At 71.0% G+C, this 922,746-nt stretch carries 794 protein-coding genes, 6 pseudogenes and 2 riboswitches (2 of these 802 running past the window's edge); of the genes and pseudogenes, 409 read left to right on the top strand and 391 right to left on the bottom strand.

Annotation, left to right across the window (positions count from 1 at the left end):
- Positions 1–611 carry the final stretch of an SMC family ATPase gene (locus tag OHS57_RS05765; RefSeq protein WP_328581237.1) on the top strand. It extends 2,416 nt beyond the left edge of the window, so 611 of the gene's 3,027 nt are visible here — the last part of the coding sequence; its start codon lies beyond the left edge, outside the window; its stop codon occupies positions 609–611.
- Positions 612–653: 42 nt separating this feature from the next.
- On the opposite strand, the gene OHS57_RS05760 is transcribed toward OHS57_RS05765, so the two are convergent.
- The 5 genes from OHS57_RS05760 to OHS57_RS05740 form a co-directional block, all read right to left on the bottom strand.
- Positions 654–1,511: an ATP-grasp domain-containing protein gene (locus OHS57_RS05760; protein ID WP_328581236.1), complete on the bottom strand. Its 858-nt coding sequence runs from the start codon at positions 1,509–1,511 to the stop codon at positions 654–656.
- A 90-nt stretch (positions 1,512–1,601) separates the two neighbouring features.
- Positions 1,602–3,284 carry a DUF885 domain-containing protein gene (locus OHS57_RS05755; RefSeq protein ID WP_328581235.1) on the bottom strand — a complete coding sequence of 561 codons (1,683 nt, stop codon included), beginning with the start codon at positions 3,282–3,284 and terminating at the stop codon, positions 1,602–1,604.
- 125 nt (positions 3,285–3,409) lie between these two features.
- Positions 3,410–4,774 carry a GNAT family N-acetyltransferase gene (locus tag OHS57_RS05750; RefSeq protein WP_328581234.1) on the bottom strand — a complete coding sequence of 455 codons (1,365 nt, stop codon included), beginning with the start codon at positions 4,772–4,774 and terminating at the stop codon, positions 3,410–3,412.
- Between the two features lie 73 nt (positions 4,775–4,847).
- Positions 4,848–7,547, bottom strand: a complete 2,700-nt coding sequence (locus OHS57_RS05745; RefSeq protein WP_328581233.1) for a DUF7824 domain-containing protein — start codon at positions 7,545–7,547, stop codon at positions 4,848–4,850.
- A complete protein-coding gene (locus OHS57_RS05740; RefSeq protein ID WP_328581232.1) occupies positions 7,544–8,929 on the bottom strand; it encodes an SWIM zinc finger family protein in 1,386 nt (461 codons plus the stop codon). The genes OHS57_RS05745 and OHS57_RS05740 overlap by 4 nt, the downstream gene beginning before the upstream one ends.
- 162 nt (positions 8,930–9,091) lie before the next feature.
- On the opposite strand from OHS57_RS05740, the gene OHS57_RS05735 reads away from it, so the two are divergent.
- Positions 9,092–9,502, top strand: coding sequence for a VOC family protein (locus OHS57_RS05735; protein ID WP_041997893.1), 411 nt, complete (start codon positions 9,092–9,094; stop codon positions 9,500–9,502).
- 2 nt (positions 9,503–9,504) lie between these two features.
- On the opposite strand, the gene pdxR is transcribed toward OHS57_RS05735, so the two are convergent.
- Positions 9,505–10,959, bottom strand: a complete 1,455-nt coding sequence (pdxR, locus tag OHS57_RS05730; protein ID WP_328581231.1) for a MocR-like pyridoxine biosynthesis transcription factor PdxR — start codon at positions 10,957–10,959, stop codon at positions 9,505–9,507.
- A 47-nt stretch (positions 10,960–11,006) separates the two neighbouring features.
- Here pdxR and OHS57_RS05725 point away from each other — a divergent pair, with 47 nt between their 5' ends.
- Both OHS57_RS05725 and OHS57_RS05720 read left to right on the top strand, forming a co-directional pair.
- Positions 11,007–11,963, top strand: coding sequence for a DMT family transporter (locus tag OHS57_RS05725; protein ID WP_328581230.1), 957 nt, complete (start codon positions 11,007–11,009; stop codon positions 11,961–11,963).
- A 72-nt stretch (positions 11,964–12,035) separates the two neighbouring features.
- Entirely contained in the window at positions 12,036–12,800 is a 765-nt protein-coding gene (locus OHS57_RS05720; RefSeq protein ID WP_041997899.1) for a GntR family transcriptional regulator, read from the top strand.
- A 92-nt stretch (positions 12,801–12,892) separates the two neighbouring features.
- Here OHS57_RS05720 and OHS57_RS05715 read toward each other — a convergent pair whose 3' ends face one another.
- A complete protein-coding gene (locus OHS57_RS05715; protein WP_041997902.1) occupies positions 12,893–14,050 on the bottom strand; it encodes an ROK family transcriptional regulator in 1,158 nt (385 codons plus the stop codon).
- Positions 14,051–14,167: 117 nt separating this feature from the next.
- Here OHS57_RS05715 and OHS57_RS05710 point away from each other — a divergent pair, with 117 nt between their 5' ends.
- On the top strand, positions 14,168–14,608 hold the full coding sequence (locus OHS57_RS05710; protein ID WP_041997904.1) for a nitroreductase family deazaflavin-dependent oxidoreductase: 441 nt from the start codon (positions 14,168–14,170) through the stop codon (positions 14,606–14,608).
- Positions 14,609–14,654: 46 nt separating this feature from the next.
- Here OHS57_RS05710 and OHS57_RS05705 read toward each other — a convergent pair whose 3' ends face one another.
- Both OHS57_RS05705 and OHS57_RS05700 read right to left on the bottom strand, forming a co-directional pair.
- Positions 14,655–15,305, bottom strand: a complete 651-nt coding sequence (locus tag OHS57_RS05705; RefSeq protein ID WP_328581229.1) for a response regulator transcription factor — start codon at positions 15,303–15,305, stop codon at positions 14,655–14,657.
- Positions 15,302–16,531 carry a sensor histidine kinase gene (locus OHS57_RS05700; protein WP_328581228.1) on the bottom strand — a complete coding sequence of 410 codons (1,230 nt, stop codon included), beginning with the start codon at positions 16,529–16,531 and terminating at the stop codon, positions 15,302–15,304. The genes OHS57_RS05705 and OHS57_RS05700 overlap by 4 nt, the downstream gene beginning before the upstream one ends.
- A gap of 108 nt (positions 16,532–16,639) precedes the next feature.
- Here OHS57_RS05700 and OHS57_RS05695 point away from each other — a divergent pair, with 108 nt between their 5' ends.
- The 4 genes from OHS57_RS05695 (at position 16,640) to OHS57_RS05680 (ending at position 19,563) form a co-directional block, all read left to right on the top strand.
- Positions 16,640–17,569: an ATP-binding cassette domain-containing protein gene (locus OHS57_RS05695; protein WP_328581227.1), complete on the top strand. Its 930-nt coding sequence runs from the start codon at positions 16,640–16,642 to the stop codon at positions 17,567–17,569.
- A gap of 3 nt (positions 17,570–17,572) precedes the next feature.
- Complete coding sequence (locus OHS57_RS05690; protein WP_328581226.1) at positions 17,573–18,319, top strand: ABC transporter permease; 747 nt, start codon at positions 17,573–17,575, stop codon at positions 18,317–18,319.
- A gap of 40 nt (positions 18,320–18,359) precedes the next feature.
- On the top strand, positions 18,360–18,797 hold the full coding sequence (locus OHS57_RS05685; RefSeq protein ID WP_328581225.1) for a hypothetical protein: 438 nt from the start codon (positions 18,360–18,362) through the stop codon (positions 18,795–18,797).
- Between the two features lie 220 nt (positions 18,798–19,017).
- Positions 19,018–19,563, top strand: a complete 546-nt coding sequence (locus tag OHS57_RS05680) for a hypothetical protein (protein ID WP_041997914.1) — start codon at positions 19,018–19,020, stop codon at positions 19,561–19,563.
- Positions 19,564–19,625: 62 nt separating this feature from the next.
- Here the strand turns inward: OHS57_RS05680 and mug are convergent, their stop codons facing one another.
- The 10 genes from mug to bioB all read right to left on the bottom strand — a co-directional run bounded on the left by mug (position 19,626) and on the right by bioB (position 29,000).
- Positions 19,626–20,183 carry a G/U mismatch-specific DNA glycosylase gene (gene mug, locus OHS57_RS05675; protein ID WP_041997916.1) on the bottom strand — a complete coding sequence of 186 codons (558 nt, stop codon included), beginning with the start codon at positions 20,181–20,183 and terminating at the stop codon, positions 19,626–19,628.
- Position 20,184: 1 nt separating this feature from the next.
- Positions 20,185–21,624 (bottom strand): adenylosuccinate lyase, encoded by a 1,440-nt coding sequence (gene purB, locus OHS57_RS05670; RefSeq protein ID WP_041997918.1) that lies wholly within the window; start codon positions 21,622–21,624, stop codon positions 20,185–20,187.
- Positions 21,625–21,669: 45 nt separating this feature from the next.
- Positions 21,670–22,470, bottom strand: coding sequence for an SGNH/GDSL hydrolase family protein (locus tag OHS57_RS05665; RefSeq protein ID WP_041997920.1), 801 nt, complete (start codon positions 22,468–22,470; stop codon positions 21,670–21,672).
- Positions 22,471–22,505: 35 nt separating this feature from the next.
- Positions 22,506–23,519 carry a hemolysin family protein gene (locus OHS57_RS05660; RefSeq protein ID WP_328581224.1) on the bottom strand — a complete coding sequence of 338 codons (1,014 nt, stop codon included), beginning with the start codon at positions 23,517–23,519 and terminating at the stop codon, positions 22,506–22,508.
- Complete coding sequence (locus tag OHS57_RS05655; RefSeq protein ID WP_328581223.1) at positions 23,516–24,874, bottom strand: hemolysin family protein; 1,359 nt, start codon at positions 24,872–24,874, stop codon at positions 23,516–23,518. Before OHS57_RS05655 ends, OHS57_RS05660 begins: the two co-directional genes overlap by 4 nt.
- Before the next feature lie 146 nt (positions 24,875–25,020).
- Positions 25,021–25,443, bottom strand: coding sequence for a GNAT family N-acetyltransferase (locus tag OHS57_RS05650; RefSeq protein WP_041997925.1), 423 nt, complete (start codon positions 25,441–25,443; stop codon positions 25,021–25,023).
- Positions 25,444–25,502: 59 nt separating this feature from the next.
- Complete coding sequence (locus OHS57_RS05645; RefSeq protein ID WP_328581222.1) at positions 25,503–25,850, bottom strand: VOC family protein; 348 nt, start codon at positions 25,848–25,850, stop codon at positions 25,503–25,505.
- Positions 25,851–25,860: 10 nt separating this feature from the next.
- Complete coding sequence (bioD, locus tag OHS57_RS05640) at positions 25,861–26,580, bottom strand: dethiobiotin synthase (RefSeq protein WP_328581221.1); 720 nt, start codon at positions 26,578–26,580, stop codon at positions 25,861–25,863.
- A gap of 1 nt (position 26,581) precedes the next feature.
- A complete protein-coding gene (locus tag OHS57_RS05635; RefSeq protein WP_328581220.1) occupies positions 26,582–27,871 on the bottom strand; it encodes an adenosylmethionine--8-amino-7-oxononanoate transaminase in 1,290 nt (429 codons plus the stop codon).
- On the bottom strand, positions 27,864–29,000 hold the full coding sequence (bioB, locus tag OHS57_RS05630; RefSeq protein WP_041997933.1) for a biotin synthase BioB: 1,137 nt from the start codon (positions 28,998–29,000) through the stop codon (positions 27,864–27,866). Before bioB ends, OHS57_RS05635 begins: the two co-directional genes overlap by 8 nt.
- Before the next feature lie 156 nt (positions 29,001–29,156).
- Here bioB and OHS57_RS05625 point away from each other — a divergent pair, with 156 nt between their 5' ends.
- Positions 29,157–30,299 (top strand): 8-amino-7-oxononanoate synthase, encoded by a 1,143-nt coding sequence (locus tag OHS57_RS05625; RefSeq protein ID WP_328581219.1) that lies wholly within the window; start codon positions 29,157–29,159, stop codon positions 30,297–30,299.
- Here the strand turns inward: OHS57_RS05625 and OHS57_RS05620 are convergent.
- Together OHS57_RS05620 and OHS57_RS05615 are read right to left on the bottom strand one after the other, a co-directional pair.
- Positions 30,293–30,499, bottom strand: a complete 207-nt coding sequence (locus OHS57_RS05620; RefSeq protein ID WP_041997937.1) for a DUF397 domain-containing protein — start codon at positions 30,497–30,499, stop codon at positions 30,293–30,295. The two genes, OHS57_RS05625 and OHS57_RS05620, sit on opposite strands and share 7 nt — an antisense overlap.
- Before the next feature lie 8 nt (positions 30,500–30,507).
- Complete coding sequence (locus OHS57_RS05615; RefSeq protein WP_328581218.1) at positions 30,508–31,362, bottom strand: helix-turn-helix domain-containing protein; 855 nt, start codon at positions 31,360–31,362, stop codon at positions 30,508–30,510.
- 248 nt (positions 31,363–31,610) lie between these two features.
- On the opposite strand from OHS57_RS05615, the gene OHS57_RS05610 reads away from it, so the two are divergent.
- The gene (locus tag OHS57_RS05610) at positions 31,611–32,042 is read left to right on the top strand and encodes an ATP-binding protein (protein ID WP_041997941.1); all 432 of its coding nucleotides are present in this window, start codon (positions 31,611–31,613) and stop codon (positions 32,040–32,042) included.
- A 15-nt stretch (positions 32,043–32,057) separates the two neighbouring features.
- Here the strand turns inward: OHS57_RS05610 and OHS57_RS05605 are convergent, their stop codons facing one another.
- A complete protein-coding gene (locus tag OHS57_RS05605; protein ID WP_041997943.1) occupies positions 32,058–32,531 on the bottom strand; it encodes a C40 family peptidase in 474 nt (157 codons plus the stop codon).
- Positions 32,532–32,534: 3 nt separating this feature from the next.
- Positions 32,535–32,705: riboswitch (cyclic di-AMP (ydaO/yuaA leader) on the bottom strand.
- A 329-nt stretch (positions 32,706–33,034) separates the two neighbouring features.
- Positions 33,035–33,679 (bottom strand): ATP-dependent Clp protease proteolytic subunit, encoded by a 645-nt coding sequence (locus OHS57_RS05600; protein WP_328581217.1) that lies wholly within the window; start codon positions 33,677–33,679, stop codon positions 33,035–33,037.
- 69 nt (positions 33,680–33,748) lie between these two features.
- Here OHS57_RS05600 and OHS57_RS05595 point away from each other — a divergent pair, with 69 nt between their 5' ends.
- The 8 genes from OHS57_RS05595 to OHS57_RS05560 all read left to right on the top strand — a co-directional run bounded on the left by OHS57_RS05595 (position 33,749) and on the right by OHS57_RS05560 (position 40,340).
- The gene (locus OHS57_RS05595; RefSeq protein WP_328581216.1) at positions 33,749–34,066 is read left to right on the top strand and encodes a type II toxin-antitoxin system Phd/YefM family antitoxin; all 318 of its coding nucleotides are present in this window, start codon (positions 33,749–33,751) and stop codon (positions 34,064–34,066) included.
- Positions 34,067–34,153: 87 nt separating this feature from the next.
- Positions 34,154–34,456: an urease subunit gamma gene (locus tag OHS57_RS05590; protein ID WP_041997949.1), complete on the top strand. Its 303-nt coding sequence runs from the start codon at positions 34,154–34,156 to the stop codon at positions 34,454–34,456.
- A gap of 16 nt (positions 34,457–34,472) precedes the next feature.
- Entirely contained in the window at positions 34,473–34,784 is a 312-nt protein-coding gene (locus OHS57_RS05585) for an urease subunit beta (RefSeq protein ID WP_328581215.1), read from the top strand.
- Positions 34,777–36,498, top strand: a complete 1,722-nt coding sequence (locus OHS57_RS05580) for an urease subunit alpha (protein WP_041997953.1) — start codon at positions 34,777–34,779, stop codon at positions 36,496–36,498. The genes OHS57_RS05585 and OHS57_RS05580 overlap by 8 nt, the downstream gene beginning before the upstream one ends.
- Positions 36,498–37,160 (top strand): urease accessory protein UreF, encoded by a 663-nt coding sequence (locus tag OHS57_RS05575; protein ID WP_328581214.1) that lies wholly within the window; start codon positions 36,498–36,500, stop codon positions 37,158–37,160. The genes OHS57_RS05580 and OHS57_RS05575 overlap by 1 nt, the downstream gene beginning before the upstream one ends.
- 45 nt (positions 37,161–37,205) lie before the next feature.
- On the top strand, positions 37,206–37,907 hold the full coding sequence (gene ureG, locus OHS57_RS05570; RefSeq protein WP_328581213.1) for an urease accessory protein UreG: 702 nt from the start codon (positions 37,206–37,208) through the stop codon (positions 37,905–37,907).
- On the top strand, positions 37,904–38,635 hold the full coding sequence (locus OHS57_RS05565) for an urease accessory protein UreD (RefSeq protein ID WP_328581212.1): 732 nt from the start codon (positions 37,904–37,906) through the stop codon (positions 38,633–38,635). Before ureG ends, OHS57_RS05565 begins: the two co-directional genes overlap by 4 nt.
- A gap of 127 nt (positions 38,636–38,762) precedes the next feature.
- The gene (locus OHS57_RS05560; RefSeq protein WP_328581211.1) at positions 38,763–40,340 is read left to right on the top strand and encodes an alpha/beta hydrolase; all 1,578 of its coding nucleotides are present in this window, start codon (positions 38,763–38,765) and stop codon (positions 40,338–40,340) included.
- Positions 40,341–40,358: 18 nt separating this feature from the next.
- Here OHS57_RS05560 and OHS57_RS05555 read toward each other — a convergent pair whose 3' ends face one another.
- Positions 40,359–41,087 (bottom strand): lysophospholipid acyltransferase family protein, encoded by a 729-nt coding sequence (locus OHS57_RS05555; RefSeq protein ID WP_042000251.1) that lies wholly within the window; start codon positions 41,085–41,087, stop codon positions 40,359–40,361.
- 74 nt (positions 41,088–41,161) lie between these two features.
- On the opposite strand from OHS57_RS05555, the gene OHS57_RS05550 reads away from it, so the two are divergent.
- The 8 genes from OHS57_RS05550 to OHS57_RS05515 all read left to right on the top strand — a co-directional run bounded on the left by OHS57_RS05550 (position 41,162) and on the right by OHS57_RS05515 (position 47,768).
- Entirely contained in the window at positions 41,162–41,695 is a 534-nt protein-coding gene (locus tag OHS57_RS05550; RefSeq protein ID WP_241778811.1) for a hypothetical protein, read from the top strand.
- 148 nt (positions 41,696–41,843) lie between these two features.
- Positions 41,844–42,422, top strand: coding sequence for a COG4315 family predicted lipoprotein (locus OHS57_RS05545; protein ID WP_041997965.1), 579 nt, complete (start codon positions 41,844–41,846; stop codon positions 42,420–42,422).
- Between the two features lie 48 nt (positions 42,423–42,470).
- On the top strand, positions 42,471–42,914 hold the full coding sequence (locus OHS57_RS05540) for a cupredoxin domain-containing protein (RefSeq protein ID WP_328581210.1): 444 nt from the start codon (positions 42,471–42,473) through the stop codon (positions 42,912–42,914).
- Positions 42,915–42,955: 41 nt separating this feature from the next.
- Positions 42,956–43,429 (top strand): hypothetical protein, encoded by a 474-nt coding sequence (locus tag OHS57_RS05535; RefSeq protein WP_328581209.1) that lies wholly within the window; start codon positions 42,956–42,958, stop codon positions 43,427–43,429.
- Positions 43,430–43,504: 75 nt separating this feature from the next.
- A complete protein-coding gene (locus OHS57_RS05530) occupies positions 43,505–44,392 on the top strand; it encodes an ABC transporter substrate-binding protein (protein ID WP_328581208.1) in 888 nt (295 codons plus the stop codon).
- Complete coding sequence (locus OHS57_RS05525) at positions 44,389–45,261, top strand: amino acid ABC transporter permease (RefSeq protein ID WP_328581207.1); 873 nt, start codon at positions 44,389–44,391, stop codon at positions 45,259–45,261. The genes OHS57_RS05530 and OHS57_RS05525 overlap by 4 nt, the downstream gene beginning before the upstream one ends.
- Positions 45,258–46,019 carry an amino acid ABC transporter ATP-binding protein gene (locus OHS57_RS05520; RefSeq protein ID WP_041997973.1) on the top strand — a complete coding sequence of 254 codons (762 nt, stop codon included), beginning with the start codon at positions 45,258–45,260 and terminating at the stop codon, positions 46,017–46,019. Before OHS57_RS05525 ends, OHS57_RS05520 begins: the two co-directional genes overlap by 4 nt.
- Before the next feature lie 525 nt (positions 46,020–46,544).
- A complete protein-coding gene (locus OHS57_RS05515) occupies positions 46,545–47,768 on the top strand; it encodes an SPFH domain-containing protein (RefSeq protein ID WP_041997978.1) in 1,224 nt (407 codons plus the stop codon).
- 40 nt (positions 47,769–47,808) lie between these two features.
- On the opposite strand, the gene OHS57_RS05510 is transcribed toward OHS57_RS05515, so the two are convergent.
- The 7 genes from OHS57_RS05510 to OHS57_RS05480 form a co-directional block, all read right to left on the bottom strand.
- Positions 47,809–48,198 (bottom strand): ArsR/SmtB family transcription factor, encoded by a 390-nt coding sequence (locus OHS57_RS05510; RefSeq protein ID WP_052457327.1) that lies wholly within the window; start codon positions 48,196–48,198, stop codon positions 47,809–47,811.
- Positions 48,199–48,205: 7 nt separating this feature from the next.
- Positions 48,206–48,661, bottom strand: coding sequence for an SRPBCC family protein (locus tag OHS57_RS05505; protein ID WP_328581206.1), 456 nt, complete (start codon positions 48,659–48,661; stop codon positions 48,206–48,208).
- A 101-nt stretch (positions 48,662–48,762) separates the two neighbouring features.
- The gene (locus OHS57_RS05500) at positions 48,763–48,921 is read right to left on the bottom strand and encodes a hypothetical protein (RefSeq protein ID WP_041997981.1); all 159 of its coding nucleotides are present in this window, start codon (positions 48,919–48,921) and stop codon (positions 48,763–48,765) included.
- Positions 48,922–49,022: 101 nt separating this feature from the next.
- Entirely contained in the window at positions 49,023–49,973 is a 951-nt protein-coding gene (locus OHS57_RS05495; protein WP_041997983.1) for a cytochrome c oxidase assembly protein, read from the bottom strand.
- Positions 49,974–50,072: 99 nt separating this feature from the next.
- Positions 50,073–51,098: a 6-phosphofructokinase gene (locus tag OHS57_RS05490; RefSeq protein ID WP_328581205.1), complete on the bottom strand. Its 1,026-nt coding sequence runs from the start codon at positions 51,096–51,098 to the stop codon at positions 50,073–50,075.
- A 185-nt stretch (positions 51,099–51,283) separates the two neighbouring features.
- Positions 51,284–52,012 carry a type 1 glutamine amidotransferase gene (locus OHS57_RS05485; protein WP_041997986.1) on the bottom strand — a complete coding sequence of 243 codons (729 nt, stop codon included), beginning with the start codon at positions 52,010–52,012 and terminating at the stop codon, positions 51,284–51,286.
- An 18-nt stretch (positions 52,013–52,030) separates the two neighbouring features.
- Positions 52,031–53,269: a MurT ligase domain-containing protein gene (locus OHS57_RS05480; protein WP_041997988.1), complete on the bottom strand. Its 1,239-nt coding sequence runs from the start codon at positions 53,267–53,269 to the stop codon at positions 52,031–52,033.
- Positions 53,270–53,384: 115 nt separating this feature from the next.
- Here OHS57_RS05480 and def point away from each other — a divergent pair, with 115 nt between their 5' ends.
- A complete protein-coding gene (def, locus tag OHS57_RS05475) occupies positions 53,385–53,924 on the top strand; it encodes a peptide deformylase (protein WP_328581204.1) in 540 nt (179 codons plus the stop codon).
- Between the two features lie 20 nt (positions 53,925–53,944).
- Here the strand turns inward: def and OHS57_RS05470 are convergent, their stop codons facing one another.
- Positions 53,945–54,589: a TetR family transcriptional regulator gene (locus tag OHS57_RS05470; RefSeq protein WP_041997992.1), complete on the bottom strand. Its 645-nt coding sequence runs from the start codon at positions 54,587–54,589 to the stop codon at positions 53,945–53,947.
- A gap of 189 nt (positions 54,590–54,778) precedes the next feature.
- Between OHS57_RS05470 and OHS57_RS05465 the strand changes: the two genes are divergently transcribed.
- Positions 54,779–56,005: an acyl-CoA dehydrogenase family protein gene (locus OHS57_RS05465; RefSeq protein WP_042000260.1), complete on the top strand. Its 1,227-nt coding sequence runs from the start codon at positions 54,779–54,781 to the stop codon at positions 56,003–56,005.
- Between the two features lie 21 nt (positions 56,006–56,026).
- Here the strand turns inward: OHS57_RS05465 and OHS57_RS05460 are convergent, their stop codons facing one another.
- Positions 56,027–56,515 (bottom strand): glutathione peroxidase, encoded by a 489-nt coding sequence (locus tag OHS57_RS05460; RefSeq protein WP_328581203.1) that lies wholly within the window; start codon positions 56,513–56,515, stop codon positions 56,027–56,029.
- 79 nt (positions 56,516–56,594) lie between these two features.
- Positions 56,595–59,168, bottom strand: a complete 2,574-nt coding sequence (locus tag OHS57_RS05455; protein ID WP_328581202.1) for a DEAD/DEAH box helicase — start codon at positions 59,166–59,168, stop codon at positions 56,595–56,597.
- A 61-nt stretch (positions 59,169–59,229) separates the two neighbouring features.
- On the opposite strand from OHS57_RS05455, the gene OHS57_RS05450 reads away from it, so the two are divergent.
- Entirely contained in the window at positions 59,230–60,021 is a 792-nt protein-coding gene (locus tag OHS57_RS05450; RefSeq protein WP_041997996.1) for a metal-dependent hydrolase, read from the top strand.
- An 18-nt stretch (positions 60,022–60,039) separates the two neighbouring features.
- On the opposite strand, the gene OHS57_RS05445 is transcribed toward OHS57_RS05450, so the two are convergent.
- Positions 60,040–61,089, bottom strand: a complete 1,050-nt coding sequence (locus OHS57_RS05445) for an NAD(P)-dependent alcohol dehydrogenase (protein WP_328581201.1) — start codon at positions 61,087–61,089, stop codon at positions 60,040–60,042.
- Between the two features lie 94 nt (positions 61,090–61,183).
- On the opposite strand from OHS57_RS05445, the gene OHS57_RS05440 reads away from it, so the two are divergent.
- The gene (locus OHS57_RS05440) at positions 61,184–61,801 is read left to right on the top strand and encodes a TetR family transcriptional regulator (protein WP_328581200.1); all 618 of its coding nucleotides are present in this window, start codon (positions 61,184–61,186) and stop codon (positions 61,799–61,801) included.
- Positions 61,802–61,880: 79 nt separating this feature from the next.
- Here OHS57_RS05440 and OHS57_RS05435 read toward each other — a convergent pair whose 3' ends face one another.
- The 4 genes from OHS57_RS05435 to OHS57_RS05420 form a co-directional block, all read right to left on the bottom strand.
- A complete protein-coding gene (locus OHS57_RS05435; RefSeq protein ID WP_328581199.1) occupies positions 61,881–63,662 on the bottom strand; it encodes an ABC transporter ATP-binding protein in 1,782 nt (593 codons plus the stop codon).
- On the bottom strand, positions 63,659–65,431 hold the full coding sequence (locus OHS57_RS05430) for an ABC transporter ATP-binding protein (protein WP_328581198.1): 1,773 nt from the start codon (positions 65,429–65,431) through the stop codon (positions 63,659–63,661). The genes OHS57_RS05435 and OHS57_RS05430 overlap by 4 nt, the downstream gene beginning before the upstream one ends.
- A gap of 127 nt (positions 65,432–65,558) precedes the next feature.
- The gene (locus OHS57_RS05425) at positions 65,559–68,495 is read right to left on the bottom strand and encodes an FAD-binding and (Fe-S)-binding domain-containing protein (RefSeq protein ID WP_328581197.1); all 2,937 of its coding nucleotides are present in this window, start codon (positions 68,493–68,495) and stop codon (positions 65,559–65,561) included.
- Between the two features lie 83 nt (positions 68,496–68,578).
- A complete protein-coding gene (locus tag OHS57_RS05420; RefSeq protein WP_041998008.1) occupies positions 68,579–69,022 on the bottom strand; it encodes a MarR family winged helix-turn-helix transcriptional regulator in 444 nt (147 codons plus the stop codon).
- Positions 69,023–69,118: 96 nt separating this feature from the next.
- Between OHS57_RS05420 and OHS57_RS05415 the strand changes: the two genes are divergently transcribed.
- Together OHS57_RS05415 and mltG are read left to right on the top strand one after the other, a co-directional pair.
- Positions 69,119–70,957 carry an ABC transporter ATP-binding protein gene (locus tag OHS57_RS05415; protein ID WP_328581196.1) on the top strand — a complete coding sequence of 613 codons (1,839 nt, stop codon included), beginning with the start codon at positions 69,119–69,121 and terminating at the stop codon, positions 70,955–70,957.
- A 393-nt stretch (positions 70,958–71,350) separates the two neighbouring features.
- Positions 71,351–72,211 (top strand): endolytic transglycosylase MltG, encoded by an 861-nt coding sequence (gene mltG / locus OHS57_RS05410; RefSeq protein ID WP_328581195.1) that lies wholly within the window; start codon positions 71,351–71,353, stop codon positions 72,209–72,211.
- A 45-nt stretch (positions 72,212–72,256) separates the two neighbouring features.
- On the opposite strand, the gene OHS57_RS05405 is transcribed toward mltG, so the two are convergent.
- The gene (locus OHS57_RS05405) at positions 72,257–73,336 is read right to left on the bottom strand and encodes an NAD(P)-binding domain-containing protein (protein ID WP_443043056.1); all 1,080 of its coding nucleotides are present in this window, start codon (positions 73,334–73,336) and stop codon (positions 72,257–72,259) included.
- A gap of 89 nt (positions 73,337–73,425) precedes the next feature.
- Between OHS57_RS05405 and OHS57_RS05400 the strand changes: the two genes are divergently transcribed.
- On the top strand, positions 73,426–73,848 hold the full coding sequence (locus OHS57_RS05400; protein ID WP_041998016.1) for a YjbQ family protein: 423 nt from the start codon (positions 73,426–73,428) through the stop codon (positions 73,846–73,848).
- A gap of 92 nt (positions 73,849–73,940) precedes the next feature.
- Complete coding sequence (locus OHS57_RS05395) at positions 73,941–74,135, top strand: hypothetical protein (RefSeq protein ID WP_041998018.1); 195 nt, start codon at positions 73,941–73,943, stop codon at positions 74,133–74,135.
- Positions 74,136–74,213: 78 nt separating this feature from the next.
- Here the strand turns inward: OHS57_RS05395 and OHS57_RS05390 are convergent, their stop codons facing one another.
- Positions 74,214–74,603 carry a DUF5997 family protein gene (locus OHS57_RS05390; protein ID WP_041998020.1) on the bottom strand — a complete coding sequence of 130 codons (390 nt, stop codon included), beginning with the start codon at positions 74,601–74,603 and terminating at the stop codon, positions 74,214–74,216.
- A 58-nt stretch (positions 74,604–74,661) separates the two neighbouring features.
- Between OHS57_RS05390 and OHS57_RS05385 the strand changes: the two genes are divergently transcribed.
- Positions 74,662–75,438 (top strand): LysR substrate-binding domain-containing protein, encoded by a 777-nt coding sequence (locus tag OHS57_RS05385; RefSeq protein WP_328581193.1) that lies wholly within the window; start codon positions 74,662–74,664, stop codon positions 75,436–75,438.
- Positions 75,439–75,644: 206 nt separating this feature from the next.
- Positions 75,645–77,030 (top strand): M1 family metallopeptidase, encoded by a 1,386-nt coding sequence (locus OHS57_RS05380; protein WP_443043055.1) that lies wholly within the window; start codon positions 75,645–75,647, stop codon positions 77,028–77,030.
- Between the two features lie 33 nt (positions 77,031–77,063).
- On the opposite strand, the gene OHS57_RS05375 is transcribed toward OHS57_RS05380, so the two are convergent.
- The 4 genes from OHS57_RS05375 to OHS57_RS05360 form a co-directional block, all read right to left on the bottom strand.
- On the bottom strand, positions 77,064–78,551 hold the full coding sequence (locus tag OHS57_RS05375; protein ID WP_328581192.1) for an MFS transporter: 1,488 nt from the start codon (positions 78,549–78,551) through the stop codon (positions 77,064–77,066).
- Between the two features lie 132 nt (positions 78,552–78,683).
- Positions 78,684–83,558 carry a DNA repair ATPase gene (locus OHS57_RS05370; RefSeq protein ID WP_328581191.1) on the bottom strand — a complete coding sequence of 1,625 codons (4,875 nt, stop codon included), beginning with the start codon at positions 83,556–83,558 and terminating at the stop codon, positions 78,684–78,686.
- Positions 83,558–85,576 (bottom strand): hypothetical protein, encoded by a 2,019-nt coding sequence (locus tag OHS57_RS05365; RefSeq protein ID WP_041998032.1) that lies wholly within the window; start codon positions 85,574–85,576, stop codon positions 83,558–83,560. The genes OHS57_RS05370 and OHS57_RS05365 overlap by 1 nt, the downstream gene beginning before the upstream one ends.
- Before the next feature lie 82 nt (positions 85,577–85,658).
- The gene (locus tag OHS57_RS05360; RefSeq protein WP_041998034.1) at positions 85,659–86,306 is read right to left on the bottom strand and encodes a hypothetical protein; all 648 of its coding nucleotides are present in this window, start codon (positions 86,304–86,306) and stop codon (positions 85,659–85,661) included.
- Positions 86,307–86,631: 325 nt separating this feature from the next.
- Between OHS57_RS05360 and OHS57_RS05355 the strand changes: the two genes are divergently transcribed.
- A complete protein-coding gene (locus tag OHS57_RS05355) occupies positions 86,632–87,705 on the top strand; it encodes a PucR family transcriptional regulator (RefSeq protein WP_328581190.1) in 1,074 nt (357 codons plus the stop codon).
- A gap of 30 nt (positions 87,706–87,735) precedes the next feature.
- Here the strand turns inward: OHS57_RS05355 and OHS57_RS05350 are convergent, their stop codons facing one another.
- Positions 87,736–89,061, bottom strand: coding sequence for a cation:proton antiporter (locus OHS57_RS05350; RefSeq protein WP_328581189.1), 1,326 nt, complete (start codon positions 89,059–89,061; stop codon positions 87,736–87,738).
- Between the two features lie 2 nt (positions 89,062–89,063).
- Positions 89,064–89,534, bottom strand: coding sequence for a cation:proton antiporter regulatory subunit (locus OHS57_RS05345; protein WP_041998041.1), 471 nt, complete (start codon positions 89,532–89,534; stop codon positions 89,064–89,066).
- 204 nt (positions 89,535–89,738) lie between these two features.
- Here OHS57_RS05345 and OHS57_RS05340 point away from each other — a divergent pair, with 204 nt between their 5' ends.
- Positions 89,739–90,335, top strand: a complete 597-nt coding sequence (locus tag OHS57_RS05340) for a GNAT family N-acetyltransferase (protein WP_041998042.1) — start codon at positions 89,739–89,741, stop codon at positions 90,333–90,335.
- Between the two features lie 49 nt (positions 90,336–90,384).
- Here OHS57_RS05340 and OHS57_RS05335 read toward each other — a convergent pair whose 3' ends face one another.
- Positions 90,385–92,148, bottom strand: coding sequence for an MOSC and FAD-binding oxidoreductase domain-containing protein (locus OHS57_RS05335; RefSeq protein ID WP_328581188.1), 1,764 nt, complete (start codon positions 92,146–92,148; stop codon positions 90,385–90,387).
- Between the two features lie 103 nt (positions 92,149–92,251).
- Here OHS57_RS05335 and OHS57_RS05330 point away from each other — a divergent pair, with 103 nt between their 5' ends.
- Positions 92,252–93,178, top strand: a complete 927-nt coding sequence (locus OHS57_RS05330) for an oxygenase MpaB family protein (protein ID WP_328581187.1) — start codon at positions 92,252–92,254, stop codon at positions 93,176–93,178.
- 8 nt (positions 93,179–93,186) lie between these two features.
- On the opposite strand, the gene OHS57_RS05325 is transcribed toward OHS57_RS05330, so the two are convergent.
- The gene (locus OHS57_RS05325) at positions 93,187–94,473 is read right to left on the bottom strand and encodes a geranylgeranyl reductase family protein (RefSeq protein ID WP_041998044.1); all 1,287 of its coding nucleotides are present in this window, start codon (positions 94,471–94,473) and stop codon (positions 93,187–93,189) included.
- A 220-nt stretch (positions 94,474–94,693) separates the two neighbouring features.
- On the opposite strand from OHS57_RS05325, the gene OHS57_RS05320 reads away from it, so the two are divergent.
- Both OHS57_RS05320 and OHS57_RS05315 read left to right on the top strand, forming a co-directional pair.
- Positions 94,694–97,822: a GH92 family glycosyl hydrolase gene (locus tag OHS57_RS05320; RefSeq protein WP_328581186.1), complete on the top strand. Its 3,129-nt coding sequence runs from the start codon at positions 94,694–94,696 to the stop codon at positions 97,820–97,822.
- Positions 97,823–97,988: 166 nt separating this feature from the next.
- Positions 97,989–100,208, top strand: a complete 2,220-nt coding sequence (locus tag OHS57_RS05315) for an NADP-dependent isocitrate dehydrogenase (protein WP_042000277.1) — start codon at positions 97,989–97,991, stop codon at positions 100,206–100,208.
- Positions 100,209–100,263: 55 nt separating this feature from the next.
- On the opposite strand, the gene OHS57_RS05310 is transcribed toward OHS57_RS05315, so the two are convergent.
- Entirely contained in the window at positions 100,264–100,965 is a 702-nt protein-coding gene (locus tag OHS57_RS05310; RefSeq protein WP_328581185.1) for an HAD family hydrolase, read from the bottom strand.
- Between the two features lie 98 nt (positions 100,966–101,063).
- Between OHS57_RS05310 and OHS57_RS05305 the strand changes: the two genes are divergently transcribed.
- Complete coding sequence (locus tag OHS57_RS05305; RefSeq protein WP_328581184.1) at positions 101,064–102,113, top strand: lactonase family protein; 1,050 nt, start codon at positions 101,064–101,066, stop codon at positions 102,111–102,113.
- 44 nt (positions 102,114–102,157) lie between these two features.
- Here the strand turns inward: OHS57_RS05305 and OHS57_RS05300 are convergent, their stop codons facing one another.
- Both OHS57_RS05300 and OHS57_RS05295 read right to left on the bottom strand, forming a co-directional pair.
- Positions 102,158–103,087, bottom strand: coding sequence for a sirohydrochlorin chelatase (locus OHS57_RS05300; RefSeq protein ID WP_328581183.1), 930 nt, complete (start codon positions 103,085–103,087; stop codon positions 102,158–102,160).
- A 112-nt stretch (positions 103,088–103,199) separates the two neighbouring features.
- Positions 103,200–104,201: an N-acetylglucosamine kinase gene (locus OHS57_RS05295; protein ID WP_328581182.1), complete on the bottom strand. Its 1,002-nt coding sequence runs from the start codon at positions 104,199–104,201 to the stop codon at positions 103,200–103,202.
- A gap of 135 nt (positions 104,202–104,336) precedes the next feature.
- Here OHS57_RS05295 and OHS57_RS05290 point away from each other — a divergent pair, with 135 nt between their 5' ends.
- The 3 genes from OHS57_RS05290 (at position 104,337) to OHS57_RS05280 (ending at position 106,397) form a co-directional block, all read left to right on the top strand.
- Positions 104,337–105,014, top strand: a complete 678-nt coding sequence (locus OHS57_RS05290; RefSeq protein ID WP_041998053.1) for a uracil-DNA glycosylase — start codon at positions 104,337–104,339, stop codon at positions 105,012–105,014.
- Between the two features lie 79 nt (positions 105,015–105,093).
- Positions 105,094–105,633, top strand: coding sequence for a SigE family RNA polymerase sigma factor (locus tag OHS57_RS05285; protein WP_328581181.1), 540 nt, complete (start codon positions 105,094–105,096; stop codon positions 105,631–105,633).
- The gene (locus OHS57_RS05280; protein WP_328581180.1) at positions 105,630–106,397 is read left to right on the top strand and encodes a hypothetical protein; all 768 of its coding nucleotides are present in this window, start codon (positions 105,630–105,632) and stop codon (positions 106,395–106,397) included. The genes OHS57_RS05285 and OHS57_RS05280 overlap by 4 nt, the downstream gene beginning before the upstream one ends.
- 40 nt (positions 106,398–106,437) lie before the next feature.
- Here the strand turns inward: OHS57_RS05280 and OHS57_RS05275 are convergent, their stop codons facing one another.
- Positions 106,438–107,517, bottom strand: a complete 1,080-nt coding sequence (locus tag OHS57_RS05275) for an NADH:flavin oxidoreductase/NADH oxidase (protein WP_328581179.1) — start codon at positions 107,515–107,517, stop codon at positions 106,438–106,440.
- A gap of 160 nt (positions 107,518–107,677) precedes the next feature.
- Here OHS57_RS05275 and OHS57_RS05270 point away from each other — a divergent pair, with 160 nt between their 5' ends.
- Positions 107,678–108,448: a DUF6214 family protein gene (locus tag OHS57_RS05270; RefSeq protein WP_328581178.1), complete on the top strand. Its 771-nt coding sequence runs from the start codon at positions 107,678–107,680 to the stop codon at positions 108,446–108,448.
- A 10-nt stretch (positions 108,449–108,458) separates the two neighbouring features.
- On the opposite strand, the gene OHS57_RS05265 is transcribed toward OHS57_RS05270, so the two are convergent.
- Complete coding sequence (locus OHS57_RS05265; RefSeq protein ID WP_328585005.1) at positions 108,459–109,127, bottom strand: DUF305 domain-containing protein; 669 nt, start codon at positions 109,125–109,127, stop codon at positions 108,459–108,461.
- Positions 109,128–109,323: 196 nt separating this feature from the next.
- Here OHS57_RS05265 and OHS57_RS05260 point away from each other — a divergent pair, with 196 nt between their 5' ends.
- Complete coding sequence (locus tag OHS57_RS05260; protein ID WP_328581177.1) at positions 109,324–110,808, top strand: LVIVD repeat-containing protein; 1,485 nt, start codon at positions 109,324–109,326, stop codon at positions 110,806–110,808.
- On the opposite strand, the gene OHS57_RS05255 is transcribed toward OHS57_RS05260, so the two are convergent.
- The 5 genes from OHS57_RS05255 to OHS57_RS05235 all read right to left on the bottom strand — a co-directional run bounded on the left by OHS57_RS05255 (position 110,793) and on the right by OHS57_RS05235 (position 114,802).
- Positions 110,793–111,437 carry a TetR/AcrR family transcriptional regulator gene (locus tag OHS57_RS05255; RefSeq protein WP_041998063.1) on the bottom strand — a complete coding sequence of 215 codons (645 nt, stop codon included), beginning with the start codon at positions 111,435–111,437 and terminating at the stop codon, positions 110,793–110,795. The two genes, OHS57_RS05260 and OHS57_RS05255, sit on opposite strands and share 16 nt — an antisense overlap.
- Before the next feature lie 169 nt (positions 111,438–111,606).
- Positions 111,607–112,317 (bottom strand): HAD family hydrolase, encoded by a 711-nt coding sequence (locus OHS57_RS05250; protein ID WP_328581176.1) that lies wholly within the window; start codon positions 112,315–112,317, stop codon positions 111,607–111,609.
- Complete coding sequence (locus OHS57_RS05245; protein ID WP_328581175.1) at positions 112,314–112,997, bottom strand: phosphatase PAP2 family protein; 684 nt, start codon at positions 112,995–112,997, stop codon at positions 112,314–112,316. Before OHS57_RS05245 ends, OHS57_RS05250 begins: the two co-directional genes overlap by 4 nt.
- A gap of 79 nt (positions 112,998–113,076) precedes the next feature.
- Entirely contained in the window at positions 113,077–114,012 is a 936-nt protein-coding gene (locus tag OHS57_RS05240) for a M56 family metallopeptidase (RefSeq protein ID WP_042000286.1), read from the bottom strand.
- Positions 114,013–114,151: 139 nt separating this feature from the next.
- Positions 114,152–114,802 carry a DUF5134 domain-containing protein gene (locus OHS57_RS05235; protein WP_328581174.1) on the bottom strand — a complete coding sequence of 217 codons (651 nt, stop codon included), beginning with the start codon at positions 114,800–114,802 and terminating at the stop codon, positions 114,152–114,154.
- A gap of 331 nt (positions 114,803–115,133) precedes the next feature.
- Between OHS57_RS05235 and OHS57_RS05230 the strand changes: the two genes are divergently transcribed.
- Positions 115,134–116,408 (top strand): glycoside hydrolase family 71/99-like protein, encoded by a 1,275-nt coding sequence (locus OHS57_RS05230; protein ID WP_328581173.1) that lies wholly within the window; start codon positions 115,134–115,136, stop codon positions 116,406–116,408.
- A gap of 37 nt (positions 116,409–116,445) precedes the next feature.
- On the opposite strand, the gene OHS57_RS05225 is transcribed toward OHS57_RS05230, so the two are convergent.
- The 6 genes from OHS57_RS05225 to OHS57_RS05200 all read right to left on the bottom strand — a co-directional run bounded on the left by OHS57_RS05225 (position 116,446) and on the right by OHS57_RS05200 (position 125,941).
- Entirely contained in the window at positions 116,446–118,710 is a 2,265-nt protein-coding gene (locus OHS57_RS05225; RefSeq protein WP_328581172.1) for an ROK family protein, read from the bottom strand.
- The gene (locus tag OHS57_RS05220) at positions 118,703–121,813 is read right to left on the bottom strand and encodes an alpha-mannosidase (protein WP_328581171.1); all 3,111 of its coding nucleotides are present in this window, start codon (positions 121,811–121,813) and stop codon (positions 118,703–118,705) included. Before OHS57_RS05220 ends, OHS57_RS05225 begins: the two co-directional genes overlap by 8 nt.
- A gap of 231 nt (positions 121,814–122,044) precedes the next feature.
- Complete coding sequence (locus OHS57_RS05215) at positions 122,045–123,124, bottom strand: Gfo/Idh/MocA family protein (RefSeq protein ID WP_328581170.1); 1,080 nt, start codon at positions 123,122–123,124, stop codon at positions 122,045–122,047.
- The gene (locus tag OHS57_RS05210; protein ID WP_328581169.1) at positions 123,109–123,768 is read right to left on the bottom strand and encodes a ThuA domain-containing protein; all 660 of its coding nucleotides are present in this window, start codon (positions 123,766–123,768) and stop codon (positions 123,109–123,111) included. Before OHS57_RS05210 ends, OHS57_RS05215 begins: the two co-directional genes overlap by 16 nt.
- The gene (locus tag OHS57_RS05205) at positions 123,765–125,051 is read right to left on the bottom strand and encodes an enolase C-terminal domain-like protein (RefSeq protein WP_328581168.1); all 1,287 of its coding nucleotides are present in this window, start codon (positions 125,049–125,051) and stop codon (positions 123,765–123,767) included. Before OHS57_RS05205 ends, OHS57_RS05210 begins: the two co-directional genes overlap by 4 nt.
- A 104-nt stretch (positions 125,052–125,155) precedes the next feature.
- The gene (locus OHS57_RS05200; RefSeq protein WP_042000292.1) at positions 125,156–125,941 is read right to left on the bottom strand and encodes an IclR family transcriptional regulator; all 786 of its coding nucleotides are present in this window, start codon (positions 125,939–125,941) and stop codon (positions 125,156–125,158) included.
- A gap of 157 nt (positions 125,942–126,098) precedes the next feature.
- On the opposite strand from OHS57_RS05200, the gene OHS57_RS05195 reads away from it, so the two are divergent.
- The 5 genes from OHS57_RS05195 to OHS57_RS05175 all read left to right on the top strand — a co-directional run bounded on the left by OHS57_RS05195 (position 126,099) and on the right by OHS57_RS05175 (position 130,904).
- On the top strand, positions 126,099–127,487 hold the full coding sequence (locus tag OHS57_RS05195; protein WP_328581167.1) for an ABC transporter substrate-binding protein: 1,389 nt from the start codon (positions 126,099–126,101) through the stop codon (positions 127,485–127,487).
- On the top strand, positions 127,484–128,455 hold the full coding sequence (locus tag OHS57_RS05190) for a carbohydrate ABC transporter permease (RefSeq protein ID WP_241778815.1): 972 nt from the start codon (positions 127,484–127,486) through the stop codon (positions 128,453–128,455). Before OHS57_RS05195 ends, OHS57_RS05190 begins: the two co-directional genes overlap by 4 nt.
- Complete coding sequence (locus OHS57_RS05185) at positions 128,452–129,330, top strand: carbohydrate ABC transporter permease (protein ID WP_328581166.1); 879 nt, start codon at positions 128,452–128,454, stop codon at positions 129,328–129,330. Before OHS57_RS05190 ends, OHS57_RS05185 begins: the two co-directional genes overlap by 4 nt.
- Positions 129,330–130,247 (top strand): NAD-dependent epimerase/dehydratase family protein, encoded by a 918-nt coding sequence (locus tag OHS57_RS05180; RefSeq protein WP_328581165.1) that lies wholly within the window; start codon positions 129,330–129,332, stop codon positions 130,245–130,247. The genes OHS57_RS05185 and OHS57_RS05180 overlap by 1 nt, the downstream gene beginning before the upstream one ends.
- A 108-nt stretch (positions 130,248–130,355) precedes the next feature.
- Positions 130,356–130,904 (top strand): GNAT family N-acetyltransferase, encoded by a 549-nt coding sequence (locus OHS57_RS05175; RefSeq protein ID WP_041998089.1) that lies wholly within the window; start codon positions 130,356–130,358, stop codon positions 130,902–130,904.
- 18 nt (positions 130,905–130,922) lie between these two features.
- On the opposite strand, the gene OHS57_RS05170 is transcribed toward OHS57_RS05175, so the two are convergent.
- The gene (locus OHS57_RS05170; RefSeq protein ID WP_328581164.1) at positions 130,923–131,606 is read right to left on the bottom strand and encodes a glycerophosphodiester phosphodiesterase; all 684 of its coding nucleotides are present in this window, start codon (positions 131,604–131,606) and stop codon (positions 130,923–130,925) included.
- Between the two features lie 237 nt (positions 131,607–131,843).
- On the opposite strand from OHS57_RS05170, the gene OHS57_RS05165 reads away from it, so the two are divergent.
- The 5 genes from OHS57_RS05165 (at position 131,844) to OHS57_RS05145 (ending at position 136,553) form a co-directional block, all read left to right on the top strand.
- On the top strand, positions 131,844–133,265 hold the full coding sequence (locus OHS57_RS05165; RefSeq protein WP_328581163.1) for a DUF6421 family protein: 1,422 nt from the start codon (positions 131,844–131,846) through the stop codon (positions 133,263–133,265).
- Positions 133,266–133,297: 32 nt separating this feature from the next.
- Complete coding sequence (locus OHS57_RS05160; protein WP_328581162.1) at positions 133,298–134,086, top strand: SDR family NAD(P)-dependent oxidoreductase; 789 nt, start codon at positions 133,298–133,300, stop codon at positions 134,084–134,086.
- On the top strand, positions 134,065–135,153 hold the full coding sequence (locus OHS57_RS05155) for a threonine aldolase family protein (protein ID WP_041998097.1): 1,089 nt from the start codon (positions 134,065–134,067) through the stop codon (positions 135,151–135,153). The genes OHS57_RS05160 and OHS57_RS05155 overlap by 22 nt, the downstream gene beginning before the upstream one ends.
- Before the next feature lie 81 nt (positions 135,154–135,234).
- Positions 135,235–135,840 (top strand): transglutaminase-like domain-containing protein, encoded by a 606-nt coding sequence (locus OHS57_RS05150; RefSeq protein WP_328581161.1) that lies wholly within the window; start codon positions 135,235–135,237, stop codon positions 135,838–135,840.
- A 20-nt stretch (positions 135,841–135,860) separates the two neighbouring features.
- Entirely contained in the window at positions 135,861–136,553 is a 693-nt protein-coding gene (locus tag OHS57_RS05145; protein WP_328581160.1) for a B3/B4 domain-containing protein, read from the top strand.
- Between the two features lie 59 nt (positions 136,554–136,612).
- Here the strand turns inward: OHS57_RS05145 and OHS57_RS05140 are convergent, their stop codons facing one another.
- On the bottom strand, positions 136,613–137,341 hold the full coding sequence (locus OHS57_RS05140) for a lysophospholipid acyltransferase family protein (RefSeq protein WP_041998100.1): 729 nt from the start codon (positions 137,339–137,341) through the stop codon (positions 136,613–136,615).
- 141 nt (positions 137,342–137,482) lie between these two features.
- Positions 137,483–137,899: a DUF4395 domain-containing protein gene (locus OHS57_RS05135; RefSeq protein WP_041998101.1), complete on the bottom strand. Its 417-nt coding sequence runs from the start codon at positions 137,897–137,899 to the stop codon at positions 137,483–137,485.
- A 75-nt stretch (positions 137,900–137,974) separates the two neighbouring features.
- Here OHS57_RS05135 and OHS57_RS05130 point away from each other — a divergent pair, with 75 nt between their 5' ends.
- The 5 genes from OHS57_RS05130 to OHS57_RS05110 all read left to right on the top strand — a co-directional run bounded on the left by OHS57_RS05130 (position 137,975) and on the right by OHS57_RS05110 (position 142,568).
- On the top strand, positions 137,975–138,394 hold the full coding sequence (locus tag OHS57_RS05130; protein WP_328581159.1) for a TlpA family protein disulfide reductase: 420 nt from the start codon (positions 137,975–137,977) through the stop codon (positions 138,392–138,394).
- An 88-nt stretch (positions 138,395–138,482) separates the two neighbouring features.
- On the top strand, positions 138,483–138,989 hold the full coding sequence (locus OHS57_RS05125) for a flavin reductase family protein (protein ID WP_041998103.1): 507 nt from the start codon (positions 138,483–138,485) through the stop codon (positions 138,987–138,989).
- A 226-nt stretch (positions 138,990–139,215) separates the two neighbouring features.
- The gene (locus OHS57_RS05120) at positions 139,216–140,001 is read left to right on the top strand and encodes an electron transfer flavoprotein subunit beta/FixA family protein (protein ID WP_328581158.1); all 786 of its coding nucleotides are present in this window, start codon (positions 139,216–139,218) and stop codon (positions 139,999–140,001) included.
- A gap of 156 nt (positions 140,002–140,157) precedes the next feature.
- Positions 140,158–141,120 carry an electron transfer flavoprotein subunit alpha/FixB family protein gene (locus tag OHS57_RS05115; RefSeq protein ID WP_041998105.1) on the top strand — a complete coding sequence of 321 codons (963 nt, stop codon included), beginning with the start codon at positions 140,158–140,160 and terminating at the stop codon, positions 141,118–141,120.
- Between the two features lie 149 nt (positions 141,121–141,269).
- On the top strand, positions 141,270–142,568 hold the full coding sequence (locus tag OHS57_RS05110; RefSeq protein WP_328581157.1) for a DUF6986 family protein: 1,299 nt from the start codon (positions 141,270–141,272) through the stop codon (positions 142,566–142,568).
- A 24-nt stretch (positions 142,569–142,592) separates the two neighbouring features.
- On the opposite strand, the gene OHS57_RS05105 is transcribed toward OHS57_RS05110, so the two are convergent.
- The 4 genes from OHS57_RS05105 to OHS57_RS05090 form a co-directional block, all read right to left on the bottom strand.
- Positions 142,593–143,513 carry a carbohydrate ABC transporter permease gene (locus tag OHS57_RS05105; protein WP_078864035.1) on the bottom strand — a complete coding sequence of 307 codons (921 nt, stop codon included), beginning with the start codon at positions 143,511–143,513 and terminating at the stop codon, positions 142,593–142,595.
- On the bottom strand, positions 143,510–144,454 hold the full coding sequence (locus OHS57_RS05100) for a carbohydrate ABC transporter permease (RefSeq protein WP_241778816.1): 945 nt from the start codon (positions 144,452–144,454) through the stop codon (positions 143,510–143,512). Before OHS57_RS05100 ends, OHS57_RS05105 begins: the two co-directional genes overlap by 4 nt.
- Before the next feature lie 135 nt (positions 144,455–144,589).
- Positions 144,590–145,948 carry an ABC transporter substrate-binding protein gene (locus OHS57_RS05095; protein ID WP_078864036.1) on the bottom strand — a complete coding sequence of 453 codons (1,359 nt, stop codon included), beginning with the start codon at positions 145,946–145,948 and terminating at the stop codon, positions 144,590–144,592.
- A gap of 355 nt (positions 145,949–146,303) precedes the next feature.
- The gene (locus OHS57_RS05090; RefSeq protein WP_041998110.1) at positions 146,304–147,347 is read right to left on the bottom strand and encodes a LacI family DNA-binding transcriptional regulator; all 1,044 of its coding nucleotides are present in this window, start codon (positions 147,345–147,347) and stop codon (positions 146,304–146,306) included.
- 163 nt (positions 147,348–147,510) lie between these two features.
- On the opposite strand from OHS57_RS05090, the gene OHS57_RS05085 reads away from it, so the two are divergent.
- Entirely contained in the window at positions 147,511–148,470 is a 960-nt protein-coding gene (locus OHS57_RS05085) for an ROK family protein (protein ID WP_328581156.1), read from the top strand.
- A gap of 99 nt (positions 148,471–148,569) precedes the next feature.
- On the opposite strand, the gene OHS57_RS05080 is transcribed toward OHS57_RS05085, so the two are convergent.
- Together OHS57_RS05080 and OHS57_RS05075 are read right to left on the bottom strand one after the other, a co-directional pair.
- Positions 148,570–149,007, bottom strand: coding sequence for a hypothetical protein (locus tag OHS57_RS05080; RefSeq protein WP_041998113.1), 438 nt, complete (start codon positions 149,005–149,007; stop codon positions 148,570–148,572).
- A 35-nt stretch (positions 149,008–149,042) separates the two neighbouring features.
- A complete protein-coding gene (locus tag OHS57_RS05075) occupies positions 149,043–149,219 on the bottom strand; it encodes a hypothetical protein (RefSeq protein WP_198533456.1) in 177 nt (58 codons plus the stop codon).
- A gap of 144 nt (positions 149,220–149,363) precedes the next feature.
- On the opposite strand from OHS57_RS05075, the gene OHS57_RS05070 reads away from it, so the two are divergent.
- A complete protein-coding gene (locus OHS57_RS05070) occupies positions 149,364–150,404 on the top strand; it encodes an NUDIX hydrolase (RefSeq protein ID WP_328585004.1) in 1,041 nt (346 codons plus the stop codon).
- Between the two features lie 58 nt (positions 150,405–150,462).
- Here the strand turns inward: OHS57_RS05070 and OHS57_RS05065 are convergent, their stop codons facing one another.
- The gene (locus OHS57_RS05065) at positions 150,463–151,827 is read right to left on the bottom strand and encodes a dipeptidase (protein WP_328581155.1); all 1,365 of its coding nucleotides are present in this window, start codon (positions 151,825–151,827) and stop codon (positions 150,463–150,465) included.
- Positions 151,828–152,001: 174 nt separating this feature from the next.
- Between OHS57_RS05065 and OHS57_RS05060 the strand changes: the two genes are divergently transcribed.
- The 3 genes from OHS57_RS05060 to OHS57_RS05050 all read left to right on the top strand — a co-directional run bounded on the left by OHS57_RS05060 (position 152,002) and on the right by OHS57_RS05050 (position 155,827).
- Positions 152,002–153,282: a geranylgeranyl reductase family protein gene (locus tag OHS57_RS05060; protein ID WP_328581154.1), complete on the top strand. Its 1,281-nt coding sequence runs from the start codon at positions 152,002–152,004 to the stop codon at positions 153,280–153,282.
- Between the two features lie 650 nt (positions 153,283–153,932).
- Positions 153,933–155,165 (top strand): sensor histidine kinase, encoded by a 1,233-nt coding sequence (locus OHS57_RS05055; RefSeq protein ID WP_063779728.1) that lies wholly within the window; start codon positions 153,933–153,935, stop codon positions 155,163–155,165.
- On the top strand, positions 155,162–155,827 hold the full coding sequence (locus tag OHS57_RS05050) for a response regulator transcription factor (RefSeq protein WP_328581153.1): 666 nt from the start codon (positions 155,162–155,164) through the stop codon (positions 155,825–155,827). The genes OHS57_RS05055 and OHS57_RS05050 overlap by 4 nt, the downstream gene beginning before the upstream one ends.
- A 54-nt stretch (positions 155,828–155,881) precedes the next feature.
- Here OHS57_RS05050 and OHS57_RS05045 read toward each other — a convergent pair whose 3' ends face one another.
- Positions 155,882–157,165, bottom strand: coding sequence for an MFS transporter (locus tag OHS57_RS05045; RefSeq protein ID WP_328581152.1), 1,284 nt, complete (start codon positions 157,163–157,165; stop codon positions 155,882–155,884).
- A 75-nt stretch (positions 157,166–157,240) separates the two neighbouring features.
- On the opposite strand from OHS57_RS05045, the gene OHS57_RS05040 reads away from it, so the two are divergent.
- Positions 157,241–158,461, top strand: coding sequence for an ROK family protein (locus OHS57_RS05040; RefSeq protein WP_041998126.1), 1,221 nt, complete (start codon positions 157,241–157,243; stop codon positions 158,459–158,461).
- 7 nt (positions 158,462–158,468) lie between these two features.
- Here the strand turns inward: OHS57_RS05040 and OHS57_RS05035 are convergent, their stop codons facing one another.
- Entirely contained in the window at positions 158,469–159,053 is a 585-nt protein-coding gene (locus OHS57_RS05035) for a DUF4865 family protein (RefSeq protein WP_328581151.1), read from the bottom strand.
- Positions 159,054–159,261: 208 nt separating this feature from the next.
- On the opposite strand from OHS57_RS05035, the gene OHS57_RS05030 reads away from it, so the two are divergent.
- Positions 159,262–159,576 (top strand): SHOCT domain-containing protein, encoded by a 315-nt coding sequence (locus tag OHS57_RS05030; RefSeq protein WP_041998131.1) that lies wholly within the window; start codon positions 159,262–159,264, stop codon positions 159,574–159,576.
- Between the two features lie 122 nt (positions 159,577–159,698).
- Here OHS57_RS05030 and OHS57_RS05025 read toward each other — a convergent pair whose 3' ends face one another.
- On the bottom strand, positions 159,699–160,223 hold the full coding sequence (locus OHS57_RS05025) for an ATP-binding protein (RefSeq protein WP_078864037.1): 525 nt from the start codon (positions 160,221–160,223) through the stop codon (positions 159,699–159,701).
- A 210-nt stretch (positions 160,224–160,433) separates the two neighbouring features.
- Positions 160,434–160,745, bottom strand: coding sequence for a hypothetical protein (locus OHS57_RS05020; protein ID WP_041998135.1), 312 nt, complete (start codon positions 160,743–160,745; stop codon positions 160,434–160,436).
- A gap of 230 nt (positions 160,746–160,975) precedes the next feature.
- On the opposite strand from OHS57_RS05020, the gene OHS57_RS05015 reads away from it, so the two are divergent.
- Positions 160,976–162,103 carry a PLP-dependent cysteine synthase family protein gene (locus OHS57_RS05015; RefSeq protein ID WP_041998137.1) on the top strand — a complete coding sequence of 376 codons (1,128 nt, stop codon included), beginning with the start codon at positions 160,976–160,978 and terminating at the stop codon, positions 162,101–162,103.
- A 32-nt stretch (positions 162,104–162,135) separates the two neighbouring features.
- Here OHS57_RS05015 and OHS57_RS05010 read toward each other — a convergent pair whose 3' ends face one another.
- The 3 genes from OHS57_RS05010 to OHS57_RS05000 form a co-directional block, all read right to left on the bottom strand.
- Positions 162,136–164,097 carry a hypothetical protein gene (locus OHS57_RS05010; protein WP_041998139.1) on the bottom strand — a complete coding sequence of 654 codons (1,962 nt, stop codon included), beginning with the start codon at positions 164,095–164,097 and terminating at the stop codon, positions 162,136–162,138.
- 187 nt (positions 164,098–164,284) lie between these two features.
- Entirely contained in the window at positions 164,285–164,728 is a 444-nt protein-coding gene (locus OHS57_RS05005) for an SRPBCC family protein (RefSeq protein WP_328581150.1), read from the bottom strand.
- Between the two features lie 58 nt (positions 164,729–164,786).
- Complete coding sequence (locus OHS57_RS05000; RefSeq protein WP_042000307.1) at positions 164,787–165,635, bottom strand: DeoR/GlpR family DNA-binding transcription regulator; 849 nt, start codon at positions 165,633–165,635, stop codon at positions 164,787–164,789.
- Positions 165,636–165,954: 319 nt separating this feature from the next.
- Here OHS57_RS05000 and OHS57_RS04995 point away from each other — a divergent pair, with 319 nt between their 5' ends.
- Positions 165,955–168,333: a hypothetical protein gene (locus OHS57_RS04995; protein WP_328585003.1), complete on the top strand. Its 2,379-nt coding sequence runs from the start codon at positions 165,955–165,957 to the stop codon at positions 168,331–168,333.
- Here the strand turns inward: OHS57_RS04995 and OHS57_RS04990 are convergent.
- From OHS57_RS04990 to OHS57_RS04980, 3 genes are all read right to left on the bottom strand, one after another.
- Positions 168,294–170,708 carry a right-handed parallel beta-helix repeat-containing protein gene (locus OHS57_RS04990; RefSeq protein ID WP_328581149.1) on the bottom strand — a complete coding sequence of 805 codons (2,415 nt, stop codon included), beginning with the start codon at positions 170,706–170,708 and terminating at the stop codon, positions 168,294–168,296. The two genes, OHS57_RS04995 and OHS57_RS04990, sit on opposite strands and share 40 nt — an antisense overlap.
- 193 nt (positions 170,709–170,901) lie before the next feature.
- Entirely contained in the window at positions 170,902–171,510 is a 609-nt protein-coding gene (locus OHS57_RS04985) for an Rv1733c family protein (protein ID WP_328581148.1), read from the bottom strand.
- A 292-nt stretch (positions 171,511–171,802) separates the two neighbouring features.
- Complete coding sequence (locus tag OHS57_RS04980; RefSeq protein WP_328581147.1) at positions 171,803–172,309, bottom strand: DUF6643 family protein; 507 nt, start codon at positions 172,307–172,309, stop codon at positions 171,803–171,805.
- A 250-nt stretch (positions 172,310–172,559) separates the two neighbouring features.
- Between OHS57_RS04980 and OHS57_RS04975 the strand changes: the two genes are divergently transcribed.
- The gene (locus tag OHS57_RS04975; protein ID WP_328581146.1) at positions 172,560–173,861 is read left to right on the top strand and encodes a TerD family protein; all 1,302 of its coding nucleotides are present in this window, start codon (positions 172,560–172,562) and stop codon (positions 173,859–173,861) included.
- A gap of 18 nt (positions 173,862–173,879) precedes the next feature.
- On the opposite strand, the gene OHS57_RS04970 is transcribed toward OHS57_RS04975, so the two are convergent.
- A complete protein-coding gene (locus OHS57_RS04970) occupies positions 173,880–175,103 on the bottom strand; it encodes a glycosyltransferase (RefSeq protein ID WP_328581145.1) in 1,224 nt (407 codons plus the stop codon).
- A 58-nt stretch (positions 175,104–175,161) separates the two neighbouring features.
- Between OHS57_RS04970 and OHS57_RS04965 the strand changes: the two genes are divergently transcribed.
- Together OHS57_RS04965 and OHS57_RS04960 are read left to right on the top strand one after the other, a co-directional pair.
- Complete coding sequence (locus OHS57_RS04965) at positions 175,162–175,962, top strand: glutamate racemase (protein WP_041998153.1); 801 nt, start codon at positions 175,162–175,164, stop codon at positions 175,960–175,962.
- Positions 175,963–176,016: 54 nt separating this feature from the next.
- Complete coding sequence (locus OHS57_RS04960; protein ID WP_041998155.1) at positions 176,017–176,571, top strand: hypothetical protein; 555 nt, start codon at positions 176,017–176,019, stop codon at positions 176,569–176,571.
- Positions 176,572–176,625: 54 nt separating this feature from the next.
- On the opposite strand, the gene OHS57_RS04955 is transcribed toward OHS57_RS04960, so the two are convergent.
- Positions 176,626–177,708, bottom strand: coding sequence for an O-antigen ligase family protein (locus tag OHS57_RS04955; protein WP_328581144.1), 1,083 nt, complete (start codon positions 177,706–177,708; stop codon positions 176,626–176,628).
- 182 nt (positions 177,709–177,890) lie between these two features.
- On the opposite strand from OHS57_RS04955, the gene lnt reads away from it, so the two are divergent.
- The 4 genes from lnt to pabB are packed head-to-tail and all read left to right on the top strand — an operon-like array spanning position 177,891 to position 182,941.
- Positions 177,891–179,480: an apolipoprotein N-acyltransferase gene (gene lnt / locus OHS57_RS04950; RefSeq protein WP_328581143.1), complete on the top strand. Its 1,590-nt coding sequence runs from the start codon at positions 177,891–177,893 to the stop codon at positions 179,478–179,480.
- Between the two features lie 10 nt (positions 179,481–179,490).
- On the top strand, positions 179,491–179,967 hold the full coding sequence (locus OHS57_RS04945; RefSeq protein WP_328581142.1) for an NUDIX hydrolase: 477 nt from the start codon (positions 179,491–179,493) through the stop codon (positions 179,965–179,967).
- Between the two features lie 17 nt (positions 179,968–179,984).
- Complete coding sequence (locus OHS57_RS04940) at positions 179,985–180,770, top strand: 3-hydroxybutyrate dehydrogenase (protein ID WP_328581141.1); 786 nt, start codon at positions 179,985–179,987, stop codon at positions 180,768–180,770.
- Between the two features lie 44 nt (positions 180,771–180,814).
- Positions 180,815–182,941, top strand: coding sequence for an aminodeoxychorismate synthase component I (gene pabB / locus OHS57_RS04935; RefSeq protein WP_328581140.1), 2,127 nt, complete (start codon positions 180,815–180,817; stop codon positions 182,939–182,941).
- On the opposite strand, the gene OHS57_RS04930 is transcribed toward pabB, so the two are convergent.
- Positions 182,938–183,648, bottom strand: a complete 711-nt coding sequence (locus OHS57_RS04930; RefSeq protein WP_041998164.1) for a DedA family protein — start codon at positions 183,646–183,648, stop codon at positions 182,938–182,940. The genes pabB and OHS57_RS04930 overlap by 4 nt on opposite strands.
- Before the next feature lie 252 nt (positions 183,649–183,900).
- On the opposite strand from OHS57_RS04930, the gene OHS57_RS04925 reads away from it, so the two are divergent.
- The 3 genes from OHS57_RS04925 (at position 183,901) to OHS57_RS04915 (ending at position 187,106) form a co-directional block, all read left to right on the top strand.
- Positions 183,901–184,848 carry an FkbM family methyltransferase gene (locus OHS57_RS04925; RefSeq protein ID WP_328581139.1) on the top strand — a complete coding sequence of 316 codons (948 nt, stop codon included), beginning with the start codon at positions 183,901–183,903 and terminating at the stop codon, positions 184,846–184,848.
- A 62-nt stretch (positions 184,849–184,910) separates the two neighbouring features.
- Positions 184,911–185,552, top strand: coding sequence for a TOPRIM nucleotidyl transferase/hydrolase domain-containing protein (locus OHS57_RS04920; protein WP_042000313.1), 642 nt, complete (start codon positions 184,911–184,913; stop codon positions 185,550–185,552).
- A gap of 81 nt (positions 185,553–185,633) precedes the next feature.
- A complete protein-coding gene (locus tag OHS57_RS04915) occupies positions 185,634–187,106 on the top strand; it encodes an NCS2 family permease (protein WP_078864040.1) in 1,473 nt (490 codons plus the stop codon).
- Positions 187,107–187,119: 13 nt separating this feature from the next.
- On the opposite strand, the gene OHS57_RS04910 is transcribed toward OHS57_RS04915, so the two are convergent.
- Positions 187,120–187,497 (bottom strand): winged helix-turn-helix transcriptional regulator, encoded by a 378-nt coding sequence (locus OHS57_RS04910; protein ID WP_041998167.1) that lies wholly within the window; start codon positions 187,495–187,497, stop codon positions 187,120–187,122.
- A gap of 144 nt (positions 187,498–187,641) precedes the next feature.
- Here OHS57_RS04910 and OHS57_RS04905 point away from each other — a divergent pair, with 144 nt between their 5' ends.
- Entirely contained in the window at positions 187,642–188,214 is a 573-nt protein-coding gene (locus OHS57_RS04905; RefSeq protein WP_041998168.1) for a YceI family protein, read from the top strand.
- A gap of 76 nt (positions 188,215–188,290) precedes the next feature.
- On the opposite strand, the gene OHS57_RS04900 is transcribed toward OHS57_RS04905, so the two are convergent.
- Positions 188,291–188,926: a TetR/AcrR family transcriptional regulator gene (locus OHS57_RS04900; protein WP_328581138.1), complete on the bottom strand. Its 636-nt coding sequence runs from the start codon at positions 188,924–188,926 to the stop codon at positions 188,291–188,293.
- Positions 188,927–189,006: 80 nt separating this feature from the next.
- Between OHS57_RS04900 and OHS57_RS04895 the strand changes: the two genes are divergently transcribed.
- Positions 189,007–189,783 (top strand): MBL fold metallo-hydrolase, encoded by a 777-nt coding sequence (locus tag OHS57_RS04895; protein ID WP_328581137.1) that lies wholly within the window; start codon positions 189,007–189,009, stop codon positions 189,781–189,783.
- A 48-nt stretch (positions 189,784–189,831) separates the two neighbouring features.
- Here OHS57_RS04895 and OHS57_RS04890 read toward each other — a convergent pair whose 3' ends face one another.
- Genes OHS57_RS04890 through OHS57_RS04880 form a run of 3 tightly spaced genes read right to left on the bottom strand, consistent with a single transcriptional unit; the run spans position 189,832 to position 192,145 of the window.
- On the bottom strand, positions 189,832–190,032 hold the full coding sequence (locus OHS57_RS04890) for an acyl-CoA carboxylase subunit epsilon (RefSeq protein ID WP_328581136.1): 201 nt from the start codon (positions 190,030–190,032) through the stop codon (positions 189,832–189,834).
- A gap of 32 nt (positions 190,033–190,064) precedes the next feature.
- Positions 190,065–191,552, bottom strand: coding sequence for a DHA2 family efflux MFS transporter permease subunit (locus tag OHS57_RS04885; RefSeq protein WP_328581135.1), 1,488 nt, complete (start codon positions 191,550–191,552; stop codon positions 190,065–190,067).
- 11 nt (positions 191,553–191,563) lie between these two features.
- Positions 191,564–192,145: an RNA polymerase sigma factor gene (locus OHS57_RS04880; protein ID WP_052457330.1), complete on the bottom strand. Its 582-nt coding sequence runs from the start codon at positions 192,143–192,145 to the stop codon at positions 191,564–191,566.
- A 248-nt stretch (positions 192,146–192,393) separates the two neighbouring features.
- On the opposite strand from OHS57_RS04880, the gene OHS57_RS04875 reads away from it, so the two are divergent.
- The 7 genes from OHS57_RS04875 (at position 192,394) to OHS57_RS04845 (ending at position 204,597) form a co-directional block, all read left to right on the top strand.
- Positions 192,394–193,584: an aminotransferase class I/II-fold pyridoxal phosphate-dependent enzyme gene (locus OHS57_RS04875; RefSeq protein WP_041998177.1), complete on the top strand. Its 1,191-nt coding sequence runs from the start codon at positions 192,394–192,396 to the stop codon at positions 193,582–193,584.
- 20 nt (positions 193,585–193,604) lie between these two features.
- Positions 193,605–198,527, top strand: coding sequence for an SDR family NAD(P)-dependent oxidoreductase (locus OHS57_RS04870; protein ID WP_328581134.1), 4,923 nt, complete (start codon positions 193,605–193,607; stop codon positions 198,525–198,527).
- Complete coding sequence (locus OHS57_RS04865; RefSeq protein ID WP_328581133.1) at positions 198,499–199,344, top strand: 4'-phosphopantetheinyl transferase family protein; 846 nt, start codon at positions 198,499–198,501, stop codon at positions 199,342–199,344. The genes OHS57_RS04870 and OHS57_RS04865 overlap by 29 nt, the downstream gene beginning before the upstream one ends.
- Positions 199,331–202,189 carry a beta-ketoacyl synthase N-terminal-like domain-containing protein gene (locus tag OHS57_RS04860; protein ID WP_328581132.1) on the top strand — a complete coding sequence of 953 codons (2,859 nt, stop codon included), beginning with the start codon at positions 199,331–199,333 and terminating at the stop codon, positions 202,187–202,189. Before OHS57_RS04865 ends, OHS57_RS04860 begins: the two co-directional genes overlap by 14 nt.
- A 5-nt stretch (positions 202,190–202,194) precedes the next feature.
- Complete coding sequence (locus OHS57_RS04855; RefSeq protein WP_328581131.1) at positions 202,195–203,103, top strand: hypothetical protein; 909 nt, start codon at positions 202,195–202,197, stop codon at positions 203,101–203,103.
- Positions 203,104–203,201: 98 nt separating this feature from the next.
- The gene (locus OHS57_RS04850) at positions 203,202–204,008 is read left to right on the top strand and encodes a lysophospholipid acyltransferase family protein (RefSeq protein ID WP_328581130.1); all 807 of its coding nucleotides are present in this window, start codon (positions 203,202–203,204) and stop codon (positions 204,006–204,008) included.
- Positions 204,009–204,018: 10 nt separating this feature from the next.
- On the top strand, positions 204,019–204,597 hold the full coding sequence (locus OHS57_RS04845) for a hypothetical protein (RefSeq protein WP_328581129.1): 579 nt from the start codon (positions 204,019–204,021) through the stop codon (positions 204,595–204,597).
- A 100-nt stretch (positions 204,598–204,697) separates the two neighbouring features.
- Here the strand turns inward: OHS57_RS04845 and OHS57_RS04840 are convergent, their stop codons facing one another.
- The 3 genes from OHS57_RS04840 to OHS57_RS04830 all read right to left on the bottom strand — a co-directional run bounded on the left by OHS57_RS04840 (position 204,698) and on the right by OHS57_RS04830 (position 207,227).
- Positions 204,698–205,123 carry a DUF3291 domain-containing protein gene (locus OHS57_RS04840; RefSeq protein ID WP_041998190.1) on the bottom strand — a complete coding sequence of 142 codons (426 nt, stop codon included), beginning with the start codon at positions 205,121–205,123 and terminating at the stop codon, positions 204,698–204,700.
- Between the two features lie 131 nt (positions 205,124–205,254).
- Entirely contained in the window at positions 205,255–206,757 is a 1,503-nt protein-coding gene (locus tag OHS57_RS04835) for an acyl-CoA carboxylase subunit beta (RefSeq protein WP_078864129.1), read from the bottom strand.
- A 110-nt stretch (positions 206,758–206,867) separates the two neighbouring features.
- Positions 206,868–207,227: an SCP2 sterol-binding domain-containing protein gene (locus tag OHS57_RS04830; protein ID WP_328581128.1), complete on the bottom strand. Its 360-nt coding sequence runs from the start codon at positions 207,225–207,227 to the stop codon at positions 206,868–206,870.
- A 237-nt stretch (positions 207,228–207,464) separates the two neighbouring features.
- Here OHS57_RS04830 and OHS57_RS04825 point away from each other — a divergent pair, with 237 nt between their 5' ends.
- The 4 genes from OHS57_RS04825 (at position 207,465) to OHS57_RS04810 (ending at position 212,814) form a co-directional block, all read left to right on the top strand.
- Entirely contained in the window at positions 207,465–207,647 is a 183-nt protein-coding gene (locus OHS57_RS04825; protein ID WP_041998192.1) for a hypothetical protein, read from the top strand.
- The gene (locus tag OHS57_RS04820) at positions 207,644–209,971 is read left to right on the top strand and encodes a TOMM precursor leader peptide-binding protein (RefSeq protein WP_328581127.1); all 2,328 of its coding nucleotides are present in this window, start codon (positions 207,644–207,646) and stop codon (positions 209,969–209,971) included. Before OHS57_RS04825 ends, OHS57_RS04820 begins: the two co-directional genes overlap by 4 nt.
- A gap of 30 nt (positions 209,972–210,001) precedes the next feature.
- A complete protein-coding gene (locus tag OHS57_RS04815) occupies positions 210,002–211,549 on the top strand; it encodes a SagB family peptide dehydrogenase (protein ID WP_157874468.1) in 1,548 nt (515 codons plus the stop codon).
- 83 nt (positions 211,550–211,632) lie between these two features.
- Positions 211,633–212,814 carry a histidine kinase gene (locus OHS57_RS04810; RefSeq protein WP_328581126.1) on the top strand — a complete coding sequence of 394 codons (1,182 nt, stop codon included), beginning with the start codon at positions 211,633–211,635 and terminating at the stop codon, positions 212,812–212,814.
- Here the strand turns inward: OHS57_RS04810 and OHS57_RS04805 are convergent.
- A complete protein-coding gene (locus tag OHS57_RS04805; RefSeq protein WP_041998196.1) occupies positions 212,790–213,398 on the bottom strand; it encodes a response regulator transcription factor in 609 nt (202 codons plus the stop codon). The genes OHS57_RS04810 and OHS57_RS04805 overlap by 25 nt on opposite strands.
- A gap of 265 nt (positions 213,399–213,663) precedes the next feature.
- Between OHS57_RS04805 and OHS57_RS04800 the strand changes: the two genes are divergently transcribed.
- Positions 213,664–214,479, top strand: coding sequence for an AfsR/SARP family transcriptional regulator (locus tag OHS57_RS04800; protein ID WP_041998197.1), 816 nt, complete (start codon positions 213,664–213,666; stop codon positions 214,477–214,479).
- An 82-nt stretch (positions 214,480–214,561) separates the two neighbouring features.
- Here the strand turns inward: OHS57_RS04800 and OHS57_RS04795 are convergent, their stop codons facing one another.
- Positions 214,562–216,169, bottom strand: coding sequence for a multicopper oxidase family protein (locus tag OHS57_RS04795; protein ID WP_328581125.1), 1,608 nt, complete (start codon positions 216,167–216,169; stop codon positions 214,562–214,564).
- Positions 216,169–216,648 (bottom strand): hypothetical protein, encoded by a 480-nt coding sequence (locus OHS57_RS04790; RefSeq protein ID WP_328581124.1) that lies wholly within the window; start codon positions 216,646–216,648, stop codon positions 216,169–216,171. Before OHS57_RS04790 ends, OHS57_RS04795 begins: the two co-directional genes overlap by 1 nt.
- 138 nt (positions 216,649–216,786) lie before the next feature.
- Between OHS57_RS04790 and OHS57_RS04785 the strand changes: the two genes are divergently transcribed.
- Positions 216,787–217,794, top strand: coding sequence for a phosphotriesterase family protein (locus OHS57_RS04785; RefSeq protein WP_041998202.1), 1,008 nt, complete (start codon positions 216,787–216,789; stop codon positions 217,792–217,794).
- Positions 217,795–217,989: 195 nt separating this feature from the next.
- Positions 217,990–219,705, top strand: a complete 1,716-nt coding sequence (locus tag OHS57_RS04780; RefSeq protein ID WP_328581123.1) for an MFS transporter — start codon at positions 217,990–217,992, stop codon at positions 219,703–219,705.
- A 31-nt stretch (positions 219,706–219,736) separates the two neighbouring features.
- On the opposite strand, the gene OHS57_RS04775 is transcribed toward OHS57_RS04780, so the two are convergent.
- The 7 genes from OHS57_RS04775 to OHS57_RS04745 all read right to left on the bottom strand — a co-directional run bounded on the left by OHS57_RS04775 (position 219,737) and on the right by OHS57_RS04745 (position 226,526).
- Positions 219,737–221,347, bottom strand: a complete 1,611-nt coding sequence (locus OHS57_RS04775; protein WP_041998204.1) for a SpoIIE family protein phosphatase — start codon at positions 221,345–221,347, stop codon at positions 219,737–219,739.
- Entirely contained in the window at positions 221,344–222,726 is a 1,383-nt protein-coding gene (locus OHS57_RS04770) for a sensor histidine kinase (protein WP_328585002.1), read from the bottom strand. The genes OHS57_RS04775 and OHS57_RS04770 overlap by 4 nt, the downstream gene beginning before the upstream one ends.
- 2 nt (positions 222,727–222,728) lie before the next feature.
- Positions 222,729–223,796, bottom strand: a complete 1,068-nt coding sequence (locus tag OHS57_RS04765) for an ATP-binding SpoIIE family protein phosphatase (protein ID WP_443043054.1) — start codon at positions 223,794–223,796, stop codon at positions 222,729–222,731.
- Positions 223,793–224,215: an anti-sigma regulatory factor gene (locus OHS57_RS04760; RefSeq protein ID WP_041998206.1), complete on the bottom strand. Its 423-nt coding sequence runs from the start codon at positions 224,213–224,215 to the stop codon at positions 223,793–223,795. Before OHS57_RS04760 ends, OHS57_RS04765 begins: the two co-directional genes overlap by 4 nt.
- A complete protein-coding gene (locus OHS57_RS04755) occupies positions 224,212–224,586 on the bottom strand; it encodes an STAS domain-containing protein (protein ID WP_041998208.1) in 375 nt (124 codons plus the stop codon). The genes OHS57_RS04760 and OHS57_RS04755 overlap by 4 nt, the downstream gene beginning before the upstream one ends.
- Complete coding sequence (locus OHS57_RS04750; protein ID WP_041998210.1) at positions 224,583–225,434, bottom strand: STAS domain-containing protein; 852 nt, start codon at positions 225,432–225,434, stop codon at positions 224,583–224,585. Before OHS57_RS04750 ends, OHS57_RS04755 begins: the two co-directional genes overlap by 4 nt.
- Before the next feature lie 78 nt (positions 225,435–225,512).
- Positions 225,513–226,526 carry a zinc-dependent alcohol dehydrogenase gene (locus tag OHS57_RS04745; RefSeq protein ID WP_041998211.1) on the bottom strand — a complete coding sequence of 338 codons (1,014 nt, stop codon included), beginning with the start codon at positions 226,524–226,526 and terminating at the stop codon, positions 225,513–225,515.
- A 107-nt stretch (positions 226,527–226,633) separates the two neighbouring features.
- Between OHS57_RS04745 and OHS57_RS04740 the strand changes: the two genes are divergently transcribed.
- Positions 226,634–228,349: an IlvD/Edd family dehydratase gene (locus tag OHS57_RS04740; protein WP_041998213.1), complete on the top strand. Its 1,716-nt coding sequence runs from the start codon at positions 226,634–226,636 to the stop codon at positions 228,347–228,349.
- Here the strand turns inward: OHS57_RS04740 and OHS57_RS04735 are convergent.
- The 3 genes from OHS57_RS04735 to OHS57_RS04725 form a co-directional block, all read right to left on the bottom strand.
- Positions 228,346–230,199 carry a phospholipase C gene (locus tag OHS57_RS04735; RefSeq protein ID WP_328581121.1) on the bottom strand — a complete coding sequence of 618 codons (1,854 nt, stop codon included), beginning with the start codon at positions 230,197–230,199 and terminating at the stop codon, positions 228,346–228,348. The genes OHS57_RS04740 and OHS57_RS04735 overlap by 4 nt on opposite strands.
- A 236-nt stretch (positions 230,200–230,435) precedes the next feature.
- On the bottom strand, positions 230,436–230,891 hold the full coding sequence (locus tag OHS57_RS04730; RefSeq protein WP_328581120.1) for a hypothetical protein: 456 nt from the start codon (positions 230,889–230,891) through the stop codon (positions 230,436–230,438).
- A gap of 127 nt (positions 230,892–231,018) precedes the next feature.
- Positions 231,019–232,716 (bottom strand): discoidin domain-containing protein, encoded by a 1,698-nt coding sequence (locus OHS57_RS04725; protein WP_328581119.1) that lies wholly within the window; start codon positions 232,714–232,716, stop codon positions 231,019–231,021.
- 302 nt (positions 232,717–233,018) lie between these two features.
- On the opposite strand from OHS57_RS04725, the gene OHS57_RS04720 reads away from it, so the two are divergent.
- The gene (locus OHS57_RS04720) at positions 233,019–233,882 is read left to right on the top strand and encodes an MHYT domain-containing protein (RefSeq protein ID WP_328581118.1); all 864 of its coding nucleotides are present in this window, start codon (positions 233,019–233,021) and stop codon (positions 233,880–233,882) included.
- Here OHS57_RS04720 and OHS57_RS04715 read toward each other — a convergent pair.
- Genes OHS57_RS04715 through OHS57_RS04700 form a run of 4 tightly spaced genes read right to left on the bottom strand, consistent with a single transcriptional unit; the run spans position 233,848 to position 238,152 of the window.
- A complete protein-coding gene (locus OHS57_RS04715; RefSeq protein ID WP_041998223.1) occupies positions 233,848–234,726 on the bottom strand; it encodes a carbohydrate ABC transporter permease in 879 nt (292 codons plus the stop codon). The two genes, OHS57_RS04720 and OHS57_RS04715, sit on opposite strands and share 35 nt — an antisense overlap.
- Positions 234,723–235,793 carry a carbohydrate ABC transporter permease gene (locus tag OHS57_RS04710; RefSeq protein WP_241778820.1) on the bottom strand — a complete coding sequence of 357 codons (1,071 nt, stop codon included), beginning with the start codon at positions 235,791–235,793 and terminating at the stop codon, positions 234,723–234,725. The genes OHS57_RS04715 and OHS57_RS04710 overlap by 4 nt, the downstream gene beginning before the upstream one ends.
- A gap of 6 nt (positions 235,794–235,799) precedes the next feature.
- Positions 235,800–237,044 carry a sugar ABC transporter substrate-binding protein gene (locus tag OHS57_RS04705; RefSeq protein ID WP_041998225.1) on the bottom strand — a complete coding sequence of 415 codons (1,245 nt, stop codon included), beginning with the start codon at positions 237,042–237,044 and terminating at the stop codon, positions 235,800–235,802.
- Positions 237,045–237,090: 46 nt separating this feature from the next.
- Entirely contained in the window at positions 237,091–238,152 is a 1,062-nt protein-coding gene (locus OHS57_RS04700; protein ID WP_041998227.1) for a LacI family DNA-binding transcriptional regulator, read from the bottom strand.
- A gap of 145 nt (positions 238,153–238,297) precedes the next feature.
- Between OHS57_RS04700 and OHS57_RS04695 the strand changes: the two genes are divergently transcribed.
- The 3 genes from OHS57_RS04695 (at position 238,298) to OHS57_RS04685 (ending at position 243,046) form a co-directional block, all read left to right on the top strand.
- On the top strand, positions 238,298–240,406 hold the full coding sequence (locus OHS57_RS04695; RefSeq protein ID WP_328581117.1) for an amylo-alpha-1,6-glucosidase: 2,109 nt from the start codon (positions 238,298–238,300) through the stop codon (positions 240,404–240,406).
- 112 nt (positions 240,407–240,518) lie between these two features.
- Positions 240,519–241,985: an MFS transporter gene (locus tag OHS57_RS04690; protein WP_328581116.1), complete on the top strand. Its 1,467-nt coding sequence runs from the start codon at positions 240,519–240,521 to the stop codon at positions 241,983–241,985.
- A gap of 11 nt (positions 241,986–241,996) precedes the next feature.
- Entirely contained in the window at positions 241,997–243,046 is a 1,050-nt protein-coding gene (locus OHS57_RS04685) for a glutathione S-transferase C-terminal domain-containing protein (protein WP_041998231.1), read from the top strand.
- A 6-nt stretch (positions 243,047–243,052) separates the two neighbouring features.
- On the opposite strand, the gene OHS57_RS04680 is transcribed toward OHS57_RS04685, so the two are convergent.
- A complete protein-coding gene (locus tag OHS57_RS04680) occupies positions 243,053–244,246 on the bottom strand; it encodes an MFS transporter (protein ID WP_328581115.1) in 1,194 nt (397 codons plus the stop codon).
- Positions 244,247–244,552: 306 nt separating this feature from the next.
- Between OHS57_RS04680 and OHS57_RS04675 the strand changes: the two genes are divergently transcribed.
- Both OHS57_RS04675 and OHS57_RS04670 read left to right on the top strand, forming a co-directional pair.
- Positions 244,553–245,071, top strand: a complete 519-nt coding sequence (locus OHS57_RS04675) for a lytic polysaccharide monooxygenase auxiliary activity family 9 protein (RefSeq protein WP_328581114.1) — start codon at positions 244,553–244,555, stop codon at positions 245,069–245,071.
- Between the two features lie 17 nt (positions 245,072–245,088).
- On the top strand, positions 245,089–245,811 hold the full coding sequence (locus OHS57_RS04670; RefSeq protein ID WP_328581113.1) for a chitinase: 723 nt from the start codon (positions 245,089–245,091) through the stop codon (positions 245,809–245,811).
- Between the two features lie 73 nt (positions 245,812–245,884).
- On the opposite strand, the gene OHS57_RS04665 is transcribed toward OHS57_RS04670, so the two are convergent.
- A complete protein-coding gene (locus tag OHS57_RS04665) occupies positions 245,885–246,769 on the bottom strand; it encodes a YhjD/YihY/BrkB family envelope integrity protein (protein WP_328581112.1) in 885 nt (294 codons plus the stop codon).
- Positions 246,770–246,913: 144 nt separating this feature from the next.
- Between OHS57_RS04665 and OHS57_RS04660 the strand changes: the two genes are divergently transcribed.
- On the top strand, positions 246,914–247,996 hold the full coding sequence (locus OHS57_RS04660; RefSeq protein WP_042000349.1) for a magnesium and cobalt transport protein CorA: 1,083 nt from the start codon (positions 246,914–246,916) through the stop codon (positions 247,994–247,996).
- Between the two features lie 15 nt (positions 247,997–248,011).
- Here OHS57_RS04660 and OHS57_RS04655 read toward each other — a convergent pair whose 3' ends face one another.
- From OHS57_RS04655 to OHS57_RS04640, 4 genes are all read right to left on the bottom strand, one after another.
- Positions 248,012–248,761 (bottom strand): ANTAR domain-containing protein, encoded by a 750-nt coding sequence (locus OHS57_RS04655; RefSeq protein ID WP_041998240.1) that lies wholly within the window; start codon positions 248,759–248,761, stop codon positions 248,012–248,014.
- Positions 248,758–249,465, bottom strand: a complete 708-nt coding sequence (locus tag OHS57_RS04650) for an ANTAR domain-containing protein (RefSeq protein ID WP_328581111.1) — start codon at positions 249,463–249,465, stop codon at positions 248,758–248,760. The genes OHS57_RS04655 and OHS57_RS04650 overlap by 4 nt, the downstream gene beginning before the upstream one ends.
- A 91-nt stretch (positions 249,466–249,556) precedes the next feature.
- A complete protein-coding gene (locus tag OHS57_RS04645; protein WP_198533462.1) occupies positions 249,557–249,727 on the bottom strand; it encodes a hypothetical protein in 171 nt (56 codons plus the stop codon).
- 9 nt (positions 249,728–249,736) lie between these two features.
- A complete protein-coding gene (locus tag OHS57_RS04640) occupies positions 249,737–250,093 on the bottom strand; it encodes a PRC-barrel domain-containing protein (RefSeq protein WP_042000354.1) in 357 nt (118 codons plus the stop codon).
- Positions 250,094–250,452: 359 nt separating this feature from the next.
- Here OHS57_RS04640 and OHS57_RS04635 point away from each other — a divergent pair, with 359 nt between their 5' ends.
- Positions 250,453–251,523, top strand: a complete 1,071-nt coding sequence (locus OHS57_RS04635; protein ID WP_041998242.1) for a fatty acid desaturase family protein — start codon at positions 250,453–250,455, stop codon at positions 251,521–251,523.
- Positions 251,524–251,700: 177 nt separating this feature from the next.
- Here OHS57_RS04635 and OHS57_RS04630 read toward each other — a convergent pair.
- Positions 251,701–252,108, bottom strand: a pseudogene (locus OHS57_RS04630) (hypothetical protein); the annotation flags it as partial.
- A gap of 246 nt (positions 252,109–252,354) precedes the next feature.
- Between OHS57_RS04630 and OHS57_RS04625 the strand changes: the two are divergent.
- Complete coding sequence (locus OHS57_RS04625) at positions 252,355–252,678, top strand: ArsR/SmtB family transcription factor (protein WP_041998244.1); 324 nt, start codon at positions 252,355–252,357, stop codon at positions 252,676–252,678.
- Positions 252,668–253,534: an SRPBCC family protein gene (locus tag OHS57_RS04620; protein ID WP_328581110.1), complete on the top strand. Its 867-nt coding sequence runs from the start codon at positions 252,668–252,670 to the stop codon at positions 253,532–253,534. The genes OHS57_RS04625 and OHS57_RS04620 overlap by 11 nt, the downstream gene beginning before the upstream one ends.
- Here the strand turns inward: OHS57_RS04620 and OHS57_RS04615 are convergent.
- The 6 genes from OHS57_RS04615 to OHS57_RS04590 all read right to left on the bottom strand — a co-directional run bounded on the left by OHS57_RS04615 (position 253,512) and on the right by OHS57_RS04590 (position 259,234).
- A complete protein-coding gene (locus OHS57_RS04615) occupies positions 253,512–254,279 on the bottom strand; it encodes an MgtC/SapB family protein (protein WP_042000359.1) in 768 nt (255 codons plus the stop codon). The genes OHS57_RS04620 and OHS57_RS04615 overlap by 23 nt on opposite strands.
- A 64-nt stretch (positions 254,280–254,343) precedes the next feature.
- Entirely contained in the window at positions 254,344–255,414 is a 1,071-nt protein-coding gene (locus OHS57_RS04610) for a LacI family DNA-binding transcriptional regulator (protein WP_041998248.1), read from the bottom strand.
- 67 nt (positions 255,415–255,481) lie between these two features.
- The gene (locus OHS57_RS04605; RefSeq protein ID WP_041998250.1) at positions 255,482–255,937 is read right to left on the bottom strand and encodes a tellurite resistance TerB family protein; all 456 of its coding nucleotides are present in this window, start codon (positions 255,935–255,937) and stop codon (positions 255,482–255,484) included.
- 111 nt (positions 255,938–256,048) lie between these two features.
- Positions 256,049–257,965, bottom strand: coding sequence for a sigma-70 family RNA polymerase sigma factor (locus OHS57_RS04600; protein ID WP_328581109.1), 1,917 nt, complete (start codon positions 257,963–257,965; stop codon positions 256,049–256,051).
- 130 nt (positions 257,966–258,095) lie between these two features.
- A complete protein-coding gene (locus OHS57_RS04595; protein WP_041998254.1) occupies positions 258,096–258,278 on the bottom strand; it encodes a hypothetical protein in 183 nt (60 codons plus the stop codon).
- A gap of 134 nt (positions 258,279–258,412) precedes the next feature.
- On the bottom strand, positions 258,413–259,234 hold the full coding sequence (locus OHS57_RS04590) for a UbiA family prenyltransferase (RefSeq protein WP_328581108.1): 822 nt from the start codon (positions 259,232–259,234) through the stop codon (positions 258,413–258,415).
- Between the two features lie 154 nt (positions 259,235–259,388).
- Here OHS57_RS04590 and OHS57_RS04585 point away from each other — a divergent pair, with 154 nt between their 5' ends.
- From OHS57_RS04585 to OHS57_RS04575, 3 genes and pseudogenes are all read left to right on the top strand, one after another.
- A complete protein-coding gene (locus OHS57_RS04585; protein ID WP_042000367.1) occupies positions 259,389–260,441 on the top strand; it encodes a type III polyketide synthase in 1,053 nt (350 codons plus the stop codon).
- A gap of 44 nt (positions 260,442–260,485) precedes the next feature.
- Positions 260,486–260,983: pseudogene (locus OHS57_RS04580) on the top strand (isoprenylcysteine carboxyl methyltransferase family protein); the annotation flags it as partial.
- A gap of 113 nt (positions 260,984–261,096) precedes the next feature.
- Positions 261,097–262,116, top strand: coding sequence for an NAD(P)/FAD-dependent oxidoreductase (locus OHS57_RS04575; protein ID WP_328581107.1), 1,020 nt, complete (start codon positions 261,097–261,099; stop codon positions 262,114–262,116).
- Between the two features lie 34 nt (positions 262,117–262,150).
- Here the strand turns inward: OHS57_RS04575 and OHS57_RS04570 are convergent, their stop codons facing one another.
- On the bottom strand, positions 262,151–263,407 hold the full coding sequence (locus OHS57_RS04570; protein WP_042000373.1) for a DUF4032 domain-containing protein: 1,257 nt from the start codon (positions 263,405–263,407) through the stop codon (positions 262,151–262,153).
- Positions 263,408–263,590: 183 nt separating this feature from the next.
- Between OHS57_RS04570 and OHS57_RS04565 the strand changes: the two genes are divergently transcribed.
- Positions 263,591–265,063, top strand: coding sequence for an MFS transporter (locus OHS57_RS04565; protein WP_041998262.1), 1,473 nt, complete (start codon positions 263,591–263,593; stop codon positions 265,061–265,063).
- Positions 265,060–265,626: a TetR/AcrR family transcriptional regulator gene (locus OHS57_RS04560; protein WP_041998264.1), complete on the top strand. Its 567-nt coding sequence runs from the start codon at positions 265,060–265,062 to the stop codon at positions 265,624–265,626. Before OHS57_RS04565 ends, OHS57_RS04560 begins: the two co-directional genes overlap by 4 nt.
- Here the strand turns inward: OHS57_RS04560 and OHS57_RS04555 are convergent.
- Complete coding sequence (locus OHS57_RS04555; protein ID WP_328581106.1) at positions 265,616–267,355, bottom strand: TIGR03767 family metallophosphoesterase; 1,740 nt, start codon at positions 267,353–267,355, stop codon at positions 265,616–265,618. The two genes, OHS57_RS04560 and OHS57_RS04555, sit on opposite strands and share 11 nt — an antisense overlap.
- A 347-nt stretch (positions 267,356–267,702) precedes the next feature.
- Between OHS57_RS04555 and OHS57_RS04550 the strand changes: the two genes are divergently transcribed.
- Genes OHS57_RS04550 through OHS57_RS04530 form a run of 5 tightly spaced genes read left to right on the top strand, consistent with a single transcriptional unit; the run spans position 267,703 to position 274,097 of the window.
- On the top strand, positions 267,703–269,106 hold the full coding sequence (locus OHS57_RS04550; RefSeq protein ID WP_328581105.1) for an aldehyde dehydrogenase family protein: 1,404 nt from the start codon (positions 267,703–267,705) through the stop codon (positions 269,104–269,106).
- Positions 269,103–270,623 carry a sugar ABC transporter ATP-binding protein gene (locus OHS57_RS04545; protein WP_328581104.1) on the top strand — a complete coding sequence of 507 codons (1,521 nt, stop codon included), beginning with the start codon at positions 269,103–269,105 and terminating at the stop codon, positions 270,621–270,623. The genes OHS57_RS04550 and OHS57_RS04545 overlap by 4 nt, the downstream gene beginning before the upstream one ends.
- A complete protein-coding gene (locus OHS57_RS04540) occupies positions 270,620–271,669 on the top strand; it encodes an ABC transporter permease (RefSeq protein WP_078864046.1) in 1,050 nt (349 codons plus the stop codon). The genes OHS57_RS04545 and OHS57_RS04540 overlap by 4 nt, the downstream gene beginning before the upstream one ends.
- 2 nt (positions 271,670–271,671) lie before the next feature.
- Positions 271,672–272,637 carry a substrate-binding domain-containing protein gene (locus tag OHS57_RS04535; RefSeq protein ID WP_328581103.1) on the top strand — a complete coding sequence of 322 codons (966 nt, stop codon included), beginning with the start codon at positions 271,672–271,674 and terminating at the stop codon, positions 272,635–272,637.
- Between the two features lie 14 nt (positions 272,638–272,651).
- Positions 272,652–274,097 carry a mucin-5B gene (locus tag OHS57_RS04530; protein ID WP_328581102.1) on the top strand — a complete coding sequence of 482 codons (1,446 nt, stop codon included), beginning with the start codon at positions 272,652–272,654 and terminating at the stop codon, positions 274,095–274,097.
- Between the two features lie 52 nt (positions 274,098–274,149).
- Here the strand turns inward: OHS57_RS04530 and OHS57_RS04525 are convergent, their stop codons facing one another.
- From OHS57_RS04525 to OHS57_RS04505, 5 genes are all read right to left on the bottom strand, one after another.
- Positions 274,150–275,421, bottom strand: a complete 1,272-nt coding sequence (locus OHS57_RS04525) for an RNA polymerase sigma factor (protein ID WP_443043053.1) — start codon at positions 275,419–275,421, stop codon at positions 274,150–274,152.
- Positions 275,409–275,735: a YciI family protein gene (locus tag OHS57_RS04520; RefSeq protein WP_041998277.1), complete on the bottom strand. Its 327-nt coding sequence runs from the start codon at positions 275,733–275,735 to the stop codon at positions 275,409–275,411. The genes OHS57_RS04525 and OHS57_RS04520 overlap by 13 nt, the downstream gene beginning before the upstream one ends.
- Positions 275,736–276,034: 299 nt before the next feature.
- The gene (locus tag OHS57_RS04515) at positions 276,035–276,793 is read right to left on the bottom strand and encodes a glycoside hydrolase family 75 protein (RefSeq protein ID WP_328581100.1); all 759 of its coding nucleotides are present in this window, start codon (positions 276,791–276,793) and stop codon (positions 276,035–276,037) included.
- Positions 276,794–276,834: 41 nt separating this feature from the next.
- Entirely contained in the window at positions 276,835–277,320 is a 486-nt protein-coding gene (locus OHS57_RS04510; protein ID WP_328581099.1) for an NUDIX domain-containing protein, read from the bottom strand.
- 128 nt (positions 277,321–277,448) lie between these two features.
- Positions 277,449–279,557, bottom strand: a complete 2,109-nt coding sequence (locus tag OHS57_RS04505; protein WP_241778894.1) for a discoidin domain-containing protein — start codon at positions 279,555–279,557, stop codon at positions 277,449–277,451.
- A 433-nt stretch (positions 279,558–279,990) separates the two neighbouring features.
- Here OHS57_RS04505 and OHS57_RS04500 point away from each other — a divergent pair, with 433 nt between their 5' ends.
- Positions 279,991–280,737 (top strand): SDR family oxidoreductase, encoded by a 747-nt coding sequence (locus tag OHS57_RS04500; protein ID WP_041998286.1) that lies wholly within the window; start codon positions 279,991–279,993, stop codon positions 280,735–280,737.
- On the opposite strand, the gene OHS57_RS04495 is transcribed toward OHS57_RS04500, so the two are convergent.
- From OHS57_RS04495 to OHS57_RS04485, 3 genes are all read right to left on the bottom strand, one after another.
- Entirely contained in the window at positions 280,730–281,467 is a 738-nt protein-coding gene (locus OHS57_RS04495) for a TetR/AcrR family transcriptional regulator (protein WP_328581098.1), read from the bottom strand. The genes OHS57_RS04500 and OHS57_RS04495 overlap by 8 nt on opposite strands.
- A gap of 79 nt (positions 281,468–281,546) precedes the next feature.
- Positions 281,547–283,994 (bottom strand): beta-L-arabinofuranosidase domain-containing protein, encoded by a 2,448-nt coding sequence (locus OHS57_RS04490; protein ID WP_328581097.1) that lies wholly within the window; start codon positions 283,992–283,994, stop codon positions 281,547–281,549.
- A gap of 137 nt (positions 283,995–284,131) precedes the next feature.
- Positions 284,132–285,190, bottom strand: coding sequence for an aldo/keto reductase (locus tag OHS57_RS04485; RefSeq protein ID WP_328581096.1), 1,059 nt, complete (start codon positions 285,188–285,190; stop codon positions 284,132–284,134).
- A 111-nt stretch (positions 285,191–285,301) separates the two neighbouring features.
- Here OHS57_RS04485 and OHS57_RS04480 point away from each other — a divergent pair, with 111 nt between their 5' ends.
- Entirely contained in the window at positions 285,302–285,973 is a 672-nt protein-coding gene (locus tag OHS57_RS04480; RefSeq protein ID WP_328581095.1) for a TetR/AcrR family transcriptional regulator, read from the top strand.
- A 71-nt stretch (positions 285,974–286,044) separates the two neighbouring features.
- The gene (locus OHS57_RS04475; protein WP_042000384.1) at positions 286,045–286,488 is read left to right on the top strand and encodes an ATP-binding protein; all 444 of its coding nucleotides are present in this window, start codon (positions 286,045–286,047) and stop codon (positions 286,486–286,488) included.
- A gap of 28 nt (positions 286,489–286,516) precedes the next feature.
- Here the strand turns inward: OHS57_RS04475 and pcp are convergent, their stop codons facing one another.
- The 3 genes from pcp to OHS57_RS04460 all read right to left on the bottom strand — a co-directional run bounded on the left by pcp (position 286,517) and on the right by OHS57_RS04460 (position 288,892).
- A complete protein-coding gene (gene pcp / locus OHS57_RS04470) occupies positions 286,517–287,158 on the bottom strand; it encodes a pyroglutamyl-peptidase I (protein ID WP_328581094.1) in 642 nt (213 codons plus the stop codon).
- A 72-nt stretch (positions 287,159–287,230) separates the two neighbouring features.
- The gene (locus OHS57_RS04465; protein ID WP_328581093.1) at positions 287,231–288,100 is read right to left on the bottom strand and encodes an ABC transporter substrate-binding protein; all 870 of its coding nucleotides are present in this window, start codon (positions 288,098–288,100) and stop codon (positions 287,231–287,233) included.
- A gap of 216 nt (positions 288,101–288,316) precedes the next feature.
- Positions 288,317–288,892, bottom strand: a complete 576-nt coding sequence (locus tag OHS57_RS04460) for a TerD family protein (RefSeq protein ID WP_041998302.1) — start codon at positions 288,890–288,892, stop codon at positions 288,317–288,319.
- Positions 288,893–288,995: 103 nt separating this feature from the next.
- Here OHS57_RS04460 and OHS57_RS04455 point away from each other — a divergent pair, with 103 nt between their 5' ends.
- Positions 288,996–289,400, top strand: a complete 405-nt coding sequence (locus OHS57_RS04455; protein ID WP_041998304.1) for a BlaI/MecI/CopY family transcriptional regulator — start codon at positions 288,996–288,998, stop codon at positions 289,398–289,400.
- 36 nt (positions 289,401–289,436) lie between these two features.
- Here the strand turns inward: OHS57_RS04455 and OHS57_RS04450 are convergent, their stop codons facing one another.
- From OHS57_RS04450 to OHS57_RS04425, 6 genes are all read right to left on the bottom strand, one after another.
- Positions 289,437–290,999, bottom strand: a complete 1,563-nt coding sequence (locus tag OHS57_RS04450; protein ID WP_041998306.1) for an SDR family oxidoreductase — start codon at positions 290,997–290,999, stop codon at positions 289,437–289,439.
- Positions 291,000–291,324: 325 nt separating this feature from the next.
- Positions 291,325–291,735 (bottom strand): PTS-dependent dihydroxyacetone kinase phosphotransferase subunit DhaM, encoded by a 411-nt coding sequence (locus OHS57_RS04445; protein WP_328581092.1) that lies wholly within the window; start codon positions 291,733–291,735, stop codon positions 291,325–291,327.
- Positions 291,732–292,361: a dihydroxyacetone kinase subunit DhaL gene (gene dhaL / locus OHS57_RS04440; RefSeq protein WP_041998313.1), complete on the bottom strand. Its 630-nt coding sequence runs from the start codon at positions 292,359–292,361 to the stop codon at positions 291,732–291,734. Before dhaL ends, OHS57_RS04445 begins: the two co-directional genes overlap by 4 nt.
- Before the next feature lie 92 nt (positions 292,362–292,453).
- Positions 292,454–293,446, bottom strand: coding sequence for a dihydroxyacetone kinase subunit DhaK (dhaK, locus tag OHS57_RS04435; protein ID WP_041998315.1), 993 nt, complete (start codon positions 293,444–293,446; stop codon positions 292,454–292,456).
- 218 nt (positions 293,447–293,664) lie between these two features.
- On the bottom strand, positions 293,665–294,852 hold the full coding sequence (locus tag OHS57_RS04430) for a GDSL-type esterase/lipase family protein (protein WP_328581091.1): 1,188 nt from the start codon (positions 294,850–294,852) through the stop codon (positions 293,665–293,667).
- 93 nt (positions 294,853–294,945) lie between these two features.
- Positions 294,946–295,515, bottom strand: a complete 570-nt coding sequence (locus tag OHS57_RS04425) for a TetR/AcrR family transcriptional regulator (RefSeq protein ID WP_041998319.1) — start codon at positions 295,513–295,515, stop codon at positions 294,946–294,948.
- Between the two features lie 71 nt (positions 295,516–295,586).
- On the opposite strand from OHS57_RS04425, the gene OHS57_RS04420 reads away from it, so the two are divergent.
- Positions 295,587–296,078 carry an FBP domain-containing protein gene (locus OHS57_RS04420; protein ID WP_041998330.1) on the top strand — a complete coding sequence of 164 codons (492 nt, stop codon included), beginning with the start codon at positions 295,587–295,589 and terminating at the stop codon, positions 296,076–296,078.
- 43 nt (positions 296,079–296,121) lie between these two features.
- Here the strand turns inward: OHS57_RS04420 and OHS57_RS04415 are convergent, their stop codons facing one another.
- Together OHS57_RS04415 and OHS57_RS04410 are read right to left on the bottom strand one after the other, a co-directional pair.
- Positions 296,122–296,787 (bottom strand): TetR/AcrR family transcriptional regulator, encoded by a 666-nt coding sequence (locus OHS57_RS04415; protein ID WP_328581090.1) that lies wholly within the window; start codon positions 296,785–296,787, stop codon positions 296,122–296,124.
- 54 nt (positions 296,788–296,841) lie between these two features.
- Positions 296,842–297,744 (bottom strand): LysR family transcriptional regulator, encoded by a 903-nt coding sequence (locus tag OHS57_RS04410; protein WP_328581089.1) that lies wholly within the window; start codon positions 297,742–297,744, stop codon positions 296,842–296,844.
- A 90-nt stretch (positions 297,745–297,834) separates the two neighbouring features.
- On the opposite strand from OHS57_RS04410, the gene OHS57_RS04405 reads away from it, so the two are divergent.
- Positions 297,835–299,169 carry an aspartate aminotransferase family protein gene (locus OHS57_RS04405; protein WP_041998336.1) on the top strand — a complete coding sequence of 445 codons (1,335 nt, stop codon included), beginning with the start codon at positions 297,835–297,837 and terminating at the stop codon, positions 299,167–299,169.
- Positions 299,170–299,235: 66 nt separating this feature from the next.
- On the opposite strand, the gene OHS57_RS04400 is transcribed toward OHS57_RS04405, so the two are convergent.
- Both OHS57_RS04400 and OHS57_RS04395 read right to left on the bottom strand, forming a co-directional pair.
- The gene (locus OHS57_RS04400) at positions 299,236–301,173 is read right to left on the bottom strand and encodes an RICIN domain-containing protein (RefSeq protein WP_328581088.1); all 1,938 of its coding nucleotides are present in this window, start codon (positions 301,171–301,173) and stop codon (positions 299,236–299,238) included.
- A gap of 328 nt (positions 301,174–301,501) precedes the next feature.
- The gene (locus tag OHS57_RS04395) at positions 301,502–302,518 is read right to left on the bottom strand and encodes a LacI family DNA-binding transcriptional regulator (RefSeq protein WP_328581087.1); all 1,017 of its coding nucleotides are present in this window, start codon (positions 302,516–302,518) and stop codon (positions 301,502–301,504) included.
- Positions 302,519–302,789: 271 nt separating this feature from the next.
- Between OHS57_RS04395 and OHS57_RS04390 the strand changes: the two genes are divergently transcribed.
- From OHS57_RS04390 to OHS57_RS04325, 14 genes are all read left to right on the top strand, one after another.
- Positions 302,790–304,757 (top strand): discoidin domain-containing protein, encoded by a 1,968-nt coding sequence (locus OHS57_RS04390; RefSeq protein WP_328581086.1) that lies wholly within the window; start codon positions 302,790–302,792, stop codon positions 304,755–304,757.
- Between the two features lie 361 nt (positions 304,758–305,118).
- Positions 305,119–305,781: a hypothetical protein gene (locus OHS57_RS04385; protein ID WP_328581085.1), complete on the top strand. Its 663-nt coding sequence runs from the start codon at positions 305,119–305,121 to the stop codon at positions 305,779–305,781.
- A gap of 222 nt (positions 305,782–306,003) precedes the next feature.
- Positions 306,004–306,468, top strand: a complete 465-nt coding sequence (locus OHS57_RS04380; protein ID WP_041998340.1) for a nitroreductase family deazaflavin-dependent oxidoreductase — start codon at positions 306,004–306,006, stop codon at positions 306,466–306,468.
- Positions 306,465–306,932, top strand: coding sequence for a cupin domain-containing protein (locus tag OHS57_RS04375; protein ID WP_328581084.1), 468 nt, complete (start codon positions 306,465–306,467; stop codon positions 306,930–306,932). Before OHS57_RS04380 ends, OHS57_RS04375 begins: the two co-directional genes overlap by 4 nt.
- 84 nt (positions 306,933–307,016) lie before the next feature.
- A complete protein-coding gene (locus tag OHS57_RS04370) occupies positions 307,017–307,922 on the top strand; it encodes an alpha/beta hydrolase (protein WP_041998343.1) in 906 nt (301 codons plus the stop codon).
- Positions 307,923–307,985: 63 nt separating this feature from the next.
- Complete coding sequence (locus OHS57_RS04365) at positions 307,986–308,870, top strand: helix-turn-helix domain-containing protein (RefSeq protein WP_328581083.1); 885 nt, start codon at positions 307,986–307,988, stop codon at positions 308,868–308,870.
- A gap of 109 nt (positions 308,871–308,979) precedes the next feature.
- Positions 308,980–310,203 carry a sialidase family protein gene (locus OHS57_RS04360; protein ID WP_328581082.1) on the top strand — a complete coding sequence of 408 codons (1,224 nt, stop codon included), beginning with the start codon at positions 308,980–308,982 and terminating at the stop codon, positions 310,201–310,203.
- A gap of 67 nt (positions 310,204–310,270) precedes the next feature.
- Positions 310,271–310,630 (top strand): hypothetical protein, encoded by a 360-nt coding sequence (locus OHS57_RS04355; RefSeq protein WP_241778827.1) that lies wholly within the window; start codon positions 310,271–310,273, stop codon positions 310,628–310,630.
- Between the two features lie 142 nt (positions 310,631–310,772).
- Positions 310,773–311,621 (top strand): SMP-30/gluconolactonase/LRE family protein, encoded by an 849-nt coding sequence (locus tag OHS57_RS04350; RefSeq protein ID WP_328581081.1) that lies wholly within the window; start codon positions 310,773–310,775, stop codon positions 311,619–311,621.
- A gap of 149 nt (positions 311,622–311,770) precedes the next feature.
- On the top strand, positions 311,771–313,024 hold the full coding sequence (locus OHS57_RS04345) for an MFS transporter (protein WP_328581080.1): 1,254 nt from the start codon (positions 311,771–311,773) through the stop codon (positions 313,022–313,024).
- A gap of 134 nt (positions 313,025–313,158) precedes the next feature.
- Positions 313,159–315,504 (top strand): AbfB domain-containing protein, encoded by a 2,346-nt coding sequence (locus OHS57_RS04340; protein WP_328581079.1) that lies wholly within the window; start codon positions 313,159–313,161, stop codon positions 315,502–315,504.
- Positions 315,505–315,611: 107 nt separating this feature from the next.
- Complete coding sequence (locus tag OHS57_RS04335) at positions 315,612–316,352, top strand: SDR family NAD(P)-dependent oxidoreductase (RefSeq protein ID WP_328581078.1); 741 nt, start codon at positions 315,612–315,614, stop codon at positions 316,350–316,352.
- A gap of 30 nt (positions 316,353–316,382) precedes the next feature.
- Complete coding sequence (locus OHS57_RS04330) at positions 316,383–316,769, top strand: serine hydrolase (protein WP_328585001.1); 387 nt, start codon at positions 316,383–316,385, stop codon at positions 316,767–316,769.
- A gap of 145 nt (positions 316,770–316,914) precedes the next feature.
- On the top strand, positions 316,915–317,748 hold the full coding sequence (locus OHS57_RS04325) for an undecaprenyl-diphosphate phosphatase (protein ID WP_041998355.1): 834 nt from the start codon (positions 316,915–316,917) through the stop codon (positions 317,746–317,748).
- A gap of 39 nt (positions 317,749–317,787) precedes the next feature.
- Here the strand turns inward: OHS57_RS04325 and OHS57_RS04320 are convergent, their stop codons facing one another.
- From OHS57_RS04320 to OHS57_RS04310, 3 genes are all read right to left on the bottom strand, one after another.
- The gene (locus tag OHS57_RS04320) at positions 317,788–318,159 is read right to left on the bottom strand and encodes an STAS domain-containing protein (protein ID WP_042000395.1); all 372 of its coding nucleotides are present in this window, start codon (positions 318,157–318,159) and stop codon (positions 317,788–317,790) included.
- A gap of 90 nt (positions 318,160–318,249) precedes the next feature.
- Positions 318,250–319,038, bottom strand: a complete 789-nt coding sequence (locus OHS57_RS04315; protein ID WP_328581077.1) for an SDR family NAD(P)-dependent oxidoreductase — start codon at positions 319,036–319,038, stop codon at positions 318,250–318,252.
- 121 nt (positions 319,039–319,159) lie between these two features.
- Positions 319,160–320,131, bottom strand: a complete 972-nt coding sequence (locus OHS57_RS04310) for a helix-turn-helix domain-containing protein (RefSeq protein WP_328585000.1) — start codon at positions 320,129–320,131, stop codon at positions 319,160–319,162.
- A gap of 315 nt (positions 320,132–320,446) precedes the next feature.
- On the opposite strand from OHS57_RS04310, the gene OHS57_RS04305 reads away from it, so the two are divergent.
- The 4 genes from OHS57_RS04305 (at position 320,447) to OHS57_RS04290 (ending at position 324,254) form a co-directional block, all read left to right on the top strand.
- Positions 320,447–321,754 carry an alpha/beta fold hydrolase gene (locus OHS57_RS04305; protein WP_328581076.1) on the top strand — a complete coding sequence of 436 codons (1,308 nt, stop codon included), beginning with the start codon at positions 320,447–320,449 and terminating at the stop codon, positions 321,752–321,754.
- 209 nt (positions 321,755–321,963) lie between these two features.
- On the top strand, positions 321,964–322,446 hold the full coding sequence (locus OHS57_RS04300) for a helix-turn-helix domain-containing protein (RefSeq protein ID WP_107070245.1): 483 nt from the start codon (positions 321,964–321,966) through the stop codon (positions 322,444–322,446).
- Between the two features lie 58 nt (positions 322,447–322,504).
- Positions 322,505–323,056 carry a ParH-like protein gene (locus OHS57_RS04295; protein WP_328581075.1) on the top strand — a complete coding sequence of 184 codons (552 nt, stop codon included), beginning with the start codon at positions 322,505–322,507 and terminating at the stop codon, positions 323,054–323,056.
- Complete coding sequence (locus tag OHS57_RS04290; protein ID WP_328581074.1) at positions 323,049–324,254, top strand: MAB_1171c family putative transporter; 1,206 nt, start codon at positions 323,049–323,051, stop codon at positions 324,252–324,254. Before OHS57_RS04295 ends, OHS57_RS04290 begins: the two co-directional genes overlap by 8 nt.
- Positions 324,255–324,264: 10 nt before the next feature.
- Here the strand turns inward: OHS57_RS04290 and OHS57_RS04285 are convergent, their stop codons facing one another.
- The 7 genes from OHS57_RS04285 to OHS57_RS04255 form a co-directional block, all read right to left on the bottom strand.
- Entirely contained in the window at positions 324,265–325,857 is a 1,593-nt protein-coding gene (locus OHS57_RS04285; RefSeq protein ID WP_328581073.1) for a purple acid phosphatase family protein, read from the bottom strand.
- Positions 325,858–325,994: 137 nt separating this feature from the next.
- Positions 325,995–326,996, bottom strand: coding sequence for a proline racemase family protein (locus OHS57_RS04280; protein ID WP_041998362.1), 1,002 nt, complete (start codon positions 326,994–326,996; stop codon positions 325,995–325,997).
- Positions 326,996–327,952, bottom strand: coding sequence for a dihydrodipicolinate synthase family protein (locus OHS57_RS04275; RefSeq protein WP_041998364.1), 957 nt, complete (start codon positions 327,950–327,952; stop codon positions 326,996–326,998). The genes OHS57_RS04280 and OHS57_RS04275 overlap by 1 nt, the downstream gene beginning before the upstream one ends.
- Positions 327,949–329,478, bottom strand: a complete 1,530-nt coding sequence (locus tag OHS57_RS04270; protein ID WP_328581072.1) for an FAD/NAD(P)-dependent oxidoreductase — start codon at positions 329,476–329,478, stop codon at positions 327,949–327,951. The genes OHS57_RS04275 and OHS57_RS04270 overlap by 4 nt, the downstream gene beginning before the upstream one ends.
- Positions 329,475–329,849: a (2Fe-2S)-binding protein gene (locus tag OHS57_RS04265; protein ID WP_328581071.1), complete on the bottom strand. Its 375-nt coding sequence runs from the start codon at positions 329,847–329,849 to the stop codon at positions 329,475–329,477. The genes OHS57_RS04270 and OHS57_RS04265 overlap by 4 nt, the downstream gene beginning before the upstream one ends.
- The gene (locus tag OHS57_RS04260; protein ID WP_328581070.1) at positions 329,846–331,111 is read right to left on the bottom strand and encodes an NAD(P)/FAD-dependent oxidoreductase; all 1,266 of its coding nucleotides are present in this window, start codon (positions 331,109–331,111) and stop codon (positions 329,846–329,848) included. Before OHS57_RS04260 ends, OHS57_RS04265 begins: the two co-directional genes overlap by 4 nt.
- 74 nt (positions 331,112–331,185) lie before the next feature.
- A complete protein-coding gene (locus OHS57_RS04255; protein ID WP_041998372.1) occupies positions 331,186–331,779 on the bottom strand; it encodes a helix-turn-helix domain-containing protein in 594 nt (197 codons plus the stop codon).
- A 232-nt stretch (positions 331,780–332,011) separates the two neighbouring features.
- Here OHS57_RS04255 and OHS57_RS04250 point away from each other — a divergent pair, with 232 nt between their 5' ends.
- Positions 332,012–333,013 carry an aldo/keto reductase gene (locus OHS57_RS04250; RefSeq protein ID WP_328581069.1) on the top strand — a complete coding sequence of 334 codons (1,002 nt, stop codon included), beginning with the start codon at positions 332,012–332,014 and terminating at the stop codon, positions 333,011–333,013.
- Between the two features lie 4 nt (positions 333,014–333,017).
- Here the strand turns inward: OHS57_RS04250 and OHS57_RS04245 are convergent, their stop codons facing one another.
- Together OHS57_RS04245 and OHS57_RS04240 are read right to left on the bottom strand one after the other, a co-directional pair.
- A complete protein-coding gene (locus OHS57_RS04245; protein WP_328581068.1) occupies positions 333,018–334,679 on the bottom strand; it encodes a serine/threonine-protein kinase in 1,662 nt (553 codons plus the stop codon).
- A 198-nt stretch (positions 334,680–334,877) separates the two neighbouring features.
- Positions 334,878–335,849: a PRC and DUF2382 domain-containing protein gene (locus OHS57_RS04240; protein WP_041998377.1), complete on the bottom strand. Its 972-nt coding sequence runs from the start codon at positions 335,847–335,849 to the stop codon at positions 334,878–334,880.
- 300 nt (positions 335,850–336,149) lie between these two features.
- On the opposite strand from OHS57_RS04240, the gene OHS57_RS04235 reads away from it, so the two are divergent.
- Positions 336,150–337,211, top strand: a complete 1,062-nt coding sequence (locus tag OHS57_RS04235) for an NAD(+)/NADH kinase (RefSeq protein WP_041998380.1) — start codon at positions 336,150–336,152, stop codon at positions 337,209–337,211.
- An 85-nt stretch (positions 337,212–337,296) separates the two neighbouring features.
- On the opposite strand, the gene OHS57_RS04230 is transcribed toward OHS57_RS04235, so the two are convergent.
- A complete protein-coding gene (locus tag OHS57_RS04230) occupies positions 337,297–337,656 on the bottom strand; it encodes a DUF4190 domain-containing protein (protein ID WP_107070247.1) in 360 nt (119 codons plus the stop codon).
- Between the two features lie 146 nt (positions 337,657–337,802).
- Between OHS57_RS04230 and OHS57_RS04225 the strand changes: the two genes are divergently transcribed.
- The gene (locus OHS57_RS04225; RefSeq protein WP_241778829.1) at positions 337,803–338,525 is read left to right on the top strand and encodes a helix-turn-helix domain-containing protein; all 723 of its coding nucleotides are present in this window, start codon (positions 337,803–337,805) and stop codon (positions 338,523–338,525) included.
- Positions 338,509–339,237, top strand: a complete 729-nt coding sequence (locus OHS57_RS04220) for an SRPBCC family protein (RefSeq protein ID WP_328581067.1) — start codon at positions 338,509–338,511, stop codon at positions 339,235–339,237. Before OHS57_RS04225 ends, OHS57_RS04220 begins: the two co-directional genes overlap by 17 nt.
- A gap of 54 nt (positions 339,238–339,291) precedes the next feature.
- Here OHS57_RS04220 and OHS57_RS04215 read toward each other — a convergent pair whose 3' ends face one another.
- Complete coding sequence (locus OHS57_RS04215; protein ID WP_328581066.1) at positions 339,292–340,320, bottom strand: PHP domain-containing protein; 1,029 nt, start codon at positions 340,318–340,320, stop codon at positions 339,292–339,294.
- A gap of 202 nt (positions 340,321–340,522) precedes the next feature.
- Here OHS57_RS04215 and OHS57_RS04210 point away from each other — a divergent pair, with 202 nt between their 5' ends.
- Positions 340,523–341,038, top strand: coding sequence for a DUF6328 family protein (locus OHS57_RS04210; protein WP_328581065.1), 516 nt, complete (start codon positions 340,523–340,525; stop codon positions 341,036–341,038).
- Between the two features lie 347 nt (positions 341,039–341,385).
- Here OHS57_RS04210 and OHS57_RS04205 read toward each other — a convergent pair whose 3' ends face one another.
- Positions 341,386–342,015, bottom strand: coding sequence for an LAETG motif-containing sortase-dependent surface protein (locus tag OHS57_RS04205; protein ID WP_328581064.1), 630 nt, complete (start codon positions 342,013–342,015; stop codon positions 341,386–341,388).
- A gap of 268 nt (positions 342,016–342,283) precedes the next feature.
- Positions 342,284–343,528 (bottom strand): FUSC family protein, encoded by a 1,245-nt coding sequence (locus OHS57_RS04200; protein WP_443042840.1) that lies wholly within the window; start codon positions 343,526–343,528, stop codon positions 342,284–342,286.
- A 144-nt stretch (positions 343,529–343,672) separates the two neighbouring features.
- Here OHS57_RS04200 and OHS57_RS04195 point away from each other — a divergent pair, with 144 nt between their 5' ends.
- Positions 343,673–344,461: a uracil-DNA glycosylase gene (locus tag OHS57_RS04195; RefSeq protein WP_328581063.1), complete on the top strand. Its 789-nt coding sequence runs from the start codon at positions 343,673–343,675 to the stop codon at positions 344,459–344,461.
- Here the strand turns inward: OHS57_RS04195 and OHS57_RS04190 are convergent.
- Positions 344,424–345,266: an SDR family NAD(P)-dependent oxidoreductase gene (locus OHS57_RS04190; protein ID WP_328581062.1), complete on the bottom strand. Its 843-nt coding sequence runs from the start codon at positions 345,264–345,266 to the stop codon at positions 344,424–344,426. The genes OHS57_RS04195 and OHS57_RS04190 overlap by 38 nt on opposite strands.
- Positions 345,267–345,463: 197 nt before the next feature.
- Here OHS57_RS04190 and OHS57_RS04185 point away from each other — a divergent pair, with 197 nt between their 5' ends.
- The 9 genes from OHS57_RS04185 to OHS57_RS04145 all read left to right on the top strand — a co-directional run bounded on the left by OHS57_RS04185 (position 345,464) and on the right by OHS57_RS04145 (position 351,565).
- Positions 345,464–346,015: a ferritin-like domain-containing protein gene (locus OHS57_RS04185; RefSeq protein ID WP_041998396.1), complete on the top strand. Its 552-nt coding sequence runs from the start codon at positions 345,464–345,466 to the stop codon at positions 346,013–346,015.
- Between the two features lie 322 nt (positions 346,016–346,337).
- Positions 346,338–347,213, top strand: coding sequence for a cation diffusion facilitator family transporter (locus OHS57_RS04180; RefSeq protein ID WP_241778895.1), 876 nt, complete (start codon positions 346,338–346,340; stop codon positions 347,211–347,213).
- A gap of 100 nt (positions 347,214–347,313) precedes the next feature.
- Positions 347,314–347,493: a hypothetical protein gene (locus tag OHS57_RS04175; protein WP_041998401.1), complete on the top strand. Its 180-nt coding sequence runs from the start codon at positions 347,314–347,316 to the stop codon at positions 347,491–347,493.
- The gene (locus tag OHS57_RS04170; protein ID WP_328581061.1) at positions 347,490–347,990 is read left to right on the top strand and encodes a monovalent cation/H+ antiporter complex subunit F; all 501 of its coding nucleotides are present in this window, start codon (positions 347,490–347,492) and stop codon (positions 347,988–347,990) included. Before OHS57_RS04175 ends, OHS57_RS04170 begins: the two co-directional genes overlap by 4 nt.
- Entirely contained in the window at positions 347,987–348,259 is a 273-nt protein-coding gene (locus OHS57_RS04165) for a DUF4040 domain-containing protein (protein WP_041998404.1), read from the top strand. The genes OHS57_RS04170 and OHS57_RS04165 overlap by 4 nt, the downstream gene beginning before the upstream one ends.
- Positions 348,256–348,993 carry an MnhB domain-containing protein gene (locus tag OHS57_RS04160; protein ID WP_328581060.1) on the top strand — a complete coding sequence of 246 codons (738 nt, stop codon included), beginning with the start codon at positions 348,256–348,258 and terminating at the stop codon, positions 348,991–348,993. The genes OHS57_RS04165 and OHS57_RS04160 overlap by 4 nt, the downstream gene beginning before the upstream one ends.
- Positions 348,994–349,015: 22 nt before the next feature.
- Positions 349,016–349,366: a sodium:proton antiporter gene (locus OHS57_RS04155; RefSeq protein WP_041998410.1), complete on the top strand. Its 351-nt coding sequence runs from the start codon at positions 349,016–349,018 to the stop codon at positions 349,364–349,366.
- A complete protein-coding gene (locus OHS57_RS04150; protein WP_041998413.1) occupies positions 349,363–351,126 on the top strand; it encodes a complex I subunit 5 family protein in 1,764 nt (587 codons plus the stop codon). The genes OHS57_RS04155 and OHS57_RS04150 overlap by 4 nt, the downstream gene beginning before the upstream one ends.
- A 178-nt stretch (positions 351,127–351,304) precedes the next feature.
- Positions 351,305–351,565 (top strand): hypothetical protein, encoded by a 261-nt coding sequence (locus OHS57_RS04145; protein WP_157874473.1) that lies wholly within the window; start codon positions 351,305–351,307, stop codon positions 351,563–351,565.
- 28 nt (positions 351,566–351,593) lie between these two features.
- Here the strand turns inward: OHS57_RS04145 and OHS57_RS04140 are convergent, their stop codons facing one another.
- Positions 351,594–352,112: a GNAT family N-acetyltransferase gene (locus OHS57_RS04140; RefSeq protein ID WP_328581059.1), complete on the bottom strand. Its 519-nt coding sequence runs from the start codon at positions 352,110–352,112 to the stop codon at positions 351,594–351,596.
- Between the two features lie 61 nt (positions 352,113–352,173).
- Positions 352,174–353,043 (bottom strand): aldo/keto reductase, encoded by an 870-nt coding sequence (locus OHS57_RS04135; protein ID WP_041998422.1) that lies wholly within the window; start codon positions 353,041–353,043, stop codon positions 352,174–352,176.
- 194 nt (positions 353,044–353,237) lie between these two features.
- Here OHS57_RS04135 and manD point away from each other — a divergent pair, with 194 nt between their 5' ends.
- Positions 353,238–354,476: a D-mannonate dehydratase ManD gene (gene manD, locus OHS57_RS04130; protein ID WP_328581058.1), complete on the top strand. Its 1,239-nt coding sequence runs from the start codon at positions 353,238–353,240 to the stop codon at positions 354,474–354,476.
- Positions 354,477–354,579: 103 nt separating this feature from the next.
- On the opposite strand, the gene OHS57_RS04125 is transcribed toward manD, so the two are convergent.
- Positions 354,580–355,440: an SDR family NAD(P)-dependent oxidoreductase gene (locus OHS57_RS04125; RefSeq protein WP_328581057.1), complete on the bottom strand. Its 861-nt coding sequence runs from the start codon at positions 355,438–355,440 to the stop codon at positions 354,580–354,582.
- Between the two features lie 93 nt (positions 355,441–355,533).
- Between OHS57_RS04125 and OHS57_RS04120 the strand changes: the two genes are divergently transcribed.
- From OHS57_RS04120 to OHS57_RS04070, 11 genes are all read left to right on the top strand, one after another.
- Positions 355,534–356,232, top strand: a complete 699-nt coding sequence (locus OHS57_RS04120; protein ID WP_063779731.1) for a TetR family transcriptional regulator — start codon at positions 355,534–355,536, stop codon at positions 356,230–356,232.
- Positions 356,233–356,350: 118 nt separating this feature from the next.
- The gene (locus tag OHS57_RS04115) at positions 356,351–356,989 is read left to right on the top strand and encodes a TetR/AcrR family transcriptional regulator (protein WP_328581056.1); all 639 of its coding nucleotides are present in this window, start codon (positions 356,351–356,353) and stop codon (positions 356,987–356,989) included.
- Between the two features lie 3 nt (positions 356,990–356,992).
- Positions 356,993–357,244, top strand: a complete 252-nt coding sequence (locus OHS57_RS04110; RefSeq protein WP_041998433.1) for a hypothetical protein — start codon at positions 356,993–356,995, stop codon at positions 357,242–357,244.
- Positions 357,245–357,291: 47 nt separating this feature from the next.
- Positions 357,292–358,497 (top strand): methyltransferase, encoded by a 1,206-nt coding sequence (locus OHS57_RS04105; protein ID WP_328581055.1) that lies wholly within the window; start codon positions 357,292–357,294, stop codon positions 358,495–358,497.
- A 112-nt stretch (positions 358,498–358,609) separates the two neighbouring features.
- On the top strand, positions 358,610–359,005 hold the full coding sequence (locus OHS57_RS04100) for a TOBE domain-containing protein (protein ID WP_041998437.1): 396 nt from the start codon (positions 358,610–358,612) through the stop codon (positions 359,003–359,005).
- Between the two features lie 125 nt (positions 359,006–359,130).
- Positions 359,131–359,955 (top strand): molybdate ABC transporter substrate-binding protein, encoded by an 825-nt coding sequence (gene modA / locus OHS57_RS04095; RefSeq protein ID WP_328581054.1) that lies wholly within the window; start codon positions 359,131–359,133, stop codon positions 359,953–359,955.
- 122 nt (positions 359,956–360,077) lie between these two features.
- Positions 360,078–362,012, top strand: coding sequence for an ABC transporter permease (locus tag OHS57_RS04090; protein ID WP_328581053.1), 1,935 nt, complete (start codon positions 360,078–360,080; stop codon positions 362,010–362,012).
- A 69-nt stretch (positions 362,013–362,081) separates the two neighbouring features.
- Positions 362,082–363,023, top strand: a complete 942-nt coding sequence (locus tag OHS57_RS04085) for a LysR family transcriptional regulator (RefSeq protein ID WP_041998447.1) — start codon at positions 362,082–362,084, stop codon at positions 363,021–363,023.
- Positions 363,024–363,124: 101 nt separating this feature from the next.
- Positions 363,125–364,288, top strand: a complete 1,164-nt coding sequence (locus OHS57_RS04080) for an NAD-dependent formate dehydrogenase (RefSeq protein WP_041998450.1) — start codon at positions 363,125–363,127, stop codon at positions 364,286–364,288.
- Positions 364,289–364,444: 156 nt separating this feature from the next.
- Positions 364,445–366,403 carry a potassium channel family protein gene (locus OHS57_RS04075; RefSeq protein WP_328584998.1) on the top strand — a complete coding sequence of 653 codons (1,959 nt, stop codon included), beginning with the start codon at positions 364,445–364,447 and terminating at the stop codon, positions 366,401–366,403.
- Between the two features lie 102 nt (positions 366,404–366,505).
- Positions 366,506–367,546, top strand: a complete 1,041-nt coding sequence (locus tag OHS57_RS04070; protein WP_328581052.1) for a phosphatidylinositol-specific phospholipase C domain-containing protein — start codon at positions 366,506–366,508, stop codon at positions 367,544–367,546.
- 67 nt (positions 367,547–367,613) lie between these two features.
- Here the strand turns inward: OHS57_RS04070 and OHS57_RS04065 are convergent, their stop codons facing one another.
- Complete coding sequence (locus tag OHS57_RS04065; RefSeq protein ID WP_328581051.1) at positions 367,614–369,149, bottom strand: ATP-dependent DNA ligase; 1,536 nt, start codon at positions 369,147–369,149, stop codon at positions 367,614–367,616.
- Between the two features lie 130 nt (positions 369,150–369,279).
- Between OHS57_RS04065 and OHS57_RS04060 the strand changes: the two genes are divergently transcribed.
- The 3 genes from OHS57_RS04060 to OHS57_RS04050 all read left to right on the top strand — a co-directional run bounded on the left by OHS57_RS04060 (position 369,280) and on the right by OHS57_RS04050 (position 374,121).
- On the top strand, positions 369,280–370,218 hold the full coding sequence (locus tag OHS57_RS04060) for an oxygenase MpaB family protein (protein ID WP_041998461.1): 939 nt from the start codon (positions 369,280–369,282) through the stop codon (positions 370,216–370,218).
- Positions 370,197–372,476, top strand: a complete 2,280-nt coding sequence (locus tag OHS57_RS04055) for a serine/threonine-protein kinase (protein WP_328581050.1) — start codon at positions 370,197–370,199, stop codon at positions 372,474–372,476. Before OHS57_RS04060 ends, OHS57_RS04055 begins: the two co-directional genes overlap by 22 nt.
- 79 nt (positions 372,477–372,555) lie before the next feature.
- A complete protein-coding gene (locus OHS57_RS04050; RefSeq protein WP_041998467.1) occupies positions 372,556–374,121 on the top strand; it encodes a phytoene desaturase family protein in 1,566 nt (521 codons plus the stop codon).
- 33 nt (positions 374,122–374,154) lie between these two features.
- Here the strand turns inward: OHS57_RS04050 and OHS57_RS04045 are convergent, their stop codons facing one another.
- Positions 374,155–375,978: a serine hydrolase gene (locus OHS57_RS04045; protein ID WP_328581049.1), complete on the bottom strand. Its 1,824-nt coding sequence runs from the start codon at positions 375,976–375,978 to the stop codon at positions 374,155–374,157.
- Between the two features lie 132 nt (positions 375,979–376,110).
- On the opposite strand from OHS57_RS04045, the gene OHS57_RS04040 reads away from it, so the two are divergent.
- Entirely contained in the window at positions 376,111–377,430 is a 1,320-nt protein-coding gene (locus OHS57_RS04040; protein ID WP_328581048.1) for an MFS transporter, read from the top strand.
- On the opposite strand, the gene OHS57_RS04035 is transcribed toward OHS57_RS04040, so the two are convergent.
- The gene (locus OHS57_RS04035) at positions 377,427–378,533 is read right to left on the bottom strand and encodes a calcium:proton antiporter (protein ID WP_328581047.1); all 1,107 of its coding nucleotides are present in this window, start codon (positions 378,531–378,533) and stop codon (positions 377,427–377,429) included. The genes OHS57_RS04040 and OHS57_RS04035 overlap by 4 nt on opposite strands.
- 235 nt (positions 378,534–378,768) lie before the next feature.
- On the opposite strand from OHS57_RS04035, the pseudogene OHS57_RS04030 reads away from it, so the two are divergent.
- Positions 378,769–379,005 (top strand): annotated as a pseudogene (locus tag OHS57_RS04030) (AMP-binding enzyme); the annotation flags it as partial.
- On the opposite strand, the gene paaK reads toward OHS57_RS04030, so the two are convergent.
- Complete coding sequence (gene paaK, locus OHS57_RS04025) at positions 378,974–380,260, bottom strand: phenylacetate--CoA ligase PaaK (RefSeq protein ID WP_041998478.1); 1,287 nt, start codon at positions 380,258–380,260, stop codon at positions 378,974–378,976. The pseudogene OHS57_RS04030 and the gene paaK overlap by 32 nt on opposite strands.
- A gap of 166 nt (positions 380,261–380,426) precedes the next feature.
- Here paaK and OHS57_RS04020 point away from each other — a divergent pair, with 166 nt between their 5' ends.
- On the top strand, positions 380,427–380,672 hold the full coding sequence (locus tag OHS57_RS04020; protein WP_041998481.1) for a DUF397 domain-containing protein: 246 nt from the start codon (positions 380,427–380,429) through the stop codon (positions 380,670–380,672).
- A gap of 27 nt (positions 380,673–380,699) precedes the next feature.
- Here the strand turns inward: OHS57_RS04020 and OHS57_RS04015 are convergent, their stop codons facing one another.
- Genes OHS57_RS04015 through OHS57_RS04005 form a run of 3 tightly spaced genes read right to left on the bottom strand, consistent with a single transcriptional unit; the run spans position 380,700 to position 381,237 of the window.
- Positions 380,700–380,810 carry a pyridoxine 5'-phosphate oxidase C-terminal domain-containing protein gene (locus OHS57_RS04015; RefSeq protein ID WP_328581046.1) on the bottom strand — a complete coding sequence of 37 codons (111 nt, stop codon included), beginning with the start codon at positions 380,808–380,810 and terminating at the stop codon, positions 380,700–380,702.
- Positions 380,811–380,822: 12 nt separating this feature from the next.
- Positions 380,823–381,065, bottom strand: a complete 243-nt coding sequence (locus OHS57_RS04010; RefSeq protein ID WP_328581045.1) for a hypothetical protein — start codon at positions 381,063–381,065, stop codon at positions 380,823–380,825.
- 46 nt (positions 381,066–381,111) lie between these two features.
- On the bottom strand, positions 381,112–381,237 hold the full coding sequence (locus OHS57_RS04005; RefSeq protein WP_328581044.1) for a hypothetical protein: 126 nt from the start codon (positions 381,235–381,237) through the stop codon (positions 381,112–381,114).
- 69 nt (positions 381,238–381,306) lie between these two features.
- On the opposite strand from OHS57_RS04005, the gene OHS57_RS04000 reads away from it, so the two are divergent.
- The 3 genes from OHS57_RS04000 (at position 381,307) to OHS57_RS03990 (ending at position 383,668) form a co-directional block, all read left to right on the top strand.
- On the top strand, positions 381,307–381,915 hold the full coding sequence (locus OHS57_RS04000) for a CGNR zinc finger domain-containing protein (protein ID WP_328581043.1): 609 nt from the start codon (positions 381,307–381,309) through the stop codon (positions 381,913–381,915).
- Positions 381,916–381,965: 50 nt separating this feature from the next.
- A complete protein-coding gene (locus OHS57_RS03995) occupies positions 381,966–382,466 on the top strand; it encodes a hypothetical protein (protein ID WP_041998487.1) in 501 nt (166 codons plus the stop codon).
- Between the two features lie 89 nt (positions 382,467–382,555).
- A complete protein-coding gene (locus tag OHS57_RS03990; RefSeq protein WP_041998490.1) occupies positions 382,556–383,668 on the top strand; it encodes a baeRF3 domain-containing protein in 1,113 nt (370 codons plus the stop codon).
- A gap of 68 nt (positions 383,669–383,736) precedes the next feature.
- Here the strand turns inward: OHS57_RS03990 and OHS57_RS03985 are convergent, their stop codons facing one another.
- On the bottom strand, positions 383,737–385,659 hold the full coding sequence (locus tag OHS57_RS03985) for an N-acetylmuramoyl-L-alanine amidase (protein ID WP_443042839.1): 1,923 nt from the start codon (positions 385,657–385,659) through the stop codon (positions 383,737–383,739).
- Between the two features lie 317 nt (positions 385,660–385,976).
- Positions 385,977–387,086 carry an aminoglycoside phosphotransferase family protein gene (locus OHS57_RS03980; RefSeq protein ID WP_328581041.1) on the bottom strand — a complete coding sequence of 370 codons (1,110 nt, stop codon included), beginning with the start codon at positions 387,084–387,086 and terminating at the stop codon, positions 385,977–385,979.
- Between the two features lie 233 nt (positions 387,087–387,319).
- On the opposite strand from OHS57_RS03980, the gene OHS57_RS03975 reads away from it, so the two are divergent.
- Positions 387,320–388,813, top strand: coding sequence for a DNA-binding protein NsdB (locus tag OHS57_RS03975; protein ID WP_041998493.1), 1,494 nt, complete (start codon positions 387,320–387,322; stop codon positions 388,811–388,813).
- A gap of 23 nt (positions 388,814–388,836) precedes the next feature.
- Here OHS57_RS03975 and OHS57_RS03970 read toward each other — a convergent pair whose 3' ends face one another.
- Together OHS57_RS03970 and OHS57_RS03965 are read right to left on the bottom strand one after the other, a co-directional pair.
- Positions 388,837–390,246, bottom strand: a complete 1,410-nt coding sequence (locus OHS57_RS03970) for a PP2C family protein-serine/threonine phosphatase (RefSeq protein ID WP_328581040.1) — start codon at positions 390,244–390,246, stop codon at positions 388,837–388,839.
- Between the two features lie 164 nt (positions 390,247–390,410).
- Complete coding sequence (locus tag OHS57_RS03965) at positions 390,411–390,923, bottom strand: SRPBCC family protein (RefSeq protein WP_041998498.1); 513 nt, start codon at positions 390,921–390,923, stop codon at positions 390,411–390,413.
- 233 nt (positions 390,924–391,156) lie between these two features.
- Here OHS57_RS03965 and OHS57_RS03960 point away from each other — a divergent pair, with 233 nt between their 5' ends.
- Both OHS57_RS03960 and OHS57_RS03955 read left to right on the top strand, forming a co-directional pair.
- Entirely contained in the window at positions 391,157–392,359 is a 1,203-nt protein-coding gene (locus tag OHS57_RS03960; protein WP_443043052.1) for a ricin-type beta-trefoil lectin domain protein, read from the top strand.
- Complete coding sequence (locus tag OHS57_RS03955) at positions 392,356–394,599, top strand: RICIN domain-containing protein (RefSeq protein ID WP_328581038.1); 2,244 nt, start codon at positions 392,356–392,358, stop codon at positions 394,597–394,599. Before OHS57_RS03960 ends, OHS57_RS03955 begins: the two co-directional genes overlap by 4 nt.
- Before the next feature lie 93 nt (positions 394,600–394,692).
- Here OHS57_RS03955 and OHS57_RS03950 read toward each other — a convergent pair whose 3' ends face one another.
- The gene (locus tag OHS57_RS03950; RefSeq protein WP_328581037.1) at positions 394,693–395,112 is read right to left on the bottom strand and encodes a hypothetical protein; all 420 of its coding nucleotides are present in this window, start codon (positions 395,110–395,112) and stop codon (positions 394,693–394,695) included.
- 111 nt (positions 395,113–395,223) lie between these two features.
- Here OHS57_RS03950 and OHS57_RS03945 point away from each other — a divergent pair, with 111 nt between their 5' ends.
- The 7 genes from OHS57_RS03945 (at position 395,224) to OHS57_RS03915 (ending at position 404,843) form a co-directional block, all read left to right on the top strand.
- A complete protein-coding gene (locus tag OHS57_RS03945) occupies positions 395,224–396,243 on the top strand; it encodes a LacI family DNA-binding transcriptional regulator (RefSeq protein WP_328581036.1) in 1,020 nt (339 codons plus the stop codon).
- A 246-nt stretch (positions 396,244–396,489) separates the two neighbouring features.
- A complete protein-coding gene (locus OHS57_RS03940; protein ID WP_041998509.1) occupies positions 396,490–397,851 on the top strand; it encodes an extracellular solute-binding protein in 1,362 nt (453 codons plus the stop codon).
- A gap of 12 nt (positions 397,852–397,863) precedes the next feature.
- Positions 397,864–398,838, top strand: coding sequence for a carbohydrate ABC transporter permease (locus OHS57_RS03935; protein WP_328581035.1), 975 nt, complete (start codon positions 397,864–397,866; stop codon positions 398,836–398,838).
- An 8-nt stretch (positions 398,839–398,846) separates the two neighbouring features.
- Positions 398,847–399,734: a carbohydrate ABC transporter permease gene (locus tag OHS57_RS03930; RefSeq protein WP_041998514.1), complete on the top strand. Its 888-nt coding sequence runs from the start codon at positions 398,847–398,849 to the stop codon at positions 399,732–399,734.
- Positions 399,735–399,824: 90 nt separating this feature from the next.
- Positions 399,825–402,326: a carbohydrate-binding protein gene (locus OHS57_RS03925; RefSeq protein WP_328581034.1), complete on the top strand. Its 2,502-nt coding sequence runs from the start codon at positions 399,825–399,827 to the stop codon at positions 402,324–402,326.
- 68 nt (positions 402,327–402,394) lie between these two features.
- Positions 402,395–404,026: a glycoside hydrolase family 13 protein gene (locus OHS57_RS03920; RefSeq protein ID WP_328581033.1), complete on the top strand. Its 1,632-nt coding sequence runs from the start codon at positions 402,395–402,397 to the stop codon at positions 404,024–404,026.
- A gap of 10 nt (positions 404,027–404,036) precedes the next feature.
- Positions 404,037–404,843 (top strand): class I SAM-dependent methyltransferase, encoded by an 807-nt coding sequence (locus OHS57_RS03915; RefSeq protein WP_328581032.1) that lies wholly within the window; start codon positions 404,037–404,039, stop codon positions 404,841–404,843.
- 9 nt (positions 404,844–404,852) lie between these two features.
- On the opposite strand, the gene OHS57_RS03910 is transcribed toward OHS57_RS03915, so the two are convergent.
- Positions 404,853–405,530, bottom strand: coding sequence for a hypothetical protein (locus OHS57_RS03910; protein WP_328581031.1), 678 nt, complete (start codon positions 405,528–405,530; stop codon positions 404,853–404,855).
- A 120-nt stretch (positions 405,531–405,650) separates the two neighbouring features.
- Here OHS57_RS03910 and OHS57_RS03905 point away from each other — a divergent pair, with 120 nt between their 5' ends.
- The gene (locus OHS57_RS03905) at positions 405,651–405,938 is read left to right on the top strand and encodes a hypothetical protein (RefSeq protein WP_041998525.1); all 288 of its coding nucleotides are present in this window, start codon (positions 405,651–405,653) and stop codon (positions 405,936–405,938) included.
- The gene (locus OHS57_RS03900; protein ID WP_328581030.1) at positions 405,935–406,558 is read left to right on the top strand and encodes a hypothetical protein; all 624 of its coding nucleotides are present in this window, start codon (positions 405,935–405,937) and stop codon (positions 406,556–406,558) included. The genes OHS57_RS03905 and OHS57_RS03900 overlap by 4 nt, the downstream gene beginning before the upstream one ends.
- 28 nt (positions 406,559–406,586) lie before the next feature.
- Here OHS57_RS03900 and OHS57_RS03895 read toward each other — a convergent pair whose 3' ends face one another.
- Positions 406,587–407,456 carry a helix-turn-helix transcriptional regulator gene (locus tag OHS57_RS03895; RefSeq protein WP_328581029.1) on the bottom strand — a complete coding sequence of 290 codons (870 nt, stop codon included), beginning with the start codon at positions 407,454–407,456 and terminating at the stop codon, positions 406,587–406,589.
- Positions 407,457–407,569: 113 nt separating this feature from the next.
- On the opposite strand from OHS57_RS03895, the gene OHS57_RS03890 reads away from it, so the two are divergent.
- A complete protein-coding gene (locus OHS57_RS03890; RefSeq protein ID WP_328581028.1) occupies positions 407,570–408,265 on the top strand; it encodes an SDR family NAD(P)-dependent oxidoreductase in 696 nt (231 codons plus the stop codon).
- Positions 408,266–408,343: 78 nt separating this feature from the next.
- Here OHS57_RS03890 and OHS57_RS03885 read toward each other — a convergent pair whose 3' ends face one another.
- From OHS57_RS03885 to OHS57_RS03875, 3 genes are all read right to left on the bottom strand, one after another.
- Positions 408,344–412,741: an FtsK/SpoIIIE domain-containing protein gene (locus OHS57_RS03885; RefSeq protein WP_443043051.1), complete on the bottom strand. Its 4,398-nt coding sequence runs from the start codon at positions 412,739–412,741 to the stop codon at positions 408,344–408,346.
- Between the two features lie 54 nt (positions 412,742–412,795).
- Positions 412,796–413,089: a WXG100 family type VII secretion target gene (locus OHS57_RS03880; protein ID WP_328581026.1), complete on the bottom strand. Its 294-nt coding sequence runs from the start codon at positions 413,087–413,089 to the stop codon at positions 412,796–412,798.
- 90 nt (positions 413,090–413,179) lie between these two features.
- Complete coding sequence (locus OHS57_RS03875; protein ID WP_328581025.1) at positions 413,180–414,937, bottom strand: hypothetical protein; 1,758 nt, start codon at positions 414,935–414,937, stop codon at positions 413,180–413,182.
- Between the two features lie 178 nt (positions 414,938–415,115).
- Here OHS57_RS03875 and OHS57_RS03870 point away from each other — a divergent pair, with 178 nt between their 5' ends.
- Positions 415,116–416,534 (top strand): hypothetical protein, encoded by a 1,419-nt coding sequence (locus OHS57_RS03870; protein ID WP_328581024.1) that lies wholly within the window; start codon positions 415,116–415,118, stop codon positions 416,532–416,534.
- A 7-nt stretch (positions 416,535–416,541) separates the two neighbouring features.
- Here the strand turns inward: OHS57_RS03870 and OHS57_RS03865 are convergent, their stop codons facing one another.
- The 3 genes from OHS57_RS03865 to OHS57_RS03855 all read right to left on the bottom strand — a co-directional run bounded on the left by OHS57_RS03865 (position 416,542) and on the right by OHS57_RS03855 (position 421,347).
- Positions 416,542–417,093, bottom strand: a complete 552-nt coding sequence (locus OHS57_RS03865; RefSeq protein ID WP_198533467.1) for a sigma-70 family RNA polymerase sigma factor — start codon at positions 417,091–417,093, stop codon at positions 416,542–416,544.
- Positions 417,094–417,205: 112 nt separating this feature from the next.
- Positions 417,206–420,151 carry an AfsR/SARP family transcriptional regulator gene (locus OHS57_RS03860; protein WP_328581023.1) on the bottom strand — a complete coding sequence of 982 codons (2,946 nt, stop codon included), beginning with the start codon at positions 420,149–420,151 and terminating at the stop codon, positions 417,206–417,208.
- A gap of 269 nt (positions 420,152–420,420) precedes the next feature.
- On the bottom strand, positions 420,421–421,347 hold the full coding sequence (locus OHS57_RS03855; protein WP_328581022.1) for a hypothetical protein: 927 nt from the start codon (positions 421,345–421,347) through the stop codon (positions 420,421–420,423).
- Positions 421,348–421,576: 229 nt separating this feature from the next.
- On the opposite strand from OHS57_RS03855, the gene OHS57_RS03850 reads away from it, so the two are divergent.
- Positions 421,577–421,894 (top strand): UBP-type zinc finger domain-containing protein, encoded by a 318-nt coding sequence (locus OHS57_RS03850; RefSeq protein ID WP_443042837.1) that lies wholly within the window; start codon positions 421,577–421,579, stop codon positions 421,892–421,894.
- A gap of 67 nt (positions 421,895–421,961) precedes the next feature.
- On the opposite strand, the gene OHS57_RS03845 is transcribed toward OHS57_RS03850, so the two are convergent.
- Complete coding sequence (locus OHS57_RS03845) at positions 421,962–422,831, bottom strand: NAD-dependent epimerase/dehydratase family protein (protein WP_328581021.1); 870 nt, start codon at positions 422,829–422,831, stop codon at positions 421,962–421,964.
- Between the two features lie 158 nt (positions 422,832–422,989).
- Between OHS57_RS03845 and OHS57_RS03840 the strand changes: the two genes are divergently transcribed.
- Positions 422,990–423,436 (top strand): hypothetical protein, encoded by a 447-nt coding sequence (locus OHS57_RS03840; protein ID WP_328581020.1) that lies wholly within the window; start codon positions 422,990–422,992, stop codon positions 423,434–423,436.
- Between the two features lie 141 nt (positions 423,437–423,577).
- Here OHS57_RS03840 and OHS57_RS03835 read toward each other — a convergent pair whose 3' ends face one another.
- Both OHS57_RS03835 and OHS57_RS03830 read right to left on the bottom strand, forming a co-directional pair.
- Positions 423,578–424,300: a VOC family protein gene (locus OHS57_RS03835; protein WP_328584997.1), complete on the bottom strand. Its 723-nt coding sequence runs from the start codon at positions 424,298–424,300 to the stop codon at positions 423,578–423,580.
- 191 nt (positions 424,301–424,491) lie between these two features.
- On the bottom strand, positions 424,492–425,286 hold the full coding sequence (locus OHS57_RS03830; protein WP_328581019.1) for a sulfite exporter TauE/SafE family protein: 795 nt from the start codon (positions 425,284–425,286) through the stop codon (positions 424,492–424,494).
- A gap of 90 nt (positions 425,287–425,376) precedes the next feature.
- On the opposite strand from OHS57_RS03830, the gene OHS57_RS03825 reads away from it, so the two are divergent.
- Entirely contained in the window at positions 425,377–426,177 is an 801-nt protein-coding gene (locus OHS57_RS03825) for an SAM-dependent methyltransferase (protein ID WP_328581018.1), read from the top strand.
- 46 nt (positions 426,178–426,223) lie between these two features.
- On the opposite strand, the gene OHS57_RS03820 is transcribed toward OHS57_RS03825, so the two are convergent.
- The gene (locus OHS57_RS03820) at positions 426,224–428,053 is read right to left on the bottom strand and encodes a coagulation factor 5/8 type domain-containing protein (protein ID WP_328581017.1); all 1,830 of its coding nucleotides are present in this window, start codon (positions 428,051–428,053) and stop codon (positions 426,224–426,226) included.
- A 28-nt stretch (positions 428,054–428,081) separates the two neighbouring features.
- Positions 428,082–429,101 carry a chitinase gene (locus OHS57_RS03815; protein WP_328581016.1) on the bottom strand — a complete coding sequence of 340 codons (1,020 nt, stop codon included), beginning with the start codon at positions 429,099–429,101 and terminating at the stop codon, positions 428,082–428,084.
- 233 nt (positions 429,102–429,334) lie between these two features.
- Between OHS57_RS03815 and OHS57_RS03810 the strand changes: the two genes are divergently transcribed.
- From OHS57_RS03810 to OHS57_RS03800, 3 genes are all read left to right on the top strand, one after another.
- Positions 429,335–429,943, top strand: a complete 609-nt coding sequence (locus OHS57_RS03810; RefSeq protein ID WP_328581015.1) for an NUDIX hydrolase — start codon at positions 429,335–429,337, stop codon at positions 429,941–429,943.
- 60 nt (positions 429,944–430,003) lie between these two features.
- The gene (locus tag OHS57_RS03805; protein ID WP_328581014.1) at positions 430,004–431,305 is read left to right on the top strand and encodes an FAD-binding protein; all 1,302 of its coding nucleotides are present in this window, start codon (positions 430,004–430,006) and stop codon (positions 431,303–431,305) included.
- Positions 431,306–431,374: 69 nt separating this feature from the next.
- Entirely contained in the window at positions 431,375–432,376 is a 1,002-nt protein-coding gene (locus OHS57_RS03800; protein WP_328581013.1) for a serine hydrolase, read from the top strand.
- Between the two features lie 39 nt (positions 432,377–432,415).
- Here OHS57_RS03800 and sthA read toward each other — a convergent pair whose 3' ends face one another.
- The gene (gene sthA, locus OHS57_RS03795; protein WP_041998573.1) at positions 432,416–433,819 is read right to left on the bottom strand and encodes a Si-specific NAD(P)(+) transhydrogenase; all 1,404 of its coding nucleotides are present in this window, start codon (positions 433,817–433,819) and stop codon (positions 432,416–432,418) included.
- A gap of 63 nt (positions 433,820–433,882) precedes the next feature.
- On the bottom strand, positions 433,883–434,158 hold the full coding sequence (locus tag OHS57_RS03790) for a hypothetical protein (protein ID WP_052457377.1): 276 nt from the start codon (positions 434,156–434,158) through the stop codon (positions 433,883–433,885).
- A gap of 156 nt (positions 434,159–434,314) precedes the next feature.
- Between OHS57_RS03790 and OHS57_RS03785 the strand changes: the two genes are divergently transcribed.
- The 3 genes from OHS57_RS03785 (at position 434,315) to OHS57_RS03775 (ending at position 439,299) form a co-directional block, all read left to right on the top strand.
- Positions 434,315–435,148: an aldo/keto reductase gene (locus tag OHS57_RS03785; RefSeq protein WP_041998576.1), complete on the top strand. Its 834-nt coding sequence runs from the start codon at positions 434,315–434,317 to the stop codon at positions 435,146–435,148.
- A 51-nt stretch (positions 435,149–435,199) separates the two neighbouring features.
- Positions 435,200–436,300 (top strand): DUF475 domain-containing protein, encoded by a 1,101-nt coding sequence (locus OHS57_RS03780; protein WP_041998578.1) that lies wholly within the window; start codon positions 435,200–435,202, stop codon positions 436,298–436,300.
- A gap of 275 nt (positions 436,301–436,575) precedes the next feature.
- Positions 436,576–439,299, top strand: a complete 2,724-nt coding sequence (locus OHS57_RS03775; protein WP_328581012.1) for a glycosyl hydrolase family 95 catalytic domain-containing protein — start codon at positions 436,576–436,578, stop codon at positions 439,297–439,299.
- Positions 439,300–439,327: 28 nt separating this feature from the next.
- Here the strand turns inward: OHS57_RS03775 and OHS57_RS03770 are convergent, their stop codons facing one another.
- From OHS57_RS03770 to ykgO, 3 genes are all read right to left on the bottom strand, one after another.
- Positions 439,328–440,614 (bottom strand): MFS transporter, encoded by a 1,287-nt coding sequence (locus tag OHS57_RS03770; RefSeq protein WP_443042836.1) that lies wholly within the window; start codon positions 440,612–440,614, stop codon positions 439,328–439,330.
- A gap of 45 nt (positions 440,615–440,659) precedes the next feature.
- Positions 440,660–442,495, bottom strand: coding sequence for a glycoside hydrolase family 15 protein (locus OHS57_RS03765; RefSeq protein WP_328581011.1), 1,836 nt, complete (start codon positions 442,493–442,495; stop codon positions 440,660–440,662).
- 66 nt (positions 442,496–442,561) lie between these two features.
- Positions 442,562–442,684: a type B 50S ribosomal protein L36 gene (ykgO, locus tag OHS57_RS03760; protein ID WP_042000492.1), complete on the bottom strand. Its 123-nt coding sequence runs from the start codon at positions 442,682–442,684 to the stop codon at positions 442,562–442,564.
- 163 nt (positions 442,685–442,847) lie between these two features.
- Between ykgO and OHS57_RS03755 the strand changes: the two genes are divergently transcribed.
- Entirely contained in the window at positions 442,848–444,506 is a 1,659-nt protein-coding gene (locus OHS57_RS03755) for an FAD-dependent oxidoreductase (RefSeq protein ID WP_041998584.1), read from the top strand.
- Positions 444,503–445,966 carry an ATP-binding protein gene (locus OHS57_RS03750; RefSeq protein WP_328581010.1) on the top strand — a complete coding sequence of 488 codons (1,464 nt, stop codon included), beginning with the start codon at positions 444,503–444,505 and terminating at the stop codon, positions 445,964–445,966. The genes OHS57_RS03755 and OHS57_RS03750 overlap by 4 nt, the downstream gene beginning before the upstream one ends.
- A 31-nt stretch (positions 445,967–445,997) precedes the next feature.
- On the opposite strand, the gene OHS57_RS03745 is transcribed toward OHS57_RS03750, so the two are convergent.
- Positions 445,998–447,212 (bottom strand): cysteine desulfurase-like protein, encoded by a 1,215-nt coding sequence (locus OHS57_RS03745; protein WP_328581009.1) that lies wholly within the window; start codon positions 447,210–447,212, stop codon positions 445,998–446,000.
- Between the two features lie 97 nt (positions 447,213–447,309).
- Between OHS57_RS03745 and OHS57_RS03740 the strand changes: the two genes are divergently transcribed.
- The 4 genes from OHS57_RS03740 (at position 447,310) to OHS57_RS03725 (ending at position 451,206) form a co-directional block, all read left to right on the top strand.
- The gene (locus OHS57_RS03740; protein WP_328581008.1) at positions 447,310–448,113 is read left to right on the top strand and encodes an SAM-dependent methyltransferase; all 804 of its coding nucleotides are present in this window, start codon (positions 447,310–447,312) and stop codon (positions 448,111–448,113) included.
- A gap of 53 nt (positions 448,114–448,166) precedes the next feature.
- The gene (locus OHS57_RS03735) at positions 448,167–448,406 is read left to right on the top strand and encodes a hypothetical protein (protein WP_157874476.1); all 240 of its coding nucleotides are present in this window, start codon (positions 448,167–448,169) and stop codon (positions 448,404–448,406) included.
- Between the two features lie 194 nt (positions 448,407–448,600).
- On the top strand, positions 448,601–450,019 hold the full coding sequence (locus OHS57_RS03730; protein ID WP_328581007.1) for a DUF2252 domain-containing protein: 1,419 nt from the start codon (positions 448,601–448,603) through the stop codon (positions 450,017–450,019).
- Between the two features lie 110 nt (positions 450,020–450,129).
- Entirely contained in the window at positions 450,130–451,206 is a 1,077-nt protein-coding gene (locus OHS57_RS03725; RefSeq protein ID WP_328581006.1) for a L,D-transpeptidase, read from the top strand.
- A gap of 82 nt (positions 451,207–451,288) precedes the next feature.
- On the opposite strand, the gene OHS57_RS03720 is transcribed toward OHS57_RS03725, so the two are convergent.
- The 8 genes from OHS57_RS03720 to OHS57_RS03685 form a co-directional block, all read right to left on the bottom strand.
- Positions 451,289–451,768 carry a VOC family protein gene (locus OHS57_RS03720; RefSeq protein WP_328581005.1) on the bottom strand — a complete coding sequence of 160 codons (480 nt, stop codon included), beginning with the start codon at positions 451,766–451,768 and terminating at the stop codon, positions 451,289–451,291.
- A 58-nt stretch (positions 451,769–451,826) separates the two neighbouring features.
- The gene (locus OHS57_RS03715; protein WP_443042835.1) at positions 451,827–452,579 is read right to left on the bottom strand and encodes a beta-glucanase; all 753 of its coding nucleotides are present in this window, start codon (positions 452,577–452,579) and stop codon (positions 451,827–451,829) included.
- A 129-nt stretch (positions 452,580–452,708) separates the two neighbouring features.
- On the bottom strand, positions 452,709–453,731 hold the full coding sequence (locus OHS57_RS03710; protein WP_328584995.1) for a TolB family protein: 1,023 nt from the start codon (positions 453,729–453,731) through the stop codon (positions 452,709–452,711).
- Positions 453,732–453,754: 23 nt separating this feature from the next.
- A complete protein-coding gene (locus tag OHS57_RS03705; protein WP_328581004.1) occupies positions 453,755–455,050 on the bottom strand; it encodes an MFS transporter in 1,296 nt (431 codons plus the stop codon).
- Position 455,051: 1 nt separating this feature from the next.
- Positions 455,052–455,951, bottom strand: a complete 900-nt coding sequence (locus OHS57_RS03700) for an alkaline phosphatase family protein (RefSeq protein ID WP_041998605.1) — start codon at positions 455,949–455,951, stop codon at positions 455,052–455,054.
- A 157-nt stretch (positions 455,952–456,108) separates the two neighbouring features.
- On the bottom strand, positions 456,109–457,602 hold the full coding sequence (locus OHS57_RS03695; RefSeq protein WP_328581003.1) for a metallophosphoesterase family protein: 1,494 nt from the start codon (positions 457,600–457,602) through the stop codon (positions 456,109–456,111).
- 81 nt (positions 457,603–457,683) lie between these two features.
- Positions 457,684–458,313, bottom strand: a complete 630-nt coding sequence (locus OHS57_RS03690) for an alpha-ketoglutarate-dependent dioxygenase AlkB (protein ID WP_041998611.1) — start codon at positions 458,311–458,313, stop codon at positions 457,684–457,686.
- A 119-nt stretch (positions 458,314–458,432) separates the two neighbouring features.
- Positions 458,433–458,849: a cold-shock protein gene (locus tag OHS57_RS03685; RefSeq protein WP_041998614.1), complete on the bottom strand. Its 417-nt coding sequence runs from the start codon at positions 458,847–458,849 to the stop codon at positions 458,433–458,435.
- A gap of 123 nt (positions 458,850–458,972) precedes the next feature.
- Here OHS57_RS03685 and OHS57_RS03680 point away from each other — a divergent pair, with 123 nt between their 5' ends.
- Both OHS57_RS03680 and OHS57_RS03675 read left to right on the top strand, forming a co-directional pair.
- On the top strand, positions 458,973–459,404 hold the full coding sequence (locus OHS57_RS03680; protein WP_328581002.1) for an SRPBCC family protein: 432 nt from the start codon (positions 458,973–458,975) through the stop codon (positions 459,402–459,404).
- A gap of 215 nt (positions 459,405–459,619) precedes the next feature.
- Positions 459,620–460,240: an N-acetylmuramoyl-L-alanine amidase gene (locus OHS57_RS03675; protein ID WP_328581001.1), complete on the top strand. Its 621-nt coding sequence runs from the start codon at positions 459,620–459,622 to the stop codon at positions 460,238–460,240.
- A gap of 60 nt (positions 460,241–460,300) precedes the next feature.
- Here OHS57_RS03675 and OHS57_RS03670 read toward each other — a convergent pair whose 3' ends face one another.
- From OHS57_RS03670 to OHS57_RS03660, 3 genes are all read right to left on the bottom strand, one after another.
- Entirely contained in the window at positions 460,301–461,029 is a 729-nt protein-coding gene (locus OHS57_RS03670; RefSeq protein WP_328581000.1) for a peptidase E, read from the bottom strand.
- On the bottom strand, positions 461,026–461,547 hold the full coding sequence (locus OHS57_RS03665; RefSeq protein WP_041998625.1) for a GNAT family N-acetyltransferase: 522 nt from the start codon (positions 461,545–461,547) through the stop codon (positions 461,026–461,028). The genes OHS57_RS03670 and OHS57_RS03665 overlap by 4 nt, the downstream gene beginning before the upstream one ends.
- Before the next feature lie 102 nt (positions 461,548–461,649).
- On the bottom strand, positions 461,650–462,330 hold the full coding sequence (locus OHS57_RS03660) for a GntR family transcriptional regulator (protein ID WP_328580999.1): 681 nt from the start codon (positions 462,328–462,330) through the stop codon (positions 461,650–461,652).
- Between the two features lie 142 nt (positions 462,331–462,472).
- Here OHS57_RS03660 and OHS57_RS03655 point away from each other — a divergent pair, with 142 nt between their 5' ends.
- The 3 genes from OHS57_RS03655 (at position 462,473) to OHS57_RS03645 (ending at position 466,190) form a co-directional block, all read left to right on the top strand.
- On the top strand, positions 462,473–463,942 hold the full coding sequence (locus OHS57_RS03655; RefSeq protein ID WP_328580998.1) for an NCS1 family nucleobase:cation symporter-1: 1,470 nt from the start codon (positions 462,473–462,475) through the stop codon (positions 463,940–463,942).
- A gap of 5 nt (positions 463,943–463,947) precedes the next feature.
- Complete coding sequence (locus OHS57_RS03650; protein WP_328580997.1) at positions 463,948–464,670, top strand: aspartate/glutamate racemase family protein; 723 nt, start codon at positions 463,948–463,950, stop codon at positions 464,668–464,670.
- A gap of 77 nt (positions 464,671–464,747) precedes the next feature.
- Positions 464,748–466,190, top strand: coding sequence for a serine/threonine-protein kinase (locus OHS57_RS03645; protein ID WP_328580996.1), 1,443 nt, complete (start codon positions 464,748–464,750; stop codon positions 466,188–466,190).
- A gap of 8 nt (positions 466,191–466,198) precedes the next feature.
- On the opposite strand, the gene OHS57_RS03640 is transcribed toward OHS57_RS03645, so the two are convergent.
- Both OHS57_RS03640 and OHS57_RS03635 read right to left on the bottom strand, forming a co-directional pair.
- A complete protein-coding gene (locus OHS57_RS03640; RefSeq protein WP_041998638.1) occupies positions 466,199–467,200 on the bottom strand; it encodes a helix-turn-helix transcriptional regulator in 1,002 nt (333 codons plus the stop codon).
- Between the two features lie 251 nt (positions 467,201–467,451).
- Entirely contained in the window at positions 467,452–471,285 is a 3,834-nt protein-coding gene (locus OHS57_RS03635) for a S8 family serine peptidase (protein WP_328580995.1), read from the bottom strand.
- A gap of 99 nt (positions 471,286–471,384) precedes the next feature.
- Between OHS57_RS03635 and lepB the strand changes: the two genes are divergently transcribed.
- Positions 471,385–472,188: a signal peptidase I gene (gene lepB, locus OHS57_RS03630; protein ID WP_328580994.1), complete on the top strand. Its 804-nt coding sequence runs from the start codon at positions 471,385–471,387 to the stop codon at positions 472,186–472,188.
- A gap of 19 nt (positions 472,189–472,207) precedes the next feature.
- Here the strand turns inward: lepB and OHS57_RS03625 are convergent, their stop codons facing one another.
- The 3 genes from OHS57_RS03625 to ctaD form a co-directional block, all read right to left on the bottom strand.
- Entirely contained in the window at positions 472,208–472,918 is a 711-nt protein-coding gene (locus OHS57_RS03625) for a type 1 glutamine amidotransferase (protein ID WP_328580993.1), read from the bottom strand.
- 100 nt (positions 472,919–473,018) lie between these two features.
- Positions 473,019–473,363, bottom strand: a complete 345-nt coding sequence (locus OHS57_RS03620) for a hypothetical protein (protein ID WP_041998647.1) — start codon at positions 473,361–473,363, stop codon at positions 473,019–473,021.
- A 13-nt stretch (positions 473,364–473,376) separates the two neighbouring features.
- Positions 473,377–475,029, bottom strand: a complete 1,653-nt coding sequence (ctaD, locus tag OHS57_RS03615) for an aa3-type cytochrome oxidase subunit I (protein ID WP_443043050.1) — start codon at positions 475,027–475,029, stop codon at positions 473,377–473,379.
- A gap of 349 nt (positions 475,030–475,378) precedes the next feature.
- Between ctaD and OHS57_RS03610 the strand changes: the two genes are divergently transcribed.
- Positions 475,379–476,680 carry a glycoside hydrolase family 71/99-like protein gene (locus tag OHS57_RS03610; protein WP_328580991.1) on the top strand — a complete coding sequence of 434 codons (1,302 nt, stop codon included), beginning with the start codon at positions 475,379–475,381 and terminating at the stop codon, positions 476,678–476,680.
- Between the two features lie 100 nt (positions 476,681–476,780).
- Here the strand turns inward: OHS57_RS03610 and OHS57_RS03605 are convergent, their stop codons facing one another.
- From OHS57_RS03605 to OHS57_RS03595, 3 genes are all read right to left on the bottom strand, one after another.
- Positions 476,781–477,854, bottom strand: a complete 1,074-nt coding sequence (locus tag OHS57_RS03605) for an HTTM domain-containing protein (RefSeq protein ID WP_328580990.1) — start codon at positions 477,852–477,854, stop codon at positions 476,781–476,783.
- A complete protein-coding gene (locus tag OHS57_RS03600) occupies positions 477,841–478,383 on the bottom strand; it encodes a DUF5819 family protein (protein ID WP_328580989.1) in 543 nt (180 codons plus the stop codon). The genes OHS57_RS03605 and OHS57_RS03600 overlap by 14 nt, the downstream gene beginning before the upstream one ends.
- Before the next feature lie 233 nt (positions 478,384–478,616).
- Positions 478,617–479,744, bottom strand: coding sequence for an ice-binding family protein (locus OHS57_RS03595; protein ID WP_241778836.1), 1,128 nt, complete (start codon positions 479,742–479,744; stop codon positions 478,617–478,619).
- Positions 479,745–480,068: 324 nt separating this feature from the next.
- Between OHS57_RS03595 and OHS57_RS03590 the strand changes: the two genes are divergently transcribed.
- On the top strand, positions 480,069–480,542 hold the full coding sequence (locus tag OHS57_RS03590; RefSeq protein WP_328580988.1) for a hypothetical protein: 474 nt from the start codon (positions 480,069–480,071) through the stop codon (positions 480,540–480,542).
- Positions 480,543–480,567: 25 nt separating this feature from the next.
- Here the strand turns inward: OHS57_RS03590 and OHS57_RS03585 are convergent, their stop codons facing one another.
- Positions 480,568–481,854 (bottom strand): S1 family peptidase, encoded by a 1,287-nt coding sequence (locus OHS57_RS03585; RefSeq protein ID WP_328580987.1) that lies wholly within the window; start codon positions 481,852–481,854, stop codon positions 480,568–480,570.
- Positions 481,855–482,039: 185 nt separating this feature from the next.
- Between OHS57_RS03585 and OHS57_RS03580 the strand changes: the two genes are divergently transcribed.
- Both OHS57_RS03580 and glgX read left to right on the top strand, forming a co-directional pair.
- Complete coding sequence (locus tag OHS57_RS03580; protein WP_041998659.1) at positions 482,040–482,393, top strand: PRC-barrel domain-containing protein; 354 nt, start codon at positions 482,040–482,042, stop codon at positions 482,391–482,393.
- Positions 482,394–482,450: 57 nt separating this feature from the next.
- A complete protein-coding gene (gene glgX, locus OHS57_RS03575; RefSeq protein WP_328580986.1) occupies positions 482,451–484,559 on the top strand; it encodes a glycogen debranching protein GlgX in 2,109 nt (702 codons plus the stop codon).
- Positions 484,560–484,677: 118 nt separating this feature from the next.
- Here glgX and OHS57_RS03570 read toward each other — a convergent pair whose 3' ends face one another.
- Complete coding sequence (locus OHS57_RS03570) at positions 484,678–486,105, bottom strand: MFS transporter (protein ID WP_328580985.1); 1,428 nt, start codon at positions 486,103–486,105, stop codon at positions 484,678–484,680.
- Positions 486,106–486,222: 117 nt separating this feature from the next.
- On the opposite strand from OHS57_RS03570, the gene OHS57_RS03565 reads away from it, so the two are divergent.
- Positions 486,223–486,879, top strand: coding sequence for a TetR/AcrR family transcriptional regulator (locus OHS57_RS03565; protein WP_328580984.1), 657 nt, complete (start codon positions 486,223–486,225; stop codon positions 486,877–486,879).
- A 13-nt stretch (positions 486,880–486,892) separates the two neighbouring features.
- Here the strand turns inward: OHS57_RS03565 and OHS57_RS03560 are convergent, their stop codons facing one another.
- Positions 486,893–487,480: a TetR/AcrR family transcriptional regulator gene (locus OHS57_RS03560; protein ID WP_328580983.1), complete on the bottom strand. Its 588-nt coding sequence runs from the start codon at positions 487,478–487,480 to the stop codon at positions 486,893–486,895.
- 201 nt (positions 487,481–487,681) lie between these two features.
- Here OHS57_RS03560 and OHS57_RS03555 point away from each other — a divergent pair, with 201 nt between their 5' ends.
- Complete coding sequence (locus tag OHS57_RS03555; RefSeq protein WP_328580982.1) at positions 487,682–488,923, top strand: NAD(P)/FAD-dependent oxidoreductase; 1,242 nt, start codon at positions 487,682–487,684, stop codon at positions 488,921–488,923.
- Positions 488,924–488,930: 7 nt separating this feature from the next.
- On the opposite strand, the gene OHS57_RS03550 is transcribed toward OHS57_RS03555, so the two are convergent.
- The 3 genes from OHS57_RS03550 to OHS57_RS03540 all read right to left on the bottom strand — a co-directional run bounded on the left by OHS57_RS03550 (position 488,931) and on the right by OHS57_RS03540 (position 492,755).
- Positions 488,931–490,730, bottom strand: a complete 1,800-nt coding sequence (locus OHS57_RS03550) for a sulfatase (RefSeq protein WP_328580981.1) — start codon at positions 490,728–490,730, stop codon at positions 488,931–488,933.
- A 123-nt stretch (positions 490,731–490,853) separates the two neighbouring features.
- The gene (locus tag OHS57_RS03545; RefSeq protein WP_328580980.1) at positions 490,854–492,140 is read right to left on the bottom strand and encodes an MFS transporter; all 1,287 of its coding nucleotides are present in this window, start codon (positions 492,138–492,140) and stop codon (positions 490,854–490,856) included.
- Positions 492,141–492,356: 216 nt separating this feature from the next.
- Positions 492,357–492,755 (bottom strand): DUF6221 family protein, encoded by a 399-nt coding sequence (locus OHS57_RS03540; protein WP_041998674.1) that lies wholly within the window; start codon positions 492,753–492,755, stop codon positions 492,357–492,359.
- Positions 492,756–493,205: 450 nt separating this feature from the next.
- A riboswitch (cyclic di-AMP (ydaO/yuaA leader) is annotated at positions 493,206–493,370 on the top strand.
- 2 nt (positions 493,371–493,372) lie between these two features.
- Here OHS57_RS03540 and OHS57_RS03535 point away from each other — a divergent pair.
- On the top strand, positions 493,373–494,224 hold the full coding sequence (locus OHS57_RS03535) for a LysM peptidoglycan-binding domain-containing protein (protein WP_328580979.1): 852 nt from the start codon (positions 493,373–493,375) through the stop codon (positions 494,222–494,224).
- An 8-nt stretch (positions 494,225–494,232) separates the two neighbouring features.
- Here OHS57_RS03535 and OHS57_RS03530 read toward each other — a convergent pair whose 3' ends face one another.
- Positions 494,233–494,442 carry a hypothetical protein gene (locus OHS57_RS03530; protein ID WP_328580978.1) on the bottom strand — a complete coding sequence of 70 codons (210 nt, stop codon included), beginning with the start codon at positions 494,440–494,442 and terminating at the stop codon, positions 494,233–494,235.
- A gap of 283 nt (positions 494,443–494,725) precedes the next feature.
- Here OHS57_RS03530 and OHS57_RS03525 point away from each other — a divergent pair, with 283 nt between their 5' ends.
- From OHS57_RS03525 to OHS57_RS03510, 4 genes are all read left to right on the top strand, one after another.
- Complete coding sequence (locus tag OHS57_RS03525) at positions 494,726–496,396, top strand: glycosyltransferase family 2 protein (RefSeq protein WP_328580977.1); 1,671 nt, start codon at positions 494,726–494,728, stop codon at positions 496,394–496,396.
- A gap of 41 nt (positions 496,397–496,437) precedes the next feature.
- A complete protein-coding gene (locus OHS57_RS03520; protein WP_328580976.1) occupies positions 496,438–497,025 on the top strand; it encodes a TetR/AcrR family transcriptional regulator in 588 nt (195 codons plus the stop codon).
- Positions 497,026–497,069: 44 nt separating this feature from the next.
- Positions 497,070–498,026 carry an SDR family NAD(P)-dependent oxidoreductase gene (locus OHS57_RS03515; protein WP_328580975.1) on the top strand — a complete coding sequence of 319 codons (957 nt, stop codon included), beginning with the start codon at positions 497,070–497,072 and terminating at the stop codon, positions 498,024–498,026.
- Between the two features lie 85 nt (positions 498,027–498,111).
- A complete protein-coding gene (locus OHS57_RS03510; RefSeq protein WP_328580974.1) occupies positions 498,112–498,480 on the top strand; it encodes a nuclear transport factor 2 family protein in 369 nt (122 codons plus the stop codon).
- Here the strand turns inward: OHS57_RS03510 and OHS57_RS03505 are convergent.
- Together OHS57_RS03505 and OHS57_RS03500 are read right to left on the bottom strand one after the other, a co-directional pair.
- Positions 498,477–499,352 (bottom strand): LLM class flavin-dependent oxidoreductase, encoded by an 876-nt coding sequence (locus tag OHS57_RS03505; protein ID WP_328580973.1) that lies wholly within the window; start codon positions 499,350–499,352, stop codon positions 498,477–498,479. The two genes, OHS57_RS03510 and OHS57_RS03505, sit on opposite strands and share 4 nt — an antisense overlap.
- A 249-nt stretch (positions 499,353–499,601) precedes the next feature.
- The gene (locus OHS57_RS03500) at positions 499,602–500,573 is read right to left on the bottom strand and encodes an NADPH:quinone reductase (protein ID WP_328580972.1); all 972 of its coding nucleotides are present in this window, start codon (positions 500,571–500,573) and stop codon (positions 499,602–499,604) included.
- Positions 500,574–500,766: 193 nt separating this feature from the next.
- On the opposite strand from OHS57_RS03500, the gene OHS57_RS03495 reads away from it, so the two are divergent.
- Together OHS57_RS03495 and OHS57_RS03490 are read left to right on the top strand one after the other, a co-directional pair.
- Positions 500,767–501,741 (top strand): TIGR03557 family F420-dependent LLM class oxidoreductase, encoded by a 975-nt coding sequence (locus OHS57_RS03495; RefSeq protein WP_328580971.1) that lies wholly within the window; start codon positions 500,767–500,769, stop codon positions 501,739–501,741.
- 70 nt (positions 501,742–501,811) lie between these two features.
- A complete protein-coding gene (locus tag OHS57_RS03490; RefSeq protein ID WP_328580970.1) occupies positions 501,812–502,264 on the top strand; it encodes a TIGR03618 family F420-dependent PPOX class oxidoreductase in 453 nt (150 codons plus the stop codon).
- Between the two features lie 44 nt (positions 502,265–502,308).
- On the opposite strand, the gene OHS57_RS03485 is transcribed toward OHS57_RS03490, so the two are convergent.
- Positions 502,309–503,187 (bottom strand): alpha/beta fold hydrolase, encoded by an 879-nt coding sequence (locus tag OHS57_RS03485; RefSeq protein WP_328580969.1) that lies wholly within the window; start codon positions 503,185–503,187, stop codon positions 502,309–502,311.
- Between the two features lie 190 nt (positions 503,188–503,377).
- On the opposite strand from OHS57_RS03485, the gene OHS57_RS03480 reads away from it, so the two are divergent.
- The 3 genes from OHS57_RS03480 (at position 503,378) to OHS57_RS03470 (ending at position 512,375) form a co-directional block, all read left to right on the top strand.
- On the top strand, positions 503,378–506,722 hold the full coding sequence (locus OHS57_RS03480) for a BTAD domain-containing putative transcriptional regulator (protein ID WP_328580968.1): 3,345 nt from the start codon (positions 503,378–503,380) through the stop codon (positions 506,720–506,722).
- A gap of 39 nt (positions 506,723–506,761) precedes the next feature.
- Positions 506,762–508,687, top strand: a complete 1,926-nt coding sequence (gene htpG, locus OHS57_RS03475) for a molecular chaperone HtpG (RefSeq protein ID WP_328580967.1) — start codon at positions 506,762–506,764, stop codon at positions 508,685–508,687.
- A 253-nt stretch (positions 508,688–508,940) separates the two neighbouring features.
- Positions 508,941–512,375, top strand: a complete 3,435-nt coding sequence (locus tag OHS57_RS03470) for a CARDB domain-containing protein (protein ID WP_328580966.1) — start codon at positions 508,941–508,943, stop codon at positions 512,373–512,375.
- A 119-nt stretch (positions 512,376–512,494) separates the two neighbouring features.
- Here OHS57_RS03470 and sigJ read toward each other — a convergent pair whose 3' ends face one another.
- Entirely contained in the window at positions 512,495–513,418 is a 924-nt protein-coding gene (gene sigJ / locus OHS57_RS03465) for an RNA polymerase sigma factor SigJ (protein WP_328580965.1), read from the bottom strand.
- A gap of 129 nt (positions 513,419–513,547) precedes the next feature.
- Between sigJ and OHS57_RS03460 the strand changes: the two genes are divergently transcribed.
- Complete coding sequence (locus OHS57_RS03460) at positions 513,548–514,666, top strand: NAD(P)/FAD-dependent oxidoreductase (RefSeq protein ID WP_041998707.1); 1,119 nt, start codon at positions 513,548–513,550, stop codon at positions 514,664–514,666.
- Positions 514,667–514,705: 39 nt separating this feature from the next.
- On the opposite strand, the gene OHS57_RS03455 is transcribed toward OHS57_RS03460, so the two are convergent.
- The 3 genes from OHS57_RS03455 to OHS57_RS03445 all read right to left on the bottom strand — a co-directional run bounded on the left by OHS57_RS03455 (position 514,706) and on the right by OHS57_RS03445 (position 518,447).
- The gene (locus OHS57_RS03455) at positions 514,706–515,722 is read right to left on the bottom strand and encodes a LacI family DNA-binding transcriptional regulator (RefSeq protein WP_328580964.1); all 1,017 of its coding nucleotides are present in this window, start codon (positions 515,720–515,722) and stop codon (positions 514,706–514,708) included.
- Positions 515,723–515,811: 89 nt separating this feature from the next.
- Entirely contained in the window at positions 515,812–516,732 is a 921-nt protein-coding gene (locus OHS57_RS03450) for an ROK family protein (protein ID WP_328580963.1), read from the bottom strand.
- Entirely contained in the window at positions 516,729–518,447 is a 1,719-nt protein-coding gene (locus OHS57_RS03445) for a class I mannose-6-phosphate isomerase (RefSeq protein ID WP_328580962.1), read from the bottom strand. Before OHS57_RS03445 ends, OHS57_RS03450 begins: the two co-directional genes overlap by 4 nt.
- 213 nt (positions 518,448–518,660) lie before the next feature.
- Between OHS57_RS03445 and OHS57_RS03440 the strand changes: the two genes are divergently transcribed.
- The 11 genes from OHS57_RS03440 (at position 518,661) to OHS57_RS03390 (ending at position 534,998) form a co-directional block, all read left to right on the top strand.
- The gene (locus tag OHS57_RS03440; RefSeq protein WP_328580961.1) at positions 518,661–519,977 is read left to right on the top strand and encodes an ABC transporter substrate-binding protein; all 1,317 of its coding nucleotides are present in this window, start codon (positions 518,661–518,663) and stop codon (positions 519,975–519,977) included.
- Positions 519,974–520,930 (top strand): carbohydrate ABC transporter permease, encoded by a 957-nt coding sequence (locus OHS57_RS03435; RefSeq protein ID WP_328580960.1) that lies wholly within the window; start codon positions 519,974–519,976, stop codon positions 520,928–520,930. Before OHS57_RS03440 ends, OHS57_RS03435 begins: the two co-directional genes overlap by 4 nt.
- Before the next feature lie 2 nt (positions 520,931–520,932).
- Positions 520,933–521,778, top strand: coding sequence for a carbohydrate ABC transporter permease (locus OHS57_RS03430; protein WP_041998720.1), 846 nt, complete (start codon positions 520,933–520,935; stop codon positions 521,776–521,778).
- Positions 521,779–521,807: 29 nt separating this feature from the next.
- Positions 521,808–522,992, top strand: coding sequence for a glycoside hydrolase family 76 protein (locus OHS57_RS03425; RefSeq protein WP_328580959.1), 1,185 nt, complete (start codon positions 521,808–521,810; stop codon positions 522,990–522,992).
- Positions 522,993–523,079: 87 nt separating this feature from the next.
- Positions 523,080–526,202 (top strand): alpha-mannosidase, encoded by a 3,123-nt coding sequence (locus OHS57_RS03420; protein ID WP_328580958.1) that lies wholly within the window; start codon positions 523,080–523,082, stop codon positions 526,200–526,202.
- Between the two features lie 204 nt (positions 526,203–526,406).
- A complete protein-coding gene (locus tag OHS57_RS03415; protein WP_328580957.1) occupies positions 526,407–528,560 on the top strand; it encodes a carbohydrate-binding module family 20 domain-containing protein in 2,154 nt (717 codons plus the stop codon).
- Between the two features lie 171 nt (positions 528,561–528,731).
- Positions 528,732–530,030: an extracellular solute-binding protein gene (locus OHS57_RS03410; RefSeq protein ID WP_041998729.1), complete on the top strand. Its 1,299-nt coding sequence runs from the start codon at positions 528,732–528,734 to the stop codon at positions 530,028–530,030.
- Positions 530,031–530,175: 145 nt separating this feature from the next.
- The gene (locus OHS57_RS03405) at positions 530,176–531,168 is read left to right on the top strand and encodes a carbohydrate ABC transporter permease (protein WP_041998732.1); all 993 of its coding nucleotides are present in this window, start codon (positions 530,176–530,178) and stop codon (positions 531,166–531,168) included.
- A 13-nt stretch (positions 531,169–531,181) separates the two neighbouring features.
- A complete protein-coding gene (locus OHS57_RS03400; RefSeq protein WP_041998735.1) occupies positions 531,182–532,105 on the top strand; it encodes a sugar ABC transporter permease in 924 nt (307 codons plus the stop codon).
- Between the two features lie 63 nt (positions 532,106–532,168).
- On the top strand, positions 532,169–533,944 hold the full coding sequence (locus OHS57_RS03395) for a glycoside hydrolase family 13 protein (RefSeq protein WP_328580956.1): 1,776 nt from the start codon (positions 532,169–532,171) through the stop codon (positions 533,942–533,944).
- 4 nt (positions 533,945–533,948) lie between these two features.
- A complete protein-coding gene (locus OHS57_RS03390; RefSeq protein ID WP_328580955.1) occupies positions 533,949–534,998 on the top strand; it encodes a LacI family DNA-binding transcriptional regulator in 1,050 nt (349 codons plus the stop codon).
- An 89-nt stretch (positions 534,999–535,087) separates the two neighbouring features.
- Here the strand turns inward: OHS57_RS03390 and OHS57_RS03385 are convergent, their stop codons facing one another.
- Positions 535,088–535,801, bottom strand: a complete 714-nt coding sequence (locus OHS57_RS03385; RefSeq protein ID WP_041998744.1) for a spermidine synthase — start codon at positions 535,799–535,801, stop codon at positions 535,088–535,090.
- A gap of 66 nt (positions 535,802–535,867) precedes the next feature.
- Here OHS57_RS03385 and OHS57_RS03380 point away from each other — a divergent pair, with 66 nt between their 5' ends.
- On the top strand, positions 535,868–536,227 hold the full coding sequence (locus tag OHS57_RS03380) for a cupin domain-containing protein (protein WP_328580954.1): 360 nt from the start codon (positions 535,868–535,870) through the stop codon (positions 536,225–536,227).
- On the opposite strand, the gene OHS57_RS03375 is transcribed toward OHS57_RS03380, so the two are convergent.
- Both OHS57_RS03375 and OHS57_RS03370 read right to left on the bottom strand, forming a co-directional pair.
- Entirely contained in the window at positions 536,194–538,752 is a 2,559-nt protein-coding gene (locus tag OHS57_RS03375; RefSeq protein WP_328580953.1) for a polysaccharide lyase family 8 super-sandwich domain-containing protein, read from the bottom strand. The two genes, OHS57_RS03380 and OHS57_RS03375, sit on opposite strands and share 34 nt — an antisense overlap.
- A 67-nt stretch (positions 538,753–538,819) precedes the next feature.
- Positions 538,820–540,292 (bottom strand): MFS transporter, encoded by a 1,473-nt coding sequence (locus tag OHS57_RS03370; RefSeq protein WP_328580952.1) that lies wholly within the window; start codon positions 540,290–540,292, stop codon positions 538,820–538,822.
- 94 nt (positions 540,293–540,386) lie between these two features.
- Between OHS57_RS03370 and OHS57_RS03365 the strand changes: the two genes are divergently transcribed.
- Positions 540,387–540,722 carry an ArsR/SmtB family transcription factor gene (locus OHS57_RS03365; protein WP_328580951.1) on the top strand — a complete coding sequence of 112 codons (336 nt, stop codon included), beginning with the start codon at positions 540,387–540,389 and terminating at the stop codon, positions 540,720–540,722.
- Between the two features lie 21 nt (positions 540,723–540,743).
- Here the strand turns inward: OHS57_RS03365 and OHS57_RS03360 are convergent, their stop codons facing one another.
- Both OHS57_RS03360 and OHS57_RS03355 read right to left on the bottom strand, forming a co-directional pair.
- Complete coding sequence (locus tag OHS57_RS03360) at positions 540,744–541,811, bottom strand: SDR family oxidoreductase (protein WP_328580950.1); 1,068 nt, start codon at positions 541,809–541,811, stop codon at positions 540,744–540,746.
- A 131-nt stretch (positions 541,812–541,942) separates the two neighbouring features.
- Positions 541,943–542,494 carry an RNA polymerase sigma factor gene (locus OHS57_RS03355; protein ID WP_041998760.1) on the bottom strand — a complete coding sequence of 184 codons (552 nt, stop codon included), beginning with the start codon at positions 542,492–542,494 and terminating at the stop codon, positions 541,943–541,945.
- 43 nt (positions 542,495–542,537) lie between these two features.
- Between OHS57_RS03355 and OHS57_RS03350 the strand changes: the two genes are divergently transcribed.
- The 3 genes from OHS57_RS03350 (at position 542,538) to OHS57_RS03340 (ending at position 545,458) form a co-directional block, all read left to right on the top strand.
- Positions 542,538–543,935, top strand: a complete 1,398-nt coding sequence (locus OHS57_RS03350; protein WP_328580949.1) for a serine/threonine-protein kinase — start codon at positions 542,538–542,540, stop codon at positions 543,933–543,935.
- Between the two features lie 93 nt (positions 543,936–544,028).
- Positions 544,029–544,775 (top strand): DUF4232 domain-containing protein, encoded by a 747-nt coding sequence (locus tag OHS57_RS03345; protein WP_328580948.1) that lies wholly within the window; start codon positions 544,029–544,031, stop codon positions 544,773–544,775.
- A 107-nt stretch (positions 544,776–544,882) separates the two neighbouring features.
- Positions 544,883–545,458, top strand: a complete 576-nt coding sequence (locus OHS57_RS03340) for a DUF4232 domain-containing protein (RefSeq protein WP_328580947.1) — start codon at positions 544,883–544,885, stop codon at positions 545,456–545,458.
- Here OHS57_RS03340 and OHS57_RS03335 read toward each other — a convergent pair.
- Positions 545,448–546,095: a TetR/AcrR family transcriptional regulator gene (locus tag OHS57_RS03335; RefSeq protein WP_041998766.1), complete on the bottom strand. Its 648-nt coding sequence runs from the start codon at positions 546,093–546,095 to the stop codon at positions 545,448–545,450. The genes OHS57_RS03340 and OHS57_RS03335 overlap by 11 nt on opposite strands.
- A gap of 134 nt (positions 546,096–546,229) precedes the next feature.
- Between OHS57_RS03335 and OHS57_RS03330 the strand changes: the two genes are divergently transcribed.
- Positions 546,230–547,189, top strand: a complete 960-nt coding sequence (locus tag OHS57_RS03330) for an NAD(P)-dependent alcohol dehydrogenase (RefSeq protein WP_328580946.1) — start codon at positions 546,230–546,232, stop codon at positions 547,187–547,189.
- A gap of 78 nt (positions 547,190–547,267) precedes the next feature.
- Here OHS57_RS03330 and OHS57_RS03325 read toward each other — a convergent pair whose 3' ends face one another.
- From OHS57_RS03325 to OHS57_RS03315, 3 genes are all read right to left on the bottom strand, one after another.
- The gene (locus OHS57_RS03325; RefSeq protein ID WP_443043049.1) at positions 547,268–548,626 is read right to left on the bottom strand and encodes a M1 family metallopeptidase; all 1,359 of its coding nucleotides are present in this window, start codon (positions 548,624–548,626) and stop codon (positions 547,268–547,270) included.
- Between the two features lie 210 nt (positions 548,627–548,836).
- Positions 548,837–549,736: a hypothetical protein gene (locus tag OHS57_RS03320; protein WP_328580944.1), complete on the bottom strand. Its 900-nt coding sequence runs from the start codon at positions 549,734–549,736 to the stop codon at positions 548,837–548,839.
- Entirely contained in the window at positions 549,733–550,743 is a 1,011-nt protein-coding gene (locus OHS57_RS03315) for an SPFH domain-containing protein (RefSeq protein WP_328580943.1), read from the bottom strand. Before OHS57_RS03315 ends, OHS57_RS03320 begins: the two co-directional genes overlap by 4 nt.
- A 179-nt stretch (positions 550,744–550,922) precedes the next feature.
- On the opposite strand from OHS57_RS03315, the gene OHS57_RS03310 reads away from it, so the two are divergent.
- Positions 550,923–551,342, top strand: coding sequence for a CBS domain-containing protein (locus OHS57_RS03310; RefSeq protein WP_041998775.1), 420 nt, complete (start codon positions 550,923–550,925; stop codon positions 551,340–551,342).
- A 36-nt stretch (positions 551,343–551,378) separates the two neighbouring features.
- Here the strand turns inward: OHS57_RS03310 and OHS57_RS03305 are convergent, their stop codons facing one another.
- On the bottom strand, positions 551,379–552,287 hold the full coding sequence (locus tag OHS57_RS03305) for an aminoglycoside phosphotransferase family protein (RefSeq protein ID WP_328580942.1): 909 nt from the start codon (positions 552,285–552,287) through the stop codon (positions 551,379–551,381).
- A gap of 126 nt (positions 552,288–552,413) precedes the next feature.
- Here OHS57_RS03305 and OHS57_RS03300 point away from each other — a divergent pair, with 126 nt between their 5' ends.
- Complete coding sequence (locus OHS57_RS03300; protein ID WP_328580941.1) at positions 552,414–553,178, top strand: DUF427 domain-containing protein; 765 nt, start codon at positions 552,414–552,416, stop codon at positions 553,176–553,178.
- Positions 553,179–553,182: 4 nt separating this feature from the next.
- On the opposite strand, the gene OHS57_RS03295 is transcribed toward OHS57_RS03300, so the two are convergent.
- The 4 genes from OHS57_RS03295 to OHS57_RS03280 all read right to left on the bottom strand — a co-directional run bounded on the left by OHS57_RS03295 (position 553,183) and on the right by OHS57_RS03280 (position 556,107).
- Positions 553,183–553,857, bottom strand: coding sequence for a TetR/AcrR family transcriptional regulator (locus tag OHS57_RS03295; RefSeq protein ID WP_052457395.1), 675 nt, complete (start codon positions 553,855–553,857; stop codon positions 553,183–553,185).
- 73 nt (positions 553,858–553,930) lie between these two features.
- Positions 553,931–554,716, bottom strand: coding sequence for a polysaccharide lyase family 7 protein (locus OHS57_RS03290; protein WP_443043048.1), 786 nt, complete (start codon positions 554,714–554,716; stop codon positions 553,931–553,933).
- Between the two features lie 140 nt (positions 554,717–554,856).
- Positions 554,857–555,768 carry a DUF5753 domain-containing protein gene (locus tag OHS57_RS03285; protein WP_041998783.1) on the bottom strand — a complete coding sequence of 304 codons (912 nt, stop codon included), beginning with the start codon at positions 555,766–555,768 and terminating at the stop codon, positions 554,857–554,859.
- 102 nt (positions 555,769–555,870) lie between these two features.
- Entirely contained in the window at positions 555,871–556,107 is a 237-nt protein-coding gene (locus tag OHS57_RS03280; protein ID WP_041998786.1) for a DUF397 domain-containing protein, read from the bottom strand.
- A 255-nt stretch (positions 556,108–556,362) separates the two neighbouring features.
- Between OHS57_RS03280 and OHS57_RS03275 the strand changes: the two genes are divergently transcribed.
- A complete protein-coding gene (locus tag OHS57_RS03275) occupies positions 556,363–556,884 on the top strand; it encodes an ATP-binding protein (RefSeq protein WP_328580939.1) in 522 nt (173 codons plus the stop codon).
- A 45-nt stretch (positions 556,885–556,929) separates the two neighbouring features.
- Here the strand turns inward: OHS57_RS03275 and OHS57_RS03270 are convergent, their stop codons facing one another.
- A complete protein-coding gene (locus OHS57_RS03270) occupies positions 556,930–560,061 on the bottom strand; it encodes a glycoside hydrolase family 2 TIM barrel-domain containing protein (RefSeq protein WP_328580938.1) in 3,132 nt (1,043 codons plus the stop codon).
- Between the two features lie 276 nt (positions 560,062–560,337).
- Here OHS57_RS03270 and OHS57_RS03265 point away from each other — a divergent pair, with 276 nt between their 5' ends.
- Positions 560,338–562,014: a glycoside hydrolase family 27 protein gene (locus OHS57_RS03265; RefSeq protein ID WP_328580937.1), complete on the top strand. Its 1,677-nt coding sequence runs from the start codon at positions 560,338–560,340 to the stop codon at positions 562,012–562,014.
- Between the two features lie 7 nt (positions 562,015–562,021).
- On the opposite strand, the gene OHS57_RS03260 is transcribed toward OHS57_RS03265, so the two are convergent.
- Entirely contained in the window at positions 562,022–562,291 is a 270-nt protein-coding gene (locus OHS57_RS03260) for a hypothetical protein (protein WP_328580936.1), read from the bottom strand.
- Between the two features lie 73 nt (positions 562,292–562,364).
- Between OHS57_RS03260 and OHS57_RS03255 the strand changes: the two genes are divergently transcribed.
- On the top strand, positions 562,365–563,132 hold the full coding sequence (locus OHS57_RS03255; protein ID WP_328580935.1) for a DUF1932 domain-containing protein: 768 nt from the start codon (positions 562,365–562,367) through the stop codon (positions 563,130–563,132).
- A 5-nt stretch (positions 563,133–563,137) separates the two neighbouring features.
- On the opposite strand, the gene OHS57_RS03250 is transcribed toward OHS57_RS03255, so the two are convergent.
- Positions 563,138–564,004, bottom strand: coding sequence for an oxidoreductase (locus tag OHS57_RS03250; RefSeq protein ID WP_041998794.1), 867 nt, complete (start codon positions 564,002–564,004; stop codon positions 563,138–563,140).
- Positions 564,005–564,109: 105 nt separating this feature from the next.
- Positions 564,110–564,991, bottom strand: coding sequence for an NAD(P)H-binding protein (locus tag OHS57_RS03245; protein ID WP_328580934.1), 882 nt, complete (start codon positions 564,989–564,991; stop codon positions 564,110–564,112).
- A 119-nt stretch (positions 564,992–565,110) separates the two neighbouring features.
- On the opposite strand from OHS57_RS03245, the gene OHS57_RS03240 reads away from it, so the two are divergent.
- The gene (locus OHS57_RS03240; protein WP_041998799.1) at positions 565,111–565,815 is read left to right on the top strand and encodes a TetR/AcrR family transcriptional regulator; all 705 of its coding nucleotides are present in this window, start codon (positions 565,111–565,113) and stop codon (positions 565,813–565,815) included.
- 35 nt (positions 565,816–565,850) lie between these two features.
- Here the strand turns inward: OHS57_RS03240 and OHS57_RS03235 are convergent, their stop codons facing one another.
- Positions 565,851–566,306: a MarR family winged helix-turn-helix transcriptional regulator gene (locus OHS57_RS03235; RefSeq protein ID WP_328580933.1), complete on the bottom strand. Its 456-nt coding sequence runs from the start codon at positions 566,304–566,306 to the stop codon at positions 565,851–565,853.
- 85 nt (positions 566,307–566,391) lie between these two features.
- Between OHS57_RS03235 and OHS57_RS03230 the strand changes: the two genes are divergently transcribed.
- Positions 566,392–567,351 (top strand): quinone oxidoreductase family protein, encoded by a 960-nt coding sequence (locus OHS57_RS03230; RefSeq protein WP_328580932.1) that lies wholly within the window; start codon positions 566,392–566,394, stop codon positions 567,349–567,351.
- Between the two features lie 35 nt (positions 567,352–567,386).
- Here OHS57_RS03230 and OHS57_RS03225 read toward each other — a convergent pair whose 3' ends face one another.
- Complete coding sequence (locus tag OHS57_RS03225) at positions 567,387–567,689, bottom strand: multicopper oxidase domain-containing protein (RefSeq protein ID WP_328580931.1); 303 nt, start codon at positions 567,687–567,689, stop codon at positions 567,387–567,389.
- A gap of 47 nt (positions 567,690–567,736) precedes the next feature.
- Between OHS57_RS03225 and OHS57_RS03220 the strand changes: the two genes are divergently transcribed.
- Positions 567,737–568,075 carry a hypothetical protein gene (locus tag OHS57_RS03220; RefSeq protein ID WP_328580930.1) on the top strand — a complete coding sequence of 113 codons (339 nt, stop codon included), beginning with the start codon at positions 567,737–567,739 and terminating at the stop codon, positions 568,073–568,075.
- Positions 568,076–568,389: 314 nt separating this feature from the next.
- On the opposite strand, the pseudogene OHS57_RS03215 reads toward OHS57_RS03220, so the two are convergent.
- Positions 568,390–568,680, bottom strand: a pseudogene (locus tag OHS57_RS03215) (multicopper oxidase domain-containing protein); the annotation flags it as partial.
- 105 nt (positions 568,681–568,785) lie between these two features.
- Here OHS57_RS03215 and OHS57_RS03210 point away from each other — a divergent pair.
- Positions 568,786–569,016, top strand: a pseudogene (locus tag OHS57_RS03210) (helix-turn-helix domain-containing protein); the annotation flags it as partial.
- Here OHS57_RS03210 and OHS57_RS03205 read toward each other — a convergent pair.
- Positions 568,988–569,566 carry a TetR/AcrR family transcriptional regulator gene (locus OHS57_RS03205; RefSeq protein ID WP_328580929.1) on the bottom strand — a complete coding sequence of 193 codons (579 nt, stop codon included), beginning with the start codon at positions 569,564–569,566 and terminating at the stop codon, positions 568,988–568,990. The pseudogene OHS57_RS03210 and the gene OHS57_RS03205 sit on opposite strands and share 29 nt — an antisense overlap.
- Positions 569,567–569,700: 134 nt before the next feature.
- Here OHS57_RS03205 and OHS57_RS03200 point away from each other — a divergent pair, with 134 nt between their 5' ends.
- Positions 569,701–570,645: an aldo/keto reductase gene (locus OHS57_RS03200; protein ID WP_328580928.1), complete on the top strand. Its 945-nt coding sequence runs from the start codon at positions 569,701–569,703 to the stop codon at positions 570,643–570,645.
- A gap of 73 nt (positions 570,646–570,718) precedes the next feature.
- Here the strand turns inward: OHS57_RS03200 and OHS57_RS03195 are convergent, their stop codons facing one another.
- Positions 570,719–571,606 (bottom strand): SAM-dependent methyltransferase, encoded by an 888-nt coding sequence (locus OHS57_RS03195; protein WP_241778837.1) that lies wholly within the window; start codon positions 571,604–571,606, stop codon positions 570,719–570,721.
- Positions 571,607–571,804: 198 nt separating this feature from the next.
- On the opposite strand from OHS57_RS03195, the gene OHS57_RS03190 reads away from it, so the two are divergent.
- The 3 genes from OHS57_RS03190 to OHS57_RS03180 all read left to right on the top strand — a co-directional run bounded on the left by OHS57_RS03190 (position 571,805) and on the right by OHS57_RS03180 (position 573,312).
- Positions 571,805–572,146 (top strand): SCO4225 family membrane protein, encoded by a 342-nt coding sequence (locus OHS57_RS03190; RefSeq protein ID WP_041998818.1) that lies wholly within the window; start codon positions 571,805–571,807, stop codon positions 572,144–572,146.
- Between the two features lie 141 nt (positions 572,147–572,287).
- Positions 572,288–572,830, top strand: a complete 543-nt coding sequence (locus OHS57_RS03185) for an EF-hand domain-containing protein (RefSeq protein WP_041998821.1) — start codon at positions 572,288–572,290, stop codon at positions 572,828–572,830.
- Between the two features lie 89 nt (positions 572,831–572,919).
- The gene (locus tag OHS57_RS03180; protein WP_328580927.1) at positions 572,920–573,312 is read left to right on the top strand and encodes a PPOX class F420-dependent oxidoreductase; all 393 of its coding nucleotides are present in this window, start codon (positions 572,920–572,922) and stop codon (positions 573,310–573,312) included.
- Between the two features lie 90 nt (positions 573,313–573,402).
- Here OHS57_RS03180 and OHS57_RS03175 read toward each other — a convergent pair whose 3' ends face one another.
- From OHS57_RS03175 to OHS57_RS03165, 3 genes are all read right to left on the bottom strand, one after another.
- Positions 573,403–573,912, bottom strand: a complete 510-nt coding sequence (locus OHS57_RS03175; protein WP_443043047.1) for a DUF4232 domain-containing protein — start codon at positions 573,910–573,912, stop codon at positions 573,403–573,405.
- Between the two features lie 139 nt (positions 573,913–574,051).
- Positions 574,052–575,227, bottom strand: a complete 1,176-nt coding sequence (locus OHS57_RS03170) for an outer membrane protein assembly factor BamB family protein (RefSeq protein WP_328580925.1) — start codon at positions 575,225–575,227, stop codon at positions 574,052–574,054.
- Positions 575,224–575,541, bottom strand: coding sequence for a nuclear transport factor 2 family protein (locus tag OHS57_RS03165; protein WP_328580924.1), 318 nt, complete (start codon positions 575,539–575,541; stop codon positions 575,224–575,226). Before OHS57_RS03165 ends, OHS57_RS03170 begins: the two co-directional genes overlap by 4 nt.
- Positions 575,542–575,643: 102 nt before the next feature.
- On the opposite strand from OHS57_RS03165, the gene OHS57_RS03160 reads away from it, so the two are divergent.
- Positions 575,644–575,823, top strand: coding sequence for a hypothetical protein (locus OHS57_RS03160; RefSeq protein ID WP_157874477.1), 180 nt, complete (start codon positions 575,644–575,646; stop codon positions 575,821–575,823).
- Positions 575,824–575,836: 13 nt separating this feature from the next.
- Here OHS57_RS03160 and OHS57_RS03155 read toward each other — a convergent pair whose 3' ends face one another.
- The gene (locus tag OHS57_RS03155) at positions 575,837–576,634 is read right to left on the bottom strand and encodes a DUF899 domain-containing protein (protein WP_328580923.1); all 798 of its coding nucleotides are present in this window, start codon (positions 576,632–576,634) and stop codon (positions 575,837–575,839) included.
- A 78-nt stretch (positions 576,635–576,712) separates the two neighbouring features.
- Between OHS57_RS03155 and OHS57_RS03150 the strand changes: the two genes are divergently transcribed.
- From OHS57_RS03150 to OHS57_RS03140, 3 genes are all read left to right on the top strand, one after another.
- Entirely contained in the window at positions 576,713–577,498 is a 786-nt protein-coding gene (locus OHS57_RS03150) for an isocitrate lyase/PEP mutase family protein (protein ID WP_328580922.1), read from the top strand.
- 88 nt (positions 577,499–577,586) lie between these two features.
- A complete protein-coding gene (locus OHS57_RS03145; RefSeq protein WP_328580921.1) occupies positions 577,587–578,756 on the top strand; it encodes a PP2C family protein-serine/threonine phosphatase in 1,170 nt (389 codons plus the stop codon).
- A 28-nt stretch (positions 578,757–578,784) separates the two neighbouring features.
- Positions 578,785–579,642, top strand: coding sequence for a class I SAM-dependent methyltransferase (locus OHS57_RS03140; RefSeq protein WP_328580920.1), 858 nt, complete (start codon positions 578,785–578,787; stop codon positions 579,640–579,642).
- Between the two features lie 33 nt (positions 579,643–579,675).
- Here the strand turns inward: OHS57_RS03140 and OHS57_RS03135 are convergent, their stop codons facing one another.
- From OHS57_RS03135 to OHS57_RS37755, 4 genes are all read right to left on the bottom strand, one after another.
- Positions 579,676–580,836 (bottom strand): LLM class flavin-dependent oxidoreductase, encoded by a 1,161-nt coding sequence (locus OHS57_RS03135; RefSeq protein ID WP_328580919.1) that lies wholly within the window; start codon positions 580,834–580,836, stop codon positions 579,676–579,678.
- 71 nt (positions 580,837–580,907) lie between these two features.
- Positions 580,908–582,128, bottom strand: coding sequence for an SfnB family sulfur acquisition oxidoreductase (locus OHS57_RS03130; protein WP_041998849.1), 1,221 nt, complete (start codon positions 582,126–582,128; stop codon positions 580,908–580,910).
- 68 nt (positions 582,129–582,196) lie between these two features.
- Positions 582,197–582,757, bottom strand: a complete 561-nt coding sequence (ssuE, locus tag OHS57_RS03125; RefSeq protein WP_328580918.1) for an NADPH-dependent FMN reductase — start codon at positions 582,755–582,757, stop codon at positions 582,197–582,199.
- A gap of 201 nt (positions 582,758–582,958) precedes the next feature.
- A complete protein-coding gene (locus tag OHS57_RS37755) occupies positions 582,959–583,042 on the bottom strand; it encodes a putative leader peptide (RefSeq protein ID WP_443043046.1) in 84 nt (27 codons plus the stop codon).
- A 138-nt stretch (positions 583,043–583,180) separates the two neighbouring features.
- Between OHS57_RS37755 and OHS57_RS03120 the strand changes: the two genes are divergently transcribed.
- Both OHS57_RS03120 and OHS57_RS03115 read left to right on the top strand, forming a co-directional pair.
- On the top strand, positions 583,181–584,119 hold the full coding sequence (locus tag OHS57_RS03120) for a LysR family transcriptional regulator (RefSeq protein WP_328580917.1): 939 nt from the start codon (positions 583,181–583,183) through the stop codon (positions 584,117–584,119).
- Between the two features lie 20 nt (positions 584,120–584,139).
- Positions 584,140–584,313: a hypothetical protein gene (locus OHS57_RS03115; RefSeq protein WP_328580916.1), complete on the top strand. Its 174-nt coding sequence runs from the start codon at positions 584,140–584,142 to the stop codon at positions 584,311–584,313.
- Here the strand turns inward: OHS57_RS03115 and OHS57_RS03110 are convergent.
- Positions 584,293–585,282 (bottom strand): annotated as a pseudogene (locus OHS57_RS03110) (PLP-dependent cysteine synthase family protein); the annotation flags it as partial. The gene OHS57_RS03115 and the pseudogene OHS57_RS03110 overlap by 21 nt on opposite strands.
- A gap of 244 nt (positions 585,283–585,526) precedes the next feature.
- Between OHS57_RS03110 and OHS57_RS37750 the strand changes: the two are divergent.
- The 3 genes from OHS57_RS37750 to OHS57_RS03100 all read left to right on the top strand — a co-directional run bounded on the left by OHS57_RS37750 (position 585,527) and on the right by OHS57_RS03100 (position 588,239).
- Positions 585,527–585,634, top strand: coding sequence for a putative leader peptide (locus OHS57_RS37750; protein WP_443042833.1), 108 nt, complete (start codon positions 585,527–585,529; stop codon positions 585,632–585,634).
- Positions 585,635–585,769: 135 nt separating this feature from the next.
- Positions 585,770–586,882 carry an LLM class flavin-dependent oxidoreductase gene (locus tag OHS57_RS03105; RefSeq protein WP_328580915.1) on the top strand — a complete coding sequence of 371 codons (1,113 nt, stop codon included), beginning with the start codon at positions 585,770–585,772 and terminating at the stop codon, positions 586,880–586,882.
- Between the two features lie 10 nt (positions 586,883–586,892).
- Positions 586,893–588,239: an NtaA/DmoA family FMN-dependent monooxygenase gene (locus OHS57_RS03100; RefSeq protein ID WP_328580914.1), complete on the top strand. Its 1,347-nt coding sequence runs from the start codon at positions 586,893–586,895 to the stop codon at positions 588,237–588,239.
- Positions 588,240–588,275: 36 nt separating this feature from the next.
- Here OHS57_RS03100 and OHS57_RS03095 read toward each other — a convergent pair whose 3' ends face one another.
- From OHS57_RS03095 to OHS57_RS03065, 7 genes are all read right to left on the bottom strand, one after another.
- Positions 588,276–588,833 carry a hypothetical protein gene (locus OHS57_RS03095; RefSeq protein WP_041998869.1) on the bottom strand — a complete coding sequence of 186 codons (558 nt, stop codon included), beginning with the start codon at positions 588,831–588,833 and terminating at the stop codon, positions 588,276–588,278.
- A gap of 63 nt (positions 588,834–588,896) precedes the next feature.
- Positions 588,897–590,156, bottom strand: coding sequence for a cytochrome P450 family protein (locus OHS57_RS03090; protein ID WP_328580913.1), 1,260 nt, complete (start codon positions 590,154–590,156; stop codon positions 588,897–588,899).
- Positions 590,153–591,457, bottom strand: coding sequence for a cytochrome P450 (locus OHS57_RS03085; RefSeq protein WP_443042832.1), 1,305 nt, complete (start codon positions 591,455–591,457; stop codon positions 590,153–590,155). Before OHS57_RS03085 ends, OHS57_RS03090 begins: the two co-directional genes overlap by 4 nt.
- Positions 591,454–592,164 carry a GTP-binding protein gene (locus tag OHS57_RS03080; protein ID WP_241778838.1) on the bottom strand — a complete coding sequence of 237 codons (711 nt, stop codon included), beginning with the start codon at positions 592,162–592,164 and terminating at the stop codon, positions 591,454–591,456. The genes OHS57_RS03085 and OHS57_RS03080 overlap by 4 nt, the downstream gene beginning before the upstream one ends.
- Positions 592,142–592,507, bottom strand: a complete 366-nt coding sequence (locus OHS57_RS03075) for a DUF742 domain-containing protein (RefSeq protein ID WP_041998874.1) — start codon at positions 592,505–592,507, stop codon at positions 592,142–592,144. Before OHS57_RS03075 ends, OHS57_RS03080 begins: the two co-directional genes overlap by 23 nt.
- Positions 592,504–592,935 carry a roadblock/LC7 domain-containing protein gene (locus OHS57_RS03070; RefSeq protein WP_041998877.1) on the bottom strand — a complete coding sequence of 144 codons (432 nt, stop codon included), beginning with the start codon at positions 592,933–592,935 and terminating at the stop codon, positions 592,504–592,506. The genes OHS57_RS03075 and OHS57_RS03070 overlap by 4 nt, the downstream gene beginning before the upstream one ends.
- Positions 592,932–594,431 carry an ATP-binding protein gene (locus OHS57_RS03065; protein WP_328580912.1) on the bottom strand — a complete coding sequence of 500 codons (1,500 nt, stop codon included), beginning with the start codon at positions 594,429–594,431 and terminating at the stop codon, positions 592,932–592,934. Before OHS57_RS03065 ends, OHS57_RS03070 begins: the two co-directional genes overlap by 4 nt.
- Positions 594,432–594,811: 380 nt before the next feature.
- Here OHS57_RS03065 and OHS57_RS03060 point away from each other — a divergent pair, with 380 nt between their 5' ends.
- A complete protein-coding gene (locus tag OHS57_RS03060; protein WP_328580911.1) occupies positions 594,812–595,189 on the top strand; it encodes an SsgA family sporulation/cell division regulator in 378 nt (125 codons plus the stop codon).
- A gap of 59 nt (positions 595,190–595,248) precedes the next feature.
- Here OHS57_RS03060 and OHS57_RS03055 read toward each other — a convergent pair whose 3' ends face one another.
- Entirely contained in the window at positions 595,249–596,025 is a 777-nt protein-coding gene (locus OHS57_RS03055; protein ID WP_328580910.1) for a GAF domain-containing protein, read from the bottom strand.
- Positions 596,026–596,067: 42 nt separating this feature from the next.
- On the bottom strand, positions 596,068–596,919 hold the full coding sequence (locus OHS57_RS03050) for a GAF and ANTAR domain-containing protein (protein ID WP_328580909.1): 852 nt from the start codon (positions 596,917–596,919) through the stop codon (positions 596,068–596,070).
- Positions 596,920–597,067: 148 nt separating this feature from the next.
- On the opposite strand from OHS57_RS03050, the gene OHS57_RS03045 reads away from it, so the two are divergent.
- A complete protein-coding gene (locus OHS57_RS03045; RefSeq protein WP_443043045.1) occupies positions 597,068–598,885 on the top strand; it encodes a thiamine pyrophosphate-requiring protein in 1,818 nt (605 codons plus the stop codon).
- Entirely contained in the window at positions 598,882–599,862 is a 981-nt protein-coding gene (locus tag OHS57_RS03040) for a YihY/virulence factor BrkB family protein (protein WP_328580907.1), read from the top strand. The genes OHS57_RS03045 and OHS57_RS03040 overlap by 4 nt, the downstream gene beginning before the upstream one ends.
- Positions 599,863–599,887: 25 nt before the next feature.
- Here the strand turns inward: OHS57_RS03040 and OHS57_RS03035 are convergent, their stop codons facing one another.
- The 5 genes from OHS57_RS03035 to OHS57_RS03015 form a co-directional block, all read right to left on the bottom strand.
- A complete protein-coding gene (locus OHS57_RS03035) occupies positions 599,888–600,421 on the bottom strand; it encodes a hypothetical protein (RefSeq protein WP_328580906.1) in 534 nt (177 codons plus the stop codon).
- On the bottom strand, positions 600,405–600,896 hold the full coding sequence (locus OHS57_RS03030) for an RNA polymerase sigma factor (protein WP_328580905.1): 492 nt from the start codon (positions 600,894–600,896) through the stop codon (positions 600,405–600,407). Before OHS57_RS03030 ends, OHS57_RS03035 begins: the two co-directional genes overlap by 17 nt.
- A 157-nt stretch (positions 600,897–601,053) precedes the next feature.
- Complete coding sequence (locus tag OHS57_RS03025; RefSeq protein WP_328580904.1) at positions 601,054–601,665, bottom strand: class F sortase; 612 nt, start codon at positions 601,663–601,665, stop codon at positions 601,054–601,056.
- Positions 601,662–602,024, bottom strand: a complete 363-nt coding sequence (locus tag OHS57_RS03020) for a sortase-dependent protein (RefSeq protein ID WP_328580903.1) — start codon at positions 602,022–602,024, stop codon at positions 601,662–601,664. Before OHS57_RS03020 ends, OHS57_RS03025 begins: the two co-directional genes overlap by 4 nt.
- 231 nt (positions 602,025–602,255) lie before the next feature.
- A complete protein-coding gene (locus OHS57_RS03015) occupies positions 602,256–605,423 on the bottom strand; it encodes a discoidin domain-containing protein (protein ID WP_328580902.1) in 3,168 nt (1,055 codons plus the stop codon).
- Between the two features lie 199 nt (positions 605,424–605,622).
- Between OHS57_RS03015 and OHS57_RS03010 the strand changes: the two genes are divergently transcribed.
- From OHS57_RS03010 to OHS57_RS02995, 4 genes are all read left to right on the top strand, one after another.
- Positions 605,623–605,961, top strand: a complete 339-nt coding sequence (locus OHS57_RS03010; protein ID WP_041998902.1) for a YciI family protein — start codon at positions 605,623–605,625, stop codon at positions 605,959–605,961.
- Positions 605,962–605,999: 38 nt separating this feature from the next.
- Positions 606,000–607,139 carry an RNA polymerase sigma factor gene (locus OHS57_RS03005; protein WP_328580901.1) on the top strand — a complete coding sequence of 380 codons (1,140 nt, stop codon included), beginning with the start codon at positions 606,000–606,002 and terminating at the stop codon, positions 607,137–607,139.
- A gap of 127 nt (positions 607,140–607,266) precedes the next feature.
- The gene (locus OHS57_RS03000) at positions 607,267–607,830 is read left to right on the top strand and encodes a YceI family protein (protein WP_328580900.1); all 564 of its coding nucleotides are present in this window, start codon (positions 607,267–607,269) and stop codon (positions 607,828–607,830) included.
- A gap of 8 nt (positions 607,831–607,838) precedes the next feature.
- The gene (locus OHS57_RS02995) at positions 607,839–608,294 is read left to right on the top strand and encodes an ester cyclase (RefSeq protein WP_328580899.1); all 456 of its coding nucleotides are present in this window, start codon (positions 607,839–607,841) and stop codon (positions 608,292–608,294) included.
- Between the two features lies 1 nt (position 608,295).
- On the opposite strand, the gene OHS57_RS02990 is transcribed toward OHS57_RS02995, so the two are convergent.
- Entirely contained in the window at positions 608,296–608,934 is a 639-nt protein-coding gene (locus tag OHS57_RS02990; protein ID WP_041998912.1) for a LysE family translocator, read from the bottom strand.
- Between the two features lie 153 nt (positions 608,935–609,087).
- Here OHS57_RS02990 and OHS57_RS02985 point away from each other — a divergent pair, with 153 nt between their 5' ends.
- The gene (locus tag OHS57_RS02985; RefSeq protein ID WP_328580898.1) at positions 609,088–610,170 is read left to right on the top strand and encodes an aldo/keto reductase; all 1,083 of its coding nucleotides are present in this window, start codon (positions 609,088–609,090) and stop codon (positions 610,168–610,170) included.
- Positions 610,171–610,186: 16 nt separating this feature from the next.
- Here OHS57_RS02985 and OHS57_RS02980 read toward each other — a convergent pair whose 3' ends face one another.
- Positions 610,187–610,969: an SAM-dependent methyltransferase gene (locus tag OHS57_RS02980; RefSeq protein WP_328580897.1), complete on the bottom strand. Its 783-nt coding sequence runs from the start codon at positions 610,967–610,969 to the stop codon at positions 610,187–610,189.
- A gap of 247 nt (positions 610,970–611,216) precedes the next feature.
- Between OHS57_RS02980 and OHS57_RS02975 the strand changes: the two genes are divergently transcribed.
- The 8 genes from OHS57_RS02975 (at position 611,217) to OHS57_RS02940 (ending at position 620,562) form a co-directional block, all read left to right on the top strand.
- Entirely contained in the window at positions 611,217–611,462 is a 246-nt protein-coding gene (locus tag OHS57_RS02975) for an acyl carrier protein (protein ID WP_107070251.1), read from the top strand.
- Complete coding sequence (locus OHS57_RS02970) at positions 611,459–612,676, top strand: beta-ketoacyl-[acyl-carrier-protein] synthase family protein (RefSeq protein ID WP_328580896.1); 1,218 nt, start codon at positions 611,459–611,461, stop codon at positions 612,674–612,676. The genes OHS57_RS02975 and OHS57_RS02970 overlap by 4 nt, the downstream gene beginning before the upstream one ends.
- Before the next feature lie 42 nt (positions 612,677–612,718).
- Entirely contained in the window at positions 612,719–614,455 is a 1,737-nt protein-coding gene (locus OHS57_RS02965; RefSeq protein WP_328580895.1) for an acyl-CoA dehydrogenase family protein, read from the top strand.
- On the top strand, positions 614,452–615,453 hold the full coding sequence (locus tag OHS57_RS02960) for a beta-ketoacyl-ACP synthase III (protein WP_328580894.1): 1,002 nt from the start codon (positions 614,452–614,454) through the stop codon (positions 615,451–615,453). Before OHS57_RS02965 ends, OHS57_RS02960 begins: the two co-directional genes overlap by 4 nt.
- A gap of 54 nt (positions 615,454–615,507) precedes the next feature.
- Positions 615,508–616,725 carry an FAD-dependent monooxygenase gene (locus OHS57_RS02955; RefSeq protein WP_328580893.1) on the top strand — a complete coding sequence of 406 codons (1,218 nt, stop codon included), beginning with the start codon at positions 615,508–615,510 and terminating at the stop codon, positions 616,723–616,725.
- A 76-nt stretch (positions 616,726–616,801) separates the two neighbouring features.
- A complete protein-coding gene (locus OHS57_RS02950; RefSeq protein WP_041998934.1) occupies positions 616,802–617,590 on the top strand; it encodes a hypothetical protein in 789 nt (262 codons plus the stop codon).
- Between the two features lie 43 nt (positions 617,591–617,633).
- A complete protein-coding gene (locus OHS57_RS02945) occupies positions 617,634–618,626 on the top strand; it encodes a clavaminate synthase family protein (protein ID WP_041998936.1) in 993 nt (330 codons plus the stop codon).
- A 76-nt stretch (positions 618,627–618,702) separates the two neighbouring features.
- Positions 618,703–620,562 (top strand): ABC transporter ATP-binding protein, encoded by a 1,860-nt coding sequence (locus OHS57_RS02940; RefSeq protein WP_328580892.1) that lies wholly within the window; start codon positions 618,703–618,705, stop codon positions 620,560–620,562.
- 68 nt (positions 620,563–620,630) lie between these two features.
- On the opposite strand, the gene OHS57_RS02935 is transcribed toward OHS57_RS02940, so the two are convergent.
- The 5 genes from OHS57_RS02935 to OHS57_RS02915 form a co-directional block, all read right to left on the bottom strand.
- Positions 620,631–621,419: a phosphotransferase gene (locus tag OHS57_RS02935; RefSeq protein WP_328580891.1), complete on the bottom strand. Its 789-nt coding sequence runs from the start codon at positions 621,417–621,419 to the stop codon at positions 620,631–620,633.
- Between the two features lie 107 nt (positions 621,420–621,526).
- A complete protein-coding gene (locus OHS57_RS02930; RefSeq protein ID WP_328580890.1) occupies positions 621,527–622,345 on the bottom strand; it encodes an alpha/beta fold hydrolase in 819 nt (272 codons plus the stop codon).
- Between the two features lie 118 nt (positions 622,346–622,463).
- A complete protein-coding gene (locus tag OHS57_RS02925; RefSeq protein WP_328580889.1) occupies positions 622,464–629,600 on the bottom strand; it encodes a non-ribosomal peptide synthetase in 7,137 nt (2,378 codons plus the stop codon).
- Positions 629,600–640,561: a non-ribosomal peptide synthetase gene (locus OHS57_RS02920; protein WP_328580888.1), complete on the bottom strand. Its 10,962-nt coding sequence runs from the start codon at positions 640,559–640,561 to the stop codon at positions 629,600–629,602. The genes OHS57_RS02925 and OHS57_RS02920 overlap by 1 nt, the downstream gene beginning before the upstream one ends.
- Complete coding sequence (locus OHS57_RS02915; RefSeq protein WP_328580887.1) at positions 640,558–662,514, bottom strand: non-ribosomal peptide synthase/polyketide synthase; 21,957 nt, start codon at positions 662,512–662,514, stop codon at positions 640,558–640,560. The genes OHS57_RS02920 and OHS57_RS02915 overlap by 4 nt, the downstream gene beginning before the upstream one ends.
- Before the next feature lie 315 nt (positions 662,515–662,829).
- Between OHS57_RS02915 and hppD the strand changes: the two genes are divergently transcribed.
- The 3 genes from hppD to OHS57_RS02900 are packed head-to-tail and all read left to right on the top strand — an operon-like array spanning position 662,830 to position 666,361.
- Positions 662,830–663,897 carry a 4-hydroxyphenylpyruvate dioxygenase gene (gene hppD, locus OHS57_RS02910; protein ID WP_041998960.1) on the top strand — a complete coding sequence of 356 codons (1,068 nt, stop codon included), beginning with the start codon at positions 662,830–662,832 and terminating at the stop codon, positions 663,895–663,897.
- A complete protein-coding gene (locus OHS57_RS02905) occupies positions 663,894–665,039 on the top strand; it encodes an alpha-hydroxy acid oxidase (RefSeq protein ID WP_328580886.1) in 1,146 nt (381 codons plus the stop codon). Before hppD ends, OHS57_RS02905 begins: the two co-directional genes overlap by 4 nt.
- The gene (locus OHS57_RS02900; protein WP_328580885.1) at positions 665,036–666,361 is read left to right on the top strand and encodes an aminotransferase-like domain-containing protein; all 1,326 of its coding nucleotides are present in this window, start codon (positions 665,036–665,038) and stop codon (positions 666,359–666,361) included. Before OHS57_RS02905 ends, OHS57_RS02900 begins: the two co-directional genes overlap by 4 nt.
- A gap of 80 nt (positions 666,362–666,441) precedes the next feature.
- On the opposite strand, the gene OHS57_RS02895 is transcribed toward OHS57_RS02900, so the two are convergent.
- Together OHS57_RS02895 and OHS57_RS02890 are read right to left on the bottom strand one after the other, a co-directional pair.
- Complete coding sequence (locus OHS57_RS02895) at positions 666,442–667,095, bottom strand: response regulator transcription factor (RefSeq protein ID WP_041998965.1); 654 nt, start codon at positions 667,093–667,095, stop codon at positions 666,442–666,444.
- 67 nt (positions 667,096–667,162) lie between these two features.
- The gene (locus tag OHS57_RS02890) at positions 667,163–668,866 is read right to left on the bottom strand and encodes a sensor histidine kinase (RefSeq protein WP_328580884.1); all 1,704 of its coding nucleotides are present in this window, start codon (positions 668,864–668,866) and stop codon (positions 667,163–667,165) included.
- Positions 668,867–669,000: 134 nt separating this feature from the next.
- Between OHS57_RS02890 and OHS57_RS02885 the strand changes: the two genes are divergently transcribed.
- The 6 genes from OHS57_RS02885 to OHS57_RS02860 all read left to right on the top strand — a co-directional run bounded on the left by OHS57_RS02885 (position 669,001) and on the right by OHS57_RS02860 (position 674,059).
- Complete coding sequence (locus tag OHS57_RS02885) at positions 669,001–669,954, top strand: ABC transporter ATP-binding protein (RefSeq protein WP_041998970.1); 954 nt, start codon at positions 669,001–669,003, stop codon at positions 669,952–669,954.
- Between the two features lie 6 nt (positions 669,955–669,960).
- The gene (locus OHS57_RS02880; protein ID WP_328580883.1) at positions 669,961–670,755 is read left to right on the top strand and encodes an ABC transporter permease subunit; all 795 of its coding nucleotides are present in this window, start codon (positions 669,961–669,963) and stop codon (positions 670,753–670,755) included.
- 196 nt (positions 670,756–670,951) lie between these two features.
- Positions 670,952–671,401 carry a phospholipase gene (locus OHS57_RS02875; RefSeq protein WP_041998977.1) on the top strand — a complete coding sequence of 150 codons (450 nt, stop codon included), beginning with the start codon at positions 670,952–670,954 and terminating at the stop codon, positions 671,399–671,401.
- Between the two features lie 74 nt (positions 671,402–671,475).
- Positions 671,476–672,330 (top strand): prephenate dehydrogenase, encoded by an 855-nt coding sequence (locus tag OHS57_RS02870; protein WP_328580882.1) that lies wholly within the window; start codon positions 671,476–671,478, stop codon positions 672,328–672,330.
- Between the two features lie 165 nt (positions 672,331–672,495).
- Positions 672,496–673,677 (top strand): alpha/beta hydrolase family protein, encoded by a 1,182-nt coding sequence (locus OHS57_RS02865; protein WP_328580881.1) that lies wholly within the window; start codon positions 672,496–672,498, stop codon positions 673,675–673,677.
- 166 nt (positions 673,678–673,843) lie between these two features.
- Positions 673,844–674,059: an MbtH family protein gene (locus OHS57_RS02860; RefSeq protein WP_328580880.1), complete on the top strand. Its 216-nt coding sequence runs from the start codon at positions 673,844–673,846 to the stop codon at positions 674,057–674,059.
- Positions 674,060–674,284: 225 nt separating this feature from the next.
- On the opposite strand, the gene OHS57_RS02855 is transcribed toward OHS57_RS02860, so the two are convergent.
- A complete protein-coding gene (locus OHS57_RS02855) occupies positions 674,285–676,123 on the bottom strand; it encodes a BTAD domain-containing putative transcriptional regulator (RefSeq protein ID WP_443043044.1) in 1,839 nt (612 codons plus the stop codon).
- 775 nt (positions 676,124–676,898) lie between these two features.
- Complete coding sequence (locus tag OHS57_RS02850; RefSeq protein ID WP_328580878.1) at positions 676,899–679,334, bottom strand: HAD-IC family P-type ATPase; 2,436 nt, start codon at positions 679,332–679,334, stop codon at positions 676,899–676,901.
- Between the two features lie 333 nt (positions 679,335–679,667).
- Here OHS57_RS02850 and OHS57_RS02845 point away from each other — a divergent pair, with 333 nt between their 5' ends.
- From OHS57_RS02845 to OHS57_RS02825, 5 genes are read left to right on the top strand one after another with little or no spacing between them, the layout of a single operon-like run.
- Positions 679,668–681,164, top strand: coding sequence for an anthranilate synthase component I family protein (locus OHS57_RS02845; protein ID WP_328580877.1), 1,497 nt, complete (start codon positions 679,668–679,670; stop codon positions 681,162–681,164).
- A complete protein-coding gene (locus tag OHS57_RS02840; RefSeq protein ID WP_328580876.1) occupies positions 681,161–681,760 on the top strand; it encodes an anthranilate synthase component II in 600 nt (199 codons plus the stop codon). Before OHS57_RS02845 ends, OHS57_RS02840 begins: the two co-directional genes overlap by 4 nt.
- Positions 681,753–682,778, top strand: a complete 1,026-nt coding sequence (gene trpD, locus OHS57_RS02835; RefSeq protein ID WP_328580875.1) for an anthranilate phosphoribosyltransferase — start codon at positions 681,753–681,755, stop codon at positions 682,776–682,778. The genes OHS57_RS02840 and trpD overlap by 8 nt, the downstream gene beginning before the upstream one ends.
- Entirely contained in the window at positions 682,775–683,551 is a 777-nt protein-coding gene (trpC, locus tag OHS57_RS02830) for an indole-3-glycerol phosphate synthase TrpC (RefSeq protein ID WP_328580874.1), read from the top strand. Before trpD ends, trpC begins: the two co-directional genes overlap by 4 nt.
- Positions 683,548–684,978 (top strand): class II 3-deoxy-7-phosphoheptulonate synthase, encoded by a 1,431-nt coding sequence (locus OHS57_RS02825; RefSeq protein ID WP_328580873.1) that lies wholly within the window; start codon positions 683,548–683,550, stop codon positions 684,976–684,978. Before trpC ends, OHS57_RS02825 begins: the two co-directional genes overlap by 4 nt.
- A gap of 11 nt (positions 684,979–684,989) precedes the next feature.
- On the opposite strand, the gene OHS57_RS02820 is transcribed toward OHS57_RS02825, so the two are convergent.
- Positions 684,990–688,976 (bottom strand): family 78 glycoside hydrolase catalytic domain, encoded by a 3,987-nt coding sequence (locus OHS57_RS02820; protein WP_328580872.1) that lies wholly within the window; start codon positions 688,974–688,976, stop codon positions 684,990–684,992.
- Positions 688,977–689,228: 252 nt separating this feature from the next.
- On the opposite strand from OHS57_RS02820, the gene OHS57_RS02815 reads away from it, so the two are divergent.
- Positions 689,229–691,388, top strand: a complete 2,160-nt coding sequence (locus OHS57_RS02815) for an alpha-L-rhamnosidase-related protein (protein ID WP_328580871.1) — start codon at positions 689,229–689,231, stop codon at positions 691,386–691,388.
- Positions 691,389–691,427: 39 nt separating this feature from the next.
- On the opposite strand, the gene OHS57_RS02810 is transcribed toward OHS57_RS02815, so the two are convergent.
- From OHS57_RS02810 to OHS57_RS02800, 3 genes are all read right to left on the bottom strand, one after another.
- Positions 691,428–692,210, bottom strand: a complete 783-nt coding sequence (locus OHS57_RS02810) for an SAM-dependent methyltransferase (RefSeq protein ID WP_041999002.1) — start codon at positions 692,208–692,210, stop codon at positions 691,428–691,430.
- A 101-nt stretch (positions 692,211–692,311) separates the two neighbouring features.
- On the bottom strand, positions 692,312–693,859 hold the full coding sequence (locus OHS57_RS02805) for a M81 family metallopeptidase (RefSeq protein WP_041999005.1): 1,548 nt from the start codon (positions 693,857–693,859) through the stop codon (positions 692,312–692,314).
- A complete protein-coding gene (locus tag OHS57_RS02800; protein WP_041999008.1) occupies positions 693,856–695,100 on the bottom strand; it encodes an ROK family transcriptional regulator in 1,245 nt (414 codons plus the stop codon). The genes OHS57_RS02805 and OHS57_RS02800 overlap by 4 nt, the downstream gene beginning before the upstream one ends.
- A gap of 303 nt (positions 695,101–695,403) precedes the next feature.
- Here OHS57_RS02800 and OHS57_RS02795 point away from each other — a divergent pair, with 303 nt between their 5' ends.
- The 6 genes from OHS57_RS02795 to OHS57_RS02770 all read left to right on the top strand — a co-directional run bounded on the left by OHS57_RS02795 (position 695,404) and on the right by OHS57_RS02770 (position 702,370).
- Positions 695,404–697,215, top strand: coding sequence for a peptide ABC transporter substrate-binding protein (locus tag OHS57_RS02795; protein ID WP_328580870.1), 1,812 nt, complete (start codon positions 695,404–695,406; stop codon positions 697,213–697,215).
- Between the two features lie 107 nt (positions 697,216–697,322).
- Complete coding sequence (locus tag OHS57_RS02790; RefSeq protein ID WP_041999014.1) at positions 697,323–698,282, top strand: ABC transporter permease; 960 nt, start codon at positions 697,323–697,325, stop codon at positions 698,280–698,282.
- Positions 698,279–699,193, top strand: a complete 915-nt coding sequence (locus OHS57_RS02785) for an ABC transporter permease (protein ID WP_041999016.1) — start codon at positions 698,279–698,281, stop codon at positions 699,191–699,193. The genes OHS57_RS02790 and OHS57_RS02785 overlap by 4 nt, the downstream gene beginning before the upstream one ends.
- Positions 699,190–700,932 (top strand): ABC transporter ATP-binding protein, encoded by a 1,743-nt coding sequence (locus OHS57_RS02780; protein ID WP_328580869.1) that lies wholly within the window; start codon positions 699,190–699,192, stop codon positions 700,930–700,932. The genes OHS57_RS02785 and OHS57_RS02780 overlap by 4 nt, the downstream gene beginning before the upstream one ends.
- 23 nt (positions 700,933–700,955) lie before the next feature.
- Positions 700,956–701,927, top strand: a complete 972-nt coding sequence (locus OHS57_RS02775) for an ROK family protein (RefSeq protein WP_328580868.1) — start codon at positions 700,956–700,958, stop codon at positions 701,925–701,927.
- 11 nt (positions 701,928–701,938) lie between these two features.
- Positions 701,939–702,370, top strand: coding sequence for a glutaredoxin domain-containing protein (locus tag OHS57_RS02770; RefSeq protein ID WP_328580867.1), 432 nt, complete (start codon positions 701,939–701,941; stop codon positions 702,368–702,370).
- 30 nt (positions 702,371–702,400) lie between these two features.
- On the opposite strand, the gene OHS57_RS02765 is transcribed toward OHS57_RS02770, so the two are convergent.
- Positions 702,401–703,303 (bottom strand): aldo/keto reductase, encoded by a 903-nt coding sequence (locus tag OHS57_RS02765; RefSeq protein ID WP_328580866.1) that lies wholly within the window; start codon positions 703,301–703,303, stop codon positions 702,401–702,403.
- Between the two features lie 88 nt (positions 703,304–703,391).
- On the opposite strand from OHS57_RS02765, the gene OHS57_RS02760 reads away from it, so the two are divergent.
- Entirely contained in the window at positions 703,392–704,093 is a 702-nt protein-coding gene (locus tag OHS57_RS02760) for a TetR/AcrR family transcriptional regulator (RefSeq protein ID WP_328580865.1), read from the top strand.
- 26 nt (positions 704,094–704,119) lie between these two features.
- Here OHS57_RS02760 and OHS57_RS02755 read toward each other — a convergent pair whose 3' ends face one another.
- A complete protein-coding gene (locus OHS57_RS02755; protein ID WP_328580864.1) occupies positions 704,120–705,205 on the bottom strand; it encodes a hypothetical protein in 1,086 nt (361 codons plus the stop codon).
- A gap of 105 nt (positions 705,206–705,310) precedes the next feature.
- Here OHS57_RS02755 and OHS57_RS02750 point away from each other — a divergent pair, with 105 nt between their 5' ends.
- The gene (locus tag OHS57_RS02750) at positions 705,311–705,877 is read left to right on the top strand and encodes a TetR/AcrR family transcriptional regulator (protein ID WP_328580863.1); all 567 of its coding nucleotides are present in this window, start codon (positions 705,311–705,313) and stop codon (positions 705,875–705,877) included.
- Between the two features lie 228 nt (positions 705,878–706,105).
- Positions 706,106–707,569 (top strand): polysaccharide pyruvyl transferase family protein, encoded by a 1,464-nt coding sequence (locus OHS57_RS02745; protein ID WP_328580862.1) that lies wholly within the window; start codon positions 706,106–706,108, stop codon positions 707,567–707,569.
- 62 nt (positions 707,570–707,631) lie between these two features.
- Here the strand turns inward: OHS57_RS02745 and OHS57_RS02740 are convergent, their stop codons facing one another.
- Both OHS57_RS02740 and OHS57_RS02735 read right to left on the bottom strand, forming a co-directional pair.
- Positions 707,632–707,991: a DoxX family protein gene (locus OHS57_RS02740; protein WP_328580861.1), complete on the bottom strand. Its 360-nt coding sequence runs from the start codon at positions 707,989–707,991 to the stop codon at positions 707,632–707,634.
- Between the two features lie 105 nt (positions 707,992–708,096).
- A complete protein-coding gene (locus tag OHS57_RS02735) occupies positions 708,097–708,483 on the bottom strand; it encodes a VOC family protein (protein WP_328580860.1) in 387 nt (128 codons plus the stop codon).
- A 109-nt stretch (positions 708,484–708,592) separates the two neighbouring features.
- Between OHS57_RS02735 and OHS57_RS02730 the strand changes: the two genes are divergently transcribed.
- Positions 708,593–709,408, top strand: a complete 816-nt coding sequence (locus tag OHS57_RS02730) for a class I SAM-dependent methyltransferase (RefSeq protein ID WP_328580859.1) — start codon at positions 708,593–708,595, stop codon at positions 709,406–709,408.
- 98 nt (positions 709,409–709,506) lie between these two features.
- Entirely contained in the window at positions 709,507–711,330 is a 1,824-nt protein-coding gene (locus OHS57_RS02725) for an alkyl/aryl-sulfatase (RefSeq protein ID WP_328580858.1), read from the top strand.
- A gap of 25 nt (positions 711,331–711,355) precedes the next feature.
- Here the strand turns inward: OHS57_RS02725 and OHS57_RS02720 are convergent, their stop codons facing one another.
- From OHS57_RS02720 to OHS57_RS02705, 4 genes are all read right to left on the bottom strand, one after another.
- On the bottom strand, positions 711,356–711,970 hold the full coding sequence (locus OHS57_RS02720; protein WP_328580857.1) for a dihydrofolate reductase family protein: 615 nt from the start codon (positions 711,968–711,970) through the stop codon (positions 711,356–711,358).
- A gap of 66 nt (positions 711,971–712,036) precedes the next feature.
- Complete coding sequence (locus OHS57_RS02715) at positions 712,037–712,933, bottom strand: RNA polymerase sigma-70 factor (protein WP_328580856.1); 897 nt, start codon at positions 712,931–712,933, stop codon at positions 712,037–712,039.
- A gap of 269 nt (positions 712,934–713,202) precedes the next feature.
- Positions 713,203–713,676 carry a carboxymuconolactone decarboxylase family protein gene (locus tag OHS57_RS02710; RefSeq protein ID WP_041999137.1) on the bottom strand — a complete coding sequence of 158 codons (474 nt, stop codon included), beginning with the start codon at positions 713,674–713,676 and terminating at the stop codon, positions 713,203–713,205.
- 75 nt (positions 713,677–713,751) lie between these two features.
- Positions 713,752–714,351 carry a TetR/AcrR family transcriptional regulator gene (locus OHS57_RS02705; protein WP_328580855.1) on the bottom strand — a complete coding sequence of 200 codons (600 nt, stop codon included), beginning with the start codon at positions 714,349–714,351 and terminating at the stop codon, positions 713,752–713,754.
- Positions 714,352–714,453: 102 nt separating this feature from the next.
- Between OHS57_RS02705 and OHS57_RS02700 the strand changes: the two genes are divergently transcribed.
- Both OHS57_RS02700 and OHS57_RS02695 read left to right on the top strand, forming a co-directional pair.
- Positions 714,454–714,912: a cupin domain-containing protein gene (locus OHS57_RS02700; RefSeq protein WP_328580854.1), complete on the top strand. Its 459-nt coding sequence runs from the start codon at positions 714,454–714,456 to the stop codon at positions 714,910–714,912.
- A gap of 124 nt (positions 714,913–715,036) precedes the next feature.
- Positions 715,037–715,864, top strand: coding sequence for an alpha/beta fold hydrolase (locus OHS57_RS02695; RefSeq protein ID WP_052457440.1), 828 nt, complete (start codon positions 715,037–715,039; stop codon positions 715,862–715,864).
- 48 nt (positions 715,865–715,912) lie between these two features.
- Here OHS57_RS02695 and yicI read toward each other — a convergent pair whose 3' ends face one another.
- From yicI to OHS57_RS02665, 6 genes are all read right to left on the bottom strand, one after another.
- Positions 715,913–718,222 (bottom strand): alpha-xylosidase, encoded by a 2,310-nt coding sequence (gene yicI, locus OHS57_RS02690; RefSeq protein WP_328580853.1) that lies wholly within the window; start codon positions 718,220–718,222, stop codon positions 715,913–715,915.
- On the bottom strand, positions 718,219–719,634 hold the full coding sequence (locus OHS57_RS02685) for a GH1 family beta-glucosidase (protein WP_328580852.1): 1,416 nt from the start codon (positions 719,632–719,634) through the stop codon (positions 718,219–718,221). The genes yicI and OHS57_RS02685 overlap by 4 nt, the downstream gene beginning before the upstream one ends.
- A 69-nt stretch (positions 719,635–719,703) precedes the next feature.
- On the bottom strand, positions 719,704–720,519 hold the full coding sequence (locus tag OHS57_RS02680; protein WP_328580851.1) for a carbohydrate ABC transporter permease: 816 nt from the start codon (positions 720,517–720,519) through the stop codon (positions 719,704–719,706).
- Between the two features lie 5 nt (positions 720,520–720,524).
- On the bottom strand, positions 720,525–721,484 hold the full coding sequence (locus OHS57_RS02675; protein ID WP_328580850.1) for a carbohydrate ABC transporter permease: 960 nt from the start codon (positions 721,482–721,484) through the stop codon (positions 720,525–720,527).
- A 13-nt stretch (positions 721,485–721,497) separates the two neighbouring features.
- Entirely contained in the window at positions 721,498–722,733 is a 1,236-nt protein-coding gene (locus OHS57_RS02670) for an extracellular solute-binding protein (RefSeq protein WP_328580849.1), read from the bottom strand.
- A gap of 233 nt (positions 722,734–722,966) precedes the next feature.
- Complete coding sequence (locus OHS57_RS02665; RefSeq protein WP_328580848.1) at positions 722,967–723,431, bottom strand: Fur family transcriptional regulator; 465 nt, start codon at positions 723,429–723,431, stop codon at positions 722,967–722,969.
- Positions 723,432–723,640: 209 nt separating this feature from the next.
- Here OHS57_RS02665 and katG point away from each other — a divergent pair, with 209 nt between their 5' ends.
- The 6 genes from katG (at position 723,641) to OHS57_RS02635 (ending at position 732,003) form a co-directional block, all read left to right on the top strand.
- Positions 723,641–725,875 (top strand): catalase/peroxidase HPI, encoded by a 2,235-nt coding sequence (gene katG / locus OHS57_RS02660; RefSeq protein ID WP_041999159.1) that lies wholly within the window; start codon positions 723,641–723,643, stop codon positions 725,873–725,875.
- Positions 725,876–726,032: 157 nt separating this feature from the next.
- Entirely contained in the window at positions 726,033–727,751 is a 1,719-nt protein-coding gene (locus tag OHS57_RS02655; protein WP_328580847.1) for a glycoside hydrolase family 13 protein, read from the top strand.
- Positions 727,752–727,793: 42 nt separating this feature from the next.
- Positions 727,794–728,792, top strand: coding sequence for a TIGR03885 family FMN-dependent LLM class oxidoreductase (locus OHS57_RS02650; protein WP_328580846.1), 999 nt, complete (start codon positions 727,794–727,796; stop codon positions 728,790–728,792).
- The gene (locus OHS57_RS02645; protein WP_328580845.1) at positions 728,789–730,483 is read left to right on the top strand and encodes an alpha-amylase family protein; all 1,695 of its coding nucleotides are present in this window, start codon (positions 728,789–728,791) and stop codon (positions 730,481–730,483) included. The genes OHS57_RS02650 and OHS57_RS02645 overlap by 4 nt, the downstream gene beginning before the upstream one ends.
- Positions 730,484–730,588: 105 nt before the next feature.
- Complete coding sequence (locus OHS57_RS02640; RefSeq protein ID WP_328580844.1) at positions 730,589–731,308, top strand: DinB family protein; 720 nt, start codon at positions 730,589–730,591, stop codon at positions 731,306–731,308.
- A 32-nt stretch (positions 731,309–731,340) separates the two neighbouring features.
- A complete protein-coding gene (locus OHS57_RS02635; RefSeq protein ID WP_328580843.1) occupies positions 731,341–732,003 on the top strand; it encodes an O-methyltransferase in 663 nt (220 codons plus the stop codon).
- Here the strand turns inward: OHS57_RS02635 and OHS57_RS02630 are convergent.
- The 11 genes from OHS57_RS02630 to OHS57_RS02580 form a co-directional block, all read right to left on the bottom strand.
- Positions 731,981–733,081, bottom strand: a complete 1,101-nt coding sequence (locus tag OHS57_RS02630; RefSeq protein WP_328580842.1) for an HAD-IIIC family phosphatase — start codon at positions 733,079–733,081, stop codon at positions 731,981–731,983. The genes OHS57_RS02635 and OHS57_RS02630 overlap by 23 nt on opposite strands.
- A gap of 30 nt (positions 733,082–733,111) precedes the next feature.
- Positions 733,112–734,218, bottom strand: coding sequence for an acyl-CoA dehydrogenase family protein (locus OHS57_RS02625; protein WP_328580841.1), 1,107 nt, complete (start codon positions 734,216–734,218; stop codon positions 733,112–733,114).
- The gene (locus OHS57_RS02620; RefSeq protein ID WP_041999183.1) at positions 734,211–734,513 is read right to left on the bottom strand and encodes an acyl carrier protein; all 303 of its coding nucleotides are present in this window, start codon (positions 734,511–734,513) and stop codon (positions 734,211–734,213) included. The genes OHS57_RS02625 and OHS57_RS02620 overlap by 8 nt, the downstream gene beginning before the upstream one ends.
- A complete protein-coding gene (locus OHS57_RS02615; protein ID WP_041999186.1) occupies positions 734,510–735,409 on the bottom strand; it encodes a 3-hydroxyacyl-CoA dehydrogenase family protein in 900 nt (299 codons plus the stop codon). Before OHS57_RS02615 ends, OHS57_RS02620 begins: the two co-directional genes overlap by 4 nt.
- A gap of 59 nt (positions 735,410–735,468) precedes the next feature.
- Positions 735,469–736,524, bottom strand: coding sequence for a Rieske 2Fe-2S domain-containing protein (locus tag OHS57_RS02610; protein ID WP_328580840.1), 1,056 nt, complete (start codon positions 736,522–736,524; stop codon positions 735,469–735,471).
- Positions 736,525–736,585: 61 nt separating this feature from the next.
- Entirely contained in the window at positions 736,586–738,040 is a 1,455-nt protein-coding gene (locus OHS57_RS02605; protein WP_328580839.1) for a cytochrome P450, read from the bottom strand.
- Positions 738,037–739,095, bottom strand: a complete 1,059-nt coding sequence (locus tag OHS57_RS02600) for a 3-oxoacyl-[acyl-carrier-protein] synthase III C-terminal domain-containing protein (protein ID WP_328580838.1) — start codon at positions 739,093–739,095, stop codon at positions 738,037–738,039. The genes OHS57_RS02605 and OHS57_RS02600 overlap by 4 nt, the downstream gene beginning before the upstream one ends.
- A 25-nt stretch (positions 739,096–739,120) precedes the next feature.
- Positions 739,121–745,183, bottom strand: a complete 6,063-nt coding sequence (locus OHS57_RS02595) for an SDR family oxidoreductase (protein ID WP_328580837.1) — start codon at positions 745,181–745,183, stop codon at positions 739,121–739,123.
- Positions 745,180–746,685: an acyltransferase domain-containing protein gene (locus OHS57_RS02590; RefSeq protein ID WP_328580836.1), complete on the bottom strand. Its 1,506-nt coding sequence runs from the start codon at positions 746,683–746,685 to the stop codon at positions 745,180–745,182. Before OHS57_RS02590 ends, OHS57_RS02595 begins: the two co-directional genes overlap by 4 nt.
- 545 nt (positions 746,686–747,230) lie before the next feature.
- Positions 747,231–747,932, bottom strand: coding sequence for a 2-phosphosulfolactate phosphatase (locus OHS57_RS02585; RefSeq protein ID WP_328580835.1), 702 nt, complete (start codon positions 747,930–747,932; stop codon positions 747,231–747,233).
- Positions 747,933–747,963: 31 nt separating this feature from the next.
- Positions 747,964–749,178: an MFS transporter gene (locus OHS57_RS02580; protein ID WP_328580834.1), complete on the bottom strand. Its 1,215-nt coding sequence runs from the start codon at positions 749,176–749,178 to the stop codon at positions 747,964–747,966.
- A gap of 99 nt (positions 749,179–749,277) precedes the next feature.
- On the opposite strand from OHS57_RS02580, the gene OHS57_RS02575 reads away from it, so the two are divergent.
- The gene (locus OHS57_RS02575; RefSeq protein ID WP_328580833.1) at positions 749,278–750,363 is read left to right on the top strand and encodes a DUF5937 family protein; all 1,086 of its coding nucleotides are present in this window, start codon (positions 749,278–749,280) and stop codon (positions 750,361–750,363) included.
- 76 nt (positions 750,364–750,439) lie between these two features.
- Here OHS57_RS02575 and OHS57_RS02570 read toward each other — a convergent pair whose 3' ends face one another.
- Positions 750,440–753,673: a penicillin acylase family protein gene (locus OHS57_RS02570; RefSeq protein ID WP_443042830.1), complete on the bottom strand. Its 3,234-nt coding sequence runs from the start codon at positions 753,671–753,673 to the stop codon at positions 750,440–750,442.
- Positions 753,674–753,918: 245 nt separating this feature from the next.
- Between OHS57_RS02570 and OHS57_RS02565 the strand changes: the two genes are divergently transcribed.
- Together OHS57_RS02565 and OHS57_RS02560 are read left to right on the top strand one after the other, a co-directional pair.
- The gene (locus OHS57_RS02565; protein ID WP_328580831.1) at positions 753,919–755,490 is read left to right on the top strand and encodes a diacylglycerol/lipid kinase family protein; all 1,572 of its coding nucleotides are present in this window, start codon (positions 753,919–753,921) and stop codon (positions 755,488–755,490) included.
- Between the two features lie 128 nt (positions 755,491–755,618).
- On the top strand, positions 755,619–755,774 hold the full coding sequence (locus OHS57_RS02560) for a hypothetical protein (RefSeq protein ID WP_107070279.1): 156 nt from the start codon (positions 755,619–755,621) through the stop codon (positions 755,772–755,774).
- A gap of 7 nt (positions 755,775–755,781) precedes the next feature.
- Here OHS57_RS02560 and OHS57_RS02555 read toward each other — a convergent pair whose 3' ends face one another.
- The 3 genes from OHS57_RS02555 to OHS57_RS02545 all read right to left on the bottom strand — a co-directional run bounded on the left by OHS57_RS02555 (position 755,782) and on the right by OHS57_RS02545 (position 759,355).
- Complete coding sequence (locus tag OHS57_RS02555; protein WP_328580830.1) at positions 755,782–757,266, bottom strand: pyridoxal phosphate-dependent decarboxylase family protein; 1,485 nt, start codon at positions 757,264–757,266, stop codon at positions 755,782–755,784.
- Entirely contained in the window at positions 757,256–758,692 is a 1,437-nt protein-coding gene (locus OHS57_RS02550) for an MFS transporter (RefSeq protein WP_328580829.1), read from the bottom strand. Before OHS57_RS02550 ends, OHS57_RS02555 begins: the two co-directional genes overlap by 11 nt.
- Before the next feature lie 162 nt (positions 758,693–758,854).
- Positions 758,855–759,355, bottom strand: a complete 501-nt coding sequence (locus OHS57_RS02545) for a GNAT family N-acetyltransferase (RefSeq protein ID WP_328580828.1) — start codon at positions 759,353–759,355, stop codon at positions 758,855–758,857.
- A gap of 175 nt (positions 759,356–759,530) precedes the next feature.
- Between OHS57_RS02545 and OHS57_RS02540 the strand changes: the two genes are divergently transcribed.
- Complete coding sequence (locus OHS57_RS02540; protein WP_328580827.1) at positions 759,531–760,193, top strand: lysophospholipid acyltransferase family protein; 663 nt, start codon at positions 759,531–759,533, stop codon at positions 760,191–760,193.
- Positions 760,194–760,214: 21 nt separating this feature from the next.
- Here the strand turns inward: OHS57_RS02540 and OHS57_RS02535 are convergent, their stop codons facing one another.
- Positions 760,215–761,339, bottom strand: coding sequence for an LLM class flavin-dependent oxidoreductase (locus tag OHS57_RS02535; RefSeq protein ID WP_328580826.1), 1,125 nt, complete (start codon positions 761,337–761,339; stop codon positions 760,215–760,217).
- 149 nt (positions 761,340–761,488) lie between these two features.
- Here OHS57_RS02535 and OHS57_RS02530 point away from each other — a divergent pair, with 149 nt between their 5' ends.
- The 4 genes from OHS57_RS02530 (at position 761,489) to OHS57_RS02515 (ending at position 766,049) form a co-directional block, all read left to right on the top strand.
- Positions 761,489–762,352, top strand: coding sequence for an ABC transporter ATP-binding protein (locus OHS57_RS02530; protein ID WP_443043043.1), 864 nt, complete (start codon positions 761,489–761,491; stop codon positions 762,350–762,352).
- A gap of 7 nt (positions 762,353–762,359) precedes the next feature.
- Positions 762,360–763,343 carry an iron-siderophore ABC transporter substrate-binding protein gene (locus OHS57_RS02525; protein WP_328580825.1) on the top strand — a complete coding sequence of 328 codons (984 nt, stop codon included), beginning with the start codon at positions 762,360–762,362 and terminating at the stop codon, positions 763,341–763,343.
- A gap of 74 nt (positions 763,344–763,417) precedes the next feature.
- Positions 763,418–765,505: an iron ABC transporter permease gene (locus tag OHS57_RS02520; protein WP_328580824.1), complete on the top strand. Its 2,088-nt coding sequence runs from the start codon at positions 763,418–763,420 to the stop codon at positions 765,503–765,505.
- 223 nt (positions 765,506–765,728) lie between these two features.
- Positions 765,729–766,049, top strand: coding sequence for a hypothetical protein (locus tag OHS57_RS02515; protein WP_328584992.1), 321 nt, complete (start codon positions 765,729–765,731; stop codon positions 766,047–766,049).
- Between the two features lie 34 nt (positions 766,050–766,083).
- Here the strand turns inward: OHS57_RS02515 and OHS57_RS02510 are convergent, their stop codons facing one another.
- Genes OHS57_RS02510 through OHS57_RS02500 form a run of 3 tightly spaced genes read right to left on the bottom strand, consistent with a single transcriptional unit; the run spans position 766,084 to position 767,907 of the window.
- The gene (locus OHS57_RS02510; protein ID WP_328580823.1) at positions 766,084–766,518 is read right to left on the bottom strand and encodes an SRPBCC family protein; all 435 of its coding nucleotides are present in this window, start codon (positions 766,516–766,518) and stop codon (positions 766,084–766,086) included.
- 37 nt (positions 766,519–766,555) lie between these two features.
- A complete protein-coding gene (locus tag OHS57_RS02505; RefSeq protein ID WP_041999229.1) occupies positions 766,556–767,029 on the bottom strand; it encodes a MarR family winged helix-turn-helix transcriptional regulator in 474 nt (157 codons plus the stop codon).
- Complete coding sequence (locus OHS57_RS02500) at positions 767,026–767,907, bottom strand: N-acyl homoserine lactonase family protein (RefSeq protein ID WP_328580822.1); 882 nt, start codon at positions 767,905–767,907, stop codon at positions 767,026–767,028. Before OHS57_RS02500 ends, OHS57_RS02505 begins: the two co-directional genes overlap by 4 nt.
- Positions 767,908–768,091: 184 nt before the next feature.
- Between OHS57_RS02500 and OHS57_RS02495 the strand changes: the two genes are divergently transcribed.
- On the top strand, positions 768,092–769,186 hold the full coding sequence (locus tag OHS57_RS02495; RefSeq protein WP_328580821.1) for a hypothetical protein: 1,095 nt from the start codon (positions 768,092–768,094) through the stop codon (positions 769,184–769,186).
- An 85-nt stretch (positions 769,187–769,271) separates the two neighbouring features.
- The gene (locus tag OHS57_RS02490) at positions 769,272–770,141 is read left to right on the top strand and encodes a DUF3592 domain-containing protein (RefSeq protein WP_328580820.1); all 870 of its coding nucleotides are present in this window, start codon (positions 769,272–769,274) and stop codon (positions 770,139–770,141) included.
- Positions 770,142–770,173: 32 nt separating this feature from the next.
- On the opposite strand, the gene OHS57_RS02485 is transcribed toward OHS57_RS02490, so the two are convergent.
- Entirely contained in the window at positions 770,174–771,676 is a 1,503-nt protein-coding gene (locus OHS57_RS02485) for a glycoside hydrolase family 3 protein (protein WP_328580819.1), read from the bottom strand.
- A 448-nt stretch (positions 771,677–772,124) separates the two neighbouring features.
- Here OHS57_RS02485 and OHS57_RS02480 point away from each other — a divergent pair, with 448 nt between their 5' ends.
- Genes OHS57_RS02480 through OHS57_RS02455 form a run of 6 tightly spaced genes read left to right on the top strand, consistent with a single transcriptional unit; the run spans position 772,125 to position 778,552 of the window.
- Positions 772,125–773,240, top strand: a complete 1,116-nt coding sequence (locus OHS57_RS02480; protein WP_328580818.1) for a phytanoyl-CoA dioxygenase family protein — start codon at positions 772,125–772,127, stop codon at positions 773,238–773,240.
- Entirely contained in the window at positions 773,222–774,553 is a 1,332-nt protein-coding gene (locus tag OHS57_RS02475; RefSeq protein ID WP_328580817.1) for a DUF6271 family protein, read from the top strand. The genes OHS57_RS02480 and OHS57_RS02475 overlap by 19 nt, the downstream gene beginning before the upstream one ends.
- Positions 774,550–775,743 carry a type III PLP-dependent enzyme gene (locus OHS57_RS02470; protein WP_328580816.1) on the top strand — a complete coding sequence of 398 codons (1,194 nt, stop codon included), beginning with the start codon at positions 774,550–774,552 and terminating at the stop codon, positions 775,741–775,743. The genes OHS57_RS02475 and OHS57_RS02470 overlap by 4 nt, the downstream gene beginning before the upstream one ends.
- Entirely contained in the window at positions 775,740–776,285 is a 546-nt protein-coding gene (locus OHS57_RS02465) for a GNAT family N-acetyltransferase (protein ID WP_328580815.1), read from the top strand. Before OHS57_RS02470 ends, OHS57_RS02465 begins: the two co-directional genes overlap by 4 nt.
- Positions 776,286–776,289: 4 nt before the next feature.
- Positions 776,290–777,516 carry an MFS transporter gene (locus OHS57_RS02460; RefSeq protein ID WP_328580814.1) on the top strand — a complete coding sequence of 409 codons (1,227 nt, stop codon included), beginning with the start codon at positions 776,290–776,292 and terminating at the stop codon, positions 777,514–777,516.
- A gap of 13 nt (positions 777,517–777,529) precedes the next feature.
- Positions 777,530–778,552, top strand: coding sequence for an LLM class flavin-dependent oxidoreductase (locus tag OHS57_RS02455; RefSeq protein WP_041999249.1), 1,023 nt, complete (start codon positions 777,530–777,532; stop codon positions 778,550–778,552).
- Between the two features lie 57 nt (positions 778,553–778,609).
- Here the strand turns inward: OHS57_RS02455 and OHS57_RS02450 are convergent, their stop codons facing one another.
- The 3 genes from OHS57_RS02450 to OHS57_RS02440 all read right to left on the bottom strand — a co-directional run bounded on the left by OHS57_RS02450 (position 778,610) and on the right by OHS57_RS02440 (position 780,562).
- Positions 778,610–779,023, bottom strand: a complete 414-nt coding sequence (locus OHS57_RS02450; RefSeq protein ID WP_328580813.1) for a nuclear transport factor 2 family protein — start codon at positions 779,021–779,023, stop codon at positions 778,610–778,612.
- A gap of 5 nt (positions 779,024–779,028) precedes the next feature.
- The gene (locus OHS57_RS02445) at positions 779,029–779,475 is read right to left on the bottom strand and encodes a nitroreductase family deazaflavin-dependent oxidoreductase (RefSeq protein WP_328580812.1); all 447 of its coding nucleotides are present in this window, start codon (positions 779,473–779,475) and stop codon (positions 779,029–779,031) included.
- A 91-nt stretch (positions 779,476–779,566) separates the two neighbouring features.
- Positions 779,567–780,562 carry a TDT family transporter gene (locus tag OHS57_RS02440; RefSeq protein ID WP_328580811.1) on the bottom strand — a complete coding sequence of 332 codons (996 nt, stop codon included), beginning with the start codon at positions 780,560–780,562 and terminating at the stop codon, positions 779,567–779,569.
- A gap of 192 nt (positions 780,563–780,754) precedes the next feature.
- On the opposite strand from OHS57_RS02440, the gene OHS57_RS02435 reads away from it, so the two are divergent.
- On the top strand, positions 780,755–782,260 hold the full coding sequence (locus OHS57_RS02435) for a dihydrolipoyl dehydrogenase family protein (protein WP_328580810.1): 1,506 nt from the start codon (positions 780,755–780,757) through the stop codon (positions 782,258–782,260).
- A 55-nt stretch (positions 782,261–782,315) separates the two neighbouring features.
- Here the strand turns inward: OHS57_RS02435 and OHS57_RS02430 are convergent, their stop codons facing one another.
- Positions 782,316–782,921 (bottom strand): muconolactone Delta-isomerase family protein, encoded by a 606-nt coding sequence (locus OHS57_RS02430; RefSeq protein ID WP_041999257.1) that lies wholly within the window; start codon positions 782,919–782,921, stop codon positions 782,316–782,318.
- 125 nt (positions 782,922–783,046) lie between these two features.
- On the opposite strand from OHS57_RS02430, the gene OHS57_RS02425 reads away from it, so the two are divergent.
- Positions 783,047–783,658, top strand: coding sequence for a GOLPH3/VPS74 family protein (locus tag OHS57_RS02425; protein ID WP_328580809.1), 612 nt, complete (start codon positions 783,047–783,049; stop codon positions 783,656–783,658).
- 78 nt (positions 783,659–783,736) lie between these two features.
- Positions 783,737–784,363, top strand: coding sequence for a dihydrofolate reductase family protein (locus OHS57_RS02420; RefSeq protein WP_328580808.1), 627 nt, complete (start codon positions 783,737–783,739; stop codon positions 784,361–784,363).
- A 1-nt stretch (position 784,364) separates the two neighbouring features.
- On the opposite strand, the gene OHS57_RS02415 is transcribed toward OHS57_RS02420, so the two are convergent.
- The gene (locus tag OHS57_RS02415) at positions 784,365–785,126 is read right to left on the bottom strand and encodes an SDR family oxidoreductase (RefSeq protein ID WP_328580807.1); all 762 of its coding nucleotides are present in this window, start codon (positions 785,124–785,126) and stop codon (positions 784,365–784,367) included.
- Positions 785,127–785,464: 338 nt separating this feature from the next.
- Between OHS57_RS02415 and OHS57_RS02410 the strand changes: the two genes are divergently transcribed.
- The 3 genes from OHS57_RS02410 to OHS57_RS02400 are packed head-to-tail and all read left to right on the top strand — an operon-like array spanning position 785,465 to position 788,425.
- Positions 785,465–786,586 carry an FAD-dependent oxidoreductase gene (locus OHS57_RS02410; RefSeq protein ID WP_443043042.1) on the top strand — a complete coding sequence of 374 codons (1,122 nt, stop codon included), beginning with the start codon at positions 785,465–785,467 and terminating at the stop codon, positions 786,584–786,586.
- A complete protein-coding gene (locus OHS57_RS02405; RefSeq protein ID WP_328580805.1) occupies positions 786,583–787,722 on the top strand; it encodes a hypothetical protein in 1,140 nt (379 codons plus the stop codon). The genes OHS57_RS02410 and OHS57_RS02405 overlap by 4 nt, the downstream gene beginning before the upstream one ends.
- A gap of 28 nt (positions 787,723–787,750) precedes the next feature.
- Complete coding sequence (locus tag OHS57_RS02400; RefSeq protein ID WP_328580804.1) at positions 787,751–788,425, top strand: hypothetical protein; 675 nt, start codon at positions 787,751–787,753, stop codon at positions 788,423–788,425.
- A gap of 2 nt (positions 788,426–788,427) precedes the next feature.
- Here OHS57_RS02400 and OHS57_RS02395 read toward each other — a convergent pair whose 3' ends face one another.
- The 5 genes from OHS57_RS02395 to thpR are packed head-to-tail and all read right to left on the bottom strand — an operon-like array spanning position 788,428 to position 792,449.
- A complete protein-coding gene (locus OHS57_RS02395; protein WP_041999275.1) occupies positions 788,428–789,000 on the bottom strand; it encodes a YbhB/YbcL family Raf kinase inhibitor-like protein in 573 nt (190 codons plus the stop codon).
- The gene (locus tag OHS57_RS02390; protein ID WP_328580803.1) at positions 788,997–789,563 is read right to left on the bottom strand and encodes an isochorismatase family protein; all 567 of its coding nucleotides are present in this window, start codon (positions 789,561–789,563) and stop codon (positions 788,997–788,999) included. The genes OHS57_RS02395 and OHS57_RS02390 overlap by 4 nt, the downstream gene beginning before the upstream one ends.
- On the bottom strand, positions 789,560–791,323 hold the full coding sequence (locus OHS57_RS02385; protein WP_328580802.1) for an MFS transporter: 1,764 nt from the start codon (positions 791,321–791,323) through the stop codon (positions 789,560–789,562). The genes OHS57_RS02390 and OHS57_RS02385 overlap by 4 nt, the downstream gene beginning before the upstream one ends.
- Before the next feature lie 29 nt (positions 791,324–791,352).
- Positions 791,353–791,793 (bottom strand): MarR family winged helix-turn-helix transcriptional regulator, encoded by a 441-nt coding sequence (locus OHS57_RS02380; RefSeq protein WP_328580801.1) that lies wholly within the window; start codon positions 791,791–791,793, stop codon positions 791,353–791,355.
- A 59-nt stretch (positions 791,794–791,852) separates the two neighbouring features.
- Complete coding sequence (gene thpR, locus OHS57_RS02375) at positions 791,853–792,449, bottom strand: RNA 2',3'-cyclic phosphodiesterase (protein ID WP_328580800.1); 597 nt, start codon at positions 792,447–792,449, stop codon at positions 791,853–791,855.
- A gap of 152 nt (positions 792,450–792,601) precedes the next feature.
- On the opposite strand from thpR, the gene OHS57_RS02370 reads away from it, so the two are divergent.
- On the top strand, positions 792,602–793,297 hold the full coding sequence (locus OHS57_RS02370) for a type 1 glutamine amidotransferase domain-containing protein (protein WP_328580799.1): 696 nt from the start codon (positions 792,602–792,604) through the stop codon (positions 793,295–793,297).
- 60 nt (positions 793,298–793,357) lie between these two features.
- On the opposite strand, the gene OHS57_RS02365 is transcribed toward OHS57_RS02370, so the two are convergent.
- Positions 793,358–794,071 (bottom strand): SDR family NAD(P)-dependent oxidoreductase, encoded by a 714-nt coding sequence (locus OHS57_RS02365; RefSeq protein WP_328580798.1) that lies wholly within the window; start codon positions 794,069–794,071, stop codon positions 793,358–793,360.
- A 172-nt stretch (positions 794,072–794,243) separates the two neighbouring features.
- Here OHS57_RS02365 and OHS57_RS02360 point away from each other — a divergent pair, with 172 nt between their 5' ends.
- The gene (locus OHS57_RS02360; protein ID WP_328580797.1) at positions 794,244–794,669 is read left to right on the top strand and encodes a DUF1622 domain-containing protein; all 426 of its coding nucleotides are present in this window, start codon (positions 794,244–794,246) and stop codon (positions 794,667–794,669) included.
- A gap of 23 nt (positions 794,670–794,692) precedes the next feature.
- Here OHS57_RS02360 and OHS57_RS02355 read toward each other — a convergent pair whose 3' ends face one another.
- A complete protein-coding gene (locus OHS57_RS02355) occupies positions 794,693–795,634 on the bottom strand; it encodes a tellurite resistance/C4-dicarboxylate transporter family protein (RefSeq protein ID WP_328580796.1) in 942 nt (313 codons plus the stop codon).
- A gap of 185 nt (positions 795,635–795,819) precedes the next feature.
- Between OHS57_RS02355 and OHS57_RS02350 the strand changes: the two genes are divergently transcribed.
- The 6 genes from OHS57_RS02350 (at position 795,820) to OHS57_RS02325 (ending at position 802,894) form a co-directional block, all read left to right on the top strand.
- Positions 795,820–796,851 carry a DUF4331 family protein gene (locus tag OHS57_RS02350; protein WP_041999296.1) on the top strand — a complete coding sequence of 344 codons (1,032 nt, stop codon included), beginning with the start codon at positions 795,820–795,822 and terminating at the stop codon, positions 796,849–796,851.
- A 214-nt stretch (positions 796,852–797,065) separates the two neighbouring features.
- A complete protein-coding gene (locus tag OHS57_RS02345) occupies positions 797,066–797,821 on the top strand; it encodes a (5-formylfuran-3-yl)methyl phosphate synthase (RefSeq protein ID WP_041999297.1) in 756 nt (251 codons plus the stop codon).
- 7 nt (positions 797,822–797,828) lie between these two features.
- Positions 797,829–799,232 carry an aldehyde dehydrogenase family protein gene (locus OHS57_RS02340; protein ID WP_328580795.1) on the top strand — a complete coding sequence of 468 codons (1,404 nt, stop codon included), beginning with the start codon at positions 797,829–797,831 and terminating at the stop codon, positions 799,230–799,232.
- Positions 799,229–800,323: an NAD(P)-dependent alcohol dehydrogenase gene (locus tag OHS57_RS02335; RefSeq protein WP_328580794.1), complete on the top strand. Its 1,095-nt coding sequence runs from the start codon at positions 799,229–799,231 to the stop codon at positions 800,321–800,323. The genes OHS57_RS02340 and OHS57_RS02335 overlap by 4 nt, the downstream gene beginning before the upstream one ends.
- A gap of 50 nt (positions 800,324–800,373) precedes the next feature.
- Positions 800,374–801,279, top strand: a complete 906-nt coding sequence (locus OHS57_RS02330; protein ID WP_328580793.1) for a class I SAM-dependent methyltransferase — start codon at positions 800,374–800,376, stop codon at positions 801,277–801,279.
- 217 nt (positions 801,280–801,496) lie between these two features.
- Positions 801,497–802,894, top strand: a complete 1,398-nt coding sequence (locus OHS57_RS02325) for a discoidin domain-containing protein (RefSeq protein ID WP_328580792.1) — start codon at positions 801,497–801,499, stop codon at positions 802,892–802,894.
- A 108-nt stretch (positions 802,895–803,002) separates the two neighbouring features.
- Here the strand turns inward: OHS57_RS02325 and OHS57_RS02320 are convergent, their stop codons facing one another.
- Positions 803,003–803,740, bottom strand: coding sequence for an SDR family NAD(P)-dependent oxidoreductase (locus OHS57_RS02320; protein ID WP_328580791.1), 738 nt, complete (start codon positions 803,738–803,740; stop codon positions 803,003–803,005).
- A 94-nt stretch (positions 803,741–803,834) separates the two neighbouring features.
- Here OHS57_RS02320 and OHS57_RS02315 point away from each other — a divergent pair, with 94 nt between their 5' ends.
- The 7 genes from OHS57_RS02315 to OHS57_RS02285 all read left to right on the top strand — a co-directional run bounded on the left by OHS57_RS02315 (position 803,835) and on the right by OHS57_RS02285 (position 812,512).
- Positions 803,835–804,698, top strand: a complete 864-nt coding sequence (locus OHS57_RS02315; protein WP_328580790.1) for a LysR family transcriptional regulator — start codon at positions 803,835–803,837, stop codon at positions 804,696–804,698.
- A 208-nt stretch (positions 804,699–804,906) separates the two neighbouring features.
- The gene (locus OHS57_RS02310) at positions 804,907–806,565 is read left to right on the top strand and encodes a phosphodiester glycosidase family protein (protein WP_328580789.1); all 1,659 of its coding nucleotides are present in this window, start codon (positions 804,907–804,909) and stop codon (positions 806,563–806,565) included.
- A 302-nt stretch (positions 806,566–806,867) separates the two neighbouring features.
- Positions 806,868–808,481 (top strand): ABC transporter substrate-binding protein, encoded by a 1,614-nt coding sequence (locus OHS57_RS02305; protein ID WP_328580788.1) that lies wholly within the window; start codon positions 806,868–806,870, stop codon positions 808,479–808,481.
- A complete protein-coding gene (locus tag OHS57_RS02300) occupies positions 808,478–809,449 on the top strand; it encodes an ABC transporter permease (RefSeq protein ID WP_041999311.1) in 972 nt (323 codons plus the stop codon). The genes OHS57_RS02305 and OHS57_RS02300 overlap by 4 nt, the downstream gene beginning before the upstream one ends.
- Positions 809,449–810,396, top strand: a complete 948-nt coding sequence (locus OHS57_RS02295) for an ABC transporter permease (protein WP_328580787.1) — start codon at positions 809,449–809,451, stop codon at positions 810,394–810,396. Before OHS57_RS02300 ends, OHS57_RS02295 begins: the two co-directional genes overlap by 1 nt.
- Positions 810,393–811,478 carry an ABC transporter ATP-binding protein gene (locus OHS57_RS02290; protein ID WP_328580786.1) on the top strand — a complete coding sequence of 362 codons (1,086 nt, stop codon included), beginning with the start codon at positions 810,393–810,395 and terminating at the stop codon, positions 811,476–811,478. The genes OHS57_RS02295 and OHS57_RS02290 overlap by 4 nt, the downstream gene beginning before the upstream one ends.
- Complete coding sequence (locus OHS57_RS02285; protein ID WP_328580785.1) at positions 811,475–812,512, top strand: ABC transporter ATP-binding protein; 1,038 nt, start codon at positions 811,475–811,477, stop codon at positions 812,510–812,512. The genes OHS57_RS02290 and OHS57_RS02285 overlap by 4 nt, the downstream gene beginning before the upstream one ends.
- Positions 812,513–812,650: 138 nt before the next feature.
- Here the strand turns inward: OHS57_RS02285 and OHS57_RS02280 are convergent, their stop codons facing one another.
- Both OHS57_RS02280 and OHS57_RS02275 read right to left on the bottom strand, forming a co-directional pair.
- Positions 812,651–813,859, bottom strand: coding sequence for an amidohydrolase family protein (locus tag OHS57_RS02280; protein ID WP_328580784.1), 1,209 nt, complete (start codon positions 813,857–813,859; stop codon positions 812,651–812,653).
- Between the two features lie 44 nt (positions 813,860–813,903).
- Positions 813,904–814,575 (bottom strand): GntR family transcriptional regulator, encoded by a 672-nt coding sequence (locus OHS57_RS02275; RefSeq protein WP_328580783.1) that lies wholly within the window; start codon positions 814,573–814,575, stop codon positions 813,904–813,906.
- A 189-nt stretch (positions 814,576–814,764) separates the two neighbouring features.
- On the opposite strand from OHS57_RS02275, the gene OHS57_RS02270 reads away from it, so the two are divergent.
- Together OHS57_RS02270 and OHS57_RS02265 are read left to right on the top strand one after the other, a co-directional pair.
- On the top strand, positions 814,765–815,304 hold the full coding sequence (locus tag OHS57_RS02270; protein ID WP_328580782.1) for an FABP family protein: 540 nt from the start codon (positions 814,765–814,767) through the stop codon (positions 815,302–815,304).
- A gap of 57 nt (positions 815,305–815,361) precedes the next feature.
- A complete protein-coding gene (locus tag OHS57_RS02265; RefSeq protein ID WP_328580781.1) occupies positions 815,362–815,850 on the top strand; it encodes a GNAT family N-acetyltransferase in 489 nt (162 codons plus the stop codon).
- A gap of 4 nt (positions 815,851–815,854) precedes the next feature.
- Here the strand turns inward: OHS57_RS02265 and OHS57_RS02260 are convergent, their stop codons facing one another.
- Positions 815,855–817,117 (bottom strand): FAD-dependent monooxygenase, encoded by a 1,263-nt coding sequence (locus OHS57_RS02260; protein ID WP_328580780.1) that lies wholly within the window; start codon positions 817,115–817,117, stop codon positions 815,855–815,857.
- Between the two features lie 80 nt (positions 817,118–817,197).
- Here OHS57_RS02260 and OHS57_RS02255 point away from each other — a divergent pair, with 80 nt between their 5' ends.
- The gene (locus tag OHS57_RS02255) at positions 817,198–817,770 is read left to right on the top strand and encodes a TetR/AcrR family transcriptional regulator C-terminal domain-containing protein (RefSeq protein WP_328584991.1); all 573 of its coding nucleotides are present in this window, start codon (positions 817,198–817,200) and stop codon (positions 817,768–817,770) included.
- Between the two features lie 93 nt (positions 817,771–817,863).
- On the opposite strand, the gene OHS57_RS02250 is transcribed toward OHS57_RS02255, so the two are convergent.
- Positions 817,864–818,217 (bottom strand): VOC family protein, encoded by a 354-nt coding sequence (locus OHS57_RS02250; RefSeq protein ID WP_328580779.1) that lies wholly within the window; start codon positions 818,215–818,217, stop codon positions 817,864–817,866.
- 225 nt (positions 818,218–818,442) lie between these two features.
- On the opposite strand from OHS57_RS02250, the gene OHS57_RS02245 reads away from it, so the two are divergent.
- On the top strand, positions 818,443–819,567 hold the full coding sequence (locus tag OHS57_RS02245) for an FAD-dependent oxidoreductase (RefSeq protein ID WP_328584990.1): 1,125 nt from the start codon (positions 818,443–818,445) through the stop codon (positions 819,565–819,567).
- A gap of 43 nt (positions 819,568–819,610) precedes the next feature.
- Here OHS57_RS02245 and OHS57_RS02240 read toward each other — a convergent pair whose 3' ends face one another.
- The gene (locus tag OHS57_RS02240; RefSeq protein WP_041999335.1) at positions 819,611–820,063 is read right to left on the bottom strand and encodes a MarR family winged helix-turn-helix transcriptional regulator; all 453 of its coding nucleotides are present in this window, start codon (positions 820,061–820,063) and stop codon (positions 819,611–819,613) included.
- A gap of 128 nt (positions 820,064–820,191) precedes the next feature.
- On the opposite strand from OHS57_RS02240, the gene OHS57_RS02235 reads away from it, so the two are divergent.
- Entirely contained in the window at positions 820,192–821,055 is an 864-nt protein-coding gene (locus OHS57_RS02235) for an SDR family oxidoreductase (RefSeq protein WP_328580778.1), read from the top strand.
- 48 nt (positions 821,056–821,103) lie between these two features.
- Here the strand turns inward: OHS57_RS02235 and OHS57_RS02230 are convergent, their stop codons facing one another.
- Complete coding sequence (locus OHS57_RS02230; protein WP_328580777.1) at positions 821,104–821,781, bottom strand: NUDIX domain-containing protein; 678 nt, start codon at positions 821,779–821,781, stop codon at positions 821,104–821,106.
- A gap of 143 nt (positions 821,782–821,924) precedes the next feature.
- Between OHS57_RS02230 and OHS57_RS02225 the strand changes: the two genes are divergently transcribed.
- Positions 821,925–822,683, top strand: a complete 759-nt coding sequence (locus OHS57_RS02225) for a DeoR/GlpR family DNA-binding transcription regulator (protein ID WP_328580776.1) — start codon at positions 821,925–821,927, stop codon at positions 822,681–822,683.
- 81 nt (positions 822,684–822,764) lie between these two features.
- Here the strand turns inward: OHS57_RS02225 and rph are convergent, their stop codons facing one another.
- The 6 genes from rph to OHS57_RS02195 form a co-directional block, all read right to left on the bottom strand.
- Positions 822,765–825,380 carry a rifamycin-inactivating phosphotransferase gene (gene rph, locus OHS57_RS02220; protein WP_328580775.1) on the bottom strand — a complete coding sequence of 872 codons (2,616 nt, stop codon included), beginning with the start codon at positions 825,378–825,380 and terminating at the stop codon, positions 822,765–822,767.
- Positions 825,381–825,776: 396 nt separating this feature from the next.
- Positions 825,777–826,670 carry an NAD-dependent protein deacetylase gene (locus tag OHS57_RS02215; RefSeq protein WP_328580774.1) on the bottom strand — a complete coding sequence of 298 codons (894 nt, stop codon included), beginning with the start codon at positions 826,668–826,670 and terminating at the stop codon, positions 825,777–825,779.
- Positions 826,671–826,767: 97 nt separating this feature from the next.
- A complete protein-coding gene (locus OHS57_RS02210) occupies positions 826,768–827,385 on the bottom strand; it encodes a TetR/AcrR family transcriptional regulator (RefSeq protein ID WP_328580773.1) in 618 nt (205 codons plus the stop codon).
- Positions 827,386–827,462: 77 nt separating this feature from the next.
- Positions 827,463–827,912 carry a nuclear transport factor 2 family protein gene (locus OHS57_RS02205; RefSeq protein WP_328580772.1) on the bottom strand — a complete coding sequence of 150 codons (450 nt, stop codon included), beginning with the start codon at positions 827,910–827,912 and terminating at the stop codon, positions 827,463–827,465.
- Positions 827,913–828,083: 171 nt separating this feature from the next.
- Positions 828,084–829,340 carry a hypothetical protein gene (locus OHS57_RS02200; RefSeq protein ID WP_328580771.1) on the bottom strand — a complete coding sequence of 419 codons (1,257 nt, stop codon included), beginning with the start codon at positions 829,338–829,340 and terminating at the stop codon, positions 828,084–828,086.
- A gap of 113 nt (positions 829,341–829,453) precedes the next feature.
- The gene (locus OHS57_RS02195) at positions 829,454–830,137 is read right to left on the bottom strand and encodes a CGNR zinc finger domain-containing protein (RefSeq protein ID WP_328580770.1); all 684 of its coding nucleotides are present in this window, start codon (positions 830,135–830,137) and stop codon (positions 829,454–829,456) included.
- Positions 830,138–830,275: 138 nt separating this feature from the next.
- On the opposite strand from OHS57_RS02195, the gene OHS57_RS02190 reads away from it, so the two are divergent.
- From OHS57_RS02190 to OHS57_RS02175, 4 genes are all read left to right on the top strand, one after another.
- On the top strand, positions 830,276–831,238 hold the full coding sequence (locus OHS57_RS02190) for a pyridoxamine 5'-phosphate oxidase family protein (RefSeq protein ID WP_328580769.1): 963 nt from the start codon (positions 830,276–830,278) through the stop codon (positions 831,236–831,238).
- 14 nt (positions 831,239–831,252) lie between these two features.
- A complete protein-coding gene (locus OHS57_RS02185; RefSeq protein ID WP_328580768.1) occupies positions 831,253–831,720 on the top strand; it encodes a nuclear transport factor 2 family protein in 468 nt (155 codons plus the stop codon).
- A 188-nt stretch (positions 831,721–831,908) separates the two neighbouring features.
- Positions 831,909–832,523, top strand: coding sequence for a hypothetical protein (locus OHS57_RS02180; protein WP_328580767.1), 615 nt, complete (start codon positions 831,909–831,911; stop codon positions 832,521–832,523).
- A gap of 32 nt (positions 832,524–832,555) precedes the next feature.
- Positions 832,556–833,287, top strand: a complete 732-nt coding sequence (locus OHS57_RS02175; protein ID WP_328580766.1) for a 2OG-Fe(II) oxygenase — start codon at positions 832,556–832,558, stop codon at positions 833,285–833,287.
- A gap of 14 nt (positions 833,288–833,301) precedes the next feature.
- Here the strand turns inward: OHS57_RS02175 and OHS57_RS02170 are convergent, their stop codons facing one another.
- The gene (locus OHS57_RS02170; RefSeq protein WP_328580765.1) at positions 833,302–833,976 is read right to left on the bottom strand and encodes a GNAT family N-acetyltransferase; all 675 of its coding nucleotides are present in this window, start codon (positions 833,974–833,976) and stop codon (positions 833,302–833,304) included.
- Between the two features lie 353 nt (positions 833,977–834,329).
- On the opposite strand from OHS57_RS02170, the gene OHS57_RS02165 reads away from it, so the two are divergent.
- Positions 834,330–837,260 (top strand): AAA family ATPase, encoded by a 2,931-nt coding sequence (locus tag OHS57_RS02165; protein WP_328580764.1) that lies wholly within the window; start codon positions 834,330–834,332, stop codon positions 837,258–837,260.
- On the opposite strand, the gene OHS57_RS02160 is transcribed toward OHS57_RS02165, so the two are convergent.
- Together OHS57_RS02160 and OHS57_RS02155 are read right to left on the bottom strand one after the other, a co-directional pair.
- Positions 837,237–838,103 carry a serine hydrolase gene (locus OHS57_RS02160; protein WP_328580763.1) on the bottom strand — a complete coding sequence of 289 codons (867 nt, stop codon included), beginning with the start codon at positions 838,101–838,103 and terminating at the stop codon, positions 837,237–837,239. The two genes, OHS57_RS02165 and OHS57_RS02160, sit on opposite strands and share 24 nt — an antisense overlap.
- Before the next feature lie 44 nt (positions 838,104–838,147).
- Positions 838,148–839,089, bottom strand: a complete 942-nt coding sequence (locus tag OHS57_RS02155) for a LysR family transcriptional regulator (RefSeq protein ID WP_328580762.1) — start codon at positions 839,087–839,089, stop codon at positions 838,148–838,150.
- Between the two features lie 112 nt (positions 839,090–839,201).
- On the opposite strand from OHS57_RS02155, the gene bla reads away from it, so the two are divergent.
- Positions 839,202–840,131: a class A beta-lactamase gene (gene bla / locus OHS57_RS02150; RefSeq protein WP_328580761.1), complete on the top strand. Its 930-nt coding sequence runs from the start codon at positions 839,202–839,204 to the stop codon at positions 840,129–840,131.
- 95 nt (positions 840,132–840,226) lie between these two features.
- On the opposite strand, the gene OHS57_RS02145 is transcribed toward bla, so the two are convergent.
- The gene (locus OHS57_RS02145) at positions 840,227–840,853 is read right to left on the bottom strand and encodes a TetR/AcrR family transcriptional regulator (RefSeq protein WP_328580760.1); all 627 of its coding nucleotides are present in this window, start codon (positions 840,851–840,853) and stop codon (positions 840,227–840,229) included.
- 130 nt (positions 840,854–840,983) lie between these two features.
- Between OHS57_RS02145 and OHS57_RS02140 the strand changes: the two genes are divergently transcribed.
- From OHS57_RS02140 to OHS57_RS02130, 3 genes are all read left to right on the top strand, one after another.
- Positions 840,984–842,486 carry a carboxylesterase/lipase family protein gene (locus OHS57_RS02140; RefSeq protein ID WP_328580759.1) on the top strand — a complete coding sequence of 501 codons (1,503 nt, stop codon included), beginning with the start codon at positions 840,984–840,986 and terminating at the stop codon, positions 842,484–842,486.
- 63 nt (positions 842,487–842,549) lie between these two features.
- Positions 842,550–843,614: a lipoate--protein ligase family protein gene (locus OHS57_RS02135; RefSeq protein WP_328580758.1), complete on the top strand. Its 1,065-nt coding sequence runs from the start codon at positions 842,550–842,552 to the stop codon at positions 843,612–843,614.
- 88 nt (positions 843,615–843,702) lie between these two features.
- The gene (locus tag OHS57_RS02130) at positions 843,703–844,146 is read left to right on the top strand and encodes an SRPBCC family protein (RefSeq protein ID WP_328580757.1); all 444 of its coding nucleotides are present in this window, start codon (positions 843,703–843,705) and stop codon (positions 844,144–844,146) included.
- A gap of 84 nt (positions 844,147–844,230) precedes the next feature.
- Here the strand turns inward: OHS57_RS02130 and OHS57_RS02125 are convergent, their stop codons facing one another.
- Both OHS57_RS02125 and OHS57_RS02120 read right to left on the bottom strand, forming a co-directional pair.
- Positions 844,231–844,686 (bottom strand): spore-associated protein A, encoded by a 456-nt coding sequence (locus OHS57_RS02125; protein ID WP_328580756.1) that lies wholly within the window; start codon positions 844,684–844,686, stop codon positions 844,231–844,233.
- 122 nt (positions 844,687–844,808) lie between these two features.
- Positions 844,809–845,495: a TetR/AcrR family transcriptional regulator gene (locus OHS57_RS02120; RefSeq protein ID WP_041999391.1), complete on the bottom strand. Its 687-nt coding sequence runs from the start codon at positions 845,493–845,495 to the stop codon at positions 844,809–844,811.
- An 89-nt stretch (positions 845,496–845,584) separates the two neighbouring features.
- Between OHS57_RS02120 and OHS57_RS02115 the strand changes: the two genes are divergently transcribed.
- Positions 845,585–847,075 carry an MDR family MFS transporter gene (locus OHS57_RS02115; RefSeq protein ID WP_328580755.1) on the top strand — a complete coding sequence of 497 codons (1,491 nt, stop codon included), beginning with the start codon at positions 845,585–845,587 and terminating at the stop codon, positions 847,073–847,075.
- Between the two features lie 7 nt (positions 847,076–847,082).
- Here the strand turns inward: OHS57_RS02115 and OHS57_RS02110 are convergent, their stop codons facing one another.
- Genes OHS57_RS02110 through OHS57_RS02100 form a run of 3 tightly spaced genes read right to left on the bottom strand, consistent with a single transcriptional unit; the run spans position 847,083 to position 849,458 of the window.
- Positions 847,083–847,874 (bottom strand): MerR family transcriptional regulator, encoded by a 792-nt coding sequence (locus tag OHS57_RS02110; RefSeq protein ID WP_328580754.1) that lies wholly within the window; start codon positions 847,872–847,874, stop codon positions 847,083–847,085.
- Positions 847,875–847,889: 15 nt separating this feature from the next.
- On the bottom strand, positions 847,890–848,651 hold the full coding sequence (locus OHS57_RS02105; protein WP_328580753.1) for an ABC transporter permease: 762 nt from the start codon (positions 848,649–848,651) through the stop codon (positions 847,890–847,892).
- 9 nt (positions 848,652–848,660) lie between these two features.
- Positions 848,661–849,458: an ABC transporter ATP-binding protein gene (locus tag OHS57_RS02100; RefSeq protein ID WP_328580752.1), complete on the bottom strand. Its 798-nt coding sequence runs from the start codon at positions 849,456–849,458 to the stop codon at positions 848,661–848,663.
- Between the two features lie 69 nt (positions 849,459–849,527).
- On the opposite strand from OHS57_RS02100, the gene lspA reads away from it, so the two are divergent.
- A complete protein-coding gene (gene lspA / locus OHS57_RS02095) occupies positions 849,528–850,196 on the top strand; it encodes a signal peptidase II (protein WP_328580751.1) in 669 nt (222 codons plus the stop codon).
- Between the two features lie 22 nt (positions 850,197–850,218).
- Here lspA and OHS57_RS02090 read toward each other — a convergent pair whose 3' ends face one another.
- Positions 850,219–852,015 (bottom strand): TerD family protein, encoded by a 1,797-nt coding sequence (locus OHS57_RS02090; protein WP_328580750.1) that lies wholly within the window; start codon positions 852,013–852,015, stop codon positions 850,219–850,221.
- 130 nt (positions 852,016–852,145) lie between these two features.
- On the bottom strand, positions 852,146–853,693 hold the full coding sequence (locus tag OHS57_RS02085) for a glycoside hydrolase family 88 protein (protein WP_328580749.1): 1,548 nt from the start codon (positions 853,691–853,693) through the stop codon (positions 852,146–852,148).
- 284 nt (positions 853,694–853,977) lie between these two features.
- Between OHS57_RS02085 and OHS57_RS02080 the strand changes: the two genes are divergently transcribed.
- On the top strand, positions 853,978–855,222 hold the full coding sequence (locus OHS57_RS02080) for a phosphodiester glycosidase family protein (RefSeq protein WP_328580748.1): 1,245 nt from the start codon (positions 853,978–853,980) through the stop codon (positions 855,220–855,222).
- A 297-nt stretch (positions 855,223–855,519) separates the two neighbouring features.
- The gene (locus OHS57_RS02075; RefSeq protein WP_328580747.1) at positions 855,520–856,116 is read left to right on the top strand and encodes a hypothetical protein; all 597 of its coding nucleotides are present in this window, start codon (positions 855,520–855,522) and stop codon (positions 856,114–856,116) included.
- 271 nt (positions 856,117–856,387) lie between these two features.
- Here the strand turns inward: OHS57_RS02075 and OHS57_RS02070 are convergent, their stop codons facing one another.
- The gene (locus OHS57_RS02070) at positions 856,388–856,834 is read right to left on the bottom strand and encodes a cupin domain-containing protein (RefSeq protein ID WP_328580746.1); all 447 of its coding nucleotides are present in this window, start codon (positions 856,832–856,834) and stop codon (positions 856,388–856,390) included.
- A gap of 259 nt (positions 856,835–857,093) precedes the next feature.
- Here OHS57_RS02070 and OHS57_RS02065 point away from each other — a divergent pair, with 259 nt between their 5' ends.
- Both OHS57_RS02065 and OHS57_RS02060 read left to right on the top strand, forming a co-directional pair.
- On the top strand, positions 857,094–857,441 hold the full coding sequence (locus OHS57_RS02065) for a hypothetical protein (RefSeq protein WP_328580745.1): 348 nt from the start codon (positions 857,094–857,096) through the stop codon (positions 857,439–857,441).
- Positions 857,442–857,610: 169 nt separating this feature from the next.
- A complete protein-coding gene (locus OHS57_RS02060; protein WP_328584989.1) occupies positions 857,611–859,311 on the top strand; it encodes an FAD-binding protein in 1,701 nt (566 codons plus the stop codon).
- Positions 859,312–859,378: 67 nt separating this feature from the next.
- Here the strand turns inward: OHS57_RS02060 and qcrB are convergent, their stop codons facing one another.
- Together qcrB and OHS57_RS02050 are read right to left on the bottom strand one after the other, a co-directional pair.
- Positions 859,379–861,004: a cytochrome bc1 complex cytochrome b subunit gene (gene qcrB, locus OHS57_RS02055; RefSeq protein WP_328580744.1), complete on the bottom strand. Its 1,626-nt coding sequence runs from the start codon at positions 861,002–861,004 to the stop codon at positions 859,379–859,381.
- A gap of 172 nt (positions 861,005–861,176) precedes the next feature.
- Positions 861,177–861,524 carry a hypothetical protein gene (locus tag OHS57_RS02050; RefSeq protein WP_041999418.1) on the bottom strand — a complete coding sequence of 116 codons (348 nt, stop codon included), beginning with the start codon at positions 861,522–861,524 and terminating at the stop codon, positions 861,177–861,179.
- A 274-nt stretch (positions 861,525–861,798) separates the two neighbouring features.
- Here OHS57_RS02050 and OHS57_RS02045 point away from each other — a divergent pair, with 274 nt between their 5' ends.
- Complete coding sequence (locus OHS57_RS02045; protein ID WP_443043041.1) at positions 861,799–862,188, top strand: DUF3099 domain-containing protein; 390 nt, start codon at positions 861,799–861,801, stop codon at positions 862,186–862,188.
- Here the strand turns inward: OHS57_RS02045 and OHS57_RS02040 are convergent.
- The 6 genes from OHS57_RS02040 to OHS57_RS02015 form a co-directional block, all read right to left on the bottom strand.
- Positions 862,166–863,485, bottom strand: coding sequence for an NAD(P)/FAD-dependent oxidoreductase (locus OHS57_RS02040; RefSeq protein ID WP_328580742.1), 1,320 nt, complete (start codon positions 863,483–863,485; stop codon positions 862,166–862,168). The two genes, OHS57_RS02045 and OHS57_RS02040, sit on opposite strands and share 23 nt — an antisense overlap.
- A gap of 55 nt (positions 863,486–863,540) precedes the next feature.
- Positions 863,541–864,317: a DUF427 domain-containing protein gene (locus OHS57_RS02035; protein ID WP_328580741.1), complete on the bottom strand. Its 777-nt coding sequence runs from the start codon at positions 864,315–864,317 to the stop codon at positions 863,541–863,543.
- A 46-nt stretch (positions 864,318–864,363) separates the two neighbouring features.
- Entirely contained in the window at positions 864,364–864,846 is a 483-nt protein-coding gene (locus OHS57_RS02030) for a cupin domain-containing protein (RefSeq protein WP_042000742.1), read from the bottom strand.
- A gap of 141 nt (positions 864,847–864,987) precedes the next feature.
- Complete coding sequence (locus tag OHS57_RS02025; protein ID WP_041999425.1) at positions 864,988–865,440, bottom strand: VOC family protein; 453 nt, start codon at positions 865,438–865,440, stop codon at positions 864,988–864,990.
- Positions 865,441–865,578: 138 nt separating this feature from the next.
- On the bottom strand, positions 865,579–865,803 hold the full coding sequence (locus OHS57_RS02020; protein ID WP_041999428.1) for a hypothetical protein: 225 nt from the start codon (positions 865,801–865,803) through the stop codon (positions 865,579–865,581).
- A gap of 349 nt (positions 865,804–866,152) precedes the next feature.
- Positions 866,153–870,091, bottom strand: coding sequence for a glycoside hydrolase family 2 TIM barrel-domain containing protein (locus OHS57_RS02015; RefSeq protein ID WP_328580740.1), 3,939 nt, complete (start codon positions 870,089–870,091; stop codon positions 866,153–866,155).
- Positions 870,092–870,330: 239 nt separating this feature from the next.
- On the opposite strand from OHS57_RS02015, the gene OHS57_RS02010 reads away from it, so the two are divergent.
- Together OHS57_RS02010 and OHS57_RS02005 are read left to right on the top strand one after the other, a co-directional pair.
- Positions 870,331–873,042, top strand: a complete 2,712-nt coding sequence (locus OHS57_RS02010; RefSeq protein WP_328580739.1) for a family 78 glycoside hydrolase catalytic domain — start codon at positions 870,331–870,333, stop codon at positions 873,040–873,042.
- Between the two features lie 149 nt (positions 873,043–873,191).
- Positions 873,192–874,190, top strand: a complete 999-nt coding sequence (locus tag OHS57_RS02005; RefSeq protein WP_328580738.1) for a hypothetical protein — start codon at positions 873,192–873,194, stop codon at positions 874,188–874,190.
- A gap of 270 nt (positions 874,191–874,460) precedes the next feature.
- Here the strand turns inward: OHS57_RS02005 and OHS57_RS02000 are convergent, their stop codons facing one another.
- Both OHS57_RS02000 and OHS57_RS01995 read right to left on the bottom strand, forming a co-directional pair.
- On the bottom strand, positions 874,461–874,733 hold the full coding sequence (locus tag OHS57_RS02000) for a hypothetical protein (RefSeq protein ID WP_328580737.1): 273 nt from the start codon (positions 874,731–874,733) through the stop codon (positions 874,461–874,463).
- Positions 874,734–874,763: 30 nt separating this feature from the next.
- Positions 874,764–876,344 (bottom strand): glycosyltransferase family 39 protein, encoded by a 1,581-nt coding sequence (locus OHS57_RS01995; RefSeq protein WP_443042828.1) that lies wholly within the window; start codon positions 876,342–876,344, stop codon positions 874,764–874,766.
- A gap of 127 nt (positions 876,345–876,471) precedes the next feature.
- On the opposite strand from OHS57_RS01995, the gene OHS57_RS01990 reads away from it, so the two are divergent.
- The 3 genes from OHS57_RS01990 (at position 876,472) to OHS57_RS01980 (ending at position 880,828) form a co-directional block, all read left to right on the top strand.
- Positions 876,472–877,152 (top strand): response regulator transcription factor, encoded by a 681-nt coding sequence (locus OHS57_RS01990; RefSeq protein WP_041999438.1) that lies wholly within the window; start codon positions 876,472–876,474, stop codon positions 877,150–877,152.
- On the top strand, positions 877,139–878,611 hold the full coding sequence (locus OHS57_RS01985; RefSeq protein WP_328580735.1) for a sensor histidine kinase: 1,473 nt from the start codon (positions 877,139–877,141) through the stop codon (positions 878,609–878,611). The genes OHS57_RS01990 and OHS57_RS01985 overlap by 14 nt, the downstream gene beginning before the upstream one ends.
- Positions 878,612–878,929: 318 nt before the next feature.
- Positions 878,930–880,828, top strand: coding sequence for an acetolactate synthase large subunit (locus tag OHS57_RS01980; RefSeq protein WP_443042827.1), 1,899 nt, complete (start codon positions 878,930–878,932; stop codon positions 880,826–880,828).
- 95 nt (positions 880,829–880,923) lie between these two features.
- Here OHS57_RS01980 and OHS57_RS01975 read toward each other — a convergent pair whose 3' ends face one another.
- Complete coding sequence (locus OHS57_RS01975; protein WP_328580733.1) at positions 880,924–881,688, bottom strand: MBL fold metallo-hydrolase; 765 nt, start codon at positions 881,686–881,688, stop codon at positions 880,924–880,926.
- Positions 881,689–882,018: 330 nt separating this feature from the next.
- Between OHS57_RS01975 and OHS57_RS01970 the strand changes: the two genes are divergently transcribed.
- The 5 genes from OHS57_RS01970 to OHS57_RS01950 all read left to right on the top strand — a co-directional run bounded on the left by OHS57_RS01970 (position 882,019) and on the right by OHS57_RS01950 (position 888,607).
- Positions 882,019–882,942 (top strand): carbohydrate ABC transporter permease, encoded by a 924-nt coding sequence (locus tag OHS57_RS01970; protein WP_041999448.1) that lies wholly within the window; start codon positions 882,019–882,021, stop codon positions 882,940–882,942.
- A gap of 4 nt (positions 882,943–882,946) precedes the next feature.
- Positions 882,947–883,900 (top strand): carbohydrate ABC transporter permease, encoded by a 954-nt coding sequence (locus OHS57_RS01965; protein WP_041999450.1) that lies wholly within the window; start codon positions 882,947–882,949, stop codon positions 883,898–883,900.
- 111 nt (positions 883,901–884,011) lie between these two features.
- A complete protein-coding gene (locus OHS57_RS01960; RefSeq protein WP_328580732.1) occupies positions 884,012–885,361 on the top strand; it encodes an ABC transporter substrate-binding protein in 1,350 nt (449 codons plus the stop codon).
- A gap of 310 nt (positions 885,362–885,671) precedes the next feature.
- On the top strand, positions 885,672–886,664 hold the full coding sequence (locus OHS57_RS01955) for a LacI family DNA-binding transcriptional regulator (protein ID WP_041999454.1): 993 nt from the start codon (positions 885,672–885,674) through the stop codon (positions 886,662–886,664).
- 170 nt (positions 886,665–886,834) lie between these two features.
- Complete coding sequence (locus tag OHS57_RS01950) at positions 886,835–888,607, top strand: glycoside hydrolase family 35 protein (protein ID WP_328580731.1); 1,773 nt, start codon at positions 886,835–886,837, stop codon at positions 888,605–888,607.
- Between the two features lie 14 nt (positions 888,608–888,621).
- Here OHS57_RS01950 and OHS57_RS01945 read toward each other — a convergent pair whose 3' ends face one another.
- On the bottom strand, positions 888,622–889,560 hold the full coding sequence (locus OHS57_RS01945; protein ID WP_328580730.1) for a LysR family transcriptional regulator: 939 nt from the start codon (positions 889,558–889,560) through the stop codon (positions 888,622–888,624).
- A 148-nt stretch (positions 889,561–889,708) separates the two neighbouring features.
- Between OHS57_RS01945 and OHS57_RS01940 the strand changes: the two genes are divergently transcribed.
- Entirely contained in the window at positions 889,709–890,776 is a 1,068-nt protein-coding gene (locus tag OHS57_RS01940; protein ID WP_328580729.1) for a YeiH family protein, read from the top strand.
- Positions 890,777–890,813: 37 nt separating this feature from the next.
- Here OHS57_RS01940 and OHS57_RS01935 read toward each other — a convergent pair whose 3' ends face one another.
- Entirely contained in the window at positions 890,814–891,617 is an 804-nt protein-coding gene (locus OHS57_RS01935) for a maleylpyruvate isomerase family mycothiol-dependent enzyme (protein WP_328580728.1), read from the bottom strand.
- Positions 891,618–891,859: 242 nt separating this feature from the next.
- Between OHS57_RS01935 and OHS57_RS01930 the strand changes: the two genes are divergently transcribed.
- A complete protein-coding gene (locus OHS57_RS01930; RefSeq protein ID WP_041999467.1) occupies positions 891,860–892,312 on the top strand; it encodes a MerR family transcriptional regulator in 453 nt (150 codons plus the stop codon).
- Positions 892,313–892,325: 13 nt separating this feature from the next.
- Complete coding sequence (locus OHS57_RS01925) at positions 892,326–893,405, top strand: SDR family oxidoreductase (protein ID WP_328580727.1); 1,080 nt, start codon at positions 892,326–892,328, stop codon at positions 893,403–893,405.
- A gap of 93 nt (positions 893,406–893,498) precedes the next feature.
- On the opposite strand, the gene OHS57_RS01920 is transcribed toward OHS57_RS01925, so the two are convergent.
- Both OHS57_RS01920 and OHS57_RS01915 read right to left on the bottom strand, forming a co-directional pair.
- Positions 893,499–894,242 carry a phosphotransferase family protein gene (locus OHS57_RS01920; RefSeq protein ID WP_328580726.1) on the bottom strand — a complete coding sequence of 248 codons (744 nt, stop codon included), beginning with the start codon at positions 894,240–894,242 and terminating at the stop codon, positions 893,499–893,501.
- Positions 894,243–894,342: 100 nt separating this feature from the next.
- Positions 894,343–894,711 (bottom strand): VOC family protein, encoded by a 369-nt coding sequence (locus tag OHS57_RS01915; protein ID WP_328580725.1) that lies wholly within the window; start codon positions 894,709–894,711, stop codon positions 894,343–894,345.
- A 63-nt stretch (positions 894,712–894,774) separates the two neighbouring features.
- On the opposite strand from OHS57_RS01915, the gene OHS57_RS01910 reads away from it, so the two are divergent.
- Positions 894,775–895,233, top strand: a complete 459-nt coding sequence (locus tag OHS57_RS01910) for a MarR family winged helix-turn-helix transcriptional regulator (protein ID WP_328580724.1) — start codon at positions 894,775–894,777, stop codon at positions 895,231–895,233.
- A 43-nt stretch (positions 895,234–895,276) separates the two neighbouring features.
- Here the strand turns inward: OHS57_RS01910 and OHS57_RS01905 are convergent, their stop codons facing one another.
- The gene (locus OHS57_RS01905) at positions 895,277–896,266 is read right to left on the bottom strand and encodes a ScbA/BarX family gamma-butyrolactone biosynthesis protein (RefSeq protein ID WP_328580723.1); all 990 of its coding nucleotides are present in this window, start codon (positions 896,264–896,266) and stop codon (positions 895,277–895,279) included.
- A 125-nt stretch (positions 896,267–896,391) separates the two neighbouring features.
- On the opposite strand from OHS57_RS01905, the gene OHS57_RS01900 reads away from it, so the two are divergent.
- Both OHS57_RS01900 and OHS57_RS01895 read left to right on the top strand, forming a co-directional pair.
- Positions 896,392–897,015, top strand: coding sequence for a ScbR family autoregulator-binding transcription factor (locus OHS57_RS01900; protein WP_041999481.1), 624 nt, complete (start codon positions 896,392–896,394; stop codon positions 897,013–897,015).
- Positions 897,012–897,971 carry an NAD-dependent epimerase/dehydratase family protein gene (locus tag OHS57_RS01895; protein WP_328580722.1) on the top strand — a complete coding sequence of 320 codons (960 nt, stop codon included), beginning with the start codon at positions 897,012–897,014 and terminating at the stop codon, positions 897,969–897,971. Before OHS57_RS01900 ends, OHS57_RS01895 begins: the two co-directional genes overlap by 4 nt.
- Here OHS57_RS01895 and OHS57_RS01890 read toward each other — a convergent pair.
- A complete protein-coding gene (locus OHS57_RS01890; protein ID WP_052457461.1) occupies positions 897,958–898,584 on the bottom strand; it encodes a TetR family transcriptional regulator in 627 nt (208 codons plus the stop codon). The two genes, OHS57_RS01895 and OHS57_RS01890, sit on opposite strands and share 14 nt — an antisense overlap.
- A 210-nt stretch (positions 898,585–898,794) precedes the next feature.
- On the opposite strand from OHS57_RS01890, the gene OHS57_RS01885 reads away from it, so the two are divergent.
- The 3 genes from OHS57_RS01885 to OHS57_RS01875 all read left to right on the top strand — a co-directional run bounded on the left by OHS57_RS01885 (position 898,795) and on the right by OHS57_RS01875 (position 902,060).
- Entirely contained in the window at positions 898,795–899,961 is a 1,167-nt protein-coding gene (locus OHS57_RS01885) for an IS701 family transposase (RefSeq protein WP_078864086.1), read from the top strand.
- A 153-nt stretch (positions 899,962–900,114) separates the two neighbouring features.
- Complete coding sequence (locus tag OHS57_RS01880; protein WP_328580721.1) at positions 900,115–901,338, top strand: Cmx/CmrA family chloramphenicol efflux MFS transporter; 1,224 nt, start codon at positions 900,115–900,117, stop codon at positions 901,336–901,338.
- Between the two features lie 95 nt (positions 901,339–901,433).
- A complete protein-coding gene (locus OHS57_RS01875; RefSeq protein WP_443042826.1) occupies positions 901,434–902,060 on the top strand; it encodes a short chain dehydrogenase in 627 nt (208 codons plus the stop codon).
- Positions 902,061–902,179: 119 nt separating this feature from the next.
- On the opposite strand, the gene OHS57_RS01870 is transcribed toward OHS57_RS01875, so the two are convergent.
- The 3 genes from OHS57_RS01870 to OHS57_RS01860 form a co-directional block, all read right to left on the bottom strand.
- Positions 902,180–903,091 carry a helix-turn-helix transcriptional regulator gene (locus OHS57_RS01870; protein ID WP_328580720.1) on the bottom strand — a complete coding sequence of 304 codons (912 nt, stop codon included), beginning with the start codon at positions 903,089–903,091 and terminating at the stop codon, positions 902,180–902,182.
- A gap of 170 nt (positions 903,092–903,261) precedes the next feature.
- Complete coding sequence (locus OHS57_RS01865; RefSeq protein ID WP_328580719.1) at positions 903,262–903,954, bottom strand: EthD domain-containing protein; 693 nt, start codon at positions 903,952–903,954, stop codon at positions 903,262–903,264.
- Between the two features lie 57 nt (positions 903,955–904,011).
- Positions 904,012–904,320, bottom strand: a complete 309-nt coding sequence (locus tag OHS57_RS01860) for a muconolactone Delta-isomerase family protein (protein WP_041999492.1) — start codon at positions 904,318–904,320, stop codon at positions 904,012–904,014.
- Positions 904,321–904,729: 409 nt separating this feature from the next.
- Between OHS57_RS01860 and OHS57_RS01855 the strand changes: the two genes are divergently transcribed.
- Positions 904,730–906,103, top strand: a complete 1,374-nt coding sequence (locus tag OHS57_RS01855; protein ID WP_328584988.1) for an MFS transporter — start codon at positions 904,730–904,732, stop codon at positions 906,101–906,103.
- A gap of 112 nt (positions 906,104–906,215) precedes the next feature.
- On the top strand, positions 906,216–906,632 hold the full coding sequence (locus OHS57_RS01850) for a nuclear transport factor 2 family protein (protein ID WP_328580718.1): 417 nt from the start codon (positions 906,216–906,218) through the stop codon (positions 906,630–906,632).
- Between the two features lie 70 nt (positions 906,633–906,702).
- Here the strand turns inward: OHS57_RS01850 and OHS57_RS01845 are convergent, their stop codons facing one another.
- Genes OHS57_RS01845 through OHS57_RS01835 form a run of 3 tightly spaced genes read right to left on the bottom strand, consistent with a single transcriptional unit; the run spans position 906,703 to position 909,771 of the window.
- Positions 906,703–907,326, bottom strand: coding sequence for a tautomerase family protein (locus OHS57_RS01845; RefSeq protein ID WP_052457463.1), 624 nt, complete (start codon positions 907,324–907,326; stop codon positions 906,703–906,705).
- Between the two features lie 13 nt (positions 907,327–907,339).
- Complete coding sequence (locus OHS57_RS01840; RefSeq protein ID WP_328580717.1) at positions 907,340–908,290, bottom strand: NADP-dependent oxidoreductase; 951 nt, start codon at positions 908,288–908,290, stop codon at positions 907,340–907,342.
- A gap of 38 nt (positions 908,291–908,328) precedes the next feature.
- Entirely contained in the window at positions 908,329–909,771 is a 1,443-nt protein-coding gene (locus OHS57_RS01835) for an ankyrin repeat domain-containing protein (protein WP_328580716.1), read from the bottom strand.
- Between the two features lie 323 nt (positions 909,772–910,094).
- On the opposite strand from OHS57_RS01835, the gene OHS57_RS01830 reads away from it, so the two are divergent.
- Positions 910,095–910,991, top strand: coding sequence for an aldo/keto reductase (locus tag OHS57_RS01830; protein WP_328580715.1), 897 nt, complete (start codon positions 910,095–910,097; stop codon positions 910,989–910,991).
- Positions 910,992–911,085: 94 nt separating this feature from the next.
- Entirely contained in the window at positions 911,086–911,514 is a 429-nt protein-coding gene (locus OHS57_RS01825) for a nuclear transport factor 2 family protein (protein ID WP_041999508.1), read from the top strand.
- A gap of 126 nt (positions 911,515–911,640) precedes the next feature.
- Here the strand turns inward: OHS57_RS01825 and OHS57_RS01820 are convergent, their stop codons facing one another.
- The 3 genes from OHS57_RS01820 to OHS57_RS01810 are packed head-to-tail and all read right to left on the bottom strand — an operon-like array spanning position 911,641 to position 916,704.
- Entirely contained in the window at positions 911,641–913,044 is a 1,404-nt protein-coding gene (locus tag OHS57_RS01820) for a maltokinase N-terminal cap-like domain-containing protein (protein WP_328580714.1), read from the bottom strand.
- The gene (gene treS, locus OHS57_RS01815; protein ID WP_328580713.1) at positions 913,041–914,735 is read right to left on the bottom strand and encodes a maltose alpha-D-glucosyltransferase; all 1,695 of its coding nucleotides are present in this window, start codon (positions 914,733–914,735) and stop codon (positions 913,041–913,043) included. The genes OHS57_RS01820 and treS overlap by 4 nt, the downstream gene beginning before the upstream one ends.
- Positions 914,728–916,704, bottom strand: a complete 1,977-nt coding sequence (locus OHS57_RS01810) for a maltotransferase domain-containing protein (protein ID WP_443042824.1) — start codon at positions 916,702–916,704, stop codon at positions 914,728–914,730. Before OHS57_RS01810 ends, treS begins: the two co-directional genes overlap by 8 nt.
- Positions 916,705–917,015: 311 nt before the next feature.
- Between OHS57_RS01810 and OHS57_RS01805 the strand changes: the two genes are divergently transcribed.
- From OHS57_RS01805 to OHS57_RS01780, 6 genes are all read left to right on the top strand, one after another.
- Positions 917,016–917,843 carry a type 1 glutamine amidotransferase domain-containing protein gene (locus OHS57_RS01805; RefSeq protein ID WP_041999518.1) on the top strand — a complete coding sequence of 276 codons (828 nt, stop codon included), beginning with the start codon at positions 917,016–917,018 and terminating at the stop codon, positions 917,841–917,843.
- A 30-nt stretch (positions 917,844–917,873) separates the two neighbouring features.
- On the top strand, positions 917,874–919,481 hold the full coding sequence (locus OHS57_RS01800; RefSeq protein WP_328580711.1) for a thiamine pyrophosphate-binding protein: 1,608 nt from the start codon (positions 917,874–917,876) through the stop codon (positions 919,479–919,481).
- Positions 919,481–919,933: a hypothetical protein gene (locus OHS57_RS01795; protein WP_041999525.1), complete on the top strand. Its 453-nt coding sequence runs from the start codon at positions 919,481–919,483 to the stop codon at positions 919,931–919,933. Before OHS57_RS01800 ends, OHS57_RS01795 begins: the two co-directional genes overlap by 1 nt.
- A 91-nt stretch (positions 919,934–920,024) precedes the next feature.
- A complete protein-coding gene (locus OHS57_RS01790) occupies positions 920,025–920,663 on the top strand; it encodes a DJ-1/PfpI family protein (protein WP_328580710.1) in 639 nt (212 codons plus the stop codon).
- The gene (locus OHS57_RS01785) at positions 920,660–922,486 is read left to right on the top strand and encodes an AGE family epimerase/isomerase (RefSeq protein WP_328580709.1); all 1,827 of its coding nucleotides are present in this window, start codon (positions 920,660–920,662) and stop codon (positions 922,484–922,486) included. The genes OHS57_RS01790 and OHS57_RS01785 overlap by 4 nt, the downstream gene beginning before the upstream one ends.
- Positions 922,487–922,499: 13 nt before the next feature.
- Positions 922,500–922,746, top strand: partial view of a glycogen debranching protein gene (locus OHS57_RS01780; RefSeq protein ID WP_328580708.1) — the start only. 1,814 nt of this gene lie beyond the right edge of the window; the window shows 247 of its 2,061 coding nt (coding positions 1–247); the start codon lies at positions 922,500–922,502; its stop codon lies beyond the right edge, outside the window.

Below are 922,746 nucleotides of genomic sequence, written 5' to 3'. Positions count from 1 at the left end.
AGGCCGAGAGCGAGGTGCGCGCGCTCGGCCCGCTGCGCGAGGAGTACGACAGGGTGGCCCGGCTCGCCGGGCTCGCGGCGGGCACGTCCAGCGACAACGAACGCCGGATGCGCCTGGAGGCGTACGTGCTCGCCGCCCGGCTGGAACAGGTCGCGGCGGCGGCCACCGTACGGCTCCAGCGGATGTCCGCCGGGCGGTACGCGCTGCTGCACTCCGACGCCAGGGCGGCAGGACGGTCGCGCTCCGGGCTCGGCCTCCAGGTGGTCGACGCCTGGACCGGCAGCGCCCGCGACACCTCGACGCTCTCCGGCGGCGAGACCTTCTTCGCCTCCCTGGCCCTCGCGCTCGGCCTGGCCGACGTCGTCACCGACGAGGCGGGCGGCGTACGGCTCGACACCCTCTTCATCGACGAGGGCTTCGGCAGCCTGGACGACCAGACCCTGGACGAGGTCCTGGACGTCCTGGACTCGCTGCGCGAACGGGACCGCAGCGTCGGCATCGTCAGCCATGTCGCCGATCTGCGCCGCCGTATCCCGGCCCAGCTGGAGGTCGTCAAGGAGCGGCAGGGATCGACGATCCTCGCCCTGGACGCGGACCGGACCAGCGGCTGACCGGTCCGGCGGGCTTGACCGGACCGGTGTCCGAACTCCGGCTCAGCGGGCGCCGAGCGCGGTGAACAGCGCCGTGGCGTCCGCCCCGGCGGGCAGCCCGCTGACCTGACCGTCCCCGACCTCCACCACCCGCCATGCGCCGTCCTCGCGCAGCGCCATGTCCGTGGTCACGAACGGGCAGCCGAGCGCCTGTACGGCGGCGCCCACCGCGTCGAGTTCCGGCGTGGGAACCCGCTCCGGGGTGTCGGGATGCGCGGTGGTGAGCACCGGCTTGCCGTCCAGCCACCACACACGGGCCTCGCCGCCCGCCACGAACGGCTCGAAGGCGCGCAGCACCACACCGCCGGCCAGGAACTCCTCCTGGAGCGCGACGAAGCGGCCCACCACCGACACGAGCCCTGCCTGGTCGGTCAGTTCGGGGATGAAGCAGGCCTCGTCCCACTCGTGTTTGCGGGACTTGACGAAGTCCTTCACCACGCCGGGACCCGCGCCGAGCGGGGCGGCGAGCGCGCTGAGCGCCGCCGGCTCGGGCGGCGCGCCCGGTGGCCGCGCCTGCCAGACGCTGCGCGGGGTGAGCCCGGTGAAATCCGCGTACCAGCCGGGCAGTTCATGCGCGCGGCGGAACGCGGCCGCGTCGGTGAACAGCGCGCAGCCGCGCTCGGCCAGCCCGCGCTCCAGCGCCGCGTACACCTCGGGCGGCATCATCCAGCCCCGGTACCAGTACGTGCCCGAGTCACGCGGCACCCGGGCGAGCGCCGCGGCGGTGTCCCCGGCGAGCAGCGCGTCGTGGTCGACGAGCGCCACCCGTTCCGCCGACGACCTGGCCAGCGCCGATTCGGTGGCGAACGCCGGATCGGTCCGGCTGGCTCGCAGCGGATCGGAGCAGAGAAGGAAACCCATGTGTGATGCCACCCCCGAGTCGTATGGGAACTGCGGGCGGCCGGGCCCGGGACACCCCCCTGGGCCCGGCCGCCTCAGGTCGGCCTCAGCTCACAGCTTGGACAGCTCGTCCACGAGATCGTCGAGGCCGAGGGAGCCCTGCGACAGCGCCGCCATGTGCCAGGCCTTCGCGTCGAACGCGTCGCCGTGCCGCTTCTTGGCGTTCTCCCGGCCGAGCAGCCAGGCGCGCTCGCCCAGCTTGTAGCCGATGGCCTGGCCCGGCATCGACAGATAGCGGGTCAGCTCGCTCTCCACGAAGTCGGCGGGCCTGCCGCTGTGGTTGCCGAAGAACTCCTGCGCCAGCTCGGGCGTCCAGCGCTCGCCCGGGTGGAACGGCGACTCGGCCGGGATCTCCAGCTCCAGATGCATGCCGATGTCCACGATGACCCGGCAGGCACGCATCATCTGCGCGTCGAGATAGCCGAGCCTGCGCTCGGCGTCCGGCAGGAAGCCCAGCTCGTCCATGAGCCGTTCCGCGTACAGCGCCCAGCCCTCGGCGTTGGCGCTGACCATGCCGACCGTCGCCTGGTAGCGGGAGAGCTGGTCGGCGACATGCGTCCACTGCGCGAGCTGCAGATGATGGCCGGGCACCCCCTCGTGGTACCAGGTCGACACCAGGTCGTAGACCGGGAACCGGGTCTCGCCCATGGTCGGCAGCCAGGTGCGGCCCGGGCGCGAGAAGTCCTCGGAGGGGGTGGTGTAGTACGGGGCGGCCGCGCCGCCCGCCGGGGCGATCCTGGCCTCCACCTTCCGTACCCGCTCGGCGAGTTCGAAGTGCGTGCCGTCCAGCGCCTCGATCGCCTCGTCCATCAGGCCCTGCAGCCACTCGCGGACCTCGTCGACGCCGTCGATGTGCTTGCCGTGCTCGTCGAGATGGGCGAGCGCCTCCCACGGGGTGGCGCCGGGCAGGATCTTCGCCGCTTCCTTCGTCATCTCGGCGAGCAGCCGGTGGTACTCGGCCCAGCCGTACGCGTAGGCCTCGCCCAGGTCGAGGTCGGTGCCGTTGAAGTAGCGCGACCAGCGGGCGTACCGCTCACGGCCGACGGTGTCCGGCGCGTCCTCGACGGCCGGCGCGTACACGTCGCGCAGCCAGTCGCGCAGTGCGACGACGGCGGCGGTGGCGCCTGCGCCCGCCGGTTCGAGTTCGGCGCGCAGCGAGTCGGGGCCCGTGGCGGCGAAGTCGTCGAACCAGCCGGTCTTGTCGCCCGCCCACCGGGTGAGCTGGTCGATCATGGTCGCGGTGGCGCGGGGGCCGCCCGGGAGCTTGCGGTCGAGGCCGAGGGCGAGCGAGGCACGGAACCCTTCGAGCGCCGCGGGTACGGCGCGCAGCCGGGCGGCGACGGCCGCCCAGTCGGCGTCCGTGTTCGTCGGGGTGACGGCGAAGACGTCGCGGATCGCGTGGGCGGGCGAGTGGATGTTGCTGACCGCGCGAAGCTCCTCGTCGGCCTCGTGGACGGCGAGTTCGGCGGTGAGGCGTTCGCGCAGCAGCCGGCCGCAGCGCACCTCCGCCTCACTGTCGGCGCCGGGCAGCCGCTGTGCGGCGTCGAGCCGGGCGAGGGTGGCGACGGCGAGATCCGCGAGGGCCTGCCGGCCGGCGGGGGAGTAGTCGGGAAGGCGGGCCGAACTCTCGGGGACGCCCAGAACGGTGCCGGTGATGGGGTCCAGTTCGATGAGTGCGTCGACGTAGGCGTCGGCGACCTGGCGGGGCAGCGCGCTGCCGGCTGTGTCTGACATGGGGACATCTTCTCGAACACGACCGGCCGCGTCACATCAATGCCGGTCGTTGGCTTGTCACACACCCTTGCCGGGTCCCTGTCAGGCACTCCACGCGAGCCCCGCCGCGCCGCCCCGCCGGGCGCCTAGCGCCGTCCGGAGTCCCCGTGCGGGGGCAGCGAGTGCACGGCTGTCGGGTCCAGCATGGCGGTGACGACCAGGGTGCCTTCCTCCACCTGGTAGTCCAGCGGCAGGCCCAGGCCGCGCATGGCGGCGACCATGCCCGTGTTGGACGACTGGGTGACGGCGTACACATGCGCGCAGCCGGCCTCGGCGGCCAGCTCCGTCAGCCGGCCGAGCAGGGCGGCGCCGATACCGCGCTGCTGGTAGGCGTCCTCGACCATCAGGGCGATCTCGGTTTCTTCGCCGTCCCACAGCAGATGGCCGAGAGCGACCAGTCGGCCCGACGTCGTGCAGACGGCGAGGGTCCGGCCGAACCGGGGCGAGAGCAGATGGGTGAGATAGCGGTCAGCGTCTCCGACCGGGCCGTGGTAGCGCAGCCCCAGGGTGCGCTCGGAGCAGCGCGCGTGCATGGCGAGGGCCGCTTCGAGGTCGTCCTCGTCCGCCCTGCGGACGGTGATCTCCTCGCCCTGCGGGAGGGTGAGCGGCTGCTGGCCGCGCGGGATCCGGGGGCCGAGCCGGGCGTCCAGCTCGACCAGGGCCCGGGCCCTGGCGAACTCGGTCGGTGTGAAGGGGAGATACGGGCGCTCCACGCCGATCGTGCCGCCGTTCGGGTCGCGCAGTCGCATCGACGTACCGTCCAGCACGCCTTCGACCGGCGCGAACTCGCCGGTCGGACGGCCGGTGACGGAGACGGCCGGCCGTGACGTTATGGTGCAGCGCCCCAGCAACTGGCGCAGGGCCAGGGGCAGTTCCGCCGCGTCCAGGGCGGTCCGGGTCGCCAGGCCGAGGACCCGGGTCGGGGTGTCGACCAGGTCATGGGCGTCGGCCCGCTCGATCCAGGTGCGGCAGCCGCCCGCCGCCGAGACGGTCGCGCTGAGGTCGCTCGCCTGGAGTGCGGCGGGGGAGCGCAGCAAGAACTCATCGACGGTGCCGTCGGCCAGGGGATGCGTCTGGAGGGTCAGGATGTCGACGCGGTGCGTGGCGAGGGCCGTGCACAGCTTCGCGAGCGTGCCCGGCTCGTCCCGCACCGTCGTCCGCATCCGCCACAGCGCCGTCGGCTCGTCGGACGTGTCCGGCTCTTCGGCCGCCGCAGCCCGTTCCGGTGGGGCGTGACCGTGGCTGCGTGCCCACCAGGTGTGGAACGTGGCCGTGGCGACGAGCGCCACGGCCGAGGCCACCAGCAGGAAGACCCCGTCAGGGACATGCGCGATCGTGTTCGCGATGGCGTCCGCGACCGCCACCGCGGTGAACAGGGCGGCCAGCTCGACCAGATCCCGCCGCCAGTGGTGGGGGCGGCGGGAACTCTTCGCCGAAGTCACATCTGTCATGGCCCCACTGTGACCGAGCGGTGTTTCGCGATCACGAACGGTTTGTGACTGATGGGTTAAGGATGGGTCTGTTTTAGTTTAGGCTGGTTTTAACCGTTTTTGGCGTGGAGTGATCGTTCTGCTGCCCCAACGCGGCCAGCAGCCGGGCCGCTTGAGCCGTCACCCGCGAACCACCGCCCCGCGCGGCCAGCGCGGCGAGACCGGCCGGCGCTTCGCCGGCGGCGCCGCAGCGCTCCACGCAGTCGGCCGCCACCGCCAGTATCTCCCCGAGCCCCGTCCGCTTGGTCCCCGGGGCCAACAGCGCGGGCAGAGCAGGGCGGATGACGGACCAGACGGTGCCGGCCGCGCCGCTCTCCGCCGCCGTACGGAGCGAGTCGGTGAGCCGGTTCAGCTTCACCGAGTCCTGGTCCACGAGCGCCCCCAGCCGCTCACCCAGCAGCTTCCCTTCGAGACCGCCACGGGCCGCCAGGATCAGCAGCCCGTCCACGGCCGCCAGCCGGTCGCCGGGGTGCCGGGCACCGAGCCCGTAAGCGAGCGCCAGATGGAGCGAGGGGCCCGGCCCCGGCAGTTCGGCGATCTCCGCCAGCACGGGCAGACACCACGTACCGCCCCGCTGCCCGTCCGCCGCGCAGCCCTCGACCCCGGGCAGCAGCCAGTGGGCCAGCACCTCGCTGTTCTCGGGCAGCACCGCGGGCCAGTTGGTGTTCCGGCCGCCGCTCCAGTGGTAGCAGTACCGCGCCACCTCGACGTCCGACCGGCCCAGCCAGTGGAACTCACGGGGGAAGTCCTTCTCGACCACCCGCCGTTCACGGGTACCGGCCAGCAGCCTCCGGGCCCTCGGCACCAGCCCTTCGCCACCTGCCGCAGAACCGACGGCTTCTTCGGAATCGTCACGGACCAGCGCGGGCACCGGTGTCCCCTCGCCGCTGAGCCAGTCGGCCAGCCGGCGCGCCTCGGGCGTGCCCAGCGCCGCGGCGGCGCGGGCCGTCTCCGGCCGGCCGCCGCGCCGCACCCGCAGCAGCGCCTGGGCGAAGTCGACCGGTGCGGGGGTGGCGCACAGCCGCTGGTACTCACGCAGCCGCTCCACCAGCACATCCGGATCCAGTGTCCCGGACTCCCAGGTCGGGGTGGCCAGCAGGAAGGGCAGCGGTCTAGTCCGGATCAGCGAAGCGACCTCCCGCAGCCGTGCGTTGAGCACACCGTCCAGCGCCTCGTGCGCGCACCACTTGCCGTTCGCCGTCCACCGCGACTTCACGATCGTCAGCGTCCGCGCCGACACCTTCTCCAGCAACGCGGCGGCGACCAGGCCCACATCGGCCGCCCGTACGAACCACGAGTCGGAGCCGATCCGCGTCTCGCCCTTGAACCACCAACGGTCCGCCAGCGCGTCACGCAGCGCGGCGGTCAGCGCAGCCGTGTCCTGGTAGGCGAGCCTGACCAGCCCGTCGAGGGTCCGCTCGAACGACACGGTGTCACCGTCCCGCCCGCCGGACAGCACCACCACCTCCTCGACCACCTCGGCGACGGTCGAAGGCGCCGGAGCCAGCCGTACCGGCAGCGGCACGGGAGGCAGGATCTCCTCGTACGACACGAGGCCGGCGCCCGCCGCCGGCTGCTCGCCGAACAGCTCGACCGCCCGCGCCCGGTGGACCGGGCTCAGCAGCGCGGCCGACGCCGCCACCGCCTGCCGGGACTCCTCGCCCACGTCGGCGAGACAGCGCGCCACCAGCTTCAGCGCACGCTCCTGGACGTCGGTGTCCTGATGCCCGAACGCCGCATCGGCCAGCACCGGCAGCAACTCGTCAGCGGCGCCGCGGTCGCTGCGCAGGACCTTGCCGACGAGCACCAACTGGGCCCGCACCAGCTTCTTCTCCGGCCGGAACAGCACCGACCCGGTCATATCGGCCAGGCTGCGGACCGGCAGCGCGCCGTCGGCCGCGATCCGGGCGAGCACCCCATGGGCGTAGCCCGCGACCGCCGAAGGACCGTCGGCGGCCATCCCGATCCAGTCGGCCGTGTGCGCCGTCTCCTCCGCCGGGCTCAGCCCCAGCCGCCTGGCCACATTGAGGAAGAAGACCAGCTCGCGCGGCCGGCCCCCGCGCAGCAGCCGGGCCACGCACGCGTCCACCAGCATGTCCCGCTCGACCACCCCCTCCTCGGCCAGGACCGCCAGCAGCGAAGGCCAGTGGTCCGGGTCCTGCGCGTCCGTGCGCCAGCTGATGCCGTTGGGCAGCTCGGCCAGCTCGAAGAGCCGGGGCACAAACGCCGTCACGTGCGGGTCCTTGCGCAGCCCGCCGAGCAGGGACCGCTCGCGGTCCCCGACCGTGTCGGCCCAGCCCCGGACCACCGCGTCCGTGTCCGGCAGCGGCGTGCCGGCCCGCTCGCTCAGCTCCCGGATGAGGGAGAAGTCGTCCTCCGCCGTCGAGCTGCGCTCGGCGAGCCTGCGGGCCACTTCGCCGAGCCAGGCAGGATCACGGTCGGCGAGCAGATCGGCCAGGCCCCAGGGCGCCCGGTCGCCGTTACGCAGATCGCGGGCCCCGATCCAGGCGGCGGCCGCCGCCGCCCCCGTCAGACAGCCGGCACCCGCCACCAGCAGGGCACGCTGCACCCGCGACCGCTCCCGCCAGCGGTCCCAGTGCCAGCCGCGCACCTCGGAGCGCAGCGCCTTCAGCTCCGCGAGCGCCGCCTTGCGGTCCGCCGGTGTCAGGGGCTTGACCAGCCCGGGAACGGACTCGTGGTCACCGGCCCGCACCGCGTCAAGAAGCTCACTCATCGCGCACCGCCCGAGACCAGAACCGCGCCGCGGCGCGCCATCCGGACGGCCAGCGCGTGCTTGCACGGACCGCGCCCGCCCCGGTGCCCCGCCCACCAGGCGCAGGTGCAGCTGAGGACACCCGCCGCCTCCCGCACCTGGTAGCGCCGCTCGCCCGAGGCCACCGACGCCAGCTCGCCTTCGAGCCGTACGGCCCCCTCGGCGATCAGCGCACGCGCGGCGGCCAGCCGTGGGTTGTGCCGCTCGACCCGGCCGGCGTCGTAGGGCAGCTCGCGGTGGAAGTACGCGGCGTCCGCGATGTCGTACCCGACCCGGCCCGCCGAGCCCAGCCTGGTCAGCGCCGCGCGCACCCGCGCCACGCTCAGCCCGGCGCGCGCCGCGAGATCAGCCGGTTCGATGGCCGGCTCCCAGGCCAGCAGTACGGACACCAGCTCGGCGTCCTCGGCCGACTCGTCGGCGGCCAGCGCCTCCAGCACCCCGCCCTCACCGGAGAAGCCGCGCGCCACCTCGGGCGACAGCGTCAGCGTGAGCCGCATCCCCGGCAGCGTCACCTCCCACGCGCTCGCCGTGGCGGCGCCGTCGGCCACCGGCCCGTACACCCGCAGCGCCGTCGCGTCCCGCAGCACCCGCTGGAGCGCGGCCAGCCGCTCCGGGCCCGGCAGACAGACGGCGCCGGGCACGGGACGCGACGTCGGGCGCAGCGTACGGCCCGCGGGTATCACCCACATCGCGCCGCGCGAAGCGCCGCCCGACCGGCCCGAAGGGCGCGGCAGGGACCGCAGGAAGCGCACCGCTTCAGCGGCGGACAGCTCGGCCCGCAGGTCGAACGCCGCGGAAGCCACCTGCGCCTCGGCGAACCCGCGCAGCCACCGGTCGGGCAGCGGCACCTTCTTCTCGACCACGGGACCGTCGAGCGTCGTCACCGCCATCTCGTCAGGGCCCACCCGCAGATGCAGCGGATCGTCGCCCGCCAGCCGCGAAAGCGCCTCACGCAGGGGGTTGTTCACATCCACATTGGTCGTGCCGTGGCCCGTGTCCGCGCCGTCGAGACCGGCGCGCAGCACATCGAGCCTGGCGTACACACCGCAGCACCCGGAGAACGACTCGAAACGCAACCGGTCCCCGTTGCCCGTGACCACCGGGTCGAGCGAGGCACGGAGCATCGGCTGGTAGTAGCGCGCCGCCGCCACATCGGCGACCGCGAGCAGCCCCTGCGCCGCCGTCCGCGGCGAGGTCAGAAAACCGGTGAAGAACTGGGGATGCGCCTGCGCCCCACGGGGCGTCAGACCGCCCGAAGTCTCCAGACCGAGCAACTGGCCGTCAGGCGCGCTCTCCAGCGCGGACGGACGGGAATAGGCGAGTGCCTGCATGGATCGCGTCATGGGGAAGACGCTAGAGCCAGGCACTGACAATCGGCCCCGCGGCGAACGCCGGTGCTCGTTCGCAAGGCCGAGGACCATCGGCCGATCGACGTGGTGATCGTCCGCCGCCTACGGTGGCGGCAGGCAGCACCCGTACCACCGAAGAGACGAACGGAGCCCCGCATGCCGATCGGCGGCCAGGCGCACATCAGGATCGCCCGCCCCTCCAGGGACCTCGCCGCCGCCGAACGGTTCTGGGTGTCGGGCCTCGGCCTCACCCCCGTCTACCGCGCCGAGGGCGGCGAAGCGCCCGGCGAGCACGCCTTGCTGATGCTGGGCTGGCCGGACGCGGGCTGGCATCTCGAACTCGTCCACGAGCCGGCCGCGCCCGTCGAGCCGCGTCCCACCGAGGAGGACCTGCTGGTGATCTATCTGGCCGGTGCGGTGCCCGACGAACTGGTCGCCAGGCTGGTGGAGCACGGCGGCCGGCGGGTCGCGTCGCCCAACCCGTACTGGAACGAGTGGGGCGTGACGATCGAGGACCCGGACGGCTACCGGCTCGTTCTCAGCGTGCGCGACTGGTCCAACTCCTGATCTCAGCGCACCGCGCCGCCCGTCCCCCTGCCCGCCGCCCCGGCCAGCGTCCGCACCCCGCGCACGATCTCGCCCGGGGTGAGCTGTGCGTACCCCATGACCAGCCGTACGGAGCCGTCGGCGGCCTCTGACCACCCGCGCCCCGCCGCCCCGCACTCCGCCAACGTCCGCAGTGCGACGCCCGCCCCTGCGGCCCGGCGCACGCACGCGTCCTCGGGACCGTAACGCGCGGGCAGCCGGGCGATGATGTGCAGCCCGGCGGCGATCCCCGACACCTCCGTGCCGGGGAAGTGCTCCGCCAGCGCCGCCACCAGTGTGTCGCGCCGCTCCCGGTACGCCCGCTGGCAGCGGCGCAACTGCCGGTCGTAACCGCCGCCTTGGACGAAGTCGGCGAGTACGGCCTGGTCCAGCGCCGGATTGCCCAGGTCCATCGTCCGCTTGCGCTCGACGAGTTCGTCCAGCAGCTCACGCGGCGCCACCAGCCAGCCCAGCCGCAGCCCCGGGGCCAGCGACTTGCTCACAGAGCCGGTGTAGACGACGCGTTCCGGATCGAGCCCCTGCAACGCGCCCACCGGGGCCCGGTCGTAGCGGAAGTCGCCGTCGTAGTCGTCCTCCACGACGAAACCGGCCACGGACCGGGCCCAGTCGAGGAGTTCGGCCCTGCGCTGCGCCGAGTACGCGATGCCGGTGGGGAACTGGTGGGCGGGCGTGGTCACCACGGCACGTACCCCGGACCGTCCCAACTGGCTGGAATCGAGGCCGGATTCGTCCAGCGGCAGTGGTACGGCGCCGAGCCCCGCCGATGCGAACAGCGCCGTGTGTTCGGGGCTGCCCGGGTCCTCAAGACCCACCGTCCGCAGCCCCCGCCCGTGCAGCACGAACCCCAGCAGTGTCATCGCCTGCGCGACCCCCGAGCACACGATCAGCCGCTCCGGGTCGGCCGCCACCCCGCGCCGTCTGGCCAGCAGCGCCGCCAGTGCCGTACGCAGCTCAGGCAGCCCGCGCGGATCGGGGTAGCCCAGTACGTGGTGGGGCAGCCGGGCCAGCACCGCCTTGTGCGCCGCCGCCCAGGCCGTACGCGGGAAGAGCGAGAGATCAGGGGTGCCGGGCCGGAAGTCCGCCGAGGCCACCGGAGCGCGCGGCGCCAGATCGCGGGCCGGCAGCGCCGCGGCTCTCGCGGCTCCGCCCACCCAGGTGCCCGCGCCCCGGCCGCTGCGCAAGTACCCCTCGGCGGTGAGCTGTTCGTACGCCTCGGTGACCAGACCGCGTGACACCCGCAGATCGGCGGCGAGTTCACGGCTCGACGGCAGCCGGGTGCCTGCCGTCAGCCGCCCGGACCGCACCGCGTCACGGAGCGCCGACTGCAGGGCGCGCCCCCGGCCGCGCTGCGGCGCCGCCACGGCCGGCAGCAGCAGTTCCCAGGCCACGGTGCGCGCATTGGTCCCCGATGGTGCCATGGGAATGGACCTTAAACCGGACCGCCGTGATCCTTAGCGTCGGTGCCATGACAGCCACCTCCGTACGCGGGGCGCTCCTCGCGGCCTTCGCCTGTGTCCTCGTCGGCGCCTCCTTCACCGCCAACAGCCTGCTGGGCGACTACCCGTACGCGGCGGGCCAGGCCCTGCGCTACGGCGTCGCCTGCCTGCTGCTCCTGCCGCTGACCGGCCGGCCCGCCCTGGCCACGCTGCGTACCCTCACCGCCCGGCAGTGGGGCAGGATCGCCGCGCTCGCCGCCGTCGGCATGGTCGGGTTCAACCTGGCGATCCTGGCCGCCGAGCGCACCGCCGAACCCGCCGTCCCCGGTGTCTTCGTCGGCTGCGCGCCGGTCGTGGTCGCCGTACTGCTCCCGCTGCTGAACCGGCGCCGGCCCACCACGCCTGTCGTCTGCGGCGCGCTGCTGGTGGCCGCCGGTGCCTGTGTCGTCCAGGGCTGGGGCCGTACGGATCTGCCGGGCATCGTCTGGTCGGTCGGCGCGCTGGCGGGCGAGACGGGGTTCGCCGTCATCGCCGTACCCGTCCTGCGACCGCTCGGACCGCTCGGTCCGCGACTGCTGTCCACCGCCGTCTGCGGGGTCGCCGCGGTGCAGGCGGCGCTGGTCTCCGCCGTCGTGGACGGCGGGCCGCCGCCGCTGCCGACGGGGGTGGAGGCGGTGGCGCTGCTCTGGCAGGCGGTCGTGGTGACCGTCGTCGGCTTCCTCTGCTGGTACCTGGGTCTGCAGCGGATCGGCGCCGAGCGGGCCACGCTCTTCTCCGGCCTCATCCCCGTGTCGGCCGCGCTCTCGGCGCCCCTGGTGGGCACGGGCTCGTACGGCGCCGCACAGACGGCGGGGAGTCTGCTCGTCGGAGCGGGAGTCGCGCTGGGCTCCGGGGTGCTCACAGGACGGGTACGTGCAGGAAGGACCGCGTACGACGGCCGGGGGATTGGTCTTGACCAAAGGGTTGAGCCGCCCTATCGTCATTAGTTAGTGCAGGAACCTTTAATAAACAAGGGCACGGAAAACCCGCCGGGGACACGGCGATTGCGGAGGATCAGGGTGGGGACCACGCAGCTGGAAACGGTGCCGGAGCCGAAGTACTGGCATCTGAAGACCGTGCTCGCAGAAGCGCTCGACACCGACTTCGCCGTGGGGGAGGTGCTGCCCAACGAGCGCGAACTCGCCGCCAGGTTCGGCGTGGCGCGCGCCACCCTCCGGCAGGCGCTGGAACAGCTGGAGCTGGAAGGCAGGCTGCAGCGCCGGCGCGGGGTCGGTACCACCGTCGCCCCGCCGCGCGTCGGCGTGGACGTCTCCACCGCCCAGCACGAATGGCCCGGCGCCGACCAGGACGCCTGGCAGCCCATCGGCTGTGTGACGGAACCGGCGCCGACCGCCGTGGCCAAGCTCCTCGACTCGCCGTCCGGCGAAGAGGTCCATGTCGTCCGGCGCATCCGGGTCACCCACGGCCAGTCCGTGGCCGCCGAGTTGCTGTACGTACCCGCCTCGTCCGTGCCGGGACTGTCCGCCATAGACACCCCCTCAGGGCCCGCGAGGGCCCGCGCCGTGCTGCGTGAGTTGCAGCATCTGGGGCTCGAAGGCCAGGACCGCGCCGTGGAGCTGGGCTCGGCGCGCGCCGACGACGCCAGGGAGCTCGACCGGCTGCCCGGCGCCCCCGTCCTCGTCGTCACCACCCGCTACATCGCCGAAGGCCGCACGGCCGCCGTGTCGATGGCCACCTACCGCGCGGACACCTGCCGGCTCACCTTCGGTGACTCCGGTGACCTGCAGATCACCGACCAGCCCCCGGAGCGCCAGGCGTCCTGACCTCCTGCCGGGCGGTCGCGACGACCCTCAACAGCGTCGTCGCACAACTGCCTTGCCGCACAACTGTCTTGCCCCATACGGCCCGTCCGCACTCAGCGGCGGGCCGTCACTGTTCCCTCCACGGCGAACAGCTGCTCCTCGACATGGTCGAGGGCCAGCCGCAACGCACCTGTCGCCACCGCGGCCTCGCCGAGCAGCGAGAGCGTCACCCGCGGTGGCCGCAGACAGTAACGTGACAACTCGCCGCGCAGCGGCTCCAGTACGCCGTCGAGCCCGGCCGCCCAGCCGCCGATCACGACCAGTTCGGGATCGAGCGCGAGCACCAGCGCGGCCACGTCGTGCACCAGCCGCTGGATGAACCGCTCCATGGCCTCCTGCGCCCGCTCGTCGCCCTGCTTGGCCAGCGCGAAGACCTTGGCCACCGCGTGCTCGTCCAGCGGGTGCAGCGGCTCGTCCGTGGTCGACAGCAGTGTTTCCGGGGTGGCCTCACGGCCCAGCAGGTGCAGTGCGCCGATCTCGCCGGCCGCGCCGCCGAAACCGCGGTGCAGCCGTCCGCCGATCAGCGCGCCCGCGCCCGGACTCAGCCCGGCCAGCACGAAGACGATGTCGTCGGAGTCGGTGGCGGCGCCCTTCCACTGCTCGGCCACGGCCGCCGCGTTCGCGTCGTTCTCCACCAGGACCGGACATCGGAACGAGCGGCGCAGCCGCTCGCCGAGCGCGAGTCCCGTCCACTGCGGCAGCGCCGTACCGAGCCGTACGGTCCCGTCCGCCTCCACGATGCCGGGGCTGCCCACCCCGACCGCCCGCAGCGAACTGCGGGCCACACCGGCCCGCCGCAGCACATCGGCGACGACCGCCCTGACCCGGTCGAGCCGCTCGTCGGCGCAGGCCGTCTCCGTCACCTCGCGCGACCCCGCGCCGATGATCCGGCCGTCAAGACCCGACAGCAGGGCGGCCACCCGGTGCGGACCGATCTCGATGCCGAGCAGATGCCCCGCCTCGGCCCGGAAGCGGAACCGGCGCGCGGGCCGCCCCTGCTTACGGGTCTCGCCCTCCTCCGGCGCCGTCTCGACGACGAGCCCCGCCTCGATGAGCCCTTCGATCACACCTTCGACCGTGGGCCTGGACAGCCCGGTGATCCGGGTCAGATCCGTCAGGGTGGGGGACTCGGCGCCGCGCAGGGCGTGCAGCACGACGGCGGAGTTGATCCTCCGCAGCAGGGAAGGGTCTCCGCCGGTCAACCGCCCCACGGTGTGCCCTCCCAGCTCGTACAGGTGTGTCCGGATGCTACTCGTTGGTTGCGTACCGGGCGAGTGCCGATGGAGGGTAGGCGAATATCAACCGTCGAACGATCCGGAGGATCACCCATGCCGCAGGACGAAGATCCCGTTGTCAGCCCTTCCGGCTGGGTCGCGGACCAGGCCAGGCTGTACGCCGAATCGGACGGGGCCGAGGGCGGCGACTTCAAGGGTTCGCCGTGTCTGCTGCTCGACTACCGGGGCCGGCGGACCGGCCAGTGGCGCCGTACGGTCCTCATCTACGGCCGGGACGGCGACGACTGCCTGATCGTCGCCTCCAAGGGCGGCGCCGACGAACACCCGCTCTGGTACGTCAACTTGGCGGACAACCCGGATGTACGCGTGCAGGTCGGCGCCGAGCGGTTCGCCGCACACGCCGAGACGCTGCCGGCCGACGAGAAGGCGCGGGTGTGGCCAGGACTGGTCGACGTCTACCCGCCGTACGCCGACTACCAGCTCAAGACCGAACGGGACATCCCCGTGGTCCGGCTGCGCCGCGTGGCCGGCTGAGCACAACCACCCTCCGCCTTGGTGGTCAGCTCTGCCCCCCCGGTGGTCAGCGCGGCGCGACGAACCCCGACTCGTACGCCGTGATGACCGCCTGGGTGCGGTCCCGCGCCCCCAACTTCGCGAGGACCGCGCTCACATGGGACTTCACCGTCTCCGCGCCCACCACCAGCCGCCCGGCGATCTCCGCGTTCGTCAGCCCCTGGGCCATCAGCCGCAGCACGTCCGCCTCACGGCCGGTCAGCCCGGCGGCGGCCAGCCCCCTGCGCGCCTCGGCGTTGCCGTACTCCGCGGCGAGTGAGCGCACAGCGGCGGGGAACAGCAGCGAGTCGCCCTCCGCGATCAGCCGAACGGCATGCACGATCTCGGCCGGGCGGGCGCGCTTGAGCAGAAAGCCGTCGGCGCCCGCCCGCAGCGCCCGGTAGACGTACTCGTCGTTCTCGAAGGTCGTGACGACCAGGATCTTCGGCGGCGGCGACACCGTCCGCAGGACCGCCCTGGTCGCCTCGATCCCGTCCATCAACGGCATCCGCACGTCCATCGCCACCACATCGGGACGCAAGGAGCGCACCAGCGGGATCACGGCGGCGCCGTCCGCCGCCTCGCCGACCACGGTGATGTCGGGCTGCGCCTCCAGCACGGCCCGCAGCCCCGCGCGGACCAGCGGCTCGTCGTCCACCAGCAGCACGGTCACCGTCATGCCCGCACCCCGGCGGCCCTGCCGTCCAGCGGCAGCAGCGCGCTGACCCGCCACTCCCCGCCCCGCAGCCCCGTCTGCGCCTCGCCGCCGAGCAGCGCCGCCCGTTCCTTGATCCCGCGCAGCCCGCCGCCGTCCGCCGCCGTCGGCCCGTTCGCCGTCGGCCCGTCCGCCGTCGGAGGACCGAAGGACGCACAGGTGAACGGGTTGGTGACCTCGATGCCGAGCGCCGCCCCCGTCACCTCGACACACACCCGCACCTGCGCCGCCCCTGCCGCGTGCCGCAGCACATTCGTCAGCGCCTCCTGGAGGATCCGGTAACCCTCCCGCGAGACCGGTGCGGGCACCCGCTCCAGCGGCCCGGTGACGGTGGCCTCCACCAGCGCCCCCGAGGCGCGCGCCGAGTCCAGGAGCCTGCCCGCGTCGACGAGCGTCGGCCGCTGCGAGGCGGGCCGCGCCGACTCCCGCAGCACCAGAAGCACCCGCTCCAGATCCTCCAGGGCCGCCCGGCCCGTCTCCTCGATCGTGCCGAGCGCACGGTCGGTGAACGCGGCGTCGCCCGCCGCCCTGGCCGCCCCCGCCTGGAGCACGGCGACGGTGAGCGCGTGGCCGATCGAGTCGTGCAGCTCACGGGCGATCCTGGTGCGCTCGAGCAGCTGCTCCGTACGCTCCTCCAGCGCCGCGAGCCGTTCGGCCGGCGAAGGCCCCAGCAGCCGCCTGGCGACCGCGGCTGCCAGCCGCCCGATCGTCACCACCCCCACGGCGGCGACGACGAGCGGTACGGGCGCGAGCACCGCGCACCACACCCGCGGCGCCGTCCCCGACAGCACCGGCAGCATGGGCGGCGTGTGCCCGGCGGCCCGCGCGATCAGATCGACGCCGAGCAGCGGCAGCCAGACGACACACCCCAGCATCAGCACCGACAGCACCGAGCGTGCCTCCAGCCACAGCACTGTCCGCCACCGGTCGGCCCAGGTCGCCGAGGCCCCGGCCGAGATGACCGGATCAGGACCGCTCCGCTCACGCGGCGTGAGGAGCAACTGGGCCTGTACGCCCTCCGCCAGCCGCATCCCCGGCAGCAGCCCGATCGGTACGAGGAACAGCAGCGGGACGTACGGATGACTCGGATCGACGAACATCCAGACCGCGAGGAGGGCGAGCGGGATGCCCAGATGCAGGACGCGCGTGTACGTCACCGTGCGGGCCAGCGGTCCCAGGAGTCGGCGCATGCCCCCCATCGTGCCAGCGGCGGCGCCGTGCGAGCCTCCCCCGGCCGGGGGAGACGGTCTCCACCGGCGGGGGAGGGCAGGGCCCGGCGCGGCGGCCAGGCTGAGGCCATGACCAGCATCGACATCCAGCAACTCACCAAGGAGTACGGGGCGATCCGCGCCGTCGACCGGCTCACGTTCCAGGTGAGACCCGGCCGGGTCACCGGCTTCCTCGGCCCCAACGGCGCCGGGAAGTCCACCACCATGCGGCTGGTGCTCGGCCTCGACCGGCCGACGTCCGGGAGCGCCACCGTCGGCGGCCAGCAGTACGCGCGGCTCGCCGAACCGCTGCGCGAGGTCGGGTCGTTGCTGGACGCGGGAGCCGCCCTGGGCGCGCGCACCGCACGGGCGCACCTGCGGATACTCGCGGCGAGCAACCGCATCCCCGCCCGGCGGGTGGACGACGTGCTCGAAGAGGTGGGCATCGCGTCCGTCGCGGGGCGGCGCGTCAGGACGTACTCGCTCGGTATGCGCCAGCGGCTCGGCATGGCGGCGGCGCTGCTCGGCGACCCGCCGGTGCTGATGCTGGACGAGCCGTCCAACGGCCTGGACGCCGAGGGCATGCGCTGGATCAGGGAACTGCTGCGCCGGCTGGCGGACGAGGGCAGAACGGTACTGGTCGCCAGCCATCTCATGAACGAGACGGCGTCCTACGCCGACCATCTCGTGGTCCTGGGAAGCGGCAGACTCCTCGCCGACACCCCGCTGCGGGAGTTCATCGACGCACGGGTACGCCCGCGCGTCAGACTGCGCACCACCGAGGGCGCCCGGCTGCGCACCCTGCTGCGGGCGAAGGGCTTCTCGCCCGTCGAGGACGACGGCGGCTGGACCGTCGAGGGCGCCCGGGTGGTGGAGATCGGACCGCTCGCCGCCCGCGCAGGCATCCCCATCCTGCAACTCGCCGACGAGGTCGGCACGCTGGAACAGGCCTATCTGCACCTCACCGAGGACGTGGCGCAGTACACGTCCGCCACCGCTCCCCACCCGCAGGAGGCCTGAGCCATGTCACTCCCCGCAGCCGCCCACGCCGAATGGCTCAAGGTCCGCTCCCTGTGGGTCCTGCCCTCCTCGCTGACCGGTGCCTTCCTGGTGACGACGGTCTTCTCCCTGCTCATCTGCGGCACGCTCGGCCCCGACGACACCGCGGGCGCCGACTTCGACCCGCTGCTCCTGTCGTATGCCGGCCTGAGCTTCGGCCAGCTCGCCGCCATCGTCTTCGGCGCGGTCGCCATGGCGTCCGAGTACCGCGCCGGCGCCATCCAGGTCTCGCTGGCCGCCGTACCGGACAGACGCGCCTTCTACACGGCGAAGCTGGCCGTCGTCGCCGTACTGGCCCTCGCCGTCGGGCTCGTCACGGGCCTCGTCTGCTTCGTCGGCGGACAGGCCCTGATCGGGACGGAGTTCGGCATCGGCCTCGGCGACCAGGCGGCGCCGCGCGCGATCCTCGGCTGCGGCCTGTACCTCACCTGCGTCTCGCTGCTGGCGGCAGGTGTCGCCGCGGTGCTGCGCAGTGTGGCGGGGACGCTGAGCGTGCTCGTACCGGTGTTCCTGCTGCTGCCCTTCGTCCTCGGGGACGTGTCCGGCAACGGAAAGGCGGCGGACTTCTTTCCCGGCCAGGCGGGACAGCGGATGCTCGTGCTGGACCCGTCAGGAACGCCCGGCGCCTGGACCGGACTTGCCGTGCTGATCGGCTGGACGGCCGCCACCGTACTGGCGGGCGGACTCGCGCTGCGCCGCCGCGACGCCTGACGGGAGGCCAACTGTCGGCGCGGGCGGGTTTACTGGAGGCATGGACATCGCCCGGCAACTCGCCCTCGTGGAGCTGCTGCGCACCCGGGACTTCCCCGCGGAGCGCGGCGGCTCAGGGACGGTCACCGGCGGCCCCGGCTACCACCTGGCCGCGCTCAGCACCAGCGAGGAGTTCTGGGACGACGACGGCAGCGGCAGCGGCCCGGCGGCCGAGCAGTACGAGGCCCTGGGCGAGGCGCTGGCCGGCCGCCTGGACGCGCGCTGGGGCCCCGCGCAGCGGTTCAGCCTGTGGAGCATGCGGGCCAGAGGCATGGCGGGCGAGGAACTGCCCGAGCCCTGGTACGAGCTGAGCGCTGCGGTGGATTCGCTGTGGATCTGGCGGACGGAGAACCGCTGGACGGCGATAGGCGTGGCCCGGTGGGGTGCGGAGTTGCCGTACCAACTGATGGCCCTCATAACGGAAACGGACCCGCCCTAGCCCCGAACACCTCCCTGACCTGTGACAACGCACCCTCCACGCAGGCGAGTTGGTGCGTAAGAGGGGGTAGGTCGGCCAATTGGAACGTTCTAAACTCTTGACGTGGCTCTGGCGCGGCAGTCACGATCGTCCGGTGACCGAGGCGCGCGTGCGTGCCTCGGCGCTTCGCGGTCCCCCCATGTTCCGTCGTGATCCGCCCCCACGAAAGGCCGGTACCCCCGTGTCCCCCCACTCCCTCCGGCGCCGAACCGGCGCGGTCCTCGCGGCGTTCGGCGTCGCGGCCCTCTCACTCGCGATGGGCGCGGGATCGGCCCAGGCGGCCGCGCCGGCCGCGCCGACGGCAGCCTCCGCGCCGGCCGACGCGGGCAGCGCCTTCGTCACGTTCACCAACAACAACGACGGCGGGGTGTACACCTGCGAGGTCACCATGCCCTCCGGCATCGGTTACCCCCCGACCCAGCCCCACCAGCTCTCCTGGCGGTCGGTCATCGTGTGCGGCGTCGTCGTGCGCATGTACGGGGTCAGCGCCTCGTACGTGTGGGGCAGCGACATCGCGTACTACCCGGGCAGCACCTACGACATCACCGGCACCATCGCCGAGACGGTCGGCCGGGTGAACGTGCCGCCGGGCGCGTGGGGCCTGAACAGCAACGTCATCATCTTCACCCCGGCCGGCTACACGGCAACCCCGGGCAGCGGCTGCGCGACCGTGGCCGCCGACCAGACGAAGTGCACCGCCACCGCAGGCCCGATCATGGTCAGCTAGCGAAGGAACACCGGCCCCGCGTCGGACACATGGCGCCGTCCCGCCCCTGCGGGCGGACGGCGCTATGTGGCGGCCGGGCCCTCGTCCCCCTCGGCCGCCGCACGCAGCCGGCCGAACTCCTCCGCCATCGTCTGCGCCGTCCAGTGCGCGTTGAGTCCGCTCGGATTCGGCAGCGCCCAGACGCGGGTCGCGCCGATCGTCCGCTCCTGCGGCCCTATCCGCGCCTTCCTGTCGGCGAAGGCCACCCGGTACGCGGTGACGCCGACCACCGCGAGCCAGCGCGGCCGCAGCCGCTCCACCTTCGCCGTGAGGATCGCGCCGCCCTCGCGGAACTCCTCGTCGCTCAACTCGTCGGCGCGCGCCGTGGCCCGCGCCACGACGTTGGTGATGCCCAGCCGGTGGGTCAGCAGCTCCTGCTCCTCGGCCGGCTTCAACTGGCGCGGTGTGAAGCCGGAAAGATGCAGCACCGGCCAGAACCGGTTGCCGGGGCGGGCGAAGTGATGACCCGTCGCCGCCGACATCAGACCCGGGTTGATACCGCAGAAGAGCACCCGCAGCCCCGGCCCCGCCACGTCGGGCACGAGCCGGTCGCGGGCCGCGTCCAGTTCCTCGGGGCGCATCTCAGAGGATCGATCCGGGGGTGTACCCGGCGGCCTCCGGACGCTGCTTCACGATCTCCTCGATCCGGGCGACCACGGCGCCGATCTGGTCCTCCGCCGCGCCCGTGAACGACAGCTTGTCGGCCATCAGCGCGTCGAGCCGGGCCCGGTCCAGCGGGATCCGGTCGTCCGCCGCCAGCCGGTCGAGCAGTTCGTTGCGCTCGGCGCCCTGCTCCCGCATGGCCAGCGCCGACGCCACCGCGTGCTCCTTGATGACCTCGTGCGCCGCCTCCCGGCCGACGCCCTCCCGTACGGCTGCCATCAGCACCTTCGTCGTCGCCAGGAACGGCAGGTAGCGGTCCAGCTCACGTGCGACCACGGCGGGGAACGCGCCGAACTCGTCCAGCACCGTCAGGAACGTCTCCAGCAGCCCGTCGAACGCGAAGAACGCGTCGGGCAGCGCCACCCTGCGCACCACCGAGCACGACACGTCGCCCTCGTTCCACTGGTCGCCCGCCAGCTCACCGGTCATCGACGCGTAGCCGCGCAGGATCACCATCAGCCCGTTGACCCGCTCGCAGGACCGGGTGTTCATCTTGTGCGGCATCGCGGACGAGCCGACCTGGCCCGGCTTGAAGCCCTCGGTGACCAGTTCGTGCCCGGCCATCAGCCGGATCGTCTTCGCCACCGACGACGGCGCCGCCGCGAGCTGCACCAGCGCGGTCACCACGTCGTAGTCGAGCGAGCGCGGGTAGACCTGGCCCACCGAGGTGAAGGCGTGCGCGAAGCCCAGATGTCCGGCGATCCGGCCCTCCAGGTCGGCCAGCTTCGCCGCGTCACCGCCCAGCAGGTCCAGCATGTCCTGCGACGTGCCGACCGGGCCCTTGATCCCGCGCAGCGGGTAGCGCTCCAGCAGGTCCTCAAGCCGCCCGTACGCGACCAGCAGCTCGTCGGCGGCCGTCGCGAACCGCTTGCCCAGTGTGGTGGCCTGCGCCGCCACGTTGTGCGAACGGCCGGCGATCACCAGCGGTCCGTACTCCCCGGCCAGCTTGCCCAGCCGGGCCAGCACGGCGACCGTACGCTCCCGCATGAGTTCGAGCGACAGCCGGATCTGGAGCTGCTCGACGTTCTCGGTGAGATCCCGCGACGTCATGCCCTTGTGCACCTGCTCATGGCCGGCGAGGGCGTTGAACTCCTCGATCCGGGCCTTCACATCGTGCCGGGTGACCTTCTCGCGCTCCGCGATCGACGCCAGGTCGACCTGCTCGACCACCCGCTCGTAGTCGGCGACGGCCGTCTCCGGCACCTCGATCCCGAGGTCCCGCTGCGCGCGCAGCACGGCCAGCCACAGCCGGCGCTCCAGCTTCACCTTGTGCTCGGGGGACCACAGCACGGCCAGCTCCGCCGAGGCGTAGCGGCCGGCAAGGACATTGGGGATACGGGGCTTCGACACGGGAGTCACGTAAGCGGATTCTACTGGGGCCCGGCGGAGGACCGCGCCACGGTCCTACGGGGTCCCGTCGGCGGACTCCGGCGCGTACGGCTCGTAAGGCAGGAGCTCAGGGCGTTTGGGCAGCCTGCCGTCGCCCGTCGAGCGTCCGGTCAGCCTGCGCATCACCCAGGGCCCGAGATACTGCCGGGCGAACCGTACGTCGCTGCCGCGCCGCATCAGCCAGCGGGCCGGGGCCGCGGGAGGCAGCGCCGCGCGCCAGTCGTCCTCGGCGTCGAGGCCGAGCCCCTGCCAGACCGCCTCGGCGATACGCCGGTGGCCCTCGGCGGTGGGATGCAGCCGGTCCACGTCCCACAGCCGCTGGTCACCGAGGACGTTCCCGCCGTACAGGTCGACGACGAGCGCGTCGTGCCGCGCCGCCAGCTCGTCGATGTACGTGAACAGCTCCTCCATGCGCGGCCGGATACGTTCCATCACCGGACCGTTCCTGCCGGGGCTGCGCATCAGGACGAGCTGTTTGCAGGACGGCGCGAGCCGCTCGACGGCCTCTTCGAGCAGCCCGCGCACCCGTCCCATGTCGACCTTGGGCCGCAGGGTGTCGTTGAGCCCGCCGACCAGGGTCACCAGGTCCGGTGTCATCGCGGCGGCGACGTCCACCTGCTCGTCCACGATCTGTCCGATGAGCTTGCCGCGCACGGCGAGATTCGCGTACCGGAACCCCGGGTTACGGGCCGCGAGCCGGCCGGCGAGCAGATCGGCCCAGCCCCGGTACGTACCGTCGGGCAGCAGGTCGGACATGCCTTCGGTGAAGGAGTCACCGACAGCGACGAAACTGGTGTAGTTGGCATTCATCTCCATGGCGGGCCCGATCCTACCGTGCGGTAGGACCGGACTCAGGCGTGCCGCCCCACCAGCTCCCGCAGCACGTCCTCCATGGTCACCATGCCTTCGAGCTTGCCGTCCGCGTCCAGCACGGCGGCCAGATGCGTACGGCTGCGGCGCATCGCCGTCAGGACGTCGTCCATCGGCGTCTCGTCCTTCACCCGCGCGATGGCGCGCATCCCCGTGACCGGGAACGGCACGTCGCGCGGCAGCGCGTCCAGCGCGTCCTTCACATGGAGATAGCCCAGGATCCGCCGCGAAGCGTCGACCACGGGGAAGCGCGAGAAGCCGGACGTGGCCGCCATCGCCTCCAGCTCCTCGGGGGTCACCCCCACCTCGGCCGTCACGACCCGCTCCAGCGGCAGCACCACGTCTCGGACCGGACGGCGGCCCAGCTCCAGCGCGTCGTGCAGCCGCTCGGTCGCCCGGTCGTCGAGCAGTCCCGCATGTCCCGCGTCGGTGACGAGCCGGGCCAGCTCGTCGTCGGAGAACGTCGCCGACACCTCGCTCTTGGCCTCCACCCGCAGCAGCTTCAGCAGCGTGTTGGCGAAGGCGTTGACGGTGAAGATCACCGGCCGCAGCGCCCGCGACAGGGCCACCAGGGGAGGCCCGAGCAGCAGCGCCGTACGGACGGGGCCCGCCAGCGCGACGTTCTTCGGGACCATCTCGCCCAGCAGCATGTGCAGATAGGTCGCCACGACCAGCGCGATCACGAACGAGATCGGATGCACCAGGCCGTGCGGCACCCCGACGCCGTTGAAGACCGGCTCCAGCAGATGGGCGATGGCGGGCTCGGCGACGATACCCAGCACCAGCGTGCACAGTGTGATGCCGAGCTGGGCGGCGGCGAGCAGGGCCGACACATGCTCAAGGCCCCAGATGACACTGCGCGCCCTGCGGTCGCCGTTCTCGGCCGCCGGTTCGATCTGGCTGCGGCGCACGGAGATCAGGGAGAACTCGGCCCCGACGAAGAAGGCGTTGACGACCAGCGTCAGCAAGCCGATGATCAGCTGGATCGCGGTCATCGTCCGGCCTCCTCTTCCGTGTCGTCAGTATCCGTGTCGCTGTCGGCGCCGGGCAGCGCGCCGTGCAGGGTCAGCCGGGCCGCGCGGCGGCCCGAGGCGTCGGAGACTTCCAGCCGCCAGCCGCCGACCTCGACCTCGTCGCCCTCGGCGGGGATCCGGCCCAGCTCGGCCGCGACGAAACCGGCCAGCGTCTCGTACGGCCCCTCGGGCACCCGCAGCCCGATCTTCTCCAGCTGGTCGGCGCGTGCGGCACCGTCCGCCGACCACAGCGGCCGGCCCTCGGCGTCCTCGCCGACCGGGGCCAGATCCGGGGTCTCGTGCGGGTCGTGCTCGTCGCGTACCTCGCCGACGACCTCCTCGACGATGTCCTCCAGCGTCACCACACCGGCGGTGCCGCCGTACTCGTCGATGACGACCGCCATCGTGGAACGTCCGGAGAGCCGGTCGAGCAGCTTGTCCACGGTCAGTGTCTCCGGGACGAGCAGCGGCTCCCGCAGCAGCTCCCTGACGGGGTGCCGGACCCTGCGCTCGGCCGGCACTGCGAGCACGTCCTTGATGTGCGCGATGCCCACGACCGTGTCCAGATTGCCCCGGTAGACGGGGAAGCGGGAAAGACCGGTGGCCCGGGTCGCGTTGGCCACGTCCTCGGCCGTCGCCTGTACGTCCAGCGCCATGACCTGGACGCGCGGCGTCATCACGTTCTCCGTGGTGAGCGCCGCCAGACTCAGGGTCCGTACGAACAGCTCGGCGGTGTCCGCCTCCAGCGCGCCCTCCTTCGCCGAGTGCCGGGCCAGCGCGACCAGTTCCTGCGGTGAGCGGGCGGAGGCCAGCTCCTCGGTCGGCTCAAGACCCATGGCGCGCACGATGCGGTTGGCCGTGTTGTTGAGATGCGCGATGAACGGGCGGAAGACGGCGGTGAAGTGGCGCTGCGGCGTGGCGACGACCTTGGCGACGGCCAGCGGGGACGAGATCGCCCAGTTCTTGGGGACCAGCTCGCCGACGACCATCAGCACGACGGTCGACAGGGCCGTACCGATGACCAGGGCGACCGAGGACGCCACGGACTCCGACAGGCCGGTCGCCTCGACCGGCCCCCGGATCAGCTTGGAGACGGACGGCTCGGCGAGCATACCGACGACCAGATTGGTGACGGTGATGCCGAGCTGCGCCCCGGAGAGCTGGAAGGTGAGGCTCTGTACGGCCTTCAGCGCGCCGGCGGCGCCCCGTTCGCCGCGCTCGGCGGCCCGTTCCAGATCACCCCGCTCGACGGTGGTGAGCGAGAACTCGGCGGCGACGAACGCTCCGCAGAGCAGCGCGAGCAGCACGGCCAGGATGAGCAGAAGCACTTCGGTCATCGGTTCACCTCCGTCACATGATCGGTCAGCTGGCGGAGGGCTGCGCGGTGTCTGCTGATACTGGGAGGCTCGCCCATGAGCGGACGTTCACACCTTTCGGTTGTACGGAACAACGAACCCCCATGGTAAAGGATCGGCAAAATGGCTTACCGCAGGGGCTTCACCCAGCGCCGCCAATGATCCTCGCGGTGGTACCCGGCCGACGCCCAGGCCCGCCGCGCCCGCGTGTTGTCCTCCAGCACCATCGCGTCCACCCGCCGCCCGCCGATGGCGGCGAACCGCTGCTCGGCGGCGTCCAGCAGCGCCGTGGCGACACCTCGTCTGCGCTGCTCCGGATGGACGGCCAGCCGATAGGCGGAGCACCGCCAGCCGTCGAACCCGGCGATGACGGTCCCGACGAGCCGGCCGTCGCGCTCGGCGAGCAGCAGGGCCTCGGGGTCGCGCGTGACGAGCCGGGTCATCCCGTCGTGGTCGTCGCTGATGCTGGTGCCCTCGGCGGCCAGCCGCCAGAAGGACAGCACGGCGTCGATGTCGGCGAGTCGGGCACAGCGGATCTGGAGGTCACTCATGCCCCGAGCCAAGCAGAGCGGCGACCCGTGGGGCGAGCGGATTCCGGGTGCGGGCGCGGTCAGGCCGGGGTGACGAAACAGAACTCGTTGCCCTCCGGGTCGCGCAGCACCTGGAAGCTGCCCGGCGTGTCGGAGACGATCCCGCCGACCTGTTCGGCCCCGAGCCGGACCGCCTCGGCCGTCGCGGCCGGGATGTCGTCGGCCAGCAGGTCCAGATGGAGGCGGTTCTTGACGGCCTTGCCCTCCGGAACCCGCTGGAAGGCGATCCGGGTGAACTCCGGCGGGTCGATGTACGCCCAGTCGGCGCTCCGCCCGGTCGGCTCACCGCCGAGGAGAGCGGCCCAGAACCGGGCCAGCTCCAGCGGCTTCTCACAGTCGAAGACGATCTCGTCGATACGTACGCGCATGCGGGGCAGCCTATGGCGCGGCGAACGCCGCGCCGAACGCCGTCGCGTCCCACTCCCCGGCCAGCTCCGGCGCCAGCCATCGCACCGCCTCCGCGCGGAACCGTTCCGGGGGCAGGGCTCCCGCGCCCGCCGGTACCGCGCCCAGCAGCGGGGCGCCTGCCATGTCCGGCAGGTCCGCCAGGTTGCAGCGCGCCGCCAGGTCCGGCGCGGCCGGCCAGCTGCCGATGACCACGCCGAGCGGGCGCACGTCACGCGCCCGCAGCGCCTCGGTCGTCAGCGCCGTCGCGTTGAGCGTGCCGAGCCCCGCCGGCGCCACGACCAGGACGGGCGCGCCCAGCAGCCGGGCCGCGTCCGCCAGGGTGCCGCCGTGTTCGTCGAACCGTACGAGCAGGCCGCCGGCCCCCTCGACCAGCACCACATCGTGTTCGGCGGCCAGCTTCTCCGCGGCGACGGCCACCTCGTCGGGGCGTACCGGCGTCATGCCCGCCCGCCGGGCGGCCGTCGCCGGTGCCAACGGCTCGGGGAAGCGGGCCAGTTCCACCGGCGTGACCGGACCGGCCAGCCGGGCAGCCTCGGCGGCGTCGCCGGGTTCACCCGGCTCCAGACCCGTCTGGGCCGGTTTCAGTACGGCGACCGTCCGGCCGCGCGCGAGCGCGGCAGCCGCCAGCGCCGCCGTGACGACGGTCTTGCCGATCTCCGTCCCGGTACCCGTGACGATCAGAATGCCCATGTCAGCCCTCCCGCGCCGCGGCCGACGCCGCACGGCAGATCCGTGCGACGTCGTCGTCACCCGTCACATACGGCGGCATCGTGTAGACGAGGTCGCGGAACGGCCGCAGCCACACGCCTTCGCGCACCGCGGCGCGGGTCGCCGCCGCCATGTCCACGTCGTGGTCGAGCTGGATCACCCCGATGGCGCCCAGCACCCGAACGTCACGCACGCCCGGCAGCTCCGCCGCCTCCGCCAGTCCCTCGCGCAGGCCCGTGCCGATCCGCTCCACCTCCTTGACCCAGTCCTGCCCGAGCAGCAGGTCGATGGAGGCGCAGGCCACGGCAGCGGCCAGCGGATTGCCCATGAAGGTCGGCCCGTGCGCCAGTACGGGGACCTCGCCGCGCGCGATGCCCTCGGCGACCCTCGCCGTGCACAGCGTCGCCGCCATCGTCAGATAGCCGCCCGTGAGGGCCTTGCCCACACACATCACATCGGGCGAGACACCGGCCTGGCCGGCGGCGAACAGCGTGCCCGTACGGCCGAAACCCGTCGCGATCTCGTCGAGGATCAGCAGCACGTCGTGTTCGTCGCAGGCCTCCCGCAACACCCGCAGATACGCGGGGGAGTGGAAGCGCATCCCGCCCGCGCCCTGCACCACCGGCTCCACGATCACCGCCGCCAGTTCGTCCGCGTGCTCGGCGATCAGCGCGCGCAGCCCGTCCGCGTACGTCTCGTCGTACTCGACCGGCGGCACCCCCGCGAACACCTGCCGGGGCAGGACGCCCGACCACAGCTCGTGCATCCCGCCGTCCGGGTCGCAGACCGACATCGGCTGCCAGGTGTCGCCGTGGTAGCCGCCGCGCCAGGTCAGCAGCCGCTGCTTGGCGGGTCTGCCGACGGAACGCCAGTACTGCAGACACATCTTGACGGCGACCTCGACGGAGACCGAGCCCGAGTCGGCGAGAAACACATGCCGCAGTGGCTCGGGCGTCATGTCGACCAGCTTCGTGGCGAGCCGTACGGCGGGCTCATGGGTGAGGCCGCCGAACATCACATGGCTCATCCGGTCGAGCTGGCCGCGCGCCGCCTCGTTGAGCACCGGGTGGTTGTAGCCGTGGATCGCCGACCACCAGGACGCCATCCCGTCGACCAACTCGCGCTGCCCGTGCGCCGGTTCGGCGAGCCGTAGCCGGACGCCTGACGCGGACTCCACGACCAGCGGATCCGTACGGCCCGGCATCGGGCCGTACGGGTGCCAGACGTGCGCGCGGTCGAGCGCCAGCAGTTCGGCCGGGGCGAGATCAGGCATTGGGCGCGAGATCCGTACCGGCTCCACGGCGGCGCACCGAGACCAGGTCCTTGCGCGCGGGTGCCGGTGCCGCGTCGGCCAGGGGCTCGTCGGCCACGGCGGCGACAGGCGCCGCGCAACCCCCCGCCCGGTGCTCCGGCAGGGTCGTCGTCTCCGCGCCCTCCACCTCGAAACCGGCGTCGGCGATCATCTCCAGGTCGGCCTTGCCCTCCTGGCCCTCGGTGGTCAGATAGTCGCCGAGGAAGATCGAGTTGACCAGGTGCAGCGCGAGCGGCTGCATCGAACGCAGCTGCACCTCACGGCCGCCGGCCAGCCTGACCTCGACATCGGGGCAGATGAACCGGGTCATGGCGAGGATGCGCAGGCAGCGCTGCGGGGTCAGGTTCCACTCGGCGGCGAGCGGCGTGCCCTCCACCGGGATGAGGAAGTTGACCGGCACCGAGTCCGGGTCCAGCGCGCGCAGCGAGAAGACGACATCCACCAGGTCGGCGTCGCTCTCGCCCATGCCGGCGATCAACCCGGAGCAGGCGGACAGCCCGGCCGCCTGGGCGTGCCGCACCGTCTCGACCCGGTCGGCGTAGGTGTGCGTGGTCGTGATGTCCCCGTACGTCCCCTCGGACGTGTTGAGGTTGTGGTTGTACGCGTCGGCGCCCGCGGCGCGCAGCCGCTCGCCCTGGCCCTCCGACAGCAGTCCGAGGCACGCGCAGACCTCGACGCCCTCGTTCTCTTCCTTGATGGCCTTGATCGTGCCCGAGACCCGCTCCACGTCACGGTCGGTCGGACCGCGCCCGCTCGCGACCAGACAGACCCGCTTGGCGCCGCCCGCCACCCCGGCGGCAGCCGCCTTCGACGCCTCTTCCGGCTTCAGCCAGGTGTACTTGAGGATCTCGGCGGTCGAGCCGAGCCGCTGCGAGCAGTACGAGCAGTCCTCCGGGCACAGACCGGACTTGAGATTGACCAGATAGTTGAGTTTCACCCGCCGCCCGAACCACTGGCGGCGCACCTTGCCCGCGGCAGCGACCACCTCCAGCAGGTCGTCGTCGGAGGTCGCCAGCACGGCGAGCGCTTCTTCGCGGGTCGGCGGCTCGCGCCGCAGGCCCTTCTCCACCAGCGTGTTCAGCAGGTCCATAGGGCCGATCTTCGCCTACGTCCGCACCCTGATGCCAGGGTGGAATCTGACAACTCCGCCACTTCGAAGTGTGGGTATGGCCACACCCTGTCCTGGTCCGGCCGGGTTTAGGGTCTGTGCGCAGCCTACAAAAGGACCTACAGAAGGACCGGACCCATGGAGCAGGACCCGTTCGACTGGACCGGCGAAGCGGCGCGCGCCCGCGAGACGTCGGGCCTGGTCCGTACGCTCCGGCCGCGGCCGGCCGATTCCCCGCTGCTGGACCTCGCGAGCAACGACTATCTGGGCCTCGCCCGGCATCCCGTCACCACCGGCGCGGCCGCCGAAGCGGCCCGCCGCTGGGGCGCGGGCGCCACCGGCTCACGGCTGGTGACCGGCAGCACCGAACTGCACGCCGAACTGGAGGCCGAACTGGCCGCGTTCTGCGGATTCGAGGCGGCGCTCGTCCTGTCGTCCGGTTACGCCGCCAACCTCGCCGCGCTCACGGCGCTGACCGCGCGCGGCTCGCTGCTGGTGTCCGACGCGGGCAACCACGCCTCGATCGTGGACGGCTGCCGGCTCTCCCGCGCGGAGACCGTCGTCGTCCCGCACGCCGAGCCCGAAGCGGTACGCAAGACGCTGGAGGCCGAGCGCGGCAGGCGCGCGCTGGTGGTCAGCGACGGGGTGTTCTCGGTGGACGGCGACGCCGCTCCGCTGGGCGAGCTGGCCGGCGTCTGCCGAAACCTCGGGGCCGCGCTGGTGGTCGACGACGCGCACGGCTTCGGGGTGCTGGGCGCGGGCGGCAGGGGCGCGCTGGACGCGGCCGGTGTCGCGGGCGCGCCCGGGGTGGTCGCCACCCTCACACTGTCCAAGTCGCTCGGCAGCCAGGGCGGTGCGATCCTCGGCCCGGCCCGGGTCGTCGACCATCTGGTCAACGCCGCCCGTACGTTCATCTTCGACACCGGCCTCGCGCCGGCGGCGGTCGGCGGCGCGCTGGCGAGCCTCCGGCTGCTGCGTGCGGAGCCGGCTCTGGCCGCCCGCGCCAGGGAGGTCGCGCGCACCCTGCACGGGCGGCTGACCGCCGAGGGCCTGACCGCCGTACGTCCGGACGCCGCCGTCGTCTCCGTACAGGCGCCGTCGCCCGAGGCGGCGTTCCGCTGGGCGGCGGACTGCCGGGCCGCCGGTGTCTCGGTCGGCTGCTTCCGGCCGCCCTCGGTGCCCGACGGCATCTCCCGTATCCGGCTCACCGCGCGTGCCGATCTGACGGAGCGTCAGATCGACACGGCGGTGCGGACGATCGTGTCGGTCGCCGCTCAGTAGGCCACCACCTCCTCACGCAGGGCCGACACGAAACAGCTCCAGGCTTCGGCGGAGAAGGACAAGTGCGGGCGGGTCACGTTCTTCGAATCACGAACGGCGAGTTCGCCCGCGCCTTTGCGGGCCGTCTCCACGCAGTTGTTCATCCCTACGCTGCGGCTGCTCCGCCGCCACGCTGTGGGGTGTGCGAGGTAAGCGGTCATGATGCTCCCTAAACGCCGTCACCGATCCCGGCGATGAGATCCAGCGAATCCTCGGGCGAAAGGGCGTGCGCCTCCAACGTGCGGAACGCGGCGCAGTACGCCTCAAGGTCTTCTTCCCGCTCCAAATAAAGGCTACTCGTCAAGTGGTCGAGAACGACCAAATCCAGATCGGTAATGTTCGGGAAAGAGAAGATTACGAAAGGCCCGGTGAGGCCGACATAGCCGCCGACGCTGAACGGCAGTACCTGCAGCCGGATGTGGGGGAGTGCGGCGAGTTTCCGCAAGGTCCACAACTGCTCGCGCATCACACCGGGCCCGCCCACCTCACGCCGCAGGACCGCCTCGTCGAGCACCGCGTGCAGCGCCAGCGGATCCGGCGCGCGCAGCACCTCCTGGCGGGCGAGCCGCACCTCCACCAGGGAGTCGACCGTCGTGGCCGGCGGGCCGTCCAGCGCCGCCCGGGTCACCGCCCGTGCGTAGCCGGGCGTCTGCAACAGCCCCGGCACCACCGAGGTCTCCAGCGTGCGCGCCGTGCGGGCCTGCGACTCCAGGCTGATGAAGTCCCGGTACCGGGGCGGGATCACCCCGCCGTACGCCTGCCACCACCCCTGGCCGCCGCCCGCCGCGCCCGCCAAGGTGCCGAGCAGGGAGCGCAATCGGCTGTCGGTGACCCCCAACGCGTCCAACAGCCTGGGCAGATCCGCTTCCTTCACCCCGCTGACGCCCGTCTCGATCCGGCTCACCTTCGACTGGTGCCAGCCGAGCAGCCGCGCCGTCTCGTCGCTGGTGAGACCCGCCTCGCGGCGCAGTCTGCGTAACTCCTCGCCGAGTCTGCGGCGGCGTACCGCCGGACCGTTGCGCATGATCAACTCCCCTTCTCCGCCCCCGTTACGGCCATATCGCGGAGAAGGTATCTTTCGGCCGCCCAAATACGCTCTCGCGTCGCAGAGTTCACCGCTTCGAGCGACAGATATATGCATATCTCGGTGGATTGGTCGGGGCGGAGGCACGATGAGTGACACTCTGACGTGGAGGACGGATCCGGAGCCCTCCGCGCAGTCAACCGTTCTGTGCCGGATATCGGATCCGGCGGGAAAGGGACAGCGTCGTCATGGCAGACCATCAGGAAGCATCCGTCACCCTGCCGAGCGATCCGGTCTCGGTGCCGGCCGCTCGCAGATACGTCGCCGACGTCCTCGCCGAGTGGGGACTGCCCGGCGAGGCGGACACCGCCGAAACGGTCCGCCTGATCGTCTCGGAACTGGCGACCAACGCCGTCCAGCACACCTTCGGCCAGTCACCCACCTTCACGGTGGACATCCGCCTCGAACGCCACGAGCAGCTGCGGATCGGCGTCACGGACAGTCATCCCCGCTGGCCGCAGCGGCTGCCTGCGGCGGTCCAGCAGGACAACGGCCGGGGCATGGTCATCATCCGCTGGCTCGCGGCCGAATGCGGCGGCCGGATGACCGTCGTCCCGACGGCGGAGGGCGGCAAGACGGTCTGGATCGCCCTGCCGTGGCCCGTCGTCGTGCAGACCTGAGCACCGCCGCCCGGTTCAGCGCACCCGGCCGTACCAGACGCTCTTGGACCAGATCCGTTCGAGCCGCACCACGGCGCCCGTCTTCGGCGAGTGCCAGATCTTGCCGCTGCCCGCGTAGATCCCCACGTGGTAGACGCTGCGCCCGGAATGGAAGAACACCAGGTCGCCCTGGCGCCGTCCGGCGGCCGGGACATGCCTGGTGTTGTTGTACTGCTGCTGCGTCGTGCGCGGGAGCTTCTTCCCCGCCTGTTTGTACGAATAGAGCGTCAGCCCTGAGCAGTCGAAGCGTCTAGGACCCGACGCCCCCCACTGATAGGGAGCCCCCTTCTTCGACGCGGCGATCTGCAGCGCCTTGGTCGCCAGCGTGGCGGCATGCGCCTCGGCGGCCGCACCCGGCGCCAGCAGCATGCCGCCGACGGCGACGAGCGTCAGACCCGAGACGGTACGGGCCCGTGAGAGCAAGGACGGGACATGTGTCTGCGCAGTCATGCGCAACCCTTCGTCAGCCGCCTGTGAAGGATGACCTGTCGGGTTCGGGCTGGCGAAGTTGCCCGGCCGCCGCGGCGGCTTCACCCCGAGGGAGACTCGTTTCCGGGCCGTCCCGTACTGCTCGGGTCCTCCACTCCTGCCGATCCACTCATGTCGACCAGGCATCCGGACGGCGGCAGGACTCGGCGTCCGCCCGGACCGCCCCGCCGTGGTGGCGGGGTCTTGCGACCTGTCACCCAGGGATCGTGTCCCGGCACGGGGCGTTTTCCGAGTTGAAATAGTGATATGTGAAATACGTCACTTTTGACCCATCCGGTGATCCGGATGACGATCAGTCGCCGCCCACGCCCCGCCGCCGAGGGCCCCACCTGCGGCGCGAGCGCGGCGCGCCCGGCAAACCTCCGCCGCGTCCCGCAACTCGCGCCCGTCAACCGGTCGTCGCGTCTCCTACGCCGAACGTGCGGGGCGTGTCGCCGTCGGCGCGTCCGAACGGGGGGCGCGGCTCACCGGCCGCCGGCCGGCCCGGGGACGCTCGGTGACGTCTTGCGGTTGCGGACCACGTGGTCGACCAGCCCGTACGCCTTGGCGCCGGCCGCGTCGAAGATCGTGTCCCGCTCGATGTCGACCGCCACCCGCGCGTCGTCCTGGCCGGTGTGGCGGACGAGGATGCCCGCCAGCATGGCCCGCTGGCGCAGCAACTCCCCGGCGTGGATCGCCAGGTCGGACGGCTGGCCCTGGACGGGCTCCTCGAAGCCGGGTTGCTGGAGCACGATCCGGGCGCCCGGCAGCGCCATCCGCTTGCCCGGGGCGCCTGCGGCCAGCAGCACGGCCGCCGTGGAGACGGCCTGGCCGAGACAGGTGGTCTCCACGTCGCAGGTGATCATCTGCAGCGTGTCGTAGATGGCCGACATGGCGCTGATCGAGCCGCCCGGCGAGTTGATGTACAGACAGATGTCCCGGTCGGGCGCCGCGTATTCGAGATGCAGCAGTTGGGCGATCACGTCGTTGGCCGAGGTGTCGTCGAGTGCGGTGCCGAGGAAGACGATCCGCTCCTCGAACAGCTTGGAGTACGGATCGAGCGTGCGGGTCCCGTTGCTGGTCCGCTCGGAGAACTCGGGCAGAACGTAGCGGGCCGAAGGGCGGTTCATGGGCATGGCTCTCCTCATGCGGCGCTCTGTAGAAAATGTACAGGACGTACAACACGTAACATGGGGAGCATGGCCTATGAGATTCCGGTGACGCAAGCCCGGGCAGAGCTGGCAGACCTGATCAACCGCGTCGTCTACGGGGACGAGCGCGTGGTCGTGACCCGGCACGGCAAGCCGCTCGTGGCCCTGGTGTCCGCCGCAGACCTGGCGCGACTTGAGCGCGAGGAGGCACAGGAGGAGCAGCGGGAGCGGGAGGAGGAGCAGGTGATCCGGTCCGTCTCGTCCGTCGGCCAGGGACCCTCCGCTCCCGGCGAACCGGCCCGCTTCGGCATCGCCGCCCACCACCCCGGGCAGCACCGCTCCGAGCACCCGCGTGACCAGCGGTAGAGCATGATCAGTTAACGCGCCGGAAAAACTTCGCCTCTAACCTGCAATGTCCGGCCATCCACGGGCCGGACACGGTGAGGTGGAGACATGCAACTGACCCCGCACGAGCAGGAACGCCTGCTCATCCATGTGGCAGCGGACGTGGCGGAGAAGCGCAGGGCGCGCGGACTGCGGCTCAACCACCCCGAGGCCGTCGCCCTGATCACCTCACACCTGCTCGAAGGCGCCAGGGACGGCCGTACCGTAGCCGAGCTGATGGCCTCGGGCCGTACGGTGCTCGGCCGCGCCGACGTGATGGACGGGATCCCCGAGATGATCCACGAAGTGCAGGTGGAGGCCACCTTCCCGGACGGCACGAAGCTCGTCACCGTCCATGACCCGATCGTCTGACGGGAAGGAACCGCCCGTGATTCCCGGAGAGATCCTGTACGGCGACGGGGACATCGTCCTCAACGACGGCCGCGACGTCACCGCGCTCACCGTCGTCAACGTGGCCGACCGGCCGGTCCAGATCGGCTCGCACTACCACTTCGCCGAGGTCAACCCCGGCCTCGAATTCGACCGGGCCGCCGCGCACGGCAAGCGGCTGAACATCGCGGCGGGCACCGCCGTCCGCTTCGAGCCCGGCATCCCCGTCGACATCACCCTCGTCCCGCTCGCCGGACGGCGTGTCGTCCCCGGCCTGCGGGCACAGACCGGAGGTCCCCTCGATGGCTGAGCTCTCCCGCCCGGTGTACGCCGACCTGTTCGGCCCCACCACCGGCGACCGGGTCCGTCTCGCCGACACCGAGCTGCTCGTCGAGATCGAGGAGGACCGCAGCGGCGGTCCAGGACTCGCGGGCGACGAGGCGGTGTTCGGCGGCGGCAAGGTGATCCGCGAGTCGATGGGCCAGTCCCGTACGACCCGGGCGCAGGGCGCGCCGGACACCGTGATCACCGGCGCGCTCGTCATCGACCACTGGGGCATCGTCAAGGCCGACATCGGCATCAGGGAAGGACGGATCACCGGCATCGGCAAGGCGGGCAACCCCGACACGATGGACGGGGTGCACCCCGATCTCGTCATCGGACCCGAGACCGAGGTCATCGCGGGCAACGGCAAGATCGTGACGGCCGGTGCCGTCGACGCGCACGTCCACTTCATCTCGCCGACCCTGGTCGACCAGGCGCTGTCGGCCGGGATCACCACCCTCGTCGGCGGCGGCACCGGACCCGCCGAGGGCACCAAGGCCACCACCATCACCCCGGGACCCTGGCATCTCGCCCGGATGTTCGAGGCGTTGGAGACCTTTCCCGTCAACATCGGGCTGCTCGGCAAGGGCAACACGATGTCGAGCGACGCCATGCACTCCCAACTGCGCGGCGGCGCCCTCGGATTCAAGATCCATGAGGACTGGGGCGCCACGCCCGCCGTCATCGATGCCTGTCTGCGCGTCTGCGAAGAGACCGGCGCCCAGCTCGCCCTGCACACCGACACACTCAACGAGGCCGGTTTCGTCGCCGACACCCTCGCCGCCATCGCGGGCCGCACCGTGCACGCCTACCACACCGAGGGCGCGGGCGGCGGGCACGCGCCCGACATCATCACCGTCGTCTCCGAGCCGCACATCCTGCCCAGCTCCACCAACCCGACCCGGCCGCACACCGTCAACACCATCGAGGAACACCTCGACATGCTGATGGTGTGCCACCACCTCAACCCGGCGGTCCCCGAGGACCTGGCCTTCGCCGAGTCCCGGATCCGGCCCTCCACCATCGCGGCCGAGGACATCCTGCACGACCTCGGCGCCATCTCGATCATCTCCTCCGACTCCCAGGCCATGGGGCGGATCGGCGAGGTGATCATGCGCACCTGGCAGACCGCGCACGTGATGAAGAAGCGCCGCGGCGCACTGCCCGGAGACGGCCGCGCCGACAACCACCGGGTCCGTCGCTATGTCGCCAAATACACCATCAACCCGGCCGTGGCGCAGGGCCTGGACCAGGAGATCGGCTCGGTCGAGACCGGCAAACTCGCCGACCTGGTCCTCTGGGACCCCGCCTTCTTCGGTGTGAAGCCGCAACTCGTCATCAAGGGCGGCCAGATCGCCTACGCGCAGATGGGCGACGCCAACGCCTCCATCCCGACCCCCCAACCCGTGCTGCCCCGGCCGATGTTCGGCGCGCTGGGCCGGGCGGCCGCGGCCGGCTCGGTCAACTTCGTCGCGCAGGCGGCGCTGGACGACGGACTCCCCGAACGCCTCGCCCTGCACAAGGAGTTCAAGGCGATCTCCAGCACCCGGCAGGTCACCAAGGCCGACATGCGGGAGAACGACGCGCTGCCCCGCGTCGAGGTCGACGCCGACACCTTCACCGTCACCATCGACGGCGAGCCGGTCGAGCCCGCCCCGGCGGTCGAACTCCCCCTCGCCCAGCGTTACTTCCTCTTCTGATGAGCCGCGCGGCGCTGCTGGTCCTCGCCGACGGGCGGTTCCCCGCCGGGGGCCACGCCCACTCCGGCGGCGCCGAGGCGGCCGTCAAGGCGGGGCGGATCCATGACGCCACGTCCCTCGCGGCCTTCTGCCGTGGCCGGCTGCACACCACGGGCCTGACCGCCGCCGCCCTCGCGGCCGCCGCCGCCCACGGCATCGACCCCCTCGCGCTCGACGAGGCCGCCGACGCCCGTACCCCGTCACCGGCCCTGCGGGCGACCGCACGCAAACTCGGCAGACAGCTGATGCGCGCCGCCCGCGTCACCTGGCCGGGCGAGGAGCTGGACGCACTCGCCGCGGCCCGGCCACGCGGCGCGCACCAGCCGGTGGTCCTCGGACTCACGGCGCGCACCGCGGGGCTCACCCCCGAGGACGCCGGGCACTGCGCGGCGTACGAGACGGTCAGCGGCCCCGCCACCGCCGTCGTACGCCTCCTCGGCCTCGACCCGTTCCAGGCCACCGCCGTGCTCGCCCGGCTCGCCCCCGAACTCGACCAGGTCGCCGAACGGGCCGCGCGCGCCGCCTACGACGGCGTCGACGCGCTGCCCGCCGCTTCGGCGCCGCTCCTCGACATCACGGCGGAGGCCCACGCCGCCTGGCCGGTACGGCTGTTCGCCTCGTAACGGGCGTCCCACCGAACACGCACCACCGAAAGAAGGAGCCGCACCATGCATCTCGACCACCCCCAGCCGGGTCCCGGCGCCGTCAGCGCCGACGCCGTACGGCCCGACGGCACCCGGCGCGCCCTGCGCATCGGGCTCGGCGGCCCGGTCGGCTCCGGCAAGACGGCGACCGTCGCCGCACTCTGCCGGGTCCTGCGCGACCAGCTCTCCCTCGCCGTCGTCACCAACGACATCTACACCCGAGAAGACGCCGAATTCCTGCTCCGCAACGCCGTCCTGCCCCCGGAGCGCATCCAGGCGGTCGAGACGGGCGCCTGCCCGCACACCGCGATCCGCGACGACATCTCCGCCAACCTCGAAGCCGTCGAAGACCTCGAACACGCCGTGGGACCACTCGACCTGATCCTCGTCGAGTCCGGCGGTGACAACCTGACGGCGACCTTCTCCAAAGGGCTGGTCGACGCACAGATCTTCGTCATCGACGTCGCGGGCGGCGACGACATCCCGCGCAAGGGCGGCCCCGGTGTCACCACCGCCGACCTGCTCGTCATCAACAAGACCGACCTCGCGCCGCACGTCGGCTCCGACCTCGGCAGGATGGCCCGCGACGCCAAGGAACAGCGCGGCGAACTCCCCGTCGTCCTCACCTCGTTGAAGTCGCTGCACGGCGCGCCCGGCGAGGCGCTCGACGGGGTGCGGCCCGTCGCCGACTGGGTACGCGCACAGCTCACGGCCTGGGCCGCGTGAGCGTCCGGGCCACCGCCCGGATCGTCGCCACCCCGGACGGGCTGCCCGTGCTGCACGGCGAAGGACCGCTCGCCCTGCGCCGCACCCGCGCCACAGGCCCCGGTATCCGGGTCACCCTCGTCGGCGCGATGACAGCGCCGCTCGGCGGCGACCGGCTCACCGTCGAGGTGGACGTACGGGACGGCGCGGTGCTGACCGTGGACGCGGCGGCCGCGACGGTCGCGCTGCCCGGCCGCACCCCCGAACACGCCCGCTACGACCTGCGGTTGACGGTCGGCGACGGCGCCACGCTCAACTGGCTGCCCCAGCAGATCATCTCCGTGCACGGCAGCGACCTGCGCACCCGCACCCAGGCCGACATCGCGGCCGGCGGCCGGCTCGTCCTGCGCGAGGAACAGATCCTGGGCCGACACGGCGAGGAGTCCGGCACCCTCACCAGCAGGCTCGCCGTCCGCTACGCCGGACGCCCGCTCCTCGACCAGGAGGTGGCCTACGGTCCTGGCGCACCCGGCGGCTGGGCGGGCCCCGCGGTCCTCGGCGGCCACCGGGCCGCGGGCCAGCTGCTGTTCGCCGGGCCGGAGTTCGCGGAGAAACCGCGGGAGACCCGGCTGCTCGGCGACGCGGCCGTCCTCACCCCGCTCGCGGGCCCCGGCGCGCTGGTCACAGCCGTGGCACCGGACGCCAGACTGCTGCGCCGGGTGCTCGACGAGGCGTTGTACGACGGCTGAAAAGGTCAGTGCGGCAAAAAAGTTCTTCCACAGCCTGTACCCAGCAAGGTCACAGACGAAAGGATCCCGGGGAGCCCAACGGACATGCGCTGCCACGAGCGGCGCACCACACAGGGGGAGGATCCACTTGAGACGTACAGCAGTGCTCGGTTCGGCCGGCACTCTGCTCGCGGGCGCGCTCATAGCCGGCGCCGTGGCCGCCCCGTCGGCCACAGCCGACGGACGCCATCACGACAACTCCGCAGCGTACGGGGCGAAGATCGCCGCCGAGCGGGCGGCGAAGAAGGGCATCGCCTGGCAGGAGTGCCCCGCCGACTGGGGCATCGCCAAGGGCATCCAGTGCGGCTGGGTGAGCGTTCCGCTCGACTACACCAAGCCGAACGGCAAGCAGATCAAGCTCGCCGTCGACCGGATCGGCAACACCGGTACGGCCAAGGAGCGCCAGGGCGCGCTCATCTACAACCCGGGCGGCCCCGGCGGCTCCGGCATGGCGTTCCCCGCCAGGGTCGTCAACAAGAACGCCATCTGGGCGAGCGCGGCGAAGGCGTACGACTTCGTCGGCTTCGACCCGCGCGGCGTCGGCCACTCCGCGCCCATCTCCTGCATCGACCCGCAGGAGTACGTCAAGGCGCCGAAGCTGGACCCGCGGCCCGGCAGCGAGGCGGACAAGCGCGCGCAGCGCAAGCTCGCCGCCGAGTACGCGGACGGCTGCAAGGAGCGCAGCGGCTGGATGCTGCCGCACATGACGACGCCCAACACCGCACGTGACCTGGATGTCATCAGGGCCGGGCTCGGCGAGAAGAAGCTCAACTACCTGGGTGTCTCCTACGGGACGTACCTGGGCGCCGTCTACGGCACGCTCTTCCCCTCGCACGTGCGGCGCATGGTCGTCGACAGCGTCGTCAACCCGTCGAAGGAGAAGATCTGGTACCAGGCCAACCTGGACCAGGACGTCGCCTTCGAGGGCCGGTTCGCCGACTGGATGACCTGGGTCGCCAAGAACGACGCGGTCTTCCACATCGGGACGACCAAGGCGCAGGTCGCGGCGGAGTACGAGACGCTGCGCGCCGCCGCCAAGAAGGCGCCGTTCGGCGGGGTCGTCGGCCCCAACGAGCTGGACGTGCTGTTCCAGGGCGCCGCGTACTACGACTCCAGCTGGGTCCCGACCGCGGACGTCTGGAGCAAGTTCCGGGAGGGCGACACCCAGGCACTGGTCGACGCGGCCGGTCCCGACCTGTCGAACACGGCGGGCAACATCTCCGCCGAGAACGGCAACGCGGTGTACACCGCCGTCGAGTGCGCCGACGCCAAGTGGCCCACGAGCTGGCAGAAGTGGGACCGGGACAACACCCGGCTCAACCGCGACTACCCGTTCCTCACCTGGGGCAACGCCTGGCTGAACCTGCCGTGCGCGACCTGGGGTGTCAAGCAGCAGACCCCGGTGACGGTGAAGACCGGCAAGGGCCTGCCGCCGGTGCTGATCGCGCAGTCCACCCGGGACGCGGCCACGCCGTACGCGGGCGCCGTCGAACTGCACAAGCGGTTCAAGGGCTCGCGGCTGATCACGGAACAGGACGCCGGATCGCACGGCATCACCAACCTGGTGAACCCGTGCATCAACGGCAAGGTCGAGGCGTACCTGCTCAAGGGCACGCTCGACCGGCACGACGCGACGTGCGGCCCGCACGCCACGCCGGTGCCGTAGGACGCCGCGGTAAGAGCGTCAGCCAGTACGGCGGGGGCGTCCGGCGCGAGCCGGGCGCCCCCGTTTCTGTCCGGTCTGCTCGGCCTTCACATCGGCCGCGTAGCGGTCCACGTACTCCTGCCCGGACAGCGCGAGGATCTCGTACATGATCTCGTCGGTGACCGCGCGGATCGCCGCCTTCTCGTTCTCCAGGCCCGCGTAGCGGGAGAACTCCAGCGGCTTGCCGAAGCGGATGGTGACCCGGCCGATCCGGGGGAGCTTGCGCCCGGGGGGCTGCAGCTCGAACGTGCCCACCATGGCGCACGGCACCACCGGCACCCCGGCGCTGATCGCCATCACGGCGACCCCGACCTTGCCCTTGTAGAGGCGGCCGTCGTGCGACCGGGTGCCCTCCGGGTAGATCCCCAGCAGCTCCCCCCTGGAGAGCACCCCCAGCCCCTCACGGATGGCCGCCTTGCCCGCCTCCTTGCCGGAGCGGTCCACCGGGATCTGACCGATGCTCCGGAAGAAGAACGCGGTGAGCCGGCCCTTGGGGCCGCGCCCGGTGAAGTACTCCGCCTTGGCGAGGAAGGTGATGCGGCGTTTGAGCATCGTCGGCATCAAGAAGTGGTCGGAGAACGAGAGATGGTTGCCGGCGACGATCGCCGCCCCGTCCGCCGGGATGTGTTCCAGACCCTCGATCCGCGGCCGGAACAAACCTCGCAACAGCGGGCCTAGCAGGACGTACTTGAGCACGTAGTAGAACACGGCGTTGTGCTCCTCACTCTGCCGGACCGGGACCGAGTGGTCCTCGCACAGGTTCATCGACCATACTGCCCGCCGTGGAGCGCATCGATCCGAAAATCCAGCCCGTACCCGCAGCGGGGACCGATCCCGGATACATCCCTGGGCTCATGGCACCCCGTACCGCCGAGGAGGCCGACGACACCGTCCCCGAGGAAGCGCCGCAGGACGCCGCCGAGCAGGAGGCCGGGAGCCCGGCAGCGGGAGAGCCCGGCGCCGAAGAACCCGCCGCCGCGGAACCGGCCGCAGGGGAGGCCGACGACGACGTGCCGCCGGCCGCCGACGCAGCCGGAGGGCCCGTCTTCGAGGTCAGCGACCGGCGCAGCTCGATGTCCGCCGACCGTTCCGGGGTCCGGCTCCAACTGGACGGCGAAGAAGCGGAGTTCCGCTGGGACGAGATCGGCGCCGTCGAAGTCGGCAGCCCCCGCTTCGGGCGCCGGTTCGCCGTCACGGTCCACACCACGGACCGCCACTCGTACGAGGCGGACGTCGAGGCACCCGCCAGGAGCAGCCTCAAGGAGTGGGAGGCCGAACTGGACGCGGTTCTGGACGCCTACTTCGAGGAAGCCTGACTCCTCCCCGGGACCCCCCGGCACCCGGACGGACCCGTCCCGGTGGCCGGGGCTCAGGGCCTGCTGTCCACTGGGGCTGGCGGCCCCGCCTGGGCCGGCCTCGCGCTGCCCGCACGGGGTGGCCGGACGGACCCAGAGGAGTCCCTGAATGAGACAGCACACCAGGACAGTCACAGCGACGGCCGCCGCCCTGCTGTTCGCAGCGGCGGTCGCCGGGTGCTCCGGCAGCGGCAGTGACAACGACAGCCACACCACCGGCAGCCACGACAGCGGCCGCAAGGTCGAGGTGGCAGCGTCCGCCTCCGCCTCTGCCTCCGCTTCGGCCACGTCAGCGGCGAAGCCCACCCTGTCCGTCGCGAAGGGGTCGCTCGGCAAGATCCTGGTCGACGACAAGGGCCGGACGCTGTACCTGTTCGAGAAGGACACCAAGACCAAGTCGAACTGCACGGGCGCGTGCGCCACGGCGTGGCCGCCGCTGACCGACAAGACCAAGCCGACGCTGGGCAGCGGCCTCAAGGCCAACCTGCTCACGACGATCACCAGGGACGGCGGCCTCAAGCAGGTGACGTACAACGGTCACCCGCTCTACCGGTTCCAGGGCGACACGAAGGCCGGCAACACCAACGGCCAGGGCCTCAACAACTTCGGCGCCAAGTGGTACGTCGTGGACCCGTCGGGCAAGAAGATCACCAAGAACGCGCAGAACAGCGGCGGAACCGGTTACTGACCCCCGGCCAGTGCGGCCGGTCCGGCCGACGAGCGTTTCGGAGACCTCATGCTGTTGTCACTTCACACCGGCCGGGCACGGTTCGCCGCCGTCGCCTCCGCCGTCTGTCTGACCGCCCTCGTCGGCTGCTCCGACAGCAACGGCGGTGGCAGCGGTGACAGTTCGTCAACTCCCGCCGCCACCACCGCCGTACCGAGCCCGTCCGGCAGTTCGTCCTCCTCGGCGCAGCCGGGGAAGACGGCGGCGAAGGTCGTCATCAAGAACTTCAAGTTCAAGCCCTCCACACTGAGCGTGGCGCCCGGCACCAAGGTCACCGTCACCAACTCGGACACGACGACGCACACCATGACGGCGACCAAGGGCAAGGCCTTCAACACCGGCGACATCGCGGTGGGCAAGACCGTCACCTTCACCGCACCGTCGAAGTCGGGCGCCTACCCGTTCGACTGCACGATCCACCCGTTCATGACGGGCACACTCACCGTCAAATAACCCGGTCCCCGCCGCCGGCCGGCGGCTCGAATGGAGCAGCCATGCCGTCATCGACCTCCGGTCGTTTTCTGCGGGGAACAGCCCGGGTGCTCGCCGCCGCGGGACTCGCGGTCGACGCCTATCTGCATGCCCATCTGGCCGACAGGTACGACGCGATCACGACGACCGCGATCAGCCAGGGCACCCTCTTCCGCATCGAGGCGGGCGCCGCCGCGCTGGCGGCGCTGCTCGTACTGGTGTGGCGGCGGGTGCCCGGTGACGTCTTCGCCTGGTCGGTCGCGGCAGGCGGCCTCGCGCTCCTGCTGGTGTACCGCTACGTCAACGTCGGGGAACTCGGCTGGTTCCCGAACATGTACGAGCCGATCTGGTACGGCCAGAAACGGCTCACCGTCATCGCCCAGGCGGTGACCATCGTGACCACCGTCTATCTGCTGATCTTCCGGCCGCACCGCGACGCCGCCACCGCGGGCGGCGGCGGCTCGCGGCACGGCCACGGCCGGCGCCGGCGCACCTGACGTACCGGGGCGAATTCACCTGATCGCAATGAAACGATCTCGACACACACCCCCACCAGGTGTAATTCTCGCGCCATGCACCTCAGCGCCCGGGCCTGGCTGCCCGCCGTCCTCGTCATAGCCGCCGGCGCGGCCGCCGGCTGCGCCCCGCAGGAGTCGTCCACGTCCACGGACGCCTCCTCCTCGTCCGCCGCTTCCCCCGCCGCCGGCTCCTGCGCCAAGGGACAGCTGGCGACCGCCACCAAGGGGAAGCTGACCGTAGGGACGGACAAGCCGGCGTACGCGCCCTGGTTCCAGGACGACGACCCGGCGAACGGCAAGGGCTTCGAGTCCGCGGTGGCCTACTCCGTCGCGAAGGCGCTCGGCTACGGGAAGGACCAGGTCGTCTGGCAGACCGTGCCGTTCAACAACTCCTTCGCACCGGGCGCGAAGAAGTTCGACTTCGACATCAACCAGGTCTCCATCAGCGACGAGCGCAAGCAGGCCGTCGACTTCTCCTCCGGGTACTACGACGTCCGCCAGGCCGTCATCGCGCTCAAGTCCTCGCCGTACGCCAAGGCGAAGAGCGTCGCCGACCTCAAGGGCGCGAAGCTCGGCGCCCAGGTCGGCACCACCAGCCTCGACACCGTCAACGAGATCATCAAGCCGACCCAGAAGCCGGCCGTCTTCCAGAAGAACGACTTCGCCAAGTCCGCGCTGAACAACAAGCAGGTCGACGCCATCGTCGTCGACCTGCCCACCGGCTTCTACATCACATCGGCCGAGGTCACCGACGCGAAGGTGGTCGGCCAGTTCGCCCAGGCGTCGGGCACACCCGAGCAGTTCGGCCTCGTCCTCGACCGGGAGAGCACACTGACGGGCTGCGTCACGGCGGCCGTCGACGGACTGCGCAAGGACGGCACGCTCGCCGCCCTGGAGAAGCAGTGGCTGTCCGAGGCCGTGGACGCGCCGGTGCTCAAGTGACCGAGGAATCCGCCGTCCGCGAGGCCTACACACCCTCGCGGCGGCGGCTGGAACGCGAACGGTACAAGCGGGCGAGAAGCCGCCGTGCCACCGGCGTGGCCACCCTCTCCACACTGGTGACGGCGGCCGTGCTGTACTTCGTCATCACCGGATCGCCGGGCTGGCAGCGCACCCGTGAGGTCTTCTTCAGCGGCAAGTACGCCAGGATCGCGCTGCCCGACGTCCTCGAAGGACTGCTGCTCAACCTGAAGCTGCTCGCCATCTGCGGTGTGTGCGTCCTGGCTCTCGGGCTGCTGCTGGCCGTCGCCCGCACCCTGCGCGGCCCCGTCTTCTTCCCGCTGCGCGCCCTCGCCACGGCGTACACCGACTTCTTCCGCGGACTGCCCCTGATCATCTGCCTGTTGGTCATCGTCTTCGGTGTACCGGCACTGCGGCTGCAAGGGGTGCCGACCGACCCCGTGGTGCTCGGCGGCGCCGCCCTCGTGCTGACCTACTCCGCCTACGTCGCCGAGGTCTTCCGGGCCGGCATCGAATCCGTACACCCCTCCCAGCGCGCCGCCGCCCGCTCGCTCGGGCTGTCCTACGCCAAGACCCTGCGCTACGTGGTGCTGCCGCAGGCGGTGCGGCGCGTCATCCCGCCGCTCCTCAACGATCTCGTGTCGCTCCAGAAGGACACCGGACTCGTCTCGATCGCCGGCGCCGTCGACGCCGTCTACGCGGCCCAGATCCTCTCCGGCAAGTACTTCAACTTCACGCCGTACGTCGTCGCCGGACTCGTCTTCGTCGCGCTCACCATCCCGATGACCCGCTTCATCGACTGGCTGACCGCGCGGACCGACCGCAGGCGCGCCCAGGGAGGCACCGTATGACCGCCGACGCCACGCCGGTGCTGCGGCTCGACGCCGTACGCAAGACCTTCGGCGACGGCCGGGTCGTGCTGCGCGACGTCAGCCTCGACGTACCACCGCACACGGTGACCGCCCTGATAGGTGCCTCGGGCTCCGGGAAGTCCACACTGCTGCGCTGCGCCAATCTGCTGGAGGAGATCGACGACGGGGCGATCTTCCTCGACGGCGAGGACATCACCGACCCGCGGACCGACCCCGACGCGGTGCGCCGCAGGATCGGCGTGGTGTTCCAGTCGTACAACCTCTTCCCGCACATGACCGTCCTGCAGAACGTCACCCTCGCCCCGCGCCGGGTCCTCGGCACACCGCGCGAGGAGGCGACGGCGCGGGCCATGGAGCTGCTGGTCAGACTGGGGCTCGGGGACAAGGCGCAGGAGTATCCCGACCGGCTGAGCGGCGGCCAGCAGCAGCGCGCCGCGATCGTACGGGCCCTCGCCGTACGGCCCCGGCTGCTGCTCCTGGACGAGATCACGGCGGCCCTCGACCCGGAGCTGGTCGGCGAGGTGCTGTCGGTCGTGCGGGACCTCAAGGAGGAGGGGATGACCATGGTCCTCGCCACCCACGAGATGGCCTTCGCCCGGGAGGTGGCCGACCAGGTGTGCTTCCTGGACGACGGGGTCGTCCTGGAGCGCGGTACACCGGACGAGGTCTTCGGCGACCCCCGGCAGGAGCGGACGCGGCGGTTCCTCAGCCGGATCGTGGCGGCCGGGCGCTTGTAGGCCGCGCACCCGATTTTCACGGTCCTGATACAGCCCGTGGCAGTGATACTCAGCGGACATCCCCCGGAGTACTGTGAACGTAACGGGGGCGTGTCGCCGTCGGTCGTGTGTACCGGGTTGTCCCCGGTGGCCGGCGAGGTTGGAGGCGTGGGCCTCCGGAAGGCGTGGTCGCCCTATGGATGTGGGTGAGGGGGCGCTGGAGGTGGGGGAAACGACCTATGTGCGCGGCAGATGAGTCTTCGCAGAGCCCGGTAGGAGCGGTCGGCAGGGTTACCGTGCCGATCCCGGACGGGGGACCCGGCGAGGTCCTGGTGGCCGTACGGGGTGGCTCCGAGGCGTACGCGGCGTGGTCCGACCGGCCGATCGGACAACACATCAGGGTAATTGTCACCGACAGCATCTCGGCGCGATCGGTGATGGTGGAGCCCCTTCCGTCCTGAGACCCCGGTGCCCGGATTTTCCCGGGCCCCTGTTCTCCGGACAAACGTGTAGTACGAAACCATGTAGTACGACAGGAGTTTCGCCATGCTGTTCTGGCATGTTCCAGCGCCCAACGAGGCAATGCTGATCTCCGGCTCCAAACGACAGGTCCAGGACACCCAGTTCCGGATCGTCACGGGCCACGGAAGCTTCGTCCTGCCCATCAAGCAGAAGGCCCGCATGCTCTCGCTGGCGCTGCGGGAGGCGGAGATCGCCGAAGACTGCGTGACACAGCAGGGCATCCGGCTGACGGTGCGTGCGGTGACCGTCTTCAAGGTCGGCGACGACGCGGTGTCGATCGCGAACGCCGCCCGGCGCTTCCTGGCGGAGCAGGACCGGATGGAGGAGCTGGTCGGCAGGATCTTCGCCGGTCATCTGCGGTCCATCATCGGCGGCCTGACCGTCGAGCAGATCATCCGCGAGCGGGACAGGGTCGCCCAGGAGGTGAAGGCGGGCAGCCACAGCGAGATGGAGAAGCTCGGCATCGTCGTGGACGCCCTGCAGATCCAGGAGATCGAGGACGCCACCGGCTACATCAACAACCTCGCGGCGCCGCACGCCGCGGCCGTCGCCAGCCAGGCGCGTATCGCCGCCGCCAGGGCGGACCAGGAGGCGGCGGAGCGCGAGCAGCAGGCGGAGGCGCTGAAGGCCGAGTACGAGCGGGACACCTCGATCAAGCGGGCCGGCTTCCAGGCCGAGACCGAACAGGTCAGGGCGCGCGCGGCGCAGGCGGGACCGCTCGCCGAGGCGAAGGCGTCGCAGGAAGTCATCGAGCAGCAGACGGCTCTGGCGGAGCGTCAGGCCCAACTGGCCGCCCAGCGGCTCGAAGCCGAGGTCAGGCGGCCGGCCGACGCGGAGGCGTACCGGCAGCGGACACTGGCCGAAGCGGCCCGCGACCAGGCGAAGTTCGAGGCGGACGGCAGCGCGTACGCCGAACGGACCCTCGCCCAGGCGCAGGCCGACGCGAACAGCGCACGCGCCGAGTCGCTGCGGGACGGCAACCAGGAACTCATCGCCGCCAACCGCATCGTCGAGGTGCTGCCGGCACTGGCCGACGCCGCCGCGCGGGGCATGGCGGACTCGAACCTCACCATCCTCAACGGCACCGACGGTGTCAACGAGATGGCGGCGGGTCTGGTCGGCCAGGGCATGGCCATCCTGAACTCGCTCCAGCGGCGCACCGGTTCGGGCGGCGCGGGTGCGGGCGGCGATACGCCGAACCAGAGCGTGAACGGCAACACACCGGCCCGTACGGGCGAGTCCAGGTAACCGTCGCACAGCAGGAGCCCGGCCCGTCCCCTGCAGGGGATCAGCCGGGCTCCCGCGCGTCCGGGGACGACTCCGGTGGCGCGTCCGGGGGAGTGGCGGCCGGAGCCTCGGCCAGCCGTTTGATGACCGACAGCCGGGCGTCCCAGTCGGCCGCGATCCGGTCCATCCAGCGGGCCGTCGCACCGAGCCCTTCGGGGCGGACCGTGAACCGCGCCTCACGGCCCTCCCTGCGGCCCGCGACCAGGCCCGCCTTGTCCAGTACGGCGAGATGTTTGACGATCGCCTGACGGCTGACCGGCAGCTCCGCCGCGAGGACCGTGGCCGTCGCCTCGCCGTGCGCGGCGAGGGCGTCCAGGATCCTGCGTCTGGTCGGGTCGGCCAGCGCGGTGAGGACGTCCGTCACCGCGTCCTGCGCGGAATCAGCGGTCATTCCCCGGTCACTCCGAGTCGAGCTGGGCGTACTTCTGGATGTTGCCCACCATCTCGGTCCAGCCCTCGCTGTGGCTCGCGTGCGACGCGGCGTGGCTGCGGTCCTCGGGGATGTCGAGGGCGGCGAAGCCGGTCTCCATCACGCGCAGGTGCGTGCCCTCGCCCTGCGGGGTGAGGGTGAACTCCACCAGGGTCGAGTTGGTCTCGTCGGCCACCTGGTCGGGGAAGGCGCTCGCCCAGCGGTACGCGAAGTACCGCGGCGGGTCGACGGTCACGACCGTCGTCCGGAACACCCCGTACTCGCCGTGGTCCAGCACCATGATGCCGCCGGGCCGCAGGTCGACCGGGGTGGGCTTGCCCTGCCCGAACCAGCTGCCGACGTGCTCGGGCTCGGTCAGCACCGCCCAGACGCGCTCGACCGACGCGTCGATGGTGATGTCTCGTTCGATCCGGTCCTCGGACATGGGAAGTCCCTCCACTCGGAAGACAGCCTCTCGGCCTTCACGTGCAACTCCAGAGTTGCACGTGCCGGAGGGACGTGCAACCTTTGGGTTGCACCAAGCGGTCAATGGGTGCGTGTGGCGACCATCCCGATGGTGACCAGGCCGAGCACCACCCAGCCGAACCAGAGCCAGCCGTTGCTGCCGAGCGCCGCCGTGTAGGCGGTCACCATCACCAGTGCACCGACGGTGAGCACACCCATGGTCTTCGTGGATCCGGACATGTCGTCCTCCTCCCGGCCGGGGGCCGTGACTGCCATCCTCACCCGTCACCCGCACTTCGCGCTACTACGGGCCTGTCCGGCCCTGATCCGTCGGCCAGGCCCTACTGCCTCGCCTGCAGCGACGCGAGATACGCGTTGTACGCCGCCAGCTCCTTGTCGCCGTCCCGGTCCGCCGCCCGGTCCGAGCGCTTCGCCTGGCGCTGTTCGGAGCGGTACCACTGGTACACCAGCGCGATCAGCACCAGCACGGACGGGATCTCGCTGAACGCCCAGGCGATACCGCCCGCCGCGCTCTGGTCGGTCAGCGCGTCGATGCCGAGCGAGCCCGGCGGGTTCTTGTACGCGTTGATCATCGGCTCGCTCGCCATCATCAGCGCGATCCCGAAGAAGGCGTGGAACGGCATCCCGGCGAACAGCTCCAGCATCCGCATCACGTAGCCCGGCCGGTGCGGCCCCGGGTCCACCCCCATGATCGGCCAGAAGAAGACCAGACCCACGGCGAGGAAGTGCACCATCATCACGACGTGCCCGGTCTTCGACTCCATCAGGAAGTCGAAGAGCGGGGTGAAGTACAGCCCGTACAGGCTCGCGATGAACAGCGGGATGGTGAAGGCGGGGTGCGTGACCACCCGCATGAACCCGCTGCGCAGGAACGCCAGCAGCAGCTCGCGCGGCCCCTTCCTGCCGCGCGTCGCAGCGACCGGCAGCGCGCGCAGGGCCAGCGTCACCGGAGCGCCGAGCAGCAGCAGGATCGGCGAGACCATGCTGATCACCATGTGCTGCACCATGTGCACGCTGAACATGACCATGCCGTAGTCGTTCAGCCCGGTGCACATCATCAGCGCCACCGTCAGCACGCCGAGCCCGAAGGCCACGGCGCGCGTCACCGGCCAGCGGTCACCGCGCCGCACCAGCCGCGCCATGCCCCAGCCGTACAGGAGGAGCGCCAGCACACAGCCGACCAGGAAGAACGTGTCGGGCGAGTACGCGAGCCCCCGTCCCAGCGTGAACGGCGGCAGATCCATCGTCATACCGTGCCCGCCGTGGTCCATCCGTGAGCTCCCGAGACAGTCCTGATTCGTACCTGTTGTCCGAACCAGACTAGGACCGCCCCGGATCCCCCTCGCGCGCGGGGCCCTCTCAGCCGCGCGTCACAGCACGCACTCCGCCTCGGCGTACCGCTCGGCCGGCACCGTCTTCAGCGTCTCCACGGCCTCCGCCAGCGGCACCATCACGATGTCCGTGCCGCGCAGCGCCGTCAGCATGCCGAACTCGCCGCGGTGCGAGGCCTCGACGGCGTGCCAGCCGAACCGGGTCGCCAGGACCCTGTCGTACGCGGTCGGCGTACCGCCGCGCTGCACATGACCGAGTATCACCGGCCTGGCCTCCTTGCCGAGCCGCTCCTCCAGCTCGATGGAGAGCTGCCGTGCCACCCCGGCGAAACGCTCGTGGCCGTACGCGTCCTTCATGCCGACGTCGAACTCCATCGAGCCCTCGCGCGGCTTGGCGCCCTCGGCGACCACGACGATGGCGAACCGCTTGCCCGCCGAGAAGCGCTTGCCGACCAGCTCGGTCAGCTCGCCGATGTCGAAGGGCCGCTCGGGCACCACGATCGCGTGGGCGCCCGCCGCCATGCCGGAGTGCAGCGCGATCCAGCCGGTGTGCCGCCCCATGACCTCGACGATCAGCACCCGCTGGTGCGACTCGGCGGTGGTCTTCAGCCGGTCCAGCGCCTCGGTCGCGACCCCGACGGCCGTGTCGAACCCGAAGGTCACGTCCGTCGACGCGATGTCGTTGTCGATGGTCTTCGGGACACCGACGATCGGCAGCCCCGCGTCGGAGAGCAGACTGGCCGCCTTGAGCGTGCCCTCGCCGCCGATCGGGATGATCGCGTCGAGACCGAGGTCGGCGACATGGCCCTTGGCCCGCTCCACGCCGTCCCGCAGATGGGCGGGCTGGACCCGGGACGAGCCCAGGATCGTGCCCCCGCGGGCCAGGATCCCGCCCACGGCGTCAAGGTCGAGCTTGCGGTAGTCGCACTCCAGGAGACCCTTCCACCCGTCGTGGAAGCCGATCACCTCGTCGCCGTGGTCGACGACGGCGCGATGCACGACGGACCTGATCACGGCGTTGAGGCCGGGACAGTCGCCGCCGGAGGTGAGCACACCAATTCGCATTGCCCGGATTACCTTTGCAACGTGGGCCGGGGCCGGACCACATCGTCCGGTCTGGTCGCCGCCAGCCTACCGGCGCGAAGCGGCCGGACCGAACCCGCAGTCCGCCTGCTGGACACCTGCTCAGGTGGGTCCAGCAGGCCTCAAGCGGGCGGCCCGGCCGTGGTCCTGCGGCGCTCGTACGACGGTCAGGCGGGCTGTGTCGCCGCGGCCACCCGCTCGGCGCGCAGCGCCTCGAACCACCGGTCGTCCGTCGGCGGCAGCGCGTTGACGTCCAGCGCCAGCTTCAGCAGCAGATCCGCGATCTGCGGGTTCCGCGCCATCACGGGACCGTGCATGTACGTACCGAAGACGGTGCCGTTGAACGCGCCCTCCGTACCGTCCCCCGTACCGTTGCCCTTGCCGAGCCTGACCCGGGCGAACGGCCGCGCGGCGGGGCCGAGATGGGTGATGCCCTGGTGGTTCTCGAAGCCCGTCAGGGGCGGCAGGTTGAGCTGCGGGTCGATGTCGCCCAGCACGTCGCCGACGCACCGCTCGCCCTCGCCCCGGGTGGAGACCACGTCGAGCAGCCCAAGACCCGGCTCGCGCTCACCCAGGTCGTTGATGAACTCGTGGCCGAGGATCTGGTAGCCGGCGCAGACCGAGAAGATGATCGCGCCGTTGGACACGGCGCGGCCGAGCCCGCCGTCCCTGCGCAGCCGCTCGGCCGCCAGTCGCTGCGGGCGGTCCTCGCCGCCCCCGATGAGGTAGATGTCACCGGAGGTGGGGATCGGCTGGTCGCTGCGTACGTCGACGCGGGTGACCCCGAGCCGCCGCTGCCGGGCCCTGCGCTCCACCACGAGGGCGTTGCCCTGGTCCCCGTACGTGCTCAGCAGGTCCGGATAGATCCACACCAGCCGCAGGCTGCTCTCACTCATGCTCGCTCGTCCTTCGTGTCAGTTGCCGACGCGGCGGCGCAGATCCTGGAACGCGGTGTAGTTGGCGATCGCCTCGATACGTCCGGGCGGCGCCGTCCGCACGGCCTCGTCCGGGCTCTCGCACACCCGGAAGTCGAGCCCGGCGACCTCGAGGCGCACCGCGAGGTCCAGCTTGCGGTCGCCGATGACGAAGATCGGGTGTCCGGCGAGCCGGGTGTAGTCGACGTCCCACAGCCACGAGGTGTCCGTACCGTCGGCGCCACGGGCGTTGACGGAGAGGATGACCGGGGTCGGCGGCGGGTCGATGAGGGAGAACGTCTCCAGCCAGCCCGCCGGGTTCTTCGCGAGCAGCAGCCGGATGTCGCGGCCGAGGAACGACACCACGTCGTACCGCCCCGCCACGGCCTGCACCTGCCACATGCGCTCCAGGGCCACCTGCGGCGGTACGCCGAAGGTCGCCGCCACGGCGGCCGACGTCGCCGCGTTCGCCTTGTTGGCGCGGCCCGGCAGCTGGAGGTGGATCGGCCAGGCCGAGCCGTGCGGGTCGAGTACGTGGTCGCCGTGCAGCACCCAGCTGGGGGATGGCCTGCGGAAGCCGCACTCGGCGCAGAACCAGTCGTCCCCGGGGCGCTGCATCACACCGCCGCAGGAGGGGCACGACCAGGCGTCGTCCTTCCACTCCTGGCCGGCCGCCACCCACACCACGTTCGGGGACGAGGAGGCGGCCCAGACGATCAGCGGGTCGTCGGCGTTGGCGATCACGACCGCCTTCGTACCGGCCAGGCCCTCGCGCCACTTCTCGGCGAGCATCCGGGTCTCCGCCGCGCGGTCGAGCTGGTCGCGGGAGAGGTTGAGCAGCGCGATCGCCTTGGGCGTCGTGTCGCGTGCCACCCCGGCGAGATACTTCTCGTCCACCTCGATCACACCGAACCTGGCGTCGGAACCGCCGGCCAGGGCCGAGGTGATGCCGGCCGGCATGTTCGCGCCGAGCGCGTTCGAGACCACGGGCCCCGCGGCGCGCAGGGCTTCCGCGATCAGCCGCGTGGTGGTGGTCTTGCCGTTCGTCGCCGACACCAGGATGACGTCGAGGTGCTGCGCGAGCCGGCCCAGCAGATCGGGGTCGAGTCTCAGCGCCACCTTCCCGCCGATCACCGATCCGCTGCCACGCCCGGCAGCGCGTGACACCGCCGCTGCGGCCTTGCCCGCCGTCACGGCCAGCTTGGCCCGCGGCGACAGCGGGTCCGTGTTGCCTGCCATCGTCCTTGATCCTCCTTGGGTCGGTCCGTGGGTCAGCCTATCGAGATCCGGCCACGGACCCGAACTGCGGCACCGGGCAGAAGACGGAGGTCACAAGGACCGTACCCTGACCGGCATGCGAAACCGCCCGATCCCCGGCAGTACCGGGCGAGTACGAGCCATGCGAATGCTCGGCGACCCGGTGCTGCACGCTCCCTGTGAACCCGTCACGGACTTCGGCCCCGCGCTCGGCGGACTGATCGAGGATCTTTACGCGACGATGTACGCGGCGCGCGGCGTCGGCCTGTCCGCCAATCAGATCGGCGTGGGGCTGCGGGTGTTCGTGTTCGACTGCCCCGACGACGAGGACGTCCGCCATCTCGGACACGTCGTCAACCCGCGGCTCGTCGAGGCGGACGGGGTCGTCGTTCGCGGTCCCGAGGGCTGTCTCTCGCTGCCCGGCATCGAGGCGGGAACCGAGCGGTTCGACCGTGCGGTGGTCGAGGGGTTCGACCGCGAGGGCGGTCCGGTACGGCTGGAGGGCGGCGGTTTCTTCGCCCGCTGCCTGCAGCACGAGTGCGACCATGTGGCCGGCACCGTCTATCCCGACCGGCTCACCGGATGGCGCAAGGCCAAGGTGCTGCGCGCGGCACGCCGGGCGCCGTGGAGCGGCTGACGCACCCCGGTCCTGGCGGTTCAGAAACCGGGGCCGCCCGCGCGGTTGTCCACGCTCGCCAGCCTGCCCCACAGCATGTCCGCCAGGGTGCGCACCAACTGCTCACGCGAGCAGGGCCGTTCACCGAGCCACCAGTCGCCCGCCGCGTGCATCATGCCGACGATGCCATGACCCCAGACGCGGGCGAGCTGCTGGCTGTCGGGGCCGAGGTCGACCCGCTCCTCGATGACGGTGGCCAGCTCCTCGCCGAGCCTGCGCAGCAGCGGCGCCGAATGCCGGCCGACGTCGAACCCGGCCTCGGTCGGCTGGGCGTCCTCGGCCGGATGCATCAGGAAGCGGTACACCTGCGGGCGCGCCTCGATGGCGTACAGGTACGTGTCCAGCGTGGCCTCGACCCGCTGGCGCCGCTCGGCCGGCGCGTCCAGGGCGGCGCGCAGGGCGTCGAGCAGCGCGTCGGTGTGCCGCTTGGCCAGCGCCCGGTACAGGCCGCCCTTGTCGCCGAAGTGCCGGTACAGAATGGGCTTCGTGATGCCCGCCTCGGCGGCGATCGCGTTCATGGACGCCTGGGGTCCGTCGCGGAGCACCACGCGGTCGGCGGCCTCCAGCAACTGGCGCCGTCTCTGCTGGGCCGAGCGCTGCTGCTCGGCCTGCTGTGTGGTCTCCATCGTTTCTCCCCGCCCGTGCGATTTCTGTGCCGCTCCCGCAACGTAACACCCTGCCCGCCGCCCACGCGGATCCGGCCGAACTCTGTTGACATGGCCTACTTGCGGGTAACAGACTGTGGTTACCGCAGGTAACCATCGCGGGTGGGCGCCTCGGGCGACACAGCGCGCGACGCAGCACTGGAGGAGAACATGGCCGAGTTCACGCTCGAACTCAACGACGACCAGAAGCAGGTGCGGGACTGGCTGCACGGCTTCGCCGCCGATGTCGTCCGCCCGGCGGCCGCCGAGTGGGACGAGCGTGAGGAGACGCCGTGGCCGGTCATCCAGGAGGCGGCCAAGCTCGGCATCTACTCGCTCGACTTCTACGCGCAGCAGTTCTTCGACCCCACCGGGCTCGGCATCCCGATGGCGATGGAGGAGCTGTTCTGGGGTGACGCGGGGATAGCGCTGTCGATCGTCGGCACCGGACTCGCCGCCGTCGGCGTCCTCGCCAACGGCACCGAGGAGCAGATCGGCACCTGGATACCGCAGATGTACGGCGACGCCGACGACGTGAAGCTCGCCGCGTTCTGCTCGTCCGAGCCCGACGCCGGCTCCGACGTGGCCGCCATGCGGACCCGCGCCGTGTACGAGGAGGCCACCGACGAATGGGTGCTCAACGGCACCAAGACCTGGGCGACCAACGGCGGCATAGCCAACGTGCACGTCGTGGTCGCCGTCGTCGATCCCGAGCTGGGCTCGAAGGGCCACGCCTCCTTCATCGTCCCGCCGGGCACCCCCGGGCTGGCCCAGGGCCAGAAGTTCAAGAAGCACGGCATCCGCGCCTCGCACACCGCCGAGGTCGTCCTCGAAGACGTCCGGATACCGGGGCACTGCCTGCTCGGCGGCAAGGACAAGCTCGACGAACGCCTCGCCAGGGCCCGCGAGCGGGCCGCGGCCGGCGGCGAGCGGATGAAGAACGCGGCCATGGCCACCTTCGAGGCGTCCCGCCCCGCCGTCGGTGCCATGGCGGTCGGCACGGCGCGCGCCGCGTACGAGGTCGCCCTCGACTACGCCACCACCCGCACCCAGTTCGGCCGCCCCATCATCGACAACCAGGGCATCGCCTTCCAGCTCGCCGACATGCGCACCCGGATCGACGCGTCGCGGCTGCTGGTGTGGCGGGCGTCCTGGATGGCGAGCGCGGGAAAGCCGTTCACCTCGGCCGAGGGCTCCATGTCGAAGCTGTTCGCCAGCGAGACCGCGAAAGCCGTCACCGCCCAGGCCGTACAGATCCTGGGCGGCAACGGCTTCACCCGCGAATACCCGGTCGAGCGGATGCACCGGGACGCGGCGATCTACACGATCTTCGAAGGGACCAGCGAGATCCAGCGCCTGGTGATCGCCCGCACCATCTCGGGCGTGCAGATCCGCTAGGGCGTACGGAGAAGGCGGCGGTCAGGCGGGGAGCTGCGCCTCGATCGCGGAGACGACCTCGGGGGCGTCCGGCTCGGTGCGCGGGCGGATCCGGGCGACGACCTCGCCCTGCGGGGAGAGCAGGAACTTCTCGAAGTTCCACGAGACGTCCCCGGCCTCGCCCGCGCCGTCCGTGGTCTTCGTCAGCTCCACGTACAGCGGGTGCCGGCTCTCCCCGTTCACGTCCGTCTTCTCCAGCATCGGGAAGGTGACCCCGTACGTCGCCGAGCAGAACGTCTGGATCTCCTCGGCCGTACCGGGCTCCTGTCCGGCGAACTGGTTGCTCGGCACGCCGAGGACGGTGAAGCCCCGGTCGCCGTAGGTCTTCTGAAGCTGCTCAAGTCCGGCGTACTGCGGGGTGAGCCCGCACTTGGAGGCCACGTTCACCACCAGCACGGCCTTGCCCCGGTACTCGGCCAGAGAAGTGGGCTCGCCGGCCAGGGTGCGCAGCGGGATGTCGTACAGCGCCATCGGAATCTCCTCGGTACTCAGTAGTCCTTCCAGTGTGGACCCAGGAGATCGAAGGCCGTGAACAGGCCCCCCGCCCGGCTCAGAGCTGACCCACCGACGTCACCCGGACGACGGCGAGACCCTCCTCGTCCGAGGCCGCCAGGTCCACCTCGGCGCTGATACCCCAGTCGTGGTCGCCCTTCGGGTCGGCGAAGGTCTGGCGCACCCGCCAGAGGCCGTGGGCCGCGTCCTCCTCGATGGCCAGCAGCTTCGGGCCGCGGGCGTCCGGGCCGGTGCTCATGTCCTCGTACTCGTCCCAGTACGCGTCCATCGCCTCGCCCCACTTGTCGGCGTCCCAGCCCGACTCGGCGTCCAGCTCGCCCAGTTCACCGACCTTGTCCAGCGCCGCCAGCTCGACCCTGCGGAACATGGCGTTGCGGACGAGCACCCGGAAGGCACGCGCGTTGGCGGTGACCGGCCTGACCTGGTCGGCCTTCTCCTGGGCCTGCTCGGCCGTGTCCACCTCGGGATTGGCCAGCTGCTCCCACTCGTCGAGGAGGCTGGAGTCGACCTGCCGGACCATCTCACCGAGCCACGCCGTGAGGTCCTCCAGATCCTCCGACTTCAGATGGTCCGGAATGGTGTGTTCCAGTGCCTTGTACGCGCCGGCCAGATAGCGCAGCACGATGCCCTCGGTGCGGGCCAGCTCGTAGTGCGAGGTGAACTCCGTGAAGGTCAGGGCGCGTTCGTACATGTCACGGATGACCGACTTGGGGGAGACCGGGTGGTCGCCGACCCACGGATGGCTCGTGCGGTACGTGTTGTACGCGTGCACCAGCAGCTCTTCCAGCGGCCTCGGGTACGTGACGTCCTGGAGCCGCTCCATCCGCTCCTCGTACTCGATGCCGTCGGCCTTCATCTGGCCGACCGCCTCGCCGCGCGCCTTGTTCTGCTGCGCGGCGAGGATCTGCCGCGGGTCGTCCAGGGTCGACTCGACGACCGAGACCATGTCCAGCGCATAGGAGGGGGAGTCGGGGTCCAGCAGCTCGAAGGAGGCCAGCGCGAAGGTCGAAAGCGGCTGGTTCAGCGCGAAGTTCTGCTGGAGGTCGACGGTGAGCCGGACGATCCTGCCCTCGGCGTCCGGTGTCTCCAGGCGCTCCACCACACCGCCGTCCAGCAGCGACCGGTAGATCGCGATGGCCCGCCTGATGTGCCGCAACTGCTGCCTGCGCGGCTCGTGGTTGTCCTCCAGCAGATGGCGCATCGCCTCGAAGGCGTTGCCGGGACGGGCGATCACCGACAGCAGCATCGTGTGTGTGACCCGGAAGCGTGAGGTCAGCGGCTCAGGGTCGGAGCCGATGAGCTTGTCGAAGGTGGTCTCCGACCAGGCGACAAAGCCCTCCGGCGCCTTCTTGCGCACCACCTTGCGGCGCTTCTTCGGATCGTCCCCCGCCTTGGCGAGCGCCTTCTCGTTCTCCACCACGTGCTCGGGCGCCTGCGCCACCACGAGCCCCGCCACGTCGAACCCGGCGCGGCCCGCCCGGCCGGCGATCTGGTGGAACTCCCGCGCGCGCAGGGTGCGCACGCGGGTGCCGTCGTACTTCGTCAGGGCGGTGAACAGCACCGTACGGATGGGGACGTTGACGCCGACGCCCAGTGTGTCCGTACCGCAGATCACCTTCAACAGGCCTGCCTGCGCCAGCTTTTCGACCAGCCGGCGGTACTTGGGCAGCATGCCCGCGTGGTGCACGCCGATGCCGTGGCGGACGTAACGCGACAGGTTGCGGCCGAACTTGGTGGTGAAGCGGAAACTGCCGATCAGATCGGCGATCTTGTCCTTCTCCTCCCGGGTGCACATGTTGATGCTCATCAGCGACTGGGCACGCTCGACGGCCGCCGCCTGGGTGAAGTGCACGATGTACACCGGGGCTTGCCGGGTCTCCAGCAGCTCGGTCAGCGTCTCCGTGATCGGCGTCAGACGGTACTCGTACGACAGCGGCACCGGGCGGGTCGCCGACCGTACGACGGAGGTCGGCCGGCCCGTACGCCGGGTCAGATCCTCCTCGAACCGCGACATGTCACCGAGCGTCGCCGACATCAGGATGAACTGGGCCTGCGGCAGTTCCAGCAGCGGGATCTGCCAGGCCCAGCCGCGGTCCGGCTCGGCGTAGAAATGGAACTCGTCCATGACGACCTGGCCGATGTCGGCGTGCTTGCCGTCACGCAGCGCGATGGAGGCCAGCACCTCCGCCGTACAGCAGATGACGGGCGCGTCGGCGTTGACGGAGGCGTCGCCGGTCAGCATGCCGACGTTCTCGGTGCCGAAGAGTTTGCACAGGTCGAAGAACTTCTCCGAGACCAGCGCCTTGATCGGCGCGCTGTAGAAGGTGACCTTGTCCTGGGCCAGCGCCGTGAAGTGCGCACCCGCCGCGATCAGGCTCTTTCCCGACCCGGTGGGGGTCGAGACGATCACGTTGGCTCCCGAGACCACCTCGATCAGCGCCTCCTCCTGAGCCGGGTAGAGCGCGATGCCCTGGCCTTCGGTCCAGGAGGAGAACGCCTCGAAGAGGGCATCGGGGTCGGCATCCGGCGGCAGCTGATCGATGAGGGTCACCACCCCATCTTGCCTGCCTTCCGCCCGGATGAGGGAACCGGACGACGCCGCGAAGATCATGGAAGGTAGCCTGCGGTCTCAACTGACCATGAATAACAACTGCAATGGGGCGGGTACGACGATGATGGGACCGGCACACTCACTGTCAGGGGCGGCGGCCTGGCTGGGGGTGGGTGCGGCGGCGGCAGCCGCAGGACACAGCATGCCGTGGCCGGTACTGGCCGTGGGCGCCCTGATATGCGCGGGCGCCGCGCTCGCCCCCGATCTGGACCACAAGGCGGCGACCATCTCGCGTGCTTTCGGACCCATCTCACGCGGGCTGTGCGAGATCGTCGACAGGATGTCGACCGCCGTCTACAAGGCGACGAGGAAGAAGGGCGACCCGCGCAGGAACGGCGGCCACCGCACCCTGACCCACACCTGGTTGTGGGCGGTCCTGGTCGGCGCTGGGGCCTCGGGTCTCGCGATCGTCGGCGGCCGCTGGGCGGTCCTCTTCATCCTCTTCGTGCACATGGTGCTGGCCGTGGAGGGGCTGCTGTGGCGGGCGGCGCGGATGTCGAGCGACGTCCTGGTCTGGCTGCTCGGCGCGACCAGCGCGTGGATGCTGGCGGACATCCTGGACGAGCCGGGCAACGGCGCGCACTGGCTGTTCACCGGGGTCGGTCACGAGTACGTCTGGCTGGGGCTGCCGATCATCCTCGGCGCGCTCGTGCACGACATCGGTGACGCGATAACCGTCTCCGGCTGCCCGATCCTGTGGCCCATCCCGCTGGGCCGTAAGCGCTGGTACCCGATCGGGCCGCCGAAGTTCATCCGCTTCAGGGCGGGCGCCTGGGTGGAGATCAAGGTCCTGATGCCCGCGTTCATGGTGCTGGGAGGGGTCGGCGCCGCGGCGGCGCTGGGCGTGTTCTGACCCGGCGCCGCTCGCGCGTCAGCCGGCCGACAGGTCGGACATGTCGAGCACGAAGCGGTAGCGCACGTCGTTACGGCCGAGCCGGTCCAGGGCGTCGTTCACCCGCGCCGAGGGCAGCAGTTCGATATCGGCCGTGACGCCGTGCTCCGCGCAGAACTCCAGCATCGCGGCGGTCGCCGGCGTACCGCCGCTGCCGGCCGACGTGAGCTTCTTGCGGCCGGCCAGCAGGTCCATCGTCTCCACAGCGACGGGGCCCAGATACCCGACCTGGCTGAGGGTGCCGTCCATGGCCACCACGCGCAGATACGGGCCGAGGTCGTGGACGGCCGAGATGGTGTCGATGACGACGTCGAAGCGGTCACGCGCCTCGGCCATCCGCGCCTCGTCCGTGGAGACCAGCAGATCGTCGGCGCCCAGCTTGCGGGCGTCGTCCGCCTTGTCCGCCGTGCGGCTGATGACCGTCGTCCGGGCGCCGAGCGCCACGGCGAACTTGACCGCGAGATGGCCGAGCCCACCGAGCCCTGCCACGGCGACCCGGGTGCCGGGGCCCACGCCGAGGGCGCGCAGCGGCTCCCACACGGTGATTCCGGCGCACAGCAGCGGGGCCGCCGCGGCCGGGTCGAGGCCGGCGGGCAGCGCGTAGACGAAGCGGTCGCGTACGACGTACTCGCGTGAGTAGCCGCCGAGGGTGGTCGAGCCGTCATGGCGGTCGGTGCCGCTGTACGTCAGGGTCGGGAACTCCCGGCAGAAGTTCTCCTGCCCCGCCTCGCACATGACGCACACGCCGCACGAGTCGACGATGTTGCCCACGGCCACCGGGTCGCCCACCGCGAAACGGGTGACCTCGGGGCCGACCTCGGTCACGGTCCCGGTGAACTCGTGGCCCGGCACCAGCGGCGCGTCCTGCGCACCGGTACGGGCGGTCAGGGCGTGCAGATCGGTGTGGCAGACACCGCAGAAGTCCACCTGTACGGCGATGTCGTCGGGGCGCAGCTCGCGGCGCTCCAACGGGGTGCGGCGCAGCGTCGCGCCGGGTCCTTCGGCGCGCCAGCCAACTGTGGTCCTCATGCCAACTCCTCAAACAGACTGTTCGGTCTGTTTCAGCGTAGGCCCATCGGGGCCGCCAAGCAAACCAACTGTTCTGTTTGGTAAAGTGGCGGACATGGCCGACCAGTCCCTGACCGCGCGCGGCGCCGCGACCCACAAACGCATCCTCGACGTGGCGACCGTGGAGTTCGCCGAGCACGGGATCGCCGGGGCGCGGATCGAGCGGATCGTGGCGGCGGCCCGCACCAACAAGGCGCAGCTCTACGCCTACTTCGGCAACAAGGAAGGGCTGTTCGACGCGATCTTCTTCGGCATGATGGAGCGGATCGTCAACGTCGTCCCCATCGACGCGGGCGACCCCGGCGACCTCGCCGACTGGGCCGTACGCCTCTACGACGAGTACCTCGCCCGCCCCGACCTCATCCGGCTCGCCACCTGGGCGCGCCTGGAGCGTCGCCCGGCGGGGCACCTCGTCGAGGAACACGAACGCCTCGATCAGCGCAAACTGCGGGTCATCGCCGAGGCACAGGCGGCGGGGCTGGTACGGCAGGGGAACCCGTTCGACCTGATGGCCATGGTCATCGCGATGTCCATGGCCTGGTCGCCGGTCAGCAACGTCTACGCGGCGACCGCCGAAGAGCCGGCCGAGGTGCACGAACAGCGCCGGGCACTCCTGCGCGAGAGCGTCAGACGTGCCACGGCGCCGGCCGACGCCGCGTCACCGCCGGTGTGACCACGCAGCGAGAGGACGGGGCCCGACCACGGCGCGAGCCCCGCCCCGAGGGCGGACGACGATACTTCGCGGACACTCCCTAGCCGTGCCAGGAGCGCCACAGCGCCGCGTACGCCCCGTCCGCCGCCACCAGCTCGTCGTGGCTGCCCAGTTCGCTGATCCGGCCCTGCTCGACCACCGCGATCACATCCGCGTCATGCGCCGTGTGCAGCCGGTGCGCGATCGCCACCACCGTGCGCCCTTCGAGGACCCGGGCCAGTGAGCGCTCCAGATGCCGGGCGGCCCGGGGGTCCAGCAACGACGTGGCCTCGTCGAGCACCAGGGTGTGCGGATCGGCCAAGACCAGCCGGGCCAGCGCGACCTGCTGCGCCTGCGCCGGGGTGAGCGCGACACTGCCCGAGCCCACCTCCGTGTCGAGCCCTTCGGCGAGGCCGCGCGCCCAGCCGTCGGCGTCGACCGCCTCCAGCGCCGTCCACAGCTCGGCGTCGTCGGCGCCGGTACGGGCGAGCCGCAGGTTGTCCCGCAGCGTGCCGACGAAGACATGGTGCTCCTGGTTGACCAGGGCCACATGCTGCCGCACCCGCTCGGCCGGCATCCGGGACAGCTCGGCGTCGCCCAGCGTGACCGTACCGGTCCGCGGACCGTAGATACCGGCGAGCAGCCGCCCCAGCGTCGACTTGCCCGCGCCCGACGGGCCGACCAGCGCCAGCCGGGTGCCGGGACTGACGTTCAGCGTCACCTGATGCAGTACGTCGACCCCTTCGCGGTAGCCGAAACGCACCTCGTCCGCGCTGACCGCGCGGCCCGCGGGCACCACCGACTCGTCGCCCGCCGCCGGTTCGATGTCCCGTACGCCCACCAGCCGGGCGATGGACACCTGGGCGACCTGCAACTCGTCGTACCAGCGCAGGATCAGCCCCACCGGGTCGACCAGCATCTGCGCGAACAGCGCTCCCGTCGTGAGCTGGCCGACGTCGATCCAGCCCTCCAGGACGAAGGCGCCGCCCATCACCAGGACCGCGAGGAAGATCACCACATTGGTCAGGTTGATGACCGGGAACAGCACCGAGCGCAGGAACAGCGTGTACCGCTCCCAGCCGGTCCACTCCTTGATCCGCCGGTCCGACAGCGCCACCCGGCGCCCGCCGAGCCGGTGCGACTCGACCGTGCGGCCCGCGTCCACGGTCTCGGTCAGCATCGCCGCGACCGCCGCGTACCCCGCCGCCTCCGAGCGGTACGCGGAAGGCGCCCGCTTGAAGTACCAGCGGCAGCCGACGACCAGCAGCGGCAGCGCCACCAGCACGGCGAGACCCAGCGGCGGGGCGGTCACGATCAGCGCGCCGACCAGCAGCAGCGCCCACACGACACCGATCGCCAGCTGCGGCACCGCCTCGCGCATGGCGTTCGCCAGCCGGTCGATGTCGGTGGTGATCCGGGACAGCAGATCGCCCGTCCCCGCCCGCTCCAGCACCCCGGGCGGCAGCCCGACCGACCGGACCAGGAAGTCCTCGCGCAGATCGGCCAGCATCTCCTCGCCGAGCATCGCCCCGCGCAGCCGGACCGTCCGGGTGAAGACCGTCTGGATGACCAGCGCGACCGTGAACACGGCGGCCACGCGCCCCAGATGCAGTTCGCGCGCGCCGTCGGACAGCTCCTCCACGATGTTGCCCAGCAGGTACGGGCCGACCATCGAGGCGATCACCGACACGGCGTTCACCGCGATCAGCACGACGAACGCCGTACGGTGCCGCTTCAGCAGCTCGGACACATACGCCCGGACCGTCGCCGGTGTGCCGACCGGCAGGGTCGTCGCCGACTCCGGGGCCGCCGGGTCGTACTCCGGTCGTGCCACGCCGATCATGCGGACTCCTCGATGAGCTGTTCCTGTTCGGTCTCCCGGGTGACGACCGCCCGGTACTCGCCGTTGTCGCGGACGAGTTCGCGGTGGCTGCCCGCGGCCGTCGCCGCGCCGTCGTGCACGAACACCACCCGGTCGGCGTGGTCGAGCAGCAGCGGCGACGAGGCGAACACCACCGTCGTACGGCCGGTCCGCAGGGCCTTCACGCCCTCCGCGATCCGCGCCTCCGTGTGCGAGTCGACCGCCGACGTCGGCTCGTCGAGCACCAGCACCTCCGGGTCGGTGACCAGCGAACGGGCCAGCGCCAGGCGCTGGCGCTGGCCGCCGGAGAGCGACCGGCCGCGCTCGGTGATCCGCGAACGCATCGGGTCGCCCGTCCCGTCGACGGACGCCTGCACGAGCGCGTCGAGCACATCGCCGCACTGCGCGGCGGCAAGTGCCTTCGCCGGGTCGACGGCGCCCGACGACGGCACGTCGAGCAGTTCGTCGAGGGTCCCCGACAGCAGCACCGGATCCTTGTCCTGGACCAGCACACTGGCCCGCGCAGCGTCCAGCGGCAGATCGTCCAGCGCCACCCCGCCGAGCAGCACCGACGGGCTCTTCTCCTCCTCGGCGGCATGGCCGCCCAGCCGCTCGGCCAGCCGGCCCGCCGCGTCCGGGTCGCCGCACACCACGGCGGTCAGCAGCCCGGCGGGGACGCGCAGCCCGGTCGCCGGGTCGTACAGATCACCGGTCGGCCTGGCGTCGGCGAGGCCGCCGCGCTCGGCCTCGAACGAGGTGCGCTCCAGTGCCAGCACCCGGGCGGCGCGCTTCGCCGAAGGCCGGGAGAAGGAGTACGCCATGGCGATCTCCTCGAACTGGCCGAGCGGGAAGATCAGCAGCGTCACCGCGCTGTAGACGGTCACCAGCTGGCCCGGGTCGATCCGGCCGTCCAGCGCCAGATTCGCCCCGTACCAGACCACCGTGATCAGCATGATCCCCGGCAGCAGCACCTGGACGGCGGAGATCAGCGACCACATCCTGGCGCTGCGCACCGCCGCCTTCCTGACCTCCTGCGAAGCGGCGCGGTAGCGGCCGAGGAACAGCTCCTCGCCGCCGATCCCGCGCAGCACCCGCAGCCCGGCGACGGTGTCCGAGGCCAGTTCGGTGGCCTTGCCCGCCTTGTCACGCTGCACGTCGGCCCGTTGGGTGGCGCGCGGCAGCAACGGCAGGACGGCGAGGGCGAGTACCGGTACGCCAATGGCGACCACCAGCCCCAGCGACGGCAGGTACCAGAGGAGACCCGCGCAGATCAGCACGATCGCGCAGGCGGCGGCGAGGAAGCGGGAGACCGCCTCCACGAACCAGCCGATCTTCTCCACGTCGCCGGTGGAGACGGCGACGACCTCACCCGCCGCTACCCGGCGGGTCAGCGCCGAGCCCAGCTCCGCCGTCTTGCGGGCCAGCAGCTGCTGGAGCCGCGCCGCCGCCGTGATCCAGTTGGTGATGGCGGTGCGGTGCAGCATCGTGTCGCCGACCGCGATCCCCAGGCCGAGCACGGCGATGAGCCCGCCGGCGAGCGCCAGCCGCGCGCCCGAGCGGTCGACGACCGCCTGCACGGCGAGTCCCGCGCCCACCGGCAGCCCGCCGACGGACAGGTGGTGCAGCAGGCCCCAGCCCAGCGCCTTGAGCTGGCCGCGCAACTGGTTGCGGCCCAGCCACAGCAGGAACCGGGGGCCCGACCGTGCGTCGGGGACCCCGGGGTCGGCGTACGGAAGGTCGCGAATCTGCATGATGTCCCATGACTCGTGGAGTGGTCCCAAACCGTGCAAGCTTCGCCTTCCGGGACCGCCCGGAGCAACGGCTTTTCCGCGGTGAGGTGGCAAAACGAGCCACCGGGACCGAGCGGGACGCGGCCGGTCAGGGGGCGGCGGGGCGGGTCACCCGCTCCAACTCCAGCAGCACCGACTGGTAGTGCTGTCCCGTGGCCCGGTCCATGCCGATCTCGCACATCCGGTTCGCCGAGAGGTACGCGTCGAAACTCCGTCCGGTGACCTCGGCCGCCTCATGGGCGGTGGCCGAATCCGTCAGCTCCTTGTGCAGCATGCCCCGGTCACCCGCGAAGGCGCAGCAGCGGGCGTCGTCCGGGACGTACACCTCATGGGCGCAGGCCTCGGCGACCGTACGCAGCTGCTCCTCGTCGCCGAGATGACGCATGGAGCAGGTCGGATGGACGACCGCCGAATCCGCCTTCCGCAGCACCGTCAGCCGGGGGAGCAGCGTGTCGGCCGCCCAGACGAGCGAGTCCACGACAGTCAGCTCCTTGTGCAACTGCCGGTTGTCGGGGGTGAGATACGGCACGACCTCCTCGGCGATACCGAGCGTGCAGGAGGAGGCGTCCACGATCAGCGGGAGCCGGCCGCCCGCCGTCCAGCGCCACGCCGCCTCCACGATGCGGTTGGCCATCAGCCGGTTGCCCGCCTCGTACCCCTTGGAGTGCCAGATGGTCGCGCAGCAGGTGCCTGCCACATCCTCCGGGATCCAGACGGCCTGTCCCGCGCGGTTCGCCAGCGCGACCACCGCCTGCGGCAGTGACGGGCCCTTGTGGTCGTCCGGCTCGCCGAAGATGCGGTTCACACAGGCGGGGTAGTAGACGGCGGTCGCCGCCCGCTCGCTCGTCCGGGGCAGGGTGCGCGCCGCGGCGCCGGGGATCTCCGGCAGCCACTCGGGGACGAGATCGGGGCGCACCGCCGCGCGTGCCCTGCGGGTGACCGACTCCAGGAGCCGGTCGCTGATCCGGCTCGAAGCGGCGACGGCGAGGCGCGCGGAAGCCTCGACCGCCTTGAAGTGCCGGGCGGTCAGCTCGGCGATCCGCTCCTCACGCGGGGAGTGCCGCTGATGACGGAAGTCCTTCATCATCGCGCCGGTGTCGATGCCGACCGGGCAGGCCAGCTTGCAGGTGGAGTCGCCCGCGCAGGTGTCCACCGCGTCGTAGCCGTACGACTCCAGCAGATTCGACTCGACGGGGGAACCGCCCGGCTGGCGCATCATCTCCCTGCGCAGCACGATGCGCTGGCGCGGCGTGGTGGTCAGGTCGTGGCTGGGGCAGGTCGGTTCGCAGAAGCCGCACTCGATACAGGGGTCGGCGATCGCCTCGACCTCGGGGATGGTCTTGAGGCCGCGCAGATGCGCCTTCGGATCGCGGTCGAGCACGATGCGCGGGGCCAGCACCCCGTCGGGGTCGATGATCTGCTTCGTCCGCCACATCAACTCCGTGGCCCGCGGGCCCCATTCCAGTTCGAGGAAGGGTGCGATGTTGCGTCCCGTGGCGTGTTCGGCCTTGAGCGAGCCGTCGAAGCGCTCCACCGTCAGCCGGCAGAACTCGTCCATGAACGCGGCGTACCGCTCGACGTCCGTCTCCTTCGCCGCGTCGAACGCGAGCAGGAAGTGCAGATTGCCGTGCGCGGCATGACCGGCGACCGCCGCGTCGAAGCCGTGCCTGGTCTGCAGTTCGAGCAGCGCCTCGCAGGCGTCGGCGAGCCGCGACGGCGGTACGGCGAAGTCCTCGGTGATCAGCGTCGTACCGGACGGGCGCGCGCCGCCGACCGCCGTGACGAACGCCTTGCGCGCCTTCCAGTAACCGCTGATCACCGCCGCCTCGCGGGTGAAGGCGTTGGTCACCGAAGGGACGGGCGCGACCAGGTCGAGCCCCTTCAGGGCCTCGGCCGCCGCCTGCTCGTACACTTCCTGGCCCGCTTCGTCGGGCGCCCGGAACTCCACCAGCAGGGCGGCGGTCGAGCGGGGGAGCCCGGCCCAGTCAGCGGGCACCCCGGCGACGCTCACCGACGCGCGCAGCGTGTTGCCGTCCATCAGCTCGACGGCGATCGCGCCCGCCTCGGTGAAGCGCGGGACCGCGGCCGCCGCGGCGGGCAGGGAAGGGAAGAACAGCAGCGCCGTGCTGACCTTCCGGTCGAGCGGAAGGGTGTCGAAGACGATGTCGGAGATGAAGCCGAACGTGCCCTCGGAGCCGACCATCAGACCGCGCAGGATCTGCACCGGCGTCGCGCCGTCCAGGAAGGCGTCGAGCCGGTAGCCGTTGGTGTTCTTGATCTCGTACTTGGCGCGGATCCGCGCGGTCAGCGCCGCGTCCGCCTCGATCTCCGCCTTCACCGCGAGCAGCCCGGCACACAGCTCGGGCTCGGCGCGCGCCAGCGCCTCGTCGGCGTCCGGCGCCGCCGTGTCGACGACCGTGCCGCTCGGCAGCACGAAGGTCAGCGAGGCGACGGTGCGGTACGAGTTACGGGTGATGCCCGCCGTCATCCCCGACGCGTTGTTGGCCACGACACCGCCGACGGTGCAGGCGATGGCGCTCGCCGGGTCGGGGCCGAGCAGCCGGCCGTGCCGGGCGAGCGTGGCATTGGCGCGCGCCACGGTCGTACCGGGGCTGACCCGCGCCCTGGCGCCGTCGTCGAGCACCTCGACGCCCGTCCAGTGCCTGCGCACGTCGACCAGGATGTCCTCGCCCTGCGCCTGACCGTTCAACGACGTGCCCGCCGCGCGGAAGACCACCTCGCGGCCCTCGCGGTGCGCGTAGCCGAGCACGGCCGAGATCTCCCCGATGTCGCGCGGCACCACGACCACCTGCGGCAGGAAGCGGTACGGGCTGGCGTCGGACGCGTACCGCACCAGGTCGGAGATCTTCGAGAGCACCCGGTCGGGGCCGAGGAGCGCGACCAGCTCGTCGCGCAGCGTCTCGGGACTGCCCTTGGCCCGGTCGTCGGAGACCCGGTCATGGGCGGCCGGACCCTTGGTGTGACGCGGGCGGAGCGCCTGCGGCTTCGGCTCCAGCAGTGGCATGAACGGGCTCCTCGGCGGTCGTCGTACGCGGTGACGCGGGCGGCGGCCGGCAGTGCGTCGCTGGTCAGCGGCACCGCCTGCGATCAGCAGCGCCGCTCCGGCCCTCCGTCCACCAGGGTAGACAGCAGTCCGCCGAGCACATCGCGCTGGTCCGCGTCGAGCGGCGCCAGGATGTCCTCGGCCGCCGAACGGCGGGCCGTACGCAGCGCGCGCAGCGTCTCGCGCCCGGCCTCGGTGATCTCGATCCGCACCACCCGGCGGTTGGTCGGGTCGGGCGCCCGCCGCACCCATCCGCTGGACTCAAGCCCGTCCACCAGAGTGGTCACCGCGCGGGGGACCACCTCCATCCGCGCCGCCAGGTCGGCCATGCGCGGCGGCTCGTCGTACGCCGCGACCGCGCGCAGCAGACGGGCCTGCGCCGGGGTGATGCCGATCGGCTCCAGCTGGCGCTTCTGGATGCGGTGGAGCCGGCGGTTCAGCCGCAGCAGCTGCTCGGCCAGCATGCCGTCACGGTCGGGGGAGTTCATGCGGGAACAATACCAGGACAGCGCTCATTGTGTACATAGGTAACAGTGAGCTATGCTCACCAAAGTTCGCTCCCCTCTCCACTCCCGAAGGAGCCCATGAAACCCGAACCGTCCACCTGGACACCCCAGGACCGCGCCGGCGGCCCCGGGCAGCCGGAGCCCCCCGCCCAGTTGCGGCGCATCTTCGGCCTCTTCCGCCCCTACCGCGGCCGGCTCGCCGTCGTCGGACTGCTCGTCGGCGCCTCGTCGCTGGTCTCCGTCGCCTCGCCGTTCATGCTGCGGGCGATCCTCGACACCGCGATCCCGCAGGGGCGCACGGGCCTGCTGACCCTGCTCGCGCTCGGTATGATCGTCACCGCCGTGGTCAACAGCGTCTTCAGTGTGCTCCAGACGCTGATCTCGACCACGGTCGGCCAGCGCGTCATGCACGACCTGCGCACCGCCGTGTACGGCCAGCTCCAGCGCATGCCGCTCGCCTTCTTCACCAGGACCAGGACCGGCGAGGTCCAGTCCAGGATCGCCAACGACATCGGCGGCATGCAGGCCACCGTCACCTCGACGGCCACCTCGCTCGTCTCCAACCTCACCTCCGTCATCGCGACCGTCGTCGCCATGATCGCGCTGGACTGGCGGCTGACGATCGTGTCGATGCTGCTGCTGCCGGTCTTCGTCTGGATCAGCCGCCGCGTCGGCCGCGAGCGCAAGAAGATCACCACCCACCGGCAGCGCCAGATGGCCACGATGGCGGCCACCGTCACCGAGTCGCTGTCCGTCAGCGGCATCCTCCTCGGCCGCACGATGGGCCGGGCCGACTCGCTCACCAAGACCTTCGCCGACGAGTCCGAACAGCTCGTCGACCTGGAGATCCGCTCCAACATGGCGGGGCGCTGGCGGATGTCGACCATCGGCATCGTCATGGCCGCCATGCCGGCCGTCATCTACTGGGTGGCGGGCATGGCGCTGCACAGCCAGGGGCCGGCCGTCTCGATCGGCACCCTGGTCGCCTTCGTCTCGCTCCAGCAGGGTCTCTTCCGTCCGGCGGTGAGCCTGCTCGCCACGGGCGTGCAGATGCAGACGTCGCTCGCCCTCTTCCAGCGCATTTTCGAATACCTCGACCTGCCGGTGGACATCACCGAGCCCGACGAGCCGGTCACGATCGACCGGGTCGCGGGAGAGGTGCGCTTCGCCGATGTCGACTTCGCGTACGACGACAAGGGCGCGCCGACCCTCACCGGTATCGATCTGACCGTCCCCGCGGGCGGCAGCCTCGCCGTCGTCGGACCCACCGGATCCGGCAAGTCGACGCTCAGCTATCTCGTCCCCCGGCTCTACGACGTGACGGGCGGCCGGGTCGAGCTCGACGGCGTCGACGTCCGTGACCTGGACTTCGACACGCTGGCCCGCGCGGTCGGCGTGGTCTCGCAGGAGACCTACCTCTTCCACGCGTCCGTCGCCGAGAACCTGCGGTTCGCCAAGCCCGAGGCCACGGCCGAGGAGATCGAGACGGCCGCGAGGGCCGCCCAGATCCACGACCACATCGCGTCGCTGCCCGACGGCTACGACACCCTGGTCGGCGAGCGCGGCTACCGCTTCTCCGGAGGGGAGAAGCAGCGGCTGGCGATTGCCCGTACGATCCTGCGCGACCCGCCCGTGCTGATCCTCGACGAGGCGACCAGCGCCCTGGACACCCGCACCGAACACGCGGTGCAGCAGGCCATCGACGCGCTCTCCGCGGGGCGCACCACCATCACCATCGCCCACCGGCTCTCCACCGTCAGGGACGCGGACCAGATCGTGGTCCTCGACGCGGGCCGTATCGCCGAGCGGGGCACGCACGACGAGCTGGTCGGGCGGAACGGCCGGTACGCCGACCTGCTCCGCAGGGGCGAGTCGGCCGACCGGCCGTCCGACGGTCTGGCAGCGGTCTCGTCGTGAGGCGGTCCCGTGCCCAGAAACGCGGCAGCGCCGCTGCTCCCGTGGGACGGGGAGCAGCGGCGCCGGGCTCGCGGTCGAGGCGTCAGACGAGCCAGCCCACGAAGTGGACGAGGCCGGCGAGCAGGTTGGTGATGACGTTCATGGTGGTGCTTCTCCTCAATACGTAATGCTGATGTGGGACTGCGCGGCTCCGGTCTGCAGCCCGTCGCTTGCGCCCCGTAAGCATCACGCTTCACAGAGTGATCGGGCAATGGAAATCCTGACGATCACACCTTCTGACGAACAACCGATCCCACGTTCGTTTGTTCGTGCTTGTGGCGCGGTCGGGGCGCCGTCCGTGTCGTCGCAGCTCAGCTACCGGATTCGGTGATCACTCCGGGTTAGCGTGCCCGCATGACCAACCAGCCTCCGCGTACCGGACCCGGGCGCCGCACCCGGTTGACCCGCCGCGGCCGGCTGGTCGTGCTGACGGGCGCCCTGCTCATGGTGGCGACCGCCGTCGCCGTGCCCGTCCTGCTGCTGACCGGCGACGACAGCGGCGGCGGAGGAGGCGGTGAGCAGGCCACCCTGGTCGTGCCGGAGGGGCGCCGCGCCACCCAGGTGTACGCCGCCGCCGACCGCGCGCTGTCCGTCCCCGCCGGTACGACACGCAAGGCGGCGACCGGGGGCGCGCTCACGCTGCCGACCGCCGCCCGTGGCAACCCCGAGGGCTATCTCTATCCCGCCACCTATCCGGTCGGCCGCGCGACGACACCGGCGAGCCTGCTCAGTTTCATGGTCAACACCGCCAACCAGCGCTTCGGCGCCGACCGGATCGCGGCGGGGGCCCGGCGCAACGGGGTGACGGTCTATCAGACCGTGACGATCGCCAGCATCGTGCAGGCGGAGGCGGCGACCGTGGCCGACATGGGAAAGGTCGCCAGGGTCGTGCACAACCGGCTGGCCATGGACATGCCCCTGCAAATGGACTCGACCCTCAACTACGCCCTGGGCCGCGCCACGCTGGACACCAGCCACGACGACACGAAGACCAAGAGCCCGTACAACACCTACGCGCACCGAGGGCTGCCGCCCACCCCGATCGGCAACCCCGGGGACGCCGCGATGAACGCGGCGGTCAACCCGACCCCCGGGCACTGGCTGTACTTCGTCACCGTCGCCGACGGCGACACCCGGTTCGCCGAGACCTACGAGGAACAGCGCAGCAACGTCCGGGAGTTCAACGAGAACCGCAGCCACGCGAGCGGCAACTGACCGTGGTCGGCGGCACGTCGGGCCGGGCGACTCGGGCCCCGCGGCTCAGACCGCGGCCCCCGCCGGCTCCCGGGCCAGCAGCCGCCTGATGTCCCGTACGGCCGTACGGCCCGCCCTGTTGGCGCCGATGGTGGAGGCCGAAGGCCCGTACCCCACGAGATGGACGCGTTCGTCCCGTACGGCGCGCGTGTCCTCGACCCGGATACCGCCGCCCGGCTCGCGCAGCCGCAGCGGCGCGAGATGGTCGACGGCCGGCCGGAAGCCCGTCGCCCAGAGGATCACATCGGCAGCCACCCGCCGGCCGTCGTCCCAGGCCACGCCCTCCGGGGTGATCCGGTCGAACATCGGCTGCCGGTCGAGCACACCGTCCTCGCGTGCCGTGCGGATCGCGTCGGTCAGCGGCAGCCCGGTCACCGAGACGACACTCTGCGGCGGCAGGCCGCGCCGCACCCGCTCCTCGACGAGAGCGACGGCGGCCCGCCCCTGCTCCTCGCCGAACGGGCCCTCCCGGTAGACCGGTTCGCGCCGTGTCACCCAGGTGGTGTCCGCCGCAACCTCGGCGATCTCCATCAGATGCTGGGTCCCCGAAGCGCCGCCGCCCACCACGACCACCCGCAACCCGGCGAACTCGGCGGGCCCTTGGTAGTGCGCCGTGTGCAACTGCCGCCCGCGGAAGGTCTCCTGCCCGGGGTAGCGGGGCCAGAACGGACGGTCCCAGGTCCCGGTCGCGTTGATGACCGCGCGGGCCCGCCACACCCCCTCGGACGTCTCCACCAGCAGCCGCCCCGCTTCGCCCTCGCGCACCGCCGAGACATCCACGGGCCGGTGCACCCGCAGCCCGAACCGTTCCTCGTAGGCGGTGAAATACGCGCCGATCACCTCGGCCGAAGGACGCCCGGCGTCGGCGTCCTTACCGACCAGTTCCATACCGGGCAGCGCGTGCATGCCGTGCACCTTGCCGTAGGTCAGCGAGGGCCAGCGGAACTGCCAGGCGCCGCCGGGGTGCGGTGCGTGGTCGAGCACGACGAAGTCCCGGTCCGGCTCGAAGCCCGTACGCCGCAGGTGGTAGCCGCTCGACAGACCGGCCTGACCGGCGCCGATGACCACCACGTCCACATCGCGCACCCCGAAGTCGTTCACGCCTCTGCCAACAGCTCCGAAACCGGGGATCTTCCCGTGCGCGCCCCGCCCCGTCGCGCGGCACGATAGGGGCTATGTCACACGCATTCACCACCAGGATCCTGCACATCGACAGCGGCAGCGAAGAGGCGGTCGTCGACCTGACCCGGGACTGCGCCGCGTTCCTCCACGACGTGGCGGACGGCCGCGACGGCCTGCTGAACGTGTTCGTGCCGCACGCCACGGCGGGAGTGGCCCTCATCGAGACGGGCGCGGGCAGCGACGAGGACCTGCTCGGCCAGCTCAGGACGCTGCTCCCCGCCGACAACCGCTGGCAGCACCGCCACGGCAGCCCCGGCCACGGCAGGGACCACGTCCTGCCGGCGCTCGTCCCTCCGCACGCCACCCTGCCGGTCGTCGCCGGCCGACTGGAGCTGGGCACCTGGCAGTCGGTGTGCCTGGTCGACACGAACGTCGACAACGAGAGCCGGCAGGTGCGGCTGAGTTTCCTCGGCTGAACCCGAGACGTCACTGTCCGTTCTGTGTAGATAGTCCTATTTGGGGAAAAATAGTCAGTAGGACATGCCGAGACCACGATGAAGGGGTCCTCATGGCATACATCGAAACGCACGAGAACGACAGCTTCTACGCCCTCGACCGGCCGGCCAACCCCACGCTCGCCGAGGACAGGCCCCGTGGCGGCGGAGCGCGGAAACCGCTGCACCACAAGGGGAGCCTGACCTTCGGCGCGCTGGTGGGCGCGGTCTTCCTGGAGATCCTCATCGGGATCTTCATGTTCCCGTGATCGGCACAGCGTGACCGGCACGGCATGACCGCCACGTCGTGACCGGCCCGTATCGGCCCGTACCGAGGAGCGCGGGCGTCAGTCGGCTTCGCGCCGTGCGGCGTTCTTCTCCTTGATACGGACGGCTTCCTTGCGCACCTCGGCCTGGGTGGCGCGCTCCCGCGTGAGCCAGTCGGGGCCGGCTTCCTTCAGCGCCTCGATCTGCTCCGTGGTGAGCGGTTCGGTCACCCCGCCACGGGCGAGACCCGCGATGGAGACGCCGAGCTTGGCCGCCACCACCGGGCGGGGGTGCGGGCCGTTGCGGCGCAGCTCCTCGAGCCACTCGGGCGGTTCCGCCTGGAGCGCGCTCAGTTCGTTGCGAGAGACGACACCCTCCTGGAACTCGGCGGGGGTGGCCTCAAGGTACACACCCAGCTTCTTCGCGGCTGTCGCCGGCTTCATGGTCTGGGTGGTCTGCTGCGACGTCATGGTGACCAGGGTATCGAGCGGGTGCGACGCCGCTGACCACGACCGGTAACCTGGCGGGGTGACAGGCTCGGATGTGCCCCCTTCGTTCCGCCTCGCCTACGTCCCCGGCGTGACCCCCACCAAGTGGGTGCGGATCTGGCACGAGCGGCTGCCGGACACCCCGCTGACCCTCGTCCCCGTGTCGGCGGCCGAGGCGGCGGACGTGCTGCGGGACGGCGGCGCCGACGCCGGGCTCGTGCGGCTGCCGATCGACCGGACGGACCTCAGCGCGATCCCGCTCTACACCGAGACCACCGTGGTCGTGGTCCCGAAGGACCATGTCGTGGCGGCGGTGGAAGAGGTGTCGGCGCAAGAGCTGGCCGACGACATCGTGCTGCACCCCCTCGACGACACGCTCGAATGGGAGCGCCCGCCGGGACAGGCGGCGAACGAACGCCCCGAGACGACGGTCGACGCCGTCGAGCTGGTCGCGGCAGGGGTGGGCCTGCTCGTCGTCCCGCAGTCCCTCGCCCGGCTGCACCACCGCAGGGACCTGACCTACCGGCCCCTCTCCGACGCGCCCGAGTCGCGGATCGCGCTGTCCTGGCCGGAGGACGCCACCACCGATCTGGTCGAGGACTTCATCGGGATCGTGCGCGGCCGTACGGTCAACAGCACCCGGGGCCGCACCCCCCCGGCCGCCGCCCCGACGCAGCCGAAGAAGGAACGCCCCGGTTCGGGCGGTGGCGGCGCGCGGCGCAAGCCGGCGGCGGGCAAAGCCACCGGCAAGAACCCGCGCGGCGGGTCCGCCGGTGCCAAGGGCGGCAAGCGGGGCAAACCGCGCCGCCGGTCCTGAGGCTCCCCGGGGATCGCGCCCGGAGAACCGACCCCGCACCCCGCACCAGCAGGCATATTGGCGTCTTGTCAGTTTCGTGTACCGGGCAATAAGGTTTGGTCGCCTTCGTACCAGCCCTGTTCCCGGTGTCAGGAGTGCACGTGCCCGCTGCCCACCCGTCCGCCGACGGTGCCCGGCCGCTTCGCGGCTTCGTCCGGTCCGGCCTCCTGAGCACCACCGTCGCCGTCCTCGCGATCACCGCCCTCACCCTGACCACCGAGGGCACCGCCGTCGCGGCCGTCGCGGCGAAGGCGGGCGCCCCCGGGCTCGGCGACCCGTACTTCCCGCTGGCGGGCAACGGCGGCTACTCCGTACGGCACTACGGCCTCGACCTCGCCTACGACCCGGGCACCAAGCGGTTGGACGGCGAAGCGACGATCACCGCGCGGACCGGCGGCAAGGACCTGCGGACGTTCGACCTCGACCTGTCAGGTCTCACGGTCAAGAGCGTGCGCGTGGACGGCCGTACGGCGAAGTGGACACGGCACGGCCAGGAACTGGTCGTCACCCCGCACAAGACGCTGCGCCGAGGCGCCGCCTTCCGGGTCGAGGTCACCTACGGCGGCGTCCCCGCCGACGTCACCGACCCGGACGGATCCCCGGACGGCTGGATCGCCACCGACGACGGCGCGTTCGTCGCGGGGGAGCCGCAGGGCGCCATGTCCTGGTTCCCCGCCGACAACCACCCGCTCGACAAGGCCTCGTACGCGTTCGAGATCACCGTGCCCAAGGGATACACGGCGGTCGCGAACGGTGTGCTGAAGTCACAGCGGACCAGCCACGGGAAGACGACGTTCCGCTGGGACCAGCGCGAGCCGATGGCGGCCTATCTCGCCACCGCCACGGTCGGCAAGTTCAACGTCCAGAGCTACAAAACGGCTTCGGGCATCCCGGTGTACAACGCCGTGGACCCGAGGGAGGCGGCGGAGGCCGCCCCCGCGCTGGCCGAGATCCCCGAGATCCTCAACTGGGAGACCAAGCGGTTCGGCCCCTACCCGTTCTCGGCGGCCGGCGCCATCGTCGACCACGCCCCCGATGTCGGCTACGCGCTGGAGACGCAGACCAGGCCGGTGTACGACAGGGCTCCGGACGTCGGCACGGTCGTGCACGAGATGGCACACCAGTGGTTCGGCGACTCCGTGAGCCTGACGAGCTGGCAGGACATCTGGCTCAACGAGGGCTTCGCGACGTACGCCGAATGGCTCTGGGAGGAGCAGCACGGCGGGCAGAGCGCGCAGGCCAGCTTCGACCACTACTACGCGTCGCCGGCGACCAGCGGTCTCTGGGCGTTCCCCACCGCGGATCCTGGCAGCGGCGAGAACATCTTCGCCTCGCCCGTCTACACGCGCGGCGCGATGGCACTGCAGAAGCTGCGCACGGCCGTCGGTGACCGGGACTTCTTCACGATCCTGAAGTCCTGGGCGCGCGGCCACCGTTACGGCAACGGCACCACGGCCCAGTTCGTCGCCCTGAGCGAGAAGGTGTCGGGCAAGCACCTCGGGCCGCTGTTCCACACCTGGATCGGTACGGCCGGGAAGCCGGCCAAGCCGTAGTCGCCGTCGTGGCCGGGGTGCCCGAGCCGCGCGTCACGCCTTGCGGAACCTGGCCCCGATCGCCGGCGAGTGGAAGGCCGTCGACGTACCGGAGGCCCAGGCCGCCAGGTCGGGGCGCTTCGGGCGGGAGCCGCCGGCCAGCCAGATGCCGATGACGACCAGCCCGCCGACGACCGTCAGGATCAGGGTGACCACCACCGACGTCCGGTAGCCGTCGGCGAAGTCGGATCCCGTCGTCATGGCGAGATGCACCAGGACCGGGCCGATCAGGAACGCGGCCTCGGAGCGCAGCAGTTCGACCAGGGCGAAGGTCGGACCGAGCTGTGCGGCCGACACCGAGAAACCGGCGAGGAACAGTCCGGGGGTGACGCCGGCGCCCGCGCCGAAGCCCAGGAACAGCATGGCGACCGGCACCACGGCGGACGCGTTCGACGCCGAGACCGCCAGCAGGATCCCGGCGCCGACGGCGACGCTGACGATTCCGGAGAGCGCCAGGACCGGTGTCCAGCGGGTGGTCACCAGTTGCTTGAACAGCACGGAAGCGATCACCACTCCGAGCACCATCGGAGCGATCAGCGCGCCCGACTTGATCGGGGAGTAGCGCGCCACCTCCTCCAGATAGACCTCGGCCAGCTCCAGCAGGGTGGTGAAGGCGGCCCCGACGAGCATCGCGCCGAGGGTCCCGCTGACGGGCAGTGTGTTGCTGATGGGGCGTACCGGCATCAGCGCGTTCTTCTTGTGGTACTGACCGACGATCAGGACGGCACCGATCAGCAGGCCGACGATGACCGGGGCGAGGAACGCGGCGTCGGAGAACGAGCCACGGGACAGCCAGGAGACCCCGAAGAACGGCAGGAACGCCGTGCCGAAGGCGAGCGGGATGGCGAGCCAGTCGAACCGCGTGCCCCGCGCGTAGGGCTCGTTGCTCTCGAACGTCAGGGCCCCGAGGGTCAGTCCGACGGCGGCGAGCACGGCCACCGAGGTGTACAGCAGCCGCCAGCCGCCGTAACTGCCGATCAGCCCGCCCACCAGCGGTCCCGCCGTCACCATGCCGAACAGCCCGATGCTGATGACCGCGGCGGTGAACGGCAGCCGTTCGATGCCGTGCCCCAGGATCAGCGGCGGCAGCGCGGAGACCAGCAGCATGCCCGTGCACAGCCCCTGGAGGATCAGACCGGCCATGAACAGCCCGATCCCCGGGGCGCTCAGCGCCAGGACGGAGCCCAGGACGAACCCGGACTCGGCGAGCAGGTAGACCACCCGCCGCGGCAGCCGCTGGAGCAGGTCGGCGGCGCCCACGGCACCGAACGCGTACCCCGCGTTGGACATGCCGCTGGTGAGCTGCAACTCGAACCGGGTGGCGCTGAGGTCGTGCATGAGGACCGGCAGCGCGAAGGAGGTCGCCGTGGTGAGGATCAGGTAGGGGCTCAGTGCGAGGAGCACCATGATCACTGCCGCGGGGTAGTTCCCGGCCAGTGGGACGCGGCTGAGGATGCGTGGCACGGGAAGCCTGAGCGGCATGGTTGCCCTTTGTGATCGGCGGCGGCCTGACGGATGGTCAGCAGCGTAGATCGCGGTGACCCTGGGTCACGGCTGACACGCCCGCGTCCCGGCGGCAGTCGCCCCCGGGACGCGCCCCGCCCGTGGCCCCGCTCAGTCCCCGGCCGCCGCCGATGCGTTGGTGATGGCCGTCCCGACAGCGGCCACCCGGTCGGCGAGAAGGCCGAGCGCGGCCACCGCGCGAGCCATGGGATCGCCGTCGGGCCCGCCGAGCGCCTGGGTGCGTACGTACGACGCGTTGATCGCGGACAGGCGCGCCGCCTGCTCGGCGGTGAGCGCGGAGCGCAGCTCGGCGAGCTTCAGCAGATTCGACTCGGCCCCCGTGGTGAGGGTCTGCGCCTCCGCCGTGTAGTGGTCGTCCACGACGGCCGACAGCTCGGCCTCGTTCATCACCGGCAGGATCCGCTCGGCGATCTTGTTCATGTCGCGGTACGACCCCTGCAGCCGGAACGGCGGCTCGGTACGGGTCTGCGCGGTCCGGGCCGCCGAGGCGAGGTACGCGGAGTTCACCGCGAGGACGGTCTCCCGCGCGGCGAGCAGATGGCGCAGCACGGCGAGGATCCGCTCCACCTCGGCCGGGGTGTACGCGTGCTCGGTCCGCTCGGCGGGCCCCACGCCGTGCCCGCGGGCGCGGCGTACCAGCAGTTCGAGATCGCTCCGGGAGCGGCCCGCCAGCGGCGCGAGCACGGGGTTGGCGGTCAGCGCGTTCTCCACGAAGCTCATCGCGAACACCTCGTCACGGCCGGTCAGCACCTCGCCGAGATTCCAGACGTCGGCGCGGTTGGCGAGCATGTCCGGGATCTGGAACCGCTCCCCGGAGCCGGTGTACGGATTGCCGGCCATGCAGACGGCGAACCGCTTGCCGCGCAGGTCGTAGCTGTGCGGCCGGCCGTCCCTGACCCCCTCGACCCGGCGGGTCGCGTCGCAGAGCGGAATGAACCGCTGGAGCAGTTCGGGTGAGGTGTGCTGGATGTCGTCCAGGTAGAGCAGTGTGTTGTTGCCTGCGGCGAGCGCGAAATTGATCTTCTCGATCTCCTGACGCGCCGTCACACTGCCTGCCTCGGCCGGGTCGAGCGAGGTCACCTCGTGGCCCAGCGCCGGACCGCTGATCTTGACCAGGACCATGCCGAGCCGGTCGGCGACGTACTCCAGCAGCGTCGTCTTGCCGTAGCCGGGCGGCGAGACCAGCAGCAGCATGCCCTGCGAGTCGGTGCGCCGGCCGGCGCCCGCGGCGCCGATCTGTTTGGCGAGCGCGTCACCGATCAGCGGCAGGTACACCTCGTCGAGCAGCCGGTTGCGGACGAACGCCGGCATCACACGCGGCCGGTGGTCCTCCAGCCGCAGCCGGCGCCGCTCGGCGGCGACGAGCCGGCTGCGCAGCCGCTGGTACGCGCGGAAGCCCGGCATCGTCTTCGTACGGAACTCCGTGGTACGGGCGAGGAGTTCGTCCAGCCGAACGGTCATCCTGCCCCGGGCGATCCGAGGGTGGGTGCCCAGCAGCCCCTCGACGGACACCGTCAGCGCCGCGTCGCTCTCGTACCGCTCCAGCTCAGGACACAGCTCGACGGCGACCGCCTCGGCCAGCTCACCGGGGTCCAGCTCCGTACCGCTCGAAGCGGCGTACGGAGCGAGCCAGCCCTCGACGAGCTGACGGCGCGCGTGCGGGTCGTCGCCGAGCGCGAGCAGATCCTCGTCGTAGGCCGACGTGCCCGCCGCCCGGCGGAACTTGTCCAGCAGCGTGCGGGTCGAAGCGCTGGTGACGAAGCCGGCGGGGCCGCCCGTCAGCTCCTCGAAGAGGTACGAGGCGACCGCGTCTCCCGGCTCCTCCCCGGGCAGCGCCTCCTCGATCGCAGCCGCCCACTCCCGGCGCAGCGCGTCGATCGCGGGAGCGGGCCCGAAGGCGGCACGGGCCCGCGCCAGCGAGCGGGCCCTGCGCTGCCACGAGGCGCGGCGCGAGTCGCCCGCGGCGTACGCCCAGAACCGCTGTGCGGCGGCCCGTACGGCGGGCGGGAAGCGCAGCAGCCCTGCCGCCGGATACAGCGCGAGCAACGCCGACAGGACGGCGGTGGCGTCGTCGTCGTGCACGCCGCGCTGGTACCCCTCGTCATAACTCGCGGCGGCCGACTCCCTTACGAGCAGGGCCAGTTCCGCAGGAGCGAGACCGCTCAGCGCGTCGGCGCCGTGTTCGTCGAGCAGCCGGGCCGCCAGATGCTCGGCGCGGTAGACGGACGGCGACTCGGACGGCAGCGACTGCTCCCAGTAGGGGCGGGTCGCCGCGAACTCCGGGTCGGTGACCGGCGCCCTGAAGTCCGTACCCGTCAGGGCGAAGGCGAGTCCGTCCCCGTGCGGCACCAGGGTCAGCTCGAACGGTTCGGTGTTCACGGCGAACCGGTGGCGCCCGAGCCGGACCGTGGCGCCGCCGTCCTCGTACAGCTCACCCCGGTCGCGCAGCGCGCGCCCCGCCTCCTGTTGTGCCTCCCGCAGCCGTCCCTCCAGTTCGCCGGCGCGCACCGGGTCGCCGAGGTCGCGCAGTTCGTCGGCGATCCGGCGGACCTTGGCGACCATCGGGTCGGAGGCGAAATAGGTGTGCACCGCCGCCGGATCCGGCAGCGAGCCGAGCCGGCGGCGCACACTGTCCAGCACCCGGGCCGCCGAGTCGGCGAGCCGTTCTGCGCGCCCGGCCCGCGCGTCCTGGAGGGTCTGCTTACGGGTGGCGAACGCCTCGTGCACCTCACCGCGGCGCTCGGCCAGCCGGGCGAGGAAGTCGTCGGACCCGGCGAACCGCGACTCCAGGTCCTCAAGGCGCAGCAGCAGCCTGGTCAGTTGTTCGTCGCAGGCCGCGGGGGAGCCGGCGGCGGCCAGCGCGCCCGTGACGGCCTGGCCGAGCAGCGCGAACTCGGCGGCGAACCCGGCCGTCGCCTCCCGGGACACCAGCTCCCCGCGCCGTGCTTCGAGGGCGGCGCGCACGCGGTTGGCGCCGCCGAGTACGTCGGCGATCCGCTCCAGCACCGTCGTCCGGACGGTTGTGTCGGCGATGTCGAGTCCGGACACCACGTCGGTGACGGTCGCAAAGGCCTCGGTGAGTTCCGTCAGCCGTGCGCCGAGCGCGTCGGCGTCGCTGACGCCGGTCAGTGTGTCCGTCTCGGCCAGCAGTGCGTCGACGGTCTCGTGGTAGTCGGCGAACGCGCCCTCACCGCTGAGGAATTCGACGGCGCTCCCGGCCGCCCACGCGACGTCCTCCTCGGCGCGGGCGCCGAGCGTGGTGATCCGCTCGGTGTCGGCGTGGTGCATGTCCATGAGCGACATCAGCCGGCCGTGCGCCCGCCGCAGTGCGGTGAGCCGGTCGATCCATCCTGCGGCCGAGCGCGGCGTCTCGCCGCGCACCGACCGGACGAGCCCCGTCAGCGTGCGCTCGGCGTCGTCGAGGGCGTCCGCCGCCTGCCGGGTCAGCTCCATGACCGCGTCGAACTCGGCGAGCGTCTGCCGGGCTGTCTCCCGCATCTGCGCCAACGGCTCCGCGAGCAGGCCGAGTTCCGGGTCGGTCAGCCAATGGTGCCGGTCGGCTGCGCGTACGCAGTCGGCCGCCAACTGCCGGTGCACGGCCGCCGTCGGTGTCATCTCCCGTACGCCGCCGGCCAGCGCGAGACAGTCCGAGATACCGCGCACCAGGTCGGCGTTGCCGGTCCTGGCGAGCGGCCCGCCACCCGCCGGCCGTGCGGCGGCGTGGGTGTCCGAGACATAGGGGGTCCGCCACCGCTGCAGCACATGCACCCGGCCCGGCTGCGCCTCGCCGCCCGGGTCCGCCTTGAGCAGGATCAGGGTGCCGTCGTCGAGAAGCGCGTGCCCGCGTCCCGTCAGCGGGGTCGCGACCTCCTGGCGGATCAGGTTGTACGGCAGCAGCAGGCCGCGGCTCGCGTCGCGTGAGCGGAAGACGTACAGCACGTCCTCGCCGTTGGGGGAGCGGACCGCCCCCTCGAAGACGGGGTCGACCAGCGCGTCTGCGGTGTCGAAGGTCTTGAGGGCGCCGGTGGTGAGGTAGTACCCGCCGGGGAAGATGATTCCCTGGTCCTCGGGGAGCCGGTGGCAGGACGGTCCGACGGCGTCGATCCGCAGCACCGTACCGAGCAGGGTGTTGACGACCAGATGGCGCCAGGCCTCCTCCTTGTAGGGGCGCACCCGCAGCAGGACGAGCGGCCCCAGCTCGGCGTACTCCATCTCGGCGTCGGCGAGGGACTGGAGCGGTTCGTCGACCGGCTCCTCGTACACGTTCCCGGGCGCCTGGCCGCCCTGGGCCGTCCTCACGGTGAGGGTGCCGCCGAGCGTGTCGACCGCCAGGCCGCCGCCCGCGCCGATGGCGATGTGCGGGTGGCGGCCGCGTACGTGCGTGTCGCGGCCGGCCGCCGTCCAGACGAAGTCGTGCGACGCGGGAAAGACATGGTCGCGCTCGCCCCGCCCGTCGACGAAGGCGCCGGCGGAGCCGTCCGGCTCCTGGGCCCAGCGCAGCACCCGCACGTCCGCCGCGTCCTCGCCGGTGCGGAACACCGCGAGCAGTTTGCCGTCGACCGTCCGCAGCCTGCGCAGCCGGGCCTCGCGGAAGTAGCGGTGCAGTCCGGCGAACTCCCTGACGAAGGCCGGGTCGTTGAGCAGGGTCCGCCGCCCTTCGGGCAGCTCGGCCAAGTCCGGTGTGCGCAGGGTGAGTACGTCACCGACCGCCGGCTCGCCCGTGGCGCCCGGGGCCCGTTCGAACCCGAGGAGCAGATCGCCGCCGACGGCCAGCAGGTCCCGGGGCACGCAGGGGTGCCCGGTGGTGATCCGCTCGGTGGCGAGCAGCCGCAGCTCCGTCGAGCCGAACTCCTCGGCCCTGCGGGCGTTGAGGGCCTCGGCGCGCCGGGTCAGCTCACCGGCCTGTTCGTCGAGCCGGCGGCGCAGTACCCCGTACGCGCCGGCGTCCACGGCTTCGTCAGTCATCAGGCCACCGAAGCGCCGTTGGAGGAGACCGGCACACCGGTCGGGCCGCCGCCGGTCAGCGCGGAGACCGGGGTGTCGGCGATGCCCAGCTTCCGCGCCGCTTCGAGCAGTTGCTGGAGCTGACCGGACGCGGGTCCTGAGGAGGACGCCGTCAGCCGGCCGAGCAGCGCCGACACCGTCAGATTCCGCACGTCACCCGTGGACAGCGAGCCGAGCACCTGGGTCAGATCGTCCGCGAACCGCGATCCCTCCTCCAGCCACGGACCCGCGAGCGTCCTGGCGGTCTGCGAGTTGGCCACGAACCCGTCGATGCCCTTGCCGAGCGAGACGGACGAGACCAGCCGGTCGAAGAAGACGGAGTCGCCGCCGACGATGTCGATGTCCGCGTTCTCCAGACCGGTCGCCAGGATGGTCGCCTGCGCCTCGGCGACCTGCCGCTGCACATCGAAGCCGGCCAGCCGGATCTCCTTCTCCGCCGCCAGCCGCAGCCGGTACTCCTCGTGGCCGCGCGAAGCGTCGTCGAGCGCCGCCATCGCCGCCGCCTTCTCCGTCAGACCGCCCGCCTCGGCGCTCAGCCTGGCCGAGGCTGCTCCCGCCTCCGCCCGGCCGGTCTTGGCGATGACGTCTGCCTCGGCGTCCCGGACCTGGATCCCGGCCAGCCCCACGGCCGCCGACTCCGCCTGGACGCCCTTCGCCAGCTTCTGCTTGGCCTGGGCGTCGTAGTCTGCCGCCGTCAACCGTGCCTGTGCGAGGGTCAGTTGCTCGGCAGCCCGATGGGTCGCCGCGGCTTCGGCGGCTTCCGCCGCCTTGATGTCCTTGACCAGCTTCTCCTGGGCCTCGGCCTCGGCGGCGATGATCACCGACCGGCGGGTGCGCTCGGCCTCCTCGACCACCCGCAGCTTCTTGATGGACTCCTCCTGCTCGGCGACCGTACGGTCCACGGCGAGCCGTTCCCTGATCACGTCCGCCACCTCGCGGCGCTCGGCCTCGACCTCCTTCGTCGCCGCGATCCGGTTCAGCTCCGTCTCACGCTCACGCCCGATGGCCTCCAGCATCCGGTCCTTCTCGATGCGCTCGTTCTCCACGGCGATGACCCGCTCGCGGTTCTTCTCCGCGACGGCGATCTCCCTGGCCTGGTTCTCCCGCTGGATGCCGAGCTGCTCCTCGGTGCGGATGAAGGCGCTCTGCGAGCCGAGCCGCTCCTCCTCCTGGACCCGGGCCGTCGCGGCCTCCTCACGCGCCCGCAGCGTCTCGACCTCGCGGCGCTGCTTGATCTCGGCCTCGGACTGCCGCCGCTCCAGCTCCAGGATGGTCTCCCGGGCGTCGACGTTCTGCCGGGTCATCTCCTTCTCCTCGGTGCGCTGGAACTCGTTGGTCTTCACATGCTCGATCGCCGTCAGCTCGGTGATCTTCCTGATGCCCTGCGCGTCCAGGATGTTGGCGCCGTCGAGCTGCGTCATCGGCGTCTGCTCAAGGAAGTCGATCGCCGCGTCGTCCAGGTGATAGCCGTTCAGGTCCGTGCCGATGACCCGGATGATCCGGTCGCGGAACTCCTCACGCTTGGTGTAGAGATCGACGAAGTCGAGCTGCTTGCCGACTGTCTTCAGCGCCTCGGAGAACTTCGCTGCGAAGAACTCCTGGATCGCGATCTTGTCGCTGGCCCGCTCGGTGCCGATGGCCTGCGCCACCTTGATGACGTCCTCCACGGTCTTGTTGACCCGGACGAAGAACGTGATGTGGATGTCGGCGCGGATGTTGTCCTGGCAGATCAGCCCCTCGCGGCCGGTGCGCCGGATCTCGATGGTCTTCACCGAGATGTCCATGGTCTCGGCCTTGTGCAGCACGGGCAGGACGACGGCGCCGGTGAAGGTCACATCGACCTTTTTCGTCTTGGAGATGATCAGCGCCTTGCCCTGCTCGACCTTGCGGAACAGCCGGGTGACGACCAGGAGAGCGGCTACGGCGACGAGCAGGACAACGGCGACGAGCACGCCGATACCCAAGGAGATGGCATCCATGACAGTCCTTGCAGGCTGGTTGGCGGATCGGTGAAGGGGGCCCGGAGACCGAAGGGGCCCGGGAGAGGCGCGGGGGCGGGGGTCAGCCGGCGTCGCGCGGCAGGCCGGGCTTTCGTACCCGGGGCCCGGGGTCGAGCGCCGCGTCGTACGGGGCGACCCAGAAGAACTCGCCCTCGGCGTCGTACGCGTAGAGGAGTCCGCTGCTGCCGAAGGCGAGCGGGTACCCGGTGTCCGGTCCGGCGAGCCGGACCTGCACGATCGCCGTCGACCCGTCGGGCGCGGCCACTTCGGCCTGTCCGAAGTCGGTGGTGACGGAGCCGGTGCGGACGGCGCAGACCTGCCCGACGAAGTCCCGCCTGGACGGCGGCGGTTCGGCGGCGTACCGGCGCAAGTGGCGTACGAGCAGCCGTACGACGGCCCAGCCGACGACCAGGGCGGCGGCCAGTACCGCGGCGGCGAGGCAGGCCTTCGTGCCGCTGGACAGCGCGCTGCGGCGCAGCAGGACCGAGCCGGTCAGACTGGTGAACCAGGCGACGACCAGGAAGAGCGAAGCGGAGACGGCGACCGGCACCCCGCCGAACCCGATCGCCTCGGCCTCCAGGTCGGCGTCGAAGGCGTGGTGGTCGGCGGCCCCGGCCAGCACGAGCAGCCAGAAGCAGACCACGACGACCAGGGCGGAGCTGAAGAGAACAGCGGGGAAGCCGAGCGTCGCTGAAAGGAATTCCGTCATCGGTCCGCCCCCGTCTCGGCGGAGCGCGAGCGTGAGATTCCGGCAGGTTCCCGGAGGCAGAGCCCGGGGTCCGGGCCGGCTGCGGACTGTGCCGCCGCGCGACCCGGATGGTCCCCCGTGCCCCGTATCCCCCTCGGTTTCCCCCGTGTCCCCCGCTTGCCCCCCGTTCGTCCCCCGTGCTTTGCCGCACTGATCGTGTCATCGGGGGGCGGTTCGGCGCATTGCCGGATTCCGGCAATCTTTATGCGCTCTTGATGCCGGGCACCGGCATCCGTCTCCGCGCGTTGACGAAGTGTCGAGATCCCTTGATTCCCGAGGAGTACGTGTGCCGGAGCCGGAGATCCCCCAGGCACTGCTGGGGGACTACGTCCCTATTCTGCGCGAGGTGGCAGCCGCCGGACGCCGCCTTACCCGCGACGAGTTGGAGACGTTCCGGGCGCTCGGCCGGGAGGCCGCCGACGCCGGGCACCAACTGCGTGCGCTGGTGCGGCTCTATCTGTCGGAGACCCGGGCCTGCTGGCCGCAGGCGGCGGTCGCCGACCCGGCGGCGACCGCCGATTCCGTGCTGGCCGCCGTCGAGCAGACGGTCGACGCCTTCGCCGAAGGCTTCGAGCGCGCCCAGCGGCTGACCGTACGCCGCGAGGAGGCGGCCCGGCGTGAGTTCATCGACGACCTGCTCTACGGACGCAGTGACCTGGGCCGGCTCGCCGAACGCGCCACCCGCTTCGGACTGCGCCTCTCGCGCGCCCACGCTGTCGCCGTGGCCGCCGGACCCGAGGCGTACTCGGAGACCGACGCGGTGCCCCGCAGCGTCGAGGCGGCGCTGCTGTCCCGCTTCAGCGGCCGGAAGATCCTGCTCACGACCAAGGACGGACGGCTGGTGTGTATCGCGCCCGCCAGCCAGCCCGATGTGCTGACCTACTTCGCCAAGCAGTCCCACGCGGCGACGGAGGGCGGCCAGGTCGCGATCGGCCGGGCGCACAAAGGCCCGGGGGGCGTCGTCCACTCGTACGACGAAGCGCTGGACGCCCTCGACCTGGCGCGCCGGATGGGAATCGACGATCCCGTGCTGCGCTCCGCCGATCTGATGGTGTATCCGGTCCTGACCCGGGACCGGCAGGCGATGGCCGATCTGGTCCGCAGCGAGCTGGGCCCGCTCCGCGAGGCCAGGGGCGGCGCCGAGCCGTTGCTGAACACCCTCGCCGTCTACTTCGACGCCGGCTGTGTGGCGGCCGAGACCGCGCGGCGGCTGGCGCTGAGCGTACGGGCGCTGACGTACCGGCTGGAGCGGGTGCACCAGCTGACCGGCTCCGACCCGGCCGACCCGATGCACCGCTACACGCTCCAGACGGCGGTGATCGGCGCCCGGCTGCTGGACTGGCCCGCCAAGGAGCTGTGACGCGCCGGGCGGGCCCCGCCGGGCGACGGCCTACCGCTGCGGTTCGCCGGAAGGTCCGGCGGGTGGTCCGGCGGGCTCGGGCGTGAGGTCGTCGTGCGTCGGCATCGACGGCTCCGGAGCTTCCGGAGCCTCGGGAGTGCCGGGAGTGCCGGGAGTGCCGGAAGCGTCGGCCGGCGGTACGGGAGCCCGGTTCCGTCTGCCGACGACCAGGGACTGGATCCGGGTGACGGCCGGCTGCGTCCAGCGGGCGGTGAGCGGACCGAGGACGACCAGGATCAGCACGTACGCGGTGGCGATGGGACCGATGCGCGGCTCGGTCGCGACGGCGAGCCCCGCGATCACGATCGAGAACTCGCCGCGCGCCACGAGCGTGCCGCCGGCCCGCCAGCGTCCCGGCGAGCCGATACCGGCGCGCCGCGCCGCGTACCAGCCGGTGAGGATCTTGGTGACCACCGAGACGACCGCCAGCAGCGCCGCGGGCAGCAGGACGGGCGGAATGGCCGCCGGGTCGGTGGAGAGTCCGAAGAACACGAAGAACACCGCGGCGAACAGGTCGCGCAGCGGGGTCAGCAGCTTGCGGGCGCCCTCGGCGACCTCCCCGGACAGCGCGATCCCGACGAGGAACGCCCCGACGGCCGCCGAGACCTGCAACTGCTGGGCCACACCGGCGACCAGGACCGTGAGCCCGAGGACCACGAGCAGCAGCATCTCCGGGTTGTCGGACGACACCGCCCTGCTGATCAGCCGCCCGTGCCGCAGCGCCACGTAGAGCACGAGCCCCACGGCGCCGAGCGCGATCACCAGCGCCACACTGCCGCCCGCGAGACCGACCCCGGCGAGCATGGCGGTGAGCAGTGGGAGGTACACGGCCATCGCCAGGTCCTCGATGACCAGGACCCCGAGCACGACGGGCGTTTCGCGGTTGCCGAGCCGGCCCAGGTCGGCCATCACCTTGGCGATCACTCCGGACGACGAGATCCAGGTGACCCCGGCGAGCGCGACGGCGCCCACCGGACCCCAGCCGAGCAGCAGCGCCGCGACGGCGCCCGGCGTGGCGTTCAGGACGAAGTCGACGGCGCCGGACGGGTATTGCGTCTTGAGGCTCGTGACGAGTTCGGAGGCGCTGTATTCGAGACCGAGCAGGAGCAGCAGCAGGATCACGCCGATCTCGGCGCCGACGGCGGTGAACTCCTCACTCGCGCCGAGGGGCAGCAGCCCGCCGTGCCCGAACGCGAGCCCGGCGAGCAGATAGAGCGGGATGGGCGAGAGCCCGATCCGCCCGGCGAACCGGCCGATGATGCCGAGTCCGAGGATGACGGAGCCCAGCTCCACCAGGAGTGCGGTCGTGTCGTGCACGGTCAGCCCCCCGCGATGATGTCGGAGAGGGCGTCGACGCCCTCGCGCGTACCCACGGCGACGAGCGTGTCCCCGATGGCCAGCCGGAAGTCGGGGCCCGGCGAGGGATGCGCGCTGTGCGTCCGCAGTACGGCGACGATGGAGGCGCCCGTCCTGGTCCTGGCCCGGGTGTCACCGAGCAGCCGGCCGCCGTAGGGGGAGCGGGTGCCGAGCGGTATGTGCTCGGTCACCAGGTCGATGCCGTCGGTGCGTACGGCGTCGATGGGCGCGGGGTCGATGAGGTGCGCGAGCGCGGTGGCCTCTTCGGGCGTCAGCGGTACGGAGAGCTGGCAGGCGTCGGGATCGTCGTGCTGGTAGAACCCGAGGAACCGTCGCCCGTCGTTGTGCACCACCACCGAGATGTGCCGACCGGACTCGGTGGTGAAGTCGTACTGCGCGCCGACTCCGGGCAGCGACGTGTGACGGGTTCCCATGGCTTTCCTCCCGAGCGGTGCGGCACGGCGGGGTCGCGCCATGCCGCACTTGGTGATCTCTTTATTCACCCATTACCTTATAGCGACCATGTGGCCGGGCTTTATGCCCGAAGTGATCATCCGGTTTCGTCGGGGAGCGCGGCGGGCGCCGGGGCGGCCGACGCGGCGGGGTGATCTCCGGGGTTCTGTCGTATCGTCGCGGACATGGTCGAGCGAACTCACCGCGTGGTCGTCGAAGGGGCCCGGATCATCAGTCCGCGGCTGAACCTCCGCCCGTGGCACCCTGACGACATCGAAGGAGCGCTGCGCGTCTACGGCTCGGACGACGTGTCGCGCTGGCTCGCACCCGCGATGGAACGGGTGCCCGACGCGGCAGCCATGCGGGCGCTCCTCGACCGGTGGGTCGCCGAGGCCGGCACCCTGGAGACACCGCAGGGGCGGTGGGCCGTCGAACTGCGCGAGAGCGGCGAACTGATCGGCGGCGTGGCGCTGCTGCCCCTGCCGCCGCACGGCGGGGATCTGGAGATCGGCTGGCAGTTGGCCCCGGAGATGTGGGGGCAGGGCTACGCGGCCGAGGCCGGCCACGCCGTCGCGCACCAGGCGTTCGAGTCGCCCGCCGGGATCGACGAGCTGTTCGCCGTGGTCCGCCCCCGCAACGAACGCGGCGCCGCCACGGCGCGCCGGGTCGGCATGGAGTGGGTGGGCGAGACCGACAAGTACTACGGACTCCAACTCCAGGTCTACCGGCTGCGCAAGGGCGACCTGGACACCACGGGCCTCACGGCGCCGCCCCCGGCGTAGCGCGCGGCGGAAACGGCGGGGGCGGCGGAGGCGTGTCCGGGCCCGGCGCTCACAGATCGAGGACGGTGTCCTCGCGGGGACGGGAGCAGCAGATCAGGGCGTCGCCCTCGGCCGGCGGCTCGATCGGCTCGGGGTCGTAGCCGACCTCACCCGACAGCAGGCCGGTCACGCAGGTGTGGCACACCCCGGTACGGCACGACCAGCGCACCGGCACGTCGCACGCCTCGGCCAGCTCCAGCAGCGTGCCGTACTCCGGTTTCCAGGGGACCGTGAGCCCGCTGCGGACGAAGGTCACCGCCGGGCCCGTCCCCGGGTCGCCCTGGGGCGCGTGCGGCGGGCGCGCGGCGGCCGGGGCGATGCCGGGGGTGAGGGCCGGGCCTGCCCCGAAGACCTCCGTGTGGATGCTGTCGGGGTCGAGGCCCGCTCCGGTCAGCGCGCCGGTCAGATCGTCCATGAAGGCGGTGGGACCGCACAGATAGGCGTCGGCTTCGGCGGGCAGCCCCAGCCGGGCCACCAGCGCGGACGTCAGCCGCCCGGCCTCGGTGTGGCCGTCCCCGTTCCGCAGGTCCTCGGGACGCGGGTGGCTGTAGCAGATGACGGTACGGCTGCCGGGCAGCCCTTCGAGCAGCTGCCGGGTCTCCCTGGCGAAGGCATGGTCGGCGCCGTCGCGTGCGCCGTGCAGCCACCAGACCCGCCGGTCCGGCGCCGTGTCGGCGAGCGAGCGCAACATCGCGAGCAGCGGAGTCGCGCCCACGCCCGCCGAGGCCAGGACCACCGGCCCGGGTCCTGGCGCCAGGGTGAAGTCGCCGCGCGGCGCGGCCGAGAGGAGCCGGTCGCCGACCCGCACCCGGGTGTGCAGCCGGGTGCTGGCGGCGCCGTGCGGCTCCTGCTTGACGCTGATGCGATACCGGTCGGCGCCGGGGCGGCCGGAGAGGGAGTAGCTGCGCACCAGCGCCGGTCCCTCCGGGCCCGCGTCCAGGCGTACGGTCAGATACTGGCCGGGCGCGGCCGCGGGCAGCGGCGCGCCGTCGTCGGCGGCCAGCCACAGGGAGAGCACACTGCGGCTCTCCTCCTCGATCCCGGTCACCGTCAGCGGCCGGAAGCCCGGCCACGCGGGACCGCCACCGGGGCCGGTGGTGCCGTCCGTCCCGGCCGTCTCGCCCTTCCCGGCCGGCTCCGCCAGCATCGTCTCGAACGAGCCGCGCCAGCCGGGGCTGAGCGCCCCGATCCTCAGCGCCCGCCGTACCCGCTCGCGCGGGTGGCCGGGCAGATACAGCAGCCCGTCGACCTCGGCGACGGTCATCCCGCCAGGACCCTCCGCGACCTTGACGATCTCCTGTCCCGCCTCCACCTCGCCCTCGGTGAGGACCCGGAGGTAGAAGCCCGGCCGCCGGTGCGACACCAGCAGGGACGGCATACGGGGCTCCCGCATCCGCATCCCCACCCGGTAGCAGGTCACCCGGGGCTGGGTCACCTCGAAGAGCGCGTCCCCGATCCGGTACCGGTCGCCGACACACACCTCGTCGTCGGGCAGCCCCTCCACGGTGAAGTTCTCCCCGAACTGCCCGTGGGTGAAGTCGTCGCGCCCCAACTCCCGCTCCCAGTGGCGGTAGGAGTCGAGCTGGTAGACCATGACGGCCCGGATCTCACCTCCGTGCCCGGCCAGATCGCCCTGCCCGTCCCCATCGACGTTCAGCCTGCGCACCATCCGGGGCCCGGTGACCGGGGTCTTCCAGATGCCCGTGTGTACCGTCCTGCCCTGCCATGTCACGTCCTGGGGGAGGCCGACGTTGACGGATACCAGCCTGGCCACGCTGCCCACCTCACCCCTCGACGGCCCCTTCTCCGAGCCTAGGACGTCTCCCGCGGTGACGCGCGTCCGTCCGGCCGGGCAGGACCGGGCGGATACTGGAGGGATGGAGCTGTACATACCCGGCATGGCCGCGGTGCGGGAGCGGATCGGCAGCAGTCTGTTCGAGCGGGTCGCGGGACCGGAAGGCCCGGCGAACCGCAGCCGGTTCCACGACGCTCCGGGGGAGCGGTGGTTCGGTCCCGACCGGCCCGTACGTGCCGTCCACGGCGACGCCTCCATGTTCGTCGGCGGGCTCAGGGCGCTGCTGCTGCAGTCGCTGCACCCGCTGGCGATGGCCGCGGTCGCGGGCCACTCCGGCTACCGGGGCGACCCCTGGGGGCGGCTCCAGCGCACCAGCACCTTCCTCGCCGTGACGACGTTCGGCACGGCGGACGACGCGCAGCGCGCCGTCGACCGGGTACGGGACGTGCACGAGCGGGTACGCGGACGCACACCGGACGGTGAGCCGTACCACGCGGCCGATCCGCATCTGCTGACCTGGGTGCACATCGCCGAGGTCGACAGCTTCCTGCGCGCCCACAAACGGTTCGGCTCGCAGCGGTTGACCTCCGACGAGTACGACGGGTACGTCGCCGACACCGCACGCGTCGCGACCGCGCTCGGCGCCGTCGACCCGCCGCGCGACCAGGCCGAGCTGGCCCGGCGGCTGGCCGACTACCGGCCCGAGTTGCGCGCCACACCGCAGGCGCGGGACGCCGCGCGCTTCCTGCTGCTGAGCCCGCCGCTGCCGTGGCCGGTGCGCCCGCCGTACGCCGTGCTCGCCGCCAACGCGGTCTCCCTGCTGCCCATGTGGGCGCGCCGGCCGCTGAGGCTGCCGTATCTGCCGGGCGTCGAGGAGACGGGCGTACGCGTCGCGGGCCACGGCCTGGTCAGGACGATCCGCTGGGCGATGGCCCGGCCCCCGTCCGACCGCCCCGATTCCGACCCCCCGACTCCCGACCGACCCGGCGAAGGCCCCGCCCACTCCTGAAACGCGCGTCAGCCGCGCCGTACCCGGGGCGCGGGCACCAGCCGGACCGCCGTGTTCAGCACATGGTCGATCACATCGCGCGAGGGGGTGTCGGTGAGGTTGGCCAGCAGCCGGGCCAGCGTGTTGACCAGGAACGGCGAGCCCATGACGTAGCGGTTGAGGATCGGCTGGAAGCCGGACCTGCTGAAGACCAGATCGGCCGCCGCGTTGCCCAGCCGGTAGTAGCGGCCCAGGCGGCGGTTCATCTCCTCCGGGTAGCTGTGCAGCACCCGCTCGCGCGCCGCCCCGTCCGGCCGGGACAGCGCGAGCGCCGCCTTCTCCGCCGCCACCTCACCGGCCTCCATGGCCTGGCCTATGCCCTCACCGTTCCACGGGCTGATCATGCCGCCCGAATCCCCGACCAGCAGCAGCCCGTTGGTGTACAGGGGGTGCCGGTTGAAGCCGAGCGGCAGCGCGGCGCTGCGCACCGGACCCTCGGCGTTCTCCTCGCGCAGCCCCCACTCCTCCGGGGTACGGGCGAGCCATTCGTCCAGTACCTTCCGCAGGTCGGCGCTGCCGTGGGTGCGGTGCGGCACAGCGCCGAGCCCCACGTTGACGCGGCCGTCGCCCATCGGGAAGATCCAGCCGTACCCGGGCAGGAAGTGCTCACCGCCGGGGAAGCGAAGATCGGCCCAGAGCTCCAGATACTCCTCCTGGGAGCGCTCGGGGCTGCGGTAGTAGCGCCGCGCGGCCGTCGCGATCAGTTTGCCCTTGTCCCGGTCGAGCCCCATGGCGAGAGCGATCCTGGCTGACGCCCCGTCGGCGGCGACGACGATCGGCGCGCGGTGGACCACCGGTTCCCCCGACCCCGACACGGCGGTGACGCCGGTGACGCGTCCCGCCCGGTCGGTGACCGGCGCCGTCACCTTCACGCCGTTACGCAGCCGCGCCCCGGCGGCGACCGCGTGGCGCGCCAGGATGTCGTCGAAGTCGTGCCTGCTGCGGGACAGTCCGAAGCTGGGATAGCGCCCGAGGTCCGGCCAGTCGATGTGCACCTGGCGCTCACCCGCCACCCAGCGCATCCCGCGCGAGCGCATCCACCCCGGCGCCTCGATGTCGATGCCCATCCTGACGAGCTGGTGCACCGCGCGCGGTGTCAGTCCGTCACCGCACACCTTCTCCCGGGGGAAGTCGGCCTTCTCCAGCAGCAGGACGTCCACGCCCGCCTCGGCGAGGTGGAAGGCGGCGGACGAGCCCGCAGGGCCCGCGCCCACCACTATCACCTGGGCGTCTTCGCCCGACTTCGTCTCCCGCATCGGGAATCCCCTTCCGGTCCGGCCTGCGCCGCGTTCGGTACGGCCCGCACCGCGCTCGGTCCGGCGGCCCGCTCCATCATCACCCGACCCGGGTTCTTGACGGACGATCACGACGGGACGAGACTGCCGCTGAATGTGACAACGATGTCACGAAAGCGTTTCGCGGCACGCGGCAGGCGCGCCGGACGAGGCGGCAGGCGGGCAGAGGAAGGTCTCCACGGTGCATCGACCAAGCGGCAGATGGAGCAGACTCGGAATCGCGGCGGTGGTGCTGGCGGCCTGCGCGACGGCCGCCCCCACGGCGGCGGTCGCCGACTCCCCGGCGCGGGCGGAACACGTCAAACTGGTGTCGGACCCGACGGATTACGTCGACCCGATGATCGGTACCCGGAAGGGCGTCGACTGGGAGAACACCTTCCCCGGGGTGACGGCGCCGTTCGGGATGATGCAGTTCAGCCCCGACACCACGTCGGGGCCCACCGGTTACTCGTACGACGACGACCAGATCAAGGGCTTCAGCCTCGACCACTTCTCCGGCGGCTGCTCCTCGTTCGGCGACATCCCGATCCTGCCGGTCACCGGAGCGGTCGGGGACAACCCCGCTGCCAGGACCGAGCACTTCTCGCACGACGACGAGCACGCGGCGGCCGGTTCGTACGCCGTCGAGCTGGCCGATTCGAAGGTGCGGGCGCAGTTGGGCGCCACCGAGCGGACCGGTATCGCCTCCTTCCGCTACCCGGCGGGCAGTCAGGCGCAGGTGCTGGTCAAGTCGGGCACCAGCCTCGGCGGCGACCTGGCGGCCGACGTGCGGGTGGTCAACGACCACGAGCTGTCGGGCACCACCACCCCGCACGGGCTGTGCAACAACAGCAAGTACACGATGTACTTCGACATCACCTTCGACCGCCCGTTCACCGCGCACGGCACCTGGCAGGACGGCAAGGTCACGCCGGGTTCCTCCGGCGCCACAGGGCCGGGCTCCGGCGCTTACCTGACCTTCGACACGTCCGGCGACGCGTCCGTGACCGCCAAGGTCGGTATGTCGTACGTGAGTACGGCGGGCGCGGCGAAGAACCTGGCGTCCGAGATACCCGGCTGGGACGTCGGACGGGTGCAGGCCAAGACCCGCGCCGCCTGGCGTGACGCGCTGCTGAAGGTCGACGTGGGCGGTGCCAAGCCCGACGAACTGACCACCTTCTACACCTCGTTGTACCGCTCGCTGCAGTCGCCGAGCGTCTTCAACGACGTGGACGGCCGCTACATCGGCTTCGACAACGTGATCCACCGGGTGCCGAAGGGGCACACCCAGTACGCGCACTTCTCCGACTGGGACATCTACCGCTCGCACGCGCCGCTGCAGACGATGCTCTACCCGCAGCGGACCGGCGACATGGCCAACTCGCTGCTGCGCGACGCCCAGCAGCAGGGCGGCTGGTGGCCGAAGTGGCCCTCGCAGAACATGACGGGCAACGTGATGAACGGCGACAACGGCGTACCGCTGTTCGCCCAGTACGTGGCGTTCGGCGCCCGCGGTGTCAACGTCCGTGACGCGCTGCCCATCATGAAGAAGGGCGCGACGCGCTCGGAGAGTGTCGGCTGGGGCTGGGTCGAGCGGCCCGGCGTCGAGGACTACGTACGCCTCGGCTACGCGCCCAACAACGCCGACTCGCAAGGGGACCACGGTCTCCAGGGCGCCTCGGAGACCCTGGAATGGGCCACCGACGACTTCGCCATCTCCCAGCTCGCCGCCTCCGTCGGCGATCACAGGACGCAGGCCGAGTACGCGAAGCGCGGCAACAACTGGCAGAACATCTACGACCCGGCAACCGGCTATCTGCGCCCGCGCGACGACAACGGCGCGTTCCCGGCGGGACCCGGCTTCCAGACACCGCCGGCCGGTGCCTTCGGCCAGGACGGCTACGACGAGGGCAACGCCGCCCAGTACAACTGGTCCGTCCAGCAGGACATGGCGGGCCTGGTGGCCGCGATGGGCGGCAAGGACAAGGTGATCCCGCGCCTGGACGAGTTCTTCGGCAAGCTCAACGCCGGCGGCAACGAGCCGTACGACTGGGCGGGCAACGAGATCGACACCACGGCGCCCTGGGCGTACGACTACGTCGGCCAGCCGTGGAAGACCCAGGAGGTCACCCGGCGCTTCGAGACCGAGCTGTTCACGACGGAGCCCGACGGTCTGCCGGGCAACGACGACAACGGCGCGCTGTCGTCCGAGTACGTGTGGGCGGCGCTCGGCATGATGCCGGCGACCCCCGGCACCCCGACCCTCGCGCTCAACAGCCCCCTGTTCAAGCGGGCCGTGATCAGCCTGGGCACCGGCAAGAAGATCACCATCGACGCCCCGGCCGCGGCCGACGACGCGCCCTACATCACCGACATGCGGCTGAACGGCAGGCAGTTCGAGTCGACCGCCCTGCCCGCCTCGTTCGCGACGCGCGGTGGCGACCTCGACTTCAGCCTCTCCACCCGGCCCGACACCCACTGGGCCACCGGCGCGAAGGCCGCGCCGCCGTCGTACCGGACCGGTGAGGTCCCGGCCGTCGGCTACCTCACCCCGACCGGCACCCAGGTGACCCCCGGCGGTACGAGCCTGCCGGCCACCGTCGGCGCCGCCACGCTCGCCGGGCACGCGGGCAAGGTCCGCTGGACGGCGGCCTCCGATGTCGCGGGCGTCACCGTCAGCCCGTCGTCCGGCACGCTGGACCTCGGCCGCGCGCCGACCGCCCACGTACCGGTCACGATCAAGGTCGCCGAGGACACCCCGTCCGGCTACCACCCGGTCAAGGTGACCTTCCGTACGGCAGCGGGCACGACCCTGCCCGGCGGCGCCGTCGTGGTGACCGTACCGGCCGCCGACGGCGCCGCGACCGCCTGCGACACCCTGGGCGCCACCGACACCGAATGCGGGCTCCGGCTGCGCGACAACGGCGACGGGCACACCACGCCGGTCACCGTGGGCGGCCGGGAGGGCCGCTCCACCACGGACGGCTCACCGTTCCAGTACTTCGACGTCGACAACACCATCGTCCCCGGCGGTCACTACACGGCGACCGTGACGATCGAGTACTACGACCACGGCGCCGGCAGCTGGGGCATGCAGTACGACTCCACGACCGACGCCTACCAGCAGGCGACCCCGGTCGCCAAGACCGGCACCGACACCTGGAAGACCGCGACGTTCACCCTGGACGACGCGGCGTTCCACAACGGCGAGAACGCCGGCACCGACTTCCGCCTCGCCAACAACGGCGACACGGGAACCATCGGCAGCGTCCATGTCTCCGTCTCCGGAGACAACGTCCTCGCCCTCCACCTCTGCCCCGCCGACAACTGACCGACCGCGTTCACCGGCCACGGGTGCCGGGTGTCCACGCGGACATCCGGCACCTGGCACCCCGCACCCGTGGCTTTGACCCGCCCCCGACTACGTGACACCGATCGCCGACGGCATATCTTGATATCAAGCAATGTCGCAGACGCAGACGTGGAGCGGAGTACCGGTGACTGACTCGACCATCATCTATACGCGAACCGACGAGGCCCCGGCCCTGGCGACGTATTCGTTCTTGCCTGTGGTCGAGGCGTACGCCTCGACGGCCGGGGTCACCGTGGAGAGCCGCGACATCTCGCTGTCCGGGCGGATCATCGCCGGCTTCCCCGAGTACCTGGAAGAGGGCCAGCGGGTCGAGGACGCGCTCGCCGAGCTGGGCGAGCTGGCCAAGACGCCCGGCGCGAACATCATCAAGCTGCCGAACATCTCGGCCTCGATCCCGCAGCTCAAGGCCGCCGTCGCGGAGCTGCAGCAGCTGGGCTACGCGCTGCCCGACTACCCGGACGACCCGAAGACCGACGAGGACAAGGACGTACGGGCGCGCTACGACAAGGTCAAGGGCAGCGCCGTCAACCCGGTGCTGCGCGAGGGCAACTCCGACCGCCGCGCCCCCGCGTCCGTCAAGAACTACGCCAAGGCGCACCCGCACCGCATGGGCGCCTGGACACCCGAGTCGAAGACCAACGTCGCGCACATGAGCGGCGACGACTTCCGCTCCACCGAGAAGTCCACGGTCATCGCCGAGGACGGCACCCTGCGCATCGAGCTGGCCGGCGACGACGGCAGCACCACCACGCTGCGCGAGTCGGTGCCCGTACTCGCGGGCGAGGTCGTGGACGCGACGGTGATGCGGGTCGCCGCGCTGCGTGAGTTCCTCACCGCGCAGGTCGCCCGCGCCAAGGCCGAGAACGTGCTGTTCTCGGTGCACCTGAAGGCCACCATGATGAAGGTCTCCGACCCGATCATCTTCGGCCACGCGGTACGCGCCTTCTTCCCGAAGACGTTCGCCGAGCACGGCCAGGCGCTCGCCGCCGCGGGCCTCAGCCCGAACGACGGCCTCGGCGGCATCCTCAAGGGCCTGGCGGCCCTGCCGGACGGTGCCAAGATCAAGGAGTCCTTCGACGCCGAGCTGGCCGAAGGCCCGGCCCTCGCGATGGTCGACTCGGACCGCGGCATCACCAACCTGCACGTGCCGAGCGACGTCATCGTCGACGCCTCCATGCCGGCCATGATCCGCACCTCGGGCCACATGTGGGGCCCGGACGGCAACGAGGCCGACACCCTCGCCGTCATCCCCGACAGCAGCTACGCGGGCATCTACCAGGTCACCATCGACGACTGCCGCGCCCACGGCGCCTTCGACCCCGCCACGATGGGCTCGGTCGCCAACGTCGGTCTGATGGCGCAGGCCGCCGAGGAGTACGGCAGCCACGACAAGACCTTCGAGATCCCCACCACCGGCACGGTGCGGGTCACCGACGCCACCGGCAAGGTCGTCCTCGAACACGTGGTGAGCGCCGGGGACGTGTGGCGCATGTGCCAGACCAAGGACGTGCCGATCCAGGACTGGGTCAAGCTCGCCGTCACCCGCGCCCGCGCCACCGGCAACCCGGCGGTGTTCTGGCTGGACGAGGGGCGCGCGCACGACGCGAACCTCATCGCCAAGGTCGAGAAGTACCTGCCGGAGCACGACACGGACGGGCTGCTCATCGAGATCCGCAAGCCCGAGGACGCCATCGCGTACTCGCTGGAGCGCATCCGCAGGGGCGAGGACACCATCTCCGTCACCGGCAACGTGCTGCGTGACTACCTGACCGACCTGTTCCCGATCCTGGAGCTCGGCACGAGCGCCAAGATGCTCTCGGTCGTCCCGCTCATCAACGGCGGCGGACTGTTCGAGACCGGCGCCGGCGGCTCGGCCCCCAAGCACGTCCAGCAGCTCGTCAAGGAGAACTACCTCCGCTGGGACAGCCTGGGCGAGTTCCTGGCCCTCGCCGTCAGCTTCGAGCACCTCGCGACGAGCACGGGCAACGCACGCGCCCAGATCCTCGCCGACACGCTCGACCGCGCGACCGGCACGTTCCTGGACGAGAACAAGTCGCCCAGCCGCAAGGTCGGCGGCATCGACAACCGTGGCAGCCACTTCTACCTGGCCCTCTACTGGGCGCGTGAGCTGGCGGCGCAGACCGAGGACGCCGAGCTCGCCGGGGCGTTCGCCGCACTGGCCAAGACGCTGGGCGACCAGGAGCAGACGATCGTGGACGAGCTGATCGCCGTCCAGGGCAAGCCCGCCGACATCGGCAGCTACTACCGTCCGGACGACGCCAAGGCGTCCGCCGTGATGCGCCCCTCGGCGACGTTCAACCAGGCCATCGCCACCCTCGGCTGACCTGGCAGAGCGCGCGTGAGAGCCCCGGTCCCGCACCCCGGCGGGACCGGGGCTCTCAGCCTGCCTCGGTCCCGACGACCCACCGGTAGGCGGCTGCCGCGCTGAACTCGGCCTGACCGCCGGGGAAGATCAGCCCGGCCGTGCGGAACGCGGGATCGGCCGCCGCGCCCGGCACGTACGGGACCGCGACGCAGCGCATCCCCGCGGCGTGCGCCGCCTCCACACCCGGCGCCGCGTCCTCCAGCACCACACACGCGCCGGGCGCGGCGCCCAGCCGGCGCGCCGCCTCCAGGAAGACGTCGGGCGCCGGCTTGCCGTGCGCGACCTCCTCCGCCGACACCGTCGTCGCGAAGTACCGGTCGAGACCGGTACGGCCGAGCGCCGCCTCGATGGCGGCGCCGGAGGAACCCGACGCCACCGCCAGCGGCGCACCCGCCGCGTGCAGCAGCTCCACGAACGCCTGCATCTCGGGGAACACCTCGGTCGACTTCCGCACCAGCTCCAGATACAGCTCGTTCTTGTCGGCCAGCAGCTCGTCGACCGGTACGTCGATGCCGTACTCGGCGCGCAGCGCCTCCAGCGTCTCGCGGGTACTGATCCCGATGTACCGGCTGTGCTGCTCCCAGCTGAAGTCAGGCACCCCGTGCCGGGCCAGCAGCCGACGGCCCGCCTCGTAGTAGTTCGGCTCGCTGTCGACGAGTGTCCCGTCAAGATCGAAGATGACCGCCGGAGGCTGTGACGTGCCCGAAGTGCTCATGCCCTCAGCATGTCAAGCCCCGGTACCGGCCCGCTCGTCGGCGCCGTCCGCCCTGCTACCGTCGCCCGGGCATCGTCGCGTCGAAGAGGGGACACACCGTGAGCGTCAGCAGTGCCGGGCGGGCCTTCGTCGGATCGTTCACCTCGGCGGGAGGCTGCGGCGTCATCGCCGTGGACGTGGCGGGCGGGAGCGGTGCGCTCACCGAACGCGGCGCGAGCGACGCGGTGGCCGATCCGTCCTTCCTCACGCTCACCCCGGACGGGTCCGTGCTCTACGCCGTCTCCGAGACGCAGGACGGCGGCGCGGCGGCGTTCGAGGTGCTCGCAGGGACCGGCGGGCTCCGGCCGCTGGGACAGCGGGTGCGGGTCGAAGGGGCGGGCCCCACCCACCTCACGCTGGTCGGCGGTCATCTGCTGACGGCCAACTACGGCTCAGGCAGCGTCAGTGTGCTGCCCGTCGCCGCCGACGGCGGACTGCTGGCCCCGTCCGCCGTGTTCCGGCACGAAGGCGCGGGACCCCACCCCGAGCGGCAGCGCGAACCCCACGCCCACCAGGTGCTCGCCGATCCGGGCGGACGCTGGGTGGTGAGCGTCGACCTCGGCACCGACTCGGTGCGGGTCTGCGCCCTCGACCCCGGGACGGGGGAGCTGACCGCGCACAGCGAGACGCCGCTGCGCCCCGGGTCAGGACCGCGCCATCTCGCCTTCCATCCGGCGGGCGGCCACGCGTATCTGCTGAACGAACTCGAACCGACCCTCACCGTCTGCCGCTGGGACGCGGTCGCGGGGCGGCTCGAACCGCTCGGCGAAGCGCCGCTGCTGCCCGCGGGCGAGCAGTCGGAGAGCTTCGCCTCGGGGGTGGCCGTCTCGCGGGACGGACGGTTCGTCTGGGCCGCCAACCGGGGCCACGACAGCATCGCCGTACTCGCGCTCGACGAGAGCTACGAGAAGGCCGAGCTGGTCACCACGGTCGGCTGCGGCGGCCGCTGGCCGCGCGATCTCACGCTGGACCCGACCGGCCGCCGCCTGTACGTCGCGAATGAGCACTCCGGCGACGTGACCTGGTTCGACATCGACCCGGTGACCGGCATCCCGGCCCGCGCCGGCTCCTTCGAGGCCCCCGCCGCCTCCTGCGTGATCTTCGGCTGAGGCCGAGCGGCGGACCGCGGGACACCCGCGGTCCGCGCCGCCGCTCAGAGCGCCGGGGAGCCCTGCGGCTGCTGGGCGATGCCCAGTACCGTCGCGTACTTCGACAGCACGAGCTTGCCGATCGCCGGATAAGCGCCCAGCGGTTCGGCTGCCGCGCAGTCGGCCTCCTTGAGCGCGGCGTCGAGCAGCCCCTCGGACAGCTCGGGGCCGATCAGGTACGGCGCGAGCGCGAGCTGGTTCGAACCGGCGCCGCGCAGCTGCTCGGCGATGGAGCTGACGGAGCCCGGCACGTCGAGCGCCGCTGCCATCACCGGTACGGCGAGCCTGGCCGCCAGCAGCATCCCCGTGATCCCCGCGGTGTCGACCGCCTCCTCGCCCCCCACCGTGGCGAGGATGATGCCGTCGGCCGCCGTGGTGACCGTGAACAGCCGTGCGCGGTCGGCGCGGGCGAGACCCACCTCCGAGAGCCTGACGTGCAGCGCCTCGGCGAGCAGCGGGTGCGGACCGAGGACGTCGGTCAGCTCGGCGCCCGCCCCGCTGTCGGCGACGGCCTGCTCTATCCGGCTGATCAGGTCACCTTCGGGACCCGCGAGCAGCGGCACCACGACAGCGGCCGGACCCTCGGGCTCCGCGACCTCACGGCCGGCCGCCTTCGCCAGCTCGTAGCGTTCGACACGCTGCGTGGCCGTACGCGCCACGACGACGTGCAGCGCGGGGAACTCGGCGTCGTCGGCGCTGTCGCCCTCCAGATAGCCGATCCTGGCCTCAAGGCCGGGCAGCTCGGAGCGGGCGATGGAGACGACCTCTTCGGCGAGACCACGGACGGCGGCCGAGGGTGTGCCGGGAACCGCGAGGACCAGGGTGGGCGCGCCTTCGGGCGCGGCCACGGGCTCCGGGCGGCGGTGGCGCCCCGACTGGCGGGGTCGCGGCATTCGTACAGGCAGGCCGGGTGCGGGCCCAGTGGGGGTGCTCATGACCCAGAATGCTACTGGTTTTGTGGGTGCGACTGTTCGGGGAGGGGGCAGACGCGCGCTACCCATCCGTATTTGTCCGTTAGGTGTTTTTCCGCTCATCCCTCCCGTTCTGTCAGGGGTGTTCGGTCAGGACCCTCAGCAGTCGGGGATGGGACGGCAGCGTGAGGGTGCCGGCGGCGAGGGCGGCGGCGATGACCAGCGCGCCGCTGAGCGGGTCCCCGGCGGCCGGAACGGTGGTGGCATGCGGCAGTTGCCCGGCCAGCTCGGCTCGCAGCGGACCGAGCAGCGGCTCACCGAGCTTGAACAGACCACCGGTGAAAGCGACTTCGCAGTCCCCGTCCGGCGGGCACACGGCCGCGGCGGCCTCGGCGATCTGCCGCGCCGCGGCCGCGAGGATCCCGGCGGCCACCGGGTCGTCCGCCGCGCGTGCCGCCACCTCCGGCGCGAACGAGGCGAGGAGCGCGGGCCGGTCGGTCCTCGGGTAGAGCAGCCCCGGCAGGTCGCCGGCGGGCCCGAACACCGCTTCCAGGGCGGACAGCAGAAAAGCCGAACCGCCGCGCCGCCCGTCGTGGGCGCGCATGGCGGCCTCCAGCCCGGCGCGGCCGATCCAGGCGCCGCCGCCGCAGTCGCCGAGCAGATGCCCCCAGCCGTCGGCGCGCCGCCAGTCCGTCAGATCCGTACCGAGCGCGATCATGCCGGTACCGCCGGCGACGACGGCGCCGGGCCGCTGCCCGAGCGCCCCCGCGTACGCCGTGACGGCGTCGGCGGCGAGCGCCAGCCTGCGTACCCCCAGGGCCCGTTCGAGGGCGGCGGGCAGTTCCGCGCGCAACTCGTCACCGAGCGTCGCCATCCCGGCAGCGCCGATCGCGACGGCCGACAGACCGGTGTCGGCGCCCACCCGCGCCAGCAGTGTGTCGACGGCGGGCAGCAACTGGCCCAGCAGATGACGGGCTTCGATGCCCGAAGGGCCGGTACGCACCGGCTCCGCTGTCGCCGTCACCGCAGCAGCTTCCGGCACGGCGCCGGTACCGGAGTCCGGCGCCGAAGCGGCGGTTTCGGCGAGCGCGAACCGCAGCCCCGAGCCGCCCGAGTCCACGCCAAGTACCCAGCTCACGACGGCGACCGGCTCCAGGGAGAGAGGGGGAGTGACGACGGCACCTTATCCGAGCCCCGGACCGCTGGGTCGCCCGTTCACGGCTTCCCGGGCGGAGTCGGCAGCACCCGCGTTGCACCAGTAGAGTGAATCGCCGTGGCAGCACTACCGTTGAACGAGCTTGTCGAGCCCGGATGGGCGGACGCGTTGCGTCCCGTGGCCGGACGCGTCGCCGAAATGGGTGACTTCCTGCGCGCGGAGGTCGCGGCAGGGCGTACGTATCTGCCGGCCGGCGCGAACGTACTGCGCGCCTTCCAGCAGCCTTTCGACGAGGTGCGCGTCCTGATGATGGGTCAGGACCCCTACCCGACACCGGGCATGGCCGTCGGGCTCAGCTTCTCCGTGGCGCCAGAGGTGCGTTCCCTGCCCGGCAGCCTGGAGAACATCTTCCGTGAGCTGCACGGCGACCTCGGTGTCGACCGGCCGTCCAACGGCGATCTGACGCCCTGGACCAGGCAAGGCGTCCTGCTGCTCAACAGGGCGCTGACCACGGCTCCCCGCAAGCCCGGCGCACACCGGGGCAAGGGCTGGGAGGACGTGACCGAGCAGGCCATCCGCGCGCTGGTGGCGCGCGGCAAACCGCTGGTCTCGGTGTTGTGGGGACGCGACGCGCGCAACCTGCGGCCCTTCCTCGGCGACTACCCGGCGATCGAGTCGGCCCACCCTTCCCCCATGTCGGCCGACCGCGGCTTCTTCGGCTCCCGGCCCTTCAGCCGCACCAACGACCTCCTGATCAAGCAGGGCGCCCAGCCGGTGGACTGGCGCCTGCCGTAACCCGCCCAGGTGGCGGATCCCGGGCGCGGGGCAACGGAACGGCGCCCCCATGGACTCCCCTTGGAAAAGGAGGTTGTCCATGGGGAAACCTGAGCCGACGGCTGACGTCGAATTCCAGAGCTTCGTCGTCAGCCGCTGGACGCGGTTCATGCGGACGGCGTTCCTCCTGACCGGGGAGCGGTACGCCGCCGAGGACCTGGTGCAGTCGTCCCTGGAGCGGATCTACCTGGTCTGGCACAAGGTCGCCGCTGCCGACGATCCGGACGCGTACGTGCGGCGGGTGATGATCAATCTGCATGCCCGCAAGCACCGCAGAAAGCTCAAGGAGATCCTGGCGCCCGGTGACGACACCGGTCTGCCGCACGAACTGCCCGAGCGCGACGACCGGATGGCGCAGGCCGACGACCGCTCCGATCTGCTGACGGCGCTGAGCCAACTGCCGCCGCGCCAGCGGGAGGCGGTGGTGCTGCGCTACTGGGAAGACCTGAGCGAGGCCCGGACCGCCAGTGCCATGGGCTGCTCCGTCGGCACGGTCAAGAGCAACGCGGCCAAGGGGATCGCGAAGCTGCGCGCCGTGCCCGGACTGCTGGACATGATGACGAAGGGCGGACGGACATGATCGGGGAAGAGCATGAGCCGGCACCCAGGGGTATCGCCCTCCTGCTGGCGGACGCGGCGGCCGGGGTGGAGATCGGCCCGCCGCCCGTCCAGACCATCGTGCGGGGCGGCAGGCGCCGCAGGGCCAGGCGCAGGGCGCTCGCCGCGGCGACGGCGCTGGTGATCGCCGGTTCGGTCGGCGCCTCGCTGGCCACCGGAGCTCTGACGGACGGGAACAGGAAGAGCCAGGTCGCGGAGCAGCCGCAGGAGGGGGTGCGTCAGCCGGCGCCGCTGCCGCTGCGCGCCACGCTCGCGACCGGGCGCACGGACGGCAAGCAGTGGCAGATCACCGTTGATGTCTGGGCCCCGCCGAAGACCGCAGCGCAGGCGGCACAGCTGGCGGACGCCATGAACGGCGGCGAATACCTCGACGTGGACCGCGGTGGCGCGGGGGACCGGGGGCTGATCGGCACGGGGTGGTACTTCGTGCGCGTCGACATCGGCGGCCGGAACTCGTTCGCGCTCGACGGTCCGATCCCGGACGGCAAGGGGCTGCGCCAGAGCCTGGAGGCCCGCCCCGCCCGGCTCGGACCGCGGGGATCCGACTGGGTGGTGGTCGGCAAGGCGTCGCCGGACACCCGGCGCGTCGTGTGCACCTGGGACGACGGCACGAGCACGGAGCTGCCGCGGTCGGCCCTGCGGCCGGTCGGCGGTGACGGGGTGCTGTGGTTCGCGGCCGAGGTGCCGCGAGGGCGCGCCTTCGCGTCGGCGGATGCGCGGTACTGACCGGCCCCGGAGCCCCGGAGCCGGTCCAGAAGTCCGCAGGTCAGAACGCCCGCAGATACTGCGAAGGGGTGGGTACGGAAGCGCCCAGGTCGGCGGCGGCGCGACGGGCGAAGTTCGGGTCGCGCAGCAGCTCCCTGGCCAGCAGGACGGCGTCGGCCTCGCCGTTGGCGACGATCTTCTCCGCCTGGTCGGACTCGGTGATCAGGCCGACCGCCGCCACCGGCATCCGGGTCTCGGCCTTGATCCGCGCGGCGAACGGCACCTGGTAGCCGGGCTTGAGCGGGATACGGACCCCCGCGGCGTTGCCGCCGCTGGACACGTCGAACAGGTCGACGCCGTGGTCGACCAGCAGGTCGGCCAGCCGCACCGAGTCGTCGGCCGTCCAGCCGCCCTCGTCGAGCCAGTCGGTCGCCGAGACCCGGAAGAAGACCGGCAGGTCGGCGGGGAAGGCGGCGCGTACGGCGTCGACGACCTCGACGGAGAACCGGATCCGGTTCTCGAAGGAACCCCCGTAGGCGTCCGTGCGGTGGTTGCTGTGCGGGGAGAGGAACTGGTGGATGAGGTACCCGTGCGCGCCGTGGATCTCGGCGACCTGGAAACCGGCCGCCGCGGCCCGTGTGGCGGCGGCGCCGAACTGCCCGACGATCTCCCTGATCTGATCCACCGTCAGCTCGGTGGGCACCAGATGTCCCTCGGCGAACGGTACGGCGCTGGGCGCGACCGGCTGCCAGCCGTCGTTCTCCGGGCCGACCGGACCGCCGCCGTTCCAGGGCTTGTCGGTCGACGCCTTGCGCCCCGCGTGGGCGAGCTGGATGCCGCGCGGTGTGCCCTGCGAGGCGAGGAAGCGGTTGATCCTGCTGAACGCCTCGACCTGGGTGTCGTTCCAGATCCCGAGGTCGAACGGGCTGATCCGGCCCTCCGGGCTGACAGCCGTCGCCTCGGTGATGATCAGACCCGTACCACCGACGGCGCGAGCGGCGAGATGCGCGAAGTGCCAGTCCTGCGGCACACCGGCGGCCGGGCCCGTGGCCTCGGCGGAGTACTGACACATGGGCGCCATCCACACCCGGTTGGGCAGGGTCAGGGACCGCAGGGTGTAGGGGGCGAACAGTGCGCTCACGGGAGGCTCCTATCGGAACAGGTGGATACGTCCCACACCGTACCTACGGTGGTCAGGCGGCTGTCAAACTACGATGATTCTCGTACTGGGGCGGCGGGCGGCGCGTCACGGCGGTCGGAGCGGATTGCCTGATTAAGTTGAGAATGTGTCGGAACATAACGTGATTTCCGCCGATGGCCCCCACGAGCCCGCGACCCGTGACCGCCCGGTGTGGGAGGTGCAGGGGTACGGCACCGTCACCGGCGCCGGACAGGAGCCGGACGGCGGCGCGGTGCGCCGCGAGATCCTGCCGCCCTGGGTCGACGTCCGGCTGACCTTTCCCGACGGGGCCCGGGTCGACGTACTGGCGGTGGTACGGGACGGCCGCATGGCCATCGAGGACGCGCAGGCCGATCCGCCGCTGACGCTGGAGGACTTCGCCGCGCTGGCCGGGGTGATCGACTCGCCCCTCCAGGACGCGTGGCAGGTGGTGGCCGACCGGCACCGTCCGGCGGAGTGGCTGCCCGCGACGGAGATCCCGGCGGCCGACGTTCCCGCCGTCGAGATCCCGGCCATGGACATCCCGGCCGTCGAGCCGCCCACTGTCGAGCCGCCCACTGTCGAGCCGCTCGCCGTGCGGCCCGTACCGCAGGCGCCCCTGCCCGAGGACCCGGCCCTGCACGCACCGGCCGCGGTCGACGCGGCCCTGGAGGAACCGGCCGTGGACGAACCGGCCGATCCGCCCGGCCGGCACCGCGCCCGCAGCACCCCGCCCCGTGGGCCCGCCGGCCGGATGGGCGCCGCCGAGGTCTACCGCGCCGCCCAGCGCGACGGGGTGGATCCCGTGCTCGCCGTCATGGCGGCCACCGGTCTCAGCCGCCGCAAGTCGCTCCGGCTGATCGCCGGCGCCCGCGACGAGGGGCATCTGTCGCCGCGTCACAACCGCCGGTGAGCGGCGGCCGTCAGAACGACCGCATCCGGTCCATCTCGACGGTCTGCTGGGCGACGATGTCGGTCGCCATCTCCTCGATCTGTACGTTGTTGCCCTCGGAAAGCGCCTCGGTGGCCATCGTGATCGCCCCCTGGTGATGCGTGATCATCAGCTGCACGAAGAGTGCGTCGAACGCCTTCCCCTTGGCCGCGCGCAGTTCGGCAAGCTGCTCGGGGGTGGCCATTCCGGGCATCGCGCCATGGTCGTGACCTTCCTGACTCTTTGCCACACCATTGCTTTCCAGCCACCCGCGCATTGCCTCGATCTCCGGCTGCTGGGTCGCCGTGATGCGTGCCGCGAGCCGTTTCACCGGGGTGGAACCCGCGCGCCCGGTCGCCAGCCTGGTCATCTCCAGCGCCTGTCCGTGATGGACGATCATCATCCGGGCATAGCTCACATCGGCCGAATTGGGGGTGTTGTCCGGGGCCGCCCGTACCGCCTCCTCGGGCGTCAGGGTCTTGGCCGGCTCGCCGGGACGGCCCGGCGCCACCACGCCGGATCCGCTGCCACCTGCGGCGTTGTGTGTCTTCGCGGTGCCGCCGTCCGCCGAGTCGCAGGCGCCCAGGGCGAGCAGCGCGACGACGGCCGAGACCGTGACGAGCGAGCCGCGTAGGCGCGGACTTCTGCGACGGATCAACACATCGGCCTCCTCGGGGAGATGGAGCGGCCGGCCATCGGCACGGGGCGACCGGCCACCGTAGTAAGACGCTTCCGCGTTTCGATGATCGGAAACTTTCATTACGTCTCTATTGCCGTCTGTTGAGATGTACATGATGAGGTCCATACTGCCGTGATCCGCGACCCGTTCCCCCCGAACGGATACAAGGAGGACCGCAGTGACCTCGTTGCACCTCATCCGCGCGCGGCGCAGACGTCTGGCCGTGGCCGCCGCCACGGCCGGTCTCTTCGCCGCGTTGCTGGCAGCCGGACCCGTGGCTGCCGCGGACCCGGGCGACGGCCCCGCCCGGCGGGCGATCTCCGCCGAGCAGGCCGCAGAGACGGCTACCGCCGTCAAGAACGGCGAGATACCCGCTGTCGACGAAGTCGTCCACAGCGCCAACATCAAGCACCTGACCAACATCCCCAAGGACGCGCTGACCGACCTCAACTCGGACCTCGCCTTCCAGGGCGACTACGCCTTCGCCGGCAACTACAGCGGCTTCCGGATCTTCGACATCCGCAACCCGAAGTCGCCCAAGTCGGTGGCCCAGGTGCTGTGTCCGGGATCGCAGAACGACATCACCGTCTCCGGTGACCTGCTCTTCCTGTCCACCGACTCGTCACGGAGCGACAACTCCTGCGCCAGCACCTCGCAGCCGGCCACCGAGAAGTCGTCCTGGGAGGGCATGAAGATCTTCGACATCAGCGACAAGCGCAACCCCAAGTACGTCGCCGCCGTCGAGACCGCCTGCGGTTCGCACACCCACACGCTGGTGCCGGAGCGCAAGGACGTGTACATCTACGTCTCGTCGTACTCGCCGAACGCCACCTTCCCCGACTGCCAGCCGCCGCACGACGGGATCTCCGTCATCAAGGTGCCGCGCAAGGCGCCCCAGCAGGCGAAGGTCGTGGACTTCCCGGTCCTCTTCCCCGACGGCGGCAACCCCGGCGCCCCCGACAACCCGGGTGTCTCCAAGACCACCGGCTGCCACGACATCACCGTGCTGCCGTCGAAGGACCTGGCCGCCGGCGCCTGCATGGGTGACGGCATCCTCTTCGACATCAAGAACCCGGAGCGCCCCAAGGTCATCGACCGGGTCCAGGACAACGTCAACTTCGCCTTCTGGCACTCGGCGACCTTCAACCAGAAGGCGGACAAGGTCGTCTTCACCGACGAGCTGGGCGGCGGTGGCGCCGCCACCTGCAACGCCGAGGTGGGTCCCGACCGGGGCGCCGACGGCATCTACGACATCACCGGCAGGGGCGACCACCGCAAGCTGGTCTTCCGCAGCTACTACAAGATCCCCCGGCACCAGGCCGACACCGAGAACTGCGTCGCGCACAACGGCTCGCTGATCCCGGTCAAGGGCCGCGACATCATGGTCCAGGCCTGGTACCAGGGCGGCGTCTCCGTCTGGGACTTCACCAACTCCGCCAAGCCGAAGGAGATCGGCTACTTCGAGCGCGGCCCGATCTCGACCGAGACCCTGTCGGTGGGCGGCTCCTGGTCGGCGTACTACTACAACGGCTACATCTTCTCCAACGACATCGCCAAGGGCTTCGACGTGCTGAAGCTCGACGACCGCAGGACCGATCCGGCGAAGCGGGTACGGATGGACGGCCTCAACGTCCAGACCCAGCCCGACTACTTCGGCCGCTGAGGGACCGTGCTCTGATCCGTTCCGCCGGGCGGCTCGTCGCCCGGCGGAACGCCCAGTTCCCAGTCGAGGCCGTAGCGCCTGAACAGCTCGGCGCGCAGCGGCGCCAGCGGCATCGGCGCCCCCGGCATCAGCGCGGCGAAGACCGTACCCATCAACTGGGCGCGCAGCAGCGGGTAGTCGCGGTCGGGGTCCGGCGACCCGTACCGCTCGACGGTGTCCCGCAGCAGCTCGGCGAGACGCTGCTGCTCGGGGCACTGGACGAACCCCTCGGCCTGCAGGATCCCCGCCATGTGCGTGCGCATCAGTACGGGGCTGTCCACCACGAGCCCGATGATCGAGTCGATCGCCCGCGCCATCAGCTCGGCGCCGTCCTCGGTGCGCGGCTCGCGGTCGAGTCCGGCCCGCAGCGTGCGGTGCATCAGCCGGTGCACGGCCGACTGGAGCAGCTGCCGCTTGCCGGGAAAGTAGTACGAGACGAGGCCGCGCGCCGATCCGGCGCGGTCGGCGATGTCGGCGAGCGTCGTCGCCTCGTAACCCCGCTCGGCGACAAGCTCGACCGTGGCCTGCAACAACCGCTCGCGGGAACGCCGACGGAGCTCCTCATTGACCGATGCGCTCCGCGGGGACATGCTTTACTCCTGCGTTGACTGGCTCTAAGTCAGTATACTCAGCGTGTCCTGCCACAGCCCCTTCCGGGCCTGGTCAGCAGGGCTGCCGTCTGTCTTGGGCGACGCGGGGGATCGTCCAAGACGGACGGCTTCCGGCTGCCCGGACGCGGAAAGCGCCGGGCCGGGTCGGTTAGGGGAGCGGTCCGCGGCCCGCGAGGGTGAGCACCGGGCGCAGTCCGGCCGGCCGTTCCTCCACCGGCAGATGGTCCACGAAGTGCACCGAGCAGCCGATGTCGGCGGCTCCGCCGTCGGCCGCGCGGTCGTCGCCGACCATCAGCACGTCGTGCGGATCCTGCCCCAGCTCCTCGCAGGCCGCCCGGAACAGCCGGGCGTCCGGCTTCTGGACGCCGTGCTCGTACGAGAGGACGTACGCGTCCACGAGGCTGTCCAGACCGTGGGCGCGGAAGACCGGCCGCAGGTCCCAGCCGATGTTGCTGACCACGGCGACACCGAGCCCGCCGCGCCGCAGCGCGCCGAGCACCTCGGCCGCGTCGCCGTAAGGGCGCCAGGCGTCCGGGGTCATGTGCCGCTCGTAGAGGGCGTCGTACAGCGCGGGGTCGGGCAGCGGCACCTGCCGGGCGAGGCCGGTGTACGCGGCGCGGTGGCCCGCCGCGCTCGCGTCACGGCCCGCCCACACCTCGGCCAGTTCGGCCGGCACCTGCTGCGGCGAGGGACCGCCGGGCAGCGCCCCCGCCACGGCCAGCCGCATCGCGGACCGCCGGACCTCGTCGGGCGGCACACAGACACCCGTCTCGTCGAGTACGGCCCGCAGCCATGATCCTGCCGATTCGATGCGGAAGAGGGTCCCGGAGAAGTCGAAAAGCACTGCCTTGAACGTCATACTCCCGATCCTTCCCGGCACACGGCCCCCTGGACAAGGCCGGACGGCCGTACACGCCCGTACGTGGCGATGGACAGGGCGACAAGTCCGGCACCGAGCAGCCAGCCCGCCAGCACGTCCGAACTCCAGTGCACCCCCAGCCAGAGCCGGGTGAGCCCCACACCGGCCACCGAGACGGCCGCCACCAGCACGGCGGCGCCCCACGCCGCGCCGCGCGTCCCGTGCCGCCGCAGCAGCCACAGCAGCAGCCCGCAGGTGACGGTGGCGGTCATCGCGTGCCCGGAGGGGAACGAGGCGTAGTGGGCGGAGTCGACCGGGTCGGGCCAGTGCGGGCGCGGCCGCCCGACGACGGCCTTGAGCCCCTGCTGGACGACGGAGCCGACCAGGCTCGTCGCCGCGACCCACAGGGCGAGCAGCCGCGAACGGCGCAGCCACAGCACGACGACGGCCGCGGCCGTCAGCGCGCGCATCGTCCAGGGGTCCCACACCCAGTCGCTGAGCACCCGGTTGGTGTGGGTGAGCCCCGGTTCGGCGACGGCCCAGCGGTGCAGCCGGGAGGCCGAGGAGCGGTCGAAGGAGAGCAGCGGCCCCCACTCGGTGACGACGAGCGCCGCCAGTACCCCGGAGACGACGGCGAACAGGGCGGCCGTGCGGGCGAAGGTGACCGGTGAGGAGTGCATGAGGTGATCCTTGCCGAGGATGCCGCCCGCAACCGGGACCGGGTGGCACCGCCGGTGATTCGCCCGCCGCCGACGGCGGTCAGCCCAGGGCGCGCAGCCCCGGGACGAAGGCGACGAGCAGCGGCACGGCCGGTACCAGCGCCGCCGCGGCCGTCAGCCGCAGTCTGCGGCCCGCCGTCAGCCGGGGCACCGGTGACAGCAGCCGGTTGACCCGCTGCGGCAGTTCGGCGTCCGGGGTGGTGCCGGGACCGAACACCCCGCGGTCCTCGTTCAGTTCGACCAGGGCGAGCGCGGTCGTCCGGCTGCCGAAGCGGCGGGACGCCATGTCGTCGGCGGCCAGCTCGACCAGCCGGTGCATCTCGTCGCGGAACGCGGCGAACACCGGCACCTGCGGGAAGCCGTTCGCCAGCGCGGACGAGCAGTGCCGCAGCCAGTCGTGCCTGGCGCGCGCGTGGCCCTGTTCGTGGGCGAGTACGGCATCGAGCTGGCGGCCCTTGAGCCGGCGCAGCGCGGCCGTGGTGATGACCAGCTGCGGGGCCGCGCCGGCCAGCCACCAGGCGTCCGGGCGCTCGGCCTCCAGCACGACCAGCGGTTCCTCGCCGGGCTGCTCGCCCGGCAGGACGGGCGAGCGGACGAGCAGTTCCTTGCGGCGCTGCTTGCGCCGCTTGCGCGAGCGGTGGATCTCCCGGGTGAGCATGGCGGCGGTCCACAGCCCGCCGCCCGCCAGCAGCACGGCGAGGACGGCGGAGCCCTGCGGATGGCCGCCCAAGGAGTACGCCTGTACGACCCCGGCGGGCGCGGTCGCGAAGACATGGCCGCGTACCGCCTCCCAGGCGGCGGCGGCGCTGAAGATCATGGAGAGCACGCAGCTCAGCAGGACGGCGGCGACCACGCACTGCCACACCCACAGCGCGACGACGGGCTCACGCTCCGGCCACTCGGCGCGCGCCAGCAGCTTCGGCGCGACGGCGGCGGCGAGCGCACCGAACAGCAGCAGCGCCAAGGAGACCATCATGGTCACCAGCCTATGAGGGGCGGCCCCCGGGGGAGGCAGCCTCACGCGTCAAGTGACGCAGGACACGCTCAGGTGCGCGCCCGCGCGCCGCCGGTGGTGGCCGGTGGCGCCCGTACGGCAGTCGTCACGGGGTGCGCCGTCACAGCGTGATCAGCATCGCCAGCATGGCGAGCCCCATGGAGAGCCGGCAGGCGAGGGCCAGCTCGGCCCGGTCCCCCCAGCCGGTCCCGCCGTTTCCGCCGCTCCCGCCCGTCCCGGCCGTGCCCGCGCCGCCCACGGGCGCAGCGACGGCCACGAGCGGCAGCAGCCGGGTGCCCGCCCACAGGACGTACCCCGCGTAGTAGACGAGCAGCAGCCCGGTCACCAGCGGGACGCCCCCTGCCATGCCCGCGCCGGACATCCCCGGCATCTCCCCGTGACCGCCGCCGTGCGCTCCCGTCGGCGCCGCCGCCATCGCCCCCGCCATGTAGACCATGGCGAGCATCCCCAGCAGATGGTGCAGATGGTGTCCCGCCGCGCGGGCCCGGACGAGCGCGTACAGCGCCGCCGCGCCGAACACGAGCGCGTACGCCACCCAGACCCACCGGGGCGGCGCCAGCACGGCGGCCGGCACCGCCATGGCCGCCATCCCGAACCCCATCAGCGCCTCGCCGCCCGCCGTGCCGCGCCGCTCACCGCCCCCGCCGCGCAGCCGGAGCAGGCAGTAGCCCCCGGCCGCCGTGCAGAGTGCGACGAGCAGCCAGCCGACCGTCGCCGGTCCATGCACCGCGTACCTCCCCCGATCGGTCATGTCGGGAAGGTGATGCCCAGCGTGGCCCTGGCACATACGAGCGCAAGGGGTCACTGGGGGAGCACGGCGGGGCGGACGCGCGCCCGGTCCGGTCCCGCAGATCGCAATTCGCATTTCGCCGGAAACGGAAAGCGTAAAGAAATTGAGCTGACACCGCTTCGGGATTCTTGGCCGAATGCTTTACGCGCACGGCCTTGTGGCCGGGTGTGCGGCCGACTACTTTGCAGATGCGTGCCCTTGGGGGCCGGGCGGGCTGCCGCCGCCTGTAAATCCCCCCACTCCCAAGGACTTTACGCATTTCTGGCAGATATCTAGTGGGAGGAAATCCTCCGTGAGTATGTCACGACGTTCGGCCATCGCCTCGGCGCTGGCCGCCACGGCCGCGATCGGTGGCCTCGGCGCCGCTCAGCAGGCCGGAGCCGCGTCCGCACCGAGACGCAAGAGTGCCTTCGGACCCGCCGCCAGCCCCGTCGGCGACGTGGTCGGCAAAATCACCGTCGGCTATCAGGGCTGGTTCGCCTGTATCGGCGACGGCGCGCCCATCAACAGCTGGTGGCACTACAGCGCCAACGGTGGCCAGCCGCCGTCGCCCAGCAATACGACACTGGTGTCGTGGCCCGAAATGAAGGAGTACAGCAAGACATATCGCACCGCCTACCCGAACCTGAACAGCGGTCAGCCCGCCACGCTGTTCTCGTCGTGGGACCAGCAGACGGTGGACACGCACTTCCGCTGGATGCAGGAGAACGGCTGTGACACCGCGGCCCTCCAGCGGTTCAACCCGTTCGGCGCCGAGGGGCCGACCCGCGACGGCATGGCGCAGAAGGTGCGTCAGGCGGCGGAGGCGCACGGCCGCAAGTTCTACATCATGTACGACGTGAGCGGCTGGACGTCGATGCAGTCGCAGATCAAGGACGACTGGACGTCGAAGATGAAGGCGTACACGGCGTCGGGCGCGTACGCGAAGCAGAACGGCAAGCCGGTGGTGTGCATCTGGGGCTTCGGCTTCAGCGACTCGGGGCGGCCCTTCGAGCCGGCGCCGTGCCTGGACGTCGTCAACTGGTTCAAGAGCCAGGGCTGTTACGTCATCGGCGGGGTGCCGACCCACTGGCGCACGGGTACGGACGACTCGCGCGCGGGCTTCTCCGACGTGTACCACGCGTTCAACATGATCTCGCCCTGGATGGTGGGCCGGATCAGCAACGTCAGCCAGGCCGACCAGTTCGCCCGCGACCTCAACGGCCCGGACCAGGCGGACTGCGACGCGCACGGGATCGACTACCAGCCGTGTGTGATCCCCGGCGATCTGCAGGGCAGGGCGCGCGCCCACGGTGATCTGATGTGGCGTCAGTTCTACAACCTCACGGGTATCGGGGCGCAGGGCTTCTACATCTCGATGTTCGACGAGTTCAACGAGGGCAACCAGATCGCCAAGACCGCCGAGACGGCCGCCGACGTACCGGCCGGGTCCGGGATCTTCGCCCTGGACGAGGACGGCACCTCCTGCTCGTCCGACTACTATCTGCGGCTGACCAACGACGGCGGCCGCATGCTCAAGGGGCAGCTTGCACGCACCCCCAACCGCCCCACGCAGCCACGCGTCTGACGATTCATCAGCCTGTGGGTACGGGTCGCCGGGACGGTCAGTCCCGGCGGCCCGCGCCGCCTCTGCCCCGCAGCCGCGGGGTGAACGTGGCGTGGAAGATGGTGGAGGCCGCGCCCACCGCCGCCGCCTCCGCACTGAGCAGCGACGGTTCGACCTCGACCCGGCGCAGCCGCCGCGCCGTCGGGAACTCGTTGACGGTGCGGCCGATCTCGGCCAGGTAGAAGTCGGCGACGTCCGGCGTGAAGAACGGGCCGCCCAGCACGATCAGATCGATGTCCAGCAGATCGATCATCCCCAGCGCGCCGCGCCCCACCGCCCTGGCGACCTCACGCACCGCGCCCGCCGCCGCCGGATCCCCGGCGGCCGCCGCCTCGCCCACCGCCAGATAGGCCGCCGTGCTCCCGGCGGCCGACGGCGCGGGACGCATACCGCGCCGCACGGCGAAGTCGGGCACGGACACCGGCGGATTGCACTCGGGCATCATCTCCGGTCTGCCGTCCTCGCCCACCCGCCCCATCGCGATGGCGCAGAGCTGGCCGAACTCACCGGCGTTGGCGCTGATGCCCCGGTAGATGTCGCCGTTGAGATAGAGCCCGGTGCCGACTCCCGTACCGAGATACAGATACGCGAAGTCACGCGCCCTGCGGTCCCGGCCGATCCAGCGCTCGCCCGCCGCCGCCGCGATGCAGTCCTTCTCCATGATGACCGGGCAGGGGAAGTGGTCCTTGAGCAGATACAGCAGCGGCAGATCGCCCCAGGCCGACATCAGCGGCGGACCGAGCACCGTGCCCGAAGCGATGTCGACAGGGCCCGGCACCGCGACCCCGATGCCGAGGAAGCCGTCGGCGCGCACGGCGCCGCGCGCCTCGTCCAGCGCTTCCCTGCCCAGCGCCGCGACCCGGTCGACGAACTCGGCCGGATTGATGTCGGCGGTGACCGGCCGGGTGCGGGTGCAGACGATCGCCCCGTCCAGGTCGATGACGACGGCCGTCAGCAGCTCGGGGTCGATATGGATGCCCAGCGCGTGCGCCGCCGTCCCCGAAAGCCGCACCGGCGTACGGGGTTTGCCGGACGTGGCGCGCCGCTGCGCGTCCTCGATCAGGATGCCCCGGTCCAGCAGCGACCGGGCGATCCTGGACACGGACTGCTGGGTGAGGCCGGTGCGGTGCGCGATCTCGCCCCGGGTGATGGTGCCGGACAGCCGTACCGTCTCGATGACCACACACTCGTTGAACGAGCCGAGATCGATCTGGTTGACACCGCTCCACGTGTGACCGCGCGCCGCACCGTCCGCCGCGCGGTCGGTGCCGAGATGCCCGGCGACCGTCTCGCGCAGCCAGCGCACCGCGTCGCCGCCGCCCTCGGCCCGCGCGGCGACGTACCGCTCCAGCTCGGCGGCCAGGTCGAGATAGACCCGGCGCGAGGACTCGGGGTGGCTGGTCGAGTCGAGGGCGATCATCGCGCGCAGGAAGCTGCGCCAGGTGGCGCGGGCCGGGATCTGATGGCAGGTCACGGGCCCGGCCGGCGCTTCGGGCAGCAGGGGCAGCCCGGGAGCGTCCCACAGGGCGATGGCGTGCAGATCGAGATCCGGATGGCAGCGGCCTGCCTCGGCCAGATAGGCGGCCAGCGCGCCGGGATCGTGCGGGGCAGCCGCGGATTCGGCGGGTCCGGTTCCGCTTCCGGCGCCTGCGGGGCCCGTGGTCAGCGCCAGGTCCAGCGCCTTGTCGAGCCCGGCGAGCACATCGGCGCCGATCACCGTCCCCGCCGCAGCGGGCGCCCGCGTACGGTCCCTGGTGCCCGCCAGCAGTACGGCGCGACACCGGTCGACGTACAGGCCCATCACCCAGACGTCACCGCCGGGCAGCGGCGGTCGGGTCGGCACGGAAGGGGCGGGCGACTCGTCCGGGTTGAGGCGCCAGCGCCGTCTGATCCCGGCGACCGTGGCGTGCGAGAGGCCCAACTCCCGTGCCACGGCCCGGGAAGCGCCGGAACCGCCGGGGGCGAGCAGGGTACGCGTGACGACCTCGGCCTCGTCGACGGTCGCCGGTCTGCCGGTGCGCGGCCGGTGTTCGAGGCCGCCGATGCCGGCGCTCGTCCAGCGCTGGCGCCAATTGCCCACCGTCTGCCGGGAAACGCCGAGCCGCCGGGAGATCTCGGCGTCGCGCAGACCGTCGGCGGCGAGCAGCACGATATTCGCCCGGACGGCGAGCGGGCCGCCGTCGGCGGCCCAACGGCGCAGCACGGAACGGTCGTCCGGGAGGAGCAGACCGACCGCGCCTTCGCCGGGGCGGTCGTCAATCATCGGTGTCTCCCGGGGACTCGGCGGCCCGTACCAGCCGCAGGGTGAGGATCTGGAACGGCCGCAGTGTGAGCGGTATCGCGCCGTGCTCGTGCGGCCGGACGGCCAGGGTCTCCTCCAGCAGATCCGTCTCGCGCACCTCCCTGACCGGGAACCCGGCGGTGAGTGTGGTGGCGACCCGGCCGCCGCGCGACTCGTAGAGCCGTACGACCACGTCGCCCGAGCGGTCGTCGGCGAGCTTCACCGCCTCCACGACGACGTCCGGATGGCCGACGGAGATCAGCGGCTCAGCGGCGGCGGCCGGTCCCGGCGCGGGACGCAGCGGCAGATTCAGCGCGTATCCCTCGGCGACGGCGTCACCCACACCGGCCCCCGGGCGCAGGGTGTGCCGGAACCGCTGCGGCCCCCGGTCGGCGTGCGGGTCCGGGCTGTGCGCGGCGCGCAGCAGCGACAGCCGTACGGTCGTGGTGGTCCCGCCGTCCTCGCGGGTGTGCCGCGACACGTCGTAGCCGTATGTCGCGTCGCAGGCCAGGGCGACTCCCCAGTTGTGCTCGCCGACATGGATCCAGCGGTGCGCCCACAGCTCGTAACGGGCCGCCTCCCAGCTGGTGTTCTCATGCGTCGCCCGCTCCACATGACCGAACTGGATCTCGCCCGTGCTGCGTTCGGCGTGCACGTCCAGCGGCCAGGCGGCCTTGAGCAGGGTGTCGCGCTCGCGCCAGTCGACGTCCGTCGTGACGGCGAGCGACCTGCCGCCCGCCGTCAGGGTCAGCTCCTGGGTGACGGCCGAGCGGCCCGTGGTGCGCCGCACCCGTACGGTCGCCAGCAGCGGACCGCGCTCCGTGACCTCGACACCGGTCGCCAGGTCGAGATCGCGATGCGGGGCGTGGTGCCCGGCTTCGAGGTTCCAGGCGCTGCCGCGCGGCGGGTCGTCGCGGTGCAGTTGCAGCAGGTTGCCCGCGCCGCCCGGTGCCACGGCGTCCCGCCCGGTGCCGAGATCGACCGCCGAGCGCACCAGCCCTTCCCGGTCGACCAGGATCCGCACCAGCCCGTTCTCCAGCAGCTGTCCGCCGTCCTCGGTGGTCCGTACGGTCACCGGGGCGGTGCCGTCCGCCCGGCCGCCGAGCTGTCCGGCGCCCAGCGCGGGCGCCTGCGCCAGGGCCGCGGTCCGGCCGTCGGAGAGCCGCTGGCCGCCTTCGGCCGGCAGGCCGGCTTCGAGAACGACGACCTCCCTGCGGGCCAGCGGACCCGCGTTGAAGACGGCCGTGTCACTGCCGGAGCCGGTGCCGGGTGTGCCGACGGCGCGCCGGACGAGCTGGTCGAGCCGGCGGTGGATGTCGCGGTATGCCTGCTCGGCCTCCTGGTGCACCCAGGCGATCGAGCCGCCCGGCAGGATGTCGTGGCTCTGGTGGAGCAGCACCCGCTTCCAGAGCGTTTCGAGTTCCTCGTACGGGTACGGCACACCGCCCCGTACGGCTGCCGTGGCCGACCACAACTCCGCCTCGCGGAGCAGCGATTCGGCCCGGCGGTTGCCCCGCTTCGAGCGCGCCTGACTGGTGTAGCCGCCGCGGTGGCTCTCCAGATACAGCTCACCCCGCCACACCGGCGCGTCCCCGTACTCCTCGGTGGCCGCGCGGAAGAAGTGCGCCGGGTGCTGGATCTCGACCCGCGGCGAGCCTTCGAGATCCGCGAGCCTGCGGGCCCGCTCCAGCATGTCCCTGGTCGGACCGCCGCCGCCCGCGGCGCCGAACGGCATCAGCGAGCGGGTCGCACCGCCCTTGTCGGCGAACGCGTCCACGGCGTCGGCCAGTTCACCGCCGGAGAGGGCGGAACTGTGCTCGTCGGCCGGCGGGAAATGGCTGAAGATCCGGCTGCCGTCGATCCCCTCCCACCAGAAGGTGTGATGCGGCATGGCGTTGGTGTCGTTCTCGGCGAGCTTGTGCGCGAGGAACCAGCGCGCCCCGGCGAGCAGCGCCAACTGCGGGAAGGCGGCGGTCATTCCGGGGGAGTCGGGCAGCCAGACCCCGTCGGTCTCGACCCCCAGCTCCTCCCGGTGGAAGCGCCGCCCGTAGACGAACTGCCGGGCCAGCGCCTCGCCGCCGGGCAGATTGACGTCCGGCTCCACCCACATCCCGCCGACCGGCGCCCAGTTGCCGTCGGCGACGGCCTTGCGCACCCGCTCGAAGACATGCGGATGGTGGTCCTTCATCCAGGCGTACTGCTGCGCCGACGAAGCGGCGAACGTCAGCTCCGGGTACTCCTCGGCGAGGGTGGCGACGGTGCTGAAGGTGCGGGCGCTCCTGCGTACGGTCTCCCGCATCGGCCACAGCCACGCCGAGTCGAGATGCGCGTGGCCCACGGCGGTCACGGTGTGCGCCGACTCGTGGGCGCGGCGGGCCAGTACGGGGGCGAGCACCGCGCGGGCGCGCCCGGCCGTACCGGCGATGTCACGCGGGTCCACGACATCGACGGCGTGTTCCAGGGCCCGCAGGATCTCGTGCCGGCGCGGAGTGCGCTCCGGCAGCGCCCGCATCAGCCCGTCCAGTACGTCGAGGTCGTGGATGAGCTGCCAGATGTCCTCGTCGCGCACCGCGAGGTCGGCGCGGACCAGCCGGTACAGCGGTTCGTCGCCCGCGGTGAGCGGGTCGCCGTAGTGGCTGCCCGCGCCGGAGTCAGCGTCGATCGGGGGATTGGCGGCGGCCTCGACGAGCAGCCGTACCTGCTCGCCGCCGCTCGCCGAAGTGGACAGCGTCACGGCCCTGTTGGCCGCGTGGAGCCCTTGCAGCGGAGTGCCGTGCTCGTCGTGGACGAGGCCTTCGGCGCCGTCTCCGAGGTCGATGACCGCCTCGACCCGGCGGCCCGCCCAGCGCGCCGGTATCTCGCAGTCGAGCCGGAACCAGCTGGTCGACCAGGGCCCGCCCCAGGCGTCGCCGACGACGAACGGCCGGTACTCGGCGCGCAGCGCGACCCCGACAGGGACAGGCTCGCCGGGGATGTGCCAGGCGGTGACATCCATCGGGAGCCGCCCGGTGTACAGCGCGGGACGCAAACGGTCCGCGAGGAAATGCGCGGTCCGCGCCTCTCCCTGCTTACTGCGGTCATGCATGGGCGGCCCTCCTGTCCAGCCTGTGACCGCCATGTAAAACCAAGAGTGTTATCAAGTCAACGTCTGAGCTGGAACCCTTCTTCTGCCAGGTGGAACGGGCCAGGTCAATGAATTGTCAGGCGATTTAAATTCCACATTGCGACCCTCTCGTAAAGTAATTTACTTGGCATTTGGCGGACAAAGAACGGCGGAGAGGCCGCCGCCTCCCCGCCGTTCCAGCCAGAAATACCGCTACCAGGTGACGGGCTCCGGCCTGGCGCAGGTACTCCCGATGTCGAGTGTCCTGCCTTCCTTCGCCGAGTCGAGCAGCGTCAGCATCACATCGAGGACATGTCGGGCCACCTCGCCCGACGCCCGGTGCGGGCGCCCTTCGGCGAGTGCGTCGGCCAGGTCGGCGAGGCCGGTGCCGCGCCCGCCTCCGGCATAGCCGGCCGAGACGGGCAGGGTCTCCCAGTCGCCGCCGGTCCTGAACAACTCGACGGCGCCGTCGAAGTTGTTGGGGTCGGGCACCGAGAGGGACGCGTCCGTGCCGTGCACCTCGATACGCGGCAGCCGGGCCTTGGCGATGTCGAAACTCATGACTAGCGTGCTGAGTTGGCCGCCAGCGTGGTGGAGCACGCCGGTGACATGGGTGTCGATCTCCACCGCGAACCGCTCACCGGCCCGTGGGCCGCTGCCGATCTGCCGCTCGGCGCGCGGCCGGGAGGACGCGCCGGTGACCTTGACGACGGGGCCCAGCAACTGGACGAGGGCCGAGACGTAGTACGGGCCCATGTCGAGCAACGGCCCGCCGCCCGGCCGGTAGTAGAACTCCGGGTCCGGGTGCCACGCCTCGTGGCCCGGTGTGGTCATGAACGCCATCGCGGCGACCGGCGTGCCGATCAGACCGTCGTCGACCGCCTTACGCGCGGTCTGCACGCCCGTGCCGAGGACGGTGTCGGGCGCGCAGCCGACCCGCAGCCCGGCCGCCCCGGCGGTGGCGAGCAGTTCGCCGGCCTCGGCCAGGTCGGTGGTGAGCGGCTTCTCGCCGTACACGTGCTTGCCCGCGGCGAGAGCCGCCCTGGCGACCTCCGCGTGCACGGCGGGGATGGTCAGGTTGAGCACCGCGTCCACGTCGTCCCGTACGACGAGGTCGGCGACCGAGTCGACGACGGTCACGCCCGGCACCCGTTCGGCGACGGCCGCGGCGCGCTCGGCGTTCAGATCGGTGACGGCGGTCAGCGTCACGTTCTCCAGCCGCTCCAGGGTGTCCAGATAGGCGCCGCTGATCTTGCCGGCGCCGACCATCCCGATCCTCAACGGCTCGCCCACAGCAGTCCCCTCTCGGTCAGTGCCCGCACCTCGGGCACGTCGAAGTCGTCCGGTTTGTGGCCGACGGCGGAGACGAAGACCCGCCCGGCGCCCGAGGTCCTGGTCCAGACGGCCGGCATGGTGACCGGCCGCTCGCGGTCCTCGCCGGCCTCGAACTCCACCGTCGCCAGCACGTCGATGGACGGGTCGGTGGCCATCCAGTACTTCTCGGTGTGCACGTCGAAGTCGCCGAGCCCGGCGAGCACCGGATGCCCGGCGCGGTCCTCGACGAGGGTGACCCGGTGGTCGGAGTAGCCGTGCGGATGCATCAGGAACTGGCCGCCGGTGAGCAGCGTGTAGTCGACACTGCCGCGGAAGGCGTCCACGATCCCGCCGTGCCAGCCCGCGAATCCGGTGCCGGCCCTGACGGCCGCGGTGAGTCCCGCGACCTGCTCCTTGCTGATCTCGCCCATGGTCCAGCACTGGACGACGAGATCGGTCGCGGCGAGCAGCGCCGCTTCGGTGTAGACGTCGAGGGTGTCGGCGATCTCCACGGCGTAGCCGTTGTCGCGCAGGAAGGGCAGGAAGAGGTCCGTGGTCTCGACGGGCGAGTGTCCCGCCCAGCCGCCACGGACGACGAGTGCCCGTCGGGTGTCGGTCGTCACGGTCGTTGCACGCTCCCATCGGTGTTGCGCAGCATGGCCCAGCGGTCGTGCTCCAGCGGCTCGGGCACGGGATGACGGCGGGCGGCGGCCTCGTCGAAGTCGACGCCGTGGCCGGGGGTCTCGGATGGTGCCAGGCTCCCGCCCGCGGCGGTGATCGTGCCGGGGAACACCTCGTGCACCGGCGGCCGGAAGACCGCCGCCTCCTGGACGCCGAAGGCGTGGCTGCTGATGTCCATGGCGATCGTGGCGGCCTGCGCGACGGGGCTGACATCGGCGGGGCCGTGCGGTGCCAGCCGGACACCGCGCAGCTCGCACAGGACGGCGAGCTTGCGGGCGGGGGTCAGACCGCCCAGGGTCGGTACCCGGATCCGCGCGAAGTCGATGGCGGGCCCTTCGAGCAGCGGCAGGAACTGGCCGATGTCGCTGAAGAGTTCACCGACGGCCAGCGGCACGGGCGAATGGGCACGCAGCCCGGCGAAGTGGGCCGCGTCCTCGGGGGCGAGCAGATCCTCCACGAAGTACAGCCCCGCGTCCTCGACCCGGCGCAGGAAGTCACGCGCCTGGCGCGGGTCGAGCCGCTCGTGGACGTCGTGCAGCAGCTCCACCTCGTCACCGACGAGGGCGCGTACCTCGGTCAGGATCCGCGGCACGGTCCGCAGATAGGCGGCGGAGTCCCAGGGCACCGAACGCAGCCGCGCCGCCCGGGGGTCGGCGCCGCCCGCCGCCTTCGTGCCGTACGTGTCGGAGCCGGGGACCGCCGCCTGGACGCGGACATGGCGGTAGCCCAGCTCCCGCGCCGCCGTGACCTTGTCGGCGATCTCGGCGGCTTCGGCGCCGTCGACATGCGTGTACGCGTCGGCGCGGCTTCTGACCCGGCCGCCGAACAGTGAGTAGAGGGGAGCGCCGAGGCGCTTCGCCTTGAGGTCCCACAGCGCGACATCGACCCCGCCGAGCGCGTTGCCGGTCAGCGAACCGCCGCGCCAGTAGGCGCTGTTGAGCATCAGCCGGTGGATGTCCTCGATGTCGTCGGGATCGCGCCCGACCAGCATCGGAGCGAGATAGTCGTCGAGGACCGAGCGGACGGCGAGGGTGCGCTGCGGATCGCTCGCACACCCCAGACCGTAGAGCCCGGGTTCGTTGGTCTCGACGCGGACGATGAGATGGGGACAGCCGTGCGGGGCTGTCAGGAACGTGCGTACGGCCGTGATGCGGATCTTGGCGCCGCGTTCCTCGACCCAGGGAGCTGAGGCGAGAACGTCGGAGCGGGCATCAGGCTGAGCCATGCGAACTCCAGCGTACAGATAGCAGGATGTTGTACTGCTATCCGAACGTACGGAGGGCGAGATCAATTTGTCAACGACTCTACCAAATAAGGGTCGCCGGGTCTTCAGTGCTGACCGAGCCGTTTGAGGAGGGTCCGTAGCGAGTGTGCGGCCTCGGTGACGGCGCCGGCGATCTCCTCGGCGCGCGCGTCGTCCATCCGGACCTTGGGTACCGAGCAGCTGATCGCGTCGCCGCCGCCGTGTCCGGTACCGAGCGCGACGGCCACGCACCGGATGTCGACGGAGTTCTCCCCGTCGTCCGACGCCCAGCCGCGCAGCCGGGCGTCGGCGAGCTGCGCGAGCAGTTCGTCCGGATCGGTCACGGTGTCGGGGGTGAGCCGCTCCAGTGGCCAGTTGAGCCGCATCCGCACCTCGGCCGCCTCGTACTGGGAGAGCATCGCCTTGCCCAACGCCGTGGCGTGCGCCGGCAGCCGTCTGCCCACCGCGGAGTACATCCGCAGGGCGTGCCGTGACTCGCGTTTGGCCAGGTAGACGACGTCCGTGCCGTCGAGCCTGCCCAGGTGGACCGACTCGCCTGTCTCCTCGGCGAGCGCGTCGAGCACCGGGCCCGCGAGGCTCGTGACGTCGTCGCCCTCCAAATAGGCGGTCCCCGTCAGCAGGGCCTTGAGGCCCAGGCTGTAGCGGGTGCCGGTGCCGTCCAGGTCCACCCAGCGCCTGGCCTCCATGGTGCGGAGGATCGCGTGCAGGCTGCTCTTCGGCACCGCCATCGCCGACGCCATCTCGGCGAGCGAGAGCCGGGCGCCGTTCTCCCCGAGCAGTTCGAGCACCTCAAGCACCCGGGCGGCGGACTTGACCTCTTCCGGCTTGCGCCCACGCGCTGCTGCTGCCACCGATTCCACGGAACCTCCGCTTCTCGTACCGGGCGCCCCTCGGCGACCGGTCAGCACGATTCTCGACGTGCGTCTTGACGCTATATCACTACGACCATAAGTTCAGTCACTCCAACGTCATTCGGTCTTCTGAACGCTTGATTCCTAGGTAGGGGCCATGCGCATACCTTTTACGCGGAATGCCAGGTTCGCGGCGGTCGCCGCGGTTACGGCACTCTCACTGACCACCCTCTCCGCCTGCGGCGGTTCAGGAGGCTCCGGCAGCGACTCGAAGTCGCTGGAGATGTGGACCTTCAAGCAGTCGCACGTGGCGGCGCTGCGGACCGCCGCCGCCCAGTTCAAGAAGCAGACCGGCATCACGGTCAAGATCGACGCGTACACCCCGGACGACGCCTACACCACCAAGGTGCAGAGCGCCGCCAAGACCGGGGACCTGCCCGACGTGCTGGAGGTCCACTCCGACGGTGAGGACCGGGTGCTGGGCGCGGCGGGAGTCGTCAGCGACATCAAGGGCGACTTCAAGGGCGCCTGGGCCGGCCGTATGCAGGACGCGGTGCAGAACTCGGGCCTGGTGACCGACGCCCGCTTCAAGGCCTCGCAGCCCACCTCCGCCAAGGACCACGGAATCAAGAACGGCGCCCGCTACAGCGTGCCGTTCACCGCCGGCACCTTCGGCATCGTCTTCGCCAACAAGAAGATGCTGGCCGACGCCGGATTCACCAAGCCTCCCGCCAGCTGGGAGGAGTGGCTGGACATGCTGAAGAAGACCACGGCCAAGGACCCGAAGAAGGGCGGCATCTCGCTCGGCCTCAAGGTCCAGGCGACCGGGCTGACCTGGATCCTCCAGCCGCTCGCCTTCGCCCAGCTCGGACAGCAGCCGTACGAGGCGCTGTTCAAGCAGGACAAGAGCACCGACTTCGCCTCGCCCAACGGCACCAAGGTCCTCGGCCTCTACGACCAGCTCACGCCGTACTGGATGCCGGGCACCCAGACCCTCACCATCGACGAGGGCGACCAGGCCTTCGCCCAGGGCAAGTCGGCGTTCGACGTGGGCGGCACCTTCACCCTCGCCTTCCTCAAGCAGAACGGCATGAACCCCGACGACGTCATCGCGTTCGGACTGCCCTCGCCCAAGGACGGCGCGGTGCCCCAGCGCGCACTCGGCCCGCAGGCCCTGACGGGACTGAGCGTCGCCGGGACCAGCAAGCAGCCCGAGAACGCCAAGAAGTGGATGGAGTTCCTGTCCGGCGAGAAGGTCGCCGCCCAGTTCGCCAAGGACTCCGCCGACCTGCCCGCGACCGAACTCGGCGCCGACTCGGAGGCGTTGCTCGGCCCGACGCTCAGCGCCCTGGTCGCCAGCTTCAAGGGCACGCCCGAGAACACCTACAAGCCCAGCCCCGACGTGGACTTCCGCCCCTCGGGCTACGAGCAGGACGACGCGGGCGCGATCCTCGCCGACCTCACCCCGCTGAAGCAGCAGTCCGTCGGGACGACGGGCCAGAAGCTCAGCAAGCTCATCGACTCCTACTGGGCGGCCCTGCGGTGACGACGGCCGTCCGCACCACCGTGCCGGACACGGCGGGCGGCGGCGCAGGCGACACGTCGCCGCGCCGCCGCGCGCGCCGGTACGAAGCACTGTCCGGGTATCTGTTCGTCGCCCCCGCCGTTGTCCTGTTCCTCGTCATGGGCGTCTACACCGTGGGGTACGGCTTCGCCCTCAGCTTCGCCACCTGGAACGGATTCACCCCCGACTGGACCTGGGTCGGCCTCGACAACTACGCCGACCTGCTGTGGCGGGACCCGATCTACGCCCCCCGGGTGCGGCACGCGGCGCTCAACACCCTCTGGGTCATGGTCGCCGTGCCGACCCTGACCGTCGCGGTGTCCTTTCCGCTCGCCGTCCTGCTCAACCAGGCCAAGCGGATGCAGTCCGTGCTGCGTTCGGTGTACTTCGTGCCGTACGTGACCACCGGCATCGCCGTCTTCTTCGCCTGGCAGTACATCCTCCAGCCGGACGGCGCGATCAACACACTGCTCGACGGACTCGGACTCGGCTCGCTCGCCCAGCCGCAGGGCTGGCTCGGCAATCCGCACACCGCGCTGCCCACCATCATCGTGGTGACGGTGTGGAGTTCGGTGCCCGTGTCGATGCTGCTGTACCTGACGGGCCTTCAGGGCATCGACCGCAGCGTGCTGGAGGCGGCCCAGCTCGACGGCGCCGGCTGGTGGCGCACCAACGCCTCCGTGGTGTGGCCGCTGCTGCGGCCGATCACCGCCATCGTCGTCCTGCTCAACCTGCGGGAGTCGCTGCAGGGGTTCCAGACCTTCCTGGTCATGACCAACGGCGGCCCGGGGGACCACACCAACGTGCTGGGTCTTGAGGCGTACCGCCTCGCGTTCCTCAAGAACCTCTCACCCACGCTGGGGCTCTCCAGCGCGCTCGGCTGGATCCTCTTCGCCGTCGCGCTGATCCTCGCCCTGATCAATCTGCGAGCGCTGCGGAGCAAGACATGACATCGATATCGGTCAAGGCACGCCCCGTCACACCGGACGACGCCAGGGCCCGCAGGCGCCGGCTGATCGCCCGTACCGTGGTGGGCGTCCTGCTCGGCCTCTACGGACTCGTCAGTGTGTACCCGTTCCTGTGGATGGTGTCCGCGGCCTTCAAGGACCAGGTCGAGGTGGTGCGCGGCGGTCATCTGATCCCGCAGAACCCGACGTTCGACACCCTGGTCGACACCTGGAACAAGCTGCACTTCTTCGACTTCTTCATGAACAGCCTGCTGGTCACGGTCTACACCGTCGTCCTGACGGTGGTGGTGTACTCGGCGGCCGGCTACGCCTTCGCCGTGCTGCGCTTCCCCGGCAGGGGCGCGCTGCAGAAGCTCTTCGTCTCACTGCTGTTCGTGCCCGGTGTCACGGTGATGCTGCCGATCGTGATGCTGGAGAACAAACTGGGCATCCTCGGCACGCACTTCGGGCTCGTCCTGCCGTTCGTCAACGGCGGCGCCCCGCTGTCCATCCTGCTGATGACCGGGGCGTTCCTCGCCGTGCCGAGCGAGCTGCGGGACTCGGCGCGCGTCGACGGCGCGAGCGAGCTGCGGATCTTCACCGGGGTCTATCTGCCGCTGGCCCGGCCCGCGTTGATCACCGTGGCCCTGCTGACCGCGATCCCGACGTGGAACGAGTACCTGCTCACCCGGGTCTCGCTGAACGACCCGTCCACCTTCACCCTGCCGCTGGGGCTGCAGACGTTGTCGTCGGAAAGCGTGCCACACTACAACAATCTGATGGCGGGCGCGCTGATCGTGGTGATCCCGGTGATCGTGCTCTTCCTGAGTCTCCAGAGGTACTTCGTGAACGGTCTCGTCGGGGCGGTGAAGGGCTGATGCGGGTGCTGGTCACCGGCGCGGCCGGCCATATCGGGCGCTACGTGCTGGACGATCTGCTGGCGCACGGCCACGAGGTCGTCGCCACCGATCTCGTACCGGTCGACGAGCCGCGCGCCGAGCGGGTGCACACCGGCGACCTCCAGGATCCGGAACTGGTGCGCAAGGCGATGGACGGCGCCGAGGCCGTCGTCCATCTGGGGGCCATCCCACACCCCAACGGCCCCGACCCCAGCGCCCTGTTCGCCACCAACTGCCTCACCGCGCACCGGGTGCTGGACGAGGCGGGGCGCGCCGGGGTCGGCCGGGTGGTGGCGGCCTCCAGCCTCTCCGCCGTCGGCCTCGCCTGGTCGCCCGTACCGCAGTCGCCGCAGTACGTGCCGCTGGACGAGGAGCACCCGATCCTGGTCCAGGACCCCTACGGTCTGTCGAAGGTGGTCCTGGAGGAGGTGGCGCGCGCCACGCACCGCCGCTACGGCACCGACATCGTCTGTATGCGCTTCCCCTTCGTCGGGGCAGGCGAACGGCTGCGGATCCAGCTCGACAACGTGCGCGCCGATCCCGGTTCCAACCGCGCCGAGTTGTGGGGCTGGCTGGACACCAGGGACGCGGCCGAGGCGCTCCGCCGCGCCCTGGAGGCGGAGATCGAGGGCTGCCACGTCCTCAACGTCGTGGCTCCGGACACCTCGTCCGACGTGCCGACGGCCACGCTCATGGCGCGGTACCACCCCGGAGTGCCGGCCTTCGCCGAACTGGCCGGTCACGCCGGGCTGTTCGACATCGGCGCCTGCACGAGCACGCTCGGTTTCGTGCCCCGGCACAGCTGGCGCACCGGCACCCCGCCCCCCCACCGAGGAGCGCTGAGCGCACAGACACGGACATGTCGCCCTGCGCGGCCGGACGGCTCCGTACGGTGACGGCGCATATCGCTTCGGGTACGGTGCGCGCGACCCGGAGGCCATGGCCGGAACGCCCGCGTTAGGCTGCGGGCGTTTCAGCCGACCGAGATACGGAGAACGCGCACGATGGACACCGCTTCGCGCCGTGCGGGCGAACTGACCTACCGGGACGCCACCACGGCCGACACCGACGCGATCGTCGCCCTCGTCGAGTCCGCCTACCGCGGTGACACCAGCCGCACCGGCTGGACCACGGAGGCCGACCTCATCGACGGGCAGCGGACCGACCCGCAGGGCGTGCTCGACGTGATCGAGGCCCCGGGCAGCCGCATGCTCGCCGTGGAGCGCGACGGCGAGCTGATCGCCTGCTGCCAGCTCGAACACCGAGCCCCCGCCGCCTACTTCGGGATGTTCGCGGTGCGCCCCGGGCTGCAGGGCGACGGGCTCGGCCGGCGGATCATCGCCGACGCCGAGCGCATCGCCTGCGAGACCTGGGGGGTGCGGGAGATGCAGATGACGGTCATCACCCTGCGCGAGGAACTGATCGCCTGGTACGAGCGGCGCGGCTACCGCCGTACGGGAAAGCTCACGCCCTTCCCGTACGGCGACGAGCGCTACGGCGTTCCGCAGCGCCCCGACCTCACGTTCGAGCTGCTGGTCAAGCCGCTCGTCTGACGCCGCCCCGGCCCGCGCTCAGGCCGTGAAGCGGCCGGTGCGCCGGATCTCCGGGAAGTCGGTGGTCACGGCGTCCAGCTCGAACGCCCTGGCCAGCCGCAGCTGGTCCTGGGTGTTCACCACCCAGCCGATGACCCGCAGCCCCTCCGCGTGCGCCCGCTCCACGACCTCCAGCGTGAGCCTGCGGATGTTCAGGGCCAGCGAGGCGGCGCCCACCGCCGTGGCCCTGTCCACCACGTCGGCCTCCCAGCGGCTGGCGATCAGCACCGTGCGCACCCCGGGCACCAGCGAGGCGATCTCGGCCACCGCCTCGTCGTGGAACGAGGACACCTCCACCCGCTCCGCCAGGCCGCGCCGGTGCATCACCTCGGCCAGCGCGCGCGCCGCCGCCACGTCCTTGATCTCCGCCTGCAGCGGCGAGCGCACCGCGTCCAGGACCTCCTCGAAGACCGGCACCCGCTCACCCTTGCCCGCGTCGAGCTCCCGCAGCTCGGCGAGTGTCCGGTCGGCGATCGCCCCCGACCCGTCGGTCGTGCGGTCCACTTCCGCGTCGTGCATCACGACGAGCGCGCCGTCCTTGCTCAGATGCAGATCGAGTTCGACGGCGTCCATCCCCGCTTCCTGCGCGCGGACGAACGAGCGCAGGGTGTTCTCGGGCTCGACGCCCATCACTCCACGATGACCGATGGTGAGGAAAGTCAAGATCGTCTCGCTTCCTTCGACGGCGGCTCCCGCGCGGCACCGGTGCCTACGCGGCACTGCGGAAGCCTAACGGTCGGTAATCGGGATGTCTGTGCCGACGGCGCGTGACAGGAAAAACAACGGCCGCGACCCAGGTTTGACAGGAGAATTTACCCTGCCCGACTTGTCTGGACGGAAGAGGCGCCTATACGCTCTCTTAACGGCGACAACGCAAGTTTCTCCCGTGGAGGAAGTGACATGACGAAAATTCTTGAGCAGCAGGCCGCCCAGGACGCAATATCCAACGACATGCGGGTGATCGATCACCCGGCCTGGCCCGCGCTCAAGAACGCCGTCGAGGAGATCAGGCCCTGGCAGTCCAAGGACGGCTCCATCGACTTCGACGCCGAGGGCGCACCGGCCCGTATCGCCGTCGAGGCGACGCTGGACCGGGTCATCTCGGCCGTCGAGCAGCTTTCGCCGCTCCTCCCGCACGACGCGGACTACCACGCGGCGCTCGTCGCGGATCTGCGCCGCTGGGCCGACAGTGCCTTCGACGTACCGGACTTCCTGGACTCGCTGCTGGCCTTCCAGCCGGCCGCGCACCGGGCCGACGGGCTGCAGCACCTCGCCGTCTTCCCCATGTACACACAGAACGGCAACCCGGACCGCAACCTCGAAGCGGTCGTGCTGCGGATGGTCTGGCCCGACTGGCTGGCCGAGCTGGAGCGCACCCGCTACGACAACCCGCTGTTCTGCGGCATCACCTTCGAGGACTTCACCCCGGGGTACGACACGAACTCCGCGGTGTTCTTCCCCGAGACCATCGCCGTGCGCGAGGCCCCCGAGCGGTTCAGCTGGGGCGGTATCTTCTGCGACCGCGAGGCCGCCCGCTTCCGCCGCGTCACCGAGGCGGCCGTCGACCTGCTCCATGTCGAACTGCCCGACGACGTCCGCGACATGCTGCGTGACCAGGACCGCTGCCAGCAGGCCTTCGTGCTCTGGGACATGATCCACGACCGCACGCACAGCCACGGTGACCTGCCGTTCGACCCCTTCATGATCAAGCAGCGCCAGCCGTTCTGGATGTACGGCCTGGAGGAGCTGCGCTGCGACCTCACCGCGTTCCGCGAGGCCGTGAAGCTGGAGGCCGACGGCGTCCCGCAGGGCCACGACGTGCAGATCGCGATGCTCTTCGACCGGCTGTTCCGCTTCCCCGTCACCGGCGCGCGCAACCGCAACTACGACGGTCTCGGCGGCCAGCTCCTCTTCGCCTACCTCCACAAGCACGACGTGGTGCGCTGGACGGACAACAGCCTGCGGATCGACTGGGACGAGGTCCCGAAGGTCACCAACCAGCTCTGCGGTGAGATCGAGGAGCTGTACCGGGCCGGCATCGACCGCCCCAAGCTGGTGCACTGGCTCGCCGCGTACGACCTGGTCTCGACGTACCTCTCGCCGCACCCGGGTTCCCGCTGGGCCAAGGGCCCCGAAGCGCTGGACCTGTCCCAGCTGCCCCGCAAGCTCGTCGACGACGTGCTTCCCGACGAGTTTCCGCTCAGCATGTTCTACGAGGCGCTCGCCAAGAAGTTGAAGAATGTGATCGCCTCGACCAAGGGCATCACGGCCACGGGCGCCGGACCGGGCGCCGGACGGGGCGTCGAGCGGGCAGCCGCGTGAGCCCTGTCGGTGACGAGCGGGAGGCAGTACGGATGACGACAACGCCGACGAGCACGGCGAAGGACGGAACCGGCGAGGTGGCGGGCGGACTCGACGGGGCCGTGATCGCCGTGGCCGGAGCGGCGGGCCCCGCGGGCCGGGCGGCGCTGCTGCGACTGGCGGGGGCGGGTGCGACCGTGGTCGGCGCCGACGCCGACCCCGAACGGCTGGCAGAGGCCGTCGAAGCGGCCCACGCGAAGCACGACGGTGCGCGCGTCGCCGGGTCCACCGTCGACCTGCTCGACCTGGACGCCACCAAGGCGTGGGCGGCCGGCATCGAGGAGGAGCACGGCCGGATCGACGGCCTGGTCCATCTCGTCGGCGGCTGGCGCGGCGGGCGCTCCTTCACCGGGACCGACCTGGCCGACTGGGACCTGCTGGAGAAGCTGCTGATCCGAACGGTCCAGCACACCTCCCTGGCTTTCCACGACGCGCTGCTGCGCTCCGACCGCGGCAGGTTCCTGCTGATCAGCGCGGCCGGCGCGACCAAGCCCACGGCGGGGAACGCCGCGTACGCCGCTTCGAAGGCGGCGGCCGAGGCCTGGACGCTGGCCCTGGCCGACTCCTTCCGTAAGGCGGGGGGCGAGGAAGGCCCGCGCACCGCTGCTGCGATCCTGGTGATCAAGGCACTGGTGCACGACGCGATGCGCGCCGAGCGCCCGGACGCGAAGTTCGCGGGCTTCACCGACGTCACCGACCTGGCAGACGCCATCGCCGGTGTCTGGGACCGGCCCGCCAGGGAAGTGAATGGAACCCGCCTGTGGCTGACTCCCAAGCCGTGAGGTCCGCAGCGACGGACGCCCGCCGCCACCACGACCCCGCGTCGCGCGGCTTCGCCAGCGACAACTACGCGGGAGCCCACCCGGAGATCCTGGCGGCCCTGGCCCTGGCCAACGGCGGCCACCAGGTCTCGTACGGCGAGGACGACTACACCGGCCACCTCCAGCGCGTCATGCACAGCCACTTCGGCCCGACGGCCGAGGCGTACCCCGTCTTCAACGGCACGGGCTCGAACGTCGTCGCGCTCCAGGCGGTCACCGACCGCTGGGGCGCGGTGGTGTGCGCCGAGTCGGCGCACATCAACACCGACGAGTGCGCCGCGCCGGAGAAGGTCGCCGGGCTCAAGCTGCTGACCGTACCGACCCCGGACGGCAAGCTCACCCCCGAGCTGATCGACCGGCAGGCGTTCGGCTGGGACGACGAGCACCGGGCCAGGCCGCAGGTCGTCTCGATCACGCAGAGCACCGAGCTGGGGACGCTCTACACACCGGCCGAGATCAGGGCCATCTGCGAACACGCCCACGGCCTCGGGATGAAGGTCCATCTGGACGGGGCCCGGATAGCCAACGCCGCGGCCTCGCTCGACGTACCGATGCGGGCCTTCACCAACGCCGTCGGCGTGGACATCGTCTCCTTCGGGGGCACCAAGAACGGCATGCTCTTCGGCGAGGCCGTCGTGGTCCTCGACCCGGAGTCGGCGCACGCGATGAAGTACCTGCGCAAGCTGTCCATGCAGCTGGCGTCCAAGATGCGCTTCGTCTCCGTGCAGCTGGAGGCACTGCTGGCGGGCGACCTGTGGCTGCGCAACGCCCGGCACAGCAACGCGATGGCGCAGCGGCTGGCCGCCGGGGTACGGGACGTGGCCGGCGTGGAGCTGCTGTACCCCGTCCAGGCCAACGGCGTCTTCGCCCGGCTGCCGCACGACGTCAGCGTCCGGCTGCAGCAGCGCTTCCGGTTCTACTTCTGGGACGAGGCGGCGGGCGACGTCCGCTGGATGTGCGCGTTCGACACCACCGAGGACGACATCGACAGCTTCGTCCAGGCGCTCAAGGAAGAGATGGCCCGCTAGGAGCCGCCGCCTGCCGCATATGTATGTGGTCGACCGGAAATTCATTGATTCCGGTCGGCCCGCCGATTAGTGTCGGCGGGTATGCGGCTGATCCAGCAGGTCCCCGACGTCGCGGCCTATCTGGCCGCCGACGAGGTCATCGACCATGACCACCCCCTGGTGCGCGAGACGGCGGCCCGCCTCGGCCATGCCGGCAGTGACGCATACGCATACGCCGAGGCGGCCTTCACGTTCGTCCGTGACACCGTTCCGCACTCGGCCGACACCGGCGACCCGCGCGTCACCTGGCGCGCGTCGGACGTGCTGCGGGAGCGCACCGGCAGCTGCTTCGCCAAGGCCCACGCCCTGACCGCCCTGCTGCGGGCCCGCGCCGTCCCCGCCGCCCTCTGCTACCAGCGTCTCGCCGACGACGACGGGACCAGCCCGGTGCTGCACGGTCTGGTGGCCGTCCGGCTGTCAGGACGCGAGGGGGCGGGGTGGCACCGGCAGGATCCGCGCGGCAACAAACCCGGCGTGGACGCGCGGTTCTCGGTGGACGGCGAGCGGCTTGCCTGGACCGTACGGCCCGAGTGTAACGAGATGGACTATCCGGTACTCTATCCTGCACCGCACCCGGTCGTGCTGAACGCCCTGCGCTCCGCCGTCGACCGGCCCCATCTCTGGCGGACGCTGCCGTCCGCCCTGTGAAGCCGAGGCACGCACCCGTCATGAGCCAGACCCTCATCGTCTCGGACGAGGTACGCACCCTCGTCCCCGGCTTCAGCCATCTCGCCGTCGAGGCCCACGGCCTGGTGAACGGCCCCAGCAACGCCGACAGTTCGGCTCTGCTGGACGAGGCGGTCCGGCGGCTCACCGCGCTGCTCGACGGGCGCGCGCCGCACGAGGACCCGCACATGGCGGCGTGGCGTGCGGCGTACAGCGCCTTCGGCGCGAAGCCGTCCCGCACCCGCAACTCGGCGGAGGCGCTGGCCAAGCGCGCGCTGTCCGACGCCGGGCTGCCCCGGATCAATCTGCTCGTCGACCTCTACAACGCGATCAGCGTCGCCCGGCTGATCCCGGTCGGCGGCGAGGACACCGCGTGCGTCGTCGGCCCCATGCGGCTCGTACGGGCCACCGGCGACGAGCCGTTCGCCACGGCGGCGGGCGGTGAGCCGGCGGTGGAGCACCCCGAGCCGGGCGAGGTCGTCTGGCGCGACGAGGAAGGCGTCACCTGCCGGCGCTGGAACTGGCGCCAGGGCACCCGCACCCGGCTCACCGGGACGTCGACCGACGCGCTCTTCCTGCTGGAGGGGCTGGCGCCGCTGGCACCGGACGAACTCGAAGCGGCGGGCGCCGAACTCGCGGAGTGGCTGCGGAAGCTGAGCCCCGCAGCGCGGATCACCGTGCACCCCGTGCGCTGAGGACAGCGCGGTGCGCCGACGCCGACGCGGGCGCGCCCGCGTCGGCCCGCCCGGACGCGTCAGCTCGTCTCGGCCTCGCGTGCCTCGGCCGCCGTCGGCGCCGTACCGCCCAGATGCGCCGGCACCCACCAGGTGTCCGACGCGTCCCTGGGACGGACCGGATAGGCGCGCTGCGCCGCTTCCAGCAGCTCCTGCACGCGCTCGCGCAGCCGCCGGGTGATGGCGCCCGCGTACTGGTCGGCCGGCGCCTCGACGCGTTCGCCGACCCGGATCGTCACCGGGATGTGGTTGCGCCGGAAGTTGCGCGGCCTGCCCTTGGTCCACAGCCGCTGGGTGCCCCACAGCGCCATCGGGATCAGCGGCACCCCGGCCTCCTGCGCCAGCCGCGCCGCGCCCGACTTGAAGCTCTTGAGCGTGAACGACTGGGAGATGGTCGCCTCGGGGAAGACCCCGACGATCTCTCCCGAGCGCAGCGAACGCAGCGCGTCGGCGTACGCCTTCTCGCCTTCCTTGCGGTCGACGGGGATGTGCTTCATGCCCCGCATCAGCGGACCGGAGATCCGGTGCCGGAAGACCGATTCCTTCGCCATGAAGCGCACCAGGCGCTTCTGGGGGAGCGAGGTGACGCCGGCGAAGATGAAGTCCAGATAGCTGATGTGGTTGCTGACCAGGACGGCCCCGCCGGAGCGCGGGATGTTCTCGGTCCCCTGGGTGTCGATCTTCAGGTCGAGCGCCTTGAACCACGTACGGGCGACGCCGATGACCGGCCGATAGACGAGCTCTGCCATCTGGGGAGGACCCTTCTGTTCCGGGGAGGTTCTCCCAGCGGAAGTTACGCAGCCGTAGGTTTTCGGCATTGGGCCGATGGTGCCCCATACGCGCCGCCGTGGCCAGTCCTCTTGTGCGCGTCAGGAGAGATTCTCGTCACGTCACCGCAGGCCCGGAGCCGTCCGCCGGAACAGCAGGTACATCTCGCAGCCCAGGCAGTAGGCGAAGACCGCGTTGAGGAAGGCGGCGGCCAGCGCGCACCCGGTGGCCGCGAGAGCGAGCCACTGCGGACCCCAGAAGTAGCCCACGAGACCGACCGCCGCGAAGCCGAACCCGACGGCCTGCGCGAAGCGCGGGGGAGCGGGGGACTCGAACTCCCGGGCAGGGCCGATGCGCGGACGTACGACGGTGCGGAACAGCCAGCCGTACGGCGAACGCGACACGCCGGCGGCGGCGCCGACGGCGAAACACAGGGTCTGCCAGACCAGCAGCCAGCCGCTGCCGGTGACGAGGACCACGGCGAGTACGAGCGTGGTGACGGCCGCTCCGAAGCGGGGCCCTCTGATGTCGATGTCCATCCCACCAGCATCGCCTACCCCGGGCGTCCGGCGGCCCGGGAATATTTTGCGGTTCTGTGAACGCTGAACCGGTCCATGACGACGACTGGGCTCGTGGTGTGCGCCGCCGTGCTCGTGGCCGCGAGCGTGTTCGGGCTGCTGCACCGCCGTGCCGACGGGAGGCTGAAGGTGCGCGATGACGACGGCGAGCGGCGGCTCGACTCCGGCGACCTGGGCGCGGAGCTGGGCGCGCGGGCCACGCTCGTACAGTTCTCCAGTGCCTTCTGCCAGCCCTGCCGGGCGACCAGACGCACCCTCACCGAGGTGGCGGAGCTGGTCGACGGCGTCTCCCACGTGGAACTCGACGCCGAGCAGCGGCTCGAACTGGTCCGTGAGCTGGGCATCATGAAGACCCCCACGGTGCTGGTGCTCGACGCGACCGGGCGGATTGTCCGGCGCGCGGCTGGGCAGCCGCGCAAGGTGGACGTGATCGCGGCGCTCGGCGCGGCGGTGTGAAGTGCGCACTTGACTGCGCCCGGCCCGCCTCGTCACGCTGAACAGGGGTCACGGACCCGTTCGTAACCCCTCGCAGAAGGACGGCTCGATGACGGCGACGCACGGCGTTGGCACCCCCCGGCTCGCCTCGGCCGATCTGCTCCGCTCCGTCTTCCGGCAGCACGCGGCCGGAGTGGCCGTCATCACCGCCGCCGGCGAGGGCCCGGTCGGCTTCACCGCCACCTCGCTCAACTCCGTCGCCGCCGAACCGCCGCTGGTCTCCTTCGGCGTGGGCACCGGCTCGTCCAGCTGGCCGGTGATCGCGGAGGCCGGCCATGTCGGGGTGCACATACTCGGCGAGCACCAGGGCGCGCTGGCCGCCACCTTCGCCCGCAGCGGCGCCGACCGCTTCGCGTCGCCCACCTCCTGGCGCACCGGACCTGAGGGCGTGCCGGTGCTCGACGGCGTACTGGCCTGGCTGGTCTGCCGGGTCGTCGCGCGGATACCCGCGGCCGACCACCGCATCGTCGTGGCCCAGGCGGTCGTGGGCGATCCCGCGGGCTCCGGACGGCCGTTGCTGTACCACCAGGGACGGTTCAACGCCCTGCGCGACTGAGCGGCGCGCCCGCCCGGCGCGCCAGGGCGTCCGTGCTTGCGATAACCCGTTGGCAAGGTCACAGTTATGAGCGCTTGCTTACTGGGCACGAGGTACACAAGGATGGAATTACTGACGAGTAATATTCTTGCCGGTGCGCCGGTCTCCCTGACCGGCCGCCCCATGGGGCACCTATGCTGTATGCAATGAGGCAGCCCGGAAATGACGACGTAGTAGGAGAGCCGGCGTGAGCTTGAGGATCGTTGTCTGTGTGAAGTACGTGCCCGACGCCACCGGCGACCGGCACTTCGCCGATGACCTGACCGTCGACAGGGACGATGTCGACGGTCTGCTGTCGGAACTCGACGAGTACGCGGTGGAGCAGGCGCTGCAGATCGCCGGCGAAGCCGACGACGCGGAGGTCACCGTCCTGACGGTCGGGCCCGAGGACGCCAGGGACGCGCTGCGCAAGGCGCTGTCCATGGGCGCCGACGAGGCCGTCCACGTCGAGGACGACGGACTGCACGGCACCGACGTCCTCGGTACGTCGCTGGTGCTGGCCAAGGCCATCGAGAAGACCGGCTACGACCTGGTCGTCTGCGGCATGGCCTCCACCGACGGCACGATGGGCGTGCTGCCCGCGATGCTCTCCGAGCGGCTCGGCGTCCCGCAGGTCACGCTGCTCTCCGAGGTCTCCGTCGAGGGCGGCACGGTCAAGGGCCGCCGGGACGGCGACGCGGCGAGCGAGCAGCTGGAGGCGTCGCTGCCGGCCGTCGTGTCGGTGACCGACCAGTCGGGCGAGGCGCGTTACCCCTCCTTCAAGGGCATCATGGCCGCGAAGAAGAAGCCGGTGGAGACGCTGGACCTGGAAGACCTGGACATCGAGGCGGACACGGTGGGGCTGGCCGGCTCCTGGACCGCTGTCGACTCTGCGGCGCAGCGCCCGGCCCGTACGGCGGGCACGATCGTCAAGGACGAGGGCGACGGCGGCAAGCAGCTCGCGGAGTTCCTGGTGAGCCAGAAGTTCATCTGAGCTGATTCGGGAGTCCCGCCCACCCGGATCGCGCAATCGTACGCTGATTGCATGCAATGACCGGCGCGGCTGACTCCGAACGACTCCGCCCCACCCGGCCCTCGCGGTCGAACCGCCCTCCCGGACCGAGTCCGGACATCTCGCGCAGGAGTAGCAATGGCTGAAGTTCTCGTCTACGTCGACCATGTGGACGGTGCCGTCCGCAAGCCCACCCTGGAACTGCTGACGCTGGCCCGCCGGATCGGCGAGCCCGTCGCCGTCGCGCTCGGCGCGGGCGCCGCCGACACGGCGGCCACGCTCGCCGAGCACGGCGCGGTGAAGGTACTCACCGCCGAGGCCGCCGAGTTCGCCGACTACCTCGTCGTGCCGAAGGTCGACGCGCTGCAGGCCGCCTACGACGCCGTGTCGCCCGCCGCCGTGCTGCTGCCCTCGTCGGCCGAGGCCAAGGAGATCGCCGCCCGCCTCGCCGTACGCATCGGCTCGGGTCTGATCACCGACGCGGTCGACCTGGAGGCCGGCGACGGCGGCCCGGTGGCCACGCAGTCCGCGTTCGCCGCCGCCTTCACCACCAAGACCCGGGTCTCCACCGGCACGCCCGTCATCACCGTGAAGCCGAACTCGGCGCCGGTCGAGCCCGCCGCCGCCGCGGGCACCGTCGAGGCTCTTTCCGTCTCCTTCGGCGCCGCCGCCACCGGTACCAAGGTCGTCTCCCGCACGCCGCGCGAGTCGACGGGCCGCCCGGAGCTGACCGAGGCCGCGATCGTGGTCTCCGGCGGCCGTGGCGTCAACGGCGCCGAGAACTTCGCCGTCATCGAGGCGCTGGCCGACTCGCTCGGCGCGGCTGTCGGCGCCTCGCGCGCCGCCGTGGACGCCGGCTGGTACCCGCACTCCAACCAGGTCGGCCAGACCGGCAAGTCGGTCTCCCCGCAGCTGTACGTCGCCTCCGGCATCTCCGGCGCCATCCAGCACCGCGCCGGTATGCAGACGTCGAAGACGATCGTCGCGATCAACAAGGACGCCGAGGCGCCGATCTTCGACCTCGTCGACTACGGCGTCGTCGGCGACCTCTTCGACGTCGTGCCGCAGCTGACCGAAGAGGTCAAGACCCGCAAGGGCTGACCTGCCACGTCGTCACGGGCCACGGGGCCGCGCGGTGCACTCCACCGCGCGGCCCCGCCGCGTTCCGGGCCACCATTGACGTGGCTCGGCGGCGCCGCATACCTTCGTTCAACAGAATGTTGAAGTAGTGGAATCGGGAGGGTGTGTCCATGGGGCAGCAGGAGAAGGTGGCCACGAGCATCGCCGGCGCGGTCAGCGCGGAGATCAGCGCCTCACTCGCGCCGGTCGACGCGGAACTCGCCCGGCGCTACCCGGGCGACCCCGGCACCCGCCAGCCCGTCCACACCGTCTACGTGCCCGGCGACGTGTTCGACGCGGGCACCGTGCGCTCCTGGGGCGACCAGGCACTCGCGGCCCTCGACGAACACGCCCCGGACGCCGCGTCGCTGGCGAAGGTCCTCGGCCTGTCCGACGAACTCGCCGGACCCGTCCACGAACGCGTACGGGCCAAACTGGAGCGCGAGCCGGTCGAAGACCTGCGCATCGACTTCGAGGACGGCTACGGGCCCCGCCCGGACGCCGAGGAGGACGCTGCGGCGGCCCGCGCGGCCCGGCTCGTCCAGGAGGCGTTCGCGAACGGCACGGCGCCGCCGTACCTGGGCATCAGGCCCAAGTGCCTGGAGGCGCCCGTACGGGAGCGCGGCATCCGCACCCTCGACATCTTCCTCACCGGGCTGCTGGAGTCCGGCGCGCTGCCCGAGGGGCTCGTACTGACCCTGCCCAAGGTCACCTACGCCGAGCAGGTCACGGCGATGGCGCGGCTGCTGGCCGCGTTCGAGGAGGCGCGCGGTCTCGCGCCGGGCCGCATCGGCTTCGAGATCCAGATCGAGACCAGCCAGTCCATCCTGGCCGCCGACGGCACGGCGACCGTGGCCCGCATGATCGAGGCGGCCGGCGGCCGGGCCACCGGACTGCACTACGGCACCTTCGACTACAGCGCCTGCGTCGGCGTCAGCGCCGCCTACCAGTCGAGCGACCACCCGGCGGCCGACCACGCCAAGGCCGTCATGCAGGTCGCCGCCGCCGGCACCGGCGTACGGGTCTCCGACGGCTCGACCAATGTGCTGCCGGTCGGCCCGACCGCCCAGGTCCACGAGGCGTGGCGGCTCCACTACGGCCTCACCCGGCGCGCTCTGGCCCGCGCGTACTACCAGGGCTGGGACATGCACCCGGGCCATCTGCCGACCCGTTACGCGGCCGTCTACGCCTTCTACCGCGAGGGCATGTCGGCCGCCGCCGGGCGGCTCGCCGCGTACGCCGCCAGGACGGGCGGCGACGTGATGGACGAGCCGGCGACGGCGAAGGCGCTCAGCGGCTATCTGCTGCGCGGTCTGGACTGCGGGGCCCTCGACGACGACGAGGTCGCCGTACTGACCGGGTTGACCCGCGACGACCTGGAGGGCTTCGCCGTACCCCGGCGCGGAGCCCTCACGGTCACGGCTCCGTAAGGCCGTTCCGCGGGGCCCCGGCCGTCAGCCCTTGCTGGACCCGAGGGTCAGACCCGAGACGAACTGCTTCTGGAGGGCGAAGAACACCACCAGGGTCGGGACGGCGACGATCAGCGCGGCGGCGGCGATCAGGTTGTTGTTGACGAAGAACTGCCCCGTGAGGTTGTTCAGCGCCGCGGTGATCGGCCGGTTGCTGCCGGTCTGCATCAGCACCGTCGCCCAGAAGAAGTCGTTGTAGATCCAGGTGAATTCGAGCGTCGCCAGCGCCGCGAGCACCGGCCGGCACAGCGGCATGACGATCTGCCAGTACTGCCGCCAGGCGGAGGCCCCGTCGACCAGCGCCGCCTCACCCAGCTCGCCCGGGATCGTGCGCATGTAGTTGGAGAGCACGAAGGTGCAGAAGCCGGTCTGGAAGGCGATGTGGATCAGGATGATGCCGAGGAAGGAGTCGTTGAGCTTGCCCGACTCGGCCATCCAGCTGGGCAGTTCGACGAGCTGGTAGATCTTGAACAGCGGGGTGATCAGCGCCTGCTGCGGCAGCAGGTTGCCCGCGGTGAAGAGCACCAGCAGGGCGATGTTGATCCGGAACCTGAACCGCGCCACCACGAAGGCGACCATGCTCGACAGCAGCAGCGTGATGATCAGCGCGGGCACCGTGATGAGCGCCGAGTTCCAGAAGTAGTGCGGCAGTTCGGCCTGCTGCCAGGCGGCGGTGAAGTTGTGCAGGTTGTAGTGGCCGCCGACCGACACGTACCCCAGCCGCTGGGTGTCCTCGTACGGGCGCAGCGCCGTGTACAGCGCGTAGATCAGCGGCGCGATCCAGATCAGGCAGGTGATGACGAGGAAGGTGTGCAGCAGGACGCGCCTGGTCTGCGACGGACGTACGCCGCCGGCCACGGGCGAGGTGGCGATCCGCCGGGGAAGCTCGGTGGTCGTCGCGGTCATGCTCGCTCGTCCTTCCGGAACATGCTGATCAGATACGGCACGATGAAGATCATCGAGATCACCAGCAGGATGGTGGCCAGCGCGGAACCGAATCCGATGCGGCTGCCGGCTCCGATGATGTTGTCGGTGACCAGGACGGACAGCAGTTCCAGCCCGTTGGTGCCCTTGTTGATGACGTAGACGATGTCGAAGGCGCGCAGCGACTCGATGACCGTGATCACCAGCACGACGATGTTGATCGGCCGCATCGCGGGCCAGACCACGTGCCGGAAGGTCTGCCAGCCGCCCGCGCCGTCCAGGGCCGCCGCTTCCTTCTGCGAGGGGTCGACGCTCTTGAGCCCGGCCAGGAACAGGATCATCACGTAACCGGCCTGCCGCCAGCAGGCCATCACCATGACCGCCCAGATGTTCAGGGACGGATTGCCCAGCCAGTCGATGACGTTGTGCTCCGCGTGGCCCGTCAGGTTGTTGATCAGACCCTGGGTCGGCGAGAAGATCAGCTCGGTCATGAAGCCGACGAGCGCCAGCGAGAGCACCACCGGCAGGAACAGCACGCTCTGGTAGATGCGGGAGAACCGGATCTGCTTGTCCAGCTGGACCGCGAGGAAGAGCCCGAAGGGACCCGGTACGCAGAAGAAGACCGCCAGCCAGATCAGGTTGTGCTCGATGGCCGGCTGGAACGGCGGGTAGATCGTGAAGATGTTCTTGTAGTTCTCCGTGCCGACCCACTGGATGGTGGAGAAGTCACCGAACCCGGTCCAGGTGGAGAAGGAGAGAACGACGGACGCCAGCGCGGGGACCCAGACCAGCCCCACGGTCAGCAGCGTCGGTATCCCGGCCATCAGGCTCAGGACCACCCGGTCCCTGATGCTGAGCTGCCTCAGCTTTCGTCGCTTCGCCACCGGGGGCGCGGATCGCGCCGCGCCTTCCATTGCAGTCATGCGTTCCTCGCTGTCGTCACACTCTTGCCCCGTTGTGCTGAACCGTGTCGCCGGACACGGCGCGCCGGCCCCGAAGGGCCTTTCATCCGGATCAGGCCGGACGAAAGGCCCTGGGCCCGGCGTCGCTGAATCCTGTCAGCTCCCCGCCGCCCAGATGGACTTGGCCTGCTTGTCGACGTTCGAGAGGATCCCCGACACATCACCGGGCTTGTTGAAGAAGCTCTGGATGGCGGGCAGCATCACCGGGTCGGCGAAGTCGGGCCTGGTGTCGCGGTCCATGAACTGCGAGAGGTTCTTCGCACCCTGGATCAGCTTGGTGGCCGCCTTCTGCGGGGCGGTGTACTTGGTCTCGTCCACACCGGTCGCCGTCGCGATGTCGGCGGGGTTGGTGCCGAGCCACACCTGCTGGGCCTTGGCCGTGCCCAGGTACTCCAGCAGCTTGTTCGCGCCGGCCTTGTTCTTGGGCGACTTGGAGACCATCATCCCGTCGATCGGCGCCTCGACCGCGTCCTGGCCGTTGGCGGGGTCGATCTCGGGGAAGGCGAAGAACCCGAGGTCGTCGGCCTTGGCGCCGGTGAAGATCGTGCCGATCTGGTCCAGGCCGAGCACCATCATGCCGGCCTTCTGGTTCAGGATCTGCTGGGCGCCCTCCTGCCAGGTGAGACCGGCGAACCCCGGTGAGTAGTAGGGGATCAGCTCGCGCCACTGGTCGAACACGGCCTTGACCTTGGGGGAGTTCCAGTCCTCGCCCTTGCGCATCAGGTCGATGTGGAACTGGAACCCGTTGATGCGCATGTTGAGGTAGTCGAACGTCCCCATGGACGGCCAGCCGTCCTTGTTCGTGAAGGCGATCGGGATGAGCCCGTCGCCCTTGATCTTCTTGGCCAGGGCTATGTACTCGTCCCACGTGGTGGGCGGCTCGTAACCCTTCGACTTGAACAGGGACTTGCTGTAGAAGACGGCCCAGGGGTAGTAGTCGAACGGCACCAGGTAGTAGTGGCCGTCCTCGCCCTTGCTCTGCGCCTTCATGGCGTCGGTGTAGTTGGGGCCGATCTTCTTCCACACATCGTCCACGTCGCTGACCAGGCCCTGGCCGGCGAAGAACTGCATGCGCTCACCGGCGAACCAGTTGAACACGTCGTCCGGGTTGCCCTGCAGATACGTCGAGATGTTCTGCTGGAAGGTGTTGTGGTCGACCCAGTTGGGCTTGACGGTCAGACCGGTCGCCGACTTCGCTGAGTTGAAGAGCGTCTGGTACGCGCCCTTCGGCTGCGGCACCGCCGCGTTGGACCCGAAGGTCACCGTGCCCGTCGCGCTGCCCGAGTCGCCGCCGGAGTCGTCGTCGCCACCGCAGGCCGCGAGGAGCGGCGCCACGGCCAGCGAACCAACTCCGAACAGCGCGCCGCGCAGGATCGAGCGGCGATCGACCGTTCGCCGTGCGCTGTTGAACACGGACGATGCCGGCAGCCGGTCATCGGTCGGAGACTGAGTCATGAGCCCTCCCAGGACTGCGATCAAACAGAAGCAAACACGCTTGCTCAGATAGCAACAAGATCGCCTTGGCTGTCAAGGTATCGCCTGACACCAAAATCCCTGCGCATCCCGCCACCTCCGGCTCGACGCCGCCGTGGTGACGCCGTGAAGCGGGTCCTGAGCGGGCGCTTTGCCCCCGCAGGGGAGGAAGGGTGGTCGCGGACGGGGATGTAACGATCCGGAAACCGGAGCGGTGTTGCCGAACGCCGGTGGGAGAGTACCCGGTCCGAGCCGTTTCACGACCCCGCCGCCGGGCCGGGATCGACAAGATCGGCAACGGCGGCGGAGGGGCGGGAAGTTGGGACCTTTTCTGGGTTCAGACGCGCGGCTGCGGGGCGATCTCGCCGGATCCGCGCGCGATGAGCCGGGTCGGCAGCACCACTCTCGACGGGGCGTCGGCGGCGCCGTCCAGCCGCTGGAAGAGCCGCTCGGCGGCCGTACGGCCCAGCGTCGCCGCGTCCTGCGCGACGACGGTGACGCCGGGCTCCAGCAGATCGGCCAGCTCGATGTCGTCGAAGCCCACCAGGCCGACCGGCCGCCGGTGCGCCGCCAGCGCCCGCACCACGGTCACGGTCACCCGGTTGTTGCCGGTGAAGATCGCCGTGACGGGGTCCGGAGCTGCGAGCATCGAGACGACGGCGTCATGGACCCGGTCCGGAGCGGTGGTGCCGAGCGAGACCCACTCGTCCTCGATGTCGAGCCCCGCGTCCGCCATGGCGGTGCGGTAGCCGCGCAGTCGCTCGACCGCGGTGTGGATCCGGGGCTGGTCACCGATGAACCCGATGCGGCGGTGCCCGTGCGCGATCAGATGCGCGGTGCCCGACCGCGCGCCGCCGTAGCTGTCGGAGAGGATCGCGTCGGCGTCGATCCGGCCGGCGGGCCGGTCCACGAAGACGGTGGCGACCCCGGCTTTGATCTCCGGCTCCAGATAGCGGTGGTCATGGCCGGCCGGGATCACGATCAGCCCGTCGACCCGGCGCGCGCAGAGCGCCAGCACCAGTTCCTGCTCACGCTCCGGGTCCTCGGCGCTCGACCCGTTGATCAGCAGCGCGCCGTGCGCGCGGGCCACCTCCTCGACCGCGCGGTTCAGCGGGCCGTAGAACGGGTCGGCCAGGTCCTCCAGGACCAGGCCGATACTGGCGGTGCGGCCCTTGCGCAGCACCCGGGCCGAGTCGTTGCGCCGGAAGCCCAGCGCGTCGATCGCCTCCTGTACCCGGCGCTCGGTGTCGGGTGTCACGCCCGGCTCGCTGTTCACCACACGGGAGACCGTTTTGAGGCCCACACCCGCGCGGGCGGCCACGTCCTTCATGGTGGGCCTGCTGCCGTAGCGGGGCTCGGGGCGACGGGGGGTCTCGGCCACAGTGCGCTGTCCTGTCGTCGGTCGGTTTGCCCTGTCTGGGCGTGGCGACGAGCATAGGCCCTGGACAACGTTGTCAGGTGAATGGAGACTGTTGACTAGCAACAGGTCCACCCATCCTCCGTCACACGCGGAGATGCTTCTTCACCCGGGAGATCCGACACCGATGCAAACCGACACCGTCGCCGCCCTGGACATCGGCGGTACCAAGATCGCCGGCGCGTTGGTGGACGGCAGCGGCAGGATCCTCGTGCGGGCCCAGCGGCCGACCCCCGCGCAGGAGGACGGGGAGGCCGTGATGGGCGCCGTCGCGGAGGTGCTGGCCGAGGTCGCCGCCTCACCGCTCTGGTCGTCCGCGACGGCCGTGGGCATCGGCAGCGCGGGTCCTGTCGACGCGTCGACCGGTACGGTCAGCCCGGTCAACGTGCCGGGGTGGCGCGACTTCCCGCTCGTGGAGCGGGTCAGCGCCGCCACCGGAGGACTGCCGGTGACGCTCGTCGGCGACGGCGTCGCGATCACGGCCGCCGAGCACTGGCAGGGTGCGGCCCGCGGCTACGACGACGCGCTGTGCATGGTCGTCTCCACCGGTGTCGGCGGCGGTCTGGTCCTCGGCGGCAAGCTCCATCCGGGTCCGACGGGCAACTCGGGCCACATCGGCCATATCAGCGTGGATCTGGACGGCGACCTCTGCCCGTGTGGCGGACGCGGCTGTGTCGAGCGCATCGCCAGCGGCCCCAACATCGCGCGCAGGGCGCTGGAGGGCGGCTGGCAGCCGGGCGCCGACGGCGACGCCTCGGCCGCAGCCGTGGCCGCCGCCGCCCGCGCCGGGCATCCGGTCGCCATCGCCTCCTTCGAGCGGGCCGCCAAGGCGCTCGCCGCGGGGATCGCCGCCACGGCGACGCTGGTCGAGATCCGGATCGCGGTCATCGGCGGGGGAGTGGCGAACGCGGGCGAGGTGCTGTTCGCGCCGCTGCGCCGCTCGCTGCGCGACTACGCCACGCTCTCCTTCGTCCAGGACCTGACGATCGCCCCGGCGCTGACCGGCGGGGACGCGGGTCTGGTGGGCGCGGCGGCCGCGGCCTCGCTCGGGGCGAGGGACGACACGGCAGCCCCGGTCGCGGGCTGAGCCGGTCGCGGACGCCACCGTCGCGTACGCCGACGGCCCGGCCGCCGCTGCCCCGGCCGCCGGGGTGGCGGATTCCGCCATGCCCGCCCGTACGGGCGGTCAGCGGGTGGTCTGGCAGGCCATCCGCTCGCTGCCCCGGAACTTCACGCACAGCCGGCTGTCGGTGCCGGTGTCCCGGGTCGGCCAGGTGTGGCTGAGCGCGCGGCCCGAGCGGGTCGCCGTTGCCGTACCGGCCTGTCTGCCGTCCTGGTACAGCGTGACGGCGCGCGAGGTGAGACCGTCCGGCGGATTGGTCCACAGCGCGGTGACCGCGTTCGAGCCGCCGTTGCCGCGCAGCTGGATGCAGATCTGCGGGCCCGAGAAGTCATGGGTGCAGGCGCTGCTGTCGGCCGCGGCGGGCGCCGCCGTCAGGGACAGGGCGAGACCCGCCAGGGCGAACGTCAGCGCGCCGCGCAGGCCGGCCCGGACGGCGGGCGACGGGGAAGCGGCCGGAGCCGGTGGGATCGGCGGCAGCGGCGGGATCGGGTTCACGGTCATGAGGCCTCTCCGGGGCGTCCGGCGGTGGGCTGGTTTCACACGCCGGGCTCGCCGGCCTGCTGCGGTACGACCACGAGGAAGGCGTCCGCCTCGAGGTCTATCACCACCTCGGCGGGGGTCCCCTCCGCTCGCCTGGCCCGCGCGAACTCCTCCGCGGGCCAACTGCCGCGGGGTCCGCCCGCGGGGAACTTCTCCAGTACCGTCCGGCGCATCGCGCACCCCCTTGTCACATCCGTGTCCAACGACCACCGGCCGCGTCCGTCACGGCTCCGCGGGGCGACAGGTTCTGGCCAAGGGTTTCCGTCCCCGGGTGTTGCGGGCAATCCACTGAGGGCTACGGAAGAGGGGGAACCGTGATCGTTGTCTGGATCAACGGTGCGTTCGGAGCGGGCAAGACCAGCACCGCACGCGAACTGATCGACCTGATCCCGAACAGCACGCTGTACGACCCGAGACTGATCGGCGAGGGGCTGCGGTACCTGCTGCCGCCGAAGCGGCTCGCCGAGGTGGGTGACTTCCAGGACCTGCCGATCTGGCGGCGGCTCGTGGTGGACACGGCCGCCGCGCTGCTGGCGGAGGTGGGCGGCGTCCTCGTCGTCCCGATGACACTGCTGCGGCAGGAGTACCGCGACGAGATATTCGGCGGCCTCGCCTCCCGGCGCATAGGCGTCCGGCATGTGCTGCTGACAACCGACGAAACGATCCTGCGCAACCGGATAGCGGGCCGTGACCCGGTCGACGACGACCCGGAGGTGGACGAGCGGGCCCGGCAGTGGTGCTACGAGCACATCGACGCGTACCAGGCGGCCCTCGACTGGCTCGTCGGTGACACCCACGTCGTCGACAACAGCCGCCGCACGGCGGGCGAGACGGCCCGGGTGCTGGCCGAAGCGGTGGCCAGCGGCGCCGCCGGGTTCTGCGACATCGTGCAGACCCCGGAACCCACCGCCGAGACCGTCGCCGCCGGGGTACTGCTCTTCGACGAACAGGACCGGGTGCTGCTCGTCGACCCCACCTACAAACCCGGCTGGGAGTTCCCCGGCGGTGTCGTGGAGGCGGGCGAGGCACCGGCCCGCGCCGGGATCCGGGAGGTCGCCGAGGAGATAGGCATCGAACTCGACCACGTACCCAAGCTGTTGGTCATCGACTGGGAGCCGCCCCGGCCGCCCGGCTACGGCGGGCTGCGGCTGCTGTTCGACGGTGGTGAGCTACCCGCCCGGCTGGCCGGACGGGTGCTGCTGCCGGGGCCCGAGCTGCGCGGCTGGCGCTTCGTCGGCCCCGAGGAGGCGGCGACCCTGCTGCCGCCCGCCCGCTGGGAACGGCTCCGCTGGGCGCTGCGGGCGCGGGCCGACGGGACCGTGCTCAATCTGGAGGCGGGCGTCCCGGTCGGCCGCTGAACCGGCGTACCGCCCCCGCCGGCCGGGGGCGGTACGCCGGTTCAGATGTGACGCTCCGTCACACCTGCTTCGACTGTGCGTACTTGACGAGGAAGTGCGCCTCCGCGATGGAGAGCCGCCGCAACTCGTCGGGCGACACGCTCTCGTTCACGGCGTGGATCTGCGCGTCGGGCTCGCTCAGCCCGATCAGCAGGACCTCCGCGCTCGGGTACAGCTCGGCCAGGGTGTTGCAGAGCGGGATGGAGCCGCCCTGCCCGGCGATCTGCATCCGCTGGCCCGGGTACGCGACCTCCATCGCCTCGGCCATGGCCGCGTACGCCGGGCTGGTGGTGTCGGCCCGGAACGGCTGGCCCTGGCCGCTCTGTTCCACCGTCACGCGGGCGCCCCACGGCGTGTGCTTCTCGATGTGCGCGGTCAGCAGCTTCGTCACCTCGACGCTGTCCTGTCCCGGCGCCACCCGCAGACTGACCAGCGCACGCGCGCTCGCCTGCACGGACGGGGTCGCGCCGACCACCGGCGGGCAGTCGATGCCGAGCACGGTCACGGCGGGCCGCGCCCAGATCCGGTCGGCGACCGACCCGTCGCCGATCAGCCCGACCCCGTCGAGCACCTTGGCGTCCGCGCGGAAGTCGGCCTCCGGGTAGTCGAGTCCGGTCCACCCGTCCGTACCGGGCAGCCCGTCCACGGTGGTTGAGCCGTCCTCGGCGCGCAGCGAGTCGAGGACGCGGATGAGCGCGGCGAGCGCGTCCGGGGCGGCCCCGCCGAACTGGCCCGAGTGAAGGTTGCCTTCGAGGGTGTCGATCTGCACGCGCAGCATCGTCATGCCGCGCAGTGTGGCCGTGGCGGTCGGCACACCGGCACGGAAGTTGCCCGCGTCACCGATCACCACGGCGTCGGCCGTGAGCAGTTCCGGGTGCTGCTCCGCGTACCGTTCGAGCCCGCCGCCGCCCTGCTCCTCCGAACCCTCCACGATCACCTTGACGTTGACCGGCACCCCGTCGGCCGCCTTGAGGGCGCGCAGCGCGAGCAGGTGCATCACGAAGCCGCCCTTGCAGTCGGCGCTACCACGGCCGTACCAGCGCCCGTCGCGCTCGGTCAGCTCGAACGGCGGTGTCTGCCAGGCCGACTCGTCAAGAGGCGGCTGGACGTCGTAGTGCGCGTACAGCAGGACGGTCGGGGCGCCCGCCGGGCCGGGCAGCAGACCGTAGACGGACTGGGTGCCGTCAGGGGTGTCGAGTACGGCGACGTCCTGGAACCCCTCGGCGCGCAGCGCGTCGGCCACCCATACGGCGGCGGCCTCGCACTCGCTCTTCGGGAACTGCGCCGGATCCGCGACCGATCGGAAGGCAACCAGCTCCGACAGCTCCGTGCGGGCACGGGGCATGAGTGAGACGACTGTTTCTGCGATCGGATCGGCAGCCATGGGCACGCTCCTCGTCGGTACGACGTTGGGTAGGTGTAATGGGGACACGACCCAGGGACAAAAGGTCAGTCATGATCCTCCCACAGTGGGTCGAGACGGCCCGCGCCGTAGGATGCCGTTCGATAAGTAGCAGGTCGTAAGGCCCACCGGTCGAATCAGGAGCAGAAGCACATCGTGAGCAGCGAGAACGCAGACGCCGGAAGCGAGCACGACGAGCCGGTGTGGGATGTCGTCGTGGTCGGCGCTGGACCGGCGGGAGCCTCGGCGGCGTATGCCGCGGCGGTCGCCGGCCGCCAAGTGCTGCTGCTGGAGAAGGCCGAGTTGCCCCGGTACAAGACGTGCGGCGGCGGCATCATCGGCCCCTCGCGCGACTCGTTGCCCCCGGGCTTCGAGCTGCCACTCAGGGACCGGGTGCATGCGGTGACCTTCTCGTTGAACGGCAAACTGGCCCGCACCCGCCGCTCGAAGCGGATGCTCTTCGGGCTCGTCAACCGTCAGGACTTCGACGCGAGTCTGGTCGAGCACGCGCAGAAGGCGGGCGCCGCGCTCCGTACGGGCGTGACGGTCGCCCGCGTCGAGCAGCACGGCCCGGGAGTCCCCGACCGCCGCACGGTCGCCGTGGTGCTGGCCAGCGGCGAGACGCTGCTGGCGCGCGCCGTGGTAGGCGCCGACGGCAGCGCGAGCCGGATAGGAGCCCACGTCGGGGTGAAGATGGACCAGGTCGACCTCGGCCTGGAGGCGGAGATCCCCGTACCGCCCACCGTGGCCGAGGACTGGGCCGGACGGGTACTCATCGACTGGGGTCCGCTGCCCGGCAGTTACGGCTGGGTCTTCCCCAAGGGCGACACGCTCACGGTCGGCGTGATCTCGGCGCGCGGCGACGGCGCGGCGACCAAGCGCTACCTGGAGGACTTCGTCGCCCGGCTCGGCCTCGCCGGTTTCGAGCCCTCCGTCTCGTCCGGGCACCTCACCCGCTGCCGCAGCGACGACTCGCCGCTGTCCCGTGGCCGGGTGCTGGTGTGCGGTGACGCGGCGGGACTGCTGGAGCCGTGGACCCGCGAGGGGATCTCCTTCGCGCTGCGCTCCGGGCGGCTGGCCGGTGAGTGGGCCGTACGGATCTCCGAGGCGCACGACGCGGTGGACGCCCGCCGCCAGGCGCTGAATTACGCGTTCGCCATCAAGGCGGGCCTGGGCGTCGAGATGGCGGTCGGCCGCCGGATGCTCGCCGTCTTCGAGCGCCGCCCGGGCCTGCTGCACGGCGCGATCACCGGTCTGCGCCCGGCCTGGAACGCGTTCGCCGACATCGCACGCGGCTCGACCACACTGGGCGGCCTGGTGAGGACCCACCCGCTGGCGAGGCGCGCGCTGAACATCCTGGACCGCAGGATGGAGCCGACGGGCCCGAAGGTGGTAGCCGTCCAGCCGGAAGCGATGGACGCGCCAGCGCGGGACTAGCCGTCCGGCGTTGCGGGTCTGGGTTGCGGTGTCGCTGTCCGGTGGCGGGTTCCGGGTCCTGCGGAGGGGGGTGTCCGGACTGCTTGTCGCATGAGCTCCTTCGCTTTACGTCCGGACACCCCCCTCCTCCGGCCCCGGCCCCCTCCCGTCCGGTGGTCGGGCACACGCGCCCGCGTCACCGCGGCCGAGCGGTGACCTGCCAGCTGCGGGCACGTCCCTGGCGTGGACGCCCGGCCGCCGGCCCTTGGTGGTCGCGGGGCTGCCGTCCCGTGGGGCGGGGGCTGAAGGGGGTCGTGCAGGGGTGGTGTCCGGAGCGTAGAGCGTGATTTGTGGCGCATCTGGGCGGTGGCTCCGCGTCTCGGGAGTACGCGCCGTAAATCATGCAGCGCAGGACACGACCCCGGAACGGCACCCGGCGACAACCGCAACCAAGACCCGCTACCCCGAACCGCGCCGGACGGCGACACCGCAGCGCAGGACGCCTCCCCGGAACGGCCCCCGGCAACAACCGCAACCCAAACCCGCAACCGAACCCGCGCCGGACGGCGACACCGCGACCAAGCCCCCCTGCTCGTACTCCCCGGGGAGTACGGACGACCCCCACGCCCGGCTGACGCCCCGCGGCCGTCCGCCGGTCTAGCGTGGCCCGTATGGAAGACGAGCGGGGCGTCCGTCGGGGTCGCCGTCATCTCGGTCGCGGGCCGCGGCATTGGGTGGCCGGGGGGCGGGAGGGGCGGGAGCGGCGGGTGCCGTGGGCTTCCAGCCTCGTACTCGCCGTCTTCGTGGTGCTGGGCAGCGGCTTCGCCGCCCGTGCGCAGCACACCTCCCTCGACGCTCCCGCCCGGCTGCTGCTGCTCGCGGGGCCCGCTCTGCTGCTGTTGCGGCGCCGCTGCCCCGTGGTCGCCGTCTTCGGTGTCGCCGCCTCCGCGCTGCTGTACTTCGGGGCCGGTTACCCGTACGGCCCGGTCTTCGCCACCGTCGTCGTCGCCTGCTTCAGCGCCGTCGTCCACGGCCACCGGCGCGCCGCCTGGGGAGCGGCCGGGCTGTTCTGGGGCGGGCTCGTACTCATCACGCACTGGCTGTACCAGTGGCTGCCGGCGCACACCGAGCATGCCGCCGGCTGGGGCGCGGGGTGGGGCGCCGAGACGGTCGTCGCCGCCTGGATCGTCGCCGTCCTCGCCATCTCCGACGTCGTACGCGCCCGGCGCGAGCAGTGGGCCGCCGCAGCCGTGGAGCGGGCCGCCGCCGAGAAGCGGCGCAGGGACGAGGAGCGGCTGCGGATGGCACGTGAGCTGCACGACGTGCTGGCCCATTCCATCTCGGTCATCAACGTCCAGGCGGGGATGGGGCTCGCCCTGCTCGATTCCGACCCGGAACAGGCCCGTTCGGCGCTCACCACCATCAAGGCGGCGAGCAAGGAAGCACTTGGCGAGGTGCGCCAGGTCCTCGACTCGCTCAGGACGCCGGGCGACGCGCCGCGCGCGCCCGCGCCCGGCCTCGGCCGGCTGCCCGAGCTGGTCGAGCAGGCGGCGAGCGCCGGGCTGACCGTCGAAGTCCGGCGCGAGGGCGCGCCGGTACGGCTGCCGCCCGGCGCCGATCTGGCCGCGTTCCGGATCGTCCAGGAGGCGCTGACCAACGTGGTCAGGCACTCGGGGTCCCGTACCGCCACGGTCGTGCTCCGGCACACTCCCGGCCTCCTCGACCTGCGGGTCGACGACGCGGGACCCGCGACCGGCACGGCGGCCGGTGGCAGCGGCAACGGGCTGACCGGCATGCGGGAGCGGGCCGTCGCCCTCGGCGGCGCCGTCGAGGCGGGGCCACGCGGCGACGGCGGCTTCCGGGTGCGCGCCACCTTTCCGCTCACGACCGAGGAGACACCGTGATCCGCGTCCTGCTCGCCGACGACCAGTCACTCGTGCGGGCGGGCTTCCGCGCACTGCTCGACGCCCAGCCCGACATCGAGGTGGTGGGCGAGGCGGCCGACGGCGATGCCGCGCTGCGCGCGGTACGTGAACTGCGGCCCGACGTCGTGCTGATGGACATCCGGATGCCGGTGCTCGACGGGCTCGCGGCGACCCGGCGGATCACCGAGGACACCGCACTGGACGGGGTGAGGGTGGTCATGCTCACCACCTTCGAACTCGACGAGTACGTCTTCGAGGCGATCCGGTCCGGCGCGTCCGGGTTTCTGGTCAAGGACACCGAACCCGACGAACTGCTGCGTGCCGTGAGGGCGGTGGTGGACGGTGCCGCCCTGCTGTCGCCCGGGGTCACCCGGCGGCTGATCGCCGAGTTCGCCTCCCGTTCCAAGGCCCCGACGGACGAGGTGGGGCTCGGTGAACTCACCGAGCGCGAGCGGGAGGTGATGGCGCTGGTCGGCATCGGCCTGTCCAACGACGAGATCGCCCGCAGGCTCGTCGTCAGCCCGCTCACCGCCAAGACCCATGTCAGCCGCACGATGGTGAAGCTGGGCGCCCGCGACCGGGCACAACTGGTCGTCCTCGCCTACGAGTCGGGCCTCGTGCGGCCGGGCTGGCTCGGCTGACCGGCATCGCGCGGTAACCGGGAGCTGCGGTAACCGGCAGCGTGCGGCAACGGCTTACGCCTCCGCCGCCGTCTCGGCCCTCGCCCCCGTGGTCGAACCGGCGGGCAGCGCCGACGCGTTGCGCGCCGCGTACCCGATGAGCGCGGCGGCGCCGGCCAGCATCGCCACCGTCGTCAGGGCGATCGGCAGCGTCAGCCAGTCGGCGAGGAAGCCGATGGCGGGCGGCCCGATCAGCATCCCTCCGTACCCCAGCGTGGACGCGGCGGCGACACCGCTCGGTCCGGCCAGGGCGCCGGCCCGGCCGATCGCGACGGGAAAGATGTTGGCCAGCCCGACACCCGCCACGGCGAAGCCCAGCAGGGCCAGCCACACGGCCGGCGCGAGCGCGCCGAGCAGCATGCCGAGCGCGGCCACCACACCGCCGGAGATCAGCGCGCGGGTCTGGCCGAGACGCTCCTGCAGCGCCGTGCCGGACAGCCGTCCCGCCGTCATCGCCAGCGCGAAGAGGGTGTACGCGGCTGCGGCCACGCCCGCGCCGGCACCGAGGTCGTCGGAGAGATGGAGCGCGCTCCAGTCGGCCATCGCGCCCTCCCCGTAAGCCGAGCACAGCGCGATCACCCCGAAGAGCAGCACGAGCTTGCGGCTGCGCCCGGTGAGCCGGCCCGGCGCCGCGCCGTCGGCGCCGTCCGCCGTGGTGGTGTCCGCGGGCCCGGCCACGGGGATCCGGTGCTTCAGCAGGACGGGCCCGGCCACGGCCGTGACCACCAGACCGATGCCGGTCAGCATCAGCAGATGGACGCTCGGGGTGAGGCTGCCCGCGACCAGCCCGCCGAGTCCCGCCCCCACCATGCCGCCGAGACTGAACGCCGCGTGGAAGCTGGAGATCACCGGGCGCCGCAGCGCGGCCACCACATCGACGGCCACGCTGTTCATGGCGACATTCAGCGCGCCGTACGCGCCCCCGAACACCAGCAGCAGCAGGCCGAGCGTCACCGCCGAATGCGCGTGCGGCGGCAGGGCGATGCTGAGCGAGACCAGTACGGCACTGACGACCGTCACCGGGTGGCTGCCGAAGCGCCGGCAGAGCCTGCCGGTGAACACCATGGTGATCACGGCCCCCGCCGACACCCCGAGCAGGGCGAGCCCCAGGGTGCTCGCCGAGGCGCTGACCTGGTGTTTGATAGCCGGAATCCGGACCACCCAGCCGGCGAAGACAAAACCGTCGAGGGCGAAGAACATCGTGAGCGCGATCCGGAGCCGGACCAGGGAGGAGTGAGCGGCACGGTCACCGCCGTGGGCCCCCCGATCGGCCGCCGGTATTTTGTTTAGGTACGGCACAAACGCAGCATAGGCATGGCCGACCGCCGGGGACAAGGCGGTTGCCGAGCCTCGGACCATGGGAGACTCGCCCACATGAACGGCAAGGTGACCACCACCCGGACGAGACTGGAGAGAGGCCGCAGCGCGCTCGGTCCCGCCCTGGAACTCGTTCACACGGGCCGCGCGCCGACCCGCGCCGTCCTCACCTCCGAGCTGGGTGTGACCCGCGCGACGGCCGGCGCCGTCGCCGCCGAACTGGAGGCGCTCGGGCTGATCCGCGTCGATTCGAGCCCCGGCGCCGGAGCCGGGTCCCAGGGCCGCCCCTCGCACCGGCTGGCCGTCGACGAGAGCGGTCCCGTCGCACTCGCCGTACAGGTCCATGCCGACGGCTTCAGGACAGCGCTCGTCGGGCTCGGCGGGCAGATCGTCGCCACCGCCGCAGGCCGTGACGAGGTGCCGGCCGACCCTGCCGCCGTACTCGGCAAGGCGGTTGCCGTCGGGGCCGGGCTGCTGCGCGACGGCGGACGGCGCTGTGTGGGCGCCGGACTCGCCGTGCCGTCCGCCGTGGCCGAACCGGAGGGCGCCGCGCTCAACCCGCTGCATGTCGCGTGGTCGGCGGGTACCCCGGTCCGGCAGACCTTCGCCGAACAGGTGCGCGCCGCCGGGCTCGAAGGGCCGGCCTTCACCGGCAACGACGTCAACCTCGCCGCCCTCGCCGAGCACCGGCACGGCGCCGGCCGCGGCGCCCGCCACCTGCTGTGCGTCGCCACCGGACACCGCGGTGTCGGCGGTGCGCTGGTCGTGGACGGCAGGCTGCACACGGGTAGTTCGGGGCTCGCCCTGGAGGTCGGGCATCTCACCGTCAACCCGGAGGGCCGGCCCTGCTACTGCGGCAGCAGGGGCTGTCTCGACGTCGAGGCCGACCCGCTCGCCTTCCTCGTCGCCGCCGGCCGCACACCGGGCCCCGAGGTGTCGCTGTTGCAGCAGGCGCGCGACCTGCTCCGTACGGAGGGCGCCGACCCGGCCGTGCGCGGCGCCACCGAGGAGCTGATCGACCGGCTGGGCCTCGGGCTCGCCGGGCTGGTCAACATCCTCAACCCGGACCGGATCATCCTCGGCGGACTCCACCGGGAGCTGCACGAGGCGGACCCGCAGCGGCTGCGCGCCGTCGTCGCCGACCGCAGCCTGTGGGGCCACAACACCGGGGGAGTGCCCATCCTGGGTTGCACCCTCGACTACAACAGCCTGGTCGGCGCCGCCGAGGTGGCCTGGCAGCCGGTACTGGACGACCCGCTGGCCGCGCTGGCCCGCTGACGCACCGTCAGAGAGCCCCGGCGCCCGACGGCAGTTCGTCGCGGTGCGGCTGTGACACCCGCAGCACCTGGAAGCGGTCGCCCACCGCCTGGGGTGACGCGCTGTCCCAGAGGGTGAAGTGCAGCAACTCCCAATGGCGCGGGTCGAAGGCGAGGTCCGCGCAGACGACTCCCTCGACGCCGGCCAGCCGCCGCGTCTCCGCCGCCGCCTCGTCCATCAGGCCCGGCAGGTCGGGGGTGTCCGGGATCGGCAGTCGGCGCCGTACCGCCGACAGCGGTGTACGGCCGGCCGCCGGGCCTTCCTCGTGGGCGAGGCCCGCCCAGTGCTGGACGACCGGCCGGCCGAAGTCGGCGGCCAGGCCCTGGAATCCGGGCCCCAGGAGGAAGGAGTTCATCCCCGCAGGGTCGGCCCAGAGGTAGAGCGGCGCGTACTGGTTCGCCGGTGAACCGTCGGCACGTTCCCTGATCAGATACGCCTTGAGTCCCAGCCCGGGGAAGTCGTCCAGGAGATGGCCCTTGGTGGCGACGCGCCTGCGGATGATCTCCATGTCGTAGTCGGCGGGCAGCGTGATCTCGTACTGCATGACATGCATCGGCGCCTCCCGGCGGAGCTGCGGTCTGCTTCTGCGGCCTGGGCGGCCTGGCGGTCGGTCTCACTGTACATACCAGTAGGTACAACTGCTCCCTCCGGGGTACGCGCGGTGCCGCCGGCTGTACGACGACTCGGCGCCCCTCCAGGGGCGAGGCTCGTGAGCGACAACGAAGTACCCGGAAAACCCGCTCCGAAGGAGCTGAACCGAGATGAACACACTGGCGTTTCACGGCGGCCCAGGGCCGTGGATCCTCTTCTTCCCGCTGGTCTGGGCGGCTGTCGTCCTCGGCGTCGTGACCGTGCTGCGGCGCACCGCGTGGCGCGGTCGCGGGATCGGCCCGCGCGGTCCGTGGCGCGGCGGTCCCTGGCAGGGCGGTGCCGGTCGGCCGGTGGACGACGAGCGGTCGCCCATCGCGATGCTCGGCCGCCGGTTCGCCACCGGCGAGATCGACGAGGACGAGTACTGGCGGCGGCTCTCCGTGCTGGACGAGCAGTTCGGCCGCGGCAAGGGCGGCGCGGCCTGAGCTCGGTGGCCCTTCGACCGGCAGCCGTGTGACCGGCGGCGCGCGAACGGGAGGCGTGCGCACCGGAAGAGGACCCGTACCGGCACCCTGGCGGGTGGCGGTACGGGTCCTCCCGGGTCCGGTCAGCCGACCACGGCCGATCTGGCGGTGGCATGGCCGTACTCCAGCGCCACCGCGTCGATCTCCGTCCCCATGAAGGGGCCGTCGGTCGTCGCGCCGTACACCGGCCGGGGCGGCAGGGCCCCGGCGCCCGGCGGGGTGGGCAGGGTGAACCAGATGCTCTTGCCCGAATCGCCCTGGGGGCGCACGCCCCAGCTCTCGCTCACCGCGGCGATGAGGGCGAGGCCGCGGCCGCCCGTGTCGAACAGGGCCGCGTCGTTGACCGTCGGCAGGCGTGGGTCGTGGTCACTGACCGAGACCGTGAGCCGGTCGAGCAGCAGCTCGACATCGACGGTGCACCGCTTGTCCGGCTGGGCATGCCGGTGGACGTTGGTCAGCAGCTCGGTGACTCCGAGTGCCGTGTGGTCGATCAACGGGTCGAGGTGCCAGTAGCGCAGTTGCGCCGAGATGATTCTGCGGACCTGGCCGATCCGCGACGGCAGGGCTTGGAGCTCCACCGTGCAATGCCTGCTGGGCTGGCTGATCACGGCTGCGACTCCCCGAATGAGGTCCGGAAGAAGACGAAGGATCGGATCCAGCGGCCTGGTCGGTCCGGTCAGTGACCGGGCCGGAGCCGCTGTTCGTGCCCGGCGGGGCTGGATCGCAGCGTCACCGCCGGTTTACCCTGAGTGACGTGCCTCCAGCGTGGCTCAGCGAGGGCCGGTCCGCAACTCGCGACCGGCCGCCCTGTGATCGGTCTAGGTGCCCGCCGCCCTGCCCAGCGTGTCCAGGAACCGGCCCGCGAGGGCCTTCGCTTCGGGCCTGCGGCCGCGCTGCCCCATCGTCAGCCGGTAGCGCTTCCCGTTGACGGTCGCCACCATCGAACCCTCGCCCGCGAACCACGGCCTGGCCGTCCGCACGGCCCGCAGCGGGGCGCTGTCGATCACCCGGCCGTAGCTGTTCAGCAGGGCGAGCCTGCCGTCCTGTATCAGGACCTGTCCCGCCCTGGTGAGCGAGCGGGGCCACCGCTCTATCCGTACGCCCCGTGCGCTGAACTCCGGTTCAGCCATGGCCGCTCAGCCCCCTCCGTGCCTGTTCCTGTCGGCAGTCTGCCCAAGTATGCGCGTCCCCAACAGCAGTATGCGCTGCTCCCGACACCCGCCGGGGCCGGCGCGGGGACAAGCGATCCCTATGGATACCCAAAGTGAGCGTTTGCGCACGGGGTGCGGATACGGTCACCGGAAGGGGGCCCGGTCCGGAAGGCTCCCGAAGGCTTCGGTCACTGAGAGGAACAGCGCGCATGGCACAGGACGAGACAGTCCGCACGGTCGATGTGGACCGCACCGATCCTGCGTACCGCGCGTGGCTCAAGGAAGCCGTACGCAAGGTGCAGGCCGACGCGAACCGCTCGGCCGACACGCATCTGCTGCGCTTCCCGCTGCCCGAGTCCTGGGGCATCGACCTGTATCTGAAGGACGAGTCGACCCATCCCACCGGCAGCCTCAAACACCGGCTGGCCCGCTCGCTGTTCCTCTACGGGCTGTGCAACGGCTGGATCAGGCCCGGCAAACCGGTGATCGAGGCGTCCAGCGGCTCGACCGCCGTCTCCGAGGCGTACTTCGCCAAACTGATCGGTGTGCCGTTCGTCGCCGTGATGCCGCGCACCACGAGCGCGGAGAAGTGCCGGCTGATCGAATTCCACGGCGGGCGCTGCCACTTCGTGGACGACTCGCGCACCATGTACGAGGAGTCGGCGGGCCTCGCCGCCGCCACCGGCGGCCACTACATGGACCAGTTCACCTACGCCGAGCGGGCCACCGACTGGCGCGGCAACAACAACATCGCCGAATCGATCTACCAGCAGCTGAAGTTGGAACGCTTCCCCGAGCCGACCTGGATCGTGGCGACGGCCGGCACGGGCGGGACGTCGGCGACGATCGCCCGCTACGTCCACTACATGCAGTACGACACGCTGATCTGCGTCCCCGACCCGGAGAACTCCTGTTTCTTCGACGGCTGGACGCGCCACGACACCCTCGCGAGCAGCGACTGCGGGTCCAGGATCGAGGGTATCGGCCGGCCCCGGATGGAGCCGAGCTTCGTCACCGGCGCCATCGACCGGATGATGAAGGTGCCGGACGCGGCGAGCGTCGCCGCCGTGCGCGCGCTGGAGCGGGCCATCGGACGCAAGGCCGGCGGCTCGACCGGTACGGGACTGTGGAGCGCGCTGAAACTCGTCGCCGAGATGGTCCGCACGGGCCGCGGAGGCAGTGTCGTCACGCTGCTCTGCGACCCGGGCGACCGCTATCTCGACAAGTACTACTCGGATGCCTGGCTCGCCCGACAGGGCCTGGACATCGCACCGTACGAGCTGACCCTGGAGCGCTTCCTGGCCTCGGGAGTCTGGCCCGACGCCACCGCGTCCTGAACTCCGGTCCGCCGGGCACTTCCTGGCAGGGCCTAGCTGACGCCGTCCAGCGACGCACCGCCCGGGAGCTTGCCCGTCAGCCGTACCGTGCCGCCGCGCGGTGCCCGTACGGCCATCGTCGGCCCCTTCGCCTCGGCCCGTACGTCACCCGCCGCGTTGATGTCGCCGACGCCACGGGACCCGGCGGCCAGCAGGTACCACTGCCCCGACGGTGCCTTCCAGTGCGCCCCCGCCAGCACGTGCTGACCGAATCTGCTGCACAACGCGGTGTCCTTCACATCGGCCACCACCGCGCCCGGCGCCGTGTGCGAGGTGCCGGGACGCTGGAACTGGACCAGGATCCGGCCGGGGCCGCGCCAGGTGTCGGCGCGGGTGCAGACCCAGGTGGACACCCCACCGCGCTCCGGCAACTGCTGCTCCGCGAAAGCCCAGTTGTTGACCGCCCGCACCCCGGAACCCCGCAACTCCCGCAGTGAGCAGGCGGTGTGCGCCCAGCTCAGCAGCGCGGGCGTGCCCGTCGCCTCGCGCGGCGCACGCGGCGGGTTGCCCGGCGCCGGCGGCGGTGTGTAGGTCAGATGCACGGGCGAGAGATCACCGAGGTCGGTGACCAGGAACGCGTGCCGCTCCACGATCTTCTCCGACGAGCGCAACTGCATCACCGGCCACGACGCGCACGAACCGCCGGTCGCGGGGCGCGCCACCGGGTCCGTGACCCCGTCCTTCGACACCCGCAGATCGCGGGCCGGTGTGTCGGGCGCCAGCAGATCGCGGGTCGTCGACTCGGCGATCCACGGGGCGAGCAGATAGCGCGCCCGGCCGGCCGTGCGGCTCACGACCAGGGCCGCCGCCGTCGTCACGTCCGCGTCGTCCGTCCGTACGAGGTCCAGCGCCGCCGGACCGTCCCCGGACAGCGGCTCGGCGTAGCGCGCGACCCGTACCCCGTCGTGCAGCAGGACCACGGCGGCGCCGTCGCTCTCGCCCGCGTACAGCAACTGCGGTGGCTGGGAAGGCGGGGCGGTGCTCGTCCCGGGTGTGGCCGACACCTGTACGTCGCTGTCGGGGCTCGCCCAGACCCGCAGCGCGCGGCGCAGCAGAGCCGTGTCGTCGACGCGGCTCCCACGGGCCGGCCAGAGCGTGAAGTCGACCCGCGAGGAGTCGGCCCACTCGTCGGCCGGGGCGCGGCGCAGTCGTGCGGGGTCGACGGCCTTGGCCAGTGCCGTACCCGCGGCGGGACCTGCCGTGACCAGCCGCTGCCGCGACGGGGAGTTGTGCGGCAGTGTGACCGCCAGGACCGCCCCCGTCACCACCACGGCGACGGCGGCGCCGAGCAGCCGGTTGCGGTGCCTGCGGCGCAGCAGATCGGTCGGCCGGGTCTGTACGGTGCACGGGTCGAACTCCGGCGTGCGCAGCAGCTTTTCGGCCCGGCCCTCCCGGTCGGACGCGAGCCGGTCGGCGGCGCGCAGCGCCTCGTCGGGTTCGTCGGAGCCCGCCTCGGTGAGCAGGGCGTGCACGGTCCGCTCGGACAGCCCTTCCAGCACCCGCAGCGCCAGCGCGGCGCGTGCCGCCGCCGTGGCCGCCGACAGGGCCTGGTCCAGGGCGAGTTCGTCGGTGCCGCCGGCCCGTGGGAACAGCCGGAGACCCACCACCAGCGGCAGCAGACCGTGCCGGCCCGCACGCAGGTTGTGCAGCCGGGAGCCGTGTCCGTGGGCGAGCGCCGCTTCGAGTACCCGGCCGCGGATCCAGGCGTAGGCCGCCTCGTCCGTACTCAGCCGTCCCGGTGCGGGGGCCGATCCCGACCGCCGCCCCGGCAGCACGTGCTGCACGGTGGCGTGCGCGGCGAGTACGCGTCTGTGCCGGCCGAGAGAGGGGGGCAGGGTCAGATAGGCCAGGCGTACGAGACGCGGGTAGTGCTCGACGAGGGCGGCCTCGGCCTCGTCGATACCGGGACGCGCGCCGGAGACGGCGGGGTCGGTCGGCTGTCGCTGTGTCGGCATCGGGACTGTGCCCTTTCCTGTGCCCTTTCGCATGTGCTGATGCGCTGTCACTCGTTGCTGCTCCTAGGGAGAACGAGTGAATGATCCGAAGGTCACACCGCAACTGCGTTCGGCACCCCGCACCTTGTGCCCGGCACCGGCCGCGCACCTTGTGCCGTGCACCGGCACCTGGCACCGGGACGCGCGCTCAGAGCTCCTTGCGCAACAGCCCGTCGACCGCCCGGCCGAACACGGCGCGGCCGACGCGCGCGGTCACCTGATCGAACAGCCGGGGGAGCGGGCCGACGCGCAGCTCCTCCGACCAGCGCACGTGCGTGACACCGCCCTCGGCCCGCACCTCGATCTCCGCCCAGCCGGTGACGACCTTGCCGCGCTTCTCCAGCCGGCAGTGGCCAGGGCCCTCCGCCGTCGGCGGCTGCCAGGCCACGACCTCCATGGGGTCGTCGAACGCCACCCGGCCGGGCAGTGCGGTACGGGCCACGAAGACCGTGCCGACCTTGGTCGGTCCCGGCGTACGGACCTCGATGCGCGTCAGCGGTACCTGGTCGGCGTGGGCCGGCCAGTCGGTGAGCCGCCGCCATGCCTCGGCGGCGGAGAGCGGCGGGGTGCGGTCGACGCGGAAGACGGTCACCGGGCGATCGTAGGACGACGGAGCCCGGCATCCGGCGCCCCCGCGCCGGACGGCCGGATCACGCGTCCCGCGACCCCGGCTCCTCGTCGCTCCCGCCGGCGACCACCAGGCCCGGCAGCCGCTCGGAGATCTCCGCGCGGGCGCCCGCCGACAGGCCCGCGTCCGTCACCAGCATGTCGACCTGCTCCAGCGTCGCGAACGAACTCAGCCCGACCGTGCCCCACTTGGTGTGGTCGGCCACGACGACCACCCGGCGGGCCGACCGTACGAACCGCCGGTTCGTCTCCGCCTCGGCGAGGTTGGGGGTGGAGAGCCCGGCCTCGACCGAGATCCCGTGCACACCGAGGAACAGCACGTCGAAGTGGAGCGAGCGGATCGCCTGGTCGGCGACGGGACCCACCAGCGAGTCGGACGGGGTACGCACCCCGCCGGTGAGCACGACCGTGGCCGCGCCCGGCCGCTGGCCGCCCGCCGTGCCGGCCGGCTGCGCCGCGTGGAAGACGTCGGCGACCCGCACCGAGTTGGTGACCACGGTCAGATCCGGTACGTCCAGCAGATGCTGGGCCAGCGCGTACGTCGTCGTACCGCCGGACAGCGCGATGGCGCTGCCGGGCACCGCCATGGCGGCCGCCGCCCGTGCGATGTCCTCCTTGGCGGTCAGCTCAAGCGCCGACTTCGCCTCGAACCCCGGCTCGTGCGTGCTCGCCTCGACCACGGGAACGGCCCCGCCGTGGACCTTCTCGATGACGCCCTGACGGGCCAGTGCGTCGAGGTCCCTGCGCACGGTCATGTCGGAGACGTTGAGCTTGCGGGTGAGTTCGTTGACGCGGATGCCGCCGCGCTTGCGCACCTCGTCCAGAATCAGGGCGCGACGCTGCTCAGCGAGAAGGTTCTGGTTGTCACTCACCACCCTGTCGGGTCCTTCCGTCGTGTGCCGGGCGTCCACCCGCTCGCCCCGCCCGCTCGTCAAGGCCCCCATCCTCCCACGCTGTTCCGCCGGCGGCGCCCGCGCCCGTAGCGGCCGGAGTCGGGGAGATTCAGTGAGGGCAGCGCGGCGGGAGCCGCCCCGGCCGCGTTCTGCGGCAGCCTTTCCGGGGTCGTGTCCGCAGTACTTTGCCACGTCGAGAGCGAGTTCAGAAGTGTCCTCCCATCCCACGGCCGCCGGTGACGGCGGAGCGACGCTGGAACTGCTCGTCCACGGCGTCGGCGGTACGACCCCGCAGGAGATGCTGGCCGACTCCCGCACGGTCAGGATCACCGGCGACGAGACGGCCGCCGTTTACCGCCGCGCCGAGGACGTGGACGCCGAGAGTCACCCTGAACGCGGGAACCGGCCGGTGCCCGAGGCGTACTGCTGGTCCAACCTCACCTCGGGCAACGGCTCGCGGGCCCTGTGGCTGCTGCTCCTGCCCTTCATGGTCGTCAATCTCGCCCACTGGATGCGGCCCGCGACGAACGGGTCGGCCAGGACCCGGCGGTTCTACGGGCTGCTGGTACGGCTCGTCGCCCTCACCCTGACCGTGCTGCTGACCGCCGCCGCCTGCGAGGTCGCGCTCGACCTCGCCGCCTGGCAGTGCGCGGGCGCGGCTCGGTGCACCGCCGCACACTCCTGGCTGGGCTTTCTGGCGCCGGAGCAGCACGGCTGGTGGTCACAGCCCGGCCGGCGGCTCGCCCTGGGGGCGCTGGTGCCCACCGCGCTGGTGGTGCTGCTGTGGTACCTCTCCAACCGCACCTGGGGCGCCTACGAGTCGCAGCGGCCGCCCACCGACAAAACCACCCACGGAGCCGCCGACGGAGCCACCTGCGATCCTCTCGGCAGCACCGACGAGCCGGACGAGGCGAGCGGCGGTGGCGCACCCGGCGTGCGGCCCGCGCTCGGCACACCGGGGTTCTGGTACGGCCGCCGGCTCGTCGCGCGGCTCCGGGCGGCGCACACAGCGGCGGGCTTCCTCACCGTCGCCACGATGATCACCGTGGCCGCCGGTCAGCACGACCGGGCCGTCGGCTCCCCGCTCGCCGATGTCCTGGGGCTGCTGCTCCAGGCGGCCCTCGGCTGCTGCGCCTTCGCCGTGCTGTGGGTGGTGTGCCGCAGAGGGCGCAGCGAGGTCAGGCGCGATCTCGTCCTCGACCGGGCGGTGATCGGCTGGCTGCCGGGCAGCTCGATCGCGCTGCTCGCCGTCGCCGTCGTGTACGCGGCATGGTCGCGGCCCGGCTGGGTCTCCGCGGGGCCGCTCCCCGGCGACCTCGTCTTCCGGGTGATCGCCGTGGCGCAGGTCGCGCTGGTCGTGGCGCTGGCCGGGGCCGCCGCCGCGCTGCACCGCGCCGCGGCGCATCCCCGTACGGTGCTGCGCGGCCAGGCGGGCCCCGCCGTCGCCACGCTCGCCTGCGCGCTGGGCGCCGTCATGACCGGCGGTCTGGCGCAGCGCGTCGCCGACTGGCTCGACGGGGACGCGACACCCGGCATGGGCGGCGGCCGGATCGTGGGGCCGCCGGTCCTGCTGAGCTGGCAGGCCGCCGTCATCCCCGTCCTGCTGGTGCTGCTGCTCGTCCCGGTGGCCGTCCTCGCCGTCCGAACGGCGCGCGCCACCCGCCGGCTCGGCCCCGTGGTCGAGGCGGAGTTCCACCCGAGGACCGTCGACACCGTCCGCACCCGCAAGATCGCCGGGGTGCGCGCCAGGGCCACGCTCACCGACGCCGCCCCCTGGCTCGTCGGGGTGATCTCGGGCGCCGGCCTGCTGCTCGGCGCCGGAGCCGTCGCCGGGTCGTGGCTGAGCGGCGAGGTGCCGGGCCAGGCCGCCGAAGGCACCGACTCGCTCGTCGAGTCCGTCACCGACACCGCCCAGGCGCTGGGCTCCTGGCTGGTAGGGCTCGGCTTCATACTGTTCGTCACCTGGGGCCGCCGGGCCTACCGCCACGCCTCGGCCCGCAGGACCGTCGGCATCCTCTGGGACGTCGGCACCTTCTGGCCGCGCGCCGCGCACCCCTTCGCACCGCCCTGCTACGCCGAGCGTGCCGTCCCCGACCTCACCTGGCGCGTCGAGACCTGGACAGCGAGCACCGGCGGCAGGCTCGTCCTGTCCGGCCACTCACAGGGCACGGTCCTCGCCGCCGCGACCGTCTGGCAGCTGCGCGCCTCCACCCGCCGCCAGGTGGCGCTGCTGACGTACGGATCACCGCTGGAGCGTCTCTACGGCCGCTGGTTCCCCGCGTACTTCGGCCCCGACCAGCTCAACGACCTGTGCGGACAGGTCCGTTGCTGGCGCAACCTGTGGCGGAACACCGACCCGATCGGCGGCCCGGTGCGGGTCACCGCGGGGGAGGCGGGACCGGAGGTCGACAGGGGGCCGCTCAAGGACCCGCAGGCGTACGGCCGTTCCGTACGGCGTCCGCTGCCGGAGCCCGTCCTAGGACACGCCGGGTACCAGGCCGATCCGGCCTTCGCCGAGGAGCGCGCCGCGCTCGTCGACCGGCTGTCGCCCGCACTGCCGGGGCAGCGGGGCGAGCCCGCCGAGCCGACAGGGTCCACAGAGCGAACTGAGCGAACAGAGCCAACAGGCCAGCGGTCTCAGGACAGTTCGGGCAGCTCCGGCAGATCGTCCGAGTAGAGCAGGGTCAGGTCGTCCGTGCTGGTCTGCGGCAACTGGGCGACCCGGCCCGCGTGCCGCTCCACCATCGACTCGAACGTCTGGCGCGCGGTCCGGCCGTTGCCGAAGGCGGGGCCCTTGGGCAGCGCCGTGAAGTACTTGAGCAGCGCCTCGGGCGCGCCGCCGCCGAGCGTGTACTCGTGCTCCTCCGCCTGCTGCTCCACGATCCGCAGCAGCTCGTCGGGCTCGTAGTCGCTGAAGGTGATGGTCCGTGAGAAACGTGAGGCGACACCGGGGTTGATGGCCAGGAACCGCTCCATCTCCGCGGTGTACCCGGCGACGATCACCACCACTGCCTCCCGGTGGTCCTCCATCAGCTTCACCAGCGTGTCGATGGCCTCCTTGCCGAAGTCCCTGCCGGAGTCCTCGGGGGAGAGCGCGTACGCCTCGTCGATGAACAGCACCCCGCCGCGCGCCCGGTCGAACGCCTCCTGGGTGCGGATCGCCGTCGAGCCGATGTGCTCGCCGACGAGATCGACCCGGGAGACCTCCACGAGATGGCCGCGCTCCAGCACCCCGAGCGAGGCCAGGATCTCGCCGTACAGCCGGGCCACCGTCGTCTTGCCGGTACCGGGGGAGCCGGTGAAGACCAGATGGCGGCGGACGGAAGCGGCCTTGAGGCCCGCCTCCTTGCGCCGCCGGCCCACCTCGATCATGTCGGTGAGCGCTCTGACTTCCCGCTTGACGCTCTCCAGGCCCACCAGCGCGTCGAGTTCACCGAGGACGTCCTGCGACTCACGCGCGGGTTCGGCGGGCGGCGCGATGTCGGCGGGGGCGTTCGCCGCGGTCTGCGCCGGTACCGTGCCGAGCAGTCCGGGGGTCTGGGTCGCGGTCAGCACCGTCGGCGCCGGCTCGGACGGTGTGCGTACACCGCTCTCGTCGCTGCTGCAGTCCTCGGCCATCGGGCCGTCCTCCCCGAACTCGTACCCGCCGCGCGCGCAGCGCTCCGTACGGCACCGCGTCAGTGTCGTGCGGCAGCCGTCCATCACATGGAAGCCGTAGCCGCCGCTGCCGGTCACCCGGCAGTTGTGGAAGGTGCCCCGGCCCTCGGCCGACACATAGAAACCGGCCTCGGCCGGCGAGGTGATCGTGCAGCGCTCGATGGTCGGATCGGCGCCCTTGGTCACGATGACCCCGGTCTGCACGGCGTCCACCGTGCAGGAGTTGAGTGTCCCGCCGCTGCCGTGGTCCCGGAACCAGGCACCGGTCGACGCCTCCCTGATCCGGCAGTCGTCGAGCTGCGCCGTCGCGCCGTCGCTCACCGACACCGCCGTGTTGCGGATCTGCGAGAGATCGCTGTCCACGACGTCGACGCGCGAGCCGCGGTCCAGGACGAACAGCGCGTCGGGCACGTCGTGCACCCGGCACGAGTCGAGGACGGCCGTCGCGCCGTCGCTGACCCACACGGCCGGGTAGTCGCCCGTACTGTCGTGGATCTCGCACTGGTTGGCGTCGACCCTGGTCCCCGGGTCCCACACGGACAGTCCGTTGCGCCCGAAGCGGCGCACCGTGGAGCGGGTCAGCGTCAGCACCGAACGGGACCGCAGGTCCACCGCGTTCTCGGGGATGTCGTGGATGTCGCAGTCGGAGAGTGTCAGGACCGCGTCGGTGTCCAGGGTGACGCCGTCGGCCGTCGTGCGGTGCACGGAGGAGTCGGTGAGATGGGCGGCGCCGCGTTCGGTGATCTGTACGCCGGTGCCCTTGATCTCGTACACCTCGCAGCCGATCGCCTCAAGGCCGCTGCCCTCACCGGTGACGCTCAGGCCCGCGCCCGACGTGTGGTGGATCCGGCAGCGTTCGAGCCGCGGGTGGCCGCCGCCGCGTACCGCGACGCCGGACTGCCCGGCGGCGACGATCTCGCACTCCTCGAACACCCCGCCCGCGCCTTCCAGTACGCCGATGCCGACGCCCGCCGGGTTGTCCACGGTGCAGCGGCGCACGGTGGGCCGTGCGGCGCCGCGCACCTCTATGCCGGCCGCCGAGCGGGTCACGATCCGCAGATCGAGCAGTTCGGGGGTGCCGTCCTCGACGAGCAGCGCGGGCGCCGCGGAGTCCTGGCCCTCGATGTGCAGGTCCTGGACGGTGGCGGAGGCCCGGACGGTCAGCGGGACGCCGTCGGCGGGGGCGATCCGTACGGAGCCGAGCGAGCCTTCGGGGCCGCGCAGCGTGACGGCGCGGGAGATGACGAGGTTCTCCCGGTAGGTGCCGGGGGCGACGGTGAGGACGTCGCCGTCGGCCGCCGCCTCCAGGGCCGCCGCGAGGGAGGCGTATTCACCCGTGCGGCGCCGCCAACGCGATGTTCCGGTGTGCGTCACCTGGACCGTGCCCTGTGCCATGGCGCTGTCGTGCCCCCACCTCGTGCGACTGCACGTGTCGTGCCGTGCCGGCCCGTGCCGGTACGCGCTCGCACCCGGACCCCCACGGCCGTAACGTCGGACCGTGGCCGCACCACCGTAGCGCGCGCGGCACCGGTGAGTTGACGAAGACGACCTGCGGGCCCGTCCCTTGACGGGCCCGCCGGCCCGTATCTCAGCTGCCGGCGCCGGTACGGCCCCAGTCAGGACCGACCTCGGCCCAGGCACGGTCGAGCCGCCGGTGCCTGAGCAGGACGAGCCGCCGTACGAACAGCCGCCTGCCGCCCTCGATCAGCAGTCCCGCGGCCAGCGCCGCGCCGGTCCCGGCCAGGGCGGCGTGCAGCCGGGCCGTTCCCGCGTCCATCGGCGGCTTCACCTGCGTGCCGTGCGCGTCCGTCCAGATGCGGAAGCTGTCGCCGGTGCGCCAGCCGCTCAGCGGCGCCGAGACGGCGCTCTTGTGCTTGCTGCCGTCCACGGCGCGCCAGGTCGCGATCACCCGGGTGTCGGCACTGCGCTCCTTGGGCGAGTCACCGTCGAACCCGGCGGCCCGCCGGTCCTTGGGCAGCGCGGCGATCACGGCGGTGACCGGATACCGCTCCTCGTGCTGCACCCGTACGGTCTGCTGGAGCGACGAGTCGAGCAGCGCTCCGCAGAGCCAGCCGGCGGCGGGCGCCGCCAGCAGGAGCAGCAGCGCGGCGACGAGTGTCGCCCATCCTTCGGCCAGGTCGGTGGTCCGGCGCAGGGGGTTGCGCCGCCAGCGCCAGAGGCCGGCGATCACTCTCACAGTCCCGCACCCCCTTTCCGTCTCCGTATCCGTCTTGGCCCGGGACGGCATGCCGCACACGCGTCAGGGGCGAAGAGCGACCGAACTCACTTGACGCCGCGAACGCGCGCAAGGTGTCTGTCGCACCCTCGTCTTCCCGCGCGGGCGGGGTTCACACGAGGGGCGGTGCGGAGAACGGGCCGGGCCACCGGAGCACGAACAAGGCCGCGAAAGGCGTGCGGACAGCGGTTCTTGACCTCCCGTCGGTCAGCCGGTCTGTCCACGCGCGGGTCGCGGCCCTGGTGGTGTCCGCTCAGTACCCCCGGCTCTGGTAGGGGCGGTTGTACGGGTCGTCGTACTGGTTGGGCTGCGCGGGCTGCGGCGGCGCGGGACGCGGAGCCGCAGCCGGTCGCATCGCCTCGTAGCCCGTGCCCGGCATCGGGCGCTGGGGCATGGGGCGCTGCGGCTGCTGCTGGTAGGGCTGCTGCTGCTGCGGACCCGGGTAGCCGCCCCGGGGCGCCGCCTGCTGCTGCGGGATGTAGGGCGCCGGGGCGTGCTGCAGCGGCATGGGCTGCTGCATCGGCTGCTGTTGGTAGCCGCCGTACGCCGGAGCCGGCTGCGAGGGAGCCGCCGGCAGGGCCGGGAGCGCCGACGGCAGAGCCGGCAGATAGCTGTTGCCGGTGTCATAGGCGGAGGGCACTCGGATCGGGGCGATCTGAGGCGTGCCCCGCTCCGCGACCAGGGAGTCGTAGATCGGGGTGTCCGGGAACGACGGCGCGGTGTAGTAACCGCCGCCGTAGGTGGCGCGGGGGGAGGTCATGGAACATAAGTTAAGCCCACGATGTGCCGGTTGGGGAGCCTGCTTTGAGGGTTCTTTCCATCGCTGTGTGCCAATTCTGATCCCCAATGCGAGCGAACTTGGGAAAAACGGTCGTCACGAGGTGTTCAGATCCTGTAAAGGGCAAGCTGAAACGGGGTTACCGGCGGGTCCTGTGGAGCCCGCGCCGCCTTGCTGCCATTAGGTTGGGAACACGGAAACTTCGGGCACCCGACTCTCGATGGGGGCGAGCATGTCCATGCTTAAAGGCGCCAATGTTCCAGTGCCGGCGCAGAGCGTCCGCGTCGAATTGGGCTGGAACTCAGGACCGGGGGTGCCGGACGTCGACGCGTCCGCCCTGTTGCTGGTGGCCGGAAAGGTGCGCTCCGACGCGGACTTCGTCTTCTACAACCAGCCGCGCCACTCCTCCGGAGCGGTCCGGCACGAAGGCAAGCAGACCGGCGGTCCCACCATCACCGATACGCTCTCCGTCGAGCTGTCCCGGGTCGAGCCGGCGGTCGAGCGGATCGTCCTCGCCGCCTCCGCAGACGCGGGCACTTTCGGCCAGGTGCCCGGACTGTACGTACGGGTGCTGGACGCGGCCACCGGCGCCGAAGTGGCCCGGTACGACAGCCAGGACGCGACCGTCGAGACGGCGTTCCTGATCGGTGAGCTCTACCGGCGCCAGGGCGCCTGGAAGTTCCGGTCGGTCGGCCAGGGCTACAGCAGCGGACTGGGGGGTCTGGCAACGGACTTCGGCATCTCGGTCGACGAACCGGCCGCAGCCGCACCGCCCGCCCCGGCTGCCCGGCCCGCACCCCCCTCAGCTCCCACCCCTTCCGTGGCGACCACCCCTCCCGTACCACCGGTACCGGCCGCACCACCGGCGCCGCCCTCCGCACCCGCACCGACCCCGGTACGCCTCTCCAAGGTCACCCTGACGAAGGAGGCCCCTTCGGTCTCGCTGGCCAAGCAGGGCGGCAGCTCGGGTGCCATGCGGGTGAATCTCACCTGGCAGGTGCGCAAACAGTTCAAGGGCTGGGGAGCCAAACTCGGCAGGGCCGTCGCCATGCACGGCGACCTCGACCTCGACCTGTGCGCGCTGTACGAACTCAGCGACGGCCGCAAAGGCGTGGTCCAGGCGCTCGGCAACGCCTTCGGCTCGGTCAGCAGGCCGCCGTACATCCAACTCGACGGCGACGACCGCACCGGCGGCAGCAACACCGGCGAGAACCTCACCATCAACCTCGACCACAAGAACGAACTGCGCCGCGTCGTCATCTTCGTGACGATCTACGAGGGCGCCCGCAGTTTCGCCGATCTGGACGCGACGGTCACCCTCCAGCCGCTGAACGGCGCGCCGATCGACTTCTCGCTCGGCGAATGCACGGTGCCATCGACGGTCTGCGCGCTCGCGCTGATCACCAACACCGGGTCCGACCTCGTCGTCCAGCGCGAGGCGAACTTCCTCGTACCGGCCCGCGGGGTCAGCCCGCAGCGCACCATCGACCAGGCGTACGGCTGGGGCATGAACTGGACGCCCGGCCGGAAGTGACACCCGGTCCGGCGGCGGTCAGCTGTCCTGGGCCGCGTCCGGCGCGGGAACGCCCGTGGGCCGCGCGTAGGTGCGGCCCTTCCAGGCCGCACCCCGGCCCCGGTAGTGCTGCACGGCGGAGTCGACCGTCATCAGCAGGTACAGCAGCGCGGTGACCGGCAGCAGCGGGGCCGGCCACAGCGGCTGCCGGTAGTAGCGCAGCATCGGCAGATACGTCCCCGTCATCACCGCCCACGCGGCGAGGCCGAACCAGCCGGCGGGCGCGTCACCGCCGAACACCCCGAAGCCCACGGCGACCGGGGGAGCGAGATAGATCAGGGCAAGACCCGCGACGGTCCCGATCAGCACCAGCGGGTTGTGCCGCAGCTGCGCGTAGGCGCTGCGCGAGACCATCCGCCACAGGTCGGACAGGTGCGGGTACGGCCGTACGCTGTCGACGCGGTCGGCGAGCCCCAGCCAGATCCGGCCACCGCTGTTCTGCACGGCGCGCGCCAGTGACACGTCGTCGATGACCGCCTCGTGGATCGACTCGGGCACCCGCGCCCGCTCGGCCGCCGCCGTACGCAGCAGCACGCAGCCGCCGGCCGCCGCAGCCGTCCTCGCACGGGGTCTGTTGACCCGGCGGAAGGGGTAGAGCTGTGAGAAGAAGTAGACGAACGCGGGCACCACGAGCCGCTCCCAGACGCTCGCCACCCGCAGCCGTGCCATCTGCGAGACCATGTCGAGGTCCTGCGCGCGGGCGGCTGTGACCAGCTCCCGCAGACTGTCCGGCTCGTGCGCGATGTCGGCGTCCGTCAGCAGCAGGAACTCCGGTTGGCCGGCGCGGGCCAGCGCCATGCCGTGCCGTACCGCCCACAGCTTTCCCGTCCAGCCGGGCTCCGGCTCGCCGGGCGAGGTCACCGTCAGCGGCAGACCGCCGTACCGGCCGGCCAGTTCGCGCGCGAGCGCGCCCGTGCCGTCCGTACTGCCGTCGTCCACGAGGAAGATCTCCGCCCGTCCGGGATAGACCTGCGCCAGCAGGGACGGCAGGCTCAGCGGCAGCACCTCGGCCTCGTCGCGCGCGGGCACCACCACGGCGACCGACGGCCACGACGACGGGTCGTCAGCCGCCCCGCCGCCGTCACCGCCTGCCGGGCCGCGCGCCGGCAGCCGCTGATCGGTGCGCCAGAAGAACCCCTGACCCAGCAACAGCCAGCCCCACACGACCAGTGAACACACCGAGATCCAGCCAACGACGCTCATTCGCGGCAGTCTGCCGCACACCGCCAGGATCGCAAGCACGGTCGACTATGGTGACCGAGTGAAGATCGCACTCATGGACTCCGGCATCGGTCTGCTCGCGGCCGCCGCCGCGGTACGCAGGCTGCGGCCCGACGCCGATCTGGTGCTGTCGTCCGACCCCGGCACGATGCCCTGGGGCCCGCGCACCCCGCAGGACGTCACCGCGTGCGCGCTCGCCGTCGCCCGCGCGGCCGCCGCCCACGAGCCGGACGCCCTGATCGTCGCGTGCAACACCGCGTCCGTGCACGCGCTGCCCGCGCTGCGCGCCGAGCTGGAACCGCGGCTGCCCGTCATCGGTACGGTCCCGGCGATCAAGCCCGCCGCTGCCGCCGGCGGCCCCGTCGCGATCTGGGCCACCCCCGCCACCACGGGGAGCGCCTACCAGCGCGCCCTGATCCGTGACTTCGCCCCGTCCGTCGCCGTCACCGAGGTGCCGTGCCCCGGGCTCGCCGACGCGGTGGAGCACGCCGACGAAGCCGCCGTCGAGGCGGCGGTGGCCGCCGCCGCTGACCGTACCCCCGACGACGTGAGCGCCGTCGTGCTCGGCTGCACCCACTACGAACTCCTCGCCGAACGGATCCGTACGGCGGTCACCGACGCCCCGGGCCGGTCCACTTCAGCGGCGCCGGTCGCGCTGTACGGCTCGGCCGACGCGGTCGCCGCACACGCCCTGCGGCGTATCGGTGAGCAGCCCGCCCCCGGCGCCGAGCCGACCGGCCGGCTCACCGTGCTGCTCGGCGGCCGGGAGGCCGCCCTCTCCGACGAGGCGCTCGGCTATCCCGAGGGACAGCTGCTCGCCGCCGTCACCCAGGTGTACTGACCACACACTCCGGTACGTCTCCCGCCCACGCCGAACGTGGGTACTCTGCTTGCCATGAGGGAGCATTCACGGCACGAGGGTCACGCCGCGCGGCCCCTGCCCGAGATCTGGTCCGGCCGAGCCACCAATCGCGCGCAGTGGGTGCTGGCGGCGGGCGGCGCCGCGTGCATCGCGCTCGGTGTCGAGCTGGCCGTGGACTCCAACTGGACCTCCGGTTTCCTCGCCTTGCTGATGTCGGTGATCGGCTGTGTCGCCGCCGGACTGCTGATGCTCTTCGGGACGCTGGCCTTCGTCCATGTGGCCGTCAAGGTCGACGGCGACTGCCTGGAGGTCCGCTGCGGGCACATGGGCCTGCCGCGCCGCCGTATCCCGCTCGCCCAGGTCGTCGGCGCGGACTTCGACCCCCGCGTCAACCCCCGGCAGTGGGGCGGCTGGGGCTACCGCTGGCGGCCCGAGATGGGCACGGCCGTGGTGGTGCGCAGAGGCGAGGGGCTCGTACTGAAGCTGGGCGACGGCAGAGTGTTCACCGTCACAGTCGACGACGCCGAGGCGGCCGTACGGATCATCCGTGACCGGCTGCGCCCGTCGACACTGAGCAAGACGGCATAGCGAACATAACGGTCAAAAAGGCATGGGGCGCGCTGACTCGGACGGAGTAACGCGTCACCCGACCGGGGCACCCGGACCCCTCCCGGCAGGCTCGGGGCGGGCCGCGACAGCGACCGGCACGGTCGTCGCCGGGCGCGCCGTCGCCAGCCCGGCGAGCAGCCCCGCCGTCACCGTCACCGAGGTGAAGCTCAGCGCGTTCCCCACGCTCGCCAGCGCGGCCAGCGCCGTCAGCGACGCCCCCGCCGTCAGGACGACCGGGTTGGCGCACGGCGAGCGGCCGAGGCCGTACAGCAGCCAGCCGTACGCCGCCGCCAGCAGCACCACCCCCACCACGCCCTCCTCGGCGGCCTGCTGGAGCGGCGCCGAGTGGGTCTTCCCGTCCGTGTCCAGCGACTGGGCGGCCGTCGGGCTGAGTTCACCGAACCGGTCGGGGCCCACCCCCAGCAGCGGATGGTCCCCGGCGATGTCGACGGCGTCCCGCCACAGCAGCACCCGGTTCTGGGTCAGCTGACCCTCCAGCGAGACCGAGAGTCCCGTGGGCAGCACCTGCTCGGCCACCGCCCACGAGCCGCCCACCACCAGACCGGTGGCCAGCGCCAGCCCGGCGAGCCCGACCAGCCGGCGGCGCACATGCTCGGCGGCGAGCGAACACAGCACCACGGCAAGCGCCGTGAAGAACCCGGCGGCCGAGCCCAGCAGCACCCCGGTGGCCGCGGCGAGCAGCCCGACCAGCCGCAGGGCGAGCCTGATCCGTACGGGCCGCACCGCTGACGCGGCACAACAGGCGGCGCCGGCCGACAGCGCGAGCAGCGCGGCCACCGCGCCGCCGTCGCCCTGCGGGGTCGCCACCGCCACCGTCGCGCTCGCCGCGTCGTGACTCGACACGATCGCCGCACCGAGCGCGGCCAGCGACACCGTGGTCGCCGCCGCCACCGGCACCAGCGAGCCGCTGATCCGGCCGCAGGCATAGCCCGCCGTGACGGCGAGCACAGCCAGCAGCACCCCCTCGGGTCTGCCTTCCGTGCCCGCGGCGCTGATCAGCGCCCACACGGCGCAGCAGCCGAGCACCACGGCCCCGACCACGTCGGGCGCACTGCCCCGCTCCCGCACCACCGGCCGTTCCACCGGTACAGCCATGCCCGTCGCCCCCCACCTGTGGCGGGTCCCGTCCCACGGCAGCCGGATCCGGCCAGGTGGCAGGGACTGGCGCACACGGTAACCGCAAGGACACGGATCTGTGCGCGACTTGCGGAGGAACGTTGTCTCTCACATCACACGGCGGTGCCGGACGCACAGCGGCTCACCGTAGACTCCGCCAGGTGAGCGCCACCATGACATCCGTCGACACCTCTGCGCAGGACCCCGCCCCCACCCGTGGGTCCAGGCTGGTCAGACCGGCCGCCGCCGTGGTCTCCGGTGTCCTGCTCTACCTCAGCTTCCCGCCGCGCCCCCTGTGGTGGCTGGCGCTGCCCGCCTTCGCGCTGCTCGCCTGGACGCTCTACGGCCGCCGGCTGCGCGCCGGGTTCGGTCTCGGCTATCTCGCCGGGCTCGGCTTCATGCTGCCGCTGCTGATCTGGACGGGCGGCGAGGTCGGCTCGTTCCCCTGGCTGGCCCTGGCCGCCGCCGAGTCCGTCTTCATCGGCTTCGTGGGCATGGGCATGGCGGCCGTGTCCCGGCTCCCGGTGTGGCCGGTCTGGTCGGCCGCCGTGTGGATCCTCGGCGAGGGCGCCCGGGCCCGGGTGCCGTTCGGCGGCTTCCCCTGGGGCAAGATCGCCTTCGGCCAGGCCGACAGTGTCTTCGTGCCGCTCGCGGCCGTCGGCGGCACCCCGGTGCTCGGCTTCGCCGTCGCCCTGTGCGGCTTCGGCCTGTACGAGGCGGTGCGCCAGGTCGTCGCGTACCGCCGGACGCACCAGGTGTCCCGGTCGGCGGTGACGGCCGCGGCGCTCACCGTCCTCGTCCCGATCGCCGGCGCGCTCGCCGCGCTGCCGCTCGTGAGCGACGCGGCCGAGGACGGTACGAAGACCGTCGCCGCGATCCAGGGCAACGTGCCCCGCATGGGGCTCGACTTCAACTCCCAGCGCCGCGCCGTCCTCGACAACCACGTCAAGGAGACCCTCAAGGTCGCCGCCGACGTGAAGGCGGGCAAGGTGCCGCAGCCCGACTTCGTGCTGTGGCCGGAGAACTCCTCCGACGTCGACCCGTACCGGGACGGCGACGCCAGGATCGTCATCGACGAAGCGGTCAAGGCGATCGGCGTACCGACCGTGGTCGGCGCCGTCGTCACCCCCGACTCGGGGCCGCTGCACAACAGGCTGATCCAGTGGGACCCGGTGAAGGGCCCCGGGGCCACCTACGACAAGCGGCATGTGCAGCCCTTCGGCGAGTACATCCCGATGCGCTCCGTCGTACGGCTGTTCAACTCGCACGTCGACGAGGTCAGCCGGGACTTCGGCCCCGGGCACAAGGTGGGTCTCTTCGACCTGGCCGGCACCGAGGTGGGGCTCGCCACCTGCTTCGAGGCCGCGTTCGACGGCGCCGTGCGCGACCCGGTCAAGGCGGGCGCCGAGCTGATCGCCGTGCCCAGCAACAACGCCACGTTCGACCGCAGCGAGATGACGTACCAGCAGCTCGCCATGTCGCGGGTGCGGGCCGTCGAGCACAGCAGGACCGTCGTCGTGCCCGCCACCAGCGGGGTCAGCGCGATCATCCGGCCCGACGGCACGATCGTCTCGCAGACGAAGATGTTCACCCCCGACGCGCTGGTCGCCAAGGTGCCGCTGCGCACCTCGCTGACCCCGGCCACCCGGCTCGGCGCCCTCCCCGAGGGGCTGCTGGCGCTCGTCGCCGTGGCCGCAATCGGCTGGGTCGTCGGCAGGTCCGTGTCGGCCCGGCGGCGTGTCGCCTCGTAGGGTCGGGCGCATGGGAACTCCAGACTTCATCCAGCGGATCAGGGCCACGGCGGGACACCAGCTCATGCTGCTGCCGGGGGTCAGCGCGATCGTCTTCGACGACGAGGGACGCGTCCTGCTCGGACGGCGGGCCGACACCGGCGAGTGGTCCGTCATCGGCGGCATCCCGGAACCGGGGGAGCAGCCGGCGACGACCGCCGTACGCGAGGTGTTCGAAGAGACCGGCGTGGAGTGTGTGGCCGAGCGCGTCGTACTCGTCCAGGCGGCGCACCGGCCCATCACCTACCCCAACGGCGACGTCTGCCAGTTCATGGACATCACCATCCGCTGCCGGGCGGTCGGCGGCGACGCGCGGGTCAACGACGAGGAGTCGCTCGAAGTCGGCTGGTTCTCCGTGGACGCCCTGCCCGCCCTGGAGGAGTTCGGCCTCTTCCGGATCAAACAGGCCCTCACCGACGCTCCCACCTGGTTCGACCCCACTCCCTGAGCCCGAGGAGTACGACGATGTCCCGACCCACGGTTCCGGCCCCGCTCGACCTCACCGGCCGCACCGCGCTCGTCACCGGCGCGGCCAGCGGCATCGGCAGGGCCTGCGCGCTGCGGCTCGCCGCGGCCGGGGCGGCGGTGACCGCCCTGGACCGGGACGCCGAAGGACTCGAAGCCCTGGCCCCCGCCGCCGAGGGACTGCCCGGCGCGGTGCGGCCCGAGGTGCTGGACCTGACGGACCTCGACGCAGCCGAGCGCGCCGCGGCCGGCGCCGACATCCTCGTCAACAACGCCGGGATCCAACTCGTGCGGCCCATCGAGGAGTACCCGCCGGACGTCTTCCACACGGTGCTCACCGTGATGCTGGAGGCGCCGTTCCGGCTGATCCGGGGCGCGCTGCCGCACATGTACGGCAACGGCTGGGGCCGGATCGTCAACATCTCGTCGGTGCACGGACTGCGCGCCTCGGCGTACAAGTCGGCGTACGTGGCGGCCAAGCACGGTCTCGAAGGGCTCTCCAAGACCGCCGCCCTGGAAGGCGCGCCCCACGGCGTCACCTCCAACTGCGTCAACCCCGCCTATGTGCGCACCCCGCTGGTCGAGAAGCAGATCGCCGACCAGGCGGCGGCGCACGGCATCCCCGAGGACCGGGTCGTCGCCGATGTGCTGCTCCAGGACAGCGCGCTCAAGCGGCTCATGGAGCCGGCCGAGGTGGCCGAGGCCGTCGCCTATCTCTGTTCCGACCACGCCTCGTTCGTCACGGGCACCTCGCTCGCGCTGGACGGCGGCTGGACCGCGCACTGAGCCCGCCGGACCGCCGGTCGTGTCCGCACCCTAAGGACCTGGTCATGCGTACGCTTCTCGTCGACAACTACGACTCGTTCACCTACAACCTGTTCCACCAGCTGGCCGAGGTCAACGGCGTGGCACCCGAGGTGATACGCAACGACGACCCCGGCTGGCGGCCGGAGCTGCTCGACGCCTTCGACAACGTCGTCCTGTCGCCCGGACCCGGAACGCCGCACAGCCCCGCCGACATCGGTCTCTGCGCCGGGATCGTCGAGGACGCCAGGATCCCGGTCCTCGGGGTGTGCCTCGGCCACCAGGCACTGGCGCTCGCCCACGGAGCGCGGGTCGTGCGCGCACCCGAGCCGCGGCACGGCCGGGCGTCGGCGGTGCTGCACGACGGCACCGGCCTCTTCGAGGCACTGCCCTCGCCGCTGGAGGTGATCCGCTACCACTCGCTCGTGGTGGACGCGCTGCCTCCCGTCCTTGAGCCGCTGGCGCGCACCGCCGACGGCGTCCTGATGGCGTTGCGGCACCGGAGCCTGCCGCTGTGGGGCGTGCAGTTCCATCCCGAGTCCATAGGCACGCGGGGCGGCCGGCGGCTGATGGCGAACTTCCGCCGGCTCACCGAACAGCACGGCCGGCGCCGGGCGGTGCCGGCACCCCGCCGCTCTCGGCCGGCCACGGCCACGGCCACCGCCGACGTGGAGCATGGGGAGCACGTGGAGCACGTGAAGCCCCGGCGGCTGCGGGTCGTGGCCGAGCGGCTGACCACCCGCTGGGACGCCGAAGTGGTCTTCGACCGGCTGTTCAGGGCGGGCCGGCACCCGTTCTGGCTGGACAGCGGTACGCCGGCGCACCCGGCCCCGGGCCGGCTGTCGATGATGGGCGACGCCACAGGCCCGCTCGCCCGCGTGGCCACCGCCGATGTCCAGGCGGGCACGGTGACGGTCGCATCGCGGCACGCCACCCGGACCGTACCGGGCGGCTTCCTCGACTGGCTCGAACAGGACCTGCGCGCGACCGGCGTGACCGCGCCCGAGCTGCCCTTCGACTTCGCGCTCGGCTGGGTCGGCTATCTGGGGTACGAGCTGAAGGCCGACCACGACGGGGACCGTGCCCACCCGTCGGCGGAACCCGACGCGGTCATGGTCTTCGCCGACCGGGCCGTCGTCCTCGACCACGGCGACAACGCGACGTATCTGCTGGCCCTCGCCGAGGACGGGGACGAGGGCCCCGCGCTCGGCTGGCTGCGGGAGACCGCCGAACGGCTCGCCGGCCTCGCCGGACTGCGGCCGGGACCCGTCGCCCCGCCGGTGCCGGCGGGGCGGGGGGAGGTGGTGCTGCGGCTGCGCCACGAGCGGGACATGTACCTCAAGCTCATCGACACCTGCCGGCAGGAGATCGGCGCGGGCGAGACCTACGAGGTCTGTTTGACCAACATGATCGAGACGGAGCTGCCCGGCGTCGACCCGTGGCAGCTCTACCGTTCACTGCGGCGGATCAGCCCGGCGCCGTTCGGTGCCTTCCTGGGATTCGGCGAGGTGTCCGTACTCAGCACATCGCCCGAGCGGTTCCTGCGGGTCGACCGGTACGGGACGGCCGAGTCACGCCCGATCAAGGGGACCAGACCACGGGGCGCCACCGCGGCGGACGACGCCCTCGCCGTCGCGGATCTCGCGGCCAGCGAGAAGGACCGCGCGGAGAACCTGATGATCGTCGACCTGGTCCGCAACGACCTCGGCCGTAACGCCGTGACCGGCTCCGTCACCGCGGAACCCGTCTTCCAGGTGGAGACGTACGCGTCGGCGCACCAGCTGGTCAGCACGGTACGGGCCCGGCTGCGCCCGGACAGCGGCGCGGTGGCGGCCGTACGGGACGCCTTCCCGGGCGGCTCGATGACCGGGGCGCCGAAGATCCGCACCATGCGGATCATCGACGGTCTCGAAGGCGGGCCGCGCGGTGTCTACTCCGGGGCGATCGGCTACTTCTCCCTCACCGGGGCCGCCGATCTCAGCATCGTCATCCGCACGGCCGTGCTGCACGGGAACCGGCTGAGTTACGGGGTCGGCGGCGCGATCATCGATCTCTCGGACCCGGCGGCGGAGTTCGAGGAGACGGCGGTCAAGGCGACACCGCTGCTCACGCTGCTGGGCGCGAGCTTCCCCGGCAGGGCGGACACGACCTAGGACTTGTCCTGCGTCTTGTCCTGCGTCTCGTCGTTCGTCTCGCCGTCCGTCTCCTCGTCCGGCTTGTCGTCCGTCTCGTCGTCCGACCCGTCGCGACGGCGACGGCGCAGATGGCGGACGACGAAGAACGCGACGACGGCCACCAGCGCCGCCAGGAAGTACAGCTCGTAGCGCTCGATCGCCGGATAGATGGTGTCCACGTGCTGTCCGGCGAAGTACCCGAGCACCGACCAGACACCGACCCACAGGGCGGCGCCGAGCGAGTTGAACGCGAGGAATCTCGGCCAGGACATCCCGCTCATTCCCGCGATGATGCCGTTGGCCTGGCGCAGCCCGTCCACGAACCGGGCGATGGTGACGATCTTGCCGCCGTGCCGCTCGAAGAACGCCTCGGCCTTGGCCACCCGGGGCGGAGTGAGCAGGACGTACTTGCCGTAGCGGTTGACCAGCCGGTGGCCGCCGTAGCGCCCGATGGCGTAGCCGACGTTGTCGCCGGCCACCGCGGCGACCAAGGCGATCAGCACGACGGCCACGATGTTCAGCTGTCCGGTGCCGGCGTAGACGGCCGCTGCGATCAGTACCGTCTCGCCGGGGACCGGTACGCCGAAGTCCTCCACGAACAGCAGACCGCCGACGGCGAGATAGCCCCAGTGGTCGAGGATCGGCGCGAGGTTGCCGAGGACACCTGGGAGCGGCGGCGGAGCCATGGTTCCCTCCCGGTGTTCGGCGTGCGGCGTACGGACACGTCTCACCCACCGTAGTCCCGGCCCGGTGCGTACGGCGTGACGCACCGCCGCCGGACCGCCGGCGGGCGGTGGGGCACAGCTGAGGGCGACGATTTGCCTCTCGTTCACCGCACCAACACCGCGCGCTCATGCCGTGTCGACAACATCGGCCTACTCGAACCGGTCGTCCGCGGGGAAGGCACCCACGCCGGCCGGCCTTCCCAAGGAGACCGTGTGAAGATCCTCCGTAAGATCTCGTCAAGCGCCGGTACCGCGAAGCCGCGGTCGGGTGGGGCCGCAGGCGGGGCGCACGGCACCCGGACACGGGATCTCGACGCGATGAACCTGCGGACGGCGGAGGAGGCCGCGCGGGTCAGGCCGGTCACCACGTCCGACATCCTCAACACCCACCGCAAGGCCTTCCCCTACCAGGGCTGGGTGGACATCGAGTCGGACCTCTGTCCGCCGTTCGTGATGTTCTGCGGGAACGACGAGGCGGTCGCCCTCGACACCGTCTGGAACGGCCGGTTCGGCTACGAGTCGGCGAGCCTGTACCACTGGAGCCGGCTGGCGGCGCAGAGCAGGACCGTGCTCGACGTCGGCGCGCATGTCGGCTACTACGCGATGATCGCCGCGCTCTCCAGCCCCAAGGCGAAGGTGCACGCCTTCGAGCCCGTGCCGCCGATCCACGCCAGACTGGCCGTCAACCACCGGGCCAACGCGATCAAGAACCTCGAACTGCACCAGAAGGGCGTCTCCGACCACACCGGGTTCGCCGACATCAACATCCGCTTCCCGCTGGCGAGCCTGCTGTCGACCGGTTCCTCGCTGGAAGGCTTCGACAAGCCGCTGGCCAGTGCCTTCACCACCCGGATCCAGCTGGTCACCCTGGACGAGACGCTGGGGAACACCCCGGTGGACCTGATCAAGATCGACGTGGAGGGCCACGAGCCGAGCGTCCTCGACGGCGCGCGCCACCTCATCAAGCGCGACCGCCCGGTCATCATCCTCGAAGCCCTGGCGACGATGCCGCTGGCCGAACTCACCGAGCACTTCACCGGTCTCGACTACACCTACCGCTGGATCGCGGAGGCGGACCGCAGGCTCGTCCCCATCACCGAGGAGCGCCCCGAGAAGAGCCGCAACCTGATCTTCATGCCCAGCGAGAAGGAATACGTCTGACGGTTCGTCAGCCGGGCCAATATGCTTTGATCCGCGCCGTCGCGGCTGCGAAACTGGTCCGTGTGGACGAGATGACGCTGCTCAGCCGGGCGGCTGTCGAGTGGGCCGCCGGCGGTGCGGGGGCGCGGGCGGCCGGTGCGGCGGCGCACGAGCTGGCCGCCGGCGCCGGGCTGCGTACGGTCGTGCTGGTGGAGGGGGCGAGCGACCAGGTCGCCGTCGACACGCTGGCCGCGCGGTTCGGCAGGGATCTGGCGGCCGAGGGCGTGTGTGTCGTACCGCTCGGCGGTGCCACGAGCATCGGCAGATTCCTCGGCCTGTTCGGCGCCCAGGGGCTCGACGTCCCGCTGGCCGGCCTGTGCGACGCCGCCGAGACGGAGTTCTTCCTGCGGGCCCTGGCGCGGGCCGGGCTGGCGTCGGGCGGGTTCCAGGTGTGCGTCGCCGACCTGGAGGACGAGCTGATCCGTGCGCTGGGCGCCGCCGCCGTCCAGGAGGTCCTGGCCGACCAGGGCGACCTGCGGCCGTTCCGCACGTTCCAGAAGCAGCCCGCGCAGCGGGGCAGGAGCGTCGAGCGGCAGTTGCGGCGTTTCATGGGCACCCACAGCGGCCGCAAGGCGCAGTACGCGGGTGCGCTGGTCGGCGCGCTCGACCTCGGGCGGGTCCCCGCCCCGCTCGGCGGGCTCCTCGCGCATCTCCGGATCACGTAACATCCTGAAAACCTGAAATGGCCCTGTCAGGGGAACAATCCACCTACCCCCCCGACGCATCGCGACCCGACGAGGAGAGCAATGTCAGGCCAGACAGTGGACAGGACACCCGACGCACCGGACGCACCCGAGGCGCCGGGCGGGTCCCGGCGCGACGCCGTCGACCGGTACTTCAGGATCAGCGAGCGCGGCTCGACGTACGGACGTGAGATACGCGGCGGCTTCGCCACGTTCTTCACGATGGCCTACATCCTCGTGCTGAACCCGATCATCCTCGGCGGCGCCGAGGACAAGTTCGGCCACCACCTCTCCGGGCCCCAACTGGTCACCGTCACCGCCCTGGTGGCGGCCGTGATGACCGCGATCATGGGCATCGGCGGCAATCTGCCGCTCGCCATCGCGGCCGGGCTCGGGCTCAACGCCGTGGTGGCCTTCCAGCTCGCGCCGCTGATGAGCTGGCCGGACGCGATGGGCCTTGTCGTCATCGAGGGCCTGCTGATCTGCGTCCTGGTCGTCACCGGGCTGCGGGAGGCCGTCATGCGGGCCATCCCGGGACCGCTCAAGCAGGCGATCAGCGTCGGCATCGGGCTGTTCATCGCGTTCATCGGCTTCGTGGACGCCGGCTTCGCCTCCCGTATCCCCGGCGCCACGGGATCGACACCGGTCCAGCTCGGCGCGACAGGGCATCTGACCGGCTGGCCCGTACTGGTCTTCTGCCTCGGGGTGTTGCTCATCATCGCCCTGGTGGCGAGGAAGGTGCGGGGCGCGATCCTCATCGGCATCGTCACGATGACGATCGTCGCGATCATCATCAACGAGATCGCCGACATCAAGCCCGCTGCGTGGGGTCTCACCGTGCCCTCGGTGCCCGACGACATCGTGGCGGCGCCCGACTTCGGGCTCGTCGGCCACTTCTCCCTCTTCGGCGCGTTCCACGAGATCAGCGTCGTCACCCTGGTGCTGCTCGTCTTCACCCTCATCCTCAGCGACTTCTTCGACACCATGGGCACGGTCGTCGGTGTGTCCAACGAGGCGGGGCTGCTGGACGCGGACGGCAGGGTGCCGAACCTGGGCCGGGTCCTGCTCATCGACGGCGCCGCCGCCGTCGCGGGCGGCGCGGCATCGGCGTCCTCCAACACCGCGTACATCGAGTCGGCCGCCGGGGTCGGCGAGGGCGCCCGTACCGGCTTCGCCTCCGTCGTGACCGGCGCGCTGTTCGCCCTGGCGCTGTTCCTGACACCGCTCGCCGTGGTCGTCCCCGCGCAGGCGGCGGCCCCCGCGCTGGTCGTGGTGGGCTTCCTGCTGATGTCGCAGGTGCGGCACATCGACTGGGAGAAGTACGAGATAGCGATCCCGGCGTTCCTGACGATCGCCGTGATGCCGTTCACGTACTCCATCACCAACGGCATCGGGGCGGGCTTCGTCTCGTACGTCCTCGTCAAGGCCGTACTCGGCAAGGCGCGCGAGGTGCACTGGCTGCTGTGGGCGACCGCCGCGCTGTTCGTCGTGTACTTCGCGATCGACCCGGTCGAGCAGCTGTTCAACGTCAACTAGCGGCTGTTCGACGTCAAGCGGTACGGGCGGCGGTGCGCGCGTCGTACTCGGCGCGCGCCGCGTCCATCCGCTCCAGATTCCCGACGCTCCAGTCGATCAGCGGCGCCGTGGCACGCAGCAGCGTCCGGCCGATCGGGGTCAGTCCGTAGCTCACATGCGGCGGCATCACCTCGACGACGGTCCTGGTCAGGATGCCGTCGCGCTCCAGGCCACGCAGGGTGACGGTCAGCATCCGCTGGCTGATCCCGTCGATGTCCCGCCGCAGCTCGCTGAACCGCCGGGGCCCCTCGCCCAGACAGGACACCACGTACAGCGACCACTTGTCGGCGACGAGGTCCAGGGCCTGCCGGGCGCGGCAGGCCGTCGGGGTGCGGCCGGTGGGAGTGCTCACGGTTACCTCCGAGAACCACGGCACCAAGAAGTGCCTGATTGCCTGGACAGACGGACTGCCGGACGATTGTGACGGTTCCTATAGAGTACCGAGAAACCAAAAGGAACCGCTACGGCTGTCAATTTCTGTCAGGAGCGCATCCCTTTGACTTCCACCGATCTGCAGATCCCCGGCATCGTCGCGGGCACGTGGACCATCGACACGGTCCACTCCCACGTCGGGTTCATCATCAAGCACATGATGGTCAGCAAGGTCCGTGGCCACTTCGGCACCTTCAGCGGGCAGATCACCATCGCGGAGAACCCGCTGGAGTCGTCGGTCAGCACGACGATCGACGCGACGTCCATCGACACCGCCAACCCCATGCGGGACGACCACATCCGCTCGGCCGACTTCTTCGACGCCGAGAACCACCCCACCATCGACTTCGTCTCCACCGGAGTGCGGTACGAGGACGGGGACTTCTTCATCGACGGCGACCTGACGATCCGCGGGACGACCAAGCCGGTCACCCTCGCCGTCGAGACGCCCGAGTTCGGCCCCAACCCCGCAGGGGGCACCAAGGCCGGTTTCTCCGCCACCACCGAGATCAACCGCGGTGACTTCGGGGTGAGTTACAACGGTCCCATCCCCGGCGGCGGCGTCGCGCTGAGCGAGAAGGTCCAGATCGTGCTCGACGTCGAGGCCGACCTGGCGACGGACGCGGCCACCGCCTGACGTCCGGCCCACCGTCTGACGTCCGGCCCACCACCGCGCGTGGCCCGTCCTGCCCCGGGGACGGGCCGCCCGCGTGTCATACGAGCGCGGCGGCCAGCGCGCCGGCCAGCCAGTCGCGGTAGGCCGCGGTGTCCCAGCCCCGGTCCTCGGTCAGCCTGCCGAAGACCTGCGGCGAGGTGAGCACCCAGCAGACATCGGCCGCGCGTTCCTGGTCCTCGCCGGGCCGCAGCAGCTCCTCGCGCGCGAGATGCGCGACGAACCCCCTGACGCCGGTCAGCCGCTCCGCCTCGGTCGCGTCGAGGAAGTCGGCGACCTCCGGGCCCGCGCGGGTGAGCAACGCGAAGAGCCGGCCGGTGCGTTCGTGGACGCCGCACACGAACTCCGCGTAGAGGCCCAGCTTTTCGCCCGGGTCGCGGGTGCGGAACACCTCCTGGAGCTGCGGACGCTCCGCCATGGCGGCCGGTTCGTCGTCGCCGGCCAGTGTCACGTCCCACAGCGCCTTCAGCAGCCCCGGCTTGCCGCCGAACGTCTTGTGGACCGTCTCCGGCGAGACCCCCGCCCGCTCGGCCACCGCCCGGATCGTGGCCGCCCGGTAGCCGTCCTGGAACAGCAGCTCCCGGCAGGCGTCCAGCACCGCCCCGCGGCTGCGCAGCGCCGCCGCCCTGCGCCCGCTGGAGTCGTACGCCCTGGCCCGCGGTTCAGCCGGTGCCATGGCGCCCGCCGGTGGTGTCCGGATCCTCGGAGTACATTGGATACTGCCGCATGTATCGAATATAGCGTCCGGAGGAGAACATGGGTGACCCGAGAGCGGAAACAGCACCGGTCGCACCCGGTGTCCACCGGCTCGGTGACACGGTGGTCAACTTCTACCTGGTCGAGGGGGACGAGGGTCCCGTGCTGGTGGACGCGGGGCTGCCCAGCCACTTCGGCCGTCTCCAGGAGGCCCTGGCCCGCACCGGACACCGCCCGGCGGACATCCGGGCGGTGCTGCTCACCCACGCGCACCCCGACCACACCGGACTGGCCGAGCGGATCCGCGCGCTGAGCGACGCCGAGGTGTGGGTCCACCGCGCGGACGCCGCCATCCTGGCCGACGGACCGCGCAGCGCCCTGCGGCACGCCAAGCCGGAGCGGTCGATGCTGACGTACCTGCGGCGCAGGCCGGCCGCTGTCGCCACACCGCTGCGGCTGGCGCGCGGCGGCGCCTTCACCGCTCCGGCCGTCCGCCGGGTGCGTACCTTCGACGGTGAGCGGACCCTCGACTCCGTCCCCGGCCGCCCGCTGGCGGTGCCGCTGCCGGGCCATACGACGGGCAGCACCGGCTATCTGTTCGCCGACCGCGGGCTGCTCTTCACCGGCGACGCGCTGGTGACCTACGACGGTCTGACCGGACACACCGGACCCTGCCTGGTCTGCCGGGGGTTCACCCAGGACAGCGCGGCGGCCCTGCGCTCGCTCGACCGGCTGGCCGTCCAGCCGGCCCGCCTGCTGCTGCCGGGACACGGCGAACCCTTCCCGCACGGACCGGCCGCCGCGGCCGACCAGGCCCGCGCGGTCGGTGTGGTCTGACCACGCCGGACCCACCGCACCGGGGTGCGCGGTGGGTCCGGCGGGTGCTCAGGCGGCGGCGCGCCAGGAGCCGCCCAGACGCGGCGTCACGGAGTGGCGCCAGCCGGCGAGCGGGACGACGACCGGGGCGGCCGGTGCCTCGGCGCGGCGTGCGAGCGAGGCGAGTACGGCGGTCACGGCGGCCAGTTCCTCCGGGTTGGGGGAGCCGCTGACGATCTTCCAGAGGGTCTCTTCGACGGTTTCCGACATCAGGGTCTCTCTCCTTCTGCTCGCTCTCCTTCTCAGGCCACCGTCGCGGCCGCAGGTGCGGGAACCTCCTCCGTGCCGTCCGCCACGGCCGCCTTCTCGACGGCCTCGGCGCGCGCCGCCTCGGCGCCCATCGCCTCGGCGCCCACCGGGCGCAGCCCGTTCGGGATCAGCATCGAGGCGACGCCCGCTGCCAGGACCACGGCGGCCCCGACCCAGACCGCGGGGATCAGCCCGTCCACGAAGGTCTGCGCGCTCCCGTAGCCGCCGTACGCGGCGAACACGGCGGCCAGAATGGCCACTCCGAGCACACCGCCCAGCTCACGGCCCGCGTTGTTGACACCGGAGGCGATGCCCTCCTGGTCCCGCCGTACGGACGAGAAGACCATGTTGACGACGGGCGCGTAGAACAGCGACATACCGACGCCGAGGACGGCGAACGGCGGCACCAGCGTGCCGTAACCGACCGACGGCGTCGCCACCAGCGCGAACCAGCCGAGACCGATCGCCTGGAGGACGAACCCGATCGTCAGGATCAGCCGCCCGCCGAACTTGTCGGAGAGGATCCCGGCGACCGGCGCGACCACCATCGGCATCGCGGTCCACGGGAGGGTGCGCAGCCCGGCCTCCAGCGGCGAGTAGCCCTGCGCCGTCTGCAGGAACTGCGCGATCAGGAAGATCGACCCGAACATGCCGAAGTACATCAGCAGCGACGCCAGGTTGGTCATCGAGAAGGCCCGGCCGCGGAACAGACCGAGCGGCAGCATCGGATGCGCGGTGCGGTTCTCCCACACCAGGAAGGCGATCAGCAGCACACCGCCGGCCAGGAAGCCCGCCAGCACCTCGCCGGACGTCCAGCCGGTCGTACCGCCGCGCACCAGACCGAGGATCACGCCGAAGAGTCCGAAGCTCAGCAGCGCCGTACCGAGCACGTCGAGCTTGGCCTCCGCGCCCCGGCTCTCCGCGAGCCAGACCCGGGACAGCGGGACGAGCACGATGCCGAGCGGCACATTGATCCAGAAGATCCACTGCCAGGAGGCGCCCTCGACGATGGCGCCGCCCACCACGGGTCCCAGCGCGATGGCCAGACCCGCGATGGCGCCCCAGGCGCCCAGCGCCGCACCGCGCTTGGCGGGCGGCACGGCGGCGGACAGCAGCGTCAGGGTCAGCGGTACGACGATCGCGCCGCCGACGCCCTGCACGGCGCGCGCCGCGATCAGCTGCGCCGCGGTGTCCGACAGCGCGGCCCCCGCGGAGGCCAGCGTGAAGATGGTGACACCGATCATGAACAGCCGTCGCCTGCCGAACCGGTCACCGAGCGCGGACCCCGTCATGAGGAGGACGGCGAAGGTGAGGGTGAACGCGTTGACTGTCCATTCCAGGTCGTCCAGTCCCGCGCCCAGGTCCTCACGGATCGCGGGCAGCGCGGTGGTGACCACGAGATTGTCGAGCGAGGTGATGAACATCGCCACGGCGGCGATGACGAACGTACGGACGGGATGGCCCTGTGTCTGGGCACTCATGGTTCGTCCTTTCACATGTCGCGCAGGAAATCCCCGGCTTGCCGGAGAATGCGGTTTCGGGTGGGGCCGATCGAGCCGCGCGGCATGGAGAGCGCCGCGCTGATCGCGTCGTAACTCAGCGGGGGATCACAGAGCAGCAGCCCCAGCAGGGCCTGGTGCTGCCTGGGCAGGAGCCGGAAGGCGAGCCGGGCGAGGTCGCCCTCGGCCGTGCTCAGCGCCGACTCCTCGGGGGTCGCCTCGTGACAGCTCTCCTGGGCGAAGAAGGCGAGATCGTCGACGAGGTGGTACTTGGTGCCGCTGCCGGACACCTTCAGAGCCTCGCGCCGTGCCGTGGTGACGATCCACGCGCCGACCTTGGCCGGATCGTGGAGCGAGCCGATGTTCTCGATGACGCGCAGCCAGGTCAGCTGGCAGACGTCCTCACAGTCGGCCGGCCGCAGCCCGTGCGAACGGGCCACCGTCCAGACCGTGGGGCGGTAGCGCCTGATGAGCCGCGCCCATGCCGCCTCCTCACCGGCGCGGCAGGCCGCGACCAGTTCGGCGGGCGACGCCGGAGTGCTGTCCCGGCCGTGTGCCGTCTTCGCCTCCACCACGACAACTCCTCCTTCGGCCCTCCCCGTAGGGACCTGTTGACATCTCTTGTCCCATGACCGGGTAGCCCGCCACTGGACCCGGGGTCGCCGCCCGCACGGCCCGTGGGTAGCGCCGGGGCGATGTGGCGTGAAGCGCACGGATGCGAGGTATCCGCACCCCCCTCCCGCCGCTCTGTCGGGATGACGGTCGCCGTCTCCTGCCCCGTACGCCGGCAGCGGCGAGCGACGCACCGAGAGGGGAATCACGAATGATCACGGATGAATACGCGCGGACCCTCGCGTCGGTCAACGACCGGATCCGGGGCCTCAAGGACAGCGGCTTCTACACCTTCGAACAGCCTTTCACCGCCGCACCGGGCGGCCGGTCCGAGATCGACAACCGCGAGGTCATCATGTTGACCAGCGGGAACTACCTGGGTCTCGTCGGCCACCCGGAGATCAACAAGGCGATCAAGGAAGCGCTCGACACCTACGGCTCAGGTGCCTGCGGTGCCCGGCTCAACAACGGCACGACCCGGCTGCACCTGGAGCTGGAGGAGCGGCTCGCCGACTGGATGGGCACCGAGGCCGCCATCACCTACAGCTCCGGCTATATGGCCAACCTGGGGACGATCTCGGCGCTCTGCGACGCCGAAACCGTCGTCATCACCGACCAGTTCAACCATATGAGCATCATCGACGGCTGCCGGCTCGCGGAGGGCAGCGTCAAGATATTCGCGCACAACTCCATGGAGAAGCTGGAGTACGTGCTCCGGCGCAACGCGGACGCGAAGAAGAAGTTCGTCGTGGTCGACGGTGTGTACTCGATGGACGGCGAGATCGCCCCGATGGACGAGATCCACCGGCTCACCGAGCAGTACGGCGCCATGCTGATGGTGGACGAGGCCCACGGCACCGGGTTCCTCGGCGAGCACGGCAGGGGAGCGGGCGAGCACTTCGGTGTGGTCCCCGACCTCACCATGGGGACCTTCAGCAAGACCCTGGGCGGGGTCGGCGGGTTCGTCACCGCCGGCGAGGACGTCGTGGAGTTCCTGCGCCACTCGGCGCACGCCTACATGTTCAACGCGAGCCTGCCGGCGCCGACCGTGGCCGGTGTGCTCAAGGCGCTGGAGCTGATGCGGCGGGAGCCGTGGCGCACCGAGAAGCTGTGGGAGAACACCATGCGCTTCCGCTCGGGGCTCATCCGGGCGGGCTTCGAGGTGATGGGCAGTGTCACGCCCGTCATCCCGATCCTCATCGGTGACGACAACACCGCCCTGCTCATGTCCAAGGAGCTGATGGCGGACGGCCTTTACGTCTCGGGGGCGATCTTCCCCGCCGTGCCCAAGGGGCGGGCCAGGTTCCGCGCCACGGTCACCGCCGGCATGACGACCGAGGACGTGGACCGCGCACTGGAACTGCTGGGTGACGCCGCCCGGCGGCACAACATTCTGGCCTGAGGGGACATACCGACGTGACCATGACCGAGACCGAAGCCCAGCTCGACGAGCAGGTCGTCGCGTACCGGCGGGCGCTCCAGGCCCAGGGCGTGTACCTGGGTACCACCGGAGTCCAGCTGCGTACCGCCTTCCTGTTCCCCGGACACGGGGCCCAGTACCCCGACATGTTCGCCGACCTCATCGCCGAACACCCGGTGGTCGCCGAGACGTTCGAGCGGATGGACGAGACCTACCGGTCGCTGGCCGGACACACCCTGACCAGCAGGATGTTCAGCTCCGGCGGCCACGACCCGGCGAAGGAGCTGCAGGACCCCGTGGTCATGCAGCCCGCCATCTTCGCCGGCAGCATGGCCGTGCACCGGCTGCTGGAGCACCAAGGCGTCACCGCCGAGGTGCACATCGGCCACAGCCTCGGTGAGCTGGGCGCGCTCGTCGCGGCAGGCGCGCTGTCGCTGGAGGACGGCGTACGGGCCGTGTACGGGCGCGGCGCCGCCGTCAAGACCATCGACCCCGAGCGCCGCGGCGGCATGCTGAGCCTGCAGACGGACAGCCCCCGCAGCAGGGAACAGCTCGCCCGGCTCGTGCTCCTGATGCACGGTCAGGACGGCTACATCGTCCGCTCCATCGTCAACTCGCCCGACCAGACGGTGCTTTCGGGCGACTCCGACACCATCGACCGGGCCACGGCGCTCTGCCGCGAGCGGGGCATCAAGGCCACCCGGCTGCGGGTCTCGCACGGCTTCCACTCGGACCTGCTCGCGGACGCCGTACCGCATCTGGAGCGCACCCTGGCCGCGCTCGACTGGCGCGCGCCGCACACTCCCGTGCTGTCGACCGTCGTCGGCGACTTCTACACCGAGCACGACATCGCCGACATGCCGATGCTGCTGGCCCGCCAGCTCGTCACCCCGTTCAGCTTCCAGGACCTGATCCGGCAGCTGCACACCGGCGGTGTCAACGCGTTCGTCGAGGTCGGCCCGAAGTCGATCCTCTCCGGGCTCGCCGAGCGGATCCTGGCGGACCAGGACGCGCTCGTCACACCGACCAACATCCAGTCGCTCGGCGCTGTCGAGAGCATGCGGCGCTTCACCGCCTTCGCCGCCGTCCACGGCATGGGCAACGGCGAGGTGCCGGCGGAGGCCGAGGCGCCCGCGCGGAGCGCGGAGGCACCGGCCACGGCGCGCGAGAGCGTGACCCAGGTGCGGGCGGGACTGCTCAAGGTCGCCGCGCGCTACACCGGTTACCCGGTACGGCTGCTCGACCCGGCCCAGCTCATGGGCACCGGGCTCGGGCTCAGCGTCCGGGTGCGCGAGGAGCTGGCGACGGCGCTCGCCGCGCACCTCGGGCTGCCCGGCATCACCGTCGCCACCAGTGACGACGCACCGCTGGGGCATCTGCTGGACCAGCTCATCGAGGCATCGCGCGACACGGCCCCCGCGGTGGACGGATCCGGGCCGGCCGCGACCGTCCCGGCCCCGGCCGCCGCACCCGTACCCGTACCCGTACCCGCCGCCACGACCACCACCGCCGAGCCGTCCGCCGAGGAGCGTGCGGAGGTGGACCGTGTGGTGTGGGCGGTGACGGAGGCGAAGACGGGTTATCCGGCCGATCTGTTGGAGGCGGAGCTGGATCTGGAGGCGGATCTGGGGATCGACTCGGTGAAGCAGGCCGAGATCCTGGGCGACGTGCGTGACCAGTTCGACCTGCCGGTGGTGGAGGACCTGGACACCGCCGAGCTGAACACCCTGCGCAAGATCGCCGAGTTCGTCGCCGGACTCCAGGCGGTCACCCACCCCAAGGCCGCCCCGGCGGCCGAAGCCGCGCCCACCGACCCCACCGATCCCACCGATCCCACCGACAGCGCCGACAGCGCCGACAGCGCCGACAGTGCCGTCGTCGTAATCGCCGAGCCGTCCGCCGAGGAGCGTGCGGAGGTGGACCGTGTGGTGTGGGCGGTGACGGAGGCGAAGACGGGTTATCCGGCCGATCTGTTGGAGGCGGAGCTGGATCTGGAGGCGGATCTGGGGATCGACTCGGTGAAGCAGGCCGAGATCCTGGGCGAGGTCCGCGAGCAGTTCGGGCTGCCGGTGGTGGAGGACCTGGACACCGCCGAGCTGAACACCCTGCACAAGATGTCCGCGTTCGTCGCCGAACTGCGCGCCGGCACCGGGCGAGGTCCGCGCGGCGGCCGCAGCGAGGGCGGGGCGGGCGACGACGGCAGCCACATACCGTCGGCGGCAGCCGCAAGCCCGGTACTGCCGCCGGTACTCGCCCGTGAAGTCGACCGGATCGCCGGCCGTTTCGTCCCCGTCGCCGTACAGAGCCCGCTGCACCACCCCGGCACCGTGCCGTTCAGCCTGGACGGCAAGGCGGTCGTGGTCGTCACGGGCCACGACACCCGTCTCGCCGAGCTGCTGCTGCCGCTTCTCGCCGAGCAGGGCGCGCTGCCGTACGCCGTCGCCCCGCAGGGCACGGAACTCACCGGCTGGCGGACGGCGCACGCCGACTTCACCGACCCCGAGGCACTGGCCGCCGCACTCACGACGGCCCGGGGCGGCGCCCCGGTCCAGGCCGTCGTCAATCTGCACCCCTACGGTGCGGGCCCCGAACCCATCACCGGCGACGGGCAGCACACCTCCTTCGACGCGCCGGCCGCCGACTGGAGCGCTGCGGCCGACCAGCACTTCACCGTCAACCTCCTCGCCGCCAAGGCCTACTTCGCCGATCTGGCGCAGGCCGGCGCCGAGGGCGGCTACTTCGCCGCCACCGCCGTCGGCGGGGTCTTCGGACTTGAGGCCGACGGTGCGATGGACCCGCTCGGCGGACTCACCGCGGGATTCGCCAAGAGTCTGCAACTGGAACTCCCCGACGTCCGCGTCAAGGTCGTGGACTTCACCGACAGCGGGGTGCGGGACGCGGCGGACGCCCTGTTCGCCGAGATCACCCACCAGGCCGAACCGTCCGCCGAAGTCGGTTACGTACGGGGGCTGCGCAAGATCGTGCAGGTACTCCCGCACGAGATCGACACCGACGAGCGCCGCACACCGCTGCGGCTCGACCCGGGCAGTGTCGTCGTCTTCTCCGGCGGCTCGCGCGGCATCACCTACGAGTGCGCCAAGGAACTCGCCCGCCTCGAAGGCGTACGTGTCGTCGTCCTCGGCCGTACCCGCCCGGCGGCCGGCACCGAGGAGTGGATGGCCCTGGACGACGCGGAGTTCGAGGCGCTCGGCGCCAACTGGTTCCGCGAGGCCAAGCGCGCCGATCCGGCCGTCACCCCGGTGCGGGCGAAGAAGGAGTTCGCCGCCCTGGCCAACTCCCGGACGCTGTACCGCAACATCGAAGAACTGCGCGCCATCAACCCGCTCACCGGCTACGAGACCTGCGACGTGTCCGACGCGGCGCAGGTCACGGCGACGATCGAGGCGATCCGGCAGAAGTACGGCCGGATCGACGGCGTCGTGCACGCGGCGGGCCTCGACTCGGTCGCCACCGTCCCGAAGAAGTCCCTCGCCCACGCCCGCCATGTCGTACGGGTCAAGGCCGACGGCGCCCACCACCTGTGGCACGCCGTCAAGGACGACGAGTTGACGTTCTTCAGCTTCTTCGGCTCCTTCCTCGGCCGCTTCGGCATGGACGGCCAGGTCGACTACACGGCGGGCGCGGATCTGGTCTCCAAGCTCTCCGCCCTGCTCGCCAGGCGGCGTCCCGAGGTCAGGGTCTTCACCCTGTGCTGGACCGGCTGGTCCGACGTCGGCATGGCCGCGACGGAAGCGGTACGGCGGATCCAGGAAGTGGGCCGCGGCCTGCGCTACCTGGGCGTCGAGGAAGGCGTCCAGCACTTCGCCAGGGAGATCTTCCAGGGCGGTAACGACCCCGAGGTCCTGGTCTTCGGCGAGATCGGGACGAACAGCTACGGCGGCCAGGACGCGTCCATGAACGCCGACAGGACCGGTGTCGCCGTGCCGGTCGGGCCCGACGGCAGTGTCAGGGACCGGATCAGCCTGCCGCTGCTGGACGCGGTCACCGACACCGGCAAGGGCCGGATCGTCGCCACCAAACGGCTCGACCCGCGCACCGACCGCTACCTCGACGACCACCAGGTCAAGGGCGCCGGCACCTTCCCCGGTGTGCTGCACATCGAGTCGCAGGCCGAGACGGCCGGGCTGCTCGTGCCCGGACAGACCGTCATCGGCGCGGAGAACATCGAGTTCCTGAAGTTCGTCAAACACCTGCCGAACTTCCCGCTCGACCTGCGTCTGGAGGCCCGGGTCACCGGACCCCACGAGATCGCACCGGACGTACCGCGCCGGATCACCGCCGAGATCCGTTCGGACCTCGTCACCGCCGACGGCCGGGTCCTGGAGGCCGACCGGGTGCACTCACGCGGCACGTACTTCTTCGCGCGGCAGCCGGCCCCGGCGCCGGACGCCGACCCCTCGATCGCCGAACTCGTCGAGAAGGCAACCGAGTTCGACCTGGAGCGGTTCTACGAGCGGGCCCACCGGCAGATCACCTTCGGCCCGACGTTCCGTCAGGTCAGCCGGATCGGGTTCCTCGGCGACATCGACGAAGGCCGGGTGGTGAGCGAGATCGTCGTGCCGTCGGGGCGCGGCCTCTTCTCCACCGTCGCCACACCCCGGCTGCTGACCATGCCCGTCGTCATCGACAACGCCTGGAGGTCCACCCTGCTGTGGACGTACCACCGACACGGCACCCATGTGGTGCCGGTCTCCATCGGCGCACTGCGCTTCTACCGGGCGCCGCTGCCCGACGAGACCCTGTACACCCACTCCACCGTCGACCCCGACGCCGGAGGCAAGCCGGGCGGCCTGCGCGTCGCCACCCGGATCGTCGACTCCGCCGGCATCCCGCTGTGCGAGATGGACGACCTGGTGGTGGCGCGAGTGGGACGCGATGAAGGCGATACGAGTCTGCTGGGCTGAGGCGGCCGTGCCGGGCGGCGCCGTGACGCTGCCCGGCGGCGGCGCCGTGACCACCGAATGGCTGCCGGTCGCCCAGGTGCGCGGGGACTACGCGGCGGCCCCCGCCGCGTACAGCGCGCACTACCTGGGCCCGGCGGAACTCTCCGTCTTCGCCCGGATCACCGTACCCAAACGGCAGGTCGAATGGCTGGCGGGACGGGTCGCCGCCAAACGCCTGGTGTGTCTGACCCTGGAACGGCTCGGTCTCGCCGTACCGCCCAGCCAACTCGCCGTACTCGGCCGCAAACCCGGCGGCCGGGCCGGCAAACCCGAACTGAGCGCACCACCCGGGGGCGGCTACGGGCGGGGCGGCCCCCCGGAGCTTCCCATCACCGACATCTCCCTCGCGCACACCCTGCGGTTCGCGGTGTGCGGCCTGGCCAGCGGCGGCCGGGTCGGGGTCGATGTGGAACCCCTGCGGAGCTTCAGCCCCGCACTGCTCCGCACGGTCTTCACCGAACGGGAAGTCGCCCTGGCCGAGTCCGTGTTCCCGGCCTTCGACCCGGCACACCGGGCCACCGCGCTGTGGGTGGTCAAGGAAGCACTGCTCAAGGCGTACGGCATCGGCTTCGCGCACGGCTGGGGAACAGCCCGGCTGCGCGGGGCCGGGCCGGCCGCCGCCGTCTTCGACATCAACCTGCCGGCCGGCACCGACCCGGGGGACCGGGTGCACATCCGCTACGGCCGGCTCACCGACCACATCTTCGCCATCGCCACCGTGACCCCCTGGGCCACGGACGGCCACCAGCAGAAGGGGCAGCTCCGTGCCTGGGACTGACTTCGAGGACTTCGACCCGATCGCCGTCGTGGGATACGGCTGCGTCTTCCCGCCCGACTCGTACGACGCGGACACGTTCTGGCAGAACATCCTGGGCGGGAAGATCGGCATCGGCTCACCGCCCGACGAGCGCTGGGACTGGCAGAACTACCACGACGAGGACAAGAGCGTCGTCGACAAGACGTACTGCCGCTGGGGCGGCTTTATCGACGACTACGCCGGGCCCACCGGGCTCGACGAACTGACCCGCATCGGACGGGAGGCCGTCACCGACTTCAACCGCACCCAGCTGATGGTCCTCGACACCGTGCTGCAGACACTGCGCATGTCGGGTTACACACCGCACCAGCTGAGCACCACCGACACCGCGCTGTTCGTCGGCAACATGCTCGGCGACGAAGCCGTGATGGAGTCCTCGCTCGCCTTCCGGGCCGGCGAGGTGCTGCACCACATCAAGGGCGGCGCGGCGTTCCAGGGCCTGGAAGCGGAGCAGCGGGAGGCCATCGAGAGCGGCTTCCCCGCCGCGGTCAAACGCCGGCTGTACGACGCGGAGGACTCACCCGCGGCCAACGTCTTCCAGGTCAGTGTGGCCAAGGCGGTCGCCCGGGTGCTCGGTCTGCCGGGGCCCGCCGCGATCGGCGACGCCGCCTGCGCCTCGGGGCTCACCGTCATCGACACGGCGGTGAAGTACCTCCAGGACGGCAGCCACGACATGGTGCTGGCCACCGGTGTGCAGGGCAACATGAACATCACCGGCAACGTGTGCTTCGCCAAGATCGGCGGACTCTCGGCCACCCGCTCCACCCCGCTCGACGCGGGCGCCAGCGGCCTCATCAACGGCGAGGGCTCGGGCACCGTCCTGCTCAAGCGGCTCAGCGACGCGGTGCGCGACGGCGACACCATCGCCGGGGTGATCCGCGGTGTCGCCACCCGCTGCGACGGCAAGGGCAAGGCCATCTACGCCCCTTCGCCGCGCGGCCAGGTGGCGGCGATGCGCCGGGCGCTCGAACTCGCCGACGCCCAGCCGGAGGAGCTGGACTACATCGAGACCCACGCCACCGCCACCTCCACCGGCGACCTGGTGGAGGTCACCTCGCTGCAGCAGCTCTACGACGGCCGGGAGACCGACCCCGGATCCATCCTGCTCGGCTCGGTCAAGGCCCAGATCGGACACACCTTCTCGGCCGCCGGCATGGCCAACCTGCTGAAGATCCTGCTCTCCTTCAAACACGAGACGGTGCCGCCCACCCACGCCTTCAGCACCGCCCAGCCGGAGATGAAACTCCCCGGCTCGCCGTTCCGGGTCCCCGTCGAGGCCGAGTCCTGGCAGGTGCCCGACGAATGCAGGCCCCGCCGCGCGCTCTCCAACGCCTTCGGCTTCGGCGGCGTCAACACCAGCATCGTCGTGGAGCAGTACGACGCGGTCCACCACGCCGACGCCGCCCTGAAGCAGCAGAGCCACGCGGGCCGCGCCGAGAGCGCGGTCAGTGTGCCGCTCGCCGTCCTCGGCATCGGCTGTGTCACGCCGTACGCCAGGGACATCGCGGGCCTCGACCCCGACAGGCCCGCCGGCACGGGGGTTTCGGGCTTCCCCGCCGACCGCTGGCACCCGGACGCCGCCGCCGTCTACGACCCCGAGGGCACCTGGCGCGGCGGTGTCGTCACCGACCTGGACTTCCCCTGGAAGACCTACCGCATCCCGCCCAGTGTGCTGGCCGACCTCGACCGGGCCCAGCTGCTGTCGGTGATGGCGGCAGGGCAGGCGCTCGAACAGTACGGGGTGGCGGCGGCCGACCGGGTCAACGCCGGTGTGTTCGTCGGCGCCACCTGCGGTCTCGAATCGGGGCTCACCCGCAACTTCCGTATCCGTCTGGTGGAGTTCGAGCGCGCCCTGGAGGACGTGCCCGCCTACCAGGCGCTCGGCACCGCCACCCGGCAGGCCCTGGTCGACAGCTACACCGAGGAGGTGCACCGCTACATCCCGCACACCAGGGAGAACGCACTGCCCGGCTACATGGACAACATCACGGCCGGCCGGATCCAGAACATCTTCGACCTGCGCGGCCCCGGCGTCGTCATCGACGACGACCTGTGCTCCTTCGGGACCGCGCTCGGCCTGGCCAAGCGCAACCTCGAACAGGGCGAGTGCGACGTCGCGCTGGTCGGCGGCGTACACGCCAACCTCACACCCGAGTTCACCCGGCTGTTCGAACGCAGACTGAACGAGGCCGGCCATCACATCGACGACCTGACCCCCGGCGAGGGCGCGGCGTTCTTCGTCATCAAGCCCCTCGACCGGGTCACCGAGGGCGAGCAGGTGCTCGCCGTCATCGACGGTGTCGGCTGCGCCGACGCCGACATCCCCATCGCAGGGCCCGGTGTGCCCTTCTTCTACGGCGCCGATGGCGCCATCCGCACCGTGGAGGTGATCGCGGCCATGAAGGACTCCGACGAGGATCTCGTGCACGTCAAACTCCCCCAGATCGAGAGCGGTTACGGCTACTCGCTCCGGATCAGGCGCAACGGCGACGTCCCCGACGGCGACCGGCCGCCGGTCCCCGCCGCCCGGCGCGTACCGGTGTCGGCGGACGCCTCGCCCGACGACCCCGGCACCGGCTTCATCACCGCCGACACCTACGAGCGCCTCATGCAGAAACTCGAATCGCTCGGCCACGGCGCCATGAGCCAGCTCGACCACATACCGCCCAGCTCCCAGGACAGCTACCGGCTCGGCTTCAGCTACGCGTCGTGGGTGGATCTCGCCCGCAAGGCACAGCTGACCCTGCGGCTGCTGCGGCCCGACAGCACCACCAACCCGTCCGCCCGTCCCCCTGTCACGAGGTGAACCCCATGTCGACAACGATCGAAACCACCGCTTCCCAGGAACAGCTCGCCCGGCCCGTCCACCCCTGGCTGCGCAGCCTGTTCTTCTGGCCGGTCCTCATCCACTGCCTCGCCTGCCTGGTGCCGCTCTACCTGTTCAGCTCCAGCACCGGCGACGCCTTCGCCTGGGAGACCGGATCGCCGCTGAGCGCCGCGGCGCTCGGCGCCGGCTACGCGGGCGCCTGCACGATGTTCGTCCTGACCATGCGGGAGAAGGACTGGACGAGCGCACGCGGTACCGTCTTCGCGCCGATCACCCTGCTCGTCTCGGCCCTGCTGCTCACGGTCTTCTACCGGGACGAGTTCCACTTCACCGAGGGACCCGGCCTCGCCCGCGCCTTCGCCTGGCTGTGGCTGGTCTCGCTGGCCGTCTTCCCGGTCACCGCCTTCGTCGTGTACAAGATCCACAACACCGCGCCGAAGAACCCCGACGGCCGCGGCCCGGCCCCGATGGGCGCCGACGTACGGATCCCCACCGCCGTCATGGGCGCCGTCCTGTGGGGCCTCGCCTTCGCCCTGTGGATCGCGCCCCAGGCCGTCGGCGACGCCTGGGCCTGGCAGCTCGACCCGCTGGACGCCCGGATGCTCGGCGCGTGGTTCTTCGCCTTCGGCGCCGGCGCCTGGCAGGCCCTGTGGGAGCAGGACCTGCACCGCATGCGGGCCGGTTTCCTCACCGACGTCACACTGAGCGTGCTGTCGCTGGTCGCCGTCGCCAGATACGCCGACGAGATCCGCTGGGGCAACGCCCTGACCTGGGTCTACCTCGTCGTCCTGGTCGGACTGCTGGTCGCGGGTCTGACGGGCCGCTACATGGCGCTGCCGGAGGCCGTGGAGAAGGAGCACAAGCGCCTGGCGACGGGCACGGTGCCGGCCTGAGCGAGGTCCGGCCGACACGTCGCCGGGGCCGGCCGACACCGGCCCCGGCGACCGGTCCCCGCAGCGTCCGGCGCGAGGAAGGGACGGACGAACCACCGATGGATCCCCACAAGGGAGGTTTCAAGATCCATGACGCGATCACCGTGTCGTTCAGGCAATGGGTCGCCAGGAACCACGTCGACTCGGTCGAGGGCATCGGCCACATCCCCGCCGACGGGGCGTTCATCGTCGTCTCCAACCATCTCAGCTTCTTCGACCACTACCTGCTCGAAACCGTGCTGTACGGGGCCCGCGGCCGGTACGTCTACTTCCCCGCGAAGGCCGAGCACTTCCGTAACCCCGTCAAGCGGCTGATGCGGCTCAGCGTCGGCTGCATCCCGCTGGACAGCGAACGCCCCGACCGCAACGCGCTGCGCGCGATGGGGGAGGTGCTGGCCGCGGGGAACGTGCTGTGCACCTACCCCGAGGGCACCCGCTGGACGGGCGGCGGCCTCAAGCCCTTCAACGACGGCCCGTTCTACTTCGCGGTCCGCACCGGCGTACCCGTGATACCCGTGATGATCCACGGCACCGACCTGATCCTCGCCAAGGGCGAGCTGCGGCCGCGCGCGGCCACCGCGCGGCTGGTCTTCGGCCCCGCCATCACCGCCGAACCGGCCGGCCGGCGCGGCGCGCGCATCGCCGCACTGCGCTCCCTGGCCAGGGAGCGCATGCAGGAACTGGGCGAACCCGCCGACCGGCGGGCCGCACTGCCCGACGAGGAGAACGCCCGGCACATCCTGCGCCGGGCGCGGACCGTCGCCGTACGGGCCGCGGACAGCGGCGGCGCACTGGACCCGACAGCCCGGCGCAGGATCGCCGTACTGCGCACCCTCGCGGTACGCACCGCGAGAAGAGTCCGATGAGAGGGAGACCATGCGGACGAACACCGTTATCCCCGCGGAGAGTTACCCGCCGACCTCGGCCACCGAGCGGCACGGCTCCACCCTGGTCGTCTTCGAGGGCGGCCGGCGGATCCAGTGGAGCAGACCGGGTCCCGGCCGGTGGCGGCCCACCGGCGTCTGGCCCGACCCGGCCGCCGCCGCCACCCTGGCCGACCGGCTGGAGGCCGGCGGCACCGTGCTGGTCGTCCTCAGCCGCACCGGGACGACGGTGAGCATGCTGGCGGAGGAGTTCGCCGCCGCGCCCGACTGCGTACGGAAGCTGGCGCCCGCGGCGGTGGCCCCCGGCGACGAGCCGGTCGACGTGGTCGTGCCCGTACTGGACTGGCTGCCCGAGCCGTTGCGGCGGCGCGGCCTCGAACTGCTGCGCTCCGGCGCCGAACTGGCCCGCAGCACCCCGGCCGCGCTGCTGCCGCCCCTCGTCGTCGACACACCGGACCCGGACCTGCCCCAACTGCGCTTCGCGCTGCGCACCCGGCACGACGGCATCGGCGGAAGCCGGCTCGCCGAAGTGGCGGGCCACCTCTTCGCCGCCCGGCCGCAGTTCGTCTGACGCCGCTGCCGTCCCGGGTCCCCGCGGGGCCGGGCACACGGCTGCGGGGCCCGGACGTCGTCCGTCCGGGCCCCGCACGCGCACGCTCGTAAGGATCGGGTCAGCTCTGCTTCTCCCCGGCGGCGCGCTGCGCCGTCTCCTGCTCGGCGAGCCGCCGGTCCGCCTCGTCCCAGGACGGCCGCTGCCCGGCGTCCTGCTGCCACGAGACGAACAGCGACTCACGCATCGCGGGACGCAGCTTGGCCATCACGGCGAAGTGCGGATCGGTCTTGATGTAACTCTGCAGCGCGGCCCGGTTCTCCCACGCGGACAGCGTCCAGAAGGTCTTGCGCCACGGATCGGCCCGCAGCGTCACGCCGACGGCGCCCTGCGACTGCCGCACCTGCCGCAGCACGCCGCCGGACAGGATGAAGAAGCGCGGGACGCGCACCAGGGACTTGAGTTTCAGCCGGGACGCCATCACGACGATGTCGTCACCGGACCGGCCTGCCGCCGGCCCTGACGACCAGGGGAGTGTGTGTGCCATCGGATCTCCTACTCGGCTTCGAACGTGGGGAGTTGTATCGGTCAGTCGGGTTGGATCGGCCCTGAACGGGCTCGGCACGCGGACAACGCACCGGAGTTACCCACCCGATGCGCCGTCCATCCGCGCGGCGATCACATCGGCGGATTACCGTGCTTGCGCGCGGGCACTTCGGCGTGTTTGGCCCGCAGCATCCGCAGTGACGTGATCAGCAGCTTCCTGGTGTCCTGCGGGTCGATGACATCGTCCACGAGACCGCGCTCGGCCGCGTAGTACGGATGCATCAACTCGTCCTTGTAGGAGGCGATCAGCCGCGCCCGCTCCGCCTCCGGGTCGTCGGCGGCCGCGATCTCCCTGCGGAAGACGACATTGGCGGCGCCCTCGGCCCCCATCACGGCGATCTCGTTGGTCGGCCACGCGAACGACAGGTCGGAACCGATCGAACGCGAGTCCATGACGATGTAGGCGCCGCCGTACGCCTTGCGCAGGATCAACTGGATCCGCGGCACCGTGGCGTTGCAGTACGCGTACAGCAGCTTGGCACCGTGCCGGATGATCCCGCCGTGCTCCTGGTCGACGCCCGGCAGGAAGCCCGGCACGTCGAGCAGGGTCACCAGCGGGATGTTGAAGGCGTCGCAGGTCTGGACGAACCGCGCGGCCTTCTCCGACGAGTGGATGTCCAGCACACCGGCCTGCGCCGACGGCTGGTTGCCCACCACACCGACCACCTGGCCGCCCAGCCTGACCAGGGTGCACACCACACTGCCGGCCCAGGCCGCGTGCACCTCGAAGTGCTCGCCGTGGTCGGCGATCTCCTCGATGACGGCCCTGATGTCGTAGGGCCTGGCCGGATCCTCCGGGACCAGGTCGGCCAGGGCCGTGCAGAGCCGGTCGTCCGGATCGTCGCCGACCTCCACCGGCGGCAGCTCCCGGTTGTTCTGCGGGAGCAGCGACAGCAGGTAGCGCACCTCTTCGAGGCAGGACGTCTCGTCGTCGTAGACGAAGTGCGCGACGCCCGAGGTCGCGGCGTGCGTGTCGGCGCCGCCGAGGCCGTTCTGGGTGATCTCCTCGCCCGTCACCGAACGGACCACGTCAGGGCCGGTGATGAACATCTGCGAGGTCTCCCTGACCATGAAGACGTAGTCGGTCAGGGCGGGGGAGTACGCGGCGCCGCCGGCGCACGGGCCGAGCATCACCGAGATCTGCGGCAGCACACCGGACGAGCGCGTGTTACGGCTGAAGATGCCGCCGTAGCCGGCCAGCGCCGTCACGCCCTCCTGGATCCGCGCGCCCGCGCCGTCGTTGAGGCTGACCAGCGGGGCGCCCGCGGAGTGGGCGAGGTCCATCACCTTGTGGATCTTCTGCGCGTGCGCCTCGCCGAGCGCGCCGCCGAAGATCCGGAAGTCGTGCGCGTACACGAACACCGTACGGCCGTTGACCGTGCCCCAGCCGGTGATCACACCGTCCGTGTAGGGCCGCTTCGCCTCCAGGCCGAAGCCGGTGGCACGGTGTCTGCGCAGCCCCTCTATCTCGGTGAACGAGTCCTCGTCCAGCAGGATCGCGATCCGCTCACGGGCCGTCAGTTTGCCGCGCGCGTGCTGTCGTTCGGTGGCGCGCGGGTCGGGGCCCGCGACCATCTGCTGTTTGATCCTGCGCAGTTCGGCGAGCCTGCCGCCGGCTCCGCTCAACTGGTCCGGCAGCGCCGGATCCTGGACCGTCTGCTGAGGTGTCTCCTGGGCGTGGGTGGTCACAGCGGGCTTCTCCCTAGCTGGTCGATCCAGTTCATCGCGAGAAAGATGTCGCCCTCGATCTGCAGCCTGCCCGTGGCGAAGGCGAGCGCGCCGCGCAGGTCACCCAGGGCGAGCCTGGTGAGGTCCTCCTGGCTCAGCGAGAGCGTCGCGTTGGGCGGGTGCGCGATCGTGTGCGCCGTCGAGCAGCCCTGGTCCGTCGCGATCACATAGCGGGTACGGGTGCCGACAGGGGTGTCCACGACGAAACGGAACACACCCGTCCGGCCGTGCGAGCTGGCGAGCGCCCCTCTGCAGCACCAGTCGAGGAGCTGGTCGAGAGTACGTTCAACTTCCGTTATCCGGGCGGCGGCCACCATGGGTCTTCCCTCCGTGTGGTTCCTTCCGGCCATCTGGCCTGCCGACCATGGCGCGCCGGACTGGCCGCCCGGTGGATGGCCGGTGGACGCGGCGGCTCGCCGGGAAACCGGTGCTACCCGGGGGCTATGAATTCCTCATATGCGGTGGGTGAGGCCGGCACTGTGACCGCCGCCGCCGATCCCGCATGCTGATGAATGTCCGCAACGGAAAGCACCGCCGAGTCAGGAGCCCATCCCATGTTGACGAGCCACAGCACTCTCGCCACGCAGGACAGCCACTCGACGAGCACGCACCAGGACCACCTCAACTCCTACCTCCCCCAGGACGAGCCGATGGAGCTCGTCATCGAGGAGCTGACCGCCTCGTCGGCGGCGCCCGCCCTGTACACCCTGTGCTACGCGAACAACTCCGCTTCATGAGAGATTCGTTGATCGGATTCCGGCGCCACCTCCGTGCGGAGGTGGTGCCGGACGACGCGACGTACCTGATCTCCGAACGCGGAGTCACCGCCCTCAGGGCGCCCCATCTGGAAACGGTCGCCCCGCTGCTGGACGGCAGCCGCGACCTCGCCGCACTGGTGCGGGACGCCCCGCAGCCGCTGTCGGCGGCCCGGCTGCTGTCCCTCATCGAGCAGCTCGCCGACGCGGGATTCATCGAGTTCCGCGAGCACGGTGACACTCACACCGACACCACCGACGCCGTGGGTCACACCGACACCACCGACATCGCCGCCGCCGACCACAGCGCCGAGGCGTACTGGGAACTCGCGGGCCTCGACGGGACGCCCGCCCGCGCCAGGTCCGCCTCGGCCGTGGTCGAACTGCGCACCACCGGCAAGCTGTCCCACCCCGCCGCCGCCCGCGCCCTGCGCGCCTCCGGTCTGACCGTCGCCGAAGGCGGCGCGCCGGACGCCGCGCTGACCGTGGTCGTCTGCGACGACTACCTCACCCCCGAGCTGGGCGAGATCGACGCGGAACACCGGCGCAGCGGCCGGCCGTGGCTGCTCGCCAAACCCACCGGCGCCACCGTCTGGGTGGGTCCGGTCTTCCGGCCCGGCGCCGGGCCCTGCTGGTCCTGTCTCGCCCAGCCGGTGCGGCTGCACCGCGCGGTGGAGTCCCAGGTGCGCGCCGCGCTCGGACTGCAGGGCCCCATGCCCAGGCCGCTCGCCGGACTGCCGTGCACCCGGGTCGCCGGTCTGCAGATCGCCGGTCTTGAGGCGGCCAAGTTCCTGGCCGGACACCAGCACACCGACCAGGACCGGGTGCTGACCTTCGACACCCTCACCCTCGAATCACGCCACCACCGGTTGCGCCACCGCCCGCAGTGCCCCGAGTGCGGCGACCCGGGCCTGGTCGCCCGGCAGGCCGGACGGCCCGTCGTACCGCGCACGCGGCGCAAGATCGCGGCCAGTGGCGGCCACCGCTCCCGCACCGCCCAACAGACCCTGGACTCGTTCGGCCACCTGGTGAGCCCGGTCACCGGAGTCGTCGCCGACATCAGCCGGGTGGAGAGCGGCCCCGCCTTCCTCAACAGCTTCAGCTCGGGCCCGAACCCGGCCGGCTACGCCAACGGGCTCGCCGCACTCACCAGCGGGCTGCGCCAGGTCAACGGCGGCAAGGGCACCACCCCGCTGGAGGCGGAGGTCAGCGCGCTGTGCGAGTCGGTCGAGCGCTACTCCGGCTGTGTGCACGGCGACGAGGCCAGGATCAGCGCGCGCTACACCGACCTCGGCGAGCGCGCCGTACATCCGGACACCTGCCAGCTGTACGATCCCGCGCAGTTCGCCGGACGCACCGAATGGAACGCCGCACACTCCGGATTCCAGTACGTCCCGGCTCCGTTCGAGGAGGACGCGACGATCGACTGGACCCCGGTCTGGTCGCTCACCGAAGGCCGCCACAAGCTGCTGCCGACCGCGCTGCTCTACTTCGCCACCTCGGCGGAGCGGCTGAACCCGGTGCGGGGGCGCCGGTTCGCGCACGCCGACTCGAACGGGAACGCGGCGGGCAGCAGCCTGGAGGACGCCGTCCTGCAAGGCTTCCTGGAGCTGGTCGAGCGGGACGCGGTGGCGCTGTGGTGGTACAACCGCACCCGGCAGCCCGCCGTCGACCTCGACACGGCCGCTGACCCGTGGACCGACGAACTGCGGCAGGTGCACCGGTCGTTGGGGCGCGAGGTGTGGGCGCTCGACCTGACGTCCGACTTCGGCATCCCCGTCTTCGTCGCCCTGTCACGCCGTACCGACAAGCCCGCCGAGGACATCGTCTTCGGCTTCGGCGCCCACTTCGACGCGCGGATCGCGCTGCGCCGCTCGCTGACCGAGCTGAACCAGCTGCTGCCCGCCGCGCTCGGTGCGAAGCCCGACGGCAGCGGATACACACTGACCGACCCGGAACCGCTGGACTGGTGGCGCAACGCCACCCTGGACAGCGACCCCTATCTGCGCCCCGCGCCAGAACCCGCCCGGCGGCTGACGGACTTCGCCCGCCCGCGCGGCGACGACCTGCTCGACGACATCAACGCCGTCACCGAGCTGGTGCGCGAGCGCGGTCTCGAACTGCTGGTGCTCGACCAGACCAGGCCCGATGTGGGACTGCCCGTCGTCAAGGTCCTGGTCCCCGGGCTGCGTTCGTTCTGGGCCAGGTTCGCGGCCGGCAGGCTGTACGACGTACCCGTCGCGCTGGGCCGGCTGGCCGCGCCCACGGCCCGCTCCGCCCTCAATCCACGTCCCCTCTTCGTCTGACCGCCACTCGTGTCCACCCGGGAGCCCACCGTGCAGCAGTCAGCCAGCCTGGAACACGCCTCTCCGCAGGCGACCACACCCCTGTGGTCCCTGCGTGAGGATGTGCGGGTCGAGGCCGCCGAGGACGGCGAAACGGTGGAGCTGCACGGCCGTTGGGCCGATCTGCGGATCAGGAGGCCCGGGCCGGCGCTGATCGAGACCCTGCGCCGGATGAGTCTCGGTCCGGTCAGCCTCGACAACATCCCGGCCGACCAGGGCGCCCAGCGCTCCTGGCGCGCGGTGCTGCTCGGCCTGCAGCACCTCGTCGTACGCTCGCTCGCCTTCGCCGGCAGCGGGCAGCCGGTGCTCTCCGTCGTACCGCTGTCCCGGGCAGCCCGGTTCGCCCCTGAACCGCCGCCAGCCGACCGGGCGCTGAAGCTCTCCCGGTTCGCCGTGCTGCGCCGGGAGGGCGACATGTTCCTGCTGGAGTCGCCCCTCTCGCTGCACCGGGTGCTGCTGCACAAGGCCGAGGCGCAATGGGTCGTCGCCGCGCTCGGCCGGCCCGCCGACGTCGCGACGGTGGAGGCGGGGCTGCCGCTGGCCGAAGGGGTGGTGGTGGAGATCCTGGGCTATCTCATCGGCACCGGCATGGCCCTGGTGGCGCGATCGGCGGACGGGGGGTTCGACGAGGACGAGGACGCGGCCCTGCGGACCTGGTCGGCGCACGACATGCTCTTCCACACCCGGTCCGTGATGGGGCGCACCGACGGCGACTTCGGCGCCACCTTCGCCCACGCGGGCAGCATCGCGCCGCAGCCCGCGGTCAAGAGCCGCCCGCGCGGCAAGGTCGTCGCGCTGCCCCGGCCGGAACTCGGCACGATCGCCGCCCGGGACGCCCCGTTCACCGAAGTGCTCGAAGGCCGCAGATCACGGCGTACCTACGGGGCACCGGCCCTGCGGCTGAGCACCCTCGGCGAGTTCCTGTTCCGCACGGCCCGGGTCCGCTCGACCGGCATGTCGGGGGCGGGGGAGACCAGCTACCAGGTCACCGACCGGCCGTATCCCACCGGCGGCGCCGCCTACGACCTGGAGCTGTATCTCACCGTGCGGGACTGCGAGGGGCTGGTGGACGGCATCCACTACTACGACCCGCACGAGCACGCCCTGGTGCTGGTCAACGACGATCCGGCGGCGGCGGGGGAGATGGCGGCAGGCGCCATGGCCGCCGCCCCGCTGTCCGGGCCGCCGCCGGTGCTCATCACGCTGACCTCGCGGTTCCAGCGGCTGTCGTGGAAGTACAGCGGCCTCGCCTACTCGTTGGTACTCAAGCACACCGGGGCGCTGCTGCAGACCTTCTACCTGGTGGGTGCCGCGATGGGGCTCGCCACCTGCGCGGTGTGCAGTGAGGACATCGCGGTGTGCGCCGGCGCACTGGGTCTCGACTGGCGGACGGAGTCGCCGGTGGGTTCGTTCGTCCTCGGCCCCCGCCCGGAGCAGCCGCAGGAGGGCGCCGACCAGCCACGGACTGCTGAGGTGTTCCGAACGAGCCTGTCCGAAAAGGCTGTTGACCGTCCGCAGGGGGCGCCGCCGGTCGAATGAGAGTTCAAGGAACGCACCAACGCCGTCCCGTGCGCCCTACTATGGGGGTGTAGCTGTGTGCCTCAACGGGGGGACGTGTGGGGATGCCGCGACGATTTCTGCGGTCCGGTAGAGAACAGACCGAAGTTCTGCCGCCGCGACTGGCCTTCACGATCGTGCTGTTGGTCCTCTCCGGCTTCGTACTCATCGCCGTGCTCAACGTGCTGGACACCGACCCGAGCGCGCTGCTCATGGCGGGCTGTCTCTTCTGCGCCGTCACGCTGTTCGCGATCCAGGCCGTGCACAGCTCCCCGGACGCACAGCGCTTCCGGGACCGGTTCGGGGCCTGGACCCTGGGCGCCCAGACGCTGCTGACCTATGTCCCCATGGTGTTCTTCGGTGCCACCTGGGGCGGCATGGGCGGCTTCCTCGCGGGATCGTGTCTGCTGATCGTCGCGGCGCCTGTCTGCTGGCTGGCCTTCGGTGTCGTGGTGAGCACGGCCGGCGTCTCCGCCGGACTGAGCGGGGTCCACTGGGTCGACACCTCCTACCTCGTGGTCTCCACCGTGCTCACGGGGCTCATCGTCTACGGTCTGACCCGGCTGGCGAACCTGGTGGCCGAGGTGCACCAGGCCCGCGAGGAGCTGGCGTACATGGCGGTGGCCGAGGAGCGGTTACGGTTCGCCAGGGACCTGCACGACCTGCTCGGGTTCGGGCTCTCCGCGATCACCCTCAAGAGTGAACTGACGGTGCGTCTGCTCGCCACCCGTCCCGAGCGGGCCCGCGAGGAACTTGTCGGCATCCTGCAGATATCCCGGCAGGCGCTCGCCGATGTGCGTGCCGTCGCCACCGGTTACCGCGACATGTCACTGACGGCGGAGGCCGCTTCGGCCGAAGAGGTGCTGACCGTCGCCGAGATCGGCGCCCGCATCGACCTGGACTGCGGTCCGCTGCCCGCGGCGACCAGCACCGTGCTCGCCACGGTCATCCGTGAGGGCGTCACCAACGTCCTGCGGCACAGCAAGGCGCAGAACTGCCACATCGAGGCCCGGCAGGTGACCGGCAAGGACGGCCGGTCCCTGATCCGGCTCACCCTCGCCAACGACGGCGCCGACGAGTCGAGAAGGACAGGCCCCTCCAACGGCAGCGGTCTGGGCAACCTGCGGGTGCGCGCCGAGAAGATCGGCGGCCGGCTGACCTCGCACGTCGACGCGGACGGCTGGTACCGGCTGGTGGTGGAAGTGCCGCGGGTCGAAGCGCGTCAGGTCAGCCAGCCGTTGTCCTGAGCGATCCTGATCGCGTCGACGCGGTTACGCGCGTTGAGTTTCGTGACGGCACTGGTCAGGTAGTTGCGTACCGTCCCTATCGACAGGAACAGCCGGCCGGCGATCTCCATCGCCTCGGCGCCGTCCGCCGCGAGCCGCATCACCTCGATCTCCCTGCGGGTCAGCGGATTCTCCAGCACCTCCCAGGCCGCCAGCGCGAGCTGCGGGTCGATGACCCGCACCCCGGCCGCCACCTTGCGTACCGCGTCCGCCAGTTGGTCCGGCGGCGCGTCCTTCAGCAGGAAGCCCGACACCCGCACGGCGAGCGCCCGCCGGAACGTGCCGGGACGGCCCAGGCTGGTCAGTATCAGCGCCCGGCAGCTCGGCAGCGCCGTACGGAGCAGATCGGCGGCGCTGAGCCCGTCCAGGCCCGGCAGGTCGATGTCGATGATCGCGACATCCGGCCGGAACTCCAGCGCGGTGGGTACGAGTTGGTCCCCGGCCGCGAGCTGGGCCACGACTTCGAAGTCCGGCTCCATCTCCAGCAGCGCCACCAGTGCACCGCGCACCATGTGCATGTCTTCGGCTATGACGATACGGATCAAAAGCCCCCCATTTCGAACGAACAGCCCATCACATGGACGCAGCAGACGTTCAACTCCCCGAGGAATGCTAGACGAACGACGTCCGGCGGACCGCTACGACGGGCCGAGCGGAATGTGAACTTCTCATACTCCGGGGCTGAGGGGATCACGGACGACCGGGGATCTCCGCACTGTTGGCGCCGTACGCCCGCATGGGACCTTCAAGACAGTGCGGATCCCGATCCGCGCACCTCGTACCATCCCTTCGGAGCAGTATGGAGACCAGATGGAGATCACCCTGCTGGGATCTCTCAACGCACAGGAGGACGGCTCCCCGATACTCCCGTCGGCCGCGAAGACGCGACAGATCCTCGCTCTCCTCGCCCTGCACGCCAACCAGGTGGTCCCCGTCTCGATGCTCATGGAAGAGCTGTGGGAGTACTCACCGCCCAGGACCGCTTCGGCGACGCTGCAGACGTACATCCTGCGGCTGCGCCGGCTGATCGACGCGTCCGTCAGGGGACGCTGCGACGCCAAGGAGATCCTGGTCTACAAGCACGACGGCTACCGGCTCAACGTGCCGCGGGGCAGTGTGGACGCGATGGAGTACGACCGGCTCGCCGCCGAGGGGCAGCGCGTCTTCGAGTCCGGCGACGACGCGGCCGCGGTGCGGATCTTCCGTGAGAGCCTGCAACTGTGGAGCGGACCGGCGCTCGCCGACATCCGGCCCGGGGCGCTGCTGGAGATCGAACGGGTCCGTCTGGAGGAGAGCAGGCTCGGTGTGCTGGAGCGCCGCGTCGACGCCGAACTGTCCCTCGGGCGCCACTCGGAGCTGCTGACCGAGCTGACCGTCCTCACCGCCCGCAACCCTCTGCACGAGGGCCTGCACGCACAGCGCATGATCGCCCTCTACCGGTCGGGACGGCCTTCGGAAGCCCTGGGGGTCTTCATGAAGCTGCGCGGCCGGCTCGTGGAGGATCTGGGTCTCGACCCCTCCCCGCGGCTCCAGCGCCTCCAGCGCGCGATCCTCGGGGGAGACGTGGACCTCGACCAGACCTACCGGGGGCCGGGACGCCGGGTCCTCGACATGTACGCCGCTTGAGCCTCCCGCGCCACGAAGCCGGTGCCGGACCCGCACGCAGGGGTCCGGCACCGGCTTTCGCGAGTGCGAGCGGGAGGGTGTGTCAGACGACCTCGAAGTTGGCCATCATCGCCATGTCCTCGTGCTCCAGGTTGTGGCAGTGCAGCATGTACCGGCCGCGCTGGCCCGTGAACCTGGCCAGGACGTCCACCACTTCGTACGGCCTGACGTCGACCGTGTCCTTCCAGCCCGCGTCGCTCGCCAGCGGGTCGCCGTTGCCCCGCGCGACCACCTGGAAGTGGGCCAGATGGAGATGGACCGGATGGTGGAAGTCGCTGCTGAAGCGCCAGCGTTCGACCGTGCCGAGCCGCGGTGACGCCAGCACCTTCGCATGGTCGAAGGGGGCTCCGTTGACGGTCCACATCCGACTGCCGCCGCCCTGCGTCAGCCGGAAGTCGAATCTGCGCTCAGCGACCGCCTGGGCCGCCCGCAGTGTCTCGAACTCCGCCAGCCGCCCGGGGATCCGGCTGGTCTCCTTCTCGCGCCTGCTGACCCTGAACCGCATCACCCGCCGAGTGCCGCCGCTGCCCAGGGTGTTGACCAGCTCGACGGTGGAGCCGTGCGGATACGCGGCGAAGTCGATCAGCACGTCGAAGCGCTCACCCGGCGCGACGGGCAGCTCGTCATGGCGCAGCGGCGCCGCCAACAGGCCGCTGTCGCTGCCGATCTGGACGAACCCTGAGCCCGTACGGGGACCCGGCTCCAGCGCGAAGCGGTAGCGGCGCGCGTTCGACACGTTGACGATCCGGAACCGGTGGAGGGTGTCCGACACCTCCAACTCGGGCCAGGCGGCGCCGTTGACGAGAACCACATCGCCCGTCACCCCTTCCATGTACGCCTCTTCGACGCCCGGCCGGCCGGTCAGCGAGGGGTCGAGCGACGGGTAGCGGAACGCCCCGTCCTCCTCGAAGGCACGGTCGCAGATCATCAGCGGGATGTCCTTCTCGCCCCGGGGCAGCGGCAACGCGTCCTCGGTGTCGTCGTGGACGAGGAACATCCCGGCGAGCCCGCGCCAGACCTGCGGCGCGCTGAAGTCCATCCGGTGGTCGTGGTACCAGAGCGTGGCAGCCGGCTGGTCGAGGGGATACGTGTACGTCTTGGCGCCCGACGTCAGCGTCCACCCCGCAGCCCCGCCCTTCGCCGTCCCGGGCATCCCGGGCATCCCCGGCATGGCGTGTGCCGGCCCGGCCGGCGGATGGCGGTAGCCGGGCGGCAGGACCAGGTCCATCGGATAGCCGTCGGACGAGGCGGCCTGCACCCCGCCGTGCAGATGCGTCGAGGTCGGCACCGGCAGGCTGTTGCGGATCCGCACGGTGGTGGTGCGGCCCGAGCGGCCGACGAGTGTGCTGCCGGGGAACGTGCCGTCGTACCCCCAGACCTCGGTACGCAGCCCCGGCAGGATCTCCATCTCGCCCCGCCGCTGCACGAGTTCGTAGTGGTCGCTGCCGTCCTTGGCGCGCTGTGCCCGTGCCGTGACCGGCACCGGCAGCGGCACCCGGAAGGGCCGGGGGAGCGGGGCCGCGCTGGTCAGCTGTTCCCCCGACACGTCGCCCCGGTCGGCGCCGCAGCCGGTGGCACCGAGGCCGGCGGCGCCGATCCCGGCGACGGCGGCGCCCTTGACGAGCGTCCGCCGGTCGATCCGTGCGCGCATCACGACGCGTTCCGCGGCCGGCCGGGCCGGTAGGCGAACACCCAGTACCCCAGCGCCGTCGTACCGGCGACCAGGGCGACACCGAGCGGGATGTGCACGGCGAGATTCCGCGAGTAGCCGAAGCCGCTCTGTGCCTCCACGAGCCCGGCCACCAGCAGTGTCACACCGATCGGCCACACCGGTCCGCCGCCGGGCCGCCACAGTGTGACGGCGGCGGCCACCAGGATCCAGCTCACGGCGGAGATGAAGGTGGCGTTGAGGGCGTGCAGGTCCAGCAGATCGGTGTCACCGGTGACGAACTGTCCGGCCAGGACCGGCTGGATCAGCATCAGCAGTGTCAGCGCGCACACCAGGGTGCGCAGCACCACCAGCGGCCAGCGCTTGGCGGCTCGCGCGGGACCGGGTCTCCCGGCGGGGGTCTCGTCCGGTTCTTCGCCGGGTCCTTCTTCGGGCGGCAGTGTTTCGAGCGACTGGGTCATCTGCATCACTCCGGGTCGGTGGCGTCGTGCAGTCTCGCAGCGCCGACTGGACCGCCGGTAGCGCCCATTGACCGCGCGACGGGCTGCCTCTACGGTCACTACCGCGCACCACACGGGCGACGCGGGAGGGGCCGGGCGATGGCGTACGGAGACACCCCCGCGACACCGGACACCGTGCCCACCGTGCGCGGCCCCGTGCCGGCCGGTGAGCTCGGCAGGGTGCTGATGCACGAGCACATCTTCGTGCTCAGCCCCGAGTTCGCCGACAACTACCCGGAGCACCAGGGGTTCCAGGAGTCCGAAGAGGTGCCGCGCGCCGTCCGGCGGCTCACGGAACTCGCCGCCGCCGGAATCTCCACCATCGTCGACCCCACCGTCATCGGACTCGGCCGGTACATCCCGCGGATCCAGCGGGTGGCCGAACAGGTCGGCATCAACATCGTCGTCGCCACGGGGCTCTACACCTACAACGACGTCCCGCACTATCTGAGCATGCGCGGCCCCGGCACACCGCTCGGCGGCGACGACCCCCTGGTGGACCTGTTCGTCGCCGACATCACCGAAGGCATCGCCCACACCGGGGTCAGGGCCGGGGTGCTCAAATGCGCCACCGACGAGCCCGGTGTGACCCCCGGTGTGGAACGGGTGCTGCGGGCCGTCGCACGGGCGCACCGCGCCACCGGTGTGCCGATCCTGACCCACACCCACGCGGGGACCCGGCGCGGCATCGAGCAGCAGGACCTGTTCGCCGCCGAGGGGGTCGACCTCACCCGCGTCGTCATCGGACACTGCGGCGACAGCGCCGACCTGGACTATCTGACGGCCATCGCCGACCGGGGCTCACTGCTCGGGATGGACCGGTTCGGTCTGGACTCGCTCCTGCCCTTCGAACGGCGGGTCGCCACGGTGGCCGCGCTGTGCGAGCGCGGTTACGCCGACCGGATCGTGCTGTCCCACGACGCGTCCTGCTACATCGACTGGTTCCCGATGCGGGAGCTGCCCGGACTGCTGCCCAACTGGCACTATCTGCACCTCACCCGCGATGTGCTGCCCGCGCTGCGGGCGCGCGGCGTGTCCGAGAGCGAGATCGCCACGATGCTGGTCGACAACCCGCGCCGGATCCTGCGCGGGCGCGGCGGCTACTGAACGGCCACCGATCCGCCACCAGCCGCCGTCGAGCCCTGAGCCGCCCCGGCGGCGCCCCGGCGTCCGGTCAAATTCCCCCTGCACGCATCTAGGCCGTACCGACCAGTCGGTACTAGCCTCTGGTCGTTCCCGGAGCGGCCACCGGCGCATCAAGCGCGGTCGGACGCCTTGCTCCCGGTACCCCGAGGAGGCCGTATGTCCACCCATCCGCCGCAGGCTGCCGACATGGGGAACGGACCCACCACCGACGCCGGCACGCCCGGTATCGGTGCCCGGCTCTGGCGCCGGGACCTGGCGCACTATCCCGACCCGGCACGCCGCTACGGCTATCTCGCGATCGTCGTCGTGACCACCGTCGTCCTCTACTACATGCTGTACGTGCAGTACGCGGTGGCCACCTCGATCATCACCAACTACCACATGTCGTACACCTACTTCGTGTGGGTGTCCGTCATCGGCAACGCCGTCGGCGCCTTCACCTCCCTCATCGCCGGCTTCGCCGACCGCTGGGGACGGGCGAACCTCGTTGTCTACGGACTGCTCGTGGCCGGGCTGCTGTTGCTGCTCGGACTACCCAACTCGCCCAACGAGACGGCCTATCTGATCCTCTTCGCGGCCGTCGGCTTCGTCGAGGGCATCGTCCTGGTCGCGACCCCCGCACTGATCCGCGACTTCTCGCCGCAGCTCGGCAGGGCGACCGCCATGGGGTACTGGACGATGGGTCCCGTCCTCGGCAGTCTCGTCGTCACCGTGGTCACCAGCAGCACACTCGACTCGTCGACCTGGCAGGACGAGCTGCGCTACTCCGGCATCGCCGGGCTGATCATGTTCGTGATCGCCCTGCTCGGGCTGCGGGAGCTGTCCCCCGGCATGCGGGACCAGGTCATGGTCAGCCTGCACGACCGTAAACTGGTCGAGGCCCGCGCCGAACGAGCCGCGCCCGTACGGGAGTCACAACAGACCTGGCGGCAGATGCTCCATCTCGACGTGGTGGGCTCCGCCATCGCCATCAGCCTCTTCCTGCTGCTGTACTTCGCCGCCGTCGGCAACTTCGTCGTCTACTTCTCGGCCAACTTCGGCTACAGCCAGCAGCGCACCAACGGACTGGCCAACTGGTACTGGGGTGCCAACGCCATCGCCCTCGTGGTGGCCGGGCTGCTCTCCGACCTCGTCAAGGTGCGCAAACCGTTCATGCTGGTCGGCGGGTTGGGCTCGATCGCCGTCACGTCCACGTTCGCCGTCCTCGCGACGCATCCGCACACCGGCTACTACACCTTCGCCGTGCTGTTCATCGGGATCGGGGCGCTCTCCGGCATCGCCTACGCGCCGTGGATGGCGAGCTTCACCGAGACCGTGGAGCGCCGCAACCCGGCCGCCACCGCCACCGGACTCGCCGTGTGGGGCTGGATCATCCGGATCGTGGTCGCGGTCTCCTCGGCCTTCGTCCCGATCGTGGTGACCTCGGCGTCCCCGCTGGTCGAACACGGTACGGAGGTGGCGACCGCGCAGGCACAGGCGGCGCCCGCGCTGGCCGTCGTCGACGCGCACCCCGAGATCTTCGCCCAACTCGCCAAGTACCCGCCGACGGCGATCCCCCCGGCGCTGGCACAACAGGCCGCCCGAGAGGTGGGACCCGCCGACCTGGCGCTCGTACAGAAGGCGCAGCCGCAGCTGAAGATCCTTCGCGAGCACGGTCCCGAGGTGCGGAAGGCGGTGGCCGACGGACCTGGTCAGTGGCAGACCTGGTGGTGGGTGACCGTCGGCGGCCAGATCGTCTTCATCCCGTTCATCTTCGTGATGGCGGGACGCTGGAGCCCGAAGAAGGCGCGCGAGGACGCCGAGCGGCACCGCGGATACGTCGACAGCGAGGTCAGTGCGCTCGCCGACGAAGGCGCCCGGCCGACCAGTTGATCCGGCCAGTTGATCCGGCCGGTTGATCCGGTCAGTTGAGCCGGACGGTGAGCAGGGCGATGTCGTCGTCCTTCTCCTCGCCGAACCTCTCCAGCAGCGAGTCGCACAGCGCTTCGAGCTCCTGCGGACCCGTCGCGGCCGCGGCACTCAACTCGTCGAGACTGTCGTCGATGTTGGTGCTGCGGACCTCGACGAGCCCGTCGGTGATGAGGACGATCCGGGTGCCCGGCGCCGTGTCGACCACCGTGGCCGCCGGGTGCGGCAGCCCCAGCCCCAGCAACGGGCCGTGCTCGTGGACGAATTCGGCCCCGCCGCCGGGAAGGAGCAGCAGCGGCGGAATGTGCCCCGCGTTGGAGATGTGGAGCCTGCGGCCACCGGGCTCGACCAGGATCAGACACATCGTCACGGTGAGCCCCGGCTGTGACTGCGCCAGCAGTGTCTCCAGCCGTTCGTTGATGTGGTGCGGGGAGTGGCCCTCCAGCGCGTAGGCGCGCATCCCGTGCCGCACCTCACCCATCACGGCCGCCGCCGCCATGGAGTGCCCCGCCACGTCACCGATGGCGAGCAGCAGCCCGTCGGAGGTCTCCAGCGCCTCGTAGAAGTCACCGCCGATCTCCGCGTGCCGGGACGCCGGCAGATAGCGGAACGCCAGATCGACCCCGGGCACCGCGGGCAGCCGGTCCGGCAGGAAGGTGCGCTGGAGTGTGAGGGCGAAGGAGTGTTCCTCGTTGTAGGTGCGCAGCGCCTCCAGCGACAGGGCGCAGGCATGGGCCAGTTGCTGGAACAGCTCCTGGTCGTCGTTGCCGCCCACGGCGGCGGCCGGTACGGCGAAGCAGACCGGCGGCCGGCCGCGCTTGGTGCGCGCCACCGCCAGGATCACGTCCTCGTCGAGCTGGTCGCCCGGCAGCAGTGTCTTCCACACGGCCCGTGGCAGCCGGGCGATCTCCGCGCCGGTGCCGGTGCCGAGCGTGTGTCCGGCCAGCCGGTTCAGCAGCTCGGGGGTGGACGGCGTGGAGCGCGGCGCCTGGCCGGGCCCGGTGATGGAGCTGTGCACCGCCTGGCCCTGCGGGGTCAGGAAGACCGCGCTGACGGCGCACGACATCAGGGACGCGGCCCCGCCCGTCGCCGCCGCGGCGAAGGAGTGGAAGCCGATCGCCCGGTACACGTCGAGGGTGGTGCGGTTGAGCAGGGTCAGCCGCGCCGCGAGCCGTTCGGCCCTGCGGCGGGCGCGCGCGTAGCGCAGGGTCGCCGTGACGGTCGCCAGGAACTCGGCGGGATCGATGGGCTGGTTGAGATACGCGTCCGCCCCGCGGTGCAGCCCCTCGGCGTGGTCCTCGGGGGTGAGGGCGGCCGCCGAGATATGGATCACCGGCAGCGCCGCGGTGTACGGGTCCGCCTTGATGTGTTCGCAGACCTCGAACCCGGTCATGTCCGGGAGCCGTACGTCGACGACGGCGACCTCGGGCCGCGGCTCCAGGCCCGGCGCGAGCAGCGCGAGGCCCTGTGTCCCGTCGTGCGCCTCGATCACCGTGTGCCCGCCCCGCCTGAGCCAGCTGCTGAGGACGTAGCGGTTCGACTCGTCGTCGTCGATCACCAGAACGGTGGCTGGGGCACTGTCGAGCAGCGCCGCGTCGTCGGTCACCGGTCGGCCTCCTGTGCGTGTGTCGTCCCCGGGGACGGGTTGGGCAGCCGGACCACGATGCGGGTACCGGTCCCGGGCCTGCTGGTCAGCCGGAGCGTGCCGCCGAGCAGCTCGGTGAGGGTGCGGGCGTACGGCAGCCCGAGTCCTGTGCCCTGTCGTCCTCGTTGGTGTGCCCCGGGCACCTGGTAGAACTCCTCGAAGACCCGCTTGAGTTCGTGCGCGGGAATGCCGACGCCGGTGTCGCTGACGGTGAAGATCAGCCAGGGCCCGGCGGAGTCGGCTTCGACGTCCAGCCGTACCTCGCCGCTGTCGGTGAACTTCAGCGCGTTGGACAGCAGATTGCGCAGCACCCGGGTCAGCAGCACCTCGTCGGTGACCACGACGGGCAGGGTCTTCGGCTCGGGTGTCACGAACGTGACGTCGTCGGTGGGGAACATACTGCGCAGCACACCGCCGAGCTGCCCCACCAGCGTCCGCAGGTCGACCGGTTCGAGGTGCGGCTCCAGCTGCCCCGACTCGGCCTTGGCCACGTCCAGCAGATCACCGACCAGCGCGAGCAGGGTGTTCCCCGACGAGGCGATGAGCGCGATCCGGTGTTTCTGCTCGTCGTCCAGATACGCCGAGTCCGGGGCCAGCAGCAGCTGGGACAGGGCCACGACGGCGTTGACCGGGGTCTTCAGCTCATGGCTGATGTTGGTCCAGAACCGGGTCTTCGCCTCACTGGTCTCCCGCAACTGCCGCGACTTGTCCTCCAGTTCGCTGTGCAGGGCCACCACACCGCTGTTGGTCTCCTCCAGCTCCTGGGAGAGTTCGGTGTACAGCGCCAGCACACCTTTGTTGGTCTCTTCCAGCTCCTCGTTGAGCCGGCGCAGCTCCTCCCGCTGGGCGCGGGTCTCCTCCAGCGTGGCGATCAGGTCGCGGGTCTGGGCGCGCAGATCCTCGGCGAGCGTGGTGTGGTCCGTCCGGCGCAGCGCCTCGCTCACCCGGCGGTGTGCCTCGTGCGGGGCGAGGGCGACGGCGGGCTGCTCCACCACGATCCGGCTGCGCGGGTCGCCCGGCTCGTGCCGGAGCCTGGGCACCAGCCGGGTCGCCAGCTCCAGCGACTCGGTGCTGGGCGGCGGACCGCTGTTCCAGGCGAGCGTCACGAGCAGGGTGGGCGGCGCCTCGCCGGCCAGCGCGAAGGTCACCGTCAGCGCCGCGCAGCCCAGCCGGTCCCGGCCCAGCTCGCTGAGCGCCGTCGCGAGCCGCACCTGGTCCTGGGCGTCGAGGCCGAGCGCCTCGGCCGCCGACTGCCCGCTGCGGCGCAGCGCGAAGACGTCCTGCGCCGACGCGAGGTCGAAAGCGAGGAGATGTCCGGCGCCGGCGCCGGCGCCGGCCACCTTCACCAGGCTCCCTTGACAACCACGATCCCGGCGTCGTCGCGCCGTACGGCCGCCTCGCGCAGCAACTGCCCCGCGATCACGGCGGGGGTGTGCTGCAGCAGTCCCGGCAGGGCGTCCATGGTCCAGCGCTCGGTCAGTCCGTCCGAGTGCATCACGAGCGCACCGCCCGGCACCAGCGGCTGCTCGAAGGTGCGCAGGGTGCGCATCTGCTGGCCGACGATGCCCGGCGCCGACATCAGCCCGGCCCTGGCCGTCGGAGTGATGACGTAGCCGCTGACGTTCCCGACACCGCAGTACAGCAGGCGCCCCGCCGACGGCTCGACCCGGGCGACCGCCACCGCGCCGCCCCGTGTGCCGCGCAGCGCCGTATGGATGTCGCGCAGGACGGCGTCGGGCAGCCGGGCACTGCTCTGCCGGAAGGCGGTGACCGCCGTGTCACCCGCCAGGGCAGCGAGCGGGCCGTGCCCGAGCCCGTCGCACATCATCACCAGCAGCGCGGGCGCCGCTTCGGCGTCGGCGCCGGGTTCGACCCGTACCGCCCACGCGTCGCCGCAGCTGGTCTCGCCGCTGATGGGACGGGTCACACCGGCGGCCACCGACGTGTCGACCACGGCCGTCTCCGACGCCCGTACGCTGTCCGACGCGTTGCGCGACCAGAACTGCGCGCTCATCACCGTGCCACGACCGGGGATCGAGTGGATGTCGAAGGTGTCGGCGAGCCGCGCCACGGCACCGAGTCCGATGCCGAGCGTGCCCCGTGAGGAGGTCCCGTCGGCGAACGCGCCGGCCACGTCGCGCATACCGGGCCCCATGTCCACGGTCAGGAACTCCACCGCGGCCTCGTTCGCCGTACGCAACACCCGCAGCAGCAGCGATCCGTCGACGGCGTGCAGGTGGAGGTTGGTCGCCGCTTCCGTGACGGCGAGTGCCACCTCCGAGGCGCGATGGCTGTTCAGCCCGATCCGCCGCGCCAGGGTGGCGGCGGCGCCGCGCGCCGAGGCGGGCATGGTCGGGCTGTCGCGGAACCAGGCGACATCCTCGCAGTCGAGCACGCCGAGGGCGGTCACCTCGACCACTTGACCACGGTGACGGTCGTGCCGTTCCCCGCCTCGGTCTTCAGGTCGAACTCGTCCACCAGCCTGCGCGCCCCGCTCAGCCCGAGCCCGAGACCCGAGCCCGACGTCCAGCCGTCGGTCATCGCCAGCTCGATGTCCGGGATCCCGGGACCGTCGTCGCTGAAGATCGCGGCCACCCCGACCCGGGTGTCCTTGCGGACAAGACCCGCGGTGAGCAGCCCGCCACCGCCGTACACCAGGGTGTTGCGGGCGAGTTCGCTGGCCGCCGTGATGAACTTCGTCTGGTCGACGAGTGAGAGCTTGCACTGCTGGGCCAGTGTCCTGGCGAGCTGGCGCACCCGGACGACGTCGTCGTTCTTCACGATGGGGTGTGTCTGCGGTGCCTCCCCGGCGGCCCAGGGCGTGATCATGCCGGATCCGTGCGGCTGTCGGATCGCCGCAGCAGGGCCAGGCCCTTCTCCAGGTCGAGTGCGGTACGCACACCGCCCAGCGACAGACCCAGCTCCACGAGCGTGATGGCGACGGCCGGGCGCATGCCGACCACCACCGTCTCCGCGTCGAGCATGCGGGATATGGCCGCGATCGTGGCCAGCATGCGGCCCACGAACGAGTCGACGATCTCGACGGCCGTGATGTCGATGACGACACCGCGCGCCGATCTGGCCACGATCTGTGCCGCCAGGTCCTCCTGCAGGTTCAGGACGGTCTGGTCCTCCAGGTCCACCTGGATGGAGACCAGCAGGACGTCACCGATCCGCAGGACGGGAACGCGCTCGGTCACCGCAGCACATCCTTGCGGGCGACCAGATCCACACCGGACTTGCGCAGCGCCAGCTTCAGCGCGTCGGCCAGGCTCGCCTTCGTCACGATGTCGCCGAACTCGATGCCCAGCGCCACGATGGTCTGGGCGATCTGCGGCCGGATCCCGGACACCGTGCACTCGGCGCCCATCAACCGCGCGGCGACGATGGTCTTCAGCAGGTGCTGGGCGACCTGGGTGTCCACGGCGGGGACCCCGGTGATGTCGATGATCGCCTGCTCGGAGCCGGTGTCCACCAGCGCCTGCAGCAGCTTCTCCATCACCACCTGGGTACGGGCGGAGTCGAGGGTGCCGACCAGCGGTACGGCGATCACGCCGTCCCAGAGCTTCACCACGGGCGTGGACAGCTCCATGAGCTGGTCCGCCTGGGAGCTGATGATCTCCTCGCGGGCCCGGGTGTACGTCTCGATGGTGAACAGGCTCAGTTCGTCCACCAGCCGGCTCAGTTCCAGGTACGCCTGGATGTCGGCGGCCGAACCGTCACGCAGGACCGGCTCGACGACCTGCTTCAGCGCGAGCACGCTGACCGCTGTCTCGGTCGGCGTGAAGCCCTGGCGTGCCCGGTTCCGCGACAACTCGGTCAGCAGCGCCCTGACTTCGGACATCGCCTCACCGTGGGCGTCGGGGCCGCCGGCCCGCAGTGCCTCGACCAGCGCCGTGAACAGCTCGCGCAGCTCCTGGTCGACCTCGGCCCTGCTGATGCGGCCGCCCAGGGAATCCGAGACGCGCTCGACCCAGCCGGTCGCCACCTGCTGCGCGTCGGCCGAGAGGAGCTTCACCAGCCCGGCTCCGGCATCCTGCTTCGCCATCACGGTGCTCCTTAACATCCTAAAAAGATGCGGTCAGACAATCTTTGGGAAGCCTACGGCATGGAGCCGGGGCGGATCTCAGGTACCGGGGCTCACCAGGAATTTAGGCCCAGGCCCCACCCCTTCGGGACGTACACCCGAGAGAATTCCGCCGAGAGATTCGAAACCGACGGTGGCGGCGACCAGCGGACGAGGATCCACGGCGCCGGAGGCGTACAGCCCGATCGTACGCGCCAGGCCGGCCGACGCACCGAGGATGCCCACGGCTGTGACGTCCTTCAGGACCAGCGCCCGGGTGTCGGCGGAACTGGGCGTCGCGGCGATCCCGATACAGACCACCCGCCTGCCCGGCTCGACGCGCTCCACGGCGAGCGCGGGCAGCCCGGGGGCGTTGGAGGCGTCGATGACCCCGTCGAAGGGCAGGTCGGGCAGCTCGGACTCGGTCCAGGCGCCGTGCACACCGAGGCTGCGGGCGAAGTCGAGCGACGCCGGGGTCAGACCCATGACATGGACCTCCGCCCCGGCGGCGAGCGCGAACAGGGCGGCGAGCAGCCCGATCGTGCCGGGGCCGAGCACCAGCAGCCGCTCACCGGGCGCGACGGCCGCCGCCTCGACGGCGCGCAGCGCGTTGCCGCCGGGCTCGACCAGGGCGCCCGCGACACCGTCCACGGAGTCCGGCAGCGGATGCAGCGCGTTCACCGGTGCGACGAGCTGCTCGGCCAGCGCGCCGTGCCAGCCGCCCCGGATGCCGATCTCGTACCGGTCCTCGCAGACATGGTGGCGGCCGGCGAGACAGCGCCGGCAGCCGCCGCAGCCGAGCATGGTGTCGGCGGTCACCCGCCGTCCCAGCCAGCCGGGGTCGACGCCGTCGCCCACCGCGGAGACCGCGCCGCACCACTCGTGGCCCGGCCGGATCGGATAACGGGAGTTGCCCTCGTCCATGTAACTCATCTCGCCGGTGAACAGCTCGCTGTCCGTACCGCAGACACCGGCCCGTTCCACATCGACGACGACCTGTCCCGGCGCCGCTGCCGGGGGTGCCACGTCACGCACCCCGCACCGGCGCGGACCTGTGATGACAAAGGCGCGCATGGCCAGATATTAGTACGCGGCATGAACATCCGTACGGGTGGAGCGCACTTCAAAAACACCGCCCCGGCATGGCAAGTTGGCAGCCACGGACGACGGAGGAGTACGCAATGGCGGAACAGCGCAGTTCCCAGTGGTACGCGGGCACCGACAGGAACTCCTACATCCACCGGGCGTGGATGCGCAGAGGACTGCCCGCCCACGCCTTCGACGGCCGGCCGCACATCGCCATCGCCAACACCGCGTCCGACCTGACCCCGTGCAACTCCCATCTCGACGAGGTCGCGGCGAGCGTCAAGCAGGGCATCTGGGAAGCGGGCGGCGTCCCGCTCAACCTGCCGGTGGTCTCCCTCGGCGAGACGCTGGTACGGCCCACGGCGATGCTGTGGCGGAACATGGCGGCCATGGCGACGGAGGAGATGCTGCGCGCCAACCCCGTCGACGGCGTCGTGCTGTTGGGCGGCTGCGACAAGACCATTCCGTCGCTGCTGATGGCGGCGGCCTCCGTCGACCTGCCCGCAGTCGTCGTGCCCGGCGGCCCGATGCTGACCGGCACCTTCCGCGGCAAGCCGCTGGGCTGCGGCACCGACGTGTGGAAACTCAGCGAGGAGGTGCGGGCGGGCACCCTCTCCGAGGAGGCCTTCCTGCGGTCCGAATCCTCGATGATCCGCAGCCGGGGCCACTGCAACACCATGGGAACGGCCTCCACCATGGCCGTCGTCGCCGAGGCGCTGGGTACGACGCTGCCGGGGGTGGCCGGGACGCCCGCCCCCGACAGCCGGCTGCTGGAGAGCGCCCACGCCACCGGCGCGCTCGCCGTCGAGATGGTCGCCGCGGAACGCCGCCCCAGCACGCTGCTCACCCGGGGCTCCTTCCTCAACGCGATCGTCGCGCTCGCCGCCGTCGGCGGCTCCACCAACGCCGTGGTGCATCTGCTGGCCATCGCCGGGCGGCTCGGCATCGAACTGACGCTGGACGACTTCGACCGCACCGGCGCGGGCGTGCCGCTCCTCGTCGACCTCCAGCCGGCCGGCCGCCATCTGATGGAGGACTTCCACCGCGCGGGCGGGCTGCTGGCGGTACTGAACGAGGTCGGCGACCTGCTCGACCCGGCCGCCCTGACCGTCACCGGCACCCCGCTGGTCGACCATCTCGACGGCGCGCGGATCTGGGACGAGACCGTCATCCGGAGCCGCGCCGACCCGCTGCTGCCCGACGCCGGCATCGCGGTGCTGCGCGGCAACCTCGCCCCGTCCGGCGCCGTCATCAAACCGGCCGCCGCTTCGCCCGAACTGCTGCGCCACCGGGGCAGGGCCGTCGTCTTCGACAGCGTCGAGGACATGCACGCCCGGATCGACGACCCGGACCTCGACGTGGACGCCTCGTCGGTGCTCGTACTGCGGGGCTGCGGTCCCAAGGGCTACCCGGGCATGCCGGAGGTGGCGAACATGCCGCTGCCCACCAAGCTGCTGGAGCAGGGCGTCAGGGACATGGTGCGGGTCTGCGACGGCCGGATGAGCGGCACGGCGTACGGCACGGTCGTCCTGCACACCGCGCCGGAGGCGGCGGCCGGCGGCCCGCTGGGGCTGGTCGAGACCGGCGACTTCGTCGTGCTGGACGTGGCCGCCCGCAGGATCGATCTCGACGTACCGGCCGAGGAGTTGGCGCGCCGCCGTCCGTCGAAGGCGATGACGGCGGCGTTCGCCGCCCCCAGGCGAGGCTGGGAGCGGCTGTACGTCGAGCATGTGAACCAGGCGGACCAGGGCGTCGACCTGGACTTCCTCGTCGGCTCCAGCGGCCACGAGGTCTCCCGCGAGTCACACTAGAGCGCGCCGCGGGAGTGGCGCCGCCTGCGCACCGCCAGGGTCACTCCCGCGCCGGCGACCAGCACCGCTCCCGCCGCCGTGCCCAGCAGCGTCGGCGAAGGGGTGCTGCTGCTCGACGAGAGGTCCGCCATCGCCACGTCGCGCGGCTGCGGGTCGGTGATCGCCGTGGTGACGGGCGCGACGTGCCGGACCGGGCCGACCGAGGCCACCGAGCCGTCCTGATTCAGCAGTACCTGCCTGCCGTTGGGGCGGTCGAAGTCGAACATGTTCTCCAGCGATCCCGCCCGGGTGTCGAAGGAGTGGTCCCCGATCCGCCGGGTGTGCCAGTTGTCCTCCACGAACTTCAGCACGGACGTCTGCTCGGTCCTGGTGTGGTCGACGCTGTTGACCTTCGCGAACGGCGAGATCACCAGCAGCGGCTGGCGGGCGCCCGGGCCGCAGCGGTCCTGGTAACCGCCCGCGGCGGGCGGCCCGTTCCGGCAGCCGGGCGCGTCGAGGCTCCGGCCGCTGCTGTCCTTCGTCGTGTCGTCCGAGCCGTTGCGCGGCGTGGCGTAGACATGGTCGTACCAGCCGTCGGAGTCGTCGTACGCGAGGACGATCGCGGTGTCCTTCCACTGCGGCGAGCGCTGGATCGCGTTGATCTGCCCGACGAGGAAGTTCTGTTCGTCCACCGGCCCCGAGTACCCCGCGTGCCCGTCCTGGTAGGACGCCGCCTTGAGGAAGCTCACCGAGGGCAGTTTGCCCGCCTTGAGCGCCGCGTTGAAGTCGGTGAGGTCGTAGTTGTGGTTGGCCCGGCCGTCGTGGCCGATCTCGGCGACGGACTCCGGGGCCAGATGGTGCGGGTTGGCCGTCGAGCGGTAGTACGCGAACGGGTTGTGGTGCGGGCTGTAGTCCACGACCTGGGCGCCGATCGCGTTGGCGTGCGTGGTGCCGTCGCACGTGGCGAGGGTGTCGCCGCCGTCCCACGGGGTGCTCGGCCGGAAGCCGCCCTGGAACCAGCCCCAGCTGACGTCCTTCTCGTTCAGCCGGTCACCGATGTTCTTGCCGCGCAGCTCGGCCAGGGACGACTGGCTGGTGTGGTCGTTGCCCGAACAGTCGTCGTACGCCGGGTCGGGGTCGGTGATCATCGTGCCGACGCCCCGCTCGTCGGGGGAGGCGACCGCGGCCGGATCCGGCTCGTCGGTCTGCTCCGGGTCCTCCGTGGACGACGCGGGGTCGGTGGAGACCACCCCGTGCGTCTGGCCCGACACCAGCTCGATCGCGCCGGGCGTGGAGGGGCCGTAGGCCGAACCGAACGAGTTGTCGTTGAGCGCGTAGTGCTGGGCGTAGTTCCACATGCCGGTGACGGTGTTGCCGTCGTAGTAGTCCATCACCAGACCCGGCTCGCCGAACAGATTGCCCGAGCACTTGCCGGAGTCCGTGAACTGGACGAACTTGTCGGCGCCGCCGCCGTTGTACGCGTACTGCTCGGGGCTGTACGCGTGGTTCTGGTCGCAGGTCACCGCCTGTTCAGGGGTGAGCCGCTTGGGCGCGTACTGGTTCGGGTTCTTCGTCAGCAGCCCCGCCGTGCGCAGGTTGTCGATGTCCCTGGGCGTGCGCGGGGACGCGGTGAAGCGGGTGCCGTCGGTGTTGGCGGCCTTCGGATACGTCCCGAAGTAGTGGTCGAACGAGATGTTCTCGTCGAAGATGACGACCAGGTGTTTGACGGGCGTGGCGGTGTGGCTGCCCGGGTGCTGCCCGCCCCGTACCGCGCCGAAGGACGGCGCGGCCCCGCCGAGTACGGTCAGCGCGGCTGCCCCCGCCAGCGCTCCCCAGCGGCGAGCCGCCGTACCTCTGCGTGTGCTGCCCATACGGTTCCGCCTTCCGGTCGCCGGCCCAGGAGGGTGCTGGTGCTGCAACACGATGGCATGACCATGCACGGTTCGACGCGCCCCACGCGGTCAAGAATTCATTTACTGTTTCCCCGAGCCGGGTTGCGAACTGAGGAACTGTCAGGATCGTCCGCTCTTGAGCACGCACGCGAAAGGGAGGGCAGCGGGCCGGTGCCCGCTGTCCTCCCTCGTCGAGCCGTTGCTCCGGCCGGCCGTCAGCGCCGGGAGCGCCGTACCGTCAGCGCGACGAGCACCGCGGCCGCCGCTATGTACGGCGCCGGATTGCGCCGGACCGCCTCGGCCAGCTGCGACGCCCGCTCGCTCCACTGGTCGGGAGCCTTGTCCTGGGCGCGCTGGAGCGTCTGGCTCGCCTTCTCCTGGAGCTGCGCCGTACGGTCCTGGAGCTGGATCTTCGTCTTGGCGGCCTGGTCGTCGATCCGCTCCTTGACCTCGGTCGCCTTCTCCTGGGCCTTCTCCTGCACCTCGGCGGCCTTCTCCTGCGCGCGCTCCTTCGTCTCCTGGGCGCGCGCCTTCACGTCGTTCTTGGCCGCCTCGGCCTTGGCCGCGACGCCCTCCGCGGTTCTGCCCAGCTCGTCGCGGGTACGTTCGGCCTGTTCCCGCAACTCCTCGGCGGTGGGCTCGCCGTCGTTCGTGCTCCGCTCGTCCGTCATCGGTATGACCTCTCCTGGGTGCGGCCGGCGCATGGTCGTGCCGGTACCTGGTGCGCTGTGCCTGCCTTGCCCCCCGGGTAACCCGAATCGGCGGCACCAATCAGCGCCGGCCGCACCTGCCGCACGCTCAGTCGGCGTAGACGCTCAGCGAGGAGAGCTGTCCGGCCGGCCAACCGGTGTTGGCGGTGAACTGGAGCCGCACATAACGGGTGGTGACGGCGGCGGGCAGGGTGATCGTGGCGGTGTTCCCCGAGGCCGGGTTGAACGTACGGCCCGCCGCGCCCGACAGCGTGGTGAATGTGGTGCCGTTGGCGGAGCCGAGCACGGCCACGGTCTGGGTGCGGGTCGCCCACGCCTGGTCCGGCGGCAGCGCGAGCACGAGCCGCTTGACGGTGTACGCGCTGCCGAGGTCGACCTGGAGCCACTGCGGGAACGCGTTGTTGGCGCTCTCCCAGTACGTGCCCGCGTTGCCGTCCACGGCGTTGCCCGGCCCGTACGACTGCGTGGTGCTGCTGGCTGTCGCCGGGCGGCGCAGGGCCAGGTCGCCGGTCGGCTGCGTCGGTCCGCCGCCGCCCGGCAGCGGTACGGTCGGGCGCACCGCGGTGAGGGCGATCTGTCCCTTGAGCATGCGGCCGCCGTCGTTGGTCAGCCGCAGGTAGTAGTCGGACGAGCAGCGGGTGCCGTCCTCGTCGAGCGCCCAGATCCCGGACCCGGTCGGCACGTCGGCGGCCGTCTCGGCGGTCTTGGCGATCTGGTTGCCCTCGTTGTACTCGTCGAACATCGAGATGTAGAAGCCCTGCACACCGATCCGGACCAGGTTGTAGAACTGACGCCACATCAACTCGCCGTGGGCGCGCGCCCTGCCCTGCAGATCGCCGGGGATGACACAGGGCTGGTAGTCGATCCCGTGCGCGTCGCAGTCGAGTTGGTCGGGGCCGTTGTTGTCGCGGTAGAACTGGTCCGCCTGGTCGACGTTGCTGATCCGGCCCACCATCCAGGGCGAGATCATGTTGAACGCGTGGTAGACGTCGGAGAAGCCGGGACGTGAGTCCTCGGTGCCGGTGCGCCAGTGGGTGGGCACCCCGCCGATGACGTAACAGCCCTGGCTCTTGAACCAGTTGACGACGTCCAGGCACGGCGCCGGCTCGAAGGGCCGGCCGGGGTCGCTGAAGCCGAAGCCCCAGATGCACACCACCGGCTTGCCGTTCTGCTTGGCGTACGCGCCCGACGCGGTGTGCGCCTTCATCTTCGACGTCCAGTCGTCCTTGATCTGCGACTGCATCGCGGTCCAGTCGGTGACGTCGTACATGATGTAGAACTTGCGGCCGTGCGCCTCGGCCGACTGGCGCACCTTCTGCGCCATCGCGTCCCGGGTGGGGCCTTCGGCGCCGAAGGGGTTGAACCGCTGGAGGGCCGCGGTGTCACAGCCGTTCTCCTGCATCCAGCGGAAGTGCGTGTCCACCGTCTGCTGGTCCCACGACGAGAACAGCGTGGCCGGAGCGCCGCTGCCGAGGTTCCCGTACGCCGTGGCGTACGACTTCTCGTACTCCTTCATCTCCGGCCAGGAGGCGATGGTGGTGTTCGAAGGCGACGGCGGCTGACCGGCGTTGGCGCTCCAGTGCCACCAGCTGTTGATGGGCGCTCCGTCGCCCTTGCAGGCGAACCAGCCCTGGTAGCCCACGGTCACCTTGCCGACCACATCGCCGGGCGGCGAAGCGGTGGCGACCGCGGGCGCCGCCGTCGCCGTGGTGGCGGCCGACCACCCGCCGACGGTGGCGGTGCCGGCGAGCGCGGACAGGATGACGGACCGTCTGGAAATACTCACGGATCCCTCGCAATCGGCTCAGGGCCCACACCGGACGGGGGCCATCCGAAGACAAGGTATGGACATGACAACGCATGGACAAGATGACTGCACGCAATTTCTTGACGTGTCCAGGAAAAAATCTATGCCAACACCGCCATCGTGGCGGCCGGATGGCAATCATTAGGCGTTGATCATGGTGAACACACACCTTTGTCAACACGTAATCGCCCAGACCCTTGTTTGTGGCTGGATTCCGCCTACGCTCACCTCGGGCTGTCGTATCTCAGACGAGCGACACCGGTTGAAGGGCGTGCACCGCTATGCAGGGCACAGTGGATGGATTCACCTACGGCGCTGTCACCCCCGTGGTGGCCTTTCTCATGGCATGTCTCGGCTCGGCCCTCGGGCTGCGCTGCACCACCCGCTCGCTACGGCACGAGCGTTCCTGGAAACCCGGCTGGCTGGCGCTCGGTGCGCTCTCCATCGGCTCCGGCATCTGGACGATGCACTTCATAGCGATGATCGGATTCAGCGTCGAGGAGGCGCCTATCAGCTACGACAAAATCACCACCGTGGCCAGCCTGGCCGTGGCGATCGTGATGGTCGGCATCGGCGTCTTCATCGTGGGCTACCGCGGTGCCACGACGGCGGCGCTGCTCTCCGCCGGTGTCATCACCGGACTCGGTGTCGCGGCCATGCACTACCTCGGAATGGCCGGAATGGAGCTCCAGGGGCACCTGGAGTACAACGTCACGACCGTCACCCTCTCCGTCGTGATCGCCGTCGTCGCCGCGACCGCCGCACTCTGGGCGGCCGTATCGGTCCACGGTTTTCTGGCCAGCCTGGGCGCGAGTCTGGTCATGGGCATCGCCGTGACCGGGATGCACTACGTCGGCATGCTGGCGATCAGCGTGCATCTGCAGGAGGACGCCGGCACGGTGTCCGGCTCCTCACCCACCTCGCTGCTCTTCCCGATGCTGCTCGGCCCGGCCGTCTTCCTCGTACTCTCCGGTGTCGTGGTGATGTTCGACCCGCTGCTGGTCCTGGGCGAAGGCGACTGGAACCAGCCCGCCACCGCCGGGGGTGCGCCGGCCGGCGCTACGACGGCCGGTGCGCGGATCCCCGCGCAGCCCGGCCGTCAGCACGACATCAGTCCTTCAGAGCCCCGGAATTGGCCCCACTGACGAAGTAGCGCTGGAAGCAGAAGAACAGCGCTGCCACCGGCAGGGTGGAGAGCAGGGCGGCAGCCAGTTTCAGCGGATACTGGGTGCCGCCGCCGAGGCCGCCGGAGACGAAGCGCGCGAGACCCGTGGTCAGCGTCTCGTACTGCCCCGACTGGGTGGCGATGAGGAAGTGCGTGAACTCGTTCCACGACCCCTGGAACGACAGGATGGTCAGCGTGATCAACGCGGGCCTCGCCATGGGCAGGACGACGGACCAGAAGATCCGTACCACCCCCGCCCCGTCCATCCGCGCGGCCTCCTCGACCTCCGGCGGCACCGACTCGAAGAACTGCTTCATGATGAAGATGCCGGTGGCGTCCACCAGCAGCGGCACGATCATGCCGGTGTAGGTGTCGAACAGTCCGAAGATGTTCAGCACCAGGAACTTCGGGATCAGCAGCGCCACTCCCGGCACCGCCATCACGGCGATGACGAAGACGAACAGCACCTTGCGGCCCCGGAAGCGCAGCCGCGCCAGCGCGTACCCGGCCATCGAGTCGAACAGCACCCGGCCCGCCGTCACCAGGACGGCCACCAGTGCCGAGTTGGAGAGCCAGCGCAGGAACGGCACACCGTCCGCCGCGCCGCCGAGGCCGAACAGCCGCTGGTAGGCCGCCGTGGTGGGCGTGGTGGGCAGCAGCGAGAGCGGATGCGCCGCCGCGTCCGGATCGGTCTTGAAACCGGTCACCAACTGGAGCGCGAACGGCAGCAGATACAGCAGCGCCACCCCCACCACCAGGGCGTAGCCCACCACCCGCAGCGGAATCGGGAACCGGTTGAGCACCGGCCGGCCCTGTGAACTCATCGTGTCCTCCCGGTACGTGCGCCGCGCTCCCGCAGTACCCAGCGCTGGAGTCCGGTCAGGACGAGGATCAGGACGAGCAGCACGAACGCGATGGCCGCCCCCTGACCGAAGTCCGAGTTGTCGAAGCCCGACGAGTACGACAGGAACGCCGGCGTCAGCGTGGTGTTGCCCGGCGCCCCCTGACCCATCACGTACACCTGGTCGAAGACCTGCCAGGTCGAGATGAGCCCGAGCGTCAGCACCAGGAACAGCACGGGACGCAGCGCGGGGAGTGTCACGTACCGCAGCAACTGGCGGCGGTTGACGCCCTCGATGGCCGCCGCCTCCTCCAGTTCACGCGGGACGTCCTGGAGCGCCGCGAGGAAGATCAGCATGAAGGTGCCGGACGTGGTCCACACCGACAGCAGGATGATCGTGCACATCGCGACCGAGGGCCCGGACAGCCACTCGAACCAGGAGAGACCCATGAACGAGTGGGACGCCAGCGCCCCCGACGGGCGCTCGGGATCGACGATGCCCACCGAACCCAGGATCAGCGACAGCACACCACGCGGGTCGGAGAACCAGTTGGGCCCCTTCACCCCCACCCACGACAGCATCTTGTTGACCGACCCACTGCCCTGGAACATGAAGAGGAAGACAGTGGCGACGGCGATCGAACTCGTCACCGAGGGAAAGAAGAACGTCGTCCGCAGCGCGCCGCGCCCGCGCAGCATCCGCTGGTTGACGATGATCGCGAGCCCCAGCGCCAGCACCGTCTGCAACGGCACCGTGAGCAGCACGTAGTAGGCGTTGTTGCGCAGCGCCGTGGCGAACAGGGTCCGGTCGAGGCCGTCCTGGACGAACAGGGTCCGGTAGTTGTCGAGACCCACGAAGTCGGCGCTGCCGGTGAACGGGTTGGACTGACCGTCCCAGCGCAGCAGGCTCACCCACAGCGCCATCAGGATGGGCAGCACGAGGAACAGACCGAGGACGACCACCATGGGGCTGACGAACAGCCAGCCCCACGGTCCGTCCCGGCGCACCGAGCGGGCCCTGCCCGCCGAGCGGATCGAACGTAGCGGCATCCGGGCTCAGTTGCCCTTCGCTATCGCCGCTTCGCCGTTGCGCTGCAGATCACCGAGGATCTTCTTCGGGTCCGTCGTGCGCAGCGACTGCAGTTCGGTGTTGAACTGGCTCAGCACCTTGTCGAAGCCGGCGATCGTCACCGGGCCCTGTGCGTAGGCGCTGCCGTCCACCCACGCCTTGGCGGCCGGGTACTGCTGGGCGTACGTCTTCAGCGCGCTCGTACGCGACGGCATCACACCGAACGCCTTGGCGAAGGTGAGCTGCTGGTCGCCCGAGCTCAGGTACTTGACCAGGTCGACGCTTGCCGAGCGGTGCGCGCTGTCGGCCGCGACGCCCCAGCAGTTGCTGAACGCCAGGGTGCCCTTGCCCTTCGGGCCCGCGGGCAGCGGCAGCACCTTGTACTTCACGTCGGGGTAGTCGAGCTTCATCCCGCCGTCCAGCCAGTTGCCCTCGACGGTCATCGCCGCCTTGCCCTTGCCGAGCGCCTCGCCGCCCCAGCTGGTGTCGACGTCCTTGGCGTACTTCATCGAGCCGGACTTGAGCAGCGACTGGACGTAACCGAGCCCCTCGGCGTTCTCCGGGGTGTCGGCCGTCATCTTCGTCTGGCCCGAGTCGGTGACCCAGCCGCCCGCCTGCTTCAGGAAGACCCCGAGCCGCTGGTACTCGTCGCTGGTGACCAGGCCGGTGACGCCCTTGCCGGTGAGCTTGTCCGCGACCGTCCGCAGCTGCTCCCACGTGGTCGGGTAGTCCTTCTCCGTCAGCCCGGCCTTCGCCCACAGGTCGGTGTTGACGACCAGGCCCAGCGTCGAGGTGTCCTTGGGCAGACAGACCAGCTTGCCGTCGTAGCTGAAGGAGTCACGCAGCTGCGGCGAGAAGTCGTCGGCGTCCGGTATCTGCGCGCCGTACGGGTAGAGCGAACCGCCCTTGGCGTAGTTGGCGAACTGGTCGGAGTTGACGTAGAAGACGTCCGGCGGCTTGTTGCCCGCGAACGCCTGCCCCAGCTGCTGGTTCATGTCCTTGGCGGCCTCGACCGTGACCGTGTTGCCGGACTTCTTCGCGTAGGCGGCGGCTGCCGCCTTGACCGCCGCGGTCTCGGCGTCGCCCGAGGTGGCGATCAGCACCGACAGGTGCTGCGGACCGCTCTTCTCCTGGGACGGCTCCTTCCCACTGTCGAAGCCGGACGAGCAGCCGGTGGCTGCCAGCAGCGCCGCGCATGCGACGAAGGCGGCGGCAGCCGTGCGGGTGACCATGAATTCCTCCAGTAAAGACGTGACGTACGGACTCGGTCGGACGGACTCAGTTGGCGGGGGGCGGGTACGGGGGTGTGCTGTCGCGGACGACGAGCGACGGTTCGAGCAGGACACGTTCGGGATCCCGGCCCGGCGACGCCATCCGCGCCAGCAGCAGCCGGACACACTCCCGGCCGACCGCCTCGGTCGGCTGGGCGAGGGTGGAGAGACCGGGGGAGATGAGGGCGGCGGTGGGGGAGTCGTCGAAGCCGACGACCGCCACGTCCCTGCCCGGTACCGCGCCCCGCTCGCGCAGCGCGTGGTAGCAGCCCAGCGCCAGCATGTCGCTCGCCGCCACCACGGCAGTCGCGCCGCCGTCGATCAGCGGTCCCGCGACGGCCTGCGCCGACGCGATGTCGTCCACGCTCTGCGCGCGCCTGCCGCGCACCGGGAGACCGTGCCGTCGCATGGCACGCTGCCAGCCCTCGGCACGGTCGTCACCGACACCGGACCCGCGCGGCCAGCCGAGGAAGGCGATACGGCGATGGCCGAGGCCCACCAGATGCTCGACCGCCGCGTCCGTGCCCGAGGCACCGTCGACATCGACCCAGTCACCGACCTGGCGGCCCGACCACATCCGGCCGAAACCCACGAACGGCACGTCGCGCTTCTCCAGCCACGCCTGTCTGCGGTCGCCCCTGTCGGTGCCGCTCAGCACGAAACCGTCCACGCTGTGCTGGTCGATGAGTTCCTCGTAGCCGGGGAGGCCGCCGCCCTCGCCGTCGGCGGGCCAGGCGAACAGCAGGATCCGGTAACCGGCGGCGTCGGCCGTCTGCGACAGCGCGTGCAGGAAGCGGTCCATGACCGGCGCCGAGAGACCGGGGGCCGGCCGTATCGCGTAACCGATCAGTTTGCTGGAGCGGGTACGCAGCGTCTGCGCCGCCCGGTGCGGCCGGTACCCCATCTCCTCGATGGTGCGCAGCACCCGGTCCAGCGTCTCGGGACGCAGTAAGTCCGGCGAGTTGAGAGCGTTGGAGACGGTTTGCGGCGAGACGCCGGCCCGCTTCGCCACCATGGCGAGCGTCACGGGACCCGCCTTGGCAGGCGGGTTGCTGGCAGAGCGGGCCATGGCGGTCTCCGGAACTTGTAGGAACGGACAGGAACTCGTAGCAAAAGCGAATCAGTTCATTGGAGCGTTCCAAAACCGTTGTCAACGTCCCGATGTCGTCGTTAGAGTTTTTGGAACGCTCCAATGACTGAGAGGTTCTGCTCTGTTGGACACCACTGTCAAGACCCACGACACAAAAGACTTCACCGACGGGGACGGCTCTCAGGTGGCGGGACTCCAGCCCTTCCTGCACGACGCGGTGGTGACGCTGTACGCGCCGAGCTTCGCGATATCGCGTCCTGACGGCCAACTCGGCGGCGGCGCCGACGGCTTCTACCACGGCGACAGCAGAGCACTGGCCCGGCTGACCGTCGCCGCCGACGGCGTCGCGCTCGCACCGGTGGGCGGCGCCCTCGACGGAGCGGACAGCGCCACCTTCCGCGGTGTGCTGCGCGGCCTCGGCGAGGTCACCCCCGACCCGGCCGTCACCCTGCGCCGCAGCCGGCGGGTGGCCCCGGGACAGCTGACCGAGACCTTCGAACTCACCAACGCGGGCGGCCAGGACGTCCGGGTCGGGCTCGTCGTCACGGCGACGACCGACCTCGCCCCCATGGAGCGCGTCAAGACCGGCCGGCCCACCCCGCCCGTCGCCGCCACGGCCGTCGACGGCGGACTCGCCTGGGAGCAGGACGCGTTCGCCGTCCGCCTCACCAGCACGGCGGGACCCGAGATCGACGCGCGGGCCGGACAGCTGCGCTACGACGTCGAGCTGGCGCCCGGCGCCGTCTGGACCGCCGTACTGCACTGCTCGGCGGCGCACGACACCGGCGACCAGTTCCCCGCGCCCACCGCGGGCAGTGTGCCCTGGCGCACCCCCGAACTGGCCAGCGCCGACCACCGCTTCGACCACTGGCTGAGCCAGTCGGCCGCCGACCTCGACCGGCTGCGCCTCACCGACCCCGAGGACCCGGCCGACCAGTTCCTCGCCGCCGGCGCCCCCTGGTTCCTCACGCTCTTCGGCCGTGACGCGCTGTGGGCGGCCCGGATGCTGCTGCCGCTCGGCACCTCACTCGCCGCCGGCACGTTGCGTACCCTCGCCCGCCGCCAGGGCGTCAGGTCCGACCGCGACACCCAGGAGCAGCCCGGCAAGATCCTGCACGAGGTGCGCAGGAGCGAACAGACCTTCCACGACTCCTTCGGCCTGCCCGCCTCCTACTACGGCACCGTCGACGCGACCCCGCTGTGGGTCACCCTGCTGCACGACGCCTGGCGCTGGGGCCTCGCCCCCGAAGAGGTCGAACAGCTCCTGCCGCACGCCGAGTCGGCCCTCGCCTGGATGCGGGACCACGCCGACGCCGACGGGGACGGCTTCCTCGAATACATCGACGAGACCGGCCGCGGCCTGGCCAACCAGGGCTGGAAGGACTCCAGCGACGGCATCCGGTACCGCGACGGCCGCCTCGCCGCGCCGCCCATCGCGCTCTGCGAGGTGCAGGCGTACGCGTACGAGGCGGCCCGGGGCGGCGCCGCCCTGCTGCGCGCCTTCGGCAGGCCCGGCGCCGACCGCTGGGAGGAGTGGGCCGACCGGCTGCGCGAGCGCTTCCGCGCCCACTTCTGGGTGGAGGACGAGCACGGCCGCTACCCGGCCGTGGCACTCGACCGGGACAAGCGCCCCGTCGACTCCGTCACCTCCGGCTTCGGCCATCTGCTGGGCACCGGCCTGCTCGACCGGGACGAGAGCGCCCTGCTCGCGGCCCGGATCAGCGCCCCCGACCTGGACTCGGGCCACGGCCTGCGCACCCTGAGCAGCGCCTCGGTCGGCTACAACCCGTACGGCTACCACATCGGGTCCATCTGGCCGCACGACACGGCCATCGCCGTGCACGGCCTGGTCAGGGCAGGCTTCCCCGACGAGGCGGCGCCGCTGGCCGCCGGCCTGCTGACCGCTTCGGCGGCCTTCGACGCCCGGCTGCCCGAGCTGTTCGCGGGGCACGGCGCGGCGAACGCCGCCCGCCCCGCGCCCTATCCGGCGTCCTGCCGTCCCCAGGCGTGGGCCGCCGCCTCGTCCGTCCTGGTCCTCCAGTCGGTGCTCGGACTCTCGGCCGACGTGCCGGGCTCCACGCTCACCCTGGCGCCCGCCTTCACCGAGGCGTACCGGCCGCTCACGGTCACGGGCCTCGACCTGGCGGGCCACCGGCTGGACGTCAGCGTCAGCCCGGACGGCGCGGCGCAGGTGACGGGACTCCCGGCGGGCACGACCCTGATCAGGGGCTGAGCGGCGGCGGTGCTGTTTTCGCCGGGGGCGCTCCGGGGCATACGGAACTGCGATCCTGCCGACGAGTTCCGGCCCCAGGGACGGTGGCCGGAACCCGCACCGAGAAGTGAGGATGCCTGTGGCCGCGCAGTCCGATGGAGCCCCGGCGGAGCAGGACACGGCGGACGGGCCCGACCCGCGGCGGTGGAAGGCGCTGGCCGTGTGCCTGGTCGCCGGCTTCATGACACTGCTCGACGTCTCGATCGTCAATGTGGCCCTGCCCTCCATCAAGGAGGGGCTGCACACACCGGAGTCCGACCTCCAGTGGGTGCTGTCGGGGTACGCGCTGTCCTTCGGCCTCTTCCTGATCCCGGCGGGCCGGCTCGGTGACGCCCGGGGCAGGCGCGCCGTCTTCATGGTGGGACTGACGCTGTTCACGCTGGCGTCGGCCGCCTGCGGAGCCGCCCAGACCAGTCTGTGGCTGGTCGTCGCCCGGCTGATCCAGGGCGCGGCCGGCGGACTGATCTCGCCGCAGATCTCCGCGCTGATCCAGCAGATGTTCTCGGGCCGGGAGCGCGGCAAGGCGTTCGGCGCCTTCGGCACGGTCGTCGGTATCTCGACGGCGGTGGGGCCGCTGCTCGGCGGGCTGCTCATCCAGGCGGCCGGGGCGCAGGAGGGCTGGCGGTGGGTGTTCTTCGTCAACCTGCCGCTCGGCGCCGTCTGTCTGCTGCTGGCCAGGCGGCTGCTGCCGGACACCCCTTCGGCGGGCCGGGTCAGGGCCCGCGACCTCGACCCGCTGGGCATCCTGCTGCTCGGCGGCGGTGTGCTGGCGCTGCTGCTGCCCTTCGTCCAGGCCCAGCAGTGGCCGGGCGACGAGAAGTATCTGCTGCTGATCGTCGCGGCGGCGCTGCTGTTCGCGTTCGTCCAGTGGGAGGGCCGCTGTCCGAAGGGCGGTGTCCAGCCCGTCATCGACCTGTCCTTGTTCCGGGTCCGTTCGTACTGGCTGGGCTGTCTGCTGATCCTGCTGTACTTCGCCGGATTCACCTCGATCTTCTTCATCAGCACGCTCTATCTGCAGAGCGGGCTGCACTACTCGGCGCTCCTCGCGGGCGTCGCCATCACCCCCTTCGCCCTGGGGTCCGGCGCGTCGGCGGGAATCGGCGGCAAGCTGGTCGACCGGTTCGGCCGGCCGCTGGTGGCCATCGGACTGACGATGGTGGTCGTCGGACTCGTCGGGACCGTGATCGCCGTCCACCAAGTGCCGGGCCGTGGCGTGGGCTGGGCGATGGCGGCGCCGCTGCTGCTGGCGGGCCTCGGCAGCGGTCTGGTCATCGCGCCCAACCAGACCCTGACGCTCTCCCAGGTGCCGGTGAACAGGGCGGGCAGCGCGGGCGGCACCCTCCAGACCGGCCAGCGTGTCGGGTCCGCCGTCGGCATCGCCGCCGTAGGCTCGGTCTTCTTCGCCCAGGTCGGCCCCAACGGCTGGAACTCCGCCTTCGACCACGGACTCGTCGTCTCGGTGGGGTTCGTGGTGGTGGCGCTGGTCATCGCGCTGGCCGACGTGATCGCGGGCCGCCGGGACCGGACGAGGCAGAGCTGAGGAGAGTGACGATGAGCGAATCGGACACGACCGGAGGCCGGCCGCCGGCAGCCGGGGACGGCAACTCCGAGCTGGGCAGCAAACCGTTCAAACGGTCCAGGAGCCACTTCGCCGACCGGATCACCGCCGACGGCCGCGACGGCTGGCCGGTGGAGGCCGGCCGCTACCGGCTGGTGGTCAGCCGCGCCTGCCCCTGGGCCAGCCGCGCGGTGATCTCGCGCCGGCTGCTCGGACTTGAGGACGCCCTGTCGCTCGCCGTCACCGATCCCGTCCAGGACGCCCGCAGCTGGCGCTTCACCCTGGACCCCGAAGGCCGGGACCCGGTGCTCGGCATCCGCTACCTGAGCGAGGCGTACGACGCGCGGGAGACGGACTACCCCGGCGGCGTCAGCGTGCCCGCCGTCGTGGACGTCCCCACGGGGAAGCTGGTGACCAACGACTACCAGCAACTCACCCTGGACCTCGCGACCGAGTGGACGGCGCTGCACCGGCCGGGCGCGCCGGACCTCTGTCCGCGGGCGCTGCGCGACGAGATCGACGAGGTGATGGAGGGCGTCTACCGGGACGTCAACAACGGTGTGTACCGCGCCGGGTTCGCGACCAGCCAGCGCGAGTACGAGGAGGCGTGCCGCGGTGTGTTCGAACGCCTCGGCCTGGTGTCGCGGCGGCTCACCGACCGGCGCTACCTGGTGGGCGACACGATCACGGAGGCGGACATCAGGCTGTTCACCACCCTGGTGCGCTTCGACGCGGTCTACCACGGCCACTTCAAATGCAACATGGCGAAACTGGCCGAGGACCCGGTGCTCTGGGCGTACGCCAGGGACCTGTTCCAGACCCCGGGCTTCGGGGACACGGTCGACTTCGACCACATCAAGCAGCACTACTACCGGGTACACACCGGCATCAACCCCACCGGCATCGTGGCCATCGGCCCCGACCCGGCGGGCTGGCTGACCCCGCACCACCGTGAACGGCTGGGCGGCCGCCCCTTCGGCGACGGCACACCGCCGGGCCCGGTACCGGCAGGCGAAAGGGTCCCGCCGATCGGCCGCGACTAGCGCGTCTCAGCTCTCCGGCACCGGCCTGCGGCTCAGGTACACCCCCGCGCAGAGCGCGAGGACCAGCACGCAGCCGGTGAACGTCAGTCCGGCGGTGCGCAGGCCCAGGGCGACGGTCAGCGCGCCGACGCCGACGACCGGCAACGAGATGCCGACGTAGGCGACGACGAAGAAGGCCGAGATGGTGCCGGCCCGGTGGGCGGGCGGCGCGGCGCCGCCGACGGCGGTGATGCCGGCCCGGAAGGCGAGGCCCTGGCCGAGCCCGGCCAGGATCGCACCCACCACCAGCAGCGGCAGCGACTCGGCGGCGAGCGAGGCCCCGACCAGGGCAAGCCCCACCACCAGGACGAAGCTGCCGCCCGGCAGCGCCCTGCGTACACCGACCCGCCCCATCAGGGACTGGCCGACGGTGGAGGCGAGGAAGACCGAGAAGACGATCGCCCCGGAGACGGCCAGGTTGTGCACGTCCAGGGTCTCGGCCACAAAGCTCGGCGCCACGGCGGTGAACAGACCGAGCAGCGCGAAGCCGGCGAAGACGGCCAGCGCCGACGGCGCGAACACCCCGCGCACCTCGGGCGGTACCCGCACCCCCTGCGGACTGAGCGGCGCCGGCCAGCGCGGGTGCTCGACGGGCTCGGGCAGCAGCCAGGTCAGTACGGCGGCGACGGCGACCAGGCCGAGGTCCACGACGAACGGCAGGCTGAGCGGCGACGGCGCGTACTGGGCGAGCAGTCCGGCGAGCAGCGGCCCGCAGCCGAGACCGCCCATGTTGGCGGCCGTCGCGGCCAGTCCGGCCCGTACCTTCTGGTCCGGCCGGGCCAGGTCGAGCACGGTGGCCGTCGCCGCTCCGCTGAACAGCCCGGCGGCGAACCCCGACAGCAGCCGCCCGACGAACAGCACCGCGAGACCGCCCTCGAAGAGGAAGCACAGCGCGCTCGCCGCCGACAGGCCGAGCGCCACCAGCAGGACGGGCCGGCGGCCCACCACGTCCGAGTAGTTGCCGGCGAGCAGCAGTACGGCGATGACGCCGACCGCGTACACGGCGAAGACGACCGTCACGATCAGCTCGGAGAAGCCGAGTTCCTGTCGGTAGAGGCCGTACAGCGGAGTGGGCAGCGTCGTGCCGAGCATGCCGATGGCGAAGATAGCCGCCGCCACCGGATAGCCGAGGCGCGGACGCCGGGCATTGCGATCGATCATGCCCACCACAGTACGAGCCTCCGGCGCACGCCACCCGTACCGGCACGGACAGGCCGCCGCCGGCAGCTGACGGGCCCTCACCCGAGCCCTCCGCGCGAGCCCTTGACGCGAACACGACGACCTGTATGGTCTAGGCCAAGTGAGGGAGATGTTTGCTGAAGCACCGGCCTCCGGCCGTCGCCGACGCGGTCTCCTGCACTGCCCCTTCGCGCCTCTTGGCCCCACACCTGAGAGGCCGGCCCGCAGGACCCGGGTTCCCCCACGGACCCGAGACCACGCGGGAAGACCTGATGTGAAGGAGTACGCATGCACCGGAAAAGGAAGATCGCCGCTGCCGTCGGCGCGGTTCTGGCCCCGGTACTCGCCCTGAGTCTGCCGGCGAGTTCCGCGAGTGCCCACGGTTACATCTCCTCGCCCCCCAGCCGGCAGGCCCAGTGCGCCGCCGGCACCGTCAGCTGCGGTGACATCACCTACGAACCGCAGAGCGTGGAAGGCCCCAAGGGGCTGACCAGCTGCAGCGGGGGCAACGAACGGTTCGCCGATCTCGACGACGACGCCAAGGGGTGGACGGTCACCCCCGTCCAGCAGACCACCGAGTTCAAGTGGACCCTGACGGCGCAGCACTCCACGAGCACCTGGCAGTACTTCGTCGGCGGCCAGGAGATCGCGGAGTTCGACGACAACGGGGCCCAGCCGGGTGCCACCGTCACCCACCGGGTGAACTTCGGTTCGCTGACCGGGAAGCAGAAGGTCCTCGCGGTGTGGAACATCGCGGACACGGCGAACGCGTTCTACGCCTGCATCGACGTCAACGTCGGCGGCTGAGAGAGGGAGTGAGTCACATGCGCAACCGCGTCATCGGGCTGCTGACAGCGACGGCCTCGGCCGCCACACTCGCGGTACTGACCTTCGGCCCCGCCACCACCGTGCAGGCCGCCCAGGCGGACGACTTCATCGTCAGCGAGGCCCAGTTCAACCAGATGTTCCCCGGCCGCAACTCGTTCTACACGTACAGCGGTCTGACGGCCGCGCTGAGCGCCTACCCCGGCTTCTCCGGCACCGGCAGCGACACCGTACGCAAGCAGGAGGCCGCGGCCTTCCTCGCCAACGTCAGCCATGAGACGGGCGGCCTCGTCTACGTCGTCGAGCAGAACACCGCCAACTACCCGCACTACTGCGACGCCACCCAGTCCTACGGCTGCCCGGCGGGCACGGACAAGTACTACGGGCGCGGGCCGATCCAGCTGAGCTGGAACTTCAACTACAAGTCGGCGGGCGACGCGCTGGGCATCGACCTGCTGAACAACCCCGACCTGGTCCAGAACGACGCGTCCGTCGCCTGGAAGACCGGCCTCTGGTACTGGAACACGCAGAGCGGTCCCGGCACGATGACCCCGCACGACGCGATCGTCAACGGCGCCGGATTCGGTGAGACCATCCGGTCCATCAACGGCAGCATCGAGTGCAACGGCGGCAACCCCGCCCAGGTGCAGAGCCGTATCGACAGCTACACGAACTTCGCGCAGATACTCGGCGTCGACCCCGGCGGCAACCTCAGCTGCTGACCGGTACGCACAGGGCGGTACGAACAGGGCGGTGCCGTCGGCCGGGAGGCCGGCGGCGCCGCCCTTCCGTAGGTCAGAGCCGGGGCTCCGCCGGGCCGCCGCCGTCCTCCTGCCCCTCCCCGGCGGGCGCGTGCCGCAGCCGGTACTCGATCTGCCGCTGGTAGTACAGCCGCCCCACCAGCGCGCCGCCGTACACCACGAACCCCACCCCGACGAGCCACGACTGGATCACCAGGACGGTGCCGAAAGGACCGTACGTGACGGCGCTCGACGCGATCAGCGGCGAGAAGACGATCGCGGAGAAGGCCCGCAGACCGAGCAGCCCCACCGCGGTGGCGACCGCGCCGGGGAACAGCGCCTGCCAGCGGACCCGCCCCGCCAGCAGCAGCCGCTGCGACCACCAGAAGAACAGGAACGTGCCGATCACATCGCCGATCGTGCCGAAGACCAGCTCCAGCGTGGACCGCGAGGTCACCGGCGTGTTGACGAAGATGACCAGGAACACCACCAGCACGGCCAGCCAGACCACATGGCGCCACATCGTGTGCCAGCGCGCGGTCGACAGCTCCCACACCCGCTCGTAGCCGGTCTGCACCGCCGACCCGAAGGTCAGCCCGAAGACCGCGAGCGCGGCGAGCCCGAACGCCGTCGTACGCTGCAACGCCTGGCCGGGTCTGCCGAACAGCTCCTGGATCTCCTGCTGGGAGTCGGCCGAGACCCCGAGCCCCTGCCCCAGCCACTTGGCGAACCCCTCACCGCTCGCCGGGTCGGCGGCGGCGACCAGGATCAGCAGCGGGACGAGGGTCAGGAAGCCGAGCGCGGCGAACCCCATGGCCCGGTGCATCAGCTCCGTCTCGCGGCCGAGCCGCCAGACCAGCTCCGTGTACGCGACCGCCTCGCCCCACAGACGGCTGATCCGGCCGGGACGGTTCGTCTCGCTGGGCTGCTTCCGGGTCATGTGTTGTCGACTACCCCTCAAGGACACGGCACGGGTTGCCCCAAGATACGCCTGCAGGTGCGGGGCGTTCCGCCTCGCCACGGGCCCTTCGTCCCGCCGTGCCACACTGGCGGCCGATCAGCCGAAGGAGGCATGAGCGTGTCGATGATCCGCAACCTGCGCCGCACGATGGGCAGGGCCTACCGGCGCACCGTGGACCTGAGCCATCCGGCCAGATCACCGCTGGGCAGCGCGGTGGTGCACTGTGTGGTCTACCAGGACGGCGTACGGCAGTCCGGTGACTGCCCGGCTGACGAGGCGCTGCGCAAGGTCCGCAGGTCGGGCGGCGGTTTTGTGTGGATCGGGCTGCACGAGCCGACCTGGGAGGAGTTCTCCGGGGTGGCCGAGCTGTTCGACCTGCACCGGCTCGCCGTCGAGGAAGCCGTCACCCCGCACCAGCGGCCGAAGGCCCAGCGGTACGACGAGACACTGTTCGCCGTCTTCAAGACGGTCAGCTATGTCGAGCACGAGCAACTGACCGCGACCAGCGAGGTGGTGGACACCGGTGAGCTGATGGTGTTCACCGGGCCGCAGTTCGTGGTCACCGTCCGGCACGGCAGGCACGGGTCGCTCGGTCCGCTGCGCGAGGCCCTTGAGGCCGACCCCGAACAGCTCGCCAAGGGGCCGGCCGCCGTGCTGCACGCCATAGCGGACCACATGGTGGACGACTATCTCGCCGTCGCCGAGGCGATCCAGGACGACATCGACGAGGTCGAGACGGAGGTCTTCTCCGGGCAGGTCGCGCGCGCCGACGCCGGCCGGATATACCAGCTCAAGCGGGAGCTGCTGGAGCTGAAGCGGGCGGTGGCGCCGCTGGACCGGCCGCTGCAGAAGCTGGCCACCCAGCCTGACGGGCTGATAGGCCCCGAGATCCAGAAGTACTTCAGGGACGTCGTCGACCATCTGGCCAGGGTCACCGAGCAGATAGCCGCCTTCGACAACCTGCTGGACTCGATCCTCCAGGCGTATCTGGCGCAGGTGACCGTCGCGCAGAACGAGGACATGCGCAAGATCACCGCATGGGCCGCCGTCATCGCCGTCCCCACCATGGTGTGCGGCGTCTACGGCATGAACTTCGAGCACATGCCGGAGCTGCGCTGGCAGTACGGCTACCCCCTGGTCATGGGGGTGATCGTCGTCGCCTGTTTCGGCATCCACCGCACCTTCCGCCGAAACGGCTGGCTCTAGCGTCCCCCGTCCGGCTCAGGCATTGCCTCCGCCGTGCGGGATCGCGTCGGTGTCGAGCGTCTGGTCGATGACCCGGCGGGCGCAGTCCGACAGCCGCAGCTGATGTGAGCGCGCGTACGAACGCAGCGCGGCGAACGCGGCGTCCACGTCGGTCTGCCAGCGCTCGGCCAGGATGCCCTTGGCCTGTTCGATGATGATGCGGCTGGTGAGCGCGCGTTGCAGCTGGGCCTTCTCGATGTGCTGCTGGTCCAGGGCGCGTTGCTGGAGCAGCGCGATGGTCGCCACATCGGCCAGCGCCTGCGCCAGCGACGCGTCCTGCGGGCTCAGCGGCTGCGTGTCGGTGTGGAAGAGGTTCAGCGCGCCGACGGCCCTGTCCCGCAGCCGCAGCGGGAAGGTGTGACTCGTGGCGAACCCGCTCTCCCGCGCGTGCGCGGCGAACTGCGGCCAGGCGGCGGTCGCTTCGGCGTCCGCCAGGTCGATGTTGGTACGCGCGGTGCTGCTGCGGTAACACTCCACGCAGGGGCCCTGGTCGTGCTGCAGGGCGAAGAGTTCCAGCAGATGCGTGGTCTCGTCGGACGCGGCGATCGTCTGCAGGGTCTCCTTCTCGTCGGCGAGGAGAATTCCGGTGGCCGACACATCCAGCAGGGCGACGCAGTGCGCGCAGAGCTGCTCGAGGAAGTCGATCAGGTCGAAGTCGTCCGTCAGCGAATCCGCAACCTGCACGAACACCGCTGACACCTGCTGTTCGCGGGACATAGAGGTCATCCCCTCATTTCGTCGGTCGGATCGGTCGGGCCGGGGTCGCCCGCAGTGGGCGGCAGACGCAGCCGCCGCGCCACGATGTCGCGTGCGATGTCGGTGATCGGCAGGCCCTGGCTGAAGGAGTAGGCGCGCAGTCGCAGCAGGGCGGGGCCGAGCGCGAGACCGAGCTGGACGCTGATCATCCCGGTGGCCTGGTGCACGACGGCCCGGTGGAGCTCGGTGGGCCGCGCGTCGCCCCAGGACTCCAGCTGCACGCCTTCGCCGCCCAGGAACTGGAGGGTGAGTGCCTCGGCGAGGGCCAGCGCGTCGTCCATCTGCTGGCCGCTCATCGGTCCTGGCTCGGCCCGCAGCAGCGTCAGGACGCCCACGAAGATGCCGCCGAGATGCAGCGGGAAGCAGAACACCGCGGCCACCGGCAGATCCCCGAGCGCCGGCAGCAGCGCGGGCCATCTGCCCGACGGGACAGTGGCGATGTCGTCGACCATGCGCAGCGCGTGATCGCGCAGCGCGTCGGGGCCGGGGCCTTCCCCCAGGGTGAACTGAAGATCCTCGAAGAGTGCCGCCGTCTTGCCCGAGGACCACAGCTGCTCGGTGATCTGACCGTCCACGACCAGCGACACCGCGAGACCGTCGACCCCGAGCACCTCGGCGCAGCCGGCCAGCCTCGGCTGGGCCTGAATGTGCACGAGCCGGAGGACCTCGGTCATGGCGTCACTGATCATTGGCGGCCACCCCTTCTCCGTACTCCACGTGGGGGGGACGGCAGCCTCAAGTGGCTCATCTCAGCATAGACCGCGATCAGCGGGTGACACGCCTCCCGCGGCGGGCGCCCCAGCGGGCACCGAGCAGGACCAGATCAAGAACGAACACGATCACACCGATCGCGAGCAGATAAGAAAGGCCCGACCCCGCCACACCGATGATTCCGAGCGCGACGGCGATCAGGAGAAGGAGCAGGAAAAGGGCCATCCCGCCCTCCTAACGGCGCGCGAGCCGGCGCTCGCCGGTCGCACCCGTCTTGTAGGGAAGTCCGTAGTGCGCGAAGATCTGCGGCTCGTCCTCGGCGGGCAGTTCCCCGTCCGTGTCGATCGAGGGCGCCTCCTTGACCAACTGCTTGTCCCAGCCGACCTTCAGATAGCCCGGACCGACGGTCGCGTCGGTGAGCGGTACGAAGATCAGCCGCTTCTTGGTCGGAATCCCGACGGTGACCGTGGCGAACGCCGGTGCGTCCGTCGCCGTGTCGACGTACACGGCCTCCAGCGAGCCGATCTTCTTCTTGTCGGTGTCGACCACATCGTGGCCACGCCATTCCCGGATGTCCTCAGCCTCGAACACGAGCAATTCGCCTCTTTATCCGCTGGTGGTGCAGGTGTCGTCAGTGTGACTGTTACCCCCGCAGGCGGCGATGGCACCTGGCCGGGGCGGCGAACTGTTACCGCTCGGTCGGCCGAGCAAGGCCGCTTCCGGGCGCCGGCGGTTACACTGACAGAGCAAGACGCCCAAGACCCTGGCTCCCAGCTGCCCTGGACCCGGCAGCCAGCGACCTTGCGATTCTCTTTATGCGCACGACTTCTTATGCGCATCCTACGCGGCGTCTGTTTGCCTCAAACAATGTGTGCTGAACAAGCCACCCTGCCGAGCATTCACCGCACCGGCTACCAGCGGTCGTGAACCGACCCGAAAGGCGTGGCTCAATGTCCCTGCCCACCACCGGCGATTCCGAATCGGCGGTTCTGGATCCACCACGCGAGTCGGGCAGCGATTTCGCGCGCCTGACCCAGCTCATCAACGCGGCCGGACTGATGCGCCGCCGCCCCTGGTACTACGTCCTGCGGATCTCCCTCGTCGTGGCACTGTACGCCGTCGGCTGGATCGCCTTCGCCATGATCGGGAACAGCTGGTGGACGCTGGCCGTCGCCGCGTTCCTCGCCGTGGTCTTCGGTCAGGTCGCCCTCGTCGCGCACGATGTGGCGCACCGCCAGGTCTTCCGGCTGCGCCGGGCGAGCGTCCGCACCGGCAGGCTCGCGGGGAACCTCGGTATCGGCATGGGCTACGGCTGGTGGCAGGACAAGCACTCCAGGCACCACGCCAACCCGAACCACGAGGACCTCGACCCCGACGTCAACCCGGACATCCTGGTGTGGTCCCAGTCCCAGGCCAGGGAAGCCAGGGGAGTGGCGCGGCTGATCGGCGGCTCGCAGGCGTATCTCTTCTTCCCGCTGCTGGCACTTGAGGGCTTCAACCTGCATGTCGCGGGCGTACGGTCGCTCGCCAACCGGTCGTTGAAGCAGCGCAGGCAGGAAGGGGCCCTGCTGATCGGGCACTTCGCCGTCTATCTGGCGGCCCTGCTGGTCGTGCTGCCGCCCGGCAAGGCGCTCGCCTTCCTCGCCGTCCACCAGTGTCTGTTCGGGATCTACCTGGGCTCGATCTTCGCCCCCAACCACAAGGGCATGCCGGTGCTGACCGGCGCGGACCGCCCCGACTTCCTGCGCCGTCAGGTGCTCACCTCGCGCAACGTGCGCGGCGGTTGGTTCACCGACATCGCGCTGGGCGGCCTCAACTACCAGATCGAGCACCACCTGTTCCCGAACATGCCGACCCCGCAGCTGCGCAAGGCGCAGCCCATCGTCAGGCGGTACTGCGAAGAGCTCGAAGTCGGCTACCTGGAGACTGGCCTGATCGGCTCGTACCGCCAGGCGCTGCGCAGTCTGCACGACGCGGGAGCGCCCCTGCGGGCGATGCGGAAAGCACTCGTGACCCCGTAAGTGACCCCGGCTCGACCACTGCCGCGTGTCCCGGCGCTCCGCGCTCCGGCACGCGGCGGTGTCGTGTCAGTGGTGGACCCTGCCCAGTTGCAGCGTGTCGCCGGCCTGCCGGAGGTCGCGCACCGTCGTGATCGCCGACGAGGCCAGCGGACGTTCGCTGCGGTAGACGTCCGGTCTCGCCGCCGAGGTGATCAGCGACGGCAGGGCGCGGTCCATGCGCAGCGCGTCGACGGACTCGGCCAGCAGCTCGTACTCCGTGGTGTCGTCGCGCGTCGCGACCCTGATCAGCCGGCCGGCCGCCAGATGCTCGGCCACCATGTCCTGGTGCGACACGTCGTCCCGCCAGGCCCGCAGCGTGTCCGGTACGTTCGGCACGCTCTCGCCGACGGGGGTCAGCGCGGACGCGGGGAAGCGCCCGCTCTCGGGGCTGGGATCCAGCCGCTCCGCGATCCAGGTGGCGCGGTCCCGTAACCACCACAGGGCCAGGGGCAGGGTGGGGGCGCGGTAGGTGCCCAGCGGTACGCCGACGTACTGACCGCCGCAGATTCCGTACGCGGTGACATGGCACAGGAATTCGTCATGCACGGCCGCTCTCCTTGCGCCGTTCGGGTGGGGGGCCGGGCTGGCCGCGGGGCGAATCCTGGGAGAGCAGAGTGATCGATTTCTGATCGCCCCAACTTACAATTATGGACCGGCCGATGACGGGCTGTCACGATGCGATTCCAGCCAGAAATCAACTGACTTCTGTGCGTGACCATGACCGGATGAGCCGGTCGCGCATCCGCTGTACATTGCTTGACGGTTATATGCCGTCCTGGGTATGTTCGTGGTATGTCCATACCGTTCGACGTCCTCGCGGATCCGAGCAGGCGGCGGATCCTCGATCTACTCCTGGAACGCCCCTATCTGGTCGGCGAGCTCACCGAGCGGCTGGGACTGAGCCAGCCGGGCACGTCGAAGCATCTGCGGGTGCTGCGCGAGGCCGGACTCGTACGGGTCCGGCAGGACGCGCAGCGCCGCTGGTACGAGCTGCGGCCCGAGCCGCTCGCCGAACTCGACGACTGGCTCGCCCACTACCGGCATCTGTGGTCCGGCACTCTCGACGCACTCGAACGGCACCTCGACGCGATGGAGGACGACTCCCATGACGACTAGTTCGCGCCCCGACTCCCTGACCACGACGGGCGACCGCTCCGCGCTCCGCATGGAGCGCCGGCTCCCGCATCCGCCCGAGGCGGTGTGGGCGGCCCTCACCGACCCCGAACGGCTCGCGCGCTGGTTCCCCTTCGAGGTCACCGTCGACCTCGTACCCGGCGGCACGATCGGCTTCAACCTGCCCGGCGAGTCGGCGCCCGCCGCCAGCGGCACCGTCACCGACCTCGACGAACCGCGCCTCTTCGGCTTCACCTGGGGCACCGACCAGCTGAGCTGGTCCGTCAGCCCGGACGGCGACGGCTCGCTGCTCACGCTCGTGCACACCTTCGGCGACCAGCCCGGCGCGGCGAGCTTCGCCTCCGGCTGGCACCTGTGTCTCGGCGCGCTCGGTCAGCTCCTCGACGGCGGCCCCGTCGAGGCCGGCCGCGACGACGGCGCGCTGCACGACGCGTACGTGGAACGGTTCGGGCTCGGCAGGGGCGTCGTCGAATCCGTACCCGGCGGCAGGCGGCTGCGGCTCGAACGCCAGCTGGTGCGGCCCGCCGAGGTCGTGTGGGACACCCTGTGCGCCGGTGTCGAGCCGGTGCCGGGACTGCCGGTGCCCGAGGGGTTCACGGCGGAGAAGGTCGAGGCGGGTCATGTGACGGAGGTGCGGCCCCCCGGCTTCGTGACCTTCGCCGTCGAGCCCGACGGCGCGGTCAGCTGGGAGCTGGGCGAGGGCACGGGCCACGGCGCGCGGCTCGTCCTGACCCAGAGCGGGCCCGAGGGCTTCGACGCGGAGACGGCGCTGGCCGCCTGGCAGGAACGGATCGAGCGGCTGGCGGCGCAGCTGCTCACTCGGCCGTCTCTTCCTTGATCGAGGAGACGCTCAACAGCTCCTCGAACTCGGACAGTTCGGCCACCAGCCGGTGCACGCTGCCGGTGCCGGCGATATCGACGTACACGAGGGCGGTGCCGGCCTCCGGGTGGTCCTCGTCCCCGTCACCTTCGCCGCCCGGCCGCCGCGCCGCCCGGTCCACCCGGACCTGCACCACCTGGAACCCCTGGGCCGCCGTGTACTCCAGCACCCGGGTCAGCACCCCGGTCCCGATCAGATAGGCGAGATGCAGCCGGGCCTGCTCGGGGGTGGCCAGGACCGGGATGCGCCGGGTGACCAGGGGATAGCCCTGTACGACCAGGAAGTGCGCCAGCGTGGCGCCGATCGCGAGCAGCGGCAGCCCGCCGCCGCAGGCCATGCCGATCGCACAGGTCAGCCACACGGTGGCGGCCGTCGTCAGTCCCCGTACGGCGTCGCGCCTGACGAAGATGATGCCGCCGCCGATGAACCCGATACCGGAGATGACCTGGGCGGCGACGCGCGAGGGGTCGAACGACACGTTCTCCATGCCCAGCACCGCGTTGAAGCCGTGCTGGGACACCTCCATGAACAGCGCGCTGCCCACCCCGACCAGGGTGTGGGTGCGCAGCCCCGCGCTCTTCTGCCGGATCGCCCGCTCGGCGCCGATGACGGTCGACAGCAGCAGGGCGAGCCCCAGCTCGGCGAACTGCCGGGCCCCCTGACCCGCTTCGGGGTCGAACAGATTCAGGGCCAGCGTGTGCAACGGCCCGCCTCCCAGCTCGGTACAGAACATCCGCTACGCGATGTTAGTACCCCTGCCGGGCCGTTCAGCGGTCCGTGGCGGTGAGGGGGGCCGTGCCGGGCAGCAGGACCGGGGGGATCAGCAGATGGCCGATCGAGGCGGCCAGCAGCTGACCACCCGGCTCGACCTCGCTCGTCACCGAAGCGCGCAGGGTGTCGGCGGCCGACACCGCGAGCCGGGTCACCTCGGTGGCCAGGGTCTCGACCGGCAGCTCGATCCGGGGCAGCCGGCGACCCGCCGGGTCGCCGGGGAGGGTGCCGATCACCACGACGGTCAGCTCCTCCGGCACCCGCAGCCCCGAAGCGGCCACCGACGTGAGGATGTGGTGGTGCGCCGACGGGTGCTGGACGACGAGGGCGGTCGGCCGCGCGCGCCCCTCGCCCGTCGGGTCCGACAGCAGGGTGCCGAGTCTGCGGCCGAGCTTGACCGGGTCGTCGATCGAATGGACCACCTTGACGGCGGCGCCGGTGTCCCTGGCGCCCCTGCGGGCGCCGGCGATCCCACGCAGCGCGTAGCTGCGACGGGCCCTCACCTCGGCCTCACCGGGCGCCAGATACACCATCGTGCGGTGTCCCGCGGCCGCCAGCTCCCGTACGGCGAGCGCGGCCGCCTCCTCCCAGTCGAGGTCGGTCCACGGGAGGGCGTCCTCGTCGGCGGGCCGGCCGATCAGCGCCGCGGGGAAGAGCAGTTCGCGTACGACGTCGATGCGCGCGTCCTCCATGTCGACCGCCATCAGCACGGCCGCGTCGGCGAGACCGCTGAGGGCCACCCGGCGCAGCCCGCCCGCCTTGTCCTGGGACGTGGTGAGCAGCAGGTCGTAGCCGAGGCTGTTCGCCGCGTCGCTGACGTCGATGGCGAAGCGGCCGTCCACCGAGTGCTGGAGCCCCGCGGCGCGCGGCAGCGCCAGCGCGATCACCTGGGTACGGCTGCTGCGCAGCGTCCTGGCGCTGGCCCTGGGGTGGTAGCCGAGGGCCTCCACCGCCTCCTGGACGCGCCGGCGCGTCTCCTCGGAGATCGACCGGGACCCGTTGAACACGTACGAGACCGTGCTCGGCGCGACACCCGCCCGGCGGGCGACGTCCTTGATGGTTGTCATCCACGACCCCTTCGGTGATCCGCCATCGTATCCGCGACGGCGGATCACCCCACCGGTGAAGGGCTGATCAGAGGTCGAACTCGTGCGGCGGCAGGTCGAGGGCGTAGCACGCCTCACGGACGACGGCCTGCTCGTCCTTGTCGAAGTCGCCGTCGGCGCCGCCGATGACGATGCCGATCTGGATGACGGCGCGGGCCTCGGCGGGCTTCTTCTTGGCCTTGGCGATCTCCTGGAGGATGCTCACCTTGCCGAAGGCGAAGTCGGCGGTGAGCTTGTTGATCGCGTCGTCGAAGCGCCGCTGGAGGTCGGCGGCGGGGAAGTTCTGCAGGACCTCGTTGGCGGCGATCAGCGAGGCGACGCGCTGGCGCTCGGAGGCGTCGACGGAGCCGTCGGCCGCGGCGACGAGAGCGCACATGGCCATGCTGGCGTCGCGGAACGCGCCGCTCTTGAGGTCGTTCTTCTTGGCCGTGAGCTGCGTCTGCATCGTCGCGGCTGAATCCTTGAAACGGTCCCAGAGGGCCATTCGGTATCTCTCCTCGTGCTGTCAGGTTGAACCACTGGCTCAACGCCCGGGAGAGCCGAGGCGTGCCCACTTCAGAATGGTTTCTCCGTTCGGTACCGAAGCCCGCCCTGCTCAGCGGGCCGCGCGGAACGCCTCACCCGCCGGGGTGATCGCGGGCCCGCTCCGGTAGAGGCCGGTGCTCGCGCCGCTGTCCTTGGCGGGCAGCCCGAACCACGCCCAGCGCTGGACGTACGGCAGCCCCGCCAGCATCCGGGCCGCCGAGGAGAGGAAGGCGGCCTGTTCCGTCTCGGACGGGAAGCGGACGCCCTGCGAGAAGTCGGTCAGCGCGAACTCCGTCAGCCAGACGGGCTTGCCGTAGCGCGCGTGGACCGCCTCCAGATAGGACTTGAGCTGGCCGACGGCAGCCTCCGTGCGGAAGTCGCCGCCGTACCAGTGCAGCGCGATGAAGTCGACGCGGTAGCCGCGTGCCTTGGCCCCGCTCATGAAGCGGTCGAGCCAGCCGCCCGCCGTGTCACCGCCGTACGCGACAGCGGGGCTGCCGAGGATCTGGCCCGTCTTCTCCAGCGTCGGCCACAGCGACAGCGCCTGATCGGTCGTCATGTTCGACTGGGCCGCCATGTCCGGCTCGTTGAAGCCGAGCAGATACGGCCCGGCGGCGCGGGCCCGCGCCAGGTCGGCGGCGCCCGTCGAGTCCTTGCCCCAGATCATCGGCACGAAGCCCGTCGAACCCGGTGCGTCGACGCCGGAGTGCTGGGTGGACCAGGTGTAGTACCAGCCGGCCCCCGAGTCGGCGAGCGCCTTGCTCACGCCGGGGAACGTCCACACCCCGACGCCCTTGCGCGCCGAGGCCACCACGGGCTTCGGGGCCGGTGCGGGCGGCGCGTGCCGGGCCGCTGTCCTGGTGGGCCTGGGGCTGCTCGGCTTCGCCTTGGGCTTGGCCTTCTTCGACACGGAGGGCGACGGCGAAGCGGACGAGGCGACGGCGGACGGCAGCGGCGCCGCGGGCGCGTCCGCCGTCGTCACGGAAGCACCGCGGTCGGCCGGCGGGTCACCGGGCAGATAGGCGGCGACGAGCAGTCCGGCGGCCACCACCGCCCCGACGGACAGCGCAACGGCCACACCGCGAGCCCGGACCGTACGGCGGGCGGCCCTGCGCCGCGCGGCCCGGCCGGTGGTGCCACCGCCGTGCGGCGACAGCGACACCGGCGCGGGGCCCGCCGAGTGCGCGGCGGCCTCCCACGCGGCGGGTACGGCGGGCAGCGGCAGCAACGGAAGGCCGCCGAGCAGCCGTTCCACCGGTACGCGCGGCTCCTCGCCGGCCTCGCACAGGTCGCAGGCGCGCAGATGGCGCGCGAAGCGCTTGCGCCACAGCCCGCCGGGATCGCCCGGCCACCGCTCGGTCAGCGCGTCGAGCCCCACACAGCGCCCCGGGGCTCCGTGCAGCACCCGGACGATGGAGCGTGCGGTCTCTATCTGGTCCCTGAGCCGGTGCACCCGTACCGCGGTGTGCCGCTCGGACAGGCCCAGCGCCGCCGCCAGTTCGGCCCTGCTGATCTCGCCGGTCGCCTCCAGCCACCACAGCGCCAGAAGGGTGCGGTCCTCCTCGTCGAGCCACCGGGTGGCCTCGGCGACCTCACGCCGCTGGTCGGTGAGGCCGAGCCGCAGAATGGTCATGGCGGCGAAGTCGGAAGCGGGGTCCTCGACACTGTCGGCCGCGTCCAGCGAGGCGGTACGGCGCAGCGCCTTCGACCGGCGCTGCTCCCGCTCGCGCACCTGACGGACGGCGATGGCCACCGCCCACGACCGGAAGGCGTCGGGGTCGCGCAGCCCGCCGAGGCCGCCGACGATCCGTACCAGCGTCTCCTGGACCACGTCGTCGACATCGCTGTGCCCGTCGAGCGCACGGCCCACGATGTTGTAGATCAGTGGCATGCAGGAGGCCACCAGCGCGTCCAGGGCGTGCTGGTCGCCCTCGCGGGCGGCCAGCACGGTGCCACGGTCGGGTCCACTGCGGTCACTTCGGTACACGACGCTCCACCTTGTTCTCGTCCGGTTCACCCAGGAGACCGTGCGGGACGGTCCTGGACAACAGAAAACGGGATGTGGATTTTCCGCGTGCGTGCACGTACGCGCCCGCGAGGGCGCGCCTGTGGTGGGATCAGCGGCGGCGGCCGCTGCGCGCGGCCCAGCCGGTGCCTATCCCGGCGACGTGCAGGGCGAGGCAGGTAAGTCCGAGGTACAGCAGGCTCGTCGGGGTGAAGACGGCCGTGTCGACGCTCGTCTCGGTGGCGTTGAGAATGAAAGCGATGCCGAAGAGCACTGCTGCTACGAAGCCCAACATCTGTCTACTCCCGATGAGTTCGGCGGCCGGTCACGTCGGAAGGTGGTGACCGTGCTGCTTGCCGCCGGGTGCCCCCTTCCCCACCGATCAGTCACCCGCCCGTATACCGGAATGGCAACGGTCGCCTGCCCGCCCTACGCGAGGGCGGAGCCCTGCCACAACAGCAGTGCCACATCGACGGCGGCGACCAGGATCGCCGCGAGGAACGGCACCTTGGGGCGACTACGGCCCAGCAGCGAACCGGCGACGGCCACGACGACCACCACACCGACAGCCACACCGCCCCACGTGCTCGGCCGGCCGAAGGCGAGCAGCACCGTCGCCGCCACCAGCGGGGCGGGCAGCAGCCACCGTACGGCGGTGGGACCGAGCCGTTGCGGGCCGCCGCGCACACCGGTGGCCAGATCGGCCTCGATGTCCGGCAGTACGTTGCCGAGATGCGCGCCCACCCCCACCAGCGCGGCGGCGGTGACGATCCACCAGGCGGGCGCGGGCGTGCCCGGCAGACCGAGCGTCACGAAAGCGGGCAGCGAGGTGAATCCGATCGCGTACGGCAGCCAGGACAGCGCCGTCGACTTGAGCCCGAGGTTGTACGCCCAGCCGGCCACCACACCGACCAGATGCACCACGCCTGCCAGCAGCCCGTAGCCGAGGGAGAGCGGCACGCACAGCGCCAGCGCGACCACGGCGGCGGTCCGCACGGCGCGCGCGTTCACGGAGCCGCCCGCCACCGGTTTGTCGCCCCGGCCTGTCGCGGTGTCACGCGCCGCGTCGATGGCGTCGTTGCTCCAGCCGATCGACAACTGCCCCGCCAGCACGGCGGCGGTCGCCAGGACACACCCGGCTGCGTCGGCGCCGGCCGCCGCCGCCAGGCCGCCGACCAGCGCGGTCACCGCCACCGTCGGCCCCGGGTGACACGCTCTCAGCAGGGCGCCCGTCCGGCGCGTGGCGTCCACGGGGTCATCGTAGGCGCCACCGGCGCCGTCCCCCGTGCCGCCGTACGGGGTGCGTCGGCCCCGGTGTGAGCGGCCGTACAGGCGACTTCGCGTGTGGCGGCAGCAGTCGCGGGCAGGCATTGACACGTCCACGACCTCCGACCTCGGACCGCAGATGACTCGCATCGCAGCCGTCCATGGAGCCCTGGCTCCGCACCAGCACAGCCAACAAGACCTCACGGACATGGTCGCCAGGACGTGTCTGCCCGCGGGAACCGACCGCCGGGTGCTCGACAGGCTCCACCGCTCCGCCCGGGTCGCCACCCGGCACACCGCTCTTCCGCTCGACCGGTACGCGGAGCTGACCGATTTCGGGGTCACCAACGACGCCTTCATCGAGGCGGCCGTACCGCTGGGGGCCGAGGCCGTCTCCGCGGCGCTGGACGAGGCGGGGCTCTCGCCACGCGATGTCGACCTGCTGATGTTCACCTCGGTGACGGGGATCGCCGCCCCGTCCGTCGACGCGCGGCTGGTCAACCTGCTCGGCATGCGACCCGACGTCAAAAGGCTGCCGATCTTCGGACTCGGGTGTGTCGCGGGGGCCGCCGGGATCGCCAGACTCCACGACTACCTGCTGGGCAGACCCGACGACGTCGCCGTACTGCTCTCCGTCGAGCTGTGCACACTGACCTTCCAGCGAAACGATTCCTCGATGGCGAACCTGGTCGCCACCGGCCTCTTCGGGGACGGCGCCGCCGCCGTCGTCGCCTGCGGGGCGCGCCGCCCCGGGCCCGGTCCTTCCGTGGTCGACACCCGCAGCCGGATGTACCCCGACACGCAGGACGTGATGGGCTGGGACATCACCGGATCCGGCTTCCGGGTCGTCCTCGACGCGAGCGTCCCCGACGTCGTGCGCAAGAACCTCGCCGCCGACGTGGACGCTTTCCTCGCCGACCACGGACTGGGGCGCGAGGACATCACGGCGTGGGTGTGCCACCCCGGCGGGCCGAAGGTACTCGAAGCCGTCGAGGAAGTGCTCGACCTGCCCGACCAGGCCCTCGACGTCACCTGGCGCTCGCTCGAAGCGGTGGGAAATCTGTCGTCGGCGTCCGTGCTGCACGTGCTGCGTGACACCCTGGCCGAGCGGCGGCCACCGGCCGGTACGGCGGGACTGCTGCTGGCCATGGGGCCCGGGTTCTGCTCCGAACTCGTACTGCTCCGCTGGTAGGACCGGCCGAGCCGGGCCGGCCGATACGCAACGACGGGGAGAACATGATCTGGTACACGGTCCTGATCCTGGCGGTCGGCGCCGAACGTGTCGCCGAACTCGTCGTGTCGAAGCGGCATCTGCGCTGGAGCATGGCGCGCGGCGGCGTCGAGTACGGGCGTCGGCACTACCCGCCGATGGTCGTCCTGCACACCGGGCTGCTGCTCGGCTGTCTGGCCGAAGTATGGCTCGGCGACCGGCCGTTCGACGCGGCCCTCGGCTGGACGATGCTCGCCGTCGTGGTAGCGGCCCAGGCGCTGCGCTGGTGGTGCATCCGCACCCTCGGCCCGCGCTGGAACACCAAGGTCGTCATCGTGCCGGGGCTGCCGCTGGTCGCCGCCGGCCCGTACCGGCTGCTGCGGCACCCCAACTACGTGGCGGTCGTGGCCGAGGGCATCGCGCTGCCGCTCGTGCACGGGGCCTGGCTGACCGCCCTCGTCTTCACCCTGCTGAACGCCTGGCTGCTGACGGTCCGTATCCGCTGCGAGAACCGCGCGCTGGCCCCCGCGCTCGCCCTGACGGACGACGGGACGAGCACGCTGAAGACCGGTGCCACCGACACCACCGATACGCCCGGTGCCACCGACACCACCGGCGCCACCGCCGAAGCCGGCCCGTGATCGACCTGCTGGTGGTCGGCGGCGGCCCCGCCGGACTCGCGACCGCCGTCCACGCCACCCGGGCGGGCTTCGAGGCGGTGGTGATCGAACCGCGCACCACGCCCGTCGACAAGGCGTGCGGCGAAGGCGTCATGCCCAGCGGGGTGCGCGCGCTCGCCGCCCTCGGCCTGCCCGCACCGCCGGGCCACCCGCTGCGCGGCATCCGCTATCTCGCCGGGCCGCACAGCGCCGAGGCCACCTTCGGCGCGGGGCCGGGACTCGGAGTGCGCCGCACCGCCCTGCATGCCGCACTCGCCGCGCGCGCCGACGCACTCGGCGTCAAGACCGTGACGGACCGGGTGCGCGACGTCCGGCAGGACGCCGACTCGGTGAGCGCCTGCGGTCTGCGGGCCCGCTGGCTGGTCGCCGCCGACGGGCTGCACTCGCCCGTGGGCCGGGCTCTCGGCCTGGAACTGCCCGACCACAGGCCCCGGCGCTACGGGCAGCGGCGCCACTACCGCGTCGAGCCGTGGAGCGACTTCGTCGAGGTGTACTGGTCGGGCGCCGGCGAGGCGTATGTGACACCCGTCGGCGACGACCTGGTGGGGGTGGCCGTGCTGAGCACGGTCCGGCGCGGCTTCGACGAGCATCTGGCCGGCTTCCCCGAGCTGCGCGCCCGGCTCGAAGGGCGGCCGGCGGCCGGCGCGGTGCGCGGCGCAGGACCGCTGCGCCGCCGGGTGCGCCGCCGGGTCGCGGGACGGGTGCTGCTCGTCGGCGACGCGGCCGGTTACGTGGACGCGCTGACCGGCGAGGGCGTCGCGCTCGCGCTGGCCTCGGCGGAGGCGGCCGTACGCTGCCTGCGCGCCGGACGGCCCGAGGCGTACGAACGGCGCTGGCGCGCCCTGTCCCGGCGCCACCGGCTGCTCACCGAAGGCCTGGTGCGGGTCGCGGGCACCGCGGCGGGCGCCCGGCTGATCGTGCCGGCCGCCGCACGGCTGCCCACCGTCTTCACCGCGGCCGTACGCGCCCTCCAGTGACGCACGGGACGCGCGCGGGCGGGGGTGTCGCGGCTCAGGGCGAGATGACGTCCACGCTGTCGGTCTCCGGCGGGTTCAGCGCCGCAGCCGAGTGCGGCAGCACGTTGGCGACGTAGTCCGCGATCGTCGCAGCGAGACCCACGTCGGTCCCCGCGTTCTCCGACAGGTACCAGCGGTGCTCCAGCACCTCGTGGTAGATCTGCGCCGCGTCCATCTCGCCGCGCAGCTCCAGCGGCACCGCCCGCACCGTGGGCCGGAAGACGTCGCGCACCCAGCGGTGCGCCAGCACCTCGGGCCTGGCCCCCAGCGGATCGCCCGGCGCGTAGTCGTCCTGGCCCGCCATCCAGACCTCCAGGTCGCCGAGGAGCCGGCGCGCCTGGTTCTCCTCGGCGTCCAGGCCCGTCAGCCGCAGCAACTGCCGCTGGTGGTGTCCCGCGTCCACCACCTTCGGCAGGAAGGTGACCGTGTCACCCTGCGGGGAGCTCTGGATCTGCATCTCGGCGACGTCGAAGCCCAGTTCGTTCAGGCGCCGTATCCGGCGGTCTATGTAGTGCCGCTTGTCGACCGGGTAGACCGACTCGCGGGTCAGCTCGTGCCAGAGGTCCTCGTAGCGCTTGACGATCGCCGCGCCGAACGGGACCGGGTCGACGGACGGGTGCAGGGAGCCCGAGGCCTCCAGGTCCATCAGCTCGCCCGCGATGTTCATCCGGGCCAGCTCTATGTCGTACTCCCGCTGGCCGTGGCTCAGGTTCTGCTGGATCTGGCCGGTCTCCGCGTCCACCAGATACGCGGCGTACGCGCCCGCGTCCCGCCGGAACAGCGCGTTCGACAGCGAGCAGTCGCCCCAGGCGAACCCGGCGAGATGCAACCGTACGAGCAGCACGGCCAGCGCGTCCATCAGCCGCTTGACGGTGCTGGGGCGCATCGTCGACTCGAACATCGACCGGTAGGGCAGCGAGCCCTTGAGGTGGCGGGTGATCAGCGCCGACTCCAGCGGCTCGCCGTGCACGTCCACCCGTCCCGTCACCACACCCACCGCCTCGACGGCGGGGATGGCGAGCCGGTGCAGGTCTCGCAGCAGTCCGAACTCGCGGAGCGCGGCCCGCTCGGTGATCTCCTTCACGGCGACCACCTCGGGGCCCGCCGAGGCGAAGCGCACCACATGGCGTGAGATACCGCGGGGGAGCGGAACCAGACACTCCGCGGGCCAGGCGTCCAGCGGAGTGTTCCACGGGAGATCCAGCAGTACGGCCGGATGCTCCGGGTTGGTCGCGCTGATCTGCAGCGCCATCGTGCCTCCCACGGCGGTCGAGCGGTGTTCCCGCGGCGGGTTTCCTGACCGGAACCGCCCAGGACAGTGTGCCGGGTGTCGCACCGCCCCTGGTAGGGCGAGGGGTGCACAGGCGTTTACCCTGATGGGTGAACACCTGTACACCCCCGCGTACAAACGTCGGCACAGCACATACGGAGTGACATGTCCGGAGAGATATCCGCGCCCGTCGAGGAGCCCGTCGAAGCACCGCACCCGCGCTTCCTCGTCGCCGTCCTGTCGTTCTGCGGCGTGGTGGTCGCGGTCATGCAGACGCTCGTCGTACCGCTCCTGCCGCACATCCCGGACCTCACCGGCGCCACCCCCGCCGCCGCGAGCTGGCTGGTCACCGTCACGCTGCTGACCGGCGCCGTCTGCACCCCCGTGCTCGGGCGGGTCGGCGACATGTACGGCAAGCGCCGGGTGCTGCTCGCCTCGCTCGCGGTGCTGGCCCTCGGCTCCGTGCTGTGCGCCGTCAGCTCCGAGATCGGTGTGCTGATCGTCGGCCGGGCCCTCCAGGGGGCCGCGCTGGCCGTCGTACCGCTGGGCATCAGCATCATGCGCGACGAACTGCCGCCCGCCCGGATGATCTCCTCCGTCGCGCTGATGAGTTCGACGCTCGGCATCGGCGCCGCCGTCGGACTGCCCATCGCCGCCTTCGTCATCGAGCACTACGAGTGGCACACCATGTTCTGGGCCTCGGCCGGGCTCGGTGTCCTCGACATCGTGCTCGTCCTGCTCTGCGTGCCCGAGTCGTCGCGCCGCTCGCACGGCAGGTTCGACGCCTGGGGCGCCCTCGGTCTGTCGGCGGCGTTGGTCAGCCTGCTGCTCGCGGTCACCCAGGGCGGCGACTGGGGCTGGACCTCCGGGCGCACCCTCGGTTTGCTCGTCCTCGCGGTACTGATCGCGCTCGCCTGGGGCCGCTTCGAGCTGCGGACCCGTTCGCCCATGGTCGACCTGCGGGTCTCGGCCCGGCCCGCCGTGCTGCTGACCAACATCGCCGCGCTGCTGATCGGCTTCGCCTTCTACGCCAACTCGCTGTCCACCGGGCAGATGGTGCAGGAGCCGAAGGCCACCGGCTACGGCCTCGGCGCGTCCATCGTGGTCAGCGGTCTGTGCATGCTGCCCGGCGGGATCGCGATGGTCGCGCTGTCACCGGTGTCGGCCAGGATCTCCGCCAAGTACGGGCCGAAGACCGCCCTCGCGATCGCCTCCGGGACGCTCGCCGTCGGCTATGTGATCCGCTTCTTCACCAGCCATCAGCTCTGGACGATCATCCTGGGGGCCACCGTCGTCGCCGCGGGCACCGCCATCGCCTACTCCGCCCTGCCCACGCTCGTGATGCGCTCGGTGCCGGTGGCCGAGACGGGGGCGGCCAACGGGCTCAACACCCTGATGCGCTCGGTCGGCCAGGCGTTCTCCAGCGCGGTGGTCGCCGCCGTCCTGGCCAACGTCACCTTCACGGTGGGCGGGCTCACCGCGCCGACCCTGCACGCCTATCTGCTGGTGTTCCTGATCTCGGGCGGTGTGGCGCTGGCGGCGCTGGCCGTCACGCTGTGTCTGCCGAGCGGCAGGACACCCGCGACCGGTAGCGTCGGGAGGGACCGGACCGCATCGCTCGCCCAGGAGAACGCATGAGCGCGGAAGCCACCGATCCTGGCAGCGGCCGGGGCGCGATCCTGCGCGCCGCCCGGCGGGCCTTCGCCGTACGGCCGTACGCGGAGGTGACGCTGCGCGGCATCGCGGCGGACGCGGGCGTCAGTGCCTCGCTGATCGTCAAGCACTTCGGCACGAAGGAAGAGCTCTTCAACACCGTCGCCGACTTCGCCCCCGCGGCCGACCTGCTCTTCGCCGTACCGCCCGCCGAACTGGGCCGGCATCTGGTGCTCACCGTGGTGCGCGCCAAGCGGGCGCAGGGCGACCTGCTGCTGCGGGTGGTGTTCTCGCTCGGCAAGGACGACGAACGGGCGCTGCTGCGCGAGCGGTTCGGCGAGCAGATCACCCAGCGGCTGGCCGGGCTGTTGCCGGGACCCGGCGGCGCGCTGCGGGCCGAGCTGATCGCGGGACAGCTCATCGGGCTCAGCGCCACGCTCAGCCTGCACGCGGCGGGCGCCGGCGCCGCCGCCACCCCCGAGCAGCTGGCCGATCTCTACGGACCGGCCGTACAGACCCTGGTCACCGGGGCCTCCGTCACCGGCTGAGCAGCAGCTCCGTGTTGCGGTCCTCGGACTCGCCGACCCCCGCGGTGCCGCGCCCCGGGGCGTTCTGGGCCAGTTCGCGGTAGAGGCCGGCGAGGCCGGTCTGCGACAGGTCGTCGAAGTCGGTGCGGTACGGCGCGCCCGACTCGATCAGCGTGGTGAACAGGGACAGTGTGCCGTCGCCGTTGTCGGTGATCTCGATGACCCGGGCGAGCTGCGGGTGGTCGACGTGCGACGCGGTGGAGATCTCCCAGAACGAGCCGTGCGGCAGGATCGCGTTGCGGTGGCTGTGCCCGTTGACCCACGCCAGGACATTACGGTGGCGCCGCAGCAGGGCCACCACTTCGTCGCCCGTGTGGCGCGCCTCGCCCGGTCTGGCCGGATCACGGTGGGTGTTGGTCATCGTCCAGCTGTTGTGGTGGCTGAAAACAACGACGTGCGCGTCCTTGTTCTCCGTGAGTGTTCGCTCCAGCCAAGTGAGCTGGGCCGTGCCGAGTGAGCCGAGGAAGTGTCCGGCGCGGTCGGTGGTGTCCAGGCTGACGCCGATGACGTTCCCGCCCATCGGGAAGGTGTAGTACAGCGTGTCACTGTCGAGGTTGGCGGCGCTGTAGCCGTGGCCCAGCGGACCCGGTCCCGTGCAGGCCGGGTCGAGGTGCGCCCGGAGGTATTCGCGGGGGCCGAACGGGGCCCGGAGCGGATCCGGTGTGACGGTGCGCATCCGGCGCTTCTCGCGGCGCAGCAGATCGACCAGCTCGCCGCCCGCCGGATTGCTGCCGGCGGTCAGCGCCTTCGCCAGTGCGTCGGCATCGGAGTCCGGGACGGCGAACAACTTCCGGTCACCGACGGCGAATTCGGCGAGGAAACCGGATCGGTCCGCCATCGCGCCGCTGGCCAGCGAGTCGTGGTTGCCGACCGTCGAGTACCACGGGATCCGCAGTCCCGGGCTGTCGACGGAACGCGTCGCGGCGTCGAGGAACCCGTCGATCCTGGGGAAGCCGAGCTGCTTGTCCGGGTCGCGCAGCGCGTCCTCGGGGTGCCAGTACAGCCGCTCACCGGAATTCTGCACGCCCTCGTACTTTTTGCCGTCCCCCGTGTTGGGGGTGACCCGGCCGCCGCTCATGACGGTCAGGAACCAGTCGAGTTCCGCCCGCGAGTTGTTGTCGGTGTTGTCGCCGGTCGTCACGGCGAAGGACAGCGGGGCGCCGGTCGCGGGACCCGCGGTGAGGGCGTTGATCCGCTCGACCAGGGAGACGGCGCCGGGCACGGTGAGCGCCTCGTGCGGACGCCAGGAGCTGAGCTGCCGCGCGCGCAGGTACTCGGTGCGTACCGGGTGCTGGACGTCGACCAGGTGCAGGTCGGTGAGCTGCACGAACGAGCTGAGGACGGTACGCCGGTCGGCGCGCCCCTTCTTGGCCGGCGCCAGCCGCTCCCTGATGACGCGGTGCCAGCCGGGCCCTTCGCCGAGCCGCCGGAAGGCGGCGAGGTTGTTACGCGGGGCGGCGACCGAGTCCAGTGTGGTCCTGGCCGGTACGGCCGGCGTGGGGGTGGGGGAGGGGGCGGTACGGGGCGCGGGCACCGCCGGAGCGGACGACTCCGGTGCGGCGGCCGCCGCGTCGGAACCGCCGCCGGCACCGAGCGCCAGTCCGATTCCGGCCGAGACGCCGACCGCGCCGGTCGCGGCGAGAAACGACCGGCGGTCGAGGGCGGTGACTGCGGAGCGTATGCGTGACATGGTGCGGTCTCCCGGAGTGCGAACGCATCAGCTGGCGAGCCAGGGGACGGCCCCCTGGTCACACCTTTGATGCTTGACACCGGGCGTGGCCTGCGCGTGAACGTCGTTACAACTGCGAACACACGTCACTGCACAGGGATCACCGACGGTGGCCAACCGTCGTCAGGCCCTCTTCCGGCGTACCGGAACCGGTCACTCTGCGTTCATTCCGCAGGGAAGGGAAAGGGCCCGGAGGGTCCTTCACCGGTTTTGTTAGATGTGTTGACGAATTGCTGACGGTGCGCCAGCATCGCAGGAATTCTGTGAGACGAACCGCACCTGCCGAGGTCCCTACAGGAGAGCCACGCATGTCGAGCCGTACCGCAACGCTGCCCGTGCGTAACCCAGGAACCGGTGAACTCCTCGGCGAGATAGAGGACTTCACCGACGCCCGCATCACAGCGGCTCTCGCGGCAGCCGCCGCAGGACACCGGGCCATGGCCGCGCTGCCCGCCTGGGAGCGATCCCAACTCCTCTTGCGCACAGCCGACTTGATCGAAGCGGAACAGGAATCGCTGGCCCGGCTGCTCGCGGCGGAGAACGGGAAACCACTCTTCCAGACGACCGAGGAGGTCAAGGCCGCCGTCCGGATCTTCCGGGGGTTCGCCGGTGAGGCGACCCGGCTGTTCGGCCGGCAGATCCCGCTCGGCGCCGTACCCGGCCTGGAACGCCATCTCGCCGTCACCGTACGGGAACCACTGGGCCCCGTCGCCGCACTGGTGCCCTTCAACTACCCGGTCGAGCTGTACGCCCACAAGGCGGCGGCCGCGCTCGCCGCAGGCAACGCCGTACTCGTCCACCCGCCCGTACGCTGTCCGCTCGCGCTCCTGCGCATCGGCGAGCTGGTGGAGCGGGCCGGTGCGCCGGACGGCGCACACCAGCTCCTCACCGGCGGTGTGCATGTCTCCCAGGAGCTGGCGGGCCGCCCGGGAGCCGCCGCCGTCAGCCTCACCGGCAGCACCGGTGCCGGCCGCGAGATCGCCCGCCGCGCCGCCGACACCCTGAAGAAGGTCCATCTGGAGCTGGGCGGCAACGACGCGCTGATCGTCTGCGACGACGCCGACGTGGCGGCGGCCGCCGAGGCCGTCGTCCTCGGCAGGCTCGCCCGTGGCAACGGGCAGATCTGCTGCGCGGTCAAACGGATCTACGTGCAGGACGGGGTGCACGACGCCTTCGTGGACGCCCTGCTGGCGGGCGCCGCCAAACTGACCGTCGGCGACCAGCTCGCCGACGGCACCGACGTGGGCCCGCTGATCAGCGAGGACGCGGCAGGGCGGGTGGAGGCAGCGGTCGCCGCGCTCGTCTCGGACGGCGCGCGCAAGGTCGCGGGCGGCGCCAGGGACGGCGCGTTCAGCACGCCCGCGGTCCTGGTCGACGTACCGCAGGACAGCCCGGCGCTCGCCGAGGAGATCTTCGGCCCGGTGGCGCCCGTCGCCCGGTTCACCGACCCGCTCGACGCCGTCCGGATGGCCAACGAGTCGCCGTACGGACTCCAGGCCGCCGTCTTCACCCGTGACATCAAGCGCGCCTTCAGCCTCGCCAACCGGCTCGACGTCGGCGGGGTCGTCATCAACGGCTCCACCGCGCTGCGCGCCGAGAACCTTCCGTTCGGCGGTCCCAAGGACACCGGCGGCTCGGCCGAGGGGCTGCACGACACGGCGCTGGAGTTCACCCGGCAGAAGACCATCGTCGTGATGGAGGCCCTCGGGTGAGCACGGCGACCCGCACCGCCCTGCGCGTCCGGGGGGTGCACAAGGCGTACGGCGCGACCGAGGTGCTGCACGGCGTCGATCTGACCGGACAGGCCGGTGAGGTGCTGGCCGTCGTCGGCGCCAACGGGGCCGGCAAGTCCACCCTCATCAAGATCCTCGCCGGTGCCGAGCGGATGAGCGCCGGCGAGTTATGGCTGGACGGGGAGCGCGTCGAGCTGCGCTCGCCGCACGACGCCCACCGCCACGGCATCCGCACCGTTCACCAGGAACTGACCCTGGTCCCCGAGCTGTCCGTCACCGAGAACCTGCTCATGGGGCACTTCCCCCGCCGCTTCGGCGGCCTGGTCGACTGGCGCGCCGCCCATGCCCGCGCCCGCGACCTGCTGGAGTCCATCGGCTACGGCGCCATCGACCCGCGTACCAGGGCGGGCGCGCTCACCGTCGCCCGCCAGCAGATGGTGGAGATCGCCAAGGCGCTGGTCACCGAGGGCGGCGAGCCGAAGGTGCTCGTCCTGGACGAGCCGTCGGCGGTCCTCGCCGGTGGCGATCTTGAGGCGCTGTTCGCGCTGGTCCGGCGGCTCCAGCAGCGCGGCGTGCTCATCGTCTACGTCTCCCACCGGCTCGCCGAGATCACCGAGCTGGCCACCCGCATCGTGGTCGTCAAGGACGGCCGGGTGGTCGCCGAGACCACACCCGAGCACACCGACGAGAACGAACTGATCCGGCTGATGGCGGGCCGCAGACCCGGACAGCTCTACCCCGGCCGGCGGCCGGAGCCGGGCGAACCCCTGCTCACCGTCGCCGGTCTGCACCGCACCGGCGAGTTCGCCGACATCTCCTTCACCCTGCGGGCCGGTGAGATCACCGGGCTCTTCGGCCTGGTCGGCGCGGGCCGCAGCGAACTGGCGCGCTGCGTGTTCGGCGCGGAGCCCGCGCGCGCCGGGACCGTCCGCACGGCGGGCGGGGCCGCCGACCGCTTCCGCACCCCGCGCGAGGCGATCGCCGCCGGGCTCGCCCTCGTCACCGAGGACCGCAAACGCACCGGGCTCGTCCTCGGCCTGACCACGGCGGAGAACATCGGACTCAGCACGCTGCGCACCACCACCCGGGGGCCGTTGCTGGACACCGGCAGACGGCGGCGGGAGGTCGGCCGGATGGTCGGCGAACTGGACATCAGGCCCGCGCACGCGGCCAGGCTGCCGGTACGCGCGCTCAGCGGCGGCAACCAGCAGAAGGCGGTCCTCGCCAAATGGCTGCTCACCCGGCCGCGGGTGCTGCTGCTCGACGAGCCGACCCGGGGCGTCGACATGGCCACCCGCGCCGAGATCTACCGGATGCTCGACGAACTCGCCAGGGACGGGATGGCCGTCCTGCTCATCTCCTCGGACCTCACCGAAGTGCTCGGCGCCACCGACCGGGTGCTGGTGATGCGCGAGGGCCGCATCGCCGCCGAACTTCCCTCTGACCGTACGACCGAGGACACCGTCCTCGCCCACGCGATCGGACACGCCGCATGACCGAACAGCTCACCACGTCCGCCGAGCCGCCCGCGGAAGCGGGCCCGGCGACCCCGGGGCGGCGGATGCCCCGGCTGGTCGTCGCGGGACGCGACCTCACCCTGGAGGCCGGGCTCGTCGTCCTGCTCGTCGCCTTCGTCGTCGTCGCCGGATCCACCACCGACGCCTTCCTCACCCAGGGCAACATCACCAACCTGCTCAAACAGATGGTCACCACGGGACTGCTCTCCTTCGGGATGCTCACCGTGATCCTCACCGGCGGGATCGACCTGTCGGTCGGCTCCGTGGTCGCCGTCTCCGGGATCCTGGCGGCCGGGCTCTCCTCCGGGCTGCCCGTACCGCTCGCCATGCTCGTCGGCATCGCGTCGGGCGTCGGCTTCGGCCTGGTCAACGGGGCGCTGGTGGCCCGCTTCCAGCTCGCGCCCTTCGTCGTCACGCTGGCCGCCCTCACCACCATCAGAGGTCTCGCCTTCGTCTACTCGGAGACCCCCGTGTCGCCAGAGAAGGAGAGCTTCTTCAAGCTCGGCTCGACCTCGGTCGGGCAAGTGCCCGTCTCCACGATCATCATGCTGGCGGTCTTCCTGGTCGGCGGGGTCTTCCTCAGCCGCACCCCGGCGGGCCGCTCGCTGGTGGCGATCGGCGGCAGCGCGGAGACGGTACGGCTCGCCGGCATCGGGGTCCGCCGCCACATCGTGCTCGCCTACACGATCAGCGGCGCCTGCGCGGGACTCGCGGGCGTCATCCTCGCCAGCCGGGTCGGGATCGCCCAGCCCAGCGTCGGCACCGCCTTCGAACTCGACGCGATCGCCGCCTGTGTGATCGGCGGGGCCAGCCTCGCCGGCGGCAAGGGCTCGGTGCGGGCCACCTTCGCCGGGGTGCTGGTGCTCGCCCTGATCAACAACCTGCTCAACCTCTACGACGTGCAGAGCTTCTGGCAGCAGGTGCTCAAGGGCCTGATCATCATCGCCGTCATCCTCGTACAGCGCACCGGCCGGTTCCGGGCGCCCGTGAGCGAACCGCATCCCGGAAAGGCAAGCTTGTCATGATCATGAGGAAAATATCCGGTGTCCTGATGGCCGGAGCCGTCGCCGCCGCGCTCGCCGGCTGCTCGTCCGACGGCGCGGGCGGGGGAGGCAAGGGCGACGGCTCGTACACCGTCGGGATCGCCAACTTCACGCTCAGCGGGCCCTACTTCATCGGCATGGACAAAGCGATCAAGGCACAGGCCAAGAAGAAGGACGTGGAGATCGTCTCCACCGACGCCGGCGGCGACGCCGCCAAGCTCGCCTCCAACGTCGAGGACCTGCTGAGCAAGAACGTGGACGCGGTGATCGTCTCCGGCGGCCCGCTGGAGTCCGCGCCCGCCGTCCTCAACTCCATCAAAGCGGCGGGCAAGCCCGCAGTGCTGGTCGACCGCAAGTTCCGCAGCGGCACCTACAGCAGCTGGATCGGCCCCGACAACGAGGCGATCGGCAAGCAGAACGGCCAGTTCCTCGCCCAGCACCTGCCCAAGGGCGGCACCGTCGCCATCGTCAAGGGCGGCCCCGCCGACAACAGCATCGGGCTCGACCGGACGAAGGGCGTGAAGGCCGCCCTGTCCCAGGCCTTCGGCATCAAGCTCGTCGAGGCGCCCGACTTCGGCGACTGGAGCACCGACGGCGGCCTGAAGGTCATGGAGAGCCTGCTCGCGTCGCACCCCGACATCAGCGCCGTCGCCTGCGAGAACGACGCCATGTGCCTGGGCGCCCAGCGCGCCGTCAAGGACGCGGGGCGCCAGGACAAGATCGTGCTGGCGGGCGTCGACGGCCAGACCGAGGCGCTCAAGGCCATCCTCGACGGCACCAACTACCTGGTCACAGGGCTGAACGACGCCGACCAGATCGGCAGTCTCGGCCTGGACAGGACCGTGGACATCCTCGACGGCAAGAAGACCGAGAAGGACACGGTCGTCCCCTCACCGCGCGTCACCAAGGAGAACGCAGAGAAGTACTACGACCCGGAGGGCAATTTCTGATGACCGGAACCCCCATGCCCGGAAACCCCGCCCCACCACGCAGACCACGGCCGCGCAGGAGGCAGCAGTACGCCGTCGCCGCACTCGTCTGCGCCGCGCTCACCGTGCCCCTCTCCCTCTCCACGGCGAACGCCGCACCGGAGGCCTCGGCGGGCAAGAAGCCCACGAAGCCGCAGGCGGCGGCGCCCCGCTGGAAGCTGCTGCACTCCGAGGACTTCGCCAAGCCCCTCGACCCCGGCCACACACCGTGGACGAAGGAGACGTACGACCACCCCTTCGACACGATCATGGAAGACAACGGGCAGTGGTACCACAACGACTACGGGGACGACTGGGACGCCGCGTTCAACTCGTTCGACACCTACCGCAAGGACTTCAAGGTCGGCGAGGACGGCTGGCTCACCGCCTCGCTGTCCGCGCGTGACGCGGACAAGGACGGCACGATCGAGAACGAGCCCACCATCACCAACGGCACCGAGGCGGGCAGGAGCGTCGCCGAGATGAAGGTGCCCAACCTGACCGGCGGCGCCATTCTCCGGCCCACCAAGGCCCTGCCCGACCGGTACCGCATCGAGTACCACCTCAAGACGATCAACTTCGGTGGCAAGCGCGGCGGCACCATCGACTACGACGACAAGATCAACGGCTACACCAAGGACGGCTGCAAGACCCAGCACCCCTGGGGCGAGGGCTCCAACAGCCCCGGCTGGGAGGGCGACGCCTCGGCGCCGTACTGCGAGTGGCAGGACGTGCGCGAAGGCCCGTACGGCTACAACGGCTTCCACTACCTGGGCATCGTCGACTTCGCCGACCCCGCGCCCCGCAACAACCACTTCTGGCACTACCGGCGCAAGGCGCTGATGGACGGGTTCTACGTGCACCCCGACCGGGCGGCCACCGGCGGCGGCGGGCGGGTCTGCGACCCGGCGACCAACACGTACCTGGACTACAAGGACAGCAACTTCAACACCGTCAACATGTGGATCAACGGACTGCCGAACTGGACCCCCGGCAAGGGCGGCCTGACCGGCAACTCCCAGTGGTTCATGACCAGCTGCTCCGGCGGCGTCGCCGAGAACCAGCTGTCGTCCGCCGCCGAGCTGCAGCCCGAGCTGATGCCGAACCAGGACTACACGTTCGCGATCGAGCGCGACGCGACCGGCTACACCCTGGAGGCCACCGGCAACTTCGCCCGGGGCGGCAAGCGAACGCTGCGTTTCCACCGCAACTTCGTCGTCAACAACGTGCCGATCTGGCACTACAACGTCAAGGCGAGCGAGTACGACGGCGCGTACAACAACACCCTCGTCCAGAACGACAACAACGGCAGCGCCAGCTGGCCCGACCAGTGGCCGAAGGGCTCCGCGTACCCCGACTACTTCGTCATCGGGGACCTCTACACCAACGTGTACGAGGGCGACGCCAGCGTCACCGACATCAAGCTGTACGTGCCCAAGTAGCCCGCGGGCGACCGCCGTACGGACCATGGTCCTGGCCGTACGGCGGTCGTCCTCAGCGCCCCACCACCTCGGCCAGACGCCGGTCCAGATAGCGCCGCTCGGCGTCCGTCGGCGCGAGCGCCAGCGCCTCGCGGTAGGCGACGGCCGCCTCCCGCCACCGGCCGAGCCTGCGCAGCAGATCCGCCCGGGTGGCGAACAGCGGGAAGTACCCGGCCAGTTCACCCGAATCCCGCAGCGCGTCCACCAACACGAGCCCCGCTTCCGGGCCTTCGGCCATGGCGACGGCAGCGGCCCGGTTCAGCTCCACCACCGGGCCCGGCGCCATCCGCGCCAACTCGCGGTACAGCAGCGCGATCTGCGGCCAGTCCGTCTCGGCGGCGGTGCCGGCTGACGCGTGACAGGCCGCGACAGCGGCCTGCACCTGGTAGGGACCCGGCCTGCGCCGCAGCAGGGCCTCGTCCAGGACGGCCAGCCCCTCGGCGATGCCGTCCCTGTCCCACGTCGTACGGTCCTGCGCCTCCAGCGGCACCAGCGCGCCCTCCCCGTCCACCCGGGCATCGCGCCGCGCGTCGTGCAGCAGCATCAGCGCCAGCAGCCCCAGCACCTCGCTCTCCCCGGGCAGTAGACCCGCCAGCACCCGGGTCAGCCGGATCGCCTCGGCCGTCAGCTCGCGCCGCACCGGCACGGCGCCCGCCGACGCCCCGTACCCCTCGTTGAACAGCAGGTACAGCACGGCGAGCACCGTCGCCGTCCGCCCGGCGAGCGCGGGACCCGACGGCACCCGGAACGGGATCCCCGCCCGCCGGATCTTGTTCTTCGCCCGGACGAGCCGCTGCGCCATCGCCGGTTCGGAGACCAGGAACGCGCGGGCGATCTCGGCCGTGCTCAGCCCGGCCAGCGTCCGCAGCGTCAGCGCCACCCGCGCCTCGGCCGGCAGCGCCGGATGGCAGCAGGTGAAGATCAGCCGCAGCCGGTCGTCCGGCACGTCACCGTCGCCCGTCACCTCGGGGTCGGGATCCACGGCCGGCGAGCCGGGGAGCGAGCCGTCCGCGCCGGGCATCCGTGCCACCTTCCGCAACGTCGCCGCCTCGGTCGCCGACCGGCGCAGCCGGTCGAGGGCGCGGTTACGGGCCGTGGTGGTGAGCCACGCGCCGGGGCGCCGCGGCACCCCGTCGTGCGGCCAGCGCTCCAGCGCCCGCGCGAACGCGTCCTGCGCGCACTCCTCGGCCAGGTCCCAGTCGCCGGTGAACCGGATCAGGGAGGCGACGACGCGGCCCCACTCCTCGGTGCAGGCCGCCGCCACCGCCTCGTTCACTCCGTCCAGAACGGCCGCACCTCGATCATGCCGAACCTGGCCATGGGGTGCTTCGACGCGATCTCGACCGCCTCGTCGAGATCGGCGCAGTCGATGATGTCGAAGCCCCCCATCTGTTCCTTCGTGTCGGCGAACGGACCGTCCGTGAGCAGCACCGAGCCGTCGCGCACCCGGACGGTGGTCGCGGCCTCCGGGCCTTCCAGGCGCTGCCCGTCGAGGCGTACGCCACGGCCGTCCATCTCCTCGACCCAGGCCGTGGCGTCCAGCTCGCCCGAGGGTGCCTCGAACGGCTCGTCCGTGCAGATGAGCAGCAGATACTTCATCGTTCCTCCTGATGTACCGAAGCTGATGTGCCGAAGGCTGGTGTCCTGGAGCGGAGACCATTGCCTCACACCGGTACGACGCGCGGCCCCCTGCCGGATCGACAGGTCCGGCGAAAAAACTTTTCCCGGTCCGCAGGGCATACGCCGTGGGGGAGGGGGCACACGCATCTTCGAACCCGGGCTCGCGGCACCCCCCCCCGCCGACGGAGCTCGCCGGCCCCACCGGTAACCCCCCTCCACCGGTGGGGCCGCCCCCTTTTCCGGCGCCTTTCCTGCGCCGTCCCGCGGCCTTTCCCGCGTCAGTTGTCCCGGAGGAACTTCTTCGCGAGCTGGTCGCCCAGCCGGACCGCGGCTGCATGGTCCTCGATGGGGGAGACCCGGGAGTCCCTGAAGAGGATGTACGTGACACCCGACGGGACCCCGCCCCGCTCCGGGTGCGAAGGGATGCCCATCGCGGCGGCCGTCGCGTACGACGCCTCGCCGATGATCCCGGCGGGCCCGGTGTCGCCGACCACCGCGTACTGCACCCGTCCGTCGTGGATGACGGCCGCGACCCCGCCGCCGTTGATGCCGGACGCCGTGTAGTCCCAGGTGCCGCCCGGCGCCGGCACCACCACGTACGGCAGCTTCTCCGAGTTGAGCGGCTTGCCGTCCGACTGGGAGAACGCGGTCGAGTTCTGGAACCACCGGTCCGTCGCGCTGTTGCAGTGGGCGGTCACCTGGCCGTCACAGTCGATGTCCATGTCGGCCTGCCAGAACACCGCGCCCTTGGCGCCGCAGACCGGGACCGTGGCGGCGCCGTTGTCGTCCGTCCGGTACAGCCCTTTCGAGATCCGCGCGCAGTCCTTGACCCTGGCGAGCAGATCGGCCGCCGCGACGCTGCCCTCCCGCGCCGAGGCCGGGCCCGCCGCGCCCCGCCCGGACGGCTGCGTCGCAGCGCCGTGTTCTGCGGGCGACGCGGACCCGGCGAGGGCGATGGCGGACAGCGGGAGCTGGGGGAGTACCGCCGCTGCCAGCAGTACCGTGCCGGCGGCGGCGACGTGGGTGCGATAGCGCATGGGGAAGGTGCCCTTTCCTGGACGGCGTGGCCCTGACGGCCCTACGGGTGCGGACGGCGACCGTCCGATATGCGCTGTCCCAGCCGTTCGAGAAACACCCGCTGTCCCGCCACCAGCCGCGGCTCCGCCTCCGCCGCCGGGAACCACGCGAACCGGTCCAGCTCGGGGAACTCCTGTATGACCCCTGAGCCGCGCGGCCACTCCATGGTGAAGGTGCCCGGCACCGCGTCCGCCGGGTCCAGGTCGCCCTCGACCGCCCAGATGGTGACGACCTTGCCGCCGCGCTGCACGGACTCGCCGAGCGCGGTCCAGTCACCCTCGGGCGGCGCCAGGCCCAGCTCCTCCTGGAACTCCCTGCGGGCCGCGGCCTCCGGCGTCTCGTCGGGGCCGTACTCCCCCTTGGGGATCGACCACGCGGCCGTGTCGCGGCGCGACCAGAACGGGCCGCCCATGTGCCCGAGCAGCACTTCCACACCGGCGTCAGTGACCCGGTACACCAGAATTCCCGCACTTCGCTTGCCCGACATGCCGTCAATTCTGTTCGAAGCCGGTAACCCGCGCTCGAACTGATGCGCCGTCCGGGAACGGGGCGGGGCCCGGCCTCATGGTGAGACCGGGCCCCGCGTGTGCGGTGTGGCGTGTGCGGTGTGCGCTGTTACGGGAAGGAGACCACGTTGGACGGAACGGTCGAGGTGCCCGACGTGGCCGCCCCGGTGTTGTTGATCACGTGGTTGTACTGACCCATCCCGCCGAGGGAGACCACCAACAGGTCGTGGAACTTCACACCGGGCTTGACCGGTGCCTCGAACCCGCTGTTCTGATGGATGCTCGGGTCGGCGGTGTAGTTGCAGTAACTGCCGAGCCCCCAGCCCTCGTGGGTGTTGACGGAGTCGTCGACCTTGTAGGCGGCGAATCCCTGGGTGTTGCCGTTCTGGATCGCGGCCTGGTTGGGAGCGTCGTACGCCTTCTCGTTCTGGAAGAAGATCGTCTTGCCGTTCTCGCCGCTCCACCGGACGTCGTACTTGTTGAAGTGCTCGACGAACAGCCCGGTCGCCAGCACATTGGCGCCGCTGACATGGAGCCCGTAGTCGGCGCGGTTGGACTCCCAGCCCGCCCCGGCTCCGTGGTCGGCTCTCCAGATCCAGGTGTGGTCGATGATCGTGTCGTTGCTGTTGATCTCCATGCTGGTGGTCGCCTTGGCGGCGCCCGCGCCACCGATCCGGACGAACACGTCCTGGACGGTGGTCGGGTTCGCGGCGTGGCTCGCCGACGCGCCCTGGGGGCCGACCTGGAGGAGCACCTGCGAGTTGACCGTACCGGCGTCGATCAGGAAACCGGCCAGCTTGACGCCGTCGACGTCGGCGACCTTCATCGCGTTCACGCCGTTGTCCGGGATGATCGTCGCGTAACCGAGGCCGAGCACCACGGTGTTGGCCCGGGTCACGTTGATCGTCTGGTCGACGTGGTAGATGCCCGGGGTGAAGAGCAGGTTGAGGCCCTGGGCCAGTGCCGCGTTGATCGTCGCCGCGGTCGCGCCGGGCTTGACGACGTAGAACTGGTCGAGACCGATCGAGTCACCCTGCGGGGTGCCGTTCCACGAGACGCCGCGCGCGTTGGTGCGCTTGGCCGGAACGAAGACCTTGTAGGTGTTGCCGTCCAGGTAGAGGAACGGCTTCTCCCGCGAGGTCGGGGTGTTGTTCAGCGTGGTGTAGGGCGGGTTCGGGAAGCTCTGGGCAGGCGCGCCCTCGACACCCGAGAACACCTGGTTCCAGACACCGTTGCTGAAGCCGCCGATCGAGCTGTCCCGCGTGTACCACTGCTGCTGCGAGTAGTTGCCGATGCTGCCGTCGATCTTGCTGTCGGCGATGTAGCCGCCACTGGCCCAGCCGTAGCCGTTGGGCGCCAGGTTGAGCCCGCCCTTGACGTGCATACGGCGGAACGGCGCGGCCTGGGCGACGGCCCAGCGGTCGGTGCCGTTCACCGGGGTGAGCGCCAGGTTCTCGGCGGAGCGCCAGAAGTTCTGGGTCGCGTTGCCGTTGAACCAGCCGGCGTCCACGGTCACGTCACCGTTGATGTTGGTGTCGTCGGGCTTGAGACCGAGACCCGCGATCGAGGTGTAGAAGCCGAGCTGGGCGTTGAGGTTGTTGTACGTGCCCGGCTTGAAGAGCAGTTCGTAGCGGCCCGTGCCGAACTGGGCCGACTCCTGCTGCGCGAAGATCTGGTCCAGCGTGCCCTGGATGTTGGGCGTCGACGGGTCGAAGACCTTGACGTTGGGACCGAGGTCACCGCCGCCCTGGATCGGGCCGCCGGGGTTCGAGCCGCCGTCCGTGCCGCCGTAGACCTGGAACTCCCAGAGGGAGTAGCCGTACTGGGTGGCGCGGGTGGTGCCGGTCAGCTTCACGTAGCGGGCGTTGCCCGTGACGTTGAGCGTCTCGTTGCCGCCGGGGCCCGTGGTGGTGGAGTACGCCTGCGTCCAGCTGGAGCCGTTGGTGGAGAACTCGATCTTGTACGCCTTGGCGTACGCGGTCTCCCAGCGGAGCTGGATCTGGGTGACGGCCTGGGTGGAGCCCAGGTCGATCTGGATCCACTGCGGGTCGGAGGCGGCGCTCGACCAGCGGGTGCCGTTGTTGCCGTCAACGGCGTTGACGGCGGGGGTGCCGCCGTTCTCCGTGCTGGAGACCGTCACCGGCTTGCCCTGGGAGAGCAGGGTCGGCGCCGCGCTGGCCGTTGTGGTGGGGATGAAGAGCAACAGCGAGGCGAGCATGGAGGCCGCGACCGCGGCGACCACTCCTCGCCTGCGCGTGGGCGAGGGTCTCCGGAACCGTGGGAGACCGAGCGAAGCAGCATGCATGGGCATGTCTCCTGAATCATCAGACAACGGGCAAGGCGCTGCGGGAAAGAACTCGGAGAGCGCTCTCTGGGTAATGGTGATGGTTCCCCCGTGTTTCGTACACGTCAAGAGTTGTGCACGGACCGAGTCGGTCCGGTTCGGTTGTGCACAACAAGTAACCGCCAGGAAACGGCAGTTGTCCCAAGTTGTGCGGAGTCTCAGGTGACGTTGTTTCAGAATCTGACGGCGGCGACCCGCTGGGGAAACATTGCCGCGTGGCCTTCGTATCGTCGTTAACTCGTGAGTGTTAACGTTGCTCTGTCGGGGTGCGGTGAGCGCGTCCCGTGGACCGGAACGGAGCTTCGTCATGGCTGAGAACACCCCTGCCGCCCGCCGGGTGGCCGTCGTCACCGGCGGGTCGCGCGGCATCGGCAGGCAGAGCGCCGAGCGGCTGGCGGCGGACGGGCTGGCCGTCGTCGTCAACTACGCGGGGAACACGGCCGAGGCGCGGGCCACGGTCGAGGCCATCACCGCCGCCGGCGGACAGGCCGTCGCCGTACAGGCCGACGTGGCGGACGAGCAGGCCGTCGCGACCCTCTTCGACACCGCGGAGGAGACCTTCGGCGGGGTCGACGTGGTGGTGAACGCGGCCGGGGTGATGGTCGTGAAGCCGCTGGTGGAGCTGGGTCTCGACGACCTGGACCGGATGCTCCGCACGAACGTCAGGGGCACGTTCGTCGTCAACCAGCAGGCCGCGCGCCGGGTGCGCACGGGCGGCGCGATCCTGAACTTCTCCAGCAGCGTCGTCGGTCTCGCGTTCCCCGGCTACAGCGGTTACGCGGCGACCAAGGGCGCCGTCGAGGCGATGACCCTCGTCCTCGCCAGGGAACTGCGCGGCCGGGACATCACCGTCAACACCGTGGCGCCGGGCCCGACCGCCACCGCGCTGTTCCTGGACGGCAAGGACGAGAAGGCCGTCGCGGAGCTGGCGGCCGCGCCGCCGCTGGAGCGGCTCGGCACCCCGGAGGACATCGCCGAGGTGGTCTCCTTCCTGGCCGGCCCCTCGCGCTGGATCAACGGTCAGCGCCTGCGGGCCAACGGCGGCATCATCTGACGTCCCCCGGCCGCCGCGCGTCGGACAGCCGGTCCAGCCACTCGGTGAGCAACGTGCTCTCGGCGGGGCTCAGTTCGGCGGGCGGTGACTGCCGCAGCAGCGCACCGAGGCGCGCCGCCGCCGCGGACGTACCGGCGCCGGCGGGGGTACCGGCGCCGGCGGGCGTGCCCCGGGTGGCGGTCACCGCCTCGTCCGTCAGGACCGAGGCGTGCACCGCGTCCCGTACCCGCACGGACATCCCGGCGTCGGTGAAGGTGGCCGGGCGCGACACCAGCATCAGCGACACACCCACATTGGCCGACATGATCATCTGGGCCGCCAGGGCCGGGGACATCCGCAGTCTGCCCAGGGCGGCCGCCCGCTCCAGGTCGTGGGTCAGGATCCGGTGGGACTCCAGCGCCGAAGCGGGCGGCTCGCGCATCGCGGGGGAGTTCATCAGCCGGTACAAGTTACGGTTCGCCAACGCGAATTCGACATGGCCGTTCCAGCCCTCGCGCAGATCCTCGACCGGATCGGTGCTCGGCTCCCGCCGCCGCTTGGTCTCCAGATACCGGTCGAAACCGTGGTCCACGACGGCCGACAGCAGGCCTTCCTTGTCGCCGAACTGCCGGTAGAGCACGGGCGCCCCGATTCCGGCGGCCTCACAGACCGCGCGCGTCGAGATGTCGCCGTTGGGCGACCTGGCCAGCAGCTCCGCCGCCACCTCCAGAATCCGTACGCGCGTGCTCATGGGCGGATGCTACCAACCGGCCCGTAGCGACGCTCGCGCGAGCGCGTGTCATCCGCTACGGACGGCCGGTGCCCCGGGCTCAGAGCAGCTTCCACAGATGGTCGTCGGTCCCGGTGTCGGCGAACTGCACCACCTGGGCGCTGTCGGCCGTCGACATCCCGTCCACGCCCAGCACCTTGCCGCTGTGCTTGTTGCGGACGAGGAACCACCCGTCGCCCTTGTCGACCAGTTGCCACAGATGGTCGTCGGTGCCGTTGTCAGCGAACTGCACCACCCGCGCGCTGTCGGCGGTCGACATCAGGTCGACACCGAGCACCTTCCCGCTGTTGCCGTTCCTGATGAGCTGCCAGCCGCCGCCCGCGTCGGTCAGCTGCCAGGCGTGGTCGGCCGTACCGGAGTTGGTGAACTGGACCACCCGCGCGCTGTCGGCCAGCGACATGCCGTCCACGGCGAGCACCTTGCCGCTGTGCTTGTTCTGGACGCGCCGGTACGGGGGCGCGACCACCCAGGCGTGCCCGTCGGGCGCCGCGGTCGGGAACGCGCTGATCCGCAGCCGGGCCGCGCCCATCGGGATCAGTGTCACCTCCTCGGGCGCCGCCGCGCTGCGCGCGGGGCTGTCCTGGAGCGGGGTGACGACATGCTGGGCGTCGGCGGTCCACTCGGCGAGACGGCGGGCCGGCGCCGTGATCCGTACCGGTGCGCCGTCCTGGGTGAACGGGTCGGCGGCGAGCGGCCCCGCGTCTGCCGTGAACCGCAGGCCGCCGAGCGGGTCGGGCGCGAGGGCGTAGTTCCAGGCGGTGGTGGCGTGCACGGCGTACTCGGGGAAGTCGGCGGTGCCCGCGTAACGGTCGTACCGCTCACCGATCTTGAGCGAATAGCTCAGCGGCCCGTGGTCCACACCGACCGCGCCGTGGTTGTGCTGCCAGGTGCGTACGGTGGTGCGCTGCGGCAGCCGCAGGGTGACCTGGTCGCCGCTGTGCCAGGTGCGGTCGACCTTGACGAAGGCAGGTCCGGCGGGGGCGCTCACCCGCGCGCCGGCCACGGTCAGTTCGGGGTTGGCGCACCAGCCGGGGATGCGCAGCCGGAGCGGGAAGGCGACCGCCTTCGGGGTGGTGACCGTGAGGGTGACCGTCTCCTTGAAGGGGTAGTCGGTGTCCTCGGTGACGGTGACCAGCGTCCCGTCGCCGCCCACCTTCGCGCGCACCGCGCTCGCCGCGTACAGCGAGGCGGCCAGGCCGAGGTCGGGTGTCGCCAGCCACAGCTCCTCGGTGAAGTAGGGCCAGCCCATGCCGTAGTTGTGCGGGCAGCAGCGGTACTGGTCGACGCCCGGCTGGAACGACTGCATGGCGAAGCCGTTCTGGAACTGGCCGTTCGTCTTGGGGGTGTTGTCGAGATCGACACTGTTCGCTGCTGTGATGTAGTGAATGCCACGGCCCTGCGGGTCGGTGGCGGCGGGCAGCATGTTGAAGGCCAGTTCCTCGCAGCGGTCGGCCCACACCGGATCGCCGGTGATCCGGGTCAACAGCTCGTGGCTGGCCATGAATTCGACGATGCCGCAGCTCTCGAACCCCTGCCGGGGGTCGCCGAACCCGGGCCGCGCGTTCTCGTCGCCGGCGAAGCCGCCGCCGGGGAACTGCCCGTACGTGCCCATCACGTTGGCGTAGTTGCGGTACGTGGCGTTCGTGAGATCGGCCGACCCCGAGCGCAGGGCGTACTGGGCGGGTTCGCGGAAGCCCTGGGCGATGTTGACGTTGTGCAGGTCGGGGAAGTGGTCGACCCAGTTCGCGCCATGGTTGTGCATCGAGTCGGCCAGGTCCAGGAGGAACGACTCACCGGTGCGGTTGTAGACCCAGAAGACCACGTCGAGGCCGTCGCCCCAACGCTTCGACACCCAGCTGGAGTTGAAGGCGCCGGGCCCTTGCGCGTTCATGAAGCGCAGGAACGGGAGCAGGAAGGGGATGATCCGGGTGTCGCCGGTGAACTCCTCGTGCGAGCGCAGGGCCTGGAGCAGCGGGAGGTACGGCCAGAAGTCCGGCCCGCCGTTCAGCGCGGTGCGCAGCCGCGTGGGGCCGAAGAAGCCGTCCGGCTGCTGGGTCGCGATGATCGCGTCGATCCAGCGCCCTGCGGCGTCGATGGCGGCCCGGTCGCCGGTGAGGGCGCCGAGTCCGACGTATCCGCGCAGCCAGTAGGTGACTTCCTCCCAGCCCGCCTTCTCCGGGTGCACCCAGCCCGACTCGTCGAACTGGAGGAAGTGGGAGACCTCGGCGTACCGGCCGAACAGTCCGCCGAGCAGCTGCCTGAGCTGTCCGGCCAGCCAGCCGCGCGCCGTGACACTGCCGAGTGGCAGCTTCTGGAAGGCGGCGGGGGCCAGCGGGGCCGCGTTCGGGGTGTACCAGCCGCCGGCCGGTGCGGCCTTCGCCGCCGCGCCCGGCGTCACGGCCGAAGCCGGTGCGGCGAAGTGTCCGAGGACGCCCGCACCGCCGAGTGTGAGGGCGCCGGCGTGCAGGAAGCGTCGTCTGTCGATCATGACCGGGGACTCCCGTCCTTCGTGCGTTGCCCGACCGTCCTGTACAACGTTGCAAATAAGTTCGTTGGCATGACAGCACGCAGCCCTCGCCTTGTCCAGGTCCATGACAAAAGCGAGGGCTCTCCGAGCGGCGGCCGTCAGGCCACCGGGACCGCGCGGGTACGGAACCGGTCGGCGTCCCCGCCGAGCACCACCGCGCGCTGCGCCTCGATCTGCTCGTGCGGCTGGCCGAGCGTGATCGCCCCGGCCTCCGTCAGCCGCTGGTACTGCTCGGCGCTCAGCGGCACGTCGAGCGCGGCCAGATAGTCGTCCAGCTGCTTGACGGTGCGCGGGCCGATGATCGGCACATAGGCCGTGCTGGCACGGGCCGCCCGCTCACGCAGCCACGCCATCGCCACCTGCGCCGGCGGCGCCCCGATCTCCTCCGCCACGGCGAGGACCGCGTCGACCGCCGCCGTCTTGCGGCCGCCGTCCTCGGTGTGGAGCAGCCGCTTGAGCACGGTCTGCTGCCGTCCCTCGTCACCGTCGCGGTACTTGCCGGTCAGCAGGCCGCCGCCCAGCGGCGACCACAGCGCGGCGCCGAGCCCCAGCGCATCGGCCATCGGAAGCAGCTCACGGTCGGCGCTGCGCTCCACCAGGCTGTACTCGAACTGCACGGCGCTGACCGGGGCCCAGCCGCGCAGCTCCGCCAGGGCCACGGCACGCGAGACGCGCCAGGCGGGGAAGTTGGAGAGCCCCGCGTAGTGGATCTTCCCGGCGCTCACCAGGTCGTCCAGACCGCGCAGGATCTCCTCCATCGGGGTGACCGGGTCGGGGAAGTGCACCCAGAACAGGTCGATGTGGTCGGTCCTGAGCCGCCGCAGGCTGGCCTCGACCGCCCGCACCATGTTCTTGCGGCTGTTGCCCGTCGCCTGCACCCCGGCCTGCGGAGTGACCCCGTTGGTGAACTTCGTGGCGAGGGTGAAACGGTCGCGCTCGGCGGCGATGAGATCGGCCAGGATCTCCTCGGACTCGCCGAACTGGTAGCTCTCGGCCGTGTCGACGAAGGTGCCGCCCGCGTCGGCGAACCGGTCGAAGATCTTGCGCGCCTCGGCGGGCTCCGCCCCCGTACCCCATCGGGTGCCGAAGTTCCCCGCACCCAGGGCGTACTCGGACACCCGTAGTCCGTTGGCGCGGCCGAAGGTCGTGTACTGCATGGCGAGGCTCCTCATGTGCGACGGCGACCCGAAGCGAAGTAAACCGAATGTTCTACCTACGACGCTACACCGCACCCGCAGTCAAGTAAAACGATCGGTATGCTTGAGGGTGTGAAGACGACAGCGGAGGCAGTGGAACGACAGCCGCGCGGCGGCCGGGGGGCGCGCGAGCGGATCCTGACGACCGCGGAGAAGCTCTTCTACGAGCAGGGCGTCAACGCCACGGGGATGGAACAGCTCACCTCGGTCGCGCATGTCTCGCGGCGCACCTTCTACCAGCACTTCGCCGGCAAGGACGACCTCGTGGCCGCCTATCTGGCACGGGTCGGCGCACCCGGGTCCACGGGCCGCGAGCAGGTCCTCGACCGTACGGACCTGGCTGCCCGTGAGCGGCTGCTCGCGCTCTTCCGCGACCCGCCCGACGGTGCCGCGCTGCGCGGCTGCCCCTTCCACAACGCCGCCGTCGAGTTCGCCGACACGGACTCGGCCGTCCGCACGCTGGTCGGCGCACACAAGCGGGCATTCACCCGGCGCGTGACGGAGGTCGCCACCGAAGCGGGCGCGGCCGACCCGGCACAGCTCGGCAGCAGGCTCGCCGTCCTCTTCGAGGGCGCCACGTCGCTCGCCCTCTCGCTGAACGAGCCGCGGCCCTTCGCCGACGCGCGCGAGCTGGCGACCCTGCTGGTCGACGCGGCGACGGAAGGCGGTAAAGGGCGCCGCCCCGGTGTCACGGTGATTGGTGATCATGATGCCCGGGCACTCGAAAGGAGTGACCGGCTGTAGCGGCGGCCCTCGGGCCGCTGCCGCCCCGACCGGGGCGGACGCCGGGTCGCTGAATGAAGGGAGTGGTCCGCATGCGTGCGCACAGACGCGCCCCCGGGCGTGCCGCACGTGCGACGTATCTTCTGCCGAGATCCGACACCTCGGCCCGGTGGGCGCGTCATCTGACCGGCGCCTATCTCGACCACGGCTGCGGTGAGCCGATCTCCGCCGATCAGATGGACGACGCCAAGCTCGTCGTCTCCGAACTGGTCACCAACGCCACCCGCTACGGCAGGGGCAGCTGCCGGCTCCGGCTGAGCGTGGGAAACGGCCAGGTCACCGTAGAGGTGCATGACGACAACCCGGCCCGGCCGGTGCTGCGCGTGGCGGAGCCGGCCCAGACGGTGGACACGGACAACGCGTCGGCCGAGAGCGGCCGTGGCATCGCGCTCGTCTGCGCGCTCTCGAACCAGTTCGTGGTGCTGCGCGGTCCCGGCACGGGCAAGACCGTGCAGGCCGTCCTCCCCGGCTGCTGAAGCCGCCCCCGTAGTCAGTCCGCGCTTCTCAGTGGAGCGCTCCTCCGACGACCCGCAGGTCGGTTGTCGTACGCGCTGCCGTGCTGAGCACGGCGGCGAGCCCCGTGGCGATGTCGCCGACCGCCATGGACGGCTCCCCTTTCTCCGTCACCTGGTGCGGGGCGAACGGCACATGTACGAACCCGCCGCGCAGCGCCGGGCGTTCGGTGGCGATGAGATGCGCGAGCCCGTAGAACACGTGGTTGCACACGAAGGTCCCGGCCGTCTGGGAGACGGCCGCGGGCAGCCCCGCCGCCCGCACCGCCTCGACGCAGGCCTTCACCGGCAGGGCCGCGAAATACGCCACGGGGCCGCCCGGGACGACCGGCTCGTCGACGGGCTGGTTGCCCGCGTTGTCGGGGATCCTCGCGTCGTCCACATTGACGGCGACCCGCTCCACGGCGAGCCCGGTCCTGCCGCCCGCCTGGCCCACGCACAGCACCAGCCGGGGGTCCGTCCGCCCGACGGCGGCGCGCAGCTCGTCCAGCGCCGTGCCGAAGACACAACTCAGCCTGACCGCCGTGATGTCGAGCCCGTCGGGCGGCGCCGCCGCCACGAGCGAGACCGCGTCCCAGGAGGGATTGACCTCCTCGCCGCCGAACGGTTCGAAGCCGGTGAGGAGCACGTTCATGAAAGCCGTCGCATGGAAGCCGTCCGTCAGAGGATCGTCCGACGATCCGACAAGCGTCGGAGTCGTACGCCGCTAATTGTCCTCGACGGCGTCGGCGACCGTGCCGAGGAGGCGGGCATGCGCATGATGGCTGCTCGGCGTCTCCGGGTTCCACGGCAGGATCCGGGCCCGCCCGGCGATTGCCCGCCAGTGCTCGTTGTCCGCGAACTGCTCGCGCGGCGCCGCGTTGGCCCGTACGTCCGCCAGCACGATGTCCGGCGCGAGCGCGGCGGCCTCGGACCACTGTGCGGTGTACCAGTTGGCGCCAGGCCCTTCCGGCGGTTCGACGAGCCTGACCCCGAGATCGCTCAGGAACCGCAGGTCCGGCCAGGTCTGCGGGCGGGCCAGATACGCCGTGCCGGCGTCGGCCGCCGACAGGGCGAGCACCCGGGGGCCGCCGCCGGCCGCCGTCAGCGACCGCAGCCGGTCCTCGGCGGCCGCCAGCTCGGCGACGGCCGGCTCCCGGGGAGCACCCAGGGCCGAAGCCAGCTCGCCGAACCGGTCGCGGATCGCGGCGAGCGTGCGGTCCTTGCCCACGTCCAGGACGACGACGGGGACCTGCTCCTCCAGATGCTTGGCCGCCTCCGGATCGATGCCGTAGATCTGTCCGCCGCCGTAGCTGACGGCCACCACAAGACCTGGCCCGGCGGCGATCAGCCCGTCCAGGTCGATACCGCTGCCCGCGCCGAAGTTCCGTACCTCGGACAGCGGCAGCTCACCCGCCTTGGCCGCGTCGGGGGTGTCGCCGTCATGGTGCGAACCGAAGATGCCCAAGGGGCGCAGACCGTGGTCCCAGAGCGTCGCTGCCGCCTGTATGTAGGCGACCACCCGCTCCGGTCTTGCGGCTGCCGTGGTCAGATGACCTCGGTCGTCGGTGAACTCCCAGGTGTGCTGCGGCTGCATGCCTCGCCTCGTTCCGCTCGGGTCCCCGGTGCTGTGGGTCGGGTGTCGCACGGGCGGCGCCTGTAGGCGCCACTGACTCCATGCCCAGCGGGGACCGGCCGGACTCCAACGGACGCCCCGGCGTGGCTCGATGCCACTACGACATGGCAGTGGGGCACAGGGCCGCTGCCCTGTGCCCCACGTGACGCCTGGAGACCCGGCGGTCCGACCGTACGGTCAGACGCCTACGCCGAAGTCGGCCGCGATTCCGGACAGTCCACTGGCATATCCCTGGCCGACCGCGCGGAACTTCCACTCCGCGCCGTTGCGGTACAGCTCGCCGAAGACCATCGCGGTCTCCGTCGCCGCGTCCTCGCTCAGGTCGTAGCGGGCCAGCTCGGCGCCGCCGTCCTGGTTGACGACGCGGATGAACGCGTTGCGGACCTGGCCGAAACTCTGCCCACGGCTTTCCGCGTCATGGATCGAGACGGGGAAGACGATCTTGCTGACCTCGGCGGGCACGGCCGCGAGATTCACCTTGACCACCTCGTCGTCGCCCTCGCCCTCGCCGGTGAGGTTGTCACCGGTGTGCTCGACGGATCCGTCGGGGCTCTTGAGGTTGTTGTAGAAGACGAAGTTCTGGTCGGTGCCGACCTTGCCGGCCTCGTTGACCAGCAGGGCGCTGGCGTCCAGGTCGTAGTCGGTGCCGGTCGTCGTCCGTACGTCCCAGCCGAGCCCGACCAGTACCGCCGTCAGTCCGGGTGCCTCCTTGGTGAGCGAGACATTGCCGCCTTTGGACAGGGAAACTCCCACGCTGCTCCTCCTGATGTGCGCTGGTGACCGTAACCAAAATCTACAACACTGTAGAAGTCAGCGGCCGGTGAGCGGCCGACGAGCGTGGCGGAGGGAGACGGCGTTGGGGGAGTACGGCGGTACGCACGGCGGCCCCCGCAGACGCGGCAGGGGCGAACTGGAGTCGCTGGTGCTCGCGGCGCTGCGCCAGGCGCCGGGACCCGCGACGGCCGACTGGGTGCGGCACCGGCTCGGCGACGACCTCGCCTACACGACGGTGATGACCATCCTGACCAGGCTCTACGCCAAGCACGCCGTCACCAGACAGCGGTCGGGCCGCGCCTTCGAATGGCGCGCGGCCCTGGACGAGGCCGGCCTCGCGGCGCTGCGGATGCGCAAGGTGCTGGAGAGCGCGGGCGACCGGGCGGCCGTCCTCACCAGCTTCGTCACCGGACTCGGGCCGGCCGACGAGGGCCTGCTGCGGGACCTGCTGTCCCGCAGGACCGACCGGCGCGGCGACAGCACGTAAGGGCTCGCTCGGGGCTGCGTGGCGCGGGGGCTCGCGTCACCGCTTCGTGACGGTGACAGGACCCGGATCGGACCGGCCGGGCGGGGTCACCTGGGCCGCCGCGTGGGCCGCTCCCGTGATGTTGCGCGCCATACCGCCGAACACCGCCGAGTGGAACGGCCACACGCTCCACCAGTACGCGTGTCCCAGCAGCCCCTGCGGATGGAACAGCGCCCGCTGCCGGAAGACCGCCTGCCCTTCGCCCTCCGGGTCGGCCCGCAGCTCCAGCCAGGCAAGACCGGGCAGCCGCATCTCGGCCCGCAGCCGCAGCAGCCTGCCCTGCTCGATCTCCTCGACCCGCCAGAAGTCCAGCGCGTCACCGACCCGCAGCCGCCGCGCGTCCCGCCGGCCGCGCCGCAGTCCGACACCCCCGACGAGCCGGTCGAGCCAGCCCCGCACCACCCACGCCTGCCGGAACGAGTACCAGCCGTTCTCCCCGCCGATCCCCTCGATGACCCGCCACAGCGCCTCCGGGGGAGCGTCCACCACCCGCTGCCGCCGGTCCGTGTACAGACTGCCGCCCGCCCAGTCGGGATCCGTCGGCAGCGGATCGCTCGGCGCGCCCGCCACCGAGGCGGACGACCAGCGGGTCGACACGTCGGCGTCCTGGATACGCCGAAGCGCCAGCTCGACCGCCCGGTCGAAGGTGGAGAGACCCTGCGGCGGATCCGGCACGTACCGGGCGATGTCCCGCTCGTGACAGACGACCTCGTGGCGCAGCGACTCCACCAGCGGCCGGGCGATCGACCGGGGCACCGGCGTGACCAGCCCCACCCAGTGGCTGGACAGCCGGGGCGTCAGCAGCGGCACAGGCAGAATCAGCCGCCGGGGCAGCCCGGCCACAGCGGCGTAGCGCCGCATCATGTCGAGGTACGTCAGCACGTCGGGGCCGCCGATGTCGAACGTGCGGTTGACATCGGCCGGGAGCGCGGCGCAGCCGACCAGATAGCGCAGCACATCGCGGACGGCGATCGGCTGAATGGTGGTGTGCACCCAGCTCGGGGTGACCATCACCGGCAGCCGCTCGGTCAGGTACCGCAGCATCTCGAACGACGCCGAACCCGACCCGATGATGACGGCGGCCCGCAGGACCGCCGTCGGCACGCCGGAATCCAGCAGGATCCGGCCCACCTCGGTACGCGAGCGAAGATGCGGCGACAGCTCGGCCTCGGGCACCCCGGCGGGGGTGAGCGCCCCGAGGAAGACGATGCGCCGCACCCCCTGGGCGCGCGCCTGCTCGGCGAAGACCTGCGCGGCGTGCCGGTCGGTGGCGGCGAAGTCCCGGCCGCCGCCCAGCGCGTGCACCAGGTAGTACGCCACGTCGATGCCGCGCAGCGCCTCGCCGACCGACTCGGCGTCGGTGACGTCGCCGCGTACCACCTCGGCGCGGTCGATCCAGGGATGGTCGCGCAGCGTGTGCGGCCGGCGCGCCAGACAGCGCACCTGGTGCCCGGCGTCCAGCAGCTCGGGCACCAGCCGCCCGCCGATGTACCCGGTGGCCCCGGTCACCAGGCACCGCAGCGCCCGGCCGTCGTTCGCATCTGTCGTCTCGCGGTCCATGGGTCGAGCCTGTGCCTGCGACGTCTGATGAGCAAGGCGAGGACGAGATCGAGCCATGTCCTGCGGGCCCATGGTGCTGCGGGTTGACGGGCCTGCGGCCCGTCCGCCCGGCCCCGTCCGGCGCGCGGTGGCCGCCGCGCGCCCCCGCGGCGTTGCCCAGGTCGGCCGGCTGGGCGACGCCCGAGCCCGTGTCCACCTCGGCGGCAGCCGTCGCGATCAGCTGCGAACGCGTACGAGCCTGCCGTCCGGCGTGCTGCCCGCAGGGCTCACGGCCTCCGCATGCGGCCCGCCCCGAGCGCGGACGGCAGCTCGTCGCGGAGCCTTCCTACGTCTTGCGGTACGAGTACGCCTCGGCTGCCGCGGCCTCCACGGCGTCCAGGTCGCCGCCCGCCGATGCCGTCACCACGGCGGCCACCGCGCCCTCCACGAACGGCGCGTCGATCAGGCGGGCGCCGTCGGGGAGTTCGTCGCCGTCGATCAGCAGCGTCTTGACCGTCAGGACGGCGCTGCCCAGGTCGACCAGCAGGGCCACGCCCGCGCCCCTGTCCACCTCTGCGGCAGCCGCCGTGATCAGCTCCGAACTCGTACCGAGCCCGCCGTCCGGTGTGCCGCCCGCCGCTGCGAGCGGTGCCTCGGGGCCGCTGCCCGCGAGACCGCGCGCCAGCTCGGCGACGGCCGCGGCGACCGGTCCGCTGTGCGACACGAGCACGATGCCGACGGGCTTCTCGACGCTCATCGGCTTTCCTCGGCGGCCGTGCCGAGCGCCGCGATCAGCAGGGCGGCGGACGTCGCGCCGGGGTCCTGGTGCCCGATGCTGCGCTCCCCGAGATAGCTCGCCCTGCCCTTGTGCGCCTGCATCGGCACGGTCGCCGCGGCGCCGGCCTCCGCCGCCTCGGCCGCCGCCCCGAACGACGTGCCGAGCGCGGTGACCGCCGGCTCCAGCGCGTCCAGCATCGTCTTGTCGCCGGCCTTGGCACCGCCGAGCTGGGCCACGGCCGCGACACCCGCGCCGAGCGCCTCGGCCAGCGTGGCGTGGCTGACCTCGGGCTCGTCGCCGAGCGCCTTGCCCGTACGCCGCAGCAGCGTCCCGTACAGCGGTCCCGAGGCGCCGCCCACGGTGGAGATCAGCTGCCGGCCCGCCAGGGTCAGTACGGCGGCGGGCGTGGCCGGCGACTCCTTCTCCAGTACGGCGGTCACGGCCCGGAAGCCGCGCTGCAGGTTGCTGCCGTGGTCGGCGTCGCCGATCGCCGAGTCCAGCTCGGTCAGCCGGTCGGCCTCCCGCTCGACCGCCGCCGCTGTGGCGATGAGCCAGCGGCGGAAGAAGGCGGCGTCGAGCGTCGGGTCGGGTTCCTGGTCAGGCACGTGATCTCCTCGAACCGTGAGTCGTTCTGTCCTGGGTCGGACTGTCCTGGGTCGGACTGCCTTGTGCGGACTGTCCTGTCTCGGACGGCGCTTCAGCGACCCCAGCGGAGCGCGGGGGTCTGCACCGGCGCGTCCCACAGTCGCAGCAGGTCCTCGTCGACCTGGCACAGGGTCACCGAGCAGCCCGCCATGTCGAGCGAGGTCACATAGTTCCCGACGAGCGTACGAGCCACCGACACACCCCGCTCGCCCAGCACCCGCTGCACCTCGGCGTTGAATCCGTACAGCTCCAGCAGCGGGGTGCCGCCCATGCCGTTGACCAGCGCGAGTACCGGGCCCGTCGGCTTCAGGTCCTCCAGGACCGCGTTCACCGCGAAGTCCGCGATCTCGCGGGACGTCATCATGGCGCGCCGCTCACGGCCCGGCTCGCCGTGGATGCCGATGCCCAGCTCCAGCTCGCCCTGCGGCAGGTCGAACGTCGGGCTGCCCTTGGCCGGCGTACTGACGGCGGTCAGCGCGACGCCGAAGCTGCGCGACGACTCGTTGACCTGCCGCGCGATGGCCTCGACCCGCTCCAGCGGCGCGCCCTCCTCGGCCGCGGCGCCCGCCAGTTTCTCGACGAAGAGCGTGGCACCCGTACCGCGCCGGCCGGCCGTGAACAGGCTGTCGGTGACCGCCACGTCATCGTTGACCAGGACCTTCGCGACCTGGACGCCCTCGTCCTCGGCGAGCTCGGCCGCCATGTCGAAGTTGAGGACGTCGCCGGTGTAGTTCTTCACGATGAACAGCACGCCCGCGCCGCTGTCCACGGCCGCGGCGGCCCGCACCATCTGGTCGGGCACGGGACTGGTGAACACCTCGCCGGGACACGCGGCGGAGAGCATCCCCGGGCCGACGAACCCGCCGTGCAGCGGCTCGTGTCCCGAGCCGCCGCCCGAGACGAGGCCGACCTTGCCGGCGACGGGCGCGTCGCGCCGTACCACCACGCGGTTCGCCACGTCCACGGCGAGGTCCGGATGCGCCGCCGCCATCCCGCGCAGCGCGTCGTCGACCACGGTTTCCGGCACGTTGATGAGCATCTTCACAGGGTCCTCCTGGGTGCGGTACCGGCCAGGCCCCGGGGACAGGCTCATGGCGGTTGACGTCGGTCTTCTCGCAGCGGTCAGTCAGCATTCAGTATCGAAGAGACACGCGTGATCGGGAAGTGACGCGCCGTGGACCCGCGATTCTGCTCGTCCGGTCCTGGATGGTCCTGGCCCGGTCTCAACCGGCCTCAGTCGGTCCCAGTCGGTCCCGTCCGGTCTCAGTCGGTCTTGGCCACGAAGGGACCGTCGGCGCCGAACGCGAGCCGGGCGAAGTTCTCGCCGATGCGCCGCTGCCCCGCCGGGTCCGGGTGGAGCTGGTCGGGCAGGGGAAGCTCGGCGTAGTCCTCCGGGCCGTACAGGTCGTTGCCGTCGAGGTAGTGCAGATGAGGGTCGTCCGCCGACCGCTGCGCGACGATGCGGGCCAGCTCCTCGCGGATGACGCCCAGCGTCAGCTTCCCCACCGCGCGCTCCGCCGGATCGCCGGCCGCCCTGAACCGCAGCGTGCCCTCGGAGATGTCGCTGAAGTCCGGGGCGCTGGGGCCGGGGGTGTCCTCGTGGATGGGGCAGTGGACGGGGGAGACGACCAGCAGCGGTGCGGTGGGGTGCCCCTCACGGATGGTGTCGAGGAAGCCGTGCACGGCCGGGGTGAAGGCGCGCAGCCGCATCAGGTCGGCGTTGACGAGATTGATGCCGATCTTGACGCTGATCAGGTCGGCCGGGGTGTCCCGCATGGTGCGGGCGGTGAACGGGTCGAGCAGCGCGCTGCCGCCGAGCCCGAGATTGATCAGCTCCACCGTGCCGAGGGACGCGGCCAGCGCGGGCCAGGTCGTGGTGGGGCTCGCGGAGTTGGAGCCGTGGCTGATCGAACTCCCGTGGTGCAGCCACACCTTGCGGCCCCGGTCCGGGGCGGGTTCGACGGGCGCGTCGGTGCGCAGCGCGACGAGCTGGGTGGTCTCGTTGTACGGCAGCCAGATCTCGATGTCCTTGTCCCTGGCGGGCAGTTCGTCGAAGCGGAGCGTGCCGGGCGGGCCCGGTTCCAAGTTCGCCGTGCCGGTGGTCATGTCGATGTGCAGGACGTTGCCGCCGCTCACACCGGCCTGGCCGGTCAGTTCACCGTCGACGAGCAGGTCGTACACCCCGTCGGGACGCAGCGGCGCGCCCTCGTAGGACGGCTTGGTGCGCAGGGTTTCGAGTTCGACGGCGGTGGCCCGGGTACGGAACGCCAGCCGCACACCGGACGGCTGGGACTCCGCCATGGCCAGCTGTCCGTCGGAGTACTGGGCGCGCGCCCAGGCGGGCAGCCGGTGCGGCAGCACCCCCTGGGGGGTCCGCTCCAGTTCGAGTGCGCCGCGCACGATGTCCTCGGTGATGGGTGTGCTGATCCAGTCGTGCCGGGTGGTGTTCATGGGGCTCCGCCTGCTGTTCGGGATGTTCGGGATGTTCGGGTGGTCGGTTGGGCGCTGTGCTGCGTACTGCAGCTCGCTCTGCGGCCTGACGGGTCAGGACCGGGGCCAGTCGCGCAGCATCGCGTCGAGGGAGTCGACGATCCAGGTCCAGCTCTCCTGGCTGTCGGGCAGGCTGTGGCTGAAACCACCGCTCATCTCCAGGCTCACGTAGCCGTGGAAGACGCTGCCGAGCAGCCGGACCGCGTGGGTCTGGTCCGGCTCCGTGAGGGCGTACCCGCGCAGGATCGCCCGCGTCATCTGGGCGTGCCGGACGCCTGCGCTCGCCGCCGCCGTCTCCGGGTCGAGCCTGAGCCGCGCCGCGTCGTAGCGGCCGGGGTGCTCCCGCGCGTAGTCGCGGTACGCGTCGGCGAAGGCGACCAGGGCGTCCTTGCCCGCGCGCCCCGCGAGCGCGGCGGAGACACGGTCGGCCAGCTCCTCCAAGGCGTACAGGGCGATCCGGATCCTGAGGTCGTCGGAGCTCTTCAGATGCGAGTACAGACTCGCGACCTTGACGTCGTACCGCCGGGCGAGCGCCGAGACGGTCACCTGGTCGAAGCCCACCTCGTCGGCGAGCTCCGCGGCTCCCTGGGTCAGGCGTTCCGGGGTCAGTCCTGCTCGAACCATAACCATCCCTCCTTCTGCCGAAACCCATTATGCATTTGCCTAAAACCTTTAGGCAAATTAGCCTGCGTGTCATGAGGCCGCTGACTGAGCGAGAGATCCGTACCGCGTTCGTGAACTGTTCCAAGGGCGAGGCGAAGCGCCTGTCCGTCCCCCACGACCTGGCCGAACGGCCCTGGGACGACCTGGACTTCTTCGGCTGGCGGGACCTCCAGGTCCCCGGCCGCGCCTGCCTCGCCACGGAGCTGGACGGCCGAACCGTGGCGCTCGTGCTGCGCTGCCCGAGTCCTGCCTTCCAGCAGGGGCGGCGCAGCATGTGCTCGATCTGTCTGACCACACACAGCGGAGGGGTCTCGCTGATGGTCGCCCCGAAGGCGGGCAAGGCAGGCCGGGAGGGCAACTCGGTGGGCGCCTACATGTGCAGCGACCTGGCCTGCCCGCTGTATCTGCGGGGGAAGAAGGACGCGGGTGTGGGCGCGCGGCTGCACGAGACGCTCACCATGGAGCAGAAGATCGAGCGGACCGTCGGGAACCTCGCGTCGTTCATCGCCAAGGTCACCGCGTGACGTAGCGGCGCGTGGCACCCGTCGGCTTCGGCCTCAGGCGGCCTCAGGCGGCCTCGACGGGGTCGCCCACGGCGCCGCCGGTGGCCGTGCGGATCGCACCCACGATGCGCGCCGAGACGGCCGACAGGTCCTTGAACTGGGCGAGATCGGTGCCGGCCAGCAGCATGGCGCCGATGTCCTCGTCCACCACCCGCATCGCCGCCGCGGCCGTCGCGGCGTGCAGCCGTACCTCGATGTCGTCGGCCGGGCGGCTCAGCCGGCTCGCGAGGATGCCGGTCAGCTCGTGTTCCACCTGGTCGCAGGCCATCAGCCAGGCCGAACGGATCGCCGGCTCCGTGTCGCCGAGGGCGATCATCTTGGTGGCGAGCATTTCGTCGGCCAACTCGGCCGGGTCCACGTCGGTCGCGCGCTTCTTCAGCTCCGCGACGATGTGATCTTCGAGGGAGCTGTGCCGGGGCCAGTCGCGCATCACGTTCATGAACCACTCGACGCCCTGCGTCACGATCGGCTCGGCGCAGCTCTCCTTGTTGCGGAAGTGCCGCCAGATGGTGCGTACGGAGAGCCCCACCGCGGCCGCGATCTGCTCACCGCTGGTGTCGGCGACGCCCTGCTTCCAGAACAGGCGCGCCGCCTCCCGGGAGATTTCGAGCCGCAGCCGCAGCCGTCGCTGCTCACTCATTCCGCCTGCCGCGCGCTTGTCCGCCGCCATGTCGTCCTCCGTCCAGGTGTCCGCTACCTCTTGCTCACCAGTGTCATCGTGTCACTAAGTGACGTCCGTGGCCAGCTCCGGGAGGCGACGCAGCGCGTCCAGCACGACACGTACCGCGGCGCGGGGCGGCGAGCCGCGGCGCACGGCGGCCGTGATCGTACGGGTCACCGGAGTCGGAAGTTCCCTGGTGGCGACGCGATAGCGGCGGTCGACCGCCAGGCCGGGCAGCAGCGCGATCGACAGCCCGGCCTCGACGTGCTGCAGCGTCATCATGTAGTTGCTGAACCTGCACACCACCCGCGGCTCGAAGCCCGACTGACGGCACAGCCGCTGGGCGAGATTGGCCATGTACGACTGCGGTACGTCGAACGCCCACGACTCGTCCGCGTACGCCGCCAGGTCGACGGCGCCGCGCCCCGCTGCCGGGTGCCCGGGAGGCACCACGAGCAGGACCGGCTCGGTGGCCAGCGGTACGAGGTCGAGGTCGGGCCCGAGCGGCAGCTCGTCGAAGTCGGTGGTCGTGATGATGACGTCCGCGTCGCCGTTGCGGAGCGCCGGCATGCTCTCGTGCGGCTCCAGTTGCAGCAACTCGATGTCGAGATGCGGGTGTTCGCGGGCCAGCCGGGTGACCGCCGGCACCGCCATGGTGTGGATCGCGCTCTGGAACGCCCCCAGCCGCACCAGCCCGGCGGGCTCTTCGCCGAAGCCGCGCAGCTCCGCCTCGACGGTGTCCATGTGGTCGAGGATCGCCCGCGCCCGCCGCGCGAGGATCAGCCCGGCGGGTGTCAGCCGCACCCGCCGCCCCGTGCGCTCCAGGAGCTGGGTACGGGTCTCGGCCTCCAGCACGGCGAGCTGCTGGGAGACGCTGGACGGGCTCAGGCTGGCCGCCTGGGCCACGGCCCGGACGGTGCCCAGTGTGTCCAGCTGGCTCAGCAGGCGCAGTCTCCAGGGATTCATCACCTCCCCAGTGTTGTGCGGTTATGCCGAACAGGAAAGCCGGAATTGTGAGATGGACGTGTTGCTCGGACGCGCCTTACCGTCGACAGCATGGCTGCTACGACCACTGGTCCGACCACCGTATCGCCGTCCGCCACCGACACTTTCTGGGCCGACGCGGAGAACCATCTCGTCCGCTACGGCACCGAGTTCACCCACGAGGTCATCGACCGCGCTGCGGGGAGTTTCCTCTACGCCGCCGACGGCCGGAAGATCCTCGACTTCACCTCCGGCCAGATGAGCGCGATCCTCGGCCACTCGCACCCGGAGATCGTCGCGACCGTCCAGCGGCAGGTCGCCACCCTCGACCATCTCTTCAGCGGCATGCTCAGCCGGCCGGTGGTCGACCTCGCCAGGCGGCTGGCCGGCACGCTGCCCGAGCCGCTGAAGAAGGTGCTGCTGCTGACCACCGGCGGTGAGTCGAACGAGGCCGCCATCCGGATGGCGAAGCTGGTCACGGGCAAACACGAGATCGTCTCGTTCGCGCGGTCCTGGCACGGCATGACGCAGGCCGCCGCCTCCGCCACGTACAGCGCGGGCCGCAAGGGCTACGGCCCCGCCGCGCCCGGCAACTTCGCGATCCCGGTGCCGAACGCGTACCGGCCCGACTTCACCGCGGCGGACGGCTCGCTGGACTGGCGGCGCCAGCTGGACTTCGCCTTCGACCTGATCGACGCGCAGTCGACGGGCAGCCTGGCCGCGTGCCTGGTCGAACCGATCCTCAGCTCGGGCGGCATCATCGAGCCGCCGCTCGGGTACTTCGCCGCGCTGAAGGAGAAGTGCGAGGAGCGCGGCATGCTGCTGATCCTGGACGAGGCCCAGACCGGCCTGTGCCGCACCGGGACCTGGTACGCGTTCGAGCGCGACGGCATCGTGCCCGACATCCTCACCCTGTCGAAGACCCTGGGCGCCGGGCTCCCGCTGGCGGCCGTGGTCACCAGCGCCGAGATCGAGCAGGAGGCGTACGAGCGCGGGTTCCTGTTCCTGACCACCCACGTCGCCGACCCGCTGGTGGCGGCGGTGGGCAACACCGTCCTGGATGTCCTGACCGCCGAAAAGCTCGACGCCCGCGCGCGCTCGCTCGGCGCGTTCCTGCACGACGGCCTGACCGACATCGCCACCCGCCACGAGGTCGTCGGCGACGTCCGCGGCAGGGGCCTGCTGGCGGGCCTCGAACTCGTCGTGGACCGCGAGACGAAGCGCAGCTCGAACGAACTGGGCGCGAGGGTCACCCGCCGCTGCCTCGAACTCGGCCTGCATACGAACATCGTCCAGATCGCGGGCATGGGCGGAGTCCTGCGCATGGCCCCGCCACTGACCGCGACGGAGGACGAACTGTCCCTGGGCTTGACCATCCTGGACCAGGCCATCGCGGACAGCGCCTGAGCCACGGCTGAGGGGCGGGGCCTCGGTGCGGTCCCGCCCGCTCAACTGGCCTTGGCCGGTGGGTGGTTACGTGGCGGAGAGCGTGAAGCTCTGGGCCGGGCCGTTGCTGCACGTCCACTGTTGGAGGCGGGCGCCGTCCGCGGTGGAGACGTCGGTGATGTCCAGGCACTGCGCGGTGTTGTTGCGTGGTGTGAAGCTGTAGCTGCCGTCGCTGTGCTGGACGGGCTTGAACTGCTCGTTCGTGCCGCCGCCGTAGCCCCACAGCTGGACCTTGACGCCGTTTCCTGTGGCGCCGGGGCCGCCGGTGATGTCCCAGGCCGCGGTGGCGGCGTTGCGGCTGACGACCTTGTAGTAGCCGCTGTCGGTGGGCTGGAACTGCCACTGCTGGTTGGTGCTGCCGGCGACACAGGTCCACTGCTGCAGTGCGGTCCCGTTGGCGGTGCCGCCGTTCGCCGCGTCGACACACTTGTGGCTGTTGGTGTTGGCGATCGAGTACCACTTACTCGCATCGATCACACTGCCGCCGCCGTCGCCGGTCCCGCCGCCTCCGCCGGTCGTGCCGGGCTTCCAGGTGAAGGTCGCCACCGCCTTGGCCGGCACGGAGTAGCTGAAGTTCTGGCCGTTGTGGTTGACGCCGAAGGTGCGGGCGTTGGCGGTGTCGCCGTTGAGGACGATCAGAGCGATGGATCCGTCCGGGTTGCGGAAGGCGACATCCTGGAGGTTCCCCGAACCGAAGGTGTTGGAGTCGACGCGGACCGCGCCGGGCTTGACGAACTTGCTGGCCTGGCCGAGGACGTAGTACTCGGCGTTGTACGCGGCCGTGCCTGCGGAGTTGTTGACCGTGACGGCGCCCGTGCAGGTGGTGCAGTTCATGCTCGGACCGCCGCTCGGGTCCAGCGCCATGTTCCATGTCACCACGGACTTCGCCCAGTTGCGGGTCGCGCCGATGATCAGGTTCTCCGTCTGCCAGTCGAGGGAGTCGGCGAACGTGTTGGCGTCGTTGGCGGATTTGCTGCCGGAGCACTCGGTGAAGTACGCGTCCTTGTTCGGGAACGAGTTGTGCACGACGGACTGCGCGCTCGGGTTGCCGCCGTAGCAGTGCCAGGCCACCCCCGCCGTGTACGGTCCGGCCGCGGAGTCGCCGAGGACGGTCGAAGGGAAGCCGGTGTCGTCCCAGTTGTGGTCGTAGCCGATGATCTTGGTGTTGAGACCGGCGGACGCGATGGCGGGGCCGAGATACCCGCCGATCAGTCGGGCCTCGTCGGCCGCCGAGTACGTGGAGCCGGGGTAGTTGGACGGGGAGAACTCCGGCTCGTTCTGCGGGGTGAGTAGTGAGACGGGGACGCCCGCGGTCTTGTACGCCTGGAGGAACTTGACCAAGTAGTTCGCGTACACCTGGTAGTTGGCGGAGTTCAGTGAGCCGCCCACCATCGAACCGCTGCTCTTCATCCAGCCCGGCGGGCTCCAGGGCGTCGCCATGACGGTGGTGCTCGGGTTGAGCTGGAGCGCCTGCTTGAGCAGCGGCAGGATGTAGTCGTTGTCATGGGTGGTGGAGAAGTGCGCCAGGCTCGGGTCGCTCTGCCCCGCCGGCATGTCGTCGTAGGTGTACTGCGACCGGGCGAAGTCCGAAGCCCCGATCGGCTGGCGCAGGAAGCTCAGCCCGATGCCCGAGGCGGGGTCGAAGAGCTTGGACATGATCGCGTTCCGCTGGGGCGAGTTGGCGATCAGCCAGGCGGAGGAGTCGGTGAGCGAGGCGCCGAATCCGGTCATGGACTGGTACGTCTTCGACGAGTCGACGCTGATGACCTGTCCGGCCGAGCTCGCACCGTCGGCGAAGGTCGCCCCGGACTGCGGAGCCAGCAGCTTGCTCTGGTCCGCCGTCGTCTCCCACACCGATACGGCGGGTCCTGCGGCGGCCTGCGCTGTGCCCGAACTGACGGCGGTGGCGGCCGAGAAGACCAGCGCCGAGGCCAGCATGGCGGAAAGGATTCTGGTACGGGACAACTCTGTCCCTCCTTCTTCGAAGGTAATGGAGCAGCGGGCACCGGGGCATGGCGGGGCGCGACGGGGTGCGACGGGGTGCGGAAAAGGGGGAACGGCCAGGCGGGCCCACGGTGACGGTGCTGCGATGTCACTGGCGCGATCTGACAACGACCTTGTGTTCAAAGGGTGTTGTCATGGGTGGACTGGATGCCACGGTGCCTTCAGCATCCTGATTGAAGGGGAGGATGCCGCAGCGGTCAAGGGGGCGGGAACCGAAAAAAGCCCGACCTGAGCCGGGGCGGGCCGGATGGAGCGTTCATTTCCTCAACGCGGCGCAGGTGTCAGGGGGTCAGCCGCGTGGCGCCGGACCGGTCGATTCCCGCAGGACCAGATGCGTGGCGAGTTCGACATGCAGGGTGTCCACCGTGTGCCGGTCGAGGAGCCGCATCAGCAGCGACACGGCCATCCGGCCCATCTCCTCCAGCGGCTGACCCACCGTCGTCAGCCGGGGCACCGTGCTGCGGCTCAGATCGGTGTCGTCGAAGCCGGTGATCGACAGGTCCGCCGGGACCCGCAGCCCCCGCTCGTATGCGGCCCGCAGCGCGCCGACCGCCGCCTTGTCGTTGAACGCGACCAGGGCGGTGGGGCGTTCGGGCAGGTCGAGCAGGTCGCCCGCCGCTTCGTAACCCCGGTCGGCCGTCGGTTCGATGGCGCGCAGCAGGGCGGGCGACGGCAACAGCCCGGCCTCGGCGAGCGCGGCGGCGTGGCCGGCGAGCCGGGACTGGGTCGCCAGCCACTCGGTGGGTCCGCCGATGACCCCGATGCGCCGGTGCCCGAGCTGCACCAGATGCGCGGTGACGGAGCGGGCCGCGGTCAGATTGGCCGCCGACACCGACGCGATGTCCCGGGACAACGGGCTGCTCGGGTCGACCACCACGAACGGCAGCCCCCGGGCGCGCAGCGCCTCCAGCTCCGTCGCGGGCTCGGGCGGCAGGATCAGCACCGCGCCCGCGAGCCCGGACTCCTGCGCGAGCCCGGCCAGCACCCCAGGCCGGCGGGCGGCGTCGCCCGCGCTGAGCACCACGCGCCTGCCGTGCAGGTCGAGCGTCTCGGCGATCGAGGAGACGATCACGCCGAAGTAGTCGGTCAGCACGTACGGGCAGCGCACATAGATCGCGCCGCCCGAGGCGCCGCGCCGCGCGGGCGCGGGGGCGCCCAGCCGCTCGATCGCCCTGCGCACCAACTCCTGCGTATCGGAGGCCACATGCTCGTGCCCGTTCATGACGCGCGAAACCGTGGCGATCGACACGCCCGCTTCTGCGGCGATCGCCCGCACCGTGACCCGGGAACTCCTCAGCTCAACCACTTGTTACAGCTTTTCGTTTCATGCGGGCAGCGTAGCGGAGCCGGACTTATCGGCTGTAGAGGGCTTGACAGTCCATGACGGGTACGGCTTTTCTGTGCACACGTCAAAGAGTTTCCAGGATGTTTCAGTTTGTTACATGACGGGTTTCGGTAACTCGTCCCCGAAGCGGAACCGGCCCGTGTTCACCGGCTCCGCCGCGCCACGGTCCTGCCTTCACCCGCACCTGCCACCTTCAGCTCCGATCGCGTCCCGTCTCCGAGGAGAACCACTGATGAGACCCTCCCTGACTGCGGCGGCCGTCGCGGCGGCCGCACTCTGTCTCGCGTGTCTGCCGGCCGTCCAGACGGCGGCGGTCACGCCGGCCGGCCGGACCGTACCGGCCGGACACCACCAGCCGGGCTCGCCGCAGGCGCGGGTGTGGGTGACGACGGCGGACGGGGCCCAGGAACTGCGCGAGCAGGCGCCCGTCGCGTTCCGCGCCGGTGCGTCCGACCGGACGACCATCACCGTCGACCCGAACCAGAGCTTCCAGCGCATGGACGGCTTCGGCGGTGCGCTCACCGACTCTTCGGCGGCCGTCCTCGCCCAACTGCCCCGCACAGCACGGGACTCCGCGATGCGGCAGCTCTTCGACCCGGTCCGCGGCATCGGCGTCAGCTTCCTGCGCCAGCCCGTCGGATCCTCCGACTTCACGGCTGCGGCCACCCATTACACGTACGACGACGTCCCGGCGGGACAGACCGACTTCGCCCTGCGGCACTTCAGCATCGCCCGCGACGAGCGGCAGATCCTGCCGCTGCTGCGCCAGGCCAAGCAGCTCAATCCCCGGCTCACCGTGATGGCCACGCCGTGGAGTCCGCCGGCCTGGATGAAGGACAGCGGCTCGCTGGTCGGCGGTCACCTCAAGGACGATCCGGCGGCGTACGACGCGTACGCCCGCTACCTGGTGAAGTACGTCAAGGCGTACGCGGCGGCCGGTGTGCCCGTCGACTATCTGACCGTCCAGAACGAGCCGCAGAACCGCAAACCCAACGCCTACCCCGGCACCGACCTGCCCGTCGAGCAGGAGGCCAAGGTCATCGAGGCGCTCGGACCGCTGCTGCACCGGGCCAGCCCGCGTACCAAGATCCTTGCCTACGACCACAACTGGTCGACGCACCCCGACGACATCGCCACCGCCGAGCAGCTCGGCGAGGACCCGCAGACGGACTACCCGTACCAGGTGCTCGACGGCCCGGCGGCGAAGTGGATCGCGGGTACGGCGTACCACTGCTACTCGGGCGACCCCAGTGCGCAGAGCGCCCTGCACGACGCCCATCCGGACAAGGGCATCTGGTTCACGGAGTGTTCCGGCTCGCACGGCGCGACCGACACGCCCGCGCAGATCTTCCGGGGGACCCTGACCTGGCACGCACGGACCATCACCGTCGGCACCACACGCAACTGGGCCAAGTCCGTCGCTGACTGGAACGTCGCACTCGACGCCGACGGCGGTCCGCACAACGGCGGTTGCGACACCTGCACCGGGCTGCTGGCCGTGCAGGACGACGGGACCGTGACCACCAACGCCGAGTTCTACACCATCGGCCATCTGTCGAAGTTCGTACGCCCGGGGGCCGTTCGCATCGCCAGTACCAACTACGGCACCGCCGGCTGGAACGGCCAGCTCACCGATGTCGCCTTCCGCAACCCGGACGGCTCGACGGCGCTCGTCGTGCACAACGAGAACGACGACCCGCGCACGTTCGCCGTCGCCGTGGGCGACCGAACGTTCGAGTACGCCCTCCCCGGCGGAGCGCTGGCGACCTTCACCTGGCCCAAGTCGGCCGCTCTCACCAGCAGGTTGCACGAGGTGCCCCTGACCGGCGCCCACGCCACCTCCCAGCCCGCAGGCCAGGGCGCGGCGGACCTCGCGGCCGACGCGGACGGCTCGACCCGCTGGTCCAGCGGCCAGGCCCAAGAACCGGGCCAGTACGTGCAGATCGACCTGGGCAAGCGGCGGGACTTCCGCCGGGTCGCCATCGACAGCGGCGACAACCTGGGCGACTACGCCCGCGGCTGGCAGGTCTCCGTGAGCAACGACGGAACGACCTGGCACACGGCGGCCACCGGCACCGGCACCGGCCAACTCACCACGGCGGACCTCCGCCGCACCACCACGGCCCGCTACGTCAGGGTGACCTCGACAGGCACAGCCCCCAACTGGTGGAGCATCGCCGACCTCCGCCTCTACCGCTGACCTTGCTCCTCCCGCCCGCCCCGGCGAGGGCGGGCGGGCCCCCATACCACCTGTTCGAAAGCTAATTCATCTCATCTGCTGATCCGACCAATCCGTGTGCCGCGCTGATACGAACATATGACTGAGAGATCTCGGGACAGGGCGCGCGGCACGGACCTCGTCGGCGCTCGGTCGTTTTCATGCGCGCCAGTGGGGAGTGGTCAGGAAGATGGGCACAGCGGTCGAGGAACGCCCGAAGAGAGCAGCGGGCGCAGGGGAGGCGAAGGAAGCAGACACCGGCGCCGGCGCGCAGAGCGCCGAAACCGGGGAGGCCGCGGGCGGGGTGCCGGCTCTTTCGCCTTATTCCGGTGGGCCCGTTTTCGTGGACGCCAGTGGCCGGCGGCGGCGGTTGTTCCGTAAGGCGGGGTGGCTGGTGGCCGGGTCGTGCGCCTGTTACGCCGTCGCGCTGGGCGGCGCCATCGTCGGTGGTACGTCGGCCGCGCCCTGGCTGCCGATACCGGGCATGGTCCAGAAGGCCGAAGGGGCGGTCAAGCAGGACACGCTCGCCGACCGCGCGCCCAAGGACTCGGCCCCGAAGCCGCAGACGGACGCCGGTACGCCCACGTCGGGCAGCGTCGGAGGACCGCTCGCGGGTGCGGGCATCCCGAGTACCGCCGGACGGACCGCGCAGGAGACGACCGCGAAGGACGCCACCGGCAAGAAGGACTCCGCCTCGGCAGACAAGTCCTCCGGCAAGGCCCCCGCGAAGAGCGCGGCGGGCGGCGGCAAGGCTCCCGTCGGCACCACCGGCGACCAGAACCCGGCGCCGGACAAGGGCAGTTCGGACAGCGGCTCGGGCTCGGGCTCGGGCAGTACGACGGCACCCGACCAGTCGGCCGGCGGCAGCGACGACAGCCCGGCGACGAACGAGCCCGCGCCGCCCGCTGACCAGCCGGCTGCCGACGCCCCCGCTCCCGCCAGTAATCCCATCGGTGATCTGCTCGGGGGTGTCCTCGGCCTTCCGGGCAAGCTGCTGGGCGGCTAGGCCGTCCACGGAGTCAACGCCCTGCGGGCGGTCGGTGCCGGTGGCGCCGACCGCCCGTACGTATGTGTACGGCGCCCGAGCCGGGCGGCTGAGCAGGTGGTACTGCTGTTCCTACTTTTCGTCTGGCGGTCACCGCGCCACCAGGGGGATGATCGAACATGTGACTGCCCCGGGTGAGGGCCGCCGACCGCGGTGTCCCCGGGGCGCGACGACGGGAGACGTATGACTGACGACCCGAACGCACGCATCATCGACGAGTTCCGCGCCAACCACGGCCAGGTCGGCGGAAACTTCGCGGGTGCGCCGCTGCTTCTGCTGCACACCGTCGGTGCCCGATCCGGCGCACCCCGTGTCAATCCGATGATGTACCTGGCCGGTGAGGGCCGCTACTTCGTCTTCGCCTCCAAAGCGGGCTCCGACCACAACCCGGACTGGTACCACAACCTGATCGCCCATCCCGACGTGCGCGTCGAGATCAAGGACGAGACCCTCGACGTCCGTGCCGTCGAGCTGCGTGGCGAGGAGCGGGACACCGTCTACGCCGAGCAGGCCGGCCTTTACCCCGGGTTCGCCGACTACCAGCGCAAGACCGAGCGGATCATCCCGGTCGTCGCACTCGTCCCCACCGGCGGTGACGGTGACGACAGCGCGGCGTCCGCCGGCCGCGCGGAAGGGAATCCGTCGTGAGCATCGCCTATCTCGCCCAGCCCGAACAGCAGCAGAAGCTGGAATGGCTCGACGGAGGCATGTTCTCCGTCCTCCTCGACACCGCGGCCACCGACGGGCAGCTCACCGTCGGACGGTTCTCCGTCAGCAAGGGGGAGGCGCCGCCGTACCACATGCACACCAATGAGGACGAAGTCTTCATGCTCATCAAGGGTGAGGCGCTGCTCTGGTCCGACGACCAGGAGATGGAGCTGTCCGAGGGCGGCATCGTCTTCCTGCCTCGCAACGTGCCGCACGGCTACCGGATCACCTCCGACACGGCCGACCTGCTGATGATCTGCACCCCCGGCGGCATCGAGGGCATGTTCCGGCACGCGGGACGTGACATGGCGACGCCGCGTCCCGAGGGCTTCGAGATCTCGAAGGACCGCATGGCCGAGGCCGCCGACATGTACGGGCAGATCATCGTCGGCCCGCCGCGCTGACCCGGGCCCGCACCCGCACCCGCCCGCGCCCACGCCCGCACTCGCACCGCGCCCCGCCCCGCCCCTGTCAGGAAAGGCTCCACCTTGTCCGAGCAACAGCGCCAGGCCCTCGACGAACTGCTGCGGGACGGCCCGCTCGACCTGGGCGGCGACGTCACCGAACAGCGCGCCGTCTTCCACGAGATGATGACGTCCGTGCCGCTGCCCGACGACATCACCACCACCGCCGGGGAACTCGGCGGCGTACCGGTGATCACCGTCGAGACCCCGGACAACGACCCCTCGACGGTCCTGCTGTACTTCCACGGCGGCGCCTACGCCATCGGCTCGGCGGCCGACGCCGTGGGGCTCGCCGCCGACGTCGCCCGGCGCACCGGCACCCGCGCCGTCTGCGTCGACTACCGGCTGGCTCCGGAGAGCCGGTTCCCCGCTGCTGTGGACGACGCCCTGGCCGCCTACCGTGCCCTGCTGGACGACGGGGTGCCCAGCTCCACCATCGCCTTCGCCGGGGAGTCGGCCGGCGGCGGCCTCGCCGTCGCCGCGCTGGTCGCCGCCAAGGAGGCCGGCCTGCCCCAACCGGCGTCGGCCGTGGTCTTCTCCCCGTGGGCCGACCTCACGGTCTCCGGCCGCAGCATCGACGGCAAGGCCGCCGTCGATCCGGCCCTGACCCCCGACGGCATGCGCACCCGCGCCCACGACTACCTGGGCGAGACCGACCCCGCCACCCCGCTGGCCAGTCCGGTCTTCGCCGATCTCACCGGCCTCGCACCCCTGCTCGTCCAGGTCGGGTCGCACGAGATCCTGCTGGACGACGCGGTACGTCTCGCCGCCCGCGCCGCCGAGCACGACGTCCATGTCGAACTGCAGGTCTGGCCCCAAGTGCCGCATGTCTTCCAGGCGTTCGCCGCCCTGCTGGACGACGCCGACGCCGCGTTGAAGTCGGCCGCCGCCTTCACCCGTGCCCACTGGCCGGAGAGCGACCCCGGGTAAAGAACACGCCCCGCACCGACAAAGCCGCCTGTCGAGCCGTGACATGGGACGATCATGTTGCCCATGGTGCGGACGAACAACTTCGGCATCGCCCTGCGGGGCTGGCGCGAGCGGCTGTCCCCGCTGGAGGGCGGACTGGCGGCCGAGGACGACGAGGACCGGCGCATCCCCGGCCTGCGCCGCGAGGAACTGGCGCTGCTGGCGGGCCTGTCGGTGGATTACGTCATCCGGCTGGAACAGGGCCGCGCGCGCAACCCCTCGGCCCAGGTCGTCGCCGCCCTCGCCAGGGCGTTGCGGCTCGACACGGCCGAGCGTGACCACCTGTTCCGCTGCGCCCAGCTGGCACCGCCCGCCGGCGGCGCCGTGTCCATGCACGTACCGGCCCGGGTCCACCGGCTCGTACGGCAGTTGGGCGACACGCCCGTCGCGGTCTTCGCCGCCGACTGGACGATCATCAGCTGGAACGCGATGTGGTCGGCCGTGGTCGGCGACCCCCATACGTACGACTGGCAGGAGCGCAACCTCGTCACGGGGATGTTCCGCTCGGACGGCCGGCCGGGGCCGGATTCCGTCGCGGCGTGGCCTGTCCGGTCGCGACACGGCGAGGAGGCGGAGGAAGCGGCTCTCGTCGCCGATCTGCGGGTGACGGCGGCCGCCTATCCCGCCGATGTGCGCCTCGCCGCGCTCGTCGAACACATGCTGAGCAGGAGCCCGCGCTTCGCCCGGCTCTGGTTCAACGGCACGGCCCGCGCGCTGGTCGGCGACCTCAAGACCGTCTCGCATCCGTCGGTGGGGGAGATCGCCCTCGACCTCGACGTCCTGATGGTCGCGGGCGCCGACCTCAGGATCGTCACGTACACGGCCGCCGCCGAGACGGCCGACGAGGCCAAGATGGCCGCGCTGCGCGCCACTTGTGATCTCCCGCGACAGAGCCGGGTCTCCGTCTGACGGTACCCGTGCGCGACACCTTCCCGTGTGCCGCCGTTCATCAACTGGACGCGCCGGCCCGCTGGACTCGACCCTCGGCCCGGGGAACAGACTCGTCGCAAGGGGATCCATGAGAGCGCACCGGTTGACGATCACGCTGGCCACCCTGGGAGCGGTCGCGGTCGCCACCACCGTCGGTATCGCCGCGTACGGCTACGGGCACCGCGGATCCCCGACGTGTGTCTCGTCGGTGCCGTTCAGGGCGGGGGAGGACGGCTACGACACGTTCCGCATACCCTCCGCCGTGCTGACGCGCGACGGGACGCTGATCGCCTTCGCCGAGGGGCGGGTCGGCGGCGCCGGGGACAGCGGCCACATCGACGTCGTCCGTAAGCGCTCCGCCGACGGCGGCTGCACCTGGGGGCCGCTCGGCCTGGTCGCGGCGGGGGACGGGCACACCCGCGGCAACCCGGCGCCGGTCGTGGACCCGCGCACCGGCCGGATCGTCCTGCTCAGCAGCTACAACAGCGGCGAGGTCACCGAGGCCCGGATCATGACGGGCGAGGCCACCGCGGGGCAGAGCCGCCGGGTCTTCGCGCAGACCAGCGAGGACGACGGCCGTACGTTCTCCGCGCCGCGCGAGATCACCGCGGAGGTGAAGAGGCCCGACTGGCGGTGGTACGCGACCGGGCCCGGCCATGCCGTCGCCTTCACCACCGGCCCGCACAAGGGCCGGCTCGTCGTACCGGCCAACCACTCGGCTGCGCCGCCGGCCGGCTCGTCCGACACCGGCCAGGAGGCCAAGTACTACGGCGCCCACGCCATCTACAGCGACGACGGCGGTCTGCACTGGAACATCGGCTACGTGGACGGCGGTTACGACGGACTGACCAACTCCAACGAGTCGTCCGCCGCCCAACTCCCGGACGGAAGGCTGTACTTCAGCGCGCGGGACCAGAAGGGCAGCGTCCCGGGCCACCGCCTCGGCGCGTACTCCGCCGACGGCGGCCGTACGCTCGACGCCCCGTACCGGGCGGAGTCCACCCTCCTCGACGTGCCCATGGTCCAGGGCAGTCTGCTCCAGACGACAGGCCGTAAAGGCGCGCCCCTGCTGTTCGCGGGACCCTCGGTACCGACGGCGCGCAGGGCCATGGCGATCTGGCGCAGCACCGACGGCGGCTCGCGGTTCACGAAGGTCACCACCGTCTCCGAACTGCCCGCCGCCTACTCGGACCTGGTCCAGCCGGACAGCGGAACGGTCGGCCTCTTCTACGAGACGGGCGCGGCCGGTCCGTACGAGCGGATCGAGTACCGCAGGATCCCGCTCGGCGACTTCACGGCGAACGGGGGCTGAACCCCCGGCGGGGGAACTGTAGTTGTTCCCCTGCCGGTCCCGCGCCCCGGTCGCTACGGTGACTGGCATGGATGACAAGAACGCGCAGTCAGCCGAGGAGTGGCCGTTACCGCCCTCCTGGATGTGGGGTTGCCAGGAGTGCGTCTCGCTGTACAAGGCGATGAAGCGGGCGCCCGAGGTGGTGGACGCCGCGCGCAGGGCGGGGGAACCGGGGATCGACTACGACCCCATGGACTCGGTGGTGACCACCCAGATCCGGCTGGCCCAGCACATCGCCGCCCGGCACACCGAGGAACTGCCCGGCGTGGACGAGTCGTGCGAGAGATGCGTGGCCGACGAGGCGGCGCAGCGGTTCCCCGTCGCGCTCAAGCTGGAGCACCGGGCACGTCACCTGTTCGCACCGCCCCGTATCGTGGGCCTGATGTGACGGCCGCGGTTGACCACCCCGTCGTGGCCCGCGCCTCATCGGCGCACCGGCCTGCGGCGGGCTGACCCTCCCGGGGCCCTCGCGGCCGCGCGGCCGGTGACTCCCGGCCGGAGCGCCCCCACCGGACCAGGAGGAACGAAGAGTGAAAGCCGAGCAGTTGACCGAGGCCGTCGCCGACCACGGCGAGGGACCCGTCTGGGCACCGGAATGGGCAGGGCTGCGCTGGGTCGACATGCTCGCCGGTGACGTCCTCCACCTGGAGCCGTCCGGCGAGATCGGCCGGTGGCACGTCGGCCCCGTCGCCGCCGCCCTGCGGCCACGGACGGCCGGCGGGATGGTGATCGCGACGGAGCACGACTTCGTGGTCGCCGACGCCCCCGGCGAGGAACCCCGGCTGCTCGCCACCGCGTTGACCGATCCGGCGATCCGTCTCAACGAGGGCGGCTGCGATCCCCAGGGCAACTTCTACTGCGGCACGATGGCCTACGACGAGACCCCGGGCGCCGGGACGCTCTACCTGCTGCGGCCCGACGGCGACGTGTCGACCGTCCTGACCGGGGTGACGATCTCGAACGGGCTCGCCTGGTCGCCGGACGGCACGCGTGCCTTCTACGTCGACACGCCGACCGGGCGGGTCGACGTCTTCGACCACGACAGCGCGACGGGCCTGCACAACCGGCGGCCGTTCGTCACGATCCCGGCGGACGCGGGCCACCCCGACGGGCTGACCGTCGACGCCGAGGGCGGGATCTGGGTGGCGCTGTGGGACGGCGCGGCCGTACGGCACTACAGCGCGGCCGGCGCGCTGGAGAGCGTGGTCCAGCTGCCCGTACGCAACATCACCGCCTGCGCCTTCGGCGGTGAGCGCCTCGACGAGTTGTTCATCACCACGTCCCGGCACGGGGACGCGGACCCGCACCCCGCGGCCGGCGCGCTGTTCCGGGTCACGCCCGGTGTACAGGGCCTGCCGGTGGCGCCGTTCGCGGGCTGAGCCGACCCCGGCCCGCTTCAGGCCCGGCCCACCTCACCCCGTCCCGGTCCATGTTGACTTCGTCAGACCGGTCTGTCTAGTATCTCGGCTGAGCAGACAGACCGGTCTACTCATCGCGTCTCGCCGATGACGGACGAAGGACTCGCACCATGACGGATCTCGCAGTGCTCGCCGAACCGGCCGTCGACACCCAGGCGCGCCGGCCGCTACGCGACCGCCGGCTGCCCCCGACCGCCGCGCTGCTCCTGCTGGCGTCGATCACCGTGTCGTTCCTCGCGGGCTCCAGCGCCCCGACCCCGCTCTACGCGGTCTACCAGGGGGAGTGGGGCTTCACCCCGATCACCACCACCGTGGTGTTCGGCGTCTACGCGCTCGCCGTGCTGGCCGGGCTGCTGACCCTCGGCAAGCTCTCCGACCATGTCGGCAGGCGCCCGGTGCTGCTGGCCGCGCTCGCCGTACAGGCCGTGTCCATGGTCGTGTTCGCCACCGCCGAAGGGGTCCCGGCCCTGCTCGTCGCCCGGATCGTCCAGGGCATCTCCACCGGCGCCGCGCTCGGCGCGATAGGCGCCGGAATGATGGACATCAACCGGCCGCGCGGCACGGTCGCCAACGCCGTCGCGCCCGGGGTGGGCACGGCCACCGGTGCGCTCGTCTCCGGCGTCGTCGTCCAGTACCTGCCGGCGCCCACGCACCTGATCTATCTGGCCCTGCTGGCCCTCTTCGCGCTCCAGGCGGTCGGTGTCCTGCTGATGACCGAGACGGTCACCCGCAAGCGTGGCGCGCTGTCCTCGCTGGTCCCCGAGATCAAGCTGCCCCGCGCGGTGCGCCGCCCCGTACTCGTCGCGGCGCCCGTGCTGTTCGCGGTCTGGGCCCTCGCCGGTCTGTACGGATCGCTCGGCCCGGCGCTCGCCCGGGATCTGGTGGGCTCCTCGTCCTTCGTCTTCGGCGGCCTCGGCCTGTTCGTTCTCGCCGGCGTCGCCGTCGTCTCCGTACTGGCCCTGCGCGGACTCGCCCCCCGCACGCTGATGCTGACCAGCGTCGCCACGCTGAGCGCGGGCATGGCCGTCACCCTTGTCTCCCTCGCCGAGGGCTCGGCCGCCGGCTTCTTCCTCGGCACGGCCATCGCCGGTGTCGGCTTCGGCAGCGGCTTCCAGGGCGGTATCCGCATGGTCATGCCGCTGACCGAGCCGCACGAGAGTTCCGGGGTGCTCTCGCTCCTGTACGTCGTGTCGTACCTGGGCATGGGCGGGCCCGCGGTCCTCGCCGGGTTCCTCGTCGTCCACGCGGGCGGGCTGCTCACGACGGCGCGGGAGTACGGCATCGCGGTGATCGTCCTCGCCGGGATCGCGCTCCTCGGCCTGCTGCGCGGGGGCCGGGCGCCCGCGCTCGCCGCCCGGCGTTGACAAAGCATTCATGAAGCACTGACAAAGATTCGACAAGCCGCTGCCCACACCTCGTACGACGCGGGGTATGGACAGCGGCTTGACCGCGTGCTGTCATACGGCGAACCGGGTTTCCAACGTTGGAAGGTTCTCTGATGACCATCGCGCGCGGGACCGCACGCCTCCCATGGCCAAGACAACTGACCGCACTGGCAGGGCTGTTGGCGCTCATCGCCACCGCCCTCATCGGCATCGGTTCGGCGCCGGCGCAAGCCGCGGCATGGACGCCCAAACCGGCCCCCATGACCACCCCGTGGACCGCCCAGGTCCCGGTGGACCATCCGCTGCCCGAGTATCCGAGGCCGCAGCTCACCCGGCCCGACTGGGCCAATCTCAACGGCATCTGGGACTTCGCCGTCACCGGCCGTGACGCCGGCCAGCCGGCCACGTTCAGCGAGCAGATCCGGGTCCCCTTCGTCGCCGAGTCCGCGCTCTCCGGCATCCAGCGCAAGATCACCGAGAACGACAAGCTCTGGTACAAGCGCACCTTCACCGTCCCCGCCGACTGGCACGGCCGCCATGTCGTCCTCAACTTCGGCGCCTCCGACTGGCAGACCACCGTCTGGGTCAACGGACAGCAGGTGGGCGCCCACAAGGGCGGCTACGACGCGTTCAGTTACGACATCACCGCGCAGTTGACGGGCGGCGCCAACACCCTCGTCGTCTCCGTCTACGACCCGACCCAGACCGGCGGCCAGGCCGTCGGCAAGCAGCGGATCAACGACGTGCGGCCACACAGCGGCGGCGGGATCTTCTACACGGCCGCCTCCGGCATCTGGCAGACCGTCTGGCTGGAGCCCGTCGCGGCGGCGCACATCACCCGGCTCGACATGACCCCGAACCTCGCCGACAGCACGCTGCGGGTGAAGGTCCAGGGCACCGGCCCCGGCGGTCAGCAGGCCAAGGTGACCGTCTCCACCGGCGGCAAGGTCGTCGGCACGGCCACCGGCGCCGTCGGCGCCGAACTCTCCGTACCCGTCGCGAACCCGCACCTCTGGACCCCCGACGACCCGTTCCTCTACGACGTGCGCGCCGACCTGAGCAGCGGGGCGACGACCTTCGACTCCGTCGGCGGCTACACCGGCATGCGCTCCATCGCCGTGGCGAAGGTCGGCGGCGTCCTGCGCCCGGTGCTCAACGGCAAGTTCGTCTTCCAGACCGGCACGCTCGACCAGGGGTACTGGCCGGACGGCATCTACACGGCGCCCACCGACGACGCGCTCAAGTACGACCTCCAGGCGCACAAAGATCTCGGCTTCAACATGGTCCGCAAGCACATCAAGGTCGAACCGCAGCGCTGGTTCTACTGGGCGGACAAACTCGGGCTGCTCGTCTGGCAGGACATGCCGGCCATGGACACCGGCAAGTCCCCGGACAGCGCGGCGCGCACGCAGTGGGAGAGCGAGTTCCACGCGATCATCGACCAGCACCGCAGCTCGCCCGCGCTGATCCAGTACGTCGACCAGAACGAAGGTTGGGGCCAGTACGACCAGGCCCGGATCGCCAACGACGTGAAGGCGTACGACCCTTCGCGCCTCGTCGACAACATGAGCGGCGTCAACTGCTGCGGAGCGGTCGACGGCGGCAACGGCGATGTGGTCGACGACCACGTGTACGTCGGTCCCGGCACGACCGTACCCACCGCCACCAGGGCCGCCGTGCTCGGCGAGTTCGGCGGACTCGGCCTCAAGGTCCCGGGCCACGAGTGGTTCCCCGGCGGCGGGTTCAGCTACGAGGACCAGCCGAACGCGGCCGCGCTCGACAACCGGTTCGTGGGGCTCATCGACACGCTCAGGCTCAGCAGGCTGCCGGCCGGGCTCTCCGCCTCGGTGTACACCGAGATCACCGACGTCGAGAACGAGTCGAACGGGCTGCTCACCTACGACCGGCAGGTCGTCAAGGTCGACAAGGCCCGGGTGAAGGCCGCCAACGAGGCCCTGATCAGGGCGTCCCAGAACCCGCCACCGCCGGTGACCGTGCCCACGGGCCAGTACAAGTCCCTGCGGGTCACCACGCCCGGGTACACCGACAAGTATCTGCGCCACCAGGAAGGGCTGGCCTTCACGACGGTCGTCAACGGCGCGAGCGACGCCCTGCTGAAGAACGACGCCACCTGGAAGATCGTCCCGGGTCTCGCCGGCACCGGCTGCTACTCGTTCGAGTCACGCAACTACCCCGGCGAGTACCTGCGGCACCGGGACTTCCGGGTCCACCGCGATCCCAGCGACGGTTCCGGGCTGTTCAAGGCGGACGCCACCTGGTGCGCCGTCGCGGGCGCCGGCGGGGTGCGGTTCGAGGCGTCCGGCTTCCCCGGCAGCTATCTGCGGCACATCAACTCGGAGGTGTGGCTGGCGACCGCGGGCGGCAGCCATGCCTGGGACAACCCGGCGTCGTTCGAGGCCGACACCACCTGGTCGGTGGACGCCCCCTGGGCGCCATGACCGACCCTGACCAGCCCTGACCTGGACGGCTGACGCGCACGGCTGACGGATCTCCTTCGGCGGGCCTATGATCGATGATCGATCAACAGCCCGTCGGAGGAGCAGCCATGTCCCGCCCCGTCACCGTCGTCACCGGAGGCAGCCGTGGCATCGGCGCCGCCACCTGCGTCCGGCTCGCGACCGAAGGACACGACCTCGCCCTCGGCTACGTCAGCGACGAGGAGGCCGCCGAGCGGACGGCGAACGCCGTGCGCGCCGCGGGCGCCCGCTGTGTCACCGTACGGGTCGACGTCTCCGTCGAGGCGGAGGTTGAGCGGCTGTTCGACACGGCCGTCGAACAGCTCGGCACGGTCACAGGACTGGTCAACAACGCGGCCGTGACCGGACCGCTCGGCCGCCTCGCCGACACCTCGACCGAGGTGCTGCGCCGGGTCGTCGACGTCAACCTGCTCGGGCTGCTGCTCTGCTCACGCCGCGCGGCCAGGGACATGACGGCCGCCGGATCCGGCGCCATCGTCAACGTCTCCTCGGGGGCGGCCACCCTCGGCAGCCCGGGGGAGTACGTGCACTACGCGGCCACGAAGGCGGCGGTGGACGCGCTGACCGTCGGACTCTCCAAGGAACTCGGCCCCGACGGGGTGCGGGTCAACGCCGTCGCTCCCGGACTCACCCGCACCGACATGCACGCCACGATGGGCGACCCGGACCGCCCGGCGAAGATGGCCCCGAACGTGCCGCTGCGCCGGGCCGCCGAACCGGCCGAGATCGCCGCCGCCATCGCCTGGCTGCTGTCGCCCGACGCCTCGTACGTCACGGGTACGGTCCTGCGGGCCGCAGGCGGCCGATGAGTTTCCGCCGCACTCGGCAACCGCACCGACATCCTCGCCGCCGACATCCCGGCGGGCGGCAAGACCTCGGCCCGCGCCGTCGCGCGGATGTACGCGGCGCTGCTGGGCGACGTCCCGGGCGTCCGGCTGATCGCGCCGGACCGGCTGCCGGAGGTGGCGGGAGTCGCCGCGAGCGGCATCGACCAGGTCTTCGGCAACCCGTCGTCCTGGGCGCTGGGTTACGCGGTGTGGCTGCCGGGAGCCACGTCCGGCGCCGCCACGACCGCGTTCGGTATGGCCGGCGCGGGCGGGAGTTACGCGTACGGCGACTCGGCGACCGGCATCGCCTTCGCGCTGACCAAGAACCGGCTCACCCCGGACTTCGCCGCCGTGGAGGAGATCAACGGCATCGTGCTCGACGCGCTCGGCAAGCGCTGAACTGCCGCTGTGGGGAGGGCGGGTGGACGTACGGCCGATGCGCGGGCGGCTGGTGTGTGTACCGGGCACCCGCCTGGAGGGGCCGCCGAGGGCTCGGGCATGATGATGACCTTCTTCCCTTCGGCATCGTCCAGAACTGGATCCCATGAGCGTGATCAGCGTCGGCCAGGCCATCATCCTCGGAGCCGTCGAGGGGGTGACGGAGTTCCTGCCGGTCTCGTCCACGGGCCATCTGAAGATCGCCGAAGGGCTGATGGGCATCCCGGTCGACGACGACTCGGTCGTCGGCTTCTCCGCCGTCATCCAGGTGGGTGCGATCGCGGCCGTGCTCGTCTACTTCTTCAAGGACATCGTGCGGATCGTCGGCGCCTGGTTCCGGGGCCTGGCACACCGCGAGGAACGGCAGGACCACGACTACAAGTTCGCCTGGTGGGTCATCTACGCGACGATCCCGATCGTCATCGTCGGCCTGGCGGCCAAACCGCTGATCGAGGGGCCGCTGGCGTCGCTTTGGGTGGTGGCGGCGTCGCTGATCGTCGGCAGCGGGGTGATGTGGGCGGCCGACCAGATGGGCCGGCACAAGCGGAGCGAGGCGGACACGACCTTCAAGGACGCGATGCTGGTGGGCAGTTCGCAGATCCTCGCCCTGCTGTTCCCCGGGTTCTCCCGCTCGGGCGCGACGATGTCCACCGCGCTCGTCCTCGACCTGGACCGGGTGGCGGCCACCCGGCTCTCCTTCTTCCTCGGCATCCCTGCCCTGACCGGGGCGGGACTGTACGAGCTGAAGGACGCGCTCGGCGCGGGCGTGGGCGCGGCGCCGCTCGCCGCCGGCACCGTCGTCTCGTTCGTGATCGCCTACGGCTCGATCGCCTGGCTGCTGAAGTTCGTGGCCAAGCACTCCTTCAACGCCTTCGTGATCTACCGCATCGTGATCGGGCTGCTGCTGTTCGGCCTCCTCGGCGCCGGCGCCCTCGACTGACGGGCCGCTGCTGGCGGGCCGCGACGGACGAGCGCCGCGTCACCCGTCGATGGCCTCGGACACGTCGCCGTAGATGTTCAGTATCTGATCGGCGCCGGTGACGCAGAGGAGTCTGCGCAGCTGTTCCGGGGGCGCCACGATCCGTAGTTGGGTCGACTGATGGGCGCGCAGCAGCAGATTGAGGAAGCTGGAGTCACCGAACGTGACACCGCTGGTGTCGAGGATGATCACCGGATGGCCTGCGGCCTCCGCCAGCGCTTCCTCCACGGGGCCGAGGGTGTCGGTGTCGAGGTCACCGCGCGCTGCGATGACCCAGGTGTCCTCCAGGGCGTACTGGGCACTGAGAGCATCCGTGGGTCGTCGGCTGGGGACGCCGGAATCGTCGTTCTCCGGCGTGCGAGGTCTGGGCACACCGAAAGTATGCCCGTACGGGACGGACAATGCGCCCCCGGCTCGGCATATTCATAGCTTGTCGCCCGCCAGGCGTCCGGCCGGTCCGGGTCAGAGCGTGGTGATCATGCCGCCGTCGATGACGAAGTCGGCTCCCGTCGTGTTGGCGGCCCGGTCGCCGGCCAGCCATACGACGAGATCCGCGACCTCCTCGGGGCGGGTGAACCGGCCCGTCACCATGGCGCCCGCCGCCTCTTCGGCGACCGCGGCGGGATCCTGCCCCGACGCGCGCGCCACCGTGGCGGCGACGCCGCTGCCGCCGAGCCAGAGCGCCGTGGCCACCGGACCGGGGCTCACGGTGTTGACGCGGATGCCGCGCGGCCCGAACTCCTTCGACAGCGACTTGCAGAAGTTCGTCAGGGCGCCCTTGGCCGCGCTGTAGTCGACGACCTGCGGATCGGGCAGGAAGGCGTTGACGGAGCTGACCGTCACGATGTTCCCCGCGCCCCGCTCCAGCAGGAGCGGAAGGGCGGCCCGCGTCATCCGTACGGCGGTCATCAGGGTGGTCGTCAGCGACTGCTCCCAGTCGTCGTCGGTGACCGTCAGGAAGCCGCCCGTGCGGACGTGCGCGGCGCCGACGTTGTTCACCAGGACGTCCAGACCGCCGTGGAGCCGCTCCGCCCGCTCGACGAGTTCGGCGGGGCCGGAGGCCGACGTCAGATCCACCGCCACGGCATCGACGTCCGCGTCCTGCGTCAGCTGCCGCAACTCGTCGGTGACCGTGCGGGAACCGGCGACGACCCGGGCCCCCTCGGCGACGAGGGCGCGCGTCACGGCGAGCCCGATGCCGCGCCCCGCTCCGGTGACGACGGCGGTTCTGCCCGTGAGTCCCATGTCCATGGCGATCGGACCCTTCTGCTTCGCCCGACGGCCGCTCCGACGGATCACCGGTGCGCCAGGGGCGCCCGTCGTGACAGTAGCGCCGGGGGCCCGGCCGGGCCACGAATCAGGAGGGGGCGTGTCAGGCGCCGAGGCCGAGCGACTGCTGGCGGTAGTCGCGGGGCGGTACGCCGTAGGCCGCGCAGAAGGCCCGGCTGAAGACGGCGTGGTGGGTGAAGCCCCAGCGCGCGGCGATCCGGTGGACGGGCACCGCGTACTGGGCGGGGTCGGAGAGGTCGCGGCGGGCGTGTTCCAGGCGCTGGTGGCGTATCCAGCCCGAGACGGTGAGGTCCTGGTCCCGGAAGAGACCGTGCAGATGGCTGGTCGATATGTGGTGCGCGGCCGCGACCATGCCGGGGGTCAGCTCGGGGTCGGACAGCTGCGCCCGGATGAACGCCTGCACGCGCAGCGTGAGCGCCCTGCGGTGGCTCTCCGCCGGCACGGCGTCCTGCGCGTCGAGGTGGTGCGCCAGCGTCGCGGTGAACAGGTCGACCAGTACGGTCTCCAGGCGCGGCCCGTCGGCGTCCGTGAACGAGGCGGCGTCGTCCACCAGACGGCCGAGGAGCCCCGCCAGCAGCGATCCGACGCCATCCCTCGCGGACAGCCGTCTGGTCAGCAGCCTGGCGACGTCCCCCTCCGGCAACGGGACGAGCGCCTTGGGGATTTCGAGCCCCACTCCGCGCAGCGGACCGTCCGGTACGTCGCAGTCGAACGGCAGTGAGGTGTCGATGAAGTACATCTGGTCGGCGCGGTGCACGGCGGTCCTGTCGTCCTGCGCGATGGCGACGGCGCCCTGGAACGGCAGGGACAGATGGTAGAGCTCCGGATCGGACTGCCGGATCAGCCGGGGTGTCCGCCGCCAGCGCAGCGGCTGCATCTGCCCCGGCCAGACGGAGACGGCGCCGAGCTGGATGAGCCGTGACTCGGCCTTGAACTCGCTGTCGTAGGCGCTGGTCATGTCGGTCGGGCACATCAGCTTCGCCATGCAGTCGCGCCAGTAGTCGAACCTGTCCGCGGCGGCCACGTCGTCGGTACGGAACACCGTCTCGATCATCGCCACGGCCCCACTGTCGTCGGTTCTGTTCGTTCGGCGTACATATTTGCACGGCTCACCGACAGTCGGGTGGTGCCGTCAACTCCCGAGCGGTCGTTCGGTGTCCGTGCCGATCCGGCCGGCCGTACGACGGCCCCGCGCCGGCCGTGCGACGGCCCCGCCACTGCCCCCCTGTTTCGGACGTCCCGCAGCCGTGGGAGAGAGTGGGCCCCTGGGCCGTGCCGGCTCCGTCGCAGGTGAGAGCGGTGTTCGGCCCAGGACCGCGGCGCAACCGCCGCGGTACGCGGGCTACGAAGGTCGGAAGGTGACCCAGGAATGATCATTGCCGAGTACACGCTGCCGGGGATCCATGTGCGCGACCACCGGGCAGAGGTGCCGCTCGACTGGTCCGACGATCGGAGCCCGGCCCTCTCCGTCTTCGCCAGGGAACTCGTCGACCCCGGCCGCAGGACGGAGGAGCTGCCCTGTCTGGTGTATCTGCAGGGCGGCCCCGGCGGCAAGGCGCCCCGGCCGGTCGGCCGCCCCGGCGACGGCTGGCTCGGGCAGGCACTGAAGACACACCGGGTGATCCTGCTCGACCAGCGCGGCACCGGCCGCAGCACACCGCTCGACGGCGCCGTGATGGAGTCCTTCGGCTCGGCGTGCGAGGCCGCCGACCACCTCTGCCACTTCCGGGCCGACTCGATCGTCAAGGACGCCGAGCATCTGCGGAAGACCATCTTCGGCGCCACGCCCTGGACCACACTCGGTCAGAGCTACGGCGGATTCCTCACCCTCACCTACCTCTCGCAGGCGCCCGAGGGGCTGAGCGCGTGCCTGGTCACCGGCGGTCTGGCGTCCGTCACACCCGACGCCACCGAGGTGTACCGCCGCACCTATCCCCGTACGGAGGCCAAGAACCGGCTCTTCCAGCGCCGCTACCCGCACGACACCGCCGTGGTGGCCCGGGTCGCCGACCGTGTGGCGGCGGGGGACGTGACACTGCCCGACGGTGACGTGCTGACCGTACGGCGCCTGCAGACGCTCGGGCTCGACTTCGGCATGAAGCCCGGCTTCGAGCGGATGCACTGGCTGTTCGACGAGGCGTTCGCCGACGAATCGGCGCAGCGGCTCTCGGCGGCGTTCCTGAGCGAGGTGGGGAACCGCACCGCGTTCGCCGGCAATCCGCTCTTCGCCGTCATGCAGGAGTCGATCTACGCGAGCGGCGCGAACGGCCCGACGGCGTGGGCCGCCGAACGGGAGCGGGCGAACCACCCGGGCTTCGCCGAGGACGCCAGGCCGCTGCTGTTCACCGGCGAGATGATGTACCCCTGGATGTTCGAGGAGATCCGCGCGCTGCGCCCCTTCGGCCCCGCCGTGGACCTGCTGGCGGCCCGTGAGGAGTGGTCGCAGCTGTACGACCTGAAGCGGCTCGCCGCCAACGAGGTCCCCGTCGCGGCGGCGGTCTACTTCGACGACATGTACGTCGACTCCGGACTCCAGCTGGAGACGGCGGCGGCGGTGGGCGGCCTGCGGACGTGGGTGACCAACGAGTACGAGCACGACGGCCTCGCCGCCGACGGCCGGGTCTTCGGACACCTGGCCCAAATCCTGCGGGACGCGGGGGAGTTCCCGACGTCGTAGTCGGTCCCGGCGGGCGGGTGGAAATGTGCAGGACCTCGCCGTTTTCGTGCAACGTGTTTTCTCCCCGCCCCCGGTGCGACGACACGAGCCCCCGGTGGAGTTGCCACGGGACAAGCGCTGCGGATATCGCTTCGGCCGGTGCCAGCTAGGATGAACGCGGGCACGCGCGCGTCCCAACTGGGCTGAGTCGGCACGGAAGGAGGCGGACGATGAGCGACCTCCGATCCGACCCCCCGTCCGATCCCGCGTCCGGTTCCGGCACCCGTCCCGGTTCCGGTTCGGCGGCGACGCTGGCCGGGAAGATCGACGCGCTGTTCCGCGTCGTCCGCCGGTCCAACCGCGAGCAGTACAGTCACGAAGAGGTCGCGCGCGCCTGCCGCGAAGCGACGGGTGAGAGCTTCTCCGCCACCTACCTCTGGCAGTTGCGCACCGGGCGCAGGGACAATCCCACCAAGCGCCATCTGGAGGCGCTGGCCCAGTTCTTCGAGGTCCCCGTCGCCTACTTCTTCGACGGTGAGCAGGGCGCCGCCGTCGCCAGGGAACTGGAACTGCTCGGCGCGCTGCGCGACGCGGGGGTGCGCAGCGTGGCCCTGCGTGCCGTCAACCTCTCGCCCGAGGGCGTCGGCACGATCAGCGACATGATCGATGTGCTCGCCCGCAGGCAGCGCGACGCCCCCGGCGGCGGCTCCTGACGTAATCGGACTCTTCGGTGAAACCTCGCGGGGCCGGCAGGCGGAAGAGGGACGGCGTGTGAGAAATGACCGTCACAGTGGACTGTGGCAACGATGTCAGCGAACCGTCGAAGGGCTGGCCCTGCCGAGCCCGTTCGACGCCGAGACCTTCATCGGGATGCTCGCGAGCGCCCGCGGCCGGCCGATCGAACTGATCCCGGTCTCCGCACGGCCGCACACCCCGTGCGGGCTGCTGGTCACCACCGACAGCGCCGACTGCATCCTCTACACCACGGACACGACCGTCCTGCACCAGCAGCACATCCTGCTGCACGAGGCCGCCCATGTGATCTGCGGCCATCACGAGACCGCCCCCGCGGTGTCCGCCGCAGCGCGGCTCCTGCTGCCCAACCTGCCGCCGTCACTGGTCCAGCGGGTGCTCGGGCGCAGCGTCTACTCCGAACCCCAGGAGCGGGAGGCCGAGTTGGTCGCCTCGCTGATCCTGACCCGGGCCCGCAAGCAGGACCGGGCGGCCCCCGCGGCGCCGGCCGGGCGCGACCAGCAGCACTCGCGGGTGCGGCGGCTGTTCGGCGCGCCGGAGGTCCGCGCTCCGGGATGCGCCGATGACTGATCTCATCTCCGTCCTCGCCGCCGCGGTCTTTCTGGTCTTCGGGGTCGACCGGCTCGTCAGGAGCCGTGCGGCGGAGGCCGATCCGGCGCAGCGCTATCTGGCGGGCCTGGCCGGGTGCATGGGGACGGCCATGCTCTTCAACGCCCCCGCCGTCGTGGGCACCCTGTCGGGCGAGGCCGGGCTCGACACGCCGGTCCTGCTGATCACCCATGAACTCAAGACGGCCGGGCTCGGGTTCCTCGTCCTGGTCGGTCTCGCGGTGAAGTCGCCGCCGCCGGGGCCGCGTTCGGTGCGCCGCCAGATCGCGCTCAACGGCGCGGTGCTGATCGCCTCGGCCGCGCTGTTCGGCGTCGCCGACATCGCCATGGTGGACGACGAGCTGACCGTCCCCGACGGTCACCGGTGGGCACTGGCCGGGTACAACGTGCTCTTCGCGTTCTACGGATGCTGGTGCCTGCTCGTCCTCACCCGTGAACTGGCCCGCCACGCACGGCGGATGAGCCCGGGACCGCTGCGGGCGGGGCTGCGGCTGATGGTGCTCTCCGCGGTGTTCGGCGCCGTGTGGACGCTCTGGGCGCTGGCCGACGTACCCGCCGATCTGCGGGAGGGCCGCCAAGGGGTGGGGGAGGACGCGGTGTCGGCGTCGCTCTCCGTCATCACAGCCGTCCTTGCCACGGCCGGTGCCTCGGCGTCGCTCCTGGAAGGGCCGCTGGGCACCCCGGTCCGGCGGCTGCGCGCCTTCCGCCGGTTCCGGGCGCTCGAACCGCTGTGGTCGGCGCTGCACGCGCAACTGCCGCAGATCGCCCTCGACGAGTCGGCCGCCGCCCGCCGACCCGGCCTGCGCGGCGCCGAGTTCGCGCTCTACCGCCGGGTGATCGAGATCCGCGACGGCTACCTCGCGCTGCGCCCCTACTTCGACGCGGGCGTGCCCGGCTGGACCTCGCAGACCGCGGACCTGGCCAGGGACCGCAGGGCGGTGCTGGAGGCCGCGATGATCGCGGCGGCCCTGGAGAACCTGCGGGCGGGCCAGCGCCAGGACGGCGTCCGCCGTGAGCGGGACGCCGTCCATGTGCCGTCGGTCGTCGTGGGCACGGTCGAGTCGGAGTCGGAGTGGCTGGTCGGCGTCTGCGCCGCCTTCACCTCGTCCCCGGTGGTGGCCGGGGTCCGCAGCCGGGTCCGCTCGGCCCGCGCGGGCTGACGCGCCGTCGTCAGCGGTGGCCGTCGGACCGCTTGCGGTGCAGCGTGAACTTCTCGAACACCGACAGGTCGCCGTTGGGCTTGTTGACGTTGTAGTACGTCACATGCATCCGGGTGGTGTCACCCGCGTGCCGTCCCGGGTCGACGGTGAACGCGGCGAAGCCGTACGGGTTCTCGGTGTCCCGCATGCCCGTCCAGACCGCCTGCTCCTTGACGTAGGTGGCGGTGCGCTTGCCGTTGGGACCCGGCGTCGCGGAAACCGCGGTGATCACCTTGCCCGTACCGTCCTTGAAGAACGACTGGTTGGTGGTGCCCGAAACACCGCCGCCGCCCAGGACCATGTGCACGGTGCCGTGGGAGGTGTCGATGTCGTCGGTGGCGTGCGAGACGGGGTTGGGCGTGAGGGTCTCGCTGCCGCGCACCACACCGCGGACGGCCAGCGACCGCTCGTAGTTGTGCTCGTGACCGCAGAGCACCAGGTCCACACCGTACTTGTCGAACAGCGGCCCGTACTTCTCTCGCAGCCCGAGGTCGGCGCCGTTCGCGTCGGTCGAGCTGACCATCACCTGGTGCATCGCGACGACGATCCAGTCGATGTCCCGCGAGGCCCGCGCCGCCGTCAGCTCCCTCTCCAGGAACCGCAGCTGCCGGCCGCCCGAGTAGCCGTTGACATAGACGTCGCCGCCGTCCTGGAGGGCGTTGTCGTCGTTCTGGAGCACGATCACCCGCACCGAGCCCGCCGTGAACGCGTACCAGAGACGGGCCAGTTCGGCGTCGGTCTCGGTGGACGGCAGGTCGAAGTACGTCTGGTAGGCACCGAGGCCGAGCGGCCCGTTGGCGCTCTCGATCTCGTGGTTGCCCGCGGCCGGCATCCACGGCCGGAACCGCGCCGAACGGCTGTTGTTGGTGAAGAAGTTGTTCCAGGTGCGCACCCGGTCGACGTCGAGGTTCGCGTAGCAGAGGTCGCCGTTGAGCAGGTGGAACAGCGGGGCGACCTGCTCGATGCCGGTGACGATGTCCTTCGTCGCCGGGGTCGAGTTGGCGTCGAGCGCGACGGTGCCGTCGGCGGCCCAGGTCACCTGCGGCGCCGACTGGTCACCGAAACTGGTGAAGGTGAGCGGCTGACGGCCGCGCGGCGCGGTCGTGAACATGCCGCTGTCGGGCGCCGCGCCCTCGTGCGACACGAGATAGACGTAGTCGGTGCCGGGGCTCAGCCGGGAGAGCGCCGCGTGGTGGACGTACACGACACGGCCGGACTTGCCGTCGGTGTAGGTGCGGGTCCGCGCCTCGGCGGTGGAGCCGAGCCCGTGCTCCAGCGTTCCGTAGAGCACCCGGGGCTTCTTCACGGGACCGTCGGTCAGCCAGGAGACGACCATCTGGCGGCCGGGATCGGCGCCGAAGGTCAGATGCAGCCCCTGTACGGGCGAGGCGCCGCCCGTGTCCGGCGACGGATGGAAGGCGGCGGAGCCGAACCGGGTGTCGGCCTCGGCCGGTGCGGCGCCCAGCAGTGGGGTGGCGGCGGCGACAGCGCCGGCCGCCCCGACCATACCCAGTGCGTGACGGCGCGTCAGCTTGCCGGACTCGTCGCTGTCGTTCGATACCATCGTGGTCCTCCCCAGGTGGCTCGGTGAACGAGTGAACACTCGTCCACCTCCACGACCCTGCGGTGAACACGAACTTGCTTCGGCACGACGAACAGTCCCGCCGGAGCCGGGGCACCCCCCGGCCGGGCGGCGGCTCCTCAGAGCACGAAACCGTGCGGGAACGGATCGGCGGGATCCAGCAGATAGTTCGCGGTGCCGGTGATCCAGGCCCGCCCCGAGAACTCCGGTACGACCGCGGGCAGCCCCGCCACCTCGCTCGTCGCGAGCAGCCTGCCGGTGAACCGGGTGCCGATGAACGACTCGTTCACGAACTCGGTGTCCAGCGGCAGTTCGCCGCGCGCGTGCAGCTGCGCCATCCGCGCGCAGGTGCCGGTGCCGCACGGCGAGCGGTCGAACCACCCCGGCCGGATCGCCATCGCGTTGCGCGAGTGCCGCGCGTTCGAACCCGGCGCCAGGAACTGCACATGGCCGCAGCCGCTGATGAGCGGATCCACCGGGTGGCGCGGCAGGTTCTGTTCGTTCACCGCGTGGGAGATCGCGAGCCCGGCGGCGAGGATGTCGTCCTTGCGCGCCCGGTCGAAGGGCAGCCCGAGGTCGGCCAGTTCGACGATCGCGTAGAAGTTGCCGCCGTACGCCATGTCGTACCGGACGTCACCGATCCCGGGGACCGAGACCTTCGCGTCGAGTTCGAGCGCGAAGGCGTCCACATTGCGCAGCGTGACCTGTTCGGCGACGCCGTCGCGCACCGCGACCCTGGCCTCCACCAGACCCGCGGGGGTGTCGAGGCGTACCACCGTCTCCGGTTCGTCGACCGGGACCATGCCCGTCTCGACCAGCACGGTCGCGACGCCCACCGTGCCGTGCCCGCACATCGGCAGAAACCCGCTGACCTCGATGTAGAGCACGCCCCAGTCGGCGTCGGGGCGGGTCGGCGGCTGGAGGATCGCGCCGCTCATCGCCGAGTGCCCACGCGGCTCGTCCACCAGGAACCTGCGCAGTTCGTCCAGGTGCTCGATGGCGTACCGGCGCCGCTCGGCCATCGTGTCGCCGGGAATCGGCGGCACACCGCCGGTGACCACCCGGGTGGGCATGCCCTCGGTGTGCGAGTCGACCGCGCTGATGGTCCGTACGCTGCGCATCAGACCTCACTCCTCGCCGCGCCGGCCCCCGTGTCGCGCGCGATGGCCTCGATCGCCTTGCGCATCTCGGCCTCGACCTGCGCGCGGTTGACGTCGGTCAGCGGGCCGCGCGGCGGGCGGCACGGGCCGCCGAAGCGGCCGACCATCTCCATGCCGAGCTTGATGGCCTGGACGAACTCGGTACGGGAGTCCCAGCGGAACGCGGCGACCAGCGGCTCGTACAGCGCGCGCGCCTCGTCGAGCTTGCCCGCCCTGGCGAGCGCGAACAGCCGCGCCGACTCGGCGGGGAACACGTTCGGGAAGCCGGCGAACCAGCCGGTCGCGCCCATCAGCAGGCTCTCCAGGGCGACATCGTCCGCGCCGCTGATGATGTCGAGCTCCGGTGCCCGTTCCTTGATCTCCAGCACCCGGCGCACATCGCCGGAGAACTCCTTCACCGCCCGGACGTTGTCGATCTGGGCGATCTCCGCCAGCAGTGCGGGCGTCAGGTCGACCTTCGTGTCCACCGGGTTGTTGTAGACCATGACCGGCAGCCCGACGGCGGCCACCGCCTCGAAGTGCGCCAGCACCTCGCCGTGGTTGGCGCGGTACATCGTCGGCGGCAGGCACAGCACCCCGTCGGCGCCGTCCTCGGCGGCGGCCTCCGCCCACCGCGCCGCCTGGTGCGAGCCGACCCCGTGCACCCCGACGATCACCTTGCCGCGGCCCGCGACGGCCGCTATGGCGGTACGGGCGACCGTGCGGCGCTCCTCGTCGGTCAGCGACGAGTACTCACCCAGCGACCCGTTGGGCCCGACGCCGTCACAGCCGTTGTCGACCAGCCACCGGCAGTGCTCGGCGTAGCGGTCGTGGTCGACGGCGAGACCGGCGGGCGCCTTCGGGTCGGAGCGGTACGGCAGCGCGGTGGCCACCACGACTCCGGTCAGCGGGCTGGTCTCCTGCGTGCTGGGGGTCATGACGTGCTCTCCTCGACGGACGGATCGGAACTCTGACGTGGGGTGCCCGGCGGGCTCGGCGGCTCCGGCGGGCGGGCCAGCTCACCGAGCCTGATCGGCTCGGCGACGGGCCGGTGATGCGGTCCGGGCGGCACCGGGTCACCGGGGCGGCAGCCTGCCGGACGGCCGCCGGCCGCGGCACGCAGCTCGGCGACGGTAGGTCCGCAGACGCGCGCCTGACAGGGCCCGAGCCCCGCCCGGGTCGCGAGCTTCGCCACCCGCGGCTCCGTACCCGCCGGATCCCGCGCCGTGCGCCGGACGGCCGCGTAATCCGTCTCCTCACAGCGGCAGATGACGGTGTCGGGCCGCAGCCAGCCGGGCCAGGCCCGGCCGATCGGATGCGCCGCGGCCAGCCGCGCCGCGAACGCCCGCCCCTGGTCACGGCTGCGGCGCAGCGCCGTCAGCGCGCGGGCCTCCGGGTCGCCGCCTGCCGCGATCCAGCCGGCGAGCGCGCCCTCGGCGCGGGCGGCCGGGGCACCGGCGACACCGGTGATCTCGCCGGCCGCGTACACCTCGGGACGGCTGGTCGCCTGGTCGTCGTCCACGTCGACGAACGCCTCGGCGGGCGACCCGCCCGGCCCGGGGCGCAGCGCGCACCCGGCGGCGACCGGCAGCTCCAGCTGCGGGGTGAAGCCGTGGCCGACACAGACGGCGTCCACGGCCGTGGTCCGCTCACTGCCCGGCACCACCGACCAGTCGGCGCGCACCTCGGCGCTCACGATCTCCTCGACGCGCTCGTCGCCGCGCGCCTCGACCACCGCCCTGCCCGGCCGGTACGGAACGCGGTGGCGGCGGAGCGTGGCCGCGTACTCCAGGAGTTCACCGCTCTTGCCCGCCTGGGCGGGCAGCTCCCAGGGGCGCCGCAGCCAGCCGCGCAGCACCCCGCCCGTGCGGGCGGCCTCCAGCACCTCGACCACCTGGGACCCGGCCGCCAGCAGAGCGGCGGTCACCGGCAGCAGGAACGGGCCCGTGCCCGCGACCACCACCCGGTCGCCGATCACCAGCCGTTCGCCCTTGGCCAGCGCCTGTGCGGCGCCCGCCGTGAAGACACCGGGCAGCTGCCAGCCGGGGAACGGCAGCACCCGGTCGTGCGCGCCGACCGCCAGCACCAGCGCGTCCGGCGCCAGCACCCGGCGCAGCCGCGCACCGGGGCCGCCGCCGGGATCCCCGGTCAGCACGTGTACCAGCGGTGGTGTCACCGAACCGGGGTCCGGCTGTTCCAGCGCCCAGACGGAACTCTCCGCCCACCACGAACAGCGCGGGTGGCCCAGCACCCGGCGGCTGCGCGTCTCGAACGCGCGGTAGCCGTGGTGCAGCGCCTCGGGGCTGGCCGCGTCGAAGGCGTCGGGAAGCATGCGGTGGTACTGGCCGCCGGGCCGCTCGGCCGTGTCGATCAAGGTCACCTCGGCGCCGGCGGCCAACGCGGCGTCCGCGGCGGCCAGTCCGGCGGGACCCGCCCCGACGACCACCACATGGCGCCGGGTCATCGCGCGTCCCCGAAGTCGGTGCCGGTCCCGGTGCCGGTGCCGCTGCTCGTGCTGCTGCCCGCATCGCCGCCGGCGGCGCGGGACTGGGTGGTCACCGCGTCGCCGTCCAGTGCCCGGCGCCGGCAGGCCCGTACGTCCCGCTCACCGTTGACCGTCACCACACAGTCGAAGCAGACACCGATCCCGCAGAACACTCCGCGCGGCGCGCCGGACGGGCTCCGCCGCCAGGACGTCCGGCCGGCCGCCAGCAGCACACCCGCCAGGGACTGCCCGGCGACGCCCGCCAGCGGTTCGCCGTCGACGGTGATGGTCAGCGGCCGGTCCCTGCGGCCCACGGGATCGGACCCGGCCGGTACGAGTCTCGGGCTCATGACGACTCCTCGGTCGTGGACGGCGTGTCAGTCGGCGTCTCAGTCGGTGCGTCAACCGGTGGGCCGGACGGTGGGCCGGTCCCTGCGGACGTCTCCGTGGCCAGTACGGCGGGCCTGTCCACCCGGAACGGGGCCGCGTCGATCGCCGTCGGCTCCCCGAGCAGCAGCTCCCGCAGCAGCCGCGCCGTACCCACGGACAGCCCGATCCCCGCCCCCTCGTGACCGCTCGCGTGCCACAGGCCCGTCAGCCGCGGGTCGGGGCCGATCACCGGCAGATGATCGGGTACGTACGGCCGGAAGCCGCCGTACGCGCGCATCACCTGCACACCGGCCAGCGAGGGGAAGAGCCGTAGCGCCTTCGCCGCGATCGCCGACAGCACCTCGGGGCGCGTCCGGTCGTCGAAGCCGACCCGCCGCCGGGAGGAGCCGAGCAGCACACTGCCCGCCCGGGTCGCCTCGACCACCGCCGAGGTCTGCAGATCGCCCGCGCCGCTGCCGACGGCGCCCACGTAGTCCGCGTCGTACACCTTGTGGAAGACGGTCGGCGGCAGCGGGACCGTCACCAGCACCTCGCCCCTGCGCGGCCTGATGTCCACCGGTGCGCCGAGGCGCGCCGACAGCTCACCGGACCACGGTCCCGCCGCGTTGACGAACACATCGGCCGACAGGATCCCCCCGGAGGTCCGCACACCCGTCATCCGGCCGCCGCTCCGTACCGCTCCGAGCACTTCACAGCCGGTACGCAGGACGGCTCCCGCGGCGAGCGCGTCCGACAGCAGCGCGGTCGCCGCCCCGGCCGGCTGCACCTGGGCGTCGTCCGGATAGCGCATGGCGGCGGTGTGTCCCTCGGTGACGAAGGGTTCGGCGGTGCGCAGCTCCGCGGCGTCCAGCGGCTCGGCCCGTACGCCGGCGGCCCGCTGGGCGGCGGCGAACGGCAGCAGCCCCGCCGCACCCCCGGCCGTGGTCGCCACGACGATGCCGCCCTTCGGCTCCCACTCGACCGCTTCGGCGCCGCCCGCGCGCCGCTCGGCGAGCGCCGCCAGCACCTCGGGCCACAGCCGGCGGGAGAGCTGGGCGAGTTGGAGTTCGGGCCCCGGGCCCTTGTCGGAGACCAGGATGTTGCCCTCGCCGTGCGACGTGGTGGCGGCGGCCGCGCCGCCCCGGTCGACCACGACCACCTCGAACCCGGCGAGGGACAGTTCGCGGGCGCAGGCGGCGCCGATGATTCCGGCGCCCAGCACCACCGCCCGCGTTCGGGGCATCCGTCCTCCACTGTTCTGTAAAGCGAACGGTCTTGAGCGTATGGGGCCGTCCGGAGCGTGTCAACGCACCCTGGCTAGTGCGGGGCGCCCGGCGGCTGCGGCTGGTCACTGCCCGACCGGTACTGGAGCAGCAGCACCGAACGCACCGGACCTTCGGGGGCGCTGTAGCAGTGCGGCAGCGAACCGTCGAACGAGACGTAGTCGCCCGGCCCCAGCTCCAGCCGGTGGCCGTCCACCTCCACGTTCAGCCGGCCCGCCTGGACGACGGTGTGCTCGGTGCCCGCGTGCCCGAGCGAGGGCTGCCGCGACCCGTCGCGCACCTGCTGGTCGTAGACCTCCATGATGACACCGCCGGCCTCGATCCGCCGCAGTGCCCGCAGGTCGACGCCCGCGCCGCTCAGTACATCGGTCTCCGCCGCGCGCACCACCGTCACGGCGTCCGCGTACTGGGTGTCGAGCAGGTCCGAGATCGGCAGCTCCAGGGCGCGGGACAGGCTGAAGACCGTCTCGATGGTCGGGTTGCCGGTCGCCGACTCCAGCTGTGACAGCGTGGCCTTGCCGATCTTGGACAGCCGTGACAGCTCGGAGAGCGACAGTCCGCGCCGGGTCCTCTCCCGCCGCAGATTGGCGGCCAGAACGTCCCTGACCGAACTGTTGGGGGACTTCACGCGGGCTCCTTCGGCTGTCGATAATGGTCGTTGCAGTGTAGGGATGACGCACCAGGTCCGTTCGACATAGTGAACGCGCTCATGGGGGTGCCGACGGAACCAGGACTCGGAGTGTATGAGTCCGATCTCCCGGCCTCAGCCGTTGACCTTGGTAGTAACCGCTTTCTACATTGAGAGTCGTGCGGGCCGTCGCTTCGACCGGTCCGCGCATCCCCGACACACAAGGACGGACATGACCTACCTCGCTGCCGACGAGCGCTACTCCGGTATGCAGTACCAGCGCAGCGGCCACAGCGGAGTGCTGCTCCCGAAGGTCTCGCTGGGCATCTGGCACAACTTCGGGGACACCAGCCCGCTGGAGACCCAGCGTGCCGTCCTGCGCCGCGCCTTCGACCTCGGCGTCAGCCACATAGACATGGCGAACAACTACGGTCCGCCCTACGGCAGCGCCGAGGCCAACTTCGGTGTGCTGTACGACCAGGACTTCCGGCCGTACCGCGACGAGCTGTTCGTCGCGAGCAAGGCCGGCTACGACATGTGGCCGGGCCCGTACGGCGAATGGGGCTCGCGCAAGCACATCCTGGCCAGCCTGGACCAGACCCTGCGCCGCACCAACCTCGACTACGTGGACCTCTTCTACTCCCACCGGCCGGACCCCGGGACACCGATCGAGGAGACGGTCGGGGCACTCGCCTCGGCGGTACGGCAGGGCAAGGCCCTCTACGTGGGCCTGTCGAACTACAGCACCGAGCAGATGACCCGCGCCGCCGCCCTGTTGAAGGAGCTGGGCACCCCGCTGCTGATCAACCAGCACCCCTACTCCCTGCTCAACCGCGACATCGAGAACGGGCTGATCGCGGCGTCGGCCGAGGCGGGCGCCGGAGTCATCGCCTTCTCGCCGCTCGCCCAGGGGCAGTTGACGGACCGTTACCTCAACGGCATTCCGGCCGACTCCCGGATGGCGGTCGGCCACTTCCTCAAGAGCGATGTGCTCACGGACGAGCGGCTCGCCCTGCTGCACGCCCTGAACAAGTTCGCCGGGCAGCGCGGTCAGTCCCTCGCGCAACTCGCCCTCGCCTGGGGGCTGCGCGACACGCGCGTCACCTCCGTGCTCATCGGCGCCAGCAGCGTCACCCAGCTCGAACAGAACCTCGGCGCGCTCGAAGCGCCCGCCCTCAGCGAGTCCGAACTCGCCGAGATCGACCGGCTGCTGGCGGAGGAGGCGGCGGCCTGACGGTTCAGTCGCGGGTCAGGGTGGCAGGGGACCCGGCGGACTGGGCACCCTCGGCCTCCAGGGCGAGGGTGTCCGTGTCCTTCATCGTGATCACGTAGATGTGGTCCGTGGGGCATGTCTCGTTGGTCGCCGGGTCCGTCGGATGGGCGGTGACCGCCTCGAACACCATCGACGTCGGGTGGACCTCGGTCAGCTTCAGCGCCTCCGTGCAGCCGACGTTGATGTCCGTCCCCGCCGCGTCGACATCGCTGACCTGACTGCCCACGAGCTGTCCGAGGTCGGCCGCGTGCAGCGTCAGGGCGACATGGAAGCGGCCTACCTGAGCCGTCCCCGGACCCGTGCCCGACCAGTGGCCGACCCAGGACGCCGGCAGCGCGTCACCCGCGTCCGCCGACGCCGGTGACGACGCCGAGGGGGACGAGGACGATCCGCCGCCCCCCGCGCCGTCCGACGATCCGTCGTCGTCGCCGTTCTGGGTCTGTACGAGTACGAAGGCGACAGCGGCGGCGACAAGCACACCGCCGGCCAGCAGGGCGGCCCACCGACGCCCCGCGCCACGCCGTGCGGGCCCTGCGGGCGCCCCGGGCCCGGTGTACGGACCGGGCCCGTTGTACGGCCCCGGCTGGGTGTAGGGCGCAGGCGGGGTGTACGCGGCCGGTTGGCTGTACGGCCCCGGCTGCGGGTACGTCGCGGCGTACGGCGGCGCCGACGGGTACGCGGGAGCCGGCGGCGCGCCCGTACCGTCCCCGGCCCCTGCCTCCGCGAACGCCTGGCGCATCGCCTGCTCACGCGCCCGCAGCTCGGCCGCGAGGCCGTCCGGCAGTACGGACGGCCACCGGCCCGCCGGCTGCCCCGCGCGCTCCAGCAGCGCGCCCGCGGCGGCCGCCGTGGGGCGTCGCTCGGGTTCCTTGGCCAGACAGCCGCGCAGCAGCGCTCCCAGCGGATCGGGCAGGCCGTCCAGGGCGGGTTCCTCGTGCACGATCCGGTACAGCAGCGCGGGGGCCGACGGCGTCTCTCCCGGACGGGAGAACGGGCTGCGGCCGGTCGCCGCGTACACCAGCACGGCGGCGAGCGAGAACAGGTCGCCGGGCTCCGCCGAACTGCCCGACGTCGCCTGCTCGGGCGCGAGATAGCCCGGCGAGCCGATGACACCACCGGTCCTGGTGTGCCGGGAGTCGTCGGCGGCACGCGCGATGCCGAAGTCGATGAGCAGCGGCCGCTCACCGCCGAGCAGGATGTTCGACGGCTTGATGTCGCGGTGGCTGAGCCCCGCCGCGTGCACCGCGCGCAGCGCCTGGCACAGTTCGGCGGCCAGTGACAGCGCGGCGGCCGGCGGCAGCGGCCCGTTGCGCTCCACCCGGTCCGCGAGCGAGGGCGCGGCCACGTACTCGGTGGCCAGCCACTGCGGCCGGGCGCCGGGCGGGCTGTAGTCGACGACGGTCACGGTCCACGGCGACCGCACCCGGTCGGCGTTGCGTATCTCCCGGTCGAACCGTTCGGCGAAGCCGTCGTCGGCGCCGAACTCGGACCGCAGCGTCTTCAGCGCGAGCGGCCTGCCCGACGGCGTACGCGCGAGGTACACCTGTCCCATGCCGCCGGCGCCGAGCCTGCCGTACAGCGGATATCCGCCGATGACCCGCGGGTCCGAAGGATCCAAGCTCTCCATGGGCAGCCACATTAAAGGGGCACACCACGGCACGGGAGCGCGCGGGTACTCATCTTCGCCCCCGCACCCCCACCCCCGTCTTCGCCCCCGCACCCGGGCGGGACCCGAAGCGCCCCTGGACGGCGCGCGCCCCCGCCGGCCACGGTCGGTGGCCGACGGGGGCACGGAGGCATGCCAGGTGTGGTGGCGGGACAGGCGTCAGTGACGGGGACCGCGCTTGCCGCCCATGTCCTTGCCGCCCATCTCGTCGCCCTCCTGGCCCGAGTCGTACTCGATCTGCTCCTTGCGGACCTCGGAGGAGACCTCCTGCTGCTCGGTGACCTTCTCGGTCTCCATGCGCACCCGCTCGACCGCGACGGTCTCCTTGCGTACGACCGGCTGCTCGGCGTGCAGCGTCACCTGGGTCTCGGCCTCGCCGATACGGCCCTTCGTGCGGTCGCCGTCCGTGATCGGCTCGTGGATGACCCGTACCTCTTCGTGGCTGACCGGCACGGTCGTGGTGATGTTCTCCGTCACGACGACCTTGCGCAGCCGGGCCCGGCCGCTCTCGTGCTCCTCGGTACCGACGTGCAGCTGCTCCTCCGACCGGATCAGCTCCTCGCCCCTGCGGTGGTCGCCGGTGCCGGTCATGTCGGCGTCCGCGAAGCCCATGCCGACGCCCTCGGACTTGGCCGTACCCGCACCACGGCCGGTGCTGGTACCCGCGTCCACACCGCCGGCCACGCCACCGGCCGCACCCGCGCCCGCACCCGCGCCGGCGGCCATGCCGGTGCCGGTCGTCCCGCCGGTGTCCTTGGTGGTGTCCGTGCCCTTGGCCCCGGCCATGCCGGAGCTCATGCCGGCGCCGGCGCCGGTGAGGCCGTAGTGCTCGTAGAGCTCACGCTCCTGGGCGGCGTCCAGATGCTCGTCGGCGTCCAGGCGCGGGGCGTCCTTGACGGTTTCCTTGGGGTGGGCCACATGCAGCCCCTCGCCGGTGCGCCGGGCACCGGACAGCGGGACCAGGCTCTCCTTCATACCGAAGAGACCGGTTTTCACGGTGACCCACTCGGCGCGGCCGGTGCGGTCGTCGACATAGACCTGGCCGACGTTGCCGATCTTGTCACCGTCCCTGTCGTAGGCGGTCAAGCCGTTCAGCTCACCGGGGTTGTTGAAGACGCCATCGGCTGACATCTGCCATCACTCCTTGCTGCGTGGGGGAGCGCGTCCAAGGGAGCGGTCCCCTCGGAGTCAGGCGCGCATACGTCCATCGCGCCTCGCCCCGGTGGGTAAGGCAACCGCAGACGGCACGCACGGGCGGCGGGGACCGCCCGTGCCCGCCGCCCGGACGGGATCCACGCCCTGCCACCGGCTCGTTCCGCACTCCGCCATTCGGGTGAACGGGGAACCGGAACGCGGCGCGCCGTGTCAGCCGCCGGGTCTTCGGTGATCCTTGACTGCTGAGACGCCGCGACTGCCGAGGAGAGCGCCGATATGCCAGTGCAACGTGTGGGTGTCGTGGTCCATCAGGGCCGTCCCGCGGCCGTGGAGGCCGCCGACGTCGTCCATGACTGGTGCCTGTCCCACGGCATCCCGTGCAAGGAGATCGACGTCTGGAAGGACCACGAACCACGGCACGGCGGCCAGGAGGAGGCGGTCGCGGCCGGCAATCCCGACCTCGTCGTCACCCTCGGCGGCGACGGGACCTTCCTGCGGGGCGCGCGGATAGCGGCCAAGAGCGACGCGGCCGTGCTCGGCGTCGACCTCGGCCGCGTCGGCTTCCTCACCGAGGTGCCCGCCAACGACGTGGGGCGGGCCCTGGACGCCGTGCATGAGGGCAGGGCCACGGTCGAGGCGCGGATGACGCTGGCCATGCGGTCGTCGAGGCCGCTGGAGATCCCGACCGCGATGGAGGCCCTGCTGCGCTACGGCCGCGGCCCCGCGCTGCCGCCGCCCGAAGTCCGCCCCGACGTCGCGGGCGGCGAGGGCTGGGGGATGGCGCTCGACGCCATCGCGCTCAACGACGTCGTACTGGAGAAGCTGGCGCGCGACCGGCAGGTCAGCCTCGGCGTCTACATCGCGGGGCGGCTGCTCGCCTCGTACTCGGCGGACGCGGTCATCGTGGCCACCCCGACGGGCTCCACGGCGTACAGCTTCGCGGCGGGCGGGCCCGTGCTCTCCCCGCACATGGACGCGGTGGTCTTCACCCCGGTGGCGCCGCACATGACGTTCGGCAGGACCGTCGTCGCCGCCCCCGACGAACCGGTCGCGCTGCGGGTGCTGCCGCACTCGGGCGACGCGGCGCTCAGTATCGACGGGCAGCTGCGCGGGGTGCTGAAGCCGGGGGACTGGGTGGGGGTGTACGGGGCCAAGTACCGGCTGCGGCTGATCCGGCTGGGGCCCACCGACTTCTACACCAGGCTCCGCGACCGGTTCCGGCTCACCGACGCGCCGGCGACGGCGGCCGACGGCCAGTCGGCCCCGCTGTTCCGGCCCGACGGACCCGTCCCCGAGGACCTGGCGCATCTGCGGATGCCGCCGGCCGACGAGGTGTGAGACAAGGGGGGTTCGGACCGGTCAGGCCCGAACCCCCCTTGCGTAACTGCCCAGTTGGGTCAGTCGTCCGGCTTGGTCGTCCGGGTCAGTCGTCCTTCACGTCGTGCGAGTAGTCCTTCGCACACTGGTCCTTGTCGGACTGGCTGTTCGCGTGCTGCACACAGTCGTTGTAGTTCTTGAAGTCGTCCGAGTTCAGGATGGAGGCGCCGATCGCGACGAGCACCCCGGAGACGATCAGACCCAGCGCGCCCAGCACGGCGCCGACGATCGCCATGGTGCGATGCGGTGCCTGGCCGCCCCTGGCCCGGCGCGCCGCGATGATGCCGAGCACGATGGCGATGATGCCGAGGACGATCCCGCCGATCACCGTCCAGAACAGCACGCACGACACGATCCCCAGTGTCAGTGCCGCGATCGCCATCCCGTTCTTCTGTGTGGGCGTCACGCCACACCCCTCCCTGTAAGTCCCGGATAAAGGCTGTCTCCCGTGTGCCCCCGGTGGCGCGATCAAACGGGAAGCGCGCGCCGGGTCGTCTCACCGACAATCAAATGTGTCTGGACAAAAAAAGTGTTCGGTGAGACGGTGGAGTCATGTTGGACGTGACCGTGATCGAGGACGCGACGGCGGCAGCCGTCTCACTGGACCCTGTACGGGCGCGGCTGCTCGCCGAGCTGGCGGTGGGACCCGCGTCGGCGACGATGCTGGCCGGCCGGGTCGGACTGCCGCGCCAGAAGGTGAACTACCACCTCAAAGCGCTGGAGCGGCACCACCTGGTGGAGCTGGCCGGCGAGCGCAGGAAGGGCAACGTCACGGAGCGGCTGATGCGGGCGACCGCCGCCTCGTACGTCATCTCGCCGCTCGCCCTCGCGGCGGTCCAGCCCGACCCGGACCGCTTCCGCGACCAGCTCTCCGCCCGCTGGATGCTCGCCGTCGCCGCCCGCCTCGTACGCGACGTGGGCACGCTCATCACCGGCGCCGCCAAGGCCCGCAAACGCCTCGCCACCTATGCGCTCGACGGTGAGGTCCGGTTCGCCTCCGCGGCCGACCGGGCCGCGTTCGTCGAGGAGTTGACCCGGGGCGTCGGGGCGCTGGTGGCGAAGTACCACACGGCGGACGCCGAGGGCGGCCGGGACCACCGGATCGTCGTCGCGCTGCATCCCACCGTCAAACCCACCGCCGAAACCACTGCCGGACCCACCGCCGACAACACCGTCGAAACCACTGCCAGAACCACCGGCGAACTCAGCCAAGAGCCGGGCGACCAGCCGGCCGAGGAGTCCGGTCGGAGGAGGAACCATGTCGAAGGAATTTGAGATCGTCCGCGAGTTCGAGGTCGAGGCGAGCCCCGCCGAGGTCTGGGCCGCGATCACCGCCGGCACGGCCGCCTGGCTGTGGCCCCTGGAGTACGAGCACCGCGAGGGCGGCGCCGCGCCGTTCGGCGGCACGGTCACCGCGTGGCAGCCGGAGCGCCGGCTGACCGCGCGGACCGAGAACGTGGAGGGCATGGACCAGCAGACGGTCAACCAGCTCGACCATGTCATCGAGCCGCGGGAGGGAGGCGGTTCATGGGTGCGTTACGTGCACAGCGGCATCTTCGTCGACGACTGGGAGAACCAGTACGACGGCGCCGACAAGCACACCGACTTCTACCTGCACACCCTGCGCCAGTACTTGCTGCACTTCACCGGCCGCGCTGCCACGTACGGGTCGGTCGACGGACCTGCGGCCGCCACGGCGAAGGATGCCTTCGACGCGGCTGTCCGGGGCCTCGGGGTGCCGGACGAGGCGGCGGAGGGTGACACGGTGACGTTCGCGGTGCCCGGCGGCCGGAGCGGCGACGCCGTGGTCGACTTCCGCAACGCGTACTTCCTCGGACTGCGCACCGACGACGCGATGTACCGGCTGTTCGGCAGGAACCACTGGGGCGCGCCGGTCGGGGTCTCCGTGCACGACTTCGCCCCGGGCGCCGACGCCAAACAGATCGAGAGCGCCTGGCAGAGCCGGCTGGACGGCCTGTTCGGCTGATCCACCGGGTCCCGCGTCCCGGGCCTCGGGCCCGGGGCCCGGGACGGCTCGTGGTTACCGGTCCGGGATCTCGCCTCCGGACCGGGTCCACTGCCGCAGGCGTTCGGCCGGCCAGGTGTTGACGACCCTGTCGGCCGGTACGCCGCACTCCTCGGCCCGTGCGCAGCCGCGCAGTTGCCAGTCGAGCTGCCCCGGCGCGTGCGCGTCCGTGTCGATGGCGAATAGCGTTCCGGCCGCGACCGCGCGGCGCAGCAGCCGCCGGGGCGGATCGAGCCGTTCGGGACGGCAGTTGATCTCGACGGCCGTCCCGGACTCCGCGCATGCGGCGAAGACCGCCTCGGCGTCGAACTCCGACTCCGGGCGGCCCTTGCCGGTCAACAGGCGGCCGGTGCAGTGCCCGAGGACATCGGTGTGCGGATCGCGTACGGCGGCGACCAGCCGGCGCGTCATGGCGCGGGCGTCCATCCGCAGCTTCGAGTGCGCCGAGACCACCACCAGGTCCAGCCGGGCGAGGAGTTCGGGCTCCTGGTCCAGTGAGCCGTCCGGCAGGATGTCGCACTCGATCCCGGTCAGCAGCTCGAACGGCGCCCAGCCCGCGTTCAGTTCGGCGACCACGTCGAGCTGTTCGCGCAGCCGCTCGGGCGACAGGCCGCGGGCGACGGTGAGCCGGGGGGAGTGGTCGGTGAGGACGGCCCACTCGTGCCCCAGGGCCGCGGCCGTCCTGCCCATCGCCTCGATGGGGCTGCCGCCGTCCGACCAGTCCGAGTGCAGATGGCAGTCGCCGCGCAGCGCGGCCCGCAGCTTCTCTCCGCCCTCGGCGAGCGGTGCGGCGGCCTCCCTCTCCAGCCGGCTGAGATAGTCCGGCACGACGCCGTCCAGCGCCGCGCGCACGACGTCCGACGTCTTGGGGCCGATCCCCGGCACCCGGGTGAGGGTCCCGGCCGCGGCGCGTTGCCCGACCTCGTCCGCCGGCAGGCCGGAGACCGCCTCCGACGCGGTGCGGAACGCCCGTACCCGATAGGTCTCGGCCCCCGACCGCTCCAGCAGGAACGCGATCCTGTCGAGTGCCTGCACCGGATCCATGGGCGCTCCCAGCGTGTCGGCTCGGGTGTCGGGTGGGTGGTCGGGTCGGCTGTCGGTCCCTTCCGGCATTGTCGGCGCCGCCGTGCCGCGCCGCATCCCGCCGCGGATTCCGCTTCGTCCTGAACCGCCTGCCGCCTCGCGGATTGGGTACCCGTTGCCCATCGCTTGACCAGACCTTGACCTGTACGCCACGGAGGGCGCCATGTCGGTGACGACGCACCAGGACGAAGACCACGCCGACGGCGGGCAGGAGGTCGGTGGCAGGGAGGAGACGCGCGAAGAGCGTGCCGACCGTCAGTGGGGGGAGCTGATCCAGGAGATACGCATAGCCCAGACCGGCGTGCAGATCATGTTCGGCTTCCTGCTGACCGTGGTGTTCACCCCGCGCTTCGCCCAGCTGTCGGAGGCGGACACGACGATCTACCTGATCACGGTCGTCCTGGGCGCGGCCGCCACCGGAGCGCTGATCGGCCCTGTCGCGCTCCACCGGGTCGTCTCCGGGCGGCGTATCAAGCCCCGGGCGGTGACCTGGGCCGCCCGGCTGACCGTCACGGGCCTCTCCCTGCTGCTGGCCACGCTCGTCACGGCGCTGCTGCTGATCCTGCGGGTGGCGACCCACAACCACCTCGTGCCGTGGATCGTGTCGGGGGTCTTCGCCTGGTACCTGTTCTGCTGGCTGTTCCTGCCGCTCTGGGCGGGACGCGACGGCAAGGAGTAGGACCACATGACAAGGCCCCGCGGGCTGGTTGCCCGCGGGGCCTGTCACCGCGTCGAACTCCGCTCGACGTTCCCCCGGTCGTGCCGACACTGCCGCGCCGTGCACCCTTGGCCTGCGCGACGGTGCGCGCGGTCCTCGTCGAATGGAACCTGTGGAGCCTGACCGAAGCGCCCTAACTACTGGGCGAGCTGTCGTCCGGTCCACGTCTCTCGGCCGGATGTGTCCCGACCGGCCGCCGCCGAGTGTTGGCGGTGCAAGGTCCGGGCGGGATCCGACATGGCGACAAGGACAGGAAGATCCGGGTCACGGCTGATCCGGTCGTGACGGCCGGGGGTGTCCGACAGAGATCAGGCAGAGGTGGCGCGACGCTTGCGCGAGGCCCACAGGATGCCCGCACCGGCGATGAGGACGACAGCGGCGCCGCCGGCGATCATCGGGGTGGAGCTGGAAGAACCCGTCTCGGCGAGGTCGTCTCCGGCCGGGCTGGGCTGCGAGGAGGGCAGCACGGCGGCGGGGGAGGTGCTCGACTCGCTCGGCGCGGGAGACTCGACGGCGGGCGACGAGGTCTCAGGCGCGGGCGTCGACTCGGACGGGGCCGGCGACGAGGACTCCTGGCCGGGGCACGGCTTGACGGTCTCGTCCTTCTCGAGCGCACCCTGACCGTCGGCCGACTTCACCGAGAGGTGCAGCTGGAGGTTGCCGTCGTGGTCCGGCAGCGCGAAGGTGTTGTGGAACTCCCTCTGGAAGGTGGAGTCCAGCAGCTTCTTGCCGCCGTCCGTCTCGTTGGTGACGGTGACGGTGTTGCCCGGCTTGGCGTCGTAGTTCGTCAGGTTGACGGTGACCGACGAGCAGGTCACCGTCCACTCCGGGGTGTGCGCGGCGGCCGGGACGGCCGACAGGCCGACTCCCAGCATCCCTGCCGCGGCGACCGTTATGAGGGCGCCGGGGCGCCTCCACGATCCTCTGAATACAGTCACAGAATTCCTCCGCGATAAACGGCGCCGCCCACATTGACGGCGCGCGCGCACAGTATCGCCCTCGCCCCTGGCGTCATCACTCACCCCTCCCAACTCACGCTTCCCACGTGCGCGATGGCGCGAAAAGAGTGCCGGAACGCCCGGAATTCGCCGGACGGGGGCGGCAGGATAGGTAAGTTTGCGCACCTCAGCCGGTATTCATCACAGGTAACAGAATATTCGGCAAAGTTTTCGTCAACACGCCTTCGCCGAACCGGCGTTGGTCCGGTTAGCGCCGTTTTGTTCTCCGGTCGCGCCGCGGCAGCGCACCCACCGTCCACTGCCTGAAGGCCGCCAGCCGGGGGTGCTTCTCGCGCTGTTCGCGCGACGACCGGTCCAGCTCCTCCATGAGCCGCTGCGAGCGGTTCTCCATGTCCAGTTCGTCCAGCATCCGGTCGATCTCGGTGAGCACCGCACCGTACAACTGCCACTGCCGGGGCCGTTCCTGAATCCGGAGCAGCAGCAGCTGCGCGACCTCTTCCCTGCTCGCTGTCGCCGCCGCCAGGTCCTCGGCCAGCCGGCCCTCCGCCATCTCGGCGCTCGCGCTCACATCGCTGGTGACCAGCACGGCGAAGCTCACCACGGCGTCCGCGAGATGACCGAGCAGCTCCTCGAGCGCCGTACCGATCTCCTCCGGGAACAGCGGCTCCTCCCTGCGCGCCTTCGCCAGGTCGGTGAGTGTCCTCGCCAGGACCCGCAGGACCACCGTGCAGATCTCCAGCGTGTCGAGCCCCGTGCGCAGCACCACCCGGTGCAACAGGCCCTCCCTGACGCGCGGATTGAACCGAACGCTCTCCTCCGCCTGCCGCAGCGAGGCGTCGACCTCGGCGATGTCGTTGTCCAGTCGGCGTGCCTCGTGCAGTCGCGCGGCCGCGAGGCCGACCGGCTTGGGCGCGCTCAGGTCCTCGCTCACCCGCAGGATCAGCTGGCGCATCCGGCGGGCCAGGCCCTCGATGGACTCGCCCGCTGTGCTCACCCAGACCGGCGGGACGAACAGCACGTTGAACAGCAGCCCCACCACGGCGCCGATCAGGGTGTCCAGCACCCGGTCCCAGGCGGTGTTGGCGACCTGGGTCACCCCGAGGACCAGCATGGCGCTGATCCCCACCTCGACCACGAACTCACCCGCGCGCACGAACCGTCCGACGACGAGCGCGGCCAGCAGCAGAATGGCCAGGCTCCACCAGGTCAGCCCGACCAGCGCGCTGAAGGCGATGGCCATCAGCACGCCGGTCACCACGGCGTTCACCCGGCGGATGCCGGTGGTCAGCGTGGAGTAGAGCGTCACCTGTACGACGAGGAGCGCGGTCAGCGGCGCGGTCAGCGGCGCTGCCTCGTTGCTCAGCCGCAGCGCCACCACGTAGGAGATGGTCGCCGCGACGACGGAGCGCAGTGTCTGGGCGACGGTCGGGTCCCGGCGCAGCCGGACCAGGTCCGCCGGCAGGGCGCTCATTGTTTCTCGGACGTCACGCACCTCGTCACCTTTCCCCCTCCTGGGCGCTCCGGACCGGAACCGCGCACGGAGAGACGCGAATACCCCGGCCGGTCGCGTCCATACGGAGCAGCGGCGCATAACGTCGGGGGAGTACGCACCGCCGTTCCGAATGCGAGGCTCGAAATGAACGCGGGGTTCCCCCTGGCAGAGGCGGCGCGCGCCGGCGATCTCACGGAACTCGACGAGAAGGTGACGCATTGTCGTGCCTGTCCGCGTCTGGTTGCCTGGCGGGAACGGAAAGCGGCCGAAGGACTGCCCGCTTATGCCGGGCAGGAATACTGGGCGCGCCCGGTGCCCGGATTCGGTCCCCCGGACGCGGCGATGCTGCTGGTCGGTCTCGCCCCTGCGGCGCACGGCGGTAACCGCACCGGCCGCATGTTCACCGGCGACCGGTCGGGTGACGTGCTCTTCGCGGCCCTCCACGAGGTGGGGCTGGCGAGCCGGCCCGACTCGCGTTCGGCCGACGACGGGATGCGGCTGCACGGCGTACGGATGACGGCGCCGGTGCACTGCGCGCCGCCGGAGAACAAGCCGACCCCCGAGGAGCGCGACACCTGCCGGCCCTGGCTGGTCCGCGATCTGACCCTGCTGCGGCCCACGGCGCGTTCCCTCGTGGTGCTCGGCGCGTTCGGCTGGCAGGCCGTCTTCCCGGCGCTGGCGGCCGCCGGCTGGTCGGTGCCCCGGCCGCGGCCGGCCTTCGGGCACGGCGCCCGGGTCACGCTGGCGGCGGCCGACGGCGGCGCGGGACTCGACGTGTTCGGCTGCTACCACGTCAGTCCGCGCAACATGTTCACCGGCAAACTCACCACGGCGATGCTGCGCGACGTACTGACCGAAGCGGCGGAGGCCGCAGGCCTCCGTACCCGCGATCCCGCTACGCCGGACCGGCGAACGGGTCACTCGCCCCGGTGAGCCGCAGGCTCGCCCGCCACAGCTCGGCGCGCGCCGCGGCGTCGTACGCCTGCGCGGCGGGCCGGGTCTCGCGGGTCCGGTCGAAGAAGCGGCCCGTCGTGTCCGCCAGCGCCGGGTCGGTGACCAGCCGCAGGGTCGCGGCCGTGCCCTCTTCCAGGGTGTCGACGCTGCGGCCGATCTCCGACAGCACCATCTTGGTCGGCATGTAGGTCGCCGGATGCAGGCTGTTGACGGTGACCTCGGCGGCGGGCAGCCGCCCGGCCAGCTCGAAGCCGGACATGATCTGGGCGAGCTTGCTCTGGCCGTAGGCACGGCCGCCGTCGTAGCCGCGCTCCAGCATGAGGTCGTCGAAGTCGAGCGGACTCTGGCCGAGCGACGCCACATTGACGATGCGGGCGGGCGCCGACGCCCGCAGCAGCGGGAGCAGTTCGACGGTCAGCAGGAATCCGGCGAGATAGTTCACGGCGAAACGCAGCTCGTAGCCGTCGGCGCTGGTCCTGCGGGTACGGCCGTCCGGCTCGCCCGACCCGATGCCCGCGTTGCTCACGAAGACGTCGAGCCGGTCGGTGAGCCCGCGCACGTCGGCGGCCAGCCGGCGGACCTGGGCCAGGTCGGCGAGATCGGCGAGCACGGTGTCGGGACGTACGGCGCCGGCCGCTGCCAGTGCGTCGGCGGTCGCGTCGAGCCGGTCCTGGTCGCGGCCGTGCAGGATCAGCCGGGTGCCGTCACCGGCCAGCCGGCCGGCCAGGGAGCGGCCGAGGCCGTCGGTCGCTCCGGTGACGAGAACGGTTCGGGTGCCACTCACGGGGTTCCTTCCAGGGAGATCCGGGCGGGCGCCGCCAGGATGCCACGCGCGGGGCGCCGCGGCGCCGCGGGGCCAGGTGGCCGGGCCGGTCGCGCGAACAGGCAGAACAGGGCGAACGCAGGAGTGGCGGGGGAGGGACAGGGCACCCGAAGGGGCACGAAAGGTATCCGGTTCCGTAGAGAAGGATGTGCACGGCCATGGCTGAGTTCCTCACCGACATCGAGACACTCCGGGCGCGGGCGCGCAAGGAGATCGAGAAGGGCCCGGTGACGGACGCCTACGGCGCCGATGTCGAGCGCGTCATCCAGGTGCTGAACGAGGCACTGGCCACGGAGATCGTCTGCACCCTGCGCTACAAGCGGCACTACTACACGGCGTCCGGCCTGTACTCCGAGCCGGTGGCGGCCGAATTCCTCGAACACGCGGCGGAGGAGCAGGAGCACGCCGACAAGCTGGCCAAGCGCATCGTGCAGCTCGGCGGTGAACCCGACTTCGACCCGGACACCCTCACCAGCCGCTCGCACGCGCAGTACGACGCGAGCGCCGGCCTGGTCGACATGATCAAGGAGGATCTGGTGGCCGAACGGGTGGCCATCGCCTCCTACACCGAGATCACCCAGTGGCTCGGCGACGGCGACCCCACCACCCGCCGGGTCTTCGAGGACCTGCTCGCCCAGGAGGAGGAGCACGCCGACGACCTCCGCGGCCTGCTGGAGCGCCTGCCGGCCGCGGAGAAGCCCACCTCCTGACCACCGCCCCCGCGACACCCCGAGAGCACCCCGGTGCCGGCGCCCCCGCCGGCACCGGGGTTCTCCTTGTCGCAACCGTCATTCGTTCCGCGCGGTGGCGGGCCCGGGGCGGCCGCGCGTTTGGAACTGGTTTCAGGTGGCACCCGAAACTGGGTCGAGCGGCCAGCCACCCCGGTTCACCGGCGACGACTTCACGTACTGATCAAGGTGAGACGAGTTGAATCAGAAAGAGTCCGACCGTCAGGAAGAGTCCGGCAGCCCCAACGAGTCCGGCAGGCAGAACGAGCCCGACAGCCAGGAGAAGTCCGACAGCAAGACCAAGCTGACCGTCCTGGTGGCACTCGGCGCGAATCTGCTGATCGCGGTGGCCAAGGCGGTCGGCGGTCTGTTCACCGGTTCACCCGCGCTGCTGTCCGAAGCCGCGCACTCCGTCGCCGACAGCCTCAACGAGGTCTTCCTGCTCTTCTCGCTGCGTCGCAGCCGGCAGCCCGCGGACGAGCAGCACCCCTTCGGCTACGGCAAGGAGCGCTACTTCTGGGCGCTGCTCGCCGCCGTCGGGATCTTCGTCATGGGCGGCTGCTTCTCCTTCTTCCAGGGCTTCGAGGCCCTGGGCGAGAAGACCCACGAGGACGCGTCGGACTACGTCATCGGCCTCGTCGTGCTCGGGGTCGCGCTGCTCGCCGAAGGCACCTCGTTGATAAGGGCGGTCGTGCAGGTGCGCGGCGAGAAGGAAGGCGCCGAGGACCCCGCCCTGCGGACCGTGCTCGCCGAGGACTCGACCGCCGTGCTCGGTGTGCTCTTCGCCATGGCGGGTCTGGTGCTCCACTGGATCACCGGGAACATCGTCTGGGAGTCGTGCGCGTCCTTCGCCATCGGGGTGCTGCTCGTCTACATCGCCTACCGGCTCGGCGCCGAGGCCCGTACCCAGCTGATCGGCGAGGCCGTCGACCCGGAGATGAGCGGCCGTATCCGCTCGATGCTGTCCGCGCAGCCCGAGATCGACAACGTCGCGTCGCTGCTGACCATGAAGCTCGGCATGGACTCGACGCTCGTCGCCGCCCGGGTCGACCTGGTGCCCGGCCTCGACAGCGAGGCCGTGGAGCTGGTCTGCGTACGGATCAAGAAGTCCGTGACCCACACCTGGCCCGAGGCGGATCAGGTCTACCTCGACATCACCGAGGCGCCGTCCGACGATTGACGGGCCGTCGGCCCGCTCCTGGCGCGTCGCGGGACCGCGCGCCGACAGCGGTGCTTTCATGGGCCGGATTCCCGGGGTCGTGGCGTGCGGAGGTGAGCGTATGGCGCACAGGATCATCAGCCTCGCGGCCGAACTCGCCGCCTGGTGGGCGGCGCTGCTCGTGCTCTGGCTGATGCTGATCAGCGCCGTGACACCACTGGAGTGGGCGGTGGGCTCGGCGGTCGCCCTGCTGGGCGCTGTCGGCGCGTGCGGCGCGCGGCGTGCGGTGATCGCCCGGTGAACGGCTGGCTGCTCGCTTCGGCCGTGCTGCTGGCCGGCGGGGTGGCACCGGCGCTGTGGGCGGTGGCCACCGGACCGATCAGACGCCGGGTGGTCGCACAGAACATGGCCACCCTCGTGGTCTGTCTCGTCCTGCTGCTGCTGGCCCAGGGCTACGCCAGGACGTCGTACGTCGACGCGGGGCTCGTCCTCGCACTGCTCGGTCCGGCCGGCACACTCATCTACGCGCGGCTGTTCGCCGAGGAGTTGCGGGCCGATCCGCCGCGCGGCCGGCTGGCCGACGCGGTGTCGGCCGGTGCGGCTGTCGCCGTCGTGGTGCCGTTGTGTGTGGTCGCCGAGCCGGGCAGGTCGATGGTCAAACTCATCGTCATCGGGACGCTGTTGGTGGCGGGCAACCAGATCTCCTCCCGGGCGCTGCGTGAACAGCCGCCGGGCGAACAACCGCCGGGCGAACAGCACCCGGGCGCAAGGGCGTCGGACGGCGGCGGGGTGTCATGAACGACGCGCTGATCGTCATCTCGCTGCTGCTGGTGGCCGCGGCCGCCACCACGGCCGTCGTCGTCCGCGACCCGGCCCGTCAGGCGCTGGTGCTGTCCCTGCTCGGCCTCACCCTGGCCGTGCTGTTCATCGTGCTCCAGGCGCCGGACGTGGCGCTCTCCCAGCTCGCCGTCGGCTCGGCGCTCACCCCGCTGTTGCTGCTGCTGTCCGTACGCAAGATCCGGCGCCGCCCCCGGCCGCCGGCGAGCGGGCGAAGGGAAGGCGAGTGACCCGCGGGCAGCGGCTGTGGCTGCTGGCCGTCGGCCTCGCCGGCGTCGCCGTGCTGCTCGTCACTGCCTACACCGGCCTGCCCGACTTCGGCGCCGCCTCCCACCCGTACGGCGACCGGGCCGTCCACGCCTCACTCGCCCGGCACACCGCCAACGTCATCTCCTCCATCAACTTCGACCAGCGCGGCTACGACACACTCGGCGAGGAGAGCATCCTCTTCGGCGCCGTGCTCGGCACGGTCGTCCTGCTGCGCCAGACCCGCGACGAACGGCAGGTCGAACCCGCACCCGCCCTGGTGCTGCCCGCGGTGCGCCGATACGCGCTGTACCTGCTGCCGGTGACGCTGGTGGTCGGTCTCTACGTCGTCGCCCACGGCCAACTGAGCCCCGGCGGCGGCTTCCAGGGCGGTGTGGTGACGGCGACCGCGCTCCATCTGCTCTACATCGCCGTGGATTACCACGCGCTGGAGCGGATCAGACCGATGGGCCTGTACGAGATCGGCGACGCGGCCGGCGAGGGTGCCTATCTGGTGCTGGGCGCCGCCGGGCTGCTCGGCGGCACCTCGTTCCTCGCCAACTTCCTGCCGCTCGGCACGTTCAACACCCTGTCGTCCGGCGGAACCGTCCCCCTGCTGAACGCCGCCATCGGCATGGAGGTCGCCTGCGCCGTGGTCGTCCTGCTCGCCCGCTTCCTCGACCAGGCCGTCGAGATCGAGGGGCGGGGGGAGAAGTGACGGTAGGAGAAGTGGGGAGGACATGATGTCCGTGCTGCCGTACCTGGTCGCCGCGTGGATCTTTCTTGTCGGCTGCTACGGGCTCGCCACCAGCCGCAATCTGATCCACGCCGTGGGCTGTCTCGCCGTCTGCCAGTCCTCCACCTACGTACTGCTGATGGCCGTCGGCTACCGGAACGGCGGCACGGCGCCCGTCTTCTCCGACATCGCGCCGGGCTCCCGTCCGGTCGTCGACCCCGTCGTCCAGGCCCTGACCCTCACGGACGTGGTGGTGGGCGCCACCGTCACCGCCCTGCTGCTCGCCCTGGTCATCCAGGTCAACAAGCGGCACGGCACGGTCGATCCGGACGAACTGTCCGAGCTGCGCGGATGAACCAACTGCTGCCGCTCGTCGTGGCGCTGCCCCTCCTCGGCGCCGCACTGCTCGTCGCCACCGGACGCGTCGTCCCGCGCAGGGTCGCGGAGACCACTGCCTGCGTGGTGGCGTCCGGCACGGCGGGACTGACCCTGTGGCTGCTGGCCGACGCGTCGTCGGCCCCGCTGACCGACTGGGTGGGCGGCTGGGAGCCGCACCACGGGCAGAGCGTCGGGATCGTGCTGCGGGGCGACCTGATGGGGCTGGGGCTCGCCGCACTCGTCTCGCTGCTCGTCGTCGCCGTACTCGCCTACTCCTGGCGGTACTTCGACGAACCACCGCGCAGACAGTCCGGCTCGTTCCCCGCGCTCGTGCTGCTCTTCCAGGCGGGCATGTGCGGATTCGTCCTCACCGGCGACCTGTTCAACGCCTTCGTCTTCTTCGAGCTGATGGGCGTCGTCGCCTACGCGCTGACCGGATATCGGGTGGAGGAGGCCAAGGCGGTGCAGGGCGCGCTGACCTTCGGTGTCATCAACTCCCTCGGCGCCTACGTCAGTCTGACGGGCATCGTGCTGCTCTACGCGCGCACCGGCGAGCTGGGCATGCGGGCGGTCGGACAGCGGCTCGACCAACAGGGCGGCCCCGACGCGCTCGTACTGACCGCGTTCGTGCTCGTACTGACCGGACTGCTGGTCAAGGCGGCGGCCGTACCGTTCCACTTCTGGCTGCCCGACGCACACGCCGTCGCCCCCACACCGGTGTGCATGCTGCTGTCCGGTGTGATGGTCGAACTCGGTGTGTACGGCGTCGGCCGGGTGTACTGGACCGTCTTCGCGGGACCCGGCGGTGTCCCGGCCGCCGACGCCCGGCGGGCGCTGGTGGTGCTCGGCGCCGTGTCGGCGGTCGTCGGGGCGCTCATGTGCTGGCAACAGCGCCATGTGAAGCGGCTGCTGGCCTTCTCCACCGTCGCCCACACGGGGCTCTTCCTCGTCGGGCTCGGGCTGCTCACCCCGGACTCGACCGAGGGCATCGCCCTCTACGCGCTGGGCCACGCCGGTGTGAAGGCCGCCCTGTTCGCCTGCGCCGGCATCCTGCTCGACCGCTACGGCAGCGTCGACGAACACGACCTGTACGGGCGGGCGCGCCGGCTCACCCCGGTGGCCGTGATGTTCGTGGCCGGCGGCCTGGCACTCGCCGGGCTGCCGCCGTTCGGTACGGGGCTGGGCAAGGCGGTCACCGAGGAGTCGGCCGACAGCTGGGTGACCGCGCTCTTCGTGCTGGTCTCCGCGGTCACCGGGGGAGCGGTGCTGCGGGTCGCCGCCCGGGTCTTCTTCGCCCGCGGGCCGCGCCCGGTGGCCGGCCGGACGTACGAGACCAAGGGCGAGGAGGAGGAACCCGAGTCCCACGGCAGCCCCGGACGGGTGCCGGACACCATGCTGGCCGTACCCGCCGTGCTGCTGTCCTGCGGCCTCGTGGTGGGGCTCGTCCCCGGCATCGGCGCCGTGGTCGCGCACGCCGTCGACCAGGCGCTGCCCGGCACCGCCGCCGGCGCACCGCACTGGACCGCGCCGGGCGTGCTGCTGGGCCTGCTGTCCGCCGCCCTCGCCGTCGCGCTGGCGGGCTACGCCGTACGGGCGCGGCCGCGGCAGCGCCGCGCGCTCCCTGACTGGTCAGGACCCGTGCGGCGGCTGCACTCGGGGCACATCGGCGACTACGTGGCCTGGCTGCTCGTGGGCGTGACGCTGCTCGGCGCGCTCACCCTGCCCGGCTTCCTCTGACCGCCCAGGGAGACCCGCTGCGGCTCTCCCTGTCCCGGATGCACGTATCACGGCTGTACTCGCGTACGCTGGCCGAGTCCCGTACCGGATTGCTCACCGACCAGTGAGCGGGCGCGCAGCGCTCCGGACAACCGCCGTCATGCACGACGGGAAACGATGGGGCACCCAGCTTGCCAGCGTGTCGATCGGCATTCGGGCCGTCCGGCCGCTCCACTTCGAACGGTTGTGCATGCCTTCCTCACCGTCCCGCCAGGATCCGATGCAGGTACCGGCCGCCGCTGACGCCCCCGTGCGCCCGCAGCACCACGGCATCTTCCTCGAACCGGCCTACACCGTCGAACTGCCCCCGCTGAACGAGGGCGAGGACGACGGCGAGGGCGAGGCCCTCTTCGAACGGATCTCGGCGCGCCGCCACACGCCCGGCCAGCGCAGGGGTTGATCAGCGCGGAGTAATCAGCGCGGGGTAGTCAGCCCGCGTCATCAGCCCGGTCGTCGACGCGGTAGTCGATCCGGTAGTACCTCAGCTGCCCGTCCTCGGCCACGAGCCGCATACCGGCCGCCGCCATGACGCGCTGGGACGCGACGTTGTCGAGGTTCGCGTCCCCCCGTACGGTGGCGACCCCGCTCGACCGGGCGAACCGCAGCAGCTCGCGCAGGGCCTCGGACGCATAGCCCTGGCCCTGCGCCGCAGCCACCAGGCCGTACCCGACGGTGACACTCAGATCCTCGTCGGGTACGCCGTGGAAGCCGATACCGCCGATGGTCCGCCCGTCGGCGCGGCGCCGGATCTCGTACACGCCGAACCGCCCGGGATCCCCGGTGTCCGCGTGGGCGGCCAGGAACCGTACGGCTCCTGACACATCGCCCGGCTCCGGATACCCGGGCTCCCAGCGGTCGCCCGGGTCCGGTCTGCGTGCCGCCACGCGCTGCGCCTCCGCCACATCGAGCAGATGCAGCACGAGCCGTTCCGTCACCAGGTCCGCCATGGCTGGAGCGTACACAGCGGATACGGCCAACACCCGTGCGGGCCAGCAGGATCGGCGCCGGTCAGCCGGCGGCGTGGGCGAGCGCCTCGTACTCCTCGTCGGTCAGCTCGATGGCCGCACCGGCGACGTTCTCCTCCAGGTGCGCGACGGACGAGGTGCCGGGGATCGGCAGCACGGCGGGCGAGCGGCGCAGCAGCCAGGCCAGCGCGAGCTGCGAGGGGGCGACACCGCGGTCCGCGGCGATCCGGCTCAGCGGGCTGTCGGCGCCCGCGAGGGCGCCGGTGGCCAGCGGGAACCAGGGAATGAACGCCAGGCCGTTGGCCTGCGCGTGTTCCAGTACGTCCTCGGAGTGGCGGTCGGCGAGGTTGAAGAGGTTCTGCACCGAGACGATCCGCGCCGTCTTGCCGGCCTCGACCAGCTCGTCGACCGTGACCTCGCTCAGCCCGATGTGCCGGATCTTGCCCTCGCTCTGCAGCGCCGCCAGCTCGCCGACCTGGTCGGCGAGCGGCACCTTGGGGTCGATCCGGTGCAGCTGGAGCAGGTCTATCCGCTCAAGTCCCAGGTGGCGCAGGCTCAGTTCGACCTGCTGGCGCAGATACTCGGGGCGGCCGACCGGGACCCAGGCGTTCGGGCCCGTCCGGGTGTGGCCCGCCTTGGTGGCGATCACCAGATCGTCGGCGTACGGGTGGAGCGCCTTCTTGAGCAGCAGGTCGGCGACGAACGGCCCGTAGGCGTCGGCGGTGTCGATGAAGTTGACGCCGAGCTCGACGGCGCGGCGCAGTACCCGTACCGCCCCCTCGGGGTCCTTCGACTCGCCCCAGACGCCCGGACCCGGCAGCTGCATGGTGCCGTAGCCGAGCCGGTTGACGGTCAGGTCGCCGCCGATGACGAAGGTGCCTGCGGCGCTCGCGGGCGTCAGTGTGTCGGACATGGGGTGGTACTCCTGTGTGTCGTCTACCTGTGATTGCCGCACACTGCAACGCCACACCGCGCCCCGGATGTTCCCGGCCCCGCCGGCCGGGCCGGCTGGTGCACGCCGCCGGCCGGGGCCGCGCGCTGCCGGTCCTGGGCGGCGCGTCATCCTGTTCGGGTACGCACGTCACACCGACAGGAGCCGCGCCCGTCATGAAGATCATCGCAGCCGACGTCATCGTCAGCAGCCCCGGCCGCAATTTCGTCACCCTGCGCGTCACGACCGAGGACGGGGTCACCGGACTCGGTGACGGCACCCTCAACGGCAGGGAGCTGGCCGTCGAGGCGTACCTCAGGGAGCATGTCGCGCCGCTGCTCGTCGGCCGTGACGCGGGCAGGATCGAGGACACCTGGCAGTACCTGTACCGGGGCGCCTACTGGCGGCGCGGCCCGGTCACCATGGCCGCCGTCGCCGCCGTCGACATGGCGCTGTGGGACATCAAGGCGAAAGCGGCCGGCATGCCGCTCTACCAGCTGCTCGGCGGTGCCTCACGTACCGGCGCCCTGGCCTACGGACACGCTTCGGGGCGGGACGTCCCGGAGATCCTGGACTCCGTACGGGCCCATCTCGCCCAGGGCTACCGGGCGATCCGGATCCAGTCCGGCATCCCCGGGCTCGACTCGGTGTACGGGGTGGCGTCCCCGGCCGGGCCGGGGCAGCGCTACGACTACGAGCCCGCCCGCAGGTCGCAGGACGCGCACCCCCGGCCGCCCGAGGAGCAGTGGGACACCCGGGCCTATCTGCGCCACATGCCGCGTGTCTTCGAGGCGGTGCGCGAGGAGTTCGGCCCCGAACTGCCGCTGCTCCACGACGGCCACCACCGGATGACCCCCATCCAGGCGGCCCGGCTCGGCAAGGATCTGGAACCGTACGACCTGTTCTGGCTGGAGGACTGCACACCGGCCGAGGACCCGACGGCGCTGCGGTTGGTACGGCAGCACACCACCACCCCGCTCGCGATCGGCGAGGTCTTCAACTCCCTTCACGACTACGGCCCGTTGCTCAGTGAGCGGCTGATCGACTACGTGCGGTCGGCGGTCACCCATGTCGGCGGTGTCACGGCGATGCGCAAACTGCTCGATCTGGCGGCGGTGCACGGCGTCAAGTCCGGCATCCACGGACCCACCGACATCTCGCCCGTCGGCATGGCCGCTGCCCTCCATCTCGACCTGGCCGTGCACAACTTCGGCATCCAGGAGTACATGCCGCACACGGAGCGGACCCTGGAGGTCTTCCGGACCTCGTTCACCTTCGAGGACGGTCTGCTGCACCCGTCCGACACGCACGGCCTCGGGGTGGAGCTCGACGACGAGGCGGCGGCGCGCTTCCCGTACGTGCCGGCCTATCTGCCGGTGAACCGGCTGACCGACGGCACGGTCCACGACTGGTGACCCGCCGGGCGGAGACCGGCCCTGGCCGCCGGGCACCGGGCCGTCGCGTGCCGGGTCATCGGGCACGGGGTTGTCGGGCACGGGGTCACCGGGCCCGGGAGGCTCAGTCGAAGTCGACCGAGCGGCCGGTCTCCGCCCACCGTGCGTCCTCCTCCATGAGCGTGCGCATCGCTTCCCTGATGGTGTCGACGGTGTAGCCGCCCATCGGCAGATGCAGCGGCGGCTCGTCCAGCTTCGTGATCTCCAGCAGCACCCTGCCGATCTTCGCGGGGTCGATGGACTCCTTGCCGCTGGTCTCCCGCACCCGCTTGACCAGCGCCCCGACGGTGGGCTCGTACTCGGGGCGCAGCGGCGGTGTGCGCATCGAGGAGCCCGCCCAGTCGGTGCGGATACCGCCCGGCTCGATCAGGGTGACCTTGATGCCGAGGGGGGCGACCTCCTGGTGGAGCACCCCGGAGAAGCCCTCGACGGCGAACTTCGCCGCCTGGTAGGCGCCGAGGTCCGGCGCCGTGGTGCGGCCGCCGTGCGAGGTGACCTGGATGAAGTGCCCGCTGTGCTGCGCGCGGAAGAACGGCAGCGCCGCCTTGGTGACATGGACGGTGCCGAAGAACACCGCCTCCACCTGGGCCCGGAAGTCGTCGAGTGCCATGTCCTCGACGGGGGCCATGTTGGCGTAGCCCGCGTTGTTGACGACGACGTCGATCCGGCCGAAGTGGTCGACCGCCTCCTGGACGGCCTGCCCGGCACGGGCGGCGTCGGTGACGTCGAGGGCGAGCGGGAGGACCGCGTCGCCGTACTTCTCGGTGAGACCGGCGAGCGTGTCGGTGCCCCGGGCCGTGGCGGCGACCTTGTGCCCGGCGGCGAGCACCTCCTCGGCGACGGCGCGGCCGAGGCCGCGTGAACTGCCGGTGACGAACCAGACCTGCTGCTCGGACTGCTCGGAGTGGTCGGGCTGCTCTGGCATGGCGTGCTCCCTTGCTTTCCTGTCGGCTCCGTCCAACGTAACGCAATGGCCTTGCGTTACACAACGCAAGGCCATTGCGTTAAACTCGCCCCCATGGCCACACCGAAACCGGCCGTCCGGCGCGCCCGCAGCGCCGCGGCCAAGGAGCAGCGGGCGGCGGCCCTGGTCGAAGCGGCCAGGGAGCTGGGGCTGCGCAAAGGGGTGCGGGCGGTCACGCTGACCGACATCACCGGCGCCGCGGGCGTGCATGTCTCCGCCGCCCGGCGCTACTTCGAGTCGCGCGAGGAGATCTTCCTGCGCCTCACGGCCGAGGGCTGGCAGGAGTGGTCCGCCGCTGTGCGCGCCGGACTCGCCGCCGACGGTGTCACCGCACGCGAACTGGCGGCGGTGCTGACCCGCACCCTCGCCGAGCGCCCGCTGTTCTGCGACCTGCTCGCCCACGCGCCGCTGACCCTCGAACGCGAGGTCTCCATCGAGTCGGTGCGCGGCTTCAAACTCGCCGCCCTCGCGGCCGTCGGCGAACTGACCGGGGCGCTCCACACGGCCGTACCGGCGCTCGACGAGCGCGACGCGCTCGATCTCGTCGCCGCCGTCACCGCGCTGGCGGGCTCGCTCTGGCAGATCGCGCATCCGCCGCCGACGCTCGGCCAGTTGTACCGCGAGGACCCCCGACTGGCTCATGACGCCGTCGACTTCGTCCCCCGGCTGACCCGGCTCGTCCTCGTCACCACGCTCGGGCTGATCACCGCACACGAGTCAGGCACGGACGCTTGTTTTCACAATCGCCCGTAACCGCCGCGCGGTGCGTGGCATCCTCGGATAAGCGCTCTTACCGAAGACGCCGGACGACAACTCCGCGCGTTTTCCGGGCAGTACAGGGGCTGCACGGGGGCGGTTACGGGGAGGTCGGATGGACGTGCGGGAACCGGCGGGCGGGGCACCGGAGCGCCGGGCGAGGCGCCGCGAGCGGCTGCTGACGACCGCGACCGAGCTGTTCACCACCCGGGGCTACGCGGGCACCTCCATCGAACGGCTCTGCTCCACCACCCGGGTCTCCATCCGCGCCTTCTACGAGGAGTTCGAGAGCCGCGAGGCGCTGCTGATCGCCCTGCACGACTCGGTGGCCCAGGCCGGTCTGACGGCGGCGCTCGGCGTGCTCGCCGATCCGGCGGTCGAGTCGGCCGGCACCCACGACAGGATCGCGGCCCTCGCCCGCGCCTATGTCGCCGCCGTCACGGCCGACCCCGCAGCCACCAGGATCGCGTTCGTCGAGGTCATCGGGGTCGGCAGAGCGGTCGAGGAGCACCGGCTGCTGTGGCGCAGCCTCTGGACGGACTTCCTGACCGGCGAGGCCGAGCGGGCCGTCGCGCGCGGCGAGGCCGTCGCGCGTGACTACACCCTCGCCATGGTCGCCCTGATCGGGGCGATCAACGAACTCGTCGCCCACTGGGCCCGTCACCACACCTCGCTGTCCAGGGAAGCGCTGGCCGACGAACTGATCCACCACGCGCTCGCCACGCTCGGCGCGCGCCGGCGGACGGGGGAGTGACCGATGGCCGGACTCTGGCACGAGGTCCTGCGCACGATGTCCCAGCCCGGGGCGGCCCGCGACGACGACCTGCTGGCGCGGGCCGCCGCCGACATCGCCCTGCGCGACCACCCGCACCCGCCCGCCGACGCCGCTGTGGTGCTGGAGATCGCCCGCACCGAATTCGCCGCCGTGCTCACCCTCCGGCAGGCCCAGACCGCGCTCGACCTGGCCCGCGGAGCCCGCGCCGACACGAGGCGGCAGCCCGGATCGTGATCACCCCGGCACCGGTGGGCTGATCACGGGGGCTAGCCTGGCGCTCAATGAACCGTTTGACGACCTCATGGGGCGAGTTCGGCCTCACCCGATTCCCCGACCAGCCCCGCGAGACCCTGCGCGCGTGGGACTCGGCCGACGAGTACCTGCTCGAACACCTCGCGGGGGAGGGCGACACCGACACGGTGCCGACCGATCTGTCGGGCACCGTGGTCGTCGTGGGTGACCGGTGGGGCGCGCTGACCACCGCGCTCGCCGCGCACCGCCTCGACCAGCTCAGCGCCGGGCCGCTCGTCCAGATCACCGACTCGTACCTCACCCAGCAGTCGACCCGGGCCAATCTGCGCCGCAGCGGTGCGGCGGCCGACGCGGTACGGCTGCTGTCGGCCCGCGACACCCCGCCCGAGCGGATCGACGTCCTGCTGATCCGGGTCCCCAAGAGCCTCGCGTTCCTGGAGGACCAGCTGCACCGCCTCGCGCCCGCCGTCCACCAGGACACCGTCGTGGTCGCCACCGGACGCGTCACCGAGATCCACACCTCCACCCTCAAACTCTTCGAGCAGATCCTCGGCCCGACCAGGACGTCGCTCGCCGTGCGCAAGGCGCGCCTCGTCTTCTGCTCACCCGCCGCCGACCGGCCGCGCACCGCCTCCCCCTGGCCGCACCGGTACGCGCTGCCCGAAGGACTCGGCGCGGTGTCCGGCCGTACCGTCGTCAACCACGCCGGCATCTTCTGCGCCGAACGGCTCGACATCGGCACGCGCTTCTTCCTGCGCAACCTGCCCCGGCGGACGGGACCCGAGCATGTCGTCGACCTCGGCTGCGGCAACGGCGTGGTCGGTACGGCGGTGGCCCTGGCCAACCCCGAGGCCAGGGTGACCTTCATCGACGAGTCGTTCTCCGCCGTCGCCTCCGCCGAGGCCACCTTCCGCGAGAACACCCGGACCGACGCCGCGGGCACCCCGGCGGCGCCCGCCGCCTTCGTGCTCGGCGACGGCATGGCAGGCGTACCGGCGGGCACGGTCGATCTCGTACTCAACAACCCGCCGTTCCACAGCCACCAGGCGACCACCGACGCGGCGGCCTGGCGGATGTTCACCGGCGCCAAGGCGGCCCTGCGGCCCGGCGGCGAACTGTGGGTCGTCGGCAACCGGCACCTCGGCTACCACGCGAAGCTCCGGCGGCTCTTCGGTAACTGCGAGGTCGTCACCAGCGACCCCAAATTCGTCGTCCTGCGGACCGTCAAGAACTGATCCGCGCGCGTCGTTGACGCTCTTGGACGTTTCTCCAGCCGGTGTCGCAGCTGCGGCGGAGATTCCTCCGAAGAATTGTAGATGCCAGCGAAAACGGCATATCTTGTCGCACATGCAGTCCTACACAATCGGCCAGGCGGCCCGCCTGCTCGGGGTGAGTCCCGACACCGCGCGCCGCTGGGCCGACGCCGGCCGCGTCGAGACGCACCGCGACGAAGGCGGCCGGCGGCTCATCGACGGCCGTGATCTCGCCGCGTTCTCCGTCGAGGTCGCCCAGCAAGGCGCGGGCGAGGAGGACGTCTCGTACACCTCGGCGCGCAACGCGTTCCCCGGCATCGTCACCGCCGTCAAACTCGGTGACGTCGCCGCCCAAGTGGAGATCCAGGCAGGGCCGCACCGGCTGGTCTCCCTGCTCACCAGGGAAGCCGTGGAGGAACTCGGCCTGGAGGTAGGAATGCAGGCAACCGCGCGTGTGAAGTCCACCAGCGTGCACATCGACCGCACCTGAACGGGGTCTTCCGCGTGAAGACCCCAGGCACCACCACCCGTGGCGTCGCCGTCCCCGGCGCTCCTGGTCCTGTCCGCCCGAGCGCCCGACCCCGGCGCGCGCCCCGTCAAGGAGTACCCACCCTCATGTCTTCCTTCCTCACCCGCCGCCGCGCCGCCACCGCGATCGTGACCGCGGCGCTCCTGCTGCCGCTCGCCGCCTGCGGTGACAGCGACGACAACGCGAAGGGTGACGCGGGTGCCTCCGCGTCGCCCTCGGCGGCGCCGTCCTCCGCCGCGCCGAAGAACGTCAGCCTGACCGTGCTGGCCGCCGCCTCGCTCACCGACGTGTTCAAGACGGCGGGTGCCACCTACGAGAAGGAACACCCGGGTACCACGGTCAAGTTCTCCTTCGCCGGCTCGCAGGACCTCGCGGCCCAGGTCAAGCAGGGCGCGCCCGCCGACGCGCTCGTCACCGCCGACACCAAGACCATGGACGGCGTCAAGGCGGACACCGGGACCCCCACGATCATCGCCAAGAACCGGCTGGTCATCGCCACGGCCAAGGGCAACCCTGACAAGATCGACAACCTGAAGGACCTGGCCGACCCCAAGCTCAAGGTCGTGCTCGCCGCCCCCGCGGTGCCGGTCGGCAACTACAGCAAGCAAGTGCTGGACGCCCAGCACATCGACGTGAAGCCGGTCTCCCAGGAGGCCGACGTCCGCGCCGTGCTGAGCAAGGTCGAACTGGGCGAGGCCGACGCCGGCATCGTCTACAAGACGGACGCGGCGACCGCGACCGGCAAGGTCGACGCTGTCAGCATCCCCGACGCGCAGAACGCCGTCGCCCAGTACCCGGCGGCCACCCTCAAGACGGCCAAGGACAGCGTGGCGGCCACCGCCTTCGTCGCCTGGCTCAGGAGCCCCGAGGCCCAGAAGATCCTCCAGGCGGCCGGTTTCCAGCAGCCGTGACACCCCGCCGCGCATCCGGACTGTCCGGACCGGGGGACCGGACAGCCACGGGGCGCGGACCGCGCCCTTCCTGATCCGGCCCGATTCGGCCCGATCCGAACGAGAGGCCCTGGGGGCCGCCGATGAGACGCACCCGTACCGGCAGGACCGGGGCACCCGTGGCGCTGGCGCTGCCCGCGCTGCTCGCCGTCGCGTTCCTGCTGATGCCGCTGATCGGTATCCTCGCCCGGACCGAGTGGAGCGAACTCGGCGCGCATCTCAGCAGCCCGGACACCGTCGAGGCGCTGAAGCTCTCGCTGCTGGTCTCGTTCTGCGCCCTGGGCCTCGCCCTGCTGCTCGGCGTACCGCTGGCCTGGCTGCTGGCGAGGGTCGAGTTCCCCGGCAAGACCCTGATCCGCTCGCTGGTGCTGCTGCCGATGGTGCTGCCGCCCACCGTCGGCGGTGTCGCGCTGCTGCTCGGCTTCGGCCGCCGAGGGCTGCTCGGGCCGTGGCTGGAGAACACCTTCGGCATCGTGCTGCCGTTCAGTACGGCGGGCGCCGTGGTCGCGGCGACCTTCGTCGCGATGCCCTTCCTCATCATCAGCCTGGAAGGCACCCTGGCCGGGCTGCGGCCCGCCTACGAGGAGACGGCGGCCTCCCTGGGCGCCTCACCGGTACGGGTCTTCCTGACCGTCACGCTGCCGATGGTCGCGCCGGGGCTGGCCGCCGGCGCCGCACTGACCTGGGCGCGTGCGCTCGGCGAGTTCGGCGCCACCATCACCTTCGCCGGCAATCTCCCCGGCACCACACAGACCCTGCCGCTCCAGGTCTATCTGCTGCTGCAGAGCTCACCGGAAGCGGCGACCTCCGTCTCGCTGCTGCTGCTCGCCATCGCCATGGCCGTCCTCATCGCGCTGCGCGGCCGCTGGACCGGCGGCGGCGCCGAGCGGGTACGCGCGAGCGTCCGGCCGCCGGACGACCCGGCGCTGCCCCTCGCCGGCCTCCCCGCGCCGAAGGAGACCGCCCCGCCCGTCCCCGCCGAGCGCTGGCGGCTGCACGCCGAGGTCACCGGGTTCAACCACCTCACCCTCGACGCCGACCCCGGCACCACCATCGCCGTCGTGGGACCCAACGGCGCGGGCAAGACCACCCTGCTGCGCGCGCTGCTCGGCCTCACCCCGCGCGCCCACGCCGACATCAAGCTCGGGGACCGCGACGTCACCTCCCTGCCGCCGCACCGGCGCGGTGTCGCCTGGGTCCCGCAGAACGGCGCGCTCTTCCCGCATCTGAGCGCGCTCGCCAACACCGCGTACGGCCTGCGGGCCCACGGCGTCCGCCGCTCCGAAGCCCGCCGCACCGCCCAGGGCTGGCTGGACAGGCTGGGCGTCGGCCGGCTCGCCGACCGCAAACCGCACCAGCTCTCCGGCGGCCAGGCACAGCGGGTCGCCCTCGCCCGCGCACTCGCCGCCCGGCCACGGCTGCTGCTGCTCGACGAGCCGCTGGCCGCACTCGACCAGACCACCCGCGCCCAGGTACGGCACACCCTGCGCGGCCACCTCGCGGACTTCGGCGGGGTCTGTCTCATCGTCACGCACGACCCGGTCGAGGCGGTCTCGCTGGCCGACCGGGTGCTCGTACTGGACGAGGGACGCGCCCTGCAGGACGCGCCGCCCACCGAGGTCACCCGCAGCCCGCGCTCCCCCTGGGTGGCCCGGATGCTCGGCCGCAACGCCTGGCCCGGCACGTTCGGTCAGGACGGACTCGACCTGACGGCCGGCGGCCGGCTGGTCGTCGCCGAACCGCTGCCCGCCGGCACGGCCGCGCTGGCGATCATCGCCCCGGAAGCCGTCGCCGTACACCGGGAGCGCCCCACGGGCAGTCCGCGCAACGTATGGCCCGGTACGGTCCGGGAGATCACGGCGTCCGGCAGCCGGCTGCGGATCCTGATCACCTCGGGCGACGCACCCGACCTGGTCGCCGAGATCACCCCGGGCGCCGCGGCCGAACTGGGCCTGACCGACGGCGTGTCCGTCTGGACGAGCGTCAAAGCCACCGAGGTCACCCTCGTCGCGCTGTAGACAGAACGGCCGGCAGCCGCGTAGATGGGGAACGAGCCGAGCGGACGGCCGGCCGGACGGGAGCGAGCGATGTTGCTGCGCCAGCTGGAATACCTCGTCGCGCTCGCCAGGGAGCGGCACTTCGCCCGCGCAGCCGCCGCCTGCTTCGTCTCCCAGCCGTCCCTGTCGGCGGCGATCCGCAAACTCGAACACGAACTGGACGTGCCCATCGTGCGCAGGGGCCGCCGCTTCGAAGGACTGACCCCCGAGGGCGAGCGGGTACTGCTGTGGGCGCACCGGATACTCGCCGAGCGCGACGCGCTGCGCCATGAACTGTCCGCGATGCGGGGCGGCCTGACCGGCACGCTGCGGCTCGGCGCGATACCCACCGCGCTCACCGTGGCCTCGCTGCTCACCACACCGTTCTGCGAACGGCACCCGCAGGCAAGGGTGGTGATCGACTCGCTGTCGTCCCGCGACATCACCCACCGGCTCGCCGAGTTCGAACTCGACATCGCCATCACCTACTTGGACGACGAAACCCTCGGCCAGGTGCGCAGGACCCCGCTCTACGAGGAGCGCTATCTGCTGCTCACCCCGCTGGCCGGACCGCTGTCGGGGCAAGAGGTCGCGGGCTGGTCGCAGATCGCGGACCTGCCGCTGTGCCTGCTGTCGCGGGAGATGCGCAACCGGCGCATCATGGACGAGTACTTCGCGGCCGACGGCGGATCCACCGTGACCCCGGCGATCGAGACCGACTCGGTGGCGGGGCTCTACGCCCACCTGGCGGCCGGGCGGTGGTCCAGTGTGATCTCCCACGCCTGGCTGCACATGTTCGGCGTACCCGAGGGGATGCGGGTCATCCCGCTGGCCACCCCGGCGCACGGCCCGCGGGTGGGCCTCGTCATCGCCGACCGCAGCCCCGAACCCGTCCTGGCCCGCGGGCTGCTGGAGATCGCCAGGGAAGCCGGTGTACGGGAGGCGCTGGACCGGCTGCTCGACACCTATCTGCGCCCGGCGCTGCCCGGATAGCCCCTGCCTATCCGGGCATAGAAACTTTCGCTTTGCCATCCTCCCTGGTCAGGGCCACTGTGGAAGTAACTTTCCGCAGCAACGGATGAGGAGCCGCAGTCATGGCAAAGGTGCTGTGCGTGCTGTACGACGACCCGGTCGACGGATACCCGACCTCCTACGCCCGCGACGACATCCCCAAGATCGAGAGTTACGCGGGCGGCCAGAGCGCCCCGACACCGCAGGCCATCGACTTCACGCCGGGCGAGCTCCTCGGCAGCGTCTCCGGCGAACTGGGCCTGCGGACCTTCCTGGAGTCCCGTGGCCACACGCTCGTCGTCACGTCGGACAAGGACCGCGAGGGGTCCGTCTTCGACCAGGAACTCGTCGACGCGGACGTGGTCATCTCCCAGCCGTTCTGGCCTGCCTATCTGACGGCCGAGCGCATCGCGACGGCGAAGAACCTCAAGCTCGCCGTCACCGCCGGGATCGGCTCGGACCATGTCGACCTGGACGCCGCCATCGGGGCGGGCGTCACCGTCGCCGAGGTCACGTACTGCAACAGCATCAGCGTCGCCGAGCACGTCGTGATGATGACCCTGTCGCTGGTCCGCAACTACCTCCCCTCGCACCAGTGGGTCCTCGACGGCGGCTGGAACATCGCCGACTGCGTCGCCCGCAGCTACGACCTGGAGGGCATGCACGTCGGGACCGTGGCGGCCGGCCGGATCGGGCTCGCCGTGCTGCGCAGGCTCGCCCCGTTCGACGTCAAGCTGCACTACACCGACCGGCACCGGCTGCCCGAGGAGACCGAGCGCGAGCTCGGCCTGATCTGGCACGAGAGCACGCAGGACATGGTCCCGCACTGCGACGTGGTCACCATCAACGCGCCTCTCCACCCGGAGACCGAGGGGCTGTTCGGCGACGAGCTGATCGCGTCGATGAAGCGCGGCGCCTACCTCATCAACACCGCCCGCGCGAAGATCGCCGACCGGGACGCCGTCGACCGCGCGCTGCGCAGCGGACAGCTCGCGGGCTACGCGGGCGACGTCTGGTACCCGCAGCCGGCCCCCGCCGACCACCCCTGGCGGACCATGCCGCACCACGGCATGACCCCGCACATCTCCGGTTCCTCGCTCTCGGCCCAGACCCGCTACGCGGCGGGCACCCGGGAGATCCTGGAGAACTTCTTCGACGGCACCCCGATCCGCGAGGAGTACCTGATCGTCGACAACGGCGGTCTCGCGGGTACGGGAGCGCACTCCTACTCGGTGTCGAAGGGCTGACGCGCACCAGGCAGACCGGCACGTCCCCGTACGACATCAGCCGCCCCGGTCGCACACGCGGCCGGGGCGGCTGTCGGTGCGTCAACCGCCGTGTCGCACACTGGTGGTGTGTCCTCACTCCCGCACCAGGTCCAACTCGGCAGCGCCATCGGCCACATGGTGGTGTGCGGCGACGACACGCTGGCCCACCGGCTGGCCGTCGAACTGCGTGACGTCTACGGCGAACAGGTCGTCCTGGTCGTACCGCCGCAGCGGGCCGCCGGCGGCGAACGGGCCCCGATCGGCAACCGGGGCCGGGCGTCCGCCTTCCTCGGCCGGATGTCGGCGGCCGTGGGACGTACGGGAGCGGCCTCGCCCAACCCCTACGACAGCCTCGCCGGCGTGGTGGCGCCGCCGCGTGTCGTGGAGGCGGCCGACCTGGACGACGCGGTCCTCAGGGACGCCGGGGTGGAGAGCGCCGCCGCGCTCGCCGTCGTCCACGAGGACGACGAGACCAACATCAGGACCGCGCTCGCCGCCCGCCGGCTCAACCCCCGGCTGCGGCTGGTCATCCGGCTCTACAACCGCAAGCTCGGCCAGCACCTCGAAGCGCTCCTCGACCAGTCGGCGGCGGTCGCCTCGTCCGACGGTGACGAGACGGCGCCCGACGCCTCCACCACCGTCCTCAGCGACGCCGACACGGCGGCCCCCGCGCTGGCTGCGACCGCCATCACCGGCACGAACAAGGTCATCAGGGCGGGCGGCCTGATGCTGCGCGCCGTCGACAGGCACCCGGGGCCTGGCCAGTTGGCCGAGCCGGGGCTGTGCACCCTCGCCCTGCTGTCGGCGACGGCCGACGACCCGATCGGCGCCGAGGGACCGGGCGGCGGCGGGCGCGGCGGGCCGCAGATGCTGCCCGACGACGCGAGCGCGGCAGCGGCGGTGGGGCGCGGCACGGTCGTCCTGGAGACCGTCTCGCAGACCGGCAACGACCCGGAAGGCGGTGCGGGCGGCCGGATCGGCGGGCGGCTGACCGGTCTGTTCGGCGGCCGTGGCGCCCCGCTGGCCTCGCTGTTCTCCCGCCGGCTGCGCTGGTCCTTCGTCGGCATCGTCGCGGTCGTGCTCGCGCTGGCGGTGGCGCTCTCGCTGGTCACCGGGATGCGCCCGCTCAGCGCCCTGTACTTGACGCTGCTCGACCTGTTCGCCATCGACGACCCCGCCGTCGGCGACGCCACGGCCCGGCAGGTCCTGCAACTCCTCACCGGGCTCGCGGGACTTCTGCTGCTGCCCGTGGTGACCGCGGCCGTCCTCCAAGCGCTCGGCACGTTCCGCAGCGCCTCCGCCCTGCGCAGGCCGCCGCGCGGGCTCTCCGGCCATGTCGTCCTGCTCGGCCTCGGCAAGATCGGCAGCCGGGTGCTGACGCAGCTGCGCGAACTCGGCATCCCCGTCGTGTGCGTAGAGGAGGACCCGGAGGCGCGCGGTGTGGCCCTCGCCCGCAGGCTCCACGTACCGACCGTGCTCGGCGACGTGACCCAGGAAGGGGTGCTGGAGGCGGCCAAGATCTACCGCGCGCAGGCGCTGCTCGCCCTCACCAGCCGGGACACCACCAACCTCGAAGCCGCGCTGTACGCCCGCTCGGTGGCCCCCCGGCTGCCCGTCGTCCTGCGGCTGTACGACGACGACTTCGCGACCGCCGTCTACCGCACCCTGCGGGCCGCGCACCCCGGGGCCGTGACGCGCAGCCGCAGTGTCTCCTACCTGGCGGCGCCCGCCTTCGCGGTCGCCATGATGGGCCGTCAGGTGCTCGGCGCCATTCCGGTGGAGCGCAAGGTGCTGCTGGTCGCCTCCGTCGACGTGGCAGGCCATCCGCGGCTCGAAGGGCGCACGGTCGGCGAGGTGTTCACCCCCGGCGCCTGGCGGGTCATCGCCCTCGACACCGGCGACGACACGGCACACACCCCGGACGCCGCCGCGACGCCCGGCGAGGACGGGCAGCCCCGGCCGACCGGTCTCAGCTGGGACCTGCCCGCCGACCGGGTGCTGCGGCCGGGGGAGCGGGTGGTGATAGCGGCGACCCGCAGGGGCCTCGCCGAACTGCTCGGCCGGCACAGGACCGCCTCCCGGTCGCCCAGGTGATCCAACCGGATAAGACCCCGGCCTCCCGTACGTCACCCAACTCCCCTAATCTCCTCCTCGGTTGACATGCCCCACACATGCGCACCTGGAGGAACAACGGACATGGCCAAGCTCCTTCGCACCGCCGTCGCCGCGAGCGCCGTCGCGGTCCTCGCCCTCGTCACCTCGCCGGCCCGGGCCGCCGGCACGGACCAGCTGCCGTACTCCGCCACCACCGGCGTCGGCGTGCACAACTCGTACGACAAGACCGCGTTCCCCTACTTCGCCGATGCCCTCGACTCCGGTGCGGGCATGCTGGAACTCGACGTGTGGACCAATGTGTTCGGCGCGTCCTGGCGGGTCTCGCACGAGAACCCGACCGGCAACAACAACAACTGCGCCAACGCCACCACCCCGGCGCAGCTGCGTACCAACAGCCAGAACCGGGACCTGGGCGGCTGCCTGGCCGACATCAGAACCTGGCACGACGCCCACCCGGGCCACCGGCCCGTCGTCCTCAAGATCGAGATGAAGGACGGCTTCCTGGGCACCGCGGGCCGCGGCCCGGTCCAGTTCGACACGCTGCTCAACGCCAAGCTCGGCGACGCGCTCTTCCGCCCCGCCGACCTGACGGGCAGTCATGCGACGCTGGACGAGGCCGTCCAGGCGGGCAGCTGGCCCACCAGGGCCCAGCTCGCGGGCAAGTTCATCGTCGAACTCATCCCCGGCACGGTCGAGGAGAGCAACCCGTTCGACTCGTTCTGGACCGACAAGGAGTACGCCACCCACCTCCGCGACCTGAAGGCGGCGGGGACCCTCTCCCAGGCGACCGCCTTCCCCGCCGTCCACTCCGTCACCGCGGCGGGCGACCCGCGCACCCGGTACCCGGACACCACCCTGCGCCCCTGGTTCGTCTTCTTCGACGGTGACGCCGCCGCCTTCGTCAACAACGGCATCGACCTCGCCTGGTACGACCAGCGCCACTACTTCGTCCTGATGACGGACGCCCAGAACGTGGCCCCCGCCATCGACGGCACCAACCCCACCGAGCAGCAGGCCCGTGACCGGCTCGCGCTGCTCGCCGCCGACCACGCCAGCCTGATCTCGGCCGACTGGCGTTCGCTGCCCGCCGTGCTCTCCTCCGTCGTCCCGCGCGGCCAGTAGACCTGAGCGGGTCACGAAGCACGCGACACCCCGGGGCCGGGCACACCGTCCGGCCCCGGGCCGTCCGTCACACCGTCGGGGCGTGCGCCGCCAGCACCGCGTCCACGGTGTCCGCGTCCTCCGGGCGCTTGTCCTCGCGGTAGCGCACCACCCGGGCGAAGCGCAGCGTCACCCCCGCCGGATAGCGGGACGAGCGCTGCAGCCCGTCGTACGCGATCTCGACCACCAGCTCCGGCCGCACGGTCACGGTGAACCCGTCGTCGCGCACCGCCAGCTCCCCGAGGCGCTCCGTCTGCCACTGGAGCATCACGTCCGTCAGCCCCTTGAACGTCTTGCCGAGCATCGCGAACGTGCCGTCCTCGCGCCGCGCGCCCAGATGCAGGTTGGAGAGCTTGCCCGTACGCCTGCCGTGCCCCCACTCGGCCGCCAGCACCACCAGGTCGAGCGTGTGCACCGGCTTCACCTTCAGCCAGCCCGCCCCGCGCCTGCCCGCGCTGTACGGCGCATCGAGGCTCTTGACCACCACCCCCTCGTGCCCGCGCGCCAGCGTGTCCCGGGAGAACGCCTCACCCTCGGCGGCGTCCCCGCCCTGCGCCACGACGACGCGCCGCACCCGCATCGGCTCGGGCACCAGCGCGGCCAGCGCCTCCTGCCGCTCCGCGCAGGACAGCCCCAGCAGATCGACGCCTTCGGCGGCCAGGATGTCGAAGAAGACCGGCGAGAGCGGCAGCGCCTCGGCCGCCGACCGCACATCGGTACGCGACCCCACCCGCCCCGCGACCTCCTGGAACGGCCTCGGTCTGCCGTCGGCGCCGAGCGCGATGACCTCGCCGTCCAGCACGAACCGGTCCCCGTCCAGCGCCAGCGCCACCGCCGTCACCTCCGGCAGCCGGTCGGTGATGTCGTCGAGGGTGCGGGTGAAGATCCGCACCTCGCCGCCCTCGCGGTGCACCTGCACCCGGATACCGTCCAGCTTCTCCTCCACCGCGCACGCCCCGAGCCTGCCCACCGCCTCGGCCACGCTGCCCGCGCTCTGCGCCAGCATCGGCAGCACGGGACGGCCCACGGTCAGCCGGAACTCCGCCAGCACTGCGGGCCCCTCGGCGAGCAGCCGCTCGGCCACCGGCTGGAGCGACCCCGCCAGCATCACCGCCCGCCGTACCGCGTCGCCGTCGGCCTCCGACGCCACGGCCAGCGCCTCGACGGCGAGCGCGCCCAGCGCCCCCTGCCGCACCTCGCCGGAGATCAGCCCGACGAGGAAACGCTGCTCCTCGGCGGTGGCCGCGGCCAGCAGCTCCTGGACGAGCCGCCTGCGCTCGCCCTGCGCCCCCGCGCCTTCGACGGCCGCGAGCGTGCTGAAGACCGTGTCCACCTCGTGCACCGTCAGGGTGGCCTCCGCGGCGGCGGGCGGCGGGTCCTTCAGGGCGTTCCAGCCCACCCCGATCCGCCCTTGGGGCAGCCGGCCCGCCAGGTACGGGATGACGACGGGCACGTCTTCGGGACCGGCCGCCCGGAACAGGCCGGCCAGCAGGGAGATCTTGCGGGTGCGCCCCGATGTCTCGGCGACCTCACGGGACACACGGGCCAGTGGTGCCAGCAGCATGCAGCCATCCTGCAACGTCGGACGCCGCTCCGCCCGCCCGACGGCGGACCGGCCGGCCCGCCGCCCGGTGCGCGTACCCCACCGGCCACGCCGTAACCTGACCGGACCGTTGCCGTCCGGGGAGGTGGAGATGAACGAGCCCACGCCGCCGCCCGACCCCGGCCTCTTCGGCCCCGGCTCCGTCACCTGGCAGCTGCACAGCGACCCGATGATGTGGATCGCCGGGGTCCGCGCCCTCTATCTCCAGGCGCTGCACCCCCGCGCCCTCGGCGGCATCATGCAGAACAGCGACTTCCGCGCCGACGCCTGGGGCCGGCTGCTCCGTACGGCCCAGTTCGTCGCCACCATCACGTACGGCACGGCCGGGTCCGCCGAGCGGGCGGGCGCCCGGGTCCGCCGGATCCACCGGCTGCTCAAGGCCACCGACCCGGCCACCGGCGAGAGCTACGGCGTCGACGACCCCGAGCTGCTGCTCTGGGTGCACTGCGCCGAGGCCGACTCCTACCTCCAGGTGCTGCGCCGCTCGGGGCTGCCGATCGACGACGCGATCGCCGACCGGTACGTGGCCGAGCACCGCACGGGCGCCCGGCTCGTCGGCCTCGACCCGGCGCGGGTCCCCGGCACCGCCGCCGAACTCGACGCGTACTTCGCCGCCGTCCTGCCGGAGCTGGCCTGCGGTCCCGACGCCCGCGAGGTGGACGACTTCCTGCGCCGTCCGCCCGTCCCCCTCCTGCTGCGACCGCTGCGGGCGCTGCTGTGGCGTCAGGTCGCCGCGCTCGCCTACGCCGCGCTGCCGCCGTACGCCCACGACCTGTACGGCAGGCCGGCGCCCGCTGCGGGTAAGGTCACCCACCGGCTCACCGTCGCGGGGAGGCTGCTGCGCCTGCTGCCCTCCCGGCTGCGCTGGCAGCTGCCGCCGAAGCACATTCTCGGGGCAATGGCCAGACTCGGCCCTGACGCGCGGCCCGACCCGTACACACCTGGCCGGGGGGCCGCCATACTGGACGGGCCGGGGAGGGCGCAGCGAGACGGGGGCGACAGCACGCGATGGCGGACGACACCAGGCTGATCCAGGGCCGGTACCGACTGCTCGAACTCATCGGGCGCGGCGGGATGGGCGAGGTGTGGCTGGCGCGCGACGAATCGCTCGGCCGGCGCGTCGCGGTGAAGTGCCTCAAACCGCTCGGACCCGAACAGGACCACTCCTTCACCCGGATCATGCGCGAGCGCTTCCGCCGCGAGGCCAGGGTCGCCGCCGGGCTGCAGCACCGCGGCGTCACCGTCGTCCACGACTTCGGCGAGTACGAAGGCGTCCTGTACCTCGTCATGGAACTGCTCGAAGGCCGGGACCTCGGCCAGCTGATGGCCGCCAACGACCAACGGCCGCTGCCGGTGGCCGACGTCGTCGACATCGCCGAACAGGTCGCCGACGCCCTCGCCTACACGCACCGGCAGGGCATCGTGCACCGCGACCTGAAGCCCGCCAACATCATGCGGCTGCCCGACGGTGCCGTGAAGATATGCGACTTCGGCATAGCGCGCCTCGGCCACGACGTCGGCTTCAGCGCCAAACTCACCGGTACGGGCGTGGCGATGGGCACCCCGCACTACATGTCGCCCGAGCAGATCGGCGGCGGCAACGTCGACCACCGCAGCGACCTCTACTCGCTCGGCTGCGTCCTGTACGAACTGGCCACCGGAGCGCCTCCGTTCGACCTCGGCGACGCCTGGTCCGTGCTGGTCGGCCACCGGGACACCGCCCCCGAGCCGCCCCGCAGCCACCGCCCCGACCTGCCCGCGTACTTCGACCGGATCGTCCTCGACCTGCTGGCCAAGGAGCCCGACGAGCGGCCCGCCGACGCGGGCGAGCTGCGCCGGCGCATCGGCGTGGCACGCTCCACCGCGGGACCCGGCGCCCCCGCACAGGACCACGGGCCGCAGCCGGCGGCCCACCCGCCCCGCGACACACCGGCGGCGATCGGCGCCGGACCGCCGCAGGGCCACCGGCTGCCGGCCTGGACCCGGGGCATGACGACCGGGCACAAGGCGACCGGCACCACGCTGCTGCGCACCACCCCGCCCGACCAGCTCGTCCCCGACCCCACGGCGGCACTGACCGGCGAGTGGATCAGCGCGCCGGCCGCCGGGGGAGACCTGTCGTCGGCGCAGCGCCCCACCCCGCCGCCGGAACAGCTCGCCGCGCTCACCGCCCGGCACAACGCCGGGCTGCGGCTGGGCAGACTCGGCCAGTGGGAGGAGGCGGGCGAGACGCACCGCGCCGTCGCCGCCGAGCGCGCCCAGATCCTCGGCCCCGACCACCCCGACACGCTGGACAGCAGGTACGAGATCGGCTTCACCCTCAGCAAGACGGGCCGGGCCGCCGACGCGCTGCACGAATTCGGCCAGGTCGCCGAGGGCCGCGGGCGCAGCCTCGGCCCCGACCACCCGGAGACCCTGGCCGCCCGCCAGGAGACCGCGTACGTACTCGGACGGCTCAGCCGGCACTTCGAGGCGCACGAGGTGTACGCGGCGGTGCTCGCCTCCCGTGAGCGCACCATGGGCCCCGACCACCCGGACACCCTGCGCTGCCGGCACAACCTCGCCTTCAACCTCAGCAGGCTCGGCCGGATCGAGGACTCCTACCGGATGGCCCTGGAGGTCGCAGCCGCCCGCGGCCGGGTACTGGGCGCCGACCATCCCGAGACGCTGGTGACCCGCTACGAGGTCGCCTACGCGCTCGGCAGGCTCGGCCGCTGGGCCGAGGCGCTGACCGGCTACCGCGAGGTCGCCGCGGCCCGCGCGCTCGCGCTCGGCCCCGACCACCGGGACACCCTCGCCACCCGCTACGAGATCGGCATCTGCCTGGGCAGGCTCGGCCGCAGCGAGGAGGCCCTGGAGCTGTACCGCGGCCTCACGGGCGACCGGACCCGGATCCAGGGCCCCGCCGACCCGGAGACGCTGCGCGCCAGACACGGCCTGGGCGTCAACCTCGGCAGGCTGGCCCGCTGGGAGGAGGCTCTGGCCGAATCGCGCGACGTGTCGGCGATCCGGGCCAGGGTGCTGGGCCCCGACCACCCCGACACGCTCGTCAGCCTGCGCGAGGTGGCCGTCGGCCTCGGCTGGCTCGGCCGCTGGACCGACGCCCTGACCGCCTACCGGCAGGTCGCCGACGGCAGGGCCAGGGTGCTGGGCGCCGACCACCCCGACACGCTGTCCAGCCGCAACGACGAGGCGCACTGTCTGGAGCAACTGGGCCGCACGGCCGAGGCGGTGGAGCTGTACCGGCAGGTGGCGGCGCTGCGGCGGCGCCACGACGACAGTTCCTGACGGACCGTGTACCGGATCGTTACCGCAGGTGGACGCTCCGCGCTCTGGCCGACCGATCAATGGCGTGTTACCAAGAGCCATGCCCGCACATGCCACGTACGACGCAGTGATCGTGGGCGGCGGCCACAACGGACTGGTCGCCGCCGCCTATCTCGCCCGCGCAGGGCGCTCCGTGCTCGTCCTGGAGCGCCTGGCCACCACCGGAGGGGCGGCGGTCTCCACCCGCCCGTTCGCCGGGGTCGACGCACGGCTCTCCCGCTACTCCTACCTGGTGTCGCTGCTGCCCGACAAGATCGTGCAGGAGCTGGGCCTGCGCTTCGCCGTCCGCAAGCGGACCGTGTCCTCGTACACCCCGCAGGGCAGCACGGGGCTGCTCGTCGGCGAGGGCCGCACCCGCGCCTCCTTCGCCGCGCTGACCGGCGACGACGCCGAGTACGTCGCCTGGCGGAAGTTCTACGGCACGACCACGCGCGTCGCCGAGCGGGTCTTCCCCACGCTGACCGAGCCGCTGCTGACCCGGGACGAGCTGCGGCTGCGGATCGACGACGAGGCGGCCTGGCGGATGCTCTTCGAGGAGCCCATCGGCATCGCGATCGAGAAGCGCTTCGGCAACGACCTGGTCCGGGGCGTGGCGCTCACCGACGCCCTGATCGGCACGTTCGCCGACGCCCACGACCCGTCACTGGTGCAGAACCGCTGCTTCCTTTACCACGTGATCGGCGGCGGCACCGGCGACTGGGACGTACCGGTCGGCGGAATGGGCGCGCTCACCGACGCGCTGGCCGCGGCGGCCAGGGCCGCGGGCGCCGAGATCGTCACCGGGCACGAGGCGACCGGCATCGAGACGGACGGCAGCCGCGCCGAGGTCTCCTACCGCACCGAGGGTGACGGCCGTGACGGTACGGTCGCGGCCGGACAGGTGCTGGTCAACGCGTCGCCCCGGACGCTTGCCCGGCTGCTGGGCGAGGAGGCGCCGCCGGCGCCCGAGGGCGCCCAGCTCAAGGTCAACATGCTGCTGCACCGGCTGCCGAAGCTGCGCGACACGTCCGTCGACCCGCGCGACGCGTTCGCCGGCACCTTCCATGTGGCCGAGGGCTACGAGCAGTTGGCCACCGCCTACCGGGAAGCGGCGTCGGGCGCGCTGCCTTCGGCGCCGCCTTCGGAGATCTACTGCCACTCGCTCACCGACCCGTCGATCCTCGGTCCCGAGCTGGCCGAGCGCGGCTACCAGACGCTGACCCTGTTCGGACTCCACACCCCCGCGCGGCTGTTCGCCGGAGACGCGACCGACGGCGGGGGCGCGGCGACGAACGACGCGGTACGGGAGAGCCTGCTCGCCGCGACCCTCGCCCAGCTGGACGAGCGGCTGGCCGAGCCGATCGCCGACTGCCTCGCGCTGGACGAGGAGGGCCGCCCCTGTATCGAGGCGAAGACCCCGCTCGACCTCGAACGCGAACTGCGGCTGCCCGGCGGCCATATCTTCCACCGCGACCTGTCGTTCCCGTACGCGAGCGAGGAGACCGGACGCTGGGGCGTGGAGACCGCGCATCCCAATGTGCTGCTGTGCGGCGCGGGCGCCGTACGCGGCGGCGGGGTCAGCGGCGTACCGGGCCACAACGCGGCGATGGCGGCGCTGGGCAGGTGACGGGACGTACGCCGCCGACCTGCTGACGCCCCGTCAGTCGGCCGACGGCGCCCAGCCCTTCGCCTCGATACGGGACGCGTCCTGCGTGCGCCGCTCGTCGAACAGGACGCGCCCGCCGTCGTCCACGCGTAGCGCGTCCACGTAGCCGCCGCGTCCCACGTACAGCGGATCGGTCGCGTACCGCCAGCGCAGCACGACGCGCTGGCCGCGCCATGCCGTGAGGTCGGCGCCCAGGTGGTGCCAGACCCGGCCCGACCAGCCGGTGGCCGAGCCCGCCGGATGGCTCTGCGGCTCCTGCCCCGCGCACACCGTGGTGAACGGGACGGGCTGCCACACCGTCCCCGCGTCGGCCGACGCTTCGAGGAACAGCGTGTCGGACCCCGGCTCGGTGTCCCACCACAGCTCGCAGCGCAGCCGGGGGTGCGCAGAGGTGGGAGTCAGCGCGGGCAGGGTGAGGGTGGCGGTGGTGGCGCTCGCCATGCCGGAGAACCAGGCGGTACGGCCGTCCTGCGGCCGGACGGCGACGGCCCGCGCCAGCCGGTTCCCGGTGGCGACCCGGGGCGCGCTGCCGGAGCGCCAATTGCGCACGGGATGCACGGAGTTGCCGAGGACGATCAGGAACGAGTCGGTCGTCGGGTCGAGTACGACGCTCGTACCGGTGAAGCCGGTGTGCCCCGCCGTGGTGGGTGTCGCCATGGCGCCCATGTACCAGTGCTGGTAGAGCTCGAAGCCCAGGCCGTGCGCGTCGCCGGGGAAGTCCGTGTTGAAGTCGGTGAACAGGGAGTTCACCGACTCCCGCGACAGGATCCGGACCGTGCCGTAGGCGCCGCCGTTGAGGAGCGTACGGGCGAGGACCGCGAGGTCCCAGGCGCAGGAGAAGACCCCGGCATGGCCGGCGACGCCGCCGAACGCGTACGCGTTCTCGTCGTGCACCTCGCCCCAGACGAGCCCCCGGTCGAGCGCCGACCACGGCGCCCTGGCGTCCTCGGTCGCCGCGATCTTCGGCTTCCAGGAGGCGGGCGGGTTGTAGCGGGTGCGGCGCATCCCGAGCGGCGCGGTGATCTCGTCGCGCACCAGGGTGTCGAGGGTGCGCCCGGTGATCCGCTCCAGCACCAGCTGGAGCGAGATCATGTTGAGGTCCGAGTAGAGGTAGACCGTGCCCGGCGGGTTCACCGGTGCCTCGTTCCACAGGAGTTGGAGCATCGCCTCGCGCGTCGGCTCGTCGTAGAACGGCAGGTCGGCCTGGAGTCCCGACACATGCGTGAGCAGATGGCGGATCGTGATGTCCTGCTTGCCGGCGGCCGCGTACTCGGGAAGGTAGGCGGCGACCTTCTCCTCGATCGCCAGCGAACCGCGCTCGACCAGTTGGACGGCGAGCAGCGAGGTGAACAGCTTGGAGAGGGAGGCGAGGTCGTAGAGCGTGTCCTCGGCCGCCGGGATCTGCTGGTCGGCGGGGAACTCCACGCCCGTGTCGGTCGTGTCGTCGTACGCCGCGTACCGCACGGCCTTGCCGATCGGCCGGTGCAGCGCCACCGTACCGCCGCGGCCGGCGAGCAGTACGGCGCCCGCGTAGTACGGGTGCTTGGGGGAGGGGCCCAGATACGCGGTGGCGTCGGTGACCAATGCGTCCAGCTGACCGGCGATCAGTCCGGCGCGCTCGGCGGAGCCGTGACGCAGCGTCGTCGCCCCGTGCCCGTGTCCGTGGCCGGTACCGGGCCCGGCACCTGTGCCCAGGTCCGCTCCGGCGGCGGTCTCCGCGAACGGGAGGGTCGCGAGCGCGAAGGCGCCGCCGAGGGCGAGCACGCCACCGCCCAGTCTGCGCCGGCTGATGCCTCTGCTCGCAGCGTCCTCCGTCATGGGGCACCCTCCCTGAAAGTATCTTTCGGGATCACGATCGACAGCGAAACTTTCTTGCAGGGCCGGGACGATGTCAACCCTCCCTCGCCGCAGGGCGGTCCGGCCCCTGGGCCTGCCCTAGGGTGGCTCCCCGTGGCAACTGACATCCCGGCGGCTTCGCTCTGGCGTGATCGTCCCTTCGTGCTCCTGGTCTCGGCCCGCACCATCTCGGTGCTCGGCAACGGGTTCGCCCGGGTGGCGCTCGCGTTCGCCGTCCTCGCGCTGCCGGGAGCCGGCCCCGGGGTACTGTCGCTCGTTCTCGCCTGCCAGGCACTGCCGCAGCTGCTGTTCATCCTGATCGGCGGGGTGATCGCCGACCGGATGTCACGCGTCCGGCTGATGGTGCTCTCCGACGTCGTCGGGGTCGCCGCGTACGGCGGACTGGCCGCGATGGTGCTCACCGGCCACGCGCCGCTGTGGGCCATGTGCGCCCTGGCGGTGCTGGCCGGCACGGCGACCGCGATGTTCCTGCCCGCGATGGCCGGGGTCGTCCCGCTGGTCGTCGACCGCGCCAGGCTCCAGCAGGCGAACGCGCTGCTGCGGGTCGGGACGAACAGCTCCATGCTGCTCGGCCTCGCGCTGTCCGGCGTGACGGTCGCCTTCGTCGGCGCCGGCTGGGCCCTCGCGCTGAACGCCGCGTCCTTCGTGCTCAGCGCGCTGCTGGTGAACGGGCTGAAGCTCGCCGCCCGGCCGCCGCGCGCCGCGACCACCACCTGGGCGGACCTGCGGGAGGGCTGGCACGAGTTCGCCTCCCGGCAGTGGCTGTGGGTCGTGGTCGCGCAGTACGCCGTCGTCGTGGCGGCGATGAACGCGAACGTCGGCGTGCTGGGCCCGCTGACCGCCGAGCACAGCCTGGGCGGAGCCCGCGCCTGGTCCGTGATCGTCGCCGCCCAGGCGCTCGGCATGATCGCGGGCGCCGGGGTGGCAAGCCGGATCCGGGTGCGCCGACCGGTCCTGGTCGCTGTGCTCGTCACGTTCCCCGCCGCAGCGCCCATCTTCCTGCTGAGCGCGGCGGCGCCGGTCTGGGTGATCGCGGCGGCCATGTTCTGTGCGGGCGTCGCCAACGACATCTTCGGGGTGCTGTGGTCCACGACCATGCAGCACGAGGTGCGCGAGGAGGCGCTGTCCAGGGTCAGCGCCTACGACCTGTTCGGGTCGCTGGCCTTCGCGCCCCTCGGCCTGCTGGTGGCGGGCCCGATCGCCGCCGCCGTCGGCACCGGCACGGCGCTCGCCGGCTGCGGGGCCTTGGTCGTCCTCGCGACGGCGGCTGCCCTGCTGTCCCCGCAGGTCCGCACGCTACGGGCGCCGCACCCGCAGGAACCCGCCCCGGCGGGCACGGTCCCGTCCCCGGCGACGGCGACGGCGACGGCCCCGGTGACGGCGACGGCCCCGGCCACCGAGGCGCAGCCCTAAGGGCTGATGGCGAGGAAGACGAAGGCGGCGAAGATCCCCAGATGGACGCCGCCCTGGAGGAGGGTCGCCCGGCCGGGCGAGATGGTCATGGCGCCCACGACGACGGTCAGCGCGAGCAGCACCATATGGGTGGCGTTCAGCCCGAGCACCAGCGGTCCGTCGAGCCAGATCGTGGCGAGGGCGATGCACGGGATCGTCAGGCCGATACTGGCGATGGCCGACCCGAGGGCCAGGTTGATGCTCGTCTGGACGCGCTCGCGGCGGGCGTTGCGTACGGCGGCCAGCGTCTCGGGCAGCAGCACCAGCAGCGCGATGACCACGCCGACGACGGCCTGCGGCAGCCCGGCGGACGAGACGCCCGACTCGATGGTGGGTGACACCGCCTTGGCGTTCCCCACGACGGCGATCAGCGCCACGAGCAGCAGCAGAAGGCTCAGCCCCGTGGCGCGCCGGGTGGGCAGGGGCGCGTGCGCGTCCTCCTCCCGCACCTCGCCCGCCTGGGTGAGGGGCAGGAAGTAGTCGCGGTGGCGCACGGTCTGTACGGCGACGAACAGCCCGTAGATGACGAGCGAGGCGACGGCGGCGAAGCCCAGTTGCGCGGGGGAGAACTGGGGGCCCGGCTTGCTGGTGGTGAACGTCGGGAAGACCAGCGTGAGGGTGGCCAGGGTCGCGACGGTCGCGAGCGCGGCGCCCGAGCCCTCGGCGTTGAAGACGGCGACCCGGGTGCGCAGCGCGCCGATCAGCAGACAGAGCCCGAGGATGCCGTTGCAGGTGATCATGACGGCGGCGAAGACGGTGTCCCTGGCGAGGGTCGCCGACTTGCCGCCGCCGTCGACCATCAGGGTGACGATCAGCGCCACTTCGATGACGGTGACGGCGACGGCGAGGACCAGCGAGCCGAACGGTTCCCCCACCCGGTGGGCGACCACCTCGGCGTGGTGCACGGCCGCGAGTACGGCCCCGGCGAGGCAGAGGGCGACGACGGCGACGGCGCCGCCGGGGAGATGCCGGCCCCAGCTGAAGATGAGCGCGATCACGGCGACCAGCGGCACCCACACGGTCCACCGGGAGGTCAGCGACCGGATCAAGGTGCTCGTCGTCATGCGCCACACGCTGCCAGAGGTAATGACGCCACGCGCGGCGAGCGACCGGGGCGTTACGGCGGGGCGGCGCGGATGCGTGCGTGCACGGCGGGATTGGGCGGACACGACCCGGTACGTGTCGCGACCCGCCGCCCGGCGCCGGGTGGTGACGGTACGGCGAGCGACCGTGCCCGGCACCGTCTCACCGGTCCGGTCCGGTCCGGTCCGGACCGGTCCGGACCGGCCGGGCGGACACGACCCCCTACGCGTCTTGGCCGGTGTCCCGCGCCCGGACGTCGTCGCGCTGCCCGACGACCGGTGGATCGAGGCGGTCACCACCATGGTCGCGCACGCCCGCGACCGGCTCGCCCACGTCACGGCGCCCGAGCGGGTGGTGTTCGTGGACAGTCTTCCGCGCGACGCCAGCGGCAAGATCCTCAAGCGCGAGCTGCGGGAGCGCTTCACTTCTCCCGGAGATCCACGATCCGCTTGAACTTGCCGACCGAGCGCTCCAGCGTCTCGGGATCGACGATCTCCACACCGACCGAGACCCCCACGTCGTCCTTGACGGCCGCAGCGATCGAGAGCGCGGCGGCTGCGCGCTGCTCCCCGCTGGTCCCGGCGCGGGCCTCGGCCCGTACGGTCAGCGCGTCCAGCCGGCCCTCGCGGGTCAGCCGGAGCTGGAAGTGCGGGGCCACCCCCGGGGTGCGCAGCACGATCTCCTCGATCTGGGTGGGGAAGAGATTCACCCCGCGCAGAATCACCAGGTCGTCGCTGCGTCCTGTCACCTTCTCCATCCGGCGGAAGACGCGCGCGGTGCCGGGCAGCAGCCGGGTGAGGTCCCGGGTGCGGTAGCGGATCACCGGCATCGCCTCTTTGGTGAGCGAGGTGAAGACCAGCTCGCCCTCCTCGCCCTCGGGCAGCACCTCGCCGGTGAACGGGTCGACGACCTCCGGATAGAAGTGGTCTTCCCAGATGTGCAGGCCGTCCTTGGTCTCCACGCATTCCTGCGCGACGCCGGGGCCCATCACCTCCGACAGGCCGTAGATGTCGACGGCGTCGATCGCGAACCGCTCCTCGATCTCCTGGCGCATCGCCTCCGTCCACGGCTCGGCGCCGAAGATGCCGACCTGGAGCGAGGTGCCACGGGGATCGACGCCCTGGCGCTCGAACTCGTCCAGCAGCGTCAGCATGTACGACGGCGTGACCATGATGATCTCGGGGCGGAAGTCCTGGATCAGCCGCACCTGCCGCGCGGTCATGCCGCCGGACGCGGGGATGACCGTACAGCCGAGCCGCTCCGCGCCGTAGTGCGCGCCGAGGCCGCCGGTGAACAGCCCGTAGCCGTAGGCCACATGCACCTTGTGCCCGGGCCGGCCGCCGGCCGCGCGGATCGACCGGGCCACCACGTCCGCCCAGGTGTCCAGGTCCCGCTGGGTGTAGCCGACGACGGTCGGCCGGCCCGTCGTACCGCTGGACGCGTGGATCCGCCGCACCTCGGACTGGTCGACGGCGAACATCCCGAAGGGGTAGTTGTCCCGCAGGTCGGCCTTGGCGGTGAAGGGGAAGAGCGCCAGGTCGGCGAGCGAGCGGCAGTCCTCCGGACGCAGTCCCGCCTTGTCGAACGCCTGCCGGTAGAAGCCGACGTTGTCGTAGGCGTGCCGCAGGGTCGCGCGCAGCCGCTCCAGCTGGAGGGCGGCCAGCTCCTCCCGGCCGAGCTGTTCGGCGGCGTCCAGCAGAGGCGTCATGGGCGTACTCCCGGTCGGTCCGGCAATGTCTCGACCGATCATTCGGTCGGACAACTCCAGGATCAGTTATTCAGCACCGCGGGGGGAGCGTCAAGGGCCGCGACCTGTCCGGGACCGGCCCCGATCGCTAGGCTGGACCCGGACGACGCAGCGGGAGGAGCACGACGTGGGCGACAGCACCACTACGACCCACCAGCCGCTTTCGGGCTGGAACAAGCCGGACCTCGATCTGAGCAACGCGGACTGGCGATCGAGCAGTCAGGGGGCGGGCGATGTCCAGATCGCGTTCGTCGAAGGCTTCATCGCCATGCGCAACAGCGGCCGACCGGAGAGCCCTTCGCTGATCTTCAGCCCGGCCGAGTGGCGGGCCTTCGTGATCAACGCGCGCGACGGGGAGTTCGACCTCACCTGACGGCGGCCGCCGGGCCCGTCCCGGCGCTCAGGGCCACAGCAGCTCCCGCACCCAGTCCCCTCCCGCGCGGCGGTGGGTGAGCCGGGTGTGGTTGCGCTGCCTGTCGCCCTGCCAGAACTCCACCGATTCCGGCCGCACGCTGTAGAGCGCTCAGCCGGGCGCCACCAGATCCGGCTGCCGCTCGATCCGCTTCAGCGCCCCGGCGACGGCCCCGGCGGCGTCCCGCTGCGGCCAGATCGCCGAGCGGCGCGCTCTGCCTGCCCAGCAGCGCCTCGGCCCGGGTCGTGCCCGCTCAGTCTCGTCTGACTCGCGATGCCTGGCACGCACGCTCGCGGCCCGCGCCGAGCGCGCCCGGAAGTCGGCGGCTGCCGCTTCACCGAGATCGCGTGTCACGGGCCCGCGCACCCGGATCTGCCCGGCCGCGGCTGCCAGGAGAAGGTCAGCGCCGCGCACGCCACTCGGCGAAGAGGGCGGCCGGTTCGTCAGGCGCGCCCTTCGGATCGAACTCCGGCAACTCACCCGCGAACACCGGAAGTTCGCGCAGCATCTCCCGCATCCCGGGCATACGTCTCCCTCGGTAGGACTCTCCGTGTTCGGCGAAATTAATGCTTCGAACGGAAGGTACCATTAGGCCATGGCTGCCCGTGAGCTGACGCTCGATCTCGCCCTCACCATCCGGCACGACGGACACGGCGGGGTCGCCGACGACCTCTCGGAACCGCAAGGGCTGACCCGCTGGGTCCACGACCACGGCGACGAACTGGCCGGCGACCTCGACGTGGCGGCCTTCGCCGCCGACGACCACGCGCTCGCCGCCGTACGGGAGCTGCGGGCCGCCGTACGCGCGCTGTTCGCGAGAGCGGTCAGTCCCGAGGCGCCGAGCCCCGCCGACGCGCTGCGGCTGCTGGAGCCGGCCGAGGCGCTGCGCCGGCTCAACGCGGCGGCGGCGACCGTCCCCGCCGTACCGCGCCTCGACTGGCCGCAGGGCGCCCCGCCCTCGGCGGTCACCCACCCCGCCGCACCGGTGCCGGGACGGGTCGCGCTGGCCGCCACCCTCGCCCGGTCGGCCGTCGCCTTCCTCGCGGGACCCGACAGGGAGCGGCTGCGCGCCTGCCACGCGCCGCGCTGTGTCCGGTACTTCATCAAGGAACACCCCCGTCAGGAGTGGTGCAAACCGTCCTGCGGCAACCGGGCCAGGGTCGCCCGTCACCACGAGCGGCACCGCACGTCCGGGCCCAAATGAGGGCAGTGACCCGGCTCCTGTGTAGCGGAGTGAACACGTACCATAGTGGGATGTCCTTTCTCCGCCGCCGCAGCGCCGCCACACCCGCTGGCCCGGACTTCGACGTCCTGGCCATGGACCCGGGTGACTGGCCCGGCAACCTCGGCGCCGGGCTGCTGCCCGCCCCCGACGGCAGCTGTCAGGGCGTGTTCCTGCGCTACGACCTGTTCGGCGGCCGGGGTCCCGCGATGATCATCGGGAATCTGCCGGAGGGCTCCCAGGCCAGGGACATCGAGGAGGGCCAGGTCCCCTTCGAGGTGGCCCAGCTGCTGCTCGCCCTGGAGAACGAGGAGCCGGTCGAGGTGGTCGGCGCCGAGGACATGCCGGTGATGCAGGGCGACAACCTGCTGATCGTGCGCCGCCTCAAGCTCTCGGAAAGCCGAATCTCCTGCGTGCAGTTCGACCGCAGCGACAATGTGCTCGTCACCATCGCCAGCTGGGACCGGCCGATCACCGACGACCTGTACGCCCTGCTGAAGCCCCTGCCCGCCGAGCTGTTCCAGCAGGGCTGAGGAACCCGTCCGGGTTGTCTGCCCGCTGTCCCCCTGCGGAACCGGTCACCATCGCGCAAGATGGATGCACGACCGAGTGAAGGGTCAGTATGGACAGCAACAGTCTGACGCCCGACATCCTGCGCGAACTGCGCACACCGCGCCCCTACCCGGCCGTGTCCCTGACGATGCCCACGCACCGGCGGGAGCCGGGGCACGACCAGGACGCGGTACGGCTGCGTAATCTCCTCGCCGAAGCCGGACAGCGGCTGGAGGCGGACCCACAGGTGTCGAAGGCCGCCAGGCTCGCGGTCAGGCAGCAGCTGACCCGGGCGGTGGCCGAGGTGGATCTGCGCAGTGCTCTCGACGGCCTGCTGATCCTCGCGGACGCCGACGAGTACCGGGTCTGGTACCTGCCGCGTGACGTGCCCGAGCGGGTCGTCCTCAGCGACACCTACGTCACCGAGAATCTGGTGGCCGCCACCGCGCAGTCCCGCCCGTACTGGGTGCTGGGCATCGCTGCCGACCGCGCGACGCTGTGGAGCGGCTCCGGCACGTCCCTGCACGAGCACCTGCACGACGGCTTCCCGATGTCTCCCGAGCCGGAGAGCTGGGACCCCGAGCGGCAGGAACGGATCGGTGACACGCCCAGCACGTTCCAGGACGAGGAGACCCGCCGCTTCCTGCGCTCGGTCGACCAGACGATGGGCGCCGTCCTCGCCCGCAGGCCACGGCCGCTGCATCTGGTCGGGCTCGCGCCCGCGCTCGCTCTGCTGGAACAGGCGGGCGGCGCCGCCACCCACAACGCGGTCGGGCGGCTCGTCAAGGGCGGACTCACCGAAGGCCCCGCGCCCGTCCTGCTGAAGGAACTCCAGCCCGTCGTCGAGGAGTACGCCCGGCGCGAGAAGGAGGAGGTGCTGAGCCGCCTCGACGCGGCCAAGAGCCGCCGCACCTTCGCCGCCGGGCTCGACGAGGTGTGGGAGTCGGTACGGGAGAAGCGGGCCGAGCTGGTCGCCGTCGAGGAGCACCACCAGCTCACCGTCCGGGTGACCGAAGGACATCTGATCCCCGTCGACGCGTCCATGGTCAACAGCCCCGACGTGCGCGAGGACATCGTGGACGAGCTGGTGGAGACCGCGCTGGACGGCGGCGCCGAAGTGGTGTTCCTGCCCGACGAGGAGCTTGCCGGGTACGACGGGATCGCCGCGGTCCTGCGCTACTGACGAAGCCGGGCGCCGCCCCCTCGTGGTGAGGAGGCGGCGCCCGGCCCGGTGCTGTCCGTACCGCCCGGTCAGCCGGCCGGCACCAGCCTTACGTCCGCCGCCTTCACATACGCGACGCGATGGCCGAACTGGATCTCGTAGTACTGCTCCTTGCCCCGCACCACCCGGTGCACCGACGTGTCGAACGTCGGCGAGTAGAAGTACTCGCCCGGCACCTTCCCGCCGGTCACGTACTTCTGTCCGGCGAGGAACGTGTACGGGAAGGCCGCCTGCTCCTGCACCGGGACGCCCGCCGGATACGCGGCGGCCTCCGGGTACGCCCTGCCGTACACCGGCACCTGCGCGAGGCCCGGCCTCGGCGTCACCAGACGCGCCTTCGCGGGCACCGCCGTAGGCTGCCCGGCCGGGTCGTGGAACCAGGCCTTCTGGCCGAGGTACCAGATCGCCGTCCAGTCGCCCGACCGCCCGGCGACCGCGTACTGCTGGCCCGTCGAGGCCCGCGCGCCCACGTCGTTGACGTCGATGGTGGAGTCCTCGCCGCCGGGCCGCAGCCCGGCGTCCTTCACCAGCGGCGCGCTCTCCTGCGGCGCCGTGTGTAGCCGTACCGCCGTCGAACCGTGCGGCGCGCAGGTCTCACCGGCCGTCACGCAGCCGGTGTACGCGGGCTTGTTGGCCGCGAAGTCCGGCCGGATCGTCACCGCCGCGGCCTTGCCGCGCGCCGTCGCCGTGAAGGGCTTGCCGAGCAGGGTGAAGAAGTGCGACCAGTCCCAGTACGGGCCCGGGTCGGTGTGCATCCCGGCGATCGTCGCCGCTGTCGTACCGGGGACGTTGTCATGGCCCAGGATGTGCTGCCGGTCCAGCGGGATGTCGTACTTACGCGACAGGTACCCCACGAGCCGGGCCGAGGCGCGGTACATCTCCTCCGTGAACCAGGCGTCCGGCGTGACCAGGAAACCCTCCTGCTCCACCCCGACCGACTTGGCGTTGACGTACCAGTTGCCCGCGTGCCAGGCCACGTCCTTGGTCGCCACGTGCTGGGCGATGTGCCCGTCCGACGAGCGGACCGAGTAGTGCCAGGACACATACGTCGGGTCCTGGACCAGCTGGAGCGTGGTGGCCCAGTCCGCCTCCGTGTCGTGCAGCACGATCGAGTCGATCTTCTGGGACTTCGGCCGGTCCGCCAGGTCGTGGTTGCCGTAGTCGCCCTCGCCGAACTCCTCGTACGGCGCTGGGATCCACTCGCAGGCGACCGTGCGGGGGCACTCCACAGGACCGGCCGCCGCCTTGCGCAGCCCGAGCCGGGAGACCTGCGCGGTGTCGGGGGCGACCTTCGGGGCCGCGGCCAGTGTCATCCGCTGCCCGCTGTCGGTGGTGCGCTGCTCGCCGTCGCGGATCACGGCGAACACGTCGTTCGCGTAACCGGCCGCCGTCGCCGAGTCGTCGGCGCCGGAGAACCGGGCCACCGCCCCGTACCAGTCGGCCGGGTCGCCGCCCAGCGGCTTGCCCAGCTCCCGCTGCGCCGCCGCGAGCAGCGCCGCGCCGCCCTTGATGTTGGCCGCGGGGCTCTCCCGCAGCTCCTCGGCCGGCTGTCCGCTGAGCTTCGCCGCCCGGTCCAGGGTGCGCAGCCGCGCGGGCAGTTGGGACGCCTTGGGCAGGGCGGCGGTGGCGGGCGTGGCGACCTTGGCCGTCCTGGACGTGTCACCGCGCGCGTCCTCGGTGTTCGGCTGCTGCTGTCGCGGCGCGTCGGCGAGCGCCGTGGCGGCGTCGGTCAGATGCATGGGACCGTAGCCGCCGCTGACGCTGGGCGCCCCGCCGTGCGTGTCCCAGCGGGACTGCAGGTACGAGACGGCGAGCAGCACGCTGCCCGGCACCCGGTACTGCGAAGCGGCGGCGGCGAAGTCGCGTTGCAGTGCGTCGGACGCCGGCCGCTCGGCGGTCGCGGAGGGTGCGGCCGAGACCAGTGGCAGCAGCAGGGCGGCCGCTGCCACCACACCCCCCGCCCTGAGCAGATGCCGGTGGGCCGGTCGCGTGAGTGGGGGGAAGGAACGGGGCAATGCAGCCTCCAGTGACGGGTGAAGCGCGAACCGCGGGGCCGTACTCGCCTACAGAGGTATCGGCTCTCGAACGATCCGTCAATCAGCCGCCCCGGCGACGACTTCGCACGTCAGCGCGCGTGTCGCGGAGTTTCGTCACGGCAGTGTCCGGGCCTGCGGCGCGTCAGTGGATTAGCCCAATGACGCCCACCCGGCCCGGTCCGAGGGCCGCGCGCCCCGTGTGTCGGCACGGGGCGAACACCCTCCCGGACGGCTCAGCGGGTACCGACGGCGGCGCGTACGGCACGCCGCGCCAGCGCGCAGTCGTCGTGCAGCCGGCGCAGCAGCAGCCGCTGCTCCTCGCCCGTCGAGGCGCCGCTCGGCTGTGCGGTGCCCGTACGCTCCTGCGAACCGCCGCCGGGCGCCGGGGTCTCCCGCATCGCGCGCTGCACCGCCGTCTCGTACATCCGGATCTCCCGGGTCAGTACGAGCATCAGATTGACCAGGAACGCGTCCCTGGCCGCCGGGCCCTTCGCCTGCGCGAGCTGGCTGATCTGCCGGCGCGCCACCGGGGCGTCCCCGAGCACCGCCCACAGGGTCGCCAGGTCGTAGCCGGGCAGGTACCAGCCGGCGTGCTCCCAGTCGACCAGCACCGGACCCGCGGGGGAGAGCAGGATGTTCGACAGCAGCGCGTCACCGTGACAGAACTGGCCCATGCTCTGCTTGCCGCCCGAGAGACCGTGCAGCAGCTTCTGCAGATCGCCCAGGTCACGGTCGGTGAACAGGCCCAGCTCGTGGTAGCGCGAGATGCGTGACGCGTAGTCGAGCGGCGCCTCGAACAGACCCGCCGGTGGCCGCCAGGTGTTGAGCCTGGCGAGCGCGCCGAGCACCGTGCGGATGTCGGCGCGCGGCGGCGCCTCCACCGGATGCCGGGTCAGCGCCGCGGCGCGGCCCGCCATCCGCTCCACCACCAGCGTGCAGTTCTCCGGGTCGGCGGCGACCAGACGTGGCACCCGTACCGGCGGACGGTGCCGGACGAAGGCGCGATATGCCGCTATCTCGTGGCGGAACCTCTCCACCCAGACGGGCGAGTGGTCCAGCAGACACTTGGCGACGGCTGTGGTGCGCCCGGTGGCGCCGACGAGCAGGACGGAACGGCCGCTGCGGCGCAGCACCTGCACCGGATTGAACTCCGGGCAGATCCGGTGCACCGACGCGATCGCCATCCGCAGCTGCGCGCCCTGAGGGCCGGACAAGTCGATTCTCCCGCTGACCTGTTGGGCGGCCGTCCCCGCCCAGCGCCGCCCCCGGCCTACGTGCGTGGGGTCCAGATACGGTCCGCCGGGCCGGGGCGGGGCGGACACGGAGGACGATGCTGTGTACATGGGCGATACAGATCCCTTCGTGTGCCGACGAATTGCGTGCGCCGTCCCGCCCCGGCGGCCGGTCCGCACCCTGGGGAGTACGTCCGGCTGCCGGGCCGGGGTGGCGCGTTCCTACCTGACACCGGGCCGCGGGTGGCACACCATCTGGCGAACCCTGGCGAACCCTGGCGAATAGTCGCCACCCACGTGACAGGGGGTTACTGTCAACTCAGCCGAGAACCTGGGGGCTTGACGTGAGCGGAGATTCCAACACCCGTCTGTCGGATCTGTTCGGCCTGGCCGGCTGGTCCAAGGGCGAACTCGCGAGACTGGTGAACCGGCAGGCGGCGGCCATGGGCCACCCCCAGCTGGCCACCGACACCTCGCGGGTGCGGCGCTGGATCGACATGGGGGAGACCCCGCGAGAACCGGTGCCGAGGGTGCTGGCGGCTCTGTTCACCGAGCGGCTCGGTCGTGTCGTGACCATCGAGGACCTCGGGTTCGTACGCAAAGGACGCGCGGGGAAGCGACAGGACGCCGGGAGCGAGGACAATCCCGACGCCCTGCCGTGGGCGCCCGAACGGACGGCAGCGGTCCTCACCGAATTCACGGGAATGGACCTCATGCTCAACCGACGCGGCTTGGTGGGCGCGGGCGCAGCGCTCACCGCAGGCACCGCACTCAGCAGCGCCATGCACGACTGGCTGCACTCCGACCCCGTACTCGCCGCCGACGCCCCCAGGCTCGGCGATCCCCTGCACGCCGATCCGGCAGGCCTCGGCCGTTACGAGGCGGCCCCCATCGGGTCGCAGGAGATCGACGCGCTGGAGCGCTCCGTCGAGGTGTTCCGCAAATGGGACGCCGCGCGGGGCGGCGGCCTGCAGCGCAAGGCAGTGGTGGGCCAGCTCAACGAGGTGGGCGGCATGCTCGCCTACCGCCACCCCGACTCACTCCAGCGGCGCCTGTGGGGCGTCGCCGCCAATCTCGCCGTACTCGCCGGGTGGATGTCCCACGACGTCGGCCTCGAACCCACCGCGCAGAAGTACTTCGTCATCGCCACCCACGCGGCGCGCGAGGGCGGCGACCGGCCACGGGCCGGCGAGGCGCTGTCCAGGGCGGCCCGTCAGATGGTCCATCTGGGCCGCCCCGACGACGCGCTCGACCTCATGAAGCTCGCCAAGTCGGGCTCGGGGGAGGAGACCCTGCCCCGCACCCGCGCCATGCTGCGCACCATCGAGGCGTGGGCGCAGGCGTCCATGGGCCGTGGCCAGGCCATGCGCCGCACCCTGGGCGAGGCGGAGGATCTCTTCGTCTCGGACCGGGGGGACGTGCCGCCGCCGAGCTGGATGCAGATGTTCGACGAGGCGGATCTGCACGGCATGGAGGCCCTGGCCTTCCGGACCCTCGCCGATCATGACCCGTCGGCCGCCGAACTCGCCCAGCAGCACGCCAAACAGGCGCTGGAGCTACGGGCCAACGACCGGCGGCGCTCGCAGATCCTCGACTACATCTCGCTGGCCTCGGCGTGCTTCATCGCCGACGATCCCGAGCAGGCCGACACGTACGCCCGGCTCGCGCTGGTGTCGATCGGGGAGACCTCATCGCACCGCACCTGGGACCGGCTGCGCGAGATGTACCGGCTGACCGGGCAGTACGCGGGGTACGGCAAGATCGAGGACCTGCGCGAGGAGATCGAACTCTCCCTGCCGAAGAGCCCGTCCAAGAAGGCGAGGACCGCCGGCATCTGAGCGGAGGAGAACCCGGCCAGGGGTCAGCCGATCCTGGCGACCATCACGCACGCGGCACTGTCGCGCCCGCTCCCGCCGAACTCCCCTACGACCGCGCGCGCACCCGCCTGTGAGGTGTCCGAGGCGGTCAGCCGGGGGGCCAGCGCCAGCAACCGGTCCTGACCGGCGGCCTCGGCGTCGGTACGGGCGAGTCCGTCGGTGTGCAGCACCAGCGTGTCACCGGGCTTCAGCTGGACGCCCGCCTGCTCGTACCCGGCCCCCGAGGTCGCGCCGAGCAGGACGCCGTCCGGCTGGGTCAGCGCACGTCCCGTCCCGTCGCGGAACAGCAGCGGGGCGGGGCTCGCGGCCTGCGCCCAGACGAGCGTGCGGGTCGCCGGGCGGTAGCGGGCGCAGAGTGCGCTGCCCAGCGCCGGCTGCTCCGCCGTGTCGAGCAGCTGGTTGAGATGGCCCAGCAGCGCGCCCGGTTCGATCCCCGCGACGGCGAGTCCGCGCAGCGCGCCCAGCAGCATTGCCATCGTGGAGGCGGCGCCCACGCCGTGGCCGGTCAGATCGCCGACGGTCAACAGTGTGTCGCCGTCGGGCAGTTCGAGTGCGTCGTACCAGTCGCCGCCGATCGGCGCCGCGTTGGCGGCCGGCAGCCAGTGCGCGGTCAGGTCCAGGGCGCCCCTGCCGTCGCGGGTCAGCCGTAACGACGTCGTACGCGACGGCAGTACGGCCTCCTGCAGCTCGGTCACCAGCCTGCGCTCGGTCTGCGCGATGTGCTGGACGCGCCGCACCGAGTCGCGCGACTCGCTCACCGCCCGCTCGCTGCGGCGCAGTTCGCTGACGTCACGCAGGACCGCCCACATGGAGGCGGTGGCGCCGGCGCCGTCGAGGACGGGCTCGCCCATCATGTGCAGCGTACGGATCTGTCCGTCGGGCCGTACGACACGGAACTCGCCGTCGATGGGGCTGCCGTCGATCAGACAGCCTGTCACCATCGCGGTGAGCAGCGCCCGGTCCTCGGGGAACACCAGCGACGGCAGTTCGTCCAGCGACATCGGGCCGCACTCCGGGGGGCGTCCGAAGATCTGGTACAGCTCGTCGGACCAGGTGGCCTCGTCGCTGAGCAGATCCCACTCGGCGCTGCCGACCCGGCTGGGCGGTGTGCCGTCCTGGAGTGGTCGCTCCGGTGCCGCGCTCTCCTGCGGCTGGTCCGGCCTGCCGGCCTTCAGTTGGTTCAAGTGGGCGCCGAGATCGTCCAGTTGGTGCACGGCCAGATCACAGAGCGCGCGCTGCCAGCGCCAGACCGCGTCGTCGTCGCCCGCCGCGGTGTTCCTGCGGACCGCGTCCACCGAGCCGCGCAGGAGACGGGTGCGGTTGATGAGCGCGTCCATCTCGCCCCGCTCGGGGGGCTGGGGGGCGGGGCGGTCCGCGAACAGAGGGGACGACATCTGGTACTCCGGTAGAGGCGCGGTACTGCGGGGTCCGGACGATGGACCATTACGACTGTCGCACAGCCGCTGACAGCCCGTAAGCCGTTTGGCGACACTCGGTTCGATGATGCGTCTGGCATATGCCAGAGGCGGCGACACGGCCCGTTCCGCCCGCCCGGCGCTCAGCCGGCGGCGGGCGCCTCCTCCATCACTCGCTTGAGATTGCGCAAGGTCGTACGGATGTTCCTCGCCTGGAAGGCAGCGAAGGTGTGGCCGCTCGTCGCGATCCGGTCGAAGACGTTGGCCACGGCGTCCGGCCAGGAGCGCCGGTCGTCCGTCCAGGTCTCGACGACGCGGGTGCCGCCCGGGACCGGCTCGAAGCGGTACTCCCAGCTCGCGATGGGACCGCGCAGCCGTGGCGTGCGCAGCCCGATGGCGTGCACACGGAAGGCGAACCGCTCGCCGGGGTCCGCGGCCGTGACCGTGCAGCGGGTGGTCCAGCGGGCGGGGCCGCGCTTGTTGCGGCCGACGAAGACCATGCCGACCCGCGCCGGGCCCTCGCCGTCCTGCACGGTCGCGCCCAGATTCTCCGGACTCCAACGGCCCATCTGCGCCGGGCTGCTGAGCTGTTCGTAGAGGGTCCGCGGTTCGACGGCGATGACGATGCTGTCCGAAACGGTGAAGGTGCGCGGCATGGGGGGCTCCGATCGTGTCTACCCGATGGTAACCAAGCCGCCCGGACCAACTTTGGTCCATACCAACTCCTTGACGACCCCTCCGTACCTCCCTTAAATCAAGTATTGAAATAAGAACCATGAAGTGTCATGCGCATGACCCCCCACTCGAAGTGATGTGATGACCTGTGCGAATCCCCTGGCGGCGCCGGACGGCGCTGTACGCCGTTGCTCTGATCTGCTGTTCCGGCGCGGTGGCGGCGATACCGGCCGCCGCTTCGGCGGCCCCGGCACCCGAGCCGCGCCCGGCGGCCGCGGCTGCCACCTTCACCGACGACTTCGACGGTCCCGCGGGAGCGGCGGCCGACGGCTCCAAGTGGCAGACGGAGACCGGCGACAACGTCGACAACCACGAGCGCCAGTACTACACCTCCGGCAACACCAACGCCGCGCTCGACGGCCAGGGACACCTGGTCATCACGGCGCGCAAGGAGAACCCGGGCAACTACCAGTGCTGGTACGGCCGGTGCGAGTACACCTCGGCCCGGCTGAACACCTCGGGCAAGTTCTCCGCCGCGTACGGGCACGTCGAGACCCGGATGCAGATCCCGCGCGGCCAGGGCATGTGGCCTGCGTTCTGGATGCTCGGCAACGACATCGGCAGCGTCGGCTGGCCCAACAGCGGCGAGATCGACATCATGGAGAACGTCGGCTTCGAGCCGAACACCGTGCACGGCACGATCCACGGCCCCGGCTACTCGGGTTCGGCCGGTATCGGCGCCGGCTACTCGCTCCCCGGCGGCCAGGCGTTCGCCGACGGCTTCCACACCTTCGCCGTCGACTGGGCGCCCGACTCCATCACCTGGTCGGTGGACGGCAACGTCTACCAGCGCCGTACGCCCGCCGACGTGAGCGGCAAGACCTGGGCGTTCAACAAGCCGTTCTTCCTCATCATGAACCTCGCGGTCGGCGGCTACTGGCCCGGTGACCCGAACAGCTCCACCACGTTCCCGCAGAAGCTCGTCGTCGACTACGTGCACGTCACCACCAGCAGCGGCGGCACCGGCGGTTCGGGCGGCTCCATCACCGGACTCGCGGGCAAGTGCGTCGACGTGGCGGCTGCGAGTTCGGCCAACGGCACCCCCGTCCAGCTCTACGACTGCAACGGCAGCGCGGCGCAGAAGTGGACGGTCGGCTCGGACGGCACGATCCGCGCGCTCGGCAAGTGCCTCGACGTCAAGGACAACAGCACGGCGGACGGTGCGCAGCTCCAGCTCTGGGACTGCACCGGAGGCCCCAACCAGCGGTGGGCCGTCTCCGGGGCGCGCGACATCGTGAACATCCAGGCCAACAAGTGCATGGACGTCACGGGCAACAACTCGGCCAACTCCACCCGGCTGCAGATCTGGACCTGCGGTGGCGGAGCCAACCAGAAGTGGACGGTCAACGCCGCATGAGAACACTTCACTTCGGCGCCGAAACCGGCGTACTCCACCGCTACAGACGCCCGTTCCTCCCGATGCTCCTGCTGACCGTGGTGGCGCTCTGCACCGCCCTGGTCGCCTTCCCCCAGCAGAAGGCCGCCGCCGGTACGACGGCCGCCGCCGCCGTACCCACCGGCTGGGTCACCGTCGTCAACAAGGGCAGCGGCAAGTGCGTCGACGCCGCGGCGGCCGGCACCGCCAACGGCACCGTCGTCCAGCAGTACGCCTGCAACGGCACGACGGCCCAGAACTGGACCCTCACCGCCGCCGCGAACGGCCGCTACCAGGTGGGCAATCGCAACGCCACCAGCGCGGTCTGGGACGTCAAGGACGTCTCCGTCGCGGACAGCGCGCCCATCCAGCTGTGGACGTACAGCAACGGCGACAACCAGCAGTGGCAGGCCGTCGCCGAGGCCGACGGCTCGTACCACTTCGTCAACGGCCACAGCGGCAAGTGCCTCGACGTACCGGCCGCCTCGACCGCCGACGGCGTCCAGCTCGTGCAGTACGCCTGCAACGGGACCGCGGCCCAGTCCTTCCGGCTGGCCGCCGCCGACCCGCCGCCGCCCGCCGGTACCCCTGACCTCGGTCCCAACGTCACCGTCTTCGACCCGTCGATGCCGGCGGCGACGATCCAGAGCAAGGTCAGCGCGGTCTTCAAGCAGCAGGAGACCAACCAGTTCGGCGCGCAGCGCCAGGCGTTCCTGTTCCGGCCCGGCAACTACAACGTCGATGTCAACGTGGGCTTCTACACGCAGGTGGCGGGGCTCGGTCTTTCGCCGGACGACGTGAACATCAACGGGGCCGTGCACGCGGAGGCCGACTGGTTCCCGCCGCAGAACGCGACGCAGAACTTCTGGCGTGACGCGGAGAACCTGTCCGTCACCCCCACCGGCGGCACCGACCGCTGGGCCGTCTCCCAGGCCGCCCCCTACCGCCGCATGCACGTGCGGGGCAATCTCGCCCTGGACGACGGCGGCTGGGCCAGCGGCGGCTTCATGGCCGACTCGAAGGTCGACGGCCAGGTCAGGTCCGGCACCCAGCAGCAGTGGCTGTCCCGTAACGACGAGTGGGGCAGCTGGAGCGGGTCCAACTGGAACATGGTCTTCGTCGGTTCGAAGAACGCCCCGGCGAACAGCTTCCCCAGCCCGCCCTACACCACGGTCGACCAGACGCCGCAGGTGCGCGAGAAGCCGTTCCTGTACGTCGACGCGGCCGGCGCCTACCAGGTGTTCGTACCCGCGCTGCGCGCCAACTCGTCGGGCACCACCTGGTCCGGCGGCGCGCCCGCCGGGACCTCGATCCCGCTGGACCAGTTCTACATCGCAAAGCCCGGGGCGACGGCCGCCGACATGAACGCGGCACTCGCCCAGGGCAAGAACCTCCTCGTCACCCCCGGCGTCTTCCATCTCAACCAGACGCTGAACGTCACCCGTCCCGACACCGTCGTGCTCGGCCTCGGCCTCGCGACACTCGTACCCGACAACGGGATCACCGCGGTGAAGGTCGCGGACGTGGACGGGGTGAAGATAGCGGGACTGCTCATCGACGCGGGTCCCGTTAACTCCCCCCTGCTGATGCAGGTGGGACCCGACGGCTCGAACGTGAGCCACGCGAGCGACCCCACCTCGCTGCACGACGTGTTCTTCCGCATCGGCGGCGGCGGGGTCGGCAAGGCGACCACCAGCCTGGTCGTGAACAGCCGCAACGTCATCGGTGACCACATGTGGCTGTGGCGGGCCGACCATTCCACCGGGGTCGGCTGGACCACCAACACGGCCGACACCGGCCTGATCGTCAACGGCGCGGACGTCACCATGTACGGCCTGTTCGTCGAGCACTACCAGAAGTACCAGACGATCTGGAACGCCAACGGCGGCAAGACGTACTTCTACCAGAACGAGATGCCCTACGACCCGCCCAACCAGGCGGCCTGGATGAACGGAGCGACCCAGGGCTACGCCGCCTACAAGGTGGCCGACAACGTCACCAGCCACCAGGCCTTCGGCCTCGGCAGCTACTGCTTCTTCCAGTCCAATCCGTCGGTGGTCGCCGAGCACTCCTTCGAGGCGCCCAACAACCCGAACGTTCGCTTCCGCAACATGGTGTCGGTGTCGCTGGGCGGCACCGGAACCATCCGCCATGTCATCAACGACAGGGGAGGCCCCGCCAACTCGTCGTCCAACGTGGCGAATCTCGTCAGCTACCCCTGACCGGCCCAGGCCGGCACGGGACACGCCCCGGGCACTCGCCCGGGGCGTGTCCCGTTCAGGGCGCGTGTCCCGCGCCGGAATGCGTCCGCCGTGTCAGCCTGCCGGTTCGACCTCCAGGAACCGCCGTCTGCGCGGGCCGCGGTAGAGCAGCGCCTCCCAGCCCATCCGGCCGAGCGCGGCGGCGCACGCCGTGAGCGCGTGTTCCTCCTCCTGGGCCGCGCCGCTGCCCGCCGGACCCAGCCACTCCACCCGTACCGTCCCCGGCCGTTCGCCGTCCGTGACCCGGAACCCCGTCGTGAGCGGCGCGTCCGAGCCGTCCGTCGCGCACCGGGCGTGCCCCGCTGCCTCCAGCGTGAGCGTCACGGCGCGGACCATGCGCGTCAGCTCCCATTCCGCGGGGACGGCGGCGGGATCACCCGGACCCTCGTTCGTCAGCCGCCGGATCTGCAGCAGCCCCTCGAAGGCCACCCGGATCTCGGCTGCCCGCGTCCCGGTCTCCTCGTCGCCCGTCATGACCACCACTCTCCCAGCCGCCGCTGACATCCGATGTTCCGCGCCAGTATGTGTTGGCTATTTGCGTAAACATCCTTCATTTCTTGCGCAGTCAGTTGGTACGTTGGTGGCGTGAAGAAAAGACTCTCTCAGGTGGCCGAGTTCGCCGGCGTCAGCGAGACCACGGCGCGGCGGGTGCTCAACGGGGCCACGGACGTGTCACCGGCGACCCGGGACGCGGTGCTGACCGCCATGGACGTCTGCGGTTTCGAACGGCCCCGCCAGTTGCAGCAGGAGCGGGCGGCGCTGGTCGGGCTCGTCGTGCCCGACCTGCAGAATCCGATCTTTCCCGCCTTCGCCGAGGCGCTGGCGGGACTGCTCAACAAGCGCGGCTTCATCCCGGTGCTCTGCACCCGCACGGCGGACGGCGTCTCCGAGGCCCACTACATCGACATGATCCTCAAACAGAACGTCGGCGGGATCATCTTCATCGGCGCCAGTTACGCCGACGCGGGACCGGAGCAGGGGAGGGCGCTGCGCGAGCGCCAGATACCGATCGTCCTGCTCAACGCGGCGGACGAGAACGCCGGGGTGGCGCAGGTGTCCATCGACGACGCAGCGTCGGCGCAGCAGGTGCTGGCCCATCTCTCGGCGCTCGGCCACCGGCGGATCGGCATGATCCTGGGGCCGGTCGGCCATGTGCCGTCGGCCCACAAACTCGCCGGCTACCAGGCGTTCCGCGCCCGGCAGGGCGACAGCGAGGGGGACTGGCGCAAGCTCGTCGCGCACGGGCTGTTCTCGATGGAGGGCGGCGCGACGGCGCTGCCGCGGCTCCTGGAGGGCGGGGTCACCGCGGTGGTCTGCGCAAGCGACGCACTGGCGCTCGGCGCCATTCGCGCGGCGCGGCGGCAGGGTCTGCGGGTCCCTGAGGACCTGTCGGTCGTCGGTTTCGACGACTCTCCGTACATGGTCGCGACCGACCCGCCGCTCACGACGGCCCGCCAGCCGGTGCAGGCGATGGCGGCTGCCGCCATCGCCTCACTCGTCTCGCAGATGAAGGGTCACGCGACGGAGGGGGAGTCGATGATGTTCGACACGGAGCTGATTGTGCGCAGTTCAACGGCCCCGCCGTCGCGTTCCCGGAGCAGGTGACGGCGGCGGCGCCGCACCCGTTCGTCCCACCCGCAGCCACCGAGGGGCCCGGCCGTCCGCCGGGCCCCTCGGTGCTGTCCGCCCTAGTGACGGTGTGTTACGGGCGACCGAGGCGCAGATTAAGTTCTTGCGCAGACTCATTGACTTCTTGCGTCATTCACTTTTACTGTCAGCGCCGTTGAGATGACGCAGAGGCCGTGCCCCTGCAAGTCACGCAAACCCGTTGCAGGAAGGCATGGGATCTCCATGGACGGCATCACAAGACGCCAAGCCCTCGGTGTGGCCGCGGCCACCGCCCTCACCCTGGGACTCGCCGGCTGCGGCGGCTCGTCCGGGTCCGGCGGGAGCGGGGTGGGCAAGGACGGCGTCGTGACGATCACGGTCAACGGCATGCCCGCCAAGACCCAGCCCGCCGACCGCAAGGACTACGAAGAGCTGGTCAAGCAGTTCGAGGCGAGCCACCCGAAGATCAAGGTCGTCGCCCACGAGGGCCAGATGGACCCCAACACCTTCGCGGCGAAGCTGGCGGGCGGCCAGCTGGAGGACGTGTTCTACGTCTACTTCACCGACCCGGCCGGACTGATCCAGCGTCACCAGGCCGCCGACATCACCCCGTACCTCAAGGGCGTGCCGTACCTCAACGACATCCGCCCGGCGCTCCAGGACGTCTTCAAGAGCGACGGCAAGGTCTACGGCCTGCCCACCGGCAACTACTCACTCGGTCTGCTCTACAACCGTGAGCTGTTCAAGAAGGCCGGACTCGACCCGGACACCCCGCCGACCACCTGGGAAGAGGTGCGCGCCGACGCCAAGAAGATCAGCGCGCTCGGCGACGACACCGTCGGCTACGCCGACTACAGCAAGAACAACCAGGGCGGCTGGCACCTCACGTCGTGGATCTACTCCATGGGCGGCGACGTCGCCACCCAGCAGGGCGGCAGCTGGAAGGCCGCGTTCAACAGCGACGCGGGGCACAAGGCGCTCCAGGCCCTGCACGACATGCGCTGGACCGACAACAGCATGGGCACCCGCCAGCTCCTGGAGATCGGCGACGTGCAGAAGCTGATGGGCGCCGGCAAGCTCGGGATGTACATGGCGGGCCCGGACAACATCCCCACCATCGTCAAGCAGTTCGAGCGCAAGTACGACGAGTTCGGCCTGGCGGCGCTGCCCGGCACCGCGACCCTCGGCGGCGGCGACGGCTTCATGTTCAACCCCAAGGCATCCCCGGAGAAGATCAAGGCGGGGCTCCAGTGGATCCAGTGGAAGTACCTCAACCCCGACCGTGAAGAGGCGAACACCAAGAAGTTCGCCGCCCTCGGGGTACCGATCGGACTGCCCCAGCCCAACCTCTTCGACGGCGCCGCGCAGACCAAGAACGACGCGATCCACACCAAGTACGCCAATGTGCCGCAGGCCAACTACAAGCCCTTCGTCGACCGCAGCCCGCAGGTCGCCGTCAAGGTCGAGCCGCCCAACGCACAGCAGATATACACCGTCCTCGACGGAGTGATGCAGGCCGTACTCACCAAGAAGGACGCGGACTTCGACCAGCTCCTCGGCGACGCCCAGAAGAAGGTCGACACCATCCTCGCCACGGTCAAGTGAGCTGACCTGAGAATGGCAACGGACGCACCCCCCTCCACCACCCCGCGCACCCCCGTACGCGGATCCGCCGGAAGCCGCGCGAAGAGCGACGGAGGACCGGCGCACCGCCCGGCCGGCCGGCGCGCACGCCGGATCCGGGAGAACGCGGTCGCCTATCTCTTCCTCGCCGCCGGGATCCTGTGTTTCGCGCTCTTCTCCTGGTACCCGATCGTGCGGGGCGTCCTGCTGAGCTTCCAGCAGGTCAACTTCGCCGAACCGGCCAGGTGGGTGGGGCTCGACAACTTCCAACGGCTCTTCGAAGACCCGCTGTTCACGACGGCCTGGCGCAACACCGGCTACTTCACCCTGCTGGCGCTGGTCTTCGGCTTCGCGGCGCCCTTCGCGACGGCCCTCGTGCTCAACGAGTTCCGGCACGCCAGGTCGTATCTGCGGATGACCGTCTACCTGCCGGTGATGCTGCCGCCGATCGTCACGATGCTGCTGTGGCGCTGGTTCTACGACCCGGGACCCGGCCTGTTCAACAACGTGCTGGGCGTCTTCCACCTGCCCGCACAGCAGTGGCTGGAGTCGCAGAACCTCGCGATGGTCTCCCTGGTCCTCGTCTCCACCTGGGCCAACATGGGGACCACCACCCTGATCTACCTGGCGGCGCTCGGCGGCATCCCCGGTGAGCTGTACGAGGCGGCCGAGCTGGACGGTGCGTCCATCGCGCGCAGACTGTGGCACGTCACCGTGCCGCAGATGCGCTTCATCCTGATGATCACGCTGCTGCTGCAGATCATCGGCACGATGCAGGTGTTCATCGAGCCGTTCGTCCTCACCGGCGGCGGCCCCGACGACGCGACGGTCACCGTCCTGCTGCTGCTCTACCGCTACGCCTTCGTCTATAACGACTTCGGCCTGGCCAGCGCCATGAGCACGCTGCTCTTCGTGGTGCTCGGCACCTTCGCAGGCATCTATCTGCGCCTCACCCGGACCAGGAGCTGACCACCGCCATGGCAGCGGAAACGCCCGTACGCACCCTGATAGCCCCGACCGAGATGACCCGCCGCACCGGCAGGTTCCTCTACCGCTTCGTCCTCACGGCGACCCTGGCCGGATTCACCCTCGCCTTCGTCTTCCCGCTCTACTGGATGACGACCGGCGCGCTCAAGTCCTCCGCCGAACTCGCCGCCCCGCACCCCACGTTGCTGCCGCAGACCTGGCACCCGGACAGCTACTCCCAGGCCTGGTCCAGCGTCGGACTCGGCCGGTACTTCCTCAACACACTCCTGCTCGCGGCGGGCGCCTGGCTCCTCCAGCTGGTCGTGGACGTCGCCGCCGCGTACGCGCTGTCGAAACTGCGGCCCGTGCTCGGCAACGTGGTCCTCGGCATGATGCTCGCCACCCTGATGCTGCCGGTCTCAGCGCTGCTCGTACCGACGTACCTGACCGTCGTCGACGTGCCGCTGCTGCACGTCAACCTCATCAACACCCCGTGGGCGATCTGGCTGCCGGCCTGCGCCAACGCGTTCAACATCTTCATACTCAAGCGGTTCTTCGACCAGATCCCCGGCGAACTGCTCGACTCCGCACGGATCGACGGCGCCGGCACCGTACGGGTCCTGGTCTCCGTCATCCTGCCGCTCTCCCGCCCGGTCCTCGCCGTGGTGTCCATCTTCGCGGTCGTCGGAGTCTGGAAGGACTTCCTCTGGCCGATGCTCGTCCTGCCCGACCCGGCAAGGCAGCCGATCACCGTGGCGCTGAACCGGCTCTCCCTCGACATGCCCGCGAACCAGTTGCTCGCGGGCATGGTGATGGCCAGTGTGCCGCTGCTCGTCCTGTTCCTGATCTTCCAGCGCAGCATCATCTCCGGCCTCACCGCAGGCAGCCTCAAGGGCTGACTCCTGTCCCCCCTCCTGGAAGGACACACCGTCGTGTCACCAGCACCGAGAACACGCCCAACCCCGCTTCACTCCCCGTCCCTTCTGCGCATGGCAGCCCTGGTGGTGGCCCTCATCTGCGCCCTGGCCTACGCGCTGACCGGGCCGCTGGCGCCCGGCGCCCACGCGGCGAGCAGCACACTGGAGGCCGAGTCGGCCGCGCTGTCCGGCGGCGCCGCCGTCTCCACCGAACACCCCGGCTACACCGGCAGCGGCTTCGTCGGCGGCTACACCGACGCCAACAAGGGCCGCGCTTCGACCTCGTTCACCGTCCAGTCGGCGGCAGCCGGCAGCGGGTCGGTGAAGATCCGCTACGCCAACGGCACCACGGCGACGATGACGCTGAGCCTCTACCTCAACGGCGCCAAGGTTCGCCAGGTGAGCCTGCCCCCCACGGCCAACTGGGACAGCTGGACCACCCATGACGAGCAGCTGACCTACCGGCAGGGCGCCAACACCGTCGCCCTGACCTTCACCACCGCCGACAGCGGCAACATCAACCTCGACAACGTCGTCGCCACGACCCCGGACAGCACACCGACCGATCCGCCCACCGACCCGCCGACCGACCCGCCCGCCGGATCGCCCGCCCTCCAGGCCGAGAGCGCCTACTTCTCCGGGGGCGCGTCCGTCGCGACCTCCGCGACCGGCTTCACCGGCAGCGGCTATCTCACCGGCTTCACCACCAGCGGCGCCCGGACCGTGTACGACGTCAACACCGCCTCCGCCAAGACCTATCCGGTGGTCGTGCGCTACCGCACCGACAGCGGATCGGCCGCCACGATCACCCTCACCGCCAACGGCACCAAGGTCCGTCAGCTCTCGCTGCCCGGCACCTCAGGGGCGTGGAAGGACGCCACCACCGACGCCCCGCTGCGCGCCCAGCTCAACACACTGACGCTGCGCACCGAGTCCGGTGACAACGGCGCCCTGCAACTGGACGGCATCACCGTCACCGGCTCCGCCGCCGGCGCCACCCGTGGCGCGACCGTCCCGTACACCACGTACGAGGCGGAGTCCGGCACCACCAACGCCTCCACCATCGGCCCCGACCGCACCTACCTCTCGGTGCCGTCCGAGGCGTCGGGCCGTAAGGCGGTCGTCCTCGACAGCACCGGTGAGTACGTCCAGTTCACCCTCACCAAGCCCGCCAACGCGCTGACCCTGCGCTACTCGCTGCCGGACACCGCGCCCTCCGCCACCCTCAGCGTCTACGCCGGCTCCACCCACGTCCGCGACCTCGACCTGACCACCAAGTACAGCTGGGTGTACGGCGCCTACCCGTACAACAACGACGCGTCGCAGGGCTCCGGCCACCACTTCTTCGACGAGACCCACGCCCTCATCGGCAGCTTCCCCGCCGGGACCGTGCTGAAGTTCCAGAAGGACGCGGGCGACACGGCCGCCTCGTACACCCTGGACCTCGTCGAGACCGAGACCGTCGCCGCCGACCAGGCCATGCCGGCCGGCTTCGTCTCCGCGACCACCCTCGGCGTCACCGCCAACGACAACAGCGACGACACCTCGGCCCTCAACTCGGCCGTGCAGAACGTGAAATCGCAGGGCAAGGGGCTCTGGCTGCCCGCAGGTACGTACAACATCTCCGGCCATGTGAACCTCACCGGGATCGCCCTGCGCGGCGCCGGCGTCTGGTCGACCGTACTGCGCGGCAGCAACGGCAAGGGCGGCCTCTTCGGCCAGGGCGGCACCAGCACCGTCCAGGACCTGACCATCGCCGGTGACGTGTCCTACCGGGACGACGCCAACTTCGACGCCGGGATCGAAGGCAACTTCGGCAACGGCTCGACGTTCCAGAACATCTGGATCGAACACACCAAGGTCGGTCTGTGGATCGACGCCCCCACCAACGGCCTGTACGCGACCGGACTGCGCATCCGCGACACCTTCGCCGACGGCGTCAACCTCCACAAGGGGACCACCGACACCGAGCTGCGCGACTCCAGCATCCGCAACACCGGCGACGACGGCCTCGCGATGTTCTCCGAGGGCCAGGCCGTCACCCGCAGCGCCTTCCGCTTCAACACCGTGCAGGTGCCGCTGCTCGCCAACACCGTGGGCATCTACGGCGGCAACGCCAACCGGGTCGAGGACAACCTCCTCTCCGACACCGTCACCGGCTCGGCCGGCATCGCCATCAGCAGCCGCTTCGCACCGGTCCCGTTCAGCGGCACCACCTCCGTGCAGCGCAACACACTCCAACGCACCGGCGGCTTCGAACCCAACTGGCAGAGCAAGTTCGGCGCCCTGTGGATCTACGCCGACTCCTCCGACATCACAGCGCCCGTCCTCGTCCAGGACATCGACATCGTCGACTCCACCTACAGCGGGGTGCTGATCTCCTTCAACAAGACCGTCAGCAATCTGACCCTGAAGAACATCAAGATCCAGAACACCGGTCTCTACGGCATCGAGATCCAGTCCGCGGGATCCGGCACCTTCTCCGGTGTCACGGTCAGCGGCGCCGCCTCCGGTGGCCTGAACAGCAGCGGCGGATTCGCCATCACGCGCGGAGCCGGCAACTCCGGCTGGTAACCGCCCCCGGTGCCGGGGCCCCGCGAACCCGGGGGCCCCGGCACCACCTCATCGAACTAGGAGTTCCTGTGACCCACTGGTGGCGGCATGCCGCGATCTACCAGATCTACGTACGCAGCTTCGCCGACGGCGACGGCGACGGCACCGGCGACCTGGCCGGCGTCCGCAACCGGCTGCCCTATCTGCGGGAACTGGGCGTCGACGCCCTGTGGTTCACCCCCTGGTACACCTCACCGATGGCCGACGGCGGCTACGACGTCGCCGACTACCGCGACATCGACCCGCTGTTCGGCACCCTCGCCGAGGCCGAGCGGCTCGTCGAGGACGCCCACACCCACGGACTGCGCGTCCTCGTCGACCTCGTGCCCAACCACTGCTCCGACCAGCACCACTGGTTCCAGGAGGCGTTGGCCGCAGGACCCGGCTCCGCCGCCCGCGAACGGTTCTGGTTCCTGCCGGGCCGCGGCGAGAGCGGCGAGCTGCCGCCCAACGACTGGCACTCCTACTTCGGCGGCAGCGCCTGGACCCGGATCACCGAGGCCGACGGCACCCCCGGCCCCTGGTACCTGCACATGTTCGCCCCGCAGCAGCCCGACCTGAACTGGGAACACCCCGAGGTACGCGCCGAGTTCGAGGACATCCTGCACTTCTGGCTGCGCCGCGGCGTCGACGGCTTCCGGATCGACGTGGCCCACGGCCTCGCCAAGAAGCCGGGCCTGCCCGACATCGGCCCCGACCCCGACCCGACCGATCTGCCCTACCAGGACCACGACGACGTCCACGACATCTACCGCAGCTGGCGCAAGATCCTCGACGGCTACCCCGGCGACCGGATCTTCGTCGGCGAGGTCTGGCTGCCGTCGGCCGAACAGTTCGCCCGCTACCTGCGCCCCGACGAGCTGCACTCAGCGTTCAACTTCGACTTCCTGTGCAGCTCGTGGGAGCCGGCCGCGCTGCGCGACGTCGTCGACTCGACGCTCGCCGCCCACGGCCCGGTCGGCGCGCCCCCCACCTGGGTGCTCTCCAACCACGACACCATCCGCCATGTCACCCGCTACGGCCGCGCCGACACCTCGTTCGACATGGGCGACAAGCGGCTCGGCGATCCGAGCGACCTGACCCTCGGCCGCCGAAGAGCCCGCGCGGCGGCGCTGCTGACCATGGCGCTGCCCGGCGGGGTGTACATCTACCAGGGCGACGAACTGGGCCTGCCCGAGGTCCAGGACCTCCCGGACGCGGTCCTCCAGGACCCCACGTTCCTCCGCTCCGGCGGCGCCGACCGCGGCCGCGACGGCTGCCGAATCCCGCTCCCGTGGCAGCCCGGCGGCGCAGCGCTCGGCTTCTCACCCGACGCCGCCACCGCCGCGCCCTGGCTGCCACAACCCGCGGACTGGGCCCCACTCAGCGTCGCGGAACAGACCGCCGACCCGGACTCCTTCCTCACCCTCTACCGCACCGCACTGGCCCTGCGCTCGTCCCGCCTCACCGCCCTGCCGGAGCCCCTGACCTGGGTGGACACCCCACCGGGCACCCTCTGCTTCGACCGCGCCGGCGGCTTCCGCTGCCTGGTCAACGCGACGGACACACCGGTGCCGTTGCCGGCGGACGCGACGGTACTGCTCAGCAGCGCTCCCCTGGAGGAGAGCGCCGAGGGCCGCGTACTGCCTGCGGACAGCACGGTCTGGCTGGACATGAATTAACGTCTCACGGATGACGATCTTCGATGAGCAGGAGCGGCGGATCTGGGCGGGGCGCGCCGACGCGTACGCCGGCAGCTTCGCCGCTCTCTGCGCCCACCCCGTGCCCCAACTGCTCGACGCGGCTGGAGCGGGTGCGGGCTCGCGGCTGCTGGATGCCGGTACGGGAACGGGCACCGTCGCCGCAGCCGCGGTGGAGCGCGGTGCCCGGGTGACCGCCGTCGACGCCGACCCCGGCATGGCGGCCAGGACAGCGGCGGACGTACCGGCCGCCGACGTCCGGGTCGCGGCCCTGCCCGTACTATCTTTTCCCGACGGGGAGTTCGACGCGACTGTCGGCAACTTCGTGCTCAATCACGTGGGCCGTCCGAGGGCCGCTCTCGCCGAACTGCGCAGAGTGACCCGGCCCGGTGGACGGATCGCCGTGACCATCTGGCCGGCGCAGGCCGCCGCAGGTCAGACGCTCCTGCCACGTGCGGTGGAGGCGGCGGGCGTTGTACGGCCCGGCGATCTGGCCTCGCTCGCCGCAGACGAGGAATTCCCCAGGACCGCACAGGGCCTAGCGGATCTGGCGCGGGAGGCGGGCCTCTCCGAGGTGTCCTGCACGTCCCTGAACTGGGACCACCAGGTGGCCGCCGAGGTGTGGTGGAGCGGTCCGGCGGCGGGCGTCGCCACGATCGGCCACATCGTCACGCGCCAGGATCCGCGGACCGTGGCGGAGATCAAGCGGCAGTTCGCCCGGCTCAGTGTCCCGTTCGGCGGCCCGGACGGTGTGCTGCGACTGCCGCACACCGCCCTGCTGGCACACGGAAGAGTGTGACCCTCCCGGCTACTTCACCGACTTCTCGCCGGTCGGGCCCGCCGCGAACCAGGTTCCGCCGATGCCCTGGCCCTTGGTGTCGCCAGGCTTGCTGTCGCCCGAGAAGCGGTAGAGCGGCCAGCCGCCCACGGTGACCTGGATCTGGCCGTCGTCGCGGCGTATCGCGCCGATCTGCTTCGGGTCGACGCCCGCCAGGTACACGTTGCCGCCCTCCGCGATGGTGACCGGCGGCCAGGTGACGGCGCAGTCGTCGGCGCAGTTGGAGTGGGACGGCCGGGCGGTGTCCTTGTCGAAGCGGTACAGCGTCGCCTGGTTGACGTTGATGAGATGGCTGCCCAGGTCCGGCGACTGGACCGCGGAGAGCTGGACCCACTGCGGTGGTGTCTCCTGCACGGCGACCCCCACCACGGTGCCGCCGTTGCCGGTCTTGCCGTTCTGGGCCGCGCTGCTGTCGACCACCTGGAGCGCCGAGTTGCCCGCAGCCGGCGCGCCGGAGGCGGGCGCCGAGGACGCGGGCGCGGCGGCCGCGGGCGACGAGGCGGCCGGCTTCTCGGCCTTGTCGGTGATCGAGATGGTCTTGTCGCAGGCGGACAGGGCGGCCATCCCGCAGAGCACGAGAGCGGAGGCGACGAGGGCCCGGCCGACCGGCCTGCGGGCGGCGCTGTAGCTGTGGAGAGGGAGAGTCACGCCCCCAACACGGGATACGGCGACGAAAGGTTCACCTGAACGAACGGCGCGCCGGGTGCGTGTTGACAGTACGCGGCACACAACGGCGCGGCGGCCCGGCACGGAGGAGAGAAGCGCGCGATGACCGACATTTTCGTACCCGGCGACGAGCTGGACCAGGCGCGGGCCGGTCTGGCGTTCGTCGAGGACAACATCGACATCGGCCACCACACCTTCGACTTCGACAAGGCGTTCGGCCCCGAGCTGTCCCGAGGCTCGGCCCAGAACTTCGAGAACAAGTGGAACGACGGCAAGAACCAGCTGAAGAAGCAGGTCAAAGGCATCCGGGAGGCGATGGACAGCATCTCCGACGCCTTCACCAAGACGGACAACGACGCCGTGTCGAACCTGAGCGGCGGCGGCCGGTGACCGTCGCCGAGCGCTTCCTGCTCAACGTGCCCGACCTCTGGACCGAGCTGGACCTCAGCGGCGAGACGATGGCCGCGGCCCGCTCCGCCGCCCTGGCCCGTACCGACAACCCACGCGAGCGGGCGCAGATCAACGATCTGTTCCGGCAGGGCCGTGAGATCAGCCGGGCCGCACGCAACCACGGCGCGCTGTTCGCCTCGGGCACCGCCTCGATGTACGACGAAGGGCTCTTCCTCGCCTACGCCATGGTCTTCGCCGTCACCACACCCGAAGGCCTCGAACTGACCCTGCCCGTCATCTCCGCCCAGCTCGGGGTCTCCTCGGCGAACGGCAAGGCCCCCGCCGACCGGGTCATCGGCGCGGCCAAGGTTCCCCACGTGGGCACCGTCGCCCGGATCACCGGTACGGAGGAGACACCGATCACCGCGGACATCAACGTCAAGCTGCTGACGATGCACACCATGATGCCCGTCCCCGGCACGGCGCGGGACTTCCTGGTGGTCACCTGCGCCAGCCCCAACCTGCCGCTGAAGGACGAGGTGTACGACCTCTTCGACGCGGTCACCGGCACCTTCCGGTTCGTCTCGGCCGAGGGCGGCGTCCTACCGGCAAAGGTGTGAACTCGCCCTTCCAGCAAAGGTGTTCGCGCTACGGGCGGTGCGCGGTGACCGGCGGCCCCGCGATCGTGGCGAGCCGCAGCTTGGTCTCGTCCTCGCTGCCCGGCACCGCCGTCATGATCACGATCTTCAGCTCGGAGTCCCCGTCGGTCAGTGTGTCGCAGTCCACGGTGACCGTCCCCACCGAGGGATGCTCGATCCGCTTGTGGTCCTCGCGGTGCGTGGCCACCGAACCGGCCGCCCACAGTTCGGCGAACCGCTCGCTGCCCGCGCCCAGTTCACGGACCAGCTCCGCCAGATGCTTGTCGTGCGGGAAACGGCCGGTGGCGCGGCGCAGGTCGGACACCACGGCCGCGTCCGTCGCGTCCCTGTCCACCTCGATCACCGGCCACAGCGCGAGCCGAACGGGGCCCGCGTCCTGCGGGAACCTGCTCCGGGCGAAATTGCGCTGCCGCGCCGGCAAGGACGACGGATCGCCCAGCAGCGCTGCCCAGCCACGGTTCCACCAGATCAGCTGCCAGTCGGCGGCGAAAACGGCGACCGCGGTGTCCCCGAGCCGGCTCAGCACCCGCTGCACACCGGGCGGGATATGGCCGGGGACCGCGTCGTTCCCCGGCGGGACCAGGTGGGCGAGCCGGTACAGATGGTCCCGCTCGGCGGCCGACAGCTGGAGGGCGCGGGCCAGGGACGCCACCACCGACGCCGACGGCGTCGTGGACCTGCCCTGCTCCAGGCGTACGACATAGTCGACCGACACCCCGGCGAGTTCCGCCAGCTCCTCGCGGCGCAGCCCGGCCGCGCGGCGTGCGTGGCCCACCGGCAGTGCGGCGGCCGACGGGGGCAGCCGGTCCCGCCAGGTGCGGATCATCGCGCCGAGCCCGGCTCCGGGGGTCGTGGTCATACGTCCCATGGTCCCGCATCCCCGGCCCGCCCGGCGCCGCCCATGGTGGTACTGCCGTTCCTACCGTCGGACCTTCTCTGGTCGGCCGCCCCGGCCGGACGAACACTGAACGCATGACGATCATCTTCATCACAGGAGCGAACAAGGGGCTCGGCCGGGAGACGGCCCGCCGGCTCGTCGAGCTGGGCCACACCGTCCTCGCCGGAGCCCGTGACCCCGAACAGGGCGCGGCGGCCGCCGCCGCGGTCGGCGCGCGGTTCGTACCCATCGACGTGACGGACGACGCGTCCGTCGCGGCCGCAGCGGCGAACGTCGCCGCACACGAAGGCGCGGTCGACGTGCTGGTCAACAACGCCGGCGTCCATGGGCCCTTCGGCGGCGTCGACGCGCTGACCGGCGCCGACGCCCTCGCCGTGCTCGACGTGAACGTCGCGGGGGTGGTCCGTACGACCACGGCCTTCCTGCCGCTGCTGCGCAGGTCGGCCGATCCGGCCGTGGTCAATGTCAGCAGCGGTGTCGGTTTTCTCGCCTTCACCCACGACCCGGAGCGGGTCGAGTCGTCCGTCGTCGCACCGCTCTACACCGCGTCGAAGGCGGCGCTCACGATGCTGACCACCCAGTACGCCAAGGCGCTGCCGGACATCCGGATCAACGCAGCCGACCCCGGCTACACGGCGACCGACCTCAACGGCCACAGCGGCCCGCAGAGCGTCACGGAGGGGACGGACGCGATCGTCGGGCTGGCGACGGAGAAACCGGGATCAGGCTCGGGCCGCTTCGTCGACCGTGCCGGCGAGATCCGCTGGTAGCGGCGCCGGGGAGCCGGTACGCCGGAGGGCGGCCAGGACCGCGGGGCCCCGGCCGCCCTCCGGCGGGCGTACCGGCCGTCAGCCGGTCAGGTCGGACGCCGGTACCTGTACGGAGACCAGCGTCCCGTCGCCGAGGTGCAGCAGCCCCCTGCCGGGCCTCGGGGCCTGCCCGACCAGACCCCGGGACAGCTTCACCCCGATGACCTCGCCGTCGCCGAGGCTCTGCGGGGAGAGCAGCATGCCCGTACGGTTCCGCTTCACCTGGCCCATCCAGCCGGCCAGGCTGAGCGACATCGACTCGGCGTTGCCCGCGACCACGACCCCCCATCCGTTGCCGGCGCCGCCACGGGCCAGCAGCGCCAGATCGGGATCGATCTCCGCGCCCATGAACAGCTCGGCGTCGTCGATGACGATCACCGCGTTCTCCTCGGGGATATTGCTCAGCACCGCGCGGAAGGTGTCGACCGGTACTTCCACGTCGGTGATGACGGCCGCCACCCCCGGCCGTCCGGCCAGCTCGCGCAGGGGCGACCTGCGCGGCGCCAGCACGATGACTCCGGTGCCGGAGTCCAGCAGCGAGAGGGCGACCGTGAGCAGCGCCGTGCTGCGGCCGGTACGCGGCGGTCCTGCGACGGCGAACGTCGGCACGTCGGCGAGGTCGGGACCCAGCGCCGTGAGGGTGTCGCCGCCGACGGCGACGAGCGGACGCATCGCACCGGGTCCTGTCCGCAGCGCCGCCGCCTCCGGGTAGGAGATCCGGTCGGGCAGCAGATCCAGGCGCGGTGCGCGGCGCGCGGCCGGCACGTCCGCCTCGCGCGTGGTCAGTTCCGCGCCGAGGCCGACGAGGACCTGGGCCTGCGCCGTACCGGACAGATCACTGCCCAGCACCGCGATCTGGGCCTCGCTCATGTCCTGGGTGCGCAGGCCGCGCCCCGGCGCCGGATCGGCCGGCGCCGCCTTGGTGGGGACGCCGACCGACGAGTAGTCGGCGCGGTCGTTCATCCGCAGGACGATCTTGTCCTCGGTGGTTCCGCCGAAGCGGCTGTTGCCCAGGACCTTGTCGCCGGCGAGCACCAGATGGATACCGACCCCCGCGCCGTCGCGCAGCAGCCGGATCATCCGCTCCAGATAGCTGCCGTTGTCGAAGGAGCTGTACTCCCGCTCGAAAACCTCGAACCGGTCGACCAGCACCACGATGTGCGGCAGCCGCTCCTCGGGGGCCGCCATCCGGCGCAGTTCGGCGAGGTCGGCGGTGCCCCGGGCACCCAGCACGCCCTGACGGTTCGTCAGTTCGGCGGTCAGCCGGTCCAGCAGCCGGCCGAGCCGCTCCGTCTGGTTACGGTCGACGACGGCGCCGCAGTGCGGCAGCGCGGTGAGCGCGTTCAGCGCGCCGTTGCCGCAGTCGATGCCGTACAGATGCAGATCGTCGGCGCCGTGCGCCTGCGCCAGCGCCGCCGCCAGCGTACGCAGGGACTGCGAACGCCCGCTGCGCGGCGAGCCGATGAGATGCAGATGGCCCGCGCGGTCCAGGTCGAAGACCAGCGCGCTGCGGCTCTGCCGCGCCGGCAGGTCGACCAGGCCGTACTCGACGGCGGGCAGCGCGGCCTCCCGGTCGGCGAACGGCTTGGGCGCGAGCGGCGGCGTCCACTCCAGCACGGCGGGCAGCGCGGGCAGCCACGGACTGGGCTGCTTCGCGACTCCCGCGACCCGCGCCGCCTGGGCGACGGCCGCCGTCAGCACGGCGAGGTCGGTGATCGCCTCGGTCTGTACGGCCCCGTCCGACGATCCGCCGGGCCGACCGGCGCGCAGCGGGCCGCCCAGCTCCTGCCAGCTCACGGCCCGTGCCCTGACGGGGACTTCGGTGTCCACGGCGAGCGAGCCGCCGGGCCTGCGGCCACCGACCCTGCCCGACTGGAACGGCAGCAGCGCCGAAGGGCCGAGCCGGGCATAGGCACGGCCGGGGGTACCGGGGGAGATGTCCCCGGCGTCCGGCGCGTCGATGATGTCCCGGCTCTCGGACGTGTCGGTGGTGCGCAGCGCGATCCGCAGATTGGTGTTGGCCCGGATGTCCGGCGTGACGGCGCCGCTCGGCCGCTGCGTCGCCAGCACCAGATGGATGCCGAGCGAACGGCCGCGCTGCGCGATGTTGACCAGACCCGAGATGAAGTCAGGCAGTTCGCGCGCCATCGAGGCGAACTCGTCGATGACCAGCAGCAGTCGGGGCAGCGGCGGGAGCGCGTCACCGCCACGCGCCCGCTTGTCGAGATAGTCCTCGATGTCCTTGGCGGCCGCCTGCGCCAGCATCGTCTCCCTGCGGCGCAGCTCAGCGCCCAGCGAGACCAGGGCGCGCTCCACCAGACGGGTGTCTAGGTCGGTGACCATACCGACGGTGTGCGGCAGGTCCGCGCACTCGGCGAAGGCACTGCCGCCCTTGTAGTCGACGAGCACGAACGTCATCTCGTCGGGCCTGTTGACCACGGCGAGCGTCGCGACCAGCGTCTGGAGCAGCTCCGACTTGCCGGAACCGGTGGTCCCCGCGATCAGCGCGTGCGGACCGTCGCGTACGAGATCGACGGAGAACGGGCCGTCGTAGCCGGTACCGAGGATCGCCCGGGTCGACCGGCCGCCCAGCGACCAGCCCGCCACCACGGCCTCGGCGGTCGGCGGTTCGACGTTCAGCAGGTCGAGCAGGCGTACCGAACCCGGCAGCGCGCTCTCGTCGTTGTCGCCGACGCCCCGCAACGGCGCCAGCGCACGCGCGAGATGTTCGTACCAGCCCGGCTCGGGGGAGTCGGGCCGTACGTCCTCCAGCGCCGCGCCCACGCCCGTACGGACCCGGGACCCGGTCGCCGCAGGGTCCGTGACGACGACGGCGCCGCACTCCTCGGGCAGCAGCCGCTCCTCGCGGTCCATGCAGATGGTGTAGACACCCACCGAAGGTCCGTCGCGCAGCAGCGCGATCACACCGGGCAGCGAACGCGCCCGGCGCGCCTGGTCCAGAATCACCAGCACGTCGGGGTAGCCGTTGACACCGCCGCGCACCAGCTCCGAACCTGCCTGCACCCGGGCGGCGACAAGCTGCCCCAGCTCACCGATGCGGCGTGCCAGCGACTCGGTGGTGGACCCGACGAGCGCGTAGGCGTCCTCGCCCTGCGGCCGGCAGTGCGGCAGCCAGCGGGTCCAGGACCAGTCGCGCTCCCCTTCGGAGCCCGCGAGCACCACGATGCGCAGATCGGCGGGGCTGTGCAGCGAAGCCGCCTGCGCGGCCAGCCAGCCGGCCAGACCGCCCGCACCGGAGCCGGCGAGACCGGTGACACCGGCCCTGCGCAGCGGCACGGAGACCGGCACCTGGTTCAGCCGCGGCACGGTGGTACGCCGGTGCTCGTCCAGCGTCGGATCCTCGACCGACAGCGACGACGGCAGGTCGGCCGTGCCGACCCGGACGGCGAGGAAGTCGGGGTCCTGCCAGCGCCGTTCCCACAACCGCTCCGACGGCTGCGCCGCCATCCGCAGCAGCGAGGCGGGATCGGGCAGCGAGAGCCGCAGATTGTGCTGCTCCTTGAGGACCGCCGCTTCGATGTCGGCGCGGAGCCTCGCCAGCTTCTGCTCGTAATCGGCCAGCTGCTCCTGGTACTTGAGCATCGCCTGCTTACGGCCGCCGAACTGGGTGACCAGCGCGGCGATCGGCGACAGCAGGGCGATGAACACGAACGTCCAGCGGCCGGTGACCACAATGGCCACCACGGCGCTGCCCGCGGGCAGCAGCAGGATCGGCAGCAGCGGTATCGGGCGCTTGTCCGGCTTGACCGGCGGCGCGGGCAGTCGGTAGTTGGCCCCTGCCGGGGCGGGGACGAAGCGCGGCGGCCGGTTGAACTCCAGCCCGAGCCCGTCGGCCGCAGGGGTGAGCGGCGCCTTCGCAGAGCTGCCCGAGGCCAGCTCCAACAGAGAATCGCCGACGGCGAGTTGGCTGCCCTCGCGCCACGCGGACGCGTCGGCGACCGGCTTGCCGTCCAGCATCGCCTGCCCGGCGCGCACCAGTTCGGCGCCGCCGTCGAGCCGTACCCGCAGCCGCGCGGCGAACGCGGGTGTGCCCGCCGCCAGTCTGATCCGGCAGGTGTCGGCGCTGCCGATGTCGTAGTCACCCGGCGGCAGCCTGAAGACGGTTCCGGCGCCCGGCCCCGACACCACCCGCAGCTCGGTCCTGCCCTCGGGCTCGGGCTCCCGGGGTACGGGAACGCCGAGCCCGAGGTCCATCCCGTCCCGCACACCGGCGACCTGGAGTGTGGCCTCCGGGTCGACGGGGTCGGTACCGATGTACAGGGCAGGCGCGGGCGCCCACTCCCCGCCGGTTCCGGCCTGGCCGACGGCGCGTGCCAGCTCCGCGGCGAACCTGCCCGCCTGTGCGGAGGGTTCGGTGTCGACGACGACGGTTGTGGACACCCCCTCGGCCTGCGGGTCGGTCACGCTCACGGTCAGTCGCACGGCTGTCTTTCCTCAGGGTGAGTGGGGGACGGGGAGCGGGGGAGCGGGTCAGGAGAGGTTGGAGCCGAGCTGCGAGTCGGTCTGGTCGAAGGCGTCACCGACGGCCTTGACGTAGTGGCCGATGCCCTGGAGGCCCTGGTTCACCTGGTCGAAGCCCTTGGCGAACTCGTCGAAGAACGGCGAGAACTTCTGCTGCGCCGCCGGGGTGTTGTAGCCGTTCGCGAGCAGGGTGGTGATCTTCCCCTTCACCTCGGTGAGCTTGTCCTGCAGCGTGGTGAAGTCGTTGAGCAGCGCCTGCGAGGTGGAGGCGGTCTCGTCCGAGTTGACGGCGAAATTGGGCATGTTCGTGCTCCTTGCTGGTTGTCTGAGCTGTCCACCCGTTCAGGGATGGAGACTTGGGGAGGTACGCGGCGACGCCCCGCGTCGCGCCGGCTAAGCGCCGCCGCCCTGGCCGCCGGGCTCACCGGCCGGTGAGGACGGGGCGGTGAAGAAGGCCCCGTCGTCGGGGCTGGACGAGGACGAGGAGCCGGCCCCGGCGGGCGGCGGGGTCTGCGGGATCGTCAGCGGGGTGAGGGTGGGGCGGCCCTGCCCGGCCGGGCCCGAGGGGCTGTCGGGCACCGTCGGGGAGGGCGGAAGGGGTACGGAGAGCGGGTCGGCCGGCGCGGGCACCGGAGTATGTGCGGGTGCGGGTGCGGGTGCGGGTGCGGGTGCGGGCGCCGGTGTCGGTGCGGGCGCCGGTGTCGCCGGGCCCGTGGTCGCGGCGGCGCCCGGCGCTCCTGACCCCTTGACCGGGATCGGGATGTGCGCGGCGACGCCGTCGATGCCCCTGCCAAGCCCCGCCTTGCCCACCGGGCCCACGCCCAGCTTCGGCGCCGAGTTGGCGATCTCGCCGGCCGCGACCGCGTTGGGGTCCCCGCCCTGCGCGACCCCCACACCGATCTTCGTGCCGAGCACGGCGCCCTCCTCGCCGAAGCCGGTGATCTGGTCGCCGAACCTCTTGCCGACGGAGTCCCCGGCGAGCGGATCGGTCGTGTCGCCGAACCGTCCGCCGGCCGACGTGGGCGCCGGATTGCCCCTGATCCCACCGATCTTGCCGGTGAGGCCCTTGGCGCCCGCGCCGAACGCGACACCGGCCGCCGCGCCCGCCAGTACACCCGCGGCGGTGATCTGGTCGCCGTTGGCCGCCTTTGCACCCACTTCTAGGGTCACGTCGGTGGCGAACTTGCCCGCCCCCTCGGCGACGACCTTGCCGACCGGGTTGGTGAGGATCCCGGACACGATCTTGTTGTTGGTGAAGGTGTCGCCCACCTTCGTGATGGTCCCGCCGATCTTGGCCACGGCGCCCGACCCCTTGACCGCCGCCACGGCGGCCGGAGCTATCGCCTCCACGGCCTTGCCGCCGAACTTGAGCAGCGAGCCGCCCGGGACGATGCCGATCAGACCGGCGATGAAGTCACCCGCCTTGATCCCGCCCGTCTGACTCGCCACGACTTGGTTGAAGACGAACAACGCACCGCCCAGCAGCGCGCCGACGACGGGGAAGAACACCGCGACGACGGCGATCAGGGCGGCCAGGATGATCTGGACGAACGGGAAGTCCTTGAAGAAGTCCGCGATCTTCTGGAAGATGTTCCGCTCGGGAATCGCCTCACCTGCCGCCTCGTCGAGGACGTCGGCGCACGCCCGCTGGGCCTGTTCGCGCAGTTCCTTCGCCTGCTGGGCCATGCTCTTCGCCGCGTTGAGCTGGTCCTGGGCCGCGGATATCTTGTCCCGCTGGTCCCTGGCCGCCGCCTTCTGGTCGTCCGTCGCGTCGGCCGCCAGGTCCTGCACCCGCTGCCCGGCCTGGCCGGCGACCGACGTCGCCTGGTCCATCGCCTTGTCCAGCAGGTCCTGCGCCTCGGTCAGCTTCGGCGCGTACGCGGTGTAGGCGTCGGCGGCGCCGTGGAAGGAGTCCACCGTCTTCTGCAGCTTGTCCGGCAGGTCGCCGATCTGCTTGTTCAGCGCGTCCATCGCGTCGCCGCGCCCCGACTCGACCGTGCCGCCCTTCTTCAGGAACCGCAGCGCCACGTCGGCCTGGTCACCGACGTCACGGTAGCGGTCCCGCACGCGCGCCATCTCGTCGATGTCGCCCGGAGTGGGATCACTGTCCATGCCGACGATGTCGAAGCCGGAAGTGTGCCGTCGCGCCACGTGCGTCCCCTGTGCCGAAGTTCCGGTGGTTGCCGACCTGTACACGGCACACGCGTCCACAGCGTTCAGATCCGGCCGGTCGAACCCTTTTGGCGCGACCACCGTGTAGTGGGATGAGATGCGCCGGACGGCCCGTGGGGACCCGAGCGCACCGGAGAGACATGGGTGGGGAAACATCATGAGGAACGGGTCCTACGCGCTACGCGCCCTCGGCGTCGTACTGCTGGCCTGCTGGGCGGTGTTCGGCACCGGCCTGCCCGCGGTGGCGGACGGTGACGACGACGGACTGATCAACGTGTTCGTCGTGCCCGACCCGGCGCAGACCGGTGGCCAGGCTGCGACGTTGCAGTCCGTGGCGACGAGCACCCTCGGCGACCCCGCGAGGGCCGGTGAGATCTTCGGACTCAACAAGGGCCTCGCACAGCCGGACGGCTCGGCGCTGAACAACGAGGGCGACACCCTGCGGCCCGGCTGGATCCTGCGGCTGCCACAGGACGCGAGCGGTCCCGACGTGCGGCAGGCCAGGGACACCGCGAGCCGGAGCGCGGCGCCGCCCCCGGCAGGGGGCACGGCGGACACCCCGCAGGACCCCGGCGCGCAGGCCGACAACGCCGCACAGGCCGATGCCGACACCGTGGCCGTCCCGCTGCCCGCGCTGCTCGCCGGAGTGGGCGCCGTCCTGCTGGCGCTGGTCACCGCGGGTATCGTCGCCCGCAGCCGGGTGCGGAGCGGCTGGGCCGCACTGGTCCGCACGCTGCGCGCTCTCGGCGACCCGGCGAGGCGCAGGCGGCGGCTCCAGTTCCGCCGCTCGGTCGCCGCCGGGTTCGCCGCCGACGCCGAGTCCGTACGGCGCGCCCACAGCACCCTCGACGAGTTCGCCGGCCTGCCCGGCTCGCACCCGGCGCCCGTGCACGCGCTCCGGGTCGACCAGGCGGGTGTCACCGCTTATCTCGCGGCGGCCGACGGACTCGACGCCCCCTGGCAGCACCTCGACAGCACCCGCTGGCGCCGCGCCGCCGGCTCGGCCGCCCGGCCGCTGTCGCGCGGCACGGACGGCGCCGCCGCACCCGGCCCGCTCGCCGTCACGGCGTGCCCGGTCCGGGTGGGCACCGACGGCGAAGGCGCGCCGGTCTTCGTCGACCTCAGCCGGCTGGACGGTGTCCTCAGTGTCACCGGTGACCCCGCGGTCGCGCGTGACGTGGTGCGCGGTCTGCTGGCCGAACTCGCCCGCACCAGGCCGGGTTTGCCCGTGACCGTACTGCGCGGCGCGGACGGTACGGTGCCCATTCCCGTACCGCCGGAGCTGGCCGGGACACACCAGGTCGACACGGGCCGGCCGGCGCCGCAGGAAGGCGCCGGGCGCGGCACCGTACGGGCCACGGCAACCCGTCGCCCTCTCAAGGGACTTGTGGTGGTGGCCGGCACACCGACCGGGCGGGAGGCGGCCGAACTCGGCGCGCTCTGCGGGCCCGGCGGCGCCGGCTGGACCGGGCTCGTCTGCGGTGAGGCGGACGGGGCGCACTGGCGCTGGTACGCCGGATCCGACGGCACGGTCGACATGCCCGTCCTGGGTGTGAGGCTGACCGTGCCCGCCTGACGTGGTGTCAGGACCCGGTGTCCGCGCGGGCACCGGGCCGGGCCCTGGCCCGTGCGCGCAGACTGACCAGCGCGTAGTGCTGCCGGGACTTGACCGTCCCCGCCGGGATGCCCAGGATCCGCGCCGTCTCCTGCACGGTTCTGCCGCACAGGTACGTGTGCGCCAGCACCTCCCGGTGCTCCGTGGACAGGTGGCGCAGCAGCCGCATCGAGTCGACGGACGCCAGCACCGCGTCGGCGTGGTCCCGCTGCGCCAGCTCCTGGCTGTCCGCGCCGACCGTCTCGTGCCGGAACGTGGCGCTGCGCAGCCGGTCGATGACGAGGTTGCGGGCGACGGTGAGCAGCCAGCCGCGTACCGAACCCTCCGTGCTGTAGAGCCGTTCGGTGTGGGACCAGGCGCGGATCAGTGTCTCCTGGACGATGTCCTCGGCGAGATGGTGGTCGCTCAGCAGCTTCTCCGTGTAGGCGAGGAGCGCCGTCGCGTGATCGGCCATCAGCCCGTGCAGCAGCACCTCCTGACGGGCCGTCGGCGATGCGTCGGGAGCTGCGGCTGTCTTCATGTTCTGGATTCCTGAGGGGGAGGATCGCGGGCGGGCGATACGGAGCGTCATCGTCCGCCGTGAGCCTAGGCAGGTCCCAGTGCCGAAAAAGTGCCGTAACTGTGCGCTGCCGTCAGGACACGCGGCCTGCGGCCGCTTCGTCGCCCGCCGCCGCGCCGCTCGCTTCGAGCTGCCGCAGCTTGTCCGTGATGTCCTCGGCGTCGGGGTGGTCGAAGCCGTTGAGGATGTCCAGCGCCGGCCGCCAGGCGGCGGCGGCCAGGTCCGGGTCGCCGGCCGCCGCGTGGCTGTCCCCGATGTGGACGAGGGTGTCGGCCTCCAGATAGCCGTCCCTGATCTCCCGGTACAGGTCGAGCGCGTGCGCGTAACCGGCGAGCGCCTCCTCGTACCGGCCGAGATGGTGGTACGCGTAGCCGAGGCTGTCCCAGGCGGCGGCCTCGCCGTTGCGGTCGCCGATCTCCTGGTGCAGCGCGAGCGACAGCCGGCACTGCGTCAGCGCCTCGTCGTACGAGCCGAGCAGGATGTGCGTCCAGCCCACCTCGTTGTGGATGCTGGCCTCGCCGCTGCGCCAACCGGTGGCCCGGTAGAGCTCACGTGCCTGCCGGTAGTGGTCGAGTGCGTCCGTGTGCCGTCCGGCCCGGTTGGCGAGGAAGGCCAGATAGCGGTGGACCCGGCCCTGCCCCGACAGGTCGCCGATCTCGCCGAACAGCTCCAGGGCCCGGGCCAGATGCTCGTGTGCGGCCTCGGGCCGGTCGAGCCGGCCGCTGACGAATCCGACGGCGCGGTGCGCGTGGGCCTGTCCGCGTACGTCGCCCAGCCGCTGGGCCGAGGTCACCGACGCCGACTGCATGGCCAGTTGCTCCTGCCAGCGGCCGTGCCGGTCCAGGAACAGCTCCAGGGTGGCCGCCAACTGCCAGGCGTGCGGGCCCCCTTCGCTTCTGGCGTCCTGCTCGACCGCGGTGAGCAGCACCGTACGCTCCGACTCCAGCCAGTCCAGCGCCTCCCGCTGGCCGGGGAACCGCTCGGGATCGGCGCCCGGGCGGGGCTGGGCGAGCGTCAGCCGCTCGCGGTGCGGCGCGAGCAGGGTGTCGGCGGCATGCGCGCTGTGCAGATAGTGGTCGAGCAGCCGGCCGCGTGCCTCGCCGCACCGGTCGTCCGCGTCGTGCCGGGCGGCGAGTTCGGCGGCGTAGGCCCGCAGCAGGTCGTGGGAGGCGAACCGGCCCGGCGCGTGTTCGGTCAGCAGCTGGGCCATGACCAGTTCGGCGAGGAGAGCCCTGGTCTCGGCGGCGGGCCGGCCGGCCAGACTCGCCGCCGCGTTGACCGAGCATTCGGGCCCCGGATGCAGCGCCAGCAACCGGAACAGCCGCGCGGCCCCCGGACTGAGCGTCCGGTACGACCAGGAGAAGACGCTGCGGGCGTCGGTGACCGGGTCGGAGCCGGTGAAGGCGGCGAGGGAGCCGTGGCTCTCGCGCAGCTCGGCCGCGACGGACGCCAGCGTGAACCCGGGGTTCACCGCCGCACGCGCGCAGGCGATGGCCAGGGCCAGGGGCAGCCGTCCGCACAGCGCGACGATCTCGTCCGCGGCCTGCGGCTCGGCGGCCACCCGCTCGGCCCCCAGCCTGCGGACCAGGAACTCCCTCGCCTCCCGCTCGTCGGGCAGTCCGAGCGCGACGGGGTGCGCGCCCTCGCCGGCGATCAGCCCGTGCAGCTGGTTACGGCTGGTGACGATGGCCAGGCAGCCGGGCGCCCCGGGCAGCAGCGGGCGCACCTGCTCCGTGTCACGGGCGTTGTCCAGCAGGACCAGCACCCGGCGCCCGGCGAGCAGACTGCGGTAGAGCGCGACCTGTGCGTCAAGCCCGGCGGGTATCCGGTGCGGCGGCAGGCCGAACGCGTCCAGCAGGGTACGGATCGCGTCGGCGGGACTCATGATCGACCCGGTGGCGTGGAAGCCGCGCAGATTGACGTAGAGCTGCCCGTCGGGGAAGCGGTGGGCAATCGCGTGGGCCCAGTGCACGGCGAGCGTGGTCTTGCCGACACCGGCCATGCCGCCGATGGTGCTGATCACCACGGGGGCGAGTTGCGCGCCGTCGGGCGGCAGCAGCGCCTGCGAGCGGGCGAGTTCGGCACGGCGCCCGGTGAAGGCCGGGTGATCGGGCGGCAGTTGGGCCGGTCGCACGCGTGGGGCATACGGTGCCCGCACCGCGGGGGCCTCGTCGCTGTCCCGGCCGACGGCCCCGGCCCCGGAGTCGTCGCTCCGCGCCGCCGGTACGCCGTCGGCGTGGCCCTCGCCCGCTGGGCCCGACAGGCTCTGCCGGAGCACCCGCTGCTGGGCGGCCCGCAGTTCGGGCCCCGGGTCCAGGCCCAGTTCGTCGGCGAGCCGCGAGCGGACCGCCTGATAGACGTCAAGTGCCTCCGCCTGGTGGCCCGTTGCCGCCAGCACCAGGATCAGCCTGGCCTGCAGAGTCTCGTCCAGGGCGTGGTGCGCCGCCGCTTGTCTGAGGATGACGAGCACCCGTTCGGTGAGCCCGGCCCCCGCGGCCAGAGCCATCTCGGACGCCTGCTTGACGACGGCGGGATGCTCACGGTCCACGGCCACGAACACGGGGTGGGCGCGCACCTGCGGTGCTGTACCGGCCGCCGCGGGCCCGCGCCACAGCGCGAGCGCCTCGATGAGCAGTCCGGCGGACTTGGCCGGTTCGCCGCTCTCGGCGAGCACCCCGGCCTCCGCCCGCAGCGCCCGGAAGCGCAGCAGATCGAGCGAGTCGGGACCGACGTCGATCCGGTAGCCGCCGGACCCGCGCACCAGCAGGCGGGACGCCGACCTGCTCGGCAGACCCGGCTCCAGCAGCCGGCGCAGCGCCCCCACATGCCGGTGCACCACGTTGACCGCGCTGTCCGGCGGGTCCTCGCCCCACAGCACGTCCACGATCTCGTGCACGGCCACCGGCTGCCCCGTCCGCACCAGCAGCAGGGCGAGCAGGGCCCGCTGTTTGGGCGGCCCCAACTGGATCTCGGCCTCGCCGCGCCAGGCCCGCACCGGTCCCAAAACTGTGAAGCGCACAGTCCGCGAGTCTAAGCGGTGCGCGGGCGTCGAACGGGCACGAAAAAGACCCCGACCGGACGGGGGAGACCGGTCGGGGCCGTAGGGGAGGGGTGCGGATGGCGGTCGCCTCGCGGCGATGTGCTCCATGGGGCTTCAGCCGAACGATCTTCCCCATGTGCGATTTTCATGTGGGGCCCGGGGACACTTTCCCACCCACACCCACGCCCTCTCCAACGGCCGGCCCGCGCCGATTGTTCCCCGGCTGCGACGAGCTCCCCGCCAGTTTTCTACGAAGGGAACTGGTCCTCCGGAATCTCGCTGGTCGTGGCGTTGCCCAGGATCGACTTGGCCAGCGAGAACGTCAGCACGTCGTACTGCGTACCGCCGCTCACCTGCTTCGTGCGGAAGACCGCCTTGTCGTCGAACTTCTGGAAGCTGCAGTCACGCGTGAAGGACTTCTTCGCCGCGTTCCAGTCCGTGCCGGTGGTGAAGTACACCGTGTACGAGCCGTTCGACACGCTGCGGACCGTCGCCCGGTCGTGCTTGCGCACATACACCGTGAAGACGCTCTTCTTCCCCCGGGTCATGGCGATCACCGCGTCGCTGTCCGTGCCGTTGTCGATGGTGAGCTTGCCCAGTCCGGAGCGGCCGGAGTCCTTCACCAGACGGCCGTTCCCGAGCCGGCGGTGGCGCGGTTTCTCGGTGCGCGGCAGCTTCAGCCGGGCCGGATAGCCGAGAGCGGTCAGCGAATCCGTCGCCTCCCGCACCGCGCCGGGCCCCGCACCGCCGCCCAGCTCCACCCGGGGCGAGGTCGCACAGCGCGTGTTGTCCGGCGCGGCGTCCGTGAGGTCCCCGCTCAGGTCGCGCAGCGCCATGGCGAGATCGTTGTTCCCGGTCGCCGCGTCGTCGGGCGTCGGCACCGTGTCCAGCGAATCGGCCGCCGAGGTCGCCGCGGTGGCGGCGGCGCCCAGGGCCTTCGCGAGACCCTTGCCCTCGGGCGCCCGGTCGACGGCCCGCAGCGCCCGGTCGACCGGCGCGAGCGTCGTCGTCAGCGCCTTGCCGTAGACGGCCGGGTCGACCGTGGGTGACGGGCTCGGCTCCGCGCTCTCGCTGCTGACGGACGGCGAAGGCTCCGAGCCGCCCGCCCCGCCGCCGGATCCGCCGCCCGACCCGCAGGCGGCCAGCGACACCGACACCAGAGCCAGTGCGGACATGCGCGCATACGTGTGCCGTGCCATGACGCCCCCCGAATTCCCCCGCCCGGCCAAGGCCAGGCCCCGTATGTCCAAGGTTCTCCGCTATGGGGCGGCTGTCAAGAAGGCCCCCGGCCCCCGCAGCGCCGCGTTCTGCTGGCGACGGCGCAGAACCGGCCTTACGGTGAAGACGCGACTGTACTGACTGACTCGATAGCGACCGACGCGGTCGGGACGGGCGGGCGGCACCATGGCACACGACGAAGGACTCAGCGGCGGAATGATCTGCAGCCACCTCGCTGACGTGGAACCTGTGACGGCCGACAGCGAGGACAGCTGTCTGGACTGCGTGGCGCTCGGCGACACGTGGGTGCACCTGCGGGAGTGCCAGACCTGCGGGCACATCGGATGCTGCGACTCCTCCAAGAACAAGCACGCGACCGCCCACAACAAGGCCACCGGGCACCCGCTCATCCGCTCCTACGAGCCCGGTGAGGGCTGGTGGTGGTGTTACGAGGACCAGGTCGTCTTCGAGGTCGAGGGCATGGGCCCGGTCCGCTCCGGCTGACCGGGGCCGCCGGCCGGGTACGCCGCCCGGTTACGCCGACCGGGGGAACCGGTCGGCGGCCGCGCGGTCACGATCCGTCCGTGGCCGCGCCGAACTCCTCCCGCCAGGACCGATGGCGCGGTGTCCAGCCCAGGTTCTCCCGGGCATGGCGGTTGCTCGCGCCCCGCGCCCAGTCGTGCCGGGGCCCAGCGCCGGTCGCGTGCTCCGGCTGCGGCGCGCCGACAGCCGCGCAGAACGCCGGGATCCAGTCATGACCCGCCGCGGGTTCGTCGTCGCACACGTTCACCGCGCCGGACGGCCACTCCAGCGCCGCGACAGCCGCCGCGACGGCGTCGTCGACATGCAGGAAGCTGCTCACGTCACCGTCGGCGACCAGCTCCCCGGCGAGCGCCTGCTCCGCCATCAGCGCGCCGGGCGCGTACCAGGTACCCGGGCCGTAGAGCACGCCGTACCGCAGCACCACCCACTCGGGCAGCTCCCGGGCCGTCTCCTCCAGCGTCGCCACCGCCCGTACGGTCGTCGACCTCGGCCCCTCCGCCGTCAGATCCAGCGGCGTCCGCTCGTCGGCGGGCCCTTCGCCGCCCTGGTAGGCCCAGGCGATGCTCTGCGCCACCATCCGCCGCGCACCGGCGGACAGCGCCGCGTTGGCCAGATTGGCGGTGCCGATCTTCCGCATCGCGGCGTTCGCCTCGCTGCTGCCGCCGCTGAGGTCGGTCAGCTGGTGCATGACGACCTCGGGTGACGCGTTCCTGACGGTACGGGTGATCGCCTCGGCGTCGTACACATCGGCGACGGCGGCCTCGGCGCCCTTCGACCGCAGCGCCTCCGCGTCCGAGGTGCGCCGGGTCAGCGCGGTGACGTCATGGCCGTCGGCGAGCAGCACCGGCAGCAGCCGGCTGCCGATGACACCGGTGGCTCCTGCCAGGAAGATACGCATGTCGGCCGGCCTCTCGTCGCTGTCGTCGTGGTGGCGTCCTCGCCCAGCTCAGCATCCCCCGGCGGCGCGCCGCACCCGCCGCTCCGCCGCGCCGGACGCGGCGAGGACTTTTACCGCGTTTCGGGGGCAGGCCGTTCCCTGACGGAAGGGAAGTGCGCATGAACGGCTCCACCGAGCAGCCTTCGCAGGATTCGACGCCGACGATCACGGAACCGGTCTCCGACCTCCAGCTCCAGCTCCTGATCAGGCTGCTGGGGGAGGACCCCAGATCATGGCTGCCGATCACACTGAACGTGCCGGGCGGGGTGGTGTACGGGGACCTGATCACACGCGAGGCGTGGAAGGCCGACTGGGCGCAGAGCCTGCGCCGGGTGCGGAGCGTCGGCTCGGACCTGCTCGCCAGATTCCCCGAGACGGTGGACCAGGCCGTCGACGAACTGCGCGGCGACGACGGGTCGCAGCATCTGCCGCGCTGGATCCATCTGCGCAACGTCACGGTGACGACGGGCGGTGTCAGCCCCGACGTGGAGGTGCCGGTGTGGCGCGGCAGGCTCTCCGACGTGGCCGGCTGGGCGCTGGGCCGCCCGGAGCCCGACGAGCACTGACCCGCCGCTCGCCACGACACGTGAGCACCACGCCCGGCCGCTCCCCACGATCCGCGGCCGCCCGGCCCGGCCGACGCCCGTCGGCCGGGCGTGTCGCCCTCGCCCGTGCGCGCGTCCGCTCAGGCCGGACGGCGTGTCGGCTCAGGCCGACGTGACGGTGAACAGCGCGCCGTCCGGGTCGCGCAGCGTCGCCTCCCGCAGCGCGGGCGCCGCCTCGGCGGGCGAGACCAGTACGCCGCCCCTGGCCGTCGCCGCGGTGACGGACTCCGCCACCTCCGGCACCCGGAAGTAGACGTGCCAGCGCGGCCGCAGTTGCGGATCGGGCATCGCCTGGACCGCGCCGCCGCGGATCTTGGCGACCACATGCCCCTGCTGGCGCAGCACCGCGCTGTCGTCCTCGTGCACGAGCGTGAAGTCGCCCTCGCCCTCGGGCGCCCAGCCCAGCACCTGGCTGTAGAAGCGGGCGGCGTCCGACGTGTCGCGGGTGCGCAGCTCCAGCCAGGCGGGGGCGCTGCCGCGGCCCACCGTCCAGTCGGAACGCACGGCGCCCTCCCAGATACCGAAGGCCGCGCCGTCCGGGTCGGTGGCGAGCGCAGCGCGTCCGGTGTGGAAGGCGAGCGGGCCCACGGCCACGGTCGCGCCGCGCTCCCTGATCCGGGCCGCCGCCGCGTCCACGTCGGCCACGGCGAAGTACGGCGTCCAGGAGACGGCGACCTGGAGCGACGAGGCGAGCGCGCCGATGCCCGCGACGGGCAGCCCGTCGGTGAGCGCCACGCAGAAGTCGTCCCCGAGCCCGGCGGCGCGGTACGTCCAGCCGAGCACATCGCCGTAGAAGAGCTGGGAGGCGGAGAGTTCACGTGACAACAGGGTCACCCAGCACGGCGCCCCGGCCACTGTCTGCGAATCAGTCTTGTCCCGCTCCAACACCGCTCACTCCGCCTTCGTCCGACGCCTGTTTGCCCCTTACTCTGCCAGGCCGCGCGGCGCGCGGCGCAGGGTGCCCTGCGGGCGGCCGGGTCCCGGCGCGGCAGCCCGGTCCTCAGCGCGGCGACTGTTCAGCGCAGCAACAGCTCGACGCCGCCGAGGATCGTTGCCCCGATCACCAGCCGTTCGAACACCCGTTGATTGATCCGGTTGACGCAGGCCTTGCCGATGAGGGCGCCCGGCACGACGAACAGCGCGAGGAACACGTCCAGCAGCAGGGAGCGTCCGTCGATCAGTCCGAGTCCGACGCTGAAGGGCACCTTGGTGGTGTTGACGATGAGGAAGAACCAGGCGGACGTGCCGAGGAAGCCCAGCTTCCGGAAGCCGGCGGAGAGCAGATACAGCGACATGACCGGGCCGCCCGCGTTCGCGACCATGGTGGTGAAGCCGCCCAGCACTCCGTAGGAGCGGGCCTTCAGACGGCTGTTGGACGGCTCGGCCGCGTCGTCGGTGTCGGCCGCGCCGGAGGATTCGGCCGCCTCGGTGGCCGCGTCCCGCGTCGCCGTGTGCCGCCGCCACAGCGTGACGCCCGCCATCAGCATCAGGATCGCGCCGATCGAGGTGCGGACCGCGGCGTCGTCCGCCCACAGCAGGAACACCGTGCCGACCACCACCCCGGCGGCGACCGCGGGGAACAGCCGCCACAGCGTGGGCCAGTGCGCGTGCCGCCGGTAGGTCAGCACGGCCAGCACATCCCCGACGATGAGGACGGGCAGCAGCACCCCCGTCGACTCGCGGGCCGGCAGCACGGCGGCGAAGACCGCGAGACTGACCGTATTGGCCCCGCTCACCGCCGTCTTGGAGAAACCGACCAGCGCCGCCGCTGCCGCGAGCGCGACGAAACCCCACACACCTATGCCGTCCATGTCGATCACTGATGCTATGCCTCGAACGGGTGCGTAGGCTGTGACCCGGCGTGCTCGGTACAGCGCTGTCCGACAAGGGGGGCCGACGACATGGCGGAACGTCCGACGAACATCGACACAGGGGTGGCACATCCCGCCCGGGTCTACAACGCCTGGCTGGGCGGCCGGGACCACTACCCGGCCGACGAGGAGGCCGCGCAGCTGGCGGCGGCGGCCAACCCGGGGATCGTGCCCGCCGTACGCGCGAACCGCGCGTTCCTCGGCAGGGCCGTCCGGCTGCTCACGGAGCAGGCAGGGATACGGCAGTTCCTCGACATCGGTACCGGCATACCGGCGGCGGGCAACACCCACGAGGTGGCGCAGTCCGTCGCCCCCGACGCCCGGATCGTGTACGTGGACAACGACCGGATCGTCCTGGCGCACGCCACGGCGCGGCTGGTCGGCACTGCGGAGGGGCGCACCGCCTACGTGGAGGCCGACGCCCGCGATGTGGACACGATCCTCAGCGAGGCCCGGCGCACCCTGGACTTCAGCCGTCCGGTCGGGCTGATGCTCGTGGCGATACTCCAGTACATCCCGGACGCCGACGACCCGTACGCCCTGACGGAGCGGCTGCTGGCGGCGCTGCCGGCCGGCAGCCATCTGGTGATCTCCCACCCTGCGGCCGACATCTCGGCCGCCGAAGTGGCCCGTTCCATGCGGGTGTACAACGAGCGCGCCGCCGCCGACGCGTCCGCCACGCCCCGTACCCATGACGAGGTGACGCGCTTCTTCACCGGTACGGAACTGCTGGAGCCCGGTGTGGTCTCCCTGCCGCAGTGGCGGCCCGGCCCCGGGGACACGCCGTCCGGCGACATCCCCATGTGGTGCGGCGTGAGCCGGGTCCGGTAGCTCGGCCACCGGACCCGGGTCTCAACGCGCCCGCGCTCGGCGGTGGTTACGGATAGTCCACCAGGTTCGCGACCTGGCTTCCGCCGTTCGAAGGACCGCCGGTCCCGTTGATCACGTGGTTGATGGTGCCGGCGCCGCCCAGCGACACGGTGACCATGTCGTGGAACTTCACGCCCGGGGTGTCGGGGACTTCGAAGGAGTGCTCGGCGACCACCGACCTGTCGGCCGTGAAGTTGCAGTAACTGCCGAGCCCCCACGCCTCGTGGTCGGTGACGCCGTCGGCCACCTTGTACGCGGCGTAGCCCTTGGTGTCCCCGCTCATCCAGGCGTCCTGACTCGGCGGGTCGTACGGCATCTCGTTCTGGTAGAAGTACGTCCTGCCGCCGTTGCCGTTCCAGATGGTCTGGTACTCCTGGTAGTGCTCGACGAACAGCCCGTACATCGTGACGTCGTCACCGTTGACGATCAGCCCGTTCGCCGCCGTGTTCTGGTCCCAGCCGACCCCGTCCCCGTGGTCGGCGCGCCAGATCCACAGATGGTCGCCGATGACGTCCGAGCTGTTGACGACCAGGCTCTTCGCCGCCTTGCCTACATGGGCGCCGCCGACGCGGAAGAACACATCGCTCAGCGACGTCGGGTTGTCGGCGTGACTCGCGCTCGAACCGTCCGCGCCGACCTCCATCAGCGTCGGTGAGTTGGTGGTGCCCGCGTCGATGAGCAGACCGGCGATCTTCACCCCGTCCACGTCGGCGACCGACATCGCGGAGATCCCGTCGTCCGGGGTCAGGGTCGCGAGGCCCATACCGAGCACGACGGTGTCGGGGTCCGTCACCTTCAGCGTCTGGTCCAGGTGGTACACCCCGGGCGTGACGAGCAGGTTCTTGCCGGCGGCGAGCGCGGCGTTCATGTCGGCCGCCGTCGCACCCGGCTTGGCGATGTAGAAGTCGTCGATCGGCAGGGACTCGCCCGCCGGGTCACCGCCCGACCAGGTCGTCCCCGAGGCGTTCTTGCGCAGCGCGGGTACGAACACCTGGTAGGCGCCCGCATCGTCGATGTACAGGAACGGCTTCTCGCGGGAGACCGGCGCCTGGTCGACCGTCGTGTAGGGCGGATTGGGGAAACTCGTGGCAGGCGCGTTCCTCACCCCGACGAAGACCATGTTCCAGTTGGAGCCGTTCCAGCTGCCGATCTCGTCGTTACGGGACAGCCACTGCTGCTGGGTGCCGGACCTGACCTGGCCGTCGACCTTCGAGTCGGCCATGAAGCCGCCGCTGGCCCAGCCCCCGTCGTCCAGCGCCAGATCCCCCTTGAGGTGGATCCGGCGGTAGGGGGCGGCCTGGGAGACGGCCCAGCGGTCGGTGCCGCCGGTGGGGGTGACGGACAGGTTCTCCGCGTCACGCCAGAAGTTCTGGGTGGCGTTCTGCGGCGGGAACCAGTCGGCCTCCGCGTGCACGGCCCCGTTGATGTTCACGTCGTCCGGTGAAAGACCGAGCCCCGCCACCTGCGTGTAGAAGCCCACGTTCGCGTCGACGTCGTACGAGCCCGGCTTGAACAGTTCGGCGTGCCGCTCCTCGCCGAACTGGTTGGTCTCCTGCTGCTGGAAGACCTCGTCGAGCCGGCCCTGGATGTCGGCGGTCGGCGTCGACGGGTCGAACACGTCGACGTTCGGGCCGAGATCGGGTGCGTCGGCCGACGGGTCGGCGAACGCCTTGCCGATCTTCGTGGACGCCGGTGCTCCGGTGCTCTGCGGGTCCTGGCCCGCCATGGCCGACTGCGCGGCGAAGGCGCCCGACGCCAGCAGGACGACGGCCGCCGCCACGGGCAGTACGCGGCCGCGCCGCAGGAAGCGGCGGCCGGTGCGTGGTTCGCTGTTCATGTGCTCTCCTCTCCGGTGTCCCGCGCCGTCAGCCGGTGAACCCGGCGATGATGCTGGTGAACTGCCAGGGGTCCTGGTCCACTCCGGAGCAGGTGTCGTCGTTGGGGTAGTCACCGGGGCACGGCCGGTCGCGGTTGACCGACCAGAAGGAGAGCCGGGCGAGGTGGTGCTGCTGGGCGTAGGCGGTGATGGCGGTGAAGTCGTCCGTGGTCACCGTCTCGTCGACGTCGGTGATGCCGTTCATCGAGGACAGCCCGCTGTGCGCGTACGCCTCCTCGTCGCTGTACCCGTAGGCGTTCTTGACCGTGTCCTTGAGCCCGTCGGTGGCCTGTTCGGTGAGGTCGGCCATGTTCTGTCCCGCGCCGCCGAAGTCGAACGGCATGATCGTCCAGCCGTCCACCTCAAGTCCGGAGTCGGCCGCCCGCCCGATCATGCTGTCGTCGGGGCCCGACTGGTCGCTGGGGAAGGTCACATAGGTGACCAGACCGGCGTTGTCCGCCTTGACCTGCTTCAGCGCGTCGATGGTCTTCTGCTGCGTGGCCGGGTCGTTGTACGCGTCACCCTCGATGTCGATGTCGATCGCCTTCAAGCCGTAGGCGTCGATCACCTTCTGGTACGCGCCGGCCAGTGCGGACGCGTCCGCGCAACTCTGCTCCAGCTTGTCGCCGTTGGCACCGCCGAACGAGGGGACGACATCGCCGCCCGCGCCGCGCACCGTGTCGATCGTCTGCTGGTCGACGCCGCCGTCGAGCGGCCTGCTGCCGTCCCACCGCGGGTCGCAGCCGCCGCTGTCGAGGACGAACGCCATGGTGAACCAGCGGACGCCGGTGGCGTTCATGACCTCGGCCGGGTCCGGCGGGTTGCCCCAGCCGTTGTACAGATACGGGGCGACGGCTTGCGGCGCCGCGGCGGGCGCGGCGTCCTCGGGGGCGGCGTAGGCGTTGACGGCGAAGGTGGCGCCGGACGCGACGACCGCGGCACAGACGGCGACGGCCGACCTGCGGAGCGACCGCCGGTTCACGGATGTGCCATGGCGTGCTGAACTCATGTGGGGGGCCTTCCGATGTGGGGGGAGGGAAGGTGTGAAGCGGGCCGTGCGGGCGTCACGCGCCAGAACATGAACGCGTTGATCGCTCAACAGGCGCTGCTCCATGATTAATTCAAGGCTTGAGTTAACTCGTGGGCCCAAGGGGCGTCAAGGGGTTGGATGCCGACAGCACGCATTCATCTCTTGAATAAAATCGTTGGACCCAGCAGCCCGCGCCTTCGTAATGTCCCTCCATGGACAGCGCACGGAACTTCGTCGGCGGCCCGGTCGTCGACGTGCTCTCCCGGTACGAACCGGCCGGTCCCGCAGAGGCGGCGGACGCCCGGCGGGTGCGGGAACTGGCAGGTGGCGGCGGGGATCCGTGGCTGCGCTCGACCCCGCTGCACACGACGGCGTCCGCGCTGATCGTCCACCCGCCCACCCGCCGGGTCCTGCTGCGCCGGCACCCGCGCCAGCGGTCCTGGCTCCAGGTCGGCGGCCACGGCGACCCGGGCGAGAGCGACCCGGCGTCGATCGCGCTGCGCGAGGCCGTCGAGGAGACCGGGCTGGGCGATCTGAAACCCTGGCCCGACGCTTCCCTCCTCCAGGTGGTGATCGTCCCGGTCGCTGCGGGACGCGGCGAGCCCGCGCACGAACACGCCGACCTGCGCTTCGTGTTCGCCACCGACGCACCGGACGCCGCACGCCCGGAGAACCCCGAGGCGCCGCTGCGCTGGCTCACCGTCGCCGAGGCTCTGGAGATCACGGCGGAGGCCAATGTCCGCGAGGCGCTGCGGCGCGTGGCGCGCCTGCTCGACCAGGGCGGGCCTGCTCCGGCGGGGGGCCCGGCGACGCGCCTCTGACCTGGCATGCAAGAGTTCCGGGTGAGTGAACCCGGTCCGAACGCAGCGAGGGAGAACGCCGTGCGCCACACGCCAGAAGGGTCCGAATCCGCCCAGGCGGCGCCGGCGGTGACCAACTGGGCCCGCAACATCGCCTTCAACGCGGCCCGGGTGCACGCGCCCACGTCGGTGGAGCAGTTGCGGGACATCGTCGCGAGCAGCGCCCAGGTACGGGCGCTCGGCAGCGGCCACTCGTTCAACGCCATCGCCGACACCACGGGCGATCTTGTCTCCGTAGCGGCGCTGCCCAAGAGCATCGACATCGACACGGCGGCGCGGACGGTCACCGTTGGCGGCGGCATGCGGTTCGCCGAATTCACCGGCGCCGTGCACGAGGCGGGTCTCGCGCTGCACAACCTCGGCTCGCTCCCGCACATCTCCGTCGCCGGCGCCTGTGCCACCGGAACCCACGGCTCCGGTATCGGCAACGGCTCACTGGCCACCGCCGTACGCGCCCTGGAGATGGTCACGGCCGACGGCTCGCTGCGCACCCTCGACCGCGACGACGAGGACTTCGCGGGCGCCGTCGTCGCGCTCGGCTCCCTCGGCGTCGTGACCCGGATGACCCTCGACCTGGTCCCGCGCTACGACGTCCGGCAGTGGGTGTACGAGGGGCTGTCGTACGCCGCGCTCCGGGAGAACTTCGAGGACGTCCTGTCCGCCGCGTACAGCGTCAGCCTCTTCACCCGCTGGCGGACCGAGCTGATAGAGCAGGTGTGGCTGAAGCAGCGCGAGGGTGACCAGGAGCAGCCGGCGCCCCGCGCCTGGCTCGGCGCCGTCCTCGCCGAGGGGCAGCGCCATCCGGTGCCCGGGATGGACCCGGTGACCTGCACGGTCCAGAGCGGGGTCGCGGGCCCCTGGCACGAGCGGCTGCCGCACTTCAAGCCGGAGTTCACCCCGAGCAACGGCGACGAGCTGCAGAGCGAGTACTTCGTCGCGCGCGAGGACGGCCTCGCCGCCTTCGACGCGCTGGCCCGGATCGCGCCGGAGATCGCCCCGGTGCTGCAGATCGGTGAGATCCGCACGGTGGCGGCCGACGGGCTGTGGCTGAGCCCCGCCCACGGCCGTGACTCGGTGGTCTTCCACTTCACCTGGGTGCCGGACACGGCGGCGGTGACGCCGGTGCTGACCGCCATCGAGGAGGCGCTGGCCCCCTTCGGTGTCCGGCCGCACTGGGGAAAGCTGTTCACGACCGGGCCCGAGCGGCTGCGGGAGCTGTACGAGCGCTACGCGGACTTCGAGGCGCTGACGAGCGCGTACGACCCGCAGGGCACGTTCCGCAACGACCTGATCACGCGATTCTTCCCCGGGAGCCCGGCGTGACGCTATTTGTCACATAGCTTTCACTTTGGCTATAGCCGAGACACAGTTTGTGTTTCTACTGTCTCGGACATGCCCCGTTCGACGCTGTACACCTCCGCCGCCGTCGCCCTGTTCGTGGTCGTCTGGGCGGCGGTGGACGGTGGCCAGTCACCGGCCAGTGGCGCGGTGCCGCCCACGCCGCGGCCGAGCGCCCCGCTGACCCCGCTGGCGTTCCCCGTCACCCCCGGGCCCACCGGACCGCTGCCCAGGGTGCTGCCGCCCGGGATACCTGCACCGTCCCCGAAGCCCGGCCCGGCTCCGAAACCCGCCCCGAAGCGGACCCCCGTGGCCAAGCCGGCGAAGGACCCGCAGAAGGTGCTGGCCGATCTGATGGAGCCGATCGACGCCGGAACCTCCGCCTCCGTCTCGGTCGCCGTAATCGACATGAGCGACGGGCGCACCGCGCGGTACGGCGTGAGGGCGGGCAGGACCTACGACACGGCGAGCATCGTCAAGGTCGACGTCCTCGCCGCCCTGCTGCTGCGGGCACAGGACCACAAGCGCCGGCTCACGGCCCAGGAGAAGACGTACGCGAGCGCGATGATCCGGGTCAGTGACAACGACTCGACCGACGCGCTGTGGCAGATCATCGGCGGCGCCGCGGGGCTCGAAGCGGCCAACCGCCGGCTGGGGCTCACCGAAACGGAGCCCGGGGCCGCCGGGCTGTGGGGCCTCACCCGGACGACGGCCAAGGACCAGCTCACCCTGTTGTCGGCCGTGTTCGGTGACCATCCGGCGCTGGACAAGGCGTCGAAGGCGTATCTGCGCGGGCTGATGGGGGAGATATCACCGGGGCAGGACTGGGGGGTCTCGGCGGCGGGCCACACCGACGGACTCAAGAACGGCTGGCTGCCGAGGAGTGCGACCGGGCTGTGGGACATCAACAGCATCGGCCGGGTGACCGTGGACGGCCACCCCTGCCTGCTGGCGGTGCTGTCGAAGGGACACACCAGCCAGCAGGCCGGGATCGAGGTGGTCGAGAAGGCGGCCAGGGCAGCCGTCACGGCGCTCGGTCTCAAGAGCGGGGACTGAGCGCGGGCGGGACCCGCCCGCGCTCAGCGCCCCGTTCGCTCAGCGTCCCATCAGGTCGGTCTGCCGGATCTTGTTCGTCACGTCGAGCGCGGCGACCTTGTACGACTCGGCGAGCGTCGGGTAGTTGAACACCGCGTCCACCAGATAGTCGACCGTGCCGCCGTTGCCCATCACGGCCTGCCCGATGTGGACCAGCTCCGTGGCACCGGAGCCGAAGCAGTGCACCCCGAGCAGCCGCCGGTCCTCCGGCGACACGAGCAGCTTCAGCATGCCGTGCGCGTCCCCGATGATCTGCCCGCGCGCCAGCTCCCGGTAGCGGGAGACCCCCACCTCGAACGGCACCCGCTCGTCGGTCAGCTGGTCCTCGGTCTTCCCGATGAAGCTGATCTCCGGAATGGTGTAGATGCCGATCGGCTGGAGCAGGTGCATCGGGTTCACCGGCTCGTCGCAGGCGTGGTACGCGGCGGCCCGGCCCTGCTCCATCGAGGTCGCGGCCAGCGCGGGAAAGCCGATGACGTCGCCGACCGCGTAGATGTGCGGCACGGACGTGCGGTAGTGCTCGTCCACGCTGATCCGGCCGCGCTTGTCGGCGGTGAGACCGGCCTTGTCCAGGTCGAGTTCGTCGGTGAGCCCCTGCCGGCCCGCCGAGTACATCACCGCGTCGGCGGCTATCTTCTTGCCGCTCTCCAGGACGGTCAGCGTGCCCTGCTCGTGCCGCTCGACCGCGGCGACGGTCTCACCGAAGCGGAACGTCACCGCCAGGTCCCGCAGCCCGTACTTGAGCGCCTCGACCACCTCGGCGTCGCAGAAGTCCAGCATCGAGTCCCGCTGCTCGACCACGGTGATCTTGCTGCCGAGGGCGGCGAACATGCTGGCGTACTCGATGCCGATGACCCCGGCACCCACGATGACCATGGACCGGGGGACCCGGTCCATGTTGAGGACGCTGTCGGAGTCCATGACCGTGCGCTCGTCGAACTCGACGCTCGCCGGGCGCGCGGGCCGGGTGCCGGTGGCGATGACGATGTGCTCGGCGGTCACCAGCCGGTCCTCGCCGCCCCCGTCCCGCACGGCGACGGTGTGCTCGTCCATGAACCGCCCGGTGCCCGGCAGCAGGGTGACCTGGTTCCTGGCGAGCTGGCTGCGGATCACATCGACCTCGCGGCTGATCACATGATCCGTACGGGCCGTCAGATCCGCGACGGTGATTTCTTCCTTGAGCCGGTAGCTCTGCCCGTACAGGTCCCGCTGGGTGAGGCCGGTGAGATACAGCACCGCCTCGCGCAGCGTCTTGGACGGGATGGTGCCGGTGTGTATGGAGACGCCGCCGACCATGTCGGTCCGGTCGACGATCGCGACTCTGCGGCCGAGCTTTGTCGCTGCGATGGCGGCCTTCTGGCCGCCCGGGCCTGATCCGATGACAAGCATGTCGAAGTCGCGCACGCACAGGAGTCTGGCATTCGCGGAGGTTTCCCGGAAGAGCGGGTCCGGCTGCCCCGCGCCCGGCTACGACCGGAGCGCGGCCCCGGGGTCCGCGTGGCGGCGTCCGACGGGCAGGACCAGCGGCGTCCCGGACACCTCGTCGGTCACGACCCGGCAGTCCATGCCGAAGATCTTCCGTACCGCGTCCTCGCTGACCACCTCGGCAGGCGGGCCCTCGGCGACGATCGCGCCGTCCTTCATGGCGATCGTCCAGCGCCTGAACCACCCCTGGTGCGGATAACGGCCACGGCCCACCAGGCACACCCCGGTCAGGATCAGCAGCAGTCGGCCGCGCGGCACACCTGTCCGGCGACACGCCCGGCGATCCCGGCTGACCTCGGTGTTTCGGCTTGTCAGCCGTCCAGGTGGCCTCGGCCCCCGATGCGTTTCCCCTCGCCCGCACCGGGGAGGCGATCTTCTGACAATCACCGGGGGCAGACAGACGGAGGCATCAACGTGCCAACAGTTCCCACCATCACGCTGAACAACGGCGTCGAGATCCCGCAGCTCGGCTTCGGCACCTTCCAGATCCCGCCGAAGGAGACCGAGGCGGCCGTGCTGTCCGCCCTGGAGACCGGCTACCGGCACATCGACACGGCCGAGATGTACGGCAACGAGAAAGAGGTCGGCAAGGCGGTCCGCGGATCCGGTCTCGACCGCGCCGACCTCTTCGTCACCAGCAAGCTCAACAACCCCTACCACGCCCACGACGACGCGCTGGGCGCGTTCGACAAGACCCTCGAAGACCTGGACATCGACTATCTGGACCTGTTCCTGATCCACTGGCCGATGCCCGCCGTCGGTGACTTCGTGGAGACCTGGCACGCCATGGAGGAGATGTACCGCTCGGGCCGGGTGAAGGCCGTCGGCGTCTCCAACTTCAAGCCGCACCACCTGCGCAGGCTGCTCAGCGACAGCGTCATCGTGCCCGCGGTCAACCAGATCGAGGTACACCCGTACCTGACACAGGACGACGTGCGCGCCTTCAACGCCGAGCACGAGATCGCCACCGAGGCCTGGTCGCCCATCGCGCAGGGGCTGGTCCTGGACGACCCCACGATCACCGGCATCGCCGAGCGGGTCGGCAAGTCGGCGGCGCAGGTGACGCTGCGCTGGCATCTGCAGCGCGGCGACATCGTCTTCCCGAAGTCGGTGACCGCCAAGCGGGTGAAGGAGAACTTCGACCTGTTCGACTTCGAGCTGACCGAGGGCGACATCGCCGAGATCACCGCACTGAACAGGGACGAGCGGACCGGATTCGACCCCGACCGGATGAACGCCACCCCCTGAGGTCAACTAGGTTGGGCGGACGGCCGCCGTTCCGAGCAGATAGGGCAGTCAGTGGTTCTGAAGACTTTCCGATGGGCGTTCCTCATCAGCCTGCTCGGCCTGGCGGCCGGGGTCCTCTACGACGGCTGGGCGGGGCTCGGGGTCGTGGCGATCCTGGCCGTACTCGAAGTGTCGCTGTCCTTCGACAACGCGGTGATCAACGCCGGAATCCTGAAGAAGATGAATGCCTTCTGGCAGCGGATCTTCCTCACCGTCGGCGTGCTGATCGCCGTCTTCGGCATGCGGCTCGCCTTCCCCATCGTGATCGTCACCATCACGGCCAGGATCAATCCTGTCGAGGCGGTACGGCTCGCGTTCAACGACAAGGACCGCTACGAACAGCTGGTGACCGACGCCCACCCGTCGATCGCCGCCTTCGGCGGGATGTTCCTGCTGATGATCTTCCTCAGCTTCATCTTCGAGGAGCGGGACATCAAGTGGCAGGCGTGGCTGGAGCGCCCGCTGGCGAAGCTCGGCAGGATCGAGATGCTCTCGGTCTGCGTCGCGCTGATCGTGCTGCTGATCGCGGCGCTGACGGTGGCCACCCACGCCCATCAGCACGGCGGCCACCACGCCGACAAGTCGGGCACGGTCCTGACGGCGGGAGTGGCGGGCCTCGTCGCGTATCTGATCGTCGGCGGGCTCTCCACGTTCTTCGAGAACCGGCTGGAGGAGGACGAGGAACGCGCGGAGGCGGAGCGTGAGACGCGCGGTGCCGAACAGGGCGACCCGGCCGTCTCGGGGGCCGGTCTCACCGGCAAGGCCGCGTTCTTCATGTTCCTCTACCTGGAGGTGCTGGACGCGTCGTTCTCCTTCGACGGAGTCATCGGCGCTTTCGCCATCACCAACGACATCGTGCTGATGGCCCTCGGCCTCGGTATCGGCGCCCTGTACGTCAGGTCGCTCACGGTCTACCTCGTGCGGCAGGGGACCCTGGACGACTACGTCTATCTGGAGCACGGCGCGCACTACGCGATCGGCGCCCTCGCCGTGATCCTCCTCGTCACCATCCAGTACGAGATCAGCGAACTGATCACCGGGCTCGTCGGGGTCGTGCTGATCGGGTGGTCGTTCCTCTCGTCGGTCCGGCGGAACAAGCTGCAGTCCGTCTGAAGATCACAGGCGGAAGATCCGACCGGAGATCGGACCGGAGAGCGGGACCGAAGATCCGATCAATGCGGGCGGTGGCCCGGTAATTACTGGTGCGTTTTCTCTTGACGGCGCCAGACCTCCGATGTTCACTGCGTGTTGTGAACCTGTCACATGGCTGTTTCGCGCGGGTTACCGGTCGGGACCGGTGACCCGCTTCGGCAGGTTCCGCACCTCACCCGCGCTTTCGGATCAGCCGCCCCCCGCCCATCGCCGCTCGTGGGAGTGACACACATACGATGAAAAGACCCACTCGACTCTTCGCCCTCGCCATAGCCGCCGCCTGTATGGTCGGCGGCCTCGCCGGCATACCGGCGGCGTCCGCCTCCTCCACCGACGCCGCTTTCAACTCGGCGACGGGCGGGCTCAACGTCGACTACGCGAAGTACCTGTCCAAGCACGACATCGTCTACAACCGGCCCAACACCGACCCCGACTACGGTCTGACGGTGGGTAACGGCAAGACCGGTGCGATGGCTTGGAACGACAACGGTCTGAAGATGCAGGTGTCCGGCGTCGACGCGTCGGAGCAGACGGCGTTCGGCGCGGGGCTCGTCAAGCTCAACACCACACCCGCGATGGACACCGGCTACAGCACGTTCCAGCAGCGTCTGTCGATGTACAACGGCACCCTCACCACCAAGTACGACAGCAACCGCACCGTCACGGTGATGGGGAAGCCGAACTCCGAGGTGATGGGTGTCCATGTCGACGACACCCGCGGCGGCGTCTCCAGCGTCTCGCTCGACCTGAGCCTGTGGGACCTGGGCCAGCTCGGCAACAGCGGTGACGTCCCCAACCTGGACACCTGGAAGAACGTGTCCACCTACGCCGACTCGACCGGCGCCGGAATCAGCAGGGGGCAGGCCGACCCGAACAACTTCGGCTACACGCTCGCCGCGACCGTCGAAGGCGCGCCGTTCACCACGAAGGTCGTCGACTCCAAGACCGTGCGGCTGACGATCACGCCGTCGAGCAGCTACACCATCTGGTTCACCACCAGCACCCGGCTGAACGCGTCGGACCACAACTCGGTCAACGCGGCCAAGAGCGCGCTGAGTTCGGTGAAGAGCACCGGATACGCCTCGACCCTGACGAGCTATCAGAACTGGTGGCACTCGTTCTGGCAGAAGTCGTTCGTGCAGTACTCCAACGCGACCGGCGACGCCGACTACATGGAGAACGCCTACTACCTCGGCACGTACATGATCGCCGCAGGCGGGTTCGCCAACTACCCGTTCCACTTCATCAACGGTGACTTCAGAGCCACCGGCGACAACACCAAGTGGAGCAACGCGTACTGGTACTGGAACCAACGGGACGTCTACAACTCGTTCCTCGCGTCCAACCACGCCGACGTGATGAACACCTTCAACAACCTGTACAGCCGGAACTTCAACACGCTCAAGGCGTACACCAAGACCCGGTACAACGTCGACGGCATCTGGGTCCCGGAGACCATGGGCTGGGACGGCAACGCGCGCGGCACCGTCGGCAGTGACTACACCAAGAACATCTGGTCGACCGGCTACGAGGCCGCGTTCAACATGTACCAGCAGTACAAGTACACCAACGACAGCAACTACCTGCGCAACACGGCCTATCCGTTCATGCGCGAGGTCGCGAAGTTCTACACGCAGATGCTGTCGGTCGACAGCTCGGGCAAGTACTACGTCGCGTCGTCCAACTCGCACGAGACGTACTGGAACGTGCCCAACGCGATCACCGACCTGGCCGCCGTGCGCAGCCTGTTCCCGATCGCCATCCAGACGGCGAAGGACCTCGGCCAGGACGCGTCGCTCGTCCCGCAGTGGCAGAAGGTCCTGGACAACCTGATCGCCTACCCCTCGGACGCGAACACCTATCTGCCGCACACCCCGCCGATCGCCCAGACGCGGAACAACGAGAACGTCGCGTCCGAGCTGATCTGGCCGTACAACATCACCGGGATCGGCTACCCGGACCAGCAGAAGGCCGTCAACACCTGGAACGCCCGGCCCTTCCCGTACGGCAACGTGTGGGCGAACGACGCGGTCCAGGCGGCCCGGCTGGGGCTCGGGAACCAGACGTTCGACGGCATGAAGACGATGCTGAAGAAGTACCAGACCTACCCCAACGGTCTGACCGACAACACCAACGGTGTGTTCGAGTACTTCGGTGTGCATCTGTCGGCGATGAACGAGTCGCTGCTCCAGTCGTACAACGGGAAGATCAGGGTCTTCCCCGCCGTGCCGTCCGATTCGAGCTTCGTCGGCAAGTTCACCCTCCAGGCGAGCGGCGGCTTCACCGTGTCGTCCGAGCGTGAGGCCGGCGAGGTCAAGTACGTCGGGCTCAAGAGCCAGTACGGCAACAGCACCACGATCGTGAACCCGTGGGGCAACCAGCAGGTCCGGGTCCGCAAGGCGTCGGACAACTCGACCGTACTGACCACGAGCGACCCCGAGTTCAAGCTCACCACGGCGGCGAACACCGTGTACGTCGTGGAGCGCACGGCCAAGCCGCTCAGCGGCTACTCGGCGACCACGCTGACCGGGACCGCCAACCAGGACGCCAAGACCCTGGCCGGCACCAACTCGACGCTGGGCATCGGCAAGACGGCCAACCCGATGGTCAACGACTCGGCGGTGACCTACGACAGCAACTGGTACAGCACCAGCGCCCGTGGCTACGGCGACTACAACGACGACACGCACCACAGCACGGTGGTGGGTGCGACGGCCCAGTACACCTTCACCGGCACGGGCATCCAGTACCTGTCCGAGCGCAACGGTGACATGGGCAAGGTCGACGTCTATCTCGACAACGCGCTGCAGGGCACGGTCGATCTGTACGTCTCAGGGGCGAGACAGGCGCAGCAGGTCGTCTGGCAGAAGTCCGGTCTGGCCGGCGGCTCGCACACGATCAAGGTGGTCAACAAGAGCACCTCGGTCGGCATGATCGACGCCTTCCGTATCACTCCCTGACCGTTCGGTCCCGCGGAGCGCGCCGGGCTCAGCCGCCCTGCGCCACGGTCCGGTCCCCGGTGTGTTCCGCCGGGGGCCGGACCTCCGCCTGCTGGGTGCGTTCGGCGTCGGCCAGCAGCGAGTGACCCGTCGCCAGCACACCGATCGCCACCAGCACGGCCCCTGAGCCCAGCCAGAACGGCACGTGCACGGTGTAGTGCTCGGCCAGCTTGCCCGCGGCGTACGGCGCGAGACCGCCGCCGATGAAGCGGACGAAGCCGTAGGCCGCCGAGGCGACGGGACGCTCCACCGGGGCGACCGTCATCACGGCCTGGGTGGTGATGGTGTTGTTGATGCCGATGAAGGCGCCGGAGACGATCACGGCGACGATCAGCGTGGTCCGCGAATCGGTGAAGGCGGCGATGACCGCGATGTCGACGGCGAACAGCGCGAGATTGAGGTAGAGCGCCCTGGCGATGCCCAGCCGCGCCTGGAGCCGGGGCGCGCCGAAGACCGCGAAGACCGCCACCAGCACGCCCCACCCGGTGAACACGTAACCCAGCTGATGGGTCCCGAGGTGCATGGGGAACGGCGCGTAGCCGAGCACGGTGAAGAAGCCCCAGTTGTACAGCAGCGCCGTCAGCCCCATGGTCAGCAGACCGCGGTGGCGCAGGGCCCGCAACGGGTCGAGCACCGACGTCCGGTGGGCGGGCGGCGGGGTCGGCTGTACGAGGGTGAGCGTCGCGACCAGGGCGAGCGCCATCAGCACGGCGACGCCGAAGAACGGGCCGCGCCAGCTGATGCCGCCGAGTTCACCGCCGAGCAGCGGACCGATGGCGATACCGATGCCGAGCGCCGTCTCGTACAGGATGATGGCGCCGGCGAAGCCGCCGCTCGCCGAGCCGACGATGACCGCGAGCGAGGTCGCGATGAACAGCGCGTTGCCCAGGCCCCAGCCCGCCCGGAAGCCGACGATGCCGGCGATGCTGCCGGACGCGCCGGCCAGTGCGCTGAAGGCGACGATCAGGATCAGCCCGGCGACCAGCGTGCGCTTGGCGCCGATCCGGCTGGAGACGAAGCCGGTGAACAGCATGGCGACGGCGGTGACCACCAGATAGCTGGTGAACAGCAGCGTCACCTGGCTGGGGCTGGCCCGCAGTCCGTCGGCGAGGGCGGGCAGGATCGGGTCGACGAGGCCGATCCCCATGAAGGAGATCACGCAGGCGAACGCCACCGCCCACACGGCCTTCGGCTGACGGAACGGGCTCACCGCGCCGGGAGCGCCGCCGTGCGCCGCCTCCTGGACGGTCGCTGACGTGTCTTCACTGTCGGTCACAAAATAAGGTGTACCACGCATCTATTTTGCTGACCAGACCTCGCGTCAGCCCATCGCGCGGTCGAGGTTGATCGCCGAACTGATCAGTGCCAGATGGGTGAACGCCTGCGGGAAATTGCCCAGATGCTCGCCCGTCATACCGATCTGCTCGGCGTAGAGTCCGACGTGGTTGGCGTAGGTGAACATCTTCTCCAGCGCCACCCGCGCCTCTTCCACGTCACCCGAGCGGGCCAGCGCCTCCACCCACCAGAACGAGCAGATGGAGAACGTGCCCTCGGTGCCGTCGAGACCGTCCGGCGCCTGTGCCGGGTCGTAGCGGAAGACCAGGCTGTCCGCCACGAGACTGTCCCGGATCGCGGCGACGGTCGAGTGGAACCGCTGGTCGGCGGGGGAGATGAACTTGACCATCGGCATGAGCAGGGCCGAGGCGTCCAGGATGGTCTCCACCTCCCCGTCGGGCTCGGCGCCCAGCCGCTGGACGAACGTGCGGGCCACCGGGTCCCAGCCGCGCGACATGACCGCGTGGTAGATCCGGTCGCGCACCTCTGTCCAGCGGCCGAGGTCCCCGGGGAGCCCGCGCTGCCGGGCCATCCTGATCATGCGCTCGACGGCCACCCAGCACATCAGCCGCGAGTAGGTGTGGTGCTGCCGGCCGGCCCTGGTCTCCCAGATGGACTCGTCTGCGGTGTCCCAGTTGTCCATCAGCCAGTCGAGGATCTCGCACAGATCCGTCCAGGCCTCGTGCGAGATTCCGCCGCCGTGCTTGTTGAACAGATAGATCGAGTCGATCAGTTCGCCGTAGATGTCCAGCTGGCGCTGGCCGCTCGCGTCGTTGCCGGTGCGGACCGGGTACGAGCCCCGGTACCCCTCCAGATGGCCGAGCACCTCCTCGGGGAGGTGCGCGTCGCCGTCGATGGAGTACATGACCCGCAACGGTCCGGCGCCTCGGTCGGTCGCCGTACGCAGCCGCTCGGTCAGCCATCCGATGAAGGCCTCGGCCTCGTCGGTGAAGCCCAACCGCAGCAGCGCGTAGAGGGAGAACGCCGCGTCCCTGATCCACACGTACCGGTAGTCCCAGTTGCGGCCCCCGCCGATCCGTTCGGGCAGACCGAGCGTCGGCGCGGCGATGACGGCGCCGGTCGGTTCGTGGGTGAGCAGTTTGAGGGTGAGCGCCGAGCGGTGCACCATCTCGCGCCAGCGGCCCGTGTAGCCGGACTGGGAGAGCCAGCGGCGCCAGAACGCCACCGTCGCGTCGAACAGCACCTCCGCGGCCTCGGGGCCCACGGCCTCCTCGGGGAAGTCCGCCCCGTCGGCCGCCGCCTCCAGCACGAACAGCGCCGTCTCGCGCTCGGACAGCTCGAACTCGCCGTACGCGTCGTCCCCTTCGACGTCCAGACGCACCGTCGAGCGGACCGACAGGGACAGTGTCTCTCCGCTGAACACCACACCGTCCGGCACCCGGGTCAGGGTGTGCCGGTCGCGGCCGTAGTTCATGCGCGGCGCGACGCGCACCGACATCCGCATCCGGCCCCGTACGTTGACCACCCGCCGCACCAGCCGCTGGCGGTGCTCGCTGTCGTGGGCCCGCAGGACCGGCATGAAGTCCTGGATCTCGACGATGCCGTCCTCGGTGAGCATCCGGGTCACCAGGATGTTGGTGTCCGGGAAGTAGAACTGGTGCCGTTTGGCGATCTGGCAGGACGGGGCGATCTCCCAGTAGCCGCCCTTGCCGGCGTCCAGCAGCGAGGCGAAGACGCTGGGGGAGTCGAACCGGGGGGCGCAGAACCAGTCCACCCGGCCGTCCGTCCCGACCAGCGCGGCGGTGCGCAGGTCACCGATCAGGCCGTGCTCGGCGATCGGCAGATAGTCCTCGGCCTCCATCCACCGAGTCTCACCCGCGGACCGCCGCCCCGCACATCGGTCGGGGACCGTCCGGCGGTCGCGTTCTCAGCCCTGGCGGGCCTTGAACCGGGGGTCCTTCTTGTTGATCACGAAGACGCGGCCCCGCCTGCGGACGACCTGCGCCCCCGGCTTGGACTTCAGGGACCGCAACGACTGGCGAACCTTCATGGCCTGCTCCCTTCCTTGGATGTCCATGACAACAGTGCGCCCGGCTGCGCCATTCCCCGGCCCCGCCCCGGCCGCACCCCGTTCCCGGCCCGTCCCGAGGCGTCCCGGCGTAGTCTGGGATGCCCGGGCGCATCGAGGAGACGACCAGTTCAGGGGTGGTGGCATGGTCAACCCGACGATCTTGACCGTCGACGACGATCCGGCGGTCTCCAGAGCCGTCGCACGCGACATCCGGCGGCGCTACGGCGAGCGCTACCGGGTCGTCCGCGCGGCCTCCGGTGAGGACGCGCTGGAGGCGCTGCGCGAGATCAAGCTGCGCGGGGACCAGCTGGCGATCATCCTCGCCGACTACCGGATGCCGAAGATGAACGGCATCGAGTTCCTGGAAGCGGCGATGGACCTGTTCCCGCTCGCCCGGCGGGTGCTGCTCACAGCGTACGCGGACACCGGCGCCGCCATCGACGCCATCAACGTGGTCGACCTCGACCACTACCTGCTCAAGCCGTGGAACCCGCCGGAGGAGAACCTCTACCCGGTGATCGACGGGCTGCTCGACCTCTGGCTCGCCACCCCCGACCCCTCGGCCACCGAGACCCGGGTGGTGGGACACCGCTGGTCGGCGCCCTCCTTCGCGGTACGCGACTTCCTCGCCCGCAACCTGGTCCCGTACCGCTGGCTCCAGGCGGACGAGCCCGAGGGCAGGCGGCTGCTCGACGCCGCGGGGGCCGCCGAGGGCGACGTACCGCTGGTGATCACGTCCGACGGCGCGTCCCTGATGGCGCCGAGCGACGCCCAGCTCGCCGCCCATGTCGGCCTCACCACCACACCCACCTCCGACTTCTACGACCTCGTCGTGGTCGGCGCGGGGCCCGCCGGACTCGGCGCCGCCGTCTACGGCGCGTCCGAGGGACTGCGTACGGTCCTGGTGGAGCGCCAGGCCACCGGCGGCCAGGCCGGCCAGAGCTCGCGCATCGAGAACTACCTCGGATTTCCGGACGGGGTCTCCGGTGCCCAGCTCACCGAGCGGGCCCGCAGGCAGGCGACGAAGTTCGGCGCCGAGATCCTCTCCACCCGCGAGGTCATCTCCATGGAGGCGCCCGGCTCGGGCCGGGTGCTGCGGTTCGGTGACGGCACCTCGATCACCGCCCACACCGTCGTGCTGTCCACCGGGGTCTCCTACCGCAGGCTGACGGCGCCGGGCCTTGAGGAGTTCACCGGCGCCGGGGTCTTCTACGGATCCACCGTCACCGAGGCGCACACCTGCTCCGGCGAGGACGTGTACATGGTGGGCGGCGCCAACTCGGCGGGACAGGCCGCCGTCTACTTCTCCCGCTACGCGCGCCGGGTGCATCTGCTCGTCCGCGGCGAGGATCTCGTACGGTCGATGTCCAGCTACCTCATCGACCAGCTCCGCGACATCGACAACGTCGTCGTGCACCCCTGGACCGAGGTGGTCGAGGGCAAGGGCGGCGACCACCTGCAGCAGCTCACGCTCAGGGACACCAGAACCGGCGACACGGAAACCGTCGAGACGTCCTGGCTGTTCGTCTTCATCGGCGCCGAACCCCGCACCGAATGGCTGGACGGCGTGGTCGAGCGCGACGACCGCGGCTTCGTCCTCACGGGACCCGACCTGGTCGCTGCGGGCAGGCGCCCCGCGTCCTGGCAACTGCCCCGCGACCCGTACCACTTGGAGTGCAGCGTGCCCGGTGTCTTCGCGGCGGGAGACGTCCGCGCCACCTCGCTCAAACGCGTCGCGTCCGCCGTGGGCGAAGGCGCGATGGCCATCTCGCTGGTCCACCGCTATCTGGAGGCACAGTGACCGACACCGTCCGGCTCAGTCCGGAAGAGCTGCGCACCCTGTTCCTGTTCGAGGCCCTCGACGAGGACCAACTGGTGTGGCTGTCCGAGCGGGGGAAGGTCGAGGAGCGGGCGGGCGGCAGCGTCGTCTACGCCGAGGGCGAGCCCGCGACCTGCTTCTTCGTCCTGCTGAGCGGCGCGGTCTCGCTCAACCGGCGGCTGCACGGCGACGACATCGAGGTCAGCAGGACCGACCAGCGCGGGGTCTACAGCGGCGCCATGCAGGCGTATCTCGGCGACCGCGTCGAGCAGTTGTACGCCAACACACTGCGGGCCGTCAGCGACGCGACGTTCTTCGTGCTGACCGCCGACGAGTTCGCCACGGCGATCCGCGAGTGGTTCCCGATGGCGCTGCATCTGCTGGAGGGGCTGTTCTTCGGCACCCGCGCCGCCAACACCATCGTCGGGGAGCGGGAGCGGCTGATCGCCCTCGGCTCACTGTCGGCCGGCCTCACCCACGAGCTGAACAACCCGGCGGCCTCCGCCGTCAGGGCCACGGCTGCGCTGCGCGACCGGGTGGCCGGCATGCGCCACAAGCTCGCCCTCATCGCCGACGGCCGGGTCGACGGCACCCGGCTGCACGGCCTGGTGGAACTTCAGGACGCGGCGGTGAAACAGGCGGCAGCCGCGCCGCCGCAGACCGCGCTCGGCGCGGCCGACGCCGAGGACGAACTGGCCGACTGGCTCGAAGAGCACGGCGTGGCGGGCGCCTGGGATCTCGCGCCCGCGATGGCGGCGGGCGGCATCAGCGTCCCCTGGCTGGCCACCGTCGAGGACACGGTCGGCGAGGCCTATCTGGACTCGGCCGTGCGCTGGATCGCGTACACCATCGACACCGAACTGCTGATGGGCGAGATCGACGACGCGGTGACCCGGATCTCCGGTCTGGTCGGGGCGGCCAAGCAGTACTCCCAGCTCGACCGCGCCGCACAACAGACCGTCGACGTGCACGCCCTGCTCAACGCCACGCTCACCATGCTCCAGGCGAAGATCCCCCAGGGCGTGAAGGTGGTCAAGGACTACGACCCCGACCTGCCGGGCATCCGGGCGTTCGGCGCCGAACTCAACCAGGTGTGGACCAACTTGATCCACAACGCCCTCGACGCGATGGATGGCACGGGCACGCTCACCCTGCGCACCAGGAAGGAGCCGGACCGGGTGCTCGTCGATGTGATCGACACGGGCTCCGGCATCCCGCCCGAGGTCAGGCCGCGGATCTTCGAGCCCTTCTTCACCACGAAAGCCGTCGGTGAGGGCACGGGCCTCGGCCTCGACATCTCGCACCGCATCGTCGTCAACAAGCACGGCGGCGACATCCGCGTCTACTCGGAGCCGGGCACCACCAGGTTCGAGGTGTGCCTGCCGATCACCCCGGAACCGCCGGAGGAGCCGTCGGTCGCCCCGGAGGGCCCCGGGGACTGACAGGGGACCGCCGCCCTTCCTGGGCCGGGCGCTACGCGGCCCGGCCCAGGAAGTCGCCGAGGCCGCTGATCAGCCGCTCGACGTCGTCGGCGTTCGTGTACGGGGCGAGCCCCACCCGCAGCGCGCCGGTGTCGCCGAGACCGAGCCTCCGGGACGCCTCCACCGCGTAGAACGAACCGGCGGGCGCGACGACCCCACGGTCGGCGAGAAAGCGGTACGCGTCCTGCGCTTCGCGGCCCTCGAAGCCGAGCAGCAGCGTCGGTGTGCGGCGCCGGGCCCGCGAGTACAGCGTGACGGACGGGAACGCGCCCAGCGCCTCCTCGATCCGGGATCGCAGGACATCCTCATGCGCCTCCAGCGCGGCGAACGAGCCGGCCAGCCGCGCGCGCCGCGACCCCTCCGCGGGTCCGGCGAGCGCGGCGAAGAAATCCACCGCGGCGCGCACGCCGGCGAGGAATTCGTAAGGCAGCGTGCCCAGTTCGAACCGCTCGGGCACGGTGTCGGCGGACGGCACCAGCTTGTCGGGCCGCAGCCCCTCCAGCAGTTCGGCCCGCCCGGCGAGCACCCCCAGATGCGGCCCGCAGAACTTGTAAGGGGAGCAGACCAGGAAGTCCGCGCCGAGCGCGTCCCTGTCCACATAGGTGTGTGCCGCCGCGTGCACGGCGTCGACATGGAGCAGCGCGCCCGCCTCATGCACGAGCCGGGCGATCTCCGGGACCGGCGGCCGGGTGCCGATGAGGTTCGATGCGGCCGTGACGGCGACCAGCCGGGTGCGCTCCGAGAGGACGGCGCGGACGTCGTCGGCGGTCAGCTCGCCCGACGCAGGGTCGAAGTCCGCCCACCGTACGGTCGCCCCGGCGGCCTGCGCCGCCTGGATCCACGGGCGCACATTGGCGTCATGGTCCAGCCGGGTCACGACCACCTCGTCACCCGGCGCCCAGGACGCGGCCAGCGTCCGGGACAGGTCGTACGTCAGCTGCGTCGCGCTGCGGCCGAAGACGATCTCCGACGGTTCGGTGCCGAGCAGATCGGCCATCGCCCGGCGCGCGGCCACGACAAGCTCGCCCGCGCTGCGCTCCCCGGCGGTCCTGCCGCCGCCGCCGTTCGACAGCGGTCCCGCGAGCGCCTCGCCGATCGCGTCGATGACGGGCCGAGGCGTCTGCGTACCGCCGGGCCCGTCGAAATGCGCGCCCCCGGCCCGCAGCGCCGGGAACTGCGCGCGGACCGCCTCGACGTCGTACGTCATGGAGAACTCCCTGTTCATGTCGGGGCTGGTGAGCCTAATCGAACAGGCATTGTGCAATCCCCGGGTACAGATCCACTGGATATGTGAAGCTTTGGCCATGAGCACTCCCCAAGACCCCCTCGCCCTCAGACTGAAGACGGACCGTCCGCACTCGGCGCGCGTATGGAACTACCTTCTGGGCGGCAAGGACCATTACCCCGTCGACGCCGAGACCGGCGACGTCATCCTCAAGACGTTCCCCGACATCGCCCGTATCGCCCGCGCGCAGCGGGCCTTCCTCGCCCGCTCGGTCCGCTTCCTGGCGGGCGAGGCGGGGATCCGGCAGTTCCTGGACATCGGCACGGGCCTGCCCACCGCCAACAACACCCACGAGGTGGCCCAGCGGCTGGCGCCCGAGTCCCGGATCGTCTACGTCGACAACGACCCGCTGGTCCTCACCCACGCGAGGGCGCTGCTCACCAGCACCCCCGACGGTGCCTGCGCGTACATCGACGCCGATGTGCTCGACGCCGGCAAGATCCTCGCGGAGGCGGCCAAGACGCTGGACTTCAGCCGTCCGGTGGGGCTGACGATGCTCGGCATGATGGGGCAGCTGTCCGACGCGGAGAAGCCGCAGGACGTGGTGGAGGAGATGCTCGCCGCCCTGCCGTCGGGCAGTTATCTGGCGCTCAGCGACGGCACCGACGGCAACGAGACGGCGAACCAGGCCATCGCGGTCTACAACGCCAACTCGGCCAGTTCGTACCACCTCAGGCCGCCGGCGCAGATCGGCGAGTTCTTCGCCGGACTCGAACTCGTCGAGCCCGGCATCGTCATGACGTCCGAGTGGCGGCCCGACCCGGACGACACCGGCGACTTCGGCCGGGTGGAGTCCGTCGCGGGTGTGGGACTCAAGCCCTGAGCCGAACGGAACCGTGACCTCCGCCCGGCCCGTGCGTTGTACGGATCATGAACATGCGTCGAATCCTCACTGCCGCGGCGGCAGGTTCCGCCTTCCTCGCCGCCCTTTCCCCCTCGGCCCAGGCCCTCGACTTCGGCGGCACCCTCAGCGGTGCGGCCCAGACGGCGGCGGCAGCCGGCGGAGAGGTCAAGCCCGTGGCCGACGGAGCCCTGGGGGAGAAGGCGGCCGCGGTGCAGGGCGTGGTCAAGGGCGGCACGCAGGTGGTGAAGTCCGGCAACGACCTGCTGCACTGACCACTCTCCTGAGCGACCCGGTGGCCGGGCACCCCTGGTGCCCGGCCACCCGTCCGTCCGCCGCTGTCCGAGCCTGTCCGCGCCTGTCCGAGCCGCCGAGATGCGCCGCCCGGCGGGCGGCGGAGAATGGAGGGGGCCAGGTCAGCCCCTGGGGCGAGAGCGTCCGGCTCGTCGGGACGACGGGAAGGGCCGCCATGCAGACCTCCATCACCCCGGCCGCAGGCGGGACCTATCTGACCCCGACCGAGCGCGCGGCGGCGGGCAAGGCCGCCCGCCGGATCCTGCCGAGATCGGCGCACGGCGAATTCACCGCCGCAGCCGGCCGCCCCGACCCGATCGACGTGATCGAGAGCCAGTCCGCCACGCGCGTACCGGATCTCGTCCCGATCCGCTACGGACGCATGGCTGAGTCGCCGTTCCGCTTCTACCGGGGCGCCGCTGCCATCATGGCCGCCGACCTGGGCGCGGCGCCGCGCACCGGTCTCACCGCCCAGCTCTGCGGTGACGCGCATCTGATGAACTTCCGGCTGCTCGCCTCGCCCGAGCGGCGTCTGATGTTCGACATCAACGACTTCGACGAGACCCTGCCAGGACCCTGGGAGTGGGACGTCAAACGGCTGGCCGCCAGCCTGGTGATCGCGGGCCGCGAGAACGGCTACTCGGCCAAGGAGCGCGCCGCGATCGTCCGGGCCGCCGTGGGCTCGTACCGCGAGCGCATGCGGTACTTCGCCGGGCTGGGCAACCTGGCCGTCTGGTACGAGCGCGCCGACGTCGAGGAACTGCGCGCCACGGCCGGTAAGCGGCTCGACAAGCGGGGCCGCGGGCGCGTCACCAAGGCGGTGGGGAAGGCCAGGACCAGGGACAATCTGCGGGCGTTCGAAAAGCTCACCCACCTGCTGCACGGCGAGCGCCGCTTCGTGGCCGACCCGCCGCTGATCGTGCCGCTGGACGACATGCTGCCCGGCGCCGAGCGTGACCGGCTGGAGGCGGGCCTGCGCGAACTCGTCGACCGGTACGCGGGCAGCCTGTCCATGGACCGCAGGCATCTGCTCCAGCAGTACCGGGTGGTCGACATCGCCCGCAAGGTGGTCGGCGTGGGCAGTGTCGGCACCCGCTGCTGGATCGTGCTGCTCCTCGGCAAGGACGATCAGGACCCGCTTATCCTCCAGGCCAAGGAGGCCGACACCTCGGTGCTCGCCGAGCATGTCGGCGGAAGTGTCTACGACAACCAGGGCTGCCGGGTCGTCGCCGGCCAGCGGCTCATGCAGTCCGTCGGTGACATCTTCCTCGGCTGGGACCGGGTCCAGGGCCTCGACGACAGGCAACGGGACTTCTACATCCGGCAGTTCAACGACTGGAAGGGCGTCGCCGTACCCCAGATCATGGTGCCGCGCGGGATGCGGGTCTTCGGCGAACTCTGCGGCGCCACCCTGGCCCGCGCGCACGCCAGGTCGGGGGACCGGATCGCCGTCGCCGCCTATCTGGGCGCCGGGGACGTCTTCGACCGGGCGCTGGTGGGGTTCGCCGAGAGCTACGCCGACCAGAACGAACGCGACCACCGCGCGCTGACCGAGGCGATCGGCACGGGGCGCGTGATTGCGGTCACGACCTGACCAGCTTTGGCCGTTGTTTTACACCATTCGTGTAACCATGGGCACGGAAATCCGTATCTCCAGGGATATCGGACCTCTGAAGAAGTGGCGAGTGGAATATGCGCGTGCGCATGGGCCGAAGCAGGAGCAGCATAGGGATCGCACTGGCGACGGGCGCGGTGATCGCGGGCGCCAGTGCCTGCGGCGGCAGTGTCTCGGCCGCCGCCGACGCGAAGCCACCGGTCTCACCGACCGTGAGTGCGCACCAGCAGCCCGTGGCATCGACCTCCGCCTCGGCCTCGCCCTCCCCTTCAGCCTCTCTCTCCGCCTCCGCGCTCGCCTCGTCGTCGACGCCCGCGCCACCGAAGCCCGACCCCAAGCCGAAGCCCCCGCAGCCGATGCTGCTGAACACGATCACCCCGCAGACCGACGCCACGGTCGGCGTGGCCATGCCGATCTCGGTGGTCTTCAGCAACCCGGTCGCGGCCTCGGCCCGCGCGGACGTCGAGCAGCACCTCAAGGTCTCCGCGTCGGAGCCCACCACCGGCGCCTGGCACTGGTTCAGCGGCACCCGCGTGGACTGGCGCCCCCAGAGCTACTGGAAGTCCGGTACGCAGGTCAGGGTCGACGCCGAGCTGACCGGGGTGAGCAACGGGAACGGCCGCCTCGGGACCCACGACTACGAGCACTCGTTCACCATCGGTGACGACGTCGAGGCCGCCGTCTCCGTACCCGGCCACACCCTGAAGATCACGAAGAACGGCGCCCCCGTCCGTACGCTCCCGATCGACGCGGGCAGCAAGGACTGGCCGTCCTGGAACGGCACCATGGCGGTGATCGACAAGGAGCGCACCGTCCATATGACCTCGTGCAGCGTCGGGATCAGCTGCGACAAGAAGGACAAGGACTTCTACGACCTGAAGCTGCCGTGGGACGTCCACCTCACCACCTCGGGCACCTACATCCACTACTCCACCGGTGACCCGTACCCGGGACACAGCGTGGGCTCGCACGGCTGCGTCCACCTGTCGATGGCCGACGCGAAGTGGTTCTACAACTACGTGAAGCAGGGTGACCCGGTCACCATCACCGGCTCACCGCGCGGCAAGGCCGCCGCCGACAACGGGTACGCGGCCTTCAACCTGTCGTGGTCGAAGTGGCTGGCCGGGAGTGCCGGCGGGGCGCAGACGGCCGCCACGATCTTCTGACCTAGGGCCTTTCGTTTGGATCAGGCCGGATCAGGGCGCGGTGCCAGGGCATGCGAGCCCGGCATGATCCAGACGAGAGGCCCTAGCCGTCCGTGCCGTCGGCCGCCGCCCGCAGCCCCGCCAGGTCGATCTTCTTCATGGCGAACATGGCCTTGACGGCGCGCTCGGACCGCGCGGGGTCGGGGTCGCCCAGCACGTCCGCCATCCCGACCGGGACGACCTGCCAGGACAGCCCGTACTTGTCCTTGAGCCAGCCGCACTGGACCTCTTCGCCGCCGTCGGTGAGCTTGTCCCAGTAGTAGTCGACCTCGTCCTGGTCGGCGCAGTTGATCAGCAGCGAGATCGCCTCGTCGAACGTGAACTGCGGGCCGCCGTTGATCGCCGTGTAGGGCTGGCCGTCCAGCACGAAGTCGACGGTCAGCACCGAGCCGGCCGGGCCGGGGCCCGCCTCGCCGTAGTGGAGGATGTTCGTGATCTTCGAGTTCGGGAACACCGAGACGTAGAACTCGGCCGCCTGCTGGCCCTGGGTGTCGAACCACAGGTTGGGCGTGATCTGAGGCATGGCGTTCTCCTTCGTCAGGAATGCGTCGTCCGTCTGCCACTGTTGACCGCGCGGGCGGTCAGAAGTCATCGCCCCTGTGGACATGAAGATGCTCGACGGTGAAGGACATCGCCGTCAGGTCCGGCGCTGGCGCGGGGTGGTACATCCCGGCGCTGACGGACAGATTCACGATGAGATACGCCCGCCAGTGCCGGCCCACCCCGCGGCCGTCGGCGAAGGCCCGTACCCCGTTGACCCACCAGACGACGGACCTGGCCCCGAACTCGACCTTTAGATCGACCCAGGCGCCCGGCGCGACGGACGCGTGCGTGTAGCCGCGGTGGCCGCCCCTGACATGGTTGGTCAGCTCCAGCAGATGGGGGTTGTCCGGGTGGTACTCGAAGACGTCGACCTCGTTGCCGCCCTCGAACCAGGTCCAGACGGCGGGCCACGCGCCGGTCTCCACGGGCAGCCGCACGCGCGTGTCGAGGATGTCACCGGCGCGGACCATGAAACCGTCGGCGCTGCCCTCGGTGGTCAGCAGCCCGGTGTCCCAGTCGCCGTCGGCACGGCGGCAGGCGCGGAAGGTGCCGCCCCTGCTGAACTGCGGATCGGTCACGAGATGGTCGAGCTTGTTGTCGCCCGGATTGGTCGGGCCGCCGTCCGGATAGGCCCAGGAACGGCCGGCCACCCACTGCTCGGCGCTGGTGAAGTCGGCGGTGAGGACGGGCGGCCCGTACCGCCGGGGCGGGGCCGCGGGCGCCGGGACGGCGAGCCTGGGCCTGAGCTTCTGGGCGAGCCACTCCCTGAGTCCGGATCCGTGATCGCTCACCGCACGCCTTTCGCCGGGACCTACGACACGGCGGCGGAGGAGTGCCGCCCGTGGCTGCCCGACATGGTAGGCGTCGCCCTCGGTGAGGCGGTGTTGACGCGCCGTGTCGATCACTCGCACGGGCGACCGTCAGCGCGGATAGGCGGGGGCGAGCGCCGCCCGCATCAGCAGGTGAGGGGCGCCCGTGCCGTCGGCGGGCAGCGCGTAGAGGTCGGAGCCGAAGTCGCTCGGCATCGAGTAGACGACGGTCCGCCCGTCCTGCCACACCGCCTGGTCGTCGACGCTGCGCGGCTCGGCCAGCGCGGTCTCGCGCATCGTGCGCAGATCCAGCACGTACAGCCGCCAGGGCGAGTCGGCGGGCAGCCCGGCGACCCGTTTCTTGTACGCGATCCGGGTGCCGTCCGGCGACAGCGACGGGCATTCGACGTTCGTGTGGAGTGTGCTGAGCGAACGCGTCGTCACATCGCCGCGCACCAGATACGTCTTTCCGCCGGTCGCCATCGTCGCGTAGAAGACCCGGTCGTCGGCGAAGGTGACTCCCCAGAAGTTCATGTCGGCGGCGTGCAGGGCGCGGCCGTCCCTGGTGACCCGGTACGCCTCCAGGGAGGGATCGAGCCGCCCGGTGCGGGTGTCGAGGATCGCGGTGCGGGTGGAGAAGTCGGTGCCCGCGTACGAGTCGCCGCCGACGAAGACGGTCCAGGCGGCCAGCCGCCCGCTCGGGGAGACCCTGGCCCGGGTGGGGATCCCGGGCAGCGCGTAGTGGGCGACTTCCCTGAGCCGGCTGTCGAGGACCACCGCCCGGTAGCTGTCCGTCAGCGTGCCGTGCTCCGCCTGGAGGCAGATACCGGTCCCGCCTGCGGCGTGGAAGCGCAGGCACGTCACTCCCGACGCGGTGCGCCGGCCGGCCGGATCACCGGCGCGTACGGTGCTCAGCTCGTCGCGGTGCGGGCCGTACGCCATGTTCCTGAAGACGATCAGCGGCGCCGGCGGGTGCGCGAGCGACACCTGCCCCGCGACGACCGGCGGTCCGCCCGCCTGGGGGTGGTCCCTGACGGCGGCCCGGTCACCGGCGCGCAGCAGGGCGGCGGCGGCCACCGCCGCCAGCACCACGACGGCCGTCAGCAGCACGAGCAGCTTGGTACGGAACGTCATGGGCGCCGCCCTCTCCACGGACGTCATGCGGCGGCTCCCGTCGTCCCGGGCGTCCCGGCCGCCGCCCAGGGCCGCAGCCGGTACGAGAACACCGCGCACACCGCCAGGGCGACGGCCGCGGCGCCGAGCGCGCTCCTGTCGCCCCAGACGCTCCACGCGGTGCCGAAGGCGAGGGAGCAGGCGAACCGCGCGGCGGCCTGGCCGGTCTGCACCAGCGCCAGACCGCTGGACCGCAGCTCGGCGGGCACACAGCCGGCCGCGGCCGCCATCAGCACCCCGTCGGTCGCCGCGTAGAAGCAGCCGTGCAGGGCGAGGACCGCGTACGGCAGGGCGGCGCCGTGCCAGGACGACAGGATCAGGCCGTAGGCGGCGAGCAGCGCCAGATGGCCGCCGAGGAACACCTGCCAGCGCCCCACCAGGTCGGCGAGCCAGCCGAGCGGTACGGCCAGCAGCAGGAACGCCGCGGCGGTTCCGAGCGGGAGCAGCGCGAACCACCGGTCGGGCACGCCGAGCCGGTGCTGGAGCAGCAGATAGACGAAGGAGTCGCTGACCGTCGCGAGGCCCAGCAGCAGCGCGCACACCGACAGCCGCCGCACGTCCCGCCGGCGCAGCAGCCCCACGGCCGCCCGCAGCGAGACGCCCCCGGCGGCCGGGCGCTCGGGTGCCCCGTCGGTGCGTTTCGCCCCGGCGCGTGCGCCGGGCACGAACAGCACCAGGACCACCACGCCGACCGCGGCGACGCAGAAGCTGACCGTGAACACCGCGTCGTACCCGTCCACCGTGGCGCGCAGGATCACGAACGCCACCAGCGGTCCGAGCAGCGCGCCCGCCGTGTCCATCGCCCGGTGCACGCCGAACGCCCTGCCGCGTGACTCGGGCGCCGAAGCGAGCGAGATCATCGCGTCACGCGGCGCCGTACGCAGCCCCTTGCCGGTGCGGTCGGCGGCCAGCACCGCGCCGATCAGCGGAAGCGAACTCACCAGCAGGAGCAGGGGTTTGCAGATCGCCGAGAGCCCGTAGCCGAGGACGGCGACGGACTTGTGGCGGCCGCCGCGGTCGGCGAGATGGCCGCCGACGAGCCGTACCAGCGCGCTGAAGCCGTTGTACACGCCGTCGAGCAGTCCGAAGCCGAGCGGTGAGAGACCGAGCCCGGTCACCAGGTAGAGCGGCAGGACGGCGGTGACCATCTCGGACGAGACGTCCGTGATGAGGCTGACGGAGCCCAGGGCCAGCACCGTGGGCGCGACAGCGGCGCGCCGCCCGGACGGTCCCCGGGCGGGCGCCGTCGCGGGGGCGCCGCGACTGTCCGCTACGTACACGTCAGGAGGCCCAGATGCCCGTGATGTCCGTGGCGTTGGCGGCCTGCCCCGCGTGCGCCGTGCCGTACATGTCCTCGATGGTGCGCAGCACGTTGTAGTGGGTGTACTTCGTCGAGGACGACGAACCGGCCTTGGCCGGCTGCCCGTACAGCACGGTCGTGATCTTGTTTCCGGAGAGCGAGTTGTCCTCGTCGAAGGTGACGACGAGCAGGCTGTTGTGCGTCTTCGCCCACGTGGCGTAGGCGCCGAGGTTGTTCTTCAGCCAGGTGTCGCCGGTGGCGACCGAGCAGTCGTGCATGTCGCTGCACAGGTTCGGCGTCACGAACGAGACCTGCGGCAGCTGGCCGAAGTCCGTCGGGAACTGCGCGAAGGTGCGCGCCGTCGACGTCGGGACGTTCTTGAAGCCGAACCACGGGTTGTGCTTGCGGGCGTACTTGCCGCTGTTGCAGGTCGTCGAACCGGCGCTGGGCAGCGTCTCGTTGTAGCTCGCCCAGGTCCTGCCCGCCGCCGCCAGCTCGGACGCGAGATTCGGCGCTGAGGAGAAACCGGGCGTGTAGCAGCCGTCGTCCGTGATGCCCTGGGTCGAACCGGAGAACAGCGCGAAGTAGTTGGGCTGGCTGGGGTGCGTGATGGCGTACGAGGCGGTCAGGTTGGCGCCACCCGACTTCAGCGAGTTGATGTACGGCGCGCTCGAACTGCCGATGATCTGGCTGTAGGCGTGGTTCTCCATGACCACCACGACCACATGGTCGGGGGTCGGCACACTGCCCGCGGCCTGGGCGCTCGAAGCGCCGCCGAGACCGGCCCAGAGCCCGGCGCAGGCGGCGGCGAAGCAGGCGAGCGAGGCGACGACGGTACGGGAGCGGCGGGGCGACGGCCATCGTACGGACAAGCCGGACACGGCTTACCTCCGGTTCGGGGGGACGGGGAGGTGCACCGCGAGTGTAGGGAAGCGGGACGGCGCCCCAAGCGCCGTCCAGATGAAGTACCGGAGAACGTCCGGTGGGCGCCGGGTTCCCCAACGCCTCCGGTTCGTAACGGTGTTGGGGATGCCCGGGTCAGCCGAGCGGAATGACGATCTCGTCCTCGACCGGCGGGTCCAGCTCCTGTTCGAGGTTGCCGGTGGCGGCGAAGCAGCGGATCCGCAGGGTCTGCGGTGTCACGTCGAGACGCAGGAAGCTCTTGAAGAAGGGCGGCGTGAACGTCACCGAGCCGGGCGAGAAGAGCTGGGCGTAGATCTTGCGTACCGGCAGCCGGAACCACGACCTGCGCCTGCGCTGCTTCGCCACCCCCAGCAGGGCGGCGACCAGACGGACGCGCAGGGTCACCCGGGCGTCGGTGCCGCGCGTGGCCCGGATGCCGAGCCGCTTCGAGATCACCGCCGTGGCCTGCTCGGAGGTCAGCTCGAAGAACCGCCGCAGATGGAACCGGCGGCCGTACACCCCGCTGTAGAACGCCAGGGAGTCACCGCGCAGCGGGTAGCAGCGGAACTCGTCCTCGGTGACCCCGCCGGTGGTGATGCGGGCGATGGTGTGCGTCGCGTGCATGAAGGCACCGCCGCCGCCGGACACCAGGTACTGGATGGTGCGCCCGTGCACGTCGACCGGGTAGTGCTGGTAGTTGTGGATGTCGCCGCCGATCGCCGCCACGTAGTGGCAGTCCGGATCGCGGACGATCTCGTCCACGGTGCCGCCGCCCTCGATCGCGCACGGCTCGTACTTGTTGTCGACGTAGATCGGCGATCCGGTGACCAGGATCTTCGGCCTCGGCCCCTGCGAGACCCGGCGCAGCCACTGCCCCTGCTCCGCGTCGATCGTGCCGAGCAGCCCGGTGTCGATGCCGATGATCCGCAGCGGTCCCGCGTCGATCGCCCAGTAGGGGCCCGGCTGTTCGGCCTGCTGGGCGGGGGCCGAGCGCAGCGCCCGCGCCTCGGCGAGACGCTGCTCGTCGGGTACCTCGGGCCGCCTCCACAGCAGTCCGCGCCACCACGCGCGCGACAGCTTCGCCGGCGGGGCGGCGGGCGGCAGGGCGGGCGCGTCGCAGAAGACGCGCATGAAGCCGGTGTTGCCGTCGTACCAGTCGTGGTTGCCGGGTACGGCGTAGATCGGCGCCTGGTAGCGCTGGTACGGCTGGAAGAACTTGGTGCCGTACTCGTTGGCGCTGCCGACCGGGTAGAGCACGTCGCTGGACAGGACGGTGAAGCGCGTTCCCTCGCTCGCCTTGAGGAAGCCCGGCACCACGGCGTACTGGGGAGCGTCGCCCTCGCCCGTGTCGCCGAAGAGCATGAAGGAGAACGAGTCGGGGTCGTCGCGTTCGATCATGAGGTCGGGCGGGACACCCCGGTCGAGCTGGCCCTTGACCCAGCGGCGCCGGTCCTCGCCCGTCGGATCCCCGAACAGGGAGGCGAGCGGCCCGTTGCGGGCCTTCCACAGCGTGCCCGGGTCGAACCAGGAGAGCTTCTTCGCGGTGGGCGGCAGCAGACTCTCGTAGCTGCCGGGCCGCTGGCCGTGCCAGCCGGCGCCGGCCGCCGAGTCGCGTGAAGAGGAAGGCATCGCCGCACCGTAGCAACTCGCAGGTGGGGCACGGAGCGTGGGTCCGCCGGACGCTTCCCTCGGCGCCCCCGGCGCACGCCCTCAGCGCACGCCGTGTGGCCGGAACTGGACGCTGATCCGCGGGCCCACGTCGCGCGTCGTCTTCGGGATCGCGTGCTCCCAGGTGCGCTGGCACGAGCCGCCCATCACGATCAGGTCGCCGTGGCCGAGCGGCACCCGCCGGCCGGGCGCCCCGCCGCCCGCCGGACGCAGGGCGAGGTCACGCGGCTCGCCGACGGAGAGGATCGCCACCATGGTGTCCTGCCGGGCACCGCGTCCCGTCCGGTCGCCGTGCCAGGCCACGCTGTCCCTGCCATCCCGGTAGTAGCAGAGCCCCGCGGTGGCGAACGGCTCGCCCAGCTCGGCGGCGTAGTGCGCGGAGAGCGCGTCGCGGGCGGTCTCCAGCGCGGGATGCGGCAGGGGCGCGCCGTCCCGGTAGAAGCGGAGCAGCCGGGGTACGGCCACCTCCCGGTCGTACATCTGCCGGCGCTCGGCCTGCCAGGGCACGTCCGAGACCAGCCCGTCGAACAGCGCCGCTGCCCCGCTGACCCAGCCGGGCAGCAGATCGATCCAGGCCCCGTCGCCCAGCACCGTACGCCGGACGTCGTGCAGCGGGCCGACGCGTACCGCGTCGCCCTGGTCGAAGAGGGACCCCTGTAGATGAGTCGACATATCCCCCAGCATAACCACACACTCGAACAAGTGAGCTATACGGTGGCGCGCCTCGGACGCACGGCGGCGGCCGGGCCCCGGAGGACCGCGACCGCCGCGTGCGACACCCTCGGGAGTGGTCAGCCCTCGGTCCAGCCGTGGCCCTTGCCGAACTGGAGCAGGCCGCGGCGGATCCGCAGGATCTGGTCACCGGTGAGCGACGGCTCCGACGACAGCAGGGTCTCGGTCACCTCGTGCAGGAACTCCTCGGCGCTGAGCAGGTCGCACATCGAGTCGTCGCCGGCCGGCTGCCGGGCGACGGACACCGCGGGCAGCTCCGCCCCCTCGGGCAGCCGCACCCGGGAGGCCTTGAGCCCGCGGTCGCCCTCCTCGATCTCGAACTCCACCACAAGGCCGGGGCGCAGGGCGGACTCGGGGATCAGGAGATCGTTGACGTGCAGGAAGACGTCCTCCCCGCTGTGATCCGCACTGTGGTCCGGCGCGATGAACCCGTAACCCCGCGCCCCGTCGAAGCGCACCACGCGACCAGTGACCATGCCACACCCCCGTCAACACCGGGCCCCTTGCCCGGACGAAACCAGGTACAGAGCATGGCACACGCCCGATACTGGACACACCGTGTGTACCGGCTCCGTACCAGCAGCCAAGGAGATCGCCCCATGACACTTCGGACGTACTCGCTGAGCATCGAAGCGCCGGCCTCCCGTGTCTGGGCGGTGGTGAGCGATCTCGCGAGCTGGCCCGACCTCACACCGTCGATCAACTCTCTTGTCGCCGTGGGGGATTGGGGCATCATCCCCGGGAACAAGTTCCTGATCGACCAGCCGAAGCTGCGCAGGGCGGTGTGGACCGTGACCGATGTGCGCCCCGGCCGCTTCTTCGCCTGGGAGTCCGGCGGCGCCGGCCTCCGCACCCGGGGCACCCACGAGGTGACCGAGGGGCCCGGCGGTGCGGTGGTCATTCTGACGATCGAGCAGCGCGGTCTGCTCGGTCCGGTGGTCGGCGCCCTCGCGGGATCCTTGACGGAGCGTTACATCGAACTGGAGGCGGCCGGTTTCAAGGAGCGCAGCGAGCACCCGGTCGTTTCGTGAAGACGGTCTGACGTTTCCTCAGGTCAGGACGGTTGACGCGTCCGAGTGACGGCCAGTCAGGTGGATTTCCCCGCTGACCAGGGACGTTCCGCCTTTGGTCGGTCCTTTGGCAGATGGGCCGTTCCCTTGGCAGGGCGTGGGGTGTTGAGCATCATGAGCGCACAGCATGTATGTGACATGTACGCGACCCCACGCCGTCCCTGTCAGGAGTCCACATGGAGCCCGCACGCCAACACCCAGCCCGTCGGCGCCTGTTCACCGGAGCGGCCGCGCTCGCTGCGTCGGCCGCCCTTACCCCGCTCGCCGCCAGTGCCGCCGCCGCACCCCGTAACACCCCGCGCACGGCGGCCGGGTACCCCACCACCCACTGGACCCCGGCCAGCACCTCGAACTACACGGCGGCCCAGCGCCCCACCGAGTACCCGATCGAGATGGTCGTGGTGCATGTGACCCAGGAGACCTTCGCCGACACCGTCAGACTCTTCCAGGACCCCGCGCACGCGGCCGCCGCACACTACGTCGTCCGGTCGGCGGACGGCTACATCGCCCAGTGCGTACGGGAGCGCGACGTCGCCTGGCACGCGGGGAACTGGGACTACAACACCCGCAGCATCGGTATCGAGCACGAAGGCTGGATCGACGACGCCTCCTGGTTCACCGACAAGATGTACCAGCAGTCGGCGCTGCTGACCGCCGCCGTCTGTGACCGGTTCGCCATCCCCAGGGACCGCGCTCACATCATCGGCCATGTGGAGGTCCCCGGCGCCGACCACACCGACCCGGGCACCCTGTGGGACTGGACCCGCTACATGAAGCTCGTCAAGGCCGCTCCCTGACGGTGTCCTCGCGGGCCGGACGGCACCGTCCGGCCCGCGCGAGGCCGGGAAGCCCGCGGGTCAGGGCAGTCGGCGGGGCTCGACGCGCTCCTCGACGGCCCGGTCGCCGGCACGGCTGACGATGTACGCGCCCTTGCCCGGCGCCTCCGACACCGCCTCCACCAGTTCGGTGCCGCGGTAGACGAGACCCACCCCGTCGTCGGTGCAGTGGGTGAGCGGCAGTGTCCCGTCGGCGACGAGCCGGTGCACCAGCGGGCGGCGTCCTTCGTCGCTGTCGTAGTGGACGCCGTTGCCGTAGGGCAGAAAGCCGAGCGCGTCGGTGACCGGGCGCAGCTCGGGGCCGAAGGAGTCGGTCGTACCGCCCCGGAACCAGCAGATGGACCCCGCGCTGACGCCGGTCAGCACGACACCGGCCTGCCAGGCGGTCCGCAGGATCGTGTCGAGTCCGTGGACCCGCCACACGGCCAGCAGGTTGGCCACCGACCCGCCCATGACCCAGACGACGTCCTGGTCCAGCACGGTCGCCTCGATGTCCTCGATGTTCGGCATCGGGAACAGCTGCAACGGTGTGAGGTCGAAGCCGGCCACCCGCGCCGCCTCGCCGATACGCGCGGCGAAGTGCTCGTCGTCACCGATCGCCGTACCGACGTACATGACCCGCGGCCGGCGGCCGTGGACCCCGGACAGCTCGACGGCGTGATGGGCGAGGGCGTCGAAGGCGACGCGCGTACGGTCACCGAGGCGCAGACCGCCCGAGGTGGCGACGATCGTCGGCTCCGGTGCGCTCACGCGTCACCACCGGCCGTGCCGGGGGCGGCGGGGGCAGCCGCAGTCAGCGGCTTCGCGTAGCAGCGGCTCAGCGGTTCGTGCCGGTACTCGCCGAACTTGGCGCACGGCGTGTAGCCGCTCGACTCGTAGAGCGCGATGGCCTCGGGCTGCTTGGTGCCGGTCTCCAGCACCATCCGGGTACGTCCCGCGGCGGCGGCGTCCGCCTCCAGGGCGGCCAGCAGCCGCCGGGCAAGACCGAGGCCGCGGGCCTCCGGGGTGACATACATGCGCTTGATCTCCGCGTCGCCGTCCGAGTACCCCGCGCCGTTGCGCTCCTGGGCCCGCCAGCCGCCGGTGGCCAGCGCGGTGCCGTTCTCGTCGTACGCGATCAGGTACAGCCCGCCCGGCGGCGTGAACATGTCGGGATCGAGCAGCGTCACATCGCCGCCGTCCCCGTAGCGCTCGGCGTATTCGAGCTGTACGCGGTCGTTGAGCTTGACGGCGTCGGGGTGGCCGAAGGAGACGGCGCGTATTTCCATGGACTCTTCGCACTTCTCTGCGTGACGGGGCGGGCGGGCTACGCGATCATTGTGCCCGCGACTCCACGGCAACCGGCGCGCGGCCCGGGAAATTCCGTGCTCCTACGGCGCCGGCGCGTCCCCCTGCGGCGCGGGCGCTTCGTCGCCGAAGAGGCGGCGCGAGGTCGCGCGGTGGCTTGCGCGTACGTGGGCGAGCGCGCTCGCGCGGGCCAGGTCCGCGTCGCCGGAGGCGATGGCCGCGTACAACTCGCCGTGTTCGGCCAGCAGTTGCGGCCATTCCTCGTTCTGCCGGGTGAGCAGGCGCAGCCGCCCGTCGACCGGTTCCAGGACGGACACGATCAGGCTGTTGCCCGCCATGGCGAGCACCTGGTCGTGGAAGCGGGTGTTGATGTCGGTGATCCGCTCGGCGTCGCCGGTGCGGGTCGCCGACGTGGCGTCGTCGAGCAGCCCGGCCAGCCGGCCGAGCCCCGCGCGGTCGGCGCGGGTGGCGGCGAGCCCGGCGGCGTACACCTCCAGGGCCTCGCGCAGCTCGAACAGCTCGGCCACGTCCCCGGGGGTGAGCCGGCGCACCACGGCGCGGCGCGGCGTCTCGAAGAGGACGAAGCCCTCGGCGACCAGGGCGCGCACGGCCTCGCGCACCGGGACCCTGGACACCCCGAAGCGGTCGGCGAGTTCGCGCTCGACGAGCCGGTCGCCCGGCCGCAGGCGGCCGCCGATGATGTCGTTCCGCAGCCCGGCGAGTACGCGCTCGCGCACGGCGCCCAGGGGTTCGGCGGTGGTCATGGGACCAATGATCCACGAAGCACGGACCGTTTAACGGAGCCGTAACCACCGGGACACGGCCGGTGGCACTCGGCGGCGGGACCATGACGGCGGGTTTGGTATACCAAACCCGCCCGTCCCCGTTCCCTCATCGGGAGGCTCCGTGTCCCTCGCAGACCCCGCAGAAGCCACCGGCATCAGCCCGTTCGTCCCCGACCCCCGGCTCACCAACGCCGACCTGGCCCCGGCCGGCAGCCGGAAATGGAAGGTGTTCGACCTCTTCGCGATGTGGATGTCCGACGTCCACAACCTCGGCAACTACACCTTCGCCGCCGGACTGCTGGTCCTCGGCATGAACGCCTGGCAGATCTTCACCGCGCTGCTCGTCGGCTTCGTCGTCATCTACGCCGGCATGAATCTGATGGGCCGCGTCGGCCAGCGGCACGGCGTCCCCTTCCCGGTGGTCAGCCGGATCAGCTTCGGCGTCTGGGGCGCCAACATCCCCGCGCTGATCCGCGCCGTCATCGCCATCATGTGGTACGGAATCCAGACCTATCTGGCGTCCGTCGCCGTCAACGTGATGCTGCTCGCCGCCGCGCCAGGACTGGTCTCCTGGACGCACCACTCCTTCCTCGGGCTCGACGCGCTCGGCTGGGCCTCCTTCCTCACCCTCTGGGTCCTCCAGGCGCTGATCATCGGGCAGGGCATGGAATCGGTCCGCAAGTTCCAGGACTTCTGCGGCCCCGCGATCTGGCTCGTGATGATCGCCCTCGCCGTATGGGTCCTCGCCAAGGCCGGCTGGAGCATCTCCCTGACCTCCACCCCGCACCCCGTCCCGAGGGGGGAGCAGTTCCGGCAGTGGTTCGGCGCGATCGGGCTGATCCTCGCGACCTACGGCACGCTGATGCTCAACTTCTGCGACTTCTCCCGCTTCGCGCCCGACCAGCGCACGGTGCGCCGGGGCAACTTCTGGGGCCTGCCGATCAACTCGACGGCGTTCGTCATCGTCTCCGTCGTCGTCACCGCGGGATCCATCGAGGTCTTCGGCGAGGCCATCACCGACCCCGCGCTGCTCGTCGCCAAGGTCGGCAACACCTGGGTGCTGGTCCTCGGCGCGCTGACCTTCGCCATCGCCACGATGGGGGTCAACATCGTCGCGAACTTCGTGTCACCCGCCTACGACCTGGCCAACGTCTGGCCGCAGAAGATCACCTTCAAGATCGGCGGAATGATCAGCACCGTCGCGGCGCTGCTGGTCACCCCGTGGAACCTCTACTCCAACCCGAACGTCGTCAACTACTTCCTCGGCGGCCTCGGCGCCTTCCTCGGCCCGCTGTTCGGGGTGATCATGGTCGACTACTACTGGGTGAAGCGCGGACGCGTCGACGTCGACGCGCTCTTCGACGGCCGACCCGGCTCGCGCTACTACTACCGCAAGGGCGTCAACCCCAGGGCGCTGTGGGCGTTCCTGCCGTCCGCCGCCGTCGCCGCCGTACTCGCGCTCGTGCCGTACTTCGGCGACGTCGCGCCGTACTCCTGGTTCATCGGTACGGCGGCGGCTGCCGCGCTCTACGCGGCGCTGGGCAGGGCCGAACGCGCGCAAGCCCTTCCCACGGCACTCGCGGAGGTCTGAACGGCGTGCGGATCGTCGTCACCAACTGCAACACGACCCGGTCGATGACCGAGGAGATCGTGCGCGGTGCCCGGGCGGTCGCGAGCCCGGGCACCACGATCACCGGGCTGACGCCCGCCTGGGGACCCGAGTCCGCCGAGGGCTGGCTGGACAGCTATCTCTCGGCGGCCGCGGTCCTCGACACCCTCCGCCGTTACGAGGGGCCGTACGACGCCGTCGTCATGGCCGGGTTCGGCGAGCACGGCAGGGAGGGCGCCCGCGAACTGCTCGACGTACCCGTCGTCGACATCACGGAAGCCGCGGCCCATCTGGCCTGCCTGCTGGGGCGCAGGTACGGCGTCGTCACCACGCTGGACCGCTCACGCGGCCAGATCGAGGACAGCCTGCACACAGCGGGGCTCGCGGCCCATTGCGCCGCCGTCGAGGGCACCGGCCTCGGTGTCCTCGACCTCGGCGACGAGCGGCGCACCACGGAGGCGTTCCTGGCGGCGGCGGAACGGGCCGTCGCGGCGGGCGCCGAAGTGCTGGTCCTCGGCTGCGCGGGGATGACAGGACTGCGGACCGCGCTGGCGCGGCGGCTGGCCATGCCCGTCGTGGACGGGGTCGCCGCTGCCGTCCGCCTCGCGGAGTCGCTCGTCGCCCTGGAGCTGAACACGAGCCGTACCGGGGGTTACGCCAGGCCACTGCCCAAGCGGCGAACCTGGCCGACCGGTGCGACGGCAGGATGAGGTCGCGAACACGGGGCACAAGAGAGCAATGACCGCTCGCCCGTACCCGCGCACCCGTATGTCAGGGGGTCCCTCCCATGCACGTTGACGACGACGGACCACGGGGGCGGGCGGGGACGACGGCGCCCCGCCTGCTCGCCGGCCGCTACCGGATGCTCAGCAGGCTCGGCCGCGGCGGCATGGGCGAGGTCTGGCGGGCGGTCGACGAGGTCCTGGGACGGCCCGTCGCCGTCAAACTGCTGCTGAACCGGCAGGCCGACGAAGCGGCCGTCGCCCGCTTCCACCTGGAGGCCCAGACGGCGGCGCGGCTGAGCGACCCGCATGTGGTCGCCGTGTACGACACCGGCACGGACGCGGACCGCCAGTACCTGGTCACGGAGCTGCTGGAGGGGCGGAGCCTCGCCGACGAGATCTCCGAACACGGACCGCTGCCCTCCTGGCGCACCGCCAGGATCGGCGGCCAGGTCGCCGAAGGGCTCGCCGCCGCACACCGGCAGGGAGTCGTGCACCGCGACGTCAAACCGGGCAATCTGCTGCTGAACTCCGACGACACCGTGAAGATAGGCGACTTCGGCATAGCCCGCTTCGCCGACGAGTCGTCGGCGGGACTCACCACCACCGGCCAGATCATCGGCACCAGCGCCTACCTCTCACCGGAACGCGCCCTCGGCCGCCCGGCAGGACCGCCCGCCGACATGTACGCGCTCGGCTGCGTCCTGTACGAACTCCTCTCCGGGCACACCCCGTTCCAGGCGGACACGCCGACGGCCATGGTCTACCAGCACGTCGACGTGGCCCCCGACCCGCCGGGGCGCTACCACTCCGACCTGCCCGAGGCGTTCGACGAGTTCGTGCTGCGGCTGCTGGCCAAGGACAGCGAGGAGCGCCCGACCGCCCGGCAGGCCGCCGGGTTCCTGGCCGCCCCCGACCGCTGGGCCGCCCGGCGCCCCGCCCACCGCGCGACCCGGGCCCTCCCGGCGGCGGTCCCGCCCAGCACGGAAGCGGCCCCCGCCCCGGCCCGGCCGCCGGTCCGCCGCTGGCGCGCCCGCAGGGCGCACGCCGTCATCGGTACGGTCCTCGCCGCGGTCGCCACCGTCTCGGTCGTCGGCCTCACCGCCGTGACGTCCGGGGACGGCAACGGCGCGGCTCCGGAGAGCGGCGGAGGAACCAGCACGGCGCCACGGACCCCCGGGTCCGCCGAACACCGGCCGCCGCCGGCGGCGGCCACCGAGAAGGCGCGCCCCGCCCCTCCGGCGCCGGCCGAGGCGGGCACGTCCGCCCGGCCCGCGGCGCGGTCGAGCGCGGCCCGGTCCGCGAGCCCGGACGAGAAGACCACGTCCGCGGCCGAAACCTCACCCGCGGCCGAGCGGCCCACGAAGAAGACAACACCCCCCGCGCCGACGACACCGCCCGCGCAGCCGTCCCCGACCACCACACCCCCGCAGAGCCCCACCGCCCCCACCACACCCCCGGCGACGGAACCCGCCGACCCGCCCGAGGGCGACACCCCCGACGCCTGACGGCCGCGCTACATCAGCCCTCTGCGGGCCGCCTGCCACGCCAGCTGCATCCGGGTCGTCGCGCCGACGGCCGTCATCATCCCCTGGATACGCCGCTGCACCGTCCGTCTGCTGAGCCCCATCTGACTCGCTATGGCCTTGTCGGCCACCCCCGCCACGAGCAGCGACAGCAGCTGGCGGTCCGTCGCCGACAGCACCTGTCCCGGCGCCGTGCCGTCCGTACCGCTCACCTCGCCCGACGCGCTGACATCCAGCGGCACCGCGTCCTCCCAGTACCGCTCGAACAGGGCGACCAGCGCCTCCAGCAGACTGCTCCCGCGCACCAGCGCCGTGGTCGGCTCCTCCGAACTGCCGCCGGGGCCGCCGGGAACCAGCGGACAGATCGCGATGGACCGGTCGGCGACCGCCAGCCTGAGCGGCAGATGCGGCACGGCGCGGGCGATCTCGCCGGCCCGCACACCCTCCACCACGTTGTCGACCGCCCCCGCGTCGTCGAAGAACGCCCGCTCGTACAGGACGCGGTAGCGCACCCCACGGGCCAGCGCGTCGAACTCGGCCTTGTTGCTGCCCGACGGCATCGCGACGTACTGCGCCTTGCAGAACCACAGCATCTCGTGCCGGGTGTTGTCCTGGATCTGCCGCAGCTGCTGGCGCAGCGCCTCGGCGCCGGTGATCACCTCGATGAGCTGGTCGGGGTCGCTGCGCCGGCGGGTACGCCGGTACGTCTCCACCAGATCGGTCACGGCGGCGCGGGCCTCGTCGAGCGCGTCCGACCTGCGCTGCAGATGCGGCAGCAGGGCGACGTCCGGGGGAGCGGCGACAAAGCTCCGCGGGGTCCGGTCCGTCCAGCTGGCGAGGCCCTTGTCGGTGAGCGAGGCCAGGGCGCGCTCCGTCTCGTGCGGACTGAGACCGGCGCGCTCCGATATCTCGTCCGCTGCGGCGGTGGGCGTCGTCACGAGCAGCCGGTAGACGGATTCCTCCGTCTCGGTCAGGCCCACAGCCTCCAGCATTGCCGCTCCTCTCCGGCGAACCGCCGTCATGTCCGAGGGGGCGGCGCCCGCGCCGAGAGGGTCAGGGCCGCCCGATCCGTCGGCGCCGACGCTAGGAAACGGCACTATACGCCTGGTGGCAGCGGGTGCCGGAGCGTCAGAAAGCGGCGGGTACGGGGCATTCAGCACCCCCGTACCCGCCGCTGTGGCCCCGGGCCCGTCCGTCCCCGCTCCCCGCCGGACGGGCCCCGGCCTCGTGTTGGCCGCCTCCGCTACCCGCCGAGGCGGTAGGCGCGTTCCACGGTCTGCCGGACGCTGTTGCCCGCCTTGTCCGTGGCGGTCACCCGCAGCGTCACGAACGCGTCGTCCGCCGTGCCTCTCGGCTGCTCCAGCGTCGCCGCGAACCGGTTGTGGCCACGTCCGGCGACCCGGGTCGCCGCCGTCCACGTCCGGCCGTCGTCGTACGAGGCGTCGACCCGTACCTTGACGCCCTGCGGAGCGGCGAGACCGGGCTGTTCGCGCACGGTCAGACCGATGTCGTGCCGGCGTCCCTCGCGCACCGCGTTGTCCGCGTCGACCGGTACGTCGTAGTCGACCTGGAGCAGCGGAAGCGCGGTCTCGGCCGATGCGGTACCCGAGCGGAACGACCACGAGGTCGCCGTACGGGTGCCGAACGTCCACTCGTCCGAGGTGCGGGACGTCGACAGGTCCAGCCGGTAGCCGGCCGCGCCGGGCGCCACCTCGACATCGGCCCAGGCGCTGTCGGCCGTGGCCACCTCGACCCCGTCGCGGAACAGCTTGGCCGACGAGGCGTCACCTGCCGGCAGCGGGTCCCGCGCCGCCGTCCCTGACGTGCCGATGCCGCCGTCGACGACCGAGCGCGACCAGTGGCCCGCCGTCGCGTCGGTGAACTCGGGGATCCGCAGCGACAGGACGTTCCCGTCGCGGGTGGACGGGGTCGCCGTACCGGCCGGGACCGAGGGCCGGACCACGGCGCCGAACCAGCTCTCGTCGCTCCTGGCGCCCGCCTTGTACTGGTGCTGGCCGTCCCGCATCCCGGTGTTGAGCGGCACGTCCACGTCGAACGCCGTGGTGTGGCTGACGTAGTGCTGCCACGTGGTGTCGTCGGCGCTCACGTACTCCGTACGCCGGAAGCCGGTCGGCACGAAGCGGCTGTACTGGTTCCAGGCGTAGTCCTGGTACGGGCGCCAGCCGAACCGCTGCTCGCTCGCCCACGGCAGCCCGCCGTTGTCGGCGTACGTGGTGCGGACCTGGGCGGTGTTGCGGTCCGAGACCGTGTAGACCACGCTCTGCGGGACCTGACCGACCGAGGTCTGCATCACGTCGTAGAGGTACGGGCTGCGCGCCGTCCCGGAGAACGCGACCGTGGTGCTGCGGCGCTTGACGCGCGCCAGCAGGGCCGCGCCGCCCTCGGCGCTCACCCGTACGGTGGGCAGCGCGTTGGGGTCGCTGTCAGGACGCCATCTGGTCCACGGGTACTTCGTCGGCCACACCAGCAGCAGTCCCTTCGCGCCGGCCTTCGCCGCCGCGTCGGCGAGCTGCCGCTCGTCGGAGCCGTCGTCCCGCACGACGGCGAGCTTGCCGCGCACCTTGGCGGGCCGCAGGTCCGGCGCCGCGCTCGTACCGGCGTCCACGGCCGTCAGCCGTACGCCCTTCTCGGCGTAGAGCGGCGAGGAGTTGGTGTAGTACGGGTTGAGATCGATGTCGGCGCCGACGACGTCCGCCTTGATCAGCGGTGCGACGAGCTGCCAGCGGGAGGCGAACTCGAAGGTGCCGTCGGTGACCTTGGCGGTGGGGCTCACGTACAGCCGCTTGGCGATGTCGAAGTACATCACGCCCTGGGTGAGACTGTGCCCGTCGATCTGCCGGTAGGTCTGGTAGCTCGGGGCGCCGCGCTGCTCGGCGGGCTCGGGGGTGCGGATCTGCACCTGGGTGGTCTTCCGGGCGTCCAGGGTGACGCCCATGTCCTTGGTGACCTTCACCTCGGGCAGGACGATGTTCCGCAGCTCCTGCCCGTCGGTGCCCTCGTCGACCGATGAGCTGCTGAGCTGGTACGTGCCCTCCTCGACCTCCGCGACGGCCGGATCGGTGCTGATGTAGTCCACGAACCCGTCGGGGCCCCAGATGGTCGGCAGCCCCCCGTCCGGATGCCCGTCCTTGTCCAGGGACGTGACGGTGAGCCGGTGGATCGGACCGTGCACCACGAAGCTGACGGTGGTGTGGGCGACGACGGTGCCGTCGGCCGCCGTGGCGGTGACGTAGCCGTAGTACTCGCCGCGCTCGGCGCGCGCCGGATCGGCGCCCAGCGGCACATCGGCCGAAGCGCCCGGTGCCAGTTGTACGGCGCCGTTGCCGAACGTGAGCGCGCCGGAGCCGAGTTCACGGCCACCGGTCGTCGCGAGCTTGGCGGTCAGCCGCAGCGAGACCGCCTTGTCCGACTGGTTGGTGTAATGGATCGTGGCGTTCGCGGCGTCGGCCGACTGCTTCGCGCCGCCCGTCTGGAACGGACCGAGCGCGACCGTGCCGGTCGCCGTGACGGGACCGGTCGTCGCGCTCGCCAGGTCGATGCGTCCGCCGCCCTGTTCCGTCGGCAGGGTGCCGGACACGGTGTGGGCCGTACTGATCAGCGCGTCCTTGAGTTCACGCGCGCCCCAGTCGGGGTGCTCCTGGGCGAGCAGCGCCGCGGCTCCCGCCACGTGCGGTGTCGCCATCGAGGTGCCGGAAGCCGCGACGTAGTACTCGTCGACGGGGGTGCCCAGCGTCGTACCCGCCGCGCGTGCGGCAACGATGTCAACGCCGGGCGCCGTGACATCGGGCTTCACCGCGGCGTCACCGACGCGCGGACCACGGCTGGAGAACGGGGCGAGCGAGTCGTCGCGGTCGACGGCCCCGACGGTCAGCGCCTCGTCGGCGGCGCCGGGCGAACCGATCGTCTCCGTCCCCGCCTCGCCGTTGTTGCCCGCCGCCACCACGAACAACGTCCCGGTGCGCTCGGTGATCTCGTCGACCGCGGCGCTCATCGGGTCGGTGCCGTCGGTCGTCTCGTCCGAGCCGAGGCTCATGTTGACGACCTTGGCGCCCTGCGCCGCCGCCCACTCCATGCCCTCGATGACCTGCGACTCGCTGCCGTAGCCGTCGTCCCCGAGGACCTTGCCGACCAGCAGGTCGGCCTGTGACGCGACGCCCTTGCGGCTGCCGCCGGAAGCGGCGCCGGTGCCGCCGACGATGGAGGCCACATGCGTGCCGTGGCCGAAGACGTCAGTGGTGCCGCCACTGCCCGAGAAGTCCTTGGTCAGCGACACCCGGCCGGCCAGGTCCGGATGGGTCTGGTCGACACCCGTGTCCAGGACGGCGACCTTGACGCCCTTGCCCTGGTAGCCGAGCGCCCAGGCGGCCGGCGCGTTGATCTGTCCCGTACTGCGGTCCAGGGAAGCGCCCACCCGGCCGTCGAGCCACACCTTGGGTGTCGCGGACAGCCGCTTGGCGGTCATCTCGCCGTCGCCGGGGGCGAGTTCGTGCCAGAAGGCGGCGAGATCACTGTCGGCGACCCGCACCGAGCGGGCACCGATGCTCGTCAGGCGGCGCGAGGGGGCGTCGTCGTCGTTGAGCGCGGTGAGTTCCCTCGCGGTGCCGGCCGCCGCCGACCCGGCCTTCGGGTCCGACACGATCAGCGGCAGGCCGTCGCTGTGCGCCTCGTCGTACCCCTGCGCCAACAGGGCGGTGACGTCGAACAGTTGCCGGTCCAGCGCGCCGGTGGAGACCAGGTCGAGCGCGTCGGACGGCAGGACCGTCAGCTTGCCGTCCTGTTCGGCCGTCCGGAACAGCACCCCGTCCCTGCCGGGCCCGGGATCGACGGACGCCGTCCGCTTCCCGTCGGGGCCGACCCCGACGGTGACCCGGTCACCGGTGATCAGCCGTACCGTGGCCGGCTGCCCGCTCTGCCCGCTCCGACCGGCCGCCGCGGGGGCGCCGGTGCTCGCTTCGCTGTCGGTGTGCGGCGCCTGCGATGCCCACGCGGGTGCCAGGGCGCCCGCCGTCATCAGCAACGCCGTCGCTATCGCCGCCGAAAGGCGGGTCCGTCTCATAGGTGCAGCCCTTTCGTCCCACGCCGCTGTCACGTGCTCCGCTCAGAGTCCGGCAGCTCAGGAGGGGCTGTCACGGATTCCGGCTGGCGCGCTTGGGACATGTCGCAACGGCGCCACCCCTGTTCGCAACCGGACGGCCCTGGTGCGGGCGCTCGTACGGGCGCGGTTAACCTTTGGCCGTTCCGCCTGCTCAGGGCGGACCGGGGAGGGCACATCGTGGGTACGGGCAGACGGCGTGGAAGACCGCTGGCGATCGCGGCACTGGTACTGACCCTGCTGGGTCTAGCGGCGGTCGTCGGAAGCGTGGGAGTGACACGCACCAGGTACAACACCGCGGAAATGGCGGGCGCTTCGATGGAGCCGACCTACCACGCGGGTTCGCGGGTCTTCGCCGAGAAGAGCGACGGCAGTGGGATCGAGCGGGGCGACCTCATCCTCTCGGAGCCCCTGAAGGGCGAGGGCGGGCTGACACTGAAGCGGGTGGTGGGCGTGGGCGGGGACCATGTCGTCTGCTGCGTCGAAGGAAAGGTAACCGTCAACAGCCGCGTTCTGGACGAGCCTTACGTGAAGGGTGGGGAAACGTCCGGAACCGGTGAGAAGTACGACGTGACCGTCGAGCCGGGCCGGCTCTTCCTGCTGGGCGACAACCGGAACAACTCGATGGATTCCCGGTTCTACCTGGCGGACCACGAAGGCACGATCCCGGTCTCCGCCGTGCGGTACCGCGTGCTCGACGACAAGACGCCCCTCATCGCCTGGATCGGCATCGCCGCAGTGGGCGCGCTGGCCGTGCTCGCGGGCCTGGCCCTGGGAGTGGCCTGGCTGATCGTCCGCCGGACTCCACCGCGCGGCCCGGCCCTGCCGCCGCCGCATGTGGGCGCGTTCCACGGGCAGAGCGTCTAGGGTCTGTCCGGCCGGCGGATCAGCCCTCGCCCCTCGCCACCGCGGCGAACCGCAGCGCCACCTCGTGCCAGACCTTCACCGCCGCCGGTTCGTCGCGCTCGGCTGCCCGGGCCAGTTCCGTCCGGTCCGCGCCGTACTTCTCCAGCCGCTCGGTGCTCCACCCGCTGATCCGCTCCGCGGCCGCCTCCGGGTGGAACTGCACGCCCCAGGCGCGCGCGCCGAGCCGGAACGCCTGGTACGGGCAGTGCTCACTGCGGGCCAGCCAGCTCGCGCCCGGCGGCAGTTCGGTGATCGCGTCCACATGGTTCTCGATGGCCGTCGGGTGCGCGGGCAGCCCGCGGAACAGCGGGTCGTCCGCCGCCTCCGCGCGCAGCGTCAGCCGGGTGCTGCCGAACTCGGGCGTGCCGTGCTCGCCCCGTACCGTCCCGCCCGCGACCTGGGCCAGCATCTGGCCGCCCAGGCAGATCCCGAACACCGGCACCCCGGTGTTCAGGGCCTCGCGGACCAGGGCCCTGGTCGGCGCGAGCCACGGCGCGCGGGCGTCGTCGTCGGGGAGATAGGCCCCGCCGAGCACGATCAGCGCCCGGTGGGCCAGCTTCTGCGGCAGCGGCGCACCGTCGTACGCCGGTACGACGGACAGATCGAGACCGCCTTCGGCCAGCCAGCGCTCCCAGCGTCCCGGGCCGCCCGCAGGCCCGTGCTGTACGACGAGCGCCGATGCCGAAGCCATGACTGTTCCTGCCTCTCCGAGCGGCCCACCCGCGGGCCGGTTCACCTGCCACCCTCTCAGGCCCGGGGGCCCGGCCCGACGGCCGGGCCGGGGAGCGGCCTCAGCGCGTCAGCAGGGGCAGCGCCGTGCACGTACCCGTCACAGCGCCGCCGACGGCGACGACGGTGAGCGCCACGCAGCGGCCCTTGAGCTGCTGGTAGCGCGCCGTGTACTCGTCCCGCAGCTCCTCGCTGCGCTCCCGGATCCGGACGAGCACGGCCCGGGACACCCGCAGCCGGTCGGCCGTGTAGACCTGTTCCACCTCCTCACGCTGCGCCGTGGTGAGCCAGGGCAACTGCTCGGCGAAGAGCGCCGCCTGGCTGCGGGCCTCGTGGACCTCGGTGTTCCACAGGAGATAGCCCTCCAGCTGCGCCAGCCCCCGTGCACTGTCCTTGTCCAGCTCCACGCGCTCTCGCCTCCTACTCCTGCTTGTCGCCCGGCGCCACGATGGCCGAGGTCTGTGGGCGGGTGGCCATCTCGTCGATGACGGAGATCTCCGGGTGGTGCAGGTCGAACGCCGGCGACTCGGAGCGGATACGGGGGAGTGTGACGAAGTTGTGCCGCGGCGGCGGGCACGATGTCGCCCATTCGAGCGAGCGCCCGTACCCCCATGGGTCGTCGACCTCGACCTTCTTGCCGTACTTCGCCGTCTTCCAGACGTTGTAGAAGAACGGCAGCATCGACAGACCCAGCACGAACGAGCTGATGGACGAGATGGTGTTGAGCGTGGTGAAGCCGTCCGCCGCCAGGTAGTCGGCGTAGCGCCGCGGCATGCCTTCGGCGCCCAGCCAATGCTGGATGAGGAAGGTGCCGTGGAAGCCGATGAACAGCGTCCAGAAGGTGATTTTGCCGAGCCGTTCGTCGAGCATCTTGCCGGTGAACTTCGGCCACCAGAAGTGGAATCCGGCGAACATCGCGAAGACCACGGTGCCGAAGACGACGTAGTGGAAGTGCGCGACGACGAAGTACGAGTCGGAGACGTGGAAGTCGAGGGGCGGCGAGGCCAGGATGACCCCGGTCAGACCGCCGAAGAGGAAGGTGACCAGGAAGCCGATCGTCCAGAGCATCGGTGTCTCGAAGGACAGGGACCCCTTCCAGATCGTGCCGATCCAGTTGAAGAACTTCACCCCGGTCGGTACCGCGATGAGGAACGTCATGAAGGAGAAGAACGGCAGCAGCACACCGCCGGTGACGTACATGTGGTGCGCCCACACCGTCACGGACAGGCCGGCGATGGAGATCGTCGCGGCGACCAGACCGATGTAGCCGAACATCGGCTTACGGCTGAAGACCGGCAGGATTTCGGAGGCGATGCCGAAGAACGGGAGGGCGATGATGTAGACCTCCGGGTGGCCGAAGAACCAGAAGAGGTGCTGCCACAGCAGTGCCCCGCCGTTCGCCGGGTCGAAGACGTGCGCCCCGAATTTCCGGTCGGCCTCCAGCGCGAAGAGCGAGGCGGCGAGCACGGGGAAGGCGAACAGCACCAGCAGCGCGGTGAGCAGCACGTTCCAGGTGAAGATCGGCATCCGGAACATCGTCATGCCGGGCGCGCGCATGCAGATGATCGTGGTGATGAAGTTGACGGAACCGAGGATCGTGCCGAATCCGGAGAAGGCAAGCCCCATGATCCACAAGTCACCGCCGATACCCGGCGAATGGACCGCGTCGGTCAGCGGTGAATAGGCGAACCAGCCGAAGTCGGCCGCCCCGTCGGGGGTGAGGAAAGCGCCCACGGCGATGGTCGAGCCGAACAGGTAGAGCCAGTAGGCGAACATGTTCAGCCGCGGGAACGCGACGTCGGGCGCGCCGATCTGCAGCGGCATGATCCAGTTGGTGAAACCGGCGAACAGCGGTGTGGCGAACATCAGCAGCATGACCGTGCCGTGCATGGTGAAGGCCTGGTTGTACTGCTCGTTCGAGACGATCTGGGTGCCGGGACGGGCGAGTTCGGCGCGCATGACGAGCGCCATGATGCCACCGAGAATGAAAAACACGAACGATGTGATGAGATACATCGAGCCGATCGTCTTATGATCGGTCGCGGTCGTCCAAGTGACCACGATCGTGCCGATTTTTCGGCGCTTTCCCGGTCGCTTGTTCTGATAAGAATTCCCGGTCCCGGCCGGTCCTGCCGTACCTGTGGTGGTCAATTGCGACGCTCCTCCGGTCGATTGTTTTTAACGACTCGGCAAGAGCATGGCGGTGCATTCGGCGGCGCGGTGCGACCTCGTTGTTTCCCGGCGCGTCGCTGCCGTGCCGGGCGGGTGCGCGCGGTGGCGCGCCGTCAAGCGTGCGGTGTGCGCGGAGTGTTGACAGCCCCGTAATTTGTAAGTATCACTTACAAATACCTTGATGCGTACGCGTCGAGCGTAGCGCTCCGGATGCGCGTCCCCACACACCGCCGGACCGAAGGTGTCAACCGTGAACCTACCGATAGTACGAAGTCTCCGCCCCCGTGTCGTCCTCGCGTTGTGCGTGGCCGCCGCGCTGATCTGGGCCGCCGTGGGCAATCTGCCCCGGGCCGCCGCGGGGAGTCTGCCCCGGCCGGCCGCCGCCGCCGCGCAGCCCGGCGTCAAGGGCAAGGTGTACGCCGGGTACCAGGGCTGGTTCGCCGCCCCGGGCGACGGATCCCCGGTCAACAACTGGACCCACTGGGCGGGCAGCAAACCGTCACCCGGCAACCAGACCTTCGAGCTGTACCCCGACGTGTCGGCGTACCCCGCCAGTGCCAAGTTCCAGACCGGCTACGCCAACCTGGGCAACGGACAGCCGGCGCAGCTCTTCTCCTCGTACCCCACGGCCGTCGTCGACCAGCACTTCAAGTGGATGCAGCAGTACGGCATCGACGGCGCCGCCCTCCAGCGCTTCGGAAGTGACATCGCCACCGTCGGCTCGGCGCGCTACAAGCAGCGCAACGACATCACACTCAAGGCCCGCGACGCCGCGCAGAAGTACGGCAGGGGCTTCTACGTCGAGTACGACATCAGCGGACTGACCGACGCCAATCTCCAGCAGACGATCCAGGCCGACTGGACGGACACCGTCACCAACTCGATGCACCTGACCGACTCCTCCGCCTACGCGCACGAGGGCGGCAAGCCGGTCGTCGAGCTGTGGGGCCTCGGTGTGTCCAACCGGGCCGGCACGGCCCAGCAGAGCGTCGACCTGGTCAACTGGTTCAAGAGCAAGGGCGTGTACGTCATCGGCGGTGTGCCGCGCGGCTGGCGCACCGACAGCAACGCCAAGCCCGGCTTCGCCCCCGTCTACCGCGCGCTGAACATGGTCTCGCCGTGGAACACCGGCTCGGCCTCGGTCGACAACGCGCTCTTCGCCGCCGACCAGGCCCAGTTGAAGGCGAACGGCCAGGACTACCAGCCGGTCGTCTTCCCCGGCTTCGCGTGGTCCAACTGGAAGCCCGGCAACCCCCGCAACCAGATCCCCCGCAAGGCGGGCGACTTCATGTGGCAGCAGGCCGTGGGCGTCACCAGGTCCGGCACCACATCGGCGTTCATCGCGATGTTCGACGAGTACGACGAGGCCACCGCCATCGCGCCGGCCGCCGAGGACGCTTCGATGATCCCGACGAACCAGTACTTCCTCACCCTCGACGCCGACGGCAAGCACGTCTCGTCCGACTTCTACCTGCGGCTCGCCGGCGCGGCGACGAAGATGATCACCGGACAGACCCCGATCAGCGAGACAGTGCCGATCCCGCTCACCTAGGTCGTGTCCGCAAAGTGGCGTCCGGCTCGCCCCGAGGGCGGACGACGACACTTTGCGGACACTTCCCAGGGCCTGATCCGAACGACAGGCCCGGGATCCGTCAGCTCCGCGGTCCGGTCCGGCCCTCGGCAGGCGCGCTCACCGCGGCCCGGGGGCCGGGCAGGCTGCCGCCGTCCTGGACGGGGGATGCGGCGGCCGGAGGGCGGCCGCCGCGCAGCAGCGCGCGCACCCGGAGCCAGAACCGGTCCGGGACGAACACCGCGTCAGCGACGATCATCGCGCCGGAGAACAGCGGCAGCCCGAGGAGCAGCGCGATACCCAGATGCATCCCCAACAGCATCACCAGCACCGGGTACTTGAGCCTGCCGAACAGCACGAACGGGAAGGCCACCTGCAACAGGACGGTCAGGTAGCCGGCCACCGCCATGAACACCGCGTGACCGTCGACGAGATGGGACAGGGCGGGCCACGGCCGGAACAGCTCCAGGTTCATGACGTAGTGCAGCGCGGTTCCGTCGCCCCACTTGCCGCCCTGGACCTTGTAGAGGCCGGCTGAGCCGTACAGGAAACAGACCTGGGCGGCGATGACGAACATCCCGCAGTTGTGGACCGCCGTGACCAGCGTCCGCCGGGCTTCACCGAGCCGCGAACGCGCGGCGTCGTACACCGGCCGCCGCTCCCGCAGCGCGTCCAGGGACCAGCGGCGCCCGCACCCGGTGAGCGTGAGGTACAGCGCCATCAGCAGGATCAGATTGTCGCCGCCGTCCGTCATGAAGATCGCCCGCGCGTGGAACGAGGCCACCACGACGGCGAACAGCACGGACGTCACCCGGGTCCGCCAGCCCACCAGGAACAGCGCGCAGACGACGAGCGCCAGGGCGTAACAGCACTCGAAATAGGCCCGGTTGTCGGACAGCGTCAGCACACTGGCCCAGCCGGTCTGGCCGAAGAGCTGCCGCGCCATGGTGGGCGTCCAGGGTGAGTCAGGACCCCAGATCTCGTCACGGTGCGGGAACTCGCGCAGCAGGAAGGCGAGATAGAGGAATCCGTACCCGATACGCAGCACGGACGCGGCGTACAGCGACACCGGCCGCTCGGTCAGCAGGCCGTAGAGCCGTGCGGCCCGGTCGCGTACGGCGGGCAGCGCGCGGGGGGTGCGCTCAGTCGTTGTCATGGGAGATCACCGTCCACCAGGGCAGATAACGGGTGTCGGCGGCGGACGGCGCCTTGGCTGCCGTGCGAGGTGTGCCGGTCGAGCCCGGCGGTGCGATCTGCTCCGTGACGACGCGGAGCTGGACGGACTCGAAAGAGCCGTGCCGGTGGGCGGCGACCCGGTCGGTCGCGATGTCACGCAGATACTCCTGCAGCAGCACGGCACGTTCCGAGTGCGGCACGTCGTCCCCGCCGTGCGATTCGAGGTACGACGACCAGGCCCTGCGCAGCATGTTCTGCGACGTGTGGCTGGGAAACACACTGTGCCGCACCGCTTCGTCGTCCACGGCGGACAGGTCGAACCAGCCGCTCACCGTGACGGCCCCGGCCGCGTCGGTGTGCGCGGTGCGGGCCGAGATCCGCTGGTTCACGGACTCGGGATCGGGTGCGAAAAGCTTCCAGTTCTGTTCGAACAAGGGATAGACCCACGCGTTGACCTGCCGGCTGAACTGCCGTGAGACGGCGTTGGCCGGGGCCACGTGCAGAAACACCAGGAACACATGGACCAGCGCCGCCGCAGCGCACAGCAGGACGGCGGCCCCGAGCCCCGCCGACGGTCGACGCGACGGTGGCGGCGGCTCTGTGTCCGGCCGGCTCTGTTCAGTTACATCCGTTGGTTCCGTGCCGACCAGCACAGCTCCACCCGGCCTTTCTTGCCTTGGGACGGCGGCGCGTGGCGGAATCGGCCTCGATTCCGCCACGCGCCGGTCGCTGTCCGGGTTACTCAGTGCTTGTCGGGCTGGTCGCCGTAGCCCTCGTGCTGGCCGGGCTGCTCGCCGTACGGGGCGGGCTTGTGCGGCTTGCCGTGGCCGTGGCCCGGCGGCTTGCCGTGCCCGTGCCCATGGCCGTGTCCGTGACCATGTCCGTGACCGCCGCCGGTGGTTCCGCCGGTGATGGTGCTGCCCGTCGTGCCGCCGGTGACGGTGGCGCCGGTGGTGCCGCCCGTCACGACTCCGCCGAGTACGCCGCCGAGCACACCGCCGGTGCCGCCACCCGTCGTCACGCCGCCGAGTACGCCGCCGAGCACGCCCCCGAGGACGCCCGTCGTCGTACCGCCGGTGGTCGTACCGGTGGTCGTACCGGTCGTCGTACCGGTGGTGGTACCCGTGGTCGTACCGGTGGTGGTGCCGGTCGTCGTGCCGCCCGTGGTGGTGGAGCAGGTCGACCTGGTGATCCTGTTGGTGTCCAGCGACACCGAGCCGTTACGGGCCAGCGCCCGGCCGTCGATGCTGGCTCCCGTGGTCACACTGATCGAGGTGAGGGCCAGGATGTTGCCGACGAACGTGGAGTTGGTGCCCAGCGTGGCCGAACTGCCGATCTCCCAGAACACGTTGCACGGCTGTGCGCCGTTGACCAGCAGCACCCGGCTCGCGGAGGCCGTCGTCAGTCCCGAACCGACCTGGAAGACCCACACGGCGTTGGGGTCGCCCTGGGCGTCCAGTGTGAGGGTGCCGGTGAGGCCCAGTGTCGAGGAGGCCGTGTACACACCGGGGACCAGGGTCAGGCCGCCCGCGTCCGGCGGCAGCGCCGCGTCGGTTGCCTGCCCCGCCGCGTCGTTGAACGCCGTCACCAGGTCGGACTTGGCCTGCAGGGCCACCGCGTCCGCCGAGTGCTGCGCACCGTTCACGATGCCGGGCGGGAACCCGCTGATGGCCGTGCCCGGGCTCACCCCGAGGTCTCCGGTGAGAACGGACGGTCCTGTGTTGGTGACCGATTCACCGGCCAGTACGGCGAAGCTGGCCGTCGTGCCCAGCGGCACGGGAGTTGCGATCGCGTTCGCCTGAGTGGAGGTCGTCGCGACCACGGCGGCGGCGACAAGCGGCGCGACAATTACGGCTGTCCAGCGCGACATCCGGTGTCTTTGCGGCGCACGCAGAAAATTCGGCGTCATCGAGGGCCCAGATCCTGTCACAGTCGATGTTCTTGTTGAGGACGGCACGGGGTCGGGGCGCCGCCACATCTGTCGCCGGAATATTAAGCCCGGAATCGACTCGGATATTCGACGCATCCGAGTGAATTGAAAAGAATTCCGGGCCCGGATCGCCATAGATATGACAACGATACAAAGGTAATTCGGTTGAATCACTCCGGCGGGCCACTCCGATGGCCGATGGCCTTCACCCGCCGTCGCTCGTTGGCCCGGTGTGATCAATATTGCTGGGAAGGTGACCACACGATGAGCAAGCACAAGAAGGGCCGCAAGCACCGCACCGTCAACCGGACGCCCCGTCCGGTCGGCCCCGCCGCAGGCCGGCGCGCCGCGACGCCGACGGCCAAGGGCCTGATCCCGCCCCCGGCCCATACGGCGACAAGTGAGCCGCAGGGGCCGGGGGAGCCGGCCGCGCAGGAGGAGCCGGCGGGACCCGTGTTCTACAACAGCGCGCGCAACGGAGGTCTCGGGCTCCACGCGGCGAAGACCTGGCGGGAGTTGAACACGGCCGGCGCGTCAGGGGTGAGCGTCGACGAGCTGTCCGCGGCCGCCGGCTACCAGGCGCCGACCATCACCAAGCATCTGAAGGGCCTGGCCCGTTACGGGCTGGCCGAGCAGAACGGTGACCGGTGGCAGCCGACCGGCAGGAGCCAGTGGGAGGCGGCCGCCCAGCACGGCCTGCCGGTACGGGCGGGCGACGAGGCCCTCGTCGGCGGCTGAACGCGCCAGGGGCGTGCGGCGACGGTCAGTTGTCCGTCATGTCCGGTTCGTCGCCGACCGCGGTGTCCGAGGCGCCCGGGTCCGCGCCGTCCGGGGCGCCGATCGTCGCGCCGGTGGCGGCCAGCGCCGCGGTGACCGGCTGGAAGAACGTCTCGCCGCCGCTGGTGCAGTCGCCGCTGCCGCCCGAGGTGAGGCCGACGGCGGCGTCGGCGGCGAACAGGGCGCCGCCGCTGTCGCCCGGCTCGGCGCAGACATCGGTCTGGATCAGACCGTTGACTATGTCGCCGTTGCCGTAGTTGACCGTGGCGTCCAGGCCGGTCACCGTACCTTCGTGCACCCCGGTGGTGCTGCCGGAGCGGGTCACCTGAAGTCCCACGCTCGCGTCCACGGCCCGGGTGATCTCCTGCGTACCGGCGTCCCCCAGGTCGACGGCGCTGGGCGGCTGGGTGGCCGCGTCGTCGTACGTCACGAGCGAGAAGTCGGCGACGGGGAACGTCGACACGGCGACGGTGCCCAGCTGTTGGGTGCCGTTCTGGTCGGCGAACCAGGTGTCCGCCTCGTTCCCGCAGTGCCCGGCGGTGAGGAAGGCGGGCGCGCCCGCGACATCGACGTTGAAGCCGAGGGAGCAGCGGACGGCGCCGCCGAATATCGCGTCGCCCCCGCTCACCCCGCCGACGGCCTGCCCGCTCTGGTCCTGGCCCCCCTGGTCCTGACCGCCTTGGTCCTGGCCGCCCGTACCCTGGGCGTCCGAGCCCTGCCCTGCCATGCCCTGTCCGCCGCGGTGGTGACCGTCGAAGGGCCGGAACACGCCGGCGCTCCGCTTCATGGTCACCAGACCGCCGAGATCGTCGACGGCCCTGTTCAGCGTCGCCATCCGGTCACCCGTGACGGTGCTGTCCGCGAGTACGGAGACCGTGTTGGTCCTCGGGTCGACGGACCACGCGGTGCCCGGCACCGAAGCGGTGGCCTTGAGGGTCTGCGCCGCGTTCTTGAGCGCGGCGGTGCTGTTGGGCACGATCCGCGCGACCCCGCCGCCCGCCTCGACGCTCCGGGCGCCCCGCGCGTCGAGGACGTTGACGACCAGCTGCTTGGCGTCGGCGCTGTAGTACCAGCCCGCAGCGCCGTTCCCGAGGGTCGCGGTGAGCGCGGTACCCAGCCGGGCCGCGGCGTCCGGCGTGAGCACGCGGCTCTCCGTGCGCCGGTCACCTCGCTGTTCGTGTTCGGAGCTCGCGTGAGCGCTCGGCAGCAGGATGGCGGCTCCGGCGATGGCGATCGCGCAGGCCCCGGCGGCGAAACCGGTCCGCTTGTTCACATGTCGGTGGCTCAACTCACGGCCCTCCAGAGAGGGACAGGTCCGTCCTGTCCACCGGGAGGTACGGGCGAGCGGCGCCGGATTCTCAACCGGAGGCCCGCGGATCTTCCTTGCGTGAACCCGGGGGACGGGGGCAGTCGGCGCAGAGAGGAACAATCCGTACACGTCGATGAGGGAGCCGTTTGATGAGCGAGAACATGTGGGGCTACCAGCCGACGACGGGACACACCGCGGGCAACACCCTGACCGGCTACAAGGTCGAGGCGACGGACGGCACCGTCGGCAAGGTCGACAAACACTCCGACGAGGTGGGCTCCGCCTACCTCGTCGTCGACACGGGCGTCTGGATCTTCGGCAAGCATGTGCTGCTGCCGGCCGGCACCGTCAGCCGGGTCGATCCGGAAGAAGAGAAAATCTATGTCGACCGTACGAAGGAGCAGATCAAGGAAGCTCCCGAGTTCGACAAGGAAAAGCATGTGGGGGACGCCGCCTATCACCACCAGGTGGGCGAGCATTACGGCCGTCACCGCCGCGTCTGAAACTCGCGTACGGCCGTCAATGCATTTGCCCGGCGGAGAATCCGTTAATGTTATCGCGTGCAAACATGGACAGGACATTCTCATCCCCTCGGAGCCACCTATGACGGCTCGGGTACCAATTTCGCTTTGTTCTCGGAGACCGCGGAAAAGGTCGAACTCGCGCTGATCAGCGATCAGGGTACGGAGGAGCGCGTCAGGCTCACCGAGGTCGACGGGTTCGTCTGGCACGCGTATCTGCCAGGAGTGGGGCCCGGCCAGCGGTACGGGTACCGGGTGCACGGGCCCCACTCGCCCGCCGACGGGCAGCGCTGCAATCCCGCGAAGCTGCTTCTCGATCCGTACGCCAAGGCGGTCGACGGTCAGGTCGACGGGGACGAGTCACTGTTCGGCTACCGGTTCGGCCGGCCCGACGAGCAGAACACCAAGGACAACCTCGGACACACCATGCTGTCGGTGGTGACCGGCTCGTACTTCGACTGGGGCGACGACCGCCCGCCGAACCGGCCGTACCACGAGACCGTCATCTACGAGGCACACGTCCGGGGTCTCACCGCCACCCACCCCGACCTGCCCGAGGAGATCCGCGGTACGTACGCCGGGATCGGCCACCCCGCGATCATCGCCCACCTGACCCGGCTCGGCATCACCGCGATCGAGCTGATGCCGGTGCACCAGTTCGTCCAGGACGGCACCCTGCGCGAGCGCGGCCTGTCGAACTACTGGGGCTACAACACCATCGGCTTCTTCGCCCCGCACAACGCCTACGCGTCGACCGGCACCCGCGGCCAGCAGGTCGACGAGTTCAAGACCATGGTCAAGGCGCTGCACGCGGCCGGTATCGAGGTCATCCTCGACGTCGTCTACAACCACACGGCGGAGGGCAACGAGCTGGGCCCGACACTGTCCTTCAGGGGCATCGACAACGCCGCGTACTACCGCCTCGTGGACGGCGACCGGGAGCACTACTACGACACCACCGGCACCGGCAACAGCCTCCTGATGCGCCACCCCTCCGTGCTCCAGCTCATCATGGACTCGCTGCGCTACTGGGTGCTGGAGATGCGGGTCGACGGTTTCCGGTTCGACCTGGCGGCCACCCTCGCCCGGCAGTTCCACGAGGTCGACCGGCTCTCGGCCTTCTTCGACCTGGTGCAGCAGGACCCCGTCGTCAGCCGGGTGAAGCTGATCGCCGAGCCCTGGGACATCGGGGACGGCGGCTACCAGGTCGGCAACTTCCCGCCGCTGTGGACCGAGTGGAACGGCAAGTACCGTGACGCCGTACGGGACTTCTGGCGCGGCGAGGAGTCGGCGCTGGCCGAGTTCGGCTCGCGGCTCACCGGTTCGTCCGACCTCTACCAGCACGACAGGCGCCGCCCGCTGGCGAGCATCAACTTCGTCACGGCGCACGACGGCTTCACCCTGCGCGACCTCGTCTCGTACAACGACAAACACAACGAGGCCAACGGTGAGGACGGCAACGACGGGGAGAGCGCCAACCGGTCCTGGAACTGCGGCGCCGAGGGCGAGACCGACGACCCGGACATCCTGGCCCTGCGCGCCAGACAGCAGCGCAATCTGCTGACCACCCTGCTGGTCTCGCAGGGCGTTCCGATGCTCGCCCACGGCGACGAACTCGGCCGCACCCAGCAGGGCAACAACAACGTGTACTGCCAGGACAACGAACTCGCCTGGGTGGACTGGGACCTCGACGCCGGACAGCGCGACCTGCTCGACTTCACCGGGCGGCTGATCCGGCTGCGCAACGACCATCCCGTGCTGCGCCGCCGCCGGTTCTTCCGTGGCGACACCGGCGCCGACGGGCTGCCCGACCTGGTCTGGCTCCGCCCGGACGGCGGCGAGATGCAGGACACCAACTGGCAGCGCGGCGACGCCCGGGCGATCACGGTCTTCCTCAACGGCGACGCCATCAGCGAGCCGGACCCGCGCGGCGACCGGGTGACCGACGACTCGTTCCTGATCCTGCTGAACGGCCACCACGAACCGCTCGACTTCCGACTGCCCGCCGAGCGGTACGGGGTGAGCTGGCGGGTGGCGGTGAACACCGCCGAGGAGAAGGACGCCTCCGGCGAGTCGGAACTCAAGGCGGGCTCCACGGTACGCGCAGAGGCGCGCAGCACGCTGGTGCTGATCCGCGCGGAGGACTGATCCGCACGCCGGTGGCCCGGGGCAACCGCTCGCCCCGGGCCACCGGTTCACGCCGACATCAGGACGGGGTCAGCCCGACGTCAGCAGGTGCGTCCGACGTTCGCCCAGGGGACGCCGCTCACGCGGCGGCGGTCGCCTTCGCCAACTGCTCCGCGTTGGGCGAGATCCTGGGCGAGGCGAAGGTCACCACGATGGCGATGACCGTGAACACCCCCGCCACGAGCAGGCCCCGGTGGAATCCGTCGACCAGTGCCTGTTCCTGCGATGCCCCGTCCGCCAGCGCCGCCGTGGTGTGCGAGAGGGACAGGGTGGTCACCACGGCCAGTCCGAGCGCGCCGCCGACCTGGTAAAAGGCCGTCACCACCCCGGAGGCCGCGCCCGCTTCGTGGTTCTCGACGTCCACGACGGCCGCGATCTGGGCCGGTACGCCGAGTCCGATGATGCCGATGCCGAACAGCACCAGGCCGGGCAGGAGTTCACTCGTGTACGAGCCGTGCGCGCTGACGCCCATCAGCAGCGCCAGACCGGCGACGTTCAGTATCGCGCCGCCCAGTTGGACGGGCCGGGTGCCGAAGCGCTGCACGAGCTGGGTGGCGCCGACGGCGGCGGCGATGGCGGCCGCCCCCATAGGCAGGAAGTGCACACCGGCCTCCAGGGCCGAATCGCCGCGCACCTGCTGGAGATAGATGGACGTCAGGAAGAACATGCTGAGGAAAGCGGCGCCGTTGAGGCCGAGCGCGACGCTCGCGGTGGACAGGGCGCGGGAGCGGAAGAGCCGCAGTGGTACGAGCGGGGCGTGCGAGCGTGACTCGACGACGACGAACGCCGTCAGCAGCACCGCGCCGCCGAGCAGGAAGCCGGCCACCTCCAGCGAACCCCAGCCGGCGGGCTCGGCCCGTACGACGCCGTAGACCACGGCGAGCAGCCCGGTCGTACCGAGCGTGGCGCCGAGGGCGTCGAAGTCGCGTGCCCCGGCCCCGGCCCCGGGGATGTGCCGCACGAAGGTCGGGGTGAGCAGGACGATCAGGGCGACGATGGGTACGTTCACGAAGAACACCCAGCGCCAGTCGAGGGAGTCGACCAGCAGCCCGCCGGCCACCACGCCGAGGGTGCCGCCGAGCCCGGCGAGTCCGCCCCACACGCCCATGGCGATGTTGCGTTCCCTGCCGTGCGGGAAGGTCACCGTCAGGATCGACAGCGCGGCAGGCGAGAGCATGGCGCCGCCGAGCCCCTGCACGGCACGCGCCGCGATCAGGACACCGGGGGAGTCGGCGAACCCGGCCAGCAGCGACGTCACGCCGAAGAGCGCGAGCCCGGCGACGAACACCCGCCGGGAGCCGAGCAGATCGGCTGCGCGTCCGCCGAGCAGCAGGAAACCGCCGAAGAGCAGCGTGTACGCGCTGATGACCCATTGCAGGTTCTCGGAGGAGAAGCGCAGATCGGTCTGGATGTCGGGCAGCGCGACGTTCACGATCGTCACGTCGAGCACCACGATGAATTGGGCGAAGGCCAGAACGGCCAGCGTGGCCCAGGGACTGCGTCGCACGGATTACCTCACACAGGGAGATCGCCGGTTGAGTATGCGGTGTAAGCGTACATAGTAAACACGGCGAAGTGTGCACCGTATACTCAAGGTGTCGGGCGACGGGAAGAGGCCGAGGTCATGGGTGCGAAGGCACGACTGAACAAGGAGACGCTGGTCTCCACCGCGCTGGAGCTGGCGGACGCGGACGGGCTCGACGCCGTCACCACGCGCCGCCTCGCCCAGCACCACGGCGTGACACCCATGGCGCTCTACCGGCACTTCCGCGACAAGGACGAGATCCTCGACGCCGTCGCCGAACGGCTGCTCACCGAGGCCGAGCTGCCGGAACCCGACGACAGGCCGTGGCACGAGCAACTGCTCGACGTCTTCGACGCCCTGCTGCGGGCCCTGCGCCCGCACCCCGCGGCCGCCGCGCTCGTACTGAGCAGGGTGCTCAGCTCCGAACCGGGTCTCAAGCTTGCCGAACGCGCCCTGGCGCTGCTGGCGGAGGCCGGCTTCTCCGTCGACCGAGCGGCCGAGACATCGAGTCAGGCGCTCAGCTCGCTGGTCGCGCTCGTACTGACCGAACCGGGCCGTGGCGCCGCCATCGCGGACAAGGAGAAGCGGGACGAGGAGATCACCGCCAAGCGAGCCGCGCTCGCCGCGCTCCCGCAGACCCGCTACCCCCATGTCGTGGCCGCGGCCGACGCGTTGGTCGACTGCGCGAGCGACGAGGTGTACTACGCCCGTGGCACCGCGATGATCGTCGCCGGGATGCGCGCCGCGGACGTGTGAAGCTGACGCTCCGTCAGTGGCCGGTCAGCCCCGCCAGCGCCGCGTCCACGGCGCCGACCAGCCTGAGCGGATCGGGATCGACCTTCACCACGACCTGCAGTCCTTGGAGCATCATCGTGAGCATCGCCGCGTAACCGGGCAGGTCCAGGGTGGCCGGGATCTCGCCCTGCCGGACCGCGTGGCGCAATCCGCTCAGCAGGCCCTCCTCCACCACGGACAGCACCTCGGCGAGACAGTCGGCGACGGCCGGATCGCCGGGCAGCAGCTCGCCCGCCGTGTTCGCGATCAGACAGCCGCGCGGCTCCGCCTCCTCGGCGGCCAGCTGCAGATAGCCGAGCATGATGGCCCTGATCCGGGGGACGACCAGGCCCTCGCCCAGGAGCGCGGGCGCGACCGCGCGGGCCTGCGAGTCCCGGTACTGCTCCAACGCCCGCAGGAACAGGCTGTGTTTGTCACCGAACGCGCGGAAGAGGCTGCCGGGGTGCAGCGCGAACTGCTCGCTCAGCTCGTCGACGGAGGTGCCTTCGTAGCCCTTCGTCCAGAACAGCTCCATGGCGCGATCGATGACGTCGTTCTCGTTGAAGGTCCGCGGGTGAGGCACCCCCGCATCGTAAGGGGGCACCGGGGTACCGGAACGGGGCGGGCACCCGGCCGGGCAGGGGGTCACCGGGCCGCCACCAGGAGTCACCCGTACGACTGACCACAGGCCGACAAGGCGCTGCGGACCGGAACTATGGGGATATACAGACACCCCTGACGGCGGACATCGCCGGCACGGCACCGACGACAAGGAAGGTTCCCGATGGCGACGACGGGCGGAGCGCTCGACGCGGTGGTGGTGGGCGCGGGTCTCGCGGGGCTCGCCTGCGCCGGCGACCTGCTGACGGCGGGGCTCGACGTACGGCTCGTCGAAGCGTCCGACGCCGTCGGCGGCCGGATGCGGTCCGACCGGTACGAGGGGTTCGTCATCGACCGCGGGTTCCAGGTCTTCAACACCTCCTACCCGCAGGTCCGCAGGCGCCTCGACCTCAGAGCCCTCGCGCTGCGCCCGTTCACCCCCGGCGTGCTGATCCACACCGACCGGGGCCGGCTCCGCTTCAGCGACCCCACCCGCCGCCCGCGCGAAGCGGCCGACCTGCTGCCCGGCAGGCTCGCCGGCACCCGCGACCTGCTGGCACTCGGCGTCCTGTCGGCCCGCGACATGCTCGCCCCGGCCGGTGTTCTCAAACGCGGCGAGGAGCGCACCACCCGCTCGGCGCTCGCGGCGGCCGGGCTCTCCGAGGAATTCGTCGAACGGTTCTTCCGGCCGTTCCTGTCGGGAGTCTTCCTGGAGGACGAACTCGAAACGTCCAGCCGGGTCTTCCACCTCGTCTGGCGCAGCATGCTGCGCGGCACGCTGTGTCTGCCCACGGACGGCATCGGCGCCGTACCCCGGCAGCTCGCCGACGCGCTGCCGGCCGGCACCCTGCGTCTCGAGTCGCCCGTCGACCGCCTCACCGACGACGGCGTCCTGCTGACGACCGGCACCGAACTCGCCGCGAAAGCCGTGGTGGTGGCCACCGGACCCGGCCCGGCGGCGGCCCTCCTGCCCGCGGCGCACATCGGCCCGTACCGGACGACCACCACCTATTACCACACGGCCGACACCTCGCCGCTGGCCGAGCCCACCCTGCTCACGGACGAGCGCCGCCGCTTCCTCAACACCTGCGTACTCAGCGAGGTCGTCCCCGGCTACGCCCCCGCAGGGACCGCGCTGATCGCCACCTCCGTGCTCGGCACGGACACACCCGGCCGCGAGGCCCGGCTCCGGACGGCGCTCGCCGAGGCGTACGCGACGGACGCCTCGGCGTGGCGGCTGCTGACCGTACGGACCATCGAGGACGCCCTGCCCGCCATGCCGCCGCCGCACCGCCTCACCACCCCGGCGCAGCTCGCCCCGGGGCGGTTCGTGTGCGGCGACCACCGCGCCACCGGATCCGTCCAGGGCGCGCTGGCCTCCGGCGCGCGGGCGGCCCGTGAGGTACTGCGCGAACTGCGCCCTTAGCGCCCGGTCACGGGGCCGACGGCGAAGGGCTGGCGCCGGCCGCCGGCTGCGGGCCGTAGGCGGTCAGGAAGCGGTTGCGGAAGGAGTCCATCCGCCAGACCGGCGCGTGCGGACCCGGCCGCAGGCCGTCCTGCCAGCCCCATGGGGCGATCTTGTCGAGGACGGCCGGGTCGTGGGCGACGATCGCGATCGGCACGTCCCGGCTCGCGTGGTCACCCGCGACCTTCGGGATGGGCTGGTGGTCACCGAGGAAGACCAGCACGGTGTTGTCGTGGCCGTACTTGGTCACGTACGACACGAGACTGTTCACCGAGTACTCGACGGAATCCGCGTAGTCCCCACGGACCTCGGGCGTGCTCCGCAGCACGGCGTGCGGGTCCTTGCCCGCCGCGTGGATGGCGTCGTACACGGAGCCGTCCCCGACCTGGTCCCAGCCGACCGATGTGGGCAGGGGCGCCCAGGGGTTGTGACTGGAGGTGAGGATGATCTCCGACATCAGCGGCTTGGGGCCCGGCTTGCCGTGTTCGAGCCGTTCGAAGGACTCCAGGACGAACTGGTCGGGCATCCGGGACCAGCCGAAGGACGGGCCCTGGTAGCCGAGGTGCTTGGAGTCGTAGATGTTGTCCAGGCCGAAGAACTTCCCCTCGGGCCAGGCCCGGGTGACGCCCGGCATGATCCCGACCGTCCGCCACGCGTCGGCCCGCTGGAAGGCGCCGGTGAGCGTCATCCGGTCGCCGGAGGTGACGGTCTCGTAGCTGCGCTGGTTGGTGATCCACAGCCCGGACAGGAACGTGGAGTGCGCCAGCCAGCTGCCGCCGCCCGCCGTCGGGGAGGTGAGGAACGCGCTCCGGGAGGAGAAACCGGCCGCGCGCAGCTTGCTCGTGTTGTCCGCGAGCATCGCGTCGATCTGCGGTGCCATCGACGGGTCCTCGATCGCGCTGCGGCCGTAGCTCTCGATGAAGGCGAAGATGACGTCCTTGCCGCGCAGTCCGGTGAGCAGCTGGTCGTTCGGCGTCTTGCCGAAGGGGTCGACCGCGGCGGCCTTGGCCAGCTGCCGCTCGTCCCGCAGACTGTCCCGCGCCTGTTTCACATGGCTGTAGACCAGCTCGCCGGTGCTCCGGGACGCCACCGGCGCCCCCGCGAGCTGCGTACCGAGCGCGGCGCAGGTGATCCAGGCGACCGCGAGGACCGCGGTGGTCCGGAGCGTCGCCGTGGAGTGACGGACCAGGGGACGGCTCACTCTGAGCACCGCGAGCGGCATGAGGACGAGCACGGCGGCGACGATCAGGATCACGCCGATCACGGCGCCGACGGCGAGCGCCTGGCCGCCCGAGTCCCGCAGGAACGCCTCGGCGTCGTCGAGCAGGAACCAGTCGAGCCGCGCGTCGAACGGCCGGTCCAGCTCGTTGTAGAAACCTATGTCGAGGAACTTGAGGATGGTCACAAGACCGAGGACCGCCCCCGCGACGATCGCCGCCACCCGACGCGCCCGCGGTGGCAGGAACGGCAGCACGGCCGCGGCGACGATGCCCTCCACCGGGATCCGGAGGAAGGCGGAGACGGTGGGATCCGTGAGGTTGTTCGGCAGCAGCAGCGCGAGGAGGACGAGCACGGCGGCAAGCCCGGTGAGCACCCGCGCCGCGACCCGGGCGACGCCGGGGTGCACCCGCACCCGCCCCACGACCCGCGCGACGCCGGGGGTCCCCTCCTCGCCGGTCCGGTCCGGGTCCGGCTGCTCCGTGTCCGGCTTGTCCATGTCCGGCTTGTCCATGTCCGGCAGTTGGCGGGACTTCATGAAGGGCGACAACCCAAGTTCCTTCCGCGCGAGGCCCGGTGATGACGTGGCGGACCAGGCACAGAGGGTCGGGGCCGCAGACAGGTGTACGGCCCAGCGATGCGTTTTGTTCAACGCGTTTCCGCTGCCTTTCGCTCAATCGGGCACGGCGGCTACCGGCAGTTTTCTCCCCAGCCGCGCCAGGGGTGAGAAGACCATGAACAGGGGCGACAGCAGCAGACCGGCCGCGGTCACCAGGAGCGCGGTACGCGGTCCCCAGCCGGCGGCCAGGAAGCCGCCGAGCAGTGACCCGAGCGGGGTCAGACCCATGCCGACGACGTTGACGGTCGCGACGACCCGGCCCTGGATCCGCACGGGCGTCACGGCCTGCCGGACCGCCATGACCGTGACGTCGACCAGCTGGCCGAAGACGCCGAAGACGAAGTTCACCGCCATGAGCAGGGCGAGGGTGGCGGCGCCCGACCCGTGCAGCGCGGGGACGCACAGCAGTACGCCGTCCCCGAGCACGGCCGCCGACACCAGCACCAGGCCGTACCCGATCCTTCCGGGCAGCCACGCCGCCAGCAGCGAACCCGCCAGCGCGCCGGGACCGACGGCCGCGAGCGCCAGGCCGACGGCGGTGCCCGGCAGCTGCAGGGTGCGCGACAGGAAGAGCAGATAGACGGTCATCAGACCGGCGAAGGAGAACTGGAAGAGGGCCGAGCAGATCCCCACGGCCCGCAGCGAGCCGTCGCTGACGACCAGACGCAGTCCCTCGTGGATCTGCCGCCACATCCGGACGGCGGACCGCCCCTCGGACCCGGGCCCGGATCCCGCCCCGGACAGGGGTACCGGCTCGTTGCGGCTGATCCGCCGGACCGACAGGGACGACAGGACGAAGAAGCAGGCGTTGGCCGCCGCGGCGACCGGTACGGAGAGCAGCGAGACCATCGCCCCGCCGAGCGCGGGGCCGCCGATCTGCGCCGCCGACCTGCTGCCCTCCAGCAGGCTGTTGCCCTGGGCGAGCTGGTCGCGTGGCACCAGGCGTACCAGCGACGCCTGGTACGCCACGTCGAAGCACACGCTCAGTACGCCCACCAGGAAAGCGACCACGAACAGCACCGGAACGCCGAGCACCCCGAGAAGACAGCAGACCGGGATCACGGCCAGTGCCACGGCGCGGCCCGCGTCGGCCAGCACCATCATGGTGCGGGAGCGCCTGCGGTCCACCCACGCCCCCACGAAGAGCGAGAACAGCAGGATCGGTGCCTGCTGCACCGCGCGGAGGGCGCCGAGCTGACCGGCGCCCGCGTGCAGTGCCACCACGGCGACGAGCGGCAGTGTGACCTGCGCGGCCTGTGCCCCGAGCTGCGAGGCGCTCTGGCCGGCCCAGAGACTGCGGAAATCACGGTCCCGCGACAGGGCGGGAAGACGGAACGGCACAGTGACCCCTTGGGGCGCCGAGGGCTGAGGAAAAGGCTCGCCGTGCCGCGATCAGAGGCGGCACGCGATGACAGGTCGGTCGGGACCTACGTCAACGCGCGCTCGGGTGACCGGGCATCTCAGCTCCTCACGGGGTCGGCCGTCGTTCGGAGATTAACCGTCGGACGTCCGCCGCGAAAGCGATATTCGGTGCGGCGGTGTCCGCCCTCCGTCAGCTCAACCGGCGAACCGGGGAAGCCACTTCACCCGGTAGTCGGGGTGTCCCGCGTGCTCGGCCGCGATCTGCCGGACGACGAAGCCCAGGCCGACCGCGCGCCCGGAGGGGAAGTCACGGGCGGGGCGGTCCACGTCCAGCTCGGCCACCTCCGCGTACTCGCCGATGAGTACCCGGGTGGTCTCGATACGGCGGAGGGTCTGCGCCGGGTCCTGGTGGGCGATGTGATGGTCGTAGCCGTAGTCCTTCATGCTGAAGGCGATCGGGCCCGTGGAGCTGTGCACCTCGCCCGGCCGGTCCGGCGGGCACCGCCACGTGTCGCTGCCACCGTTGCGCGCGATCTGCTCCTCCTCGTCCAGCCGGGCCCGGACGAAGGTGATCAGTGCTTCGTTCTCGCTCACGCGTCTTGCTCCTCGAAAACGGCCCGTCCAGAGCTGTCAGTGGGCTTGGCGGGCTGGGACGGCCGTAGGGAAGGATACCGCGCGCGGCAACGGCACTTGCCTCGTCCGCGACCACACGCGCGCTTCCCATATGGGCGATTTGGCGGTATTGACCTTCAAGTCCGTATAGCCACCGATAGGTCAACTTGTCGTTCGGCGTTCCTCGTTGGAGCGCGCGGTTGCGGTATATCCCCGTGATGTGTGTCACGTAAGGACATGTCGGGCGTGCGCGCGGCCGGCTGCTATTTCCCGCGCACAGAAGGAAAGTTGAGTTCTCGGATCTTGTTCCGGTAACGAGATGTCGAACCGTCGGATTCCCGATTCGAGATGTTCCTGTAATCCCGGACTTGTTCAGGCCGGTCTTTGTCGCTTACGTTCACGTCACTCCGGGTGGACCGCCTAATCCTGCCGCCGTCCGGAAAACCCAATCCCACTCACTTACGGCAGGAGCGGGGGACCCAAGGTAAGCCGCCGGTCCGTAAACAGGACCGGCTAGGGGTGAAGCCACATTCATGTGGCCGGACATCTCCAGTCCGAACCCGACAGCTCACCTCGCAGGCGACGGAGAGGAATTAGTCATGCCCAAGAAGCACCGTCGTCCCCGTACCGGCCGGCTCACCCGACGCCTTATCGCATTCGGTACGGGTGGTGCGGCGCTCACCATCCCGCTGGTGGCCGCCACCACCGCCACAGCGGCGCCGTCCGTCCACAGCTCGGCCGTCGAGTCGGCCGTGAAATCGGCCCCCGCGTCCGTCGTGGCCGCCAAGAAGGCCGCGCCGACCACGTACTCCGTGGTCTCCGGTGACTCGCTCGCCAAGATCGCCCGCACCCACTCGCTGAGCGGTGGCTGGAAGAAGCTCTACCAGGACAACCGGCAGGCCGTCGGCGGCAACCCGTCGCTGATCCACCCCGGCCTCAAGCTGACCCTGGGCGGGAAGGCGGCGTCGAGGACGGCGGCGACGACCGCCGACAGGACTGTCACGAAGAGCGCTCCGAAGAGTGCCCCGAAGGCCGAGGCCAAGCCCGCCACGGCGGCGGCCGTCCCGTCCGGCAAGAGCGCCCAGGGCGGTACGAGCACCACCCCCATCCAGACGGCGGCCGCGTCGTACACCAACGACCTGGACGGCTGGATCAAGGAGTCGCTGGACATCATGGCCGCCCACGGCATCCCGGGCAGCTACGACGGCATCTACCGCAACATCATGCGGGAGTCGTCGGGCAACCCGGCGGCCATCAACAACTGGGACTCGAACGCCGCCGCCGGCACGCCGTCCAAGGGACTGCTGCAGGTCATCGACCCGACGTTCCAGGCGTACCACGTGGACGGCACGTCCATGGACAGCTACGACCCGGTGGCCAACATCACCGCCGCGTGCAACTACGCGGCTGCCACCTACGGCTCGATCGACAACGTGAACGGTCCCTACTGACCGGACCTTCACCCACCTGACGGGCCCACTCCGGCCGGACGACGCACACGTCCGGCGGGGGTGGGCCCGTTCGGCATGCGGGGGACATGGCGCATCGTGCAGTCGCCGATACGGCGCGCACCGGTACGTCCGCTGCCCCGGCCGAGGCCGGCCATCGCGTAGCCGATGCTGCCGAAGGCGATCAGGGTGAGCAGCAGAGCGAGGGTCCAGAAGAGCATCGCCGGGCCTCCGGGGTCTCGGAGCGGGGCGTGACTCCTGCCCGCGGTGGGACGCATCGGCAACGATGCGCAGAGTGCGATCCCTGGGGACGATAGCCCGTCGGGGCGTTTCTGAACAGGTGTCAAGTGGCCATCCGCGCCGCCCGCGCCCGGCGCCGGCCCGCTGGGCTGAATGAACGTCAGGGAAACGGCACCCGTCGTGTCGAAGTCATATTTACGTACAACCTTCTGAGGGGTGTGTGAATCTCACTCGGTGACCGCCGCTGTTGACGAGGGGGCCCGAATGCTGAAAGTGAGCATAGTGATTCCGGTTTACAACGCCGGAGAGCATCTGGATCGCTGCGCCGCATCACTGACCGGCCAGAGCCTTGGCTCCGACGCCTACGAGATTCTCTATGTGAATGACGGGTCGACGGACGACTCGGCCGAGCGGCTGCGCCGGCTCGCCGCCCGCCACCCGCATGTGCGCGTCCACCATCAGGAGAACTCCGGCTGGCCGGGCAAGCCCCGCAACGTCGGCGTGCGACTGGCCCGCGGCAAGTACGTGCAGTTCGTCGACCAGGACGACGAACTCGCCCCGGAGTCACTGGAACGCCTGGTCAGGCTGGGTGAGCGGAACGACTCGGACATCGTGCTTGGCAAGATGTACGGCACGATGACGGGACCGAGCAACGTGTTCAAACGGACCGTCGAGCGCTGCACGGTCAAGGACGCGCCACTGATCGAGAGCCTGACGCCGCACAAGATGTTCCGGAGATCCTTTCTGCTGGACCACGGCATCACATTTCCCGAAGGGCGCGTCCGGCTGGAGGACCAGCTCTTCATGGCCCGCGCCTACACCCGGGCGCGCACCGTCTCCATTCTCGGTGACTATCCGACCTACCGCTGGGTCCGCAGGGCGGACGGCGGGAACAACAGCAGCGGCGTCACGACGGCCGACACGTACTACCGCCATCTGCGGCATGTCGTCGAGGCCGTCAAGGAGGGCACGGAACCGGGGGAGTTGCGCGACAGACTGCTACGGCGTTCCTATCGGGTGGAATTACTCCGTCCGGTGACCGAGCCGCGCGTTCTGCAACGGACCGGGGCTCAACTGCGCACCTATTTCGATGTCGTTCGGAAGATGGCGCTGGAATGTTTCCCACCGGGCGTCAGAGAAGGAATGCCGGCCGTCGGGAGACTGCGGGCCACCCTGCTGGAGGAGGGCCGGCTGGAATCCCTTGTCGAACTCGCCCGGCGCACCGGTGGAATCAGGCCGCGGCTCGACATGGAGAAACCGTTCTGGCGGCAGGACAAACTCGTGGTGCGGACCACGGTCCGTCATGTCAGGCCGAATGGTGAGCCGTTGGTCCTCGTGGAGCGCGAGGGAAAATTCTTCCTCGATCCCGAACTGCTGGCGGGAATCGAAGGCGCGGAGAACGTCGAGGTGACCGATCCTTTCTCCTACGCCACGGGCGAGCTGCTCGTGCAGAACACCTCCGACGGCCACTGGTGGTATCCCGACAGTGAACTGACCCCCGAACTGAGGCCGCTCGGCGCCGGACGGCACGAAGTGGTGATCACGGGGGAGACGCTTCTCGACCCGGACACGCTCGCCGGCGGCAACCCGCTCGCGAGCGGCCGCCACCACGTGTGGCTCAACTACCAGGTGCTGGGCCTCGGCCGGCGGGCCAGGGTCGCCAGCGAGGACCGGCCGTATCTCGGGGTGCGGCGCATCGGCGGGCGCATCCTCGTCCCCAACTGGTTCGGCCCGCACTCCCAGCTCCAGCTGACCGCCGGTCAGCCGGGCCGTCAGCTGTGGCTGCGGCACTTCGTGGCGTCGGCAGCGACCCGTCCCGGGATACGCCGCCTCGTACGGACGGCCTTGCGGAAGCTGCCGGCGGGCCTGCGGGGCAGGGTGCGGTCGGCCGCCCAGGAAGCCTCGCGCTGGGGTCGCGGGGAGCACTCGCGCTGACGCGTTAGACAAACTTCGTACGACTGTCTAATGTGTCAGGTGTGAGTAGTCCTGAGCGGGAGTCCGACGACCCCAAGCGCGCCGCAGTGCTGGCAGCAGCCCTCGGGGTGTTCGGCAGGTACGGATTCCAGAAGACGTCCATGGAGGCGGTCGCCAAGGCGGCCGGCGTGTCCCGGCCCGGCCTCTACCTGCACTTCTCCAACAAGGAGCAGCTGTACCGCGCCACGATGCGCGGGGTCCTTGAGCGCGCCCAGCGGGGCATGGAGGCGAGCTTCGACGACGACCCGGCGGCGAGCTTCGAGGACCGCACGGTGGCGGCGCTGGACGCCCTGATGGGCCAGTACGTCGAGACCCAGGTGGCCAGAGACCTCGGCGAGCTGCTGGAGAACAGCGGACCGCAGCTCGGCTCGATGTTCCACGACCACCAGGAGCAGGCGCGGGCGACGATCAGCGACCGGGTCGGCGCGCTCGCGCCGCCCGGCCTGCTCACCGACGAGCTGACCGCTGACGACGTCATGGACGTCATCTTCTCCGCCGCCCTCACCTGGAAGCAGACCTCGGCCACCCGCGCCGAGTTCCGCGACCGGATCAGACGCGTCGTCCGGCTGATCTGCCGCGCCGCCGGCTGACCCCGACACCTCTCACCCCGCACGCCGACCCACGGAGTACAGCCATGCCTGAAATCACCACCCCGTTCACGGCCACCTCGACAGCGGCCGAGGTCATCGACGGTGTCGACCTGACCGGCAGGCGCGCCGTCGTCACCGGCGCGGCCTCCGGCATCGGTCTGGAGACCGCCCGCACCCTGGCCGGCGCCGGCGCCGACGTCACCCTCGCCGTACGGGACACCGCGGCGGGTGAGCGCGCCGCGGCCGACATCCGCACCACCACGGGACGCGACACCCGGGTCGCCCACCTCGACCTGGCCGACCTCGCAGGCGTCGACGCGTTCGGCAAGGAATGGACGGGCCCCCTGCACATCCTGGTCAACAACGCCGGGACCATGGCCCTGCCGGAGCGCACCACGACTTCCGACGGCTGGGAGACCCAGTTCGCCGTCAACCACCTGGGCCACGCGGCCCTGACCCTCGGACTGCACGACGCGCTCGCCGCAGCGGGCAACGCCCGGGTGGTCGTCGTCAGCTCGTCCGCCCACCTGATGTCCCCGGTCGTCTTCGACGACATCCACTTCACCGCCCGGCCCTACGAGGCGTGGTCCGCCTACGGCCAGTCGAAGACGGCCACCGTCCTCTTCGTCGTGGCCCTGACCGGGCGCTGGGCGGCCGGCGGCATCACGGCCAACGCGCTGCACCCCGGCGGCATCATGACCAACCTCCAGCGCCACCTGGACGAAGGCCAGCTGCGCTTCGTCGGCGCCGTGGACGACCAGGGCCGGCGCCTTGACGTCCCGCCGGGCTGGAAGACCCCGCAGCAGGGAGCGGCGACCACGGTCCTGCTCGCCGCCTCCCCCCTGGTGGAAGGGGTGAGCGGCCGCTACTTCGAGGACTGCGCCGAAGCCGTCACCGTCACCGGGCACGGCGACAGCAGGAGCGGCGTGGCCGCCTACGCCCTCGACGCGCACGAAGCCGACCGCCTCTGGGACGAGACGACCCGGCTGCTGCACCGCTGACGCACGGCCGAGGAGGCCTGACAGGCCTGCCGGACACACGCCGCGGCCGAACGCGCCCGGCGGTCCCTTCGGGGAGGATGTGGGAATGGCCATCTCGGATCCCACGCCTGCCGTCTCCGCCGCCGTCGAGGGCGAGCTGCGGTTTCTCGACCCCGCCGTGTACGCGTCGCCCGCGCGCCTCGGCGAGCTGCTGCACGACGACTTCACCTCGTTCGGCTCGTCCGGCACGGCGTACACGCGGGAGACGTACATCGACGAACTCCGGGCGTGGGGCGCTTCGACGCCGCCCGGCACGGTGTCCGGCATGACGGCGGCGCAGCTCGGCCCCGACCTCGTGCACATCACCTTCGACCTCACCGTGCGGGGCCGGGACGTCCATCGCAGTTCCCTGTGGAAGAACACCGAAGAGGGCTGGAAGCTCTACTTCACGCAGGGCACCACCTTCGCGAGCTAGGAGCCCACCAGGGGCCGGACCTCGCTTGCCACGAATCTGACGAAGCCCTCCGGGTCCGGCTCGTCGGCCGTCGGCTGGAGGACCACCGTGTCGGCCCCCGCGTCCACCAGGCGGCCCACGGCCGTCGCGACGGCGTCGGCGTCGCCCGTGACGCCCGCCTCCGGGGTCTGCGCACGGCCCTCCCGGGCGAGCTCGCCGCGCAGCCGCTCCGCCGCGTCGGGGCCGGTCGTCGTCAGGAGATACACGACGACCGGGTGCGGTCCCGTGCGCCCGGCGGCGGCGCGGCCCTCGTCGATCAGGGCGCGCGCCTGGCGTACCTCGTCCGGTGTCGTGCCGCCGGTGAGGATCGTGCCGTCCGCGGCCTCGCCGGTCAGCCGCATGGTGCGCGGTCCCGTCGCCCCGGCGAAGATGCCGGGCGCCGTCGCGGGCGGCCAGTCCAGGGCGACGTGGTCGAGCTTCACGTAGCGGCCGTCCGTCGTCACGGACTCGCTCCGCAGCAGCGCGCGCAGCGCCTCCAGGTGCTCGCGCAACAGGGTCACCGGCGACTCGACGCGCGCGCCGACCTGCGCCATCCAGTCCTGGACACCATGGCCGATGCCCAGCACGACGCGCTCGGGGAAGAGCCGGTGGAGCGTCGCCGCCTCCATCGCCGTCAGGGCCACGTTCCGCAGCGGCACCGGGAGCAGCCCGACCCCGATCCGCAGCCGCTCCGTCCAGGCGAGGGCCGCCGCGGCGCTGGCGATACCGCTTTCGAGGAAGCAGTCCTCCCAGAGCCACAGCTCCTCAAGACCTGCCTCGTCCGCGGCACGTGCCACGTCACGCAGTCGCTCAGGGGGCAGTTGGGGGCGGAACACAGCGCCGAGTGTTGTCATACGGTCATCCAACACGGCGGCCCCGCCGGGTGTCGACCTCGACCGGGGACCCCAATTCGCGTGGTCAGGCGCGTCGGACGGACGGCACTCGGGGCGGGACCGTGTGCCGGACCCGCCCCGAGCGATTGTGCCCCCTGCCCCGGAGGCTGCACGGCGTGCTCTTCCCCGAGCATGGTGTGGCCGACCGTGCACAGTTCGGGTGCCCCGCCCGGAGAACGGTAGGCGCGTCCGATCGGGTGACTTAAGGGCCTAGGCGGTGGGGTCGACGACGACCTTGCCCACGGCGCCGCTCTCCACGGCTTCGTGCGCCGCCGCCACCTCGGAGAGCGGGAAGCGCCGCACCGGCAGCGGGCTCAGCGCGCCGGCGCTCATCGCCGCCCCCACGTCGGCCACCGCGTCCGCGAGGTCCGGCTCAGGGAACCCGTAGAGCAGGACGAACCGCAGTCGCACATTGGCCGTCATGAGCCGCCGGACCGGCAGGGAGACGTCCTCGGCCGCCGCGTACGTGGAGATCACCGTACGCGGACCGCTCACGGCGAGGTCGAGATCGAGATTGGGGCCGAGGGCGACCTCGACGACGCGGTCCACGGTGGCGGCGAAGCCCTTCACCTGGTCCACGGCGTCCTCGTCGTGGTAGTTGACCACCAGATCGGCGCCCGCCAGGCGCGCCAGCTCGGCCTTCTCGGGGCCGCTGACGGTACTGACGACCCGGGCGCCGGCGTGCTTGGCCAGCTCGATCGCGAAATGACCGACGGCTCCCGCGCCGCCCGCCACCAGCACCGCACGGCCGTTGAGCCGGCCGTCGGCGAACAGGCAGTGGTGCGCGGTCAGCGCGGGCACGCCGAGGCACACGCCCAGTTCGTCGTCGATGTCCTCGGGCAGCGGCACGGCGCGCTCCTGCGGCACGACGCTCCACTCGGCCGCCGTCCCCCACCGGTTGCCGAACGCGGCGAGATACGTCCATACGCGCTGTCCGACGCGCGCGGTGTCGACGCCGGGACCGACGGCGTCGATCCGGCCCGTGGCGTCGTGGTGCGGGACCTGGAACCCGGTCGGCACCCCCGCGGTCGCGCCGCCGCGTGACTTCACATCGGTGGGGTTGACGCCCGACAGGGCGATCTTGACCCGTACCTGTCCAGGGCCGGGTTCGGGGCGGTCGACGTCCTCGACCCGCAGCACATCACGGGCGGAACCCAGACGGTCGTACAGAGCTGCTTTCACTTCATCGTCCTTTTGCCGCGAGGCGGGCGGTGGCATCGAACCGCCCGATCGTACGGCGCTCCTGCCCGCTGCGGCCGCTGTGACACCGGACCGGCGGCGGGCGCCGTTACGGCACGCGGAACCGGGGTATTCCTGCTCGGACCACGACAGGCCGAACACGCACCGAGCACGCACCGGACGGAAGGCGACGCACATGGAGATCGGCTACAAACTGGCCGCCGAGGCATTCGGTCCCGCGGAGCTGGTGCGTCAGGCGGTCCTGGCGGAGCAGGCGGGCTTCGACTTCGTGGAGATGAGCGACCACTTCCATCCCTGGCTGGACAACCAGGGTCACTCGCCGTTCGCCTGGACCGTGTTCGGGACGATCGCTGCGAAGACCGACCGTATCGGCCTCGCGACCGGCGTGACCTGTCCGACCGTCCGGTACCACCCCGCGATCATCGCCCAGGCGGCCGCGACCCTGGCCCTGCTGTCCGACGGCCGCTTCACGCTCGGCGTCGGATCGGGGGAACGGCTCAACGAGCATGTGGTGGGCCCTGGTTACCCCGGCACCGTCCGGGTGCGGCACGAGATGCTCCGCGAGGCGCTGGAGATCATCCGGCTGCTGTGGAGCGGCGGCTACCACTCGTACGAGGGCAAGCACCTGACCCTCGACGACGCCCGCGTCTTCGACCTGCCCGGCGAACTGCCGCTCATCGCCGTGGCGGCCAGCGGTCCGCCGTCGACCCGGATCGCCGCCGAACTGGGTGACGCGCTGTTCGCCACCGAGGACAAGCCGGAGATCGTCCAGGAGTACCGGGCGGCGGGCGGCACCGGCCCCCGGTACGCGGAGGTCCCGATGGCCTGGGCCCCCGACGAACACACCGCGGCCCGGGCGGCGCTGGAGACCTCGCGGTGGGCCGTGACCGGCTGGAAGGTCATGAGCGAACTGCCCAACCCGGTGAACTTCGAAGCGGCCACCACGACCGTGCGCGAGGAGGACATCCTGGAGAAGTTCGCCTGCGGCCCCGACCCCGCCCGCTATCTCCAGGTCGCCCAGCAGTACGCGGACGCCGGCTTCGACCGGCTCGTCATGCAGAACGCCGGGCCCGACCCGGACGGGTTCATCGACTTCTACCGGCGCGAACTCGACGGCCCGCTGCGGAGGCTCAAGCCCTCGGGCGCGTAGCGGACAGACCGGTCTACGATCAGGCGGACACCGCTTTCAGCCGGCCGTGACGCACGCACGAGGAGCCTCGATGACGACACTGGACGACGCGGCGGCGCTGGGCCGGGCGGAGCAGGGGCTCGCGGTGATCTCGACGCTGCGGGCCGACTCCACCATCCAGGGCTCGATCGTCAACGCGGGCGTACTCGCCCATCCGGTCACGGACGAGCCGGTGCTCGCCTTCGTCACCTACGGACCGGTGAAGCTCGCCAATCTGCGGGTCAGGCCGCAGGTGACCGCGACGTTCCGCAGCGGCTGGCAGTGGGCGACCGTCGAGGGCCGCGCCGAGCTGGCCGGGCCCGACGACCCGCAGCCCTGGCTGGACGCCGAAGGGCTGCGGCTCCTGCTGCGGTCGGTCTTCGCCGCCGCCGGCGGCTCCCACGACGACTGGGACGAGTACGACCGGGTGATGGCCGAGCAGCGGCGTACCGCCGTGCTCGTCCGCCCGGACCGGGTGTACAGCAACCGGCAGACCGGCTCCTGACCCGATCCGGTCCCGCGCCGGCGCGGGACCGGATCGGACACAACCTAGCGCGCCAGCAGATCGCGGAGCGCGCCGATGACCTCGGCGGGGGACTCCTCGGCCATGAAGTGCCCGCAGGACACAGGGGTGTGCTTCAGGTCCGGTGCCCAGGCCCGCCACAGCTCGGCGGCGTCGAAGCCCAGCGCCGAGCCCCAGTCCTGCTGGAGCACGGTCACCGGCATCCGCAGCCGGTTGCCCGCCGCCCGGTCGGCCAGGTCGTGTTCGACGTCGACCCCGGCCGAAGCGCGGTAGTCGGCGACGATCGAGGGGATCGCCGCGCGGGACGCCGCGAGGTACGCGGCGCGTACGTCGGCGGGGATCGCGGCCGGGTCGACGGCCCAGAGGTCGAGGAAGTGGCCGAAGAACGCGTCCGGCGCGCCGCTGATCAGCTCCTCGGGCAGACCGGGCGGCTGGGCCATCAGATACAGATGGAAGCCGACGGCGGCCGACGTACCGTGCATCACCTCCCATGTGTCGAGGGTCGGCAGGACGTCGAGGGACGCCAGGTGGGTGACGGTTCCGGGATGGTCCAGCCCCGCGCGGATCGCCACCAGGGCGCCCCGGTCGTGGCCGGCGAGCGCGAAGCGCTCATGGCCCAGTGCCCGCGCCAGGGCGACCACGTCGGCGGCCATGGTGCGCTTGGAGTACGTCTGTCCGTCCGGGTCCGCCGGCTTGTCGCTGTCGCCGTAGCCGCGCAGGTCCGGGCAGATCACCGTGTGGTCGGCCGCGAGATCGGTGGCGACATGCCGCCACATCAGATGGGTCTGCGGGAAGCCGTGCAGCAGGACGACGGGGCTGCCCGAGCCGCCCACGGCGGCATGGAGCGCCACGCCGTCGGCGACGGTCACCCGCCGCTGGGTGAAGCCGGGAATCTGAGGGGTCATGGCCGCTCTCCTGGTGTGCTCTGTCGGTGTGCTCTGTACGGGTCGGTCGAGCCGAGTCTGCGGGCCGTCGATCAGCGGCGGATCAGCGCTGGATCAGTGCCGGACCAGGGGCCGCTCGGCGGCGGCTCGGCGAGGTGACCAGGGCCTCGCCCGGATAGGTTGGCGCGAGTGGCGACGCGGGGACAGGGAGGTGGGTGAGCCGGTGATCAGCTTCGGTGTGCTGGGCCCGCTGACCGCCCGGGACGAGCACGGGCCCGTCGATCTCAAGGGGCTGCGGCACCGCGCGGTCCTGGCCCGGCTGCTGATCGCCAGGGGCCGGGTCGTCCCCGTCGCCCGGCTGGTCGACGACCTCTGGGACGAGCCGCCGAAAGGCGCCGTCGGCGCCGTACAGACCTTCGTCGGCGCGCTGCGCAAGACCCTTGAGCCGGACCGCCCGCCGCGCACCCCGGCCCGGCTGCTGGTCACGGCAGAGCCCGGCTACGCGCTGCGGGCGGATCCCGGGACGGTGGACGCCTGGCGGTTCGAGGCCGCTGTCGATGCCGCCGCCCCGCTGCTGGCCGAAGGACGGGCCGAGGAGGCGCGGCTGCTGCTGGACGGCGCGCTCGGCGACTGGCGCGGACCCGCGTACGCGGAGTTCGCCGACGAGCACTGGGCGCGCGCCGAGGCGGGCCGGCTGGACGAGCTGCGGCTGCTGGCCGTGGCACGGCGCACCGAGGCGGCGCTCGGCCTGGGGCAGGCGGCCGAAGCGGTGCCCGGCCTCGAAGCCGCAGTCGCCGAACACCCCCTGCGCGAGGACGGCTGGCGGCTGCTCGCGCTGGCGCTCTACCGGGCGGGACGGCAGGGCGACGCGCTCGCCGCGCTCCGTCGCGCCCGGGCCGCGCTGCGCACGGAGCTGGGCGTGGATCCCGGCCCCGCGCTGCGGGAACTGGAGGCGGACATCCTCGGCCAGGCGGCGCGGCTCACCACGATGCCCGCCGCGCCTGCGCACCGTACGCACCCGGCGCTCCCGGCGGCCGGGCAGCGGCGCTCCCCGGCGCACCCGTTCGTCGGCCGTGACGCCGAACTGACCGCGCTCGACGGGGCCGCGGCCGACGCCGTCGCCACCGGCCGCTCGCGGCTGGTGCTGCTGTCCGGAGCCGCCGGGGCGGGCAAGACGGCCCTGGCCGACGCTCTCACCGAACGGCTCGCCGCCACCGGCTGGACCACCGCCTGGGGCGCCAGCCCCGAGCCGGCGGGCTCGCCCGCCGCCTGGCCGTGGACCCGGATGCGCACGGGTCTCGCGGCTGCAGGTCACGGGCCCGCCCCCACGGAAGCGGACGACCCGGCCGGTCGGTTCACCCCCGGAGAAGGCGACGATCCGGCCGCCGTACGGTTCCGGCGCCAGCGCGCCGCCGTGGCGTATCTGGCCACGGCCGCGGCGCGCGCCCCGGTCCTGCTGGTCTTCGACGACCTGCACTGGGCGGACGAGGAGACACTGGCCCTGCTGACCGCGCTCGCCACGGACCCGGACACCGGCCCCGTGCTGATCGTCGGCACCTACCGGACGACCGAGACCTCGGCGGCCCTGACGGATGCGCTGGGCCGCACCGCCCGCGCCGAGCCCGCCCGGATCTATCTCGGCGGCCTGCCCGAGCCGCGGGTACGGGAGCTGGTCCGGGCGCTCACCGACGGGGCCCGTAGCGACGGCACCCATGTCGACCGCGCGATGACCCCCGACGCCGCGCGTCTCATCCACGCACGCAGCGCCGGCAACCCCTTCTTGGTCAGGGAACTCACCCGCGTCTGGGAGAGCGAGGGCGAAGCGGGGCTGCACACCGTGCCGCCCGGCGTACGGGAAACCATCCGCCACCGGCTCGCCGCACTCACCGGGACGGCGCGGACCCAGCTGCGGCAGGCCGCCGTCATCGGACCCGAGATCGATCTCGACCTGCTGATCCCGCTCGCAGGCGACGAACAACTCGTCCTGGACACCGTCGAATCCGCGCTCCTCGCGGGGTTCCTGGTCGAGCGGGACGCGGACCGGCTGCGCTTCACCCACGCCCTGGTGCACGAGACGCTGTACGACGACATCGCGCTCGCCCGCCGCGCCCGGTGGCACGCGTCGGTCGCCGGGATCATCGAAGAGGTGCGGCCCGACGACGTCACGGCCATCGCCCACCATCTGCTGCGGGCCGGCAGCCGCGCGCCCGGCGCCCGTACCGCGCACTACACCCGCGCCGCCGCCGAACGTGCCGAGCGCCGCTCCGCCCCGCACGAGGCCGCCCGGCTGTGGCGGGAGACGGTCGCGGCGCTCGACCGCTCGGCCGACGGCGACCCGCGCGACCGGCTCCAGGCCGTCATGGGCCTGGTCAGGGCACTGGCCGTGACCGGCGACCTGCCGCAGGCCCGGCGCCGCCGCGCCGAGGCGGTCACCGCCGCCGAGGCCGTCGGCGATCCGCTGCTGACGGCCCGCGTGATCGGTTCCTTCGACGTCCCGGCGATCTGGACGGCGAACGACGACCCGGAGCTGTCGGCCCGGCTGGTGACGGCCGCCGAGCACACCCTGGCGGCGCTGCCCGAAGACCGCACGGCGGAGCGGGCCAGGCTGCTGATCACCATCGCGATGGAGCGGCGTGCCGACAGCGGACCGCGCGGCGACCGGGCGGCGCGGGAGGCGGAGAGCGCCGCTCGCGCCCTCGGTGACCCTGCCCTGCTGGCGTACGCGCTCAACGGCCGCTTCATGCAGTCCTTCCAGCGCGCCGGACTCGCCCCGAGCCGGGCGGCGATCGGTGAAGAGATCCTCGATCTCGCCACCCGGCACGGCGAGTTGGTCAGCTACGAGGTCCTCGCGCGGCTGATCCTCGTCCAGACCGGCGCGGCGCTCGCCGATCTCGCGGCGGCCGACCGGCACGCAGCGGCAGCCGACCAACTCGCCGAGCGCTACGACCTGCCGCTCGTCGGTGTGTTCACCGACTGGTACGCCGCGCTCCGGCTCGCGGTCACCGGCAGCACCGACGAGGCGCGCGCCGCGTACCGCAAAGCCGCGACCCGGCTGACCGGTTCGGGTATGCCGGGGCTGGAGGACGGCATCCTGCCGCTCGCCCTGCTCTCGCTCGACGCCCCCGACCTGCGGCCGGCCTCCGTACGGGACGCGGACTGGGGCCCGTACGAGAGCTGGGTGCGCCCGCTCGTACTGCTCGGCAGGGGCGAAGGGGACCGCGCGCTCACCGCCCTGCACGCCGTCCCCGACTCCCCGCGCGACCTGCTCCTCGACGTACGCACCTGTCTGCACGCGACGGCGGCGATCCAGCTCGGGGACCGGCCGGCGATGGACCGTCTCTACGAGCGACTGCTGCCCGCCGAGGACGAGTTGGCGGGCGCGGGCAGCGGTCTGCTCACGCTCGGCCCGACGGCGTACCACCTCGGCCTGCTGGCCGCCGCGCTCGGGCGGCGCGGCCGGGCGGCGGGACACCGACGGCGGGCGGCGGAGGTCGCCGAACGGGCCGGGGCAGCACACTGGGTGGCCGCCGCCCTACGATGTGAGACAGCTCAGTGACTTGACGCTGACCACTCACGATGAAGGGGATCCGCAGGTATGCCGGCCGAGACATTCGAGTTCCAGGTGGAAGCGCGCCAGCTCCTCCAGATGATGATCCATTCGATCTACTCGAACAAGGATGTATTTCTGCGGGAGTTGGTCTCCAACGCCTCCGACGCACTGGACAAGTTGCGTCTGGAATCTCTGCGCGACAACGATCTGCGCGCCGACGTGTCCGATCTGCACATCGACATCGAGATCGACAAGGAACAGCGCACACTGACCGTTCGTGACAACGGCATCGGCATGTCGCACGACGAGGTGGTGCAGCTGATCGGCACCATCGCCAACTCCGGTACCGCCAAGTTCCTGCGGGAGCTGAAGGGGGCCAAGGACGCGGCGGCCTCGGAGGAACTCATCGGCCAGTTCGGCGTCGGTTTCTACGCCAGCTTCATGGTCGCCGACGAGGTGACTCTGCTGACCCGGCGGGCGGGGGAGACCAGCGGCACCCGCTGGGAGTCCAACGGCGAGGGCACGTACACGGTCGACGAGGTCGACGACGCGCCGCAGGGCACCGCCGTCACCCTGCGGCTCAAGCCGGCCGACACCGAGGACCAGCTCTTCGACTACACGTCCGGCTGGAAGATCAGGGAAATCGTCAAGCGCTACTCGGACTTCATCACCTGGCCCATCAGGATGGCGGCCGAGGACAACGGCGCGGCGGACGAGGGCGAGGAGGGCGAGAAGACTCCCGCCGGGCCCGAGACGATCAACTCGATGAAGGCGCTGTGGGCACGGTCCAAGGACGAGGTGACCGAGGCCGAGTACAGCGAGCTGTACAAGCACATCAGCCATGACTGGACCGACCCGCTCGAAACCGTGCGGATGCAGGCCGAGGGCACGTTCGAGTACCAGGCGCTGCTCTTCGTCCCGTCGCACGCCTCGCCCGACCTCTTCACCCAGGGGCACAAGCGCGGAGTCCAGCTCTACGTCAAGCGCGTGTTCGTCATGGACGACTGCGAAGCGCTGATGCCCGAATACCTGCGCTTCGTCAAGGGTGTTGTCGACGCGCAGGATCTCTCCCTCAACGTGTCGCGGGAGATCCTGCAGCAGGACCGGCAGATCCAGCTCATGCACCGCAGGCTGGTCAAGAAGGTGCTCTCGACGGTCAAGGACATGATGTCCGCGAACCCGGAGCGCTACGCCACGCTGTGGAAGGAGTTCGGCCGGGTCCTCAAGGAGGGTCTGCTGAGCGACTACGAGAACCGCGACGCGCTGCTCGGCATCTCGTCGTTCGCCTCGACCCACGACGAGGAGCGGCAGACCACGCTCCAGGAGTACGTGGGGCGGATGAAGGAGGGCCAGCAGCACATCTTCTTCATGACGGGCGAGTCGCGCTCGGCCATCGAGACCTCGCCCCACATGGAGGCGTTCGCCGCGAAGGGCTTCGAGGTCCTGCTGCTGACCGACCCCGTCGACGAGGTGTGGGTCCAGTCGGTGCCGGAGTTCGACGGCAAGCAGCTCCAGTCGATCGCCAAGGGCGAGGTCGACCTCGACACCGACGAGGAGAAGAAGGAGGTCGAGGCCGAACGCGAGAAGCAGCAGCAGGACTTCGCCGCTCTGCTCGGCTGGATGACGAAGGAACTGGCCGAGAGCGTCAAGGAGGTGCGCCTGTCGTCGCGGCTCACCGTCTCGCCTGCCTGCATCGTCTCCGACACCCATGATGTGACCCCGGCCCTGGAGAACATGTACCGGGCCATGGGCCAGGACGTGCCCCAGATCAAGCGCATCCTGGAGCTGAACCCCACGCACCCGCTGGTCGCCGCCCTGCGCGAGGCGCACGGCGAGGAGCGCGCGGAGGCGGGGCTCGCCGAGGCGGCCGAACTCCTCCACGGGATGGCCATCCTCGCGGACGGCGGTGAACTGAGCGACCCGGCGCGGTTCGTGAAGCTGATGGCCGGCCGGCTGGAGCGCACCTTGTAGACCGTCCGGCAGACGCAACCGACCCACAGCCGGGGCAGGCCGCTCACGCGGCCTGCCCCGGCTTCGTCATGCCTGCCCGCGGCACAACGAATCGATCATCGTGCGGAAAGTATTGACAAACTGGTGACAGGATCGCAACCTGTGAATCGCAAAAAAGGAGTCAACGGGCTCAATTTCTATGCAAGTTCATGGCAAGAGCTCACCCCGGCCACTGCGGCCGCCGCTGTCTCGTTCCGACTGAACAGAGGACACCATGAAACGGAAGCAGTTCGGCCGGTGGCTCGTCACCGGATTAGTGATGGCCGGCATGATCGCCTTCGGCCTCCTGCCCCTCTCCGCCTCGGCCGCCGAACGCACCGATCTGTCCGCGGGCAGACCGGCGTCGGCGAGCGGGTCGGAGGGGAGCCACCCCGCGGCCAACGTCACCGACGGCGACCAGCAGACCTACTGGGAAGGCCCGAACAACGCCTTCCCCACCTGGCTCCAGGTCGACCTGGGCAAGAACGCGACCGTCGACCAGGTGGTGCTCAAGCTCCCCACCACCTGGGAGGCCCGCACCCAGGCCGTGGCCGTGCAGGGCAGCACCAACGGCACCACGTTCACCACCCTGTCCGCCGCCCAGGCGCGGTCGTTCACCCCGGCGTCGGGCAACACCGTCACCGTCAACTTCACCGCGAGCAGCGTCCGTTACGTGCGGCTGAACATCACGGGCAACACGGGCTGGCCCGCGGGACAGCTCTCCGACCTAGGGATCTTCGGCACGGTCGACGACAGCCCCGGTGACCCCGGCGATCCCGGCGGCCCGGTCGCCGGCACCGACCTGGCGCGCGGCAAGCCGATCGAAGCGTCCTCGTCGGTCTTCACGTTCGTCGCGCCCAACGCCAACGACGGCAAGCTCGACACGTACTGGGAGGCGGGCGGTCAGCCGTCGACCCTGACGGTCAAGCTCGGCGCCGACGCGGATGTCACCGGCGTCGTGGTCAGGCTCAACCCCGACACGGCCTGGGGGAACAGGACCCAGAACATCCAGGTCCTCGGCCGCGCCCAGAGCGCGTCCGGCTTCACCTCGCTGAAGGCCCGCGCCGACTACGCGTTCGGCCCCTCGTCCAACCAGAACACGGTGACGATCCCGGTCACCGGCCGTGCCTCCGACCTACAGCTCCAGATCTTCAGCAACACGGGCGCGCCCGGCGGCCAGGTCGCCGAGCTGCAGGTGATCGGCACACTCGCACCCAACCCCGACCTCACCGTCACCGGCCTGTCGTGGACCCCCACGGCGCCGGTGGAGACCGACACGACGACGGTCAACGCCACGGTACGCAACGCGGGCACCGCCGCGTCCGCCGCGACGACCGTCAATGTCAGTGTGGGCGGCGTGGTCGCCGGCAGCGCCTCGGTGGGCGCGCTGGCCGCAGGCGCTTCGGCGACCGTCCCGGTCGTCGTGGGCAAACGCGCCGAGGGCAGCTACAAGGTCACCGCGATCGTCGACCCGACCGACACGGTCGTCGAGCAGGACAACAACAACAACAGCTTCACGGCGGCCGGGCAGTTGGTCGTCGGCCAGAGCCCTGGCCCCGACCTCCAGGTCCTGAGCATCAACTCGACCCCGCAGAACCCGGCGGTCGGGGCGGCCGTCCAGTTCACCGTCGCGGTCAAGAACCGGGGCACCACCGCATCGGGCGCCACCACCGTGACCCGGCTGACGGTGGGCGGCACCACGCTCAACACCAACACCCCGTCCATCGCGGCGGGTGCCACCGCCAATGTGAGCGTCACCGGCAGCTGGACGGCGACCAGCGGGGGCGCGACCCTCGTGGCCACCGCCGACGCCACCAACGTCGTCACGGAGACCAACGAGACCAACAACGCGTTCTCCCGGGCGATCGTGGTGGGCCGCGGCGCCGCCGTACCGTACGTCGAGTACGAGGCCGAGTCCGGCCGCTACCAGGGCACCCTGCTGGAGGCCGACGCCCAGCGCACCTTCGGGCACACCAACTTCGCCTCCGAGTCCTCGGGGCGCAAGTCGGTACGGCTCAACAGCACGGGCCAGTTCGTCGAGTTCACCTCGACCAACCCGTCGAACTCCATCGTCGTGCGCAACTCCATCCCCGACGCGCCGAACGGCGGCGGCATCGACGCCACCATCGGCCTCTACGTCAACGACACCTTCGTCAAGAAGCTCGATCTCTCGTCGAAGCACAGCTGGCTGTACGGCAACACCGACGGCCCCGAGGCGCTGACCAACACCCCGCAGGCCGACGCCCGCAGGCTCTTCGACGAGTCGCACGCCCTGCTGTCGCAGACCTACCCGGCGGGGACCAAGTTCCGGCTCCAGCGCGACGCGGGTGACACCGCGTCCTTCTACATCATCGACCTGATCGACCTGGAGCAGGTCGCACCTCCGACGAGCAAGCCCGCCGAGTGCACCTCCATCACGTCGTACGGAGCGGTCCCCGACGACGGGATCGATGACACGACCGCCATCCAGCGTGCCGTGACGGACAATCAGAACGGTGCCATCGCCTGCGTCTGGATCCCGCCGGGCCAGTGGCGCCAGGAGAAGAAGATCCTGACCGACGACCCGCTGAACAGGGGCCAGTACAACCAGGTCGGCATCAGCAACGTCACCATCCGAGGCGCCGGCATGTGGCACTCCCAGCTGTACACGCTGACCGAACCGCAGAACGCGGTCGGCAGCATCAACCACCCGCACGAGGGCAACTTCGGCTTCGACATCGACAACAACACCCAGATATCCGACATCGCGATCTTCGGCTCCGGCCGGATACGCGGCGGTGACGGCAACGCCGAGGGCGGCGTGGGCCTCAACGGCCGGTTCGGCAAGAACACCAAGATTTCCAACGTCTGGATCGAGCACTCCAACGTCGGGGTCTGGGTCGGCCGCGACTACGACAACATCCCGGACCTCTGGGGCCCCGCCGACGGGCTGGAGTTCAGCGGGATGCGGATCCGCGACACCTACGCCGACGGCATCAACTTCACCAACGGCACGCGGAACTCGAAGGTGTACAACTCGTCGTTCCGTACGACGGGTGACGACTCACTGGCGGTCTGGGCCAACCGGTACGTGAAGGACACCTCGGTCGACATCGCGCACGACAACCAGTTCACCAACAACACCATCCAGCTGCCCTGGCGGGCGACCGGGATCGCCGTCTACGGAGGCTACGGCAACAAGATCGAGAACAATGTCGTCTCCGACACGGCCAACTACCCCGGCATCATGCTGGCGACCGACCACGACCCGCTGCCCTTCTCCGGGCAGACCCTGATCGCCAACAACGAACTGCACCGCACCGGTGGCGCCTTCTGGAACGAGGATCAGGAGTTCGGCGCCATCACGCTGTTCGCGGCGAGCCGGGACATCACCGGTGTCACCATCCGGGACACCGACATCTACGACTCGACGTACGACGGCATCCAGTTCAAGACGGGCGGCGGCAACATGCCGGGCGTCACCGTCAGCAACGTGAAGATCGACAAGTCCAACAACGGCGCCGGCATCCTCGCCATGAGCGGCGCACGCGGCAGCGCGACGCTGAGCAACGTCACCATCACCAACTCGGCCGACGGCGACATCGTCACCCAACCGGGGTCGCAGTTCGTGATCACCGGCGGAGCCGCAGCGGCCAAGTCGGCCGGCAAGGCGGCGGGTGGTAAACGCTAGGGCCCGCGACAAGCCGGCCCCGCCGGTGAACAGCTGACACCCGTGGTCCCGAGCCCCGGCGGACGCCATCCAGGCGCCCGCCGGGGCCGGGACCACGGGCAGTTCCCGGCGCAACGGCTTCAGCGCCGGTTCCAGGCGTGCAGCTTGTCGGGGTTCATCATCAGCCAGAGGTGGCTGATGGAGCCCGCGTCGACCTCCGTGGCGACGACGGCGACCGTCCAGCCGTCCAGCCGGCCCACGAGCCCCGGCCTGCCGTTGACGTCCTCCTCGGTGAGCTCCACCCCCGGCTCCTTCCGCAACACCCCCACGAGATACCGGGCGACCTTGTCCGCACCGATCACGGGACGGCGCGCGGTACGGACCCTGCCCCCGCCGTCGGCATGCGCGGACGCATCAGGATCCAGCAGGCCGACCAGAGCGCCGACATCCCCCGTCTCGCACGCCCGCTTGAACGCGGACACGACCTGCCGGTGTGCCTCCGTCCCGGTCGCCGGCGGCCGGGCGTCCCGGATGCGCCGCCGCGCCGAGGCCGCGAGCTGGCGGCAGGCGGCGGGGCTGCGCCCGACGGTCTCCGCGATCTCGGCGAACGGGACACCGAAGACGTCATGGAGCACGAAGGCGACCCGCTCGGCGGGGGTCACCGATTCGAGGACCACCAGCATCCCCATGCTGACCGACTCGTCCAGCGTGACGCGGTCGGCGGGATCGGCGGCGTCCTCCGTGGCACCCGTACTGTCCCAGCGCCGCCGGTCCGGCAGCGGCTCGGGCAGCCACTCACCCGTGTACCGCTCCCGCCGCACCCGCGCCGACGCCAGGTGGTCGAGACAGATCCGTCCCGCCACCCGGACCAGCCAGGCGACGGGCGACCTGATCTCCCGCTGCTCGGCCTCCGGCAGCGCGTACCAGCGGGCGTACGTCTCCTGTACGACGTCCTCGGCGTCGTACGACGAGCCAAGCATCCGGAACGCGAGATTCAGCAGCGTGCGGCGCTCCTCGACCATGCTCCGCAGTGAGGGATCGGGCTCCCGTTCATGACTGGGCATGCAGCAGCTCCCGCTGTCCTGTGATCGTCATACCGATATGACGAGATTGCGCGTGCGGATGTGAGGCCGGCCATGCGAGGCCGGCCGGTCCGAGGATCACATTCGGCGGGGCTGTCCCGTCGTAAGGACATGACGAACCAAGACACCATCGCGGCGAACCAGGTCGTCGTCGTGGGCGCCGGCTACGCCGGTCTGCGCGCGGCCCTGCAACTCGCCCCCTTCGTACAGGTCACCCTGGTCGCCCCGGACGACCACTTCACCGAACGCGTCAGGCTCCACGAGAAGGCGGCGGGCCGGCCCGACGTGACGCATTCCCTGCGTACGATCCTGCGGGACACCGGCGTCACCCACGTCGCCGCGCTGGTCACCCGTATCGACACGGCAGCCGCCGAGGCGCACACCGACGCGGGCCACGTCCTGCGCTACGACCGGCTCGTGTACGCGCTCGGCAGCCGGACAGGCGGTATCGGCCTGACCGGCACCGCGGAGCAGCGGGCCTTCTCGGCGGAATCGGCGGCCGAGCTGTACAAGCGGCTGCGGGACGGCTCCGGATCGCTCACGGTGGTCGGGGGAGGGCCGACGGGGGTCGAACTGGCCACCGAACTGGCCGAGTCCCACCCGGGGTGGACCGTCGGCCTGGTCACGGGCGGTGAGATCGTGCCGAGCGTCGGTGCCAAGGGCCGCGCGCACGTCCGCTCGGCCCTGCTCGACCGGCGGGTACGCGTCGAGGAGGGTCGTCATGTCGGCGGCCCGGACGAGATCGACGCCGATGTCGTGGTGTGGGCGGGGTCGATGGTGCCCAACACCGAACTCGCCGTCGCCGCCGGGATCGCCACCGACAGCCGGAACCAGATCAGCGTCGACCCGGCGCTGCGTTCCCTTTCGCACCCGCACATCTACGCCACCGGTGACACCGCCGCCGTCGAGACCCCGGCGGCCGGGCGGATCCGGATGGCCTGCGCCACGGCGCTGCCGCTCGGGGCGCACGCGGCGCTGTCGGTGGTCAGGGACCTGCGCGGGCAGGAGCCGAAGCCGTTCACCTTCGGTTACGCGGCCCAGTGCATCAGTCTGGGCCGCCACGACGCCCTGTTCCAGCTCGTCGCCAAGGACGACTCCCCGCGCACCCGTGTGCTCACCGGCAGACCGGGCGCCCTGGTGAAGGAGCAGATCGTACGCACCACGGTCAGGACCATCCGGCTGGACGCCCGTCACCCGCGCGTCGCCCGGCACATTCCGGGGTCCAACTGAGCTGAGCCCGAGGCGGGTTGAGCGGGACGTCGCCGCCGGTCAGCGCGGACCGTAACGGATGACACGGGTGGGTACGACGGTGCGGCGCGCCGGCAGCGGTTCGCCCGGCGCGGCGTTGATGCGGTCGATCAGCATCTGCCCGGCCCTGCGCCCTATTTCGTCGGCGTCGTACGAGACGATCGTCAGCGGCAGCCCGATCACATCGGCGAGTTCGAAGTCGTCGAACCCGGCCAGCGCCACCGGACGGCCCACCGTACGTACCGCCCGGATGGCGCCCTGGGTCATCCGGTTGTTCGTGCAGAACAGGGCCGTCGGCGCCGCCGGTCCCGACAGCAGTTCCACGGCGGCCCGTTCGGCCGTGCCGACGTCGACGAGACCGCGCCGCACGTGACGTTCGTCCGGTGTCAGACCGGCCGCCTCATGGGCCGCCCAGTAACCGCGGAACCGTTCGGCGCCGGTGTACAGCGCGGGCGGATTGCCCAGGAACCCGATCGCGCTGTGGCCGTCGGCGATGAGCTGTCCCGTGGCCTGCTCGGCCCCGCCGAAGTCGTCGACGAGCACACAGTCGGCGTCCATGCCCGCCGGCGGCCGGGCGGCCAGCACGATCGGCATGCCCCGCAGCGCCGCGGGCCCCAGATGGCGGTGACTGTTGCCCGCGGGAACGACGATCATCCCGTCGACCTGGCGGGAAGCCAGATCGGCGACAAGACCCCGCTCGCGGTCGACCTGCTCGGCCGTGTTGCTGAGCAGCATCCGCAGGCCGTGCTCGGACGCGACTTCCTGCACACCGAGCGCGAGCCGCGAATAGAACGGGTTGGCAAGGTTGGTGACGACCAGTCCGATCATGCCGCTGCCGCCGAGCCGCAGGCTCCTGGCGGTCTCGTTGCGGCGGTAGCCGAGCTCGTCCACGGCGGTCAGAACCCGTTCGCGGGTGGTCCCGCTCACCCGCGAGTCGTCCTTCAGCACCCGCGAGACGGTCATGGCGCTGACTCCGGCGCGGGCGGCGACATCACGCATCGTCGGCGCGCCGGCGTCGCTGACTCCCGGGTGTGCCATGCCCAACCGTTCCTTCGTGTCGTCGTTGCCGCGTGGGATCACCGTCCCGTCGCGGGACGAGGACGCCGTCATTCTAGGGAGTGCACGACCTAGGTCCGTACCGCGGCGGGTCCCGCCGTGTGGCGCAGCGCCCAGTGCGCCGCCCCGATCAGCGGCGCGTGGGCGGGCCGCCGTGCCGTCCTGACGAGGACCGCCGCCGGTGCTCCCGCCGCGCCGAGTCCCGCCCGTACGGCGGGCCCTATCACGTCCCAGGAAGCGGTCATCGATCCGCCGAAGACCAGCACACCCGGCCGGAACGCCGTACACCACGGCGCCAGCGCCCGGCCCAGCGCGCCGAAACACTCCTGGAGGGTACGGACGGCGCTCTGTTCGCCGTCGCGGGCCAGTGCCGCGATGTCACGCACGTCGAGTTCCGGGTCGTGACGGCCGGTCAGCGACGCGTGACGCGCCCGGACCGCGCGGCGCGAGACGACCTCCTCCAGGGGCAGCCCGTCGACGGTCAGCCGGTGGACCCTGCCCTCGGGCGGCACTCCGGGCCCCTCGGTCAGCGGACGCCCGGCGGCCAGGAACGAGGAACCGATCCCGGTGCCCAGCGTGATGCACACGGCCCTGTCATGTCCGCGGGCGGCGCCCGCCCGGTACTCGCCGACGGCGAAGGCGTCGGCGTCGTTGAGGAAGCTGATCGCGCCGGGGCGCGGCAGCAGCCGCGCCAGCAGTCCCGCGCCCACGTCGACACCGTCCAGTGACTCGAACTTGCCGATGCCACGGAACCGGCCGATCCCCTTCGCGTAGTCGAAGGGGCCCGGTACGGCGACTCCCCAACGGGCGCCGGGCCCGGCGCCGAGACCATCCGAGACGGCGGCGACGGCGTCGAGGGTGTCGTCGGCCGCGGCCTGCGCGGGCACCGGGCGGCGGACGACGCTGGACGCCACCGGCTCCCAGGAGACGGTGTCCACCAGGGCCGCCGTCACATGGGTACCGCCGATCTCCAGCACGGGCACGTCACTCATCCCTCGGTCACCAGCGCCTTGACGACGTGGACCGGGCCCTGGCCGACCGGACGCAGCCGGTAGGGGCCGACACCCGCGGGGACGGTCAGGGTCTCGGCGAACGCCAGGTCGTGGTGGTGTCCTTCGGCGTACTCCACCACCACACCGCCGCCCGCCGACACGTTCAGGATGTGGAAGCGCCCCCCGGTGTCGTCGTCGGCGGGCCCGGGGCCGTCGATCACGAAGCGGTGGACGGCGTAGAACATCTCCGGCAGCGCGCCGATGAGCTCCTCCCGCCAGCCCTCGCCCTCGCGCAGCGTCCGCGGCTGCTGCACGAGGTCCTTGACCACGTCGTCACCCCGGCGCGCCGAGTCGAGATTCGCGAACCCGTGTCCGTACGAGAGCGGCCTGGGCGCCCCCGATCCCGAGGTGCGCAGCCAGTCGTAGAAGCGCAGTGGGTAGAGGTACGGGGTCGCGCTGATCTCCAGGACGAGATTTCCCTCGCCGGACGCGTGCGGAGTACCGGCCGGAATCATGAACAGCTGTCCGGCCTGCGACGGGTGGGTCTGGATGTGGTCCTCCACCCGCAGCGGCACACCGTCGTCGATCGCCGCTCGCACTTCCTTGCGCATGACGTCCACGTCCATACTCTCCCGCAGACCGAGGAACACCCGGGCGCCGGGTTCGTGCGCCGTCACGTAGTACGTCTCGTGCTGGGTGTAGGGCCACCCGAAGACCTCCCTCATGTACTGCTCGCGAGGGTGGAGGTGCAGCGAGAGGTTGCCGCCGCCGATCGTGTCCAGATAGTCGAAGCGGATGGGGAACGACGTGCCGAAGCGGCGGTGCACGGGCTCACCGAGGAACTGCCCGGGATGCAGTTCGCACAGCAGCTGGAACGGCAGCTCGACCTGCGCGTCAGCGTCCTCGCCGACGAGTACGCCCGCTTCGGGGGCGATCAGCTCGTAGCCGAGGGCGGTGCTGCCGTGTGCGGGGGTGAACCCCAGTTCCCGCGCGGCCCACCGGCCGCCCCACGGCGTGGAGTTGAAGAACGGACGGGTCCTGACCGGCCCTTGGGCCAGTGCGTCCAGGGTGTCGCGCAGCGCGACACCGTCCAGCGACGCGGGGGAGCGCGGGTTCTGCAGATCGACCCAGCGGTCGATCCGGGGGGCGAGGGAGTCGCGGTGCCGGTCACTTACCGGCCAGTCCGTGTAGAAGAGGCTGCGCAGCTCGCCGGGGACGCCGGGCCTGCCGAGATTCACCCCGAGCGGCAGGCTGCCGTGTGCGACGGCTTCCTCCGCGTACCGCTTGGGCAGATCCGCCCACCACACGAGATCCGGTGAGCACACCGCGGCGCCGGGTCCGAAGACCAGCAGGACGCCCTCATCGGGCCGGGCCGGGACGCCGGTGGCGGCGAAGTCGAAGAGGTCCGCCATGGCGAACCCGGCGAGCGGCAGGAAGAACGGGTCGGCGTCCGCGGCCGGTACGCAGAGCCGCTCCACGGCCGCGGCCGACCACAACGTGCGGGCGTCGAGGACCGTCACCCGATCACCGCGCTGTCGCAGCGCATCCGCGAGTGCCTCGGCGGTCGCCGTCCAGTCCAGCGCGGCGGGGCCGTCGAGCGCCAGAACGGCCGGCGTGCGGGGTACGTCCGCCACGGCCGCCGCCCAGCCGGCGACGACGGTGCCACCGGTCGCGGGGTAACGGGGGTTGCGTTCATAGGTGCGGGGCTGGTGCACAGGTACTCCTGAAGACGGGGATGAGCAACCGAGTGGATGGTATCGATAACATCCACTGCGGGCAAGATCGGTGTCCTTAAGGGTGCCGGTTGCTCGGTATGAGTGCTGCCTGGCAGCGTTCTCCGGAGAATTTATGGGACACCTCTTGTTTCAGTCAGAGTGTTGTCGTTAACATCCTGGCAATCCGGATCACCGCAGCAGGGAAGGGGAGCCATGGGATCAATCGGCGAGTCGACGAAGGGGTCGCCTCAACCGATCCGACGCCGCAGTCTGTTGGCCGGCCTCGGGGCCGGCGCCGCCGTCGCGCTGGCCGGCGGCTGCGCTCGGGGCGACAGCACGGTGGCGCTCCCCGGCACCACGTCCCTCGCCAACGACAACGCGACCTGGGACGAGGGATACACCAAGGCCGGACGGGAGTTGAAGAAGCTGACCGGCTCGTCGCTGCGTCCGCTGTCCAACCCCAACCCCACCGCCTACACGCAGGTCACCCAGATCTCCCTGCAGACGACCAAGGCCACCGACCTCATCAAGTGGGGATCGGGTTACAACCTGAAGCAGCTCGCCCGCACCGGCCAGCTCTCCGACCTGTCGGCGATGTGGGGCGCGTACGAGCGCGCGGGCTGGGTCAACAAGAGCCTGCGGGACGCCATGTCGTACCGGGGGCGGGTGTACGGGATACCGCTCTACCAGTCGTACTACGTGCTGTTCTACAACACGGAGGTCTTCCGCACCCACCGGCTGCGTCCCCCGGAGACCTGGGAGGAGCTGCTGCACAACGCGGAGGTACTCAAGAAGGCGGGCGTCACCCCCTTCGTCGCCACCCAGAGCGGCAACTGGCCCGCGTACGAGTGGTTCCAGGAACTCATCAGCAAGGTCGACCCGGGGTTCTACACGGAACTGATCGCCGGCCGGGCGAAGTACACCGATCCGCAGGCCGTGAAGGCCATGCACATCTGGGCCGACTTCATGCGCAAGGGCTGGATGACCGCCGCCGACTTCGACCAGAACAACGGTCCGGCCGCGCTGAAGACCGGCAAGGTCGGCATGTTCCTGCACGGCTCGTGGCAGTCCCAGGGACTGGCCGCCGCCGGTATGAAGCCGGGCGCCGGGTTCGACGCCTTCGTCCTGCCGCCCGTCGACCCGGGCACCCCCAGATCCGTCATCACCGAGTCCGGGGTGCTCGCCGTACCGAAGAAGGCCGTCTCCCACAAGGCCGCGATGGACAACGCGGCGAACTGGCTGAATCCGGCCGTTCAGCGGGTGTGGACCGACTTCCTCCAGGACGGCTCCGCCAACCCGACGACGCGCCCCGGCAATCCGGTCGTGGCCCATCTCCAGCAGCGGGCGCGCAGTGAGGGCTGGACCCAGCTGCCCCGGTACGGCGAGTCCGGCCCGCCCAACCTCATTCAGGGAAACACCAACGACCTGGGAGCCTTCATGACGCAGGCCATGTCACCCGAGGCCACGCTGCGCAGCATGGCGGGCCGGGCGGCCAAGGAGTGGGCGGCGTGGAACAAGGACGAGTCATGACATCGTCCCTCGACCAGCGGCCGACGCCGACGAGCGGACCCGCGGCGGCGCGCGGGGCCGCGTCCGCGGGACCCGCCCGCCCGAGGACGCCACGCCGGACGCGGGACCGGCTGGCCGGCGCCGGATTCCTCGCCCCCGCCGTCCTGCTCGTCGCCGCCCTGCTGCTCGTACCGTTCGTGGTCACCCTCTATCGCAGCTTCTTCAGCGACGGGCGGGTCTCGGGCTTCACCTGGTTCAGCAACTACGGGCTGTTCTTCAGCGATCCGGTGCTGGTCAAGTCCATCGAGAACACGCTGATGTGGGTCGTCGGCACGGTCGCCCTGCCGCTGGTCCTGGGGCTCGGGATCGCCATGCTGACCAACGGCTCCGGGTGGACGAGAGTGGCGCGGCTGCTGGTGGTCCTGCCGTACGCGATCTCCGGATCGGCCGTCGCCGTCGTGTGGAACTTCGTCCTGAACACCGACGGCGCCGCCAACCAGGCCCTCACCTCGCTGGGGCTGGGGTCCTTCGCCCAGGGCTGGCTGCTGGAGTGGCCGGGCAACACCCTGGTGATGATCGTCGCCAGCACCTGGCAGTCGACCGGAGTGGCCGTCATCCTCTTCCTGGTCGGCCTGCAGACCATCCCGCCGGAGACCCTGGAGGCGGCTTCGCTCGACGGAGCCGACGGCTGGCGCAGATTCCGCTACGTCGTCCTGCCGCAGCTGAAGACCGTCTCCGTGATCGTCGTCGGCAGCAGCCTGGTCAACGGTCTCAAGTCCTTCGACCTGATCTGGGTGCTCACCCAGGGCGGTCCCGGGCGGAACTCCGAGACGCTCGCCGTCTCGATGTACCAGGAGACGTTCCTCGCGCTGCGGCCGGGAGCCGGCGCGGCGGTCGCCGTCGTACTCACCGTCATCGTGCTGCTCGCCTCGTGGCTGTACCTGCGGCGCCAGCTGACCCCGAAAGGCGCCTGACCATGACCACAGGCCGCACCTCCGCACGCCGTATCTCGGCGGGCACCGTCGTCCGCAACACGACCCTGGTGGTCATCTCGCTCCTCTGGGCCGTGCCGACCTGGCTCCTGGTGGTGAACGCGCTGGTGCCGGCGTCCCAGTACGGCGGCGCACCGCACTGGCTGCCGCACGGCGGCTTCGGTCTCTTCGACAACATGTCGCAGGCGTGGACCAAGGCCCGCCTCGGGCCCGCCATGGGCAACAGCTTGCTCTACTCGGTGACCAGCGCGGCGGCCGCGATCGTCGTCGCCACGACCGCCGCCTTCGCCACCGTCATCATGCCGGTCAGACGCAAGGCGCTGTGGTTCTGGCTGATCTACTCCGGCACCCTGCTGCCGCTCCAGGTCTTCCTGCGGCCACTGTTCCTGGCGTACGCCAACACCGGGCTCTACGACGCCCAGATCGGTCTGTTCCTGGTGTACGTGGCGGTCGCCATCCCGTTCGCCTACTTCATCATGCGCAACTTCGCCCAGACGCTCCCCGCCGAGGTCGTCGAGGCGGCGAGGCTCGACGGCGCCTCGTGGTGGCGCGTCTTCTGGCAGATCCATGTGCCGCTGTCGAAGTCCGCGATGGTCGCCGCTTTCGTCTTCCAGTTCGTCGCCGTCTGGAACGACCTGCTCTTCGGCATCACCCTCTCCACCAGCAGGAACATCCGGCCGATCATGGCGGCCCTGGCCGAACTGCAGGGCAACTACTCCAATGTCGGACCGCCGGTGGTGCTCGGCGGTGCGCTGCTCGTCTCGCTGCCGACGGTCGTCCTCTTCTTCTCCGCCCAGCGCTTCTTCGTCAGCAGCCTGAAGCTCGGCTGACACACTCCTCCCTCACGCAAAGGCAGACCATGGTGAAGACAACAGCCCGTGCCGCCCTCGCTCTCGCCGTGCTGTGCGGAGCGCTCTGCGCCGCCCCGGCGGCGAACGCGGCGGGTACCGCGGACACCCGCGCGGCGGACCCGTGGGCGAAGCGGGCCGCGAGCGCCTACGACGCGCTCCAGCGCAACCTCTACCAGGGCGCCGGGCAACACGGCCTGTACCTGGAGAAGTTCCCGCAGCAGACAGGTGACAACGCACACTCCTACCTGTGGTCGCTGCGCGAGGCGGCAGCGGCGACCGTCGACATGGCGGCGCTCCCGGGGACCGGGCAGCGGTACGCCGCCGACGCGGCCGAACGCTTCGACGCCGTCCAGCTGTACTTCGACCCCCGCGACGGCAGGCCGGGTTACGACTCCTACCTGCCGGCGCCGCTCGGCCAGGGCGGCGACGTCTTCTACGACGACAACTCCGTCGTCGGCCTCTCGCTGCTGGACCAGTACCACGCCACGGGTGACCCGACGTACCTCGACCGCGCCGTGGGAGCCTTCGACATCGTCAGCCGGGGCTGGGACGACGACCCGGCGAAGAACTGCCCGGGCGGCATGGACTGGGTGGACTCCACCAGCAACAACATGCGCGCCGCCAACGTCACCGGGCTCGCGGCCGAACTGGCCGCCGAGCTCTACCAGGTGAAGCACGAGAGCCGCTTCCTCGGCAGTGCGAAGAAGTGGTACGGGTGGAACGCCGACTGTCTGCGCCAGGCCCCCGGCCTCTACAGCAACAGTCTCGGTGACGACGGCACCGTCAACACGACCCTGTGGACGTACAACTCGGGCGCGATGATCGGGACCGCCACCACCCTCTACCGTGCCACCGGCGACCGGGGCTACCTCAAGCGCGCGGTGGACGACGCCCAGGGGTCGCTGGCCTACTGGAAGCAGGGCACCCGGCTGCACGACCAGCCGGCGATCTTCAACGCCATCTACTTCGACAACCTCCAGAAGCTCAACGAGGTCAGGCCCGACCCGGCCTACCGGGAGGCCGCGGGCAGCTACGCGGCGCAGACCTGGCATGAGAACCGGGACCCCGCCGACGGCCTGTTCCGGTTCCAGCCGTCGGGCGGCGGCGACTACGACCCCGCAGCGCCCGCCGAGACCCTCGAACAGTCCGCGATGGTGCAGATCTTCGCCGGGCTGGCCACGCACAGCTCCTGACCACGCGCGTCACCGACCGCAGCCGTACCGGCACCGCGTCGCACCGCACCGCACCGCACCGCACCACAACAGTTTGGATCTCCGTTCATGTCCCACCCCGCTCTCGCCCGTCCCTCGTGGTGGGACTCCACCATGGCTCGCGACATCCTCCGTGACCGCGGTGTGTCGGCCACCGGTGTGCTCGGCGGACACCAGGTACGGCTCTCGGCCGAACCCCTGTTGCGCCATGACGGTGACGGGGGGCTGCTCCAGTCCGTACGGGTGGCGGCGGACCGTCCCGTCACCCGGGCCCGGGTCACCACCGCGTCCGGGACCGCGCTGCGCTGCGATATCGTCGAGGGCCCCGGCGACGACACCCGGCTGCTGGTGCCGGAGGTGGCGTCGCCGACCCCGGTCCTCGTGGAACTCCCCGAACTGGCCGCGGGGGAGAGCGTCGAGGTGCTGCTGACGCCGCAGCGGCACTGGACCCTGCATCTGGTCCAGCACGCCCATCTCGACATCGGGTACACCGACCCGCAGGGCACCGTCCTCGCCGAGGGCCGCGCGTATCTCGACTCCCTGCTCGAACTGTGCCGTGCGACGGACGACTGGCCCGACGAGGCGAAGTTCCGCTGGGCGGTCGAGGGATTCCTCAGCTACGAGAACTGGTCGGCGAACCGGCCGCCCGAGCAGGTCGCCGAGTTCCTCCGGCGGGTCCGCGAAGGGCGGATCGAGCTGACGGCCCTGCCTTTCAACCTGCACTCCGAGACCTGCTCGACCGATGAACTGCATGAACTGCTGCGCCCGATGCGGGAGGTGCGGGAGCGGCACGGCATCGACATCAACACCGCGATGCAGACGGACGTGCCGGGACAGGTCGTCGGCCTGCCGGACGTGCTCGCGGACAGCGGCATCCGCTATCTGTCGGTGGCCCACAACTGGGCCGGACGCGCGGTGCCGCACCGGGTGGGCGGGCAGGATCTGCCGCGGCTCTTCCGCTGGCAGGGGCCCGGCGGACGCAGCGTACTGGTGTGGCGTACGGACACCCCGCACGGTCTCGCCTACATGGAGGGATCGATCCTCGGCTTCGACGAGTCCTTCGACCGCGTCGACGACCTGCTGCCCCACTACCTCTCGGCGCTGGCCACCCACCAGTATCCGCACGAGGGCCGGGGCATCCCCGGATTCCCTGTCCTCGACGAGGAGTTCAAGGGCGACCCCTATCCCTGGGACGTGCTGCACCTGCGGGTCCTCGGCAAGTTCGCCGACAACGGTCCGCCGCGCAGGATCATCGCCGACACCGTCCGCAGGTGGAACGAGGAATGGGCGTTCCCCGCCCTGCGCACCTCACGCAACGAGGACTTCTTCGCCGATGCCGAGGCGCGGCTCGGGGACAAGCTCGAAACCTTCGAGGGCGACTGGAGCGACTGGTGGGTGGACGGAGTCGGCGCCGGCGCCGTCCCGCTCGCCGCCACCAGGGACGGACAGGCGGCCCTGGCCGACGCCCAGACGGTGGGCGGTTACGCGGAGATCCTCCAGGCATCCGACCTCCAGGCATCCGGCGGTGCGGCGATCACGGCGGGCGCGCCGCCGGTGTACCGGGCCGCATCCCTGTTCAACGAACACACCTGGGGCGCCGGCGACCCCTGGACGCACGGCGACCACGGCCATGCCTCCGGCGAACGGCAGTGGCACTGGAAGTACGCGCAGGCCCTGCGGGCGCACGACGACGCCGGGACGCTGCTCGACGGCGCGGGCGCCGCGCTCGGCTCCCGGCTCGCCCCGCGCACCGGGACCCTGGCCGGCTACTACATCACCAACACGTGCAGTTGGCGGCGGTCGGAGACGGTACGGCTGTTCCTGCCCGAGAGCACCGTCCCGCTGGCGGACCACGTCCGGGTGGTCGACTCCCGGGACGGCTCCCCGCTGGAGCACACGGAGGAGCCCCAGAGCAACCAGTTGCACCGGGCGGCCGGCCGCTTCCTGGTCTTCCCGCTGACCGGCGTGCCTGCCAACGGCGCGGTACGCGTGGACATCCTGCCGGCCGGCGCCGCGCCGCCGGCCGCCACGGACCATGACGGACCGACCGTGCTGGAGAACGAGTTCCTGCGGGTACGGGTGGACCTGCGGACGGCCGCCATCGCGTCGATCCGTGACAAGGCGACCGGCCGCGAACTCGTCCGCCAGGACGCCACGGTCGGCTTCAACGGATACCTCTACGACGAGTACGCGACGGCGGGCGGCTTCAACCACCAGTCCAGCAAGACCACGGCGGACGGGTCGATGCATCTGCTCGCCTCACGCAGGACGGCCCCGCCGGCCGCGCTCGTGGAGCGGTACTCCGACGCCACCGGCGAGACGCTTGTCTACGAGTGTGTGCCCGCGGGCACCGAGCGGTTGAGGGTGCGGGTGCATCTGCCGCGCGCGGCTGCCCGGATCGACCTGGAGAACCGGATCGGCAAGGCCGCGACGCTCACCAAGGAGAGCGCCTTCTTCGCCTTCCCCTTCGCCATGGAGGATCCGGTCGTACGGATGGAGGCGACGGGCGGTGTCACGGGTACCGGCCTGCCGACCGTGCCGGGCTCGGCGCGCCATATGCGCGCGGTCCGGCGCTGGGTGAGCTTCCAGGAGGGGGAGACGGTCGCGGCGGTGGCGACGCAGGACGCGCCGCTGATCCAGCTGGGCGGCATCGCGATCCCCTACGCTCCCTACCCGCAGTCGCTCGCCCAGGAGGAGCCGGGCACGCTCTTCTCCTGGGTGCACAACAACATCTGGGACACCAACTTCCCGTCCCAGCAGGCGTTCGACCATGTCTTCCGGTACAGCGTCGCCTTTACGGCATCCGCCTCACCGGCCGGGCCCGAACTCGGCATGCGGACGGCTGCCGTCGGGAGCCGCCCGCTGCTGGCCGTACGCGCGAAGGGAGCGCCGACGGACGAGCCCGGCACCGGGTTCGCGCTGCTGACGCTCGGCGACCCGCGGGTGCGGGTCGCCGGGCTGACCGTACCGGCGAGCGGGCAGGTGCTCGTACGACTCCAGTCGTTCGCCGAGGAGCCCGTCGCATGCCGGCTGACTCCGGGCTTCCCCGTCCGGTCGGCGGCGGCGGCCGACTATCTCGCCGCTACGGGCGAGGAGTTGGAGCGGGACGCGGACGGCGCCGTGGTGGTCCGGGTGCCGAGGCTGGGCACGACGGCGGTACTGCTCACCGTCGAGGCGGCTGCGCTGGACTGACCGGCGCTCGACGGCAGGGAGTTTCCGCAAGGAGCAGAAATCTTTTGCAGCGGGCCTTGACGCCCGATGGCTTCCCCGGCAAGGTCTTCCTGGCTCAACTGCCCTCTGAACGGGGGCAGTTTGGCCCCCGCCCCCACCGAGGCGCGTCGGTCCGGGCGACCAGTCAGGATGCCGGAGTTCTCTGTTCTCATGTGGGAGTCGTCCATGCTTCGATCACCAGGTCGCGCCGAGCCGCACACCCGGGAGCGGCGGCGCCGTTCCGGTCGCCTGCGCAGTCTGCTCGCCGTCGGCGCGCTCACCGCGGCCGCCGTCGTACCACTGACCCTCCTCCAGGAGGGTGTCGCGCAGGCGGCGGGGAACGGGGGTGATGTGACGGCCAACATGTTCATGTGGAACTGGCAGTCCGTCGCCTCGGAATGCACCGACGTCCTCGGCCCCAAGGGGTACGGCGCGGTGCAGGTCTCGCCGCCGCAGGACTCGATCCGGCTCTCCGGAGCCCACCCGTGGTGGGAGATCTACCAGCCGGTCGGCTACGACCTGAACAGCCGCATGGGCAGCGAGGCGCAGTTCGCCTCCATGGTCTCCACCTGCCACGCGGCGGGTGTGAAGGTCTACGCGGACGCCGTCATCAACCACATGTCGGGCGCCGATCAGCCCAGTACGGACTCCTACGGCGGCGACAGCTTCAACGTCGGGTCCCGGACGTACAGCCAAGTGCCCTACAGCTCTGGCGACTTCCACAGCTATCCGGGCAGCTGCCCCACCTCGAACCTGGCCATCAACGACTGGAACAACCAGGCCCAGGTGCAGGAGTGCTTCCTGTCGAACCTGGTCGACCTGAACACCGAGTCCGACGGGGTACGCGGGAAGATCGCCGGCTATCTGAACAAGCTGATCGGCTACGGCGTGGACGGCTTCCGGGTGGACGCCGCCAAGCACATCAACCAGACCGACATGGCGAACATCGAGTCCCGGCTCAACAACACCCAGTGGGGCGGCCGTCCCTACATCCTCCAGGAGATCGCGCTGGGCGGCAGTGGCAATCTGGCGCCCGCCGCTTTCGAGGCCAACGGCAGTGTGATCGGCTTCGACTACGCCAACGCGCTCAAGTCCGCGTTCCAGGGCAGCATCGCGGGGCTGCGGAACCTGGCCACCTCCGGTCTTGAGCCGAGCGCCAAGAACGGCGCCATGGTCACCAACCACGACACCGAGCGCAACGGCAGCACCCTGAACTACAAGAACGGCAGCACGTACACGCTCGCCAACGAGTTCATGCTCGCCTACGGCTACGGAGCGCCGACGGTCTACTCCGGGTTCGCCTTCGACGGCTCGGACGACTCGCCGCCCGCCGCGTCCAACGGAGTGGTCACCGGTACGGACTGCGCGACCACCTGGGTCTGCACCGACCGCACCCGGGGTATCGCCAACATGGTCGGCTGGCACAACGCGGCCAAGGGCGAGTCCGTGGCCAACTGGTGGGACGACGGCAACAACACCGTCGCGTTCAGCCGCGGCCGTACGGCGTGGATCGCCCTCAACAACAGCGGCTCGGCCGTCACCCGGACCTTCACCACGGGACTGGCGGCGGGCACCTACTGCGACATCATCCACGGCGACCTCGCCGGTTCCGGCTCCTGCTCGGGCCCGACCGTGACGGTCGACTCCTCGGGCAACGCGGCGCTGACCGTGGCCGCCCATGACTCCGTCGCGCTGTACGGTGCGGGCGACTCGACCCCGACCGACCCGCCGGCCGGCGGCGTCACGGAGACCTTCCACGAGAGCAAGGCCGTCCCGGCGGGCCAGAAGGTCTATGTCGTCGGCTCCATAGCGGGACTCGGCAGCTGGGACCCCGCTGCCGCCATCGCGCTCACCTCCTCCGACCAGTCGAACTGGACCGGCTCGGTGAGCCTCCCGGCGAACACCTCCTTCGAGTACAAGTACATCGTCAAGGACGCCTCGGGGAACGTCACCTGGGAGCCGGGCAACAACCACACGGCCGGCACCGGGGCCTCCGGCGGCACCCGGAACGACACCTGGGGCAGTCAGTCCTCCGGTGACGGCAGCGGTCAGACCGCCGTGGCCTTCCATGAGAACAAGTCGGTCTCCGGCACCCAGAAGGTGTACGTCGTCGGATCGGTCGCCGCGCTGGGCACCTGGAACACCGGCTCGGCCATCGCGCTGACCTCGTCGAACCAGACCGCGTGGGCGGGTTCGGTCAGCCTGCCGCCGAACACCTCGTTCGAGTACAAGTACATCCTCAAGGACAGCTCCGGAAACGTCACCTGGGAGTCGGGCGGCAATCGCACGGCCAACAGCGGGAGTTCCGGCACCCTCACCCTGAACGACACCTGGAAGTAGCGCGGTCCGCCGCCTCCCCGCGGCCGCTCGCCGAACGGCGGTCTCCGTATCTCCCCGTACGGAGGCCGCCGTTCGGCGAGAAAGTTCCTTGCAGACTCTTTCGCAAGAGATTGCAGCGCTGTTACGGTCCACCAAGTCCGAACGGGCACCACCCTCTTCAAGGAGTCAGGTATGCGACGCGGCATGTCCGCCGTCGCGATGGCCGCTGCCATCGCGCTCGGAGTCACCGCCTGTGGCGGCAGCGACAACGACGGCAAGAGCGACGGAGGTTCGGCAGCCGACCCCGCATCGGTCTCCGGCGCGATCACCTACTGGGACACCTCGGACGCCAAGAACGAGGCCCCGGCCTACCAGGCGCTCATCAAGGCGTTCGAAGCCAAGTACCCGAAGATCAAGGTCACGTACCAGAACGTCGACTTCACCACCGTGGAGCAGCGGTTCAAGGCGGCGGCCCAGAGCGGCAAGGGCGCGCCCGACGTGATCCGTACCGACGTCGGGCTCATCCCCGAGTACGCGTCGCTGCACTACATCGCCCCGCTGGACGGCACCCCCGCGCTCTCGCAGAGCGAGGACTTCGTCGAAGGTCCGCTCGACACGACCAAGTACAACGGGAAGAGCTACGGCGCTCCCTCGGTCACCGACACGCTGGCCCTGCTCTACAACAAGGACATCTTCGCCAAGGCCGGCATCAGCAAGCCGCCGGCCACCTGGGACGAGCTGATCGCCGACTCCAGGACGATCGCGAAGAAGGTCCCCGGCGTCGCCGGCACCTACGTCAACCCCGACTCGTACTTCCTCTTCCCGCTCCTGTTCGGCGAGGGCGCCGACCTCGCCGACCCGGCGGCCAAGAAGATCACCGTCAACTCGCCGCAGGCCGTGGCAGCGGTCACCAAGGCCAAGGAGATCTACGACACCTCGTCGCTGAAGGTCGACTTCGCCAGCGCGTACGACAACATGCAGACCTCGTTCAAGACCGGCAAGGTCGCCATGCTGATCCAGGGCCCCTGGTCCGTCGCCGACGACCTGACCGGATCCGCCTTCAAGGGCAAGGAGTCCAACCTCGGTTACGCGCCCGTCCCCGCCGGTTCGACCGGGAAGGCGCTCGCCCCGACCGGCGGCCACGACCTCGCCGTCTACCAGGGCTCGAAGCACCTCGACGCGTCGTACCTCTTCACGCAGTTCATGACCTCGTCGGCCAGCCAGCAGCAGATCGCGCTGAAGAACGGCACCCTGCCGACCCGCACCTCCGCCTACACCCCCGAGGTGCTGAAGGACCCGGAGATCGCCGGCTTCAAGCCGATCCTCGACACCGCCCGGCCCCGGGTCGCACTGCCGCAGGTCGGCAGTCTGTTCGTGCCGCTCCAGCAGCAGTACATCAAGATCCTGCAGGGGCAGACCCCGGTCAAGGCCGGACTGGACGCGACCGCCAAGCAGTTCGGCAAGCTGCTGCCCGGCTACAGCGTGCAGTAGCCCACCCCCCACGCCGGGCCGGCCGGCCGGGACTCCGTCCGCCACCGGGCGCGCGGGGTCCACGCGCCCGGCCGGCCGGTCCGGTCCACCCCCGTCCGGTCAACACCGGCCACCGACCACGCACATCCGAAAGAGCCGAGGAGCGATGACCACCGCCACCATGGACCAACCCGCCCGGGACGCGGCCCCCGAGCCGCGTGCCCCCCGGCCAGGCCCCGTGACACTGCTCAAACGGTCCTGGGACAAGCACTGGTACGCCTGGGCCATGGTCGCCCCCGTCGTCATCGTGATCGGCGTCCTGGTGCTGTACCCCCTGGGCTACGGGCTCTACCTGTCGTTCACCGACGCCACCGAGGCCAACGTCGCCAAGGACATCGGCGCCTTCCACGCCGAGGCCACCTACCAGTTCGTCGGCCTCGACAACTACTGGAAGATCGTCTCCGGGCAGGACGGCGACTTCTACCCCCGGCTGGAATGGACGGTGATCTGGACGGTCTCCTGCGTCGCGATCACCTACTCCATCGGCCTCGCGATGGCGACCCTGCTCAACCGCCCGGTGAAATTCCGGCTGTTCTACCGGCTGGCGCTGATCCTGCCGTGGGCGGTGCCCGCCTTCGTCGGCGTCTTCGCGTGGCGGCTGATGTTCAACTCGCAGTACGGCGTGTTCAACGACATCATCAACGCGGCCGGACTGCCGTCCCAGGACTGGCTCGGCACCCCCTTCGCGCAGAAGATCGCCGTCATCATGGTGAACGTCTGGTGCGGCGTGCCCTTCATGATGGTGGCCATCCTCGGCGGCCTCCAGGCCATCCCCAACGAGCTGTACGAGGCCGCCGAGATGGACGGCGCCTCACCGCTCCAGCGGTTCCGCGACGTGACCCTGCCGGGTCTGCGCCCGGTCACCGGCACGGTGGTCCTGCTCAGCACCGTCTGGACGTTCAACATGTTCCCGATCATCTATCTGCTGCTCGGCAACAACACCACAGGCGACACCGACATCCTGGTGACCTACGCCTACCAGAAGGCGTTCACCGGAGTGTCCGACTACTCGGGCGCGGCGGCCTACGGCATCGTCATCCTGCTGATCCTCGTTGCCTTCTCCACCTTCTACCGCCGCCAGTTGAAGACGCAGGACTAGGAGCCGGACCACCATGAGCGTCACCACCGAGCGCGGCTTCTCCGCGTCCCGCGCGGCGAGCGGCAAGGCCGTGCGCGGCGCCCGCAGCGGCGCCCGCCGTACCCACCGGCGCAGGGGCGAGCGCAGCCGCCGCGCCTCGATCCTGCTGCACGCCACCCTGCTGGTGGCCAGTGCCACGGCCGTCTTCCCCGTGCTGTGGATCGTCTTCATCTCGCTGGGTCCCGGCACCGCCTGGCAGCAGCCCGGCGAAGTACTCAGCCATCTCGGCCTGGAGAACTACCGGTTCGTGCTGTTCCACAGCCACTTCCCCCGGTGGATGCTCAGCTCGCTGATCGTGGCCGGCTGCACCACCGTGCTCGGTGTGCTGATCGCCGCCAGCGCCGGCTACGCCATCTCCCGGATGCGGTTCCCCGGACACCGCTCGCTGATGTGGACCTTCCTGCTCACCCAGATGTTCCCGGTCGCCGTACTGATCGTGCCGCTGTACAACCTGCTCGCGCGATTCGGTCTCATCGACAGCTACCTGGGGCTGATCCTGGTGTACTGCACCATCTCGGTGCCGTTCTGCGCCTGGATGCTCAAGGGGTACTTCGACACCATCCCGCGCGAGATCGACGAGGCGGGCCGGGTGGACGGCCTCAACCCGTTCGGCACGTTCTGGCGGCTGATCGTGCCGCTCGCCAGGCCGGGCCTCGCCGTCACCGCGTTCTACACCTTCCTCACCGCGTGGGGCGAAGTCGCCTACTCCACCCAGTTCATGGGCGCCAACCACTACACACTGGCGGCCGGCATCCGGACCTTCGCCTCCGACCAGCGCGCCAACTGGGGCGCCATGACGGCGGCTTCCGTCATCATCGCGATACCCGCGGCCGTCGTCTTCCTGCTCGTCCAGCGCCATCTGGTCGCCGGACTCACCGCGGGCGGCGCGAAAGGCTGACCCCGCCGGGCAGCCCCTTCCGCACACACGTCATCCGTCGTTCTCACGTAGTGAAGAGAATCCATGAGCCAGCACCTCACCGACACGCCCAGCTCCGCCGCGACCGCAGCCGCCGCCGAGCGCGCGGACTGGTGGCGCGAAGCGGTCATCTACCAGGTCTACCCGCGCAGTTTCGCCGACAGTGACGGCGACGGCATCGGTGATCTGCCGGGCGTCACCGCCCGGCTGCCGTACCTGCGCGAGCTGGGCGTCGACGCGGTGTGGCTGTCACCGTTCTACGCGTCCCCGCAGGCCGACGCCGGATACGACGTCGCCGACTACCGTGCCGTCGACCCGGTGTTCGGCACCCTGCCCGACGCCGACGACCTGGTACGGACGGCGCACACCCTGGGTCTGCGGGTCATCGTGGACCTGGTGCCCAACCACTGCTCCGACCAGCACGAGTGGTTCAAGCAGGCGCTGCGCGAAGGCGCCGGCTCCCCACTGCGCCGGCGCTTCCACTTCCGCCCAGGACAGGGCGCACACGGCGAACTGCCGCCCAACGACTGGGAGTCCGTCTTCGGCGGCCCCGCCTGGACCAGGACCACTGAACCCGACGGCGCCCCCGGCGAGTGGTACCTCCATCTGTTCGCCCCCGAACAGCCGGACTTCAACTGGGACTGCCCGGCCGTGCACGACGAGTTCCGCTCCGTGCTGCGCTTCTGGCTGGACCTCGGCATCGACGGTTTCCGTGTCGACGTCGCACACGGCCTGGTGAAGGCCCCGGGGCTGCCGGACGTCGGCCACGACGGTCAGGTCGCCCTGCTCGGCACCGACGCCATGCCGTACTTCGACCAGGACGGTGTGCACGAGATCTACCGCAGCTGGCGGCGGATCCTCGACGAGTACCAGGGCGACCGGGTCGCCGTGGCCGAGGCATGGACACCGACCGTCGAGAGGGCCGCGCGCTACCTGCGCCCCGACGAGCTGCACCAGGCGTTCAACTTCTCGTACCTGACGACCCCTTGGGACGCCGCAGCGCTCCGCGACGTCATCGACGACTCGCTGAACGCCATGGGCGCGGTGGGCGCGCCCGCCACCTGGGTGCTCTCGAACCACGACGTCACCCGGCACGCCACCCGGCTGGCCCACCCCGTACCGTCCCTCCGCCGCGGCGAGCCCGCCCCCACCCAGCTGCGCGAGGCGGGCGACCGCGAACTGGGGCTGCGCAGGGCCCGCGCGGCGACGCTGCTGATGCTGGCGCTGCCCGGCTCGGCCTACGTCTACCAGGGTGAGGAGTTGGGTCTGCCCGACGTCACGGACCTGCCCGACGAGGTGCGGCAGGATCCGTCGTTCTTCCGCGCGGCGGGCCAGGACGGCTTCCGTGACGGCTGCCGGGTGCCGGTCCCGTGGACCAGGGACGGCGGCTCGTACGGCTTCGGCGCGGGCGGCAGTTGGCTGCCGCAGCCCGACTCCTGGGCCGGACTGTCCGTCGAGGCACAGACCGGCGACCCCGATTCCACACTTGAGCTGTACCGCGCCGCGCTGGCCGTACGCCGGGCGCACCCGGCGCTCGGCGCGGGCTCCTCGGTGACCTGGCTGGAAGCCCCGGACGGTGTGCTCGCCTTCCGCCGCGACCCCGCCGGCACCCCGGTCACCGCCGACGGTGCGGGGGGAGCCGTGGTGTGCACGGTCAATCTGACCGGAGCGCCGATCACCCTGCCACGTCCGGGTCGTATGCTGGTCGCGAGCAGCACGGCAACGGCAACCGACGCCGCGTCGCACACGGCGGCGGTTGATGGAGGTTCGTCCATGGAGATCAAGATCCCCGCTGACACGGCCATCTGGTGGGCGATCTGACGTGATGGCATTCCGTCCCTCCGCAGGCACCGGAACCGCGCGCCTCGCCGACATCGCGGTGCAGGCCGGAGTGAGCGAAGCGACGGTCAGCCGGGTGCTCAACGGCAAGCCCGGCGTCTCCGCCACCACACGCGAGTCCGTACTGGCCGCTCTGGACCTGCTGGGTTACGAGCGGCCGGTACGGCTGCGGCAACGCAGCGCCGGGCTGATCGGGCTGATCACGCCCGAGCTGGAGAACCCGATCTTCCCCGCCTTCGCGCAGATCATCGGGCAGGCGCTCACCAGGCAGGGATACACCCCGGTGCTCGCCACCCAGACGCCGGGCGGCTCGACCGAGGACGAACTGGTCGAGATGCTGGTGGAGCGCGGGGTGGACGGATTCATCTTCGTCTCGGGGCTGCACGCCGACTCCACGGCCGACACGGAGCGCTACGCCCGGCTCGAAGGGCAGGGCGTGCCCTTCGTCCTCATCAACGGCTTCTCCGAGAAGATCAACGCGCCGTTCATCTCGCCCGACGACCGCGGTGCGATGCGGCTCGCCGTCACCCACCTCGCGTCGCTGGGACACCGCAAGATCGGTCTCGCGGTGGGACAGAAACGTTTTGTACCCGTCCTGCGCAAGATCGAGGGGTTCACGGCCGCGATGGCGGACGTGCTCGGGCTGACCGACGCGGAGGCGCAGGCGCTGATCCAGCACTCCCTGTACACGCTGGAGGGCGGCCAGGCCGCAGCCACCGCGCTGATCGACGCCGGCTGTACGGCGGTGGTGTGCGCCTCCGACATGATGGCGCTCGGCGCGATCAGGGCCGCCCGCCAGCAGCGGCTGCGGGTGCCGGAGGACGTGTCGGTGGTCGGCTTCGACGACTCGCCGCTGATCGCCTTCACCGACCCGCCGCTGACCACCATCCGGCAGCCGGTGGCCGCGATGAGCCAGGCCGCCGTGCACGCGCTGCTGGAGGAGGTCGGCGGAACGCCCACCCCGCACAGCGAGTTCATCTTCCTGCCGGAACTGGTCGTCCGCGGCTCGACGGCGGCGGGTCCCACCGCCCCCTGATCCCGATCCGCGCGCCGGACGGTGTTCTGTGCACGACCAATGAACGGGAGGTGCGGCGCGGAAGGCTCACCGGGCAGCGCCGAACCGGCTCATTTCCGCGCGACGTACACGGTGTTGGTCGAGGTACCGCCCTGCAGCGGGTTGTCGAACTCGACCACATGCGCCCGGGCTTCGGCGAAGACCTCGCCGAGCAGCGCGGTGAACGGGTCGTCGGGCGGATCGTTCGACCACAGGGCGAACACGCCGTCGGGCCTGAGCCGTTCACCGAGCGTGCGCAGCCCCGCGGCCGTGTAGAGAGCCGCGTGGCTGGGGTGCAGTACATGGCGCGGTGAGTGGTCCACGTCCAGCAGGATCGCGTCGAAGAGCCGGCCCGGGGCCAGCGGGTCCAGACCCGTCGCGTCGCCGGTCATCGCGAAGAAGTCGCCCCTGACCAGCCGGCAGCGCGGGTCGGTCGCCAACCCGGCGCCGAGCGGCACCAGTCCGCGCTCGTGCCACTCGATCACCTCGGCGAGCGCGTCGACCACGATCAGGGACGCGACGCGCGGGTCCTCCAGCGCCGCCCGTGCGGTGTACCCGAGGCCGAGTCCGCCGACCACGACGTCGAGCCGGCCGGCCGGCGCCTGCGCGAGGCCGAGCCGGGTCAGGGCGATCTCACCGGCGGTGAAGAGGCTCGACATGAGGAACTCGTCGCCGAGCTTCACCTCGTACACGTCGTCGCCCGACACCGGCTCCCTGCGGCGGCGCAGACTGATGTCACCCATCGGGGTCGGCCGCCAGTCGATCTCCTCGAAACGCGCGCTCATGCAGTTCCTTCTCCGTGCGGAATCATGGCCTGGAGCCTATGCCCCCGACCGTCAGGAACCCGCACGATGAAGAGCGAGCACGAATTCTTCCCCGCGGACGCGCTGCCGTGGTCCGACGGGCCGCAGGCCGGGACCGCGGAGAAGATCCTCAGCAGGGACGAGAGCGACCCGGACGTACTGACCCGGCTGGTCCGCTGGGAAGCGGGCCTCGACACCTCGGCCGCCGGGGTGATCCGGCACGAGTGGGTCGAGGAGGTCTATCTGCTCCAGGGCGAGCTGCACGACCTGACCCTCGGCCGGACGTTCCGCGCCGGTGAGTACGCCGCGCGGCCGCCCGGGATGGAGCACGGCCCGTACCGTACGGCCGGCGGCTGCGTGATGCTGGAGATCCGCTACCGCAGTGCGGCCGCGAAGCTGCGTCCGTAGGCGTGCCGGGTGGTGACGTCCAGCCGGGTGCCGCCGGGGACCCGGCTGACCCGGACACCGTCGTCCGCCGACGTCGCGCGCATCGTCCGGCCGTGCAGGACGACCGTCACCGTGTCCCGCTCCGTCGTAGGGTCGCTGACGGCGACCGACGTACCGCCGTGGCGCGTCTCGCGCAGCAGTACCGACGCAGGTCCCTCGACGGACAGCTGGGCCGCCCGATGGATGCCCGGCGCGAAGACGTTGGCGGCGACGATGCCGAGCCGCCGGTGCGAAACGGCCTGGATCCGGGTGCTGTTGGCCAGGACCGACAGCGGACCCCGGGCGTACATGGCCAGTTGCCGCTCGGCGGCGCCGGGGACCAGAGCGTACGCCAGCGAGGCGGGAGCGGCGCCGGCCGGGCGGCCGGCGGTGAGCGAGAAGACCGCTTTGGTGACCGTGGTGTCGGGGTTGGCCGTCCGTACGGCGCGGCGGCTGCGGCTGACCGTGTCGAGCGCGACCGTGACCGGGGTCCTGCCGAGGAAGACGTAGCCGACCGCGACGGCCTCGCTGTCGTTCGCGTAGCGCAGCCAGGCCGGCTCGGCGGTGCCCGCGCCGGACCACGCGGCGCCGTCGCGCAGCCGCCCGGTGACCCGGACCCGATCGGCGGGTCCGGCGATCCGCGCGTCGACGGTCGTGGTGAGCGCGCGGCCCGCCGCGTCGCCGACTCCGGCGGCGAGCACGGCTATCTCGTCGTCGAGCATGAACCACGACTTCGTGGCGGACGCGTTGCGGTACGCCACGAAGTCGTCGGGGAGTTCACCGGCCTGCCGGGCGGCGTACGCGACGTCGTCCGACTGGACGAACCCGGCGACCCCGTACGCACCGAGCCGCGCGCCGCCGGAGAACACGTTGGTGGCGCGGGGGAAGTAGACGTACGTGTTCTGCGACTCGGACGACGAGGTGAAGCCGCGCTCCGGGTTGTCGTACCAGGCGGTGCCGTACAGCTCGGGGACGCTCCCGCGCGTCTCCACCGGCGCCGTGACGCCCGCGAGGCCGTACGGCGACACGGCGGTGAAGTAGTCCACGCCGTACGCGCGGGTCTGGTCCTGGCCCGCGAGGTACAGGTAGTGCGCGCCGTCCCCCTGGAACCACGGCAGCAGATTCTCGCCGCTCATGTACTCGTACCCGCTGATCCGGGTGGAGCTGCGGGCCAGCGCGAAGGCGTACCCGGGCCGCCGGTGCACGGTCCTGTCCATCGCGTTGAACGCGGCATGGTGCGCCGCGGGGTTGAGGTCTGCGGCCGGGAGGGCGGGGTCGGCGATGATGTCGGCGTAGCGGGCGACACTCACGGGGGAGACGAACGCCGACGGGTCGAGCGTGGCTTTCGACGTCTGCCGCAGGTACGTGACGTAGCCGCCCAGCGCGGCGGCGTCGGCGGCCGTGACATGCCCGCAGAGTCCCACGACCGCCTCGACGACGGCTGCGGCGTCCGCGTATCCGGTGGTGGTGCGGGAGACCGCGCGGCCCTTGACGGGCTCCATCATCCAGCCCTCGAAGATCAGCGGGGCGAATCCCTCGGTGATCCACCGCCGCACCGCACCGACGAGATCGTCCCCCGGCACGAAGCTTGTCCCGTCGAGGATCTGTACGGTCTGCACGATCCGGGTGAGCAGGCCCGTGCCGTAGGAGCCGGTGTAGGCGACGGACGCGTGCTGGACGAACGAGCCGTCCGCGTAGAAGCCGTCGCTCACGCCGTGCAGCGGACGGTACGGGTCGACGGTCGCGAAGACGGTCAGCTGGTCGGAAACGGCCTTGGTGATACGGGCGCTGTCGCCGACGACGGCGCCCTGGAGAACGCGGTTCGTGGTGATGTCGGCCAGATTGGCGCCGGTGTGGAAACGCGAGTCGAGATCGACGTCGCCGTTCGTGCCGCTGCGCAGATAGGCGTCCATCGCCGCGACGTACTGGGCGGTCAACTCGGGGCGGTACGCGGCGATCGGATCCCCGAGCAGGACGAGTGTCCTGCTGACGTGGGACGAGATCCCGATCTCCCAGTTGAACCAGTTGCCGTAGTAGCCCTTCGACTGGTCGCCGTACCAGGAGTCGTAGAGCGTGACCAGGCCGTCGATCACCCGCCGTTGGACGGCTGCGTCACCGTGCAGGTCCGAGGCGGGGCCGCCGGGTGTCCGGGTGGCGAGCGCGATCTCGTAGAGGTACTGGAACGAGGTCGTGAGGTTCGGGTCGCTGGCGCCGAGCGGCAGTCCGGCGAACAGCTCGCCGGGACCCGCCGAGTCCAGCGCTGCGAGCCGGCTCCGGGCCGTCGTGTCCACGGCCCGGAGCTTCGCGACGACCTCCGGCCGCGCGTTGGAGGTGTCCGTACCGGCGAAGATCGCCAGGGTGTTGGCGATCAGCGCCGCCCGGTCGGCGGCCGGGTCGTCGCCGACCGCGAGCGGGCGGTCCGCCGCCCGGCCCCGCGGCGGCCGTACCCCGGCGAGGAGGACCGCTGCGGGGACCGACGACACCAGGGCACGACGCGAGATCTGCACGGCGGGGACTCCCAGCGGATGACGGAAAGCGCTTGCGGCATTCAAGCAACCGTCCCGGCGGGTGTCACTACATACGGCACAACTGGGTCTCGGTGCCCGTCTGTTCGACTTCTCGCCCGTCGCTCCGGCCGGCCGTTCCGAGATCCCCGTCCGGTTCCCGGGCGCCGTCTTCCCGGGCGCCGTCCGCCACCTGGTCCCCGCCCGGGTGCCGGGCGGCCACGGCGCGCTCCGACGTGGGACGCGCCGCCGCGAGCCGGGCGCGGTGCAGCAGCGCGACCGCCACGGTCGTGGCCACCACGAGCACGGCCAGGGCGGCGACGACCCAGTGGAAGGCGCTCGCGTACGCGCCCGCCTCTCCGGTGTGTCCTGCCGCCGTCGCCCGCGCGACGTCGCTGTCCGGGATCGACCGGCCGATGAGCCAGGCCAGGACGGCCGCGTACAGACCGACGAAGACCGCCTCGCTGCCGACCCGGACGAAGTTGAGCACGCCCGCCGCTGTGCCGCTGCTGCGGGCGGGCACGGTCGCCAGTGCCTCGCCGTCGACCAGGCCGAGCGGCAGCCCGAAGCCGAATCCGACGAGCAGCATCGGTACGACGAGCCAGCCGAGCGAGGTGCCGGGGGAGAGCAGCAGCATGCCCAGCATCCCGAGGATGAGGCTGACGAGTGCTGCGTAGATGACGGTCATCGACGTGACCCGGCGGAACCGCGTGGTCAGGCGCGCCGCGAGGATCGGGCCGAGCAGTACCGGCACGGTCATCGGCAGCATGAAGAGCCCGGCGGCGCCCGCCGAGAGCGAGGCGATGCCGCTGAGCGCCACCGGCAGGTACGTCAGCAGGGTCACGTAGCCGAGCGCGCCGGCCACGGGGACGAGCGTCAGCGCCAGGAAGGCCGGGTTGCGCAGCAGCGAGAAGTCGACGACCTTCCGGTCCGGATCCTGCTCGGGCCGGATGTGCGGCAGGACGACGCCGGCCGCCAGCGCGACCACCAGGACCAGCGCGTGCCCCGCGAACACCCCGCGCCAGCTGATCAGCGCGATGAGCGCGCCCGAGATCGTCGGACCGAGGGCGAGCCCGAGCCCGATCACGGTGCCGAAGACCGCGAAGACCCGGCCGCGCGCCGCTCCGCCGTAGGCGTTGGACAGGATCGCGGTGCCGCCGGTGAGGACGGCCGCGCTGCCCACCCCCGCCACGAGCCGCGCCAGGTCGAGGACCAGCAGGTTCGGGGCGAGCGCGCTCCCGACGACCGACACGAGGACGAGCGCCGAGCCGAGCCGGAAGGTGTTGCGGTAGCCGAGCCGGTCGGAGGCCACTCCCCAGACCAGGGTGAAGACGGCGAAGGTGATGTTGAACCCGTTGACGATCCACTGGAGCAGGGTGGGGGAGTCCCCGAGATCGTCGGCGATACGGGGAAGCGCGATCGCCGTGCCCGAGATCCCCATGGGGATGACGAACACCGCGAGGAGAATGACGGGCAGCAGCAGCCGGGACGGCCGCTGCGTCTGCCCGGCCCCCGCGGACGGGGCTTCGACCTGGGCTGTCATCGGACGGCTCCTTTTAGGTACGATGGTCGTGGTACCCGCGAAGTAGAGCAGAAAGAAAGGTACGATGCAAGCCGTACCTTCAAAGGAGATGGTCATGGCCGACGAATTCGGACACCCCGCCACCGAGGAGATGGACCTCGGCAAGGTCATGGGGGCGCTGGCCGACCCGCTGCGCCGGCGGGTCGTGACCGAACTGCTCGAACTGCCGGACGGCGCCGAGCGCACCTGCGCCTCGTTCAACCTTCCGGTGTCGAAGTCGACCTGCACCCATCACTTCCGCGTGCTGCGCGAATCCGGCCTGATCAAGGACCCCGACTACGGCAACCGCCGTGGCGTGATGCTCAGGCGGGCCGAGCTGGAGCAGCGCTTCCCCGGCCTCCTCGGCGTCCTGACGCACGACGCGCGGCAGGACGCCGTCGCCAAGGGATGACCTTCACGCGAGGGGCGGCCTTCAGGGGATGACCTTGCGCTTGCGGAACTCGGCGAAGATGTCCAGGAACATCCGCTCGGTCTCGACGTACTCATGGAACCCGGCCCGCCGGATCTTCGAGCTGTCGGCGAACATGTCGTAGTCGAGGCCGAAGACGAAGTCCCCGAAGGCCCAGCTCGACACCTCGTCGTAGCTCGCCGTCAGGCCGTACGTGGCCGCCATCTCGTTCCACAGCGGTTCCTTGTCGGCCATCACGGTCGCGAGCGACATCGGCAGCGGCGGCGCGACGTCGAGGTCGAAGAACGCCGCGAGCTTGGGCCACAGCTCGCTCCACCGGAACAGATCGCCGTTGGCGACGTTGAACGCCTGTCCCGCGCCCTGTTCGTCGGTGGCGGCCCAGACGGTGGCCTTCGCCAGCAGGCCGGAGTCGGTCATCTCCAGCAGGCTGTCGTAGGCGCCCGGCTTCCCCGGGAAGCGCAGCGGCAGCCCCAGCTCCTTCGAGATCGCCGCGTACGCCGCGATGACCAGCGCCAGATTCATCGGGTTGCCGAGCGCGGCGCCGCCCACCATCGAGGGCCGGAGGGCCGACCAGCTCCAGGACGTGCCGCGCTGCCGCTCTTCGAGGAACGCCTGCTGGTCCACGTTGAACTCCGGCGGCATGTGCCCGGCGTCCGACTCACGGGCCGGGGTCTTGAACGGGCCGAGATGGGCGCCGTAGACCTTGTAGCCCTGCATCAGACTGATGTGGCGCAGCCGGGGCGCGACCGGCTCGACCGCGTCCACGGTGTTGACCAGCATGGCGAGATTGGGCGGCACCAGTTCGGCCCAGCTCGGCCGGTCCTGGAAGGCCGCGTAGAAGATGTGCGTGACGTCGGTCAGGCCGCCCAGCTTGCGCCGGGTGTCCTCGGCGTCGAGGAGGTCGGCGGCGACGTACCGGAGGCGGCCGCCGTCGGTGCCGCCGCGCCGCGACACCCCGACGACGTCCCAGTCGTCCCGGCCGCGCAGATGCTCGACGAGGTCGCGCCCGACGACCCCGTTCGCGCCGATGACAAGGGCGACCTGCCGGTCGGCCGTCTGGTCTGTGGTCATGATGTGCCCATACCCGTCTCGAAGGCGTCACGCTTCTCGTAGGTATGAAGGGAATCACACCTCAAGGTACGGTGCAAGTCGTACCTTGGGGCCGCAGGCCGCCCACGACCGGGACGGGTCACTTCAGGGCATCACGTGGTGTCGGAGAGCCACGGCCGGATCTGCCGGCGCGCGTGGTGCAGCCGCGACTTGACCGTACCCAGCGGGATACCCATCCGCTCCACGATCTCGGCGTATTCGAGCTGACAGATGTCCCGGTAGACCAGCGGCGCCACCAGATGGGGGCTCTCCCGCTCCAGCCGGTCCAGCGCCTCCAGCAGGTCGAGCCGCGAACCCGCTATCACGCTGGTCGTGCGAGGATCCACCCGCACGGCCTCCTCGCCGCTCAACGGCCGCTCGTCGGCCCGGCGTTTGAGCTCCCGGTACTTCTGCCGGGCGCAGTTCGCGACGACCGTGTACAGCCACGTGCTGAACCGGCTGCGGCCCTCGAAACCGCGGATGTTCCGCGACACCTGGAGCAGCGCGTCCTGCGCGGCCTCCTCGGCGTCTTCCCTGTACAGCAGAAAACGCGCGCAGCGCCGGACGACTTCCGGCCGGATCGCCTGCAGCAGCTGTTCCAGCGCGCGCTCGTCACCGGACGCGGCCTGCGCCGCGAGTGCTTCGGTCTCGGGAGGATAGGTCACGGTGCCTGCACCGGCTGGGAGATCACCCAGGCATCATAAACACATGCCTTCACCTGAGATGATCGGCCGCTACCGGATCGAGCGGCGCCTGGGCGCAGGGGCCTTCGGCGTCGTCTGGCTGGCCCACGACGACCGGCTCGACGCGCCCGTCGCGATCAAAGTGATGGCAGAGAACTGGTCGTACCGGATGGACATCCGCGAACGGTTCCTCTCCGAGGCGCGACTGCTGCGCCGCGCCACCTCCGGCGGGGTGGTCCAGGTCTTCGACATCGGCGAACTCTCCGACGACCGGCCGTACTTCGTGATGGAGTACGCCGACGGCGGCACCCTGGAGGACCGGCTCACCGCAGGTCCCCTGCCGATACCGGAAGCGCTGCGCCTCACCGCGCAGGCCGCACGCGGCGCCGCCACCCTGCACGAGGCGGGCATCCTCCACCGCGACATCAAACCCTCGAACGTCCTCCTCGCGGGCGGGGCAGAAGGGCAGCAGCGGGTGCTGCTCGCCGACCTCGGTCTGGCCAAGAACCTGGCCCAGGCGTCCGGGCTCACCGTCATCGCCGGCTCCACCGGCTACATGGCACCCGAGCTGACGGACCCGGTCGACGGCATCGACGCGCGCGCGGACGTCTACAGTCTCGGCGCCCTGCTCTACCACCTGCTCACCGGTACGACGCCGGCGCCGCCCGGCAAGAACCTGCGCCCCGACGAGCTGCGCCCCGGGGTGCCGCGCGACGTACAGCGCGCTGTCCTGCGGGCCATGGAGCCGGACCGGGAGCGGCGCCGGCCGACCGCGAAGGCGTTCGCCGACGAGCTGGACCGGCTGGCCGGCGACGCCCCGGAACAGGCGCCCGCCCGCACGAAGCGCCGGATCCGCCGGCCGTACGTGATCACCGCCGTCGCCCTCGCCGCCGCGGTCGCGCTCGGCGCTGTCCTCACCGTCAGAGCGCTGGACGGTCCCACGGCGCCGTCCAGGGAGCGGGTCCACGACGCCACCGGACGGATCAGCGTGGCCGTCCCCGCCGGCTGGGCCGGACAGCTCATCGGCGCGGGCTGGGCGCCGGCCTCGCTCGGCCTGAAGGACCAGCGGCAGCCGGGGCTGACGGTCGCGCACGACGCCCGGCACTGGACGGACCTCTCCGCCGACGTCAGCGGCGTCTTCGTCGGCCTCAGCACGGACCCCGCGCTGCCCGCGCGGGTGAAGGCCATCGGGCACCGTGACTGCGCGTACCGGGGCAGCCGCGCGTACGAGGACAAGTCCTGGCGCGGTCAGGTGCGTACCTGGTCCTCCTGCGGGACACCAGGAAAGTCACTGGAAGAGATCGCCCTCGCCCCGGTGGCGGGAGATCAGCCGCAGGTCTACATGCAGATCAGGTCCGCCGACGGCACCGACGACGCCGGCAGCACCGACCGGATTCTGCGGGAGCTGCGCGTGACCGGGTGATCGTCGTGAACTTTTCCAGCCGGCCGGGCATCGAAGTGGTTGTACGGCTTGTGGCGGTCGCACAGCCGGCGTGAAGAAGGGAACGGGATCGGCATGACGAAGCACCAGGACGTGAACGACAGCGGAACCGGGCGGCACGCGGGCGGGCACCGCGCCCTCGCCGCGGGCGGCGCGGGGCTGCTCGCCGCCGCCGCGCTGCTGACCGGGTGCGGTACGGAAGGGTCGGGGTCCGCCGCGGCCCCCGAGTCCGTCTCGGGGCCCGCGACACCCGCGAGCGGCGACGCGTCGAGCGCGGCGCCGACGCCGACGGCCGGAGAGAGCACGGACCCCGGCAGCGCGCCGCCGTCCGCCTCGCACAGTTCGGGCACGCACTCCACGCCGCCGAGCAAGGACGCCGCGACGCCCGCTGCCCCGGCTGCGAGCAGCCGCTGCCACACCTCGGAGCTGTCGGCCTCGGTCGGCCCCAACGACCCGGGCGCGGGCCAGGAGAACTTCGCCCTGGTCCTCACCAACCGCTCGGGCCGCACCTGCACCGTGCACGGCTTTCCCGGCCTGGCGTTCGTCAACAGCGCGGGCAAGCAGGTGTCGGGGAATCCGGTACGCACCGGCTCGTCGACCGCGGCGGTGCGCCTGGCACCCGGGCACAGCGCCTGGGCGCCGCTGAGCTTCACCAACCCGGGCGTCACCGGCGCCTCCACGGTGACACCGGCCGCCGTGCGGCTCACACCGCCCGACGAGACCGCGTCGATCAAGGTCACCTGGTCCGGCGGCCCCGTGCCCAACCCGCAGAAGAACTCCGTCCCCAAGGTCGGTGCGTTCAACCCCGGCACCGCACCCTGAAGGTGCCTGTCCCAGCGAAGGCTGCTGTCCCCGCGTGAACTTTCCCGGCGCGGGCGGCATCGAATGTGTTGTACGGCTCGACGGTTCGACGGAGAGAGGCGACAGAGATGATGAAGTACGACGGAACGCACGCCACGGGCAAGCGGATGACGCGCAGGATCGTCGTGGCCGCAGCGGCCACCGCCCTGGCGGCCGTGACCGGCGTCGGAGCGGCGCAGGCGGGCACCGCGTCAACCGGTGCGGGGGCCGCGCTGCCGACCTGCACCGCCGCGGGTCTCGCGGCCTCGCTGCACCAGCCGCTGGCCGGCGGCATGAACCACCAGGGCGCGGTGCTGGAGCTGAAGAACACGAGCAGCCGCACCTGCGCGCTGCTCGGATACCCGGGCCTCGGCCTGGAGAACGCCCAGCACAAGGCGCTGACGACGCGCACCGACTGGGGCTCGACCTGGTACGCGGGCAATCCCGGCAAGAAGCTCGTCGAGCTGAAGCCGGGCCAGGCGGCCCAGGCGGTCCTCGCGTGGACGCACGCGAACACCGGCACCTCGGGCGCGGCGCACGCCGCCTACCTGGAGATCACGCCCCCGGCGTCCACCACGCACAAGACCGTGGCCTTCAAGAACTGGGCCGACCACGGGGAGCTGGCCGTGACGGCCCTCGCGCACCACATCGCCGTCACCGACTGACCGGCCCGTAGATCTGGTCCAGGTCCAGCGGTGCGGGCGGCGGCAGCGGCCGCGCGCCGTCCGCCCGGAAGGACTGGAGCAGATAGCCGACCAGCCGCCGGGTCGCGGCCGGGGAGCCCTGCCGCGAGCGGGCGATGACACCGCCGTTGGCCAGCAGCACGAGGGTGACGTCCGTGTGGTCGAAGTCCGCGCGCAGCTGCCCGGCGTCCTTGGCGCGCCGCACCAGCTCGGCGAGGCCACGCTCGGCATGGCTCCGCTGCTGGTCGAAGGCGGTCTCGTCGGGGAACTGGGTGAGGAAGGCGTCGGTGAAGCCGCGGTCGGCCGCCTGCATCAGACACACCTTCTCGACGACGGAGCAGAAGCCGCGCCAGGGGTCGGGATCGGCCAGCGCCTCGTCGAGTACCGCCACGCAGTGGGCCAGTTGCTCGGTGAACGCCTCGGTGACGAGCGAGGCGCGGGTGGGGAACCGCCGGTACAGGGTCGCGACCCCGACCCCGGCCCGCCGGGCGATCGTGGTGATCGGCGCGTCGATCCCGTCGGCGGCGTACGTCTCGCGCGCCGCCTTGAGGATGCGCTCCCGGTTGTGCCGGGCGTCGGCGCGCAGCGCGGCCGGCTCCTGAGAGGGCTGAGCAGGCATGTCTCTCACTTTCACTCAGACGGAAGGTGCCTTCCGGTTGTCGCGTTAACGTGATGACAGTCTAAGTGGAAGCCCCTCGCCACTTGTGCTGCCCGGTTGTCGGCAGCGGGCGGGGAAGAGAACAGGAATCCCAGATGAACGAGATGCGCGCCGCGCTCTACGACAGCTACGGTCCGCCCGATGTGCTGTACGTGGGCAACACACCGGCGCCGTCCCCGGGACCGGATGACGTGCTGGTCCGGGTCCATGCGACGAGCGTCAACGGCGGCGAGCTGGCCGGCCGCGCCGGACGGGTGCGCCTGGTGACCGGCCGCAGCTTTCCGCAGCGGACCGGCATCGACTTCGCCGGCGAGATCGCGGCGACGGGCGGCTCGGTGACCGGGCTGCGGGAGGGCGACCGGGTGTGGGGGGCGCTGCCGCGCGGCCGGTTCGGCAGCACGGCGGAGTACGTGACCGCCCGCCCCCGGCAGCTCTCCTTCGCCCCCAAGGGCAGCACCCTGGTGGAGGCCGCGTCACTGCCCGCGACCGGCACGACCGCGATCACGGCCCTGAAGGCCAAGGCACGTCTCGCCCCGGGCGAACGCCTGCTCGTCCGGGGCGCCAGCGGTGGCGTCGGCAGCGTCGCCGTCCAGCTTGGCAAGGCGCTCGGCGCCCATGTCACCGCCCTCGCGGGCCCCAAGAACCTCGACTTCGTACGCGAGTTGGGCGCCGACGAGGTCCTGAGCTACGCGACGACAGGACCGTCCGAACTCGGCACGTTCGATGTCGTGCTGGACACGGTCGGCAGCGAACACGCCGCGTACCGGAAGCTGTTGGCCCCGGGCGGTCGCATGGTGTCCATCGCCTTCGACCTCGACCGGCTGCTGCCCTCGCTGTCGTACCTCGTCACCTCGACGGTCTACGGATCGCGCCGGGTGCGCTTCTTCAGCGGCAACCCCCGGCACGATCTGTTCGCCGAACTGGCCGGGTACGTGGAGAGCGGTGCGATCCGCCCCGTCGTGGACACCGTCCACCCGCTCGACGGCATCGTGGCCGCGCACCGGGCGCTGGAGGCGGGCGGCGTACGGGGGAAGCACGTCATCCAGATCGTGTGACGACGCCGAGCACGGCGACGGCCGCGACGACGGCGGGCGGGCCGGAGCCCGGCCCCGCCCGCCGTCGCTGACGGCCCGTCAGGGAGCGGGGAACACCGCCGGCTTGGCCGGGGTGTACAGCCAGGTCTGGAAGAAGTCGCCGAGGTCGTCCCCGGACAGCTTCTCCGCGAGCCGCTGGAACTCGGCGATGGTGCCGTTGCCGTACCGGTGCTTGGCGGGCCACGCCTTCAGCAGGGCGAAGAAGTCGCGGTCGCCGATGGTGGTGCGCAGTGCCTGGATGGCGACCGCGCCCCGGTCGTAGACGGCGTCGTCGAACTGGTTCTGCGCCCCGGGGTCACCGGGCTTGACCGTCCAGAAGGGGTCGTCGGCCGGGTGCGCGTCGTACACCTGCTGGGCGAGTTCCTGCGGGGTGCCGGTCTTCTCGTGCTCGGCCCAGAGGTACTCGGCGTAGCCGGCGAAGCCCTCGTTCAGCCAGATGTCGGACCAGCGCGCGAGCGAGACGTCGTCGCCCCACCACTGGTGCGCCAACTCGTGCGCGACCACGGAGGTGTCGGGGCCCTTGGCGAAGAACTTCGGGCTGTAGAACGGCCGGGTCTGCGCCTCCAGGGCGAACCCCGACGTCACGTTCGGTACGTAACCGCCGACGGAGTCGAAGGGGTACGGGCCGAAGTAGCCGCTCAGGAAGTCGATGATCTCGCCGGTACGCTCCACGCTGGCCCGGGCGTTGGCCGCGTTCGCGCCCAGATCCTTGCTGTACGCGTTGACGACGGGCACGCCCGCGCGGGTGCGGCTGTGCGTGATGTCGAACTTGCCGACGGCGAGCGTCGCGAGATACGTGGCCTGCGGCTTGCTCTGCCGCCAGTGGTAGCTGGTGAGGCCGCCCGCCGTACGCGACGACAGCAGCGAGCCGTTGCTGACCGCCTGCGAGCCCTTGGGCACCCGCACGGTCACGTCGTAACTCGCCTTGTCCAGCGGGTGGTCGTTGCTGGGGAACCACCACCACGCGGACTCGGGCTCGTTGGCCGCGACCCCGCCGTCCGGGGTGCGCTGCCAGGAGGTGAACCCGTAGCGCTTCACCGTGGACGGCACACCCGAGTAGGTGACGGCGACGGTGATCCGGTGACCGCGCGAGATCGGCCGGTCGGGCGTGACGACGAGCTCCTGTTCGCCACTACTGGCGAACCGCGCGGTACGGCCGTTGACCCGTACCTTGCTCACGTCGAGCGCGAAGTCCAGGTCGAAGCTGGTCAGCCCCTGGGTCGCGGTCGCCGTGATCGTGGCGGTGCCGGACAGCCGGTCGGTGGCCGGCTGGTAGTCGAGGTTCAGGTCGTAGTGCGAGACGTCGTAGCCGCCGTTCCCGTAGGTCGGGTAGTACGGGTCGCCGATACCGGGATCCCCGGGTCCGGCCCCGGCGGCGGACGCCGGGATCGCCAGCATCAGGCCGAGGGCGACGGCAGTGGACGTGATGACTCTCTTGCGCACAGAAATTCCTCCGACGCGATGAGCAGAAGATGGCAGGTACACGGTGACTCTAGGAAGGCGAAGTGCCCTGGTCACCCGAATTCCTCCGCTGTCGCAGAACTTTCACGTGGCGCAACAAGCCGCGCCGGGCGTCACGCCACAGCGCGCCGCACGATCCGTACCCGGTCAGCTCAGCAGCCGCAGTGTCGTCGCCGACGTGTTCAGGCGTAGCGACTGGCCCCAGGTCAGTTCCAGCGCGTCGCTCTCCATGCCGTCGCCGAAGGCGATCAGCCGGTCGGACTCGACCGTCAGGCGCAGCGAGTCGCGGCGGGTCAGTACGCCCTCGACCTGGGCCGTGCCGGTGGTCGGTGACGGCCATGCCTCGCGTACGTACCAGACGAGCCGGGGGTCCGTCGGGGCCGGCGGGGGCAGTGCGGTGGCGCGTTCCTGGCGCAGGGAGCTGAGCCAGCCCGTGGCGCCCGTTCCCGTGCCGACGAGGACGCCCGACGACGCCTGCTGTTCCATGGGCACGGAGCCGTCGTCGGGGCCGATCCGGTAGCGGGCCGTCTGGTGGCTCGCGCTGCCCACGTAGATCTCGTTCAGCGCCAGCAGCCGCTGGGTGTCGTCGGTGACCGCCTCGACCATGGTGAGTTCGTCGTACGTGCCGGACGCCGCGACGGCGGCCCGCAGCAGCGCTGCCGTGTCGGACGCGCGGTGGCGGACCAGGACGCCGGGGTTGCGGCCCGGGTCGGTGTCGATGCCGATCACCGGCTGTCCCGCGAGGTACTTGGCCGCGTTCGCGACGAGACCGTCAGGGCCGACGACCACCACCACGTCCTCGGGTGCGAAGAGGAAGCGGTCCAGATCCGCCCGCTCCACCTGCGCCTGCCGCCACCGCAGCGGTACGGCCGCAGCGACCTGCGCCAGGGCCTGGCGCAGCCGTTCGTGGCGCAGCAGCACCTCGTCGATGCTCCGGCCGCGCGACGAGAGGAAGAACGCGGCCTGGCCGTGCGTGCCGTGCCGGGCGAGCAGCGCTTCGTACTCGCTGGTGCGGCGCACCAGCACGGCGCGCGGCGCGAGACTCACGGCCGGGCCCCGTCCGCGTTGCCCAGCCGGCTGAGCAGTCCGGTCAGGACGTCGGGGGAGAGGGTCAGGTTGTCGATGTGCGGCAGGTTCCCCGCGACCAGGGTCGCGGCGAGCGCGTGCAGGGTCGCGGTGTCCACCTCCGCGTGCGCGCGCAGCCAGGCGCTCTGCGCCGCGGCCCGCGCATCGCCGTTCTCCCGCGCGGCCTCGGCCTCCGCCTTGGCCAGCCGGACCGTACGCGACGCCTCGGCCTCGGCCCTTACGGCGTCGGCCGCCGCGCTCTCCTCGGCCTCCCGACGGGCGTTCGTGCCGTGCTGCTCGACCAACTCCTCCTCACGGCGGGCCAGTTCGATCTTGCTGGACAGTTCGTTCTCGGCGATGGTCCGCTCGCGTTCCACCGCGACCGCACGCCGTTCGTAGGTGGCCCGGTCGGCCTCCTGCTGGATCAGTTCGCGTGCGGGGGTACGCAGCGCACGCTCGACGTCCGCCTCCGGGCGGATCGCCACGACCCGGGTGGCGACGACCTCGATACCGGTGGCCGGCAGCCGGGGCTCGGCCGTCAGCCCGGCGCCGATCCGGTCGCGCACGGAGGCGACGCCGTCCGCGAGCGCGACCGCGAGGGGCGTACGGGAGAGCACGTCCAGCGCGTGCTGCTGCGCCGTCTCGGTGAGCAGCGTGCCGAGCTGTTCCAGCGGCGCGGCCCGCCAGCCGCCGCTGTCCGGGTCGACCGAGAAGTCGACCCTGCCCGCCGCGACGGCCGGGTCGCTGATCCGGTACGTGACGGTGGCCTGCACGGTCACGTCCTGGAAGTCGGCGGTCCTGGCGTGGAACATCATGGCCAACTCGCGGTCCTCGACCGGTACTTCCGAGATCGCGGCGGAGAGCGCGCGGAACCAGAAGCTCTGACCTGGGCCGTCGTGGACCAGTTCGCCGCGCTTGTGGTGGCGGATGTGGGCCGTGGGCGCGGAACGCAGATGGCGCCAGCCGAAGCGCCGGGTGATGTCGGCCATGGGAACCCCCCTTGGGTCGGTGACCTTTTCGTCAGTACGACGATAGCGGGCCGCGTCATTCTCGTCAACGAGACGAAATGGGGTGACGATGACGGTGGCGACGATTACGCGGATGCGGCAGCGCGGGGCGTGTTCCAGACTGGAGCGAAGGACGCGCCCACAACGATTCGGATGCGCCGATGCATTACGTACGTGAACTGATGAGTACGAGCCTCGTCACCGTGCCGCCGTACATGTCCCTCACGTCCGTGGCCTCCTGCATGCGCGACGCGGACGTGGGATGTGTGCTGGTCACGTCGGACGAGGGGGTGCACGGCATCGTCACGGACCGCGACATCGTGGTACGTGTCGTCGCCGAGGGCACCATCGCGGGCCCCGCGGTGGCCCTCGCCGCCGTCTCCGGGGATCTGACCACCGTCGGTCCCGACACGTCGGTGTGCGAAGCGGCGGAGACCATGTCCGCCCACGGGCTGCGCCGGCTGCCCGTCGTGGCGGACGACGGGCACCTGGTGGGACTGCTCACCCTCGGCGACCTGGCGGGGACGGCGCACGCGCACGAGGTGCTGGCCGCACTGACCGGCTCCGAGGCCAACCACTGAACGAAGCCGGTCGGCGAACCGATCGCTGGGGCATGCTCAGCCGAACTCGGCGTAATCGTCGAGGACTTCACCGATGATGTGCCGGTTGACCGCCGCCAGCGCCGGGTCCGACCCGACCGACTGGCTGAGCACCAGCATCGCCTTCCACAACGCCCAGCCCCTGGCCCGCGCCCAGGTGCCCGCGTCCTGCGCGACGGTGCGCCGGAACGCATCCCTGCTGTCCCCCGAGAGCATCCCCCAGGCGATGACCAGGTCACAGGCGGGGTCACCGACCCCCGATGTGCCGAAGTCGATGACGGCCGCCAGCTTCCCGTCCTTGACGAGCAGATTGCCGGGCGCGATGTCACCGTGGAACCAGACAGGATCGCCGGTCCACTCCGTGGCCAGCGCGGCCTCCCAGACGGCCGCCGCACGCTCGGTGTCGATCAGCCCCTTGAGCGCGGTCAGACAGCGGCGGGTCTCGTCGTCGTAGTGGGCGGGCGACGCTCCCCGGTACCAGCTGTGCTCCCCGCCGAGCGGCCCGCCGGTGGCGTCGCACCGCTGGAGGGCGAGCAGGAACTCCGCCACCGAGATCGCGAACTGCCGCCAGTCGCCGACGCGTTCCGGCTGGGCGGTCTCGCCGTCCAGCCAGCCCCGTACGGACCACGGGAAGGGATACCCCTCGCCCGGGACCCCCGCACCCAGGACCGGGGGGACCGGTACCGGCAGCGACGGCGCCAGCAGGGGCAGCCAGCGGTTCTCCTTGGCGACGGCCGGAACGTAGCCGGCGGCCGTGGGCAGCCGGACGGTGAGCCGCTCGCCGAGGCGGTACGTACGGTTGTCCCAGCCGTCCACCGAGACCGGTGTGACCGGCAGCCCGCCCCACTGCGGGAACTGCGCGGCGATCAGTCGTTCGACCAGGGCGGCGTCGATTCCGGCGCGACCGTCCGGGGGAGTTGAGAGCATCCGCCGATCATCACCTCCGGGCCCCTCCCCGGCAACGCAATTTCGCACCGTGCCGCGCACGTGGCGTTGATCCGTGATTCTCTGGAAGAAGAGGCAGGATCCGACCCGTGGACCGAGGGATCACCCATGGCGGACGAGAGTGTGCGGTATCCGGGGCTGATCGTGCCGGTCGGGCACGTCGAGCCGGTGCCCCGGCGCGTCAGGGGGACGGTCGGCGGCCGCATCGCCTTCGACACCCGGCGCGCGCTGTACGTCTGGGAGCGCCGCCCGTATCCCCAATTCAGCATCCCGGTCGAGGACTTGGTCGACGGAACGCTCGTCGACGAAGGGCACAGTGAACAGCGCGGCGCCGGGTCGGCGCGGCGGCACAGCCTGCGGGTCGGCTCCGAGCTCCGGGCGGGCGCCGCGTGGGTCTGGGCGGACGACGCCCCGGAGCCGCTGCACGGCACCGTCCGTTTTGAGTGGGTGGCGCTGGACTCGTGGTTCGAGGAGGACGAGCTGGTCTTCGTCCATCCGCGGAGCCCCTACGCCCGCGTCGACACGCGGCGTTCCTCCAGCAGCGTCCGCGTAGAGGTCGACGGGGTCGTGCTGGCGGACGCACCGCACTGCGTCAAGTTGTTCGAGACGGGCCTGCCGACCCGGTACTACCTCGACCCCCCGTACGTGGACCTGACCAGGCTGCGCCCCACCGACACGGTGAGCAGCTGCCCGTACAAGGGCACGACGAGCGGCTACTGGTCGTTCGACAGCGAGGTCGGCGCCCATGAGGACATCGCCTGGGCGTACGACCACCCGACGAACCAGGTCGACGGCGTCGCCGGCATGATCACGTTCTACAACGAGCGCGTCGACCTGTACGTCGACGGGGCGCTGCTGCCACGGGCCACCTAGCCCCTCACACCTCGCCCGCCGCGGCCCGCGCGATGTCCGGCGCTTCGAGCGGCGGCCGGCGCAGATCGAGACGGTCGGCCCGGAAACCCGCCATCACCACGGCCAGATGGCGTTGCCACACGTCCGGATCGACGGAACCGGACGTCTCGATGACTCCGCGCAGCGCCCAGACGGCCATCGCCACGTCCGTCAGGGTGAGTTGGCTGTTGACGGTCCCCGAGCGCTGTGCGCCGGCCAGCAGCTCGGCGGTCATCTCCTGGAGCTTGCTGACCTGTTCGGGCCGCGCCAGCTCGCCCCACGACCGGGGCAGGATCCCGCGGCTGGTGGCGATCTGCCAGCCGACGGTCCGCAGGAACTCGCCCAGAGCGACGTCCGGTTCATGGCGGCCCGCCTCGGCGGCGAGGCGCAGCAGCTTGTCGTAGAAGGCGGAGACGAGTTCGGAGACCAGGGCGTCCTTGGAGACGAAGTGCCGGTAGAGCGTGGCCGGACCTATCCCCGCCTCCCGCGCGATGACCTCCATGCTGACGCCAGGACCGGACGTCTGGAAGGCCTCCCGGGCCGCTGCCAGGATGCGCTCCCTGTTCTCGGCGGCGTCCCGGCGCTGTGCCCGCCGCACGGGCCGTTTCCGCCCGGCGGGCGGTGCGCTGCCGTCCGGCCCCGGCGCGCCGTGCTCGTCCATCGAGACTCCTCATGAGAACGGATCCCGTAACCGATAGTATCACTCTCGGTTACGGGATCCGTCGTCATGGCTCTCAGCCGTGCGACACGGTCAGCCCGTAGAACGCGACGCGCGCGCCCTTCGTGGTGCTGTCGGAGGACGACTGATTGTAGGAGCCGGCCTTGAAGTACTGCTTGTAGGCGTTGAAGGACGACGGGATGGCGTAGTGCGTCGTGCTGCCGTTGACCGTCAGGTCGATCGTGTTGCCGCCGGACACGGCGATCGTGTACGTCCACGTCTTGCCGATCGACACATGACCCACGGTGTGCGGGGTCTGGCCGCCGTCCGGCGAGTTCTCGATCCCCGCGACGATGTCGCCGTTCGAGTGGTAGTACAGCTCGATCAGCGGTTTCGTGGACGACCCGCCGCTGCCGAGGTGGATCTGCCCGACGCAGACGTTCGACGTCACGGACACCACGCGCAGCGTCGCGCTCAGCCGGTGGGAGCCGCTGAGCGACCAGTCCGCCGCGCTGCCGTTGCTGTTCATCTCACGCAGCTCGGACCGGGCGTAGTTGGAGTTCGGCGTGGTGACGCCCTTCTCCGGCGCCCAGAAGGTCATGGCGCCGTCGCGGGTGTCGGTGTAGAAGTACGAGTCCTGGAACCCGTTCGCCCCCTGGAGCCGGGACGACGAGATGGTGGTCGGCGAGCCGGGGGAGCCCACCGGCTCCTGGAGCTGCCAGACCGACAGATTGAAGTTGCCGCCCGGCGCGACCGACGGGTCTGCGGCTATCGCGGCGCCGGCGTTCGTGCCGCTCAGGAGAGTGAGCGAACCCGCGAAGGCCATGGCGGCCGCTGTCGCGAGCAGTTTGGAACGGATCATCATGTGGGGGGTCCTTCGGCGCTCGACGGTGTGTGGGGTGCACCAGGTCTAGTCCAATAGGCGCCACATGTAAGTAACACGCACCGCTCGACCGGTCAACACCCCCGTCGCCAAAGGCCGTACCCGCGGAACGCCGAGCGTCAGTCGCCCTGCTTGAGGAGCGCTTCGAGCCGGGGCACGGTCTCCTGCGGCAACTCCGCCTCGGTGACCAGCCGGTCCATGATCAGCGAGTACTGGTCGATCTCTTCCTGCTTGTCGAGATAGACCGCGCCGGTCAGCTGCTCCAGATAGACCTTGTCCGGCAGGTCCGGCTCGTTGAAGCGCAGGATGGTGATCGGCGTGCCGGCCGCGGCTCGCGCGCCCACGCTGAACGGCGCGATCTGCAGTGTGATGTTGGGCAGCCGGGTCACCTCAAGAAGGTGCTCCAGCTGTGCGCGCACCACCTTGGCCCCGCCGAAGGGGCGGCGCAGGACCGCCTCGTCGACGACCGCCCAGAGCGTCGGGGCGCCCGGCCTGGTGAGCAGCTTCTGGCGCTCCATGCGCAGTTCGACCAGGCGGTTGATCTTCGAATCGGACGCGTCCGGGTAGCCGAGCCGGGTGACCACACGGGCGTAGTCGGGCGTCTGGAGCAGACCGGGCAGGAACTGGACCTCGTAGGTGCGGATCAGCGAGGCCGCCTCTTCCAGGCCGATGTGCAGCTCGAACCAGTTCTCCAGCACATCGCTGTACTGGTGGTACCAGCCCGGCAGATTGGCCTGCCTGGTCATCTCCACATATTCGGCGCGCTCTTCGTCGCCGAGGATGCGATAGAACGTCAGCAGGTCAGCGACGTCCTGCTGCTTGAAGCCGACCTGGCCGCGCTCCATGCGGGTGATCTTGGCGTCCGACGCCCGGATCGCCTTGCCCGCGTCCACCCGCGAGATGTCACGCGCCTGGCGCAGCCGCCGGAGTCGGCCGCCCAGCAGGATGCGCAGTGCGGTCGGCCCGATCGGTTGGTCCAAGTAGCGTCGTAACGAAGGCTGTTCACCGGACGGCCGCGGCATGGCGGTCATGACAACTCCCGTAAGTCACTACGCGGACACGAAAGCCTCAGTCTTCCATCCCGCACCCCGTCGCGTACAGCGGGTGGGCTGTTCGCCGCCCCGCGATGCCGCTCAGTGGGTCAGTCCGTCGAACTCTCCGTCCTTGGCACCGGCCACGAAGGCGGCGATCTCGGCGCGGGTGTAGACCAGCGCCGGACCCTGCGGATGGCGGGAGTTGCGGACCGCGATGCTGCCGTCGGACAGCTCGGCGACCTCCACACAGTTGCCGCCGGGGGCGCTGTGCCGGCTCTTGCGCCACGCCGCGCCGTCGATCTGGTCCGACCGTGTTCCGTTCTCGAACTCTGTCATTCCACCCACTCCTTGCTGACTCGCGCGCCTGACCAGGCGTCACCCGAATGCAATTGCATCTGCACTTGAGGCCGCAACTGCACTCCAACGACTGTAATTGCAGATGCAGTTGCGGCACCATCCTTTGGAGGGGGATAGTGGGCGCCGATCACCCACGTGTCACCACCGGCCCCCACGGAGAACGCGATGACATCTGGCTCAACCGGACCCTTAGGCGCATTACCGGGCGCTCCCGTCGGCCGTCTGCTGGAGCGCGTGTCGCGCGACGCGTTCCCGTTCGACGAGCCGGACACGACAACTGCGGACACCTCGGCCGGATTCACCGCACGCGCGCTGTCGGCCGACAGACAAGCGGTGGGCGAGGGGCGCCGGTTCACCGGGACCATCCTGAACCGCTGGGCGCTGAGCCCGCTCGTGGACAACGCCGCGCTGATCGTCTCCGAACTCCTCAGCAACGCCCTGCGGTACGGACTCGGCGGCTTCCCCGCCTGGTCCTCTCCTACGCAAGCCGTCTGGCTGGGCCTGATGCGCCGCGAGGGCACGGTGCTGTTCGCCGTGTGCGATCACAGCGCCCGCGTCCCCCAGGTCAAGGAAGCGGACCATCTCGCCCAGTCGGGACGAGGACTGCACATAGTCGACTGCCTCAGCGACACCTGGGGCTGGACCACCCCCGACACGGACGGGAAAGCGGTCTGGGCGGCCGTCTCGTGTCGGCGCGAGAGCGAAGGCGCGCGGCTCTCACCGCGCCACGCACAAGGAGCGGGACGGCTCAGGTGAGGTGAGCCGTCCCGCTCCTTGTCCGCCGTCAGGCGCGCGGACGCGTCACTCCGGCACGGACAGTGTGGTGATCCGCTGCGCTCCGTCAGCGGTGCCGGGACGGGCGCTCGTCAGGTCAAGCCGCAGCCGCTCGGTGGTCAGCCGGTCGAAGGCCAGGACCGTCGGCTGGTCCGAGGCGGTCGCCCAGGTGACCGTCTGGTGCCGCGCCGGTACGTACTTCCTCCCGTCCCAGTACGAGACGGTGACGGACGCGGGCAGCGAGTGCTTGGCGTCCACGGTGAAGGACACCTCGACCTCGGTGAGGCTGCGCGGCCGCTCCCAGGTCACCGACACCCAGTCGGCGGCCCGCGCCCCGGAGAAGGCGGGCAGCAGTGCGGTGGCGCTCTTGGAGAAGGCGTTCGACCAGCCGGTGGTCGCGCTTCCGTCGAGCATCGCCGCCGGCAGGGAGTTCGACGCACCCGAGTAACTCGCGTCCGCCAGGGGGTAGCTGGGGGCTCCGGGACCGGGGTCGGGCTTCAGTGCCACGGCCGGGGTACGGGTCAGTACGGGCGCGGCGACGGCGCGTACGGTGACGGTCGCTGGCCGCAGCCCGTGCGCCTCGGCGGTCACGGCGACCCGCCCCGGCTTGACGCCGGCCCGCACGATGGCGAGCGCCTTGCCGTGGAAAGCGGTCCTGGTCGACGCCTGGTACCGCTCGGCGCTCTCCTGGCGTCCGTTGTCCAGGCCCGCCAGCGAGCCGCCCGTGACGCGGAAGGAGATCAGGTCGTCGGCGTCCGGCACCACGACCCCGTGCGAGTCGATCACCTCGGCGGTCACGTACGACAGCGAACGGCCGTCGGCGTCGAAGGTGTCACGGTCCGTGGTGAGCCGCACGGCGTGCGGCGCGCCCGCGGTGCGCAGCACATCGGTGGCCACCTGCCGCCCGCGCCTGCGCGCCACGGCCTTCAGCTCTCCCGGCGCGAAGGGCACGTGCCACACCAGGTGCAGCTTGCCGGCGCTGCCGTTCGGGCTGGTGTAACTCCCCGGGTAGGCACCGGAGACCACGGTCTTGTCGTCGCCGCTTGCCTCGGTGGTCTCCAGGTAACTCCGGCCGTCCTTCGTCTTCTTGGTGTCGAAGGTCCGCACGCCGAGCGATTTGCCGTTCAGATACAGCTCCACCGATTCGACGTTCGCGTACGCCCACACCTCGACGCTGTCGCCGGGCTTGTGCCCCGTCCAGTCCATGGGCAGCAGATGGACCATCGGCTCGCTCGTCCACTGGCTGCGGAAGAGGTGGTAGGTGTCCTTCGGGAAGCCCGCGGTGTCCACGGCGCCGAAGAACGACGCCTTCACCGGGAAGACGTTGTACGGCGTGGGCTCGCCGATGTAGTCCGTGCCCGACCACAGGAACTCGCCGAGGAAGTACTTGCGGTCCCGGTCCTTCTTCAGCCCGTACTCGCCGCTCATGGTCCAGGACGCGAGGTTGTTGTCGAAGGAGGACGCCTCCCGCTTGCCCGGGGTGTAGTTCTCCCCGGTGTTGAGATGTTCGGGCTCCTGGTACGACCCCCGGGTGGAGGTCTCCGACGAGGACTCGGACTCGAAGAGGAAGAGGTGGGGATAGCGCGCGTGCAGGGCGTCCACCGAGGCCGCGGTGTTGTAGTTGAGGCCCAGCCCGTCGAGTTTCGCCAGCATCAGGTCGGCGGCCGACCCGACGGCGGGCAGCGAGCGGTACTTGTCCGAGCCGATCACGATGGGCCGGGTGGTGTCGACGGCGCGGATGGCGTCGATGAGGCTCTGCGCCATGCCGAGCCCGGCCTCGCTGGTGGAGTCGGGGATCTCGTTGCCGATGGACCACATCAGCACGGCGGGGGAGTTGCGGGCCGCCTTGACCATCTCCGTGATGTCGGCCTGGCTCCACTCGTCGAAGAAGCGCCCGTAGTCGTAGGTGTTCTTGCCGCGCTGCCAGCAGTCGAACGCCTCGACCATCATCAGGATGCCCAGGCTCTCGCAGACCGCGATCATCTGCGGCGACGGCGGGTTGTGCGAGGTTCTGAAGGCGTTGACGCCCATGGACTTCATGATGGTCATCTGGCGGGTCAGCGCGTCCGTGCTGATCGCGCTGCCCAGGGCGCCCTGGTCGTGGTGCAGGTCGACGCCCTGGAGCTTGGCGTACTTCCCGTTCAGCGTCAGCCCGTTGTCCGGGTCGACGGTGATGTAGCGGAAGCCGAAGGGCGTGCGGCACGTGTCCACGGTCCGGCCGTGGACGCGGAGTTCGGTCTCCAGGCTGTACAGGTGCGGCGTGTCGAAGGACCACAGCCGTGGCGCCCGTACGGTGAACTCCTGCGTGGTGTCGGCCGCTTCGGTGCCCGCCTTGACGTGCGAGCTGGCGCTGGCCACCGTACGTCCTTCCGGGTCGCGGACCGTGGAGACGACCGTGACGTCGGCGCCGGAGCCCGAGTCGTCCACGACGCTGATCTGCGCGTGCACGGTGCCCCGGCCGGAGGCGATGGTACGGGCGAGGTCCGGCGTGGTGACCGCCGTGCCCCAGCGCGCCACGTGGACCGGGTCGGTGACCACGAGCCGGGCGTCCCGGTAGATGCCGCTGCCGGAGTACCAGCGGCTGCTGGGGAGTTGGTTCTGCACCTTGACGGCGATCACGTTGGTGGTCTTGCCGTCGGTGTGCAGCAGGCCGGTGAGGTCGAAGGCGAATCCGGTGTAGCCGTAGAGGTGGTTGCCGACGAGCGTGCCGTTGCAGTAGACGTACGAGTCCATGTACACGCCGTCGAACTCGACAGAGATCCGCCGGCCCTTGAGGTCGCGGGGCAGGGTGAACGACCTGCGGTACCAGCCGAGGCCGCCGGGCAGGAAGCCGGTGCCGCCGGTGGTGCCCGACTCGGTGGTGGGGGTGAGTTCGATGCTCCAGTCGTGCGGTACGGCGACCGCGCGCCACTTCGAGTCGTCGTACCCCGGCTCGGCGGCGTCGGCGAAGGCGCCCGTCGGGTCCGTGATACCCGCCGGGTTGACGAGGGCGAACCGCCATCCGTCGGTGAGCGGGAGGGTACGGCCGGACGAGGCGCGGGCCGTTTCGGCGGCCGGGCGTGCGGTCGAGGGCGCGGCCGAGGCGGTACCCGGGGCGAGCACCCCCACGAGGGATCCGGCGGCGCCGGCTGCAAGCAACGACCTGCGATTGACTGCCACGGTAACTCTCCGGTTCTTCGTTCACATGACACGAATGCCAGCCGATTGACCAGAAGTGATCAGTAGTCAACAGAATCACTCATCGGCGAGCGGATTCTCGCAGTCAGCTTCTGCGGGTCGTCAAGGGTCGTGCCGATCCTTTCGTTTTCTTGCGAAGTGTCTTGACCGTCAATCGGACACAAGCACACACTGTCCGGCGTCCACCTCAACACAGAGCGTCAATTCCGATCGTCTGTGTTCGGCAGCGCTTCCTCGAACCCCACGAAAAGAGGAGTCATGTCGCACTTCGCACGACGCCCAAGATCCCTCCTGCTCGCCCTCGTCACCGCGCTGGTCGTCCTCGGTCCCGTCGCGGGCGCCCAGGCCGTGGGTGCGCGGGCCGCCGCCGGTGCCCCGGCCGTGGCGAAGACTCCGGCCGCGGCACAGGCCCCCGCCGCGGCAAGCGGCCCCGCGCTCGACAACGGCCTCGCGAAGACCCCGCCGATGGGCTGGAACGACTGGAACGCCTTCGGCTGCGACGTCACCCAGCAACTCGTCGAGCAGACCGCCGACTACCTCGTCTCCTCCGGCCTCAAGGACGCCGGGTACTCCTACGTCAACATCGACGACTGCTGGATGACCCACACCAGGGATGCCCAGGGCGCGTTGGTCCCCGACCCGGTCAAGTTCCCCGGCGGGATCAGCGGCACAGCGGCGTACGTCCACGGCAAGGGACTCAAGCTCGGCATCTACGAGAGCGCCGGCACCGCCACCTGTGCCGGCTACCCCGGCAGCCTCAACCACGAACAGCAGGACGCCAACAGCTTCGCGGCCTGGGGCGTGGACTACCTCAAGTACGACAACTGCAACAACCAGGGCGTGCCCTGGGAGCAGCGCTACAACGCCATGCGGGACGCGCTCGCGGCCACCGGCCGGCCCATCGTCTACAGCCTCTGCGAGTGGGGCGAGGACAACGTGTGGACCTGGGGCGCCGGCACCGGCAACCTGTGGCGCACCACCGGGGACATCAACGCCTCGTACGGCTCGATGCTCTCGATCTACCACACCAACGTCGCACTCGCGCAGTACGCGAAGCCCGGCGCGTGGAACGACCCCGACATGCTGGAGGTCGGCAACGGCATGTCCTTCACGGAGGACCGCGCGGAGTTCAGCCTCTGGGCCGAGATGGCGGCGCCGCTGATCGCCGGCACCGATCTGCGCAAGGCGTCGGCGGCGACCCTGTCCCTCTACAAGAACCAGAAGGTCATCGGCATCGACCAGGACTCGCTCGGCAAGCAGGGCACCCAGGTGTCCTCGTCCGGCGGCCTCGACGTGCTGGCGAAGCCGCTGGCCGGCGGCGACGTCTCGGTCGTCCTGTTCAACGAGAACGCCTCGGCGGCGACGATCACCACATCGGCCGCGGCGGTCGGTCTGCCCGCCGCCTCCTCGTACCGGCTCGACAACCTCTGGTCCAACCAGCTGACCAGCACCACCGGCAGCATCTCGGCCACCGTGCCGGGACACGGCGTCGTCATGTACCGGGTGTCGCGCGGCACCGGTACGAGCGTGGGCACGAACCACGCGTTCGTCAGCGCGTCCTCGGGGCGCTGCGTCGACGCGTTCGACAACCAGACGGCTCCCGGCACCAAGATCGAGATCTGGGACTGCGGCGGCGGCGCCAACCAGACGCTGACGCCCACGGCGGCGGGTGAACTGCGGCTGTACGGCGGCACGCAGTGCCTGGACGCCGACGACAACGGAACGGCGCCGGGCACGAAGGTCCAGCTGTGGTCCTGCAACGGCGGGGCCAACCAGAAGTGGCGGCTGAACCCCGACGGCACGGTCACCGGAACCCAGTCCGGGCTGTGCCTCGACGTCACCGGCGGCAACGAACCGGCCGGCAACGTCAACGGCACCCCGCTGGAGCTGTGGAACTGCAACGGCGGCGCCAACCAGCAGTGGCGGCTCGCCTGACGGGAGGTCAGTCGCCGGGCTCCCCGACGACGCGCCACTGCCCCACTTCGCGGTAGTCCGAGTCGTACACGGGCGAAGCGTCCCCGGGCTTCAGCTCGTAGTGGTGCAGATTCCCGGCCCAGTAACGGAGGACGCGACCCAACTCACCGGCCGCGTCCTCCGCCACCTTCCCCTCGTTCAAGTCGACCTCAAGCACGAACTTCACGCGCGCCGCCTCCCGGACATCGATCTGTGCGCCCCGGCCGCAGCGCCGGGCTCCGACCATAATGCTCAACATGAGCGAGAACCTTCAGGAGTTTTGGGGCGGCCCTGGGCGGCGGCCGGTGGTTGGGGTGTTGCATCCCGGGGCCATGGGGGCCGCGATCGGGGCCGCGCTCAAGGGCAGGGCCGGGGAGGTTCTGTGGGCCGCCGCCGGGCGGTCGTACGCGACGTCCAAGCGGGCCGAGCTGGCTGATCTCGTCGCGGTTCCCGATCTCGCCGCGCTGGTGCGGCGCTCCGATCTGGTGATCTCCATCTGTCCGCCGCACGCGGCGGCCGACGTGGCGGAGCAGGTGGCCGCCGCGTTGAAGACCCGGGAAGCGGACGAGCGGCCGCTGTACCTGGACGCGAACGCGGGGTCGACAGCGACCATGCGGTCGATCGCCGGCACGCTCGGCGCCGAGCGGGTGGTGGACGGCGCGGTGATCGGTCCGCCGGCCTGGGAGCACGGGCAGAGCGTGCTGTGGCTGGCAGGGCCGCACGCCGCAGCGGTGGCGGCCCTGTTCGAAGGATCGCCGTTCGACGCGCGGGTGCTCGGCGGCCCGCTCGGCAGCGCCAGCGCCCTGAAAGCGTGCTTCGCGCTCCAGAGCAAGGCGCTGCCGACCGCGTGGCTGCTGCTCGCCGAGGCAGCCGAGAAGGCGGGCGTCGCCCCCGAGCTGCGCTCCGAACTGGCCCGCGCCGGGGTCGACCTGGACCAGCGGCTCACCGCGCTCAGCGGCAAGGCCGGGACGACGGCGTGGCGCTGGGCCGGCGAGATGGACGAGGCCGCCGACATCATGGCCGAGTTGGGGATGCCGGACGGCTTCTCCCGCGCGGCCGCCGAGCTGTACCGCCGGATGTCGGAGCAGCGGCCGGACTGACCGGGTCAGCCGCCGATCGTGTCCAGTTCGGCCAGCGCGTCGGCGGGCAGGACCAGTTGGGCCGCCGCGATGTTCTCGCGCAGGTGGTCGACGGACGACGTACCGGGGATGACCACGGACGTCGCCGAGCGCTGGAGCAGCCAGGCCAGCGCCACCTGCTGAGGAGTCGCCTCCAGCCGTGCGGCCACGTCGTCCAGGGTCTGCGACTGCAGCGGGCTGAAGCCGCCGAGCGGGAAGAACGAGGCGAAGGCGATGCCCTCGGCCGCGCACCGCGCCACCAGCGCGTCGTCCTGCCGGTTGGCCAGGTTGTACAGGTTCTGCACCGTCACCACCGGCGCGATGCTCTGCGCCTCGGTCAGCTGCGCGTCGGTGACGTTGCTCAGGCCGAGGTGCTTGATCAGCCCTTCCTCCCGCAGCTCGAAGAGAGCGCCGAACTGTTCCGCGATGGGCTCGTCCGTGGGCACACCCATCCCGCCGACCCGCAGATTGACCACGTCCATCGCGTCGAGACCGAGGTGCTGGAGGTTGTCCCGGACAGCGGCCTTGAGGTCCGCGGGGTCCAGCGCCGCGTTCCAGCCGCCCTCGGCGTCGCGCCGCGCCCCCACCTTCGTGACGATGTGCAGGTCGTCGGCGTACGGGTGCAGCGCTTCCTTGACGATCTCGTTGGTGACGACAGGACCGTAGTAGTCGCTGGTGTCGATGTGTGTGACGCCGAGTTCGACGGCCGTGCGCAGCACCGCGACGGCCTGGCCCCGGTCCTTGGGCGGGCCCATGACCCCCGGCCCCGCCAACTGCATGGCCCCGTAGCCCATCCGGCTGATGGTCAGGTCGTCGGCCAGGGTGAGGGCTCCCCCGGGAAGAGTCTTCGACATGGGTTCTCACGCTTTCGTCCGTGGGGTGCCGGGGAACGTCGGTGTCACCCGGCATGACAACTGTGGCAGCGCTCGGATCGCTTCGCGCGGCCGTCCGTACCGCGCTCAGGCCAGGACGGCCGGTTTCAGCGCCTCCTCGCACCACTGCCGGAAACCGGTGGCGGCCCTGGCGCCGGCGTCGCGCGGCGCCTGGTCGTAGACGCCCTGCTCGTTCTGGGCCTTCGCCATGTCGACCATGCCCTGCGCCCACGCGTCGGACATCCCGTAGCCCAGCAGGGTCTGCTTGTAGTCCGCGAGGGAGACCTCCTGGAAGCGGACCGGCCGCTCCAGCACCTCGGACATGACCCGCGCCATGCCGTCGGGGGAGAGGTCGTCGGGTCCGACGACGGGCACGCCCTCCTGGCCGCGCCAGGAGTCGTCCCGCAGCAGCCGGGCCGCGGTGGCGGCGATGTCGCGGGTCGCACAGGTCGCGAGCGTACGGTCCCCGGGCGACGCCAGGTAGAACGTGCCCTGGCTCTTGATCGCCGGGACCTGGCCGAGCAGGTTCTCCATGAAGAAGGGCATGCGCAGCGCCCGGTAGTTCACGCCCGTGCTCTCGATCAGCTCGTCCATGGCCAGCGCCGCCGTCAGATGCCCGGCGTTCTTCGCGATGCCGCGGCCCAGGGTCGAGACGGCGACGACCCGCTTGACGCCGTGCTCGCCGATGGCCGCGCAGGCCGGCCGGGTGAAGTCCAGGTAGTGGCCCCCGACGCTGTCGGCGCGGGGGTTCGGCGGCACCAGCCAGAACACCGCGTCAGCTCCGTCGAAGGCCTCCGTGACGACACGGGGGTCGTCGTGCGACCCCTGTACGACCTCGACACGTTCGCGTGCGTCCTGCGGGAGCCGCGACGGGTCACGGGCGATCACGCGGACCGGCTCCGGCCCGTCAAGGAGGTCGGCGAGAACCTGGCGGCCGGTCTGACTGGTGGGAGCGGTGATGACGATCATGAAAACCTCCGGAGCGAGACCGTCGGCACGGGCACGGGCACCCGCGTGCTGTCGGTGATAACGAAACTACGTTAGCACTGAAAAGTCGGTGATAACGAGTTCCTGTTATCGTTGACGCCATGAACGCCAGTCGCTCCGCCGTCGCCGACAGCACGCGCGAACGCATCATCGCCGCGGCGACCGCGCTGCTCGCCGAGGGCGGCCGTGACGCCGTGTCGACCAGGGCGGTCAGCGCCGCCGCCGGTGTCCAGGCCCCGACGATCTACCGGCTCTTCGGCGACATGCGCGGGCTGCTCGACGCGGTGGCGACCCACGGCTTCACGACGTATCTGCGCGACAAGGCGGGGCTCGAAGCCGGTGACGACCCGGTCGAGGACCTGCGCAGAGGCTGGGACCTGCACATCGGCTTCAGCCTCGCCAACCCGGCCCTCTACGCGCTCATGTACGGCGAGCCGCGCCCCGGCGCCGCCACGCCGGCCGCCGTCGCCGCGTCCGAACTGCTCGCCGGTTACATCCACCGCGTCGCGGAGGCGGGCAGGCTGCGGGTCGCCGAGGAGCGCGCCGTGCAGCTCATCCACGCGGCGGGCGGCGGTACGGCGCTCATGCTGATCGCCCTGCCCGAAGACCGCCGAGATCCCGTCCTGTCCGACCTCGCCCGCGAGGCCGTCATCGCCGCCGTCACCACCGACGCCCCGGGGCCCGCGACGCCCGGCCCGGTCGGCGCCGCCGTCGCGCTGCGCGCCGTCCTGCCGCAGACCTCCGCGCTGACCGAGCGGGAGCGGGGCTTGCTGGGCGAGTGGCTCGACCGTATCGCCGGAGCCTGATACCTACTCGCCCTGATACCTACCCGCCCTCTTGCCTACCCGCCCTGATCCGTGCGTACGACCGCCGTGGCGAGCCGGGTCAGCCGGGCACGCTCCGCCTCCGTGAGACGCGCGGTGAGTTCACCGACGCGGCGGGTGATCTCGGCCGCGCACAGGTCGGTGAGTCGCTTGCCGAGCGGCGTCGCGGTGACCAGGACACCGCGCCCGTCGTGCGGCGACGGTGAGCGCCGGACCAGACCGCGCTTCTCCGCCCGGCTGACCAGGCCGGTCATGGACGACTTGTCCAGGCCGAGCCGGCTGCCCAGTTCGAGCATGCCCGGCTGCCGGTCGCGCAGGATACCCAGCAGCCTGATCTGGACGATCGACAGATCGTGCGCGGCGCCGGTGGTGGCGAGGACGCGCTGGATCAGGAAGGAGAGCTGCACCAAGGCGTCCACCGTGTTCAGCGGCTGGTCGTCCGGGCTGTCTTGCGCGGTGGGATCCGTAGACATGGGACCAGCTTAGTTGACCTGGTACGTGGCGCGAACTACTTTGAAAGTAGTACGTGCCACAAACCTTTCGACCGAGGGAGCCCTCATGCACGCCGCAGTCGTCCGGTCCTTCGACACGCCGCCCCGCTACGAGACCTTCCCGGCCCCCGAGGCGTCGGGGGAGCACGGCCTCCTGGTCGACGTGCTGGCGGTGGGGCTGCACCCACGGGTGCGCTCGGCGGCCGACGGGAGCCACTACACGTCCGACGGCACCCTGCCGCTGATCCCCGGTATCGACGCCGTCGGCCGTACGGCACAGGGCGAACTCCTCTACTTCGTCGCCTCCGACGGGGCGCTCGGCACGATGGCCGAACAGGCCGTCGTGGACCGCCGCCGGGCCGTCACACTGCCGCCCGGCACCGACCCGGTCGCCGTGGCCGCCGCGATGAACCCCGGCATGTCCTCCTGGGTGGCGCTGCGCAGCCGGATCGACTTCAGGCCCGGCGGGTCGGTGCTGGTGATGGGCGCCACCGGCAACGCGGGACAGCTCGCCGTCCAGATCGCCCGACACCTGGGCGCGGCGCGGGTGATCGGCGCCGGTCGTGACCCGCGGCGGCTCGACCTGCTGAAGAGCCTCGGAGCCGACGACGTGATCAGCCTCGACGGTGACGAGAGCGACGTCGCCGACCGGCTCGGCGGGGCGGCGGGCGATGTCGATGTCGTCATCGACTACCTGTGGGGCCGGCCCACCCAGCAGGCCATGCCGGCGCTGCTCACCGCCCGCGGCGACCGGTCGAAGGCGCTGGCGTGGATCCAGATCGGTTCCATGGCGGGCCAGGACATCACCCTGCCCTCGTTTCTGCTGCGGGCGGCCAATCTCACCCTCATGGGCAGCGGCCAGGGTTCGGTGACGACCGCCGGTATCGTCGCCGAACTGCCGTCCCTCGCGCGGGAGATCGGCTCCGGCGCACTCGCGGTGAACCCGCTGCCCCTGCCGCTGGCCCAGGTCGAAGAGGCATGGCGCACCCCGACGGCACCCGGCCAACGCGTCGTACTGATCCCCTAGACCACCACGAAAGGCGCGCCGTGGTGCCGCGTCGCTCAGCGGCCTGTGCGGAAGGTGGCCATCATCGCCATGTCCTCGTGTTCCAGGTTGTGGCAGTGCAGCAGATACCGGCCCGCGTAGTCGTCGAAGCGGATCGCGACGTCGGCGTACTGCTTGGGCCGCAGGTTGATGGTGTCCTTCCACCCGTGGTCCGTCGGATCGGGCGGACCGCCGTTGCGCGAGACGACCTGGAACGGCGAGATGGATGTGCACGGGGTGGTACGCGTCGGTGGCGAGCCGCCAGATCTCCACCTCCCCGAGACGCGGGCTCGCGTCGACGCGCCGCGGGTCGAACTCACGGCCGTTGATCACCCACCCGGCCGCGTCGTCGCCCATGCTGTGGACCTTGCCCTTACGGAACATCCAGGGCCGCCGCGTCGTCTTCGACGTGGTGGGCAGCGGGTCGACGGTGGGGAGCTTGGCGGGTATCCGGCTGTGGTCGGCCGCCTTGCGGGCGACGACGAACCGCATGATCTGCCCCGTCCCGCCCCGGCCCGCCCGGTTGGTGAGCGTCACCCGGGTGCCGACGGGGAAACGGGAGAAGTCGACGACCACATCGAACCGTTCGGCCGGCGCCACCGGCAGTGTGGTGTGCCGCAGGGGCGCGGCCGGCAGTCCCTGGTCCGATCCGATCTGGACGAACGAAGCGCCGCTCCGCGGCACCGGATCGAGCGCCAACTCGTAGCGGCGGGCATTGGACGCGTTGAGGATCCGGAACCGGTAGCGGGCCGCGTCGACCTCCAACTCCGGCCAGGGAGCGCCGTTCACGAGAATGACGTCACCGGCTGCGCCCGCCATGTGCTCCGCTTCGATACCGGGCATGCTGGTCAACTGCGGGTCCATGGCCGGGTAGCGCAGCGCGCCGTCGCCGTCGAAGGCCCTGTCGGTGATCACCAACGGGATGTCACGCGCGGCACGCGGCAGCGGCAGGGCGTCCTCCTCGTCGTCCGTCACCAGCAGGAAACCCGCCGGCCCGCGCCAGACTTGGGGACCGGTGAACCCCATCCGGTGGTCGTGGTACCAGAGCGTCGCGGCCCGCTGGTCCAGCGGATACGTGTAGTCGCGTACGCCGGTGGTGGCGGTGCCGCCGACGGCCTGTGAAGCGAACGCGGCGCCACCCGAGGCGGGCAGCACCAGATCGGTCGGAAATCCGTCGCTCTCCGGCGGCGTGTGGCCGCCGTGCAGATGTACCACGCTCGGCACGTCGAGCTGGTTGCGGTAGCGCAGCACGGTTTTGCGGCCGCGCCGCGCCGTGATCGTCGGCCCGGGGAAGATCCCGTCATATCCCATGATCGTCGTGCGCAGTCCCGGCAGGATCTCCACGGCGGCCTCGCGCGCCGTGATGTCGTAGTGGTCGGCGTCAGGGGTGCTGCGCGCCCCCCGGGCCCGCTGCCCAGCCCGGTGCGGCTCGAAGGGCTGACCGAGCGGGAGCGCGAGATCATGGCGCTGGTCGCCGCGGGGCTCTCCAACGACGAGATCGGCGAACGGCTCTACGTCTCCCCGCTGACGGCCAAGACGCATATCAACCGCGCCATGATGAAGCTGGGCGCGCGCGACCGCGCGCAGCTGGTCGTCCTCGCCTTCCAGAGCGGCCTGGTCAGTCCCGGCGACCTTCCGGCGGGGTGACGGCGGAGGCCGGGCGCAGGGCGTACACGAGGAGGTCGAGCAGCCGTCCGGTCTGCTCCGGTGTGCTGCTCGCCGCCGTCGAGAGGAAGACGCCGAGCATCATCGCGGTGACGTCGTCGGGGTCAACATCCGAGCGCAGCGTGCCCGTTCGCGCCCCGCGCGCGAGGATCGCGGCGATCCCCGCCGTGACGCGCTCGCGGGTGCTCGGCGTCGTGATCCGCCCGGAGGCCCAGCCGGCGCGCAGAGTCTCCGCCATCCCGCGCTTCGTCGCGATGAACGCCGCGTACCGGTCCAGCCAGGCGCGGAGCGCGACCTCCGGCGGGAACTCGTCCAGCAGGGTGGGGACGCTCGCCGTCACCGCGTCGAGTTCCGCGGTGTAGACGGCCTCGACCAGCGCCTCGCGGGTGGGGAAGTGACGGTAGAGCGTGCCGATGCCGACGCCGGCCTCGCGTGCGACGGTCTCCAGCGCCACGGTGTCGTCGGCAGCCGCGAACGCGGCCCGGGCCACGGCGACCAGCTTCTCGCGGTTGCGCCGCGCGTCGGCGCGCACGGGACGGTCCCCGGCGGGCTCGCCGGCGCGACCGGATGCGGACGGAGTCAAAGCGGAGGTACCTCCGTTAGTGCTACTGTCGATGGAACGGAGGAACCTCCGTTTCCCCCATCATCTCACGAGGACGGGTTTCCATGACACCGAGCAGCAACTCATCTCCCGAGGTCACCACCGCCGGAGTGCCGCGCCCCGGAGGCAGCGGCCTGCTCGCCGGCGCCGCGGTCTCCCGGGTCGGATACGGGGCGATGCAGCTGGAGCGGCTGCGCGAGGAGCGCCACACCGCCGTGGCGCTGTTGCGCCGCGCGGTCGAGCTCGGCGTCGACCACATCGACACCGCCGAGTTCTACGGCAACGGGCTCGTCAACGGGCTCATCCGGGAGGCGATCCGCCCCGAGGACGGCGTTGTCGTCGTCAGCAAGGTCGGCGCCGACCCCAACCCCGGAGGCCGCATCCCGCTGCGTCCCGCGCAGCGCCCCGAGGAACTCAGGGCGAGCGTCGAGGACAATCTCAAGAGCCTCGGCCTCGACCGGATCCCGGTCGTGAACCTGCGGCGGATGGACACGGGCCCCGGGATCCGCCCCGAGGCCGACCAGGTGGTCGACATCGACGACCAGCTCGCCGTGATGGTCGCGCTGCGCGACGAGGGCAAGATCGGCGGGATCGGGCTGAGCAGCGTGACCCTTGAGAAACTGCGCCACGCGCTCCCCGCGGGCATCGTCTGCGTGCAGAACGCCTACAGCCTTGTGGCCCGCGGCGACGAGGACATGCTGGACCTCTGTCTCGCCGAGGGGATCGCCTGGGTGCCGTACTTCCCGCTCGGCGGCGCGTTCCCCGGCCTGCCGAAGGTGACCGAGGAGCCCGCGGTCCTCGCCGCCGCACAGGCCCTCGACAGCACCCCGTCGCAGATCGGCCTCGCCTGGCTGCTGCGGCACGCCCCGAACACACTGCTCATCGCCGGCACCGCCGACGCCGGTCATCTGGAGCAGAACATCGCCGCCGGGTCCGTCGAGCTGGACGACGCGACACTGGCCGAACTCGACGCCGTGCTGTCACGGCCGACGGACGTCTCCATCCGCTGACGGGCAGCTCCACAGGCCCATCCGGGCAGGCACCGGCCTGCCCGGCGGCCGGCCCGGCCTCGGCCGGGGGAGATCAGGACGTCTTCAGCGCGACGCCCGCCCAGATGGGCGCTTCGTCGTCACCCGGCACGGCCGCCAGAGCGCCGGGCGCACCGCCGGGGGCCGCGTCCTCCAGGTCGGGGCGCCAGTGCTGGGGAACGACGAGCCCGGGATCGACGAGTTTCGTGCCGTCGAAGAATCTGAGCGCTTCCTCCTTGGTGTGGGCGTGCAGCGCCGTGCCCTCCTCGGCGAAGTCGCCCTCCAAACCGTCGGACCCCGCGGCCAGTTCGCGCGCCATGACGCTGATCACCAGATAGCTGCCCGAGGGCAGCGCTTCGACCAGCGAGCGGACGATCGCGTGCGGATCGGCCTCCTGGGGGAGCCAGTGCAGCAGCAGGCACATCGTCATGGCGATCGGCTGCGTGAGATCCAGCGTGTCGCGCAGCGCGGGGGAGCCGAGGACGCTGCCCGGCTCGGTCACATCGGCCTGCACGTACGCGGTGCGCCCGGAGGGGTGGCTGACATGCAGGGCGCGGGAGTGCGCGAGGACGATCGGATCGTTGTCCACGTACACGACCCGGGTGTCCGCCGCCTCGGCCTGCGCCACTTCATGCAGGTGGGGGGCGGTCGGTATGCCCGTACCGATGTCGAGGAACTGCCGGACACCGGCCTCGGCCGCGAGATAACGGGTGGTCCGCAGCACGAAGGCGCGGTTGACCCGGGCGGCGGTCTGCGCCGTCGGCATCTTCGCGATCACTTCGGCGGCCATGGCCCGGTCCGCCGGATAGTTCGTCTTCCCGCCGAGCAGCACGTCGTACACACGGGCCGCGTGAGCCCGGTCCGTACGCAGGTCGACCGGCCGGCGTAAGTCGCCGTCCATCCAGCCGTCGTCGGCCATCGCGATCCCTCCCTGGAAGGTCAACTTCCCAAACTTTAGCGGCAGTACACGCCGCGCGAGGCAAGCGGCCCGGGTTCGGCCCGTTCCGGCGGGTGCCGTCCGCGTACCCGCTGACCGGCCGTCTGAGTGTCCGTACTCATGCGGCGCCCGACCGGCGGACGGATCATGGGACGTGTCCTCGCTTCCCGAGGGCACATTTCCGAAGGTGACGGGAGAGAAACGATGCGCACCGACAAGCGCTGGTACCGACCGCTGGCGGCTGCCACGGACAACTGGGTCTCGCGCGGCTATCTGCTGGTGTTCGCGGCGGTGCTGGTGTGGGTCGTCGTGGACACCCTGTTCGTGCCCCATCAGGACGCTTCCTTCGCGGGGGTGTGGCCCTTCTTCCTGGCAGCGCCGACCAGCCTGCTGGTCCTCGCCCTGCCCGATCTCGACGCGTGGGCGATCCTGGTGAGCCTCGCGGTGGCCGCCTTCGTGAACGCCATGCTGCTGGGGCTGCTCGTACGGGCGCTGACGTCGTCGAGCCAGGGCGGCCGCGGCACCCAGCTCGGGAGCAGGACCTGAACAGCGCCTGACGGGTGACGGTTCGGGCATATGTGCTGGTGGGAGCGGGGGTACCTGCCGACCTATAGTCACATTGTCCGCGCCGCGTAGGGGCGGTCGCCGGCGGTTCACGGTTCGGTTCGGCGCCAAGGGAGGCCGCTCATGGCCAACGCGTTTCAGGAGCGCAAGCTCAGGGATATGTTCGCCGCGTTCGACGCGGACAGTGACGGCTACCTCCGCGAGGAGGACTTCAGGGCCCTCGTCGCCCGCTGGAGCCGACTACCGGGAGTGGGTCCGGGCACCGAGCTGCGCGCCCGGGTGGAGACCCTGCTGATGGGCTGGTGGGCGGCGCTGCTGGAAGTGGGCGACACCAACGGCGACGGCGCGATCGACATGGGCGAACTGCTGGCGCTCGTGGACAAGTTGCCCGGTATGGTCGCCGACGTCACGGCGACAGCCGACACCGTCTTCGAGGCGGTGGACTCCAACGGCGACGGCGTCATCTCCCCGGAGGAGCATCGCAGGCTCGTCGAGACCTGGAACGGCCGGCCCGTGGACATGACGGGCGTCTTCGAACTCCTCGACCTGAACGGTGACGGCCATCTCAGCCGCGACGAATTCGCCCTGCTGTGGCGCCAGTTCTGGATCAGCGACGACCCGGTGGAACCGGGCAACTGGCTCTGCGGCCGGTTCGCGATGAGCTGACCGCGAGGCCCCCACCGGCCTCCACTACGCTGCGGGGGATCGCGGACAGCTGTCGAGCCGCGCCGCCCCGCACCGTGAAGAGAGCAACCGTGGACCTTCCAGACGAACTTGTCGCGCTGCTGCGCCGTCCGAGCACCTGCTATCTCGCCACGCTGATGGCGGACGGCTCGCCCCAGCTCACCCAGACCTGGGTGGACACGGACGGCCGGAATGTCGTCATCAACAGCGTGGAGGGCCACGTCAAGACGCGCAATGTGCGGCGTGACCCGCGCGTCGCCGTGACCGTCTCGGACCCGGAGAACCCGTCCCGCTTCTACCAGGTGCGCGGCGAGGTCGTGGAGGTCACGAACGACGGCGCCGCCGAGCACATCGAGACCCTGGCCCAGAAGTATCTGGGCGGCCCGTACCCGTGGTTCGGCGGACGGGACCAGGTCCGGGTGAAGTTCGTCATCGCCCCGCGGTCCGTGAGCGGCATCGCCTGACGACGTACGGTGGCGTCCCGCGACAGTGACACGGTCGCGGGACGCCACCTGCGCGTCCGCGCACGCCGCGGACGGGACGTACGGGGGAGATCAGGCGCCGCGCTGGACCGACCCGACGAGGGTCCCGGCGGCCACCTTGAGGTTGCCGTCAGCGAAGGACGTGCCGGGGATCTGCCCGCCCGGAGCCTGCAATGTGAAGGCGACCTCGTCCGCCGAGGTCGCACGGCCCCTGTTCGGCACCTGAATGTCGAAGTGCACCGGATGCCCCGGGCCGAAGGTCACCGCGGTCCGCTGATTGCCGTAATGACCCGCGGTACCCCGGGTCGTCACGCCGTGGTGCGAGAACCGCACGTCCGTGGGCGAACCGGCCAGCCTGCACGCGTCGTACCCGCGTGGCGCGGTCAGCGTGACCCGGTAGTGGTGGTGGCCCGCACTGTTCGGCGCCTTGGCGATCTTCGCGAGATGGTTGGCCGGACGGCATGCGGAGGGGGCGGAACCGCCGGCGGCCGCGGCCGGTGCGGCCTGGGCGGCTCCCGCACCCGCGGCGCCCAGCAGTGCCGTGGCGGCGAGAGCCGCGGCGATCCTCCGGTTGATACGCATACGCGTCATGAACGCTCCTTGCCTTGCTCACTGGCCCCGCGGGTGCACCCCGCCGGAACCATGGTCACGGCCATTCCTGCCCCCTGGCCTGCGTGCGGAATGTCTCAGAGTCGTCACAATGCTCCGTAATGTCATAGCTCTAGGGCGCCGGCACGGACCGGAGCGCCGGTTTTACCTTCGCCTGGACGACGAGGTGTGTGCCGTACCCGGTCAGGTGCGGGGAACGGCCGTCGGCCGCCTCCCGGTACGCGGGTGAGCGGCGCGGCGCGGCCGTACCGGTGGCCCGGGGGCCACCGCGCGGGTCGACGGAGACCAGGCGTCCGCCCGAGATCCATACCGCCCTGGATCCGGCGAGTACGACGTCGTCACTCGTTCCTGTGGTCCGCCACAGCGTCCTGCCGGTCCTGATGTCGACGGCGGTCCAGTCGCCACCCACCGGATCCTCGGCGTTGACCGTGCGCAGCACCAGCACCCCGTCCGGCGAGATCACCCCGCCGCTCGGCTTGTCCACCGGCCGAAGGAGCGTCCTGCGGAACGCGAGGGTGGCGGGGTCGATCCGTACGACCGGCGGGAACGTGTCACCGGCCGCGTCCCCGCTGGACGCGCAGACCAGGTACCCGGGGGCGCTGATCAGGTCAGGACAGGGGTGGGAGACGTCGGACGTGGCGACGACCTTCCCGGTCTGTCCGTCCCGGGCGACGACCCGCGAGACGGTCCGGCCGACGGGCTCGACGGCGTACACCCGGCTGCCCAGGGCGACGGGCGAGGTCTCGGTGCTGGCGCGGTGCCAGAGCGGAGTCCCGTCCGAGGCGCGATACGCGAACAGCGTCTGGGGCTCGGCGACGGTCGCACCGTACGTGGCGGCGTAGACGACACCGCCCGCGGCGGCCGGCGGGCCCACCGTACGGCCGGCGGGGTACGTCTTCGTCCACGCGGCCCGGCCGGTGGCCAGGTCGACGGCCCGGAGCGTGCGCCCGCCCGCCGACACGGCGCGGTCGCCGTCGACCGCCAACCCGGAGTTCCTGCCCGCCGGTCGGTCCGTGCCGGCGCGCCAGGCCACAGCGCCGGTCGAAGCGGAATGGGCGACGGCGCCGGCCGGGGCCACCGGGCACACGATCAACCGGTCGGTGGTGCGGCAGTCGCCGGACGCCTCGGCCGCGCCGATGCCGACGACCCAGCCCCGCGCTCGGCTCCCGGGGCCGTGACTCCGGTCGCCCTGGCCCGGATCCCCCGACGTTCCCGCGCACCCGACGACGCACGCGAGCAGAGCGGCCGTCGCCAGTCGGCGCCCGCGCCGCCACACGTCCCGTCTCATGTGCGCCCCAGCGGGGCGCGTCGCGCGAGCACCTTGCGGAAGCGGATGCGCCAGCCCTCGTCGGTGCGCACGGCGACGTCCTCGTAGGTCACGCTTCCGGTCGTGCCGTCCGCCCGCACACCAATTCCCTTGGAGAGGGCGTGCACTTCACCGGAGTCCAGCCGGGTGAGAACGACATCGAAGTCGGTGAGGTCGTAGACGACGTCCTCGGTGAACAACTCGCCGAGTCTGTCCAGCTCTCCGCTGTCGACGAGGTGACCGTGCATCGAGATCAGGTCGGTGACGACGAAGCGATCCTCAGCTGAAAGTGTCATGGCAGCCCTCCCATCAAGACCCGTAAGCAACACGGAACTCACCGATTGTGCCAGGGGCCCGGGCCCGCGTTTGGTGCGTTGCCCCTCGGGCAGGCGATCATCATGTCTTTCTTCAGCAAGTTGAAGCGCAAGCGGGCCGAACAGATCGAACAGCGCCGCACGGACGCCACCTTGAAGGCGGCGGCAGCCGGAGCCACCCCGGAGGAGGCCCGTCGGGCCGGCGAACGCGCGGCGCGCAGGGGCAACACGAACGCGGCGATCACCGGTTCGATCAACAGCTGAACCCTCCGGCCCGTCAGGCGTCGTACTCGTCCGGCAGGCGCATCGCCGGGCCGCCGACCTGGAGGCCCAGGGGGACCGCGCGTCCTTCCGGTTCCTCCCAGGCCTCCTGGCGGCCCAGTGCGGTGAGGTCGAGGTAGTGGTAGCCGTTGTGGAACTCCTCGATGCCCCGGCCGAACGTCGAGTACGTGTGGAAGACCTCGTCCCCGACGCGCAGGAACGTGCTGATGCCCGGCCAGTCGCCGCGCATCTCCTCCGACCACGGCATGCCCGCTGCGGCGAGTTCGGCCTCCGTGCGGTGGAAGACCCGCACCGGCGCCACGCGGTCGTCGACCGTCGCGTGGAAGTCGTAGTTGAAGTCGCTGCCGGCCGAGGAGTACCACGGAAACGTCCACCCCATTCGCTCGCGGAACGCCGCGAGCGTCGGGTACGGCGCGCGGGTCACCGCCACCAACCTGGTGTTGCGGACGTGGAGTTGCCGCAGCCTGCCGATCCCGTCGGCCGCCGACGAGCAGCTTGAGCAGCCGGTGTCGCGGGGGTGTTCGGTGCCGTCGGCGTCGATGTCGAACATCCACATGAAGCGGTGCATGACCAGCTGCTGCCGGCCCTCGAACAGATCCAGCAGGCCGACCCGCCCGTCCGGGCCTTCGAAGGCGTACGGCTTGTCGACGCGCACCATGGGCAGCCGGCGCCGTTCGGCGTTGAGCCGGTCGCGTGCCCGGGTGACGTCCTTCTCCTTGGCCAGCAGTTCCTTGCGGGCAGCGAGCCATTCCTCGCGCGACACGACCTCGGGCAGATTCGCCGGCGTCGTCATCTTCGTCCTCCCGGTCACGGTCGGTCACAGCGGATGCTTCGCCTGGCGCCGGAACGACAGGCCAGTAGCGTCACTATCATGACCTTCCGCGACCTTCACCACCACGACCCCCCTCTTGTCCTGCCCAACGCCTGGGACCTGCCGTCCGCCCTGGCCTTCGTCGCCGCCGGTTTCCGGGCGGTGGGCACCACCAGCTTCGGGGTGGCCCAGAGCCACGGACGCCCCGACGGCGAGCGCTCCACCAAGGACGCGAATCTCGCCCTGGCCCGCGAACTGGCCGGTATCGCCGACGCCGGCCGCGCCGTGTACGTCACGATGGACATCGAGGACGGCTACGCGGATCTGCCGCGTGACGTCGCCGACTACACCGCCCGGCTCGACGTGGCGGGGATCAACATCGAGGACAGCACGGCCGAGCGGCTGATCGCGCCGGAGCTGCACGCCGACAAGGTCCGCGCCGTCAAGGACCGTTCGCCCGAGCTGTTCGTCAACGCGCGAGTGGACACGTACTGGCTCGGCCAGGACGCCACCGTCGAGGCCACCCTGCGCCGCGCGAGCGCGTACGTCGAAGCCGGCGCCGACGGGATCTTCGTACCCGGCGCGAGCGAGCCGGCCGTCCTGCGGGAGCTGACGGACGCCATCCCCGTTCCGGTGAATGTCCTGGTCGTCCCGGGACTCACCGTCGAGCGGCTGGGGGAGCTGGGCGTACGGCGCGTCAGCACCGGCTCCCTGCCCTACCGTGCGGCGGTCCAGGCCGCCGTCCGTACGGCGCTCTCGGTCCGTGACGGCCACCCCGACCTGCCCGAGGCGACGCCGTACGCCGAGCTGCAGGCCCGTCTGACCGACCATCAGCACAGCGCATGATATGCATGGGAACAACCCGAAAAGGGATGTTTGGCGACTGCTGACGTGAGGGGCCGGGACGGTAGTGGCGGATCGGATGTTCGCGGGCTTGCTGAAGGTCATCGGGACCACGTCGTTCGACGACCTGCCGGACACGGTGAGCGAGCACGCCAAGGCCGTCGGCATCACCGAGGTGCGGATCTACGTCGGTGACGTCGAGCGCCGCGGGCTCCATCTGATCGCCGGGGCGCTGACCGCGCCGTCCGTCGACCGGGTGATCGGCATCCAGGACACCGAGGGCGGCCGGGCCTACCAGTACGGCGAGATCCGCCCCGTGCACACACCGCCGGCCGCCGGGGCCGCGTACTGGGTGCCGATGTTCAACGGCAAGGAACGCATCGGTCTGATGTTCGTCGCCGCCACGCGCGACTCCGCCGAGGTACGCGAGAACGCCACCGCGCTGGCGACCCTCGTGGCGCTGTCCGTCTCCACCAAGCGCGGCCACAGCGACACCTACGCCCGGCTGAACCGCACCCAGCCGATGCTGGTGTCGGCGGAAGCGCAGTGGCAGCTGATCCCGCCGCGCACGTACACCGACTCGCGGGTCGCCGTGTGCGCGACCCTGGAGCCGTCGTACCGGGTCAGCGGCGACGCGTACGACTACGCGACGGCCGGCCCGCGAGTCTATTTGTCGATCTTCGACGCGATGGGGCACGACACCGCGGCCGGCCAGACGGCGGCCCTCGCCGTCGCCGCTTCCCGCAGCGCCCGCCGCCGGGGCGCCGGGATCGCCGAGACGGCCGACGTCATCGAGCGAGAGCTGGCCGGGCAGTTCGACGACGTCCGGTACGCCACCGCTGTGCTCGCCTTCCTGGACACCCGCACGGGGCTGCTGACCTGGGCGAACTTCGGGCACCACCCGCCGCTCCTGGTGCGCGGGAGCGACGCGGTCGTCCTGCGGTGCAAACCGGCGTATCCGCTCGGCACCGGGCTCGGCGATCTGGAGACGACGCTCTGCCACCAGCAGCTCGAACCCGGGGACCGCGTGGTGCTCTACACCGACGGCATCACGGAGGCGCGGCGCCCGCACGGCCAGGAGTTCGGCCTCGACCGGTTCATCTCCGTACTCACCCGGTACCCGGCCGACGGGCTGAGCGTCTCGGAGACCGTACGCCGCTTTTCGCACGCCTTCCTCGACTACCATCACGGCGAACTGCACGACGACGCGACCGTGCTCCTGTGCGAGTGGCTGGGGGCCGGTCCTCCGCTCGGCGCCTGAGCCAGGGACCGAAGGACGGGAGAGCGCCATGACGGACGGACAGAACACCGCCCCGGACAGCACGGCCGTACGGACCGCGCTGTGGCGGGCGATGCACGTCCAGGTCGACGCTCCGCCGTACGTGCTGGAGGACGAGGTAGGGCTGCGGCTGGCGGGCCCCGACGACGACTGGCGCAGCCGCCCCGACATGGACCCGCGGGCCACCAGCGGTTTCCGGGCGGCCATGGTCGCCCGCGCCCGCTTCGTCGAGGACCTGGTCGTGGAGCGGTCCGGGCACGGCGTCGGTCAGTACGTCGTCCTGGGGGCCGGTCTCGACACCTTCGCCCAGCGCAGGCCGGAGATCGCCGCCCGCCTGCGGATCTTCGAGGTCGACCGGCCGGGCCCGCAGGCGTGGAAGCGCCACCGGCTGACCGAACTCGGCTACGGCGTCCCCGACGGGCTGCGGCTGGTGCCGGTCGACTTCGAGGCGAGCGAGGACTGGCTGGAGCGGCTGACCGGGGCGGGCTTCGATCCGGGGAGTCCGGCGGTCGTCGTCTCCACCGGCGTCACCATGTACCTCACCAAGGACGCCACGGCGGCCACCCTGCGGCAGATCGCCGGGCTCGCGGCGGGCTCGACGCTCGCCATGACCTTCCTGCTGCCGACCGACCTGGTGCAGGACGCCGACCGCGGCGGCCTTGAGACGAGTCAGAAGGGCGCGCGGGCGTCCGGCACACCGTTCGTCAGCTTCTACACCCCGCAGGAGATGCTGGCGCTGGCCCGGGACGCCGGGTTCTCCGACGTCGAGCACGTGTCGGGGGCCTCGCTCGCCGAGCGCTACTTCAGCGGTCGCGCCGACGGCCTTCGCCCGTCGAGCGGCGAAGACCTGCTGCTGGCGACCACCTGAGCGATCGGCGCTCAAGGCCCACGCCGTACGTGCTCAGCCCTTGCCGCTCACGCCCGCGAACGGGACAGCGCCGTCCTGCCGCGCGCCGGCCGGGCTGTTCGGGTGCGTCCACAGACCGGACTTGGCGAGCAGCGGCAGGACGCCCTCGCCGAACCAGTACGCCTCCTCGACATGCGGGTGGCCCGACATGATGAACTCGTCGATGCCCAGGTCGTGGTACTCGGTGATACGTTCCGCGATCTCGGCGTGGCTGCCCACCAGCGCCGTACCCGCGCCGCCGCGTACCAGGCCGACGCCCGCCCACAGGTTGGGTGACACCTCCAGGCCGTCCCTGTCCCCGCCGTGCAGGGCGAGCATGCGGCGCTGGCCCTCCGACTCGCTGCGGGCCAGGCCGGTCTGGACCGCCTTCACCGCCTCGTCCGAGAAACCGTCGAGCAACCGCCGGGCCTCGGCCCACGCCTGTTCCGCCGTGTCGCGCGCGATCACATGCAGCCGGATGCCGAAACGTACGGTACGGCCCTGCTCGGCCGCCAGGGCGCGGATCCAGGCGACCTTCTCCGCGACCTGCGCCGGGGGCTCTCCCCAGGTCAGATAGACATCGCTGTGGCGTGCGGCGACCTGCCCCGCCGCCGGTGAGGAACCGCCGAAGTAGACGGGCGGCACCGGATCGGGGACGCGGGCCAGCTGCGCGTTCTCCACCTGAAGGTGTTCGCCGGTGAACGAGACGGACCTGCCCTGCCACAACTCCCTGACGATGTGCAGGAATTCGCCGGTACGCGCGTAGCGGCCCTCCTTGTCGAGGAAGTCGCCGTACGCGCGCTGCTCATGGCTCTCGCCACCCGTGACGACATTGAGCAACAGCCGCCCCGGCGCGTGTCGTTGGAACGTGGCCGCCATCTGGGCCGCGAGCGTCGGTGCGACGAAGCCGGGGCGGAAGGCGACCAGGAACTTCAGCCGTTCGGTCTCCCGCGCCAGCATCGCCGTGGTCAGCCACGCGTCCTCGCACCAGGCGCCCGTCGGTGTCAGAGCCCCCACGAACCCCAACTGCTCAGCCGCACGGCCGATCTGGCTGAGATAGCCGAGACTGGCGGGGCGCTGACCGCCGGCGGCGCCGGCGGGCAGACCGTGTCCGCCGCCGACGATGTGGCGGCTGTCTCCGTATGTGGGCAGGAACCAATGGAAGGTGAGGCTCACTGAATTCTCCGGACTCTTCTGGCAGACACTTCTGAGGGGCGGGGGAGGGCAGGGGAGGGGCGGGGACGGGCTCAGATCAGGCCGTGGCGGGGCGGCAGCGTCCCGTTGAGCACGTAACGGCCGATGTGCTGGATCTTCCAGCGCGCCGGGTCGTGCAGGGTGTGGGTGCGCGCGTCGCGCCAGTGCCGGTGGAGATTGAGGCTGTCCAGCGCCGAGCGGGTGCCCGACACCTCGAACAGCGCACTGCTCGTGTCCACGGCGGTGGCGGCCGCGTGCACCTTGACCGCCGACACCGCGATCGACGCCTCGGCCGCCGTGTCGTCGGTCAGATCGGCCGACGCAGCGTCCACAGCGGTCGCCGCCGCGACCAGCAGCGCCTCCGAGGCCCGTACCTGGAGCGCCAGTTCACCGAAGCGCTGGATCAGCAGCGGGTCCTCGACGGCGGTGTCGAAGCCGCTCTCGAACCACGGCCTGCTCTTCGTGCGGACGAACTCGGCCGCCTCGGCCAGGGCGCCGCCGGCGATACCCACGTCGATCGCCGCATGCAGCAACTGCGCCACCGCGCCGTGCAGTTGCGGGCCCTGGAAGGTCAGATGGTGGGGTACGACCCGGTCCGCCGCGACCGTGACGTCTTCGAGGCGCACGGTTCCGCTCGCCGTGGTCCGCTGGCCCATGCCGTTCCAGTCGTCGACGACCGTGACACCGGGCGCGTCGCGTGCCACGTACGCGACATGCAGCGCGTCCTCCTCGGCCCGCGCCAGGACCGGGATCCAGTCGGCGAACAGCGCACCCGTCGAGTAGTGCTTCTCGCCGGTCAGCAGGTACGAGCCGTCATCCGCCGGGACCAGCCGTGTCCTGATGTCCTGGACGTGCTTGGTGCCCGCCTCCGACTGCGCGTTGCCGAACCTGCGCCCGGCGAGCACCTCGGCGAAGAAGAACTTCCGCTGCTCGGCGCCGCCTTGCCGGCGCAGCACATTGACGTAGACGAAGTGGTTCTGCGGGATCTGCGACAGGCTGGCGTCGCTTGTCGCCAGCAGCCGGAAGACCTCGGCGAGCGTGCGGGCCGAGACATCGGCGCCGCCGTACGCGCGGGGCACCGTGATCCCGAGCAGCCCGCTCGCCGAGAGCCGCGCCAGCTCCTCGCGCGGCAGGATCCGCTCCGCGTCCCGCCGCGCCGCACCGGCCCGGAACGCGTCGGCCAACTCGGCCGCCACGGCGAGCGCTTCGGCGTCGTCGGCGATCACATGGGCGCTCGCCTGCGCCGCGTCGTCGGGGAGTGTGGATGCGGTCACGGTGGTCCTCCGTGCGGAATGCGGCAGATGGGAAGGGGATACGGGCAGGACGGGGGCAGGCGTACGGTTCAGGCGGCGGCCGGCACCTCGTACGCGGCGCCCGGCCGCAGCGCCCACTCGAACTGCTCCACCACCTGGTGGAGCCCCTTCTCCGCCTCCGCGTCGAGCGACACCCCGCCGCCTTCGAGGATCGTGATGTGCCGGTCGAGGACGAACCGGCCCTGCACGATGTGCTGCGCGCCCATGGAGGACAGCACGGGCCGCAGCGCGTAGTCGATGGCGAGGACATGGGCGGTGGTGCCGCCGGTGGCCAGCGGCAGCACGGTCTTGCCGGCCAGCGCGTACTGCGGCAGCAGGTCGAGGAGGGACTTGAGAAGCCCCGAGTAGGCCGCCTTGTAGACGGGTGTGCCGATCATCACGGCATCGGCCTGCGCGAACAGCTCCTTCGCGCGGACGATCTCGGGGTGCGCGAAGTCGGCGCCGAGCAGTGCCTCGGGGGGCAGTGTGCGGACGTCGAACGGGACGACGTGATGGCCCTTGGACGCGAGTCCCGCGTCGAGGTGCCTGAGCAGGCGGGCGGTGCGGGAGTGGGCTGACGGACTGCCGGAGACGGACAGAATGGTGGCCATGATCACCTCGTGAAATCTGCGGGTGCGGTGGTGCGCGCGGGCCCGGCCGTACGGTGTCGCGGCGGGCGACCCTACGCCCGGCGCAACGACCGCAGGGCATACGGAAAGCCGCAGGTAGACCGGGAAAACACTGCCCGCGTGCGGTGGACACCGGGCCGGTGCCGCGGCGGTGTGACACGCGGCTGCTCGGGGGACCCGGTTCTATCGCGCCCGACGACACAGGGCGCTGGAAACACGCACAAGGTCCACGTGACGGCGGCAGGTCAGCTCCCACAGATCCCGCATCGCTCGTCACCACCTCTCGAACTGTCTCAGCGAAGCATGTGTTCACGAGGTTAGCCGCCGCCGTCCACCGCGTACATTCGGTATCCGCGAAGTGGTGATAGGGATTCCCTGCCACCCCGATCGGAGACCATGAGTGCCATGCGGATAGAACAGCTCGAATACATCGAGGCCGTGACCCGTCTCGGGTCCCTGCGCCGGGCGGCCGAGGCCTTGCATCTCTCGCAGCCCGCGCTGAGCGAGACCGTCCGCAACCTGGAGCGCGAACTGGGCGTGGACATCCTGGACCGCAGGCGCTCTGGCGCCAAGATCAGCGCCGAGGGCCGGGAGCTGCTGCCGCACATCACCGGTGTGCTCGACGCGGTCGAAGGGCTGCGCAGAGCCGCCGACGAGCAGCACCACACCAGCCGGATGATCCGGCTCGGCACGGTCCACGCCGCCACCGTGCCGCTGCTCGTCCCCACCATCCGCGCCTTCCGTGCCGCGCACCCCGAGACGCAGGTCGAGGTGGTCAGCGCCCAGCAGGGCGCCCTGCACAGCGCGTTGCTGGAGGGCGGCCTTGATCTCGGCCTCGTCAACTACCTGGAGGGCGACGACACTCCACCCGGCTTCCACACCACGGAGCTGCTGCGCGGCCGGCCGGTGGCCTGTGTGCGCTCCGACAGTCCGCTCGCCGCGAAGGAGCGGATCTCGGTGGACGATCTGCTCAGCCAGCCGCTCGTCGTGATGCGCTCGGGCTACCTCATGCACCGCTACGTCCACCGGCTCCTGCACGGGCGCAGCCCCAGCTTCTCGTACTCGACGGACGGCGCCGAGATGGGCAAGCTGATGGTCGCCGAGGGGCTGGGCACCACGGTGCTGCCCGACTTCAGTGTGCGCGGAGACCCGCTGGAGCGGGCCGGGATGATCACCTTCCGGCCGCTGGAAGTCGCCGACACCGCTGTGCTGTTGGTGATCCAGCGGGCTCTCGCCGGTTCGGTGCCCGCCGCTTCCCGCGCGCTGCACACGATGTTCGTGGACCTCGCCGCCGCCCACAAGGCGGAGGTCGCGGCGGGCGGGCAAGGACCGGCGGCCGGCTGAGCCACGCCCCGCCGGGGCGGTTGTTCCGCGAGTCGTACGAGGACGGCGAGACCCTGCGCGAACGGCTCTTCGGGCAGGGCAACGCCCGGCTGCTCGACGACCACCCGGGCACCCGCCTCCGCGACCTCGCGGGCGAGGGCCGCGCCGCGGGTCCTGGACCGGTCGCGTCAGCCGGGGAGTTCGCCGTCCAGTAGGCCGAGTCGGCGCATCCAGTCGTCGTCGAACACCTTGGAGAGATAGTTGCGGCCGGAGTCCGGCAGCACCGCCACGACGAGATCGTCCGGGGTCAGCTCGGCCGCCACCCGGACGGCCGCGGCCACCGCCGTGCCCGCCGAACCGCCGACCAGCAGGCCCTCCTCGCGGGCCAGCCGGCGGGCGGTCAGCAGCGAGTCGCGGTCGCTGATCCGCTCGAACCGGTCGACGACCGCCTGGTGGTAGGCGGTCGGCCAGGTGTCGTCGACCGTGTCCGGGTGGCGGGAGTGCCCGATGCTCTCCACGGAGTACGCGCCGCCGTCGCCGCCGGAGTAGACCGACGCCTCCGGGTCGGCGCCGACGACCGTCACCCGGCCGCCGCTCGCCTCCTTGAGGTATTCGCCCGTCCCGGAGATGGTGCCGCCGGTGCCGATCCCCGACACCAGATGCGTGATCCGCCCGTCGGTCTGCCGCCAGATCTCCGGACCCGTCGTACGGAAGTGGACCTCCGGGTTGGCGGGGTTGTCGTACTGGTTCGCCAGCCAGGCCCCCGGGGTCTCCCCGGCGACCCGGCGGGCCACCGAGCGCACATGGTCGGGATGCTCGCGCGGCACGTTGCTCGGGCAGACGATCACCTCGGCGCCGTACGCGCGCAGCAGGGCGACCTTCTCCGTACTGCTCTTGTCCGAGATCGAGAAGACACACCGGTAGCCGCGCTGCGCGGCGACCATGGCCAGACCGACCCCGGTGTTGCCCGAGGTGCCCTCGACGACGGTACCGCCCGGCAGCAGCACCCCGGCCTTCTCGGCCGCCTCGATCATCGCCAGCGCGGCACGGTCCTTCACGCTGCCACCGGGGTTGACGAACTCCAGCTTCACGTAGACCGGCGCGGGCGCCGCACCGGTGACGCGGTTGAGCCGCACCAGCGGGGTGTTGCCGACCACGTCGGCCAGGGATGCGTGGACGTCCAAAGCAGTGCTCCTTGCGTGCGCTCGTGCCGCCGAATCCGTGACGTCAGCCGCGGCCAGGCTATCCGGGCGGCGCGGCCCCGCGGGCGCCGGGGACGGCGGCGGCCGCATCGTTTCAGTCGTGTGAAATGGGGCTGCCGTGGGAAATCCCGACCGCGCGCCGACGGTTACCGTGAAGGACGATCACACGCTTCGGCGCGGCGGCGGACGAGCCGCTGCCCGATCCGACGACGGTGAGGTGAACGGTATGCAGGCGCCCCACCGCCGCGACGACGGACCGTTGGTCTCCCGGCGCCATGTCGACCTGCTCCGGGTGAGCAGCGCACTGTGTCCGAGGACGTCGCCGGCCCGCTGAGCCCCCAGGTACGCCTCGCGCGTCCGGTGTTCCTCAGCCGCGCCTTCCGTGATCGGCAACTGCCGCGTCCGGCCTGCCCGTACGCCTCGGCCGGCCCCTGCCTGCCCTGAACTCACCTCGACCGGAGGCATCCAAATGACTGACAGCGACGCCGGGCGCACCGCATTGCACATCGCCCTGGAGGCCGACGGCGACGGCGCCCATCCGGCAGCCTGGCGCCACTCGGGACGGCCGCCCGCCGCCGTACTGACCTCCGCGGCACTGCGGGACGTGCTCGCGGCGGCCGAGGGCGCCGGCTTCACCCTCGTCACCTTCGCCGACTCCCCGCTGCCACCGGGCACCGGGCCGGGGACAGCCGCAGGCCGGCTGGAGGCCGGGACAAGGGCCGCCTACGTCGCGCCGCTGACCGACCGGATCGGCCTCGCACCCACCCTGCATGTCGCCACCACGGAACCGTTCCATCTCGCCACCCAGTTGGCGAGCCTGGACCACGCCTCGCACGGCCGGGCCGGCTGGGTGGTCGGCGCGGCGGCCGGCCCGGACGACCTCGCGACCGTCGGGGGAGCGGCACCGGCCGCCGCGGCGCTGCACCGGGAGATCGCCGACGTCATCGACACCGCCCGCGCCCTGTGGGACTCGTGGCAGGACGACGCGGTCATCAAGGACGTTGCCACCGGCCGCTTCGTCGATTCCCGGCGCATCCGTCACATCGACTTCGAAGGGCCTACGTTCAGCGTCAAGGGCCCGCTGATCACGCCGCGTCCGCCGCAGGGCCAGTTGGTCGTGCTCGTGCCGGACACGCTGGACGCCGACGCGCGCGCCGACGTGGTCCTGGTCGGACGGCCCGATCCCGCCGCCGTCGCCGCCCGCGCCGGGCAGGCCAGGGAAGCGGGCGCCCCGCTGGTCTTCGCCGACGTGGAGGTCGTCCTCGACGCCGGCAGGCCGGCCGCCGCCCGGCTCGCCGAGCTGGACGGAGCGGCCGAGTGGCCGGCCTCCGGTGCGGTGCGCCATGTCGGCTCACCGGAGCAACTGGTCGATCTGCTGGGCCGGTTGGCGGAGTCGGTCGACGGGGTCAGGCTGCACCCCGCCGTACTCGCCGTCGACCTGCCGGTCCTGACCGAGCGGGTGCTGCCGAAGCTGGCCGCCGCGGGGCTGACCCGCGCCCCGAGGGCGGGCGCCACCCTGCGCGAAACGCTCGGCCTGCCCCGCCCCGCCAACCGATTCGCCGCCGCGGCGACGAGCAACTGAGGTGAGTGCCATGACCGAACCCCAACCCCGAATCCACCTCGGCGTGTTCTTCACCGGCGTCGGGCCGCAGTTGATCTGGACCGACCCGGACGCGCCCTCCCACACGGCGATCGAGACGTTCGTGGAGATCGCGCGGACCCTCGAACGCGGCCTGTTCGACGCGTTCTTCCTCGGTGAGGGGCTGCGGGTACGGGAGAACCGCGGCCAGGTCTTCGACCTCGACGTGGTCGGCCGCCCCGACGCGATCACCCAGCTCTCCGCGCTCGCCGCCGTCACCGAGCGGATCGGCCTGGTCGCGACGCAGAACACCACCTACAACTACCCGGCGGACCTGGCCCGCAGGCTGGCGAGCCTGGATCTGCTGTCCGACGGCCGGGCCGGCTGGAACATCGTCACGACCGACAACGCCTGGACGGGCGCCAACTTCCGCCGTGGCGGCTGGCTGGAGCACGAACGCCGCTACGACAGGGCGGGACAGTTCGTCGAAGCGGCCAAGGAGCTGTGGGCGTCCTGGGCCCCGGACGCCGTCGCGCCCGACGGGCAGGCCGCCGGCTGGGCCAGGCCCGGCGCCGTCAGCCCGGTGGAGCGGGACAGCGACCTCGTACGGCTGCGGGCGACCGCCACCCTGCCGGGCAGCAGGCAGGGCCGCCCCGTGCTGTTCCAGGCGGGCGACTCCGACGGCGGACGCGAACTCGCCGCGCGCCACGCCGATGTGGTCTTCTCCGCCAACACCGAGTACGGCAAGGCCGTCGCCTACGCCGCCGACCTGCGCGACCGGCTGGCCCGCCACGGCCGTACGCCGGACTCGCTGCGGATCCTGCCGGGCGCCAGCCTCGTCCTCGGCGACACCGCGGCCGAGGCGGCGGAAAAGGCCCGCTGGGTGCGCGGCGAGCAGGTGAACGGCCCCCGGTCGATCGCCTTCCTGGAGCAGTACTGGGGCACCGACCTGTCCGGTTACGACCCGGAAGGACCGCTGCCCGACATCGAGCCGACCGAGGACGAACTCGACCCTTCGCGGGGCACGATCTCGATCGAGCACCGTAGCGGCAAGCTGGCCCTGATCCAGAAGTGGCGCGACCTCGCCGCCGAACGGAACCTGTCGATACGCGAGTTGGTGGCCGAGGTCTCCCCGGGCCACCCGTCCTTCGTCGGGACCCCCTCGTCCGTCGCCGACGAGTGGACCCGCTATGTCAGCAGCCGCGCGGTGGACGGCTTCAACCTGCTGCCGCATCTGCTGCCGGCCTCCATCGACGACATCGTCGACAAGCTCGTGCCGGAACTCCAGGAGCGGGGCGTCTACCGCACCGCGTACGAGGGCGCCACTTTGCGCGAGCACCTGGACCTGCCGCCGCTGTGACGTCCTGGCGTCGCCGTCGCCGCCCTCGGCCGGTGTTCAGCGGGCGAACGTCTCCGACAGGCGTACCTGATGGCCGTCCTTCTCCATCAGGACCACCGTGACGCCGAACGGGTTCGGATGGTCCATCTCCATCGGGATGAAGGCGTAGTTGACAGCGGCCTGGACGGGCGGCACCAACTCACCGGCCGGCTCGGGCGCGAGGGGCGGCAGCCACCGCGGTTCGGCCGGTGAGCCGGCGCCGGCCTGTTCCTCGTACGGGAACCGGTGCAGCACATGCCCGTCCCGCGTGGCGTGGACCATGTTCAGGCAGGGCGCGGGGCCCGACACGGGCAGTCGGCAGGCGGTGGCGACGTCGTCGCTCTCCCAGGCGAGCACCACCTCGTCCGCGCCTGCGGCGGCGGCGATGTTCGACAGCTCGGCGACGGCGGTCTGCCCGTCGTCGCCCGCCGTGAAGGGACGGACCCAGATGAGCCCCACCAACTCGCCCCGTACCAGCGGCATGATGACCGGCCTCGGCACGGCGCCCTGGCCCAGCTCCGCGCTGTAGGCGGCCTTCATCGAGCTGACAAGCCCGTCCCACGTCCGTGCGTCCACGGAACTCCCCTTCACCCTCTGCTGCCTTCGGTCACCGCCGACCCTGTCACACGGCGCGCGCCGTCAGCGGACCGGGCCGCGCAGCCGGGCGCGCAGTTCCTGTACGCCGTTGCCGATGAAGCTGGCGTGCCGGGGGAGCTGGGCGTCCGGGAGGGTGAGGTCCAGGTCGGGGAAGCGGGTGAACAGCTGCTCCAGGGCGACTGTCGCCTCCAGCCTGGCCAGCGGCGAGCCGAGGCAGAAGTGCGGGCCGTGGCCGAAGGAGATGTGCCGGTTGGTCTCCCTGGTGATGTCGAAGCGGTCGGCGTCCGGACCGTGGGCCGCCGTGTCACGCCCGGCGGCGGAGTACGCGGCGAGGACCGGGGTGCCGGTGGGGATCGTGGTGCCGTCCACCGTCAGGTCACGGGTGGGGTAGCGGAACGGGAAGTAGCTGACCGGGCTGTCCCAGCGCAGCGTCTCCTCCACCACGTCCGACCAGCTGGCCCGCCCTTCGCGGACCAGCTCCAGCTGGTCGCGGTGCGCGCACAGGGCGCGGACGCTGTTGCCGATCAGGTTCAGCGTCGTCTCGTGCCCCGCGATGATCATCAGCAGCAGCGTGCCGACGAGTTCGGCCTCACTGAGCTGGTCGTTCTCGCTCTCGCTGGCCGCGATCAGGGCGCTGGTGAGATCGTCCCCCGGCGCCGCACGGCGCGCTTCGACGACGGCGGCGAGCGCGGCGAGCACATCGCGGCTGGCTGCCTGCGCGACCTGCGGGCTGACATCGGTGCTCACGATCCGGTTGGACAGCTCGTGCAGCTGCTCCCGGTGTTCGCGGTCGACGCCCAGGAGTTCGCTGATGACGTCGAGCGGCAGCGGCAGCGCGAAATGCCGCCGCAGGTCGACGGTGCCGTCGCCCTCCGCCGCCACCCGGTCCAGGCCGTCCAGCAGCTCGGCCGTCAGCGCCTCCACCTTCGGCCTGAGCGCCTCGACCCGGCGCGGGGTGAAAGCGGCCGTCACCAGGGAGCGCAGCCGCCGGTGCTCGGACCCGTCGGCGGTGGTCATGCCCTGCACGCTCGCGAAGGCCCGCAGCGGCCAGTCCTCCGGGATCCGCCCGTCGTGCAGCGCCGCGAAGTGCGTGTCGCCCTTGGCGACATCGGGGTGGGCCAGGAACTCCTTGAGCGCCTCGTGCCCCAGGACCGCCACGGCCGGCACCTCGCCGGGCAGGACGACGGACGCCACCCCACCGCGCGCGAGGAGGGCGGCGTTGGTGGCGTGCGGACAGCCGCCCGCCGGGTCGATCCGGTACGGGACGTCCACGGGCGGTTCGGGCGTGTGGGACGAGGTCAACGGAGTGCTCCTGCCTGCCGTGCGAGGTGCGGTTGCGGGGCGGTGAATCGGACGGGCAGGGCGCGCAGCCCCCTGCTCCAGGGAGAGTTGATCCAGGACAGCTCCGATTCCGGTACGGCCAGTTTGAGGTCGGGCAGCCGGTGGCGGATGGTGTCCACGGCGGTCCTGGTGATCAGCCGCGCCGGGTCCTGCGCGGGGCAGGCGTGCGGCCCGGCACCGAAGGCCAGATGGGAGCGGTTGCCGACGACCGGGACGCCGTCGTCGGGAAGAATGCTCGGGTCGGCGTTGGCGCCGGCCAGTCCCAGGATGAGCATGTCACCCGTACGGATGTCCTGACCGCCGAAGCGCAGGTCGCCCGTGGCGTACCGGGCGGGGAAGTTCTGCGTCGGCGGGAAGCGCCAGAGGACCAGGTCGAGCGCGTCGTCGACACTGAGCCGGCCGCCCGTCAGCGACGACTGGAACGACGGGTCGCACAGGATGATGCGCAGCGTGGTCGCGATCCAGTTGAGGACGGTCTGGTTGCCGGCCACCAGGATCGACACCAGATTGGCCTGCACCTCGGGGTCGGACAGATTCGCCGGATGGCGCAGCAGGACGGAGGTGATGTCCGTGCCGGGCCGGCGCCGCTTCTCCGCGATGAGCGCGTACAGGATCTCGTCCATCCGCTTTCCGGAGTCGGCGGACGACGCGTCGGCGCGGGACAGCCCGGAGATGGCCCGCACCAGGTCCTGCCCGGTGGTCTCGTCAAGACCGAGCAGACCGGTGATGACCCGCATCGGCAGCTTGCGCGCGTAGTCCAGCACCAGATCGGCCTCGCCGCGGTCGGCGAACCCGGCGATCAGCTGCTCGGCCGCCGCCTCGACCGTACGGCGCAGCTGGTGTCCGTCCACGCCGGTCAGGGCGAGCGAGACGGGCTGCCGCATCCGGCGGTGCTCGCGGCCGTCGGCGAACAGCACAGCGGGCCGGTAGCCGACCATGGGCAGGATCGGCGAGTCCGCGGGCACCTTGCCCTCCTGCATGAGCCGCCAGCGGCGCGGGTCGTGGGAGAAGTGGTGCTCCTCCCGGGTGAGCCGCAGCAGCTCGCTGTGGCCCAGGACCAGCCAGGCGTCGAGTCCGGGGGCGAGCATCACCGGGGCCACCGGACCGTGCACGCGCCGCAGTTCCTCGTACAGGGCGGGCAGCGTGTCGCCGTCCAGCTCCGGTCCGTACAGCGGCGTGGGCCTTCGGGGGTCGACGGCCGGGACCTGCTGGTGCGGTGGGACGGCGTCGTGCGGTGGGACGGCGGAGGGGGTGGCGGTCACGCGAGCTCCCTGACGGAGTCGATGTGGATGAGGTGGCGCACGAGCGTGATCAGCGCCCGGACGCTGGAGGTACGGTCACGGGCGTCCAGGATCACCAGGGGAGTGCTGGGCAGCAGGTCGAGTGCGGTCCGCAGGTCGTCCTCGGGGTGGGTCGGGCTGTCCGGGAACTGGTTGACGGCGACGACGAACGGCAGGTCCAGGTCCTCCAGATGCCCGAGGGCGTCGAAGCTGGCGCTCAGGTCGCGGGTGTCCACGAGGGCGAGTCCGCCGAGCGCGCCGATGGCGAGGTCACGCCACGCGGGCAGGAAGCGGTGCTGGCCCGGCGTGCCGAACAGGTAGAGCACCAGCTCGCCGCCGAGCGTCATCCGGCCGAAGTCCAGCGCGACCGTGGTGGTGGTCTTCGCCGCGGGCCCGCCGGTGTCCACCCGGGAGCCCGCCTGCGTCATCGCTGCCTCGGTCTGGAGCGGCGCGATCTCGGAGACCGTGCCGATCAGGGTGGTCTTCCCGACCCCGAGCGGACCGACCACCATGATCTTGGCAGCCCCCGCGACGCCCGGCGCGAGGTACGCGGGTGCGCTCGCGCCCGGCGCGCTTCCGCCCGGTGCGCCCGCGTCCGCCGTGCTCCCGTCCGCCGTGCTCCCGTCCGGCGCGCCGCTCTCCATGACACCGACGCCCGACGACGGCTCAGATTTGTTGTTCGAGGCCATCCAGGATCCTTTGCAGCATGCTCACGTCGGTGCGTTCGGCCCGGCGAATGGGCGGACGGGTCAGTATCAGTCCCCAGGTCAGAAGGTCGGACAGCAGCACCCGGACGACCGGCAGGGGCTGGTCGATGTACGCCGCGACCTCGCCGACCGAGATCAGCCCCTGGCAGTACGCCAGGATGTCGCGGTGCTCCGGCTGTAACGCCGCTGCCCCGGCCGGCTGCTCCGGGTCGACGGCGACCACCAGGGACTCCCAGGACAGCGTCGGCCCCTCGGCGTCCGCCCGGCCGCCGGTGATGACGTAGGGCCGGATCGCAGGGACGGTCCGTTCCTGCGGTTCCGTCATGACGACGGGCTCACCGGCTCCCGCGCGGGGCTGCTCAGGTGCTCGTTGATCTTCACGACCAGGACCTGCATCTGATGGGCCACCCGCCCCATGTCCGCGTCGAGTTCGGCAGCGACGCCCAACTGCGCACCGACACCGCCCGAGGTGAAGAGCACGAAGCCGCGATCGGACTCCACCATCACCTGCCGCACCGCCGCGTCCTCCCCGTACAGCAGGGCGGCGGTGGACTTGCTGGTCGCCGCCAGAGCGGCGCTGGCCGCCGACAGCGTGTCCGCGGTGTCCTTGCCCAGGGCGGGCGCCGACTCGGCGGACGACCGGCCACGGAGCAGCCCGTCCTCGGACAGGACGACGGCGTGCCGGACGCCGGGCAGCGCGGTCAGGGGTTCCAACATCCAGCCCAGGTCGGGGAGTCGGGCGATTCCGGTCATGACCGGCCTCCATCATTCTGTGTAGGTACGTCGTCGCTGTCCACGGCTGTGCTGTCTGTCTCGTCGCTGTCGCTGACGTCCCCGCCGCCCGCGGCGTTGGTCCTGCGGCCCTTCAGCGTGCCGGCCACGACGCTGGAGATCGAAGCGGCTGCGGCCTCCGGCGACCAGGCGGGGGCGTCCTCCGCCGCGTCGCCAGGGGCTGACAGCGGTGGGGCGTCTGCCGATCCGTTGGCACGGGCGGCGGCGGCCGCTCCCCGGCGCCGGCTGCGCCTGACGGGCAGCCCGCCCGGGGTCTGCACCGCCGCCGCCACCGGAACCGCTGTAGCGCTCTCCTCGGCGATCGGCCGGGGCGGCGCGGAAACGGCCGCGGGTTCGGTCAGCAGGGCCAGCGGCACGAACGTCACCGCTCGGGTCCCGCCGTAGGCCGAAGCACTCGAAAGCTCCACCCGGAAGCCCAGTTCACGCGTCCAGCGCCCGACGCAGGCAAGCCCGAGCCGGGGTACGGCGCCGAGCTGGGTCAGGTCCAGATCGTCCCGCAGCTGCGCGGTGGCCTGCTCCAGCACGTCGTACGGCATGCCGAGACCGGCGTCGTCGATCTCCACCACAGCCCCGGCCGCCACCTCCCGTACGGTGACGACGACTTGGGTGGAGGAAGGGGAGTACACCGTGGCATTCTCCAGGAGTTCGGCGATGCTGTGCATCAGCCCCTCCACCACGGGCGGCGCCACGTACAGCGACTCGCCGCCGTGCACCGATACCCGCTGGAACTCCAGGATGCGCGACTTCGCGCCCCGCACGCAGTCGTAGAGCGAGACGGGCCGCGACTCCCGCACGGCCGGCCACACCCCGCACATCACCAGCAGCACCTGCGCCTTGCGGGTCATCTGCGCCGCCGCGTGGTCGGCCTGCATGACCGGGCCCATCAACCGCGGATCGCTCAGCGTCTGTTCGACCCGGTCCAGGACCTCCTGCTGCACCGTCGCCATCTGATGGACCGTACGGGCGACGGCCTCGAAGGCCGCCATCACCGCGTCCCGCATGGCCCGCTCCTGGCGGACCGCCTCGGCGGGCCCCTTCTCGGCGAACCACGCGACCAGCGCGTCCATGTCCCTCGCGAAGGTCTCCCCGGTGGCGTCGGGCCGCGCGAATCTGCCGGTGAGGCCGGTCAGCTCCTGCCCCGTACGCACCTGTTCGACGACGGCCGGCAGCTCGGCCGTCAGGGCGGCGACCGCCGCGCCCCTGGCCTGCGCCGTGCTCTGGTCGCGCGCGTACTCCGCCCGTACCGAAGCGAGCCGGTGACGCAGCGACAGCGCCCAGACCACCGCCAGTACGAACGCCGCCGCACAGACGCCGGCCAGCAACGGCCGCGCCGATTCGGGGAACGCCCAGCCGGCGAGAGCGGCGCACCCCGCCGCCACGACCACGACGATCACTGACCAGGCCGCCCGGCGGGCCGTCCCGCTCAGCACGGCGACCACACTCTGACGTACACGCAAACCACGGCCACGAAGATAGAAACCTTCCCGAAATGGTGGGGCTCCCGGGACGGGAGTGATCGGAAACGTTCAGATCATATGAGCAATTAGGCGACTGCGGGCGGTAGTTGTTCGATTGTTGTCGTCACCACACGCTTCCACCGGCCGACCGCGACGATGAGCCCGCGCGAACAATTTCCGGCATACGGGTATGGAACGGCCCTGCCGGGGCAGCAGACCGATCGCCTTCCGCCAACGGCGGTCAGCGCGGCGACGGCGCGCGAGAAGGTGCCCTTGTCCTGCCGTGCTGAAACGGAAGCTCCATGACCCGATGCCCGACGTCCGCCACGACACGCCTGCGCGGTCAGGAGCCCTCCGACCTGGTGACGACAGTGCGTCAGATGCGTCTGCCGGACGCCGGGGTCCCGGTGCTCGCGCGGTTCCGCTACGACCGCGCCGACCCGTTCGGCGTGACGCTGGTCCTCACCCCGGCCGGCCGGCCGCCGGTCGTCTGGCACCTCTCGCGTGAGCTGCTCAGCTCAGGTCTCCGGGTGTTCTCCGGCATCGGCGCCGTCCGGGCGTGGCCCTCGCCCGGCCAGGGGGCCGAGGGACAGCTGCGGCTGCGGCTCGGGCCGAGCGAGGCGTACGCCCTCTTCGAGATCGACCGGGCCGGCCTGCGGCGCTGGCTGGAGCGTACGTACGCCTCGGTGCCCAGGGAGACCGAGGCGCACGGCGTGGACTGGGACGCGCTGACCACCCGGCTGCTGTCGGAGCCCTAGGGAGTGTCCGCGAAGTATCGTCGTCCGCCCTTGGCCAGACGAGACTTCGCGGACACTCCCTAGGTCGCGTCCGGCGTGCGGGGTTCCTCTTGGGACGTGACCACTGCGGCCCGGGACGTGATCACGGCGGCCGGGTCGAGCGTGCGGTGTACGAGTTCCTGGGCGATCTCGCTCGGGCGTCTGCCCTGCCGCGAGCTGTACGCCCGCAGAGCGGCGGCGGCCTCGGCCGGGGTCAGCAGTCCGTCGGCCGCGAGCATGCCCTTCGCCGTCTCCAGCGTCGCCTTCGCCGAGATGACCGCCTGGACCAGGGTGAGGACGTCCTGCGGGCGTACCGGCTCGGCCTCCCACTGCATCAGCGCGACGGCCGTGACATCGGCGAGCGCGCCCGCGAGCCGCAGATCGTCGTCGCAGAGCGCGCGGGGCGCGGCGCCGAGCAGGTTGAGCGCGCCGATCACCTGGCTGTTGACCCGTACGGGTACGGCGTGCGCGCTGCGGAATCCCGCGGCGCGCGCCAGCGGTACGAACCCCGGCCAGCGGTCCCCGTGCTCGGCGAGGTCCGCCGCGTCCACCGGCCGGCCGTCCCGCAGACAGTCCACGCACGGGCCTTCGCCGGTCTGCAGCTGGAAGATCTCCAGCAGATCGGCGCGCTCGTCGGACACGGCCATCGTCCGCAGCCCGGCGCGTGCCGTGACCATCATGATTCCGGCGGCGTCAGCGCCGGTGAGCCGTACGCAGTGGTCGACGAGCCGGTCGACGAGGACCAGGGGATCCACGCCAGGGGCGAAGGTGTCGGTGAGGCTGACAAAAGCCTCCGAGATCTGCTGCTGGCGGCTCATGCCGGATCCACCGTCTCTGTCTTCGGCGCCGCGGTGACGGGCCTATTCGTCGAGGATCACTCTGTGCGCGATGACGTCCCGGGCGACCTCGGTCACCGTCCGGCTCTCCAGGAAAGCGTACGCGCGCAGCCTGGCCAGGGCGTACTGCGGATCGACGCCGAGCTGCACCATCACCATGCCCGTCGCGTAATGCACTTCCTCGTGCTCGCTCTGCGCCGCGTCCAGCCAGGAACTGACGTCCTGTCCGCCGACGGCCCCCGCGCCGACGTCCGCGGCGTGCAGCCGCATCAGCGACAGCGTGATGGCGTCCCCCGCGGGGAACGCGAAGGCCATGTCCCGCGCACTGAGGTTGCCCGGCTGTTCCCGGTAGAGATCGAGCGTGCCGACGGTCATGGCCTCGCTGCCGAGCGGCAGGGAGAAGACGGCCCGCACCCCCAGCTCCACGGCACGCTGCGCGAAGACGGGCCAGCGGCGCGCGTCGACGCCCTGGGTGAGATCGCCGGCGAGCACCGGAGCGGCGAGCGAGAGGGCGCTGTGGCACGGCCCGTCCCCCAGCGTGTACTGGGCCTCGGCCAGGGCCTCCGCCACCGGACTGCTCGACCACCACAGCGTGCGCACCTCGGGCCCGCCCGAAAGGGAGACCGAGGCGCCGGTGATGTCGAGCACGTCCACGCACGCCCTGCACAGCGCGGCGGGAATCTCCTGCGCGTCCCGGCCGTCGACCGCGACGGCCAGCGCGTGGAAGAGCCGGTCACGACCGCCGGAGCCGGCCTCTTCCGGCGCGTACGCGTCGGACCGGCGGGTACCGCTCTCGTCGTCCCCGTCGAGATCGCCGGGCTCCATCGCGTCCACCTCCGGCAACGACGCCCGATCGTCGTCGCATCCACCGTCCATAGTATTCACCCCCGTCCGAGGCCCCCGGCCGGACGAGCGCGCGTTAGGCCCCGGGAATCGCGGGTACTGCGGCATACGTCGCCAGCATCCTCAACCCCCACGATTCCGTCACCGCCCCGCGATTGCACCGAAAGGCCAACCTGTGTCGATCAAGGTGTCCGACTTCATCCTCCAGCGGCTGCGCGAGTGGGACGTCGACCATGTCTTCGCCTACGCGGGTGACGGCATCAACGGCCTCCTCGCCGCGTGGGGGCGGGCCGGGAACAAGCCCACGTTCATCCAGTCCCGGCACGAGGAGATGTCCGCCTTCGAGGCGGTCGGCTACGCCAAGTTCTCCGGCAAGGTCGGGGTGTGCGCCGCGACCTCGGGGCCCGGCGCGATCCATCTGCTCAACGGTCTGTACGACGCGAAGCTCGACCACGTGCCGGTGGTGGCGATCGTCGGGCAGACCAACCGCAGCGCCATGGGCGGCTCGTACCAGCAGGAGGTCGACCTGCTGAGCCTGTACCAGGACGTCGCCTCCGACTTCTGCGAGATGGTGACCGTCCCCCAGCAGCTGCCGAACGTGATCGACCGGGCCATGCGCACCGCCTACGCGAAGCGCACCGTCACCGCCGTCATCATCCCCGCCGACGTCCAGGAGCTGGACTACACGCCGCCGTCGCACGCGTTCAAGATGGTGCCCTCCAGCCTCGGTGTCGGCTCGTACGCGCCGGTCCCCGCCGCCGAGGAGATCAGCCGCGCCGCCGAGGTGCTGAACGCGGGCGAGAAGGTCGCCGTCCTGATCGGCCAGGGCGCGCGCGGCGCGCGCGCCGAGGTCGAGGAACTGGCCGACGTCCTCGGCGCCGGCGTGGCCAAGGCGCTGCTCGGCAAGGACGTCCTGTCCGACGAACTGCCGTATGTGACCGGCTCGATCGGGCTGCTCGGCACCCGTCCCTCGTACGAGCTGATGCAGGACTGCGACACGCTGCTCGTGGTCGGGTCCAGCTTCCCGTACAGCCAGTTCCTGCCGGAGTTCGACCAGGCGCGCGCGGTGCAGATCGACATCGACCCGTTCATGGTCGGGCTGCGCTACCCGTTCGAGGTCAACCTCGTGGGGGACTCCCGCGAGACGCTCAGGGCACTGCTGCCGCAGCTGGAGCGGAAGAAGCACGGCAAGTGGCGTAAGAAGATCGAGAAGGACACCGCCCGCTGGTGGGAGGTCATGCAGCGGCGCGCGGCCGTGGACGCCGAACCCGTCAATCCCGAGTACGTCGTGCACGCACTCGACGCGCTCCTGCCGGACAACGTGATCCTGACCGCCGACTCGGGTTCCTCGGCGAACTGGTACGCCAGGCATCTGCGGCTGCGCGGCGCGATGCGCGGCTCGCTGTCCGGCACGCTCGCCACCATGGGCCCCGGTGTCCCGTACGCCATCGGCGCCAAGTTCGCCCACCCGGACCGGCCGGCCATCGCCATCGTCGGGGACGGCGCGATGCAGATGAACGGCATGGCCGAACTCATCACGGCCGCCAAGTACTGGTCCGAGTGGCAGGATCCGCGGCTGATCGTCGCCGTGCTCAACAACCAGGACCTCAACCAGGTCACCTGGGAGATGCGCGCCATGACCGGCGCCCCGCAGTTCCTCCCCTCGCAGGAGCTGCCCGACGTCCGGTACGCGGACTTCGCCCGCTCCATCGGCCTCGAAGGCGTACGGGTCGAGGAGCCCGGTGAGGTGGAAGACGCGTGGCAGCGCGCGCTCGCGGCCGACCGACCCTTCGTGATCGACTTCCGTACGGACCCGGCCGTGCCGCCGATCCCGCCGCACGCCGATCTCGACCAGATCGAGGCCGCGGCCTCCTCGATCGTCAAGGGCGACAGCGACCGGCTGGGCATGATCCGGCAGGGACTGAAGTCCAAGGCGCAGGAGATGCTGCCCGGTCACCGGCACCGCGACGACCGGCCGGGCACCCAGGAGGACGCGTGAGTCCCGGGCCGGACGAACAGGTCGAGCGGCGGGCACCGGACGAGCCGACCGGACTGTCCAGGCGCTCGTGGTGGGCGGTACTGAAAGGCACCGCCAAGGAGTTCCAGGTCGACGAACTCGGCGACCGCGCAGCGGCTCTGACGTACTACAGCGTGCTGTCGCTGTTCCCCGCGCTGCTGGTGCTCGTCTCGCTGCTGGGGCTCGCCGGGCAGTCGGCGAGCGACCAGGTCCTGGACAACCTCAAGCAGCTGACCCCCGGTTCCGCCCGGGACATCGTCAGCGACGCGGTACGGCAGTTGCAGGGCAACGGCGGACTCGGCTCGATCCTGGCCGTGGTGGGTGTGCTGCTGGCGGTGTGGTCCGCCTCGGGGTACGTCGCCGCGTTCATCCGCACGTCGAACGTCGTCTACGACGTGCCCGAGGGGCGCCCGGTGTGGAAGGTCCTCCCGGTCCGCGTCGCCATCACCGTGGTCCTGATGCTGATCGCGGTGGCCAGTTCGCTGATCGTCGTCTTCACCGGCGGCGTGGCCCGGCAGGTCGGCACGTCGCTCGGCATCGGCGACTCGGCCCTGACCGTCTGGTCGATCGCGAAATGGCCGGTGCTGGTCGTGTTGGTCACGGCCATGATCGCGCTCCTGTACTGGGCCTCGCCCAACGCCAAGGGGCGCGGCTTCAGGTGGATCACCCCGGGCAGCCTTGTCGCCCTGGTGCTCTGGATGATCGCTTCGGCGGGCTTCGCCTTCTACGTGGCCAACTTCAGCTCGTACAACAAGACGTACGGGACGCTCGCCGGCGTGATCGTCTTCCTGGTGTGGCTGTGGATCAGCAATCTGGCGATCCTGCTCGGCCTGGAGTTCGACGCCGAACTGGCCCGCCAGCGCGCGGTCGCCGGCGGCTACCCCGCGGGCAAGGAGCCCTACGTCGAACCCCGGGACACCCGCACCTGGACCGAGGACGAGAAGGAGCGGCTGGCCTGAAGACCGTGCGGACTCGCCGCATCGGTCAGCGGCCCGCCGCGGTGGCCCCCGGTGCCTCCAGCGGCCGGGACGGCTCGCCGCGCGGGGGCTGCTGCGCCCCCGCGGTGGTGTCGGCGCGGCCGCGCGCGGCCGACGGGGCGACGGACCGTGCGGAGACAGCCGTACGCGCGGAGCTGGGAGCGCCGGTCCTCGGCCGGTCGGACGGGCGGGGATCCGAGGGCTCGGGCCGCGCCGACGGGGTCGCCTGCGGCGGTGCGACCGGCCGGGTCGTCGTCGGCGTGGGTCTGCTCGGCGCGGGCGGCGCCAGCGGGACCGTCGGGGACGCGGGCGGCTGGGACGAGGACGCGCCGAGCGGCAGCGCGACGAGGACGGCGGCGGCGACCGCGCCCGACACACCGATCCCGGCCGCCGTTCGCAGCATCCGGCGGCGGCCCGCACCCCGGCGGACCGCCCGGAACCTGCCGGGCGGCGGCGGGAGGTAGTCGGACGTGGGCCGCAGGATGTAGGTCAGCGGGTCGTCGGGTTCGAACTCGGGACCCTCGTCAGAGTGTGTGGTCAAGGCTTCTCCTCAGATGTGCGCGGAGCAGTTCTCTGGCCGCGTGGAGATCGGCCTTGACGGTCCCTTCCTTGCGCCCGGTCAGCACGGACACCTCCCGGATCGGCATGTCAGCGTAGTAGTGCAGCAGTATCGGGACGCGCAGCCGTTCCGGCAGTGACTGCACGAGCAGGCGCACCGAAGGGTCGGCCTGTTCCTCCTGCGGACGCACCGCTGCCTCGGCGGTGGCGCGGTGCACGGCCTTGCGCTCGCGCTCCAGCTTGCGCCAGTGGTCCCGGACGAGGTTGGCGGCGGTGACGTAGAGGAAGCCACGCGGCTCGGCGACGGACGTCCAGCGCGCCCACAGCCGGGTGAATGCCTCCGAGGCGATCTCGTGGGCCGTCCCGTCGTCGTCGACGAGCCGGCGGCACCAGCCGGCGAGGCGCGGGTAGACGGCGGCGAACAGTTCGGACGCTGCCTTCTCGCGGGACCGTTTCAACGTTCTCCATGGTCATGATGCGTGTGGGGGGTAAGAGGGCGAGGACCCCGGGCCGGTGCCTCCGGCCCGGGATCCGAGTGGCGGGGTCAGCGGGTCAGCCTTCAGCGACTCAGCGACTCAGCGACTCAGCGGCTCAGCGGCTCAGCGGCTCAGCGGCTCAGCGGCTCACGGAGCTGAGGGTCGCGAACACGATCACGTTGTCGCGGTACCCGTCACCTGTCCGTGGTCCGCCGCAGGTGACGAGCCGCAACTCCGGCCGGTCCACGTCCCCGTAGACCGCGTCCGTCGGGAAGTCCGCCTTGGACACCGTCCGTACGCTGTCGACGGTGAACCCCGCCGCCGTACCGTTCGCCAGGCGCGCCACGATCCGGTCGTCCCGCCGCAGCCGCACGAGGTGACGGAAGATCCCGTCCCCGTAGGCGCCGACGGTGACATGCCCCAGGATCACCGAGGGACCGCGCTGGCCCGGTGTCGGCGAATGCCGGTACCAGCCCGCGCGGTCGTGGGCCGCGACCGGTGGCACCTGCACACTGCCGTCCGGCGCCAACCCCAGCTGGATGAGCGGGGTGTCGACGCCGATGGCCGGGATTCGCAAGGTGACGGGGACCGAACGCCCGACGGCGCGCACCGCCTTCGCGGACGGCCGCGCGGGCGGCGGCGTACTGCGGGGGAGTGCGGCTGTCGCACGCCCTTCGCCGTGACCGCCGCAGCCCACCAGCAACGAGGCCATCGCCGCTGTGGCGAACGCGCGCCTGGAGAGCGGGGTCATGCCAAGGTCGCCCGCCGGCGGCGTACCACGAAGACGGCGGCGCCGCCGGCGACCAGCGCTGCCGCGCCGGCACCGATCAGCCCCTCGGTGGTACCCGACCCGGCGGGCGCCGTCGCGACCCCGGTGTCAGGTGCACCGCTCGGTACGACGGAGACCTCACCCGCGCGGTCGGTCGGACGGGCCGGTGCGGCGCTCGGCACCGCGCTGGCGCGCGTCGCGGGCTCCGCGGTGGCGGCGTCGGAGGGGCGGGCCGGTGCGGCGCTCGCGGAGGGCGTCGGCCCGTCGGCGAACGCGGGCACCGTGCTCGCCAGCACAGCGGTGCACGCGAGTGCTACGGCAAAGGGGACTGTTCGGCGCATGGATCGCTCTCTTTCGTCGGTCCGCCCGCGCTCGTGCTCGGCGGGCTGGGTTACGGATCGACAGGAGAGACGAGGCGGCGGTACGCCGAGTTGTAAAGAGACGGCAAAGCCGTCGGAGACCGCCGTCCGGGGACGACGATGCGGTGCGGGTCCGCACCTGTCTGCGGACCCGCACCGCCTTTCCCGGCCCGGGAGCCCTGACGCTGCCCGGGCCGGAAGCTAAGCCGCCGCTCAGGCCGGAAGGACGGACAGCGACACGACACGGGCGTCGTGCGCGCCCCTGCCCCGCACCTTCAGCGCCACGTAGCGGGCGGTGCCCTTCGCGGCGAGTGTCGCGTTCTGCCCCTTCGTCCGCAGGGTGCCGGCCGGCTGGTACGACAGCCCGTCGGCGCTGAACTCGGCCTGCGCCGTGGGCGCGTGCCCGCTCGTCCAGCCGACCCTGATCTCCTTGATCGCCGTCGGCGCCCCGAGGTCGACCACCATGCGGCCTTCGGCCCCCGGCGTCCACGACGTGTGCGGGTCACCGTCGACAGCCGCTGCCGGGTCGGACATGCCGTCCGGGAGCGGCGCCGTCGGGAAGGTGATGCGCCCGAGCGCCGCGTCGGCGAGCGGGTAGGCGGCCGTCCCGGACACGGACACCCGCTCCGTACGGCCACGGCGCACGCTCGCGAGAGTGGTGTGGCCGCCCGGCGTGGTGACCACGAGCAGGCAGGAAGGACCGGTCAGCGTGAGCGTGGCCGCGTCCACGACCTCGGCGCGCAGCCCGGTGGGCACCCGTCCGAGGCCCGCCGCGCGCAGGACGAAGCGGGCGGGTGCGACCGCGGCCCCCGCGGCGGGGAGCACGGCGTTGTAGTCGGTACCGGCGGACGTCACCGTCTGGGTACCGGCGTACAGCTGCACCGAACGGGTGTCCTGCGGCACGGAGACCGTGGTGGTCACCGCGGTGGCCGACAGGTTGAAGAGGCTGAGATGACCGCCCGCCGTGCTCGCGCGCACATCGGCGTGCGCGGACGTCGGTGCCTTACGGGCCTCGGCCGCCTTCACCTTCGACGGGTCGCCGTCCGGGTACCCCTCGACGACCACGGACTCCGCGGGGCCGTCGGAGAGGACGAGCGTGTCACCGTAGACGGCGATCGGGTTCTTCGCGCCGCGTACGACGAGGCCCGCCCTGCCGTCGACCGAGACCCAGCGCCCGGTGCTGGTGAGATCGGCTTCCGGGTAGCGCGTCAGGTCCGTCCAGGTCTTCCCGTCGGCCGAACCCTGGAGGATGTACGCGCGGCCCGCGGCGGACTCCCAGCGCAGGGTGACCTGGTCGAAGGCCTTCTCCTCACCGAGGTCGACACTGAGCCAGCTGTCCGTCTTGGGCCGGTCGGCCATGGAGACGGCCCAGCGCGTCGCGAGATCGCCGTCCACGGCCAGCGGCGCGCCCTTGCCCGTGTCGGCGGACGACGCGGTCGCGGTACCGCCCCGAGCGAGATCGGTGCCGTCGGCGCCGTCGCGCACCTCGATCGCGTACAGCGAGTAGCCGTACTTGGGATCCGGTGAGACGCCGAGCATCCGCACGTGCCGGAAGGACGCCTTGGTGAAGGTGGCCTCGTCCGTGCGCCCGGTGGCGGGCGGCGGGGTCGTGGAGCCGCCGTCCTTGGCGGCGACGGTCTTCTTGCCCTCCGCCGTCGTGTACGTACGGCCGCCGTCGAGCCCGGCGATGCCGGGCATGGTGAAGTTGTGCACTTCGAGGTGGCCCTCGCCCGAGCCCGTACCGCTCGTCGCGTAGACGACGGCGCCCGACGGGAGCGTGGTGAATCCCGCGAAGCCCGTGGGCAGGGTGAAGAGCGTGGCGCTCGCGTCGAAACCGTCACGCGGTTCGCTGTACGTGACGGCGGACCGGGCCTTCGGCGTGCCGGTGCTCACGGGCAGGAACATGGGCGTGGCGCCGCCGAGGGCGAACAGCCAGTCGTCGTGGGCGGGTTGCCAGGCGAACTTGACGAAGCCCGCCTTGCTGACGGCCGCCGCCCAGGCGGCGGGGGTCTGGTGCGCGACGAGACCGGGCGCGGTGCCGAAGTCACGCACGCCGCTGGCCTGCGCGAACAACTCCTTCTCGGTGAGCGGGCGGACGGCCTTGCCCTGCTTGGCGCGCCACTCGTGCAGCAGGTAGCTGATGGCGACCTCGGCGCGGGCCTCCGGCTCGTACTTCGGCTCGCCGGAGAACTTGGTCAGCCGGTTGACCGGCGGGTACGCCTGGTACGCGGCCAGCCGCTCGGACAGCGCCACCTCGGCGCGTGCGGCGGCCCGGTCGCCGAGCACCTGCGCGAGGAAGGCGATCGGGATGACATCGCGTCCGTACAGGTGCTCACGGTCGTTGACCATCGGCATCAGCGGCTCACCGGAGTCGCTCATCACGGTGAGCAGGGTGTCCCAGAGCAGCCCGGCGTTCGGCTGGGCTGTCAGCACCTCCGGCAGCGGCCGGCCCGCGGTGATGAAGTGCGCCGCGTTGCGTCCGGACGTACGCCACAGCTCGGACTGGTAGTGCGGCCCGAACGAGCCGTGGTTCTCGACGATGAAGGTGTCGTAGAGGTTCTGCGCGGTGTTGTCGCTGATGGGCACGCCGTCGACCTTGGCGGGATTGGCCCGGTCGGCTGCGGGCAGCCCCGTCTCGTTACGGCTCCACCGGCCGAAGGCGTCCTTCCACTGCGGGTACTTCGCGTTGCTGGAGGCCCAGGCGAGACCCGGGGCCAGCGACTGGGCGTAGACGCCCATCTCCTCCAGCTTGGTGTCCCCCACGAAACCGCCGGTCAGGCCGTTCGGCGTCCAGGTCCCCGACGCGGGGTCGTTGCCCGTGCCGAGACCGGTGGTGAACTCTGCCTGCGCCTGCACGATCGTGTCGACGTTGGCGCGGGTCGCGTCGTCCAACTGGTCCCACAGAAGGCGCGCGGCGAGGACGAAGTAGAGCTGGAACGTGGTGTCGAAGAAGAGGGTGCGGCCCCATTCGGTACCGCCGGTGAGGCGGTTGGAGGCGGCGAAGTGCTTGATGGTGTCCAAGGTGTGGGACAGCAGCGTCTTCTCGTCGACACCCGCGCTCTTGGCGTCGTAGGTACCGCGGGTCAGCAGCAGGGCGTTGCCGAGGACGACGGCGAAGCCGAAGTCCTTGGCCGTGTAGTAGCCCTTGGCGGCGTCCCACTGGGTCTCGGACCACTGGGTGTGGGTGAGCAGCGCCTGGTAGTAGGCGCCGGCGACATCGTCGGGGGCGGACGGCCTGCTACCGCCCGGCCGGTGGGCGCCCGACCGGTCGGCGGCGACGGCCGACGAGGAGCCGAGGGAGGACGCTGCCCCCAAGGCCACGGTAACGGCGCCCAGTTGGGCGAATCGGCGTCTGCTCAGCTCGGCCGGGTGGTGGTTCACGCGGATGCGCCTCCTGGGATCGAACTCAAGACAACGTTGTCAAGGTGGGCTCATTCTTCGTATACGGAAGCGAAATCGTCAAGAGTCGGGAGAGCGGAACTCGCGCGACGGCTCCACGGAAGTTCTCGGCCGGGGGTGTCCCTTACGCCGCTGCCCGTTCGTCGTCAAGATGAGAGATCACCGACTCCGGAGGACCCAGATGCGCTACGCCCTGATGATCTACGCCGAGCCCGGCCACGGCGAGACGCTGTCGGACGTGGAACGGGAAGCGGCGTACGCCGAGTTCCTGACGCTGGCCGACGACCCGCGGGTCGTCGGGTTCGCCCAGCTGGGACCGGCGGAGACGGCGACCGGCGTACGGGTGGCCGGCGGCCGGACGCTGATGACCGACGGTCCCTTCGCCGACACCAAGGAAGTCCTCGGCGGTATCTGCCTGGTCGAGGCGGCCGATCTGGACGAGGCGATCGAGTTCGCGACGCGCATCCCGACCGCCCGGCTCGGCGGCGGTGTCGAGATCAGGCCGGTGGAGCGGTACTGACCGCGCTCGAGGAGGTCTTCAGGGACGAGTGGGGCCGGGTGCTGGCCTCGCTGGTCGGGTATCTCGGCGACTTCGACAGGGCCGAGGAGGCGGCGCAGGAGGCGTTCGCCGCAGCGGTGTCGCGCTGGCCCGGGTCCGGTGTGCCGGCGAATCCCGGCGCGTGGCTGGTGACGACGGCCCGCAACAAGGCGATCGACCGGATCCGCCGGGACCGCACCCTGGCCGAGAAGATCCGGCTGCTCCCGGTGGCGGAGGCGGTCGTGGACGAGTTCGAAGCGATCGACGGGGCCGCGCTCACCGTGATCAAGGACGAACGGCTGGAGCTGATCTTCACCTGCTGCCATCCCGCGCTGCCGCCGGCCGGGCAGGTGGCCCTCACGCTGCGGGCGCTCGGCGGTCTGGAGACCGCCGAGATCGCCCAGGCGTTCCTGGTCCCCGAGGAGACCATGAAGCGGCGGCTGTCGCGCGCCAAGGCCAAGATCAAGGCGACCGGGATCCCGTTCGCCGTGCCCGGCGCGCGGCTGCTGCCCGAGCGTCTCGACGCGGTGCTCGCCGTGCTCTACCTGATCTACAACGAGGGGTACCGGGGCCGGGTCGACCTCGGCGCCGAGGCCATCCGGCTGGGGCGCGTGCTCGCCGCGCTCACGCCGGACATGCCGGAGACCCACGGCCTGTTGGCGCTGATGATGATTCACCATGCCCGCCGGGCGGCCAGGTTCGCCGGCGACGACCTGGTGCTGCTGGACGACCAGGACCGGTCGCTGTGGGACATGCGGCAGATCGCGGAGGGGCGTGCGGTGCTCGACCGGGCCGTCGCACTGGGCGGGCGCGGGACCTATGTCGTCCAGGCGGTGATCGCCTCGATGCAGGCGCGGGACCCGGTCGACTGGCCGCGGGTGGCGGCCCTGTACGGGCGGCTGGCCGAACTGACCGGATCCCCGGTGGTCGAGCTGAACCGCGCGGCCGCAGTCGCCCAAGCCGGCGACCCGGCGGCGGCGTTGCGCGCCGTCGACGGTCTCGGCCTGGACGGCTATCTCTACTTCCACTCGACGCGCGGCGAGTTGCTGCGGCGCCTGGGCCGTGGCGCCGAGGCCGGCGCGGCGTACCGCAGGGCGCTGGAGCTGGCCACCTCCACCCCCGAGCGGCGGTTCCTGACCCGGCGGCTCGAAGACCTCTGACCGGAGCTGTCCCCCGGGCGGGTGGCCGTTCGTCGCTTTGACGCGGGCGACCGGCGAACGTGCCTTCCGCACGTCGTCGCCCCGGCCGTGTCACCCGGGCGCGGCATCACACCCATGGAGGAAGACCATGAGCAGCAACCCGGCGACCGTGGCGATCCCGGACTACCGGACCGGGATCTGGAAGGCCGACCCGGTCCACTCCGACGTCGCGTTCTCCCTGCGGTCCCTCATGATCGGCAAGGCCCGTGGGCGGTTCGCCGACCACGACGTCACGATCGTCACGAGCGAGGACCCGTTGGGTTCGTCCGTCACGGCGACCATCGACGTCGCGTCGATCGACACCGGAAACGCGGCGCGCGACAAGCACCTGCGCTCCGCCTCGTACTTCGACGTCGAGCGGTACCCGACGATGACTTACCGGTCCACCGGTGTGCGCGGGAGCGTGGAAAGGCCTCTTGTCGAGGGTGAGTTGACACTCCACGGCGTCACCCGGCAGGTGCCGCTGACCCTGGAGGTGAACGGGTTCGGCCCTGACCCGCTCGGCGGGCGGCGGGTCGGCTTCTCCGCGACCGCGCGGCTCAGCCGGCGCGAGTTCGGCATCGGCGACACCGTCGCGCTCGACGGCGGTGGTGTCGTGATGGGCGACAAGGTGTCGATCAGCCTGGAGATCCAGGCCGTCCTCCAGAAGTGAGCAGCCGGATGTCAGAGACTCGTTCCACGACACGTGCCACCAACTACCGGGCGACGCTGCGCCACTTGCACGAGGCCGTCAACAGCGGTGACGCGGAGCTGATCCGGCAGGCCATCGACGAGGTCTTCGCGCCGGACGTGGTGATCCGTACGCCGCTGCCGGTCGGAGCGACCGGGGCGCAGGCGCTGAAGGAGGTGTTCACCACGCTCCTCACGGCGTTCCCCGACCTTCATGTCGCGGTGGAGGATGTCATTGTCGAGGGGGACAAGGCCGTCTGCAGGAATACGGTCACCGGTACCCACCGGGGCGACTACCTGCGTCTCGCGCCGACCGGAAACGCCGTCACGTACAACGAGATGTTCGTATTCCGTTTCGCGGACGACCGCATTGTCGAAACGTGGGGAGTTGTCGATGTGCTCTCGCAGCTGAGACAACTCGGCGCGATTCCCGGGGCTTTCGCCTGAGTCAGTCCTTGCGGCCGGTCGCGGCCACGGTGACGCCCAGCCCGATCATCGTGAGGCCGCCCAGACCGCCCACCGCGCGGAGCCGCTTCGGAGAGCGTGCGAACCAGCCCCGCGCGGTGGAGGCGGCCAGTCCCCAGACGGTGTCGGAGGCCACGGCGATCATGTTGAAGACCAGGCCGAGCACCAGCATCTGAACCGCGACGTGCCCCTGCGCACGGTCGACGAACTGGGGCAGTACGGCGGCGAAGAACACGATGGTCTTGGGATTGGCCACACCGACGGCGAACCCTTCCCCCAGGGTGCGCAGTCCGCTCCGCTCGGTCTTCTCTGCGCTGAACACGGCCTGTAGCGAGCCGCGTTGGCGTACGGCCTTCACGCCGAGGTACACCAGGTACGCGGCGCCCACGAGCTTCAGCGTGGTGAAGACGAGGACCGATCGCTCGACCACGGCCCCTACCCCCAGAGCCACGGCCACCACGAGTACATAGGCCCCGAGTGTGTTTCCCACGACCGTGGTCAGCGCGGCGCGGCGCCCCTGTGCCAGGGCCCGCCCTATCACGAAGAGCACACTGGGGCCGGGAATGACGATCAGCAGGAACGACAGGGCCGCGAATGCGAGAAGCCGGTCAGTGGACACCATGAATCTATATAAGCATATGAACGATGCACGAATGGCCGAGAGTTCGTTGTGCGCGGAGGATTGTGCACGACACAGCGCGGATTGATCTACCGACGTCCGATGCTCCGCGTTTCGATGGAGGTATTCATTCCACAACGCCCTAGGAGCACTGTCATGGCACTCGACCACTACGTCACCCTGGGCCGCTCGGGACTGCGGGTCAGTCCGTTCGCGCTCGGCGCGATGACCTTCGGGGCCGACCCGGGCGGCGCGGGCTGCGACGTCGAGGAGTCCGAGAGGATCCTGGAGACCTACCTCGACCGGGGCGGGAACTTCGTCGACACCGCGAACTTCTACACCAACACCCACTCGGAGCGGATCCTCGGCGACTGGTTCGCCGCCCGGCCCGGCCGGCGCGACCGCGTCGTCCTGGCGTCGAAGTTCTTCGCCAACCTCTTCCCCGGCGATCCGAACGGTGGCGGAGCCGGTCGCTCCTCGATCATCGCCCAGCTCGACGAGAGCCTGCGCCGGATGCGGACCGACCACCTGGACGTGTACTGGCTGCACAACTGGGACCGGCACACCCCGGTCGAGGAGACGCTGCGCACGCTGGACGACCTGGTGCGGGCCGGGAAGATCCGCTACATCGGATTCTCCAACACCCCGGCCTGGGTCACCGCGCAGGCCCAGACGACGGCGCTGCTGAAGGGCTGGACCCCGCTGATCGCGCTCCAGGTCGAGTACTCGCTGCTCGCCCGCACCGTCGAGGGCGAACTGGCCCCGCTCGCCCGTGACCAGGGCATGGCGCTCGTGCCGTGGAGCCCGCTGAAGAACGGGTTCCTGTCCGGCAAGTACCGGCGGGGCACCGAGGTCACCGACTCGGCCCGTACCGCCTTCGTCGGCGGGCCCGGCGAGGAGGAGTACGCGGTCATCGAGGCGGTCGCCGCCGTCGCCGGCCAGCTCGGTACGACGTCGGCGGCGGTGTCGCTGGCCTGGCTGCGCGCCCGCGAGGGCACCGTGGTGCCGATCGTCGGCGCCAGGCGGGTCGAGCACCTGGAGTCCAACCTCGCCGCGCTGGAGGTGACCCTGAGCCCCGAACAGCTGCAGACGCTGGACGAGGTCTCGGCCCCCGCCTTGAACTACCCGGCGCCGATGCACGGGGCGCCGCGGGCGATGCTGCAGTTCGCGGGCACGACGGTGGACGGTGAGCCGTCCACCGTCTATCCGCCGCTGCTGGCGAGCGACGTCCGCTACTGACCCGCCCGGCGGCTCGTTACGGGACGCGCGCCACCGCGCCGTAGAGGTAGATGTCGGCCACGGGGTGGGCCGGCGCGTCGCGGGTCCACTCCGGGACCGGCACGATCCCGGGGTCGACCAGGTCGAGCCCGTCGAAGAAGCGGCGGAACTCCTCGCCCGTACGGCCCTGGATCGGGATGCCGCCCTTCTTGTACTCCTCGGCCCCCTTCCGTGCGAACTCCGGGGGAGCGATGTCGGAGGCCGCCTGGGACAGCACCAGATAACTGCCGGCGGGAAGCGCCCCGACCAGGGTGCGGACGATCGTGTACGGGTCGTCCTCGTCGGGGAGGAAGTGCAGCAGCCCGATGAGGGACAGCCCGACCGGCCGGGTGAGGTCCAGGAAGCCGCGCGCGTGCCCGACGACGGCCTCCGGGTCGCGCACATCCGCCTCGACGTAGTCGGTGGCGCCCTCGGGCCGGCTGATCAGCAGCGCCTCGGCGTGGCGCAGCACGATGGGGTCGTTGTCCGTGTAGACGACGCGCGCCCGCGGGGTGATGTCCTGCACGATCTGGTGCAGGTTCGGCTCGGTCGGGATGCCGGTGCCGATGTCGAGGAACTGGTCGATGCCCTCGTGCGCCAGCCACCCGACCGCCCGGTGCATGAACGCGCGGTTCTGCCGGGCATGCTCCGCGGAACCCCTGGGAAGAGCGTCCGCCACCGCCTGGTCGACCGGATAGTTGTCCTTGCCGCCCAGAAGGCAGTCGTAGACCCGCGCGGGGTGCGACGTGCTGGTGTCGACCTGTGGCTTCACTCGCGTCATGCCCCGCAAGGCTAGCCAGAACGCTCCCACCGCGCCACAGGCCCCACCGCGACGCGTGTGATCGATCAGGTTGTCCGCCGGGGCAAGTGTTGTGTCTCCGCGGACAGGCGTGGTGTCCGCCGGGCCCGCGCCGCGATAACCGCGCGATAGGTGGCCCATATCGGCCGCCAGCACAGTAGGTCCGACTTCGTTGCGGGGGCGTCGTACAGCGGCGGTCCGCGACCCGATGACCTACAGAGGTGACGCCATGAGCATGGACGCGAGGACGATCGTGCACACCATCCTGGCCGAGGATCTGGAGGTGGACCCTGCCGAGATCTCGGACGGGGTGCGCCTGCGCACCCTCGAACTCGACTCCCTGGCGGTGGCTGAACTGATCGTCAGAATCAAGGAGGAGACCGGGGCCGACCTCGGCGACGAGGAGACCCGGATGGCGGAGCTGACCGTCGGCGACGTCGTCGCCCTGGCCGGATCGGGACTGGAAGCGGCGTGAGCGGCGGCCCCGTCGCCGTCACGGGCACCGGACTGGTGACTCCGGCCGGCACCGACACCGACTCCACCTGGGACGCCCTGTGCGCGGCCAGGTCGCCGGCCTCCGGAGACGAGGAGCCGCTGGCCGGCACGGGTGTCCGGCACAGCCTGCGGGTGCCGCCCCTGCGCCCGGGACAGCTCACCGGACGGGGCACCGCCCGTACCGACCCGTTCATCCGCTTCGCCCTGGTCGCGGTCGAAGAGGCCCTGCACAACGCCGGACTCGACCCCGGGAGCTGGGACGGCGGCCGCGTCGGCGTCGTTGTCGGATGCGGACTCGGTGGCGTGACGACCCTGCACGAACAGAACGAGCGGCTCACCCGCGGCGGACCCGAGCTGGTCTCGCCGTACATGCACCCCCGTTCGCTGGTCAACATGGCGGCGGGCACCATCAGCCAGCGGTACGGCATCACCGGCCCCAGTCACACCGTGGTCGCCGCCTGCGCCTCGGGCGCCGTCGCCCTCGGCCTCGGAAAGACCCTCCTCGACGCCGGGGTCTGCGACATCGTCGTGGCATGCGGCACGGACGCCGGGGTGACCCCCCTCGTGGTGTCCGGGTTCGCCCGCATGGGAGCGCTGTCGCAGCAGAAGGGGCCCGACGCCTCACGGCCGTTCGACGCCGATCGCGACGGGTTCGTCATCTCCGAGGGTGCGGCGGCCGTCGTGCTGGAGAAACCGTCGGGCGCCCGTGCCCGGCACGCCGAGGTGCTGGGCCGGCTGCTCGGCTACGCCAGCACGTCCGACGCCCACCACCCCACAGCGCCCCGCCCCGACGGCGCGTCCGCCGAGGCCGCCGTACGGCAGGCGCTGGAGCAGGCAGGCGTCGGTGCCGCCGACGTCGGGACCGTCAACGCGCACGGCACCTCCACCCCGCAGAACGATCTGACGGAGGCCCGGCTCATCGCCCGGCTGTTCCCGCACGGCCCGTCGGTCACCGCCAACAAGGGGCTGCTCGGGCACACGCTCGGCGCCGCAGGCGCCATCGAGGCCGTGCTGACCCTGCGCAGCCTGCGCACCGGAACCCTGCCGCCGATCGCGCACACCGAGCGCCCCGACCCGGAACTGCCCGGTCTCGATCTGGTGCTGGGCGGCGCCCGCAGCCACGGGGCCTCGGTTGCCGTGAGCACGTCCTTCGGCTTCGGAGGCAGCAACTGCGCCCTGGTGCTGGACGCCTGACCCTCCATCACCGACCCGTGCAACGCATTCCAGGGGGAGACCATGACGCAACGCGAGAAAGAACTGGTCCGGGCGCTCGCCGGGCCCCAGTTCGCGCCCGTCCGGCCGCCCGGCCTGAGCCTGCGCGAGTACGGCCTGCTCACGCTGCGCCGGGCACGACTGCTCAATGAAGCGGGTTTCACGGCGAATTCGCAGTGGCTCGGGCGAGGCGACGGTGCGGCCTTCCCCGACTTCCTGCGCACCATGGGCTGGATCGGCGCCTACGACCTGTCCCTGCTCAACGTACTCGTCTCGCACCAGATCGCCGGCGACGCCCTGCTCAGCCACGGCGGCCAGGAGCAACTGAGCGCCCACGGCGCGGAGATCGACCGGATGGCCAAGGTCTACTGCTTCGCGGCCTCCGAGCTGTACGCGGGCTCGGACCTGAAGCGGGTACGGACGACGGCCACCTACGACCATGCGGACGGCACCCTTGTGCTGCGCACCCCCGAGCCGGGCGACAGCAAGGTGTGGATCGGCAACAGCCTCCACAGCGGTGACGTGGCCATGGTGTTGTGCCGGCTCGTGGTCGCCGGCCGGGACGAAGGCCATCACTGGATCCGGGTACCGCTGCGGGAGAACGGCACGGTACTGCCCGGGGTGAGCGTCGGACGGGCCGAGCCGAAGGGCGGGGTGACGGCCAACCAGACCGGGGTCCTGTCCTTCGAGGACTGCCGGCTGCCGCTGTCGGCCCTCATGAACCGCTGGGCGGCCGTCGACGCCGACGGCGTCTACAGCTCCCCGCTGCCCAGACACCGGCGGTTCGAGGAATGCCTGGCCACCTTCACCCACGAGCGGCTCTTCCCCTCGGTCGGCGCGGCCCACGCCCAACTCCTCGCCTGCGCCGTCACCACCCGGTACGCCGTGGTCAAACGAGCCTTCGGCACCCCCCTGATCGGACACGCCCATTACCGCACGCGGCTGTCGACCGCCGTGTGCCGGGCGCTGGCCTCCTCGCACACCATGGAGGCGCTGGCGTCCCTGGCCGCCGTACGGGCCGCCCAGGACCCGCCCGCCGGGGACCAGGTGCTGCACGCGCTCATCTCCTGCGGCAAGTCCGGCACCACCGGCGACGCCCGGCACACACTGGCCGAGACCCGGGAACTGTGCGGCGGCCTCGGCTACCACGACGCCAACCAGATCACCCCGCTGCTGCACGACTACGAGATCGCCGTCACCTTCGGCGGCGACAACACCGTCCTCGGCTACCAGGCATCGCGCTACGCCCTGCGCCGGCGTGCGGAGTTCGACGCGGTGCTGGACGAGGCGGCAGGACCGCCCGGCGCTCCCGCCGCCCTGCGGCAGTTGCGCGCGATCTGTGACGTCCTGCTCGACCGTGTCGAGAAGCACGGCCCCGGCGAGGACAGCGCACGCTGGACCCGCGCCGTCCACCAGACGCTCGCCGTCGGGCACTGGGCCGCCCACCCCGGAGGACAGCTGGGCGGCAGACTGCTGGACCAGTACGCGGCGGCCTGCCTGCTGGAGCACGCCCTGACCGCGCTGCGCGCCGGGATCCTCGAAGCGGACGACCTGCTGCGGCTGGAAGAAAGCCACCGCGCGGCGGCGAGCCCCCCGCTGGACGCCCTCGAACTGCTGGAGGCGCTCGGCGTCCCGGAGGAACTGATCACCGCGCCGATCGCGGGCAAGGACTTCGCCGAGCGTCATCTGGCCGCGGCCCATGACACACCGCCGCCCGTGGCCACACGGCCGACGGCACCCGAACGGGAGGCCCGTGCATGACCGGTCAGCGCACGCCCCATCAGGCCGCCGACACCGCCGCCGTCGTCACCGGACTCGGCACGTGTCTGCCGGAGACCGTCGTCACCAACGACGATCTGGCACAGCACCTCGACACCGACCACGCCTGGATCCAGAGCCGTACCGGCATCGAGAGGCGCCGCCGGGCGGCGGCCGGCACCGGCACCGGCGACCTCGCCGTCGCGGCCGGCGCCGCCGCGCTGAAGTCCGCCGGCCGGGACACCTGCGACCTCGTGCTGCTGGCGACCACCACCCCGGACCGGCGCTGCCCCGCCACCGCCCCTTCGGTCGCCTCCCGGCTCGGTGTCGAGGCGGCGGCCTTCGACCTGTCCGCCGTGTGCTCCGGGTTCGTCTACGGGCTCACCGTGGCCGCCGCCATGATCACCGCGGGTACGTGCCAACGGGCCCTGGTCATCGGCGCGGACGTCTACTCGACGATCGTCGACCCCACCGACCGGGCCACGGCCGTGGTGTTCGGTGACGGTGCGGGCGCCGTCGTACTGGAGCGCGGCAGGGCGGACCAGCCGGGCGCCGTGCTGCACGCCGAACTCGGCAGCGACGGAACGGGCAGCGACCTGATCACCATCCCACCGGACGGTCCGCACCTGACCATGCGGGGCCGCGAGGTGTACACCCACGCCGTCACGACCATGGCGCGTTCCGCCCGGTCCGTGGCGGAGCGGGCCGGCTGGCACCCGGCGGACGTCGACGCGTTCGTCGGACACCAGGCCAACCTCCGCATCCTCACCTCCGTGGCGAAGCGGCTCGGCCTGCCTCAGGAGCGCGTCGTCGCCAACATCGCCGACGTGGGCAACACCGCCGCGGCCTCCATCCCGCTCGCCCTGGCCGACGCGGCCGTCGCGGGTCGGATCACCGCGGGCGACCGCCTCCTACTGACCGCGTTCGGGGGCGGCCTCACCTGGGGATCCGCCGCCGTCGTCTGGCCGGGCGTCGAACCCGTCTGCGACGTAAGGACCTGAGGCAGTGCGACGGACATGACGGAACCAACTGACCTGAGCGGAAAGGAAAGCGCAGTGCCGAAAGCGCGGATCGCGGTCGTCGGCGCGGGGATGGGCGGACTCGCCGCCGCCGTCGCGCTGACCCGTAAGGGCCACGAGGTGCTGGTCCACGAACAGGCCCCCGCCCTCACCGAAGTAGGGGCGGGCATGCACCTGACCCCCAACGGCACCCGCATCCTGGAGCGTTGGGGACTCGGCGAGGGCCTGGGCGCACACGGCGTGCGGCCCGTCGCCATGGAGGTCCGGGAATGGGCGGGCGGCGCCACGCTGATGCGCCAGCCCATGGGCGAGCAGTGGCTGGCCGAGTTCGGCGCGCCGTACTACACCATCCACCGCGCCGACCTGCACGCCCTGCTCGCCGGCCTCCTCCCGCCGGGCACGGTGCGCACGGGGCACCGGCTGAAGCGGTTCAGCGACGACGGCCAGGCGGTCCGCCTGGAGTTCGCGGACGGCACCACCGAGGAGGCCGACGTCCTCATCGGCGCCGACGGCGTCCACTCGGCGGTCCGCCGGACCCTGCACGGCCCCGACACGCCCGTGTTCTCCGGCCAGAGCGCCTTCCGCGGGCTGGTCGCCCGCGCGGACGTGCCCGGACTGCCCGGCGACACGCTCCTGGTGTGGGCGGGCCCGCACGCCCGCATGCTCGCCTATCCGGTGCGCGGCGGCGCGTATCTCACCTTCGTCGGAATCGTGCCCGGCACAGAGGCGCGGCTGGAGTCCTGGAGCGCCCTCGGCGACCTCGACGCGCTCGCCGGCGCCTTCAACGGCTGGAACACCGAGGTGAAATCACTGGTGGCCGCCGTACGGGAGACCCGGCGCTGGGCGCTGTACGACCGTGAACCGCTCGGCAGATGGGCGCGCGGGCCCGTCACCCTGCTCGGGGACGCGGCCCACCCGATGCTGCCGCACCACGGCCAGGGCGTCAGCCAGGCCGTCGAGGACGCGGCGGTCCTCGCCCACTTCCTCGACGGACTCGGCGCCGCCCGCCCGGGATCACCCGCGATGCGCGAGCGGATCGCCGGCGCCCTGCACCGCTACGAAGCGGTGCGCAGACCGCACACCACGGCCGTACAGCTCGGTTCCCGCGACGGCGGCTCCCAGCGCCTGCGCCCGGCCGAGGGCGGAAAGACGGGCGGCGACCCGATGTCGTCCCTCGTCCAGGACGTGTCCTGGATCCAGCGCCACGACGCGGAGGCCGGCCTCGCCCGCGTCGCACCAGGCCCCCCGCACTGATCCACCACCCCCGCCGGTCCCGTACCGGCGCCCGACTCCCACACCCCTACCCGCTCACGACAGGACAGGAAGCACCATGCGCAATCACCTCGACAGACGACACCTGCTGCGCACCTCGCTCGGCACAGCGGCCGCCGCCGGTCTCGGCGCCGGCGGCCTGCTGACCCTCGCCCCCACCGCTCAGGCGGCGCAGGCCGCCCCGGCCCGCCGCGGCGAACTGCCCGACGTGCCGGGCATGCTCGGCGACCGGCGCGCCAACGAACTCTGGTACAACTTCGACGAGACGACCCTCTACAACCCGCCGCCGGAGCTGGCGCAGGCGTTCACCGACATCGAGACGGCGCTCGGCGACGGCTGGGAACGGGTCATCTTCGACACCTGGATGAGCATGGCCGCGTCCAGCGACTACCCGCACAACTTCACCGAGTACGTCACACCGCTCAAGGGCGCCCTCACGGTGCTGTCCGCCGCGCAGCTCGGTGTCTTCGACTCCCTGTACCGGCCGAACAGCCTCGGACTCGTCGCCGCCTACGCCGACTTCGCGCAGGGTGTGCTCTACGACCCGCGCCGCGAGCGCCCGGTGCACACCATGAACGGCAACCCGCCCCCCGGGTACCACATCTGGTTCATCTTCCAGCGGGCCATGATCCTGCTCGGCATCGACCGGCACCGCTGGGAGCGGATCGCCCCGGTGAGCGCCATGGCCTGGGCGCTGCAGACCCACGCCAAGCCGACCCAGGTGGACGTGCAGGCCCCGCTGCCGCCGGCCACCCTGATCCACGAGGCCGCGAAGTGGCTGCCACGCAGTGTCGCCCGCCTCGACCGCGACTTCCTGTCCTACCCCTATCCCGAAGGCATGAGCTGACGCTTCGGGCCCTGACCACCACACGGACGGAGGATTTCTGACGATGGCCGCGCACACCGGCCGTTCGGCCGAGCCGAACGCCCCGACGCTCACCGGCGAGGACGCACAACGCGTCGAAGAGATCGCCTGGAAACTGACCAACCGCACGTCGGGGCGGCCCGACGACGCCGCATGGGTGGCGGCGGCCCGGGACTCCTGGCACGAGTTCCCGGTCGCCCTGCGCCGGACGCTGGCGGACTTCCGCCGGAACTCGGGTCCGCACGGGGCGCTGCTGCTGCGCGGTCTGCCGGTCGAAGCGATGGAACTTCCGCCGACCCCACGGGTCAACGGGTCCGTGCAGCGGGACCGTTCGCTGGCCGCCGCCCTGCTGCTGATGATCGCGTGCGGCCTCGGCGATCCCGGCGCCTTCCGGCCCGAGAAGGGCGGCGCCCTCGTCCAGGACGTCGTCCCCGTACCCGGTATGGAGGAGTTCCAGGGCAACGCCGGGTCGACCGTGCTGACCTTCCACAACGAGAACGCCTTCCACGACCACCGCCCGGACTTCGTGATGCTGCTGTGCCTGCGCGCCGACCCGACGGGCCGGGCGGGGCTGCGCACGGCCTGCGTCCGCCAGGTGCTGCCGCTGCTGCCCGAGCGGATCGTGGAGACGCTGTGGGCACCGGAGTTCGTCACCGCGCCGCCACCCTCCTTCGGCCAGGGCGCCGACGGTGCCGTTCCGTCAGCGGTGTTGAGCGGTGACCGGCGGGACCCCGACGTCCGCGTCGACCTCGCCGCCACCACACCGGTCACCGAGCGTGCCGCCGAAGCGCTGGAGGTCCTGCAGGACCACTTCGACCGGACAGCGACGACCCACCGGCTGGTCCCGGGCGAACTGGCCGTCGTCGACAACCGGGTGACCGTGCACGGCCGTACGGAGTTCACCCCGCGCTACGACGGCACCGACCGCTGGCTGCAGCGCACCTTCGTCCTGACGGACCTGCGCCGTTCGAGATCCCTCAGGCCGTCCGACGGCTACGTGCTGGAGGCGGCCGGCTAGGCCGGTCGTTCGGATCCTGCCGGGCTCGCCTGCCCGTCCCGTGAAGTCCTCGTAACGAAACAGGAGTTGGAGAGCGATGATGAGCACGGAGACCAGGGAGCGGCCGGCGGCGCCGCAGACCGGGGCGGCGGCGCCGCCCGCGCTCTCGCCCACCATCCGGTCCGAGGACGTGGGGCTGCGCTCGCTCATCCCGTACCTCAACGGCTACTGGCGGACCCTGGGTACCGTCGCCGTGCTCTCCCTGGTCGTCACCCTGCTCACGCTGAGCCAGCCGGTGCTGATCCGTGACGTGCTGTCCGACATCCAGGCCGACCACCACGTGGGCGGCCTGGTGGCGCTGCTCGTCGGCGCGCTCGTGGCGGTGGCGGTGCTCAGCGGGATCCGCGACTACCTCCTGCAGCGCGTGGCAGAGGGGATGGTGCTCAGCGCCCGCCGCCGGCTCGTCGAGCGACTGCTGCGGCTGCCCATCGCCGAGTACGACCGGCGCCGTACCGGAGACCTGCTCTCCCGGGTGGGGGCCGACACCACCCTGCTGCGCGCGGTCGTCACCTCGGGCCTGTTCGACACCGTGACCAACGTCGTGATGGTGGGCGGCTCCGCCGTCATGATGTTCCTGATCGACGGGCCGCTGTTCGCGGCCACCGCCCTGGGGCTCGGCGTGGGCGTCCTCGCGGTCGTCGGGCTCTCCCGCCGGGTCCGCGGGGCCTCCCGTGAGGCCCAGGACCGGGTCGGTGAGATGACCTCGGCCGTCGAGCGCGCGATCTCCGCCGTCCGCACCATCCGGGCCAGCGGCGCCGAGCAGCGTGAGGCCGTGGCTGTCGACGGGTACGCCCGGCACGCCTACGACGCCGGCATCCGTATCGCCCGGCTCCAGGCCATGATCAACCCGATCACCTCGACCACCGTCCAGGTCGCGTTCCTCGTGGTCCTGGGGGTGGGCGGGGCCCGGGTGGCGAGCGGCGCGATCCAGGTCGGCGACCTGGTCGCCTTCCTGCTGTTCCTGTTCACCCTCTGGTTCCCGCTCGGCCGCGCGCTGTCCGCGTACTCCAAGCTCCAGACCGGCCTCGGCGCACTCCACCGCATCGAGGAGGTGCTGCTGCTGCCGCAGGAGAGCGACACCGCCGGTGACGCGGTGTCCGCCGGCCGGCTGACCGTCCGCGAGCGGATCCGGTCCGACGAACCCCGGCCCGACGGCGAACAGCTCCCGCCCGCGCTGGAGTTCGACCACGTCGACTTCGGCTACGGCGACGGCGAGACGGTCCTGCGCGACGTGTCGCTCACCGTGCCGCGCGGCACCCGCACCGCGCTGGTCGGCCCCTCGGGGGCGGGCAAGTCGACGCTGCTGGCCCTGGTGGAACGCTTCTACGACGTCACGTCCGGCGTCGTGCGGGTCGACGGCACCGACGTACGCGAGCAGCCGCGCCGCACCCTGCGGCACACGCTGGGCTACGTCGAACAGTCCGCCCCGGTGCTCGCCGGAACCGTACGCGACAACCTCGCTCTGGCCGCTCCCGAAGCGACCGAGGAGCAGATGCGCGGGATCCTGCGCTCGGTCAACCTGGAGGACGTGATCATGCGCGCCCCGCTCGGCCTTGACGCCGAGGTCGGCGAGGGCGGCGTCCTGCTGTCCGGCGGCGAACGCCAACGGCTGGCCCTGGCCCGTACGTTCCTGGCCGCACCGCCGATCATGCTGCTCGACGAGGCGACCAGCAACCTCGACGCCCGCAACGAGGTGCTGATGCGCGACGCCATCGGCGCGGTCAGCGCGGACCGGAGCCTGCTGGTGGTGGCACACCGGCTCTCCACCGTGGTGGACAGCGACCAGATCGTGGTGCTGGAGCACGGTGAGGTCGTCGCCATGGGCCGGCACGAGGAGCTGACCGACAGCAGTCCCCTCTACCGCGAACTGGCCAGCCACCAGCTGCTCATCAAGTAGCACGAGCAGCAACAGGCGAAAGGGCCTCCCCGCCGTCGGCCGGGAGGCCCTTTCCGCATGCGGCGCCGTCAGCCGGCGGCGTGCCGCAGGACGCGTTCGCGCGTCAGCTCCCAAGCGGCGTCGAGCCTGACCGCGCGGCCCTGCGCCGCCTCGTCGGTGAAGCGGGTGTGGGCGCGCCGCTCGCGGTACAGCAGCAGGGTGAGGTTGACCAGGAAGGGCGCGAGCCCGTCCGGTGCGGGACGGGCCGCCACCTCCGCCTCGATACGGTCCCGGGCGCCGGGGCTGTCGCCCAGCAGCAGCCACAACTGGGCCAGGTCCGCACCGGGCAGGAACACGGCGGCGCTCGCCCAGTCGATGAGCGCGTGCTCTCCGGCGGTCCTGACGACATTGGCGAGCACCAGATCGCCGTGGCCCAGCTCCCGTGGCGGCCCCGCGAGCTCCAGCAGCCGCCGCACGGCCGTCCAGTGCGCCTCGTCGAAGGCGTCCCGGGCCCGCATGCCCTCCAGCATGGGCGCGTAGTCGACCCGCCACCGCGCGGGCACCTCGGGACTCCAGCGGCGCAGCCGCTCGACGGCCGCGAGCACCCCGGACAGATCCGCGTCGGAGACCGGGGCGGCCGGGAACCGGTCCGGGGCCACCACCTCGCCCGCCAGCCGCTCCACGACCAGCACGGCGCTCTCCCGGTCGCTCACGAGCCTGCGCGGCACGCGTACCGGCGGGGGAGCGGTGTCGAACAGGTCGTACGCCTCGATCTCGCGCTCGCACTGCCGGCGCCACTCGGGGGTGCGGACCTTGGCGACGACCGGCGCTCCCGCCAGCGTGCCGGAGACCACCAGTGAGGTGCGGCTGCGGTACATGACCTCCGCCGGTGCCAGCCCCGGACACGAGTCCAACACCAGGGCCAGCAACTCACTTTCATCATTGGTCAGTTGACCGGTCATATGCAGAATCGGCACAGCTCTGATCACCCCCGCAGAAATTCGACGATGCTCTTGTTCACCGCGTCCGGCGCTTCCAGATAGCCGTAGTGGCCGCAGTCCGGCACGACCTCGAAGTCCGCACCGGGAATCGCCTCGGCCACCTCACGGCCCAGCCGGGGCGGCGCGATGAGGTCGTCCTGGAAGGCGATGACCCGGCTCGGGGCCCGGATGCCCCGGTAGGCCGGACGCCGGTCCGGCATCGCACTGACGCCGAGCTGTGCCCGGTGGCCCGGCCCCGAGACGCGGGTCAGCTCCAGCACGTCCAGCCAGTCCCGGGCGAGCACGTCGTCGTCGAGGGTGCGCGGTGACAGGTTCTGCATGGCCTGGATCACCGCCTCGTACGCGGCGGGCAGTGTCACACCCTGGTCGTACAGGTCGATCTCCGCCCGGGAGAGGGCCGTGCGCAGGACGTCGGAGCGGGCACGGGTGGCCATCAGGACGAGCCGGCCGACGAGCTCGGGCCGGGTCAGGGCGAGTTCCTGAGCGATGTGCGCGCCCATCGAGACACCCACGACCGGGCAGGGCCCCAGGCCCAGTTCCCCGATCAGTGCCGCGGTGTCGGCGACCAGGTCGTCGATGCCGAAGCCCTCGGGGCACTCGTCGCTCGGGGCGATGCCGCGGTTGTCGAAGCTGACCACACGGAACCCCGCGGCGACGAGCGCCGGCACCTGGTGCAGGTGCCAGGCCCGGCCGCTGCCGCCCGAGCCCATCACGAGCAGCACAGGCGGAGCCGAACGGCCTTGTCGAGCAGGGGCGTTGTCGTAGTAGTTGAGTCGGACGCCGTTGACGGTGATGAGGGGCATGGGCTCAGACGACCTCGCACGAGAGGGACATGGCGGTGACTCCTTCGGTCGGCTGCTGAGTGGGGGCTGTTGAGTGGGGGCTGAGTGAGGAGGGATACGGGGGAGGGGAGGCGGCGCGTCAGCGCAGCCGTTCGGTCAGGGCCCGCGCGATGTGCGCGAGCGCGGTGTCGGACTCCAGGAGCCCGAGATGGTCGGCGTCCACACCGACCCGCTCGATACGGCCCGACACATACGGGCGCCAGGACTCGTGGTCGCGGCGCGCCTGCTTCTCGCGGGAGACCCGGTCGGCCGTCAGCACGAGTACGTCGCCGTCGTACCGCGGCGGCTTGTGGTCGCGCATCAGTCGCGCGTTGTTCATGAACACGGCCAGCACCGCGCCCAGTTCGTCCTCACCGAGCCTGCCCAGCGGATCACCGGCCGCCTGGAGGAAAGCCCGGTAGCGGGCGGTGGGAAACGCGGCGCCGGCCAGTTCGGCCTCGGTGACGTCGAACCCGGCGTCGCGCAGGTTGTGGGCGAAGACCTCGGCGAGCGCGGGCTCCTCGCCCGCGGCCGAGCCGCGCGGATAGGCGTCCAGGAGAGCGAGCAGCTCCACCCGCTCCCCGCGCCCGCGCAGCTCGTCGGCCATGGCGAAGGCCACATTGCCGCCCAGCGACCAGCCGAGCAGCCGGTACGGTCCCTCGGGCTGCCTCTCCCGCACGAGGTCGACGTACTCGGCCGCCATCTCGTCCAGCGACGCGGGGAGTTGGCCGTCGCCGTCAAGACCGGCCGCCTGGAGGCCGTACAGCGGTGTGTCCGGCGGCAGATGGCGCACCAGGGCCGCGTAGCACCAGCTCATGCCGGAGCCGGGGTGGACGGCGAACACCGGGCGCGCCGAGCCGGACGCCCGCAGCGACAGCAGCCGTCCCGTCGGTTCCCGGTCCCCGTGTGCGGCGAGCCGCGCCGTGAGATCGGCGGCGGTGGGAGCGGCGAACACGTCCCGTACGGCGATCTCGACGCCCAGCTCGTCACGGATCCGCTCCACCAGCCGGACGGCCAGCAGCGAGTGGCCGCCCAGGTCGAAGAAGCCGTCGTCGGGAGCCACCCGGTCCAGCCCCAGCACCCCGGCGAACAGCCGGCACAGGGCCTCCTCGCGGGGGCTGCGCGGGGCCCGGCCGCCCGTCGCGCGGTACTCGGGAGCGGGCAGCGCCCGCTGGTCGAGCTTGCCGTTGGCGGTCAGCGGCAACTCGTCCAGGACCACCAGGGCCGCCGGCACCATGTACTCGGGCAGCGCCTCCCGCAGTTCGCCGCGCAGCGCCGCCGTGTCCACGCCGGCGCCGGTCCGCGGGACCACGTATCCGACCAGGCGCCGCTCGCCCGGCGTGTCCTCGCGGACCACCGCGGCGGCCTGCCGTATCCCCGGCAGGCGCGCGATGACGGACTCGATCTCGGTGGGCTCGATGCGCATCCCGCGCAGCTTGATCTGGGTGTCGGTACGGCCCAGGTACTCCAGCTGCCCGTCCGTGGTCCACCGCACCAGGTCGCCGGTGCGGTACATACGGCTGCCCGGGGCGCCGAACGGGCTCGGCACGAACCGGTCGGCGGTCAGGGCCGGCCTGCGCAGATAGCCGCGGGCCAGCCCGGGGCCCCGCACGTACAGCTCGCCCGGCACACCGGGAGCGACCGGCCGCAGGGTGTCGTCCAGCACGTACACCGCCGTGTCGGCGATCGGGCCGCCGATCGGCGGGGCGACGGCGCCGGCCAGCGGGCGGCTCATCGTGGCGCACACCGTCGCCTCCGTCGGACCGTACGAGTTGAGCATCAGCCGCCCCGACGACCAGCGCTTGACCAGTTCGGGAGGGCAGCTCTCGGCGGCCACGACCAGCGTCATCCCGGCGGGCAGCGCCCCCTCGGGTATCAGCTGGAGCACGGCCGGGGTGATCGCCGCGTGCGTGACCGACTCCCGCACCGCCAGCTCGGCGAGCCCACGGCCGGGCACCAGGTCCGGCGGTGCGACCACCAGGGTCGCCCCGGTCAGCAGCCCCATCGTCAGCTCCCAGAACGCCCCGTCGAAGCCGGGGGAGAGATGGTGCAGGACCCGGCTGCCGGGAACGACCCCGCACTGCGTGGTGAAGATGTCCAGCAGCCCCGGCAGCCCGGCGTGGGTCACGGTCACCCCCTTGGGCCGGCCGGTGGTGCCCGAGGTGTAGATGACATACGCGGGGTGCGCGGGCAGCAGCGGCGTGCGCCGGTCGGCGTCGGTCAGGTCGCCCGGGTCGCGGTCGGCGAGCAGTGCCGCCGTCTCCGGGGCGTCCAGCACGATGCGCGGCACACCCGGCTCCGGCAGTGCCGCGCCCGCACCGCTCGTGGTCACCAGCGCCACGGGCGCGGCGTCCGCCAGCGTGCCGGCGATCCGGTCCGCCGGATGGCCGGGGTCGACCGGCAGGTACGCGGCGCCTGCCTTGGCCACGGCCAGCACGGCCACGGCCAGTTCCGGGGAGCGGGGCAGCGCGAGCGCCACGATCCGCTCAGGACCGGCGCCCTGCTCGACCAGCAGCCGCGCCAGCCGGTTGGCGCGCGCGTTCAGCTCGGCGTAGCTCAGCGGCGTACCGGCGAAGACCAGCGCCTGCCCGTCCGGCCGCTGCCGGACCTGCTCCTCGAACCGCTCCGGCAGGGTGGTCGGCGCGAGGCCACGGCCGGTGGCGTTCCAGCCGTCCAGCACTTGGTGGCGCTCTTCGGCGCCCAGTACGTCGAGGTGGCTCAGCTGCCGGTCGGGGTGAAGGGCCGCGTCGGTCAGCAACGTGACGAACCGGTCGGCCAGCGCCTGGGCGCTCCCGTGGTCGAACAGGTCCGTGCTGTAGTCCAGTACACCCGTGACGCCGAGCGGCGTGTGATCGTCCGCCCGCCGTTCCGACACCGAGAACCCGAGGTCCACCTTGGCCGCTGTCGCTGTGCTCGCCAGCCCGGACACCACCAGGCCGCCCGGCAACGACGCCAGGGGCGGTGTCTCCCCGGCGAGGGGGCCCGCGTTCTGGACCGCCAGCACCACCTGGAAGAGCGGGTGGTGGGAGAGGGAACGGGTGGGGTTGAGGGCTTCGACGAGCCGTTCGAAGGGGAGGTCCTGGTTGCTGTAGGCGGTCAGATCGGTGGTGCGGGTGCGGCCGAGCAGTTCCCGGAAGGTGGGATTGCCCGCCGTGTCGGTGCGCAGGACGAGGGTGTTGACGAAGAAGCCGATGAGGTGGTCGGTCGCGTCGTCGGTGCGTCCCGCCACGGGCGTGCCGACGGGGATGTCGGTGCCGGCACCGAGCCGGGTGAGCAGAGCGGCCAGCGCCGCCTGCACGACCATGTGCAGTGTGGTGTCGGTCGACCGCGCCAACTCGGCCAGCCGCAGGTGGTGTTCGGCGCCGAGCGAGAACTCGACCCGGTCACCGGCCTGACTCGCGACGGCGGGCCTTGGCCGGTCGGTGGGCAGGTCGAGCTGCTCGGGCAGTCCCGCGAGTGCCTGCTTCCAGTGGGCGAGCTGCGCGCCGGCGAGGCTGTCGGGGTCGGTGTCGTCGCCGAGAACGTCCCGCTGCCACAGCGCGTAGTCGGCGTACTGGACGGCGAGCGGTGCCCACGCGGGAGCGCTGCCCGCACAGCGGGCGGCGTAGGCGGTCGTCAGGTCACGGCCCAGCGGGCCGCGGGACCACGCGTCGCCCGCGATGTGGTGGATCAGCAGCAGCAGTACGTGCTGCTCGTCGCCGACGCGCAGCAGACGGGCCCGCACCGGGATCTCCCGGCCCAGGTCGAAGGCGTACCGCGCCGCCCGCGCCAGGTCGGCCGGATGGTCGGCCTCGGTACAGTCGGCCGTGTCGAAGACCAGGCGGGCGTCCTCGGGGGCGAGCACGGTCTGGTGCGCGCCGAGCGCGTCCTCGGCGAAGACGGTGCGCAGGCTCTCGTGGCGCGCCACGAGGTCGAGCAGCGCCAGCCGCAGGGCCTCCCGGTCCAGCGGACCGCTGAGGCGGAACGCGGCGGGAATGTTGTACGTGGCGCTGGGGCCCTCCAACTGGTGCAGGAACCAGAGGCGTTGCTGGGCGTACGACAACGGCAGCCGGTCCGGGCGCGGGCGCGCGGTCAGCGGGGCGCGCGCGGGGCCCGAGTCGTCCAGGACACGGGCCAGTCCGGCGACCGTCGGCGCCTCGAAGAACCGCCGGATGGACAGCTCGGCGCCCAGGGTCGAACGGACCCTGCTGACCAGCCGGGTGGCGAGCAGCGAGTGGCCGCCCAGGTCGAAGAAGCTGTCGTCGACGCCGACCTCACCGACCCCGAGGATCTCGCCGAACAGGGCGCACAGGATCTCCTCGCGCGGTGTGCGCGGTGCCCGGCCGGCCGGCGCGGCCGCGTACGCCGGGGCGGGGAGCGCCGCGCGGTCCAGTTTGCCGTTGGGCGTCAGCGGCAGGGCGTCCAGCGCGACGATCGCCGACGGCATCATGAACTCGGGCAGCAGGCAGGCGAGTTCCACCCGCGCCGCGCTCTCGTCCCAGGTGCCGGGATCCGTCACGACGTACGCCACGAGCCGCTGGTCGCCCGGCTGGTCCTCGCGCAGCAGGACGACTGCCCTGGCGACGCCGGGCCGGGCCGCAAGGGCGGACTCGATCTCGCCGAGCTCGATGCGGTACCCGCGCAGCTTGACCTGATGGTCGGCGCGGCCGGCGAACAGCAGTTCCCCGGCTCCGTTCCAGCGTGCGAGGTCACCGGTGCGGTACATACGGCTGCCGGGAGCGCCGAACGGGTCGGCGGGGAACCGCTCGGCCGTCAGCCGGCCACGCCCCAGGTACCCCCGTGCCAACTGCCGGCCGGCCAGATACACCTCACCGGTCACCCCGGGGGCGACCGGCCGCAACGCCGAGTCCAGCACGTACACCCGGACCCCGGCGTGCGGGGTGCCGATCGGAACCGGTCCCGGCGGCACCTCGGTGCCCGGCAGGATGACGTGCTCCAGGCAGTGTCCGGTGGCCTCCGTCGGCCCGTAGACGTTGATGACGGTCACCTCGGGCACCGTCTCCCGCCACGGGGACAGCAGGTCCCCGCGCAGCTGCTCGCCGCCCAGTGTGATGATGCCGGAAGGGGAGACGTCCCGGTCCATCGTCGCGAGCAGCGCGAGGTGCGAGGGCGTGGCCTTCATGAACGTCGCGCGGCGGAAGCCGGGTTCGGTGCGGGCCGTCTCGGCGAGGTCGGGCAGCGTGGCGAGCCGGACGCAGCCGCCGCTGATCAGCGGGGCGTGCAGTGAGCCGACACTCTGGTCGAACGACGCCGACGCCTGCATCACCGACAGTCCCGAGACGGCCGGCGCGTCCTCGGTACGGCAGTGCCGGACGAACGCCGACAGCGCCCGGTGCTCGACGACGACCCCCTTGGGCCGCCCCGTCGAGCCGGAGGTGTAGATGACGTAGGCGGGGTGGTGCGGCAGCAGCGGCGCGTTGCGGTGCTCGTCGACGAGATCGGTGGCCGCGTGCTGACGCAGTGTCCGCTCCAGCCGGGGGTCGTCCAGCACGAAGGTGAGCGTCCCCCCGCACTCCGAGCCGATCCGCTCGTCCATGTCGCGCGTGGTGAGCACCAGCACGGGATCGGAGTCCTCGATCATGTACCGGACCCGGTCGGGCGGGTAGTCCGGATCGACGGGCACGTACGACCCGCCCGCCTTCAGCACCGCGAGCATGCCGACCACCAGGTCGGTACGGCGCGCCACCGCGATGGCCACCAGGCCCTCGGGACCCACCCCCAGCTCCACCAGACGCCGGGCGAGCCGGTTGGCGCGGGTGTTCAGCTCGGCGTACGTCAGCCGGCCGTCCGCCGCGATCAGCGCGGGCTTGTCCGGCGTACGGCGGACCTGCTCCTCGAACAGGTCCGTGTACAGCTCCGGATCGGGACGCCCGTCCGATCCGCTCCACCGCTCCAGCACGGTCCGCCGGACCTCCGGGTCGAGCAGGGGGACCGCGCCCACGGGTGTCGCGGGGGCCTCGACGACCGTGCGCAGCACCCGGCGGAAGGCGGCGATCACCGACTCGACCCGGCCGGTGTCGAAGAGCTGCGGCAGATACCCCAGCGAGAAGCGCAGCGTCTCGCGGGGCACGGCCAGCAGGGCGAGCGGGTAGTGCATCTGGTCCCGTGAGTGGATCTTCAGCACGGTGGGCAGGCCGGGATCGGGGGCAGTGGCCGGGCGGCCACGGGCGGAGTCGAGCGGATAGTTCTCGAACACCATGGCCGTGTCGAAGAGTTCACCCGCGCCGGCCCACCGCTGGATCTCCGCCAGCCCCACCCACTGGTGGTCGAGCAGCCGCGCCTGCTCCGTCTGCGTCCGCCGCAGGAACGCCGCCAGCGGCTCCTGCGGACGCAGGACGACCCGCAGGGGCAGTGTGTTCATGAACAGCCCGACCATGGTGTCGATCCCGGGCAGCTCCGGCGGCCGGCCGTTGACGGTCACGCCGAAGACCACGTCGTCGCGGCCCGTCAGATGCGACACCACCAGACCCCAGGCGCCCTGGACGACGGTGTTCACCGTCACTCCGTTCGACCGTGCGAACCGGGTCAGCGCGGCACTGAACGCCTCGTCCTCGGTGAAGTGGATCCGCTCCGGTGCCGCCGTGAGCGCACCGCGCTCCGGGGCCACGACGCTCGGTGAGCCGAACGCGGCGAACGCCTCCGTCCACGCCAGCCGGGCGGCCTCCCTGTCACGGGACTTCAGCCAGCCCAGGTAGTCCCGGTACGGGCGCACCCGCGGCAGCGCCGTGAGGTCGCCGTGGGTGGTGTACAGCGTCATCAGCTCACGCAGCAGTACCGGCATGGACCAGCCGTCGAGCAGGATGTGATGGTTCGTCAGCACCAGCCGGTGCCGGCCGCCGCCGAGCCGGATCAGGGTGAACCGCAGCAGCGGGGGCCGGGACAGGTCGAACCGCCGCCAGCGGTCCTCGGAGGCGATCCGCTCCGCCGCCGCCTCCCGCTCCTCCGCCGGGACGGAGGTCAGGTCCTCCTCCCGCCACGGTGGGGCGACCTCGCGGGGAATGAGCTGCACGGGACGTTTCAGACCCTCGTGCCGGAAGGCCGCACGCAGGTTGGCGTGCCGGCGCAGCAGCGCCCCGACCGCCGTCCGGAGCCGGTCGCTGTCCACGGTCCCCGCCAGCTCCACGAAGACCTGGACGTTGTAGGCGTCGAGTTCCTCACCGTCGAAGAGGTTGTGGAACAGCATGCCCTCCTGCAAAGGGGACAGCGGCAGGATGTCTTCCAAGCCGGACTTGGCCATCAGAGGGAACCCCATTCGCTTTCGAGTCGTGTGATGTCGTCCTCGCTCAGCTCGACGAGAGCGACGTCCGACGGTGCGAGACCGCTGGCCTCAGGCCGGCCGGCGTGCTCCACCAGCGCCCGCAGCGCCCTGAACCAGCCCTCGCCCAACAGCCGTACGTCCTCCTCCGACAGCACACCTGCGGCGCATGTCCACACACTGTGCAACCGGGGCCCCTGACCGGTGTCATGAGCGCCCACGACCAGGTCGACGGGGTGCGCGAGGGCGACGTCCGGATGCTGGCCGGCCACCCCCCGGCCCAGCACGCTCCACGCGTCCGGTTCACCGGCGCCGTCCGCCGCCCGGCCGCCGGTGTAGCGCCCCAGATAGTTGAAGCCGAACGCGGGAACGGGGAGTTGGGCCAGCCGGTCACGGGTGCGCGGGTTGACGTAACGCAGCAGACCGTAGCCGAGACCCGCACCGGGCACCGCGCGCACCTGCTCCTTCACCTGCTTCAACGCGCGGCCCGCCGCCGGCCCGCCGTCCCACAGGTCGGCCCAGTCCGTCACCTCCGGGCTGAGCGTGACCGGGTACATCGCGGTGAACCATCCGGTGGTACGGCTGAGATCGGCTCCCGGGACGAGATGCTCGTGCCGGCCGTGGCTCTCCAGGTCGACCGTCACGGGCAGCCCGGCGCCGTCGCCCCTGCCCCGCCGCCAGTCGGCGACGGCCAGGCCGAACGCGGTCAGCAGCAACTCCTCGACGTCCGAGTGGAACACCCCGGGAAGCCGGCTGAGGAGTGCTTCGGTGGTCCCCGTGTCCAGGTCGAGCACGACCTGACCGGCACCGGCATGGGTGTCCCGTACCGGGTCCAGGGCCGGCTCGGGCGCGGGAGCGGCGGAACGCAGCCAGTGGTCCGCCTCGGCCTCGGTGTCCGGATCGGTCGCCAGCGCCTCCAGCATGGCCGCCCACCGGCGCCAGCCGGTGCCCGCCGGACTCAACGGCCGGCCCTCGTAGCCGGCCGCCAGATCCGGCACCAGCAGCCGCCAGCTCACGGCGTCGACGGCCAGGTGATGGGCGACGAGCACCAGCAGCCCGTGCTGCTCCGGGCCCCGGTCGAGCCGGCACGCCCGCAGAACCACCCCCTCGGCAGGGTCGAGCCGGTCCCGCTCGGCGGCGGCCAGCTCGGTGACGAGCGTGTACACCGCCGGGTCGGCCAGACCCAGCGCGTGGTGCTCACTGAGCAGGCCGGCCGCATCGACACCGCCCGGTTCGGCGATCGACATCGTCCAGTCAGGTCCGACCCGCAGCCGCAGTGTGTCGTGCCGGTCGAGCACCGCCTGGAGCGCGCGCACCAGCCGCTCCCGGTCCGCGTCCGCCGGTACCGCCACCACCACGGACTGGTTGAACGGTGCGACCGCGCCGCCCAGTTCGGCCAGCCAGCCCATGATCGGGGTAGGTGACACCGGCCCGCTCGCCCCCTGCTCCTCGACGTCCGCCTGCCGGGTGTCCGGCTCCGCCGCGCCCAGTGCCTGCGCGAGCTGGGCGACGGTCTGGTGCTCGAAGACGTCGCGCACCGTCAGCGCGAGACCTTGCGTACGGGCCCGGCTGACGAGCTGGATCGACAGGACGCTGTCACCGCCGAGATCGAAGAAGCCGTCGTCGACACCGACCTCCGGCAGTCCCAGGGTGTCGGCGAACAGGGCACACAGCGCCTCCTCACGAGGCGAGGCGGGGGCCCGCAGCGAACTGTGCCGGGCGTAGTCCGGCTCGGGCAGCGCCTTGCGGTCCAGCTTGCCGTTCCCCGTCAGCGGCAGCGCGTCGAGCCGTACGAACGCCGACGGCACCATGTACTCCGGCAACGACTCCTGGAGATGCCCCCTCAGCTCGGCGTCCGCGGGCAGCGCCGGCCCGTCGGCGACCAGGTACGCCACCAGCCGCCGGTCGCCCGGCCGGTCCTCCCGGACCACCGCCAACGCCTCGGACACCGCCGGATGCCGCGCCAGCGCCGCCTCGACCTCACCCAGCTCGACCCGGAAACCACGGATCTTCACCTGGTCGTCGACCCGGCTGACGAACTCCAGCTCGCCGTGGCGGTTCCAGCGCACCACGTCGCCCGTGCGGTACATCCGTGTCCCCGGCCCGTCGAAGGGGTTCGCGACGAACCGGGAGGCGCTCAGGCCAGGCCGGTTGAGGTAGCCGCGCGCCAACTGCACCCCGGAGACGTACAACTCGCCCGGCACACCCACCGGGGCGGGCTCCAGATACGGATCCAGCACCAGCATCCGGGTGTTGGGGAACGGCCTGCCGATGGTGAGCACCCCGTCGGTGAGATCGTCCGGTGACGCGACCCGCCAGGTCGTGCAGCCGACGATCGTCTCGGTCGGGCCGTACTCGTTGAGGACACTCGCCCCCGGGTGCTCCGCCAGCAGCGCCCGCACCGCCCGCCCGGTCAACGACTCCCCGCCCAGGACCAGTTCGCCCTCCGGGACGCAAGCAGCCGGCAGCCCGGTGATCAGCGGAAGGTGGCTCGGGGTCGCCTTGAGGAACGTCATCTGCGGCAGGTCCACCGGCGCCCGCCCCTTCAGGGCCTGCTCGTGCAGCTCCTCGAGGTCCGCGAGATGCACGCAGCCGCCGTTCAGCAGCGGCGCGAACAGACCGGTCACCGTCAGGTCGAACGAGAGCGGCGAGTGCAGCAAGGCGTTCCCCGCCACCCCGGGATACAACTCGGCCGACACCGCAAGGTAGTTGACCACCGGCTGGTGCTCGACGAGCACCCCCTTGGGCAGCCCGGTCGACCCCGACGTGTAGATGACGTACGCGGCGTGCCACGGCGACAGCGGCCGCGTACGGTCCTCGTCCGCCAGATCGTGCGCCGGCTGCTCCGACAGCCGCTCCACCAGCTCGGGATCGTCCAGCACCAGCCGGGGCAGCGTACGGGCGAAGGGATCGCCGGACCGCGACGTCAGGGCGCAGACCGGGTCCGCGTCGGCCAGCATCACCGACAACCGCTCCTGCGGGCACCCCGGATCGACCGGCAGATACGCCGCGCCGGCCTTCAGCACCGCCAGGACCGCCACGCCCAGCTCCACCGACGGCGGCATCGAGATCGCCACGATCTGCTCGGGACCCGCCCCGCACTCGGCGAGCAGATGCGCCAGCCGGTTGGCACGTGCGTTGAGCTGCGCGTACGTCAGCGTCGTCCCGCCGGCGGAGAACGCGGGACGCTGCGGGGTGCGCGCCACCTGCTCCTCGAACAGCACCGGCAGAGTCGCCTCCCGCTGCGGACGCGCGGTGTCGTTCCACCCCCGCACCAGCCGGTCCCGTTCGGCGCCGTCCAGCAGATCGATCCCGCCGATCGTCCGGTCCGGATCAGCCGCGACCGCTTCGAGCACCCGCAGCAGCCGCGCGACGACCGCCTCGGCCGTCTCCCGGTCGAACAGCTCCGTGCGGTACTCCAACGAGCCGCGCATCCCCGCCGCGTCCCCCGACGGGTCGTGTCCCTCGCCGAGCGTGAGGGACAGGTCGAACTTCGCCACCTCCGTCCTGGCCGGCATCCGGGTCGCGTGCAGCAGCGCCCGCCGCCCCGCCGAGGCGTCGGCCCCGTCGGCCGGTCCCGCCGTCGCCGCCTCAGCCGCGCTGTTGAACGTGATCATGACCTGGAACAGCGGGTGACGGGCGAGGCTGCGCACCGGGTTCAGCGCCTCAACCAGCCGCTCGAACGGCACGTCCTGGTGGGCGTACGCGGCGAGGTTCCGCTCCCGCACCCTGGCCAGCAACTCACGGAAGGTGGGATCGCCGCCGGTGTCGGTGCGCAGCACCAACGTGTTGACGAAGAACCCGACCAGCTCCTCCGTGGCGTCGTCGGTACGCCCGGCCACCGCCGTGCCGACCGGAATGTCGTCGCCCGCCCCGAGCCGGGTCAAAAGCGCGGCGAACGCGGCCTGCGCCACCATGAAGGTCGTGGTGTGCGTCGCCCGCGCGTGTTCCGCGAGCCGGCCGTGCAGCGCGGCGGGAACCGTGAACGCGACACGGTCACCGGTGTACCCGGCGGCCGCCGGACGCGGCCGGTCCGTCGGCAGCTCCAGCTCCTCGGGCAGACCCTCCAAAGCCTGCTTCCAGTAAGCCAGTTGCCGACCGGACACACTGTCCGGGTCCGACTCGTCGCCAAGGACCTCGTGCTGCCACAGCGCGTAGTCCGCGTACTGCACCGGCAGCGGCTCCCACCCGGGAGCCCCGCCCGCGCACCGCGCCTCGTACGCACCGGTCAGATCACGGGCCAGCCGGGTCATCGACCAGCCGTCGCTGGCGATGTGGTGGATCACCAGCAGCAGCACATGCTCCGTCGCCGACAGCCGGAACAGCACCGTACGGAACGGGATGTCCGACGTCAGATCGAACACGTGCTGTGCCGCCTCGGCCACCAGGACCTCGACGGTCTCCTCCGCCGCGTTGACGACCTCCAGGACCTGCCGCACCCGCTCGACCGGCACCACGACCTGGCGGGATCCCGCCGCGTCCTCGGCGAAGACCGTCCGCAGACTCTCGTGCCGCTCCAGCACGTCGCCGACAGCCCGCTCCAGGGCCGACGGATCCAGCTCACCGGACAGCCGCAGCGCCGTCGGCACGTTGTACGTCGCCGAGGGACCCTCGAACTGGTAGAGGAACCACAGCCGTTGCTGGGCGGGGGAGAGCGGCAGCCGATCCGGGCGCGGACGCGCCGTCAGCGGGGTGCGGGCCCGGCCCGCACTGTCCAGTACACCGGACAGCCCGGCCACCGTCGGTGTCTCGAAGAACTGCCGCACCGAAAGCTCGACGCCCAGCGTGCCGCGGATCCGGCTCACCAGCCGGCTCGCGAGCAGCGAATGACCGCCCAGGTCGAAGAAACTGTCGTCGATCCCGACCCGAGAAGCCCCCAGGATCTCGCGGAACAGCGAGCAGAGGATCTCCTCGCGCGGGCCGCGCGGCTCCCGGCCGGCCGGGCCGGCGGACTCGTCCGGCGCGGGCAGCGCCTTACGGTCGAGCTTCTTGTTCGGCGTGAGCGGCAGCGCGTCCAGCGTCACGAACGCCGTGGGCACCATGAACTCCGGCAGACTCAGCCGCAGCTGGTCCCGCAGGACCGCACCGGACACCACACCGGACGGGCCGCCGGAAGCCGTTACGGCCGGGACGACGTACGCCACCAGCCGCTGGTCGCCCGGCCGGTCCTCGCGCACCGCGACCGCCGCCTCCGCGACCGACGAGTGCCGCACGAGCTGCGTCTCGATCTCACCCAGCTCGATGCGGAAGCCCCGCAGCTTCACCTGCTGGTCGACCCGGCTCAGATAGCGCAGCGTGCCGTCCCGCTCCCGGCGGACCAGGTCACCCGTACGGTACATGCGGGTGCCCGGCGGACCGTACGGGTCGGCCACGAACCGCTCGGCCGTCAGCGCCGCACGACGGTGGTACCCCTGTGCCAGCTGCGCGCCTGCCAGATACAGCTCGCCCGGCACACCCGTCGGCACCGGGGACAGCGCAGCGTCCAGCACGAGCGCCCGGGTGCTGGTGACCGGACGGCCGATCGACACCCGCGCGGCGTCCGCACCGGTCACCTCGGCGGCCGTCGCCCAGATCGTCGCCTCGGTCGGACCGTACAGATTGGTCACCGAACGGGCCCGCGCCGTCAGCGCACGCGCCAGCTCGGCCGACAGCGCCTCACCGCCCACCAGGACCCGCACGCCGCCCAGTTCGCCCCGTTCCTCGGCAACTACCCCCTGCCAGAGACTCGGTGTGGCCTGCACCACGGTGACCTCACGATCCGCCACGGCGCGCAGCAGGGCACGCGGGTCCTTCGCCGTCTCCTCGTCCGAGAGGACGAGGACGGCCCCGTGCAGCAGGGGCAGGAAGATCTCCAGCCCCGCGATGTCGAACCCGACCGTGGTCACTGCGAGCAGCCGGTCGTCCGCGCCGGGTGCGAACCGCCGCCCCATGTCACCGAGGAAGTTCCCGAGCGCGTCCCGGGGGACCACCACACCCTTCGGACGGCCGGTGGAGCCCGACGTGTAGATCATGTACGCCGGATGCGCCCCCGACACCGGGGACGTCAGCTCCTCGTCGTCCAGGTCGGCCGCCGAGTACTCCGCCAGCGCCGCCTCGTCGACGGGCACGGTCAGGGTCAGGGCGGGCGCCGCGTCGTCCAGCATGTGGGCGACGCGGTCCGCCGGGTAGCCGGGATCGATCGGCAGATACGCCGCCCCGGCCTTGAGTACCGCGAGCAGTGTCGCGACCAGCTCGGCCGAGCGTGGCAAAGCGACCGCCACGAACCGCCCCGGGGCCGCACCCCGAGCGGCGAGATGCCGGGCCAGGCGGTTGGCGCGGGCGTTCAACTCCGCGTACGACCAGCGGGTCTCGCCGCACTCGACGGCCGAAGCGGCCGGAGTGAGCAGCGCCTGCCGCTCGAAGAGCCGCGTCACGGGCTCCACAGGCACGCCGTGCCCGGTGTCGTTCCAGTCCCGCAGCACCCGCCGCCGCTCGACGGCGTCCATGACCTCCAGCTGCCCGATCGGCCGATTGGGATGAGCCACGGCGGCGCCGAGCAGCCGGACCAGCCGGTCGGCGATCTCCCGCGCCGTCTCCCGGTCGAAGAGATCCGTGCTGTAGGTCAGGCTGCCGCCCATGCCCGCGCAGGTGTTGCCCTCGTCGAACCGCTCCGCCAGCGCGAAGGACAGGTCGAACCGCGCCGAGACCGACTCGGCCGCCGTCACCTCCGCCGTCAGATCGGCGAACCGCGTCGTCGTCTCCGCCCCCGGCGCCTCGGTGTTGTGCAGAGTCAGCAGGATTTGGAAGAGGGGGTGGTGGGAGAGGGTGCGGGTGGGGTTGAGGGCTTCGACGATTTGCTCGAAGGGGAGGTCTTGATTGTTGTAGGCGGTGAGGTTGGTAGTGCGGGTGTGGGCGAGGAGTTGGCGGAAGGTGGGGTTGTCGGCGGTGTTGGTGCGCAGGACGAGGGTGTTGACGAAGAAGCCGATGAGGTCGTCGGTCGCGTCGTCGGTGCGTCCTGCGACGGGGGTGCCGATGGGGATGTCGGTGCCGGCGCCGAGTCGGGTGAGGAGGGTCGCCAACGCCGCCTGGACCACCATGAAGGCCGTGGTGTTGGTCTCCCGCGCCAGCTCCGTGACCTGTCGGTGCAGAGCGGCGGGCACGGCCAGCGGGACCCTGTCCCCGGCGTAGGACGCTGTGGCGGGCCGCGGCCGGTCGGTGGGCAGGTCGAGCTGTTCGGGCAGGCCGGCGAGGGCTTCCCGCCAGTGGGCGAGCTGAGCGCCCGCGACGCTGGTGGCATCGGCGACGTCGCCGAGGATGTCGTGCTGCCACAGCGCGTAGTCGGCGTACTGGACGGGCAGCGGCTGCCAGTCGGGTTCGGCCCCGGCGCAGCGGGCGATGTAGGCGCCGGTGAGGTCGCGGGCGAGGGGCGTGCGGGACCAGGCGTCGCTGGCGATGTGGTGGATGAGCAGGAGCAGTACGTGCTCGGTCTCGGACAGCCGGAACAGCGAGACCCGGAGCGGGACCTCGGAACTCAGATCGAAGCAGTGCCCGGCGGCCTTCGCCACCGTCCCGTCGAGTTCCTCGTGCGTGACGGAGACGGCTTCGAACGGTACGTCGAGGTCCTTCGCCTCCAGGACGACCTGGTAGGAGCCCTGGTCGTCCTCGGCGAACAGCGTGCGCAGGCTTTCGTGGCGGGTGACGAGGTCGTGGAGGGCGGTGTGGAGGGCTGTGGTGTGGAGTGTTCCGGTGAGGCGGAGGGTGGTGGGGATGTTGTAGGTGGGGGTGGGTCCTTCGAGTTGGTGGAGGAACCAGAGGCGTTGCTGGGAGTAGGAGAGGGGGAGGCGTTCGGGCCGGGGGGTGCGGGCGGTGAGCGGGGTCCGGCCGTGCTCGGCGTTGTCGAGGGCGCTGCTGAGTGTGGCGACGGTGGGTGTTTCGAAGAGCTGGCGGATGGAGAGTTCGGCGTTGAGGGTGGTGCGGATGCGGCTGACGAGTCGGGTGGCGAGGAGTGAGTGGCCGCCGAGGTGGAAGAAGTTGTCGTCGATGGTGATGGTGTTGGTGGTGAGGATTTCGGCGAAGAGGGTGCAGAGGATTTCTTCTTGGGGGTTGCGGGGGGCGCGTCCGGTGGTGGTGGGGGTGTAGGTGGGTGCGGGGAGTGCTTTGTGGTCGAGTTTTCCGTTGGGGGTGAGGGGGAGTGTGTCGAGGGTGACGAAGGCTGAGGGGATCATGTAGTCGGGGAGGCGTTGGGCGAGTTCAGCTCGTGCGGTGGGTTCGTCCCATTGGGGGGTGACGAGGTAGGCGGTGAGGCGTTGGTCGTCTGGTTGGTCTTCGCGGAGTTGGACGGTGGTTTGGGTGATGTGGGGGTGGGTGGTGAGGGTTTTGAGGGTGGTTTCGATTTCGCCGAGTTCGATGCGGTGGCCGCGGAGTTTGATTTGGTGGTCGGTGCGTCCGGTGTATTGGATGTGGCCGTGGTGGTTCCAGTGGGCGAGGTCGCCGGTGCGGTACATGCGGGCGCCGGGTGTGGTGCTGTAGGGGTTTGCGGTGAAGCGTTCTGCGGTGAGCGCGGGGCGGTTGTGGTAGGCGCGGGCGAGTTGGTGTCCGGCGAGGTAGAGCTCGCCTGTTACGCCGGGGGGTGTGGGTCGTAGGGCGGAGTCGAGGATGTAGATGGCGGTGTTGTTGAAGGGCCGGCCTATGGGGATGGGCCCGTTGGGGAGGGGTTGGTTCGGTGGGATGCGGTGGTGGGTGATGTTGACGGTGGATTCGGTGGGTCCGTAGGCGTTGATGATTTCGGTGTGGGGGTGCTGGGTGCGCCAGGTGGTCAGATGGTCCGCTGTGAGGGCTTCACCGCCGAGGATGAGGGTGCCGGTGGGCGACGTGGTGGTGGGAAGGGTGGTGAGGAGGGGGAGGTGGCTCGGAGTTGCCTTGATGAGGGTGGGTTGGGTCGTGGTGTGTTCGAGGGTGCTGGTGAGGTGGACGGTTCCGCCGTTGGTGAGCGGTGTCCACAGAGCTGTGATCGTCAGGTCAAAAGCGAGAGGCGAGTGCAGGGTGGTCGTACCCGTGGTCGCCGGGTAGGCGTGGCGGGCGTGGTGCAGATAGGTGGTCAGGGCGTGGTGGTCGATGATCACGCCCTTGGGGCGGCCGGTGGAGCCCGACGTGTAGATCATGTAGGCCGCGTGCTGCGGTGAGTGCGCCGCTGCCCGATCGGTGTCGGTGACTTCATCGGTGGAGTGGTGTGCGTAGTCCGATAGCGGCACCGGTTCGGTGAGGGTGAGTGCGGGGGTGGCGTCGTCGAGCATGTACTGGATGCGTTCGGCGGGGTAGTCGGGGTCGATCGGAAGGTAGGCGCCGCCGGCTTTGAGTATCGCGAGCATGCTGATGACCGTGTCCAGCGATTTCGGCAGAGCGAGCGCCACGAACTGTTCCGCCCGGATGCCCTCGCTGATGAAGTGCCGGGCCAGCTGGTTGGCCTGCCCGTTCAACTGCGCGTAGGTGAGGGACTGTCCCTCGCAGACCACAGCCTCCGCGTCCGGATTCTCCGCGGCCTGTTGGGCGACCAGCTCGTGCAGCGGGACTTCCGGGATCTCGGTGCTGGTCCCGTTCCACTCCACCAGCACCCGCTCACGCTCGGCCGGGTCGAGTGTCTGGAGTCGGCCGACGGGGAGAGCGCCGCCGTCGACCAGCGCTTCCAGCACCCGCACCATCCGGTCTCCGAAGCCGCGTGCGTCGTCCGCGTCGAAGAGATCAGGGCGGTGGTCGACACGGAACGAGAGTTCGGAGCCGCGCATCGTGGCGACGACGTTCACCGCGAAGTGCGTACCGCCCTTGATGTCCGCCGCGGTGACCTGCAACCGTTCACCGTCCGTCGGGGCACCGAGGGCGCCCTCCTCGACCGGGTAGTTCTGGAACACCATGGCGGTGTCGAAGAGGTGGGGGTGGCCTGCCCAGTTCTGGATGTCGGCGAGGCCCGGCCACTGGTGGTCCAGGAGGTGGGTCTGTTCGTTCTGGAGGCGACGGAAGAGGGTGCTCAGAGGCTCGGCGTTGTTGAGGCGTACCCGTACCGGCAGGGTGTTGATGAACAGGCCGATCATTTGCTCGACGCCGGGCAGCTCGGGCGGGCGGCCGGAGACGGTGGCTCCGAAGACCACGTCGTCACGGCCGGTCGACTGCGCCAGGGCCAGCGCCCAGGCACCCTGCACCACCGTGTTCATCGTCACGCCCTGCGCTCGCGCCCAGATCGCCAGTGCCTCGCTGAGGTCCGGCCCCGCGCTGAAGAAGACGTGCTCCGGTGCGGTAACCGGTCCCGCGCTCCCGGGTGCCAGCAGGCAGGGTTCGTCCAGGTCGGACAGGGACTGCTGCCATGCCTGCCGGGCGGCCTCCCGGTCGCGGCTGTCCAGCCAGGTCAGGTACTCGCCGTAGGGGCGCACCCGTGGCAGGCCGGACGCCTGGCCGCCCGCGGTGTACAGGGCCATCAGCTCTTTGAGGAGCACAGGCAACGACCAGCCGTCGAGCAGAATGTGATGGTTCGTCATCACCAGTCGCACCCGGTCGGCCGACAGCCGAAGCGCAGTGAAGCGCAGCAGCGGCGGACGCGCCAGGTCGAAGCGTCGGCCGCGTTCCTCTGCCGCCAGCCGGTCGGCTTCGGATGCGCGCTCCTCCTCGGGCAGTCCGCTGAGATCGTGCTCCTGCCAAGGCACTTCGACGTCCCGCAGGACGAGTTGGGCCCAGGCGCCGTTCTTACGCTGCCGGAACGCGGCCCGCAGGTTGGGATGGCGCAGCAGCAGGGCGCCTGCTGCGGAGCGCATCCGTGTGTCGTCGTACGGCCCGCGCAGCTCGAAGCCGACCTGGCTGACATACGGGTCCGGCCCGTCCTCATGGAGGAGGTTCAGGAAGACGAAGCCCTCCTGCAACGGGGACAGCGGAAGAATGTCCTCGATCTTGCCACGCGAACGAGACGGTTCCTGACTCACTGCTCACTCTCCCACTCGGACTCAAGGTCGGCTTCGAACTCCTCGATCTCGGACTGACCGATGGAGGCGAGGGTCACATCGGACGGGGTCAGACCGCCCGCTTCGGAGCGGTCGACGAGGCGCACGAACTCTTCGAGGGTCCGGAACCACAGGTCGGCCAGGCGCAGCGCGTCCTCGTCGGACACGACGCTCCGTGCGTACGCCCAGTCGGCGCGCAACCGGAGCCCGCCGTCCTCGCCGTGTGCCACGGCGCTGACCTCCACCGCGTGCGCCATCGGCGCGGCAGGACGATGGGCGGCGACCCCGCCGCCGATCACACTCCAGGGCTCCGGCGTGGCCGAGGCCGAAATGGTCCGGCGCCCCAGGTAGTTGAAACCGAAGTCCGGCTCCGGCAGCGGTGCGAGGGCGTCGCGGGTGCGCGGGTTGAGGTGGCGCAACAGGCCGTAGCCGAGCCCGTCGCCCGGCACGGCACGTAGCTGCTCCTTGATGCCCTTGAGGACGTCGCCGAGTGCGGGGCCCTCGTACAGCGCCGCCCAGTCGGCGACCTCCGGTGCCAGCCGTACGGGGTGGATGGCGGTGAACCAGCCCGCGGTGCGGCTGAGGTCCGCGCCGGGTACGGCGTGCTCGTGGCGGCCGTGGCTCTCCAGATCCACGACCACAGGTGCGTCCGCGTCGTCGCCGCGTCCGCGCCGCCACTCGGCGACAGCGACCGCGAACGCGCTCAACAACACGTCCTCGACGCTGGCATTGACGGAACCAGGCACTCGGGTGAGCAGGGCTTCCGTCGTCGCGGCCGGGAGACTCAGGCTGGTCCGCCCTGCTCGGCCCTGCACGTCGCGGCTTCGGTCGAGTCGCAGGCGCGTCCCGGCGGCCGGGGCAAGCGCCTCCTGCCAGTACCCGAGCTCGGCCTCCACCTGGGGGTCGGTCGCGCGCTCCCGTACCGCTGCCGCCCACTGCCGCCACGACGTGCCGACCGGCGCCGGATCGCCGCCCGCGTAGGCGGTCGCCAGGTCCGGTACGAGGATGCGCCAGCTCACGGCGTCGACCGCGAGGTGGTGGGCCACCAAGACCAGCAGGCCGTCGGAGCCGGCCCCCCGGTCGATCCAGACCGCCTGGAGCATCCGGCCCGCGGCGGGCACCAGGCGTTCCCGCGCCGCCACCGCCAGCTCGGTGACCAGCTCCTCGGTCTCCTCGGCGTCCTGGGCACCCGACGGCCCGACCGCCGTCACCCGGGTAAGCATCTCGCCCGCCGGGACGGCGCCCGGGCGGAGGACCTCCATGGTCGCGTCGGGGTGGGTGAGCAGCCGCAGTGCGTCATGGTGGTCGACCACGGTCTGGAGGGCGGTGGCCAGCCGTTCCTCGTCCAGGCCGGGTGGCACCGTCACCACCACGGACTGATTGAAGTCGTCCCCGCCGAGGCCCAGTTCCGAAAGCCGCGCCATCACTGGCGTGGCGGGGACCGGGCCGTACGGCTCCGCGTGCGGCAACTGCTTAACGGACCCGGGAGTTGAGTGGTCCGACCGTTCGTCAAGTGCCTCGGCGAGCCTGGCCACCGACTGGTGCTCGAAGACGTCGCGGACGGAAAGGGTGATTCCCGCCGAGCGGGCCCGGCTCACGAGCTGGATGGACAGGATGCTGTCACCGCCGAGATCGAAGAAACCGTCCTCGACCCCGACCGACGCCACGCCCAGAACCTCGCTGAACAGCGTGCTCAGCAGCTCCTCGACCGGCGTGCGGGCGACCTGGCCGGTGGACACCGACGCGTAGTCGGGCGCGGGCAGCGCCTTACGGTCCAGCTTGCCGTTGGCCGTCAGCGGCAGCCGATCGAGGACGACGACCGCCGCAGGGACCATGTAGTCGGGCAGGGTCTGCCGGACGAAAGCCCGCAGCGCCGCCGGGTCGACCGTGTCTCCGCGTCCCTCCGCCGGTACCACGTAGGCCACCAGGCGGCGGTCACCAGGCCGGTCCTCGCGGACGGTCACCGACACCTGGGCCAGCTCGTCCCGGACAGCCAACGCAGCCTCGATCTCGCCGAGTTCCACCCGGAAGCCGCGGATCTTGACCTGGTCGTCGGAGCGTGTCAGATACTCCAACTCGCCCGCGGGGGTGTATCGGACGAGGTCTCCCGTGCGGTACATCCGCGCGCCCGAGCCGCCGTACGGGTCGGCGACGAACCGCTCGGCGGTCAGTTCGGGCCGGTGCAGATATCCGCGCGCCAGACCGCTGCCCGAGACGAACAGCTCGCCCGGCACCCCCGCCGGCACCGGTTGCAGATACCGGTCGAGCACATAGGCCAGGGTGTTCCCGGTGGGCCGGCCGATCGGCAGGGTCGCGCGTGGAGTGTACGGCGCCCGGACCTCGTGCTGTGTCACACACAGCGTCGTCTCGGTCGGACCGTACAAATGGCGCAGGACGGTGTCCGGTGCGTGCTCCAACACCCGCGCCACCGCATTCGGCGAGACCACGTCCCCACCGGTGAGCACCTCCCGCACCCCGGCGAAGCACTCGGGTGCCTCCTCGGCGATGACGCGGAACAGGCCCGCCGTGAGATGGATCGCGGTGATGTCGTGCACGGCGATCAACTCGGTGATCGAAGCGGCGTCCAGCTGTCGGGGCGGCGCCACCACGACGGTGCCACCCGACAGCAACGGCACCCACATCTCGTACGAAGAGACGTCGAAGGCGTGCGGGGCGTGCAGGAGCACCCGGTCGTGCACACCGGGGCGCCAGCAGTGGTCACGTACCAGATCCACGACACCGCGCTGGGTGGTGGCCACCCCCTTGGGCTGCCCGGTCGAGCCGGAGGTGTACATCACGTAGGCCAGGTCCGCGGGACGCAGCCCCACCTGCGGATTGTCGTCGGGGTGAGCGTCCGCGGATGCGCCGTGTTCGTCCACCACCACGACCCGCGCGTCCAGTTCACCGGCCCGTGCGGCCTCCGCCTTGTCGGCGAGCACGAGCGCGGCGCCGGTGTCCCGTACGACATAGCGCATCCGGTCGAGCGGATAGGTGTCGTGCAGCGGGGCGTACGCACCGCCTGCCTTCGCGATGGCGAGGGTCGTGACGATGTGCGTCACGGACCGCTCCATCAGCATGACCACAGGCGTCCCCGGGCGCACGCCCTCCTGCCGGAGCAGATGAGCCAACCGGTTGGCCCGGGAGTTGAGTTCGGCGTACGACACCGTCGTCGCGCCCGACACCACGGCCGGCGCTTCTGGAGTCCGCGCGGCCTGAGCCGCGAAGACCTCCGGCAGCGTCGAGTCCAACGGCGGGAGCGTGGCGCCCGAGCCGTCCAGGAGCAGGCCGCCGCGCTCGGCGCCGCTGAGGATTTTCACCTGCGACACCCGCAGGCCAGGGTCGGCGGTCACCTCGTCCAGCGTGCGCACGAACCGGTCCACCAGCGCCTCGGCCGTCGACCGGTCGAACAGGTCGGTCCGGAAGTCCAGCGCCCCCGTCAGCCCGGCACTGCGGCCGGTCTCGTCGTGCGTCTCCGCGAGGGCGAAGGCAAGATCCACCTTCGCGACCTCCAGCCGGCTCCGTTCGGGGGTCGCCTTGAGTCCCGGCAGGGCGAGAGCGCCGTCCGGGGCGGCGTCGGAGTCGGCGGTGCTCAAGATGAGCATCACCTGGAAGAGCGGGTGGTGGGACAGCGTGCGGGTCGGATTGAGCGCCTCGACCAGCCGCTCGAAGGGCAGGTCCTGGTGCGAGTAGGCCGCCAGGTCCGTCCGGCGCACACCGTCGAGCAACTCCCGGAAGGTCGGATTACCACTCGTGTCGGTGCGCAGGACGAGGGTGTTGACGAAGAAGCCGATGAGATCCTCTGCCGCCTGGTCTGTGCGTCCGGCGACAGGGCTGCCGATGGGGATGTCCTCGCCGGCGCCGAGGCGAGTGAGCAGTGTGGCCAGCGCCGCCTGAACGACCATGAACGTAGTGGTGTTCGTGGCTCGGGCGAGCGCCGTCAGCCGCTCATGGACGGCGGGTTCGAGCACGAACGGCACACGGTCACCCGCCTGGTCGGCGACCGTCGGCCGGGGCCGGTCGGTGGGCAGGTCAAGCTGCTCGGGCAGGCCTGCGAGCGTCTGCTTCCAGTGGGCGAGTTGCTGCCCGGCGGCGCTGTCCGGGTCGGCGTCGTCGCCGAGGATGTCGTGCTGCCAGAGTGCGTAGTCGGCGTACTGGACGGCGAGGTGAGTCCACCCGGGAGCGTTACCTGTGCTGCGGGCGGTGTACGCGGTGGTGAGGTCGCGGGCGAGGGGGGTGCGGGACCAGGCGTCGCTGGCGATGTGGTGGATGAGCAGGAGCAGTACGTGCTCGGTCTCGGACAGCCGGAACAGCGTGGCCCGCACCGGGATTTCTGCCGTGAGGTCGAACGCGTGATGCGCTGCTTCGCCGAGCCGCGCGTCCAGCGCCCGCTCATCCGTCTCGACAAGGACGAAGGGCACGGGCGTTGTGGGGGGATGCACCGTCTGGCGGGGCCCGCGCTCGTCGTCGGTGATGGTGGTGCGCAGGCTTTCGTGGCGGGTGACGAGGTCGTGGAGGGCGGTGTGGAGGGCTGTGGTGTGGAGTGTTCCGGTGAGGCGGAGGGTGGTGGGGATGTTGTAGGTGGGGGTGGGTCCTTCGAGTTGGTGGAGGAACCAGAGGCGTTGCTGGGAGTAGGAGAGGGGGAGGCGTTCGGGCCTGGGGGCGCGGGCGGTGAGCGGGGTCCGGGCACGCTCGGCGCCGTCGAGGACGGCGGACAGATCCGCGATCGTGGGCGTCTCGAAGAACTGCCGAACCGAAAGCTCGATGCCGAGTGCTGCGCGGATGCGGCTGACGAGTCGGGTGGCGAGGAGTGAGTGGCCGCCGAGGTGGAAGAAGTTGTCGTCGATGGTGATGGTGTTGGTGGTGAGGATTTCGGCGAAGAGGGTGCAGAGGATTTCTTCTTGGGGGTTGCGGGGGGCGCGTCCCGTGGAAGTTGCGGTGTAGGTGGGTGCGGGGAGTGCTTTGTGGTCGAGTTTTCCGTTGGGGGTGAGGGGGAGTGCGTCGAGGGTGACGAAGGCTGAGGGGATCATGTAGTCGGGGAGGCGTTGGGCGAGTTCAGCTCGTGCGGTGGTTTCGTTCCAGGTGTGGTTGTCGGTGACGAGGTAGGCGGTGAGGCGTTGGTCGTCTGGTTGGTCTTCGCGGAGTTGGACGGTGGTTTGGGTGATGTGGGGGTGAGTGGTGAGGGTTTTGAGGGTGGTTTCGATTTCGCCGAGTTCGATGCGGTGGCCGCGGAGTTTGATTCCGTGGTCGGTGCGTCCGGTGTATTGGATGTTGCCGTGGTGGTTCCAGTGGGCGAGGTCGCCGGTGCGGTACATGCGGGCGCCGGGTGTGGTGCTGTAGGGGTTCGCTGTGAAGCGTTCCGCGGTGAGCGAGCTGCGGTTGTGGTAGGCGCGGGCGAGTTGGTGTCCGGCGAGGTACAGCTCACCTGTCACGCCGGGAGGTGTGGGGCGGAGAGCCGAGTCGAGGATGTAGATAGCGGTGTTGTCGAAAGGCCGGCCGATGGGGACGGGCCCGTTGGGGAGGGGTTGGTTCGACGGGATGCGGTGGTGGGTGATGTTGACGGTGGACTCGGTGGGTCCGTAGGCGTTGATGATTTCGGTATGGGGGTGCTGGGTGCGCCAGTTGGTCAGGTGGTCGGCTGTGAGGGCTTCACCGCCGAGGATGAGGGTGCCGGTGGGCGACGTGGTGGTGGGAAGGGTGGCGAGGAGGGGAAGGTGGCTCGGCGTTGCTTTGATGAGGGTGGGTTGGGTGGTGGTGTGTTCGAGCGTGGTGGTGAGGTGGACGGTTCCGCCGTTGGTGAGCGGTGTCCACAGGGCGGTGATGGTCAGGTCAAAAGCGAGAGGCGAGTGCAGGGTGGTCGTACCCGTGGTCGCCGGGTAGGCGTGGCGGGCGTGGTGCAGGTAGGTGGTCAGGGCGTGGTGATCGATGATGACGCCCTTGGGGCGGCCGGTGGAGCCCGAGGTGTAGATCATGTAGGCCGCATGCCGGGGTGACCATGGCAGGGCCCGGTCGTTGTCGGTGACCTCATCCGTGGAATGCTGTGCGTAGTCCGACGGTGGTATTGGTTCGGTGAGGGTGAGTGCCGGGGTGGCGTCGTCGAGCATGTACTGGATGCGTTCGGCGGGGTAGTCGGGGTCGATCGGGAGGTAGGCGCCGCCGGCTTTGACTACCGCGAGCATGCTGACGACCGTGTCCAGCGACTTCGGCAAGGCGAGCGCGACGAACTGCTCGGCCCGCACCCCCTGGGAGATGAGGTGCCGGGCCAGCTGATTGGCCTGCCCGTTCAACTGCCCGTAGGTGAGGGACTGTCCCTCGCAGACCACAGCCTCCGCGTCCGGATTCTCCGCGGCCTGTCGGGCGACCAGCTCGTGCAGGGGAACTTCCGGGATCTCGGTGCTGGTCCCGTTCCACTCCACCAACACCCGCTCACGCTCGGCCGTGCTGATGACCTCGACGTCATGAATGTGCCGATCAGGCGTCGACGTCACGGATTCCAGGACGCGGATGAAGCGTTCTGTGATGGCCTCGGCCGAGGTGTGCTCAAAGAGATCTGTGCTGAAGTCGAGTGCGCCATCGATGCCGAGCGGGCGGCGCTCGCTGTCGAACGACTCCGCGAAGGCGAAGGAGAGGTCGAACTTCGAGGCTGTCCGGTCGATCTCTTGAGGCGTGACCCGCAGTCCGGGAAGCTCGGCGATCTCGTTCAGTGCCCCTTCGTGGTCCGTGTTGTTGAAGGTCAGCAGGATTTGGAAGAGGGGGTGGTGGGAGAGGGTGCGGGTGGGGTTGAGGGCTTCGACGAGTTGCTCGAAGGGGAGGTCCTGGTTGCTGTAGGCGGTCAGATCGGTGGTGCGGGTGCGGCCGAGCAGTTCCCGGAAGGTGGGATTGCCGGCCGTGTCGGTGCGCAGGACGAGGGTGTTGACGAAGAAGCCGATGAGGTCGTCGGTCGCGTCGTCGGTGCGTCCTGCGACGGAGGTGCCGATGGGGATGTCGGTCCCGGCGCCGAGTCGGGTGAGGAGGGTCGCCAGCGCCGCCTGGACCACCATGAAGATGCTCGTGTTCGAGTTCCGCGCGAGTTCCGTCAACCGCGTATGCAGTTCGGCCGATATGGCCAGGGGGACCCGGCCACCGCGATAGTTCGCGACGGCAGGCCGGGGCCGGTCGGTGGGCAGGTCGAGCTGATCCGGCAGGCCGGCGAGTGTCTGCCTCCAGTAGGCGAGTTGAGCGCTCGCGGCGCTGTCCGGATCGCCGTCGTCGCCGAGGATGTCGCGCTGCCAGAGTGCGTAGTCGGCGTACTGGACGGCGAGAGGTGCCCACCCGGGAGCGTTGCCTGTGCTGCGGGCGGCGTACGCGGTGGTCAGATCCCGGGCCAGCGGACCACGTGACCAGGCGTCACTGGCGATGTGGTGGATCAAGAGCAGGAGTACGTGTTCTTCGTCCGAGACGCGGAAGAGCCAGGTGCGGACGGGGAGTTCCGAGGTGAGGTCGAAGCAGTGTGCGGCTGCCTTCGCCAGCCTCTCTTCCAGTTCGCCTCCGGAGACCGGTTCGGTCTCGAAAGGCACCTCGACGGAGTTCGCCGGCAGGACGACCTGGTAAGAGCCCTGGTCGTCCTCGGCGTACAGCGTGCGCAGGCTCTCGTGCCGGACGGTGACGTCCTGGACAGCGGCTTGCAGAGCGTCCCGGTCGAGTGCTCCGGTGAGGCGGAGAGCCGTGACGGTGTTGTACGTGGAGTTGGGTCCCTCCAACTGGTGCAGGAACCAGAGGCGCTGCTGGGCATAGGACAGCGGTAGGCGTTCCGGTCGCACACGGACGGCCAAGGGCGCACGGGCGCGTTCGGCCTCGTCGAGGATGGTGCTGAGTGTGGCGACGGTGGGCATCTCGAAGAGCTGGCGGATGGAGAGTTCGATGCCGAGTGCTGCGCGGATGCGGCTGACGAGTCGGGTGGCGAGGAGTGAGTGGCCGCCGAGGTGGAAGAAGTTGTCGTCGATGGTGATGGTGTTGGTGGTGAGGATTTCGGCGAAGAGGGTGCAGAGGATTTCTTCTTGGGGGTTGCGGGGGGCGCGTCCCGTGGAAGTTGCGGTGTAGGTGGGTGCGGGGAGTGCTTTGTGGTCGAGTTTTCCGTTGGGGGTGAGGGGGAGTGCGTCGAGGATGACGAAGGCTGAGGGAACCATGTAGTCGGGAAGACGGCGTCCTAGTTCAGCTCGTGCGGTGGGTTCGTCCCATTGGGGGGTGACGAGGTAGGCGGTGAGGCGTTGGTCGTCTGGTTGGTCTTCGCGGAGTTGGACGGTGGTTTGGGTGATGTGGGGGTGAGTGGTGAGGGTTTTGAGGGTGGTTTCGATTTCGCCGAGTTCGATGCGGTGGCCGCGGAGTTTGATTTGGTGGTCGGTGCGTCCGGTGTATTGGATGTGGCCGTGGTGGTTCCAGTGGGCGAGGTCGCCGGTGCGGTACATGCGGGCGCCGGGTGTGGTGCTGTAGGGGTTGGCGGTGAAGCGTTCCGCTGTGAGCTGGGCGCGGTTGTGGTAGGCGCGGGCGAGTTGGTGTCCGGCGAGGTAGAGCTCGCCTGTCACGCCGGGGGGTGTGGGGCGTAGGGCGGAGTCGAGGATGTAGATGGCGGTGTTGTCGAAAGGGCGGCCTATGGGGATGGGCCCGTTGGGGAGGGGTTGGTTCGGTGGGATGCGGTGGTGGGTGATGTTGACGGTGGACTCGGTAGGTCCGTAGGCGTTGATGATCTCGGTATGGGGGTGCTGGGTGCGCCAGCTGGTCAGGTGGTCGGTTGTGAGGGCTTCACCGCCGAGGATCAGGGTGCCGGTGGGCGACGTGGTGCTCGGAAGGGTCGTGAGAAGGGGCAGGTGGCTCGGCGTTGCCTTAATGAGGGTGGGTTGGGTCGTGGTGTGTTCGAGCGTCGTGACCAGGTGGACAGCTCCGCCGCTGGTGAGCGGTGTCCACAGAGCGGTGATCGTCAGGTCAAAAGCAAGAGGCGAGTGCAGGGTGGTGATACCGCTGGTGGCGGGGTAGGCAGCCCGGGCGTGGTGAAGGTAGGTGGTCAGGGCGTGGTGGTCGATGATGACGCCCTTGGGGCGGCCGGTGGAGCCCGAGGTGTAGATCATGTAGGCCGCATGCTGCGGTGAGTGCGCCGCTGCCCGATCGGTGTCGGTGACCTCGTCGGTGGAGTGGTGTGCGTAGTCCGACAGCGGCACCGGTTCGGTAAGGATGAGTGCAGGTGTGGCGTCGTCGAGCATGTACTGGACGCGCTCGGCGGGGTAGTCGGGATCGATCGGAAGGTAGGCGCCGCCGGCCTTGAGTATCGCGAGCATGCTGATGACCGTGTCCAGCGACTTCGGCAGAGCGAGCGCCACGAACTGTTCCGCTCGGATGCCCTCGCTGATGAAGTGCCGGGCCAACTGGTTGGCCTGCCCGTTCAACTGCCCGTAGGTGAGGCACTGTCCCTCGCAGACCACAGCCTCCGCGTCCGGATTCTCCGCAGCCTGTCGGGCGACCAGCTCGTGCAGCGGGACTTCCGGGATCGCGGTGCTGGTCCCGTTCCACTCCACCAGAACCCGCTCACGCTCCGCCGGGTCGAGTGTCTGGAGTCGGCCGACGGGGAGATCGCCGCCGTCGACCAGGGCTTCCAGCACCCGCACCATCCGGTCCGCCAGTGAACGGGCCAGCCGCTCCTCGCAGATGTCGGAACGGTAGTCGAGCCGCAGCCGTAGGGCGGAGTTCCTGGTGTGGGCGACGAGGTTGACGACGAAGTCCGTGCTCTCGACCGCGTCGAATCCCGCCACCCGCAGACCGTCGAGGTCAGGGCTGGTCGCCTCGGCGCTGACCGGGTAATTCTGGAACACCATGGCGGTGTCGAAGAGCTGGGGGTGGCCTGCCCAGTTCTGGATGTCGGCGAGGCCGGGCCATTGGTGGTCCAGGAGATGCGTCTGTTCGTTCTGAAGGCGACGGAAGAGGGCGCTCAGAGGCTCGGCGTTGTCGAGGCGCACCCGTACCGGCAGGGTGTTGATGAACAGGCCGATCATCTGCTCGACGCCGGGCAGCTCAGGCGGGCGGCCGGACACGGTGGCTCCGAAGACCACGTCGTCACGGCCGGTCGACTGCGCCAGGGCCAGCGCCCAGGCACCCTGCACTACCGTGTTCATCGTCACGCCCTGCGCTCGCGCCCAGCCCGCCACGGACTCACTGGTGACCGGGTCGAGACCGAACGCGATGCTCGGCGGAGCCGCGTCCACCGGCGCACCCGCGCCGGGTGCCAGCAGGCAGGGTTCGTCCAGGTCGGAGAGGGACTGCTGCCACGCCTGCCGGGCGGCCTCCCGGTCCCGGCTGTCCAGCCAGGTCAGGTACTCGCCGTAGGGGCGCACCCTGCCCAGGACCGAGACGTCCCCGTCCGCCGCGTACAGGGTGGTCAGCTCCTGCCAGAGCAGCGGCAACGACCAGCCGTCGAGCAGGATGTGATGGTTCGTCATGACCAGTCGCACCCGGTCGGCCGACAGCCGCAGCGCAGTGAAGCGCAGCAGCGGCGGACGCGCCAGGTCGAAGCGGCGCTCGCGGTCGTCCGCTGCCAACTGGGAGGCGTGTGACTGCTGTTCTTGCGGGCGCAGGTCGGTCAGGTCGGCTTCACGCCAGTCGGGTGCGACGTCCGAGGGCACCGCCTGGACCCACGTGCCGGAGGCGGTCTGGTGGAAGGCGGCGCGCAGGTTCGGGTGGCGGTGCAGCAGGGCCCCGGCCGCGGTGCGCATCCGGGCCGCGTCGAAGCTGCCTTCGAGTTCGAACGAGATCTGTCCGACGTAGACGTCGCGGGCGTCCTTGTCGTACAGGTTGAGGAAGAGGAAGCCCTCCTGGAGCGGGGCGAGAGGCAGGATGTCGTGGAGGCCGGGGACGTCGCGCTCCAGCTGCTCGATGTCGTCCAGGCTGACCGAGGGGTGGACGACGTCCGAGGGGGTGAGGCCACCGGCCTCGGGGTTACGGGACTCCTCGACGAGCCGGCGCAGTGCCCGGAACCACGCGTCGGCGAGGCGTTGGGCGTCTTCGCGGTCGAGTGCCGACGGTGCGTAGATCCAGGTGGCTCGCAGGCGTGTGCCCGAACCGTCGTCCAGTGCAACGGCGTTGAGGTCGACCGGATGCGCCAGCGGCATCGCGCCGTCGATCCCGGCGACGTCACCACCGGTGATCGTCCAGGCGGCCCCCGCGCTGCGGTCCTGGCCTATCTGGCCCAGGTAGTTGAAGCCGAAGTCCGGTGCCGGCAGTGGTTCGAGCACGGCGCGGGTACGCGGGTTGAGGTGGCGCAGCAAGCCGTAGCCGAGCCCGTCGCCCGGTACGGAACGCAGTTGTTCCTTCACGGTCTTGAGGGCGCGGAGCGGCGGTGTGGCGCTGCCGGGCTCCAGTCGTACGGGGTACATGGCGGTGAACCAGCCGGCGGTGCGGCTGAGGTCGGCGCCGGGTACGGCGTGTTCGTGGCGGCCGTGGCTCTCCAGGTCGACCACAACAGGTGTGTCCGGGTCGTCGCCGCGTCCGCGCCGCCACTCGGCGACGGCGACCGCGAACGCGCTCAACAGCACGTCGTTGACGGTGGCGTGGCAGGTGCCGGGCACCCGCGTGAGCAGTTCGCGGGTGGTCTCAGGGTCGAGTTCCGCTGTGATCTCGCCCGCACCGGCGTGGGTGTCGCGCGCGGGGTCGATGCGCAGGGCCCGTGGTGTGTCGCCGAGCACCGACTGCCAGTGGCCGACTTCCGCCTCGGTGCCGGGTCGTTCGGCCAGATCGGCGAGTTCGTGCGCCCACTGCCGCCACGGCGTGCCCGTAACGGCCGGTGTGCCGCCGCCCTCGTACGCCGCGACGAGGTCCGGTACGAGGATGCGCCAGGTGACGCCGTCCACGACCAGGTGGTTCGCGACCAGGACGAGCAGTCCCTCACGGGCGGGCCCGCGGTCGAGCCAGACGGCCTGGAGCATACGGCCGTCCGTGGGGGACAGCCGGCCTCGGGCGGCGCGTGCCTGTTCGGCGACGGTGCCGTGCAGGTCGTCATCGCCCAGCCCGGCGGCGTCGTGGCGGACCAGGCAGTCCGCCGCGGTCACCGAACCGGGCTCGGGGACGGTCACCGACCAGTCCTCGGTGACCCGCAGCCGCAGGGCGTCGTGGTGGTCGAGAAGGTTGCCGAGGGCGGCGGCGAGCGTGTCGAAGTCCAGCTCTGCGGGGACGGTGAGCACCAGGGACTGGTTGAACGTGGCGGCGTCGGAGCCGAGTTCGGCGAACCAGCGCATCATCGGAGTGGGCGGCGCCGCACCCCAGGGTGACATCTCGGTCCCTGTCGTCGTCGGCGCGGGCGTCGTGGCGGCCGACCGGGCGAGCAGGGCGGGCGTCTGGTGCTCGAAGACGTCACGCACCGACAGGGTGAGCCCCGCTGCGCGGGCCCGGCCGATGAGCTGGATCGACATGACGCTGTCGCCGCCCAGGTCGAAGAAGCCGTCGTCGGCGCCGACGGACGGCACCCCCAGGGTCCGGGCGAACAGGTCGCACAGCAACTGCTCCTGTGGGGTGCCGGGGCGGCGGCCCGAGACCTGTGCGGTGTAGTCGGGTGCGGGCAGCGCCTTGCGGTCCAGCTTGCCGTTGACGGTCAGTGGCAGTGCGTCCAGGGTGACGAACGCGGTCGGGATCATATGGTCGGGCAGGGTCTCGCGCAGTTCGGCGCGGAGCCGGGCGCCGTCCAGGGCATGACCCGGCTCCGCCACCACGTAGGCGACGAGTCGCCGGTCGCCCGGTCGGTCCTCCCGTACGATCACCGCTGCCCGGGACAGTGGCGCCTGTTCGACCAGTACCGCCTCGATCTCGGTCGGTTCGATGCGCAGGCCGCGGATCTTGACCTGGTCGTCGGCCCGCCCCAGGTACTCCAGCTCGCCGTGCGGCAGCCACCGCACCAGGTCGCCGGTCCGGTACAGCCGGGTGCCGGGCGCTCCGAACGGGGCGGCGACGAAACGCTCGGCGGTGAGCCCCGGGCGGCGGTGGTAGCCGCGGGCCAGGTGCGGACCCGCCGTGTACAGCTCGCCCGGTACGCCGGGGGCGACCGGCCGCAGCGCCGCGTCGAGGACGTAGACGGCGGTGTTGGCGACGGGTGCGCCGATGGGCGGGGTGACGGGGCCGGCGAGCGGCCCGCTCATCGTGGCGCAGACCGTGGTCTCCGTCGGACCGTAGGAGTTGAGCATGGTGCGGCCGGCGGACCAGCGTTCCACCAGCTCGGGCGGGCTCGTCTCCGCACCCACGACGAGGGTCAGCCCGTCGGGCAGGGAGCCTTCGGGCAGCAGCCCCAGGACGGCCGGTGTCAGGCTCAGGTGTGTCGCGCCGGACCGCGTCGCCAGCTCGGCCAGTTCGGGGCCGGGGGTGGTGTCCTGCGGGGCGACGATCAGCGTGGCGCCTGTGAGCAGCCCCATCGCCAGCTCCCAGAAGGCCGCGTCGAAGCCCGGCGAGAGGTGTTGCAGGATCCTGCTGCCCGGTCCGGCCGCGCAGTCGCCCTGGAAGATGTCCAGCAGCCCCGGCAGCCCGGTGTGGGTCACGACGACGCCCTTGGGGCGGCCCGTCGTACCCGAGGTGTAGATCATGTACGCGGGGTGCTCGGGCCGCAGCGGCGCGGGCCGCTCCTCGTCGGTGACGTTCTCCTCGGACAACTCGGACAGCTCGGCCGGCTCAGGTCGCGCTGGCTGCCTGGGCGTTGCCGCTTCGTCCATCAGGAGGCGGGGTACGGCGGTGTTCGGCAGTCCTTCGGCGACGGCGGAGGTGGTGACGACCAGGACGGGCGCGGCGTCGTCGAGGAGATGAGTGATCCGCTCGGCGGGATACCCGGGGTCCACCGGCAGATACGCGGCGCCCGCCTTGAACGCGGCGAGCGCGGCGACCACCAGGTCGGCCGAGCGTGGCAGGGCCGTCGCTACGAACCGCTCGGGGCCCGCGCCGTGCCGCAGGAAGTGCCGGGCGAGCCGGTTGGCGCGCGCGTTCAGCTCCCCGTAGCTCAGCACTTCGCCCGCGAACTCCACGGCGGGCCGCTCCGGGGCCAGCGCCGCGTGCCGCTCCACATGATCGGCGAACGTGCGGGTGTCGCTGGTACGCGCGGTGTCGTTCCACTCGACGAGTACGCGGCGCAGCTCCGCGTCGCTGAGGATGTCGATCTCGTCGATCCGCCGGTCGGGTGCGGCGACCAGAGCGGCGAGGAGCCGCAGGAACCGGTCGGCCAGGGCCGTGACCGTGTCCTCGTCGAAGAGGTCGGCGCTGTATTCGGCGGCGCCGGTGAGCCCGGCGGGGACGCCGTCGGCGTCGCGCCGCTCGGCGAGTTCGAGGGCCAGGTCCAGCTTGGCGACGCCGGTGCGCACCTCCAGCGGAGTCACGTCGAGACCGGTCGCCGACAGTGCGGCGAGCGCGTCCTGCTGGGTGGTGTCGAGGCTCAACAGCACCTGGAACAAGGGGTTGTGCGACAGCGAGCGGGCCGGGGCGAGGACGTCCACCAGATGCTCGAAGGGCAGGTCCTGGTGGGCGTAGGCGCTGAGGTCGGCCTCCCGCACCCGTTCGACGAGCTGGCGGAACGTCGGGTTCCTGGAGGTGTCGGTGCGCAGCACCAGGGTGTTGACGAAGAACCCCACCACCTGGTCGAGGGCGTCGTCCGACCGTCCCGCGACAGGTGTGCCGACGGGGACGTCGTCGCCCGCCCCCATCCGCGAGAGCAGGGTGGCGAGGGTCGCCTGGAGCACCATGAACAGACTGGCGCGGGACTCACCGGCCAGGGTGATCGCCGCGCGGTGCACGTCAGCGGGCACGTTCAGCGCGACCCGGCCTCCCCGGTGCGAGGCGGCGGCGGGCCGGGACCGGTCGGCCGGCAATTCCAGTTGGTCCGGGACCCCGGACAACGCAGCTTTCCAGTAGCCGAGTTGACGGGCCGCGACACTGTCGGCGTCGGCGGTGTCGCCCAGTGTCTCGCGCTGCCACAACGCGAAGTCCGCGTACTGCACGGGCAAGGGCGCCCAGCCGGGCGCCGAGCCCTTCGTCCGCGCGGTGTAGGCGGTCGCGAGGTCACGGATCAGTGGGCCCAGGGACGAGCCGTCCCCGGCGATGTGATGGATCATCAGCAGGAGCACATGTTCGGTCTCGGACAGCCGGAACAGCTCGGCTCGCACCGGCAGTTGGTGGGTGAGATCGAAGCAGTGACGGGCGGCCGGCTCCAGCCGCGCGTCCAGTGCGTCCGCCCCTGTCTCGGTGACCGGTAGTGCGAAGTGCACCTCGTCGGCGCCGAGCACGGTCTGCCGGGCGCCGTGTTCGTCCTGTGCGAAGACGGTCCGCAGGCTCTCGTGCCGCACGATGACGTCCTGGAAGGCGGCGCGCAGGGCGCCGGGGTCGAGAGCGCCGGTCAGGCGCAGGGCGCCGGTGATGTTGTAGGTCGCCGAAGGGCCTTCGAGCTGGTGCAGGAACCACAGCCGCTGCTGTGCGTACGACAGGGGGAGCCGGTCCGGCCGGGGTCCGGCGGTCAGCGGTGTGCGGGACCGCTCGGCGGTGTCCAGGGCGGCGGAGAGCCCGGCGACCGTGGGAGTGTCGAAGAGCTGGCGCACGGACAGTTCCACCCCCAGGGTGGCCCTGATCCGGGTGGCGAGCCGGGTGGCGAGCAGGGAGTGCCCGCCCAGGTCGAAGAAGGTGTCGTCGATGGTGACACGCGGGACGGCGAGCACCTCGGCGAACAGCGCGCACAGGATCTCCTCGCGCGGCCCGCGCGGAGCCCGGCCGGTCTGCCGGCCCGTGTGGACGGGCGCGGGCAGTGCCCGGGTGTCGAGCTTGCCGTTCGGGGTCAGCGGCAGGGTGTCCAGGGTGACGAACGCGGACGGCAGCATGTGGTCCGGCAGGCGGGTGGCCGCGTGGTCGCGCAGCACCCGCTCGTCCACGTCGGCCGTGGTGACGACGTAGGCGACGAGACGCCGGTCGCCCGGTGCGTCCTCGCGCAGCCGGACAGCGACGTCGCGGACGGCCGGGTGGGCGGCGAGCACCGCCTCGATCTCGCCGGGTTCGATGCGGAAACCGCGGATCTTCACCTGCTGGTCGGCGCGGCCGAGGTAGTCGAGGCCGCCGTCGCTCCTGCGCCTGGCCAGGTCGCCCGTACGGTACATCCGGGCGCCCGTCGCGCCCGTCGTACCTGTCTCACCCGTCGCGCCGAAGAGCGCCGCGTGGGGGTCGGCGGGAAACCGCTCCGAGGTCAGTGCCGGACGGCCCAGATAGCCGCGGGCGAGTCCGGCCCCGGCGACGTACATCTCGCCGGTGACACCCGGCGGGACGGGCCGTAGCCGTGAGTCGAGGACATACACCCGCAGGTCGGGGATGTTGCCGCCGATGGTGCTCGCCGAGGCGGCGGCGGCCCGTGCGCGGTCCAGCGGGAAGTGGGACACATGGACGGTGGTCTCGGTGATCCCGTACATGTTCACCAGCGCCGGCGCGTCGTCGGCGTGCCGTTCGTACCAGTCGGCGAGCCGGGACAGGTCGAGTGCCTCCCCGCCGAAGACCACGGTGCGCAGGGCGAGTTCGGGGGTGTGCTCGCGGTCGGCGGCGGCGAGCTGGTAGAAGGCCGACGGCGTCTGGTTGAGCACCGTGACCCGCTCCCGCGCCAGCAGCGCGAGGAACGCGGCCGGGTCCCGGCTGACGGTGTGCGGGACGACGACCAGCCGGCCGCCGTGCAGCAGCGCTCCCCACAGTTCCCACACGGAGAAGTCGAAGGCGTAGGAGTGGAACAGGGTCCACACGTCCTGCTCGTCGAAGCCGAACCAGTGGCCGGTCGCCGAGAACAGCCGCGCCACGTTCCGGTGCGGCACCGCCACACCCTTGGGCCGTCCGGTCGAGCCGGACGTGTAGATGACATAGGCGGTGTCCCGTGCGTCGAGCGGACGGGTCCGTTCGTCCTGCGCGAGGTCGGCCGTGTGCGTGGTGGCCGGTTCGCCGTTGCCGTCGATGACGAGTTGGGGGACGCCGTGTCCGGGCAGCCGGCCCGCCACGTCCGCCGTGGTGAGCAGCAGGGCGGGCGCCGCGTCGGAGAGTGTGTAGGCCAGCCGGTCGGCCGGATAGTCCGGGTCGAGCGGCACATAGGCGGCCCCCGACTTGACGACGGCGAGGAGCGCGACGACCAGCTCCGCCGAGCGGGGCAGCGCCAGCGCCACCAGGTGGTCCGGGCCGACGCCGCGCCCCACGAGCAGCCGGGCGAGCTGATTGGCGCGGGAGTTGAGTTCGGCGTACGACAGGCGGGCGCCGTCGAAGGTGAGGGCGGTGCGGTCGGGCACCCGCGCCACCTGTTGTTCGAACAGCTCAGGCAGGGTGACGTCGGCCGCGGGCGCCGAAGTGGCGGCGAGACCCGCGTTGTTGGCGTCCACCAGCAGTGCGCGCCGCTCACCCGGCAGCAGGATGTCGAGGTCACCCAGGCGGCGGTCAGGGTCCGCGACGGCCTGGGCGAGCAGCCGCAGCAGCCGCTCGGCCAGAGTGCGCACGGTCGCGGCGTCGAAGAGCTCCGTGCTGAACTCCACCGCGAGATCGATACCGGCGGAGCCCCCTTCGGCGTCCTTGCGTTCGTCGAACGCGAACGCCAGGTCGAACTTGGACAGTCCCGTGTGGACGGGGACGAGGCTCGTCCGGATGCCCGGCAGCCGGCCCAGCTCGCCCAGGGCGTCCTGCTGGGTGGTGTCGAAGGTCAACATCACCTGGAACAGCGGGTGATGACCTGCGCCGCGGTCGGGGTTGACCGCCTCGACCAGCCGCTCGAAGGGCAGGTCCTGGTGCGCGTAGGCGGCCAGGTCGGTGTCGCGCACCCGGCCGAGGAGGTCGCGGAAGGCCGGGTCACCCGCGGTGTCGGTGCGCAGCACCAGGGTGTTGACGAAGAACCCCACGAGGTTCTCCACCGCGGCGTCGGTACGCCCCGCGATCGTGGAGCCGACGGGGATGTCCTCGCCGGCGCCCAGCCGGGTCAACAGGGCCGCGAGAGCGGCCTGCAGGACCATGAACACACTGGTGCGGCTCTCGGTCGCGAGCCCGGCCAGTGCCTGGTGGAGATCGGCGGATACGGACAGGTCGAGCCGGTCGCCCGTGTTGTCGCTGCGGGCCGGACGAGGCCGGTCCGTGGGCAGTTCCAGCTGCTCCGGCAGACCGGCCAGCACCTGCTTCCAGTGGGTGAGCTGCCGGTCTCCCTCACCGGCCCGGGACCCCTCGGCGCCCAGGAGCTCCTGCTGCCACAGCGTGTAGTCGGCGTACTGGACGGGCAGCGGCTCCCATCCGGGCGCCGCCCCCGCCAGCCGCGCGGCGTACGCGGTCCCCAGGTCCCGCGCGAGCGGCCCCAGTGACCAGCCGTCACCCGCGATGTGGTGCAGCACCAGCATCAGCACGTGGTCCTGCTCGGCCACCCGCAGCAGCGCCGTGCGCAGCGGGATCTCCCTGCCGAGGTCGAACCGGTGCCGCGCCACCCGCGCGATGTCCCGGGAGAGGCCTTCGGGGCCGGATTCGACGGTCTCCAGCCGGGGTGTCGCTTCGGCGGCCGACAGGACGAGCTGGTGCGGACCGTGCGCGTCCTCGGCGTAGACCGTGCGCAGGGTCTCGTGCCGGGCGACCACGTTACCGATGGCCGCCGCCAGGGCCGCCGGATCCAGCGGGCCGGTCAGCCGCAGCGCGGCCGGGATGTTGTAGAGCGGGGACGGCCCCTCGAACTGGTGCAGGAACCAGAGCCGTTGCTGGGCGAAGGAGAGCGGCAGCCGCTCGGGCCGTGGCCGGCTCGTCACGCCGGAGCGGGCCCGCTCCGCGTCGTCGAGGACGCCGGCCAGACCGGCGACGGTCGGCGTCTCGAAGACCCGCTGGATCGGCAGCTCCGCTCCGAGGGCGGTACGGATGCGGCTGATCAGCCGGGTGGCGAGCAGCGAGTGGCCGCCGAGTGCGAAGAAGCTGTCGTCGGCGCCGACCGTTTCCAGACCGAGGATCTCGGCGAACAGCCCGCACAGCAGCTCCTCGCGCGGTGTGCGGGGTGCCCGGCCCGCGGTGCGCCCCGGGGCGTCGGGGGCCGGCAGCGCTCTGCGGTCCAGTTTGCCGTTCGGGGTGACGGGCAGCTCCGGCAGGGTGACGAAGGCCGAGGGGACCATGTACTCGGGCAGCAGCGCACGCAGCCGGGCCGCGAGGAGGTCGGTCTCCGGACCGCTCTCGCCGGACGGCACGGTGTAGGCCACCAGGCGCTGGTCGCCCGGCCGGTCCTCGCGCAGCACGACGGCGGCGCCGGCGAGCTCCGGCTGACGGATCAACGCGGCCTCGATCTCGCCGAGTTCGATCCGGAAGCCGCGCAGCTTGACCTGCTGGTCGGCGCGGCCGAGATAGGCCAGGCTGCCGTCGCGGTTCCAGCGCGCCAGGTCGCCCGTGCGGTACATCCGGCTGCCCGGCGCGCCGTGCGGATCCGCCGTGAAGCGCTCCGCGCTCAGCGCGGGACGGTTGAGATAGCCGCGGGCGAGCTGCACACCGGCGATGTACAGCTCGCCGGGCGTACCCGGCGGCACCGGACGCAGTGCGCCGTCCAGCACGTACATCCGGGTGTTCCACACGGGGTGGCCGATGGGCACGGGCCCGCTGCCGGTGTCCCGCTCGCACGGCCAGTACGTCACGTCGACCGCGGCCTCCGTCGGCCCGTACAGGTTGTGCAGCGGGACGTCGCAGGCGGCCAGGAACCGGGTGCGCAACGCGGCCGGCAGCGCCTCGCCGCTGCAGAAGACCCGGCGCAGCCCGGTGAGCGACGCGGCGGACGGCGCACGCAGGAACGCGTCGAGCATCGACGGCACGAAGTGGACCGTGGTCACCCGCTCACGGCGGATCGTGTCGGCCAGGTAGGCGGGGTCGAGATGGCCGTCGGGCCGGGCGACGACCAGGGTGGCGCCCTGGAGCAGCGGCCAGAAGAACTCCCACACCGACACGTCGAAACCGGACAGGGTCTTCTGCAGCACCCGGTCGTCGGCGCCGAGGCCGTAGGTGTCCTGCATCCAGGCCAGACGGTTGACGACGGCCCGGTGGGAGACCACCACGCCCTTGGGCCGCCCGGTGGAGCCCGAGGTGTAGATGACGTACGCCGGATGGCCGGGGTCGAGGGACGGCGCGGGCGGCGCCCCCAGGTCCTCGGTGTCGTCGGCGTCCAGCACCAGCCGCGGGGTGCCGTCCTGCGGCAGCCGGTCCTCGGTGTCCCGGGTGGTCAGCACGAGCCGGGCGCCCGCGTCCCCCATCATGTGGGCGATGCGGTCCGCCGGATAGCCCGGGTCGACGGGCAGATAGGCGGCGCCCGTCTTCAGTACGGCGAGCAGGGCGACGACCAGTTCCACCGACCGGGGGACGGCGACGGCGACGAAGTCCTCGGGCCCGGCTCCCCGGCCGGCCAGCAGCGCGGCGAGCCGGTCGGCGCGGGCGTGCAGTTCGGCGTAGGTCAGGGAGGTTCCCTCGTACCGCAGGGCTTCCCGCTCGGGCGTGCGGGCGCCCTGCTGGGCCAGCAGTCCGGTGAGGGTGGCCTCGGGCACCTCCCGCGCGGTGTCGTTCCACTCGTCGAGGACGCGGTGGCGCTCCTCGGAGGTCAGCAGCTCGCCGCGGCCGACCGGCGCTTCCGGGTCGGCGGCGAGTTCTTCCAGCAGCCGGACGAAGCGGTCCTGCAGCGCGGTGAGGTCTTCGGCCTCGTACAGCCGCGGGTTGCCCTCGAAGTCGACCCGCAGACCGGAGGCGGGAGTGCCCGTCAGGACGAAGTTCAGGTCCGTCGTCGGGCCGGAGCCGAGGCTGCGCATCCGGCCGAGCGGGCCGCCGAAGTCGACGGGCTTGGTGTACGGCAGGACGTTCACGGTCGGGCCGAGCACCCCGGCTCCGCCACCCGACACGCCCAGTTCCCGGTTGAGTTCCTCGCCACGGAAGCGGCTGTGCGCCATCAGCCCGCGCAGCGCCGTGGAGACCTCGTCGATCAGCCCGGCGAAGCTCGTGGCGCCGTCCACCGCCACCCGCAGCGGGAGCTGGTTGGAGACCATGCTCGGTGTCGAACGGGCGTTCGCGCCGTAACGGCCGGTGACCGGCACCGACAGCACGATGTCCCGTGCACCCGTCATCCGGTGCAGGAACGCCGCGACACCGGCGATCACGACGCGCGTCCACGACGAGCCGGTCGCCTCGGCCGCCGCGTCGAGGACGCGCGTACGGTCCGGGCCGAGCGCGCGGCTCGTCAGGACCCCGGCCAACGCGTGGCCCCACGTGCGGCCGGTCAGCGACACCGGCTCGGGACGGTCGGCGAACAGCCCGGTCCAGTAGGCGCGGTCCCTGTCCTGCCGGGCCGAGCCGCGGTAGGCGTCCTCGTCCGCCGCCAACTGGTCCATGCTGCCGAACGCGCAGTCCGGGCTCTCCTGGCCCACCGTCAGGGCGCGGTACACCTCGGCGAGCCGCTCGTAGAACAGCGTCATGCTGGTGCCGTCGATCACGATGTGATGGACACCCAGGTAGTACATGTGCCGTCCTGGGGCGAGGGTGAACAGCGCGTGGCTGCTCAGACCGGGCCTCTCCAGGTCGACCGGTGTGGCGCGGTCACGCTCCATCCACTCGATGGCCTCGGCCTCAGGGTCGGCACGCCCCGTGAGGTCGAAGTGCGGCAGCCGCACCGGGGTGCAGGGCGGGCCGTCCGCCGCTTCGGCGCCGGTGGTGTCCGCCGGCGCCGGGGGGCAGTACGAGCGGTACGGCCGCCCGTCCTCGTCGGTGAGGAAGCGCGAGCACAGGGTCTCCGTCTCGGCCAGCGTGCGGCGCAGCGCCGCTGTCAGCCTGGCGTGGTCGAGCGGCCCGTCGATCTCCAGGCAGGAGCCGGTCTTGTAGTGCGTTCCGCGGGGATCCAACTGCTGGGCCAGCCACACCTCGCGCTGTGCGGCGGTCAGCCCGTGCCGAATGGTCGAGAGCTCGGACACCTGTCTCCTCACAATCATCCGCCGGAACCCCCCGGCCTTTTGCGAACCGCGCTCGAAATGTCGATCGAGGTGTGTGCGACCCCAATTCAAGTAAAGGCGAACCGGGACGTTAGCAAGGTGAAGGTGAGCCGGTCAACATGCTTCTCTGAATGGATAACCGCAGGCAGGGGGCTTGATATCGGCCCGATAGCGAGGCTATACGAGACATTTGTAGAGTGTCCCCAGACTCGTCTCAGCATTTCCTGAACGAGAATTCGGGGCGTCGATTTCGATGCTGCTTCCGTGATTCTCCCGTTCCCGTATTGGAGAGCCGTCATGCCGCCCAGTGCCATCGCGTACGCCGAGCTGTACGTCGCGGAAGACCGGGAGGCCACCGGCTTCCTCATCGACGACCTGGGCTTCGTGCCGGTGGCCGTCGCCGGACCCGCGACCGGTACGTACGACCGCCGCTCCACGGTGCTGCGCAGCGGCGGTGTGACCCTCGTCGTCACCCAGGCGCTGCGCGAAGGTACTCCGGTCGCGGACTATGTCGACCGGCACGGCGACTCGATCGCCGACCTCGCCTTCACCTGCTCCGACGTCCGGTCCGCCTTCGACCGCGCCGTCCTGGGCGGCGCCGGCGCACTGCAGCAGCCGGCCCGCTCACTCACCACCGGCCGCGACGACTGGTTCGCCGTGGTGTCGGGCTTCGGCGACATCCGCCACACCCTCGTCACGGACGACGCGAACGCCCAACTGCCGCCCGACCGCGAGTGGGCGCTGCTGCCGGCCGCAGCCGACACGGCAGGGCACCGGCCGGCCCTCGACCACGTCGCCGTCTGCCTCGAATCGGGAACGCTGCGCAAGACCGCCGCGTTCTACGAGGCGGCCTTCGACACCCCGTACTACTCCTCCGAGTACATCGAGGTGGGCGACCAGGCGATGGACTCCATCGTCGTGCGCAACGCCGACGGCGGCATCACCTTCACGCTCATCGAGCCCGACGACTCCCGGCAGCCCGGCCAGATCAACACCTTCCTGGAGGCGCACGGCGGACCCGGTGTCCAGCACCTCGCCTTCCTGGTCGACGACATCGTCGGCTCGGTCCGTACCCTCGGCGAGCGCGGTGTTGCCTTCCTGCACACTCCCGGCACGTACTACGACCTGCTCACCCAGCGGGTGAGCGGCATGGCCGACCGCATCGCCGACCTGCGCGAGACCAACGTCCTGGTCGACCGTGACGAATGGGGCTATCTGCTGCAGATATTCACCCGCTCGCCCTACCCGCGCGGCACCCTCTTCTACGAGTACATCCAGCGCAACGGGGCCCGGGGCTTCGGCAGTTCGAACATCAAGGCGCTCTACGAGGCCGTCGAGCGGGAGCGCGAAGCGGCCGGCCGGTGACGACGTCCGCCGCCGGACCGGCGGGTCGACGGCACACCCCTGGCAAGCCGCTGCCCGAGCCGCTCACCCTGGCCGACTTCGCGGACCGGGCACGCGACGAACTCCCGCCGGAGAGCTGGGACTTCATTGCGGGCGGCGCGGGCAGGGAGCGTACCCTCGCCGCCAACGAGGCCGCCTTCGACACGGTACGGCTGCGCCCCAGGGCGCTGCCCGGCATCGAGAAGGCGGACACGTCGGTCGAGGTGCTCGGCTCCCGCTGGTCGGCGCCGCTCGGCATCGCCCCCGTCGCCTACCACCAACTCGCCCATCCTGAAGGGGAGTCCGGGACGGCACTGGCAGCGGGCCGACTCGGTCTGCCCGTCGTCCTCAGCACCTTCGCCAGCAGGAGCGTCGAAGAGGTGGCCGCCGTCGCCACCGCGCCGCTCTGGCTCCAGCTCTACTGCTTCCGTGACAGCGGGGTCACCCTCGACCTGGCCAGGCGCGCCCGCGACAGCGGCTGCCAGGCGCTGGTGCTCACCGTCGACACCCCGTTCACCGGCCGCCGGCTGCGTGACCTGCGCAACGGCTTCCGGGTGCCCCCGCACATCACGCCCGCCAACCTCAGCGGGGACGCCGCCCTCGGCGCCGCCGCACCGGGTGCCCACAGCCGGCTGGCCTTCGACCCGCTGCTCGACTGGTCCGCCGTGGGCCGGCTGCGGGACGCGAGCGGACTGCCCGTGTTCGCCAAAGGAGTGCTCACCGCGCAGGACGCCGACGCCGCCGTGGCCGCCGGTGTCGCGGGGATCATCGTCTCCAACCACGGGGGCCGCCAACTCGATGGCGTACCAGCCACCTTGGAGGCGCTACCCGAGGTGGTGGGCGCCGTGCGAGGCCGCTGCCCCGTACTGCTCGACGGCGGCGTCAGGTCAGGGGCGGACATCCTGGTCGCCCTGGCCCTCGGAGCGCGGGCCGTGTTCGTCGGCCGGCCGGCCCTCCACGCGCTCGCCGTCGGTGGTGGCGAGGGTGTGTACCGCATGCTGACCCTGCTGATCGAGGAGTTCGCCGACACCATGGTGCTCACCGGCCACCCCTCGCCCGACACCATCGACCCGGACACCGTCCTGCGACCGGGACGCCCGTACCCGTACAGGAGCACACGATGACGACCACGGCCGACGCCACTCACCGGGCGGTGGCGCTGCCACGAAGCGCCCTGCACCCCAGCCTCTCCGAGCCGCTGCTCGACACCATGACCTTCCTCAACGAGGTGACGCTCCGCTATCCGCAGGCCGTCTCCTTCGCTCCCGGCCGGCCGTACGAGGGCGACTTCGACGTCGCACGGGTGCCCGGCTACATCGAGACCTACCTCGACCATCTGCGGGGCCGCGGCCTGTCCGAGGAACGCGTCCGCACCGCGCTCTACCAGTACGGCGAGACGGCCGGGCAGATCAGGGACCTGGTCGCCGACATGCTCCAGATCGACGAGGGCATGACGGTCGATCCGGCGGCCGTGGTGGTGACGGTGGGGTGCCAGGAGGCCGTCCTGCTCGTCCTGCGCGCGCTGTTCACCGGCCCCGACGACGTGCTGCTCGTGGACAGCCCCAGCTACGTCGGGGTGACCGGCGCGGCCAGCCTGCTCGGCATCGACGTCGTCCCCGTGCCCGGCGGCAGCAACGGACCGGATCTGACGGAACTGGCGCGCACGGTGGCGGAGTTGACGGCGCAGGGACGGCGGGTCCGGGCCCTCTACGTGGTTCCCGACTGCTCGAACCCGACCGGTGTCAGTATGGGGCTCCAGGACCGCATCACGCTGCTGGAGGCGGCGGGCCGGCTCGGGCTGCTGCTGCTGGAGGACAACCCGTACGGCGTGTTCAGCTCGGTCCGGCGCCCGACGCTCAAGGCACTCGACGCCGAACAGCGCGTGATCTACCTCGGCTCCTTCGCGAAGACCGCCTTCCCGGGCGCCCGTGTCGGATTCGTCGTCGCCGACCAGCCGGTCGACAGCGCCGACGGGGGAGCGCCGGGGCTGCTCGCCGCCGAACTCGCCAAGGTCAAGAGCATGGTCACGGTCAACACACCCACCCTGAGCCAGGCCGCCATCGCCGGACTGCTGCTGAGCAACGGCGGTGGCCTGCGGGCCGCGAACGAGGCGACGGCGCGGCATTACCAGGCGACCATGCGCGCGCTGCGCGAGGCCCTGGCCCGCGAACTCCCCTCGGACCGGCCGGAGTCGGCGGGTGTGCGGTGGAACGACCCCGACGGCGGTTTCTTCCTCACCCTCGATGTCCCCTTCGCCGCGGACGAGGAGGCGCTGCGTGTGTCCGCCGAGCAGTACGGGGTGATCTGGACGCCGATGCGCTACTTCCACCTGGACGACGCCGGCGACCGCCGCATCCGGCTCTCGTGCAGTGCTGTGACCACCGGCCAGGCCACCGAAGGAGCGGCCAGGCTGGCCCGCTTCGTGAAGGACCGCGGCGGCGCCTGAGAACCACCCGGACATGACCGCGCTGACGCCGTCATGTCCGGGTGTCCCAAACCGCCGGGGAGAGGGCTTCGGCCCGCGTCCTACCGCTCCACCAGTCCCGCCTCGTAGGCGATGATCGCCGCCTGCACCCGGTTGCGGACGCCGAGTTGGTTCAGGATGGCGCTCACATAGGTCTTGATGGTGCCTTCCACCAGGTGGAGCCGGTCGGCGATCTCCGCGTTCGACATCCCGGCGCCGAGCATGCCCAGCACCTCCTGCTCGCGCTTGGTGAGCGTCGTGGTGCGCTCGCCCGAAAGCTGCGAGCGGGGCCCCGGGGCGCGGCGCAGCTCCGTCATCAACCGCCGTGCCACGAGCGGGGACAGGCAGGAGCCGCCGGACGCCACGGCGTGCACCCCGGAGATGAGGTCCCGGGGGTCGGACGCCTTCAGCAGGAAGCCGGCCACCCCCTGGTCCAGGGCCCGTTCGATGTACTTGTCCTCGCCGAAGGTGGTCAGCATGATCACCCCGGTGTCCGGATTGGTGGTCCGGAGTTCACCGGCGGCCGCCAGGCCGTCCATCTCCGGCATACGGATGTCGAGCAGGGCCACATCAGGGCGGTGTTTGCGGGCCAGTTCGACCGCCGCACGTCCGTCCGCGGCCTCGGCCACGACCTCGATGTCCGGTTCGGTGGTCAGGATGGAGCGGACTCCGGCCCTGATAATGGTTTCGTCATCGGCGAGCAGTACGCGAATCATCCGTTCCTTCAACGTCGGTTCCAACTCATGAATCCCGTGTGCGGTCGTCGTCGTGCGGGGCGTGTCCTCACAGCGCGTCCTTGGCCACCAGCACATCATCCTCGAAGCACAGCCGGTACAGGGCGTCGGTGAACTGCAGCACGTTCTCGCTGGCCCGGTAGTACTCGCAGGCGGCGCCCGGCGGCGCCGAGGGTTCGCTGACGACCGGCGGCGGCTTCTTGATGCGCCGGTCGGGCAGTATCGCCGCCAGCTCCGTGCGGGACTGGCCGAGCCGTATCCGGGCGTACTCCTCGGCGGTGACCGACGTCGTCACCGCGGTGAAGACGTAGAGGCCCGTCAGTGACAGGACGAGGGCCCCGCCCACCAGGACCGGGATCAGCGCGGCCCGTCGTACGTCGCGCCGTACCCGGGCCCGCGCGCCCATGAGGGCGGTGGTCGAAGCGCTCCAGCGGGGGAGCCCGGCGACCGGCGGCGACGCCTCGTAGTCCGGGGCGCCGTCCTCCTCCGCCGTGGTGGCGCCGTCCGTGCCCGGCGGGCCGTCCGTGGTGTCCGCCGGTGCGGCAGGTGGCGCGGCCCCGGGCGAGGGCGGCAACGGCGGTGGTACGTGCGGCAGTTCGGCGCGTACCTCGAAGCCGCCCGCGCGGCGCCCGGTGCGCAGTGTCCCGCCCGCCAGCCGGACCCGCTCGTCCAGACCGATCAGACCGAGGCCGCTGCCCGACGCGCCGGCCGGTGTGCCCTCCTGCGGCAGATCGTTGAAGACCGACACCACTGTCCCGTCGGCCCGGTGCGTCAGCCGCACGGATACGGCGGCGCCGGGGGCGTGCTTGGCGGCATTGGTGAGCGACTCCTGGACCACGCGGTAGGCGGCGAGGCCGGTGAGCAGCGGCGTGCCCTCGGAGTCCGCCCCCTCCTCGCGGAACTCCACCGGCGTTCCCGACCGTTCGAACCGCCGCACCAGTTCGGCGACGGACTCGTCCGGCGGCCGGAGCGAGGGGGTGGAGTCCTCGCGCAGCAGCCCGATGACGTCGTGCAGCCGCTCGGTGGCCATCGTGCACCGCTCGCGCAACTGGGTCATGACCTCGCGCTGTTCGGCCGGCAGGGCGGGGGCCAGTTCCAGGCCGCCGGCCAACAGGGCCATCACACTCAGCTCGTGGCCCAGCGAGTCGTGGATGTCCTGGGCGATCCGGGCGCGTTCCTTCAGCCGCGCCTGCTCGGCGACGAAGCGCTGCTTCCACTCCAGTTGCTCGGCGTGCTCCCAGCCGGCCCGGGTCAGGTCGGAGCGCTGCCGCCACCAACTGCCCGCCCACCACGGCAGCAGACAGGCGGCCAGCTCCGTCATCAGCAGACTCAGCCAGTCCTTGGGCTCGGCGAAGACGGAGACCACCAGCAGCCCGGCCAGGGCCACCGAGACGAACACGGCGTGCGCGTGCCAGAGGCGGGTCACCCGGCAGCCCGCCAGGAAACTGAGCACGGCGGCGGCCGTCACCGTCCACAGCGTCGACTGGAGGACGGGATAGAGGAGGACGGGCAGAGCGGCCAGCGTCAGGGAGAGCAGCGGCGCGCTCCGGCGCACCGCGACCGCCGTCGCGATCAGTACGACGACCAGCGGCCAGACCCCGGGCGCGGCCACCGGGCCGCCGACACTGAGCGCCGAGGGTGCCAGCAGCACCGCGAGGAGTACGAAATCGCGGCGCCTGGTGAAGGGCCGGTCGGAGCGCAGGCCCCGCGAGAAGTGGTCCACCCGGCGGCGGACGCCCTGCCAAAGCTGCATTCCCGCACGCTACAAGAGCCGGCGGGGGCCAGGAACCTGCCGAAAGTCGAGTGTCATCGTTGCCGAACGCCAGATGTCCCGGCCGCGCGGTCTTCCTAGTTTGGTGGGGTGACTTCGGAAGGAGCCGACAGGCAATGATCACTGTGGACCGACTCACCAAGAGGTACGGCGACAAGACGGCCGTGTCCGATCTCTCGTTCGAGATCAGCGCAGGAAAGGTGACGGGTTTCCTGGGGCCGAACGGCGCGGGCAAGTCGACGACCATGCGGATGATCGTCGGTCTTGACACACCGACGGGCGGCCGTGCCCTGATCGCCGGCAAGCCGTACGTGCAGCTCAAGCAGCCGCTGCGGCAGGTGGGCGCGCTGCTGGACGCGCGGGCCGGACACCCCGGCCGCTCCGCCTACCACCATCTCCTCGGCATGGCCCGCAGCAACGGGATCCCGCCGTCACGGGTGGCGGAGGTGCTGGACACCGTCGGACTCACCGAAGTGGCAAAGAAACGGATCGGCTCCTTCTCCCTCGGGATGGGGCAGCGGCTGGGCATCGCCGCCGCGCTGCTCGGCGACCCGAAGGTGCTGCTCTTCGACGAACCGGTCAACGGCCTCGACCCCGACGGAGTGCGTTGGGTGAGGGAGTTGATGCGGTCACTGGCGGCGGAGGGCCGTACGGTCTTCGTCTCCAGCCACCTGATGAGCGAGATGCAGGAGACCGCCGACCACCTCGTGGTCATCGGCCGGGGCAAGGTCATCGCGAACGCCCCGATCGAGGAGGTCATCGCGAGCAGCTCCCTCAACGCCGTCCGGGTGCGCACCCCGCAGCCCGACGTGCTGCGGCGGGAGCTGAAGGGGATCGGCATGAGTGTGGAACAGAGCCCGGGCGGTGCCCCCGAGGAGCTGATCGTCGTCGGCGGCACCTTGCAGGAGATCGGCGACCTGGCCTTCAAACACCGGGTCCCGGTCCACGAACTGAGCCTGCGCAAGGCCAGTCTGGAGCAGGCGTACATGGAACTCACCGCCACCAGCGTGGAGTACAGCACGCCTTCGCTCGTCCATGCCACCGAAGCACCGGATCACCAGAAAGCGTAAGTGGATATGACTGCGACCACAGCCCCCAAACTTGCAGCACCGGTCAAGGGCGGCGCGTTCAAGGGCGCGCTGGCGTTCGAGTGGACGAAGCTCTGGAGTGTCCGGGCGACCTGGTGGAACCTTCTCGTCGGCCTGGTGCTCACCGTGGGCTTCGCGACGATCGTCGGCATGTCGGCCGACGCGAGTGCGAAGAAGGGACTGGACGTCACCACGCCCGCTCCGCACCACGCGTCCCAGGCGTTCCTGATCTCCCAGCTCACCGTGGTCGTCCTGGCCACTCTCGCGCTCACCAGCGAGTACTCCAGCGGCTCCATCCGCTCCACACTGCAGAGCGTGCCGGCCCGCGGCCGGATGCTGCTGTCCAAGACACTGGTGGTCATCGGCGTCGTCGCCGTGGCGGGTTTCGTCTTCAGCGTCCTGGCCAGCCTGGCGGCCGGCGCGTTCATGGGCGACTACGGCGCCTACACGAGCGGCGAGTTGTTCGGAACGGCGTTCGGCGCGGGCGCGTATCTCGCGCTCCTCGCGATGATGGCGATCGGCCTCGGCACGATGCTGCGCAGCGCGGCAGGCACCATCACGACCCTCATCATGGTGCTGCTGGCGCTGCCCCAACTGATGGGCGTCATCGGCGCCAAGTGGCTGGAGACGGCGAGCGACTACATGCCGAGCGTCGCCGGCACGGTCCTCATGACGCAGGACACCGACCCCTACGGGTCGGGCACCGCCCTGGTGGTCCTGGTGTTGTGGGCGCTCGTCATGATCGTCGCAGGCCATGTGGTGCTGCGCCGCCGCGACGCCTGACCCGCACCGCCCCCCGGGCGGCGCCCGTACGGTACGACGCCGGCCTTCCGGACCTCACGTCCGGAAGGCCGGCGCCGTCGTTCCCGAAGAGACCTACGGCCCGGCCTGGGCTGGATATCGGCGTGATACGGGCCACATATCGGCTGCGGACACAGTGGGACCGCTTCCCCACAGCTCCCCCCTCTGGAGGTTTCGCATGCGTCGACGTACGACCTTTTCCCTGGCCGCCGCAGGATGCGCCCTCGCGCTCGGTGTGGCCACCGCTCCCGCGCAGGCCGCGCCCGCCGACAAGCCGCAGGTGCTCGCCTCGTTCACCCAGGTCGGCGCTTCGAGTTACGCGACCTGGAACTCCGCACGGGCCAACCAGGCCGCCTGGGCCGCCTACGCGTTCGACTGGTCGACGGACTACTGCTCGCAGGCGCCCGACAACCCCTTCGGCTTCCCCTTCGATACGTCCTGTGCGCGCCACGACTTCGGGTACCGCAACTACAAGGCGGCCGGCACGTTCGACGCCAACAAGAGCCGTCTGGACAGCGCGCTCTACGACGACCTGCTGCGGGTGTGCAGCGCGTACACGGCCGAGAAGAAGACGAACTGCAACGCCACGGCGTGGACCTACTACCAGGCCGTCTCGATCTTCGGCTGAGGTGCGCGGCGGGGGCCGGTACCGCCGGCCCCCGCGGCGAGGATCCGGTCCTACGGCGCAGAGAGGACAAACGCATGCGCACCGTCGCGATCGTGGGCGCCGGGGTGATCGGATGCTCCGTCGGGCTCGCCCTGCGCCGGCACGGAGTGGTCACCTATCTGATCGACACGGACGCCGGGGCCGCCCGGGCGGCCGAGGACCGTGGCGCGGGCATCGCGGCTGAGCCCGCGGGGCCGGCCGACATCGGGGTGATCGCGGTGCCGCACGGCCGGGTCGCCCCGGTGCTGGCGGAACACCAGAAACGCGGCACGGCCCGGGTCTACACCGATGTCTCCGGGGTGAAGGCCCCGCTGCACCGGGAGGCGCTGGCGCACGGCTGCGACCTGAGCACCCTGGTGGGCGGCCATCCCGTGGTGAGCGACGGCGCCACCGAGCCCCGGGAGGACCTTTTCGAAGGGTGTCCCTGGGCCCTGACGCCCAGCGAGTCGACCGAGATGCTGGCGCTCAACCACGCCCTGGAACTGGTCGCCCTGTGCGGCGCGGCCTCGGTACTGCTCGACCCCGAGGCCCACGACCGTGCCGTCGCTCTCGTCTCGCACGCCCCGCGCCTGCTCGCCAGTCTCGCCGCCGCGCGTCTCCTCGACGAGGACGAGTCGGCCGTACGGCTGGCGGGCCAGGACCTGCGCGACGTGACCGGGACGGCCGGCGGGGACCCGGAGCTGTGGGCGGAGCTGCTCACCGCCAACGCCGGTCCCGTGGCGGACCAGCTGGACGGGTGGGCCGTCCAGGCGCGCACCCTGGCAAGGGAGTTGCGGGGCGTCGCCCGGTCCGGGGACGCCGCCCGGCCGGTGCTGCTGCGTGAGGCGCTCCGGCACGGCGCGGCCGGCCGGGCCCGTATCCCCAGGCCCTGGGACCCCCTGCACACGTAAGGCGGCCCGGCATGACGAAAGACCCGGCGGAACCCGGAGGAGTGACGCACTTCGGCAGGAATCCGCCGACGAAGGTCAGGAGAACGTGGTCGGCGCTCTCCCGGCCGTCGATCCGCTCCTAACGTGATGGGCGCTCGGTATCCCCGGACGAAATGAGCGCCGATCATGAAGGTGACCCGCGTCGGACCCCTGGCGCCCCGGCGCGCCGTCCTCGTGGCGGCCGCCCTGCTGGCCGTCGGAGCCGCCGCAGGTCCGCCCCCGGACGCCCCCCACCGCGCGGGAGCGCCGCCCGCCCTGCCCGCCCCCACCGGACCGCATGCCGTGGGGCTGCGGACCCTGGAACTGCGCGACGGTTCCCGGCGCGACCCCTGGAACCCCGACAGGGCCCGCGAACTGATGGTCTCCCTCTGGTATCCCGCCCGGCTCTCCACGGCGCCTCGCGCGCGCTACGTCACCCCCCGGGAGTCGGCCATGATCCTGCGCCAGTACCGGATCGACGACGTACCCCAGGACCTGCTCAGCCGCACACGCGTGTACGCGGAGCGCGCAGCGCCGCCCCTGCGGTCACCGGGCCGCGGTCTGCCCCTGGTCGTGCTGTCACCGGGCTTCGGACTGCCCCGGTCCTCCTGCACCGCCCTGGCGGAGGACCTGGCCAGTCGCGGCTACGCCGTCGCCGCCGTCGACCACGCCTACGAAGCCGCTGCGATCACCTATCCCGAGGGCCGGGTGACCGGCTGCGGCGCCTGCCACCGGTCCCCGGACGGCACGCGGGTGGCCGCCACCCGGGCCGCCGATCTGTCCTACGTACGCAGGCAGTTGACGTCGCCCGGTACGGGGAGAGGCAGCGCGCCGGGCATGCGGGGTCTGCCGCCGCTCGACCCGGCGCGGGTCGCCGTCGTGGGCCACTCGATGGGCGGCGCCGCCGCGTTCGAGGCGGTCCGCACCGACCCCTGCTTCGCGGCCGGCGCCAACCTCGACGGTACGTTCCAGACGGCCGGGACCACGCCGGTGAACCGGCCGTTTCTGCTTCTGGGCGCAGGAGAGCACGGCAGGCCGGGCGCGGACCGGACGTGGGACCGGGTGTGGCGGCGGCTCTCCGGCCCCCGCCACTGGTACTCGGTGGCGGGCAGTGGGCATCTCTCCTTCACCGACTACGGGGTGTTCGGCGGACCGCTGGGACGCGCCGTGCCGGGAGCGTCGAAGGACGCGACGGCCGGGGAGGACGTACTGCGGCTCACCCGCCGGACGCTCGGGGCCTTCCTCGACGCGGAGCTGAGGGGGAGCCCGCCCGCGCTGCTGGAGGCCGTCGTGCGCGGCGAGCCCCGGATCCGCCGGCACGGCGGCTGACCAGGGCGGGTGCGTACTCGTCCGCGCCTGTCGCCGGCCGGGGGACCGGCCATGAAAAGCGGATCGATATCCGGGAGAAACGCGGGTTCCGTACGTTGGACAGGTGGGAGCACGGCCCCGCGGTCCCACGCCGAACCGCTCCCGACGTTTCCGGAAGGAATGCGACGTGACCAATCCGTTCGAAGACGCAGACGGCCGCTATCTGGTGCTGGTCAATGACGAGGGCCAGCACTCGCTCTGGCCGTCCTTCGTGGAGGTGCCCGCCGGGTGGACGACCGCCTTCGGCGAGTCGGACCGGGAGTCCTGCCTGGAGTACGTGGAGAAGAACTGGACCGACATGCGGCCCAAGAGCCTGATCGAGGCAATGAACGCCGACGCCTGACCGCGTCCAGGGTGTGCTCCCCGCACCTGCCCCGCCGGATCCGTCCGGCGGGGCAGGTGCTGTGTGGCGTGGCGGTGCTGTGCGGCGTTGTGGTGCTGTGCCGCCGCGGTGTGCGCCGCGGCCCCGAAGGAACACAACGCGTACGGCCCGCACACCCTGAAGGGGGCGTACGGGCCGTACGTGAGGCGGAGCGTCATGCGGCGCGGGCGGGACGCGCCGGCCGGTTCACCCGGCGATACCCGCCCCGCAGGGCTGCGCCGACCGGGAGCTGAGTGCGTGCAGCCGTACCAACTCCTGCCAGCGGTAGCGCATCTCGCCCCAGGCACCACGCCCCACCGCTTCCAGCAGCTGCGCGTCCACCAGGGTCTCGATGAGGTCCTCGGCGTCCAGCTGGTCCATGTCCAGCACCTCCGCCGCCCTGGCCGCGCAGAAGTCGTGGTCTCCCAGACGGCTCAGCTCGCGGTAGGCGGAGGCCGCCCTCTCGTCCAGCTCACTCAGGCTGTTGTCGAGACGCGCCCGCAGTGAGTCCTCCCCGATGCTCAGCTCGGCCAGGCGGTCGGGGGACCGCTCCAGACGCCGTACGAGGTCATGGACGCGCCAGTGCTGCTTGGCCAGCAACCTGGCTCCGGCTGCCCGCAGCGCCAGCGGCAGACTGCCGCACAGCAGCCCGAGTTGCTTGGTGGCAGTGGGAAACTCCTCGGTCCGGGAGTCCCGCAGGACGGCGCTGAGCATTTCACGCGACTCGTCGTCGGACATCGGGCCGAGCCGCAGTTGCAGCACGCTGTGGTGCTGGAGGAGTTCGTCCAGGTTGACCGCGCCGGTGATCACCACCCGGCAGGCGCCGTCCTCCGGCAGCAGATGGCGCACCTGCGGGTATGACGACGTGTGGTCCAGGACCACCAGGATCCGCTTGCCCTTCAGGGCGGTGCGGTACAGCTCGGACGCCTCCGCCAGATCCGCGGGGAGGGAGCCCTCGGGGTCGAGATGGCGCAGGAACTGGTGCAGCACGTCGAGGGGTTCGCCGTGCCGGAGGTCGGCGAAGAGCCGGCCGTCGGGGAACGCGTCCGCCGACTCGTGTGCCCAGTGGACCGCGAGACTGGTCTTGCCGATTCCCGGGCTGCCCGTGATGTACGCGATGGAGGATGAATTCTGCGATGTTTCGCTGAGCAGTGCCTCGTTCATGAGCCACTGCTCCCGGCTACGGCCGATGAAGTACGGATCGCTCTTCGGAAGGGGGGAAGAGACTGTTACCGGTGTGCCGGGATGTGCGGCGGCAACACTCGGAGTGGGCGGTTGCGGAACCTCGTCGCGCAGGATGGAATTGTGCAACTCCTGTAGCTGCAGGCCGAGTTCGAGACCGATTTCTTCTACGGAATGGCGTGTTCCGTCGCGGAAGGTTCTGAGCGCCTCCGCGCGGCGGCCGGACCGGTACTGGGCGAGCATCAGGTAGTACCGCAGCCGCTCCCGCAGTGGGCAGGCGCCGACCAGTGCCTGTAGTTCGCCCAGGACGGCCTGGTGCTCCCCGAGTTGGAGACGCAGCGCCATGTGCTGCTCGACGGCGAGCATCCGCTGCTCGTCGAGCCGGGCCGCCTCTGTCTCGGCGAACGGCGCGTAGACCCCGCCGAGTGCCGGTCCACGCCACAGGGCCAGGGCACCCCGCAACGCCGTGGCCGCGTCCGCCGTACGGCTCACCGCCGTCAGCCGGGCCGCCTCCTCGACGAGGCGCTCGAAACGCCGCGCGTCGAGTGACTCGTCGGCGAGGCTGAGCATGTAGCCCGGGATCGCCGTGATGATCGTCTCCTGCTCCCAGCCGGCGGCCCGGAAGACCTTGCGCAGTGTGGCGATGGAGATCGCGACCTGGGTGCGGGCGGTACTGGGTGGTCGTCCGTTCCAGACTTTCTCTATGAGAGAGTCGAAGGAGACGACCTGATTGGCCGACAGCAACAGGGCCGAAAGTACGGCGCGCTGCCGAGGCCCTCCTACCGATAGTGTCCGGCCCTTCATGCGTACGTCCAGCGGTCCGAGTATTCGGAATTCCAGACCGGTGCCGTTCTCTTTTGCGATGGCATCGGCGCATTGCGGGGCAGTGTGCTGCCCGGGCGGCGCCGATTCCTGTTGATCTGCTTTCTCGTCCCTTTGGGATATTATTTCTGAGTGGAACTCCATGGCTTCTTGAGACCCCCGTGTGAAGATGTGCTCGTGCTTGTTCGGTGCCATTTCACGGAGTGGGTTCAATCCAAACAGGGCTCTCCCGTCGCGATCGTGGGGGGAATTGGAGGGCTAGGTTCCGGATCTGTCGATGCGGCTCAACTGTGGTGTGCCGTCGGTGTCACGGACACGGTGCGCCCGGCTCGACGGTTCGAGCGGGCCTCTCGCACGCAGGCCTCAGTTGTGTGAAGTGGCTCGTCATCGGTCCCCCTGCCCTCCGTCGAATAATACGGACCCCCTCCGGTTCCAACACTCAACTTTCGACAGGTGTCGACTTGCCCTTCGTCAGGGTGGCTGCTTTCTCCCCTACCCTGTTCGGCGGCCATCTATCGCCCCACGATGCGTCACAATAGAGCGGTGCGGGGCCACTTGAAGATGAAACTCCTGGTGGTGGGCATTGCATGCCGGACGATCCGGTTCCGAAACGGCGGCGCAGGATTAGTGCCGGGCAGAAGTGGGCAGCGGGCGCCGCACGTGCCGGATGGCCTGAACATTGCGGTCGAGGGGTCCGGGCGTGCGGCCCGGGCACATTCCGGGGCCCGTTCCGCCGGCACACATGGAAGGGCCGCCCGGCCACGAGGCCGGGCGGCCCTTCGTTTCGGGCGGCCGGGGGATTACCGCCCCGGTGGGCTCAGCCGTCGGACAGCCGCCGACGGCTGCGAGCCCACACGATTTCGAGGATCAGACCGGCGACGACCGCGCAGGCCGCCGCCGTCCACGGCACTTCGACACCGACCAGCTTCAGCTGGAAGAAGTCCTGCAGCGACGGGACGACCAGCACCACGGCGAACGCCAGGCCCATCACGGCCACCAGGAGCACCCGCCACCAGGTGTACGGCCGCGCGATGATGGCCAGTGCCCACAGGGCGGTCAGGAACAGCGCCAGCGTCGCCGCGGAGGTCTCCGCGTCCAGGTTGTCGTCGTACACGGACCGTGCGAAGAAGTACGCCACCGACGTCGCGGCTGCCGCCAGCGCGCCGGCCGGCACGGCGAAGCGCAGCACCCGGCCGACGAAGTCGGGCCGGGCACGTTCCTTGTTGGGTGCCAGGGCGAGGAAGAACGCGGGGACACCGATGGTCAGCGAACCGATCAGGGTGACGTGGCGGGGCAGGAACGGGTACGGCGCCTGTGCGATCACGATGACCAGCGCCATCAGCACCGAGTAAATGGTCTTGGTGAGGAAGAGGTTGGCCACACGCTCGATGTTGCCGATGACCCGGCGCCCCTCGGCGACCACCGACGGCAGCGAGGCGAAGTTGTTGTCGAGGAGCACGATCTGGGCGACCGCGCGGGTCGCGGGGCTCCCGGACCCCATCCCCACACCGATGTCCGCGTCCTTGAGCGCCAGCACGTCGTTGACGCCGTCACCCGTCATCGCCACGGAGTGGCCCCGGGACTGCAGTGCGCCCACCATGTCCCGCTTCTGCTGCGGGCCCACCCGTCCGAAGACGGAGTTCTGCTCGACGGCGTCCGCCAGCGCCTCGGGGTCCTCGGGCAGGGACCTGGCGTCCACCGGCCGTTCGGCGCCCGGCAGTTGCAGCCCGGCTGCCACCGCTCCCACCGACACCGCGTTGTCACCCGAGATCACCTTCGCCGCGACCCCCTGGTCGGCGAAGTACCGCAGGGTGGCCGAAGCCTCGGGCCGGATGCGCTGCTTGATGACGACCAGCGCGCACGGTTCCACCGCGGAGGGCACCGCCGAGGGGTCGGCCAGCAGCTCGTCGAGCGGCCGGGAGCTGCGGGCGAGCAGCAACACCCGCATCCCGCGGGCGCCGTACGAGTCGGCGGCCGTGAGCATGGAATGCCCGGCCGTGAGCATGGTGTCGGGCGCGCCCAGGAGCCAGGCCGACTCCCGGCCCGACGGCTCGGTGAACGCGGCGCCGCTCCACCGGCGCGCTGACGAGAACGGCGCGGTGTCCCGGCACCGCCAGCCCTGCGGGGCGGGGAACCTCTCGATGATCGCCTGCAGGCTGGCGTTGGGACGCTCGTCGGCGGCGCCGAGCGCGCCGAGCACGTCGTCGACGGGCACGTCGGGCGCCAGCGGCAGCACCTCGTCGACATCCATCGACGCCTCGGTGAGCGTTCCCGTCTTGTCCAGGCAGACGGTGTCCACCCGGGCCAGTCCCTCGATCGCGGGAAGTTCCTGCACCAGACACTGCTTGCGGCCGAGCCGGACCACACCGACCGCGAACGCCAGAGAGGTGAGCAGGACCAGGCCCTCCGGCACCATCGGCACCAGCCCGCCCACCATGCGTCGGACCGCCTCGGGCAGGTCGTCGTCGTTGACGAGCAGTTGGGTGATGATCAGAGCGATGCCCGCGGGGACGATGGCATAGGTGACGAACTTCAAGATCCGGTCGATGCCGTTGCGCAGCTCGGAGTTGACGAGCGTGAAGCGCCGCGCCTCCTCGGCCAGTTGGGCGGCGTACGCCTCGCGCCCCACCCGGGTCGCGGTGAAGACACCGGCCCCGGCCACCACGAAGCTGCCCGACATCACCGCGTCCCCGGCGTGCTTGTGGACCGGATCCGCCTCGCCCGTGAGCATCGACTCGTCGACCTCCAGGTTGTCGGCGTCGATGAGCGTCCCGTCCACCGCGATCTTGTCGCCCTGGCCCAGGTCGATGAGGTCGTCGATGACGATGTCCGAGGCGCTGACGGTGCTCCGCTGCCCGTCACGCCAGACCCGCGGCCGGCTCTCCCCGACGATCGCGAGCTGGTCGAGCGTCCGTTTGGCACGGACCTCCTGGAAGATACCGATCAGTGTGTTGGCGAGGATGACCCCGCCGAACAGCGCGTCCTGCACGGGCCCGACCACCACGATGATGACGAAGAGCACGCCGATGATCGCGTTGATCCGGGTGAAGAGGTTGGCCCGGACGATCTCGCCGGTGCTGCGGCTCGACCGGAGAGGGACGTCGTTGACCCGGCCGCTGGCGACGCGTTCGGCGACCTCGGCCGTGGTCAGCCCCAGGGCCTTGGGGGACGGTGGCACTTCCGGTGGCGCTTCGCCGCCTCCGCACGCCAAGGTCTCGGCGGATCCGCCGGGCTCGTCCAGCCGCTTCTTCATCCGTGGGCTCCTCCGCATACGTCGCTCACCCGCGCTGTCCGCTCACCGTTGCCGGGTTGTCCCAGGCGAAGGTAAAACCCGGACACGAGGCCTCACCAGGCACGAACGACGTTTCTTCGACTGACTTTCGACAGGGTTGCCGACCGGTGCGGCCAGCACTTCCGGCAGGCGCCGGACCTGGCCGCGGCAGCCCCGTCGCGTGCCCATACGGGCTCGATAGCGAAGGCATAGGAAGCCTTCGTAGCGTGCGCACCGGTGCGTTCGAGGCCGTATTCATCGCCCACTGCGAGCAGCCCGGAGGACTTTCTTGCCGACCCCGTTGAGGCAGGCGACATGATCACTCATCTCACCGAAGAGGCCGCGGTCACCGCCGAGGCCGCTCGCGCCACTCTGCCCGACCGGGCCACCGCGGCCGAGCTGGGACGGACGTACGACGTCGTCCCGCTGCACCAGGAATTCCTGGCCGACGTGATGAGCCCCGTCACCGCCTACGCACAGCTCTGCGGCCCGGACGAGCCGGGCTTCCTGCTGGAGAGCGTGCCGGTGTCGGGCGGGGTCGCCCGGTACTCGTACGTGGGCCACCGGCCCGTCCTGCTCGACCTTCCCGACGGTGATCCGCTGAGCGCGCTCCGGCGACGGCTCGCCGCTTCGGAGGCCCCGGTGCCGGGGCTGCCGCCGTTCCACGGCGGGGTCGTCGGACATCTCGGCTACGAGTCGGCGTGCCACTTCGAGGCGCTGCCGGTGGCGGACGGGCCGTCCCCGGGGCTCCCGGAGTCCGCCTTCCTGGCCGTCGAGGACCTGGTCGTCTTCGACCACGCCACCCGACGGATCCTGCTGATCACACTCCATCGGCCGGCGCACGAGTCGTACGACGACGCCGTCGCCCGGCTCGGGGAGCTCAGCCGCCGGCTGCGCGCCACCGCGCCCTCCGCCGGATTCACCGGCCGCCCACTGGACCGCACCGGCGAAACCCCGGAGAGCGACACGGCGGGCTGGACGGCGAACCTGACGGAGCGGGAGTTCGCCGAGCGGGTCGAGCGGGCCCGCGCCTACATCGCGGCCGGCGACGCCTTCCAGATCGTGCTGTCCCGGCGGCTGAGCAGACCGCTGCGCGCCGCTCCGCTCGACCTGTACCGCCACCTGCGGGCCACCAACCCTTCGCCGTACATGTACCACCTGAGCCTGGGGGAGGGCCGGCACGTCATCGGCGCATCGCCCGAACTCCTGGTCAAGGCGGAGGGGCGGCGGGTGGAGACCCGGCCGCTGGCAGGGACCCGGCCGCGCCATCCGGATCCGGCGGCCGACGCGGAACTGGAGCGGGAACTGCTCGCGGACGAGAAGGAGCGCGCCGAGCACGTGATGCTGGTCGACCTCGGACGCAACGACCTCGGCCGGGTCACCGAGCCGGGCACCGTCCAGGTCGAGCAGCTGATGCACGTCGAGCGGTTCTCCCACGTGATGCATCTTTCGTCCACCGTCTCCGGACAACTGGCTCCTGGGGAGACGGTGTTGGACGCCCTGCGGTCCACCTTCCCCGCCGGGACCCTGTCGGGTGCCCCGAAGATCCGGGCGATGGAGATCATCGCGGAACTCGAACCTGAGCAGCGGGGCGTCTACGGCGGAGCCGTCGGCTTCGCCGGCCACGACGGCCTGGCCGACTTCGCCATCGCCCTGCGCACGATCGTCGTCGCCGACGGCACGGTGCACGTCCAGTCCGGTGCGGGCATCGTCGCCGACTCCGACGCCAGGTCCGAGTTCCGCGAGACCCTGCACAAGGCCGGGGCGATGCTCACCGCCGTACGCCGCGCCGAAGGGGAGGCGCGGAGATGACCATCACCGGCGTGCCGTCCACCCGGCGCCCCCGCGTCGCGGTGATCGACAACTACGACTCGTTCACGTACAACCTGGTGCACCACGTGGCCGAAATGGGGGGCGCTCCCACGGTGTTCCGCAACGACGCGGTCACCGTCGCCGAACTCGCCCGGTACGACCTGCTGTTGATCTCGCCGGGGCCGTGCACCCCCGCAGAGGCGGGCGTCTCGGTCGAAGCGGTCCGCGCTCTCGGCGGACAGCTGCCCATCCTCGGTGTGTGTCTCGGCCATCAGTGCATCGCAGCCGCCTTCGGCGGATCGGTGGTGCGCGGGGAGCCCGTGCACGGCAAGACGTCACAGGTGCACCATGACGGCAGCGGTGTACTCGCCGGCCTGCCGAACCCCTTCACGGCCACCCGCTACCACTCGCTCGTCGTCCCCGAGGACTCGCTGCCGGACGAACTGCGCGCGGTGGCCCGCACCGCGGACGGCACGCTCATGGCCCTCAGCCACCGTGACCAGCCCACCTACGGCGTGCAGTTCCACCCCGAGTCGGTCCTCAGCCCCGAGGGGAAGCAGCTGATCGCGAACTTCCTGGAGAGCAGCGATGATTGAGCTACTGCGGGCGGCCGCACGACGGCCCCTCACCGAGACCGAGGCCGCCGAGGCGATGCGGGTGATCATGCGCGGAGAGGCCACCCCGGCACAGATCGCCGGGCTCGCCCTGGCCTTGACCGTACGGGGCGAGACCGTCGGCGAACTGACCGGGATGGCCACCGCCGCCCAGGAGTTCGCCACCCCGGTACGGCTCGAAGGGGACGTGCTCGACACCTGCGGCACCGGGGGCGACGGCCTCAACACCTTCAACATCTCCACCGCCGCCGCGATCGTGGCCGCTGCGTGCGGCGTACGGGTCGCCAAGCACGGCAACCGCAGCGCCTCCTCCGCCTGCGGCAGCGCCGACGTGCTGGAGGAACTCGGCGTCCGCATCGACCTCGGCCCCGACGAGGCGGCCGCCTGCCTCGAAGAGGCCGGCATCACGTTCCTGTTCGCCCCCGTCTTCCACCCGGCCTTCCGGCACACCGCCGCACCCCGCCGTGAACTGGGCACCCGCACCGTCTTCAATCTGCTCGGACCGCTGTGCAACCCGTCGGGTGCCCGGCTGCGCACCCTGGGGGTGCCCGACGCCGGCCTCGTCGAGCCGATGACGGAAGTCCTCGGCCGCCTCGGCGTCACCCGTGCCCTGGTGTTCCACAGCGAGGACGGCATGGACGAACTGAGCACCGGCGCACCGGCGTACGTGGCCGAGCTGCACGACGGCAAGCGCACCCACTACCGCTTCGACCCCACAGCGCTCGGCCTGCGGCCGGCCCGGCCCACCGACCTCACCGGAGGCGACCGCACGGCCAACGCGGCCGTCATCCGGGGCGTGCTGACCGGCGAGCCGGGCCCCGCGCGCGACGTCGTCCTGCTCAACACGGCCGCCGCCCTGCGGGCCGCCGGCACGGCGGGCACCTGGCAGGACGGAGTGCGGCTCGCCGCCGCCTCCGTCGACACCGGAGCCGCTGCCGCCCTGCTGGAACGCTGGGTCCGCGCCTCGCGGCGTACCGCCGCGCTGGAGGTACCGGCATGAGCGACATTCTCGCGACCCTGGTCAGCCAGGCCGCAGAGCAGACCGCGCGCCGCCTCGCCGCCCGCCCCGTCCCCGAGCTGACGGCACTGGCCGCCGCGGCCCCGCCGCCGCGGGACCTGGCCGCCGCCCTGCGGGAACCGGGCCTGTCCGTCATCGCCGAGATGAAACCGCGCAGCCCCTCCCGAGGAGCACTGACCGACGACTACCGGCCGGCGGAACGGGCCCGCGCCTACCGCGACGGCGGCGCGTCCGCCGTGTCGGTCCTGACCCACGAGGACGGTTTCGGCGGCAGCCCCGAACACCTGCCCGTGGCCCGCGCGGAGAGCGGACTGCCCGTCCTGCGCAAGGACTTCATCGTCGACGAGTACCAGATCCTGGAGGCCCGCGCTCTCGGCGCCGACGCGGTCCTGCTGATCGTGGCCGCGCTGTCCGCCCCGCGTCTCGTCGAACTCCTCGGCCACGCGCGGAACCTGGACATGGAGGCGCTGGTCGAGACACACAACGCCGAAGAGGTCGACACGGCGCTCGCCGCCGGGGCGACCGTCATCGGCGTCAACCACCGCGACCTGCGGGACTTCTCCATCGACCGGACGCTGTCCGCGCGGCTGCGCTCACGCGTGGGCCCCGAGCGGGTCATGGTCGCGGAGAGCGGCGTACGCGACGCGCGCGACGCCAGGGAACTGGCGCGGGCCGGAGTGGACGCGGTGCTGGTCGGGGAGCTGCTCATGCGAGCCGACGACCCCGGCGCCACGATCAAGGAGCTGATCGCATGACGGTGAGTCACACCCCCACGACACCACCACCGACCGCGTCCACGCCCGGCAGCGCACACCTGCCGCCGGCCGGCTGGCACCCCGGCTCCTGGCAGGACCGCCCCGCCGCCCAGCAGCCCGACTGGCCCGACCCGCGGGTACTGCGCCGGACGACGGAGGCACTCGCCCTCCAGCCGCCGCTCGTCCTGCCGGACGAGATCCTCGGCCTGCGCCGCGAGCTCGCCGGGGTCGCCGCCGGCGAGGGTTTCCTGCTGCAGGCGGGCGACTGCGCCGAGCGGTTCGCCTCCTGCACGGAGGACGACGTGCGGGGCAAGCTCCGGGTGATCCTCCAGCTCGCCATCCTGCTCACCTTCGGCGCCGGCCTGCCCGTGGTCAAGGTCGGCAGAATCGCCGGCCAGTTCGGCAAGCCGCGCAGCCGCCCCACCGAGACCGTCGACGGCGTGGAACTCCCCGCCTTCCGCGGTGACATCGTCAACGGCCCCGAGTTCACCCCGGAAGCACGGCGCCCCGACGCCGAACGCCTGCTGCGTGGCTACCACCACTCCTCGGCCGCGCTGAACGTCCTGCGGGCCCTGACCCTGGGCGGCTTCGCCGACCTCGACCAGGTCCACGCGTGGAACCAGGAGTTCGTCCGGCGAAGTGCCGCGGGCAGGCGCTACGAGAAGGCGGCCGACGACATCACGTGGGCGCTGCGGTTCATGTCCGCCTGCGGGGTGGACACCGGCGCCCAGCCGGAACTGCATCAGGCCCGGCTCTACACCTCGCACGAGGCTCTGCTGCCGCACTACGAGCAGGCGCTGACCCGCTACGACGAGAGCCGGCGCGCCTGGTTCGACACCAGCGCCCACCTGGTGTGGATCGGTGACCGGACCCGGCAACTCGACGGTGCGCACGTCGAGTTGCTGTCCGGCATCGCCAACCCCCTCGGGATCAAGGTGGGCCCTTCCACCGCACCGGACGAACTGCGCGCGCTGTGCGAACGCCTCGACCCGCACCGTACGCCCGGAAGGCTGGTGCTGATCAGCCGGATGGGCGCCGGACGCGTCGGCGACCTGCTGCCGCCACTGCTGCGCGCCGTCGGGGACGCGGGCCATCTGCCGGTGTGGACGTGCGACCCCATGCACGGCAACACCTTCGTCTCGGACAGCGGCTACAAGACCCGCCGACTGTCCGACATCACCGCCGAGGTCACCGACTTCTTCGCCGCGCACGCACGGGAGGGCACCCACCCCGGCGGCGTCCATCTGGAACTGACCGGTGACGACGTCACCGAGTGCCTCGGCGGCGACCTGGACGAAGTCGTCGACGAGACACTCGGCACCCGGTACGAGACCGCCTGCGATCCTCGTCTGAACGCGGCGCAGTCCCTGGAACTGGCCTTCCGCATGGGCGACATCCTGCGCGCCCATCTCAGCGGCCCCGCCTAGGCCCTGTCAGGTCAGGGAGCGAGTTCCGCCACGCGGCTCCAGCCGTCCTGGGTTCCGGTGATCACCACCCGCACCTGGGTCGTGGTCACCGGATCGTTGAACGGGATCCGCAGGTCCGGTGCGGAGTTGCCTTCCACGGTCGCCTCCGTCGTCCACTGCGACCCGTCCCACGTCTGGACGGTGAAGTCCGTGGGCACGCCGTCCGGATGCGAGACGAGGGCCACGCTGTCCAGCGTCACCGCTGTCGGGGAGGTGACGGTGAGGCTGTCCGGGAAGGCGTTCTGGTTGTCGTCGTTCCAGAACGTGGCGGTGTTGCCGTCGGTGGCGTTCGCCGGGTCGTACGTACGGGTCGCGCCGCCCACCTCGTTGGGGGCGTGGAAGGTGGACGCCGTCGCCGTGGTGCCGGCCGGCCAACTGCCGAACACCGAGATCCGCACCTCGCTGGTGGCGACCGTGCCGTCCGGGGCCCGTACGGTCACCGGCACCGCGTAGTCGCCGCTCTTGGCATCGGCCGGCACGCCGATATGCACGGTGCCGAGGGTCTCGGTCGGCGCCGGGGTCAGCGGGATGCTCGCCGGGGTGGCCGAGACGGACCACCCGGCGGGTACCCGGGCGCCGAGTTCGGCGGATCCGGACGCGGTGGACGCACCCTCGATCACCACATTGACGTCGCCGGAGGTGCCCGCCTTGACCGGCGTCGAGTGGCCGGCTGTCACCGTGAGATGGCTGACCGGCGTCCGCGGGGCGCTGACGGTGAAGGTGTAATCGCCGGAGCCCGCCGTCAGGTTGAGTGTCCGGTCGGTGGCCTTGCCGACGCTCAGCCCGGGGTCGGACTGCGGGTGCCGGCCGGCGTCGTAAATCGTACGGCCGCTCTCGCGGACGGTGGATCCCGCGCCTCCCAGCAGCGGCAGTTTGACGGTGGCGGTCGCGCCGACCGGTATGACGGCGTGGTACGTCAGGGTGCTGCCGTCGCGTTTCCAGGAGCTTTCGACCTTGCCGCGCACGGTCTGCTGCGAGGCCGTGACGTGGGTCAGGTCACCGACGACACTCGGCGCCAGTGTGAGGGTGCTGAAGCCGGAGCCGGTGTCACCGGCCTGGATCCCGGCGAGCTGCTGGTAGTACCACTGGCCGATCGAGCCGGCGAGACCGATGTGGTCCTTGGACGAAGTGCCGTCGGGGGCCGAGGAGTTGTTCCACTTCTCCCAGATGGTGCCGGGTCCCTGGGTGACCATGTAGCCGAAGCTCGGCTCGTCCTTGCGCTGTGCCAGGGCCAGCGCCACGTCGTTGCGGCCGTACTTGCCGAGCGCCTGGAACACGTAGCTGGTGCCGACGAAGCCGGTGGTGACATGGTTGTTGTGCGCGCCGATGTCCTGGACCAGCCGGTTCAGCGCGGTCTGCTCGTGTCCCGCCGGGACCAGACCGAGCACCAGCGGCATCGCGTACGAGAGCTGCGAGCCGTTGCCGAAGACGTCGGTCGACGCGTTGAAGTACCGCTTGAGGAAGCCGGACTTCACCTGGGCGGCCACGTCGGTGTAGTGCGTGGCGTCGGCCTTGTCGCCGGTCACCGCGGCCATCTTCGCCAGCAGCGTCGCGTCGAGGTAGTAGAAGGCGGTCTGGAAGTAGCTGTGCGGTGTGCTGACGGTGGACAGCCAGTCGTCGCCCCAGGTGGTCGGGGAGTGGACGACGACATGGTCGCTGTCGCTGATCGTCGCCAGATAGTCGACCCAGGCCTTGACCTGGCGGTAGTTGTCGGTGATCGGCTTGGTGGTCCCGTACTGGACGTAGGAGTCCCAGATGATCTGCGGGTACGCGTTGCCCCACGCAGGGTCGGTGGCCCAGGAGTTCTGGCCGCCGTTGGCGGGCGCGACGGACGGGAGGCTGCCGTCGGCGTTGGCGCTCGTGCGGATGTCGCCGAACCACTTGTCGTAGAACGACTGCATGTCGAAGTTGCTCATCGCCTCCTGGTCGGTGTCGCCCGCGTCACCCAGCCAGCCGTGCCGCTCGCGCGTCGGGCAGTCCACCGGGATGGACTGCAGGCCGTTGAGTTGGGTCTGGGTGACCGCGCCCTGGATCTGGTTGAGCAGCGGGTCGGAGGTGCTGAACGAACCCGCCGCCGGTACGTCGGTGTGCACGGCCTGCGCCGCCACCGTGACCTTCGCGCCGGCGGGCAGCCCGCTGATCTCGGCGTAGCGGAACCCCGCGTAGGTGAAGTGCGGGGTGTACGACTCCTGTCCGGCTCCGCTGAAGGTGTAGTGGTTGGTCTGCCGGGGCGGGTCGGACGCGCTGAAGCTGATGTTGGCCGTCGACACCTCGCCGTTCGCGTCGAGTATTTCGCCCTGCTTGATGTCGACGGTGGTGCCGGCCGGTGCGGCGGCCTGGAGAGTGGTCCAGCCGGTGCGGTTCTGGCCGAAGTCGTAGACGCGCCGGCCGTTCGCCAGGGTGGTCTCCTTGACCGGCTTGTACGTCTGGACGACCCGCGTCGGCGGCGTCACATCGGCCTGGAGCGCGGTCATCGCGTCGAGGGCGGTCGTGGGGTGCTCGCCGTACGCGCCGAGTTCGGCGAGCCGGAAGGTGCAACTGGTGCCGATGCAGGGGAGCTTGGTGGCGGTCACCCGGATGTAGCGGCCGGTGGTGTCGGCCGGGACCACCACCGGCGTGGTGCCGGGGTTCGGCTGGTCGGCCCCGGTGCGGTCGACGAGGGTGGTCGCCGTGGCGAACGTCGGGTCGTCACCGACCTGGACCTTGTAGCGGACGGGGAAGCCGGCGCCGACGAAGTCACCGCCCGTGTCGTTGGTGGGCCGCGCGGGGAAGAGGGTGACCCTGCGCAGCTTCTGGCTCGAACCGAGGTCGGTCTGCACCCACTTGGTGACGTCCGGCGCCGACTCGATCGCGGAGTGGTAGCCCTCCGAGTTGTCGGTCGACGCGTCGACACCGTCGGTGAGCGCGGCGGGCGACCAGCCGGCCGTGGTCGTGGTGTCCAACGAGGTCACCGGCTTGCCCTGGGCCAGGCTCCTGTCGTGGGCGACCGGGAACAGCGCGTGTGCCGCGGGCCAGGACGCGTCGTCGAACCCGGCGGTGTCCCAGCCGGCCGGGAGCTTGCGGGCGTCGTACGCCTCGCCGTTCCAGAAGTCGTCAGCGGTGACCGGGCCCGCGGTGGTTTTCGTGTCAGGGCCGGTACCGAAGGCCGCCGTGGTGCCGTCGGTGTACGTGACGTCGAGCTGCGCCACGATCACCGGTGCACCGCCGTACTGGCCCTTGCCCGCCATCAGCGCGAGGGTGTTGTGCCCCGTGCGGAGCTGCCGGGTGACGTCCAACGAACGGTAGAGGACACGGGAGTTGTAGTCGGTGACCGAGGAGTCCAGTACTTCGGCCGGATTCACCCGTGCGCCGTTGACGTGCGGTTCCACGATGCCCTGCGCGCCGAGGTGGAGCCGGGCGCGGGCGACCGGCTTCGTCAGGTCGAAGTCGCTGCGGGTGAGGGCGCCGTCGTCGGCGCGCAGCCACCAGGCCGACCAGTCGGAGGCGTTGAGCAGTCCGGTGTCGAAGGAGGAGGCGGCGGACCAGGGGGAGGCCTTGCCCTCCTTGTTCCAGGTCCTGACCGACCAGGTGTAGGTGTGGTCACTGATCAGCGCGGGCCCGGCGTAGCGCACATTCGTGGAGTCGGCCGAACGGACCCGGCCGGAGTCCCAGCCGTCGGGCACCCGGTCGGCCTTGCCCGACGAACGGGGCTGGACGCGGATCTCGTACGCGGTCTGCGCCTCGGCGCGGCCCGTGTCGCGGACCGTCCAGGCGAAGGCCGGCCGCGCGACGTCGAGCAGGGCGCCGGACGCCCGCCCGTCCGCGCGCAGGCCGGCAGGGGCGAGCGTCGTTCCGTCGGCTCCGTGCCGGGACGGTGGCTGGGCCGAGGCGACAGTGGGGACGGCCAGGGCTGTCGCGGCGAACGCGGAGAGCACCGCGAGACGTCTGCGGCGCCCTCTCCGAGGTCCGACTGCGGTCATGGTGACGCCTCCTCAGGAGAAAAACGTTTCATTCCCGGGAATGTCTTACCGGTCGAGCCGGGTCGCAGCAAGGGTCCCGACGAAGAAATCCGCGCGCGTTCATGTCAACTACCGCTGGTGTGGCGGCAATATGTCGGGTCGGCATGGTTGCCATCGCGAGGTGGCCGTGGATAGCGTGTGCCGCGTCTGAGCTTGAAACATTTCAATTCATTTCAAGCCACTGTCATGTACCCACCACAAACGGGAGCAGCGATGCCGGACACGACAGAACCGGGCGCGGGACCCAGGCGGCGCGCGCTCCTGAGAGCGGGAGCGGCGACGGTGGTGGTCGCCGCGGGGATGCGCGGCGGCACGGCGGAGGCCGCGCCCCGGGCCGACAGCGCCGGCCGGGACGCCGCGAGCGGCGCGGGACACCGCGCCGCCCCCAGCGGCAGCTGGGACCGGTTCAACCTCTCACCCGTGGGGCGTACGGTGCGCCCGGTCGCCGTGCACAGCACCACCGGCGGCGTCGACAACGCCACGTACCTGGTCAAGAGGTCCGGCAGGGCCCGCACCCGGCTGACCGGCGCCGGCGCCTCGGTCACCCTCGACTTCGGCAAGGAGGTCGGCGGCTTCGCCACCCTGACCTTCGGTGACGCGTCGGACAGCGGCCAGACGATCGGTCTGACCTATTCCGAGCTGTCCACCTACATCAGCACGGCGTCCAGCGACGGCTCCAACGGCGGCTCGAACAACGAGCCTCCGGTGACCTACCCGGTCGACCCGGCGGGCCGTGTGAGCACCCAGACCTCGGTACCGACCGGCGGCACCGAAGCGGCGGGCACCCCGGTCAGCCAACTGCGCGGCGGTTTCCGCTATCTGACCGTCGTCAACCGGACAGCCGGCTCCGTCGATCTCACCGACGTCTCGGTCGACATCGCCTTCGCGCCGAACGTCGCCGACCTGCGGGCCTACCCCAACTACTTCTCCTGCGACGACGATCTGCTCACCCGCATCTGGTACGCGGGCGCCTACACCGTGCAGACCAACATCGTGGCGAGCAACCAGGGCCGGGTCTGGGGCCCGCCGGACGTGGGCTGGAACAACAGCGCCCGGATCGGCGAGTCCGGCGACACGGTGCTGGTGGACGGCGCCAAGCGGGACCGTACGGTGTGGCCGGGCGACCTCGGCATCTCGGTGCTGACCGACTACGTCTCGCTCGGCGACCTGCGGACCGTACGGAACTCGCTGGACACGCTCTACCGCCACCAGGCGGCGAACGGCGCCCTCCCGTACGCGGGCCCCGCGGTCAACTTCGTCGGCAACTCCGACGCGTACCACCTGTGGACGCTCATCGGCACCGCCTCCTACCTCCAGTTCAGCGGCGACACGGCATGGGCGACCGGTGTCTACCCGAAGTTCAGGACCGCCCTCGACTACATCACCGCCAAGATCGGCTCCGACGGCCTGCTCGACGTCACCCAGTCCGCCGACTGGGCCCGTACCGACTCCGACGGGAAGAACCTCGAAGCCAACGCGATCATGTACCGGACGCTGCTCGCCGCGGGCACCTTCGCCGAAGCGGCAGGCGACGCGGCGACGGCGGCGGCCTGCGCCGCGAAGGCCGTCGCCCTGAAGGCGGCGGTCGAGGCGGGCGGTTACTGGGACGCGGGCGCCGGGCTCTACCGCGACAAGCCGGGCTCCACGCTCTACCCGCAGGACGGCAACGCGCTCGCCGTCTGGTTCGGTCTGACCGACGACGCGGCCAGGACCGCCGCCATCGGCAAGGCGCTCGCCGCCCGCTGGACCAGGACCGGCGCGCTCACCCCGGAGAAGAGCGGCACATCGGTGCACCCGTTCCCCGGCGGCATGGAGGTGCACGCGCACTTCGAGGCCGGACTCGACCGCAACGCAGTGGACTTGATCCGGCTGGAGTGGGGCTACATGCTCGACGCGCCCCAGGGCACGGCGAGTACGTTCTGGGAGGGCTACCGCACGGACGGCACGTCGGACTACTCGGGCTCGTACATGAGCGCGGCCCACGGCTGGTCGACAGGCCCCACCTCGGCCCTGACGTTCTACCTGCTGGGGATCGCCCCCGACCCGCACGGCGCTCCCACCTACCGGATCGCCCCGCACCCCGGCGGAGTGCGGCACGCCGAGGGGCAGTTGACCACCCCGGCCGGCGTCGTCGCCGTGTCGTGGCAGGACCGTGGGCGCGACGGGTTCGACCTCACGGTCGACGCACCGGCCGGCGCCGTGGCGGAGATCGCGGTGCCGGTGCCGGACGCTGCGAAATATGTCGTCCGGGTGGGCAACAAAGCCGCCTGGGACGGCACTTCGCGCGCCTACTCGGCCCGGACGGACGGCGGTTACGTCGTGCTGACCGGCATCCCGGCCGGTAGCCGGAAAATAACGGCCCGCAAGCGCTGACCGCGCCCGTAGCCGTAGCCGTAGCCGTAGCCGCCGGCTCTACGGGACGCGGCCCACGGCCCCGTAGAGGTAGATGTCCTCGACCGGCGCGACGGGCTCGTCCCGGAACCACTGCGGGGCCCGGACGATGCCAGGTTCGACCACGTCGAGTCCGTCGAAGAAACGGCTGAACTCCTCGCGCGTCCGGGGCGCGAGCTTGATGCCGCCGTCCCGGTATCCCGCCGTCCCCTTCCGGGTGAACTCGGGAGGGGACAGGTCCGAGGCGCCTTGCGACAGCGCGACGTAACTGCCCGGGGCGAGGGCGGCGACCAGTGTGGACACGATGCCGTACGGATCGTCCTCGTCGGGGAGGAAGTGCAGCAGCCCGATCATGGACAGCGCTACCGGCCTGCTGAAGTCGAGCAGTTGGCGCGCGTGGTCGACGACCCGCTGCGGCTGCCGGACGTCGGCGTGGACGTAATGGGTCGCGCCGTCGGGATGGCTGATCAGCAGCGCCTCGGCGTGGGCCAGGACGATGGGGTCGTTGTCCGTGTAGACCACCTGCGACGCCGGGTTGACCTGCTGCACGATCTGGTGCAGGTTCGGCTCGGTCGGGATGCCAGTGCCGATGTCGAGGTACTGGTCCACGCCCTGGGTGGCCAGCCAGCGGACGGCGCGCTGCATGAACGCCCTGTTCTGCTTGGCCTGTTCGGCCGCGCCCGCCGGCAGTGACTCACCCACCGCCTGATCGACGGGGTAGTGGTCCTTGCCGCCTAAGAGGTAGTCGTAGACGCGTGCGGCGTGGGACACACTGGTGTCCACCTGAAGCTTCGGACCTGTCATGCGCCTGACGCTATGCCAAGAGTCCGTCACTCCGCCAGAGGCCCCCGTGACGCCCCGTCGCCGCCGCTCACGCGCCGCTGCCGTTCACCTGCGGCTGCCGCTCACTCGTCGTCGCCCGTGAGCGGTTCGTCCGACGGCGCGATGATGCGGGCCGTCAGGTCCGGCTCCGCCATGTCCGGGTCGAAGGGGAACATCGGGCGGCGGATCCGGTGGTGCCCGAGGCGCAGCAGGTCCTGGTCGACGCCGCCCGGGGTGAGCGCGAGTTTCCAGCCCACGGACATGTCGAACAGCTCGGGTTCGAGATAGCCGATCTTGACGATCACGATGTCGGCGCCGCGCGGATCGAGCGCGAGATCGGTGAAGTCGTGCTCGTGGTGGTACGGCTTTCGCAGTGTGGTGAGGATCGCGAACACGCTGCCTACCCGCAGTACGACCTCGGTCTCCGCGTCAGGGTCGCCCTGCCGGATCGAGTGCACGACGCCGGTCATGGTGAGCGGTCCCGCGTGCCGGTCGTCGACCTCCGCGCCCGCCGTGACGGTGACGGTCGCGCCGACGCCCGCCTTCCGCGCCGTGGCGACCGCTTCGGGGCCCGGCACCGAGGCGTAGATGACGGTGGGCCCTTCGGGGTCCTGGAACTCCGGCCTGGCGAGCACGTGCTGGAGTCCCCACGTGACGTCGCCCGCACCGCCCGCGGTGGGGTTGTCACCCGAGTCGCTGATGAAGTAGGGCCGGTCCGCCGAGGCGAGCGCGTCGTCGAGGCAGGCGTCGAGCGACCCGGTGGGCGCGACGAAGGCGAACCCGCGGCGGCTCTCCCAGAACCCTCGGGCCAGCCGCTCGGCGCCCGCACTCACCGCGGCCTGCGACGGTCCCGTCACCACGACGGCGGCCCGGTTGCGCGGCTCGTCGGCCCAGGCGTAGCCGACCCAGATCGCCGCGTCGATGACGCCGTCCGCCGCCTCGACGTCTGCCACGGCGGCGTAGACGCTCTTCGCCGGCTCGACGCGGGTCGAGGTCTGTTCGCCGGCGAGCAGCACCGGCACCGGGACCCAGGCCTTGACCGGCCGGGGCGCGCCGGAGACGAGCAGGTCCACGAGGTTGCGCGCGGCCCGCTCCTTCGTCTCCATGTGGTCCTCGTGCGGGGCCATCCGGTAGCAGGTGATGAGGTCGCTCTGGTGGGCCAGCTCCCGTGAGACGTTGCCGTGCAGATCCATCGAGGTCGAGACGACGACGTCGGGGCCGACCGTCTCGCGTATCCGGCGCAGCAGCAGGGCCTCGGCGTCGTCGATGCCCTCGACCGTCATGGCGCCGTGGATGTCGTACCAGAGGCCGTCGAGGTGCGGCATGGCCGCCAGTCGCTCGATCAGCTCGTCCGACAGCTCGGCGAAAGCGCCCGCCGTCACCTGGCCGCCCGGCAGGGACTTGCCGACGAGCGCGCCGTGCCACTGCGCAGCGGCGGCCAGCGGCTCGCCCGGCGCGAGAAAGGGGTAGCGCGCGATCACGTCGGCGTCCCTGGCGGGGCGGAAGGCCGGGGCCTCGGTCCTGGCGGGCGAGAAGGTGGACGATTCGATGCCGAGGCCCGCGATGGCGATGACGGGACGGGCGACGGGCGTGCGGGACGGCTGCACGGCTCCTCCTGCTGCGGTTGTCATGAGGTCAGGTCTCCGGTGGGTGCGGGGTTCCGGCGCGCCGGTACGGGGCGGGGCGCCGTGTCGGCGACCGCGTCGGCCGACTGCGCGGCGGCGCGCTGGAGCGCGAACTGGCCGGCGCCGAAGAGACCGGCGTCGGCGCCGAGACTCGCGCGCTCGATCGTGAGGTGCTCGGTCACCAGCGGGTGGCAGGCCTCGTACAGCTGGCTCCGCACGGCGGCCACCAGCGGTTCGAGGGTCGAGAGGATGCCGCCCAGATACACGGCGTCGGGGTTGAAGAAGTTGACGTTCGCCGCGAGCACCTGGCCGAGGTGGCGGCCCGCCTGGCGGACCGCGCGTGTCGCCTGGGGATCGGCGTCGGAGGCGAGGCGCACCACGTCCTCCACCGAGCCGATGGCGGCGCCGCTCTCCCGCAGGACCCGCACCAGCGCGGCTCCGGACGCGACGGTCTCCAGGCAGCCGGTGTTGCCGCACGAGCACGGGATGTCGCCCGCCGCGTCGATGCGTACGTGGGTGATGTCCCCGGCGGCGCCGGTCGCGCCCCGGTAGAGCCGCCCGTCGACGATGATGCCGCAGCCGATGGCCGAGCCGATCTTCACCATGATCGACTGGCCGCGTCTGCCGGGCCGCGCGGCGTGTTCGCCGACGGCCATGCAGTTGGCGTCGTTGTCGACGGCGGCCGTCACACCGAACCGCTCCTCCAGCCAGGTGCCGACGGGGAACCTGTTCCACCCCGGCATCCGGGAGGGCAGGGTGACGGCCCTGGACTCGACGTCGACCGGGCCCGGCAGGGACAGTCCGACGCCGCGCAGCCGCTCCCGGCCGCGGGCCTGGGCGAGCTCTTCGAGCGTCTCGGCGAGCCGCGGCAGCGCCGTTTCGGGGCCGTCGTCGAGGGCGAAGGGCACGGTCGAGACATCGGTCAGATCGCCGCCGGGCAGCACGACACCGATCCGGGCGTGCCGGCCGCCGACGTCGGCCGCGACGGCGTACTCGTCGGTACCGCCCACGCGCAGCACCTTGCGGGGCCGGCCGCCGCCGGACGCGCGGGTGCCCTGTTCGGCGACCAGACCGCGCTCGACGAGCTGGCTGACCGTGAGCGAGATCGTCGACGGAGCGACGCCGAGGAGCTCCGCCAGCTCGGTGCGTGACACCGCCTGGCCGGAGGCGATGAGTTCGAGGACGCGCGAGGCGAGGGAGGGCACACCCCTGGCGCCGCTCCGGTGCGGTGCACTTATGTCAGACATGGGTGAACTAACTTCCGGAACGGGGATGATGGCGATGACAGTACGCCTGCGCCGCTGTCCGGCCGAGAGGTCAAGGCCGCCCGGGTTCCGCCTCGTTACCTGCCAATTACGGATAAAATGAACCCCGGGGTGAGGGGTGAATGGTCCGACGTGGGCTTTCTTCAGAAAAAAAGAAACCTTCTTTTTACGAAAGTTCGTTTGTTTTTTCGGGCGAGGCGGCCTTGACTGCTCTTCCAAGCGCCCACCGCGACGTCTCCCCGCCTTCCGCCGGGACGCAACGGGTCGTACTTCATCAGGAGAGTCATGTTCCCTGCTCGCGTGACGGAACGCCGTCGATGGGCACTCATAGCGGGCGCCGCCGCCTCGGCGTGCGCGCTGCTCGCCGGGTGCAGTGGGTCGACCGGTTCCGCGTCCGCATCGTCGGACTCGATCAACTACGCGCTGCCCGCCAACTTCACACCGAACTGGATCCTGCCGATCGGCACCGCGGCACACCTCAACACCAACAACGGCTCCATAGCGGCCGCGCTCTGGGAGCCGCTCGTCGCGTACGACGGGTCCAAGGGCACCGTCGCCTGGAACAAGGAGGCGTCGCTCGCCACCGCCGCCGACTTCGCCAAGGACGGCAAGAGTGTCGATGTGACACTCGGCAACCGGCACTGGAGCGACGGCAAGCCGGTCACCTCGCGGGACGTCGAGTTCTGGTTCAACGTCATCAAGGCCAACAAGGCGCAGTGGGCCAACTACAACGAGGGCAAGGCCCCCGACAACTGGACGTCCTTCAAGACCGTCGACGCCACCCACTTCACCATCACGTTCGACCGCGCCTACAACAGCCAGTGGATGCTGGCCAACGAGCTGAGCCTCATCAAGCCCCTGCCGCAGCACGCGTGGGACAAGACGAGCGCGTCCGCGGCCGTCTCCGACGCCGACAAGACGCCCGCGGGCGCCAAGCAGGTGTGGACGTTCCTCAACACGGCGGCGAAGAACATCTCGGGCTACGCGACCGACCCGCTGTGGAAGGTCGTCGACGGCCCGTACACCGTCAAGTCGTTCGCGACGTCGGGCAAGGTCGTGCTCGCCGCGAACAAGAAGTACGACGGCGGTGAGAAGGCGAACATCGCGACGGTCAACCTGCTCCCGTTCACCACGACGGACGCGGAGAAGAACGCGCTGCGCGCGAAGACGGTCGACTACGGATACATCAACGCCGGCGACCTCGACCAGAAGGACTCGTTCACCAACAACGGCTACGCGGTGAAGCCGTGGACCGGGTGGGCGATCACGTACATGCCGTACAACTTCAACAACCCCACCATGGGGCCCGTGTTCAAGCAGCTCTACGCACGCCAGGCCGTGCAGATGTCGATCGACCAGACCAGCCTGTCGAAGGTCATCTTCAACGGCACGGCGGTCAACGGCTACGGGCCGATCCCGCAGGCCCAGAAGTCCGAGTTCGTCTCGCAGGTCCAGAAGGACAACCCGTACCCGTTCTCGACCGAGAAGGCCAAGGCGCTGCTGACCGCGCACGGCTGGAGCGAGCAGGGCGGTGTGATGGTCTGTACCCAGCCGGGCAGCTCCGCCGCGCAGTGCGGCGCCGGTGTGACCAAGGGGACGAAGTTCGAGATGCAGGTGCTCTCGCAGTCGGGCTCGCCGGTCACGGACAACATGATGAGCGCCGTCCAGTCGTCGCTGTCGAAGACCGGGATCAAGTTCTCGATCAAGACCGCGCCGGTCAACTCGGTCCTCTCGCAGACCCCGCAGTGCACGGCGAACCAGTCGATCTGCAAGTGGCAGCTCTCGTTCTTCGGTACGGCGGGCAGCTGGTACTTCAACGCCTTCCCGACCGGTGACTCGCTGTTCCAGACCAAGGGCGGCTCGAACTTCGGCAACTACTCCAACCCGGACGTGGACAAGCTCATCACCGCGTCCACGACCTCGACGTCCAACGACGCCGTGCAGCAGTACAGCGAGGCCCTCGCCAAGGACCTGCCGGTGATCTGGCTGCCCGAACCCGACTACCAGATCTCCGTGGTCAAGAACGGCCTCGGCGGCTTCTCGCAGGACTCCCTGGCCAACTTCCACCCCGCACAGTGGAAGTGGACCGGCAAGTGATCAACACGCGGCGGGGGAGCGGGTGCTGCCGGGCGAACCTGCCCGGACACCACCCGGCCCCCGCCGCGACCCGTACGCCCCACTGATCCGAACCGGCCGGAATCCAGATGCCAACCTTCCTGTACCTGACCAGACGAGTCCTTCAGGCCGTCGTGGTGCTCTTCATCGTGACGGTGGTGGTCTTCTGCCTCCTGCACGCGCTCCCGGGCGGTCCCGCTCGCGGGATCCTGGGACCGCAGGCGACAGCGCAGCAGATCGCGGACTTCAACCACCAACAGGGCTTGGACAAGCCGCTGCCCGTGCAGTACGTCTACTACCTCGGCACGCTGCTGCGCGGGGACCTCGGGACGTCGTACACGCTCAACGAGCCCGTGTCACAGCTCATCGCACAGCGTCTGCCCAAGACACTCGTGCTCACCGTGCTGTCGGCCGTCCTCGGACTGCTCCTCGCGATCCCGCTCGGGATGGCGCAGGCCGTCCGGCGCAACAAGCCCGTCGACTACATCGGCACCACACTGAGCTTCATCGCCTACTCGACCCCGGTGTACTTCCTCGGCCTCGTGCTCGTCCTGGTCTTCAGCCAGGTCCTGAACTGGTTCCCGGCCCAGGCACCCCAAGGCGACACGCTCGGGCAGGTGTTCGCCGACCCGGCGGGACTCGTCCTGCCGGTCGTGGCGGGCGCCGCCTCCATGGTCGCCGTGTTCAGCAGGTACATGCGCGCCGCCACCCTGGAGAACCTCTCCGAGGACTACGTACGCACCGCCAGGGCCGGCGGTTCGCGGCAGGGGGCCCTGCTGCGCCGGCACGTCCTGCGCAACTCGCTGACGTCCGTCGTCGCGATGCTCGGCTACTACGTACCCGTGCTCTTCGGCGGTGCGCTGGTGGTGGAGCAGCTCTTCAACTACCCGGGCATGGGACTGCTGTTCTGGTCCGCCGCCCAGTCGTCCGACTATCCGGTCCTGCTCGGTTGCGTCCTCGTCATCGCGCTCGCGACCGTCGTCGGCACGCTCCTCGCCGACGTCGTCCAGCGGATCATCGATCCACGAGTGAAGGCAGGTCGCGCATGAGCGCCGTACTGCAGCCGGGCCAGGCCCCCGGCACCCGGGCGTCCGCCCAGGGACGTCCCGGCGCTCCCGCCACCGGACTGCGCCTCGTCGCCCGCAGGTTCGCCCGCAACCGGCTCGCCGTCGTGGGGCTCGCCGTCGTCGTCCTGTTCGTGCTCTTCTGCTTCGTCGGACCGCTCGTGTACTCCACGGACCAGACGCACACCACGCTCTCCCAGGTGAACCTCTCCCCGAGCGGCAAGCACCTGTTCGGCACCGACGCCGTGGGGCACGACGAGTTCGGCCGGCTGATGTTCGGCGGCAAGGTGTCACTCATCGTCGGCCTCGCGTCCGGACTGCTCGCGACCGTCATCGGCACCCTCTGGGGCGCGACCGCGGGGTACGCGGGCGGCTGGATCGACGCCGTCATGATGCGCATCGTCGACGCGGGCATCGCGATCCCCGCGCTCTTCATCCTCCTGGTGATCTCCGCGATCTCCAACCCGGGGGTCTGGGGCCTCGTCGTCATCATCGGACTGGTCTCGTGGCTCGTCCCCTCCCGGCTCATCCGGGCGGAGACCCTCACCCTGAAGAGCCGCGACTACGTGCTCACCCTGCGCGCCATCGGCGGCACCCACAGCCGCGCGATCGGCCGCCACATCCTGCCCAACTCCATCTCGACCATCGTCGTCGCCGCGACCTTCCAGGTCGCCGACGCGATCCTGCTCGTCGCGTACGTGTCGTACCTCGGCCTCGGCGCCCAGCCACCCGCGACCGACTGGGGCGGCATGCTCTCCGCAGGCCTCAACGCCGCCTACTCCGGGCGCTGGTGGCTCATCCTGCCGCCCGGCCTCGCCATCATCCTGGTCGTGTGCGCCTTCAACGCCATCGGCGACGGCCTCCGTGACGCATTCGACGTGAGGGGACGCGGATGACCGCCACCGAAGCGACCGCAGTGACCGCCGAGCCCATCCTCGAACTCGACGGCCTCGGCGTCACGTTCACCACCGAGAACGGCGACGTGCCCGCCGTACGCGGAGTGTCGCTGCACGTACGGCCCGGCGAAACGCTCGCGCTGGTCGGTGAGTCCGGCTCGGGCAAGTCGACGGTCGCGCTCGCCGCGATCGGACTGCTGCCCGGCAACGCCCGCGCCACGGGCCGCGCATCGGTCGGTACGACCGATGTCGTCGCCGCCTCCGAAGCGGACCTCGCCAAGCTGCGCGGCCGCAAGGTCTCGATGGTCTTCCAGGAGCCCGCGACCGCACTCGACCCGCTCACCCGCGTCGGCAAACAGATCGCCGAAGTCGTACGCAACCACCGCTCCCTGTCCGCCGCCGACGCGGCGAAGGAAGCCGTCTCCTTGCTGCGCCGTGTCGGCATCCCCGACCCCGAACAGCGGGCGTCCGCCTTCCCCTTCCAGCTCTCCGGCGGACAGCGGCAGCGCGTCGTCATCGCCATGGCCATCGCGAACGGTCCGAGCCTGCTGATCGCGGACGAACCGACCACGGCGCTCGACGTGACCGTGCAGGCCGAGATCCTCGACCTGCTGCGCGAACTCGCCGTCGACTCGGGCACCGGCGTGCTGCTGGTCACCCACAACATGGGCGTCGTCGCCGACTTCGCCGACCGGGTGGCCGTCATGCTCCAGGGCGAGATAGTCGAGACGGGACCGGTGGAGGACGTACTGCTCCGCCCGACCCACGACTACACCAAGCGGCTGCTCGCCGCCGTACCCCGGCTGAGCGTCGCCGAGCGCGGTGCGGAGCCGGTGAAGACCGGGACAGGCCGCGCCTCCGCCGACCCCGTGGTCGATCTGCGCGACGTGACCGTGCAGTTCGGCCGCGGCCGTGGCGCGGTGCGCGCCCTCGACGACGTGTCCTTCGCGGTCAACCCCGGCGAGACCGTCGGTCTCGTGGGGGAGTCGGGCTCCGGCAAGTCGACGGTGGCCCGTGTCGCACTCGGCCTCGTCCAGCCCGCGGCCGGAACGGTCTCGCTGTTCGGCACCGACCTCGCCAAGACCAGGGCCCGCGCCCGCCGGGCCCTGCGGTCCGGTGTCGGTGTGGTCCTCCAGGACCCCGTCGCCTCGCTCGACGCGCGGATGAGCGTCGCCGAGTGCATCGCCGAACCACTGCGTGTCCACCGACGTGGCATGTCGGCGAAGGAGCGCCGGGACCTGGTCGCCGAGATCCTTGAACGGGTGCGCCTGCCCAGGGACTTCGCGCGACGGGCCCCCGGTGAACTGTCCGGCGGACAGCGCCAGCGGGTGAGCCTCGCCAGGGCGCTCGTGCTCGCCCCGCGACTGCTCGTCGCCGACGAGCCGACCAGCGCCCTGGACGTCAGCGTGCAGGAGACCGTGCTCGAAGTGATCTCCGAGCTGAAGGACGAACTCGGCTTCGCCTGCCTGTTCGTGTCCCACGACCTCGCCGTGGTGCAGCAGTTCTCCGAACGCGTCGTCGTCATGCGGGCAGGACGTATCGAGGAGGAGGGCGCCACCGAGGCGACGCTCAGCCACCCCGAGACCGACTACACCCGCCGGCTGCTCGCCGCCGTGCCCGTACCGGACCCGATTCTGCAAAGACGGCGCCGTGCCGACCGGCAGGCGGCGCTCGCCGCAGGCGGATCGGACGCGTCGGTCACAGCGGAAGTTGACGGCGGATCGGACGTCGAAGCATGAGCCGAACGGAGATACACCGACCCGTGCGCGCCAGGTACGCGGGGATCGACATCGGAGGCACCACCACCCAGGTCGTGCTCTGCACGGACGAACTCGCCGTCGTCGACCACATGGAGGTCGCGACCCCGGCGGCCGACGGCGGAACAGCCATGGTGGGCGCGGCACTTGACGCGCTGCGGATGCTTCTCGGCCGGGTGCCGTCCGACCTGCGCGGGGTCGGGGTCGGCGCCGCGGGAGTGGTCGACGCCAGTACGGGACATGTCCTCGTCGCCAGTGACTCGTTCACCGGCTGGGCGGGCTTCCCGGTCACGGAGACCGTCGAAGCGGCCCTCGGCGTACCGGCGTTCCTCGACAACGACGTCAACGCGTTCCTGCGCGGTGAGGTGTCGAAGGGCGCCGTCGAGGGGGAGCCGTACGTCCTGGGGATGACCCTCGGCACGGGTGTCGGCGGGGCCTTCTGGATGGGCGGGGAGCTGTTCGAGGGCCCGCACGGCGCGGCGGGCGAGATCGGCCACATCCCGGGCTTCGGCGACCTGCCGTGCACCTGCGGCGGCCGTGGTCATCTGGAGACGCTGGCGTCGGGGCGCTCCATCGGCGCCCGCTACGAGGAACGGACCGGCCGGCCCACCACGGCCCGGGACGTCGCGGACGCGGCGGACCGGGGCGACCCGGACGCGGTCGCGGTGTTCGAAGCGGCGGGCTCGGCCGTCGCGCGGGCGATCCTCATCACGGCGGGCGTCGTCGATGTCACCACGGTGGTGATCGGCGGCGGTGTCAGCAGGGCCTGGTCCCTGCTCGAACCGGCGATCCTGCGCGCACTGGCGGCGGAACCACCCGTGAGCGGGCACCCGGTGCGGCTCGTACGGAGCGCGCTGGGAAGCAGCGCCGTCGCGATCGGCGCCGCGTCCCGGGCCCGTACGGCACGAGCCGACGGCCGGCGGCCGGACGGGCCGCGCTCCGGCCGCCCGGCGGCGACGGTGCAGGGGCAGCGGTAGTCTGCGGCACCATGACGCGTGCCTGGATTCTGCCGACGCTGTTTCTGCTCTGCGGCGTTGTCGTCGCGGCCGGGCCGGCCCTCCGGGGGAGTCCGGGCCTGGCCGCGGTGTGCCTGCTGGTGTTCGTGGCGGTCGCGGTCGTGCACTCGCCGCTGGTCTTCCCGCGGTCGATCGGCGCGCCGGAAGCACAGCGCCGCAGCGCCGCCGACGGCCGCCCGGTCGTCTTCTGGCGGCCGGGCTGCAAGTACTGCCTGCGGCTGCGCTTCCGACTGGGCCGTCACTCTCGGCAGTTGCACTGGGTCGACATCTGGCGCGACCCGGCCGGCGCCGCGGTGGTCCGGGCGGCGAACGGCGGCGACGAGACCGTGCCGACCGTCGTCGTGGCGGGCCGGGCCCACGTCAACCCGGAACCTGACTGGGTACGTGCACAGCTGACGACGTGAGTGAAGCGCGCACGCCCGGCAAGGCGTTGCTCAACGGCCTTTTTCGGCAGCGGACTTGAGCGCGTCGAGGGTGGACTGGTGCGGCTGGTCGATGACCGCCTTCGACTCGTCGACAAGACCGGTCAGCCGGGCCACCTCGGCGTTTGTCAGATCCGCCGCCACCTCGGCCGCCGCGGTGTTGGCCCGCAGATGGTCGGGGTCGGCCGTACCGGGAATGACGACCATGGCGGGGGAGCGGCGCAGCAGCCAGGCCAGCGCGACCTGGGCCGGTGTCGCGCCGAGCCGCTTCGCGGGGCCGGTCAGCTCGTCGTAGTCGGCGAGCCGCCCGGAGGCCAGTGGGAAGTACGGGACGAACATGATGCCGTGCGCCTCGCAGTCGGCGAGCACCTGGACGCCGCTGCGGTCCAGCAGGTTGAAGCGGTTCTGCACGGCCGCGATCGGCGTCATCCTGCGCGCGCGGGCCAGCATCTCCGGCGATGCGCCGGACAGCCCGATGCGCCGGACGAGCCCTTGGTCGCGCAGCTCGACGAGCACACCCAGCGACTCCTCCAGCGGCACGTCGCTCGGTCCCGCGGGACCGTCGCCGCCGAGCCGCAGGTACGTCAGCTCGCTCGCCTCCGTACCGAGGTCGGCCAGCGACTCGTGGACCTGGCGCCGGACCGTTTCCGGGTGGTCCGTGATGATCCATGTCTTGTCGGGGCCGCGCCCGGCGCCGACCTTGTTGCCGACGATCAGTCCCTCGGGGAAGGGCCGCAGTGCCTCCCCGATGAGCTGGTTCACCGTACGCGGTCCGTACGCGTTGGCGGTGTCGAAGAACGTGACGCCCAGCTCGACCGCCAGGCGCAGCACCCGCCGCGCCGACTCGGGATCGTCCGGCGGCCCCCAGACGTTCGGTCCGGCGAGCTGCATGGCGCCGTATCCGACACGATTCATTGGCTTCTCCCTTGCCGTATCACTGCCACGGGCATCTGCGTAGCAGTGCCCGTGTCAGTGATACGCCGAATGCCGTAGCATTGCAACCGTGGACGAAGCGAAGAGCCGTACCCGGCGACAGATCCTTGAAGTGGCCGCGGGCATCCTGGAACGCGAGGGCGCGCAGGCGCTCTCCACCCGCTCGGTCGCGGCGGCGGCCGGTATCCGCGCGGCCTCCCTCTACCAGTTCTTCGCCGACAAGGACGGCCTTCTCGCCGCCCTGGCCATCCACGGCTTCGACATCTATCTGGCCGAGAAGCACGATCTGGCGCACACCGACGACCCGGTCGACGACCTGCGCCGAGGCTGGGACATCCACGTCGACTTCGGGCTGCGGCACCCCGCCTTCTACCTGCTGATGTTCGGCACGGACCGGCCGGACCGCCGGCCGCCCGCCGCCGACGAGGCCCACGACCACCTGCTGAAGGCACTCGACCGCGTCGCCGCCGTGGGCCGCCTGCGGGTCCCGCCCGCTCTCGCCGCGAGCTTGTCCACGGCGGCCGTCACGGGCGTCACCCTGTCGCTGATCAGCACGCCCGCCGAGGACCGTGACCCGGACCTCGCCCGGCGGATGCGCGACACCGTCCTCGACTCCCTCACCACCGACCCACCCCCGCCCGCGGACCCCCGCCTCGCGTCCCGCGCGCTCGCCCTCGACGCCGCCGTCAGGACGACGGACGAGGCGACGCTCCCGCTGAGCCCGACCGAGACGGCCCTCCTCAGAGACTGGCTCCACCGCCTCGCCCGCTGAGCCGCGCAGACCCGGGGTGGCGGGTCTCAGTCGAGGATGAAGTCGCCCCCGGCCGCTGTGGCGAGGCCGGGACCGAACGCGGCCGCCGGTGTGTAGGCGCCCGGCCCGGCTTCGCCGCGCGCCAGCCGCAGGGCGATCTCCGCTGCGACGTCTGCGGTGTACTCCATGCCGTCACCGACGCGCAGCCAGCCCTCGCGGCTCGTGCCGTCGGACCAGGTGACGACGGCGTGTCCCCAGGAATGATGTCGCGGCCTCGGCGCGGCCTTGGTCGTGGTCCGGGCCATCCGGCGGACGGCGAACCGGCCCAGGGCGGGGACGGACAACAGCACTCCGAGCGCGGGCAGTACGGCCCGCACGACGGGCGAGGCCGGGGCCAGCGCGGAGGTGGCGGTGACGGACGGCGCCCCGCTGGCCCGCTGCGCGGCCAGTAGTTCGCCCGTCGGGACGCCCGCGGACTTCACCCGCTGCCCGTCGGGAAGGGTGAGGTGCTGCGGGTTCGCGCCGAGCCGGGTCCTGGCCAGGCGGCCGTTCCTGTAGTCACGTCCGCCGGTGGTCAGCACCTCGACGAAGGTGGCGGCGAAGGCGGTGCCCAGCACTCCGTCTTCGGCGGCCACGGAAGACAGAGCGTCGACGCGTACCGCGTCCGGGGTCGGCCGGTCCTCGCACAGCTTCGCCACGACGGCCTCGGTCGCCAGCACCCCGAATCCCCCGCCGGTCACGAGCGTGCTCCCTGCGGTGGTTGCGTCGTCGTGCAGGGTGAGCAGCCGGCCGGCCGCAGCCAGGTCGGCCGCCAGATCCACGTAGTGGCCGCCCGGCATACAGGCGCGGGCGATCGGCTCGGCCGTCTCGGCGTAGTCGCCGATGGTGTTGACAACCACAACCGGCCGCTCGCGGGTGATCGCGGCGGCGATGTGTTCTGCCGTGCCGGCGACTACGGTCTTCGTGCCGTCGCCGAGGCCGAGATCCGCACCAACCTTGCGCAGACGCTCGTAGTCACGTCCGACGAGCACCGGCGTGACGCCCCGCGCCGCCAGCCGCGCGGCGACCGCGCGGCCGATCCGGCCCGTGGCGCCCAGGACCCACACCTCGTCGGTCTCTTCGTTCGGTGCCATCGGGATTCCTCTCCGCGTCGGCTTCCACGCTGATGTCTCACTGTGTCATCACTCAGGCTAGCAGCACTGACGGCACAGTGAGACATCACTTGCTAGGGTCGGACCATGGCGCGATGGGACCCGGGAACGGAAGAACGGCTCACGAAGGCCGCGTTGGAGCTCTACAGCGAGCACGGGTACGACAGCGTGACCGTGACGCAGATCGCCGAACGCGCTGGAATCACCCGGCGCTCGTACTTCCGCTACTTCCCCGACAAGCGCGAAGTGCTCTTCGCGGGCTCCGAGCGCCTGCCCGCCGCGGTGGCCGATGCCGTGCGAACCGCCGACGAGACCGCCTCCCCGCTGACCGCGACCCTCGACGCCCTTGCCCAGGTGGGCACGCAACTCGTCATGCTGGTCGATCATGCCGCCGAACGCCGCGCCGTGATCGACAGCAGCGCAGAACTCCAGGAACGCGAGCGCACAAAACTCGCGGCACTCACCACAGCGATCCGGGGCGCACTCGACCAACGCGACGTGGAGCCCGGCAGGGCAGGATTGGTCGCCCAGATCGCGACGATCGCCTTCCAGAACGCGTTCTTCCAATGGGTCGAAGCCCAGGGGCAGATCGACTTCCCGACCTGCCTCCGATCGGTCGCCACGGAACTCCGGGACACCCTCCGGCACGAGTAGGCGAAACGCTCCGAGCCCCGCGGCACTGCGGAAATGGCCCGCTGGCACACATGTACGAGGCCTAGGTGGCGCGGTTAGAGTGCCGGACGGACAAGTTGTGTTCTCTTGTTAACGACTTTGTGAAGAGGATTTCGTGTTGAGTCAGGTTCCATCAGGTATTTGGTGCGGCACCGACCGCCAGGTGACGGAGGGGCCCGGTAGGCCGGTCGAGGGCACGGGGTGTGCGGCATGAAGCGCATCCTCATCCGCTCGGGGAAGAGCCCCTTCCGTGTCGCCACGCACGAAGAGTTCATTCACCAGGACCTGATCGGTACGAACAACGGGAATCTGCTCTTCAGCGACGCCGCACACAAGCTGCTGCTCACCGACCGTACCGAGGTCACGTCCAACGGGATCAGGACCAACTCCTCGGCCGAGCGGGCGCGGGAGATCAACGAGCAGTACGACGTCTTCGTCGTGCCGCTCGCCAACGCCTTCCGTCCCGCTTTCCAGGCGTCCCTGGACCGGCTGTCCACGCTGATCGAGCAACTCACCATTCCCGTGGTGGTCCTCGGCGTCGGGGCGCAGGTCGGCGCCGACTACGACACGGAGCCGCTGCGGCCCATGGAGGCGTCGGTGCGCCGGTTCGCCCGGGCTGTACTGGAGAGATCCCCGGCCATCGGTGTCCGCGGTGAGCTGACCGCCTCGTATCTGCGCGGCCTCGGTTTCGGCGACGTCGACATCATCGGCTGCCCTTCGATGTTCCTGCACGGCGGCACCTTCCCCACGCCCCGTGACCCCGGCACCATAGACGCCGGCTCTCGGATCGCCATCAACCTCTCGCCGGACGCGATACCCGTCGGCGACGTGGGCGGCCTGGCGCGGCACGCGGTGGAGCGCTTCCCGCAGCTGACATACTTCGCGCAGAACACCCTGGACGCCGAGATCCTCTTCTGGGGCGACACCACGGCGGCGGCAGGGAGGCACGACGCGTTCCCCCTCCAGCTGACGCACCCGCTGTTCCGGGAGAACAAGGTCAGGGTGCCGATGGACCCGACCGTCTGGATGCGGGAGCTGGCCTCGTACGACTTCGCCTACGGCACCCGCATCCACGGCAACATCGCGGCCCTGCTGGCCGGCACTCCGGCCGTGGTACTGACCCACGACTCCCGCACCCTCGAACTCTGCCGCTACTTCGACCTCCCGCACCGGCAGCTGCCCGGTCTGCCCGGGGACATCCACCCCCAAGACCTCTACGACCAGGCCGACTTCAGCGGGCTTCTCAAGGGGCACGCGGAGCGGTTCGACCGTTTCACCGCCTTCCTCGACAAGAACGACCTGGAGAACACCTTCATCCACGGCGACGGCGGCGCTGCCTTCGACGCACGGATCGCGGACATCGAACTGCCGCCCTCGGTGGCGCTGTGGGACGGCTCCGACGACGGCGCGTTGCGCTACCGCTTCAGCCGGCTGCGTGAGCAGCTGGCACACAACAACGCGTCGGCCGAGCGCCGCATCAACGGACTCACCAAGAAGAACAACGACTTGCAGAAGCGGCTCACCACGGCGGAGCGGCAGTACAGCTCCGTACAGCAAGAGATCGCCGCGATGCGCAAGCAGTTGACGGCGACGGAGAAGCGGATGTCGGGCGTCGAGAAGCGACTGCTGGTCCGCCTCGGCCCGGCGATACGGCGCCGGGTGCGCCGGAAGTAGCCGACGGCGGGCCCGGCGGACACCTACGCCGGGCCCTCGCGCGGGCTGCTGGATCCGCCGGGTTACCAGGAGCCGCCGTGGTACGCCAAGCCCAGTACGAGCGCTGCCGCCGCGGTGGCCAGGAAGACGATTCCGCCGACGATGTTGCGGGAGCCCACCCGCAGGTGGGCGATGATCGCGCCGATGAAGTACAGCACGAGGCCGGACGCGGCGACGGCTCCCAGCAATGGCACGGCGAATCCGGCCACCAGGCCTACGGTGCCCGCCGCCAGCAGCAGCCCCAGGACCGGCACCCACTTCCGGGGCAGGCCCTTCATGTCCGCCTGGGACTTGGGGTATTCGTGGCCGATCAGGTAGGTGACGGCGGCGGCGCCGTTGAAGACCGCGCCGAGGATGGTGACCGTGACATAGGCGGCGAACACGCATTCTCCGTTTTCTGCGGGGGAGCGCTGCTGTGCGGCGCTCCCTTGGGATGTCGTCCTCCTGCAAGAGAAGCCGGCGACTCGATGTGTGACATCGATCAGGAACTAGTTGGTCTGGACGATCTGGATGAGGTTGCCGCAGGTGTCGTCCAGCACCGCCGTGGTGACCGGCCCCATCTCCACCGGCTCCTGCGTGAACCGCACGCCCAGCGCGCGCAGCCGCGCGAACTCCGCGTGCACGTCGTCCACGGCGAAGGCGGTGGCCGGGATGCCGTCCTCGACCAGTGCCGACTTGTACGGCTTGACGGCGCGGTGGCCGTCGGGCTCCAGCAGGAGTTCCGTGCCGTCGAGGTCGTCGGGGGAGACCACCGTCAGCCAACGGTCCTCTCCGACGGGCACTTCGACCTTCTTCACGAAGCCCAGTACGTCCGTGTAGAAGCGCAGGGCCTTGTCCTGGTCGTCGACGAACACACTGGACAGGTGGATCCTCATGGTTCTCCTCCGTGGTTACGTGAACCGAGCGCGATCACCGAGCCCGATCACCGGCGCGGGTGGCAAGCATGCCAGGCAGCGCCCCACCATCTGGAGAGGAAAGAGAACAATGACAGCGTCGGACAGTTCGGAACGCGGCTATCTGCTCGACAACAAGCAGTCGGAGGCCGGTATTCGGTTCGGTGCGCTCTCCGAGCTGTTCGACCCGGTGACGTTCCGGCACGTCGACCGGCTCGGGACCGGCGCGGGGATGCGGTGCTGGGAGGTCGGGGCCGGGGGGCCGTCCGTGGCCGTCGGGCTGGCGGAGCGGGTCGGGAGCGGGGGCGCAGTCGTCGCCACCGACATCGAGGTGTCCTGGGCGGCGGACGCCGCCGACGCCGCCGGCGGAGTGGTCCAGGTGCTACGGCACGACGTGGCCGCCGACCCGCCGCCGCCCGGAGCCTTCGACCTGGTGCACGCGCGCCTCGTCCTGGTGCACGTGGGCGACCGCGCGGAGGCGCTGCGCCGGATGATCGGGGCGCTGCGCCCCGGCGGCTGGCTGCTGCTGGAGGACGCCGACCCCGGGCTGCAGCCGCTGCTGTGCCCCGACGAGTCAGGCCCCGAGCAGCGGCTCGCGAACCGGCTCAGGACCGGCTTCCGCGAACTGATGGCGGCGTGCGGAGCGGATCTCGCCTACGGCCGCACGCTGCCCCGGCTGCTGCGCGAGGCCGGGCTCGCCGACGTGGAGGCGGACGCGTACTTCCCGATCACCTCACCCGCCTGCACGGTGCTGGAGGCCGCGACCGTACGGCAGATCCGCGGCCGGCTGGTCGCCGCAGGCCTCGCCACCGACGCGGAGATCGACACGCACCTGGGGAACGTCGCTACCGGCCGGCTGGACCTGGCCACCGCCCCGCTCGTCTCCGCGTGGGGCCGCAAACCGTAGTCCCGTCTGCGGTGGGCGGGGGGCGGTGGCGTCGCGCGGAAGGAGGGTGGCTGGCGTGGGGCGCACGGCTTATGGGGCACATGCGCTATTCATTACGTATGACCGATCTTGACTACGCTGACCGATCCGACTTCCAGGACGCCGAGCGGGGCTTCGTCGCCGCCCTAAGCCCCGCCGTCGTGCGCACCGAGGACGGCCGGGTGATCTGGGACGGCGAGGCGTACGCGTTCCTGGACGGCGAATGCCCGGACAGCGCGCACCCCAGCCTGTGGCGGCAGAGTCAACTGTGCAACAAGCAGGGCCTGTTCGAGGTGACCGAGGGGATCTACCAGGTCAGGAACCTCGACCTGTCCAACATGACACTGGTCGAGGGCGACACCGGTGTCGTCGTCATCGACCCGCTGATCTCCGCCGAGACGGCGGCGGCTGCGCTCGCCCTCTACCGCGAGCACCGTGGCGACCGCCCCGTTACCGGGCTGATCTACACGCACTCGCACGGCGACCACTTCGGCGGCTCGCGCGGGGTACTCCCGCACGGCCACCCGCCGGTTCCGGTGATCGCCCCGGCCGGTTTCCTGGAGCACGCGGTCGCGGAGAACGTCTACGCGGGCGGTGCGATGACCCGTCGTGCCGTCTACATGTACGGCGCCGAGCTGGCCAAGGGACCCGCCGGGCAGATCAGCGCGGGTCTGGGCATGACGACGTCCAAGGGCACCATCACCCTCGTCCCCCCGACGCTCGACATCACCCGCACCGGGCAGGAGGAGACGGTCGACGGCGTACGCATCGTCTTCCAGATGACGCCGGACACCGAGGCGCCGTCCGAGATGAACTTCTACTTCCCCGACCGGCGCACGCTGTGCATGGCGGAGAACGCGACCCACAACATGCACAACATCCTGACCCTCCGGGGCGCGGTCGTACGCGACACCCGCATCTGGGCGCACTACCTGGGCGAGACGATCGCCCTCTTCGGCGACGAGGCCGAGGTCGCCTTCGCCTCCCACCACTGGCCCACCTGGGGGAGGGAGCGCATCGTCGCCCACCTCGCTGGACAGCGCGACATGTGGGCGTACCTGCACGACCAGACCCTGCGCATGACCAACCAGGGACTGACCGGCGCGGAGATCGCCGAGCGCATCGAACTGCCGCCTGCCGTCGCGAACCGGTGGGCCAACCGGGGCTACTACGGTTCCGTCAGCCACAACGTCAAGGCCATCTACCAGCGGTACATGGGCTGGTTCGACGGCAACCCCGCGCATCTGTGGGAGCACCCGCCGACCGAGCAGGCCGCCCGGTTCGCCGCCGACTACGGTGGTGTCGACGCCCTCGTGGCCAAGGGTGAGGAGTACGCGGCGGCCGGCGACCCGCGCTTCGCCGCGACCCTCCTCGGCCACGCCGTCTTCGCCGCGCCGGACAACACCGCGGCCAAACACGCGCTGGCCGCGGTGTACGAGACGCTCGGCCACGGCTCGGAGAACGGCACCTGGCGCAACTTCTACCTCATGGGCGCCCAGGAACTGCGCGGCAGCGTCGCCCATACGGCGCTGGAGACGACGAACCCCGAGATGGCGGCGGCGCTGACGGTCGACATGCTCATCGACTCGCTGGCCGTCCGGGTGGACGGGCCGCGCGCCTGGCACGAGCGGGTCACCATGACCTGGAACGTGACGGACGAGGGCCGCGCCTGGCACCTGCGACTGTCCAACGGCGCGCTGACCTACCGCAGCGCCGAAATCGCGGGCCCGGCTCCGGCCCCGGCCGACGACCTGACGCTGACCTTGACGAAGCCTCAACTGCTCGGCGTGCTGGCGGGGAAGGGGCTGGACGGTGTGCGGGTAGAAGGCGATCCGGCGGCCCTTGCGAAGCTCACGGCGCTGCTCGACACCCCCGACCCGGACTTCAACATCGTCACGCCGTGACCGATCGGCGCAGCGCCTCTCGTCGTCAGCAGACGGCGTAGGTCAGATGCGTCACGGTCGATGTCGCGAACACCTCCCGCCGCACCAGCGTCCGAGGCGTTCCGCCGGTGAACAGCGGCGTCCCGGCGCCGAGCACGACGGGTGCGAGGTGCAGCGTCAGCACGTCGACCAGCCCCGCCTCGATCGCCGAGCCGACGGTGGCGCCGCCGCCCATGAGGACGACATCGAGGTCCTTGCCGCCGGCCGCCGACGCCGCCTCGGCGCGCTCGCGCGCGGTGCGGACGGCGTCGCCCAGACCGGTGGTGACGAACGTCCAGTCGAGGTCGGCGAGCCGTACCGACTCCGGGAGTGCGCTCGTCACGACGACGAACGCGGGCTTCCCCACCTCGCCGGCCCCGTAGCCGGTCTCGTCGTCCCAGCCGTCCGGCCCGTCGACCGTGTCGAAGAGCCGGCGCCCGAGCACGACGGCCCCTGAGCGAGCGGTCCCCTCGCTCAGGTACCGCCGGTCGTCGGGGTCGTCGGAGAACGCCCAGGTGTGCAGGGCCTCGCCACCGGTACCGAGACCACTGCCGGGGCGGGGGTCGGGCCCGGTGACGAAGCCGTCGAGGGAGGCCGAGATGTCGGCGATGATTCGAGTCATGTCAGTTCGGACCGGCTCCGCCGCCCGAACTCATCGCCGATCGGCGAGGTGCGCGGGGATCGGGGCTCAGCCGTCCAGCGACTCCACGTACGGCGCCAGCTTCGCCGGGTTCATCATCCACATGATCCGGTCGATCCCCTCGGCCGACGCGTCGATGGTCAGCAGCGCCACTGCGTTCCCGCCGGACAGGACGAGCACCGCCGGTCCGCCGTTCGCCTCGACGTGGCGGATCTCGGCCTCGGGCCAGAAGCGGGGTGCGAACGCGACGAGGTACTGGGACACGTGCGGGAGTCCGACGACCGGAATCCGCGATGCGCCGCGTACGCCTCCGCCGTCGGAGTAGCTGACGACGTCCGCTGCGAGCACGTCCTCGAGCACTTTCAGATCGCCGGTCCGCGCGGCGGCGAGGAAGACCTCCAGCAGGCGCTGCAGCTCGGTGGGGCTGACCCGCTCCTTGCGTTCGGCGGCCAGATGTTTGCGGGCGCGGCTCACCAGTTGGCGGGCGTTGGCCTCGCTCGTCTCCAGGATCTCGGCCACCTGGCCGTACGGGTAGTCGAACGCCTCCCGCAGGACGTAGGCGGCCCGTTCGACCGGGTTCAGCTTTTCGAGGACGAGGAGCACCGCGAGTTCGAGTGCTTCGGCCCGTTCGGCCCCCACCTGCGGATCCTGGCTGGTGTCGACCGGTTCGGGAAGCCACGGCCCGACGTACGACTCGCGCCGCACCCGCGCGGACTTGGCCGTGTTGATGGCGAGCCGCGTGGTGACGGTGGCCAGGAACGCCTTCGGCTCGACGATGTCCGTACGGTCGGCGTTCTGCCACCGCAACCAGGCGTCCTGGACGATGTCCTCGGCCTCCGCCGCGCTGCCGAGCACGCGGTAGGCGATGCCGAAGAGCTGCGGGCGCGCCGCCAGGAACTCCCGTGTCGCGCCGTCGAGGGAGTCGGCGTCATTATCCGTGTGCATGGTCGTCCCTTCCGGCACAGAGGCCGCACCGAGACCCACCACGCTACAGCCCACCCCGGCCGGAGTGTGTTTGCGGCACGACCACCGCCGGGTACGACGGGACGGTGCGTCAGCCCGCCGCGCCGCGCGGTCGGCCGGCGCCAGCTCAACTGGTCAGTGAGGTCGTCACTGTTGGCCCGAGCTGACGCCTGCCGGAACATTCCGGAGTGCGGTGACGCACACGTCCGCGCACCGGGATACCGGAGTCAGGCCCGGAGCTGGCCCCAGGCTCAGCCGAACTGACCCGGCTGGTAGCCGCCGGCCGGCTGCTGGTTGATCACGTTGATCCGGTTGTACGCGTTGATGACGGCGATCAGGGAGATCAGCGCGACCAGCTGGTCCTCGTCGTAGTACTTGGCCGCGTTCGCCCAGGCCTCGTCACTGACGCCACCCGCCGCGTCCGCGATCCGCGTGCCCTGCTCCGCCAGCTCCAGCGCCGCGCGCTCCGCCTCGGTGAAGGCCGTGGCCTCCCGCCAGACGGCCACCAGGTTGAGCCGCGCCTGGGTCTCCCCGGCGGCGGTGGCGTCCTTGGTGTGCATGTCCGTGCAGAAGCCGCAGCCGTTGATCTGGCTGGCGCGGATCTTCACCAGCTCCTGTGTCGCGAGCGGCAGTCCGGAGTCCGAGACGATCTTGCCCGCCGAGTTGATGTGCTTCAGCACCTTGCCCGCGAGGGCGTTGCCGAAGAAGTTGAGACGCGATTCCATGGGTTTCTCCTGGCTGAGTTGCGGTTACGTACCACTGACCGCGCAACCCGGAGATCTGTGACAGCGGGAGTCGGCTCAGCCGGGCAGCGCCGCCCGGGTGAGGGCCGTCGCGGTGTGCACGGCGCTGGCGACAGCGGCGTCGGGGTCCAGCCCGCACAGGTCGGTCAGGGTGAAAAGCGCCTCGGCGCTGATGACGACGGTGAGGTCGCGCTTCAGCTGGGCCAGCGCGGCCGGGTCGGTGGCACCGAGGGTGTCGTCCAGCGGGGCGAGCGCGTAGTCGATCAGGCCGACCCGCATGGCCGGACGGGCGGAGGTGGCCGCGGGCCGGGTGATGGTCGCCGCGATCATCGCGCGGGTCGCGCCCTGATGGCTCAGGACCGTACGGAACAGGTGCTCGGTCGCCGCCGCGATGCGCTCCACCGGGTCGCGGGAGCCCGCGACGGATCTCAGCGCCTGCGCGGGGGTGGGCCACTGCCCGGCCATGGCCTCCTGGAGGAGGCTGGCGAGATCGGGGAAGTAGCGGTAGGCCGTGGCCTCGGACACCAGGGCGGCCCGTGCGACGGCGGGCATCGTCATCTCGCGGCCGGTGCGCATGAGTTCCGCCGCGGCCTGGAGGATCGCGGTGCGGGTGCGCAGCTTCTGATTGGCCCGGCCACCGGGGTTCTGGGGTGCCATCCGTCGGCCCTTCTCCTCGTCACGTCTGAGGAACTGTAGCTAGTTGACTCCTGTTATGAGAGCTTACTCGCATTCATCCTCACAGCATCAGCGGGAGTACTCATGAACAACGTCTCCGTCGTCGCCCCCGGCGCCGGCGAAGTGATCGATCTCGGCGGCGCCCGGATCCGCATCCTGGAGGACGGTTCCACGACGGCGCACCGGCTCGGCATCGGCGAGATCACCCTGGCCCCGCACACCGAAGGACCGCCGCAGCACCGGCACTCCCTGCATGACGAGGGCTTCTACGTCGTGTCGGGCACCGCCCGCTTCACTGTCGGTGAGAGCCGGTACGACGCACCCGCCGGCACGCTCGCCATGATTCCGCCGGGCGCTCCGCACACCTTCGCCAACCCGGGCGACGAGCCCGTCGTCATGATCAACACCTTTACCCCGGATCTCTATGTGCGCTATTTCCAGGATCTGCGCGACACGATGGCGGCAGGGCAGGAGATGACCCCGCAGGTCGTCGGCGAGGTGATGGGCCGGTACGGCACCGTCGCCGCGACCGACTTCGCGTAACCGGGGCCGAGCGGGGCGGGAGAGTCGCATCTCTTCGTGAGAGTTCACTTGCATGAGTGAGGAGGGCGGGGCTATCTTCATGACAGTTGACTCTCACAAAACCAACGACAAGGAACCCCGCACCATGACTGTCTCCGCCCCCACCGGCACCGTCCGTACGATCGCTCTGCCCAGCGGCCTGGACATCACCATCAAGGAGTACGGCGACCGCGACGCGGCCGGCGGCGCGGGCGCGCTCGTCCTGCACGGCGGCGCCGGACCCCGTTCGGTCGACGGCTTCGCCGCCGCGCTGTCCCAGCACGCGTATGTCGTCGCCCCCACCCACCCCGGCTTCGACGGTACGCACCGCCCGGAGAGCACCGACAGCGTCGCCGACCTCGCCACCGCCTATCTCGACCTCATCGACCAACTCGGCCTGGAGACCGTGCTGGTCGCGGGGAACTCCGTCGGCGGCTGGATAGCCGCAGAGATGGGCGTCCGAGACAACCACGGCCGTATCAGCGCGCTCGTACTGCTCGCCTCCACCGGCATCACGCCCGAACCCCCGCTCACCATCGCCGACCCCGCGCAGCTCGGTCCGGTCCGCACCGGTGAACTCGCCTTCCACCGGCCCGAACTGCGGCCCGACCCTGCCACCCTCGGCGCTGACCAGAGGGCCGCGATGGCGGCCAACCAGGCCACGCTCGCCGTCTACGCGGGCGACCCCTTCTGCAGCGACCCCAAGCTGCGCGGACGCCTGCACCGTGTCACCGTCCCCGTGCTGGTGCTGCCCGGCGAACAGGACGGCATCGTGCCCCTGGAGTACAGCCGCGCCCTGGCCGACTCCTTTCCCCGGGCGACGTTCCGCCCCGTCGCGGAAGCCGGCCACTTCCCGCAACTTGAGCAGCCCGCAGCCGTGTTCGACGCCATCGGCGCCTTCGTCGAGTCCGAGGTGAAGCCCGACCCGAGGTGAAGGCCGGCGCGAGGTGAAGCCGGGCGAGACGCGCCGAGTTCAGGCCTGCTACGACCAGCGGGCCGTCAGTCTCGGCGTACCCGCCGGGCAGACGTACAGCGTGCCCAGCCCGTGCGGCACGCCGCCTTCAGCGGCCTCGACGCCCACGAGCAGCACGTTCCAGGGCAGTTGGCTGCCGGTCTCCACGACGATCTCGTCCCCCGACCGCCGCGTGGTGAATACCGCCGCCTCTCCCGAACCGTCCGGCAGCGGCACGGCCGTCACCGCCGTCGACCCGTCGGCCGGCGTGTGAACGCGCAGGGTCACCCCGTCCGCCCAGTCGTACGCCGGCCGGTCGGCGACCGCTCCGAACGGCACGACAGCGCCTTCCCTGGCGAGCAGCGGAAGCGTGTCGAAGCCGTGGGTCTCCCGCTGCCAGCCGGGCCCCGAGATCCGTTCCCCGGTAAGGACGTTGGTCCAGGTACCGGCCGGGAGGTAGTACTCGACAGAGCCGTCCTCGGTGAAGACGGGCGCCACCAGCAGGTCGTCGCCGAGCATGTACTGGCGGTCGAGTGAGCGGCAGGCGGGGTCGGCCGGGAACTCCAGCACCATGGCCCGCATCACCGGCGTACCCGCGTCGCGCGCCTGCACGGCGGCGCGGTAGAGGTACGGCATCAGCCGGTGCTTGAGCCGGGTGAAGGAGCGCGTGACGGCCACCGCTTCGTCGCCGTAGTCCCACGGCACCCGGTAGGACTTGCTGCCGTGCAGACGGCTGTGCGACGACAACAGCCCGAACTGCACCCAGCGTTTGAACAGCGCGGGTGTCGGCGTGCCCTCGAACCCCCCGATGTCATGGCTCCAGAAGCCGAAGCCGGAGAGGCCGAGCGAGAGCCCGCCGCGCAGCGACTCGGCCATCGCCTCGAAGGACGATTCGCAGTCGCCGCCCCAGTGCACCGGCAGCCGCTGGCCGCCGGTGGTCGCCGAGCGCGCGAAGACGACGGCCTCACCCTCGCCGCGCACGTCCCGCAGCAGGTCGAAGACGGTCTCGTTGTACAGCTGGGTGTAGTAGTTGTGCATCCGCTCCGGGTCCGAGCCGTCGTGCCAGGCCACATCGAGGGGCACCCGCTCCCCGAAGTCGGTCTTGAAGCAGTCCACGCCCTGGTCGAGCAGCAGCCGCAGCTTGCCCGCGTACCACTCCCGCGCCGCGGGACTGGTGAAGTCGACGAGCGCCATGCCGGCCTGCCACCTGTCCCACTGCCATACGTCGCCGTCCGGCCGCTTCAGCAGGTGCCCCAGCGCCATGCCCTCGGCGAACAGCGCCGACTTCTGGGCGATGTAGGGATTGATCCAGACACAGATCCGCAGCCCCTGAGCCTTGAGCCGGGCCAGCATGCCGACCGGGTCGGGGAAGACGTCCGGGTCCCAGACGAAGTCGCTCCACTGGTACTCGCGCATCCAGAAGCAGTCGAAGTGGAAGACGCTCAGCGGGATTTCGGCCTCGGCCATGCCCGTGACGAACCGGGTGACCGTCGCCTCGTCGTAGGAGGTCGTGAACGACGTGGACAGCCACAGGCCGAACGACCAGTCGGGCGGCAGCGCGGGCCGGCCGGTCAGCGCCGTGTAGCGGGCGAGGATGTCCTTCGGCGTCGGGCCGTACACGACGAAGAACTCCAGCGACTGGTCCTCGACGCTGAACTGCACCTGCCCGACGGACTCCGAGCCGACCTCGTACGACACCTGGCCCGGATGGTTGACGAAGACGCCGTACCCCCGGTCGGTGAGATGGAACGGGACGTTCTTGTACGCCTGTTCGCTGCTCGTGCCGCCGTCGGCCTGCCAGATGTCGACGCTCTGGCCGTTGCGTACGAACGGCGTGAAGCGCTCGCCGAGCCCGTACACGCTCTCGCCGACGCCGAGCGACAGCTGCGTGAGCATGAAGTGCCGTCCTTCGGCGTCGGTCGCGAAGCCGGTGCCGCGCCTGCCGACCGAGGTGAGGGTCCGGCCGCCCGCGCTGAAGTCCAGCCGCCACGGCGCCTCGGTGTCGACCTTCAACGACAACTCGCCGGAGATGAGTTCGACGGCCGAGCCCTCGCGTACGGTCTTGGCCGCCGACTGCTCCGCCGGGGTGAGGGCGAACTCGGGCCGCCGGGGCGCCCGTCCGCCGTGGTGGGTCGTACGGACGCCGATCACGCCCTCGGCGGGCGACCAGCAGTCCACGGTCAGCAACGGCCCGTTGAGCGTGTCGCCCCGGTGCGTGACCCGGCCCACCGGCGCGTACAGCGTCAGCCGGTCATCGGTGACCACGGCGTCGGCCACGGACGCCGCGTGATGGGCGCTGACGCCGGGGCGCATCAGCCAGTAGCCGTCGGTGAACTTCATCGGCTCTCCTGTACGGGGGCGCGGTCGGCGTCGTCCATGGCGCGGTGTCCTTCGATCAGCCGCCGGAACCAGTGGTAACTGTCCTTCGGTGTGCGTTTCTGCGTGTCGTAGTCGACGCGTACGATCCCGAAGCGCTGCCGATAGCCGTGCGCCCACTCGAAGTTGTCCAGCAGTGACCACACGTAGTAGCCGCGCACCTCCACCCCCGCGTCGATCGCGGCTGCCACGGCGGTCAGATGGTCGTGCAGATACGTCACCCGGTCCTGGTCGTGCACCGCGCCGTCCGGAGCGACGGTGTCGGCCTCGGCCGAACCGTTCTCGGTGATGTACACCGGCGGCAGCTCCGGGTAGCGCGCCACCAGACCGGTCAGCAGTGTGGTGAACGCCTCCGGTACGACCGGCCAGCCCATCGTCGTATGGCGGCTGCCGTACGGATCGACCGGCCGCACCCCGATGTCGACGGCGCTGCGCCGGCTCTCCTCGGGTTCCGTGTGCGGTGCGTCCGCGAAGGTCAGCGGACGGTAGAAGTTGATGCCGACGAAGTCGAGCGGCGCGCCGATCAGCGCCAGATCGCCGTCCTCGCGGTACGAGCCGTCGGCGAGCGCGCCCCAGGTCTCCGCCTCCGTCGCCGGATAGCGCCCGGCGAACAGGGGCTCGGTCCAGACGTCGTTGTGCAGCGTCCCGGCCCGGCGCGCCGCCGCCACATCGGCGGGCGCCGGCGATGCGGCCTCGACCAGGTCGATGTTGAGGGTGATGCCGACCTCCCGTGCACCCGTCTCGCGCAGCACGCGCACGGCGTTGCCGTGGGCGACCAGCAGATGGTGGGCGGCGGCCAGCGCCGGTGTGCCCTCCTGGGCACCGGGAGCGTGCCGGCCTTCCGCGTAGCCCGAAAAGGCCGTGCAGAACGGCTCGTTGAGGGTGATCCAGCGCGCGACCCGGTCCCCGAGCCGCTCCGCCACCAGACGGGTGTACTCGGCGAAGTGCTCGGCCGTCTCCCGTGTCCGCCAGCCGCCCAGGTCCTCAAGGGCCTGTGGCAGGTCCCAGTGGTAGAGGGTGACGGCGGGCGCGATTTCGGCGCCGAGCAGTTCGTCGGTGAGCCGGTCGTAGAAGTCGAGGCCCTTGGCGTTCGCCGGTCCCGTACCCGTCGGCTGGATCCGTGGCCAGGCGACGGAGAAGCGGTACGAGTCGACGCCGAGGTCGCGCAGCAGCGCCACGTCCTCGGGGTAGCGGTGGTAGTGGTCGCAGGCCGTGTCACCCGTGGCGCCGTCCTTGGTACGGCCGGGGGTATGACTGAAGGTGTCCCAGATCGAAGGACCGCGGCCGTCCTCGTCGTGGGCGCCCTCGATCTGGTAACTCGCCGTCGCGGTACCGAAGGTGAAGCCCCGGGGAAGAACGGGGAAGGGAGTGCTCATGGTCGTGCCGGGCCCTTTCGGGTCTGTGGTGAATGCGGTGCGGTGGAGTGAACGCGGGCCGCTGCGGGGCTACTTGACCGAGCCGCCGGTGATGCCGGCTGCCACGTACTTCTGAGCCACCACGAGCAGGATCGCGGCCGGTACGGCGGATACCACCGCCGTCGCCATGACCGCGCCCCAGTCGCTGACATGGGCGCCGATGTACTCGTACATGGACAGGGTGATCGGCTTGACGTCGTCGGTGGTGTTGAGGGTCAGCGCGAACATGAAGTCCGACCAGGCGAAGAGGAAGGCGAACAGGCCCGAGGTGATGAGGGCGTTGCGGCTCATCGGCAGGACGATCCGCCAGAACGCGGTGAAGCGGTTCGCCCCGTCCACCAGCGCCGCCTCCACGACCTCCCTCGGTATGGACACCATGAAGGCCCGCAACAGCACGATCGAGAAAGGCAGTCCGAGCGAGGCGTCGGCGAGGATGAGGCCGAACGTCGAATTGACCAGGCTCAGGTCGACGTAGGCGCTGTAGAGCGCGTTGGCGATGACGATGCCCGGCACCATCTGGGTGATGAGCGTGCCGAAGACCATGGTGCGGCTGCCGCGCAGCCCGAGCTGCGCGAGGCCGTACGCGGCCGGTGCGGCGAGCGCGAGGCACACCACCACGGCGCCGAGCGCCACGACCAGGCTGGTGCCGAGCGAGCCGCCCTGACTGCTGAGCGCGCGGTGGAAGTTCTCCCAGCCGGGCGCCGTCGGGAACCAGTCGGTGGAGGCCAGACTCTCGCCCGGCTGGAGGGCGATGTTGAGCATCCAGTAGAGCGGGAACAGCAGGACGACCAGAATGATCAGTGCGGCGACGGTGTTCGTGCCCCTGCGCAGGTGGCGGGTGGACATGGCGATCACTTCCCCTGGCCGAAGTCGGCGCGGTTGAGGCGCAGATAGAGCACGGCGAACACCGCGCTGACAAGAATGAGGATGTTGCCGACCACCGCGCCCTGCCCGAAGTCCAGTTGCTGGAAGGAGAGCTGGTAGGTGACCGTGCCGAGGGTCTGCGTGGAGTCGGCGGGGCCGCCGCCGGTCAGCGCCAGGATCAGATCGAGGATCTTCACTGTCGACATGAAGCCCAGGACGAGAACGACGGTCACCACCGGGCGCAGCAGCGGCAGGGTGACACTGCGGAACGTGCGCCAGCCGCCGGCGCCGTCCAGGGACGCGGCCTCGTACAGATCGCGCGGGATCTCCTGGAGCCCGCCGTACAGGATCACCATGTTGAACGGGATGCCGATCCAGACGTTGACCAGGATCGCCGACAGCAGGGCGACGCTCGGGCTGCTGAGCCAGGAGACCGGCGACGAGACGAGGTGCAGGTCCATCAGTAGGCTGTTGACGACGCCGGTGTCCTGGTCGAGGAGTTTTCGCCAGACGACCGCCGACACCACCATCGGCACCAGCCAGGGCAGCAGCAGTACGGCGCGCACGAATCCCGAGAGCCGGAAGCGGCGGGAGAAGAACACGGCGAGCGCCAGGCCGATGACGAACTGGCCGAGCAGCGAGCCGAGGGTGAAGACCAGGGTGTGCCAGAGGGAGCCGGTGAACAGCGGGTTGTCGAACACACCGCGCCAGTTGTCGAATCCGTTGAACGGCGACTCACCGGTGAAGAAGGTGCGCGGTGTGTAGTGCTGGAAGCTCATCACGATGTTGCGGACGAGCGGGTAGCCGAAGAAGGCCAGCATGTACAGGACGGCGGGAGCGACGAAGCCCCAGCGCAGCAGTGCGCTGCGGCGCCGGTTCGCCCCGGGTGTCCCCGTGGCTGCGGCGGTGCCCGTCGAAGGCGCCGGAACGGCGGCGGTGATGGTCATGGCAGTCGTCTCCTCACTCGCCGGCCGTGGCCCGTGACTGGGCCTGCTCCAGCGCCGCTTCAGGGGTGGAGCGGCCGGTCAGTACGGACTGGAAGGCGCCGGACAGGGCGTCGGAGACGACCGGCCAGTCGGCACCGACCCGGTCGGTGCGCGAGCGCGCCGTCGCGACCTCGTCGGCGAAGGCCCCGAGCTTCGGGTTCTTGGCCTTGTACGCGGCCGCCGCCGAGGTCCGGGTGGGTACGTTGTTGACTGCCTCGCCCCAAGCCACTTGGTTCTTCTGCTCGTTGAGACAGTTGATGATCTTCGCCGCGATCCGCTGCCGCCCCTTGTCCTTGGTCTGCGGGACGCTCATCACCGTGCCACCGATCGGCGGAACCGGCGGCCGGCCCGCCTCGGGGACGGGTATCGCGGCCACCGCCCAGTGCAGGTCCTTCTGCTCGCTCAGCACCGGGACCTGCCAGGGACCGTTGATCATCATCGCCGTACGGCCCGCGATGAACTGGTCGTTGACGTCCTGCTGGTTCCAGGTGACCGCGGCGCTCGACGCCGACTTCTGGCCGACCAGGTCCTTCCACAGCTGCAGCGCGGGCGCGCCCTTGCCGTCGTCGAGATGGGCCTCGTCGCCGCCCGCCGACCAGAAGAACGGCAGGAACTGGTAGACGCCGTCGGCGTCCGGCGTCGCGCTGAAGGCCATCCCGTACGTCTTGCCGCGCGTCAGTGTCTTCGCGGCGGTCTTGAGCTCGTCCCAGGTGGTGGGCGGCTCGACACCGGCCTTCTTGAGCAGGTCCACGTTGTAGAACAGGGCGAGCGAGTTCACCGAACGGGCGATGCCGTAGAGCGTGCCCTTGAAGCTGCCCATGGTGATGGCGCTGCCCGACATCCCCGCCACGTCCACACCGGCGCTCTTCAGCGGTACGAGGCCACCCGTGTCGGCGAACTGCGGCACCTCGGAGCCGTCCAGCTCCAGGATGTCGGTCAGCGAGTGGGACGAGGCCATGCGCAACGCCTTCGACACCACCTGGTCGGCCGGCACGCTGGTCTGCCTGACCTTGACTCCGAGCGGCTCGGCGCACGCGTCGAAGAACTTCTGTTCCTGATCGTGTTCATGGGTGTCCGTGGCCGAGTTCAGCACGGTGATCGTGCCGGGGTCGGGGACGTTCCCGCAGCCGGTGAGACCGGCCAGGGTCAGGAAGGCGGTGGCGCAGGCGATCGCGGCCGACGCCGGTGGGCGTCGGCGGGGGAGGTGCATGGTGGCGGCTCTCCGTTCGGTCTACGGCTCTGTGAGAAGACGGAGGTTCGACGGGTGGTCGACGTGCCGTCGATGTGTCGTCGAACACCCGTCGAATCGATTCGATTCGACGGAATGCAGCGATGCTAGGCGCTCCCGGACATGCCGACAAGGGGTACGGCAACGCCGAAGCGCGGGAAGTGCCGGCCTGCCACTTCCCGCGCGTGTGTAGGGGGTATGAGGGTGCGGCGCCGTTAGGCGGGCGCCACGGAGCCGTCGCCGGGTGCCCGGACGTCGACGTCCTGATGAACAGTGCACGACGGGCACAGTCCGCGGTACGTGACCTCGGCCGCCGACACCGTGAAGCCGAACCGCTCGTCGGCCGGCAGGGCCGCCAACGGGTCACCGGTCGGGTGGACGTCACGGACCGCCCCGCAGCCGGAGCACACCAAGTGCTGATGCGGGTGGTGTGCGTTGGGGTCGTACCGCTTGGCGCGCCCGTCGGTGGAGACCTCTGTCACCTCACCGATGGAGACCAGCTCACCCAGGGTGTTGTAGACCGTCGCACGGGAGATCTCGGGCAACAGCCGCGCGGCGCGCGCGTGCACCTCGTCAGCGGTGAGATGCACATGGTCACCGTCGAGGACCTGTGCGACGACACGCCGCTGGGAGGTCAACCGCCAGCTGCGCCCCCGCAGTCGCTCCAGCAGGTCACTCATATCGGTTCACCTATTCGGGTCCGTGGGATATTCGAAGTTCACCTGTGAACGTCCGAGTTATGACGACATATACACTTGGCACTCTTCTTGACTTGGACAGCATCCATCGTAGGATCGGTTCCGGCAATAACCAAGGGACGGGGAAGACTCCAGTACGGCAGGGTCTATCTGCTTTGTCCGGAAAGATTCCCATGTCTGAGAGGATTCCCATGTCTGAGAACCATGACGCGATCGTCGTAGACGCGAAGACCGACGGACAGGCGGAGAGCGGCGGCTGCCCCGTCGCGCACGACCGCGCTCCGCACCCCACGCAGGGCGGCGGAAACCGCGAGTGGTGGCCCGAGCGGCTCAATCTCAAGATCCTCGCGAAGAACCCCGCGGTGGCCAACCCGCTCGGCGAGGAGTTCGACTACGCCGAGGCGTTCAACTCCCTTGATCTCGCCGCCGTCAAGCAGGACATCGCCGAGGTGCTGACCACCTCGCAGGACTGGTGGCCGGCCGACTTCGGCAACTACGGCCCGTTCATGATCCGGATGGCCTGGCACAGCGCGGGCACCTACCGCATCAGCGACGGCCGCGGCGGCGCCGGTGCCGGGCAGCAGCGCTTCGCCCCTCTCAACAGCTGGCCCGACAACGGGAACCTGGACAAGGCCCGCCGGCTGCTGTGGCCGGTCAAGAAGAAGTACGGCCAGCAGCTCTCCTGGGCCGACCTCCTGGTCCTCACCGGCAACGTGGCCCTGGAGACGATGGGCCTGGAGACCTTCGGCTTCGCCGGCGGCCGCGCCGACGTCTGGGAGCCGGAGGAGGACGTCTACTGGGGTCCCGAGACCACCTGGCTCGGTGACGAGCGCTACACCGGCGACCGCGAGCTGGAGAACCCGCTCGGCGCCGTGCAGATGGGCCTCATCTACGTCAACCCCGAAGGCCCGAACGGCAACCCGGACCCGATCGCGTCGGCCCGCGACATCCGTGAGACGTTCCGCCGGATGGCGATGAACGACGAGGAGACGGTCGCCCTCATCGCCGGCGGCCACACCTTCGGCAAGACCCACGGCGCCGGACCCGCCGAGAGCGTGGGCGCCGACCCCGAGGCCGCCCCGATCGAGGCGCAGGGCCTCGGCTGGCACAACACGTTCGGCACCGGCAAGGGCGCGGACGCCATCACGTCCGGCCTTGAGGTCACCTGGACCAGCACGCCCACCCGCTGGAGCAACGGCTTCTTCGACAACCTCTTCGGCTACGAGTGGGAGCTGTTCAAGAGCCCCGCGGGCGCCAACCAGTGGCGGCCGAAGGACGGCGGGGGCGCGGGTACCGTCCCGCACGCCCACGACGCCTCGAAGAAGATCGCGCCGTCGATGCTCACCACCGACCTGGCGCTGCGCTTCGACCCGGTCTACGAGCCGATCGCGCGCCGCTTCCACGAGAACCCCGACCAGTTCGCCGACGCCTTCGCCCGCGCCTGGTACAAGCTGACCCACCGCGACATGGGCCCGAAGTCGCTCCACCTCGGCCCCGAGGTCCCCGCCGAGACCCTGCTGTGGCAGGACCCGCTGCCGGAGGCCGAAGGCGCGACCATCGGCGCCGACGACGTGACCGCCCTCAAGGCGAAGATCCTCGACTCCGGTCTTTCGGTGTCCCAGCTGGTCTCGGCCGCCTGGGCCTCGGCGTCCACCTACCGCGGCAGCGACAAGCGCGGCGGCGCCAACGGCGCCCGGGTCCGACTCGCGCCGCAGAGCGGCTGGGAGGTCAACAACCCGGACGAGCTGGCCGCCGTGCTGCGCGTCCTGGAGAGCGTCCAGCGCGAGTTCAACGCGGGCTCGGGCGCCGCGAAGGTGTCCCTGGCCGACCTGATCGTGCTCGGCGGCACAGCGGCGGTCGAGAAGGCCGCCAAGGACGCCGGTCACGCCGTGGAGGTGCCCTTCGCCGCGGGCCGGGTCGACGCGACGGACGAGCAGACCGACGCCGAGTCGTTCGCGGCCCTGGAGCCGACGGCCGACGGGTTCCGCAACTACCTCGGCAAGGGCAACCGGCTGCCTGCCGAGTACCTGCTGCTGGACCGGGCGAACCTGCTCACCCTGAGCGCTCCCGAGCTGACGGTCCTCGTCGGCGGCCTGCGGGTCCTGGGCGCGAACTACGACGGCTCGAAGGTCGGCGTCCTCACGGAGACCCCGGGCACCCTGACGAACGACTTCTTCGTCAACCTGCTCGACCTGGGTACGACGTGGACGGCGACGTCCGAGGACGCCAACACGTTCGAGGCCCGTGACGCCTCGGGCGCGGTCAAGTGGACCGGCAGCCGCGCCGACCTCGTCTTCGGCTCCAACTCCGAGCTGCGCGCCGTCGCCGAGGTCTACGCGAGCGATGACGCGAAGAAGAAGTTCGTGAGCGACTTCGTCGCCGCATGGACCAAGGTCATGAACCTCGACCGGTTCGACCTCGTCTGATCACAGTCCGGCGCGGAGCGTCCAGGTCGGCCCACGCGGTCGGCCTGGACGTTTTCTGTGTGCCGGGTACGGACGAGCCGGCGCGCCCCGGTACAACCGCGCCGTCCCGGGCAGGTGAACCACGTCCTGTGATCCCCGAGCCGAGAAGAGGGCGTCGATGACCGGCCACCACCTGGAGCCAGGCGAGGACGCTGCACAAGGCGACGACGCCTGGTGGCGGTCCGCCGTCGTCTACCAGGTCTACCCCCGCAGCTTCGCCGACTCCGACGGCGACGGCATCGGTGACCTGGCCGGTCTCACCGGCCGGCTGGATCACCTCGCCAAACTGGGTGTCGACGTGCTGTGGCTGTCCCCGGTCTACCCCTCGCCGCAGGACGACAACGGCTACGACATCAGCGACTACCGGAACATCGACCCCGTCTTCGGCGACCTGGCCGCCTTCGACCGGCTGCTGGCGGCCGTGCACGAGCGCGGCATGCGGCTGATCATGGATCTGGTCGTCAACCACACGTCCGACGAGCACCCCTGGTTCCAGGAGTCGCGTGACCCGGACAGCCCCAAGCGCGACTGGTACTGGTGGCGGCCCCCGCGCGACGGCCGCGAACCCAACAACTGGGGCTCGTTCTTCTCCGGTTCGGCCTGGGCGCACGACGCGGCGAGCGACGCGTACTACCTCCATCTGTTCTCGCCCAAGCAGCCCGACCTCAACTGGGAGAACCCCGACCTACGCCAGGCCGTCTACGCCATGATGCGCTGGTGGCTCGATCGGGGCGTGGACGGCTTCCGGATGGACGTCGTCAACTTCATCTCCAAGGACCCGGCCCTGCCCGACGGCGCGCTGCACGGCGACGGACCGTTCGGCGACGGCTCGCCGTACTTCGTCTGCGGACCGCGCATCCACGACTACCTCCAGGAGATGCACCGAGAGGTGACCGCCCGGTACCCCGGGCGGCTGCTGACCGTCGGGGAGATGCCGGGGGTGACCGTCGAACAGGCCCGGCTGTTCACCGATCCGCGGCGCGCCGAACTCGACATGGTGTTCCAGTTCGAGCATGTCGGACTCGACCACGGCCAGGGCAAGTTCGACCCGCGACCGCTCCGGCTCACCGACCTCAAGACCTCCCTGGGCCGCTGGCAGACCGGCCTCGCCGACGTCGGATGGAACAGCCTCTACTGGAACAACCACGACCAGCCGCGCGTGGTCTCGCGGTTCGGCGACGACGGCCCCCGGCACCGCACCCGGTCGGCGACCATGCTCGCCACCGTGCTCCACCTGCACCGGGGCACCCCTTACGTCTACCAGGGCGAGGAACTGGGCATGGCCAACGCCCCGTTGCGCACCATCGAGGACTTCAGGGACATCGAATCCCTCAACCACTACACGCAGGCGCTGAACGCGGGCCAGGAGCCCGAGGACATCCTACGGGGACTGCGGGCGATGGGCAGGGACAACGCCCGCACCCCCATGCAGTGGGACGCGTCCGCGCAGGCCGGCTTCACCACCGGCACCCCCTGGATCCCGGTCAACCCCGACCACACCGAGATCAACGCCGCGGCCGGGTACGCCGACCCGGCATCGGTCTACCACCACTACCGCCGGCTCATCGCGCTGCGGCACAGCGAACCCGCCGTCGTGCACGGCGACTTCACCATGCTGCTGCCGGACGACGAGCGGATCTACGCCTTCACCCGCCGGTACGGCGACACGACGCTGCTGGTCGCTGGCAACTTCACCGGCGACATCGTCGCCGTGGACCTGCCCGACGGCTGGGAGGGCGCCGAACTCCTCCTGGACAACGGCCCGTCCGCCACGGACGAGCCCGGCCGGCTCACCCTCGCGCCCTGGGAGGCGAGGGTCCACCGGCGCACCCGGTGACCGGGCGCCGATGATCCGGGACTCCCCGGGTACGCGGACTCCATGACCGTTTACGGATTCCACGCCTCACACGAACAGGTGCCTCCCGCCGACCTGTTGGCCGCCGTCGTCCACGCCGAGAACGCGGGCTTCACCGCCGCCATGTGCTCGGACCACTTCTCGCCCTGGAGCGTCCGGCAGGGCGAGTCGGGCTTCGCGTGGTCCTGGCTCGGCGCCGCCCTGCAGGCCACCGACCAGGTCCCGTTCGGAGTCGTCAACGCGCCGGGACAGCGCTACCACCCGGCGATCATCGCCCAGGCCATCGCCAGCCTCGCCGCCATGTACCCGGGCCGCTTCTGGGCCGCACTCGGCAGCGGCGAGGCGTCCAACGAGCACATCACCGGCGGCGGCTGGCCCCGCAAGGACGTCCGCAACGCGCGGCTGCGCGAGTGCGTCGACATCATCCGGGCGCTGCTGCGCGGCGAGGAAGTCAGCCACGACGGACTCGTGACCGTGGACCGGGCCAGGCTGTGGACCCGCCCCGACACGATGCCGCCGCTGATCGGCGCCGCGTGCAGCGAGGCCACCGCGCGCTGGTGCGCCGAGTGGGCCGACGGCCTGATCACCGTCAACGCGCCGCACGAGACGCTGCGCCGGATCGTGGACGCCTACCGCTCGGCGGGCGGCGCGGGACAGCTGCACCTGCAGGCCCATCTCAGCTGGGCACCCGACCTGGACGCCGCCCGGGCCGTCGCCCACGACCAGTGGCGTACCAACGTGCACGGACCGCCGGTCAGTTGGGACCTCGACTCGGCGACGCTCTTCGACAGCGTCAGCGAAGACGTGTCGCACGAGCGGGTGGCCGAGTCCGTCAACGTATCGGCGGACCTCGGTCAGCACGCGGCCTGGCTCCAGGAGTACGCCGATCTCGGCTTCGACGCGGTCATGCTGCACCACGTCGGCCGGGAACAGGGCCCCTTCATCGACGCGTTCGGCGCCGACGTACTGCCGCAGCTGGACATCACCCGCCCCAAGCCGTACTTCGCGGAGAGTGCCCGATGAGGCTGACCAGGACATCCGACCTGTGGTGGAAGAACGCCGTCGTGTACTGCCTGGACGTGGAGACGTACCAGGACAGCAGCGGCGACGGCACAGGGGACTTCGCAGGACTGACCCAGCGGATCGACCACCTGGTACGCCTCGGCGTCACCTGTGTGTGGCTGATGCCGTTCTACCCGACGAGGGAGCGCGACGACGGCTACGACATCACCGACTTCTACGCCGTCGACCCGCGCCTCGGCACGCTCGGAGACTTCACCGAGTTCGTCCGCACCGCGCGCGACCGGGGCATCCGGGTCATCGCCGACCTGGTGGTCAACCACACCTCCGACCACCACCCGTGGTTCCAGGACGCCCGCTCCAGCCGTACGTCCGAGCACCGCGACTGGTACGTCTGGGCCGACACACCGCCCGAGGACGGACCTGAGGGCGTCGTCTTCCCCGACGTCGAGAAGAGCGTGTGGGAGTACGACGAGGGCACCGAGCAGTACTACCTGCACCGCTTCTACAAGCAGCAGCCCGACCTGAACGTCGCCAACCCGGCGGTGCGTGACGAGATAGCCCGGATCATGGGCTTCTGGACGCAGCTCGGGCTCTCCGGCTTCCGCGTCGACGCCGTCCCGTTCCTGCTGGAGACCGACGGCCAGGACGACGCGGACCAGCTGCCCGACCCGCACGAGTACCTCGCCGACCTCCGCGCCTTCCTCGGCCGCCGCAGCGGGGACGCGGTCCTGCTGGGCGAGGTGAATCTGCCCTATCCCGAGACGGCGAGGTTCTTCGGGGACCAGGACTCGTCCCGTGGCGACGAGTTGACCATGTGCTTCGACTTCATCGGCATGCAGCGGATGTATCTCTCCATGGCCCGCGGTGAGGCGGCGCCGCTCGCCGCCGCCCTGCGGGAGCGGCCCGCGGCGCCCCGCGACGCGCACTGGGCGACGTTCGTCCGCAACCACGACGAGCTGACACTCGACAAGCTCGACGACGACGAACGCGCCGAGGTGTTCGCCGCCTTCGGCCCCGACAAGGACATGCAGCTCTACGACCGCGGGCTGCGCCGCCGGCTGCCGCCGATGGTCGAAGGCGACCGCCGCCGCGTGGAGTTGGCGTACAGCCTGCTCTTCACCCTGCCCGGCACCCCCGTGCTCTTCTACGGCGAGGAGATCGGCATGGGGGAGAACCTGGCGGCCGAGGGCCGGCAGGCCGTTCGCACCCCGATGCAGTGGACCGCCGACAAGGGCGGCGGCTTCTCCACCGCCGACGCCGGTCGCCTGCCCAACCCCGTGGTGGAGGGCGCGTTCGGGCCGAGGCGCGTCAACGCGCACGACCAGGCGCAGGACCCCGATTCGCCGCTCAGCCGGATGCGGACCCTGATCGAGCGCTACCGCGAGGCACCCGAACTGGCCTGGGGCGACTACGAAGTCCTCGACACCGACGACTCCGGCGTACTGGCCCATGTCAGCTCACTGCCGGAAGGGGCCGTGCTGGCGCTGCACAACTTCTCCGACGGCCCGGTCACGGCGACCACAACGGTCCCCGGGCTGAAGGGCGGCCGGCTGCTCACCGACCTGTTCACCGGCGACACCGTCAAAGCGGCGGCGGGCGGCAAGGTGAGCGCGGACCTGGCACCGTACGGCTACCGGTGGCTGCGGGTGAACACCCCGCTGGACGATCCGGACCGGACGACCGCCGTCTGAGCGGGCGGCGGCGCCCCTGAATTCGGTCGCTTCGGGTGGGGCGAGCCGTTACCTTCTGCCGGAGCGCGGTGAGTTACGCCGCGCGACGGCGAAGGGAAGCCCCACATGGAGACCGAGGGCCTGCGGACGGACCGACTGGGTTTGCTGCTCGACCAGTTCGACAAGGCCAGGGAGATGGCCCAGGTGCGGCTGGCGGGCCTCGGTGACGAGGAGTTCCTGTGGGAGCCGGCGGCCGGAGCCTGGTCGGTCCGGCGCCGGGAGGATGCGCGGACGCCCAGGGCGTTCGGACCGGGCGAGTGGGTACTCGACCTGGGCGCCGCCGACATCCCGGCGAACGAGTACGCGGAGGTCGCCCGGCAGGCGGCCGGCGGTATGACCGTGGCCAAGATCGCCGAGGACTGGAGCGTGAGCACGGAACGGGTCGAGGAGATCCTCGCCCACACCGGCCCGCTCCCGTCCGACGAGGCACCGGTCACGACCATCGCGTGGCGGCTGGCGCACCTGCACTTCCACTTCGCCGGCGGCTGGGAGTGGACCTTCGGCGAACGGCGTCACGAGCCGAAGGAACTGGTCGACTTCACGCCCTCCGCAGCCCTGGCGGTCGAGCGGTTCTGGACGCTGATCGACCGCTGGCGCGACAGCGTCGCCACCGTCACCGAGGCACAACTGGACACGGTCGGCTTCTCGCAGTACCCGTACGGCTCCGACCCCGATGACCCGTTCGTGTCCGTACTCGCCGGGTCCAATCTCGAATTCATCCATCACATGGCCGAGATCGCGCTGCTCCGCGACTTGTGGCGGTCCGGTTCGACAAGGCGTTATTGAATCTCGTCGGAGGCTCATCTACCCTTCTCGATATGGCGAATCAAATAGCGGCAGGACCGGAAATCCTCGCGTATGTGCGGGAGTTCTCGCTCAGGGAAGACGAGGTTCTGCGTGAATTGCGCCAGACGACCGCTGAGCTGCCCGGCGGGGAAGCGATGCAGGTCATGGCCGAGGAGGGGCAGTTCCTCGCGTTTCTGATCGCGACCACCGGCGTCGCGGACGTACTGGAGATCGGCACATTTACCGGCTACAGCACGCTGTGGATGGCGCGCGCTCTTCCGCCGCACGGGAAACTCGTCACCTGTGACATAACCGATCGGTGGCCGGAGATCGGCGCCGAATACTGGCGGCGCGCGGGTGTTTCCGAGCGGATCGACGTTCGCGTCGGTGCTGCTGTCGAAACGCTGGAGAAGATGCTCGCCGACGGTTATGCGGATCGATTCGGGCTCGTTTTCATCGACGCCGACAAGGCGAATTATCCGCAGTACTACGAGCTGGCATTGCGGCTTGTGCGTCCGGGCGGACTGGTCGTCGTGGACAACACGCTTTTCTTCGGCCGGGTCATCGATCCTCTCGCCAACGACGCGGACACCACGGGTGTTCGCGAGGTGAATGCCAGGATCCGGGACGACCAGCGGGTCGATGTCTGCATGCTCCCGATGGCCGACGGCATCACCCTGGTCCGCCGGCGGTGAGATCCGGAGCGACGAGCCGGGCCGTCGTGGGGGCCGCCCGGCGCTCGGCGACGAGATGCAGCACCTGGACATCGTCGCCGGAACTCCCCGCGACCGCGTCCCGGCAGTCGCACGGCTGCTCGTCGAAGCCGGCGAACCGGTAGGCGATCTCCATCATCCGGTTGCGCTCGGTGGGGCGGAAGTCCGCCAGCAGATGGACACCGGCCCGGCCGGCCTGGTCGACCAGCCAGTTCAGGATGATCGTCCCGGCGCCGAACGCCACCACGCGGCAGGAGGTGGCGAGCAGCTTCAGATGCCATGCCGCCGGACGCTTCTCCAGCAGCAGCACGCCCACGGCGCCGTGCGATCCGAAGCGGTCGGTGAGCGTCGTGACCAGGACCTCATGGCCGGGGTCGGCGATCAGCGCGCGCAGCGCCTCATCGGGGTAGTGCACCCCCGTCGCGTTCATCTGGCTGGTGCGCAGGGTCAGTTCCTCCACCCGCGACAGCTCCTCGTCCGTGGCCCGCCCGATGCGCATCACCAACTCCAGCGAGCGGAGGAAGTCCTCGTCCGATCCGGTGAACCGCGTCTGCTCGTCCGTGCGGCGGAAGCCGGCCTGGTACATCTCACGGCGCCGCCGTGCATCGACCGTCACCGACTTCGGGTTGAACTCCGGCAGGTCGAGCAGCGTCGTCGCGTCCTGCGCCGGGTAGCAGCGCACGTCCGGCAGATGGAAGGCGACCTCGGCTCGCTCGGCGGGCTGGTCGTCGATGAAGGCGACGGTGCCGGGAGCGAAGTCCAGCCGCTCGGTGATCCGGCGTACGGCGTCCGACTTCCGCCCCCAGCCGATCTCGGCCACGACGAAGTAGTCGGCGACGCCCAGCGCCTCCAACTCGGCCCAGGCGAGGTCGTGGTCGTTGCGGCTGGAGACCGACTGGAGAATGCCCCGCGCGTCGAGGCCGACGATCACCTCACGGACCGCCTCGGACAGGACGACCTTCCCGTCCTCCAGCAACGTGCCCTGCCAGAGCGTGTTGTCGAGATCCCAGACCAGGCACTTCACGGTCACGGGCGGGACCACCGCGGTGGTGTCGCTCATGTTCGGCTCCTTGAAAGGGGGTTGGCGGCATCACCGGCGGCCGAGCGCGTGCTCGGCCAGGATCAGCTGGCACATCTCGTTGCTGCCCTCGATGATTTCCATCAGCTTGGCGTCGCGGTACGCCCGCGCCACCACATGACCGTCCTGCGCCCCGGCCGACGCCAGTACCTGGACGGCGGCGGCCGAACCCCTGGCCGCGTGCCCGGCGCTGACGTACTTCGCCAGCACGCCCGAGGTGACCAGGTCGGCGTCGTTCTCGTCCCAGCAGCGGCTCGCGTGCTCGCAGGCCCGGGTGGACACCTGCTCGGCGGTCCACAGGTCGGCCAGATGCCGGGCGACGAGCTGGTGCTGCCCCAGCGGCTTGCCGAACTGCTCCCGGGATCCCGCGTGTCCGACGGCCGCCGCCACACAGGCCCGCAGGATCCCGACACAGCCCCACGCGACGGAGAGCCGGCCGTACGCCAGGGCTGTCGTCACAAGCAGGGACAGCGGCTGCCGGCCGCCGCCCAGCAGGCTGCTGAGCGGCAACCGCACGTTGTCCAGCCGGACTTCCGCATGCCCGGCCGCCCGGCAGCCCAGCGGATCTGCCACCGGCCGCACCTCGACCCCGGGCGCTGTCCTGTCCACCACGACCACGGCGCCGCCGTCGTCCATCCGGGCCACGACCAGGATGAGATCGGCGTACTCGGCGGCGGTCACCCACTTCTTGCGGCCGCTCAGCAGCAGCGTGTCGCCTTCGACGGTGACGGTGGTCCCGATCGCCGACAGGTCGCTGCCCGCCTCGGACTCGCTGAAGGCCACGGCCGCCGTTTCGCCCGAGACGAGCCGCGGCAGCAGATCGGCGGCCTGCGCCGGGTCACCGAGCCGTTCGACGGTCCACGCCGCCATGCCCTGCGACGTCATGACGCTCCGCAGGGAGCTGCACAGAGTGCCGACGTGGGCGGTGAACTCGCCGTTGTCCGCGCTGCTCCAGCCCGGCCCGCCGTACGCCGCCGGGATTTGGCCGGTGAGCTGCCCCGCGGCGCCGAGCTTGCGCACCAGGTCCTCCGGCAGCCGGCCCGCCAGGTCCCAGCCGGCCGCCCGGTCACCGACCAGTTCGGTGACGGCCGAGGCCGCGGCGGCTACGTCGTCACGCACCGGGACCGCCGGCGGCTGGCTGCCGTAGCCGTTCGACGAGCGCGGCCATCCGCTGCACCGTACGGAAGTTGTCCACCCGCAGATCGCCGCCGCGGATGGCGATGCCGTACGACTTCTCCAGATGGACCACCAGCTCCATGGCGAAGAGCGAGGACAGGCCGCCCATGCCGAAGACATCGGCGTCGGTGGCCCAGCTCCTGCCCGTGCGCTTCGCCAGGAAATCCAGCATTTCCTTCTCGACGGCTTCGGAGCCGCCGATGGGCTCCGGCACCGGCCGGTCGGATGGCGTGGTCATGCTTGTTCTCCTTCGTACTCGTACGCGTAGAAGCCACGCCCGCTCTTGCGGCCGAGGTGGCCGGCCCGCACCAGCTCCAGCAGCAGGTCGCAGGGGCGGCACCCGTCGTCACCTGTCCTGCTGTGCAGCACCCACAGCGAGTCGACCAGGTTGTCGAGACCGATGAGGTCGGCGGTGCGCAGCGGGCCCGTCGGATGCCCGAGGCAGCCCTGCATGAGCTGGTCCACCGACTCGGCGCTCGCGGTGCCCGCCGCCACCACTCGCGCCGCGTCGTTGATCATGGGGTGCAGCAGCCGGCTGGTGACGAAGCCCGGTGCGTCGTCGACCACGATCGGCTGCCGGCCCAGCGAGGCGAGCAGGGCCCGCAGCGCGTCCAGGGTCGCCTCGCCGGTCTCGGCGCCCCGGATGACCTCGACCGTCCGGATCAGGTAGGGCGGATTCATGAAGTGAGTGCCGATCAGATCGACCGGCCGTGCCGTCGCCAGGGCCAGCTCGGCGATCGGAATCGCCGAGGTGTTCGAGATGATCGGGGTGCCCGGTGCGACCAGCTCCGACACGTCGGCGAGGACCTTCGCCTTGGCGTCGGCGTCCTCGGTGACCGCCTCGATCACCGCGACGGGTGCGCTGTCGCCGGCCGCCAGCAGGTCGGCGAGTGACAGACCGGTGACGAGCGCGCCAGGGACGGCCTCGTCCGGCAACGCGCCCATCAGCCGCGCCGTCCGCACCTGGTGGTCGATCTTCGCCGGGGCCTCGTCAAGACGGCGCCGGTCCAGGTCGACCAGCGACACCGCGATCCCGTGCCCGATCGCCAGCGCCGCGATCCCCGAGCCCATCACCCCCGCTCCGAGCACCACCAGTCGTGGCCCGGCACCGGGCGTACCGTTCTCCGCTGCCATGTCGCTCTCTTTCCGTCCCGGAAGCTCGCCGGCTCCCGGGGCACGTCGGACGCCGGTGGTCACTCCTCCGAACTGACCCCGGTCCGCCGGGGCCTCGGTGGCACGAGATCGTCAACGGGATCCGTGTAGAACTGCTGCGCCCACTGCCGGTAGCGGCCGATGGGACCGTCGCCCTTGGCGAGCTTCGGGTGCTCGACATGCTCCTGGTAGTGCCACATCAGCAGGTCGGCGCCGGTGTCCATGCTCCCCACCCGCTGGAGGACACTGCTGAGGAGCCGGGCGGTCGGCATGGTCACCCTGCGGCCCACCGCGCCGGGCACCCGGGGGATGTCGCTCAGCTCCAGCTTCGTACCGAACCGGAGCTGGATACGGCCAGGGCCTGTGGGGGTCGCGTGGAGCATCACGTACATGGTCCCCAGGCCCGCGGGCAGCACCGTGCGTGCCGCGATGCTGGCCAGTCCGATCACGGTGAGCGTGTAGGACTGGTTGAACCCGCGCACCATGGTGCCGCGGGCGGTCGCCGTGACCGTGCTGGTCTGTTCGCCGGCCACCGGATTGCCCCCGATGTCCAGGCCCGTCAGACCGTGCAACGCCGGCAGATGACCCCAGTCGAAGGCGTTCTCCATGACGTCCTGCGGGTGACCCGCGATGTCGAACGTGTTGTGGCTGAACGGCTGCCGGTCGTCCATCGGGAAGGCCGGCACCTCCCACTGCGGGGGCAGGCCGAGGGCGTGCCGCCACACGTAGACCGAGCCGTTGGCCTCGCACACCGGGTACTGCGTCAGCGACGCCTTCGGCGGCGGCTGGTCGTAGGCCGTACGCACACAGACGCCGGCCGGGTCGAAGGCGAACCGGTGGAAGGGACAGACGATGTCCTCGCCCTCGACCGATCCGCCGACCCCCAGATGCGCGCCGAGGTGCGGGCACTGCGGCCGGACCGCCCGCAGCACACCCTTGGACGTGCGGTAGAGGACGACCTCCGCCCCCGCGAGCGGGCGCGTCGTGACGGTTCCGGGTCGCACTTCGGAGCTGAAGGCCAGACAGAACCACCCGTTCGGGTAGGGCAGGGAGGAAGCGCGCAGACTGTCGGCCGGGGCCGCGGTGGGCAGGCTCACCTCCCTGTTCGTGAGGAGATGCTTCACCAAAGGCTTCAGGTGAGGCTTCACGGCATCACTCCTAATGCTTCACCGGGCAGGTGCCGGCGCCCGGCTGCGTGGACGGCTGGACAGGTGTGGTCAGCGGTGCGGCCGAGTGCGCCTCGGCGGGGTTGGCACCGCCGGTCCGCCGCTCGCTGAGCCGCATGCGTACCCCGCGCGAACTGAGGCTCGTCTCCACCTTGGGCTTGAACGGCTGTTCGCCCACCGGGCTCAGCTCCCAGCGGGAGACGACGGCGGTGAGGGCCAGGATCGCCTCGGTGAGGGCGAACTGGTCCCCGATGCACTTGCGCGCCCCGGCGCCGAACGGGATGTAGGTCGCCCGGTCGGGCTGCCCTTCGAGCCAGCGGTCCGGGTCGAACGTGTCGGGATCGGGGTACAGGTCGGGCCTGCGGTGCAGCAGGTACGGGCTGAGCACGATGGTGCTGCCGCCCTTGAGCCGCACCCCGCCCAGTTCGGTGTCCGACCTGACCGCGCGGGTCATCATCCAGGCGGGCGGATACAGCCGCAGGGTCTCGGTCACCACCCGGCCGGCCAGGCCGAGCGCGGGCAGATGCGCGGGGTCGAGCTTCCCGCCGGCCAGGACCGCGTCGCTCTCGGCCTGGAGACGCCGCTGGATGTCCGGGTGCGTGGCCACCAGGTGCAGGGCCCAGGCCAGGGTGATGGCCGTGGTCTCCATCCCGCCCAGGAAGAACGTGAGGGCCTCGTCGGCGAGTTCGGCGTCGCTCAGCTGCTTCTGGCCGTCCTGGCTCTCCTCGTCGACGGCGGCGACGAGCGTGGAGAGCAGGTCGGCGTGGTCGGTCGGGTCGGCGCGCCGCTCGGCGATGATCTCCGCGATCGTGGCGGCCAGCCGGTTGGTGGCGTTCTCGTACTGACGCTTGCGCGGCGTCGGCACCCGGCGCAGCAGGGCCGGGGTCATCATCCGGCGGAAGAACGCGGTCACGATGGTCGCGGTGTCGGCCAGGGCCCGGCGCATGGTCTCTTCCGGCAGTGAGCCGCTGAACATCGTCTCCATGGTGGCGCGGGTCGTCAGCGTCATCATTTCCTGCGTGATGTCGAGGACGTCGCCGTCGTGCCAGGCGTCCGCCTTCAGCGTCGCGGCGCGGGCGAACACCGACCCGTACCCGGGGAGCCGGGTGGGGTGGAACGACGGCTGGCACAGCCGTCGTTGCCGCCGGTGCAGGGGGTACGCGCAGGTGGACAGGCCGTCGCCGATGACCTCGCGGATCCGGTCGTAGATCGGGCCGCCCTTGTCGAAGACCCGGTCGTTGAGGAACACCTGCCGGGTCAGGTCCGGGTCGCAGATCATCATGGCGGTGCTCGGGCCCAGCCGGACGCGGACCATCTTGCGGTACCCGGACAGGGACATGATGAACGCCAGCGGATCGCGGAGCAGCGGCAGCGCGTGGCCCAGCAGCGGCAGCGCCCCCGGGGCCACCGGAACCGACGCTGCGGTCGCCGTGGTGGTGTCTGTCATGAACGACTTCCTTCTGTGGGTGAGTGGCCGGCGGATGCGGCGGCGGGTACGGGTACGGGTACGGCGGCGACGGGGTCGCGGGTGATTTCGAGCAGCGCCGTGGTCCAGCGGAACCCGACGCCGAAACTCACGACGAGGACGTGTTCGCCGGCCCGCAGGGTGCCGGAGCGGAACATCCGGTCGAGGGCGAGCAGGTTGTCGCTCGGCCCCGCGTGGCCGAGGTGCCTGCCGAAGATCCAACTGGTGTCGTCGGAGCGGCGGCCGAGCGGTGAACCGGTCAGCAGCAGGTCGAGCACGGCCGAGCCGATGGCGATGGCCGCCACGTGCGAGACGTCCTGCGGTTTCACCCCGGTCTCGTCGAGGACGGACCGGATGCAGCGGTGGGTGGCCCGTTGCATGACCTCGATGTGGGGCATGAACCCGGTGTCCTCGACGATGAACTGCCGCTCACCACCGCCGGCGGCGTATCCCCGCCTGGTCCGGGTCAGCACCTCCAGCTGCGGCTCCGTCGCGTGCGCTGTCGCCAGCAGGCGGGCGAAGCCCGACCCCCGGGTGACTACGGCGGCGGCGCCGGCGTCGCCGGCCACGTACCCCATCTCCCGTACATGGCCCCACCGTTGGTCGGAGAAGCGGGCACCCGCCGTGACGAGGGCGGCTTTCGCGGCAGGCCGGGCGGTGAGGTGTTCGGCCGCGGCGACGAGTCCGGCGACCCCGCCGTCACTCGCGGCGCCCAGCTCGATCCCGGCGGTGTCCTTTCCGCCGAGCACCCGCAGGATGTAGGGCGCGGGCGTGAAGTGGTCCTCGTCCTGGAAGTTGGCGTGCACGAGCAGACTCAGGTCGGCACTGGCGACGTTCGCGTGGCGCAGCGCCTTGAGACCGGCCCTGACCGCCATCTGTGTCGGCGTGTGGTCCTTCGACACGGCGGCCGATGTGAAGCCGTTGAGCCCCGCCACGGAGGGCTGTTCGGTGACCGGTCCGCCCCACGGCCCGTGCTCGGGCTTGATGGGCGGGATCCACGCACCGGTCCCTGCGATCGTGATGTCCTGCCACAACACTGCTGTCTCCTCGGCTGTCAGCTGGTCACGAGAGGTGCGACTGCGGAACGCGGGCGCGGGGCCTGACCAGCTCCCCGCTGTGGTCCAGGGGGTGGGCGGCGACGCCGGCGATCCGGGCCAGCACCCGGCCGTCACCGCCCGCCGCGGTCAGGTCCCCGGTGTCGAAGGCGCAGTGCAGCCGGATGTCCGGGTGCTCCGCGCTGAGCCCGCAGTCGTTGCCGGGCCCGCCGAGATCGACCTCGTCGAGGCCGGCCATCGGGCCGACCAGGGGCGGGTGGTCACCGCGCGGCGGCAGCAGCAACAGATGCACCATCGCGTCCAGCAGGATCGCGGGTACGGTCATCCCGGCCAGCGCCGGAGCCCAAGTGACATGGTCCAGAGCCCACTTGGCACTGTTCCCGGTCCGCCCGCGGGTGTAGTCGCCGGTGCCGGCGAACGGGCCGGTCAGCGAGATGGGCGGGTCGGGGGAGTAGACCGGCGGCGCGAAATCGGGTTCGGGCTCGTACGACGAGGAGTCGGGCGGCGCTGCGAGCGCGGGATAGCGCTCCGCCAGCACGACTTTCGTCTCGCACAGCAGGTCGTTGAAGCGCAGCACCTTGCCGTTCTTGCCGATCCGGTGCGCCGTCATCCGGACCGCCACCTCGGCGCGGTCGCGCTCGCGGCTGGTGACCCGCGCTTCGACCGCGACCGTGCGCAGCGGTCCCGCGAGTCTGACCGTGATCGACGTCCGGCAGACGAGATCGCGGAACCCGGTGACCACCAGGCCGGGGCAGAGGGTCGCGGCAGCCGCCGCCGCTGCTTCGAGGGTGAACGTACCGGCCAGCGTGTACTCGCCGTTGACCCGGTGATGACGCATCCACCGCCCGTCCCGCTCGGCGAGGGTGTCCGGATCCCAGGTCTTGGTGAACACGGCCCAGTCCTTGCCGCGGTGCAGGACACCGTCGAGCAGCGGACTGGTCAGCGACGGATCCACCGGGGCGGGCGCGGGCGCGTCCGGGGCGGGGACCTGCGGTTCGCCGGCGGACCCGTACGTGCTGATGCCGCGCCTGGCCAGCAGGACGCGTTCCTCCTCCCTGATGAAGAACGCCACCCCGCCGGCCGGCGGCCGGGCCACGGTGGAGAGGAACTGCGCGCATCCCTGCGCGGTGCTGATGTAGGCGTCCATCTGGTTGCGTTCCAGGGTCTCCCGCATGGTGACGCTGCTGGCGACACCCACCTCCCGCCAGCCGCTCCAGAGAACCGCGAACTCCTGATGCCCCGCAGGGCCGTGCCGCTGCGCCCGGGCGCTCGCATAGGCGAGGTACTCGTTGACGGCGCAGTAGTCGATGTCACCGGGTGCGGGGGCGAGCGTCGCCAGCGTGCTGAAGTTGCACCAGATCCGCGGCGGTCGACCTGCCAGGGCCCGTTTGAGGTTCCGGTAACCGATCGCCTTGGTGGCCCTGACCGCCCGGAAATCGGTGAGGGTCTTGGCGTGCAGCGCGCGCGAACGCAGGTCCAGGACGGTGTTGATGAGCAGGTCGATCCGACCGTGCCGGTCCAGCACCTCGTTGAGGACGGCGGAGGTGCGCTCCGCGTCGAGGATGTCGCACACCCGGTGGTGGACCCGGTCCTCGCCGCACAGCTCCGTCAACCGCCGTACCGTACGGCGTACTTCCAGGCGGCCCTGGGCCTTCTCGTAGGCGGCCCGCAACTCACCCACCGAGGCGCTGGGACGGCTGCGGCGTTCGGACGCGATGAACTCGGCCTGCGGCGGCAGCGGTTCGTCGGTCTCCGGCAGCGGGGTGCGGCCGACGACGTACACATACGGCCGGTCGCTGCTGTGGGCGATCGCGTGCAGCAGCTCGGGGGTGATGCCCCGGGCGCCGCCGAAGGCGACGACGACCGCGCCGGGCGGCAGTGCCGCGGACCCCGGCGGGGGCGGCGGCGCGTGGTCGTCGGTGACGGCCAGGGTGAGCCAGTCGTCCCCGCGGCAGGCCAGCGTGTGGGTCGGCACCTGCGCGGTGCCTGCCCGCGCCAGCTGGTCCAGGGCCGGCGCCACGTCGGGGGCGTCGCTCAGCAGGGTCACTCCGCCGCACTGCGGGACCTCGGCCCTGACGGAGCGGACCAGGCCGGTGAACAGCCCGCTCAGCGGGGGCGGCAGGTCGTCGGGTACCGCGCCGAGCAGCAGGACGCCGAGCGACCCGCCGGAGCGCAGCGCGGGCAGAGCGGCTTGGAGCGTGGTGAACGCGAGGTCCTGAAGGTCCTCCATCCGGCCGGCTTCGGCGTCGTCGTACGCGTCGATCCCGTCCGGCAGCCGGGACAGGACCCGGATGTGGCGCGGGATGAACGGCAGACCGGCCAGGGCGCCCGGCGCCTCCTCGGGCGGTACATGGGTGACGCTTCCGGTGCCGGCGCACGGTGACCAGACGGCGATGTCCGGGCCCGCGGCGGCCTCGGCGAGATCCGGGGCGTCGGTGATGACGACGGTGCCCGGCGGGATCGGCGGTGTGGCCGACGCGTTGCGGGGCGGGGCCGTCGGGACGAGCCGGAAGGTCTGGCGGCGGCCGGTGAACTCCTCGGTGTGTTCCGGCTGCCCGGCCGGGTCGGGGGCGGTCGCCGGGGCGGTACCTTCCGAAGCCGTACGGGACGGCTCGGCGTGTGCGGCTCCGTCCGCCTCGGCGGGGTCGCCCTGACGCGGGCCGGCCGGCCGGGTGTACCGGATCGGTGGTGATCCGGGCACGGTGGGCGTCACGACGGTGTCCGTCTTGGTGGACACGGCCTTGAGGACCGCCAGCAGGGCGTCCAGCGACAGGTAGGTGCGTCCGGAGTCGGCCAGCGCCGACAGGGCGTGCGCGGGCGTGGCCGGGTGCCGGGCGTCCGTACCGTCCACGGCGGTGGAGAGCGAACCCAGGACGGGCAGGTTGTGCTCCAGCGCGGTGGAGAGCCGGGTGACCGCCATGACGGCGGCACCCTCCGCGATGGACCTGCCCTCCGGCACCAGATCGTCGAGGTGACGGTCCCAGCCGCTGATGGGCCGCTGGCACACCGCACCGACGATCGCGAGGTCGCACGCCCGGTGCCGCAGCTGGCGCAGCGCCAGGTCGAGGGCGGTGTGCGTGGAGTCCCGCTGGGCGTAGACGCTGGTGCCGAGGCCCTGGAAATCGTAGTAGTTGGCCGCCCGGCCCGACAGGATGCAGGAGACGGCCCCGGTGAAGTCGTCCTCGTTCAGGTCGCCGGGGATCACCCCCTTGGCCTCCGCCATCCCCTTCGCGAGATAGTCCTTCAGCGTCTGTACCTGAGCCGGGTCGGGCAGGATGTCGAACGTGGTGGCGCACTCACCGGCATGCACGCGCAGGGCGGCCCGGGTGTTGTGCGTGGTCGGCAGCGTCGCCCCCACCACGATGGCCGTGGTCGACCGCAGGCTGAGCCCCGGTTCGCCGAGCTGCTCCAGCAGCGGGCCGACGGCCTGGAGCATCATCAGGTGCGCGGGGTCCATGTGACGCATCGTCAGCGGCGGGATACGTACCTGTCGCGGGGACGGCAGCGGGTACGGCATCCCGAAGTCGGCCTCCGGCAGCGGGCCTTCGCCCCGAAGCCAGGCGGGCACCCGCGCGGTGTCCAGGCCCGGCAGATGGGTGTTCCAGCCGACGACGACCAGTTCCTCGGAGTCCGTCGGAGCGTCGACGCCCGGCCGTCGCGGGGGAGTTGTCCGCGGCACGCGGTCCGAGAGGACCACATGCGCGTCCGCGCCGCCGAGGCCGAACGACGACACGCCGACCACCCGTGGCCGGGCTTCGTCCGTCGGCCAGGGCGCGTCCTTGACCGGTACGGTCAGCCGCGCGCCGTCCTCCAGCAGCGGATGCGGATCGGTGACCACGGGCTGGCCGGGGACCGCGCCGCGTTCGAGCGCGACCAGCGCGTGCGCGACCGAGACCAGCCCCGCCAGCACACCGGTGTGCCCGAAGACCTGCTTGTTCGACGTCAGCAGGCAGGCCCGCTCGCGCGGCCCTAACTGGGAGAGCAGCGAGCGCAGTTCGATCTCGTCGCCCACCGGTGTGCCGGTGCCGTGCGCCACCACCCAGTCCACGTCGTCGGCCTCGACGCCCGCGTCGGCCCAGGCCCGGGAGATCGCCATCTCCTGCCCGCGCGTGGCCGGGGCGTGAATGCCCTTGCCGCGCCCGTCGGCGGCGAGACCGGTGCCCCGGATGACCCCGAGCACCCGGTCGCCGTCCGCCACGGCCCGTGCGTACGACTTCAGCGTGAGCACGATGGAGCCCTCACCGATGAGGGTTCCGTCGGCCGCCTGGTCGAAGGGGCGGACCTTGCCGCTCATCGAGATGCCCTGCGCCCGGCAGAAGAGGGTGAACCCGATCGGCTCGATCACCGACGTGCCGCCGGCCAGCGCCACGTCGCAGGAGCCCTCGCGCAGCGCCTTGACCGCCGCGTCGATGGCGAACAGCCCGCTCGCACAGGCCGCGTCGAGGGTCAGATGCTGCGAATCGTCGGGGACGAGCCCGCGCAGCGCGTTGCGGGAGACGGACGCGGGCAGATAGGCCTGCGGGTCGCCGCCGTCGCCACCGTAGTGCGCGGTGATCGCGTGGTCGGCCAACTCGGCCAGCCAGTCGCCTTCCTGGTCGGCGGGGAGGGCCTCGCGCATCATGCGCCGGTACTCGTCGCCCAGGATGACTCCCTGCGAGCCGAGTCCCGTCTGGTCGTGGATGCCGGTGGTCGCGGCGAGCCAGCGGTCGTCGGGGCGCCGGTGTACCCCTTTCAGGGCCTGGACGGCGCAGTGCCGCAGCCAGCGCGTGGTACGCGGCCACCCGGGGTGTCCCGCGTTGCCGTCCGGCTCGGCGATCGAGGCGGGGTCGGGGACGAAGTCGTGGAGATACCCGGCCTCACGGACGTAGAAGGCGTCCGTGTCCTGCCGGGTGGGCGCCCAGAAGTGCTTCAGGTCGAAGGCGGACGGCTCGCTGGAGAGCAGGACGCCCTCGCGCAGCCGGTCCCAGAACTCCGACGTGTTGTTCGCGCCGGGCAGGGCGACACCGAGCCCGACGACGGCGACGGCTCCGGGGTCCGTCTCCGCTGCTGGTGCCGCGACGGGTGCGGGCACAGGTGCCGGAGCCGGTACGGGCGCCGATACGGGTACGGGCGCCGGTGCCGGTGCGTGCGCCGGGGGGACGGCCGCCGGTCGTTCGGGCGCGGGCCGGCTCGCCCCGGTCGACATCGTTGCCGTAACTGCCTCAGTCGCGGTCGCGGTTGGCGCCGTAGCCGCCGGGACCGGCTGGCGCTTGTCGGGCTTGCTCACCTGGTCCGCCAGCCTGCTGTGCAACCGCATCCCCTGCATCCCGCCGATGCTGATGCCACCGTCGGCGACGATGGTCTGCCCGGTGATGAAGGCGGTGTCCTCGTGCAGGAGGTGGACGATCAACCTGGCGGCCTCCGGCGTCGAGAGGGCGCGGCTCATCAGCTCGGTCTCGGCAGAGCCGCCCGGCGTCGCCGCCGGCGCGCCGAGGTTGACCAGGATCTCGCTGGCGACGGAGCCGAGCAGCACGGTGTTCACCCGCACGCCCTGGCCGACCAGTTCGAGCGCCAGGTAGCGGACCAGCGACTCCAGCGCCGCCTTCGTGACACCGCCGGGGCCGTAACCCGGTACCGGCTGGTGCGCCCCGACGCTCGACAGGCAGAGGATGGTCGCGCCTTCTCTGCCCGCCATCAGCTCGGCGGCCCGGCGCGAACAGTGGTAGGCCCCCATCACATTGGTGGACCATGCCCGCTGCCAGTACGTGTCGTCGATGTCGAACAGCGGTAGGAAGGCCCCGCCCGCCGCGTTGTTGATCAGAATGTCCAGGCCGCCGTGTCGCTCCTCGACCAGGTCGAACATCCGGTCGATCTCGCTGGTCTTGGCCACGGAGGCGCGGATGAACTCGCAGCTGTGACCGGCCGCCTCCAGCTCCGCCTGCAGCAGTCGCGCCTGCTCGACCGAGTGGAAGTAGTTGACGATCACATGGGCGCCGCGCTCGGCCAGGCAGCGCACGATGTCCGCGCCGAGGCTCTTCGCGGCACCGGTCACGAGCGCGACCCGGCCCCGTAGATTCTCCGTGGAGGTCATCGTGCGGCAGCCTCCGCCCGGCCCTGTACGACGGCGTCCGCGATCCGGCGCAGTGTGCCCATGGTCAGCAGGGCGGAGTTCGCCCGCAGTCCTGGCAGGTCGAACCGGTCGGACACCCGGCCGAGCAGGGCCACTTGCTTGAGCGACTCGACACCCAGCTCGGACTCCAGGCCGTCGTCCTCACCGAGCAGGTCCGGCGGGTAGCCGAGGAAGTCGCCGTAGAGCGTCCGCAGTTCCGTCAGCACCGTCTCGTAGTCAAGACCGGCGGAGGGCGGCGAAGCCACCGGAGCGACGGCGGGCGGCGCGACCTCGACCGGAGCGGCCGGAGCCACGGACGCTGCGAGGGCCGGGGCGGAGACGGGGGCCGGGGCGGAGACGGGGGGCGCGACGGAGACAGGTGCGACGTCGGACACCGGCGCCACGTACGACACCGGAGCCGTGGGTGCGGTGGCCGGGATCAGCACCTCGGCGACCGGGAGTGTCGCGACCGCTCCGGCCGGCACGGGCTCACGTACCGGTACGACGGGACCGCGTCCGTTGCTCGACGGTGCCGCCGGGCGCGAGCGGAACGGGCCCATCTCGGCGGACTCGGCGACCAGCGCCCGAACGGCCTCGACCGGGTCGCTCTCGCTCAGCGGCACGACACATCGCACGCCCGGGACCGACCCCTCGACGAACTTCGTCACGACGGGCCACTCACCGCACTCGACGAAGACGTCGGCGCCGGCCGCGTGCAGTTCACGGATCGTCTGGAGCATCCTGACCCGGGCGGTGAGTGCGCCCGCGACCAGGTCGACCGGGTCGTCGTCGCCGATGTCCCGCCCCAGCCAGGGCGAACACACGCGCCAGCGCCCCGCGCCGTACGGCACCCGTGGCGCGGTCTCCCGTAGGTCCCGCGCGGCCTGCGCCATCGCCGGAGTGTGGGTCGGGTGCGGGACGTCGAGTCGCAGACTCGGCCAGTCCAGCGCCTCCGCCACCCGCTCCACGTGCTCGATCAACGGCTCGGGGCCGCTGATGACGCTCTGCCGTGGGGCGTTCTCGCAGGCCAGGACCAGATGGGGATGGTCGATCAGCCCGGCGAGCGACTCGGCCCTGCGGCCGTCCACTCCCACCGCCAGCATCTTTCCGTCCCAGCTCTGCCGGGTCAGCACCTGGGACCGGGCCACGGCCAGCCGCGCCGCGTCCTCGACGGACAGGTGCCCGGCGGCGGCGAGGGCCCACAGCTCCCCGATGCTCTGTCCGACGATCGCCACGGGCTTGGCGCCCTCCGCGATCAGCATGTGGTGCGTCGCGATACTGACCGCGAATATCTCAAGATATTGCACCTCGGGGCCGCGCCTGTCGCTCGTCCCGTTCTGCTCGATCAGTCGTTCACTGATGTTCGGCAGCCCCATTTCCTGGGCCGCCTTGTCGATGCGGGACAGCGCTTCACGTACGGTCTCGTAACGGTTGTGCAAATCGCGCAGAATTCCTCCGCGCGGGGCAGCCACCGTACCGGGCATGACAAAGACAGAATCCACCACGTGCATCAGCCTCATCTCGTCCCGACTGCCGGCGTTATCGCATCGGCTCGACCGGGGGCCTGGGAACGCCGCGACGGTGCGACGAAATCAACGACATACGTTCACTTGCTGCGCTTTACGGAACGGCGAGTCAGGGGAAATTCGACCCTGATCGCACATCGTTGGTTGCCATTCCCGTACCTGCGTGACCCTGATTAGGGTTTTCCTTCGCGGAATGGGTCGCTCATCAAGGTAGCTGGGCATCTTTCGGAGGGTCAACGATCTCAGGGTCCCAGTTTCAGCCGTACTCGGGCCGCGCCGAAGACTGGTGAAGTACATGGTTCCGGATAGCCTATGCGGTCTTGCTGCTCGGTGAGAGTCCGTGTTAGCCGTGCCAGGACACTTGTGACATTAATGGACGTCATGTCGGTTTTGGTGGCTGATGCATGCAGTGCCTGAATAAGACGCGTCCCAGCGTTTCGGCCACCTCTCGATGAACCCGACTTGGCTGAGACTGCCGGTTTGGGAGAGTCCCCGGCGTGGGATCAGACCGGGTCCCTGTCGGTCGGCGAAGGCATCGCGTGCGGACGCAGGACCATGAGCGAGCCTTCCGAGGCCGCCACCATGGCGAAGGGGAACCGGTCCACCTCAAGGCAGAGTGCGACGTCATCGGGGTGGACCCCTTGGCGTACCCCCTGCATCAGTTCGGCGGCGGCGCGCGACGCGGCGGCGCGGCGAAGGAAGGCGCCGGGGTCCGTACCGGCCCCGGTGGCCCTGTCGGCGATGTACTCGGCGCAGGCCAGGTCTTCGTCGGCCCGCCCGTCCTCGCCGGTGATCACGAACGTGACCCGGTCACTCGCACGCGTCCGCAGGAGCCGGGCGGTCGCCTCCGCCACCACGAAGCCGGCGCAGAGCACCAGCTCGGCGTCCTTGACCGCGAGGGCGCCCACCGTGCCTGCCGTGGTCTTCTGTACGACGGTCCGTCCGCCGAGGTCGAAGGACCGCAGCAGACCAGGGGAGTTGACGGCGTCGAACCCCGGCGCGGCCGGACCGTCCTTGACCGCCACCCAATCAGGGTGACGGGCCTTGAGAGCCAGAGCGTCGTCCAGCGACCCGGCGAGCACGATCTTCTCCGCTCCCTGGGCGAAGGCCCAGGCGGCCACGGTGAACGCACGCATGACGTCGACCACGACCGCCACGGAGGGGACTTCGGCCAGTTCGGCGATGCCGAGGAAACGAGCGTCCATGCGGATCATGATCGCGCATGCCCCGGCGGCGTCAATCGCCGAGCCGGCTTCCGTGCTCCTCTTCGGTGACGACGGCGCCGGCGGAGAGGAGCGTCGCACCGGCGAGGCTGCCCCAGAGGGCTGCCGGGCCGTACGGTGCGAGCGCGGTGATGACCGCCGGGGAGACGGCGAGGCCGAAGCCCGTGGAGAGCTGGAAGCGGGTGAGGGCGCGGCCCAGGACATGGGCCGGGGCGAGCGCGGTGACGAGCGCGGTGGCGCTGCCGGCATAGATGATCTCGCCGATCGTGCAGACCACGGACACCGCAGCGACGGCCGGGGCGCCCCAGCCGTGTCCCAGGGACGTGGCCACCAGGAAACCGAGGTAGGACACGGTGAGCACCACCCCGGCGAAAGCGAGCACCGTCCGCCGGGAGAAGCGGGACAGCAGAACGGTGACCGGAACCTGGAGGGTGACCACCAGCACCGTGTTGGCCACGAAGATGGCCGCCGACCACACCGGGGAGGCGTGCAACTCGGTCACCAGGACCAGCGGGAGGGCGATTTCGGGAACGTTGAGGCAGAAGGCGTAGATCACGTTGGCGGCGAGCAGCGCGCGCATACGGGGTGCGGGCCCGTCGTCCCGGTCCTCGGCCGGGCCCGCGGCCGGCCGGGCGTGCAGGTGGACCGACCACACCAGGGCCGCCGCGGTGAGATAGGCGAGTCCGGTGACGGCCGCCAGCGCCTGCAACGCGGTGGCGCCGCCCGTCAGACATACGGTGGCGAGGAGCGCGCCCGCGCCCATGCCGGCGTTGCGCAGGGCGCGGCCCGCCGCGAGAGCGGTGTCGCGTTCCCGGCCGTGGGCGACCGTCGCCACAAGAGCCGCGTGGGCGGCGGGCCACGCCTGGTTGCCGATGCCGAGGAAGAGCGCCGCCGTCGAGAACGCCCAGACGTGCCCCGCCGGGGCGGCCAGCAGCAGCGCCACGCCCACCACCCGCACCAGCATCGACGCCGCCACGACCGTGCTGCGCGCGCCCCGGTCCAGCCATCGGCCGACCGCCGGCATGCACACCAGCCCCGCGACGATGCCGAGCGTCATGGCGATGCCGGTGGCCGGAGCCGACAGCCTCAGCACCGTCACCCCGTAGAGCAGCAGAAAGGGCCGCAGCAGGCCGGTGCCGAGCGCGTCCACGGCCAGGGCGACGGCGTAGCGGGGACCTCCGGAGGCCCGGACGAGGGCGGCGGGCCGGACTTTGGTGGTGGTTGCCATGGCGCCAACGGTGCGTTCGTCCGCCGGGCCTGCGGAGTCGGTTGACGGACACCGTCAACCGACTCCGCCGCAGGCCGTCCGGCCAGTGATGATGTGGGTATGACATTGCGGATCGACATCAACGGCCTGCCGCCGGAGCGGCTGCGGTTCGCCGCCTCCCCGCTGGCCGAACTGACCGCGATGCTGCATGTGCTGGCCGAACCCGGGCACCATCCGCGGCTCGCCGGCTGGGCCGGGGACGTCTGGGCCGGCCTGCGGCCGGAGCTGGCCGAGCGGTTGCGGGAGGCGGAGTTCCTCTGGCGTTCCTCACGAGCCGATTTCCTCGTCCCCGCCCGGCCCCGGGCGACCCTCGCCGAGGAGCTGGACGACGTGGACCGGATCGACGACGAGACGTATGTGACGTCCGCGCTCGTCACCACGTGCGGCAGCAACCGGCTCCACTTCGGCGCGCCGTCGCCGCTCGCCGACGCGACTGCGCGCGAGCGCGCCCTGGGCCTGGCCCAGGCCCGTGGCGCGCTCCAAGGTGCCTTCGCTGAACGGCTGCTGGTGGACCCGGCCGTCGTACGGGCGCGGGTGCGCCACACCCTGGAACAGTGCGCCGAGGCCTTCTTCGACGCCGCCTGGACAGGCGTCGCCGTGCGACTCGCCACCGACCTGCGCCTGAAGAACGACCTGCTGAAGCGCCAGGGCATCGGCGCCGCGCTGGCATCGGTCTCCGAGGCGGTCACCCTGGCACCGGACGGCGGCCACATCGTCGTGGACAAGCTCCAGGACAAGTCGACGTCCGCCCAGGGCACCGGGGCCACCTTCATCCCCAGTGTCTTCGGCCACCCGCACCTGGTGGCGGTCTACGCGCCCGGGTGGCAGCCGGTGATGCAGTACCCCGTGGCCGGCCCTGAGCAGTCCGAGCCGGTGTCGCTGGAAACCGTCACGCTGCGGCTGGAGGCACTCGCACATCCGGTACGGCTGCGGCTGCTCCGCACCCTGGCCCGCGGCCCGCACACCACCGGCGAGCTGGCCCAGGCCTGGGAACTCTCATCCCCGGAGGTCTCCCGCCACCTCGCGGTCCTGCGCCGCGCGGGCCTGCTCACAGCCCGGCGGCACGGCCGTTACGTCCACTACACCCTCGAACTGCCCGACCTGACGGCGCTGGGATCCGACCTGCTGGCGGCCGTACTGCGCTGAGCGCCGTGAGCATGGCCGCTACGCGTACGCCCGGCCTTCTCGCGGGCCCCGGTCAGTCCGTCGCGAACTCCCCTACTCAGCTGCTGTAGACCCCGATCTCGTTGAGCGAGTACCGGTTGTCCGTGCCGCGTTGCGTGCAGGTGATCCGTACGTACCGGGCGCTGCCCGGGGTGAACGCCCGGTTCTCCACTCCGCCCCTGCCCGCCGTTGTGGTGTGTACGGTCCGCCAGGTCGCGTTGTCCGTCGAGACCTCGATGCGGTAGGCGAGTGCGTACTGGTCCGACCAGTTGAGGGTGACGCGGCCGACCTGGCGGGGTGCGCCGAGGTCGACGGTGATCCAGGCGGTGGGGGTGGTCTTGCTCGCCCAGCGGGTGGCCGGGTCCTGGTCGATCGCCTTCTTCGGCGGGTACGAGACGATGATCGCGTCCTGGTAGTCCGAAGCGCTCACGCTCGCGCCGGCGGCGAGGTTGGTGAGGTTGTCGCCGCGGCGGGCCGGGAATTCGACCACCTGCTGGTACGTCGGCCGGTTCTGCCAGGCGATGCGGGGCACGGTGATGCCGCCCATCGCCCGGTGGACGATCGAGTCGGCGCAGACCTGCTCGCCCGCCCCGCATTCGTCGTCCGCCGGGTAGACCTCGGTCGCGGGCGTGGCCGCCGCCGTGGCCAGGGTGGAGAGCAGCACGTCGCGGCAGTCGGACACCGAACCGGCCCCGCAGTACGTCTTGTTGAGAGGACTGCTCACGGGCTTGCCGAGCACGGACCTGAGGTCCTTGTCGACGTAGCTCCACCAACCGTGCTGGAACGACGAGCCCTTGTGTGCCTCGCCCGCCGCGATCCCGGTGGCGGCGCCGCCGGTGCCGTTCTGGCCGCCCGAAGGCGACTCGTTGATCGGGGCGACGGACGTCAGCGCCTGGTAGAGGTCGTTGCCCAGGTCGGACTTGAACTCGCCCTCCACCAGCAGCGGCCACCAGGCGTCCAGGACGCGGATCGCGTCGGCGTCGGCGTAGACGCGCGATCCCTTCGCGGTCTCCCTGCGGTGCGAGCCGGCCGCGGTCCAGGCCCGCAGCTTCGCCACCGTCGCTGCCAGGGCGGGGTCGGTGATCTGCGCGCTGTCGATGACGTCCAGCACGGAGGGCAGCACGCTCTCGGCCCGCAGGTCGACCGTCGCGCCCTCTTCCATGGCCTTCACGAGCTGGACGCGGGTGACGTTGCCCGCGGCGACGAGGGCCGAGACCCGCTTGTCGAGGATGTCGGCGCGGTGGACCGAACCGTTGCCCCAGTCCGAAGCGAAGCCCTTGGCCTGCTTGTTGTTCCAGCTGACGTAGTAGTCCTGGTCGACGGACTGCGGATGCTCGGCCGGCGGCGTGACGGCGGAGGTGTTGCGGACCGGGTCCCAGTTCTGCCACTCGTGGCCGGCCCCGGCCAGGATCGGCTGGTCAGGATCCGTCCCGGCGGCCCGGACCGGATTGATGCCGGAGTTGTAGTACGCCGTGTGATCGGCGTCGACGTAGAACCAGTTGAAGGTGTAGCCGACGTCCTGGGCGGCCTTCTGGAAGGTCTGGGCCGAGGTGATCGCGTTCGGGTCGTTGAACTGCTGGAAGCCGATCACCGAGTCGATGTCGTGCTGGTACGTGGAGCGCAGCGCGGTGAAGGCCACCGGGCGCCCGTCCACTTCGCCGGTGTGCGTGACCAGCCCGTACGCACTGCGCTTGCTGACCAGATCGTAGGCACCGGTCGCGGTCGAGTCCGCCACGGTCGCCGACCAGCTGTTGTGCTTGGTCAGTGTGTCGAAGGGGGTGCACACCCCGCGCAGCAGGTAGTGGTCGGAGGCCCGGGTGGGCGCCGCGCCCGACGGTTCGCAGAGGTCGACGGCGAAGGTGTCGGTGATGTCCTGGTTGGCGGAGGTGGCGCTCCAGGAGTAGTCGAGCCCGCGGCCGATCTCCACGTAGAAGCTCAACCCGGGGAAGGCGGCCCCCCGGACGCGCAGCCCGGGCCCGTCCAGTTCCTGGATCATCAGCAACTGCGGTGCGTAGTAACCCGTTTGTGGCCCGTAGACCGCGACCGGATGGCCGGAGGCGGTGTGCTCGCCGGACACCACAAGGGCGTTGGACATGCCCTTCTTCGCGGTGATCAGGTCACCGGGCAGCACGCCTGCCGCCGTTGACGCCTTCGCGGCCTTCGCCGCGCCTGTTCCCGTGCCGTTCTGCGCGTGGCTGAAGGCCTGGACCGTGTCCGGATCCGGTACGGCGACACCCTTAGGGGAGGCGGGGGAGTTCCCGTACGGGAAGGTGCCGCTGTGGACGGTGGTCACCGCCTCGGAGTCGTCCTGCGCGCGCCACGCGGCGTACGCGGTGTTGCCGGCCGCCGTGCCGTAGCGCTGCTGGAATTCGAGCTTGGCGAGCGCGTTGCCGACCTCGCCGCCCCCGCCGCCACCGAAGATCGCGCCGACGACCGACGCCATCGCCACCACATCCGTGGCCGTGAAGTCCTTGATCGAGGAGCCGTGGCCGGTCAGCACGTACTCACCGGGGTAGCTGTTGGCTCCGACGGTGTCGTCGATCCACGCGTTGATGCCGGCCACGTAGTTCTGGATGTCCTGGTACGCCTGCGCGCCCTTGGTGCCGGAGTCACGGACGCGTTCGAGCTGGGCCGTGAGGTCGCTCTCGGTGTACGGAGCCACCGACCACAGGCTCTGCTCCAGGGCGCGGTTGCCCGCCGCGCCGCCCGCGAAGGACGACAACTCGCCCCGGCCGACGTGCCGCAGGACGTCCATCAGCCACAGCTTGTCCTCGCCGGCCGCGTACCCGGCGCCGAACTCGGTCCCCGCGCGGGTCGTTCCCTTGATGTGGGGGGTGCCCGTCGCCTTGTCCCGGGTGATCGTCACGTCCGACCGGGGCGACTTCGTGCTCTCCACCTGATCGGACGCCACCCCGAACGACGCGTCGTTGAAGTAGGCGGCGAGCTGATCCTCCGTCAGCCCCGAGTAGTCGTGCAGGAGGTTGTCGTACGGCTCTATCTGGTCCGCGGAGTGCTTCGGCCGGGTGCCGACGCTCTGGTGCAGCAGGATCCCGGCGAGCGTGGCGTGGCCGTTCTCACCGGCCGGGAGAATGTCCTGGCACTGGCCGAGGCAGGGGTCACCGGCGGCGGGTATCGGGTCAACTCCCGCCGCTGCCTGGGCGGGTGAGGCGACGACGAGCGTCGCGAGCATCGCGGAGGCCGCGACGACGGAGAGGACGGCTGAGCGGAAGGACGCTCGACGGCGTCGTGAAGCGGGAGCAGGAGCAGCGGTCACCGGAGCCTCTTCCGTCATTCGGTCGTGGGGGACACGGTCGGGCGCGCGGGAACACTATTCCCGCTTTCGCCGCAACCAGGAAGCTCCTGCGGGGCAACTTCCACAGGACCGCAATATTCCGGAGCGGCTGAGAGCCCGAGTCGGGGGCATCCGTCAGACGACCATCTCGTCGACGGTGGAGTGGGGCGCCATTAGGGTGAGGCGCCGCGGTCCGGTCCGGTCGCGTAGAGCGGATTCACTAGGTGCAGAGGTGTGGCAAGTTCATGAAGCGACCTGGACGGCTGTCGAAGATATCGGGGCCGGGCAGCGGAGTGGTGGCCGCGTCCCTCGCCCTGGCCCGCCCCGAGCGGGGCAACTCGGCCACCGGCCTGCTGCGACGCGCGGCCGGGCACGACGCCGTATGGCTGGCCGCCGCCGTCGCGCTCGGCGCCTCCGGCGGCCGGAGTGCGCGCAGGGCGGCGCTGCGGGGCGTCGGTTCCGTGGCGATCGTCGCCGTGATGAACCACACGCTCGGCAAACCGGCCGCCCGCAGCGCCCGTCCGGTCCTCGACCGGCTGCCCGGCGTGTTCCCCCGGCCGAACACCGCGTCGCTCCCGTCCAGCCCCATGGCCTCCGCCGCTGCCTTCGCCTCGGGGGTCGCCCTGGAGTCGCCGCGGTACGGACTCGCCGTCCTGCCGGTCGCCGCCGGGCTGGCGTACGTACGCAGCAGTGAAGGCCTCACCCATCGCGGCCGGGCGGCGGCGGGCGTGATCGTCGGCGTGGGCGCCGCGCTGCTCACCTGCCGGTGGTGGCCGGTGAAGCCGGACGCGGCGGCCTCCGCCCCGCCGCCGCGCAGACCTGCCCCCGCGCTCGTGGACGGCGAGGGGCTGCATCTGCTGGTCAACCCGTCGTCCGGCATCTCCTGGACCAAGGACACCGCCGAGACGCTGGGCACCCTGCTGCCCAAGGCCTCGATCACCGTCCTCGAACCGGCCGACGACCTGCTGACCCTGCTCGACGAGGCGGCGCTGCGCGCCGTCGCCGACGGCGGGGCGCTGGGCGTGTGCGGAGGCGACGGGACCGTCAACGCGGGCACCACCACGGCCGCCCGCCACGGTGTGCCGCTGGCCGTCTTCCCCGGCGGTACGTTCAACCACTTCGCCGTGGACCTCGGCAACCAGACCCTGGAGGACGTGGTCCGCGCCATCCAGGCGGGCGACGCGGTCACCGCCGACGTGGGCAGGGCCTCGTCACCCGAGGGCCCGGGCACCCACCCCGAGGAGGGCGCGCCGGACAGCTCACCCGCCGACTCGGCGGAGCCTCCGGAAGGTCCCGGCCAGCAGTTCTTCCTCAACACCTTCAGCATCGGGGTGTACTCGGAACTCGTCCACGCCAGGGAACGGCTGGAGAAGCACATCGGCAAGTGGCCCGCCCTGGCCGTGGGCCTCGCCAAGGTCCTGGCCACCGGCAGCCCGCTCTCCGTGGTCATCAACGGCCGCGCCCGCCGCATCTGGCTGCTCTTCGCGGGCAACGGCATCTACCACCCGGCCGGTTTCGCCCCGACCTACCGCACACAGCTCGACGACGGACTGCTCGACGTCCGCGCCGTGGAGGCCGGCACCCCGCTGGCCCGCACCCGGCTGCTGCTCGCGGTCCTGACCGGCACCCTGCACAACTCCCGGGTGCTGACGACCGCCCAGGTACGCCGCCTGGACCTCGAAGTCCTGCGGGGCGACCCCCACTTCGCGTACGACGGCGAGGTCACGGACGCCACCTACCGACGTCTGGTCCTCGACAAGATTCCCAAGGCCGTCACCCTGTACCGCCCCGCCGACCAGGACCAGTGGCTGCGCTGAGCTGCCGAGCGGACGCGGTGCAACGGCGTATGCATGAGCCGCCGCAGGCCGGGCACTTGGAGGAAGCACAACGACGGACCGACAGCCACCGACCGCGTGGCCGCGGAGACGAAGAGATCGGAACCGACATGATTGTCCTTGGCGTCATTCTGCTCCTCATCGGCCTGCTGGTCGGTGTCTCGCTGCTGACCACCATCGGTGGTGTGCTTGTCGTCGTCGGCGCGGCCCTGTGGATCCTCGGGGCGAGCGGCCGCGCGGTCGGTGGCCGTAAGCACTACTTCTAGAACCCCTCTAGGGCCGGTTGTCGAACACCGACCCGATGAACTCCGAGAGCAGCCGCTCCTTGAGCGGCTGCTCAAGAGCGTCCAGCAACACCAGTACGGGGGCCATCCGGACGGGCAGCCCCGCCTCCCCGTCGAGCCCCGCGTAAGCCAGGACGCCGGCGATCTCCTCCGGAGTCAGCGCCGCCGGGTCGAGCCCGGCGGCGAGGCCGGCCAGCCCCGGGTCCACGGACACCGGCGGCAGCGCGCGGGCCGCTCGCAGCGCGTCAGCCAGATCCTTCACCAGCGCGTCCACCTGGCCGACCGTGGCCGGGGTCAGGGTGAGATGGAGATTGGGCGGCAGGCCGTCGAACGACAACTGCGGCTGGAGGTACCAGCCCCGGACGCGCATCTCGTCCGCCAGGTGCAGCAGCAGGCTCAAGTCGGGCCCCGCTCCCGCCGATTCGCCGTGGACCGTGAACGCGACCAGCCCTGCGGCCGGTTCACCGAGCACCTGTACGCCGGCTACGCCACGCAGCCCCGCCAGCAGCCGGTCCGACGCCTCGGCGACCCGGGCGGCCAGGGCGGTGTAGCCGTCCTCCCCGACATGCTGGAGGACCGCCCACGCCTGCGCCAGCAGCCCGCCGGACTTCGTCCCCTGCACCGTGGGGTTGACGACCGGGTAACCGGGCCACCCCGCATGGGCGAAGTACTGGTACCGGCGCAGTTCGGCGTCCCGGTAGAGGACGACGGACGCGCCCTTGTCGGCGTACGCATACTTGTGCAGGTCGACGGAGAGCGACGTGACCCCGGGGACCGAAAGGCCGAACGGCGGCACCTCGCGCCCGGCGCGCCGCAGATAGGGCAGCAGCCAGCCGCCGATACAGGCGTCGACATGGCACAGCACCCCGCGCCCGGCGGCAGCGGCGGCGATGTCGGCCACGGGGTCGATCACCCCGTGCGCGTACGACGGCGCCGAGGCGACCACGAGCGCGGTGCGGTCGGTGATGGCCGCCGCCACGGCGTCGGCGTCGGCGCGGAAGGTGGCCGGATCGACCGGGACGGCGACCGTCTCCAGGCCGAGGTAGTGGGCCGCCTTGTGGAAGGCGGCATGGGCGGTGGACGGCAGGACCAGCTGCGGCGCCGTGACCCCCCGTACCGAACGCGCGTGGTCGCGGGCCGTCTTGACCGCGAGCAGGATGCTCTCGGTACCGCCGCTGGTGAACGTCCCTTGCGCGCCCGGGGCGCCCAGCAGCGCCGCCACGGTCCGCACCAGGTCGTTCTCCAGCCGTGCCACGCTCGGGAAGACGGTGGGGTCGAGGCCGTTGACGGTCGCGTACTCCGTGTACGCGGCGGCCGCCAGCTCGTCGAGCCCCTCTAGCCCCGCGTCGTAGACGTAGGCGAAGGTGCGCCCACCCCGGGTGGGTGCGTCGGAGTCCCGCAGACGCCGCAGCTCGGCGAGCACGTCGGCCGCCGAACGGCCCTCGGGAAGCGCGGGGTTGGGCTCAGTCGACACGGTCGGTCTCTTCCTGCCGGGGTTCGGGCGCGGGGGACGCGGGCGCGGGGGACGCGGCCGCCGGGGACACGGGCGTTGCGGACGTGTTGTCGGCGGCGTCCTCGCGGTAGCGGTACAACAGCCACAGGCTCGCCGCCGCGAGAACGGCCGGCAGCACGCTCATGCCCACGGTGATGCCGGTCAGAGCAGCCCCGGGCTGGTCGACCCGGTGGTCGGCGTCGGAGGAACGAAACCCCGTCACCGCCAGAACGAGCGCGAACGCCCCGGCGCCCAGCGCGAAGGCCAGATTCTCGGCCGCGGTCCACAGCCCGGTGAAGGTCGCTGCCCGCCGCTTGCCGGTACGGGCGACATCGGCCGCGAGCGTGTCGGCGAGCATGGTGAGCGGCAGCAACTGGAGCCCGGCGTAGGCGATTCCGATGACGACGACCGCCCCGAAGCCGAGCGCGTTTCCGGCCGCGGGCGTGCAGGCCAGCAGCACGGCGCCGCCGAGGAAGAGCACCGAGGCGCACCACTGGGCCGCCTTCACGCCGTAGCGACGGGCCAGCCGGTTCCACAGCGGCATGACGAGTACGAGCGGACCGATCAGACAGGCGAACAGCGGCGTGACCGCGTCGGCCGAGCCGAGGGTGTACGTCGCGAAGTACTGGACGCCGGCGAGCATCACGCCCACGGCGAGGGCCTGGAGGGTCCACATGCCGGCCAGGAACAGGAAGGGCCGGTGCGACCTGGCGGCGGCCAACTGGGCCCGGAGCGAGTGCTCGGCCTCGCTGCGGGCCACCGCGGGCGCCCACCGGGTGGTGAACCAGGCCCCGAACATGCCCAGGGCGAGCAGGAAGGCGACGGCGATCCCCATGGTCCGGTAGCTGCCCGGTCCGTCGTCGCCCGCGTGCGCGATCGCCGGCGCGAGCCCGCCGGACAGCAGGATCGCGACGCCGAGAAAGCCGACCCGCCAGCCCAGCACCCGGCTCCGCTCGGCCGGGTCCTCGGTCATCTCGGCGGGCATCGTCACGTACGGCACCTGGAAGACGGCGTACGCGGTGGCGGCGAGCAGGAAGACCACCGCCACGTATCCGGCGGCCGCCGCGCCGTGCAGCGGGGGCGCGGCGAAGAGCAGCGCGAAGAGCGGCGGGAGCGTGCAGGCACCGGCCAGCAGGAACGGCCGGCGCGGTCCGCCGCGCAGTCGGCTTCGATCGGACACCGCCCCGACCAGCGGGTTGACCAGGACGTCCCAGGCCTTCGGCAGGAAGACGGCCGCACCGGCGACGGCCGCGGGCACGGCGAGCACGTTGGTGAGGTAGTAGAGCAGGATCAGCCCCGGCACGGTGGCGAACGTGCCGGTGCACAGGGAGCCGAGGCCGTACCCGATACGCACCCGGCGCCGAAGGGGCGCAACCGGCTCGCCCTGCGCGCGGATGTCTGCTGCCATGCCGCAGATCATGGGGGAACGTCGAAGCCGGCGGCAAGAGCCGCGTGTGAAGGCGGCATGAAGTCTGCTGCCTGCGGCGACCTCAGACGGAAGCGACACCGGACGGAAGCGACCGGACCCGAAAGCGACCCAGGCCGAAAACGACCTCAGCCGAAAGCGACCTCAGCTGAAAGCGACTTCACTCCGAAGAACGCTGTAGAGCACCATGTCGTGGTAGCTCCCGTTACGGAACTGGGCGCCCCGCATCACCCCTTCCCTGGTGAACCCCGCCTTCTCCAGGGCGCGTTGCTCGGCGACGTTCGCCACGTCGGTGTGCGCGTCCACCCGGTTCACCTGCGTGTGGGCGAAGAGATACCGCGTGAGCAGCGCCTGGGCCCGGGTGCCGATGCCCTGACCCCGGGCCTCGGGGAGCAGTCCGATGCCGATGTTCCAGCCGCGGTTGAGCGGCCCGAACGGCATGGAACGCCAGCCGACGGATCCGACAGCCCGGTCCGGGCTCACCACCACCATGAGCGTTCCGGAGTCGGCCGTCAGCAGTCCGTTCTCGGCCCAACGCCGGTGCTTCGCGGCAGGATCGGCGAACCCGAACCAGTCGAACGCCGCATCCGACTCCGGGGACGTGTTGTGGAGCAGGTCGAGCAACGGCAGGTCTTCCTTGGCCACCGGGCGAAGGTCTACGTCCTTGGTCTTGGCGGAAGCGTATGACGCCGGTCATGCCGGTCCCGCGCCTGGTCCGCCCTGGGTACCGGGCCTGGAAAGATGCGCTCGGCTACTCATGTCCCGGCCCCGGCCGGGGCCGATGATGAAGGCCAGCAATGCCGAACCCAGGAGACAGCACATGCTCAGCCGCCTCGCCGACGTTCTGGTGCCTGTCGCCGGCCGTCTCACCGTCACGACCGACCCGGGAGCCGAACTCGCTCCGGGCAGCATCATCGCCGCGAATCACACCTCGTTCGCCGACCCGGCCGTCGTCCTTGCCGCGCTGCACCGTCTCGGGGTCCGGCCGGTCGTCATGGCGGCAGCCGGCCTGTGGCGCGTCCCGCTGCTCGGCCGCGCGCTCGCCGGTGAAGGGCACATACCCGTCCACCGCGGCGACCGGCGCGCGGCGCACGCCCTGGACGCCGCGGCCGAGGCGCTGGAGCAGGGCCGCTCGGTGCTGATCTACGCCGAGGGCGGTCTGCCGCGTCGCACCGACGCCCGCGAAACGGCCCCCGAGGCGTTCCGCAGCGGCCTGGCCCGGCTGAGCCTCCGCACCGGCACTCCGGTGGTGCCCGTGGGCCAGGCGGGCGCCCGGCGGATCATCTCGGGCAACGCGGCCAAGCAGCTGGCGGGCCTGCTCACGGCGCCGCTGCGCCGCCCCGAACTGCACGTTCACGTGGGGACGCCGCTGAGTCTGGCCGGTGACAGGGCGGCCAGGACGGCGCAGGCCCGTACCGCCGTGACGACAGCCTGGCGCACGGCCACCGCGCAGCTGGGGGAGCCCGCCGCGCTCGCCGCGTGAGTCTCGCGCTCGCCGCGTAAATCAGCGGGCGACGGGGTTGTTGTCGGGATCGGCGTCGGCGTCGGCGGTGGCCAGGGCCCGCAGGCGCGGCGCGACCTCCTCACCGACCCGGAACGCCTCCTCCAGATGCGGATATCCGGACAGGACGAACTCGTCGACACCCAGCCGCCGGTATTCGTCGAGCCGGGCCGCCACCTCGTCGTGCGAGCCGACCAGCGCGGTGCCGGCACCCTCCCTGACCAGGCCGATCCCCGCCCAGAGGTTTGGCGAGACGGTCAGCCGCCCCGGGTCGGCCGAGCCCGCGTGCAGTGCGGTCATCCGGGCCTGCCCGGTGGAGTCCATCCGGGCGAAGCGTTCCTGGGTGGCGCGTACCGTCTCCGGAGCGAGCCCCTTGAGCATGCGGTCGGCCTCACGCCACGCCTCGTCGGCGCTGTCGCGGCTGATGATGTGCAGACGCAGTCCGAACCGCAACGCGGGGTTACGCACCCGCAGTTGCTCCACCCGGGCGGCGATCCCCGCCGGCGGCTCGCCCCACAGCAGCTGGACGTCGGCGCGACGTACGGCCACGTCCTGGGCCGCGGGGGAGGCGCCGCCGAAGTACAGCGGAACCGGATACCGCGTGGCGGGGTCCGTCAGCCGCGCGTTCTCGATCTTCAGATGACGGCCATCGTGGTCGACCCGCTTCCCGTCCAGCAGATCCCGCAGCACCGCCATGATCTCGTCCGTCCGCGCGTAGCGGTCGTCATGGTCGAGCTGGTCGCCGTACGCCCGCTGCTCGGCGGGGTCGCCGCCGGTGACGATGTTGAGCCGCAGCCGCCCTCCGGCGAACCGCCGGAACGAGTCGGCCTGTTGGGCCAGCAGCGTCGGGCTGGCGAATCCCGCGCGGAACGCCACGAGGAACCCGATCCGCTCCGTGTGCTGGGCCAGCGCCGAGGTCAGGATCCACGGATCGGCGCAGCCGAGGCCGACCGGCGTCAACAGGGAGGCGAACCCCGCGTGTTCGGCGGCGCGCGCCACCTGCGCGAGGTACCCGATGTCGGCGGGCCGCCGCGTGGCGGCAGCGGTGCGCTTCTGTACGGCGGTGACACCACCGGGATCGCGGCCGTCACCACCCGTGGGCAGGAACCAGTGCAGCAAGGGGGCCATGTCGGCATCCTGGCCGGTCGGTGCGGTACGACACAAGACGCGTCTGGTATCCGGGCTTCGCCGTATCAAGGTGTGGAACGCCTCGCCCCGGGCGGGCATGGCCGATTTTCGACTTGAAGAAAGGTTAGGCTAACCTAAGTGACGTGATCGTGACTGCACCCGCCCGAGAAGCCTCCCCACCGTCCGGCCCCGGCGCCACCGGCCTGGCCACCACCGATCTCACCGTCGCCTACGACGGCGTGGATGTGGTGCACGAGGCGGGCATCCGCCTTCCCGGCGGCCAGGTCACGGCGCTGATCGGCCCCAACGGCAGTGGGAAGTCCACCCTGTTGCGTGCGGTCGCCCGACTGCACCGGGCGCGCACCGGACGGGTGACCGTGGGTGCGGACGGTGAGCAGCCTGTGGACGCCTTCGCTCTCTCGCGCACCGACTTCTCCCGCCGCGTCACACTGCTCGCACAGAGCCGCGCCACTCCGGCGGGACTCAGCGTCCGCGAGGTGGTCGGCTTCGGGCGGCACCCGTACCGGGGGCGGTTGCGGGGGAGCGACCCGGACGGCGTGCGGCTGATCGAGCACGCCCTGGCCGTCACGAACGTCGCCGAACTCGCCGACCGCGGCGTGGAAAGCCTCTCCGGCGGCCAGTTGCAGCGCGTCTGGTTCGCCTGCTGTCTGGCGCAGGACACCGACGTACTGCTGCTCGACGAACCGACGACCTATCTCGATCTGCGCTACCAGGTGGAAATCCTCGACCTCATCAGGGACTTGGCCGACACGCACGGCGTCACCATCGGGGTCGTCCTGCACGACCTGGACCAGGCGGCGGCGGTGGCGGATCAGGTCGTCCTGCTCTCCGAGGGGCGTGTCGCGGCTGCCGGCACCCCCGCCCAGGTGTACGACGCCGAGCTGCTGAGCGACACCTACGGCATCCGTATCGAGGTCGGAGCCGACCCCTCGACGGGAATCCCCCGCACCCGTGCGGTGGGCAGACATCACCTCCGGCTGGAAAGGCCCTGACATCCCCATGACCACCAAGCTCCGGGCATGGCCCGCGATCAGCGTGATCGCCGCCACCCTCGCGGCCACCCTCGTCGGCTGCGGCACGACGGAGGCACCCGAGAAGACGGCCGCCGCGGCCCCCGCGCTGACGGTCACCGACTCGCGCGGCGAGAAAGTGACGCTCGACGGACCGGCCCAGCGAGTCGTCGGCACCGAATGGAACGTCGTCGAATCGCTCGTCACCCTGGGCGTCGACCCCGTCGGCGTGGCCGATGTGAAGGGGTACCAGGACTACGACACGGCGGCGCCCCTTGCCGACGGCACCAAGGACATCGGCACCCGCGGCGAACCCAGTCTCGATACCGTCGCCGCCCTGAAGCCCGACCTCATCGTCGCGACGGACGACCTGACGGACGCCGCCATCGGCCAACTCTCCGAACTGGCGCCGCTCATCGTGGTGCGGGCGGCTGACGCGAGCCGCCAGATCGACCAGATGACCGACAACGTGAAGCTCATCGCGCGGGCCACCGGAACCGAGGCCAAGGCCGAGGAGACGATCGCCGCCTTCCGGCAGAGGCTCGCCGAAGGCAAGAAGGAACTCGCCGCCGCGGGCCTCGCAGGGCAGAAGGTCGCCTTCGCCGACGGCTGGCAGGAAGGAAGCCAGGTCTCGGTGCGCCCGTTCGTGAAGGGCTCGCTGCTCACCGACATCAACACCGAACTCGGTCTGGTCAGTCCGTGGACGATGAAGGGCGACAAGGGGTACGGCCTCGCCGCGACGGACGTCGAGGGCCTGACGAAGATCGGCGACTCCCGGTTCGTGTACATCGCCAACGACGCGGACGGCGGTGATCCCTTCGCCGGCGGACTCAAGGACAACGCGGTGTGGAAGTCGCTGCCCTTCGTGAAGAAGGGCGAAGCCCACCGGCTCCCGGACGGCATCTGGATGTTCGGCGGTACGGCGTCGATGACGCGGTACATCGACGCGCTCGTGGACGCACTGACCAAGTGAACGTCCACACCGTCGCGGCGAAAGCCGGTCCTCCGTCCGTTGCGAAGACCGAACTCTCTTCATCGGCGGGCCCGGTGGAGGCAGCCGCCTCCACCGTGCCCGGCCGCACGGCGCCGGCCGGGCGCGGCCGGGTCGCCGTCCTCGCCCTCGGGGCGCTCCTGGCCCTGCTGGTCCTCATGGCCCTGCACATCAGCCAAGGCACGGCGACCGTCGGACCGCACACCCTCTGGCGCGCGGTCATCTCCCGCTGGTCGGACGGCGGCACTTCGGACCAGGCGGACGCCGTACTGGTGGCCTCCCGGCTGCCACGGCTCGCCGCAGGGCTGATCGTCGGCTGCACACTGGGCGTGGCCGGCGCCGTACTGCAGTCGGTGTCACGGAACGTACTCGCGTCGCCCGACACGCTCGCCGTGGACGCGGGCGCCTATCTCGCGGTCGTCGCCGTCGCGGCGTTCGGCGTCACCCTGCCGCCGTTCCTGGCGGGCGGTACCGCGCTGATCGGCGGACTGCTCGCCGCCGGCATCGTGCTGGGACTCGCCAGGGCGGGAGCGGGACCCACCCGCCTCGTGCTCGCGGGTTCGGCGCTCACCCTCGGCCTCGGCGGTCTGAGCCAGACGCTGCTCCTGCTGCGCGCACAGCAGACGACCGGCCTCTACGCCTGGGGCAACGGCTCCCTCGCGCAGATCGGCATGCAGACCGTCGACCGGCTCGCGCCGGTCGCCGTCCTGGCGTTGACCGGGCTGATCGTGCTCGGCAGGCGACTCGACATCCTCGCGCTCGGTGACGACGGAGCGGCGGTCGTCGGCGTAAGTCCCCGCCGTACGCGGGCGATTGCCGTCGTCCTCGCCGTCGCCCTCTCGGCCGTGTCCGTCACCGTCGCAGGGCCCATCGGATTCGTCGGGCTGTGCGCGCCCGCGATCGTACGGCTGGCCGGTGCCCGGCTGCCCGCGCTGCTGCGTCATCGGCTGTTCGTCCCCGCGTCGGCGGTGGCGGGCGTGCTGGTCGTGCTCGGCGCCGATGTGCTGCTGCGGGCCCTGTTCGGCGCCCAGGCGGGCGCTTCCGTACCGACGGGCATCGTGACGAGCTTCTTCGGCGCGGTCGTACTCGTGTCCCTGGCCTACCGGTCCCGTGACACGGGAGCCGCCGCCCCGGCCGCCGCCTTCGTGCGTCTGCGCAGCCGCCGTGCCTTCGCCGTCACGCTCGTGACGGTAACCACCGCTCTCTGCGCGGCGGTTGTCGCCGCCACTCTGCTCGGCGACGCCCCGCTGTTGCTCGGCGACGTGGGGAACTGGCTCACCGGGCGGTCCGGACGCTTCGTCTCGTTCGTCCTCGACACCCGCATGCCGCGCGTCGCGGCGGCGCTGCTCGCCGGCGCCGCGCTGGCGACAGCGGGGACCGTCGTGCAGGCGGTCTCCCGCAACCCCCTCGCCGAACCGGGCATCCTCGGTGTCGTCGGGGGAGCGGGCGTCGGCGCCGTCATCACGCTCACGATCGTCCCGCTCGCGAGCTTCTGGTACGTCGGCGGCTCCGCGCTCGCCGGGGCCGCGGCCGCCACCCTGCTGGTCTTCGGGCTCGGGGCGCGCGGCGGACTGGAGCAGAACCGGCTGGTGCTGATCGGTATCGGTGTGTCGGCGGGAGCGGCGGCGTTGGTGAGCCTGCTCATCGTGCTGACCGATCAGTACAACGGCACCAAGGCGCTGACCTGGCTGTCAGGATCGACGTACGGACGCACGTTCCCCGAGGTACTTCCGGTGCTCGGCGCGCTGTTGGCGGCAGCGCCCGTACTCGCCGCGAAGCGCCGCGAGCTCGACCTCATAGGGCTGGACGCCGACACACCACGGCTGCTCGGCATCCGGCTGGGCACGACACGGCTGGGACTTCTCGCCGTGGCCGTTGTGCTCACCGCGGCCGCGGTGGCCGCTGTCGGTGTCATCGGCTTCGTCGGACTCGTGGCACCCCACGCCGCGCGTGCCCTGGTGGGCCGGCGCCATGGACGGGTGCTGCCGGTTGCCGCCCTGCTGGGCTCGCTGCTGGTGGTCGTCGCCGACACGGTCGGCCGTACGGTCGTCGCGCCGGCGCAGATCCCGGTGGGGGTCGTCACGGCGGTGATCGGGGCACCGTACTTCGGTTGGCTGCTGTGGCGGTCCAAGGCGATGAGATGACGCGGTGGGGTCGGTAGGGTCCGCACCATGAAGAACCGGCCCCGGGCGCACGGCCGTACGCCCGATGCCGAGGAGTCGTGGGAGTTCCTTTCCGCCACCGTGGCGGAGCTGGCCCGACCGGCCGGGGGCCCGGCGCCCACCTCGTAGAAGCCGCAGAGCCACGACGCCGTAGAGTCACGGCATGTCCTTGCGAATCCGTATGCGTCAGGCACTGCCGGAAGCGATGCGTGCCCGCGACAAGGTCGCGATGCGCGCCTTGCGCGCGACTCTCTCGGCGCTCGACAACGCCGAGGCGGTTCCCGTGGACCCGGCCGACGCACGCAGCTCGGCCATCGAAGACTCACCAGTGGGTGCCGGCGCCACCGAGGCGGCGCGGCGCGACCTGAGCGAGGGCGACGTACGAGACATCGTCCGCGCCGAGGCCACCGAACGCCTCGACGCGGCGGCGCAGTTGACGTCCCCGGCACACGCGGACCGAGCCGCACAACTACGCGAAGAGGCCGCCGTACTGCTCCGCTTCCTCGACGGCTCCGAAGCCGCCTAGCACACGGGCGGCGGACACTGCTCGCCGCAAGGCCCTAGTACTCCAGGAGCGAGGCCAGCGTTCCGAGGTTGTCGCGCATGCCGCGCTTGAACAACTGCTCGGCCACCGGCCCGAGAAGGGCGGCCGGGCCCGGCAGGCCGGATGCGCTGATCGTGCCCTCCAGGGCGAGGCGCGTCGCGCGCCGGTGGGGCTGGGCGTGGAAGCGGTAGACGAAGGGAGTTGGCCCGCTCAGCGAGGTGAAGGTGACCTCTTCGCCCGGTGAGAAGCCGGTGATCGCGACTTCGTTGACCGTCGGGCCGCCAGGGAGGTTCCGGTGCACCTCGTACCGGGTGCCGAGGCCGCCCGTGCCTTCGACGCGTCGTACGCGCTGCACCGCGGAGTACCACTTCGGCATGGTGGTGAAGTCGGCGACGAAGGCGAACACCTTGGCCGGCGGGGCGGTGATGTCGAGGCTCAGCTGGAACGTCACGGTGTCCTCCACGGACGTGCTGGGTTCGGTAAGGCGGTCATCGCGCCCGGTCCTCCTCGGCGGCGAGGCGGTTGGCCAGGGCGAGTCCGGCCGGGGACTGCTGGGTGAACGCGTGCAGGAACGCGATCAGTGCTTCGGTGTCCGTCGTCGCGCTCGCCTGGTCGATCAGGTCGTAGAGCTGGTTCTCGATCTCGGCGACGCGTGCGGCCTTCTCCCGGCCCTGCGGGGTCAGTGTGAGACTCACCTGGCGCCGGTCGTGCTCGCTGGTCGTCCTCTGTACGAGACCCGCGGTGACGAGCCGGTCCACGATCCGGCTCGGGCTCGTGCCCGTGTCGCACACGAGCATGCCGCCCAGTTCCCGCAGGGCGAGCGGGCCGTGATCGGCGATGATGCGCAGCGCCTCGGACTGGGCGGGGGTGACGTCGATCTCGGACAGCAACACCGTCAGCCGGCGGTTGCCTTCCCGCTGTGTGGCCAGGATGAGGTAGCGAATCTGTTCTGCTGTTCTCAACTGAGTTCCCTTTCGTACTGCCGCTGCCGCAGTGCGTCCGCCAGGAGCCCGGCCGCCGCCGGGTCGTGGGCGGCGAGCACCGGCATACCCGGGTGGCGCGCGGCCAGCTGATTGATCCGCCGGGTCGTCCCGTGCAGTCCGGCCGCGTTCCCGACCCCCGGCACGCGGTCCGCCGCCAGCAGCCGCACATCGTACGTGACGTCGCCGACGAACATCATCGTCGGCAGTCCCGCGCCGCGCAGCAGCAGCGACATCGAGCCGGGCGTGTGTCCGGGAGTGGGCAGGAGCAGCAGCGAGCCGTCTCCCATCACGTCGTGCGCGTGGGTGAACGGTGCGATCGCCGGGTCCTCGAAGCGCCGCGGAGTGACGGGGCTCCAGTCCACGCCGGGGACCTGGATGTGCTGGCGCAGCAATCCGGCGAAGGCCGCGAACTTCTTGTCCACCTCGGCGAGTTCGGCCGCGCTGGCCAATACCTTCGCTGACCTCGGCAGTTCGCGCAGGCCGCCGATGTGGTCCTGGTGCAGATGGGACAGGATCGCCACGCGCACGTCGGCGATGTCGTAACCCAGGCTGCGCAGTTGAGCGGTCAGGGTCCCGTCCGGAGGGACGTCGAACTTGGCGAGGCGACGGTAGATGTGACCGGCCGGGCCGCCGGGGAAGTAGCCGGGGTCGGTGACCGAGCGCCGGTCCTGGCCGGTGTCGAACAACACCAGACCCTTGTCGTGCTCGATGACGTACACGTTGATCGGGCGCGGCTCCGTCCACCGGCGTGAGGTGTTGAGCCACCACAACAGCGGGGTGCCGTTGGTCTCGACGTGTTCCGGACGGATCTGGACGGTGCCGGTGCTGACGACCGAGACCCGATTGGCCTGCCCCATGAGAAGCCCCCTGGTGTGTGTCTGTCGCAACATGCGTGCTGCAACATGTATGTCGTGACATCTATTGGACTCCGGTGTGGCACCCCTGTCAAGTGCCGACTGCCGTGAGCAGCGGGGACGCGGTCTCCCAGAAGCTCACCCCGAGGTCTACCGGCCGTCACCACGGCCCGGCACAATCGCGCGTATGACGATCACTACGGCCCCGCCGCCGACGCACCACACCCCCGTCGCCCTCGCACGGGGGTTTCTGACGGGTGCTGTGATCGGGGCGTCGCTCGCCGGGATCGTGGTCGGCGCCGTCATCGAGGAAGTGCCGCTGTTCGTCACGGGGTTGGTCCTGCCCGTGGTCTACGGGCTGCTCTTCTTCCTCGCCGGTGTGCCGAGGCGCGCCCGCGAGGCGGCCGTCCCGCCCCGTACGGCACTCGCGATGATCGAGAGCCTGCGGGCCATCGGGGGAGAGTCGAGCGACATACCGGTGCGGTTCGACCTCACCGTCGCGCCGGACGACGCGCCGGCGTACCGGGTGGAGATCACCCAGGACATCAACCTCGTCGATCTGCCCGACTACCGGCCGCGCGGCATCCTGGTGGTCCAGTACTCGCCGGACCGGCCCTGGCGGGCGCGCATCGTGAAGCGGCCGACACCCGAATGGGAGGAACGGGCGGCCGGCGCCCGCATCGACTCGGCGCCCAAGGCGGCCCTGGTACGCGAGGCGCCGGAGGGCTGCGGTTTCGGATTTCTGGTGCTGCTCGGGCTGCTGCTCGCCGCCGCCGCCGTGATCCTGCTGTTCCGCGCCGATCTGTTCGACCAGGACACCGCCGCGGGCCCGCCCGCTCCTTCGATGCCCTCCGTCTCCTCGTCGTCGAGGACGGTCGTCTCGTCGTCGACCGGCACGGTCACCGTCGGCCCTGACCAGTCGCTGCTCGACAAGGGTGAACTGCGCCGGGCCGTCGACTCGCTGATCAAGGGCAAGGACGAGAGCGAGCGCCAGGCCCTCACCGTCGTGCTGCAGGAGCGCCTGCTGTCGGTCGTGTTCGCCCCGACCGGCACCCGGGCCCCGCGGTTCGACCTCACATTGCTTCCGTACGACCGTTTTCCCGCTCTGGTCGAGGAGGCCCGTACCGGCCTCGGCGTCCGCTCCCCGCAGACCTGGCAGCTCACCGCCGAGAGCCTCACCGGCTCCCTCGTCATCAGGGTCGGCGTGACCGGCCCCGAAGGATCGGCCTCCCTGGAGGCTGACCGCGAGGGCGCGGTGGTGCGGCGCGCCCCCGCGCGCTGACCGCGTCGGCAACCGCGCACCGGGCAGTGCCGTCCCTGAAGCGAAACGGTACGGACGACAACGGATCGGCAGGAGGAGGAGACACGTGGGCTGGCACGGCTATCTGGCGCTGTGGTGCGGGGTGTTCGGTGCGATCGCGCTGGTCGGGTACGGCAGGTCGCTGGCCGGGGTGACCCGCGCCCAGCGGAAGGTCCGGGTCATGGGACGGATCGAGCAGGTGCGCGAGCCCAGGCACGGGGCCTCCCAGGTCGGCGGGATATCCGTGGTCGTCTCCTTCCAGGACCCGTCCACCGGGGAGGAGTTCACCGTGACGAACGACGGTGAGCGCGGTGAGCCCATCGCCGCGGCCTGGACGGGCCGGGAGGTCGGAGTGCACTACCCGCGCGGAAGGCCGCACGCCTTCCGCTTCACCGACGACCTCGGGGAGGGCAGGTACGGACTCGGCCTGCCCAACTGCTCGGTCTTCCTGATCTACGCGGGACTGGTGACCGTCGTCGCGATCGACCGGGGCTGGCAGTGGGCCCTGCTCGGCTTCGGGGTGCCCTGGAGTGTGACCGTGGCGTGCTTCCTGCCGCAGGGCGCACGCCGGGCGGGCCGGCGTATCGCCAGACTGACGTCCCGGGCTGCCGTCCAGGGGCGGGTCGTCGCCGTGCTCAAGGACGTCAGCGTCGACGAGGACGGCGACACCCTCACCAGTCACACGCCGATCGTCGCGTTCACCACCCATGAGGGCGCGGCCGTCACCGCCTACTGCCCGTCCGGGCTGCCGGACCCTGTCGGCTCCTACGGCCGGGACGTCACGATCCACTACGCACCCGACGACCCGGCCGTCTTCACCCCGGACCTCGCGGCCGAACACCGCACCCGGAGAATCGACTTCGCTTTCAGCGCCGTGGCACTCGCCGTCGGAGTGGCCGCGGTCGCCGTGGGAGCGGCAAAGGCCCTCGCCGGATAGCGCGCCCTGTCAGCCGCGCTTGCCCGCCCGGATCAGGCGCCGACACCGGCGAGCAGCGCGGCAACCGCCCGCGCCGACGCCGTCGATGCTCCGTGCGTGCAGATGTGTGCGGTGCCGGGAAGCAGTCCCGGCAGTCCCGTCTCCACGATGACGGCATCCGGGCGCGCCGCGACCAGTTCCGCGAGTGACCGGGACATCCAGGAGTGACGGGCGGCGTCCCGTACGACGACGACCAGCGGACGGTCGGCCGTCGCGTCGATTCCGCTGAGCCGCAGCACACCGGCGTCCGCGCGCAGATCGTCCTCGCCGAGCCGGACGCTGCTGGTGCCGGGCATGAGTTCGCTGAGGGGCGCGGCCACACCCCAGGGGGTCTGCTTGTCGATGGCCAGGTGCGTGGCGGGCGCCAGCTCGACGACATGGGGCGCCGCGGTCAGCGGGGTACGCGCGCGGGCGGCCTCACTCAGGAGTACGGCCCGGCGTGCCGCGCCCAGACCGATGGCCGGGTCGGGCACGCCGGCGGAGGTGGTGCGGCGCAGCTCCGCCGACCAGTCCGCGAAGTCCGCCACGCGGCGGGCCGCGTCGGCGAGACGCTCCTCGGGCAGGTCGCCGCCGAGTACGCCGTTCACGAGCGCGTCGATCAGCCGGCGGGCCGTGCCCTCGTCGGCGTTCTCGCCGCCGACACAGACGGCGTCGGCGCCCGCGGCGACGGCGCGGACGGTCGCGTTCTCGATGCCGTAGCGGTTGGAGACGCCGCCCATCTCGATCGCGTCGGTCACGATGAGCCCTTCGAAGCCCAGTTCCTCGCGCAGCAGCGTGTTGAGGATGCGGGGGCTGAGGGTGGCCGGGGCGTCCGGGTCGAGCGCGGGCACGAGGAGGTGCGCGCTCATGACGGCGCGGGCCCCGGCGGCGATGGCGGCGCGGAACGGCGGCAGCGCGTTCGTCGTGATGTCTTCGACACTGGCCTCGTAGGTGGGCAGGCCGTGGTGGGAGTCGACGGCCACGTCACCGTGCCCGGGGAAGTGCTTGGCGCACGCGGCGACCCCGGCCGCCTGGATGCCCCGTACCCACGCGTCCGTGTGCCGGGACACCACCTTCGGGTCGGCGCCGAAGGACCGTACGCCGATGATGGGGTTGTCCGGGTTGAGATTGACGTCCACGCTCGGGGCGTAGTCCAGGGTCACCCCTGCGGCACGCAGCTCGTGGCCGAGGTCGGTCGCGACGGCGCGGGTGAGCGCCGTGTCGTCCACGTAGCCAAGGGCATGATTTCCGGGGCGTGTCGATCCGGTACGCGCCTCGATCCGCGTCACGTCCCCGGACTCCTCGTCGATGGCGATGACGAGGTCGGGGTTCTCCGCGCGCAGCTGGGCGGTCAGTTGGGCCACCTGGGCGGGCGACTCGATGTTCCGGGCGAACAGCACCACGGAACGCAGTCCGGCCTGGATGGAGTTGAGCAGCCAGTCGGGGGCGCTGGTGCCGACGAATCCCGGTTGCAGGAGTGCGAGGGCGAGGCGTCGAAGCTCCTTGTCGCTGCTCACGTTGGTGTGCCTTTCGGGTAGGGCGCGGTGGAACGGCCCGGGGCTCGGCGACCGGCGGCACCGCGCTCCAGGTCTGGACCATTGATTCTGGGCCTACGACACGCGGACCTGTCAAGTGGTCTGGACCAGAGTTGACCCAGGGTTGAGCAGTACACCCCGCGCCGGCCAGGCGAAAAAGGTCAACGGTACTGCTCAGTAGCGTGATTGATGTGGCGTGAGAGGGGCGTGGGGCATTGACAGGCCCGCCTGGTCTAGTCCAACTTTATGGGCACACGGGGTTCGACACAGCGTTTGGAGCGCACCTTGCTCGGCCCTCTTCGCGACCCCTGCTCACCCCTGTCTCCCTCCGTCACACGATCGCGTCCGCCATTACCTGATGCTGCGGTACTGCGCGGCGATGTGACGCTCCGTCTTCCCACTCCCTCTTCACCGAGCCTTGGAGTCACTCATGGCAACGGCTGAATCGCATCTGCACCGCGCCGCCACGGACCGCCCCTACTTCAGCGCTGACGGCGAGACGTACCTCGCCGGCACCGCCCTGCGCGACCTGGACAAGACCCGCCCCCTCCGCGTCCTGACGGAGGAGCAGTTCACCTTCTGGCAGACCTACGGCTATGTGGTGGTCAAGCAGGCGGTGCCCCGCGAGGACGCTCTGCGGCTGCTCGACATCGCCTACGAGTTCCAGGACCTCGACCCGGACCGGCCCGAGACCTGGTACGGCGAGCGCCAGCACCGATCGGAGCTGGAACAGGAACTGCACATCTACGGCTTCGTCGAGGCGTACCACCACCAGCTGATGTGGGACAACCGGCAGCGGCAGCGTGTCTACGACGCCTTCGTGGACGTATGGGACAGCGAGGAGCTGTGGGTCACACTCGACCGGCTCAACCTCAACCCGCCCAACATCAAGGACCGTGACCGGTCCCTGATCGAATTCCGGCCCACCGGCTTCGACATCGACCTGCACTGGGACGTCGACAGCACGCAGGGCATCCCGCCGCAGCGGGTGCAGGGCATCATCGCCCTCAACGACACCGTGCCCGAACAGGGCGGATTCCAGTGCTGCCCCGAGCTCTTCCGGCAGTTCGACCACTGGAAGGCGCACCAGCCGGCCGACCGCGACCCCATCAGGCCGGCCGTCGACCGTACGGAAATGCCGGTGATCCGGCCCGAGTTGGAGGCCGGTGACCTGCTGATCTTCAACGGCCACCTGGCCCACGGCGTGGCGCCCAACCTCTCGGCCGCCGGCGTCCGCGCGGTGCAGTACCTGTCGATGATGCCCGCGCTGGAGGGGCACGAGAAGGTGCGCCGCTCCCGTGTGGAGTCCTGGCGCGATCTCAGCACTCCGGACTGGAACCCCACCCTGGTCGGCGACCCGGTGCGGCCCGAGGCCGAGCGGTACGGGCGGGCCCGGCTCAACGAGTTGGGCGAACGGCTGCTCGGTCTGAAGTCCTGGCACGACGAAGTCACGAAGGACAGCGAAGGTACGAAGACCGGCGAAGGCACGAAGGCGAGCGAGGGCAACGAAGCGAACGAAGGAGCGTCGTGCGCAGAGTCTGCCTGACCCTTCCCACCAACCGGGAATGCTCCGCCACGATCGCCCTGCTCGCCGACGAAGCGGCGTACGCCGTCACGCACTTCGAGGCAGAGGTGCACCTGCTCATCCTCGACTCGTGCGAGCCGGCCGTCTACGCCGAGCACGCCGAAGCGGTCGGCCGACTGCCGCACCACCCCCGTGTCGTGGTCCACCACCTCGACGAGGACGCGCAGCGCGGCTTCCTGCGCGAGGTCGTCGCACGCTCCGGGAGCACGAAGAACGACCTGCTGCTCGACCTGATGCTGCCCGCCGGGATCTCCTACGGCGCCTGTACCAACCGGGCCTTCCTCATCGGCGAAGCCCTCGGCTGCACTTCCGTGCACCGCAGGGACTCCGACAGCCGCTACCAGCAGCGGGACGGCCAATGGGCCTTCCCCATCCACCACGAGCTCCTTGCCATCGGCCTGACCGCGTCCGACGTCGCCGACCGCGTGGACGAATGGGACCTGACCCCGCAGGAGGCAGGCCGTCGCGTGGCGATGGTGGGCGCTTCCTTCGTCGGCGAACCCTCCGTGGATCTCGCCGAGATGGCGGCTGCCGACCCCGCGACGTACGAGGAAGTCGTAGGCCTGTGGGCGCCTCTGGACGCGTCGGAGGAGTCCAAGCGGGAACTCGTCGCGGAGTCCTTCCTCGGCGCGGGACAACGCTCCTTCGAGAGCGATCACGCGGTGCTCACACGGGTGGACCCCATGCGGGTCGACATGTGCAACATCGCCTTCCACGGCGTGCACACCAGGGTCCCGCTGCCGCCGGCGACGGACACCATCGGCAGTGACTACTTCCTGATCCACCTGGTGCACGACGCCGGACTGCCCGGCGTCCTCCACAACCGCGACATCGTCAACTACTACACCAACGAGCGGAGGACCGACGCGGGCTTCGCCGCGTACCAGACGCGGTACGTGAAGTTCCTCCTCTCCATGCTCCATCTCCACTTCTGCTACGCCGAACTCGCCGCAGCGGGAGACGGACTCCTCCAGGCCGACGGAACGGTCGACACCGGTCGGGTGGCCGGCATCGTCCGGCGCAGCACCCAACTCGACCTGGCGGAGAACGTGGAACGCCTCGACCGGCTCGACGCGGCCTACCGCAAGCTCGGAGGCCGGTACGCCGCCCTCGCCGACCAGCTACGGCCCCAACGCGAGCGTTTGTTGGAGGAGGCCCGCGCCGACATGGCGGATTTCGCCCTCCTCATCGAGTCCTGGCAGGGACTGGTCCACGCCGCAGGACAGGTGGGCCTCGGCGCCGCGTCCGACGCCGGACGGACAGGTGCGCGATGACCGACTCGCGGACGTCCCCCCGGACCACGGACGAGGACCGTCTCGTCTACGACCTCGACGCGGTGGTCGCCGCCTATGCGGAACTCCGCGCCGAACTGCCCGGCGTAGACGTCAGGTTCGCCATGAAGGCGGCGCCCGCCGACGAGATCCTCGGCGCGCTGGCCGCGGCCGGCGCCGGGGTCGACGCGGCAGGACCGCAGGAGGTGCGCCAGGCGCTCCGCGCCGGCGTCCCGGCGGCCGACATGCACTACGGCAACACCGTCAAGTCCGACGAGGACATCGCCAACGCCTATGCCCTGGGGGTGCGCACCTTCGCCACGGACAGCCTGGAGGACGTGGCGGCCCTGGCCGAATTCGCCCCGGGGGCACGGGTCTTCTGCCGCCTGGCGGTGGACGGCGGCGGCGCGCTGTGGGGGCTGAAGAACAAGTTCGGCTGCTCGGCCGCCGACGGCGTACGCGTCATGCGGGCCGCCCGCGACTCCGGACTCGTACCGTCCGGGCTCTCGGTGCACGTCGGTTCGCAGCAGATGGACTCCGACGCCTGGCGCAACGCCTTCGACCGGCTCTCCGACGTGATGGGCACCCTCGGGGAACACGGCATCACCCTGGACCACGTCAACCTCGGCGGGGGCCTGCCCGCCCGCGGCTACCTCGACCGGGACGGTGTGCCGCTCGACCCGCCGCTGGACAAGATATTCGCCACACTCCGTGAGGGCACCGAGCGGCTGCGCGCCGCCCACGGGAAGCAGCTGCGCCTCGTCATCGAGCCGGGCCGCGCCCTGGTCGCGGAACACGGGACCATCCACGCGCGCGTGGTGCGGCTCACCCGGCGCGAGATGCCCGACGGCGAGATCCAGCACTGGCTCTATCTGAGCTGCGGGAAGTTCAACGGGCTCTACGAGATGGACGCGCTCCAGTACCGCCTGCGCTTCCCCTCGCACCCGACCGGCCGCTACGTACCCGCGGTTGTCGCAGGCCCCACCTGCGACAGCGACGACGCGTACGCGCACGACCACGGCCTGGTGCGGGTGCCCGAGAACCTCGTCTCCGGCGACCCGGTGGAGGTGCTGTCCTGCGGCGCCTACGCCATGAGCTACACGACGCAGGGGTTCAACGGCTTCCTGCCGCTGACCACGGCCTTCACCGGAGACGCCGCCGCCCGCGTACCCGAGCGGGACGGCCGCCGATGACGCGGTCCACGACGATCCGCGTGCTCACCGAGGGGGACTGGGACGACGTCGTAGCCCTGGAGGCCGGCGCGTACGCGGCGCTGGGGCTGTCCGAGGGCCGGGCGGCCCTCCGGTCCAAGGCGGCGGCCTCGCCCACCACTTGCTTCGTCCTGCGCGCGGACGAGCTGGTGGTGGGCTACCTCCTGGCCCTGCCCTACCCCGCGAGCCGGGCACCCGCCCTCGGCCAAACCGAGACGAGCCGCCACACCTCGCGGAACCTGCACCTGCACGACGTGGTCGTCGCCCCGGCGTACCGCGGGCGCGGCCTCGGCCGCCGGCTCGTGGCACACCTCGAAGACACCGCGGCGGCACACGGCTGTACGGAGGTCTCGCTGATCGCCGTCGCCGGAGCCGAAACCTACTGGTCGGCGCGGGGTTACACCGCCGCCCCGCACGTGCCCACCACCGGTTACGACCCTACGGCCGTCTACATGTCCCGTTCCCTGCGGTCCCGTTCCCCGCGGTCCCGCGCCGACACACCAGCCGATCACCGACGGAGTTGACGACGTGCCGTCCCCTGTTCCCACCTTCCGCCGCGGCCAGCTCGCGACGGCCGCCCTCTTCTGCGCCCTCGGCTTCCAATACGCCACGTGGGCCGCGCGGATACCCGCCCTCAAGGAGGAGCTGGGTCTCAACGCGGCAGGCGTGGGGGTGCTGTTGATGGCAGCGGGGGTCGGATCCTGCGTCTCCTTCCCGCTGGTGGCCCTGCTCATGAGACGGCTGGGCTCCCGGCGGCTCGCCCTGGCCTCAACGGTCGGGCTCGCCGTGGTCCTCGTGGCGCTCGCAGCCGCCCCCAACTACCCCGTCGCCTTGCTGGTGGTCTGCGTGGACGGGGTCGTCGTGGGCTGCCTCAACACGGCGATGAACGCCCAGGGCGCCGCCCTGGAGGCACACCACGAGCGACACACCATGGCCAAACTGCACGCCGTCTTCAGCGGCGGCTCCTTCCTCGCCGGGCTGCTGGCCTCCGGAGTGCGCCTCGCTACGCCGTCGGTCACCACCCACTTCGCCGTCGCCGCCCTGCTCCTGCTGCTCCTCGCCGCGGCGGCCGCGACCGGGCTGCTGCCGGACGCGGAGCGGGCGGTGGCCGCGGAGGCGGACGACGACACACCGGTGAAGCCGGCGGCAGGCCGCAGGTGGGCGCTGCCCACCGCCCTGGTGTGGTGGATGTGCTGCGCCATGGTGTTCGGCACCATCGTGGAAGGGGCGATGAACGACTGGTCGACCCTCTACCTGGAAGGCGTCGTGAACGCCTCGGCGCAGGTCGCCCCGCTCGGCATCGCCGTCGTGTCCGGGATGATGGTCCTCGCGCGGCTGTGCGCCGACAGCTGGCGCGAGCGCTGGGGCGACGGACGGGTCGTCCTCGCGGGCAGCACCCTCGCGGGCCTCGGACTGGCGCTCGCCCTGGCCACCGGGGGAGTGGCACCCGCCTTCGTCGGCTTCGCCTGTGTCGGCCTGGGCATCGCCGCCGTGACGCCCTGCGTGTACGTGGCAGCCGCGCGGCAGGGCGGCAACGCGCTGACGCTGGTCGCCGCCATGGGCACCACCGGCCTGCTGGCCGGGCCCCCGCTCATCGGATTCGTCGCGAGCGCGAGCAGCCTGCGCTGGGGCCTCGCTTGTGTGTCGGCCGCCGCGCTGGTGGTGGCCGTGTGCAGTACCCGCATCCGCTGGCAGCAGGAGCCGGACCGAGCGGACCCGAACCGAGTAGTTGAGGAATCAATCAAGTCGGTCTGACGTTGTGCCGGGCATGAAGCGCATCGGTTTTCTGTCTTTCGGGCACTGGTCCGACACCAGGCACTCGCAGACCAGGTCGGCGGCGGACGCCCTGCTCCAGGCCGTCGACCTCGCTGTGGCAGCCGAGGAGCTGGGCGCCGACGGTGCCTACTTCCGTGTCCACCACTTCGCCCGGCAGCTCGCCTCGCCGTTCCCGCTGCTGGCCGCGATCGGCGCGAAGACGTCGCGGATCGAGATCGGCACCGGCGTGATCGACATGCGGTACGAGAACCCCCTGTACATGGCCGAGGACGCCGGCTCCGCCGACCTCATCTCCGGCGGCAGGCTCCAGCTCGGCATCAGCCGGGGCTCACCGGAGCAGGTCATCGACGGCTGGAGCTACTTCGGCTACGCACCGAGCGGCGACGACACCGAGGCCGACATGGCGCGCAAGCACACCGAGGTGCTGCTGTCCGTCCTGGAGGGCAAGGGCTTTGCCCGGCCCAACCCGCGGCCGATGTTCGCCAACCCGCCCGGGCTGCTGCGCGTCGAGCCGCACTCCGAGGGGCTGCGGGAGCGCATCTGGTGGGGTGCCGCGTCCAACGCCACCGCGGTCTGGGCGGCCAAGTCCGGTATGAACCTGATGAGTTCGACGCTCAAGAATGACGAGGGCGGCGCCCCCTTCCACGTACAGCAGGCCGCGCAGATCCGCGCGTTCCGGGAGGCGTGGGCCGAAGCAGGGTGGAAGCACGAACCCCGCGTCTCCGTGTCACGCAGCGCCTTCGCGCTCACCACCGACCAGGACCGCGCGTACTTCGGCGGCGAGGGCGGGAGCGAGGACCAGATCGGCCACATCGACGCCGAAACGCGCGCGATCTTCGGCCGTACGTACGCAGCCGAGCCCGATGTCCTGGCGAAGCAGCTCGCGGAGGACGAAGCCGTCGCGGAGGCCGACACGCTCCTGCTGACCGTGCCGAACCAGCTCGGTGTCGACTACAACACCCACGTCCTGGAGAACATCGTCACCCACGTCGCCCCGGCGCTCGGCTGGCGCTGACGCTCCCCGGCCGGCCGGGGCCCCGCGTCGCACGGGCGGGGCTCCGGCCGGTCGCGGTCAGGGCCCGTCAGCCCCGGTGATCGTCCTGCCCGGCATCGGCTCGGCGAGCGCCGCCCGCGACGCGGGCGCGCCGAAGGGGTCGGCGAAGTACTGCGTCTCGTGCACGACGTGCCCGTCGGCGAATTCCATCACGCTCACCGAGCAGGTCGGCACTCCGTCGTAGGTGATGACACACTCGCTCACCCACAGATCCCCACTGCCCGTGATCCGCCGGACGGTGAAATGACGGTCGGCGGGGTGTCCGCCACGCTGCGCCGAAATCGCCACGCGGCCCCGGAAGCGCTCACCCGACTGGGGGTAGTCGAGGACCGCGTCGGCGGCGTAGACGGCGTGCTCGGCCTCGATGTCGCCACGCTCCGACGCCCGCCAGTGGTCCTCGACGGCGGCTCTGTTCCGGACATCAGGATCCATCGGGATCAGCCGGCGTCGGCCACGGGCTCCAGCACGAAGACGGGGATCACCCGGTCCGTCTTCGTCTGGTAGTCGGCGTAGTCCGGCCAGACCTCGACGGCGCGGGCCCACCAGAGGTCGCGCTCCGCCCCCTCGACCTCACGTGCCGTCATGTCCTGCCGTACGGCGCCGTCCTGGAGCTCGACGAGCGGGTTCGCGACCAGGTTGTGGTACCAGGTCGGATGCTTGGGCGCACCGCCCTGCGACGCCACCACGGCGTACGTCCCCTGATGCTCCACCCGCATCAGCGGGTTCTTGCGGATCTTGCCGCTCTTGGCTCCGAGGCTGGTGAGGACGATGACGGGGATACCCCGCAACGTCGTACCCTCGGCGCCCCCTGAACCCTCGTACAACGCGACCTGTTCGCTGACCCACTGCTCGGGGCTCGGCTGGTACTCGCCGCTGAGAGGCATGCTGTCCTCGTTTCCGTGATGGGGGCGCATGGCGACCGGCGTGCTGCCGGCTGCCTCGGCCCTCGGTCGGATCTGCCGTCTCCATGATCCCTCACCTGTCGGACTGTGCCCCGGCGTCGCGCGCGGGAGGCGGGGGAGGAGCGGGCGGCAGCAGCTGCCCCCGGCTCACGGCGCGCACGGTGAAAGCGGCGAGGACCGCGACGAACACGGTGATGGCGGCCAGGACGAGGCAGGCGTAGACGCGGGGGCCCGCCAGGTCGGAGAGCGCGATCCAGTGCATCGTGGCCGAGGCCACAGCGGCCCAGGAGAACGAGAAGGACCAGAAGCCCAGGCCGAAGGAGAGCTTGCGGTACGCCGGGAAGAGCCGGATCTGGGCGATCACCATGAGCAGCCCGTAGCCGGCGAGGAAGGCCACGGGGAGGTCGATCCGGTTTCCGTTGAGGGCGAGGACCGCGAGACTCGCCACCGCGCCGGGCGCCACCTCGATCGCCATGGTCGGGGTCAGCGCCGCGGGCAGCGACGGCCGGAAGAACAGCCGTCCCAGAATCAGACTTCCCAGCATCAGCCAGCAGATGACTCCCAGGCCCAGCATGAACTCCGCCAGGCCCCGCTGACCGACCGCGCTCGCCGCGGCGGAGGCGATGAGGCCGCCCGCCGCCGTGGGGAGGAAGTAGCCCGGATGCATCTGGTCCAGCTCGAAGGAGCCGTAGATCCATTGGCCGGTGAGCCAGCTGCCGAGCAGCAGCGTGAGCACGATGAAGATGTCCACGACGACCCGCCCGGCGCCCAGGGCGTGCGGCACGATTCCCTGTGCGGCCAGCAGCATCGGGATGATGACCATCAGCGAGGCGAATGGACTCACGATGCCGCTCGTCAGGTCCGCGACGAGTGCGCCCTTCGTGGACAGGGCGCCTCGGAAGTACAGCACCACCGCGGCCAGCCACAGGACCGCGCCGAGTGCGATCAGCGCGTCCCCCGGCCACCGCGGAACATAACCCGCGCTCGCCGCCGCCCCCCAGGTCCCGGCCAGCCCGGCGACGCCGAAGGGGATCCCGAAGAGGGTCAGCGGCACCCTGGTAGCGGTCACAGCGGGTTCCTTCCCTACGTGCTCCGGTGCCTGTCCCCCAGACATGCCCGTACGGATCCGCCTACCGGCGCGGCGGCCGCCACCTTCGCCCGACTGGCCGAGCCCCGTCAGCGTGCCGGGCGCATACTGAGGGGGTCGCTGAGAAATCTGCGCCTTTGGACCGTAATGCGTCGGAAGAGAGAAGTGAGGGCCGTGCACCTGACGGCAGCACTCGATCCCGCGAGGTCGGAATGGGACGTCATCGTGCTGGGGGGAGCGGCGGCGGGCGAGAACGCCGCGCAGTACGCCACGCAGTTCTCGGACCTGGACGCGGTGCTGGTCGAGGCGGATCTCGTCGGGGGCGAATGCTCGTACTGGGCGTGTATGCCCAGCAAAGGGCTGCTGCGTCCGGTCGAGGTCCTTGACGACGCGTCACACGTGCCGGGCGTGTCCTCGCTGGTCGACGGGGGAGAGCTCGACGTACCGGCCGTGCTGGCGCGCCGGGACGTCGTCGTGCACGGTCTCTCGGACGACTCGCAGGTGGAGTGGGCGCTCGGCGCGGGCATCGACGTGGTGCGCGGGTACGGCCGGCTGACGGGGGAACGCCGTGTCGAGGTGACGGATCCGTCGGGGGAGACCCGTACTCTCACCGCCCGCCACGCCGTGGTGATCGACACGGGATCCGCACCCGCCGTACCGCCCGTCCCAGGACTTCGCGAGGCCCGCCCCTGGACCTCGCGCGACACCACGAATCTCCACCACGTGCCGCCGCGTGTGGTGATCCTCGGCGGTGGTGTGGCGGCGTGCGAGGCGGCGACCTGGCTGAACGGCCTGGGAGTGGCCGAGTTGAGCCTCGTCTACCGGGACACCCGGCTTCTCACACGTCAGGAGCCCTTCGCGGGGCAGCTGGTCGCCGAGCGTCTTGAGTCGGCGGGCGTGCGGCTGTTCCCCGGCCGGAGCCTCACCGAAGTGGAACGCCACAACGCACGCGACACAGGCGTGGGTTGGACGCACGGCGGCGAGGTCAAAGTGCAGCTGGACGACGGAAACACACTGCGCGCCGACGAGATCGTCGTCATGGCGGGCCGGGTGCCGCGCACCGACGACATCGGGTTGGCGTCCGTGGGGATCACGGGTGGTGGATTCCTCGACGTGGACGACCAGCAGACGGTCCGAGGCGCCACCGGTCAGTGGCTCTACGCCATCGGTGACGCGTGCGGCAGGGCGCTGCTGACCCACATGGGCAAGTACCAGGCCCGCGTGGCCGGTGAGGTGATCGCGGCCCGGGCCGCCGGCGGGGGCGACGCCTTCGAGCGCGGGAGCCGCTTCAGCAGCGGGGAAGGCCATCGTGCGGTACCCCAGGTGACGTTCACGGTGCCCGAGGTCGGCTCGGTCGGCATGACGGAGGCGGCGGCGTACGCCGCGGGAGTCGACGTCGAGACGGCGGAGTACGACATGGCCGCTCTCGCGGGGACCTACGTCATGCGCGAGGACTACACCGGCCGGGCCAAGCTCGTGATCGATCGGGCGACGGACACGCTGGCCGGTGCGACCTTCGTGGGCGCGGGCGTCGCGGAACTGGTGCATTCGGCGACGACGGCGATGGTGGCGCGCCTGCCGGTCGCTGAGATGTGGCACGTCGTGCCGAGCTACCCGACCGCGAGCGAGGTCTGGCTGCGCCTCCTGGAGACGCTGGACGCCGGCCGACGGGCCGCCTAGCCGACGAGTCGACGCGTTGCGTGGTCGACAAGTCGGCCGGCTGTCCCTGCGGCCGTCAGCTTTCGGCCCGGCCGGGATCGCTCGGGTGCTCGCTCAGCCGCGTCGTCCGTACGAAGAGCCACCCGGCGAGCGGCAGGGTGCTCAGCACGGACTGCATCTCGTCGGTGTCCCGGGCGCGCCACAGTCCGAGCGCATGGCGCTCACCGGGCGTGCGCCAGAGACGTACCAGCGTGCCCTCCCGGGCCAGCTCCGCCGTCCGTACCGCCTCCGCCGCTGTGGCGTCCTCCAGCGCCTCGGACGGCCCGACGTCCGAGGCGATCGGGGCGAAGGACACCAGGAACTCCGTGGCGGCCGCGGGCGTACCGGCCGAAGCCGGTCCGGGGTCGTTGGGGTGGGGCGTCAGGGGCGTGACCTCGTCGCTGCGCCACACACGCAGAGGCATCGAGGCCAGGATCTCTTCGAGCTGTGTCGCGTCCGGTGCGGCGAACAGCCCGAGCGAGCGCCATTCCCCGGGCTGCAACGGCGGGCGCCACAGGCGCAGCAACTGCCGCTGCTCGGCCAGCCGGTGCGAGTTCGCGGCCTCACGGGCGCGTACGGCGTCGACTTCCGCCTGTGACGTCCCCTCCGGAACGCTGGTGGTCATCGTGACGAGGAATTCCATGAACTCATCCTCCGGCGAAGGCCGGTTGATCGCACCCCGTGATGGCTCCGGCCCGCTACCCGGTATACCGTGAAAGGTGATGATCGGTGCCATACGGCGCCACCCATCGGACGGCGGTGTGAGCTGTGACGACATCATGCGACCTGCTCCTCGTGGTGATGGATTCGGCTGCGACGACACCGGTCGAATCGGGTGACCTGTCGCTCGCGCTGGCGGGTGCCGAGCTGATCGATCTGGCCGCCGAGGACTGTGTGCGGCTGGCGGACAACCGCGTCCTTCCGGGGAGCAGGCGTACCGGGCCGGACGGCCTGCTGGACGGGGCCGTCTCCTCGATGGTGCGGGAGGCGCCGTTCGAGACGGTGGACGAATGGCTGTGGCGCCGGGGGCGCGGCCTGTCGTGGCGGTACGTGGACGCTCTCGAAGCCGACGGACTGCTGATCCGCCCGCACCGGCACCGGCTGCTGTTCAGGGGCGAGGGCAGGACGCCGGCCGACTCCCCGGTCCGCCGAGCCGCCATGGAGCGCTGGGAGTCGGGTGAGGCGGTTCTGGTGCGGCTCGCGCACAGTCTGGGAGTCGAGCGGGAGCGGTCGGCCCGCCCGGCCGCGCCGGTCGGTGACACCGTCCACGTGGTGGTCGCCGCGGTGGACCGGGCTCTGGCCGAGCTGGCAGACGAACGCGACAAGCGGGAGCACCGACTGGAGGACGCCGCGGCCGACAACCGACAGCGGGGATATTGACCCCCGTCCTGGCGATGAGTCCGCCGGTCCGCCGAGGTCTACCCACTGACCGGAACGACCGCCACATCGGGAGTAGACATGGGCCTCATCGACATCGAGCTGTTCGCCACCCTCGACTTCGTCGGGCAGGCGCCCGGCGGCCCCGACGAGGACCCGGTGGGGTTCCCGTTCGGAGGCTGGCAGGCGCCCCTGGTCGACGAGGTGACCGGGGAGCAGATCAGCGCCGCGTACGCGGGCACGGACGCCCTCCTGCTCGGCCGGCGTACGTATGACATCTTCGCCGGCTACTGGCCCCACCAGGAGGAGGGCGAGATCGCCACGCTCTTCAACAGCATCCCGAAATACGTGGCCTCGCGCGGCAAGCCCGAGCTGCCGTGGGCCGGGTCCAACCTGCTGGGGCCGGATCTGGCCGACGCGGTGCGCGAGATCCGCGACCGGCACGAGCGGGTGAAGGTCGTCGGGAGTCTCGATCTGGTGCAGACCCTGCTGCGCGAGAAGCTGTTCGACCGTCTCGACCTCTGGGTGCACCCGGTCGTGCTCGGCGTCGGGAAGAAGGTGTTCGACGGGGGCGAGGTGCCCACCAACCTCACACTCCTCGCACCGCCGGCGGCCGGTCCGAAGGGCACCGTGCACCTGCGCTACGCGCTCGCCGACGGCACCCCGAGGACGGGGACCATGGGCGAACCCGATCGCGAGGACGACTGACTCAGTGGGGGAGGAGCTGCTGGCCTCCGTCCACGTCGAACGTGGCGCCGGTGAGCGCCTCGTTGGTCATGATGTGCAGCGCCAGCGCGGCCACATCGGCCGGACCCACCACTCGTCCGATGGGCAGTGTGTTACGCAACTCCTTCCGGCGGGCGTCGAGTTGATCGCCGAGGAGCGATGCCGACAGCGGGGTGTCCACAAATCCGGGCGCGATGAGGTTCACCCGGACCGGCGCCATCTCCAGGGCGAGATTCGCGGTGAGGGCGGGCAGTGCGGCGGTGAGCGCGGACGCCACCGCCATGCCGACGCCGGGACGCCGGCCCCCGGTGCCGCCGATGAACAGCAGCGTGCCCCCGGCCCGTACCTTGTCCCGGCTGTGGAGTGCCACGCCGAGGGTCACGGCGAAGCGGTCGTTGACCTCCCGCTGAACGGTGGCGAGGTCCATGTCCGCCAGCGGCGTGTAGGACGGCCGTCCGGCGGTGACCATCACGTGGTCGACCGGTCCCCGCAGATCCTCGAAGAACTGCCCCAGCCGGTCGTTGTCGGTGGCGTCGAACACCGCCGTGCTGCGGGCGTCGAGCTCCAGCGCGGCTTCGCGGAGGCGTTCGGGGTTGCGGCCGACCAGAACCACCTGACCGCCGCCCGCGCGCACCTGGCGCGCCGTTTCGCGCCCGATGCCGGCGCTGGCACCGATCACCACGACCGTCCGACCGGCGAAACCCCCCGCGCTGTGGGCCCCGGGAACAACAGGTGCGGCAGCCATCGAAACCTCCGGCTTCTCGTCCCCCTTGTCCGTACCGTCCGCTCCCCCTTCCCCCGTACCATCGTCGCCCCTCGGGCCACTGACCGCCTCCTCGGCCCGGTCCCCTCGGCCCAGTCTCTGCGGCCCACCAGTCTCTGCGGCCCTGGCACCTCGACGCGGGTGGGGCGCGCGGAGTGCGCAACACCACGTGCGTGTGCTTCCGCACGCCATGAGGCGTCGCGTTCCCGGTTGTGGACCCAGGGGCAGGGATAGCGCGTCGGTGGGGCCCTTCCCGCCGGGGGGCGGGGTGCGGAGATGCCGGCGGAGCACGCGGACGTGATCGTCATGGGGCCCGCGCCATAGGCCTGGCGTCCGCCTGGGAGGTGTCCCGGCGCGGACGCTCGGTGACGGTGCTGGAGCGGTTCGGTACGGGACACGACCGGGCGAGTTCCGCCGGTCTGGAACGGCAGTGGCGGCTCCAGTACAGCGAGGAACAGTGGTCACGGCTGGCGCTGGAGACCCTGCCCCGCTGGCACGCGCTGGAGTCCGCCGCCGACAGGCGGCTGCTGCACCGGACGGGCAGCCTGTGGTTCGGACGGGTCGGACTGGCGACGAGCGAGGGGGAACTGCACACGGCGGCCACCGTTCTGGGACGTCTCGGCGTGCCGTACGAGTGGTTGTCGGCGGCCGAGATCGAGTCCCGCTTCGGCTTCGCCCGGCTGCCTGCCGACCACGAGGGTTTCTATCAGCGCGACGGCGGTGTGATCGACGTCAAGGGGACGGTCGCAGCGCTCTCCCAGTTGTGCGCGCAGACGGGGGTGCGCGTCCGCGAGCAGGAACGGGTCCGGGCCGTGGAACCGGACGGCGAGGGCGTCACCGTACGGACCGACTCCGGCACCTACCGGGCGGGTACGGTGATCGTGAACGCCGGTGCGTTCGCCAACGAACTGCTCGCACCGCTCGGTTGCCCGCTCGATCTGCATGTCTTCCGGATGAGTTCCGCGTACTTCGCCCGGCGCGCCGCCGATGTGGACCTGCCCACCTGGTACGCCTTCCTGGCGCCGGAACAAGGCGACGGCAACGGCTCCTTCTACGGATTCGGCCACAACCCGTGGACCGGGAGCGATCTCGTCAGGGCCGCTTCCGACGCCGAACGGACCGTCAAGGACGAGGATCCGGGGGCGCCCGCCGTCCCGGACGGCGGCGATCTCGGCAGCGCCGCCCGATGGGTGCGGGATCACCTCCCCGGTCTTGTGCCCCGGGGCGTGCGGGCGGGCAGCTGTCTGGCGGCGCTGCCCACCGACCCCGGCCGCCAGTTCTACCTCGGGACGCTGCCCGCCTCGGTCCCGAACGGTGAGCGGGTGGTGGTGCAGTCGGCGGGATGGGCCTTCAAGTTCGTCCCGATGTTCGGCCGGATCTGCGCCGACCTGGCGGTCGACGGCCGCAGCGCCCACCACGATCCCGCGCTGGCCCTCGCATGACCGGCCGGGGCGTGGTCGGTCGCGCCGGAGCGGAGCCGGGAGGGCAGGCCGCAGGGCAGGCGGCAGGGCAGGGGGGAGGGCAGCCGGGGGCCGTACGGGTCAGCCGGTTCAGCGGCCCCCGTGGCAGCGTTCTCCATCTGGCGCTGGCCACCGGCGACCCCGCACACCCCCTGCCCGCCAACGGGGGACTGCGAGTGGCCTGTGGCCAGTTGGTCACTGATCCCCGGGGCCTCACCCGCCGGCTGGCCACCGAGATGCTGCTCAAACACCAACTGCACCGCACCGGCTTCTGGGGCGCCAAGATGCTGGTGACGGGTGCGGACGTGGTCGACGACGAACTGCTGGCAGCGGTCGCGCAGGTGCTGAACCACGCCGCCGGCACGCTCTACACCGGCGCCGACATGGGGGTGGACGCCGCCGACATGGGGCGGCTGTCGCTCATGACGCCGTACGTGCTGAACGCGATCGGCAGCAGCGTCGAGCCCAACACGGCCACCGCGTACGGCGTGTTGGGCGCCGTCGAGGCCTGGGCAGGCGGCCCCGTCACCGGGCTGCGCGTGCTGGTGCACGGCGTGGGCAAGGTGGGCGCCGTACTGGCGACGGAACTTGTGGCGGCGGGCGCGTCCGTCCTGACCTGCGACACCGCGCCTGGGGCGCCGGACGTCCCGGGCAGCCGGCCGGTACAGGACTGGGCCGCGCAGGACGTGGACGTCCTGATGCCCTGCTCGGTGAGCGATCTTGTCGACCCCGCGCTGGCCGGGCGGCTGCGGTGCGGTGCCGTCATCGGCTCGGCCAACGCCGTCCTGGCCGACGAGGACGTCACCGCGCGAGTCCTGCACGGCCGCGGCATCGATTACGTGCCGACGCCGCTGGTCAACGCCGGTGCGGTCATCGTCGACTCGATCGAGCACTACGCGCGCGACGCGTTCAGCGCCGCGTCGCCCGAGCGGGTGTACGCGTTCGTCAGGGAGACCGTACGCGCGGCGGTCGCCGACCTGATCGCCACCGCGGCGGGGACCCTGTCCGCGTCGGCGATCCCGCACCAGGTGCCCGATCCGGTCGGGCTACCGTTCTGCGGTCTGGGCTTCCTGCCCGGTGAGCCGGCCGTGACCAGTGACCGAAAGGCGGGACGATGACCGTCGACGTGGTGCGCGAGTCCGCGCGATGAACTCTCCGTACGACGACACCGGCGACGCTGTTCGCGCCGCCCTGGCCCAGGGCAGGGCCGCGGTGCTGCCCAACCCGGCGCCGCTGACGTACGTCGTCGCCGCGACGACTCCGTACGCGGTGAACCGGGCCAAGGACCGCCCCGCCGACCAGCCCGTCGCCCTGTGGACCCACCACCCCCGTACAACCGACCTGGTCCTGAAGGCACTTGACCTCACCCCGCAGGCAGCCCGAACGGCCCGGTCGCTCCTCACCGACGAGCGCGTGACGCTGCTCGCCCCGCTGCGTGACGACCGCACGCCGCCCGCCTGGCTGAACCCGGCGACGTACGTTGGCTGGACCCTGCTGTTCGGCGCCCGTTGGGATCCTTTGCTGCCCGTGCTGGACGAACATCCCGTGCTGTACGTGAGCAGCGCCAACCGCACCGGCCGCCCGCCCGCGCCCACGGCGGCCCGGGCCCGCGCGATGTTTCCCGACCACGTTCCTGTCCTCGACCCCGCCACCCTCCCCGGAATCACACCGGACACTCCTGACGCACCGCAACGCGCGGCGACCACGACGATCCGGCTGCGGCCCGACGGCAGGATGGAACTGCACCGTTCCGGGGCCCAGGACGGCGCACATCCCGATCCCACCGCCTACCTGCGGCAGTTGCGTGCCCGGGTGTGGTGAGATCAGCGCTCGTAGACCCCGGTCAGCCGTCCTCGGCCCAGCACGGACGCGCTGACGGCGGGCAGGAGGGCACGGGGCCGTGCCCGGTCCACCGGCGTGCCGGCCGGGCCGCTGTCCACGGGGGCCGAGAGGGCGAACAGCTGGAAGACGTAGCGGTGCGGCCCATGGCCCTTGACCGGCGCGGGACCGTGGTAGCCGCGGCCGATCGTGGACCGCAGCACCCGTACCCCGGATCCCGGCTTCCGCCCGGCCAGGGCACCGGGCTCCAGGTGCCCGGCCGCCGGGTCGATCAGGGCGAGGCAGTGCACGGCGGGCTTGCCCATGGGTACGTCGATGTCCTCGACGACCAGCAGGAGTTGGGCCGTCCCTGCCGGGAGCGCGCTCCAGGCCAGTTCGGGGGAGACGTCGTCACCGCCGATGTGCTTCGCGCACTGTTCCAGCCGCATGGAGCCGTCGTCGCCGAAGTCCCGGCTGGTGACGGTCAGCAGGTCATGGCCTCGCAGGTTGGGCAGGTTCCACGCCAGGTGGGCCTCGCCCGCCCTGCGGTTCTTCAGGAGCCGGCCGAGCAGACTCATCGTGTTGCCCCGGCCTTCTCGACGACCTCGGCAGTGGTGGCGGTCTCGCCGAGCTTCGGGAAGACGCGCGCGATGCTGTGGCGGTGCGCTTCGGCGTCGGGGTCGGTCATGGCGTCGGTGGCCAGGACGACGTGATACCCGTGGTCGGAGGCCGAGCGTGCCGTCGACTCGACGCCCGAACTGGTCGAGATCCCGGCGAGCACGATCTGGGTGACGCCCAGATCCCGCAGGAGGGTGTCGAGACCGGTGTCGTGGAAGGCGCTGCGCCGCCGCTTGGTGATCAGGTGGTCCGACGGCTGGACGTCGAGTTCGGCGATGAGATCGGCCCAGCCGGCCGGCAGTGCGGCGCCGCTTCCGGACCGTCCGGCCTCGGTGCGTCCCGGCGCGCGTCCGGTGACGTTCACCAGGACCACGGGCAGGCCGTGCCGCCGGAACTCGGCCGCCAGGTTTGCCGCTTGCTTGACGGCAGCGGTGACCGCCGGGTCGCTGTGGGCGGACACGATGCCCTTCTGCAGGTCGATCACGACCAGTGCGGAGGTGGGATCGATCGTTGTCAGTGTCACGGTCGTTTCTCCTGTGGATGTCGGCTGGTTGCCGGGGTCGGTGCGGCTTCGTGCGGCCCCCGGGCCTTGGCCGCGGTGCCGGTGCCGCGCAGCAGAGAGGCGACAGCGGCGAGGAAGGCGAGCGTGGCGCCGAAGGCGAACACGACGACCAGACCGGAGTGGAAGGGGCCGGCGATCAGGGACGGGAAGAACTCCCTTCCGGTCAGCGTCTGTCGCTGTGCGGCCGTCAGATGGGCCAGGGCGCCGGTGGGCTGGAGCAGGTGCTCGATCGGGTTGACGCCCAGTTGGGCGGCGAACAGGGACGAGACCGGTGGCAGGTTGCCGACCTGGCCGGCGATATGGGCCGCTACGCCTTGCTGTTGCAGTCCGCCGGTGAGGGTGTGCGGGAGGCTGCCGGCCAGCCCGGCGATCATGAGCGAGAAGAACACACCGATGGAGACGGCCGTCCCGGAGTTCTGGAACGTGGCCCGCATCCCGGAGGCGACACCACGCAGGTGCGCGGGCACACTGCCCATGATCGAGGAGGAGTTGGGGGAGGCGAACATACCGCTGGCGATCCCGTTGAGCGCGATCAGCAGCGCGAAGACCCAGTAACTGAAGTCGATCGGCAGGACCATCAAGCCCAGGAAGCTGGCGCCGAACAGTACCGCGCCGCCGGTGGCGAGCCCCCGGGAGCCGAGCCGGTCCGACAGATATCCGGAGACGGGTCCTGCGGCGAGGAACCCGGCGGTCAGCGGCAGCATGAAGATGCCGGCCCACAGCGGGGTGTCGCCGTAGTCGTAACCGTGCAGCGGAAGCCAGATGCCCTGCAGCCAGATGATCAGCACGAACTGCATCCCGCCGCGGCCGATCGAGATGGCCAGGCCGGCCAGGTTGCCGAACGTGAAGGCGCGCCGCCGGAAGAGGCTCAGTTGGATCATCGGCGCCGCCACCCGGTTCTCGATGACGACGAACGCCGCCAGGAGGACGAGCCCGCCGACGATCAGCACGTCGACCAGCGGGTTCGTCCAGCCCATGGTGTGTCCGCCGTAGGGCTGGAGGCCGAAGGTGACAGCGACCAGCACCGCGCTGAGGCCCACGGCGAAGGTGATGTTGCCCCACCAGTCGATCCGGCCGCCACCGCGCTTTCCGGTCTCGCGCAGGGTGCGGTAGGCCCACAGCGTGAAGAACACGCCGACCGGCACGTTCACCCAGAACACCGCGCGCCAGTCCCATGCGGCCAGCAGACCGCCGGCGACCAGCCCGATGAACATCCCCGCCAGGGCGGCGACCTGGTTGATGCCGAGGGCGAAGCCGCGCTGCTCGTCGGGGAAGGCGTCGGTGAGGATCGCGGCCGAGTTCGCGGTCAGCATCGAGCCGCCGACGGCCTGCACCACCCGCCAGCCGATCAGCCACATCGCTCCGTGGCCGCCGTCGAAGGGGTCGAAGGAGAGGAGGACGGAGGCGAAGGTGAAGACCGCGAACCCGGCGTTGTAGATCCGGACCCGGCCGTACATGTCTCCCAGGCGGCCCACCGTGACCACCAGGACGGCCTGGACCAGCCGGTACCCCATGATCATCCACAGCAGATAGGCGATGTTGCCAGGCGCCAGCGGATCGAGGTGTACGCCCCGGAAGATCGCGGGCAGCGCGATCAGCACGATGGAGCCGTCGAGCCCGGACATGAAGACCGCGGCGGTGGTGTTCGTCAGTGCCGTCCACTTGTACCGGTCGTCGTCGACCGGGCCGCGCGGGGCACGCGTGGTGGGAGGGTCCGTCATCGGCCTGCTTCCTCAGGGTTCCTTCGGCGTCAGATGTTCTGGGCCAGCCGGTCCAGCAGCGGCGCCGCCGCCGCGAGGCGCTCCAGCTCGGCCCCGGTGAAGGTGCCGCCGGTCAGGGCGCGTGCGATGAGCTCGGCCCGCGCGTTGCGCTTGTCCTTCAGCGCCTGCCGGCCCGCGTCGGTCACCGTCAGCACGACACGCCGGCCGTCGTCCGGGTCGCGCCGGCGTTCGACCAGGCCGCGGTCGCGCAACGTACCGAGCGTCGCCCCCATGGCCTGTGCGGTGATCTGCACCTCCCTGGCCAGTGCGGAGGAGGTGGTCGGGCCCAACCGGTCCAGACGCGACAGGGCGGTCCGCTCGGGCATCGTGAGCCCGCCGTCGACCGGTACCTGCCGCACCCGTCGCACCAGCACGCTGAGACTCGCCAGCAGGGCGGCGGCGACCGCGTCGGGGTCCAGATCATCACTCATATGCTAAGGCTACTTTATAAGTCGACCTTAGTAAATTCAGCTGATCCTGTCGTCGTCACTCAGGAGCCGGCGGAGTTCCCGTCGCCGAGTGCCCACGCCTCGATGTCGCGGTAGCGGACCGGCCCGCCGCCACGGCCGGCATTGCTGCCGACGAGATGCAGACGCGACGCGGGCCACCGGCAGCCGGTGAACCCGGCGAGCCGTTCGGCGATCTCCGCCGCCGAGGAGTCATCGTTCCGGCGGGCGCGGGCCAACGTCAGATGGGGCCGCAGGGGCCGGTCCTCCAGGAGGACACCGCACTCCTTGACGACGCCGCGCACATCGGCGGCGAGCTGATGCAGCTCGTCGACGTCTCCCTCGATTCCGCTCCACAGCACCCGCGCGTCGAAGGTTCCGCTGCCGTGCAGTGCCAGGCGCGGCGGCCGGTGGTCCGCCGCGAGAGCGGCGAGCGGCGGCCGCAGGAGCGACACCGTCCCGACCGGCACTCCTCCGAGGAACGCCAGGGTGATGTGCCAGTCCTCGATGCGGTTCCATCGCATGTCGGGGTGCGTGTCACGGGCGGTGCGCAGCTCCCGGTCCAGTTCTTCCTTGGCGTGGTCGGGCGGGGCGAGGGCGATGAACACGCGAACGGTCGCGGGCCGATTCTCAGCTGTCACACCGGACTTCGTACCGCATCCTGAGCGTCGGCGAAATATGACGCATCGTCAGGGAAAGCGTCGGATCCGGGAGCGCATGCGCCTGGTCGAAGCCCTGCCTACGCTGGAAGCCGACAAATCGGTCGAAAAGTACGGGTGGAGGCGCGTGAGTGATGGCGAAGATCCTTTTCATAGTGAGCGGAGCGACGTACTGGGTGCTCAAGGACGGCACGAGGTACGCGACCGGCTACTGGGCCGAGGAGTTCGCGAACCCCTACCGGGAGATCACGGGCGCCGGCCACGAGGTCGTGGTCGCGACACCGGGCGGTGCCGTCCCGAACGTCGACATGATGAGCCTGCGGCCGTCCATGGCGGGCGGCGAACAGGAGGCCCTCGATCTGGAGGCCACCATCCGCGACGCCGAGGTGATGCGACGCCCGCTCAAGCTGTCGGACGTGCGCCTGGAGGACTACGACGCGGTCTATCTGCCGGGCGGCCACGGCCCGATGTCGGACCTCGCGTTCGACGCCGACGTGGGCCGGCTGCTGACGGCGCAGCTCGCCTCGGGCAATCCGCTCTTCATCGTGTGCCACGCCCCGGCCGCGCTGCTCGCCACCAGGATTCACGGCGAGTCGCCCTTCAAGGGCTACAAGGTCACGGGCTTCACCAACGAGGAGGAAGAAGGTGTCGGACTCGCGTCCAGGGCGACGTGGCTGCTGGAGACCGATCTGAAGGAGAAGGTCGGCGTCGACTACAGCCGCGGCCCGATCTGGGAGCCGTACATGGTCGAGGACCGCAACCTGGTCACCGGCCAGAACCCGCACTCCGCGGCGGTACTGGGGGAGCGGCTCCTGAAAACCCTCGCCTGAGACGAGTTGACGCCGACGGCGGGCGGCGGCCTACTCGCCCGCCTCGTCGGTGTACGTCGCTCAGTGCCCGGCGCTCTGGCCGCCGTCCACGTGCGAGATCTCACCGGTGACGAACGGGGCCTGTTCCAGGTAGAGCACCGCGCGGACGACATCGTCGACCTCGCCCATCCGGCGGACCGGATGACGCGCCGCCTGGAACCCGTCGGGGTCGGTCGGGTGCATCGGGGTCCTGATGACGCCGAGCGCGACGGTGTTCACCCGGATCCCGCGGGTGGCATACTCGATCGCCAGCGACTTCGTGACCCCGTCCAGACCGCCTTTGGTCAGGGAGGTCAGCGCCCCGCTCACCTCGGCGTCGGCGTTGTCGACGAGGCTGCTGGAGATGTTCACGACATGGCCGCCGCCCTCCCGGGAGAGCATGGCGGCGATCACACCGCGCGACACCTCGAAGAAACCGCGCACATTCACGCCGACCACCAACTCGTAGTCCGCGTCGGTGTATTCGGTGAACGGCTTGGCGACGAACACGCCGGCGCCGTTGACCAGTGTGTCGATACGGCCGAAACGGTCGACGGTCGCGTCAACCACCCGCGCCCCGGCACCGGGCTCGGCCACGTCGGCGGCCAGGGACAGCACCTCGGGATCGTTCGTCGGCGGGGCGGAGCGGCTGGTGGCCGTGACCGCGTAGCCCAGCCCGCGGTAAGCGGCGACCAGGGCCGTCCCGATGCCTCCCGACGCTCCGGTGATGACGGCGACTTTCCGTGTGGCGTCCATGAGGGACTCCCGTCGGATCGGATGCCGAACGCCTGCCCGTCAATTCTTCCGGGATCGGACAGGAACGGCCATCCGGCGCCCCGGGGAGCAGGACTGGCTGCGGTCGCCGCCCAGGCGCCACGGCCCGACGATGGCAGCAGGAGAACGCTGTTTCGACGCCCGGAGCTGAAGCGTGACGTTTACCGAAGCGATGGACCACGCGGCGCAGGTCTTCGAGGGCGTCGGTGCGGTGGTACTGGCCGTCGGCTTCGTGCTGGCGCTGGCGGTCGCCGCACGGGACTGGCGGCGGTCGGGACTGGCGGCCGAGGGCTACCGGGCGATGCGACAGGTCTTCGGCGGAGCGTTGCTGCTCGGCCTGGAGATCCTTGTGGCGGCGGACCTGATCCGTACCGTGGCCGTCGCGCCGACCTTCGAGAACGTCGCCGTGCTGGGACTGATCGTGCTGATTCGCACCTTCCTGAGTTTCTCCCTGCAGATCGAGATCGAAGGCGTTCTTCCGTGGCGGCAGGCGCTGAAGACCGGCGGCACGCATGTCGCCCGGGCCGTCGACGGGGGCACGCCGAGACCGCCGTCCAACAGCGACGATCCCTCGCCCTGACCCATGGTCCGCGGCCCGGCTCCTCAGGACGGCCGTACGCGCGTCGTGACCAGTCCGCCGAAGGTGAGCAGCCACGCCCCCACCGCGATCCACAGCAGGACCCGGCCCAGGGCCTCCAGCCACATGACGCCTGCCGAGGCGGAGAGGGACAGCGCAGCCGCCGCGGTCATCCCCAGCGGGAAGACAGTGGACCAGCGACGGACGTCGTAAGCGAGACGCGGCCGGCGGATCTCCGCGTACGCGAGCAGCGCCCAGAGGGCGACAGCGAGCCCGAGAAGCACCAGTGCGGCGGTATCCAGCGTCTGGTGTGCCGTACCGGTCCACCGGGGGGACGCGAGCAGTGTGGATCCAGCCAGGGCCGAGATGGCCAGTGCACCGCCGGCCACCCAGTGGTCGCCCGCGCCGGTGAAGATCTGCCGGAGGTCGAAGCGGGGCAACACGACCGCGTACAGGACGACCCCGAGGCAGAAGAAGGCGACAGCCGCGGTGCCGAGCCAGGCCGAGCCGTCCGCGATGGACAGCCTTCCGCCGAGCACGGCGATCCCCTGTGTGGCCACGCAGATCAGGAAGATGTCGCCGTGCAGGTGACGGCGGCCCGCCCGGCGCACGACGGTCACCAGCAGTCCTGGCCACACGAGCACCGCCAGCGCGAGCAGGGCGGCAGCCGTGCTCTGCCATCCGAGCAGGGACAGGCGCGTACCCAGCAGCGTGGTGGCCGCGACAGCGGTGAGCGCGGGCGGGGTCCCGGCCTCCGCGGCCCAGCGGGTCCTGTCGCTGAAGAACGTGATCACGAAGGACACGGCGAGCAGGACCCACCAGCACGCGCCGACGGCGAGGGCGATCAACGACAGGACTTCATCGCCGACGTTATGCAGCCCGACCGACAGGATGCCGGTGGCCATCACGGCGGCGCCGCCCCCGGCGCGCAGTTCGCCGACGCTCCCCGCGGCTGCCGTATGCGTCACCGTCCCATTCCACCAGCGCGTCCCCGAACCCACCAGTTCGGCCGCGCGCCCGCGGAGCGGGGCGACTACCTTTGTAGTGGTAATGCGCTGTCAGCCGCGCGGCCCACGGCCCGGTGTCGGTTCCGATCCGGACGACCAGGACATGCCTCCCGGGCAGGGAGAGTCGCGCAGAGGAGTCACTGGACATGTCTCATCACCTCGATTCACCCGCAGCCCGCGCCGATGCCCGGCTGAACATCTCCGACGTGTACGTGTTCCGGGGTGAGCGCGGGACCGTCTTCGTGATGAACGTATGCTCCGACGCCGCAGGCCCGGACGCGCCGAAGGGATTCCACCCCGAGGCGCGGTACGAATTCAAGATCGACAGCACGGGCGACGCCGTCGAGAATCTGACCTACCGCTTCAGCTTCGGCCCGCCGGACGAGCAGGAGTCGCAAGCCGTCGAGCTGCGCAGGCTCGTGGGCGAGGACGCGGGCGACGACGCGGCGGACGGCACCGTGCTGCTCAGCGGCACGACAGGGCGGGAACTCAGCACCGACGGGGGCCTGCGCGTGTGGACCGGCAGGGCCGGCGACCCGTTCTGGATGAACCCGGCCGTGGTGGAGGCCGTCGGCCAGGCGTTCCAGCACGGCACCGACGTCGATGTCCCCGCACCGGACGCCGACCCGGTGAAAAGCCTGTTCTCCGGCCAGAAAGTACGGTCGATCGTGCTGGAGGTGCCGGACGCCGGCCTGGTGCCCTTCACCCGCGGCAAGGACATCAAGGTGTGGGGCGTCACCGCGCTGGCCACCGATGCCGGCGGATGGCACCGCATCAACAGGTGCGGGCTCCCGATGGTCTCGCCGATCTTCGCGCAGTTCGACGACGAACTCGCCGAGCGGCTGAACCAGACCGCCCCCGCCCACGATGCCGACACGTTCAACGAGGAGATCGCCGCCCGCGTCGCGGCGGTCGTCGCGGCCCGTGGCACCACGTCCGATCCGCACAACTACGGTCGCACGGTGGCCGATCGCGTGCTCCCGGACATCTTGCCGTACACGATCGGCACTCCCGCGGTCTTCGGCTTCGCGAAGTTCAACGGCCGGGCGCTGAACGACAACGCCGGCGAGGTCATGTTCTCCCTCGCCACCGACAGTGCGCTGGCCGTGGGCCTCGGCAAGGAAGCGGTCGACGCCCCCTCGACCCCGTACTTCCCCTACCTGGCCCCGGCCGTCTGACGAAAACGGCTCCGGAAGCCGCACCCGCATCCACACCGACTTCCGCACCGGCGTGCACGGCGCACCGGTGCGGAATTCGGTGTGCCCATTCGACTCCGCACGCCCTACCGGCGAACACGGAACGGCAGCAATGATGAGCAGACCGTAACGGATTCATTCGACTCCGCATAACCGCCTCCTGCCCGGGCGGACATGCGGCGGAAGGAGTTCTACGTTGTTGCTTCTCATCTCCCCGGACAGCGTCACGGAAGCTCTCGACTGCGCGAAGGCGGCGGAGCATCTCGACATCGTCGATGTGAAGAAGCCCGACGAGGGTTCGCTCGGTGCGAACTTCCCGTGGGTGATCAGAGAGATCCGTGACGCGATCCCCGCCGGTACGCCCGTGTCCGCCACCGTGGGAGACGTGCCGTACAAGCCCGGCACGGTGGCCCAGGCGGCGCTCGGCGCGGTCGTCTCGGGAGCCACGTACATCAAGGTCGGCCTCTACGGATGCACGACGTCCGACCAGGCCGTCGACATCATGAGCGGCGTCGTCCGGGCGGTGAAGGACTATCGGCCGGACGCGTTCGTCGTCGCCTCGGGTTACGCCGACGCCCACCGGATCGGCAGCGTCAACCCGCTCGCGCTGCCCGACATCGCCCGCCGCTCCGGCTCCGACGCGGCCATGCTGGACACCGCGATCAAGGACGGGACCCGGCTGTTCGACCACGTTCCGCCGGAGGCCTGCGCCGAGTTCGTCCGGCTGTCCCACGAGGCCGGTCTGCTCGCCGCCCTCGCCGGCAGTGTGAAAGCGGGAGACCTCGGCGCGCTGACCCGGATGGGCACGGACATCGTGGGGGTGCGCGGTGCGGTCTGCGAGGGCGGCGACCGCAACACCGGCAGGATCCAGCCGCAGTTGGTGGCCGCCTTCCGCGCGGAGATGGACCGCCACGCCCGGGAATCCGCAGCCGCCGTCGCCGCCGCGAGCTGACGCCGGCATGCCGGCGAGTCAGCACCGTCGCGCGACCATAACCCGCAGGGAGCGCTTCGCCGTCGTCGATCCGGCGACGGGCGAACCCTTCGACGACGCTCCCGACCAACACCCCGACGAGTTGGACGCCGTCGTCGGCCGGGCCCACGACGCCTGGCGGGGCTGGCGGACCGACCCCGTCGCCCGCGCCGCCGCGTTGCTCGCCGCAGCCGACGCCGTGGAGGCGGCCTGCGCCGGCCTCGCCCCGCTGCTCACCCGGGAACAGGGCAAGCCGCTGGCCGAGTCGCGCGCGGAGATCGCCCGTACGGCAGCCCGCTTACGGCACTTCGCCGAGCCTGCCCCCGGTCCCGAGCCGATCAGGGACGGCCGGCCGGTGCGCAGCGAAGTCCGCTGGCGACCGCTCGGGCCCGTCGCCGCGATCGTCCCGTGGAACTTTCCGCTTCAGCTCGCGTCGGCGAAATTCGCACCCGCGCTCGCCGCGGGCAACACCGTGGTGGTGAAACCCTCACCCTTCACCCCCCTCGCCACGCGACTGCTGATATCCGTCGTCTCCACCGCCCTCCCCGACGACGTACTGACGGTCGTCACAGGTCAGGACCCCCTGGGTGCCCGGCTGGCCACCCATCCGGGCATCCGGCACGTGACCTTCACCGGTTCGATCCCCACCGGACGGGCCGTCGCCGAAGGCGCGGCGGCGGCACTGCGCCGCGTCACCCTGGAGTTGGGTGGCAACGACGCCGCCATCCTGCTGGAGGACGTGGATGTGGAGCGGATCGCCGACCGGCTGTTCTGGGCGGCGTTCCGCAACTGCGGCCAGGTCTGTATGGCGGTCAAACGCGTCTACGCCCCGGCCCGGCTCTACTCCGACGTGGTCGAGGCACTCGCGCAGCGGGCGAAGACCACCGTCGTCGGAGCCGGTCTGGCCCCGGACACCCAGCTCGGCCCCGTCAACAACGGACCCCAACTGACCCGCGTCGAGCGCTACACGGCCCAGGCCCTGACGGACGGGGCGCGTGTCGCGGCCGGCGGTCACCGGCCCGACCGGCCGGGCTACTTCTACGAACCGACGATCCTGGCCGATGTCCTCCCCGACAGCCGGGTGGTGACGGAGGAACAGTTCGGCCCTGTCCTGCCGGTGCTGCCGTACGGGAGCCTCGACGAAGCCGTCGAGGCCGCCAACGACACCCCGTTCGGGCTCGGCGGCTCCGTGTGGGGCACCGATCTCGACCGGGCCGAAGCGGTGGCCGACCGGCTGGAGTGCGGCACGGCATGGATCAACCACCACGCCGAACTGTCCCTCGCCCAGCCCTTCGCGGGCAGCAAGGACAGCGGACTCGGCGTCGCCGGCGGCCGGTGGGGGCTCTACGGAAACCTCCGGCCGTTCGTCGTGCACCGTCCGGAGGAGGTGTGACGCGGCGCTTCGGCGCGGCGGTACTGCGCTCGTACGAGAGCCGGTTCGTCCTTGAGGAGGTGGCCCTCGACCCAGCACCTGCCGACGGCGAGATCCTGGTCAGGATCGCCGGCTGCGGGATGTGCCGGACCGATCTCGCGGTCCGGCGCTCGGCGGGCCGCTCACCGCTGCCGGCCGTGCTCGGCCACGAGGGGGCCGGGGTGGTGGTGGAGACGGGCGGCCCGAACACCGGCCTGAGCACAGGCGATCACGTCGTGCTGAGCTTCGACTCCTGCGGCAGCTGCCGCAGTTGTCTGGCCGCCGCCCCCGCCTACTGTGACTCCTTCGCCTCGCTCAATCTCTTCGGCGGGCGCAAGGAGAACGCGGCGCGGTACGCCGACGCGTCCGGAATGGAACTGGCACCCCGGTGGTTCGGCCAGTCCTCCTTCGCCGAGTACGCGGTGGTGGCGGCCCGCAACGCCGTCCGGGTCGACCCCTCGCTCCCCGTCGAACTGCTCGGACCGCTCGGCTGCGGCTTCCTCACCGGCGCGGGAGCGGTCTTCAACTCCTTCGGTGTGCTGCCCGGTGACACCGTCATCGTCCTTGGCGCGGGGGCGGTGGGACTGGCCGCTGTGATGGCCGCCGCCGCCTCCGGAGCGGCGATCGTGGCCGTCGACCGGCACCCCGAACGGCTTGCCCTCGCCGAACGGTTCGGCGCGATTCCCGTACACGCCGAATCGACCGACCTGCCGGGCCTCATCCGGCAACTGACCGACGGGGGTGCGCGGTACGCCCTGGACACCACCGCCTCCGCCCAGCTCATCAACGACGCGCTGCGCTCCCTGCGCCCGACCGGCCACCTCGGCCTGGTGGCACGGCTCCACACGGAACTGTCGCTCGAACCGGGTGCACTGGACCGGGGCAGGAAGATCTCGCACATCTGCGAAGGCGACGCGGTGCCGGGGCTGTTGATCCCACGGCTGACCGCGCTGTGGCAGGCCGGCCGGTTCCCGTTCGACGAACTGATCCGCACGTACCCGCTCGCCGACATCAACGAGGCGGAACGCGACTGCGAAGCGGGCCGCGTGGTCAAACCCGTCCTGCTGCCGTAAGGGGAGCAGTCCCGCTCCAGGTCCCCACTCGCCCGTCCCAAGGAGGACATGTGGTCAGCACAACGTCTCGTAACGTCGGCATCGACGGGGTGGAAGGGGGAGTGGGTGTGACGGCTCTCCTGGTCGCCGCGGCGCGGGCGATCGAGACCCACCGCCACGACACCCTGGCACAGGACGCCTACGCGGAGCACTTCGTGCGCGCCGCACCGGCGTCCGCCGGCTGGCCCGTACGGATGCAGCATGTCGCGGACGGCGACGCGAACCCGCTGTGGGGGCGGTTCGCGCGCTACTTCGGCCTGCGGACCAGGGTCTTCGACGACTTCCTCCTCCGGTCGGTGCAGCACAACGCCCGCCAAGTGGTCCTGTTCGGCGCGGGGTTGGACTCGCGGGCGTACCGTCTCGACTGGCCTCCCGGCTGCGTGATCTTCGAGATCGACCGGGAAGGAGTGCTGGCCTTCAAGCACCGGGTCCTCGACGGTCTGTCGGCCACCCCGAAGGCGACGCGCGTCCCCGTCCCGGTCGATCTGCGCGCCGACTGGGTGGGCGCGCTGGCCGACGCCGGCTTCGATCCTGCCGCACCGAGCGTCTGGCTCGCCGAGGGGCTGCTGTTCTACCTGCCGGCCGCCGCCGAGACGTATCTCCTCGACACGGTGGACCGGTTGAGTACGCCAGGAAGCGCCCTGGCCTTCGAGGTCAAACTCGACAGGGACCTGCTGGAGTACCGCGACAGCCCGCTCTACACCTCGACGACACGCCAGATCGGCATCGACCTGCTGGACCTGTTCGACAGAGCGCCACGCCCCGACTCCGCCGGTGATCTGGCGCGCAAGGGCTGGTCCACGGCGGTCCACACCCCCTACGACTTCACCCAGCACCACGGACGCGGTCCGCTGCCCGAGCCGAACGACGCACTGGCGGGCAACCGCTGGGTCTTCGCGGACAAGCCCCGACCGTAAGGCTGCATCCGCCGGGTGCGGGTGGGACGGCTGTGCTGTACGAGCCGTCCCACCCCAGGCCCGTCGGTGCGGATTGTTGCGCGACTCCTTGACGCCGGATGACCGGGGTTATAGACATCACCCTGCCTGAGAGCGCTCTCACGATGTTCCACGCTGGACGCGGCTCCACCCGGTCTCCACCCCACATCTGGTGCATCGCGAGCAGAGGAGAACGCACATGTTCCGCAGAAGACCCTTACTGTCCCCGGCACGCGCCGCGCTCGTCACGCTGACCGTCGGCGCGCTGAGCCTGGCCGGTCTGACCGCCGCAGCTTCGCCGGGCGCCGCCGCGTCCGCGCCCGTGGGCGCGGCGGCACAGGCGGTACACCCCGCCGCCGTTCCGGCCCCCGCCGCGGTCCCCGCACCTCCCGCCGGTTTCACCACCACCTGGAGCGACGACTTCAACGGCAATGCCAACACCGGTGTGGACACCGGCACATGGAAGTACGACACCGGGCCGGGCAGCAGCTTCGGCACCGGTGAGATCGAGACGATGACCAACAGCACGGCCAACGTCTTCCACGACGGCAACGGTCACCTCGTACTCAAAGCCCTGCACTCCGGCAGCGATCCCGGCTCGGGCTGGACGTCGGGACGCATCGAGACCCAGGCCGCCACCTACGGCGCCCCGGCCGGCGGTGTCGTGATGATGCAGTCGTCGATCCAGCAGCCGAACGTCACCACCGCCAACGGCGCCGGATACTGGCCCGCCTTCTGGATGCTGGGCGCCCCGCTGCGTACGGGTACCCCCTGGCCCACCTCGGGCGAGGTGGACATCATGGAGGACATCAACGGCCGCAGTTCCGTCTTCGGAACGCTGCACTGCGGCACCAACCCCGGCGGCCCGTGCAACGAGAGCACCGGCATCGGCAGTGGTGAACGTGCCTGTTCCGGCTGCCAGACCGGGTATCACACCTACGCGGTGCAGATCGACCGGTCGGTCTCGCCCGAGCAGATCCGCTGGTACCTCGACGGCACGAACTACTTCACCGTCAACTCCAGCCAGGTGAGCGCCTCCACCTGGACCAACGCCGTCGACCATCCGTTCTTCATCATCTACGACCTCGCCATGGGCGGCGGTTTCCCGGCCGCGTTCGGCGGCGGACCCAACGCCGCCACCGTCTCCGGCGGACAGATGAACATCGACTACGTCGCCGTCTACAACAAGGCGCCCGGTGGCGGCGGGAGTTCGACCAACCTCGCTCAGGGCAAGCCCGTCACGGCCTCCTCGACCGAGAACGCCGGCACCCCCGCCTCTGCGGCCGTGGACGGCGACAACGGCACACGCTGGTCCAGCGCCTTCAGCGACCCGCAGTGGCTGCGGGTCGACCTCGGCGCCACCCACACCGTCAACCAGGTGAAGCTCAACTGGGAGGCCGCGTACGGCAAGGCGTTCCAGATCCAGACCTCGGCCGACGGCACCAACTGGACCACCGTCTACTCGACCACCACAGGGACCGGCGGTGCCCAGACGCTCAACGTGAGCGGCTCGGGCCGTTATGTCCGCGTCTACGGAACGCAGCGCGGCACCCCGTACGGATACTCGCTGTACGAGTTCCAGGTCTTCGGCAGCTGATCAGCCCGGAACGGCAGTTCAACGAATCCCTGGCCCCCGCACCTCGGAGGGCCAGGGATTCCGGTGCGCGGCAGGCCCATGTCGTCCGTGATCACAACAGACCCGGGGTCACCAGGGAACCACGCCGTCGTCCTCGAAGAACGAACCGGTGGGGCCGCCGTCGGGCAGCGTCGCGAGCCGGATCGCGGTGGCCGCGCCCTGCTCGGGGGTGCGGGGCCCCTGGAAGTCGGTGAAGTCGGTGGCGACCAGCCCCGGGCAGGCGGCGTTGATCAGGATGTTCGTACCGGCGAACTGCCGGGCGTACTGGACGGTGACGGCGTTGAGGAAGGATTTCGACGGCGAGTAGGCCGCCATGATCGGACCGATCTCGACGCTCGGATCCGCCTGCCTGGTCAGCGAGCCGACGGAACTGGAGACGTTCACGACGCGTGGCGACGCGGAGAGCCGCAGCAGCGGCAGCATCGCGTTGGTCACCCGGATCACACCGATCACGTTGGTCTCCACGACCGTGCGGACCACGTCGAGGTCGAGCGCGGTCGGGTCCTGCACCCAGCCCGGACCCATCTCCCCCGAGATACCGGCGTTGTTGACCAGGACGTCCAGCCGCCCGGCCTCCCGCTCGACCAGCGCCGCGGCGTCGGTGACGCTCCGGTCGCCGGTCACGGCCAGCGGCACCCCGAACGCGTCCACCCCGGCGGCGCGCAGCTTCCCGACGGCGCTCTCGCGCCGGGCCTCGTCGCGGGCTCCGACGCCGACGCGGTAGCCGAGGTCACCCAGCCCGCTCGCTATCGCGTACCCGATTCCCTTGTTCGCGCCGGTCACCAGCGCGATCTTCGTTTCGCTCATGCCGTCGATGCTCGCTCGCGGGCGAGCCGTGCGGCCAACACCGATACGGTGCTCTGTGATACCCGGCAGGTATCACTGAGTTACGCTCTGAGGTGTGGACATCTTGGAGACCCGCGAACTGCGGTATTTCATGGCCGTCGCCGAGGAGCTGCACTTCGGCCGCGCCGCCGAGCGCCTCGGCATGGCCCAGCCGCCGCTGTCCCGGGCGATCCAGCAGCTCGAACGGCGCCTCGGCGTCGCCCTCCTGGACCGTAACCGCCGGGGCGTGTCGCTGACCGGCGCTGGAGAGGTGCTGCTGTACGAGGGAGCCGCCGCCCTCGACGCGACCACCGCCGCCGTACGCCGCGTGCGCCGGGCCGGTGGCGCCGACGGTCCTGGCGGCCCCCGTAACCGTCTGGTGCTGGCGGTGAAGGCCGCCGCCTCCCACGAGCTGCTGCAGAAGCTCCTCGCCGCCTACGCCGCCGAGCCCGACGCCGCCGAGCTCGAAGTGCTGCCGAGCGGCATGTGCGAGCAGGAAGGGATGCTGCGCGACGGCCGCGCCGACGCGGCGCTCATGCACGCGCCGTTCAACTCCCTCACCGGGTTCGACAGCGAGGAACTGATGACCGAGGGACAGATCGCCATCCTGCCCGCCGGGCACCCCCTCGCGGCGCGCAGGACGCTGTCCCTGGCCGACATCACCGACGTGCCCGATCTCCCGCTCGCCCGCTGGCCGCGCCACGACACGTACCCGCCAGGCCCCGGCCCCGAGGTCCACGACCAGACGCAGCTGGCCCAGCTGATCGCCCTCGGCCGCACCGCCGCCGTCTTCCCCGAGTCCGCCCGCGCCTGGCTGTGGGCCGAACACACCGGGGTCCCGCTGACCGACGCGCCCCCGGTCGTCACCCACATCGCCTGGCCGGCGCACAGCCGCTCCGTGGCCCTCGCCGGGCTGGTCCGTACGGCCACCCAGCTCTGACCGGCATAGATCCCTGAAAAAACCGGCAGACCGGCACCGGCAGAGCTGTGCCTGACAGCGTGCACGGCACCGCGTCGTCCAATGTTCGCCTCTCCTTCGGCCGGGCGTGTCCGCCCCCTCGCTCCTCACGGTTCTCATCGTGACCTGTTCGGACACCCGGCCGAAGTGGTCCCTGGCCGGGTCGTCGCCTTCGTCCCGGTGAGGATCAATGAACCAAGCACGCACGGCAGTCCGGAACACCTCGGCCCCGTCCCGTCGTCCCAGGCGTCCGCGCGCCGCCCTGGCGACGGCCGCGGTCCTGGTAGGGGCCACATCGCTGGGCGCCCTCGGCAGCGCCCAGGCGGCCACCCCCGGCACCACCCTCTCCGCAGCGACCCGCACCTCGGTCACCTCGCACTGGACGACGCGGCACGTCGCCCGGGGCGTCGAGGTGCGCACCGGCACGGTGACGAACGCCAAGGCCGCGCCCGCCTGGACGATCACCGTGCAGGCGCCCACCACCGGACGGCTCTCCGGCGCTGCCACCTGGGCCACGGTCGGTCCGCGATCCTGGGCCGACACCACGGCGGGGCAACTGCGCGCGAACGGCTTCGCGCCGCGCGTCGACCGGATCGACTGGCCGGCGTACAGCGACACCCCGCACGGCCTCATGGGCCTGCGGGTACGCGTCGGTTCGTACGCCACCCAGGCCGAAGCGGCCGCGGCGGCCCAGGCCGTCACGGCCGCCGGCTTCCACACCGCGGTGGAGTGGACGGGCTACGACGCCGACCAGCGGGCCGACGTGGAGAACCTGCACGTCGCGATCGTCGACCCGCGCACCTTCACGGGTACGGTCACCGGCACCCACGACGGCAGTGTCACGCAGCGCGGGACCACGTCGTCCGTGGCCGCGAAACTGCGCTCGCTCGTCGGGGTCAACGCGGGCTTCTTCGTGACCTCGGACAGCGACGGCGTCCAGGGGATCCAGTCGGGCATCGCCGCCTACGACGGGCGCCTGGAGTCGATGGCTGCGGGCGCGCGCGCCGCGCTCGTCCTCACCGACGGCGGCCGGCACGTCCGCATCGCCGACCTGACCAGCACCGCCGTCGCGCGGGTCGGCGGCGCGCGGTACACGGTCGAGGGCATCAACCGCGTCCCCGGCACGGTCAGGGACTGCGGGCGGCCCGGCGGCACGCCGAGCGAGCGGCCCTGGCAGGACGTGACCTGTCACAAGACCGACGATCTCGTGCTGTTCACACCGGAGTTCACGGCCGCCCTGCCGACAGGCACCGGCAGCCAGGCCGTGCTGGACCGCTCCGGCAAGGTCGTCTCGGTGGGCGCGCGCGGCGGTCTCGTGCCCGCCGGCGGTTCGGTGCTGCAGGGCATCGGGTCGGCCGCCGACTGGCTGACCGCACACGCGGCACCCGAGCGGCGCGTGGACGTCGAGGAGACCGTGCGCGACGAGCGCGGGCGCAAGGTCGTCCTCGGCAAGGGCGACAGCATCGTGAGCGCCGCTCCGACCCTGGTCGAGAACGGCCGGGTGCGCATCGACGCCGCAGCCGAGGGCACGGTGGACCAGAAGGACCTCTCGTTCGGGTACGCCTGGGCCAACACCCGCCAGCCGCGCACGATGGCGGGCATCGACAGGCGCGGCCGGCTCATCCTGGCGACGGTGGACGGGCGGCAGGCCGGCGGCAGCGAGGGCTTCACCCTGCAGGAGGCAGCCGAGTTCATGCGCTCGCTCGGCGCGGACCAGGCGCTCAACCTCGACGGCGGTGGCTCCACCGCGATGGCGGTGAACGGCGCACTGGTCAACCACACGTCGGACGCCACCGGCGAGCGCGCCGTGGGCGACACACTCCAGGTGCTTCCCCGCACGAACCACTGAGCATGCGCCGCTGAACCCCTCCCACCACGCCGCCGCCCTGCGATGACCTCGCTGGGCGGCGGCGTTCGTTGTGCGAGAGCTGCCGAGGCACGCATCTGGTATACCAAAGACTCGAAAACATAACGATCATCATTGACTGATGCGGGAAGAATGTCCTGTATATGGCGGGCATTAAGGGTCATTGGTGCGCAGAATGGCGACACGATCCACATCGTGAAACACCGCTCCGGTATACCGTGTCGCCTCAACGGCGCAGCTCGATCGGGCGCGCATCCCGCCACTTGTGAAGGAGGTGTGGTCCCGTGCGTCGCCTACCTCTCGCGCTCGCGGTGGCCGCATTGCTGACGTTCGCCACCGGGTGCGGCTCGCTCTCACCGCCAGGTGCGAACACGGCCACCGCACCCCGGCTCGTCGACGCGCGGCCGGTCCGTGACGGCGGCACGGCGGTGATCGGCCTGAAGTCCGACCCGGACAAGCTCGACCCCACCTTGACCGGCACGCTGGTCGCGCGGACCGTGTTCACGTCGATGTGCGAGCAGCTGTACGACGTCGACCAGCACAACCGCTTCGTCCCACAACTCGCCGCCACACTCCCGAAGATCACGGACGGCGGTCGCACCTTCACCTTCGACGTCCGCCGTGACGCGCGGTTCAGCGACGGGGCGAAGCTCGACGCCAAGGCCGTCACGACCTCACTCGACCGCGACCTTCACCTGCCGGGCTCCGGCCGGGCGTCGGAGATCGACTCGGTGGAGAAGGTCGAGGCGATCGCCCCGTACACCGTGCGGCTCACCCTCAAGCACCCCGACACCCCGCTGCTCGGCCGGCTGGCCAACACGGCCGGGCTCGTCATGTCGCCCAAGGCCATCGCGACGTACGGCAAGAGCTTCGCCACGCACCCCTCGTGCGTCGGCCCGTTCAAGTACGTCAAGCGGGTCGTCGGCGACCGGATCGAGCTGACCAAGGACCCGCTCTACTACGACGCCGACAAGGTGCATCTCGACCACGTGGTCTACAAGACCATCACCGACGGCAACATCCGTCTGGCCAACCTGCGTTCGGGCGACGTGCAGATCGGTGACCAGATGGGGCCCGTCGAGGTGCGCAGCGGCATGGGCGACAAGGCCCTGCAACTGCTCAACACCCCGTCCCTGGGCTACATGGCGCTCACCCTCAACGTCGGCAACACGGACGGTGTGGACAAGAAGCCCGGACACGTCGACACGCCCTTCGGCCGGGACGTGCGCGTCCGTGAGGCGTTCGACCTCTCCCTGGACCGCGAGCTGATCAACAAGCTGGTCTTCCAGGACATGTACGAGCCCGCCTGCGGCCCGGTGCCGCCCGGCACCCCGCTCAGCACCCCCGTCACCTGCCCGGGGCGCGACGTCGCGAAGGCGAAGCGACTGCTCAAGGCGGCCGGGGTGCACACTCCCGTGCCGCTGGAGCTGATGATCAACACAACGCCGGAGGACAACCGGCTCGGCCAGGTCATCCAGGCGATGGCCAAGGACGCTGGCTTCGACGTCCGGCTGCGGCCTACCGAGTTCGCCACCGGTCTCACCCGCACACTCGCCGGCGACTTCCAGGCCCGTACCGGCGGCTGGGGCGGCCAGCCCGATCCGGCCGGCAACATCGACAGCCTCGTCGGCACCACCGGCAGCAACAACCAGGGCAAGCTCTCCGATCCCGAGATCGACCGGCTCATCACCGCGGGACGCTCCACCGCCGACCCGGCGAAACGGCGCGTGATCTACCAGCAGCTCACCCGGGCCATCAACCGCCAGCACGCGGTGATCTACCTCTACCGGAACATCAACTACGCAGTCGCATCGAAGGACATCAGCGGCATCGCGCTGTCCGGCGACGGACTCATCAGGGTCAAGGAGGCCGGTTACGTGAAGGGAGGCCAAGGATGAATCGCGTCACCGGACTTCTGACCTCGTACCTCGGACGCCGCGTCGGACAGGCGCTGCTCACCATGGTGCTCGTCAGCATCACCGTCTTCGCGGGCGTCCGCGCCATGCCCGGCGACACCGCGCAGGCCCTGGCCGGCGAGCAGACCTCACCCGAGGTGCTGGCCGCCATCCGCGAGGAGTACGGGCTGAACGACAACATCGTCGTGCAGTACTGGGACTACCTGCGGCACGCCGTCACCGGAGACCTGGGCACCTCCGCCCGCAGCGGGCTGCCCGTCCTGGACTCCATCCTCGACGCCCTGCCCATCACGCTCGAACTCGCCGCGCTGGCCCTGATCCTGGCCGTCGTTGTCGGCATCGGCGCCGGAATCGTCGCCGCGGTGCGCCGCGGCCGTCCCGAGGAGTGGTTCGCGAACGGGGTCGCCCTCCTCGGTATGTCGGTGCCGACCTTCTGGCTCGGCATGCTGCTGGTCCTCGCCTTCGCCATCGCCATGCCGGTCTTCGCCGCCTCCGGTTTCGTCCCGTTCGGACAGGACCCCGTGGAGAACCTGCGCCGGCTCGTGCTCCCGGCGATCGTGCTGGGCTCCGGTCTCGCCGCCGTGGTCATGAGACAGACCCGCGCGGCGATGCTCGACGCCATGTCGTCGGACTACGTCCGCACGGCCCGCGCCAAGGGGCTCTCGCACCGCGCCGTCATCGGCACGCACGCACTGCGCAATTCGCTGGTCACGGTTATCACCGTGCTCGGACTCCAGCTCGGACAGCTCATCTCGGGCGCCGTCGTCACCGAACAGGTCTTCGTCCTGCCGGGCTTCGGCAAACTCACCATCGACGCGGTCTTCACCCGTGACTACGCGATGGTCCAGGGCGTCGTGCTCTTCACCTCGGCCGCCTACATCCTGATCAATCTGCTGGTCGACCTCCTGTACTCGGTCATCGACCCGCGCATCCGGCTGGGAGGCTCCTGATGTCCGCCGTCAACTCCCCAACCCTGTCAGCACCTTCGGGTCCTCCGGGCTCTCCGGCTGCCGGCCCCGGCACGGCGAAGGACCGACCGGCGCCGGGCGGAGCCGCCGAACGGCTCGCGGCCGGCTGGCGCAAGCTGCGCCGCAACAAGCTGGCGCTCGTCGGCGCTTTGCTCGCCGCTGTCTTCGTCCTCGTCGCCGTCTTCTCGTCACTCGTCGCGCCGTACGACCCGTCGCTGCCCGACTTCGACGCGGCGCTGGCACCGCCCAGTTGGGCGCACTGGCTCGGCACCGACGACCTCGGGCGCGACCAGCTCTCCCGGGTCCTCGTGGGAGTCACCGCGTCCATGCAGGTCGGTGTGGTCTCCGTGGCCCTCGCCTTCGTGATCGCGGTCCCACTGGGTCTGCTCGCCGGGTACTACGGACGGGTCGCCGACAGTGTGGTCTCCCGGCTCACCGACACCATGCTGGCCTTTCCCTTCCTGGTGCTCGCCGTCGGCCTCGCCGCCGTACTCGGCCCGTCGCTGAAGAACGCCACCATCGCCATCGGCATCTCCCAGATACCGGCCGTCGTGCGCATCACCCGGGCGGAGACGCTGCGGCTCAAGCACCTCGACTACGTGGCAGCGGCCGTCGCCAACGGGGCGGGGGACCGGACACTGCTCTTCCGGCACGTGCTGCCCAACGCCACATCGGCGCTGATCGTCCAGGCCACCGTCGGTGTCCCGACGGCGATCATCGGCGAGGCCGCGCTCAGCTTCCTCGGCCTCGGCGTACAGCCGCCGTCGCCCTCGCTCGGCGTGATGCTCTCCAGCGCCCAGCCGTTCATCGCCACCGCCCCCTGGATGGCGGTGTTCCCCGGACTCGTCATCGTGCTGGCCACCCTCGCGTTCAACCTGCTCGGTGACGGCGTACGTGACATCCTCGATCCCCGTGGAGGCTCCCGATGACCCCCACCGCACCGTCCCCCGCATCGCCGTCCGCACCGGCCACCACGCCGCGGCGGGGCGACGCTCCCGTGCTCAGCGTCCGCGACCTGACGGTCTCCTTCCACGGCCCCGAGTCCACCGTGCACGCCGTGGACGGGGTCTCGTACGACCTCGCGCCCGGTGAAGTGCTCGCCGTGGTCGGCGAGTCCGGCTGCGGCAAGTCCGTGACGTCCATGGCCGTCATGGGGCTGCTGCCGCCCACCGCGCGGATCGGCGGCAGCGTGACCCTCGACGGTGAGGAACTGGTCGGCGCGAGCGAACGTGCCCTGCGGGCCGTACGCGGCCGCCGGCTGTCCATGATCTTCCAGGAGCCGATGACCTCGCTGAACCCGGTACTCACCGTGGGACGGCAGATCAGCGAAGTACTCGTCCGTCACCAGAAACTCGGCCGTAAGGAAGCCAAGGCCCGCGCGGTCGAACTGCTCGACCTGGTCGGTATACCCGCCCCGCACCGGCGCGTGGACGAATACCCCCATCAGCTCTCGGGCGGAATGCGTCAGCGCGTGATGATCGCCATCGCCGTGGCATGCGACCCGGCGGTGCTCATCGCGGACGAGCCCACCACCGCGCTGGACGTCACGGTGCAGGCGGGCATCCTCGACGTGCTCAAGTCCCTCAGGGACCGCCTCGGCACCGCCATCGTGCTCATCACCCACGACCTCGGCGTCGTGGCCGAAACGGCCGACCGGGTGCTGGTCATGTACGCCGGACGGCCCGTCGAACAGGCCTCGGTGGACGAGCTGTTCGCCGCACCCCGCCATCCCTACTCGCGCGGCCTGCTGGGCGCCGTGCTCCGGCCGGGCAGCCGCACCCCCGAGGGGCGCTCCCGGCTCAACGAGATCCCCGGCCTCGTACCCGATCTGCGCGTCCAGCCGGACGCCTGCGGCTTCGCACCGCGCTGTGCCTTCGCGCAGGACGACTGCCGGGCAGGACGGCCGGCGCTGCGCACGGCTGCGGGCACGCACCGGGTCGCCTGCCACCATCCGGCCGTACCCGGCCCCGTTCCCGTCCCCGCGCCCGCCGCAGAGGAAGGTGCCCGATGACCGCCCCCGACGACACCGTCACCCCCGTGCTGGAAGTCCACGACCTGCGACGCCACTTCAGCTCGCGGACCGGCACGGTTCGCGCGGTCGACGGTGTCTCGCTGACGATCGGCCCCGGCGAAGTCGTCGGCCTGGTCGGTGAGTCCGGCAGCGGCAAGTCGACCGTGGGCCGCTGCGTCGTCCGGCTCGACCGGCCGACCGGCGGCGAAGTGGTCATCCAGGGTGCGGACGTCACGACCCTGTCGGCCCGCGCCATGCGGCCGCTGCGCCGTAACGTCCACCTGGTCTTCCAGGACCCGTCGTCCTCGCTCAACCCGCGCATGACGATCCGTCAGATCGTCGCCGAGCCGATCCGGCTGCACGGCATCGCCGGGCGGGCCGAGGCGTCACGCCGCGTGGACGAACTGCTGCGTCAGGTCGGGCTGCGCCCGGAGCTGGCCGACCGCAAGCCGCACGAACTCTCCGGCGGCCAGCGGCAACGCGTCTCCATCGCACGGGCGTTGTCCGTGGAGCCGGTACTGCTCGTGGCGGACGAACCGACGTCGGCCCTGGACGTCTCGGTCCAGGCGTCCGTGCTCAACCTGCTCGCCGACCTCCAGCGCGAGCGCGGTTTCGGCTGCCTGTTCATCACGCACGACCTGGCCGCCGTGGAGTACCTGGCGGACCGCATCGCCGTGATGTATCTGGGCCGGATCGTCGAACAGGCCCCCGCGGCCCAGTTGTTCGCCGATCCGAAACACCCTTACACGCAGGCGCTGCTGTCCGCCGCGCCCGTACCGGATCCGCACGAACAGCGGGAGCGGACCCGGATCGTGCTCGGCGGGGACCTGCCCAGCCCACTCGATCCGCCGCCCGGCTGCCACTTCCACACCCGCTGCCCGCTGGCGACGGACCGCTGCCGCACCGAGGCACCGGCCCTGCGCACACTGCCGGTGGCGGGGAACGGCGTTCCGCGTCAGGTCGCCTGCCACCTGGTGGCGGCGGACGGTACGGCACCGGACGCGACGGCGGCCCCGGCGGCCGCCGCCGGCTGACCGGGCAGAGACGCCCCTGGGCCGGGAGCGAAGCCCCGTTCCCCGCCCAGGGGGTACCGGCATCGAGGTGACGGTGCCGTACAACGGCCGAGGGCCGGACCGCACAGTGCGGTCCGGCCCTCAACTGTCGCCGGTGGGTCAGCCGACGAGCCGCAGCTGGTCGGCGACGACCCGGCCCGCGTGGATGACCGTACGGTCGGTGCCGCGGTCCATGACGGCCGCCGCCACGCTGTCGCCGTCGACCAGGACAAGGTCCGCCGCGTCCCCGGCGCTCACGCCAGGCCGGTCGGTGGTGGACGTCAGCCGCTCCAGCGACGGGTCGAGAATGGCGGCGCCGCCACGGCTGGCCACGGCCCAGCAGTGCTCGATCAGCTCGTCGGGGCGGTAGCGGTTGGTGAACGCCAGCTGCCAGGTCCTGTCGAGCATGTCGCCGTTGCCGTACGGCGACCAGTAGTCGCGCTGGCCGTCCTCACCGAGGCCCACCCGTACGCCGGCCCGCGTCAGTTCGGCGAGGGGGAGGGCGTTCTGCTGCTGCGCGGGGGCGATGGTGGCCATCGAGACATCCAGCTCGGCGAACTCCTCGACGAGACGGCGCGTGGTGGCCTCGTCGACGGTGCCGAGTTCATACGCGTGCGACAGCGTCACCTTGCCCTGCATGGAGAGGGCGCGGGTGCGCTCCAGGATCAGATCGGTGCTGAACACGCCCAGATGGCCGGGCTCGTGCAGATGGATGTCGATCGGCGCCTGGTGGCGCTCGGCGAGACCGAAGACGATGTCGAGGTGACACACCGGGTCACGGTCCAGCGTGCACGGGTCGATACCGCCGACCACCGCGGCGCCCGACGAGAGCGCCTGTTCCATCAGCTCGGGGACGCCCTTCTCCAGCAGCAGGCCGGCCTGCGGGAACGCCATGATCTCGACGTCCGCCCGGTCCTTGTGTGCTTCCTTCGCCGCGAGGACGCCCTCGAAGCGCTCCAGGCCGCAGTCGGCGTCGATCTGGGCGTAGCTCCGTACGCGCGTGGTGCCTCGCTCGATCATGCGGCCCAGCAGCGCCGTGGCCCGGTCGGCGACCGGCGGGTCCTCGCGCCAGTGGTCGCGGTCGTTCATCGTCAGACCCCACACGCCCGGCTTGCCGGTGTGCGGGCGGAACGGCAGACCGATCCGGTTGGAGTCCAGGTGGCAGTGGACGTCGGAGAAGGACGGCATCGCCAGCCGGCCCCGGCCGTCCACGTCCGAACCGTTGCCCAGCCGGGCGGGGTCGTGCGGGGCGACGGCGGCTATCCGGCCTTCGCGGATCTCGATGTCGCTGGCTTCGCCGCCCCAGGGACGGACATTCCTGATCAGCATGGGTGGTGGTGCTCCTTGCGGGGTTGGTGCCAGGTACGGGCCCGTCAGTCGGGCGGCAGTACGCCGGCGAGCGAGTCGAGCGAGGGCGCCCGGCCCATCTCGATGTGCGTGTACGCGAGGGCCGCGGCGAGGTCGGGCTTGCCCGCCCGGATCGCGGCGCAGATGTCCTGGTGCTCCGCGCACTGCACGCTCTGGTCGCGGTTGCTGGTGAGGGTGAACACCCACTGGAGGAGACCCAGGGACGGCTGGAACGTCGTCCGCAGCAACTCGTTCCCGGTGAGGGCCACGATCTCCTCGTGCAGCGCCGTGTTCGCCGCCGGGATCTCCCGCACGTCACCCCGGTGCGTGGCGTCCTCGGCGATCGACATCAGCTCGCTCAGCCGGACCGTGCTGGCACCGGCGGCGCTCACCTCGGCGGCGCGCCGGGTGGCGAAGACCTCCAGGCTCAGCCGCAGGTCGAACAGCTCGTCCACGTCACGCAGGGTGAGCCGCCGCACGGATGCGCCACGGCGCGGCGAGACTTCCACGAGCCCGTCGGCGGCGAGCCGGGAGAGGGCCTCCCGTACCGGGACCCGGGAGTAGCCGAGGGCCTCGGACAGTTCACGTTCCCGCAGCCGGGAGCCCGGCGGCTGGGTACCGTCGAGAATGGCGGCCCGCAGAGTCTGTTCGGCGTGGTCGACGTGCGAGGAGGCGCCGTCGTGGGGGTTCGCGGTCACGTCGAGCACTTTAGCATTTGGCATACCAGTGACGTTCCAAGGCTCAAGAGAGCGAGCGATAAGCGGCTATAGTTCCGATATTTCTCAGCTCTCTCACCCTGCTCCGGCTGAATCGGTATACCGGCCAAGAGGCCTGTGCGACTGCCATAGGCTGCACGCGCCAGCGGCCCCGACCCAGGAGCACCCATCATGTCCTTCCCCACGCCACCGCCCCCGTACCCCGACGCCTTCGACCCCGACGAAACACCCGCACCGCACGCCCTGCTGGCGCCGGTGACCGGACTCCTGGGCACGTGGACTGGCCGGGGCCACGGGGGATACCCGACGCTGGCCGACGAATTCAGCTACGGGCAGGAAGTCACCTTCAGCCACGACGGCCGCCCCTTCCTCCACTACGAGGCCCGCGCCTGGCTGCTCGACGCGAACGACAGCCCACTGCGCCCGTCGGCCCGCGAAAGCGGCTGGTGGCGCCTCCAGCCCGACGGCCGGGTGGAAGCGCTGATCACCCAGCCCACCGGCATCGCGGAAATCGCGACCGGCCACGCGGACGCGGGCGCCGTCGACCTGACCACCCACGAGGTCGCCCTCACCCCCACCGCCAAGAAAGTCAACGCCACCCGCCGCCGCTACCACCTGACGGACGACGACACACTGCACTTCACCCACGACCTGGCAGCCCTGGGCCAACCCCTCCAACACCACCTGTCGGCCCAACTCCGCCGCGTCTAGCGGGCGGGGGAGCGAAAAGCGTTGGCAGGTGTGTGGGGCTACCGGCATGCTGGCCGGATGCTGATCAGGGAAGCCACTGCCGACGACTGGTCCGCCATCTGGCCCTTCTTTCATGCGATCGTCGCCGCGGGCGAGACCTTTACCTATCCGCTCGATCTCGGCGAGGAGCAAGGCCGTGAGTGGTGGCTGCTGTCGTCGCCGAACCGTACGGTTGTCGCCGTCGACGAAGCCGGAGCGGTTCTGGGTACGGCCAAGATGAACAGCAATCAGATGGGCAACGGCTCGCACATCGCGAGCGCCAGCTACATGGTTGACCCGGCGCACTCCGGCAAAGGTGTGGGCCGGGCGCTGTGTGCGTACACGGTGGAGTGGGCGCGAGCAGCCGGCTTCCGGGGAATGCAGTTCAACGCGGTCGTGGAGACGAACGCGCCCGCCGTGCACCTCTACCGGTCCCTCGGGTTCGAGGTGCTGGGCACGCTGCCGGAAGGTTTCCGGCATCCGACCCACGGCTACGTCGGGTTGCACATCATGCATCGCGCCCTCTGACGGCCTAGAGGCCGAGGCGAGAGACGCCCAACGGTGCCGGGTTCTGGGGGAGTTGCCAGTCGCCGCCGCGGTCCTCCTTCGAGTAGCGGGCGACGAGGTCGGGGACACGCAGGAAGCAGGCCACGGCGGTCGCGGACTGGAAGGCGGTGATCGCGCGCTGCGTCATCGGCATGCCCAGGCGCGGGATGCGTGGATTCACCTCGGCCTGGATCTTGTCGACGAACGGCCGCAGTACGGCGTCGTAGTTCGCCAGCGCCGTCGGCAGGTCGTGCGGATGCCGGTTGAGCTCGCCCGCCAGGACATGGGCACCGACCAGCCCGCCCGAGATCCCCATCCCGCTGTACGGGGAAGCGCAGTGCGCGGCGTCACCGGCCAGGACCACCCGCCCCTTGGACCAGGTGTCCGTACGCACCTGCACGATCTCCTGCGAGTAGAAGAACGGGCTCGTCCGCATACCCGCGACGAAGCGCTCGGTCTGCCATCCGGCGTCCCGGAACCGGTCGGCCCAGAAGGCCTGTTGACGCTCGGCGGACTCGCGGTGAACCGCCGACGCCTCCTCTGACTCCTCCCGCAGCACGAAGTACGCCTGCGTCTCGGTCGGATTGTGGCTGCGCCGCATGATCTGGCGACCGCCCGGCGCCATGTAGGTGTCCCGGATGTTGCTGTCCGACGCGATGCGCGGGACGAACCAGTACGCCATGTGGATGCCGAGCCGCCGGTACGGATCGGTGCCCTCGGGGAGCATCGCCCGTCGGATGCGTGACCCCTGCCCGTCCGCGCCGACCAGCAGGTCGAACTCGTCGCTGGACCCGTCGGAGAAGTGCGCGACGACCCCGTGCTCGTCCTGGTCGAAGCCGTCCACGCTCTTGCCGAAGACGTACTCCGCGTCGTCCTTCGTCGCGTCGTGGAGGATGCGCACCAGGTCCCCGCGCATGATCTCGTACTCGGACGTCAGCGTCTGCCGGCCCTGCCCCGAGGTGTTGGCCATGATCGTCGCCCTGGCCCGGCCGCGCGCGTCCACGAAGGCGACACCCGCCTCGTCCACGAGCTTGCCCCGCACCGCGTCGAGGAGCCCCATGGCGGTGACGGCCTCGATGCCCTGGCCCCGCAGATCGACCTGGGCGCCCGCGGCCCGCAGCGCCGGGAAGCGCTCGACGACGGTCACCCGGTGACCGCCTCGCGTCAACCAGAAGGCGAGCGCCTGTCCCGCTATGCCACCGCCCGCGACGAGGATCCGCAGGGACTGCTGTCCCGATATCTGTGTCATGGCCATCCGCTCCAAAATCTATCGGTGAATGGTTCCTTTTCAGAGTCATCTATCAGCGATAGATTGTCAATGTGACCAAGATGAACCGTGGGACCGTCATCACCGAGGCGCTCGACCTGCTCGACGAGGTCGGGCTGGACGCCGTCAGCACACGCCGGCTCGCGAAGCGACTGGGCGTCGAACAGCCGTCGCTCTACTGGCACTTCCGCACCAAGAAGGAACTGCTCAATGCCATGGCGCAGGCCGCCATGGCACCCCACGCGACCGTCCCGCTGCCGGCGCTCCCCGACGACTGGCGTGCGTGGTTCCTCGACAACACGCGCAGCTTCCGGCATACCCTGCTGATGCGCCGCGACGGAGCGCGGCTGCACGCCGGGACCATCCCCACCGCGGACCTCGACCGGATCGCGCGCAAGATGGAATTCCTCATCGCCTCCGGCGTGCCCGAGCGGGACGCGCAGATGGCGATGCTGGCCGCCGGTCGCTTCACGGTCGGCAGCGTCCTGGAGGAACAGGCGGACACCGGCCCGGCGAACGGCCCGGTGGACGGCGCGGATCAGTCTGCCGACATCCCGGTCATCGACCACGAGTCGGCATTCGAAGCGGGACTGGCCCTCATCGTGGACGGCCTGGCGGGCCGCGTGAAGGGCTGAATCAGGTCGCACCGTACGACACCGGCGGAGCCGTACAAGATCCGCCGGTCACCCGGACTACGCGTCACGTCAGGCGGGCTGCTTCGTGTCGGATCAGACGGGCTGCCAGAGTTCGATCCGGTTCCCCTCGGGGTCGGTGACCCAGCCGAACCGGCCGACGCCCGCCATCTCCTGCGTCTCCTCGGCCACGTCCGCGCCCCTGGCCCGTAGTTGCGCGAGCATCGCCTCCAGGTCACTGACCCGGAAGTTGAGCATGACCTGCTGGGATCGGGAGCCGAAGTAGTCGGTCCCAGACTCGAACGTCGCGAAGACCGTCGGCCCGGCCCCCTGCTGCCACAGACCGTTCTCGTCGGCGTCCAGGCCCAGACAGTCGCGGTACCAGGTGTTCAGGGCCGCCGGATCGGCGGCCCGCAGGAAGTACCCGCCGATTCCCGTCACACGTTCCATGCCGCCATCCTGCCAGGCTGCCCGGACGCCCGCGCGGGCCCGGCGTATCGGCGCCCTGACCTGGGGCGTTCGGCGGGTCGGAGTGGCGGTGTCGGTCACCTGTCGGGGCTGTCGGTTCGCTGTTGCCGGTTTGTCGGCGGGGGACCGGAGCCTTGTCGGAGATCCTGCCGGGTGTCCGTCCGGCAGGCCTGCGACAGGCAAGGAATTCACATGACCACTGACGCCATGACCACCGACGCGACGATCATCGGCGCCGGCCTCGGCGGCCTCACGCTCGCCCGCGTCCTGCACGTACACGGCATCCCGGTCACCGTCTACGAGGCGGAGCCCTCCCCGAACGCGCGCACGCAGGGCGGGATGCTCGACATCCACGACTACAACGGCCAGTTGGCCGTGCAGGCGGCGGGCCTGATGGACGAGTTCCGCGGCATTGTCCTGGAGGGCCGCCAGGCGATGCGGATCCTCGACCGGGACGGGAACGTCATGCTCGACCAGCCCGACGACGGCACCGGTGGCCGCCCCGAGGTGCAGCGCGGTGAGCTGCGGCAGCTGCTGCTCGACTCGCTGCCGGCCGGCACCGTGCGGTGGGGTCACAAGGTCAGCGGGGTCCGTACCCTCGGCGATTCGCGCCACGAGGTGACCTTCGCCGACGGCAGCGCCGTCGTCACGAGCCTGCTGGTGGGCGCGGACGGCGCGTGGTCCCGGGTCAGGCCGCTGCTCTCCGACTCCGTACCCGAGTACACCGGCATGTCGTTCGTGGAGACCTACCTGTTCGACGCCCACACCCGGCACCCCGCTGTCGCGAAGGCGGTCGGCGGCGGGTCGATGTTCGCGATCGAACCGGACAAGGCGCAGATCGCGGCTCACCGGGAGAAGGACGAAACCCTCCACGCGTACGTGATGCTGACCAAGCCGCTGGAGTGGTTCGCCGACATCGACTTCACCGATTCCGCCGCGGCCACCGCGCGGATCGCCGAGGAGTTCGAGGGTTGGGCCCCGGAGGTCACGGCCCTGATCACCGAAAGCGACACCGCACCGATCCTGCGCCCCCACCACACACTGCCGGTCGGGCACCGGTGGGACCGGGTGCCCGGGGTGACCCTGGTCGGCGACGCCGCCCACCTCATCCCCCCGAACGGCGAAGGCGCCAATCTGGCCATGCTGGACGGCGCCGAACTCGGTCAGGCCATCGCCGCGCACCCCGACGACGTCGAGGCGGCCCTCACCGCGTACGAGCAGACGATGTTCCCGCGCAGCGCCGCGGTCGGCGAGGCCGAGGTCGACGCCCCTGACAACCCCACGCTCGAAGAGGTGATCAACTTCTTCACGCAGGCCGCGCAGCCCCAGTAGACCGAGCGGCACCGGTAAGGCATCGGCGGAGGCCGGCCGGGCGTCAGGTGGCGGCCGGCCCTGTCGAACCGTTGGTTTCGAGCATGTCGAGCGCCGACCGGTGGACCTTCGCCAGCGCGCTCAACAGCTGTTCGCGTTCCGCCCCGGTGAGACCGGCGGTGACGGTCTCCTCGATCAGCCGCCGTTCCGCCTCGATCGGCTTCCGCAGGTCGCGGCCCGCGTCGGTGAGCCACAGCCGTACGAGGCGGTTGTCCCGGTCGTCGCGGCGCCGGGTGAGCAGTCCTGCGGTGGTCAGCCGGTCTGCCATCTTGACGACGGTGGGCGTCGTGACGTTCAGCGCTGCGGCGATCTCGCCCGGCGCGCTGCCGTCCCGTTCCCACAACACCGCGAGCAGGTAGTTCTGGCCCAGATGCAACCCGTAGCGGCGCATGGCCCGGTCGGACAGCGCCCGGAGCGCCTTCGACGTTTTGCCGTGCAGGTCCAGGAACTCAGACATCGCGGCCTCTCGGTGAGGTGGGCAAGCGGCAGTTCGGGCGCCCATCAGGAATCGATTGACGGCTAATGATTCACCGGCTAACGTTTTTCGAGTATTCGTTAGACGGCAAACGACCGTAAGGAGTCACCATGATACTGGTCACCGGTGCCACCGGGAACATAGGCCGTGAACTCACCCGCGAGCTCAACGCGAGGGGCGCCAAGCTGCGTGCTTTCGTCCGCGACCCCGCCCGTGCCGCCGGACTGCCCGAGGCCGCGGAACTCGCCGTCGGAGACCTGGGCGAGCCCGCCACACTGAGACCCGCCTTCGCCGGCGTGGACGCCCTGTTCCTGCTCACGCAGGGCATCGGCACCGACTACACCGCCAACGCCCTCGCGGCGGCCCGGACGGCAGGGGTGAGCCGCGTCGTCCACCTCTCGTCGTTCAACGTCCTCGGCGACCCGATGCCCGCCATGGGTTACTGGCACCACGAACGCGAGAAGCTTGTCCGCGCCTCCGGCATCCCCGCCACGATCCTGCGCCCCGGCGGCTTCACCACCAACGCCCTCGACTGGGTGCCCACCATCCGCGAGGGCGGCTACGTACTCGACCCGATCGGCCCCGGCCGCTACGCGCCGATCGACCCCGCGGACATCGCCGCGGTCGCCGCCCTCGCCCTGACCGAGGACGGCCACCAGGGCCAGGAGTACGTCCTGACGGGGGAGGAGACGTTCACCGTTGCCGAGCAGGTCCGGATCATCGCCAAGGCGACCGGCCTCGCGATCGAGGTGCGCGAGGCGGCCACCACGGACGAAATCGTCCGCTCCCGCTTCCCCGACGGTGCGCCACCGGCGCTCGCCGAGGCGATCACGGAGGGATTCGCCGTCATGCGGGCCGACACCGTCGGATTCCGGACGGACACCGTGGAACGCCTGCTCGGCCGCAAGCCGCGCACCTTCGCGGACTGGTGCGCCCGCAACGCCGACGCGTTCCGCCGGCCCGCCGACGCGTGAGGCTGCGAGCGCCGCCCGAGACCTGGCGCGACCGGGGCTCACCCCGCGTCAGCGGCCGTCCGCAGCGGGGGCGAACGGGCCGGTCAGCGCCGCCCATTGCAGGAGCAGGATGGTCTTGGCATCGGTGATGCGGCCGTCACCGGTCATGGCGAGCGCTTCGTCGAAGGGCAGTTCGAGGACATCGATGTCCTCGCCTTCCTCTTCGAGGCCGCCACCGGTCCCGGTCCGGTCGGCGGGGGTGTACGGGGCGGCGAAGTAGTGGAGCCGTTCGGTGATGGAGCCCGGGCTCATGTACGCGTCGAGGACGTGGGTGAGCGGGCCGAGGGTGACGCCGAGTTCCTCGGCGGCCTCGCGGCGGACGGCGGTGTGCGGGTCGTCCTCGTCGAGCAGTCCGGCCGCCGCCTCGACGAGCATGCCGTCGGGGTGGCCGTTGACGTAGGCCGGGTAGCGGAACTGACGCGTGAGCAGGACGCAGCCGCGCGCGGTGTCGTAGGGCAGGACGACCGCGCCGTTGCCACGGTCGTACGTCTCGCGCTGCTGCGTCTCCCAACGCCCGTCCCGACGCCGGTAGTCGAAGGTGGTCCGGCGCAGCACGTGCCAGCCCTGCGAGGTGAGTTCGACGTCGCGGACCACCACGTCCCTGTTGCGGTCCAGCTCGCGCCCGGCCTGGTCGAGGCCGGTACGGCCGCGGTGATCGGGGACGTCGATGCCGGGGCGGCCAGTCATGCGGTCTCCTGCGGGGTGCGGCGGGGAATCCCGGCCTCGCTGTACGAGACGCCGTACGGGGCGTCGTACCCGACGGACGGGGGCTTGTCGTTCACGTGCGCTACCGTACATGCAGAAACGTGCAAGAACAGGAGAGAATGTGCATGCTGGCCGCTGAACGGCACGACCACCTGCTCGCTCTGCTCGCTCGCGAGGGCAAGATCGTCGCCAAGGACGTCGCCGCAGGACTGGGGATCTCCGAGGACAGCGTGCGGCGCGACCTGCGTGAACTCGCCGCCGACGGGCTCTGCCAGCGGGTCTACGGCGGTGCGCTGCCCGTTTCACCAGCGGTGGCCAACTACGCCGCCCGGCATGCCGTCGCCCCCGACGGCAAGCGGAAGGTCGCCGCCGTGGCCGCCGCGCTGGTACGGCCCGGCGGCTCGCTGATCCTCGACGGAGGCACGACCGCCCTCGCGGTCGCCCGCGCGCTCCCGTACGACCTCAGCTGCACCGTGATCACGCACAGCCCGACGGTCGCCGTGGCCCTGCTCGACCATCCCGGGGTGGAGCTCTTCCTCCTCGGTGGCCGCGTCTTCAAGCACTCGGCGGTCGCCTGCGGCGCGGCCGCTGTCGAGGCCGCGCAGAACGTCTCCGCCGATCTCTGCCTGCTCGGTGTCACCGGCGTACACCCGGAGGCGGGACTGACCACCGCGGACGCCGAAGAGGCGGCGATGAAGCGCGCCTTGGCCGCGCGGGCCGCGGACACCTACATCCTCGCCTCCGCCGAGAAGATCGGCACCGCTTCGCAGTACCGCGTCCTGCCCTGGGCGGAGGTCAGCGGCCTGATCACCGACGCCGACCCCCGCGACAGGCTCGTCGCGGAGGTCGGAGCGTTCGGTGTGGAGATCCTGATAGCCCGCTGATCCTGATAGCCCGCTGATCCTGATAGCCCGCTGAACCTGACAGCCTGCTGACGTCCCGGTGCTGCCGCGCGGTGCGGTCCGTCAGGACAGGATCTCGACGTACCCGTCGGTGCCGTACACCCGGATCCGCTGCCCGTCCCGGATCAGCCGCGTGGCCTGCTCCACGCCCACGACGGCCGGCAAGCCGTACTCCCGCGCGATCACCGCACCATGCGTCATCAGGCCGCCGACCTCCGTCACCAGGCCCGCGATGCCGACGAACAGCGGCGACCAGCTCGGGTCGGTGAAGGGAGTGACCAGGATGTCGCCCGCTTCGAGATCGGCATCCGCCATGTCCAGGACGACCCGGGCCCGTCCCTCGACGGTCCCGGCGGAGACCGCCAGCCCGGTCAGGGCGCCGTCCGGCACGTCGTCGCGCCGGTACGCCCCGACGACGGCCTCGCCGTCCGAGGTGAGCACCCGGGGCGGTGTGAGCGCGTGGTACGACCGGAAGGCCTCCTTGCGCTGCTGGACGAGCCGGCCGTCCGCCCGGTTCGAGCGCGCGACGTCGTGCAACTCCTGGAAGGTGAGAGAGAAGATGTCCTCCTTCTCGGGAAGCACACCGGCGCGCACGAGGCGCTCGGCTTCCTCCAACAGGGCCTGCTTGTAGACGAAGTAGCGGCTGATGATGTTGTACTTCGGATACTCCCGGTACCCGATGAAGGTCCTGACCCGGTCGATCATCCGCTTGGTCTCGTCGGCCTTCTGGTCCCCTTCCGGCAGGGCCCGCAGCCGGGACAGCACGTCCTGCTCCTTCGCCAGCGCCTTCCGCCGCCCCTGCTCGAAGCGCCGTTCGGCGGCCCCCGGCTCGAAGTTCCGTACGTTGTCGAGGATCGCGGGTACGAGCGTGAGGGGGCGTTCGCGCCACCGCGGCCTCGTGATGTCGATCTCGCCGACGCAGCGCATGCCGTACCGGTCGAGGTACGCCTCGATGGCGTCGCGCGCCGCTGTCCCGCCCGAGAGCTTCGCCAGCTCGTCCAGGAAGTTCTCGTCCGTGACGTCCTTGAGGAACGCGACGTCCTTGAGGAACGCGACCACGTCCGGCTGCCCGCGGATCACGTCGGCGACATCGAGCAGCGCCAGTCCCATCTCCGACGTGATGTTGTCGGGGGCGGACAGCGTGAGCGTGTCAGCCGCGTTCTTCTCGCCCAGCCACTCCATCAGCTTGTCGTTGAGCCACCAGGTGGCCTCCATCCCCGCCATGATCGCCTGAATGCTCAGGGGATCACTGAGCAGGCGCTTGTGCTCCTCGAACGCCTCCAGCAGGAAGTCGAACAGCGCCGGTCCTGCCTTCGGCCGGATGCCGCGCTTCAGCGCGGCGAGGGACACCCGGCTGCGCTCGATCAGCTCCGTGACGACGGCCGGATCGGTCGCGATCGGCGCGGGCGCACCGCCGCCCGGCGGGCGGCCGGGACTCGCGTCCGGGAGCGAAGGGACGAAGTCCCCGCGGTCGAGGACGGTCTCCAGCGCGTCCCTGATCAGCGGATCCCCCTTCCCCATGGCGTCCAGAAAACCGGCGCGGCCGGCGGGCGAGGCCAGGCGCCGGGTGACGTCCACGAACAGCCTCCCGCCGGCCTCGTGCATCGGGACCATGGCCGTCAGCTGCCACATGGAGAACCCCAGAGGCCTCATGGGGTCGGTCATCATCTGCCCATGACCGACGGAGACATAGACGTGGTTCTCCTCGTCGTCGGTCTCGGGCACGGGGAACAGCGTCGTGATCGGCCTGCTCTGCACGATCTGGAACGTGTCGTCGGCCAGGCACCATTCGATGTCCTGCGGGCGGCCGAAGTGGGCTTCGATCCGCCGTCCGAGCTGGACGAGCCGTACGACCTGCTCGTCCGTCAGCGCCGGCTGCTCCTGGCGCCGCGAGTCGACCGCCACTTCCCGCGTACCGCCGTCCGGCAGGGCCTGAACGGCACGCTCCTTGGCGGCGATGGTCTTGGCGACGACCTCGCCGTGCCGCACCGTGAAGACGTCCGGGTTCACCAGGCCGGAGACCAGGGCCTCCCCGAGCCCGAAGCCGGCGTCCACGGTGGCGACCGTCCGGTTGCCCGTGACGGGGTCGGCGGTGAACAGGATGCCGGCCGTATCCGGGACGACCATCCGCTGCACGACCACGGCCATGTGGACCGTACGGTGATCGATGCCGTTGCGCCGGCGGTACGTCACGGCCCGCTCGGTGAACAGCGAAGCCCAGCACCGGCTGATGTGCTGAAGGATCGCCGCGGTCCCCATGACGTTCAGGTACGTGTCCTGCTGCCCGGCGAAGGACGCCGTCGGCAGATCCTCCGCCGTCGCACTGGACCGGACGGCGTAGGCGGCTGCCCCGCCGAGCCGGCCGAGCGCGGCGGTGATCGCCGCCGCGAGACCGTCCGGAACGGCGATCCCTTCGATCGCCCGGCGGATCTCCGCGCTGAGCGTACGGACCCCCTCCCGGTCGTCCGGGTCCAGAAGCGACAGCTGATCGAGCTGGTCGCCGATCGACGGCGCCTGCGCCACGATCTGCCGGAAGGCCTCCGTCGTGACGCAGAAACCGGCCGGCACCCGGACGCCTTCGATCCGCGACAGCCCGCCCAGCTGCGCACCCTTGCCGCCGACGACCGCGACCCGCGTCTCGTCTACCTCACGAAGATCCAGTACGTACTGCTCGCTCACCGTGACACCTCCGGGGCGGTCATGAACCGCAGCACCGCACCGGCCGGCCCCGCCACTGGTCCGACGTCACCGCGTCCCCCACACGTCGACAACACACGCACGTCGTGCCCTCATTTCCGCAGGTTGTAGCCTCGGCCGACGATTCTGCGGCACCACGGGGGCCTTGCCGCAAGCCCCCAGGTGCGCTATACCTTAGGAGTGGCGAGGAGAGGGTTCTCCTCGTCTTTCCTTTTGCCGGCCTGCGGAACCGATCGGCGCACGACGATCAAGCACCGAGACGCACGGCACCGGTGAGCCCCTCCACGAACGCGGTGAAGTCAGCGGCCAGGGCGATTTCCGTGCCCTAATCCGCGTCGGACACGGCGGCGTCGGTCACGTGGAAGCGCGACGGCGGGGTCACTCACCGGTTCCCATGGGGATGTTGAGCTGGTCGGCGATGCTCGTGAGCGCTGCGCCCAGGGGGAGTGTGACCCGGGTGTGTGCGTAGCGGTCGCCCCGGGTGGGGTCGCGGTTGACGATCAGTACGGGCTTCTCGGCCTGGGCCGCCTGGCGGACGAAGCGGAGTCCGGACATGACCGTGAGCGAGGAGCCGAGGACCAGGACGGAAGCCGCCGCTTGGACCAGGGCCCGGCAGTGTTCGACGCGTGCCGGAGGCACGTTCTCGCCGAAGAAGACCACGTCGGGTTTGAGGATGCCGCCGCAGTGTGTGCAGGGCACCACACGGAAGTCACCGATCTGTTCGTCGGTGAGGTCGGCGTCACCGTCCGGGTTGATGACGGCGGCCGACGGCTCGAAGCCCGGGTTGGCCTCCTCCAGCCGTCGGGCGAGTTCGTGACGTGGGGTGAGGGTGCGGCACGAGAGGCAGACGACGCGGTCCAGGCTGCCGTGCAGCTCTACGACGTCCAGGCTGCCCGCGGCCTGGTGCAGGCCGTCGACGTTCTGGGTGATGACGCCCGAGAGGACGCCGTGGCGCTGGAAGGCGGCGACAGCGCGGTGTCCGGCGTTGGGCCGGGCGCGGCCGAACGTGCGCCAGCCGAGGTGGCTGCGCGCCCAGTACCGCCGGCGGGCCTGGGCGCCGGCGGTGAAGTCCTGGTACGTCATCGGGGTGTGTCGGCTCAGGCTCCCGCCCTCGCCCCGGTAGTCGGGGATGCCCGACTCCGTGGAGATACCCGCACCGCTCAGGACCAGCACGCCGCCGGCGGCCAACGCGTCAGCGACCGGCTGCAGTTGGGTGCTGCCTGGCGGCAGGTTCTCGGTGGGCGTCCAGCTCAGGGTGGGGCGCATGCGCATACGGCCAGGATACGGGCCGGGCAGCGGCGGTACGTGGGCGTCGCAGCCGAGGGCTGTCGACCGGGTTCCGGTACGCTCCGTGTGCGTTCTGCCACGGCTACGCGCGCACGGAGCGCGCCTCCAGGGACGCGAGGATGATCTCCCGCGACGCGCGGACCGTGGTCGCGAAGGCGGCCGGGTCCCGCCCGATGCGCTCGGCGCCCGCCCGCATGACACCGGACAGCAGCTCCACCGCGAGGGGCACGTCGCCCACATCGCGGAATTCGCCGCGCTCGATGCCGTCCCGTACGACGTTCTCCACCTCGACCACGATCGTGTGGAACGGGCTGTCCGGCCCCTTCGGCACCTCGTCGACCAGCGGACCCGAACCGGGCCGGAACATCAGCTGCATGGACTGGTCCGTCGAGGCCTCCAGAAACGCCTCGATGATCTCCCGCAGCCGCTCGGCGGCCGGGCTGCCGGACCGCGCGGCGATCCTGGCCACCCGCTCGACCGCGGGGCGGCTCGCCCGCTCGGTCAGCGCCAGGACCAGAGTGCCCTTGTCGCGCGCGTAGTTGTACAGCGTGTTGCGCGCGAGGCCGGCCCGGGCGGCGATATGGCCCATGTTGATCGCGTCGTAGTCGCGTTCGAGCAGCAACTCCCGCATCGCCGAGGCGAGGTCGGCCCACACCATCTCGTGGTGTTCCTCGATGCTGGTTCCCCGGATCCGCGGCATCCGATCATTCTCCTCCCACTGCGGCTTGTCCGTCGCCCAGGGGCGAGGGCCGTATGGATCGACGTCAGCCTCAGTGGCTACGCGGCTGGCTGCGGCGCGTTCTCCTGGTACGTCGCGGTGAGCTTCACGCGGCTGAGACGCCAGCCGTCCGGGGTGCGGACCGCTTCGTTGTCGTAGAAGCCGACCACGAGCCAGCGGTTGGGTCCGCCGTTGGCCAGCTCGTCCGGGAGCCAGTGCTCGGCGCGGACGTGCGCGTGGATCGTCGCACTGTCGCTGTCGATATCGACGACGTGGCCGGTGATGGCATGGTGGGTCGCCAGGAAGGGCGTGAAGGCGGCGCGGACGTTCTCTACGTAATCAGCGAGCGGCACCGTCATCGGCGGCATCCCGGCGACCGACTCGAAGTCGACCGTAAGCGGGTCGGTGAAGACGAGCTTGGGCAGCTCGACGAATTCCTTCAGGTCCGCGATATCGGCATAACGGCCGAGCAGTTCGATGAGATCGGCGCGATCACTGAGCGCATTCATGTGAAAAGCCCCTTTCCGTTCACGGCGGCACGTCAGAGCGTTCTGCCGCACCAGGGGTCGCCGGGCATGCTTTATGCGACAACCTGTCGTAAAGATTACGACAGGTTGTCGCAAAGATCAAGCGCGCAGTCCCGCGCCGCGGCGAAACGGGTTGGCGGAAGCCGCCGGCGATCAGCGCGCCGAGGGGTGCTTCCCCTGGCGCCGTACGACGAGTACTCCGCCGGCCGTCAGCAGCAGCGCTGCCGCTGTCCCGCCGATGAGCAGGCTGCCGTCGGTGCCACTGGCGGCCAGGGTGTCGGTCTGCGTCCCGGTGCCCTGCGTGCTCCCACCCGACGTCGCGCCACCCGACGTAGCGCCACTCGACGGGCCGTCGGTCGGCTCCGAGCCGCCGGTCGACCCGGAACCGCCGCCGACGGCAGTGGGGTTGACGACAACGCGGGCCGCGTTGTTCTTCGGATTCTCGTCGAAGGGCAGTGTGCCCGAGCGGTGATCGCCCTTGACGAAGGCCACCTTTCCGGTGGCGTTCTTGACGACCTTGTCGATCCGCAGCCGGAACGGATACGCGCGCTCGCTGTGCTCGTCGGCGTAGTCGTACGGCGTCGTGCAGTGGTACGCCGCCGGCTTGTTGCCGGTGCCTGCCGGAGCGCAGAACTCGGGGGCCTTCACCACCGTCGTACCGGTGGGGACACCGACGTCGAAGACGCCGATGGGGGAGGAGACGTCGTTGGTGACCCAGCCGGGACCCTTGTTGGCGAACGACACCTCCGCCGTGACCGTGTCGCCCGCCTTGCCTTTCACGGTGGAGCCGGTCAGCGCGAAGTCCGCCGTGTTCTTGGCGGTGATGTCGACGTCCAGCCGCTCGTACCCGTAGGTGGCGCCGGGATCGGCCGGCGGCCGCTGTTCGACAAGCCGCAGGACCGCCTTTCCGGCCCCGCCGTCGTCAGCTCCTCCGGGGAGGCCGGCCGGATCCTGCTGGATGGTGAAGCTGAGCTGCTCGTACAGGGCACGGTCCGCGAGAGTCACCCCCACAGGCTCTTCGAGCGCGTAGACCGAGCCCGGCTCCAGGGTCTGGTCGACGGCGCAGACCGCGTTCACCTGAGCCGGCCCCTCGTCCTGCGCCGGGGTGTTCTCGTAGCGGCAGTTCGCGTACTTCTCGGCGAAGGCGAGTCCCTGCGAACCGTCGATGTACAGCGCCACCTGCGTCGCGGGTGCGGTTCCTCGGTTCGTCACCGTGAACGACACGGCCTGCGCGCTTCCGGGGCGTACTCCCTCGATGGGCGCGGTCACACCGAACGCCAGCTCGGCGCCCGGCTCTTCGCGGTCGGCGGCAGTGGCGACGGGAGCCGAGGCCAGCGCCCAGGCGAGCGCGGTGGCAGTGCCCACTGCGGCCGAACAGCGCAGCGCGGCGGCCAGGGAGACGGGTCTCATGGGGCTCCTTCGAGGACATGCGGCCACGGACCACCGCCCCGCACGGATGAACAGTTGCGAAAGAAGACTCCTTCGGAAGCTGGACAGTTGTACGAACGCAATACATGTCCCATTCATCGAGATGCGACGGCGGGCGGCAGGTCGTCGCCGCTCTCGGCGCGCTCGCGCGGGGACGGTCGGTCCGTCGTGTGGCGGTGGCGCTGGTAGTGGCGGGCCGAGCGGGCCCGGTTTCCGCAGCCTGCGGAGCACCATTCCCTGCGTGGGTGGTTCTTGACGAAATACAGGACGCACCCCGGGGCGAGGCAGGCGCGTAGCTGACGGCGGGTGTCCTCGCCGAAGAGGGAGACGGCGTCCTCGGCGATGGCGGAGACGGCGGCTGAGGCGGTCTGCCCGCTGGTACGGGTGCGGCGGGAGGGTTCCTGGCCGGGTGTCCAGGAGAGGGTCGACCAGCGGGGTGTGTCGCCGGAGGCGCGGTTGAGCGCGGTGACGGCCGCATGGAGTCCCCGGGTGTCGGAGGCCGCCGCCGGGCGCGGGTCCTCGGTGGCTTCGGCGGCGAGTCGGCGCAGTGCGTCGCGCAGGCCGACCAGCCGCCCGGCCAGGCCGTCGAGGTCCGGCACGGTGAGTGTGTCGAGGTCGCCGGGCGTCATCAGGTCCGTCCGGGAACTGACGGCGTGCAGCCACGCCCGGGTGCTGTCCGGGTCGTGCAGCGCGTCGTGTACGCCGTCCCTGTCCGCCCAGATGGTGTTCATCAGCTCGACGGGGAGCGGTTCGCCCAGGAGCGGTGCATTGGTGTCCACGCTGCGAGGCTACCGCGCTTCTAACGGTTGCGGATAGCTCCAACCGTTTGACTGGGTGGGTCGGGCGTGCGACGCTGCTTCTAACGGTTGGAGTCGAGTCCAACCGTCAGAACGTGCGATCGAAGGAGTCCTGCTCTCATGACCGGTTCCGCCTTCAGCGACACGGCACGACAGACGACCGCGGGCTTCCACGAGGGTGAGCTGGCCGTACAGCGGCAGGCGGGCGTGGCGAGGGACGCGGCCCGGCTCGCGGGCATGCTGGCCCCCGCCCAGCTGCGTGGCGGTGTCACCCGGTTCCTGGGGGACAGGTCGTTCGCCGCCATCACCGCACGCGACACCGAAGGCACCTTGTGGACTTCCCCGCTCGCCGGGCCGCCCGGCTTTCTCCACGTCGCCTCACCGGTCGCCCTCGATGTACGGACGCTGCCCGCGGACGGGGACCCGCTCCGCGACCTCCCGGTGCACCAGCCGGTCGGGCTGATCGTCGTCGAGTTCGCCACCCGCAGACGCCTGCGGATCAACGGCACCCTGACTCGTACAGACGGCGAGGGACTGCGCATCGACGTGGAGCAGGCGTACGGCAACTGCCCCCAGTACATCCAGAGTCGGCACCTTCACCTCGCGCCGACCATGGCCCGCAGCTCGGAGCCGGTCCGCCACGCCGGCGCCCTCACACAGGCCGATACCGACCTGATCCGCCGGTCGGACACGTTCCTGATCGGCACCACCCATCCCACCCGAGGCAGCGACGCCTCGCACCGCGGCGGCCCGCCGGGCTTCGTCCGCGTCGAGGACGGACAGTTGTGGTGGCCCGACTACTGGGGCAACAACATGTTCAACACCATCGGCAACCTCCAGACGGACCCCACATCCGCACTGCTTTTCTGCGACTTCACCACCGGTCGCACCCTCCACCTGTCCGGTCGGGCCGAGCTGGAGTGGACCGACCCCGGTGTCCCCGGGGACGACGACCGGACCGGGCGCCGCGTCCATTTCGCCCCCCGGCGCGTGGTGGCGGGCCATCTGCTGCCCGTTCTGGCCGACACTGTGTCCGCGGCGCCCGACAATCCGCCGCTCACCGACCAGCACTCCGCACTGTGAAGGACCGTCCTGCCATGACCGACACGCGCCCGCCCGTCCCGCCGTTCGACCTCGAAAGCGCCGTCGCCAAGACCCAAGCCGCCGAAGACGTCTGGAACACCCGCGACCCGCACCGCGTGGCCCTCGCCTACACCGAGGACTCGGTCTGGCGGAACAGGGACGTGTTCCTCGTCGGCCGCGAAAAGATCGTGGAGTTCCTCACCGCCAAATGGGAGCGCGAACGCGACTACGTCCTGCGCAAGAGCCTGTGGGGCTTCCGCGAGAACCGCATGGCCGTCCGCTTCCAGTACGAGTGGCACAACGCCGAGGGCCAGTGGTTCCGCTCGTACGGCAACGAGCTGTGGGAGTTCGCCGAGAACGGTCTGATGCGCCGTCGCGAGGCCAGCATCAACGACGTGCTCATCAACGAGTCCGACCGCCGCTACTTCGGCCCGCGCGCCGAGGCCGAGCGCGGTCCCGGACACGACATCCCTCTGGACTGAACTGGGGCTGAACACCCTCCGGCGTGCTGATCCGGTGACTGGTCAGGACGCCGGGCTCAGGTTGAGAGCGAGCCGGCCCCACGAGCCGGCCTCACGAGCCAACCGCACGATCCGACCTCACGAAACGCGATCCGCCGGCGTCTACTGAATGTGCCCCGGACGGCCCGCGCCCGGTCAGGAGGTCGACCATGCCCGAACGTAACCGCGTTACCCCCACCGGAGAGATCGTCGCCACGCCTCTCCGCGGTGCCTGGACCGGCAACCGGGGGATCCTCCACGAGGGGCACGACATCGTCCGCTTCCACACGGGCAACCTCTGGATCACCTGCGCACTGCGGTTTCGGAACCGGCGGCGCGAGCAGTGGGCCCCGCGCCACTGGACGAGTCTCTACTTCCACGACGAGGCGGTGTCGTTCGCCGCGGGTCACCGGCCGTGCGCCGAGTGCCGCCGCGAGAGTTACCGGGCGTACCGGGATGCCTGGACCGAAGGTCTGGGCGTCCCGCCACCCACCGCCGGCGAGATGAACCGCCTGCTGCACAGCGAACGCATCCACCGAGGCACGCACCGCCGGCGCTACCACGACCTTGCGTGGCGCGATGTGCCGGAGGGGGCGTTCGTCCTCACCGAGGACCGCGTACCCGCCCTCGTCCTTGACCGGCACCTCACCGAATGGACACGCGAGGGCTACGGACGGCGCCGCGAGCTTCCCTCGGCGGGCACGGCGCCGGTCATCACGCCTCCCGCGACGCTGGCCGTCCTGCGCGCCGGCTACCCCGTGCAGATCGACGAGACCGCCCGGTGACCCCTGGCACCACATCTACGAAGGACGATCACATGCCCACCGCACCCGAGCTCGCCAGCAGCTTCCACGAGCGCGTCGCCGGCCAGGACTGGGACGCCATCAGCGCCGAACTCGACGCGTACGGCAGTGCCCTCACCGGGCCGCTGCTGTCGGACGCCGAGACCTCCGCCCTCAAAGACCTGTACGAGGACGACGGCTCCTTCCGGACCACGATCGACATGGCTCGCCACCGGTTCGGCTCCGGGGAGTACAAGTACCTCACGCATGACCTGCCGACCACCGTGCTCGGTCTGCGTACGGCCTTCTACCCGCACTTGCTGCCGCTCGCGCGGGAGTGGGCGCAGAAGCTCGACCGCACCGCCCCATGGCCCGACTCGCTGGACGAGTGGATCGCCGCATGCCACGCGGCGGGTCAGGAGCGGTCCGCGCAGATCCTGCTGCGCTACGGCCCCGGTGACTGGAACGCCCTGCACCGCGACGTCTTCGGGGAGATGGTCTTCCCCCTCCAGGTCGTCGTCGGCCTGGACGCGCCTGGCGTGGACTACACGGGCGGCGAGTTCCTCATGACGGAGCAGCGGGCCCGCGCCCAGTCCCGGGGTTCGGCGACCAGCGTGCCGAAGGGCCACGGACTCGTCTTCACCACCAGGGACAGGCCCGTGCCGTCGAAGCGCGGATGGTCGAACGCCCCCATGCGGCACGGAGTCAGCACCGTACGCTCCGGCTCCAGGCACACCCTCGGCCTGGTGTTCCACGACGCGGCCTGACCGGGGCGGCCTCGTCACCTCGGTGACGGGTCGATCCCCAGCACGGGCAGACAGTCGGCGACAGCGGTGAGTTCGATGTCGTCACGGCGCTGCTCGGCCCACCGCTCGCGGGTCAGCCTCCAGCACTTGATCTGCGCCGGCTCGCCCCGTCGCGTATCCCAGGACACGCCGTTCGGCACATAGCCCAGGGATTCGGAGACACGGTTCGAGGCGTGGTTGTCGACGAACGCGTCGCTGCCGGCCTCACGGGCCCCCAGCCCCTCGAAGGCCAGCTGCAGCACCGCCTGCCGCATCTCCTTCCCGAAGCCGCCGCCGCGCACGTCAGGACTGAGCCAGGAAAACGTGCTGACCGTTCCGAAGGTGACGAAGTCGCGGCCGATCAGATCCTGCATGCCCACCGGCTCACCGTCGACGACCACGACGAAGTAGAGACGCCAGAAGCCGGCACTCACCCGGCCCCGGCCGGACCATACGGCCCGCAGCCAGCGCCACTCGCGCTCCGGGCTGTCTGCGTAGAGGGAGCTCGGATCGTCGAAGGGCCACGGAGGCTCGCCGGCCACCCCTTTGCGTACCGTCGGGACCAGGCGTTCGAGGAGTTCGTCCGTCGCCCCCAGCAAGGACAGCCGGGGTGTGTGCACCTGCACGTTCAACGGGGGATACGCGGACAGCGCCGCGGCGGTCGTCGGCATGCGCGTCACCATAGAGCCGAGCCGTCCCGGCGCGCACCACATATTTGGCCCGGTCCCGAGTACGGCGCCGCGGACCAGGGGCACGCCGCGTGGACGGCCCTCACCGTTCTGTGGAATGCGCGAGAGAAGTGGTCTCTGGGAAGTCTGTCCCTACGGCGCCGCCGCCACATCCACCTGGCGTCTCGAAACGCCCGCGACGAAAGTCGGGGCCGGCGATTCGACTTCGGTCCGCTTCGGTCCGCTTCGGTCCGCGCCTCGGTGGCTCGTCACGTGTGTGCGAACCGTAGCCTGGGGGCAAGACAAGGCGGCTTTTGTACGGAGAGCCACCACGATGCACGAATCCTGGAGACTCCGTGGGCAAGCAGGCGGATAACGGGGAGCCGGCGGGTGCGGGGGAGCCGCTCGTCGGCCGGGACGCCGAATTGGCCCGCCTTTTTCGTGCGGTGGACTCGGTGTCGGCCGACCCGGTTGTGCTGCTGATCGGTGACATCGGCACCGGGAAGACCGCGCTGCTCGACCGTGTGGTGCGTCGGGCTGAAGCTGACGGCGCTCGCGTACTGCGCGCGGAGGGGAGCGAGTCGGAGTCGAGCCTGGCGTTCGCCGCGCTTCATCAGTTGCTGCGTCCCGTGTCGGCCGAGGCGGACGGATTGCCGGAGCAGCAACGCGGGGCGTTCCGGGCCGCCTTCGGCGAGGGCCCGGCCACGTCCGGGCCCGATCTGATGCTGCTCGGAGTGGCTGTTCTGAGCCTGCTCTCCGAGCTGGGTGACCAAGGACCTGTGCTCGTGATCCTTGACGACGCCCAGTGGGTGGACCGCGCGTCGCTGGACGTACTGTCCTTCGCCGCCCGAAGGCTGGAAGGCGAACCGGTCACGACGCTGGTCGCGGCCCGCAGCGGCCACGTTCTGCCTGGAGTCGACCGTCACGTGCCGACCCTCACCCTCGGACGGCTCGACGACGCAGCGGCCAACCGGCTGCTGGATCAGCAGCCGAAGATTCCGAAGATTCCCACCGGCCGTACCCGGGCGCGGATCCTTGATCAGGCGGACGGCAACCCACTGGCACTGGTGGAACTGACGAGGTCGGCCATCACGCACAACACGGCCACGGCACTGCCGTCCACAGGTCCGCTCCCGCTCGCCGATCACCTGGAGCGGATCTTCGCCGCGCGCTTGACCGGACTCCCCGAGCGCACGACTCGTCACCTGCTGCTCCTGGCCGCCATGGACAGCGTCGACGCCGCGATCGTCGCATCGGCCGGGCTCGCCCCGGCGGACGACGGGGTCTGGCTGCCCGCCGAACAGGCCGGGCTGGTCCGGCGCACCGGTCGGGACCTGCGCTTCCGCCATCCGTTGATGCGGTCCGCCGTCTACCACGCCGCGTCCTTCGACGCCCGGCGCGAGGCTCACCGCTCGCTCGCCGAGCTGCTTCTGGACGAGCCGGACAGGCACGCCTGGCATGTGGCCGCCGCCTCCCCGGGACGGGACGCGGCCGTGTCGGCCGAGCTTGAACGGACCGCTGCCCGCGCCCTTCGGCGCGGTGGCCACGCGGCGGCGGCCAAGACCCTCCAGCGTGCCGCGGAGCTTGCCACGCGGCGCGAGGACAGCGCCCGGCTGCTGGTCGAAGCCGCCTCGACGGCTGTGTTCACCGGAGACATCGGCTGGGTCGACGAACTGGTCGCGGCGGCACACGCGCGCACCGACGACTCCTCCCTGCTCGCGGCAGCCACGGTGCACGCCGGACGGCTGGCGGTCCTGACCACCCGTCACACCGCCGCCTACTCCCGACTGACCGAAGCCGCCGAACAGTTGGCGGTCGATCAGCCCGCTGCCGCGCTGGACCTCGTCTCCGGCGCCGCCGTGGTCTCCTTCTACTCCGGCAAGGACACCCAGCGGCAGCGCCTCCGGGACATCCTGTCCCGCCTCCCCGAGGATGACCCCCACGGCTCACACGACCCCCACGGCTCGCGCGCGCACTTGCGCACGTGGGTGCGAGCCGTGTCGGACCCCTTCGACGACCGGGCCGGACTGGTCTCCCTGCTGCCACGACTGTTCGCCGAGGCGGAGGGCCGGCCAGAGCTGTCCACAACGGTCGGCATCATGGCGTGGCTTCTGGACGAAACGCCGCTGGCCGTCCGTGCCTTCGACGAGGCATTCGACCGCTGGAAGCTGCGGGGAGCGCTGCCGGACGGGCTGGGCGGCGCGGTTGCCTGGGCCTATGTGGAACGAGGACGCTGGGAAGAGGCCCGCGACGCGTGCGCCCGTATCACCGAGATCGGCCGGGCGGCCGGCCTCGACCACGCGGTTGCCTGTGCGGCCGCTGTCGATGCCGTGGTGCTGGCCTTCCAGGGCGACTCGACTGCCGCCCGGGCCCGGGCTGAGGACGCGCTCACACTGATCGATCCGCTGGAGAGCCGCTCGGTCTTCGTCTATGCCCGTCGGGCGCTCGGCGCCGCGGCGGTCGCGGAAGGAGCGTACGAGAGGGCCTACGAGCAACTCCGTATGGTCTTCACGGCGGACGGCGCGCCCGTGCACTACCACGCCTCATACCCGGCCCTCGCCGATCTGGCGGCTGCCGCGGTACGTTGCGGCCGTCGCGACGAGGCCACACCGATCGTGGAGTGTGCCGCTCGCGAACTCGCCGACAACGCGTCTCCCCGCCTGAAGGCCCTGATCAACCGAGCCCGTGGCTTGCTGGCGGACCCCGAGGCCCTCGCGGACACCGAGGCCCCCGCAGACACCGAGGGTGCCGAGTCGCACTTCCGGGCGGCCCTGGCGGATCCGGTATTCGAGTACTGGCCCTTCGAACGCGCGCAGAGCCTGCTGGACCTCGCCGAGTGGATGCGTCGTCGTCGGCGGATCGCGGAGGCACGCGGACCGCTCGCCGAGGCCCTGGAGACCTTCCGACGCCTCGGTGCACGCCCCTGGATCGAGCGCGCGCGGGCCGAATCGCGGGCCGCAGGCATCATCGTCACTGATTCGGCTCCCGACGCGCTCGCCGAACTCACCCCACAACAACAGCGGATTGTCAGGCTCGCCGCCGAAGGACTGACCAACCGGGAGATCGGCGAAAAGCTCTTTCTCTCCCCGCGCACGGTCGGTTCGCACCTCTACCGCAGTTTCCCCAGACTGGGCATCACCGCCCGTTCCCAGCTGCGGGACCTCATCAAGGACGGGTTGAGCCGAACTCGTGTCGGATCCGAGTCCGGAGTTGCGCAAGGTCGGCGTGGTGTCGAACCCACCGGTCCGCCGAACAGCCCGGGCTCAGGTGCCTTCGTTGCCCCGTAGCTCCTCCACCGCGGCGCGCGCCGCCGTGCCGATGACGGCGTCGGCGCGGGGAAGTCTGCTGTCCGCACGGGCTGCCTGGGTGAAGACGACGGCGGTGTAGACAGCGCCGTCGGGCAGTTCCACCACGCCCGCCTCGTGGCGCATCGTGCCGAAGGTTCCGGTCTTGCCCGAGACGGTGACGTCGTCGTAGGGGAATCCGCCGGCGAGGCGGTGGGACCACGCCTGGCGGCCCATCGTCTCGCGCATCCAGGCGCAGCTCTCGGCGGAGGCCGCGTCGTCCGTCCAGATCGCCCGCAGCAGCCTGGCCATGTCGGACGGCGTCGAGGATGCCTTGGACAGGGGGTTGTAGACCCCGGCGGGCACCGTGGCGTCGTTGTCGGTGAGGCGTTTCATCGCGGCGCTCAGCGACTCCGTGCCGGTCTCCGAGACCATCCGCTCGAACGTCGTGGCCACACCGCCGAGGATATGGGTGTGCGGCAGGCCGAGTTCCTGGCACAGCGCGTCAACGGCCGCCGGGCCCACGTGGCGTAGCACCGCGTTCGCCGCCGTGTTGTCGGAGACGCTCATCATGAGGACGACCAGGTCGCGCAGGGAGACGGTGATCGGGTCCCGGAGGATGGAGAGGCCGGTCGAGCCGGGCATGCGGTCGTCGGGGCCGAGCGTCACCTGCTGCCGGGGGTCGAGACCGCCGGTCTCCGCCAGCCGGCAGAAGGCCGCCATCAGCGGCAGCTTGTAGACCGAGCCCACGGGCACCGGTTCGTCGGGGTCGACCGTCACGCAGGCCGTCGGCCGGTGCAGCTCCGCCACGTGCAGCCAGCCGCGTACGCCGGCGTCCGCGAACATGCCGCGAATGGCGCGCTGTGCGTCGCTGTCCCGCCTCGCCGCGCTCACTGCCCCGCCTGCCGGGCCAGGGCGTCCGCCAGCAGGCGCGCCGTGGACGCCATGCCCTCGGCGTCCGGGCGGCGGGTGTCCCACACCACCCGTAGCCGCAGTGGGAGCGGCGGGTCCGTGGAGGGGGTGCGGTCGACGCCCTCGGCCGAGAGACCGGCGTCGGCCGTGACCAGCACGGCCTGTCCCGCCGCCACCAGGGCGAGCCCGGCGCGTTCGTCGGGAACCACGACCGTCTCCACCCGGCGCCCTCGGCTGGCGAGGGTGTCGACGAACAGGTCGTAGGCTGCCGGTGCCTCCTCGCGCGGCCGTACCGCGACAGGCAGCCGTCTGGTGTCCACAGCCGCCGCCTCGGCAGTCGTCGGGGCGGGCGTCAGGCGCCAGGTCGGAACGAGCACCACCGCGCCGGAGCCGAGCCCCGGAAGCACCGCGGGGTGCCGGATCACCGCAAGGTCCAGCCGTCCTGCGGCGGTCTCGGACAACAGCGTGGCGGTCGGGGCCGTGGAGACGGTGAGCCGGGTGCGCTCCCCGGCGCGGCCCGGTGCGGCGGCCACGGCCGCTGCGAGCCGGGCGGGTACCTCAGGCGCGAGCCCGAGACGGAGCCGCCGGCCGTCGGCCCGCTCTCGCGCCCCCGTCTCCCGTAGCTCCGTGAGCGCGGCGAGCGCCCGCCGGGCGTGCGGCAGCAACAGGGCGCCTTCCTCGGTGAGCGTGACACCCCGGCTGCGTTCGAAGAGGCGTACGCCCACCAGCGCTTCGAGCCGGCGCAGTCCTTGCGACAGGGGTGGCTGGGTGATGCCCACGCGCTGCGCGGCCGCGCCGAAGTGTTCCTCGTCGGCCAGCGCGACGAAGATTTCCAGATGGCGTTCGGTGAGCACGGCGCTCCCCTGACGTGTGCGGATACGGATGTCGAATCGAGTGGGCGTCGAGAGTGTATTCGACATGACGGTCGACGGCCGCCTTGACTGTGTCTGCCGCACCGGCCAGGTGCCGGATCACTCCGGCACTCCGGCCCGCAGACCCAAGTACCTGGTCCCGCGAAGAAAGAGGACGACCGTGCGTCTCACCACCGTCACCGAAGTTCTGCCGTCCCGCCGCAAGGTGTTGACCGTCGGCGCCGGCGCCGCGGTGGCCACGCTGGTGCCCGCCGTAGCCACCACGTCGTACGCAGCCGAACCCGGCGGGACGCTCACGGAACAGTTTCGTGCGCTGGAGCAGGAGTACGCCGCCCGGCTGGGCGTTTTCGCGCTCGACACCGCTTCGGGGGCGACGGTGGGCTACCGCCCCCAGGAGCGCTTCCCGATGTGCTCGGTGTTCAAGGGCCTCGCTGCGGCGGCCGTCCTGCGGGACGTGGACCGGCACGGCGAGTTCCTGGCCCGCCGGATCCGCTACACCGCGGAATTCGTCGAGGCGGCGGGGTACATCCCCGTCACAGGGAAGCCGGAGAACATCGCCCACGGCCTGACCGGCGCCGAGCTGTGCGCCGCGGCCGTCAGCGAGAGCGACAACGGTGCGGGGAACCTCCTGCTGCGCGAGCTGGGCGGTCCCACCGCCATCACCCGGTTCTGCCGGAGCCTCGGGGACGGCACGACCCGACTCGACCGCTGGGAGCCGGAGTTGAACAGCGCCGAGCCCTGGCGGATCGAGGACACCACGAACCCGAGGGCCGTCGGCATGACGTACGGCCGCCTCCTGCTCGGCGGCGCGCTCTCTCCCGGGGACCGGAAGCGGCTCTGGGACTGGCTGGTGGCGAACACCACCAACACCGAACGTTTCCGCAAGGGCCTGCCCGCGGACTGGGTTCTGGCGGACAAGACGGGCGGTGGCGAGCAGTACGGCGTGGCCAACGACGTGGGCGTCGTACGCCCGCCCGGTCGCTCTCCGCTGGTGCTGTCGATCCTGTCGACGAAATACGATCCGCAGGGCCCGACGGACAACCCACTGGTGGCCAGGGCCGCCGCGATCGTGGCTGCCGCACTCACCTGAGCCCTGAGCCCTGAGCACTGAGCCGCGACCCGTGGAGTGTGAGTGGCACGTTCGCGACTTCTCCCGAACCGCCGTCACGATGCGGCGCGCGGCGTCTACCCAGCCGCGTTGTGATCGTTCCGTCCGCCCAGGGCGCCGATCACGGTACTGACCAGCAGATCGGTCCGGGCGCCCGCAACGTTTGCCGGGTCGTTCGCGGCGGAACTCAGGCTGGCCGAGTCCGCGGGCAACTCGCCCACTTCGCACAGCAGTGTCAGATAGAGCTGGCGTCCCCAGGCCGGATCGGCGGCCGTGATCACTCCGGCCGCGTGCAGTCGCGCGAACAGTGTGTCGAGACCATCTGCGGCCTCCCGGCTGAGTACCGGCCGGCCCGTCAGTGCGTCGGAGTTGAGGTCCATGGTGAACCGGTGGCTGATCTTGAGCTCGAAAATGACCTCGGTCAGGCGGTGCAGGGCGACCACCGGTGGCGCCGTTTCCGTCCGCGCCTGCCCGAGTGCGACCAGGTATTGCTCGTTGAGCCGCGCGCTGAGAGCCTCAAGCAAGGCTTTCCGGGAGGAGAAGCGCCGGTGGACGGTGACACGGGCGACCCCGGCCGCCTCGGCGATCCGCTCCAGCGAGGCGTTCGCGTCAACGGCGAGCACCGCCTCGGCCGCCTCCAGAATGCGAGCCGTGCTGCGCACCGCGTCCGCGCGCACCCGCCGCGGGTGGCTGGTCTCGCTCATCTCGCCTCCGATGTCCGGGGGCCACCCTATCCCTGATAAATGATACATGCTTGCTTCATTTCTGCATCTATCTGATACGGTCGAGTCGCATTTAGGGCGCCGAGCGCCCTTCGACTCTTCAGGAGTTCAGATGGCAAACGATGCACGCAGCTCCCGGGTGACCGTCGCCGGCGGCACCGTGGAAGGCCGTATACGCGACGGTGTGGCCTCCTTCCTCGGAGTTCCGTACGCGGCGCCGCCGTTCGGGCCGAACAGGATGCTGCCGCCGCAGCCGGTGGTCCCGTGGCCTGACGTCCGCGACGCGGGCCGGATGGGGCCGACGGTGCCGAAGGGCGACTACCCGCCGGTCTTCCAACGGCTGTTCCTCGAAGAGGAGATCGAGGGGGAGGAGTGCCTCAACGTCAACGTCTGGACTCCCGACCCCGGAGCGAGTGGTCTTCCGGTGCTGGTGTGGATCCACGGCGGCGCGTTCCTCAACGGCTCCAACTCCGTTGCGGCGTACGACGGGTCGGGTTTCGCGCGCAGTGGCGTCGTCTGCGTGACGGTCAACTACCGCCTTGCCGCCGAGGGTTTCCTCTTCCTCGACGACGACGCGTCCAACCTCGGCCTGCGGGATCAGCTGGCCGCGTTGGAATGGGTGCGGGAGAACATCGTTGCCTTCGGCGGTGACGCAGGGAACGTGACGCTGGCGGGGGAGTCGGCCGGCGCGATGAGCATTGCCACCCTCCTCGCGATGCCGTCCGCGGCAGGGCTGTTCGCCCGCGCCGTGACGCAGTCCGGTGCGGCTGCCAACACGCTCACCGCCGAACAGGGGCTGGCGGTCAGCACCTTGCTGGCCCACACCCTCGACGTGCCGCACACCAGGAGCGCCATCGCCGCCGTGCCGCCCGACCGGCTCGTGGCTGCGGCCTCCCAGGTGTTCGCCGAGATCCAGACCGATGCCGACCCTGCCAAGTGGGGAAGCCTCGCATTGAGCGGTCTGCCGTTCGCGCCGGTGATCGACGGCACCGTCCTACCGGTCCATCCGCTGGACGCCGCCCGCGCCGGGAGGAGCGCGTCGGTGCCGTTGCTGACGGGCTGGAACCGCGACGAGGACCGGTTGTTCCTCGTGGCCGCGAACATGCTCGACGCGATAGACGAAGCCGCCCTGTTCGACAAGGCGCGGACGTACGGGCTCAAGCCGGAAGCGATCGAGATCTACCGCGCCGCGCGACCCGGTGCGACCCCCGGCGATCTGCTCGCCGCGGTCGGCACCGACTGGGTCTTCGCCATTCCGGCCCTGCGTTACGCCGAGGCCCGCGTCGCCGGGGGTGCCGCGTCCACCTGGGTCTACCGCTTCGACCATCTGGAGCCGGCCGACAACGACGGCTTCGGCGCCTGCCACGCCACGGAGGTGCCCTTCGTCTTCCGGACCGAGGGTCACGACAGCGTACGGGCGCTCATAGGCGCCCGCCCCTCGACGGAGGCGGCCGCGACGGCGCACGACGCGTGGGTGTCGTTCGCCCGGACGGGCACGCCCGGCTGGGAACCGTACGACACGACCCGCCGCCCCACGGCACTGATCGCGGAGAAGATTCGGGTGGTCGACGATCCCGCCCCCGACGAGCGCCGCGCCTGGGACGGCATTCGCTGAGCCGGGTAGTGGGGGTCGGCTCTCTCCGGACTAAAGACAACGCGGGGAACGTTGTGAACGGGTATGCACGGAGAATATAAGGTGCCCGGCGGCAAGCTGGTCGTGGTGGACCTGGACGAGCGTGACGGGGTGCTGCGCGACGTCCGCGTGGCCGGTGACTTCTTCCTCGAACCTGACGAGGCAATCACGGCCATCGACCGGGCGCTGGAAGGCGCTCCCGCGAACAGCGCCGCCGCCGAACTGGTCAGGCGGGTCGAGTCGGCGTTGCCGGAGGGCACGGTCATGTTCGGGCTGACGGCGGAGGGCATCGCGGTCGCCGTCCGCCGGGCCGTCGCCCAGGCCACGGACTGGCGCGACTACGACTGGCAGCTGATCCACGAGGGCCCGCAGTCGCCGGACCTGCACATGGCCCTCGACGAGGTGATCACCGCCGAGGTCGCGGCGGGCCGGCGTCCACCGACGCTGCGCGTGTGGGAGTGGGGCGGACCCGCGGTGATCATCGGGAGCTTCCAGTCCCTGAGGAACGAGGTCGACCTGGCGGCCGCCGATCGGCACGGTACGGCCGTGGTGCGGCGGATCTCCGGCGGTGGGGCGATGTTCGTGGAGCCCGGCAACACCATCACCTATTCGCTCTCGGTACCGGCGTCGCTCGTGTCAGGGCTGTCCTTCGCCGATTCCTACGCATACCTCGACGACTGGGTGCTCGACGCCCTCGGAGACATGGGCATCAAGGCCTGGTACCAGCCACTCAACGACATCGCGACCGACGTCGGCAAGATCGCCGGAGCGGCCCAGAAGCGCGTCCTGAGCCCTGAGGGTGGCCCGGGCGCGGTCCTCCATCACGTGACGATGTCCTACGACATCGACGCGGACAAGATGCTGGAGATACTGCGGATCGGCCGGGAGAAGCTGTCCGACAAGGGAACGCGCAGTGCGAAAAAGCGCGTCGACCCGCTGCGCCGCCAGACAGGTCTGCCCCGCGAGGCCGTGATCGACCGCATGATCGAGTCCTTCCGAGCCCGTTACGGCCTGCTGACGGGCCACGTCACCGAAGCGGAACTGGCCCGCGCCGAGGAACTGGCAGCCGCCAAGTTCAGCAACCCGGACTGGACGGCCCGCGTGCCGTGACGAGGGGTGGCCGGGAGACCGATTACTTTCAGGGGCAGCTGGTGTCTACCTCTCGACATCCCCACAAGGGGGAGACAGGGAGCGCGAGATGACCACCGAACAGGGTACGGCCGAGGGTTTCTCCTACACGTTGGAGCGGACATTCGAGACCTCTGTGGCGGCGGTGTGGCGCGCCTGGACCGTCGCGGAGTCCTACGCGCAGTGGTCCTACGCCGCCCCGGGGTCCGTCGAGATGGACGTGTGGCCGGGTGGGGCGTGGAAGTCGACGATCGTCACCCCGGACGGCGGGCAGTTCCCGTTGACCGGCTCCTACATCGAGGTCGACGAGAACCGGCGTCTGGTGATCGGCATGGACGCACCCGGTAAGGACGAGCCGGCGGTGATGACCGTCGAGCTTGCCGAGCGGAGTGCGCACGAGACTCGCGTCGTGGTGTCCCAGAGCTGCGACACCTCGGACGAACGCGACGTCGCCGAGCAGGGCACCACCATGCTGCTGGACAGTTTGGCGACCTTTCTCAAGACCGCGAACTGATACCCGAGATTCATGCGCACGGAGCCCCAGGACGGCGAGGCCTTCCTGGGGCTCCGTTACGGGCCTGTCCGGGACGTTCGCGGATCAGCCGCAGTGGCCGGTGCCCTTGGTGGAGTAGGTGGTGATGCCGCCCTCCCAGGTGACGCATTCGCCGCGGGCCTGGATGTAGACGGGCCCGGCGTAGGTGGTGAACCGGCCGCGGTCGGTGGCCGTGCCGCCCGTCTTGGACCTGAGCCGCGCGAACATGTCGACGGCGGCCCCGGGCTTGGTGCGCACGGTGACCACGCAGTTCTCGCCGGTCGTCGCGTTGTAGGTGAGGAAGGTGGTGCCGAGGTTCTCCATGTTGGCGGAGTCGATCACCTTGTGTCCGGCGCCGCAGGCACCGTTGTACTTCGCGACCGGAGTCTCTGACGACGACGTCGCGGCTGTCGACGTCGCGGCCGGGGCCGATGCGGACGCGGGCGCCGCGAGAGCCAGAGCCCCGCCGGTGACGACGACGGCGACGGTGGCGGCGCCGGCTGCGTGACGAATGAGCTTCATTTCCTGGTCCCCCTGGGGTGTGGTCGTGCATTGATGTCGAGCAGTGCGTACGGCCGGTCTGCTGCCGCCGCCCTACACCTGGTGAGACCGGCCAGCCCGGGAACCGGTTGTGGCCCCCGCTGTCACCGTTCTGTCACCACACCGCTCGCTCGTGCCGGCAACTCGCCCTCGGGCCGCCGTACAAGCGGCCAGAAGATGTTGTCGACGATCGAGCGGATCCGCTCAGCGGAAACCGGCTTCATGGTCAACAGGATGTCGTGGCGCACGAGTTGCAGCGGCAGGTCGAGCACGTCCTGCGGAACCCGCGCGAGATCGATCTCGCCCCGGTCGTGTGCCCGGCGGAACACCTCCTCCGACAGCCACGGGCCGTCGCCGCGTACGGTGAGCCGGACGTCCTCCGGGGTGAGGCCGGCGCTGTCGTGGAGGCCCGCGAACGTCGCGCCCACGAGCGTCGCGAGTTCCATCCGTCCCGCGTTGATGTTCCCGAGCAGGGCGAGCATGTCGTCGCGCAGATTGCCGGTGTCAGGGACGACGACCGGATGGGTGTCGCCGTAGTGGCGGATGGCGGCCAGCACGAGCTCGTTCTTGTCGGCCCAGCGCCGGTACAGCACCGCGATCCCGGTCTTCGCGCGGTCGGCGACCGACTCCATCGTCAGCTTCGCGAACCCCACCTCTGTCAGCTCCTCCCAGGCGGCGGAGAGGAGGGCCCGCTCCAGTTCGGCCCCTCGGCGGCGACGTTTGACCGTGTCGGACGCCGTCTTCGTGGGCGCGGACACCGTCTTCGTAGGCACGGCCTGCTCGCTTGTCATACGTCAAGGATAAGAGAGCCTTGCATTCCTTCGCCACGGTTCCTACTCTCGACATTAAGGAATGCATCCAACTCTTAATGAGGTATGTGATGGCCTCGGACACCCCTGTGCACGACAAGGTCGACCCACAGGTGCTGAAGACCGCGCTGATCCTGGTCGTCGGAGCACTGGCGGTCGTCTTCGACACGACGATCGTCAGCGTCGCGCTGCACCAACTGGCGACGAGCCTCGACGTGTCGGTCTCGACGATCCAGTGGGTGAGTACCGGCTACATGCTGGCGCTCGGCGTGACCGTGCCGCTCAGCACCTGGGCGCTCTCCCGCTTCGGCGGCAAACGCGTCTGGATGTTCGCCCTCACGGTCTTCCTCGTCGGCTCGGTCGGATCGAGTCTCGCGTGGAGCGCGGGCTCGCTCATCGGCTGGCGGGTCGTGCAGGGGCTCGGCGGCGGGCTGATGCTGCCGGTCATGACGACGCTCATCATGCAGGCGGCGGGCGGCCGCGCGCTCGGCCGTACGACCACCTGGGTCGCGCTGCCCGCACTGCTCGGGCCGATCCTCGGGCCGCTCGTCGGCGGAGCGATCATCACGGACCTGAGCTGGCGTTTCATGTTCTGGGTCAACGTGCCGTTCTGTCTCGTCGGGCTGCTCCTCGCACACCGCTACCTCGCCGAGGACTCGCCGGACGCCTCCGTCACGCCGCCCCGGCTGGACGTGCGCGGGCTCGCGCTGCTCGCACCGGGCATCGCGGCCGTGATCCTCGGTCTCTCGAACGCCGGCTCGGCGGACGGCTTCGGTCACCCCGACGTCATCGCGCCCCTCGCCGCCGGTGTCGCCTTCCTCGTCGCCTTCACGGTCTACGCGCTGCGCCGCCGCGACCCGCTCGTGGACATCCGGCTGCTCGCCGCACGCTCGGTGGGGTCCTCGTCCTCCGTGCTGTTCCTGTCGGGGTTCTCGCTGTTCGGGGCGATGTTGCTGCTGCCGCTGTATTACCAGGAGGTCCGCGGCGCGAGTGCGCTGGCCGCCGGGCTCATGCTCGTACCGCAGGGGGTCGGGACCCTGCTCAGCCGCCAGATCGCCGGACCGCTCACCGACCGCATAGGGGCCCGCTCGATCGCGGTCGTGGGGTTCCTGATCGTCGCCGCCGCGACCGTACCGTTCTCCTTCGTCGACGCGACCAGCAACGGCTGGCTGCTCGCGCTGTGGCTGCTCGTCCGTGGCGTCGGGCTCGGCGCCGTGACCATGCCGGTGATGACCGCCTCGTACGTCGGACTCGACCGCGCCCAGATCGCGCATTCGAGCGTCCTGACCCGGACCGCGCAGCAGATCGGCGGGTCGTTCGGCACCGCCGTCCTCGCCGTCGTCCTCGAACAGTCCATCTCCGGCGCCGGAACGGGCGCGGTCGTGTCGGGCTTCCACATGGCGTTCTGGTGGGCGACGGGGTTCTCGCTCGTCGCCACCGCGCTGTGCGTATGGCTGCCGGGGCGACACCAGGTCCGTAACGCCGCTGCCGCCGCGGCCCTGGCGGCGCCCCGGCCGACGCCGGCGGGAGGGGGCGCGGGGCCAGTTGTGGGCGCCCCTTGAACTGACGTCAAGACGGCGGCTGTTGGGTGTTGAGTCTGTTGTCCGGCACTCGCTCGACGCGGGTCCAGCCCCGCCAGCCCCGCTCCTCCAGGATCTCCAACAACCGCACGGCCCCCGGTGCGGACTCGACCATGACGGCGTCCAGCAGGCCGACGAGCTGGTCGTCGAAGTCGTCGGCACCCAACTCGCCTGCCTCCACGGCCCGAATCCACAGACGCTCCACGATGTCGGCGACCTCGACGACCCGCGGATCGTCGGCCGGGCAGTCGAGCGCCCCGCTGACCAGGCTGTAGAGCCGCACCATGTCGGGGTCGTCCAACTGCTCGTGCTTACTGACCATCACGGCGTTAATCAGGTGCGGCGCCTGGGCGGCGATCATGATCCAGGCGTCCCGCTCCAGCTCGATGTACCGCTCCTCGACACCAAGTCCGCGCAGCCGGTCGAGGTAGTCCACGACGCTCCGGGGGAGTGCCAGATGCTCTCCGGCGACGAGCCGGGCGAGCCGTTCGCGGGTGCCCCGCAGCCGCCGGATCTCGGCCCGCAGGTCCTTGTCGATCTCCTGGACGCCGTCGGCGAACGCTTCAGGGCCGGCGTCGAGGAGTTCCTGCACCCTGGCGAGCGGCACGCCGGCGTCCGCCAGGGTGCGGATCCGGATCAGCCGTACGACGGCGCCGGCGTCGTACGTCCGGTACCCGGACCGGTCGCGGCCGGGCTCGGGCAGCAGCCCGATCTGGTGGTAGTGGCGTACGGCCCGCACCGTCACTCCGGCGTACGCCGCGAGCTGGCTGATCGTGAGCATGGTTCCCAGCCTGCCTCAGGCGATCTTCCGGCGATAGGTGACCATGGCGAAGACGTACGCCACGACGAGGATGCCCGCGCACCACGCGAGCGCGGTCCAGATGTCGTCGCCGACGGGCTGCCGGGCGAACAGGTCGCGGATCGTGTTGACGATCGACGTCACCGGCTGGTGCTCGGCGAACCAGCGCACCGGTCCTGGCATGGTCCGCGTCGGCACGAACGCCGAGCTGATGAACGGCAGGAAGATGAGCGGGTAGGCGAACGCGCCCGCGCCCTCGACCGACGTCGCGGACAGCCCGGCGATCACGGCGATCCAGGTCAGCGCCAGGGTGAACAGGATCAGAATCCCGGCGACCGCGAGCCATGTCGCCGCCCCCGCCCCCGAGCGGAAGCCCATGAGCAGTGCGACGCCCACGACGATCACGAGCGAGATCAAGTTGGCGACCAGGGAGGTGACGACATGTGCCCACAGCACACCCGACCGTGCGATCGGCATGGACTGGAACCGCTCGAAGATCCCGCTCTTCATGTCGGTGAACAGGCGGAAGGCGGTGTAGGAGATGCCCGACGCGATCGTGATGAGCAGGATGCCGGGCAACATGTAGTTCACATACGAAACCGACCCCGTGTCGATCGCGCCGCCGAAAACGTAGACGAACATCAGCATCATGGCGACCGGTGTGATGACGGTCGTGATGATGGTGTCGATGCTGCGGGTGACATGGCGCAGGGTCCGCCCCGTGAGAACAGCGGTGTCGCCGAAGAAGTACGTGGTCATCCTGGTCCCCTAGTTGTTCGTGCCGACGACGTCGCGCTTGTCGCCGCCGCCGGTGATCGCGAGGAAGATCTCCTCCAGGGTCGGCTGCTTCTCGACGTACTCGACCGTGGCGGGCGGGAAAAGCTGCTTGAGCTCGGTGAGGGTGCCGTTCACGATGATCCGCCCCTGGTGGAGGATCGCGATCCGGTCGGCCAACTGCTCTGCCTCGTCCAGGTACTGCGTGGTGAGCAGTACCGTCGTCCCCGAGCCGGCGAGTTCCTTGACCGCGTGCCACACCTCGATTCGCGCCTCGGGATCGAGCCCGGTCGTCGGCTCGTCCAGGAAGATCACCGGCGAATTCCCGATGAGGCTCATCGCGATGTCCAGCCGACGGCGCATCCCGCCCGAATACGTCGACACCCTGCGCGCGCCCGCCTCGGTCAGCGAGAAACGGCTCAGCAGGTCGTCCGCGATCGATCCCGGGTCCTTGAGATGGCGCAGCCGGGTGACGAGTACGAGGTTCTCCCGACCACTGAGGATCTCGTCCACGGCCGCGAACTGCCCGGTGAGGCTGATGGATTCCCGCGCGTCCGCCGGCTGGGTGGCGACGTCGAAGCCATTGACGCTCGCCGTCCCCGCGTCGGCCTTGAGGAGCGTGGCGAGGATGCGTACGGTCGTGGTCTTCCCCGACCCGTTGGAGCCGAGCAGCGCGAAGATACTGCCCGGCGCCACGTCGAAGTCCACGCCGCGCAGCACGTCGAGCTTTCCGTACGACTTCTCAAGGGCTCGCACGCGAATCGCCGGCGCGGCGATCGATGGGGCTGCCATGGTCATCTGCCTCCTTGGGGGAGCTGTTCCAGCCGACTGCGAGGAAGCTCCTGCCGGAAGGATGAAGGGTTGACGCAGCGTCAAGGTCAAGCCGTCTCCGACCACGTCATCCGGAGGGAACCCGCCCGCTTCTCAGCTGATCGCGGTACTCGCGAATCGCGGAACAGCTCGTCGCAGCCCGAGCACGAGACAGCGGGGACAGAGGCCGGCGACCGAAGCTCCCGAAAGGCGCGTCTGGTCCTTTTGCTGGCCCTGGCCGGACTTGCGTATGCGCTGGATCTGGGCAGTAAGTTCCTGGTCGTCTCCCGGTTGGAGAACCAGCGGTCCATCGACGTCATCGGCGGGGTGCTCACCCTTCAGGTGATGCGGAACCCAGGCGCGGCGTTCAGCATGGGCCAGGCGTTCACTGTCGTGTTCACGGCCATCGCGCTCGCGGTCGTCGTAGTCGTCGTGCGCGTCTCGCGCAAGCTCCACAGCCTCCCGTGGGCTGTCGCGCTGGGTCTGCTGTTGGGAGGCGCGCTCGGTAATCTGACCGACCGGACCTTTCGCGCGCCTGGGGTTTTCCGGGGGCATGTCGTCGACTTCATCTCCGTCGAGCACTTCGCCGTGTTCAACCTTGCTGACTCGGCGATCGTCTGCGGCGGAGTCTTGATGGTCTTCCTCTCCTTCCTGGGTATCTCCCTGGACGGAGCGGCTCCGCGAGAGCGTCGGGGCAGCGGCGTCGTCGTCGGGGGATGACAGGCGCCGCCGCGCTCCTCGTTCAGTCGGTGACGTCGACGCCGTATCCGCGTGCGAGGGCGTCGAGGCCGTGGTCGTAGCCCTGGCCGACAGCGCGCAGGCGCCAGAGTGGGCCCCTGCGGTAGATCTCCGCGAGCAGCAGGGTGCGTTCGGTGGTCGCGGCGTCCAGTGTGGCGCGGGCCAGAAGTGCGCCGTTGCTGCCGGGCGCCGCGCCGATCTGGATCGCGCCGACCGTCCCGAACGTGGCGGCGCCGTCGATGGCGGCTGCGACGACGACCTTGCGTGTGGAGGGCGGCAGCGACGCCAGATCGAGGGCGACGGTCTGTTCGGCGGGGCCGCCGGTCAGCAGCCGAACCGTACCGGCCGGGCTCTCCGGAGCCCCGTAGAAGACGAAGTCCTCGTCGAAGGTGACCTGTTCGTCCTCGTCGAGAAGGAAGGCGATGACGCCGCCTCTCGGCACCACGAGCGGTTCCTGAGGCCGCAGCGCCTTGTCGGTCGGCGCGGCCGCGGTCGGCGCGGCCAGCCAACGGAGGCCATGCGTGGGCAGGCCGAGAGCCGTGATGCGACGCATGCGTCGGTCACCGTCGCCGCCTTCGAGGAGCGCGACGTCGGTGACGCTGGCGGACAGATTGACCGCCGCTGACCCACCCAGCTCGACAACGCGGGTACGAGCCGCCGACGCGTCGGCGTGCGTGCCGCCGAGTACCAGCACGCGACGCCCGGCCAGCGGCTGGTCCGAAGTGCTGGCGGACGGCGCTGGTTGGCGTGCGGCGGGTACCGGCGTCGGCGTCGGTACCACGGGCACGGCGGGGGCTGCCGTCGGTGCCAACTCCGGCCTTTTGACGACCGGTTCCAGCTCCCGCCGAGTTACCGGGGTGACAGCGACGGCCGTCGCTTCATGAACTGTCCCCGGTTGTACGCCGGCCAGCAGCCGCAGAAAAGTGGATTCGTCGATGACCGGTACGCCTTCGGCGAGTGCCCGTCGAGCCTTTGCCGAGTCGGACGCCTGCTCATTGGTGACGAGCACGCTGGTGTGCCGGCTCACCGAGCTCATCATGTTCAACCCGGCGGCGACCGCCCGCCCGACAAGCTCGGCGCGGGCATGGGCGGTCTCACCCGTGATCGCGATCTTCATCCCTTGCCGCAGCGGTCCGCCCGCGGTCGGCCGCCCCGGATTGCGGTACGCGCACGGGGTCTTCGGCGGCTTCGGCGTGAACTGGGACTCCGCCCGGGGCGGACAGGTCACCAGGGGCAGGGGGAGATCGAGTTGCGCCGCCTCGCGCAGTGACGCGCGCAGGATCCCGGCGAGCACACGCGTGTCGTCCAGCGCGTCGTGAGCCCGCCGCTGAGGGATCCCGTAGTGGGCGGCGAGGGTGCCGAGCTTCATGTCGTCCGTCGGCGGATCCACCTGGCGATTGAGGGCCAGGGTGCAGAGCCGTTGTGACACCGGCAGCCACATCCGCGCACGGGCGAATTCGTGGGCCAGGAAGTCGTAGTCGAACTGGGCGTTGTGGGCGACCAGGACCCGCTCCTGGAGCATCGCTCCGATCCGACCGGCGACCTGGGCGAAGGACGGTGCACCCCGTAACCGCTCTGCGGTCAGCCCGTGCACCGCCACCGGCCCCGGATCACAGCCGGGGTCGCACAGCGCCGAGAACTCTCCCGTCTGCTCCCCGTCCGGGCCGATCGTGATCACGGCGATCGACAACACGCGGTCCCGCCGGGGGACGAGTCCCGACGTCTCGACGTCCACCAGGGCCCAGTCGTGGGCGTAGCCGTGCAGGGTGGGCGAGTTGAGGGAGGAGGATACGAGACTCATGGCGGCAAGGATGATCCCATATAGCCCCCTCCTTCAACCTGTATGGCGATTTCCCCCACAAAGCCGTGACCAACGCGATGTCCCAACTGTCGTGCCTGTGTGTGGTGTTCCGGCGCGCGGGAGCCGAGGGTCAGTGATAGACCTGCTCGTAGAAGTAGAGGAAAGCGCCCAGTCCGTGGAAGTCGTTCGTGGCCTGGGGCCGGTTGATGTAGTACGCGTAGTCGCCGACGTTCGTTCCGACGGAGATCGACGTGAGATACGTCAGCCCGTCGGTGTGCAACGAGATCCGGTTGAGTTCGCCTCGCTTCCCGGAATCCACCGTCGGCTGGTAGTCGGCGCGTGAGACGTATCCGCCCTTGATCGCCGCCTCGACCGTCAGGGTGTACATCGCCGAGCATGACGTCTCGGTCCAGTTGCCGGCGCTGCTGCCCTTGTCCACGACCTGGAACCAGCGTCCGGTGGACGGGTCCTGGTAGGCGGCCATGCCACGGACCAAGTTCTGCACGATCGAGACCAGTTGAGCCCGACGTGGGTGATCTGCCGGTATCAGGTCCAGCATCTCCGTGGCGGCGACGCCGACCCACCCGATGGCGCGGCACCAGTACTCGGGCGCCAGCCCGGTGTTCGGGTCAGCCCATGAGGCCGACCTGGACGCGTCGTACGCGTGCTTCAGCAGTCCGTTCGGCTGCTGAAGATGGCTCGCGTAGATCACCAGTTGCTTGGTCGCGATGTCGAAGGACTGGGTGCTGTCCCCGATGTACTTGGCGTACTGCGCCATGAACGGGTCGGCCATGAACGCGCCGTCGGACCACAGTTGGTCGGTCCGGTCGGCGCTGTCGCCGTGCCAGAATCCGCCGTCGCTCGTGGTCGGATATCCGCCGGAGGGAAGCAGCCGGTCATGGATCTGCTGGGCGGCCATCCGGTACTTGGCCTGGCCGGTCTCGCGGTACATCGCGATCATCACCTGGCCCGGCATCATGCTGTCCAGGGTGTCGAAGCTGTTGTCGATGTGTCCGGAGGCGTTCACGAACCGGTCCGCCCAGGCCTTGACGTACGCGATCAGGGCTGCCCGGCGCGCGGGGTCCGTCGTACGCTGCGCGACCTGGTACTGCCCCATCATGTAGAGGGCGACCGGGTAGCTCCATCCGCCGACACTCGACGGTGTGTACCGCTGCATGGTGGAGTCGATCATCGCGTCCGACCAGTCCGTGCTCTGCGCGTCGGAGACGGTCAGCGAGTCGAGATTGGGCAGACCGCCCGTCGTCGTGCTGACGACGCGGACCTGGTTCGTTCCCGCCTTCAGGGTCACGGGCACCCTGGCGGCGGCCCAGCTGTCCCAGTTCGCGGTCGGGGCGAACTCCGGTGTGGACACGGAGGCGCCGTTGACGCTGACGCTGCCCTTACGGCCTGTCGCCGTCCCGTTCGCGTACCGGAGGGTCAGCGTGGCGGCTCCGGCGGTCGGCGCGTTGACGGTGAACTGTACGTACGAGCCAACCTCGTTGGCGGTGTTGACGAAGCCGGTACCGGTGAAACCTGTGTGATCGGAATCCACCGTGCCGTGGAAGACGGTCGCCTTCTCGGCCTCGTAGGCCGTCGACGCCGCGTGTGCCGGACCCACCGCCACCGCGTAGCTCGCGGCAATCATCCCGATCGCCACCACTAAAGCCCTGATGCGCATTTGAGACTCCCTTTTCAGTCGTTCTCACCGGAGCGCTCCGGCTGCGGGCGATGCTCGACAACGTGAAGGATCGTGGCGCCGCGTTCCTGGGAAGTCAATAACTAATACGTATTAATAAGTCGGAGGTGAAGGTGAGCGCACCGGCAGGTCGCGCCGCCTGGGGTGGTCGCCACCAGAGTTCGCCGCCCGGTCAGTGCGCCGTTGGCCGATGTTGTGTCCCGTCCTGTGTCATGCCGTCTGAGGAAGGTCCGACAGGACACAGCTATATGACGGGACGTCACGTAATGAGATCTGTTGTTGGTGCTCGAACGGCCGTCGCCGTCGCGGCCACCGTGGGAGTGGTGGCCGCCGGTGTGGTGGCCGGGGGAGTGGGCGCGGGGCAGGCCACCGCGGTGGACAGGGTGCGGCTGGCCGCTGATGTGCCGGTAGCGCCCGGCATCGGCTACCGGGCGTTCTCGGTGACGGGCTCGCACGGGGTGGTCTCCGGGCATCTGGTCACGGCCGACCTCACCAACCGGCGCGTCTCGGTCGACCTGCTCACCCCCGGCACCGTCTCCAGCCGGGTCCCGCTGTCCCAGATGGTCGCCGCGCAAGGGGCGGTCGCCGGCGTCAACGCGGACTTCTTCAACATCGAGGAGTCCCAGCACGTGGGGGTCGCCCCCACCAACTCCGCCGTCGGCCCCGCCGTCGCCCACGGCGAGGCGCTCAAGGCCGCGGTGCCGGACGGCCAGCGGTTCGGCCCCGGCCTGCCGCCCGGCACCTCGACGCGCGACGTGATCGGGGTGGGCTACGACAAGCGGGCCCGGCTGGACGAGTTGACGCTCAAGGGAAGCGTGCGCACCAGGTCGAGTGCGTTCGACCTGGGTGGCTTCAACCAGTACGCCGTTCCGGAGGGCGGAGTGGGTGCGTTCACCCCGAAGTGGGGAGACGTCTCCCGACAGCGCGCGGTGTGCGGCACGGACACCGTACGGGCGGCGGCCTGCTCCACGGACGCGTACGAGGTCACCGTCCGCAACGGGCGGGTGGTCTCCGGATCCGCGACGATCGGGGCCGGCGCGATCGCCGAGGGCAGCGTGGTGCTGGTCGGCCGAGAGGCCGGCGCGGACCGGCTGCGTGCGCTCAGGACCGGGGAAAGGGTCAAGGTCGTCGACCGGTTGACGTCGACGAGCGGCAAGCGGTTCGAATTCGCCGTGGGCGGCTTCCCCGTGCTCCGCGGCGGTGAACCCCTGCCCGGCCTGGACACCAAGGCGGCGGCGACCCGCACAGCCGCGGGTATCGGCGACCGCGGTCGGCTGCTCTACCTGCTGGTTCTGGACGGCAGCGCGGAGAGCGGCGCGGGCCTGACGGTCGCCGAGGTCGCGGACGTACTCGACACCGTGGGCGCGGACGCGGGCGTGAACCTGGACGGCGGCGGTTCGTCGACCCTGGTGACCCGGGACCGGGCGACCGGCGACCCGGCCGTACGCAACCACCCGACGGGCGGCGCCGAACGCCCGGTCCCTGAGGGCATCGGTCTCTTCTCGCGCTGATCTGATCGGACGGCAGGACCTGCTACGGCACGGCTCGGCACGGCTCGGCACAGCCGGTACGCACGGCGCCGTGGCAGGTCCTCGACCATGCCCCCTGTCGTATCGTTCCTCCCTACCAAGTGATCAAGGGGAGAGAACGTGAGCAAGAACAGTGTGCGAAGACGTGTGGCCGCTGTGGGGTTGGTGTTCGTCGGCCTGGCGGGTGCGGGCTGTGCGGGTGGGCATGATGGGGGCGGCGATGGTGCCGTAGCGGCGAAGCAGCCGGTCAGTCGACAACAGGCCCCAAAGGTCGCGGTGTTGACGCAAAATCAGCTTGAGGACGCCGTGGTGGACGACCACGACCTCCCTGGCGTCACGGCGAACGAGATCGGAGAGGGCACGGACGGGCTCGGCAACGGCGTCATCAAGGCCTTCCCCAGCTCGATCACGCACCCTGCCGTCTGCGCGCCGGTCCGCGATACGCTTGAGGGGGCCAGTGGATACGGACCCGTCGGCAGTGTGCAGCGCACGGCGGGCACGCCGGGGCACTCCGCGATCCTCACCCTGGTGTCGTACCGGCCGGCCGATGCTGTGCGGGTCCTTGCCGACCTGCGGACCGCGCTGCGCACCTGCACGGCCTACGCGGTGGATCTGCCCACCGTCGCCTACGAGGACGTCAAGGCCGTCGACGATCCGGCGCAGGGCGAGAACAGTGTCGCCTTCGGTCTCACCACGGTCATGAATGCCGACTCCGACCCCCTGAGGGTCGCGGTCGGTGTGCTGGTGAAACGCCACGGATCGACGGTGGCGGTCTACAAGTCGACCGCCGACCGGCCCGGGAAGCCCGCGAAGCTCCCGGCCGACCTCATCGCCGCCCAGACCAAGGTGCTTGACGCCGCCGTGCGGGGTCACTAGGCGGCGAACGCCAGGAACTCAGCGTCCTCGAACGGACTGCGACTGCCTGATTCGTGCTGTTGTCCGTGCAGCGCGTACCGCAATCCATGACCCCTCTGTCCCCGCTCGTGTTGAACTGACGACGGTCTGCGACACAGACCGTACTGACACCTTTCAGTCACACTGTGAGAGCTGTGGGCGCAGTGCCAGCATCAGTCATGTGACCGCGAGGATGCCCCTCGGCCACGACGGCGTGCGGGAAGCCGGCGTGGCCGCGAGCCGCAGGGACCCGTCAGTTGCGGGGGCGCGGAGCGCGCAGGTGGGCCCGCCGGGTCAGCTCCTCCTCTTCCACGAGTTCGAGCATGGGCTTGCCGGGGGCGCACATCATCGTCACCACGAACCGGGTGGGCTCGTCCGGCAGCGCGTTGCCGTCCTGGTAGTGGATCGCGTCGCCACCGGGCTCCCAGAAGGTTCCGCCGGCCTTGACGACGCGCTCGGGCTCGCCTTCGAGTTCGAAGCGGACCGCGCCCTCGATGACGTAACCGAAGGCAGGACCCGAGTGGCGGTGCGGGGGAGTGCCCGGATCGCCGGGCTCCCACTCGACGAGGATCGTCATCGCCGAGGCGCCCTCGGGGACGCTGAGGGGCGCCGCGTCCTGGAGTACCTTCGCCGCCGTCATCCACCCCTCCGAAGCCGTGTGATCGTCGGCGTGCGCATGTGCTGAGTGACTGTCCGACATGGTGTTGCACCTTCCGTAGGTCCGCTGGATCTCCCAGTGATGACCGTCCGGAACGTCTTTCTGTGACAGTGACGGCGTGCGGGGCCGCACTGTTGTCACATATAAGCAGCGAAGCTTGTCTGCAGTACATGCGCTCTGTATCACCGGACCTGAAGCCCGGCCTCGGTGTGCTGGACGTAGGCGCCGGAACCGGCTGTGTCACGCTCATGAGCCTCGCGGCGTCGGGGCTCCCGTGCACGCGGTCGGGCCGGCGCGCGCCATGCGCTCGTCGCTGATGACGCGCCTGGCCGCTCTGCCGGGCGACCGCAGGGCGCGGGTCACCGTGCATCCCCACACGCTGGACGAGGCCGCATTGCACGGGGTGTCGGACGTGGCGATCTGCCACAACGCGGTCGCCTGCATGAACCCGACGACGCGGCGCGCGCTGTGGCCCGCCCTCGCCGCGGCGCTGGTGCCTGGCGGCGTTCTGCTCGTCCGGCTGCCGCCGGCCGTCGTCCCGCCGCGCAGGATCAAGCGTCTGCTTCCCACGCGACGTGTCGGTCAGCACGCGGGCATCGGGATTCGTCGCGCTGCCGGAGCGAACCGACCGCAGTGTACTGGCCGTTGAACTCAGGCAGAGCTGAGAGCCGACCCGGCCGCGCCGCCGTTGCCGCCATTGTCGGGCGGCAGGCGGGGCAGATCGTCGTCACAATTCCCCGACCGCCCTGGTCGTAATAGCAGACACCCCAAGGCGATCGGAGTTGACCGTGGCTGCCACTGAACAACGAATATCCACGATGGTGCTGGTGATCGGCACCGGAGGCGCGGGGCTTCGCGCGGCGATCGAGCTGGCCGAGGCCGGCACGGACGTCCTCGCTGTCGGCAAGCGTCCGAAGGACGACGCCCACACGGCGCTGGCCGCCGGAGGCATCAACGCGGCACTGGCCACGATGGATCCGGAGGACAGCTGGCAGCAGCACGCGGCCGACACCCTCAAGGAGAGCTATCTGCTGGCCGACCCCCGCACCGTGGAGATCGTCACCCAGGGCGCCGCCCGGGGAATCGACGATCTGGAGCGGTACGGCATGGCGTTCGCCAGGGAAGAAGACGGCCGTATCTCACAGCGCTTCTTCGGCGCCCACAAGTTCCGTCGCACGGCCTTCGCCGGCGACTACACAGGGCTGGAGATTCAGCGCACCCTCGTCCGGCGCACGGAACAGCTGAACATTCCGGTGCTCGACGGCGTCTACATCACCCGGCTGCTCGTCCACGACGGAGCTGTCTTCGGCGCCTACGGCTTCAGCCTCGCCGACGGAACGCGTTACGTCATCCACGCCGACGCCGTCATCCTCGCCGCGGGCGGACACACCCGCATCTGGCGGCGGACCTCCTCACGGCGCGACGAGAACACCGGGGACTCGTTCCGCCTGGCGGTGGAAGCCGGAGCGCGGCTGCGCGACGCCGAGCTGGTGCAGTTCCATCCGTCCGGAATCATCGAGCCAGAGAACGCGGCCGGCACCCTCGTCAGCGAGGCGGCCAGGGGCGAGGGCGGCATCCTGCGCAACGCGCTGGGTGAACGCTTCATGGCCCGGTACGACCCCGAACGCATGGAGCTGTCCACGCGGGACCGGGTGGCCCTGGCCTCCTACACGGAGATCAAGGAGGGCCGCGGGACCCCCAAGGGCGGTGTGTGGCTCGACGTGTCGCATCTGCCACGGCGGACGATCATGACGCGGCTGCCCCGCGTCTACCAGACGCTGCTGGATCTGCAGATGCTGGACATCACCCGCGAACCGATCGAGATCGCGCCCACCGCGCACTATTCGATGGGTGGCGTCCGGGTGAATCCCGAGGACCACAGCACCGATGTCCGGGGTCTGTACGCCATCGGCGAGGCGTCGAGCGGCCTGCACGGTGCCAACAGGCTGGGCGGGAACAGCCTCATCGAACTCCTGGTCTTCGGGCGTCTCACGGGCCGGGCCGCTGCGGCCTACTCGCAGTCACTGACGGCGCAGCCCCGGTCCGCTCCGGCCGTCGCGCAGGCCCGCGAGGAGCTCGACACCCTTCTCGCCGCCGACGGACCGGAGAACGTCCGCGCTCTGCAGCGTGCCATCCGCAACACCATGACCGAACACGCCGGTGTCGTACGGGACGGGGAGGGGCTGCGTGCCGGACTCGCCGAACTGGCCGTCATCGAGAAGCGGATGGCGGACGTCGGCGTGCACCCGGACATCGCCGGCTATCAGGACCTGGCGCACGCCTTCGACCTGAAGTCCGCCGCCCTGGCCGCTCGCGCGACACTCGAATCGGCGCTGGAGCGTCGTGAGACGCGTGGCTGCCACAACCGCAGCGACTACCCCGACATGGATCCCGAGCTGCGGGTGAATCTGGTGTGGTCCCCGACAGCGGGTATCACCAGGGAGAGCATTCCGGCGATCCCTGACGAGATCGCCTCTCTTATGGAGGACGTTTCGACGGACGGGAAACTCGCTGAATGACCGGTGCGACAACCGGTCAGCAGGGGTGGGGCGACGGACGTCGCCCCACCCCTGGCTGCTGCCCCCGTTACGGCCGGTGCTTGCCGGTGATCTCCTTGTACTCCTGCTCGGAGGGCTTGGGGACCTGCGTGCCCTCCCCGTAGAGCCGTCGGCTCAGGTCCGCACGCAGGCGCCGGGCAAGGGCGTGTCCGACGCCGTCCTTCACACCCTCTTTCGCGGAGGCCGGGTCGATCGGCCGGTACTGGGTGTGCTGCGTGAGCAGATGGAGTTCGTCAGGGCCGAGCGGCTCATGGATCTCGACGAACTCGCCGTCAGGCAAACGCTTGATGATGCCGGTCTCCCTTCCGTGCAGCACCTTGTCGCGGTCTCGGCGCTGGAGGCCGAGGGCCACTCGCTTCGTGACGGAGAACGCCGTGAGCGGTACGAGGAAAAGACCGAAGCGCACGGCCCACGTCACCGACTCGACGGAGACGTGGAGACGGACGGCGATGATGTCGTTCGCGGCGGCGATCAGGGCCACCAGATAGAAACTGATCCATGCGACACCGAGGGCCGTACGCACGGGACGATTGCGCGGCCGGTCAAGAATGTGCTGCTCACGGTCGTCACTGGTCAGCCAGGACTCGATGAACGGGTACACGGCCATGGCCAGGAACAGCCCGCCGGCGACGCCGAGCGGAATCAGATTGTCCAGTGCCAGGGTGCGGCCAAGGAAACTGACCTCCCAGCCGGGCATGACCCGCAGCAGCCCGTCGGCGACGCCCATGTACCAGTCCGGCTGGGACCCCGCCGAGACCTGGTCGGGCCGGAAGGGGCCGTACCGCCAGATCGGATTGATCTGTACGGCACCGGCGATGGCGAAGACGGCTCCAGCGACGAGGAGGAAGAACCCCGCCGACTTCACCGCGTGAACGGTGAACGGGAGACCGACGACGTTCTTCTCGGTGCGCCCCGAACCGGGATACTGCGTGTGCTTGTTGCGTATCGCCAGCCAGATGTACACGGCGATCAGGAACACCATCAGGGCGGGAATGATCCACACGTGAAGAAGGTGGAAGTGGGCGATCAGTTCGTGTCCGGGGAACTCGCCTCCGAAGAGGAACAACGACAGGTACGACCCGACGAAGGGGATCGACAGAATCGTGCCGTTCACCACCGCGAGACCGGTCCCCGAGAGCAGGTCGTCGGGAAGGTCGTAGCCGGTGAGCCCTTCGAACATGGCGAGGATGAGCAGCAGGAATCCGATCAGCCAACTGAGCCTGCGGGGCTTGCGGAACGCGCCCGTGAAGAAAACACGCATCAGGTGGACGAGTATGGAACCGACGAAGATCAGCGCCGCCCAGTGATGGGCCTGTCTGATCAGCAACCCGCCGCGGAGTTCGAAGGATATCCGCATCGACGAGTTGAACGCTTCCGACACCAGGTGGCCGCGCAGAGGTGCGTAACTGCCTTCATACCTGACCATCTGGGCCGATGGATGAAAGTACACTGCCAGGTAAATTCCGGTGACGACGAGAACGACGAAACTGTAGAGGCAGATCTCGCCGAGCAGGAAGGACCAGTGGTCCGGGAAGGCCTTTCGGGCGTTTCCCTTGAGCCTGCCGTATGAACGCAGGTGTCCGCCGGCCCGTACGGCGACCTTTTTCCCCGCGTTGTTCTGCCTCTCGTCGTTCAGCGGGCGCCCGTCCTTCATGCCCTTACCACCGTTCGTGACATTCGCTCATAGCTTGCGCGTTGACCGCGCGGAAGCGGCGTCCGGGGAGGTCCCGGAACACTTCCATCTCTATGACCGGACAAGAGCAGTGGATGTGACGGCATGACTGGACGGCGCGCGGGCTCTACCGTGCCGAGTGTCCCGCGCATTCCTAGAGCGCGCCGAGCGACCCGAGGGCCACGACGAACAGGCCGCTGATGACCAGTGTGATCAGCACCATCGCCGTCATGGTTCCTCTGAGCCACCGCCGGAAGCTCACGTGGTACCGCTCCTCCGTCTCGCTGATGCTGTCGGCGATGTGCTCGGTCACCATCCGGGCGACCTGCTCCTGTTCATCGAGGTACCACTGTTCGATGTCTTCCTTCTGCTCCCGTGTCAGTCCAGGAGCCCGTGTGGTGAAGGCTGTTACCCGCCGACGTGCGGCCCTCAGATGAGCCTCCCGGTACAGGAAGGTCTCGATGGCGGTGAGGCCGCGTGCGGCCTCCTTACTCGTGTCCATGGCGTTCTCCAAAGGACGGCCGGTCCGACTGGGTCGCCCGGCTCGGCACCTCCTGCAGGACCCACTCGTTGCCGTCCGGGTCACAGAACGAGGCGCCATGTCGTGTTTTCACTCTCCGGGACGAAGTCGGCGTGGGTCGCTCTTGCCTGTTGTGACCGGAGCGGTCCTCGCTCTGTGACAAGGGACGTCCCGGAAGCGCCGGTGTCACAGATGAGCCACGGGAGTTGTCTTAACGGGTAGCACGGCAACCGAGACCAGCGGATGGTGGAACGTGATCAGGAAGCAGAACAGTGTCCAGGTCTTCCGGATCACCGGAGCGAGGCAGGGACTTGACGAGGACGTGCGCGGCCGGCAGCGCCGCTATGTCATCGCCATGTCGGTGCGCACTGTTTCGGTGATCCTCGCGGTCACTCTGTGGAACGTCGAGCGGCCCGTGGCGATCGTCGCGCTCGTCCTCGGCGCCGTCCTCCCCTACATCGCCGTCGTCCTGGCCAACGCCGGTCGGGAGAAGGCCCCTTCACCCATGGCGACGTTCGTACCCGCACCCTCCCACCCGATGATCGCTCCGGCACCGCACGACGGCTCCGTGGCGTCGCCGAACCAGGGTGCCGTCGCCGAGCCGTACGCTCCCGTCCCTCCCGTCAGGGACGTGCGTCGGTACTGACGACGAACGCGTCCCTCGGATGCTGCACAGAGGCCAGCGAGACGAGGTCCCGTCCGAACAGGGCGGCGGTGAGCCAGACGGCGAGCACCCGGATCTTCCGCTCCCACGAGGGCACCGCCAGCAGGTGGTAGCCCCGGTGCATCAGCCACGCGGGGAACCCCTTGATGACGATTCCCCGGTACTGGAAGATTCCCCGGCCGAGGCCCAGTGTGGCCACCACTCCGAGACTGCTGTGCCGGTAGGGACGGGTCTTTCCGCCGCGGAGGTCCGCCGTGATGTTCTTCGCCAGCAGCTTGCCCTGCCGTACCGCGTGCTGCGCGTTGGGCACGGTGTGCGCCCCCGCGACGGGCGAGGCCAGGTCGGGTACGGCGGCGTCGTCCCCGGCCGCCCACACGTCCGGTACCGGAAGAGCGTCCGTACCCACGCGGAGGTCGGCGCGGACCACGAGCAGCCCACGTTCGTCGACCGGAAGGTCGGTGTGCCGGTGCGTGACGGGGTTCGAGGCGTTGCCGGCGGCCCACACGATCAGGGCCGAGTCGAACTCCTCACCAGTGGACAGGACGACGTGGCCGTCCTCGGCCGAGACGAGCTGGGTGTTGAGGTGCACGTGTGCACCACGGTGTGCCAAGGACCGCACCACCCAGGCTCCCGGCTTGTCGGTCACCTCGGGCAGAATCCGGTCCCGCGCCTCCACCAGGTGGAACGACAGGTCGTCGAAGGTCAGTTCCGGATAGGACGTGAGCATCGCCGTTGCCAGGGAGAGCAGTTCGCCGAAACCCTCGACACCGGAGAACCCGCCGCCCACGAAGGTGACCGTGAGGAGCCTTCGCCGCTGCGGACCGGGCGGCAACGACGCGGCCTGGTCGAAGGCCGTCAGCAGGCGATCCCTGATGGCCACCGCCTCTTCGACGTGCTTCATGCCGGTTGCGTGCTCGGCGAGCCCCGGAATCGGGAAGGTGCGGGTCACCGCGCCGGCGGTGACCACCAGGGTGTCGTAGCGGAGTTCGTAAGCCGCTCCGCCCACCGGCTGGACAGTGAGTGACCGGTCCGCATGACGGATCTCGGACACGGTCCCCGCGATGATCCGGGTGGAGCGCAGATGCCGGCGCATCGACACAGCGGCATGGCGGGCCTCGACCGATCCGGCCATCACCTCCGGCAGGAAGGGCTGGTAGGTCATGTACGGACGCGGGTCGACGATCGTGACCCTCGCTTCGTCCGCCGACAACGACTTCTCCAGTCCCCAGGCGGTGTAGAAGCCCGCGTAGCCGCCGCCAACTATGAGGATCTCGCGCATGGTTCTCCTGGTGGTGAATCTCAATGTCTGCAACGCCGATGCCAGTAAGGCGCGTTCACTTGGCCGCGCCGGATGTCCGCGGCAGCAGCGTCCCGTCGACATACAGGTCGACGCGTTCGTTGTAGAACGTCACCATGCCCGCGACACCGGTGGCCTGGTTCGTGGGGTAGTCGTACGCCCAGGCGATGTCCTCGTGAGTGGCACCGTCGTTCACGAACGACCAGTAGCTGCTCGTCATCCCCTTGTACGCGCAGCCCGTCACCGTGTCGGAAAGGCGCAGCTTCGACAGGTCGACGTACCCGCGGTCGAGGTAGTACCGGGTCGGCAGGCCGGTCTCGTACAGCTTCACGCAGTGCGGCGCGTCGGCGAGCACGACCCCGTCGATCTCCACGCGGACGCTGCTGGAGGAACGCCTGGTGTCGATACGGGAGTAGGGGCTCCTCGGATGGACGAAGACCGGCTCGTCCTCCTCGAACCACGCGTCGAGCGCGTCCCACTCGAAGCGCACGGTGCCGCGCAGCGGCTCAGGGGCGTCGTCCGCCCAGACCCACGCGGCGCCCGCACGCACCTCGGACCCGACACGCAGACCGTGTCGCCGCGCGGAGGCGACGCCACGGTCCTCGGTGTGCCCCTCGTCGACGAGCACTCCTTCGGCCATGTCCTCGACGGGGATGCTCCACTGGGGATAGGCGCGCCACTCCCACACGTACAGGGCGCGTCGGGTGTCGAAGGCGACCCGGCCGCCGATCGTCCCCCGGATACGCCGGGGCACCGGTTCGACATGCCCGATCGGGGCGATCAGGCTCGGACGCAGCACACTTTCTTCCGTCATCGGTGGCTCCTTGGCTCAGTCGTCGGTTCTCCCGCCGGGACCGCGGTCACTCCACGAAGTAGGAGTCGTGCTTCACGAAGAACTCGGCCCGCTCCTGGTCGGTGGCGTCGGCCAGCTGCGCGAGACCTTCGAAGTACTCCTCGCGGGGCGCGCCCGGTGTGAAGAGCAGCAGCATTTCGGTCAGGGAGTCGGAGTCGTTGCGGAACGCGTGCAGCCCGCCCTGCGGGACGTGCAGGAAGTCGCCCTTCTTCCCCTCGATCCACTGCGTGCCGTCGTAGAGCCGGAGGGTGCCGTCGAGAACGTAGAACGATTCCGAGATGGTCTTGTGGTAGTGGGTTTTCGGACCGCCCGACCGCGCACCCATCACCACGCGGTAGAGCCCGAACTCACCTCGGGTGGTGGCTGTGGTCGCCAGGTAGTAGTAGCCGCCCTCCTCGGCCGTGCCGAGGTCCGGCGGTGTGTCCGCGGAGCGGAACTTGGCGCTGACTTCTCCGCCGTCGCCGTAGTACACCTGCTTCGGATATGACATGAGTACCACCCTTGCCCGTGTCGGTCTGTCTTCTCTTCTTCACAGGTAAGACCAGGCACGCCCCTCATCTGTGACGCGCCGCGCGTCCCGGCCGGCACACACCACCGGCCGGGACGCGGCTCACCCCCCGCCGGGGGTCAGTCAGGAACCGGCCGGGGGGTCGGCCAGCTGGCCGTGGAGGAGGCCGGTGGACTGGCCCACCTCGATGAGGTAACCGTCCGGGTCACGGAGGTAGCAGCGCAGCTCGGCGACGCGGTCAAGCGGCTCCGTGAGGAAGTGGGCGCCCTTGGCGACGGCCTCGGCGTAGAAGGAGGCGATGTCGGCGACGCGCACGTTGAGGAAGCTCGACACCCGTTGTGTGTCCTGCGGCGCCTCCAGTGTGACGTCGGGCTTGTCGGGTGTGGGGCCACCGCCCGGGTTCATGATGATCCAGCTGTTGGCGACCTTCACCATCGCCGGGTTCTCGTCCATCACGACCTCGCCGCCGAAGATGTCGGCGTAGAAGCGCCGTGACGTCTCCACGTCGCGAACGGTCAGGAAGTGAGTGATCAGCAGGCCCTGTTCAGGGGCGGGCAGGTTACTGTGTGTCGTCATAGTGCGTCATCCTCGCTCGTCCGGATCCTCCGTCCGTGATGACCGGGCAAGTGCCGCTCGTGTGACACACGACCGGGGGACGGCTGACGCGCCAACTGGGCCCTCGCAACCCCGTCGGCGCGTCCACCACATGGCCCCTCAGGCGCCCGTCCCCCCGACCTTCGCCGTCCGCACCAGGGTCGTGGTCCTGCAGGAGATGCGCATGGCGCGGCCGCGCGGCAGGATCCGGGGCGTGATGTTGCCGAACAGATAGCCCTCGGGGGGCGGACAGGACAGCAGTAGGGCGGGGGAGTTGACCTCCTGGAGGCGGCGCAGCAGGGCTTCCTGGAGACCGCGTCCGGCGCCGGACGCCGAACGGGCCACGACCAGCCGGCTCCGGCAGCTCGGAGCCGGCCAGCAGGCGGGGGCAGCAGCCGTACCTCGGGCGCGCGGGCACGCGGTTCTTCCGAGGCCGCTGCGTCGCCGCGGGGGCGGCGGCCCTGGTGCGCTCGTACCACCCGGACCTGACCGCCCGCCGAGACCGCGCGGCGGCTGACGACGTCCGCCGCGCCGACCGGGAACGCGCCCCGGCTCGACCCATACGCTGCCGTCGCCATGGTCCCGCCCGTCCAGGAGAGCGTGCCCGACTCCGCGCTGCCCGTGCCTGTGCCCGTCGAGTTCGCTCGCGGCGGCGAAGGCGTACGCGGGGGAGTCGGGCCGCCTCACCCAGGGGCTACTCCACGGCCGTCGGCCGGCGTGACAGGCTCGTCGCCTGCCGCACGTCCGTGAGCGGACGCAGCCGGTACGTGTACGTGTAGTCCCGGTCGGCGAGCAACTTGTAGGCGTCGTGGGTCTGTGCGCCCCAGCTGTCGTCGCCGCCGATGCCCATCTGCCGGTGGTTGACCCGCAGGACCACCTCGGCACGGGGGGTGAGTTGATAGTCGTGACGTGCGCCCACGGACAGGTCTTCCGGGGTGAAGTGCGAGGCGTTGATCTCCAGGAGACCGTCGCCGCTGACGAGCAGACCGCGCCCGTGCCGGTCGGTGAGCGCCGCCCAGCGCACGTCGGTCTTGTTCCCGTTCTCCTGCGGGCGCAGGTACGGAGACCACTGCTCGGTGACGGTCCCGGACCAACGCCCCACATCGGTGGCGTCGTTGCGGTCCCAGTGGTTCTCCTCGGGGCCGCGTCCGTAGTAGTGGAGCTGCTCCAGGGCCGCCGGCAGACGCAGGATCGTGCCGATCTCGGGGATGTACGGGAGGGTGGACGCGCCGGGGCTCAGGGTGTTGTCGACCTTGATCTCGCCGTTGCCGAAGACGGTGCAGATCGTGGTGTACGCCGACGCGGTGGTGGTCGGCAGCGTGCCCTTGACCGTGATCTCGACCGCGCGCCCGTTCAGCTCGCGCACGGTCACGCCGGTGACCTCGCGCCGCGCGCCCGCGTCCCGCCAGGTCTGGTTGCGGGTGTGCTGACCGCTGCCCCGGTCGTTGTCGGTGGGGGCGCGCCAGAAGTTGGGGACGGGGCCTGAGGTGAGGAGCTTCGTGCCGGCCGCCTCGTACGAGGTGACGAGTCCGGTCGACGTGTCGAAGACGACCTTGAAGTCGCGTCCGGTGACGGTGACGTCGGAGTCGCTGCTCCGGTGGGTCAGCTTCGGCACCTGCGCCAGCGGCACCGGCTTGATCTCAGGGCTGTCCGCGTCGAGGGGCAGCTGGATCCGGGCCACCTCGAAGCCTTCGTCGGCCCACCGTGTGCGCTCCTTCGTGGTGAAGGACAGCTGGAGGAAGTACTCGGTCCCGGGGGCGGGGTCGCGCGGCAGTTCGACGGGCAGTGTGATGCGTTTGCCGGTCATCGGTGCCACATCGAGCTGGGAGCGGCTGAGCTTGCCGCGCCGTACCGTCTCGCCGTCGCGTGACAGCTCCCACATTCCGTTGTACGCGCGGAGGTTGGTGAACAGGTTGTCGTTGGTGAGGGTGATCTCGCCGGGCGCGGCGCCCTCCGCGCGGGTCGCGGTGATCGGCTGGTAGATCCGTTTGACCTCGGCCGCCTTGCCGGTGTGTCCCCGGTCGGGCAGGACGATGCCGTCGCCGCTGAACGCACCGTCGTTGGGGTTGTCGCCCCAGTCGCCTCCGTAGGCGAAGAAGGTCTTCGTCCGGGCCTTCTTCGCTTCGTGCCGCGCTGTCTTCGCGTCGAACCAGAACCGCACGTCGTCGTCGCCGGGGCCGCGCTTCTCGTCGGCGAGTTCGGCGGCCTTGAGGGCGCGGGCGTACACCCGGGCCGCCCGGATCGTGCCGCTGAACTCCCGTGTCGGGTTCTCCACTTCACCGGCGAGCGAGAGCGAGGCGGTGTTGCTGCTGGGCCCCTGGGCGCTTGTCTTGGTGGCCTTGGCCGCGCCGTCCACGTACAGGGTCAGTGTCCCCGCGTCCGCGTCGTAGACACCCGCGACGTGGTGTTCCTTGTCCGTCCAGCCGTCGTCCGGGGTGGTCCAGTTGGCCGCGATCCACTGGCCGCCCGCGTAGATGTAGAACTCCAGGCCGTTGTCTGACTGCTTCAGCGCGTACTGGGTGTCGCCCTTCGCCAGGATCGGCTGGTGGAACCCGCGTACGTGCGGGGTCATCCAGGCTTCGAGCGTGAGCGAGCCGGTGAGGTCGTCGAGCCGCTGGTCGCGCGCGAAGACGGTCGCGCCGCTCACGCCGTGCTCGGGGTCGAACGACCCCGAGGGGTTGATGACTTCACCCGTCAGCCCGGCGGGTCCGGTCTCCGTAAGCAGCGTGCGCGCCGGCGTCGGCCAGGTCAGGGCCTGGTCGACGAAGTCCCAGATCCAGCCGCCCTGCAGGACGTCGTAACGGCGGATGACGTCCCAGTACTCCTTGAAGTTGCCGGTCGAGTTCCCCATCGAGTGGGCGTACTCGATCATCACGTAGGGCCGGGTGTCGGAGGTGTCCTTCGCCCGCTCCTCGATCCTGCTCGGCGACTCGTACATCTTGGACCGGATGTCGCTGGTGCCGGGGGAGTTGTCGCCCTCGTACTGGATGACGCGCGTCGGGTCGTACGAGTGGATCCACTCGTGCATGGCGCGGAAGGAGGAGCCGGAGCCTGCCTCGTTGCCCAGCGACCAGATGACGACGCTCGCGTGGTTCTTGTCGCGGTGGACCATGTTCTGGGCGCGGTCCACGCACGCGGTCGTCCAGTCGGCGTGGCTGCCGGGGTACTGGCCGTTGACGCCGTGCGTCTCAAGATTGGCCTCACCGACGAGATAGAGACCGTACTCGTCGGCCAGTTCCAGCCAGAGGGGGTTGTTGGGATAGTGCGAGGTGCGGACCGAGTTGATGTTCAGCCGCTTGATGAGCGTGATGTCGTCGACCAGGTCGGCGCGGCTGAGAGCCGAGCCGCGGACCGGGTGCATCTCGTGACGGTTCGTGCCGCGGAAGGTGATCGGCTGCCCGTTGATCCGCATCAGCCCGTCGGTGAGCGCGAACTCGCGCAGACCGATCCGATGCGAAAGCGTCTCCACGATCTTGCCTGCGGGGTCGCGCAGTCGCAGGACGGCGGTGTACAGGTACGGATCCTCGGCGGACCACAGGCGCGGTGAGGGTACGGACCTGGCGCCCGTGACGGTCGCCTCGTCGGCGCCCGGCGCGGCCCGCTGGGTCAGTGGACGCCCCCACACGGCGTGCCCGTCGGCGTCGTACAGCTGCGTCTCCACCGTGTAGGCCGCCCCGGCGGCGCCGCCCGCGTAGTCTCGTACGTGCGCGGTGACGGACAGTTCGGCGCTGGTGTAGCCGCCCCCGAGCGGGGTGTCGAGCTTGAAGTCCCGGATGTGGACCCCGGGCGTCGAGTACAGGTACACCGACCGGAAGATGCCGCTGAGGCGGATCATGTCCTGGTCCTGGAGCCAGTCGCCGTCGGAGTAGCGGTAGACCTCGACGGCGATCTGGTTGGTGCCGTCCTTCAGGTACGGGGTGATGTCGTACTCGGCGGGTGTGTACGAGTCCTCGTGGTAGCCCGCCAACTGGCCGTTGATCCATACGTAGTGGGCGGCCTTGACGCCCTCGAAGTGCAGGAACGTACGGCGGTCCGCCCAGCCCTTCGACACGGTGAAGGAGCGCCGGTACTGGCCGACGGGGTTGTAGCGGGTCGGCGCCGCCGGCGGCTGCGCGTCCTCGCCGAGACCGTTCGGCCCCCACCACGGGTAGGTGATGTTGATGTAGATCGGGTAGTCGTGGCCGTGCAGCTGCCAGGCCGACGGGACCGGGGTGGTCTCCCAGTCGGAGTCGTCGAGGTCGGTGCGGTAGAAGTCCTCGTCCTTGTCCGCGGGCCGGTCCACATAGGCGAACTTCCAGTCGCCGTCGAGACTTTGACGCCACGGGGACGAGGTGCGGTCGGCGGCCAGAGCCTGCTTGAGGTTCGCGTACGGCATGAGCGTGGTGTGCGGCGGCTCGGTGCCGAGCCGGACGACGTCGATGTGCCCGTTCCACTCGTCGCCGGAGGCCTGGACGCCGGCGGCGGTGCCGGTGGCTCCGGCGGCGAACGCCCGGCCGGCGCCGGGCAGCGCGCCGGACAGGGCGAGCCCGCCGAGGACGGCGGCGCTCGCTTCGAGCAGGCGACGGCGGCTCACGTAACCGCGGGGGGAGTGCGGACTCGGGTTCGGGGAGGGGTTCGGGTGCGAGAGCGCCATGGCGGGGGCCTTCCTCGTGTGCCGAGATATGCAACGGGTGGGGGGCGGAGAACACCTGACGGGCCGCGCCCACCCTAGAGAATGAACACAATCCCCACAATGACGACGTCAGATTCTGTTGTTTTTTGGTTCAGGGGGTTCTGGAGCTTCGGTCGGCTTGCTATAACTGGCGGACGTTGAAACGTTCCATCCATCGCCGTGGCGGAGCTGCGGGCGATGCCTCGCGAAGGGCCCGCATCGTGCTCCGACCCAGCACACCGTCCCTCACCGCCGCCGTGGCCGCCCCCCTCTGTGCGATCGCGCTGCTCGCCTCGGCACTCTTCACCGGAGCGTCCCCCGCCTCGGCGCACACGGGGCTGCGCGTCACCGGAGTCTCCGCCGACGGCAGGACGCGCCCCCTCGGCGTCGAGACCGCGCGTCCGAGACTCGGCTGGCAGCTGGGCTCGGACGAGCGCGACACGGAACAGAGCGCCTACCAGGTCCGCGTAGCGTCATCCGCGGAAAAACTGGACCACGGCGCCGCGAACGTCTGGGACAGCGGACGGCAACCGTCAGCCGAATCCGTCGGCGTGCCCTACGGCGGTCGCCCGCTCGCGCCCGGCAAGCGCTACTACTGGCAGGTCCGCGTCTGGGACACGCGCGGCAACTCCTCGGCCTGGAGCGCTCCTTCGTACTGGGAGACGGCCCTCGCCTCGGCCGCCGACTGGCGCGGAGCCCGGTGGATCGGCGCGTCCGACCCCGACGCCGGCGCCCCGCTGCTGCGCAAGGACTTCACCCTGGGAAAGCCGGTGGCGCAGGCTCGGGCCTACGTTTCGGGTCTGGGCGTCGACGAACTGCACCTGAACGGCGCCAAGGTGGGCGACCACGTCCTCGCCCCGGGCGCCACGCCCTACGACCGCCGGGTGCTGTACGACACCTATGACGTCACCAAGGCGCTGCACCGGGGCGACAACACCGTGGGCCTGTGGCTCGGCCACGGCTACGGAGAGGGCTACAACCCCTACGGCTTCCGCTGGTTGGGCCCGCGGCAGGCCATCATGATGCTGGACATCACGTACACCGACGGCACGCACGCCACGGTCACCACCGATCCGTCCTGGCGGTGGTCGGACGGGCCGATCACCGCGGACGACCTGTACGACGGCGAGTCCTACGACGCACGCAAGGAGCAACCCGGCTGGGACAAGCCGGACTTCGACGACCACGCCTGGAAGGAAGCGGCGGCGGCCGACGCCCCCAAGGGGGACCTGCACGCCAACACCATGCCGCCGGTCCGGGTGACGGACACCCTCGTACCGGTCAAGGTCACCCAGCCCCAGCCCGGCACCTACCTCTACGACTTCGGGCAGAACATCGCCGGCTGGGCCCGGATAGGCGCCCATGGCGCGGCCGGCACGCGCATCACGATGCGCACCGCCGAGGAGCTCAAGGACGACGGCACGCTGGACACGGCCACCAACCGCGACGCCGCGGCCACCGACACGTTCACGCTGGCAGGCAGCGCGGGGCGCGAGACGTACGAACCCCGCTTCACCTACCACGGCTTCCGCTACCTGGAGGTCACCGGATACCCGGGCACCCCGCGCGCCGACGACGTACGGGCCCGCGTCGTGCACGCGGATGTCGAGTCCACCGGATCGTTCGACTCCTCCAGCGATCTGCTCAACAGCGTCTGGCGCAACAACCGCTGGAGCATTCTGAACAACTCGATGAGCACACCCACGGACACCCCGGTACGGGACGAACGCACCCCTCCCGCGATGGACGTACAGGCCTACCGGGACGCGTCCACCCGGGAGTTCGGCATGGACGCCTTCTACGCCAACTACCTCAAGGACATGCCACCGGGAACCGCGCTGCCCTCCGACGACGTCAAGTCGCAGTACCCCGACATGGCGGGCGGCCAGGTCTCCCTCGCCTGGACGCTGTACGAGAACTACGGCGACCGCGACGCCCTGGAGAGCGCGTACCCGGACATGAAGCGGTTCGTGGACCGCAACGCCGCCGAAGCCCCCGGACTGATCTGGCCCGACGACAAGGGCTTCGGGGACTGGTGCCCGCCCGACCACAGGCCGGAAGCCAACGACGGCATGGGCGGACCCGACGCGGGCGAGTGCTTCAGCGAGGTGTCTCTCGTCAACACCGCACTCTCCTACGACCAGGCCCGCGCCACCGCGCAGGCGGCCGACGCGCTCGGCTTCGCGACGGACGCCCGGCACTTCACCTCCCTGGCCGCCGACATCAAGGACGCGTTCAACACCCACTTCCTGAACGCCGCCGGCGACACCTACGGCAGCGGGCGCCAGGTGACGAGCATCCTGCCGCTGGCTCTCGGTCTCGTGCCGGAGAACCGCGTACGGGCGGTCGGCGACCAGCTCGTACGCACCGTCGTCGACCACGACGACAGCCACCTGGACACCGGCATCTTCGGCACGCGCTACCTGGTCGACGCGCTGGCCCGTATCGGCCGTGCCGACCTCGCGATGACGATGCTGAACCAGCGGACGTACCCCGGCTTCGGCTTCGAACTGGCCCACGGCGCCACCACGAGCTGGGAGCAGTGGCTGTACAGCTCGTCGATGGAGACGCACGACCACGCCATGTTCGCGGGCATCAACTCCTCCCTCTACACCGTGCTCGCGGGAATCCGGCCCACCGGTCCGGGATACCGCGACATCACCGTCGCACCGGTCGTGCCCGCCGGCCTCGACCATGTCTCGGCCACGCAGGACACCGTGCGGGGCCGGGTCGCCAGCACATGGCGCCGGACGGGAACGGGGCTGCGACTGACGGTCGTTGTCCCCGCCAACAGCCGCGCGGTGGTCCGGGTCCCGCTTCTCGCCGAGGGGGACCCGGTCCGAACACCGGCCGGAGCCCGGCGGGTCCACAGCACGGAGCGGTCCGTCTCCTTCCAAGTGGGCTCCGGCAGCTGGGCGTTCACGGCGGGCTGAGGAAGGGCGGAGGATCACCGACACCTCATGCGCCGACCCGGGGACGCAGTCCTCAGGCCGATTTGTCCCAAGGTCCACTGAACCGTCCAAGTTCTGGTTCCGTTGTGCTTCTTGCAAGTAAGCCTCGTGTTCCGCGAAAGGACCGCAAGATGCAAGAAGGCACAGGATCGGGCAGTGACGACTCCACCAGTTCCGTCGACAGCTACCTTGGCATCCAAGGTCTGAGGGACTTCATGGAGCAGAACCAGGAAACCCGACGGGACATCCAAACCCTCGACACCCTGGAGAGCCGCGCTCCCACCCGTGATCCGCGTCCGGACACCGCTCTGAGGTGGGTCGACCTGCGGGGGGAGGGAAGCTATCACGCGGCCACCCAGGGGGAGGACGGTAACTGGGCCGTAGAAACATGGAAGCAAGGCACGCAGTGGGTGCAGGAGAACCAACAAGGAATCAAGGACTTCGCCGAGATCGTCGGTCCGCACATCGTCCAGGGGACGGGCAGGCTGGCTCAGCGGAACTATCCCGTCCTGGGGGCGGTACTCACCACCGCCGGCGTGACGCTGGAAGCGGGTGCGGCAGTCAGGCGCATGGTGCGGTACGGAGGGTCGGCGGTGCAGTCCGGCAGTGCGGCAGACTGGTTGAGGACCGTCGCGGCGGGTATCCAGACCGGCACGGCGGTCGGTGCCGGCCTCAGCTACCTCCCCAACACCGAGGCGAACCAGGCTCTGCTGTACCAGGGGTTGCACAACGTCGGCACAGCCACCGGTGCGCTTGCGACGGGGGCCACGACGACGCAGCGGCAGGCCGAAGAGTCGAGCCTCCCCTTCAGCACACCACTGACCACGATGCCCGCCAGCAGCACGCTGCCCGCTCCTACCGGCCACAACACGTACGGGCAGCAGCAAGACGCAGCACCGAACTTCTCGTACCCGACGCCGCAGGCCTACCCCGTCAACCCCGCCAACGTCGTCTACAGCAACACGCACAGCAACCAGGGAGGCGGCAACCAGGACCCCGGTCACGGCGATTCGCATGCGGAGTCCAGCGGGACCTCGTACGACAACAGTGGAGGGGTCACGCGTAGGGGCGGATACGGGAACTCCGGTCCGGTCCAACGCGGCCGCGGCGGTCCCGCCGCCGGCCGCTGATCCGGCCGGCAGAGCCACCGTCACACTGACCTGACCTGACCCGCCATCCAGCGAGCCCCCGGCAGCCCGGCCCGCCCCGGTCGGGGCGGGCCCCACACGTGTACGCGCGGGCTGCCGGGGGCGCCGGCCCCCCGGACCGTCGTTGCCGGTGGCGTCGACGCACTTGCCCAGGATCTGCAGGGTCCCGTCGCCGGCCACGGTGCCCTGATGGGCGGCGGGGCTTTCGTAGCTCGCTCGGAGACGCATCCTCCTGGGGCACCACCAAGGGCCTCAGCTTCGGGCCATCATGGCGATGGACAGCGGCAGCGCGATCATGCCGCTCACTGCGAAGAAACCGCCCAGGGCACGGAGGAGACCCGGGCGCACGGATCGCGCCCTGGCCTGCTGCTCTGCCTTTTGCGCAAGTCCTTCGACGACAAAGGAACGGAAGCGCGCAGACACCTTCTTGGTCGCGAGTGCTCCTCCGCCTACGAGTGCGAACACTCCCCAGATCAGCAGGAACGGACCGGGGCCAGGTCCGCTCTGTTCCGCAAGCATCAACATGGACTGCATTATCCGCCGCTGGCGGGAGCGTCACCGGCTTCCAGGTCGAGGCAGCGTGACGCCGGTGCTGCCGGCCGCGTCGGCACCAGCCGTGATCACCTCGTCGTCCAGCCGCGGTGACGGATCATGGGCCCGGACATAGACGGTGACTCGCGCCCCGTTGACTCGGGTTGTTCCGTACGGGCGGAAGTGGCGCCGCAAGGTGCTTGTTTTCGCTTGCTCCTGCGGGTCGGTCGGTGAGTGCGCGCCGGCCGGGGCGCGGACCGCGACGATTCGGTCGAAGTCCAGCATGCGTGCCGCTATGGCTTGGGCGGGAAGCTCGACACCCCCAAGTGTGTTCGACGAAACGGGGTCCCGTGCCAGGGCCAGATCCGTCAGGAGACGGGTGTCCTCGGGGTTGGCCGCGGTCCAGGCCCGGTACTGGGCCGAGAGATAGAGCAGCCCGTCGCCGGGACGGCCTTCCTTGCGTACGGTGGCGCCGATGGCGGTGACGTCGTTGCTCCGGCTCCGGGGCGTCCTCAGCGCAAGGCTCGTCGGGACGAGCGCGGTCAGTACGGCGACCGCGGAAAGTGCGGCGACCGGCGCGATCCACGCGTTGCGGGAAGACCGCCGCAGCCGGTGGACGTAATCCATGCCGGCGCCCAGCAGCAAGGCGATGCCGATGTTGCTGTAGAGCACATACCGGTCGACGAAAAGGGGCTTGACCAGCGAGGCGGTCAGTAGCAGAAGGCACGGAAGCACAACGATCGGCACAGCCAGCGCGGAAAGCCGCACGGGCCCCCTCATCCGCACGGGCGCCAGGGCACACACCACGCCCATGGCCGCCACGGCCAGGAAACCGGGAAGCCGCACCGGTGCCTCGATCCAGGACAGCTGCCCCGACTGTCCCGCACTACGGATCGCCAGCGGCAACAGCCCGGCCACCACGCCCGCGGCAGTCACACTCCACGCCCTCAGCACCGGTCGTGGAACACGCGAGACGACCAGTGTGACGCCGTGTGCCACCAGGGCGAGAACCGCGAACTCGTGGAACAGGCAAGCCAACAGCATGGTGGAGCCGTAGACCGCCCACCGCCATCGGGCGCGCTGCGGGACGCTGACGACGAGCGCGTACGTGGCCCAGGTGACCAGGGCGCAGACCACGGCGTAGGAGCGCCCCTCCTGCGCGTACTTCTGTACCTGGGGGAGGAGCGGGAAAACCAGACCGGCCAGCAGTCCGGCGCGGGGTCCCGCCAGGCGTAGCCCCAGCAGCCCGACTCCGCCCGCCGCCGCGGCCATTGCCAGTACGGACGGCAGCCGCAACGTCAGCAGCCCGCCGCCGAAGAGACCGAAGATCTCATGCATCACGGCGTAATGGAGGGCATGGACCAGATCGACATGCTGCGTGGTAAGCCATATCTGCGACAGGTCGCGGTGCGCGAGTTGGTAGGTGACGGACTCGTCTCCCCACATGGTGTTCTTCCTGCGGACACCCCAGAGCCCCAGGGCGAGGGCCAGCGACAAGGGCGCGATGACGACAACGGCCTTGGTCCGCCTCGGTGGTTGTCGACGGGCGGGTGCGGGAGGGGAAACCGTCCCGGCCCCGGCAGGGGCACGTTCAGCAAGGGACATCGGCGGACAGGGCCTTTCAGCAGCGGCGAAGGATCCCGCCAGCGTGCCCGGACCTCGTTGACCGGACGCTGACCCAACCTGACCGGCCGGTCAGGAAGGCGCCCCGGCGTTGTGCAAGGCTCTCGGCATGCGCATCCTGGTGGTCGAAGACGAGGTGGACCTTGCTCACACACTGCACACCGGTCTGACAGCGGAGGGCTACAGCGTCGATCTCGCCCATGACGGACGGCAGGGGCTGTGGATGGCCAGGACCGGCGAATACGCCCTTGTCGTACTGGACTTGATGCTGCCCGGACTCAACGGCTACAAGGTCTGCGCCCAGTTGCGCCGGGAAGGCAACGCGACGCCCATCCTCGTACTCACCGCCAAGGACGGGGACTGGGACCAGGCAGAGGCGCTGGACACGGGGGCCGACGACTACCTGGCCAAACCCTTCTCCTACATGGTGCTCGTCGCACGGCTGCGGGCTCTGGTCAGACGAGCCGCCACGGTCGCCCCGCCCGTCCTTGCCGTGGGCGACCTGTCGTTGGATGTCGCCGGCCGCGTCTGCCACCGGGCCGGGGCCCGGGTGGTACTGACGCCGCGGGAGTTCGCCGTGCTGGAGCTGCTGGCCCGCCGGGCGGGCCAGGCGGTCTCCAAGTCGGATTTGCTCTATCACGCGTGGCCGGACGAAGCCCTGGATCCCAACCTGGTGGAGGCGCGCGTCAGCGCCCTCCGCAAGAAGGTGGACGCCGCGTTCGACCGGCAGTCCCTGCAGACCGTACGGGGGATCGGTTACCGACTGGTGGACGACCGTGAACGCGACTGAGCCGCGACGCCGCTGGTGGCCGCGTTCGGTGCGGTCCCGCACGGCCTTGGCCGTCGCCTCGACCGCCGCCGTCATCCTGGTCGGCATCGGCTGGTGGGTACACGGCGACGTCTACCACAGGGGCACGCAGATCACCGAAGAACAAGCCCGGTCCCAGCTCTGGGCTCTCTGCGAGCAGCTGGAACAGGGTGTGATTCCCGTCTCCATAAACACCGTGCCGTTCGAGGTCGTCGCCTCCGGCCGACGCACCGCTGTCGCTTCCGGCGGGGCTCTGCGTGACGCCTATCCGGACACCCATCACGTGATGCCCGCCCCGCCGACCGGGGAGGCCGCGCTGTACCCGCCCGACACCGTCCGCATACCTGTGAACCGCAACTACAACCCGAGGGACAAATTTGATATGCCTGGCGGGACCCAGCAGGTCATGACCGCCGATATCGTGCCCGGACAACTCAGCGGCGAAGAAAGAGCCGCTCTGGGCGTCGCCGCCGACGCCAACCTGCGGGTCTATGTGGTGGTGCTCCCGCACACAGCCAAGGAAATCACCGAGGTCACCGATCGCGTGCTGTTGCGGGCCGGGCTCGTCGGCCTCGTACTGATCGGCGCCGTCGCCTACTTCGCCGTCCGGATCGCGCTGCGACCGGTCGAAGCCATCCGCGTCCTCACCGCGTCGGTCACCGCGACCGACCCCCGTGAACGCGTCACCGTCCCCGCCACGGGACACGAGATCACCGCCCTGGCCACCACCATCAACACCACCCTCGAACGCCTCGACAACGCCGCCGCCCAGCAACGCCGCTTCGTCGCGGACGCCGCCCACGAACTACGCAGCCCCCTCACCACACTGCTGGCCAGTCTGGAGGTCGCGCTCGCCTACCCGGAACGCACCGACTGGCCCGCAGCGGCCGGCACCGCCGCACGACAGACCCGCCGCCTCCAAGCACTCGCCGAAGACCTGCTGCTCCTCGCCCGCCTCGACACCCGCACCACCACAGCCAGCCCCGAAACCGTCGACCTGACAGCCCTCGCCTTCCGGCTGACCGAGCATTACCCCCTCACCGAAAGACCGTTGACCCTCACCTGCGACAGCACCGCCCCCGCCCACGCACTCGGAACCCTCGACGAATACGAACGGCTGCTGCGCAACCTCATCGACAACGCCGCACGTCACGCCGCACACCGCATCCAGCTGACCATCCGAAACCAGGACGACTCGGTGGTCCTCACGGTGCACGACGACGGACCGGGCGTACCCCCCGAAGACGCCGAGCGCGTCTTCGAGCGCTTCGTCCGGCTCGACGACGCCCGCTCCCGCGACCACGGCGGCACCGGTCTGGGCCTCGCCATCGCCCGCGACCTGGCCCACCGTCACGGAGGTACCCTCGTCCTCACCCCCCGGACCCTCGGGGCCTGCTTCGAGCTACGCCTTCCCCGAGTCCCCAGCCCGGCCGGGAAGTGACACGCCTCTGGCTCTCACATCCGCGGGCTCGGCCACGGACGACGAGCTGACGCTCACATGGTGAGATCGGCGTCCCGCCAACTTGACGCCCAGACGGGCAGGTATGAGGATCCACACCATGCGCACCCGCATTCTCGTACTTGGATAGCGCGTCGGCCGAAGCCGGGACCTTTTGAACTACGGTCACCGCCCGACGCGCTCCCCTCGGTCGCCCACCGGCACGAGGGGTTTTTTTGTTGCCGCCCGCGACCACAGCGTTTCGCGGCAGCCACGCGCCGGTACCGCGTCCCCCTACGCCCTCCGCAGTGAACAGAGAGAATGCCGATGACCGAGCAGGCCTTTGAACCTCGGCTCCCGCAGCCTTACCTGCGCGACACACCGCAGCAGACCGCCAACACCACGTCCACCGCGTCAACCGCGTCTTCGGGCGAGCGCGTCACGGGCGCGCAGTCGCTGATCCGCTCGTTGGAAGAATGCGGTGCGGAAGTCCTTTTCGGGATCCCGGGCGGGGCGATCCTGCCCGCCTACGATCCTCTGCTGGACTCCCGGCGCCTGCGACACATCCTGGTCCGCCACGAGCAGGGCGCGGGCCATGCCGCGACCGGCTACGCGCAGGCCACCGGCAGGGTCGGGGTGTGCATCGTCACGTCCGGGCCGGGCGCCACCAACCTGGTCACCCCGCTGCTCGACGCCTACATGGACTCCGTGCCCTTGGTCGCGATCACCGGCCAGGTGCCCACCCAGCTCATCGGTACGGACGCCTTCCAGGAGGCGGACATCGTCGGCATCACGATGCCGATCACCAAACACAGCTATCTCGTGACCGATCCGGCCGACATCGCACGGGTCGTCTCCGAGGCGTTCCAACTCGCCTCCACCGGGCGGCCCGGCCCGGTCCTGGTGGACATCGCCAAGGACGCTCTCCAGGCGGACACCGTGTTCGCCGTGCCACCGCTCGCCCCCGACGCCCCGCCGGTGTCGCGTGCCCACGGGAAGCAGATCCGGGAAGCAGCGCGGCTGATCACCCGGTCCGAGCGTCCGGTGCTGTACGTCGGTGGCGGCGTCCTCAAGGCCGGCGCCACCGCCGAACTGAGGGAACTCGCCGAGCTGACCGGTGCCCCCGTCACCACCACACTGATGGCGCTGGGCGCCTTCCCCGGCAGTCACCGCCAGCACGTGGGAATGCCCGGCATGCACGGATCGGTCACGGCCGTCGCCGCACTGCAGAAAGCCGACCTGATCGTGGCCCTGGGCGCACGCTTCGACGACCGGGTCACCGGCAGGGTGGACACGTTCGCCCCGCACGCCAAGGTCGTGCACGTCGACATCGACCCCGCCGAGATCGGCAAGAACCGGCGTGTCGACGTGTCCGTCGTCAGCGACGCCCGCACCGCCATCGACGATCTGGCCCGCACCATCCGCCCTCTGCTCGCGGAAGGCCAGGCCGGCGCCGGTGCGAAGTCCGGCTACGCCGCTTGGTGGCAGGAGCTGGACCGCTGGCGCGCGTCCTATCCGATCGCCTACGACCGCCCTGCCGACAACAGCCTCTCCCCGCAGCAGGTCATCGAGCGCGTCGGTCAGCTTGCCCCTGCGAACACGATCTTCACCTCGGGAGTCGGCCAGCACCAGATGTGGGCCGCGCAATTCCTCCCCCACGAAGAGCCCGGCACCTGGCTGAACTCAGGGGGCGCCGGAACCATGGGCTACGCCGTCCCCGCCGCCATGGGCGCCAAGGTCGCACAACCCGACAGCACCGTCTGGGCCATCGACGGGGACGGATGCTTCCAGATGACCAATCAGGAACTCGCCACCTGCGCCCTCAACAACATTCCGATCAAGGTCGCCGTCGTCAACAACGGTGCCCTCGGCATGGTCCGTCAGCAACAGAACATGCTCTACAACCAGCGCTACTCGGCCTCCACCCTGCACTCGGCCCCTGACAGCGAACGCTCCCACACGGCACCTGCCGGAACACGCACCCCTGACTTCGTCAAACTCGCCGAAGCTCTGGGCTGCGTCGCGCTGCGCTGCGAGACCGCCGACGACCTGGACGACGCCATCCAGACAGCCAACGCCATCACTGACCGGCCCGTCGTCATCGACTTCATCGTCGAGGAAGACGCCATGGTCTGGCCCATGATCCCGGCCGGTGCCTCCAACGACGCCATCATGACCGCACTCGACCTGCGCCCCGACTTCGGCCAATTCGACGACTAGTGGCATAGCGGATCGGGATCAGCGAGCCGCCACCGGACCAAGCTTCTCCCGGTTGGCGGCCCGGTCCGCCCGCTCCCGCAGGAGCCCCCGCTCCGCTACCGCCCCCGGGCCTGTTCCAGGTTCGACCGGTGGGGGCCGGAGAGCCAGTCCGCATGCGGTCCCAGCCGCGCGTCGACCGGCTCCACCCCGCGCCGGAGCGCGTCGATGTAGGCATGGTCGGCGGCGAGGCGGGCCGCCACCTCGTGACCTTCGGCCACGGAACCGTGGCCGGGGATCACGACGTCGACGTGCCGGGCGGTCTCATCCAGCCGGTCGAGCGCTGCCTCGTAGGCTCCTACCTGATCGTCCTGGCGCATGTCGAGGAGCGGGATCAGGACGTCGGAGAGCATGTCGCCGGCGACCAGGACGCCACGGTCCGCGAGGAGGACCGCGGCGTGGCCGACGGCGTGCGCCCGATGCTCGATGACCTCGCCCGGCACCGGTCCGCCGTCCTCGGGCAGCGGGGTGACCAGCGCGACAAGGTCCAGAGGGACGCCGGACGCGCTCTCCGCCGCCATCGCCCGCGCCCGCTCCCGGGCTTGAGAGGCGAGGTGGCTGGTCGCGGCGGTGGCGTAGCGCGGCACGTCGCCGAACCGGGGGTGCCAGAGCAGATGGTCCCAGTGGGGATGCGTGGAGAACCCGGCGACCACCGGAATACCGAGCCGGTCCACGTCGTCGGCGAGCCGGCTCAACTCGGAGCCGTTGATGCCGGGATCGATCAGGATCAGCCCGTCCTCCCCGCGCACCACGACGGAATTGCTCCAGACCCACTCGCTCTGCCGGACCCAGACACCGTCGGCCACCTGCTTCAACTCGCCCACCGCTACTCCCATCGTTCGGTTACAGCGCTGAGACCGCGCTCCGCACGCAAACTCATCGCTTTGAGCGCCCGGGGACGCGATGTCAGGACAAAGGCCGTGTCGCCGCCATCATCCACCGATCAGCCGTTCAAAGGGCGAGTTGGCCCGTCCGCACGGGAACCGCGGCACAGCCCTTGACGCTCACGGACCTGCGGTGTCAGCATCACGCCAATCAATGTTTGCGTAAACGTCACCGCGTGCCACGTTGTTGCGGCACCTCATGGTTGCGCAACCATCCACCCTGCGGCCCGACCGCGGCGGGGTCAGAACAACGACGTCAGGGGATGGGTCATGGCTGTCATTTCGCCCCCGCCGGCGGCCGGTCGTGCCGCTCCGCCGCGCAGGCGCAGCGGCGGGCGGCGATGGGTCGGCTGGGGCTTCGTCGCCCCGTTCCTGGTCGTCTTCGCGCTGGTCTTCCTGGCGCCGATCGCCTACTCGGTCTACCTGAGCCTGTTCCGGGAGCAGTTGATCGGCGGCAACCACTTCGTCGGCATCGACAACTACCGCCAGGCGTTCCAGGACCACGAGTTCTGGTCCGGCATCACCCGGGTCGGCCTGTTCCTCGTGATCCAGGTACCGATCATGCTGGGCATCGCGCTGTTGGTGGCGCTCGCGCTGGACAGCGGGCGGCTCTACGGGCGGAACTTCTTCCGGATCTCGATCTTCCTGCCCTATGCGGTACCGGCGGTCGTGGCCACCCTCATGTGGGGGTTCATGTACGGCAAGCAGTTCGGCCTCGTGGCGAACATCAACGATCACTTCGATGTCACGCTGCCGGACCCGCTCTCCCCGGACCTGATTCTCGCCAGCATCGGCAACATCGTCACCTGGGAGTTCGTCGGGTACAACATGCTGATCTTCTACGCGGCCCTGCGGGTGATCCCGCAGTCCCTCTACGAGGCCGCCGCGATCGACGGCGCGGGGCAGTGGCGCATCGTAGGCGCCATCAAGCTCCCGGCGATCCGAGGCGCTCTGGTCATCGCCACGATCTTCTCCGTCATCGGCAGCTTCCAGTTGTTCAACGAGCCCAGCATCCTCAAGTCCCTCGCGCCCAACGCCATCACGACCTACTTCACGCCCAACCTCTACACCTACTCGCTCTCGTTCTCCGGCCAGCAGCACAACTACGCCGCAACGGTCGCCATCGTCATGGGGATTGTCACAATGATCGTCGCCTACATCGTGCAGCTCCGCGGCATGCGCAAGGAGGTGTGAACCCGTGACCAGTGAACTCGCGCCCGCCGCGGGCACACCGACGGCCGCAGGACCGTCCCGCGCGTACCCGGTGCTGCGCACCGCGCGCCTCCCGCGCCGCCGCAAGGCGCACGGCCGGCCCCGGCGCAGCGTCCTGCTGACCGCGCTGACCAGTCTCGTGGTGATCTACACCCTGGTGCCGCTGGCCTGGCTGTTCATCAACGCCTGCAAGACCCAGCCCCGGCTGCTCAGCTCTTTCGGCCTGTGGTTCAGCGGCGACTTCGCGCTGTGGGACAACATCACCGAGACCTTCACCTACAACGACCACATCTTCGTGCGGTGGCTGCTGAACACACTGCTGTACGTGGTGGTGGGCGCGGGCGGGGCAACCTTCCTCGCGGTGCTGGGTGGTTACGGGCTGGCGAAGTTCAACTTCACCGGCAAACGTGCGGTGTTCGCCCTGATCATCGGCGCGGTCGCCGTACCCGGCGCGGCGCTGGCGGTCCCCACCTTCCTGATGTTCAGCAAGATGGGCCTGACCGACACCCCCTGGGCGGTGATCATTCCGTCGCTGATCTCGCCGTTCGGCCTCTACTTGATGTGGGTGTTCGCGAGCGAGGCGATCCCCGACGAGCTGCTGGAGGCCGCCCGGGTGGACGGCTCGGGCGAACTGCGCACCTTCTTCCGGATCAGCCTGCCACTGCTGGCGCCCGGCATCGTCACGGTGCTGCTCTTCACGATGGTGGCGACCTGGAACAACTACTTCCTGCCCCTGATCATGATCAAGAATCCGGACTGGTACCCCCTCACCCTCGGCATCAACTCGTGGAACGCCCAGGCCCGTACCGTCGGCGGCGAGCCGGTGTTCAACCTGGTGATCACCGGGTCCCTGCTGACGATCGTGCCGCTGATCGTGGCCTTCCTGCTCCTCCAGCGCTACTGGCAGTCCGGGCTCTCCGCCGGCAGCGTCAAGGAGTGACCACCGGTGCTTCCGGCACCCCATGTCCCCCTGCGGCTCCGTCCCTGACCCACCCCCGCGGTGCGGCCGGGCCGGTTCGGCAGAACATCACGTACAACGGAGTGGAATGAGATGACGAACAAAGTGGTTCGCCGTTGGGCACAGGGTGTCGCGGTGGTCGCCGCAGCCGCCCTCGGGCTGACAGCATGCGGCTCCTCCGGGGACAGCGACTCCGGCTCGGGCGGTAAGGCGTCCGACGCCAAAGCGGTCCAGGCGGCACTGACCAAGGGCGGCAGCATCACGGTCTGGGCGTGGGAGCCGACCCTCAAGCAGGTGGTGACCGACTTCCAGGCCAAGTACCCCAAGGTCCACGTGAAGATGGTCAACGCGGGGACCGGCAACGACCAGTACACCGCCCTGCAGAACGCGGTACAGGCCGGCAAGGGCGTGCCGGACGTGGCGCAGATCGAGTACTTCGCGCTCAGCCAGTTCGCCTTCGGCAAGTCGGTCGCCGACCTCAGCTCCTTCGGCGCCAAGAGCCTGTCGAAGACGTACTCGCCCGGCCCGTGGAACTCCGTGAACATCAACGGCGGTGTCTACGGGCTGCCGATGGACTCGGGTCCGATGGCGCTGTTCTACAACAAGAAGGTCTTCGACAAGTACAAGATCCCGGTACCCACCACCTGGGACGAGTATCTGGCGGACGCCCGCAAGCTGCACAAGGCCGACCCGAAGATGTACATCACCAGCGACACCGGTGACGCCGGCATGGCCACCAGCCTGATCTGGCAGGCCGGCGGCAAGCCCTACAAGGTCGACGGCACGAAGGTCTCGGTCGACTTCAACAAGGACCCGGGCACCGCGACGTACACCAAGGTGTGGCAGCAACTGGTCTCCGAGCGCCTGGTGTCTCCCGTCAGCGGCTGGACCGACCAGTGGTACAAGGGACTGGCCGACGGCAGCATCGCGACCCTGACCACGGGCGCCTGGATGCCGGCCAACTTCACCTCGGGCGTCGCCGCCGCCTCGGGGGACTGGCGGGTCGCCCCGCTGCCGCAGTGGCAGGCCGGCGCACACGCCAGTGCCGAGAACGGCGGCAGCTCACTGGCCGTCATGCAGGCGAGCAAGAACAAGGAACTCGCCTACGCCTTCCTGCAGTACGCCAACCAGGGCGCGGGTGTGCAGGCCCGGCTCAAGAACGGCGCTTTCCCTGCGACGACGGCGGACCTCAACTCTCCCGCCTTCCTCAACACGGCGTTCCCGTACTTCGGCGGCCAGAAGGCGAACCAGATCTTCTCCGAGTCGGCCAAGAACGTACTGCCCGGCTGGTCGTACCTGCCCTACCAGGTCTACGCCAACTCGATCTTCAACGACACCGTCGGCAAGGCGTACGTGTCCGCCACGCCGCTGACCGGCGGCCTGAAGTCCTGGCAGGAGGCCTCGGTCAAGTACGGCAAGCAGCAAGGGTTCAGCGTCGGCTGACCACCGCCCGGGTGGGGCCCGCAGCAGCCGGCGGGTCCCACCCCCCGTCCACCACGCGACGCAGTACCGGAAGGAATCCCATGGCTTCGACTCACCGCATCGCCGGCCGTGCCGGGCGTCGTGGAAGAGCGGGCGGGACACCCGCCGCAGACCTTAGAATCCCGTTGACCAGTGATCGGCCGCACGGCCGGCATCCGTCGCAGTGAGGTGCGCGACTCCAGTGGAGAACATTCCAGACGCGGCCCGGTACGACGACGGGACCCGGCCCGAAGGAGCAGGGGCGCGCGGACGGCGTAAGCGCGGGGCCTCGATGGCGGACGTCGCCCAACTGGCAGGGGTGTCCGCGCAGACGGTCTCACGCGTGTCGAACGGCTTCCCCGGGGTGGTGGCAGCCACCCGGCAGCAGGTGCTCGCGGCGATGAAGGAGCTGGGCTACCGCCCCAACAGCGCTGCCAGAGCGCTGAAACGGGGCGAGTTCCGCACCCTCGGCGTGATCCTGTTCAACATGTCCACCACCGGCAACATGCGCACGCTGGAGGCAGTCGCCCTCTCCGCCGCACAGGAGGGCTACGCCACCACGCTGATGCCGGTCAGCATGCCGTCGCAGGGCGAGGTCAGCGGCGCCTTCAACCGGCTCGGCGAACTCGCCGTCGACGGGGTGGTCCTGCTGATGGAGGTCCACCTGCTCGACGCGGCGATGGTGTCACTGCCGCCCAACGCCCAAGTGGTCGTGGTCGATTCCAACGCCGGGGACCGCTACTGCGTGGTCGACACGGACCAGGCCGGCGGCGCTCGGACCGCGGTGCGTCACCTGCTCGACCTCGGTCACGAGACGGTGTGGCACGTGGCCGGGCCCGAGGGGGCGTTCTCCGCCGAGCGCAGGGTCGCGGCCTGGCGCTCGGTGCTCGCCGAGGCCGGCCGCGACGTACCCGAACTGCTGCGCGGCGACTGGTCGACGGAGTCCGGCTACCTTGCCGGACAGCGGATCGCCGCCGACCTCTCCTGCACGGCGGTCTTCGTCGCCAACGACCAGATGGCCCTGGGGGTGCTGCGCGCGCTGCACGAGAGCGGGCGCAGGATTCCGGAGGACGTCAGTGTCGTGGGCTTCGACGACATCCCGGAAGCGTCCTCCTTCATCCCGCCGCTCACCACGGTGCACCAGGACTTCTCGGAAGTCGGCCGGCGCTGCGTGGAAGGGGTGCTGCGGCAGATCCGCAACGACACGGCGGAGAAGGGCACCACCCTTGTCCCGACCCGACTGGTGATCCGGGGCAGTACGGCGGCCCCCGCCGGAGACCGATAACCCGGGGACCGACAGCCGGGGCCCGGCCGGTCGGCGTCCGCCGGCACAGCCACCTCGGCCCCGTTCCCCGGCAGTTTGATACAGCGAGAACCCCAGCCAGACTCGCAAGACATGATGGTTACGCAAACGTCGATCTTGCGCTCCGGCCCGATGTAGAGGACCAACACCTCATGCCTGCTCTGCGTGTTGAGCAAGACGGCTTCCGCCTCGACGGAGAGCCGTTCCGCATCGTCTCCGGCGGTCTGCACTACTTCCGCGTGCACCCCGCGCAGTGGCGGGACCGGCTGCGCAAAGCCCGGCTCCTGGGTCTGAACACGATCGACACCTACGTCCCCTGGAACCTGCACCAGCCGCGGCCCGACCGCTGGCGCTGGGACGGCGCACTGGACCTGACCGCCTTCATCGACCTCGCGCAGGACGAGGGCCTGCACGTCCTGCTCCGGCCGGGCCCCTACATCTGCGGCGAGTGGGAGGGCGGGGGACTGCCGTCGTGGCTGCTCGCCGAGCCCGGAGTCCGGTTGCGCAGCACCGATCCGGGTTATCAGGCAGCGGTGGACGGCTACTTCGGCGAGCTGCTGCCCCGCGTGCTGCCATATCTGGGCTCGCGCGGCGGGCCGGTTCTCGCCGTCCAGGTGGAGAACGAGTTCGGGGCCTACGACCAGGGCGCCGGGACCGCACAGGACGGCGCCGGCCATCTCGCGCACCTGGTCTCCGTGCTGCGCGGACACGGCGTGGACGTACCCCTGTTCACCTGCGACCAGCCGGCCGACCTCGCCAGGGGCAGCGTTCCCGGTGTGCTGAGCACGGTGAACTTCGGCAGCGGCGCCGCCCGGAACCTGGCCCGGCTGCGCGAGCACCAGCCCGAAGGACCGCTGATGTGCACCGAGTTCTGGAACGGCTGGTTCGACCGCTGGGGCGGCGTGCATGTCACACGCCCCACGGCCGACGCCGCAGCCGAACTGGACGGGATTCTCGCGTCGGGCGCGAGCGTCAACCTCTACATGTTCCACGGCGGCACGAACTTCGGCTTCACCAACGGCGCCAACGACAAGCACACCTACCGGCCCACGGTGACCTCGTACGACTACGACTCGCCGCTCGACGAAGCGGGCGACCTCACCCCGAAGTTCACCGCCTTCCGTGAGGTCATCGCCCGGTACGAGCCGGTACCCGACGGCCCGCTGCCCGAGCCGTCGAAGAAACTGAACCTGCTGGGCATCGAACTGCCGGAACGGGCGCCGCTCTTCGCCGGCCTCGACCTACTGGGCGCCGCCGTGTCCGGCGAACGGCCCCTGACCATGGAGGAGCTGGGGCAGGACTTCGGCTTCGTCCACTACGAGACGCGGCTCGACACGGCCGGACCCACGTTGCTGTACGCCGCCGATGTGCGCGACCGCGCGCAGGTCTTCCTCGACGGCCAGCCGGTCGGTGTGCTGGAACGCGAGAACCACGAGCACACGCTCGCCCTGACCGTACCGGCCGGCGGCGCCGACCTCACGGTGCTGGTGGAGAACCAGGGCCGGGTCAATTACGGCCAGGGCATCCACGACCGCAAGGGCCTGGTCGGCCCCGTCACCGTCAACGGCTCGCCGGTGAGCGGTGGTTGGCGCAGCCGTCCGCTGCCGCTGGACGACCTGGCCGGGCTGGAGTACGGCCCCGCCGCCGGGCCCGGCGTGGGCCCCGCCTTCCACCGCGGTACGTTCGAGGTGGCCGAACCCGCCGACAGCTACCTCGACCTGTCCGGGTGGACCAAGGGCTGTGTCTGGATCAACGGATTCGCGCTGGGCCGCTACTGGTCACGCGGCCCCCAGCGACGGCTCTACGTACCGGGCCCGGTGCTGCGTCCGGGCGGCAACGACATCGTCGTACTCGAACTGCACGCGTCCTCCCGCTCTGCGGTCGACCTGTGTGACGCGCCGGACCTCGGCCCGACCGAGGAGTGAGCCGGCGGCAGGCGTCAAGCCGCCCCGCGTGTGCGGGCGGCGAGTGCGATCAGGTCGCGGACCGGGCCCGGTGGGGGCGTGGCTCCACCCGTCCAGACCGCACGCAGGTCCCGGATCAAGTCGAGACCGGTGACGGGAACAGCGTGCAGCCGGCCCAGGGTGATGTCGTCGGCCACCGCGAGCGAGGACAAGGCCCCCGGGCCCGCGCCCGCGAGGATCGCCGACTTCACCGAGGCGGTACCGGTCAGCTCCAGGACCGGTTCCGCCCGTGGCGTGCCGGGGGCGGCGGCCGTCAGCGCGGCGTCCAGGGCCTCCCGGGTGCCCGAGCCGGGTTCGCGGGTCACGAGAGGGGTGGCCGCCAGCTCTGCGGCCGTGACGGGTGACCTGCGCCTGACCCACGGGTGGCCCGCGGCCACCACGAGCAGCAGCTCGTCCCTGGCGACCGTACGGGAACGCAGTCCGCGCGGGGCGCGCGGACCCTCCACGAACCCGAGATCGGCCTCGCCCCGCTCGACGGACTCGGCGACCGCCACGCTGTTGGTCGCCGTGAGCTCCACACTGGTGGCGGCCCGCCCGGTGAGCCGCTGCTGATCTCTCAACGCGATCATCCACCGAGGCATCAGATGGCCGGCGACCGTCAGACTGGCCGCCACCTTGAGGTGTCCCGCCCGGTCCGTGCGCAACGCGGTGATGCCCGCGTCGAGTTCGGCGGCGGCGTCCAGCACGCGTGACCCCCACTGTTCCACCAGCCTGCCGTCCGCCGTGAGGTGCGATCCGCGCGGCCCTCTGCTGAGCAGCGCGATTCCCACCCGCGCCTCCATCGCCCGCACCCGCTGCGAGAGTGCCTGTTGTGAGACACCGAGTTCGGCCGCGGCCAGCCGCAGGCTGCCGGTGCGGGCGACGGCCGCGAGCATCTGCAGGCCCGCCAGCTCCGGGACGTGCGGGCTGAGCATCGGCTTCCTCCGTGGGGACAAGATGTGCGCGCTGACAAGATGCGCGTGGTGACAAGGTCTGCTTGTTGCGGGAACAAGCAATTGCAGACTACTCCCGTGGTGATGTGCCGCTCAGTGTGGAGTGGTGAACACTTCCCTCGCTCACAGAGTGGCCTCGACGGATCGCGGCTCCGGTGCGGCACGGCCTTCCCGTACGGCATGGGTGGCCGGTACGGCCGCTGCCGCGGCGGCGACCGCTGTGGCGTTCGCGGTGGCGCACCAGGTGCCGGCCCTCAACCCCTCGATCGTCAGCGTGATCCTCGGTGTGCTCGTGACGAACCTGCGCCTGCATCATCGGGTTCTGCACGCAGGGACCGCGCTCGCGGGCAAGCGTCTACTGCGCTGTGCCGTCGTCCTGTTGGGGCTTCAACTGTCGCTGCCCGAACTGGTGGAGCTCGGCGTACCCGGGCTCGTTGTCGTCGGAGCCACCGTGGTGATCACTTTCGTCGGTACCCAGGTGCTCGCCCGGTGGCTCGGCGTGTCGCCCGCGCGCGGGCTGTTGGTGGCGACCGGCTTCTCGATCTGCGGCGCGTCCGCCGTGGCCGCGATGGAGCCCGTCGCCGGCGGGGACGAGGAGGACACCGGCGTGGCGGTGGCGCTGGTGACCTTGTGCGGAAGCCTCGCGATCGTCGTGCTGCCCCTGCTGCGCGGACCGCTCGGTCTGAACGTCGCCGACTTCGGTGTGTGGGTGGGCGCAAGCGTGCACGACGTCGGCCAGACCGTCGCCACCGCGCAGCGCGTACCCGGCGCGCTCACCACCGCCGTCGTGGTCAAGCTGTCACGCGTGGTGCTGCTCGCGCCGCTGGTGGCAGCGGTCACGCTGGGAGCGCGGCACCGTTCACACGTACGAGAGGCTGCGGCGGCCGTTGCGGCGTCGGGGCCCCGCGGCGAGCAGCGGCGGCGTGCGCCGCGCATGCCGCCGCCCGTGCCGCTGTTCGTCGCGGGCTTCCTCGTAGCCATCGCCGTCACCAGCACCGGCTGGCTGCCCGCCGCCGCCCTCTCGGTTGCCAGGTCCGTCCAGGGCGCGCTCCTGGTGGCCGCGCTCTTCGGTCTCGGCACGGGCATCCACCTCCCTGCGCTGGTACGTACGGGCGGCCGTTCGCTGCTGCTCGGACTGGTGTCCTGGCTGCTCGTGGCGTCCGTCGCGTACGCGGGTGTACGCGTAGCCGCGCTGTGAATCTCCCGGCAGGTATCCGTGGGCGTCCGGGTGGCGGTCAGCCGCTGATGTGGGCGGTGTTGTCGAGCCAGTGCTGGGCGAGGTCGGTGTCGCCGTCGATACTGATGCCGGTGGCCGCGCCGTCGGTGAGGGGGAGCCGTCGGGTCAAGGCCAGCAGCAGTGACCGTGCCGGGCCGGTCACGGTCACATCGGCCTGCCGGGCCCCGGGCGTCCACGCAGCCCCGTCGGGGCGTCGTTCGACGAACCAGGCGCCCGTGTCGTCCGTGACGTCGGTGGCCACCCACTGCAGGGTCTGCCCGGTGCCTCGGATGGCATGGGCGGATTCGGACCGCTGCATCTCCCAGGTGGGGGAGGTGAGCATCGCGAGGTGGTTGCTGATGAGCGCCGCCGCGATGTCGGCGTCGATGTCGGCCGCTTGCTCCGCCGCGTTTGCCGCGTCGAAGCCGTGGACGACCGCCTCGTTGACCATGCTGGTCAGCCAGAATCGCGTCCCGGACCGCCCGTCCCCCGCAGGGTTGAAGACCGGTGCGCCGAGCGCGTCGTCGGAGCACGCGTTCGCGACCCGCTGGGCTGACTGCGACAGCCACGCCTGCCATTCGCGGGGGTCGGTGGGGAATACGGCCATCTCCATGGGCAGTTGGGTGGGGTCGCTGATGCGCCGTTCGATGATCTCCGCGACCCAGTTCTGGGTCTGACCCATATGCGAGACCAGGTCGGAGACGGTCCACTTCGAGGCTGTCGGCACGGCGGCCTCAGGTCCGGCCGCGGCGGCTGATGCCGCCAGACGCCGGGTGTGCTCGACGATCGCTTGCCGGGCACGTTCCGGGTTCAGCTCGCTCATGGGATTGAACTTTCCGTAGGAGGTCGTTGTGCTGTGTACGACTGGGCGTCCCGGCCGAACTCATCGGTGAACTGTAAATCGCTCGGCCGGCACGCTTCCCCACGGAACATCTCCTGACCACGGTCCGGGTCCGCGGAGCGAAGGCCCGGACTGGCTACCGTTCGCAGAAGGTGCTGTCGCGGAGCGTCACGAAGAGAGCGGCGGCTTGACTTCAAGCGCTTCAAGTAGCGGAGGCTTCCCGTATGGCAGCGACCGGAGAGCAGACAGTGGGCCTGACCGTTCAGGAGATGGCGCGACGGTCGGGTTTCAGCGAACCCACGCTGCGCTACTACGAGAAGATCGGCCTGCTGGGAACGGTCGGCCGGGACGAGTCCAGCGGTCATCGCCGGTACGCGCCGGCGACCGTGACCCGCGTCGATGCGCTGTCGTGCCTGCGCTCGTCCGGGATGACGGTGAGTGGAATGCGCCGCTATCTGGACCTGCTCGCCCAAGGGCCGTCCGCGGCGGCCGACCAGCGTGACCTGTTCGCCTCACAGGCGCAGAAGCTGGCCGCCGACATCGAGCAGCTCCAACTGCGCCTGACGTATCTGCGCCGGAAGGCGGACCTGTGGGACGCGCGTGTCCGCGGGGACGCCACGGCCGAGACGCACGCGACCGAAGCGGTCGTGCGCGTCGTGGAACAATTCGACCACTGAAGGACTGAACACCATGAGCACCGAAAATCTCACCCCTTCCACCACCGAGAGCGGGACGGTCCTGGTGACCGGCGGTACCGGCTTCCTGGGCGGTCACTCTGTCGCCCGGCTGCTGCGCGACGGCTACCGGACCCGGGTGACCGTTCGGGATTCCGGACAGCGGGCCGGGGTGCTGGCAGCACTGAGGCAGGCCGACGTCGACCCCGCCGGCCGACTGGAGTTCGCCGTCGCCGACCTCAACGTCGACGACGGCTGGGCGCGGGTCATGGACGGCGTCAGTTACGTCCTGCACCACGCCTCACCCTTCCCGGCCACCCCTCCGGAGAGCGAGGAGGAACTCGTCCGGCCTGCCCGTGACGGTGCGCTGCGCGTCATCTCCGCGGCCCGCACGGCCGGGGTGCGGCGGGTGGTGATGACGTCCTCCTACGCCGCGGTCGGTTACACGCTCAAGCCCGACAACCAGTACACGGAGGAGGACTGGACGGACCCGGACACCGAGGGCCTGCCCGCCTACCACAAGTCGAAGGTCCTGGCCGAGCGTGCGGCCTGGGACGATGTCCGCACCCACGGCGGCATCGAGCTGACCGTGGTCAACCCCACCGGCATCTTCGGCCCCCAGCTGGGCGACCGGCCCTCTGCCTCCCCGGGTCTCGTGCGGGGCATGCTGACCGGACAGATGCCCGTGGTGCCCGTCATGTACTTCGGCGTCGTGGACGTACGTGACGTCGTGGACCTCCACCTGCGGGCCATGCTGCACCCCAAGGCGGCAGGCGAGCGCTTCATCGCCGTCGGCGGCCCTTCGATCAGCTTCTTCGGCATGGCCCAGATCCTCCGTGAGCACTTCCCCGCCGCAGCCGACTTGCTGCCCTCCGTCGAGCTGACGATCGAGCAGGTCCGAGAGTCCGCGAAGACCCAGCCCGCCCTGCGGGACGCCGCGACCCTGCAGGGCCGGATTCCCGTCATCAGCAACGAAAAGGCCCGCTCGGTGCTGGACTGGGAACCCCGGGATGTCACCGAGACGATCGTGGCGACTGCCGAAAGCCAGCTCCAGCGAGGCCTGACCCTGCCGGAGAACCACGACCCCGGGCGATGACCGCCGCGTGATCCACGGCGCCCGCCGGCCGCGATCACCACCGTCGGCAACCGCGATGGCGTCGCCCAGCTGATCCCACCGGGCGAGGCGGTCTCACATTCGGGATTTCAGCACGTCGACCTCACAGCCCGGCGCGAACGGGTCGAAACCGTGCCCGGCCAGCCAGCGAATCACCAGCAGGCTGCGCTGCGACCACCACGCGCGGATCACGTCGAGGTCGGCGTCGGTGCCGTAGCCGGCGACGACGTCGTCGAGGCGTTCCTCGTGTCCGAGCGTGAGGGTGGCGAGGTCGGACATGGCATCGCCCGGGCCCGCTTCGGACCAGTCGATGATGCCCGTGATCTCGGCGCCGTCGACGAAGATGTGAGTGAGCTGCAGGTCGCCGTGTGTGAACAGCGGCGTCCACGGCCGGAGCGCGGCCTCGGCGACCTGGCGGTTGCGGTCGACCAGGTCGGCGGGCAGGACGCCGTTCGTCACCAGTTGCTCACACTCGCTGTCGAGATCCGCCGTCAACTCGGCGAGGTCCTTTCCCCGGCTGGGCCAGGGCGGCAACGGCGCGTCGTGCAACGTCCGGATGGCGGCGCCCGCCGCGGCCCACGCGGCCGGGGACGCGGTCGACGGCTCGCCGAGGCGGCCGAGCGCCGTTCCCGGGACCGCGGCGATCGCGAGCACGGGCGGCTTGCGCCACAGAATCTCCGGGGTGGGGACCGGTGCCAGGGCCATCGCCGCGACCTCGACGTCGAGGCGCTTCTGATCGGCGTCCACCTTCAGGAACACATCGCCGACGCGCAGGGTCGCGCGCTCGGAGTGGGCGACGACGACTTCGACCTCATCCATGGGCGCCAGTATCCCGGGGGACGGCTGTCTCCGTCGCGGGGTTTGTCGCGTGCGACAGCGTGGCTGACCGTTGTCCCGCCACTTGTGTGAGGAGTCCTTGTCAGGTGCGGTCGTGGAGTGTGACGTGGTAGCCGTCGGGGTCGGCGAAGGTGAAGGTCCGGCCGAAGGGGCCGTCGATCGGTGCGGAGACGATGGTGTGACCGTCGGCGACGAGAGCGTCGTGGATGGCCTGGACGTCGGTGGCGTGCAGCCAGATCGCCGCCCCGATGCCGGGCCGGGCGACGGATGCGAGATCGGTGCCGGCGACGACGTCGCGGAGTGCGAACGCGATCGGCTTCGTCTCGAAGACGACGGCGTGCGGGGGCCCGGCCTGCGAGCGGACGAGGCCGAGGTACTGCTCGTAGAACGCCTGCGAAGCGTCGAGGTCGCGGGCCTGGAGCGAGATGAAGTCGGGGCCGGTGGCGGGCATGGTGATGCTCCTTCTCTTCGTGTCAGCTTCCTGACACAGACCAATGTATGTCAGAATGCTGACATGAGTCAAAAGCGTGCCGGCGTCGACCTGGACAAATCACTGGGCTACCTGCTGAAAGAGGCGTCGAGCGCCCTGCGCGCAGCCATGGAGGAGGTGCTGCGCCCGCTCGGGATGAGCGTGACGCACTACTCCTGCCTCGAACTGCTGGCGCAACGGCCGGGCTTGTCCAACTCCGAGCTCGCGCGAGGCGCGTTCGTGACACGGCAGTCGATGAACGTGCTGCTCCAGACCCTGGAACGGGACGGCTACGTGACCAGGCCGGCGGAGGCGCCCGTCGGCAAGATACTTCCCGCGCGACTCACGCCCCGCGGCCGACGGAGCCTGGAGAAGGCGACCGTGGCGGTCCGGTCCGTCGAGGTCAGAATGCTGGCGGGCATGACCGAGACCGAGCAGTCAGACGCGTTCCGGATCATGCGAAGCATGATCCACTCCCTGCGCGCCGGCGGCGACGCCACCTAGTGCTTGGGCCATGTGCGGGCCCGGTTCGGCCGTCGACAGCGCGTCAGAGCGACTGGGAGGCGGCGTGGTTGGTGGTTGAGCGCTGTGTCTGTGCGGGGGCGTGAGTGGTGAGGGCGGCAGTAAAGACCGCTTGGTCGTTCTGCAGGGCGGTGATGTGCACGTGCGCGCGGTTGTGGGGAAGCTCGGTGGTGGTGGCTTGGATCCAGCAAGGAGCGTCGAGTTCGACGTAGTGGTGGAATTGGGCGTGTAGCGCGGAGAGTGTGGCGGGGTGGGGGTGGAGGGCGTGTGTCGCCGCCTGGTGGGCGGCTTCGAGGAGGATCATGCCGGGTACGTGGTCCATGGGGTGGTCGAAGTAGAGCGGGTGGGTGACGTCGACGCGCAGTTGCCATCGGTCGGGTCGGCCGGTCGGGGCGAGGACGACGTCTTTGTCGTGTGTGCGACCGACGAGGTGCGGTGGGAGTGGCGCCGACGGACGGGGAGCGTTCGCCATGGCGAGGTGAGCGTCGCCGCGGTGTCCGCGAAGCCGCTGATAAAGGGCGGGCGGCTGGTTGTGGAAGCGGGTGTCAGCCGTGCCGATGTGCTCGGTGCCGCGGTACATGCGCACGTGCATGGTCAGTGAGGCGAGACGGTCACGGCGGCGCGTGATGTCCTCGCAGTGCACGCGCAGGTCCAGTGCCTCGGAACCGGTGTTCTCACGTAATGCCGCGGGGTGCAGGGTGAGGCGGAAGTGTTCCCATATCTGGCGGTGGTCGAGGGGCGCCCCGTAGCCGGTGTGACTGACCAGCGGTATGCACTGCCGCACGCTCTCGGCGAGAAGCGTCTCGTCGTAGGGGCTGTCGGCGGCGAGGGGAAAGAGGGGCCATCGGGCTACCGCGGCGAAGGTGTCGTCGCCCGTGTGCCGCCAGTTCTGCAGGAGTACCTGGGCCTCGTCCTTCTTGTGCACGAGCGCCCTCGGTACCTTCGCCGACTGTGGCGTGGGGGTACCGTCGTTGGGGTGCGGGCCGGGCAGGGGTGCGGGGTCGGCGGCAGGCATCAAGGACCTCTCAGGGGAGGTGAACCGGTGGGAGGTGCGTGAAGTACTGGTCGATGTGGAGGCAAATTCGACTTAGCTCCATAACCTAGAGAGCGCTCTGTTTCTTTGTCGAGGGGAATTGGTACGTGCATCCACAGCAACAGCGGGCGGTGAAGACCAGGACGGCACTGGTCCGTGCAGCCGCCGAGGAGTTTGACCAGCATGGATACGCGGGCACGAGTACCACCAAGATCGTCGGCAGGGCCGGCTGCACCATGGGTGCTCTTTACTTCCATTTTGCATCCAAAGATGAACTCGCCCGTGCGGTCATGGCCGAGCAGGCCGCGGACCTGCCGGCGGTGCCCGGTCCGCTCGGATTGCAGCACCTCATCGACAGGACGTTCGTGCTCGCGCGCGAGCTGCAGCGGAACGTCCTGTTCCGTGCCGGGGTCCGACTGTCGATCGAACAGGGGGCGTTCGGCCTTGAGGACGATGCCCCCTACCTGTTGTGGATAGAGGCGTTCAAGGACGAACTGATCGCCGCGCAGGCGCTGGGGCAGCTTCGCGAGGGTGTGGTGCCCGCCCAGTTCGCCAGGATCCTGGTGGGCGCCTACAGCGGGGTGCAGTTGCTGTCCCGGATCAGCGCCCGGCATCAGGACCTCGTGGAGCGCATCACCGATCTGTGGACGTATTTGCTGCCGGCCGTGGCGGAGCCCCCGGTTTCCAGTGCGCTGAGGATCGGACGGAGTCTGGACGAGGGGCGCATGTGAAGCCGTGGAACGTTGTACTGACCGGGGCGACCGGTTTCGTCGGGTCGGCCGTCCTGCGGCGGCTGGCCATGACCGCGGGGCCAGGCGGCCGGCCGGTCAGGATCGTCGCCGTCTCGCGACGTGCGGTCCCCGAGGACCAGGACGGCGCCGTGCGCCGGGTGTCCGCCGACGTGAGCGATCCGGCGGGCGTGCGCGGCCTGCTCGCGGGCGCGGACGCCCTCGTACACGCCGTGTCCTATGTGGGTAAGGACGCGGAACTGTGCCGTGCCGTCAATATCGACGGCACCATGTTCCTCATGCGCGAGGCGGCCGACGCCGGCGTGGAGCGAATCGTGCAGGTCTCCACATCGGCGGTGTACGGGCCTGGACCGCATCGCGGGGTGGATGTGCGGGATCTGCGGCCGGCCCCCTCGTCGGTGGCCAGCGCGAGCCGGCTGGCCGCCGAGAGTTTCACCCTCGGCGCCGGCGGACTCGTACTGCGCCCCAACCTGATCGTCGGACGGGGCGACGCGTGGGTCGTGCCCGCGATCGCCGAACTCGCCCGCCGTGTCCCGCCGCAGTGGGGCCACGGGACCGGACTGCAGTCGGTGGTGGACGTGGACGACCTCGCGCGCCTCGTGGCCGCCTCCGCCACCGGCGCTCGTCCCTGCCAAGGGGTTCAGCACGCCGCGCACCCCCGCGCGGTCAGCACCGCCGCCTTACGGGAGGAACTGAGCCGGCACGGCCTGGCGGCCCCCGCGGACGGCGCCGCCAGCTGGGAGAGCTGCCGTACCCTGCTGCGGCGCTCGACGGGCAGGTTCGGTGACCGACAGCTGGAACTGCTGACGCTGGATCACCACTACCTCAGTGACAGAGTCTGGACGCTGCTGGGTGTCGACCCGGGCCCCGGCCCGCTTGCCCGACTCGCGCGGAGCGCCGCCTGGTACCGCAGGGCCGCCGGAGTCAGTGCCATCTGACCGCGTTGCCCGAGGGTGAGCCGATTCCGCCCAGCAGGGACTGCCACAGCCTCGTCACCTGTTCCGCCACGGGTGAGGGCGCGCCGTCTCTCCGCGGGTCGGCGGCCGACAGCAGGCCGGTCTGCACTGCGGCCACCAGGCTCGCCACGAGCACGGTCGCCGTCTCGGGATCGACACCCGGCCGCAGCTCACGCAGGGCCTGGGCCTGGTAGAGCTGGGCGCGGACCGACGCGAACCAACTCCCGTGCCAGTCCACCTGCAGCGACGGCTGTTCCGCCGCGAGCCGGGCGGTGGCCTTCACCGAATCCTCTTCCGACAGCAGGACGGACAGCGCCAGCACCGCCCGGCCGACCGAGCGCAGCGGGGCGCCGCCGTTGTCCTCTCCCGCGACGGCCTCATGGGCCCGGCGGAGTCCCGAGGCGCAGACCGCGCGGGCCAGAGACGCCTTGGTCGGGAAGTGGAACGTCAGCGCGCCCATGGTGACCTCGGCGGTGGCGCACACGTGAGCCAGGGATGTGCCGTCGTAGCCGTGCGCGGCGAAGCCGCCGGCCGCGCTTTCGACGATCCGCCCGCGTGTCCGGACGGCCCGCGTCTGCTCGGCGTGCCCCGCCATCGTCAACTGCCTCCCGCAGGTCTCCTCCCGCAGGCGACGGTGCGGGGCGGACGTGTAAGCCGTGAGCCGCCGGAGGGACCGTAACCGCCCCGCGCGCCGACATGGTCATAACTTGCTCAAGTCACCCTGCGTCTTCCGGAAGTCGCTGGAAAACAAAGAGAGTGCTCTCTATGTTTGTACACCCGACCACAGCGTCCCGGAGGATGAGTTGTGCAGGACAGCGCCGACATCTGTCGCGACGGAGCCATTACGCCTGATACGGGTGCGGTGGCGCGGTTCGTCGACCGGATCTTCGTCGACCTGCCGCGATCGGATCAGCGCGCACGGGCCAGGGAGTACATGACGGGCCTGCTCGCCACCCCGGGCAAGAAGTCGCTGCGGCGGATGGCGGCCGTGGTCTCCTCGTCCCCGAGGACCTCCCAGGCGCTGCAGCAGTTCCTCAACGACAGTCCCTGGGACTGGCGTCCGGTGCGGCGTGCTCTCGCGTACTGGGTCGCGGAACGCGCCGCGGTGTCGAGCTGGACGGTCGCCGTCGCCGAACTCCCCAAGCGGGGCAGCCATTCGGTGGGAGTGCACCAGCGCTACAGCGACGAGGCTCACCGCACGGTCAACTGCCAGCTCGGTGTCGGCCTTTTCCTGGACGGTGAGGGTGTGGCGCTGCCGATCGACTGGAGGCTGGTGCTCCCCGGGCGGTGGCGGACCGATCAGGGCCTGCGTGAATCCGCCCGCATCCCCGACGAGCACGAACCGCCCAGCGCCGAGGACTGTGTCCGTGATTTTCTCCGGACCGCGCGGGAGCCCGGCGGAGGGTACCGGCCGCCGTTCGTGACCGATCTGACCGGGACGCCGCGGGGTGGCAGACTCCTGGGCCTGCTGTCGGAGTCGGGTGAGGGGTTTGTGGCCCGGGTTCCCGAGAGCGCCGTTGTCTTCCCGGCGGGCGGCTCCGAACGGCCGGTGACGGTGGGCCAGCTCGTACGCCGCGCCTCGTTCCCCGGTCCGGCGGCGGACCTCGCGGCCCCTCCCGCTCCCGGCCGGCACCAGGTGCGCGCCTGCACGGTCCGGCTCAGACCGGACGGTCAGCTCCACCGGCTCGTCCTCGGCTACCCGGAGCAGCTCAAGCAGGCGCCGTACGCGGTGGTGGCCGACCTCGTGAACGAGAAACCGGCCGAAATCCTCCGGCTCGCGGGAGCGCCGGCGCGGGCACGCCTGGCCTTGCGTTCCATGCGTCGTGACGGAGGGCTGCGGGACTTCGAGGGGCGTTCCTATCCCGGGTGGCATCATCATATGACGCTGGTCTCCGCCGCCCACGCCTTTCATCTCCTCGGCGGTGTCGCGCCCGCCAGGCGGCCGGCTCCTGAACTGATGCGTGTGGCCTGAGCGTTCGGCGGGATCCGGCCGGTGCTGCGGCGGCGGGCGCAGGACTTGCCAAGAATGCGCCGGTAAGACTCCGCGAAGCCGGTCTTTCGCCTGGTGCGTGATGCACTGACGGTGTCTTGTTTTCCGGTATGAAGCGGAAGAGGGAGTTTCCGTATGCCGTTCGTGGTGTATGTCCTCGGCTTGGCCACCTTCGCACAGGGGACGTCGGAGTACATGCTGTCCGGACTCACTCCTGATATCGCGCACGACATGGGTGTTTCCCTTTCTTCAGCAGGTGTGCTGACGTCGCTGTTCGCAGTCGGAATGGTGGTGGGGGCACCGCTCATGGCCGCCGTCAGTATCGGCTGGCCACGTCGACGTGCCTTGCTGTCCTGTCTTTCAGTGTTCTTGCTCTCCCATGTCGTCGGCGCGTTGAGTGAGGATTTCTGGCTGCTTCTCGTAACGCGGGGTGTCGCGGCGGTCGCCAATGCCGGATTTCTCGCCGTGGGACTGTCGGCGGCCGCTGCGCTGGTCGAGCCCCGGTTGCGCGGCCGAGCGACATCGGTGCTGCTCGGCGGGGTGACGGTCGCCTGTGTGATCGGGGTCCCCGCCGGGGCGGAACTGGGGGAGCTGTGGGGATGGCGGGCGGCATTCTGGGCGGTAAGCATCATTTCCGTGCCGGCTGTCGTCGCCACGATGCGTTCGGTTCCCGCCTCCATCGAAAAAGCCGGCCAACGGCCCGGCGTCCGGCGGGAGATGCGCGCCCTGAAACGACCGCCGGTCATTTTGGTACTGCTGCTCGCCGCGACCGTCAATGCGGCCACCTTCTGCACGTTCACCTATGTGTCGTCCATCGTGGTGCACGTCACCAGAGTTCCTCATGGCTGGGTTCCCGCGGTGCTGGCTCTGTTCGGATTCGGCGCTTTCCTCGGGGCGAATATCGGTGGCCGGCTGGCGGACGTTCGTCCCCGGCAGGTGATCGGATTTGGTAGTGCGGTGCTTCTCCTGGGCTGGGTGGCGCTTTCCTTCGCCGTCACCGATATGGTGGCCACTTTGGTGCTGCTCTTCTTCCTGGGCATGTTGTGGTTCGCGGTGGGGTCCACCCTCGTCGCCCGTGCCCTGGAGACCGCCTGGGAGGCACCGATGCTCGGCGGTGGATTCTCGACTGCCGCGTTCAATGTCGGCGCGGCACTCGGGCCGCTCGTCGGCGGTCTCGGCATCGACGCAGGGCTCGGGTACCGCTCACCCATTTGGGGGAGCGCGGTACTCATGGGGGTGGCGCTCCTGGTCATGGGCTGGTTCCGGCTGCGCGACGTGACACCGGTCGAGGCGGCCGGTCGCCCGGACGGATCTCGGCGTGCGCACATGCCGCAGCGCGGACCTGACGCCTCGTTCTGACGTACGGGCGCTGAAGGTAGTCATCGTAGATGTACCTCTGTGAGGGGGATGGCTTACTTCGTCGCATTCCGCCAGGCTTGTCTCCTGGGCATGACGTGCCCGCGGAAGTCACCTGGGAGAACGGGATTGTGATGAAGATCTTGGTGATTGGTGCGACGGGTACTATCGGTGGAGCGGTGTGCGCCGCGTTGAGCAAGCGTCACGAGGTGTTGCGGGCGTCGCGTTCGGGTCCCCTCACGGTCGATATGGCCGACTCGGCCACCGTCGAAGCCCTGCTGGCACAGGTCGGGGATCTCGATGCCGTGGTGTGCTGCGCGGCCGCGGGGGGGATGGCCCCCTTGTTCGGCGGCTCGGGCGAGTTCTGGGACGGGTTGCGGGAGAAACTGATCGGCCAGGCGGAACTCGTCCGTAGTGCTGCGCCGTTGCTGCGAAGAGGCGGTTCGATCACACTGACCAGTGGCTACTTCCAGGAGCCGGTGGTGGGCAGCGCCCCGGGACATGTGATCAACGCGGGCGTCGAAGCCTTCGTGTACGCGGCGGCGATGGAGATGCCGGCCGGGGTCCGGCTGAACGCGGTCAGTCCAGGGTGGGTGCGTGAGACCTTGCGGGCACTGGGCGAGGATCCCGCCCGTGGCGTGCCCGCCGCCGAGGTCGCGCGCGCCTACGCGGACCTCGTGGAAGGCAGGGAACGCGGTCTGACGCTCGCGGTGGGAGCCCCGTGAACACAAGGACGTAGGGACAGTGCGTCCTCGGTCCGGGCCGGGGTGCCGGGGCGGCGGAAGGGGCGCCGCCCCGGTCGAGGATCGCTCCGCGTGCGGGCGGGAGCGGACATGCCGTGCTTCTACTGCGCCGGGAGAGGCGTCGCAGAGGTGTCACCGGCCGTCTTACCGGCGCCGACGTCCGGGCCGCACAGGTCGGCGAGCAGGGCCAGAGCCGCGGCCGAGGGAGAGCCCGGGTCCGCAGTGAAGACAGCCATCCGCTGACCCGCGTCGGTGGACAGGTCCAGCAACTCGTTGTTGAGCGTCAGCGTCCCGACCAGTGGATGGCGGAACTCCCGGGTGAGGTGCGGTACGCACCTGTGTACCGGGTGCGACGCCCACAGCGCGGCGAACTCTTCGCTCTTCATGGTGAGTTCGCCGATCAGCTCGGTCAGCACGAGGTCGTCGGGATACCGGTCCGCGATCAGCCGCAGATCCGCCACGGTGTCCCGGGCCTTGGAACGCCAGTCCGCGTACAGCTCCCGCGTGTGCGGGTCCAAAAAGATCAGCCGCGCGATGTTGGGCCGCTGCCTCGGCTGCCAGGGGCCCTCGAACGGCAGGTGGCTGGCCAGCAGCGTGTGGGCCGTGCGGTTCCAGGCCAGGACGTCGGTGCTGCGGCCGATCACCAGGGCCGGCAGGTCCCCGAACCCGTCGATCAGCAGCTGTACGCCGGGGCGAAGCTGCTCGGCACGGGGGTGGCGGCGTGGCTTGGGCGGTCGGTACCGGGCGAGGCTGTGCAGATGGGAGCGTTCGGCCTCGTCGAGCCGCAGGACACGGGCGATCGCGTCGAGGACCGCGTCAGAGGCGTTGGGGCTCTGGCCTTGTTCCAGCCGCGTGTAGTAGCCGGCACTCACGCCGGCGAGTTGGGCCAGCTCCTCACGGCGCAGGCCGGGCACGCGCCGTCGACCGCCGTAGTCGGAGAGACCGACTTCCTCCGGCCTCAGCCGGGCCCGTCGGGTGCGCAGGAATTCACCAAGCTCTGATCGGCGGTCCATATCCTCCACCATGCCCTCTCACGCACTGATTCTGCCTGCATCTGTCAGGTGCAGGCAGAATCAGTGTCCTGGCCGACGGGCTCCCGTACCACGGCCGTCCCGGCATGTGCTCCCTGCCGGGACCGGTCACTGGCGGGCAACAGGGGCCGGGGGAGGCCGGCGGCTGACGGTCAGCGCGGTTCGGGGCCGACGACCCAGTTCTCCCGGACAGCCATGGCGTGCAGGTAGCGCTCGTTGACGAAATTCTTGAAGTCTGCCTCCACGGCGGCGTACTGGGCGGACCTCACCGCCGCCTCAAGGATCGTGGGACTGTCGAACCAGAGGTGGTACGCGGCGTCGAACGGCGGCTCGCTGATGCCGTACCAGGAGTCCCGGGTGAAGGACTGGTCGTAGCGGGCAAGACCCGGGATCCGGGCCACCAACGGAGCGTGCACCGTGCGGCTGTGCCGCCGGAATTCCTCTGTGCCCGTGCCCTCACGCCTTTTGGCGAGCAGCACGAGCTTGACCCCGGGCTGCACGGTGTTCTCCGGCGCGCCCTTGACCACCGTCTCCGTGTCGGTGTCGAGGACCACGGTGCGCCAGAACGCGGCCCAGTTCGGTTCGTCCAGCCGCGCGCCCTGAAGGAACTCGGGCGTCTGCAGGGAGGCGAGCTGCTCCTCCTCGTTCTTCAGCCAGATCTCGGCGATGCCGTTCCACAACGGCTCACCGATACCGTTCACGGCAAGTGTTGTGTCGACGGCGTACTTCCGGATCTGCGGGATCTTGGCGGCGAAGCGCACCGCGTGCTGCTCCACCCAGTAGTCGTGAAAATCCCTTTCGCTCATGCCGGGCTTCGGGGCGGCGAAAATGAGCTGATGGATCATGGTGATTCCTCTCGTCGATATCTTCGGTGGATCGAGGCGGTGAGGGGTATCCGTCGGTCAGACGCGGTAGCGGCGCTTGACGTCCTCCGCGAACCCGAGATAGTCCCGCAGCGGCCACACCTCTTCGAATTCGAGGAATTCGCGCATCGGGAGTCGGCCGAGTGCCGTCCGGTCGAGTTCCTCCGCGTCCGGGGAATCGATGATGGCAAGGACACGCTTCTGTGCCGCGACTTTCCAGATACCCACGCAGAAACCTGAGTCGACCGTTTCCTGGGCGTGCTCGGCCTCTTCCTGCTCGATCTCCCACAACTCGTCGAGTGTGATGCGGCCTTCGTGCTTCCACTTCATCTGGACATAGAAAAGCAAGATGACTCCCGGGGGCGTGCGGACGTCGGCGGCAATCCCGAACGGATCCGCCGGAACGCTGTCGATGTAACCGCACGCGATGCCGTTAGGAGAAGAAAGAAGAGATGAAGCGCGTATTTCTCGGCAAGTTGACGCAGTGGGTTCCGTGCCGTGCGGCTGTCTCGGCCAGGACCGCGAGGGCGAAGCCTCTTCCGCAGCTGCCGGCCCCTCGATCCTGCACCTGACAGATGTACCCCCAACAGACGTCTGGGTAAGGCCTGCTGTCCGCTCCAGTCTGTAGACCTGTCCCGCGCAGGGGCCAGGGTGGCCCCGCCGATTTCCTGTGAGAGGCGTTCCGATGGCGGCAACCGATACGAAGAGTGCGACAACCGGAGAGGAGGGGACGACGGACCTCGGACTCCGAGGCTGGCTGGTCCTGTTCACTCTCTGCGGTGCCACGTTCATGACCGGCCTGGACTACTCGGTGGTCACCGTCGCCCTGCCTGCCATCGGCCGTGGCCTGCACTTCGCCGACACCGGGTCGCTCCAGTGGGTGTCGACGGCCTGTCTGCTGCCGACCGCGAGTCTGCTTCCGCTGTTCAGCCGGATATCCGACATGGTCGGCCGACGCCGCCTGTTCACCGTGGGCGTCGCCCTGTTCGCGGTGTTCTCGCTGTTCGCCGGGCTGGCGGTCGGGCCGGCGATGCTGATCGCCGCCCGGGTGGGACAGGGCGTGGCCGCCTCCATGATCGCCCCTACGGCGATCGCGCTGATGACAACGGTCTTCCCCGAGGGCCCACGCCGTACGAGGGCTCTGGGCATCAACGGTGCCGTGCTCTCCCTCGGTTTCGTGGTCGGCACACTCGCCGGCGGGGTGATCACCAGCGGGCTCAGCTGGCGTTGGACCATGCTGATTCTGGTGATCATCGGCGCCCTGGTGCTGACCGGCGCCCTTGTCCTGCTTCCCCGGACCGACACGCGCTCCCGCGCCCGACTGGACGTTCCGGGGGCGGCCCTGGCGATGATCGGCCTGTTCGCCCTGGTGTACGGCATCTCGACCGGTGCCCAGGCCGGCTGGGGCAGTGCCTTCACGCTGGCCTCGCTCGTTTTGGCCGTCGTGGCGCTGGCGGTGTTCCTTCTGGCCGAGCGGCGCCACCCGGACCCGCTGATCCCGTTGGCGCTGCTCAACAGGCCGACGGTCAAGTGGAGCGGGCTGCTGGGCTTCATCACCCTGGGCATGTGCGGCGGCACGTCCGTCCTGCTCAGCCTCTACATGCAGGACGTACTGGGCTATTCGGCCCTCGCCACCGGTGCCGGGTTCCTCGCCGAGGGGCTCACCGCTCTCGTGGGCGGCATGTTCGCGGCCAGGATCATCGCGGCTCTGGGCAACGTGGAGACGATGTTCACCGGCCTGCTCGTGCAGGGTGTCGGCACGGCTCTGATGTTCTTCCTGCCGGCGCACGGCGGCTTGGCGCTTCTGCTGGTCACCTCCGGCGCCATGGGGTTCGGGCACGTGCTGACCGTGGTTGCCTTCATCACCACCATGACGTCGGGGCTCCGAGACGACGAGCAGGGCATCGCCGGCGGCCTTTCGCAGCTGCCGCAGTTCCTCGGAGCCATCGGGACCGCCAGCCTTGCCGCTATCGTCACCGCGCGCAGCAACGCTCTCGCCGCGACGACGACGTCCACGCTGGCCACGCTCGGCGGTCTGCACGTAGCCATGCTGACCGCGGGCATCGTCTGCCTCGTCGGCGCCGTACTGGCCCTGGTCTGCTTGCGCCGTCCCGTGGCGGAAGTCGGCTGACCCGCCCGCGGCCGGACCTGCCGTCCCGCGCACGCTTGCGTCCGGCCCCGCCCGGCCCCCTCCGGCGCGGTGCCGTGACCGCGTCGCGGACGGCACGACGAAAGGACTCGACATGCAGAAATCCGCCACCGGCACCGACGAGGAGATACGCGCCCGTAACCACGACGCCCTCACGCGGTACTTCCGTCTGCTGGAAGCCCTCGACATCGACGCGTGGATAGAGCTGTGGGCCCCCGACTGCGAGGTGTCGGCCCCCTACGCCGCCGAGAGCGCGGCGCGCGCCCTGTACGGCCGTGAGGATTTGCGCCGCCACTACGCGGCCGAGGCGGCGAAGTACGTCCGGCTGCGCTATCCGGCCACGGAGATCCAACCGCTGCTGGACCCGGGCCGCTTCCTCGCCCGCTGGTTTCCGCACGGCGATCTCGCAGACGGAGGTACGTACCGCAACGAGAACGTCGGCATCTTCGAGTTCGACGCCACCGGGCGGATCAGCCGCTTCGTGGAGTACTTCAACCCCACGTCGCCGTAGTGACACACCTGCTCGCACCCGAAAGGGGCGCCGTCCTTCGACGGCGCCCCTTCATCAACTCCGGCAGGGGTCAGCTCCAGAAGGCGTCGTTGTCCGCCGCCGCGGTGCCCACGAACGCCTCACCGCCGGAGACGATGCGCCCGTCCGCCCACTCCAGGGTGTGCAGCGCGTCGACCGCCAGGCTGTGTCCGTTCTCCCGCACTGCCGCCTCGCGCAGACGCACCACCACCGTCGTGCCGTCCACGAGGGGGTGGCTCCGTTCGGCACGGAAGGTGCCGCCGGTCAGCCGCTCCTGTGCGACGCGGAAGGCGAGCAGTTCCCCGATCCCCTTCTTGACGCCCGAGAGCGGGTGACTGCCGGGCACCGACCAGGCCACGTCGTCGTCCCAGTAGCCCGCGATGAGCTGCCGGTTCCCGCTCGCCAGGGCGTCGTAGGCTTCCTCCGTCCGCCGGGCGTTCACCACCTTCTGGTGCTGAAGGGCCGAGGTGGCCAGGGCCTCGAGATTCATCTCGTGGGTGATCACGTTGCCGCCGAAGGCGACGGCGCCGGCCTGCATCTCCTCCACGACGGCGTAGATGTAGGGACGGGACACCTCGCCGAGCACGGAGACGAGGGACTCCGTCAGCTCGCGGGCGACCTCTGCCTTTTGTTCCGTGGTCCAGCCTTCCAGCAGGCTGACGCGAATGATCGGCATCGTAACGCTCCTCTCAGACCGTCAGGACGATCTTGCCGTGGACATGGCCGGACTCGATCAACTCGTGCGCCTTCGCGGCCTGGTCGAGCGGCAGCACCTCGGCCAGCGTCGGGCGCAGCGCACCCGCTTCCACCAGGGCGGTGATCGACTCCAGATCGGCACGGTCGGCTTCGACGGTCAGGGACACCGCCCGCAGGCCGCGTCGTTCGGCCTCGCGCACGGCTTGCGGTTCCGGCGGTTCCGGCAGGGAGACCAGGACGCCCCCGGAGCGCATGGTGTCCAGCGAGCGCAGACCGTACTCGCCGCCCACCGTGTCGATCACCACGTCCACGTCGCGGGCGGCGTTCTCGAAGCGGGCGCGGGTGTAGTCGATCGGCTCGTCCAGGCCCATGGCCCGCAACGCCGAGGCGTCGCCGCGCACCGTGCCGTACAGATACGCGGCCCCCCGCGCGCGGGCGATCTGCACCGCCAGGTGCCCCAGCCCGCCGGCGGCGCCGTGCACCAGGACCCTGGACCCTGGCCCCACGCCCCCTACGTTGACCAGGCTCTGCCAGGCCGTCAGCGCGGCGAGCGGCAACGCCGCCGCCTCGGTGTGGGTGAGGGAACCGGGCTTGCGGCCGAGCTGGCCGGAGTCCGCGGTCACGTACTCGGCATAGCCGGCGCCGACCCTCGGGAAGTTGACCATCCCGTACACCTCGTCGCCCGGGGCGAACCGGGTGACGCCGGAGCCGACCTCCTCCACGACTCCCGACACGTCCCAGCCCAGAGTCATCGGGAGGCCGCCCTGCGCCGACGAAATGCCGCCGCCCTCGCGGGTCTTCGCGTCCACCGGGTTGACGCCCGCGGCGCTGACCCTTACGAGGACCTCTGTCCACAGCGGCTCCGGGCGGGGCGCCCGGTCGATCCGCAGCACCTGCGGGCCGCCGAAGGTATGTTGGCGAACCGCTCGCATGGTCATGGCCATGGTGGCTCTCTCCTTTTCTTCCGTCCTACGGAGTGGGTTCAGGAGTGCTGGTCCAGCGCCTTGACCAAACGGTGGTCCCGCCCGAAGGAATCGACGGCGATGTCGCGCGGGGTCTTCCCGTCGTGACCCACCAGGTCACGCCGGGCCCCCGCCTCGATCAGCACGTCGGCGCAGTCTTCGTAGCCATGCCACAGGGCGTCGTGCAGCGGGGTGTAGCCGTTCGTGGCGCCCTGGAAGTCGAGGTCGATGCCCGCTGCCTCGACCAAGATTCGGGTGATGTCGGCGTGGCCGTTGTAGACGGCCTTGTGCAGCGGGACGGCCCCGAACGTCGGCTCTGTGGCGTTGACGTCGGCGCCGGCCGCGATCAGCGCGCGGACCATCTCGGTGCGACCGTCCCTGGCGGCGACCAGAAGCGCTGTGTGCGCGTCGTTGAAGCCGTTGACCACAGGGAAGCGACGATCGACGTCGGTATCCTCGCGCAGCAGGTTTCGAACGGTGTGCGTGTCGCCCGCGTTGACCGCGGTCAGGAGCGCGTGTTCGGCACTGCGTCGCTCGTCGCTCTCGGTGCGCTGCCGGAGAAGCCGCTCGGCTTCCAGCAGCTTCTCCTTGCCGCGCGTGTTGACGTTCAGCTCGTACTCGAAGTGTTCCCGCATCGAGAACCCGTAGTGCGTGGAAAGGCCGAGACCGGCGTTCTGCTCAAGGAGGTAACCGACGATGTCGGGCCACTTGTACCAGAGCGCGTCCATCAACGGGGTGTGCCCCGTGGTGGGCGCGACCGCGTCGACGAAGCTCCCCGCCTCGACCAGCGTGGTCACCGTCGCCAGGTCTCCGCCCTGCACCGCCTTGTGCAGGGCCGTACCCCCGGCCCGGGCGTCGGTGGTGTGCACGTCCGCGCCCGCGCCGATCAGGATGTGCACCAGGTTGGCATGGCCCCGGCCGGCAGCTGTCTGAAGGGCGGTCAGGCCCGACTCGGAGTCACGGAAATCGGGATTGGCGCCGATCTCAAGAAGGGCACGGACCTCATGTGACGACCCCTTGCCCACCGCGTCGAGCAGGCGGGCGTCCCGGTCGGCGGTAAAGGCAGCCACCTCCCCGTTGGGATCGAACCAGACCTTCCAACGGGCGATCCGGCCCTGCCCGTCGAGTTCCAGACGATGGCTGTCCTCGATCTCGAAGGGGACCAGCGTGCGGGTGTGCCGGGCCTTGGTGTAGATCCGTGCGTAGGCCGTTCCGCCGTCCACCACGAGCTCGCGGAGCTGGTACTGGAGTACTTCGGTGGTCTCGGCACGGATCCGGAACGCCTCGGCGACGGCGCTACGTCCGACATGCGTGCCGAGGTAGCCGATCACCGCGTTCCATTTGTCCTTCGGGAGTTCGAAGACGACGGACGGAGAAAGGGCGGCGATGATCTTCTCGCCGTCGCCTTTGCCGATCGCGTCGAACCACTCCTCAAGGATGGCGCGCGTCTGTTCGCTCTGCATGGGGAACCTCCGAAGGCACGGCTGACGCCGTGAGGAAGAAGAGGGAAATGAGGGGCGAGCCACCCGACCGGTCCCGGTGGGTCGCTGAGCCGCCGGTGTGCCGTACGCGCTGCGCGGAGGGGGAATTCGCCGGCCGCCTGACCTTTCCCAGGCTATGGAGTGACGCGTTCCATGCCAATCACCAGCCGTGAATGCCCATCGACATATGGGAGTTGACTTTATCGGCCGACCCGTTCCCGCTGAGTCACCACCGCACGGGGCGACTTGGCGAAGTCGCCTTCGATGATTCGGTCCGTCCCGGACGTCCCCTTAGAGTCAGGCGTATGGAACAGATGCCCACGGAGCCGTCCGGTGCGACGGCCGCGCTCACGTTCTCGATCGGCGGAAATCTCACAGTCAACCGGCTCGGATTCGGAGCCATGCGGCTCGCCGAAGGAGCCGGGCACAGCAGCGAGTCGCTCGTGTGGACCGGACCGGACGATCCCGAGAACGCCCGCGCCGTCCTGCGACGGGCCGTCGAGCTCGGTGTCGACCTCTTCGACACGGCCGACTCGTACGGTGTGGGAGCCAATGAGGAACTGATCGCTTCCGCGCTCTTCCCCTACAAGGCCGGCACGGTCATCTCCACCAAGTCAGGTGTGGTCCGTCCCTCGCCGGGTGAATGGATTCCGCTAGGGCGCCCCGAATACCTCAAGCAGCAGTGCGAGTTGAGCCTTCGCCGGCTCAAGGCGGATCACCTGGACCTGTTGTTCCTGCACCGCGTCGATCCCCAGGTGCCGCTCGCCGAACAGATCGGCGCGCTGGGCGAACTACGGGAGCAGGGCAAGGTGCGGCACATCGGGCTCAGCGAGGTGACGATCGGGGAGATCGAAGAGGCCGTACGCACTGCCCCCATCGCCGCGATCCAGAGCCGCTACAACGTCACGGATCTCGACAACGATGCCGTTGTGGACTACTGCGCCGCCAGGGAGATCGCCTTCCTCGCCTACTTTCCACTGGCGATCGGCGCTCACGCGAGCCCGGACAGCCCACTGGCCGAGGTCGCCTGCGAGACCGGCGCGACACCGGGACAGGTGGCACTCGCCTGGCTGCTGCACCGGTCACCGTGCGTCCTGCCGATCCCGGGGACGAGGTCGCTCGCGCATCTGGCGGAGAACCAGGACGCGGCGAAGGTCCGACTGACACAGGAACAGCTCGACCGACTGACCAAGACCGCCTGAGCCGAACGTGCCCGCCCACACCGCCCACACCGCCCACACCGCCCACACGGGCCCCCGAACCACCCCTCACCCGAGTGATATCCATGGAGGAACAATGAGCACCAAAGATCCCAAGATCGAAGCCATCGAGCGGTTCTTCACGGCGTACGCGGACAACGACGTGGACGGCATCGCGCAGGTCCTCTCCCAGGACATCGAGTGGACGATTCCCGGCCACCACCCCCTGGCGGGCACCAAGCACGGCATCACCGAGGTGCGCTCCTTCTTCGAGCAGCTCGGTAAGACCGGCTTCCAGGCGGACCCACTGTTCCTGGGGGCCAACGAGGAATACGTCGTCGACGTGCACCGCGGCTGGTCCACCGAGGGCGTCGGCAAGGTCGACACCATCTGGGCCCTGGTCTGGCATTTCGGCGCGGACGGCAAGGTCGATCGCGTCATCAACCTCAGCGGCGACCAGCACCAGATGGACTCCTTCGTCTGGTCCAACTTCAGCCTCGCGGCACTCCCGGACCGCCTGGCCTGAGCCCCTGGGGAGCCCGCGCTCGCCCGACCCCGAAGTCGTGCGGCGCGCGGGCTCCCCACGCTCCTAGGGCCTGATCCGGCCTGGTCCGGGCGACAGGCCGTAGGTGCGGCGAATCTCCGACGTGCGTCACCGGCCTGCCGCGGTGAGTTCCCGATCCAGCGCCGCCAGCGGTATCCGTGTCCAGTGCGGCCGGTGCCGCGTCTCGTACAACACCTCGTAGACAGCCTTGTCCAGTTCGCAGGCACGCAGCACCGTGAGCAGATCCGCCTGAAGCGGACGTCCCGCGGTGTAGCCCCGCAGGAATTCCCGCCGGAGCCGACGCGACCAGGGCAGGGCGCCGGTGTCGTCATCCTGCGCCCCGTCGACCGCCGTCAGCCGCTCGGTGGGGTCGTGGTGTGCCGCGTAGTCGAAGGAGCGGAGCATCCCCGCCACGTCCCGAAGCGGCGAGTGACGGCCGGTCCGCTGCGCGGGGGATGCCAGCGGCTCACCCTCGAAGTCGAGCAGCAGCCATCCGGTCCTGGTCCTGAGGGTCTGTCCCAGGTGCAGGTCGCCATGGATAGGGTGAGCGACGCCGGGTACGGCGGGGCGCAGGGCCGCGACCGAGGCGAAGGCCGCACGGAGCGGTGCTGCCAGCGGTTCGAGCCGCGGACACTCCTCCAACGCGTGCTCCAGACGCTGTGAGAACACCTCCGACATCCGCCGGTAGTGGCCCGGTCCCATGATCACCTGGCCGCCCGCACGGGCCAGATCGCGGTGGACGGCCGCGACCGCCGTACCGAGGTCCCGCATCTGCGCGGGGAAACGCGTGTGTACCGCGTCGGCGCCGCGAGCGGCCTCCACCGCGAGGGCCCAGCCGTCCACCGCGTCCGGCAGGAACCGTTGCAGCGTGGCGAGCGTGGCGCCCGTCGCGACATCCTCCACCGCCCCCAACAAGGGAGTGACATGCGGTGAGCCGGCGTCCCTCAACAGCCGGTGCACCGTCAGGTCGGCACTCGGGCCGGGCCCCGGCCGCCGGAACAGCTTGAGAATGTACTGCTCCCCGGCGATGACGGAGCTGTTGCTCTGCTCGGCGGCGAGCGGCCGCACCGGCAGTCCCGCCCGCGGGGCGGGGCCGGCATGCGCCTCGGGGCGGTAGCTCACGCCGTCCATCGTGTGGCCCTCCACGATGTGCCGGACAAGGGCGTTGACGAGAGCCGCGTCGCTGAGCGCGTCGTACACGGTGAGGGCGCCGACGCGCGCCACCAGGCTGCTGCCCACCGGAACGACCGTGCCGCGGGTCATCCCCAGCGCGAGAAGGTAGGTCGTCCCGTCAGCGCCGCCGTCGCCCCGGACATGGGCATGGACGAACGCGCCGGCGGAACTCGCGTCGGCCGAGTCGTGGGTGAAGCGGTGCACACCGGTCACCCTCAGCCCCGCCGGCGTGCCGCCTGAGCCCGCGAACCAGCGCTGCTCGGGCAGCCAGGCTGCCAGGCCCCGGCGGACCTCGGCCGACCGCAGAACGGCCGACGCGCTCGGGAGGGGAGCGCTCACTGGTCCTCCTCCGCTGTCAGCGCCAGCCAGTAGGTGCCGTAACCGGAGAGCGTGAGCCGGTACGGCGTGTCGTCGACCGGTGCGAACTTCGTGCCTCCGGTGAGCTCGACCGGAATGGTGCCTGGCTCCGCGGGCAGGTGCAGCGAGACGGGCTGCGGGGAGGCCGAAAGGTTGTTGACGCACACCACGGTGTCCCGGGTGCCGTCGTCCCTCTTGTACTCGCGGACGTACGCGAGCACCTTCTCGTTGGAGGTGGCCAGCTCCCGGTAGGTGCCGAGTCCGAACGCGTGGTGGGCGCGGCGGATTGCGAGCATGCGCCGGGTCCAGTGCAACAGCGACGCGGGCGTCTTCAACTGTGCCTCGACGTTGACGGACTGATAACCGTAGACGGCGTCCATGTTGACGGGCAGCCGCAGCCGGCCGGGGTCCGCGGTGGAGAACCCCGCGTTGCGGTCGGGTGACCACTGCATGGGGGTGCGCACCGCGTCCCGGTCGTTGAGCCAGATGTTGTCGCCCATGCCGATCTCGTCCCCGTAGTACAGGATGGGGCTGCCGGGCAGCGACAGCAGCAGTGTGGTGCACAGCTCGATCTGGTCGCGGTCGTTGTCCAGGAGCGGGGCGAGGCGTCTGCGGATCCCGATGTTGGCCCGCATCCGAGGATCGTGGGCGTAGTTGGCCCACATGTAGTCGCGTTCCTCGTCGGTGACCATCTCCAGGGTCAGTTCGTCGTGGTTGCGCAGGAAGATGACCCATTGGCTGCCGCTCGGGATGTCCGGGGTGGCGGCGAGGATGTCGGAGATCGGCAGTCGGCTCTCCTGCCGTACGGCCATGAAGATCCGCGGCATCAGCGGGAAGTGGAAGGCCAGGTGGCACTCGTCCCCGCCGGCCGCCGGGTCGCCGAAGTAGTCCACGGCGTCACGGGGCCACTGGTTGGCCTCGGCGAGCAGCACCCGGCCCGGATACTCGTCGTCGACGACCTTGCGCACCATTTTCAGGAAGTCGTGGGTCTCGGGCAGGTTCTCGCAGTCGGTGTTCTCGCGGGCGAAGAGGTACGGTACGGCGTCCAGGCGGAAGCCGTCGATGCCGAGGTCCAGCCAGAACCGCAGCACGTCGAGCATGGCGTCCCGCACGCGCGGGTTGTCGTAGTTGAGGTCCGGCTGGTGGGAGAAGAAGCGGTGCCAGTAGTACTGACGGCGCACCGGGTCGTACGTCCAGTTGGAACTCTCGGTGTCCACGAAGATGATCCGGGCCTGGGAGTAACCACGGTCGTCGTCGGCCCACATGTAGAAGTCGCCGTAGGGGCCCTGGGGGTCGCTGCGGGACTGCTGGAACCAGGGGTGTGCGTCGGACGTATGGTTCATGACCAGGTCGATGATGACTCTGATGCCCCGTGAGTGGGCCGCCTCCAGCAGTGTGACGAAGTCGTCTATGCGGCCGAACTCGCGCAGCACGGTGCGGTAGTCGCTGATGTCGTAGCCGCCGTCCCGCAGGGGCGAGGCGAAGAACGGCGGCAGCCACAGACAGTCGACACCGAGCCATTGCAGGTAATCAAGCTTGTCGGTGAGGCCCTTGAGGTCGCCCGTACCGTCGCCGTCGCTGTCGGCGAAGGAGCGGGCGAGCACTTCGTAGAAGACCCCGGTCCGGAACCAGTCCGGCTGGTCCGACGCAGTGGGCACGGTTGTCTCAGCCATGGGTCACCACACTCCATATCTGTGCCGTCGCGCGAGCCGGGTCGACGAGGATCTCGTGGCTGTCGCTCCACTCGCTCACCTCGCCGGTGATCTCGTCCCGCAACGTCAGTCGGCGCGCCGGTCCGAACGCCGGCGGGGACAGTGCGTCGCGTACCGTGCCTTTCTGGACCTCGTGCGGGTCGAGGGTGACCACGCACAGCACAGCGTCCGCCGACCCGGGATCGGTCTTGACGTAGGCGAGCAACGCGTCGTTGTCGACGTCGAGGAAGTGGATCCGACGCAGCTGCTGAAGGGCCGGGTGGGCGCGGCGCACCATGTTGAGACGGGTGACCCACGGCGCGAGTGTACGGTCCTGACGTTCGGCGGCCGCGTGGTCGCGGGGCCGCAGCTGGTACTTCTCCGAGTCGAGGTACTCCTCGGAGCCCTGGCGTACGGCCCGGTGCTCGTAGAGCTCGTAGCCGGAGTAGACGCCCCAGGCCGGCGAGAGGGTGGCGGCGAGCGCGGCCCGCAGGGCGAACATGGCGGGGCCGCCCGACTGCAAGGCCTGCTGAAGGATGTCAGGGGTGTTGACGAAGAGGTTCGGCCGGAGGAAGTCCGCCCCCTCGGCCAGTTCCCGGGCGTAGGAGGTGAGTTCGCGCTTGGAGGTGCGCCAGGTGAAATAGGTGTACGACTGCGTGAAGCCGACCTTGGCCAGCCCTTGGAGCACGGCCGGTCTGGTGAAGGCCTCGGCGAGGAACAGGGCGTCCGGGTAGGTGTCCTTGACCCGCCAGATCAGATAGTCCCAGAACGCCGGCGGTTTGGTGTGCGGGTTGTCGACGCGGAAGATACGCACCCCGTGGGCGGCCCAGAACAAGGTGACGCGCAGCAGCTCGGGCCACAGCCCGTCCGGGTCGTTGTCGAAGTTCAACGGGTAGATGTCCTCGTAGGACTTGGGCGGATTCTCGGCGTACGCGATACCCCCGTCCGGGCGTCTGGTGAACCACTCGGGGTGGCTGCTGACCCACGGGTGGTCCGGCGAACACTGGAAGGCGAGGTCGAGTGCGACCTCCATCTCCAGACCCCTGGCCGCCTCGACGAACGCGTCGAAGTCGTCCAGGGTGCCGAGCGCGGGGTGCACGGCGTCGTGACCGCCCTCCGCAGCGCCCACCGCCCACGGTGAGCCCACGTCGTCGGGACGGGCACGCAACGCGTTGTTGGGGCCCTTGCGATGCGTACGGCCGATGGGACTCACCGGCGGCAGATAGACCACGTCGAACCCCATACCGGCCACGCGCGGCAAGTCCTTCGCCGCGGTGGCGAAGGTGCCGTGCACGGGGGAGCCGGCGCTGTCCGTGCCTCCGGTGGAGCGGGGGAACATTTCGTACCAGGCGCCGTGCAGCGCCCGGACGCGGTCGGCCCAGACGTGATGCACCGTCCCCGGTGTCAGCAGGTCCCGCAACGGGTTCCGGCTGACGAGTGAGGCGACCTCGGTGCTGAGGGCCGGACCCAGCCGCCGCGTCAGTTCGAGATCACCGCGCCGGAGCCGGGCCGCGGCGAGCAGTGGGGTCTGCGGCTCGCCGCTCTCCGCCGCCAGCCGCTCCAGGAGCCGCGCCCCTGTCTCCAGGTCGGCCGCCAGCCGCTCCGCCTGCCAGCCCGCCTCCGTCTTGGCGCGGACGGCGTGGAGCCAGCTGGCCCACGGATCCCCCCACGCCTCGACGTGGTAGAGCCACATACCCTCCCGGTCGGGGACGACCGTGGCCTCCCAACGGTCCAGGCCCTGGTCGGTGAGGGCCATGGGCACCCGCACCACCGTGTCTTGGGCCTCCGAATGGCGCCACACGACGCCGGCGGCAACGGCCTCGTGGCCCTCGCGCCACACCGTCGCGCTCACCGGGACGTGCTCGCCCACCACCGCCTTGGCGGGGTAGCCGCCAACATCCACCGCTGGTGCCACGTCCGTGATGGCAAATCTGCCGGTCAATGCTCCCACTCCTTCCACAAGAACCTGCGAATACCTCGGGTAATTCTGCAGAGCCGGACCACGCAGGACCGCTTTTTGTCGGCCGGACCGATTGCACTGCGTCAACTCGTGCAAGTCTCCTGATCCATGCCGTGCGGGAATGCGGGATTGCCTCTCCCGCCACTGGGTTAACTTGCCGAAGTGGCCTCATCGGGGGCCGGTGCTGTTGCTTGCCCGTCGGCCGTCCTGCTCTACTCGAATGGCCCGCAGCAGGGACGTGAATCCCCGAGATCGCGGAGCATTCCGGAAGGTATCTCCTTCCGCAAACGACGGAGAAGATAATGTCGAAGAGGATTCTTGTCGTCCTGTCCGAGTACGGTTATTGGGGGGAGGAACTCGTCGGCCCGATCGAGGCCTTCGACAAGCACCGCTACCAGGTGACGTTCATGACGCCGACCGGGAAGCGGGCGCAGGCGCTCCCGCCGAGCGTCGACCCGGAGTACATCGACCCTCCGCTGGGCAGGTCGGTCACCACTCGGGACATGGCACGCCGGGCGTCCGAGCTCGACGCGTCCTCCCGCCTGGACAACCCGCTGAGCCTGCAGGACCTGGTGCCGGAGCGCCCCTATTACAGCTCCCTGAACCACCTGCGTGAGCTGGAGAACTATCACCGCCGACTCGACTCCTCGCTGACCGACCTGGTGTCGGGCTTCGATGCCCTCGTCATCGTCGGCGGCTCCGGCCCCATCGTGGACCTTGCCAACAACGAGCGGCTGCACGAGGTGGTTCTCGCCTTCACCGCCGCCGACAAGCCGATCCTCGCCGAGTGCTACGGCGTGGCCGTCCTCGCCTTCGCTCGCGATCTGGAAAGCCGCGAGAGCATCCTGTGGGGCAGGCACGTCACCGGTCACCCCAAGGAGTACGACTACAAGGACGGCACTGGATTCATCGGGGTGGACTTCAACATGGGCCCGCCGCCGTACCCGCTCGAGTACATCCTGCGGGACGCCACGGGGCCGGAAGGAGCGTTCCACGGGAATGTGGGCAAGGAGACGTCTGTCCTTGTCGATTATCCCTTCGTGACGGCCCGTTCGACGCCGGACTCGATTCTCGGCGGAGAAAAGCTGGTGGAGACCTTGGAAGACGGTCTGCGCCGCTACGGCTGGTAATATCCCCTACCTTCGGAAAGGATTCCCGCTATGCCTGCCAGGCCTGGGAAATCCGCAATCTTCGAGCAATTCGCGGCTGACGGCATCAGCTACATGTTCGGCAATCCAGGGACGGTGGAGCAGGGCTTCCTCGACGAGGGCGACCGCGCCGGCGACCTCTCCTACGTCCTGGCGCTGCACGAGGGCGTGGCCGTCGGTATGGCCGACGGCTACGCCCGCGCCACCCAGCGTCCGGGCCTCGTCCAACTGCACAGCGGAGTGGGACTCGGCAACGGTATCGGCATGCTCTATCAGGCGAAGCGGGGCGGTTCACCGCTGGTGGTGCTCGTGGGTGAGGCGGGCATACGCTACGACGCCATGGACGGGCAGATGGCCGCCGACCTGGTGGCCATGGCCGATCCTGTGACCAAGTACGCCACCAGGGTGGTCGATCCGCGGTCCACGCTACGGGTCCTGCGCAGGGCGGTGAAGATCGCCATGACCCCGCCGCGCGGCCCGGTCGTCGTCGTCCTGCCCGCGGACGTCATGGACGAGATGACGACGGAACCGGCGACACCCACGTCCCTCCCCGACACGCGGTCCGCGCCGGCACCGCAGGCCGTCGAAGAGGCGGCCCGGCTGCTTCGCGACGCGCGCCGGCCGGTGATCCTCATGGGCGACGGCATCGCAGCCAGCGGTGCGCAGGAACAACTCACCGCAGTCGCCGAGCGGTTGGGGGCCCGCGTGTGGGGTGTCAACTCGTCCGAGGTCAACTTCGACACCCGCCATCCGCTCTACGCCGGGCTGACCGGGCACATGTTCGGCAAGGACAGCGCCCGGGTCGTCGCGGACGCCGACGCCGTGCTCGTCGTCGGCACCTATGTGTTCCCCGAGGTCTTCCCGCACCTGGGAAGTCCCTTCGCCGACGGCACCCGGATCGTCCACATCGACCTGGACGCCTACGAGATCGCGAAGAACTTCCCCGTCGACGTCGGTCTGGTCGCGGACCCCGCACTCGCCCTCGCCGACCTCGGCCGGGCACTGGGCCCAGGGCCACGGATCGTCCCTCCGTCGCCGCCGCTCGCCAGGCCACTGCCGGCGCCGGACGACGAGCCTTTGATGGAGACCTTCGCCAGGGTCCTGGCCGAGCGGTCCCCGGCGGGGCTGGCGGTGTTCGACGAGGCGCTCACCTCCGGTGGCCCGCTCGCCACCCATCTGCCGCCACGACAGCCCGGCCGCTTCTTCCAGACGCGCGGAGGATCACTCGGCGTAGGGATCCCCGGCGCGCTCGGACTCAAACTGGCCCGCCCGGAACTACCCGTGATCGGCTTTACCGGTGACGGCGGCAGCATGTACACCTTCCAGGCGCTCTGGACCGCGGCCCGCGAAGGCATCGACGCCAAGTTCGTGATCTGCAACAACGGACGCTACCGGCTCCTCGACCTGAACATCGGGGAGTACTGGGCCGAGCAGGGCATCGCCCCCCATTCCGTCCCGGACGCCTTCGACCTGAGCCGGCCCGCCATCGACTTCACCGCCCTGAGCGAGTCCCTGGGAGTCACGGCCCGCCGGGTCGAGAAGCGCGATCAGATCGAAGACGCCATCACGCAGATGTGGGCCCACAACGGCCCGTTCCTCGTAGATCTGGTGGTGGACTGATGTCCGTGACATCGACCGAGGCACCGCCGCGTGCCGACTCGCAAGGTCTCGCCCTCACCGCGTCGAAGGCCGAGAACCTGGTCCGGGACTGGCTGCGCAGACTGCGCGGCGGCGCCGTTCCGGAAGAACTCACCGCCCACCTCGCCAACGGGATGCGCCTGGAACTGCCGGAGCGCATCGTACGCGGCGTCGAAGAGTTCACCCAGTGGTGCCGGGACGGCGCCCACCACCTGCTCACCGGTCTCCCGCTCGGCGGCGGAGTCCTGGAGGTGACGCTCACCTCGCCCGTGCACGCCCAGGTGGTCGTCACCTCCCCGTCCCCCGAAGCCGGCCACCTCAGCCAGGAATGGTGGGTGGTGCTGTGCGACGGGGTCCCCCGGATCCGCGTCATCACCGTCACCGGACTGCACCCCGAGCCCTCGCTCACCCCGGCCTCCGCCGCACTGGTGTAGGCACGCACGTGAACCACCGGGCGGGCCCGTCGCACGTGTTCCGTGCCGGGCCCGCCCTTTCTCCGTCCACCGACCAGCCAAGGAAGACACCATGCCCCCCAGCCTCGTCATGCCGCGCCCACGACTGGACGGCCGGCGCATCGGGATCCTCGTCGAGAGCGACTTCGTGGAAGAGGAGATCTCCTACTACCAGCACCGGTTCGCGGAGGAGGGCGCCGAGGTCGTCCTGCTCACCAGGCTGTGGGGAAATCCCTCACTCACCTTCACCGGGCACGAGCAGCGCGCACCGCTCACCGTCAGCGGCGACCTCGAAGAGCTCGACTACACCGAACTCTCCCGTTACTCCGCCCTGCTGGTCCCCTCCGGCATGGTCTCCGACCGGCTCCGCTTCAGTGAGGACGTGAACACACCCGCGCCCGCGATCGACTTGATGCGCCGTGCCTTCCGACTGCCCAGGTTGCTCAAGGCGTTCTCCTGCCATGCGCTGTCACTGCTCTCGGCGGCCCCTGAGCTGATCGCCGGGCGCCCCGTCACCTGCCACAACAACCTGGTCGGCGACGTCCGCAACATGGGGGCCGTCTACACCAACCAGGACGTCGTCGCCGACAACGATCTGGTGACCGGACGCACGGTGGCCGAATGCCACCTCCTCGCCCGTGCCGTGATCGAACTCCTGGACGAGTCCGCCGAGCAGGCGGCGCGATCCGTGCCGGAACAGGAGGCGGCATGACCACGCCCGCGTCCGCGAAGATCCCGTTCTCCTTCTCCGAAACCACCGCCGGCTACGTGGTCGAACGGCGCGGTTCCGAACTCGACCTCCGCACTCTCGACGACCGGCGGGTGATCGTCCACCTGACCGACACCACACACGGGCAGCGGCTGCGGAACCTGGGCGAGCCGTACGACGACGTCAGCGGCCACCTGCACGAGTTGCTGCGGCCCGGCACGTTCCTCTTCTGTTACGGGCCGGTGTACCCCGAAGCGGGCGGCCTGCGATTCCAGGCGGCACAACTGATCTTCGTCGGCGACGAGGACGGCGCCGGCTGGCCCTTCGAGCGCCCCGGCTGGTGGCGCGAGCAACTGGCCCGCATCGCGGACTTCTACCGGCGCTCCCAGTTCGGCGAGGCTCCCGTCGACTTCGGGGACTACCGGACGGTGATCAGCGGCACCGGAGGCAAGACCGAGCAGCACGTCCAGGAGACGGACACCATCTCCCGCATGGTCTACGGCATGGCCAGCGCATACATGCTGACCGGCGACGAGAAGTCTCTCGAAGTCGCCGAAAAGGGGGCACGCTACCTCCACGACCACATGCGCTTCGTCGACCCGGACGAAGGCGTCGTGTACTGGTACCACGGCATCGATGTCACGGGCGGCCGTGAACACCAGCTCTTCGCCTCCGAGTTCGGTGACGACTACCAAGCCATCCCCGCCTACGAGCAGATCTACGCCCTGGTCGGTCTCACCCAGACCTATCGCCTGACCGGCTCCCCGCGGATCCTCACGGACATCGACGGCACCGTCCGGCTGTTCGAGAAGTACTTCGCCGACCGGCAGTTGGGCGGGTACTACTCCCACATCGACCCGGTCACGCTCAGCGCCCACCACGAGAGTCTCGGTCCGAACCGCGCCCGGAAGAACTGGAACTCGGTCGGTGACCACGCGCCGGCCTATCTGTTCAACCTGTTCCTGGCGACCGGCGAAAAGCGCTACCGCGACATGCTTGAGCACACGTTCGACATGATCGTCACACACATGCCCGACGACACCAGCCCCTTCGTCCAGGAGAGGTTCCACGCGGACTGGACGCCGGACCGCGAGTGGGGCTGGCAGCGGGACCGCGCGGTGGTGGGCCACAACCTCAAGATCGCGTGGAACCTCATGCGGATGCAGGGCACGCTGCCCAAAAGGGAGTACCGGGCGCTGGCCGAGCACATCGGCAGCACCATGCCCGGCGTGGGCCGAGACGCGCAGCGCGGCGGCTGGTACGACGTGCTGGAGCGACGCGCACAGAACGGACGCCACCCCTTCGTCTGGCACGACCGCAAGACGTGGTGGCAGCAGGAGCAGGCGATCCTCGCCTACCTGATCCTGGCCGGCAGCACGAACCGGGAGGACTTCCTCACCCACGCACGGGAATCCTCCGCCTTCTACAACGCCTTCTTCCTCGACCACGACGAAGGCGGAGTCTTCTTCACCGTCCTGGCCCAAGGCATGCCGTTCCTCGTCGGCAACGAGCGGCTCAAGGGCAGCCATGCCATGGCCATGTACCACAAGGCCGAACTCTGCTTTCTGGCCGAGGTGTACACCCAGCTCCTGATCAACCGTGAACCGCTCGACCTGTACTTCTGCCCCGAACCCGGCGCCCGCTTCCCGGACGGCCTGCTGCGCGTCGCCCCCGACGTCTTCCCGTCGGGCCACGTCGTCCTGGACCAGGTGCTGATCGACGGGGCGCCCTACCACGACTTCGACGCCGAGACGATGGCGGTACGCCTGCCCGCGAGCGACCAACGGCTGCGGGTAAAGGCACGGCTGCGTCCGGTGCGACATTAAGGGGGCCCACACCATGGTCACCAGCGATCTTCTCCCGGCCTCCGCCCGGTGGCACATCGCCGCCGGGCGGGCCTGGCCGCTCGGCGCGAGCCCCGTGCCCGGCGGCGTCAACTTCGCCTTCCACGCCAACGGCGCACGCGCCGCGTGGCTGGTGCTCATGGACGCGGTGGACGGCACTATCGTCGCCGAACTGCCGTTCCCCGAAGGCGGCCGGTTCGGCACGCTGTTCACCGCCACCGTGCGGCGACTGGACACCGACC

Source organism: Streptomyces sp. NBC_00370 (genome assembly GCF_036084755.1).
GTDB lineage: Bacteria > Actinomycetota > Actinomycetes > Streptomycetales > Streptomycetaceae > Streptomyces.
The sequence above is the reverse complement of the archived record's forward strand: the minus strand, read 5'-3'. Positions and strand labels throughout refer to the sequence as shown.

Coding starts and splice junctions, on each gene's coding strand:
- OHS57_RS02730 (WP_328580859.1), top strand. CDS start 708,593: ATGACAGCGTCGGACAGTTCGGAACGCGGCTATCTGCTCGACAACAAG.
- OHS57_RS02495 (WP_328580821.1), top strand. CDS start 768,092: ATGACGATCACTACGGCCCCGCCGCCGACGCACCACACCCCCGTCGCC.
- OHS57_RS02240 (WP_041999335.1), bottom strand. CDS start 820,063: ATGTCTGAGTTCCTGGACCTGCACGGCAAAACGTCGAAGGCGCTCCGG.
- OHS57_RS02380 (WP_328580801.1), bottom strand. CDS start 791,793: ATGAGTGATGATCTGGACCCCGACGCGGTCGCCGCCGCCCTGCTGGCG.
- OHS57_RS04585 (WP_042000367.1), top strand. CDS start 259,389: ATGACTCGCATCGCAGCCGTCCATGGAGCCCTGGCTCCGCACCAGCAC.
- OHS57_RS03365 (WP_328580951.1), top strand. CDS start 540,387: ATGGCCGACGAATTCGGACACCCCGCCACCGAGGAGATGGACCTCGGC.
- OHS57_RS02720 (WP_328580857.1), bottom strand. CDS start 711,970: ATGACTCGAATCATCGCCGACATCTCGGCCTCCCTCGACGGCTTCGTC.
- OHS57_RS02500 (WP_328580822.1), bottom strand. CDS start 767,907: ATGGGGCAGGCCAATCGGGTCTCGGTCGTCAGCACCGGCACCGTCCAG.
- OHS57_RS03800 (WP_328581013.1), top strand. CDS start 431,375: ATGCCCCGTTCGACGCTGTACACCTCCGCCGCCGTCGCCCTGTTCGTG.
- mug (WP_041997916.1), bottom strand. CDS start 20,183: ATGCGCCCCGAGGAACTGGACGCGGCCCGCGACCGGCTCGTGCCCGAC.
- OHS57_RS02035 (WP_328580741.1), bottom strand. CDS start 864,317: ATGACGGAAGAAAGTGTGCTGCGTCCGAGCCTGATCGCCCCGATCGGG.
- OHS57_RS03625 (WP_328580993.1), bottom strand. CDS start 472,918: ATGGCTTCGGCATCGGCGCTCGTCGTACAGCACGGGCCTGCGGGCGGC.
- OHS57_RS02465 (WP_328580815.1), top strand. CDS start 775,740: ATGACGCGGTCCACGACGATCCGCGTGCTCACCGAGGGGGACTGGGAC.
- OHS57_RS03595 (WP_241778836.1), bottom strand. CDS start 479,744: ATGTCGCGCTGGACAGCCGTAATTGTCGCGCCGCTTGTCGCCGCCGCC.
- OHS57_RS02115 (WP_328580755.1), top strand. CDS start 845,585: ATGGCCTCGGACACCCCTGTGCACGACAAGGTCGACCCACAGGTGCTG.
- OHS57_RS03235 (WP_328580933.1), bottom strand. CDS start 566,306: ATGTCTACGGATCCCACCGCGCAAGACAGCCCGGACGACCAGCCGCTG.
- OHS57_RS01850 (WP_328580718.1), top strand. CDS start 906,216: ATGCAGAAATCCGCCACCGGCACCGACGAGGAGATACGCGCCCGTAAC.
- OHS57_RS02260 (WP_328580780.1), bottom strand. CDS start 817,117: ATGACACAGATATCGGGACAGCAGTCCCTGCGGATCCTCGTCGCGGGC.
- OHS57_RS02210 (WP_328580773.1), bottom strand. CDS start 827,385: ATGCCGCGGATCCGGGGAACCAGCATCGAGGAACACCACGAGATGGTG.
- OHS57_RS03460 (WP_041998707.1), top strand. CDS start 513,548: ATGACGAACCAAGACACCATCGCGGCGAACCAGGTCGTCGTCGTGGGC.
- OHS57_RS04275 (WP_041998364.1), bottom strand. CDS start 327,952: ATGACCCCCAGCACGCAGGAGACCAGCCCGCTGACCGGAGTCGTGGTG.
- OHS57_RS02685 (WP_328580852.1), bottom strand. CDS start 719,634: ATGAGCACTCCCTTCCCCGTTCTTCCCCGGGGCTTCACCTTCGGTACC.
- OHS57_RS02575 (WP_328580833.1), top strand. CDS start 749,278: ATGACATTGCGGATCGACATCAACGGCCTGCCGCCGGAGCGGCTGCGG.
- OHS57_RS04745 (WP_041998211.1), bottom strand. CDS start 226,526: ATGCGCGCCTTTGTCATCACAGGTCCGCGCCGGTGCGGGGTGCGTGAC.
- OHS57_RS05750 (WP_328581234.1), bottom strand. CDS start 4,774: ATGACAGATGTGACTTCGGCGAAGAGTTCCCGCCGCCCCCACCACTGG.
- OHS57_RS02225 (WP_328580776.1), top strand. CDS start 821,925: ATGCTGGCCGCTGAACGGCACGACCACCTGCTCGCTCTGCTCGCTCGC.
- OHS57_RS02585 (WP_328580835.1), bottom strand. CDS start 747,932: ATGGACGCTCGTTTCCTCGGCATCGCCGAACTGGCCGAAGTCCCCTCC.
- OHS57_RS03665 (WP_041998625.1), bottom strand. CDS start 461,547: ATGGAAATACGCGCCGTCTCCTTCGGCCACCCCGACGCCGTCAAGCTC.
- OHS57_RS02985 (WP_328580898.1), top strand. CDS start 609,088: ATGGCACTCGACCACTACGTCACCCTGGGCCGCTCGGGACTGCGGGTC.
- OHS57_RS05535 (WP_328581209.1), top strand. CDS start 42,956: ATGCCGTCATCGACCTCCGGTCGTTTTCTGCGGGGAACAGCCCGGGTG.
- OHS57_RS04325 (WP_041998355.1), top strand. CDS start 316,915: ATGAGCGTGATCAGCGTCGGCCAGGCCATCATCCTCGGAGCCGTCGAG.
- OHS57_RS02710 (WP_041999137.1), bottom strand. CDS start 713,676: ATGGAATCGCGTCTCAACTTCTTCGGCAACGCCCTCGCGGGCAAGGTG.
- def (WP_328581204.1), top strand. CDS start 53,385: ATGCGAAACCGCCCGATCCCCGGCAGTACCGGGCGAGTACGAGCCATG.
- OHS57_RS04975 (WP_328581146.1), top strand. CDS start 172,560: ATGTCCATGCTTAAAGGCGCCAATGTTCCAGTGCCGGCGCAGAGCGTC.
- OHS57_RS04845 (WP_328581129.1), top strand. CDS start 204,019: ATGCGGACGAACACCGTTATCCCCGCGGAGAGTTACCCGCCGACCTCG.
- OHS57_RS05740 (WP_328581232.1), bottom strand. CDS start 8,929: ATGACGCGATCCATGCAGGCACTCGCCTATTCCCGTCCGTCCGCGCTG.
- OHS57_RS03935 (WP_328581035.1), top strand. CDS start 397,864: ATGGCAACGGACGCACCCCCCTCCACCACCCCGCGCACCCCCGTACGC.
- pabB (WP_328581140.1), top strand. CDS start 180,815: ATGCGTACGCTTCTCGTCGACAACTACGACTCGTTCACCTACAACCTG.
- OHS57_RS03925 (WP_328581034.1), top strand. CDS start 399,825: ATGGCAGCCCTGGTGGTGGCCCTCATCTGCGCCCTGGCCTACGCGCTG.
- OHS57_RS03725 (WP_328581006.1), top strand. CDS start 450,130: ATGGGCCGAAGCAGGAGCAGCATAGGGATCGCACTGGCGACGGGCGCG.
- OHS57_RS02850 (WP_328580878.1), bottom strand. CDS start 679,334: ATGAAGAAGCGGCTGGACGAGCCCGGCGGATCCGCCGAGACCTTGGCG.
- OHS57_RS02125 (WP_328580756.1), bottom strand. CDS start 844,686: ATGAAGCTCATTCGTCACGCAGCCGGCGCCGCCACCGTCGCCGTCGTC.
- OHS57_RS01960 (WP_328580732.1), top strand. CDS start 884,012: ATGACGAACAAAGTGGTTCGCCGTTGGGCACAGGGTGTCGCGGTGGTC.
- OHS57_RS04535 (WP_328581103.1), top strand. CDS start 271,672: ATGAGGAAAATATCCGGTGTCCTGATGGCCGGAGCCGTCGCCGCCGCG.
- OHS57_RS04405 (WP_041998336.1), top strand. CDS start 297,835: ATGGCTGCTACGACCACTGGTCCGACCACCGTATCGCCGTCCGCCACC.
- OHS57_RS03850 (WP_443042837.1), top strand. CDS start 421,577: ATGGCACACGACGAAGGACTCAGCGGCGGAATGATCTGCAGCCACCTC.
- OHS57_RS02255 (WP_328584991.1), top strand. CDS start 817,198: ATGAACCGTGGGACCGTCATCACCGAGGCGCTCGACCTGCTCGACGAG.
- OHS57_RS02675 (WP_328580850.1), bottom strand. CDS start 721,484: ATGACCATCACCGCCGCCGTTCCGGCGCCTTCGACGGGCACCGCCGCA.
- OHS57_RS02420 (WP_328580808.1), top strand. CDS start 783,737: ATGGGCCTCATCGACATCGAGCTGTTCGCCACCCTCGACTTCGTCGGG.
- OHS57_RS03490 (WP_328580970.1), top strand. CDS start 501,812: ATGACGACACTGGACGACGCGGCGGCGCTGGGCCGGGCGGAGCAGGGG.
- manD (WP_328581058.1), top strand. CDS start 353,238: ATGAAGATCATCGCAGCCGACGTCATCGTCAGCAGCCCCGGCCGCAAT.
- OHS57_RS03820 (WP_328581017.1), bottom strand. CDS start 428,053: ATGAACAGCGAACCACGCACCGGCCGCCGCTTCCTGCGGCGCGGCCGC.
- OHS57_RS03160 (WP_157874477.1), top strand. CDS start 575,644: ATGTCTTTCTTCAGCAAGTTGAAGCGCAAGCGGGCCGAACAGATCGAA.
- OHS57_RS04740 (WP_041998213.1), top strand. CDS start 226,634: ATGGCGGAACAGCGCAGTTCCCAGTGGTACGCGGGCACCGACAGGAAC.
- OHS57_RS05425 (WP_328581197.1), bottom strand. CDS start 68,495: ATGCCACTGCTGGAGCCGAAGCCGCAGGCGCTCCGCCCGCGTCACACC.
- OHS57_RS02790 (WP_041999014.1), top strand. CDS start 697,323: ATGCCAACCTTCCTGTACCTGACCAGACGAGTCCTTCAGGCCGTCGTG.
- OHS57_RS05030 (WP_041998131.1), top strand. CDS start 159,262: ATGAACACACTGGCGTTTCACGGCGGCCCAGGGCCGTGGATCCTCTTC.
- OHS57_RS04520 (WP_041998277.1), bottom strand. CDS start 275,735: ATGAAGTATCTGCTGCTCATCTGCACGGACGAGCCGTTCGAGGCACCC.
- OHS57_RS04690 (WP_328581116.1), top strand. CDS start 240,519: ATGCCTGTGGCCGCGCAGTCCGATGGAGCCCCGGCGGAGCAGGACACG.
- OHS57_RS02990 (WP_041998912.1), bottom strand. CDS start 608,934: ATGGTGTCCACTGACCGGCTTCTCGCATTCGCGGCCCTGTCGTTCCTG.
- OHS57_RS03345 (WP_328580948.1), top strand. CDS start 544,029: ATGACGAAGCACCAGGACGTGAACGACAGCGGAACCGGGCGGCACGCG.
- OHS57_RS05695 (WP_328581227.1), top strand. CDS start 16,640: ATGACCAGCATCGACATCCAGCAACTCACCAAGGAGTACGGGGCGATC.
- OHS57_RS02480 (WP_328580818.1), top strand. CDS start 772,125: ATGGCAACGGCTGAATCGCATCTGCACCGCGCCGCCACGGACCGCCCC.
- OHS57_RS05365 (WP_041998032.1), bottom strand. CDS start 85,576: ATGGATGCCATCTCCTTGGGTATCGGCGTGCTCGTCGCCGTTGTCCTG.
- OHS57_RS03330 (WP_328580946.1), top strand. CDS start 546,230: ATGAACGAGATGCGCGCCGCGCTCTACGACAGCTACGGTCCGCCCGAT.
- OHS57_RS05510 (WP_052457327.1), bottom strand. CDS start 48,198: ATGACCGCTGATTCCGCGCAGGACGCGGTGACGGACGTCCTCACCGCG.
- OHS57_RS01880 (WP_328580721.1), top strand. CDS start 900,115: ATGCCGTTCGTGGTGTATGTCCTCGGCTTGGCCACCTTCGCACAGGGG.
- OHS57_RS05180 (WP_328581165.1), top strand. CDS start 129,330: ATGCGGGTGCTGGTCACCGGCGCGGCCGGCCATATCGGGCGCTACGTG.
- OHS57_RS04270 (WP_328581072.1), bottom strand. CDS start 329,478: ATGACCCGGCGCCATGTGGTGGTCGTCGGGGCGGGTCCCGCCGGACTG.
- OHS57_RS05225 (WP_328581172.1), bottom strand. CDS start 118,710: ATGATTGACGACCGCCCCGGCGAAGGCGCGGTCGGTCTGCTCCTCCCG.
- OHS57_RS01905 (WP_328580723.1), bottom strand. CDS start 896,266: ATGCCTGCCGCCGACCCCGCACCCCTGCCCGGCCCGCACCCCAACGAC.
- OHS57_RS04240 (WP_041998377.1), bottom strand. CDS start 335,849: ATGTCAGCCGATGGCGTCTTCAACAACCCCGGTGAGCTGAACGGCTTG.
- OHS57_RS05455 (WP_328581202.1), bottom strand. CDS start 59,168: ATGATCTTCGCGGCGTCGTCCGGTTCCCTCATCCGGGCGGAAGGCAGG.
- OHS57_RS03075 (WP_041998874.1), bottom strand. CDS start 592,507: ATGACGGAACCGCAGGAACGGACCGTCCCTGCGATCCGGCCCTACGTC.
- OHS57_RS05495 (WP_041997983.1), bottom strand. CDS start 49,973: ATGGACCACGGCGGGCACGGTATGACGATGGATCTGCCGCCGTTCACG.
- OHS57_RS02015 (WP_328580740.1), bottom strand. CDS start 870,091: ATGGCGCTCTCGCACCCGAACCCCTCCCCGAACCCGAGTCCGCACTCC.
- OHS57_RS05395 (WP_041998018.1), top strand. CDS start 73,941: ATGGCATACATCGAAACGCACGAGAACGACAGCTTCTACGCCCTCGAC.
- sigJ (WP_328580965.1), bottom strand. CDS start 513,418: ATGCCCAGTCATGAACGGGAGCCCGATCCCTCACTGCGGAGCATGGTC.
- OHS57_RS04005 (WP_328581044.1), bottom strand. CDS start 381,237: ATGCCCGGGATGCGGGAGATGCTGCGCGAACTTCCGGTGTTCGCGGGT.
- OHS57_RS03100 (WP_328580914.1), top strand. CDS start 586,893: ATGACCGAACCCCAACCCCGAATCCACCTCGGCGTGTTCTTCACCGGC.
- OHS57_RS03165 (WP_328580924.1), bottom strand. CDS start 575,541: ATGACACTTTCAGCTGAGGATCGCTTCGTCGTCACCGACCTGATCTCG.
- OHS57_RS03950 (WP_328581037.1), bottom strand. CDS start 395,112: ATGACGGGCGACGAGGAGACCGGGACGCGGGCAGCCGAGATCCGGGTG.
- OHS57_RS03140 (WP_328580920.1), top strand. CDS start 578,785: ATGACGGACGGACAGAACACCGCCCCGGACAGCACGGCCGTACGGACC.
- OHS57_RS02030 (WP_042000742.1), bottom strand. CDS start 864,846: ATGTCATATCCGAAGCAGGTGTACTACGGCGACGGCGGAGAAGTCAGC.
- OHS57_RS04120 (WP_063779731.1), top strand. CDS start 355,534: ATGGCCACACCGAAACCGGCCGTCCGGCGCGCCCGCAGCGCCGCGGCC.
- OHS57_RS02885 (WP_041998970.1), top strand. CDS start 669,001: ATGATCACTGTGGACCGACTCACCAAGAGGTACGGCGACAAGACGGCC.
- OHS57_RS02270 (WP_328580782.1), top strand. CDS start 814,765: ATGTCCTTCCCCACGCCACCGCCCCCGTACCCCGACGCCTTCGACCCC.
- OHS57_RS04650 (WP_328581111.1), bottom strand. CDS start 249,465: ATGACCGAGGTCCTCCGGCTCGTGCACATTCAGGCCCAGCCGAGGCTG.
- OHS57_RS05400 (WP_041998016.1), top strand. CDS start 73,426: ATGTCACACGCATTCACCACCAGGATCCTGCACATCGACAGCGGCAGC.
- OHS57_RS04465 (WP_328581093.1), bottom strand. CDS start 288,100: ATGCAGCCGCAGCACACCTGGGAGTTCACCGACGACCGAGGTCATCTG.
- OHS57_RS04060 (WP_041998461.1), top strand. CDS start 369,280: ATGAACGAGCCCACGCCGCCGCCCGACCCCGGCCTCTTCGGCCCCGGC.
- OHS57_RS04715 (WP_041998223.1), bottom strand. CDS start 234,726: ATGAGTTCACAGGGCCGGCCGGTGCTCAACCGGTTCCCGATTCCGCTG.
- OHS57_RS04995 (WP_328585003.1), top strand. CDS start 165,955: ATGCTGGCCGACTCCCGCACGGTCAGGATCACCGGCGACGAGACGGCC.
- OHS57_RS05115 (WP_041998105.1), top strand. CDS start 140,158: ATGGCTGAAGTTCTCGTCTACGTCGACCATGTGGACGGTGCCGTCCGC.
- OHS57_RS05435 (WP_328581199.1), bottom strand. CDS start 63,662: ATGATCGGCGTGGCACGACCGGAGTACGACCCGGCGGCCCCGGAGTCG.
- OHS57_RS02725 (WP_328580858.1), top strand. CDS start 709,507: ATGACCGATCTTGACTACGCTGACCGATCCGACTTCCAGGACGCCGAG.
- OHS57_RS04945 (WP_328581142.1), top strand. CDS start 179,491: ATGGGAACTCCAGACTTCATCCAGCGGATCAGGGCCACGGCGGGACAC.
- OHS57_RS02595 (WP_328580837.1), bottom strand. CDS start 745,183: ATGACCTCCACGGAGAATCTACGGGGCCGGGTCGCGCTCGTGACCGGT.
- OHS57_RS02000 (WP_328580737.1), bottom strand. CDS start 874,733: ATGTTGATGCTTGCGGAACAGAGCGGACCTGGCCCCGGTCCGTTCCTG.
- OHS57_RS05430 (WP_328581198.1), bottom strand. CDS start 65,431: ATGCAGATTCGCGACCTTCCGTACGCCGACCCCGGGGTCCCCGACGCA.
- OHS57_RS04955 (WP_328581144.1), bottom strand. CDS start 177,708: ATGGCTGTACCGGTGGAACGGCCGGTGGTGCGGGAGCGGGGCAGTGCG.
- OHS57_RS04505 (WP_241778894.1), bottom strand. CDS start 279,557: ATGCTCGCCTCGCTGTTGCTCTTCATCCCCACCACAACGGCCAGCGCG.
- OHS57_RS05165 (WP_328581163.1), top strand. CDS start 131,844: ATGACGAAAATTCTTGAGCAGCAGGCCGCCCAGGACGCAATATCCAAC.
- OHS57_RS02090 (WP_328580750.1), bottom strand. CDS start 852,015: ATGAGTCTCGTATCCTCCTCCCTCAACTCGCCCACCCTGCACGGCTAC.
- OHS57_RS02700 (WP_328580854.1), top strand. CDS start 714,454: ATGAACAACGTCTCCGTCGTCGCCCCCGGCGCCGGCGAAGTGATCGAT.
- OHS57_RS04490 (WP_328581097.1), bottom strand. CDS start 283,994: ATGATCGACAGACGACGCTTCCTGCACGCCGGCGCCCTCACACTCGGC.
- OHS57_RS04750 (WP_041998210.1), bottom strand. CDS start 225,434: ATGGCGAAGCAGGATGCCGGAGCCGGGCTGGTGAAGCTCCTCTCGGCC.
- OHS57_RS05130 (WP_328581159.1), top strand. CDS start 137,975: ATGACGACGACTGGGCTCGTGGTGTGCGCCGCCGTGCTCGTGGCCGCG.
- OHS57_RS03505 (WP_328580973.1), bottom strand. CDS start 499,352: ATGACAACACTCGGCGCTGTGTTCCGCCCCCAACTGCCCCCTGAGCGA.
- OHS57_RS05250 (WP_328581176.1), bottom strand. CDS start 112,317: ATGACGTTCAAGGCAGTGCTTTTCGACTTCTCCGGGACCCTCTTCCGC.
- OHS57_RS02845 (WP_328580877.1), top strand. CDS start 679,668: ATGATCACTCATCTCACCGAAGAGGCCGCGGTCACCGCCGAGGCCGCT.
- OHS57_RS05480 (WP_041997988.1), bottom strand. CDS start 53,269: ATGGCAGGCAACACGGACCCGCTGTCGCCGCGGGCCAAGCTGGCCGTG.
- OHS57_RS03815 (WP_328581016.1), bottom strand. CDS start 429,101: ATGAGTTCAGCACGCCATGGCACATCCGTGAACCGGCGGTCGCTCCGC.
- OHS57_RS02650 (WP_328580846.1), top strand. CDS start 727,794: ATGACCGTTTACGGATTCCACGCCTCACACGAACAGGTGCCTCCCGCC.
- OHS57_RS05700 (WP_328581228.1), bottom strand. CDS start 16,531: ATGCGCCGACTCCTGGGACCGCTGGCCCGCACGGTGACGTACACGCGC.
- OHS57_RS03905 (WP_041998525.1), top strand. CDS start 405,651: ATGACCGACATTTTCGTACCCGGCGACGAGCTGGACCAGGCGCGGGCC.
- OHS57_RS03775 (WP_328581012.1), top strand. CDS start 436,576: ATGAAAAGACCCACTCGACTCTTCGCCCTCGCCATAGCCGCCGCCTGT.
- OHS57_RS04675 (WP_328581114.1), top strand. CDS start 244,553: ATGCACCGGAAAAGGAAGATCGCCGCTGCCGTCGGCGCGGTTCTGGCC.
- OHS57_RS04680 (WP_328581115.1), bottom strand. CDS start 244,246: ATGATCGATCGCAATGCCCGGCGTCCGCGCCTCGGCTATCCGGTGGCG.
- OHS57_RS02200 (WP_328580771.1), bottom strand. CDS start 829,340: ATGAGACCCGTCTCCCTGGCCGCCGCGCTGCGCTGTTCGGCCGCAGTG.
- OHS57_RS04420 (WP_041998330.1), top strand. CDS start 295,587: ATGAGGCCGCTGACTGAGCGAGAGATCCGTACCGCGTTCGTGAACTGT.
- OHS57_RS03430 (WP_041998720.1), top strand. CDS start 520,933: ATGACCACAGGCCGCACCTCCGCACGCCGTATCTCGGCGGGCACCGTC.
- OHS57_RS01995 (WP_443042828.1), bottom strand. CDS start 876,344: ATGTCCCTTGCTGAACGTGCCCCTGCCGGGGCCGGGACGGTTTCCCCT.
- OHS57_RS04510 (WP_328581099.1), bottom strand. CDS start 277,320: ATGTCGGGCAAGCGAAGTGCGGGAATTCTGGTGTACCGGGTCACTGAC.
- OHS57_RS02805 (WP_041999005.1), bottom strand. CDS start 693,859: ATGACAACCGCAGCAGGAGGAGCCGTGCAGCCGTCCCGCACGCCCGTC.
- OHS57_RS03915 (WP_328581032.1), top strand. CDS start 404,037: ATGACGATCTTCGATGAGCAGGAGCGGCGGATCTGGGCGGGGCGCGCC.
- OHS57_RS03060 (WP_328580911.1), top strand. CDS start 594,812: ATGCGTCTGCCGGACGCCGGGGTCCCGGTGCTCGCGCGGTTCCGCTAC.
- OHS57_RS04795 (WP_328581125.1), bottom strand. CDS start 216,169: ATGCGCGCACGGATCGACCGGCGGACGCTCGTCAAGGGCGCCGCCGTC.
- OHS57_RS05710 (WP_041997904.1), top strand. CDS start 14,168: ATGCCGCAGGACGAAGATCCCGTTGTCAGCCCTTCCGGCTGGGTCGCG.
- htpG (WP_328580967.1), top strand. CDS start 506,762: ATGCCGGCCGAGACATTCGAGTTCCAGGTGGAAGCGCGCCAGCTCCTC.
- OHS57_RS02780 (WP_328580869.1), top strand. CDS start 699,190: ATGACCGCCACCGAAGCGACCGCAGTGACCGCCGAGCCCATCCTCGAA.
- OHS57_RS04135 (WP_041998422.1), bottom strand. CDS start 353,043: ATGTCCGACACACTGACGCCCGCGAGCGCCGCAGGCACCTTCGTCATC.
- OHS57_RS02705 (WP_328580855.1), bottom strand. CDS start 714,351: ATGGCACCCCAGAACCCCGGTGGCCGGGCCAATCAGAAGCTGCGCACC.
- OHS57_RS05540 (WP_328581210.1), top strand. CDS start 42,471: ATGCTGTTGTCACTTCACACCGGCCGGGCACGGTTCGCCGCCGTCGCC.
- OHS57_RS04070 (WP_328581052.1), top strand. CDS start 366,506: ATGGCCAAGCTCCTTCGCACCGCCGTCGCCGCGAGCGCCGTCGCGGTC.
- OHS57_RS03690 (WP_041998611.1), bottom strand. CDS start 458,313: ATGTCGACTCATCTACAGGGGTCCCTCTTCGACCAGGGCGACGCGGTA.
- OHS57_RS03185 (WP_041998821.1), top strand. CDS start 572,288: ATGGCCAACGCGTTTCAGGAGCGCAAGCTCAGGGATATGTTCGCCGCG.
- OHS57_RS01795 (WP_041999525.1), top strand. CDS start 919,481: ATGTCCGTGACATCGACCGAGGCACCGCCGCGTGCCGACTCGCAAGGT.
- ssuE (WP_328580918.1), bottom strand. CDS start 582,757: ATGGCCACCATTCTGTCCGTCTCCGGCAGTCCGTCAGCCCACTCCCGC.
- OHS57_RS03385 (WP_041998744.1), bottom strand. CDS start 535,801: ATGAGCGCGCGTTTCGAGGAGATCGACTGGCGGCCGACCCCGATGGGT.
- OHS57_RS05760 (WP_328581236.1), bottom strand. CDS start 1,511: ATGGGTTTCCTTCTCTGCTCCGATCCGCTGCGAGCCAGCCGGACCGAT.
- OHS57_RS02565 (WP_328580831.1), top strand. CDS start 753,919: ATGAAGCGACCTGGACGGCTGTCGAAGATATCGGGGCCGGGCAGCGGA.
- OHS57_RS03580 (WP_041998659.1), top strand. CDS start 482,040: ATGAGCGAGAACATGTGGGGCTACCAGCCGACGACGGGACACACCGCG.
- OHS57_RS05470 (WP_041997992.1), bottom strand. CDS start 54,589: ATGGAGACCACACAGCAGGCCGAGCAGCAGCGCTCGGCCCAGCAGAGA.
- OHS57_RS04310 (WP_328585000.1), bottom strand. CDS start 320,131: ATGATCGAGACGGTGTTCCGTACCGACGACGTGGCCGCCGCGGACAGG.
- OHS57_RS04930 (WP_041998164.1), bottom strand. CDS start 183,648: ATGGCTCCGCCGCCGCTCCCAGGTGTCCTCGGCAACCTCGCGCCGATC.
- OHS57_RS03590 (WP_328580988.1), top strand. CDS start 480,069: ATGAGCAAGCACAAGAAGGGCCGCAAGCACCGCACCGTCAACCGGACG.
- OHS57_RS04570 (WP_042000373.1), bottom strand. CDS start 263,407: ATGGCGCTGCAGATCAGCGCGACCAACCCGGAGCATCCGGCCGTACTG.
- OHS57_RS03745 (WP_328581009.1), bottom strand. CDS start 447,212: ATGACGTACGACGTCGAGGCGGTCCGCGCGCAGTTCCCGGCGCTGCGG.
- OHS57_RS04280 (WP_041998362.1), bottom strand. CDS start 326,996: ATGCGCAGCGTACGGACCATCAGCGCGGTCGACTCGCACACCGAGGGC.
- OHS57_RS02085 (WP_328580749.1), bottom strand. CDS start 853,693: ATGCGCATCAGGGCTTTAGTGGTGGCGATCGGGATGATTGCCGCGAGC.
- OHS57_RS04175 (WP_041998401.1), top strand. CDS start 347,314: ATGGCGCACAGGATCATCAGCCTCGCGGCCGAACTCGCCGCCTGGTGG.
- mltG (WP_328581195.1), top strand. CDS start 71,351: ATGACCAACCAGCCTCCGCGTACCGGACCCGGGCGCCGCACCCGGTTG.
- OHS57_RS03425 (WP_328580959.1), top strand. CDS start 521,808: ATGGTGAAGACAACAGCCCGTGCCGCCCTCGCTCTCGCCGTGCTGTGC.
- OHS57_RS02980 (WP_328580897.1), bottom strand. CDS start 610,969: ATGACGCGAGTGAAGCCACAGGTCGACACCAGCACGTCGCACCCCGCG.
- OHS57_RS01790 (WP_328580710.1), top strand. CDS start 920,025: ATGCCCCCCAGCCTCGTCATGCCGCGCCCACGACTGGACGGCCGGCGC.
- OHS57_RS04685 (WP_041998231.1), top strand. CDS start 241,997: ATGAGCGAATCGGACACGACCGGAGGCCGGCCGCCGGCAGCCGGGGAC.
- OHS57_RS04085 (WP_041998447.1), top strand. CDS start 362,082: ATGTTGCTGCGCCAGCTGGAATACCTCGTCGCGCTCGCCAGGGAGCGG.
- OHS57_RS02715 (WP_328580856.1), bottom strand. CDS start 712,933: ATGCACACGGATAATGACGCCGACTCCCTCGACGGCGCGACACGGGAG.
- OHS57_RS04830 (WP_328581128.1), bottom strand. CDS start 207,227: ATGGTGGCCGCCGCCCGGATAACGGAAGTTGAACGTACTCTCGACCAG.
- OHS57_RS03245 (WP_328580934.1), bottom strand. CDS start 564,991: ATGATCGTCATCACCGCTCCCACCAGTCAGACCGGCCGCCAGGTTCTC.
- OHS57_RS05255 (WP_041998063.1), bottom strand. CDS start 111,437: ATGTCCCCGCGGAGCGCATCGGTCAATGAGGAGCTCCGTCGGCGTTCC.
- OHS57_RS03155 (WP_328580923.1), bottom strand. CDS start 576,634: ATGACGACGCCGGCGAATCTGCCCGAGGTCGTGTCGCGCGAGGAATGG.
- OHS57_RS02040 (WP_328580742.1), bottom strand. CDS start 863,485: ATGCGCGAGATCCTCATAGTTGGCGGCGGCTACGCGGGCTTCTACACC.
- OHS57_RS03340 (WP_328580947.1), top strand. CDS start 544,883: ATGATGAAGTACGACGGAACGCACGCCACGGGCAAGCGGATGACGCGC.
- OHS57_RS05605 (WP_041997943.1), bottom strand. CDS start 32,531: ATGACTGCGCAGACACATGTCCCGTCCTTGCTCTCACGGGCCCGTACC.
- OHS57_RS02965 (WP_328580895.1), top strand. CDS start 612,719: ATGACGCAACGCGAGAAAGAACTGGTCCGGGCGCTCGCCGGGCCCCAG.
- OHS57_RS05635 (WP_328581220.1), bottom strand. CDS start 27,871: ATGCCTGATCTCGCCCCGGCCGAACTGCTGGCGCTCGACCGCGCGCAC.
- OHS57_RS03305 (WP_328580942.1), bottom strand. CDS start 552,287: ATGCTCTCAACTCCCCCGGACGGTCGCGCCGGAATCGACGCCGCCCTG.
- OHS57_RS02635 (WP_328580843.1), top strand. CDS start 731,341: ATGGCGAATCAAATAGCGGCAGGACCGGAAATCCTCGCGTATGTGCGG.
- OHS57_RS04710 (WP_241778820.1), bottom strand. CDS start 235,793: ATGCCGCTACGTTCGATCCGCTCGGCGGGCAGGGCCCGCTCGGTGCGC.
- OHS57_RS04620 (WP_328581110.1), top strand. CDS start 252,668: ATGACGACTAGTTCGCGCCCCGACTCCCTGACCACGACGGGCGACCGC.
- OHS57_RS02205 (WP_328580772.1), bottom strand. CDS start 827,912: ATGAATGCGCTCAGTGATCGCGCCGATCTCATCGAACTGCTCGGCCGT.
- OHS57_RS04720 (WP_328581118.1), top strand. CDS start 233,019: ATGCAGGGCACAGTGGATGGATTCACCTACGGCGCTGTCACCCCCGTG.
- OHS57_RS04225 (WP_241778829.1), top strand. CDS start 337,803: ATGTTGGACGTGACCGTGATCGAGGACGCGACGGCGGCAGCCGTCTCA.
- OHS57_RS02340 (WP_328580795.1), top strand. CDS start 797,829: ATGCCGGCGAGTCAGCACCGTCGCGCGACCATAACCCGCAGGGAGCGC.
- OHS57_RS02190 (WP_328580769.1), top strand. CDS start 830,276: ATGACCGGTTCCGCCTTCAGCGACACGGCACGACAGACGACCGCGGGC.
- OHS57_RS02430 (WP_041999257.1), bottom strand. CDS start 782,921: ATGGAATTCCTCGTCACGATGACCACCAGCGTTCCGGAGGGGACGTCA.
- OHS57_RS02535 (WP_328580826.1), bottom strand. CDS start 761,339: ATGGCCCCCTTGCTGCACTGGTTCCTGCCCACGGGTGGTGACGGCCGC.
- OHS57_RS37755 (WP_443043046.1), bottom strand. CDS start 583,042: ATGCGGGATCTGTGGGAGCTGACCTGCCGCCGTCACGTGGACCTTGTG.
- OHS57_RS03255 (WP_328580935.1), top strand. CDS start 562,365: ATGGGGGCCGCGATCGGGGCCGCGCTCAAGGGCAGGGCCGGGGAGGTT.
- OHS57_RS02070 (WP_328580746.1), bottom strand. CDS start 856,834: ATGTCGGACAGTCACTCAGCACATGCGCACGCCGACGATCACACGGCT.
- OHS57_RS05370 (WP_328581191.1), bottom strand. CDS start 83,558: ATGACTGACGAAGCCGTGGACGCCGGCGCGTACGGGGTACTGCGCCGC.
- OHS57_RS03495 (WP_328580971.1), top strand. CDS start 500,767: ATGGAGATCGGCTACAAACTGGCCGCCGAGGCATTCGGTCCCGCGGAG.
- OHS57_RS05745 (WP_328581233.1), bottom strand. CDS start 7,547: ATGAGTGAGCTTCTTGACGCGGTGCGGGCCGGTGACCACGAGTCCGTT.
- OHS57_RS03105 (WP_328580915.1), top strand. CDS start 585,770: ATGACTGACAGCGACGCCGGGCGCACCGCATTGCACATCGCCCTGGAG.
- OHS57_RS02300 (WP_041999311.1), top strand. CDS start 808,478: ATGAATCGCGTCACCGGACTTCTGACCTCGTACCTCGGACGCCGCGTC.
- OHS57_RS04870 (WP_328581134.1), top strand. CDS start 193,605: ATGACCGAGACCGAAGCCCAGCTCGACGAGCAGGTCGTCGCGTACCGG.
- OHS57_RS05705 (WP_328581229.1), bottom strand. CDS start 15,305: ATGACGGTGACCGTGCTGCTGGTGGACGACGAGCCGCTGGTCCGCGCG.
- OHS57_RS01865 (WP_328580719.1), bottom strand. CDS start 903,954: ATGATCCATCAGCTCATTTTCGCCGCCCCGAAGCCCGGCATGAGCGAA.
- OHS57_RS02870 (WP_328580882.1), top strand. CDS start 671,476: ATGCGCACCGTCGCGATCGTGGGCGCCGGGGTGATCGGATGCTCCGTC.
- OHS57_RS01945 (WP_328580730.1), bottom strand. CDS start 889,560: ATGCTCAGCCCGCACGTCCCGGAGCTGGCGGGCCTGCAGATGCTCGCG.
- OHS57_RS05620 (WP_041997937.1), bottom strand. CDS start 30,499: ATGACCGCTTACCTCGCACACCCCACAGCGTGGCGGCGGAGCAGCCGC.
- OHS57_RS02540 (WP_328580827.1), top strand. CDS start 759,531: ATGCTCAGCCGCCTCGCCGACGTTCTGGTGCCTGTCGCCGGCCGTCTC.
- OHS57_RS02745 (WP_328580862.1), top strand. CDS start 706,106: ATGAAGCGCATCCTCATCCGCTCGGGGAAGAGCCCCTTCCGTGTCGCC.
- OHS57_RS02160 (WP_328580763.1), bottom strand. CDS start 838,103: ATGTTCGCGGACGCCGGCGTACGCGGCTGGCTGCACGTGGCGGAGCTG.
- OHS57_RS05035 (WP_328581151.1), bottom strand. CDS start 159,053: ATGCATGTCATGCAGTACGAGATCACGCTGCCCGCCGACTACGACATG.
- OHS57_RS04895 (WP_328581137.1), top strand. CDS start 189,007: ATGGGTGACCCGAGAGCGGAAACAGCACCGGTCGCACCCGGTGTCCAC.
- OHS57_RS04155 (WP_041998410.1), top strand. CDS start 349,016: ATGATGTCCGTGCTGCCGTACCTGGTCGCCGCGTGGATCTTTCTTGTC.
- OHS57_RS04595 (WP_041998254.1), bottom strand. CDS start 258,278: ATGTTGGGCTTCGTAGCAGCAGTGCTCTTCGGCATCGCTTTCATTCTC.
- OHS57_RS03435 (WP_328580960.1), top strand. CDS start 519,974: ATGACATCGTCCCTCGACCAGCGGCCGACGCCGACGAGCGGACCCGCG.
- OHS57_RS05280 (WP_328581180.1), top strand. CDS start 105,630: ATGATCGGGGAAGAGCATGAGCCGGCACCCAGGGGTATCGCCCTCCTG.
- OHS57_RS05125 (WP_041998103.1), top strand. CDS start 138,483: ATGACGGCGACGCACGGCGTTGGCACCCCCCGGCTCGCCTCGGCCGAT.
- OHS57_RS05065 (WP_328581155.1), bottom strand. CDS start 151,827: ATGGCTGCCGATCCGATCGCAGAAACAGTCGTCTCACTCATGCCCCGT.
- OHS57_RS03415 (WP_328580957.1), top strand. CDS start 526,407: ATGCTTCGATCACCAGGTCGCGCCGAGCCGCACACCCGGGAGCGGCGG.
- OHS57_RS05040 (WP_041998126.1), top strand. CDS start 157,241: ATGAACGGCAAGGTGACCACCACCCGGACGAGACTGGAGAGAGGCCGC.
- OHS57_RS03965 (WP_041998498.1), bottom strand. CDS start 390,923: ATGCCGCGCACCTTCACCGTTTCGGACAGCATCGTCATCGCCGTCGAA.
- OHS57_RS05450 (WP_041997996.1), top strand. CDS start 59,230: ATGATGGGACCGGCACACTCACTGTCAGGGGCGGCGGCCTGGCTGGGG.
- OHS57_RS02590 (WP_328580836.1), bottom strand. CDS start 746,685: ATGCCCGGTACGGTGGCTGCCCCGCGCGGAGGAATTCTGCGCGATTTG.
- OHS57_RS03200 (WP_328580928.1), top strand. CDS start 569,701: ATGACACCGAGCAGCAACTCATCTCCCGAGGTCACCACCGCCGGAGTG.
- OHS57_RS04415 (WP_328581090.1), bottom strand. CDS start 296,787: ATGGCGGCGGACAAGCGCGCGGCAGGCGGAATGAGTGAGCAGCGACGG.
- OHS57_RS05520 (WP_041997973.1), top strand. CDS start 45,258: ATGACCGCCGACGCCACGCCGGTGCTGCGGCTCGACGCCGTACGCAAG.
- OHS57_RS02310 (WP_328580789.1), top strand. CDS start 804,907: ATGAACCAAGCACGCACGGCAGTCCGGAACACCTCGGCCCCGTCCCGT.
- OHS57_RS04605 (WP_041998250.1), bottom strand. CDS start 255,937: ATGGCCCTCTGGGACCGTTTCAAGGATTCAGCCGCGACGATGCAGACG.
- OHS57_RS04840 (WP_041998190.1), bottom strand. CDS start 205,123: ATGGCACACACACTCCCCTGGTCGTCAGGGCCGGCGGCAGGCCGGTCC.
- OHS57_RS05460 (WP_328581203.1), bottom strand. CDS start 56,515: ATGGCGCTGTACGACATCCCGCTGCGCACCCTGGCCGGCGAGCCCACT.
- OHS57_RS01920 (WP_328580726.1), bottom strand. CDS start 894,242: ATGGATGAGGTCGAAGTCGTCGTCGCCCACTCCGAGCGCGCGACCCTG.
- OHS57_RS04565 (WP_041998262.1), top strand. CDS start 263,591: ATGTCCGGAGAGATATCCGCGCCCGTCGAGGAGCCCGTCGAAGCACCG.
- OHS57_RS05755 (WP_328581235.1), bottom strand. CDS start 3,284: ATGTCAGACACAGCCGGCAGCGCGCTGCCCCGCCAGGTCGCCGACGCC.
- OHS57_RS03420 (WP_328580958.1), top strand. CDS start 523,080: ATGTCCCACCCCGCTCTCGCCCGTCCCTCGTGGTGGGACTCCACCATG.
- OHS57_RS05660 (WP_328581224.1), bottom strand. CDS start 23,519: ATGACCGCGATCCAGCTGATCATCGGCTTGCTGACGCTGGTCGTCAAC.
- OHS57_RS03405 (WP_041998732.1), top strand. CDS start 530,176: ATGACCACCGCCACCATGGACCAACCCGCCCGGGACGCGGCCCCCGAG.
- OHS57_RS05310 (WP_328581185.1), bottom strand. CDS start 100,965: ATGAGCACTTCGGGCACGTCACAGCCTCCGGCGGTCATCTTCGATCTT.
- OHS57_RS03360 (WP_328580950.1), bottom strand. CDS start 541,811: ATGACCACAGACCAGACGGCCGACCGGCAGGTCGCCCTTGTCATCGGC.
- OHS57_RS04550 (WP_328581105.1), top strand. CDS start 267,703: ATGTCGAGCCGTACCGCAACGCTGCCCGTGCGTAACCCAGGAACCGGT.
- OHS57_RS04220 (WP_328581067.1), top strand. CDS start 338,509: ATGTCGAAGGAATTTGAGATCGTCCGCGAGTTCGAGGTCGAGGCGAGC.
- OHS57_RS04075 (WP_328584998.1), top strand. CDS start 364,445: ATGGTGGTGTGCGGCGACGACACGCTGGCCCACCGGCTGGCCGTCGAA.
- OHS57_RS04100 (WP_041998437.1), top strand. CDS start 358,610: ATGCAGTCCTACACAATCGGCCAGGCGGCCCGCCTGCTCGGGGTGAGT.
- OHS57_RS03660 (WP_328580999.1), bottom strand. CDS start 462,330: ATGACCACCGCCGAACCCCTGGGCGCCGTGCGCGAGCGCGTACTCGCC.
- OHS57_RS04195 (WP_328581063.1), top strand. CDS start 343,673: ATGAACGCGGGGTTCCCCCTGGCAGAGGCGGCGCGCGCCGGCGATCTC.
- OHS57_RS03755 (WP_041998584.1), top strand. CDS start 442,848: ATGGTCAACCCGACGATCTTGACCGTCGACGACGATCCGGCGGTCTCC.
- OHS57_RS02755 (WP_328580864.1), bottom strand. CDS start 705,205: ATGGCACCGAACGAAGAGACCGACGAGGTGTGGGTCCTGGGCGCCACG.
- OHS57_RS04885 (WP_328581135.1), bottom strand. CDS start 191,552: ATGAGTGCCCAGACACAGGGCCATCCCGTCCGTACGTTCGTCATCGCC.
- OHS57_RS04735 (WP_328581121.1), bottom strand. CDS start 230,199: ATGGGCAGCACACGCAGAGGTACGGCGGCTCGCCGCTGGGGAGCGCTG.
- OHS57_RS03325 (WP_443043049.1), bottom strand. CDS start 548,626: ATGCTGGCGATCCCGGCGTCCGCCGCCGGGGCCGGACCCGGGGATCCC.
- OHS57_RS02975 (WP_107070251.1), top strand. CDS start 611,217: ATGAGCATGGACGCGAGGACGATCGTGCACACCATCCTGGCCGAGGAT.
- OHS57_RS05340 (WP_041998042.1), top strand. CDS start 89,739: ATGGTCGAGCGAACTCACCGCGTGGTCGTCGAAGGGGCCCGGATCATC.
- OHS57_RS03395 (WP_328580956.1), top strand. CDS start 532,169: ATGAGCCAGCACCTCACCGACACGCCCAGCTCCGCCGCGACCGCAGCC.
- OHS57_RS04450 (WP_041998306.1), bottom strand. CDS start 290,999: ATGGACCGCGAGACGACAGATGCGAACGACGGCCGGGCGCTGCGGTGC.
- OHS57_RS03440 (WP_328580961.1), top strand. CDS start 518,661: ATGGGATCAATCGGCGAGTCGACGAAGGGGTCGCCTCAACCGATCCGA.
- OHS57_RS03710 (WP_328584995.1), bottom strand. CDS start 453,731: ATGACGTTCCGTACCAAGCTGCTCGTGCTGCTGACGGCCGTCGTGGTG.
- OHS57_RS03300 (WP_328580941.1), top strand. CDS start 552,414: ATGGCGGACGAGAGTGTGCGGTATCCGGGGCTGATCGTGCCGGTCGGG.
- OHS57_RS02060 (WP_328584989.1), top strand. CDS start 857,611: ATGGTGCTGGTGATCGGCACCGGAGGCGCGGGGCTTCGCGCGGCGATC.
- OHS57_RS04705 (WP_041998225.1), bottom strand. CDS start 237,044: ATGGTCACCCGCACGGCTGCCGCCGCCTTCGTCGCATGCGCGGCGCTG.
- OHS57_RS05375 (WP_328581192.1), bottom strand. CDS start 78,551: ATGCCGCTCAGGCTTCCCGTGCCACGCATCCTCAGCCGCGTCCCACTG.
- OHS57_RS03640 (WP_041998638.1), bottom strand. CDS start 467,200: ATGCTGGAGGCTGTGGGCCTGACCGAGACGGAGGAATCCGTCTACCGG.
- OHS57_RS02445 (WP_328580812.1), bottom strand. CDS start 779,475: ATGCCTCTCAGCGGCGAGTACCAGCCGAGCCCCGAGCAGTGGGTCAGC.
- OHS57_RS03020 (WP_328580903.1), bottom strand. CDS start 602,024: ATGCGCCGAACAGTCCCCTTTGCCGTAGCACTCGCGTGCACCGCTGTG.
- OHS57_RS02295 (WP_328580787.1), top strand. CDS start 809,449: ATGTCCGCCGTCAACTCCCCAACCCTGTCAGCACCTTCGGGTCCTCCG.
- OHS57_RS03010 (WP_041998902.1), top strand. CDS start 605,623: ATGCGCTACGCCCTGATGATCTACGCCGAGCCCGGCCACGGCGAGACG.
- OHS57_RS02370 (WP_328580799.1), top strand. CDS start 792,602: ATGGCGAAGATCCTTTTCATAGTGAGCGGAGCGACGTACTGGGTGCTC.
- OHS57_RS02325 (WP_328580792.1), top strand. CDS start 801,497: ATGTTCCGCAGAAGACCCTTACTGTCCCCGGCACGCGCCGCGCTCGTC.
- OHS57_RS04140 (WP_328581059.1), bottom strand. CDS start 352,112: ATGGCGGACCTGGTGACGGAACGGCTCGTGCTGCATCTGCTCGATGTG.
- OHS57_RS02570 (WP_443042830.1), bottom strand. CDS start 753,673: ATGACGGAAGAGGCTCCGGTGACCGCTGCTCCTGCTCCCGCTTCACGA.
- OHS57_RS05515 (WP_041997978.1), top strand. CDS start 46,545: ATGCTGTTCTGGCATGTTCCAGCGCCCAACGAGGCAATGCTGATCTCC.
- OHS57_RS02895 (WP_041998965.1), bottom strand. CDS start 667,095: ATGATTCGCGTACTGCTCGCCGATGACGAAACCATTATCAGGGCCGGA.
- OHS57_RS05140 (WP_041998100.1), bottom strand. CDS start 137,341: ATGGCAGAGCTCGTCTATCGGCCGGTCATCGGCGTCGCCCGTACGTGG.
- OHS57_RS05645 (WP_328581222.1), bottom strand. CDS start 25,850: ATGCGCGTACGTATCGACGAGATCGTCTTCGACTGTGAGAAGCCGCTG.
- OHS57_RS04000 (WP_328581043.1), top strand. CDS start 381,307: ATGGCTGCCCGTGAGCTGACGCTCGATCTCGCCCTCACCATCCGGCAC.
- OHS57_RS04700 (WP_041998227.1), bottom strand. CDS start 238,152: ATGGCCCGCTCTGCCAGCAACCCGCCTGCCAAGGCGGGTCCCGTGACG.
- OHS57_RS04485 (WP_328581096.1), bottom strand. CDS start 285,190: ATGCAGTACACGACCTTCGGCCGCGCCAACGGACTACGGGTGTCCGAG.
- OHS57_RS05095 (WP_078864036.1), bottom strand. CDS start 145,948: ATGACTCAGTCTCCGACCGATGACCGGCTGCCGGCATCGTCCGTGTTC.
- OHS57_RS02815 (WP_328580871.1), top strand. CDS start 689,229: ATGCCGGACACGACAGAACCGGGCGCGGGACCCAGGCGGCGCGCGCTC.
- OHS57_RS04875 (WP_041998177.1), top strand. CDS start 192,394: ATGATCACGGATGAATACGCGCGGACCCTCGCGTCGGTCAACGACCGG.
- OHS57_RS03380 (WP_328580954.1), top strand. CDS start 535,868: ATGAAGAGCGAGCACGAATTCTTCCCCGCGGACGCGCTGCCGTGGTCC.
- OHS57_RS01845 (WP_052457463.1), bottom strand. CDS start 907,326: ATGCCGATCATTCGCGTCAGCCTGCTGGAAGGCTGGACCACGGAACAA.
- OHS57_RS04380 (WP_041998340.1), top strand. CDS start 306,004: ATGACTGACGACCCGAACGCACGCATCATCGACGAGTTCCGCGCCAAC.
- OHS57_RS04090 (WP_328581053.1), top strand. CDS start 360,078: ATGAGACGCACCCGTACCGGCAGGACCGGGGCACCCGTGGCGCTGGCG.
- OHS57_RS04185 (WP_041998396.1), top strand. CDS start 345,464: ATGGCTGAGTTCCTCACCGACATCGAGACACTCCGGGCGCGGGCGCGC.
- OHS57_RS04045 (WP_328581049.1), bottom strand. CDS start 375,978: ATGACGGAGGACGCTGCGAGCAGAGGCATCAGCCGGCGCAGACTGGGC.
- OHS57_RS03740 (WP_328581008.1), top strand. CDS start 447,310: ATGAGCACTCCCCAAGACCCCCTCGCCCTCAGACTGAAGACGGACCGT.
- OHS57_RS02455 (WP_041999249.1), top strand. CDS start 777,530: ATGAAGCGCATCGGTTTTCTGTCTTTCGGGCACTGGTCCGACACCAGG.
- OHS57_RS02290 (WP_328580786.1), top strand. CDS start 810,393: ATGACCCCCACCGCACCGTCCCCCGCATCGCCGTCCGCACCGGCCACC.
- OHS57_RS04445 (WP_328581092.1), bottom strand. CDS start 291,735: ATGAGCGTCGAGAAGCCCGTCGGCATCGTGCTCGTGTCGCACAGCGGA.
- OHS57_RS02280 (WP_328580784.1), bottom strand. CDS start 813,859: ATGCTGATCAGGAATGTCCGTCCCTGGGGCGGCGAAGCCAGCGACATC.
- OHS57_RS03635 (WP_328580995.1), bottom strand. CDS start 471,285: ATGAGACGGACCCGCCTTTCGGCGGCGATAGCGACGGCGTTGCTGATG.
- OHS57_RS04665 (WP_328581112.1), bottom strand. CDS start 246,769: ATGACCCGGAAGCAGCCCAGCGAGACGAACCGTCCCGGCCGGATCAGC.
- OHS57_RS03050 (WP_328580909.1), bottom strand. CDS start 596,919: ATGGACGGTGGATGCGACGACGATCGGGCGTCGTTGCCGGAGGTGGAC.
- OHS57_RS04215 (WP_328581066.1), bottom strand. CDS start 340,320: ATGGATCCGGTGCAGGCACTCGACAGGATCGCGTTCCTGCTGGAGCGG.
- OHS57_RS04810 (WP_328581126.1), top strand. CDS start 211,633: ATGCCGCGACGATTTCTGCGGTCCGGTAGAGAACAGACCGAAGTTCTG.
- OHS57_RS02155 (WP_328580762.1), bottom strand. CDS start 839,089: ATGTCGAATACACTCTCGACGCCCACTCGATTCGACATCCGTATCCGC.
- OHS57_RS02515 (WP_328584992.1), top strand. CDS start 765,729: ATGCGTGCCCGCGACAAGGTCGCGATGCGCGCCTTGCGCGCGACTCTC.
- OHS57_RS03645 (WP_328580996.1), top strand. CDS start 464,748: ATGCACGTTGACGACGACGGACCACGGGGGCGGGCGGGGACGACGGCG.
- OHS57_RS02130 (WP_328580757.1), top strand. CDS start 843,703: ATGACCACCGAACAGGGTACGGCCGAGGGTTTCTCCTACACGTTGGAG.
- OHS57_RS05390 (WP_041998020.1), bottom strand. CDS start 74,603: ATGACGTCGCAGCAGACCACCCAGACCATGAAGCCGGCGACAGCCGCG.
- OHS57_RS02230 (WP_328580777.1), bottom strand. CDS start 821,781: ATGACTGGCCGCCCCGGCATCGACGTCCCCGATCACCGCGGCCGTACC.
- OHS57_RS04980 (WP_328581147.1), bottom strand. CDS start 172,309: ATGACCTCCCCCCGCGCCACCTACGGCGGCGGTTACTACACCGCGCCG.
- OHS57_RS01835 (WP_328580716.1), bottom strand. CDS start 909,771: ATGCAGAGCGAACAGACGCGCGCCATCCTTGAGGAGTGGTTCGACGCG.
- OHS57_RS05650 (WP_041997925.1), bottom strand. CDS start 25,443: ATGAGTGACCTCCAGATCCGCTGTGCCCGACTCGCCGACATCGACGCC.
- OHS57_RS05485 (WP_041997986.1), bottom strand. CDS start 52,012: ATGAGTGAGAGCAGCCTGCGGCTGGTGTGGATCTATCCGGACCTGCTG.
- OHS57_RS02175 (WP_328580766.1), top strand. CDS start 832,556: ATGCCCACCGCACCCGAGCTCGCCAGCAGCTTCCACGAGCGCGTCGCC.
- OHS57_RS03120 (WP_328580917.1), top strand. CDS start 583,181: ATGCGGATAGAACAGCTCGAATACATCGAGGCCGTGACCCGTCTCGGG.
- OHS57_RS02105 (WP_328580753.1), bottom strand. CDS start 848,651: ATGACCACGTACTTCTTCGGCGACACCGCTGTTCTCACGGGGCGGACC.
- OHS57_RS02285 (WP_328580785.1), top strand. CDS start 811,475: ATGACCGCCCCCGACGACACCGTCACCCCCGTGCTGGAAGTCCACGAC.
- OHS57_RS03980 (WP_328581041.1), bottom strand. CDS start 387,086: ATGTACACAGCATCGTCCTCCGTGTCCGCCCCGCCCCGGCCCGGCGGA.
- OHS57_RS01935 (WP_328580728.1), bottom strand. CDS start 891,617: ATGAGCGAGCTGAACCCGGAACGTGCCCGGCAAGCGATCGTCGAGCAC.
- OHS57_RS02250 (WP_328580779.1), bottom strand. CDS start 818,217: ATGGAACGTGTGACGGGAATCGGCGGGTACTTCCTGCGGGCCGCCGAT.
- OHS57_RS02680 (WP_328580851.1), bottom strand. CDS start 720,519: ATGTCCACCCGCCACCTGCGCAGGGGCACGAACACCGTCGCCGCACTG.
- OHS57_RS02825 (WP_328580873.1), top strand. CDS start 683,548: ATGACGGTGAGTCACACCCCCACGACACCACCACCGACCGCGTCCACG.
- OHS57_RS02550 (WP_328580829.1), bottom strand. CDS start 758,692: ATGGCAGCAGACATCCGCGCGCAGGGCGAGCCGGTTGCGCCCCTTCGG.
- OHS57_RS04035 (WP_328581047.1), bottom strand. CDS start 378,533: ATGACGACGAGCACCTTGATCCGGTCGCTGACCTCCCGGTGGACCGTG.
- OHS57_RS05415 (WP_328581196.1), top strand. CDS start 69,119: ATGAAACCCGAACCGTCCACCTGGACACCCCAGGACCGCGCCGGCGGC.
- OHS57_RS02245 (WP_328584990.1), top strand. CDS start 818,443: ATGACCACCGACGCGACGATCATCGGCGCCGGCCTCGGCGGCCTCACG.
- OHS57_RS01870 (WP_328580720.1), bottom strand. CDS start 903,091: ATGGACCGCCGATCAGAGCTTGGTGAATTCCTGCGCACCCGACGGGCC.
- OHS57_RS04960 (WP_041998155.1), top strand. CDS start 176,017: ATGAGGGAGCATTCACGGCACGAGGGTCACGCCGCGCGGCCCCTGCCC.
- OHS57_RS04365 (WP_328581083.1), top strand. CDS start 307,986: ATGGTGCGGACGAACAACTTCGGCATCGCCCTGCGGGGCTGGCGCGAG.
- OHS57_RS01785 (WP_328580709.1), top strand. CDS start 920,660: ATGACCACGCCCGCGTCCGCGAAGATCCCGTTCTCCTTCTCCGAAACC.
- OHS57_RS02925 (WP_328580889.1), bottom strand. CDS start 629,600: ATGGCCAAGTCCGGCTTGGAAGACATCCTGCCGCTGTCCCCTTTGCAG.
- OHS57_RS02025 (WP_041999425.1), bottom strand. CDS start 865,440: ATGACGACACACAGTAACCTGCCCGCCCCTGAACAGGGCCTGCTGATC.
- OHS57_RS04105 (WP_328581055.1), top strand. CDS start 357,292: ATGAACCGTTTGACGACCTCATGGGGCGAGTTCGGCCTCACCCGATTC.
- OHS57_RS05160 (WP_328581162.1), top strand. CDS start 133,298: ATGACGACAACGCCGACGAGCACGGCGAAGGACGGAACCGGCGAGGTG.
- OHS57_RS04300 (WP_107070245.1), top strand. CDS start 321,964: ATGAGCGACCTCCGATCCGACCCCCCGTCCGATCCCGCGTCCGGTTCC.
- OHS57_RS02630 (WP_328580842.1), bottom strand. CDS start 733,081: ATGAGCGACACCACCGCGGTGGTCCCGCCCGTGACCGTGAAGTGCCTG.
- OHS57_RS03735 (WP_157874476.1), top strand. CDS start 448,167: ATGCGTCGAATCCTCACTGCCGCGGCGGCAGGTTCCGCCTTCCTCGCC.
- OHS57_RS02800 (WP_041999008.1), bottom strand. CDS start 695,100: ATGTCTGACATAAGTGCACCGCACCGGAGCGGCGCCAGGGGTGTGCCC.
- OHS57_RS04800 (WP_041998197.1), top strand. CDS start 213,664: ATGGAGATCACCCTGCTGGGATCTCTCAACGCACAGGAGGACGGCTCC.
- OHS57_RS02950 (WP_041998934.1), top strand. CDS start 616,802: ATGCGCAATCACCTCGACAGACGACACCTGCTGCGCACCTCGCTCGGC.
- OHS57_RS03190 (WP_041998818.1), top strand. CDS start 571,805: ATGCGCACCGACAAGCGCTGGTACCGACCGCTGGCGGCTGCCACGGAC.
- OHS57_RS03995 (WP_041998487.1), top strand. CDS start 381,966: ATGTCCTTTCTCCGCCGCCGCAGCGCCGCCACACCCGCTGGCCCGGAC.
- OHS57_RS03605 (WP_328580990.1), bottom strand. CDS start 477,854: ATGACAACGACTGAGCGCACCCCCCGCGCGCTGCCCGCCGTACGCGAC.
- OHS57_RS03825 (WP_328581018.1), top strand. CDS start 425,377: ATGGCGGAACGTCCGACGAACATCGACACAGGGGTGGCACATCCCGCC.
- OHS57_RS03535 (WP_328580979.1), top strand. CDS start 493,373: ATGCCCAAGAAGCACCGTCGTCCCCGTACCGGCCGGCTCACCCGACGC.
- OHS57_RS02320 (WP_328580791.1), bottom strand. CDS start 803,740: ATGAGCGAAACGAAGATCGCGCTGGTGACCGGCGCGAACAAGGGAATC.
- OHS57_RS05150 (WP_328581161.1), top strand. CDS start 135,235: ATGCGGCTGATCCAGCAGGTCCCCGACGTCGCGGCCTATCTGGCCGCC.
- OHS57_RS02665 (WP_328580848.1), bottom strand. CDS start 723,431: ATGAGTGACCTGCTGGAGCGACTGCGGGGGCGCAGCTGGCGGTTGACC.
- OHS57_RS02180 (WP_328580767.1), top strand. CDS start 831,909: ATGCCCGAACGTAACCGCGTTACCCCCACCGGAGAGATCGTCGCCACG.
- OHS57_RS04990 (WP_328581149.1), bottom strand. CDS start 170,708: ATGGCACAGGGCACGGTCCAGGTGACGCACACCGGAACATCGCGTTGG.
- OHS57_RS03855 (WP_328581022.1), bottom strand. CDS start 421,347: ATGTCCGCACTGGCTCTGGTGTCGGTGTCGCTGGCCGCCTGCGGGTCG.
- ureG (WP_328581213.1), top strand. CDS start 37,206: ATGCATCTCGACCACCCCCAGCCGGGTCCCGGCGCCGTCAGCGCCGAC.
- OHS57_RS02450 (WP_328580813.1), bottom strand. CDS start 779,023: ATGGATCCTGATGTCCGGAACAGAGCCGCCGTCGAGGACCACTGGCGG.
- OHS57_RS05690 (WP_328581226.1), top strand. CDS start 17,573: ATGTCACTCCCCGCAGCCGCCCACGCCGAATGGCTCAAGGTCCGCTCC.
- OHS57_RS03970 (WP_328581040.1), bottom strand. CDS start 390,246: ATGTCGTCCCCTCTGTTCGCGGACCGCCCCGCCCCCCAGCCCCCCGAG.
- OHS57_RS03955 (WP_328581038.1), top strand. CDS start 392,356: ATGAGAACACTTCACTTCGGCGCCGAAACCGGCGTACTCCACCGCTAC.
- OHS57_RS01890 (WP_052457461.1), bottom strand. CDS start 898,584: ATGGCGGGGCACGCCGAGCAGACGCGGGCCGTCCGGACACGCGGGCGG.
- OHS57_RS02415 (WP_328580807.1), bottom strand. CDS start 785,126: ATGGCTGCCGCACCTGTTGTTCCCGGGGCCCACAGCGCGGGGGGTTTC.
- OHS57_RS04390 (WP_328581086.1), top strand. CDS start 302,790: ATGAGACCCTCCCTGACTGCGGCGGCCGTCGCGGCGGCCGCACTCTGT.
- OHS57_RS03675 (WP_328581001.1), top strand. CDS start 459,620: ATGGAGCCCGCACGCCAACACCCAGCCCGTCGGCGCCTGTTCACCGGA.
- OHS57_RS04610 (WP_041998248.1), bottom strand. CDS start 255,414: ATGACAACCATCAAGGACGTCGCCCGCCGGGCGGGTGTCGCGCCGAGC.
- OHS57_RS05285 (WP_328581181.1), top strand. CDS start 105,094: ATGGGGAAACCTGAGCCGACGGCTGACGTCGAATTCCAGAGCTTCGTC.
- OHS57_RS02865 (WP_328580881.1), top strand. CDS start 672,496: ATGAAGGTGACCCGCGTCGGACCCCTGGCGCCCCGGCGCGCCGTCCTC.
- OHS57_RS02560 (WP_107070279.1), top strand. CDS start 755,619: ATGATTGTCCTTGGCGTCATTCTGCTCCTCATCGGCCTGCTGGTCGGT.
- OHS57_RS02470 (WP_328580816.1), top strand. CDS start 774,550: ATGACCGACTCGCGGACGTCCCCCCGGACCACGGACGAGGACCGTCTC.
- OHS57_RS02620 (WP_041999183.1), bottom strand. CDS start 734,513: ATGACCACGCCATCCGACCGGCCGGTGCCGGAGCCCATCGGCGGCTCC.
- OHS57_RS04515 (WP_328581100.1), bottom strand. CDS start 276,793: ATGCGCTATCGCACCCACGTCGCCGCCGCCGGCACGGTACTGCTGGCA.
- OHS57_RS01925 (WP_328580727.1), top strand. CDS start 892,326: ATGAGCACCGAAAATCTCACCCCTTCCACCACCGAGAGCGGGACGGTC.
- OHS57_RS04780 (WP_328581123.1), top strand. CDS start 217,990: ATGTCCACCCATCCGCCGCAGGCTGCCGACATGGGGAACGGACCCACC.
- OHS57_RS03295 (WP_052457395.1), bottom strand. CDS start 553,857: ATGGACGAGCACGGCGCGCCGGGGCCGGACGGCAGCGCACCGCCCGCC.
- OHS57_RS04790 (WP_328581124.1), bottom strand. CDS start 216,648: ATGACCCAGTCGCTCGAAACACTGCCGCCCGAAGAAGGACCCGGCGAA.
- OHS57_RS02170 (WP_328580765.1), bottom strand. CDS start 833,976: ATGCCGACGACCGCCGCGGCGCTGTCCGCGTATCCCCCGTTGAACGTG.
- OHS57_RS05330 (WP_328581187.1), top strand. CDS start 92,252: ATGGAGCTGTACATACCCGGCATGGCCGCGGTGCGGGAGCGGATCGGC.
- bioB (WP_041997933.1), bottom strand. CDS start 29,000: ATGGACCTGCTGAACACGCTGGTGGAGAAGGGCCTGCGGCGCGAGCCG.
- OHS57_RS04760 (WP_041998206.1), bottom strand. CDS start 224,215: ATGATCACGCCCTGGGCCGCCGGGGAGGCACCGCAGACACACCCCATC.
- OHS57_RS03350 (WP_328580949.1), top strand. CDS start 542,538: ATGCCTTCACCTGAGATGATCGGCCGCTACCGGATCGAGCGGCGCCTG.
- OHS57_RS05615 (WP_328581218.1), bottom strand. CDS start 31,362: ATGCGCAACGGTCCGGCGGTACGCCGCCGCAGACTCGGCGAGGAGTTA.
- OHS57_RS05325 (WP_041998044.1), bottom strand. CDS start 94,473: ATGCGGGAGACGAAGTCGGGCGAAGACGCCCAGGTGATAGTGGTGGGC.
- OHS57_RS03530 (WP_328580978.1), bottom strand. CDS start 494,442: ATGCTCTTCTGGACCCTCGCTCTGCTGCTCACCCTGATCGCCTTCGGC.
- OHS57_RS04475 (WP_042000384.1), top strand. CDS start 286,045: ATGCGTGCGCACAGACGCGCCCCCGGGCGTGCCGCACGTGCGACGTAT.
- OHS57_RS05590 (WP_041997949.1), top strand. CDS start 34,154: ATGCAACTGACCCCGCACGAGCAGGAACGCCTGCTCATCCATGTGGCA.
- OHS57_RS05685 (WP_328581225.1), top strand. CDS start 18,360: ATGGACATCGCCCGGCAACTCGCCCTCGTGGAGCTGCTGCGCACCCGG.
- OHS57_RS03890 (WP_328581028.1), top strand. CDS start 407,570: ATGACGATCATCTTCATCACAGGAGCGAACAAGGGGCTCGGCCGGGAG.
- OHS57_RS03555 (WP_328580982.1), top strand. CDS start 487,682: ATGGCGACGACGGGCGGAGCGCTCGACGCGGTGGTGGTGGGCGCGGGT.
- OHS57_RS05240 (WP_042000286.1), bottom strand. CDS start 114,012: ATGATGGTCTCCTTGGCGCTGCTGCTGTTCGGTGCGCTCGCCGCCGCC.
- OHS57_RS04785 (WP_041998202.1), top strand. CDS start 216,787: ATGGCGTACGGAGACACCCCCGCGACACCGGACACCGTGCCCACCGTG.
- OHS57_RS05105 (WP_078864035.1), bottom strand. CDS start 143,513: ATGACCGCGACGACCACCGAGCTTCCCCGGCGGATCGCCACCTCGCCC.
- OHS57_RS01930 (WP_041999467.1), top strand. CDS start 891,860: ATGGCAGCGACCGGAGAGCAGACAGTGGGCCTGACCGTTCAGGAGATG.
- OHS57_RS04125 (WP_328581057.1), bottom strand. CDS start 355,440: ATGCCAGAGCAGCCCGACCACTCCGAGCAGTCCGAGCAGCAGGTCTGG.
- OHS57_RS05610 (WP_041997941.1), top strand. CDS start 31,611: ATGGCAGACCATCAGGAAGCATCCGTCACCCTGCCGAGCGATCCGGTC.
- OHS57_RS37750 (WP_443042833.1), top strand. CDS start 585,527: ATGCAGGCGCCCCACCGCCGCGACGACGGACCGTTGGTCTCCCGGCGC.
- OHS57_RS05010 (WP_041998139.1), bottom strand. CDS start 164,097: ATGCCGACACAGCGACAGCCGACCGACCCCGCCGTCTCCGGCGCGCGT.
- OHS57_RS04110 (WP_041998433.1), top strand. CDS start 356,993: ATGGCCGGACTCTGGCACGAGGTCCTGCGCACGATGTCCCAGCCCGGG.
- qcrB (WP_328580744.1), bottom strand. CDS start 861,004: ATGAAGGACGGGCGCCCGCTGAACGACGAGAGGCAGAACAACGCGGGG.
- OHS57_RS03840 (WP_328581020.1), top strand. CDS start 422,990: ATGAACGGCTCCACCGAGCAGCCTTCGCAGGATTCGACGCCGACGATC.
- OHS57_RS04065 (WP_328581051.1), bottom strand. CDS start 369,149: ATGCTGCTGGCACCACTGGCCCGTGTGTCCCGTGAGGTCGCCGAGACA.
- OHS57_RS05135 (WP_041998101.1), bottom strand. CDS start 137,899: ATGGACATCGACATCAGAGGGCCCCGCTTCGGAGCGGCCGTCACCACG.
- OHS57_RS03685 (WP_041998614.1), bottom strand. CDS start 458,849: ATGGTCACTGGTCGCGTGGTGCGCTTCGACGGGGCGCGGGGTTACGGG.
- OHS57_RS04835 (WP_078864129.1), bottom strand. CDS start 206,757: ATGGTCGCGGGCCCCGACCCGCGCGCCACCGAACGACAGCACGCGCGC.
- OHS57_RS01955 (WP_041999454.1), top strand. CDS start 885,672: ATGGCGGACGTCGCCCAACTGGCAGGGGTGTCCGCGCAGACGGTCTCA.
- OHS57_RS04345 (WP_328581080.1), top strand. CDS start 311,771: ATGACGGATCTCGCAGTGCTCGCCGAACCGGCCGTCGACACCCAGGCG.
- OHS57_RS03470 (WP_328580966.1), top strand. CDS start 508,941: ATGAAACGGAAGCAGTTCGGCCGGTGGCTCGTCACCGGATTAGTGATG.
- OHS57_RS04165 (WP_041998404.1), top strand. CDS start 347,987: ATGAACGACGCGCTGATCGTCATCTCGCTGCTGCTGGTGGCCGCGGCC.
- OHS57_RS03720 (WP_328581005.1), bottom strand. CDS start 451,768: ATGCCTCAGATCACGCCCAACCTGTGGTTCGACACCCAGGGCCAGCAG.
- OHS57_RS02050 (WP_041999418.1), bottom strand. CDS start 861,524: ATGGACACGAGTAAGGAGGCCGCACGCGGCCTCACCGCCATCGAGACC.
- OHS57_RS01915 (WP_328580725.1), bottom strand. CDS start 894,711: ATGCCCGCCACCGGCCCCGACTTCATCTCGCTCCAGGCCCGCGACCTC.
- bioD (WP_328581221.1), bottom strand. CDS start 26,580: ATGGGCATTCTGATCGTCACGGGTACCGGGACGGAGATCGGCAAGACC.
- OHS57_RS02185 (WP_328580768.1), top strand. CDS start 831,253: ATGACCGACACGCGCCCGCCCGTCCCGCCGTTCGACCTCGAAAGCGCC.
- OHS57_RS02820 (WP_328580872.1), bottom strand. CDS start 688,976: ATGACCGCAGTCGGACCTCGGAGAGGGCGCCGCAGACGTCTCGCGGTG.
- OHS57_RS02940 (WP_328580892.1), top strand. CDS start 618,703: ATGATGAGCACGGAGACCAGGGAGCGGCCGGCGGCGCCGCAGACCGGG.
- OHS57_RS03280 (WP_041998786.1), bottom strand. CDS start 556,107: ATGACAGAGTTCGAGAACGGAACACGGTCGGACCAGATCGACGGCGCG.
- OHS57_RS03525 (WP_328580977.1), top strand. CDS start 494,726: ATGCTGAAAGTGAGCATAGTGATTCCGGTTTACAACGCCGGAGAGCAT.
- OHS57_RS03485 (WP_328580969.1), bottom strand. CDS start 503,187: ATGACCCCTCAGATTCCCGGCTTCACCCAGCGGCGGGTGACCGTCGCC.
- OHS57_RS04055 (WP_328581050.1), top strand. CDS start 370,197: ATGGCGGACGACACCAGGCTGATCCAGGGCCGGTACCGACTGCTCGAA.
- modA (WP_328581054.1), top strand. CDS start 359,131: ATGTCTTCCTTCCTCACCCGCCGCCGCGCCGCCACCGCGATCGTGACC.
- OHS57_RS03510 (WP_328580974.1), top strand. CDS start 498,112: ATGGCCATCTCGGATCCCACGCCTGCCGTCTCCGCCGCCGTCGAGGGC.
- OHS57_RS04970 (WP_328581145.1), bottom strand. CDS start 175,103: ATGAGCGTCGTTGGCTGGATCTCGGTGTGTTCACTGGTCGTGTGGGGC.
- OHS57_RS03230 (WP_328580932.1), top strand. CDS start 566,392: ATGCACGCCGCAGTCGTCCGGTCCTTCGACACGCCGCCCCGCTACGAG.
- OHS57_RS05360 (WP_041998034.1), bottom strand. CDS start 86,306: ATGACGGAATTCCTTTCAGCGACGCTCGGCTTCCCCGCTGTTCTCTTC.
- OHS57_RS03370 (WP_328580952.1), bottom strand. CDS start 540,292: ATGACAGCCCAGGTCGAAGCCCCGTCCGCGGGGGCCGGGCAGACGCAG.
- OHS57_RS02880 (WP_328580883.1), top strand. CDS start 669,961: ATGACTGCGACCACAGCCCCCAAACTTGCAGCACCGGTCAAGGGCGGC.
- OHS57_RS02735 (WP_328580860.1), bottom strand. CDS start 708,483: ATGAGGATCCACCTGTCCAGTGTGTTCGTCGACGACCAGGACAAGGCC.
- OHS57_RS04080 (WP_041998450.1), top strand. CDS start 363,125: ATGGCAAAGGTGCTGTGCGTGCTGTACGACGACCCGGTCGACGGATAC.
- OHS57_RS04340 (WP_328581079.1), top strand. CDS start 313,159: ATGACCATCGCGCGCGGGACCGCACGCCTCCCATGGCCAAGACAACTG.
- OHS57_RS02900 (WP_328580885.1), top strand. CDS start 665,036: ATGACGACCACGGCCGACGCCACTCACCGGGCGGTGGCGCTGCCACGA.
- OHS57_RS03240 (WP_041998799.1), top strand. CDS start 565,111: ATGAACGCCAGTCGCTCCGCCGTCGCCGACAGCACGCGCGAACGCATC.
- OHS57_RS04265 (WP_328581071.1), bottom strand. CDS start 329,849: ATGAGCCCGAGACTCGTACCGGCCGGGTCCGATCCCGTGGGCCGCAGG.
- OHS57_RS02840 (WP_328580876.1), top strand. CDS start 681,161: ATGACCATCACCGGCGTGCCGTCCACCCGGCGCCCCCGCGTCGCGGTG.
- paaK (WP_041998478.1), bottom strand. CDS start 380,260: ATGACGCCTCTGCTGGACGCCGCCGAACAGCTCGGCCGGGAGGAGCTG.
- OHS57_RS05300 (WP_328581183.1), bottom strand. CDS start 103,087: ATGAGCACCCCCACTGGGCCCGCACCCGGCCTGCCTGTACGAATGCCG.
- lepB (WP_328580994.1), top strand. CDS start 471,385: ATGTCGCAACGGCGCCACCCCTGTTCGCAACCGGACGGCCCTGGTGCG.
- OHS57_RS03310 (WP_041998775.1), top strand. CDS start 550,923: ATGCATTACGTACGTGAACTGATGAGTACGAGCCTCGTCACCGTGCCG.
- OHS57_RS01990 (WP_041999438.1), top strand. CDS start 876,472: ATGCGCATCCTGGTGGTCGAAGACGAGGTGGACCTTGCTCACACACTG.
- OHS57_RS04850 (WP_328581130.1), top strand. CDS start 203,202: ATGGATCCCCACAAGGGAGGTTTCAAGATCCATGACGCGATCACCGTG.
- OHS57_RS04625 (WP_041998244.1), top strand. CDS start 252,355: ATGTCCATACCGTTCGACGTCCTCGCGGATCCGAGCAGGCGGCGGATC.
- OHS57_RS04645 (WP_198533462.1), bottom strand. CDS start 249,727: ATGGCCCTTTTCCTGCTCCTTCTCCTGATCGCCGTCGCGCTCGGAATC.
- OHS57_RS03150 (WP_328580922.1), top strand. CDS start 576,713: ATGACCTTCCGCGACCTTCACCACCACGACCCCCCTCTTGTCCTGCCC.
- OHS57_RS04660 (WP_042000349.1), top strand. CDS start 246,914: ATGATCCGCAACCTGCGCCGCACGATGGGCAGGGCCTACCGGCGCACC.
- OHS57_RS02875 (WP_041998977.1), top strand. CDS start 670,952: ATGCGTCGACGTACGACCTTTTCCCTGGCCGCCGCAGGATGCGCCCTC.
- OHS57_RS03765 (WP_328581011.1), bottom strand. CDS start 442,495: ATGGAGGCCGAGGACTATCTGCCGATCGCCGAGCACGGCCTGATCGGT.
- OHS57_RS02580 (WP_328580834.1), bottom strand. CDS start 749,178: ATGGCAACCACCACCAAAGTCCGGCCCGCCGCCCTCGTCCGGGCCTCC.
- OHS57_RS04635 (WP_041998242.1), top strand. CDS start 250,453: ATGTCCCTGCCCACCACCGGCGATTCCGAATCGGCGGTTCTGGATCCA.
- OHS57_RS01840 (WP_328580717.1), bottom strand. CDS start 908,290: ATGGCCATGACCATGCGAGCGGTTCGCCAACATACCTTCGGCGGCCCG.
- OHS57_RS02935 (WP_328580891.1), bottom strand. CDS start 621,419: ATGTACCGCAGCCGCACCTCACTGGTGGTCTCCGGCACGCTGGCGGGA.
- OHS57_RS02100 (WP_328580752.1), bottom strand. CDS start 849,458: ATGGCAGCCCCATCGATCGCCGCGCCGGCGATTCGCGTGCGAGCCCTT.
- OHS57_RS04940 (WP_328581141.1), top strand. CDS start 179,985: ATGTCCCGACCCACGGTTCCGGCCCCGCTCGACCTCACCGGCCGCACC.
- OHS57_RS02365 (WP_328580798.1), bottom strand. CDS start 794,071: ATGGACGCCACACGGAAAGTCGCCGTCATCACCGGAGCGTCGGGAGGC.
- OHS57_RS05205 (WP_328581168.1), bottom strand. CDS start 125,051: ATGGCTCAGCCTGATGCCCGCTCCGACGTTCTCGCCTCAGCTCCCTGG.
- OHS57_RS05595 (WP_328581216.1), top strand. CDS start 33,749: ATGGCCTATGAGATTCCGGTGACGCAAGCCCGGGCAGAGCTGGCAGAC.
- OHS57_RS05530 (WP_328581208.1), top strand. CDS start 43,505: ATGCACCTCAGCGCCCGGGCCTGGCTGCCCGCCGTCCTCGTCATAGCC.
- OHS57_RS02695 (WP_052457440.1), top strand. CDS start 715,037: ATGACTGTCTCCGCCCCCACCGGCACCGTCCGTACGATCGCTCTGCCC.
- OHS57_RS01980 (WP_443042827.1), top strand. CDS start 878,930: ATGCCGATGACCGAGCAGGCCTTTGAACCTCGGCTCCCGCAGCCTTAC.
- OHS57_RS05345 (WP_041998041.1), bottom strand. CDS start 89,534: ATGGGAACCCGTCACACGTCGCTGCCCGGAGTCGGCGCGCAGTACGAC.
- OHS57_RS02265 (WP_328580781.1), top strand. CDS start 815,362: ATGCTGATCAGGGAAGCCACTGCCGACGACTGGTCCGCCATCTGGCCC.
- OHS57_RS03830 (WP_328581019.1), bottom strand. CDS start 425,286: ATGGACGGCATAGGTGTGTGGGGTTTCGTCGCGCTCGCGGCAGCGGCG.
- OHS57_RS04495 (WP_328581098.1), bottom strand. CDS start 281,467: ATGAGCACGCGCGTACGGATTCTGGAGGTGGCGGCGGAGCTGCTGGCC.
- OHS57_RS04305 (WP_328581076.1), top strand. CDS start 320,447: ATGATCATTGCCGAGTACACGCTGCCGGGGATCCATGTGCGCGACCAC.
- OHS57_RS02400 (WP_328580804.1), top strand. CDS start 787,751: ATGAACTCTCCGTACGACGACACCGGCGACGCTGTTCGCGCCGCCCTG.
- OHS57_RS04825 (WP_041998192.1), top strand. CDS start 207,465: ATGTTGACGAGCCACAGCACTCTCGCCACGCAGGACAGCCACTCGACG.
- OHS57_RS04410 (WP_328581089.1), bottom strand. CDS start 297,744: ATGAATCCCTGGAGACTGCGCCTGCTGAGCCAGCTGGACACACTGGGC.
- OHS57_RS05100 (WP_241778816.1), bottom strand. CDS start 144,454: ATGACTGCAATGGAAGGCGCGGCGCGATCCGCGCCCCCGGTGGCGAAG.
- OHS57_RS05735 (WP_041997893.1), top strand. CDS start 9,092: ATGCCGATCGGCGGCCAGGCGCACATCAGGATCGCCCGCCCCTCCAGG.
- OHS57_RS02140 (WP_328580759.1), top strand. CDS start 840,984: ATGGCAAACGATGCACGCAGCTCCCGGGTGACCGTCGCCGGCGGCACC.
- OHS57_RS04245 (WP_328581068.1), bottom strand. CDS start 334,679: ATGGAGAGCTTGGATCCTTCGGACCCGCGGGTCATCGGCGGATATCCG.
- katG (WP_041999159.1), top strand. CDS start 723,641: ATGTCTGAGAACCATGACGCGATCGTCGTAGACGCGAAGACCGACGGA.
- OHS57_RS04560 (WP_041998264.1), top strand. CDS start 265,060: ATGAGCGCGGAAGCCACCGATCCTGGCAGCGGCCGGGGCGCGATCCTG.
- OHS57_RS02120 (WP_041999391.1), bottom strand. CDS start 845,495: ATGACAAGCGAGCAGGCCGTGCCTACGAAGACGGTGTCCGCGCCCACG.
- OHS57_RS03265 (WP_328580937.1), top strand. CDS start 560,338: ATGTCGCACTTCGCACGACGCCCAAGATCCCTCCTGCTCGCCCTCGTC.
- OHS57_RS04655 (WP_041998240.1), bottom strand. CDS start 248,761: ATGACCTCTATGTCCCGCGAACAGCAGGTGTCAGCGGTGTTCGTGCAG.
- OHS57_RS05420 (WP_041998008.1), bottom strand. CDS start 69,022: ATGAACTCCCCCGACCGTGACGGCATGCTGGCCGAGCAGCTGCTGCGG.
- OHS57_RS05235 (WP_328581174.1), bottom strand. CDS start 114,802: ATGACCGATCGGGGGAGGTACGCGGTGCATGGACCGGCGACGGTCGGC.
- OHS57_RS03695 (WP_328581003.1), bottom strand. CDS start 457,602: ATGCCTTCCTCTTCACGCGACTCGGCGGCCGGCGCCGGCTGGCACGGC.
- OHS57_RS05175 (WP_041998089.1), top strand. CDS start 130,356: ATGGACACCGCTTCGCGCCGTGCGGGCGAACTGACCTACCGGGACGCC.
- OHS57_RS05145 (WP_328581160.1), top strand. CDS start 135,861: ATGAGCCAGACCCTCATCGTCTCGGACGAGGTACGCACCCTCGTCCCC.
- OHS57_RS01830 (WP_328580715.1), top strand. CDS start 910,095: ATGGAACAGATGCCCACGGAGCCGTCCGGTGCGACGGCCGCGCTCACG.
- OHS57_RS03315 (WP_328580943.1), bottom strand. CDS start 550,743: ATGGCCGACATCACCCGGCGCTTCGGCTGGCGCCATCTGCGTTCCGCG.
- OHS57_RS02110 (WP_328580754.1), bottom strand. CDS start 847,874: ATGCTCACGATCAGCCAGCTCGCGGCGTACGCCGGAGTGACGGTGCGG.
- OHS57_RS04555 (WP_328581106.1), bottom strand. CDS start 267,355: ATGTCACGCATACGCTCCGCAGTCACCGCCCTCGACCGCCGGTCGTTT.
- ykgO (WP_042000492.1), bottom strand. CDS start 442,684: ATGAAGGTTCGCCAGTCGTTGCGGTCCCTGAAGTCCAAGCCGGGGGCG.
- OHS57_RS03400 (WP_041998735.1), top strand. CDS start 531,182: ATGAGCGTCACCACCGAGCGCGGCTTCTCCGCGTCCCGCGCGGCGAGC.
- OHS57_RS02945 (WP_041998936.1), top strand. CDS start 617,634: ATGGCCGCGCACACCGGCCGTTCGGCCGAGCCGAACGCCCCGACGCTC.
- OHS57_RS03070 (WP_041998877.1), bottom strand. CDS start 592,935: ATGACCGGAATCGCCCGACTCCCCGACCTGGGCTGGATGTTGGAACCC.
- OHS57_RS02385 (WP_328580802.1), bottom strand. CDS start 791,323: ATGACGGACCCTCCCACCACGCGTGCCCCGCGCGGCCCGGTCGACGAC.
- OHS57_RS02795 (WP_328580870.1), top strand. CDS start 695,404: ATGTTCCCTGCTCGCGTGACGGAACGCCGTCGATGGGCACTCATAGCG.
- OHS57_RS03730 (WP_328581007.1), top strand. CDS start 448,601: ATGCAGACCTCCATCACCCCGGCCGCAGGCGGGACCTATCTGACCCCG.
- OHS57_RS03285 (WP_041998783.1), bottom strand. CDS start 555,768: ATGACCGCCATGCCGCGGCCGTCCGGTGAACAGCCTTCGTTACGACGC.
- OHS57_RS03810 (WP_328581015.1), top strand. CDS start 429,335: ATGGACAGCGCACGGAACTTCGTCGGCGGCCCGGTCGTCGACGTGCTC.
- OHS57_RS03450 (WP_328580963.1), bottom strand. CDS start 516,732: ATGAGTGACGTGCCCGTGCTGGAGATCGGCGGTACCCATGTGACGGCG.
- OHS57_RS03390 (WP_328580955.1), top strand. CDS start 533,949: ATGGCATTCCGTCCCTCCGCAGGCACCGGAACCGCGCGCCTCGCCGAC.
- OHS57_RS05490 (WP_328581205.1), bottom strand. CDS start 51,098: ATGCGAATTGGTGTGCTCACCTCCGGCGGCGACTGTCCCGGCCTCAAC.
- OHS57_RS02350 (WP_041999296.1), top strand. CDS start 795,820: ATGTCTCATCACCTCGATTCACCCGCAGCCCGCGCCGATGCCCGGCTG.
- OHS57_RS04855 (WP_328581131.1), top strand. CDS start 202,195: ATGTCGACAACGATCGAAACCACCGCTTCCCAGGAACAGCTCGCCCGG.
- OHS57_RS05440 (WP_328581200.1), top strand. CDS start 61,184: ATGGCCGACCAGTCCCTGACCGCGCGCGGCGCCGCGACCCACAAACGC.
- OHS57_RS01805 (WP_041999518.1), top strand. CDS start 917,016: ATGTCGAAGAGGATTCTTGTCGTCCTGTCCGAGTACGGTTATTGGGGG.
- treS (WP_328580713.1), bottom strand. CDS start 914,735: ATGGCTGAGACAACCGTGCCCACTGCGTCGGACCAGCCGGACTGGTTC.
- OHS57_RS04430 (WP_328581091.1), bottom strand. CDS start 294,852: ATGAACACCACCCGGCACGACTGGATCAGCACACCCATCACCGAGGAC.
- OHS57_RS03055 (WP_328580910.1), bottom strand. CDS start 596,025: ATGAGCCGCCAGCAGCAGATCTCGGAGGCTTTTGTCAGCCTCACCGAC.
- OHS57_RS04285 (WP_328581073.1), bottom strand. CDS start 325,857: ATGGTATCGAACGACAGCGACGAGTCCGGCAAGCTGACGCGCCGTCAC.
- OHS57_RS04540 (WP_078864046.1), top strand. CDS start 270,620: ATGACCGAACAGCTCACCACGTCCGCCGAGCCGCCCGCGGAAGCGGGC.
- OHS57_RS03410 (WP_041998729.1), top strand. CDS start 528,732: ATGCGACGCGGCATGTCCGCCGTCGCGATGGCCGCTGCCATCGCGCTC.
- OHS57_RS02770 (WP_328580867.1), top strand. CDS start 701,939: ATGACGCGTGCCTGGATTCTGCCGACGCTGTTTCTGCTCTGCGGCGTT.
- OHS57_RS01910 (WP_328580724.1), top strand. CDS start 894,775: ATGAGTCAAAAGCGTGCCGGCGTCGACCTGGACAAATCACTGGGCTAC.
- OHS57_RS02135 (WP_328580758.1), top strand. CDS start 842,550: ATGCACGGAGAATATAAGGTGCCCGGCGGCAAGCTGGTCGTGGTGGAC.
- pcp (WP_328581094.1), bottom strand. CDS start 287,158: ATGAACGTGCTCCTCACCGGCTTCGAACCGTTCGGCGGCGAGGAGGTC.
- OHS57_RS02785 (WP_041999016.1), top strand. CDS start 698,279: ATGAGCGCCGTACTGCAGCCGGGCCAGGCCCCCGGCACCCGGGCGTCC.
- OHS57_RS02145 (WP_328580760.1), bottom strand. CDS start 840,853: ATGAGCGAGACCAGCCACCCGCGGCGGGTGCGCGCGGACGCGGTGCGC.
- OHS57_RS02995 (WP_328580899.1), top strand. CDS start 607,839: ATGTCAGAGACTCGTTCCACGACACGTGCCACCAACTACCGGGCGACG.
- OHS57_RS04150 (WP_041998413.1), top strand. CDS start 349,363: ATGAACCAACTGCTGCCGCTCGTCGTGGCGCTGCCCCTCCTCGGCGCC.
- OHS57_RS05015 (WP_041998137.1), top strand. CDS start 160,976: ATGGCACAGGACGAGACAGTCCGCACGGTCGATGTGGACCGCACCGAT.
- OHS57_RS02810 (WP_041999002.1), bottom strand. CDS start 692,210: ATGACAGGTCCGAAGCTTCAGGTGGACACCAGTGTGTCCCACGCCGCA.
- OHS57_RS04290 (WP_328581074.1), top strand. CDS start 323,049: ATGACTGATCTCATCTCCGTCCTCGCCGCCGCGGTCTTTCTGGTCTTC.
- OHS57_RS03515 (WP_328580975.1), top strand. CDS start 497,070: ATGCCTGAAATCACCACCCCGTTCACGGCCACCTCGACAGCGGCCGAG.
- OHS57_RS02395 (WP_041999275.1), bottom strand. CDS start 789,000: ATGAGTCTGCTCGGCCGGCTCCTGAAGAACCGCAGGGCGGGCGAGGCC.
- hppD (WP_041998960.1), top strand. CDS start 662,830: ATGCCGCCCAGTGCCATCGCGTACGCCGAGCTGTACGTCGCGGAAGAC.
- OHS57_RS01950 (WP_328580731.1), top strand. CDS start 886,835: ATGCCTGCTCTGCGTGTTGAGCAAGACGGCTTCCGCCTCGACGGAGAG.
- OHS57_RS04335 (WP_328581078.1), top strand. CDS start 315,612: ATGTCCCGCCCCGTCACCGTCGTCACCGGAGGCAGCCGTGGCATCGGC.
- OHS57_RS03025 (WP_328580904.1), bottom strand. CDS start 601,665: ATGACCCCGCTCTCCAGGCGCGCGTTCGCCACAGCGGCGATGGCCTCG.
- OHS57_RS04260 (WP_328581070.1), bottom strand. CDS start 331,111: ATGCCCCGAACGCGGGCGGTGGTGCTGGGCGCCGGAATCATCGGCGCC.
- OHS57_RS03335 (WP_041998766.1), bottom strand. CDS start 546,095: ATGCCTGCTCAGCCCTCTCAGGAGCCGGCCGCGCTGCGCGCCGACGCC.
- trpC (WP_328580874.1), top strand. CDS start 682,775: ATGAGCGACATTCTCGCGACCCTGGTCAGCCAGGCCGCAGAGCAGACC.
- OHS57_RS04670 (WP_328581113.1), top strand. CDS start 245,089: ATGCGCAACCGCGTCATCGGGCTGCTGACAGCGACGGCCTCGGCCGCC.
- OHS57_RS03680 (WP_328581002.1), top strand. CDS start 458,973: ATGACACTTCGGACGTACTCGCTGAGCATCGAAGCGCCGGCCTCCCGT.
- OHS57_RS03930 (WP_041998514.1), top strand. CDS start 398,847: ATGGCAGCGGAAACGCCCGTACGCACCCTGATAGCCCCGACCGAGATG.
- OHS57_RS05020 (WP_041998135.1), bottom strand. CDS start 160,745: ATGGCTGAACCGGAGTTCAGCGCACGGGGCGTACGGATAGAGCGGTGG.
- OHS57_RS05500 (WP_041997981.1), bottom strand. CDS start 48,921: ATGTCCGGATCCACGAAGACCATGGGTGTGCTCACCGTCGGTGCACTG.
- OHS57_RS02670 (WP_328580849.1), bottom strand. CDS start 722,733: ATGCACCTCCCCCGCCGACGCCCACCGGCGTCGGCCGCGATCGCCTGC.
- OHS57_RS04250 (WP_328581069.1), top strand. CDS start 332,012: ATGACCTACCTCGCTGCCGACGAGCGCTACTCCGGTATGCAGTACCAG.
- OHS57_RS04890 (WP_328581136.1), bottom strand. CDS start 190,032: ATGTCGGAAACCGTCGAAGAGACCCTCTGGAAGATCGTCAGCGGCTCC.
- OHS57_RS04500 (WP_041998286.1), top strand. CDS start 279,991: ATGGCTGAGAACACCCCTGCCGCCCGCCGGGTGGCCGTCGTCACCGGC.
- OHS57_RS03455 (WP_328580964.1), bottom strand. CDS start 515,722: ATGGCACACCCGGGAGTCAGCGACGCCGGCGCGCCGACGATGCGTGAT.
- OHS57_RS03870 (WP_328581024.1), top strand. CDS start 415,116: ATGAGGAACGGGTCCTACGCGCTACGCGCCCTCGGCGTCGTACTGCTG.
- OHS57_RS02750 (WP_328580863.1), top strand. CDS start 705,311: ATGGCGCGATGGGACCCGGGAACGGAAGAACGGCTCACGAAGGCCGCG.
- OHS57_RS01825 (WP_041999508.1), top strand. CDS start 911,086: ATGAGCACCAAAGATCCCAAGATCGAAGCCATCGAGCGGTTCTTCACG.
- OHS57_RS05075 (WP_198533456.1), bottom strand. CDS start 149,219: ATGCGCCGGACGGTACTGGAGAAGTTCCCCGCGGGCGGACCCCGCGGC.
- OHS57_RS03260 (WP_328580936.1), bottom strand. CDS start 562,291: ATGTTGAGCATTATGGTCGGAGCCCGGCGCTGCGGCCGGGGCGCACAG.
- OHS57_RS05600 (WP_328581217.1), bottom strand. CDS start 33,679: ATGAACCGCCCTTCGGCCCGCTACGTTCTGCCCGAGTTCTCCGAGCGG.
- OHS57_RS04730 (WP_328581120.1), bottom strand. CDS start 230,891: ATGACGGACGAGCGGAGCACGAACGACGGCGAGCCCACCGCCGAGGAG.
- OHS57_RS02215 (WP_328580774.1), bottom strand. CDS start 826,670: ATGCGCATGCGCCCCACCCTGAGCTGGACGCCCACCGAGAACCTGCCG.
- OHS57_RS05110 (WP_328581157.1), top strand. CDS start 141,270: ATGGGGCAGCAGGAGAAGGTGGCCACGAGCATCGCCGGCGCGGTCAGC.
- OHS57_RS01800 (WP_328580711.1), top strand. CDS start 917,874: ATGCCTGCCAGGCCTGGGAAATCCGCAATCTTCGAGCAATTCGCGGCT.
- OHS57_RS04900 (WP_328581138.1), bottom strand. CDS start 188,926: ATGGCACCGGCTGAACCGCGGGCCAGGGCGTACGACTCCAGCGGGCGC.
- OHS57_RS04820 (WP_328581127.1), top strand. CDS start 207,644: ATGAGAGATTCGTTGATCGGATTCCGGCGCCACCTCCGTGCGGAGGTG.
- OHS57_RS04235 (WP_041998380.1), top strand. CDS start 336,150: ATGCCAGTGCAACGTGTGGGTGTCGTGGTCCATCAGGGCCGTCCCGCG.
- OHS57_RS05185 (WP_328581166.1), top strand. CDS start 128,452: ATGACATCGATATCGGTCAAGGCACGCCCCGTCACACCGGACGACGCC.
- OHS57_RS02080 (WP_328580748.1), top strand. CDS start 853,978: ATGAGATCTGTTGTTGGTGCTCGAACGGCCGTCGCCGTCGCGGCCACC.
- OHS57_RS03990 (WP_041998490.1), top strand. CDS start 382,556: ATGGACAGCAACAGTCTGACGCCCGACATCCTGCGCGAACTGCGCACA.
- OHS57_RS04315 (WP_328581077.1), bottom strand. CDS start 319,038: ATGGACATGGGACTCACGGGCAGAACCGCCGTCGTCACCGGAGCGGGG.
- OHS57_RS02605 (WP_328580839.1), bottom strand. CDS start 738,040: ATGACAGACACCACCACGGCGACCGCAGCGTCGGTTCCGGTGGCCCCG.
- OHS57_RS05725 (WP_328581230.1), top strand. CDS start 11,007: ATGACAGCCACCTCCGTACGCGGGGCGCTCCTCGCGGCCTTCGCCTGT.
- OHS57_RS04530 (WP_328581102.1), top strand. CDS start 272,652: ATGCCCGGAAACCCCGCCCCACCACGCAGACCACGGCCGCGCAGGAGG.
- OHS57_RS05080 (WP_041998113.1), bottom strand. CDS start 149,007: ATGACCGTGAACCCGATCCCGCCGCTGCCGCCGATCCCACCGGCTCCG.
- OHS57_RS03880 (WP_328581026.1), bottom strand. CDS start 413,089: ATGCCCAATTTCGCCGTCAACTCGGACGAGACCGCCTCCACCTCGCAG.
- OHS57_RS03290 (WP_443043048.1), bottom strand. CDS start 554,716: ATGATCCGTTCCAAACTGCTCGCGACAGCGGCCGCCATGGCCTTCGCG.
- OHS57_RS02640 (WP_328580844.1), top strand. CDS start 730,589: ATGGAGACCGAGGGCCTGCGGACGGACCGACTGGGTTTGCTGCTCGAC.
- OHS57_RS05085 (WP_328581156.1), top strand. CDS start 147,511: ATGCAAACCGACACCGTCGCCGCCCTGGACATCGGCGGTACCAAGATC.
- OHS57_RS04210 (WP_328581065.1), top strand. CDS start 340,523: ATGTCGGTGACGACGCACCAGGACGAAGACCACGCCGACGGCGGGCAG.
- OHS57_RS02655 (WP_328580847.1), top strand. CDS start 726,033: ATGACCGGCCACCACCTGGAGCCAGGCGAGGACGCTGCACAAGGCGAC.
- OHS57_RS02005 (WP_328580738.1), top strand. CDS start 873,192: ATGCAAGAAGGCACAGGATCGGGCAGTGACGACTCCACCAGTTCCGTC.
- OHS57_RS05580 (WP_041997953.1), top strand. CDS start 34,777: ATGGCTGAGCTCTCCCGCCCGGTGTACGCCGACCTGTTCGGCCCCACC.
- OHS57_RS05465 (WP_042000260.1), top strand. CDS start 54,779: ATGGCCGAGTTCACGCTCGAACTCAACGACGACCAGAAGCAGGTGCGG.
- OHS57_RS04425 (WP_041998319.1), bottom strand. CDS start 295,515: ATGGTTCGAGCAGGACTGACCCCGGAACGCCTGACCCAGGGAGCCGCG.
- OHS57_RS05665 (WP_041997920.1), bottom strand. CDS start 22,470: ATGGAGATGAATGCCAACTACACCAGTTTCGTCGCTGTCGGTGACTCC.
- OHS57_RS02960 (WP_328580894.1), top strand. CDS start 614,452: ATGACCGGTCAGCGCACGCCCCATCAGGCCGCCGACACCGCCGCCGTC.
- OHS57_RS03170 (WP_328580925.1), bottom strand. CDS start 575,227: ATGAGACGGGACGTGTGGCGGCGCGGGCGCCGACTGGCGACGGCCGCT.
- OHS57_RS03565 (WP_328580984.1), top strand. CDS start 486,223: ATGGGTGCGAAGGCACGACTGAACAAGGAGACGCTGGTCTCCACCGCG.
- OHS57_RS03250 (WP_041998794.1), bottom strand. CDS start 564,004: ATGTCGAAGACTCTTCCCGGGGGAGCCCTCACCCTGGCCGACGACCTG.
- OHS57_RS05195 (WP_328581167.1), top strand. CDS start 126,099: ATGCGCATACCTTTTACGCGGAATGCCAGGTTCGCGGCGGTCGCCGCG.
- OHS57_RS02405 (WP_328580805.1), top strand. CDS start 786,583: ATGACCGGCCGGGGCGTGGTCGGTCGCGCCGGAGCGGAGCCGGGAGGG.
- OHS57_RS05505 (WP_328581206.1), bottom strand. CDS start 48,661: ATGTCCGAGGACCGGATCGAACGAGACATCACCATCGACGCGTCGGTC.
- OHS57_RS02235 (WP_328580778.1), top strand. CDS start 820,192: ATGATACTGGTCACCGGTGCCACCGGGAACATAGGCCGTGAACTCACC.
- OHS57_RS02065 (WP_328580745.1), top strand. CDS start 857,094: ATGCGCTCGTCGCTGATGACGCGCCTGGCCGCTCTGCCGGGCGACCGC.
- pdxR (WP_328581231.1), bottom strand. CDS start 10,959: ATGGCACCATCGGGGACCAATGCGCGCACCGTGGCCTGGGAACTGCTG.
- yicI (WP_328580853.1), bottom strand. CDS start 718,222: ATGAAGTTCACCGACGGCTACTGGCTGATGCGCCCCGGCGTCAGCGCC.
- OHS57_RS05545 (WP_041997965.1), top strand. CDS start 41,844: ATGAGACAGCACACCAGGACAGTCACAGCGACGGCCGCCGCCCTGCTG.
- OHS57_RS04050 (WP_041998467.1), top strand. CDS start 372,556: ATGCCCGCACATGCCACGTACGACGCAGTGATCGTGGGCGGCGGCCAC.
- OHS57_RS02930 (WP_328580890.1), bottom strand. CDS start 622,345: ATGCCCCTCATCACCGTCAACGGCGTCCGACTCAACTACTACGACAAC.
- OHS57_RS04865 (WP_328581133.1), top strand. CDS start 198,499: ATGAAGGCGATACGAGTCTGCTGGGCTGAGGCGGCCGTGCCGGGCGGC.
- OHS57_RS03845 (WP_328581021.1), bottom strand. CDS start 422,831: ATGCGTATCTTCCTGGCAGGAGCCACCGGTGTCATCGGCAGCCGGCTG.
- OHS57_RS05445 (WP_328581201.1), bottom strand. CDS start 61,089: ATGAGGACCACAGTTGGCTGGCGCGCCGAAGGACCCGGCGCGACGCTG.
- OHS57_RS05245 (WP_328581175.1), bottom strand. CDS start 112,997: ATGCACTCCTCACCGGTCACCTTCGCCCGCACGGCCGCCCTGTTCGCC.
- OHS57_RS04360 (WP_328581082.1), top strand. CDS start 308,980: ATGAGAGCGCACCGGTTGACGATCACGCTGGCCACCCTGGGAGCGGTC.
- OHS57_RS02645 (WP_328580845.1), top strand. CDS start 728,789: ATGAGGCTGACCAGGACATCCGACCTGTGGTGGAAGAACGCCGTCGTG.
- OHS57_RS03000 (WP_328580900.1), top strand. CDS start 607,267: ATGAGCAGCAACCCGGCGACCGTGGCGATCCCGGACTACCGGACCGGG.
- OHS57_RS04115 (WP_328581056.1), top strand. CDS start 356,351: ATGGACGTGCGGGAACCGGCGGGCGGGGCACCGGAGCGCCGGGCGAGG.
- OHS57_RS03080 (WP_241778838.1), bottom strand. CDS start 592,164: ATGGCCTCGAACAACAAATCTGAGCCGTCGTCGGGCGTCGGTGTCATG.
- OHS57_RS02525 (WP_328580825.1), top strand. CDS start 762,360: ATGACCACCAAGCTCCGGGCATGGCCCGCGATCAGCGTGATCGCCGCC.
- OHS57_RS02890 (WP_328580884.1), bottom strand. CDS start 668,866: ATGCAGCTTTGGCAGGGCGTCCGCCGCCGGGTGGACCACTTCTCGCGG.
- OHS57_RS04915 (WP_078864040.1), top strand. CDS start 185,634: ATGTCAGGCCAGACAGTGGACAGGACACCCGACGCACCGGACGCACCC.
- OHS57_RS02765 (WP_328580866.1), bottom strand. CDS start 703,303: ATGAATCGTGTCGGATACGGCGCCATGCAGCTCGCCGGACCGAACGTC.
- OHS57_RS02615 (WP_041999186.1), bottom strand. CDS start 735,409: ATGGCAGCGGAGAACGGTACGCCCGGTGCCGGGCCACGACTGGTGGTG.
- OHS57_RS03940 (WP_041998509.1), top strand. CDS start 396,490: ATGGACGGCATCACAAGACGCCAAGCCCTCGGTGTGGCCGCGGCCACC.
- OHS57_RS05220 (WP_328581171.1), bottom strand. CDS start 121,813: ATGCATGACCGCAGTAAGCAGGGAGAGGCGCGGACCGCGCATTTCCTC.
- trpD (WP_328580875.1), top strand. CDS start 681,753: ATGATTGAGCTACTGCGGGCGGCCGCACGACGGCCCCTCACCGAGACC.
- OHS57_RS03895 (WP_328581029.1), bottom strand. CDS start 407,456: ATGACCACGACCCCCGGAGCCGGGCTCGGCGCGATGATCCGCACCTGG.
- OHS57_RS05655 (WP_328581223.1), bottom strand. CDS start 24,874: ATGACCGAAGTGCTTCTGCTCATCCTGGCCGTGCTGCTCGCGCTGCTC.
- OHS57_RS05055 (WP_063779728.1), top strand. CDS start 153,933: ATGGAAGACGAGCGGGGCGTCCGTCGGGGTCGCCGTCATCTCGGTCGC.
- OHS57_RS03865 (WP_198533467.1), bottom strand. CDS start 417,093: ATGAAGACAGCCGCAGCTCCCGACGCATCGCCGACGGCCCGTCAGGAG.
- OHS57_RS04355 (WP_241778827.1), top strand. CDS start 310,271: ATGGATGACAAGAACGCGCAGTCAGCCGAGGAGTGGCCGTTACCGCCC.
- OHS57_RS01970 (WP_041999448.1), top strand. CDS start 882,019: ATGGCTGTCATTTCGCCCCCGCCGGCGGCCGGTCGTGCCGCTCCGCCG.
- OHS57_RS03175 (WP_443043047.1), bottom strand. CDS start 573,912: ATGCGTATCAACCGGAGGATCGCCGCGGCTCTCGCCGCCACGGCACTG.
- OHS57_RS05625 (WP_328581219.1), top strand. CDS start 29,157: ATGGAGCAGGACCCGTTCGACTGGACCGGCGAAGCGGCGCGCGCCCGC.
- OHS57_RS05575 (WP_328581214.1), top strand. CDS start 36,498: ATGAGCCGCGCGGCGCTGCTGGTCCTCGCCGACGGGCGGTTCCCCGCC.